This window comes from Bacillus sp. A1, from assembly GCF_042296235.1.
GTDB lineage: Bacteria > Bacillota > Bacilli > Bacillales > Bacillaceae > Bacillus > Bacillus velezensis.
In genome coordinates this window covers 3,010,001-3,932,746 of sequence record NZ_CP141181.1, presented here as the reverse complement: position 1 = coordinate 3,932,746, position 922,746 = coordinate 3,010,001, and the positions used below count along the sequence as shown (strand labels likewise).

Genomic DNA, 922,746 nt, shown 5'->3' with positions numbered 1-922,746 from the left:
CCGCTTCATGCCCCTGCAGCGCTTGCTGAATGGTATGAACGGCATGCTGTTCATGGTTAAGCATCTGCTGAAGCATTTGAATGTTTTGCTGTTCCTGCTGGAGCATTTGCTTGTACTGCTGACTGCTTTGCTGTGTCTGCTGAATAAGCTGCTGTGCTGTTTGGCGGCATTGCTGCAGCTGATTTCCGCTGTATTGGTTTTGATACATCATGAAGACCTCCTGGAGTGATTGATTTTACACATTTATCATGTGAAAGAATAGGAGAGGCATTCATGCAAGAAAAGGATTCAAATATTTACCTGTTATGTACAGAGCGGAATACAAGGCTCGGGATGGCCTGTCGAGCTTTGTATTCCGGCCCTTTTTCTCAGAAGCCGCCTTCTGTAGCGTGAAAAGGAATATTGAGTCTGTTTTCGACTGCGCGCAGGCGCTGATTCAAACGGTTTAAGCGGCGGGTATGGATTTCAATGGACTGGCTCAGCCGTCTGATCTGCTCATTCATACGCGTGATTTCCCGGTTTTGGCGCTGGTCTTCTTGTGAGAGGCGGGTGAGCTCTCTCGTTTGCTGGGCGTTTTGTCTTTCAAGCTGGGCGACTCTCCGTTCTAAAGCCGTCGGCTGCCGCTCTTCAGACTGAGGGGGCGCATAATAATAGCTTTCCTGCTGCTGATACGGCTCATACTCAACGCGGTTCACTTCGTATTCCTGCTGCTGAGGGAAATAGGCAGGCGGGGTGTAGTACTGATATGGGTTCATTCATCATTCTCCTTATCTAGTGAAGTCTTTATACACTATGTAGTCAATTGCACAGTGCCACGGCATCTGCCTAAGTTACAGGCGTAAAAAAGCTTCAAAGGAAGGTGATCATGTTGCGGAACATACGGATTTTCATCATGACGGTTCTTGTTTTCGGATGCGTCATGATAACAGGCTGCTCGCAAAAGAAAGCAGACGATACCCCTTTTTATTACGGGACATGGGATGCAGGGCTGAAACCGGGCCCGATGGACGGGGTCAGATCTGAAACCGTCACGTTTACGAAAGACAGCGTGCTGACAAAGCAGGTCATTCAAGGCCGCGGCGAGGTTGCCATGCCCTCAGATGTGTACAAGGTGATCTCACAAAACACGGACGGGACGATCGAGATTGAATACCTCGGACATCCGCACCCCGTCAAAAGCACGTTGAAAAGAGGAAAAAACGGTACGCTCATTTGGAAGATATACGGAGAAACAAAAACAATGACAAGAATAAAAACCGGCGGGGAGGATGCACATGAGAAATAAGGCTGCCGACAGACTCGTTTTGACGGGTGTCATCGTACATATCATTCAATGGTTTTCACTGTTATGGTTATTTTTTATGCTTTTTGATCAGTTCGGGCGTTTTACCATTTACAATCCCAATGTCGTCAACAGCAGCATGCAGTCTTTTTCATTCTTTGATATGATGCGCGCTCTTCTGTTTTCCGGCACGCTGCGGAATACGCTTCTGCTGTTTCTGTTTGCGGCAATGCTCATTTACTTGTGGGTGAACGCTCTGTTTATCCTGCTGGAAATCGTTTCTTATATCATGATCAGGCGGAACAGCCGTTCATTATGGGCATACTTTCCCGCAGCGATGGGAATAAAGCTTGCCCTTCTGGACATAGCGGCCGTCCCTTTCTTTGCGGCGGGGCTGATGCTCTTGAAGCAGAAAACAGACGACGGCGGCGAACAAGCTGACAAGGGGAAAAGACGGCCCCGTATCCGGAGGCAGGCCCGTTATACGAAGAGAAGGCGGAGAAACTCGTCCGTTTGATTTTTCATTGAAACGAAAAAACGATATGATGAAAGCATAAGAAGAAAAGGACACAAAGGAGATGCAGGATGTACAAGTTAATCGCAATAGATATGGACGGAACACTATTAAACGATCATCATGAAGTGACGGCTGAAGTCCGCGGGGCGCTTGATGCCGCCAAAGCGGAAGGGGTCAATATCGTCCTGTGCACGGGCCGGCCGATCGGCGGCGTGCGTCGGTATTTGGAAGAGCTGAACTTACAGGAAGAAGGCGACTTTGTGATTGCCTATAACGGCGCACTCGTCCAAAATACGTATACAAACGGTGTCGTGGCCGAGCAGTCATTAGGCTTTGAGGATTTGAAGTCGCTTTACGAGCTGAGCTTACAGCTGGATACTCCGATGCATTACTTTGACACAGCCAATCTGTACACGCCGAACCGGGATATCAGTGAATACACGGTATACGAATCATACATTACGAAAGTGCCGCTTCATTTCCGCACGATCGATGAAGTGCCGAAGGATATTCTGATTCCGAAAGTCATGTTCATTGACGATCCGGACAAGCTGGAGAAAGCGATCGCTTCCATTCCGGAATCATTCAAAGAAACATACACAATGGTCAAAAGTGCGCCATTCTTCCATGAGATTCTTCACCCGAAAGTCAGTAAAGGAAACGCGGTTAAGCTGCTGGCCGAAAAACTCGGCATTGAACAGAAAGACGTCATGGCAATCGGCGATAACGGCAACGACATGTCCATGATTCAGTGGGCCGGCTGCGGTGTGGCAATGGCCAATGCCATCCCGGAAGTAAGGGAGATTGCCGATTTTGAAACGAAATCAAATAACGAACACGGCGTGGCGCATGCGATTCAGGAGCTTGTGCTGAAAAAATAGGCACCCCATCAGAGGGTGCTTTTTTACCGCGTATTTTGGTGATATGATAAGCGGAGAGGGGAGGCGCGACATGGATCGTGAAAAACAGCAGCTCAGCATAGAAGCGGCAAAACTATATTATCAATCAGATTACAGCCAGCAGCAGATCGCCGAACGGCTTAATCTGTCACGCCCCACCGTTTCAAGGCTGCTTCAGTACGCAAAGGAAAAAGGGTATGTGCAAATTCGCGTCATGGACCCATTTGAGGATCTGGACGAACTAGGCGCGAAGCTGGAAGAAAAATACGGGCTGCTTGAGGCGCACGTCGTCTTTTCTCCAAGCGACGATTACCAGGCCATTACACATTACTTAAGCCGCTATGGCGCAGACTATATGCATAAAACCGTAAAGGACGGCGATATACTCGGCGTAAGCTGGGGGACGACGATGTACCAGATCGCAAGCCGCATGGAGCCGAAGCAGGTAAAGAGCGTTGAAGTTGTGCAGCTGAAAGGCGGCATCAGTCATTCCAATGTCAATACGTATTCGTCAGAAACGATTCAGCTGTTCGCCGAAGCATTTCAGACGATGCCGAGGTATTTGCCGCTGCCGGTTATATTTGACAGCGCCGATGTGAAACAGATGGTCGAGCGGGACAGACATATTAAGCGGATCATTGAAATGGGCAGACAAGCCAATATCGCCCTGTTTACGGTCGGAACCGTCCGGGATGAGGCGCTGCTTTTCAGACTCGGCTATTTCCGGGAAGAAGAGAAACAATTGCTGAAAGCGCACGGGGTCGGGGATATTTGTTCGCGCTTTTTTGACGCGGAAGGCAGGATTTGCAGCAGCAGCATTAACGGCCGGACGATCGGAGTCGAGCTCAGCGACTTGAAAATGAAAGAGCGTTCGATTCTGGTGGCGGGCGGCAGCAGAAAATGCAAGGCCATTCACGGTGCCCTCAAAGGAAAGTACGCCAACGTTTTGATTACCGATCAGCATACGGCCAAAAAACTCATTCAAGAATTGTGACAATTCATGAACATAATTTCAATTACCAATTTACATATGTTCAAAATTCGGTTATTCTAAACGTATCCTAGGAAAAAGGAAGTGCATACAATGTCAATTGCAAGTCAAATAGACCATACTGCTTTGAAACCGCATACACAAAAAGCAGATATTTTACAACTGATAAAAGAAGCAAAAGAATATAAATTCGCTTCCGTTTGTGTAAACCCGACTTGGGTCAAACTCGCAGCGGAGGAACTGAAGGGCACGGGAGTTGACGTTTGCACCGTTATCGGATTTCCTCTCGGCGCAACGACATCGGAAACAAAAGCATTTGAAACGAAGGATGCCATCTCAAAAGGAGCCACTGAGGTTGACATGGTCATCAATATCGGCGCATTAAAAGACGGCGATGATGAAGCGGTTGAAGCTGATATCCGCGCAGTAGTTGAAGCAGCTGATAAAAAAGCGCTCGTCAAAGTGATCATCGAAACATGCCTTTTGACAGATGAAGAAAAAGAGCGCGCGTGCCGCTTAGCGGTATCAGCAGGCGCCGATTTCGTCAAAACGTCTACCGGTTTTTCTACAGGCGGGGCAACGGCTGAAGATATCGCTCTTATGAGAAAAACAGTCGGACCGGACATCGGGGTCAAAGCATCAGGCGGCATCAGAACAAAAGCTGATGTTGACAGCATGATCGCTGCGGGCGCGAGCCGGATCGGCGCAAGTGCGGGCGTCTCTATTGTGAGCGGCGGAGACAGCGGCAGCAGCGACTATTAATCAGCAGTGCGGAAGCTGAAAGCTTCCGCCATCCTCTTTCTTTGTTGATGCATAAAAAATTGTAAGCGAATACAAATAAAAGGAGAACACATATGAAGTATCTCATCGGAATTATCGGAATCATTGTGTTTTTAGGTCTTGCCTGGCTTGCCAGCAACGGCAAAAAAAGAATCAGAATCCGGCCGATCGCCGTCATGCTCGTGCTGCAGCTGATTCTCGGTTATATTCTCCTCAACACCGGTATCGGGAATTTTCTTGTCGGCGGTTTTGCAAAAGGATTTAACTACTTGCTGGAATATGCATCAGAAGGGATTAACTTTGTATTCGGCGGGCTTGTGAATGCGAAACAGACGACGTTCTTCATGAGCGTGCTTCTGCCGATCGTCTTTATATCCGCTTTAATCGGAATTCTGCAGCATTGGAAGGTCCTTCCCTTCATCACGAAGTATATCGGTCTTGCGTTAAGCAAGGTGAACGGAATGGGGAAAATCGAATCTTACAACGCTGTTGCATCCGCGATTTTAGGGCAATCAGAAGTCTTTATCAGTTTGAAAAAACAGCTCGGTTATCTTACTGAACAGCGCTTATATACGCTTTGCGCGTCCGCAATGTCGACGGTCTCAATGTCGATCGTCGGTTCTTACATGATGATGCTGAAGCCTGAATACGTCGTGACGGCGCTTGTGCTGAACTTATTCGGCGGATTTATCATCGCTTCTATCATTAACCCGTACACCGTCAGCAAAGAAGAGGATTTGATCGTCGTTCCTGAAGAAGAAAAGCAATCCTTTTTTGAAGTGCTCGGTGAGTATATAATGGATGGATTCAGAGTCGCCGTCGTCGTAGCGGCGATGCTGATCGGATTTGTCGCACTCATTGCCCTGGTCAACGGCGTTTTTAACGCGGTCTTCGGCATTACATTCCAGGCGCTGCTCGGATATGTATTCGCGCCGTTTGCGTTTTTAACCGGTATTCCGTGGAATGAAGCGGTGAGCGCCGGAAGCATTATGGCGACGAAAATGGTATCGAATGAATTTGTGGCGATGCAGACACTCTCATCCGGCGATTTCCATTTCAGTGCGCATACACAGGCAGTGGTATCTGTATTCCTTGTCTCATTCGCGAATTTCTCCTCTATCGGAATCATTACCGGTGCGGTGAAAGGGCTGCATGAAAAACAAGGAAACGTCGTCGCGCGGTTCGGGCTGAAGCTGCTGTACGGCGCAACACTCGTCAGCTTCTTGACAGCGGCGATCGTCGGATTGATTCACTGAACATAAATGAAGGACAGGTGATAGATCATGAGAATGGTAGATCTTATTGTAAAAAAACAAAATGGAAAAGAACTGACAACAGAAGAAATTCAATTTTTCGTAAAAGGATACACGGACGGAAGCATCCCTGATTATCAGGCAAGCGCACTGGCTATGGCGATTTACTTTCAGGATATGACAGATCAGGAGCGCGCCGATCTGACAATGGCGATGGTGAATTCAGGGGAAACGATTGATCTCTCCGCCATTGAAGGCATTAAGGTCGACAAGCACTCTACGGGCGGGGTCGGCGACACGACAACTCTCGTACTCGCACCGCTCGTCGCGGCGCTCGGCGTTCCCGTCGCTAAAATGTCCGGCCGCGGTCTTGGCCATACGGGGGGTACCATTGATAAGCTGGAAGCGATCGAAGGCTTCCATGTGGAATTGTCAAAAGATGAATTCATCAAGCTTGTGAACCGCGACAAGGTAGCGGTCATCGGACAAAGCGGCAATTTGACGCCTGCCGATAAAAAGCTGTATGCGCTGCGTGATGTAACGGGTACGGTGAACTCCATCCCGCTGATCGCAAGCTCAATTATGAGTAAAAAAATCGCCGCCGGAGCAGATGCCATCGTGCTTGACGTCAAAACGGGAGCCGGCGCGTTTATGAAAACGGATGAAGACGCCGTGAACCTCGCCAAAGCAATGGTCCGCATCGGAAACAACGTCGGCCGCCAGACGATGGCCGTGATTTCTGACATGTCGCAGCCGCTCGGTTTTGCGATCGGGAATGCCCTGGAAGTACAAGAAGCCATTGATACGTTAAGAGGGGAAGGGCCTGAAGACTTAAACGAACTCGTCCTCACGCTCGGCAGCCAAATGGTCGTATTGGCGAAAAAAGCTGAGACATTGGAAGAAGCGAGAACGAAGCTTCAGGAAGTCATGAAAAACGGCAAAGCGCTTGAAAAGTTCAAAGAGTTCCTGAGCAATCAGGGAGGAGACGCTTCTGTTGTTGACGATCCGTCCAAACTTCCGCAGGCGGCGTACAAAATTGACGTTCCGGCGAAAGAAGCGGGTGTCGTTTCAGAAATCGTCGCTGACGAAATCGGCGTCGCAGCAATGCTGTTGGGCGCGGGACGTGCGACAAAAGAGGACGAAATCGATCTTGCCGTCGGCATTATGCTCCGCAAAAAAGTCGGTGACAACGTCGAAAAAGGCGAGCCGCTCGTCACCCTTTACGCCAACCGCGAAAACGTTGAAGACGTGACCGCCAAAGTCTATGACAACATCCGCATCTCAGAAAAAGCGGAAGCGCCGAAACTGATTCATACGCTGATTACGGAATAAGAGAAGAAAGGCACATACCTCATCAGTATGTGCCTTTTTTTATGGCATGGTTTTATCCAAATGAATGTCACGGACGGATTGTTTCGGCTGTTTCTTTCTCAAAAAACGAATGAGATAGCACAGGATCATACAAGGAATTCCGCAGAAGAGGGCGATTCTTTGATTGGGATCAAATGCAAGGCCTACGCATGAAGCGAAACATAAGATCATGGCGGCGATCGGAACGAGAGGGTATAACGGTGTGCGGAAGGTCAGATCCGAGACGCGTCCGCCGTTTTTCACATAATGTTTTCGAAATAACAGCTGAGACAGGGCGATGCTCATCCATACCACGACGCCGACAAATCCGGCTATTGCCACAAGCACCACGTAGACCGTGCCCGGGGCGGCGATGCTTGAGATCAAGGATATGCAGGAAACGGCCATGCTGGCGAGCAGGGCATTCAGCGGAATGCCTTTCGGCGTGACTTTTTTGAACCGGGCGCTGATCATGTTTTCATTCGCAAGAGACCACAGCATCCGGGTGGAAGCATACAGTCCGGAGTTGGCGACCGAAAGCAAAGCCGTTAAAATCACGAAGTTCATGATATCTGCGGCGTATGGGATACCGATCTGGGAAAAGACCGCGACAAACGGACTTTCAATCACACCGGCTTCCTTCCAGGAGATCAGTCCGGACAGCACAAAAATGGCGCCGATAAAAAAGATGACCGTTCTCCAGGCGACATTTCGGATCGAACGCGGAATATCTTTTGCCGGATTGGCGGTTTCACCCGCTGTAATTCCGATCAGCTCCGTCCCTGAAAAGGCGAAGCTTACGGAAATCATTGCGATGAAAACCGCAAGAAAGCCGTTCGGAAACAGTCCGCCGTGTGAGGTGAAATTCGACAGCATCGGAGCTTCACCCGAACCGTGCAATGAAATCAAACCGAACATCGCGGCGCCGCCTAAGATGATAAATAAAAGGATGGTGACGATTTTGACGCTGGAAAACCAAAACTCTGTTTCTGCAAACAATTTAACGGAGAATGCATTGGCGGCAAAAAGGAGAGCCGCGAAAATCGCGCTCCACATCCAGACGCTGCTGTGGGGAAACCAGCGCTGCATGAGGATACCGGAAGCTGTAAACTCCGATCCTACCGTCACCACCCAATTCACTCAATACATGATACCGACCATAAAACCCGTGGACGGCCCGATAAACGTTGTCGCATACGTTTGAAATGAACCGGTCACAGGCATGGCTACTGACAATTCTCCGAGACACTGCATGACAAGATACATCATCAAGCCGCCGATCAGGTAAGCGGCGATCGTCCCGCCCGGCCCGGCCTGGCTCAATGTATACCCTGTGCTCAAAAACAGCCCCGTGCCGATGACCCCTCCCAATGAAATCATAAATAAGTGCCTGCTTTTCATCGTGCGCTTTAGTTGATTGCCGCCTTGATCAACATCCATCGTGATCTCCCCCTTTTTGCGTGGCGTGAGAATCTTCCGGCAGCCGAGATCACGCGTGCCGGATTTGACTTTAACGTGACAATTTAAATCCCTTCAATGCATGTAAAATGACGTGTGCGGCTGCCCGGCTTGTCATATCGCGAAAATCAAGTGTCGGATCAACCTCAACGATCTCAATACCCGAGATGTCAGCCTCCTGGGCTAAAAACCGGACCGCCTGAAGCAGTTCCTCGGTATACAGGCCTCCGGGGCCGATCGCAGGACAGCCGGGCGCATGAGCTTGATCCAGCACATCCATATCAACCGAAATAAAAATGGCGTCGGCTCTTTTTTGAACGGCCGGCAAAGTGTCTTGTATCGTTCGGAGAAGCCCTTTCTCCCGGATCATCTCCATTGTATGCACGTCTGCCTGACGCTCTTTTACATATTGTTCATATGCCAAGCTGTTGCTGAACTCCCTGATTCCAAGCTGAATCAGGTTTTGTCCGCTTATGATATTTTCATCTAACAGACGGCGGAATGGCGTGCCGTTTGTCGGCCCTCCGTCTTCCGTGTTGCGGACGTCGTGGTGGGCGTCGAATTGAAAGACGGCCGTTGTTCCTTTCGTTTCCGCAATGGCTTTAATGGTGGAATAACTGATGGAGTTGTCGCCGCCGAGAATGACGGGCACCCAGTCAGGCTGGTCCGTCAGAATATCATAAAAGGTCCGATAAATGTGTTCGTGAGATTTGACGACATCCGTGACGTGAATCTGAATATCGCCGATATCGTACAGATGGTCAATGACATGCTTCCGCAGCTCCGCGGAATATGCGGAAATGCCGCCGAGCGCCCGGCGGATCGCACCGGGTGCAAAGCAGGCGCCGGAATGGCTGATTGACGACTTAGAAAGCGGAACGCCGATCAAAGCCGGCCCTTTGATCGTTTGTCCCGCCCACGCTTCCGTTACATCGCCGATCCTTGTCACATGGCGGTCGTTGAAGAGGGAGCCGGCTTTTTGCAGAAACGGATACTTATCCAAGAGCGGCTCCCTCCCTTGAAACGACCGTCTTTCCGTTCTTGATGACACGGCGGACATGATTGACGCCGTAATGATACGGGATATACATGTAATTCGGCGCTTCCCAAATGACAATGTCAGCCGCCCGTCCGGCTTTGATTTGTCCGGCCTCTTCGCCTTTTCCGATCGCATACGCTGCATTAACGGTGACAGCGTGCCAGATTTCTTCTGCGGTCATTTTTAAATGAAGCGCGGCAATCGACATAATGAGCTGGAGATTTTCCGTCGGTGAGCTGCCCGGATTGAAGTCAGTCGCCAAACTGACCCGTACGCCCGCATCAATCATCTCCCGGGCTCGCGCATAAGTGTGTTTTCCGAGATAGAAAGTCGTGCCCGGCAGCAGGACGGCGATCGTTCCGGATTCCGCTAGCTTTTCGATGCCTGTATCAGACGCCCCCACCAAATGATCGGCAGAAACAGCATGCAGCTCTGCCGCCAATTCCGCGCCGCCGAGCGGGTCAATCTCATCAGCATGGATTTTCAGGCCGAAACCAGCTTCAGCCGCCTTTTTCAGGTAGTCCCGCGACTGGCTGACGGTAAAGACGCCTGTTTCTGTGAAAATATCGGCAAATTGCGCAAGGCCTTTTTCTTTTATGTCAGGCAAAAGCTGCAGCATGCGATTCAGAAATTCGTCAGGGCTGTTCCGGTACTCAGGCGGAATGGCGTGTGCTCCCATAAAGGTCGTGACGAGGTCGACCGGCTGGCGCTCACCCAGTTTTTTCGCCGCGGTCAGCTGTTTCAGCTCCGTGTCTTTGTCGAGTCCGTACCCGCTTTTTACTTCCGCGGTTGTGATGCCGTATGACAGCATGCGTCCGAGGTGAAAAAGCCCTTTTTCAATCAGTTCTTCTTCGGAGGCGGCTTTCGTGTCTTTGACCGTTGACAAAATACCGCCGCCTTGCGCCAGAATATCCAAATAAGACATGCCCTGAATTTTTAAATTCAGTTCTTTTTCGCGGGACCCTCCGAATACAAGATGGGTATGGGGATCGACGAGGCCGGGGGTGACGAGCCGTCCCCCGCAGTCGATAATGTCTCTTGCCTCGTATCCTTTCTCCGCTCCTTGATGTCCGGCAAAAACAATGCGCCCGTCGTGAACGCCGATGACGGCATTTTCCGTGACATGAAGATCCTGCATGCTCCCGCCGGATCGGGGGCCGCCGGATTCCATCGTCAGCAGCTGGCCGATGTTGGTGAGTATGGTATCTATTTGTTTCGGCATGTTACCGCTCCTTTTTCATCGGTATCATAATGTCTTGTTCCTCGGCGACTTGAGCCGCTTTTTCATAACCTGCGTCCGCATGGCGGATGATGCCCATTCCCGGATCGCTTGTCAGAACGCGGGAAAGCCGCTGTTCCGCAAGGATGCTGCCGTCGGCGACCGCGACCATTCCCGCGTGAAGGGAATACCCCATGCCGACGCCCCCGCCGTGGTGAAAAGAAACCCAGCTTGCGCCTGAGGCCGTGTTGATCAGCGCGTTCAGCACCGCCCAATCGCCGACCGCGTCGCTTCCGTCTTTCATCGCTTCTGTTTCCCGATTCGGAGAGGCGACAGATCCGCAGTCTAAATGGTCTCTTCCGATGACGATCGGGGCTTTCAGCTCGCCGTTTCTGACCAATTCATTGATGGCGAGCCCCATCTTTTCCCGTTCACCGTAGCCGAGCCAGCAAATACGGGACGGCAGGCCTTGGAATGTGACTTTTTTCTGTGCCATGTCAATCCAGCGGTGAAGGGCTTGATTTTCTGGAAACAGCTCTTTTAATAAAGCGTCCGTGCGGTATATATCTTCAGGGTCGCCGGACAGCGCAGCCCAGCGGAACGGCCCTTTTCCTTCACAAAATAAAGGCCGGATGTAGGCGGGAACGAATCCCGGAAAATCAAAAGCATCGGCGAGACCCTCATCTTTGGCAACCTGGCGGATATTGTTACCGTAATCGAAGACGATAGCCCCTTTTTTCTTGAAGGCAAGCATGGCTTCCACATGCTTTTTCATACTTTGCTTGGATAGCCTTACGTATAAATCGGGCTGATCCCGGCGCAGACGCCCGGCCTCTTCAAGTGAGTATCCTGCCGGAATATAGCCGATCAGCGGGTCGTGAGCGGAAGTCTGATCGGTCACGATGTCAATATGGACGCCGCGGTTCAAAAGCTCATGATGCACCTCAGCCGCATTGCCGAGAAGGCCGATCGATAAAGGTTCTCCGGCTTGTCTGGCTGCTTCGGCCCAGCGCAGCGCTTCGTCAATTGATGCTGTTTTTCGATCGCAATAGTTTGTTTCCATCCGTTTATCAATCCGTGTTTCATCCGCTTCAACGGCGATGACGACGCCATCATTCATCGTGACGGACAGCGGCTGGGCGCCTCCCATTCCGCCAAGACCGGCCGTCAGCGTAAGGGTTCCTTTCAGACTGCCGCCGAAATGCTGTCTCGCAAGCTCCGCAAAGGTTTCATAGGTGCCTTGCAAAATGCCTTGTGAGCCGATATAAATCCAGCTGCCGGCCGTCATCTGCCCGTACATCATCAGCCCTTTTTTCTCAAGGTCATGGAAATGTTCCCAATCCGCCCATTTTGGCACGAGAACCGAATTAGCCAGCAGGACGCGGGGCGCGCGGCTGTGCGTGCGGAACAGTCCGACCGGTTTTCCGGATTGGATCAGCAGTGTTTCATCATCTTTTAACGTTTTGAGGGAACGCTCAATCGCGTGAAAAGCATCCCAGTTTCGTGCGGCCTTGCCTATGCCGCCGTATACGATCAGATCCTCCGGCTTTTCGGCAACCTCCGGGTCAAGGTTGTTTCGGAGCATGCGGAGCACGGCTTCCTGCTCCCATCCTAAGCATTCAAGTTCGGTGCCGCGGCCGGCGCGGATTGATTTCTTTACATCAGTCATCTTGTCAGTCCTCCTTCATTGGTCATCAGTTTTTGGTGATGTTCATTCGGCAGAAAAGACTCCTTCTTCAGCCAGTCACTCAGATGCTCGATGTCATAAGAAAACACGCGGTCTTCTTGTATGGACGGCACGATGTTTCTCATTTCAAGATAGAGCTGTTTTGTGTACGAGGCGCAATGTTCCGCACCCCGGTATTCCACGGCCTGCAGCGCGCAAATGGCTTCAACGGCAAGCACCCGTCTCGTATTCGCAATGATCTGGTAGGCGTGCCTTGAGGCGATGGTTCCCATGCTGACGTGATCCTCCTGGTTTGCCGATGAAGGAATGGAATCGACACTGGCGGGATGGGCCAGGGTTTTATTTTCTGACACGAGGGAGGCCGCCGCATATTGCATGATCATCGCTCCGGATTGTAAGCCGGGCTGAGGGCTCAGAAAGGGCGGCAGGTCATTCAGCTGCGGATTCACAAGCCGTTCGATACGGCGTTCAGAAATATTCGCAAGTTCGGCCGCCGCTACTTTGAGAAAATCCATGGCAAAGGCGATCGGCTGTCCGTGAAAGTTTCCGCCTGAGATGATTTTGGCGCCGTCTTCGAAAATGAGCGGGTTATCTGTCGCGGCATTCATCTCAATTTCTAATTTTTCTTTTACATACGCTAATGTCTGCCATGATGCGCCGTGGACTTGAGGAATACAGCGGATCGAATAGGCGTCCTGGACACGCAGCTCCCCTTGGACGGTCGTCAGTTTGCTGTCTGACAAGTAATAGCGGATTCGCTCTGCGACATCCATCTGTTCCTGATAACCGCGGGCGGCATGAATGTCCTCGTCGAACGCATCGATAATGCCCTGAAGGCCTTCGATCGTTAAGCTCGCGATCCGTTCCGATTGATAGGCCAGTTTTTCGGCTTCGAGGTAAGCGATCAGCCCCATCGCGGTCATAGCCTGCGTTCCGTTGATCAGCGCGAGCCCTTCCTTAGAGGTCAGGACGGCCGGCTGAAGGTTTGTCTTTTCTAAAGCATGAGCTGTCGGCATCCGGGCCCCTTCGTAAAAGACTTCGCCTTGCCCGATAAGCGCCAGTGCGAGATGAGAAAGCGGCGCCAAATCTCCGCTCGCCCCCAGTGACCCTTGCTGCGGGATGACCGGGTGAATGCGATGATTGAGATACGCGAGCAGTTGATCAATCAGCTCAGTCCGCACGCCGGAAAAGCCTTTCAGCAAGGCATTGGCTCGTAAAAGCAGCATGGCCCGCGATACAGATTCCGGAAACGGATCACCGACGCCGCACGCGTGAGAAAGAATCAGATTCAGCTGCAGATCCGCGGCGTCTTCTTTTTGAATCAGCACATCGCTGAACTTGCCGAACCCCGTTGTAATCCCGTAAATGGTCTTCTCCTCCTGAACGATCCGTTCAACCGCCGCCCTGCTTTTTTTCACACGTTCCATGCTTTCGGCAGATGCCTGAACCTCTTCAAAATCAAACAGCACACGCTGGGCATCTGCGGTTGTCAGTGAGGAACCGTCTAACGTCACCATCATTTCAACCCCTTTTCCTTTACTTTGGTAAAGCGCCCATACAAAAAGGAGCTATGCCATGAAAATGATGTTTCACGCATAGCCCCCTATCATCTGAAATCTATGGGCTGATTCATATGTGATTAATTCCGACTCCGAATGTTTCGTGCTCAAGCCCCTTAATCGGAGCTCCGATCGTGCCGTAAAGTGAAACGGCGATCCAATCGCCTTCCGCCTCGCTTTCATACGGATTTCCCCGCAAGACGGCAAACTTCAGGCCCACGGTACGAAGCAGCGAGCCAAGCAGCATTTCGCCCCGCGTCACTCCGTGCAAAGCTTCCATTGTGGCATGATACAGCGCATGTGATTCGCGATAACCCTCAGATTGAATGACGCCGCTCTTTTTGGAAGCGGTTTCAATTGCAGCTACCACCTTATGCGCATCCATTGAACCCACCCTGCCGAGACAGACTTTCCAGCCGTCCCGTTCCAGCCGGCTGATCTGCTGGTTTTCTTCAGTCTCATGAAGCAGAAGAAGGACGGACAGTCGCCCGATGCGGCGGTCTTTGTGTAAGGTCATATATGCTTCACTCAATTCTCAAATATTCTGATAACTAGTAACTGTTTTTTATATTAAGTGTTTGCGAATCAGAAGTCAAAACTTTTTTTCCAGTCTTTCACAAATCAGATTGCTATCGAAGTAAAGCGGTACATCGTGAAGCCGGCGCTGTTGATCACATATTTCCGCCATCCGCATCATAAAATGGAGCGTTGTCTTGAAAGCGTTTTAAGAAAAGAAGAGAGCGAGGAGATTTCAGAAAATGAAAACCAGTTTCTTTCGTGTGTGCCTGGTCTCAGCAGCGGTCATCGGGTTCACTCTGCCGCAGGCAAAAGCCCAGCATCCGGTTTTTTCAGAGGTCAGCGTGCATGATCCGTCCGTCATCAAAACAGGAGATACATATTATGTATTCGGCTCGCATTTGGCTTCCGCCAAGTCGAAAAACCTGATGCAGTGGCAGCAGATATCTTCAAGCGTCAATCCCAATAATCCCCTGATCCCGAACGTCTACACCGAATTAAAAGAGACATTCGACTGGGCCCAGTCTGATACGCTGTGGGCGCCGGATGTCGCCCAGCTGGCTGACGGGAAATATTACATGTACTATAACGCCTGTAAAGGAGACTCGCCGCGATCCGCTCTCGGTGTCGCCGTGAGTGACAAAATCGAAGGGCCCTACAAAAACAAAGGCATCTTTTTGAAATCGGGCATGGAAGGAAAAAGCGAAGACGGCACGACGTATCATGCAAACGTTCACCCGAACGTCGTAGATCCGCAAACGTTTTTTGACCATAAAGGCAAGCTCTGGATGGTGTACGGCTCTTACTCCGGCGGGATTTTTATACTGGAAATGAATCCGAAAACCGGTTTCCCGCTCCCGAACCAAGGATACGGAAAAAAACTGCTCGGCGGAAATCACAGCAGAATCGAAGGCCCGTACATCAGCTACAATCCGGAAACGAAATATTACTATCTGTATCTGTCATTCGGCGGACTTGACACAGCCGGCGGTTATCATATGCGTGTGGCGCGTTCCAAAAATCCGGACGGTCCGTACTTTGACGCCGCAGGCCATAACATGCTTGATGCCAAAGGAAAAGACGGCAGTTTCTTCGATGACAAAGCAATTGAACCGTACGGGGTCAAACTCATGGGCGGCTACAGCTTCGCCTCACAATCTGAAAAAGGCACGGGCTACGTCTCACCGGGCCATAACTCCGTGTTTTACGACGGGAAAACGAAACGATCATACCTCATTTTCCACACCCGTTTCCCGAACAGAGGAGAAGAGCATGAAGTCAGAGTGCATCGGCTGTACATGAACAAAGACGGATGGCCCGTTGCAGCGCCATACCGCTATGCGGGAGAACCGGATACACACATTCCGCCGGCCGCCGCATCCGGAACCTACAAACTCATCCAGCACGGAAAAGACATCACAGCTACGATCAAAACCCCAAAAAACATCCGGCTTAACAACGACGGCACCATTTCCGGGGAAATGACTGGAACCTGGACAATAACGGACAGCAGCAAAGCCCGAATCAACCTGAACGGCACAAATTATGACGGCGTCTTCCTGAAAGAATGGGATTCGGCGAGAGAGAAAGAAGTTGTGACGTTTAGTGTGCTGAGCGGTGATGGGGAGGCTGTTTGGGGAGTGAAGTGATAATCAGAAAAACGCCCCTTTCTTTTGTGAGAAGGGCGTTTTGTCTTTAATATGCTTGATCTTTAATCGGCACAAGAGGAAGTAATTTGTTCATTTCAATAGCTTGAATCATCTTTTGAGCAATTTGTTCAACAACTGGGACAGCTACACTGTTACCAAACTGCTTATAGGCAGCCGTATCCGAGACAACTATTTTAAAATGTTCAGGAAATCCTTGGAGACGAGCGCACTCTTTGGGGGTTAATCTCCTAGGGTTTTTATTTTCTTGCTCAATAAGGATCTCACTACCATCTTTATAGTATCTCGCAGATAGAGTTCTACTCGCAGAGTTCAGATCAGCTAAACTATAACCAAAACCATTTCCTTTTTTAGTATGTTTTTCTTTGTATGATTGTAGATAACCCCAAAGTTTATCACTTAGCGTATACTTTTCATGGACATCTTTCTCCAATATAGAAGAAAGAGTCGGCCCTTCTTTGGGCATATTAGGAAATTTAAATTCAATAGGCTTTTTAAAACCGACAATGTAAATGCGCTCTCTTTTCTGAGGTACTAATCCTTTTGCATTTATAACTTCATCATAGACTGTATATCCTAGCTCATTCTCTAAAACATTCTTTATTACTTTGTATGTTTGTCCTTTATTATGGCTTTTGAGGTTTTTAACGTTTTCTAACAAGAAAGCTTGCGGTCGTTTTTCCTTCAAAATTCTAGCTATATCAAAGAATAAAGTTCCCTGAGTTTCATCAAGAAATCCATGCTCTCTCCCAAGAGATTTCTTTTTAGATACTCCAGCAATACTGAACGGTTGGCAAGGAAATCCTGCTAGCAATATATCATGATCTGGTACGTCCTTTTCATCTACTAATCGAATATCTCCCAGCGGCTTGTCCCCAAAATTTGCTTTATAAGTCTCTTGTGCTTTTAAGTCCCACTCGCAACTGAAAACACAGGTACCATACGGTTCAAAGGCTAATCGAAGGCCTCCAATACCTGCAAATAGATCAATAAAACGGTACAACATATTAACACCTCCCGAACTTTTGTTCTTATTGGTATTATATCAAATATATTTGAAATATGGTTAATATTCATGTTAAGATATTTTGATACTTTATCATAATACTTCCTGCAAAGGAGAGTAATCAAGTGGAAATTGCAATATTATATTATAGACAAAATGAGAATGAAAGTGAAGATGAGGCTATAAATAATATTAATATTCTATTAAAAAAATATATTCAAAAAAATTATAACCTTAAGGCTGTCTTTTTTGATTATATAGATTCGCGTAATGAATTCTATAATCTTTTAAATATTTCATTAGATGATGTGGATGTAATAATTTTGCCCAATGAACTAAATGATGACTTTGACAATAAGTTACTTTCAGAGTTATCAAAATCTAGAGAAATTGAAATTAAAGTTTTATAACAACGGTAGAAAGTATAAAATATATAAGTCTACGAGTTTAGGGCTATTCTCCGAAAAATTCCTCACTACATATTCTACATTTTTATATTTTTGATTGTTTACCATATTTCAATGATTTGAAGGTGGAGATTTAATGAAAAGAGGTTATTTATCACAATACTTTGAAGGTGTAGCAATTAAAAAACTGCGCGCTGTAGAAGCGGACTTTTCCAGATCTAACCAGCATGAACTTAATGGAGTTAGCATGCTCCGTAATTTACTTGGGTCTTGTAGACTAAATGATTATCCTGTTCGACTTATTTGGTTGGGGGGAGAAAGTGATATAAAAACAGTACATAGTACTGTAACTTGGTATAATTCAAGAGAGAATCAAACTCACCGATCTGCGGAATACAGACTTTATTTTAAGAAAAATGATGTTATGGATTTAGCCCATGAAGGGGATTTATTAATTGCAGCTAAGAGGCCAAACGGCGATTTCTTTATGATTGTGGTTCCATCCGGCAGTACTTTTGAAAGTCAATTGCTTTGGTTATTTGGTTTTTCAGAGGATTACAATTTGAACACATTTAAATTCCGAAATATAGAAGAAAATAATCTTCAAATAAACTTTGCTGTTCGTTTTATTCTTGAAGAATTAGGTATAGAAATTGAAGAACCAGAACCGGATTATTTGGATTCTTTTTTAGAACCATATTATAATGTAGGTTTTCCAACAACAGCAGAATTTTCAGAACTCTCGCGTCAAATTTCGAAAAATGTTTCTCCTTTAGAAGAGCCCGATAATACATTGTTGCAATGGATAGAACAAGAAGAGCGACTGTTTAAACGGTTGGAAAAGCATATTGTTTCGAAACGGTTAGACCAAGGATTCTCAGGCGATGTAGATGGTTTTATAGCCTTTTCATTAAGTGTGCAAAATCGAAGAAAGGCGCGTGTAGGATATGCTCTTGAGAATCATCTTGAGGAAATTTTTAATAAGCACAATCTAACTCTATCTCGGGGAAAAGAAACTGAAAATAAAGCAAAACCCGATTTTATTTTTCCGGAAATTCACTCCTATAGAGATCCGGAGTTCCCCAGTTCTAAACTTACGATGTTAGGTGTTAAATCTACCTGTAAAGATCGCTGGAGACAAATATTAAGTGAGGCTCAACGTATTCAGACTAAACATCTTTTTACTTTGGAACCAAGTATTAGTATAAATCAAACAAATGAAATGCAAGCAAAAAAGGTGAATTTAGTCTTACCACAAACCTTACATAATACATATAAAGAACAACAAAAAAAATTTCTAATGAATTTAAAGGATTTTATTAAGCTAGTAAAGAATCGACAAGGATAGCTTGGATAGCCGAACCATCTTTATGCTTAAGTCGATAGGTAACTCAAGGGTCAAAAAGTCTATACTAAATTCCAATATTAAAAGATATGATGCAGAAAGCAATTGGTGTTTGTGATATAGGGATTTTGCCTTATTTAAGTACCTTATTCAAAGTGACTCCATTTTTTTAAAAGCCGAAGGTGCAAAGGTGTGAATTTAAACATACTTGAATTATAAGAATGTCTACTGTCAAACTACAGTATCAGAGCAAAAGCTTGTATGAAACAATTACGACATACAAAAAGCTTTGCTCTTCTATATATAGACAGTTTGTAGAAATAGATAACAAAAGAATGGCAGTTTGATGCCATTCTTTTGTTGTGTATATATTTAATTAACTTACATCTGGCTTTGTTGGTATCCCGCTTAGTGTAATATTCCTGATGTAAGCGTTGACACCCGATAAATCCAGTGCTAAAGTATACATATCAACCCAATATCATTCACCTAGGATTGTTACTGCAAACCGCAGGCAAAACCTAAATTGCGTCAGACAGGGGAAGACCCCCCGTGTGCTGTGCAGTTTAGGTTTTTTTTATACCCTTTTTTCGGAGGTGATGCTGATTTCATAACAAAAAAGCCGGAGAAAGGCGGGCACCTTTCGTCCGGCGGTTCCCCCATTTTTAAGGAGGCAGACTCATGGACTATCATAAAATATCAAAAGAGATTTTACAACTTGTCGGCGGGGAGGAGAATGTTCAGAGTGTCATCCATTGCATGACGCGGCTTCGTTTTAATCTGTATGACAATGCGAAAGCAGATCGGAGCGGGCTGGAGCAGACGGAAGGCGTGATGGGGACAAATATCAGCGGCGGGCAATTTCAGATCATTGTCGGCAATCATGTGCCGAAGGTGTATCAGGCTTTGATGGAGAGCAGCGGGCTCAGTGATGAAAGCGCAAACAAAACTTCGAAGCAGAAGAAAAATGTGCTGAGTGCTGTGTTTGATGTGATTTCCGGCGTGTTTACACCGATTCTGCCGGCCATTGCCGGAGCCGGCATGATAAAAGGGCTTGTCGCGCTAGCGGTGACATTCGGCTGGATGTCGGAGAAGAGCCAGACTCACAGCATTCTCACGGCTGTCGGTGACGGTGCGTTTTATTTTCTGCCGCTTTTGCTTGCGGTAAGCGCGGCGAGAAAATTCAGATGTAATCCGTACGTGGCGGCCGCTGTGGCGGGTGCGATTTTGCATCCGGATTTAACGGCCCTGCTTGGAGCAGGGAAAAGCATCTCCTTTATCGGTCTTCCTGTAACCGCTGCCACGTATTCATCGACAGTTATCCCGATTTTGCTGGCGATATGGCTGATGTCCTATGTAGAGAAAGGAATTGACCGAATCACACCTTCTTCTTTGAAATTGATTGCCGTTCCGATGCTTACGCTTGTGATCGTCGTACCTGTCACCCTGATCACAGTCGGCCCGCTCGGCGCGATTCTCGGGAATTACCTGTCTGTCGGCGTCAATGATTTGTTCAATCATGCGGGCATTGCCGCGATGATTCTGCTTGCCGGCACATTTTCGCTCATCATTATGACGGGTATGCATTATGCGCTTGTGCCGATCATGATCAATAACATCGCCCAAAACGGACATGATTACATTCTGCCTGCGATGTTTTTGGCAAATATGGGGCAGGCCGGCGCGTCATTTGCGGTTTTCTTAAAATCCAAAAACAAAACCTTCAAATCGCTGGCGTTTACGACGGGCATTACGGCATTGATGGGCATTACCGAACCCGCGATGTACGGCGTTAACATGAGATTGAAAAAACCGTTCGCGGCAGCATTAATCGGCGGCGCGGCAGGCGGAGCTTTTTACGGTATAACGGGTGTCGCTTCCTACATTGTCGGCGGAAACGCCGGTCTGCCGAGCATTCCGGTCTTTATCGGGCCGACATTTCTATACGCGCTGATCGGGCTTTTTATCTCGTTTGCGGCCGGTATTGCGGCGGCACTGCTGATCGGGTTCGAGGATGTGCAGTCCGAACGGGACAAAGCGTCTGAAGCGCCGGGGGTGACGGCAGGCGGAGAAATCATTCACAGCCCGATTAAAGGTGAAGTGAAAGCGTTAAGCGAAGTGAACGATAGCGTCTTTTCCGGTGGAATGATGGGAAAAGGTTTTGCGATTCTGCCTGAAGAGGGCGCGGCGGTTTCTCCTGTAGAAGGGAGGGTGACAGCCGTATTTAAAACAAAGCACGCCATCGGCATTACGAGCGCCCGGGGAGCCGAGGTTCTCATTCATATCGGGCTTGATACCGTCCGGCTGGATGGCAGGCATTTTGAGGTGCACGTCAAAGAAGGCGATGCCGTCGCACCGGGAGATCTGCTGATTACTTTTGAAATCGACGAGATAAAGGCTGCCGGTTTTGACGTGATCACGCCGGTCATCATTACGAATACGGATCAATATTCATTTACAGACGTGAAAAAAAGCGGAATGGTCAAACCGAACGAAGCGCTTCTGGCGTTATCCTGAAAAAGAGGTGGAGAAAAACATGAAGAGATTTCCGGAAGGTTTTTTATGGGGCGGCGCAACGGCTGCCAATCAGATTGAAGGAGCTTATAAAGAAGGAGGCAAAGGACTTTCTACGGCGGATGTCTCCCCGGACGGCATTATGTCTCCGTTTCATGAGACAGACGATGCGCTGAATCTGTATCACGACGCGATTGATTTTTATCACCGCTATCAAGAGGATATCGCCCTGTTTGCGGAGATGGGTTTTAAAGCGTTCCGCACCTCCATTGCGTGGACGAGAATCTTTCCGAACGGTGATGAAACAGAACCGAACGAAGAAGGGCTGCAATTTTACGATCGTTTGTTTGACGAATTGAGAAAACATCAGATCGAACCGGTCGTCACGATTTCTCACTATGAGATGCCGCTCGGTCTTGTGAAAAACTACGGCGGCTGGAGAAACCGCCGGACGGTCGATTTCTATGAGCGGTACGCCCGCACGGTTTTCACCCGTTATAAAGACAAGGTGAAATATTGGATGACCTTCAATGAAATCAACGTCGTTCTTCACGCTCCGTTTACAGGCGGCGGTCTTATATTCCGGGAAGGCGAAAATAAACAAAACACGATGTACCAAGCGGCTCACCATCAATTTGTGGCGAGCGCACTGGCGGTAAAAGCCGGCCATGAGATCATCCCGGATTCCCAGATCGGCTGCATGATCGCCGCGACGACGACGTATCCGATGACGCCGAAGCCGGAGGATGTATATGCGGCTTTGCAAAAAGAGCGGAGCACGCTGTTCTTTTCTGATGTACAGGCGAGGGGCAGCTATCCGGGCTACATGAAACGCTTCTTTAAAGAAAACGGAATTACGATCGAGATGAAGGAAGGAGACGAGGCGCTCCTGAAAGAACATACGGTGGATTACATCGGCTTCAGCTACTACATGTCGATGACGGCCAGCACGGCGCCTGAGGATCTGGCGCAATCTAAGGGAAATCTTCTCGGCGGCGTGAAAAACCCGTACCTGAAATCTTCCGAATGGGGCTGGCAGATTGATCCGAAGGGCTTGCGCATCACCTTAAACACGCTGTACGACCGTTATCAGAAACCGCTCTTTATCGTCGAAAACGGACTTGGCGCGGTTGATCAGCCGGAGGAGGACGGAACCATTCAGGATGATTATCGCATCAATTATCTGCGTGATCATTTAATAGAGGCAAGAGAGGCGATTGAAGACGGCGTCGACCTGATCGGCTACACGTCGTGGGGGCCGATTGACCTCGTCAGCGCCTCAACGGCAGAAATGAAAAAACGCTACGGCTATATCTATGTCGACCGCGGCAATGACGGAAAAGGCACGTTTGAAAGGAAGAAAAAGAAAAGTTTTTATTGGTATAAAGACGTCATCGCCACAAACGGAGAAAGTCTGTAAGCGCAATGTTCCGGAGCAAGCCGGCAAAATTGACATTCAGCAAAGAGAGGAGGACAATAAAAGCAGAAAGGCGGGATTCATATGTTTAAAAAAATTCTTGCAGCAGTAGACGGTTCAGACATGAGCAGCAAAGCTTTGGACGCAGCGATCCATCTGGCGAAAGAACAGCAGGCTGAACTCACCATTCTCTATGCGGGACGTGAAGCCGTTGTCTCCACATCAGCCTTAACAGGGATTGTCTATGTTCCGGAAAACTTCATTGAAGACATCAAACATGAAGTCGAGCAAAAAGGAGCGGCCATTCTGGAAGATGCCAAGCAGAAAGCGGCAGAAAGCGGAGTAAACGCGGAAAGCCTGTACGTCCAAGGCGAACCTGCGCATCAAATTTTAAACATAGCGAAAGAACAGCATTTCAATCTGATTGTCGTCGGAAGCCGCGGAATCAGCGGATTTAAAGAAATGATGCTCGGAAGCGTGAGCCATAAGGTCTCACAATTGTCTCCTTGTCCTGTACTGATCGTTCATTAAACGGAAGACCCTGCTGATGCGGGGTTTTTTTAATGAGAAGAGACCGCCGGCTTTCGAAAAATAGGATGAAATCTTCCTCTGAATCAAGTAAAATGGCTGTTAGTATTTGTCTGAATAAACAGTCAATGATATGGGGGAAGCAAAACAATGCAAGCTGAACAAACATCAAATGCCGTCATCAAAATGGTCATTTCCATGGTCATTTTCGGATCAATCGGCTTTTTCTCGGAACATACGAATGTTCCTTCAATTGAACTGGTCTTTGTGAGATGTCTGTGCGCCTCATTGTTTCTGGGCGTTTGCTGGTTTGGTTCCGGACGGTACCGCACCGAACAATGGAACCGGCGTGAGGTGCTGCAGACACTGGCCTGCGGATTTTTTCTCGTGCTGAACTGGGTGTTTTTATTTAAATCATTTGAGGAGACATCAGTGACGATAGCGATTTCCGTTTATCATCTGGCTCCGGTTCTCGTCCTTCTTCTAGGGAGCCTTATATACCGGGAGAAACTGCATATTGTGTCCGTCACTTCCATCGTGATTTGTTTTCTGGGCACCGCCCTGATTTCCGGCATCAACGGAAGTACATCATTTTCTCAGCTGATGGGATCGGGTATTATTTGGGCCGTGCTGGCCGCCCTTTTTTATGCTTTTACGACACTGGCCGGGAAAGGCATCAACAGCCTCAGCCCATATGCGGTCACCTGTTTGCAGACCGGATTGGGCGTTATCATTCTTCTTCCGTTCGTCCGTTTCGGCGCTTTTTCTGATTTGTCGCATGTGAACTGGATCATGATTGTGTCGACCGGTATCATTCATACGGGAATTGTGTATTTGCTCTTTTTTGACAGCTTGCGGTTTTTATCCACCCGGTTTATTTCAATCATCGTATTTCTTGATCCGGCGGTGGCGATTGTGCTTGACACCGTATTTACGGGATTTCGCCCCGACCTTTATCAATCTTTGGGGATTGTGTTGATTTTTGCGGGAATGGCGCTGTCCCTGATTCGAAAGCAAAAAGCCGTGCCGGCGGAAACTCAGGCAGACAGCACCCGTATATAGGCGGCCGTACCGGCTGCTTTTTTTATTTTGGGGCTATTCAGCCATAACGAAAAAGCAGACAAACAGATCATGGAAAAAGAGGATAGTAATTGTATAATACTTCTTGTGTTTGCAATTTAAGAGATTAAAGGAGTGAAGGGCATGATAAAGAAGACGTGTCATCTCGCTTTCTTGGCTGCACTCGGCTTTGCGCTTTGTCTGGTCATCGTATGTTCCGCATCAAAGCAGGCAGAAGCGGCAGCGGCTTATCCGGATGTGATGCAGGGACTTACCGGATTCGCGGGAAATGCGAAGGATCATAACGGAAAAGCAAAATCCGCCGTATCGGGAGGTCAGGGCGGCCCCGTCGTCTACGTCAGCAATCTCAATGATCTGAAAAACAATGCGGGCGGAACGGATCGCAAAACCATCGTCATCACAAGTGATATTTCTTCCCCGGGTAAAGCCGTTGTGACAGTCGGCGCCAATAAAACCATCGTCGGCTCTTATACCAGCCACAGGCTGACCAACATCTATCTGACCACCGGCTCCGGCTCAAACAATGTGATTTTCAAAAATCTCATTATCAGCCATAGTGCCGCCATTACAGGCAACAATGACATTCCGATTTACATAGCGAACGGACAGAATTACTGGATTGACCACGTGTGGTTTGAAGGACACAGCTACAATCCGAACAGCCGCAGCGATTTGGGAAAGCTTCTGTATGTCGGCGCCAAAGCGGATTTTGTGACGCTGTCTAACTCTAAATTCACAGACCATCTGTACGGCCTGATTCTCGGTTATCCGAATGATGATAACGAAGGACGCAATTATATCGGCTATCCGCATATGACGATCACCAACAACTATTTTAATAACGTCTATGTGCGTTCACCGGGCCTGATGAGATACGGCTATTTTCACGCGAAAAACAACTATGTAACCAATTTCAATTTAGGATTCACCATTCATACAAACGCGACTGTCTTCTCAGAAGCCAACTATTTCGGCAACGGAAATGAAAAAGGCGGAATGATAGACGACTACGGGACGGCCCAATTCACCGACACCGGTTCATTCCCGTCGCTCAAAGCCCCGAAATCACCGCGCACCGGCTGGAATCCGAGATCAAATTACAGCTACGGCACGCTTTCAGCCCAGGACGCCAAAAACTTCGCCCAATCCTACGCGGGAGCGCAAAATACAAATCTCCGCTATCCATAATACGAAAAACCGCCGGCAGCCGGCGGTTTTGTTATATGAATAAAAGGTTCAAAATTCCTATAATCCTTAAAATAACCTTAAATACCTAGGAAAATATTGATAAACAATTTCAATAATATTACTATTGTTAAGCCTATATTACAAAAGAAGGAGGAGAACCTATGAAAATAGGAAAAAAGAACAAGTGGAAAAAATGGCTGGCCGGCACTCTTGCGGCAACGCTTATGATTTCCATTGCGCCTGCCGATGTATTTGCGGCAGAAACGCGTGATAAACAAGATCAAGCGAAAACTGCCGACATTCCGGCAGCAGACCCGGAAAAAGATCTTCCGGCGGAAAAAGCATCTGAGCAGATGCCTTTTGATCAAAAAGATATCAATCAAGACGGTGAGATCACGTCTGAAAGAACTGAGAATTCAAAGCTTTACTATGAAGGCGAGGGTGTGTACAAACAGGAAATCTACACAGACCCCATTCATACGAAAGAAACCGCCAATGCGGACTGGGAAGACATTTCTCCTGAATTGAAAACCGGCTCAAAGGAAGTCGGAACGGAAAATACAGTGCTGAACTCCGATTTTCTGAAGCAAATGAAAAACGGATTATACGCTACATTTGAACACGATGATCATAAGCTCACATACTCATTAACCGGCGCAAAAGGCCCCGATCAGGCTGCAATTACTCCGACAGATGCCTCAGCAAAAGTAAGGGAAGACAGCAACGAGCTTACGTATCAGCAAGTGTTTCCTGCAATTGATTTACAAACCTACACATTTAACGAAAACATAAAAGAAGACCTTGTGCTTCACAAATATGAAGGCTACAATTCCTTCACCTTTCAAATCAAAACCGACCTGCAGGCTAAAGAACAGGAAGACGGCTCGATCGCGTTTTCTGATGATAAAGACAATGTCGTCTACACCGTGCCGAAGCCCTTTATGACCGACTCAGATCTCGACGAAAAGTCAGGTGAAGTCAACAGGTCAGAAGATGTCAGCTTCAAACTTGAAAAAAACAGCGAAGGCTACTTGCTCCATGTAACGGCCGATGAAAAATGGCTGAAAGATCCCAAGCGGGTTTATCCGGTATCTATTGACCCTTCAACATCAGTATCTGTGTCATCCGATACCTTTGTCATGAGCGCGTACCCGACGACAAACTACTCTGCCGCATCGCAGAAATGGGATGCCGGATTGAAAGCGTACGTGCTGAAAACTGGATATTATGACGGCACAACCGGAACGAACTACACTTTTATGAAGTTTGATAATCTAAAGCCGATCAAAAACATGACGGTGACGAAAGCGACGCTCAAAGCATACACAGCCCACTCCTATTACGGATCAAAGGCGACGGGGCTTTGGCTCGACACCGTTAACAGCAATTACGACAATGCCAAGATTACGTGGAAGAACAAGCCGGGCTCCAAAAACATCGGCAAAGCAGAGGTCTATAAAGGCCAATGGGCAAGCTTCGATGTCACCTCCGCAGTCAAGTCGTGGAACAGCGGCGGCGCCAATTACGGCTTTAAGCTTCACGCAAACGGCAACGGAAAAGAATATTGGAAGAAGCTGATGTCATCAGCAAACTCTGCTAAAAAACCATACATTGAAGTGACATACACGATTCCGAAGGCGGACACGCCGTCTGTCAAAGCGTATCATAACGGAGATTCGACAGGATTTTTCAATATCAGCTGGAAAAAAGCTGAAGGCGCCAAAAGCTATAAAGTGTGGCTTTATAACGGGAAAGAATATCAAGCCATTCCGGTCGGCAATGCAACCTCTTGGAGCACAAGAGGGAAAAAGATCTGGCCGACAAAAGCGGAAATCGACTCCGGCAAATATAAGCTGCATACAGACGGAAAAGGCGGAAGTGAATTAGCGCTTAATCCTTCGCCGGTCTATAAAAACTCCGGCGGCAGCTATCCGGCAAGTAAAAATTACTGGGTCGCGGTCAGCGCGGTGTTTGACCAGGGAGAAGGCGCCATGTCTGCGGCCGCCAAGCCCGTCATTCCGAATATTGGCAGAGTTCAGAAACCAAGTACGAAAGGCTTTAATAACAACAACGCCACAGGCTGGTTTGATCTTTCCTGGAAAGCCGTATCAGGCGCAGCCGGGTATAAAATGCAAGTCTTTAACGGCAAAAGCTTTGAAACGCTTGACCTCGGAAATAAAACATCCTGGTCCACAAAAGACCAAAATATCTGGCCGACAAAGGCGGAAATCAGCGCCGGAAAATATGCGCTTCACCTAAAAGACAAAAAAGGCGCGGAATTGCCAATCAACCCGGGCTCTGTTTATAAAAACGCCGGCGGAGATGCGAACCGGAAAACCTACGGATTTAAAGTCATTGCCTATAACAAAGACGGAGAAGCGATCGCCTCACCGGAAGCGAGTCCGACGCTGCCTGATATCGCAAAGCCGAAAAACCTGACAGGCTATGTCTATACGAACACGAAATCGAGCCAAACGGGTTATGTCAATCTCATATGGGATAAGGTCAAAAACGCGAAAGGCTACAAAATCAACATCTACAACGGAAAAGACTATCAATCATTCGATATCGGTGATACCGATCATTGGACGACCCAAAACAAACACATCTGGCCTTCAGCCGATGAAGTGAAAGCGGGAAGATTCCAGCTTCACACGGACGGAAAGGGCGGCGAACTGGCGCTTGACCCTTCACCTGTTTACGAAAACGCAAACGGCAATTACAAAGGGAAGAAGAACTATTCCTTTACGCTGACCGCCTATGACGCAAACGGTGACAGCATACCGACGGCACCTTTTAACCCTGTTTTCCATGAAGGGGCGGAATTCCTCGGAACGGAAGAATTCTGGTCTATTATCGACATTCCGGACGGACAGCTGAATGGCGCAACGGGAAATGTCATCGTCAATGAAGAAGATATGTCAATCGACGGACGCGGACCGGGGCTCGGACTCTCCCGGACCTTCAACAGCCTTGACAGCTCTGACCATATGTTCGGCCAAGGCTGGTATGCCGATGCGGAAACGTCGATTCTTTCTGAAGACGGCAGAGCCGTTTATATTGATGAGGACGCGACAACACATGTCTTCACGAAAAAATCTGACGGCACGTATCAGCCGCCGACGGGCGTTTATCTCGAACTGACGGAAACAAGCGATCAATTTGTATTAAAAACAAAAGATCAGACGAACGCTTATTTCAGCAAAAAAGGCGGAAAGCTCCAAAAAATCGTTGACGGACACAACAACACAACCGTATACGAGTATAACGACAGCAATCAGCTGACCGCCATAACAGACGCATCAGGGCGCAAGCTGACATTTACCTATGATGAAAACGGCCATGTCACATCTCTTACAGGGCCGAAAAACAAAAAGATTTCGTATTCATATGACAAAGACCTTCTCAAAAAGGTGACGGATACTGACGGCAGCGTCACAAGCTACGACTATGATGCCGAAGGGCGCCTCGTCAAGCAGTATTCCGCAAACAGCACGCCTGACAAACCGCTGTTCACTGAATACCAATATAGCGGCCACCGCCTGACCAAAGCCGTCAATGCGAAAAAAGAAACGTACGACTACAGCTATGACGCGGACAAAAAAACGCTGCTCATGACGCAGCCGAACGGCCGCAAAGTGCAGTACGGCTATAATGAGGCGGGCAACCCGATTCAGATGATCGATGATGCCGAAGGGCTGAAAATCACGACCAACACTGTATACGAAGGCAACAACGTCATTCAGGACACCGATCCGAACGACGCGGATGCGGGCAAAGCGACAGAAAGCTATCAATATGATAAAGACGGCAACGTCACAGCCGTAAAAGACAACTACGGCACCGAAACGTATCAGTACAACAAAAACAATGACGTAACGAAAATGAAGGACACCGAGGGGAACGTCACTGATATTGCGTACGACGGACTTGATGCCGTTTCTGAGACGGATCAAAGCGGAAAATCCTCATCCGCCGCCGTGTATGACAAGTATGGAAATCTCATTCAATCAAGCAAAGAGCTGGCAGCTTCGGCAAGCCTGCTGAAAGACGGCAGCTTTGAAGGAACAAAGCTGGGCTGGAATCTCACCGCTACGAGAGACAGCGGAAGTATTGCATCTGTAAAAGCAAGAAGCGGCGCGCTGTCCGGACAAAAAGCACTGGAGATCTCCTCACAATCCGCTTCAGCCGGAACAGAGCACGGCCATGCGTCCGCAACGCAGGAAGTGCAGCTTGAGCCGAATACGACGTATACACTCAGCGGCCAGATCAAAACGGATCTGACAAAGGCAAGAGCGTATTTCAACATTGATCTGCGTGACAAAGACCAAAAACGCATTCAATGGATTCACAATGAATCAGGCGCATTAGCCGGAAAGAATGACTGGACGAAACGGCAGATCACCTTTACAACACCGGCCAATGCAGGAAAAGCCATCGTCTATATGGAAGTGGACCATAACGACAAGGACGGCAAAGGAAAAGCGTGGTTTGATCAGGTTCAGCTGGAAAAAGGCGAAGTCTCTTCAAGCTATAACCCGGTGCAAAACAGCAGTTTCACGGCTAAAGCAGACGGCTGGAGCACAAGCGGAGCCGCCGCTGACCTTGATGAAGGCTTCGATGATGACAGCTCATTAAAAGCGTCCCGCACAAATGCATCACAAGCCAATGCGGCCGCAAAACAAACCGTCACATTAGGCCAAAGCGCGGACGATAAGCCGGTATATATCACGCTGACAGGAATGTCCAAGGCTGACGGTGTAAAATTAACGAACGACAATGATTACGCTTTTCAGGCCGGCGTCACTTATGCGGACGGAACGACGGGCGTCTACACCGCCAAATTCCCGCAGGGGACCCAAGAATGGAACCGGGCAGCGGCAGTCATTCCGAAAACAAAGCCGATCAATAAAATCGAAATCAGCATTCTGTTCCAAAAAAGCGCCACAGGAACGGCGTGGTTTGATGATATCCGTTTAATCGAAGGAAGCATCCTGACGAAAAACACCTATGACGAAAAAGGAAACTACGTCACAAAAGAAGAAGACGAACTAGGTTATGCAAGCACTGCTTCATATGACGAGACTGGCAAGAAAACATCTGAAACCGACGCGAAAGGCGAAACAACCGCCTACGAATACGATCAGGCCGACCAGCTGACAAAGCTGACCCTGTCAAACGGCACATCCATCCTTCACAGCTATGACAAGGAAGGAAATGAGCTGACAAAAACGATTCGGGCCGGCACGGACCAGACCTATCAATATGAATATGACGTCATGGGCAAGCTCGTCAAAACAACCGACCCGCTCGGCAATGTACTGAAGAGTGAATATGACGCCAACAGTAACTTGACGAAAACCGTTTCCGCCAACGGCAATGAAGTGTCGCTGACCTATGACGGCACCGATCGGGTTAAGTCAAAAGCGTATAACGGCACTGAAAAATATAACTTTACCTATGACAAAAACGGCAATGAAACGTCTGTCACAAACAAAGAACAAAATACAACGAAAAAACGCACCTTTGACAACAAAAACCGCCTGACCGAATTAACCGACCGCGGCGGCAGCCAAAGCTGGACGTATCCGGCTGATTCGGATAAGCTGAAAACTTTCTCATGGAGCCACGGCGGCCAAAAAGGAACAAACAGCTTTACGTACAACAAACTTGATCAAATGATTGAAATGAAAGACGGCACTTCAGCCTATACATTTGATTATGATGAAAACGGCAATGTCCAGACATTCATCAGCGGCAATGAAGTCGGCACGAGCTTCTCGTATGATGAGCGGAATCTCGTCAGTTCTCTTCATATCGGAGCCAAAAACGGCGGCAGCATCTTCCGGGAAAGCTATGAATACGACGCCAACGGCAACCGCACGGTCATCGACAGCTCAGCCGGCGGAAAGGTGCAGTACGAATACGGCAAGCTCAACCAGCTCGTCAAAGAAACTCATGAAGACGGCACCGTCATTCAATATACGTACGACGGCTTCGGCAACCGGACAAATGTTACCACCACAAAGGACGGCGCAAGCAAATCAGTCAACGCATCCTTCAACATCATGAACCAGCTGACGAAGGTGAATGACGAAGACCTGTCCTACGATAAAAACGGCAACCGCACATCCGACGGCAAATACACATATACGTGGGACGCGGAAGACAACCTGAACGCCGTCACGAAAAAAGGCGAAGACAAGCCGTTCGCAACATACAAATACGATGAAAAAGGAAACAGAATCCAAAAAACCGTCAACGGAAACGTCACGAACTACTTCTACGACGGAGACAGCTTGAATGTCCTGTATGAAACAGACGCAGACAACAACGTCACAAAATCATACACGTACGGTGACAGCGGCCAGCTGTTATCCTATACAGAGAACGGCAAGAAATATTTCTATCACTACAACGCACACGGTGACGTCACCGCCATCTCAGACAGCACCGGAAAAACCGTTGCCAAATATCAGTACGATGCGTGGGGAAATCCGACAAAAACCGAAGCAAGCGACGAAGTAAAAGACAACCGCTACCGCTACGCAGGCTACCAATACGACGAAGAAACCGGCCTGTACTATCTCATGGCCCGCTACTACGAGCCAAGAAACGGCGTATTCTTATCACTAGACCCAGACCCGGGAAGTGACGGCGATTCTTTAGATCAGAATGGATATGCATACGGAAACAACAACCCGGTCATGAATGTCGATCCGGACGGGCATTGGGTGTGGCTTGTGGTAAATGCCGGATTTGCAGCCTATGATGGATATAAGGCATATAAATCAGGTAAAGGATGGAGAGGTGCAGCCTGGGCAGCGGCTTCGAACTTTGGGCCCGGGAAAGTGTTTAAAGGTGCTAAGAAGGCTTTAGGATTTGCGAAGGCCGCCAAGAAGTATTTAAAACCTGGTAAATACGCTAGAAGGTCAATTCCTGCAAGAAGTACAAGTAGCAGGTTAAATAAAAAGGAAAGAAGAGTATTAAACAAAATTGGGAATAAATATGGCTGTCATACTTGTGGTAGAAGGCACCCTGGAACTAAAAGCAGAAATTGGATTGCAGATCACCAACCAGTATCAAAATTAAGGAAGAAAGGCCAGCGACAAAGGCTATATCCTCATTGTCAAACTTGTTCACGAAAACAAGGAGGATATACTAGTGCTATTCTAAGAAAAAGACATCAACGGAGGTGAGGCTGTTGGGTGGAAAAAAAGAAGCCATTCTCGCATTGCTTAACGATTCATTCAATAAGGAAGAGTTTCCGTTTCTTGATAATGAGAATTTTGACTTCGCAAAAGGGAAGCTTTCGATTTTTATTGAAAGAGATAACTGGCTTTTAACGTTTCAGCTGTTTGGATTGTCGAGATTGGGACCAGCTATTGATTTTTATGCGGTAGGTAATCAATTAACAAATAATGAAGTAAGTTTTTTAGATGATGAACCGTTTTTATTTGCAGATGAAAAAGGAAATTTTCTGGAATTGGAAGATGTAGAATCGGGTTTTACAAGTAAACAAATCAATGTGTCTCTTAGAGAGAAAACATTTCAATTTTTTATTGAGCAGGAAATAAAAGATAAGATTTCCCCAAAGAATGAATGGATTACATGTTTGAGGCATATGACCAAAAATAGATTATTTCTTGACACACTTTGGCTGACGAAACAAGAACAACTGGAAATAGCGGGTCTCTCTTCGGAGTATGAACAATTGTATTCAACAGAATTATGGATGCATCCAGAAGGAGAAAAAGATTTGCCTAGTTTGTCTCCTTTCTTTCAATCAATTGCCGAAGCAATTTCCCGTCAAGAGATAGCATATATTCAAAAACATGCTGATGGTAACACAGAGTGGCCAAAATGGGCACACACAGATTCTGTTCAATACTTTTGAAGATATTATAGACATGCAGTAATTGGAAATAATCCGTTATATATTAAATAAATTATTATGTGGAAGATAAAATATAAAAATAATTTAATAAGGAGAATGAATTTTGATTAAAAGTAAAGAAATTCTTAGCCTATTAGATGATGAATTTAGTGAATTAAACCGACCAATTTTTGAATGGCGTGAATCTAATTATGTTGGGAGTAAATGTACCTTATTAAGATTAAATGATGACAATTGGTTACTGGCAATTCATTGCTTCGAAGTAGATTCTAAAGGACCTTTTCTGGCTATTCATACCTATAGTAACTGTTTTTCAGACAACTACAAATCGATAATAATTGATGACTTCGCCTTAAAGACTGAAGCAGGTGAGAAAATAACATATCGTGAAAGTGATTTTCAACAATTAAGCGAAGTAGTGGAAATTGAAATTAAAGAGTCTCGTTATTGCGTAAATATTCACCAAAGAAATGAATTCCAAAAGAGTACAAAAGAAAGGGCTTGGAAAACTTATTTCAGGAATTTGTTTGAGGATGCTTCTTTTAGAGAGGCGCTTTGGATAAAGCCAAACAAACTATTAAATATACTGGATCTAAAAAGCGAAGCAGAAGGAGTGTTCGAAACAGAGGATTGGGAATATCCTGATTACCTAACAGATCCAAGCCAATTAATTTCTTTTCAATCATTTGCGCAATATCTTGAAAAAGGCGCAGGTTCAGTTGATCTAGGTGAAGTAAATAACAACTGGAGGGAGTGGGAGGATTACGATATAGAGTGAGTTGATGAAGGAACCCTTTTTTAACCTCTGCGCTTACAGAATTCAAACACGATATTATTCAGGATATGAGCGGTATGAAATAGAAAAGAAAGAAGGCCGTTCTATTGGGTTATTGGGAAGAAGAATATAAAAACAAGAAAGTGTTATTGAGTGATGAAGGCTTAGATATATGTTTTGATGCGGTAGAAAAATTTTGTGAACGATATAAGAGGGATCTGGATAGAGAACCGATATTAGAAGAATTCTTAGCAACTTTAGTTACCGTTATGAATACAAATGGAGATTCTTCTTTCACGGAGTTAGTTGATAAGCGAATAGTAGAAATAAAGGCAACGACCAGGAAAGCGAAATCAATAGCTAAAGTAGTACCGGGAGCTGTTATTAAATACCTTTGGATAAGATCGGGAAGTATACTTATGCTTGGGTTATTGAAGGTGATCTATCAAAAAATAAAGACGATGACATTCTTATTCAGTACTATAATATTTTTACTGAAAATACTCTGAGAAGAAGTTATTCGTCTAATGAAAGAAGAAAATAAGAAAATATTTGCGGCAAATACCGGGTATACAGGTTTTCTTCAAGGGGATTGGACAGTAATATCCAAGATGCCTCAAGAGATAATAGAGAAAAACAGTAATTCTCAACTAAAATTTGTTTTATATGAAGACGGTAAATATCTCATAAGTGAAGGCGATTCATTTGCATCAGAAGATGAATTAGCAGAGGCAGATGAGAAAACAGGCAAGAACATCACTAACCCATTGGGTATATTTGGACATTCATCTGTAGAATCTATTCTTTATAAATATTTTGAAGGGATGACAATGGAGGAAATCATAAAGTATGAATTGTAAAAGACAGATTTCTTACATTCGCTTGTACAGATACTGACAGTAGTAAATGTTCTGAGTTCTGAACGAGGTGTAATATGAAAAAAATCAACCTGAATTCTATTACACAGAAAGAGATCTTACAAATAGAAAAACAATTTGAACGAATAGCATTAAATAAAATAAGAAACAATCAAGAAAAGTTTAGAAAAATGGGTTTGAAAATTGAAGCTGCTTTTGGAAGAGTCGGACACGAAAAAGAAATAGGAAAAGAAGTACGGCCCTCAGATTGTTTTGAGAGTACCTATAATTCATTGATATTTTTTTCTGCAGCTTATTTGGACGGCACCGACTTTCACGATAATGAAGACGGCTATTGTGTAGACCACTTAGATATATGGGTTTGTGAAAAAAAGTTGTTTTCAGGTAAAGCTGGATATTTATCAGATCTAGAAAGTGATGAAGAAATCGCAAAAGAAATTCAAAACAAGATAAATGAATTGTACTTAGAAGCGGCAGAAATGATTGAAATGTTAAATGAATCCTAGTCTATTAATGTAAGAGAGGTTCTCAGCCTCTCTTTTCACCCAAAACGAGGAGGCAGCATGGCTAAAATTAGAGATGATTGTCTGGAACTTGACATAACACCGAGAAGGTATCAAGAGGCGGAGGATGATCCTTTTATCTCAACAATGTTTGAACTGTTAGAACATAATAAAGTAATCGCTCGCGATTACTCCGCCGCTTTATTAGAAAGTGAATATAAAATGCTGATATCAGGGATTGAAGCATTATTAGCAGGGAATCAAGATAGGATACGTTTAGAAACAATTGAACCATTTTTTATTTTGAGTATTGATAAAGAAAACGAATATTACAGATTTATAATTAGATTTGTGGAAAATCATTCAAATACAACTTTCTATAAATTGAACTGTAATGAAGAAAAGCTAGAATTTTTCCTGAAGACTTTAAAATCAGATCTCAAAGACACAAAAAATCCTCCAAAACGTCCTTAGGGAGATAAACAATGTACAAAACAATAATTGATTGGGTTGATTATATAGATGAGGGGTGCGCTGTCCTTCATTTTGATTTTAATGTGTTTAAAAAAGAACTTTCACTTGATATTAAGGTTTTTGAAAAAGAAAGTGAATATACACATAAAATATTATTTCAAAATGTAGCATCTGTTTATTTTAGCGCAGATATTGGCGATATGAGATTAGAAAAAATAGATCCCGAAGAATACAATTGGCAAGTATTTGAGATGAGTTATCATCCGGAAGGAATCGGAAATCTATCAAATTCTGTAATTCCGGAGTATCAATCAAATGCTAACTTTCTCATTGACATGAACAGAATGCTAATTGCTATAGAAGCTGAAACCGTTCGCTTTGACGACCAATCATTTTATACGTATCGTTCGAAGTCATAAATAAACAAATAAGAGAGGTTCTCAGCCTCTCTTTTCTTACATAACAAAAACCGTTCTCGGAGGTAATATGAGCAGTCCTTTACATTTACAAAAAGAATCATTGGGGGCTATAGGGAATCTGGATGTGATTAATCTACTGAAATACAACTCAATATATTCGTGTGATCTAGTGAGTAAAGATACTTTTTCTCAATTAATGAATGACTTACAATTCGAAACAGCTCTTATAGAAGTAATGGCATCCCCTTCTTTTACTGAAGAATGGAAGAAGAGGGTTGAAAAGAAAATAATAAATATGATTCTGTATCGAAAAAGCTAATTCATATTGAATGTGTCCTGACCAAAGAAGAATTGATGGCAGATCACTTATTGGATGAATTATATTTTTTAGCATCAATCAATGACTTTGTTGTTATAATAGCAAACCCTTCCAAAAATAAGTCCTACATGAACCTGAACACTCTAAAAGTTGATGTAAACACTGAGTATAATGAAAAAATCATTTGGTTTGAATACGATGCAGCAGATTTATATATCATTGATTAATTTGATATAAATTCCAAAGTCTTAATCAACGGAGTGTTGCTGATGTTAGAACTTACTGCGGAGCGGGTTGGTTCATATGAAAGGGAAAATATCATTTATTTCAATGTGGGCAGGGATGATCAGTTATTTATTGTGTCTGTGCATGATCACAAAATAATATTAGAGGTTATGAAAGGAAGCTCTCTTTTAATCAAAAAAGAGTTATGCGGCTTTTCTGAAGATGCCCATTTCTATCTGATTGATTCGTATAATGACACAATCGTGATCGTTTACCTGGAAAATCATACGTGTCAATTGGCCGCATACTGCGTAAACAGTAATAAAATCAATCCGATTTGTTCTTTTCTATTAAGCGCCAATGTATTTCATCTGGGTGAGGATGGATTATTATGGATCGGATTAACGGACGAGGGTATGTATGATGAGAGAAACCCTCAAGGGAAAGCGATATTTGCTTTTCATGCAGAAGACAGAACGTTTTATTTTGAGGATGATTTTAAAGAAATGATGCACGAATGCTATGCCGTACAATCGATCAAATCTGATTTGTATGTATGTTTCGAGGGAGAGGATTGCTGTGTCATCGGGCATTATCAGATTGGACGGGACAGAATTCGTACTGTTGCAGAATATGTGCTAAACGGAGATCAATACTCCTATTGTGACCAGCTGTCCGTTTCGAAAAATAGAGTGTTGCTGATACAGAATCATGAGGATAACGTATTTGCATTTCATGAAGAGAGCAAAGGGTTATCAGAGGCTGACGTCATGATACATGGTATTGATAGAAAAGAAGAAACAGCGTACAGAGCCGTTCAGAACCGCATTTTTATCTTTAATGGTAACGATTTATATTTGGTAAAGTTTTGATACTTCTGTGCAGCATGAAAATATCCTCTAAGGAAGTACCCAGCTATGAGAAAAAAGTTAATTGACAAGCTTGAAGAAAATAAGAGGAATCTTTTAATGAAACGTGTTTGTGCCGGGTTAACATCTTGTGAAGAATCAGGGTTTGTTTATCAATTTGCCGAGGCAGAACAAAGCAGGAAGATATTAGAGAATGTATTATCGAACTCTTTCCAAAGTGCAGTGCGTGAAGTTGATATAAGCGGCAGGGAAGCAGCTGTATCGCTTATTTTAGAGACCATTGCGGATGTGGGGATTGAACGGAAGAATGATTTCGTTTATCTGTTTCATCCGTATAGTGATGAAGTCGGCGCTATCAAATGTGCGCTGAAGGATTGTGCAAATCATCTGCACTGTCTCATGAATTTTATTGATTTTGAAGGCCGGCAGCTTTCTAACAGCTTTATTGTAGTTGAGCCGTCCTTCCTATTTGCTATCTGTTTATTTCACACAGAATACGGCTGTGAGCTTGCGTATAAACCGCCGAAGAGAGGTACAAGATGCACCCCTTTTTTATAAAGGACACAAAGGAATCGGCAGTCTTTCAATCCCAGATATATTCCTTATTTCATGAAGACAAAACGTTGCCCGAACAAGTATTTAAACAACAAAAACATTATTATCTATTCGAGGAATTCCACTGGGTCTTGTCTGAAGAAGGCTGGATGATGCTCAAAAGTTTGGCGCATCATCATCACGATGAATTTATCTTAATGGCTGTTCTGGAACAACCTGATGATATGAATCGGTTTCACGTGGAATTCGGCTATTTTGACTGGTTAAAGATTCCTTTAAATATAACCGAAGATGAATATCTTTCAATCTTAACTGATTATCCAAAGCACAGTAAAAATGACTGCATAATGAATATTGCATCCCGCGTCGTATGGGCTTCACCGACTTTCAAGTGGGCGATTTACGGAGAGAGAGAATTTGAAATTTGTATTTTAGGCATTGATCAGGAGATTGCGGGAAAAACGTTAGAATCATGGAGGCCGTTAGATGATCATGTTTTAGACTGGATATCAGTTGTATTCCCGGATCAGATCGTTCCGGATGAATTTCAAAAAAAGCTCGCCGCGCATTATAAATAGCAAGGGGCAATTACATGAAAATAAAAATGAACAAGATACACGATGAATCAGTAAAAGGATGTTTTTGTCACTTTGACAACTGCGGACGTCAGTATCTTGGACGGCATCAGAATGGCGGTCTCTCGTTTACAATCACGGATGAATCCGGCGATACCCGAGTGATTCATATTGATGAACAAATTCCGTGTGAGGATATTATGCTGTTTCAACAGAGTTCGGCTGACAGGTATGTGCTGATTTTCTTTGAATCGCATGAGCATAAAGTGAAGGTATTTTCAGCAGATGGAACAGAACAAAGTGCATTTTCTCTGCCTTCAGGGGTTTCATGCAGTCTTTTGGACGAAAAACAAAACCTTTGGATCGGTTTAAGTGATGAAGGCATTTATAGCGATGAAAATCCTGATGGTCAAAGTGTGCTGTGCTTCACTTTAGACGGACAATTAAAGGAAACTCACATTGATCAGCAGCTTTCAGAAATATATGCGCCCGTTGTAGATGACTGCTATGCACTTGCAGAAAAAGACGGACTGATCTACATGCTGTATTACGCTTATACAGTCATTGCTGCGTTTGATGAAACCGACGTGAAACGAGTTTGGATTATTTCTGATAAAACATATTCCGGGGTTTACGACCAGCTAGCGATTTCAGATGACGGGTTTTGGATATGCAAAGATGATCATTCACTGTCTCTCATTCCGGCTGATGTCAGTCTGCCGATGCAAGAGATAACGTGCTGTGATGCGGATGGCGATGAGCTTTCCGGGCATCAGCTGAAGCTGACTAGCAATGCCATTTACGCGGTCTCGAATTCAGGGATTTATAAGCGGGATATCAGTAATGGGAAAGCGGCTAAATGAGATGTTAAGATCCAACAGATATTCTTTAAATAATGACGTCATCAGAAGCTTGAAATTACACAAAAAAGAATTAGAGGGTCCGCTGCCTTCAGATGCAGGAAGATTTGAAGAAGACTTTGAGGGTACCGCCTGCGCTGGGGATTTTTATGAGTATTTTGCGCTTATCTGCGGCAGCTTAGATTTTGTTTTGGCGAATAAACAAATGCCTGCGCGGCAGCGTAAAGCGTTATATAAATTCTTTTTTGAGCTTTATCCGCAATATGTGCAGCTGAAAAACGCTTTAACAGATTATCCGGAGCTCAGCCGGGAAATCGGGCGGCACGAACGGGCCAGGAGGCTGTTAGTCAGCATTTTAAACAAGAAATGAAAGGCAGGCTTCTAACGTGAAAGAACCCACAAGAGCAGAATGTCTGAAGAAGGCTAATCTGATCCTGAACGGTCAAGCGGCGAGGGAAGAAGTGTCGGATTGGGCATGCGAGTACGTGGCTGCAGATGATCCGGAGGTTGAGGATGAAAACGTTTGGGAGATGCTCGTGTATTTGAGCGGGTTTGATCTGAAAGATTCGCCTGATTCGTATCTGCATACGATTGAAGAATTAAAAGATTGGGTGCAGACTTATAAAGAAATTCATAAGGGTTTGTAAGAAAAATTCATTTGAGTCAGACATGCCGATTCAGCTGAAAAAAAGGAGGCACAAAATGGAGTGGCACAAACATGAGAAAGCAGTTCTGCTGAGGCCGGATTCGCCGGGTTGTTTTGAATTGACGGAGTTTACGTTCTCTACCGGGTATAACGAGTATTATGATAAAATCCCGGTATTTGAGCTGAAGCTGACTGATGGACAGTATGATGCTGTGCTGCGGTTTGAAGGTGTGTGCTCTGCCCGTCTGGATGATCTTGAAAGCATCACCGACATCCGTCTGGATATCAGCCCGGTCGACGGCGGCTGGGAATCGATACGCTATTATGTCGATGACGTGGAAGGAAGCATGAGCTTTTATTGCGCCAAATGGGTCGTGCTTGACATGAAGAAAAAGCAGTCCTCCGAATGGCCCGGCAAAACGTCAGGGTAAAGCGGCGGCGTTTCGCGTATAATGAGGGGAGTTAGACAGAGAAGGAGTTTATTCATGAGCGAATTTAAAGATTTTTCTATCAGCCCCGACATCGCAAGAGCGTTGGAAGGACTTCAATATACCGAGCCGACTGAAGTGCAGCGGCGCGTCATCCCCGCCGCGCTGCAAAAAAAAGACCTCGTCGTCAAATCGCAGACGGGCAGCGGCAAAACCGCGGCTTTCGGCATTCCGATCTGTGAGCTTGCGGAATGGGAGGAAAACAAACCGCAGGCACTGATTTTAACGCCGACCCGCGAGCTTGCGGCGCAGATTAAAGAAGATATCACGAATATCGGCCGTTTCAAACGGATAAAAGCCACGGCGGTTTTCGGAAAAGCTTCTTTTGACAAACAGAAAACCGAACTGAAGCAAAAAAGCCACGTTGTTGCCGGAACGCCGGGGCGTGTGCTTGATCATATAGAGAAAGGGACGCTGCCGCTTGAACGGCTGGCGTATGTGGTGATTGACGAAGCGGATGAAATGCTGAATATGGGATTTATTGAACAGGTGGAAGCCATCATTCAGCATCTGCCGAAAAACAGAGTCACCATGCTGTTTTCAGCGACGCTGCCGGATGACGTCGAGAAGCTGAGACGCACATATATGAAAGACCCTGAATTGATTGAAGTAAAAGCGGAAGGCCTGACGACAAAAGACATTGAGCATTTTGTCACCAGAACAGAAGAAGAGGACAAAACATCTTTGCTGCGTGATGTCCTGATCACCGAAAACCCGGACAGCTGCATCATATTCTGCCGGACAAAAGAAAGAGTCATCCAGTTAACCGATGAGCTGGACAGGCTGGGCTACCCTTGCGATAAAATTCACGGCGGAATGGTGCAGGAAGACCGCTTTGACGTCATGAATGAATTCAAGCGCGGCGAGTTCCGCTATCTCATTGCGACCGACGTTGCCGCCAGAGGAATTGATATTGAAAACATCAGCCTCGTCATCAATTATGATATTCCGCTTGAAAAAGAAAGCTATGTGCACCGCACCGGCAGAACGGGCCGCGCCGGACACCGCGGACGGGCCGTCACGTTTGTGACACCGTCTGAATCGCGGTTTCTGAATGACATTGAGACATATATCGGTTTCCGCATCCAGAAGCGGGAGGCGCCGTCCGAGAAAGAAACAGCGGAACGGAAAGCGGCTTTTGCGGAAAAACTGAACGCCCGCCCCGATGTCAAAACAGACAAAAGCGAACAGTTAAACAAAGACATCATGAAGCTGTACTTTAACGGCGGGAAAAAGAAAAAACTCAGAGCGGTCGATTTTGTCGGAACAATTGCGAAAATCGACGGCGTTTCAGCTGATGATATCGGGATTATCACGATTCTGGACAACGCATCGTACGTCGAAATTCTGAACGGCAAAGGCCCGCACGTTCTTGACATCATGAAAAATACGACGGTCAAAGGCAAAAAACTGAAAGTCCATAAAGCCAAGAAATAAAAAAGAAAGCCTGCCGCGTGCAGGCTTTTTTTACGTCGTCTCCTCGGGGACGAACGCAAGGATGCCAATCCCGATTACAAACAAAATGATCAGGCTGAACACGGCGGCTGACGAATTTCCGGTCAGCTGGGCGGTGACGGCAATCAAAAGCGGGCCGATAATCGAAGCGAACTTGCCGAAAATATTATAAAAGCCGAAAAACTCATTGGCGTTCTGTTTGGGGAGAAGCTTGGCAAAGTAAGAGCGGCTCAGCGCCTGAATACCTCCTTGGGAAGTGGCGACAAGCATAGCCAAAACCCAGAAATCAAAAGCGGAATCCATAAAATAAGCATACGTGCAGACAATCATATACACGCCGATTCCGGCATAAAGCATCGTTTTTCCTTTAAACCGTTCGGCCAGCCGTCCGTACAAAATCGAAAAAGGCGCGGCGACGACCTGTGTGACAAATAAAACAATCAGCAGATTTGCCGCGCTGATGCCGAGGTCAGCCCCGTATGACGTGGACATCGTAATGATGGTGCCGACACCGTCGATGTAGAAGAAATAGGCGAGCAGAAACAAAAACAGCGCCCGGTGCTTCCTGATCTGCTTCAGCGTTCCGGCCAGCCGTATAAAACTGCTGAGTACAAGCCGCGGCTCTCTCTCGATATAATAGCGCTGGCGGACGCGGAGTAGGAGCGGGATCGAAAACAGCCCCCACCATGCCGCCGTAATCAAAAAGGCAATGCGGCCGGCAGCCTGGGCGGACAGCGGAATCACCTCCGCTTGTGCTGAAAGAATGACGGCAATGCTGAGGAGAAAAGGGATCGTGCTGCCGATATAGCCCAGTCCAAATCCCCTGGAGGACACCATATTCATCCGCTCCTTTGCGGCCACATCAACGAGAAACGCATCATAAAACACATTAGACCCGGCAAAGCCGATCGTGGAAATCGTATAACAAATTAATAACAGCATCCAAGATTCGCCGGGAATCAAAGCCAGCGCGGCGGTGCCCGCCACACCGATCAGAAGAAAGAAGGCAAAAAACCGTTTCTTGCATCCTTTGTAGTCGGCAATCGTACCTAAGACGGGGCCGAGCATCGCCAAAATAAAAGTCGCGGCGGCAATCGTATAGCCCAAATAAGCGGTAGAATCAGCCGCGCTGACACCGTTTTCCGCTGCCGCGGCTTTAAAAAACAAGGGGAACACCGCCGTCATAATAATGACCGAATAAGCTGAATTGGCCCAATCATACAGCATCCAGCTGCTTTCTTCTTTCGAAAACCGTTTCATCACACACGCTCCTTCCCAAAAACCGGTTCTCTGCATTATATGCGCCTCATCCGCATCGTTGGACAAAGACTTCTGAACGGCGTTTTCTGATTGACATGGAGATATTGACCTAGTTCAAAAAGGATGTACAATCAAGGTGTAGCAGGTAAATGGTCAGGCGGGAGGGAGACAGAATTGAAGATTGCGAAAGTCATTAATAATAATGTCGTCAGTGTGCTCAAAGAAGGCAACCAGGAATTGGTCATCATGGGCCGGGGCATTGCTTTTCAAAAGAAAACGGGAGACACGGTAGATGAAGCCCGCATTGAGAAAGTGTTCACGCTCGATAACAAAGATGTATCCGAAAAGTTCAAAACCCTTTTGTATGATATCCCGATCGAATGTATGGAAGTATCCGAAGAGATTATCAGCTATGCGAAATTACAGCTCGGCAAAAAGCTCAATGACAGCATCTATGTGTCGCTGACCGACCATATTAACTTTGCGATCCAGCGCAATAAGAAAGGGCTGGATATCAAAAATGCCTTACTGTGGGAAACGAAACGGCTGTACAAAGACGAATTTGCAATCGGCAAACAAGCGTTGGCCATGGTAAAAAACAAGACTGGCGTGTCTCTGCCGGAGGATGAAGCAGGCTTTATTGCGCTGCATATTGTCAATGCCGAGCTGAATGAAGAGATGCCCAATATCATCAACATTACAAAAGTCATGCAAGAGATTTTGAGAATCGTAAAATACCATTTTAAGATTGACTTCAACGAGGAATCACTTCACTATTATCGGTTTGTCACCCACTTAAAGTTTTTCGCGCAGCGTCTTTTTAACGGCACACATATGGAAAGCCAGGACGACTTTTTGCTGGAGACAGTGAAAGAAAAGTACCATCGGGCGTATGAATGCACGAAGAAAATCCAAACATGCATTGAGAGGACGTATGAACACAAGCTCACCAGTGACGAGCTGCTGTATTTAACGATTCACATAGAAAGGGTAGTCAAATAAGCATAATGAAAGCGTTGGCATTTTTTTCTTCATTCACATATGATCTTGTTAGGATTGTTACTAATAAGCAGGCAAAACCTAAATTACAATGAGCGCTGATCATTTCTGTTTGTGCTGATGGTAATTTAGGTTTTTTTAAGATTCATTATTATCATTATTCTGACCGATGTCCCCTTTTAACAGAATCATGTATGATCGATAAAGAAATCGTTTTCAAAGAAAGGGGAATGCCGACATGTTTTATTGTATGAAACGAGTGCTGCTGCTTCTTGTCACTGGATTGTTTTTGAGTTTGTGTGCGATCACTTCTACTGCATCAGCTCAAACAGGCGGATCGTTTTTTGAACCTTTTAACAGCTATAACTCCGGCTTATGGCAAAAAGCAAATGGTTATTCCAATGGAGATATGTTCAACTGCACGTGGCGTGCAAATAATGTATCAATGACGTCATCAGGTGAAATGCGTTTGGCGCTGACAAGCCCGTCTTATAACAAGTTTGACTGCGGGGAGAACCGCTCCGTTCAAACCTATGGCTATGGACTTTATGAAGTCAGAATGAAACCGGCTAAAAACACGGGGATCGTTTCATCGTTCTTCACTTATACAGGTCCAACGGATGGCACTCCTTGGGATGAGATTGATATCGAATTTTTAGGAAAAGACACGACAAAGGTTCAATTTAACTATTATACAAATGGCGCGGGAAACCATGAGAAGGTTGCGGATCTCGGATTTGACGCGACCAATGCCTATCATACGTATGCGTTCGATTGGCAGCCAAACTCTATTAAATGGTATGTCGATGGGCAATTAAAACATACTGCGACAAGCCAAATCCCGACAAACCCGGGAAAGATCATGATGAACTTGTGGAATGGGATAGGTGTCGATGACTGGCTCGGTTCCTACAATGGTGTAAATCCGCTATACGCTCATTATGACTGGGTGCGCTATACAAAAAAATAATGTACAGAAAAGGATTTCCGCTGGCGGAAATCCTTTTTTAATTAAAACGAAATAATCCCAATCAAAAGCGCCGCAATCGTCATCACAATCGTTGTCCCCACGGCCCATTTGATGGTGAATTTTTGATGATCGCCAAAGCTGACGCCCGCCATTCCGACCAATAGATAGGTGGATGGCACAAGCGGGCTGAGCAGATGCACCGGCTGGCCCAGCAAGGAGGCTCTTCCGATTTCAGCGGCGTCTATTCCGTAAGCGGAAGCGGCTTCGGCGATGATGGGAAGCACACCGAAGTAAAAGGCGTCATTTGACATGAAAAAGGTGAAAGGCATGCTGGCAATCGCAGTGATCAACGGCAGGTGCGGGCCCATGGCATCAGGGATGAGGGAAACGAGAGAATGCGCCATCGCATCCACCATTTTTGTGCCGGAGAGAATGCCTGTGAATATGCCTGCCGCAAACACCATTGAGACAACGTTTAACGCATTACCCGCATGCGCTGAAATCCGTTTCTGCTGCTCTTTGACATTTGGATAGTTGATCATCAAGGCGATGGCGAACGCGATCATAAAAAGAACAGGGATGGGAAGCAGGCTGGTGATCAGCGCGGCCATCAGAGCAACAGTCAGCAGCAGGTTGAACCACTGGAGAGCGGGACGCTTCAGCGGCGCCGCCCCCGGCTCAGAAGACGGCGCGTGTTCAATTGAAATGACACCGAGCCGCTTCCGTTCTTTTTTTCCGAGGAGATAAGCAACGGCGATCACCCAGAGAACGCCGGCAATCATAGCGGGAATCAGCGGCGTAAAGACTTCCGACGTGTCCAATTTCAAGGAAGCCAAAACCCTCGCCGTCGGCCCGCCCCACGGAATAATATTCATGACGCCCGAACCGAGCATCGCAATCCCCGCCAGCACCAAACGGTTCATGCCGAGCCGTTTGTAAAGGGGCAGCATTGCCGCAATCGTAATCATATACGTTGTTGTCCCATGTCCGTCCAGCGAAATGGTCATCGTCAGAACTGCTGTGCCGATGGCGATTTTTAACGGATCCCCTTTGACAAGCGATAGGATTTTGGCAATGAGGGGATCAAACAGACCTGAGTCAATCATAATGCCGAAATACAGGATGGCGAATAACAGCATAATCCCGGTAGGAGCGAGGTCTGTAACGCCTTGAATCATCATCTCGCCGAGATCTTTGCCAAATCCGCTGATCAGGGCAAACACAACAGGAACGACAATCAAAGCAATAAGAGCGGAAAGCCGATTAGACATAATAAGATACATAAAGACAATCATCATCACAAAACCGAGTATGGCAAGCACGATATGACCTCCCCTGTTCAACAGCTATTTTGGTAAGCGCTTTCACAATTTATTTCTGTGAAAATGGCTTATTTCAAAATGTGTATGACCGCATATGTAAATACAGACCTAAAATCCTAATGAGCGGATCAGCAGTTTATATGAAGAACGCCGCGGGTAAATGTGCTGTAGAATGTTTCGTTTTAAAAGGGGGAACTGACATGAGTGATGATCAAAACAAACGAGTAAATGAACACTCAAAGGACGAACAGCTGGAGCAGTACCGGTCTGATAACAGCGGCAAAAAAATGACGACCAATCAGGGGCTTCGCGTGTCTGAGGATGAACATTCTTTAAAAGCGGGCGTCCGCGGCCCCACGCTGATGGAGGATTTTCATTTTCGTGAAAAAATGACGCACTTTGACCACGAGCGGATTCCGGAACGGGTCGTTCATGCGCGCGGGTACGGCGTTCATGGGCATTTTCAGGTGTACGAACCGATGACGGAATATACACGGGCGAAATTTTTGCAGGACCCGTCTGTCAAAACACCTGTTTTCGTCCGTTTCTCAACAGTGGCGGGCTCCAAGGGGTCAGCCGACACCGTCCGTGACGCCAGGGGATTTGCGACGAAGTTTTATACTGAAGAAGGGAACTATGACCTCGTCGGAAACAATATTCCGGTGTTCTTCATTCAGGACGCGATTAAATTCCCGGATCTCGTTCACGCCATAAAACCGGAACCGCACAATGAAATGCCGCAGGCTGCGACGGCTCATGATACGTTCTGGGATTTTGTCGCAAACAATCCTGAATCCGCGCACATGGTCATGTGGACGATGTCTGACCGCGGCATCCCGCGAAGCTATCGGATGATGGAGGGCTTCGGTGTGCATACGTTCCGTTTCGTCAACGAGAAAGGAAAAGCGCGCTTTGTCAAATTCCACTGGAAACCCGTGCTCGGCGTTCATTCCCTCGTATGGGATGAAGCGCAGAAAATTGCCGGGAAAGATCCCGATTTCAACCGCCGCGATCTGTGGGAAACGATTGAAAACGGCGGCAAAGTCGAGTATGAGCTCGGTGTTCAGATGATTGACGAAGAAGATGAATTTAAATTTGATTTCGATATCCTTGATCCGACGAAGCTGTGGCCGGAGGAGTTGGTTCCCGTCAAGCTGATCGGAAAAATGACCCTCGACCGCAATCAGGACAATGTCTTTGCGGAAACGGAACAGGTCGCCTTTCATCCGGGAAATGTCGTGCCGGGCATTGATTTCACCAATGATCCGCTCCTGCAGGGACGGCTTTTCTCTTATACAGATACACAGCTCATCCGTCTTGGCGGGCCGAATTTTCACGAGATTCCGATCAACCGGCCGGTCTGCCCGTTCCATAACAACCAATACGACGGCTACCACCGGATGACGATTAATAAGGGCCCTGTCGCCTATCATAAAAATTCTCTGCAGAACAATGATCCGTCGCCGGCCTCAGAAGAAGAAGGCGGATACGTTCATTACCAGGAAAAAGTAGAAGGCAGAAAAATCCGCCAGCGCAGTGAGAGCTTCAATGACTATTTTTCTCAGGCCAAGATGTTCTGGAACAGCATGTCTCCCGCCGAAAAAGAACATATCATCTCCGCGTTCTGTTTTGAGGTCGGAAAAGTGAACAGCAAGGATGTGCAGCAGCAGGTGGTTGATGTCTTCAGTCATGTCGACGCCGGGCTTGCCGAGCGTGTTGCGAAAGGAATCGGCGTGAACCCGCCGCCGAAGGACCGTGAATCTGATGAAACGTTCACTTCCCCTGCCTTAAGCCAGGAAAACACGGTGAAGACGGCAGCGACAAGGCAGGTTGCGGTTTTAACCGACCACGGGTTTTCTGATGAGAAAGTCAAACAAGTGCTTGACGCATGCAAACAGGCGGGAGTCAGAGCCGATATCATCAGCCCCGCGCTGGGAACCGTCAAGGGAGAAAACGGTACGGAGCTCGAAGCGTCAGCCACTTTCCTGACAGTGGATTCCGTCCTGTACGACGCTGTTTTCATTCCGGGCGGAAAACAAAGCACAGACAGCCTCAAAGCCCAAAAATCGGCCAGAGACTTCGTCAACGAAGCTTTCAGCCATTACAAAGCGATCGGCGCCTCCGGTGAAGGAAAAGAACTTCTCGCCCTCGCCGCCGGAACCGAAAGCGGCCCCGGTCTTGTTCCGGACGGAAACCATGAACAATTTCTGAAAGCCGTGGCTGAGCATCGGCATTGGGACAGAAACGTATAAGAATGAAAAAGCGCCTTTGATGAGAGGGGCGCTTTTTTCTTGTGAAAGAATATTGGGAGAAAACGAAAATTGCTTCCGTACAAATCCGTATCTTCCGCTGTCCGGGACATTCAGACAACAGGTTTAGAGAGTCAGGGCATGCGCTATTTAAAGCAAGCGGGTTGATGAAATAATATGTTTCACCCTCTTTGGTTTACTTCCGCCCTGTGTTTGTGTATCTTAGGGGTAGATTTTCTGGAGGAGCGATTGATAGTGAAGCCGTTTACCGAAAAACAACTCGAAGAATATTACCGGCGTGACGAAAACATGATGATTTTGGTGTTTGCCCAATGGTGCGTCAATCATGACCTTGATCCGATGGCCATTTACAGCAAGGCTTACCCCGGACAGCCTTTAAACGAAGAGCTGCGAAAAACGGCTGAAGAACTTGTCGTGCCGAAGGAGGAATCAGAACCGATTCCTGATCAAACCGTTATCGGCGTTTTGGAGATGTTCGGCAACTCCGATTTGGCGGAAGCCGTTTATGAAGCCATTGCGCAAAGACCTTCACGGTAAAAGAGGCGTGGATTTTCCATGTCTCTTTTTTTCATGGAGAAAATGTGAAAGAAGGCCCAGAAACAATTTGCTGATCTGCGCTGTCTATAGAGTGTAATCCGTTTTCAAAAAGGGAACGGTAATGAAAAGGAGGAGTTGTGATGAAAAAGGCATTCAAAATGATGGCGGCTGTGCTCTTAACCGTGCTGACAGCCGCGCCGTTCGGAGGTTTCGCGCCTTCAGCCGAGGCCGCGCAAACCGCAAAGCCCGTTGTCAAAAGCCATACGTATAAGCATGTAAAACAGCTGACATACCCCGAGGTCACAAATACGGGAAACGCATCTTTTGAAAAGAAAATCAATCAGGACTTCAAACGTTATATTGAACAATCGTATCAAGAATATGTGAAAAACAAAAAAGACGGTGAAAAACAAGGCTACAAAGCGGAATACCAGGCAGATTTCAAGGTGAAGTATAATCAAGACGGCAAGCTCAGCATTCAGACGGAAGACTACAGTTACACAGGCGGCGCACACGGGCTGACATCCGTTCAGACCTTTAATTACGACTTGGCCGCAAAAAAACGGGTCACACTCGATAATGTGCTGAATACAAAAACGAAAGCTAACAAGACGAGAGACTATCTTTACGGCTACATCAAGAAACATGACGATCTGTTTGACCAGGACGTCAAAAAACAAGAGATCATCCTGAATAACGAAAGACCTTTCTTCTTTACGAAAAACGGCATTGCCATTGTGTTCGGACAATATGATCTCGGACCGTACGCGGCAGGAATCCGGGACGTTTTCGTACCTGCATCCGTCTATCAATAAAAAAAAGCGATATCACTCCAAAACGGAGCGGTATCGCTTTTTTTCTTTTACCAGACAAACAATCCGACAATCGCCGCGCTCAATAGGGAAACGGCAATTCCGCTGACAAGCAGCTTCCAGACGTTTTTTCCGATGATGGCTGATTTTTCACCATCAAGCAGAGATTGATAAGATCCGTAGATCATACCGATGGTGCTGAAGTTTGCGAATGATGTCAGGAATGTCGTAGCCACGGCAATCGTGTGCGGCGGAAGTGATTTCAGCTGCCCTTTCAGATCGGCCATTGCCACAAATTCATTCGTCGCGAGCTTGATGCCCATCAGCTGTGCGACATACATCGCGTCATGTCCGCCTAATCCGAGAAGGAAGGCAAACGGACTGAAGATGTATGAGAAAATCTTTTGAATGGTCAAACCGTGCACGAACAGTCCGAGTACGCCGTTTAACGCGGCCGTTAACGCCACATAGCCGATTACCATCGCTAAAATGACAATGACCATGTTCATGCCGACAAGCATACTGTTAGAAATCGTGGAGAAGAAGTCTTTTTTCTCCGCTTTTGAAGGAACGTAAATAATATCATCCTCTTTAGAAACGTCCACGGGATTCAGCATATTGGCGATTAAAAGCGCGTTTAAGCAATTCAGCGGGATGGCTGTAAACACATAAGTGGACGGAACCATCGTCAAGTACGATCCGATGATCGAGCCGCTGATGCTGCTCATGCTCATCAGCCCGAATGTCAAAAGCCGATTGTTGCTGACGGCGGCAAGCTGCTGGCGGATGACGGCTAAAGCTTCCGTATTTCCTAAAAACATCATCTGGATGGAGAAAAAGCTCTCCAGCTTCGGCAGACGGGATATTTTAGAAATCAGCCAGCCGATTTTATCAATGAGCCACGGCAGAATACCGAAATACGACAGCATATCAAAGAAGGTCACGACGAAGATAATCGGCAGCAATGCGCTGAAGAAAAAATCAACCGTCGGGTTCGCCATAACAGACGGAAAAGCGAACGCAATCCCTTGACTGGCGCAGGAAATCAGCCATGTAAAGAACGCGCCGATCTTCCCGATGACAAAGCCGCCGATTTTTGTCCCTAACATAAACCAAGTAATCAGAAACTCAAAGACGAGGAGCATGACAATCGGACGCCATTTAATCTTCTTCTTGTTGGGAGAGCATAAGAAAACAACAGCCATGACAACAATGAGACCGACAATGTTCAATAAAAAGTACATGTGAGCAACTCCTATAAGGGTATTATGGAAATAAAAAAAGCTCTTATTCGTCACAAATTCCTGAAAGCCAGAAAGTGTGATAAATAAGAGCCAAAAGAAAAGAATAGACAGCGTCATATGCTTTTCACTCGTTCAAATTTATGCAAACTTTCTTGTAGTCTAGTCTTTTACGGCACTAGGTAGAAACAATCAGACCATATTACTGATCATATACAAGAATAACGATATTACATGAGATAGCAGTATTTTATCGTTTCAATTTTTGAAAATCAACCTTTTTAGATATTTTCAAAATAATAAATTTATATTATAAATAAAGAAAATAAAGGATGTCTATAAGTAATTGGATAATAAAGGTTTAAAATACCCCCAAAACCGTTCCGGTTCATTGTAAAGACGGGATGCAGCTGATAAAATGGATCTGAGGGCACAGCCTTCAAAAGACGGCAGAAAAGGGGGCATTTTCGTGATCATCCAATTCATTCGTTACAGATAATGAGAGGTATAGATAAATAGGTTAAACCTTCCAATTTGGCGAGGTTTATTTGTCTATGCCTTTTTCATTTCATCGGAATAACGAATGAATGAGGTGTTTTTTTTGACGTCTATAAAAAGAAAACGCGCGGAATTACTGCAATCATGCCAGTCCGTGTTCAGGTGTCCGCTATGCCGGTCGGCCATGGCGGTCTCACAATACAAAAGCTTGATTTGCGGACAGGGGCATACATTTGATATATCAAAACAAGGATATGTGAATTTCCTCAATAAATCGGTCAAAACCCGCTATGACAGGCAGCTGTTCGAAGCGAGACGCGAGCTTTTTGACAGCCGGGAATTTTTTGGGCCGGTTCAAAAGGAGATCGCCGCCGTCATCAGCCGTAAGCAATCTCCGCATAAACCGGCGGCGATATTGGATGCGGGGTGCGGAGAAGGCTCTCATTTAGCCGCCGTATGCAAATTGCTTCAGCCCGCTTTTTCCGTGACGGGAATCGGCATTGATCTCTCGAAAGAAGGTGTGCTGCACGCCGCAAAGGCCTTCGGGAATCATATGGTGTTTGCCGTCGCTGATGTGGCGGATGCGCCGTTTGCCGACAGCTGTTTTGATGTCGTAATGTCCGTTTTATCACCTTGGAATTACAAGGAATGCAGCAGGCTTTTAAAAAAGGGCGGCACAGTCATTAAAGCGGTGCCGCGGCGTGATTATTTGAAGGAAGTAAGGGAATTCTTCTTCGGAGACAGTCCTCGGCGGAATGACACCGCCGATTCTGCGGCCGGACGATTCCAAGCGGGCTTTCAAACCTTTGAGCGCAAACCGCTGTGTTACACGAAGACCTTATCGCAGCCTGACCTCGAGCGGCTTGTGAAAATGACGCCCTTAACATGGAAATGTAATGATGACAGCATCCGGCGGTTTATCAGCCGGAAAGAGGCTGCTGTCACGATAGATATCGATATTTTAATCGGAACCGTTCCGCTGTAAAACGGAAAAGACACGCTAAACGCGTGTCTTTTTTTATTTCCAGACTTCACCGGCAATGTTGACGACATGGCGCAGTTTCGCCCATTGCTGTTCTTCTGTGATCAGGTTTCCTTCCTCAGTGGAGGCGAATCCGCATTGCGGGCTGAGGCAAAGCTGATTCAGGCTGACATATTGTGAAGCTTCTTCAATGCGGCGTTTAATCGCGTCCTTGTCTTCGAGCTCGCCATGTTTCGACGTAATCAATCCAAGCACAAGCTGAAGATCAGAGCGTTTGACATAGCGGAGCGGTTCAAAGCCGCCGGAGCGGGAATCATCATATTCCAGGAACAATCCGTCAAGATCAAGCCCGTCAAAAATCGTTTCAGCCGCTGCATCATAGCCGCCTTCAGCCGTCCATGTGGATTGGAAGTTGCCGCGGCAGATATGCATCGTAACCTTCAGATCGTCAGGGCGGTCCTCGATGGCGTCATTAATGGAAGCGGCAAACAGCTTGCGCAGCTCATCCGGCGTTGTTCCGAAAGCTTCAATCTGACGAAGCCCCGCTTCCGATAAGAAAACGGCCCATGCGGTGTCATCGAGCTGAAGGTAGCGGCACCCGGCGTCATAGAAAGCTTGAATCGCTTTTTTATACGCCTTTGACACATCGTGCTGAAATTGTTTGTAATCATTCTGGTAGGACGCTTTTTCCAATTTTCCGCGGAAAAACAGCATATTCGGACTTGGGATGGTCATTTTCGGAACAGCATCGCCGGCAATGCTGTGCAGGAATTTATAATCTTCGAGCATCGGATGCTGAGAAAAATCAATATCTCCCGTTACTTTAATGCCGCGCGCTTTCGTCTGTACGTTGTGAAACTGAATGCCGCTTTCAGGCGTAAATGCTTCGACGCCGTCTAAGTTTTCGAGAAAATCAAAATGCCACCAGGCACGGCGGAATTCGCCGTCAGTCACGACATTGAGGCCGGTTTCTTTCTGCTTTTCCACACTGCGGATGATTTCTCTGTTTTCGATTTCGCGCAGCTGTTCTGCCGAAATCTCACCCGCCGCTCTTTGCAGGCGGGCTTGCTTCACAGCCGCCGGCCGCAGCAGGCTTCCGACCTGATCCGCGCGAAACGGCGGGTTTTTTCTTAGAAGCGTATGCAATGGTTGTTCTGTGTTTTGCTGTGACATGAACGATTCCTTCTTTCCTGATGAAATATAAAAAGCTCTTCCCTCGGATAGGGAAGAGCTTGCGTCCGCAAATCTCAACCTTATCTTCAGGATTTAGCACCATTCTGCTGAACAGCGGTTGCCGGGTATCATAGGGCCAGTCCCTCCACCTCTCTTGATAAGGAAATATGCTATTTTTCAGAATAAACTGTAATACTCTTAATCTTAGTATATTATCTTATATTGTCAATATATTTCGATAAATATTTTTATTTGTCACCCTCAAATAGAATCATATCTATCACGATGGCGATCGCGAGACAAAGAACGATATCCTCTTCCTTTTCAATCTGCAAATGATAGGAATCGCCCCAGCTCATCCATGATTTGGTGACGGTCATCCGGTTTGATTTTCCGTCTGTCACTTGAAAATTCCGGCCCCACACATCGCCGGTAAGATCCCAGCCGAGTCCGGAAATTTCAAATTTCGGTTTGAATAACGTGACTTTCTTGATGACTTGGCAGACGGGTTTGCCGCTGACGGAAATCTCGTAACGGGGAACGAGCGACATCAGTTTCTGATTGACGCTGGCGAGCGTGCGGCCGTCCAAATCAGTCAGCTTCAGTTCATCACCGAATGAAAACAGCTTTCCTTCAACATTGTAGACTTCTTTCCCGCTTTCAAGAAACACTTGAAAACGATTCTTAAACGTAAACATCCGCTCTTTGATATAAAAATGGTACATAAAAAAACTCCTTTTTTATGTTGTACGAAAAAAGGAGGCGGATGGTTTCATATCGGCCGGGTGCATAAAAAAAAGGCTGCCGATTTTGCGGCAGCTGTCGTTTTTATGATAGCGGCATCCGGCGTTTTTGACGGATCGCATTTAAATCAATGATGTTATTCGTGTCGGCAGCTGTCACCAGCGGGCTTGTCTTTGGCGTTTTCCGGCGGTTGTCCTTACTGAAAGAGAAAACAAGATACCCTGTCAAAGCAGCAAAAATAAGTAGCATCATTTTACATACCTCCCAAAAAAAGTTTTGGTATTATTATTGTACGAAAAAACAAACGAAAAGTATTCAAACAATTGTCACTTTTTTAAAAAATAACGTCATTTTCCGTAAAAATGACTATGGGTTGAAGAAAATTTGCTCTTGTTGTGGTTCTATAGATTGTATCGGCTGATGAATGATGATCGTTTATATAACTTTTTCACTATTTTTTGTAAGAGTCTAATTAACCACTTCGTTGTTTTCGTTTGCCTTGTGTTATTCAGTACCCTAAAAAACCTTATAATATGCAAAATAACTGCTTCTAACAGATGACTGCGTAATGACAGCGCTTTCTTTATTTTTTTAAAGAAAACGAGATGTTATCTTAAAAAAATCGTTTGAACATTTTCCGCAGCTTTTTAAAAGGGTTTGATTTCGTCTCCAGAACACGCGGGTCTTTTAAGGTTTTTTTCAATTCTTTCGCTACAGTCCCTCTTGCCATAGTCTTCACTCCTTCTTTCCATTTCATACCTTATATACGGAAAGAAAGAAGGAAAGGTTTCATGTGAAAGAAAAAAACCAAAGCAGGGGGCTTTGGTTTTAAGCGCGCTCTTCAAAGAGCCTGGCGATTTCAACAATGACGTTTACCGCCTTTTCCATATGATCGACGGAAATGTATTCATATTTTCCGTGGAAGTTTTGGCCGCCCGTAAAAATGTTCGGTGTCGGCAGTCCCATGTAAGAGAGCTGTGATCCGTCGGTTCCGCCCCGGATCGGTTCGATAATCGGTTCGATGTCGAGGTTTTTCATGGCTTGATAGGCGACATCGACTATCTCTTTGACCGGTTCGATTTTTTCTCTCATGTTGTAATATTGATCACGCAGTTCAAGCTTGATGCTTTCCTTGCCGTATTTGGCCGCCAGCGCATCGGCGGTTTTCTGCATATATTCTTTTCGTTCTGCAAAGCGGTCTCTGTCAAAGTCTCTGATGATGTACGACAGGGCGGCTTCAGAAACGTCTCCGTTCATGGAAAGTAAATGATAGAAGCCTTCATACCCTTCCGTATATTCCGGCGCTTCTTCTTTCGGCAGCGCGTGATGAAATTCCATCGCGATTTTTGAAGCGTTGACCATTTTGTTTTTCGCCGTTCCCGGGTGGACGCTTTTTCCGTAACAAGTCAGCTTTGCGGCGGCTGCGTTAAAGCTTTCATATTGCAGTTCGCCGAGGGGGCCTCCGTCTATCGTGTAGGCGAATGCGGCGTTGAAGCGGCCGACATCGAATTTGTGAGGGCCTCTGCCGATTTCTTCATCAGGCGTGAACGCGACCCGGATCGTTCCGTGTTTGATGTCCGGGTGTTTGATCAAGTACGCCATTGCCGTCATGATTTCGGCAATGCCCGCTTTGTTGTCGGCTCCGAGCAGCGTCGTGCCGTCTGTTGTGATCAGCGTCTGGCCTTTATAGCGGGAGAGCTCCGGGAATTGCTCAGGCGACAGAACGACATTGAGTTTGTCATTCAAAACGATATCATGTCCGTCGTAGCTCTCAATAATCTGAGGATTCACATTTTTTCCGGTAAAATCGGTCGCGGTGTCCACGTGAGCCAGAAAACCGACAGTCGGCACGTCTTTATCCGTATTCGCCGGCAGAGTCGCCATGACGTACCCATTGTCATCGACTGTGATTTCTGTCATGCCGATCGACTTTAATTCATCTGCCAGCATGTTGGCCAATGTCAGCTGGCCGGGGGTTGAAGGGCAGTTTTCATTGTTTTCGTCAGACTGTGTATCGACTTTTACGTAAGAGGTAAAGCGTTCAATGATTTCATTTTTCATACCGTCATCTCCTTTGTCTTATCTTACCATGCGCGGGGGAGGGATTTCTATTTCACAACCGGTTTGATTCGAGGGCTCTGTGTTTTACGCGAATGAAAACAAATTATGAAGAAACGATGACTAAACGATTAAACTTTTTGGAAATGGATGTTTGAGAAAGAAAAAACCGATATAATATGGTCAATTCATTCAATAGAGGAGGCTTTCTTCATGGCGATTTTAGTGACAGGCGGAGCGGGTTATATCGGAAGCCACACATGTGTCGAGCTGTTAAACGGCGGCTATGACATCGTGGTTCTGGATAATCTGTCAAATAGTTCACCGGAAGCATTGGAGCGTGTGAAAGACATTACCGGAAAAGGGCTTGTGTTTTATGAAGCGGATCTCCTTGACCGTGATGCCGTTCACCGGGTGTTTGCTGAAAATGAGATTGAAGCCGTCATTCATTTTGCGGGATTAAAAGCGGTCGGTGAGTCTGTGGCTGTTCCGCTCCGTTATTATCATAATAATCTGACGGGGACGTTTATTTTATGTGAAGCCATGCAGGCACACGGTGTGAAAAAAATCGTCTTCAGTTCTTCAGCGACGGTTTACGGCGTTCCGGAAACAACGCCGATCACTGAGGATTTTCCATTAAGCGCGACCAATCCTTACGGGCAGACAAAGCTGATGCTGGAACAGATTTTACGCGATCTGCATAAAGCGGACTCTGAATGGAGCATTGCGCTGCTCCGCTACTTTAATCCGTTCGGCGCGCACCCGAGCGGCCGGATCGGAGAAGACCCGAACGGCATCCCGAATAATTTAATGCCGTACGTCGCCCAAGTCGCTGTCGGCAAGCTTGAGCAATTGCAGGTGTTCGGCAATGATTATCCGACAAAGGACGGCACCGGCGTGCGGGATTACATCCATGTCGTTGATCTTGCCGAGGGCCACGTCAGAGCGCTTGAGAAGGTGCTGAACACAACAGGCGCGGATGCCTATAATCTCGGCACGGGAAGAGGCTACAGCGTTCTTGAGATGGTCAAAGCGTTTGAAAAAGTATCAGGAAAAGAAGTGCCGTACCGTTTTGCCGCCCGGCGCCCGGGAGACATCGCCGCATGCTTCGCAGACCCGGCAAAAGCGAAGGCTGAATTAGGCTGGGAAGCAAAGCGCGGGCTTGAAGAAATGTGCGCCGACTCTTGGAAGTGGCAGTCCTCCAATGTGAACGGGTACCAAAAGGTGTAAAAGAAAGAGACCTTCAAATGGTGAAGGTCTCTTTTATTACGGTCATTATTTAATTTTCACTTCAACATCGTTGCTGAACTTTAATTTCCAAGTGCCTTTAGAGTATGCGTTTTTATCAACTTCAAAAGCTTTTACGTCAGTAACTTTAATGTTCGGGTTCAAGTCACTTAAAATTTTACTGTTGTCTACTTTTGTTTCTGTTGCATAGCTTGAAGAAGCATCAATATCTGAATCATAGGATGTTCCTTTAGAATCTACTAATTTCGCTCTTGGAATGGAGAAAGAGCTTAACGGCTTGTTTGAAACATTTTTAACTGTGTATTGAACAGCTACGATAACGCCGCCGTCAGACGCTTTTTTCTCGACAAATTGAGAGCCTACTGAATCTCTTTTTTCCACTTTGGTAACAGTAACTTCAGTTTTCTCAGTCTTAACAGTGTCACCGATGTTATACAGTTTTTCCTTGGATTCCGCAGCTTTTGAAGACGCGGTTTTAGATGATGAAGATCCGCCTCCGCCGCCGATGTTTACGAGAATGATAATAACCACTACCGCCAGAAGCAATGTGATAATTTTATGTCTCATAAAAAAGTTTCTCTGATCTTTACCGCAGTTTGGGCATTTTTTAACGCCTTTAGCGATTTCTTTGCCGCATGCCTTACAAGACACCAGGTTGCCTGCCATAATATTTCCTCCTATGTAAACTATTTCTTAAAAACTACATACTATAATGCCTGTAAAATAACCTATAGTCAATAATATTTTGAGAAAAAAAGTATTTTAATGGTTTTTTAGTCATGTATTTTAAAGGCCTTTTTTAGTATCGGCAGATCGTTCGAATTTTTTATAGGTTTATTGAAAAAAGAGTGGTTGAACATGTTCGTGATTTCCCGTATAATCTTGAAAGATATACAAAAACTGAACATAAAAAACAGTGGTTTTCTAGGGTTCCGCAATGCTGAATTGGTCTGGACCGAGAGAAAACACACAGCAGGTTCCTGCTGTGACACGTTGGGATAAAAGCCCGGGAGTTTCTGCTCTTTTGATGAAGAGTGCTCTCCCGGGCTTTTTTGATTTTATAAAAAAGGAGTGTCTGGGATGAAAAAGAGATTGCTGGATGTGCTGATGCTGATTATTGGAGCTTTTATCTTTGCTTTGGCTGTTAATTTATTCGCCATTCCGAATGATCTTGGAGAGGGCGGGGTAACGGGAATCACCCTGATCTTGTACTATGTGTTTGAATGGTCGCCCGGGGTGACGAATATCATTTTGAACGGGATCTTATTGATTATCGGATATAAATTTTTAGACGGAAAAACAACGCTTTATACGATCATTACCGTTGTCGCCAACTCACTGTTTCTGCATCTGACGCATGATTGGCACTCGCCTTCACATGAACTCATTATTAATACTATTTTTGCGGGTGTGTTTGCCGGTGTCGGAATCGGGATCATTATTCGAGTCGGAGGCACGACTGCGGGTTCTGCCATTTTGGCGAGGATTGCGAACAAATATCTCGATTGGAATATCAGTTATGCGCTTTTGTTCTTTGATCTGATTGTCGTCTTCAGTTCTTATTTCATCATCGGTGCGGAAAAAATGATGTTTACCATTGTTATGCTGTACATCGGAACGAAGGTGATGGACTTTATCATTGAAGGCCTGAATACGAAAAAAGCGGTGACGATTATATCTGAGCATAAGCACGAAATCGCTGAACAGGTCAACACGCTGATGGACAGAGGGGTTACGCTGCTGTCGGGTAAAGGAAATTACACGGGGCAGTCGAAGGAAATTTTATATATCGTCATCCAGAAACAAGAGCTTTCCATGCTCAAAAAAATTATTAAAAGCTGTGATACAAAAGCGTTTGTCATTGTTCATGATGTGCGTGATGTCTTTGGTGAAGGCTTCGTCGATATCTCTAAATAAAAAGGATCCCTCTGCCGGCGCGGAGGGTTTTTTTCTTATGCCGGCAGAAGCAGTTATATTCGTTTCCCGGGAAATAGCCTGAAAGCTGTTTCTTAAAACGAAGTGGATACAATCGGCCGGACGTTTTATACTGAAAATATGATAGAGCGATAGAAAGGAGCGCATATGAACCCGTTATTGGCAATTTACCCGAGGGCTGTGTTGTCTGATACGTGCTGTACGACGGAGGATGTCTTTTGCTTTTATGATGAGAAAAGGCGGGTCTATGTCGCCATTCCGAAGGAGGATATTGCCCCGAAGGAGAAACTGCTTCTGGAATCATTTTTGACGCCCGCTGAAGAAAAAGGCGTTTTTTTTCCGGAGACGGCGGCAGCAAAGAGGTGGCGGCGTTTTCTGCTGGAAGAAGGTCCGGTGCCTGATGTCAAGGAGCCGCGTGTCCGTTTTATTCATTATGACTTATTGGGAGAACGGGACTGGGGGGCATTTACGGAAGCGCTGCGCCATTTCTGGCCGGTTTCATATACAGTTGTCCCGACGGGGAGGGATCATGGCGTAATTGTGGAGGAAGAAAAGCTGGAAGCGCCAGATTCGGATGACATCGCATCTTTTGTGAAGATTCTCGAAGGCGATTTTTATTTCAGTGTCCGTTTTTTCGTTGGAAGGTATTACTGCAAGGGGGAACGTCTGCGCCTTCATTATCAGAGAGAACAGCAATATTGTCAGATCGGCCGGCGTCATCTCCCGCAGCTGAGCACGCTGACCGCGGAAACGGTATTTCCGGCCATGCTCACGGAAGAAAGCAGAGAAAAGCTCTCAGCCTTGCTTCACGAAGAAGCGGCGCTGCTGTTTCAGAAAGAACCGGAGCTGAAGCATACGATTCAGACTTTTATTGAACATAACTCGAACATGTCGCTCACATCGAAAAAACTGCATTTGCACCGCAACAGTCTTCAATATCGGATTGATAAATTTGCGGAACGCTCAGGTATTGATATTAAGACATATCGGGGCGCCCTGCTGGCTTATTTCATTTGTCTGCAGTATGAAAAATCACATTAAATGGGAAATGTGCACGAAGGCAGCGGACTTTTTTTATGAACATTGCCTATATCCGCCGCCGTCTGACGCTGTTACAATCCTATTTAAGAAAGCGTTTACAAAAAAGGAGGATATGACATGGCGGAACTTCGGCTGGAGCATATTTATAAGTATTACGATCAAAAAGAAGCGGCTGTCGATGATTTTAACCTTCATATTAAAGATAAAGAGTTTATCGTGTTTGTCGGTCCGTCGGGGTGCGGCAAGTCGACAACTTTGCGGATGGTAGCCGGGCTGGAAGACATTACGAAGGGCGATTTCTATATCGGTGACACGAGAGTGAATGACATCGCTCCTAAAGACAGGGATATCGCCATGGTGTTTCAAAACTATGCGTTATATCCGCACATGACGGTCTATGATAATATCGCATTCGGTCTGAAGCTGAGGAAGATGCCGAAACCGGAGATTAAAAAACGGGTCGAAGAAGCGGCGAAAATGCTGGGGCTCACAGAGTATCTGCACCGCAAACCGAAGGCGCTCTCCGGCGGGCAGCGGCAGCGGGTTGCATTAGGGCGGGCGATTGTCAGGGACGCCAAAGTGTTTTTAATGGATGAGCCGCTGTCAAATCTGGACGCAAAGCTTCGGGTGCAGATGCGGGCTGAAATTATTAAGCTCCATCAAAGGCTGCAAACAACCACAATCTATGTGACGCACGACCAAACAGAAGCACTGACGATGGCGACACGCATCGTAGTCATGAAGGACGGAAAAATTCAGCAGATCGGCACCCCGAAAGACGTGTATGAACATCCCGAAAACGTATTTGTCGGCGGGTTTATCGGCTCCCCAGCGATGAACTTTTTCAAAGGAAAGCTGACGGACGGCGCCATTCAGATCGGTTCGGCCGCTCTCGGCGTGCCGGAAGGGAAAATGAAAATGCTCCGGGAAAAAGGGTATGCCGGCAAAGATGTTATCTTCGGCATCCGCCCGGAAGACATACATGACGAGCTGATTGTGGTAGAATCCTATAAGAATTCATCCATCACAGCTAAAATCAATGTCGCGGAATTGCTCGGGTCGGAAATTATGGTTTATTCCCGGATCGGGGATCAGGATTTTATCGCCCGGATTGACGCCCGCCATGACATTCATGCCGGTGAGGAATTGACCGTCGCTTTCGACATGAATAAGGCTCACTTTTTTGACAGTGAAACAGAAATCAGAATCCGCTCATAACGCAAAGCCGGACAGCTGGATGTCCGGCTTTTTTGATGTAACAATTTATGACGCATAACCGATATAAAAAGTAAATAGAAGACAGAAAGCAGGAAAACGATGAAACGCATAATCATGTGCATGTGCCTTTTGGCTGCCGTGTTTACGCTTGCCGCCTGCTCGGGCCATGAGGCAAGCGCCGAACAAAGCATTCCGAAGGCAGAAGCGCACCACGATAAAAAATCTGTAAAGCGCCAAATCAAAAAGCAGCCGGATACGTCCGCCTGGGTTCAAACGAAAGGAACGGCAAGACTGCCGATTCTGATGTACCACAGCATTTCAGAGGGAAACAGCCTGCGTGTGCCGAAGGAAGAATTCCGGCAGCATATGAAGTGGCTTCATGATCACGGCTATTATACGATGACTCCTGAAGAGGCCTATCTGATGCTGACGGAGGATAAGGAGCCGCGTGAAAAATGTGTTCTGATCACATTTGATGACGGCTATACCGACAATGTGAAAGCGGCCTATCCCATTTTAAAGAAATACAAGATGAAAGCGACAATCTTTATGATCGGAAACTTTATCGGGCATAAGAATCATCTGACGGAGAAGCAGATGAAGGAGATGGCCGCCCACGGCATTTCCATTCAGAGCCATACGATGAACCATCTCGAATTGAACGGGCTCACACCGCAGCAGCAACGACGTGAAATGAAGGACTCTAAGCGTTTATTTGATCAAATGTTCGGACAGCGGACGTCTATGATCAGCTACCCTGTCGGACGATATAATAAGGAAACATTAAAAGCCGCCGCCGCGTCAGGCTACCGTATGGCGGTCACGACGGAGCCGGGAGCGGCGTCAAGAGATCAGGGGCTTTACGGGCTTCACCGCGTCCGTGTGTCGCCGGGCATGTCCGGCGCGGCATTCGGCTCTTATATTCAAAATGTGATGAAATAACAGAGCCTCCGCATCATGCGGAGGCTTTTTTCAGTTTAATAGAATTGATGAAGCAGCAGAAGGGTGACGCTCACGGTAATCGCTCCGCCGATTCTGGTCGACACTTGGGCGAACGGCATAAGCTCAAGCCGTTCAGCGGCGCTCAAGATCGCGACATCGCCGGTGCCGCCCTGGCCGGAATGGCAGGCATTAATAATCGCCGTCTCAATCGGGTACAGATTCAGCCATTTTCCGGTCAGAAAACCGACGGCCATCATCGTGACGACGATTGATAAAATGGTAATGATGTTGCTGATCGTAAACGCCGCAATCAGCTTGTCCCACGGTGTCATTGAAACGCCGATCGCAAATAAGAGCGGATAGGTCACGGCTGTCGAGAAAAAGCGCGAGACGCCGAAGGCTCCGTTTTCAATCGAAGCCGGCGCCAGCCTGAACAGCTTAATGAGAACGGCAAGGACGAGCATCACGACAGGAGCCGGAAGCTGAAAGAAATCATGCGCCAGCATGCCGACCAAATAGAGGGAAACCGCTAAAATACCGCCCGAAGCGAAAAAGGACAAATCAAATGTTTTATCATTGGCCGGCTGTTCCAATGCGGGAGCGGAATGATCAGACTTATCAACCTTCCCGTTGCCCGTCCATTCCGGTTTGCGTTTCCCGAGGACATTCAGCAAACCCGATAACATAATGGCGCATAGGCTGCCGAGCATGATGGACGGCAGCACAAGCGCAAAGGCGTCTCCCTGGGACATCGGCATAATATCGGAGTAGCCGATGGATAAAGGAATCGCGCCTTCACCGACACCCCCCGCCATAATCGGAACGACAATATAAAGCAGCGTGTGCTGAAAGCCGAGCCCGAGCAGCGTCCCGACGCATAAGCCGACGATTGCGGCCGCGATCGAGCCGGCGATCAGCGGAATAAAAATCTTGACGAAAGCTTTGACGAGCGTCTCTCTTTTCATCCCGAGAATACTGCCGACGACGATACCGGCAATAAATAGATAGAGAAAGTTGGAGCTTTCTGTGAATTCTGTTGTTGAAGTAATAATGTCTTTCGGAAGCAGGTGGTAGTAGACGACAGCGGATGGAATAAAGGTTGCGAGAATCGCAGGGCCGCCGATGGACCGCACGATCGGAATGGATTTTCCGATCTGGCCGAAGGTAAATCCGAAAAAACTCATGACGGCAATTGATGTCAGAATGTCGCTTTTTACATCACGGCTCATGACAAACACCGTAATAAGCAAGAAAAGCAGGATATAGATAGGAAGAGGAATAATGCCGATTCTTATATTCATTGCTCTGGCAAACCAGTTATCAGTCCGTTCCTGTTTTTGGATTGAATCCGTTTGCAATTTTGGTTGAAGTTCTCCCATGCTTGTTCCCCCAGTCGTTATGTAGTGAAAAAATATCCCCATTTAAAGTATACTAAAAAATTTAAATTGTTCATATATTATGAATTTACTAGAGGACATGCTTTCTTCACATTTTCTTTCTCAAAATGGCGATTTGGCGGGCTTTTTCGCCGAGAAAAGCATTTTGTTCGCCACACGAATAAAAAAGAGGTACGATATCAAAGGGACAAATATCCTAGGCGCTGACATAAAATCTCTACAAATCCGACAATAATCGGTCACAATTTCAGCCTTATTTTAGGTATATTGATCTTTTTTTTTAGGCTGAATCGTTGTAAAGTAATGATATTGAATCATTTCTATGACAGCCGCTGTCCCCCAGGGTGTACAGGCTGATATTTCAATAGTTTTGACGAATTTGTGAAACATTGAGCAAATATATCATTTTTTGTGAAATACCGAGCAATGATCTCGTTATGTTTGTGAAATGTTGAGCAATTTACCAGATTGGAGGAAAAACATCATGAGTGAGTTGGTATTAGCCCGCATTCAATTTGCATCTACAACATTGTTTCACTTCTTGTTTGTGCCTTTGTCTATCGGGCTTGTGTTTATGGTTGCTTTGATGGAGACGCTTTATGTTGTCAAAAAACAAGAGACCTATCTCAAAATGGCTAAATTTTGGGGGCATCTCTTTTTAATTAACTTTGCTGTCGGCGTCGTCACAGGGATTCTTCAGGAATTCCAGTTCGGTCTGAACTGGTCTGATTATTCCCGTTTTGTCGGAGACGTATTTGGAGCTCCGCTTGCGGTTGAAGCGCTTTTGGCGTTTTTTATGGAGTCTATTTTTATCGGATTATGGATTTTCGGCTGGGACCGTTTATCTAAAAAAGTGCATTTGCTTTGCATTTGGCTTGTGTCCTTCGGAACGATTATGTCATCTTTCTGGATTTTGACGGCGAACTCATTCATGCAGGAGCCGGTCGGCTTTGCGATTAAAAACGGCCGCGCGGAAATGAATGATTTCGGGGCGCTTTTGACAAACCCTCAGCTTTGGGTTGAATTCCCTCACGTCATTTTCGGGGCGCTTGCGACGGGTGCTTTCTTTATCGCCGGTGTCAGCGCATTTAAATTATTGAAGAAAAAAGAAGTGCCTTTCTTCCATAAATCTTTCAAGCTTTCGATGATTGTCGGTCTGATCGCCGGTATCGGCGTTGCGTTCAGCGGACACATGCAGGCGGAACATTTAATGGAATCGCAGCCGATGAAAATGGCCGCCAGTGAAGCGCTTTGGGATGACAGCGGTGATCCTGCCGCGTGGACGGCTTTTGCGAATATTGATACGAATAAAGAAAAAAACACATCAGAAATTTCAATTCCTTACGCACTGAGCTACTTGGCTTACCAGAAGTTCAGCGGCAGTGTGAAAGGGATGAAAACACTTCAAAAAGAATACGAAAAAACGTACGGAAAAGGCGACTATATCCCGCCTGTTAAAACGACGTTCTGGAGTTTCCGCATTATGGCGGGAGCGGGCGCGCTTATGATTTTTGCCGCGATTGCCGGCTTTATTCTGAACCGCCGCAAAAAGCTTCATACGAGCAAGTGGTATTTACGGGGCATGATCGCACTGATCGCATTCCCATTCATTGCGAACTCTGCCGGTTGGATTATGACTGAAATCGGCCGCCAGCCGTGGACGGTCATGGGACAATTGACGACCGCACAATCCGTTTCTCCTAACGTAACGACGGGATCTCTGCTGTTTTCAATTATCAGCTTCGGCGTCATGTACTTGATTTTAGGCGCTCTGCTTGTTTTCCTATTCGTTCGTGAAATTAAAAAAGGTGCGGACCATGATGATCATAAGGATGTTCCTGTATCAACGGATCCGTTCAGTCAGGAGGTCTACCATGGGGTCACTTCATGATCTTTGGTTTATACTCGTTTCAGTTTTGTTTGTCGGATTTTTCTTTTTAGAGGGTTTTGATTTCGGTGTCGGCATTTCGACCCGATTTCTTGGCCATAATGAATTAGAACGCAGAGTGCTGGTTAACACCATCGGCCCGTTCTGGGATGCGAATGAGGTGTGGCTTATCACAGGTACGGGAGCGATCTTCGCGGCATTCCCGAACTGGTATGCGACGATGCTGAGCGGATATTACATTCTGTTTATCATCATTCTTCTTGCCTTGATGGGGCGCGGCGTGGCATTTGAATTCCGCGGCCAAGTGAATAATCTGAAATGGGTCAAAACATGGGACTGGGTGATTTTCTTCGGCAGCCTTATCCCGCCATTTGTATTCGGACTTATTTTCACAAGCTTGTTCCGCGGTGTGCCGATTGACGGACATATGAACATTCACGCAGGTTTTTCAGATATTGTGAACGTGTATTCCGTTCTTGGCGGAGCAGCCGTCACCCTTCTTTCATTCCTGCACGGTTTAATGTTTATCACCCTGCGCACGATCGGTGATTTACAAGAGCGTGCGAGAAAAATGGCAAAACGCGTAATCGGTGTTATCTTTCTTGTTGTACTTGCTTTCTTTGCGATGTCTGCATACGATACGGATATGTTTACACGCCGGGCAAACATCACGATTCCGGTATTCGTGCTGATTGTCATCTGCAACGTTCTTGCCGTTGTGTTCATGAGCAAGAAAAAAGACGGCTGGGCATTCGGTATGACCGGCGCGGGTCTTGCTTTGACAGTTGCGATGATTTTTATCTCTCTGTTCCCGCGCGTCATGGTCAGCTCGCTGAAAAGCGCGTATGACTTAACAGTAGCTAACGCGTCTTCCGGTGATTATTCACTTAAGGTCATGACAATTGTCGCACTGACTCTGCTGCCGTTTGTTATCGGCAGTCAGATCTGGAGCTATTATGTCTTCCGGAAACGCGTCAGCCATAAGGAGCCTATGACTTATTAATGGGAAAAGACCTGTTTCTTTATAAAGGAATGAAGCGGATTCTTGCGATCATTACGGGATTAACGATTATACAAACGGCCGCCATCATCTTGCAGGCGGAATGGCTGAGCCAGGCGGTAACCGGATTATTTAACGGGAAGCGGATTGCTTCTCTTTATCCGGTTATCGGCTTTTTCCTGCTTGCGTTTTTGGTCCGGCATGCGGTGACAACGGTCCGGCAGAAAATCGTGTACCAATATGCCGCGCAAACCGGCGCAGACTTAAGAAAAAGATTTCTTGAGCAATTGTTCCGTCTCGGCCCCCGCTTTGCGAAAAAAGAGGGGACGGGCCGGATGGTGACGCTGGCGATGGAAGGCATCAGCCAGTTCCGCCGTTATTTAGAGCTGTTTCTGCCGAAAATGGTCAGCATGGCGATTGTACCGGCGGCCGTTGTTATTTACGTGTTTTTTCAGGATAAAACATCGGCATTGATTCTGATTCTTGCGCTTCCGGTTTTGATTGTATTTATGATTCTGCTCGGACTTGTCGCACAGAAAAAAGCCGATCGCCAATGGAAGTCCTATCAGACGCTTTCCAATCATTTCGTGGATTCGCTTCGCGGACTGGAGACATTGCGGTTTTTAGGATTAAGCAAATCACACAGTAAAAACATCTTTCATGTCAGTGAGAGATACCGTAAGGCGACGATGAGCACGCTCCGGGTCGCGTTTTTATCATCATTCGCCCTGGATTTCTTTACGATGCTGTCGGTGGCGACAGTGGCGGTGTTTCTCGGCTTGCGGCTGATAGACGGACAAATTCTGCTCGGGCCGGCACTGACCGCGCTCATTCTCGCGCCTGAATATTTTCTCCCGGTCCGCGAAGTGGGAAATGATTACCACGCGACGTTAAACGGGCAGGAGGCGGGGAAAACCATTCAAACGATTTTGGCGCAGCCCGGTTTTAAAGAAGAAAAGCCGCTCGAACTTGATACGTGGACTGACGGGGATGAATTACAGCTTACGCGTTTGTCCGTCCGAGAATCGATGTCTGAATTTCATCTGTCCTTTAAAGGGAAGAAGAAAATCGGAATTATCGGGGAAAGCGGTTCGGGAAAATCGACACTCATTGATGTGCTGGGCGGCTTTTTAGAGCCTGCGTCCGGTGAGATCAAGGTAAACGGTGAATCCCGCTCGCATCTGCAGTCGGACGGCTGGCAGAAGCAGCTGCTTTATATTCCGCAGCATCCGTACATTTTTGATGACACGCTTTTGAATAATATCCGGTTTTATCATCCTGATGCTTCCCGTGAGGAAACGGCGCGCGCCGCTGATTCAGCGGGTCTTTCCGGACTGATCCGTGATCTGCCCGGCGGCCTTGACGGCCGGATCGGCGAGGGCGGACGGGCGCTTAGCGGAGGGCAGGCTCAGCGTGTCGCGCTGGCCAGAGCCTTTTTAGGAAACCGGCCGATTCTCCTTTTGGATGAGCCGACCGCTCACCTTGATATTGAAACAGAATATGAAATAAAAGAAACGATGAAAGACCTGTTTGAAAACAAACTTGTTTTTCTGGCCACTCACCGTCTTCACTGGATGCTTGAGATGGACGAAATTATCGTGCTTGATGACGGCGCGGTGGCGGAAATCGGCACCCACGACGAATTGATGGCGAAACAAGGCGTATACGCCAAACTTGTAAAGGTGCAACTGGGGGAAAGAACATGAGAAAAGAAGAATGGATTCTGCCGTATATGAAGCAAAATGCCCGTTTGTTTGTTCTTGTGATTTTTTTAGGCGCGGTGACGATTTTTTCGGCGGCCTTTCTCATGTTCACTTCCGGTTTTTTGATCTCTAAGTCGGCGACAAGGCCTGAGAATATCCTGCTGGTGTACGTTCCGATTGTGGCCGTGCGCACCTTCGGGATTGCCCGTTCAGTCTCACGGTACGCCGAGCGTCTGACGGGGCACCATATCATTTTGAAAATCGTGTCCGACATGAGGGTGCGGCTTTACAATATGCTGGAGCCGGCCTCGCTCATGCTTTCATCCCGTTTTCGGACGGGCGACATGCTCGGCATTTTGGCTGAGGATATTGAGCATTTGCAGGATGCGTTTTTAAAAACGATTTTCCCGGCGGTTTCCGCTTTGCTGCTGTATGCGGCCTCCGTTATCGGACTCGGCTTTTTTTCCTGGCCGTTTGCCGCTTTTGCGGCGATTTACCTGTTTATATTGGTTGTATTGTTTCCGGTTGTGTCGCTTCTTGTGACGAGAGCGAAAAACATGAGGCTGAAAAGCGGCCGGAATATGCTCTACAGCCGGCTGACAGATGCCGTGCTCGGCGTGAGCGACTGGATGTTTTCGGGACGCCAGGCGGCCTTTATTTCCTCTTATGAAGAGAAAGAGAAGGCATGGTTTGACCTTGAAAGCAAACGTCAGCGGTTTACAAGATGGCGTGATCTCGCCGCGCAATGCCTTGTCGGCGGCTTCATATTGATCATGCTGTTCTGGACGGCGGGTCAGTATGCGGACGGCAGCATCGCCAACACGATGATCGCGGCCTTTGTGCTTGTCGTATTTCCATTGACGGAGGCGTTTATGCCCCTTTCGGATGCGCTGACGGAAGTGCCTTCTTATCAGGATTCCATCAAAAGAATGAGTAAGGCGGCTCCGGAGCTGCGAAGTCGTGAGGTGAAGCAGACAGATGAGAAACTGGATGTAACTGATGTGACACTTACATTTGATAACGTGACGTTTTCTTATGATCAGCACAGTCATGTGCTTGACCGTTTTTCCTTCACTCTCCGCCAAGGTGAAAAAATGGCGCTGCTCGGCAGGAGCGGCTCCGGTAAGTCGACCTCTCTCGCTTTAATTGAAGGCGCCTTAGTTCCCGATTCGGGCAAAGTGATGCTGAACGGGCTGGAAACTGCGGCCGTGCAGGAGCAGATTTCCTCAGCGGTGGCCGTTTTGAATCAGAAACCTCATCTCTTTAACACGAGCATTATGAACAATATCCGGCTCGGAAACGGCAAGGCGAGTGATGAAGATGTTAAGCGTGCGGCGCGGCAAGTGAAGCTGCATGATTATATTGAATCACTGCCTGACGGATATGAAACGTCCGTGCAGGAGACGGGGATTCGTTTCTCAGGCGGGGAACGGCAGCGGATCGCGCTTGCCCGTATTCTGCTCCAAGACACGCCGGTCATTATCCTTGATGAACCGACGGTCGGCCTTGATGCGGTCACTGAACGCGAATTGCTTGATACGATTTTTGATGTCTTTAAAGAGAAAACGATCCTCTGGATTACACACCATTTAGCGGGTGTGGAAACAGCTGATAAAATCGTCTTTTTAGAAAATGGAAAAGCAGAAATGGAAGGAACCCATCAAGAGCTGCTTGCAGAAAACGAACGGTACCGGAAGCTTTACCGTCTTGATGTTCCGATCAGAACATAAACAGCCGCAAACGAGCGGCTGTTTTTTTTGTGCGGTTTAAAATCTCTTCTTGTTTGGAATATAAATAGGAGACAGAAGAGGAGGTACAGAGATGAATATAATGGATTGGACGGAACAGGATGTGAAAGATACGCTGCCGCAACGGGAGGCAGACAGCCATAAAGGAACGTTCGGGACGGCGTTACTGCTGGCCGGGAGCGATGACATGCCGGGAGCCGCCCTTCTGGCCGGATTGGGCGCGATGAGAAGCGGTGTCGGCAAGCTTGTCATCGGTACATCGGCAGGCGTCATTCCGCTTATCGTCCCGGTGCTGCCGGAAGCGACGTACTGGCGGGACGGCTGGAAAAAAGCCGCGGCGGGCCAGCCCGGGGAAACCATCCGGGCCGCTGCCATCGGGCCGGGCCTTCCTCAAACAGACGAAGTGCAGCAGGCGGCTGATCAGCTGCTTTCTGCCGATTATCCCGTCATACTGGACGCGGGCGCCATTACGAAAAGAACCTATCCAAAGAGGAAAGCCCCCGTGATCTTGACGCCTCATCCCGGCGAATTTTCCAGAATGACAGGCCTTTCGATTCAAGAGATTCAGCAGAACAGAGCGGGATATGCCGCGGAATGGGCGGAGCGGCTTCATGCCACGATTGTCCTGAAAGGAAACGAAACCATTATCGCTTTTCCCGACGGGGAATGCCGCAGGAATACAACCGGAAACGGCGCGCTTGCAAAAGGCGGGACCGGCGACACGCTGACGGGAATGATTCTCGGCATGCTGTGCTGTCATCAAGACCCGAAACATGCCGTATTGAACGCCGTCCGCCTTCACGGCGAATGTGCGGAATTATGGACGAAAGAGCGCTCCGCCCATACCTTATTGGCGCACGAACTTTCTGAACTGCTGCCGCGTGTATGGAAGGAATATGAATAAAGAAAAGGCGTCTTCATAGGGAAGGCGCCTCTTTTTGTTTTACCCTTGATTTCATCAGGACATAATACAGCAGCGACGGAACGGCCAGGCCGATGACCCAGGCAATGTCGCCTCCGCCGAATATTTCAGCGAGCGGCCCGATGTAAAAGGATGTATTGATGAACGGGATTTCTAATATAATCGACAAAACGAAGGCGGCCGCTGTAATCCAATTGACCCTGCCGTATTGCCCGTTGACGTCAAACATCGATTTGACGTGGTATTTTCCGCGTCGGATAAAATAGTAATCCACGAGGTTGATCGCCGTCCATGGAATTAAGAAATAACTGATGAAAAAGATGAAATTTAAAAACAGTTCCATGAAATTGCTTTGGCCCAAGAGACTTAATACAGTACCCGCTGCCGTCACACAAAGGATCATTACCACTCGCGTTTTCGGCGTCACCTTCAGTTTTAAAAACGGCTCCAAAGTAGTCGTGGTTGACATAAAGGCTCCGTATAAATTAAAGACGTTGATCGCCATTTGTCCGAACAGGACGATGATCAGCATAATAAAGGAAAACGGACCGAACAATCGGACAATCTCATTTCCCGCATTAGCGGTAAATTCCGGGAGCGCCGTCGTCAAAATGGCGCCGAGAAGCATCATCCAGATGGAACTGACTGACGTACCTGCGTAGCTGTACCAAAAGGTATGCGATGCCGGTGTTTTGACCGGCAGATAACGGGAATAATCTGCGACATATGGCGCATATGCCAGCTGCCATGTGGCCACCGCGCTGACCGCCACTAGAAAAACAGGCAGATCTAATGAGCCGGGCACCCAGCTTCCTGAAGGAATCGGCAGTTGAAAAATAAGAATCGTTGCAGCAAAAAAAACGGCAAAGGAGGTCCAAGAGAGGATTTTCTGCATTTTGTGAATCAGATCATGACCGTAGATCGTGAGTAAAAAACAGATGGCGCTTAAGCCGATAATACACCATGAAGCCGGAATCGGTACAAAGCTGCTCAATGTACCGGCTGCGAGAATCGTACTGCTCGCAAAGAAGCCCAGGTAGATAAACATGACCAAAAAGAGGGGCAGAATCGCTCCGATCACGCCGAATTGCGCGCGGCTTTGAATCATTTGCGGAATTCCGAGCTGAGGTCCTTGTGCGGAATGAGACGCCATAAAGATTGCGCCGATAAAGGTCCCGATAATAATGGCGGCGATACTCCAAAAGAGATCGAGTCCCATTGTAACGGGCAGTGTGCCTGTGACTAACGTCGTAATATGCATATTAGCCCCGAACCAGACGGGGAATAAATCTTTAGCCTTTCCGTGTCTTTCGTCATGCGGAATATGTTCAATCGTTCGCCTTTCTACTTTCAATAGATAATCTCCTCCGTATGTTCTTCTTTAACATAAAAACATAGCTTAACAGATTGACCTGCCGTTTACAAATTCCAGCATGCAGGAAAAACATTGTAAAGCCTCGCTGACAGCCGTTCAAAAGTTTTTTTGGAAAACGGAACAAACACTGCCGCCAAAGCGATTTGCCAGGGTTTAAAAGGCATGGATATGCTTACGGACTAATATGTATTAAGGAGAAATGTGTCAATCTTTTGACGAATGGAGCCATTATTCGTTAAGCTGAAAGAATAGTTTACTTTGTGTAAATTTCATTAATGAAAAGGGGATGGATGATATGTGTACAAGTCTTACATTGAAAACGACAGACGGTAATCACCTATTGGCGCGAACGATGGATTTTGCATTTCAGCTCGGTACGGACGTCGTGCTTTACCCTCGTCAGTACAGCTGGAAAAGCGAAGCTGACGGCAGGATGCATAAGACGAAATACGCATTTATCGGCATGGGGAGAAATCTCGGCAATGTTCTGTTTGCCGACGGCGTAAATGAAAAAGGGCTGTCGTGTGCGACGCTGTATTTTCCGGGCTTTGCGGGATACGAGAAAGCGGAACGGGAGGGCACCTGTCACATCGCTCCTCATGAGTTTGTCACCTGGGCCTTATCAAACTGTGAATCTCTTGAAGACATAAAGGAAAAGCTCTCAATGCTGACGATTGTAGAGAAGAAGTTAATGTTATTGGATACGGTGCTGCCTCTTCATTGGATTTTATCAGACCGCACGGGCGGCTGCATTGTCATCGAGCCGACACCGGAGGGAATGAAAGTATATGACAACAAACCCGGAGTGATGACCAACAGTCCGGAATTTCCTTGGCATGTGACCAATCTGCGCCATTATATCGGAATCAGGCCGCAACAGTCAGAAAGCAAAACATTGGGCGGAATGACATTAACCGCTTTCGGCCAAGGATCTGGAACGATCGGGCTTCCCGGTGATTACACGCCGCCATCCCGGTTCATCAGAGCCGCTTATCTGAAAGAGCATTTAGAGCCTGTCGCCCATGAAACGGATGGCGTTACGGCCGCTTTTCACGTGCTGTCCAATGTGAATATTCCAAAAGGTGCGGTGATCACAGAGGAGAATGAAATTGATTATACGCAGTATACGTCGGTTATGTGCTGTGACACCGGGAACTACTACTTTCATCTGTACGACAACCGGCAGATTCACAAAGTAAGTTTATTCCATGAAGATCTTGACCGTCCGGAGCCGAAAGTATTTGCGGCCGCGGCGGAGCAGAATATACAGGAGCTGAATTAGCTCAAAAAAAACAGGACGCGATTGTCCTGTTTTTTTATTTAATACGGATCAGACGGATGGCTTTCCTGTTCAGCCTGTTTTGCGGCTTGTGCCGTATCAGTAGTGCCGATCGGCCCGCCGCTGCTGCTTTCGGAGGCTTTTTTCAGCCCTTCCGCAACACGTTTTCCGTAGTCCGGATCTGCTTTTGTGAAATTCTCAATCATTTGATCCTGAATGTCTTTCCGGCAGGAAGAAAGCGTATTGACCAGGTTTGTGATCAATTCGGTCCGTTCAAATTCCGAAAATCTGCGATATGTTTCTCCGGCCTGGCCGAAGTTATTCGGCCGGTCGATCGCTTCCCGCTTCACATCGCCTTCGACATGAGGTGTATGGTCTTTCCCATCCTGCTTTGCTTCGGTGAGTCCTCCCATAATGGACGGCTCATAGTTGACGTGCGGGTTTTGTCCTTCTGCCCGATCGACCCGATACTGCATTTGCCCGCCTTCCTGGTTGGTGGCGACATGCTTTTTCGGCGAGTTGATCGGAAGCTGCAGGTAATTTGCGCCGACGCGGTACCGCTGGGTATCTGAATAGGCGAATGTCCGCCCCTGAAGTAATTTGTCATCTGAAAAATCAAGGCCGTCCACAAGCACGCCCGTTCCGAATGATGCTTGTTCCACCTCGGCATGGTAGTTTTCCGGGTTTTTGTTCAGAACCAATTTACCGATCGGCTTCCAAGGGAAATCGTCTTTATACCACAGCTTGGTCGGATCAAGCGGATCAAAATCCAGCTCGGGGTGCTCGTCATCAGTCATGATTTGCGCATACACTTCCCATTCAGGGTAATCGCCTTTTTCAATCGCTTCATACAAATCCTGTGTCGCATGGTTAAAGTTTTTCCCCTGAATCTCTTCCGCTTCCTTCTGTGTCAGGTTGCGGATGCCCTGTTTCGGTTCAAAGTGATATTTGACGAGCACGGCTTTTCCTTCTTCATTGACCCATTTGTAGGCATGGACGCCTGAGCCCTGCATCTGCCGGTAGTTGGCCGGGATGCCCCACGGCGAAAACAAGAAAGTGATCATATGAGTCGCTTCCGGTGATTGGGAAATGAAGTCGAAAATACGCTCGCCGTCCTGAATGTTCGTAACGGGATCAGGCTGAAATGCGTGCACAAGATCCGGGAACTTCAGCGGATCACGGATAAAAAAGATTTTCAGGTTGTTGCCGACCAGATCCCAGTTGCCGTCTTCGGTATAAAGCTTAACGGCAAAACCCCGGGGATCACGCAATGTTTCCGGGGAATGCTTCCCGTGGTTGACGGTAGAAAACCGCACAAACGCCGGAGTTTTCGTTCCTTTCTTTTGAAACACTTTCGCTCTTGTATATTTAGAAATCTCCTCGTCTCCAAAACTTCCGTACGCCTCAAAGTATCCGTGTGCGCCGGCGCCGCGCGCGTGAACGACGCGCTCGGGAATCCGTTCGCGGTCAAAGTGGCTGATTTTCTCCAAAAAATCATAATTCTCCAATGTCGTCGGTCCTCTATTGCCGACTGTCCTGACATTCTGGTTGTCAGTGACCGGATGGCCCTGCCGGTTTGTCAGCGTGTCTTCTGACTCGCCTTTACCGGTCGTCTTACTGGAAAGCGTTTCTTCGCTGTTTTTGTTATTTTCCATTGTTGAACCCTCCTTTTTGAACGGTAACAATATGCCCAGCAGAGCCGTTTTTTAAAACCGATTTTCAAAAGAAGCGGTTATTCCGCGATCGGCGTCAAGGACCCGCCGTTCCATATTTCGCCCTTGTTCAGCGTCCAGCTGTTTTGATAAAGGCTTTGCGCGCCTTGATTGGCCGCCGGACTTAATTGTTCATCCCATGTCAAAAAGTACGTGGTCTGAGGGTATTTTTGCCTGATCGCATTAATAAAAGCAGCATAATCAAAGCTTCCGATATTGCCGGACGGACCGGTTTCGGCAAAGGCAAACGGTTTTTTCAGAGACAGCATTTCATCATAGCCTGATATCGCATACGGATCAGTGAAGTAAGCGTCCAGACCGGTAATATCCACATAAGATGAGCCTGGGTAGAAGTCTGTTTTAAAGTCTCTGTTGGCATCCGGCGAATACACCCACAAAAGGTTATCCAATCCTCTTGTCTCTGTCATATAGCGGTATATCTTCTTGTAAAGCTCTTTGTACAGCAAGATTCTCTCATTGTCTTTTTGGTTGTAGCCTGTCAGCCCCCACCAGAACCACTCGCCGTTCATTTCATGCAGCGGTCTGAACAGAACGGTGACGCCTTGATTTTTCAGCTGAGTAAGGCCGTCGGCAATTTTGCTGAGCAGCGCCTCAAGCCGTTTTCCTTCCACAGTTGAAGGGTCAAGGATGTTTTTGTACTGGCTGTTTGAGATGGCCGTTTTATAGTTTCCGGATGGAAAGGCCGGATTTGCGAGATGCAGGCTGACCTGAGGGAGGCCGCCGCTTTTCCAGTATGAGATTAAACTGCTGTTGCAGCTGTAATCGATAGTATCGGTGATATCCGCTGTTTCCAGCCACCCTCTCCCATAGTCACAGCCGTAGATGGCGGGAGACTGTCCCGTCGCGTTTTTCAAGCGGTTTTCCTCTGTCATTGAAAAAGTGACATCGCTGTAGCCGCCGAACGCTCCGGACATGACCCTGTTTTCTGAACGGTTGGGCAGGTGCGCCAGCCAGTTCATGATATCTTTTGTCGTCTGCTGGGCATTTGGGTTGACGGGATAAACGGTGTGAGCCGATATCGGACTGGCGGCTCCTAAGAGTAATAAAACGATAGACAGGCAGACTGCTAACTTTTTAAGCATATAAAAGACCTCCTGATTTTTAAGATGATGAAGGATGTGAAACGATAACCTCACAATCTCCTTCTATAACAAAATCTCCGGAATCCGCCGGCACGATAAAGTGATCGCCTTTGTGAACGGGGCATCCATCCAGTTCTCCGTGTCCTTTAATCACGCTTGCGAGTAAATACCGGCCGGGTGCGGGGAATGATGCTTTTCCGCTCACATCCCATTGATAAACTGAAAAGAAAGGTGTTTCGGCGAGTATCGTAATAAGAGCATCTCCGATCCGATGCTTTGTGCTTTTTACATTTTCATCGGTATGGGGAATGTCTGTTACGTCAATTGCTTTCTGAAGATGAAGCTCGCGTTTATTCCCGTTCCCATCCGTCCGGTCATAGTCGTAAAGCCGGTAGGTGGCATCAGAGCTTTGCTGGATTTCAAGGACGAGCGTACCTTCACATAAAGCGTGCAGTGTGCCGCTCGGGACATAGAAAAAGTCGCCGGGCTTAATGGGGATGCGGCGGAGCAGGTGATCCCACTCGTTTCGTTCAATGAGCCGAACGAAATCTTCTTTTGTTTGGGCGCGGTGCCCTAAAATGAGCTCCGCGTCTTTTTTGCAGTCCAACACATACCAGCATTCCGTTTTTCCGAGTTCTCCGTTTTCATGCCGATGTGCATATGCGTCATCCGGATGAACCTGCACGGATAAGTCCATATTTGCGTCAAGAATTTTTGTGAGCAGGGGAAAAGCGTCTTCTTTCGGATGTCCGAACAGGTCAGGGTGTTCATTCCAGAGACGGTGTAATGATGTTCCGGAAAAAGGCCCGTTCCGCACGATGGATGTACCGTGCGGATGAGCTGAAATCGCCCAGCACTCTCCCGTCCGCTCAGAAGGAATCTCATACCCGAATGTATCGCGCAGCTTCGTCCCGCCCCATAATCTTTCTTTAAAAACCGGTTCCAGAAATAAGAGTTTCGTCATTTTCCCGCCTCCCGGTTTGCCGTCTCTAATGCGCGCTCCGCCAATACGAGCGAACCGGCAGCGCCGGAGTGAATTCCTAATTGAGGGGGAACGATGAAGTGTTCAATGTCGGGCAGATCAATATATTGATTCAGCCGCTTTTTCACGTGCAGACGGATATAAGAGAACAGCTGATGCTGCTTCATGACGCCCCCGCCGAGAATGATCTTTTCCGGCGAAAGTATGAGAATATACTGCACAAGCGCTTCGGCAATATAAAAGCCCTCAAGCTCCCACACTTCCTGCTGATCCGCCAGCAGATATGCTTTTTTCCCCCAGCGTTTCTCAATGGCGGGACCTGCCGCGAGGCCTTCCAGGCAATCTGTATGGTAAGGGCAATTGCCTTTGTAGCCGTCGTCCGGGTGTCTTCTGACATAAATGTGGCCCATTTCAGGATGAGACAGCCCTTGAACAAATCTGCCGTTCATGATGGCGCCCGCTCCGATGCCAGTGCCGACCGTCAAATAGAGGCAGCTGTCCGCGTTTTTGGCCGCGCCGAAAGAAGCTTCTCCGAGCGCCGCCGCATTAACGTCGGTGGTGAAGCCTGCGGGAATATGCAGTGCGTTTTTGATCGTTTGAAGAATAGGGCAGTTCCGCCAGGCTGTCTTCGGCGTCGCGGTGATGCACCCGTATGTTTGACTGTCGGGACGGATGTCAATCGGTCCGAACGACCCGATGCCGATGGCTTCTATCGGGAAATCTTTAAAGTAACGGATGACTTGTCTGAGTGTGTCATCCGGTTCTCCCGTCGGAAACTCCGCCCTGTCCAGAATGGTGCCGTCTTTTTGTCCGGCGGCACAGACAAATTTCGTGCCGCCGGCTTCAATACCTCCAAGCATGGCTGTACCTCCTCATCTGTTAAAATCCGTTTTGATCGGAAACGGCTTTGAACCAGCGGCCGCTTTTTTTGACGGTCCGTTCGCCCCCGTTTTCCAGATTGACAGATACAAAGCCGTAGCGGTTTTTATAAGCATTTGTCCAAGACCAGTTGTCCATAAAAGTCCACAGATGATAGCCTTTTACATTTGAACCTTCTCCGATGGCCCGATGCACCCATTTGAGATGTTCCCGAATAAATTCAATCCTGTAATCATCCTGAATGATGCCGTTTTCATCGCGGAAGCGTTCCTCGCCTTCAACTCCCATGCCGTTCTCGGAAATAAAACATTCGATATTTCCGTAATGTTCTCTGAGATTGGTGAGAATGTCATAGATTCCTTTTTCGTATATTTCCCACCCGCGGTGAGGGTTCATTTTCCGTCCGGGCATAACATACGGATCGAAGAAACGCTCAGGCAGGAAAGGGGCGTGCGGATTCGGAACATGTTCTTTTGCCTTGACGCGTCTCGGCTGGTAGTAGTTCACGCCTAAGAGGTCAACCGTATGCTCCTGAATGAGGCGGAGATCTTCTTTCTCGTAACGCGGGAGAAAGCCTTCCGCCTTGAGAATCTCGACAAGCTCCTCAGGAAATTCGCCCTTTACGGCGGGATCTAAAAATGAGCGGTTGAAAAAGGCGTCGGCAATCCGGGATGCTTTCAGATCTTCAGGGTGTGAGCTTCTCGGATAAGAAGGCGTCAGATTCAGAATGATTCCGATTTGTCCGTCCTGTTTCAATTCTCTGTAGGCTTTGACAGCCCTTGCATTCGACAGCAGGGTATGGAAGCCGGCCTGCACCGCTTCTTGAAAATTAACGTGATTCGGATAGTGAAAGTCGTATAAGTAGCCGCCTTCAATCGGCACAATCGGCTCGTTGTGAGTGAACCATTTTTTCACTTTGTCACCGAATAGCGAAAAGCATGTTTTGGCGTAATGTTCAAACGCGTCAACGGTGTCCCGGCTGACCCAGCCCCCCTTACGCTGAAGGGCGAGAGGCATGTCAAAGTGAAACAAATTGACAAACGGCTCAATGCGATGGGCAAGCATTTCATCGATGACGTCCTGATAAAACGCGACCGCTTTCTGATTGACCTCTCCAGTTCCGTCCGGAATCAATCTTGACCAGGAAATAGACAGCCGGAAGGAGTTGTGGCCGATTTCTTTCATCAGCCGGATATCCTCCTTGTATTGATCATAAAAACGTGACGTGTCGCCGGGGCCGACGCCGTTAAAAAAACGGCTCGGCTCTTTTTCATACCAGTAATCCCATATGTTTTGGCTTTTTCCGTCTCTGTCGGCGGCGCCTTCTGTTTGGGTGGCGGAGGCGGAAGACCCCCACCAGAATCCTTCCGGAAAACGATATTGAATATTTGATTCAGTCAATTGATTTCTCTCCCTTACTGCGATTTTGATTACATACTCATGCTGTCATCCCGGGCATGCTGCTCGGTCTCGGCTTCTTTTTCCTTTGCCATATTTAATTTGTCCAGCGCTTTAAGAAACGGGAACCAGATGACAAACACAATACAGAGGTTGACCAGTTGCATAATGCCGCCCATGACGGAATTGGTCGCCATAATCCCGTTAATGAAAAGGGGGACGGTCCAGGGCACGGTCACGCCGGTAGGAGGGGGCACGATCCCCGCCGACATGGCCAGGTAGGTGACGAGCGTGACAACCATCGGTGCGATCACCCACGGAATGATAATGATCGGGTTCATCACGATCGGCAAACCGAAAATAACCGGCTCATTGACGTTGAAAATGCCCGGCGCGAGACCGAGTTTGGATATCTGTTTCATCTGTTTGCTTTTCATAAAAAGCAAGATGGTGATCACTATGGCCAATGTCATTCCGGTTCCGCCCATTCCGACGGTGTAAATCTCCATAAACGGCTTAGAAATAATATGGGGAATCTCTTTTCCCGCTGTATACGCAGCCAAATTTTCGACCTGTAATGTATTCCAGATCGGGTCCATCACGGAATTGATAATGATCTGTCCGTGAAGTCCGAAAAACCATAAAATCTGAATAAAGAAAACAGCGATTAATGTAGGAATGATGCCGCTTCCAAGTCCGACAAGCGGGGCTTGGACCGTATGATAAATGACATCATGCAGATTGGTGTGAAAGATCTGGGTGACAGCCGCATTGATCAAGAGGAAGACGGTAAGCGTGATAAAAGCCGGAATCAATGCGGCGAACGATTTAGCAACAGCCGGAGGAACACCGGCAGGCATCTTAATCGTTAAGTTTCTCTGGACGATTCTTCTGTAGATTTCACCTGACAAAAACGCGGTCATCATGCCGAGAAACATCCCTTTTGCTCCAAGCCGGTCAACCGGAATGACGCCTGCGACCGCTTTGCCCGTTTCCGGTTCTAAGACGAACGGGGTGAGCAGCAGAAAAGAAACCAATGCGATCGCTCCGCCGAATACGGCCTCCACTTCGTAGCTTTTGGAAAGGTAATAGCCGATCCCGAAGACGACAAAAATGGACATAATCCCCATCGTCGCCGTCGAAGCGCCGCCAAATCCGGATTGAAAGACAGACAGGGCGGAGCTGCTCATGATTTTGTTTAAAAACGGCAGGTTCGTCAGCACGACGAACACCGAACCGAAAATGGTCAGCGGAAACGCCAGCATAAAAGCATCCCGTAAAACTTGCAAATAGCGGTTATTGTTTAATTTGCCCGCGATCGGAACAAGGAATTGGCTGATTTTCTCAAACACGTCTTCACCCCCGGCTTTTTATAAATTTTTTGATTGAAATAAGTCGAGCATTTCTTTGACGAGCTCTTTCATTGAAAGCGCTGACATTAAGTGATCTTCAGCATGCATAAAAAGCAGAGAGACATCCGTTTTGGTGCCGCCGGCTTCTTTTTGAATCATCTGAAAATGGATGTCGTGCGCTTTTCCCAGTTCTTCTTCAGCCTTTGTCAGAAAGGTGTCTGACTCATCTGGCCGGCCGTCTTTATAAGCGCGTATCGATTGAATAATACAGCTGCGGGCATTGCCGCTGTGAAGAATCAGCTGAAAACTGATCTGTTCATCCGTGTACGTTTCCATGCTTATCGCCTCCTTTATTTGTTCTCTATCAAGGCAACGGCCTGTTCGTATGCTTTTTTGCCGTCTCCCATGCCGTATGCCATCATATCAATCACATCAACGGTGATGTGAAGCGGGTCCGCCTCTTTTTGAAGCTCGCCTTTTAAAAAACTCATCTGCGGGCCGATCAGTACGACGTCTGCGTCTTTCATCGCTTCTTTTGCTTTATCCTGTCCGACTGCCCAAATCTCGGCCTCCTCACCGATGGAGCTGGCGTAATTCTGCATTTTCGTGACAAGAAGGCTGGTGGACATGCCTGAGCTGCAGGCTAATAAAATTCTTTTCATGAGGAATCCCTTCTTTCATAAAGTTAAAACGTTTTCATGAATATTATAATCTTTTGAAGTTAAATGTCTATACTTTTAAAATATAAAAGTTTAACTTTTCGGATTTTTGACACAAAAAAACCTTTTAAGATTCAACTTAAAAGGTTTTTCATCTCAAGCGAGCCATAACAGCCATAAATAAAGTCCGATCAGGGTGATGAATAACGTCGGAATGGTTAATATCAGACCTGTTTTGAAATACATTCCCCAGGAAATTTTCACGTTTTTCCGGCTCAGCACGTGGAGCCATAACAATGTCGCCAGCGACCCGATCGGCGTGATTTTCGGCCCGAGGTCAGAACCGATAACATTCGCGTAAATCAATGCTTCTCTCATCAGCCCGTGAGTGTCCGTTCCGCTGATGGCTATGGCGTCAATCATCACCGTCGGCAGGTTATTCATAACGGAGGAGAGGATCGCAGCGATAAAACCCATTCCGAGTGTGCCCGCAAACAATCCGTGATCCGCCGCTTTCTGAATAAGCTGAGAAAGAAGATCCGTCAGTCCGGCATTCCGCAAGCCGTACACGACAACATACATGCCGACAGAAAAAAACACGATGGCCCACGGGGCGTCCTTGATGACTTGTTTCGCAGGGACGGCGGGGCTTCGCTGCGCCAGAATGAGAAAAATAACCGCGATGGAGCCGGCAACGAAGGAAACGGGTATCGACAGCAGTTCGCTGACGAAATATCCGATCAATAAAACGGCCAGCACAGCCCACGATAACCGGAAAAGGCGTTCATCCTTAATTGCGGATGCCGGATGTTTCACAAGACCGGTGTCATACCGTTTCGGAATGTTTTTTCTGAAATAGAGATACAGCACCAAAATGCTTGCCGCCAGAGAAAAAAGGTTGGGCACCAGCATGCGTGATGCATATTCAATGTACCCGATATGAAAGTAATCGGCGGATACAATATTGACCAAATTGCTTACAACGAGCGGAAGCGAGGTGGTGTCGGCGATGAATCCTCCGGCGATAATAAACGGAAAAACCAGCTTTTCAGGTAAATTCAAAGCCCGCACCATCGCCAGTACGATCGGCGTCAAAATGAGCGCCGCTCCGTCATTGGCAAACAGGGCGGAGACAACAGCCCCTAAGACCGACACATAGAGAAACATCCGCAGCCCGCTGCCTTTGGCCGCCATGGCCATATGCAGCGCGGCCCACTCAAAAAAACCGATGCTGTCAAGAATCAATGAAATGATAATAATGGCGATAAAGGCAAGTGTCGCATTCCAGACGATTCCCGTCACTTCCGCGATATCGTGCAGGCTGACTGCTCCGGCGATCAAAGCGAGAACCGCTCCGCCGCAGGCAGACCAGCCGATTGATACATGTTTCGGCTGCCATATGACAAACACAAGTGTCAGCACAAAAATCAGCGCTGATAAAACCGCAACTCCCAAGAATATATCCTCCTTACCGGCATGTAACAGTGACTTCTTTTTGCCGCAATGTCTGTAAAACTTCGTCCTTTTCATCTATCTGCTGCAAAATCGAGCAAACCAGCGCGTATTCCGGACCGGACGGATGAATGGCATAGTACCGCCACTGGCCCGCGCGTCTTTCCCGCACAAGGCCGGCGTTCTTTAATTTCCGCAAGTGCTGGCTGATGCCGGGCTGACTTATATCAAAAATAGCCGTCAGCTCGCAGACACAATATTCCTTATCCTCCAGAAGCTTCAGCATCAAAAGCCTCGTCGGGTCGCTTAGAAGCTTGAGGCACTGGCTGATCCCTCCGGAACTTAAAGCATGATGCCGCCGTTCCATGCGCTCACTCCTTTTTCACACTATTATATAAGCAGATGTTTATATAAGTAAACGATAATATAAAAAAGCCGGTCTTGCACTTTTCGCAAAACCGGCTCATGTTTATTTTTGGAACAGTTTTTTCGCTTCATCCATTGCTAATTTATTTCCCAGTGCCGAATAATCAAGCCAAGGCTGATCGGCAATTTTATAGACATGGTTTGCTTTCACGGCCTTAAGCCCTTTCCATACAGCGCTTTTTTGCAATTCTTTATAAGCTTGCTGTGACTTGTCGTCTCTGTTAACGACCACGAAAATCGCATCTGCGTTGTAATCAGGCAGCACTTCTTGAGAAATGACTTCATAAGGGCGGGAGGTGTTCATTTCTTTAATGCCGTCAGCCGGTTTCAGCTTCAGATCGTCAAACAGAATCGGTCCCATCGGGCGGCGTGTGCTGAAGACGCGAAGCTCTTTTGCGTTCACGCGGATCGCCATGACTTTGGCGTTTTTCCCTAATTCCTTATTCATCATGGATCTGACTTGTTTTGTTTCATCTTCGTAATCTTGAATAAATGTTTTCGCTTCTTTTTCACGGTTGACGATTTTTCCGATGTCTTTTAAATGATCGCGCCATGTGCCTTTATCAAGGTCGAAAACGTGTGTGTTTCCGATTTTCTTGTATTTTGACACATCTTTTCCCGCAAATTCTTTATCAAGATAAATGTTGTCTGGATTCAGCTCAAGTAAAGCTTCCATATCCGGGTCTGATGCAGGTCCGAGTTTTTTCGTGTCTTTCAGCTGATTTTTCACATGAGGGAGAAAATCTTTTAATTCTCCGCCCACGACGGAACCGGCAGGTGTAACGCCGAGAGCCAGCAGATCATTTGTCAGGTGAATGGACATCGAAGCGATTTTATGATCACCGGATTTCTTTTTTGACTCCGGCTGTGATGAATCGGATTGGCAGGCAGCCAGTAAGAAAATACACATGAAACTGATGAGCGCAATTGTTTTTTTCATGGGAATACTCCTTGTTTTATGATTTGATTTTCATGACGAGATAGAGAAAATACGGCGCGCCGATGGCTGCCGCAACCACGCCGGCCGGAATGGCATTCGGCTGAAACAAAGACCGGCCGATGGTGTCTGCCGCGACAAGAATGACAAGGCCGATTAATCCCGCAATCGGAATAATATGCTGATGCATGGTGCCGACGAGCCGTCTTGCCAAGTGAGGGGCGGCAAAGCCGATAAAGCCGATTCCGCCGGCCATCGCCACACTCGCGCAAGACAGGCCGACCGCTATGGCGATCAGCATGATCCTTTTTCTCTGCACGTGTGCGCCAAGCCCCACGGCGGCCTGGTCACCGAGCATTAAAATGTTCAAAGACCGGGCGTTAAGCCATGCAAGCGGTGCGAGAATGCCGATCCAGGGCAATAGCGACCATACATGAATCCAGTCCCTGCCCCAGACGTTTCCTACCAGCCAGCGGGAAGCGAATGTATAGGTTTCTTCATTCAGACGCAGCGACATAAACAATGTAACGGCGCTGAAGCCCGCGGAAACGGCGATCCCGACTAACAGCATGCGGATCGTTAAAAAACCGTTCAGCCTGTCGTACGTAAGCACTACGATCAGCAGGGCGGCGAGTGTTCCGCCCGCAAACGTAAACAGCGGGATGAACATCGACGCCTGCGCCTCCAGGGAATGAAAGAATGTGATATACATCATCAAACCGAAGGAAGCGCCGGCATGCAGTCCGAGAATGCCCGGATCGGCAAGCGGATTTCGGGATACACCCTGCAAAACAGCGCCCGACACGCCTAAGCCGATGCCGGCCAGCATCGTCACCAGTATCCGGGGGAGCCGGTAATCGAATAAAACGGTTGTGCTTTGAAACGTGCCGTATCCGAACAGCGTTTTTCCCACGGTGAGGGGAGAAAGCCGGAATGAGCCCGTGTGCAGCCCGATCAGAATCATGCAAACGGCGATGACCAGCAGAACGAGACCTGCCGCCGCCGCTTTTTTTGTTTCTTTCTGCACTTTCATTTATAAGTCTCTCCCTTCCTTGCGGGCAATATAAAGAAAGAAAGGGACACCGACAAGTGCCACCATGATGCCTATCGCCAATTCTCTCGGGGGACTGACCGTGCGTGAGGCCAAGTCGGCCAAAATCAAAAGAATCGCGCCAAGCAACGCGGACATCGGAATAATCAGCCTGTACGTAACGCCGACGATCTTTCGCGCGATATGGGGAATGACCAGCCCGACGAAGCCGATCGCGCCCGCAGCGGAAACAGACACACCGGCAAGAACGACGGCGATCATTAATCCGGCGGCACGCGTCAGAGCCGTGTTCACCCCTAAATTCGCCGCCACGTCATTTCCCATTGAGAGAAGGGTGACGGACCGGCCCATGAATGTCGCGAGAATGATGAAGACCGCAATCACGGGAACAAGGACTTGTAAATGAGCCCACTTGATCCCTGACACCCCGCCGGCGTACCAGAAGGCCAAATCCTGGCTTAAATCGTAATAAATCGCCACACCGGTACTGAGTGAATGTAAAAGAGCGGCCACGACCGCCCCGGCAAGCGTCACCTTTAAAGGTGTCATGCTGCCTTTTCCCGCCGCACTGATAAAGAAAATCAAGCCGGTGCTTGCCAGTGCTCCCAAAAATGACATCACCATCAGCAGGGCGTATGACAAATGAGGGAAAAAAGCAAAGCTGAGCGCAACAACAAACATGGCGCCCGCGTTTACGCCTAAGACACCCGAATCGGCAAGCGGGTTTCTCGTGACACCCTGCATGAGGGCGCCGGCTGCAGCAAAAGCGGCTCCTGTAACGGCCGCCCCGAGCACCCTCGGAAGACGCAATTCATGAATGATCTGCTGGCCCGTTATGTTCGGATTATAATCAGCAACAGCCGACCAAACCGTATGTAAAGTAATGTCTTTCGCGCCGAATGAGACAGCGAAAAAAATAGATACAAGCAGCCCGATCACCGCGATCAGGAAGAAAACCCCGTTTTTTAAGATGCTGATCAGACGGTTTGCGGACGTGACAGAATCGCTCAAAAATCAATTCACCTACTTTTATGATCATTGTCCGGTATTTATTGAATATGAGAATCATTTTCATTTGAACCATCATATTATACCGAGCTGATTTTCAAAACGCAATAGAGCGTTTAACAATGATGTCCTTTTTTTCTCTCATGTTTATATTGTAAAAAAGAAGTGAAAAACGTGAAAGAGGAAATCGCTATATTCAGAAAGGAGGGAGGCAAATGGCGGGAGAACGAAAGCCTTTGCCGATTGAATTTTACCAGAGACCGTCAGTGGAGCTTGCCCCTTTATTGCTCGGCTGTCTCTTGGTGAAGGAGACGGACGAGGGAACGGCTTCAGGTTTTATCGTGGAAACGGAAGCTTATATGGGAGCGGATGACCGGGCGGCGCACAGCTTCGGCAACCGGCGCACGAAACGGACGGAAATTATGTTCCATGAGGCGGGCCGCATTTATACATACGTCATGCACACTCATACATTAATGAACGTCGTCGCCGCGGACATCGGCATTCCGCAGGCCGTGTTAATCAGGGCGGCGGAGCCTCATGAAGGACAGTTCCTGATGGAGAGCAGGAGACCGGGCAGACCCCCGAGAGAGCGGACAAACGGCCCGGGAAAACTGACGAAGGCGATGGGCATTTCAATGAACGACTACGGCGGCATGATCACGGAACCGCCGCTGTATATTACGGAGGGCTTTACGCCTGAGCATATATCAACAGGCCCGAGAATCGGGATTGACAACAGCGGAGAAGCCCGGGATTATCCGTGGCGCTATTGGGTGACGGGGAACCGGTATGTCTCACGCTGACCATGTTTATAAACGCTGATAAGAGGGGAAAGACAAGGTAAAAGAAAGGGGATTCAGACATTGAAAAAATTTTTCAAAACGATTATCAAATGGGCGCCCGTCATCTATCCGATCATCAGAAAAATCATAAAAGAACGGAAGGCATCTAAGCGGAACCGCATGTCCGCATCCCGAACAGCCGGCTGATCCGGCTGTTTTTTTACGGGCCTGGCATCGGATTGCCGCATTGACTTGAAATCCTCCCCATTATAGAATTTACATACATTTACCCCTTCCTCATTCTATTTGCCCATTTTTCACGTCTGCATCTGATCTGATAGGAGGTTTTTCTCATGCTTCATGGGCGGCTTCGTGAACTTCTGCGCTTGCTTTTAGCTGCTGAAACACCGGTTACAAGCTCAGTCATCGCTGCAAATGTAAAGGTAACGACGCGGACGGTCCGCAATGACATAAAGGAACTGCAAACCATTGTAGAAAAACACGGCGCATCCATTCAATCTGTCAGAGGGAGCGGCTATAAGCTGATGATCCGGAATGAGCAGCCGTTTAAAAACTGGCTTCAGGACAATTTCCAGCAGAACAGCACCGTGCCGATTTTTCCCGGTGAACGGTTAGATTACCTTATGAAAAGAATGCTTCTGGCCGACGGCTACCTCAAGCTGGATGACTTGGCGGAAGAACTGTTCATCAGTAAATCCACACTTCAATCTGATTTAAAAGAAGTCAAAAAACGGCTCCGCCCCTATGACATCATTTTGGAAACAAGGCCGAACTACGGCTTTAAGCTGCGCGGCGAAGAGCTCCGCCTCCGTTATTGTATGGCGGAATACTTAGTGGACGACCGCGAGCCTGAGCCTGATCTCCTGAGTGAAAAGGCCGGTATTCTGCCGAAAGACGACATTCACGTGATCCGCACAGCCATTATGAAGCAGGTTCGAAACCATAAGATCCCGCTTTCTTTCTTCGGCCTGAACAATCTCATCATCCATATCGCCATTGCCTGCAAACGAATCCGGACAGAAAACTATGTATCTCTCATCCCGGAAGATCTTCATGATATTATTGAAACAGAATATCAGTCAGCGGAAGCCATCGTAAAAGAGCTTGAATCTGCGCTTTCGGTCACCTTTCCCGAACAGGAAACCGCCTATATTGCCATTCACCTGCTCGGGACAAAGCGCATGACCCAGTCACAACTGGAAGGAAAAGAGCTTACAAGGCTGATAGACGGGGAAACCAGCCGTTTGACGGAGGCCATGATTGAAGCCATTGAGCGGGAGCTGAAGCTCGGAATCACGGACGACAATGAGCTGAAAGCGGGTCTTGCGCTCCACATCAAGCCGGCGATTAACCGAAACCGGTACGGAATGAACCTGAGAAACCCGATGCTCTCCGCCATAAAGGAAAATTATCCGCTCGCATTTGAAGCGGGAGTGATTGCGGGAATCGTGATCAAGGAGCAAACCGGCATTGATATTCATGAAAATGAGATCGGATATTTGGCGCTTCATTTCGGAGCCGCCATTGAAAGGAGAAAGACGGAACGGCCGCCTAAACGCTGCTTGATTGTTTGTGCGTCCGGCGCCGGCAGCGCGCAGCTTTTAAGAGAAAAGCTCCGTTCCCGGTTCGCAAAGCGTCTTGAAATCGTCGGAACGGCTGATTACTGCAGCCTTGACCAGCTTTCCTTTGAGTCGATTGATTTTGTGGTCAGCACAGTGCCGATCAAAAAAGACCTGCCCGTTCCCGTATTGAAGGTTCATACGCTGTTGGGCGGCGGGGATTTTACAAAAATCGACGCCATGCTGGAAGAAAAGCGGGAACAATTGAACTTTCTGAAACCGGAGCTGGTATTTTTGCAGCAGGATCTGGAGACGAAGGAGGACGTCATCCGTTTTCTCGGACAGCAGGTTGCAGAAGCCGGCCTCGCTTCTGATTCTCTGACCGATTCTATTTTTGAAAGGGAAGCGATTTCTCCTACGAGTTTCGGCAATCTTACGGCGATTCCGCACCCGCTCGTTCCGCAGACAGACACGACGTTTTGGGCGGTATGCACGCTGAAGAAACCGATTGACTGGGCGGATAAGCGTGTCCAATTTGTCTGCCTGCTCTGCGTCGAGAAAGAAAGCAAAGCCGACCTCCAGCATATGTACAAATGGCTCGGCGGCATGTTAGATGATCCGGCCGCGGTAAGCCGTCTCTTAAAATGCACAACCTATCAGGAGGTTTTACGAGTATTCAGAGACAAACGATCAGAGAAAGACCGGGATATACCTTTTTTCCGTTAGCAGCGGAAAAAGCCTGAGTAGTTATGAAAGCGATTTCATAATATGATGGTACTAACATCGAGACATACAAAATATCAAACTTTCAGGAGGTCTTTTACATGAATATATTACTCGTTTGTGCAGCAGGGATGTCAACAAGCTTACTCGTCACCAAGATGGAAAAAAGCGCGCAGGAACAAGGAAAAGAATATAAAATCTGGGCGGTGTCAGGCGATTCAGTCAACCAGCATATTGATAAAGCGGACGTATTGCTGCTTGGGCCTCAAGTCCGTTATTTGCTTCCGCAGCTGAAAAAATTAGGTGAATCAAAAGGAGTGCCGGTTGAAGTTATCAATACCGTCCATTACGGCACTTGCAACGGAGCGGAGGTTCTGAAATCAGCAGAACAGCTCGGAAACGCATCGTAGAAAGGGGCGGGCCGTGTGAATAAGGTGAACCAGTTTTTAGAAGAGAAAGTCATGCCCATTGCCGGAAAAATTGCCTCCCAGCGGCATCTGCAAGCATTGCGTGACGGGATCATCCTCACCATGCCGCTTATCATCATCGGTTCGTTTTTTCTGATCATCGGCAACCTGCCGATTCCGGGATATGCGGATTTCATGGCAAAGACGTTCGGAAGCGCTTGGTCTCAAAAACTGCAATATCCGGTTGATGCGACCTTTGAAATCATGGGTCTTGTCGCCGCTTTCGGAATCGCCTACCGCCTGGCCGAAAAATACGGGGTGGACGCATTATCGGCCGGTGCGATATCTTTGGCGGCGTTTCTCTTGGCAACGCCGTACAAAGTTCCGTTTCTGCCTTCCGGCGCCAAAGAGGAAATCATGGTGGGCGGCGGCATCCCGCTGTCTCTCATGGGAAGCAAAGGGCTGTTTGTCGCGATGATCATCGCCATGCTGTCGACGGAAATTTACCGCTTGATCATCCAGCGGAATTTCGTCTTCAAAATGCCGGACGGCGTGCCTCCGGCGGTCAGCAAATCGTTTGTCGCCTTAATTCCCGGCTTTGCCGTCATCTTTCTGATCTGGGGTGCGCGTTTAATTGTCGAAGCGACGCCGTTTGAAAGCCTTCATAACATTGTAAGCGTTGTACTGGGGACGCCGCTCTCGATTCTTGGGGGAAGTCTCGGCGGAAGCCTGATAGCCGAAGCGGTTCAAATGCTCTTGTGGGCGTGCGGATTACACGGGGCGAACATAGTCGGCGGCGTCATGGCGCCGATCTGGTTCGGAGCGATGGATGCCAACCGGATTGCGTTTCAGGCGGGCGATGCGCTTCCGAATATTTTCACCCAGCAGTTCTTTGAAATCTGGATCAACATCGGCGGAAGCGGCGCGACACTGGCGCTCGTGGTCACCATGTTTCTCCGTTCGCGAAGCAAGCAGATGAAGCAGCTTGGGAAACTCGCCATCGGGCCGGCCGTCTTTAATATTAATGAGCCGATTATTTTCGGAATGCCGATCGTCATGAACCCGATGCTTCTCATTCCGTTCATTATCACACCGCTTGTCACACTGGTCCTTACCTATATCGGTATGAGCACCGGCCTCGTCGCCAAACCTGCCGGCATTGCCGTCCCATGGACGATGCCGCCGATTTTCTCCGGCTATCTTGCCACGGGCGGAAAAATATCAGGGGCTGTCATGCAGGCGATTAATATCATCACAGCCTTTATCGTGTACTATCCGTTCTTCAGAATGTGGGATTCGCAAAAGCTGAAAGAAGAAAACGAACTTGAACAATCGCAGGCGCCAGCCGTACAGGGAGACGAAAAAGCCGTGCTGTAGAGAAAGGGAGTGAAACACATGAATGAAAAAATGGAACAGACCATTTTTCAGATCATCCTGCATGGCGGCAACGGCAGAAGCGCATCAATGGAAGCCATTGCCGCCGCAAAGCGGGGGGACAGAGCCATGGCGGAGGAAAAGCTTCAGGAAGCCGCAAGGGAACTGACCGAAGCTCATCATTATCAGACAGAACTGATCCAAAATGAAGCCGGCGGAGAAAAAACAGACATGACGCTTTTGATGGTGCATGCGCAAGATCATTTAATGAATGCCATGACCGTGAAAGACTTGGCCGCAGAGTTAGTCGAGATTTATGAAAAAGTGAGTCTGCAAGGGGGAGCAAAAATATGACAAAAGGAATTAAAATTGTAACGATCGGCGGAGGTTCAAGCTATACACCGGAGCTTGTGGAAGGCATCATTAAGCGCTATGAGGAACTGCCTGTCAGAGAATTATGGCTCGTCGACATTCCTGAAGGCGAGAAAAAACTCAATATCGTCGGCACGCTTGCAAAACGCATGGTCGAAAAAGCGGGTGTTCCGATAGAGATTCACCTGACGCTTGACCGGAGAGAAGCCTTGAAGGATGCGGATTTCGTAACGACTCAATTCCGCGTCGGCCTTCTTGAGGCCCGCGCCAAAGATGAACGGATTCCGTTAAAATACGGCGTAATCGGCCAGGAGACAAACGGTCCGGGCGGTTTATTCAAAGGGCTGCGCACCATCCCGGTTATTCTGGAAATCGCGAAAGACATCGAAGAGCTTTGTCCGAATGCATGGCTCGTGAATTTCACAAACCCTGCCGGCATGGTTACCGAGGCCTTGCTCCGCTACTCGAATCTCACAAAAGTCGTCGGCCTCTGCAATGTGCCGATCGGCATTAAAATGGGCGTCGCAAAAGCATTGGATGTGGATGTCAGCCGGATCGAAGTGCAATTTGCCGGGCTGAATCACATGGTCTTCGGATTAGATGTTTTCTTAGACGGCGTCAGCGTGAAAGATCAAGTCATTGAAGCCATGGGAGACCCGAAAAACGCCATGACGATGAAAAATATTTCAGGAGCGGAATGGGAGCCTGAATTCCTGAAGGCGCTCGATCTGATTCCTTGCGGCTACCACCGCTATTATTTCAAAACGAAAGAAATGCTCGAGCATGAAATAGAAGCGTCACAGACGGAGGGCACACGCGCCGAGGTCGTGCAGAAGGTTGAGAAAGAACTGTTCGAACTGTACAAAGATCCGAATCTCGCCATCAAACCGCCGCAGCTTGAAAAACGGGGCGGAGCGTACTACAGTGACGCGGCCTGCAACCTGATCAGCTCCATCTATAATGACAAACATGATATCCAGCCCGTCAATACGATAAACAACGGCGCGATCGCCAGCATTCCGAATGACTCAGCGGTCGAAGTGAACTGTGTCATGACGAAAGACGGTCCGAAACCGATCGCCGTCGGTGATCTGCCGGTGTCTGTCCGCGGACTCGTCCAGCAAATCAAATCATTTGAGCGTGTCGCCGCTGAAGCAGCCGTCACGGGAGATTATCAAACGGCGCTACTTGCGATGACGATCAACCCTCTCGTCCCGTCAGACTCCGTGGCAAAGGCCATTCTGGATGAAATGCTTGAGGCCCACAAAGAACATCTGCCTCATTTCTTTAAGTCGATTGAAGCATAAGAGCAGTAAAAAAACCCGGATTCGCTTCCGGGTTTTTTGCTTATTTTGATTCGCTTAGTGAGGCGACTTCCGTCGTCCAGCCGAACACGTCGGCTTCCGCGCCTTTTTGAATGCCTGTAATGGTATCGTACAATTTCTTCGAGATCTCTCCGGTTTCACCGCTGCCGATGACAAGACTTTCATCATTCCAGATCAGTTCGCCGACCGGAGAAATGACCGCCGCCGTACCGGTTCCGAATGTTTCTTCCAATCGGCCGTCACGATGCGCCTGGATGATTTCATCGATCGAAATCTTCCGCTCAGACACAGTCAGTCCCCAATGTTTGAGAAGGGTGATGACAGAATTTCTCGTAATTCCTTCAAGAATGCTTCCGTTCAGCTCCGGTGTCACGATCTCGCCGCTGATTTTGAAGAAGATGTTCATGCTGCCGACTTCTTCGATGTATTTTTTCTCAATGCCGTCAAGCCATAAAACCTGGGAAAATCCCTTTTCTTCCGCAACCTGCTGCGCTTTCAGACTTGATGCGTAGTTGCCGGCGGTTTTCGCGTTTCCGGTGCCGCCTTTGACGGCGCGCACGAATTCGTTTTCCACGGCGATTTTCACCGGTTTAATGCCTTCTTTGTAATAAGAGCCGACCGGGGAAAGAATGATAAACAGCTTGTACGTATGGGATGCCGCTACACCGAGGAAAGGCTCAGTCGCAATAATAAACGGACGGATATAAAGGGAAGTGCCTTCCGCTTTCGGAATCCAGTCTTTGTCGATGGCTACGAGCTGTTTCAGACCTTCAAGAACAAGCTCTTCATCAATGAGCGGGATGCAAAGGCGGTCATTTGACTGGTTCAGGCGCTCCATATTTTTCTCCGGTCTGAACAGAAGCACTTCCTGATCCTTCGTTACATACGCTTTAAGCCCTTCAAAAACGGTTTGGCCGTAATGATAAACCATGGCCGCAGGATCCATTGAGATGGACTGATAAGGGATAATTCTCGGATCGTACCAGCCTTGATCGGCATCGTAATCCATAACAAACATATGGTCGGTGAAAATTCTGCCGAACGCAAGGTCATGGGGGTCCGGTTTCGGTTTTTTGGCTGAAGTCAATTCAACACGAATGTCTTGTTTCATAATGTTCTGTCTCCCTATTGGTGTTATTGTCAAACTTATTTGAAAATAATTTATATTCTATTGTATACCTTCAACAAATATTCGCAATAGTTTTCCTCAAATTTGTGAAAAAATCAAATCACATAAAAAGCAGGGGAGAGAATGCCCCCTGCGTGTTCGTTTTTACGTATTCTGTCATCACCGTGCTCAGTGAACCGTCACCTTGCCGGTTTTGTAAAACTGCTCCATTGCTTTATCGACGTACACCCAGCCCTTCCAGGCGATATGGATGGTGTCTTTCATAAAGTACGGATCATATTCGTGCCCGGATAAGTCGGCAACCTGAAAGCCCTTCGCTTTAATTTGCTTAGTGACTTTTTTGTAGTAATCAGTCCGGCCTTTTTTCGGGAAGCCGGTGTAGTCATACCATTTTCCGTTGACCGGAATAACCACGAACATCGGCTCAGCGCCGGCATCTTTCAGAATGTCCAGCATATCCTCAAAGTCGTGATATTCGACTGATTTGGCGTACGTTCTTCCTTTGTTGATCCCTTTCACTCTCTTTACTTTCTTCTTAATCTTTTTATAAGAGGCGTCATCGATATAGAAAGGATTGGACTTGGAGCTCCGTTCTCCTAATTGAGCGGCGGCTGTTTTTAACTCTGACCACGATTTCCCTTTCAGGTTTTCAGAGATCGTCCGTTCAGGGCCCTCGGTTTCCCCCATTGAATAATAAAGATCTTTTTTCTCAAGCAGAGAATAATAAGCTTTGGCAGCCGGCATGACCGCTTTCACTTTCCATGATTGTCCGTTGACCATTCCCTTGTACAATTCAGAAAGGACGGCATCATGCTGAACGACTTTAAAACGGAGCATGCGCTTCATCATGTTCTTTTTGACCGCGGGATCAATCTGGTTATTAAATGCTAAATCCAATGCCTGAAGTGATGAAAAATTCGGCGCAAAGTGCTGTTCATCAGAACCTTTTTTGATAAACCATTGCGGAGAAACAATGAATACCAGCTTTTTGCCTTTCAGCTGCTGATAATGCGCCGCAAAGTTCACGGCGTGTATCAAGGATTGGTCCCCGCCTTTTCCGACAAGATAAGGCGTAAAGCCTTGGTTGTTCACTTGGAAATAGTTGGACGGATGAAACTCATCCAGTCTTGAAAGCTCGGAAGAACCGAAAATCGGCAGATACTTCGAGTCTTCGAACATTTTATTTTGCAGATAGAGCCCCTGGAACATATTCGGATTTAAGGCTGCCGCCGACTCTTCGACACGTTTTTCAGGAATGAAGCGCGTAAGCCATGAAGCCGGAACTGCGATAGCTCCGACAAACAGGACGAACGCTAAAATAATTGGTCCAAAGAAACGCTTTTTCATTTACTTCAACTCAGTCAGTTTGTTTACAATGTTGTTTGGCGTATTCCACTCGTCACGGTCAAATTCAGTGATCGGCACTGTAATGCCGAAGCGGTTTTCGATGGCGACAAGCAGCTCTACAGTTCCGAAAGAATCAAGCAGTCCTTCTTCAAAGATTTCAATATCAGGATTTTCTTTCACAGCGTCCTCCTGACAAACTTCAGCTAATACGTCTAATACTTCCTGTTTAAATTCCATGTGTTTTCAATCTCCTTTAGTGATGAAATGGTTTTCCTGAGAAAATATAAAATCCGAAACATACGAAATGGAATGTGATGACGATGGCTAAAAAGGCCGTAAAACGATTGGCGGGCAGCCACTTGTATTTCTTATTCCATTTCTCAAAAAAGTTATACCCGGTCATTAATACGGCGTGGTACAGGCCGTATACAATATATTGCAGGGCGAGTCCGTGCCAGACGCCCATCAGCATGAACAGCAGGAAATACCCGATGTTCGAGACGGCCATCCGGTTCTTTATCCATTTTTTCTTTGTCATCCAGAAAACAAAGCGCATAAATACGTAGTCTCTGAACCAGAAGGATAAGGACATGTGCCAGCGGTTCCAGAAGTCTTTAATGTTTTTGCTGATAAACGGCTTATTAAAGTTTTCCGGAGATTTGATACCCATGATATAGCTTACACCGACGGCAAACATCGTGTAACCCGCAAAATCAAAAAACAGGTACAAGCTGTATCCGTACATGTACAGCACATTACCCCACAGTTTGCTGTGGGTGATATGGGACAGATTCATAATGAAATACGTGTTAATCGCATATCCGATAATGAATTTGTATAAGAAACCGATAAAAATTTTATGAATGCCGGTATACAGTAAATCAGCGTATTCTCCCTTTGTCCATACTTTCTGTTCGTCCTTGGCAAATCTGCGGTATCTGTCGATCGGACCGGAAGAAATGGTCGGGAAAAACATAATAAAGTACAAAAGGCGGTGAAGCGGCATTTTTTCTTTAATCAGCCCGTCTCTCGTTTCCATGATCAGCTGGACGCCTTTAAATGTCAAATAAGAAATTCCTAAGAAACTGATCAGGTTATGAACCGGGTGATGAGGCGCCGGCGGAAAGAAAAACGGCCATAATTTAGATAAAAACAGGGGTAAAATGGACGCGATCACGGCCATACTGAAGACAAAGCCGCTGTTGGCTTTCAGTCTGTAAGCGAGATAACCCCTGATTAAAAGCACCTGCCACAGCGTAAAGATACATAGTGCGATCACGCCGTGCAGATCATGCGCGAAAATCAAAGCCAATACGATGATGGATATAAACATGTTGTATCCTTGGAATCTCTTGCCGTTCAGCCCTAAAATAATCGTCGGCAAAAGAAGGATTCCAAGTAAGATAAAGAAGAAAAACGAGCTGTAAGGCGTCATACAAGAACCTCTTCGCCAATGCGTTTACGGTCGATTTTTCCGTTCGCAGTCATTTGGATGTGATCCTGATAAATGAATTTTCTCGGAATCATGTAGGCCGGAAGCGAAGCGGCCAGTTCTTTCTTAATGGCGCTTGTCAGCTGGAATTCTTTTTCAAAATCATGTTTTTCAGGCACGATGGCGGCAATTAAATATTCGACAGGTCCGTTAGGCTGATACGGGATGACAACCGCCGTGCGCACATATTGAGACTGCCTTACATGTACTTCGATTTCCTCCAGCTCCATGCGGTAGCCGTGAAGCTTAATCTGGAAATCAAGGCGTCCTTGGCAGAAAATCTGACCATCCTGAACATAACCGGCATCACCCGTGTGATATGCCCACTGGCCGTCGATCGGGAAAAACGCTTTTTCCGTCAGAGAAGGCTCTCCGAGATAGCCTTTGCTCACGCTCGGGCCCGCGATGATGATTTCCCCTTTTTCTCCGTCCGGAAGCTTATTCCCGTTTTCATCCATGATGAAGATATTCATATCGGGTTTTGCAAAACCGACGGGCAGAGATTCATGTTCATCGATGATCTGCTGCGTAATTTCAACGGAGGTGACGGCAACCGTTGTTTCGGTCGGGCCGTATGTATTGAATACGCGGGCCTTCGGAAAACGGTTTAACAGTTCCTGTGCCACGGCAGCCGGAAGCGCTTCTCCGCAAAACATAAATACTTCTGCCTCAGGCAGGAGCTCCTGCGTAAAGCCGGGGTCCATCAGACACATTTGGACGAAAGACGGCGTCGATGTCCAGACGTTCAGTTTGGATTTCTCCAGCTCTTCAAATAGTACTTTCGGTTTATTGATTTTGTCTTTCGTTACGCAGTGCAGCGTACCTCCCGTTTGAAGCGAAGGGAAAATGTCCATGACAGATAAATCAAAAGAAAACGGCGCTTGGTTTAAGAAAGTCTTACCCTCGCCCACAGGAAAATCCCTGCAGATCCAGTCAGTGAAGCTTTGCAGGTTATCAGCCGATATCTGCACGCCCTTCGGATTTCCCGTGCTGCCGGACGTGTAAATAATGTAAAATGTGTCCAGCTCTTTTACCCAGTTCTCACGGCTGAGGTCTGCATCTCCGTCAGCTGCAAGCTCTTCGGGCGTAACGGTTTTAATCAGATTGCTTCCCGTATCGACTGCATCGCCCGATACGGTGATAAGCAGCTCTGCGCCTGAGCTTTCAATGATTTTGACGATCCGCTCCGCCGGAATGGAAACATCGACAGGGATGTAAGGGCGGCCCGCTTTGACGCTTCCTAAGAAAGAAACGATCATATTCGGCTCCATATGTCCGTAAACCAGGACAGGCGCTTTCGAACCGTCAGCTGTATGTTTTTGAATGCCGGACGCAACCCGCTCCGACAAATCCCATAATTCCCCGTAAGTGAGGGAATGATCTAAGGAATGAAACGCTTCGGCCTGCGGCTTGGCGTCTGCGTATGTTTTTATAGCATCAAGTAGTTTCATAGTTATCCTCCCCGATTAGAAATCGTTGTAAATATAAGTGCCGGTATTCGCTGTATGAAATCCATACATCCAAAAGAGCAATACTAATATCAGAAAATAAAAGCCCGTATGAAACGTCCATTTGATCAATGTATTTTCATAAGCACGTTTTAATTTTTGCATCATATTCAAAATTCCTTCCCCGCGTATTCAATAATTACACCAGTATATGACGATTAGATTAACAAAAAGTTTCAAAATATGTCTAATATCCTAAGCTTAAAATTTCCTTAAAAATGAATGAGAAACAAAAGGATGGAAAACACGCATGTATAAATTGGCAAATGATCATACTAAAAAGGCGCTGTTCAGGCGGGATTTTTAACTTATCGTAAATATAAACGAGGTAAAAAAATTTTGGCGGCTTTTTCTTACGCAGGCTTGTGCCGAACCCCAATGGAGAAGGGCGAAAAGCCGTTTCCGGCAGGATAGCCGATAAAGCGCCGCATCTTGTGAAATGAGGAAGAAATTATTATGATAGATAAGGTAGCAGAAAACGTGAAAACCCCAATTCAACACTACTGTTATCGGCTGACTGTGAAAGCCTTTTAATAGAAAGGAAGAGGAAAATGAATCAAAACAATATGGGGGGCAGCCAAAAGACGCCCGAGAAAGAAAGCATGGGCCGCATTTTGTGGCAGCTAACCCGCCCTCATACATTGACGGCATCGTTTGTGCCCGTACTTCTCGGCACCGTATTGGCGATGTTTTACGTAAAGGTTGATTTCCTGCTGTTTTTGGCCATGCTGTTTTCCTGCCTTTGGATTCAGATCGCCACGAACTTATTCAATGAATATTACGATTTTAAACGCGGTTTAGATACGGAGGATTCCGTCGGTATCGGCGGAGCGATCGTCCGCCACGGCATGAAGCCGAAAACAATTCTGCAGCTGGCGCTCGGCTCTTATGCGATTGCCCTCGTGCTCGGTGTTTATATCTGCATAAGCAGCAGCTGGTGGCTTGCGGTTATCGGCCTTGCCGGCATGCTGATCGGCTATCTGTATACGGGCGGCCCGCTGCCGATTGCGTATACACCGTTCGGGGAACTGTTCTCCGGCATTTGCATGGGCTCTGTATTTGTCCTTATTTCTTTCTTCATTCAGACAGGCAGAATTAATGAACAGAGCATTTTGATTTCCATCCCGATTGCCATCTTGGTCGGAGCGATTAACCTGTCCAACAATATCCGTGATATTGAGGAAGATAAAAAGGGCGGACGTAAAACGCTGGCCATTTTGATGGGGCATAGAGGAGCCGTCATGATACTGGCCGCATCTTTTGCCATCGCTTACATCTGGATCGTCGGTCTTGTCATCATGGGTTACACAAGCCCATGGCTGTTCCTGGTCTTCCTGAGCGTGCCGAAGCCCGTTCAGGCTGTGAAAGGCTTTGTGAAAAACGAAATGCCGATGAACATGATTATTGCGATGAAATCAACGGCGCAAACCAATACATTTTTCGGATTCCTGCTTTCAATCGGACTCCTGATCAGTTATTTCCGCTGATCAAATGAAAAGGCAAATGCCATAACCGGCATTTGCTTTTTTTTATGAAATAATCTTCATGATTTTGTAAAGAACCTGACTGAGGACTGACCCGTCTTATATACGGACAGCAAAGCAAGGAGATGAAAAAAATGGACTTGTCAACAGCCCATATGGATGATTTGAAAACGGTCATGGAAGATTGGAAAAATGAATTATTAGTTTATAAATTCGCTTTAGATGAGCTGGATACGAAGTTTTCGATCATCAGCCAGGAATATAATTTGATTCACGGGCATAACCCGATCGAGCATACAAAATCACGCGTAAAAAGTTTCGAGAGTATCGTCAATAAACTGATGCGCAAAGGCTGCGATGTGACGACGCAGGAAATGAAAGAGCATATTCATGATATTGCGGGTGTCAGGATTATCTGTTCCTTTATTTCCGATATTTATAATGTCGCTGAGGTTTTGAAGCAGCATAAGGACCTGAAGATCGTAAAGGTGAAGGATTATATCAAACATCCGAAGCCGAACGGCTACCGCAGCCTGCATTTGATTATTGAAATTCCCGTTTATTTGACGAATCGTGTGGAATATGTGAAGGCGGAAATTCAAATCCGCACCATTGCCATGGATTTTTGGGCGAGTCTTGAACATAAAATTTATTACAAATTAAATAACGAAGTCCCAAAGCATCTGACCGACGAGCTGAAGGAAGCGGCGGACATCGCCCATTATTTAGACGAAAAGATGCTTGGGATTAAGAGAGAAGTCGATTAAACGATTGACGCATCACAAACAGCCGGACCGCTTTTATGTGCAGTCCGGCTGTTTATTTATCCGTTTACGCGCAGCAAACAAATTTTCGCTTGCCCACCTGAATCGTCATGCCGTCTTCTGCGGTAATGACGGTATGAAGGGCATCCGTTTTCTCCCCGTTCACTTTGACTCCGCCGTTTTGAATCATACGGCGTGCTTCGCTTTTTGAAGAAAAGAGTCCAATCGTGACGAGCAGCTCAATAAGGGGCACGGTCTTTTCTCCGTCCCATATGACGGTTTTCATATCTTCAGGCAGGCTGTTTTGCTGGAAGACACGTTTGAAATGCTGTTCTGCCGCATCCGCCGCTTTCCTGCCGTGGTACATTCTGACGATTGTACCCGCTAAGATCATTTTGGCATCTCTCGGATGAAGCTTTCCTGATTCCAAATCCTTCTCCATCTGTTTTTTCTCCGCAGGCTCTAAGTCTGTCGCTAAATGAATATATGTTTTCATCAGGCTGTCCGGCAATGACATCGTTTTGCCGTACATGTCGTTCGGATGCTCGTCAATACCGATGTAGTTGTTTTTTGATTTAGACATTTTTTCAACGCCGTCAAGACCCTCCAAAAGCGGCATGAGGATGACGACCTGCTTTTCTTTTTTGTAGCGTTCTTGGAAATGGCGGCCCATCAGCACGTTAAAATGCTGGTCCGTACCGCCGAGTTCGATATCGCTTTCGAGAACGACAGAATCGTAACCCTGCATCAGCGGGTAAAAGAATTCGTGAAGTGAGATCGGTTTTTGCATGGCGATGCGCTCCTCAAAGTCGTCGCGCTCCATCAGACGGGCGACAGTAATTTTCCCCGCTAATTCAATCACATCTTCCAGATTCAATGTCTTCAGCCATTTTGAGTTGCAGTGAAGTTCAACTTTGTCTTGATCCAGCACCTTGCCAAACTGTTCAAAGTAGGTTTTGGCATTGTGCTGGACTTCTTCATCAGTCAGCTGTTTTCTGGCTTGCGACTTCCCCGTCGGATCACCGATTTTTCCGGTAAAGTCCCCGATAACAAGCTGTATGATATGGCCGTTTTCTTGAAATTGGCGCAGTTTGTTTAACACGACGGTATGGCCCAAGTGGACGTCGGGTGCGGACGGATCAAGGCCGAGTTTAATGTTCAGCGGCTTGCCGGATGTCACTGATTTGGCGATTTTATTTCTCAATTCTTCAGGCGGTATGACGTCCGCGGCGCCGGTCATGTACAAATCCAGCTGCCTTTGTACTTCTTTTTCCTGATCATTCGTTAAAGTGATTGATTCCATCTTTTACATCCTCCTTTTTTTACCCAAACAAAAAAGCCGCATCCCAAAAGGGACGTGGCTGTATGCACGCGGTACCACCCTGATTGAAGACGACGTCTTCCGCTCATTCGAATAACGGTTTCCCGTTCTTTGCTACTGAAGTTCACAAAGAAAGCTCAGGGAGGTAATTCACGTTTGTCTTTGTGCCGGCTTGCACCATCCGCCGGCTCTCTGAAACAGGGAGACAATCCGTTACTGATTCCCGTCATAGCTGCTATGTTATGAAATTGTCAGCGATTTTTTGCAGCAGGGCGGACAGCGTTTTTTGTTCCTGTTTATCCAGACAGGCCGTCAGTTCAATTTCCCCCTGATGAAAGTCGGGGTAAAGGTCTTCAATAACCTTTCTGCCCTCATCGGTAATACTGACGAATACAAGCCTGCGGTCTCTTTTGTTCGTTTGTCTGCTGCATAAGCCCTTCTTCTCCAAAGTGTTCAGGACATTGCTCGCCGTCGCCGCGGTAATTCCGGATAGAGCGGCTATCCTTCTTGTATCAAGCGTTTCCCATTCACAAAGGTCATACAGAATGGAAAACGCCGTCCATGATAATTTGTGTGCCGACAGCACCTCTTTCTCCATTTTTACACGGAGCTGCTGGGCGGACCGATAGAGTGCAGCGGCAATATAGGCCGCCTCTTTGTTTCGGCCGGATAGATCGGAAAAAGGCCTGTTCGGCTTCTTATTGTCTGATCCGGCATCGTTGCGATTCGTCAATGGCGTCTTGCTCCTTATTATTGTCAGAATCATTAGCTATGAAATGAATTTTAACAGAGAATGCAAAAGATATCAAATCGCAAACAGCACATTCCCGCAGAAAAAATGTGTAAGATCGAGGTTTACTTTTTAAAAAAAGGGAAAGACATTTGTACAACAAAAAGGGAGATGAATATCAGTGGGAAAGAATGAAACAATGCATATCGTATCATGTGCCGATGATCATTATGCTCGTCATTTGGGTGGGATGTTCGCTTCTTTATTGATGAATATGGATAAAACAAGGGATGCGAAATTATATGTGATCGACGGCGGAATTACTTCCGAAAACAAGGACAAGCTTGAACAGACCGCGATGTCATTCGGGACACCGCTTGAATTTTTAGAAGTAGACGCTGATCAATACAAGCATGCAGTCGAAAGCAGCCACATTACAAAAGCGGCTTATTACCGCATTTCCATCCCTGATTTAATTAAGGATGAGTCCGTAAAGCGGATGATTTACATTGATTGCGATGCAATTGTGATGGAAGATATTTCGGTTTTATGGGACTTGGATATTTCCCCGGCAATAGTTGCGGCGGTAGAAGACGCCGGACAGCATGAAAGACTGAAAAAAATGAATATCAGCGACACTGCCAAGTATTTTAATTCCGGCATTATGATTATAGATTTCGAACCTTGGAGAAGACAGAATATTTCCGAAAAGGTGATTGATTTTATCAACGAAAACAGCTCGGAGGATTTTCTCGTGTTTCATGATCAGGACGCGCTTAACGCGATCTTATATGATCAATGGCATGAACTGCATCCGCGCTGGAACGCGCAGACGCATATTATCATGAATGAGAAAACGCCTCCTGAACTGATCGACCGTATCCGTTACAGAGAAACACGTGCCGAACCGGCCATCGTCCATTTCTGCGGCAGCGACAAGCCTTGGAATACAGGCACCTCGCACCCGTATCGTGATCATTATTTCCGATATATGTCCTTTACGAAATGGAACACGATTGACCGCCCGGCCATGAACCAATAGGCAGGTGTGATGAAAACGCTTGTGAAGCCGCTATCCGGCTCTCAAGCGTTTTTTTTATTATTTCACCCGAATCGCACGCACGCGTTTTTGCAGACTGGTCTTTTCGGCAGACGGCTTCAACCGGCTGACTGCCGTTTGCGCCGCTGATTTTGCTTTTTTCGTCTTGGTTTTTTCAGCCGCTTTTACTTTGTCTCTAGCCTGTTGCCGGTTGAGTTTATCTTTTATCCGGTCAAGCCGTTTTTCCAGAGCGGTTTTTTCTTTTCCCGGCTGGATTTCGCTGACTGCTTTTTGGGCTTTTGCGGTGCTGGCCTCAGAGGTCTTTTTTTCCGCCTGCTTGACGCTGGCCTCAGCTGTTTTCAAAAGGCTTGAGTTGACAGCGTTAAGCCGCTTTTGCAGCCCTTTTTTCTCTGAACCGGCCGGTAATTTGCGGATGGCGCTTTGTGCGGCATTGACGGCGGTTTTTTTCTTTTGTTTTTCGGCAGTCCGGACTTTGTCTCTTGCGTCCGTCACATTTCTTGCCGTCTGGACTTTATTGATCCGCGCCTCGAGAGCGGTTTTTCCCTTTGACTTGGACAGCTTGCTGACTGCCGTTTTTGCTTGATTGATATCTGCCTGTTTTTTCGTCTTTTCCGCTTTTATTACGGCCCGTTCGGCGAAACTCTTTTGCTTTACGTGATATTGCACCAGGCCGTACCCGAATCGGCTGTCACGTCCGGGAGCGCCCAGATCTTTGATGTTTTGCTGCATCTGCTGCCGGAGCTGTGTATTTGTTTCCTCGGGATATTTCTGCCTGAGCAGCGCGAACATGCCGGTGACGTGCGGCGCGGCTTGAGATGTGCCGTCAGCCGCGGCGTACATTTGATTCAGATACGTGCTCGTAATATTGGTGCCGGGTGCGGCAAATTCAATTTGTTTTCCGGTCGTGGAAAAAGCCGCGAGACCGTTTTTTTCAGTTGACGCTGAGACTGCCGTTACGCTGCTGTAGGCACCCGGATAATTGACGGGTTTTTTGTTGCCGTCGTTTCCTGCGGCGGCTACGATCACGATTCCTTTTTTGTATGCTTTGTCTACGGCGTCGTGAAGAATTTTGCTGTCTGCGTTAGTTCCGAGGCTCATATTGATGATGTCCATTTTGTTGGCGATCGACCAGTCGATCGCTTTAAGAAGGCTTTTAAGATCGCCTGCACCCTTTCTGTCTAATGCCTTAACCGCATATAACCGGACATCCGGCGCGATGCCGTCAATGCCGTATCCGTCATGTTTGGCCGCAATGATTCCGGCGACATGCGTCCCGTGTCCGTTGTCATCTTTGTATGAGGAAGTATAGCTGACTGCGGAATAGCCTCCGGCAATGGAAAGGTCATCATGAGGGTAAATGCCGCTGTCAATGACAGCCACTTTCACCTTTTTTCCCGTCAAGCCTTCTTTCCACGCCTGCTTGACCTGAGTCGGTTCTATATCCCATTGCGGCAGCGCGTAACTGCTGCTTTGGGCCGCTGATAACGGGCGGATATCAGAACCGCCTGCTGCCTGAAAGGATACATTGTCTTCTACATATAAGATGTCAGGGTCCTGTTTCAGGTCTTTCACCGTTTGTGAATCGGCTGACACGGCGACTGCCGGGAGATGCTGATAGGTCTGTTCCACATCCGCTCCGCTGTCTATGGCGGATTCCTTGCCGTTTTGATTTTTGTACACCACGATAACGTCCCGGTCGTGCGTCTCGGCGTGCGCGGGCGCCGCGGCGGAGAACAGGCTGACGCACAAGGCCGCGGCCATTATCGGTTTCAGGATGTGATACATTGTGATTCCCCCTTTTTCTTTATATATCGGCAGTGCGGAATTCTTTTTTTCCTGAGGGATAAGGAAAATTTCTGTATGCAAATGTAAGCGTTTCCAAAATATGATGGAGAAAATGCTTTAAGACATCTGCGCAATGAACTCAAAAAGGGGGTTTTTGATAAATGAGTACGTTCAATCGGGTCATGGAAGAAAAAATCATGCCTGTCGCCGGAAAAGTCGCCGGTCAAAGGCACTTAAGAGCTTTGCGGGACGGCATTATTTTGACTATGCCGCTTATCATCATCGGATCGGTTTTTCTGATTCTGACGAGTCTTCCGATTCCCGGTTATGCCGATTTTATGGCTGGTCTTTTCGGTGAAAATTGGGTTGAAAAGCTCGGGTATCCCGTGAATGCGTCCTTTGACATTATGGCGCTTGTCGCCGCCTTTGGGATTGCCTACCGGCTTGCGGAAAGCTATGAAGTGGATGCCCTGTCGTCGGGAGCCATTGCCCTTGCCGCCTTTTTATTGGCGACGCCGTATCAGATTCCGTTTATTCCTGACGGCTCGGCAACAGAGATTATGGTGGGAGGCGGCATTCCGATTTCGCTGCTCGGAAGCAAAGGTCTGTTTGTCGCGATGATCATTGCAATGCTGTCTACGGAAGTGTACCGGTTTATCATACAAAGAAATATCGTTATTAAGATGCCTGACGGAGTGCCGCCTGCGGTCAGCAAATCGTTCGTTGCGCTCATCCCCGGTTTCATTATTATTACGCTTGTATGGCTGGCCCGTCTGTTTATTGAAATAACTCCTTTTAAAAGCCTCCACAATGTCGTAGGCGATCTGCTGGGCACCCCGCTGTCTATTTTGGGCGGGAGTCTCGGCGGAAGTCTTATCGCCGAATTCGTGCAAATGCTGCTTTGGTCGTGCGGCATACACGGCGCGTCCATTATCGGCGGCGTCATGTCGCCGATCTGGTACGGGGCGATGGACGCCAACCGTTTGGCTTTTCAGGCGGGAGAAGCGCTGCCGAGCATTTTTACGACACAGTTCTTTCAAATATGGATTAATGTCGGCGGAAGCGGAGCGACGCTTGCCCTTGTGCTGACCATGCTTGTGCGCTCCAGAAGCAAACAGATGAAACAGCTCGGCCGTCTCGGCATCGGGCCCGCGATTTTTAACATTAACGAACCGATTATTTTCGGGATGCCGCTCGTCATGAATCCGCTGTTAATCGTGCCCTTTATCATTGCGCCGCTCTTGACCATTACGGCGACGTACATCGGGATGAGCACGGGGATGGTGGCAAAACCGGCGGGAATCGCCGTGCCGTGGACGATGCCGCCGCTGATATCCGGTTATTTGGCGACGGGCGGGAAAATCTCCGGTTCGGTCATGCAGCTGATCAATCTCCTGATTACATTTATCATCTATTATCCGTTTTTCCGAATTTGGGATCTTCAAAAATGGAGAGAGGAACGGGCGGCGGAACAAAACGTCACAGAAGAAACATAAAAAAAACGGGCGCTTTCGCCCGTTTTTTTTAACGCTGGAAAAATTCGATCCATTCGCCGTCAGGTCCTTCAATGTAAAAGTAGCGGTACCCGTTCGGAAGCGTCGTGATTTCTTCATCAATGAATACGGCGCCCTGACGCTTTGCATGTGTGAACTCCGCTGCGATATCTTCAGTCAATAAAGCAACATGGTGCACTTTTCCTTCTGCGGGAAGCTCGCTGCTGTAGCCCTGGATCAGCTCAATTTCTGTCTCCGGCCCTTCTTGAAAGCCGAGAAAGGCAAGTTCAATAATGCCGTTCGTATGAGTGATACGATCCTTTAACTGCATACCGAGAACGTCTTGGTAAAAGGCGATGGATGTTTCAATATCTTTGACCATAATGCCTGTATGGTCGATTCTTTTGGCTGTCATGGTTTTCCCCCTGTTTTGAATTTTTCGGGACAATGCGGTGTTGATCATGTTTTATGGTACGATAAGAGAAAGCAAAACGAAAGAGGAATGCACAATGAAGCTACTTACAGTGAAAGATACATTTGCCGGAAAGCTGAAAAAAGGATTCCCCCTGATTGAAAAAGACGCTCTGTCCGGAAGCTCGGCTCATTTAACAGAGGGCGATCTTTTTGATGTGACATCCGAGAAGGGTGAGTTTATCGGAAAAGGCTATTACGGTTTGCAGAATAAAGGAGTCGGCTGGGTGCTGTCCCGCGCGAGAGATGAACGGATCGACGGACGTTTCTTTCTGGACAAGCTGAAAAAAGCGGCTGAAGCAAGAGCCCATCTGTTTAAGGCGCCCGATACGACGGCGTTCCGGCTTTTCAACGGTGAGGGCGACGGCATCGGCGGCGTCACGATTGACTTTTATGACGGTTATCTGCTGATTCAATGGTACAGTAAAGGCATTTACGCTTATAAGGACAGCATGATTGAGGCGATTGACGGACTGGAGCTTTCTTATAAAGCGATCTATGAAAAGAAACGATTCGATACGGCTGGGCAATACGTGGAAGACGACGATTTTGTCAAAGGCGAAAGAGGAGATTTTCCGGTCATTGTTCAAGAAAACGGCATACGGTACGCGGTGGATTTAAACGATGGGGCGATGACGGGCATTTTCTTAGACCAGCGTCATGTGCGCAAAGCGATTCGGGATAAGTATGCAAACGGCAGACGGGTGCTGAATACGTTCTCTTATACGGGGGCATTTTCCGTTGCGGCGGCGCTTGGCAGAGCTGAGAAAACGACCAGCGTCGATGTCGCCAACCGCAGTCTCGCAAAAACGATTGAACAGTTCAGCGCCAACGGAATTGATTATGAGGCGCATGACATTAAAGTCATGGATGTTTTCAAATACTTCGGCTATGCGGAGAAAAAAGGGCTGGCGTTTGACCTCATCATCCTTGATCCGCCTTCTTTCGCCCGCACAAAAAAACGGACGTTCAGCGCGGCGAAAGATTATAAAAACCTGCTGAAGGAAACGATCGCCATCACTGCAAAAAACGGCATCATCATCGCTTCGACAAACAGCAGCGCCTTCAATATGAAGAAATTTAAAGGCTTTATAGAGACCGCCTTTAAAGAAACAAATGAGCGTTACGACATTTTGGAAGAATATACGCTTCCGGAAGATTTCAAAACGATTCCCGCGTTTAAAGAAGGGAATTATTTGAAGGTTGTTTTCTTGCGGAAAAAATAGGATGATCATTTATAGCGTGGAAAGAGGGGAAAAGAAAACCCTCTTCCATCGCTTTAATACGGGATAAAATAATCTTCATTCTTAAAGAAACAACCCGCTATTTCTTAGTATCTCATCTGTGCCAAGTAAAGTGGCCTCACTAATGCCCACATTGTTGGCTTTCATGAAGGATTGCACCGCTTGGTAGCCAACCGCATAACCGGCAAACGGTGATAAGCCGACAGGCTGATAACCTTGTTCGGCTGCAAAGGTGTCACCAAACATGTAACTGCTGACCTCAGCAAACCCTTTCACATTTAATGAGTCTTTGATGATTTCTTTTGAGTATTCTAAGTCTTCTTTTTCAAAAGAAGTAACCCAGGGACCTAACAGAGCTTCTCCGTAAAGTTCTTTGGCAAACGATTCTGCCAGCCCCTCTATAATTAAGTAATCCCCAACCGTTACGTTCCCATAATCCCAATTGAAATACGAAAAACGAATATTATGATGAAATTCATGTGCGATTACAGCAGGCAGTCTCGGTATGTTATATGAATTGGGGAATATTGAAACTTGAATAAATCCCGGAATTCCTCCGAATCCACAATACCCTCTATGTAACTCAAGCTTTTTTTGATTAGCCAGATACATCCCAAACCTTATTTCATCAGCATTTATTTTTAAGCGGTTTTGTTTGATAAATTCTACACAATGAGTTAAAGTGCCATATGCAATTTGAAGAGCTTGAATTTCTTTTAGATTCTCTAATGCTTTTCTTCCGGTTTCCGTATCAAATATGCTCAGATAGCCCAGCATATTTGCAGCCATGATTACATCATATCCGTTAGGTTCCTTTGCCTTTAAGGGAACATTCATCTTTTTCCACATATCTTCAAAAGGTTTCATCATTGAATACCGATAATAATCTTCTCTATTTTCAATCATTGAAAATAACGTTTCGTATTGCCCAATTGTATCCTCGATAATGATTTTAATGGGTACCACCCTTTTTTTGGTTATCTATATAAATTGTAATGGCATCACTCATGAGCTTCGCCAACCCTTCACCATACCGGTCGATGTTCTTAGTGAAGCGTTTATCTTCGATATAGAGTTGACCTAATCCGTAAAAGGCATCAAAAGAATATTCACCAAAATTTTCATTGAGAAAATCAAACCACTCTTTGATAGCTGTTTGTACGTCTGGGGACTTGGGAGATTGGTTAATAAGGAGTGCAAATTTATTGAACATTGCAGTCCACTTATCAGATAAATCTTTTTGCTCACCATCAGTCATGTTTTTCAATCTAATATTTACCTTATCGACAGGTTGATCACCCCACCGTTTGCGAGCTTCTTGTTCATAAAGATTACGATTGAAGTTCATTCCCTCAAACCGCTCTTTGTTCGTCATGCAAATCTCTCCCATCATATGTTTGATTGATTTATCGATGGTTGCAATCATCTTATCGACTCTATTCCGTTTCTCAATCAACATTTTCTTTTGTAAAATTAATGCCTCCCTTCGGTTAAATGAAGGACTATTAATGATTTCTTTAATCTCTTTTAAGGAGAAATCGAGCTCCTTGAAAAATAGTATCTGCTGCAGCTGTTCAAGATTCTCTTCAGAATAAAGCCGATAACCGGAATCGGTCGTTTCCTGAGGAGTCAATAATCCAATTTGATCGTAATGATGGAGAGTACGTATGCTTACTCCAATCAGTTCAGCTACCTCTTTTACTTTCATACCCATCACGTTTGCCGCCTCCTTAATGGCTACTCTAAAGTATTACGCAGCGTAAGAGTCAATAGTTGGATAAAGATTTTTTGTATATAAAGGGAGAACATATGAGGATTTCATTGCTGAAATTAAAGAAAAAAAGCCGGGCGTGAAGCTCCGGCTTTTTCTATTCAATAATGTGCTGGACCCGGCCGATTCGCCCGTCTTCAAGGCGGACCTTAATACCGCGCGGGTGGAAGCTTGAGTTCGTCAAAATATCCTTCACGATTCCTCTTGTCAGCTTTCCTGAACGCTGATCGGCTTTCAGGACGATATCGACTTCAAGTCCTTTTCTGATGCTGCTTCGCTGCTGGCCGTTCATATGACACATCCGTTCTTCAGTCTTTTCACTTCATATCTTATCATATCGTGTTTTCGTCTTTTTATGAAGGACAGACAAATCAATCCTTCATAGCAAATAAAAAAAGACCGCTCTGTAAGGAGCAGTCTTTTATGACATAAACGAAAGCAAAATCGGGGCCGCGCACAGTGTCATAATCGCGGCGAGAATCATGGACACGCTTGAGATCGTTCCTGATACGGAGCTGAGCTCAAATGCTTTAGATGTTCCCGCTCCGTGCGCGCTGGTTCCGAGCAGCACGCCCCGGGCAATTTCGTTATCAATGCGGAAATAGCGGATGACCATCGGCCCGATGATCGTTCCCAATAAAGCCGTTAAAATGACGAAAACCGCTGTAACGGCCGGCATCCCGCCGATCATTTCTGAAACGTTCATGGCAATCGGCGTCGTCACGGATCGCGGCACGAGACTGTCGACTAAGCTGCTGCCGAGATGGAACCATTTGGCGATAAAGGCCGTTGACAGAATGGCGATACATGAACCGACCGCTACGTTCAAAATAATTTCCACGGCGTATTTCTTTAAAATCGGGAAATATTTATAAAGCGGGATGGCGAACGCCACTGTTGCCGGCTGAAGCATATCGGTCAGCAGTCCGCCGCCGAGATTGTATGTCTGATACGGGACATTGACAAGAAGCAGCAGTACGACCAAAACAGCGGGCGTAATCAGAAGCGGCGACGTATACACCCGCGGAAAACGAGTGTAGAGTTTTTTCGCGCCCAAATATACTAAGACAGTTAAGAATAAACTTATGATTCCGATGAACACGTTTGTTTTTTCTCCTTTCTTTTTGCTATCAGCTGTGTAAGCGTACCTGTTGAAACCATCACGACAAATGTGCTGATGACGACGACAAGTAAAATGCTTACGCCGAATTTAGACATAATATCTCCGTATTCAATCACTCCGACGGCAGACGGGATGAAAAACAGCAGCAGCTCACCGAGGAGCCATGCTGCGCCAAGCTCAATCCATTCAAGTTTGATAATCTTGAAATGCAATAATGTGAAAAGAATCACAATCCCGATTATACTGCCGGGAATATTTATATGAAGAGCCGCCGTGACCCAATTGATCAGACGCGCAAATATAAACAGCAGAGCGATTTGAATAACGGTAAGCAGCAATTTTTTCATAATGATGCCTCCCTTATATTTATATTGTACAGAAGGTTTTGCTATAGGTAAAATACATATAAAGAATAATGTGTATTCCTTTTGTCTATAGAAAGGATGAAATGTAATGGATATCCGGCACTTAACGTATTTCTTGGAAGTGGCCCGTTTGAAAAGCTTTACGAAGGCTTCACAGTCGCTGTATGTTTCACAGCCGACAATCTCAAAAATGATTAAAAACCTGGAGACGGAGCTCGGCATTAAGCTGTTTTACCGCAATGGCCGGCAAGTTGAACTGACTGACGCCGGGCAGAGCATGTATGTGCAGGCGCAGGAAATCACAAAGTCATTCCAAAACCTGACGTCAGAGCTGAATGATATTATGGAAGTGAAGAAAGGGCACGTCCGCATCGGTCTTCCGCCGATGATCGGGTCCGGCTTTTTCCCGAGAGTGCTCGGTGACTTCCGCGTCACATATCCCGATGTGACGTTTCAGCTTGTTGAGGACGGCTCTATTAAAGTGCAGCAAGGGGTGGAGGACGGCTCGCTTGATATCGGGGTCGTCGTGCTTCCCGCGAATGAAGAAATTTTTCATACGTTCACAATCGTCAAGGAAACCCTTATGCTCGTCGTCCATCCGTCACATCGGCTCGCTGACGAGAAAGAATGCAGTCTTCACGAATTGAAAGAAGAGCCGTTCATATTTTTCAGGGAGGATTTTGTCCTTCATAATCGAATTATGACGGAATGCGTGAAAGCCGGATTCAGGCCGCACGTCATTTATGAAACGTCACAGTGGGACTTTATCAGCGAAATGGTATCGGCCAATCTCGGTATCGGCCTTTTGCCGGAAAGAATCTGCCGCGGTCTTGATCCTGACAAAGTCAGAACCATTCCGCTCGTTCATCCGGTCATTCCGTGGCATTTAGCCATCATTTGGCGGAAAGACCGCTATATGTCCTTTGCCGCCAGAGCCTGGCTGGAGCATACGAAATCGTATTTATGGAATCCGAAAAAGAGAAAAAAGGATGATTAAGCATGGACGCACAAACCGCAGCTCAACACTTGAGTAAAGTGCGGGATCAAAACCCGCTCGTTCACAGTATCACCAATAATGTCGTCACGAACTTCACCGCTAACGGACTGCTCGCGCTCGGCGCATCGCCCGTTATGGCTTATGCAATTGAGGAGGCCGCCGACATGGCGAAAATCGCAGGAGCGCTCGTCCTGAATATAGGCACCCTCAGTTCGGTGTCGGTTGAAGCTATGATCGCAGCCGGAAAATCGGCCAACGAAAACGGTGTTCCGGTCATTTTTGATCCGGTAGGCGCCGGCGCCACGCCGTTTCGGACGGCATCAGCCCGCAAGATCATACAGGAGGTCCGCTTGTCCGTCATTCGCGGAAATGCCGCGGAAATCGCCAATATTGCCGGCGCCCCTGATTGGAAGATAAAAGGCGTGGATGCGGGGGAAGCCGGAGGAGATGTGGTTCAGCTCGCTAAGACGGCTGCAAGCGGGATGAAGACGGTCATTGCGATTACCGGAAAAACCGACGTCATCTCCGACGGCACCGGCACATACGCCGTACATAACGGTGATAAACTGCTGACGAAGGTGACGGGGGCGGGATGCCTGATGACGTCTGTAATCGGAGCCTTCTGCGCAGCGGGGCAGGACGTTCTGCAAGCGGCCGTTTCAGCCGTTTCTGTATACGGAAGCGCCGCTCAGCTTGCCGCTCTGGACACCTCCCATAAGGGGCCGGGCAGCTTCCAGATTGAGCTTTTAAACAAGCTGGCAAGCATCTCCGAACAAGAAGCGGCCGAGCTTGCCGCAATTGAAAGGGTGACAGAAAAATGACGCGTATTTCTCGGGAAATGATGAAGGATATGTTATCGGTTTATTTTATTATGGGATCAAACAATACAAGCGCAGACCCCGTTTCCGTGGTGAAAAAAGCCATTGAGGGCGGCGCTACGCTTTTTCAATTTCGGGAAAAGGGGAGCGGTTCTTTAACAGGGGATGAACGTGTCCTGTTCGCGAAGCAGGTGCAGGATGTCTGCAGGCAGGCCGGGATTCCTTTCATCATTAATGATGATGTCGAATTGGCCTTGCGCCTTGAGGCGGACGGAGTGCATATCGGACAGGATGACGCAGACGCCGAAGAAACGAGAGCGGCAATCGGCGATATGATTCTCGGTGTGTCAGCACATAACGTCTCCGAGGTGAAGCGGGCGGAAGAAGCCGGAGCCGATTACGTCGGAATGGGCCCGGTCTATCCGACCGAAACAAAAAAAGATGCTGAAGCTGTGCAGGGCGTTACATTGATTGAAGAGGTGCGGCGTCAGGGCATCACCATTCCGATTGTAGGAATCGGCGGCATTACGGCTGACAACGCGGCGCCCGTCATTGAAGCGGGTGCAGACGGCGTCAGCATGATCAGCGCCATCAGCCAAGCCGAAGATCCAAAAGCGGCGGCGCGCAAGTTTTCAGAGGAAATTCAGCACTCCAAAGCAGGGCTGTCCCGATAGGGCGGCCCTTTTTCTGTGTGCGCAAAAAGGCAGTGACGGACTTGGAGAATATAAGCCGTATGTCAAGAACAGGGCAATCAGCTTGCAATATCGACCGAAGCGTTTGACGGCTCTATCGCTTCTCTTAAAGTGACGCCTGAACCAATCACCACCGGCGCCGAAGGCTCGAAAGCCCTCTATAAAACAGTGAAAAGCGCGCAGTGAGAGATCGTTTCGAGGTCACGGAAAAACTTAATGCGGAATTCAGCGAATTTGAAGTTTTGATGTCGAAATACAAAACGTGCGATCAATCGTATACGTCCTGTGATACATTAAGTACAGATCAAATCAGAGAGATAAGCACAAAGCTGACGGCCCTTTCTGAAACCATGTCGAAGATTGCCGATGTGCTTTAAAAGGAGTTAAGACACAGCATGAGCGATGAACATAACAAGGAAAAACAGATCCACAGACGGGATGTCCTGAAGTGGGGCGCCGTCGCGGGCGCCGCCGTTGCTGTCGGAGCGAGCGGCCTCGGAGGACTCGCGCCGCTCTTCAAACCGGCGGCCACCGCTTCAAAGAAGAATGATGAAAAAAGGGATCGTGATCAAATCGTTCCTTTTTACGGAAAGCACCAAGCAGGAATCACAACGGCGCATCAGACGTATGTGTATTTTGCGGCGCTTGATGTCATGTCAAGCGACAAAGCCGATGTCATCTCCCTTTTCAAACATTGGACAAGCCTGACGCAGCTGCTGACTTCAGGCGCCGTCCCGTCAGGCGAACAGAAAAATAAAGATATGCCTCCGCAGGATACCGGGGAGTCGCAGGATCTGGCACCGGCGAATTTGACCGTTACCTTCGGCTTCGGCCCCGGGTTTTTCGAGAAAGACGGGAAAGACCGCTTCGGACTGAAGGATAAAAAACCGAAGCACCTCGCCGATATTCCGCCGATGCCTAACGACAAGCTCGATAAGAAACAAGGCGGCGGTGATATCGTCATACAGGTCTGCGCGGATAATGAACAAACGGCGTTTCACGCGGTGCGAAACCTGATGAAACTGGCATCCGGCGTGTGCGAAGTCCGCTTCCTCAATAAAGGTTTCTTAAGCGGCGGGAAAAACGGAGAAACACCGCGCAACCTCTTCGGATTCAAAGACGGCACCGGCAACCAAAGCACGAAGGATGAAAACATGATGAATTCGATCGTTTGGGTTCAATCAGGGGAGCCGGACTGGATGACGGGCGGCACGTACATGGCGTTTAGGAAAATTAAGATGTTTTTAGATATATGGGACCGTTCATCCTTGAAGGAACAAGAGGACACGTTCGGGCGGGTGAAAAGCTCGGGCGCGCCTTTCGGACAAAAAAAGGAAACCGATCCCGTGAAGCTGAATCAAATTCCCGCCGACTCGCATGTCAGCGTGGCAAAATCAACCGGCAGACAGATTCTGCGCCGGGCATTTTCCTATACGGACGGAATTGATCCGAAGACGGGCTATGTTGACGCAGGCCTGCTGTTTATCTGCTTTCAAAAAGACCCGGACCGCCAATTTGTCCCGATGCTGAAGGCTTTGGCGGCAAAGGATGCGCTGAATGAATACACACAAACGATCGGCTCTTCCTTATTCGCCTGTCCCGGCGGCTGTAAAAAAGGAGAATATATCGCCCAAAGGCTGCTGGAATCGTGACACCTTCCATATGGAGGGTGTTTTTAAAAAAACACTTGTAACTATATATGTTACATCTTAAAATGAATAGGAAAGGAGACTTACAATGACACTGCAGATTAAAGTATATTCTGATTATGTATGTCCGTTTTGCTTTGTCGGCAAAGCGGCGTTTGAAGAAGCAATCAAGGACAAGGACGTACAGGTGGAATGGATGCCGTTTGAATTGCGTCCAAGCCCCTCGCCGAAACTTGATCCGGTGAATGATCCCGCCAAGCGGCAGATGTGGAAAAACTCCATTGAGCCGATGGCGCAGTCGTTAGGCGTTGACATCACGTTCCCCCGCGTGTCACCGCATCCTTACACGGATTTGGCATTTGAAGGCTTTCATTTCGCAAAGGAACATGGGAAAGGAAGCGAATACCATACACGCGTTTTTCAGGCGTTCTTTCAGGAAGAACAAAATATCGGTGACGTTGGCGTGCTGACAAAGCTTGCGGAAGAAGCGGGACTTGACGGTGCTGCCTTCAAAGAGGCGCTTGAGACAAGAGCGTACAGACACGTACAGCAGGAAGCGCTCCGCCATGCTTATGAGGAAGCCGGCATTACGGCAGTGCCGACGTTTACCATCGGCGATGAGAGAATCCCTGGCGCGGCGGGAAAGGAAACCTTTGAACAAATCATTGAGCGGGAACTGAATAAATGTTAACCCGTAAAAAGCCCTCTCGATCAGCGAGAGGGCTTTGCCATATAGTGTTTGACAAATGTTTGTCTGTCCGCTTCATATGCCGCGACGTCAAATGAGTCGCCGCAAAAATGAAGGCACCAAGGGTCTTTTTGGCAGGCGACGCCGACTTGATAGCCGTGTTTTTGAAATTCAAGCGACTGTGATGTGTCATAAAAATGAAAGCCGCGAAACAAATCCTCCCGCCACTCCACGTCATATTGAGCCGCCATTAACAAGCCGTCAATGGCGTCAGCGGGCGTAAACAGGCCGTCTTCATCACCGTGCTCAAAGTCCAGCGGATGATAAGCATTCCCCCGGTATTCAATCACTTTTCCCATCCGCTCTCCGCTTTCCCACCAAATGCCGTTCGGCGGCAGGGTTTTGCAGCCGGCGACACCGAGAAGGCCGAGCTCCTGATGAGATTGAAAGATATGAAGCATGTCATGAAGGAAATGCTGATGAATGATAAAGGTATCCTGATGCAGATAAATTTTATATTTGGAGGGGTGTTTCAGCGCTTTGTTGTAGGACGAGGCCATGCTTGCTGAATCGTATATCGGCATGATATCAACGGAGTATGAAGGGGGGACGGTAAGCTGCATGATATGGCTTTTGCACCGGGAGTACAGCGACTCGTCATTCACACAGACGACAAACAGAAATGAATGTGAATCCATTACATGCTCCTCTCGGCCTCAATCACATATTGATAGGCCGATGCTTCTGTCATAAAGTCATGCCTTATGCCAAGCTGTACGCATACTTCGTGCAATGATGCGATGGCTTTGTGATAAGTGGGGTGATCAACGCGGATCGCCTCAATGCGTTTCACCTCATAACCGGCGGCTTTAAATAATGAAAGCATCTCTTCCCGGGTAAAAAAACGCAGGTGGGTCTGATCCATTAATCCGGCGTCACTGTAAGTCCATTTGCCGGCTAAAAGCTCCAGCACCACTGAGATGTGGCCGACATTCGGTATGCATGCAAGCACCGTGCCGTCTTTTTTTACATAAGGACGAAGCTTTTTCAGCACTGACCAGGGGTCGACAAGATGCTCAAGAACGTCCCCGAACAGCATGCAGTCGAATTGCTCTGATTCGTACGGAAGAATGGCGGATTCAATGTCGCCGCAAAGCACGTGGCTCAATTTGCTTTCCGCCTTTTTTGCGGCTTCGGGATACGCTTCAATGCCGTAAACCGTTATTCCGCGGTCTTCGATCGCCGCTCCTAAATTGCCTGTGCCGCAGCCGACATCAAGCACTGTCCGCCAGTTTTCGTCTATTTTGTTCAATAAATAAGGATTCAGGCCTTCGTAGTAGTTCTGTTGTTTTTCATCATAATAGGGATTCGTATCCATCTGTGTATCACCTCATAAATGGGCATATACACAAGATATGCAGCGGGGGGATCTCATATCACCATGTTTGGCTGTTCAATTGCGGAATGCGGACGGGAATGGTTGTCCGGTATACGGTTTGTTCTCTGATTCCCCTCTTATTGCGGATGTTCCTTTGAAAACTCGGGTGCGGGCGGACTGTGGCAGGTCATATAGTAAAAGGATCCGCCTGTAAATCTTACCGCTGGCGGATGGTGTTTTTCATTGGTGTTTTTTTCTTCACCGCTTTTTCAGTATTTAAGAAGCGCCTCACATCGTCAATGTGCAAACCCATGATTCTAGCCTCTTGAATTAACAATTGCCAATCTTGATCTATATCTTTCATTACATGAGTTTTCATAAGAACCTCCAATTGAAAAATTGATTTGCCCAGCTACAGCAGCCAATGTATAACAAATATCACACATAGTTGGCCGGTAATCCCAAATTGAAGATGAATTCACCTACCTATTCCCTAAGAAAATGACTGAAATAACCAAAATCCTTCAAGAATTCTTACATATAATAATAAACAAATAAATACTGACTGGATAGTATGCAAATAAAAATAAATCATATGACCTATTAACATATACCCTCAAAGCGTCGACTAGCATATTCTTTTTGCATAAAAAATACCGCAAAAGAATGATTCGGTGTAAGATAAAGTGAATGATCAAACAGCTGGGGTAAAAAATGAAAAAAAACAAATTTCAAATTAAGAGAGAAGAAACATTTGAAAGTTTTATTGACGCAGGCCTTCATCTCCTGATTGAAAGAGCTTACGATTCAGTCTCAATCGATGACATCAGTAAAGCGGCGGGTTTCAGCAAAGGCGCGTTTTACGTTCATTTTGAAAGCAAGGAAGATTTTCTGAAGCATTTATTAGACAGGCGTCAGATTAAAAAAAGGATCATCACCGGCTATCTCGACGAATTAGAAAAGCAAACCGCGCGGCCGTTGACGCTTTGTGAAGCTGCGGCAAGCGCGGCCAGCCTGTTGATGCGGTTTGTAAACAGCAAGCCTGCCTGGAATGTTGTGTCTTTTGCCGTTCATATGCCTACTTACAAAGTCGTCAGTGAATATGAAGCTTATATCCGTCTTTATAAGTTATGGATAGAAGAAAGCACTATGTACATAAATTGGCTCAAATCGAGAAATTTAATAGAAGACCATATAGATACCGAGCATACCGCTAAAATGATGTGCGCGCTCATCGACGGGATGATTAAGCAATCCAATGTGCTGGGAAGGCCGGTTACTTTCCGCAGCATGTTTGACGCGCTTTATGTTTTTGTCAGCGGCAGAAAATCAGGGTAACGTTCTTCTTGATTTGACAAAAGGTTTAGAAAAGTCTTTCAGAAAGCGAGGAACTGCCATGCGTTACAGAGAAATTATGATGTATATCATTATGGGGATATTCACGACCATCGTGAATATCGTCAGTTTTTACATTCTGACGTCGGCATTTGAGATGGATTATAAGGCGGCGACTGTCGCTGCTTGGGTTCTGTCCGTTCTATTTGCATATGTCACGAATAAACTGTATGTATTTCAGCAAAAGACCGCGGGGATGCGGAGTCTGATGAAAGAATTGACGGCCTTTTTCAGCGTGCGGGTATTGTCTCTCGCCATCGATCTCGCCATGATGATTCTTCTGGTCAGTCAATTTCATATGAACGAAACGCTGGCGAAAATCGCCGATAACGTCATTATCGTAGTCGTCAACTATGCGGCCAGCAAGTGGATTGTCTTCAGAAAAGCGAAAGAAGAGGGCGTGTCATAACGGTTTCTTTCCGCGCCCCGGGGGAAAGTGTAATGGTGAAAGGGGATGCGTATGAAGCACAAAATAAAGAAAGCGTTTGCTGATGTATTCGGGGAATCGGAGGACCTGCGCATTTTCTTTGCGCCCGGCAGAGTGAATCTCATCGGAGAGCATACGGATTATAACGGGGGCCACGTCTTTCCGTGCGCGCTGACAATCGGTACATATGCAGCTGTCCGGGAGAGAGGGGACAGGCTCGTCAGAATGTACTCTCATAATTTTAAAGAAGCGGGCATAAAGGAATGCAGTCTCGATGATATCCGCTATCAAAAAGAGGACGGGTGGGCCAATTATCCGAAAGGGGTCATGGCGGAATGTCTGGGCAGCGGTTTTTCCCTTCCGCACGGCTTCGATATTGTGTTCTGGGGAAACATCCCGAACGGCGCGGGGCTGTCATCTTCGGCTTCGATTGAACTTGTCACGGCGGTCATTCTCAAGGAATGCCATGAGCTTGAGGCGGATATGCCCGACTTGGTGAAGCTCGCTCAGACGGCGGAAAATTCCTTTATCGGCGTCAGCTGCGGAATGATGGATCAATTCGCCATCGGAATGGGAAAGAAACATCATGCGATTCTGCTGAATTGCGGGACGCTCAGTTTTGAATATACAAAACTCGGGCTGTCGGGGCTGTCGATCGTTATTGCAAATACCAATAAAAAACGAACGCTTGCAGACTCAGGCTATAATACGAGGCTCAAGGAGTGCGGGGAAGCGCTTTGTGATCTTCAGAAGCATCTTTCCGTTCAATCACTGGGAGAACTGACCCCTTCCGCTTTTGACGCCCATGCGGAGCTGATTCAGAATGAAGTGAACAGACGCCGGGCAAAACACGCCGTCTATGAAAATCACCGCACAATAGAGGCCGCCGACATGTTCAGTAACAATCAGCTTCATCATATCGGTGAATTAATGAGGGATTCGCATCTCTCTTTACGCGATGACTGCGAGGTGACGAGTCATGAGCTGGATACACTGGCTGAAGCGGCCTGGCGCCACGGCGGGGTGATCGGATCAAGGATGACGGGAGCCGGTTTCGGCGGCTGTACAGTCAGTATCGTCAAGGACGATGCGGTTTCGGATTTTATTGAAACGGCAGGGGCCCGCTATGAGGAAAAGACAGGGAGAAAAGCTGACTTTTACACGGCGGATGTCGGAGCCGGAGCGAGAGAACTAAAGGGGGATGACGATGGCAATTGAGCGGCACGTGGAACGTTTAATCCAGTACGGATTGCAAAAAGAGCTGATTTCCTATCTTGATATTGAATATACAAGAAACCGTTTATATGAAGCTTTGCATATCACCCATCCGGAGGTTTCAGAACAGAAAGAAAATGAATCGGCGGCATCATTGCCGGACATATTGTCCCCGATTTATGAATGGGCGGCAGAAACGGGCCGGATTGCAGCCGATACAGACACCTATCGCGACCTGCTGAGCGCGAAGATCATGGGCTGCTTTGCCCCGCAGCCGTCCGAGATTGTCCGTCGTTTTGAAGAAACAAAGGCGGTGCACGGGCCGGAGCAGGCGACAAAGACGTTTTACCGATTTTCAGAGGATATGTATTATATCCGTTCGGACAGAATACAGCGGAATGTCGGGTGGACGGCTGAGACGGCTTACGGAAAGCTGGACATCACGATCAACCTTTCAAAACCGGAAAAAGATCCGAAAGCAATTGCCGCTGCCAAAGAGCAGCCTCAATCCGATTATCCGAGATGTGTTCTTTGTAAAGAAAATGTCGGGTACGAGGGGAGACCCGATCACCCGGCGCGTCAAAACCTTCGTGTCATTCCGGTAATTCTCGGCGATGAGCAGTGGTTTCTGCAATTTTCTCCGTATGTGTATTACCGGGAGCATTGCATCGTTTTGAAAGACCGGCACGAACCGATGAAGATCAGCAAAAAAACGTTTGACCGGCTGCTGTCATTCGTCAGCCAGTATCCTCATTATTTTCTCGGTTCCAATGCTGACCTGCCGATTGTCGGCGGCAGTATTTTAAGCCACGACCATTTTCAGGGGGGCAATTATGAATTCCCGATGGCGCGGGCGGAGACAGAAAGGCGGTACAGGCTGCCTGACTATCCGAAAACGATGTTGGGAATTGTGAAGTGGCCGATGTCGGTCATCCGCCTGCAAAGCGGGAGCGCGTCTGAGCTTTCCGGCGCGGCGGATGCCATCCTGCGGGCGTGGCGCGGTTATTCCGATGAGGCGGCTGATCTCCTCGCCTTTTCAGGAGAAACACCGCACAATACAATTACGCCGATTGCCCGGCGGAGAAACGGTTTATTCGAATTAGATCTCGTCCTCAGAAATAACCGCACCTCTGATGAGCATCCGCTGGGAATTTTTCATCCCCATCAGGAAGTTCATCACCTGAAAAAAGAAAATATCGGACTGATTGAGGTAATGGGGCTTGCGATTCTGCCGGGCCGCCTTGAACAAGAAATGAAATACACGGCTGAAGCGCTGTGCTCACCGGACCCGGAAGCGGTCTTAACGGCAGGCCCTTCTGCGGCAAAGCATAAAGATTGGGCGCTCAGTGTGCTGCATAAGCGGAAGATAACGAAAGAAAACGCGGAACAGATTCTGAAAGAGGAAATCGGCCATGCCTTTGCGCGGATACTGGAGCATGCCGGCGTCTTTAAACAGACAGAAGAAGGCAGAGCGGCTTTCCGGCGGTTTATCCGCCATTTGGGCGCTCTACCGGAAAAAAGCCTCATCCCATAAGGGACGAGGCTTTTTTTTATCCTCTGCTTCTGGCGATCAGGCTGAATAAGAATACCACGATCGCAGCTCCGATGATTGCCGGAATGATGGCAAAGCCGGCAAGGTGAGGACCCCATGTGCCGAGCAGTCCGTGCCCGATCCATGCGCCGATCAGACCGGCGATCATTGACCCGATGATTCCTCCGGGCATACTGCCTTTTACAAATAAACTTCCGATCCAGCCGATAATAATAGCGACAATCAGAGATACGATAAAACTCATAAATATCACTTCCTATTTTTTATTATTTATGCCTATATGTTTCCTTCGTTTTGTCCATATTAAACATATGAATGCGTTTTTTATAATGAACATACTCAAGGCGCGTTCCGGTCTTTTTTTTCACAATGCGTTGCGTTAAAATGGAAACCGTGTGAAAAGGTGTGAGCGAAGGAAAAAATATTTCTTTTGTAGAATGTTTAACAAAATGAAACTTTTTGTTGACCAGCGATTTTTATTATGGTAAACCTTTATTTGGTATTATTCGTTCTCACTATCTTTTTTCTCTATATATGCTAAATGATCTAAAACTTTTTATGTTTGATTTGCGCAAGTGGAAAAAGTTCATGCATTTTTTGACGATTTTGTGACATTAGGTCGAAAAAAAGATGAACTTTAGAAAAAAATAAAGCTAATAAGGGCAGATTTTGATAGCATAACAAGGTAGATAGAGAAAAGATTTTGAGAAAGTACATTTCAGATTCACTACATCAATAGGAAGGATGGTGATCTTCTTGTTCAGAGCATTTAAACCGTTACTTTTATTAGCGATGTTGGCTGTTGTTTTCGTACTGGGCGGATGCAGCGACATTTCCGTTTTAGATCCGAAAGGACCTGTAGCAGACCAGCAGAAAGATCTGATTCTCTTGTCAATCGGATTTATGCTGTTCATTGTCGGCGTCGTATTCGTACTATTTACAATCATTTTAGTGAAATACCGCGACCGCAAAGGCAAAGACAGCGGAAATTACAAGCCCGAGATGCACGGCAACACGTTCTTAGAAGTAGTCTGGACAGTGATCCCAATTTTAATTGTTATTGCACTTTCTGTGCCTACCGTACAGACGATATATTCGTTAGAAAAAGCGCCTGAAGCGACAAAGGATAAAGAGCCTCTTGTTGTTTATGCTACTTCGGTAGACTGGAAATGGGTATTCAGCTACCCAGAGCAGGATATTGAGACGGTTAACTACCTGAACATTCCTGTAGACCGTCCGGTTTTATTTAAAATTTCTTCAGCCGATTCAATGGCATCGCTATGGATTCCTCAGCTTGGGGGACAAAAATACGCGATGGCGGGAATGCTGATGGATCAATACTTACAGGCTGACAAAGTGGGAACATATGAAGGCCGCAACGCGAACTTCACCGGCGAACACTTTGCCGACCAGAAATTCAACGTAAAAGCTGTTACGCAAAAAGACTTTAACAGCTGGGTGAAAAAAGCCCAAAGCGATTCTCCAAAGCTGACGAAAGAGAAGTATGACGAACTGATGCTTCCGGAGAATGTCGGAAAATTAACGTTCTCTTCTACACACTTAAAATACGTTGACCACGGCCAAGATGCCGAATATGCGATGGAGGCGCGCAAACGCCTTGGCTACAAAGCCGTATCACCGCACTCTAAAACAGATCCGTGGGAAAATGTAAAGAAAAACGAATTTAAAGTATCCGACGATAAACAAGATTGAAATTGAACAAGAAAGGAGGAAGCCCGAATGAAATTGAGATGGGATGAATTTTTTGTAACAGGTGACCCATTAATTCTGGGCGCACAAGTTTCCATTGCGCTTTCCACTATTGCTATCATCGTTGTACTCACATACTTCAAAAAGTGGAAATGGCTCTGGTCTGAATGGCTTACGTCTGTAGACCATAAGAAACTTGGAATCATGTACATTATCTCTGCTGTTATCATGCTGTTCCGCGGCGGGGTCGACGGCTTGATGATGCGCGCCCAGTTAGCGCTTCCTAATAACAGTTTTTTAGACTCAAACCACTATAATGAGATCTTTACGACTCACGGTACGATCATGATTATCTTCATGGCGATGCCGTTTTTAATCGGTCTGATCAACGTTGTCGTACCTTTGCAGATCGGTGCGCGCGACGTAGCATTCCCTTACTTGAACAACCTGAGTTTCTGGACGTTCTTCGTAGGTGCGATGCTTTTCAATATTTCTTTCGTTATCGGAGGTTCTCCGAACGCAGGCTGGACGAGTTACATGCCGCTGGCAAGCAACGACATGAGTCCCGGGCCTGGTGAGAACTTCTACCTGCTCGGTCTTCAGATTGCCGGTATCGGTACGCTGATGACGGGTATCAACTTTATGGTGACGATCCTGAAAATGCGTACGAAAGGCATGACGCTGATGCGTATGCCGATGTTCACATGGACGACGCTGATTACAATGGTTATTATCGTATTCGCCTTCCCTGTTTTGACAGTGGCATTGGCGCTGTTATCATTTGACCGTTTGTTCGGCGCTCACTTTTTCACGCTGGAAGCCGGCGGTATGCCGATGCTTTGGGCTAACTTGTTCTGGATTTGGGGACACCCTGAAGTATATATCGTTATCTTACCGGCATTCGGTATTTTCTCTGAAATTATTTCAGCGTTTGCAAGAAAGCAGTTATTCGGTTACAAAGCGATGGTCGGCTCAATTATCGCCATTTCCGTCCTGAGTTTCCTTGTATGGACTCACCACTTCTTCACAATGGGGAACAGTGCGTCTGTTAACTCTTTCTTCTCGATTACAACGATGGCGATTTCGGTTCCGACCGGGGTTAAAATCTTTAACTGGCTCTTTACGATGTATAAAGGCCGAATCAGTTTTACAACACCGATGCTGTGGGCGCTTGCGTTCATCCCGAACTTCGTTATCGGCGGGGTAACAGGGGTTATGCTTGCGATGGCTGCAGCGGATTATCAATACCATAATACGTACTTCCTCGTATCTCACTTCCACTATGTGCTGATCGCGGGTACGGTATTTGCATGTTTCGCAGGTTTTATTTTCTGGTATCCGAAAATGTTCGGCCACAAGCTGAACGAAAGAATCGGAAAATGGTTCTTCTGGATCTTTATGATCGGATTTAATGTATGTTTCTTCCCTCAATACTTCTTGGGGCTGCAAGGTATGCCTCGCCGTATTTACACATACGGACCGAATGACGGATGGACTGCATTGAACTTTATTTCAACTGTCGGAGCCTTCATGATGGGTGTCGGATTCTTAATCCTTTGCTACAACATCTACTACAGCTTCCGCTACTCTACTCGCGAGATCAGCGGAGATTCATGGGGCGTGGGACGTACGCTTGAGTGGGCGACTTCATCTGCGATTCCGCCGCATTACAACTTTGCGGTGCTTCCTGAAGTGAAATCTCAAGATGCGTACCTGCAATTGAAAGAAGACAAAACGGATATTCATCCGGAAAGCAAGTTCAAGAAAATCCATATGCCGCACAACTCCGGAAGACCGCTTATTATGTCAGTGGCGTTCGGTATTGCAGGCTTCGGACTTGTATTTGAATGGTTCTGGATGGGCATTGTCGGCTTGATCGGCATTCTGCTTTGCATGGTGCTTCGTTCATTTGAATATGACAATGGCTACTATATACCTGTTGAAGAAATAAAAGAGACGGAAAGAAAGATTTCCGAATAAAGGAGGCGTGATTTATGGAACATGCAGAACACGGCAATTCTAACGCGCCTATGGAATATCAATCTGAAACCGGCAGACTCAATATTCTCGGGTTTTGGATCTTTTTAGGGGCAGAGATTGTGTTGTTCTCAACACTATTTGCAACCTTCTTCGTTCTTCAAAGAAGAACAGCAGGAGGAGTCTTACCGGCTGAATTATTTGAAGTGAAGCTTGTCATGATCATGACATTCCTGCTTCTGATCAGCAGTTTCACCTGCGGGATCGCTGTTCATGAAATGCGTCGCGGAAGTTTAAAAGGCGTCGTCATTTGGACGATCATTACGCTTCTTCTCGGCGCGGGCTTCGTCGGATGTGAGCTTAACGAGTTCATCCACTATGTACATGAAGGAGCATCTCTCGGTACAAGTGCTTTCTGGTCTGGATTCTTCGTCCTTCTGGGAACGCACGGAACGCACGTAACGATCGGTATCTTCTGGATTGCCGGCATCTTACTGCAATTGAAGAAACGCGGATTAACGCCGCAGACGTCTTCAAAAATCTTTATCTCAAGTTTATACTGGCACTTCTTAGACGTTGTTTGGATCTTCATCTTTACAGGCGTCTATCTCATCGGATTGGGGGGACTATAATATGGCAAACAAATCTGCTGAACACAGCCACTTTCCGTGGAAGCATATCGTAGGTTTTGCGTTGTCTATTATTCTGACCCTGCTGGCCCTTTGGGTTGCGGTATATACGGAATTAAGCCCATCAGCAAAACTCTGGATCATTTTCGGATTCGCATTTATCCAAGCCGGTCTTCAGCTTCTCATGTTCATGCACATGACAGAAAGCGAAAACGGCGGAATTCAAGTCGGAAACACGCTCTTCGGATTTTTCGGAGCGATTGTTATCATCCTTGGTTCCATCTGGATCTTTGCGGCGCACTACCATCACGGTGACCATATGGATGGAAACCCTCCTGGCGGTGCGAAGCAACATTCCGAACATCAGGAATAAAAAGAAACCCTCTTCGTTCAGGCGAAGAGGGTTTTTTGTGCCTCTTTTATTGGCTTCTTCTCCGGCGCAGGCGCGGAAGGCCGTAAATGATAAAGGCGGCGATATGGGCAACGATGACGTTGACGGCAAACAGGATGATCATGAGTGTGTGGCCGAGAGGGGACAGGCTGCTGGTTGCGTAAAAGTAGAAGAAAACCCACATGAGAATAATTGGCGGTATGGCCGAAAGAGCGACTTTTTTGTTATCCAGCCAGATAAAGAGGGGTGTTGCGCTTGCGACCAGTAAATAAGCAAAAAACATGTCCATCTTACATGTCTCCTTTCATTTTATGGGAGCGTTTCCAAAATGAAATACAGAGAATAAAATGTGTCTGTTTTGTGGTCGTTTTTTGAACATTTTGTTACAATTATTATACCATGTTTTCCAATTTTTGATACCGCTTTTTCGAGAAATGTATTGCAACTATTGCCTCATTTTTGGATAGGTACAAGAAACCGGAAAGATCAAATACCCTGTCACATTTCCGGACAAGGTAATGGCACAGGCTGTGAACCTTTGTTATGTTCAAAGAAAACATGCACAGCGAGGGTGGGTTTGAAGTGGACATAACAAAAGACGATGTCACAGCGCCGGACGTCATTGCGCTTTTGCAGGAGCATCTGAAGAGCATGACCATGCATTCTCCCCCGGAAAGTATACACGCGCTCAATGCGGACCGGCGCGGCGCCTTAAAGGAGCTAAACAGCCGGCACGGTGAGATCAAATCAATGAAAACGGCTCCGCATCATGTCAGAAAAGGCGCAGCCAACCGGATCCTCCGCCATATGCTTGAAGAAGCAAGGCGGCGGGGTTACCAGCGGATCAGCTTAGAAACCGGTTCTATGCAGGCTTTTCTCCCCGCCAGACGCCTGTATGAAAAAGCAGGGTTTCAATATTGTGATCCGTTTGCACATTATAAAGAGGACCCGAACAGCTTGTTTATGACGTTAAACATAGACTGAAACCCCTTTTCTGACGAGAAGGGGTTTTTTATCGGAAAAGTTTCATCATGACCGAAACATTTCCTTTTCTGACACGTCATATGTCGTGTAGTCCCCAAACCGTAAAAAATAAAAAGGAAGCAACCTCATCATGTTTTCTTGAACGGTGTTCATGTATAATAAACAATAGTGACTTCCGATGAAAATGTAAGGCGGGATAGAATGAGTCGATATAAGAAACAGCAAAGTCCCTATTATCAGGGGGATTTGATTTTTATATTTGGTGTGTTTTTAATAATTAGTGTCGTTGCCATTTATGCGGCCGGACAGTTCGGGCAGTACGGAAGTAATGCCTGGATGAGACAGATCGTCTTTTATGTCATCGGAGCCGGTCTCATGGTCAGTATCATGTATTTTGATTTAGAGCAGCTTGAGAAATTGAGTCTGTACGTATTGATTGCCGGCGTGCTGTCGCTGCTCCTTTTGCGTGTGGCGCCGGAATCCATCGCGCCGATTAAAAACGGAGCGAAAAGCTGGTTTAAAATCGGCAGCTTCACTCTCCAACCCTCTGAGTTTACGAAAATAGGAATTATGATGATGGTCGCGTCCATTATATCGAAGGCGGGCCCGAAAGATCAAAGATCACTTCGGGAAGATGTCAATCTGCTTTTGAAAATTGCGGCATGGACGTTTATTCCGATCGGGATGATCGTTTTGCAGGATGCCGGAACGGGTGCGATCTGTCTGTTTATCGTTATGGTGATGGTGTTTATGTCAGGTGTAAACTGGAAGCTGATCACCATTATCGGCGGTTCGGCCGCGCTTGTGCTTGGTCTTTTCTTAGTTCTCGTGATTGAATTTCCCCATGTGGCGAATTCAATCGGCATTGCGGATTATCAAATTAACCGGATTACATCGTGGATGTCTGACTCCAGTGCGGCAACGACTCAGGCAGAGAGCGATAAAAGCTGGCAGGTGGATCAGGCCGTTATGGCGATCGGATCGGGCGGCATTACCGGAAACGGCGTTCATAATCTGAAGGTGTACGTACCTGAGGGACAGACCGACTTTATCTTTGCGATTTTGGGTGAAAGTTTTGGATTTTTAGGCTGCGCCATTGCGGTTGTCATGTTTTTCTTTTTAATTTACAGGCTTGTGGTGCTGATTGACCGCTTGCATGCGTTTAACCGATTTGGCGCGTTTTTTTGCGTAGGATTTACTGCACTTATTGTTATCCATACATTTCAAAACATTGGGATGAACATCGGGATAATGCCGGTTACTGGGATTCCCCTGCTTTTTGTAAGTTATGGAGGTAGCTCTATCTTATCTACATTAATAGGGTTTGGAATTGTTTACAATGCCAAGGTTCATTTGACTAAGTACAAGAGATACTTGTTTTATAAATAGATATAAAGTTAAAAGTTGGCTCTTAAAATAAGCTTGTCACCAAATCTAACGATTTTGCTGACAAGCTTATTTACATTAAAATTAAGTCATGGTTTAATTTAATATTTCAGAAATGCACTAACATCATATTAACTTCAAATAGGGTTGAAGGATAAGAATACTATACTTAATATCTAAATAATTACTAAAGTGAATTTAAGAAAAAGATAGATCTGATGTTTACAAAAATATCCTTATGGTGTAGAATTTATAAAAAGGAGGTGGATTAATATGTCAAGAAAACTTAAGGGTTTCCTAACATCTATTGTTTTAATTCCTTGTCTATTATTCTTAATTCAGGATGCTAACGCAGCAAGTGCTAAGCACAAGGGATGGTCTGAAACTAAGGCTGGAAGTAATGTTTTATACAAAAGAGCAGTCGGAGAAACAACTTGGAAAGGGAAATATCATTATACAAGGGCGCAAATAGTATGGCCAATCACCGGAGCAGTACAAACCGATTCCGGTAGAAAGTGGGGTAAAGATCATACGAAAGCAACTAGTCCTTGGGCAACCGCAGATTTTGCTAAAGCGAAAACTTTTTACGGAAGTTAAATGAATATACCAAAACAGCCAATATACCTTTTATATTGGCTGTTAATTTAAATAGAAGGAGGGATGGGAAAACTTGTTGAGAAAAAAAATAACTATAACAGATATTTTTTTGTTTTTATTTCTAAGTTTAACTTTTCTGTTAATATTGTTCACTTTAAATTTTGTCATTGAGCAGAACAATATGAACAAAATAACTAACAATTACTATAGTAAAGAAAGTATACATTTCTTTATAAATGCTGAAAATTCACCGCCTGATCTGAAATTATCAAAGATTCTCAATAAAGCAAATACAAATGACTATGTTATCTACAAAGAGAACCTTGATGAAAACGATAAAGATATACGAGGGATGATAACTTTTGGAAATGTTGAAAGGCCTCCACTTATTAAAGGAAGGTTTTTTAGAGAGTCTGATTACTATAAAAATAAAAAAATATCTATTGTGGGTAGGAACGTGGATTATACAGTGAATAAAAACGGGGAAAAGTGCTACTTTTACAATGGCGATTGTTATAAAGTTGTGGGCATAATGGGCACTGAGTACAAAACTAGATTAGATAAAATGGTCTACCTAAACCTTGATGCTTTTGATCCTCAAGTAGGAGGAAGTTATGTCCTTGATGGGGAAAATGATAATATAAAAAAAGTATATAATGAATTTAAACATAAAAATAAGATTGAAGTTAATCAAATAGATGCAGAAGAAAGAGGTACGAGTCGTATTCTTGATCAAGATAGAAATTCACTTCGAGTTGCAATTGTACTAATCGGAATAGTTCTTATAAAAAATTTTTTGATAGCATTGTACTGGCTATATAAAAAGAGAATAAATATAGCTATTCAAGTACTTATTGGGATTCAGAAAAAAAGGATTATTATTTCGCTTTTGAAAAAATACATATTTATTATGTCACTTTCATTAGTATTTTGTAGTTCAGTGTTTATACTATTCGATTATAGAATATATATTAACAACTATCATATAATTCATACAATTTTATTTGAATTGTATATAACGTTATTTGCAATGTTTTCCATGGTATCTTCAATATATATATATTCATACAATAATAAAAAAACTTTAAAGGTGATGAAGTAGTAATTGAATCAACTTCTGATAGAATTAAAAGAAAGTCTAGCTAAGCAAAAAGTATTTTCTATATTGATATTAGTATTAGGTTGTTTATTTTTTTTGCTCATATCAGTTCTTTTTTTACAAGTGAGCAATATAGACACAAAAACAAAAAGTTTTTATGCTCAATTAAAAGGGAAAAATATTTATCAGTTATCAGATACTTTATTTGATGAAAAGGAAGAAAAATATTTCTCCAATCCAAAGGATCTTTTAAAGCTAAAGAGATTTTATGGGGAATTAATTAGAAATGATAATTTTAAGTATTTGAATACCACACTTCAACCCATTGGTGTCAAAAACTTTAAAGGTGATGCTACTTTTTTAGACGGTTATGAATATGGATCTACTGAGGAACCGTATTCAAAAGATAAAGAAATGGGAAAGTATCAACTAGTTAAATCAGTACAATTAAATGATAAGGTGTTTTCAGTTGCTAATCTTAAAATGAAAAAGGGCTCTTTTTTTTCGAAAAAAGACTACATATATACAAAAGAAAGAGTAATACCTGTGATATTAGGGTCTGCTTATCAAAATATATACAAAGTTGGTGATTCAATTCGCTTGGATTATATAGATAAGACTTTCAATGGAAAAGTAATCGGTATTCTAGATCGAAATTCAGTTATTCCAGTACGTGATGAAATGGAGTTCTATATTGATCGTTATATAGTGTTTCCTGATATGAACATAAGTGAAACGCCGGTTTCACAATCAGAGTTAACTTTTCAACAACGGCATTATCTGCAATTAATCAATGGACAAATCCTAACTACAAAAGATAATTTACAAATAAAAAAAATAATGAATAGTATTTCGAACAACTCTAACTTTTTTGAATACACTGTGATTGGTGCAAATGGTCTGGGGGTTGAAATGATCTCATCTATGGTTAATCAAAATAAAGAATTAATGATCACTGTTTGTGCTGTATCATTCTTTTTTTGCATCATGACTATCATACTTTCAATTAGTATCAAATGGAATCTTAATATAAGAAAATACTTATTACATTTAATTTCTGGTGCTTCAATTAATAGAATATTTTCATATATATTTGCTGAGGTATTTTTGATTTTATTTGTCTGTCTCACTATTGTTTTTGTATTTATGTTTTTAGTTGGAGTTATGCCTTTGTATTATTATTTAATGATGATTTGCTTATGTATAATTATTAGTGTATTTGGATTAACTCCTCTCTATGTGAAATTGAGAAAAATGAATTTTTCACAAGTTCTAAAAGGGAAGGTGTAAAATGATTGAGTTAATAAATATTAAGAAAAATTATAGGGATGGAAGTATAGAAAAAGAGGTATTAAAAAACATAAAATTGGAAATTGAGAATGGGGAGATGCTGGCTGTAATGGGTCGGAGCGGTACTGGGAAATCTACGATACTTCATATAATGGCAGGGCTTGAGAGAGCTGATAGCGGTCATTATATATTTAAAGATAGCGATATTACAAACTTGAATACTAGGCAGATTGGTGACTTTCGAAAAAATAATATAGGATTTATTCTGCAAAATTATGTGCTTATTGAAGAAAAGAACGTCTTTGAAAATGTTGCTTTACCATTAATTTATTCAAAAAAAACTAAAAAAGAGATAAAAGAGAAAGTTTTTGATTTACTGGGTAAAATGGAGATTTTAGATTGTTACTCGAAATTTCCAAAAGAATTATCAGGCGGACAAGTACAAAGAGTCGCAATAGCAAGAGCGTTAATCAACGAACCAGAACTTATTTTAGCTGATGAGCCTACAGGGTCATTAGATGAAAAAACAGAAGAAATTATTTTAGATTTATTTTTGAAAATCAAAGAAAAAGGCAAAACCTTAGTTATAGTAACCCATGATCAAACAGTTGCAGATAAATGTGATCGTATAGTTACTCTAAAAAACGGGGTGTTAGTGTAATCTTAAATATCAATTTTGGTTGTATTGAGTCGTGTTGCTTTTAACTTTACGCCCAATGGGATACTATAAACCGGAAGGAGGCTTTATATATGAACAATACCATCGAAACCATACTTAATCATCGGTCGATCCGATCATTTACTGACGAGCTTCTGACAGCAGAAGAGATAGATACATTAGTGAAAAGCGCCCAGGCGGCGTCAACGTCCAGTTACGTGCAGGCTTACTCCATCATCGGTGTAACCGATAAAGAGAAAAAGCGGAAGCTGGCGGCACTGGCCGGAAACCAGCCTTACGTCGAAAATAACGGGCACTTGTTTGTGTTTTGCGCTGATTTGTACCGTCATAAAAAACTTGCTGAGGAAAAAGGCGAAAACATTACCGAGCTTCTTGAGAATACGGAAATGTTTATGGTCAGCGTTATTGATGCCGCACTTGCCGCACAAAATGTAAGTGTTGCCGCGGAATCAATGGGACTCGGCATTTGTTATATCGGAGGCATTCGAAATGAACTTGATCAGGTGACGGAAGTGCTTGGAACACCTGACCATGTGCTGCCGCTGTTCGGCTTGGTAGTCGGTCATCCCGCTCATCCGTCCGGTCAAAAGCCGCGCCTGCCGAAACAAGCCGTATATCATGAAAACACGTACGATACGAATGAAGAAAACTTCCGCAGTTATATGAAGGAATATGATGAAACCATTTCCGATTATTATGATAAACGGACAAACGGCAAGCGGGTTGAAACGTGGTCTGATCAAATCCTGCAGTTCATGAAACAAAAACCGAGAACCTATTTAAATCAATATGTAAAAGATAAAGGTTTTCAAAAGAATTAAGAAAAAACCTCTCCTGACCGGGAGAGGTTTTTTTATGTTTCACGTGTAACATATTTCGACAAAATGGAACAAGGTATATAAATGTTTATCATCAGGGATGCTTATAAGCATACAGAAAGAAAAAACGGCTTAGCAGTGGTACGATGTTGATGAGGTGACAGTGATGATTTCATTAAGTATATTGGATCAATCTCCTGTATCAGAAGGGTGTTCTGCGGAAAGTGCACTGCGGAATACAGTAAGACTGGCGCAGGAGGCGGAAAAGCTCGGATATAAGAGGTTTTGGGTGTCAGAGCATCATTTTTCAGAGCGGTTGGCGGGTTCAAGCCCTGAAGTGCTGATCAGCCATATTGCGGCGAAAACGAATGAGATTCGTGTAGGCTCGGGCGGTGTCATGCTTCCGCATTACAGCGCATATAAGGTGGCGGAGAATTTCCGCGTGCTTGAAGGGTTGACGCCGGGCAGAATCGATCTCGGATTAGGGAGAGCGCCGGGCGGAATGCCGATCGCATCATGGGCGCTGAATGACGGCGGGAAGCGTAGTGCTGATCAATACCCGCAGCAGATTCGTGAGCTGGCGATGTATTTGCATGATGCAGCCGATGACAATCACCGTTTTCCGAATCTGACCGCATCACCCCTTATTAAGACGGCGCCGGAAGTCTGGCTTCTCGGTTCATCGGGGGAAAGCGCGCTTCTGAGTGCAGAAATGGGAGCAGGCTATATGTTTGCCCACTTTATTAATGGAGAAGGCGGAGAAAGCACGACAGCACAATATAAGCGCAGATTTAAACCTTCTCTATTAGGAAAAGAACCAAAAACAGCCGTGGCGGTGTTTGTGCTGTGCGCGGACACGGAGGAGAAAGCGGAGGAACTCGCGGCCGTCATGGATTATACGCTGCTTGCGGGTGAACAGGGGATTCCGCTTCACGGCGTACCGTCTTACGAAACCGTCCGCGGAAATACGTATACACCGTATGAACAAAGACGAATTGCCGATAATCGGAATCGAATGATCATCGGAACGAAGCAGCAAGTGAAAGAACAGATTCTGGCTCTCAGTAAAGCATACGGAACGGAAGAAGTGATGGCTGTAACCATTACTCATCATTTTGAAGATAAACTTCAATCATACCGCCTGCTTCGAGAAGCTTTTGCCGATTAATCAGAAAGAAACCCTGCTGATGCTCCAGCAGGGTTGTTCGGTTATTCAATGATAAAAGGTTTTTCAGTCAGCACCTGGCTTGATTTCCCTTTGTTTGCGGCATAGGCCAGCATATAATATTCTCCTGCCGGCAGTGCGGTGTCACCATTGACTTTGCCGTTCCAGTCGAAATATTGATAGCCTTTATCCTGCTTTTTGTAGATGCCGGCTTGGCCGACAAAGTCAAGATTACTGTCATATACAAGGAAGGCAAGCTCTTCGGCTCCCGCCGGAAGATAGGTTTCAATTTGGTAGGTTCCCTGCGTTGTGCCGTCCTGTACGTCGATTGACGTCACGCGCGGATAGTCCGGCTCTTTTACAATCAGCAGCGTCGGCACTTTTGCGACTGTTTTTCCGCCTTCACGCACTGTGACGGTTCCCTCATAGGTGCCCGCCTTTACTTTTTTGGCATTGACCTTTACTTTCGCATTGACCTTTCCGGTTTGATGAGCGGGGATCACGACCCGGTCTGTGCCCGAAACGGTAATGCCCGTGCCGTTGAAAGAATACTCGAGCTGATATGATTTTCTGATGGACGATTGGTTTTCAATCGTAAAGGTTTCTTTTTTCGTTTCATTGCCTTTGTCTTTCATAAACGTTCCGTAAGAATAACTTCCCGGGGCGACAAGGGAGTCTGCTTTGATCGCCTTCATGATTCTGATGCTTCCGGCGCCTTGCGCATTATGCGGGTATACGTCACCGTCCGCGTCCGTTAAGGTTTCCGCCGTGTTCATGAGAGCGGCTTTTATTTGTTCCGGGCTCCATTTCGGTTTGGCCTGCTTGATGACGGCAGCTGCGCCGGCTACATGCGGAGAAGCCATGCTCGTTCCCTGCTTCGATCCGTAGCCGTACGGGTCGGCCGGATCATGGGTCGGAATGGTGCTGACGATGTTTACGCCGGGAGCGGAGACGTCAGGTTTAATCATCCACGTGTCCATAACCGGGCCGCGTGACGAAAAGTCTGCCATTTGTTCAGTGAGCGATTTAGCGACGGATAAATGGAATGTCGCTTTTGTGCCGCCCGCTTTTAATTGGCTGACGAGTTTTTCGCCGTCTTCTGATGAAAGCTTAACCGTCGGCACGGACATGCCCGGTACATTGGCTTCAATTTCTCCCGGAGCATTGTTATACACAACCATACCGATCGCGCCCGCTTTTTTGGCGTTGTCTGCTTTATCCACAAAGGCGATGCTGCCCCGTTTGACGACCGCGACTTTTCCTTTCAGATCTTTGCCTTCAAAATCCTTTTGCTCGCCGATACCCGCCTCTATGAGCTCTGTTTCTTTTTTATTCAGTGCTTTTATGTCATCTTCTTTGTTGTAGCCCATTACTTTCGCTGAGGAATAGGAACCGAAGGAGACGGCGTACTCGTTCAGCGGCAGCTGTGTCGCTCCGACGGAGATAGCTTCTCTGGACGTTCCCGGAGAGCCGACGGTCCAATTGTTCGGCCCGCTGTTTCCGTTTGATGTAACGGCCGTGACGCCTTCTGCCATCGCCCAGTCAAGCGCCGTGCTTGTCGCCCAGTCCGGGTTATTCACAGAATTGCCGAGAGAAAGGTTCATGACATCCGCTCCGTCCTGTACGGCGCGTTCAATGCCGGCGATGACGTTCTCCGTTGTTCCGCTTCCGCCCGGACCGAGCACACGGTAGGCAAGGAGTGTAGCATCCGGTGCGACGCCTTTAATCGTTCCGTTTGCCGCTACCGTGCCCGCGACGTGAGTTCCGTGGTCAGTCGACGCGCCTCTCGGATCACCGGACGGCGTTTCTTCAGGATCGTAATCGTTATCCACAAAATCATATCCTTTATATTGTCCGAAATTTTTCTTTAAGTCAGGGTGTTTATATTCGACACCGGTGTCAATAATGGCCACCTTGACGCCTTTCCCCGTATAGCCGAGCTTCCACGCGTCACTTGCCCCTATATAAGGCGCGCTGTCATCCATCTGCGGAGACACGGCATCCTTAGATAGGGTCATGTCTTTATCTTTCAGCTGATCGGTATGATAGGTGACGTTCGGATAAACCGCTTTGACATCCTGATCACTCAGCAGTTTCGGAATTTCATTTGCCGGGAGTTTCATGGAGAAGCCGGAAAACACTTGCTCATATTCCCTGTTGATTTTTCCGTGTTTAATGGTTTTGAGCGCTTTCTTTTTCACTTTTGAGCGTTCGCTTTTCAGCTTGCTTTTTGTCTGTGCTTTGCCGAGTTCCTTTGCTTCCGCCAGTGACTTTTCCTTCAGCTCGACGATGACTGTCGTTTGTTTGCCGGTGGTCATATCAATGTCACCGAACACCTCAGCCTTCTCAAGATCAGGAGTTTGCGGTTTTGAAGCCGGCGCAGCCTGTGAACTTGTGGATAAGGTAAAGGATAAGACAAAAGCCGGAAGCAGATAACGGATGATTCCTTTTTTCAATCGTGTTTCCCCCTTTTTCTTTATCTGAATTAGAAATCTAGTATATATTTCTTGAAAATTCAAAATAATCCTTGTGACATATGACTCATTTATGGAAATTGGTCTGTGAATAAGGAGGGAGTTATACACAGAATCCTGTGTATAACTGAATAAAATTGTGTATATATATTGTTGGGAACGAGTGTTCCTATACAAAATATAGATCGAGTTTGTGGATATGTGGATATACCCTGTGTTTAAGCTGTGCTTAAACAAGGGATAAGGTGTGTATAACTTTTTTTATCGGCTTTTCCATTTTTCAGGTCATTTCCATCAGCTTTCAACAAAACTTCTGAAAACTAGTTTGTTTTTTCACTCATATTGTGACAAACAATTCGCCCGGCCGCGTCTATCATAGAGTCATAGGGTTGCTAGACCCGCTAGTTTTTAGCGGAGAAGGATCGGCCGCCTTTTCCGTTAAAGCGGAGAGAAAAACAGGCCTGCGAACAAGCTGTCTGTCAAAAAGAAGCGGAGGGATGATTTGCAATGAAACGTTTGCTAGTATCTTTACGGGTGTGGATGGTCTTTCTGATGAACTGGATGGCGCCGGGTAACGGAAGATATCCATTAGCCGCCGTGTACGGAAACCAAGCGGCTTATCATAAGAAAGCGAAGCGGACGGCTGGGGCTTTTTCGTTTGTGAGCCGTGTCCGATCGGCGGATTTGACCGATGAAACGAAATCGGCCCGCGGCAGGCTGGATAAAAACCGATGGATGCCTGTCCGCAAAGAATTGCCGAAACGGGAGCGCGCGGGTCCGGCACCTTTACATCATATGAAAAAGAGGGTACAATCCCACTAAACATATGAACGGGAGCGAACCTCTTGAGAATAGACAAAGTATTAAATAACAATGCGGCGTTAATAAAAGAAGACGGACGGGAAAAGATCGTAATGGGTCCCGGAATCGCTTTTCAAAAGAGAAAAAATGATGTGATTCAAAAACATAAAATTGAAAAAATATTTGTCGTGCACGACGAAAATGAAAAGTTCAAACAAGTGTTAGAAACGCTTCCCGAAGAGCATATAGAGGCGGCTGAAGATATCATCAGCCATGCGGAGGGAGAGCTTGCGGCACCTTTGAACGATCACATCCACATTGCGCTGGCGGACCATTTATCCTTTGCGATCGAAAGGATTCAAAACGGCCTTCAGGTGCATAACCGATTGCTTCATGAAATTAAGGCGCTTTATAAAAAAGAATATGAAATCGGCCGCTGGGCGGTTGAACACGTGAAACAAACCCTCGGTATATCATTGCCTGATGATGAGGCGGGGTATATCGCGCTTCATATCCACACTGCTAAGGCTGATGCCAAAAGCATGTATTCGGCGATGAAGCATACAACCATGATCAAAGAAATGATCGAAAAGATCGAATCCTTTTTCGAACAGAAGGTGGATGAAGACAGTATTTCCTATCAGCGCCTCGTCACGCACTTGCGGTATGCGGTCAGCCGGTTGGACTCAAATGAAGCACTCCATTCCATGGACGAGGAGATGCTTTATTTCATCCAAAAAAAGTATCCGTTTGCTTATCGGTGTGCGCTTGAACTGGCGGCGTTTTTAAAAAATGAATATGATTTGGAACTGCCGGAATCCGAGGCCGGCTATATTACGCTGCATGTCCAGCGTCTGCAAAAAAACCCGGAATAACGCGTCTGTTTCGAGAAACAGACTTTTTTTTTGAAAACATATTGACGAAAGCGCTATCATGAAATAAAATGAAAGCGCATTAAAAAACTGAATCGGCGGGATTGTGACTGGTAATGCAGGCAAGACCTAAAATTTGCGTACATGAAAAAGGGATCATGCTGACCTTTTTCGTTGGCGAATTTTAGGTCTTTTTTGATTTTAGAAAGGGGGATACATCATGAATTATCAAGAAACGGCAAAACAGCTTATCAAACATATCGGAGGGAAATCAAATATCATCAGCGCGACACATTGCGCCACACGGCTCAGACTCGTCATTCAAGATGAACAGAAGGTCAGCCAGGCCGATATTGAAGAGACAGAAGGAGTAAAAGGGGCTTTCAGCAGCTCGGGGCAATATCAGATTATATTCGGTACCGGCCTTGTGAATAAAGTGTATGACGCTTTTTCAAAAGAAGCCGATTTGGGGCGGGAGGATCGTGAGACACATCAGGACGCGGCGAAAAAAAAGCTGAATCCGGCCGCAAGATTTGCGAAAACACTGTCTAACATATTCGTTCCCATCATTCCGGCTATCGTGGCAAGCGGACTTTTAATGGGGCTGCTCGGCATGATGAAGGCTTTCCACTGGGTGTCTGAACAATCATCGCTGTTTAAGCTTTTAGACATGTTTTCAAGCGCGGCGTTTATCTTCCTGCCCGTATTCATCGGGTTCAGCGCGGCGAAGGAATTTGGCGGTAATGCCTATCTCGGTGCCGTGCTGGGGGGAATTATGATCCATCCGGCGCTTTTGAATCCGTGGGGGCTTGCGGATGCATCGCCTGATTTTATGCAGCTCTTCGGCTTCGACATTGCGCTGCTCGGCTACCAAGGGACGGTCATCCCCGTACTGTTAGCCGTTTACATTATGAGCAAAGTGGAAAAGGGCACGAGAAAAATGGTGCCTCACGCATTCGATTTATTGGTCACGCCGTTTGTCACGGTGATTGTCACAGGATTTATTACCTTTATCGCAATCGGTCCGCTTGGCAGGGCGATCGGATCAGGCATTACCGTCTCGCTGACATATGTGTATGATCACGCGGGCATTGTTGCCGGACTTCTTTTCGGCGGTCTTTATCCGCTTATTGTGCTCACAGGTGTGCATCACAGCTTTCATGCGATTGAGGCCGGCCTCATCGCTGATTTGGGCAGAAACTATATCCTTCCTATCTGGTCGATGGCGAATGTCGCTCAGGGCGCGGCGGGACTGGCTGTATTTTTCCTGACGAAAAAAGCGAAAATGAAAGAAATCGCTCTGCCTGCCGCATTTTCCGCTTTTCTCGGCGTAACCGAACCAGTTATTTTCGGTGTGAACCTAAGGTACCGGAAGCCGTTTATCGCGGGAATGATCGGCGGAGCGCTGGGGGGGGCCTATGTCGTGGTGACCGGTGTCGCAGCCAATGCTTACGGTCTGACCGGAATTCCGATGATTGCCATCACGGCTCCGCTCGGTTTAGGAAATCTTATAAACTATCTGATCGGAATGGGCATCGCCTCTGTTTCGGCGTTTATTGCCGCTTACATTATGGGAGCTAAAGAAAAGGAGGCCGTCAAATGAGGACACCGGATCAAGAGCTGCGCCTGCAGGCTGAGGAAGCGAAAAAGAAGCGGCAAGAAACAGTTGCGTCAGATCCATACCGCCAGAACTATCATGTTATGCCGCCGGTCGGGCTTTTAAATGATCCGAACGGCGTCATCCAATGGAACGGCGCATATCACTTGTTTTTTCAATGGCAGCCATTTCATACGGGGCACGGCGCGAAATTTTGGGCGCATGTGACGACGAAGGATTTCGTTGAGTGGAAAGAGGAAGAAATCGCGCTTGCGCCGGGTGAGTGGTATGACAAAAACGGCTGTTATTCCGGAAGCGCCATCGAAAAAGACGGGCGGCTCTGCCTGATGTACACAGGCAATGTCCGTGACGGAGAAGGAAATCGGGAAACGTATCAATGCCTCGCCGTATCCGAAGACGGGATCGTATTTGATAAAAAAGGAGTCGTCGCGCGTCTCCCGGAAGGCTATACCGCTCATTTCCGTGATCCGAAGGTGTGGGAGAGGGACGGGGCGTATTACATGGTGCTCGGCGCGCAGACAGAAAAGCTCACCGGAAGCGCTGTATTGTTCACATCAGAGAACCTGACGGATTGGACGTTTCTCGGTGCGATTGCGGGGGCGGACTCCGGCAGTCTCGGGTCATTCGGCTATATGTGGGAATGTCCCGACCTGTTTTCCCTTGACGGAACCGACGTGCTGCTCGTATGTCCGCAGGGGCTTGAAGCCGACGGGATAAAATATCATAACAGCCATCAGGCGGGCTATTTCCTCGGCAGGCTGCATACAGAGCCGCCAGAATTTAAGCATGGTGAATTTACGGAGCTTGACAGAGGATTTGATTTTTATGCGGCGCAGACGCTGGAAGATGATAAGGGACGGAGGATTCTGTTCGCGTGGATGGGCGTTCCGGATCAGCATGAGGACAAGCATCCGACACATGCGTATCACTGGATTCACTGCTTAACGATGCCGAGACAGCTGTCACTGTCCAACGGCAGAATCATACAGCGCCCGCTTCCGGAAATGAAATCGCGCCGCACGGATGAACAAAAGCGCCGTCTTCAATTGAATTGCTCGTCTGTAAGCCTCCCGGTGAAAGATGCGTCCCGGGCTGAAGTGCTGCTGGAAGACATCACTTGCGAATCCGGTTTTGAAATCTCAATTCGGGGCGCGGCCCGGTTTATATTTCATCAGGAAGAGGGGCTGGCTGTGCTGGAGCGCACCGCTTTCAGCGGAGAAGAAAAAGAAAAGAGATGCTGCGCCATCAGCGAGCTGCATTCCGTGCAGCTCTTTCTGGATGCATCCTCCATTGAATTGTTTTTGAATGATGGAGAAGAGGTATTCAGCGCCAGATATTTTCCTTTCCCGGGAAATGATGACGTAACCGTCACTTCGGTTGGAAAAACGGAAATAAATGCCTCAATTTGGACACTTTTGTAGAAAATCGTTCTTTTTTCTTATGTGAAACCTATGCCATCTGTGCTATTCTTCAAACGAAAGCCTATGATTCCAGGAATAAAAGGAGTTGTTTTCTCAGCTTTGAAAAATCAGAAGATGACGCCGAAATGTTTACTTGTCAAAGCCGCAGAGCAAGTGGAAGATAAACGGGAAGAATATAAAGAAGTATTGCTTCAGCTGAATCGCATGCTCAAGAGGGCTGAGCCGCACAATGAATGGAGTGATCGGCTGAGGCATACATATGAACAGATGAAGGAATATGCGCTGTTTGTGCAATCGATTGAGATGTTTTTGCGGTCATCCGCGAAAAAAATGAAATAATCCCCCTCGATCATGAGGGGGATATTTATTTTATTTTCCGCTAAGACGCATCGCCGAATGTTTAGTCGGTCCGATGTATTGGTTCAGCGGGAAAGATTCTTTGATTGCCGCAGTGATAAATTCTTTTGCCGCATAGATGGCTTCCTTCACTTCAGCGCCTTTGGCCAGTTCGGCCGTCACGGCGGCGGAGAATGTGCATCCGGCTCCGTGCGTGTAAGGCGTATCAATCATTTCGCTTTCTAATACTTCCGCGGTTTCTCCGTCATACAGCACGTCGATCGCTTTTTCATGTTTCAATTTGCCTCCGCCTGTAATCAATACATATTTCGCGCCGAGTTCGTGAATTTTCTTGGCCGCTTCTTTCATGTCTTCCACCGTTTTTAATTCATCCATACCGCTCAGCTGGCTTGCTTCAAACAGGTTTGGCGTGATGACGGTTGCCAGCGGCGCCAATTGGGTGCGAAGCGCTTCGGCATGCTCCGGATACAGCACTTCGTTCGCTCCTTTGCAGACCATGACAGGATCGATAACGACATTCTTCAGCTGTTTTTCTTTAATCGTTTTCGCCGCAAGCTCTATGATCTCCACGGTAGGGAGCATTCCCGTTTTCATGGCGTCTACGCCGATTCCGTCAACAATCGTCGCCAGCTGTGCGCGAATCGTATCGGCATCAATCGGAAATACTTGATGATCCCAGCTGTTCTCCGGGTCCATCGCTACGATCACGGTCAAAGCCGTCATTCCGTATACGTTTTTTTCTTGAAATGTTTTTAAATCGGCCTGAATTCCTGCGCCGCCGCTGGAATCAGAACCGGCAATAGTAAGTGCTTTGTGCATTGACATATCAATGGCCTCCATCAGTGTTTTATATCTCATTATAGTTAGATTTTCTCCCGATCACAATACGGAAGGCTTGGAGGAATGATTTGACAGCCCCGGGGGATGTGCGTACAATACCTACATAAGATTACTAGGTAAGGGTGAGAAAATAAATGCTCAACAGGGAGCTTGTAAAGGGAAGCACGGTCATTCTGGTGCTGACGCTGCTGAATGAACGGCCCATGTACGGGTATGAACTTGTGAAAGAAATGGAGAAAAGAAGCGGGAATGAACTGCAAATGAAGGAAGGCACGCTGTACCCATCGCTTCATAAGCTTGAACGCCAAAGCTATATTTCTTCTTACTGGGAAAAGCAGACCAAAGGGCCCGACCGAAAATATTACCGGATCACCGATGAAGGAAAAAACATTCTAGCCGAACGGACGAAGGAATGGAATCTGTTCTCCGCTCTGATGGACCGGATGCTGAAGCGGGGCGGGCAGAATGGATAAGGACCTTTATGTGCGGGAAATCAGAAAAGGGCTGGAAGGCAAGGCCGGAAGCCGTGAATTATTAAAGGAAATCGAAAGCCATATTCATCATGCCATTTGTGATCATCTGGAAAAAGGCAAAACCGAAAGCGAAGCGATGGCGCTTATTCTGCGGGAAGTGGGGACTCCGTCTGAGATTATCTCTGCTTTTCAAAAAGCTTCGGCGGTGCCCGCGCGGACTTTTATGCTCTTTTATCTGTTCTGCAACTGCGGTCTTTTTGTGATGGGGGCGATGATTACGATGATGCACGCGTGGGAGATTCATCCCGCTGTTGACGCGCTGTGGAAAGGGATTTCCGTGTCAGTATGGCTGATTATGATCGGTTATGTGCTGTATTGGTTCCAAATCGGCTATCAAGCTGGCAAGGAGTTCGGGGCTGGCGGCAAAAAGCTTGCTGAGCGGACGGTATGGGCTTCAATGGTGCCGAATCTATGTTTTATGTTTGTCTTTTTGTTCAATCTGGTTCCGGCTGGGCTGTTTCCTTCGGCGGTCACACCGAGTTTTGCGGCAGTATGCGCTGTTGTGACGGTATGTTTTCCGTTTTGCGGCAAAATAGGTTTTTATGCAGGCAGGCAGAGACTTGCCTGATCTTTTTCACTATATACATAGGGAATCTATATAGGGGTGTTAAAATGAGATTAGGTTCGTGGATGTACGGCGCGTGCGCCCAAATAGCCGTTACCGTATTTACCGTCTGCGGCTTGGTTCTTGCATTGCCCGTTGGGAGTCTTTTTATTATGGTTCTGAATGGGATGCAAGACGCTATTTTTGTTGTTTTCAGTATTTTGCTTCTTCTATTGTTTTATGCGCTGGGATGGATTTGGGCCGTTTCGTTTGCGCGTGAGTGGAAGGTGAAACTTTTCGAGCTGCAGATCAGTTCGCTCATTCCGCTGGCGGGTATATTATACTTGTACATTGACAGCGGAGTGAGTATACCGGAACTGATTCATGATTGGCATGAGGATGGATGTGCGCTTGTCCCGCCGGCTTTTGTCTGCTTGTGCACATGCTATGCGATGGTGTTGGTGCCTGTTTATCAATCAAAACTTTGGAACGCCATGGAGGCGGGCAGACTTAATGCCAAGGCGGTATGCACTGTTTGGGGAGACCTTCTGATCATTCTCGTTTTGCTGGCGGGCATGACCTGGATTTGTTTCTGAATGGGCCGAAATCAAAAATCCCCCCTGATCTCTCCGCCGCTTTATGTTTTAATAGAACATGAGAAAAAGCAGAAGGAGCGGGTCATGAATATATCAATTGTCATAGTCACGTATAACCGGATTCCGGCTTTGTGTGAGCTGCTGGAGTCGATTTCCATGCAGACCATAAAGCCTTATGAAGTCATCATCGTAAATGATGCCGGGGAATCGGTCGAACAAGCGAAGCAGCTGTACAGCGATCTGCCGATTCAGATTATTGATTTAGAACAGAATGCCGGACATGTGGAAGCGCGGAACGCAGGTGTGAAAAAAGCGTCGGGTGATTGTATCATGCTGTGCGATGATGATGATTTCATTACGCCGGGCCATTTGGAAAGAATGGCGACTGCACTTGCTGATGCGGATTTTGTCCATTCTGACGCGGAAATTGTGTCATTTGAAGAACGGGGCGGCACGAGATACCCGGTGTCACGAAAGCCGTTCGCCTATACGGCGGATTATGCGGATATGCGGGTGTTTTCCACGTACGTTCCGTCGGGCAGCATGTACAGGCGTTCTCTGCATGACACGTTAGGGTATTTTGATCCGGATGTCCATAATTATTGGGACTGGGACTTTTATTTGCGCGCCGCGAAACAGCACCGTGTGAAGCGTGTTCCTTGCGCGAGCGTCATATATGCGTTTTTTGAGGGAGGCGGCAATCAGTCCGCGGATCTCGGCGGCAAACGGAAGCGGTACTTAGACCGGTTAAGCGAAAAGCACGGGCTTGGGGAGCTCCCGACGAAAAACTTCGCGGTTCTTCTTGAAGAGCCGGACATGAAGAGGCGGGAGGCGCCGACTGACATTGTGTGGGACGGAAAGCCCGTCCATTCAAGACTGCACAGTTCATAAGGGGGACGGACAGTTTGAAACAGCTTTTAAAGGACAGCTGGTGGAATCAGCTGAAAGATGAATTTGACAAACCGTATTATCAAGAGCTGAGAGAGATGCTGAAACAAGAATACAGCAGCCAAACGATTTATCCTGACAGCCATGATATTTTTAACGCCTTGCATTATACGCCCTATGAGGATGTAAAAGCGGTCATTCTCGGACAGGACCCGTATCACGGGCCAGGACAGGCGCACGGGCTTAGTTTTTCCGTTCAGCCCGGGGTCAGACAGCCGCCGTCTTTGAAAAATATTTTCATAGAGCTTCAGGAAGATATCGGCTGCTCCGTACCGAACCACGGATCGCTCGTCAGCTGGGCGAAGCAGGGAGTGCTTTTGTTAAACACAGTGCTTACGGTTCGCCGCGGTCAGGCCAATTCCCACAAAGGCAAAGGATGGGAGCGGCTCACTGACCGCATCATTGATGTGGTGAATGAAAGAGAGAAGCCGATTGTCTTTATCCTGTGGGGGCGTCACGCGCAGATGAAAAAAGAGCGCATTGACACATCGAAACACATTATTATTGAATCGACTCATCCGAGCCCGTTTTCAGCAAGGAACGGTTTTTTCGGGAGCAGACCGTTTTCCCGTACAAACGCCGCCCTTGAAAAAATGGGGGAGCAGCCGATCGATTGGTGCATCCCCGACCTGCCGCAATAAACGGTTTTTTGAGGCGCTTCCGCCCGGCGGAAGCGTCTTTTTTGATGTTCCGGGCGGTATGCCGTCAGAAAAAATAACAAACTCCATTCTGCGATTCGCTCAGAAATTTGATAAAATGCAGGAAGAAGACAAATTACTGCTGGAGGATTTACTCATGAACATACATATCTCTGCTTTGATTCAGAAGATGGAAGAAGAACTGAGGCAGGCGAAAACGGCGATCCGCACCGAGGAGGTCAAAATGCACGCGGCCGCCATCCGCTCTCTGTGTGATGTCGTGCTCGGCACTCAGACGCACACCGCTCCGGCGCCTGTGCAGAATCCGATTCCGAAAGCGGCGCCGAAACCTTCCGCGTCTCCTTCGACAGACCCGCTGCTGCTTGAAAAAATGATGGGCAGCGCCGGGCTGAACCAATATCAGAAAAAAGCGAAAGACGAACGTGAGGAAGACGGAAACGGGGATTCCATTTTCGATTTTTAACAGGAGAGGTTGATTGACTTGAAACTGATACTCGGGGGTTTGCAATGGACGGCATTTATGATTGCGGCTGCGATTGTAGTTCCTGTCGCCATCGCACAATCATTTCACTTGAACCATGCCGATTCTGCCGCATTGATTCAGAGCACATTTTTTGTGCTTGGCGTCGCTGCGGTCATCCAATGTCTCCAGGGACATCGTCTGCCGATTAATGAAAGCCCGGCAGGCTTATGGTGGGGCGTATACACGATTTACGGCGGACTGACGGGCACGGTATTTGCGACATTCGGCGAGACGCTGCGGGCGCTGCAGGGGGCGCTGTTATTAAGCGCTGTCTTTTTCTTTTTGTTCAGCCTTTTTAAAGTGATTGAACGGCTGGCCGTGCTGTTTACGCCGGTTGTGACCGGTGTGTATCTGCTGCTGTTGGTCATGCAGCTGAGTCAGCCGATTGTGAAAGGCCTTTTGGGCATCGGCTATTTAAAAAACAGCGTCGACGGCCTTGTATTCGGGCTCGCCATGGTTGTGACGGCGGCGATGTTCATCATGTCCCGATCAAATGTTACGTTCTTAAGACAGTATGCGATTCTCCTTTCGCTTGCCGGCGGATGGATCTTATTCGCCGTCTTCGGCGCTGCCAAACCGATTCAGATACCGGATCGCGTGATTCAGCTGCCGGTTCTTTTTCCGTTTGGAAAACCCGTGTTTGACAGCGGCTTGATCATTACGTCACTCTTCATTACCGTGCTTTTGATTGTCAACATGCTCGCGAGCATCCGGGTTGTAGAAGCGGCGGTGAAAAAATTCGGCGGCACCGTTGGGAAACGGCGTGAGCGTCCGGCAGGGTTTGCGGCTTCGATCAGCCACCTTTTGAGCGGGCTGTCAGGGGGCATTGCGCCTGTGCCGATTTCAGGGGCGGCCGGTTTTATTGAGACGACGAAGCTTCCTTCGAAAAAGCCGTTTCTTTTGGGAAGTGTATTTGTCATGATCATCAGTATGATCCCGCTATTTATGAATGCGTTTGCGAGTCTGCCCTCACCGGTCGGCTTTGCGGTAAACTTCGTCGTTTTCTCCACGATGGCGGGTCTTGCCTTTACAGAGTTTGACTCTTATGAGAAAGCGGAGCAAAAACGAATCCGCTCCATTATCGGTCTGGCGCTCCTCACGGGGGTCGGCGTAATGTTTGTACCGGAGAGCGCGTTATCAGGGATGCATCCGATCCTGATTTCGCTCTTAAGCAACGGCCTTGTGCTCGGGACGCTGCTGGCGATAGCGATTGACCGAATCCAGCTTATCAAAAAGAAAAAATCCGACAATCTCGTGTCATCGGATGACGGACGTTGAATTTTGCCGATGTTGGGTTATGATTGAATTGGAAACTTTAACGAAAAGGCGGGAGAAAAATAGATGAAAGTGTTTATTATTCTTGGTGCGATTAACGCTTTATTGGCCGTGGCGCTGGGCGCTTTCGGCGCGCATGGGCTTGAAGGGAAAATCCCCGATAAATATTTGCAGGTGTGGCACACAGGCGTGCAATATCATATGTATCACGCGCTCGGTCTTCTGGCTGTCGCGTTTTTGGCCGAAAAGCTTTCTGGCGCAGGCAGTGTTTCTGTCGCGGGCTGGCTGATGTTTGCGGGCATCGTTCTGTTTTCAGGAAGCCTGTACGTATTGAGCGTGACGCAGATTTCCATTCTCGGCGCGATTACACCGCTCGGCGGCGTGGCGTTTATCATCTCTTGGATTATAATTATCGTCGCGGCCGTCAAATATTTATAAAGAAAAAAAGCCAATCCTCTGTCAAGTGAGCGATTGGCTTTTTGATTTATCTCGGAGAATAAGAAGACATGGAGTACGGATAAGTATAAGCGATTTCCTCATCAAATGTGATGTAATCAAGGTAAATGGTCAGAAGCAGATAGCGGGTGCCCGTTTTCGGATCGCTGATGATGATATGGTCACGTCCCGCCGCCTCAATCACACCGCGGAAAATCTTTGAATTCCATTCTTTGCTGTTTTCAAATGTCATATAAATCGTCGCCGTTTTGCCCCGGTTCAACCGCAGAATATTTTCAATGTATGACTCTTCAATCGGCAGCATGCCGGGAACGTTTTGTGACGATGATGGACCTGACGGGATTTGAAAGCTGCCGCCGCCCTGCTGCTGCGGCTGGCCGGGGAACCCCCCGCCGAAGCCCTGCTGGCCTTGCTGCATCGGCATTGTCATTTGCTGCTGCATCGGCATCATTTGTGATCCTTGGCCCTGAGGCTGCGGATAAGGATTAGGCCCGTGCTGCGGCTGGAATCCTTGCATATCCATTCCCATCCCCATCCCCTGCATTTGCTGATATTGATTCTTTTTCGGTTTCATATTGTTCCTCCTTTGATGAAAACCTCTTGATGCTGAAACCTCCTGACAAGTATCAGACAGCCGACAGAGCGGCTGCTGTTTTTATCTATTCCACCATATGAGCCCAAAGAAAGATTTATGCGAAAAAAGAAAATACGATCCAATGTTTCCGGACATCAGAGCCGGCTTTTTTTGTGCGCGCAATGCTGACTTTTCACATAATAGTCTGTATTCCTAGCGCATCTTCCGCATAAGGAACATATGATAGCGGTAGTTTCAGGTGCGAAAAGGGGGTGACGAGTTGCCTAAAGTGTCAGTGATCATGACGAGCTATAACAAAAGTGACTATGTGGCCCGCTCTATTAAAAGTATTCTGTCTCAGACGTTTACGGACTTTGAACTGTTCATTATGGATGACAACTCAAATGAAGAGACATTGGCGGAAATACGTCCTTTTCTCACGGATGACCGCGTCCGGTTTTATCAAAGCGATGTATCGGGCGTCAAAGAAAGAACGGAAAAAACACGCTACGCCGCTTTGATTAATCAGGCAATAGAAATGGCGGAGGGCGAGTACGTGACGTATGCGACCGACGACAACACGTATGTGCCGGAACGGCTTGAGAAAATGGTGAAAGAGCTTGATGAAGACCCGGAAAAAGCCGTCGTGTATTCAAGTTCCAAAACCTATCATCTGAATCAGCGGAAAGAGACGGTGAAGGAGACGGCCAGGCCCGCCGAACGGATCGTGTGGAACGCGCCGTGCGCCATTGACCATTGTTCGGTCATGCACCGGTTTTCCGTGCTGGAACAGGTCAAAGCGGCATTCGGTTCCTATTGGGATGAAAGCCCAACGTTTTACCGGATCGGTGACGCCCGTTTCTTCTGGAGAGTGAATCATTTTTATCCGTTTTACCCGATTTCTGAGGAGCTTGATATCAATTATATTACCGATCAATCCATCCATTATCAGCTTTTCGCGGCGGAGAAAAACGAGTTTGTGAACAGCCTTCCGCAGCAGACCACGTGCCGGGAGCTGAGGGAATCATTAAAAAAGCTTGGAAAGGGGTGAGGGCTTGTCGGCATACTTAGCGAACTATTGGGTGCTGTACCGGCAGTATATTGACCTTTTTCAGTCACTTCGCTACAAAGACATCCCGCTCGCATTGATCAGTAATTTTTATCAATATATCAGTCCGGCGCTTCGGGAGAGCATGGAGCAGAACCCAGAGCTTTTCGGTCCGGCGGATCAGCATATTCCTGAAGCCGGTATTCAGCCTTATTATGATCAAAAAAGGCAAAACATTAAGAAAACAGATGAGAAACCGGTAAACGGAAAAGTCATTCTGCATTTCGATCATCTTCGGTTCACCGAGGGAAATTACCGGCAGTTTGATCCGGCAAAAACAGCGGTACTGGCCAGGTGGAGTCTGCCTGACCATCATGGGCTGCCCGTTATCTGCAAATTGGAGCTGACGGAAATGGGACAAAAAGGGAACCCCGTCCCTTATATTGAAAAAGCCCATTCCATTTTGAAAGAGCTTCACAGCCATCCCGCTTTCGGAAACAGAGAATTTCAGGAACGTTTGTATAAAGACATCCCGTTATTTATTGAAGCGATTGACGCCGTTGATATTTTGTTTACGGCCGAGAAGATTTCCGCTGTTGTAGTCGGCACGACGGAGGATATTTACAGCCGTGTGCTGGCGCTGATGTCCGCGAAAAAAAACGCCGTCAGCATCTGTCTGCAGCACGGAGCGCTCATGGGAGATGAAGCGTTTCTGCCCGTATTTACGGACTATCAGGCTGTATTCGGGGCTTATGAAGCGGAGTGGTATAAAGCAAAAGGCTGCAGGGATGAACAAATCATCATCACGGGGCATCCCCGTTTCGACGAGATTTTCTCAAGAGAGCCGATAGATCGGGACACGTTTTACCGCAAACTTTCTTTTCTCCCGTCACAGCGGACGGTGCTGATCGCCACGCAGCCGTTTTCTGATGAATTTTATACGGGAGTGCTTGAAGAGCTTGCCGGCCAAAAGAACATGCAGCTCATTATTAAACCGCATCCGTGGGAAATCGGCAAAAACAAGCTGGATGCTTACAATCAGGTGCTGCGGAAATATAAAGCAGGCAAAATCATCAAAAAAGAGATGGAGCTGTATGATATTCTCCCGTATGTTGACGCTGCGGTGACACAGACATCAACGGTCGGTCTTGAAGCGATGCTGTTTCAAAAGCCCGTGCTGATCGGAAAATCAGCGGGAACCCGCCGATACCCTTATTATCATTCACTTGGAGAATTTGTCTTTGAGGACCCGCAGGCACTCGCTCAGGAATTAATCCGGATATGCGAAAGCCCCGCAGCATATCAAAAAGCGGAACAGGCGCGCCGTGCTTTTGTCGCCGCGAACTACCCGGTACAGGATTCGCTTGCCGCTTTATGCCAAGTGCTTCAGGAAAAAACCGGAGTCAGCTTCAGACGGGTTGACCCTTCATAAAAAAGATAGGAGCGCAAAAAAATGGTGCAAAAAAGATCAGCTTTTCTTCCCTATTCATTGCCCATGATCGGGAAGGACGAAATTCAGGAGGTTATTGATACGCTTGAATCGGGCTGGCTTTCAAAGGGACCGAAAGTAGAGGCGTTTGAAAAAGCCTTTGCCGCCTGGACGGGGGCAAAGCACGCGATCGCGCTGAACTCATGTACCGCCGCTTTGTTTTTGGCCCTGAAAGCGAAAGGGATCGGTCCCGGTGACGAGGTCATCACGTCTGCCGTGACGTTCAGTTCAACAGCCAATACAATCGTGCACACAGGCGCCGTTCCGGTGTTTGTTGACATCGATCCGCTTACGCTGAATGCAGACCCTGAAAAAATTGAGGCGGCCGTCACCCCGCGGACAAAAGCGATTGTACCCGTTCATTTCGCCGGCCAGTCATGTGATATGGATCAGATTCTGGCCATTGCCGAAAAGCATCAATTATTTGTCTTAGAGGATGCCGCCCATGCCGTGTATACCACTTATAAACAGAAAATGATCGGATCAATCGGTGATGCGACGGCATTCAGCTTCTACGCGACAAAAAACCTGGCAACCGGTGAAGGCGGCATGCTGACGACGGACGATGACGGGCTTGCCGATCAGATCAGGGTGCTCAGCCTTCACGGCATGAGCAAAGGCGCGTGGAACCGCTATTCTTCAAACGGAAGCTGGTACTACGAGGTCGAAACGCCCGGCTATAAAATGAATATGTTTGATCTTCAGGCAGCGCTTGGGCTTCATCAGCTGAAACGGATTGACAGCATGCAGCAAAGAAGGGCTGAAATTGCAAGCCGCTACCAGGACGCCTTCAGACACATGAAAGGGCTCACCGTCCCGTATGTCAGTGATGACGGGCGGCATGCATGGCATCTGTATGTTCTTCAAATAGAGGAGCAGGAGGCCGGGATCAGCCGGAACGATCTGATTTCCGCTTTGAAAGACCAATATAATATCGGCACAAGTGTTCATTTTATTCCGGTTCCGTTCCATCCGTATTATCAAAAAACGTACGGATATAAGGAAACTGATTTTCCGGCCGCGGCCGCGTATTATCACCGCACCGTATCACTCCCTCTTTATCCGTCAATGACAGATGATGACGTTGAATACGTCATTGCAGCCGTTACGGATATCGTCAAAGGGGCTGATTAGGTGTACAGACTGAGGGAAAATCTTGCGCAGGACATGATTCATGCCTTCCTGCATCAGAAGAGCATTCATCCGGAAGCCTATGAATCGTCGCTCTGTTTATTGGAAGAAAACAGCCTTCAAGGCGTGATTTTATATGAAAACTCTTCGTGGGAAAGTCAATTGTTCCGAAAAAATATCATCAATGTGAAGCTTGCAGCCGCAAACAGCACCGGACAGCTCAAAAGGCTGTTTCAGGAATTTTACGCGGCAAGGCGGGCGGACGGCACTGATTTTATATTTATTAAAATACCGGCTGAAGATATCGGCGCGATGCAGGTCGTGCAGCAGCTTCCGAACGCTTATTTTGTAGGGAGTCTTCTCAAGCTCGTCAGTCCGGTGCGTGTATATAACAGCACGCCGCCGTTTGAGATTACAGAAGCCGGACCCGGCGACACGGAAGCGATCAGCCGGCTGGCCCGCGACGCCTTTACAAAAAGCAGGTATTATCAGGACCCCCATCTCAGTTATAAAAGTGCAAACCGCCTGTTTGAAGAGTGGGCGCGGAATAACGCGGAAGGAAGAGCTTCGTTACAATTCCTCGCCAAATATAAGGGAGAGACCGCGGGCTTTGTTCAGGGGCTGTCTAAAGGCGATGAATTCGTCCTTGATCTGATGGCGGTAAAGCCGGGCTTTGAAGGAAAAGGAGCGGGATACCATTTAGCGGCGCACGTGATTGAACAATCATTGCGTTTTCAGCATAAGACTGTATCAGCGGGAACGCAGCTCCACAATGTAAGAGCCATCCGCCTGTATGAAAGAATGGGATTTAAAGCGGATGCGTCCTATTACTACTATCATGTGTGGCCCGGGAAGGAGGCGGACTGATGGCATCATGCAAAATCGGAACGAAGTCAATCGGCGAAGGTTCGCCCGTATTCATCATCGCCGAAGCCGGAATTAATCATGACGGAAAACTGAGCCAGGCGTTTGAATTGATAGATGCGGCCAGTGAGGCCGGCGCGGACGCGGTCAAGTTCCAAATGTTTCAGGCTGACAAAATGTATCAGAAAGACCCCGGCTTGTACAAAACTGCTGCGGGAAAAAACGTCTCTATTTTTTCTTTGGTGCAATCAATGGAAATGCCCGCTGAGTGGATCGAACCGCTGCTTGAATATTGTAAGAAAAAAGGCGTGCTGTTTTTAAGCACGGTATGTGACGAAGGCTCTGCCGACTTACTGTATGCGACTTCCCCTTCAGCTTTTAAAATCGCCTCCTACGAGCTGAACCATCTGCCGTTATTGAAATATGTCGCGGGGCTGAAGACACCGATTATCTTCTCCACCGCGGGCGCTGATATTTCAGATATTCAGGAGGCTTATCAAACCATTACCGGCGAGGGGAACAAAGAAATTGCGATCATGCATTGTGTGGCGAAATATCCCGCGCCGCCTGAATACAGCAATCTGAGCGTCATTCCCATGCTTGCCGCCGCATTCCCGGATGCAGTGATCGGTTTCTCCGATCACAGCGCCCATCCGTATGATGTGCCGTGCGCGGCTGTCAGGCTCGGAGCGAAACTGATTGAAAAGCATTTTACGATCGATAAAAACCTGCCCGGTGCTGATCACTCCTTCGCCCTCAATCCGAATGAATTAAAAGAAATGGTTGCGGCGATCCGCTCAGTTGAAGCGGAGCTGCGGCAGGGGTATCACGCTCCGGTGCCGGAAGTGCTGTCGGGAAGTTCCCATAAAACGACGACACCGATTGAAGGGGATATCAGAAGGTTTGCTTACAGAGGCATTTTTTCAACAGCGCCGATTCAAAAAGGCGAATGTTTTACGGCGGAAAACCTTGCCGTCCTTCGTCCCGGCCAAAAACCGCAGGGGCTTCACCCGAGATATTTTGAGCTTTTAACTGACGGCGCGCGTGCGGTCAGGGATATCCCCGCCGACACGGGCATCACTTGGGATGACCTTTTGACGAAAGGCAGCCCATATGATGACTGACATTTTGTTCATCATTCAGGCGCGGATGGGAAGCGGGCGTCTTCCCGGCAAAGTGCTGAAACCGATCGGCGGGTATACGATCCTCGATATGATTGTCAAAAGGGTTCGTCAAAGTGCGTTTCACGATCAATCACGGGATAATATGATCGTCGCCGCGTCTGACAGCAAGACCGACGACATTCTGTCTGCGCACTGCCTCAGCAACCGTTACCGTGTGCACCGCGGCAGCGAACAGCGTGTGCTTGACCGGTTTGCACAAGTCATCGAACAAGTAAAACCGGACATCGCAGTCAGGCTGACGGGGGATAACCCGTTTGTCGACCCTTCGCTGCTTGATTTTCTGATTCAATCGCATTTAGATCAGCACGCAGACTACACGTATATCTGCGGTACACCGCTCGGCATCGGCGGCGAGGCGGTAAACGCGCGCCTTTTAACAGAGATCAATGCCGACAAAACGCTGGCGGACAAATATCAGGAGCATGTCACGCTTTTAATAAGAGAATCCTCTGAGAAGTACCGGCTTCTCTTTCCTGAGCCCCCGCAGGAACTCCGGGCTCCTCACTTGCGGCTGACCGTCGATACAGAAGAGGACTACAGGCTGGCCCGCGAGCTGTACGTAAAAGCGGGCTCGCGTCCTGATATTCCGGCAAGAGAATTGATCCATCTGCTGAATAGTGATCCGGAGCTCAGGGCCATTAATCAAATGATCCGGCAAAAAGAGGCTGATTAGCATGCGGGTTTTGATTTTCGCGGACGGGGGCCGTGACATCGGCATGGGGCACGCGGTCCGGATGAAGCTGCTTGCCGGTGCCATTAAGAACAATTGCGCAATAACGTTCTACACAAATAAAGAGGCTTCTTCTTATCTGTCTTCTGATCAATGGGAAGTGATCATCAAGCCTGACAAGGGACAGAAGGAATTTATTGTCCGGGAAATAAACAGGCAGGCTCCTGACCTTCTCATATTCGATCTGCTCGATATGCCGTGTGACTGGTTAGCGGAAGTCAAAAAGCATTCATCGGCACGTATCGTCTTATTTGAAGAAAAACGGGAACATGTCATTCATTTATGCGATGCCGTTATAAACGGCATTTACGGAGGGCTGAAAAGCCGGACGGTTCAAATGGGCGGCGCCGTTGTATATGAAGGCCCGGAATATATCATTCTTCATCCGGGTTTTGAAAAAGCAAAGCAGCTCTATCAGCTGAGAAAAGAATGCCGGACCATATTGGTCTCATTAGGAGGAAGCGACCCGAAGAAGCTTGTCTTTAAAGTGATGGAAGCATGCCGCCGCATCCCCGATATTCAGCGAAAACGAGTGATCATCGTCATGGGCGGCGCCGCGCCTCATGCTGATGACGTGCGCGCGCATCTTACACAAATGCCTTATGCCGAGATGGTAAGGCAGACAAATGACATGGCCGCGCTTCTTTCGAGGGCTGATATGGCCGTCGTGTCCGGCGGGATCACTTTATATGAGACCATTTGTACGGGTGTGCCCTGCATCGTACTTTCTCAAGTGGAGCATCAAACTGAGACGGCGGATAAATTCGCCGCACGGGGGGCCGCCGTTCATCTCGGCCTTGGTGAATGCATATCAGCGGACGTTCTCGCACGGCATATGTCTGACATGGCCGCTGATTATCCGATGCGGTCCGGACTTCATCAAAACGGAAAGCCGCTGGTTGACGGCAGGGGCATCAAACGGGCGGCGGCGATTCTTTATGATTTGTGATAAAACCACACGTAAGGAAGTGTTCATGTGAAAGGTGTTATCTTAGCCGGAGGCACCGGCTCACGCCTTATGCCGCTGACAAAAGCGGTCAATAAGCATTTACTCCCTGTCGGTCCATATCCGATGATTTACTGGTCGATCATGAAGCTGGAAGAAGCGGGGATTACGGATATCTTGCTGATTACGCAAAAAGAATATATTCCGCAATTTCATAAACTTCTCGAAACCGGAGAAGAACTCGGCGTCTCAATCACATATCAGGTTCAGCCAGCCGCATCCGGCATTTCCGACGGTTTATCATACGCAAAGCGGTTTACCGGGCGCGACCCGTTTGTCCTGCTTTTGGGAGATAATATTTTTGAAGATTCATTAAAACCTTATACGGAGCGTTTCGCAAAGCAGGGAAAAGGAGCGAAAGTGCTGCTGAAAGAAGTGGACGATCCGGAGCGCTTCGGCATCGCCGAGATTGATGAGGAAAACAAACGGATCAAGTCGATCATTGAAAAGCCGGAGCAGCCGCCGACCAGACTATGCGTCACAGGGATCTACATGTACGACGCAGAAGTGTTTTCTTATATTGAACAAATTTCCCCTTCAAAACGCGGCGAACTGGAAATTACAGATGTCAATAATTTATACATTGAACACAGTGAGCTGACGTATGATGTGTTAACGGGCTGGTGGGTGGATGCGGGCACGCATGAATCGCTCTACCTCGCCGGAAGCCTGGCGCATCAGGCAATACAGAAAGGACAGGAGCATTAATCATGCCAAAATCATATTTAATTACAGGCGGCGCCGGATTTATCGGCCTTACCTTCACAAAGATGATGCTGAAAGAAACGGACGCGCAGATTACCGTCCTGGATAATCTCACGTATGCAAGCAGGCCGCTTGAAATAGAAGCCTTAAAAAAGAACGGCCGTTTCCGTTTTATCAAAGGTGACATTTCTAAAAAAGAGGACATTGACAAAGTCTTTTCCCACATGTATGACGCTGTCATTCATTTTGCGGCTGAATCCCATGTGGACAGAAGCATAAATCAGGCAGAGCCGTTCATCACAACAAATGTGATGGGCACATACCGACTGGCGGACGCGGTGTTGCAGGGAAAAGCCGGCAGACTGATTCACATTTCCACAGATGAGGTGTACGGAGATTTGGCGCCGGATGATCCCGCTTTTACAGAGACGACGCCGCTTTCTCCGAACAATCCGTATTCCGCCAGCAAGGCAAGCTCAGACCTGCTCGTCATGTCTTATGTGAAAACTCATAAGCTTCCAGCCATCATTACAAGATGCAGCAACAATTACGGGCCGTACCAGCATCACGAGAAAATGATTCCGACCATTATCAGGCATGCCGTAAACGGCACGCCGGTTCCGCTGTACGGCGACGGATTGCAGATCAGAGACTGGCTGTTTGCCGAAGACCATTGCCGCGCCATTAAGCTCGTCCTGGAAAAAGGAACACTCGGTGACATTTACAATATCGGCGGAGGAAATGAACGGACGAATAAAGAGCTTGCGTCATTTATCATGAAGGAGCTCGGTGTCGAGGAACGGTTTGCTCATGTCGAAGACAGAAAAGGGCATGACCGCCGCTACGCCATCAATGCTTCAAAGCTGAAAAATGAGCTGGGATGGCGGCAGGACGTCACATTTGAAGAAGGAATGAGAAGAACCATTCGCTGGTATACAGACAGCCAAGACTAATCGGAAAGAAGGGGATCCGATTGACGAAGGTATTAGTAACCGGAGCGGCCGGCCAGCTGGGGCGGGAGTTATGCCGCCAGCTGAAGCGGGAAGGGTATGAAGTGATCGCCTTGACAAAAGCGATGATGAACATATCCGACCAGCGTTCGGTGCGGCACTCGTTCAGCCATTACAAGCCGGATATCGTCGTCAATACGGCGGCATACACCTCCGTTGACAAATGTGAAACGGAGCTCGACAAAGCGTATTTAATAAACGGAATCGGCGCTTATTATGCCGCGCTTGAGGCTGAAAACACCGGCGCGAAATTCATTCACATCAGCACCGATTACGTCTTCAGCGGCAAAGGAACACGGCCATACCAGACCGACGATCCCGCAGATCCGGGCACGATTTACGGAAAAAGCAAAAAACTCGGCGAAGAACTGATCCGGTTAACGGGAAAAAACCACACCATTATCAGAACATCGTGGGTGTACGGCAGCGGCGGGCACAACTTTGTCAATACGATGCTGAAACTTGCGGATACACATGATCAGGTGCGTGTCGTTAACGATCAAGTCGGCGCACCGACGTACACAAAGGATTTAGCCGAAACGGTGATCGGTCTGTTTGACAGGCCGCCGGGCTTATATCACGCCGCAAACAGCGGAGTGTGCAGCTGGTATGAATTTGCCAAGGCTATTTTTGAAGAAAGCGGCAGAACCGCCGCCGTGCTGCCCGTCACGACGGAGGAATACGGAAATGAGACGCCGCGCCCCGCTTATTCGGTGTTGAGTCTTGAGTCGATTGAACGGCAGGGGCTCGGCATGAGGCATTGGCGGGAAGCGCTGCATGATTATTTACAAAGGGAGGGACAGTGCAAGTGATCGAAGGCGTAAAAATCAAAAAGCTGATCAAACACAGCGATGACCGGGGTTTTTTCTCAGAACTCGTCCGTGACGATGAACATCTCTTAGAGCGTTTCGGGCAGGCTTCCTGGTCCAAAAGCTATCCCGGCGTCATTAAAGCATTTCACTATCATGAGAAACAGGATGACCTGTGGTTTTTTCCGACGGGTTACGCCCAGGTCGTGCTCCATGACCTTCGCGAAGAGTCGGCAACCAAGGGAGAAACGGATGTCTACTACATGGGAGAAGACAATCCGATGCTCCTTCTCATTCCCAAAGGCGTCGCACACGGGTACAGAGTGCTGGGCGAAACCCCGCTGACCATTATTTATTTCACGACGATGTCCTACAATCCGGATCAGCCTGACGAAAAAAGAATTCCGTGGAATGATGACACCATCGGATTTGACTGGCAGACGGCTCACCGGTAGCGCACAAGACGAAGACAGCGGATGTCTTCGTTTTTTTGTGCTGATGTTAGCATTTGCTGTGAATGGAGCTAGTGAATAAGATACGACCGTCGACTATCATGATTGCTGGCCTGAAGGACAATTTCATCAAAAATGTCTTGGAAGATGTCGGTTAATCCTTAATGGAACCAAAAATTAAAAGATTCTTATTTTCTTCTCCTATGAAGAACATACATCCTAAAAAACAATAAATGATTTATAGAATGGGGATAGGATTAGGATTTAATTAGAAAAATCTTAAGAAAAAAGTAATATTTGCTTAAGGGAAAAGAGAACTTTCCTTTATATAGTAGGAGTATATATGGAAAGGGGAAAGCGAATGACATACATCTTAAAAACGAGTCAGCTTACAAAAACATTTAAAGGAAAAGAAGTTGTTTCCGGGGTTAATATGCACGTGAAAAAAGGGGAGATTTATGGATTCTTGGGTCCCAATGGTGCAGGTAAAACAACCATTATGAAAATGATTACCAATTTAATCAAGCCAACAAGTGGGGAAATAGAAATTTTCGGTGAGAAATTAACAGATACGTCATTTGAAGTTTTAAAACGAATGGGCACCATTATTGAATATCCCATTTTCTATGACAACCTCACTGCTAAAGAAAATTTAGATTTCCATTGTGAATATATGGGCTATTACGATAAAAAATCCATTGACCACGCTATCGAGCTTGTAAAGTTACATAATATTGATAATAAAAAAGTGAAAGAGTTTTCTTTAGGAATGAAACAAAGGTTAGGAATAGCCAGAGCTATTTCTACAAGACCAGAACTTCTCATTTTAGACGAGCCGATTAACTGTCTGGATCCAATAGGTATAAAAGAGTTGAGGGATCTCTTTAAGTTACTTTGCAGAGAATATGGAATTACATTATTAGTCTCCAGTCACATTTTAGCCGAAATGGAACAAATGTCAGATACTGTTGGTATCATACAGAATGGCAAGTTAATAAAAGAAGTTTCTATGAAGAGTATAAACGGAAAACAAACAGAGTATGTGGAGGTAAAAGTCCAAAATATAAAAAAAGCGTTATATATTTTAGAGCAAAATCTGGGGATAAGAAATTTTAAAATGATTGACCAGCAATTAATTCGTATCTATGAAACAGCAGTTACACAACAAGAAATCTCTAAAGCACTTATTCTGAATGACATTGGTATAGAAAGTATAAATAAAAAACACAGTTCTTTAGAAGAATACTTCTTAAATTCTATGAATGGGGAGGGAATACACACTAGATAGATTGCCTGTCTGTGTTATGCACCTATTTGCATTGTCTTAAATTCTTCTGCTGGAGGCTATTAGCATGTTAAAACTTATGAAATTAGAGTACAAAAAACATCACTTATCACAGTATTTTAAATGGGTGGCACTTTGGATATTCATCATCTTTGCCTTAGTGGCTCTTATGGGATGGGAATCTAAAAATGAAAATGAACTTATGTTTCGTGATTATGCAGATTTTATATCTCTAACTAATATTTTAATTAGAATTGTGTTTATTTGTTTTTCTGCTGTGATTTTATCCCGTTTAGTTATTGATGAATATAAAAATAAAACAATACAATTGCTGTTTACTTATCCTTTACAAAGAAAAAAATTAATGCAAGCTAAACTATCTATTGTCTTCCTATTCTGCTTTGTAAGTATTGTTATTGCTACGTTTGTTATTAACTTGTTAATTCTCTTCGTGAGTCCGCACTTATATTTATTCGAGAAGCCTGTTGAAATGAGTGAAGTTATTTCCGCTATGCCATCGTCTCTTCTCACCGCTTTTATGATGGGAGGAGTGAGTCTGATTCCTTTATTTTTCGGCATGAGAAAAAAATCAACTTCTGCTACAATCACTTGGGCTGTCATAATCGGGGTCTTTATCAATGCAACAGTTTCCGACGGAGAAGAAACAGTCAGTTTAAGTCAATTTATTATCATTCCAATTATACTTTGTTTATTTGGTTTTTTAGTCGGTTATCTTTCTTACCGTAAGGTGGATCAGAAAGATTTATTGTAGATAAAAGGAGAAATTATACAATGAAGAAGATTATAGCATCATGTGCAGTGTTAATCGTAATCGGCGGAATTGTTTTAATCCTTGATAAGACAGATACAAAAAACTTTAAAAAGAACGTGTCCTACAATGTTGAAAAAATTGATACTTTAAAAGTATATACTGACTCATGGGATGTGAAGTTTAAAAAGAGTAATTCAAATAAGGCAACAATATCTGCTGAGGGGAAACAGAAAGATAAGGCTCTAGTTACATTTCAAGAAAATGGGAGAGATTTGGTCGTTAGTCAAAAAGAACAAAAGAATGGCGGCTTTTTGGATGGATTTACTTTTGGGAAGCAGGGCGGCACAATCTATATTAATGTTCCCAATTCAGGTATGAACAATATTGAAATAACCAATAAAGATGGGAATATACAATTAAGTGAAATTTCAGCTGAACATATTGTCGTTGATAATCATTCCGGTGATGAAAAAATCAATAATGTTTCGGCTCATACTGGAAAGTTTTCATCCAGGGATGGGGCGTTAAGCGTTGAAAATAGTTCTTTTGAGAAATTAAATATAACATCTGCAAGCGGCGATAACGAGATGAAGGAAATACATAGTTCCAATGTAAAGGTTACTTCTAAAGATGGAGCGGTTTCAATCAAGGACATAACAGAAGGAACATCTTTATCAGTAAATACGAAATCAGGAGATATAGGTGTATCTTATAAAAAAGCGCCAACTTCACTTGCTGTTTTTGCTCAGAGTAATTCTGATGTAACGTTTGATCTAGATGGGCTTAATAAGAGCCATGATGGCGTAAAACTGAAAAAAGGTGAAATTGGCGCAGGAAGTAATAAAGTGAGTCTATCTAGTGAAGATGGTTCGATAAAGGTGAGATAAAAAGAGAAAAACACAAGACAACAATTCCCGCTATTGAAGAATGGTTGTCTTATTTGTTTGTATTTAAAATGTTTTGGAATATTTATCTCCTTTTGTATAAAAAATAATTATAATGAGATTAATTATCTGTATAATGATTGAAATAAACAGTGAATTAAGAATATCAGTTTTATATTTAAGGAGCGGAAAGCTTGGGTTACAAAATATTAATTGTAGAAGACGACCAATTCATAAGCGATATGGTAAGCGAAAGCTTAACGAAAGAAGGGTTTGAAGTAACAGCTGCTTTTGATGGTGAAGAAGCTTTAGACATATTGAACACCCAAAAGTTTGAGGTTATATTGTTGGATTTAATGCTTCCGAAGATAGATGGGATGGAATGTTTAAGAATGATTCGTTCCAAAAGTATGGTTCCCGTTCTTATCATGTCTGCAAAAGATGAAGATGTAGATAAGGCACTTGGTCTCGGCCTCGGGGCTGATGATTATATTTCTAAACCTTTTTCTATGCTGGAGGTAATAGCCAGAATTAAAGCAACCATTAGAAGAGAAAGACACTATAAGAGCTCCCTGTCTTCAAAGGAAGAAAAAATCATTAAAATAGGTGATTTAAGTGTTGACCTGCATGGCTTTTCTGTTAAAAAATTCAATGAAAAGATTAATCTCACGGCAAAAGAATTTAATATTTTAAAACTCTTTATTTCTAATCCTTCACAAGTATATACTAAGTCTCAACTTTATAAATCCGTATGGGAAGATGAGTATCATGGAGATGAGAATGTAATTAATGTTCATATTAGACGGCTCAGAGAGAAAATTGAGGACGATCCATCTCATCCAATGTACATAAAAACTTTGTGGGGAATCGGTTATAAGTTGGGAGATTTTTAAATTGTTTTATATGTTGGTTATTTTATTCATATGCTCTGCAGCAGTAAATATATTTCTTTTCCGAAGCCGATTAAATCTAAGAACTGAGATTAAATATATAAGAAATAAACTTCGAAAAGTTGTTAATGAAGAGACAGGCGAAAGATTATTGCTTAACACGGAAGATAAATATATAAAATCCTTGTTAATTCAAATAAACCGTCTTTTAGACCATAATCAAAAGATCAAAGGGAACTACAATAGTATTGAACTGTCCATGCGAAAAATGTTATCAAATATTTCACACGATTTAAAGACGCCTTTAACAGTTATACTAGGTTATATTGAAATGATAAATAACGATAAAAGTCTGACTTCGGAAAAGGTTATGAGTTTACTAAAAACAGTTAATTTAAAAACGGTCGAGGTATTAGCGTTAATAAACCGTTTTTTTGAACTTGTAAAATTAGAGTCAGGAGATAAAAAATTAAATTCTTCACGAATTGACATATGTGAAGTCAGCCGAAAAATAATTTTGGATTACTACGAAATTTTAATCAGCAAAGAATTTGAAGTAGTGATTGATATACCCGATGATTCTGTCTTTGTTAGCGGAGATGAAGATGCAATTGAGAGGGTTCTGAATAATTTAATTACGAATGCAATTCAATATGGTTCCGATGGTAAGATGGTGGGTTTAAAGATCAGAATAACTGATAATGATGTTTTTGTAGAAATATCAGATAAAGGAAAAGGAATAAATGAAATGCATAAAGACCGTGTCTTTGAACGAATGTACACATTGGAGGACTCGAGAAATACCAATTATCAGGGAAGCGGATTGGGGCTGACGATTACTAAGAGATTAGTAGAGCAAATGGAAGGAAGTATATCTCTAAATAGTGTCCCCTTCAAAGAAACAACGTTTTCTGTACGTTTAAGACGTATTAAATTTTAATAAATGCAGTAAGGTTTCTTCTGTATACGTCTTCAAATCCCCTTTCTCTTTAATCTGAGAGGCTGACAACAGCCTCTTTTTTTACACACAAAAACCTGGCATGAATCTTGCATATAAAAAGGGGCGTAACGACAATGTGAAAGGGATTGATGGGTTTTGGTGTAAAAGCGCTTACATTTCGTTCTGCCGGTAATTGAAGCTTACACGTAAAATACGATGAGGTGATAAAACATGTCAGCCAACCCGCTTTCTAAAAGCAATCAGAAAGATGAAGAAAAAGAAGTTCTTAATTTGTTCTTGTCCACACAATCGATCATAAAAGAAGCCCTGCGCAAACTGGGCTATCCTGACAATATGTATGAACTGATGAAAGAGCCGATGCGGCTTTTGACCGTACGCATCCCCGTCAAAATGGACAATGGCTCAGTACAGGTTTTCACGGGCTACCGCTCACAGCATAATGACGCAGTCGGCCCGACAAAAGGGGGCGTGCGGTTTCATCCGGAAGTCAGTGAAGAAGAGGTTAAGGCGCTTTCCATCTGGATGACTTTAAAATGCGGCATCACAAATCTTCCTTACGGGGGCGGAAAAGGCGGCATCATCTGTGATCCGCGGACGATGTCATTCGGAGAGCTGGAACGGCTGAGCCGCGGATATGTGCGCGCGATCAGCCAGATCGTCGGCCCGACAAAGGATATTCCGGCTCCCGACGTATATACCAACTCGCAGATTATGGCATGGATGATGGACGAATACAGCCGCCTGAGAGAATTTGATTCACCGGGATTCATTACGGGCAAACCGATTGTTCTCGGCGGTTCACAGGGGCGGGAGACGGCGACCGCGCAAGGTGTCACGATTTGTATTGAGGAAGCCGTTAAGAAAAAAGGGATTCCGTTGGAAAATGCGCGGATCATCATTCAGGGGTTCGGAAACGCGGGGAGCTTTCTCGCTAAATTTATGCATGACGCCGGCGCCAAGGTGATCGGCATCTCAGACGCCCACGGGGCTTTGTATGACCCTGACGGCCTTGACATTGATTACCTGCTGGATAAGCGGGACAGCTTCGGCACGGTGACGAATCTCTTCTCTGATGTCATAACGAACCGGGAGCTGCTGGAAAAGGACTGTGATATTCTCGTGCCTGCCGCAATCTCCAATCAGATAACGGCTGAAAACGCCCATCACATTAAAGCCTCAATCATTGTGGAGGCGGCGAACGGCCCGACAACGATAGACGCCACGAAAATCCTGAATGAAAGAGGCGTGCTTCTCGTGCCGGACATTTTGGCAAGCGCCGGCGGCGTGACGGTGTCTTATTTTGAATGGGTGCAAAATAATCAAGGCTTTTACTGGTCTGAGGAAGAAGTCGCCGGAAAACTGCGCAGCGTCATGGTGAATTCGTTTGAATCCATTTATCAGACAGCGCATACCCACAAAGTGGATATGCGTTTGGCCGCCTATATGACGGGCATCAGAAAGTCGGCTGAAGCGGCCCGGTTCCGCGGCTGGGTATAAGTGTTATCCGCAAAGAGATTTTGCATCAGTTATATAGCGGATCGCAAAATTTCTTTGCGTTTTCAGATTGCAGCTGACAGGTTCGGACAAGCTTCGTCCGCTTTCGGCAAAGATTTTCCTATTTTTATCACAAATTGCTATGCTGGTATGCTTCTTGCATCTTCATTAAGCGTGAGCACACATTACAAAATACGGGGAGGAATTCTAATGACAGTTTCATACGCACACGAACCATTTACAAATTTTCAGGAAGAGACAAATAAACAATCGTTTCAGGAAGCGCTGGCTTATGTGAATTCACAGCTCGGCAAGCATTATCCGCTTATCATCAACGGTGAAGCGATTGAAACGGATAAAAAGATCATTTCCGTCAATCCGGCAGATAAAAAAGAAGTGATCGGTTCTGTATCGGCCGCCGGAAAAGAACTTGCGGAAAAGGCCATGCAGGCTGCGCTGCAGGCATTTCAAACATGGAAAAAAGTACGGCCGGAACACCGCGCGAATGTGCTGTTTAAAGCGGCGGCGATCATCCGCAGAAGAAAGCACGAATTCTCCGCGTATCTAGTGAAAGAAGCGGGAAAACCGTGGAAGGAAGCGGATGCTGATACGGCGGAAGCGATCGACTTTTTAGAGTATTATGCCCGTCAGATGCTGAAACTGAAAGACGGTTCTCCTGTAAAGAGCCGTGACGGAGAATATAATCAGTATCACTATGAGCCGCTTGGGGTGGGAATCGTCATTTCTCCATTCAACTTCCCGCTTGCGATCATGGCGGGAACGGCGGCGGCAGCCATCGTAACAGGCAACACGATACTGCTGAAACCGGCGGATGCGGCGCCTGTCGTGGCGGCGAAATTTGTTGAAGTGATGAAAGAAGCGGGCCTGCCGGACGGCGTGCTCCAATTCATACCGGGCGACGGAGGAGAAATCGGCGACTATCTGGTTGAGCATCCGAAGACGAGATTTGTGTCGTTTACAGGCTCCCGCGCGGTCGGATGCCGCATCTATGAACGCGCCGCAAAAGTACAGCCGGGCCAAAAGTGGCTGAAACGGGTCATTGCCGAAATGGGAGGGAAAGATACGGTGCTTGTAGACAGAGATGCTGATCTTGATCTTGCCGCTTCCTCAATCGTGTATTCCGCCTTCGGATTCTCAGGCCAAAAATGTTCAGCCGGTTCGCGTGCGGTCATTCATCAGGACGTCTATGATGAAGTTGTTGAAAAAGCCGTCGCTTTAACAAAATCACTCACCGTCGGAAGTCCGGAAGATTTTGATACATACATGGGGCCAGTCATCCACGAAGCATCTTATAATAAAGTCATGAGGTATATCGAAATCGGCAAAACAGAAGGAAAACTCCTGACGGGAGGCGAAGGTGATGATTCAAAAGGATACTTTATTCAGCCGACCATTTTTGCGGATGTTGATGAAAACGCCCGCCTGATGCAGGAGGAAATTTTCGGGCCGGTCGTCGCGATCTCAAAAGCCCGTGATTTCGACCATATGCTTGAGATTGCCAATAATACCGATTACGGACTGACGGGCGCTCTGTTATCGAAAACCCGCGCGCACATTGAACGCGCCCGCGAAGATTTTCACGTCGGGAATCTATACTTCAACCGCGGATGTACGGGAGCGATTGTCGGATACCAGCCGTTCGGCGGCTTCAATATGTCAGGAACCGATTCAAAAGCCGGAGGACCTGACTATCTGATTCTTCATATGCAGGCAAAAACAACGTCTGAAGCCTATTAATCTTTCGGAAATAGCGCGATGAAAAAGAGAGTCGCGCTATTTTCTCTATATTAGGGTAAGGAGGATGGAACATGTATCAGCAGCTCAGCAAAATGCTTCCGGAGGAGAAAATAGAAGCCATTACAAAATCACTGGTAGCGTTAAACAGCATCAACGGCACATTGGGAGAAGGAAAAAAAGCCGACTATATCAAAGATATGATCAAGAGCTTTCCCTACTTTCAGGAGAACCCGTCACATGTGTGGGAGCAGGCGATTCCTGAGGACCCTTACGGCCGCAAAAATATTTTCGCATTTATTGAGGGAAACGGCGACAGCCTGAATACGGTCATTTATCACGCTCATCTTGATACGGTCGGCATCGAGGATTTCGGCCCTTTAAAAGATATCGCTTTTGATTCCGACCGTCTCGCGGAGTATTTCTCAAACTATGAATTTGATCGTGATGTGCAGCGGGACGCCCGCTCAGGCGAGTGGATGTTCGGAAGGGGTTCGGTTGATATGCAAAGCGGTATTGCCGTTCATCTCGCCAATCTGCTTCACTTTTCTGAGCGGCGCGATCAGCTGCCGGGCCATATTCTGTTCATGGCAAACCCGGATGAAGAAAGCCAGCATTCCGGCATTTTAACGAGCATTTCTGAATTAAAACGGCTGAAACAAGAAAAGCAGCTTCGTTATTTAGCAGCGATTAATAACGATTTTATCACCCCGCTGTATGAAGGTGACACGACAAGGTACATCTACACGGGCGCGGCAGGGAAGCTTTTGCCTTGCTTTGCGATTTACGGGCGGGAGGTGCATGTCGGAGATACGCTGTCCGGCATCGACCCGAATTTGATCGCGTCAGAAATCACCAGAAGAATTCACAACAATATTCATATGGCGGAAAACATTGAGGGAGAGCTTGTGCTTCCGCCGACCTGCCTCTACCTGCGTGACAACAAGGAAGCGTATAACGTGCAGACCGCCGTCAGCAGCTATGTCTATTTTAATTATTTTATTTACGAGAAAACCGCCAAAGAAGTCATGGATCAGCTGACTGCGGTGGCTGACGAAGCCTGCAAAGAGACAGAACGAAAATCATCTGATTATTACGACGAATACTGTGAGAGAACGAGCCTGCCGAAAAAAGAGATGTCATGGAACGTTCAAGTGTACAGTCTGGAAGATTATCTGAAAAGGCTGAGAAGCCGCGGGATAGACCCGGCGCAGTGTATCGAGCAGGCATTTAAAACATATGAACATCTTGAACTGCGGATGAGATGCTTTAAAGCCGTCGAGGAACTGCAAAAACTCGATCCTGAGCAGGGAGCCAAGGTCATTATTTTCTATGCGCCGCCTTACCTTCCGCACAATTATCTGAAGGAAGAGAGCACACGGGACCGGCTTTTGCAGCATGTCATTCAAGAAGCCGTCGATAAAACAGCGGCATCAACCGGAGAAACATTCGTCTTTAAAAAGTTTTTCCCTTATTTAGCGGACGGAAGCTTTTTATCGCTGCATGAAACAGACGAGGAGGTCTCCGCCTTTACCGATAATTTTCCGGGCTGGGATGTCATCGGGACGATTCCTTTTAAAGAAATCAGGGAATTGAATATTCCGTCGGTCAATATAGGGGTATACGGAAAGGACGGCCATAAATGGACGGAACGCGTGTACAAGCCGTACACATTCCATGTGCTGCCGGAGCTCATTCAGCAGACGACAATGCACCTTTTGCACAGCTACCGATTAGACATACGCACAAATGGCTGACATAACGGAATAAGGGGGATGTATATGCAGGGAGATACCAATCAAACTGAATTGCAGCGCACGATGAAGGGCCGGCATTTGTTTATGATCGCCCTCGGCGGCGTGATCGGGACGGGGCTTTTTCTGGGCTCCGGTTTTACGATCAGTGAAGCGGGACCGATCGGCGCGATATTGGCTTATGTGATCGGCGGATTTTTAATGTATCTGGTGATGCTTTGTTTGGGGGAGCTCGCGGTCGCCATGCCGGTCGCAGGATCATTTCAGGCGTATGCCGCAAAGTTTCTCGGGCCGTCGACGGGTTTTACGATCGGATGGATGTACGCATTCAGCTGGGCCAATACAGTGGGGCTTGAACTGACGTCGGCGGGGATTTTAATGCAGCGGTGGTTTCCGGCCGTTCCGATTTGGGTGTGGTGCCTTGTATTCGGCGTCGTCATTTTTTCCATTAACGCGCTGTCTGCGCGGAGTTTTGCGGAAATGGAATTTTGGTTTTCCAGCATTAAGGTCATGGCCATTGTATTGTTTATTATTCTCGGCTGCGCTGCGGTATTCGGCTTTGTCGGTTTTAACGGCGGGCAGACGGCTCCGTATCTGTCAAACTTTACGACGGACAAAGGGCTTTTCCCGAACGGCGCCCAAGCCGTGCTGTTTACCCTTGTCATGGTGAATTTTTCATTCCAGGGCACCGAACTGGTCGGAATCGCCTCGGGAGAAAGCGAAAATCCGGAAAAGACGCTTCCCCGCTCCATCCGAAACGTCATATGGCGGACGCTGTTTTTCTTCGTGCTGGCGATGTTTGTTCTCGTGTCCATTTTGCCGTACCAAACGGCAGGCGTCATCGAAAGTCCGTTTGTGGCTGTGCTGGATAAAATCGGCGTTCCCTATGCGGCTGATATCATGAACTTTGTCATTCTGACCGCCATGCTGTCGGTGGCGAATTCCGGGCTGTACGCTTCGTCCAGAATGATGTGGTCCCTGTCAAAAACTAAGATGGGCCCCGCTTCCTTAACGAAACTGACGAAAAAAGGCGTGCCTCTGAAAGCTCTTTCCATCACCATCGCTATCTCCGGTTTATCCCTGCTGACAAGTGTATTCGCGGCTGAAACGGTGTATGTGTGGCTCATTTCCATCTCCGGTATGATTACCGTCGTCGCGTGGATGTCAATCTGCGCTTCTCAATTCGTTTTCCGGAGACGCTTTCTCGCTGAAGGAGGAAATCTGAAAGACCTGGCATTTAAAACGCCTCTTTATCCGATCGTGCCGATTCTCGGATTTTCGGTTTACGGTCTTATCTTAATCAGTCTCATCTTTATTCCCGACCAGCGTATCGGTCTGTACTGCGGCGTCCCGCTGATGATCATCTGTTACGCGTATTATCACTTCGGTATCAAAAAACGCCTGAAGCGTGAGCCGGCTTCTTCGGAAAAAGGCGCTGCCGGATAAGAAAAAAAGCCCTTCGCTTAAAGCGGCGGGCTTTACTTTGTTTTCCGTTTGGCCGACAGCACATAGGATAGAACGGCACAGAACTCAAAACCGAAAATGCTGACGGCCATCGGCCAGGCATTTTCTTCTCCGGCAATACCGACAAGGGGAGCGGCAGCCGCACCCCCGATAAAGGGCAGGAGTCCGAGAAGAGCCGCAGCGCTTCCCGCGCCTTTCTCCTGTTTCTGCATAGCCAAAGAAAATCCCGTCGTCGTGACGATCCCGACAGAAGAAACAATGATGAATAAAGAAATGCAGACCGCCGTCAGGCCTAAACCAAACGCAAGTGATAAAAGCAAAGCGATGCTTCCGATGACGGCGATCAACAGCCCGGAGACAAACAGCTTCCGTTCATCATGTGTTTTAGCCATCCGTCCGGTGATTTGAGGTGGCGCATATGATTCCCGCACCGTTTACGGCGAACAGCAGGCTGAACATTTGCGCTGATACGCCGTAGATGTTTTGCAGTACAAACGGCGACCCGGCAATGTATGCGAACATGCCGGTCATCACAAATGCCTGGCTGAGCGCAAATCCCATAAACATCCGGTCGCCAAGCAGGCCGCGAAACGTCATCAGCGTCTCCCGGAGTCCGCCGCTTGTCCGCTTTTCCGGCGGGAGTGATTCAGGCAACGCCGTAAGCACGGCGGCAGAAATGATACAGCCGATCACCGCCAGCACGATAAATACGATTTTCCAGCCGGCGAACTGAAGGATAAATCCCCCTGTAATCGGCGCTAAAATCGGCGCCGCCCCATTGACGAGCATCAGTAATGAGAAAAAAGCTGTCAATTCTTTTCCGGAATACATATCGCGTGCGGAAGCCCGTGCGATGACGATTCCGGCCGCCCCGGTGAATCCTTGAATAAACCTCATGACAATTAAAAACGAAACAGAAGGGCTGAAGGCGCATAATAAAGAAGACAGCGTATAAAGCAGCAATGACAGAATCAGCGGCTTCCGGCGCCCGATCATATCACTGAGCGGCCCGACAACGATCTGCCCGACCGCCAGCCCCAAAAGACAGAACGTCAGGCTCAGCTGCTCAAGTGACGCTGTCGTATGAAGATCGGCCGCCACTTCAGGCAAAGCGGGCAGATACATATCGAGCGAAAGCGGCCCGAATGAAGCGAGCGTCCCGAGAATCAGTACCATGCCGAGGCCTGCGCGGGCGGCCTTTGAATCAGCGTTATTCATTCCATGACCCCCACCTTAACAAATGATTCTATCACTATAGCATAACCGGACGGCGTATTTTATATTATTTGTTGAATATAAACTAAATATTTTATTTAAAATCTGAATGTAAATAAAAAATCAGAATTAGTTTTCATATGAAATGTAAAATGAAACATAAGGATGCTAAACTATAAAACAACAAAAAGTAGAAAAGTTTTACGGAAGAGGTGTTCACAGAGCATGAACAGCAAACAAACCGATCACATCGAAACGAAACGCCGATTTCCGATCTGTCTCGCGCTTGCTTTGACATTAGGCGTATTTGCCGCCGGTTCTGAAGAGCTGGTGATTTCTCCGCTGCTTCCGGATTTGGCGCGGGCTTTCAGCTCGGATGTCAGTGTGCTGGCGCTTTCCATCAGTATTTACGGAGTGATGATTTTTATCGGCGCTCCGCTTCTCGTTCCGCTGGGAGATAAATATTCCCGGGAACTCAGCCTGCTGGCGGGGCTGCTTATATTTACGGCCGGCACGGTGATCTGCGCGCTGGCGCACAATCTCTTTTTCTTCTTTCTGGGCAGGGCGCTTTCCGGGCTTGCGGCGGGTGCGTTTGTGCCGACAGCATATGCGGTGGTCGGCGACCGTGTGCCTTATGCGTACCGCGGCAAGGTGATGGGTCTGATCGTGTCAAGCTGGTCGCTCGCTTTGATTTTCGGCGTTCCGATCGGCTCTTTTATCGGCGGTGTTTTGAATTGGCGGTGGACGTTTTGGATTTTCGCCCTGATGTCTGTCCTCGTTGCTTCGCTCATTTTCATTGAGGCGCGCCGCAGTACGGCGGATGGGGATAAAACAGAAGAGGAAAACGGACGGCAGGCAGGCACTTTCCGGGATGCGCTGAAGGTGCCCCGTGTCCCTGTATACCTCACGATCACTTTTTGCAACATGATCGGTTTTTACGGCATGTATTCCTTTCTCGGCACATATCTTCACCGCGTGCTGCCGGGGGGGAATACAGCTTCAGGGCTGCTGATCATGGTGTACGGAATCGGTTTTTCCATGAGCGTGTTCACCGGAAAAATCGCAGATAAGGCGGGGAAAATGCGCTCTTTGATCGCGGCATTGGCCGTGATCAGCATATGGCTTTCCTGTCTCGCCTATGCGCCGTCATCAATGCCGTTTTTGGTCATCGGGTTATTCGTCTGGGGATTGATGCAAAGCCTGACGGTGACCTTGCTCAGCACCATTTTAAGTGATTGCTCACAGAGCCGCCGGGGTAAAATCATGGCATTTTACAGTCTGGCGTCCAATTTGGCCGTGACCTTGGGTTCGGCTGTCATGGGTCCGGTCTACGTCGGATACGGATATGCAGCTGTCGGATTTATCTGTGCGGCCGTCACCCTCATCGGCTTTGTCCTCAGCGTTTTCGCATACAGAAGGTATGGAAAATATGAGCATCGGACCGACCAATCATTGTATCGGTAAAATAAAGTTTCTATAATTTTGTAAATGTTAATTTTTAGCACCCTATTTCATAGGGTGTTTTCTAATATATAGGAATAATTATCAATATTTTCAAATAATATTGACAGCTTGAACGTCTATGGATAATATTTACTTAAAATTTAACAGATTGGTTGGTGCTCATGATTATATTGGATAATAGCATTCAAACGAAAAGCAAGGCTTATTCAATATCTAAACTGATTACGATCAACACGCTCGGTCCTGAAGGGACAAGCAGTGAGTACGCAGCAAAAAACTTCATCACCAATTTTACCCTTCTCCAAGGGGTGAACAGTAAATTATCACTGCATGATACATTTGAATCGTGCATTGAAAAAACGCTTCAAAGTCCGCTGGAATACACAATTGTGCCTCACGCGTATGACGGCATTAAGCACTTCTACATGAGACCGGATCTGCAGCTTCTGCAAATTTTCAGGTGCGACACCCCGATGTACGGCCTGGCTGTCCGGCCCGGTTTTGAATATACGGATGACATGCTTGATAAGGCTGTCATCGTATCCCACCCGTCTCCTATCAATTTGATTAAGTATTTTACCCGTAAAGATGTCACGTTTGATCTGGTGAACTCAACGAGCGCAGCCGCGAAAAGAGTGAAGGACGGTTTGTCCGACATCGCGCTGACAAATGAGCTGGCCAGACAAAAGTACGGCCTTCACTTTGTCAAAACATTTAAAAGCATTCCCATGAGCTGGTCATTATTCGGAAAAGGAGAGATTCATGATGAAAACTGAACAAGATTTGCAGGAACTTTATTTCCCGACGCCTAAATTAATAGAATGGGATAACGGAGTAAGACAATATTCGTCCGTCAGAGGCGATACGGAAGTTCTGCTTTCTTACGTTCCGCCGCATACAAACGTGGAACCGCATCAGCATAAGGAAGTCCAAATCGGCCTTGTCGTTTCCGGCGAGCTGTCCATGACTGTCGGAGATGTCACAAGAAAGATGACCGCGCTGGAATCAGCCTATATCGCGCCTCCTAACGTGCCTCACGGCGCAAGAAATGAGACGGATCAAGAAGTGATCGCCATTGATATTAAACGCCTGAAAGCCGGTGAAACCTACACAAGCCCCGAGGACTATTTTTTGAATATTTTTAAAACGAGAGACTTATTGCCTGGGATGGAAGTCACGTTCTTCGTGGAAGACTGGGTGGAAATCATGCTTGCCAACATTCCGGGCAATGGAGGAGAAATGCCGTTTCATAAACACCGCAATGAACAGATCGGCATCTGCATCGGCGGCGGCTATGATATGACCATTGAAGGCTGCAAAGTGGATATGACATTCGGCACAGCTTATTTCTGCGATCCGAGAGAAGATCACGGCGCCATCAACAGATTTGAAAAAGATTCAAAATCAGTCAATATCTTTTTCCCTCCGCGCTATAACAGAGCAAAAGCGAAAAAATTAGAGGCGAAAGAGTCATGAACCTGACGGATAAAACCGTCCTCATCACAGGGGGCGCATCAGGCATCGGTTATGCCGCGGTTCAGGCGTTTCTGAATCAGCAGGCGAATGTGGTCGTCGCGGATATTGATGAGGCGCAGGGAGAAGCGATGATCAGGAAAGAAAACAATGACAGGCTGCATTTTGTGCAGACGGATATTACAGATGAACCGGCATGTCAAAACGCCATCCGGTCAGCGGTAGACAAGTTCGGCGGATTGGATGTGTTAATCAATAACGCCGGCATCGAAATTGTCGCGCCGATTCATGAGATGGAGCTGAGCGATTGGAACAAGGTGCTCAACGTCAATCTGACGGGCATGTTTCTTATGAGCAAGCACGCGCTCAAGTATATGCTCAAAAGCGGCAAGGGCAATATCATTAACACGTGCTCCGTCGGAGGAGTCGTTGCATGGCCCGACATTCCCGCATATAACGCCTCTAAAGGCGGCGTATTGCAGCTGACGCGTTCGATGGCCGTCGATTACGCCAAACACAACATCCGCGTCAATTGCGTGTGCCCGGGAATCATTGACACACCTTTGAATGAAAAGTCGTTCCTTGAAAACAACGAAGGCACGCTTGAAGAAATCAAAAAAGAAAAAGCGAAAGTCAATCCGCTGCTGAGACTCGGCAAGCCTGAAGAAATAGCGAACGTCATGCTGTTTCTCGCGTCGGATTTATCAAGCTATATGACCGGAAGCGCGATCACCGCAGACGGTGGATACACCGCACAATAGAGAAGGAGTGTTTACATATGGAGAGAAAAACAGTATTGGTCATTGCTGATCTTGGAGGCTGCCCGCCGCACATGTTTTATAAAAGCGCTGCTGAAAAATATAACCTGGTCAGCTTTATTCCAAGGCCTTTTGCAATTACAGCCTCTCATGCAGCTTTGATTGAAAAATACTCGGTCGCGGTCATTAAAGATAAAGACTATTTTAAGAGTCTGGCTGATTTTGAGCATCCCGATTCGATTTACTGGGCTCATGAAGATCATGACAAACCTGAGGAAGAAGTAGTCGAAGAAATCGTCAAGGTGGCCGGCATGTTCGCGGTTGACGCCATTACGACCAACAATGAACTGTTTATCGCTCCGATGGCAAAAGCGTGTGAACGTCTCGGCCTGCGGGGAGCGGGCGTACAGGCCGCTGAAAATGCCAGAGATAAAAACAAAATGAGAGCCGCCTTCAACCGGGCCGGCGTCAAATCCATCAAAAACAAACGGGTGACGACGCTGGAAGATTTCCGCGCCGCGCTTCAGGAAATCGGAACGCCGCTCATTCTGAAGCCTACATATCTGGCGAGCTCCATCGGCGTGACGCTTATCAAAGAGATGGAAACGGCCGAAGCCGAATTTAACAGAGTCAATGAATACCTGAAGTCGATCAACGTACCGAAAGCGGTCACGTTTGAAGCGCCGTTTATCGCGGAAGAATTTTTGCAGGGCGAGTATGACGACTGGTACGAAACAAGCGGTTATTCCGACTATATCAGCATAGAAGGCATCATGGCCGACGGGGAATACTTCCCTGTCGCGATTCATGATAAAACACCGCAAATCGGATTCACGGAGACATCGCATATTACGCCGTCCATCCTGGATGATGACGCGAAGCGAAAAATCGTCGAAGCAGCCAAAAAGGCGAATGAAGGACTAGGCCTCGAAAACTGCGCAACACATACAGAGATTAAATTAATGAAAAACCGGGAAGCCGGACTGATTGAATCAGCGGCACGATTTGCGGGCTGGAACATGATTCCGAATATTAAAAAGGTCTTCGGCGTCGATATGGCGCAGCTGTTATTGGATGTTCTCTGTTTCGGAAAAGAAGCCGATCTGCCGAAAGGATTATTGGAGCAGGAGCCATGCTATGTCGCCGACTGCCACTTGTATCCTCAGCATTTCAAAGAGAACGGCCAGCTGCCTGAGACGGCTGTCGATTTCGTCATTGAAAGCATTGACATTCCCGACGGCGTCTTAAAGGGAGACACCGAAATCGTTTCTTTCTCGGCGGCCGAGGCGGGTACGTCCGTGGATCTGCGGCTGTTCGAAGCGTTCAACAGCATTGCGGCGTTCGAGCTGAAAGGAAGCAATTCGGGTGACGTGGCCGAATCAATCAAACAAATTCAGCAGCAGGCGAAGCTGACTGCAAAGTATGCGTTACCGGTATGAAACAGCTGAAACCGAACTCTAAGTATTTGCTTTTCGGGCAGGCGCTTTCGTTTATGGGAGACTATTGCGTTCTCCCGGCCCTGCTCATTTTGTCTACATACTATCACGACTACTGGGTGACGTCCGGCGTCATCGCGGTCCGCAGCATTCCGATGGTGTTTCAGCCGTTTTTAGGCGTTCTCGTGGACAGGCTCGACAGGGTGAAAATCATGCTGTGGACGGATGTGATCAGAGGTGTCATCTTTTTGGGGCTGACATTTCTCCCGAAAGGCGAATATCCGCTGCTTTTTCTGGCGCTGCTGTTTGTCTCGTACGGAAGCGGCGTGTTTTTTAACCCGGCACGTCTCGCGGTCATGTCGTCTTTAGAAGCGGATATTAAAAATATCAACACTTTGTTTGCAAAAGCCACGACGATTTCGATTATTGTCGGCGCTGCAGCCGGCGGACTTTTTCTGTTAGGCGGTTCTGTGGAGCTTGCCGTCGCGTTTAACGGGGTGACCTATCTTGTCTCCGCGTTTTTCATCAGCCGCATTAAGCTTCAATACGTGCCGATTCAGTCAGAAAACGTAAGAGAAGCTTTTCAGTCGTTTAAAGAAGGCCTGAAGGAAATCAAAACAAATGCTTTTGTGTTAAACGCCATGTTCACGATGATTACGATGGCGCTTTTGTGGGGTGTCGTCTACAGCTATTTCCCGATTGTCAGCCGCTTTTTAGGCGACGGGGAAATCGGCAATTTCATCCTGACGTTCTGTATCGGCTTCGGCGGCTTTATCGGCGCCGCTCTTGTCAGCAAATGGGGCTTTAACAACAATAAAGGGCTGATGTATTTTACAGTGTTATCGATCGTCTCGCTTGCGCTGTTTTTGTTTACCCCGATTTTCGCCGTGTCAGTCATTGCCGCCATTCTTTTCTTTATCGCAATGGAATACGGTGAGGTGCTGGCGAAGGTCAAAGTTCAGGAGAACGCGGCGAACCAGATTCAGGGCCGGATCTTTTCGGTGGCGGAGGCGTCCATCGGATTGTGCATCGCCGCCGGTTCCATGCTGATCAACATTGTAGACGCGGCAGTCATCATGGCGTTTATCGTCCTTTTGGTCAGCGGGCTGTTTCTGCATACAAAACTGGTCAATAAATCCTTTTCAGAACGGAATAACGAATCAGAGCAAATTCATTTATAAGGAGCCTTTCAGATGGAAATCATACCGTCCGACGTCATCAAGACACTTCCGAAACAGGAATTTTCGCTCGTTTTTCAAAAGGTAAAAGAGATGGAGAAAACGGGAGCCCAGATCATTAATCTCGGGCAGGGGAATCCCGATCTCCCCACTCCGCCGCATATCGTTGAAACATTGCGGGAGGCTGCGCTGAATCCTTCGTATCACGGATACGGCCCGTTCAGAGGCTATCCGTTTCTGAAAGAAGCCATCGCGGAATTTTATGAGAGAGAGTACGGGGTATCGGTCAATCCGGAGACAGAAGTCGCGCTGTTCGGCGGAGGGAAAGCTGGTTTGTACGTTTTGACGCAATGCCTGCTGAACCCCGGCGATATCGCCTTAGTCCCGAATCCCGGCTACCCTGAGTATTTATCGGGAATCACAATGGCCAGAGCGGAGCTGCATGAGATGCCGCTTCATCCTGAAAACGGCTACCTGCCGGATTTTGAGCGGATTGATCCCGCCGTCCTGAAAAAAGCCAAGCTGATGTTTTTGAATTACCCGAATAACCCGACGGGCGCGACTGCGGATCAGGCGTTTTATGAAAAAGCGGCAGCGTTTGCAAAAAAACATGACATCCACCTTATTCACGATTTTGCATACGGCGCGTTCGAATTTGATCAGAACCCGGCCAGCTTTCTTCAGGCGAAAGAAGCGAAAACGGTCGGCGCGGAGCTTTATTCATTTTCGAAAACCTTCAATATGGCAGGCTGGAGAATGGCATTTGCCGTGGGGAATGAGAAAATCATTCAGGCGGTCAATGAGTTTCAGGATCACGTCTTCGTCGGCATGTTCGGCGGCCTTCAGCAGGCGGCAGCGGCGGCGCTGTCAGGAAATCCTGAGCATACGGAGCGTCTGAAGCGCACATATAAAGAACGGATTGATTTTTTCACGGCGTTATGTGAAAAGGAATTAGGCTGGAGCATTGAAAAACCGAAAGGGACTTTTTATGTCTGGGCTGAAATTCCGAATGAATTCGATTCTTCACACCAGTTTTCGGACTATCTGCTGGAGCATGCCCATGTTGTCGTGACGCCCGGCGAGATTTTCGGCAGCGGCGGAAAGCGTTATGTCAGAATATCAATGGTGGCAAAACAGGGCGATTTAAGGGAATTCGTGCTGCGGATTCAAAAGCTAGGTTTGTCCTTTCCTTCATTACAAGAAACATCCCGCTGAGAGCGGGATGTTTTTATTATATGCTTTTCATGCTGCCGCCGTCGGCTGACACTTGCTGCCCGGTAATATAAGAGGCTTCTTCAGAGGCAAGAAAGGCAGCCAGCGCCGCGGTTTCTTCCGCAGTTCCGACACGCTTCATCGGGACGCCTGAGGCAATCCGTTCCTCCGCTTCCGCTTTAGAAATGCCGTTTTGCTTCATGACATTCTTCACGAATTGGTGATAACGGTCTGTGGCGATAAATCCGGGATTCAGACAGTTGACAGTAATGTGAAAAGGCGCAAGCTGAATGGCGATGTTTTTGCTGGCATTAATTAAAGCGGCGTTCATCATGCTGTTGGTAAACATATTGGCGCCGGGTTCTTTCCATAGGTTTCCGACGATATTAATGATTCTGCCGAATTCGTGCTGTTTCATGATTGCTGCGGCCGTTTTCATAGAGTCGATATAGGCGATCGTTTTATTCGTAAAGGTATTTGTCATATCCTCTATATCGCAGTTTTCAAAGGTATCCGGCGAGCCGCCCGGAATGTTGTTGATCAATACATCAAGCCGTCCGCATTGTGATCTGATTTCTTCAAAAATGCCGGTTCTCGTCTTCTGGTCCGACATATCCCCGGCCAGAACGGTGACGCCCGCATCCGGATGTTTGGCGAGGATCTCTTCTTTTACCGATTCGATATTTTCGGGAACTCGTGAATTAATGACGGTATGAAAGCCATTGTCCGCCAGTTTCAGAGCGATCGCTTTGCCGATCCCCTGACTGGCTCCCATAATAAATGCGGTTCGTTTTGACAACTGTCTGCACCTCTTTACCAAAATGGAATCTCCTTTACATCGTAAAAAAAAATGATAAAAATAGCAAATTTTATTTAAATTCTGACAAAGGAAAAACCCGCCGGACAGGCGGGTGGGTGTTACACGTGCAAAAACTTCGGAAGCGTGTCGAGAGACAAGCGGTTTCCGACAAAAAATGAACCGAATTCGCCGTAGCGCGCGCTGACTTCATCAAAGCGCATTTCGTAAACAAGTTTTTTGAACTGAAGCACATCATCGCTGAAGAGCGTGACGCCCCATTCGTAATCGTCAAAACCGACAGATCCCGTGATAATCTGTTTGACTTTGCCGGCATAGCTCCGTCCGATCAAGCCGTGGCTTCTCATCAGATTTCTGCGTTCATCCATAGAAAGCATGTACCAGTTGTCATTGCCGCTTCTTCTTTTATCCATCGGATAGAAGCAGACGTATTTCGCTTCAGGCAGCTCAGGATACAGGCGGGCGCGGACATGCGGATTTTCATACGGATCGCCCTCTCCGCTTGCCAGGTAGTTGCTCAGCTCAACCACGGACACGTAAGAATAAGCCGGGATTGTAAATTCAGCAAGCTTTGATTTGTTAAATTCAAGCTCGATTTCGTTCAGCTCTTCCATTGTCGGGCGAAGAATCATCAGCATAAAATCAGCTTTCTGTCCGACGATGCTGTAGATGGTTTGCGAGCCTTTGCCTTCTTTTTGGGCGACGCCCCATTTTTCAAGCAGTCCCGTAAATTCGTGAATAATCGACAGGCGCTCATCGCTGGATAACATCTTCCATGACGTCCAGTCTATTGTGCGGAAATCGTGAAGCGCGTACCAACCGTCAAGCGTTTGGGCGGCTTCGTTCGTTTTTTGCTGCTCACTCATGTATCTTCACTCCTATATCTTTTCATTGATGCCTTCACTATATCACAGTTTAACCGTTTCGGCTGTGGAGAAACCTTGAATAATCCGAAGCCTTGTGTCAGAAACTATGCCGTGAACAAACGGTCAATTAAATTAGTTAGAAAAATAAGATTTCTTTTTGAAAGCGCTATAATGGAAGTTGGTTATTTGAATTTAGCTGGAAGAAGAGTATGCTGTAAAAGTAAGCGTTTTTTGTCAACATAGAGGAGGGTATATCGTGGCAGATTTATTTACAAAAGTACAAGAAAAAGTCGCAGGAAAAGATGTGAAAATCGTATTTCCTGAAGGGTTGGACGAACGTATCCTGGTTGCGGTCAACAACTTGGCGGGCAACAAGGTATTAAAGCCGATCGTAGTCGGCAATAAAGAAGACATTCAAGCAAAAGCGAAAGAATTAAACCTTACGCTTGACGGCGTGGACATTTTTGACCCGCATACATATGAAGGCATGGAAGAACTCGTTCAGGCTTTCGTAGAACGCCGCAAAGGCAAAGCGACGGAAGAACAGGCCCGCAAAGCTTTGCTGGACGAAAACTATTTCGGCACGATGCTTGTGTACAAAGGTCTCGCAGACGGACTTGTCAGCGGAGCTGCACATTCTACAGCCGATACGGTGCGCCCTGCACTTCAAATCATTAAAACAAAAGAAGGCGTGAAAAAAACATCAGGCGTCTTCATCATGGCCCGCGGTGACGAGCAATATGTATTCGCTGATTGCGCGATCAACATTGCCCCTGACAGCCAGGACCTTGCCGAAATTGCCATTGAAAGCGCCAATACGGCTCAAATGTTTGACATTGACCCGCGCGTTGCCATGCTCAGCTTCTCTACAAAAGGATCGGCGAAATCAGATGAGACGGACAAAGTGGCTGAAGCCGTGAAAATTGCGAAGGAAAAAGCGCCTGAGCTTACGCTGGACGGCGAATTCCAATTCGACGCTGCATTTGTGCCGTCTGTCGCGGAGAAAAAAGCGCCGGACTCCGACATTAAAGGAGACGCGAATGTATTTGTATTCCCAAGCCTTGAAGCAGGAAACATCGGCTACAAAATCGCTCAGCGCTTAGGCGGCTTTGAAGCGGTCGGACCGATTCTGCAAGGATTGAATATGCCTGTAAACGATCTTTCCAGAGGATGTAATGCGGAAGACGTCTACAATCTTGCGTTAATTACGGCTGCTCAAGCGCTGTAATCCGCAAAAGCCGGCCTTTACGAGGGCCGGCATTTTTTATAGAAAAAACGTCACTGCGGCCCAGCCGAACAGGGACAAACAGAGAGAGCCAATCAAGCCTGCTGCGAGCGCCCGCCAGCCGTTATGACGAAACGCCGATATATGGACTTTCAAACCGAGACCCGCCATCGCCATGCCAATTAAAACATAAGACACTTGAACAAGAAATTCGGAATGCGCGGCTGAAATGACGCCTGATGTATGGATGGCGCTCATTCCGAGAAATCCGAAGATAAACCAAGGGATGGGGAGTGAAGCGGCAGAAGCCGTCTTTGACTTTCCGCTGCGGCGCGCCCGCATTCCGAGCATGAATGCGGCCGGGACGAGCAGCGCGACCCGGGTCAGTTTGACGATCACCGCCATCTCGACGGCTGCTTTTCCTCCGGCGCTGCCGGCCGCCGCCGCATGCGCCACCTCGTGAAGCGTTGCCCCGCAAAAGGCTCCGTAAGCCGCAGGAGAAAAGCCCAATACATGATAAGAAAGAGAATATACAACAGTAAAAACGGTTCCTAATAACGAAACGGCGGCCGCGCTGATGGCGGCTGCATTTTCATTTGATCTGATCTGCGGCGCGATCGCGGCAATGGCAGCCGCTCCGCAGATCGCTGTGCCGCAGGCTGTCAGCGTGCTGAGTGTCTGATCTATACGGAACAGCCGGGACAGTCCGTATACAACGGCACCCGCAAACATCATACAGCAGACGGCAATTGCAAATACGTGCCAGCCCGCATGATAGATATCCGCCAGATTCAGTCTCATACCAAGCAGGATGATGCCTGCTTTCAGCAAGTATTTGCTTGAGAACGCGATCCCCGGCTCTAATGCCGCCCGCTGTCCGAATACGGCGCGCCAAAGCATGCCGATCAGCATTGCAAGGACAAGCATTCCGAACATATGCAAAAACGGCAGGCGGCTGACATAGAAAGCCGCAAACGCAATTCCTGCGGTAACTGAAACACCTTTTACCATCTTCATCTCAGTCACTTCCCATTATCTTGATAACTCCACTTTACTGCGGTCTTAATCATTAGTAAAATATATTTATATGATCTAAACGATTAGGAAAAATAATGATTAGGGGCGATGCTTTTTGTATTATGGGGAACTGAAAACATTCATTGCCGTCGTGGAAGAAAAAAACTTTACAAAGGCGGCGCAGAAGCTGATGATTTCTCAGCCAAGCGTCAGCCTTCACATTAAAAACCTGGAGAAAGAATTTCAAACCGCCTTGCTGAACCGCTCTCCGAAGCACTTTACGACTACGCCGACGGGGGACATACTCTATCAGCGAGCCAAGCAGATGGTCTTTTTGTACGAACAGGCCAAATCCGAAATTTACGCCCATCATCATTATGTCAAAGGGAAGCTCAAAATCGCCGCGAGCTTTACCATCGGCGAATATATTCTGCCGCCGCTTCTCGCAAAGCTTCATAACGAGTATCCCGAGCTGAACCTGGACGTCATGATCGGAAACACGGAGGAGGTCAGCGAAGCGGTTCGGATGCTTCAAGCCGATATCGGGTTAATTGAAGGGCATACGGGGAAAAATGAGCTCGACATTCAGCCGTTTATGGAGGATGAATTGTGTATTGCCGCACCGAACGGACACCCGCTCGCCGGCAGAAAAAACATCCCGGCTGCCGAATTGCAAAATCAAGCGTGGGTGACGAGGGAGAAGGGTTCGGGAACGAGGGAATATTTAGACCACGTCCTTCAATCAAACGGACTGCGGCCGAAATCCATGATGACGATCAGCAGCAACCAGGGCGTCAAAGAAGCCGTGATCAGCGGAATGGGTCTTTCCGTTCTGTCAAAAAGCGTGGTGCAAAAGGATCTGCTTCACGGCAGCATTTCCGTGCTTGAGATAAAAGGATTCTCCTTAAAACGGAAACTGTCTATCATCCAATCTTCCATTATGGAGAACACAAAAAACAAAGAAATCTTCATCGCACTTTTGAAAAGCCAATTTCAATCATCTCAAGCGGAGTGATATAATAAATGCATGGAAAGCCTATGACGAAAGGGATTTAATATAGATGGGAAAGCAACCGATTGATTTACTGATGCAGCCGAGCTGGAGAATCATTGACCAATCCAGCCTCGGCCCTTATTTTGATGCGAAGCAGTCATTCGCAATGGATGATACGCTGTGCGCCTCCGTAGGCAAAGGGGAATCGCCTGCGACGGCACGCTCCTGGGTGCACCACCGGACGATCGTGCTCGGCATTCAGGACACGCGCCTGCCGTTTTTAGAGGACGGCGTGAAATTGCTGGAGGACGAAGGCTACCGTGTCATTGTCCGCAATTCCGGAGGCCTCGCCGTCGTACTGGACGAAGGCGTATTGAATATCTCGCTTATTTTTGAAGATGAGAAAAAAGGCATCGACATCGACAGAGGCTACGAGGCGATGACAGAGCTGGTGCGGCGGATGCTGCGTCCGCATAATGCCGAACTTAAAGCATATGAAATTAAAGGATCGTACTGTCCGGGCAGCTACGATCTCAGCATCGGCGGCCGAAAATTCGCGGGAATCTCACAAAGGCGCCTGCGGGGCGGAACCGCGGTTCAGATTTATCTCTGCGCCGATAAAAGCGGAAGCGAACGCGCCGATCTGATCAGACGTTTCTATCAAGCCGCTTTAAAAGACAAAAGCAACGATACAAAAGGCGTATATCCCGATATCCGGCCCGAAACGATGGCTTCATTAAGCGAATTGCTGCAAACGGACATTACCGTGCAAGACTTAATGCTGACGCTTTTGACTGAACTGAAGGAACTCAGCGGCCGCCTGTATGCAGCCGGATTATCGCCGGAAGAAGAGAAGGTATTTGAAAAAAATCTGACCCGAATGCTGGAACGGAATGAGAAGGTGTTCGGCACGCAGGAAAGCTTGGACTAAGTCCGGGCTTTTTTTGTTTTTGGTAATTATATACTATTTAGTTATAGTGAAAAAGAAGTGTTATATGAAAACTAGTTTACATTATATACCTTATTTGATTAATATATTTATGTAGGTTCCAAATAATTCTATAAACTGAAGGAGATGGAGATATGAACTTTAAAAAAATAAAAGAAGAAAAAAGAATCACGATCCCGACGCATTTGTTAGCCGGAGATGCGGAACAATCAGGCAATTCTTTCGCTTGGAGCGGCTGGGTGCTTGTAGTGCCGAGCCAAGAAGACAATCAAAACCCGAATTTGAATTTCTCTGATTTAGCCGCTCAAAAGTAGGATAATCACTGTTTGGAGCCTACACATCTGAGACGAGGCGGTGAGAGTGTGACACAAGAGTATATAAGAGAAATTAAGCGGGGAGCACTGTCATGGATTGTTAAAAATATCCATTACTTTGATATGAATCATAAAGTAGCGAATGATTTCAGGTGGCGCCTTAAAACATTTATAGAACTCATTTTTCTTACCAATTACCTGATCAGAAATCAGGCAGATGATAAGGAAGTTGCTGTTTTAACGGAGTTTATTACAGAAAGGCTCCGTAATGATCAGCTTGAAGAATTTATTCATTTTGATCCGGACGGTCTCGCCGGATTGGCTATTGCGGGTGAATTTCTTACCTTGACTGATCATCCGTCACGGGCTTCGGTGATATGGGAGCTGGAAAAATTCACGGCAGCGCGTTTTGATCGCAGCCTTGCTAAAATTCCCTTTCGGAAAATGGATCTGAAGTACAGTCTGCAAAGAGCAGGCGTAACCTCGGAAATAACGGATTTTTCTGACTTATATCACTACACAGCAGCTGGTCAGGATATCCCAAATACATATATGACGGATCATGATGCGTACAGCATCACTCATACGATTTTTTATATAACAGACATGGGATGTTCTTCGCTTACGGATAAAGAGTATCATCTGCCGTCCTTAAAAGAAAAGGTCCTGAAATTTCTCGGGATCTATATCTGTCTTGAGAATTTAGATATTACCAGTGAATTATTGATGTGCAGCTCTTTTTTACATATCGACATGGATAAGGACAACCATAAACCGCTCTATGAAGCAGCCTGGAATAAAATCTATCAGGGCCGAATGAAAGAGGGGAATGTCCCGAGCATCACCTATCAACATAAACCCGGTTTGAAAGGTGAACAGCGAAGAGAAGATGTGTTCAAACATTGCTATCATACAACACTTGTCGCCGCGGGTGCCGCGCATGCCTGTCTTAGAGCAGAAAGGAACGATTAACTTGAACAGATTAGCTGAAGAGGCGGATCAATTTTTATTATCTTTTGCTGAACAATCGCTTCCGGATCAAAAGAGCATTGAGCTGTTTGCCGGCTTCTGCAAATACTGCAGGAAGACGAGCCATTCTTCCGCTGTAAAAGAACATACTGAAAGGATTGCCTCCGCTTTCGTTGATAAGTCATGCTGGGAAGATCTGTTTCACTGTAACACGGCCATTGTCAATGAGTTGATTCATATCTATTTAACGGCAAAAGCTTATAAAAAGAAGCAGGGAATGGATTCGGATGATCAAGTCATACGTCACGGATTGCAAAACGGCTATCTTATAAAAAAAGAATGGCCTTATTTTAAATACGCCGAATTCGCTGGTTTGCTGAGCGAGCTGGGAATGTCAACTGACCATGAAAAAGTGCGCTTTTACAAGAATTCGATGTTTCAGCCTTTGCTCCATGACGCATGGAAAAGAACAGCTGAAAACGAGCTGGAGTTTGTCGAGTACTGTCTTCTTCATTTGAATGAGGGAGAGCATCTGCTTCATCCCGGCTTGAAGGCGTCCATTCAAAAATGGCTTGTGTTTTGTCTCGGCAGCCGAAAAATGAAACAGCTGTGCAATATGTTATTTATCCAATCGTGTATCGATCCATTTTTTTATGGCTGTCAAGCGGCTCTTCATCATATAAATAACGAGAATCCATCCATTCATTGTGCTCCGGCTCTTCTGCCGGCGATTGAGATTCTGAATCTGGAGTGTGGAACATGCGGATAGTCAAGGAACATTTTAATATAAAAAAAACAGAAGAATGGCTGCTGGGTTTTTGGAAGAACATTCAGCTGCAGCCGGAAGAAATGGAAGCAGATGATCTCATGCACCTGTTTTGCGGTTTAGCGGCATGTCATCACTTTGAAAAAAGAAAGGATACAGAAGAAGCCATTCTATTCTTAGACCGTTATTTTGGAGAAAAAACGCACGAATGCCATCCGGTCCTGTTCGCGTATGCGTATCATATATACCGCAGGATGGATGCCGCAAAAAGCATCTTTTTTCATAACGGACTTGAACAAATGGTCCGCGGTTTACAAGAGGAACTGAAATCAGAGCCTTCCTCTATGATCCTCATGGTGTTAGGGGCTTATTTTGGGGCGATGACTCCGGAAGAACTGATCGTGTTCTTAGAAACCGTAATGAAACGTGAGGCCGATTTGCTCATGGCACCGGGCGGCATCCAGGAAGAACAGGCGGATGCCCTTTATGCCGTCACTTATTTGCAAATGAAAGAATTGCAGCCTTTTCTCACGGAATGGTACAAAACATCAGACTTTGCTTTTTCAGGTTTAATGTTAGCCGAGTGCAGAAAGTATCACATTGACGCCGTTGCAAAATACACAGCCATTATGAAATTTCTCAAATTCGATGAGGCGCTTTTTATACGGGAAGGGCGGGAATTTCTACGCTTTCAGCAGCGAAGCAGCGGGAGCTTCGGTTATTTGAATCCATTAGCGATGGACCAAGGGGCGGTCAGCGGCAAATTGCTGGACCGGCAGTATTTCCTGCCGTCCGCTCATTATGCCGCCGCCTCTCTGTCTATGCTGTAATGTCTCTCTTTTGAAAGACGGAAAAAGAAATCAATAAACAAATAAGAAAGTAGATCGCTATAACCGTCACGGAATAGGGGATGTTTAACGTTGAAATCGCATCACCCGCGCTTTTATTTACATAAGCAACGAGGTTTAAATGCGGAAAGAGCGTAAATTTATACCACGTATATTGGGCAAGCAAATCAGTTCCGCCCAATATACTGCCGGCAAACAGCAGTAAAATCGATAAGCAGAGGGAGAGCGCCTGGCTTTTGCACAATACTGACAAAGTGAACGCAATGGTGACAATGCTTATAATTGATATGAAACGCAAAAGCAGAATGATTCCGGATGCTTTGATTGAACTGATGGTATACAGACTGTCATTTAAATGAGTATAGACGAGCGGATATGAAGCATTGGAAAAACCGAATAACACGCCGCCGATCAGCAAACAGCTCACACAGTAAAATAAGTAAATCATACCGGTAAACAGAAGGGAGGCCAGAAATTTCGATGTTAAAATCCGCCATCTTCGGTTCGGGCTTGTAGCGATAAACTTAATCGTCCCAAGGGCAAACTCTTTAGAAACAACCCCGCTGACGGTTAAAATCGCGGTTAAGCTTACGAAAATCTCAAGCCCGTTTGAAGTAACCGTGCCGAAAAACCTCCAGCCGTTCCATTCATAAGGGTTGATGTTATGCTCCAAATAATAGTCTTTATTCTTAACATCAGCAGAATAATAAACGCCTGTCGTTTCAGCCGGTTTATCAATTTCTTCCTGTTTTTTTTCGGCGAGAAGCCGTTCTTTCCAATTGTTATCCGAGGAAGCATCTAACTCATGATTCATAATAAGGCCGGCCAGCAAAACGATGAGAAACAGGAAAAAAAGAGATAAAAGTGTGCCTTTTTTTCGGGTTATTTTTATGAATTCGTTCTGCGCCAGATGAAATATGCTCATACCGCGTCCTCCTGATCTGTAATCATCATGTATTTCTCTTCCAATGACAAAGTTCTTGCAGAAACGCGGGAAATCAGAATTTCTTTCTCTGCCAAAGATTTAATGACATACGGGATGGTATCTTCTTCCGCTTCCAATTCAATGACGCGGCTGTCTTTTTGCTGTACTTGAAGAATACCTTCCCGCTCTAATATTTCTTTCGCCCTTGCCGGATGATCGACCGTGACGGTAAACAGCTTTTTCTGACCAAGGTCATGTCTGTTCTTCATGTCTTCAATTCCTAAAATCCGTCCCTTTTTAATGTAGGCAACCCTATCGCAAATCTCCTCCATTTCCGACAATAAATGGCTTGATAATAAAATAGAAACCCCTTGCTTCGCTAAATCAGAAAGAATGGTGCGCAATTCTTTCATACCTTTAGGATCGAGGCCGTTCATCGGTTCATCCAGAATTAATAACCCGGGATTGTGAAGAAGAGAATAAGCGAGCCCCAAGCGCTGTTTCATACCTAATGAGAAATGTTTCACTTTTTTGCGGGCAGCCTGCTCCAATCCGACTTTTGCAAGGGTATTCATAAGGTCATCCGTTTTCAGCGAGGTGCTCCGCAGTCTGGTGAAATATTTCAGGTTTTGCAAAGCGGTCATATTCGGATACATATCCGGGCCTTCAATGATAACCCCGATATGTCTCATAAAATATTCAAAGTCGCTGTCCGGTCTGCCTCTGAATGAAATGGCTCCTTCTGTTTTTTTAATAAGCTGTACGATCATTCTGAAAATAGTGGTTTTTCCTGAGCCGTTCGGCCCTAAAAGGCCGAATATCTCGCCTTTTCTCACATCGAAAGAAATTGACTGTACAATAGGGGTATGATTGATTGTTTTAGAGACATCTTTTAATATCAGGGCTGGTTCAGTCATGATATTTGCACACCTTCCTTATGATTTAGGGTAAAAGCCGTCAAAACCGAAGAACATGCTTCCGATCAGGCCGGCAACGATTAAAATGAGAGCAATGCTATACCACATTTTTCGATTCAATGTTTTCCCTCCTTACAACGCTGACATTCCATTTGAAATAGCGCAAAAAGATGCGGAATATCAGTTTCGAAAGATCAAATCCGGCCATAAACACCGCCATACCTGCTCCAAGAACCATACATCCGTTAAAAATGGCTGTTACAATCGGCACTTTTACAAGGAGAAAGAATGATCCGGTCATCAGCATCAGGCCGATCGCCATCAAACTTAACACCGCAACAGAGGCAAAAAGAAACGGTGTCAGCATAAACATGAAGTTGAACATGCCCATCCCCAGCATCAGGCCGAATGCTTTGAAAAACGAGCGCCATGTTTTCTGCTCCTCGGCATCACTGATGAAAATATCCGCTTTTAAGGCGCGCGCAAGTGTTTTGGGGTTTCCTAAATTGCCCGCGATTTGTTCATCGCTTTTTCCTTCAGCGCCGCCCATTTGGAATATTTCGCCGATATCGGCGAGTATCTCTTTTTGCTCACGTTCCGGCAGATCTTTTATTTCCCGCCGGAGATGTTTTAAATATTGGTCTTTACACATTCATTTTCCCTCCTTAATGATGCTGTTCACTTTTTCGGACAGGTCAAGCCATTCCGATTTTAATGTTTGATGATAAAAGGCGCCTTCTTCTGTTACTTTGTAATATTTGCGTGATGGGCCTTGATCGGAAGCTGCTGTATACGTTTTTAGGTAGTTATTTTTTGTGAGTCTTCGTAATATGGGGTAGATGGTGCCCTCCGATACAGGGAACGTTTCACTTATGATCTTGATTAATTCATAACCATATAAATCTTCATAAAGAAGCAGGGATAACACACAAAGTTCTAACGCTCCTTTTCGTAATTGGCTACTCATTTACTATCATTCCCATCATATCTAATAATTGTATTCTCTATACAGTGTATTGCACAGTAGCTAATCGATCAATAATTCCCAAGAACCATTTCGGATGAGGAATTGAATCTTTATGCTTATGTGCGGGCGGGGACCGAGATGCGCAGCCCTTGCGGGAAGAAGGCCTCCTGAACAATGTTTACATTAATATAGATCAGGATGCGCGTCATTGACAAATGGCAAAAACCCCTTTTTCCATGACAAGGAAAGGGGTTTTTCCGTTATTCGGCCATTTTTTCTAAATTGCCGTTCCGGTCCATTTTAAAGGACGGAGAGGCATGTTCGTCGTCTTCAAATAAAACTAGTTTTCTGGCTCTGTTCATAATTTTCACCAAGGTTTCGTAGTCTTCCTGAATGGTTTTTTGATCTTTTTCAAGCTTTTCGACGGCCGCTTCCAGCTGCTCGGTTTTAGACTGAAGTTCTTGGTTTTCCCGTTTTAAACGGTCATTTTCCATTTGCAGGGCGGAAGTTTGCTTTCCGCTGCCTTCATAGCTCTGCAGAAATTGAATGACATCTGCCATTGTGAGCTCCGCCTTTTGGCTCGGCTGCTGAGGCGCCAGCAAATGTGATAAACTAGCTAACTCTTCCTTGAAGCTTTCATCGACATAAGGCATATGTTCGCCGGACATGACGGCTTGCCGATCTTCTTTTGGCGCTTCCGTTTGAACCGTCTCTTCGGCTGCGGTTTCCTGCATGATGTCCGCATCCGGTGCAGGCGGCTGGTATAATAGTTTCTTCTTGGCCGGCTGGCCGTTTCCGAGCGCGCGCATCCGCTGTTTCCGCTGTTTTTTGGCAAGCTGAAGCGCTTTTTCATATTGATGGCGGACGACAGCATTCCACCTGAATCCGCACGCTGCCGACGTTCTGTTTAATTTATCGCCTACCTCTTCAAAGGCATTCAGCTGCGTGCTTCCTTCCCGAACGTGACGGAGCACGGTTTCCGCAAGCAGCAGGTCATTTTCCTCCGACCAGGCGTCCTGTCTTTGTTTTGTCAATGTTCTCAACCCCCAATATCTTTGATGGTATTAGAATGTCCAGATTGGAAAATATTTATACAAATTGGCTGAAAGAATGAGAGATACGCAGAGCCTTGCAGGATAAGATGAATCCTTGTACAATGAGATGTGATGTGATTTTTTTCGTTTTTAAAATTAAGATTTAACATAGAGGAACATTGAATGAAGGGAAGCGTACATCATGGCTAATGAATTCCGAGTGTGTGATGATTGCCAGGCCACCAATATTAAGACTTTGCTGCCGCGTTTGAAAGAAGCTGACCCGGATGCAAAAGTGGAGGTCGGATGTCAGTCATATTGCGGGCCCGGACGCAAAAAATCGTTTGCTTTCGTAAACAACCGCCCGCTGTCGGCGCCGACTGAGGACGAGCTGATTGAGAAAGTGAAAAAGAAGATCAAAAAGTAAATGTGTATTTTACGACAGCCTCGCCCGATGGGTCAGGCTTTTTTGCTTCAAAAAATCAATGACGGAAAACTGGAACAAAACGCCGGACAAATTCAAGGATGTTTTCAAATTACAGAGCCGATATAATAGAATCACGGCTAAAAAAAGAGGGAATGACGATGGCGTATCCAAACGGAAAATTATCAGAAGAAAAAGTGTTTAAAGATCCCGTTCACCGCTATGTTCATGTGCGGGACAAGCTGATCTGGGATTTGATCGGCACCCGTGAATTTCAGCGGCTGCGCCGGATCAAACAGCTCGGTACGACGTATTTGACGTTTCACGGCGCGGAACACAGCCGTTTTAACCATTCTCTCGGCGTCTATGAGATTGTCAGACGAATGGTTGATGATGTTTTTAAAGGGCGTTCTGAATGGGATGACAATGAACGCGAACTCTGTCTCAGCGCCGCGCTTTTGCACGATTTGGGACATGGGCCGTTTTCGCATTCCTTTGAAAAGGTTTTTCATCTGGATCATGAAGACTATACGAGGGAAATCATTCTCGGCGACACCGAGGTGAATCAGGTTCTCAGAAAGGCGGGACCGGGATTTCCCCAGGATGTTGCCGAAGTCATTGCCAAAACATACAAAAACAAACAGGTGGTCAGCCTGATTTCGAGCCAGATTGACGCCGACAGGATGGATTACCTTCAGCGGGACGCATACTATACGGGCGTCAGCTACGGACATTTTGATATGGAACGGATTTTAAGGGTCATGCGTCCGCGAGAGGACCAGATCGTCATTAAGCAAAGCGGCATGCACGCCGTCGAAGACTATATTATGAGCCGCTATCAAATGTACTGGCAGGTGTATTTTCATCCCGTGACGAGAAGCGCAGAAGTCATTTTGACGAAAATTCTCCACCGTGCGAAGCAGCTCCATGAAGAAGGGTATATATTCACTCATGCTCCCGTTCATTTTTATTCCATTTTTGAAGGGAAGCTGACGCTTGCGGATTACCTGAAGCTTGATGAAGCCATCATTTTATATTATTTCCAGGCTTGGGAGGAAGAAGAGGACCCGATTCTGTCCGACTTGTGCCGCCGCTTCATTAACCGCCAGCTGTTTCAATATGCCGAATTTAATCCGAATGAGGAAATGTCGGCTTATTTTGAACTGACCGCTCTGTTTAAAGAGGCGGGAATTGATCCCAATTACTATTTAGTGGTCGATTCTTCATCGGATCTGCCGTATGATTTTTACCGGCCGGGTGAAGAGGAGGAGCGTCTGCCGATTCATCTGTTAACGCAGAACGGCCAGATCAAAGAGCTGTCCAGGCAGTCCGCCATTGTCGAATCCATTTCGGGCAAACGCCGGACGGACCATAAGCTCTACTATCCGATGGACCTCATTTGTGACGATTCAGAAAACCCTGAAGCAAAATTAAAAATCCGGCAGCTGCTGGGACTGACATAGAAGGATTTTGGTAAAGAAGGAAAAGGAGATGTCGGGAATTTGTTGAAAGAACATGCAAAACTGATGAAGGTGTTCTCGGATTCTGGAGAAATCATCGGGCGGAAAAAGCTGCAGAAAATCATTTATATCGCGAAGAAAATGCAGTATCCTTTCTACGAAAAATATGATTTTCATTTTTACGGCCCGTATTCCGAAGAACTGACGCTTCGAATTGAAGAGCTGTGCAATCTTGGGTTTCTGGATGAGGTGAAGGAAAAAAAGGGCGGCTACTTTCAATACCGGTACTCGCTGACGGAGACGGGAGCCGAGTTTTTACATCATGCGGAGCTTACGATGCCGGATATGAAGAAGTACATCGACAGCGTCAACAGCCGCTCATCCCGGTTTCTGGAGCTGGTGTCTACGATTTTGTATTTTGACGGCCTTGAAGCTGAGGAAAAGAAAGAGAAAGTGTTTACGATAAAAAGCAAACAGAAATATACAGATGAAGAATATGATGAGGCGCTTCACTACATAGAAGAGCTGAAACATATTTGTTAAAGGCGATGGCTTTCGTCTTTTTTGATGAAAAAACCAGGCCGCGATAAAGCGGGCCTGGTTTTGTTTATTGTCTCAATTTGCTGTGCTTGTACGAATATAAAAAGTAAACGATGACGCCGATGATCAGCCAGACGGCAAAATAAAGCCACGTTTTCAGCGGCAGATTGACCATTAAAAACAAACAGCAGATAATGGCCAAAATCGGCAGTACTGGTACAAAAGGCACTTTAAATCCCCGCGGCAGATCCTTATGGGTGCGGCGCAGAATCAGCACGGACAGACTGACCATGGCAAATGTCAATAGCGCGCCGATGTTTGAGAGATCTGACAGCTCTTTCAGATCAACAAAACCCGCGATGCAGGCGCTGATCAGTCCGATCAGCCATGTATTAAAGATCGGCGCTCCCGATTTCTTTCCGACAATGGTAAAGACTTTCGGCAGCATTCCGTCTCTTGCCATCGCAAAAGATATACGGGTCGCCGCATATGTATGGGCGAGAACGACGGCCATCAGTCCGATCACCGCACCGGCAGCGATAACGCCCGCCACCGCGTTTTGTCCGACAGTCTGTAACACATATGACATGGCTTCCGGCACATTAAGCTGTGAATACGGAACCATACCCGTCATGACGAGACAGACGATGACGTATACCAATGTACAGATCACCAGTGAACCGATAATACCGATCGGCAGGTTGCGCTGCGGTTTTTTGACTTCTTCAGCCGAAGCGGAAATCGCGTCAAACCCGAGAAACGCAAAAAAGACGGCAGAAGCCCCTGTAATGACGCCTTTGATTCCAAAAGGCATAAAAGGATGCCAATTGCCCGGCTTTACAAAAAAGCTTCCTGTGATGATAAACAGCAAAACAATTCCGATTTTTACGAGAACCATTACATTATTAAAGGTTTTGCTCTCCTTGGAGCCGCGTGACAGAACGACGGCAATTAATAGAGTAATGATGATGGCAGGAAGGTTGACGATGCCCCCCTGGCTCGGCACGTGCAGCAGACTGTCCGGCAAAGGCATGCCGATTTCGGCTAACAGATTATTAAAATAACTTGACCAGCCGCTTGCCACCGCCGACGCCGTCACCATATAAACGGATAAGAGCGTCCAGCCCATTAAATGGCCGACAATTTCTCCCATGGTGGTATAAGAGTAAATATAGGCGCTTCCGTAAACCGGGAGAACAGAAGCGATTTCGGCGTAACATAATGCTGCAAGGCTGCAGACAACGGCTGCAATGATAAAAGAAAAGATTACGGAAGGCCCGGCGTTTTTCGCGGCCGTAATGCCTGTAAGAACCATGACGCCCGTCCCGATGACGGCGCCGATGCCCAGTAATGTTAAATCAAATCCACCCATCGTTTTGGCAGTCTGCCTGTTTCTGCTTTGTTCAAGCAGCTGGGTGATGTCTTTTTTTTGTAGGATATTCCGCAACACGCATCCCTCCATCCAAAAGCAAAAGCCAAGAGGGACTCTTTGGCTTTTACCCGTGTCACATTCTGTGTAATCGACAATCCTGTGTTCTGTTTCCCCGTCTGTTCCGTTTCTTTTCCAGTCATATTGTCTGCCGCATCCGATCAGATTATCCTTTCTGTCAAACGCAGTCACCCTTAATGATTTTACCTGAATCATGTCTATAAAACCAGCATTGCATAAAAGGGATGGGTGAAAAAGTAGGAGATAATAGTCTGTATAGGGCAGGATAAAAGTTGCGGGCTTTCCGGCCGAAATTTTGACTTTCCCCGCGAGGTATCAGTAAAATGTAATAAAAAACAATCAAATGATGATGGATGCATCTTGAAATGGGGAGTTTCTGCATGGAGCACGATATATTGCAAGCAAATGTACTGGATTACGCGCTCACGAAATATTTAAAGAGCACGAAAAAGCTTGATGAGGCGACAATTCCGAAGAGTATAAACAATATCAGAGGATTTATTCTCAGGATTATTTACCGGCACGGCACGTGCACGATTAAAGATATATTGCAGGAAGTCACATTATCGCCTTCAGCCACGACAACCGCTCTGAATCATTTAGAAAAAGAAGGTTTCGTGGAAAGGTCGAGAAATAACGAAGACCGGCGCACGGTATGGATGACGCTTTCCGAATCGGGAAAAATGGCGGCCATGCAAATGATTGAAAACCGGCAGATGCTCATTGACGAGCTGTTCGAAGCATTGACAGAGGAAGAAAAGAACACCTTTTTCAGCCTCGTTGAAAAAGTAATGAAATAAGCCGGCCTGACATAGCAGCGCCGGCAGTTATCAAGGATTACTCCGTATCGCTGATCCGTTTGCCGGCGACGGCGTAATGATCCTTTCTCATTTCTTCAATCATGACAATGATCTTTTCTTCGGCTGCGCCTGTCGTTTCTTTTACGGCTTCTGTCACTTTTTCAACCAGATTCCGTTTTTGTTCATCTGTGCGGCCTTCAAGCATTTTAACGGTTACGAGCGGCATGGTGCTGATCCTCCTTTATCGTTTCCTCTCTTTGGAAGAGAGATCACTTATAGTATACTGAATGAAGGACAATCTTGCATTTTTAAAAAAAGGGGATTTTGACATTTGGACAGATTTTTATATTATCCGCTGGAGCTTATGCCCTATGTCGTGATTACGCTGATCGTGGCATTTACGATGCATGAACTGGCGCACGCGTATGTCGCGTATCGGTTCGGAGACGATACCGCGGCGAGACAGGGCAGATTAACGCTCAATCCGATTAAACATCTTGATGTTTTCGGAACGATTCTAATTTTGGTCGCGGGTTTCGGCTGGGCCCGTCCGGTGCCGGTGAACCGCCGCGCCTTTAAAAGACCGCGGCTGGCGGGAGTGCTGGTTTCCGTCGCCGGGCCTGTAAGCAACCTGCTTCTTGCCTTTATCGGTTTCTTTTTGCTAGTGTTGATGCATGCTTACGGAATGGAGCTGCTTTCAGCATTCAGCATGGGCCTTGACCGCTTTTTCTCTATTTGGATTCAGCTGAATCTCGCGCTGTGTTTATTCAACCTGCTGCCGCTTCCTCCGCTTGACGGCTACCGGATTATTGAGGATCTCGTGCCGCCGCGGGTGCGCGCCAAAATGACTCAGTTTGAGAGTTACGGGATTATCGTGTTTCTCGTGCTGTTTGTGACACCGGTCGGCTCCTATGTCGTGTGGCCGCTGTTAAGCGAGGGGAGAGACTGGATTCTCAAGGTATTTGCCATTATATTTCAACCGCTTTTGTAGGAGGGTATTTTCATGGAAGAAAAAAAGAAGAAAACAATCGGATTTAATATTATTAAAAGTGATCCGACCGACGGACATGGCGGTTTTGGCGCCGGGGCGCTGAGCCTTGACAATATTTCTCCGGTATTTGTCGATGTGGAAGAGAAGGAAGCCTTCGTTGACATCGGCGCAATGCATGCCCGCAGTGTCGTTGAAAAAGGCATCAAATTCCTGCCGAACAAAGATGAAGTGCCGAACGGAAAACCGTACTGGCTCGTGTGGGTCACCATCGACAGAAAAGAAGAAGGCCCTTATTACGCGGGTGTGACGGCTTGTGAAATGACCGTGGACAGAAGTATCCGCAGAGGCTATAAGTCATTGCCGGAGCATGTGAATTTAATGGATAAATCAATGAAGCGCTGCATTATCGTGGATAAAATGGACGCCAGCTCAAAGCAGGTGCTTGCTGAATTTCTGCAGAAGCATGACCAAGGGCTCTGGGAACGTTCATCCGATGAATTGAAAACAGGTCTGCTCCCGGAAGAAAAATAATTTATGAAATTTTTGTGAACTTTATAAATATTTGCACTATTTTGCAATTGTACTGAGTAAACTGTTGATACAGAATCAGGACATGGAAAGTCCCGAGCCGAACCAAGACTCGGGGTTTTTCATGTTTACGCGGAGGTTTCATCATGTTCACCGTCTTTGAAATCGGGCCTTGGGTCATTGAAGCAGATGCGGCGGCAACGAGAAAACAATACGAAAAATCATGGCCTGATCCTTGTGATTGCGGGCACTGCCGGAACTTTTCCGAGGCGGTGAATCTCCTTCCCGCCGAGAAAACAAGGCTGTTTACGCAGTTTGGGATTCGTCCGGCTGTCTGTCACGACTTGGGGGAGCATGGAAAGGAAAACGGCCTGCATCATTATGCGGGCAGCTATCCGATTGTCGGCATGCTTAGGGAAGGCTGGCCGAAGTTTCATATTGAGAGAGCGGGAGATACCCGCTTTTCGTTTTCTTTGCCTAGTACAACATTTTTTATACCGAAGGGTTTTCCTGACCCTATTATCCATCTCGACTTTTCACTCTTGCTCCCATGGGTGCTTGAGGAAGACGCGGAGTAAAGCCCGGCGCGCAATGCACCGGGCTCAGTCTTTTTTGCCGAGCCACTTATCCCACCACTTTTTGCGCGGAGCTTCTTTGCGGGCGGGAGCGTGTTCCTTTTCTTTTTTAGACGGTTCCGGCCCGTAGCACACATCGGCGGGCTCTGTGCCTGCGATAAAATACGTATAATGCTTTGCGGCGCATCCGGGTCCGGAAGTGTAGCCGGATGCGGGATCGATATAGACGCCCGTGACGCCCTTCGGCGGTTTAAGCGCTATTTCCGGTTCTCCTTCGAGCGCCTTCTCCATAAAGTCCGCCCAAATCGTCTTCGCATAGCTTTTTTCTTCTACTGAATCAATCGTGCTGCTTTTGTCATAGCCTGTCCACACACCGGCGGCAAGAGCCGGATTAAAGCCGATCATCCAGCTGTCTGCGCTGGTCGTGCCTGATTTCCCGCCGTACGTCCGGGTCAGCCTGTCAGAAATGGTGCGTCCCGTGACGGAAGTATAGCCGTTTAAATCCTGATCAAACATGCCCGTCATCATGCTCGCCGTCACAAAAGCGGCTTTTTTATCAAGCGTCTGCTGATGTCCGCGCGGCTGTTCATACAAGATGTTGCCGGCGGTATCCGTCACTTTTGTGATAAAGGAAGGGGTGATTTGTTTTCCCCCGTTTGCGAGCATCGCGTAGGCATTAACCATCTCAATCGGGCGCACGGGTTCAGTTCCGAGCGCCAGAGACGGAAGGGGCTTTAAATGTTCGCTGATGCCGAATTCCTTTGCCGCCGACACGAGCTTATTCATGCCGAGAAAGAGATGGGTCTTCACGGCATAGATGTTGTCTGATAACGCAAGCGCCTGAAGCAGCGTAATCGGTTTATTGGCGTAGTAGCCGTTGTAATTGCTTGGAGAATAGGTATCTCCGTTGTCGTCAATCTGGAACTCTGTGGCTTCGCTTTTCATCAGCGTGACCGGTGTAAAGCCGCTTTGAATCGCTTTGTAGTACAAAAGCGGCTTGATCGTGGAAGCCGGCTGCCGTTTCGCCTGTGTCGCCCGGTCAAACGGGCTTTTTTCGTAGTCACGTCCGCCGAGAAGCGCAAGCACGCGCCCTGTTGCCGGATCAATCGCGGAAAAGCCGACCTGAATGTCAGAGCCGGTACGGATCGTATGTGCCACAGTGTTTTCCGCAATCCGCTGCATGCGCTTATCAAGCGTTGTATAAACACGCAATCCGCTCGTTGCGAGCTGTTCGCGCGTCATGCCGAGCTTTTTCTCGAGTTCTTTCATCGCATCATCGTAAAAATAAGGCGCCGTTTTCGCTGCGGTTCTGTTTTTCAGCGGCTGATAGGCAAGCGGCATTTTCTTAAGCCTTTCTGCCTTCGTTTTTGAGATCATTTTTTGTCCGGCCATTAGTCGGAGAATGGTTTCCTGGCGCTGTTTGGCCTTCTTTTCGCTGACATATGGCGAATAGCCGGACGGGCCTTTCGGTATGCCCGCCAGAAGCACGGCTTCCGCATCGTTCAGATCTTTGGCGTGTTTGCCGAAATACAGGCGCGAGGCGGCTTCAATTCCATATGCGCCGTGGCCGTAATATATCGTATTTACATAACCTTCTAAAATCTCGTTTTTAGAATAGTTCTGTTCAAGGCGGATCGTGTAAAATGCTTCGTTCCATTTTCGTTTCCATGTCTTATCATGCTCAAGGTAGAGATTTCTCGCGTATTGCTGGGTGATGGTGCTTGCGCCCTGAACCTTGGCCATTGCCTTTATGTCAGCCAGCGCGGCGGCGGCCATCCGCCGGTAATCAAAACCGTGGTGATTGTAAAAGTTTTGATCCTCCACCGCAATCGCGGCCTGCACCGCTGTCGGATTGATATCTTTTAACCGGACCCAGTAGCGCTTTTCCCCGAAATCGGTCTCACCTAGCTTTGAGCCGTCATTTGCATAAAGAATCGTAGACTGAGGAACCCGGACGGAGGGGGCGCCCTGCCATTTCGCTGCAAGAAGAACGGATGTGAAGCAGACGCCGGCCAGCATTCCGCCGATCAGTGTCAGAAAGATGCAGGCGCGGATGATTTTGAACGTGATTCTGAGCTGTTTTCCAGATACTTTATCCACTTTTGGGAACCCCCTTTTTCATGATTCTATTATTATGTGAAAAAAGGGGGTTTTTTAAACATATCAAACCGGACACTTCTTTACTTTTTCCCCTCCATCCTCTATACTTTTTCCTTAGGTGAAAATGAGATTTTAACCGGAATAAAAGCGATACAGACGCTTACAATAAATGAAATAAGCCTTGAAAGGGAGATGACAATTGAGCGAGCTTTGGTATACGGAGAAGCAGACGAAGAATTTCGGCATTACATTAAAGGTGAAACAAACATTACATACGGAACAGACGGAATTCCAGCATCTGGAAATGGTGGAAACAGAAGAGTTCGGCAACATGCTGTTCTTAGACGGAATGGTCATGACTTCTGAAAAAGACGAATTCGTCTATCATGAAATGGTTGCGCACGTCCCGTTATTTACGCACCCGAATCCGGAAAACGTCCTCGTTGTCGGCGGCGGAGACGGCGGTGTCATCAGAGAGATTCTGAAGCACCCAAGCGTAAAAAAAGCGACGCTTGTCGACATTGACGGCAAGGTCATTGAATACTCTAAAAAATTCCTTCCGTCCATTGCGGGCAAGCTTGATGATCCGCGCGTCGACGTGAGAGTCGATGACGGTTTCATGCACATCGCGAAATCAGAGAATGAGTATGACGTCATCATGGTTGATTCAACAGAACCGGTCGGACCGGCCGTCAATCTGTTCTCAAAAGGCTTCTATGCCGGAATTTCCAAGGCATTAAAAGAAGACGGCATCTTCGTCGCGCAGACGGACAACCCGTGGTTTACACCGGAACTGATTACAAACGTACAGCGTGACGTGAAAGAAATCTTCCCGATCACCCGTCTGTATACGGCTAATATCCCGACGTACCCGAGCGGCCTGTGGACATTTACGATCGGTTCTAAAAAGTACGATCCGCTTGAAGTGGAGGACAGCCGTTTCTTTGACATCGACACGAAATATTACACGAAAGAGCTTCACAAAGCGGCATTTGTTCTTCCGAAATTTGTGAGCGACTTAATCAAATAAAAACGTACGGCGCAGGAGCGAATCTTGCGCTTTTTTACAGGAAAGCGAGGGTTTTATCATGAGGTTTGATGAAGCATATTCAGGAAAAGTATTTATCGCAAGCCGCCCCGACTGGAAAGAGGCGGACGCCATCCTTTACGGCATGCCGATGGATTGGACGGTCAGCTACCGTCCGGGTTCGCGTTTCGGCCCGGGGAGAATCCGCGAGGTGTCTATCGGTCTTGAAGAATACAGCCCGTATCTCGACCGTGACTTGGCTGATTTGAATTTCTTTGACGCCGGCGATATTCCGCTTCCGTTCGGCAATCCGCAAAGAAGCCTTGATATGATTGAAGAATACGTGGACAGCATTTTAGAAAAAGGAAAGTTCCCGCTCGGCATGGGAGGGGAGCACCTTGTATCATGGCCTGTCATAAAAGCCATGTATAAGAAATTTCCGGACCTTGCCATCATTCATTTTGACGCGCACACCGACCTGCGCACGGATTATGAAGGCGAACCGCTTTCCCACTCTACTCCGATCCGCAAAGCGGCCGAGCTCATCGGGCCGCAAAACGTATTTTCATTCGGCATCCGTTCCGGAATGAAGGAAGAATTTGAATGGGCGAAAGAAAACGGCATGCACATTTCTAAGTTTGAAGTGCTTGGGCCGCTGAAAAAAGTGCTGCCGCAGCTTGCGGGACGCCCTGTTTATGTCACGATCGATATCGACGTGCTTGACCCCGCTCATGCGCCGGGAACGGGCACGGTTGACGCAGGAGGCATCACGTCTAAAGAATTGCTCGCGTCCATCCATGAAATCGCACGCTCAGAAGTCAACGTAAAAGGCGCCGACCTCGTAGAAGTCGCGCCGGTCTATGACCACTCAGAACAAACCGCAAACACGGCAAGCAAGATGATTCGTGAAATGCTGCTTGGGTTTGTGAAATAAAAGAATTTCCCCCGCTTGAAACACGCGGGGGATTTTTATATTGTATATAAACTACTTAGAAGTTAGTTATTTTACCATTAATAATTGATGTTATTGATAAAAATTATATAATAGGGTATTATTTAGTAAATACATCTTTAGAAAGGAAGTTAGAATGAAAACAGCAGTAGAAAATGAATTGGAATTAAAAAAGATTGAAATTTCAGTAATTAAACTGATAATTGCTGAAAAACCTAATAAAGAGATCGCTAAGTCATTAAACTACTCGCAGCGTAATGTCGAATATATCATAGCCGGTCTCTGTAAAAAGTGGAATGTGAGTACTAGAGTCGGTATTGTTTCGGAAGCATATAAAAGGAATTGTATACAGTGAACGATATGAAAGAAAAACCCCTATTGAGGGGGTTTATTTATATATGCTAAAAAAACATTCTATACAGGAATGCCGTAAAAATAAAAACTGAGATTGTCAGGTAGTTCAAATTTGTTCTCCATTTCAGAAGAATAAACAAAAGAAATAAGTATGCAATATTGAACAAATCAAAGATAGAAAAAATCAAATGATTACTTGTGAAAAATAAACTAGTGTTTGGATGTGCTGCGAAAATATTTTTGAATGATATAAGTAAAAACTTAATTGCGACCGGGATGTTAGAAAACATAAATAGGGAATAAAAAGTTTTGATCTTAATTTGAGCGCCAAGAAAATTTATAATGAGAAATAATACAAATCCTTCAAAAATCACCCCGAACATTAAAAGAAACAGTGCGGCTATTGCAATGATATAATCTAAATGTTTTACTTGCTCAACAACTTGTATAGGGATGTTTTTGGGAATTAAACTTTTCATAAAAGGTAATAGGGAACTTAAATAAAAAGCTAGCCCGATAATATAAAACAAAAATGAGGACAAAAAATTAATGTTTCGGTCCTTAAATGAAGATAATTCAATTTGCATAATCCTAAGAGACTCCTTTTATAAAGATAGGTGTAATAAATGTTTCTAACATAGCTGCTATCATTAAACCGAGAAATATAATACCAATATATTTAAAAGTGAATTTTAAATTTATTTTGAGGAGTAATAAATCCAAAGTTAATTTCATTCCTACAGAAGCTGCAAGAAGCAATACCGGGACTTCAATTATTCCATGGGGTATAACAAGCAGTAAAAGGTTTAAATTGTCTTTGATGTTTCCTATGGCATTTCCTAAAATTAATCCATTAATAATTAAAACTGCAATCGTGCCAAGTGACAGCGTCAACGGGCCTAAAAAAACAAGCAGACTCGCTACTTTAATATTATTAAAGAAAATCTGAAAAAAATCCGGACGGATATTTCGATTTAGATTATTTACATTTGAAGCGGGATCTGTATAAAAATAAGCTGTAAATAAAGCAATTAAAAATAAGATCAGACAGAGTATGTACAATTTGACTAAAACGTTCTTTTTAAACAAAGTATTTTCATCCATTCGTTTAAGGGACTGCCAGGGATATTGAATTTAATGTTTTATGTTAAGCTGCTGCTGTACTTGCTGCAGCCAATTGTTCTAAAACGGCTAATGGCAAGCCTGCACCAAGAGATCCTAAAACAGTAATGATAGCCAGGACTGAACCCGTTGCGGTGATAGCACTGACAATCCAACTAGGAGCTATTATTCCAGCTCTGTTTAAAATATCGATGACATCCATGCTTAAATGATTATGTTTTATACTGAAAAGAGCGAGAACAATGATTCCTGATGCTACTAATGTAAAAATCGCTTTACTATTTTGTGTTTTTAAAAGTAGACTCATTTTTTCCTCCAATTTTTTCAATATCCCCAGCAAGTTAAATAATAAAATATATTGGAAGCTATTTGAATTGCGGATTTCCGAAAAAAATAGTTAAGAGGTGAAATCCGTTAAGGTATCTGCTGACTTATTTCAGTACAAAGAAAGCCGGACCATATGTATGATCCGGCTTTCTTTGTACTGAAACATTTATACTTTTTTTTTAAGAATAATATCAAAATAATCGGCTGCCCCATAACCTGAAATAGGAGGAGCAAATATTTGGACCAGCTTCCATCCTTGCTGCGAATACTTTTCAATAATTTCTTTATAGTCTTCTTTAGGCTTTCCTTTCCACCGGTTTACTTCTACTTTTATGAACTTATATTCGTACATTGCTGTATAATCCTCCGGAAGTGTATTGGAATTGTTACCTTGTTTTTCGATTATGATAAACTTGAATCCATAAATAGAGCGCGCAGCCTATTAAAAGTATTGGAAATTGCCATCCTGTATTTCCGTTTTTAAAATAATCTATTAATGACCATATCAGTAAAGCGACAGTATAAAAACTAAATGCTATTCTGGCGGCTATACCCGATTGGTGTTTTTGCATCTCATCCATTTTCTTCATAAGAACCGCTCCCTTAATTTTTTTTGGCGTTATAGTTGAATACTTTATCTATTCCCGTATTTAATGCGTGAGCTATCGAAAAAGCCAGACTTAAAGTCGGGTCATATTTATTATTTTCAATTGCATTGATGGTTTGTCTGGTCACATTGCAGAGCTTAGCCAGATCATTTTGTGAAATATCAGCTGCTGTTCTAAGTTTTTTTATATTGTTATCCACTAAAACCCTCCTTAAATATTTTTATCTTTATTTTAAATTTTCAAATTTATATATATTTATTTTAAATAATATATGTATATGTGTCAAATACTTTTTACATATTTGAATTTTAAGGTATACTTTTTGTTTTTGCAAATTAGTTGTTTATATAAAAAACGGCTTGCAGTTTAACCTGCAAGCCTAAAAGTAATCATTATTTAAATCATTCCGCGCTGAGCAACTTCAAATTGATGTTCCGGTGCACTTGCAATGTCGGCTGAAACAAAAATAGTGCCTATCGCTAAGCAAGTAAGTGCTAATTTATACTTCAATTTCATACAACTTCACACCTCCTTGAATCTGCTGTCTTGTTTCTTCCACCTTTAAAAAATATGCGGAAGCCTTCTCGAAATTTTCTCTTTCATGATAATATTTTGCCACATCTAAGGCAAAATCTTCAAGATCAGCATACATCAATTTATCTCTGAGAAAGTCAAAACATTCCATGATTGCTTCTTCATCAGGCTCACCGACATATAAAGATTCTAAAAATTCATACTCGGCTATATATAGGGAATCTTCTGCCTCCTCTGCATAAGATATCCCTTTGTCATGATATTGTCTGGCTATGGCCGTATTTCCGATTTTATAATGTATTTGTGTGATTAAGAAATAGGCTTGCGGGAGAGAAGTGATGATGTTCCCATCTTCAAAAACAGCTATTGCCCGTTTTATGTAGTCAATGGCTGGTTTGTAATTTTCTTGGCTGTTAAAACAAAGTCCGATATTATATAGAGTCCGGCCCATTAATTGAGGCTGCTGTTCTGCCTCTGCCATGGCATAAGCTTTTTTAAAATGCTGAATTGCTTCATCATATTGCTTTAAGTCAAGAAAGTTGGTAGCGAACAATGAATGGCACTGAAGCACCCTTATATTATATGCCTCCTGCTTATGATAAATTTTATAAGCCTGCCGGGCATAATCCATAGAAAAATAAGTCTGCTTCATATAATAGTAGGACTCTGACATCTTAAAATAAAATTCAGCTTTCTCGATACAATCTTTGACAAAATCAAGCTTATATTCAGCTTTCTTAAAAAACTGAATCGCTGAAAGATATTCACGGCATTCCAGCTCATACATCCCCCGGAAAAAATTAAAATAATAATCAAGCCGTCCGGTCAGCCGGGCCTGCTTTTTATCAATATCCGCGAGCAGATCCGATAGTCTCGGCTGTTCTTCTATCCGCTGCGATTCCAGCGGTTCGAGGTATTCGAGCATCAGATTGTGACGGAATTCCATGAGAGAATAGTATAGATGAAGATCCTGATCATCTTCCAGACCTGCAAGTTCTTCTTTGATTTCTCTCCGCAAGTACTCGGCGTCCGGGATGCTGAACCTTCGAATGTACATATACCATTCGTTGATTTTTTCTCCAACCGCTGAAGATGATAAAACACTCGCCACTATTCCGAATCCCTCCCTTCCACGTTATGTATATGACATATTTTATCATTTTCATTCGGAAGGATAGCGCAAAAATACCGCAAACTTTTCCCCGTTGACAAAGCCGTCCGCCGAAGGAACCGCATTTATCCCGCAGACCGGGATTTCCGGTTTTTTCATTTTCCTTAAAAATCATGTTTATCTTCAAAACCAATCAGCAAAGATGGTAAGATAGGAGGAAGCGGTTGAACTTTTTCCCTTGAAAACTTATACTATTCAGGTTAAGCGGGATGATGAAAAGGAAGTGTCAGCATGAGACAGGAGACACCAGTAGCCATTCATGTGCAATCATTCATACACAACGGCTCAGAAGAAGAGTCGGTTGAATTTACATCGAGTGGATTCTATTACGTGAGAAACGGCAAAACGTATCTTTCCTATCACGAAGAGCATGATTTGGGCAAGATTAAAACGGTCGTCAAGATCACAGAAAAAGAGATTCTCGTGATGAGATCGGGCGCCATCCAAATGAAACAGCGGTTCATTCCGGGGGCATCGACACTCACTCAATATAAACTGCCGTTCGGACAAATGGAGCTCCGTACGGAAACGAAAAACATACAAGCTGATGTCGGCGGTTCGGAAGGCTCCGTCAAAATGACATATAACATGACTGTAGGCGAAAACCAAGAACATGTACATAACATGACGATCCAATATAAGGAGGAAACAAAGGCATGAATATTGCGGAACAAATGAAGGACGTGCTGAAGGATGAGATCAAAGCGGCCGTTCTGAAAGCGGGCCTGGCGGACGAAAGCCAGATTCCAAGCGTACTGTTAGAAACGCCGAAAGAAAAAACACACGGTGATTATTCCACAAATATGGCGATGCAGCTGGCGAGAATCGCAAAAAAAGCGCCGCGCCAAATCGCTGAGGAGATCGTGGCGTCATTCGATAAAGGCAAAGCTTCCATTGAAAAGATGGATATTGCGGGACCCGGCTTTATCAACTTTTACATGAACAACAGCTACTTAACAAAACTGATTCCGTCCGTGCTTGAAGCGGGTGAACATTACGGAGAGACAAACATCGGACAAGGCGAAAAGATTCAGGTCGAATTCGTATCGGCCAACCCGACGGGAGATCTTCACTTAGGCCATGCGCGCGGTGCGGCGGTAGGTGACGCGCTGTGCAGCGTGCTTTCTAAAGCGGGCTATGATGTGAGCCGCGAATACTATATTAATGATGCGGGCAATCAGATTAACAACCTGGCGCTTTCCGTTGAAGTCCGTTATTTTGAAGCGCTCGGTCTCGAGAAACCGATGCCGGAAGACGGCTACCGTGGCGAGGATATTATCGCCATCGGGAAAAAGCTTGCCGAAGATTTCGGCGACCGTTTCGCACATGAAGAGGAGAGCGAACGTCAGGCGTTTTTCCGTGAATACGGCTTAAAGTACGAGCTTGATAAACTTCGCTCCGATCTGGAAAATTTCCGCGTGCCGTTTGACGTATGGTATTCTGAAACGTCACTGTACGAAAACGGAAAAATTGATCAGGCGCTCGAGGCGCTTCGCGAAAAGGGCCATGTATACGAAGAGGACGGCGCGACATGGTTCCGCTCCACAACGTTCGGCGACGATAAAGACCGTGTGCTGATCAAAAAAGACGGCTCATACACTTATTTGCTGCCGGATATCGCATACCATAAAGACAAACTTGACCGCGGATTCGACAAGCTCATCAATGTATGGGGCGCGGATCACCACGGGTATATTCCGCGTATGAAAGCGGCAATTGAAGCGCTCGGTTACAAGAAAGGCACATTGGAAGTTGAAATCATTCAGCTCGTTCATTTATACAAAAACGGCGAAAAAATGAAGATGAGCAAACGTACGGGGAAAGCCGTAACGATGCGCGACCTGATTGAAGAAGTCGGCTTGGATGCCGTGCGTTATTTCTTCGCGATGCGCAGTGCTGATACGCACATGGATTTTGACTTGGATCTTGCCGTATCCACATCTAACGAAAACCCTGTGTATTATGCGCAATACGCACATGCACGTATTTGCAGCATGCTTCGCCAAGGGGAGGAGCAGGGACTTAAACCGGCGGCAGATCTTGATTTCAGCCATATTCAATCAGAAAAAGAATATGACCTGCTGAAAACGATCGGCGGCTTCCCTGAGGCAGTGGCAGAAGCGGCGGAAAAACGCATTCCTCACCGTGTCACAAACTATATTTATGATCTGGCTTCCGCTCTGCACAGCTTCTACAATGCGGAGAAAGTCATCGATCCGGAAAATAAAGAGAAGAGCCGCGCGCGTCTCGCTTTAATGAAGGCGACGCAAATTACGCTGAACAATGCGCTTCAGCTGATCGGCGTATCGGCTCCGGAAAAAATGTAATGATGATCAAAGGACAAAGTCTTCGGGCTTTGTTCTTTTTTTGTATATAAAGCGTGTGATGTAATTCACAATCCCGCACACTGAGTTTTTGTATGATAAGACTGATATTGAATCAGTGAAAGGGGCAAGCCGAATGATCAATCGTCAACATATTCAATTATCGTTGCAGTCATTAAGCTTAGTGGCAGGGTTTATGGTGTGGGTGCTGATTTCATCGCTCATTTCTCAAATGACATCAGATATTCATTTAAGCAAAGGCGAGATTTCATTGGTGACGGCGATTCCCGTTATTCTCGGATCGCTTCTCCGTATTCCTTTAGGATATTTAACGAACAGGTATGGCGCGCGGCTGATGTTTATGATCAGCTTCATCCTGCTTTTGTTTCCTGTATTTTGGATCAGTATCGCGGATTCTTTATTTGATTTAATCGCGGGCGGCTTTTTCTTAGGGATCGGAGGAGCGGTATTCTCCATCGGAGTGACGTCCCTCCCGAAATATTATCCGAAAGAAAAGCACGGTGTCGTCAATGGGATTTACGGTGCCGGAAACATCGGGACCGCCGTTACTACCTTTGCGGCGCCGGTTATCGCTCAAGCCGCGGGATGGAAAGCAACCGTGCAGATGTATCTTGTTTTGCTGGCTGTTTTCGCATTACTGCACGTTTTGTTCGGCGACCGGCATGAGAAGAAAGTCAAAGTTTCCATAAAGACACAAATGAAAGCCGTTTACCGAAATCATGTGCTGTGGATGTTGAGCCTGTTTTATTTTATTACGTTCGGCGCCTTTGTCGCCTTTACCATCTATCTTCCGAATTTTTTGGTTGAGCATTTTGGGCTGAGCCCTGCGGACGCCGGTTTACGGACGGCCGGCTTTATTGCGGTCTCTACACTGCTCAGGCCTGTGGGAGGGTTTCTTGCAGATAAATTGAGTCCGCTCCGTATTCTGATGTTCGTTTTCGCAGGGCTTACGCTGTCAGGCGTCATGCTGTCATTCTCCCCGACGATCGGCCTTTATGCGTTTGGATCGCTGACAGTGGCAGTCTGCTCAGGGATTGGAAACGGGACGGTATTTAAACTGGTGCCTTTCTACTTTTCGAAGCAAGCGGGGATTGCCAACGGTATTGTGTCAGCTATGGGCGGACTGGGCGGTTTTTTCCCTCCGCTGATTCTGGCAAGTGTATTTCAGGCAACAGGCCAATACGCGATCGGGTTTATGGCGCTTTCAGAGGTCGCGTTAGCCAGCTTTGTTCTTGTGATCTGGATGTATTGGCAGGAAAAAATGAAAACACATACGGAGAGAAACAGTCAGAGTCTCAATTCATAATGATCCATTCACAAGATTGTTAGTTTTTTCTGGGTGAGTGCAAATCAAGTCACGTTACAATATACATACGCAACGTGACTTTCTTCGAGGTGAGCTCATGAATATTCTCTCTGTCCGAAAATCTGATAAAGAACTTCTTTCCCGCGAACTGCATGAATTGCTGGAATCGATCAGTACGAAAAGGAAAATGAAAAAACACACTTATTTGTTTCAAGAAGGAATGGATGCAAAAGAGCTTTATCTGATTCAATCAGGACTCATTGAAATCGGCAAGCTGACGTCTGACGGAAAAGACCTGACGCTTAGAATCTGCCAAAAACACGATATTGTCGGGGAATTGACGCTATTCACAGATGAGCCGAGATATATGCTCAGTGCGAAAGTGTTAGAGGATGGCGAGGTGCTCGTCATTAATAAAAACAAGCTGGAAAAGGAATTGATCCAAAACGGTGTTTTGACGTTTGAATTTATGAAATGGATGAGCACCCATCTTCGAAAAATCCAGTCCAAAATCAGGGACCTGCTTCTTCACGGTAAAAAGGGGGCGCTCTATTCCACCCTTATCCGCTTATCAAACAGCTACGGGGTGGAACGAAGCGACGGGATTCTGATTAACATTGTGCTGACAAATCAGGATTTGGCTAAGTTTTGCGCGGCGGCAAGGGAGAGCGTCAACCGCATGCTGGGAGACCTCCGCAAACAAGGGGTTATTTCGATAGACGAAACCGGAAAAATTATTTTGCACAAGCGGGACTATTTACGATGCGAGATCGAGTGTGAAAATTGTCCGCTTGAGATCTGCAATATTGACTGAAAAAACAAGGGCAGCCGGTGTCCTTGTTTTTCAGCTTGTGATACATACACACATGACGGCGAAAAAGAAGCCGGCATTTACGATTTCCAGAATGCCGATCGTTTTCACGGGCCAGTCTCTTCCGTGAAAAAACCAGGCCCGCAGACTGCTTGGGATAAAAGCGAGAAACGCCCAGCCTGCCCCGAGAAGAGCCGATAAAAAGGGGAGCAAGAGGTGATATCCCCATGACCAGTATGCAAAGGTTCTGTTTTTTCTCTCCCGTATGACCGACTTCACATAAAAAGAACTCCCGATAAAAAATAAAGTAGACTGCAAGAAAATAAACCAAGCCCAGCCGTCAAGGGTTCCCGTTCCCAGCCAGCAGCTCGCAAGCCCGCCTGAACAAAAGAACAGAACACCCGCAATATCATTCGTGAGCGCCCGCTCGTTTTTTCGGCGGGCATAATGCGTATGTATGAGAAACAGCGGCAATAAAAAAACGCCGATCCAGACGAGCTGCGGCTTATGAAAGACAGAAATGATCAAAAAGCAGCAGGCGGGAAAACCGTAATACCATATCCACTTTTGATAAGGCTGAAGCTGTTTCTTTTTCAAAGCGAGCGAAACGGGATAAACCGCTAAGTATAGGAAAAGCCAGCCCAGAAAGAGCGGAATATGCCAGAAAACCGGGCCTCCCTTGACCATGCCGAGTAAAAATGGAATCAGCAGCATCGCCCATGCGCCGTGCTGCTTCGGAATCATCGCCTTCATCGAAACCCTCCTTTTTATTTCATTATAAGTGCAGACACTCTCCTGATAAGTGACTTTTATCATACAAGCTGTGAAATACATCACTGCCGCGCGGGCTCAATCGGGCTACACTAAAGCTATCCTTAGCACAGGAGGCTTTCCTATGAATCAGTGTGACTATTTATTGTTTCTGAAACAACTTCCTATGTTTAATGAAGTGCCTCTGTCCATTGTCGAAACTTTGCTGAAAAACGGGACGTTTATCCGCGGCTCATCTGACCAATCTCCATCCTTTCTTCATTCACAATCCGTTTATATTGTATTAAAAGGCAATATCCGTTTTACGGACAGCAGGCTCCCTGAAGGGTCGCAAACCGTTGCGCTGTGGGAGAAAGGCGATGTGTTTCCGATTGATGAAAAAGGCGGGCTCTATTTATCGCCTTTTATCTCAGTCAATGCCTCACCGGATATTCTGGTACTCCATATTCCATATTCCATATTTAAGCAAATGATGTCTTACCATCCGCGGCTGCAAATGAACTTTTTGGCGATGCTTCAGCAAAATGTCTTCTGTTCCTATCAGTTGTTTTTGCGGTATCTGCATACATCACGGGATGAAAACGCTGAACCCGGTTCTTAAACAGAACCGGTTTTTTTGATGACGCGGGCGTCCCCATATCGTTTGAAAATCCTTCCTGCTGCTCTGTGTGAACGTTTTGTGAAAAAAGCAGAGTGTGTGACATAGTTCACAAGGTGATGCGCCGTCTCTGTTTATAGTGTACATAGCATCACCTGACTCGGAAGGAGTGAACGATCATGAAGAAAAAGAAAATGAGTCCGTTGCTCAGGAGATTAAACTATTTTTCTCCTATCGAACATCATTCAAATAACCATAGCCAAACGACAAGCGAAGATCGTGATTGGGAGAATGTATACAGAAACAGATGGCAGTACGACAAAGTCGTTCGCTCCACCCACGGCGTCAACTGCACGGGTTCTTGCAGCTGGAATATTTATGTGAAAAACGGAATTGTCACGTGGGAAGGACAAAACTTGAATTATCCATCAACAGGCCCTGATATGCCTGATTTCGAACCGAGAGGCTGTCCGCGGGGGGCCAGTTTTTCTTGGTACATCTACAGCCCGCTCCGTGTGAAATATCCATATGTGCGCGGTGTGCTGATCAATTTGTGGCGGGAAGCATTGCAGGCGCATCAAAATCCGCTGGATGCCTGGAAATCGATCGTTGAAAATCCTGAAAAAGCGAAGTCCTATAAACAGGCAAGAGGGAAAGGCGGCTTTGTCCGCGCGGAATGGCCGGAAGTGCTGAAGCTGATTTCAGCCTCTCTGCTGTATACGGTGATGAAATACGGGCCTGACCGGAATGTCGGTTTTTCCCCGATCCCGGCGATGTCCATGATCAGCCATGCGTCAGGCTCGCGATTCATGTCTTTAATCGGCGGCCCAATGCTCAGTTTTTATGACTGGTATGCGGATCTTCCGCCGGCGTCCCCGCAAATTTGGGGCGACCAGACGGACGTTCCGGAGAGCAGTGATTGGTACAATTCAGGCTATATCATCACATGGGGCTCCAACGTTCCGTTAACGAGAACGCCTGATGCGCATTTTCTGGCGGAAGCCCGCTATAAAGGCGCCAAGGTCATTTCAATCAGCCCGGATTTTGCGGAATCCTCAAAGTTCGCAGATGACTGGCTGAGTATCCGCCAAGGGACTGACGGGGCGCTTGCGATGGCGATGGGTCACGTCATTTTGCAGGAATTTTACGTGAACCAAGAAACTGAACGTTTTATTGAGTACGCGAAGCAATACACCGATTTTCCATTCTTCGTCACTCTGTCAAAAGAGAACGGCGTGTATACAGCCGGGCGGTTTCTGCATGCGAAAGACATCGGGCGGCAGACAAAAAATGATCAGTGGAAGCCGGCGGTCTGGAATGAACAGACAGGTGCGTTTGCCATACCGCAAGGCACAATGGGCTCCCGCTGGGACGGGCAGCAGAAATGGAATCTGCACATGATCGACGAAGACACCGGGGAACAGATTGAGCCGCGTCTCTCCGTGCTCGGAATAGAGGACGAAATCGGCTCAGTGCGCATTCCGTATTTTTCAAATGACGGAAACAAAGTGCTTGAGCGGAATCTTCCTATTAAAAAAATGAACCTGAACGGTGAAGAAACGTACATCACGACCGTGTTTGACTTGATACTGGCTAACTACGGCGTGAACCGGGGCATCGGCGAACGATCGGCTGTCTCCTATGATGATCCTGAGCCGTTTACGCCTGCCTGGCAGGAACAAATGACAGGAATCAAAAAAGAAGCTGTCGTTAAGATTGCCAGAGAGTTTGCCCAAAATGCGATCGATACAGACGGCCGGTCCATGATTATCGTAGGGGCCGGCATTAACCACTGGTTCAACTCCGACACGATTTACCGTGCGGTGTTAAATCTTGTTTTACTCGTAGGCGCCCAAGGCGTAAACGGCGGAGGCTGGGCCCATTACGTGGGGCAGGAAAAGCTCCGTCCGGCTGAAGGGTGGCAGACGATTGCAACCGCAAAGGACTGGGAAGGCGTGCCTAAACTGCAAAACGGCACCTCATTTTTCTACTTTGCGACAGATCAGTGGCGTTATGAGGACCAGCCGATCAGTGACTTGGCTTCACCGATCGCCGCGTCATCCCGCTACAAGCATCACGCCGATTACAATGTGCTGGCGGCGCGATTAGGGTGGCTTCCGTCTTACCCGACATTCAATCAAAACGGCATTGATCTGTACAAAGAAGCTGAGAAGGCGGGGGCGGCGACACCTGAAGACGTAGGTGCGTACGTGGCCTCACGGCTTCAAGAGAAAAAACTGAAATTCGCGATTGAAGATCCCGACAATGAAGTGAATTTCCCAAGAAATCTCTTCGTATGGCGGGCAAATCTGATCTCAAGCTCAGGAAAAGGGCATGAATATTTTCTCAAGCATTTGCTGGGGACGACAAACGGCTTGATGAATGACGACAGCGACAGCATCCGCCCTGAAGAAATCAAATGGCGGGAGCAGGCGCCGGAAGGCAAGCTCGACTTGTTAATCAATCTCGACTTTCGAATGGCGGGTACGGCGCTGTATTCCGATATCGTGCTGCCGGCGGCGACATGGTATGAAAAACACGATCTCAGCAGCACGGATATGCACCCGTTCATTCATCCTTTCGCTCCGGCCATCTCGGCGCCGTGGGAATCGAGATCAGACTGGGATATTTTTAAAGCACTGTCAAAAGCCGTTTCCGATCTGGCGGAAGAAGTCGAGATGGAGCCGGTGAAAGAAGTGGTTGCGACGCCGCTCCTCCATGACACGATGCAGGAATTGGCCCAGCCGTTCGGCAAAATCAATGACTGGAGCAAGGGCGAATGTGAAGCCATTCCGGGAAAAACGATGCCGAACATCCATGTCGTTGAACGGGATTACAAACACATTTTTCATAAAATGACCGCGCTCGGCCCTCATACGGCTTTAAAACCGAGCGGAACAAAAGGGATGAGCTGGTCGATTGCGGATGAATATGAATCACTCAAACAGAGACTGGGAGAAACCGATTCAAACAGCGTTGCCAAAGGATGCCCGAATATAAGTGAAGCGAAGCAGGCGGCGGAAGCGATTTTAACCCTGTCGTCCACCTCAAATGGAAAAGTCGCCGTGAAAGCATGGGAATCGCTTGAAAACATCACAAACCTGAAGCTGAAAGACCTGGCGGAAGAGCGCGAGGAAGAATGCTTTACGTTCGAGCAAATTACAGCCCAGCCGAAAACGGTCATCACCTCTCCGGCCTTTACCGGTTCAGAAAAAGGAGGGCGCAGGTATTCGCCGTTTACGACGAATGTGGAAAAATTAATTCCGTGGCGGACGCTGACCGGCAGACAATCCTATTATGTCGATCATGAACTGATGATGGAATTCGGTGAAACGATGGCGACATTTAAACCGATCCTTCAGCATCGTCCGTTCCTAAGCAAACGGCCTGATCAAGAGGGCAAAGAAATCGTCCTTAATTATTTGACGCCGCATAATAAATGGTCCGTCCACAGCATGTATTTTGATTCTCTGCCGATGCTGACGCTGTTCCGCGGCGGGCCGACCGTGTGGATGAATAAAGATGACGCAGAGGACACGGATATCAAAGACAACGATTGGATTGAATGCTTCAACCGAAACGGCGTTGTCGTCGCGAGAGCGGTTTTGTCTCATCGGATTCCTAAAGGAATGGCGTTTATGCACCATGCCCAGGACCGCCACATCAATGTGCCCGGCACAAAACTGACGAATAACCGCGGAGGCACCCATAACAGCCCGACAAGGATTCACGTCAAGCCGACACAGATGATCGGTGGCTACGCCCAGCTCAGCTACGGCTTTAACTATTACGGACCAACGGGGAATCAGCGCGACCTGAACGTCGTTATCCGTAAGCTGAAGGAGGTCGATTGGCTTGAAGATTAAAGCGCAAATCGGGATGGTCATGAACTTGGATAAATGCATCGGCTGCCACACGTGCAGCGTCACCTGCAAAAACACGTGGACAAACCGTTCCGGTGCGGAATATATGTACTTCAATAATGTAGAAACAAAGCCTGGCATCGGCTACCCGAAGCAATGGGAGGACCAGGACAAATATAAAGGCGGCTGGACGTTGAAAAAAGGAAAGCTCGAGCTGAAATCAGGCCCGAAAACAAACCGGCTTGCAGGCCTTTTCTATAACCCGAACCAGCCGACGATTGATGACTACTATGAACCTTGGAACTATGATTATGAAACATTAACAAACAGCCCGCAGAAAAAACACCAGCCGGTGGCGCGCCCGAAATCGTCCTTAACGGGGGATTTTATGAATATCGAATGGGGCCCGAACTGGGAGGATGATCTCGCGGGCGGGCATATTACGGGTCTTGAAGATCCAAACGTGCAAAAGATGGAGGAATCGATCAAAACAGAATTCGATGAGGTCTTTATGATGTATCTGCCGCGTATTTGCGAGCACTGCATCAATCCGGCGTGCGTGTCCTCCTGCCCGTCCGGCGCCATGTACAAACGCGAGGAGGACGGCATTGTGCTTGTGGATCAAAACGCATGCCGTTCATGGAGATATTGCGTCTCATCCTGTCCTTATAAAAAAGTCTATTTTAACTGGCAAACGAACAAAGCGGAAAAATGCACACTCTGCTTTCCGCGTTTGGAGGCGGGACTGCCGACTATTTGCTCTGAAACGTGTGTCGGCAGAATCCGCTATCTCGGCGTCATGCTGTATGACGCGGACAAAGTGGAGGAAGCGGCCTCTGTTGAAAATGAAAAGGATCTCTACCATTCCCAACTGGACGTTTTTCTTGATCCGAATGATCCTGAGATTGCCAAATTGGCAAAAGAACAAGGCATCCCGGCTGAATGGATAGAGGCCGCGCAGCAATCGCCGATCTATAAAATGATCATTGACTGGAAGATTGCGCTGCCGCTTCATCCTGAGTACCGCACACTGCCAATGGTGTGGTACATTCCGCCGCTCAGCCCGATTATGAATCTCTTTGAAGGAAAAGGCAGTCGGCAAACGGCGGAAGATATTTTTCCGGCTATCGACCAAATGAGAATTCCGATTGACTATTTGGCGCAGCTATTAACGGCGGGGGATACGGATCATATTCGGTCCACGTTAAAGAAAATGTCTGTCATGCGCCAGTATATGAGGGCGGTGCAGACGAATAAATCCATCGACCCGGCATTGGTCTCCAGTGTCGGTTTAACAGAACAGCAAATTGAAGACATGTATCGGCTGCTGGCGATCGCCAAATATGATGACCGCTTTGTGATCCCGAGCAGCCATCGAGAAGAAGTGTCAGATTTATATGCTGAACAAGGGAGCTGCGGCTTATCATTTTCAGGCGGCCCCGGGTCCTGTTTCTAATTTTTTATAAATGAGGTGTAATAACATGAACACCACAGACCGGCAAATGACGTTCTCCGCTCTTTCCTCTCTTCTCTCTTATCCGGATGAAGAGTGGAGAGCCGAGATTCCCGATTGGAAGGCTCTTATCCATGACATCACCAATCAGCAAATCCGGGAGAAATTGCTGCACTTTTTAGAGGCGGCAGCCGGCTTTTCTCCGGAAGCGCTGATTGAACACTATGTGTATACGTTCGATTTCGGGAAAAAAACGAATATGTACGTCACCTACTTTAACTCAGGCGAGCAGAGAGAGCGCGGCATCGAATTGCTGCATTTAAAAAACACCTACCAGCAATCCGGTTTCCTGCCGACAGAGAAAGAACTGCCTGATTACCTGCCGCTGATGCTGGAATTCGCCGCAGTTGCGGAGATTGAAGCGGTGAGAAGCGTGTTTGAAAAATACCTGTCCAATGTGAGAGAGCTGGCTTCCCGCCTCGAAAAAAATGACAGCATCTATGCTGAGCTGCTGCACGTGCTGCAGGCTGCGCTGGAAAACATCGGTGTGCGTGAAAGCATTGAAGAAGGGGCTGTTCAGAGATGAGCGGGCAGATCCTGTGGGGCGTTATGCCATACATTGTATTGACGATCTTTATCGGCGGGCATATTTACCGCTATCAGCATGACCAATTCGGCTGGACGGCGAAATCAAGCGAGCTGTTAGAAAAGAAAAAACTCGCCGCGGGCAGCACACTTTTTCACTGGGGAATGCTGTGCGTTGTCGGCGGGCATGTCATGGGGATTCTGATCCCGGAAGGCGTGTATGCTTCCCTTGGCATTTCCGAGCATATGTATCACAAAATGGCGATCGGCGCAGGCCTGCCGGCGGGGATTGCTGCATGTGCCGGACTTGTCATCCTGACGTACAGAAGGCTGTTTGACAAAAGAATCCGCAAAACCAGCTCGCCATCGGATATCCTGACGCTTATTCTGCTGCTGTTCATGATGCTGTCGGGCGTTGCGGCCACGTTCCTCAACATTGACTCGAAAGGATTTGATTACAGGGCAACAGTCGGGCCGTGGTTCAGGGAAATTGTTTTGTTCCGGCCTGACGCTTCTTTGATGGAGAGTGTCCCGCTATGGTTTAAGTGTCATATCATCATAGGGTACGTCGTTTTTATCCTCTGGCCGTTTACAAGATTGGTTCACGTGTTCAGCCTGCCCCTCAAGTATTTGACCCGCAGCTATGTTGTCTATCGGAAACGCACGTAAAAATCCCCCCTGCAAAAGGGGGATTTTTTATGGTGAAAAAATAAAAACATAAGATATTTTCTGCCAAGGTAATGGTTGGGCGGCGGGGATTCCTGTTATGTTTTATTTGGAAATAACATCAACAAAAGGAGAGTGAAGAATGAAGCGGATTTTCCTCATTTTAGCCGCCTGTCTGATGACAAGCGCCGGCGTCCTGACACTCAGACATTCTCATGTATTAACCGGCGGCACAGCGGGACTGTCACTAAGTCTGTCATACTTGTTTCATTCCTCGTTTGCGATGATCTTCTTTCTGATCAATATCCCGTTTTATATATTTTCTCTCATCAGAATGGGAATCAAATTCACTCTATCCACCGTTTTTGCAGTCACAGCGCTGGCTCTGTTTACCGGCGCGGATCACTGGCTGCCGCCGGTCTCTGTTTCACCGCTTGCCGGGGCGATTTGCGGCGGGGCGCTGATCGGGTTCGGCCTGTCGCTCATGTTTTATCATCAGGCATCGCTCGGCGGCGCCAATATCCTCGCTTTATTTCTGCAAAAGCGCTGCGGATGGAATCCGGGTGCCGTTAATTTCCTCTTCGATTTTGGCGTCGTGCTGGCCGGCATTTTTTCCGTCGGGTTGCTGAAAGGGCTCTTCTCCTTAGTGTCGATAGCGGTCACCGGTCTGATCATCGGCATCTTCAAAAATAAAATCAAAGGCAGCTGCTCGCTCAATCCGGCATTGCTTCAAAACATCACACCCGGCCAATCACAGGAAGCGTCATCATAAGCCTTTCCGCTCGTGCGGAGAGGCTTTTTCATATGTTTACAAGCCGGAAAACAGAGGGTATACAGAGATATCGGATCAGATGGGAGAGAGTCGGGATGCTGAAAAGGAGACTGGAATTTTGCTTTTTATATATGATGCTTATCGGAGCATATGTCATATGGTTTTTTCCGGTTTCCAGGCTTGAGTTTTACGGAGGAGTGCTTTGCTATGCAAGCATTATTTTGTTCAGCATCTATTCGTTAATTCTTGAAAACCGCACCTCGCAGCACACGCTGTTATGGATTCATATTCTTGTGTTTTTTCCGATCGCCGGGTACTTGTTTTACCTTTTTTCCGGCCAGCTTTATGAAAAAGGCAAGCTGTTCAGGTCGAAACGGACATACAACCGGGAAAAGCTGAGAACGATATTTGATATGGAACAAACTCCCGATCTGTCCGGGCTGAAAGGAAATCAGAAGCGTTTCTTTCAATATTCAATCAAGGCGTCCCATATGAATATCAATACAAAAAGCAGGCTGAAGGTGCTTAAAAACGGGGATGAAACATTTCCGGAGCTGTTTGAGGCGCTCCGGGAGGCCGCGTCATTTATACATATTGAGTATTACATGTTCAAATCAGACATGCTCGGGCACAAGATGATGGACATTATGATGGAAAAAGCGCGTCAAGGCGTGGAAGTGCGGTTTTTGTTCGACGCGGCCGGCAGCCTGAAGCTGGCCGGAAAAGATGTTAAAAAACTGAAACGCGCGGGCGTGAACATCGTCCCGTTTCTGCCGCTGAAATACGGTTTTTTTAACCAAAAATTCAATTTCAGAAATCACCGCAAGATCGTCATCGTTGACGGGAAAGTCGGTTTTGTCGGCGGGCTGAATGTCGGCAAGGAGTATATCGGCAAAGACCAAGATGTCGGCTTTTGGCGGGACACCCATATGAAAGTCGAAGGAGAAATCGTTCAGACGCTCCACAGCATTTTTATGCTTGATTGGGAATACGTTTCGGATGAGGTGCTGATTGATCAGAAAGCATATACCCGCCCGGTTGCGGCAGAAAGCGGCGGCGTCTATCAAGTCGTTCCGACAGGCCCCGATATGAAGGAGCGGATGAGCGATCTGTATTACGCCATGATAGCGGCGGCCGAATCGTCTGTATGGATCGCGACGCCTTATTTCGTGCCGAATGAGCCGATCCGCACAGCGCTAAAGGAGGCTGCTGCCAGAGGCGTCCGGGTGCGTGTCATGGTGCCGGAAACCAATGACGGATTTTTAACCCAGTACGCGACGAGATCGTATTTCCCCGAGCTTCTTCGCGAAGGAATCGAAGTCTATTCCTATCAAAAAGGCTTTATGCATCAAAAGGTGCTCATCACTGACGGAAACCTCGCCTCTGTCGGGACGGCGAACATGGACATGAGAAGCTTTCAGCTGAACTTTGAAGTCAATGTCTTTTTTACAGATCAAGAGGCGATCAAAGATCTTGAAGCGCATTATCTGGAGGATATGAAGGAGTCTGAAAAAATCAGCCCCGTCCGTTTCTATAAGCGCACATTATGGGAAAGAACGAAGGAATCCTTCGCACGGTTATTTTCCGGCGTTTTATAAAAAACGCTTTTAAAACTCCTTGTGTATAGTATAATTGAGAAATATTATCATTAAGAACGAGGCACAAGGAGGACGGAATCGTGCTGCGACAATTTTTTTCTTATTATAAACCGTACAAAAAGCTGTTTTTTCTCGACTTCTTTTCTGCCATCGCCGGCGGATTGATGGAGCTGAGTTTTCCTCTGATCGTCAATTACTTTATCGATACATTGCTCCCGGGGCGGGATTGGAGTCTGATTATTTTGACTTCCGCTGCTTTATTCGGGGTCTACGCCCTCAGCTCGGCGCTTCAGTATGTTGTGACGTATTGGGGCCATATGCTCGGCATTAATATTGAAACCGATATGCGGAAAAAGCTTTTTGACCATCTGCAAAAGCTTTCGTTCAAATTTTACGATAACAACAAAACGGGCAGTTTAATGTCCAAGCTCACCAATGATTTGATGTATATCGGAGAAACCGCCCACCACGGGCCTGAAGACCTGTTTATCGCGATCATGACGATTTTGGGCGCGTTCGGTGTGATGCTGTTCATTAACTGGCAGCTCGCGCTGTTGACCTTTATCATTATGCCGGTCGTCATATGGCTTGCTTTGTATTTCAATAAAAAAATGACTTCGGCGTTTACAAAACTGAACAAAGACGTCGGAGACTTCAGCGCGAGGGTTGAAAACAATATCGGCGGCATCCGTCTTGTTCAGGCTTTCAGCAATGAAGCGTTTGAAACGCAGCGGTTTGATGTGAACAATCAGCGTTTCCGCAAAACAAAGCTGACGTCATATAAAATCATGGCGAAAAACGGCTCGATCAGTTACATGCTGACAAGATTCGTCACGCTGTTCGTCCTGTTGTGCGGGACATGGTTCGTGATCCGCGGATCGTTATCTTACGGGGAATTCGTCGCTTTTGTGCTGCTGACGAACGTTCTGTTCCGTCCGATTGATAAAATCAACGCGATTATTGAGATGTATCCGAGAGGCATAGCCGGTTTTAAAAGCTTTATAGAAATACTGGAAACGGAGCCTGATATCAAGGACGCCCCGAACGCGAGACATGTGTCCGGTTTAAAAGGGAATATCCGTTATGATCGTGTGTCATTCGGCTACGAAGAAAACAGTCCGGTTCTGTCGGGAATCAATTTGTCCATTCATGCCGGGGAGACAGTCGCATTCGTCGGGCCTTCGGGAGCGGGAAAATCAACGCTGACAAGTCTGCTGCCGCGCTTTTATGAGCCGTCTGAAGGCGTGATTTCCATCGACGGCATCGATATTAAGGACATGACGCTGTCATCATTGCGCGGACAAATCGGCGTCGTCCAGCAGGATGTCTTTCTGTTTTCCGGCACATTGCGGGAAAACATTGCTTACGGGCGGCTCGATGCGTCTGAGGAAGAAATCTGGCAGGCCGTCCGCCAGGCGCATTTAGAGGACTTGGTAAACGGGTATCCCGACGGTTTAAACACGGTGATCGGCGAGCGCGGCGTGAAACTGTCAGGCGGGCAGAAGCAGCGGCTTTCCATCGCCAGAATGTTTTTGAAAAACCCGTCGATCTTAATTTTAGACGAGGCTACATCAGCCCTCGATACAGAAACGGAAGCCGCCATTCAAAAATCGCTGCAAGAGCTGTCTGAAGGACGCACAACGCTTGTGATCGCCCATCGGCTGGCTACGATTAAGGATGCGGACCGGATCGTCGTCGTCACGAAAGAAGGCATCGCTGAACAAGGTCATCATAAGGAACTGCTGGAATCCGGCGGCATGTACCAGAGACTTCATCAGGCGCAATTCGGCGAGCTGATACATCAATAAAAGAAAAAGGATAGACAAAAGGGGCCGAGCAGCCTCCTGTCTATCCTTTTTTTATGTAGTCCGTATTTAATGGGCTTCTTTTTGCGCAGGTTCGATGATATGTTTGAAACGGTCAACAAGCTGCACCGCTTTCTTTCCTTCCACTACAATTAAATATTCTTGTTCTTTATGGGCCATTCTGAACGTTTCCAGCTCAATGATATCTTTGATTTTGCACATCGTTTTTTTAGAGTAGATATACAGCTCGTGGCCTCCCGTGTGGCAAAGCTGATAAAGCTGAAGCATGTTTCGTAAAGTGAACTTCTTAGCGGCTATTTTCAAAGATGTAATGTTTTTCATATGTTTTCTCCTCCGTCTGATGGTCTGTTATTTCGGAAATTCCCCATATAAACGGGTGATAAACCTGGTTATGCCTTCCACTTCAGCACTCCGCCCGCCAGGCGTTTGACTCCGCGGATGGCGCTTAATTCTTCGACGAGCCGGAGCAGCGCCCGGTCTTTCTCTTTCGCCTCAATCATAAAATCGATGTCCGTATCCCATTGTCTGAACCGCTCCAGCACCGGCAGAATAAAATTCGCATCCACATAGTCCGCATGACTGCGTACGGCTGATTCCGATTTTGGCGAGGAGAGGTGGACCTTCGGCTTTAAGCCGATCCGCTGCCATGTTTTGATCATCCGCGGAAGAATGTCATCTAAATCAGCGTCATCGGTCGGATTGGCGTAAAAATGGTGATAATCAAACACAAACGGAATGCCTTCTTGCTCACAAACACTGAGTGTTTCCTCGGACGTATATGTTTTATCATCGTTTTCCAAAGTCATCCGCTGTTTGATGACATCGGGAAGTTCTTTCAGATTCACGCGGAAACGGCCAAGCGCGCTTTGTTTGTCACCGTAAGCGCCTCCGACATGGATGTTGATGACGGAACGGTCCGCGATGCCCATTGCGTCCAGCATGTCATAGTGATAGGCCATATCCTTGACCGCATTTGCGGTAATCTCCTGTTTCGGGCTTGTAAAAAGCGTGAATTGGTTCGGATGAAAGCTCGTTCTGAGGTCATATTTTCTGACCAGCCCGCCGATCTCACGGAACTCCTGACGAAACGGCGTGACAAAATCCCACAGCACATCCGGGTGCGTGGCGAGCGGCACAATCGAGCTTGAGAATCTGTACAGCGGGATGCCGTGTCCGATCACATAGTGGATGGTGCGCAGCGTATTGGTAAGATTTGCTTTCGTCACAGAAAGCAGGGCGTCTTTCCGCTCACTGCGGGAAAGCTTGGTATAGCGCGCATATGTTAAGGTTTTGGCGGGGGACGCGTCCCAAAGGCACATGGCGTTTGCGACGAATCCGAATCTGAACAGCATATGGTTTCTCCTTTATAAAAAGTAAGATATGGCCTTTCCCAGCCATTCTGCAGGAAGCTGTCTGACGGAGCGCTGTTTCACTTTTTCTAATGTGAGAAGCTCGGATTTTTCGATGTCCTGCTTTATGGTTGAAAGCACTTCCTTTGTAAAGGCTTCGTCATGAATGATGACATTCACCTCTTCATTCCAGAACAGGCTCCGTTTATCAAAATTCGGCGTGCCGATAATGCTGATGCGGTCATCTATAATGAAAGCTTTGACGTGATAAAAACCTTGATAATACCGATAGATGAGGCAGCCGGCCTTCAGAAGCTCGGGATAATAAGTAAAAGCTGTTTCCCGAACGAGCGGGTGGTCTGACTTCATCGGAACGATCAAGATGACTTTGACGCCTTTTCGGCAGGCTGAAATAAGCGCTTCCTGAAGCTTTTTGCTCGGTACATAATAAGGCGTGCCGATAATGATTTTTTTCTCCGCCTTACGGATGCAGATTTCATAATGCGATTCAAGCGAAAACCCGTCAGATGCATATGTCCTATGTGAGATATTCCCTTCGGATAATGCCGGATAAACCCCGGGTGATCCGGGTGTTTTTCCGGTGTTTCGTTTCAGATCGCTTACAAAAAGAGTCTGAAGATCCGCCGTGCCTTCGCCGGTCATCCGCAGGTGATAATCCTCCCAGTTTCCGAACTTCGCTTTTTTGCCGAGGTACTCTTCAGCGATATTAAAACCGCCGACATAGCCGATTTTGCCGTCAATGACGGTCACTTTCCGGTGATTCCGTTTTTGCAGCCTGAAAAATAGAAACGGAAATGCCGGTTTATTTAGAAAATGAACGTGAACGCCGGCTTTTTTCATCGTTTGAATAGAAGGCTTTTTCACTGGGCGGCTGCCCGCCCAATCCAGCAGCAGATATACGGAGACGCCGGCCTGGGCCTTTTCTTTCAATAAATGAAACATCTCATGGCTGACTTGGTCGTTCTTCATAATAAAAAACATCATATGAATAGAAGAGACGGCTTGGCGGATATCAGCCGTCATCTGCCGCACAAGCTCGCTGCCGCAGTGAATGAGTGTGATATCACTCTTTTTCGGGTCAAAAACGGGCTCATACGCCTGTTTTTTGTACGCCGCACGGCCAAGCAGCATATCAAGCAGCATAAGTGCGATCAATATGATAAAAATGACAAGCAACACAAAAATGACCTTCATACCGACGCTCCTTTCCGAAGTATCCGTAGTGTGCCCTGAGAATGTGAATTTAATTATTGACTGAACACTCATTCATTATTTATGATAAAGTAAAGATATGACAATGAAGAGGGGAATCAGAACAAAGGGGGAGACAAGATGAACGCATTTCTCATGGTAAACGCGCTGCTGTTTTCAGCTGTAACCGCTTACGCCGTTTATTTATTCGTTTACCTGATCAGAACGAGGATCGCTTATATTAAGCTCGGCCAAAGGGAAGAATTTGATAAACGCCTGAAAGAACGTCTTCAGAAGATATGGGTGAATGTGTTCGGACAGAAAAAATTGCTGAAAGATAAAAAGAGCGGAATCATCCACGTTCTGTTTTTTTACGGTTTTATACTCGTTCAGTTCGGCGCAATTGATTTTATTCTGAAAGGGCTGCTTCCTGACCGTCATCTGCCGCTCGGTCCGCTTTATCCGGCGTTTACCTTTTTTCAGGAAATCGTCACGTTTCTGATTTTAATCGCCGTAGTCTGGGCGTTTTACCGGCGCTACATTGAAAAACTCGTCAGACTGAAACGCGGGTTTAAAGCGGGGCTTGTCCTGCTGTTTATCGGCGGACTGATGGTGACGGTGCTTCTCGGGAACGCCATGAACCTTTTATGGCACGATCATTCTCTGTCTTGGACGGAACCGATCGCTTCCTCCATTGCGTTTGTGCTCGGCGGTCTTTCAGCGCCGGCGGCCGCCGCCGTGTTTTATGTTTCATGGTGGCTTCATCTGTTGTTTTTGCTCAGCTTTTTAGTGTACGTGCCGCAATCAAAGCATGCGCACTTAATTGCGGGTCCGGCGAATGTGTTCCTCAGCAGGCTGGATTCAAAAGGTAAGCTGGAAAAAATCGATTTTACCGATGAGACGAAAGAAAGCTACGGCGTCGGAAAGATTGAAGACTTCCGCCGCTCTCAGCTTGTCGACCTTTACGCCTGCGTCGAATGCGGCCGCTGTACAAATATGTGTCCGGCCTCCGGTACGGGCAAGATGCTCTCGCCGATGGACCTCATTTTAAAGCTCAGAGACCATTTGACGGAAAAAGGCGCTGCCGTGACGTCAAAATCTCCGTGGGTGCCCGCGCCCGTTTTTCAGCACACGAAAGCGAATCAGCTCGCCGCGGCTTCCTCAGGGGGAGGATCACGTGAAGCGGCGGCAGCCATTGATTACAACCCGAGCTTAATCGGCGAGGTCATCACGGAAGAGGAGATTTGGGCGTGCACCACTTGCCGCAACTGTGAAGATCAATGTCCGGTCATGAATGAACACGTTGATAAAATTATCGATCTGCGCCGCTATCTTGTGCTTACGGAAGGGAAGATGGACAGCGACGCGCAGCGGGCCATGACAAGCATTGAAAGACAGGGAAACCCGTGGGGCTTAAACCGGAAAGAGCGGGAGAACTGGCGGGAGCAGGCCGATACAGAGATTCCGACAGTGAAAGAAATGAAAAAACAAGACAAAGAGTTCGACTATTTGTTTTGGGTCGGCTCAATGGGTTCCTACGACAACAGGAGCCAAAAGATTGCCGTCTCATTTGCAAAGCTGCTTAATGAAGCGGGCGTATCCTTTGCGATTCTCGGCAATAAGGAAAAAAACTCAGGCGATACGCCGCGCCGTTTGGGCAACGAGTTTCTGTTCCAAGAGCTGGCGGAACACAACATCGGCGAATTTGAAAAACACGGAATCAAAAAAATCGTCACGATTGATCCGCACGCCTATAATATGTTCAAAAATGAATATCCTGATTTCGGATTCCGGGCCGAAGTCTATCATCATACTGAATTATTAGCCGAGCTTGTGTCACAGGGGAAACTAAAACCGCTTCACCCGGTGAATGAAACGATTACCTTCCATGACTCGTGCTACTTAGGAAGATACAATGAAGTGTATGAGCCGCCGAGAGCGATCTTAAAAGCCATTCCGGGCGTTCAATTGAAGGAAATGGAGCGCAGCCGCGAAAACGGGATGTGCTGCGGCGCCGGGGGAGGGCTCATGTGGATGGAAGAAGAAACGGGAGCGAGAATCAACACGGCCCGGACTGAGCAGGCGCTTTCTGTCAGTCCGACGGTCATCAGCTCCGGATGTCCTTACTGTCTGACCATGCTCGGTGACGGTACGAAAGCGAAAGAAGCCGAAGACGCGATCGGCACTTATGATGTCAGTGAATTGCTCGCCATGTCTGTATTCGGCGCCGAAAAACAAGAGTCTTTATAGAAAGAAGCGGGCCGCCGGCGCATATGCCGGCGGCTTTGTTTTCGCACATCAGCCGATTTATGAAGGGACGGCTCTAAAATTTCTTAAATTACGCTGTTAAGGGTAGCATATTCTGTTTTAATTTGTTTATAATGAGAGGTATGGTTTATGAACAAAACAATACAAATTCGTTCTTATTATAGGATAGAAACAGATACATATAAGTAATAGAAAGGGAGTGTCCGACCTTGAGTATCAAACAATATTCTCAGGAACAGCTGAAGCAGATGGCTTTAGTTGAAATCGCTCACGAAATTTTCTCAGAACATAAAAAACCGGTTCCGTTCCAGGAGCTGCTGAATGAAATGATCTCCTTGCTCGGTGTTACGAAAGAGGAACTGGGCGACCGTATCGCCCAATTTTATACAGACCTGAACATTGACGGCCGCTTTATTGCTCTGTCAGACCAGACGTGGGGGCTTCGCAGCTGGTATCCGTACGATCAGCTGGACGAAGAAACACAGCCGACTGTAAAAGCGAAAAAGAAAAAAGCGAAAAAAGTCGTTGAGGAAGATCTCGACCTTGATGAATTCGAGGAAGTTGATGAAGATGACATCGATCTCGATGAAATGGAAGAAGATATTGACCTTGACGCAGACAGCTTTGACGACGAAGATGTCGATGAAGAAGATGACGACGAGCTTGAGATCGAAGACGAGATGATTGAAGAAGATGAGGAAGATTATGATGATGAGGAAGAGGATCGCAAAGACTGATTTTATATCAGCAAAACGATCTTGACTTTCATTGTCGAACTATGTAGTATGTATTTTGGGCTCTTCAAAAAGAAGAGAATTCATAAGAGTGCTACGCTCCCTTTCAAGAAATTGAAAGGGAGCTTTCTTATTTTCATCTCCCAAATTCTTTTACACATCATTTGTTTTTAGTGAAATGATTTTCTATAAAACGGCACATTTTAAGGAATGTAGCGCAGACCGAAGAGAGGAGCAAACGAAATGACGAAATATATTTTTGTAACCGGGGGAGTTGTATCATCACTCGGAAAAGGAATTGTGGCTGCATCACTTGGCCGCCTTTTGAAAAACAGAGGCATGAGCGTCACTATCCAAAAATTTGACCCTTATATCAACGTTGACCCGGGAACGATGAGCCCGTACCAGCACGGTGAGGTATTCGTTACCGATGACGGCGCCGAGACTGACCTTGACTTAGGGCATTATGAGCGTTTCATTGACATTAATCTGAACAGATTCAGCAATGTGACGACCGGTAAAATCTATTCTGCCGTATTGAAAAAAGAGCGCCGCGGGGACTACCTCGGCGGAACGGTTCAGGTCATTCCGCACATCACAAATGAACTGAAAGACCGCGTGTACCGTGCAGGCAAAGAAACAAACGCAGATGTAGTCATTACTGAGATCGGCGGAACAGTGGGAGACATCGAATCCCTTCCGTTCCTTGAAGCCATCCGTCAAATGAAAAGCGACATCGGCCATGAAAACGTGATGTACATTCACTGTACGCTTGTTCCGTACATCAAAGCGGCGGGCGAGCTGAAAACAAAACCGACGCAGCACAGCGTAAAAGAGCTGAGAAGCCTCGGTATTCAGCCTAATATCATCGTCGTGCGCACGGAAATGCCGATTTCTCAAGATATGAAAGATAAAATCGCGCTCTTCTGCGATATTGACACGAAAGCGGTCATCGAGTGCGAAGATGCGGACAACCTTTACTCCATCCCGCTTAACCTTCAGGAGCAGGGACTCGATAAGCTTGTCTGCGATCATATGAAATTAGAATGCAAAGACCCGGATATGACGGAATGGAAAGACCTTGTCACGAAAGTGAAAAACTTGTCTAAAACCATTACAATCAGCCTCGTCGGTAAATACGTCGAGCTTCAGGACGCTTACATTTCAGTCGTTGAATCACTGCGCCACGCCGGCTATGCGTTTGACGCTGATGTGAAGATCAAATGGATTAACGCCGAACAAGTGACAGAAAGCAATATTCAAGAGCTGACTGGCGGCACAGACGGAATCATCGTGCCCGGCGGTTTCGGAGACCGCGGCGTAGAAGGGAAAATCATCGCCGCCAAGTATGCGCGTGAGAATAAAATTCCGTTCTTCGGCATCTGCCTCGGTATGCAGATTGCATCCATTGAATATGCGCGAAACGTATTAGGTCTGGAAGGGGCTCACTCTGCGGAGATCGATCCGTCCACTCCTTATCCGATCATCGACCTTCTGCCAGAACAAAAAGATGTCGAGGATCTTGGAGGAACGCTTCGTCTCGGACTGTACCCTTGTAAGCTTCAGGAAGACACGAAAGCCTTCGAAGCGTATGCGGATGAAGTGGTATACGAACGCCACCGCCACCGTTATGAATTCAACAACGAATACAGACAGCAAATGGAAGAGAACGGTTTTGTGTTCTCAGGCACAAGCCCTGACGGCCGTCTTGTGGAAATCATCGAGCTGAAAGACCATCCTTGGTATGTCGCTTGCCAGTTCCACCCTGAGTTCAAATCAAGACCGACAAGACCTCAGCCTTTATTCAAAGACTTTATCGGCGCTTCCGTACAAGCTGCAGAACAGAAGTAATAAAAAAAGACTTGCCTCCTTTAAAAGCGGCAAGTCTTTTTTCTGCATCAGGTATATTCCTGCATCATTTCCTTTAATGTAAAGGACAGTGCGTGATAGACATACAGGCCTGTCATTAATGAAGGAAAGCCGTATCTTGTCCCGTCTTCATCAGGCAGAAGCGGCATTTTTAATTTGCTGTCAATATGAACATCACAAAATTCCTCAATCCCGGTTTGATCTTTGATGACAGGAGATACGCCAACGAGGCCGATCCCTTTTTCATAAAGCTTTTGAGCCAGCGCCTGTTCTTCAGCCGTGCCCGGACCTGAACAAAACATCAGCACCCTGTCGCTTTCTGTAATCGAATCAGCTGTATCCGGAAACGCTTTGACGGAAGGCATCGGTTCTGAGCCGAGTTCCGCCTCGCACAAAATGCCCTGCATCTCATTTGCGCCGTATAAATAAATGGTATGACCGCTGACGGCTGCCTGCGCCAGCAGGCGCGCGCCGTCTTCTATTGCTTCGGATTCCTTATCCTGAATGCGGGAAAAAATGCCTGCAAGCTGTGTCGTAAATATCTTTAACATGAGTGAAACCTCCTTTACACATACAAGAACAGTATACAACAAAAGAGAAAATGCTCAGAAAATGTCGGAAAGTAGACTATTATAATTAAAGGAAATGTGAAAATCAAACAGAATACATAAACAACTGCTTCCTTTTGACGAAAATGATAATATTGGGGTGTAAAATGATGAATGAAAAGATTTTAATCGTAGATGACCAATACGGTATACGCATATTGCTCAATGAAGTGTTTCATAAAGAAGGGTACCAGACGTTTCAGGCCGCCAACGGCATACAGGCGCTGGACATCGTAACGAAAGAACGGCCCGATCTCGTGCTTTTAGATATGAAAATCCCCGGCATGGACGGAATCGAAATTCTCAAGCGCATGAAGATGATTGACGAATCCATCCGCGTCATTATCATGACCGCTTACGGAGAACTCGATATGATTAAGGAATCAAAAGAGCTCGGAGCGCTGACCCATTTTGCGAAACCTTTTGACATTGATGAGATCAGAGACGCGGTGAAAAAATATTTACCTCTAAAATCGAATTAATAAAATTAGAAACAATTATGTCATTGTGTTGCCGATTTGTCGAAAAGTTGGTATCCTAGAGATGGAGAAAAAGCGATCTGTTGTTTTACATATGACAGGTTTTTATGGTCATGCTATAGGTGGAAAGCTTTTTTCGAGAAGAAGCAAATCAGGCTACATAAGGAGGACTTTCGACATGCCTTTAGTTTCAATGACGGAAATGTTGAATACAGCTAAAGAAAAAGGATATGCTGTTGGACAATTTAACTTAAATAACCTTGAGTTCACTCAAGCTATTTTACAAGCAGCAGAAGAGGAAAAATCCCCGGTTATTCTTGGTGTTTCAGAAGGCGCGGGACGCTACATGGGCGGCTTCAAAACAGTGGTTGCCATGGTTAAAGCTCTTATGGAAGAATACAAAGTGACAGTTCCTGTCGCCATTCACTTAGACCACGGTTCAAGCTTTGAATCTTGTGCGAAAGCGATTCATGCAGGTTTCACTTCTGTAATGATCGACGCATCTCACCACCCGTTTGAGGAAAACGTAGCAACTACAGCTAAAGTGGTTGAGCTTGCTCATTTCCACGGCGTTTCAGTTGAAGCTGAGCTTGGAACTGTAGGCGGACAGGAAGATGACGTGATCGCTGAAGGCGTAATCTATGCTGACCCTAAAGAGTGTCAAGAACTTGTAGAGCGCACTGGCATCGACTGCCTTGCACCTGCACTGGGTTCTGTTCACGGCCCTTACAAAGGCGAGCCGAACCTCGGTTTCAAAGAAATGGAAGATATCGGCAAATCAACCGGCCTTCCGTTAGTACTTCACGGCGGTACAGGAATTCCGACTGCCGACATTAAAAAATCAATCTCACTTGGTACGGCTAAAATCAACGTAAACACTGAAAACCAAATTTCTTCTGCAAAAGCTGTCCGCGAAACATTGGCAGCTAAGCCGAACGAATACGATCCTCGTAAATATCTTGGACCTGCTCGTGAAGCGATCAAAGAAACGGTTATCGGCAAAATGCGTGAGTTCGGTTCTTCAAACCAAGCTTAATCCAATGTAACATCCATAAACCGCCTGACAGCATTGACAGGCGGTTTTATGTCTTACCTTTAGAAAGCGCAATCATGTTTTACAGTTCTGAAAATTTATTACTGGGGAGGCTTTCCTTATGTTATTTTTCATTGATACAGCAAACATTGACGAGATTAAAGAAGCTTATGAACTTGGCGTTCTTGCCGGAGTTACGACAAACCCTAGTTTAGTGGCGAAAGAAGCTGACGTGTCTTTCCATGACAGACTTCGTGAGATTACGGAAGTCGTGAGCGGATCAGTAAGCGCGGAAGTCATTTCCCTGAATGCTGAAGAAATGATTGAAGAAGGTAAAGAACTTGCGAAAATCGCACCGAATATCACGGTGAAAATCCCGATGACGTCTGAAGGGTTAAAAGCCGTAAAAGCGCTGAGCGACCTGAACATTAAAACAAACGTAACGCTCATTTTCAGCGCCAACCAAGCGCTTTTGGCGGCAAGAGCCGGGGCGACTTATGTATCTCCGTTCTTAGGCCGTCTGGATGACATCGGCCATAACGGTCTTGAACTGATTTCAGAAATCAGACAGATTTTTGACATTCATGACATTGATACACAAATCATCGCAGCTTCCATCCGTCATGCGCAGCACGTGACTGAAGCCGCTTTACGCGGTGCGCATATCGGTACGATGCCGCTGAAAGTCATTCACCAGCTGACGAAACATCCGTTAACGGATAAAGGCATCGAGCAATTCTTGGCAGACTGGAATAAATAAAGATAAATAGGGCGGCAAACCGGTTGCATCCGTTTGCCGCACCCTTATGTTTTCCTGTTTGGCAGCGGGCCTTCAGTATCAAAGTGAAGAGTGTGTTTCCCCGGAATGTGAACCCGGCGGGCCTCTGTGCATCCTGTGTTAAAAATGCCCCGCAAAGCTTCGCTATTTTCTTCCTGTTATTTTATAATGTCCTTGTATTCTTTCTCTTCGAATTGGCTACATTTTGGACAAGAGCTTTATTTGCAGAGACAGAATAAAATGCCATTTTATTTACGCTCCGCAGCTATCTTCTTATGGAAGGAGACTATCATGGAAAAGTTGAATATTGCCGGCGGCGATCCGTTAAACGGAACCGTACATATCAGCGGCGCGAAAAACAGCGCCGTCGCATTGATACCCGCAACCATTCTGGCAAATTCCGAAGTAACGATCGAAGGGCTTCCGGAGATCTCAGATATTGAAACGCTGCGTGACCTGCTGAAAGAAATCGGCGGAAACGTCCATTTTGAAAAAGGAGAAATGGTCGTCGACCCTTCCCCGATGATCAGCATGCCGCTTCCCAACGGCAAAGTGAAAAAACTCCGCGCTTCCTATTACTTAATGGGCGCGATGCTGGGCCGCTTCAAACAGGCGGTCATCGGACTGCCGGGCGGATGCCATCTCGGGCCGCGGCCGATTGACCAGCACATCAAAGGATTTGAAGCGCTTGGGGCGGAAGTCACCAATGAACAAGGCGCGATTTATCTGCGCGCCGAAAGGCTGAGAGGCGCACGGATTTATTTAGATGTCGTCAGCGTCGGAGCGACGATCAATATCATGCTTGCCGCTGTACTGGCTGAAGGTAAAACCGTGATAGAAAACGCCGCCAAGGAACCTGAGATTATTGATGTGGCCACATTGCTCACCAGCATGGGCGCAAAGATCAAAGGCGCGGGAACCAATGTAATCAGAATCGACGGCGTAAAAGAGCTGCACGGATGCAGGCATACGATCATTCCGGACAGAATTGAGGCGGGCACCTTTATGATCGCCGGCGCCGCGATGGGGAAAGAAGTCATTATTGATAATGTCATACCGACTCACCTGGAGTCTTTAACGGCGAAGCTCAGGGAAATGGGTTTTCACATTGAGACGAGTGACGATCAGCTTCTTATGCTCGGCGGGCAGAAGCAGATAAAACCGGTCGACGTAAAAACGCTTGTTTACCCGGGATTCCCGACTGATCTTCAGCAGCCGATGACATCTCTGTTAACGAGAGCCAGCGGCACGAGCGTCGTAACCGACACCATCTACTCGGCCCGATTTAAACATATAGATGAGCTGAGACGGATGGGGGCCAACATGAAAGTGGAAGGCAGGTCGGCCATTATCACCGGTCCGGCCGAGCTTCAGGGCGCAAAAGTAAAGGCGAGCGATCTGCGTGCAGGCGCTTGTCTGGTCGTCGCCGGGCTCATGGCTGACGGCGTAACCGAAATTACCGGTCTCGAGCATTTAGACCGCGGCTACAGCAATCTTGAGAAAAAACTCGAAGGTCTGGGCGCCACAATCTGGCGGCAAAGGCTGACGGACGAAGAGATAGAACAGCTCCAAAATTCATAGAAATGCGGACTTTTGAGAGGAGATCGTGTTGAAATGGAAAGAAGCTTATCGATGGAATTGGTTCGAGTCACTGAAGCGGCGGCTTTAGCATCTGCCAGATGGATGGGCCGCGGGAAAAAAGATGAAGCTGATGATGCGGCGACAAGCGCAATGCGTGACGTGTTTGACACGGTGCCGATGAAAGGCACGGTCGTGATCGGGGAAGGCGAGATGGATGAAGCGCCGATGCTTTACATCGGCGAAAAGCTCGGAAACGGATACGGCCCGCGCGTCGATGTCGCCGTCGATCCTCTTGAAGGCACAAACATCGTAGCGAGCGGCGGCTGGAATGCGCTGACGGTGATCGCGGTCGCCGACCATGGAACACTGCTGAACGCCCCGGATATGTATATGGAAAAAATCGCGGTCGGTCCCGAAGCGGTAGGCTGCATCGATATCGAAGCGCCTGTCATTGATAACTTAAAAGCCGTTGCGAAAGCGAAGAACAAAGACATTGAAGATGTCGTGGCAACCATTTTAAATCGTGACAGACATGAAAAAATCATCTCTGAATTGCGTGAGGCGGGCGCCAGAATCAAACTGATCAACGACGGTGATGTCGCGGGCGCCATCAATACGGCCTTTGACCATACGGGAGTAGACATTCTCTTCGGTTCAGGCGGGGCTCCTGAAGGCGTGCTGTCTGCCGTTGCGTTAAAAGCGCTCGGCGGCGAAATCATCGGCAGGCTTCTGCCGCAAAGTGCGGAAGAGCAGGCCCGCTGTGAGCGAATGGGCCTTGATGTATCCAAAGTGCTCCGGATGGAGGACCTTGTGAGAGGGGATGACGCCATTTTTGCGGCAACGGGCGTCACGGACGGAGAGCTGCTGAAAGGCGTTCAGTTCAAAGGCTCCGTCGGCACGACTGAAAGTCTGGTCATCCGGGCGAAATCAGGAACGGTCCGATTCGTTGACGGAAGACACAGCCTGAAGAAAAAACCAAATCTTGTGATCCGGCCATAAATAGAGAAAAGCGGGACGGAAAGTCCCGCTTTTCTTTTGCAATAAAGAGTCAACCCTATCATTTATATGTCAAAGCATTATTTAAGTTGAATAATTTTTTGAAATGAGGTAAAAATAAAGAGTGCTGCGATTTTTCTGTGTCATTCCTTCTTTTGAGTACTGGGAAATTTTCAAATTCTACCGCATACAGACGATATAAATATTGATCTTCTCAAGTTTTTGTCCTCGCTTCCTTCAAAACTCATTAAGACATTCCTTTTTTAAAAAAGCGCCGATCATGGGTGGAAGTGTTACCGATAGAAGTTCCTGAACGTTTTATAAAAGAATGTGCTTTGGCGGAATCATGCGAAGCAGCCGATTTGAATGAAAACAGCAATACATTGACTATGAAAAGCGTGGTGTTTTTATGAAAGACGTATCTATTTCCTCTTTGGAAAATATGAAATTAAAAGAACTATATGAACTGGCCAGACATTATAAAATCTCCTACTACAGCAAACTGACTAAAAAAGAATTAATCTTTGCCATTCTGAAAGCTAACGCCGAGCAGGAGGATCTTCTGTTTATGGAAGGCGTGCTCGAAATCATCCAATCGGAAGGATTCGGCTTCCTCAGACCGATTAATTACTCGCCAAGCTCAGAAGACATCTACATTTCTGCTTCCCAGATCCGCCGCTTTGATTTAAGAAACGGTGACAAAGTATCCGGCAAGGTGCGGCCGCCGAAAGAAAACGAACGCTATTACGGACTTTTGCACGTTGAAGCGGTAAATGGAGATGACCCGGAATCTGCGAAAGAGCGCGTCCATTTTCCCGCGCTGACTCCGCTTTATCCGGACCGCCAAATGGTGCTTGAGACGAAACCGAATTATCTCTCAACAAGAATTCTCGATATGATGGCTCCCGTCGGTTTCGGCCAGCGCGGTCTGATCGTGGCGCCGCCGAAAGCCGGTAAAACCATGCTGTTGAAAGAAATCGCTAACAGCATTACGACAAATCAGCCTGACGCTGAATTGATCGTTCTCTTAATTGATGAAAGACCGGAAGAAGTAACGGATATTGAACGTTCCGTAGCGGGCGATGTCGTCAGCTCGACGTTCGATGAAGTGCCGGAAAATCACATTAAGGTAGCGGAGCTTGTGCTTGAACGGGCGATGCGTCTCGTTGAACACAAAAAAGACGTTATCATTCTGATGGACAGCATTACCCGCCTGGCACGGGCCTACAACCTCGTTATCCCGCCAAGCGGACGTACGCTTTCCGGCGGGATTGACCCGGCTGCGTTCCATCGTCCGAAGCGCTTTTTCGGTGCCGCGCGAAACATTGAAGAGGGCGGCAGCCTGACCATTTTGGCGACGGCGCTCGTAGACACGGGCTCCCGGATGGATGACGTCATCTATGAAGAGTTTAAAGGAACGGGCAACATGGAGCTTCACCTTGACCGTTCTCTTGCGGAAAGACGGATTTTCCCGGCGATCGATATCCGCCGCTCCGGCACACGGAAGGAAGAGCTGCTCGTGCCGAAAGAGCATCTTGACCGTTTATGGGCGATCCGCAAATCGATGTCTGATTCTCCGGACTTCGCAGAGAAGTTTATGAGAAAAATGAAAAAAACAAAAACGAATCAAGAATTCTTCGATCTGATCAACCAAGAATGGAAGCAGGCGAACCTTTCATCATCAGCCCGCCGCTGATAAAAAATGTATTTGCAAATGCAGTAAATGACTGATATAATTCTCTCATATGCGTTCCGGATTACTCCGGAATAATAACTCTGTTTCCACACGGGATTCAGGGCGGAAGGAGATGGATACAATGAAAGCAGGAATTCATCCTAATTTCAAAAAAGCAACAGTTAAATGCGCTTGCGGAAATGAATTTGAAACAGGCTCAGTAAAAGAAGAGGTACGCGTTGAGATTTGCTCTGAATGCCACCCATTCTACACTGGACGTCAAAAATTCGCTTCTGCTGATGGTCGTGTTGATCGCTTTAACAAAAAATACGGTCTTAAGTAATAATAGATTTTACAGGCAGGCAAGAATTGCTTCTTGCCTGTTTTTTATGTCCATAAACAGGAAAAAAAGGGGAGCGGATAGCCTATGTACATAATGAAGCAAAGCGGATGGCTTGAGCTGATATGCGGCAGCATGTTCTCTGGGAAATCAGAAGAGCTGATCCGCAGAGTGAAAAGAGCGACATATGCGAAGCAGGAGGTCAAGGTGTTCAAACCTGCTATTGATAATCGCTACAGCGAGGAGGCCGTCGTTTCTCACAACGGCACATCCATGACAAGCCACGTCATCTCGTCTTCGGCTGAAATATGGGATCATATCAGTGAAAGCACGGACGTCATCGCGGTAGATGAAGTGCAGTTTTTCGGCGAATCTATCATCGGCGACTTATCCTCGCTTGCGGATAAAGGCTATCGTGTCATCGCGGCCGGACTTGATATGGATTTCCGGGGAGAGCCGTTCGGCGTGGTGCCGAATCTGATGGCGGTTGCCGAATCGGTGACGAAGCTGCAGGCGGTCTGCTCCGTTTGCGGGTCGCCGGCAAGCCGTACGCAGCGTTTGATTGACGGGAAGCCCGCTTCCTATGATGATCCGGTCATTTTAGTCGGCGCATCGGAGTCATACGAAGCGAGATGCAGACATCATCACGAAGTGCCGAAAAAACAGTCTGATAAATAACCCTTTTCATGAAAACATCGGTAAAAAATCCGGTGTTTTTTTGACGTTTTTTCAAAAATTGTAGTTAAATAACTTAAAAAAGAGTATGAAAAAATTAAGTAATTTTCATCTCTTGAATTTTCATTTTTACAGGCATAAAATGACTAAGTAATGTAAATAGTTATGAGACATTGTTCGAATAATTGTCAAAAAAAGATATAGCAGATCGCGATCACACTAGCCAAAACGGGTAATTACTTAACTTTGTTAACTATTTGAAGAAAGAAGGAGATTTTCTTGAATAATATTAAAGTAACGAAGGAAGGCAACTTAGAAACTACTTTAAGAGGAAAAGAAGTTCTATCTATCCCTACTTTAAATAAAGGTGTTGCGTTTTCAGCAGAAGAAAGAAAAAGCCTTGGATTAGACGGGCTGCTTCCTCCGACAATTCTGTCTCTTGATGAGCAGGCAAAACGCGCATACGAGCAGTTTCAAGCTCAGCCGGACCGCCTTCGCCAAAACGTGTATTTGAATGATTTGCAAAACCGTAACGAAGTTCTTTTCTTTAAATTGCTTCAAAACCATCTTCGTGAAATGCTGCCGGTTGTTTACACACCGACTGTCGGTGAAGCGATTCAAGAATACAGTCATGAGTACAGAAGACCTCAAGGAATTTACCTTTCTATCGACAACGTGGAAGGAATTGAAGAGGCATTTGAAAACCTTCATGCCACTGCCGGAGATATTGATCTGATCGTTGCGACAGACTCAGAAAGCATCCTCGGAATCGGTGACTGGGGTGTAGGCGGTATCAACATCGCCATCGGTAAATTAGCGGTATACACAGCTGCTGCCGGTATTGACCCAAGCCGCGTCATTCCTGTCGTTCTTGACGTCGGTACGAACAATGAAAAACTTCTGAACGATCCTTTATACATCGGTAACCGCCATGAACGTATCCAAGGCGAACGTTACGAAGCTTTCGTTGACGCTTATGTAAAAGCTGCGCTTAAATATTTCCCTAAAGCTCTTCTTCACTGGGAAGACCTTGGAAACAAAAACGCGCGCAATATCATGAAGAAATACAACCAAGAAATTCTTACATTCAACGATGACATTCAAGGAACAGGTGCGATTACGCTTGCAGGTGTGCTTGCGGCTATGAAGAAAACAGGCGCGTCTATTAAAGACCAGCGTGTGGTTGTCTTCGGTGCGGGATCTGCCGGAATCGGAATCGCTGACCAAATCCGCGACACTATGGTGCTTGCCGGTCTTTCTGAAGAAGAAGCCAACAAAGCGTTCTACACAATGGACTACAGAGGCTTGTTAATTGAAGGTATGGAAAACATCCTTGATTTCCAAGAGCCGTACCTGCGCACAGCTGAAGAAATTAAAGATTGGAAACGCGATGAAAATGGACAAATTCCTTTCATTGAAGTGATCCGTCAAGCGAAACCGACAATCTTAATCGGTACATCAGGCCAAAGCGGCGCGTTCAGTGAAGAAATCGTCAAAGAAATGGCAAAACACGTTGAGCGTCCGGTCATCATGCCGATGTCTAACCCGACACCGCTTGCTGAAGCCGTTCCTAGCGATCTTTTCAAATGGACTGACGGCAAAGTGCTTGTGGCGACAGGAAGCCCGTTTGACAATGTAGAGTACAATGGCGTTTCTCATGAAATCGGACAATCTAACAACGCATTCGCGTTCCCTGGACTTGGTCTCGGTTCAATCGTTGTAGAAGCGAAAGTGATTACTCCTGCAATGTTTGCGGCAACTGCTGACGCAATCGCAGAAAGCGTTGATTTTGAAACACCGGGTGCAGGCCTTCTGCCGAGCATGAGCGACTTACAAGAAGTTTCAATTAAAGTTGCGATCGCCGTAGCGGAAACTGCCATTAAAGAAGGCGTGGCAAACCGCATTCCTGAGAATGTAGAACAAGCCGTTCTTGATGCAATGTGGAAACCGCAATATAAGCAAGTTGTCGCTAAATAATTTTTACGATTAATTTTACAGTCCGAGGGAAAGCTTTTATGTAAAGGCTAAAGTATACGGACATTAAGGATTTGGAGGAGAACATTTTGAGCTTCTTAGATATTTTAATCCTCCTGGCGCCGATCTTTTTCGTGATCGTGCTGGGATGGTTCGCAGGTCGCTTCGGAAGTTATGACGCGAAGTCAGCAAAAGGGGTAAGCACCTTAGTTACGAAGTACGCGCTTCCGGCGCATTTTATCGCAAGTATTTTAACCACTTCAAGAAGTGCGTTTTTATCACAGGTTCCTTTGATGGTCGCTTTGATCATTGGGATTGTCGGATTCTTTATCGTCATTCTGTTGGTTTGCAAATTTATCTTCAAGTATGATTTAACGAATTCATCTGTATTTTCTTTAAACTCTGCACAGCCGACATTTGCTTTTATGGGTATTCCCGTACTAGGAAGCTTATTCGGAGCAAGCGAAGTAGCGATTCCTATCGCCGTTACGGGTATCGTGGTTAACGCCATCCTTGACCCGCTTGCGATCATTATCGCTACTGTCGGTGAGTCATCTAAGAAAAAAGACACTGAAAACGAGAACTTCTGGAAAATGACTGGTAAGTCTATTCTTCACGGTCTTTCCGAACCGCTTGCGGCTGCACCGCTTATCAGTATCATTCTGGTACTCTGCGGTGTAACACTCCCTGGCTTGGGAGAAAAAATGCTTGATCAGCTCGGAAGCACAACATCAGGTGTTGCGCTCTTCGCCGTCGGTGTAACTGTCGGTATCCGCAACATTAAGCTCAGTCTGCCGGCTTTCGGTATCGCTTTGTTAAAAGTTGCCGTTCAGCCTGCGCTGATGTACTTGATCGCTCTTGCAGTCGGACTTCCGGCTGACCAGATCACTAAAGCGGTATTGCTCGTTGCATTCCCTGGATCTGCGGTAGCGGCGATGATTGCCACACGTTTCGAAAAACAAGAGGAAGAAACTGCGTCCGCGTTTGTAATCAGTGCGATTTTATCTCTAATCTCACTGCCGATCATCATTGCGCTGACTGCATAATGAAAAGCTCCCTGTTTCAGGGAGCTTTTTTGATTAGAATTGAAATTTAAAAGGCGAAAATCTTGTTTTTTTTCTGGGTTTCTTATGTTCTGAAGAAGCGGCTGTTTCTGAGAGGGGAGCTGTCTGGGCAAGTTCCTGGATGCGGGAGGCCAATGTCTGCAATTCGGAATTGAGGTCGTCAATTTCCCGTCTGTGCTGAAGAAGCTGATAAGACACCCCTTCATCCGCCTTTTGTTTCAGCTGGCGTTCAAGCTCCTCTATCCTTGAAAGCAGATGGTTCTCACCTTGTTTCTCTTTCGTGAGAATGTCCAGTTTGCGCTCCAGCTCTGCCAATCTTTGTTCAGCGCCGCCATTGATTTTCGGACGCTGCAAAATGAAGCCCGTCCGTTTTTTCGGCTGCCGGGGCACTTGAACGTCCAGAAGGGCAGTGCCTTCAGAAATTTGCCGTTTGACCGATTTCAGCACATCAAGATCCTCAGGTGTAAAGGAATAATGTCCGAGCTCATTCCGTTCAGCCGGAAGATTCAGCTGCTTGACCCACCTTTGCACCGTTTTTGCGGAGACACCGAGCTCTTTCGCGGCCATGTTTGTATTCATGATCACATACCTCCTTTTTGCTAGGTATTCGACCATGAGGCGGCGTTCCCTTCATGTTAGACAAAACAAGAAGGAATTCGCCAAAGAAAGCGGCATTTCTTCAAAAAACGTTACGCTTCATACAATTCAAGCGGAAGCTTGTCGGGATCGAAGAAGAAGGTAAACCGTTTCCCCGTCAGCGGATCGGTTCTGATCGGTTCTGTGCCGACGCCCTTTTCCTTTAACTCCCTGACGGCTGCTTCAAGATCGTTTACGGTGAAAGCGAGATGCCGGAGACCCGCGGCTTCCGGTCTGGTCGGCCGTTCGGGCGGATCGGGAAAGGAAAACAATTCAATCGCGTACGCGCCGTCCAGCGCAAGATCAAGTTTATAAGATCCGCGATCCTTTCGGTATGTTTCTTTTATAATGCCGAAACCGAGTATCTCGGTGTAAAAAGCTTTCGACTTTTCATAATCAGAGCATATGATTGCTATATGGTGGATGGATTTCAGCATATCCGCCCCTCCTTTTTTGCTTCAGTATAACAGAGGCGAATTGCTTTTGACTGGCGATAAGCCCTATACTATAATGAGAATGTTACGCACAGGAAAACAGAGGTGAAGACCGTGTTAGACCGTTTACAGTCAATTGAACAACGATACGAAAAATTAAATGAGCTTTTAAGTGATCCGGAAGTGGTCAACGATCCGAAAAAGCTTAGAGAATATTCGAAAGAGCAATCTGATATACAAGAAACCGTTGAAGTCTATAGACAATACAGAGACGCATCAGAACAGCTTGCCGATGCGAAAGCGATGCTTGAGGAAAAGCTTGATGCCGATATGAGAGAAATGGTGAAGGAAGAAATCTCCGAACTGCAGGGAGAGACGGAAACCTTATCAGAGCGTTTGAAAGTGCTCCTCATCCCGAAAGACCCGAACGATGACAAAAACGTAATCATGGAGATCCGCGGAGCAGCGGGAGGAGAAGAAGCCGCGCTGTTTGCGGGAAATCTCTACAGAATGTACTCCCGTTATGCCGAAATCCAAGGCTGGAAGACTGAAGTCATGGAAGCAAACGTGACCGGAACGGGCGGTTACAAAGAAATCATCTTTATGATTACGGGAAAAGGCGCATACTCCAAGCTGAAGTATGAAAATGGCGCGCACCGCGTACAGCGTGTTCCGGAAACGGAATCAGGCGGCCGTATTCATACATCCACGGCGACGGTGGCGTGTCTTCCTGAAGCGGAAGAAGTAGAAGTGGACATCCACGAAAAAGACATCCGCGTCGATACATTTGCATCAAGCGGACCGGGCGGACAAAGCGTAAACACGACGATGTCGGCCGTACGCCTGACGCATTTACCGACCGGTGTCGTCGTATCCTGTCAGGATGAAAAATCTCAGATTAAAAACAAAGAAAAAGCGATGAAGGTGCTCCGCGCCAGAATCTATGACAAATTCCAGCAGGAAGCTCAGGCTGAATATGATCAGACCCGCAAATCAGCCGTCGGTTCAGGCGACCGTTCCGAGCGTATCCGCACATACAATTTCCCGCAAAACCGTGTGACGGATCACCGCATCGGCCTGACGATTCAAAAGCTGGATCAAATCCTGGAAGGCAAGCTTGATGAAGTGGTTGAAGCGTTAATCGTAGAAGACCAGTCAAGCAAGCTCCAGCAGGCGGAAAATTAAGATGAAGACCGTTTTTGAAGCCCTAAGCTGGGCTTCTTCTTATTTAACCGAAGCGGGAAGAGAAAAAAACGCGGCCGAGCTGCTGCTGTTAAATGATACCGGAATGGATCGGAGCAAACTTCTCGCAAGTCTGCAGGAGACCGTCGGCGAGGACGAGCTTTATCGATTCAGACGGCACGTGGAGATGCATAAAGAAGGTATTCCGATTCAATATATTATCGGGAAAGAACAGTTTTACGGCAGGGAATTTTTTGTGAATGACGATGTTCTCATTCCGCGTCCGGAGACGGAAGAAGTCGTCTTTCATTTGCTGGACAGACAGAAGCGGGCATTTTCCGAGGCAGAACGCCTGAACGTCATTGATATCGGTACGGGGAGCGGAGCCATTGCGGTGACGCTTGCGCTTGAATGCGGACATTTTTCAGTATCGGCTTCGGATATTTCAAAAGAAGCGCTGCAGGTGGCGGAAAGAAATGCGCAAAACCTTGGAGCGGACGTGTGCTTTTTGCAGGGAGATCTGTTAACTCCTTTTATTTCATCAGGAAAAAAAGCGGATATTATTGTTTCCAATCCGCCGTATATTTCTGAAGAAGAAATGGCGGATTTGTCGGATATCGTCCGTTTCCATGAGCCGCTTCATGCTCTTACGGACGGCGGTGACGGTTTGAAATTCTACAAGCGGTTTATGGAGGAGCTGCCTCTTGTCATGAAAGATAAAGCGCTTGTCGTCTTTGAAATCGGATATAATCAGGGAAAAGCCGTGAAAGACCTGTTCCGTCATTCCTTTCCGAATGCGGAAGTGGAAGTCGTACAGGACATCAACGGAAAAGACAGAACCGTATCCGCGGTCATCACATCATAACAAAAGCCCGCCGGTGACGCACACGGCGGGCTTTTGTTACAATGGAAAGAAAATGAAAGGGGCATCCGCCTTGAAAAAAGCGTTCGCCTTCGGATGTATACTCGCCGCCGCAGCTTATGCGGCGGGGGTTGTTCTGCCGTTTGGCGTTGACATCATTTTCGGCGCCGTTACGGCTGTTCTTATCGTCACAGCGATCATCGTTTCCGGGTTGGCCGTAAGCGGAGCGGAGCAGCGGGCCAATTATCATTCTGAAACAGAAGAAGGACGGCACGCCCGTTTAAAGATGGCCGCCGTTTTCTTTTGCGCCGCTCTCCCTTCAGCCGGCTGTCTGCTGATTACGCTTCTGTAGCCGGATTTTGTCTTTGCAGCAATACGGAATCCCATACCCAATAGACGACGGCTGTTAAAACCGCAAAGATATAAAAGGCTGAATTAGAAAACAGAGATTGGCCTGACGGCTGCAAAAGACCGAAGATGATCCCGTTTGCAATGAATGACACCCCTAAATAATAAAGAAAATACAGCGGATGAAATCTCTTCGGCTTTTTATTCAGAAAGTATTGAAGCGGCAGCGCAAAAATCAAATAAGGAAACAAAAAATAAAACGCCATCGAAATGAAAGCCGCGATAATGAATTGATGAACATACAAAATAGAATAAATGACAGACATACATGCCGCCGACAGCAGCACGGTGTAATTATATTTCATCTGAAAACCTCCTATCAAAATAATATCGTACCATATTTTGAATCTGTCAATGCAGATTATCAGCTTGCTAGATTTTTTTCTTCCCGCCGGTTTAAACCTTTTCCGTCATGTCCATAATGGGACTAGATAAAAAAAGCACGGAGAGGAACGGTGGGGACCGATGAAACAGACGATGATGATCTGCATATATATTTTTCTTTTATTATCAGGAGCGCTTGCGGGTTTGACAAAAGAAGAAACAGCGCGGGCATCAGCCGATGAGCCCGTCGTCATACCGGATGAAGCGATCCGGCTCAGGATTTTGGCCAACAGTGATAACGATGAGGATCAAAAGCTCAAGCGCCAGATCAGAGATGCTGTAAACAAGCAAATCACGGACTGGGTGAAAGATATCACTTCCATTGAAGAAGCGCGGCGGCTCATTCGTTCGAAGCTTCCTGAAATTAAAGAAATCGCCAAACAAACGATGAAAGAAAAGGGTGCGCATCAATCCGTTTCAGTTCAATTCAATAAAATCTCGTTTCCGACAAAGCTGTACGGCAATATGGTCTATCCGGCCGGAAAATATGAAGCGATTTTAATTACACTTGGCAATGGCGAGGGCGCCAACTGGTGGTGCGTCTTGTTTCCGCCGCTGTGCTTCCTTGATTTCTCAAACGGCGAAGCGGTGAAAGATCAGGAAGACGGCGGACAGAAGCAGGAAGAAACGCAGAAACAGACTAAAAAAGTGCTGGATGACGTAAAAGCAAAGGCCGATAAAGCGAAGAAAGAAAAGAAAGATGACGATGATACGGAAGTGAAGTTTTTCCTCGTCGATTGGATTTCAGATCTATTTTCCTGAAGCAAAAGGCATAAATCCGGATTCGATTCATAGATTGGAAGAAAGAGTTGATCGAAACGGAGGGAAATATATGTTTTATCAGCTGAGAGTGGCAAGAGATCAAGATACGGAGGCGCTGGAGGCCTTTTTGAAAAAGGCTGATACGGCACATGCGGAAATCGATCAGCAGATCAGCCGTTTTATCGTGCTGGAAGACAGTGAAAAAAAGATTGCCGCCTGTCTCGGGATCGAAAAATTCAGCGGCGGAAAAGGGCTTCTCCGTTCACTCGTCATGTCGGACAGGCTGAATCAAAGCCATATCGTTACACTGTTTCAAAGTATGGATGTGCTGTGCAAAAAACATGAGATTCAAGATGTCTACTTAGTCGCCAATCAGCCCTCATCTGCTGAGTTTCTGAATGTGATGGGATTTGAAGCGTGCGCCGATGCGCCTGATGAACTGTATACGTCCGAACATTTCCGCAATTCGTTATGCACAGAAGGTTCGTTTTTAATGGTGAAAACCTCTGCCTGATCTAACTTATACACAAGGTTATCCACTTATTAAAAAGTGTTGTCCACAGTTTGTGGATAACACTTGTTTTATTAAAGGACATCTTTTATACTTTCAAAAGGAATACACGAGAGAAAATAAAGTTTTACCGCTTTAAAATAAGGAGTTTGGTTATACATGAAAACAAGAAGATGGTTTGTGGATTGTTCCGCAGAATTATCCACAACCGATCCCCAGATTACACAAGCCGCGGAATTGCTCCGGCAGAATGAGGTTGTGGCTTTTCCGACAGAAACCGTTTACGGACTGGGCGCTAACGCTGAAAATACGGAAGCCGTAACGAAAATATATGAGGCGAAAGGAAGGCCGAGCGATAATCCGCTGATTGTGCATATATCCCACATCAGCCAGCTTGATCGTTTTATCAGCCATATTCCTGAGACGGCGAAAAAGCTTATGGAGCTATTCTGGCCGGGGGCGCTGACCCTTGTCTTGCCGTGTAAGCCCGGTGTGCTGTCACCCCGTGTCACCGCGGGACTTGAGACGGTAGCTGTCAGAATGCCTGATCATCCGGTAGCATTAGCCCTCATCAGCTCGGCCGGACTGCCGATCGCAGCGCCGAGCGCCAATTTATCAGGAAAACCGAGCCCGACGAAGGCCGAGCATGTAGCTCATGATTTAAACGGCCGCATTGCCGGTATTGTGGACGGCGGCGCGACGGGAATCGGAGTGGAATCAACCGTTCTGTCCTGTACGGGGAAACAGCCCGTGCTGCTTCGTCCGGGCGGCGTGACAAAAGAGCAGATTGAATCCGCCGCCGGTCCGGTTCTTGTGGATAAAGGGCTGACCGAAGAAGATGAGGTTCCTATTTCTCCGGGTATGAAATATACACATTACGCGCCTTCTGCGCCGATGGCTATTGCCGACGGCGGCGCCCGGAGAATTCAAGAACTGGCAGACACATATAAAAGCCGGGGGAAACGAATCGGCATTCTGACAACAGAAGAGAACGCCGATAGTTACCAGGCTGATTATATCAAGGTCTGCGGCAGACGCGCCGACCTTGAAACAGTGGCGTCCGCCTTATACGATGCGCTCCGCAGCTTTGATGAAGCGGAAGTGGACATGATTATTTCTGAGTCCTTTCCGGATACCGGAGTGGGACTCGCCATTATGAACAGGCTGATGAAAGCCGCAGGCGGCACCGTTATCCATTAACTTGTTCTACCCCTTATCGGACATGCATAAGCTAAACAAGCGGGCACGTCCAAGGGGGTTTTTATTTCATGTCGAATCTATTCATCGGGGAACTTGTCTCCTTAAGCATCATGGCATTTGCTTTGGGGACGGATGCCTTTTCCGTCGGGCTCGGGATGGGAATGATTCAGCTGAAGAAAAAACAGATATTTCATATAGGGGTTGTCATCGGGCTGTTTCATGTCATGATGCCGCTTGTGGGAATGGCGGCCGGGCATCTGCTGTCCGGTTTTCTGGGGATGCTCGCCGTTTACATCGGCGGATCTCTTCTTTTCATTTTAGGGGTGCAGATGATCATCGCCGCGTTTAAACAATCAAACGGGCCGCTCATATCTCCGGCAGGCTCGGGACTGTTGCTGTTTGCGGTCGGCGTCAGTCTGGACAGCTTTTCTGTCGGGCTCAGTCTCGGGATGAACGGCTCCAATCCGTTTCTGGCCGTTACGCTGTTCGGTGTCTTCAGCACCGTTTTAACATGGGCGGGCCTTTTGGCTGGAAGAAAGGTGCAGTCGTGGCTCGGCTCCTACAGCGAAGCGCTTGGCGGAGCCATTTTGATCGGATTCGGGCTGAAACTGCTTTTACCGATATAAGATACGTAAAAAAAGAAACGAAGATGCCGTTTCTTTTTTCTTCATTTATAATAGGCAGTAAGAGGTGACGGACATGAAAATAATCTTTGTATGTACAGGCAATACGTGCCGCAGTCCTATGGCTGAGGCTCTTTTTAAATCCATTGCAGAAACGAAAGGGCTGGACGTCAGCGTAAGCTCGGCCGGCGTATTCGCGTCTCCGCACGGAAAAGCGTCGGCCCATGCCGTAGAAGCGCTGTTTGAAAAACGGATCGCTCTCAATCACAGTTCATCTCCCTTATCGGAAGAACATATCGAGACGGCTGATCTGGTGCTGGCGATGACTGAACAGCACAAACAGCTGATTGAAGGCCGATATCAAAACAGTCAGGGCAAAGTCTTTACCATTAAAGAATACGTAACGGGGGAAAACGGCGATATCTCTGATCCGTTCGGCGGTCCGCTTGATGTTTATAAACAGACGCGGGACGAACTGGAGGAGCTGCTGACCCTTTTGGCTGATCAATTGCTTGACGGAAAAAGCAAGTAATCTGTCAGAAAATCTGCAAACAGGTCATTTGCAAAACGAATGTGAAAGAGTAGAATGAAATCAACGGATTTCGTAATAAAAAGGACAAGCACACTGGGCTGTCTTCGCCCAGCCACACCTAGGAGGTAAATGAATGAAAGTAGCTATTGCGTCAGATCACGGCGGCGTCCATATCCGCGAAGAAATAAAAAGTCTTTTGGATGAATTGCAGATTGAATACATTGATATGGGCTGTGAATGCGGCGCCGGCTCTGTCGATTATTCAGACTACGCTTTTCCGGTAGCGGAAAAAGTGGTGAACGGCGAAGCTGACAGGGGAATTTTAATTTGCGGCACAGGCATCGGCATGAGCATCTCCGCAAATAAGGTAAAGGGTATACGCTGTGCGCTTGCCCATGACACCTTCAGCGCAAAAGCGACGCGTGAACACAATGACACGAATGTTCTTGCGATGGGCGAACGCGTCATCGGCCCGGGGCTGGCGCGCGAAATCGCAAAAGTCTGGCTGACGACTGAATTTACGGGCGGCCGCCACGAACGGCGGATCGGCAAAATCGCAGATTACGAAGAAAAAAATCTGTAAGAGGTGCTGGACAATGGAAGAGATGAAGCAAAAATGGACGGACATGCTGACTGAGTTTCAAGAGCAGGCAGGACTGACGGACGGCAGTCTGCTGGTGATCGGGTGCAGTACAAGTGAAGCCGCCGGAAGCCGGATCGGCACCGCCGGAAGCGGGGATTGGGCTGAATTGATATACGGCGGACTTAACCGGTTTAAGGAAAAAACGGGTGTGCATCTTGCTTTTCAATGCTGCGAGCATTTAAACAGGGCGCTTGTCATTGAAGCGGAAGCGGCCGAGCGGTTCAGGCTCCCCATTGTTTCAGCCGTCCCCGTCCCGAAAGCGGGCGGAGCGATGGCCTCTTATGCATACCGGCAGATGCGTTCTCCCGTGCTCGCCGAATCGATTCAGGCTGACGCCGGGATTGACATCGGCGATACGTTCATCGGCATGCATCTGAAGCCCGTTGCCGTCCCTGTCCGGATATCAAGCCGTGAGCTTGGAGAAGCACATGTGACGATGGCCCGGACAAGGCCGAAGCTGATAGGCGGAATTCGCGCCGTTTATGAATGCGAATGATGAAAATGCTTTTCCTATATAATGTTCGTGTTTTCTAATTAAATTTTGTGATTTTTTTAAATAAGCTGTTACATTCACCTGAAAAACCATGTACAATAAGGGTGGTAAAAATAAAGAACAGGAAACGGATAGGAGAGGATCTCGCTGATGAAACATTTACCTGTACAAGACAAACAAGTGTTTAACGCCATCAAAGATGAGCGTAAGCGTCAACAGACTAAGATCGAATTAATTGCTTCTGAAAACTTCGTGACGGAAGCGGTAATGGAAGCACAAGGCTCTGTTTTAACAAACAAATATGCTGAAGGCTACCCCGGCAAACGCTACTACGGCGGCTGTGAGCATGTTGATGTCGTCGAGGACATCGCCCGCGACCGCGCGAAAGAGATTTTCGGAGCTGAGCATGTAAACGTTCAGCCGCACTCAGGCGCTCAGGCGAACATGGCTGTTTACTTCACGATTTTAGAGCACGGCGACACGGTGCTCGGGATGAACCTCTCCCACGGCGGCCACTTAACACACGGAAGCCCGGTTAATTTCAGCGGCGTTCAATACAACTTTGTAGAATACGGTGTCGATAAAGACACGCAATATATAGATTATGAAGATGTGCGTGAAAAAGCGCTGGCGCATAAGCCGAAACTCATCGTTGCCGGAGCGAGCGCGTACCCCCGCACGATCGACTTTAAAAAATTCCGTGAAATCGCTGATGAAGTCGGCGCTTACTTCATGGTCGACATGGCGCATATCGCGGGTCTTGTCGCAGCCGGTCTTCATCCGAATCCGGTTCCTTACGCTGACTTTGTAACGACAACGACTCACAAAACACTTCGCGGACCCCGCGGAGGAATGATCCTTTGCCGTGAAGAGTTCGGCAAAAAGATTGATAAATCCATTTTCCCGGGAATCCAAGGTGGACCGCTTATGCATGTCATCGCGGCCAAAGCCGTTTCTTTCGGAGAAGTGCTTGAAGATGAGTTCAAAACATATGCGCAAAACGTCATCTCGAACGCGAAGCGCCTGGCTGAGTCTCTGAACAAAGAGGGCATTCAGCTCGTATCAGGCGGAACGGATAACCACCTTGTGCTTGTTGACCTCCGTTCTCTCGGTCTGACCGGAAAAGTCGCTGAACACGTTCTTGATGAAATCGGCATTACATCTAATAAAAACGCGATCCCTTACGATCCGGAAAAACCGTTCGTCACAAGCGGAATCCGTCTCGGTACGGCAGCTGTGACAAGCCGCGGCTTTGACGGTGACGCGCTTGAAGAAGTCGGCGCCATCATCGGCCTCGCACTGAAAAATCATGAAGACGAAGCAAAACTTGAAGAAGCGAGACAGCGCGTATCTGCCTTGACTGAAAAGTTTCCTTTATATAAAGAACTGGACTATTAATAAGGAAGAAACCCACCGGAACCTTAATCCGGCGGGTTTTTTTATGATTTTCTTGAAACTGTTTGTCTTTTTCTGTAGAATCAATAGAAGTGTGAAAAAGTCACTCGGACAACAAAAAAGGAGCTGAACACAGTATGGGAAAGGTTTACGTATTTGATCATCCTTTAATCCAGCATAAGCTGACATATATTCGGAATGAAAATACAGGCACAAAGGATTTCAGAGACCTTGTGGACGAAGTCGCATCACTGATGGCGTTTGAAATTACACGTGATCTTCCTCTTAAAGAAGTGGAAGTGAAAACACCTGTTCAAACAGCGACATCCAAAGTGATTTCAGGGAAGAAACTCGGTATCGTGCCGATCCTGAGAGCGGGTCTCGGAATGGTTGACGGCATGCTGAAATTAATCCCGGCCGCTAAAGTGGGACATGTCGGATTATACCGTGATCCGGAAACCTTAAAACCGGTGGAATACTATGTCAAGCTTCCTTCTGATGTAGAAGAACGCGAATTTATTGTCGTGGATCCGATGCTTGCTACGGGAGGCTCTGCGGTGGAAGCGATAAACAGCCTGAAAAAGCGCGGCGCGAGAAACATTCGTTTTATGTGTCTTGTAGCGGCTCCGGAAGGCGTGGAAGAGCTGATGAAACATCATTCTGACGTTGATATTTATATCGCCGCCCTTGATGAAAAACTGAATGAAAAAGGCTATATCGTTCCGGGCCTCGGTGACGCGGGTGACAGACTGTACGGAACCAAATAAATCGGAAAACCTCATTCAGGGGTTTTCTTTTTTTTATCCAGATATTTGCTGAATGGGCAGAGTTCATACATTTATAGGTGAATTTGTGAACATTCTGTGTATGCTTCCGGTATAAAAAGTTTTTTAACTTTAAACAGATTGACACATGTTAGGGGCTATTGTATGCTAAACGAGGGTATTATGAGAAGGTTTTCATTCCTTTCATTTCTAGTATCCATCCTCATTTTAAATCCTCCAAAAAACCCGTTATATGAGGATTTATCTAAGCGAATGAAACAGCATCCCGTGGCATCAGGAGGATGAGTGGTTTTTTCGAACAGGCCGTTTTGCGGACAAAAAAGGCCTTCTGCAAAGGGTTAACCGCATGTTTTGCCGTATCCAGGAATTATATTACATTTTCATCAGGAGACAGATAGTTGATGGACGATCCCAATCTTACATTCAGCAGACAACGAAGATATGTATTTGTGATCTTAGCAATCTATTTGCTGGGATATGGTCTTACGGCGTATAAAACTGTTTTTTTAGGCCTCTTTTTGGGAACTGTTTTCAGTTTGTTTAATTTGTGGCTCTTGACCAGAAGAATGAATGCTTTTGACAAGGCCGTGGCGAAAGGAAAGTCCATACGATCACTCGGGAGCGCAGCGCGTTGGTGCAATGCGATACTTGCGATGGCTGTCGCCTTTAAATATCCCGATAAAGTCAGTGTGGCAAGTGTGATTATTGGATTAATGACAATTTATCCCGTCATTATGATAGATTCCATTATTCAGCTCAAACGTTCATCAATGGAAGAGAGGTGAAAACCCATTGAATCACGATTACAGAACTATTGATTTGTTTGGTCTTACTTTTAATCTGACAAACATTCTGATGATTACTGTGGCAAGTGTGATTGTGCTGCTGATTGCGATTCTTACTACGAGAACGCTGTCTATACGTCCAGGAAAAGCCCAGAACTTCATGGAATGGATTGTTGATTTTGTCCGCAATATTATAGGCAGTACAATGGATTTAAAAACAGGGGCTAACTTCTTGGCGCTTGGTGTAACCTTGCTGATGTACATATTTGTATCAAATATGCTGGGGCTGCCGTTTTCTGTAACGGTCGGACACGAGCTTTGGTGGAAATCACCGACGGCCGATCCGGCTATTACTCTGACTCTAGCCGTTATGGTTGTGTCGTTAACGCACTATTACGGCGTGAAGATGAAAGGTTTGAAGGAATACTCTAAGGATTACCTCAGACCGGTTCCGCTTATGTTCCCGATGAAGATCATTGAGGAGTTTGCGAATACGCTGACACTCGGACTTCGTCTTTACGGTAACATTTTCGCCGGGGAAATTCTTCTTGGCCTGCTTGCGAATCTGGCGACGAATTTCTACTCAAACAGCTTCTTTCTCGGTTTGGTCGGCACAGTCGGAGCCATTCTTCCGATGCTTGCATGGCAGGCGTTCAGCTTGTTCATCGGTACCATCCAGGCATTTATCTTTACGATGCTGACGATGGTGTACATGTCACACAAAATCAGTCATGATCATTAAAATCATATATCCATTCGGATAACATTTTAAAGGAGGAACTTTTTCATGAATTTAATAGCAGCTGCAATTGCAATCGGTTTAGGTGCACTTGGTGCAGGTATTGGTAACGGTCTGATCGTTTCACGTACGGTAGAGGGAATCGCCCGTCAGCCGGAAGCAGGAAAAGAACTTAGAACTCTTATGTTCATGGGTATCGCATTGGTTGAGGCCCTTCCGATTATCGCTGTCGTTATCGCGTTCTTAGCGTTCTTTGGCTAAGCAAAAAAGCCTTATATGAACTAAAAATGGCGAAGATCACTCTAAGAGAACCTTCGCCATTGCTTTATGTCTGATAAGCAGGCCGTCCCGAAACGGCTTTTTATCAGCAGAGAAAACCTGCAGAAGGGAGTTGCCGTAGTAGATGTCTCAATTACCTCTTGAATTAGGACTGTCGTTTAACGGCGGAGATATCCTATTCCAATTGTTAGCTATGTTAGTTTTATTAGCGCTTCTCAAGAAATTCGCTCTTGGACCGCTATTAAATATAATGAAACAGCGTGAAGATCATATCGCCGGCGAAATTACGTCCGCTGAAGAAAGAAATAAAGAAGCGCAGAAGCTGATTGAAGAGCAGCGCGTTCTTTTAAAAGAAGCGAAACAGGAATCACAATCACTCATTGAAAATGCGAAAAAACTGGGTGAAAAGCAGAAGGAAGACATTATCCAGGCTGCACGCGCCGAGTCTGAAAGATTGAAAGAAGCGGCGAGAACCGAAATTGTCAAAGAAAAAGAACAAGCGGTTTCCGCACTTCGCGAGCAAGTCGCATCACTTTCTGTCTTAATCGCATCGAAAGTGATTGAAAAAGAGCTTGATGAACAAGCCCAGGAACAACTGATTCAGGACTATCTTAAAGAGGTAGGAGAAAGCCGATGAGTGGATCTGCTGTCTCTAAACGATACGCGTCAGCGCTTTTCGACATTGCCGTTGAGACTTCTCAAATCAATGAAATCGAAGAAGAGCTTACCGTACTAAAAGAAGTGTTCCGGAACGAAGCCGGATTACAGGAAGTGTTAAGCCATCCGAAGGTATCGGCCGCTAAGAAAAAAGAGCTGATTCAGCAATCGTTCGGCGCACTGTCTGAGTCTGTGCTGCATACGATTTTTCTTCTGATTGACCGCCGCCGGTCTTCGATTGTGCCTGATCTCACAGACGAGTTTATCAAACTTGCCAATCAGGCCCGTCAGACAGAGGACGCGGTTGTTTATTCAGTAAAACCGCTGTCAGAAGCGGAAATGTTATCATTGTCTCAAGTGTTTGCAAAAAAAGCCGGAATCGCTTCGCTCAGAATCAGAAATGAAGTGCAGACGGATTTAATAGGCGGCATTAAAGTCCGCATTGGAAACCGGATTTATGACGGAAGCGTGAGCGGAAAGCTTGAGCGCATGGAACGTCAACTTGCCGGAGGAAATCGATAGAAGGGGTGAAACCTAAGTGAGCATCAAAGCTGAAGAGATTAGCACGCTGATAAAGCAGCAAATTCAAAATTACCAATCTGAAATTGAAGTTCATGACGTAGGTACAGTCATCCAAGTCGGAGACGGTATTGCGCGTGTGCACGGCCTTGACAATTGTATGGCCGGTGAACTTGTTGAGTTTTCAAACGGCGTTTTGGGTATGGCTCAAAACCTTGAAGAATCCAACGTAGGTATCGTTATCTTAGGACCTTACAGAGATATCCGTGAAGGTGATGAGGTCAAAAGAACGGGCCGCATCATGGAAGTTCCTGTAGGTGAAGAATTAATCGGACGTATCGTCAACCCGCTCGGACAGCCGGTAGACGGACTGGGTCCGATTCTGACAAGCAAAACACGTCCGATCGAAAGCCCGGCTCCAGGCGTAATGGACCGTAAATCAGTACATGAGCCGCTGCAAACGGGTATCAAAGCGATCGACGCGTTAATTCCGATCGGCCGCGGACAGCGTGAGCTGATTATCGGGGACCGTCAGACAGGTAAAACATCTGTTGCGATTGATACAATCTTGAACCAAAAAGATCAAGACATGATCTGTGTGTACGTAGCGATCGGCCAGAAAGAATCTACAGTGCGCGGCGTAGTGGAAACACTTCGTAAGCATGGCGCGCTTGATTACACGATTGTCGTGACGGCGTCCGCTTCACAGCCGGCTCCGCTTCTGTACCTTGCACCGTATGCAGGGGTGACAATGGGTGAAGAATTCATGTACAACGGCAAGCACGTTCTCGTCGTATATGATGATTTATCTAAACAAGCGGCCGCTTACCGTGAGCTGTCATTGCTTCTTCGCCGTCCGCCGGGCCGTGAAGCATTCCCTGGGGATGTATTCTATCTTCACTCCCGTCTGCTTGAGCGCGCAGCCAAGCTGAGTGACGCAAAAGGCGCAGGATCAATTACGGCGCTGCCGTTCGTCGAAACACAAGCAGGAGATATCTCCGCTTATATCCCGACAAACGTCATTTCCATTACTGACGGACAGATTTTCCTTCAATCCGACCTATTCTTCTCAGGCGTGCGTCCTGCGATCAATGCCGGATTATCCGTATCCCGTGTCGGCGGATCAGCCCAAATCAAAGCGATGAAAAAGGTAGCGGGAACATTGCGTCTTGACCTGGCTTCATACCGTGAACTTGAAGCGTTCGCCCAATTCGGATCTGATCTTGACCAGGCGACTCAGGCGAAACTGAACCGCGGTGCGCGTACAGTTGAAGTGCTGAAGCAAGACTTGAATAAACCGCTTCCGGTTGAAAAACAGGTAGCCATTCTTTATGCGCTGACAAAAGGATATCTTGATGATATTCCGGTTGCGGATATCAGACGTTTTGAAGAAGAGTACTACATGTACCTTGATCAAAACCATAAAGATTTGCTTGACGGCATTGCGAAAACAGGAAACCTTCCTGCTGATGAAGACTTCAAAGCTGCAATCGAAGGCTTCAAACGCACATTTGCACCAAGCAACTAACCCTTAGAAGATGAGAGAAAAAGGTTCTCTTTTTCTCTCTTTTTACGCAAATGAAGAATAAAGGTGGTGAAATCTTTGGCCTCATTACGCGATATTAAGTCAAGGATCACGTCAACGAAAAAAACAAGCCAGATTACAAAAGCCATGCAGATGGTATCCGCTGCGAAGCTGAACCGTGCGGAAACCAACGCGAAGTCATTTGCTCCGTATATGGATAAGATCCAGGAGGTTGTGTTTAACGTCGGAAAAGGCGCGAAAAACGCGAAACACCCGATGCTTGTCTCAAGAGAAGTGAAAAAGACGGCGTATCTCGTCATTACGTCTGACCGCGGGCTTGCGGGTGCGTTTAACAGTTCGGTTTTGCGAAACGCTTACCGCACCATTCAAGAACGCCATCAGTCTAAAGATGAATACACGGTGATTGCAATCGGCAGAGTCGGCCGCGATTTCTTCAAAAAACGAGAAATGCCGATTTTGTCTGAGTTAGTGGGGCTTGGCGACGAGGTCACTTTTGCTCAGATTAAAGATTTGACCCGTCAGACGGTTCAAATGTTTATCGACGGCGCTTTTGATGAACTGCATTTGGTGTATAACCATTTCGTCAGTGCGATTTCACAGGAAGTGACGGAGAAAAAAGTGCTGCCTTTAACGGATTTCGGAACGAGCGGCGGGAAGCGCACGGCTTCTTACGAGTTCGAACCGGATGAAGAAGAGGTGCTCGAAGTGCTGCTTCCTCAATATGCGGAAAGCTTAATTTACGGCGCGCTTCTTGACAGTAAAGCAAGTGAACACGCTGCGAGAATGACAGCAATGAAAAATGCGACTGATAATGCGAAAGAACTCATTGATTCACTTTCGCTTTCATATAACCGCGCGCGTCAAGCGGCGATTACACAAGAAATTACCGAAATTGTCGGCGGTGCAGCCGCTTTAGAATAGAAAGATTTTGTCAGGAGGGATAGCGATGAAGAAAGGACGCGTAAGTCAGGTGCTTGGACCGGTTGTCGACGTACGTTTCGAGGACGGCCACTTGCCTGCGATTTATAATGCGATTAAAGTTTCACAGCCAGCTACAGGCGAAAATGAAGTAGGCATCGACCTAACGCTAGAGGTTGCTCTTCATTTAGGCGATGATACAGTCCGTACAATTGCCATGGCATCTACGGACGGAATTCAGCGCGGAATGGAAGCTGTTGATACAGGTGCGCCGATTTCCGTTCCTGTCGGTGATGTGACTCTCGGACGCGTATTTAACGTACTGGGAGATAAAATTGATTTAAATGAACCGCTGCCTGCGGATGCTCAAAAGGACCCGATCCACAGATCAGCTCCTTCATTCGATGAGCTTTCAACTGAGGTTGAAATTCTTGAAACGGGAATTAAGGTTGTTGACCTGCTCGCTCCTTACATCAAGGGCGGTAAAATCGGATTGTTCGGCGGCGCCGGCGTAGGTAAAACCGTATTAATCCAGGAATTAATCAACAACATCGCGCAAGAGCACGGCGGTATTTCCGTATTCGCCGGTGTAGGAGAGCGTACTCGTGAAGGGAACGACCTTTTCTACGAAATGAGCGATTCAGGCGTTATCAAGAAAACAGCCATGGTCTTCGGACAAATGAACGAGCCGCCGGGCGCACGTATGCGTGTAGCACTGACGGGTCTTACAATGGCTGAGCATTTCCGTGATAAACAAGGACAGGACGTACTGTTCTTTATCGATAACATTTTCCGTTTCACACAAGCGGGTTCAGAGGTTTCCGCGCTTCTCGGCCGTATGCCTTCTGCGGTTGGTTATCAGCCGACGCTTGCGACAGAAATGGGTCAGCTTCAAGAGCGTATTACGTCTACAAACGTTGGTTCAGTTACATCTATCCAGGCGATCTACGTGCCTGCCGATGACTACACTGACCCGGCTCCGGCGACAACGTTCGCTCACTTGGATGCAACGACTAACCTTGAGCGTAAATTAACTGAAATGGGTATCTACCCTGCGGTTGATCCGCTGGCTTCCACTTCCCGCGCGCTTGCTCCGGAAATTGTCGGAGAAGAGCATTATGCGGTGGCGCGTGAAGTCCAGTCAACGCTTCAGCGTTACAAAGAACTTCAGGATATTATCGCGATTCTCGGTATGGACGAATTAGGTGAAGAAGACAAGCTTGTCGTTCACCGCGCCCGCCGTATCCAGTTCTTCCTTTCTCAAAACTTCCACGTAGCTGAGCAGTTTACGGGACAAAAGGGTTCTTACGTGCCTGTTAAAGAAACGGTACGAGGCTTTAAAGAAATCCTTTCCGGTAAATATGACCATCTTCCGGAAGATGCATTCCGTCTTGTGGGACGCATTGAAGAAGTCATTGAGAATGCGAAAGAGATGGGTGTAGAAGTTTAATCTGGTCCTAGGAGGGTAAAAGCATGAAGACCGTTAAAGTCAATATCGTTACTCCCGACGGCCCAGTATATGATGCTGATATTGAAATGGTAAGTGTAAGAGCCGAGAGCGGTGATCTCGGTATCTTGCCTGGCCATATTCCGACCGTGGCTCCGCTTAAAATCGGCGCTGTCCGCCTTAAAAAAGACGGGCAGACCGAATTGGCGGCTGTCAGCGGCGGATTTTTAGAAGTCCGTCCTGATCAGGTCACTATCCTTGCACAAGCCGCTGAAACAGCGGAAAGCATTGATAAAGAGCGCGCCCTTGCTGCGAAAAAGCGGGCGGAAGACCGTTTGAACAAACGATCAGATGATACTGACATTCGTCGGGCTGAGCTTGCGTTACAGCGGGCTGTAAACAGATTGGATGTTGCAGGAAACTAAAAAAGAATCCTTCTCGGCTGTCTGAGAAGGATTCTTTTTCTATATTAACGCATAAGAGATTCATAGACGCCGATAAGCGGATGATCCTCTTCTTTTTGCAGATATAAATGTTCGCAGCAGTTGTCGGTGTGCCACGTTTTGTTTCCTCTCCGCACACCCGTCGTATAAGCGCCGTCCGTATACGGATAAGGTTTGACGACCCATTCGGCATCGTCATGGTGTCTGATGGCGCAATCGATGACATACACGCTGAGCATTTTCTCAAATTCGTCAATCGGCAGGTTCCAATCCGCCAAAAGCAGCTCTTTTATGCTGCGGAAGTAAAGAGCTTCCACTTCCAGCAGGCTGCCGCGTGAATAATCAAGAGAAATGTTGAAAAACTGACATAATTCTTTCAGTTCCTCTGTTTGAGACTGTCTATAATCATAGTAGAATGCTATCGCTTCCCACTCGTGGTCAAATACGGGAAGTGTTTCTCCATACTGCTTTTCCGGATGAAAAAAGGAATGATTCATATTCCCATCACCTTTCCAAAAAAGTATATCATGCCGGAGAACGGACATTTAAGCGGGGATTGCCCCTAATTTTGGATAAAAATTCTGATGTAAAAATGATCATCTTTCTCTCTTCTTCTTATATAATAAGAGAGGATATGAGGGGCGGAAAAAATGAAAGGAGATGGGATTTGTGAATGTATTGGGGCAGCAGGCCGCAATCAGCATCCTGGTTCACCTGGTATGCATTGCGGTGACATGGTGGGCGCTTCAGGCCGTCAACTTTGATCCGCTGATCCGAAAAGGAAAAATAGTGCAGGCGAGGCTGCTGATCATTCTTCTTACCATTGCGATCGGTACGGCAGTCGCTGACTTCTTTTTAGATTATCTTACCTATTCGAAACAGCTTCCATACTTATTTTAAGATGTTTCGGCTGTTGAAATGAAGGGAATCGCTGGGTGAGCAACCAATTTTTCTTCACCCGCTTGGCGAGTTTTGACGAAGTTTTCCATGTATCGCTTTCCCCGGCTCCGGCAAAAATGGGAGTAAGGGGGAGAGATCGGTATGAAGAAAAAAAGAGCAGGCCGCATCATCTTATTTTTTGTTTTTTTAAGCGCCTTAATAGCGGTATTTCATTCCATTCATGCAAGTGAGCTGTCTCCGCTTGCCCAGATTGCCGAAGGAATGGAGCGGCAACATGTCACTGTAGATGAATGGACGCTTCATGCGAAAGAAAATCTGAACCTGTCACTGAGTGAATTTGATGACAAGGTAAAAGAACTGAAGACGCAGTATCCGCAATATCACTGGAAAACCGCGCGGGAAGATAAAATCGTAAAGGCCGTCGGCACGTATTCTGACAAAAAAAATCACACAACTTTTAAACTGCAGCTCGTCACTACCCTCAAAAACCAGAACCCAACTTCGTATTTATTATATGAGCAAATGAGCCCGGAGCAACCGGAAAACTGGAATGATACATATGAACAGTTTGAACGGCAGGCACATGACATATTTCAAAATAAAGTATTTATTTTTACTTGTCTAAAGGGTCATTTAAATGATAATATGAGTATTGTTTTGCAAAAAAAAGCAGAACAGCTCATGAAAGAATTTGAAGCAAGTCCAGTTGAACATGTAGTTGAGCCTCATTTCGTTTCTGTTTCTGCATTTACATATAAGTGGACAGATTACATCATGACATCGAAACATAAGATGAATGTGCAAGTTGCGCTTAGAAGTGCGGGAATGGGCGAAAAACATACCGTTACGGTTGGCACACCAATCGTGACGACTGAATATTAATATAGAGAATATAGGGACGCGGAGGGGAATACCTTGGAAAAAATCATCGTCCGCGGCGGTCAGAAGTTAAACGGCACAGTGAAAGTTGAAGGAGCAAAAAATGCCGTTTTACCAGTTATCGCTGCATCTTTATTAGCAAGTGAAGAAAAAAGCGTAATATGTGATGTACCTACGCTCTCCGATGTATATACAATCAACGAAGTGTTGCGTCATTTAGGAGCAGATGTGCATTTTGAGAATAATGAAGTTACCGTAAACGCTTCTTACGCTTTAGAAACAGAAGCACCTTTTGAATATGTGCGTAAAATGCGCGCGTCAGTGCTTGTTATGGGCCCTCTGTTAGCCCGTACGGGTCATTCAAGAGTAGCGCTTCCGGGCGGCTGCGCAATCGGCTCAAGACCGATTGATCAGCATTTAAAAGGCTTTGAAGCAATGGGTGCAAAAATCAAAGTAGGCAACGGCTTTATTGAAGCAGAAGTGGAAGGCCGTCTGCAGGGCGCAAAAATCTATTTAGATTTCCCAAGTGTGGGTGCGACAGAAAACTTGATTATGGCAGCTGCTTTAGCTGAAGGAACAACAACGCTTGAAAACGTGGCAAAAGAGCCTGAAATCGTTGACTTAGCGAACTATATCAATGCGATGGGCGGAAAAATCCGCGGAGCCGGCACAGGCACCATTAAAATTGAAGGTGTCGAGAAGCTTCACGGCGTAAGACACAACATCATTCCTGACCGTATTGAAGCGGGTACTTTCATGGTGGCTGCGGCTATCACGGAAGGAAATGTATTAGTCAAAGGTGCGGTTCCTGAGCATCTTACGTCTTTAATTGCGAAGATGGAAGAAATGGGAGTCAAAATTACGGATGAAGGAGAAGGCCTTCGTGTCATCGGTCCTGCCCAGCTGAAGCCGATCGACATTAAAACGATGCCTCACCCAGGATTCCCGACTGATATGCAGTCGCAAATGATGGCGCTGCTTCTCCGTGCGAGCGGAACAAGCATGATTACTGAAACTGTGTTTGAAAACCGTTTTATGCATGCTGAAGAATTCCGCCGGATGAATGGCGACATTAAAATTGAAGGACGTTCTGTGATCATTAACGGTCCTGTACAGCTGCAAGGCGCAGAAGTTGCCGCTACGGACCTGCGTGCGGGCGCGGCGCTGATTCTTGCGGGATTAGTGGCTGAAGGTCATACACGCGTCACGGAACTGAAGCACTTGGATCGCGGTTATGTGAATTTCCATCAAAAACTTGCGGCTCTCGGCGCTGACATCGAGCGTGTCGTTGATGAAACGGCCGCTGAACAAGAAAGCAAAGAAGTCGTAACTGACCTAAACGCATAATGGCTGTAAAAACAGTATGTCAATCTGGCATACTGTTTTTTTATGGTTTATCATCATTATTATGCTCTGATTTCCAAAAAAGAATACGTTTTTCGATTGAAAAATGGAATAAAGATTCTGTCCAAAAGGAAGTCATATTAGCTTGTCCCTGCCCATAAGATGAAGTAGAGTCGAATCCCAAGCAGGAGGCAGCTGATATATGAAACCGATTGTATTTCTACTATCCGGGCTGTGTATACTTATTCTTCTAGTCCCCACCATTCTCGTCCTTCCGTTTCAGGCAGAAAAAGGCGCAGCCGTAAACAGAGAGCCCGGACACAAAACAGCACACACCACACGAGAAACAAAAGGAGCAGAAACATTGAAAGAATCACCTGTATCCATTCCGGTTTATCGGACATCCAATCATTCTGTAGAAAACATTCCGCTTGAAGAGTACGTGGTCGGTGTCGTGGCTTCCGAAATGCCCGCAAACTTTAAACCGGAGGCCTTAAAAGCCCAGGCGCTCGCCGCCCGGACATTCATCGTCAGACTGATGGTCGCTGACTCAGCCGTTCAGGCGCCGAAAGGATCACTGGTGGATGATACGCAAATGTTCCAAGTCTATCAAAGCAAAAGCCAGCTGAAAAAAGAATGGGGTTCTAAGTACGCACACAACCTCAAGAAAATCACAAACGCGGTCGCCGGCACGCAAGGAAAGATTTTAACGTACGATAACAAGCCGATTGAGGCATCTTTCTTCTCTACGAGCAACGGGTATACGGAAAATGCGGAAGCCTATTGGACAAGCGCCATTCCTTATTTAAAGAGCGTGAAAAGTCCGTGGGATAAACAATCGCCGAAATATCTCGCCACCCAGACCTTCAGTGTGCCGGAGTTTCAGCAAAAGCTCGGCGTACAGCTCTCGGGACAAAACACCGTGGGACAGATTACAGCCAGAACGCCGGGCCATCAAGTGGCGACGGCCGTCATCAACGGTAAAAAGCTGAAGGGAAGAGACATCCGGGAAAAACTCGGACTCCGTTCTGCCGACTTTGAATGGAAACGAAACGGCGGCAGCATCACCATTACGACAAAAGGATTCGGCCACGGCGTCGGGATGAGTCAGTACGGGGCCAATTACATGGCGAAGCAGGGGAAATCCGTGGCGGACATCGTCAAGCATTATTATCAGGGAGTGGACATTTCCGAAGCAGATCCATTTTTAAACAAATATATGGCGAAAAAATAGACGCTTTCATGAGCGTCTGTTTTTTTTGAAAACTATTCCATAAACGGTAAAGCAACCAACAGACTCATATAACGAAAGCCTAAAGGCTGACAAATGCCGATTGAAGGCTGAGCGCCGGGTGTAAATCACTGATAAAAATGCCGCTTCTATGTGAATATACGCAAAAATAATGAGGAACGCCGTCCTATTTATTTCCCTTTTCATCTCATTTACGATAAATATTGTTCGGCGTTGAACGTAAATCTATTGAAAAGGGGAAAAAGCAATGAAAAAAACATTTTCACTCATACTCATGCTCGGATTGATGCTGACTGCTGCATCTCCTGCTTTTGCTGCCGAGAATGCAAACGAGAAGACTCTTTCATTTAAAAACAATACCGCCATTTTACTTGATGCGAGCGGCAGTATGGCAAAACGGATTGACGGTGTTTCTAAATACAACATGGCAAAAGAAGAAATTGTCCGTTTTGCGGATCAAATTAAATCTAAATCACAGGTCAGAATGACGGTTTTCGGTTCGGAAGGCAATAATAAAAACTCCGGAAAGGTTCAATCTTGTGAATCCATTCGCGGTGTGTACGGATTCCAAAGGTTTGACAGACAGAGCTTCCTTAACTCTCTTAACGGAATCGGGCCTACGGGCTGGACACCGATTGCAAAAGCATTAGAGGATGCGAAGGCTTCCTTTACCGGTTTGCACAAACTTGGCAGTAAATCCGTTTTCCTGTTGACGGACGGCGAGGAGACATGCGGAGGAGATCCTGTTAAGACAGCGAAAGAACTTCGCAAACAGCATATTAAAGTCAACGTGATCGGCTTTGATTTTAAGGAAGGCTTCAACGGCCAGCTTCACGAGATTGCCAAAGCGGGCGGAGGAAAATATTACGAAGCTCACAGCCAAAAGGATATGAACCGCATCTTTACAATGGCAGCGAGTTCATTAGCGGAATAAGAAAAGGTGCCGTTTATCGGCCCTTTTTTTTATTTTTATTTAACAAAAATTTCAAGAAAGGATGAAGAGAAAACTGTAAAAAGAATCAGATTCCGGACTTATATTACAAAAAGGGCGAAAAAGGCATTAAATCTGTCATCATTTATCCAATCTTTTTAGGATGATGCGCATAATTCTGCTCATTTTTAACGGCGTACCGCCGCTTATACAAAAGGAATCCCGCCCTATATCTTTTTGCATACTCGTCATCTAGCATAGAGAAGAGCCGGGGGCCCATCGGCCAAAAACAAACGGAGAGGAATGAAGGAAATGAAAAAAATGTTCACTGCGGGGATTGTCGGACTTTTGACGCTTTCACTCGGATCACCTGTTTTTGCAGCTGAGAAAAAGCACGAAGAAACAAACGTTGCCGTGCTGTTTGATGCAAGCGGAAGCATGATACAAAAAACAGGGGGAGAGCGTAAAATAGATGTTGCGAAAGAGTCTGTCACTTCTTTTGCGGAAGTTCTTCCTGAAGACACGAATCTGATGCTTCGGGTATTCGGGCATAAGGGCAATAATAAAAACTCAGGCAAAGCCGTATCATGTAATGCGACAGAAACGTTATACGGCCTTCAGCCGTACGCCGTGACTCCATTTGAGCAATCACTCAGCAAGATTAAACCGACCGGCTGGACACCGATTGCGAAAGCGCTTTCTGATACGCGTGAAGAATTTGAGCGGGCCGGCGCCACAGGGAAAAACGTCGTATATCTGATCACAGACGGTGAAGAAACATGCGGCGGGAATCCTCAGGCCGAAATTCAAAAGCTCCGTAAAGCGAATGTCAACACGATCGTCAATATCATCGGCTTCAACTTCGGCATGAAAGGAAGCGAAAGCCTTGAAAAAGCGGCGGAAGCGGGAGGCGGCACATATGTCTCAGCTGACAGCGCGGACGAGTTCAAACAGGCTTGGGAAGACGCTGCAAAGGATTTAGCAAAAGAATAGGTTAAAAAAGGACGCCCGCGCGGCGTCTTTTTTGTTTAGAAAACAAAAACCGCGGGAATGATACGGATAAAAGGAGATGAACGCTGTTGTTAAAAGGAGCAGGCATTATATTAGTGCTGGCGGCAGTCGTTTTTGTTCTGATGGGAATTTTTCTGAAGCTTGCCGCCTTCATATTCGTCAGTATATTGGCCATTATCGCCGCAGTTATTTTATTCACCATTCTGAGCAGACATCATCGCAATGAAACATAGAGTCCTAAAAGGGCTCTTTTTTTAAACCGCAAATTCGACAAAATACAGGGATTGTGGAAGAATAAAAGAGAAGGATACTGCGGAGGGGAAAACAGTGGATGAAAAAACAACAGCGGTAAGAGACATATACCGCTATGAAAAAGGGGTATTAACAAAGACGGCAGATCGGATGGTTTCAGAGTATCCGCTGACCGTCATGGTGAACGGGCAGGAATTTGTTACGCTCGTCTGCACGCCTGACCATTTAGAGGAACTCGTCATCGGATTTCTCGCATCAGAAGGCGTCATTCGTTTTGAAAAAGAAATCAAAAGCTTTACTATAGATGAAAGTCTCGGGTTTGCATATGTTGAACTGACGAATCCCGGAGTGCTTGAGCAAAAAGACTATACGAAGAGGGTCATCGGTTCATGCTGCGGGAAAGGCCGCCATTTTTACTTTCAGCAGGATGTGAAAACGGCCAAAACCGCCGTCAGCCGTATCACCATAACTCCTGAGACGTGCCTTCGCCTGATGAAGGAGATGCAAAGCGGGAGCGGCACCTTCCGGGAAACGGGCGGTGTCCATAATGCGGCGCTGTGCGATACGGATAAGCTGCTCTTCATGAGGACGGACATCGGGCGCCACAACGCGCTGGATAAGCTGTACGGCTGCTGTTTGAAAAAGGGAATGCCGGTCCGTGACAAGCTGATCGTCTTCAGCGGCCGGATTTCCTCAGAGGTTTTATTAAAAGCCGCAAAAATCGGCGTGTCGATTGTCATTTCAAAATCGGCCCCGACGGAGCTCGCGCTGCAAATGGCGGAAGAGCTGAACATAACCGCGATAGGTTTTGTCAGAAACGGATCATTTAACGTATACACACATCCAGAACGGGTTGAACAATAGAAAGGGGTCTTGGGCTTATGAATACAGAAACGCGCCGGGTGACAGACAAAAGGGAAAGGCCGCTCAGGGATCTTCGTATCTCTGTAACCGACCGCTGCAACTTCAGATGCACGTACTGTATGCCAGCCGAATTATTCGGACCGGATTATCCATTTTTACAAAAGACGGAATTGCTCTCCTTCGAGGAGCTTGAGCGGCTTGCGAAGCTGTTTGTCGGCCGCTTCGGCGTTGAAAAAATCAGGCTGACGGGCGGAGAGCCGCTCATGAGAAAAGATATGCCTGAATTGATCAAAAAACTTGCGCGCATCCCCGGACTTAAAGATATCGCGATGACGACAAACGGCTCTCTGCTTCCCGTGTATGCGGAAAAACTGAAGCAGGCGGGGCTGCATCGCGTGACAGTCAGCCTCGATTCTTTAGAGGATGAGCGGTTTAAGGCCATTAACGGCCGCGGGGTTTCGGTGAACAAGGTGCTTGAGGGCATTGAGGCGGCAAAATCGGCCGGACTCGGTGTGAAAATCAACATGGTTGTTCAAAAGGGCGTCAATGAAAAAGATATCCTGCCGATGGCCCGCTATTTTAAAGAAAAGGGTCATATTCTCCGGTTTATTGAATTTATGGATGTCGGCAATACGAATCAATGGAATAAAAAAGACGTGATCACGAAGGCCGAGATTATTGATCTGATCAACCAGCACATGCCGACGGAGCCGATAGAAGCGAATTATAAAGGAGAGGTCGCTTCCAGGTTCCGCTATCTTGACGGTTCCGGCGAAATCGGCGTAATTTCCTCCGTCTCGGATGCATTCTGCGCCTCCTGCAACAGAGCGCGCCTGTCGGCGAGAGGCGAGCTGTTTACGTGCCTGTTTGCGTCAAGCGGCTATGATGTTCGGAAGCTCGTGCGCGGCGGTCTGACCGATGACGAATTGACGGAATCCATCGCTTCTGTCTGGAGAAATCGCACGGATCAGTATTCAATTGACCGCGCGCTTTCTAAAACGGATGGGAAAAAGAAAGTGGAAATGTCTTATATAGGCGGATGAAGAAAAGCTTGCCCGGACAAGGGCAGGCTTTTTTATTCACAATATGAGAGCGGTCTGTTCAAAAAATACCGGTAACAGCCGAAATATATGATAGGAATTTTGATGCAGGACAATCAAGTTATGCAATTCCAAAGCCATACAATATGTTAAAATATAACCAATAGAAATTAGAAAAGGTTGTGAAAGGGGCATGACCGCATACGAGATTCCGTCATCTCAAGTTGGAGTTAAGATCAACAAATGGTACAAGCACATTTTAGCGTTTCAAGCGGCTGATGCCATAAAGCTGAAAGAGGAAATTGATGAGGATATACAACGTATGGAGGAAGACCAGCTGCTACTGTTATATTATCAGCTGATCAGCTACCGCCATCATATTATGCTTGATTACGTCAAGCCGGAATGCACCGAACAATCACAGATTCAGTACAGCGAGCTGCAAAAGACGATCGAAAGCACGGACAGCATATCGGGACTGTCTGAGTATTATTTCCATTTGTTCAGAGGGATGTATGAATTCGATCACAATAACTATGTTGCGGCTATTTCTTTTTACCGGAAAGCGGAAAAACTCATTTCATTTGTCGAGGATGATATAGAGAGGGCGGAATTCCATTTCAAGATGTCTGAAGTGTTTTATGTCATGAAGCAGACTCATTTTTCCATGAATCACGGGATTCAGGCGCTGGATACGTATATGAAACACGATTTCTACAGAGTGCGGAGAATTCAATGCCATTTCGTCATCTCAGGAAACTACATCGACTGCAAAAACTACGACAAAGCGCTTGAGCATTTAGACGAAGCCCTCCGCCTTTCTTTGCTTGAAGGACAGCCCCGCCTGATTGGGTCTTCGCTTTACAATCTGGGGAATTGTTATTCTGAAAAGCGCGATCTGGATGAAGCGGCCCGGTACTTTAGAAAAGCGGTTCCCGTTTTTGAAGAGCATCAGCTTGAACAGCTTCCGAAGGCGCTGTTCAGCTTAACGCACACCCTTTTCAGGCTGCATGATGACCAAGCGGCCCTTACCTATTATGAAAGAGGGGTCATGATCGCGAAAGAACGGGGCGACCGATTCAGTTTAGAGAAGTATAAGTTTTTACAAGCGCTTTATTTGGAGTCACTCAATATGGATTTAATCCATGAAGTGTTTGACTATATGAATGAAAAATCGCTGTATGTGTATATTGAAGATTTCGCCTTGGAGGCCGCCATTTACACAAGCGGACATGGGCAATATAAAGAAGCGGCGTATTTTTATGAAAAAGCGATTCGCATGAGAGAAAACATTCAAAAAGAACAGTGTTTATACGATATATAATTTTCTTAACCATCTGATCAGCAGATGGTTATTTTTTTATGCACATCATAACGTTTGACCATAGAAAAAAACGGAAAAATCGCAAAAGAGAGAAAAAAGTGCGAGGGGAAGGAGGGATTTGTTGTTCGGATTCAATGATATGATAAAGTTTTTCGTATCATTTCTCATCATTCTGCCGATGGTGTCTGTCATCCATGTGTCGGGACACAGCTTTATGGCCATGCTGTTCGGAGGCAAGGCATCATTGGATATCGGAATGGGGAAACGTCTTTTAAAAGTAGGGCCGATTCAGGTTCGGCGTATCTACTTCATAGATTCTTTCTGCAAGTTCGGCGAATTGCGGATAGATAACCGTCTGACGAGCGCGCTCGTCTATTCCGGAGGCTGTCTGTTTAATCTCGCTTCCATCTTTTTAATAAATCTGCTGATCATAAAAGATATTCTCGAGCCAAACTTATTTTTTTACCAATTTGTCTATTTTTCAACTTATTATGTTTTCTTTGCCCTTCTGCCGGTGCAATACGGGGATAATAAGCTGTCAGACGGATTGGCTGTTTACAAAGTGCTCCGCTACGGGGAACGCTGTGAAATCAATAATTGAGAGTTGAAATGTTTGTGTTCAGGCTGAAAGGGAAGAAAACAAGTACACAGAACAAAAAAGGAGCTGAAGAGATCATGAGTGAAGATAACGGTTTAAAAGACAAAGTAAAAGGCGGCATGAACAAAATGAAAGGGGAAGCAAAGGACAAAGCAGGAGACATGGCAGACAAGTCCGACTTAAAAGCGGAAGGTAAAAAAGACAAAGCGAAAGGCAGCCTGCAAAAGGGTGTCGGTAAAACGAAAGATAAACTCAGTGATGATTAATTTGATAGTGAAACACAGCAAAAGCCCAAAATATTTTGGGCTTTTTGTTATGAGAAATGACAAAAATTCCAGTTCATTTGGTTAATATTCACTAAATTTTTAAATATTCTATAAATTCACCGGTAATTTCTTTATAATATTCACATAGAATGTAACCTTTCTTCACATTTAATTAAACGTTTGTTGAAGAAAAAAATGAGAAATCGGTAATTTCTGCAAAAGGAATCGGGCCGTTCACCGTCGAATAACTTTTATCACTTAACATTTCATGAGGTGAAGGGGGTGACGGCCGCCTGCATCGTTTCGGTATGACCATGCGGATTGTGTTTGACTATCACTAAGGGGGAATACAGATGAAACTGACACCGGTTGAACAAGAAAAATTGCTTATTTTTACGGCGGGAGAGCTCGCTAAGCAGCGGAAGGCGCGCGGCGTTCTGCTGAATTATCCCGAAGCCGCCTCATATTTGACCTGTTATCTGATGGAAGGCGCGAGAGACGGAAAAAGCGTTGCTGAGCTGATGGAATCCGGCCGCAATGTATTGACGGAAAAAGACGTTATGGAAGGCGTTGCGGAAATGCTGGACAGCATTCAGGTGGAAGCGACGTTCCCGGACGGGGTTAAGCTTGTCACCGTTCATCAGCCGATCAAAGCGGGGGTGAAGTCATGAAGCCGGGAGCGATTCAAGTCGCAAAGGGGACCATCACCATTAACGAAGGCCGGAAGACGCTGGAGGTGTCAGTCACCAATAACGGAACGCGGTCAGTGCAGGTAGGATCGCATTTTCATTTTGCCGAAGCCAACGGCGCCCTTTCCTTCAATCGGGACAAAGCAATCGGCATGCGCCTTGATATCCCGTCAGGCACATCTGTCCGTTTTGAACCGGGAGAAAAGAAAACCGTCACGCTCGTGGAAATCGGAGGGCGAAAAACGGTCAGAGGTCTCAACGGCATGGCCGATACGTATATGGATGAGCGGGGAAAAGAGAAGACTCTGTCAAATCTTAAAAAAGCCGGATGGATGGAGGAGGCGATCCGATGAAAATGTCACGTGAGCAATACGCAGAACTGTTCGGACCGACAACGGGAGACAAAGTCAGACTCGGAGATACGGATTTATGGATTGAAGTCGAAAAAGATTTCACGAATTACGGTGAAGAAATGATTTTCGGCGGAGGGAAAACAATCCGGGACGGCATGGGGCAGAACGGGCGTATCACCGGGAAAGACGGAGCGCTTGATCTGGTTATTACAAACGCCGTCATCCTGGATTATACCGGGATCGTCAAGGCGGATATCGGGGTGAAGGACGGCCGGATTGTCGGCGTCGGGAAAAGCGGCAACCCGGATATTATGGATGGGGTGGACCCGCACATGATTATCGGTGCCGGAACAGAAGTCATTTCCGGCGAAGGGAAAATCGTAACGGCCGGCGGGGTGGATACGCATATCCACTTTATCTGCCCGCAGCAGATGGAAGTCGCGCTTTCTTCAGGCGTGACCACGCTTCTCGGCGGCGGAACGGGTCCTGCGACGGGAAGTAAAGCGACGACTTGTACATCCGGTGCATGGTACATGTCGAGAATGCTGGAAGCGGCCGAGGAGTTTCCGATCAACGTCGGTTTCTTAGGAAAAGGGAATGCATCCGATAAAGCGCCGCTGATCGAGCAGGTGGAAGCAGGCGCGATCGGACTGAAGCTGCATGAAGATTGGGGATCAACGCCAAGCGCAATTAAAGCTTGCATGGAAGCGGCGGATGAGGCGGACATTCAGGTGGCGATCCATACAGACACGATAAATGAAGCGGGCTTTTTAGAAAATACGCTTGATGCGATCGGCGACCGGGTTATCCATACATATCACATAGAGGGAGCCGGCGGAGGCCACGCACCGGATATTATGAAACTCGCATCTTACGCCAATATCCTGCCGTCCTCTACGACGCCGACGATTCCGTATACCGTCAACACGATGGACGAGCATCTTGATATGATGATGGTCTGCCATCATTTAGATTCAAAAGTGCCTGAAGACGTGGCGTTCAGTCATTCACGCATCAGAGCGGCCACCATTGCGGCGGAGGATATTCTGCACGATATCGGCGCGATCAGCATGACGTCATCTGACTCGCAGGCGATGGGCAGGGTGGGAGAAGTGATTATCCGGACATGGCAGGTGGCCGATAAAATGAAAAAGCAGCGCGGCGCTCTATCAGGAGAAAACGGCAATGACAATGTGCGCGCCAAACGCTATATCGCCAAATACACGATCAACCCGGCCGTCACTCACGGCCTGAGCCATGAAGTCGGTTCCGTTGAAAAAGGAAAGCTCGCCGACCTTGTACTATGGGACCCGGTTTTCTTCGGTGTCAAACCTGAACTTGTGCTCAAAGGCGGCATGATCGCCCGCGCTCAAATGGGAGATCCGAATGCTTCCATTCCGACGCCTGAGCCCGTGTTTATGCGGCAGATGTACGCATCATACGGTAAAGCAAACCGAAATACCTCTATTACATTTATGTCCCAGGCCAGTATCGCAAACGGTGTGCCGGAAAAGCTCGGCCTTGAAAAAATGATTTCTCCCGTACGGAATATCCGTAAGCTGAGTAAGCTCGACATGAAGCTGAATGACGCGATGCCGAATATACAAGTCGATCCAAAAACCTATCAGGTGTTCGCCGACGGAGAAGAGCTGGCATGCCAGCCTGTCAGCTATGTTCCGCTCGGACAGCGTTATTTCTTATTTTAATCCCTCTCCGGCCGGTTTCCCGCCGGCCTGTTTACACCTCTATTGCCAACTTGATTTCATCCTGCCGCCCGTTTTAGTGTATATTAGTAGTTGACAAACAAATGAAATGTAACTATTACGGTTACAACGGTGGTGAAAAACATGATTAACAGCCGTCTTGCTGTGGCCATTCACATTCTATCGCTGATCTCAACGGATGAACGGGCGTCATCGGACATGATTGCGGGCAGCGTAAACACCAATCCCGTCGTCGTGCGGAGAACGATCAGCCAGCTGAAAAAAGCGGGTATTCTGACATCCCGGGCGGGTGTTCCGGGAGCCAGCCTGAAAAAAGATCCGTCGGAGATCACCCTCTTAGAGGTTTACAGGGCTGTGCAGAATAAGGAAGAGCTTTTTGCGGTTCACGACAATCCGAACCCCGACTGTCCGGTCGGCAAAAATATGCAGCGCGCGCTCGATGAGACGTTCGGAAGCGTACAGCGGGCAATGGAGAATGAACTTGCGAGCAAGTCCCTTTATGATGTAATGAATCATCTCTTTTGTTAAAAAGAGATGGTTCATCCCGCTATCGGTGTAACAAAAATGGTTACAAGAGGTAATGAGGAAATCACGGTATTGGCTCCATATTCAGACAAGCCTGGATGCGGGATTGCGATCTGTTTAATGAAAAAATCCTCCGAAACTAAAGGAGGCGGTTACCGGGATATTTTTATTTTGCTTAAGGCTTATGTGAAGGTGTCAGCTGTGAGCAAGTTAAACAAAAAATGATATCCTGCCTCCAGCAATGCCAAAACCGTTCGCCTCTTAACAATCATTATAAAATGCCTCTAGGAACGATCAGCAGCCCGTTAGCTGCCCCTAATTAAAGATGAGCTGTTACCACACTGTTACATTAGAACTTCCGCTGCTTTTATATCCTTCTGTCGCTAAGACTTGATAAGCCCAATTACTGCCCAGATTCATTCCATGGCTCTTCCATGCGTTAACATGATTGCTGAAAGTGATTGCAGCGTTGCTTCCGGTTGGTCTCTTCGACTGGCGAACACTCCAGTACTGCGTAAAAGTAGTGTTATCGCCATCAATGGAAGGTGCGTTATAACGTGTCGTTGTATATATGTCATATGTACCTCCATCACTCTTTACAGTACCTTTATACGTTCCGGTAGGTCTGTAAGTACCCCATGAATCCACTACATAATATTCGATGAGAGGTGCTCTCGTCCAGCCATATAAAGTCAAATATCCATTGCCATTCGGCGCCCAGACTCCGGCATTATAGTTTATTGTTCTAAATGGCGAGCCTGTAGTCCAGCCTTTACCAACAACGAAATTTCCGGTATTAGACCAATTAACACTGTAATTCCCGCCAGATCCATTGACTGCGTTGACTGTTCCGCCCCCATCAGTCCAATTTTGCCAGTAATCTGTGCCGGCTGCAGAGGCGGTTGCCGAAAACATGCTGATACTCATGAAAGCTGCCGTTAATCCAACTAAGAATTTCTTTTTAAACTTAAACATATGTTACCTCCTATACTATTTTTTCTGACTTTGACATGAGGCAGCACTCGTAAATATTTAACGAACGCCAACGCTTTTGATCGTTCCTTTCAATATAATAGCATGAATACATGAGTGAATATTAAGAACAATTGTAATTTAATTACAAAGACCCAAAAAAATGTATTAAAAGTGGTCTTGTTCCGCCATGGCTTTTATCCTTATTTTGCAGAATCACAATTCTTGCTTCTAAACCTGATCAGGAACAGTCGAACAATTGAGTGATTTCAGTTGAAACTCTGAGGAAAAGTTTTATTTGAAAAAACTTTTTTGAGCTGAAGCCGGAATGTCCGAAAAAATATCTGCAGACAGCGTTATTGGAAAATCCAAAGCAGAAAAACTTTCCCGTTACCGAAGAAGCGGAATAAGAAAAAATCCCGGGCGGTTGCGCCGGGATTTTCTTTTTAATATGTATTGGCATCAATATTATTAAACGCGTCGTCCACGATGCCGAGCGTCATGAGGATAACGAAAAGAACGATGCCGAGAACGGACAAGCCGACCGTCACAATCAGGTAGATCCCCTGCATTTTCACGAACTTTGCATAATTCTCCAGCATATGTTCCTCTGTCAGTTCATTGAACTGCTCCGCCATCTGTCCCGCTTCATTTGCCGAGCGCATCAGAAAAATGCCGGCAATGATCTGCAAAACGCCGGGAATGGCTCCGATTAAAAAGAAAAACGCGCCTGACAGCGCCGCAAACGCACCCACGATAATAAATAAAATACCTGTCGCTTTTCCCCATTTCGAAATAGAAATAAGCGAACGATTCACTGATTCAGGTTTCAAACTATGGCACTCCTTTACAAAAAAATACTCACTTTTCATTTATACACTATTCGGTCATTCTTTTGAATATAAAATGTGTTTTTACGTGCCGTGTCCGTTTTTGTATCAGAAAATTCCCGAGAAACACCCCGGGAATTACAAAATCGGCGAAAGAAGTCTTGAAATCGATTCTTTAATGCGGATCCGCAGCGAACGCTCCTGATATTCTTCATACGTATATTTTCTGGAGACGAGCAGATCTTCTTTAAATGAGGAAATGAGTTTTTTCGCGATGGTGACGTCATAAATAAAGGCGTTGACTTCAAAATTAAGTCTGAAGCTTCTGACGTCGATATTCGCCGTACCGACGGAAGCCGTCTCATCATCGACGACAATCGTTTTTGCATGAATAAAGCCGTTATCGTAAATGTAGACTGAGGCTCCGGCTTTTAAAAGATCGCCGATGTAAGATAAAGTCGCCCAGTAAACGAAAGCGTGATCCGGCTTGTTCGGAATCATGATTTTGACGTCGATGCCTGACAGACAGGCGATCCTGAGGGCATCTAAAAGACTTGAGTCAGGAATAAAGTAAGGCGTCTGAATCAGGATCGACCGTTTGGCCGTTGAGATCATCTTGATATAGCCGTTTTTAATTTGTTCCCATTCTGAGTCCGGTCCGCTCGTGACAATCTGCATCCCGACATTGCCCTTCGGCTCGCATTCCGGAAAATGATTCGGAACGTATGTGAGCGTATGATGATGGGAGGCTTGGTTCCAATCGAGGATAAACCGTGTCTGAATGGCGTGTACCGCCGTGCCTTGAAGCCTGAGGTGCGTATCGCGCCAGTAGCCGAATTTCGGATTCAGGCCGAGATACTCATCTCCGACGTTAAAGCCGCCGACATAGCCGGTTTCGCCGTCAATGATGACGAGCTTGCGGTGATTCCGATAATTGAGCCGCAAATTAATCGGACGAAGCCTGGAAGGAAAAAAGACTTCCACATGGCCGCCGGCGTCCCGCAGCGGTTTGAAGAATTTTTTTCTGAGTGATCTTGAACCGAGTTCATCATATAACACTCTGACTTTTACGCCTTCGCGTGCTTTTTTCACTAAGGCATCGCGCAATTTTTTTCCCAGTTCATCACCTTTATAAATATAGTATTGAAGGTGAATGTGATCTTTTGCGTTGGAAATGTCCTTCATTAAGCGTTTGAACTTATCGCGCCCGTCCGTCAAAATCTCCACCGAATTATCCTCTGTAAAGACTGCGTGGTTGTTCATGACAAGCATATAGATGAGGTCTTTATTATCCACAGTCGCTCTGTTGTTAAATTGGAATTGCCTCGACTTCAGATCTTTCAGCTGAGACTTCAGCAGCTTTTCAATCCCGATTTTTTTACGGTCCTCCCATTGAAACAGATGCTTGCGTCTCAGGTTATGGCCGAATAACAGGTATAAAATAAACCCTAAAATGGGAATAAAAAAAAGAACCAAAAGCCAAGCCCATGAAGCGCTGGCATCGCGTCTTTCTTTGAAAATCATGATGACGGCCAAAAGTATATTTAAAACGAAAAAAAATCCGAATAAAATAAATGAAATGCTCACTTTGCAACCCCGCTATATCATATTTATCAAGACTGTGCCCATTAGTATTCCGACAAGTGCAGCAATCTGATTCCCATTTCAAATTATAACATTGACATTTTGAAAGAATAAAGAGCCGGAATCAAAGATGAATGCAGTTTTCTTTCAAAGAAAGTTCCGGGTGCGGTAAAATATGCATATATGAAAAAGAAGACAAAAATGACAGCAAAGGGGAGAGGGCATGAAGCTGGAGCATGCGGAACAATTGCCGGGATTCATAAAAAAAGAAATTCAGAAAATACAAATCGCCATTGCGCCGCTGATGAAAAAAAGCATCATTTACCGTTTTCTTGCTTTCCCGCTCGCCGCTTTTAGTCTGTTTCATCTGGCATCGCTTTTGATTCAGGCCCCTTCCGGGAGAGGAGCTCTCGTGTCGGCCGGCATTTTTGCCCTCCTTGCGGCCTTGGGTCTTGCGTTGTTTAAGGAAGCCGGCTATCAGCGGAAACAGGTGCAAAAAACGATCCGCCTTTATATGCTGAACAGAATCAGAAAAAGCGATATTCTGTCCGAGGAACGGAAAAACGCCTATACCCGGCTGATTGCCGAGGAGCCGTCTGCGATGAAGAGCTTTATTGAATTTTTAACGGAAGAAGACCGGAAAAAAGAAATGCTTTATTAAAAAAGAGCTGACGCGCGATCAGCTCTTTTTGTCATTCAAACACCGGGTCGTTCTCATAGTAATATGAATCAGGCGTGTCATACGTATCAGTGCTGTGATAAGCGATAATTCCGATGACAGCGAAGATGACGACTAAAATAAAAGCGAGAATGCCCAATACCACACTGGATGCCGCATAAAAAAACTGCATTTTGATAAATGACGCGTAATGTGCAAGCATACTTTCTTCCGCGTTTTCTTCTAGTCCTTCCTGAAGGGCGGCAGCCGCTTTTGCCGAGCGCATCAGCATGACGCCGGAAATGATGAGCAGAACCCCCGGAATGGCTCCGAGCAGCGTCACAATGGCTGACAGAGCGGAAAGAGAGCCCGTGATGATCAGAAACACGGCGGTGATCTTTCCCCATTTGGCGATGTCGGCAAGGGAACGGGCTTTTTTATTGAGCGGCTGGTTTTCGTCTTTGTCTTTATCGATGGTGATCATGACAGTTCTCTCCCTAAAATGTTCAAGTCATATCGTTTTCCGTCCATTTCGGCGATACCCGGGAATACGCCCCATTCGGTAAAACCGAATTTTTCAAACAGCTTAATGCTCGGCACATTATGTCCGAAGATAAAAGCCATCAGGCTGCGGATGCCGATTGCCGGAGCGAGTGCCAGGGCTTCTTTCAGCAGAAAGCTTCCTGCTCCTTTGCCGCGGCAATCCTGATGCAGATAGATGCTGATCTCCGCCGTTTTGTCATAGGCCGGACGGCCGTAAAACGTTTCAAAGCTGATCCAGGCCGCCACTTTGCCGGTCTCATCTTCCGCGACCATCAGCGGGCGCCGGTCCGTGTGCCGCAGAAACCAATCCATCCGGTCTTCGGGCGTCACTTCTTCCGTATCAGCCGTTACCATCCGTGAGGCAATCGTCGAGTTGTAAATGGCCACCACCGCATCTAAATCCTCCAATACGGCTTTGCGCAGGGTCAAATTCATATTCCGGGATCTCCCTTCACATTTCATTACATAAATAAGTGCAATCTGCACATACTATTTCCAAAAAAGTTTTTTATGGATGTGTATATATTTTCAGAAAAGTGTTCAGAATGTTGCTGAGGTGATGAACAAATGAGAGAGGAAGAAAAGAAAACTTCTCAAGTCAAAAAACTTCAGCGGTTTTTTCGCAAACGCTGGATATTCCCTGCAATCTACTTAGTCAGTGCGGCCGTCATTTTAACAGCTGTCCTTTGGTATCAATCCGTTTCGAATGATGTGAAGGACAATCTGACGAACAACGGCGGAAACTCCGCGTATGACAGCGGCAAAGACGATGCCGTCGAAGTAGGCAAGTCAATGGAAAACGTCGCAATGCCGGCTGCTCATTCTGAAAATGTTTCTGTTGTGAAAAAGTTTTATGAAACTGATGCCGCAAAAAAAGAGAAAGAAGCAGCACTTGTTAACTATAATAACACGTACAGCCTCAGTAAAGGAATTGACTTAGCTGAGAAAGACGGAAAATCATTTGATGTTTCTGCTTCTCTGAGCGGTACGGTTGTTAAAGCTGCTAAAGACCCGGTACTGGGGTATGTGGTTGAAATTGAACACTCAGACGGCCTGTCTACTGTCTATCAGTCTTTATCTGAAGTCAGCGTGGATCAGGGCGACAAAGTAAAGCAGAACCAGGTCATCGGTAAATCCGGAAAAAACCTTTACAGTGAAGAAAGCGGAAATCACGTGCACTTTGAAATCCGCAAGGACGGCGTAGCGATGAACCCGCTCAATTTTATGGACAAGCCGGTAACATCTATTGAAAAAGCGGCGGCTGAAGAGAAAAACGCTTTGACAGAAGAAACGGAAGGGTCAATTCAGCAGTCTTCCGAGAAAAAAGATGTGACGCCTAAAAAAGAAACCGAAGAAAAACCGGGTGACAAAGAGGACGGTACAAAAGACAAGACAGATGGTAAAGATGACGGCTCAATGAAAGATTCGGGCAAGTAATCTTGATCCCAAAGCGCCTATCAGCTCTGATAGGCGCTTTTCATATTGCCGCATGTGCCTTTATACTAGTAGAAAACGAAGGAGATGCTGAATGAATAAATGTCTGGCGGCCGGGTGGCTCGTCTTTGTTTTCGTTTCTGCTTTGACTGAAAGCTTTCACGATATGGTTGTGTCGCAGACGGTGTCCTTCCGTTTCACGCCCCATCCGGATGTGTCCGGTTTCTTTGTGTTCGATATGGCGGAGCTCGCAATACCGGAAGCGGCGATTCAAAAGCTCGGGCACGCGTTTTCATTTTTTGTGCTCGCCTATTTGTTTTTCAGAGAGAGCAGGCGCATGAAGAGGGCGGTGCTGTATGCATTGGCCGCCGCTTTCCTGACAGAAATCGTCCAGCTCTTTTTCGGCAGAAACGGATGCCTCTGCGATGTGCTGATTGACAGTCTCGGCATTGCCGCATTCTGTGCTTTACAAAGGAAAAAGCATACAGCCAAACATACAAAAACCGGCAGTCTGTGACAGACGCCGGCTTTTTTTTATATATTATGGTTTGTCGATTTGCTTTTATGAACGATACTTTCATAGATTCGCACGATCAGATCGACAATCGGACGAAGCACATTTGAAAATCTGAACAGCAGGAATCCGACAATGAGGGAAACGATAATGCTTCCGAGCACATCGATCGGATAATGGTGGCCGACCCAAATTCTTGAGAAGCCGGTCAAAAGGCCGAAAATCACAAGCGGCCAGCCGAGTTTTTTGTTGCGGAACAGAATCGCAATTGAAATCGCCAAAGCGCCTGTCGTATGGTCACTCGGAAATGAAGCATCCGCGGCATGAGGGATCAGCGTATGAACCGTATGCTCGACAAAGGGGCGCGGCTCGATATAGACCTTCGTGATGAGGTAGTTGACGATAAGCGCCGCAACACCCGTGAAGCCCGCGTACAGGGCGTTTTGTCTGCCTTTTGTGCTTCCAAACAGCCACATGGCAAGCAGGAAAAGGGCGTAGGCGTAAATGGCGTATTCCGTAATAAATACCATGATAGAGTCGAGAATGGCACTATGGTGCGACAAACCATTGATCGCTTTAAATAGTTCGTAATTCACAAATATCACCTTTTATCTTTATTTTATATGAACAGTGTAATGCTTTTTTCTATGAGACACAATTGGTATTAAAAATAATCATAAAAAAGTAAACAGAATGAAACGTGACTGTATTACTGTGCGTCAAGTATGCGGGAAAAGAATAGCCGAAGGAGTTTTGTCCGTTGCTGAAACGTTTGAAAAACGCCGATCTGCCGCTTGTGTTTGTCATTATGCTGCTTTGCGGATTCGGCTTGTTAATGGTGTACAGCGCCAGTGATGTGATGGGGTCTCAGCGGTACGGAGATCCATCCTATTTCTTCCATAAACAAAGTACCTCTTTACTGATCGGATTATGCTTATTTCTATTTGCCGCCTGTCTGCCGTATAAGCGGTATGCGCGGCTTGTACCGCTGTTTGTGGTCGGTTCGCTGGTATTGCTGCTGCTCGTATTGATACCGGGAATCGGGCTGGAGCGGAATTTTTCCCGCAGGTGGCTGGGAGCGGGCCCGCTTGTTGTACAGCCGTCTGAATTGGCGAAGATCGCCATGATTTTGTATTTCGCTTCGATTTATACGAAAAAGCAGCCGTACATTCATCAATTTGTGAAAGGGGTTCTGCCGCCTTTAGTGATTTTGGGGACCGCTTTTCTGCTGACATTGGCGGAGCCTGATTTAGGGACGGCTTCCTTAATCCTGGCGGCGTGCGGGTCGATTTTATTATGTGCCGGCTTGAAAAAGCGCCATCTGTTCGTGCTCGGCGCGACGGCGGTGTCCGGGGTTGTTTATCTCGCATTTTCCGCTTCCTATCGTGTGAAGCGCCTCGTTTCCTTTACCAATCCGTTTGGTGACACGAACGGGGACGGCTATCAGCTGATTCAATCCTATTTTGCTATTTCCGGAGGCGGGTTTTTCGGAAGAGGGCTTGGAAACAGTGTTGAAAAAATGAACTATCTGCCTGAGGCGCATACTGATTTCATTATGGCCGTGATCAGCGAAGAGCTGGGGATATTCGGTGTTCTGATCGTTTTGGGATTATATTTTGCGTTAATGCTTCTCGGCGTAAAAACGGCCGTGCGGGCTGATGACCCGTTCGGGAAGCTTCTTGCCATCGGAATTACGTTTCAATTAATGTTTCAGGTTGTATTGAATTTGGGAGCGATGAGCGGACTCCTCCCGGTTACCGGTGTGCCGCTTCCGTTTATCAGCTACGGCGGTTCTTCATTGATTATGACGCTGTTTTTGTGCGGCATACTGGTCAATATCAGTACTTATGCGAAAAAACAACCCGTACGGCATAAGCGGCCTGTCCCGCATGAAAAAAAGGTTTCTTCTTTTTAATGAAGCCAGAAAAAACGCCCGGGACATTTCTGTTTCCGGGCGTTCTATCTGTTTATAAAGCTTCTGGTCCTTCTTCTCCGGTGCGGATATTAATCGTGTTTCCGATTTCATAGACGAATATTTTGCCGTCGCCGGGCTCTCCCGTTTTCAGCACTTTTTTCGCCGTTTCCACCACTTGATCAACGGGAACCTTGCTGACAACGATTTCCACTTTCAGCCGTTCATACACATTGCTTTCAATTTTGACTCCGCGGTACAGTTCGGTGTGGGCTTTTTGAAGGCCGCAGCCGTGTACGTTGGAGAAGGTCAGCGATGTGACTCCGATTTTACCGAGTTCCTGTTTCAATGTTTCAAACTTAGCCGGACGCGTAACGATTTCTACCTTGAACATTTGACCGCTCATCTAAGCCACTCCTCACTTTATAAGTCCTGATATGCTTTTTCCCCGTGCATCGTTAAATCAAGCCCGAGTGACTCTTCTTCTTCACTGGCGCGCAGGGGAATGAACAGACCTACAATTTTAATGATAACGAAAGTGACAATAAATACAAATACATAGGTCGCCGCAATGGCCGCAATCTGCTTCCAGAGCAGTCCCGGATCGCCGTAAAACAGCCCGTTTGCCCCGCCGTCATTGACGGAAGTGGTGGCGAATAAACCGGTCGCGATGCCGCCCCATGTCCCGCCGATCCCATGCAGTCCGAAAGCGTCAAGCGCATCATCATAACCGAAAGTCTTTTTGAGCCAATAAACGCCCCAAAAGCAGACAAGCCCGCCGATGAAACCGATTACGATGGAAGAGAACGGCGTAACGAACCCGGCAGCCGGCGTAATGGCGACAAGCCCGGCAATAGCGCCTGATACAGCACCCAGCATGGTCGGTTTTTTGTTCAGCATCCATTCGATTAAAATCCAGCCGATAATTCCGGCTGCAGCCGCGGTGTTTGTGTTAATGAAAGCAAACATCGCGATACTGTCAAGCGTGAGGGCGCTGCCGACATTGAAGCCGAACCATCCGAACCAGATGAGCGCTCCGCCCAAGAACGTGTAAATTAAGTTGTGAGGGGAAGCCGCCGTGCCGTCTTTGCGTTTCCCGAGCACAATCGCCAGCACAAGCCCGGCGACTCCGGAAGAAATGTGGACGACGTTTCCGCCTGCGAAGTCAAGAGCGCCCATTTGGCCGATCCAGCCGCCGCCCCATACCCAGTGCGCAACGGGGGTATATACGAGGGAAGCCCACAAAAAGGAAAATACAAGAAAAGCACTGAATCTCATGCGTTCAGCAAATGCTCCGGAAATAATGGCCGTTGTCAGTACGGCAAACGTCATTTGGAACATCATGAACAAGGAATGCGGGATCGTATCACTGTAACTTCCGGGTTCAAAGCCGACCCCCTTCAGCCCCGCCCATTCAATCCCGCCAAGCCATGTATTGCCGGGGGCAAAAGCGAGTGAATATCCGTACAAAACCCAAACGACGGATACGATGGCGAGAGAAGAAAAACTATGCATCGCCGTGCTGAGCACGTTTTTGCTTTTTACCATTCCGCCGTAAAACAAAGCCAGCCCGGGGGTCATCAGCCACACGAGTAAAGCGCAAAAGAACATAAATACTGTATCGCCCATCTGCATGTTGTATTCCTCCGTCTCATTCAGAATGTAATTGTGATTAATTCATTATTATAGAGAAAAAAGAACGATAAAACATTTTCGTGTAAGGTTATCTAACATGGTTTTTTGCGTTCATAATGTTGCTTTTTCAAATGGGTGTCGTGCGACTTTATATCCATAAAAATAGCGCCGGAGCACGGCGGAAGAAATCCTGTCCGGGAAAGAGTAAAATAAACGGGGTGAGAAACACTAACTGCATCAGGAGGAATCATTATGACAACATCATTAAATCTGCAATTTGAAAAAACGGCTTTGGTTCTTATTGATTTACAAAAAGGCATTGTGCCGATTGATAAAAGCGGTACCGTTGTGCCGAACGCGAAAAAATTAATTGATGTGTTCCGGGAAAAAGGCGGATTTATCAGCTTTGTGAACGTGGATTTTCATGACGGAGCGGATGCGCTGAAGCCGCTGACGGATGAAGAGGCGGCGGGCCATTCGGCTCCGCCGGCGGATTGGGCTGAATTTGTGCCTGACATCGGAGTGAAAGAAAACGATTATACGGTAACAAAACGGCAGTGGGGCGCGTTTTTCGGCACGGACCTGGATCTTCAGTTCAGAAGACGGGGAATCGACACGATCGTGTTATGCGGGATTGCGACAAACATCGGTGTGGAAAGCACGGCGCGGGAAGCTTTTCAGCTCGGGTATCAGCAAGTTTTCGTAACTGACGCGATGGCGACATTCAGCGATGAACAGCACGAAGCGACACTCAAGTTTATCTTCCCGAAAATCGGCAGAAGCCGGACGACGGAAGAATTTATCGCACAGACAAAATGACAATCTCCAAAAAAAGCCGCGTCCTGTTCTTGACGGCCGTGGCTTCGGGGACGATGCTGAACCCATTGAACTCGTCGATGATTTCTCTTGCGCTTCACAGTATTCAGCATGAATTTCACCTGTCGTTTACAACGGTGTCCTGGCTGATATCGTCCTTTTATCTTGCCAGTGCGGTGGCGCAGCCTGTTACCGGGAAGCTCGGTGATATGCTCGGCAGGAAGAAGCTGTTTTTGATCGGGCTTCTGCTTGTTGCCGTCTCGGCGGTCGGCGCGCCGTTTGCGCCGACTTTCATGACTTTGCTGATCATGCGGCTTTTTCAATCGATCGGTAGCAGTGCGATATATCCGTCCGGCGTCGGATTGATCCGTTCAAATATACGGGAGAAGCAGGCTTCGGCGCTGGCCGTCCTGTCAATCTTTGCATCAGCCATGACGGCGCTCGGTCCGACTCTCGGCGGTTATCTGATCGTTTGGGGAGGGTGGCCGGCGATCTTTTTCGTCAATCTGCCGTTTATCATTCTCAGCTTTTTTCTCGGAATGTATATGTTTCCGAAAGATGAAAAACGCGAGATCGGCGGCTTGAAAGGCGTGCTCCGCCAGCTTGATACGATCGGGATACTCCTGTTTGCCGGGGCGATTATCCTTCTCCTGTCGTTTTTATTGTCCTTCAGTACGAAGCCTCACTATACAGAAGGCGTATTCGGGCTTTTGTTTGTCGGGCTGTTTATCTGGCGCGAGCTGAAAACAGAGAAGCCGTTTATTGATGTCAGGCTGTTTAAAACGCATCGGAAACTATCGTCGGTGTATATTCAATTTATTTTGCTGAATATATTCTTTTACTGCATCTTTTTCGGGCTTCCGAGCTATTTTCAGGATGAAATGCATTTGTCCGTTCAGACAAGCGGATTGATTATGCTGTTTATGTCGGGCATGAGTATTCTGGTGTCGCCTCTGACCGGAAAATGGATAGATAAGAAAGGGCTTCTTCAGCCGATTGTTGCCGGAACCTGCCTGACCGCGATCGGTGCGGTGCTGTTAACGTTTTTCTTTCTTCAGGCGCCTATGATAGTAAAAGGGCTGATCCTGTCCGTGCTGGGTGTCGGCTACGGCTTCGGAAATGTCACGTTTCAGGCGGCCATGCTGAAAACGAGCCCCGCCGACATGGTCGGAACAACGTCCGGCCTGTTTCAGACCTGCCGGTATCTCGGTTCGATTTTGTCTTCTGTCATTTTGGGCATTCTTTTCGGAAAAGAAATTACCGCCGGCCATTTTCATATGCTCGGCACGATTCTTATCGTTGTCGGCGCTGTAAGCCTTTTGATGGCATTCCGGTTTTCGGTTCTCCTCAAAAAAGCCTCTTAACAGGCGCAACAAAAAGAGACGGGCTCTCCCCGTCTCTTTTTTTGTGTAATGTGCTCAAAAATTAAAACGATTATTGTCGACAGCGACCAATGTTATTTACGGAATTTTCAGTTATATTTTTTCACATGTGATGTAAGGAAAACGTACATACGGGAGGGAGAAAATGACAAAAACAACGAGTGATCGGCTAAGCAACAAAGATTTACTGCCTTTAGAAGACGGCGAACGGACATGGAAAGCGGTGAATTTTGCATCCATCTGGATGGGCTGTATTCATAATATCCCGACCTATGCGACTGTGGGCGGGCTCATTGCGATCGGTCTTTCTCCGTGGCAGGTGCTCGCCATTATCGTGACGGCGTCACTCATTTTGTTCGCCGCTTTGGCCTTGAACGGCCATGCCGGAACGAAATACGGACTGCCTTTTCCGGTCATTATCAGGGCTTCTTACGGAATATACGGGGCTAACATTCCGGCGCTTCTCAGGGCGTTTACAGCCATCATGTGGCTCGGAATTCAAACATTTGCCGGAAGCACGGCTTTGCACATTCTGCTTTTGAATATATGGCCGGGCTGGGGGAGTCTCGGCGGAGATTGGAATATATTCGGGCTTCATCTGCCGGGTTTTCTGTCGTTCATTTTCTTTTGGGGCATTCATCTGCTTGTGCTGCGGCACGGCATGGAATCAATCAAAAAATTTGAAGTGTGGGCGGGTCCGCTTGTTTATCTCGTCTTCGGCGGCATGGTCTGGTGGGCGATAGATATTGCCGGCGGGCTCGGACCGATTTACTCACAGCCTGGAAAGTTCCATACATTTTCTGAAACGTTTTGGCCGTTTGCCGCCGGAGTGACGGGTATTATCGGAATATGGGCGACGCTGATTCTGAATATCCCTGACTTCACCCGGTTCGCCGCGTCGCAAAAAGAACAGATTCGCGGCCAGTTTTACGGCCTGCCGGGAACGTTTGCGCTGTTTGCGTTTGCGAGCATTACAGTGACATCCGGATCACAGGTAGCATTCGGAGAACCGATTTGGGATGTGGTGGAGATTTTGGCCCGGTTTGATAATCCTTTCGTTATCGCTCTTTCGGTCATCACACTTTGCATCGCCGCCGTCTCGGTTAATGTGGCGGCAAACATCGTGTCACCGGCCTATGACTTGGCGAATGTCCTGCCGAAGTATATTACATTCAGGAGGGGAGGGTATTTGACCGCCGTTTTGGCTCTGTTCACAATACCGTGGAAGCTGATGGAGAGCGCCACGAATGTTTATGCGTTTCTCGGACTCATCGGCGGGATGCTCGGACCGGTGGCCGGGGTGATGATGGCTGATTATTTTATCATCAGAAAAAGGCAGCTCTCAGTTGAAGACCTTTATTCGGAAACCGGACAATACACTTATTACAAAGGCTATAATTACCGGGCCTTTGCCGCGACTTTTCTCGGCGCGTTTATTTCTTTAATCGGGATGTACGTCCCGGCGTTCGCCGGCATCTATGATATTTCCTGGTTTGCGGGTGTCATTTTGTCGTGTCTCGGTTATACGGCGCTTATGTATATTCATCCTCCTTATGCAAAAGCGGAGGGACGAATCGTGCGGGAAAGAGCGGCCGAATAAAAAAAGCCGGGGGCTGCCCCCGGCTTTTTGTCATATCAGTCTGCGATTGAAACGTTTCCGTCCGCTTCAAGCGGCGTTCTTTTTTTCTGGCTCCAGCCATACAGGAGCAATGCAATCAGCACGAACAGCCCCGCTGCCAGATAAATCGAATGGAATCCGGCCGAAGCGACAAAGAGGCCGAATACATAGGACCCGCCGGCAATCCCGCTGTCAAAGAAAGTGAAGAAGGTAGCCGTCGCAAAGCCTGAACGGTGTCCGGGCGAGTTCTGAATCGCCAGCGTCTGCATACACGGTACGATAGAGCCGTATCCGAGACCGATTACGGCACCGGACAAGAGAAGCATGAGGGCGCTGTTTGTCATCGCCAGCATGCAAAGCCCCGCGGAGAACACGATAATCGACGGATAGATGACGATTCCCGGCCCCACTCTGTCAAACAGCTTTCCTGTGAAAGGACGGGCGGCCATCATCGTCACTGCGAAACAGACGAAGAAATAGCCGCTGACATCCAACAGGTGGATCGTCTTTGCATAAACGGATAAATATGAAGTCACACTTGAATAACAGAAAGAAATGGACAACCCGACAATCGCGATTTTAAGCGCGCCTTTTTCAAACATGTCGGAGAAAGAAAAACGGAAGACTGTCGTTCCGCTGTTGTTTTGATCCGGCACACGAATCATAAAAGCAATCAGCAAGCCTAAAGAAACAAATACGGCAAAAATCGTAAAGAAAACCGGGAACGAAATGACTTTCACAAGGCTCAGCCCGAGAAACGGACCGATCGCCATGGCAAGGTTCATAGACATCGCGAAATAACCGAGCCCCTCGCCGCGCCGCTTGGCGGGAATAATGTCAGCGGCAATTGCGCCCGTGACCGTCGTTAAAATGCTGAACCAGATGCCTTGGAAAAAACGCAGTCCGAGCAGCAGATAGAAATTGTGTATCGGCAAATACAGATAAGAAGACAGGGCGAACAGCGCCAGAGATACAATCGTCATTCTTTTCTTGCCGAACCGTTCAATAATCGCCCCTGAAAAAGGACGGGTGATAATAGCAGATAACAGGAACAGGCTGATCAAAAGCCCTCCTTGCGATTCACTGCCGCCAAGCTCCTGAATCATATAGATAGGCAGCACGGCCAAAAATGTATAAAAGAACACAAAGACAAATAAATTCACGAGTACGACCATAATAAAATCTTTGGTCCAGATCGAGTCAGATTTACTCAAAAGTACAGCACTTCCCTTTCTTTTCTATTTCGTTAAAAACACATTCAGAAACTCAGAAAAAGCTTCCTTATCTCCATCTTGGAAATCCGCAAGCATGTCTTCCTCGAACTTCAGCATCTCTTGATTGATGCTGTCGTATTTCAATTCAGCTTCCTTCGTCAGGACGACGAGCTTTTCCCGCTTGTCTTCTCCCTGTTCCCGCTGAATCCAGCCGTTTTCTTCAAGGCGTTTGATCGTTCTGGTAACGGTCGGCGCCTCTACGTTCAGATAGGACCAGATTTCTTTTTGGGTCATCGGTCCGATCGTTTTTAAGCAATATAGGATTGACCATTGAGAGGAGTACAGGCCGAATGGTTCCAGCCGTTCATTGGCTTTCTTCGTAATCAGGCGGGCGCATTGATTGATTTGATGAATGAGGCGTCTGTTGACGTGGATCATTTCCGTTCTCCTTTTCAAAAAACTTACCTAAGTAACTAATTGTGCTGTTTCATTCTACAGCAGGATCGCGCGGATGTAAACCCCCCGTTCAAAAAGCAGAAAATTATGACCCGCCCCTTGTCCTTATTGAGTTTTTAGCATATTCCCAATTCATTGCTAATACACTGTTACAAACCTATCAAAGAGAGTGTTTGAGGTGAGGGATCGTGGGCATATTTCTAAAACCTTCTTATATAATCGGACAACGAAGAAGCTGCATCATCAGTGAATTTGTTACAGAATACGGATCTCATTTCACACTTCTCACATCCAACTGGGGAGGTCGAGTGGTGTGCACGATTACATCAAAGAGCGAACAATCAAGATTGGTAAGTATATCGTGGAGACGAAAAAAACCGTTCGTGTCATTGCGAAAGAGTTTGGTGTTTCCAAAAGTACCGTACACAAAGATCTGACGGAGCGCCTGCCTGAAATTAATCCTGACTTGGCGAATGAAGTAAAAGAAATACTCGATTATCATAAATCCATCAGACATTTAAGAGGGGGAGAGGCGACGAAATTAAAGTACAAGAAGGATGAAATTCTTGAAGGGGAGCCCGTTCAGCAGCCGTAGCGCCTGACGTCTGCCGGGCCCTTTTTTCTCCTCCCGGGCGGTTTCGCGAATATCCGCAAAATTTTGTCAAGAACTTATATCGTTCAGCAGCTTTTTTTTGATAAATTATGATAATATATATAATTAGGGCACAATGTGGATATTTTACTGTGAAACAGATATCAAGGAGGATATAAATAGATGTTTGCAAGGGATATTGGAATTGACCTCGGTACTGCAAATGTACTGATCCATGTAAAAGGAAAAGGAATTGTTCTGAATGAGCCTTCCGTTGTGGCACTTGATAAAAACAGCGGCAAAGTGCTGGCTGTCGGTGAAGAAGCCAGACGAATGGTTGGACGTACACCTGGGAATATTGTTGCGATCCGTCCGCTGAAAGACGGCGTAATCGCAGACTTCGAAGTAACAGAAGCCATGCTGAAACATTTCATTAATAAGCTGAATGTAAAAGGACTTTTCTCAAAACCGCGCATGCTGATCTGCTGCCCGACGAATATTACATCCGTTGAGCAAAAAGCGATTAAAGAAGCAGCTGAAAAAAGCGGCGGAAAGCATGTGTACCTTGAAGAAGAACCGAAAGTTGCCGCTATCGGCGCGGGTATGGAAATCTTCCAGCCGAGCGGTAACATGGTTGTTGACATCGGAGGCGGTACGACAGATATCGCAGTTATTTCTATGGGCGATATTGTCACCTCCTCTTCTATTAAGATGGCTGGGGACAAGTTTGACATGGAAATCTTAAATTATATCAAACGCGAGTATAAGCTGCTGATCGGTGAACGTACCGCTGAAGATATTAAGGTGAAGGTCGCAACGGTTTTCCCAGACGCACGTCATGAAGAAATCACCATCCGCGGCCGTGACATGGTTTCCGGTCTGCCGAGAACGATTACAGTAAACAGCAAAGAAGTAGAAGAAGCCCTTCGTGAATCAGTTGCCGTCATTGTGCAGGCCGCCAAGCAGGTTCTTGAAAGAACACCGCCTGAATTGTCCGCTGACATCATCGACCGCGGCGTTATCATTACCGGCGGGGGAGCGCTGTTAAACGGGCTTGACCAGCTTCTTGCCGAAGAGCTGAGGGTGCCTGTTCTTGTCGCTGAGAACCCGATGGATTGTGTTGCGGTCGGAACCGGCGTCATGCTGGATAACATGGACAAGCTTCCAAAACGCAAACTGAGCTGATGATAAAACCTCATTCTGAAAAAGAATGGGGTTTTTTTCTGCCAAACCCTTCACGAACGGGAATGTAAATCCGATAATAAGAAAAAATGCTGATTTTCATTATAGAACAAATGTTCCGGTGGTGCAACTGGAAATAATGCTATTTCAGAGGTGGAAGACTTGTTAAAAGGATTATATACCGCAACGTCCGCAATGATTACACAGCAGAGAAGAACGGAAATGCTGTCAAATAACATCGCAAACGCGAATACATCAGGGTACAAAGAGGATCAAGGTTCAATCCGCGCCTTTCCCGAGATGCTTCTGAGCCGAATAGAAGGCGACAAAAAAACGAAAATCGGCTCCGTCAACACAGGCGTATACATGCAGGAGCTGAAACCGTTGTTTACGCAGGGAAGCCTGAAAACGACCGATCAGCCGACGGATATCGCGCTGATGGAGAATCAGGTTCCCAAGAATGCCGAAACGAATGAAAACGCCGAGCTGTTTTATCCCGTGCAGACCGCGGGCGGCGTCCGCTATTCAAAAAGCAGCACTTTCTCATTAAATGAAAACAATCAGCTTACGATAAACGGAAACCTTGTGTTATCAACAAACGGACAGCCGATTACAGTCGACAATGAAAAATTCACCGTATCAGAAAACGGAACGGTCACGACAAACGGCCGGCCGGCGGGGCAGATTGACATCAGAATGGAAGAAGACGTGCGCAATCTGAAACGGGACGGCAATGACCTATACAGCACGGCCGACGGCTCTGAACTGCCGAGCGCGGCGGCGAATCCCCAAGTCTCGTATTCATTAAAGCAAGGCGTCTCGGAGCTTTCGAACGTGGACGTGACGAGCACGTATACAGAAATGACGGAAGCATACAGATCATTTGAAGCCAATCAGAAAGTCATTCAGGCTTACGATAAAAGCATGGATAAAGCCGCAAATGAAATCGGCAAAGTGTAACAAAATGGGGGACGTTCAATTATGATGCTCAGATCAATGCTGACGGCTTCAACAGCCTTAAATCAGCTTCAGCAGCAGATGGATACAGTCAGCAGCAACCTTTCAAACAGTGATACGACAGGCTATAAAGCGAGGGACTCCCGCTTTTCCGAGCTGATCAGACAGCAGTATGACCATATAGATGACAAAAAGGAAAATTCGCCGGACATGCGGAAAACGCCGCCCGGCCTGCGTCTCGGCGCCGGAACGGTCATGACCCCGCAGCTGGACTCAGGGCAGGGAAGCATCAAAAAAACCGACCGTGACCTTGATATCGCGTTCACATCACCTTATCAATATCTTCAGGCAGAAGCGGACGGACGGCGGGTGTATACAAGGGACGGCTCACTTTCCCTCAAGCCGGCCGGCGGAAATGACCGGCTGCTTCAGCTGATGACAGCGGGAGGCAATCCCATTCTCGATGAGAACGGTCAGCCCATACAAATTGACAGTTCGCTGACTCAGCTGAAAATCAGCAAAACCGGAACGCTGACTGCTTCAGACCAGGCGGGAACCCGTTCGCAGACGTTTAATCTGGGCATCGTCAATGTCAATAATCCTCAGGCGCTTCATGCGGAAGGGGATAATCTGTTTTCCGTAAACGGCGCGGGGGCTTCAGCGATTGAAGAGCTTACCGGCGCAAACCGGCAGGCAATCGGCATGGAGCAGGGCGCGCTTGAAAGTTCAAATGTCGATATGTCAAAAGAAATGACCGACTTAATCGTGTCTCAGCGTTCCTATCAGCTGAACAGCCGCACGATTACATTGGGAGACCAAATGCTGGGCTTAATCAACTCAGTCAGATAAAAGAAGGGGCGTTTTGATCAGCCGCGCATGATAAAAAATGCGGCTTTCTCAAAATCGCCCTTTTTTTTGTAGTAATCAGTAATATCCTGAAGCAGCACTTCCAAATCCACCCACGCTTCAATTTTCTGCAGCTCCAGCACAAGCTTCTGCAATCGGTCGTACGGGTCCTCCTGAGCGGTGTACAGTATGTTGAGCGCGGTCAGCTTCAATTTCATAATCTTGTTCTGCACTTTTTCAGATATGTATAAACCTTTCTGCAGCACGGTTTGTCCTTCGGCGGCAGAACCGGTTTTAAAAAGTGCTCTGACCGCTTCGTATACACAATGAAGGTAGGAAACGGGAGACTCTTTCTCGAAACGCTGATTGCCCAATACCTTTTTGTAAAAAGGGAGGGCCTCTTTATCTTTTTTCTGGGCGGTCTTTAAAAAACCAAAATTATAATAGGCGTGGCACAGCAGGTTATTGTCATTGATCCGGTCCGTTATCTTTATGGATTCATTAAAGAGCTGTTCTGCGTCTTCATAGCGTGCCTCGTCTATATAATTCACGGCGAGAAGCAGCCGGCAGCTGAGCGTTTTTTTGATGTAGCCGGCTTCATCTTGATAGATTTCCAGCGCTTTATTGACATATTGAATGGAGAGCGCAGGCGACTTCATCATGTAATATGCACCCGCTGTTTTATAATAAAATTCAGCGGCTTCGAAACGGTCCTGTATGGCCGGCAGGTACTGTTCAGCTTCTTTAAAGCGGCAGACAGCACGGTTCGGAGCGCCATTCACCATATGGAATAACCCTTTGAAAAAATAGAAATAATAAGTTAATTCATGATCCATCTCATCTTTGCGCCGCTTCAGCTCGCAGAACAGTTTATTCAGACCGTCTTTTTTCTCAAACAGCAGCTGAAACCGTGCGAAAAACAGCTGATATCTGAGTTTGAGCTTTGCATTCTTTTGTAATTTGGGGAGATGCTGATTGATTTGTTCGTGAAGGGAACGGGCTAGATCGAATTGGCGTTTTCCCATGGCGTCATACCACTCATTCAGCATCACCCGCGTACGTTTTTCAGTAAACTTAGCAATCATCTTCCAACCTCTTTGCATAGGGTAAAAATCTTTATTTATCATAACACATTAATGGACGAGGCTCATTGCCAGCTGGTTACAGTTTACAGCGCGGTTGAAAAAGAAATTGATTCATAATATACTTCCAAATGTACAGATTGGTTGCCACATATACCTTCTATACATACTATTGTCGATGAAGGAGATGTCAAGAGAATGCTTGATACTCAGCAAATTAAAGAAATTATTCCCCATCGCTATCCGTTTCTTCTGGTAGACAGAATTACGGAAGTCGAAGAAGGAAAACGGGCGGCGGGATATAAAAATGTGACGGCGAATGAAGATTTTTTCAACGGCCATTTTCCTGAATACCCTGTTATGCCGGGCGTATTAATCGTAGAGGCTTTGGCGCAGGTCGGAGCGGTTGCGATGCTGATTAAAGAAGAAAACCGGGGCAGACTTGCATTTTTTGCGGGGATTGATAACTGCCGTTTCAAAAAGCAGGTAAAACCGGGTGACAAGCTGGAGCTTGAGGTTGATATTACCCGCGCGCGCGGTACGATCGGACGCGGCAAAGGCGTTGCCAAAGTTGACGGCGAGCTCGTGTGTGAAGCTGAATTAACTTTTGCGCTCGGAGAATAAAAACAAACAAATGGGCTTATAAAAAAGCCCATTTTGTATAGAAAGGGGTGAATCTAATGTGGTCAGAATTTAAAAGCTTTGCGATGCGGGGCAATATCATGGATCTGGCAATCGGTGTCGTCATCGGCGGCGCTTTCGGCAAAATCGTGACGTCGCTCGTTGAAGACATCATCATGCCGCTTGTCGGCCTGCTTCTTGGCGGTCTTGACTTTTCAGGGCTGGCCGTGACATTCGGCGAGGCTCATATCAAGTACGGAAGCTTCATTCAAACGATTGTGAACTTCTTCATTATTTCATTTTCTATTTTTATCGTGATCCGCACAATAGGCAAGCTGAGACGTAAAAAAGAAGCAGAAGAAGAGGCTGAAGAAGCCGAGGAAACAGATCAGCAGACAGAACTGCTGACTGAAATCAGAGATCTGCTGAAACAGCGGGCTCCTCACAATGACTAAGGCACAAAAAAAGGCTGGATGATTAACGTCCGGCCTTTTTCATGATTATAATTTTTGTTTAAACGCTTCAATCAGCCGGCTGCCCGAGTAGCCTTCTTTCACGAGCGACTCCAGAATGCTTTCTGATCCGGGGTGGTTTCTTGACACCATTTGACCGTAAATTAAAACTTGTATACTTCTTTCCAGCTCGACGATATTTTTGATGCTTCCCGTCAGCTGGGCGGGACGGTTGCTTTTTTTCGTAATCGTTACAAACACCTTCGCTTCTTTCTGGCTTTTCATCAGCATGTCAAAAAAAGAAAAGTGTTCGGCCGGGACCAGTGCTTCAATTAACCAGTGATTTTCTCCGTCCTCTTTGTTAATAATCAATCCGTCTAAAAGGGGAAACTGCTCAATCGGCTGATCGTCTTTATCTAAACGTTCCACATTCAGATCAACCAGTTTAAAGGTTTTCATCTCTTATTTTCACCCCTGTTGTCCATGTTTTTCGTTCATTTATTATAACACATATCATTTTTCCCGGGAAAATGCTGTAAGACATGCTTCATCATTTTTGTAGGCGGTCAACATTTAATCATTTCTATTTTTTCATTATAATGTAAAAGAATATGGTCATGGAGAGATGCTTATGAATCAATTGCGCCTGAAGGAAATCTATATAGAAGACGGTTCAAGGCGAAAAGACGATCATTCCTACTTGGTATGCAAAAAGGAAGATTGTGAGGTGCATCTTAACAGAAGGGGAAATGTCGTCTTTTTATATGAAACAAAAGACCGCATGGAACAGTATAAAATTCAGCTTTCACTGACTGATAAAAAGCTGAGTTTTTACTGGTTCGCATGGGACGGCGGAAAGTTTGTCCGCATGTTTGAGAAAGACTGGCTCAAAACGAAACTTTTCTCGCGGCTGCTCAAAAATACATATTACATAAGCGGTCAAAAACAAAAGTTTTTTTTATCAGAAAGAAAAACGAAAACATAAGAGCAGCCTGAACGGATAACGGCTTTTTCCGCTTTTTGCTTTCAAGAGCCCTTGTACTACAATGAAGCCAGCCTCGAAAAAGAGAGGAGGATACGGCTTGTTTAACCACGTTATGCTTGTCGGGCGGCTGACGAAAGACCCGGAGCTCCGTTTTACATCAGCGGGCATTCCCGTCGCGCATATTACGCTGGCGGTAAACCGCAATTTTAAAAGCGCGTCGGGTGAAACCGGAACCGACTTCGTCAACTGCACCATCTGGAGAAAAAACGCTGAAAACACGGCATTGTACTGCCAAAAAGGGTCAATGGTCGGTGTGAGCGGCAGAATCCAGACGAGAAGCTATGAAAAGACAGACGGCGTAAAAGTTTATGTGACCGAGGTCATGGCTGATACCGTTCGGTTTATGGATCAAAAACAGAAAGAGCCGCTGGCTGAATAGCATGCTTTTCTCCTCGATTTCCCGCCATTCAGCGGGCCCCGCAATACCTCCTTCCCACTCGCCAGTCGAAAGACTGGTTTTTTTGTGCGGGAGCTAAAAAATGGTTAAAAAGAAGTGATTTCGCTTATGAATACTTAAAAACATTGAATATATCGGGATAAAAACTTATAATTACTTACAGATAAGTGACGAAAAAGGGAATGAGGACGTGTATCAAGAAGAAAGACTGATTGCGATAATGGAATATTTGAAACAGCATCGGCGGATCACCGCTGAACAGATATGTTCGCTGCTTCATATTTCAAGAGATACCGCAAGAAGGGACCTTGTAAAGCTGAAAGAGCGCGGGGCCATTATCAGAACACGGGGCGGTGCGATTCTGCCGTCGGTGAATCAGGAAGTTCCTGGCTATTCGGGCCGGCTGAAAACTGTTTCTGAAGAGAAAAACAAAATCGGCAAGCTGGCCGCATCCCTGATCCATAAAGGAGACCGGATCATCCTGGACACCTCGACAACCGTGCAGGCCTGCGCGGAGCATTTAAATGTCACCGGCTGCACTGTTATTACAAATTCGATCAATCAGGCCGATATCCTTTCCGCAAAAGAGGGAATTGATATTCACCTGCTCGGCGGAAAGCTCCAGAAGGAACACCGGTTTTTATACGGGGCTTCCGTCGTAGAAAAACTGGGGGATTATCACGCCGATAAGGTGCTGATCGGCGTTGTCGGCATCTCGGAAAACGGCCTGACGATACCTCATGAAGAAGACGGCATGGTAAAGCGTAAAATGATCCGACAGGCGGAACAGGTGATTGCGCTGAGCGATCACTCCAAGCTTGGCCGTACGAGTTTTTATCAGTATGCAGACCTGCACGAGGTTGACCTGCTGATTACCGATCGGCTGCCTGATCAGGATTTTTGCGATCTGCTCGACCGGCACGGCGTAGAATTGCTTGTAACTGAATCTGAAGAAGAGGATGAGGACATGTGAAACTGATTGCCATAGATCTGGACGGCACACTGCTGAACAGCAGTCATCAAGTAAGCGATGAAAATGAGCGGGCTTTAAGGGAAGCCCGGCAAGCGGGAATTGAAATCGTGGTTTCCACGGGACGCGCGCATTTTGACGTGCATTCCATATTCGAACCGCTCGGCATAAAAACGTGGGTCATCAGCGCAAACGGAGCCGCCATTCATGCTCCTGACGGCAGCCTGTACCACTGTGATGCGATTGAAGAAACAAGAGCCCGCGGCATTTTGTCATGGCTTGAAGAGAATCAATATTACTATGAGGTGTTTACAAACAAAGCCATCTATACGCCTGAAACCGGCAGGCAGCTGCTCGATATCGAAATGGACCGGGTGAAAAGCGCCAATCCGGAAACCGATCTTTCCGTTTTGGAACAGGCGGCTTCAGTGCAATACAGCCAGTCCGGCTTTGCTTACATTCATTCATACCGTGAGCTCTTTGAGAAAGAAGAGCATCTGGATTTTTATAATATTCTCGGATTTTCGTTTGATGAGCGGAAGCTGAAAGCGGGCTGGGACCGATTCAGCGGTCAGAAAGATCTCACCCTTGTCAGCTCTGCCGACCACAACTTCGAACTGGCGTCTCGAAACGCCTCTAAAGGGCAGGCGCTCAAACGGCTGGCGCAAAAGCTCGGCATTCCGATGGCTGAAACCGCCGCGGTCGGTGACAGCTTAAATGACTATTCAATGCTTCAGGCGGCCGGAAAAGGCATAGCGATGGGGAATGCGAGAGAAGATATTAAGGAGATCGCTGATGCCGTTACATTGACAAATGATCAAAACGGCGTTGCGCATATGATCAGGAATTTACTGTGAAAGGTATGGCGATACTGTTCATGACTGGCGTGACGCATTCATGGCAAATGCGGCGTAACAGTAAGGACGACATAAAAGACCGGCTCTTCTGAGAGAGCCGGTCTTTTTGCGTTTAATGTGATTGCGCCGATGCGCTGAGGGTGAATAATTCTTCAAGCTCATCGGATGACAGCTCGGTAATCCAATTTTCACTTTGGATAATCTGATCGTTCAGCGTTTGTTTCGTTTCTAGCATGGCATCAATTTTTTCTTCAATCGTTCCCGTCGTAATGAGTTTGTGAACATGGACGAACCGTTCCTGGCCGATTCGGTAGGCGCGGTCGGTCGCCTGGTTTTCCACCGCCGGATTCCACCATCTGTCATAGTGAATGACATGGTTGGCAGCCGTCAGGTTCAGGCCGGTTCCGCCCGCTTTCAGTGACAAAATCAGCGTCGGGTATTCTTTCTTCTGGAACCGTTCGACGAGAGAATCGCGTTCCAGCTTGGACAGGCTTCCGTTTAAAAACTGAACCGGTTCTCCGAATGCTTTTTCCAGGAGGCGCTTCATCATGTTGCCCATCTGAATGTATTGGGTGAAAATGAGGCAGCTTTCCCCTTGTCCGCGGATCGCCGCCATTAAATCAAGCAGCTTTTCCAGTTTGACGGATCTCCCGTTTAACAGCTCTGTCTGTTCTTCCTTCAAATAGAGCGCAGGATGGTCGCATACTTGTTTCAAGCGGCCGAGCATGCTCAAAATCAGCGCTTTCCGCTGCATCCCGGTCAGAGAAGCCATATGTTCAAATGTATCTTTGACAAGCTGTTCATAAAGGGATGCCTGTTCGGCTGAGAGCGGGATAAACTCTTTTTGTTCCAGCTTGTCAGGAAGATTAAGCGCCACTTCTTCATCCCGTTTTGTCCGGCGCAGTAAAAACGGCCGGATTAACTGCTGAAGCTGGTTGATTCTTTTTTCGTCACGGTCTTTCTCAATCGGCAGCACATAGCGTTTATGAAAGCCGGTCAGACTGCCGAGATAGCCTTTGTTCATAAAATCAAAGATCGACCAAAGCTCTGTCAGGCGGTTTTCCATCGGTGTTCCGCTCAGCGCGATATGATGGACGCCTTTCAGCTTTCTGATCGCGCGGGACTGCTTCGTATGCGCGTTTTTAATATTTTGCGCTTCATCAAGGCAGATGGTGCTCCATGTCACGGAAGAAAGCTCTTCCTGATCGGCGTGCGACAGGCCGTAAGAAGTAAGAACGACGTCCGCGTCCTGATAGGCCGGGACAAATGCTTCCCCCTTCGGCCGGCGGGGGCCGTAATGAAGCACGGCCTTCAGCTGCGGCGCGAAGGTCTGGAGCTCACGCTGCCAGTTGCCGAGCACCGATGTCGGCGCAATGATTAAGGCAGGCGCTTTTTGCCGGCCGCTTTCCTTCACATGGAGAAAATAAGCGATCATCTGAATCGTCTTTCCAAGTCCCATGTCATCTGCGAGACAGGCGCCGAAGCCGTTTTCCCGTAAAAACAGAAGCCAGTTCATGCCGTACATCTGATAAGGGCGGAGCTGGCCCTGAAACGCGGCGCTGACTTCATGTTCCGGCAGATCCCGGGCTTCCGTCAGTTTGCGGATCAGGCTTCTGAGATGCTTTGATAATTCGATCTTGATCCCGGCAAATGCCGATGAGTCAATGATGTCCGTGTCCTCGGCTCCGTTTTCCCCGTGATCCATCAGTTCGCGCGCCAGCACGTCGGACATGTGGAGGCCCTCAGATTCCGCTTTTTCCATCAGTTTTTTCATCTGTTTAATAAATTGCGGATCAATTTTCACCCATTGGCCGCGGATGTTGACGAGACGTCTGTTGTTTGCGACAAGCTCATTGAATTCATCCTCTGTCAGCTCAATTCCGTTAGTGGCGAATCTCCAGTTGAAATCAAGCAGAGCGTTCATACCGACGAAGGACTCGCCCCGCGGGGAGGATGACACTTTCGCCTTAAGCATCATATTGCTGTCCCGGACAATCTGCCACCATGATGGGAGAAGAATCTCCACACCCATATTGACAAGCGTCTCACTCGCTTCCGATAAGAAGATCCAAGCCTCTTCTTCAGAAATCAGCGTCGTTCCTGAATCAAACGAAAGCCAGGGAACCGTTCTGCGGAAGCGGTCCTGTTCGCGCGCGATTTTTCCGCTGTATGCCTGCCACGCTTTTTTCAGTCCCTTCAGTCCGTCAAAAAAGGTGATGGAGCCGGTTTTTTTCTCACGTAAAAACATTTCGATTTTCCAGTCGTCACCGTCGAAATCAGGCTCGTTTAATCGAAGCCCGACGGTAAACGGCGTCACATCGTCATGCCAGCCGATTCCCTCGAGAAAATCATCTTCATCCAAAAAGGAGCCTTTAAACGTATGAACGGCCGGTGAGCGGGTTTCGATCCGCCGCCATTTTTCCAGCAGGTCATCATTGTACTGAATGTAGTCCTGGACCGCGGCTGAGAACCAGTCTGCCGTAAAGCCTTCCAGCAAAAGCTCGCGGTCTTTGAAACGCAGGACGCCATTTTGCCAAGCCTCATAGTCCGGAAGAAAATCGCCGTCGGCAATAAATTCGTATATCGTCGAAGCCGCTTCGATTAATGGTTCCGTTTCCTTTGTCAGCTGCACGGTGCTGAATGAATTGAACGAGTTTTTTCCGAGCAGCTCGACGGTCATCCACGGGCTGAGCAGAACGGCCGGAGTGCCTATGAAGCTGACGTCTTCAAGAAACGTTCCGTAAAAGGTGGACTCATGCCATTGGAACAAATGAGTCTTCATCTGACTGAGAGTAAGCGGCTGCTCCTTCTCATCATGGCTTGACAGCGTAAATGTCCAATCTTCCATTTGTTCTACATGAATGAAAATTTCCTTAAGACTCGCCATCAATCAACTTTCCTTTCTGCAATTCTTCTTGAAGGGCGCGCAGCCTCTTGTAACTTGCGCTCAGCCGGCTGATATACCGTTCCCATACCTGCTGTTTTTTTGCCTTTTTATAAAGCGTCCGCAGTTTTTTCAGATGGCGTGCAGCCTCTTTATAGGCGCTGCGGTTTTTTTGATCGATAAAAAAGGCCGCCGCCCGGTGATAGGAGGGGATGAGCGCTTCCGGATCACTGGCGGCAATTTCCTTCAGGATGTCCTTTTCGATTTCCCAGACGGAAAAACCGACGAGGCTGTGAATCTCCACCCACTCCGCGTACCGCCGTTTTTCGTACAGGTACTGGCTGTATTCGGTAAAGGTATAGGGAAGGCAGCCGGAAGCAAACCGTTCAAACAGCTGATCATCCCGTGAGTGCCGCGCGTAATCCGCCAATAGCGCGAACAGCTCTCCGATGATGTCGCGCATTTCTTTAAACGGCTTATCAAGCTTCGTATAGTTCACGGCAAGCGGTTCGATCCGGCCATACCATGTTTTCAGCCGTTTCCAGTCTTTTTTCGCGGTGAGTTCACCGAGCCATTGAAAAGTATACGGCAGCGCTTCAGGAGGGAAGCGGGACATATCTTGGAAGACCGCTTCATCATCTTTTTGCAAAAAGGCCAGATGAAGCCGTCCGAACCGCACTTCCGGCGAAAAACGGCGCCCGCTTTCCTGTGCGAGAATCTCCTGTTCACGCGCGACCCATTTCGGCCGGTTCAAAAGCGCGCTCCACATTTCACCGAATACCCGGAGGCGTTCGTATTGAAAAAGCTCTTCTTTCACAAGCAGTCTGCGCAGCACCGGGGGCGTCCGGTCTAAAAAAGGATCGAGTGAAAAAGACAAGGCGTACGTTTTCAGTCTGTCAATGGAGGAATAAATCGTATCCATCAGCTGTTCCACGTAGGGATTGATGCTGTAATAATCTTTTTCGGCATCCAATCTGCCTGACTCAATCAAAGTGAACATGTGAAGCCAGACGGCAAGCGCCGAATGAATCTGATATAAGCTTTTAAGCTCGGGTTTTTTCGGGGCGTGTTTTTTGAGCGCTGACAGATAGCCGTAATAAAGGCCCTGCATCGTCTGGCTTCCGGCCGGCGTCCGCGCCTCCCACAGCGAGAATTCCGAATCAAAAAAAGCGAGCCAGCTTGACAGCGACTCTTCATTCGGCAGCACTTTTTCCTGAAACTGCCGGCGGACAAGCTCCCTGCTTTCCTCAAGCTTTTCTCTTTCCAGCCAATGTTCGGTAAAGGTACCGACCCGCTCGAATTGGGCATATACGTAAAGAAAAACGGCCAGCACGTGGCGGCAGATCGCCTCAGACGGGCATGCGCAGCCGCTTTTCACCATGAAAAATAAGTTCAGCGTGACCCTTACAGGCACAACATCCTGCACATATGCGGAAATCTCTGTCGGGGTTTGAACCTGTATACGATAGACGGAATCCTGCCGATATAAAATGAGTGCTTTCTTCATCAGCTGAACATTGTCTTCATTGTAAGGAAGAAGTTCTTTAAGCTGTTCAGCCGCTGCGAGCACATCTTCTTTAGCAATCATATCCTGAAGCATGATTATCGCTCCTAACGAGTCACAAAATAAAAAGATTCCAATTCCTCTATTATATCGCAACACATGGCCCGGAAAAAGTTTTTCCTAAAAAAGGACATAAAAACCCGAATGTGTCGAATGATGTATTAGAGATTGCAAAACAGCACCCGACAGCATATAATAATCTTGTTTTCAATTTAATGGAAGCCGAAAGGAAACGAATGATGAAGAAAACGAAGTTAGATCAAGAGGAGTTTCTGAAGATTTTAATGCATGCGCACGACATCGGTGAGCAGTCCTCTGAGATGACCACAAAAGAAATGCTTGAGAATTTGATTTCTTATATTAAAAATGGATATGCAACATAAAATCCCGCAGGCTCTTGGCCGCGGGATTTTTTAATCTTCCTGTAACACCAGTATTTAAAGCGCTTACAAAAATAAAACAGATTGAAGTGATTGTCTATTTTTGTCGAATTTTGTCATTTGAAAAGGTTAGAAATGACAGTTTAAAGCTGTATAATCGTAATTGGAAAAGATCATTGGAGGGAATGGGAATACGCGGAAAGTGATATGGAGGTTATATGGGAGAATCTACAAGCATAAAGGAAATATTCGCAATACTGAGAAAGCGTCTGCTGTTTATACTTATTATTACCGCGGCGGCATCTGCCGCAGGCGGACTCATCAGTTTCTTCGCTCTTACGCCGGTCTATGAAAACTCAACTCAAATTTTGGTCAGCCAATCCAAAAACAATCAAAAAGAAGTCCAATTCAATGACGTTCAAACCAACCTCCAATTAATCAACACGTATAATGTCATCATCAAAAGCCCGGTCATCCTCGACGAAGTGATTAAACAGCTGCATCTGTCCATGACTTCGAAAGAGCTGGAATCGAAAATCACAGTGTCCAGCGAGCAGGATTCACAAGTCGTGACGATTGCCGTGAGGGATACGGATGCTAAGCGGGCGGCCGTTATGGCAAATGCGGTTGCAGCCGTTTTTCAGGACAAGATCACCGCCATCATGAACGTGGATAATGTCAGCATCCTTTCAAAGGCCGAAGCGGCGGACAGCCAGTCACCGGCAGAGCCTAACCGTAAGCTGAACATCGCGATTGCGTTTGCCGCCGGACTTTTGGGCGGAATCGGTCTCGCCTTTTTGCTGGAACATCTGGATAATACGATCAAATCGGAAGAACAGCTGGAATCGCTGCTCGGCATCCCGATCCTGGGAACGGTTACTTCAATCAGTACAAAAGACAGCGTTGCCAAAAACTTGAGGATGGCGGAAACCAAACAAGCGGGGGGCGGACATGTTGACGCGTAAAAAAGACAAACTCGGAAAACGAAGTGTGATTGCGATGTCTGAGCCGAAATCCATCAACTCAGAACAATATCGTACGATCCGCACAAACATTGAATTTTCTTCCGTTGATACGGAGGTGAAGTCCCTTTTGATTACATCCGCCGGCCCGGAAGAAGGAAAATCGACAACCGCGGCCAACCTTGCCGTCGTATTTGCACAGCAGGGGAAAAAAGTGCTTTTAATTGATGCGGATCTGCGCAAACCGACGGTTCATTTCACCTTCAAATTGGACAACGGAACCGGATTAACGTCACTGCTGTTAAAACAGATGCCGTTTCAGAAAGCCGTCCTGCCGGCTGATGAAGCAAACCTGGATATTTTAACGAGCGGGCCGATCCCGCCCAATCCGGCGGAGCTTTTATCGACGGGCGCCATGAAAGATCTTCTGTCAGAAGCCGGCGCAGTTTATGATAAGGTGATTTTGGATACGCCTCCCGTTTTGGCCGTAGCCGATACGAAAATATTAGGCAGCTACACTGACGGGGCCATTATGGTGATCTCAAGCGGGAAAACGGACAAGGAAAAAGCGGCCAAGGCGAAAGAAGCGCTCGATTACTGCCCGTGCAAGCTCCTTGGGGCCGTGATGAACGGGAAGAAACAAACGAAACACTCGGACTACGCCTATTACGGACAATAATGTCATAATGGGCGCGGTCCATTCTTTTTAAGGAGGGATTGAAATATGATAGATATCCATTGTCACATCCTTCCTTCCATAGACGACGGCGCGGCGGATGATACAGAAAGCCTGAAGATGGCGAGAGAAGCGGTCAGACAGGGGATTGATACGATCATCGCGACGCCGCATCATGTGAAATACCGCTATGACACGGACCGGCATACGGTCAGCGAAGCGGTCAGCATGTTAAACAAACGTTTGAATAAGGAAGGCATTCCGCTGACTGTTCTGCCCGGCCAGGAAATCAGAACAGACGGAGATCTGCTGACAGGTCTTCAAAGCGGCTCGCTTGTCCCGCTCCATGATACGAAGTATGTGCTGGCGGAATTTCCGGCGGATCATGTCCCGGCCTACGCTGAAAGGCTGTTTTATGAACTGCAGCTGAACGGATATGTCCCCGTCATCGCCCATCCGGAGCGGAACAGGGAAATTCGCGAAAACCCTTCCGTTCTATACAGTCTTGTGAAGAAAGGCGCGGCCGCCCAAGTGACGGCCGGCTGCATTGCCGGAGTATTCGGGCGGAAAGCGAAATCCTTTTCGCTGCAGCTGATGGAAGCGAATTTGATCCACTTTCTCGCATCTGACGCCCATAATCTCGGACCGAGAAATTTTTATTATCAGGAGGCGCTCGGCGTTCTGAAAAAAGAAGCAGGGGCTGAGCTGATTTACATGCTCACGGAAAATGCGGCGCTTCTCGCTGAAAACAAAGCCGTTTATAAGGAACCTCCGCTGCCTGTGGCCCGCCGTAAGCGCTGGGGTCTTTTTTAATCGTCGTCTCCATCCCGTTTAAATGAAGCGTAAGCGGCTGTTTTGCAAGATGATTCTTTTATGCTTATGCTATTATCAGCGGCCGGCGCCGTTTTTTCCTATCATGACCTCAGGCTTCCGGCATTCCGCCGGCGCCGGGATCATATGATAATAACGGTAAGCTGCCCAGCAGCAATTTCTAAACGGTTGGGGGAACACGATGAAAATAACAGTGATCGGAACAGGCTACGTCGGTCTTGTGACAGGAGTGTCTCTTTCAGAAATCGGCCATGACGTAACATGCATAGATATTGACGAACGTAAGGTTGAGCAGATGAGAAAGGGGTTGTCCCCTATCTTTGAACCGGGCCTTGAAGATATGATGAAACGAAATATCGGCCGGCATCGGCTGGCATTTGAAACGAGCTACGAAAAAGGGCTTGCGGAAGCGGACGTTATTTTTATAGCGGTCGGAACGCCGCAAAAAGAAGACGGGCACGCAAACCTTACTTATATTGAAAATGTCGCCGAACGGATTGCCGAACATATTTCTAAAGATGCGATCGTTGTGACAAAAAGCACGGTTCCCGTGGGAACGAATGACAGGATCAGCGAAGTTATTCATTCACGGCTGAAAGCGGACGTGAACATTTCAATCGCCTCGAATCCGGAATTTCTCCGTGAAGGTTCGGCGATTCACGATACCTTTCACGGCGACCGCATCGTGATCGGGGCTGAAGACCGGCAGACGCGGGAAACGCTTGACCGGGTTTTCGCGCCGCTTGCGATTCCGGTATATCATACGGACATCAGAAGCGCTGAGATGATCAAATATGCGTCAAACGCATTTTTAGCGGCAAAAATCAGTTTTATTAATGAAATTTCTCATATATGTGAAAAAGTCGGTGCGGATGTGGAATCAGTCGCACACGGAATGGGATTGGATAAACGGATAGGCAATCAATTCTTAAGAGCCGGCATCGGTTACGGCGGTTCCTGCTTTCCGAAGGATACAAACGCCCTCGTGCAGATCGCGGGACATGTGGAGCATGATTTTGAATTGCTGAAGTCCGTCATTAAAGTCAACAATAACCAGCAGTCCATGCTGGTTGATAAAGTGCTGAACAGGCTCGGCGGTGTGACGGGGAAAACCATCGCATTATTAGGGCTGTCTTTTAAGCCGAATACAGATGATATGCGGGACGCGCCGTCCATTGTCATTGCGGATCGTCTGGCGGCTCTTGACGCCCGGATGACAGCGTACGATCCGATCGCTTCATTCCGGGCTTCCGGACTGCTTCCGGCTGCGGTTTCCTATCGGGAGTCCATAGAAGAAGCCGTCAGGGGAGCGGATGCCGTCCTGATTCTGACAGATTGGGAACAAATTAAACACTTCCCGCTTGAAGCGTACAAAGAGCTGATGGAAACCCCGGTTATTTTCGACGGGAGAAACTGCCACTCGCTTGAGGAAGCGGAACAGGCGGGCGTGGAATATATCTCAATCGGAAGAAGAGCCGTCGTGCCTCAGACTGATTCTGTCACTTGAAAGGCCGGCGGACTGCGCCGGCCTTTTATCATACAATCATTAGAGACGAAGGGGATATTTATCGTGGAAAAAACATGGAAATTGCCGAAGCAAATGGAATCATCCCGCGGTCTGCTGGAAACGTCAGCACGGCCCTTTATCAAACTGCACGTCAAAAAAGCTGAAACGGGTCGGTATGACAGTAAAATGGCCGGAGACCCCTATTTTCCGAAACATGAACCATATCCTGAAGATGAAAGCGGCAGGCCGATGAAGCTTCTCGCTCAAATCAATTTTGCGGATATGCCCGGACTTCCTGATTTTCCGGACACCGGCATTCTTCAGTTTTACATATCGGTCAGTGATGACGTATACGGTTTGAATTTTGACGATGGGTGCTCGCAAACGGGTTTCTGCGTCAAATATTTTGAACATGTGACAGCAGAAGAAGCGGAGCTCATGGATGATTTTTCTTTCGTTCAGGTTGAAGAGGAGTACGATTTTCCGATTCAATCCGAAGCGCTGATCACCCCTGAGCTGTCTGCTGAATGGGTGCTCCCGTCTGATTTTCAATTCGGGCGGTATGCCGGGATGGATGCCTTTGACTATTTCGAGCAGTTTGACGATGAGGTGTATGACGAATATACGGCGAACGCATTCGGCCATAAAATCGGCGGCTATGCGTCCTTCACCCAGGAAGATCCGCGGTCTTACTCCCATCAAAACCATACGATTCTGCTTTTGCAAATTGATTCAGATGATGACATTGATTCGATGTGGGGAGATGTGGGAATCGCAAATTTCTTTATCAGACCGGAAGATTTGAAGAAAAAAGATTTCTCAAACGTTTTGTACAACTGGGACTGCAGTTAACGACAGTATGATAATCATGATACAAGGCAAAGGAGACGGTTCATCACTGTCTCCTTTTTTTTAGGGAATTTATCATGGATACATAGAGGAGATCAATGAATGGATATGCCGTTTATGTGAGTCTTTTGGCGTTAATGATGAGCATCTCGGCTGCTGAAAATAAGTCATTTAACCTATTTAAGCTGCTTTCTGTCTATTTTAAAATATAATATATGGAAATATAGTATGGAAAAGTCTGTGCTTTTTGTACGACTTTTTGCGTAAGACGAGGTGAAAACAGATGAGCCATTCAAGCACATTAAGCCATATTAACAGCACGATCAGCCATAAACTGGGCGAGGTTGAACACCAAATTGATAAATTAAAAGAAGCGAAAAGAGAGATAGAATCTCTGCAGGAAGAGGGCGTATCTGAAATCAGAGACATCCTCAAGCCGCACCTGGACCATCATTGGACCGGCACTTTTGCTGAAGAATTTGATGACCGGCGCGACCAGGCCCATACAGAAGCATACAGAATCGTCACAGACAAATACGACGGTTATATTTACCGAATCGGCTTAAAGATGACACAGCTTGAAATTGAAAAAGGAGGGCTCCTTGCCGCCAGAAGCATCGCGAGAGAGGCAGAGCACCTGCTGACGCTGGGAGAAGAAGCCCTTGACACGGTCGGAGAAAAAATACAATCAATCAAAAGAAGCTGGAGTTGGTTTTAATGGCAGAAATAAAACTCAAATACGGAGCCGTCATGAAGCAGCTTGAATCCGTCAGCAGCGCTTTGGAGGCCGTTTCGATCGGGAACGCCGGTTCAAACGGAAAAAACAAGCTCGACTATACCTCCAAGTACCAATCCCGCGAGGCAAAGCTTGTATCAATGATCAGCGAATACAAGCAGGCCGTTCATAAGAATATCGCGGACGTTAAAGACAACGTAGATTCTTTGAAAGAACAGGACGAGGCGATCGCCGTAAAATAACGAAAGAAAGGACTTGCCGATGAGCAAAGTGTTTGAATCACAATCGTTAACGGACGAAGCAGATAAGAGAAGGAAACAATACGAAGCCCTTGAAGAGCAGCTGCGTGCGCTCAAACAAGCCTTTCAAGGCGTGGCCGATCTGGGCGATGCTTTGAAAGGGAAAGGCGCAGACAATATAAAAGATTTTTTTCAGGGACAAGCGGAAATCGCCGACAGCTGGCTGACGCTTGTCTCTGCTCAAATTGCGTTTTTAAATGGCATTTCAGGTGACATTAAAGATCAAGAACTCAGCGATACATATGTGGAGACTTCATTTTTGGAGCATGAGCTGCCCAATGCGGATTTGAAAGCTTCAGAGATTGTCTCCGCTCATAAAGCAGAAATCGATTCAATTTTGTCAGGCATCAGCGATATTATTCATCTCGACACATATACGCTGGATGATTACGCTGATAAAATGGGCGATGCCCAGAAAACCAGACGCGACACGATCACGGCAGTCGATACGCTTGATGAATCCCTGACCGCTGAATATCAAAACTTAGAATCTCTGGACAACGCAGTGCTCAGCAAATATTCCGTTCTCATGCAGGCCACCAGCAACGGGAAAAGCGCATCCCCTATGTACTATGACAAAAAAGCTTTCCACAGCAATGAAATCTACAAAAGCGTCATGGCGACAGAAAAACAGGGAACGGGCTATATTGACGCAAAAGCCCAGCAGGCCGAAGCAAGACGGCTTCAGGAAAAGGCTGAAGAAGAAGCCAATAAACCATGGTACGAAAAAACATGGGACGGCATCTGCAACTTTACCGGCGAAGTCACCGGCTATTATGATTATAAAAGAGCAGCCGAAGGCGTTGATCCGGTGACCGGCGAAAAACTCTCCACCGCAGAACGCGTCACAGCAGGAGCGATGGCCGCCGCCGGATTCATACCGGTCGTCGGCTGGGCGGGCCGCGCTTTCAAAGGCGGAAAAGCCATTTACAAAACCGGAAAAACCGTCATTGCCGCAGAACATGCTTTAGATGCCTATAAAACCGGAAAATCCTTAGACATTCTCAAAATGACAGAAATGGGCGCATACGGCCTTGTTGCCTCAAACGGATTCACAGAAGCCGTCACAGGCAGAGATATGTTCGGAAACAAAGTGTCTGAGGAGAAGCGGAAGCAAGGGGCGCTGGAAGCTGCGCTGAGTATGGTTGGAGCGGGTGCATTGGCGAAGCATGTAAACAAAGGCATACCGCTTGCAAAATCGCCACAAGCATCAAAAGTTGAAAAAGGGAAAAAGATTCTAGACCAAGTAAAAGAATTCAAAGTCCCGACGAATGTAAAAATTCGTGTCCATAAGACTGTCACACCGGATGGCGCAACTTTCCCGATCATTCATGCTGATGTGAAAACGACGGCTGTGAAAGATCTTGGGATTGTGAAGATGGCTGGTAAATGGAATAATGACGGAAAATACGATCGAATTAGAGGATATAAAGGCAGAGAACTTTCAAACTACGATAATAAGTATTTAATTGATCCTAGGCTTGTAGTAGAGATGAATTTCAAGGGTAAGGGAAAATCTGGGACAAATGCTGCTGGCTGGGAGAGAAATGCGAAAAAGTTTTTTAATACGCTGCTAAAAAGTAATCCTGAGTTTTGGAGTGCTGAAAATACTGCTAAGATTAAAAGAGGAAGAGTCCCAGTTGTTGATGAACAATTTATAAAACATTTTCCACAGTATGCAGATTACTTAAAAGACCCAATGAGACATCATCATATTGGAGAAGGAGGCCAGGCCGCAGCTTTACCTAAAAGCCTTCATCCTGGATATGGTGGTATTCATAATGTTGAGAAAGAATGGGGAATTACTGGGGTAGACGATCAAATTGCGAATAGACTAGAAACATTCAGAAAAGAATCAGGAAGGTGACACGATGTTATTACCCGAAGAATTTAATCGAAGTTGGGATGTTAATAAAAATGGTCCGATATTAAAGTTTCCATATGATGACTTAGCAGAGACTCCTTTTTCGGAGGAATTTAAAAAATTTATTTCATTAGGAGGTTTACCTGAAACCCCTCCGCCATATTTGGATTTCACTTCTTTTCAAACATCATTTAAACCAGTTAGAAGTATCTTTGATGTGTCGGAAGCGTTTCGAAAATATTGGCTGTTAGGTTCTACTGGTTCCGGAGATCCAATTTGTATTATAGAAAATAACGAGAGAATTGTTTATTTAGATAATGGTAATGACTATAAAGAAGTATTTATTAACTCTTCAATAAATCAATTTGCAGAAAGTATACTGCTTTTCTCAGAAATGATTGACAAAGCTATTCAGATTAATGGAGAAGATGCTTTTATCGACAATGATATTCCTGAATATGTAATTGAATGGTTGAAAGAAGAACTGAAAAGAGTAGACTCAAATTGTATAAATGAAGGGAACTTCTGGGGTATTGAAATAGAAAGTTTATATGAATAATGAATTTTCATTTTGATGCATTGAGACCTGATCAGAGAAAGATGTCCTATTAAAGGATATTATTTCACCTAACAAGTCAAAGTAGATAATTGCTTTATTCTGGATCCGGCGTATGAGTTTACTGATAGTCCTTTAGCTTATGCAATTTATGTAATGGATAATAATTGGAACGTCATTTGAAATAAAAATTTCCTGAGCATAAATTTGTTGTAAAAAGTAGGTGTTATACTGTACCTGCTTTTTAATTTTTGCTTTTTATGAACACTGGAGAGAAGCCTTAATTAAATATATTACTTGGAGTTACTAATTGATTAAAAAACGATAGAAATCCTACCTGGATTGGTTTCTTTTACGCCTTTCAGGTTTTTTATCGGTATAAAATTAAAGAGGGGAGGATAAAAAACAAAAAGCCTTCTTTTTAGCAAAGGGCGGGGGCTACAAAGGAATTATGGGAAAGGTGGTTAAATAAATGAGTAGTTTCGGTGAATATAGCGATTTAGTGGAAGAGGTAATTGACTTTATTAAGCATGGAGAATTATTTAAAAATAATAATCGGAATTTGTCTGATATATTACACTTACAGAAGATTTTGAAATCGCTCAACAATTAGCATCGGTCTCAAGATACTGATGAAGTTGAAGTAATTTGGCAAGATGCAAAATCAAATGAAACCGGACAGTTACTGGGTATAATTTCAAATAATGATCACTTAAAAACAATAGATGAAGAATTATCGAATATTTTCAATTCTGATGATAACTATTCTGAAGATTTCATTCCTATGGATTTTTGAGATATTGCTGAAGAAGTAGAGTCAGATCTGTATAAATGTGCAATCAATCGTCTGGTAAACGGTAATAAAGACAATCTTTTTGAGAAAATGTTTCAAGTATATAAATCCGGCGGATGGCCTTGTGGATGGAAAGGTATATATCCTGAAGGTCAATTAGTCGCTTTTATACCCCCGAAAGCTATGAATGATTAGTATATTTATTTGGGTTGTACCCATAAGGAGATTGAACCTTATTAAAATTAAAGATTAGGAAATGAATAGTTACTAACAGAGATTCTCATGGTAAGAAAACATAATAAATTAGATGTTCCAAAAGCGAATATACATCCCAGAGATTAACATTAGGAGATGCCTTGTTTACTGATGTATTAGAATTGCTATAGTTAAGAGCTTGCCCTGTTGTCATCGGCAAGTTTTTTTATAGATAGTATAACAATGTGGAGTACAAGGAGAAACTGGATGGACAGAAATCAAATTTCTCAATTGCAGCCATTGAAAATCTGTAATGGCTGGTCTGTAGTACAGAACAATTTAAATTCAGAAAAAAGAATGGAAGAAAAATATGAACTGCTAAAACTACAAAATGAAAAACGTAATGCTGTTATTAAGGCAATATTTGAAAATGATCAATATCATGTCAAAGTAGCGGGCTTAAAAGCAGATAAGATTTATAAAGAAGACTCTTTTAATGAAATGGAACAATTATTGGAAGAGCTAGAATATCAAATCTGGACTGTGGGAAGCGGGGTTTTAGAGGGTTTGCAACAGCTAAGCCAACATGTTCCCAATTTCTTAAGGCTTAAGATACCGGCGGGCTGGACTGTTGATTATATTACATTAAAAGATACTGACCCTAAAACTCTAGAGGAAAATGATGATGCTTGGTTATTTGACTTTAATCAAGACCTCCTGCAGATTTCTCATAAAACTAAAAATTTGCTGCTTGATGCAGGGTGGTACCCAGAAGGCGATCCAACCGGCAGTTATGGCATTGAACTGATAAAAAACGAAGATTGGGAAAATCCTTTAGAAGATATTATGTGTACTGAACTTAAAGAATTACTTAAACAATTGGACCTTATTTTTATGAAAGAAAGAAAAATGAATTTTAATAAAAGATATAATTTGTTGAAGGAGTCTTCGTTAGATCGAAACGCAGGACGATTGAGCACGAAGACTATTTTTAGAGAGGAAAACAAGTGAAATGAAAATACATCAAATTCACGATTTTGATCTAAAAGATGAATCGGATTTTGTTCGAACACAACAATCCCTTAAACATAAAATTAACCTATCTCATTCCATCACCCCAGACTCCGTCAACACCTGCGCAGGCGTCGACCTCGCTTATTGGGAGCAGGACGGGGAACCGTACGGCGTATGCAGTATCATCGTGATTGAAGCTGATACAAAAGAAGTGATTGAAAAAGTGCACAGCATGGGGAAAATCGGCGTGCCGTATGTTTCCGGTTTTCTTGCGTTTCGCGAGCTGCCGCTGATCATTGAAGCGGCCGAAAAGCTGGAGGCGGAGCCGGATGTGTTTTTGTTTGATGGCAACGGATATCTGCATTACAATCATATGGGCGTTGCCACCCATGCGGCTTTTTTTCTGGGTAAGCCGACGATTGGGATTGCGAAAACCTATCTCAAAATTAAAGGCTGCGATTTCGTGATGCCCGAAAATGAAGTCGGCGCCTACACCGATATTCTCATTGACGGCGAGGTATATGGCCGGGCGCTGCGTACACGGCGGGACGTGAAGCCTATCTTCTTGTCTTGCGGACATAACATTGATTTAGAAAGCAGCTATCAGATCACAATGAAAATGATCAATCGAGAAAGCAGGCTGCCGATCCCTGTCCGTCTGGCTGACCTTGAAACGCATGTTTTGCGAACGTTTTATCGGAAAAATCACGTGTAACACTTGGGGCTCTAAGCCACCAAGTGTTTTTTTTGTATGCCTGGTGTCTGCTTTATTAAAAACTTTGTCGTCCTTGCAGATAGATTTTTATTTGAATGTTTTTCGCGTCAAATCGATAAAAGCCTTTAATGGCGCAGACATCCACTTGTCCTTATGCCATGCTAATTGAGTAAAAACAGGGCATTCATTCTGCCAGCTGAGTTCTTTCATCCGTCCTTCGGCAATATCGTCTTTTACTGTCATTTCAGGCAATAGTCCAATTCCAAGTCCGGCCATCACGCATTGTTTGATGGCTTCTATGCTGACGAATTCTAATTTGTTAGGGTAGACTCCGGCGTCATGTAAAGTGTTCTCAAAGAGCGTGCGGTATGAACAGCCGTCCTCTGTCAGCAGAAGGGTTTCGTTTTGAAGATCTTTCAATGTTGCTGGTGAGTCTGCTGGAAAAGGATGATCATTGGCGGCTACCATTTTGATTTCATCCTGAATCAAAGATTCAACGTGCAGTGCGTCTTCCGTTCGGTTCACATCCAAAATGAAAGTGATATCAAGCTGGCCCTGTAAGAGCTGTTCTTTCGCTTGTTCGTTGGACACATACGGTTTGAATATGAGCTTTACTTGAGGAAAAGCCTGTTTGAATTCTTTTATGATAGGCGGAAGGCGGTATGTGCACTGGCTTTCCGTCGCGCCGATTTTCAAGGTTCCGGTTGTTTCTCTTACTTGATTTGCGGCCATTTTTGCTTCTTCTGTTAACGCAATGATCTTCTCCGCATAGGATTTGAATGTTTTGCCGGCTTCTGTCAGGATGAGCCGCTTGCCGAGCCGTTCAAATAAAGGAGTCCCGATTTCTTCTTCAAGTGATTTGATCTGAGAGGTAACGCTTGATTGTGCATAGTTAAGCATCTTGGCGGTTAGGGTGAAGTTTACATGTTCTGCTGCGGTAATAAAGGTGATCAGCTGCTTCAATTCCATATGTTCTCGCCCTTTCTAAATCGGTTTTACCGATTGGAATAATCGAAATAATCATCTGTATTGATTGATGAATCCATTATATGATGAAGAAAATCATTCGTAAACAAAGGAGCAGATGCATCATGAAAATTGCGGTTATTCATGGCGGAACGAGGTCTGGCGGAAATACGGATATTCTTGCGGAGAAGGCTGTTCAAGGATTCGATGCGGAGCACATTCATTTGCGGAAATATCGGCTCCAGCCAATTGAAGATCTGCGTCACGCTCAAGGCGGCTTTCGTCCTGTTCAAGATGACTGCGATTCTATCATTGAGCGGATATTGCCGTGCGATATTCTTGTATTCGCCACCCCAATTTATTGGTTTGGCATGTCAGGGACATTAAAGCTGTTTATTGATCGCTGGTCACAGACGCTGAGAGATCCGAGATTTCCTGATTTTAAACAGCAAATGTCAGCGAAGCAGGCATATGTAACAGCAGTGGGAGGAGACAATCCTAAACTAAAAGGGCTGCCGCTGATTCAGCAATTTGAACATATTTTTCATTTTATGGGGATGTCCTTTAAAGGCTATGTGCTGGGAGAAGGCAATCGTCCCGGTGATATTCTTCATGATCATCAGGCGCTGAGCGCGGCGAGCAGCTTATTGAAAAGAAGTGATGCTCTATGAAACTGCTGCTGGTTATCTCTGGTATGTTGATTCTCGCACTCTTTTTAGCTTGGAAAGCGCCGACTTCTGTTTGGATACAGGCTGAAACCAATTCGCCTCAGGTTCAGCAATTTGTGAGAATGGCAGGCGCAACGCTGCAAGTCAAGCAAATCATCAAGAGTGATGCAGGCGAAGAAACAGTTGTCATATCAAATGGTATTTCTGGGCCAAAATAAAAAAGCACCTGTCCAGGTGCTTTTCTTTATAAATGAGGAACCACAAGACCTCCATACAAAAACGCCGCGATAATCAGGAAGGCCGGATGCATCTTGAATTTTGTCAAGGCAAGGAGGGAAATCCCCGCAATCACTATCGCTTGAACCCAGCCGATCGCTTTGATGCCGTCTGCGCCGATTTGCCAGGTAAGAATGAGCATCATGACGGCGATGACAGGCTGGACGGACAGCGTCATACCTTTGATGACGGGGGATTGGCGGAAGCGCTGAATGATGCGCAAGAGGACGATCAATGCGAGCGCCGACGGTACGACAGTGGCGATCAGCGCAATCAGGAACCCGGGCCACCCGCCTGCGCTGTAACCGACATACGCCGCGATTTTGGTTGCGATCGGGCCCGGCAATGCGTTCGCAAGTGCGAGCATATTTGAAAATTGATCGTTTGAGAGCCAGCTGTATCTGTTGACGACTTCTTCAAACATCAGCGGGATCGACGCCGGTCCGCCTCCATATCCGAGTACGTTTGCGACAAAAAACGCCATAAATATATAAATCATGATCATGAGGCCGACATTCCTTTATCTTTTGAACGTTTATTTGTGATTTTGTCCTTTAATTTAAAATGAAACGCGCCGTACGCCAAGAAAATGATAATGACAAAGCCGGGATTGATCTGTAACGTTTGCAGGCCGATAAAAGCGATGATAAAAAACAGGATGCCCGTGACCCAGCCGAATCCTTTAAGCGCTTTTTGGCCAAACTCGTACGCCATGATGCCGAGCATGACGGCGATCACCGGTGTTACGGCGCCAATCATGCCGGCAACAATTGCTGAGTGGCTTAAGACATTGACAGCCGCAAACAAGCCTGCCATCGCAAGACATGTAGGCAGAATATGTGCGAGGGTTGCCGCGATTGCGCCTAACGTGCCTTTCAGCTTAAAGCCCAGATACGCAGCCACTTTTGTGGCAATCGGTCCGGGAAGCGCATTAGCGATCGCTAATATTTCTCCGAATTCATCATCATCTATCCATTTGTATTTATTGACGGCTTCATGGCGGATGAGCGGGATCACCGACGGGCCGCCCCCGAATCCGAGAATGCCCGTTCGGACCATCGCCGCCGTAATGTCCCAATAGGGATGTTTCATGGCTATGTCCTCCTTACAGCTTCATGCCCGTTCTGCTTTTATACCGTTTAATTAGCATTTGGCAGTCGACGCTGACGACGCCTTTTTGCGTATAGAGCCGTTTTGTCAAAAACTCTTCCATCTCCTGATCATTTGCGAAAATGCCGTGCATATGCAGCTTGCTCGGTCCGGTCATGTGATAAAGGCTTGTCACGGCCGGCTCCTTTTCAAGCTTTAATGCGGTTTCCTCCAAATACTGCGGCTCCACCTCCACATTAAAAAACACGGACACGTGACGGCCGATTTTCGCCGGGTTGATGACAGCGGTGAATTTTTCAATCACACCGGCATCCAGTAAATGCTGAATGCGGTGCTGAACCGCCACTCGCGACAGGTTAACCCGCTTTCCTACGTCTGTATAGGAAATCCTCCCTTCCTCGTGCAAAATCGAAAGAATCTGTTTATCCGTTTCATCAAGGACAAGATTCGGAATGCTGTATTCATGTTCCAACCCGCTTCACCTTCCTTCATTTGGTAGACATTATTGTATCATGAAACATTACGGTATGAAGGGAGAATTTTTTTATTGTTTTCGATACGTAATAACTTAGAATTATTTCTTATCGAAAAGTAAATAGTGTGTAAGATTTTCTTTCAGGAATGTGGATGGCCCCGAAGCCGCTTTTTATACTTGAGAAAATTTGTAAAGGGGCTTGCCATGAATACTTCAACCATCGGAACGAAACAAATGGTCGTCAGTCCGCATTATCTCGCTTCTCAGGCGGGGGCCGGCATTCTGGAAAAGGGCGGAAACGCGTTTGACGCGGCAGTGGCGGTCAGCGCCTGTCTGGCAGTCGTGTATCCGCATATGACGGGTCTTGGAGGGGATTCATTTTGGCTCACTTACCATAAAGAAACGGGACGAATCAAAGCTTATAACGGGAGCGGCCGTTCAGGGAAGCATGTGACGAGAGACTTGTATCGGGGCAGAGAAGCGATCCCTCTGCGCGGGACAGAAAGCGCCATTACCGTTCCGGGAATGGCGGACAGCTGGGATGCCGTGCTTTCGGCGTACGGGCGTCTTTCGCTCGCTGAGGTGCTGAAGCCAGCTCTTGATTATGCGGCAAACGGATTTCCGGTGTCCGCCGACCAGTGCGCCCACACAGAACGCAATCTCGCTCTTTTAGCCTCGACGCCTTACACCTCGGCCATTTTTACGAGAAACAAAAAAGCGCCCATGCCCGGTGAACGGTTTGTCCAGAAGGATCTGGCGGCCAGCTTGGAGCAGCTTGCCGAGAAAGGCAGAAGCGCTTTTTATGAAGGAGACCTCGCTCAACGCATCACATCCTTTCTGCAAAACAACGGCGGCCGTCTGACACTTGATGACTTTAAAGCCCACCGCGGCGAGTGGACGAACCCGGTATCCTCCGATTACCGCGGGTGCAAAATCTATCAGGCTCCGCCGAATTCACAGGGCTTTACAGGCTTAATGACGCTCAATATATTGGAAAACTATGATTTTTCTCAGATCGAACACGGTTCCTTTGACTATTATCATCTGCTGATCGAGGCGCTGAAGAAGAGTTTTCAGCACCGGAATGAAGTGCTGACTGATCCGGCATTTTCTCATATTCCGCTGGATCGGCTGCTTGATAAACGGTATGCAAAGCAGCTTGCGGAAGAAATCGGTAACGTGGCTGCGCCGGCGGTAAGCCGGCCGGTCGGAAGCGACACTGCTTATGCCGCCGTTGCCGATGCGGAAGGAAATGCCGTTTCCTTTATTCAGAGCCTCTATTTCGAGTTCGGATCTGCCGTTACAGCGGGGGAGACGGGCATTCTGCTGCAAAACCGCGGGTCATTTTTTTCGCTGGACGAATCCCATGTCAATACACTTGAACCCGGCAAGCGGACGTTCCACACCCTCATGCCGGCGATGGCCTGTAAAGAAGGAAGACCGCACATCCTGTACGGAACCCAGGGAGGAGAAGGCCAGCCGCAAACTCAGACAGCGATGATTACGCGCATCATTGATTACAAAATGAACCCCCAGCAGGCGATCAATGAGCCGCGCTGGGTCTGGGGACGGACATGGGGAGAGGAGTATGAAGGGCTGAGGGTTGAAAGCAGAATCAGCCCTGAAACAAGAGAAGCCCTAAGGCAGAGCGGCCACCGCGTCGAGACCGTTGGTGATTTCAACGGGCTTATGGGCCATGCGGCAGCGATCGTCATTGATGAAGAAGGCTTTCTCCAAGGCGGGGCCGACCCGCGCGGCGACGGAGCGGCCGCAGGAGTATAGAGCTACGCTAACTGATGAAAAAAATAAGCACGCCAAGCGCGGCAGAAAGACCCGCGTAAAACGAATCGTACACATATTGCTTTTCCTCCCGCCGGTGCCGCCATTCCATTAAGCCGCTGCAGCAAAATAGCATGAAAACAACTCCCGCAAATACGTACATTTCATTGAAAAAATTCACCGCTGCGATGCCCGTAATAAGCAGTGTGATTTCGATTAATCGATGTGTGCCGTTTATCGGCTTCTGCTTTTTAACAGGCTTTGGCAAATTGAGAACTTTGACGGCAAATACTTGAAACATAAGGCTGAGCAAAATAAATACGGCTGAAAAAATCAGTAACTGAGTGAAATCCATCGTCTGCCTCCTAAAAATGTGCCACTCGTTTCATACGGGTGAGGACCTTGTAAGTTTCGGCATTCTACAAGACATTAGGCTGAGTTACATGGTAAAAGACTCAAAAAGACCCCTTTCGAAAGGGGTCTTTTTGACTAGTTTCTTCTATTATAATGGTTCCTGCTTCAGGTCGGGCGGACAAGCGTATATGTCTTCCCGAGTCTGGCGTATTCATTCCCCGCGAGCCTTGCCGCAGGCTTCAGCTCATCTGTCCGTATGTAGCCTTTATCGGCGTCATATACTTGGTCATTCAAATGAAAACAAACGACTCTGCCGATGATGAGGTCTGTCGTCGTTTCTCCGCTGTCATTTTGGAACGGAAGATGGCGTTCGAGTATACATTCAAACCTGACCTTTGCTTCTTTTATACCGGGAACGCTGATGCAAGCGCTGTCTGTCACAGAAAGGTCTGTCATGCCAAGCTCACTGACATCAGGATCAAGCCTTGCCGCCGTTTTGTTAATGTCTTCAATAATGGACTCATCACTGACGTGCACCACGAATTCCCGATGAGCGATTGCGTTTCTCGCGGTGTCTTTCTGCCGCCCGTCCGCGCGGCTGACTGAGATGGCCAGAAGCGGCGGTTCTGCGGAGACAACGTTATAGAAACTGAAGGGCGCCGCGTTTACGGCGCCGTTGATGGATGACCGCGTAGTGACAAATGCGATCGGCCGGGGAACGACTGTGCCCGAAAGCAATTTGTAAGTGTCTTTTGCGTTCAGTTCGTCTGCTCGTAAGATATGCATGATTTCGGCCGCCTTTCTTTATCGTATGACCTGATTATACAGAAAGAAAATTCGGAAACACAACAAAAGAAAACCGGCTGCATATCTTATCACGTGGCATATATCTGATTGAGGAAAAAGGCTTCCGTTTAGCCGGCAGCCTATTAACGAATGGTGTTACTTGTAGTTTTTCTTTACAACCCAGATGTTCCCGTCTTTCCAGTACTCTGTTTTGCTGCAGTAATCGTCTTTTTTGCAAGGGTCTTTTTTATGAGGACGATAAGGTTTTTTCTGCGTGCGTTTTTTCTTGCGGCGGCATGATTTTTTGTGGCTGCGAGATTTTTTGTGAGACCGGCAAGATTTTTTACGGCTGCGAGATTTTTTGTGAGAACGGGACTTTTTATGGCTGCGAGATTTTTTGTGAGAACGGGACTTTTTATGACTGCGAGATTTTTTGTGAGAACGAGATTTTTTATGGCTGCGAGATTTTCTCTTCTTACTGCTTTTTGGTTCTTGGTACAAATAATCTTCCAATCCCTCGGTGCTTGCGGATTTTACTGCTTCTTCGATATCAGAATGGGAATAGTGGCCCATTTTGAAACCTCCTCATGATATATGTTTTAAGGATGCGATCCTTACTACCACATAGTACGCATGAATGAAAAAAGTGTATGTGTGATTCGCTGAGTTTTATATAAAAAGCACAGCCTAAATTAATACAGGGAGGGTTACTGATGAAAGACCAATCAACATTGCCTCTATACCAGCTGTTTATTCACCCGAAAGACTTAATGGAGCTGAAAAAAGACATTTGGGATGATGATCCGGTGCCCGCGGTGCTGAGAGTGAAACAAAAAAGGCTTGACATTGATCTGGCGTACCGCGGCTCGCATATAAGAGATTTCAAGAAAAAATCGTATCACATCGCTTTTTATTCGCCGAAAACATTTCGCAGGGCGAAAGAGATACATTTAAACGCTGAATACAAAGATCCGTCGATGATGCGGAATAAGCTGTCTCTCGATTTCTTCGCGGAGCTTGGGACGCTGTCACCAAAGGCGAATTTCGTAACCCTGCAAATCAATGGCAGACATGAGGGGGTGTATCTTGAGCTGGAGTCAGTGGATGAATATTTTCTGGCGAAACGGAATTTGGCGGACGGCGCTGTTTTTTACGCGGTTGATGACGACGCCAATTTCTCCCTCGTCAGTGATCTGGAGCGGGATACGAAAACATCGCTCGAACTTGGTTATGAAAAGAAAACGGGAACGAAAGAAGACGATTTATACTTGCAGGATATGATCTATAAAATTAATACCGTTCCGAAGTCAGAGTTCAAGGGGGAGATCGTCAAACACTTGGACGCCGATAAGTATTTGCGGTGGCTTGCGGGCATCGTGTTTACCTCAAACTACGATGGATTTGTTCATAATTACGCTTTATACCGGAATCATGAAACGGGACTTTTTGAAGTCATTCCGTGGGATTACGATGCGACGTGGGGAAGAGACATTCATGGTGATCGGATGGAGGCCGATTATGTCAGAATACAAGGGTTTAATACCTTGACTGCAAGGCTTCTGGATGAACCGTATTTCCGCAAAGCGTACAAACGGCTTTTGGAAGAGACGCTTCAGACGCGGTTTACCATTGAACATATGAAGCCGAAGGTCATGTCACTGTATGAGCAGATCAGGCCGCATGTCGCGAAGGATCCATATAAGAAAGAAGAGATTGATTGCTTTGACCGGGAGCCTGAAGTGATTTGCGAATACATTAAGGAGCGGTCAGCCTTCATCAGCAGTGAGTTAGAGCGGTGGAATATCTGATTTGGAAATGAAGAAAGATTTTTTACAAATAGGCTGGTGAATCAGTTCCCGAAAATAATCGTGATACGTATATATGCATTATGCTTTTTACATTATGAGAAAAATGACTAGGAGGACAATAGATGAAACGCAATACGAAGCGGCAGCGGTCTGATGACAACTTTTTGCATGCGATGGAAGGAAAAGTAATTACTGTCTACCGGGGAGGCCCGGAGTCCAAGACAGGGAGATTAGCAGACATTCAATCGGATTATATCGCTCTTCAGGTTGATAATAAAATCGTTTATTATCAATGGAAACACGTGAAAAGTGTGACGGAAAATACGAGTGAAACCGTATCGCCGGCCGAAGCGGCAGAATGTGAAAAAGCTGATGATTTTCAAGATCTGATCAGCCGGATGACCAATCGCACGGTGCAATTGAATCAGGGAGGTCCGGAATCGAAAAGAGGAAAGCTTCACGAAACAGGGGATGATTTTCTCGTGCTGGAAACGGAAGATGACGGAATTGTATATTTTAACGCCGATCATGTCAAAAGCATCAGCGCGGAACAAGAAGAGGACGGCCAAGAGGAGGAGCGCCCGGAATTTGAAATGGCTGATGATTTTCACGGCATATTTAAACGCCTGATCCACAAATGGGTATCCATCAACCGCGGAGGTCCTGAAGCCGTTGAAGGTATACTTGTGGATAATTCCGACGGCCACTACACTCTTGTGAAAGATAAAGAAGTGCTGCGGATCTATCCTTTTCATATCAAGAGCATCAGCGAAGGGGCAAAAGGAGCAGCTAAAAAAGAGGAGAATAAAGACGACGAGAATAAAGGTGAGAAAGAGAGCGCCGAAGAAGAAAAGCCGCATGAGGAAGAATCACGCGAAGAGCAGCGTACTTCCTCTAAAAAGTCGAAAAGATCGTCAAGATCCGTTCGATCTTCAAAAAGGGAGGAAGAGAACTCTTATAGCTATGCCACTGTATTAAGGACAATAGATTATCGGTGGAAACACGGCCGTAAATGATTGGTCCGTAAACGCGGGAGAGGGGGGAATGAAATGGCTGGATTAAGCAGATTTCTGGATAAACAAGTCGATATTGAGATATCGGGGAATACGACATTTTCAGGAACTCTTTTGGATATCGGTCAGGATATCATTGTGATTCATGACGGCCGGACGTTTCTTTATATTCCGCTGCTGCACCTTCAGAGGATGACATTGACGCTCCCGGACGAAGAGAATAAAGAACCGTACGCAAGAAAAAAAAGTCCGCATCCCGAAAAACAGGAACATTCCTTTTCTTACCGGAATACCCTCCAGCATATAAAAGGCAGATTCACAGAAATATTTGTTACGGGAGACCGTTCCATTCATGGGTATGTGACAAGTGTTTTAAATGATTATTTTGTTTTCTTCTCTCCGGTTTATAAGACTCTTTTCATCTCGATGCATCATTTGAAATGGCTGACACCCTATTCCGATGAGCAGACGCCGTATACATTAAACAGTTCAGAGCTGCCGGTTGTTCCCGCTAATGTGCCCCTCGTCCGGAATTTTGAGGAGCAATTAAAAAGATATATCGGGAAGCTGATTATTCTGGATTTAGGAGATATACCGAATAAAGTCGGGCTGTTACAGGATGTCTCAGATAATATTCTTGAATTGACCAATGCAGACGGAGATACTGTTTTTTGGAAATTGAATCATTTAAAAACCATGCACCTGCCATAAATGATAAAACTGCCTCTCTTATACAGCAGGCAGTTTTTTTCATCAGGGCTAAAGGTAAATCCAACTGATCCAAACATATAAAACGGTAATGGTAAACACGACGGTGAGAGGGACAACGATAATGGTCGTTTTGATATATTCTGACCAAGAAACTTTTTCGCCGTGCTGTCTGATGATATGCATCCAGATCAGCGTGGCTAATGTCCCGATCGGCAGAAGCAATGATCCGATATCACTGCCGATAATATTAGCCAAATAAATGATCTTTACGGTTAATGGGTCGATGGACATTTCAGTTAAGGTCAAAGTGCTGATCATTAAGGCGGGATGGTTATTGAACAAATTAGAGAGGACGGATGTAGCGATGCCCATAATAGATGCGGCGTGGGCAATGCTTTGTGAGACATAAGGCTCAATAGACTGAACAAGCAGCGCCGTCAGTCCGATATTATGCAGTCCGTAGATGATAATGTACATCGTGAAGGCAAAAATAAAGATATGCCAAGGCGCTTTCCTTAATAAGTCTGCCGGTCCGATTTTTAAATAAATCCATCTCCAGCCAAGCAGGATGACTGAACTGATGACAGCCACGAGCGAAACGGATATGCCGTTGTAAGAAGCTGCAAACAGACTGATCCGGACGAACAATACAAATGCCAAAACACAAAACATGATGTTCGTACGGCTGTTTTGGGTCGGGTCCGGCGGAGGCTGAAGCGGATGATATCGTTTGTGTTCCAGCGAGTCAAAATGAACCGGAATATCGGGGAGCTGTTTCGGCAAACGGCGGTAAAAAACGGCAAACAGCAGAAAGGCCATAAACACCAGTCCCAGCGTGCCGGGGATAAACATCATATTGGTGTACAAATAAAGGTCCATGCCTATCATTTTGAGAGAAATTAAATTGACGATATTACTGACGCCGATCGGGGTGCTTGCCGCCGTCGCAATTAATACGCCGCTTATTAAATACGGTGTTTTCTGATGTCTTTTAAGTCCGAGATATTGTAAGACCAATAGTAAAATAGGAGTGGTGATTAAGACGCTGCCGTCATTATTCAGAAAGAGCGTCATTGAAAAACAGAGCAGGTTGGTCAGCCAAAAAAGCCGGATGCCCGATCCCTTGGCGCGGTGAAGCAGTTTGGCCGCCGCCCAGTTAAAAAAACCGAAGCTTTCCAGCGCGATCGCCATAATCATTGTGGAGATAATGGTGATTGATGCTCCGGTGACTTTTGACCCTATATCCCCCAAATCATGAAAGGAAACGGTTCCGCATAACAAAACGAGAATGGCACCCAGCGACGCCGGAACGGCTTCATTTAATCCCCCGGGTCTCCAAAATATAAAAATAATGGTCACAAAGAAAGAAATCAGGGTCAAAATGACGGTAATATGTGTAATGTGTTCTGCCTCCTTTTAGATGGGTCATTGCCGCCCCGTTATTTTTATCCCTCCTGATCAGTTGTACTGTATGTATACGGGTACAGGTCGTAAGGTGTACTGAGCGTTTCTACCAATTTAGTAAAATTCCATAAAAGCACAAAAAAAGAGGCTGCTTTCGGCGGCCCTCTTTTTTATGCATTTTCCTTATCCGCCTGCAATAAAGCCTGGCGCTTATTCATAATATCCAGAAAATGTTTCAGAATCGGGTTTTGATTATCCTTGCGGTAGGCAATGACCCATTCGGCAGTGAGCTGCACCTGATTAATGCCGCGGTAGGCGACTTCGAGATTAAACAGCTTTTTAGCAGAAGAAGGCACGAAGGTTACGCCGATACCGGCACTAACCAATCCGATTACCATTTGATACTCCGTCGCTTCCTGAACGATTTTCGGTTTGAAGCCCGCCTGCTCGCAGTAGTTTACAAACTCTAGGTATAAAGTCGGCCATGTTTCTTTCGACAGTGTGATAATCGGTTCATTTTTTAAATCCTGAATGTCGATTGTCTGTTTAGCGGTAAGCGGGTGCTGCTTCGGCAAAGCCAGAATGCACGGACTGCTCTGCACCTTTTCCATATGTAACGCGGAATGCTGTAAAGGCGGATGAAGGATGCCGATATCAATGTTCCCCTTCAGAAGTTCTTCCTGCTGTCTGAAAGAAGAAATTTCACGCAGATCAAGCTTGACGGAGGGGAATTTTTCGCGGAATTCCCGAATGATCGGCGGCAGAAATTCATATGTGGCCGAGCCGACAAAACCGACGACAAGGCGGCCGAGCTCTCCCCGCGCCGTTCTCTGCGCCATTTCAATCGCTTTGTCTATTTCTTCGATCGCGTTTCTGCTGTGTTTTAAAAAACTTTCTCCGGCAGCTGAAAGCTCTACAACCCGTTTCGTGCGCTTTAATAAGGTCACGCCGACTTCCTTCTCAAGCTGTTTGATCTGCTGGCTGAGAGGCGGCTGTGTCATATTTAACCGAAGCGCAGCTTTGCCGAAATGAAGTTCTTCGGCAACGGCAATAAAGTATTGAAGATGGCGAAGCTCCATCCTTATCCATTCCTTTCTCTTTGTTAATTATTCGTGAAACATATTAATCATACGGCGAATTGATATTGGAGGTCAATTTCCAAAGAGTGTATAGTGAATAATATCACAAATTACTTAAAATTTTATATTTAATATGCATAATAAGGAGTGAGGGTGTTGGCAAAAGCAACAAATGAACTAAAAACCTCTGAAAAAAATCGGGGGGCGGAGCTTGTTGTTGATTGCTTAGTGGAGCAAGGTGTCACACATGTTTTTGGCATTCCGGGTGCAAAAATTGATGCAGTATTTGATGCGTTAAAAGATAAAGGACCTGAACTGGTTTTATGCCGTCACGAACAGAACGCTGCATTTATGGCTGCGGCTGTCGGAAGACTGACTGGAAAACCAGGCGTTTGTCTCGTTACTTCAGGCCCGGGGGCATCCAACTTGGCGACCGGCTTGTTAACGGCTAATACAGAAGGTGATCCGGTAGTGGCGCTGGCGGGTAACGTAATTCGCGCAGACCGGTTAAAACGGACACACCAATCATTGGACAATGCGGCGCTATTTCAGCCGATTACAAAATACAGTGTAGAAGTACAGGAAACAGGGAATATACCAGAAGCGGTAACAAACGCCTTCAGGGCAGCGTCAGCAGGTCAGGCAGGCGCGGCTTTTGTGAGCTTTCCGCAGGATGTTGTGAATGAAATCACAAATGTGAAAAACGTACGCAGCGTGCCGGCGCCGAAACAAGGCCCTGCACCGGAAGAAGCGGTCAGCGCGGCTATTGCGAAAATCCAGACGGCGAAACTTCCCGTTCTGTTAGTCGGCATGAAAGGCGGAAGACCGGAAGCGGTAAAACAAATCCGCAAACTGCTTGCCAAAACAAAACTGCCTTTCGTAGAAACGTACCAAGGGGCCGGCACATTGTCCAGAGAGCTGGAAGACCAATATTTCGGCCGGATCGGACTGTTCCGCAACCAGCCGGGCGATCTTCTGCTTGAACAGGCGGATGTCGTATTAACGATCGGTTATGATCCGATTGAATACGATCCGAAGTTCTGGAACGTAAACGGCGACCGTGCTATTATCCATCTTGACGAAATCCATGCCGATATCGATCATGCCTATCAGCCGGAATTAGAATTATTAGGCGATATCGCCGCTACGGTTAAACAAATTGAACACGACGCTGTGACATTTGATATGGGCAGCCGTGAACAAGAAGTGCTGAGCGAATTAAAACAGATGCTCACAGACAGCGAGAAGGCGCCAAGCGACCATAAATCCGACAGAGTGCATCCTCTGCAAATCGTCCAAGAACTGCGCAATGCAATTGATGACGACGTAACCGTCACTTGCGATATCGGTTCTCACGCGATCTGGATGTCCCGCTACTTCCGCGCTTATGAGCCGCTGAAACTGTTGATCAGCAACGGCATGCAGACATTGGGCGTAGCGCTTCCTTGGGCGATTGCCGCCACACTGGTGAATCCGGGTGAAAAAGTCGTATCCGTTTCAGGAGACGGAGGATTCCTGTTCTCTGCAATGGAATTGGAAACGGCAGTCCGCTTAAAAGCGCCGATCGTTCACCTTGTATGGAATGACAGCACATATGATATGGTCGCATTCCAGCAAATGAAAAAATATAACCGTACATCATGCGTAGATTTCGGAAACATTGACATCGTAAAATATGCAGAAAGCTTCGGCGCCACCGGCTTGCGCGTTGAGTCACCGGAACAGCTGGCAGACGTGCTGCAAAAAGGCTTGAACACAGAAGGCCCTGTCATCATTGACATTCCTGTCGATTACAGTGACAATGTTCATTTATCAAGCGACATGCTTCCGAAGCAATTCAAAGAAAAAATGAAAGCAAAAGCTCTCTAGCACTCTGCGCACCATGACCTGTTTTCTAAAACAGCCCAATTTAAAAGGAGTGAAGGGAATATGAAAAACGCAAGCGACATCCATATGATGAGCCGCGGAGAAAAAGGCTCACCTGAGGATCAGATCTATCAAGTATCCACAATGACATCTCTGCTGGACGGAGTATATGACGGAGATTTTGATATGGCTGACATTCCGAAGTTCGGTGATTTCGGAATCGGGACGTTCAACAAATTGGACGGCGAATTAATCGGATTTGACGGAGAATTTTACCGTCTGCGTGGCGACGGAACGGCTACGCCTGTTAAAGGCGGAGACCTGTCACCATTCTGCTCATTCACATTTTTCACGCCGGATATGACGCATACGATCGACGGCGAAATGACCCGTGAAGAATTCGAGCAGGAAATCGCCAGCCTTCTGCCTAGTAAAAACTTATTTTATGCGATCCGTTTAGACGGCGTATTTAAAAAGGTGCAGACAAGAACGGTAGAACGCCAGGAGAAACCGTACGTTCCGATGATCGAAGCGGTAAAAACACAGCCTGTGTTCAACTTTGACGACATTCAGGGTACAATCGCCGGCTTCTGGACGCCGGGTTACGCAAACGGCATTGCTGTTTCCGGATATCACCTGCACTTCATTGATGAAGGACGCAATTCCGGCGGACACGTGTTTGACTATGTCATTAAAGATTGTAAAGTGACCATTTCTCAAAAAATGAATATGAACCTCAAGCTTCCGAATACGGCGGACTTTTTCAACGCAAATTTAGATAATCCGAATTTTGCGAAGGATATCGAAACAACCGAAGGAAGCCCGGAATAAAATAAAAAGAAAGCCCCATTTTTCTCGGGGGCTTTCTTTTTATTTGGCTGAACCGGCAAAGATTAGGTAAAATACAGTCAAAAGGGAAAGGTGTGGTAGCTGTGAAAGTATTGGTATTAGCGGTTCATCCTGACATGGACAACTCAGCGGTCAATAAGGCGTGGACAGAAGAATTAAAAAATCATGATGATATCACGGTACGTGAGCTTTATAAAGAATATCCGGACGGGAAAATAGATGCGGAAAAGGAACGGCAGCTGTGTGAACAGTATGACCGGATCGTATTTCAATTCCCGCTGTACTGGTACAGTGCGCCTCCGCTTTTAAAAACATGGATGGATCATGTGCTGGCGTATGGATGGGCTTACGGCTCCAAAGGAAAGGCGCTGCACGGCAAAGAATTGCTGCTGGCTGTTTCCGTAGGTGCCGGAGAGGATGCATATCAGGCAGGCGGGTCTAACCATTTTTCACTGAGCGAGCTCTTAAGGCCGTTTCAGGCAATGGCTAATTTTACGGGTATGACCTATTTGCCGGCTTTCGCGATGTACGGGGTAAGCAGCGCCGATGCTGCGGCTATCCGTGACAATGCCAAACGCCTGGCGGATTACATAAAGAAGCCATTTTAGAGTCGTATGCATTCATCTTCATCCGACAATATTTCCTGAGAAATATTTCGAACCTTAGACGTTTCTGACTGCTCAAGAAAGAAAAAACGGATTTCGCGCTGAATTTGCGAAATCCGTTTTGATATTATGTCAGTTTTTGCAGATCTTTTGTGCTGATATATCCCGTTGCGCCCCCGTAATCGACAAGCGCCCAGCCGAAATCAATGCCGCCGCCGGCTGTCTTTTTCCATCCGAGGAAAGAAACGCTCGTGTTTTTAGCAAGGGAAGCTTTGACCGCTTGTTTGTCTGTATATACTTTTGTTTTTGCCGTCGTTTTTACGGTTGTTGCTTCTTTAACAATATAATGAGTAGATACAAATCCTGTTTTTCCGTTTTTATAATGTACTTTTGCCCAGTCAGCGTTCTGGAATGAAACGATCTTTAAGCTGTCGCCTAAATGAAGGGTATCAGCTCTCGGACTGGCTGCTGATGCTTTTGTTCTGACGTTCAATGCTTCCGCGGAAACGAGATAAGAGTCAAGCGGGTAGCTGTACAGATCGTCAATTTTGACCGCTTCTTGCGCGTGTGTCTCCGGAAGAGGCGTTATTCCGGCAGCTGAAGCCGCTGTTATTCCCGCTGCAAGGGTCAGAATGGATGCCGCTTTGGCTGTTTTCTTCATCTGTATCTCTCCTTTTACTTCATCCTTTCACGTTTTACCGGAAGTCTAAACATCGGCCGGTTATTTTTGTGTTTGAAGTTTCAATGGAGCGGAAATGGTTTTTTTGACTTTTTCTCCTTTGAGCACCTGCTCCGCCGCTTCGGCCGCCAGTTTTCCGATCAGCTCCGGCTGCTGGGCGACCGTGGCTGTCAGCTTCCCGTTTTTAATGGAAGAAATCGCATCTTTATTTCCGTCGAAACCGACGACCAAAATGTGTTTGCCCGAGCTGTTAATCGCTTCGAGCGCCCCGAGTGCCATTTCATCATTATGGGCGAACACGGCTTTAATATCCGGATGACCCTGCAGCAGGTTTTCCATGACGGTCAATCCTTTTGTACGGTCAAAATCCGCCGCTTGCTTTGTCACGACATCCAGCTTTTTGTCGGCAATATGATGAAAGCCCGTTCCGCGTTCCCGTGTCGCGGATGCGCCCGGCACCCCTTGTAATTCAGCCACTTCGGCGCCTTTTCCGAGCTGATCGGCGAGGTAGTCAGCCGCCATTTCTCCTCCTTTGACATTGTCAGAGGCGACAAGCGTTTCGACTTTGCCGTGTTCGGCTGAACGATCAAGCGCAATGACGGGAATGCCGAGGGAATTTGCCGATTCGACGGCTGTTGAAATCGCTGATGAATCGGTCGGATTGACCAGCAGCGCATCGACTCCCTGCTGGATCAAATCTTCTACGTCATTTGACTGTTTAGATGAATCATTTTGGGCATCGACAATAATGACCTTCATGCCCCGTTTTTTGGCTTCCTTTACAACGCCTTCTTTTAATGAAACGAAGAACGGATTGTTCAATGTAGAGACGGAGAGCCCGATAGTGAATTCTTTTTTATGTTTTGTGTTTGACGGTTTTGCCCATTGTGGCGGTTCAAGTGAACAGGCGGACAGCAAAAACAGTGATAATGCCGCGATCGTGATGATGGCTTTCTTCATAATGGTCCTCCTACTATGCCGATTTTTTGCGGTCCAGCAGCACCGCGATTAAAATGACGATTCCTTTGACGACGAGCTGATAAAAAGATGATACGCCGAGAAGGTTCAAGCCGTTGTTCAGCGTTCCGATAATCAAAACCCCGATCAGCGTACCGATGATGCGCCCTCGACCGCCGGACAGGCTCGTTCCGCCGAGAACGACCGCTGCGATGGCGTCCAGCTCGTATGATTCCCCGGCCGTCGGCTGTGCGGAATTTAAGCGTGATGTCAGAATCGCTCCCGCCAGCGCCGATAATAAACCTGTCAGAGAATAGATCATGATCTTGATACGGGGCACTTTGATTCCCGATATCAGCGCCGCTTTCTCATTGCCGCCGATGGCGTATGTCCGGCGGCCGAACGGTGTTTTGTGCAGAAGAACCCACAGGGCCGCAAATGCAATCAGCATCGTAATGGCAGGTACGGGAATGCCGAGAAAATAACCGCGCCCGAATAATTGAAATGCGTAATTTGAACCGAGCCCCGTAATCGGATTTCCGTCCGTATAGACGAGGGTCAGTCCGCGAAAGACGGTCATTGTCGCCAAAGTGGCGATGAACGGCGCCATTTTTCCTTTTGTGATTAATAATCCGTTTATCATGCCGAGTACGGCGCCGATCACGCAGCCGATGATGACGGCTAAGATCGGATCGATGCCTGAGACCATCATACCTGCGACCAATGCGCTCGATAAGGCGAGGATGGCTCCGACAGAGAGATCAATGCCTCCCGTTAAAATGACAAACGTCATTCCGAATGCAATCAGAGCGTTAATCGCAACCTGCCGAAGAAGGTTGAGAATATTGAGGGGTTCAAGAAAACTCGGGTTTAAAACGGAAACGATCAGCACAAGAATCAGTAAGCCGAGAAACGGACCGAGTTTTTGCGTGAAGGTATGAATGGAAAATCGCTTTTGTTCAGTTGATGTCATTGGTTCAGTTTTCATTCTGCTGCCCTCCCGTGGCAAGTGTCATGATGCGTTCTTGTGTTGCGCCGGCCGCATTGATTTCTCCGCTGATGCGTCCTTCGTGGACGACGATGATTCTGTCACTCATGCCGAGAATTTCCGGCAGCTCGGAAGACACCATGATGATGGCGACTCCGCGATCGGTCAGTTCATTCATTAATGAATAGATTTCCCTTTTCGCGCCTACGTCGACGCCTCTTGTCGGTTCATCAAGGATGAGAACTTTCGGGCCGATTCCAATCCATTTGGCGATGACGACTTTTTGCTGATTTCCTCCTGATAAATGCCGGGCGGCGGTTTCCGGAGATGCGGTCTTAATGGTCAGACGCTTGATGAGCAGCTCAACGAACTCCGCCTCGCGTTTTCGGTCAATGATGCCTTTCGGAGAGAAGCTGGTCAGGTTCGGCAATGAAATATTTTCACGAATGGACGTATCCAGCAGCAGCCCTTCATCTTTGCGGTTCTCCGTAATCAGGCCGAGTCCCTTGCGAATGGCATCGTACGGACCCCGAATGCCGGTTTTTCGGCCGGAAATCCAGATCTCTCCGGAATCGAGCCTGTCAATTCCGAACAGCGCCCTCATGATTTCTGTCCGTCCGGCACCCATTAAGCCGGAAACGCCGAGGATTTCTCCGGCGCTCACATGGAAACTGATCTGTGAAAAGCTTCCTTTTTTTGAGGCGTTTTTCACTTCGAGCACCTTATCGCCGAGTGACGGCGTGCGAGTCGGATACCGATCGGTCAGCTCCCGCCCGACCATTTGTTTGACCACTTCATCAAAATTAGTATCTTTAATATGCGCCGTATCCACAGTGAGGCCGTCCCGCATAATGGTGATCCGGTCGCAAATCGAAAATATCTCTTCCATTCGGTGCGAAATATAGACGATGGATACGCCGTCCCGCTTTAACGCCGTCATCACGTCAAACAGTTTGCTGATTTCCCGTTCGGTCAGCGCCGCGGTCGGTTCGTCCATAATAATGACTTCGGCGTTTGTCATCAGCGCTTTGGCAATCTCAATCATCTGCTGCTGTCCGACGGAACATTGTCCGGCTTCCCGGTCAAGAGGAAGAGAGACTCCCAGTTTTTCAAGCTGTGATTTTGCTAGCGCTTTCATTTTCTTTGTTTCTAAAACGCCGAACGCCGTCGTCAGCTCTTTGCCGATAAAAAGGTTTTCAAGCACCGTCATGTCCGGCCATATATTCAGTTCCTGATGGATAAAGGCGATTCCGTGCTTTTCGGCTTCCTTTGGATTGGAGAAGCTCATATTTATTCCGTTTATCGTAATGTTTCCCTTGTCGAGCCGGTGGAGCCCGGTGAGCAGATTCATTAACGTCGATTTTCCCGCTCCGTTTTCTCCCATTAAAGCGTGGATTTCTCCCGGCAGAAGCTCAAATGAGACGCCGGAGAGCACTTGGTTTTTGCCGAATGCTTTATGAATGTCTGTCATGCCGATGTGCATGCTGGATCCCTTCTTTCTAGAAAATCACACCCGCCTGCAGGATGCAGTTGGCGTATGGTGTCATTTCACCCGTTCGGATGACGGCTTTTGCTTTCTGTGTGAGCCGTTTGAATTCCTCGTGGGAGATGTACTCGATCGTCTGCGCTGAGAAATGGCTTTCTATGAAACTTGCATTCTCAGGATTTGCGTCTTTGATCTCGGAAGCGGCTATCACCTTTTCGACTGCCATCTCCCCGGCTACCAGGCCGGTCACGTCCCGAAAGGCGGGAACGCCCGCCGTTAAGGACAAATCAATTTTAGGTACGCCGTCAGGGACGGGGAGACCTGCATCGGCGATCGCGATGAGGTCTGTATGCCCGAGATCGGCTAATACTTTGGCAATGTGGCTGTTTAACATTCCGTGTTTTTTCATGACAGCAGCTCCTCAACTTCTTTTCTGGCCGGCATCCCGCCTTGGGCGCCGAAGTGCTGCACGGACAGGGAGGCGGCGCGGTTGGCAAACAGGAGCGCTTGCTCGATGTCCCGTCCTTCCGCGAGTGCGACGGCAAGTGCCGCATTAAAGGTATCGCCGGCTCCCGTCGTGTCGACCGCTTCTGCAGGGAAGGCGGGAACAAGCCGTTCCGCGGTGCCGTCTGAGTAGCGCACGCCTTGTTTTCCTTCGGTAATGAACAATTTGCCGGGATAGCCGGCGAGCGCTTCTTCTTTCGTCCGGTCAGGAAATAAAATGGATGCTTCATGTTCGTTCGGCGTAAGATATGCGGCATCCTCAATCGTCGATTGTTTCAGCGGCCGGGCCGGCGCGGGATTCAGGATAACCGGAATTTGCTGCGCGCGGCAGTAGCTGCACACTTCTTCAACGGTTTCTTCAGGAATCTCCTGCTGGATCAGCACGATATCAATGCCGGGAAGTTTTGCCAGCGCACTTTTGGCATAATCGGGGGAGATGTCATCGTTTGCGCCTTTTACGACGACGATGCTGTTGTCTCCTTCTGCGAGCACAATATGAGCCGTTCCGCTTTTTTTATGTGTAACCGTTTCCATATAGTCCGTATTGACACCGTTTGCCTTCAGGTTTTCAATAATCGCTTTTCCGTAGCTGTCATTGCCTGCTTTTCCTACCATATATACGTTTGCGCCCAGGCGGGAAGCGGCTACGGCCTGATTTGCGCCTTTTCCTCCGGGCACAGTTTGAAAGTCTGTGCCCAGTACGGTTTCTCCGGCTTTCGGACGCCGATCGGATGTGACGACCAGATCCATAGAACAGCTTCCGATAACACAAATTTCACTCATGGTGATCATCCTTTCTCGTCGTTTGTCTTCTTATGTAAGTCACGGGCAGTTGAATGGCCGTCTCTTTCGGCGGCTCTTTCTTTATCAATTGCAGCAGCAGGTTTGCCGCTTTTTTTCCCATCTCATATGCAGGCTGGCGGATGGTTGAAAGAGGCGGAAACAAAAGCCTGCTCTGCGGAATATCGTCGTATCCGATGATCTGAATCTCCTCCGGAACTTTTTTGCCGAGCCGCAGCGCCTCATGGAGGACGGCAGCCGCCGCAATGTCGTTGCTGGCAATGACTCCGTCGGTTTCAGGGTATGCTGCAAACAATTCTTCTGCTAAAATGGCGGCATCCTTGATGGAAAATGAAGCGGCGGAGATGACATTGAACTGCGCGCCCGCTTTTTGCAGCACATCAAGTGCGCCGTTAAAACGTTCCTGAGCGGTCGGAAGGTGGGCTGGGCCTTTGACAAGCGTGATGCTTGTGCTTTTGCCGCGAAGCATTTCCTCAGCCGCCCGTTTTCCGCCTGCCCGCCCGTCACTGAATACGGATGGGGCGCCTTCTTTTGTCCGGTCCAGAAATACGACCGGGTAAAGGCTGCCGCTGTATTCGGGAAGATCGGGGTAATGGGTGGCCGCCAAAATACCTGCAACTTGATTTTGTTTAAATGTTTGCAGGTAGTCGAGTTCTTTTTCCAATTCTTCATCGCTGTTGCCGATGATCAGCCGGTATCCTTCCCGCTGCAACTCGTCTTCAGCCCCGCGGGCAAGCTGAGGGAAAAAGGGATTCGTAATATCCGGAAGCAATAGCCCGACCAGTCTGGATTCTCTTTTATAAAGAGAGCGGGCAACTTCATTCGGATAATAATTCAGCTTCTCCATGGCAAGCATGACCTTCGTTCGTGTATCTTCATGCACGTAGCCGTTGTCATTGAGGACACGCGAAACCGTGGCAACAGAGACGCCGGCAGCGCCTGCGACATCTTTAATCGTTGCCAACAAACACTCCTCCTTCATTTATGTAACCGTTTACATAAAAAGAGTAACACGAATAATTTCGGTTGGCAACAAAAAAAGAGACCGGGGTCTCTTTTAGTTCACGATGCCGATTTGCGAGATATTCACTTTGATATCAGGGACGATCTCGATGGAAGGATAGACTTCACGCCAATTGAGCCGCTTGCCCCGCTCATAATAATGGGTTTGATAGTTCCGGCCGATGCCGAGGATATCCGAGTTGTGCTCCTGAATATGGCTGATCACCGATCTGGCCTGCCCGTTCAGATTTGCTGAGGCTTGTTTGTTCATTTGGTCGATTGCCGTATAAGAATTCAGCTTGTCCTTTGGATATTCCAAGACGCGTGCATTCAGTTTTAAACGGATTTTCACTTTTATATGCTGCGGATCTGTATCTATAAATACAATCTTTCGCGTGGCATCCGTGATGCCGAGAGAAAGATAATTTTCAATATCCATTTTGTATTTGTCCCACAGCTTCAGATTAATATTAGCCGATTTATTAAATTGCCCGCTTAAAAGGGTCAGGAGGGTCGAATCCTGACCGAGCACCTCAGTCACTTTCCGCTGGCCGCTGAACAGGGCAGAACCCTCTACCTTTATCGTCTGTCCGTTAATCGATAAATAAGGAAGGGCGAAATCCTTATCAGCCGTCAGCATGCTTGAACGGATGGATTGCAAATTTTCCATGCTGATATTTGATTCCGCATTAGCGCTTGTTAATAAATTCGTTAAGTACTTGCTGACGATCAATTTCTGCCGGACGATCAGCTTCAGCACTTCAATCGCCTCGCCGTCTTTTACAACCGCCGGATGAGCGAGAAGCGGGCTTTTCGGATCTCTGTAAAAGACATCGAGATAAGGAAAAAGCGGTTTTTCCGCCATTTTCTCACCGATTAATAAGACTCTTTGCTTGGACGTGTCAATGCGCTGATCGACAAGCTTATCCAATTGAAACCGCGCTTCACGGATGGTGTGCCCGGAAGCGCTGAGCACCGTCGTAATGAATGAGCCGCCCGTTTCCTGTTCCGCCTGGGAGGACTGAACCTTCCGATAGGTGATGCCGATTTTATTTTCACCGTCATGATCAACATCAAGGCTTGCGGTCAGCACGAGAGAAATATCTTTCAGCAAATTTTGATCCCAGCAGCCCGCAAGTGTCAGGCTTGCGCACATGAGACTGATAAGAACCGCTTTTTTAATGCGCATGGCGGACACCCTTTTTGCGTACAAGGACAATCAATACCATAAACAACGGAAACAAATACACAAACACAATATCGGAAATGCGGAAAAACTGATCCAGCTGCTGTATCGTTTTATCCGTGCTTGTGGCCCAAATAGACAGAAGGAAGACGAGCAGGGCCAGCGGATAAACAAACCGGCTGTGATCTTTTTGATTGAACAGCTTGGCAATGCCGGTGCTTGCCAAGTAAAACACGTTGGCCAGCGTTGAAAAGACGGTCACGAACCAAAACGTCAAAAAGAGCAGATCCGTCCGTTCGATAATTCTGAATGAAACGGTTTTTAACAGGTACAGCACAGGCTCCGGGATCATTTTTATTTCTTCGGGGCTGATTGTGACAAAGCAAGTAAGGGTGATATACAGGTAATAAAGGATAATCAAGATGTTTGAAATCGTCAGTATTTTGTAGCGCTGGCTGACGGTGCAGTTGATTAGGGGCCCGATCACGAGCGCCGCCTGAAAGCCGGTAATGCTGACAAGTGTTTGCTGCACCCCGGTAAGCATGTCTTTTGCGGTTCCGTGAAAAATCGGCATAATGTATGTGATATCGGCTTTTCCCAGCGTGTATAAAAGCGGCAGAGAGATCAGCAGCAAAAACGGCGTTAAAATAAAGCTGAACCTGGCGATCGCATTCAGCGGAGCCTGGGCGATATAGACAGAACCGAGGATCAGCATTAAGCTGATCACCCAATTCGGAGTCTGAGGGAGCACCCAGATATCCAATATCCGTGTAAATACAGAAAGAATGAGCGTGCAGAGAAACGCGAAATATAAAATATACAGCACCTGCACCCCTTTGCCGGCAAGTGTTCCGAACACCTCCTCCAGCATTTCGTACAGGTTCAGCTTCGGAAACCGGTGAAATAATATCATATACAGGCTGAATGTAAGCTGGACGAGCAATCCGGTAAGCAGAATGGAAATCCATCCGCTGCTTCCCGATTTCATCATCAGTAAATGGGGCAGCGCCAAAATGCCGATGCTGATCTGCGTCTGATTAATGAAAAACACGCCTTGAAGCGGGCTTATTTTTTTAGGCTTCATCTTTTCTCCACCCCCGAACATGTTTCATCTGCTTTGAGTCTTGCGGTCTCAAATAAAAAGGCCTTCTTTTAATAAACCAAGCCGGCAGCCGGATAAATGCATCCTTCAAGTCACTGAAATGAAACGGCGTCAGAGATGATAAATAAGGAACGCCGAGTGATTCAAGCTTGCACAGGTTCATCAGAATAAGCCCGAAGCCGAGTGCGATGCCGATAAAACCGAACGAGGATGCCAGAAACATAAGCGGAAATCTGAGCGTTCGGATGGACGTGCTCATTTCATATGAAGGAAGCACAAAAGAAGAAACAGCCGTAACGGCTACGACGATAATCATCATATTAGAAATGAGTCCCGCCTGAACGACTGCGTCACCGATCACGAGACCGCCGACAATGCCGATCGTCTGACTGATCGGTCTCGGCAGCCTGATACCGGCTTCGCGGATCAGTTCAATCGTAATTTCCATAATCATGGCTTCTATCAGCGGGGGAAAGGGAATATCAACAATCGAATTTTTCATGGTGATAATCAGATCGTTGGGAATGACTTCAAAATGAAACGCAATCAGCGCGATATAAAAAGCGGGCAGCGTAATCGCGATCATAAAGGCGAAAAATCTCAGCACTCTTAAAAAACTGGCAGAAATCCACCTCGTGCTGTAGTCATCCGGAGATTGAAAAAAGGAAAAGAATGTGATCGGCGCAATCAAAGCCGACGGACTCCCATCCATCATGATCAGCACACAGCCTTCCATCACGCATGCTTTTGCTTTATCCGGCCGTTCCGTATGAATGATCTGCGGAAAAATGGAAAACGAATTATCTTCTATTGATTCCTCGATAATCCCGGGCGCAAGCACGCTGTCTATACGCAGGTATGACAGGCGCCGCTTCACTTCCTCCACAATCTCCGGATTGGCGATATTCTCAACAAAGATAACCGCAACCTTTGATTTGGCTCTTTCCCCGATATCCATATAATGAACGGAGAGATGGCGGTCCTGTATGTGAAACCGCAGCTGATGAATGTTCGTTTCCAAACTTTCCACAAACCCGTCATGGGCGCCGCGGACGATACTTTCAGATTCGGGTTCCATAATGGAACGCAGCGGATTCTGCCCGACGGAAAACAGCTTCGCTTTCCTCGATGCATCGCTGAGAAAAACAACCTGTCCGGCCAAAATCCCGTCAATGAGTTTTCTGATTTCATCCGTTTCCGCACTGCTGACGGCATTCATCGTTTCCTCAAGCGGGCCGTTCTGCAGGGTGTCGCTTAACAGAAACTCATTCAGCTTCTGTTCTTCTATCATTTGTTCAATATAAAAGAAAGCGGTATGACGGTCCTGCAGTTTGATCCTTCGTATTTTAAAATCACCGCAAACACACATCAGCTCCTGCATTTCCCGTACAGCCGATTCAAAATCGCCGGGAATCCGTTTGTTTTGTTTATCCGCAGACATCAGACCGCCTCCTTTCCTGGTTATCTGTAGTTTTCAGCGGGTATTCCTTTTTTATGCATTTTATAAAATAGAGGAGTTCCTCGATGGTTTTACCAAGAACTTCACAATTATGGATGAATATTTCTTGAACGAATATAAAGATTTATTAAAAATATTTCAAAAGAGTGATAAACGTCCTGTAAATGGTTTAAAAGGAGAAAGGCTTTCCGCATATAAAATGTGTATTTCTTGTAAACACTCCGGACCCGTCTTTTTCTGTCATGTACCAGTCATTCCGCTAGTTATTTTGGAATGGGACTGAAAGCAGGATACGGGGGAAAAATGAATGACTTTAAGACCTTATCCTTAACAAAACAGGCAGTCTGCACACAGCGGACAGAGAGTCCCGAAACGTATGCGCAGTGCGAAAAACGCTGATACAAACGGGCTGGAAAAGATGGATTATCATTACATCTTTTTCTTCCGGAACGCGAATAGTTCCATTGGTCCAAATGAATTTCTGTGCGGAAATGTAAACGCATTCATTTTTCTTTTGAAAAATTGAAGTAAGGTTGAAGTCCTGCCTATTCCCAAAAAAAGCAATTCGATAATAGGAAGAATAGCGTCACTAATAGAGAAGTTTGGCTCAGTGAAAGCGGGAAGATTATGTTACATAATGCCGATTGAGAATTCATAGTGAAGCTATATACTGATGAATGAATTTATCAATACAGAAGGAGATGTCAAAAATCAATGTGGTTACTCATTATAGCCTGTGCTGCCGTACTAATCATCGGAATCATTGAAAAAAGGCGGCATCAGAAGAATATCGATGCTCTGCCAGTACGCGTCAATATTAATGGTATCCGCGGAAAGTCAACCGTAACGAGGCTGACGACCGGAATACTGATGGAGGCGGGCTACAAAACAGTCGGAAAAACGACGGGAACAGATGCAAGGATGATCTATTGGGATACACCTGAGGAGAAACCGATCAAACGGAAACCGCAGGGCCCGAATATCGGCGAGCAAAAAGAAGTAATGAAGGAAACCGTAGAACGGGGCGCCAATGCCATTGTCAGTGAATGTATGGCGGTAAACCCGGATTATCAGATTATCTTTCAGGAAGAACTCCTTCAAGCCAACATCGGCGTCATCGTGAATGTGCTTGAAGACCATATGGACGTCATGGGGCCGACGCTTGATGAAATCGCTGAAGCTTTTACCGCGACGATACCGTATAACGGTCACCTTGTCATTACAGACAGTGAATACACAGACTTCTTTAAAGAAAAAGCCGCAGAGCGGAATACCGAGGTCATTATTGCGGATAACTCTAAAATTACAGATGAATACCTTCGTAAATTTGAATATATGGTCTTTCCTGATAACGCTTCCCTTGCGCTCGGCGTTGCCCAGGCTCTTGGGATAGATGAAGAAACGGCGTTTAAAGGAATGCTGAATGCGCCGCCTGATCCTGGCGCCATGAGAATCCTGCCGCTGCTCAGCACGAAGGAGCCCGGTCATTTCGTAAACGGCTTTGCCGCAAATGATGCATCTTCTACTTTAAATATATGGAAACGTGTAAAGGAAATCGGCTACCCGACAGATGAACCGATCGTTATCATGAACTGCCGCGCCGACCGTGTGGACAGAACGATTCAGTTCGCAAACGACGTGCTTCCGTACATTAAAACGAAGGAACTCATACTCATCGGCGAGACGACAGAACCGATCGTCAGAGCTTATGAAGAAGGCAAGATTCCTGCCGATACATTGCACGATCTGGAATATAAATCAACAGACGAAATCATGGACGTGCTGAAAACAAGAATGCAAAACCGTGTCATATATGGCGTGGGCAATATCCACGGTTCAGCGGAACCATTAATTGAAAAAATTCAAGAGTATAAGGTGAAACAGCTCGTTAGCTAGGAGGAAAAGGATAAATGTTCGGATCAGATTTATACATCTCACTTATTTTAGGCGTGTTAATCAGTTTAATTTTCGCGGAAAAAACAGGTATCGTACCTGCCGGTTTAGTCGTGCCGGGTTATTTAGGGCTCGTTTTTAACCAGCCGGTCTTTATTTTACTCGTATTGTTAGTGAGTCTTCTTACATACGTGATCGTCAAATACGGTTTATCCAGATTTATGATTTTGTACGGACGCAGAAAATTCGCAGCTATGCTGATAACGGGAATCTGCTTAAAAATCGCCCTTGATTTCCTTTACCCGATCGTACCGTTTGAGATATCAGAATTCCGCGGAATCGGTATCATCGTACCGGGTCTGATCGCCAATACCATTCAGAAACAGGGATTAACGATTACATTTGCCAGCACGCTGTTCTTAAGCGGCGCAACTTTTGCCATTATGTTTGCTTACTACTTAATCTAATGTAAGGTGTGTCAAACGATGAAAAAACAATTAAGCTTTCAAGAAAAACTGCTGAAGCTGACCAAACAGCAGAAAAAGAAGACCAATCTTCACGTTTTTATCGCGCTGCCGATCGTCTTTTGCCTGATGTTCGTCTGCATCCTGACAGGGAAGGCGGAAACGCCGAGTGTGAAAAGAAATGCCGATGACCTTGTATCAGCCTCATTCGTCGGAGATATTATGATGGGCCGGAATGTCGAGAAAGTGACAAAGCATAAAGGCACGGAGAGTGTCTTCCGTTACGCAAAGCCATTCTTCGAAGCATCCGACTATGTGTCGGGGAACTTTGAAAACCCGGTTACATATAAAAAGAACTACAAAGAAGCAGAAAAAAATATCCACCTTCAATCAAACAAAGATGCCGTAAAAGTATTGAAGGACATGAATTTCACCGTTCTCACGGCAGCCAACAACCATGCGATGGATTACGGCCCTCAAGGAATGCGGGATACGGTTGAAGAGTTTTCAAAGCAAAATCTTGAACTTGTCGGCGCGGGCCTCACGCTGAAGGAAGCCGAGCAGAACATTTCTTATCAAGATGTAAACGGAATCAAAATCGCAACACTGGGTTTCACTGATGTTTCCGGAAAAGGCTTTGCAGCTAAACGAAATGCGCCGGGTGTGCTTCCGGCCGATCCAGAGCTGTTTATTCCGATGATTTCTAAAGCCAAAAAGAAAGCCGATCTTGTCATTGTTCAAACACACTGGGGACAGGAATACGATAATGATCCGAATGACAGACAGCGCCAATTGGCAAGAGCAATGTCAGATGCCGGAGCGGATATTATCGTCGGACACCATCCGCACGTGCTGGAACCGATCGAAATGTACCACGGCACCGTTATTTTCTACAGCCTGGGCAACTTCGTATTCGACCAGGGGTGGACAAGAACGAGAGACACGGCGCTTGTTCAATATCATCTGCAGAAAAACGGCACAGGACGCTTTGAAGTCACGCCGATGAATATTCATGAAGCGACGCCTGCGCCGGTTAAAAAAGGCAGCATCAATCATAAAACGATCGTACGTGAACTGACGAAAGAATCGAATTTCGATTGGAGCGTCAAGGATGGAAAATTAACGTTTGATGTGGATCACAGCGATATCTTAAAAAAGAAAGCGGAGTGAAAAACAAATGAAAATCATTAAAGCGGGATGGCCGTTTGCCGCGATCATTATGGTATTTATGTTTATGTCTGCGTTTAAATACAATGATCAGCTCACAGATCAGGAAAAACAAAAAATTGACACGGAAATGCAAAAAATTCAGCAAGAGGATACAGCGGGCGCAAAATAAGCGCATGATTCCGCTTGCCGGCATATTGTTTGTTCCGAATCCAGTAAAGAATGCCCATAACGGGCATTCTTTTTTTGTGTGCTCTCCTAAACATTTGTTAAAAGTTACCGATGTAAAAACTACTAAAAATGAGGAGAGTGAATAGAAAACATGCTCACAAGCTGGAGGAAGTACATCCTTGCCGGCCTTATGATTTGTCTTGTGGCACCTGCAGTGACGAGAACGGAAATTGCTGAAGCGGATTCTCAAGTTTCTGTCCTGATCGTTTCAGACGCGCAAAAACTTGTCGGAAATAAATATGTTTACGGAGGCGAAGAGCCTGAGGACGGTTTTGATCCGTCCGGATTGATGCATTATCTTTTCAGCAGACAGAACATCCATCTGCCGAGAACGGTCAGTGATCAATGGAAAGTCGGAGCCGCCGTCAAAGAAAATGACCTTTCACCGGGAGATCTTGTGTTTTTCAAAAAGTCAGATTCAACACAAAACGCGCCCGTCCATGACGGTCTTTATATCGGAAACGGAGAGATGATACACAGTTCTCCGTCTGAAGGCGTAACCGTCACACGCTTTCAAAAAAGCAGTTATTGGATGAATTTATATCTTGGCGCCAAGCGGATTACAAAAGATCCGGAACTGGCTGATGATCCGATCGTTCAGGAGGCAGCCCGTTACCTCGACATTCCGTATGTATTCGGCGGAAGCACGCCCGAGGAGGGATTCGACTGTTCGGGGCTGGTCCAATATGTTTTTGAAAACATGCTTCACATTTACCTGCCGAGATCTGCGGAACAGCAGTGGCTGGTCGGTGAGAAAATCAAACTGAGCGATATAAAGCCCGGGGACGTGATTTATTTCAGCGACACGTATAAAAAAGGAATTTCCCATGCGGGCATTTATGCGGGAGAGGGAAGGTTCATCCAAGCAAGCCGCTCCGCAAAAGTCACCATTTCTTACTTGTCGGAAGATTACTGGAAAAAACATTTTACGGGGGTGCGCCGATTCAGCAATTTAGCCATTTCTAAAGAAAATCCCGTTGTGTCCACAGCGGCCGATCATATCGGAATTTCTTATCTGAAAGGCGGCGTTTCACCGGAAACCGGCTTTGATACGGCGGGATTTGTTCAATACATCTATCAAAAAGTGAAAGGAATCAGCCTGCCGCGTTATGCGGACAAGCAGATGCAGGCGGGCGTTCCGGTCGATAAACAAGATCTGAAGCCCGGCGATCTGGTCTTCTTTAAAGCGGAAAGCCTGAATCCGGCCATTTATATCGGGAACGGACAAGTGATTCATGTCACCGTGTCCGCAGGCGTTACCATAACAAATATGAACACAAGCGCTTATTGGAAGGACAAATATGCGGGCAGCATCCGGCTCCCGTAAAAAAAGACGTCAGAGAGTGTCTCTGACGTCTTTTTCTTTTACCGTTTCGGCGCTCTGTATCCGGCCGCTACCGCATCCTCTACGGAACAGAACATTTCCGCGGGATCTGTCGTCCGGTCGTAGTATGTACTTCCCGGCGTGTGATAAATGCCGTTCCGGCTGCCTTTAATGTCGCATCCCTGTGAGGTGCCGGCTGCTTTCGTCTCGGCATGTCCGCCGGAGGAAGGGGCGTTGTTTTGCGCCGTTTCCGCGTTTTCGGATGTTTTTGTTTCTGCTTTCTGCCGCTTTAAAGATTTATTTTCTGACTGAAGCGTTTCAGCGGTCTTTTCGAGCTTCTTTTGTGAATTTTTTAATTTCTCATTGTCTTGTTTGAGTGATTTGTTTGTTTTTTTCAGCTCGCTTATCTCTTGGCTGAGTTTGCTGAGTTTTTCTTCATTGCCGGCTTCGGCTTCGGATTTCTCCTTTTCGGCCGCGGCACTGATGTTTTCATATTTTTTCTCAAGCGCCTGGTGTTCCTTCGTCAATTTTTGATAAGCGGTATGAAGGGTGCTGTATTTCTCCTCTGCCTTCACGGCCGAGGCGTCCGGCTCTGCGAGGGAGGCGCCGGTCAGAAGCAGGATAAATCCGCCGATGAGAAGGGGCCAAAACAGCTTTTTTGAAAAATGTTTGTCTTTTTTTGCCGCTTTGCATATGAGATGGAATATTCCGTATCCGACTGCGCAGAGAAAAGCTAAACATCCTATAATAGCGATTGCATTCGACATCATGAAACTCCTTTTTTCTTTATCTTACAATTTATTTTCATTTTTGGGAATTCCTTTTTTGGGAAACATGAAAAACCAGGCCGTGAAAGACCTGGCTTTTGCCTTTTATTGCTCGTTGTCGAGAAGCCGGTTGATGAAATATGCGACGCCGTTTTCATCGTTGCTTTTTGTAATATACGTGCTTTTTTCCTTCAGTTCATCAATCGCATTGCCCATGGCGATGCGGTTTCCCGCCGCTTCAAACATGGAGAAATCATTCGGGCTGTCGCCGATGGCGTAAATATCCTGTTTTTCAATTCCGTACAGTGAGGCAAGCTCCGTCAGAGCACGTCCCTTTCCGGAACCGGCAGGGAGGATTTCGATAATGTGTTTCCCGGAAGATGTCTGGGATAATTTCGGATGATGTGTAATTTCTTCTTTGGCGTTTCTCAGTTTTTCCATATCAAAAGAGAAACAAAGAAGCTTGTAAACATGTTCGTCTCCGTTAAAAATCGCCTGTATATCCTGCACGGGTTTAATGCCGAATTGTTTGAACTGCGTCTTTGCGCCCTCCCATAATGTCCGAATATCTTCCTTGGGATTGGCGCTTTTCAGAATGTCCAGTTCTGCCTGCAGTTTGGACTCGCCGTCAAACGGGGACAGCAGATGATCATCTGTATAGACCTCAAAGTAAATGTCGTTGTCCGTTAAATAAGCGGCGATATCCTTCCCGGCCTGCTGATCCATTAAGAGCCGGCTGACGAGGCGGTATCCTTTGTCATGGACTGTCCCGCCGTTTGCCGCAATGATCGGAATATCCAAATCCTTTAAGAGCGCTTTTACATCAAATGTGGCTCTGCCCGTGCAGATGGCCACGAGAATGCCCGCTTCATCCGCTCTTTGTAAAGCCGCTCTGTTTTCCGGAGAAATCACACTGTCCGAGTTCAGTAATGTGCCGTCTAAGTCAATGGCTATCAATTTCATATGTATGGATGCCCTCCTTAAAAATAAAGCTGCTTCATGTAGTATGTTCAGCTTTGTGCGAAATCAGCAGAAAGCCGTCAGTTAAAAGGCTATACCTTCATGTCCTTTTTTTCAACAGAAAAACGGCGGGATTTGCTAACCCCGCCGTGACATCTTACGCGTTTAAATCATTTTTTAATTTCGTTTTCACTTCTTGAAGGTTTTCCTCATTCAGCTTGAAGTAATAAATATTTTTGCCGTACTGAGGAGTGTAAATATAGCTGTCTGAACCTGTCAGCTGCAAAGAATCCACCGATTTCAGCGATGTGATAAACGGGAACAGACCGATGGCGTCATTAAGAGATAAGTTCATTTTTAAGTTTTTCCCTAAGCTGTCGACGATATCGTCATAAGATGGGATCGAGCTTAACGATTTAGATTTTTTAATAATGGCGCTCAGCACTTCCATCTGTCTTTGTCCGCGCATCAGATCGGTGTCGGCTTTGCGTGTTCTTACATAAGCCAGTGCCTGCTCACCGTCAAGCGTCTGGACGCCCGGCTTCAGCACGACTTTTCCTTTTGTATCGACCTTAATACGATCGGCAATTTTCTGGCTTTTCACATTTACCGTAACGCCGTTCAACTCATTGACGACATCGCGGAACGCGTCGAAGTTGCTCTCAACCACATAATCTACCGGAATATCAAGCATGTTTTCTACTGTTTTATAAGTTAAATTATAACCGCCGTAAGCATGTGCGTGCGCGAATTTGTCATAGCCGTGTCCCGGGATGTTGACATAGGAATCCCGCGGAATGCTGAGCATCGTCGCTGTTTTCTTTTTCCGGTTGAAGGTGACGAGCACGTTGGCGTCACTTCTTGCGTCATCTACTGATTCACCCTTACTGTCACGGGCGTCTATTCCTAAAAGCAATACGGTGAAAGAATCCTTCTTCGGGTCAAATTCTTTGATCCGTTTTACGGACTGGTCGCCGCGGTCAAGGCTGACGTGCGCTTCTTTGGTCGCATTATTCAATTTCACAAATGCGTAGGTGCCGACGGAACCGGCGATCACCAATAAGAAAGCGGCGAATACCAGTACAAATTTCACCCATTTTCTGAGGCGTCTTTTCTTTTTTCTGCGTTGAGATCGTTCTTCCATATCATTACCTCTCGTTTCTATTCTTTGTGAAGCGTACCATAATTGTTGACTTGGAGCAACTCTGTAAATGAGAAAATTCCAAATCTTTCTCTCTATTTCGACAACATCTACTGTTATTTTTGCATCAGGTTCACATTATATTGGACGGCAGGAAGCGGGAAATGTTTCGTCGCTTTGTAAAAAATAATTAGTAAAATAATGGATATTAACGGTGCGGAAGGTTTGAAACGGACGGAAACAGGCAAAAGAAGCAGTAGAACAATTCCGCGCGTTACAGCGTTGGATGAAGGGAGTCTACATAACATGAAAAGCATACACTCGAATAAATGGCTCTATTTTTTCGGCGCACTCGGCGGCGCGTTATACGGATATGATACCGGAGTCATTTCCGGAGCTATTTTATTTATGAAAAAAGAACTGGGACTGAACGCCTTTACAGAAGGCCTCGTTGTCAGTTCGTTATTGGCGGGGGCGATTCTCGGGTCGGGATTCGCCGGCAAACTGACCGACCGGTTCGGCAGGCGGAAGGCCATCATGGGAGCGGCGCTGCTGTTTTGTATAGGCGGTTTAGGAGTCGCTTTTGCCCCGAATACAGAGGTGATGGTTCTTTTCCGGATCATTCTCGGACTGGCTGTCGGAACATCTACAACGATCGTTCCGCTCTATTTATCGGAGCTGGCTCCGAAGCATAAACGGGGGGCGCTTTCTTCGCTGAATCAGCTGATGATTACGGTCGGAATCCTCGTTTCTTATATCGTGAACTATATATTTGCCGATGCAGGCGCTTGGCGCTGGATGCTTGGACTTGCGGTTGTGCCGTCAGTCATTCTGCTGATCGGAATCTTATTTATGCCGGAAAGCCCGCGCTGGCTGTTTACGATCGGCAAAGAAGAGAAAGCAAGAGAAATCCTTTCATCATTGCGGGGAACGAAGAATATTGATGATGAGATTGATCAGATGAAAGAAGCGGAAAAGGAAAACGAAGGCGGCTTGAAAGAATTGTTTGAGCCGTGGGTGAGACCCGCGCTGATTGCCGGCCTCGGACTTGCCTTTTTGCAGCAATTCATCGGGACAAATACAATTATTTATTACGCCCCGAAAACATTTACCAGTGTCGGGTTCGGCAATTCCGCGTCTATATTGGGAACGGTCGGAATCGGCGCCGTCAATGTCATCATGACGCTTGCGGCTATTAAAGTCATTGATAAGATCGGCCGGAAGCCGCTGCTGCTGGCCGGAAATGCGGGCATGGTCATCAGCCTGCTCGTATTGGCCGCGGTCAATCTCTTCTTTGAACATTCAGCAGCCGCATCATGGACAACGGTGATTTGTTTAGGCCTGTTTATCATTGTGTTTGCGGTCAGCTGGGGGCCTGCCGTGTGGGTCATGCTTCCTGAATTATTCCCGCTGCATGTCCGGGGTATCGGGACGGGTGTCTCCACTTTGATGCTGCATGCCGGAACATTGATTGTCTCATTAACCTATCCGATGTTAATGGAAGCAGTCGGCATCAGCTATTTATTTCTCATTTATGCCGCGATCGGGATACTGGCATTCCTGTTCGTCTGGTTTAAAGTGACCGAGACGAAGGGAAAAAGCCTTGAAGAAATTGAGCAGGATCTGAAAAGCCGTAACGGTGGCTCGGGATCAGAATCAAATCGGCGGACAGTTCATCCGTAATATTCAGTTTTAGGGGGGCGGTTATTCACCGGCCCCTCAAAACGGATGCAGGCGGGCGCCCGGTCACATAAATGACGGGGATATGTCATACGTTGTATAAAGTCACGATAAAGGCGGGGATGCCGGTGAAAACGAGTATTATTATCCTTACATATAATGAACTTGAGCTGACGAAAAAATGTCTGGCCAGCATTGAACGATACACCGACAAAGATAAGATTGAACTGATTATAGTTGACAACGGTTCCTCAGACGGAACGAGAGAATACATATCAAATCTGCCTGACGTCAAAGTCATCCTAAATGAAAAAAACCTCGGGTTCGCCAAAGGGTGCAACCAGGGTATCGAAGCGGCAGGGGGAGAAAATCTGCTGTTTCTGAACAACGATACGATGGTCACGAAAAATTGGCTCACCTCCATGCTGCGGGTGCTGTATCATTCTGAAAAAGCCGGTATGGTCGGGCCCGTCAGCAACTATGTCAGCGGCGCGCAAATGATCCATGACGCATATCAATCGCTTGATGAGCTGGAGTCATTCGCGGAGGCGTATTGCGCACGGGAAAAGCATCATACAAAGCGGGTGCTGCGCCTTGTCGGCTTCTGTCTTCTGGTGAAAAGAAGCGTCATTGAAGACATCGGCCCGTTCGATGAGCAATTCGGATACGGTTCTTTTGAAGATGATGACCTATGTTTACGCGCCCTGCAAAAAGGCTACAGCCTGCACATCGCCCTCGATGCCTTTGTGCATCACCACGGACATGCGACGTTTACGGCTAATCAGGATATCAATATCAATCAGTTATATTCGGAGAACCGCCAGCGTTTTACGGAAAAATGGGGCACTGATTTTACGTACTTTACTCATCCGAGACCGGAAATTGCGGAGCTCGTTCCCCGGGAGGCGAAACGGATACTTGATGTCGGCTGCGGCGCGGGGGCTACGGGGCTGGAACTACAAAACAGACAGCCTTGCGAACTGTACGGAATAGAACTGCACCCGCTGGCGGCGCAAGCGGCAAAAGGACACTATGAAGCGGTGCTGCAGGAAGATGTCGAAGAAGTGAAGCTTCCTTATCCGGAAGGCTTTTTTGATTGCATCATTTTCGCCGACATCCTTGAGCACTTAAAAGACCCGTGGCGCGTCATTGAAACGTACTCATCCTATTTGTCGCCTGCCGGATCAATCGTTTGCAGCATTCCGAATATTTCCCACGCCGAAGCGCTGTTCCCGCTTCTGCTCGGTGACTGGACATACAGAGACGCCGGCATTCTCGACCGCACCCACTTGCGGTTTTTTACGCCGCAGTCGGTGCGCACGCTCTTTCCGGAAGAGACATTTGCTGTGAAAAAGCAGTCCTATACGTATGTTCACGTGGATGAGCGGGTGCAGCTGTTTTTACAGGAAATCACACGAATGGCGCAATCGATGCAATTTCCGGTGACACAGCTGCCCGAACAAAGCCGGATTTATCAAATTCTCCTCCGTGTCGAAAAAACAGGCTGAAGGCTACCGTCCCATCGTTCCGAAGTTGGTAATCTGAATGGAAACATCATAGTCAAAAGCCGCTTCGGAGAAGGTCTCATCCCAATGATGCTTTACTTTTTTCCAATAGTCGGGATATTGAATGCGGACTCTGTCAGAAAAGAAGACAGGGTCCGTTTCATATTGATTCTGCAGCTTATCGATGACTTCTTTCACATCGCTTTTCAGTTTTTTTTCGAAAATCTTTTCCAGCCCGTTTAAATAGTGCTGATCGAATGAATCTTCTCCGGCATATTGATCCTCTGACAAAAGTCCTTTTGTTTTTACCGCTACATGAAATGACAGCTTCCCGTTTTTCAGCCTGGGAGTGATGGCGGATGTTGATTTTTTGATCTCGAAGGTAATCGGGTGCCCCCCTTTATCCAAAGCGGGCAGCACGCCGCCCCGTATCGTCCCCATGAGCCAATTCAGGCTCTGTATTTCGTATGGTGACAGAAAGCCCGCCAATCTGTTTTGTTTTGCGTTTTTGATAATGGCCGCTCCGTCATACACCGTTTTTCCTTTTTGATTGCTGACGGCCTGAATGAGAAAACTGCGTTTATTATGGCAGTAAATTGAAGCCCTCCCGATTCGGAGCGGTTGTAAAATCTTCCCGTTGTAGTTTCCGTTGTTCGTAAGGTCGATCAGCTTTTCCGCGGGCATGGGCTGCTGCTGATTCGGCGTCGGCTCCGTCAGAATATCGGACGCTTTTCCTCTTACCGCGAAGAGATAGCTGCTCCGCCTTAATTCATCATCGCGGATAAAATGATTCATCATCTGCAGTATATTTTGGTCGGCCAGCAATTTGTCGCTGAATATCAGCACTTTTAAGTGATCGCTGTAAACAGGCGGATCTTTTAAAGCGACTTCACTGACGGCTTCAAGAATGGTATCCCCCCGCGTCGTCACATTGACAAACACGGGCCGGCCGGAAGCCTGGCTGTTTTCACTTTGGGGCAGCAGGTTTTGATAGGTTAATTTATATCGGCGGTCACTCGTCTCGTCTATCGCCAGTCCCCGGGCGAAAGATAGCTTTTCGACTTCCTTCGCGTCCCAGCATCCTGAAAGCGTCATCAGTATGAAAAGCGCCGCCGCCCATTTTATGAAAAGTGTCATGACGTCTGTTTCCTCCCGGCTATTTTTTTCATCCAGCTGACAAACCAGATGAGAAAAGGAATCATAATGACGGCAAAAAACGTATACCCGAGAATATTCGCGAATGCAAACACGCTGTTGATATCATCGGGGTACATCGAAAGGCCGAATGTCACTGCCAATAAGCTCCCCATCAGCCAGGCATTGTTTTTATTTTTCAGTCTGAAAATGGTGTTTAATCCGATATGCGCCCCTTTAAAAGAGCCGAGCATACAGGTAAACTGCTGGCATGTCCACGTGATTAAAAGAAAGATATCAAACCGCTCAATGAAAATACCCCGGATTTCTAAGGCGTGAATCAGGGAAATGGTCGGATACGTCACCGTTTTGGCTTCAGCGACCGACATACAGCCGATGACGACAAGCAGCGTAACGCTGTAAAATAAGCCTGCGCTGGCGATGCCGAAGACAGCAGCCTTTTTCGCCTGCTTCGGATTTTTCATAAACGGCACCAGATACAGAATCACCTCAAGCCCTGAAAAATACAAAAGGGTCCGCGGAAACATCTCAAAAAAGCTTTTGTAGCCTCCTTCCATGACCGGGCGGACGAAATCCAGCTTAAACAGTCTCAGGCTGAATATAAGCAGCATAATCAGAATGACGATCGTAACCGGGAACAGATAGGCATAAAGCTTTGAAATGGGATAGACCCCGCCGGTCACATGGTAGATGCCGACCGCCAGAAAGATGAATATGACGACACCCATCGGCGTATTTTTCAGTAAAAAGTAATTGATGACTTCACCTAGAAAACGGGCTTGAAAACAGACGGTGACGACAAAATAACAGCTGATGAATAAATTCAGAAGAGAACCGATGGCGCGTCCCATGATGCTTTGATTCAGCTCATATATGGTTTCCCCGCTGTTTTTCTGCAAAAACGGCATAAAGAGCAGGACGATGCCGATAAACACGACACCCTGCACAAGAATAATGATCCATCCGCTCGGACTGTCCGCTGTTGCGGCGGAGCGAGGCAGTGTTAACACGCCCGCTCCGATCATTGTTCCGCTTACCATGAGAAGTGTCTGCATAAACGACAGCTTGTCTTCCGGTTTTTTCATGGGGATCACCTTTGCTTGATTTTATCTTTCGTCTCTTTTCTGGTCGGCCGTTTTTTCAAAAGAGGCGTCGGCAGTCTGACGATCGTATCTTTTAAGTCTTGGCCAGGCTGCGCCATGATCGGAATAAGATAGTCCTGACCGAAGCTTTTCAGACGCATCAGATGGCCGACGACAAGCAGATAACACATGATCAGTCCGTATAAACCTAATATCGCCGACAAAATCATCGAAAAAATACGGATGAGCCTCAGCGGAAAATTGAACGCATAGGAGGGCGCCGTAAAAGAAGCCAATGCCGTAACGGATACGACAATGACCATCATCGCGCTGACAATATTCGCCTGAACAGCGGCCTGCCCGATCACCACGCCCCCGATCAGGCCGATCGTCTGTCCGATCGGCTTCGGCAGCCTGAGTCCGGCTTCTCTGATCATCTCAATCGTAAAAATCATGATGAACGCTTCAACAAAAGGAGGGAACGGGACATTCAATCTGCTCCCGGCAATCGTAACCGCCATTCTCGTCGGCAAAAGCCCCGTGTGAAACGTAACGAGCGATATGTAAAGGCCGGGTAAATAAATCGTGATTAAAATGCATGTATACCGAAGCAGCCTGAGAAAGGTAACCGGAACCCACCGCTGATTATAATCGTCAGGTGAGTGGATAAATTCATCAATGGTAGCCGGCACCAAAAGGGTAAAAGGCGTTCCGTCTACAAGAATGGAAACCCTTCCTTCCAAAAGAGCGCCCATAACCCGGTCTGGCCGTTCGGTCGTCAAGACGGTCGGGAAAATGGAATACGTGTTATCTTCAATAAGCTGTTCGATTGCTCCTGATTCCGGAATGTCATCAATGGTGATCGAATCCAGTCTTTTCATCACTTCTTTTACAACATCATCAGGCGCGATATCCCGAATGTAGGCAACGGCGATCCGCTTTTTTGTCCGTTCGCCGAGTGTGATCTCTTTGATCTGGAGGTTGGGATCACCGGACTGCTCGCGCAACAGCGCCGTGTTCGTTCGGAGCTTTTCGACAAAACCTATCCTCGGCCCCCGTTCAAGCACTTCTGAAGCCGGTTCTTCAATATCACGCATTTTAAATGTTTCCGTCTCAAACGAAAGGGCTTCCTCCCATCCCTCCGCCAACAAAACCGATTTGCCGGAGAAAATGTCTGCCTCCGCGTCCTTAAGTGAAGAAAGCCGGGTGTGACGATAGCCGAAAGAGATGGATGACGGCGTTGTTTCAGCCGGTTCCTCTTGATGCCGGGCGGCCGCCTGCACGGGCGAAATAATATATTCCGCAAGCAATTGATTGTCGGTCAGTCCGTCTATATATATAAGACAGGCGTCACATTTGCCGTTTCCGTACGTAAACGAATAAAACATCATGTCATCGCTTTGGCCGAACCGTTTTTTCAGCGCTTCAAGGTTTTTGCCGAGCTCCGCATGTATCGTCATAATGTTCCCCCCTTTCCATCAGTTATTTTAATTTGCGACAAACAAGGCATTTTATTCTGGAATAGGAAATGACTGAGCATTCCGCCCCATCCGAATGGTATAATGAGCAGGTCAGCCATTTTATACATATTGTTTTTAACCGCGGCTCCCTCCGTGTTTTAAAAAAGACACAGGGGGAATGGGATATGAGCCGCTTTTTAAGGGGAGGGGAACGAACATGACGCAAGAGCCGATTTTTTTACAGCCTGTATGTAAAGAAAAAATATGGGGCGGCACGTTATTACGCGAACGATTCGGATACGACATACCTTCAGAAACAACCGGCGAATGCTGGGCGATATCAGCCCATCCGCACGGAATGAGCACGGTCAAAAGCGGTCCGTATCAAGGGAAAACCTTGATGGAACTGTGGGATCAGCATAGAGAATTATTCGGCGGAACGGAAGGGGACCGGTTTCCGCTGCTGACGAAAATACTGGACGTCAAACACCATCAGTCTGTTAAAGTCCATCCTGACGATTATGACGCCGAGGAGCATGGACAGGGTGAAATGGGGAAGTCTGAGTGCTGGTACATTATTGACTGTAAAGAAAACGCGGAAATCATATACGGTCACACGGCCCGTTCGAAAGCGGAACTTGTCACCATGATTAACAGCGGTGACTGGGAAGGCCTGCTGCGCCGCGTGAAGATCAAACCCGGCGATTTTTATTATGTGCCGAGCGGAACCATCCATGCCATTTGCGCGGGGGCGCTCGTGCTTGAAACACAGCAGAATTCAGAGGCCGCCTACCGGATATATGATTACGGGCGTACAGATCAGAACGGCGGGACGCGTGATCTGCATATCCGCGATGCCGTCAACGCCGCGACCGTTCCTCATGTGGACGGATTTTTAGATGAATCAACTGAAACGAGAAAAGGCGTCACCATCAAAACCTTTGTGCAGGGAGAATATTTTTCTGTATACAAATGGGATATCAGCGGGACGGCGGAAATGACCCAGGATGCTCCGTTTATGCTGTGCAGCGTCACAGAAGGAAGCGGCTCCATCATCTGTGGAGGCAAGTCCGCCAAGCTTGAAAAAGGCGCGCATTTCATACTGCCGGATCAGATGCCTGACTTTACGATAAACGGAGATTGCACGCTCATCGTTTCTCATATATAAAACCAAACTTAATCCCAGCTCTGGGATTAAGTTTTTTTATATATATATTTCACTTTAAAAATTAAAGCACTTTCCGATAAAAATAATAGTGTGATAGATAAATATAGAGAAGGAGGAGAAGTAATGAAAAAAAGTTTGGCTGCCGCAATGTTATTGTCAGCGGTTACTCTTGAATTTTTCACGATAACAGACTCAGTAAAGGCAGCTTATATTGACAATTCCATTTATCAGTTAGAAACAACACAAAAGTTTGCTTCTGAAAGTGAGGCTTCTCAGGCAGTTACAAAATTGAAAAAAGATACCGGATGGAAAGCAGACTATCAAAAGAGCGGAACGTCTAAGAACTATCAAATATCTGCTTCAGGTCTGACAAGCGAAACGAATGCTAAAAGCGTACTAAGCGATTTTACGAAGCAGACAGGCATTAAAGGAACATCAAGTCCGACGGGCAGTAAGCAGCCCTATTATACTGCAGTTTCCGGAACTATTTCAGGTGAACAGCAGGCTAATAACTTGCTTGATAAAATGAAAAAGGAAACAGGATTAACCGGTACTGTTAAACCGAATGGTGTGAAGCAGCCTTATATAAGCATTGTTACATCTGAGCTGACAAGTGAGGCCGGTGCAAAGTCTGCTATTCAAGAGTTAAAGAAGCAGACTGGAGTCAATGCTAATTATCAAAAACTTGAACAGGAACCGGAGATCATTCAAATTCAATCCGGAAAAATTCAAGGAGAGAAAACAGCATCCCAAGTGAAAAGCAGTTTTCAAAAAGATTCTGGGCTGAATGCCACGTTAAACATGACTGATAAAGGCCAGTCTTACTACATTGTTACAACGAATTCTTTGATCAATAAAGCAGATGAGGCGAAAAGTCTTATCAAACAGCTTGAACAAAGCACAGGCGTCAAAAGCAGTTACAAAACCATCAATAATAAAAAAACTATCACATCGTATAATATAGAAACGGGTTATTTTAACGGGCTGAGCATGGTTAAAAATTCGATCAGCCAAATAATAAATAACACAGGAGTTAAAGGGTCCTACCAAAAAGTTGGTGCTACAAGTAATTATGTTGTGAAAATGAAGGATGTCAGCCCGGAAAAACTAAAAAGTCTTCAAGCTTTTTTTAAGAAGAAAAGATGGCATATGACTTATACAGCTGTAAAGAAAACTTCAACCCAAACAACTTATCAAGTGATAACAAATGCTGTAACAAACGCACAGGCGGATAAAGCAGTAAATTTTCTTAGCAGAAAAAAATTAAAATCATCAAAATCAAATTCAGGAAAAACAGCTGCTAATCAATATCAACTATTATCACAACAGACTGCTGACAAAACAAAAGTAACAAAAGGTTTAAACTCTTTAAAGAAAATCGGTATTAATGCAACTGCCAAATCTATAAAACAACCAAAAGGAATAACTTATAAAATTAAGACAGAAGCCTTGCTGGACACAGCTAAGATTAATCAAGTCAAATCTTTCTTCAAGACAAAAAAATTAACGGCAGTAAGTGAAAAAACCGGTAAATCCGCTTATACGCAATATCAAGTCACTGTTAGTGACTTATTAAATCAAAAAGATATAGATCGTGTGTTAACTTTTTTTAAAACAAATAATGCGAAAGGCAATGCCAAACAAAATGGCAAAAGCACATACACGCAATATAAATTAGTTACAGATCAAATCAGCACATCGTCGGCTTTAAACAAAGGACTGAGTTTCTTTAAGGCAAAGAACTTATCAGCAAGCTACACTACTAAAAACAATCCAATATACAGTATAGTGATTACTGAACAATTTACAGGAAAAAGCAATGCTGATAAGGCTGCAAGCAAAGTGAAGCAGCTTTATGGGTGGGCAGTTTCAAGTGTTGAGGTGAAAAGCGGTCCTCAAATAATGGAAACAAATTATAATATTACGATGAGTGAAATGGTCGCGAAGCAGTTAAAAGCGAACCCGCAGACGGATTCAAGTGCCTACGTATCTCTATCTTATATTAATAGTGCAAATTCTACCGTAACCGCAGATTTTCTTAATGTCAGGTCTACTCCAGAGGTAAAGAGCAATAATATTATAGGAACAGTGACAAAAGGTTATAAGGTTAATATCATTAGTGTAGAGAATAACTGGGCAAAAATTAAAATGGGTTGGCGGAAAGCAAGCGAGGAAGAAGTTTCCTACTATGTAAACCCCGCAAACTTTTCTGTGTCAGATAAAAGTTATTTTCAGTTTTTGAAGTTATCGAAATATGCAGGACTGACAGCATCAGAAGTCAATACAAAGATTTTAAAAGGGAAAGGAATTCTTGAAGGAAAAGGTGAAGCTTTTATTAAGGCAGCTGAATCTAACAGTATTAATGAGCTCTACCTGATTTCTCACGCTTTATTAGAGACCGGAAACGGTACCTCAGAGCTGGCAAACGGTGTGACCTATAATGGGAAAAAGGTATATAACATGTATGGCATAGGTGCATATGACGGAGACGCTGTGAACAAGGGTGCCCAATATGCATATAACCAAGGATGGTTCAGTCCTGAAGCAGCGATTACTGGAGGGGCCAAATTTATCGGACAGAGTTATATACACAATGCCGTATACAACCAAGATACCTTGTATAAAATGAGATGGGAGCCTTCTGTAAGCCACCAATATGCATCTGATATTGGTTGGGCGTATAAGCAGGTAAATAGAATGTACAGTCTCTATAGTCTGTTAGATAACTATCAGCTTTACTATGATATTCCTGTCTATAAATAAACGTGTTAAAGAGCTCGGAGTCATACTTCCGAGCTTTTTTCAATATTAAATTGGACAGATGTTTTTTTGTTTGTACGATTATTTTTAAGCACTATGGAGGCAATATAAATATATAAAACACCTGTTCAATTGTGTGAACAGGTGTTTTTGTATGTTATTTGTTCTTCTGCAAATTGGAGCAGTTTGCTGCTCGAATTCCCATCTGAATACATATTCCATTTGTCCGAGAACCGCTTCATTTCTTCTGCACGAAATGGCTTTTTCGTCATTTCCTCCAGAAGGGCTTCGCTGTCATGACAAGCCTTTCCGGGAATGACGGACGTATAATTGTCGATTAAACCGCGTTTTTGATCATATTCCTCCAGATCATACGTGAAAAAGAAAATCGGTTTATTTAAGAGCGCGAATTCAAAAGGCACGGAAGAGTAATCCGTAATTAAAATATCAGCCGCTTTCAAGAGATCATGAAGACGCATGTCAGACACGTTCTTGATCAATTCGCTTTCAAACGAAGCCGAAATATGATGCAAAACGGCAGGATGAAGCTTTACAAGCAGCATATACTCTCCGTTTAACGTGTTTGTGAGCTGTTCTTCGGTGAATGGCAGCCGAAAGGATTGCATATCATAATCCCTGAATGTCGGTGCGTACAAGATGATTTTTTTCGGCCATTTGTGCTTCAGTTCCGGCTTGTGTTCTTCATAATAGACGTCAGTCAGGGGGATACCCGTTTTTAACAGCTGGCCGTCCCGTATGCCGAACGACTTTTTAAAAACGTCAGCCATGGCGTCTGAACCGACGGTAACAAAGTCAAACGAGCGGTACACTTTTTTAAAACGGCTGATATCTGATGCCGGACGATTTTGATTCGTCACATCCTCAAGGCCGAACTTTTTCAAAGAGCCGTTCGCATGCCACACCTGAATGCATGTCGTTTGCGGCCGGCGGTTTAAGACGCTTGTCATGAGGAAATAGTTATCCGTTATCACCACTTTGCTTTTAAAAAGGACCAAAACAGCCTTCAAAAGATGCAGCGGATGTTTTTCGTTCAGATAAAAAGAGCCGACACCTTCCAGCTCTTTTTTCAGACTGACGGCGTGTCTCGTATACAAAACCGTCATTTCATAAGAAAGCGATTCAGCGTGCGCTTTGTAAGAACGGATGAGAGCCTGCGCATTCTCTTCAAAAGATACCAGCAGGGTCAGATGGTTCTTGGGCTTTACAGGCTTGAACAAAACGCCGAGAACAGACAGATATATAGAATAAAAAGCGGCGAATAAAGATCGCAAGTTCATAGATTACCAATCTCTTTTGCTGTTTTATTTGTTTAAAGCTGTTTCGTTTGATCTTCTGCCTGCTTGGAATACAGGCTTTTATTTGATTTATTATTTCTCAAAACGGTAAAAGCATACTTCGGAATGTTCAGCATCCTTTTCCATCTCCACGGATTCGTCACCAGTCTGTACAGCCATTCCAGATTCGTTTTGATCATCCATTCAGGGGCGCGTTTCACCGTTCCGCTGAACACATCAAAGCTTCCGCCCAAACCGATCGATACAGCCTGAGGGAAAAGATGTTTGTGTTCATAAATAAATTGTTCCTGATGGGGATATCCTAAGGCGACAAATACGAGATCGGGTTTCGCCCGGGAAATCTGTTTGGCGACGAAGCGTTTATCTGCTTCATAACCGTTGCTGGCTCCGACAACCTCAATATTCGGATACTCTTTGCTGATCCGGTTCAAAACGGCGTCAAGCACGTCTTGTTTAGCTCCGTATAAAAATATTTTTTTAGACTGCCGGTTTGCGAGGCCGAGCAGCGCAAGAAACACATCGAATCCCGCAATTCTTGATTTCAGCGGGTGCTGCATCAAACGTGACATTAACACGACGCCGATACCATCCGGCAGGACGAAATCCGCGGAAGAAATGACTTGATGATAACCTTTGTCTTTCGCCGCAGCGTATCCGATCTCAGGATTGACCGTCGCAATAACGGCTCCTTGCTTCTGTGCGATATAATAAGTGTCTAAATATGAAATAAACTCCTGTAAATTTCCATTAACATAAGAAAGGTTGTGCACCATTTCAGTCTGCATCTGCCGTCCTCCTTTTTGTACGGGATTTTCTTTCACTTTTTCGTGACTTAGGCTAAGCTTTATTTTAACATAATACCTTCAGTTAAACTTAACAATAGTTTTACAAAAATATAAATAAGATAACAATTTCTTTAATCATAGGCGCAAAAACCCTGCTAAACTCCTATTGTAATAACATTTGTTAATAAGTGGAACTTAACTTCGTTTTACATTGGCTTAACCTTTTCAGGGCTATGTGATATAATGAGGTTCCATGAGTACGAAATTGGCACTTTAGTGATTAAGGATACAGCTGCGCAGCATTTCAGAGCAGTTGCTTGTTATACGTATGATGATAGAAAGGAGCTTTTGTTTCATGAAGAAGGTCATTACTTACGGAACGTTTGATTTACTGCATTGGGGTCATATTAAACTGCTTGAGCGCGCAAAGCAGCTTGGAGATTACCTTGTTGTTGCCATCTCAACAGACGAGTTCAACCTGCAAAAACAAAAAAAGGCCTACCACAGCTATGAACACAGAAAGCTGATTCTGGAAACGATCCGTTATGTCGACGAAGTCATTCCGGAAAACAGCTGGGATCAAAAAGTACGTGACGTAGCGGATCATAACATCGACGTGTTCGTAATGGGAGACGATTGGGAAGGCAAATTCGATTTCCTTAAAGATCAATGCGAAGTCATCTACCTCCCTAGAACCGAAGGCATTTCCACCACACAGATTAAAAAAGAAATTGCCGGGGTGTAATACGGAATTATTGAATGCATGAACTGTTCAAAGTACTTCTTATTTGCTGATAAGGAGTACTTTTTGATGCTTAAATAGGTTTGTTATAATAATCTGAGGGAATAGTATTATTTTGCAGTGTTTTACTAAATTCCATATGGTGAAAGGGAGAAAAAATTTGTCCAATCAGCCTATTAACGATAATAATGAGCTTCCCGATATGATGTATTATTTTATCTCAGGAGGCCTCCCGGATGATTACGGAGGTCTGACCAAATCACTATTATTGCGTTCTAAACTATTCGGAGAAGAGAGTCAAAAGAATACCGCCTTTCTTACTTTTAAATTTGATTTGGAATTTCGGAGAAAAAAAAACGAACTCTTTGAAAGAAAGAAAACCGACCCTCAATATACACAAGTTATCAACATGTATGATGACTTTTTAAGTAAAAGAACAAAAGGCAAGCGGATTTATTCGGAGAAAATTGAGCTGAATCAAATAAAAAAACATGTCAGCAAGGGGAAAGTAAGCAAAACTATCTCAAAAATGTTCGGAAAATCATCAAACGATTATAATCTTTCCTATTATTCAGGCAGTGATGACGTGCGTTACGTAGATTACCTGAATGATGAAAAACAAGTAATCAAAAGGGAAGAATACAATAAAGAAGGAAAACCCGTCATTGTCTCTCATTTTGATACAAAGACGAATCAAATCTTCCTTCAGGAGTTTATCAACAGCGAAAATGTCGTTTATCTGGAAAAGCACTTCATGTGGGATGACCAAAATGAAGCAGTCAAATTCACACATTTTACTTGGTACTCAGAAGAAAACCCTTTAACATTTAAAGATGAATTTGAGTTGCGCAGGCATTGGATTGATATTCTCCAAAAAGAAAACGATCGGCCTAAACTATTTCTGGTCGACAGCAGACTACAGGATAAACATGTCTTCAGAGTGAAAAAAGCGCCGTCATCTTATTATGCTGCGATTATTCACAATAAACATTATGGTGATAATAAGTTCCAGATCAAAGGACGCTATAAAGAACTTTTCGGCCAAATAAATAACCTTGATGCCGTATTTTTTATCACTGAGGAGCAGATTGCAGATTTCAGTTTGATTTCAGGGGAAAAAGAGACATTCTTTTTTACACCGCATACGATTAATAAACCGCTCGATGAAGAGGTTTTGAAAGTTCCGAGCGAACGAAATAAAGCGGTTATTATCTCTCGGATTGTACCAATGAAAAACCTGACGCATGCCGTTAAAGCGTTCAAACTTGTTGTAAATGAAATCCCGGATGCGAAACTGGAAATATTCGGTTCTGGAGGAGAAAGAGAGAAAATCAAAAAGGAAATAAAAGCTCAAAACCTCAAGAATAATGTATTGCTGAAAGGCTACACGAACAACCCTGATTACGAGTTTCAAAAAGCGTGGCTGACAATTTCAACTTCTCACTTTGAAGGCTTCGGTCTGTCCAATATGGAAGCATTGAGCAATGGATGCCCGGTCGTAACTTACGATTACGATTACGGTGCCAGAAGCTTGGTAGAAGATGGAGTAAACGGCTATGTAATTGAACAATATAATATAGAAAAGCTGGCTGAGGCCATTATCTCTTTAATGAGAGATGACAGCACTCACAAACAATTTTCACGTCTAGCCTTTAAAATGGCGGAGAAATACTCTAAACCAAACTATATTAAAAATTGGTCATATGCTCTTTTCAAAATGGTTGAAGTGAGAAAAGAAAAGGAACGGCTTGCTGAAAAAGTCGGTTCTAAAGAACACCCGATCACATCTTTTGAAAAAAATGCCAACGGATTAGCGATCAGCGTTTCAGTGTCTGACCAGAATGATGCATTTGAAAAAGTCCGAATGGTTGGGATTGATCGGAAAAACAAATCTGAAATCATATCCGTATCCGCTGATCAACCGGCTCAGCCATTTTATATAGATCTTGAAAAGGACATCCAAAAAGAAAAAATTGACGCAAATCATACTTCGGTTCTTGACTTTTACATTCAATATATAACAGCTGACCATATCCGTATTCTAAGAAGGGTATCCAGCCGTGAAGTCAATTTCGGCGAAAAAGATCGGTTTATGAATAACGGATATACTTTCGAACCTTATACGACTGTGAAAGGGAATTTCTCTATTAAATTAAACAAAAAGGATCACATCGATTAAGTGAAATCGGTTAAGTGAAGAGCTTTAATTCAGAGGAGCAGAAAATAAGTATGGATGAAAATACCGTGAGCAAATGTATTTTGAAAAGCTTAAAAAATAATGTGGGAGACCTGGCACTCTCTATTTCACTTGAAAGCGAAGAACCGTTAGCTGAGGAAGTGAAATGTTATTTAAAATTAAAAGAACGGCGTTCCGGAGCCGAGGATGTTGTTATTTTAGAGAAAGAGAGCCCGGCTCAATACAGTGCATCAATTAATATTCACTCGTTTCCTGAACCTTTAGAAATGGGACAGACTTATGATTTTTATGTGGTACTGGGGGAACCGGCAGCGGAAGAAGAACAGCCGAAGCAGGTGCGTTTAACCGTGGAAGCTGAAGCGATTGAGCGTGCCTACCACCTTGATCATACGACTGAGCTGTTAATTTTACCTTATACAACCGATAAGGGCAATTTCTCTTTAAAGGTAAAAAGAGAAGCGAAAATTGTGAAGTTTGATGAGATTCAGCTGAAGGCAGAAGAGATTATGATTTCAGGGTATGCAGGATATCTAAGTTCGGAGAATCAGCTTTCAGTTAAAAACCTGCAATTTGTCATTAAAAAAGGGGGAGAAGATCCCGTAGAGAAACATTTCCCTATTAAAATGACGAAAAAAACGGAGAATATTGAACAGCTTCGGGAAGATGCATTCACCCCTGAAATTTTTGATTTCCAAATAAAAATTCCATTAAAAGATATTCCTTATTCTCTGGAAAAACGATTTGTCTACCGTATGTTTATGGAGTTTCATTGTGAAAACGACGAAGCTGAACCTATTGTTCTCAGCAGCACTCCGCTTGTGCTCGGAGACAGAAAAAATAAACTGAAAGGCCTCATAAGCGTTGTGAATAAAGACAGCGGACCGGTCAGGTATGAGGTATATAAAAAGAAGAAAAAGCAGACTGTCTGTATCCGTGTGAACGACTACAGCCTGAAAACAAGGATGAGATACTTCATAAAAGGGAAGAAAAAACGTTTCATTTCCAAAATGAAAAAACTGAAAAAACGCAGAAATTCCCTTATTACGAAAGGTTATAAAGTTGTTTTCAGAATGGCGAGCAAAATGCCTGTTAAAAGCAAGACCATTATTTTTGAAAGCTTTAACGGCAAACAATACAGCTGTAATCCGAGAGCCATTTATGAATACATGCAAATCAATCATCCGGAATATAAAATGTATTGGAGCGTAAATAAACAGTATGCAGCGCCTTTTAAAGAGAAGGGCATTCAATACATTAACAGGCTTTCTATCAAGTGGCTGTTTGCTATGGCGCGGGCAGAATATTGGGTCGTCAACAGCCGTCTGCCTTTATGGATTCCAAAGCCGGAACATACAACCTATCTTCAAACATGGCACGGCACGCCTTTAAAAAGACTTGCAATGGATATGGAAGAAGTTCATATGCCGGGTACTAATACGAAAAAATATAAAAAGAATTTTATTAAAGAGGCATCCAATTGGGATTATTTAATTTCTCCTAATGCCTACTCGTCTGAGATATTTGCGCGCGCCTTCCAATTCGATAAAACTATGATTGAATCAGGTTATCCGAGAAATGATTTTCTTCATAATGATAATAATAATGAGACAATCACAGCGATAAAAAGAAGGTTAAACCTGCCTGAGGATAAGAAAATCATTCTTTATGCGCCGACATGGAGAGATGACCAGTTTTATGCTAAAGGCCGTTATAAATTTGACCTTGATTTAGACCTGCATAAATTAAGGGAAGAGCTCGGAGATGAATATCTCGTTATTCTGAGAATGCATTATCTTGTGGCCGAAAATTTTGACCTCGGTCCGTTTGAAGGGTTTGCTTACGACTTTTCTGCACACGAAGATATTCGGGAATTGTATATGATTTCAGATCTGTTAATTACCGATTACTCTTCTGTATTTTTCGATTTTGCAAATCTGAAACGCCCGATGCTGTTTTTTGTTCCCGATATTGAAACATACCGGGATAAACTCAGAGGGTTTTATTTCGATTTTGAGAAAGATGCTCCTGGTCCGTTAGTGAAAACGACAGAGGAAACGATCGAGGCAATCAAACATATTTCATCACCGGATTATCGGCACCCGGTTTCATTCAAACCTTTTTATGACAAATTCTGTTATCTTGAGTCAGGACATTCTTCTGAGAAAGTCGTGAAAATTGTGTTTGAATCTGAATAATAGAAAAACCCCTTTGTATCAAGGGGTTTTTCTATTATGCTTTACAAACCTTTTAGCAGCATTTGCATGCGGCTTGAAAGTGAAAAAAAATTTGATTTCTGGTACAATTATCAGCGATGCTTTATAAAATCAAATCAACCTAAGGAAGATTAAAATGAATGCTGTAGTGAAAATACTAAAAGAGCAAGTAACATCATTTCCTTTAATCATGCGTTTAGCAGCCTACGAAACAAAGTCTAAATATCAAATGAATTATTTAGGCGTTTTATGGCAGTTTTTAAATCCTCTTATTCAAATGCTTGCTTATTGGTTTGTTTTTGGATTGGGGATCAGAAAAGGGGGGCCGATGGCTACAGGTGCCGGAGAAGTGCCTTTTATTTTGTGGATGCTTGCAGGTCTGATACCGTGGTTTTTTATAAGTCCGACAATATTAGACGGATCAAATAGTGTATTTAAAAGAATTAAAATGGTGGCTAAAATGAATTTTCCAATCAGTTCTTTGCCGTCTGTCGCCATCGCTTCTAATTTGTTCAGTTATGCAATTATGATGGTGATCTATATCATTGCATTGCTCGCCAGCGGAATCTATCCGAGCCTTCATTGGCTTCAATATATTTATTATTTTGTTTGTCTGATGGCTTTCTTATTTTCGTTCAGCTTGTTTAATTCGACAATCAGCGTGCTGATCCGAGACTATCAGTTTCTTCTGCAGGCAGTGACAAGACTTTTGTTTTTCCTCCTGCCGGTTTTTTGGGATATTAACTCAAAGCTGGGGGTAGCTCACCCGGAATTGGTTCCTGTCTTGAAGCTGAATCCGCTTTTTTATATAATTGACGGTTTCAGGAACAGCTTATTAGATGGTCAGTGGTTCTTTCAAGATGTGAAATATACACTGTATTTCTGGCTGTTCACCTTATTTTTGTTAACAGTCGGTTCTGTTTTACACATGAAATTCAGAGATAAGTTTATTGACTTTCTTTAATACGTAAGGAGATTGTACGATGAAACTAAAGGTTTCGTTTCGAAATGTTTCAAAGCAGTATCATCTTTATGAAAAACAGTCGGATAAAATAAAAGGTTTGTTTTTCCCTGCTAAAGATAACGGTTTTTTCGCTGTGCGAAATGTCTCCTTTGATGTATATGAAGGGGAGACAATCGGCTTTGTGGGAATTAACGGATCGGGTAAATCGACGATGTCCAATCTGCTTGCAAAAGTGATACCGCCGACAAGCGGTGAAATTGAAATGAACGGCCAGCCGTCGCTGATTGCGATTGCAGCCGGTTTAAATAATGCTTTGACGGGCCGGGATAACATAAGACTTAAATGTTTAATGATGGGGCTGACAAATAAAGAAATCGATGAGATGTATGAAAGCATAGTTGAGTTTGCTGAGATCGGTGATTTTATTAATCAGCCGGTGAAAAACTATTCAAGCGGTATGAAGTCCCGCCTTGGTTTTGCTATTTCCGTGCATATAGATCCGGATATTTTAATCATTGATGAAGCCCTCTCCGTAGGAGACCAGACATTTTATCAGAAGTGTGTTGACCGGATCCAGGAATTTAAAGAACAAGGAAAAACCATTTTCTTTGTGAGTCATTCCATTGGTCAGATTGAAAAAATGTGTGACCGTGTGGCTTGGATGCACTATGGTGAATTAAGAATGTTCGACGACACTGAAACCGTCGTCAAAGAGTACAAAGCATTTATCGATTGGTTTAATAAACTCTCCAAAAAAGACAAAGAGAAATATAAGAAAGATCAGGTTGCTGAACGTAAAAAAGAATCGCCTGAGCAGCAGGCAATTGTGAAGGAACAAAAGAAAAATAGTAAATCCGGATCAGCAGTCAATGCTATTCAAATTGCTATTTTATCAATACTGCTTGTGTTTATGGCAGGAACCATGTTTTTCAGCGCCCCGCTTCGTACTATCGCTTCCTTCGGTAAGATCGGATATCAAGATGATGTTAACAAGGGGAAAGACCAGATATTGGTGAACAAAAAAGGTTTCGTATTAAAAGACCAGACGCAGGCCTATAAAGATACAGAGCTGAAAAAAAAGGCGGAATTCCTTATTCCGTTCGGTGCTCAGGTGAAAGTGGTATCTGAAGACAGGCAATCAGCAAAGATTGAGGTCAATAATAAAACGTACTATATCCCGGAAAATGCAGCGGTCTATAACGAAAAAAGTTCAAATGTGAAAGCATCCGCTTTTTCTCCGTATGTAAAGCAGGGTGATACTGATCAACTTGTGTCACATCTCGGTGAGCGCGTTAATGATATTCAGCAAGAAATGAAAGAGCTGCAGAAAGAAGTAGTGAACGGCCGGGAGATGCTATATCTTAAAAATGGCGAGGTCAGTTATGTAGTGAATAATGGCAAGGCCGAGCAGCTTGTTTTCAGAGGAATATCAGCTATTACTCCGGCAGATCTATCCCTGAATAATAAAGATGTTATAAAGGGCAGCAGTGATCGGCAATTTATTGCGGCAAATGATAAATACGCTTTTATTATCAATAACGATAATCAAACTTTAACCTGCATTATAAAATAAAAAGCTGTTGGAATAAATCCAACAGCTTTTTTTCTTATAATTCATCTTTTCTTAACAGGTCTTCCATGAAAGGGATAAGGTGATCACGCAGTTCACGATCCTGCATCGCAAATTCTAATGTAGTGGTAATAAAACCCAGTTTTTCACCAACATCATACCTTTTGCCCTCAAAATCGTAAGCAAAAACCCGCTGGATTTCATTCAGCTTTTGAATAGCGTCTGTAAGCTGAATTTCTCCTCCGGCACCAATTTGCTGTTCTTCAAGGTACATGAAGATTTCAGGAGTGAAGACATAACGTCCCAGTATTGCCAGATTGGACGGAGCAGTCCCTTGAGCCGGCTTCTCAACAAAGTTCTTCACCTGATATCTGCGGCCTTCACTTGTCAGCGGATCAATAATTCCGTAACGATGGGTTTCTTCTTCAGGCACTTGCTGAACCCCTATAATAGAAGAAAGTGTTTTTTCATATTCATCCATCAGCTGGCGAAGCCCTGGTTTTTCAGCTTGAACGATATCATCTCCGAGAAGGACGGCAAATGGCTCGTCACCGATAAAATTACGTGCGCACCAAACGGCATGTCCAAGACCTTTTGGCTCCTTTTGCCGGATATAATGAATGTCAGCAAGATTAGAGGCTTTTCGGACTTTTTCTAAGAGTTCGACTTTCCCTTTTTCTTCTAGGTTTCTTTCCAGCTCTGGTGAGTAATCAAAATGGTCTTCAATGGCTCTCTTGCTTTTTCCCGTAACAATAATAATGTCTTCAATACCCGCTTCAACCGCTTCTTCAATTATGTATTGAATCGTTGGTTTGTCTACAATCGGAAGCATCTCTTTCGGCATGGCTTTTGTTGCCGGCAGAAAGCGTGTCCCTAAACCTGCAGCGGGAATTATGGCTTTGCGTACTTTTTTCACTTTAAAGCACCTTCCTTAGCGTCACTTAAATATAAGTTAAGATATCTATACAGACTCAGGCTTGCTGATATTTTCTGTATACCCGATATTTCATTTTTAACACTTTTAATGATATAAGATAAACCATTATTAAACAAGTTTTATCCGTAAAGCCTTAATGATATATCCTTTTTCATTTATGGGAAAAATAATACAAGATATTTAACTGGCGGATCATATCGTGTAAAATGGGTTGATAATGAAAAATGATCACAAACTTGATACAGGAGAAAGAGATATGAAAAAACTTAAAGTCATGACGGTATTCGGTACAAGGCCTGAAGCGATAAAAATGGCGCCCCTTGTGCTCGAATTAAAAAAACGCCCTGAAATAGAATCATATGTCACTGTGACTGCCCAGCATAGACAAATGCTGGATCAAGTTCTTCACGCATTTCAAATTAAGCCTGACTTTGATTTGAATATTATGAAAGAACGGCAGACGCTGGCTGAAATTACTTCAAACGCCCTGGTAAAACTGGACGGCCTGTTTAAGGAAATCAAACCTGATATTGTTCTTGTTCATGGTGACACGACAACAACCTTTGCCGGAAGCCTTGCAGCTTTCTATCACCAGATTGCAGTCGGACATGTGGAGGCCGGATTGCGCACGGGCAACAAATATTCACCTTTTCCGGAAGAATTGAATCGCCAAATGACTGGCTCGCTTGCTGATATCCACTTTGCTCCGACTCAGCAAGCGAAGCAAAATTTGTTGAATGAGAATAAAAAAGAAAGCTCCATTTTTGTTACCGGAAATACAGCGATTGATGCTTTGCATACAACGGTTCACTCTGAATACTCCCATAATATTATTGAAAAAATCGGCAATGACAGAATGATTTTACTGACGGCGCATCGCCGGGAAAATTTAGGTCAGCCGATGGAACTTATGTTTAAAGCCATCCGCCGGATCGCAGATGAATTCAGCGATGTGCAAGTCGTTTATCCGGTACACCTGAATCCCGCTGTACGTGAAGCTGCTGATAAGCACTTTGGTGATTCGGAGCGCGTCCATTTAATTGAACCTCTTGAAGTGATTGATTTCCACAATTTTGCGTCAAGGTCGTATTTTATTTTAACTGATTCAGGAGGCGTTCAGGAGGAAGCTCCTTCCTTAGGAAAGCCGGTTCTCGTATTGCGCGATACGACTGAACGGCCCGAAGGAGTGGAGGCGGGCACTCTGAAATTAGCCGGTACTGATGAAGAAACGATTTATCAGATGGCAAAACAGCTGCTGACAGACAAGCAGGAATATGAAAAAATGTCGCGGGCATCTAATCCCTATGGAGATGGCATGGCGTCAAGAAGGATTGCTGAGGGGCTGCTCTATCAATTCGGACTGCGTTCAGAGCGTCCTGATTCTTTCGAGGTGTAACAAAAAAGCAGCTCCGCATAATGTATGCGAAGCTGCTTTTTCTGCATTAGTTTAAAGGTTGAGGCTACTTCTCAATTCTTTAGTAATGGAAGCAAGACCGTTTTCATCTGCTTTATAATAGTAAATTCCGTTGATTTTAGTGCCGTCACCCTTCAGCTCATGCTGAATCACTTTCTTGCGGGCATCTTTATAGCCGGATTGAATATCCCACATATCATCAAAGGTTAAATTCGTTTTTACATTGTTCTCTACTACTTTAAACATATCTCCGAATTTCGTGACAGAAGAGATACTTGCCCCTTTATTGATAATACCCTCTATAATCTGCCGCTGTCTGTCTTGGCGCCCGAAATCCCCTTTAGGATCTTCTTTTCTCATTCGTGAGTAAGCGAGGGCTTCATCACCGTTTAATGAAATATTGCCTTTGCTGAAGTAATAACCGTCATAGTTGAAAGCGAATGTACTGTTGACAGTGATGCCTCCTAAAGTGTCAACGACATCTTTAAAGCTTTCCATATTTACTTTAATGAAATAATCTACAGGAAGGTTCAAGAAATTCTCCACAGTATCTACTGCCATTTGCGTACCGCCAAATGCATATGAATGATTGATTTTATCCATCGTGCCTTTGCCGATAATTTTTGTATAAGTGTCACGCGGAATACTGACCATTTCCGTTGTTTTTGTCTTTGGATTGACAGTAAGGTAAATGAGCGAGTCGGCTCTTCCTTTATCATTTTTACGTTCGTCCACTCCCATGATCAAGACAGAGAACGGTTCTTGTTTATTTATTTTCACCTCAGTGCTGCGTTTATTCGATTTGTTAATGTCTTCGTGAATACTGGCGACGGTTGATGCCGCTTTATGCCATAGATAGTATGTAAAGCCGCCGGAAACTAAAATAAAAATGCCGATGATTGTCAGAAAGACCAGTAACAAAGTCTTTTTCTTTTTTCTTCGTTTACTTCTCATCTCAATACACCCCATCTGTTTTAAATTGGAAATCGAACTCCTAGTAAATTCAATATTTTATAATAGAATACAATAAATCCTAATATAGTCGAATGTTATCGAAAAAAGTTTCAATGTTTCTTAATTTTTCTTTAAAATAGATAATATATTGTCGATAATCCATAATGAGGTGAAAAAAATGAAAAAAATTTTTGGATGTTTGTTCTTTATACTGCTTCTCGCCGGGTGCGGAGTTAATAATGAAAAATCTCAGGGCGAGGATGCGGGTGAAAAGCTGGTAACGAAAGAGGGCACTTATGTAGGACTGGCGGATACTCATACAATAGAAGTCACTGTGGATCATGAACCGGTAAGTTTTGATATCACTGAAGAATCAGCCGACGATGTTAAGAATTTGGATAATGGCGACAAAGTGACAGTAAAATATCAAAAAAATAGCAAGGGACAGCTTATGCTGAAGGATATCGAACCGGCAAATTAATGAATAGGGGGACGCTGTAATCTTGAAAACTTGCAAACATTTAATAGGACTGACTCTAGCTGTTGTTATATTGCTTATACCGGCGGTTTCCTTTGCGGCAGATTCAAATATATCTGTTAAGCTGACAAATTACATAGGAAATCAATCAAGCATTTCTTTATCTCCAACCGGTTTTTATCAGGTTACCGGTGATCATGTGTCTGTAACCAACCGCTTTTCGGGGGCATCCCGATATGAGACGGCGGCTCTTGCATCTGACTCCCAATGGACGAATCCTAAAACCGTTATTCTCGTCAATCGTGATGTTTTTATCGATGCATTACCAGTAATTCCTCTGGCAAAAAAATTGGATGCGCCGGTGTTATTTACACAGCCGGACACTTTAACAAAAACAACAGAAAAACAGATTGCTAAGTTCAATCCCGATAATATTCTGGTCATCGGCGGGGCTAAAAGTATTTCAAAGGACGTTGAAAATAAGCTTAAGTCTTATGGAGCTGTGAAAAGAATCAGCGGGAAAAACCGTTATGTTCTGTCTGAAAACATTGCAAAACAAATGGGAAATTACGATAAAGCAATTGTTGTAACAGGTAATGTTTTTCAAGACGCTTTAGCCATTGCTCCGTATGCCGCTGCAAACGGCTATCCCATTCTACTGACTGAAAAGGATAAATTGCCGGATTATGATCTTCCGAAGCAAGTCTTAATTATCGGGAGTTCGTTCAGCGTGAGTGATGCTGTAGAAAATCAAATTAAAAAAACTTCAACTGTGCAGCGAATACCCGGATCAACACGGTATGAATTGACTGCTAATATCATTAATCAGCTAAAGTTGAAGGCTGATAAAGTCGTCATGACTAATGGAACGAAATATGCTGATGTCCTGGTTGGCGCTTCTTTAGCCGCCAAAAAAAACAGCCAAATATTATATATCAAACAAGATGATGTTCCTTCAGCAGCTAAATCAGTGACAAAAGAGAAGGCGTCGTATGCATACGACTTTATCGGAAGTACAAGCTCCATTTCCGCCGGGGTTGAAAATGAGCTTTCAAACCATTTTTACTTAGCCGGCGGAAGCACATACAACTTACAAATCAATAATGGAAAGTTAAATCTTAATCATATTAAAACATATGGGAATTCATTGAGAATAAAACCGGAAACGTACAATGAATCCAACCGGATCAGTTTGAATGGAAAAGAATACTTGGGGACGGTTAATTTTTCAATAGAGTCAGGCAAATATATCAGACCTGTAAATGAAAACATTCCTTTTGAAGATTATTTAAAAGGTGTCGTACCGAATGAAATGCCTGCAAGCTGGTCTCTTGAAGCGCTGAAGGCGCAAACGGTTGCGGCAAGAACATACTCAATTACGAAGACCGGGAGCACTGTTGCTGATACTACTGCTTTTCAAGTATATGGCGGGTACAGCTGGAATGCCAATACAACGAAAGCGGTGCAGCAGACAAAAAATAAGGTGCTGACTTACAAAGGGAATTTAATTACGGCGGCTTATTCATCGAGTAATGGCGGTTATACAGAATCAAGCGACGAAGTATGGGGTTCAAGCGTTCCTTATTTAACTGCGAAAAAAGACACAAAAGATCCTCAAACTGCCTGGAGTCTGACGCTTTCTAAGCAGCAAATCAATCCGGATTCAATTGATGTAAATAAGCCGGCCTCTTGGTTTGCTTCAAAGAATGAGACAAATGCAGCTCAACTGAGCGGTATTAAAAATTGGATTCTGAAAAATAAGGAAACAGGCGCTTCCGCCATTAAAATTTTAAAAATAGAAGATCTTACATTCAGCGGAACAACTAAAGGACAGCGGGCTAAAACAGCAACTTTGAAAGTGAATTACGCTGTCAAACAAAACAATGGAAATTACGAGGCAAATAAAACATCTGCAATGACTGTGCCGGTGACTGAATTGAGAACGATGATCGGAGCCTCCGTGTTTAAAAGCACTTATGTGACCGTCAGTCAAAACAGTTCTGCTTTTACAATCAGCGGAAAGGGATATGGACACGGCATCGGCATGAGCCAGTACGGCGCTAAGGCAAGAGCGGATTCAGGAGATTCATATAGTTCAATTTTAAAATTTTATTATCCGGGCACTACATTGACTGACTATTAAATAAACAAGAGCAGGAGGAAGGCAATTGCGTTCTTATCTTAAAGTCCTGATCATTTCTATGCTGGGACTCATCTTATTTATCCCGTCAGCCTTAGCTGACAACGCGGTTAAAAGAGTAGGGGGAAGCAACAGGTACGGTACGGCTGCTGCGCTTTCCAAGCAGGTGTATTCAACAGCGAGTACAGCTGTTGTCGTCGGCGGAGGTTCGTATGCAGATGCTATATCCGCTGCCCCGATGGCATATCAGAAAAATGCGCCGCTGCTTTACACAAACAAAGATAATTTGTCATCAGAGACGAAAACCCGTCTGAAAGAATTAAAAACAAAAACGGTCATTATCGTCGGCGGAACGCCTGCTGTGTCAGCAAATACAGCAAATCAAATCAAAGCGCTCGGCATCAGTGTTAAGAGAATTTCAGGAAGCAACCGATATGATACGGCAGCTAAAGTAGCAAAGGAAATGCCTGCCGCCTCAAAAGCCGTTATTGCAAACGGATTTTTATATGCTGACGCAATAGCTGCAATTCCATATGCCGCAAAGAACGGATATCCAATTTTGTTTACGAATAAAACAGCTATCAACAGTGCCACAGCAGGAGCTATAAAAAGCAAGGGGATCAAAAGCTCTATTGTAGCAGGGGGAACCGGGAGCATAAATGCCTCTGTCTTTAAGAAACTCCCTTCTCCAAAAAGAATCAGCGGAAGCAATCGATACGAACTTGCGGCCAATCTAGTTCAGCAATTAAATCTTCCGACAGGCAATGTATTCGTCAGCAATGGTTTCGGGTATGCAGACTCCATAGCGGGTGCTGCTCTTGCTGCAAAGAAAAAACAATCTATCATTCTGACAAACGGCAGCAATCTTTCAAAAGAAACAAGAGTCTTTATCGGGAGAAAAAAATTAAGCAGCTTTACCATTATTGGGAATACCCCGGCTGTCAGCTCAAATGTTGCAAACCAGCTGAAAAATCCGGCAGCGGGAAAAACAATTTTAATTGATCCGGGTCATGGAGGGAAAGATTCCGGTTCTATAGGTAACGGCATTTTAGAAAAAGACGTCAATCTTGATATCGCTAAAAGGCTGAATACAAAATTAAATGCTTCAGGTGCTCTGCCGGTCATGACGAGGTCTAATGATACATTTTATTCCTTGCAGGAAAGGGTAAATAAAGGTGCAACCGCAGGAGCGGATTTATTCATCAGCGTTCACGGCAATGCAAATGATGCAACTTCTGCAAACGGAACTGAGACCTACTATGATGAGACATATCAAGCCGCTGCAAGCAAACGCCTGGCAGGACAAATTCAGCCTAAGGTTGTTAATGCATTAAAAACAAGAGACAGAGCGGTTAAAACAGCGCCATTCTATGTCATTAAGTATTCCAAAATGCCTAGTGTATTAGTAGAGACGGCTTTTATTACGAATCCGTCTGATGCAAGTAAATTAAAGCAAGCATCCTATAAGGAAAAGGCAGCTGCAGCCATCAATGATGGAATCGTGTCTTATTATAAGTAAAACTTTTATATATTTGTGTACGAGCCTGCTGGTCAAAATTGATCGGCAGGCTTTTTCGTTGTTTTCCGCTCATAATGATCCTTTTCAATTATAGTAGCGGCCGTTTATGGATATGAATAGATTTACAATAAAAAAACAATAATCAAAACATTCTAATAAACATTAACGCTTCCTTTACTTCCAATTAACATCCATCTGCTAAACTCACGGCATAGGTCATCAAACATCCCAACAAATCGTGAGGTGTGTGTCAGTGGGAGCAGAGAAAAGCATGAATGTAAATAATAACTATGCAGTGCGGCAGGGGACTTCCGCTGCCGTTACGGAAAGAACGGCCCGTTATTTGGCTTTTAAGCGATTCATGGACATTGTGTTTGCGCTTGCGGGGCTTTTGGCGGCGCTCCCGGTGATGGGCCTGTTCTCCATACTGATTCGTTTGGAGTCGCCCGGCCCGGCTTTTTATAAGCAGGAGCGGGTAGGCAAAGACGGGAAGCCGTTTTATTTGTATAAGCTCCGCTCTATGAAAATAGATGCTGAAAAATCGGGGGCGGTCTGGGCGCTGAAAAAGGATCCCCGCGTGACAAAGGTCGGCGCTTTTATCAGAAGGACCCGTATTGATGAGCTGCCGCAGCTGGTAAATGTGCTTCGGGGAGAAATGAGCCTGATCGGCCCGCGTCCCGAGCGGCCCGTGTTTACGGAACAGTTTCAGGCTGAGATTCCGGGGTTTACGGAGCGGCTGGCCGTTAAGCCGGGATTAAGCGGGTGGGCGCAGGTCAACGGGGGATATGACATGACACCGAGGGAAAAACTGATGTTTGACTTATACTATATCCGCAACCTGACCTTTTCATTGGAACTGAAGATTATGCTCAAAACGTGCAAAGTGATCTGGACCGGTGACGGGGCGCGATAAAAATTCTGGTCAGCAGACAAAAAAGTAGGGAAAACGATGCCTAGTATTACAAATCAAATCTTGAGCGGCGCCAAATGGACAAGTATTTCGACAGCGTGTATTACGGTCATTCAAATCATCCAATTCGCCCTGCTCGGGCGGGTCATGTCACTGGCTGAATTCGGTCTTGTCGGCATGATCACAACGGTAGTGGTGTTTGCCCAAATTGCGCTTGATATGGGTTTTGGCGCCGCGCTCATTCAAAAAGATCATGTGACTGATAAACAGATGTCTTCCTTGTACTGGCTGAATATCATAACGGGGCTTGCGCTGTTTGCGCTGCTGTTTTTCAGCAGTCCGCTCATCGCCGATTTTTATCGGCGGGAGGAGCTTGTCTATTTAATCCGCGTGCTGGCCGTCATGTTTTTAATCGCGCCGATCGGTCAGCAATACCAGTATATGCTGCAAAAAGCGCTGGCATTTAACACGTTAAGCAAGATTGAAATCTTTTCAAATGTGCTGTCCTTCGTGTATTTGGCGGCCGCGGTTTTTTATACGGACCCGATTCTCGCCTATGTGATTTCTCAGGTGCTGCTGCAATCGTCAAAAGGCATTCTGTACTGGATGTCCTGCAGAAAAACATGGAGACCGGCGTTGGTTTTTGATCTGAAAGGAATGAAAGGCTTCTTTTCTTTCGGGGCCTTTCAGCTGTCTTCCCGGCTTGTGAACCGGCTCGGAGCGAATATTGATATGATTCTGATCGGCAGTTTTATCGGCGCCGAGGCGCTCGGCATTTACAATCTGGCCTACCAGATTGTCACGCTTCCGGTATTAAAAATTAATCCGATCATTACGAGAGTTGCGTTTCCCGTCTTTGCGAAAAACAAGCATGAAAACAGCGTTATCAGAGAAGGATTTCTTAATATGACCAAAATACTGGCGCTGATATCCTTTCCGCTTTTGCTCGGTTTGGTTTCAGTGTCGGATGCATTCGTGGCTTCGGTATTCGGAGAAAAATGGCTGGCGGCTGTCCCGGTTTTAAACGTTCTCGCCATCGTCGGGATTTTAAGGGTTCTGATGAATCCGAACGGATCTGTGCTGCTCGCAAAAGGGCGGGCCGATCTGGCGTTTTATTGGGACGCCGGGGTGATGCTGCTGTATGGTGCATCTTTGTACGCCGCCGTGCTGTCCGGAAATCTCTTGACGGTAGCCTGGACGTACGCTTTCATCAGCATCCTGAATTTCCTGATCGGGCGCTGGCTGTTGGCATATGTCATTAAGCTGCGTCTGTCGGCTTACTTCAAAGCCGTGGCCAAACCGTTTCTCCTTACGGCGGCAATGGGTGTCATCGCCTTTACAGCCAGCTTCGGCACGGAGCGGATCAGCCTTGATGTCAAGCTGCGTCTGGCAATCTCCGTAGTCTGCGGCGCGTTGTGTTATTTATTCCTGTTAGGAAAAGCTTATCCGCATATGAAAAGTAAATTAAGAAAAGGACGTTTGCTATGAAGGTATTGTGGATGACAAGTGTATATCCGAGCAGTGAGAAGCCGGGAGAAGGGGTTTTTCATGAGACGCAGGCCCAAGAACTGAGAAAGCTTGGCGCGGAGATGACCGTCATTTGTCCGCGGCCGAAACTTGCCGCGCCATTCCGGGTGCTGAAAAAGACATATCGGAAAAAGGATATCAGGCCGGCACATGAATGGCGGAAAGGCGTGTCCGTCCACCGGCCTTTTTATCAGGCGGTTCCCGGGCAGCTGAAATGGGCGCAGCCGCATAAAAGAATGGCGTCATCGGTTCTTTCCGCGATTAAAAATCAAGGCCTGAAGCCCGATCTGATTCACGCGCATTTCGCCATGCCGTCAGGCGGAGCGGCCGCCATTGTGTCAAAGGCTTTAGGCATTCCGTATGTGCTGACCTTGCATGGCAGTGATGTCAATGTCTATCCGCATTACAGCAAAAGCGCTCATCGCGCATTTACATTTGCGGTGCGGGAAGCAGCCGATATTTACGCTGTGAGCGGCAGTCTGCGGGAACAAATGAAAAAGCTCATCGAAGCGGAGTGCAGCGTGCTTCCGATCGGCATCACGCTTGACGCCTTCCGAAAAAGGAACGAGACGAAAGAAGCCGTCAGAAAACGGCTCGGCCTTCCTCCGGATAAAAAACTGATCGTGTTCATCGGCAGGCTTGTCAAAGAGAAAGGTGTTTTCGACTTATCAAAAGCCGTTCAGTCATTGGATGAAAATTATGAAGCTGTCTTTGTCGGTGACGGTCCCGCCGCATCTTCATTGCGTGAAGCCGCTCATATCGTCACGGGGCAAGTGCCGAACGACAAGGTACAGGACTATCTGCTGGCCTCGGATGTAATGGCGCTGCCGTCCTACAGCGAAGGCATGCCGACTGTGGTCATTGAGGCGCTCGCTCTGAAGGTGCCGGTAATCTGCACCGATGTCGGAGGATTGGCTTCTTTATTCGGGAAACACCGGGGGTTGCTGATCAAGCCGGGTTCACCTGAGACGCTGGCAGAATCGATTCTGCGATATGACGGAGGAGAGGCTTGGACGCCGCAAACAGCCGAGGAACTTTATCAAACCGTCCGCACGTATTTTGACGCAAGCCAAAACGCGAAAGCGCTGAAAGAGAAATACCGATCCGTAATGAACCGGGCCGGGCAAGAGGAGAACCTTTCGAAAGAGGGATGAAGCTGTGAAAAAAATCGCTGTATTAGGAACAGGGTATGTAGGTCTTGTATCTGGAACTTGTTTTGCGGAAATCGGCCATCATGTGACTTGCTGTGACATCAATGAAGCGAAAATCAGAAGCTTGCAAAACGGAGTCATCCCGATATATGAACCGGGGCTTGAGGAATTAGCCGAAAAAAATGTCAGTGCCGGGCGCTTATCCTTTACGGCCGATATTGAGCCGGCTGTGAAAGCCGCTGATATCATCTATATCGCCGTCGGTACGCCGATGTCAAAGACGGGTGAAGCCGATCTGACCTACATTAAGGCAGCGGCGCAAACAATCGGAGAACAGCTGAACGGATACAAAATCATTGTCACCAAAAGCACTGTTCCGGTCGGGACGGGAAAGCTCGTTTACCAAATCGTCAGCGAAGCGTCAAAGGGAAAATATCCGTTTGATGTCGCGTCAAATCCTGAATTCCTCCGCGAAGGTTCTGCGGTCCGGGATACGATGCAGATGGAGCGGGCGGTTATCGGCGCCACAAGCGAACATGCCGCTTCGGTCATTGAAGAGCTTCATAAGCCGTTCCGTACGAAGATCGTAAAGACCAATCTTGAAAGCGCGGAAATGATTAAGTATGCCGCAAATGCTTTTTTAGCCGCCAAAATATCTTTTATTAATGATATCGCCAATATTTGCGAACGTGTCGGGGCGGACATTTCCCACGTGTCAGAAGGCGTCGGTCTTGACAGCCGGATCGGGAATAAATTTCTGCAGGCGGGCATCGGATTCGGCGGATCCTGCTTTCCGAAGGATACAACGGCTTTATTGCATATCGCAAACGCCGCCGGCTATCCGTTTCAAATGATGGAAGCCGTCATTGAAACCAATCAGAAGCAGCGGGTCCGTATTACGGAAAAATTGAACCGCGCCATCGGGCCCTTAAAAGGGAAAACCGTGGCCGTACTGGGGCTGGCCTTTAAACCGCACACAAATGACGTCCGCTCCGCCCCGGCTCTTGATATCATCACAAGTCTTAAAGAGCAGGGCGCTCACATGAAAGCGTATGATCCGATCGCGATTCCCGAAGCGTCAGCGATATTAGGAGACGGCGGCATTGAGTATCACACAGAGCTGTACAGTGCCATCAAAAACGCGGACGCATGCCTGATTACAACAGATTGGCCGGAAGTCAAGGAGATGGATCTTCAGAGAGTGAAGCAGCTGCTCAAACAGCCGGTCATCATTGACGGCAGAAATATGTTTCCGCTGGAGTATATGAGGGTTTCAGGATTCACTTATCATTCCGTCGGACGTCCGGCGGTTCATGCCGATCGGCAAATAAAAGAACTGGCAAGATAGAAAAAGATTTGTCTTCAGGCTCTCGGCAGCCCGGCTCGGCTGCCGGTTTTGGAAAGGGGTTTGCCATGTGAGTATCAAACGTTCAGCGGCACATGTTCTTGTGCTGCTTGCCGCTCTCATTACAGGAGGATTCATCATGCTGGAGGCGGTCAGGGCGGATGCCGGCTTCGGAAAAATCACCGTGCTGCTGCTTGCCGCCATGATCGGCATTGCCGGACTTGCTTTGCTATCCGCCTTTACAACAAACGGTCAGATGTTTATGGGGCTCATTTACATACTGATCGCGTGTACATTTTTAAACCAGGCCTTCTTTGCGGTTCATCTCGGATTTTTCAGCTTATTTATATACCGGCTGTTATTAATCGGAGCGGGCGCCCTTCACATCGCCGGCATCCTGACAAACCGTCATCATATTGACAGATGGAATCGGGTGAATGTAAAAGGGGTTCTGATGTTTTTCGCCTTATGGTTTACATACGGTCTCCTATCGTTATTGTGGGCAAAATCCGTGACGTACGGGATTAAATATTTAGCTTTAATGGGAATGGGCATGTTTTTGATTTATCTTATCGTCATGTTCATTCAGCGCTTTGATCAGCTGATGGTTTTTTACGGCATATGGCTTGTGATGACCATTTTTGTGATGGCGATCGGCTTTTACAACCATTTTACACACCACCATCTGCCGAGCTCCACGCTTTATAACGGCCCGCAGTACAAACAGCATTATCCGACGTCCGTTTTCTTTAATCAAAATGATTTCGCGACGTTTTTGTGCATCAGTTTCTTTCTGTATGCGGCGGCGGTGAAAAATATGAAAAACGGCTATGTGAAGGCCGTCAGCCTGCTCTTTGCGATCTGCGCTTTGTATTTAATCATTTTGACCGGTTCGCGCGCGAGTCTGCTGGGCATATGCGCGGGGGCGGCTGTATACGTCTTCATCCTGCTGCCTTCCCTGTTGAAAAAACTCGCGCTGTACGTTGCGGGAGCGGGCGCGGCGCTGTTTGCGGTTTTATTTGCGGGCCGTATCACCAATGCCGTCTTGAATCTGTTTTCAGCTCCGCAGGCGATGCCGGGACAGCAACCGCTTCCTTCCAACCTCGCGAGGGCGAATCTTTTAAAGAACGCCTTTCACTATGTGATTGATTCCTGGGGGTTCGGAGTGGGTGCCGGAAACGTCTCTTACTATTTAAAAGCGGAGCCCGTTTATGATACGGGCGGCGTAGTTGAGGTGCACAACTGGCTCGTCGAGATTATGGCGAACTTCGGCGTGCTTACGATGCTCGGTTACCTGACAGTCTATTTGTTCCTTTTTTGGACACTTTATAAATGTCATGAAAGAAAATCGGAAAATCAGTCAAGACTGATCACAGAAGGACTTATCACGGCGATGGCCGGTTTTTTGGTAAGCAGCATCAGCCCAAGCTCCGTATCAAATTTATTTTTCCACTGGGTATTTCTCTCGCTCGTGATCGCGGCGGTCAATATATTGAGGCGTTTACAAAAGGAGCCTGCCGTCACGGCGTACTATGAAAAACAGGGAGATGCGAGATGAAGGATATGTTGACAAGAATAACCCGGCGTATCAAAAAGAATATCATTTGGATCATTGCGCTGCCCGTTGTGTTAGGGGCGGCGGGATATGTATTGCCGTCAAAAATCAGCGGAAACAGCAGTTTTACATCAGAAGCCGCGATCGCCGCGGGAAATTATGATCATCCGCTTTATAACAATACAAAAGAAATCCCGCTCCTTTTGACGAGCGATGCCTTTTTAAAGCAGGCTTTGCCTGATCAAACAGACGAAGAAAGAGCGGCCGTGAAAAGTAAACTGACTGTCGAAACACAATCAGATTCATTGATCACGGTCAGCTACAGCGGCCAAAACAAACAGGAGACCGAATCGGTGTTTCAAGCCGTCATAAAAACTTTTCTGAAGAATGACCAGGACCTGTTTGAAAAACGGGCAAAAGTAGTGCGGCAGAGTATTGCTGCGCTTGAAGGAGAAACCGTCAGCGCGGACGCCAAAGTGGATAAGGAACGATTTTTATACGAATTGAAAAATACGCAGCTGAACCTGAAAGCGGCCGGCGTCATCAATTCAGAGCCGATGAATGAAACGGCGGGACAAGGCATGCCGCCGAAAAAGAAAGCGGTTCTGGGCGTTTTAATCGGCATTGCAGTTGCATTTATGTTCATTGTCATTCCTGAGTTTTTTAGAGAGTCCTTGTAAAAATCTGCGATGGAGATGTGACCATGACAAACTGGAAACCTTTCGTATCTGTCATTACACCGTCTTATAACGCAAGTGAATATATCGAAGACACGATTCAGTCTGTTTTACATCAAAGCCACCCGCATTGGGAAATGATTATTGCGGATGATTGTTCAACGGACGGAACGAGAGATATTTTACAGCACTATGAACAAAAGGATGAGCGGATCCGCGTCGTTTATTTAGAGAAAAACGGGGGAGCCGCGGCTGCCAGAAATACAGCCCTTAAACATGCCAAGGGCCGTTATGTCGCATTTCTGGACAGCGATGACAGATGGAAAAAGGAAAAGCTTCAAAAACAGCTTGCGTTTATGGCAGAGCGGTCCTGCGCTTTTTCATTTACGGGCTACAGCGTCATGGAGCAGGACGGAACGCCGACGGACAAAACGATTCAAGCCCCTGAAAGCCTGTCATATGATGAAGCTTTAAAAAACACGATTATCGGATGTTTAACGGTCATGATTGACAGAGAGCAGACGGGGCAGATTCAAATGCCTGATATCAGAACGCGGCAGGATTTAGCGACATGGCTTTCCTTGCTGAAAAGGGGATTTACGGCTTACGGCCTGAATGAGTGCCTTTCAGAATACAGGCTTGTGCAGAATTCGATTTCAAGCAACAAGTGGAAAGCCGCAAAAAAAACGTGGTTTGTTTATAGAGAAATTGAGCGCCTGCACTTTATCAAGGCTTCGTGGTGTTTTATGCAATATGCGAAAAACGCGGTCTTGAAAAGACTGTAGGCGTCAGAGGAGCTGGGTGATGAAGGTGGAACCGATTATTCACGTAATCGTCGGAGCGGCGGAATGGGGGCATGACCGGCTGAGATACAGACGGCACCGGCTGGCTGAATTTCTCGCCCGGCAAAAAGAAACGAAAAGCGTCATTTGGGTATGCCCGTCTCCGCGAGCCAATGATGGTCAGATGGCCGGGATCGCCGAGGGAATCCGGCAGTTCACTGTAAAGGATCTCATGCAGCAAAAAGCTTTCCGCTTCGGCAGGTATACAGACATGTGCTACAGGCATAAGCTTTCACCATTGTTGAACATGCTGAAGGAAGAAGGAGAAGGGGCCCGCTGCTGCTTATGGTACACCTTCCCCGGTTTTCCGCTGCTGGCAGATCTGTTTCCTTGGGATGAAGTGATTTACGATTGCAGTGATCTGTGGGCCGCTCCGATCAGCGGCCGGTCCGGAGTTCTGTCAAATGTTAGAAGAAACATCATTAAACAAGCGGAAATGAGAATCATACAGCGTGCCGATTCCATTACGTGTACATCTGACTGTCTGCACCAAGAGGTCGGAAAAAAGCTGGAGAATCCGCACCAGAAAGTGTTCACCATTGAAAACGGAGTGGAATATGACCTGTTTTCACGGGAAAATAAACAGCCGGATGAAGACATTTTACGGGGACGGAACGGAACGGTTCTCGGTTTTATCGGCGGAATCAAACCGAAGCTCGATTTTGCGCTTATGGCGGAAACGGCAGATGTGAGGCCTGACTGGACGATTTTATTGGTAGGCCCGAACACGGCTAAGGACGATCCGGATTTCAAGTCGCTTCTGGAGCGTCCGAATGTCATCTGGACGGGACCTGCCGCGCCGAATGAAGTGCCGTCCTATATGCAGCTTGTCGACATCGGTATCATGCCGTATAAAAATTCCCCTTATAATGATGCGGTATTTCCGCTTAAGCTTTTTGAATTTTTAGCCGCCGGGAAACCGGTTGTCGGCTGCAACCTTTCTTCAACGTCAAAAATCAAAAGGCCTTTCGTCTATGAATACGTTGAAGGCAGTGACCCCGCAGATTTCATCGTGGCCTGCGACGCGCTTCTGGCAGCGGACCGCAGCGGATCATATGAGGCTTTGCGCCGTGAATTGGCCCGGAGACGGGATTGGAATGTTTTATTCGGCCGAATGCTCGAATGCACGGGTATATTGAAAAATGCGCAATCCCATTAAAAGGGAAAGCGCATTTTTTGATTTGCGTGTTTCTTTTTGATGATGCTTGTTATAATAACTAGTAAGAATTATAATGGAAGGAACGGTTCAATATCAGAAAAGACTTCATATAATTCCAAAGGAGACTTCTTTATGCTTGACGAACGCATGTTTCGCATAGTTGTTGCGTTTTTTGTCTCTCTGCTAACGGTTTTAATCCTAACTCCTATCGTAAAAAAAATTGCGATCAAAATAGGTGCAGTTGACCAGCCCAGCAACCGAAAAGTACATGATAAAATAATGCCCCGTATGGGCGGCTTGGCCATCTTTATCGGCGTAGCGGCGGGTGTGCTCGCGGCCGGCATATATAATGAAACGAAAATGACCGCCATCACGGTGGGTGCGTTTATTATTGTTATTTTAGGAATCCTTGATGATAAATACCAATTAAGCGCAAAGGTAAAGTTTTTCGTCCAGCTGGCCGTGGCCATTATGATTGTGAGCACGGGACTGAAAATGGACTTTTTCTCCGTACCGTTTTTAACGGAACGTTTAGAATTGGGATGGGTCGCTTACCCGCTGACTGTGTTATGGATCGTCGGTATTACGAACGCGATGAACCTGATTGACGGTTTGGACGGACTCGCTGCCGGCCTGTCGGTCATCGGACTCTCCACTATCGCCGTTATGGCGTTGTCCGGAGGGAAAATCCTTATTCTGTCACTTTCACTTGTCGTGATAGGAAGCACACTCGGATTTTTATTTTATAATTTTCACCCGGCAAAGATATTTATGGGAGATACCGGATCGCTCTTTCTCGGATACGTCATCTCAGTACTCTCATTATTAGGTCTTTATAAAAGTGTTACTTTATTCAGTATCATCATTCCGATCATCATTTTGGGCGTGCCGATTTTTGATACGACATTCGCCGTCATCAGGCGGATTTTAAACAAACAGCCGATCTCAGCGCCTGATAAGTCACATATACACCACCGGCTGATGGCCTTCGGGCTGTCACACCGCACGGCTGTCATTATCATTTATTTAATCGGCTTTATTTTCAGCGTCAGTGCCATCCTGCTGAAAAGCGCGACCATATGGCTTTCGCTGTTTATTATTTTTGTATTGATTGTATTTATGCAAATCATAGCAGAGGTCACAGGGTTAGTAAATGAACAATTTAAACCATTTACCAAGTTTTACAAGAGATTGGTAAAGAAAAATTAAAAAGAGCAGATCATGCGAATGGTCTGCTTTTTTGTGGATTCTGCTATTCTCTTATTATATAAAAAAACCCGATCCTGCTCAAAGGATCGGGTTTACTCTTAATAGCCTGTTGTGCCGCCGGACTGTGTGCTGTCCGTACCGTTTGCACCAGCAGTACCGTTGGTTGAATCGGTTGTGCCGCTTGTTCCTGTGCCGCCGGAAGTTGAATCGGTTGTGCCGTCTGTTCCCGTGCTGTCGGAAGTCGAATCAGTCGTACTGTCCGTTCCGGTGCTGTCAGAAGCAGGATCGGACGCCGTGCTGCTTCCGGATGGGTAATCCAAATGTTTCTGCAATTCCTGCCGTATTTTTTCGAGATTGGTCGGATCCGGTTGGAAATAATATGTTCCGCGCGTAGTTGCAGTTCCGCCTAAATATAAATCTGATCCTGTTATGGTCAGTGTATCAATCTTCTTGCTGGTAAAGCCGCTGTAAATCTGCTGAAGAGCGAGTCCTTCAGTGATTCGGATATTCGTTTGGACGTTGTTGCTCGCTGTTTCAGCGATTTTATCGATTTTAGCAATATTTCCAGCTCTGGACATTTGGTCGATCAGTGCATTTAGGATTTGCTTTTGGCGGTCATTCCGGCCGAAGTCTCCGCGCTTATCCTGTTTTCTCATCCGCGCATAAGCCAAAGCCTGCTCACCGTTCAAATGCATGTTTCCTTTCTTGAAATAGATCCGTTTCTTTTTACTGACGTCACTCATCTCGTCGAAGTCAAAAGGCACTTTTACATCGACCCCGCCTACCTCATCAATAACATCCTTAAAGCCATTGAAGTCGACAGTGACATATTTATCAATCGGTATGTCTAATAAATCTTCTACGGTTGACACGGTTTCATCCGCTCCGCCCTTAGCAAAAGCCGCATTGATTTTTGATTTTTTACCGGTTGTGTCGCCGGCAAGCGTCACCCGCGTATCACGCGGAATACTCAGCATTTTCATTGTTTTATTTCTCGGATCAAGGGTAACGACAATAAGGGAATCTGATCGTCCGCCTTTTCCGCTGGTGGCATAATTTTCGATCCCCATAAACAAAATGGAGAACGGTTTTTTCTTCATATTGATGACTTTATCCCGCAATTTTGATTTGTCTCCGCGGGAAAGGGCATCATATGCATTATCTGCCGCATTGATCGTTTTGTATACTTTGTATCCGCCAAACCCGGCAGCGACTAACAAAACGAGGGTAAGCAGCAGCAAAATCCGTTTGAATATGATCTTTCGTTTGCTTTTCTTTTTCTTTCGAACACGCACTCTTACACGTTCAGCCATTACATTAGTCTCCTTTAGGGCTGACGTCTGTTTCTAAATACGTCAGTTCTCCCTCTGTATTCTTACTCTTGCCGTTCGTCAGTTCTGTCATCCATTTGATAAACTCGTCTTTGTCTTTTTCTTCAACGTACGTTTCAAATTCGACATGATCCGCATAATGGATATCTTTCAGTAAAAAAACTGATTCTCTCAGTTCGTTCTCTATCTTGCCGAGCCACGTATAATCCGCTGATGTATGCATAATCCGCATCAGCTTCCGCTCCGTAACTCCTATATGATTTAAGCCTTCAGACACTGACTTCCCATATGCACGAATCAATCCGCCTGCACCGAGCTTTATTCCGCCGAAATACCGGGTAACCACCGCGCAGGTATCTTTCAGACCGCGTTTTTTCAGCACTTCCAGCATGGGGACGCCGGCTGTGCCGCTTGGTTCTCCGTCATCATTCGCCTTTTGTATATGGTCGGTTTCGCCGATCAGATAAGCTGAGCAGTTATGAGTCGCATTCCAGTGCTGTTTTTTTATCTTTTGTATAAATTCCTGCGCTTCCTCTTCAGAAGCAGCACGGCTCAGGTGACAGATAAAACGCGATTTTTCAATCACAATCTCATGTTCACCCGTTTCTTTAACTGTTAAATAGCTGTGCAGCATGATTGCTGGACCCTCCTGACAAGCATTAAAAGACTTGTTTCTACAAATTCGAACAGACTTTAGAATTTTTGCGCATATTTTGGTATCATGAAAGAGTAAGATACTATATAAAAATGTTTTTTTCTAGAATATACGCATTCTTTCATTATAATTCGACATAAATTGCAGTTCAATTACATTTATAATAAAAATACATAACAACACCGTTACGGAGGGAGACAGATGAATAAATCGAAGATGGACTCCAAAGTTTTGGATTCTATACTTATGAAAATGCTGAAAACCGTGGACGGGAGTAAGGACGAGGTTTTTCAAATCGGAGAGCAGTCGCGCCAGCAATATGAGCAGCTGGTCGAAGAACTCAAACAGATCAAACAGCAGGTCTACGAAGTCATTGAGCTGGGCGACAAACTTGAAGTTCATACGCGGCACGCACGAAACCGCTTGTCTGAAGTAAGCAGAAATTTCCATAAGTTCAGCGAAGAAGAAATTCGCAACGCCTATGAAAAGGCGCACAAACTTCAAGTGGAACTGACGATGATCCAACAGCGTGAAAAGCAGCTGCGGGAGCGCAGAGATGATTTAGAACGCCGGCTTTTAGGGCTTCAGGAAATCATTGAACGGTCAGAATCGTTGGTCAGCCAAATAACCGTCGTTCTGAATTACCTGAATCAAGACCTTCGCCAAGTGGGGCTTCTTCTTGCCGATGCGCAGGCTAAACAAGATTTCGGTTTAAGAATCATTGAAGCCCAAGAGGAAGAAAGAAAAAGAGTTTCCAGAGAAATTCATGACGGTCCCGCGCAAATGCTGGCAAATGTCATGATGAGATCGGAATTAATTGAACGGATCTTCCGCGACCGCGGCACGGAGGACGGATTTCAGGAAATCAGAAATCTGCGGCAGAATGTGCGGAATGCCCTTTACGAAGTCAGAAGGATTATATATGATTTAAGACCGATGGCATTGGACGATCTCGGGCTGATTCCGACACTGAGAAAATATCTTTATACAACTGAAGAATACAACGGAAAGGTGAAAATACATTTTCAGTGCATCGGAGACACGGAGAACCAAAGGCTTGCCCCGCAATTTGAAGTGGCGCTTTTCCGTCTCGCTCAGGAAGCCGTCACAAATGCACTCAAGCATTCAGAATCAGAGGAAATTACAGTAAAAGTGGAAGTAACCGCTGATTTTGTCGTTCTTATCATTAAGGACAACGGAAAAGGTTTTGATATTAAGGATGCTAAACAAAAGAAAAACAAGTCATTCGGCTTGCTGGGAATGAAAGAAAGAGTAGATCTGCTTGAAGGAACGATAACGATAGACTCTAAAATAGGTCTTGGGACATTTATCATGATTAAGGTTCCGTTATCTCTCGGCCTATAATTTGTTAAATAGAGCCAAAAGACATATTGACCGAACAGCGGCGTATATAGAACAATAGGATAAGGAGGCGTAGCGTGTGACTAAAGTAAATATTGTTATTATCGACGACCATCAACTATTCCGTGAGGGTGTAAAAAGAATATTGGATTTTGAACCTACCTTTGAAGTGGTAGCAGAAGGTGACGATGGAGATGAGGCGGCTCGAATCGTCGAGCATTATCATCCCGATGTTGTCATAATGGACATCAATATGCCGAATGTAAATGGAGTAGAGGCTACTAAACAGCTTGTTGAGCTGTACCCTGAATCTAAGGTGATTATCCTCTCCATCCATGATGATGAAAACTATGTGACTCATGCTTTAAAAACAGGTGCAAGAGGCTATCTCCTGAAAGAGATGGACGCAGATACTTTAATCGAAGCAGTGAAAGTGGTAGCCGAGGGAGGTTCTTACCTTCACCCGAAAGTAACCCACAATCTTGTCAACGAATTCCGCCGTCTTGCGACAAGCGGAGTTTCTGCTCATCCTCAGCATGAGGTTTACCCGGAAATCCGGAGACCATTACATATATTAACGAGACGGGAATGTGAAGTGCTGCAAATGCTTGCAGACGGAAAAAGCAACCGCGGAATCGGTGAATCATTGTTTATCAGTGAGAAAACAGTGAAAAATCACGTGAGTAATATTTTGCAGAAAATGAACGTTAATGACCGGACACAAGCCGTTGTCGTAGCCATTAAAAACGGCTGGGTAGAGATGCGTTAGTCATGTGTGAGAAGACTTGCCTGTTAAGGCAAGTCTTTTTTTACAGCTGCATATCTATTAAAATACTTATTAAGTACTTAATAAGGCAGGTAAAGTGATGAAGATTGCAGTTGTAACAGACAGTACAGCATATATTCCGAAAGAGATGAGAGAAGAACATCATATTCATATGATCCCTCTCCAAGTGGTTTTCGGTGAAAAAACATTCCGCGAAGAAACAGAACTCGACTGGAGAAGTTTTTATAAAGAAGTAAAAAATCATGATGAGCTGCCGACTACGTCCCAGCCTTCTTTCGGTGAATTAATCGCATTGTACGAAGAACTGGGCAAAACATATGACGCAGTCATAAGCATACATTTGTCCAGCGGAATCAGCGGAACTTATAACAGCGCCGCCTCGGCAAACACTATGGTTGATCATATTAAAGTTTATCCCTTTGATTCAGAGATCAGCTGTTTGGCACAAGGTTTTTATGCATTAAAGGCAGCACAGCTCATTAAAGACGGTGTTGACTCACCGGAAGAGATTATAAAAGAGCTGGAAGAAATGAAAAAAACAGTCCGTGCGTATTTTATGGTGGACGATTTATCACACCTCCAGCGGGGCGGGCGTCTAAGCAGCGCTCAGGCTTTTATCGGCGGTCTGTTAAAGGTAAAGCCTATTCTTCATTTTGACAATAAGGTAATTGTTCCTTTTGAGAAGATTCGGACACGCAAAAAAGCGATTTCGAGAATTTTTGAGCTGTTTGGGGAGGATGCAAGTAAAGGAATCCCGATGCGGGCAGCTGTCATCCATGCAAACAGGGAAGAAGAAGCGGCGGATATTATACAGGAGTTAAGCGGTAAATATCCTCATGTCGAATTCTATAACAGCTATTTCGGTGCCGTGATCGGAACCCATTTGGGGGAAGGCGCCATCGGAATCGGCTGGTGCTTTAAAAACTAAGTGAAAATCTCCGTTTTCAAGGGCGGAGATTTTTTTATTATTAAGTTTTCGTGATTCGACAAAAAAATTCCCGGCAGGCATACTTTGAGCAGAAAGGAGGCAGGGAGATGTCCGAAGGTGATTCAGAATTTTCAGAGGTGCGGGATTTCTTTTACGGCCGGCGTTTATTGAGATCTGAGATACCGTTTTCAGACCAGCGCATCAAGCGTTTAACAGAAAAAGAATATATAACGGCCGAGCCGTCAATCATCCGCCGGAAAAACCGTTACGTCTGCCAACGATGCGGTCAGTCTGATCAAGCCAGCTTTGCGGCATTTTGGGCGCCCTCTGCCAAAAGGCAGATTACCTATTGCCGTGCCTGTGTCATGATGGGAAGGGCTGATGAACTGACATCATTATATTCTTGGAATCAAGCCCCTGAAAACAGCTGGGAGCCTGTAAAGCTTTCTTGGGAAGGAACACTGACAGACGGACAGAAGCGGGCGGCCGCCGCGCTTACAGATGCGATAAAAGAGAGACAAGAGCTTTTAGTATGGGCGGTTTGCGGATCGGGGAAAACAGAGATGCTGTTTCCGGGTATCGAGTTTGCGCTGAATCACGGTTTGCGCGTTTGTGTCGCAACTCCGCGTACAGATGTCGTACTTGAACTGCTGCCGAGACTGAATAAAGCATTTGAGAAAGTCGAAGTTTCTGCTTTGTACGGCGGCAGCGAGGACAAAGGCCGCTTGACTCCGCTGATGATTTCAACCGCTCACCAGCTGATGCGCTACCGAGACATTTTTGATGTCATGATAATAGATGAAGTAGATGCGTTTCCTTTTTCAGCCGATGAGACATTAAGATTCGCTGTTGATAAAGCGAGGAAGAAAAACAGCGCCCTTGTTTATGTAACGGCGACTCCTTCAGACACATTAAAAAAGAAGGCTGAAGCCGGTTTGCTGAAAAGCGTCCGCATACCGGCCAGATATCATCGGAAACCCCTCCCGGAGCCGCGTTTTTTGTGGTGCGGCAATTGGAAGAAGAAGCTTCAGAAAGGAAAACTGCCGCGCTCTGTAACGGATTGGGTCCGCCAAAAACTTCAATTACAGCTGCCGGTTTTCTTATTCGTCCCGTCTGTACACGTATTGAAAAAGACAACGGATTATTTTCGGAAATTAAACATACGGGCAGAAGGCGTACATGCGGAAGACACATTCAGAAAGGATAAAGTGAAACGATTCAGAGACGGCCGGCTTGACCTGCTGGTAACGACTACGATTTTAGAAAGAGGGGTTACCGTGCCCAAAGTTCAGACATGTGTCCTCGGCGCAGAAGCACCTATCTTTACTGAGAGCGCGCTCGTACAGATCGCGGGCAGAACGGGAAGGCATTATAAACATTTCAGCGGTGATGTCGTCATGTTTCATTTCGGAATTACAAACGGAATGAAAAAAGCAAAAAAACATATAGAACATATGAACAAATTGGCACAAAAAAGTAAATTGTTGGACTAGTTAATTTCAGAAAACGTGATACAGTATACTCATACTTTCCTATGAGGAGCTGTCAGCATGCTTGTCAATTCTAAAGAAATCATATTAAAGGAACTTCTCGACCGCCATATGCCTAAGCTTCATATGAAATGCACATGCCGGGTATGCAAAAATGATGTACTGGCACTTTCACTAAACCGGGCTGAACCGGCATATGTTACAGATAAAAAGAAAGTTGCTTATGCAAAAGCAGAGATAGTTGATAAACAGAAAAATACGGCGCTGCTTGTCATTCTGGCTGAATCAGCGGCGATTGTTTCGGTTAATCCAAGCGAGTTCTGTGAAACTCGGGAAGGAGCGTAATATCTCTGAATTGTTTATTGTGTGACTCACCAATTTCAAGTTCATTGACTTGGAGATCTCTGTTTTCTCTGGCGCCCGAGCAAGAGGTATGCAGCGCATGCAGCAGCCAATTCGAAAAAATTGAAGGCCCCGTATGCAGTATATGCGGGAGGCCTCGGGAGTCAAATGAAAAATGCGCTGATTGTGCGGCCCGGGAATCAAAAACGGAAAAGCGCTTTTTGCTGCGGCAAAACCGTTCGGTATATTTGTATAATGATGCGATGAAGGACTCATTGGCCCGGTTTAAATTCAGGGGTGATGCGAAAATCATTCAAGCATTTGAACGTGACTTTGCTGCCGGCTTTAAAGCGGCATATCCATCAAATACACATACTCTCATCCCTATTCCGCTGAGCGGCGAACGGCTGGCGGAACGCGGATTCAATCAATCCGAGCTGCTGGCCTCTCTGCTCGGAATGCCCGTCATTTTCCCCCTCATCCGACTGAACAATGAAAAACAATCCAAAAAGAGCAAAACAGAAAGGCTGTCCGCAGAAAAAAAGTTTTCAGCAGCCGAAAACTCCGCCGAAGGTATGAACGTCATCTTAATAGATGATATTTATACGACGGGCGCCACACTTCACCAAGCCGCCGAAGTCCTGCTGACAGCGGGTAAAGCGTCATCGGTCTCCTCTTTTACTTTAATCAGAAGCTAAATCATTCTTTTTTTCTGCCGATATAATTGATAGAAATATAAGGCAGATTAAAGAAGGAATAGGAGTTAATACGATGGGTGAATTGGCGAATTGTCCAAAATGCAATGCTTTATTTTTTAAAACGAACCTGCAGACCGTGTGCCAGGCATGTATTAAAGAAGAAGAAAAAGCATTTGAAACCGTCTATAAATTTTTGAGAAAGCAGATCAACAGACAGTCGACGATGCAGCAGATCACTGAGGAAACAGGTGTGGATGAAGAGCTGATCCTCAAGTTTATCAAACAAAAAAGGATTCAGATCAGCCAGCTTCCGAATTTGGCATATCCTTGCGAAAGGTGCGGAAATCCAATCAGGACGGGGAAATTTTGCAAGTCCTGTCAGACAGATATTGAGTCGCAATTAGACCATATGAACCAAAAAACAGCCGCTGAATTCGATGAAAAAAACAGTACAAAAGACACATACTATGCCTATAATACCAAAAACACCTGATTCCCTAAACTAACTGATAACGCAGTCGATAAAAGAATTAGACTGCGAACAGAAAGCGAGAGGAATCCTATGAAAATCAATCAGTACGGAACACAATCCGTTAATCCATACCAAAAAAATTACGAAAAGCAAGCCGTACAAAAAGAGGCTGCAAAGCCGAAGGACAAAGTGGAAATTTCTTCTCATGCAAAAGAGCTTCAAAATGCGTCAGATGCGGTCACTAAAACACGTCAGGAAAAAATCGCTCAGCTTAAAGCGGATATAGAGAGCGGAACATATAAAATAGATTCAAACAGCATCGCTGAAAACATAGTGAATTTCTATAAAAAGCAATAAAAAGGAGAAAGCCAATGTCAGCAAAGCCAATTATTGATCAACTGAAGCGACTTTGCGCACTGCATGAACATCTGCTCACGCTGTCTGAGGAGAAAACGGAAGCGCTGAAAGCAGGTAAAACAAAAGAGCTCTCCAACATATTGACCAAAGAGCAAAAGTATATTCAGGCAATCGGACAGACTGAGGAAGAACGAATCAGGTTAACTTCTCAGTTTCTCAGCCGCGGTGAGGACAATACAATTGCTGCATGCATCTCCAGAACTTCAGGCAGTGAAAAACAGGAGCTTGAAGGGTTATTTCACTCTTTGTCTGCGCTTCTTGACCGTCTGAAAGAAGTGAATGAGATGAACAAACAGCTCACGATTCAGGCTTTACAATTCATCTCCGGGGCATTCGATATGATCATGCCGGGTGAAAAAGAGAATATGAATTATAAAGAGCCGCAAGCGGCGCGCAAGCCTGTCAGCCGTTTGACATTATTCGATTCAAAAGCTTAGAACGGAGGATTTTCAATGCCATCGACTTTTATGGGGCTCGAAACAGCAAGGCGTGCATTGAGTGCGCAGCAGACTGCATTAAGCACAGTTTCAAATAACGTTGCAAATGCAAATACAGAAGGATATACGAGGCAGCGCGTCACATTACAATCGACGAGCCCTTATCCCGCAGTATCAAAAAACAGTGATCTGACGGCCGGCCAAATCGGAACAGGAGTAAAAGCCGGTTCAGTTGAGCGCGTCAGAGACAGTTTTTTAGACTATCAGTACAGAACTGAAAATACAAAATTAGGGTACTATACTGCCCGTTCCAATTCATTGTCGCAAATGGAAGGCGTCATGAAAGAGCTTGACGATAACGGATTAAACGGATCGCTCAGTTCGTTTTGGAATGCCCTTCAGGATCTGGCGACGAATCCGGAAAATACGGGAGCGCGCTCAGTTTTGCAGGAGCAGGGGAAATCTCTTGCCGAAAGTTTTAACTATATATCTACCTCTTTGACTAACATTCAGGGTGATATTAAAAAGAACCTGGATAACACAGCGGATCAGGTCAATTCCATTCTCAATCAGCTGAATGACCTTAACAATCAAATAGCGGCAGTTGAGCCGAGCGGTATGCTCCCTAATGATTTGTATGACCAAAGAGACAGATTAATTGATCAATTATCTTCTATGGCAAATATAAAAGTTTCATATAATAAGTCGGGCGGACATGCCTTGGCGACTGCTGAGGGCACGGTTAACGTCGAATTGCTGAACGGAAACAACAATTCTCTCGGTACGCTGCTCGACGGTAACACAAAAACAGTTTCAGAAATGAAAATCAACTACGACAAGGACAGCGGCCTCGTGTCGAGTGTGTCAGTCGGCAGCAGTACGGTCAATGCGGATGCATTTACCGGTAAAGGCTCACTTTTAGGTCTTATTGAATCATACGGCTATATGTCAAATGGAGAAGAAAAAGGTCTTTATCCTGAAATGCTGACGGCTCTTGACAATATGGCGCTATCCTTTGCTGACGCGTTTAATGCAGTTCATGAAAAAGGGAAGACCTATACAGGCGAACAGGGTGCAGCATTTTTTGATTTCAGCGGTGATGAAGCGGTGCCGGCAAAAGGTGCGGCAGCGAAAATAAAAGTCAGTGACAAAATTCTTGCGTCTACTGATAATATCGCAGCGTCGTTAAACGGAGAAAAAAGTGACGGCACCAACGCGACAAATCTTGCAGCCGTACAGAACAGCAAGCTGACTATTAACGGTGAAACCACTACAATTAATGACTTTTATGAATCCCTTATCGGAAAGCTGGGCGTTAATTCACAAAAAGCGGCCAATCTTATGAACAACTCTGAAAGCAACACCCTTTCAGCCGATGAACGGAGACAATCAGTCAGTGCAGTGTCTTTAGATGAAGAAATGACAAATATGATTCAGTTTCAGCACGCTTATAATGCGGCTGCGCGGATTATAACGATGCAAGATGAAATATTCGATAAAATTATTAACGGTATGGGCACCGGAGGAAGATAGGAGATAAGTAAATGAGAGTAACTCAAGGGATGATCGCAAAAAATTCTCTTCGATTTATCGGCTCAAGTTATGACAAGCTCGATCGGCTTCAGCAGCAAGTATCTACAGGGAAAAAAATCACGAAAGCTTCTGATGATCCGGTCGTTGCAATGAAGGGAATGCAGTACCGTACTCAGCTTGCGCAGGTAAACCAGTATCAGCGGAATGTTTCGCAAGGTTTTACATGGCTGGAAAACTCGGAATCAAGCGTAAACTCGGAAACGGATATTATGGGGAAAATCCGGGACTTGATGGTTCAGGCGAAAAGTGATTCGAACGGTGAAACAGAATTGAAAGCAATCGGTACAGAAATCGGCCAGCTGAAAAAGCAGCTCGTTTCTGTCGCGAATACTCAGGTAAACGGACGTTATCTGTTTAACGGAACAAATTCAGACGTCCCGCCGATCACTGAAAATGCCGACGGCACATATACGTACAACTATGAGAATTATACCGGTGCTTCGGATGTTAACATCAACATCTCAAACGGAGCAGTGCTTAAAGTGAATTCTGATCCAAACTCAGCTTTCGGAGGCGTCGCACAAAATGGAGATAATGTATTTGAATTTCTCAACTCCTTAGAAGCTTCTTTAAGCAAAGGCACGCTGTCCGAAGCAGATTCAGATCAAATTCTGTCAGATATTGACGGTTTTACCGATAAAATGAATGCTGAAAAATCCAATATCGGCGCACGCACAAACCGATTGGAACTCATTCAGACAAGATTGGAATCACAAGCGGCAACCGCTGAAAAAGTATTGTCCGATAATGAAGATGTAGAAATGGAAGATGTAATTGTTGATTATTTATCTCAACAGACGGTTCATAGAGCAGCGCTGTCAGTGAATGCGAATATCATTCAGCCGTCACTGATTGACTTTCTGAAATAATAGAACTGACCGTCTTCAATATATAAAAAAGCGACTCACACTAGGGAGATCGCTTTTTTTACTAAAATACTATAAACAGGAGGGGTCTCTGTGCAGATGCCGAGATTGATTATTGACAGTGTGCCTGCTAAAATCGGTATAACCTTTCAAAAGGAAGAAATCGAGATGGAACAGCCGCCCGCTGACCTGGAAATTGAGCAGCCGCCGGCAGAGCTGAACATTGAAAGCACGCCGGCCAAACTGACGATTGACCAGACGAGGGCGTGGGAGAACTTGAATCTCAAATCATTTGAAAAGCTGAACGCTGAAGCCGCCCAGAAAGGTGCGGAAGCCTGCAGCGAGTTTATTGCCAAAACAGTCAGGGAAGGGAAGGAAATGGCGGCTATCGAAAAGAAAACGGGCAATGTGATGGCCCGGCAGGCAGCAGATGTCAGTCCGCCCGATCCATTCGGCGAATTCAGCGACTTTCTGCCTGCGCAGTTTCTCGTCGACATTGACTGCATTCCTTCAAAGCTTACGATTGATATTGAAGCCCGCAAACCTTCAATTGAAGCAGCCGTCAATAAACCTGTATGGAATTATACGCCGGGGAAAGTTCAGATTGATATGATGCAAGACCCTAAGGTGACGATTTCGGTTGACGATGGCAACGCAGAATAAAAGATGAAAGTGGTAAAGGATTGTGAAGCATGATAATTAAAACAAAATATCACGGAGAAATCAGAATAGACGAAGGGCAGATTATCTCATTTGAAAACGGCCTGCCGGGATTTAATGACGAGACTCAATTTGTTGTTCTTCCTTTGTCGGAAGATTCACCGTTTTTGGCGCTGCAGTCTGTGAAACAGGATCATATCGCCTTTATAGTCGCCAGTCCGTTTATTTTCTTTAAAGGGTACGAATTTGACATTGACCAAGCGACGCTTGAGCTTTTGCATATTGAAGATATAGAGGACGTCGAAGTGATGGCGATTTTAACGTTGGAAGAGCCTTTTGAAAACACGACCGCCAATTTAAAAGCGCCGATTATCGTCAATAAAAAGGAAATGAAGGCGAAACAAATCATTTTACATGATGCTTCCTATGAAACAAAACATCTGATAGGAGGAGGATCATGCTAGTTCTCTCAAGAAAAGTGAATGAGTCCATTCAGATCGGGCCGGATATTGAAATAAAGGTGATCGCCATCGAAGGAGAACAAGTGAAGCTGGGAATTGAAGCGCCTCAGCACGTAGATATTCACCGGAAAGAAATCTACTTGTCGATCCTGGAAGAGAACAACAGAGCCGTATCTTTTAATACCGATTTATTACTTAACTTATCCTCACAAAAAAAGTGAGGATTTTTTTATTTTCAATATAAACAATAGAAGCGGCCATCCGATATATATAGTGTAGCCAATGAGAGGAAAAATTTTCTTCAGAATGACGCTGCGCAAATGCACAAGGACGTGCGAAAAACAATTCAGGGAGGAAATACAAAATGAGAATCAACCACAATATCGCGGCTCTTAACACAAGCCGTCAGCTGAATGCAGGTTCAAACTCTGCTGCAAAAAACATGGAAAAATTATCTTCAGGTCTTCGGATCAACCGCGCTGGTGATGACGCTGCGGGTCTTGCGATCTCTGAAAAAATGCGTTCTCAAATCCGCGGTTTAGACATGGCGTCTAAAAACGCTCAAGACGGAATCTCTCTTATCCAAACATCTGAGGGTGCATTGAACGAAACTCACAGCATTCTTCAGCGTATGAGCGAGCTTGCTACACAAGCGGCAAACGATACAAACACAGATTCTGACCGTTCTGAGCTTCAAAAAGAGATGGACCAATTATCATCTGAAGTAACAAGAATCTCTACTGACACTGAGTTCAACACGAAGAAACTTCTTGACGGAACTGCAAAAGATCTTACGTTCCAAATCGGAGCTAACGAAGGTCAAACCATGACTTTGTCTATCAATAAAATGGACTCTGAAAGCCTGAATGTTGGTACGACTTATACAGCTCAAGCTGATGGAACACTTAAATCAGGTGATACAACTATTGCTTGGGCAGACGCAGAAGAAACAGACGGTAAAGTTACAAAAGAAGCCGGTTATTATGATGATAAAGGTGCTCTAGTAGGAAGTGAAAAACTAGAAGAAGGCGAAAAGTTATCTAAAGGTATCGACATCTCTTCTTCAGCTAAAGCTGCGTCTTCAGCTCTTACAACAATCAAAACAGCTATCGACACAGTATCTAGCGAGCGCGCTAAACTTGGTGCGGTTCAAAACCGTTTAGAGCACACAATCAACAACCTTGGTACTTCTTCTGAGAACCTGACTTCTGCTGAATCACGTATCCGTGACGTAGACATGGCTTCTGAGATGATGGAGTACACGAAAAACAACATCCTTACTCAGGCTTCTCAAGCTATGCTTGCGCAAGCTAACCAACAGCCTCAGCAAGTTCTTCAATTGCTGAAAGGTTAATGACGGAAAGATCCTGGTTCTCCAGGGTCTTTTTTTTATTTCTTCAGCTATCTCCCCCTTCAGCAAGCCAAAGAACCCTATTGACAAAATGAAACATTATATTTTGCAGTTACATTATTGAAAACCTTTTAATATGACCGATATAAGAATAAGATCATACATTTATGGAGCTGTGATATGATAAACAGTCGGAAACTCACTGTTGTCATAGAGCCGTCTACGACTAAACGCCGAAAAGGAGAGGGTACATATGGTCACAAGAATCACAGGCCTTAATTCCGGTCTTGATGTAGATTCTCTGGTGAAAAAACTAATGGATGCCGAAAAGCAGCCGCTTAATAAATTAAATCAGCAAAAACAGACGCTTGAATGGAAGCGCGATGCTTATCGGGAAATGAATACCCAGATTGCCGACATGTATTCTACTACATTTAATAATATGCTGATGTCCACAAACTGGAATAAAAAAACAGTAACAAGTTCGGATTCCAGTGTCAGCGCGGCGGCCGTCAGTGCTGAGCAAAATATTTCAACGAGTATGTCTGTACAGCAGCTGGCCACGCCGACGACATATAAATCATCGGGCGCCATCAATTTCACTTCAGGTCAGAGCCAAACATTGAAATTCAATGTCACAAATCCGGGTGAAACGAAGCCGACTGAGGTAAACGTCACGATCGCCGCAACCGATACGATTGACGATGTCATTTCTAAACTGAACAGCTCAGGCCTCGGGGTGACGGCTTTAAAAGAGAAAATTTCCAACGGCACGGATTATGTGGACACGATTGCGTTCACTTCCAATAAAACGGGGGAAGGGTTTACACTTGCCGCAGGTGATGACGCGACCAAAAGCTTTCTGAAAGATCAGCTCGGTTTTGCCGTTGATGATGCGACAAATGAACTGACGGCCAATGCCGAAGGGAAAAATGCGAAGTTTACGTTCAACGGGCTTGAAATGACAAAAACGTCCAATAACTTTACGATCAACGGCATCAAATACACGCTGAACAGCGTGACGGACAGCAATAAAACGGTTACGATTAACAGCACGACTGATACGGACGGGATTTTTGACAACATTAAAGATTTCGTTGATAAATACAATACGTTAATTAAAAGCGCAAACGCGAAGGTGACAGAATCAAAATACCGCGATTATAAGCCGCTAACCGATGAACAAAGAGAAGCGATGACCGATAAGCAGATTGAGCAGTGGGAGGCAAAAGCCAAAAGCGGTTTATTACGGAGCGACAGCACGCTGCAGAACGGTTTGGCGGAGATGCGGCTTGATTTGTACTCAACGGTTACGATTGACGGGAAAAAATATCAGCTTGCCGATTTCGGAATTGAGACGTCTGATAGTTATACGGATCAAGGAAAACTTGTTATTAAAGACGAAGCGAAACTGAAACAGAAAATTACCGAGAATCCTGCTCTCGTGGCTAAACTGTTTAATGCAGACAGCCCTGATACAGCGAAAACCAAAAACCCGGAGGAACAGGGGATTGCCCGGAGATTAAAAGACACATTAAACAAAATGCAGACTCAAATTTCAAAACAGGCGGGTACGGAAAGCTCGGTATCAACCAGCTTTGCCATCGGAAAAAGCCTGAATGAAATAGAAACAAATATTTCCAATATGAAAACGAAGCTGGATGACATCGAAACGAGATATTATAAAAAGTTCAGCGCACTGGATACGGCATTGGAGAAATTGAACAGCCAATCTTCATATCTCACGTCAATGTTAGGATCTTCAACATCATAACCTTGGAGGTTTTATAAAAATGGCAATAAATAATCCTTTTGCTGCTTATCAGCAGACATCCGTCTTTACAGCCGCTCCGGAAGAGCTGACCCTTATGCTTTATAACGGCTGCCTGCGATTCATTAAGCTGGCAAGGCAGGCGATGAAGCAAAACAACCTTGAAGCCAAAAATGAAAATATCGTAAAGGCGCAAAACATCATTCAAGAGCTCAGCATCACGTTAAACCGGGAGATTGAGATTTCTGAACAGATGTCATCCATTTATGATTACATCCGCCGCCGGCTGATCGACGCGAACGTGCAGAATAACGGAGAATTTTTAGATGAAGCGGAAAAGCTCGTTACTGAATTTCGCGACACGTGGAAGCAGGCCATGCAGAGTGAACGGAAAAACAGCCATGGCGCGGGCGGCCTTGCCTGATGAACAGCAATGTCTTTTCTTTGTATAACGAAACGAAGAACATGTACGCCGCGCTGAAGGACGCCCCGGAAAGCGACGGTCTTATCAGCAGCGTTACGGCATTTACGGAGAAAAGGGAGGAGATGCTTGCGGGCATAAAGCCGCCTTTTTCCGAAGAAGAAAAAACGCTGCTTCAGCAGGTGGCCGCGATGGACCGTCTGATTACCGGCGAAGTGAAACGGATTCAGGATGGTATCCGAAATGAAATAAAAACGCTTAAGAAAAAACGAATCTACCATAATACGTATTTCAATCCGTATCATCAAACGACAAGTGACGGCCGTTATTACGACAAACGCAAATAGGTGAGTGTTTTGAGAAGTTTGAACGATTACCATTTGGTGTCAGCCTATTATCAGCTTCTTTTTACGATTGATGAGGGGCTTTGCTACCTGTTGGACACGCAGGCTGATTTTTTTAAGACGGAGGGCGAGCGGATTTACAACGATTTGATTCAGGCTTTTTTTCATCTCGATTCCTCTCATGCACTTCTGCTGTCTATCATTGAGTGCCGATGCGTGGAGACGGCGATCCGCTCATTTGACGAGATCTTTCAGGATTTCAGCATGTTAAATGATTATGATTTCCCGTCCGCCCCTTTTCAGGAGTTTTTAAAAACCATCTTTCTGCCGCATTATAAGCTGTGGATGGAGCAGACGCACGACTGCATCAAACCGTATGTTCTTCACTAGACCTGCTGCAAGCGGCAGGTCTTTTGCCTGCGTCTTCCGCATATACTTATAATCCTGCCGGAAGCTGCCGGATATAACCGACACCATTCGTCATCGTTCACCGAATTTACACATTATTTTAACGTTTCAGCAGGGATCAGAAGGGGTAAAAGAGAAATAGTTACATATCCTTAGATAAAGGGAGGCGTTCTTTGATGAACTACAATATCAGAGGAGAAAACATTGAGGTTACACCTGCGTTAAAGGATCATGTGGAGAGAAAAATCGGCAAGCTGGAACGATATTTCGAGCAGAGCGTCAATGCCGATGTGAACGTCAACTTAAAATTCTATAATGATAAGGAATCCAAAGTTGAAGTCACCATTCCGATGACTGATCTGGCGCTTCGTTCTGAAGTGCATAACGAGGATATGTACAATGCAATTGATCTCGCAACAAACAAGCTGGAACGTCAAATCCGAAAGCACAAAACAAAAGTCAACCGAAAATTCCGCGAGCAGGGTCTTCCGAAACATTATTTCGAGAACGGCAGCGCTGCTGATACGGGCGTAGCGGTTCAGGACGAAATTGAAGATGACAGCCCGGAAATTGTCCGTCAAAAGCGTTTTAATTTAAAACCGATGGATAATGAAGAAGCGATTCTCCAAATGAATATGCTCGGACATAATTTCTTCGTATTCACCAACGCGGAGACGAATCTCACAAATGTCGTTTACCGCAGAAATGACGGCAAATACGGATTAATTGAACCGACTGAATAAACCCACCCAGCCTTCCGTGAACGCGCGGAAGGTTTTTCTCTATCTTTGTCTGCAAATTCTTTGGAAATAGCAAAAGGTATGTTATGATAATGAGAGGTATACATGGACAGAAAATTATCATTTATTCCATGCAAAATCTGCATGTGAACATAGAGGAGCGTTATAGATGCTTGGGATTTTAAATAAAATGTTTGATCCGACCAAACGTGCGCTGAACAAATACGAAAAAATAGCAAATGACATTGATGCCGTAAGAGGAGATTATGAAAATCTCTCTGACGAGGCGCTTAAACATAAAACGGCAGAATTTAAAGAGCGGCTTGAAAAAGGAGAAACAACGGATGATCTTCTTGTCGAAGCGTTCGCCGTCGTTCGTGAAGCTTCCCGCCGCGTAACCGGCATGTTCCCGTTTAAAGTGCAGCTGATGGGGGGCATCGCCCTTCATGAGGGGAACATTTCCGAAATGAAAACAGGGGAAGGGAAAACGCTGACGTCTACGCTTCCCGTGTATTTAAATGCCTTGACGGGAAAAGGCGTTCACGTCGTAACGGTCAACGAATATCTGGCAAGCCGTGATGCCCAGCAAATGGGAGAAATCTTTGCGTTTCTCGGGCTTACAGTCGGCCTGAACCTGAATTCGATGTCAAAAGACGAAAAACGCGAAGCTTACGCAGCCGATATCACGTATTCAACGAACAATGAACTCGGCTTTGATTATTTGCGTGACAACATGGTGCTCTATAAAGAACAAATGGTGCAGCGTCCGCTTCATTTTGCCGTTATTGATGAAGTCGATTCAATTTTAGTCGATGAAGCGAGAACGCCATTGATTATTTCCGGACAAGCTCAGAAGTCCACAAAACTGTACGTGCAGGCAAATGCGTTTGTCCGCACACTCAAGAAAGATCAGGATTATACGTATGACGTCAAAACGAAAGGCGTTCAGCTGACGGAAGAAGGAATGACGAAGGCTGAAAAAACATTCGGCATCGACAACCTGTTTGATGTCAAAAACGTGGCCTTGAACCACCATATCAACCAGGCTTTAAAAGCCCATGCGGCGATGCAGAAAGACGTGGATTATGTTGTTGAGGACGGCCAGGTCGTCATCGTTGATTCCTTCACCGGCCGTCTGATGAAAGGACGCCGCTACAGCGAAGGTCTTCACCAGGCGATTGAGGCGAAAGAAGGCCTGGAGATTCAAAATGAAAGCATGACATTGGCGACGATTACGTTCCAAAACTATTTCCGTATGTACGAAAAGCTGGCCGGTATGACCGGTACCGCAAAAACGGAAGAGGAAGAATTCCGCAATATTTATAACATGCAGGTTGTATCCATCCCGACCAACCAGCCGGTCATCCGTGACGACCGTCCGGACTTGATCTACCGCTCAATGGAAGGGAAATTCAAGGCGGTGGCGGAGGATGTCGCCCAGCGCTACATGACCGGACAGCCGGTTCTTGTCGGTACGGTTGCCGTTGAAACGTCTGAATTGATTTCTAAACTTCTGAAAAACAAAGGGATTCCGCATCAGGTGCTGAATGCCAAAAACCATGAGCGTGAAGCTCAGATTATTGAAGAAGCGGGACAAAAAGGCGCTGTCACGATTGCGACCAACATGGCGGGACGCGGAACCGACATTAAACTCGGCGAAGGCGTAAAAGAGCTTGGCGGCCTTGCGGTCGTCGGTACGGAACGCCACGAATCCCGCCGGATTGATAATCAGCTCCGCGGACGTTCAGGACGTCAGGGAGACCCGGGCATCACACAATTTTATCTTTCAATGGAAGATGAATTGATGCGCCGTTTCGGAGCTGAACGGACGATGGCGATGCTTGACCGGTTCGGTATGGATGACTCCACGCCGATTCAGAGCAAAATGGTGTCACGCGCCGTGGAATCATCTCAAAAACGTGTCGAAGGAAACAACTTCGATTCACGTAAACAGCTTCTTCAATACGACGACGTGCTTCGTCAGCAGCGCGAAGTCATTTACAAGCAGCGTTTTGAAGTCATTGACTCTGAAAACCTGCGCGACATTGTGGAAGGCATGATCAAGTCTTCTCTGGAGCGTGCGATTGCCGCTTATACGCCGAAAGAGGAGCTTCCGGAAGAATGGAATCTTGACGGCCTCGTGGAGCTGGTGAATTCAACGTATCTTGATGAAGGCGCGCTTGAAAAGAGCGATATCTTCGGAAAAGAACCGGATGAAATGCATGAGATGATCATGGACCGCATCATGACAAAATATAATGAAAAAGAAGAGAATTTCGGTACAGAGCAGATGCGAGAATTTGAAAAAGTCATCGTATTGCGTGCCGTTGATTCAAAATGGATGGATCATATTGATGCGATGGATCAGCTGCGTCAAGGGATTCACCTTCGCGCTTATGCGCAGACAAATCCGCTGCGTGAATATCAAATGGAAGGCTTCGCAATGTTTGAGCACATGATTGAGTCCATTGAGGACGAAGTTGCGAAATTCGTCATGAAGGCCGAGATTGAAAGCAATCTGGAACGCGAAGAAGTTGTTCAGGGCCAAACGACGGCTCATCAGCCGCAGGACGGCGATGAGGCCAAACAAGCGAAAAAAGCGCCGGTCCGCAAAGTTGTGGATATCGGACGCAACGCGCCTTGCCATTGCGGAAGCGGAAAAAAATATAAAAATTGCTGCGGCCGGACAGAATAGTCTCGACTGTATGAAGCGAACATGACCGGGTCTGCGTCTTATGGCGCCCCGGATCTTTTAATGAGGTGAATGGAATGGAATTATCAGAAATCAGGGCAGAGCTCGAAAATATGGCTTCTCGTTTAGCGGACTTCAGGGGGTCTCTTTGACCTCGAATCAAAGGAAGCCCGCATTGCAGAATTAGATGAAAAGATGGCGGAACCGGAATTCTGGAATGACCAGCAGAAGGCCCAAACCGTCATCAACGAAGCGAACGGTCTGAAGGAATACGTGAACTCCTATCATCAGCTGAGCGAGTCTCACGAAGAGCTGCAAATGACACATGATCTTTTAAAAGAAGAACCTGACCAGGACCTTCAGCAAGAGCTTGAGAAAGAGCTGAAGTCATTAACGAAGGAATTGAATGAATTTGAGCTTCAGCTGCTGCTCAGTGAACCATATGACAAAAATAATGCGATTTTAGAACTTCACCCGGGCGCCGGCGGTACGGAATCTCAGGACTGGGGTTCCATGCTGCTCAGAATGTATACCCGCTGGGCGGAAAGACGCGGCTTCAAAGTTGAAACGCTTGATTATCTCCCGGGAGATGAAGCAGGAATTAAGTCTGTCACACTGCTTATTAAAGGTCACAATGCATACGGCTATTTAAAAGCGGAAAAAGGCGTACACCGTCTCGTGCGGATTTCTCCATTTGATTCATCAGGCCGCCGTCACACGTCATTCGTGTCATGTGAAGTCATGCCTGAATTCAATGAAGAAATCGACATTGATATTCGTACCGAAGATATTAAAGTTGATACGTACCGGGCGAGCGGTGCCGGCGGACAGCACGTCAATACGACTGATTCAGCCGTTCGGATCACCCACCTGCCGACAAATGTAGTCGTCACGTGCCAGACGGAACGCTCACAAATCAAAAACCGCGACCGGGCGATGAAAATGCTCAAAGCGAAGCTGTATCAGCGCAGAATTGAAGAACAGCAGGCGGAGCTTGACGAAATCCGCGGCGAACAGAAAGAAATCGGCTGGGGCAGCCAAATCCGCTCGTACGTCTTCCATCCGTACTCCATGGTGAAAGACCACCGCACCAATACGGAAATGGGGAACGTGCAGGCGGTTATGGACGGAGATATCGATATCTTCATTGACGCCTATTTACGTTCTAAACTGTCGTAATCCGGGAACACACCTGCCTTTGGCAAGGTGTGTTTTTTTATCCGTTCTCTTTTTCCATTTTTCACAACAGCGCTTTAGCAAATTAATACGGTATTTGGCTGTTATTTACTTCTAAGCCGGGAAGACTTAAAATGCTATCGAGAGAAAATCGGAGAACGGAGGATTTTGCATGGATGTGAATCACAATAAGCCGCTCCGTCTGATCAAAGATTACGTATATATCATGATCGGCGCGGCGATTACGGGGGTCGTGTTTAACGTATTTTTGCTGCCGAACCGTATAGCAGCGGGGGGAGTAAGCGGGATCAGCACCATTTTAGAAACGTTTGGTTTTGAACCGGCTTACGTGCAGTGGATTATTAACATCCCTTTGTTTATCGCCGGAGTGATCATTCTCGGCGGGAAGTTCGGAATGAAGACACTGGTCGGTTCCATCGTTCTGCCGCTCGCCGTCTTTTTAACAAGAGATCTGCCTGCCGCGACGACCCATGAACTGCTGGCGGCGATTTTCGGAGGCGTCGGGATCGGAACGGGAATCGGCATCGTGTATCTCGGCAAAGGCTCCACGGGGGGAACGGCTCTGGCGGCGCAGATCATTCACAAATACACGGGGCTGTCGCTGGGAACGTGCCTTGCCATCATGGACGGATTAATTGTGCTGAGCGCGATGCTCGTTTTCGGAGTGGAGCAGGGACTGTATGCGATGCTCGGGGTATTTATTTCAAGCAAAACGATTGATGTCGTGCAGGTCGGGTTCAACCGCTCCAAAATGGCTTTAATCATTACGCAGCATGAAGAAGCCGTCAGATCAGCTGTGTTTAAAGAAATCGACAGGGGTGTGACGAAGATTTCTGCAGTCGGCGGGTATACGGAACATGACCGGCCGATCTTAATGTGTGTCGTCGGTCAGACCGAATTCACAAAACTGAAACAAATCGTCAAACAAATTGATGAGTCAGCCTTTGTCATTGTCGCAGACGCAAGCGAGGTGCTCGGCGAGGGTTTCAAACGCGCGTAAACGAGGTTATAATAGCGAAGGGGTGCATCTTACATATGAAATCAAAATGGGCGCTGCTGGCGCTGGTTCTGACCATGTCCGTCCTGCTGGCGGCATGCGGCGGATCCAATGAATCGAAAAAAGAAAGCTCTGACAGCTCAGGCGGATCAAAGGCATCTGCGTCAGCGGGCGAAGAGCTTTATCAGCAAAGCTGTATCGGCTGTCACGGTAAAGACTTAGAAGGCGGCGGAGGTCCGAATTTACAGGAAGTCGGCGGGAAGTATGATGAAGCTAAAATTGAAAGCATCATTAAAAACGGACGCGGCAATATGCCGAGCCATCTTGTAAATGATGAGGAAGCCGCGAAGATCGCAAAATGGCTGTCACAGAAAAAATAACAGAAAAACCTTGCCTGTTATAGGGGCAAGGTTTTTTCTCGGTCTGGGAATGAAAAGAAACTGTAATAGTAATATGTCTAAATTTGACGTATAATGAAGTGTACTGAGGAAAAGGAACTTTCAGATTTTTCATCTGTTTCCTGACGAATCGGCCATAAACCGCTGTATGTTTGCGAACTCTATGGCTGCAAGACATAAATAAAAGATTAGGTGATTTCATGATAGAGATGAAAGAAGTATATAAATCCTATCCGAACGGTGTAAAAGCGATTAACGGGCTGTCAGTCATGATTCATCCCGGAGAATTTGTATATGTCGTAGGACCGAGCGGAGCCGGTAAATCTACTTTTATTAAAATGATTTACAGAGAAGAAAAACCGACAAAAGGGCAAATATTGATTAACCATAAAGATCTCGCGGCTGTGAAAGAAAAAGAGATTCCTTTCGTGCGGCGTAAAATAGGTGTTGTTTTCCAAGATTTCAAACTCCTTCCGAAATTGACGGTATTTGAAAACGTAGCGTTTGCGCTTGAGGTTATCGGAGAGCAGCAGTCAGTCATTAAAAAACGCGTGCTCGAAGTGCTCGATCTTGTGCAGCTGAAGCATAAAGCGCGGCAGTTTCCCGACCAGCTTTCCGGAGGAGAACAGCAGCGTGTTTCCATCGCAAGATCCATCGTCAACAATCCTGACGTCGTGATAGCTGACGAACCGACGGGCAACCTTGATCCGGTAACATCATGGGAAGTGATGAAGACACTGGAAGAGATTAATAACCGCGGAACGACCGTCGTGATGGCGACACACAATAAAGAAATAGTAAACACCATGAAGAAACGGGTCATCGCGATCGAAGACGGAATTATTGTGCGTGATGAGTCAAGAGGGGAGTATGGTTCTTATGATTAAAATTCTCGGGCGCCATTTGCGTGAGAGTTTTAAGTCTCTCGGAAGAAACACGTGGATGACATTTGCATCCATCAGTGCCGTTACCGTTACATTGATTTTGGTCGGCGTGTTTTTAGTCATTATGCTGAACTTAAACAACATGGCTAAAAATGCTGAAAAAGAAGTGGAAATTAAAGTATTAATCGATCTGACGTCAAATAAGAAAACGCAGGATACGCTGCAGAATGAGATTAAAGACATCTCGGGTATCCAAAGCGTAGAGTTTTCATCTAAAGATAAAGAGCTTGATCAATTGGTCAAAAGCTTCGGCGACAGCGGAAAGGCCATGAAAATGCAAGATCAGGAAAACCCGCTGAACAACGCGTTTATCGTCAAAACGACAGATCCGCATGATACGCCGAAAGTCGCGAAAAAAATTGAGAAGCTTGATCATGTGTATAAAGTGACATACGGGAAAGAAGAAGTCAGCCGTCTGTTTAAGATCGTCGGGGTGTCACGCAACATCGGGATTGCGTTAATCATCGGCCTTCTGTTCACGGCGATGTTCTTAATTTCGAATACGATTAAAATCACGATTTTCGCCAGAAGAAAAGAGATTGAAATCATGAAGCTTGTCGGCGCGACAAACTGGTTTATCCGCTGGCCGTTCTTCCTGGAAGGACTGCTGCTGGGGGTATTCGGTTCTGTCATACCGATCGCTCTCGTGCTGAGTACGTACCAGTCGATGGTCGCTTGGGTGGCCCCGAAAGTTCAGGGATCATTTGTTTCACTTCTGCCGTACAGTCCGTTTGTGTTCCAAGTATCACTTGTGCTCATTCTGATCGGCGCGGTAATCGGGGTATGGGGAAGTCTGACTTCCATCCGGAAATTCCTTCGTGTATAAATACAAAAGCCAGTCTGATATAGACTGGCTTTTTTTAATGGTTTCGTTACTGAATGACGGGCAGGGCCGGTGATCCGGGCTTTAATGTAAAGTCATAAGACGATTCGTCACGGTACATCGGGTCCGCATAAATGGAATCCGAATCGTTTGCCGTTCCTTTTCGGTACGCTGTGAATGAATCATATTCTCTGTTCTTCCAATTCCAGATACCGTCTTTTCCCTCTTCTTTGTGATAGACGTTATGATTAACGGTATTGTCTTCGTTTTTCGTAAAATCATTTGCGATAAAAATCCGTGAATCGCTTGCCGTCATGATGTTTTTTTCGATCGTGTTCCCTTTTGTGCCGTACTGCAGGAGCAGCTGGCCGCCGTCAAGGTCCTTCGTGTCATTTCGGTACATGATGTTGTGAGCGATCACCGAATTGATGGTGCCGCCGCGTTTCGTGTCATAGCCTCCGATTGAAATACCGGTGTAAGCATTGCCGTACACCTTGTTATCCGTAATCCGGATATCTCGTGCGTATTTCCCTTTATGCTCAGAGGTGGCTTCAATCCCAAGGTCATTGTTGTAAACGGTGTTTTTCTTAATGTCCACATGTTCTGCGCCGTCAACGTAAATACCGCCCGCTGAATATTCATCTCCGTAAGCGGGATTTCCGTAAGAAGAGTTATGGCTCACCGTATTGTTTTCAATGATGCCGTTTCGCGCATAGTCGTTTTGCTTGGATGTTCCTTCGTATCCGATCACGTCAATCCCGATATTGTTATTGTCCCGGATGGTATTGCCGGCAATCTTAAATCCGTCAACATTTCCGTTCAGCACGACCGCTTCGCTTGCGCCGAGCGTCAGTTTTTCAACCGTATTATTTGTGATGCTGACATCCTTCATGGCGCCTGTGCCGTAAAATGCGATGCCGTGTGCGTTTCCTTCATCAGCCGTAGTTTTAATGTTCCGGATATGGTTGCCGTCAATGTTGATATGACTGCTTGATCCGGTGACGCAGATCCCCATGGCCGTCGCATCTTCTGATGATACGGAGAGATTCTCAAGCGTAATGCCGTGAATGGTAATGTACTGTTTATTGCGGATTTGAATTAACGGAGTTTCAGAATCGCTTTTTTGCGCAGATTTGCCGCTGATGGCGACATGCTCATTCTGATAGTTCCGAAATGTAATCGGCTTTTCGGCCGTGCCGCTGTGCTTTACTTCAAACGTTTCATCATATGTCCCTTCCCGAATCAATACGGTTGTTCCGGCCTCTGCCTTTTCAGCCGCATGTTTTAATGTGCGGAACGGCTTTTCTTTCGTTCCTTCATTTTGGTCGCTGCCTGCGGGAGAAACATACAAGGCGTCCGTCTGCGCTTTCTCATTGGCCTCTGTTTTTGGCCAGACAAAGGCGGTAATGCCTGCGGCCAGAACCGCCGCGGATAAAATCGATAATTTTATTTTCATATCGCATTCTCCTGTATATATAATGAATTGCATACAAAATATTATACGTTACCCATATATATGAAACAATCTCGCATTTTCATTTTTTTGTTGCCGTTACATGAATTCTTTGCAATTTACACATACTATCTCCAGGTTTTCGTAAAAGGACTAAGAGGAGGTAAACGATGAAGCAGAAAATGATCGCAGTGATAGCTGCCGTCAGCATCATGTGCGGCGGAGCCCATATTGCCGGGGCGGCACAGCCGAATTCATCAGACGCAGAAAGAAGCCGGGCAATGGAAAAAATCGAAAAAGCATATGAGCTGATCTCGAACGAATACGTGGAAAATGTAGATAAAGAAAAGCTTCTTGAAGGAGCGATTCAGGGGATGCTGTCTACATTAAACGACCCTTATTCCGTTTATATGGACAAGCAGACCGCCAAGCAGTTTTCCGATTCTCTTGATTCTTCTTTCGAAGGGATCGGCGCTGAAGTCGGTATGAAAGACAATAAAATCATTATCGTATCACCGTTTAAGCAATCTCCGGCGGAAAAAGCGGGCCTCAAGCCGAATGATGAAATCATCAGCATAAACGGCGAGTCAATGAACGGGAAAGGTTTAAACGAAGCAGTGCTGAAAATCAGAGGAAAAAAAGGATCGAAGGTTTCTATTAAAATACAGCGTCCGGGTACTGATAAACAGCTGTCATTCCGGATTAAAAGAGCGGAAATTCCGCTTGAAACCGTATTTGCTTCCCGCAAAGAATCAGGCGGCCATCATGTCGGCTACATCGGAATATCGACATTTTCCGAGCATACCGCCCAGGACTTCGCCGCGGCGCTGAAAAAGCTTGAAAAACAAGGGATTGACGGTCTCGTCCTTGATGTAAGAGGGAATCCCGGCGGCTACCTTCAAAGCGTCGAACAAATTTTAAAGCATTTCATCACAAAAGACATGCCGTATATCCAAATTGCGGAGCGTAACGGCGATAAAAAACAATATTTCTCAACCTTAAAACATAAGAAGCCGTATCCCGTCAATGTCATTACAGATAAAGGAAGCGCCTCCGCTTCAGAAATTCTTGCAGGTGCGTTAAAAGAAGCGGGACATTATGACGTTGTCGGTGACACTTCTTTCGGTAAAGGAACGGTTCAGCAGGCCGTGCCTATGGGAGACGGGAGCAACATTAAATTGACGCTTTACAAATGGCTGACACCGAAAGGCAATTGGATTCACAAAAAAGGCATTGCTCCGACAATCGCTGTGAGCCAGCCGGATTATTTTGCGGCGGGACCGCTTCAGCTGAAACAGCCGCTTCAGCCTGATATGAACAGCGCGGATGTCAAGCACGCCCAAATCCTGCTGAAAGGCCTAGGCTTCGACCCGGGCAGAGCAGACGGCTATTTCAGCAAAACAATGAAAAAAGCCGTTCTGGCGTTTCAAGACCGGTACAAGCTTGATAAAACAGCGGTCATTGATAAAAAGACAGCGGAAAAAATGAATCAGCTGATGAATGAACAGAAATCTGACGAAAAAAATGATTTACAGCTGCAAATGGCGTTAAAATCATTATTTGTAAAATAAATGAAAAGGAGGCGTTTTTTTCGTCTCCTGTTTCTTTTGTCATACCCTAAAAATGAACGAAAAGACATATAATTATGTCGGTTTTGACAAGATATTAAAAAAATTTTCACATTTAAACATTTATAAAGGACAAACATTACCCGATATTTATAGAGAAGAGAGACTTTATGCCGAGTTAATATGTATTCAAAATGAAACTTTTGAAAGTTGCCTCAGTCAGTTTTAGTTCTTACAATAAAAGAAGGTTCTAATAGAGAACAGTTTTAGTTTGGCAGCTGCATTTCAGTATCGAAAGCAGAAGTGTTTGCGGCGCTTCAGCACGGCAGCTGTAATCACCCGTGCTTATCTGGATAAAAAAATGGGGGTTCACAATTGAAGAGGGCAAGTATTGTGCGTGAAAAAAAATATTATGAATTAGTGGAACAACTAAAAGACAGAACAAAAGACGTCACATTTTCATCAACAAAAGCACTAAGTCTTCTTATGCTGTTCAGCAGATACCTGGTCAATTACACAAATGTTGAATGCGTTCACGAAATCAATGAAGAGTGTGCGAAGCATTATTTCACTTACTTAATGAAAAACCATAAACGTTTAGGAATCAATCTGACGGATATTAAGCGGTCCATGCTTCTGATCAGCGGCGTGATCGAGGTGGAGGTTGACCACTATCTGAAAGATTTCTCTCTCTCAAATGTAACGCTGTGGATGACGGAAGAGAGATAGACGTTTGAGATATTCAAGCCAATGATTATTTGGTAGAATAGAATTAAAATGTTTGGCTTGAGGCGGTGAAAGCAGTGTCTGTTCAATGGGGAATTGAACTTCTGAAAAGTATCGGTCTGTTTTTTTTGCACCCGATGTTCTGGTTTTTTATCATCATAAGTCTCGCATGCGGATATTTGCGGATCAAACGTGAACGCCATACGTTTCATACAAAAATCGCGGATATGTATGACGAGCTTATCTTTACATACATAAAAGGACTTATACCGGGTATTCTTCTCTCCATATTATTTTTTGGACTGGGAATTTCGATTCCATTCGGTCTTCTCGGCATAATCGCGGCTGTGACTGCTTTGGCTTCGCTGACGTTCCGTATGAATTGGCTGTCCTCAGCTTATGTTGTCAGCGCCGGCATGTTCATTGCGTTTATCCTTCAGTATACCCACACAGTGCCGTTTGCGGATCGGTTTCCGCAGGCATTCAGCGTGAATTGGGCATCGGCGGCCGTGTTTATGGGCCTTTTGATTATCACGGAGGGAGCGGCTGCCTGCCGTTCAGCGCATCTGAAAACATCTCCGGCGCTTGTCGTCAGCAGCAGAGGCCTGCCCATCGGCCGTCAATTGGCGAATCGCGCATGGCTGCTTCCGCTTTTCTTATTGGTGCCGGGCAGCGGACTTGAGTCACACCTTTCTTGGTGGCCTGTCTTTACCGTGCCGGGCGGCTCTTTCCATTTGATCTGGATTCCTTATATCGCCGGCTTCGGACAGCGTGTGCAGGGGTCACTTCCGGAAGTCAGCATAAGGATAACGGCGAAACGTGTCATGATTCTCGGGATTATCGTGGCCGTATTCGGGGCAGCGGCCCTTTGGTGGACTCCGTTTGCCGGAGCTGCCGCTTGTATTGCGGTGCTCGGACGCCTGTTCTTATCATTGAGACAGCGGCTGAACGATAACGCGGCTCCGTTTTATTTCTCTAAGCGGGATCAGGGCTTAATGGTGCTCGGCATCATTCCGAATACGCCCGCGGAAGATCTTGAGCTGAAGATCGGTGAGATTATAACGAAAGTAAACGGCATTCCCGTAAAGCATGTATCGGATTTTTACGAAGCACTTCAAAAAAACCGCGCATTTGTAAAAATGGAGATCATCGGCCTGAACGGTGAGATCCGGTTTGATCAGCGCGCGTCCTATGAAGGCGAACATCATGAATTAGGTATTTTATTCGTGCAGGATGAACACGAGCACGAAGAAATGACAGCATTATAATGTGATTTTTCATAATTATTCGGAATAGTTTCAAGAACTCCTAAACTAGATTTCAAAATCAGCTAGAAAGTAAAACAGCTAAGAAAATTATATTTTCTTAGCTGTTTTATTTTGAAATAATAAAAAAATAAATGAAGGAGAGGTATGGCTTATTGGAAAGGTTATTGCTAACTCCAAAACCTTTAGAAGATGAATCTTTAGCAGGATATATATTAAGAATAACTGATTATAATGGTTATGAAAATTCTAGTTGGATATATACTATGGCAATATTTGAGGAATCCATGTTGCGAAAAATTCTAATGATTTAAAAAGCATTCTATGAGAAAAATTATACTGGAAAAATCCATTCTATTTCTGGTCCAAAGTTCAATGATGGAAATAAAATACTTTTTCCCATTAATGTATTAAAAGACATTCAAGTCCACAAATACCACTTTTAAAATTCAATTACAAACGTAAAACACCTACCTATTACATATTTACCAAAATACGTAACTGATAGGTTATAATATCACCTTTACATCTTCACTTTTATAAAGATATCCTTCGCTCCCATCAATCTCAATACCTGAAATCGGCTCAATTCCCATCCCACTTTAATATTTTCATCATATACACAGAGATGGTATTATGCTTTTCCGCAATTTCTTTTAGAGTAATATATTTTTTTTGAAACATCTGTATATCTTCTAATGCAAACCTTTTCCCTCCTGAATCAGCATTTCCTATTAAAAATCCTCTTTTTATCCAACTTGAAATTACTGATTGTCTTAACCCTATAATTTTGGCGTTAAGTTTGAGGTAGGAAAGATGTACTGTGAACAACAAGATTGGATATATTCAATTATGACTGAGGATGATATAAGAAAGGGATATAGCTTAAAAGGAGCGACTTTTTCAAATCCTCTTGAACGGGGACAATATGATTCAGAAGGAAAAGCGTGTATTACTATGCAAGGGTTTATATATATGCTACATATAGAACTTGTAGATTTAATTGCAAATTCTTACGATTCTAGAAGAGGGGCTACGCCTAGAGAATTATGGGAAAGAGGAATGAAAGAAAATCCACAATTAAAATTTGGAACTATACAGTTAATGTTATTTGTCCCATACATAATTTGTATTTGGTTAATGAATGCCCAAGATGTAACAGTAAGATATCTCCGATAAGAAAAACATTAAAAAAATGTAACTGTGGATTTGAACTGAAATTGTTAGATCATGTAAAGGTAGAAGAGGGTTGTATTAGTTTTGTTCATTTTTTTTATAATTTATATTATGAAATTAAAACCTTTGATACTCAAATAGATGCGATATGGAACCTTAAATTTGTAGAATTACTTAATTTAATGATTACAATTTGGTTAAGGATAGGAGGGTATAATAAAGAAGAGGCCAATTGTTGATTTTTCAATGCAAAATGAAGTAACTATTAAAAAAATCTGGGAGGATTATGGTGGATATATTAATTACTGGGGCAAATAGGGGCTTAGGGCTTGGATTTGTCGAAGTTGGATTAGAAAAAGGATACCGAGTTTTTGCTGGAGTCAGAGATGCGAATGAACAAAAAAGGACTCAATTAACCAAATTAAAAGAGAAAAATAGCAACCAGTTAGAAATTCTTCATTTAGATGTCACAGACGAGGAATCTGTTCGTGAAGCAGCTCGTAATGTAGGTGAAAGTCTTGATGTGATTATCAATAATGCTGCCATTCTTAATGGAAGGGGTACGTCTATTGAGGATCTTGATATAGAGGCTATCAAACTAGCATTTGATGTCAACACGTTAGGACCAGCCCGTGTGATTAAACATTTTCTACCTTTGCTGAAAAAGGGTGAGAATCAATCCATTATCAACATCTCGTCAGAAGGTGGTAGTCTAACAAATGCATATAGTGGTGATTATCCTTATGGATTGTCGAAAGCTGCCTTAAATATGTTGTCCGAGAAGCTCCATGTAGCATTAAAGAATGAAGGCATTCAAGTCCTTTCCGTCCATCCAGGGTGGGTAAGGACGGATATGGGAGGAATGATAGCCCCGACACATCCAAAAGAAACAGCAGAAGATATTTATAATCTCATTAATCGACAAGTTCGTATCGATAGTGAATTTGTTTTCGTTGACTATCAAGGGAAACCGATGAGCATTTGATGTAGCACCGTCTGGATGATCAAGAAAATGACTGCTGTATGATATAAGATATAAGTTGAAATTTAAGATTTATACACAAGCGTGCAGAGGCTGTTTGCCTTTCTGCACGCTATTAAATTGGAAAATGTAAAAAAATGATATATTGAGAACAGATCGCATCCTGAAATGCTACATGACATGATAAGAAGGACATAACTTTTTCCTCAAAAAATCGTGTCTTGACAACGGGGGCATTATTGAGTGTTTTTTTAAGTGATTCTGATTATTACTATCCAACCCGAAGGCTAAGGGCGGTGGGTTTAAACCACGACCTTTGAGCTGGAAAAATTTTAAGAATTTTGTTGATATAATCCTTAAATATAATATAATAGAATTATAGAAGCCAATATACATAAATAATTCTCAACATAAATTTTAATATTAAAGAGGCAAGATCAAGACGTTCATCAATTGTAACAAAGATAATATCGCAGCATAAAAACAATAACTTTTTAAGAGGTGCAATATGAAACCCTATACAAAATCAGTATTAGAGGATGGAGTTAATATAACACTTGATCAATTACTTGGAATTTATGCTAACGAGAAATCAAGGGGAGTTTACTTTACTCAATCCGATGGCTCTGAATTGTTTGAGTCTTATGAAAGTCTTTATTTTAATGCCAAATCCATCTTAGGGGCACTACAAAAGCAGGGATTTCAGAAGGGCTCTTATATTATCTTTCAGACAAACAATAATTTATTCTTTATAAGGTTGTTTTGGGGTTGTATTTTAGGAGGCATGATCCCCGTTCCTCTGTCTGTACCGCTAATTGCATCGCCTGACACTGAAGCTTTCAAGAAGTTAGTGAAAGTAAGTAAGCAGTTGCCGAATGCGTGGATAATTACTGATGAAAGAAATTTAAATACGTTTAGAGAAAGTTATGAAGCCAATAATTTGAAATACTTAGAGTATGAAACCTTAGCATGTAATATGGAAGAGGGGCAATGCGTTACAGTAGATTGTCAGGACTTAGCGTATATACAATATTCGTCTGGCAGCACAGGTAACCCTAAAGGAGTAAAATTAACACATGAAAATCTAGTTTATAATTTGGCACAGATAGTAGATCGTTTGAAACTAGACACAAATGATGTCATGGCTAGTTGGTTACCATTGACACATGATATGGGCTTGATCGGTTATCATTTAACTCCGATATTTGCGGGTATATCTCATTCCCTTCTAAATTCGGGTACATTTTTAAAGAAATCTTGGCTATATCTTCAAAAATGTGCGCAATTAAAAGCAACGGTGCTTGTAAGTCCGAATTTTGGATTAGACTGGATGATAAAGACTGTAAAGGATTCACATTTAGAAAATATTGATTTATCTAGTGTGCGAAACATAATGTGTGGTGCAGAACCAATATCAATGGATACCATTAGACGATTTTATGAAAAATTCTCGTCTTCTGGCTTGCGTGAAAATACGATCCATCAAGTCTATGGTATGGCAGAAGCTAGTCTGGCTGTTACTATTCCTGAAGAAGGACATAATAGAAGTGTATGTATTAACCGTCATAAAGCTCGTATTGGTCAAGAAGTGGAGTATATAGAAACGAAGGAGCCAAATGCAGCAGAGTTTGCCATAGTAGGAGAACCATTATATGAATTAGAAATATTGATTGTAGATGATGAAGACCACATCTTAGGGGAAAATTACATAGGCAATATAGTGATCAAGGGGAAAAATGTATTTGAGGGATATATGAATCATGATAGTTCCCCTTTTAATGAACAGGGCTTCTTCTGTACAGGAGATTTAGGACTTTTACGCAATGGAGAACTCATTGTAATGGGCAGAAAGAAGGATATTCTGTTTGTAAATGGTCAGAATTATTATGCTAGCGATATAGAAAATATGTTAACATTGGCGATCCCAGAGTTGTCTCAAGTCGTTGTGTGTGGTGTTCGCAATCCGTCATCGATCAGGGATGAAATTATAGTATTTGTACATAATCGAAAAGATGCCAAGGCATTTTTGCCACTTGCCCATCAAGTGCAGGATATGGTATTAGAACGGGTTGGAATAGCTGCAGATTATGTAATTCCAATAAAAACGATACCGAAAACAACAAGTGGAAAGGTGCAACGTTTTCTTTTAATAGAGCGATTTGAGAATCATGAGTTTGATGATGTTATCGCAATAGCTCCATATTATTATGAGAGTAGCAAGGAATCTGCAAAGAAGCCAGCATGGAACAAAGCGGAGATTGAAAATCAAATCGTTGAAATTGCAAAAGAAGTATTCTCTATCCCTTCTTTGAAAGTAGACGATACGATTTCTCGGATGGGAGTTAGTTCGTTAACGTTGATTCGTTTCCAGGATGAAATCAATCAACGATTTCAAGTTGAAATCCCCATTGTAAGCCTTTTCAAAATGTCTACTCTAGAACAAATAATTACGATTGTAGGGGAACAACTACAGGTAGAGGATGTCCAAACATCTGAATTAACAGGGAATAAAGACATGTGGTATGAGCCATTTCCGGTAACAGAAATACAAGGAGCCTATTTAGTTGGAAGACAAAATATTATGGAAATGGGCAACATCTCCACACATGCCTATTATGAGTTTGAAACAGAATTAGATATTAAACGCTTAAACGATGCATTGAATCGAGTTTTAGAGCGTCAGCTTATGCTGCGTACTATTTTTGATGATACAGGAATGCAAAAAGTTCGGCGTTCTAATTCTTCTTATGATATTTGTATTGAAGATTTACAAGACTTGTCTTTAGAGGATCAACAAAAACGTATATTGGAAAAAAGAAATCACAGGTCACATTTTGTTTTTCAACAAGATCATTGGCCATTATTTGAGTTGTCTGCATTTATTCTTGGCGAGAAGAAAAATTATCTCTTCCTGGATATTGACTTATTAATTGCTGATGGAGGCAGTTTATTAATTTTAATACAAGAGATAATGGATTATTATGAGAAACCGAATATGGAGATTGAACCTTTAACCTTTCAATTTTCAGATTATGTAAGGGCATTGGAGAGCTTTCGTGAATCTTCCGCCTATCAAAAAGCTCAAGACTATTGGCAAGCCAAAATAGAGGATTTTCCCTATGCACCTCAGCTACCATTAGTTTGTGAGCCAGAATTCATAGAGAGACCAATATTTCAGCGCATGGAGAAGAGTCTGACAACTCATGAATGGAATGTTGTGAAAGGCTTAGCAGCTCAGTATGGTGTAACACCATCTGTATTCTTATGTACAATTTATGCGGAAGTTTTGGGCAAATGGAGCAATCAATCCAGAATGGCACTTAATTTAACTTTATTTAATCGGCAGTCCTTTCATCCAGACGTAATGAAGTTAATTGGAGATTTCACATCAGTTTTACTGTTAGATATTGATTTGTCTGTTCATAGTGCTTTTTGGGAGAGAGCATCTATGGTTCAAGATATATTATTTGAAGCAGTAGACCATCGTTTTTATAGTGGTGTTGATGTTATACGAAATATTGCAAGTAAGAGAGAAATGACTAGTAAAGCGATTATGCCAATTGTATTTACTAGTATGTTATTCGATAAATCGGAATTTACAGATGTTCTGCCAAAATTAGGAAAAATAAAATACGGAATAAGCCAGACCCCTCAAGTATTTTTAGATTTCCAAGTCACGGAAAGAGACGGACAATTAATGATGACTTGGGATTATGCGAAGGATCTGTTTGATGAAGATATGATCAGTGCCATGTTTGAAACGTATCAACTTCGATTGCAGCAAGTTATAGACAATAATCTTTCATCTATGCCGCTGCCTGTAACACAGTCTGAACTACTGCTTGATTACAATGATACACAAGGAGATTATGAAGGGGATTTACTGCAAAGATTAATAGACCAGCAATGCCAGAAGACTCCAGATGCTATTGCAGTCAAATTAGGACAAGATACATTGACCTATGGCGAGTTGGCGAGAAAATCCAATCAGGTCGCTCGCTATTTAGCAGAACAAAACTATGCGCACAATTCTTATATTGGAGTTTGGGCAGAGAGACGAATCGAGACCATTGTAAATACGGTGGGTATTTTAAAAGCCGGCCATGCTTATATTCCTGTGAATCCGGAACATCCTGAGGAAAGAATAAAATATATCGTGGAACATAGTGATATCAAGCTGATGATTCATCCGGATTTATATGAAAAAGAGAACCTGTCCACCTATAACGATGGCGCCTTAGAACTGTTAGAAGGCTGCCAGCAGGATAAAGCCTATGCTATCTATACGTCAGGAAGTACTGGACATCCTAAGGGTGTTGTGATCACCCATGAGGCAGTAGTGAATACACTATTAGATATTAATGAGAGATTCAAAGTAGGCAGCGAAGATAAAATCATTGCCCTATCATCGATGAGCTTTGATTTATCTGTCTATGATATTTTTGGAGCACTCATTAGTGGAGCCCAGTTAGTATTAATTCCAGATCTTTTAGATATGAGTAGCATTCACCAGATCATGATCGAAGAAGAAATCACGATATGGAATTCGGTTCCGGCCATTATGGATATGTATCTGGAAAGCACAAAACAAGACACAGTGCGGAGATCTGCAGCAGAGCGCTTACGTATGGTGATGCTAAGTGGAGACTGGATTTCTCTTGGTTTGCCGGAGAAAATCAAAACAAGAATGCCAAAAGCACAAGTGATCGGGTTAGGTGGAGCAACGGAAGGCTCTATATGGTCCATCTATTTCCCAATCACAGAAGTGAAGCCAGAGTGGAAAAGTATCCCTTATGGATATCCGTTGAAAAATCAACAAATTTACGTACTGGATGATTGTGGAGAAGAATGCCCGGTAGGCGTTCCAGGAGAACTGCATATTGGTGGAAAAGGAGTCGCCGCAGGTTATCTCAATGAAGAAGAGAAGACGAAGGCCGCCTTTATCAACCATAGATTAGGGTATCTGTACAAAACAGGTGATTATGGTGTCATGCGTCAGGAAGGATATGTAGACTTCCTTGGAAGAAAAGATAGTCAAGTAAAGATACGTGGACATCGTGTCGAACTGGGAGAAATAGAACACTGTATCAATCATTTGCCAAATATTCACCAGTCCGTAGTCGCTGATTATAGTGATTCACATGGAGAGAAGCAGCTGTGTGGGTATATTGTTGCAGATGAGACAGTAGAATTGGCAGAAATAAAAAGAGAGTTAGCAAAATATCTGCCTGATTATATGATCCCGGCACAATTCATACAGGTAGATGAGATTCCACTATCTGCAAATGGTAAGGTAGATCGTAAATTATTGCCGAACCCGGAAAAATATATTGAAGAAAGTAAGATGATAAGGGGTTATGAGGCACCAAAGACCCAGACGGAAAAATTGGTAGTAGAGGCATTTGAACATGTACTTGGTATGGAAAGAGTAAGTGTAAATGACAATTTCTTTGATTTGGGTGGAGATTCGATTAAGGCTATCCATATTCTAAACAAGATAAGAGAAGCTGGATACGATAGCTCCATGCGAAATCTTTTGATGGAGAGAACACCGAAGCTAATAGCCATGAATTTATCCACGAAAAAAGAAATTATACCTGCGGAGCAAGGAGAAATAAGTGGTGAGATTTCACTGACACCAATTCAAAACTACTTCTTCGCACAAAATATGATGAATCCTGAACATTTTAATGTATGCCAAGTGTTTAAGGTTCGTGAAAAACTAAATGTCCTGGCACTACAAAAAGCTTTGTCTGCGTTAGTACAGCATCATGATATGTTGAGAGCTACGTACAAAGATAAGAAACAGGTTATAGGGAAAGTAGAAGATAAGAAATGGTACGGCTTTACAACAATAGCATGTGAATCTGAAGAGATTCAGGAAAAAATTAAGACAACGAAAGTAAAGATGGATTTGGCGGAAGGACCATTATTGCAGGCTGTTTTATTTAGTACGCCGGAGCAAGATTATATGATGTTGCTAGCTCATCATATGATAATGGATGTGATTTCCTGGCGAATTTTAAGTGAGGATTTGGAGAAGGGCTACTCTCAAGCTTTGAATCAGAAAGAGATAACATTACCAGCTAAAACCGTTTCCTTTAAAGTATGGAGCGAAGGATTAGCTCGTTACAGCCAGAGTGAAAAGTTAAAGAGAAGGATAGCTTACTGGTCAGAGTTAGAAAATAAATTGGTTGATGGCAAGTTAAAAGAAGATAGCACTGATGATAAATTCGAACCAAAGACAGCCGTGGTATGTCTTAATTCCACGATCACAGAAAAGTTATTAAAAGAAAGTGCACATGCTTATAATACAGAGATTAATGACTTACTTGTAACAGCACTGGGACGTGCGGTAAACAAAGTAACAGGTCAGAGAACGCTTGCTATACAGATGGAAGGACATGGTCGTGAAGAAACAGTAGGGTCTTTTGATTTAGGTAGGACAATAGGATGGTTCACTAGTATATATCCCGTAGTTTTAGAAGAGTTAGGCACTAATATTGCTCAGGATATTCGAAATACGAAAGAGAACCTACGACGTGTGCCAGCACATGGAATTGATTATGGCCTCATAAAGTATGCAGACATGGTTAATTCAGAAGAAATGGATGTGGAAGTGGCACCAGATATATCATTTAATTATCTTGGAGAACTAGGAACAAAGAAAGAATCTGGCGATCCATATTTTGAGTTTTCACAACTGGGTTATGGACAGGATACGGATCCTCGCAATCAATTTGGACCATCCATTAACGTCATAGGTCATGTGCAAAATGGTAGTTTATCTATGACAGTAACCTGCAACAGCAGTCGTTATTTAGCTGAGAGAATTGAGCAAATAGGAAAAGCATATGAAGAAGAACTGATAGCGGTCGCAGAACATTGCTCCCATGCACAGAAGAGTGAGTCAACGGCAAGTGATTTTGGTGAGAGGGTATGGAAAGATAGCGAATTTTGTTATGTACAGGAAGCTGCCAAAAACCGCGGCGAAGAAGTTCAACGTATCTATCCTTTGGCTCCTGTGCAAGAGGGAATGCTCTATGAGAAGCTTTTGGATGAATCCTCTACGAAGTATGTTGTTCAGCAGACGTTGCGATTGACGGAAGTAGATGTAGAGAAGATGCACAAAGCTTTTGAATCTCTAGCAACACAGCATGATATTTTACGTACAAAGATCTGTTATCGGGGAGTAAGTGTGCCAAGACAAGTTGTATTGAAAGAAAGAAATCTGGAATTTAATTATATGGAAGTAGATAATGAATCCGATTATCTTGATTTAAAGGAACAAGATGTAAAACGTGGATTTGATTTAGAAGAAGATACACTAGTTCGTATGAATCTGATAAAAATAAACAATAGTGGATATCGGTTGATCATGACGAACCATCATATTATTTTAGATGGTTGGTGTTTGCCAATTTTGCGTAGAGATTTGTTTAATGCGTATATGGCAACAGACGAAGAGTGTTTAAAAATACCTAATAAGACTGCTTCTAATAAAATGGGCAGCTATGAAAAATTTGTAGATTATATAAATGAAAAAGATAAAGAGCCGAGCCTTAAATATTGGGAAGACCTTCTTCAAGGATATGAGACAAGGGCTGATATTCTACCTATGGGTCGTCCAGAAGAAACAGAAGAAGAGAGTCAGAGTCAAGAGTTTAAGTTAAGCTTGGAGGTAACCGAACAAGCAGAAGCGGTATGTGCCAAGTACGATGTAACATTGAACACGCTAGTAGAAGCTTGTTGGGGCGTTTTATTGGAAAAATACAACTCAACCAATGATGTCGTTTTTGGAAAGGTTGTATCTGGTAGAAATGCAGAGATTGAAGGTATTGAAGAAATCGTTGGTTTATTTATCAATACAATACCTGTACGTATATCGACAACAAACGAAGACACATTTGCCGATTTGTTGAAATCATTACAGGACCAAGCAATTGCTGCAAATGATCACGATTTTCTTCCTTTAGCAGAAATACAGAATCGTACTTTATTAGGAAGGAATCTAATTGGAACCTTATTCTTCTTTGAAGGCTATCAAGGAACAAGTATCAATATTGATGGCAAATTAAATGTGGAATCTGAATATTACCGCGAACAAATCGGGTATGACTTGGGAATGACAGCATTTAAGAGTGATCGTCTTCATTTTAGAATTCTATTCAGTACAAAGCTATATAACAAGGAAGAAATAAACATTATCGGTTCCCATTTGCAAAGACTTATGGAACAAGCAATTGCAGCACCACACACGAAATTAACCGAATTAGGCATGACAAATGAAGCGGAAGAAATGAAAGAATTAGTACAGTTTAACGCAACTGATCGTGACTATCCAAGAGACAAGACCATTGTCCAATTATTTGAGGAACAAGTAGCAAGAACACCCCATAATACAGCAGTGGTATGCGGGAATGAGCAATTGAGTTACGCTGAATTAAATGCTCGTGCCAATAAACTTGCATTAAGGTTACGACGGGAATACCATGTCCAGCCTGATGATTTTGTTGCGATTATAGCAGAAAGAAGTATTGAGATGGTGGTCGGATTATATGCCATCCTGAAGTCGGGTGCAGCATATGTACCAATTGACCCGTTTTATCCAGAAGAACGCATCGAGTATATATTGGAAGATAGCCAGCCGAAAGCGGTTTTAATTGGTCATGGAAAGTATAATATTTCCCCTGAAAAGGTTGTCGACTTATATAGTGCAAGCAATTATGAAGAAGGTGCAGAGAATCCTGAACATGTAAATACTCCTCATGATCTTATTTATCTGGTTTATACATCGGGTACAACAGGAAAACCAAAAGGAGTTATGGTAGAGCATCGGAATATAGTCAATCAGCAGATGTGGACACAAAGAGAATATCCATTACACGAGGGAGAATCTCTTTTAATGAAGACCACTTGTGCCTTTGATGTTTTTGCCTGGGAAGTATTTTGGTGGATGTTAGCGGGTGGTAAACTTGTTATTTTGCAACAAGGAGAAGAAAGTCAAAGTGATAAGATCATCAAGGTAATTCAGGATTATAAAGTCAATGCAATCCAGTTCGTTCCTTCAATGTTCAATATGTTCTTAGAAGAATTAGATATGAGCAAAGAGAGAATAAATACGCTACGTTATATCATTAATATTGGTGAGAAACTGAATGCAGAAAGTGTGAGACATTATAATCAATTAAGGGAAAAAGGACAAGTAAGAGCAGAACTACTGAATCTCTATGGTCCAGCAGAAACTACAGTTAATTCCAGTGGATATCATTGTCCAACAGACTTAAATGTAGATAAAGTATGGATTGGTAAGCCTATTAGTAATACACAAATTTATATATTATCAAATGAAAAAATAGCCGGAATAGGTGTACCAGGGGAATTATGTATTGCAGGAGAAAGTGTGTCGCGTGGATACTTAAATCGTGAAGAATTGACAGCACAGAAATTTATTAAAAATCCTTTTGGTTCAGGAATGATGTATAAAACAGGTGATCTGGCACGGTGGATACCGGATGGAAATATTGAGTACCTTGGCCGTATAGATGATCAGGTTAAGATAAGAGGTTTCAGAATCGAACCAGGAGAAATTGAAAGTACTTTGATGGAACTCGAAGGAGTTAGTGGAGCAGCCGTTGTAGTACGACAAGACAAGCAAGGAGAAAAATATCTGTGTGCTTATGTAGTGGTTCATACAGAAGTAGAAAAATTAGACGAAGATACAATCAAGAGTGAATTACGCAAGAAGTTACCAGACTATATGGTTCCTTTATATATTATTCGAATTGACCAAATTCCATTAAGTCATAATGGAAAGCTGGACAAAGCGGCACTACCAGAACCAGAATACAAGTCTAAGGAATATGCAGCACCAACAAATAGAGAAGAGAAGTTAGTAGTTGAAGCATTTGAGAAAATCCTAGGAGTAACAGAAATTAGTGTCCATGATAGCTTTTTTGACTTGGGTGGTCATTCACTGAAAGTTACATTATTGTGTAATGAATTAGAAAAGACAATCGGTATAAAACTGAAGCTTAGTGAAATATTTGCTTTATCTACACCCAAACGTATTGCAGAAAGAATTGGAAGTTTACAATATGATAGTTTTTCGGAAATACCGAAAATAGCTAAAGCAGAGTTCTATCCTATGAGTTCTGTTCAAAAGCGACTTTATCTTCTCAATGAGATAGTAGGTCCTAGTATTTCCTATAACATTTCGAATGTCATAAAATATGAAAACACTCTGGATAAAGAGCAGCTACAGGGAGCGTTAGATAAACTCTTAGAGAGAGAAGAAGTATTGAGAACCAGCTTCCATCTTATTAATGGAGAGCCAGTTCAAGTGATTCAACCAGATGCGAGAGTAGTATTAGAATACAAAGAAGCAGATACACTAGATATTCAAGATGAATATGATCGTTTTGTTTGCCCATTTGATTTATCCAAAGCACCTTTGATGCGGGTTAAGTTACTACAGACGCCACAAGCTTCATACTTGATGCTGGATATTCATCATATTGTTTCTGATGGAGAAAGTCTGCCTATTATGATGAACTGGATAAGCGAGTTATATGAAGGAAATACTTTATCAATGCCAAGGGTTCATTATAAAGATTTCTCTGCTTGGCAAATGACTCAGGATATTACGAAGCAGGCGGCATATTGGAAGAACGAGTTCTCAGGCGAAATTCCAATACTAAATTTGAATACAGATTTCCAACGTCCTAAGAAAAAGAGCTTCAATGGAGCCGACGTAAAAACTAAGATTGAAGAACCAGTTTTTATGGAAATAAAAGAATTAGCGAAGAAGCATGGTGCTACGGAATTCATGATTATGTTATCAACCTTTATGCTTCTATTGAGCAAGTACAGTCAACAGGAAGAAATTATAGTCGGAACTCCTGTATCAGGTAGAACCCACGTTGATACACAAGACATGCTGGGGATGTTTGTAAACTCCTTGGCTATCAAAGGAAATGTGAAACAAGAGGAGAGTTTTGAACAAGTATTGCTAGGAGTAAAAGAAAAATGTCTTCTTGCGTACGATAATCAGGACTTTCAATATGAAGACTTGGTTGAGGCAGTAGATGTAAAGAGAGATTTATCAAGAAATCCATTATTTGATGTAATGTTTATGATGCCAGAGAGTGAAATTATGTCTGGTTCAAAGAGCATTATGAGTGGAACATGGGTACCAATGGAAGGAAAAGTAGCTAAGTTTGATCTGAATTTAATGGTAATACACACATCAGAGGGTTATGTGGTCAATTTAGAGTATTCTACAGATTTATTTAAACAGGAAACGATAAAGCAAATGTTGGATGATTATGTTTCATTGCTTTCAGAAGTTGTCAAGAATCCAGAAGATCGTTTGCAAAAGCTACTTAAGAAAGAGGATGTTAAGAAAGAGGAGAAAGATTCGACCCAAGCAGAGCTTGATAATCATGCCAATCTTTTGGCACGGCAAGTTTCAGATTTGATGAAAGCATTGCATCAAAGAGATCAAGCCTACTGGAAGAAGAAAGTAGGTGATTTCCCGGATGCACCACAGTTACCGCTTCTTTCTAATGGGAGTGCTGTAAACAACGCAACAGTAAAACGTTTAGAAACGAAAATTTCTGCAAAAGACTGGGCGATTGTGAGAAACAAAGCTTTGGATAACAGAATTGCACCATCTGCGTTATTGTGCACAATATATGCGGAAGTTCTATTTAAATGGAGCAATCAATCCAATATGGCACTTAGCTTAAATCTGTTTAGTAATCAGCCTTTTCATCAAGATGGAATGTCGCTGATGGGGGATTTTGTATCAAAATTGTTGTTGGATATCGATTTATCATCTCACAGACCATTTTGGGAAAGAACTACTGAGATTCAGAATCGGTTATTTGAAGCGTTAAACCACAGATTTTACAGTGGGGTTGATTTCCTGCGTGATCTGGCTGAACATCGTGGTCAAGAAGCTCAAGCTATAATGCCAATTATATTTACAAGCATGCTTCGTGGCGAAGTGGATTCTTTCAATGCCAATATAGGTAGTAGGGGAGAATTGAAATACGGAATAAATCAGGCCCCTGAAATATTTTTGGACTTCCAAGTCACGGAAAGAGACGGACAATTAATGATGACTTGGGATTATGCGAAGGATCTGTTTGATGAAGATATGATCAGTGCCATGTTTGAAACGTATCAACTTCGATTGCAGCAAGTTATAGACAATAATCTTTCATCTATGCCGCTGCCTGTAACACAGTCTGAACTACTGCTTGATTACAATGATACACAAGGAGATTATGAAGGGGATTTACTGCAAAGATTAATAGACCAGCAATGCCAGAAGACTCCAGATGCTATTGCAGTCAAATTAGGACAAGATACATTGACCTATGGCGAGTTGGCGAGAAAATCCAATCAGGTCGCTCGCTATTTAGCAGAACAAAACTATGCGCACAATTCTTATATTGGAGTTTGGGCAGAGAGACGAATCGAGACCATTGTAAATACGGTGGGTATTTTAAAAGCCGGCCATGCTTATATTCCTGTGAATCCGGAACATCCTGAGGAAAGAATAAAATATATCGTGGAACATAGTGATATCAAGCTGATGATTCATCCGGATTTATATGAAAAAGAGAACCTGTCCACCTATAACGATGGCGCCTTAGAACTGTTAGAAGGCTGCCAGCAGGATAAAGCCTATGCTATCTATACGTCAGGAAGTACTGGACATCCTAAGGGTGTTGTGATCACCCATGAAGCAGTAGTGAATACATTATTAGATATTAATAAGAAATTCAAAGTAGGTAGCGAAGATAAAATCATAGCCCTATCATCGATGAGCTTTGATTTATCCGTCTATGATATTTTTGGAGCACTCATTAGTGGAGCCCAGTTAGTATTAATTCCAGATCTTTTAGATATGAGTAGCATTCACCAGATCATGATCGAAGAAGAAATCACGATATGGAATTCGGTTCCGGCCATTATGGATATGTATCTGGAAAGCACAAAACAAGACACAGTGCGGAGATCTGCAGCAGAGCGCTTACGTATGGTGATGCTAAGTGGAGACTGGATTTCTCTTGGTTTGCCGGAGAAAATCAAAACAAGAATGCCAAAAGCACAAGTGATCGGGTTAGGTGGAGCAACAGAAGGCACTATATGGTCCATCTATTTCCCAATCACAGAAGTGAAGCCGGAGTGGAAAAGTATCCCTTATGGCTATCCGTTGAAAAATCAACAAATTTATGTACTGGATGAATGGGGAGAGGAATGCCCGATAGGCGTTCCAGGAGAACTGCATATTGGTGGAAAAGGAGTCGCCGTAGGTTACCTCAATGAAGAAGAGAAGACGAAGGCCGCCTTTATCAACCATAGATTAGGGTATCTGTACAAAACAGGTGATTATGGTGTGATGCGTCGGGAAGGATATGTAGACTTCCTTGGAAGAAAAGACAGTCAAGTAAAGATACGTGGACATCGTGTCGAATTAGGAGAAATAGAACACTGTATCAATCATTTGCCCAATATTCACCAGTCCGTCGTCGCTGATTATAGTGATTCCCATGGAGAGAAGCAGCTGTGTGGGTATATTGTTGCAGATGAGACAGTAGAATTGGCAGAAATAAAAAGAGAGTTAGCAAAATATCTGCCTGATTATATGATCCCGGCACAATTCATACAGGTAGATGAGATTCCACTATCTGCAAATGGTAAGGTAGATCGTAAATTATTGCCGGACCCGGAAAAGAATATTGAAGAAAGTCAGATGATCAGGGGTTATGAGGCACCAAGGACCCAGACGGAGAAATTGGTAGTAGAGGCATTTGAATATGTACTTGGTGTGGATAGAGTAAGTGTAAACGACAATTTCTTTGATTTGGGTGGATACTCGCTTAATGTAATCCGGCTGTGTAATGAATTAGAGAAGAGTGCAGGGGTAAGGTTACCACTTAGAGAAATTTTTGATTTAGTTACACCAAAAAATATTGCAGAACAAATTAAAAACTCAAAGGTTGTAAATATGTTTGAAGAAATACCAGAAATAGCAGAAGCAGAAAGCTATTCTATAAGTTCAGCTCAAAAGAGACTTTATCTTTTAGACCAACTAACAGGTCCTGGTACAACTTATAATATTCCTTTAGTAATCAAGCTTAAAGTTAAACCAGACAATGAGCGACTTCAGAGAGCATTGGATCAATTAGTAGAGCAAGAGGAAATTTTGAGGACAAGCTTCCATATAGTGAATGGTGAGCCAATTCAAAAAATTTCTTCAGATGCAAGAATTGTGCTGGAGCACAGTGAAGTTAATACAGCAGATTCACAGTATATCCAGGATGAATATAATACTTTCGTCCAGCCATTTGACCTGTCAAAATCACCACTAATGCGTGCAAAAATACTGGATACTCCAAATGATTCATACTTATTTTTGGATATTCACCATATTTTATGTGACGCAGAAAGCATGCCGATTATGCTCTACAAAATACAAGAGTTATATGAAGGAAGAGAATTGTTAACACCACGAGTACAGTATAAAGACTTTTGTGTTTGGCAAAATGCTAGAGATATAACAGAACAGGCAGCGTACTGGAAGAAAGAATTTTCTGGTGATATACCAGTCCTGGATTTAATCATGGATTATCCACGCCCTCATAAACAAAGTTTTAGAGGTGCTCATTTCCGAACACAGGTAGAAGAAAACACGAGTATTCAAGTAAAAGAGTTAGCGAAGAAGTATGGTGCAACTGAGTTTATGGTTTTGTTATCCATCTTTTTCTCCATGTTAGGAAAATACAGTCGACAGGAAGAAATTATAGTAGGAACTCCAATATCGGGACGAAACCATACGGATACCCGAAATATGTTGGGCATGTTTGTAAACACTCTGGCAATCAAAGGGAATGTCTGCTCCGATGATTCATTTGAGGATGTATTATTAGGTATAAAAGAGAAATGTTTACAGGCATACGATAACAAGGATTATCAGTTCGAGGATTTAGTTGAAGCAGTGGGAGTAAAGAGAGATTACTCAAGAAACCCAGTATTCGATGTGATGTTTGTATTGCAGGACGATGAGAGAGAGAGTTATTCGGATCGAATTCAATTTGGAACGAGGGAATCCGTTGAAGGAAGTATTTCTAAATTTGATCTTACCTTAACCATGATAAGTGATTCAGAAGGCTATAAGATTGATTTTGAATATTCTACAGACTTATTCAAACCAGAAACGATCGAGTACATGGCAAAACACTTCTTAACACTAATTGAAGGAGTTTTAATGTCTCCGGAAAAGAAGCTGCAGGATATTGCCATGGTAGATATGAACGAAGAAGCAAAAATATTGGATGAGTTCAATATGACGGATGCAGAATACCCTGATAATAAGACGATTGTGCAGTTACTTGAAGAGCAGGCTGCCAGAATACCTAATAGTATAGCAATTACATTTAATGGACAACAGCTGACCTATGCACAATTAAATGAACGGGCGAATGCTCTGGCAAGAAAGCTTCGTGAGGACTATAACATTCAACCCAATGACTTTGTGGTGATCTCAACAGAGAAGTGTTTGGAGATGGTGGTGGGTATATACGCTATTTTAAAGGCTGGAGCAGCTTACGTACCGGTTGATCCATCTTATCCAGAGGAAAGAATTAATTATATCATTAATGACTGTAAACCAAAGGTCGTATTATGCGGTACAAAAGAACCTGAAGCTGACATTCCTATCATGAATCTTCATGATGAGGCAAATTATAAAATGGAATGCAGTAACCTTGTCCATGTAAATCAATCAAGTGATTTGATGTATGTAATTTATACCTCTGGTACGACTGGCAGGCCTAAGGGTGTTATGGTTCAGCATGTAAATGTAGTGCGATTACTTAAGAATGACAAGTTTAAGCTTGATTTCTATGAAAATGATATTTGGGTTCAATTCCATTCTTATTGTTTTGATGTTTCGGTTTGGGAAATATTCGGATGCCTATTAAATGGAGCAAAGCTTGTAATTCCTTCTGAAGATACGGTAAAAGATGGATATGCTTTTGGAGAGCTTTTGCAAAAAGAAGCGGTAACAATCTTATGCCAGGTACCTTCGCCATTTTATGCGTTGATCGATGCAACGACAGGACAAACAATAAATAGTTTACGATATGTTATTTTTGCAGGAGAGGCACTTTATCCAACACATTTGAAGAAATGGCATGAGAACAATAGGCATTGTCGTCTGGTTAATATGTACGGGCCTACAGAGACCACGGTATACGCTACTTATCGCGATATTGATGCTGAAGCCATCGAGAAAGGAATTAGCGACATAGGAAAGCCACTTCCAACATTGAAGATTTATATGTTAAATGGAAATGAACTTTGTGGAATTGGAGTTCCAGGTGAGTTATGTATAACAGGTGAGGGTGTATCTCAAGGATATTTAAATCGACAAGACCTGACAGACGAGAAGTTTGTACACAACCCATTTGGATCCGGAAAGATGTATCGGACAGGTGATTTGGCACGTTGGTTACCTAACGGAAACATTGAATATATTGGACGGATGGATGACCAAGCAAAAATCAGAGGATATCGTATTGAACCACGAGAAGTAGAAAGCCGTTTATTGGAGCTTGAAGGCATAAATGAAGCTGTAGTCATAGTGCGAGAAGACAAAAGGAATGAGAAATTCCTGTGTGCCTATGTAATAACTGAGACAGAAATAGAAGAAAAGGACGTTAAGATCAAGTTAAGTAAAGTATTACCAGATTACATGGTGCCTGCACATATTATTTCGGTTGATGCGATTCCGCTGACAAGTAACGGGAAACTTGACAAAGCCTCTTTACCACAGCCGCAGTATAAGTCAAAGGAATATATTGCACCACGAAATGAATATGAAACTCTGATCGTGCAGGCATTTGAGAACATTCTAGATATTGAAAAAGTCAGTGTAACTGATAGCTTCTTTGATCTAGGGGGATCGTCACTGAAAGCAGTGCTCTTGTGCAATGAATTGGAGAAGGCCATAGGAGTAAGATTGTCAATTAGAGATGTTTTTACTTTTGGTACGCCCGAGCAGATAGCGGGAAATATCGAGTCGATTGAGAACGAGATGTTTGTGGCAATAGAACAAGCTTCAGCAGCTGAATACTACCCTACAAGTTCAGCTCAGAAACGACTCTATCTTCTAGACGAGATGACCGGACCTAACATTAACTACAACGTATCGGATGTCTATGCCTACGAAGAACCGCTGGATAAAGAAAGGCTACAGAAGGCTTTGGATAAGCTGTTACAGCAAGAAGAGATACTGCGAACTAGTTTCCATGTTGTGGACGGTGAACCCATTCAAACGATTTCTCCAGACGCAAGGGTTTTAATAGACTACAGCGAAGTGGACGAAATAGATGTACAAACAGAATACGATAAATTTATACAACCGTTTAATTTATCCGAAGCACCGTTGATGCGTGTGAAATTAATGAAGACAACAACGGCATCCTATCTATTTGTTGATATTCATCACATTATATGTGATGGAGAAAGCCTGCCAGTTATACTGCATCAGGTGAACGAATTTTATGAAAATGATGAAACTGATCATGAATAAGAGGAGAACTTATGAATAAAAATTCTAACCGAATCCAGTATAAAGATTTCAGCGTATGGCAGAATTTTTATGATATCTCAAAACAGGAAGAATATTGGAGGAGGGAATTCGCTGGTGAAATTGCCAGGGTGGATTTGAAGACGGATTTCCTCCGTCCTCAAATCCAGTCTTTCAGGGGAGCCAATGTTGTAGCAAAGGTAAAAGAGCCATTAAGCTCAGGGGTTAAAAATCTAGCCCTAAAGCATGGTGCTACTGAATTTATGGTTACCCTATCTGTGTTCATTTTATTATTAGCCAAATATAGTCGCCAAAAGGATATTATTGTAGGAACTACCGTGTCAGGCCGAGTTCATGCAGATACTAAGGGTATGTTGGGGATGTTTGTCAATACTCTGGTGATCAAGGGAGAAGTTAGTCCGGATGAGACCTTTGAGCATTTGATATTAGCTGTGAAGGAGAAGTGTCTGCAGGCTTATGATAACCAAGAATACCAATTTGAAGATTTAGTTGAAGCCGTAGAGAAGAAAAGAGATCTCTCAAGAAATCCGATATTTGATTTTATGTTCGGATTAAAAGAAAAGAAAAAACCGACGGAAATGCAAGGCCTATTGGGCGGAAAAAGTGCATTTATTAAAAGAAATGTTTCAAAGTTTGACTTATCCGTTCTGGTTGAATGTGTGTCAGAAGGGTATGAAATTGATTTTGAGTATTGCATAGATTTATTCAAACAAGAAACGATTGAATATATGGCAAGGCATTATGTAACGCTGCTTGAGGAAGCAGTAACACATCCAGAAAAAAAACTTAAAGATTTGCATATGCTTGATATCAGGGAACAAGAGAAGATATTGGTTGATTTCAATGCAACGAATGTAGAATACTCTCGAGAACAAACAGTTGTCAGCTTATTTGAGAATCAGGTAGAGAAAACAGCAGAACATATTGCACTTAAATTTGATGATAAACAGATGACATATGCCGAGCTGAATGAGAGAGCAAATCAGTTGGCGCGTACTCTTCGGGATTTAGGAGTAGTTCCAAACGATTTGGTGGCTCTAGTTACAGAGCGTAGCATGGAAATGATTGTAGGAATATTAGCAATCATCAAGGCAGGGGGAGCTTATGTACCCATCAATCCGGAATATCCAGATAATAGAATTCACTATATGCTGGAGGACAGTAGTCCAAAGATTGTATTGACGTATAAGAATAAGCTGCCAGGGAAGGTAGGGATTCCGGTATTAGATTTAGAAGATGAGAATAATTATGCTAATGAAACGGACAATCTTTTGCATGTTAACAGGTCTAATGATTTAGTGTATTGTATCTACACTTCTGGTACAACTGGAAACCCTAAAGGAGTTTTAATTGAACATCGAAATGTGGTCAATATGTGGGTCACATATAAGGAAACATTTGCACTGAACGACAAGGATACGGTGCTGCAATTTGCAAATGTATCTTTTGACCAAGCGGTGGGAGATATCTTCCCTGCACTATGCAATGGTGCGGCATTATGCATTGTACCAAAACATTTAACCTATGATATGGAGCAACTACAAAAATATATCGATCGAAATAATGTTACAACAGCTTCATTGACACCTAAGTTAATAGACGGGTTGTGTGTTGACGCATTACCGACGCTTCGTTTGCTGGAGTCAGGTGGAGAGGCAGGTCGTCTAGAAACTTTAAAAGAATGGGCGAAAAAGGTAGAAGTGCTAAACACATATGGTCCTACAGAATCTACTGTAAATGCAACTAGTTTTAGAGTGAATACAGACTCTACTTCCATTACCATTGGACGTCCGATTGCAAATACAAAGGTATATCTTCTAAATGAAATGGAGCTATGCGGTATTGGAATACCTGGCGAGTTGTGCATTGCAGGAGATGGTTTAGCAAGAGGTTATTTGAATCAGCCAGAATTGACAGATAAGAAGTTTATTCAAAATCCCTTCGGTGAGGGAAAACTGTACCGTACAGGAGATTTAGCACGTTGGCAGCCAGATGGAAATATAGAGTATTTAGGCCGTATAGATGAACAAGTGAAAGTCCGTGGTTACAGGATAGAGTTAGGTGAAATTGAAAGTGTATTAAGAAAACAGAGTAACATCACGGATGCTGTCGTTGTTGTAAAAGAAGTTGGAAACGATGAAATTCTCTGTGCATATCTCATTGGAGAGAAGGGTCAAGAATTAATTATACCCGAAATTAAGGAAGCGATAAGAGAAGAAGTAACAGAGTATATGATTCCTGCCTTTATGATACAGATCGATGAATTTCCACTAACCATAAATGGAAAGCTGGATAAAACTAGGTTGCCAGAGCCAGATATGTTAGAAAGCTCGAAATACGTACCACCAAGTAATAAGACGGAGCAAGCAATCGTAGATGTATTTGAGGAAATTCTAGGAATATCTCCAGTCGGCATAGAGGATAGTTTCTTTGAACTGGGAGGACATTCGTTAAAAGCGACGGCAGCCATTAATGCCATCGAGAAGAAGACAGGGATTCGTTTGCCAGTCAAAGATATATTTAGTTTACCAACTCCTGTCATGTTGTCGAGAAAGATTGAGGCCGCGGGAGAAGGCGAATATAGTCCAATACCACAAGCAGAACAGAGAGAAGCTTATCCAGCATCCTCTACACAGAAACGATTGTTTATTCTGGATCAGATGGAAGGCAACAGTACTGCATATAACATGGCGTCAGCGCTAGAAGTAACGGGTAACCTTGATTTAGAAAAAATACAACAAGCCATAGATCGTCTGATTAAGCGTCATGAGTCGCTGCGAACCAGTTTTGTCATGACAGAAGGAGAAACCTTTCAAGTCATTGCAGACGAGGTATTCTACCAAGTGGAATATGAAGAGACCGACAGCTACAGTGACGCTGACATGGAACAATTTGTACGCCCGTTTGACATCGGAACAGCACCGCTCATGCGTTTTAAAGTAGTCAAAGAAAGAAATCGGAACAACTATATTTTACTATTTGATATGCACCATATTATTTCCGATCATCAGACTCTAAATCTATTAATCGAAGATTTCTCACGATTGTATAACGGTGAAGAATTACAACCACTTGAACTACAATACAAAGATTATAGTGAATGGATGCGTGGCAGAAACCTGGAGAGTCAGAGAAACTATTGGAAAGAAGTATTCAAAGAAGAGGCACCGGTTTTGGATTTGGTGACGGACTATCCACGTCCCAAAATCCAAAGCTACAAAGGAGCCCAAGTGTCTGTTCAGCTTAGCCAAGAGCAGAAAGCTGGCATTCAAAATATAAATAAACAACATGGAACGACAGATTACATGACCTTACTGGCTGTATTTATGATAGAACTGCATAAATACAGCAGGCAACAAGATATCGTGGTAGGAACACCCATCTCAGGCAGGGTGCATCCGGATACCGAGACGATCGCAGGCATGTTTGTCAATACGCTGGCAATGAGAGGGTATCCAAGGGCTGAAAAAACATTCTTAGAATTTTTAAGCGAGATCAAAGAGCTGGCATTGAATGCGTATGAGAATCAAGAATACCCATTTGAAGAATTGGTAGAGGAAGTAGAAGTACGCCGTGATCTGTCACGCAATCCGCTGTTTGACGTGATGTTTACCATGCAGAATAACGAGGAAATCCATCTTGCGATGGGCGAAGCACAGGTAGAGATGCTGGGCATTCCTTTCATTGATGCCAAATTTGATTTGGATTTACAAGCTACAGCGTATGAAGAGGGGTACGCTTTAGATCTGGTATATTGCAGTGATTTATTTACCGAGACTTCGGCACAGGTCATACTGGAGCATTTTAAGGTGTTGCTGGACAGGGTGATTGCTAACCCTGAAATGAAATTGTCTGAACTCCACATGGTCAGTGAGGTAGAGCAACAAAGAATACTAACGGTTTTCAACGATACCCATATAGAGTATGCACAGCATCATACGGCAGTGGAACGATTCGAGAAACATGCGGAACAGACACCTGAGAAGACGGTAATTGAATACGAAACGGGCGTACTTCGTTATGGAGAAGTCAACCGAAAGGCCAATGCATTGGCATGGGAACTGATTTCGTTAGGTGTTAAGCCCAATGATCGAGTGGCCATCATGGCTTCCCTTGAAGCGGAAACGATCATTGGCATTTTAGGCGTGCTAAAGAGTGGAGCCGCCTATGTCCCGATTGATCCAGCAACACCGAAGGAACGAATAGAGCATATCTTAAACGATGCAGCACCCAAGGTCATCTTAACAAGAGAGAAGACTCTGGAAACGGAAGTCCCATTCATCTCGATGAATCTTGAAGATCTGGGTGAGAAGGAGACAAATCCAGCGTGTGCCGTTGAAAAAGACGACATCGCCTATGTGATTTACACATCAGGAACGACAGGAAAGCCCAAAGGCGTGGCGGTGACACGAGGCAATCTGGATCATTACTTGTCGTATGCAGATCAAGAATACCAGAAGGAAGCTTGTACGACGGTATTAATTACAAGCTTAAGTTTCGACCTTTCCGTAACGTCCTTGTTCTTACCGCTGATTAGTGGTGGATCTCTTCTATTAAAGGGAGGAGACGCGGAGGAAAGGCTGCGTGCAGCATTCAAAGATAACAGGGTAACCTTCCTTAAGCTTACTCCGTCACATTTAAAAATGCTGGAAACCTATGCAGACGGCGTAGATGTACCGAATTTAGAAACGCTGATTGTCGGTGGAGAAGAGTTCACCACAGATACGGCACGGAAAACGCAGAAGCTATTAGGAGACAGGGTCAAGATTCATAACGAATATGGCCCTACAGAGACTACCGTAGGATGCTGTGACTATGTCTATTCCAGCGAAAAAGATAAGGGTTTAAGTGTAGGAATCGGACATCCCATTGCCAATATGCAGCTCTATATACTGAATGAGATGGAGTTATGTAGTGTAGGCGTTCCTGGTGAGCTATGCATCGCAGGAGACGGAGTAGCCAAAGGCTATCTAAACCAGCCTGAATTAACAGCGCAGAAGTTTATCGACAATCCATATGGCGAAGGGAAGTTATACCGCTCTGGAGATTTGGCGAGATGGCTGCCTAACGGAGAGATGGAATACCTGGGAAGAATAGATGAACAGGTTAAAATCCGAGGATACCGGATCGAGTTGTCCGAGATCGAGAGCGTTCTAAGGAATCAGCCGGGTATATCTGATGTAGCCGTTGTTGCATTGGAAGTAGGCGGTGACAAGAGTATATGTGCCTACCTGATCCCGACAAATCAAGAGCAGCAACTGGATATGTCTGAAATCAAAAATGATTTGAGAGACAAATTGCCTGAGTATATGTTACCTGGCTTTATGATGCAGATTGATGCCTTGCCACTGACTCCAAATGGGAAGCTGGATGCAAAAGCACTGCCAGAACCAAATGCATTAGCAGGACAGGAATATATGCCACCAAGAACTAAAACAGAGAAAGTCATTACGGACATATTTGAAGAAATCTTAGGAATATCTCCAGTCGGCATAGAGGATAGTTTCTTTGAACTGGGAGGACATTCGTTAAAAGCGACGGCAGCCATTAATGCCATCGAGAAGAAGACAGGGATTCGTTTGCCAGTCAAAGATATATTTAGTTTACCAACTCCTGTCATGTTGTCGAGAAAGATTGAGGCCGCGGGAGAAGGCGAATATAGTCCAATACCAAAAGCAGAACAGAGAGAAGCTTATCCAGCATCCTCTACACAGAAACGATTGTTTATTCTGGATCAGATGGAAGGCAACAGTACAGCATATAACATGGCGTCAGCGCTAGAAGTAACAGGTAACCTTGATTTAGAAAAAATACAACAAGCCATAGATCGTCTGATTAAGCGTCATGAGTCGCTGCGAACAAGTTTTGTCATGACAGAAGGAGAAACCTTTCAAGTCATTGCAGACGAGGTATTCTGCCAAGTGGAATATGAAGAGACCGACAGCTACAGTGACGCTGACATGGAACAATTTGTACGCCCGTTTGACATCGGAACAGCACCGCTCATGCGTTTTAAAGTAGTCAAAGAAAGAAATCAGAACAACTATATTTTACTATTTGATATGCACCATATTATTTCCGATCATCAGACGCTAAATCTATTAATCGAAGATTTCTCACGATTGTATAACGGTGAAGAATTACAACCACTTGAAATCCAATACAAGGATTATAGTGAATGGATGCGTGGCAGAAACCTGGAGAGTCAGAGAAACTATTGGAAAGAAGTATTCAAAGAAGAGGCACCGGTTTTGGATTTGGTGACGGACTATCCACGTCCCAAAATCCAAAGCTACAAAGGAGCCCAAGTGTCTGTTCAGCTTAGCCAAGAGCAGAAAGCTGGCATTCAAAATATAAATAAACAACAGGGAACGACAGATTACATGACCTTACTGGCTGTATTTATGATAGAACTGCATAAATACAGCAGGCAACAAGATATCGTGGTAGGAACACCCATCTCAGGCCGAGTGCATCAGGACACCGAGACAATAGCCGGCATGTTTGTCAATACGCTGGCAATGAGAGGGTATCCAAGGGCTGAAAAAACGTTCTTAGAATTTTTAAGCGAGATCAAAGAGTTGGCATTGAATGCATATGAGAATCAAGAATACCCGTTTGAAGAATTGGTAGAGGAAGTAGAAGTACGCCGTGATCTGTCACGCAATCCGCTGTTTGACGTGATGTTTACCATGCAGAATAACGAGGAAATCCATCTGGCGATGGGCGAAGCACAGGTAGAGATGCTGGGCATTCCTTTCATTGATGCCAAATTTGATTTGGATTTACAAGCTACAGCGTATGAAGAGGGGTACGCTTTAGATCTGGTATATTGCAGTGATTTATTTACCGAGACTTCAGCACAGGTCATACTGGAGCATTTTAAGGTGTTGCTGGACAGGGTGATTGCTAACCCTGAAATGAAATTGTCTGAACTTTACATGGTCAGTGAGGTAGAGCAACAAAGAATACTAACGGTTTTCAATAATACCCATACGGAGTATGCACAGCATCATATGGCAGTGGAACGATTCGAGAAACATACGGAACAGACACCTGAGAAGACGGTAATCGAATACGAAACGGGCGTACTTCGTTATGGAGAAGTCAACCGCAAGGCCAATGCATTGGCATGGGAACTGATTTCGTTAGGTGTTCAGCCCAATGATCGAGTGGCCATCATGGCTTCCCTTGAAGCGGAAACGATCATTGGCATTTTGGGCGTGCTAAAGAGTGGAGCCGCCTATGTCCCGATTGATCCAGCAACACCGAAGGAACGAATAGAGCATATCCTGAACGATGCAGCCCCCAAGGTCATTTTAACAAGAGAGAAGACTATGGAAACGGAAGTCCCACTCATCTCGATGAATCTTGAAGATCTGGGCGAGAATGCGGAAAACCCAGCGTGTGCCGTTGAAAAAGACGACATCGCCTATGTGATTTACACATCAGGAACGACAGGAAAGCCCAAAGGTGTGGCGGTGACACGAGGCAATCTGGATCATTACTTGTCGTATGCAGATCAAGAATACCAGAAGGAAGCTTGTACGACGGTACTGATTACAAGCTTAAGTTTCGACCTCTCCGTAACGTCCTTGTTCTTACCGCTGATTAGTGGTGGATCTCTTCTATTAAAGGGAGGAGACGCGGAGGAAAGGCTGCGTGCAGCATTCAAAGATAACAGGGTAACCTTCCTTAAGCTTACTCCGTCACATTTAAAAATGCTGGAAACCTATGCAGACGGCGTAGATGTACCGAATTTAGAAACGCTGATTGTCGGTGGAGAAGAGTTCACCACAGATACGGCACGGAAAACGCAGAAGCTATTAGGAGACAGCGTCAAGATTCATAATGAATATGGCCCTACGGAGACTACCGTAGGATGCTGTGACTATATCTATTCCAGCGAAAAAGATAAGGGTTTAAGTGTAGGAATCGGGCGTCCCATTGCCAATATGCAGCTCTATATACTGAATGAGATGGAGTTATGTGGTATTGGCATTCCTGGTGAGCTATGCATCGCCGGAGACGGAGTAGCCAAGGGATATCTAAACCAGCCTGAATTAACAGCGCAGAAGTTTATCGACAATCCATATGGCGAAGGGAAGTTATACCGCTCTGGAGATTTGGCGAGATGGCTGCCTAACGGGGAGATCGAATACCTGGGAAGAATAGATGAACAGGTTAAAATCCGAGGATACCGGATCGAGTTGTCCGAGATCGAGAGCGTTCTAAGGAATCAGCCGGGTATATCTGATGTAGCCGTTGTTGCATTGGAAGTAGGCGGTGACAAGAGTATATGTGCCTACCTGATCCCGACAAATCAAGAGCAGCAACTGGATATGTCTGAAATCAAAAATGATTTGAGAGACAAACTGCCTGAGTATATGTTACCTGGCTTTATGATGCAGATTGATGCCTTGCCACTGACTCCAAATGGGAAGCTGGATGCAAAAGCACTGCCAGAACTAAATGCATTAGCAGGACAGGAATATATGCCACCAAGAACTAAAACAGAGAAAGTCATTACGGACATATTTGAAGAAATCTTAGGAATATCTCCAGTCGGAATAGAAGACAGTTTCTTTGAACTTGGCGGAGATTCTATTAAAGCGATTAAGGCCGTTTCGAAGTTACGGGAAAAAGGTTATAAGCTTTCTTTCGCCGCATTAATGTATCAGCAGACCCCAAGAAAGATTGGGGAAAATATTCAAATGGGAGAAGTAAATCAAGTATACGAACAGGGAGAAATCAATGGGGAAAGTCCATTAACCCCTATACAACTAGAATTTTTCAATAAGAATCACGTCGTACCTAATCATTATAATCAGGCCTTAATGTTAAGAAGTGATGAGCCATTTGACATACCTAGTTTAAAGACAGCAATTACTGAAATCATTAAACATCATGACGCTTTAAGAAATGTATATGACGGACAACGTCAAATCACGCTGTCTACAGAGGAAAGCAAGCTATATGATTGGTATGAAAAAGATTATACAAAAGTGCAAGATGTATCGAAAGAGATAGAGTATGCCAGCGATAAATTACAGGCAAGCATAGACCTAGCCACCGGGCCTTTAGTAAAAGTAGGGCTGTTCCATTCAGACAGTGGAGATCATTTACTAATTTGTGTACATCATCTGGTCATAGACGGTGTATCATGGAGAATTCTGCTGGAGGATTTATTTAGTGGATATCGACAAATACAAGAGACAGGTAAAATCACGCTGCCAATGAAAACGGCTTCGTACAAGGAATGGGCGAATGCTTTAACACAATATGCTAAGAATGAAGTGCTTTCAGATGAAATAGCATACTGGAAAAATATATCGGATAAATCAAATAGTACTGAGACATTCAAGAGTACACAAACAGCAAGTGGTCAATATAAAAATAAAGTAGTGAAAGTGGACTCTGAAACGACGAAAAAGCTGTTGCTCGAAGCTGGAAAGACATATAAAACAGAAATAAACGACTTGTTACTGGCATCGCTGACCATTGCAGTAAAAGAATGGAGAAACTCTAAGTACCTAACCATAGAAATGGAGGGTCACGGGAGAGAGACAATAGATAGAGAGATCGCCATCGATCGTACAGTTGGTTGGTTTACAAGTGTATATCCTATTATTTTGGAGACAAAAGATACTGTTGAAGAAAGCATTTTGGAGACAAAACAAACATTGAAACAGGTCCCTAATCATGGAATTGGATATGGAGTTTTGAGATATCTTGGTGAGCATAGCGGACTTGAGATGAGCGCAGCAATAACATTCAATTATCTTGGAGAATTGGATAACGAGATAGACAGAATTGAAGGAATATCCATGTCGGGAATGCCATTAGGAAGAAGTATGTCAGAAAAAAATTCATCAGGAATGGGATTGTCTCTAAATGGGGCTGTTTTAAATGGGCAACTTGAATTTGACATCATATATGATACTGGATTGTATACTGACGAGGATGCTCAAACATTGGTATTGGCATATGAAAGAGCAATTAAGGATGTTGTCAAAACGTGTTTAACCAGAAAAGGAACAGTAAAAATGCCATTAGATGAAACATTAATTGGTGATAACCGTGATGGCGATCTAAAGTGCATGATACAAAAACAGTTGAATTATTATGGAGATAACCATATTAAAACACGTTCTACTTTAGAATGTCCTGTATTGACAGGACATGAGGACTTCTTGCGACCGGATACAGAAATTATTACTGAAATCATAACAATAGAAGGAACGGCAGAGAACGCTTCTTTATCACTCAGAGGAATAATTTCCAGGCATGGGGCATTAAGAACGAAATTAAATCAAAAAATGACCTATTTAGAAGAATACGATTATTCAGATGAGTGGGAAATTCCAGTAGTGAAAGGAACCTTAGAATTATCTGCAGAACAATTTAAAGAAATTGTGAATGAAATGAGTTTTCTAACTGATGATAAGCTGTTATCTAGATTTTTAATCGTAGAAATAGATGCAGACCATTGCTTAGTACTTAGTGCAATTCATCATTTAATATGGGATGGAGTCTCACAAGATTTGTTTAAGGTTATGCTTCATGAAACTTTGAACAACAGACTTACCACTCCCTATAACTATTCTTTCATAGAATATTGCAAAATGATTAAAAAGAAAGTTGACGAACTGGAAATTCCTGATGCTCAAGAGTCTAACATGGAAGAGTATATTGAAGCTGCTAAACAATCAGCTGATTTGGTCTCTCGACGAGACACTAAGAGGTCTACAGAAATTCATGTAAAACTAAATGAGTTACAATATCAGAAATTTAGCGAACAACCCATTAATACAGCAGTAGAATTTATATCAAGGCTTATGTATAGTGACTTACCTGAAGAATTAAATAACATCCCTGTTTCTGTTTTGACACATAACAGAGATGAATTCAATAAGGAAATGTTGGGGCTAACTTTAAATTTAGAATATTCAATTTATGATAGGAAAAGTAAAACGCAAAAACAGCTTTTATCAACATCAGAAAAATCGAGTATTAATCAATCTGCAATTACAGAAAAGTTGTTTCTTATAGCACAAAAGTACGGTTTTAATGAAATGTCCCATCGCATTCCAATCATTAATTATCAGGGAGTCCTTGATAAGTTTGCAAGTAGAGATGACATATCACTTGAGAAGATGTTTTTACAAACACAGATTATAGAGTCTGAAGATTTTGGAGTTAGCATGCACTTTTACATTCAAAATAGTACTCTAATTGCTCGCATTACAGGCATTACAATTGAAGAAGAGCTCCTTAATGATGTCATGAAGAATATTTAATGTTGGATCTTACCCGTAAAACCACCCGCTATGCGGGTGGAGGGGTCATAAAAAGACATATGATGCCGGATCATGTGCATATGCTCGCGGTCCCACCCAACATATCTGAAATATGCACATGATCTAGCAATAAACAATTGGAGTGTAAATTAGACATGCTCTAAATGAAATTAGAAACAAGAAGGGGGGCTTATAGTATGAATGAAAAAATTTCAAAAAGCATATACAAAAAGAATATAGGCTTATTTATTTTGTCCTGCTTACTTGGTATCATGACATCTATTCTGTTTATTGCATTGGCAATTATACTACAAAAGTTTATTGATTATTCTATTAATAAAGATATTGACAATATCTTTAAGGTGACTACTGTTTCCGTTATTTTATTGCCTTTAGGTGCAGTGGGAATGTATGTGGGGTATGCTGTTAAAAATTTATATACAAAAAGGGCAACGTTAAACCTGAAAAATACCCTTGTTGAAAATATTTTGCGGTTAGATATGAGAAGTTTCAACAAGGAGAGTAATGGAACCTACATATCACGATTGTCAAATGATATAACGATAATTCAAAACGATTATATAAAAGGGACCGTGGAAATATTTGTTCAGCTAGCTATGCTTGTAGGCGGAGTGCTTGCGATGTTTATCATTAATTCATTCCTTGCATTGAGTATATTACTCACTTGTATCATTCCACTTGCAGTTTCGAGTATATTTAATAATCGTATGCAAAAAGCACAAGGTGAAGTGGCTGAGCAAAATAAAAATTATGTATCTTTCATTAAAGATATATTGTCTGGAAATCAGGTTGTTAAGAGCTTTAACATCGAAAAGGAGATTTTTGAAAGGGCAAAGGCAAAGGCGAACAAGCAGGAAAAAGCAAAAATGGTATACGAAAATCTGTTGTCACTCATTATGTCACTTACTGATATTTCAACTTTTCTTGTTGCTGTAGTCATATTTATTGTGGGTACTCAGCAGCTAATGAAAGGAGAAATTACAGTAGGAGAGATTATGGCTTTTATTCAATTGTTAAATTGCGTAACAGTTCCCATTAATAGACTCATAACCGGTTTTACCAAAAGGCAGGCCAGTCGGGCTTTATTAATGAATTTCAATAAAATTGGAGAGGCAAAAACGGATCAAACTCAAAGAATTGATATCCCTAAATTCAGTAATAAAATTTCTCTAAATGGGCTTTCGTTAAGCGTAGATGGGAAAAAAATTTTAGATGATATTAATTTTGAATTTGAATATGGAAAGTCTTATGCCATTGTAGGAACAAGTGGGAGTGGAAAGACAACCTTATTAAAGATGTTGACTGGGTTTTATGATGGGTATGAAGGAAATATCAGGTATGACGGGGTTGATCTTGAGAAAATAAGTGATCAGTCCATTTTCCAAAATGTTAGTTTTATTCATCAGGACTGTTTTATCTTTGATGATACGATTGAACAAAATATTAAATTGTTTCGTGAATGTGACACAGATGAGTTTGAGCAAGTCATAAAGAAGAGTATGTTACAGAAATTGATTCATGACAGAGGCGGCTTTGATGTATTATGTGGAGAAAATGGAATCCATTTTTCAGGTGGGGAAAAACAGAGAATTTCTATAGCAAGAGCACTCCTGAGAAAATCACCTATATTACTTATGGACGAGGCGACTTCAGCGTTGGACAATCAAACAGCTAGTGACCTTGAGTGTATGTTAAGTGAAATGCAGGGCATTACGAGAATTTCCATTACTCATAGGCTGGATGAATCAATTCTTAGTGAATATGATGAAATTGTCTTATTGAATAATGGGAAAATTGAAGAACACGGCACGTATCATAAATTAATGGAAGCCAAACAAAGATTTTATGCATTGAGTATGTTGAGTAGACATAATAATGATCTTTTAATAGAGAAAGGTATAACTAGTCTTGTATTTTAAATCTCAATGGTTGTATGAAATAAGTTTTTGGACAGTTTTGATGCTTGTATAAGATGAAAGGGGTGTCGTACGGATGGAGCAAATCGCAGTTGTTGGGTGTGGCGGAATGATCGGTGAAGTCATCTGTAAGAACTTATGTAAAGACTTTATTGTTAAGGGCGGACAGCGGCGTGAACCTACAGCATTAATGAACCTTAATAATTTTAACTACCAATTCCTGGATGTTACTGACTGGGAGAACTTGATTGCGTTCTGTACTGATTGTACGGTTGTCATTAATTGTGCAGGGCCTGAATTTGTAATTAAAGATAGAGTTGCTCAGGCAGCCATGAAAGTAGGAGCAAAATATGTTGATGCTTCCAATGCTTTATTATTGAATCAGGAGCAAAAGCTAGAGCTTAAAGCTAACGGTGTAAATTACATAGGAGCTGGTTTTTGTCCTGGAATTACAGGTCTGCTATTAAAACGAGTGATAAATCATTTATTAGACGAAACTAAGCATGTGAATTGTTATATTGGTGGTGCGGAACATTATACGAAAACTTCTATCTCAGATATATTAATGAGTGGCCATAGTGTAATTGGAAAAACAGACTCTTATTGGAGTGATCATTGTGTTAAAACGGAAAATATAAATATGATGCAGAAAGAATTTGTACCTGAAGTGGATGTTCCTGTCTATAAGAAACCGTATTTAAGTCAAGAGATCATTGATATTCTGGAAGTTAGTTCGGTACAAGAACTTCACTGGTACAATATAGCGGCAAATGATTATATTTTCCGTTTGGCAATGCAATTTTATCAAATGCAACTTGAGTCTTCGGTTGAAGAAGCAATGAAAAAACTAGACATTAGCTTAGAGGAGCAACCTAAAGAGGAATGGATAGCTTTAGTCATTGATGCTACAGGAGTGAAAGATGGAAAGAATGTTAGGTGCAGATTGAATTTACAAATGGAAACGAGTTCAGAGTTAACGGGTACAGTGGCTGCCGAAATCGCCCGACAAGCTGTTTCGAGTAATAGACCTAATGGTACCTACTGGGCTTATGAAGTGCTTCCTATAGATTTTATGAATCAATATGTTTTTTCTAATAAGCATGATTTTTATGAGGAAAAGTATGTTGAAATAAAGAAATGATATGACTAGGTTACATGGCGTACATCTGATATTTATTGGATAGGGGGGAGTACATTATAAAAAAGCTTTTACTTAAGAGATTACCGTTGATTTCACTTGGAGTTATAGCTTACATACTGACAAAATACGCGCAGAACCATCAGGATTGGGCGGAAAAATACAGTAGGTCTGTATATCCGTTATTGTCAAAAATAGTAGGATTTGTACCTTCTTGGGTCACATTTTCTGTTAGTGAATGGCTCGTCGTGTTGGTTGTGTTACTTTTTCTATTTTATATCGTTTATTATGTGCGCAAGGTTATCATGAGTAAAGGTGCACGTAGGATGGTAGTTTATCGTGGTGCTCTAGGAATCGTTACGATCTGTAGCGTGATATATTTTTGTTATACTATTTTGGGTGGAATAAACTATTACAGATATTCTTTTTTGTCTTATACCGAATATAAAGAAGAGAACTACAGCAAGGAGGAACTGGTCAAATTGAGTAAGTCGCTTGCCGTTGAAATGGAATTGGCAAGGGAAAAGTTAGCGGATACTGATCTTTTGGCTCATGTACCAGAGGTTTTTGATTATTATGCACAACACGCAGTGTTCTCGATGCAAATGTTATCAAAGAAATATCCTGTTTTGGAGCATTCATATTCAACACCAAAACCAGTGGTGATGTCAAAACTAATGTCGCATGCAGGGATACATGGTATTTTTGTCCCTTTTACTTATGAATCCAATATCAATGTTAATGTGCCAGTTTTTTTGGTGCCTGCTACTATGGCGCATGAATTGGCACATCAGAGTGGTTTCATGCATGAGGATGAGGCTAATTTTATAGCTTATCTGGCATGTAAGCAGCAGGATGATCCAATGATACTATACAGTGGTTTATTTCTGGCATTTGATTATTCTATATCTGAGCTAAAGAAAGTGGATCCAGATAAGGCGTCTGATATAATGTCCAGTCTGTCCAAAGCGGTGCGGCATGATATAGAACAAAATGAGCAGTACCGGGATAAGTATGAGGGTGTTATTTCAAGTATTTCAAGAAATGTAAATGACGTATATCTGAAGGCAAATAATCAGACAGACGGTTTGAATAGCTATAGTGATATGGTGAATTTATTGCTGGCAGAGCAGCGAGAGATAGAGAAGTACAATTAAATGTATCTTGAATACTTATAGGTTTATATAGTAATGATAGTGGGCTCAAGTTGAACATAGGAGTGAGTGAAATAAATAAAATAAAAGTATTTCCTATTCCATATGCTGGAGCGTCGGTAAATGCATATTATGAATGGAAAAAACTACTGCCGGATAGATATGAATTGTGTATATGTGAATTGGCTGGAAGAGGAACTCGATTCACAGAGCCTTGTTACCAGTCTGTTGGTGAAGCAAGTGAAGATATCGCCAAAAGAATAAGTGAACAATTAGAATATGACGATGAATATGTTATATTTGGACACAGCATGGGAGCCTTATTGACTTATGAGATATATTATAAACTTAAGCAAATGGGAACTAAGGAACCAAGGCATCTGTTTTTTTCTGGGCGAGATGCTCCACATATTTTTGAAAAGAGAGAAGACATTGAAAATATGACTAATGAAACTTTCTTGACAAAGGTGGAACAATATGGGGGAATACCAGAGGAGTTTTATACAAAAGAGATTATGGATATGTTTCTTCCGATTTTGCGAGCAGATTTTATAATTTTGGACAATTATAAGTTTCAGCCCAAAGCAGAAAAAATAAGTTGTGGAGTAAGCGTTTTTTATGCGGATAGCGATTTTTCGACTCATATCAATGAAATGCATAAATGGAGTGAAGTTGTTGAAGGGAATGTGAAATTTCATAAGTTTAAAGGAGAACATTTTTTTTTGAATCGGTATCCTAATGATATTGTAAATACTATTGTTAAAGATACAGAGACTTATTCTTGTTCATGAGAGATTCCTCGTTTCGTCAATGTTGGTGTGGTAACTTACATTGTACAAGAGGAATCTCTCTTTCGCATTCATTTTTTGGTAGAATTTAGATAATCGACAGACGTGTTATTATATAAATCTAAAAAGATTTTGGTTTAGACTTTCTTTTCTTTGTACAGTTTGAATGTGTTTTGAAATATTATATTTAAAATAAATTTTATCAGTCTGAGAATCCTTCAATGATTGTTACTTAATTTTGCTTAATTATAAAAGTAATATTCAATAATTGTTTTAGGTAGGTTTTAGTAAGGAGAATTATGAAAAAAATTAAGAAAAAACATTGGAAATAATAAGCTTTCAGTTTTAAGCCCGGTGCCGCTAACAACACGGCGGCCGGGCTTTTTTCACGGCCGGATTACGATGTCAGCGCCGAACTTGATCGGAACTCTCAGCCATTTACATTCCCCTTTTCTCTTGTAAATAAAAAGATTCTAAAACTAGAAAAGGTTCCGGAAAGCAGATGCTCACGGAACCTTTTTTTGTTTACGCCGAATGGCTTTTTTTCGTCTGAACGGTTTCCCCGGACTTGATACCAAGCGATACGAACAAGCCGATCACAGAAACTCCGATCAATATGATAAACAGAATATGAAACCCGGAGATTAAACCGATCAGTGCTGAAGAAATAATGCTTCCGAAATAACGGAAAGTGGAGAAAATCCCGGATGCGATGCCGGACATGCCCGGTTCTACCGTCGCAAGAGAAGATACCTGCATGCTCGTCAGCCCCGCACCTGACGCAATGCCTCCTACAATAAGCGATGCCATAAGAAACGGAACGGAATGGGAATAAACCAAAAGCAGAAATAAGAGATTGGCTACGGCCATCAGCCCGAAGGACAGAAAAATCATTCTTCGCGCGCCCCATTTCTGATGCAGCTGAGCTCCGCCCCAGTTGCTGGCGGACATGAAAACAGAAAAGACTGACAGCGCCATGCCGCTGTGCGACGTATTCATGCTGAAGTGGCCGGTCATAAAGAGCGGCATAATCAATAACACGGCGTACATCATTAAATTGCTTAACAGAACCGACAGATTGGCGCTCGTAAAGGTCGTGTTTTTAAACAGGTCAAAATCAATAATCGGATGTTTCGTGCGCAGCTCCCGCCTGAAAAATAGCGGAACAAATATGAGAATGAGCAGCGCGTACACCCAATAGCCCAAAGAGCTTTCATTTTTCGTCAGAAGAATTATAGATACAATGCTTCCGGCAAGCAAAACGGACCCGATGATATCAAGCGGAGCGTCAGACGTTTCTTCTTTATATTTAGGAAACATCACTAATGCCGTCACGAGTGCGATCGCAAGAAACGGAATGTTGACCCAAAAGATCGAATGCCAGCTGAAGCTCTCAATTAAAAGAGAGCCGATAAACGGACCGAGAGCCGCGCCCAGCCCGGCACCGAGGCCGAAAAAGCCGAATACTTTCGGAAGCCGTTTTTCAGACACGACATGGCGGATGATGGCGATGCTGTTTGGCGTAAGCAAAGCGCCGCCGGCAGCCTGAAGCGCCCGGAAGAAAATCAATAAGAAAAGACTTGGCGAGAGGGCGCACCCCAATGATGCGATGAGAAAAAGGCCGACACCCCATAAATACATTTTTTTGTTTCCGTACATATCACCGAGTTTGCCGGCAATGGGCTGTGTCACGGCCATCACGATTAAATACACGGTCACTACCCATGTGATGCTGGCAATTGATTCGCTGAATGAGCGGGAAATGGATGAAAGGGCGACTGCAATCATCGTAGAATTGATGGGAACGAGTATGGCTCCCAGCAAAAGCGAAACGATCAGCGCCCATTCTTTCTTTGAACCCATCCTTCATCCTCCTTGGGGCCGGAAAATGACCGGCCGGTAATGCCTTTCATGAAAATCTCAGTGCTGTGTTTCAGCATCGTTTCCTCAGAGAGTGTAATGACTCTTTTCCCCAGCTGCAGCCGGTGTATAAAATAACCGAAAATCATCGTCATAAAGACGTCTGCATTAGCTTCTTCGCTGCCGGGGCTTATCATATTTTTCTTTGTCAGCTCCTTAAAGTAAACGATTAAATGCTTTTTCACGGATTGCGGATATACGACAATATCCTGCAGGACGTCTTCGAACAGTTCCGGTTCGCGCAGGCAGATGCGGAACACTTCTTTTTTTTGTTCCAATTGCTGCAGAAGGGTCGCGGCGAAATGAAGAAGATCCTCATACAGATCGCCTTCCGCCTTGGTGATCATGCTTTCCGGAGCCGGCGTCTGCTGTTCAATCATGGCTTTCATTAATCCTTGTTTGTTTTTAAAATTACGGAAAATCGTTGCTTCGCTTACTTTTGCTTTTTCTGCGATTTCTTTTGTTGTCGCTGCGCGGTATCCTTTTTGGATGATCAGATTCATCGCGGCGTCAATAATTCTCTTGTTCGTCGTTCTCAACATGTTTCACCTCGCGTAAATACTGGCAGGACAAGTATACACCCGCCCTGCCCGTCAATAAAGAGGGAAACCTAGCATGAAGCGCGTTTGACAATCGTAATCTTGCCGTTTGTCCCGTCCACCGTGACGATATCTCCGTCGTTGAGCCTGTCAGTCGCGGCACGTGTGCCGAGAACGGCCGGGAGCCCGTATTCTCTCGCGATGATCGCCGCATGTGACAGGATGCCGCCCGTGTCCGTAATGACGGCCTTTGCATCCTGGAACAGACTGGTCCACAGCGGTGTCGTCATTTTGCAGACAAGCACGTCTCCTGTTGAAAAACGGGAAAATTCACTTGCGTCACGAATGACTTTCACCGGGCCGCTTGCGATTCCGCTTGACGCCGCAAGTCCGTAAATTTGATGTTCAGTGTTTTTTTCATCTTCTGTGATGGAGCCGGTAATCTGTTCAGCCGTTTTCAGCTGTTCCGAAGTCGGAGTCCCGAGATAAGCGGGGGCTTCAAGCAATTGATATTGCTGGAAGAGCTGTTTTCGTTCAGCGGCTTTTTCCTGCATCGGAACCGGCGACACGAGCGCTTTCTCGACTTCATCGCTGTATAAGTACCACATATCCTCCCGATCATCGATTACGCCTTGTTTTTGAAGCAGCTCGCCGATTTTCAGAAGGCAAAGGCGCGCTTTGGCGTCCAGCATCGCATCAATATAAAAATGGTGATCATCTTTGATGACGGATGAAGACAATGTCCACTGATAATAGCGGTCAAACGTCTCCCGAAAGCCGTCATCTTCAATTCTATCCATAAAGTCGGCGTAGAGCTGTTTTCGTTTTTCTATCGTTTTATGAAACTCACTGTCAAAATCGTATCCGTTCCGGACATAGTTCTGAATGTTGGCCAAAGCGAAATAAGGGTTTTCCGCCCAAGTTTCTTCAATCAGATCATGACTTTTCACGGATCTCCAGCCGTATTCCTGTAAAAATTCACTGACTTGTTCGAGAAAGCGTTTTCCCTCATTTGATTGCAGAAGCGTCTGATGCAGCTCATCGGCATGAGAAACCGTAAAGACGCGCCGCAGCTCAGGGCTGTCTTTTACTTGTCCGGAAAGCAGCCAGAGCTGTCTGTCGGTCTCCAATGACTTATTCATGACGCCAGCCAGCATTTCATACAGAAGGGAGGTGTTTTCTTTCTCAACCTGTCCGTACATGGATTCCAGTATCATGTTTAACGCAACCTGCGGAAAGACAATATTGAAATGTTCTGCGTATCCTTTTAAATAGAAGTCTTGCAGGTTTCGGAACGCATCAAGGGCAGTCTCCGGCGTATGGTCTGTATGCGCCAGTTCGTCCAGCTTTTGATAAAAAGGCAGAAAGGTTTCCTGAATAATATCGTACATGCGGTCAGCCAAGACGGGGAAAAGCGCTTCTAATTGTTCTGCGGGCAGCTTGTCGTCCGTCTTATGCTGTCTGGAAAAAACACGGCCCTGATGAAGTTTGACACGCTCGATTTCGATGCCCATTACTGGGAATGCCTTTGTGCTCTCTTTGAGGCCGTATTCCAAAGCCGGCACAATGAGTGAGGCGAATAACGGGCTGACGGGGCCTTCAATATTGGCCTCCATATTGAGCCAAAAATCTTTCTGATCCCGGGGCGTCATGATAAATTCCCGTTCTTCGTCTGCCGCTTTCTGATCCTGCGCGATTGTTGTAATCGGCCTGGCCTGAAGCAGATGCAGCTTATTTTCGGCAAATCCGAATTCGAGATCCACGGGATAACCGTACAGTTCTTCCGTCTTTATCGTCAGCATGGCAAGCTCTTTGACGCTCTCGTCATCAAGGCAGAAGCGGTTTCTCATGTCAGCGGTCGTCTCTTTTTCCGTCACGCCTTCGTCTTTAGAAACGATATACATTTCTTTTAAGCCGATTTCTTTTTCAATCTGAAATGTGTCTTTATTGACGATAAATGTGTCGGGCGTCACGCTGCCGGAGACGATTGCTTCTCCGAGACCGTAGCTCGCGCTGATCATCAGCTCTCCGTCATCATGTGTGACGGGGTTGCGGCTGAAAATGACTCCTGAAACCTCGGAATTGATGAGACCTTGCACGACAACACCCATTAACGGTTCTGCGGTGTCATTGTTCATTTTCTCTTTATAACCGCTGACCCGCGCCGAGAAGAAGGAAGCCCAGCATTCTTTCACTTTTCCGAGAAACTCTTCTTCTGTTTTGATATTTAAATAGGTTTCGTACTGACCAGCGAAAGAAGCGCCTTCAAGATCTTCGGACGCGGAGGAGGAACGTACGGCGACAGAGGCGTATGATTCTCTCAATTCATAAAACGACGCGGTCAGTTCCTCCCGAAGCTCTTTTGAAAACGTGCCGTTCATAATGGCGCGCTCCATCTGTTCCTGATCTGCTTGAAGCCCGTTGTCTTCCATAAAACGTGTCAGGGCATTCGTCTGAATGATAAAACCGCCGGGAACGGGCAGCCCGTTTTTCGTCAGTTTAATCAGGTTCATTCCTTTTGCTCCTGCAGAGCGGCTCGATTCTTCCGCTTTTTGAAATCGCACTGAATACATGCGGTATGACCCCCTTTTTTTTCCTCATCCAAGAAAATGATAGTAAACACTATCATTACATTGTAAAGAGGGAGGAAGAAACTGTCAAAGATACAAAGACCTAAACCTTCTCATCCTTTCGGCTGAAGAAAGGTAATTCGATTCATCTGGTTAATGGTTCAATGGATTTATATTCACAATTTTTTTGACAGATGATTGAAGACTGCTGAAAAAGGGTATTGTGATAGCAGGGGAACGATTGTCCGATTCTTCATTTTTTACTATAATCAGATGAGATGAAGAATTCCCGAGGAGGGTTTTTGTGATTACAAAAGCCGTTTTTGCATTATGTTTCCCTTTTATGCTGGTCGTCCTTTTTACGCGCGTCACGTTTAACCACTATGTGGCGATCGCTCTCACAGCCGCACTGCTTTTCGCATCCTATTTAAAGGGTTACACCGAAACGTATTTTATCGTTGGATTGGATGTCGTATCGCTGGTGGCCGGAGGGCTGTACATGGCCAAAAAAGAAGCAGACAAAAAGAAAGACAATGCCTGACATGGTGAATATGAAATAGAATGCCTGCTTTTACGCCATAAAAGCAGGTTTTTTATACAAAAATTGACTTGGTAAAAACAAACCATCGAACTTTAGTTCGTATTTTTAGTGATTTTGCCCGTCATTGTGTTACTATATCAATAGGAAGATTTCGTAAAGAAACGGAGGCTTTTTTGTGAAAGATCGTTTTGAGTTAGTCTCGAAATATCAGCCCCAGGGAGATCAGCCGCAAGCGATTGAGAAGCTTGTCAAAGGCATACAGGAAGGCAGAAAACACCAGACTCTCCTGGGTGCGACAGGGACGGGCAAAACCTTTACCGTGTCCAATCTGATTAAAGAAGTGAATAAACCGACACTGGTCATTGCCCATAACAAAACCCTTGCCGGACAGCTGTACAGCGAGTTTAAGGAGTTTTTCCCGAACAACGCTGTCGAATATTTTGTCAGCTATTACGATTACTATCAGCCGGAGGCGTACGTGCCTCAAACGGATACTTTTATAGAGAAAGACGCAAGCATTAATGATGAAATTGATAAACTGAGACACTCCGCGACATCCTCTCTGTTTGAACGGAGAGATGTCATTATTATCGCGAGTGTGTCATGCATATACGGTCTCGGTTCGCCTGAAGAATACCGGGAAATGGTTGTGTCGCTCAGACCGGAAATGGAGATTGAGCGGAACGAGCTGCTGAGAAAGCTTGTGGATATCCAGTATGCCCGCAATGATATCGACTTTCAGCGCGGGACGTTCCGCGTGCGCGGAGACGTTGTGGAAATCTTCCCGGCTTCCCGTGACGAACATTGTATCAGAGTGGAATTTTTCGGAGATGAAATTGAGCGGATCAGAGAGGTCGACGCTTTGACCGGAGAAATTCTCGGCGACCGTGACCATGTCGCGATTTTCCCGGCTTCCCACTTCGTCACCCGGGCGGAAAAGATGGAAAAAGCGATTCTGAATATTGAACAGGAGCTTGAGGAGCGCTTGAAAGTGATGCACGAAAACGGCAAGCTCCTTGAAGCGCAGCGGCTTGAGCAGCGGACGAGATATGATCTTGAAATGATGCGGGAAATGGGTTTTTGCTCAGGGATCGAGAACTATTCAAGACATTTGACGCTCCGACCGCCGGGCTCTACGCCGTATACGCTGCTTGATTATTTTCCGGATGATTTTATGATTGTCGTTGATGAATCACATGTGACGATTCCGCAGGTGCGCGGCATGTTCAACGGTGACCAGGCGAGAAAACAGGTGCTTGTCGATCACGGGTTCCGCCTGCCGTCAGCGCTTGACAACCGTCCGCTCCGATTCGAGGAATTTGAGAAACATATGCACAATATCGTGTACGTGTCGGCGACTCCGGGACCGTATGAAATTGAGCATACGCCGGAAATGATCGAGCAGATCATCAGACCGACGGGACTCCTCGATCCTCTCATTGACGTCCGGCCGATCGAAGGACAGATTGATGATCTGATCGGCGAGATACAGGCGAGGATTGAACGGAATGAACGCGTTCTCGTGACGACTTTAACGAAAAAAATGTCAGAGGATCTGACCGATTATCTCAAGGAAATCGGCATCAAGGTCAATTATCTGCATTCCGAGATTAAGACGCTTGAACGGATTGAAATCATCCGTGACCTCCGCCTCGGAAAACATGATGTGTTAATCGGTATCAACCTGCTGAGGGAAGGGCTTGATATTCCGGAAGTGTCACTTGTCGCCATCCTCGATGCGGATAAAGAAGGCTTCCTCCGTTCTGAGCGTTCGCTGATTCAGACGATCGGACGGGCGGCACGAAACGCGGAAGGCCGCGTCATCATGTATGCCGACAAAATCACGAATTCGATGGAAATCGCGATTAATGAAACGAAGCGCCGCCGGGAACAGCAGGAGCGCTTTAACGAAATTCACGGCATTACGCCGCAAACGATCAATAAGGAAATCCGCGATGTGATCCGCGCGACGCAGGCCGCTGAGGATAAAGAAGAATATAAAACAAAAGCCGCGCCTAAACTGGCGAAGATGACGAAGAAAGAACGCCAGAAAGTCGTTGAGCAAATGGAGCACGAAATGAAAGAAGCGGCCAGAGCGCTTGATTTCGAGCGGGCGGCAGAGCTTCGTGATTTACTGTTAGAGCTTAAAGCGGAAGGATGATGAACACATGGCAATTGACCGGATCGAGGTGAAAGGCGCAAGGGCGCACAATTTAAAAAACATTGATGTAACGATTCCGCGGGATCAGCTCGTCGTCGTGACGGGGCTGTCCGGATCAGGAAAATCATCCCTTGCCTTTGACACCATTTACGCGGAAGGACAGAGGCGGTATGTTGAATCGCTTTCTGCCTATGCGCGCCAATTTTTAGGGCAGATGGATAAGCCGGACGTTGATGCGATCGAAGGGCTTTCTCCGGCGATCAGCATTGACCAGAAAACGACGAGCCGCAATCCGCGGTCAACCGTCGGAACGGTAACGGAGATTTATGATTATCTCCGGCTGCTGTACGCGAGAGTCGGGAAGCCGCACTGCCCGGAGCACGGCATTGAAATTACGTCGCAAACGATTGAACAGATGGTTGACCGGATTCTTGAATATCCGGAGCGGACGAAGCTTCAAGTGCTTGCGCCGATCATCTCAGGCAGAAAAGGCGCCCATGTCAAAGCGCTTGACCAAATCAGAAAGCAAGGTTACGTAAGGGTGCGGATTGACGGAGAAATGGCCGAGCTTTCCGACGAGATTGAACTTGAAAAAAACAAAAAGCATTCCATTGAAGTAGTCATTGACCGGATTGTCGTCAAGGAAGGGGTTGCCGCCCGGCTTTCCGACTCACTGGAAACCGCGCTCCGCTTAGGGGAAGGCCGTGTCATGATAGATATCATCGGTCAGGAGGAGCTGATGTTCAGCGAGCATCACGCCTGTCCGCTGTGCGGTTTTTCTATCGGAGAGCTTGAACCCCGGCTGTTTTCGTTTAACAGCCCGTTCGGCGCCTGCCCGACTTGTGACGGTCTCGGCTTGAAGCTGGAAGTGGACCCTGAGCTCGTCATTCCCAATCCTGAGCTGTCATTAAAAGAACACGCCATCGCGCCGTGGACGCCGATCAGTTCACAATATTATCCGCAGCTGCTTCAGGCGGTCTGCCGCCATTACGGCATTGATATGGAGACTCCGGTCAAAGACCTGCCGAAGCATCAGCTTGATAAAGTGCTGTACGGCAGCGGCGATGAACGGATCTACTTTAAATACGAGAATGATTTCGGACAAGTGCGCGAAAATGAAATTGAATTTGAAGGCGTGCTGCGCAATATTGAGAGACGGTATAAAGAGACAAGCTCCGATTATATCCGTGAACAGATGGAGCAGTACATGTCACAGAAGCCGTGCCCGACGTGCAAAGGCTACCGGCTGAAGAAAGAAGCGCTTGCCGTTTTGGTCAACGGGCGCCATATCGGAACCATTACCGAGCTTTCCGTCGGCGATGCGCTGGAATTTTTCAAAAAACTGACGCTGTCTGAGAAAGATATGCAGATTGCCGATTTAATTTTAAGAGAGATTGTGGAGCGGCTCAGCTTCTTAGATAAAGTCGGTCTTGATTACCTGACGCTGAGCCGGGCGGCGGGAACGCTGTCAGGCGGAGAAGCCCAGCGTATCAGGCTTGCGACGCAGATCGGCTCCCGTTTGTCAGGCGTCCTGTACATTCTTGATGAGCCGTCCATCGGCCTTCACCAGCGTGACAATGACCGTCTGATCAGCGCGCTGAAAAACATGAGGGATCTCGGCAACACACTGATTGTCGTGGAGCATGATGAAGATACGATGATGGCTGCCGATTATTTGATAGATATCGGTCCGGGCGCCGGCATTCACGGCGGCCGCGTCATATCGGCGGGGACGCCTGAAGAAGTGATGAATGATGCGGACTCTCTGACCGGACGCTATTTGTCAGGGGCTCAATTCATCCCGATGCCTCCGGAGAGAAGAAAGCCTGACGGCCGGTTCATTGAAATCAAAGGCGCTTCAGAAAACAACCTGAAAAAAGCGAACGCCAAATTCCCGCTCGGCACTTTTACGGCGGTGACAGGTGTGTCCGGTTCCGGAAAAAGCACGCTTGTGAATGAAATTCTGCATAAGGCGCTTGCGCAAAAGCTTCATAAAGCCAAAGCGAAACCGGGAAGCCATAAAGAAATCAAAGGCCTTGACCACCTTGATAAGGTGATCGACATCGACCAGGCGCCGATCGGCCGGACACCGAGATCAAACCCGGCAACTTACACGGGCGTGTTTGATGATATCCGTGATGTCTTCGCGCAGACAAATGAAGCAAAGGTGCGCGGCTATAAAAAAGGCCGGTTCAGTTTTAATGTAAAAGGCGGGCGCTGTGAGGCCTGCCGCGGCGACGGCATCATCAAAATTGAGATGCACTTCCTTCCTGACGTGTACGTTCCGTGTGAAGTGTGCCACGGCAAACGTTACAACCGGGAGACGCTGGAGGTCACATACAAAGGAAAAAGCATTTCTGACGTTCTGGATATGACGGTGGAAGATGCTCTGTCTTTCTTTGAAAATATCCCGAAAATCAAACGCAAGCTTCAAACGCTTGCCGATGTCGGACTCGGGTATGTGACGCTCGGCCAGCCGGCGACGACGCTGTCAGGCGGAGAAGCGCAGCGCGTCAAGCTTGCTTCCGAACTGCATAAGCGTTCCACCGGCCGGACGCTGTATATTTTGGACGAACCGACGACAGGCCTCCACGTTGATGATATCGCAAGGCTTTTGGTTGTGCTTCAAAGACTCGTCGATAACGGAGATACCGTTTTGGTCATTGAACATAATCTCGATATCATTAAAACGGCGGACTACATCGTCGATCTGGGACCTGAAGGCGGAGCGGGCGGCGGCATGATCGTAGCCTCCGGGACGCCTGAAGAAGTTGTCGAAGTGAAAGAATCATATACGGGCCGCTATCTGAAACCGGTAATGGAACGTGATAGAAAACGAATGAAAACATTGCTGGCCGAAAAAGAAACGGCAGCCACGTAATAGATCAATAAAAACAGCCCAAAACTCATCGCGTTTTGGGCTGTTGTTGTTACAGGCTTTTTTTCTGTTGGGGAAGCTGTCTGCTTAAATGCATTAAGTCCTGCAGAATATGGGTGCTGCTGCTGTCCAGCAGCACTTTTATATATTGGATATCATGGGAAATGGGAAGAGGGGCTGCTTTGATCTGTTCCAATTCAGCCAGCATTTCGCTGTTCATTCTTTTCTGTTCGCGAATTAAATTTCGAAGACTCTCTTCCGTTACTTGGGCGTTTTCGGGATCTTTCTCCATTTGTATGTCCTCCTTGCATACGGTCAGGCTTTGTTACATATTGTAATCGGTTCGGGGAAAAGATTCTATAGTGAAATCTCTGAAATCAAAAATTACGTATAACGAAGCATGTCCTTAGCATGAAAATGAAACCCGCCCATTCGTCATACGTATGTATAAGGAAGGGTTTTTACATTACGGCACAGGGAGTGTTTTTATTGAACCGAAATCAAGCGATTATCGCATCAATCTGTTATTTCAGCGTGTTTCTCGCGCCGCTCATTCTTCCGATTGTGGCTTACTTTGTCGTCGATGAAAAAGAGACGAAGCGGCATGCCATGCGCGCTCTGATTTCCCATATCATTCCGTTTGCGGGATTGCTGATTGTGACCGCGGGTGTTGTCGGCGGATTGATTACGGCTCAAGGGGAGAGTATGGTGCCCGTTTTTGTTATGATAACAGGAGCAGCTGTTTATTTTCTGATCCTCATCGGAATGGTCATTTGGAATATCGTGCAGGGAATTAAGGTGTTACGCCAGGTGTAAGAAAAGTCGGGGGAGGAGTTTTGTATGAAACAGGAGAAAGAACGGATTTTAAAGCTTGTGGAAGACGGCATGCTGACGGCGCAGGAAGCACTGACGCTCATTGAAAAACTGGATCATGAATATAAAGAAAAAGAAGAGCAGATCACCGCATTATCTGCGGAGGTCCAGGAACCTGCGGAAGGTTTCGAAAGCGGGGCAAAAGGAAGCCAAAAGCCGTCGCTCGGGGCGAAGCTGTTCGACTGGATTGATTCTGCCGTCAAAAAAGTGAAGGAAGCGGATCTTGACCTGAATTTCGGCCACGCACACGAAGTGCAGCATATTTTTCAATTTAAAGACAGTGAATTCTCGGCCATTGATATGCAGATCGCAAACGGCAGCGTCAATATCGTGCCGTGGGCGGATGAAGATATCAGAGCGGAGTGCCAGGCGAAAGTGTACCGGGCGGACAGTCAGGAGGCGGCGCGCACCGCATTTCTTCAGCACATTGAGTGTGAAGTGAAGGGCAATAAGTTTTTTGTCCGCACGGAAAAGAAAACGATGAAAACGAATGTCACGCTTTATGTTCCCCAGAAAGAGTACGATAAGATAAGAGTGAAGCTGTTTAACGGACCGATCAGAGGGGAACATTTACATGTAAAAGAATTCTCGGCGAAAACGACAAACGGCGTACTGTCATTCTCTCATTTGACGGCTGATAAAGCGTCGGCGGAAACGGCTAACGGACAAATCAAGCTGGCCGGACATCAATGCGGCGCGATTGAAGCGGAAACGATCAACGGCTTGATTGATTTGCGCGGATCGAGTGAATCCATTGACGTTCAAAGCTTTAACGGCAATATCATGCTTACCGTGACAGCGCCGCACTGCCGCTCCATCTACACGAAAACGACGACCGGAAACGTGGAGATCGCTCTGCCTGATGATTCGGCGGTGAAAGCGGAGCTGAAAAGCAATCTCGGCTCTCTCAGCCATGAGCTGATTGATGCGGAAATTTTAAAGGAAAAGAATGATACCATTCAAAAAGAACTGATGCTGGCATCAAATCAAGGCCATGATCAGCATCTCTCGATTTTCTCAGAATCGTTAACAGGAGCCATTAAGCTCAAGCATACTCAGAGGTGATTGGATGAAAAGACTTTACCGTTCAGAAAAAAACCGTAAAATCGCCGGTGTCGTCGGCGGTTTGGCGGAGTACATCAATATGGATGCGTCGCTTTTGCGCATTATCACCGTTGTATTAGCGCTTGTCACGAGCGGAATCGTGCCGATTGTATATATTATCTGGTGTTTTGTCGTACCTTTAGAAGGAGATTTGAAATAAATGATCAAATGGGCAGTCAGCATTTTAGTAAATGCGTTATTATTAATCGTTATCGCGGGATATTTTGATTCCGTCCATATCAGCAGTATCGGAGCGGCCGTCATCGCCAGTGTGATTCTTTCTGTGTTAAATGTGCTGATCAAACCGATCATCGTCATATTGACATTGCCCGTCACGGTTGTGACCCTCGGCCTCTTTCTGTTTGTCATCAACGCCATTACGTTAATGATGACCGCAGCCTTGATGGGAGACAGCTTTCAGATTGACGGGTTCGGCACCGCCATTTGGGCATCCGTCGTGCTGTCCGTTTTCCACTTGCTGATTCAAAAAGGCATATTGGAGCCGCTTAGAAAAGGGTAAAAAACGAGCTGTCCCGAGAGGGCAGCTTTTTTATGTGCGGTTTACATAAGCGGCGGCCTCCTGACGCAACATAATGCATAGGGAGGTAATGAGATGAAACTTGTGATGACGCTCTTTTTTCTGATTGGTTTGCTTTGTGTAAGTCCTTCTGCGGATGCGGCGCGCAAAGAATCGGCAATCCCCGTGAATCAGCAGGAATTCGGACAGCCGCCTCATTACATACCGCTTCTGGAGAATCCTCCCCAAATCGAAGTAAAGGCGGAAATGAAAAGAAACCTGTTCATACAGGCTCATGTACGGAATGCTGACTATCAAGCGTTTTCGGCGTTTCTTTTTTATAAACAAAGCAATGAGCTGGGGTTTAAAATGGTGCCGATGGAGCCCGCGCCAGGCGCAATCCGGCTGTTTACGGCCCAGGTTTCAAAGCGGGATATCTGGAATGGAGAATTGGAATATTACCTCGTATTCACCAACGGCAGACAGCGGGCGGAATCGGAGAAAAAGCGGCTGAAGCTGGACGGCTATCAAGCCGATTTGAATCATATTCCCGAGCTGATGATTACGGAGCTTGCGGTTGATACGAAAAATGAAGACGGCGCTGATGCCTATGAATTTATCGAGGTGTATAACACGACGGACAGACCCATTCATTTTAAAGACTATCACATCCGCTACCGCTATCCGAAGGAAGGGCCGGAATCAGATATGATATGGAGGCCGAAAGAAGATACCGTCATTCCGTCAGGCGGGACTTACGTGTTTTGGCTGAGACGCGCCGCATCAGAACTGACGATAGATGATTTCAATCGCTATTACGGGACACGCCTGAAGGAGGGAGAACATCTCGCCGTCATCGAAGGGACGGACGGAATGTCCAACGGCCGCCCGCGTACGGTGGTGCTGTCGGCAAATACCGGAAAGGGTATCGCCTCAGCGCATTACCGGAAACACGCTTTCCGCCGGCTGACTTCTTTGCTGTACAAATATCCGCTGAACGGAACGGGAGAATTGCTGAGGATCTCCACGAGCGAGCATAAGCCGTCACCGGGCTCTGTTTTTCAGGCGCAGATCCCGCAGCAGAAAAGGGTGATAAAACCTGACAAGGAAAAACCGGTCATCGAAGACCTTACAGACAGAAAGCCCGTCCGGCCCGCTGAAAGCATTGAATTAAAGGCTGACATAAAAGACAAAAACCTTGTCAAAACAGCCGCGTTTTATTACCGGACCAATGAGAAAAAACCATTCAAACGAATTCTGGCCGAAAAAGACCGCAACGACAGCTTATACCATCACATTCTTTATTCCCCGGAACTGCTCGGCCAGGATCAGCTTGAGTATTATATCGCAGCCAGTGATGGAGAAAATGAAGCAAAAACGCCCGTCAAGATGATTGACATTGAACAGACGAGCAAATCACACGGACTCAGAATGAATGTTGAACCCGAAGATACGATATCCGGCACCTATCTGCTCAAAGCGACTTCCGACGTCAGCGCCGATAAGATCAAGCTGTGGATTGACGGCAAGCGGCAGGAGACCCGGCCGGCGCTGGAAAAAGAAGTCTATTTCGCCTTCGATGCCCGGAAAACGAATCTTTATTTTCAAAACACCGTCATGATGGAAAACGAGGTGCTGCACATTTTTGACGATCCGTCTCACCGCTACAGAACACACTCGGTTCTCCTTCCGGAACGTCTGCTGCAAAAAGGGGGCAAAACACAGAAAGTATCCATCCGTTCGGGCTCAAAGGTTTCTCCGTATGACACGGGAGAGAATCGGGATGATTTTGTCGTGAAACATGCCCGTCTGGTGCTTTCGGACGGAACGGTGATCAAAGACGGGAAGACGGATCCGGCTGAGCAGCTGTTTATCGGTGACGGCAGGTGGGCGAATCAGCAGAAGACCTTCTCATTCAGCCTGCCGGATCATTTGTTTACGTCACGGCTGCTGCCGTGGAACACGGCGAAGCTTTCGGAAGGCTATCACCATATTTTTGTTAGCGACGGTGAGGAGCAGCTGAGCCAGTCTGTGCGGGTGGACAATACGGGGCCGAAGATTGTCCCGAATATTAAAGAAGGCGCGGCGCTGAAAGGTAATGTTGAGCTGAATGCGGACATCCGTGACAAATGGAGCAAAGTGGAAGAGGTCAAAGCGTTTTTGGACGGAGAAAGCATTACGCTCCCGCATCACACGTCATCAGCCGATCTTAAGCCCGGAAAACATACCCTTACCATCATTGCGGCAGACCTTGCCGGAAATGAAACAACCTCCGTCCGCACCTTCCATATCAAACGGGAGGAGCCGAACCAGCCGGAGCTTGCCGATCAAAAAATCGGCGCCCACAAAGCAAAGCTGTCCGTCCGGGTAAAAGACCCGACGAAGGATGACATGAATGTATCATTTTACCGGGGCTTCCGTTATACCGCGCGGAATCCGGGCAGCGTGAAAGTGTATAAACACGCCTCATTAACGGAACCGCCGAGGGGCATAAAAGAAAATGAAATGCCGTTTACCCTGCCTGAAATGAACCGCATCTCGGCAAATGACGGAAAAACCGTTTCGACGGAAAGTATGGAGCGTTTTCCTTATCACCGATTCGAAGTCTCCGTTGACCCGTCTATCGACGAAACGGATCTGGCCGAGGCGGTCTGGAAAGGAAGCTCTCTGCCCGGCCGAAAGGTAACCATGTATATTTGGAATTACCGGACAAGCCGCTGGCAGGAGGCGGACAGCGTCCTTGCCAAAGATAAAAAGCCGTTTACATTAAAAGCCGCCGTTTCCGCAGCGGATGTGGTGAAGAACTCAAAAATGAATGTCATCGTGCAGGATCAAATACCGGCGAAAGGCAATTACACGTTTGTCTGGATGTCGGATACACAATATTACGCACAAGGGCACCCGCACATTTTTGACAAAATGACGGAGTGGATCAAAGAAAATAAGGAAAAGCACAATATTAAATATGTCTTTCATACCGGTGATATCGTCGATGATTCAATGGTGATGAAACAGTGGAAAAACGCCGATCACTCCATGCGGACGCTTGACAAGGCGGGGATTCCGTACGGAGTGCTTGCCGGCAATCACGACGTCGGCCATAAAGACGGCACATACCGAACCTTCGGGGATTTCTTCGGGAGCCGCCGGTTTGAACAGAACATGCATTACGGCGGATCATACAAAAATAACCGCGGGCATTATGACCTGCTGTCGGCAAGCGGGAACGATTTTATTATGATTTATATGGGCTGGGGCATTGGGGAACAAGAGATTGACTGGATCAATCAAGTGCTGAAGAGGTATCCGGACCGAACCGCCATCTTATGCTTTCATGAGTACTTGCTTGTGAGCGGAAATCGAAGTCCGATCGGGGAAACGATCTATCGAAAAGTCGTCAAGCCGAATCGCAATGTGGCGATGGTATTAAGCGGCCATTACCATAATGCCATGAAAAAAACCGATGCGCTTGACGATGACGGGGACGGAAAACCGGACCGCCTCGTCCACCAGATTCTGACCGACTACCAGGACGGTCCGGAAGGGGGGCAGGGCTTTATGCGCATGATGCAATTCGATCAGGCTGCCAATCAGGTTCACATGTTCTCCTACTCGCCGTACACGGATGACATCAATTACTATGACACCGATCTGTTCGCTGATAAAGACGAATTCTCAGCAGAAATGGATTTACAGCCGAAGAGGAAAAGGGTGGCGACCGATTATTTTGAATGCAACGTCTATACGAACGAACTGCTCGGTCATAAAAAACACGTAAAAAGCGGAAAAACCGCAAATTGGGTCTGGGACGGCCTGCAGCCTGATTCCGTTTATTACTGGTACACCGTCGTTAAGGACCCGTACAACGGCAAAACAATATCACCGCTGTGGATGTTCAAAACGGGAAATACGCCGTATCGCCCGGCTCCGGATCAGTTTGATTTCAGGCATGCCTCAAACCCATAACGAAAAAAATACAGCCTGCTGATCACTCAGAAGAAAATCTGACGGTCAGCAGGATTTTTTCTGTACGTAAATGGCGGCGCCCTGCTGTAATAAGTGCTTTTGACTTTTTTATGTCCCTTTTCTATACTAAAATCGATTGGTTTTCGTAATATGCAGGAGGAAACATAATGAACAGTAAAACCGGGACAAAAGAAAGAATTATTCAAACCTCTGCATATCTTTTTCAGATTCAGGGATACCATGCGACTGGTTTGAACCAAATTATAAAAGAGAGCGGAGCACCCAGAGGGTCTGTGTATCATCACTTTCCAAACGGAAAAGCAGAACTCGCCATTGCGGCGATCAAATATACGGGAAGATGCGTTGAAAAGCAAATACAGAATAGTATGTCTCAATTCGCGGACCCTATAGAAGCGATTCAGCACTTTATTCATGTAATGGCTGAACAATTTAATGATCCGCAGAATATTGAGGGCGTGCCGGTTGGATTGCTGGCGGGCGAGACCGCTCTGATCAATGAAACGTTAAGATGCACATGTGTTGAGGTGTTCAAGAAGTGGACGGATGTGTTTGCGGCAAAATTTCTTGAGCATGGGTTTGAACAAGAGGAAGCGGAGAAGCTCGGGGTGACAATCAACTCGATGATTGAAGGCGCAATCATGTTTTCACTGGCTCATAAAAACAAAGAACCGCTGCTGCTGATTTCAAAACAGGTTCCGTATATTGTCCAAAACAGAGGGTAGCATTTTATTACTCTTTTCTTTATAAAAATAGCTACCAGAACCCCAGCCTCTTTGTTTTGACAGAGTCATAGAGAACATTCACCGGCTTGATTTGAAAATGGCAGATCAAAAAAACATCTCCAACCCGTAACGGTTGGAGATGTTTCATTTCACCCTGTCCATATAATGCACGAATGTGTAGCGGTCGCCTCTGTAGGCGGATTTGACGTGCTCAAAGGCAGTGCCGTCCTGCAGATAAGTGGTCCGCTTGATATAGAGGACGGGGGCGCCGGGCTGGATACCGAGCAGCTCAGCTTCTTCCTCGGAAGCGGCTCCCGGTTCAAGCTCTTGTTTTGCCCGTGAGATCGGCATCTGATTGTACGCTTCAATATGCTCATACATGGATGATTGAAAATGGGAGGCGTCCAGTTTTCCCGCCTTGTCAAACGGGATGTACGAGGCTTCAATCGCCATCGGGATATCATTCGCCAGCCGGACGCGGATGATTTTATGAAGCGTTGCCGGATAGCCGCATCCCAGGATAGAAGATAATTCTTCCGTCGCCTGAATCAGCTGGTATTCGGCAAGTCTGCTCCCCGGCTTCATGCCCCGGCTTCTCATATCTTCCGTAAAGCTTGTCAGCCCTTGAAGCGGCTGTTCCATCTTCAGTTTGCTGACGAACGTTCCCCGGCCTTTCTGCCTGTATAAAAATCCTTCATTCACCAGATTGGAAAGCGCCTGGCGCACCGTCATTCGGCTGATGCCGAATTGTTCGGCGTATTCCCGCTCCGACGGAAGCAGCGCATCCGCTTTCAGCTCGCCGTTTTTGATTTGTGTTTTTAATTGTTCCATAATCTGAAAGTAAATCGGAATCGGAGATTGTTTATCAATCTGCATAGGTCAAATCCTTTCAATCGCCGCCCGCAGCCTGTTCATCAATCAAGACCGTCACATCCGGATGCGCGTGCAGGGCGGAGGCGGGGAATGCTTCGCTGATGCGCCCGTCCAGAAGCTGCTTCACCGCTTGGGCCTTGCTTTTTCCGGATGCCATGATCAAAATCCGTTTGCCGGACAAAATCGTCCCGATCCCCATTGTCAGGGCTTTTACAGGGACTTGATCAATTGACGGAAAGTACCGCGCATTCGCCTGTCTTGTCTCTTCATTCAGCTCAACAACATGGGTTCGGGATTCAAATGGCGTCCCGGGTTCATTAAAGCCGATATGGCCGTTGTGTCCGATGCCTAAAAGCTGTATATCCGCTCCGCCGAGTGTTTGAATCAATCGGTCATAGCGTCCGCATTCGGCATCAAGATCGTCTGCCCGTCCGTCAGGGAGAAAGTGGCGGTCCTTTCGGCTGTCGATATGTGCAAAAAAATGTGTATTCATATAATAATGATAGCTGTTTTTGTCCTCGGGAGAAAGCCCGGCGTATTCGTCAAGGTTGATCGTCGTGACATTTCGGAATGACAAGCCCTCTGAGCGGTGCATCCGCACAAGTTCTTTGTATACGCCTTCAGGAGTGCCCCCCGTCGCAAGGCCGAGAACGGCATCCGGCTTTTGTTTCACTGTTTCAGCGATAATCGATGCGGCTTTTTCACTTAATTCTTCATAATGTCTGCATGTGATAACGTTCATGTCCAATCAGCCTCCCTTGAGATATATGCGGTGTTTCCGCGGCAAATCGTGGCCAGCACGCCGCACTGTCCGTCCGTCAGAACAACGTCGGCGTCTTTTCCTTCGGCGATGCTTCCTTTACGGTCGAATATGCCGAGGCGGCGGGCCGCATTTGCCGATGTCATATTTGCTATATCCGGCCATGAGCAGTTTGTAAACCTGCGCATGAGCGCTGCGCCTTCATTCATTTTTAAAATGGAACCGGCCAGCGTCCCGTCAGAGAGAAGCGCCGTGTCCCCGCGAACGGTGACTTTTTGTCCGCCGAACTCGTATTCTCCGTCCTTAAGCCCTTTTGCCCGCATGGAGTCTGTAATCATGATCAGGTTTTGGCTTCCTTTCGCCAAATAGGCAAGCTTTACAGCCAGAGGATGGGAATGAATGCCGTCAGTGATCAGCTCCGCCGTGATGCGGCCGCAGGCGAGAGCCGTACCGATGCCCCCCGGCTCACGGTGATGAAAGGAGCTCATGGCGTTGAAGAGGTGCGTCATATGCACCGCCCCGGCATCCGCCGCTTTTTGTAAAAGCTCGGCTCCCGCGTCTGTGTGTCCCATTGACGGGATGATGTTTTGTTTTTTTAAATAACGGATCAGGCTGAAATCAGGATCTTCTTCCGGCGCAAGCGTCACAATTTTGATCAGCCCTCCCGAGAGCCGCTCCCATTTCTGAAAGAGCCCGGCATCAGCAGGAGTAATCCATTGTTTCGGCTGTGCTCCCGCCTTTTTCGGAGAGACAAACGGTCCTTCTAAATGAATGCCGATCAACTCAGCGCCTTTTTGGGCCTGCGGTGAGGAAGACGCCCATTTTCTGGCGTTGACGAGCGCTTTTTCAATGTTTTCGTGCTGCTGTGTGATCGTTGTCGCTAAAAAAGAGGTTGTTCCTTCTTCGGGCAGCCGGGCGGACATTGTATCAAGAGCTGCAACATCAGCATCCATCGTATCCGCGCCGTATCCGCCGTGAATATGGATATCAATCATTCCGGGAAGTGCATACGAACCCTCGGGCGCCTTCCATTCCTTCTCATACGTTTCTTGCGGTCTTGTTTTCCCCGCGTAAGAAATGATGCCGTTCTTTATACCGAGAAATCCGTTTCGGATGATTTCTTCTTCTGTTACGATGTCCGCACCGCTGATTAACAAGCTTTCAGCCACTTTAAAACACGCCTTTCTGGTTAGTTGTTAGTTTTATTTTACTCCTTTTCAGACTAGTTATCTAGACCAGTTATGCCGGAATTGTATAAATCTGTTTTGGTTCAGACGGTAAAGTGATAAAATATAACTGTTCAAAGCTCGGAACATCCCAGAACAGGAGGAACATATCTTGGCAAAGGTTCGGACCAAAGACGTAATGGAGCAGTTCCATTTAGAATTGATCAGCGGAGAAGAAGGGATTAACCGCCCGATTACGATGAGTGATTTATCACGGCCCGGTATTGAAATCGCCGGTTATTTTACATATTACCCGAGAGAACGGGTGCAGCTTTTAGGAAAAACGGAGCTGTCATTTTTTGATCAGCTTCCCGAGGAAGATAAGAAACAGCGGATGAAATCGCTGTGCACCGATGTGACGCCGGCTATCATACTTTCCAGAGATATGCCGATCCCGCCGGAGCTTGTAGAAGCTTCCGAGCAAAACGGTGTGCCTGTGCTCAGATCCCCTCTGAAAACAACCAGGCTGTCAAGCAGGCTGACGAATTTTCTTGAGAGCCGTCTCGCGCCGACAACGGCCATTCACGGCGTGCTTGTGGATATATACGGCGTCGGCGTGCTCATTACGGGAAAAAGCGGAGTCGGTAAAAGTGAAACGGCGCTGGAGCTTGTCAAACGAGGCCATCGTCTTGTCGCGGATGACTGCGTTGAAATCCGGCAGGAGGATCAGGATACCCTTGTCGGGAACGCGCCTGATCTGATTGAGCATCTGCTCGAAATCAGGGGGCTCGGCATTATAAATGTCATGACGCTGTTCGGAGCGGGCGCCGTCAGAAGCAATAAAAGAATTACAATCGTCATGGACCTTGAGCTTTGGGAGCAAGGGAAACAATACGACCGTCTCGGACTTGAAGAAGAAAAAATGAAAATCATTGATACGGAAATTACAAAACTGACCATTCCCGTTCGCCCGGGGCGGAATCTCGCCGTTATTATCGAAGTTGCGGCGATGAACTTCAGATTGAAGCGGATGGGCTTGAATGCTGCCGAGCAATTCACGAATAAGCTGGCGGATGTCATTGAGGACGGCGAACAAGACGAATAGGAGTTGGCAATGATATGAATGAAGCAGGAACACCAATCAATCCGATTGCCTTTCAGCTCGGGCCTTTATCCGTGCACTGGTACGGAATCATTATCGGCGCGGGCGCGTTATTAGGGCTTTGGATGGCCATGAGGGAGAGTGAAAAGCGGGGGCTGAATAAGGACATTTTTATTGATCTTGTTCTTTTCGCCATCCCGATCGCAATCATTTGCGCAAGGGCATATTATGTGCTTTTCGAGTGGAGCTATTACTCGGAACACCCCGGGGTAATCATTAAAACTTGGAAAGGCGGCATTGCGATTCACGGCGGATTAATCGGCGCGATCGCAACGGGAATTGTCTTTTCAAAAGTAAGAGGCATCTCATTCTGGAAGCTGGCGGATATTGCCGCGCCGAGTATTCTGCTCGGCCAGGCCATCGGGCGCTGGGGGAACTTTATCAACCAGGAGGCTCACGGTGAAGCGGTCAGCCGGTCATTTTTGGAAAGTCTGCATCTTCCGGATTTCATCATTAATCAGATGTACATAGACGGACAATATTACCACCCGACGTTTTTGTATGAATCGCTGTGGAGTTTTGCGGGCGTCGTGATTCTGCTTCTGCTCCGCCGCGTGAACCTGCGCAGGGGCGATCTGTTTTTGACGTATGTGATCTGGTATTCGATCGGCAGATACTTTATTGAGGGAATGCGGACGGACAGCCTGATGCTTACGAGCCAGCTTCGGATCGCGCAGGTCATTTCCATTGTGCTGATTGTACTTGCGATTATTTTAATGATTTTCAGACGCATGAAGGGGTATGCCGATAAGCGGTATGCCGACACGGACTGACGCCTGAAATCGGAAAGGACATAAGATGACTGATAAACGTGTAACCGCCATTTTATTCGATCTCGACGGCACGCTGATTGACACGAATGAACTGATTATCGCTTCTTACCTTCATACGCTTGATCATTATTGCCCGGGGCAGTTCAAAAGGGAAGATGTGCTTCCGTTTATCGGCCCGCCTCTGTATGAAACGTTTTCAGGCATTAATGCTGAAAAGTGCGATGAGATGATCAGCATGTACAGAGCATTCAACCATGAAAAGCACGATGAGCTCGTCACGGAGTACGAAACGGTTTATGAAACGCTTGATGAATTGAAAAAAGCGGGCTATCAGCTCGGGATTGTCACCACAAAGCTGAGGGATACAGTGAATATGGGATTGAAGCTGACAGGCATCGGGGCGTTTTTCGATACTGTCGTCACGCTTGATGATGTTAAGCATCCGAAGCCTGACCCCGAGCCTGTGCGGCTTGCTCTCAGCCGGCTGGGGTGCGATCCGTCGGAAGCCCTAATGGTCGGTGACAATTATCACGATGTCATGGCGGGAAAAAACGCCGGCACGAAAACAGCCGGCGTCGCGTGGACGATTAAAGGCGCACAGACGCTTTCCGCCTATGAACCCGATTATATGCTCGAGAAAATGAGTGATTTATTGCACATCACCGGAGTGAAGTAATCCGTGAGAAAAACAGACCGCCATCCGGTTGCAGGTGCAAATTCATTGTGGCATGTTTATCAGACGGTTCCCTTTCTGAAGGTGATGAAAAATTTCATCATCATTCAGATCGCAAGGTATACGCCGTTTTTAAGCGTGAAAAACTGGCTGTACCGAACCTTTTTGAAAATGAATGTCGGAAAACAGACGTCATTCGCGCTGATGGTGATGCCGGATATCATGTTTCCCGAAAAAATCACTGTCGGAAAAAACAGCATCATCGGCTACAATACGACGATTTTGGCTCATGAATATTTAATACATGAGTACCGGACCGGTTTTGTCACAATCGGTGACGAGGTGATGATCGGGGCAAACACAACCATTCTGCCCGGCGTCACCATCGGGAGCGGAGCCGTTGTATCAGCCGGCACGCTGGTGCACAAAGATGTCCCGGCCGGGGCGTTTGTCGGAGGAAATCCGATGCAGGTGATCTATACGGACGAAGAAATGAAAAAACGAATGGAAAACCCCGCTGATTAAGGTCAGCGGGGTTTTTTTATGACTTGATCACAATGGCCTGGCTGCCCATCTGCTTCCAGGCTTTTTCAAAGTCAGATCGGTCTGTTTTTCTGTTTTTATAGCCGTAAGGATCATTGACGTATACATAATCGTGATCATAACCGGTGACGGCCACGCTATGCATGCTGAACGTAATGTCGATCTTTCCGTTCGGCGTATTCCAAGTCTGCATATTATCAACCGGCTTAAAGGATGTGGTGGTAATCACCCAGACCGGCCGTCCCTTTTCAAGCTGGCGGTACACTGAAGAAATGTCTTTTCCCGTCAGGTCATATACTTTGTTTCCCGCATATTCTTTGGCAAGTTTATCAATCGGCTCATGATAAACGCCTAAACCCGGGCCGTTTTCCATATCTCCTGCAAATCCTTCACTCGGATCTCCCTTCAGCCCGCTGCTGTATGTGAGCGGAACTTTATTGATTTTATCCGCCAATGTATTTTTTGACACATGATATCCGGCATTGTTCAAAATCATGGCAAGGCTTGTCACCTCACAGCCATTGTACAGTCTGGGAGAATCCATCTGTCTGTACAGAACGACATTCAGCGGTGACGCGCTCCCTTTTAACGGTGTTTTCTCATCAGGCTCGTCGGACTGCTGATTAAAAAAATTCAAATGAATATCGTTTGTATAGATGTTATATCCCAGATAGACAAGGATGGCTGTCAGAATCAGCACACATAATGTTCCAAGCGTCTTCATTATTACTCTCCCTTGTTTCTGATGAAGCTATTCTATGTATTATAGCACTTCTGCTCAATATGATTCGATCGTTCCGGTATGTTTACAGGTTTGTTCATTCTTTAGCCATGTTTATGGAAAAGAATAGGCGGACATTGGGCGTTGCAATTCATTCTTTTATCTGCTAACATATTATCATATTAGCGAACTAAAGGATTCGGAATTTTCCTTCAGATAAAGCGGAGGTGTAAAAGGCAAATGTTTATGTTTGAGAAACCGCATGGCATGAGAGATACGCTGCCCGGTTTATACGAAGCCAAGAAAAAAGTCCGTTCCACACTGACGGATTTAATTGATAAATGGGGTTATCAGTTTATGGAGACGCCGACCCTTGAATTTTATGAAACAGTAGGCGTCCAGTCAGCTATTGAAGAACAGCAGCTATTTAAGCTTCTCGATCAGGACGGAAAAACGCTTGTGCTTCGGCCTGACATGACCGGACCGATTGCCAGGGTGGCGGCGTCTAAGCTGCACAAACACAATCATCCGCTCAGAGCGGGGTACGCGGCAAGCGTCTATCGCGCTCAGGAGCGGGAAGGCGGACGTCCGGCAGAATTTGAACAGGTCGGCGCGGAGCTGATCGGCGACGGATCAACAAGCGCGGACGCCGAGGTGATTGCGCTGGCGGCCGGCGCTTTGAAAAACGCGGGATTGCACCGGTTTAAAATCGCGATCGGCCATGCCGGACTCGCTGATGAGCTGTTTGTCGAGGTTTTGGGCAATGCCGAGCGGGCGGATGTTCTGCGGCGCTTTCTCTTTGAAAAGAATTACGTGGGATACAGGGAACATGTCAAATCGCTTCCGCTTTCTTCAATAGACAAAAGCCGGCTGCTCGCACTTCTGGAATTGCGAGGCGGGAAAGAAATCTGCGCCAAGGCGGAGGAGATCATCGGCATCTCCGGACAAAGCTTGATTCAGGAGCTGGAAGACCTGTGGGACATTCTTGAGGATTACGGGTGTGCCGAGCATATTCGCCTTGATCTGAATATGGTCAGCCATATGAGTTATTACACGGGAATTTTATTCGAAGTGTACGCGGCAAATGTTGGTTTCGTCATCGGAAGCGGCGGACGCTATAACAATCTTCTCGGCCATTTCGGCAGTCCCGCTCCCGCCACGGGTTTCGGGCTCCGTATCGACAGGCTGATTGAAGCGCTCGGCATCCAGGAAGAAACTAGTGAAGCGGACGCTGTGATTTTCAGCAAGGAGCAGCGGGCGCAGGCCATTTTATTCGCGGAGGAAGAAAGGGCGAGAGGCAGAAAAGTCGTCCTGCAGGATTTAGCGGGCATTGAAAATATCGATCATATGACAAAATCATTCGTAAACGTCACATACTTTATCGGTGCAAGAAAGGAAGAGCAGAATGGGTAAGGTACTCACAATGGCAATGCCAAAAGGACGGATATTCGAAGAAGCGGCCGGGTTGCTGCGGCAGGCCGGGTACAGGCTCCCCGAGGAGTTTGAAGAATCGAGAAAGCTGATCATTGACGTTCCTGAAGAAAATCTCCGCTTTATTCTGGCAAAGCCGATGGATGTGACGACTTATGTCGAGCATGGCGTCGCTGATGCCGGTATTGCCGGAAAGGATGTCATGCTTGAGGAAGAGCGTGACGTGTATGAGGTGCTCGATCTGAAAATCAGCAAATGCCATCTCGCCGTTGCGGGGCTTCCCGGAGCGGATTGGAACGGAGTCGCCCCGAGGATTGCGACGAAATATCCGAATGTTGCGTCAAGTTATTTCAGAGAGCAGGGCGAGCAGGTGGAAATCATTAAGCTGAACGGTTCGATTGAATTGGCGCCTTTAATCGGCCTTGCTGACAGAATCGTCGATATCGTATCAACCGGGCGGACATTAAAGGAAAACGGTCTCGTTGAATCAGAACATATTTGTGACATCACATCGCGTTTTATCGTCAATCCGGTCAGCTACCGCATGAAGGATGATGTAATCGACGAAATGGCGGCCAGGCTGGCCAGGGTTGTGGAAGGAGAAACGGCACAATGAAAATAACCGCAGTAAAAAGAAGCGAGCGGTTCTCACTGAAGCGTTCCATCGACAGCGGAACCGAAGAGCAGCGGAAAACCGTCAGGGGGATTATTGAAGACGTCAGACAAAACGGTGACAAAGCCGTTTTGGCCTATACAAAAACATTTGACGGCATCAGCCTGAATCAAATGGCCGTGAGCGCAGAGGAAGTCACCGAGGCGTACCGTCTGCTTGATGATCAGCTGCTGGAAGTGATCAGACAGGCGATTGCCAATATGAAAGAATATCACGAACGCCAGCTGCAATCTTCTTGGTTTTACCATCGCAAAGACGGCACGATGCTCGGGCAGAAAATAACGGCGCTCGATTCCGCGGGCGTATACGTGCCGGGCGGGACGGCCGCTTATCCGTCTTCCGTTTTAATGAATGTCATCCCCGCTCTCGCTGCGGGAGTGGAACGGATCGTTCTCGTCAGTCCTCCGGGGAAAGACGGCCGCCTTTCGCCGGGCGTTCTGGCGGCGGCCTCTGAGCTCGGCATAAAGGAAATTTACAAAGCGGGAGGATCGCAGGCGATTGCCGCGCTCGCTTACGGAACGGAAACGATACAGCCTGTAGATAAGATCACGGGCCCCGGAAATATATTTGTAGCACTCGCGAAGCGGGAAGTCTTCGGCGTTGTGGATATTGACATGATTGCCGGACCCAGTGAAATCGTGGTTCTGGCAGACGATACGGCGGTGCCCAAAGAAGTCGCTGCTGACCTGCTTTCACAGGCCGAACACGATACGCTCAGCTCAAGCGTGCTTGTCACCGACTCACGGAAGCTTGCCGAAGCAGTATCAGATGAGGTGGATAAACAGCTTCAGACCCTGCCGCGCAAAGAAATCGCCGAAGCATCGATCAGGGATCACGGCCGCATTTATATCGCGGAATCGATGGAAGATGCAGTGGACACGGTGAATGCGCTGGCGCCTGAGCATTTAGAAATCATGACGCATTCGCCGGAGGCTTTGCTTGGAAGCATCAGACACGCGGGGGCGATTTTCTTAGGACGATACAGCGCTGAACCGGTCGGCGATTATTTTGCCGGACCGAATCACGTTTTGCCGACAAACGGAACGGCGCGGTTTTCAAGCCCGTTGAATGTAACAGATTTTCAAAAGAAATCGAGCATCATCTCATACAGCCGGAAGGCATTTGAAACACACGCAGACAGCATTGCCGCATTTGCGAGACTGGAAGGGCTTGAAGCGCACGCAAGATCGATTGAAGCGAGAAACGGAGGAATGACCGATGAGAAAAGCGGAACGCGCCAGAACAACAAATGAGACCGATATTAAGCTGGCTTTCGAAATAGACGGAGAAGGAAAAGCCGACATCAGCACGGATGTGCCGTTTATGACTCATATGCTTGATTTGTTCACAAAGCACGGGCAATTCAATTTAACTGTTGACGCAAAAGGCGATACGGAGATAGATGATCACCATACGACTGAAGATATCGGCATCTGTTTAGGGCAGGCTTTTTTGGAGGCGCTCGGTGATAAAAAAGGGATCAAACGGTACGGATCAGCGCTTGTGCCGATGGACGAAGCGCTCGCCCAAGTCGCCGTAGACCTGAGCAACCGGCCGCACCTTGAGATGCGCGCTGCATTTCCGCAAGCGAAAGTCGGAACGTTTGATACCGAGCTGGTACATGAATTTCTATGGAAACTGGCGCTGGAAGCGAGAATGAATCTGCACGTCATCGTTCATTACGGCACGAATACCCATCATATGATAGAAGCCGTGTTTAAGGCGCTTGGCAGAGCGCTTGATGAAGCGTCATCCATTGATCCGCGCGTCAAGGGTGTGCCGTCTACGAAAGGAATGCTGTAAATGATCGGTGTAATTGATTACGGTATGGGCAATTTATTCAGCGTGTCGAAGGCGCTGGAACGCGTCGGCGTCCCGTATGTCGTATCAGACCGGCCGGAAGAGCTTGAAAAAGCGGATGCTTTTATTCTTCCCGGTGTCGGATCGTTCAGTGACGCCATGGACAATTTACGCAGCACGAAGCTTGATCAATTCATACACCGTATGGTTGAAGAGGGGAAGCTGCTCCTCGGCATCTGCCTCGGCATGCAGCTCATTTTCGAAGAAAGCACCGAAAACGGTTCTGCAAAAGGACTTGGTTTATTAGCCGGAAAAGCTGTGAGACTCAAAGACAGAGATGCCGAAGGAAAAAAGCTGAAGGTGCCGCATATGGGCTGGAACCGGCTGACGTTTCACCAAACGTCTCCTTTGCTTTCGGAAGCGGAAGAAGGCTTCGTTTACTTTGTCCATTCCTATTATATAGACGGGATGGAAGACGGCGATCTTCTGGCAAGCGCTGAGTACGGCGTTCGTGTTCCGGCCATCGTCGGGAAACGCAATGTCTTCGGTGCCCAGTTTCACCCGGAAAAAAGCGGTACGGCCGGAATGGCGATCTTAACGCAATTTACAAAAATGGCAGCGGAACAGAAGGTGAAGAAATGAACGCTTTTACATTATATCCGGCAATCGATATGAGAGACGGCAAATGCGTCCGCCTCATCCAAGGCGATTACGGCAAGGAAACGATATACGGTGACTCTCCTTTAGACATGGCGGCGCAATTTGCACAAGAAGGTGCCGAATGGATTCATCTCGTGGATCTTGACGGCGCGAAAGCAGGCAGGAAAGTAAACGACAGGCATGTTCTTGACATTGCGCGGCAGCTTGATGTCAAAGTCGAGATCGGCGGCGGGATCCGTTCTGAAGCGGATGTGTACGGTTATTTATCACAAGGCGTTGATCGCGTCATTCTCGGCAGCTCGGCCGTATCCGATCCGGCATTTGTGAAGAGCATGCTGAAACAATACGGCGGCAAAATCGCGATCGGCCTTGATGCAAGGAACGGATATGTCTCGACGGAAGGCTGGCTGGAAACATCCTCGGTAAGAGCGGCCGATCTGGGCCGTGAATTGGCGGCCGAAGGAGCGGAAACCTTCATTTTCACGGATATTGCAACTGACGGCATGCTGTCAGGACCGAACATCGAAAGCACCGTTCAGCTCGCAAAAGCAACGGGAAAAACCGTCATCGCTTCAGGCGGAGTCAGCTCAGTCGCCGATCTCAAAGCACTGGCCCGCTTCAAAGACGCGGGCGTATCGGGAGCGATTATCGGAAAAGCGCTGTATACAAAACAATTTACATTGGCTGAAGCGCTCAGCGGGGTGAAGGACGCATGATCACGAAACGAATCATTCCGTGTCTCGATGTGAAAGAAGGACGCGTCGTCAAAGGCATACAATTTCTCGGGCTGAAAGATGCGGGCGATCCTGTCGAGCTGGCCGAAGCTTACGACAGGGAGGGCGCTGACGAACTTGTTTTTCTCGACATTTCCGCCTCTCACGAAGGCCGCAAGACGATGACAGACGTTGTAGAACAGGTTGCGGCAAAACTGGCGATTCCGTTTACGGTCGGCGGCGGAATTAATCAATTAAGCGATATGAAACGAATGCTTCGCGCCGGCGCTGACAAGGTATCCGTTAATACAGCGGCCGTCCTCCGCCCCGAGCTGATTACGGAAGGAGCGGATTTTTTCGGCTCGCAATGCATCGTCGCGGCGATTGACGCAAAGTATGACGAAGATTCGGATTGCTATAAAGTGTACACACACGGCGGCAGACAGAAAACCGACTGGGAAGTCACGGCCTGGGCAAAAGAAGCCGTCAGCCGGGGAGCGGGCGAAATCCTGCTGACAAGCATGGACGCAGACGGTGAGAAAACAGGCTTTAATCATACGCTCACACAGCTTGTCACACGTGCCGTCCCGGTGCCCGTCATTGCGTCAGGGGGAGCCGGCAGCGCGCGCCATATGCTTGAAGCCTTCACGATCGGTGAAGCGGACGCCGCGCTTGCAGCTTCCATTTTCCATTACAAAGAGACATCTATAAAAGAAGTGAAAGATTATATGAAGAAACACGGGGTGAATGTGAGATGAAACGGGCAGATGAACTGCGGTTTGACGAGGCCGGACTGATTCCCGCCATCGTACAGGATGCGGCAAGCAAAGAAGTGCTGACACTGGCTTATATGAATCGTGAATCCTACGAAAAAACGATAGAAACGAAAGAAACCTGGTTTTACAGCCGTTCACGGCAGGAGCTGTGGCATAAAGGAGCGACATCAGGGAATACCCAAAAGGTGAAAGCCATCCGTTATGACTGCGATCAAGATGCCCTCGTCGTGCTTGCGGAGCCCTCAGGACCCGCCTGCCATAAAGGAAGTTACAGCTGCTTTTCTCCGGAAAAAGCGGACGCGCAGGATCGTTTCGGCATCTTAAACGAACTGGAAAGCGTAATCGCCAAACGGCAGGCGGAGATGCCTGACGGAGCCTACACAACGTACCTGTTTCGGGAAGGCGTCGATAAAATCCTCAAAAAAGTCGGCGAGGAAGCCGCAGAGGTTATTATCGCCGCAAAAAACCGCGACCATGAAGAATTAAAATGGGAAGCGGCAGATTTGCTGTATCATTTGCTCGTTCTTCTGCGTGAGCAGTCGCTTCCTTTGGACGACGTGCTTGACGTCCTTGCAAAACGCCATTCAGCATCTGAGTAAAACAAACCTCACGGAGAGATCCGTGAGGTTTTTAATCTGTCAAACTTAAACATTCAATTAAATATTCCTTATTTCCGCAACCGGAGGCAGATGAATTTGATAATATTGACTAATAGAGTTTATTTTGGTTTTTGTCAAAAATGTACGTTTTGTTCATATTCCGTTCATGCACATCCGTTATAGTATAAACAGTGATATAGGAGGAAAACATATGCCGAATAAACAACCAAAACCTAAAGGGAAATTCAGCTCATTCTTTTCATTAGTCAAAAAAACAAAACCATCATACGGTATGCTGGCCTTCGCGCTGTCTCTCAGTATTGTGACAACGCTCGTCAGCCTGCTGATTCCGCTATTGACAAAGCAGCTCGTTGACGGCTTTTCCATGTCGTCGCTGTCAGGCGTGCAAATCGGAATCATCGCAGCCGTGTTTATCGTACAGGCCGCATTAAGCGCCTACGCCACCTACGCTCTGAACTACAGCGGCCAGAAAATCATCTCGGGACTGCGTGATTTGTTGTGGCAGAAATTAATTAAACTGCCCGTCTCTTATTTTGACAAAAACGCCACGGGAGAAACGATCAGCCGTGTCACCAATGACACAATGGTGGTAAAAGAGCTGATCACAAACAATATCAGCGGATTTATTACCGGAATCATTTCCGTTATCGGATCACTGACGATCTTATTTTTCATGAACTGGAAGCTGACATTGCTCGTGCTGATCGTCGTGCCGCTGGCTGCGGTGATTTTAGTGCCGATCGGCCGGAAAATGTTTAAAATTTCTCGGGAAACACAGGATGAAACGGCGAGATTCACCGGATTATTAAACCACATCCTCCCGGAAATCAGGCTTGTAAAAGCGTCAAACGCTGAAGAAGCGGAATACGGACGCGGAAAAGCAGGCATCATGGCGCTCTTTAAACTCGGGCTGCGTGAAGCGAAGGTGCAGTCGCTCGTAGGCCCGCTTATTACACTTGTATTAATGGCGGCGCTGGTCGCTGTCATCGGATACGGCGGGATGCAGGTGTCATCCGGTGAATTGACAGCCGGCGCACTCGTTGCCTTTATCCTGTATTTGTTTCAGATCATTATGCCGATGGGCCAGATCACTTCATTTTTCACACAGCTTCAAAAATCCGTCGGCGCAACGGAACGGATGATTCATATTCTTGCAGAAAAAGAAGAAGATATCCAAACCGGAAAAGCCATTGAAAACGCAGATCAGCCGATTAAGCTTGAACAAGTCTCATTCGGCTACAAAACAGATCAAGCCATCTTAAAAGACATTACGGCTACGATTGAGGCCGGCAAAGTCACCGCGATCGTCGGACCGAGCGGCGGCGGAAAAACAACGTTATTTAAGCTGCTTGAACGATTCTACAATCCGACTGCGGGCAGCATCCTGCTCGGAAATGAACCGATTGATGCGTATTCCCTTGAGTCATGGCGGGAGCATATCGGCTACGTGTCGCAAGAAAGCCCGTTAATGTCAGGCACCATCCGCGACAATATCTGCTACGGATTAAAACGCGAGGTGACTGATGAGGAACTGAGGCAAGCGGCTGACATGGCCTACGCCCTGCAATTTATTGAAGACTTACCGAAGAAATTTGAAACCGAGGTCGGTGAGCGGGGAATTATGCTGTCAGGCGGACAGCGCCAGCGCATCGCTATTGCCAGAGCGCTCCTTCGCAACCCGAGCATTCTGATGCTTGATGAAGCGACATCAAGTCTGGACAGCCAATCTGAAAAATGGGTGCAGCAGGCGCTGGAAGTTCTAATGGAAGGCCGCACCACCATCGTGATCGCCCACCGTTTATCCACGGTTGTGGATGCAGATCAGCTTCTCTTTGTCGAACAGGGTGAAATCACCGGACGGGGCACACACCATGAATTAATGGCATCCCATTCGCTGTACCGCGATTTTGCGGAGCAGCAGCTGAAGCTGAATGCCGACTTAGAAAACAAAGCTGTGTAAAGCAAGACTTTATGAATAAAAAGCAGCTGAAAAAGCTGCTTTTTATTTTGTAGACGGAGTTCTGTTCATAGAAAGCGGAGGTTAAATCATGAAAAAACGCACAAAGATTTTTTATTGTCACGCGGCCGTACTGCTCGTATTCATGACTGCCGGGTGTACGGGCGGTAACGATGATGAGCCAGGCCATTCTTCAAGTCCGGCCGGGGGAAGCAGCATCAACAAGGCTGAAACAGCATCAGCGGCAGAAAAAAACGAACCCGTAAACAAAGATTCACATCACGTCTCTGCGGACAAAAGCGAACCGGATAACATGTCGACAGATTATTCTCCTCTGCAAATTGAATATGCCCGCATCTGGCTGCAGCTTGGGGAAAATCAGCAGATAGATGAATTGAACGTTCGCCGCATTCCGGCCGGAGCACTCGTCAACCCTGACGATCACACGAGCGCCCGCTATCCGGAAGATGTTACGCAGTTAGCAGGCTCCCGGTTAATCGATGGGTCAGTCACTTACAGCAGCAACGGCGACGGCACCATTCAGGTATACAATGTTCCTTTGCGCTGGGAGTCTCGTGAAGATACTGATCAAGGCGTAATGAAAGAAGTGACGGAAGAGATGATCCGCCATACAAAAAAAGTGTCTGTTGATACAGGAGACAATGAAAAAATAAGACGGTTAATAGACATCATGTCGATTCATTAAAAGAAGACAGGCAAAAAAGCAGAAGGAGGGATTTTCATGGCTGTCATATTAGTTGCGGATGACGACCGCCATATCCGTGAGCTTGTCCGCCTTATGATGGAGCAGAGCGGTTTTGACGTCGCAGAAGCGGAAGACGGGGAAGCGGCGGTGCGGCTGATCGAATCCGCACCTATAGATCTCATCATACTGGATGTGATGATGCCGAAAATGGACGGGTTTGAAGTCAGTGAAGCCGTCCGCAGCTTTACGGACATTCCGATTTTGATGCTGACGGCAAAAGGCGAAACGCTGGACAAAGTGCAAGGTTTTACTTCCGGAGCGGATGATTATCTCGTCAAACCGTTTGAGCCGCTTGAGCTGGAAGCAAGGGTCAAAGCATTGCTGAAACGGTACCGGATCACCGCTGAAAAACTGCTGACCATCGGAACGGTCACATTAGATAAGCAATCCCGCACCGTAACGCGCGGCGGCGGAGCGGGATTGACACTGCCCCGGCGTGAATTTGAGCTTTTATTTAAGCTCGCCGGTTATCCGAATAAGACGTTTTCAAGAGAACAATTAATAGAAGATATTTGGGGCTTTGATTATGAAGGTGACGAGCGGACCGTTGATGTGCATATTAAAAGGCTGAGAGAACGGTTTCCGGAAAAAGACTATCCGTTTGCCATCCATACGGTTCGGGGGCTCGGGTATCGGTTTGTGGTGACAGGATGAAACGGATCTTCAGAACGGCTGGGAAAATCATCATCCTTCTCACCGTCACCGCAATCTTATGGCTGGCGGCTCACCTGATCGTTCAGGGATTCGGTCTCATATGGCCGATTTTGCTTGTGCCGTACGCCGAGCAGATTCTGACGCTTTGGCTTGTTTTCGGCCTGCTGTTTGTAACGATGTTTATTTTTTCAAAGTCAGCACGTGAAAGACATCATGCGATCTGGGATTCGCTGACCGCCACGATCAAGCAAATGTCGAGCGGCAACTTCACAGCGGCCGCTTCCCGGAAAATGGAGAAGATTGAGCGGAACCACCCCGTGACGAAATTGGCTGATGAACTGTCGACACTCGCCGCGGAACTGAGTGAAATGGAAAAACTGAAACAAGAATTTATTTCGAACGTTTCCCATGAAATCCAAACCCCGCTCACTTCATTAAAGGGCTACGCGCATCTTCTGAAAAAACCGGATTTATCATATGAGGAGCGGGGGCGCTACTTACACATCATCGAAACAGAAACAGAACGATTATCAAAAATCAGTGAAAATCTGCTGAAGCTCACTGCGCTCGAACGCCAAACCGAACCGATACAAAAAAAACCGTTCCGCATTGACAAACAGCTGCGGCGCACCATATTGACCTGTGAGCCTGAATGGTCCGCCAAACAGATTGAGTTTCTCATTGATTTACAGGAGTCGTATGTGTACGGAGATGAAGCGCTGCTCAGCCAAGTATGGATGAATCTGATTCACAATGCCGTAAAATTTACCGGTGAAGGCGGCCGCATTTCCGTTAAAATTGCAGATCTGCCGGGAGCGGCGGCTGTCGAAATCGCCGACGACGGAATCGGAATGGAGCCTGAACAGGCGGAGCGTGTATTTGAACGGTTTTATAAAGCGGACAAGGCGAGAAACGCAGGGGGAAGCGGGCTCGGTCTGTCCATCGCCCAAAAAATCGCAGAGCTGCACGGCGGTTCGATAGAGGTTGAGAGCAAGCGCGGCGAAGGAACCCTTTTCCGCGTCATTCTTCCAGCCGAGCCTCGTGAAAAAAACAGCTAAAATCTGGTCGAACCAGCCAGTAAAAAACGAAGCCGATCCTGTCTTTTGAACTATTGAGGCGAAACCGTTTTATGGTATACTACTGACGGTAATACGTATAAAACGGAGGATATTTGTGGGAAAACACACTTCTGAACAGAAAAAGCACGCGCAAATTGTCCAGCTGCTTCAGGATGGACAATATTTTTTTCATAAAGGCTTAAAAGCATATAAAGAGCGGAATTTAAAACGGGCCAGCAAACTGATTCAGCGGGCCGTCCACCTCGAGCCGAATGATTCCGAAATGCTGTCCCGGCTGGCCGTCATTTATTCTGAAATGGGCCACTACCAGCAGTCAAATGAGCTGTTCGACTTTATTTTGGTGAACCTGAAAGAAGAAATGCCCGAGTGTCATTACTTTAAAGCGAATAATTTCGCGCATTTGGGGCTCTTTCAGGAAGCATACAAAGAAGCGGCGGCTTATTCAGATGCCGATCCGGACGGGGAATTCAGCGAAGAGATTGAAAATCTGATGGAGCTTTTGGATTTCGGCGAAGCGGGTGAAAACGAATCGCTCTATGACCAGGATGAGCTGCTGATCAGGCAGGACCGGGCAAAAACGCTTCTTGAGAGCGGCCAGCTTCATGAAGCGGTTGTCATGCTTGAAGAGATTACGGCCGATTACCCCGAGCTTTGGTCTGCATACAACAACCTGGCGCTCGCTTACTTTTACTCAGGCAATGTCACAAAAGCGAAACAAACGGTATTCGAAGTGCTTGAGAAAAATGAAGGCAATCTCCATGCCCTGTGCAACCTCCTTGTATTCTGCTATTACGAGAGGGAAGATGAAAAAGTCGGAGAATTGAGCGAAAGGCTCGCTAATGTGTATCCGATTTTATTCGAACAGCGCTATAAGCTGGGGGCGACGCTTGCGCTTGTCGGCAGACATGATCTCGGTTATAAATGGCTCCGTTCTCTTTACAAAAGCGGGTTCGAAGGCGACGACACGTTTTATTACTGGCTTGCCGCCTCAGCCTACGGGACAGGCCGCACAGAATTTGCGGAAACCATTTGGAAAAAGGCAGAAGCCGAATTTCCCGAATCAGACCGGCCCGCGCCTTGGGCGGAGCGGCAGGAACCGCTGCCTGCTTCACTTGAACAGCGGCTTGCCGCCTATTATATCAGCAGCGCTGAAGGAGAGCGGGACCAGCTTGAAAAAGTTCTGACGGCAAAACGCGCCGTTTCACCGTTTGAACAAGATTTCGTCAGACTGCTGCTTTCCGGTGAAAAAGGCGCTTCAGGCGTTTCCGGTGATGCGCTGTTCACATATCGGACGGTCAAGCTTCTGGAGAAAGCGGAAGCCGACAGTTTAAAAACTGACGTCATGAGCTGCTGGGTTTTTCACGTCATTCAGCACATCCGCGCCGCCGCTGCCGTACAGAATGAGCGGGCATGGGCCGCAGCCATCGCATATGTATGGAAAGAAGCAAACGGCGAAAAAACGACGAAAAAAGAAACGGCCGCCGTTTACGGTATAACGCCGGCAACACTTTCGAAATACATCAGACAAATAGATGATATTTTAGAATAAAACCGATTCTTTCTATATAAAGAGTCGGTTCTTTTTTTATCAGAAAGGGGCAAAACAGAACTTTACCGCCGAAAAAAGAGGTATTCATACGTATTTTTTTGCTTTTTGAATCGAAATCGGGCTGTAATCACCGTTTATTTTGCAAAATATGAGATTTGCAATCACATTGAAATATAACTGTAATAAAAATTGTCGAAACATGATGGTATAATGAGTCTCGTACATAAGAGATTAGTTTATTTTACATGTGCTGTATAATCTATACCAATTTAAAAGATTTAAAGATTCATACATAAAAATCATCAGCCTCACGGGTATGTGAGGGAGCGTAACTTTGATGTTCATAATAGAATTCCAAATGAGAACAGGTTTAAAGTAAAAGGGAGGAAAGAAAAAGTGAAAAAGAGTTTATTAACACTTGGTTTGGCTTCCGTCATCGGGACAAGCAGTTTTTTGATCCCGTTTACAAAAACTGCATCGGCGGAAACATTAGACAGCAAAAAAGCGAAAATTGAAAGCAAACAATCTGAGGTGGCTTCAAGCCTTGAAGCAAAAGAAAGAGAATTGTCTAAGCTTCAGGACAAGCAGGCTAAGATTGAAAAAGAACTGAAAGACATTAACGCTAAAGCGTTGGATACAAGCAATAAAATCGAAGATAAAAAAGCTGAAAACGAAAAAACGAAAAAGCAGATCGCTGATTTGAAAAAAGAAATCAAAGAAACAGAAGCGCGTATTGAAAAACGCAATGAAATCCTGAAAAAACGCGTTCGTTCTTTACAGGAAAACGGCGGTTCTCAAGGATACATAGATGTTCTTTTAGGGGCGACAAGCTTCGGAGACTTCATTTCCCGTGCGACTGCGGTATCTTCTATCGTTGATGCGGATAAAGAGCTGATCAAACAGCAGGAGCAGGATAAAGCGAAACTCGAAGACGCAGAAGCTGAACTTAACGTGAAGCTGAAAAAAGTTCAAGATGATCTTGCGAAACTCGAGTCTATGCAAAAAGACCTGAATAAACAGCTTGATCAGAAAGACAAGCTTTTTGACGAAGCGAAAAACGGACAGAAAAAAGCGGCTTCCGCTATCTCTGATCTGAAAAAAGAAGCATCAAAGCTTGCAAACGAAAAAGCTGACACTGAAAAAGAACAGAAGCGCATTAAAGCTGAGCAGGCTGCAGCGGCTGCCCTGATCAAAAAACAGGAAGAAGCGCAAAAAGCTTCTGAAGACCAAAACCAAAAAGATGACAGCCAGCCGGCACCGGCGGTTAAAACTGTGAAAAAAGCGGCTGTTTCAACATCATCTGATTCATCTGACAGCTCAAGCAAACCGAAGAGCACTTCAGGCGGATCATCTCATAACAGCGGCGGTTCAGATGATTCTGACGGCGGATCTGTTATTTCAAATTCAGGCGGTATTGAAGGCGCGATCAGCGTAGGTTCAAGCCTTGTGGGTCAATCCCCGTACAAATTCGGCGGCGGACGCACTCAATCTGATATTAACAACCGTATTTTTGACTGCTCTTCATTCGTACGCTGGGCTTATGCTAACGCAGGCGTTAACCTCGGACCTGCAAGCGGCACAAACACAGATACATTAATCGGAAGAGGTAAAGCAGTAAGCGCGTCTGACATGAAACGCGGAGACTTAGTATTCTTCAATACGTATAAAACAAACGGCCACGTCGGCATCTACTTAGGTAACGGAACGTTCCTGAACGATAATACATCACACGGTGTATCCATTGATTCTATGAGCAACCCTTACTGGAAGAAAGCATTCAACGGCAATGTAAGACGTGTCGTGCAATAATGAATAAGACAAGGGCCTTCTATCCCGGAAGGCTCTTTCTTTATTTGTATACCCGCTCAGGAGCCGACTAATCATGGTTTCTCAGAAAAATGAGCAAAAAAATAGCGAATTGCCCTCAGATTTAATAGGATATGGGTAAGGAATACGATTGATGGGGATTCTTAGTCATATAGGGTGCGCCCCATTTCGAAAAGGAGTGAATCATGGTGTCAGAAGAAAAAATTTATGATGTGATCATTATCGGCGCGGGTCCGGCGGGGATGACCGCTGCTGTTTACACATCACGAGCGAACTTATCCACATTAATGATTGAAAGAGGAATTCCGGGCGGCCAGATGGCCAACACGGAGGATGTTGAAAACTATCCGGGTTTTGAAAGCATTCTCGGCCCTGAACTTTCAAATAAAATGTTTGAACATGCGAAAAAATTCGGTGCGGAATATGCGTACGGCGATATTAAAGAAATTGTTGACGGTAAAGAATATAAAACGGTCAAAGCCGGTTCAAAAGAATATAAAGCGCGCGCCATCGTCATTTCTGCCGGAGCGGAATACAAAAAGATCGGCGTTCCCGGCGAAAAAGAACTGGGCGGCCGCGGCGTATCGTACTGCGCGGTTTGTGACGGCGCGTTCTTTAAAAATAAAGAGCTTGTCGTTGTCGGCGGCGGAGACTCCGCCGTTGAAGAAGGCGTCTATCTGACACGCTTCGCTTCAAAAGTCACCATCGTTCACAGACGTGACAAATTGCGTGCGCAAAGCATTCTTCAGGCGCGTGCCTTTGACAATGAGAAAATTGACTTCAAATGGAACAAAACCGTAAAAGAAATCCATGAGGAAAACGGAAAAGTCGGCAGACTTACTCTTGTGGATACCGTGACGGGAGAAGAGGAAGAATTCAAAGCTGACGGCGTCTTTATTTATATCGGTATGCTTCCGCTTTCTAAACCGTTCGAAAACTTGGGCATCACAAATGAAGAAGGCTACATTGAAACAAATGCCCAAATGGAGACAAAAGTCCCTGGGATTTTCGCTGCGGGAGACATCCGTGAAAAAACGCTCCGCCAGATCGTAACGGCGACAGGCGACGGAAGTATTGCGGCTCAAAGCGTTCAGCATTATGTGGAAGAGCTTGAGGAAACGCTCAAAACCGTTAAATAATCACTGTAATGTTCAGTTTTTGAATCGTTACTGTGTTTTAATTACGCTGTAACACGGGTGAAATACTGATGTTTTAAGATGAATGTAGTAATTGACCCCCTTTTTAATGAATACACTTTGGCACGGATTCCAGTATCCGTGCCCTTTTTTTGCGATTTTCTGTTTTCTGTCAAATAAAAGAAAAGGATGTCGGTGTCTCTGCATTGTGAGAGACATGCCGAAACGGTATAATGAAGAGACGATGATTTGTTGAGAAGGTTAGGTGACGTACTTGTGCAAAGAGTGACAAATTGTGTGCTGCAGACAGATGATCAGGTTCTCCTTCTCCAAAAGCCGAGACGGGGCTGGTGGGTCGCGCCCGGCGGGAAGATGGAAAGCGGCGAATCCGTCAGAGATTCCGTCATCAGAGAGTACAGAGAAGAGACGGGCATTTATATACTAAATCCGCAGTTAAAAGGCGTGTTTACCTTTATTATTAAGGAACAGGAACAAATCGTGTCAGAGTGGATGATGTTTACTTTCGTCGCCGACTCGTACACGGGGCGGAATGTCGCTGAATCAGAGGAAGGCGTTCTGAAGTGGCATGACGTAAAAGATATCCACAGCCTTCCGATGGCCCCCGGAGACGGGCATATCCTTGATTTTATGATCAAGGGCCAAGGGCTTTTGCACGGCACCTTTACGTATACGCCGGACTTCGAGCTGCTCAGTTATCGTTTAGATCCGCAGCTTATCAAATAAAAGAAAGACCGCAGGGGGGAGAAAGATGAGTATGAATGAAAACCATGATATTCAGCTCGTCATCATTACGGGAATGTCCGGAGCGGGGAAAACCGTCGCCATTCAAAGCTTTGAGGATCTCGGCTATTTTTGCGTCGACAATCTGCCGCCTTCCTTGCTGCCGAAATTTTTGGAGCTGATGAAAGAATCAAGTTCAAAAATGAGCAAGGTCGCGCTTGTCATGGATCTGCGGGGACGCGAATTTTTTGACAGGCTGATTGAGGCGCTGGATGAAATGGCGGAAAATCCGTGGATTACACCGCGCATTCTCTTTTTAGACGCTAAGGATTCCATTCTTGTGACGAGATACAAAGAAACGAGGCGTTCTCACCCGCTGGCCGCTACCGGGCTTCCTCTCGAAGGAATCGCGCTGGAACGCCAGCTGCTTGAAGAATTGAAAGGGCGCTCTCAGCTGATCTATGACACATCGGATATGAAACCGCGTGATCTGCGTGAAAAAATCGTGGCGCATTTCGCCACGAACCAAGGTGAAACATTTACAGTGAACGTAATGTCATTCGGGTTCAAATACGGGCTTCCGATAGATGCCGACCTCGTGTTTGATGTAAGGTTTCTGCCGAATCCGTTCTACATTGAAAGCATGAGGCCGCTTACGGGGAAAGATGAGGAAGTGTCATCCTATGTGATGAAGTGGAACGAAACACAAAAGTTTATTGAAAAGCTTGTTGATCTGCTCGGCTTTATGCTTCCGTCTTATAAGCGGGAAGGTAAAAGCCAGCTTGTCATCGCGATCGGCTGTACGGGCGGCCAGCACCGCTCCGTCACGCTCGCTGAGTATTTGGCTGACTATTTTAAAAAAGATTTCTATACTCATGTCACTCACCGGGACATTGAAAAGAGAAGCCGGAAATGAATAAGAAGCCGAAAATCGCAATCTTCGGCGGCGGAACGGGTCTGTCCGTGCTGCTTCGGGGGTTAAAGCATAAGCCCGTTGATATTACGGCGATTGTGACAGTTGCTGATGACGGCGGAAGTTCAGGCCGTCTGCGGGATGAACTTCAAATTCCGCCGCCGGGTGACATTCGTAACGTACTGGCCGCTTTGTCAGATGTTGAGCCGCTCGTTGAAAATCTGTTTCAGCACCGTTTCAACAAAGGAAGCGACTTAACCGGACATTCGCTCGGCAATTTGATTTTGGCAGCGATGACAAATATAACCGGTGATTTCTTTCACGCTGTCACCGAAATGAGCAAGGTGCTGAATGTCCGCGGCAGAGTGCTGCCGGCTGCCAACACCAGTGTCGTTCTTCACGCTGAAATGGAGGACGGGCAGGTCGTCTCCGGAGAATCGACAATCCCTTCTTACGGCCAGCGGATTAAACGGGTGTTTCTTACGCCTGAAAAAATTGATCCGCTCCCGGAAACGATTGACGTCATCCGTCAGGCCGATTTAATCATTATCGGTCCGGGAAGCCTGTACACAAGCATTCTTCCGAATCTGCTCGTGCCGAAAATCGGAGAAGAAGTCGTCAAGGCTGCGGCCAAAAAAGTATATATATGCAACGTCATGACACAGCCCGGCGAGACGCTGCAATACAGCGCGGCCGACCATGTCAAGGCGCTGAACGATCATATGGAGCAGCCGTTTATCGACACGATCTTAATCAACAATGAGGAGATCCCTGACGAAATCAAAAGCAAATATGCGAAAGAGCTGGCCCGGCCCGTCGACTTCAATATTGAAAAGCTGAAATCCATGGGGCTTGAGGTCATCAGGGATCAGATTATCACGTATAAAAATGGCGTAATCCGTCACGATACACATAAAGTGGCTTCTCTTCTTGTCGATTTATTAAGGGACTAGAGGCCTTTTGAAATGAGGTGGCTAATATGTCATTTGCATCGGAAACAAAAAAAGAACTGACGAATCTGGAAGTGAAGGACTGCTGCGCCAAGGCGGAGCTGTCCGCGCTGATTCGGATGAACGGTTCCCTGTCATTTTCAAACCGCCATCTCGTGCTTGACGTTCAAACCGAAAATGCGGCGATTGCCCGCCGCATTTATACATTGCTGAAGAAACAATATGATGTATCGGTCGAACTGTTAGTCAGAAAAAAAATGCGGCTGAAAAAAAATAATGTTTATATTGTGCGCTTTTCTGAAAATGCAAAGCTGATTTTAGAGGAATTGAAAATCCTCGGAGAGAACTTTGTATTTGAACGGAATATTTCTGAGGAACTGGTGGCGAAACGGTGCTGCAAACGTTCTTATATGAGAGGGGCGTTTTTGGCGGGGGGATCTGTGAATAACCCGGAAACCTCGTCGTACCACTTGGAAATCTTCTCGCTTTATAAGGAACATAACGATTCATTATGCGCGCTGCTGAATGAATTTCATCTGAACAGTAAGACGCTTGAACGGAAAAAAGGCTATATTACGTATTTAAAAGAGGCGGAAAAAATCACTGAATTTCTGAATGTCATCGGCGCTCACAATTCACTGTTGCGCTTTGAAGATGTGCGGATTGTCAGAGATATGAGAAACTCAGTGAACCGCCTCGTCAATTGTGAAACAGCAAACTTAAACAAAACCATTGGGGCTTCTCTCAGACAGGTGGAAAATATTAAATACATTGATGAACGGATCGGTCTTGAAGCGCTGCCGGAAAAGCTTCGCGAAATTGCGCAGCTGCGGATTGATTATCAGGAGGTCACGCTGAAAGAACTGGGGGAAATGGTTGCAAGCGGGAAAATCAGCAAATCCGGCATCAATCACAGGCTGAGAAAGCTCGATGAAATCGCAGAACAGCTGCGTACAGGACAAAGCATCACTTTGAAATAACCGTACAGAAAAGGGGAGATCTTATGGTTCAGGGGAAAGTGGAAGTGCGTTTAAAGACGGGTTTGCAGGCGCGTCCCGCTGCATTGTTTGTACAGGAGGCAAATCGCTTTGCATCAGATGTGTTTCTTGAGAAAAACGGCAAGAAAGTGAATGCCAAAAGCATTATGGGATTAATGAGCCTGGCGGTCAGCACGGGGACGGAAGTCACTCTGATCGCTGAAGGCGATGATGAAAAGGAAGCGCTGGAAAAGTTGTCCGCTTATGTGCAGGAAGAAGTGTAAACACTTTGTAAGGGGGACGGAAAGATGAATGAGTTTCTGAAAGATTGTTATCAAACGATAGGCTGGGAAAAGGATTCCCTCGATTTCAGCAACCTGCCGGAGTTTTTAAAGGCGCTCGCGTATCGGTTTCCGTTTGAAAATCGCGCGGTTTTGTCCAAAAAAGAATATGACGTCACGAAAGAAGGACTGTGGCGGCACATGGTGAAGGAACCTCATGGCGGCCTTTGTTATGACTTGAACGGACTGCTTTATTTCATCCTGAAAGATGCCGGATTTGATGTCAAATTGATCCGCGGAACGGTCTGGAAAAACGGCTGGGCGCTGCCCGGCACACATGCGGCCGTACTTCTTTCCGCCGGAGGGAATGAGTACATCGCTGATGCAGGCTTCGGCCTCAATCTCGCCATGCAGCCTGTGCCGATGTCGGGAGACGAGACGGTATCAGCGGCCGGAGCGTTCCGCGTGAGGATAGAAGAGACGGAATTCGGGACATACCTGCTTGAAATGAACAAAGGGGACGGCTGGCAGACAGGTTACGCATTTTCGCTTGAAGAAATCGATGAAAAGGACCTCAAGTCTATGAAACAAACAATCTTTGAACATGAACGCTCTCCTTTCAACAAACGCCTGCTTGCTTCAAAGCGGACACCGGAAGGGCACATGGTTCTGTCTGAACGCAATATAACAATAAAAAAACACGATGGCACGGCGGAAAACAGCAGAATAGACCGGTCAGAGTTTGAAGAAAAATTTACTGCTCATTTTATATGAAGCTCGCAGGTTCTCTGCAAAAAAAACGGCCTCCGCAGGGAAGCCGTTTTTTGTATGTGTTTATCTCATTTTTGTAAAGGTTTTATAATGATCTGTCGTCTTATAAATCAGCCAGTCGCTTGAGTAAAGAATCCGGTCTGAATTTCTGAAGCCTGATGTATAGTTAATATCCGCTTCACGCCACGTCCGTCCGCTTTTGGCAGGGAGTTTGCCTTCCCTGTTTGAGAAGATGTCTCCGCCGATGCTTTTCCCCGGAGCGACGTCTGCAAGATTCCCCTTTGATGCAACCCAGCCGAGGGCCTGTGCTTCTGACTTTGTAATGTAATTATCAGGAAGCTTATGATAGGTCTGAAGATAATCCGCAACCCCGTCAAACGTGTTGATAACCTGTGCTTCAGTGTGCGCCTTGTGAGAAGATGTATCCGTCTTGGCGGCCGTGGAAAACAGCATCCCCGCCGCGGAGAACAGCACCAGCAAACAAACGGAAATCCACGATAATCGTTTTTTCAAAGCAATACCTCCCATTTTTATCATGTGAAGCTGATTCCTTTTCATTGTATCAGCATCGAGAGAAAGGAATAGAAAGAATTTAAAAACAGTACTTTTGATCTAGCAAAAAAATAAACCCCGGCTGAAACGGCCGGGATTTTTCATCTCATTGAAATTCCTTCGTGAGGTTTTTCGGCGTTTTTCCGTATACGGCGTCAATCATGTTTTGTGCGGCTTGCTTGAACATATTCAAGCGGATTTTTGCCGTTGCTGACCCGATATGCGGAAGCAATGTGACGTTTTCCAGCTGCAGGAGCGGATTGTCTTCGGCGATCGGCTCTTTTTCAAACACATCTAAACCGGCGCCTTTTATCCAGCCCTCCTGCAATGCGCGGATGAGCGCTTTCTCATCAACCGTCTTTCCCCGGGAAATATTGACGAAACATGCCGTATCTTTCATCAATTTAAATTCCCGCTCTCCCATCATATGATACGTTTCGTCAGTAAGCGGCGTAATTAACAGCACAAAGTCTGATGTTTTCAGCAGTGTATCTAAGTCGGCATATGTAACCCCGAGTTCCTTCTCAGCGTCCGGTTTTCTGCTGCGGTTATAATACAGCACGTCCATGTCGAAGCCGAATTTTGCCCGTTTGGCAGCTTGTTCACCGATTCTGCCCATGCCGATAATTCCTAATGTCTGATGGTGGACATCCATACCGAAAAGAGATTCTTCCTCAACGGTTCCCCATTTGCCGGCGCGGACGAACCGATCCAATTCGGCAACCCGTCTGGCGGAAGACAGGATTAATGAAAAAGCCAGATCAGCGACAGTGTCATCTAAGGTGTACGGCGTATGCGTGCCGACAACCCCGCGTCTTTTCATTTCTTCAATGTTAAAATTATCATAGCCGACTGAATTATTGCTGACGACTTTCAGCTTCGGCGCGTGATCCAGTAAATCCCTGTCAATCGCCGTTCCGGATGTCAGCAGCCCTTCAGCATCTTTCATTTTTTCGTACAGTTCCTCTTTTGGAATGGTATCTTCTTTCCAGATGTCATATCGGCAATGCTCGCCTATCATTTGTTCGACTTCCGGCGGTATCGGTTTCGCGATGAATACATAGGGTTTCAACGGGCTTCTCCTCCTTTGTCTTTCTTCTCTATTTTATTATATAAGAGAAGCGGTAACGTGAGAAATATTCAAACGCATTACGATAAATTTCTGGTTCTTTTGAACTTAAAATGAAAGGAAAAGAAATGTACATGCTTGATTTCTCCAAACAATAACAGAATCCGCCTATATTTCTGAAGGCAAAATGAGCGGAACCGCTGTTTTCAAAAGCTTTATAGGTTGGTGTAAAGATAAATTTTATTATTTTTGAAAGATATAAATGAACATATTCTGAATTTACAGTCAAATTATCGTGTCTTTTGTTGAAAGCGCTTTTGAGGCCTTTTTCTGTGCTATAATTCCTTACTGTAAGCTGGGTAAGAAGGCTTGCAATACAATCGGATGGGAGATGAATAGAAAAATGGTTTCTTTATCAAGCATTTTGGAGCACAACCAGCAGTTTGTCCAAGAAAGGAAATATGAACCTTACCAAACGACAAAATTCCCGAAAAAAAAGCTTGTCATCGTATCCTGTATGGATACAAGGCTGACGGAGCTTCTGCCGCAGGCGATGGGACTCAGAAACGGCGATGCCAAAATCATAAAAAACGCGGGAGCCATTGTTTCTCACCCATTTGGAAGTGTCATGCGGAGCATTTTGGTTGCCGTTTATGAACTGCAGGCAGAGGAAGTCTGCATCATAGGTCACCGCGAGTGCGGAATGTCGGGATTAAATGCGGCTTCCATATTAAATAAAGCGAAAGAGCGCGGCGTGGAGGACAAATGTCTCAGCCTTCTGCAGCATGCGGGAGTCGATTTGGAAACATGGCTGACCGGTTTTCACAGCGTCGAAGAAAGCGTGGCCCACAGCGTGAATATGGTCAGGCATCATCCGCTCTTGCCTGAAGAGGTGCCGGTGCACGGGCTGGTGATCGATCCGGGGACGGGGACGCTGGATGTAGTCGTTGACGGTTATGAAACAGTCAAAGGAGGATGCAGTTGACGATGCAATTTACCGGCAGATATCAGGGATACAATTTGCAGAAATTTCAGAAAGACCTAATCGCGGGAATTGTGGTCGGAATTGTAGCGATTCCACTGGGAATGGCCTTTGCCATCGCCTCGGGGGTCGGCCCGGAATACGGGCTTTACACCGTTATTGTGGCCGGAATTCTGATTTCGCTGTTGGGCGGCTCTAAATATCAGATCGGCGGGCCTACGGGGGCGTTTGTTCCCATTTTATTTGCCATTGTGATGCAGTATGGTTTTGAGAATTTACTTGTAGCCGGTTTTATGGCAGGCGTCATGCTCGTCCTGTTTGGCGTATTTAAGCTCGGAAAGATTATGAAATTCGTGCCGAAGCCGGTGATCGTCGGATTTACGGCCGGGATCGCGGTGCTGATTTTCTCGGAGCAGATTGCCCATTTTCTCGGTCTGCGCGATATCCAAAAGCATGAAAGCTTTATCCTCAACATTGCGGAAATAGGCAAGAAGATCGGAACCTTTAATTTGTACAGCATCCTCATCGCGGGAATTGCTTTGGCCATTTTGCTGTTATCAACCAGGCTGATGCCGAAGATTCCGGGCGCGCTTGTGGCGCTGCTTGTCTCTACAGCCGCAGCGGTCATGTTTTTTCCTGACAAAATGGCGACAATCGGTTCTGCTTACGGGGAGATTCCGCGGCAGCTCCCGGCTTTTCAGCTTCCGGATTTCTCAATCGATAACATGGTGATGATGTTCCCGTCTGCTTTGATCATTGCGCTTCTCGGCGGTCTTGAATCCATATTATCGGCGATGGTCGCGGACAATATGAAAGGATCACGGCATGACAGCAATAGGGAGCTTGTCGGGCAGGGCATCGCCAATATGGCAGCGCCGCTTTTCGGCGGCATACCGGCAACGGGAGCGATTGCGCGGACCGCAACAAATATTAAAAACGGCGCAGTTTCTCCGATTTCCGGTGTTGTCCACGGAGTCACCGTCCTCCTCGTCCTGCTCGTCTTCGCCCCGCTTGCCGTTCATGTACCGCTGGCAAGCATGGCGCCGGTGTTGATGGTTGTGGCTTGGAACATGAGTGAGCGGAGGGAAGTCGCCAATATGATGCGGCTGAAAAACACTGATTCATTCGTACTGGCGGCAACCTTTTTACTGACGGTTCTGTTTGATTTAATCATCGGCGTTTCTGCCGGTCTCGTGCTCGCTTTTGTTTTCTTTATCAGAAAAATGAGCGAATCAACAAGCATCAAAACACCGCATGCCGCTGTCAAATCGGTTAAAAATGATTCGTCCGTCAGCACATATTCCATTGAGGGGCCGCTGTTTTTCGGTTCAATTGATTCACTGGAATCATCGCTGCTGGAGAGGCTTCAGGAAAAGCCGAAGACGCTTATTCTGCTGATGAATAATGTACATTACATGGACACCTCCGCAGAAGCGGTGCTGGGGAATGTGATGAACCGGATCAAACGGCATAACGGGAGATTGATGATCGTCGGATTGCAATCACAGCCGAGAGAGCTGATCCGGAAGACAGGGCTGTTTCATAAAATCGGGAAACAGCATTTCTTTGAGCATCAGGACGAGATAACGGGATAAATTCAGATACGGCCTGTCCATGAAAAAGCGGACAGGCCGTGTTTTTATTCGGTTTCAAAGCGCTTGATCAGTTTTTCCTGATGGGCTTTCATCGCATCTTCTAACGTGATTCCGTACTTATCGGCAAGGATGGCCAGATTTCCGAGGACGTCACCCATTTCTTCAATCAGCTCCTGCCTGCGTTCAGCCTGGGTCGCGTCCTTTTCATCCGGCCGGTCTCTGCCGATTTCATATGCTCTTACCGCCCGGGCGAGCTCACCCGCCTCTTCCATTAAAAAGCCGATTCTGATAAATGGCCCGTACGCCGTCCATCCTCGTTTTTCGTAAAAATCTTTCGTCCATCGTTCTGCTTCAGCCATCTGCATGTGAAACACTCCTTATGTCCTGTATGATTCTTATTGATATTATCATATAGAGATGGGACAATATATAGTGTATTTTGATTTATTGATGTACATATATAGATGTGGAGATGAAAAAATGAAAACCATTTGTGTATTTGCGGGGTCAAACCCGGGGGTAAATGAAGAGTACAAACGCAAAGCGGCCGAACTGGGTGAATATATGGCGGAGCAGGGAATCGGCCTTGTTTACGGCGGTTCACGGGTCGGTCTGATGGGAACCGTCGCCGATGCGTTAATGGCAGGCGGCGGAAAAGCTGTCGGCGTCATGCCGAGCGGGCTGTTCAGCGGAGAGGTTGTTCATCAGAATCTGACGGAGCTGATTGAAGTCAGCGGCATGCATGAGCGGAAAGCGAAAATGAGTGAACTTGCCGATGGGTACATTGCCATGCCCGGCGGTTTCGGAACATATGAAGAGTTATTTGAAGTGCTGTGCTGGGCGCAAATCGGCATTCATCAAAAACCGATCGGACTGTACAATGTGAACGGGTATTTTGAGCCGATGATGAAGATGGTCAAGTACAGCATTCAGGAAGGATTTTCGAATGAGTCTCATTTAAAACTGATACACAGTTCCTCCCGGCCGGATGAGCTGATTGAGCAGATGAACAATTACTCGTACCCGATCCTTCAGAAAAAATGGACGGAAATATAAAAAAAGAGCCATCTGACATGTGTGTGAGTGCCGGGCGGACTTCATGAAAATCGAGTGTATTTGACAATGTGAGATTTCCTTAGGGAAATCTTTTTTTATGTCCAGATTACCATCGTAGTATAATTTAACTAATTCGGATTGGCTATCTAAGCAAAAGCGGAAGGAGACGGAAAATGGCGACGTTGTCAGATGTGGCTAAGAGAGCGAATGTTTCGAAAATGACGGTATCACGTGTGATTAATCACCCTGATACGGTAACAGATGAACTGAAAAAGCTCGTTCATTCCGCAATGAAAGAGCTGAATTACATCCCTAATTATGCGGCAAGAGCGCTTGTGCAAAACAGAACACAGGTTGTCAAATTGCTGATTCTCGAGGAAATGGATACGACCGAACCCTATTACATGAACTTGCTGACCGGAATCAGCCGGGAGCTGGATCGCCATCATTATGCTTTGCAGCTTGTGACAAGAAATTCACTCAATATCGGGCAATGCGACGGCATTATTGCCACCGGCTTGAGAAAGGCCGATTTTGAATTTGTCATCAAAGCTTTTGAAAAGCCGTTAGTCGTATTTGGAGAAAATGAAATGGGCTATGATTTCGTCGATGTGAATAACGAAAAAGGGACTTTTATGGCAACCCGCCATGTCATGGGGCTGGGGGAGCGTGAGGTTGTCTTTTTCGGCATTGATTTGGATGAGCCATTCGAACGCTCAAGAGAACAGGGGTATATTCGGGCGATGAAAGAGAGCTGCAGAGAAACGAAGCTGTTTCGGATCGCTAACAGTTCAAAAAAAAGTGAAAGCCTGGCAAGAGAAGTTTTGAAAACGCTCGGCCGGCAAGCCGCGTTTGTCTGCGCCACCGACCGAATCGCGCTCGGGGTCATTCGTGCGGTGCAGTCACTCGGAAAACGAATTCCCGAAGATGTGGCCGTTACTGGAAATGACGGTGTTTTTCTTGACCGCATTTCCTCCCCGCGGCTGACTACGGTCAGACAGCCGGTTGTGGAAATGGGAGAGGCCTGTGCGAAAATGCTGCTGAAAAAAATGAATGAAGGCGGCGCAGCTCAAGGTCATTTGTTTTTTGAACCGGAGTTAATTGTGCGGGAATCAACTTTGTGAAAGCTTGATTCTGTTATCGGTAACAAGAGAAAAACGATTGCTTCTCCCGATTTCATCATGCTACCTTCAAAGCATAAGCCAGCCTATAAAAAAGGGGGAAACATGATGGAATATGCCGCAATACATCATCAGCCGTTCAGTGCTGATGCTTATTCATATGACGGGCGGACGGTGCATATCAAAATCCGGACGAAAAAAGGTGATGCTGATCAGATTCGATTGGTTTGGGGCGATCCTTATGAATACAGCGGCGGCAGGTGGTCGGCAGCCGAGCAGCCAATGAGAAAAACAGCCGCAACCCAAAACCATGATTATTGGTTTGCTGAAGTGTCACCGCCATTCAGGCGTTTGCAATATGCATTTATTGTCTCAGACCAGCATGAAAACATCTTTTTCGGAGCGTCAGGGGTCTGTCCTGTAAATAAAAAAACGCTGGAAACGATTCATTATTATTTTAAGCTTCCGTTTGTTCATGAGGCGGATACATTTCAAGCGCCTGAATGGGCGAAATCAACGGTTTGGTATCAAATTTTTCCGGAACGTTTTGCGAATGGAAGAGAAGACCTGTCACCGGAAGCTGCACTGCCTTGGGGGAGCAAGGACCCGGACGTTAATGATTTTTTTGGCGGAGATTTGCAGGGGATTATCGACAAGCTCGATTATTTAGAAGAATTAGGGGTGAACGGAATTTATTTAACTCCGATCTTCTCCTCTCCATCCAACCATAAATATGACACGCTGGATTACTATTCCATCGATCCGCATTTTGGGGATCGGGAGCTTTTCCGGACATTGGTCAGCCGGCTTCATGAGCGGGGAATGAAAATTATGCTTGATGCTGTTTTTAATCATATAGGCAGCGCTTCTCCGCAATGGCAGGATGTTGTAAAACACGGGGCCCGGTCCCGCTACAAAGACTGGTTCCATATTCACTCTTTTCCTGTGAAAGAAGACAATTATGACAGGTTTGCGTTTACGCCTGATATGCCGAAGCTGAATACGGCTAATCCGGAAGTACAGAGGTATTTGTTTGAGATTGCTTTGTACTGGATTCGTGAATTTGACATTGACGGCTGGCGTTTAGATGTGGCAAATGAAGTGGATCACGCTTTTTGGAAGGCATTCAGGCAGGCTGTAACGGCCGAGAAGCCCGATCTTTATATTTTGGGAGAGATATGGCATTCCTCCGAACCTTGGCTCAGAGGAGATGAGTTTCACGCTGTGATGAATTATCCTTTCACAGAGCCGATGATTGCTTATTTTGCTGACCGGGAGATTTCTGCTTCATCCATGGCCTATCGATTAAACGCGCACTTGATGAATGGGATGCGGCAGGCCAACGAGGTGATGTTTAATTTACTGGACAGCCATGATACAGAACGTCTTCTGACAAGGTGCGGAAATGATGAGAAAACAGCCCGCGCTCTGCTGGCCTTTATGTTTGCCCAGACAGGAGCGCCCTGCATCTACTACGGAACGGAAATCGGTCTGGACGGCGGGAGAGATCCATTATGCCGGAAGTGTATGGTTTGGGAAAAGGAAAAGCAAAACCGGGAAATGCTCAGCTTTATGAAACGCTTAATCACCTTACGCAAAAAAGAAAACGCTTTATTGACGTACGGAAGTCTTGAGTGGCATCTGCTTGATGATCAAAACGATTGTATCAGTTTTTCGAGGGTTTTCAATGGCAGGCAATTGATTTTCTATTTTAATCAGGGGAACCTGGCCTGGGATGTCCGTTTGCAAGATTTTAATATGGAGAGAAGCAGAAAAGTTTACGATGCGTGGACGGATCAGATCCTTCAACATGATGCCGCTATTGCTGTTCAGCCGGGAGAATTTTTGATTTTGAGCGCTGACGCCCCTGTCTGAATTCTGTTATCGGTAACAGGCTGAAAGGCTTTGAAACCGCTTTCTCTAACAGAGTAGAATTGTAATAGATTCATAATAAAAGGGGGAAAAGATATGGCGGGGTTCGTCAAAAAGGGATTGGCTTTATTGACGGCATCAGTTTTGGCATTCTGTCTCGGCGCCTGTTCAAATTCAAAGGAATCGGCCGGCGCTGACGGCAAAAAGGTACTGACCGTGTCCGTTGAAGAAACCTATAAAAAATATATTGAAAGCATTAAAGGAGAGTTTGAAAAAGAGAATAACGTCACAGTCAACATTGCAGAAAAGCAAATGTTCGATCAGCTGGAGGCGCTTCCTTTGGACGGCCCGGCCGGCAATGCGCCTGACGTTATGCTTGCCGCATATGACCGGATCGGCAGTTTGGCGCAGCAAGGCCATTTGCTTGATCTAAAACCTGCTGATACAAAAAGCTTTGGAGATAAAGAGATGCAGCAGGTAACGGTTAACGGAAAGGTGTATGGAATGCCGCTGGTGATTGAGACGCTTGTTCTGTATTACAACAAAGATCTTATAAAAAAAGCGCCGGCAACATTTAAAGACCTTGAAACATTAACAGAGGATCCCCGGTTTTCATTTGCTTCTGAAAAAGGAAAGTCAACGGGATTTTTGGCAAAGTGGACTGACTTTTATATGTCGTACGGTTTGCTGTCCGGTTACGGCGGATATGTATTCGGGAAAAACGGCACAGATCCCGGGGATATCGGCCTGAACAATAAAGGGGCTGCAGAAGCGGTGAAATATGCGGAGAAATGGTTTAAAACGTATTGGCCAAAAGGCATGCAGGATAACTCAAGCGCAGACGATTTTATTCAGCAAATGTTTTTGGATAAGAAAGCGGCTGCAATCATCGGCGGGCCTTGGTCGGCTGCCAATTTTCAAGAGGCCGGCCTGAACTATGGCGCCGCTCCTATTCCGACATTGCCAAACGGAAAAGAATATGCTCCGTTTGCGGGCGGCAAAGGCTGGGTTGCTTCAAAATATACAAAGGAACCCGAGCTGGCTGAAAAATGGCTTGAGTATGCAACAAATGATGCCAATGCTTACGCCTTTTATGAGGATACAAATGAAGTTCCGGCCAACACAGCCGCAAGGAAGAAAGCGGGGGAGCAAAAAAATGAGCTGGCGTCAGCTGTTATTAAACAATATGAGTCAGCGGCACCTGCGCCGAATATTCCTGAAATGGCCGAGGTATGGACTGGCGCTGAAAGTTTAATGTTTGATGCGGCTTCGGGGAAAAAAACAGCAAAAAAATCGGCGGATGATGCGGTAAACGTCATAAAAGAAAACATCAAAGAAAAGTATGTGAAATAAAATCGGAGGGGAAGTGTCCGTAAGAATAGAGGGCGAAAAATGAATAAAGATGATACACTTTTACACCAAAAACGGAAGGCGCCATGGTTTTTATCGATCATTCCGGGAATTGGACAGATCGCGAATCAGCAGATATCAAAGGGGATCTTATTTCTGGTCATTACGAGTTTGTTTGCTGTTGAATTATGCGTTTTCGGTATTGAGGCGCTGACCGGATTGGTTACCTTGGGAAGTGTTCCCGGTGAAGATCACTCATTATTTATGCTGATTGAAGGCACGCTGCAATTGATCTTAACGTTGATTTTTCTCATGTTCTATATCTTTTCAGTTTATGATTTCCGTCATACCGCCGCTATGAAAGCGGCGGGTTTGAAGGTGAATACAGCGGCCAAGGATATCATCCGCCATGCGGGAGATAAAGGGTTTCCTTATTTATTTACACTGCCGGCATATCTCATGATGGTGTTTGTGATTATTTTTCCTGTTCTGGTGACTCTGTTTGTTGCCTTAACAAACTATGATTTTTATCATATACCGCCTAACAGTCTGATTGACTGGGTCGGCTTTAAAAATTTCTTGAATATCTTTTTTGTCGGTTCCTACCGGGAAACATTTGTGAATGTACTGGGCTGGACCATGATATGGACAATCTGTGCAACAACGCTGCAAATCATTTTGGGGATCGTGACGGCACTTTTTGTGAATCAAGATTTTATTAAAGGCAGACGGATATTCCGAATGATTTTCTTATTTCCATGGGCTGTTCCGGCCTTTATCACAATTATGAGCTTTTCCAATATTTTTAATGACAGTATAGGGGCGATGAACACGCAGGTGATTCCATTAATTAACCACCTGCCGTTTGTGGAACTGCCGGCGATCGCGTGGAAGACTGATGCTTTCTGGACGAAGACCGCTCTGATTATGATTCAGACCTGGCTTGGCTTTCCTTATATTTATGTCATGGTAACGGGGGTCTTGCAGTCGATTCCGGGTGAATTGTATGAAGCCGCAAAGATTGACGGGGCTTCTTTTATGCAGCGTTTTCGCAATATTACATTACCGATGATTTTATTTGCGACGGCACCGGTGATGATTACACAGTACACATTTAACTTTAATAATTTTTCAATCATCTATTTGTTTAATGAAGGCGGTCCGGGAAGCGCGGGAGCCGGTGCCGGGTCGACCGATATTTTAATTTCCTGGATCTATAAACTGACAACCGGCACTTCTCCGCAATATGCTGTGGCAGCGGCCGTGACATTGTTAATTTCTTTCGTCGTCATTGGAATTTCACTGATTGCTTTTAAAAAGTCAAATGCTTTCGGCAATGAGGAGGTGATGTAGATGGGTTCCAGAACGGCCGGAATGCTTACGAAAATCTGCACCTATTTATTTTTGCTGGTTTTAAGCATTGTCATTTTATATCCGCTGCTGATTACGGCTTCCTCCGCTTTCCGTGCGGGAAATGTGACGGCTTTTCAGCTCGATTTCTCAGGTTCCTGGACTTTTGATCATTTTAAGCGGCTGTTTGAAGAGACGCTCTATCTTCATTGGTACAGCAATACGCTGGTTATCGCGCTGTCAGTCATGGTATTGCAGGTCACGATTGTAACGCTTGCCGGGTATACGTACAGCCGCTATCGGTTTGCGGGGCGAAAAAAGAGTCTTGTTTTCTTTTTAATCATTCAAATGGTGCCCACAATGGCAGCGCTGACTGCTTTTTATGTATTGGCCATGCTGATAGGCGCTCTTGATCAATACTGGTTTTTGACAGCGATCTATATCGGCGGCGGAATTCCGATGAACACGTGGCTGATGAAAGGTTATTTTGATACAGTTCCGAGAGAAATTGATGAGGCTGCGCGAATGGATGGAGCGGGGCATTTCAGGATATTTGCCTCCATTGTGCTGCCGCTTGTGAAGCCGATGCTTGCCGTTCAAGCGCTTTGGGCGTTTATGGCGCCGTTCGGGGACTATTTGCTGGCGAAGTTTTTGCTTCGCTCGCCGGAAAGGCTGACCATTGCAGTAGGGTTGCAGTCGTTCATTTCAAATCCGCAGCAGCAAAAAGTCGCCCTGTTTGCGGCGGGGGCTATACTTGCCGCACTGCCGATATGCATCTTGTTCTTTTTTCTCCAAAAGAACTTTGTATCCGGGCTGGCGGCGGGCGGAACAAAGGGGTAGTTCAATGAAGAATGTGCAAAATGAAAGCTTTATGATCCGCAGTCTTAAAGCGTCGGTGTCTCCGTCAGGTATTTGCCGTTACGGGAAAACATTCAGCTGGCTTCAGCTTTCCTTTCTCTTTATGTTTTTGACGTCCTGCCTTATGGCGCCGTTTACGATGTCGTTTTTGAAAATGGACCGCTTCAGCCTCAAATTGGTTATGCCTGCGGCGCTTTCTGCAGTGAATGATCGTTTTGCCGAACAATTAAACGGTATTCAAATCAGGAACGGAAAACTGACAGGCGGACAGCGTTTTGATCAAATTGAAGAGGGCAACCATCTGATGGCAGTCGATATGGAGCATGAATGGAAACCAAACGGTGAAAATGGGCGTTTGCGTGTAAAAGGATATGACAACGCGGTCATATTCCAGCCTGACCGGCTGATTATTACCGACCAAAACGGAATGGGGTTTTCAGTTCGCTATGGGAAAGCGGACGCCAGTCTTACGGACCCGGGCGTATATGAGACGGAGGCTCTTATCGGTCAATTGTGGCTGGCACAGTATAAGCCGATGATCATGATGCTGGGGTGCGCAGTGATTTTTTTGATCCAGCTATTTTTTACAGCTGTGCTTGCGGGAGGCATCTGGATGGCAAAATTATCAAAAATGATCGATATCGCGTCATGTAAGGAAGCAGCTTCTGCAGCGATATGCGCATCGGCTCTGCCTGCATTCGCGGCAGCTGCTATCGGGCTGATCCGCTTTGATTTGATTACTGTATTAATGGTTCATACATGCGGCGTCACGTTGATGATTGCTTTTTTATTCAGATATATGGCCAAAACCCGCCGTCATAATGAAAATGTTCATTCGGGAGGAAGACATGATAAATCAGCGGTTGTTTGAGATTGATGAATGGAAAATCAAAACCAATACATTTCAAAAAGAGTATATACGGCTGCAGGAAAGCCTGACTTCTCTTGCCAACGGCTATATGGGCATCAGGGGGAATTTCGAAGAGGGCTATTCAGGCGGCAGCCATCAAGGCACATATATTGCGGGCGTGTGGTTCCCTGACAAAACGCGGGTAGGCTGGTGGAAAAACGGGTATCCGGACTATTTCGGAAAAGTGATCAATGCGATGAATTTTATTGGTATAGATGTGTATGTTGACGGTGAAAAAGTCGATCTCTATCAAAACCGACTCGAATCATTTGAGTTAGAGCTTCATATGAAAGAAGGAATTCTGAGGAGGAGCGCTGTTGTCCGTATTCAGGATAAAACCGTGCGAATCAAATCAGAACGATTTCTCAGCCTGGCCGTAAAAGAGCTATGTGCGATTCATTATGAAGCGGAGTGTCTGACAGGGGACGCCGTTATTACGCTTGTCCCTTATCTTGATGGCAATGTTGTAAACGAAGATTCAAACTATCAAGAGCGGTTTTGGCAGGAAAAAGAGACAGGAGCGGATTACCGCCGCGGGCATATAACGGCAAAAACGCTCGACAATCCGTTCGGAACGCCGCGTTTCACTGTCTCAGCCTTAATGGAAAATTTGACAGAAGGCTATGTCAGTCAAAGCTTTCAAACTTCCGGCATGTATGCTGAAAATCGCTTCAGCTACCAAAACAAAGCTTCATTGAAGAAGTTTATTGTTGTCACGACTTCACGCGATGTTCAAGAAGCAGAGCTTACTTCGAAAGGGGAGGAGCTTTTGGCGGCTATTCTTAAGCAAGGTTATGAAGAAGCGAGACAGCAGCATATTGCCAAGTGGAAGGAAAGATGGGCAAAAGCGGATATAGAGATAAAGGGAGATGAGGAACTTCAGCAAGGCATCCGCTACAATATTTTTCAGTTATTCTCGACATACTACGGGGCAGATGCCCGTTTGAACATCGGACCGAAAGGATTTACAGGCGAAAAATACGGCGGTGCCGCCTATTGGGATACCGAGGCGTATGCCGTTCCGATGTATTTGGCGACAGCCGAGCCGGAAGTCACGAAAAACCTGCTTTTGTACCGCTATCATCATTTGGAGGCTGCCAAACGGAACGCCGCCAAGCTGGGGATGAAGGGGGCGCTTTATCCGATGGTGACGTTTACCGGAGATGAATGCCACAATGAGTGGGAGATTACGTTTGAAGAAATTCACCGCAACGGCGCGATTTGCTATGCGATCTGCAATTATGTCCAATATACAGGGGATCGCGCCTATATGGAGGAATATGGGATAGACGTTCTTGTGGCAGTCAGCAGATTCTGGGCCGGCCGCGTTCACTTTTCGAAACGAAAAAATAAGTATATGATCCACGGCGTCACAGGGCCGAATGAATATGAAAACAACGTTAACAACAATTGGTATACGAATGTCATTGCGGCTTGGACGTTGGATTATACTCTGCAAAGTCTCGAAAGGATCTCAGCGGAGAAACGCCGCCTTCTGGATGTGCAGGAAGAAGAATTGAAAGTCTGGAGAGAAATCATCCGGCACATGTACTATCCGTATAGTGAAGAACTGCAAATTTTCGTTCAGCATGACACATTTTTGGACAAAGACCTGCAATCAGTTGACGAATTAGATCCAGCTGAACGGCCTCTTTATCAAAATTGGTCATGGGACAAAATCCTCCGCTCCAGCTTTATTAAACAAGCCGATGTGCTGCAAGGCATTTATTTATTTCCTGACCGTTTCTCTATAGACGAAAAACGCCGCAACTATGAATTTTATGAACCGATGACGGTTCATGAATCAAGCTTATCGCCCTCCATTCACGCGGTGCTCGCTGCCGAATTGAGGATGGAAAAGAAGGCGCTTGAATTATATAAGCGTACAGCAAGGCTTGATCTCGACAATTACAATCGCGATACGGAGGAAGGTCTTCACATTACTTCAATGACGGGAAGCTGGCTGGCGATCGTCCAAGGGTTTGCCGGCATGCGTACTTTAAAAGGAACGCTCTCATTCACCCCATTTTTGCCGAATGAATGGGACGGTTACTCGTTCCATATCAATTATCGAAACCGCTTGATCAAGGTGACGGTCGAAGAAAGGCGCGCCATTTTTGAGCTTGTCAAAGGCGAACCGGTGTCCATCACAGTTTATGGAGAACCGATGGTGCTGAATGAACGATGTGAAAGGAGAATGCCTGATGAGTGAATGGTGGAAAGAAGCTGTCGTGTATCAAATTTACCCGCGCAGTTTTTATGATTCCAATGGAGATGGATTTGGGGATTTACAAGGCATTATCAAAAAGCTTGATTATATCAAAAGACTTGGCGCGGATGTGATCTGGCTGTCGCCCGTGTTTGATTCTCCGCAGGATGACAACGGTTATGACATCAGTGACTACAGAAACATGTACGAAAAATTCGGAACAAATGAAGATATGTTTCAGTTAATTGATGAAGTGCATCAGCGCGGAATGAAAATCATCATGGATCTGGTCGTGAACCACACGTCGGATGAACATGCCTGGTTTGCTGAAAGCCGCAAGTCGAAGGACAATCCTTACCGGGATTATTATTTTTGGAAAGACCCGAAATCGGACGGTTCTGAGCCGAATAATTGGGGATCGATTTTTTCAGGCTCGGCGTGGACGTTCGATGAAGGGACAGGACAGTATTATTTGCACTACTTTTCGAAAAAACAGCCTGATTTAAATTGGGAAAATGAAGCCGTTCGCCGGGAAGTGTATGATCTGATGAAGTTCTGGATGGATAAAGGCGTTGACGGCTGGCGGATGGATGTGATCGGCTCCATTTCCAAGCACACTGATTTTCCGGACTATGAAACAGATAACAGCCGCCCCCATATCGTCGGCCGTTATCACTCTAACGGCCCCCGCCTGCATGAATTTATTCAAGAGATGAACAGGGAAGTGCTTTCTCATTACGACTGCATGACAGTCGGAGAGGCAAACGGTTCTGATATTGAAGAGGCGAAAAAATATACGGATGCAGGCAGGCAAGAGCTGAATATGATCTTTACATTTGAACATATGGATATCGATACAGAACAAAACTCGCCAAATGAGAAATGGCAGATCAAGCCGTTTGATGTGATTGCTTTAAAACAAACGATGACAAGGTGGCAGACCGGGTTGATGAATAGCGGCTGGAATACCTTGTATTTTGAGAACCACGATCAGCCGCGGGTGATTTCCCGCTGGGGCAATGACGGTGAGCTGCGGAAACAGTGTGCGAAAGCATTCGCAACGGTTCTCCACGGGATGAAAGGCACACCGTTTATTTACCAGGGAGAAGAAATCGGCATGGTCAACAGTGATATGCCGCTGGAGATGTATGACGATCTTGAAATAAAAAATGCATACCGTGAACTAGTCATCGAAAACAAAACGATGTCAGAAAAAGAGTTTGTCAAAGCCGTGATGATAAAAGGAAGGGATCACGCGAGGACGCCGATGCAATGGGATGCAGGAAAACATGCCGGATTCACAGCCGGAGACCCTTGGTTAGCGGTCAATTCCCGCTATCAAGAAATCAATGTGAAAGAATCCTTGGAAGATCAAGATTCAATTTTCTATTACTATCAGAAGCTCATTCAATTACGAAAGCAATATAAGATCATGGTATACGGAGATTATCAGCTGCTGCTGGAAGATGATCCGCAAATCTATTGTTATATCCGTAAATATCAAGGGAAAAAGCTTCTCGTCGTTGTGAATTTGTCGGAAGACAAGGCCCGGTTCGAAGCGCCTCCGGAACTGATCCATGAGCGCTGGAAAATCCTGATTTCGAACTATCCGCAGGAGCGGGCTGACTTGAAGAGTATCAGCCTCAAACCTTATGAAGCTGTGATGGGCATCAGCATATGAAAGCGGTTATTTTTGATTTAGACGGAGTGATAACAGATACGGCTGAATATCATTTTCTCGCTTGGAAGCACATCGCAGAACAAATTGATATTCCCTTTGACAGGAATGTGAATGAAGGCCTGAAAGGAATCAGCCGGGAAGAGTCACTGGAAAGCATACTGATCTTTGGCGGAGCGGAAAAAAGGTTTACACATGCGGAGAAACAAGAACTGCTGCATCAAAAAAACCAATATTATCAAACGTTGATCAGCAGATTGACGCCGGAAGATCTCTTGCCGGGAATCGGCAGGCTTCTTTGTGAATTAAAAAATGAACATATAAAAATCGGGTTAGCATCTTCAAGCCGCAATGCCCGCGCGATCTTAAAACGTTTGGCGATTATCGATGATTTTCAAGCCATTGTTGACCCGGCGGCTCTTGCGAAGGGGAAGCCTGATCCCGAAATCTTTTTAACAGCTGCAGCGCTGCTCGGTGTTTCCACGGCTGAATGCGCGGCAATAGAAGATGCTGAAGCAGGAATATCTGCAATTAAATCTGCCGGGATGTTCGCGGTCGGTGTCGGGCGTGAACAGTCGATGCTTGGTGCTGATCTGGTTGTGAGGCAAACCGGTGAATTGTCGTTTGAGCTGTTGAAGGAAGAATGGAAGCAGTATAGGGGAAAGGTTTTAAAAAGCATCAGAGAGTGAAAAAAACCTGCAAGAGACATCATCTCTTGCAGGTTTCTGAGGCATTACTTCTGGTCTTCCGTATTGCGTGTCAGCACTTTATCGATTAAGCCGTATTCTAAGGCTTCATCAGCTGATTTGAAGTTGTCGCGGTCTGTATCGCGCTCAATGACTTCAAGCGGCTGGCCGGTACGTTCAGCAAGCACTTTGTTTAATTTGTCGCGAAGCAAGAGAATGCGTTTTGCGGCGATTTCAATTTCTGTCGCCTGTCCTTGCGCTCCGCCAAGCGGCTGGTGAATCATAACTTCACTGTTAGGAAGCGCGTAACGTTTGCCTTTTTCTCCGGCTGCAAGTAAAAATGCTCCCATAGAAGCGGCCATACCGATGCAGATCGTGGATACTTTCGGTTTAATGAACTGCATTGTATCATAGATTGCCATACCGGCAGTGATTGATCCGCCAGGGCTGTTAATGTAAATGGAAATATCTTTTTCAGGGTCTTCCGCTTCAAGGAATAAAAGCTGTGACACGATGGAGTTCGCAACGTTGTCATCAATCGCAGATCCAAGCATGATAATACGGTCCTTCAAAAGACGGGAGTAAATGTCATAAGCTCTTTCTCCGCGGTTCGTTTGTTCAATGACTGTAGGTATTAAATTCATAATGCTCCTCCTTCACCTTTTAGGTAAGTATGTATTTACATGATACATTTTTGGTCAATAAAGGTCAAACAAAACGCTGACCAAAATGCCAACCTTTTCTTCTAACACCATTTTTCCCATAAAACAAAAAGTTCAAACAGCAAAGTGAAAATGAGGATGATCAGCGCCGGAGCCTTGAGAAAATGATATGGCCGGAGCGCTCAAAATAGACCGCAGTCGCGTCGGTACATACGGCTGAACGGTCTGACTACGTTGTCCGTCCTTCCAAAAGCCGTATCGGCAAATACGTTTCCAGCGGCAAATCATCAAATTCGCCTTCAATTTCTTTTGCTAAAATCTCGATGGCTGTTTTGGAAATCAATTCGATCGGCTGCTGGATGGTTGTCAAGTCCGGCAGAACCGATTGAACGGTTTCAGTGCCGTCATAACCGATCACTTTTAATTGACTCGGGATGTCTTTCCCCCGTTTTTTAGCCTCGTTCATCACGGCAGCCGCCATGATATCATCGCTGGCAAAAATTCCGTCGGTGTCAGGCTGTTCATCGAATAATGTTGAAATAATATCATGGTAATGCTGATAAAAGGGTACTTCATATGTAATAGGCTTCCGTCCGTGTTCATGCATGACGTCTTCGTATGCTTTTCTTCTGAGGTTTGCCGGTGTTTCGAGTTCAATCGGGCCGTTGAGATGGACGATGTGCCGGCACCCTTTTTCAATCAGCAGTTCAGCCGCCTTTTTTCCGCCGTCATAGTTGTCTGAGCCGACGACTGGAATCGTGTCCGATAAGTAATGATCAATGGCGACAATCGGCAGATTTTGCTTGTGATCATTGAGAATTCCCCGGTTGTAAGTCACGGCGATCACGCCGTCCACTTGGTTTCTTATCAGCATCTCCAAATATTTTTCTTCCTTATCCTTTCGATGTAAACTGTTGCAAAGCAGCAGTTTGTAGCCCATGGACGTACAAATGCTTTCAATATGAAAGGCGAGTTCGCCGAAAAATGGGTTGCTGGAGTTTGGGATGATAAGCCCTATTAAATTGGTTCGTTTTCGGAATAAAGAGCGGGCCAGATCGTTTGGAAAGTAATTGATTTCTTCCATCGCCTTGTACACTTTTTCTTTTGTTTTTTCGCTGATATAGCCGCGGTTATTTAATACCCGCGAAACGGTTGTAGATGAAACTCCCGCTATTTTCGCAACATCATGAATGTTAGGCTTCATTCCCGTGCCCTCCTGCTTACTGAAATGGCTTACAATTTCCGTCACGCACTTATTTTAGAGAATCAGGCTGACATGTGCAAGGACATTCCATGTTTCTGTTTTCATATAAAGAGGGTGTGTTTGATTTGATTGAAATAATCAGAAAATTTTATGTCAACCGATTGACATATGAAACCGGTTGACATACAATTCTCTTTGAAAGCGCTTTATTTATGGAGTGAGGGGAAGTGACGGGTATGGAGAGATGGCTGGCGGCAATAAAGTGAAAGAATCAAGCAGCGATGTAAAGTAAGCGCTTACTCGGAGCACGCATGTATGTGATGAAAATGAAGAAGGAAGTATGCGGCTCTAAAACGGCTATTAAAAGGTCCTATTAAAGGAGCGGTGCAAATGAAAAGCTCAAAAAGTCTGTATTGGAAACTGAGTGCTTATTTCTTCTTTTTCTTTTTTACTTGGTCTTCCAGCTATTCTTTATTTGCGATTTGGTTAGGGCAGGAAATCAATTTAAACGGATCAGCGACAGGCATTATCTTTTCTGTAAACGCCGTATTTGCCCTGTGCATGCAGCCTCTTTACGGTTTTATCTCTGACAAATTGGGGCTGAAGAAAAAGATATTGTTTATGATCAGCTGTCTTCTCATATTCACGGGTCCGTTTTATATCTTCGTCTATGGGCCGCTTTTACAATACAACGTCTTTCTTGGCGCCGTTGTCGGAGGCTTATATTTGGGAGCCGCTTTTTTGGCGGGGATAGGCGCGATTGAAACGTACATTGAAAAGGTCAGCCGTAAATATGATTTCGAGTATGGAAAATCTAGAATGTGGGGCTCGCTGGGCTGGGCGGCGGCTGCATTTTTTGCAGGTCAGCTTTTCAATATTAATCCCAATATCAACTTCTGGATCGCGTCTGTTTCAGCCGTCATATTAACGGCCATCATCATGTCTGTAAAAATTGAAATGACCGATCATGAGAAAAACAGAGCGGATTCGGTCCGGTTAAAAGATGTGGGGCGGCTCTTTTTACTAAGAGATTTCTGGTTTTTTATGATGTACATTATCGGGGTGACTTGCATTTACGGCGTATATGATCAGCAGTTCCCGATCTACTATGCGTCTTTGTTTCCTTCAGTGTCGACGGGTAACCAAGTATTCGGCTATCTTAATTCATTCCAAGTGTTTTTGGAGGCCGGCATGATGTTTCTTGCGCCTTTTATCGTCAATAAGTTCGGGGCGAAAAACAGTTTGATTTTAGCGGGGTTTTTAATGGCTTTCCGCATCGTCGGGTCGGGAATTGCAGTTGAGCCTGTAGGCATTTCATCAATGAAACTCATCCACGCACTGGAATTGCCGATTATGCTGATCGCTGTTTTTAAATATTTGGCTGCCAATTTTGATACGCGTCTGTCGTCCGTCCTTTATCTCGTCGGTTTTCAATTCGCATCTCAGGCAGGCGCGTCGATTCTGTCGCCGCTTGCGGGAGGATTATATGACAGTGCGGGGTTCCGTCAAACCTATCTCATCATGGGAATCGTCGTCTTCGGTTTTACCGTCATCTCCATATTTACTTTATTGGGCCCGAAACAAAACAGCAGGCGTGTCCAGCGTCTGCAAAAAATCGGATAGAGAGGATGTTACAAATGGATAGAATTCAGCAGGCGGAAGAAGCTTTGAAGGAAGCCGAGGGTAAAGTGAAACAAAGATATCGATTGGGGTACCATATTATGCCCCGGGCGAATTGGATCAATGATCCGAACGGACTTATTCAGTTTAAAGGAGAATACCACGTCTTTTTTCAGCATCATCCGTATGATGAGCATTGGGGGCCGATGCATTGGGGACATGTAAAAAGTAAAGATCTCATTCATTGGGAGCACCTGCCGGTTGCCTTAGCTCCGGGGGATGAATTCGACCAAAGCGGCTGTTTTTCGGGAAGCGCGGTCGATGATCATGGAAGATTGGCCCTCATCTATACAGGACATAATATAATTGATCAAGAGAAAGACCTATTCTATCAAACTCAAAATATCGCTGTCAGCCAAGATGGAACCGTGTTTGAAAAGCTTCAGGAAAACCCCGTTATTGCGGAACCGCCGGAAGACAGCGCCCGTCATTTCCGCGATCCGAAAGTATGGAAGCATCGCGATGTTTGGTATATGGTCATCGGCAACTCCTCAAAAGAAAACGTCGGACGGGTCGTTTTATACCGTTCACCTGATTTGCGTGATTGGGAATACGCGGGGGTTCTCGCCCAAAGTGACGGTAATCTCGGCTATATGTGGGAATGTCCTGATTTCTTTGAATTAGGCGGCAAACATGTCCTGCTGATTTCGCCCCAGGGGATCGAGGCGGACGGTGATTCCTATCAAAATTTACATCAAACCGGTTATTTAATCGGTGACTATCATGATGAAACAAACAAATTTACACACGGCGCTTTTAAAGAACTGGATCACGGCCATGACTTTTACGCCGTGCAAACATTATTAGATGATAAAGGACGCAGAATTGCCATCGGCTGGATGGATATGTGGGAATCTGAGATGCCGACAAAAGCGGACGGATGGTGCGGTGCACTGACTTTGCCGCGAGAACTGACTTTGCGTGATGATCATAAACTTTTGATGAATCCCGTGGAAGAAACCAAGCAGCTGCGGAAAATGGAATATCGGGAATGTGCCGGACGATCGGTTTCAGGGAGTTACTTGGCAAAGACGTCCGAAGACCTGCTTGAAGTCCGAGTCGTGTTTGATATAAACGATTCTGATGCCGAAACGGCAGGTTTTAAGATTCGCGGCCTTGACGAAGAAGAACTTGTGCTGACATACAATCTGACGGATAAAAAGCTGACACTTGATTGCACCAAGATGGGGAAAGCGAAAGACGGTGTGAGAAGGGTGCAGACGGATACAAACGGCAAGCTGGCGCTGCGTATCTTTATTGACAGATCCTCGATTGAAGTATTCGCCAATCATGGAGAAACAACGATGACAAGCCGTATCTATCCGAATGAAGGCAGATTGGGGATTGAGCTGTTTTCTGAGAAAGGCGCCGTAAAGGTTGAGGAATTCACCTATTGGACGTTAAAGGACATTTGGAAAAAAAGCTGAAATGTGCTTTTTCTGAAGTGGCTGGAAATGTACCGATCCGGGGGCAGTCCGCCTGAAATGGTTTTTTTGTGAAAATCAATGCCGTTATACGATGCAGGATTATGCTGCATGAGGAAGCTGCATAATCCTGTTGTTGCATTATCAAAAAAGAGTTGCTTTCTGTGCGTTTCTTTATTATAATATAAAGGTATCTGATTGAAAAAACGTGCGCTCGTAGCTCAGTTGGATAGAGCGGTGGTTTCCGGTACCACGTCTGTCGGGGGTTCGAATCCCTCCGAGCGCGTCCAATACGTTATAACCCCGTCATATCAACGTTTTCCGACGGTCCGTTAAGCGTTAAGTGTACGAAAAGTGTCCGGAAGGGCGCGAACCGGTAAAGAACGGGCCCGGCTTTAATCGGTCGGCTCGCTTCTCCTAAAACGAAATAGTCCGATTCAGCAAACGTAACCTCGCGGATAAATAAATCCGGGAGGTTTTTTTGTTATGGCGGTTTTAAAACGGAGGCAAGGCGTCCGGAATCGGCGCGAGACTGACGGAATAATGAAGAGCTTCAAAGCGGTGAAGACCGTTCATGAAGCGTTGGAAATCGTTTGCGAATTATATGTAACGGAGAACTATCGCGATAGAACGATCAATGATTATCGGAAGTATTGGGCCGAATTCACGGAGGTAGTCGGAATCATGCCGTCTGATAACGTGACGGACATCACGGAAGATCATCTGCGTTCTTATATTACAACGATGCTAAACATACGAGCTCTTTCGCCTGTAACGATAAACATTCGTTTAGGCGGTATTAAATCGATCCTTAGCCGAATGACTAAGCGCGGCCTTCTAAACGAGAATCCAGCGAAAAGAGTAACAAAGCTTCGCGTCGATGAAAAGACGATAAAAATGCTCACGGATAGTCAAGTACGGCGTTTCTTTAAAATGATCGATAAAGATACATTTCCGGGCTTTCGCGATTATGTAGCGTTCCTTATTGCGCTGAAGTGCGGGCTTCGCTCGAATGAGCTTGAAGGACTCAAGCCGGAAGATATCGACTTTGACAACCTCGTTATTGTGCTTCCGGGCGCCGTCAACAAGAACCGTAAAAACAGAATGGTACCGATGACTGAACAAGTCGCGGAAGAGTTGCGGCAATTACTAACGGAAATGACGGATTATTTCGGTACTTTTACGCATGTTTTCGTTAATCAGTACGGAGATAAGATTGCGAAAGATCATTTGCGGAAGAGGGCTGCGAAGTACGGGGAAATGGCGGATTTAAAAAAAGAATGCCGACCGAGCCTTCACAGCTTACGACATTCCTTTGCGATTAACTATCTACGGAACGGCGGTGACATACGTTCCCTACAAAAAATAATGGGGCACGCTGACCTCGCTTCTACAGAAATATATCTCGATTATGTAGACGATATCGTAATCGAGCAATACAGAAAAGCAAGTCGAAACGACACGTTAAAGATATAAAAACAAAAAAAGAACGCCATCCAGCGGAAATAAATCCGATAGATAAGACGCCCTAACCTACGTCTATCTTATCGGAAAAAAGCGTACGTGTCAACGCTTATTTAAGTGCGCCCGTTTTTCCGACGGACCGGCGTCTCTTATCGAGGAGAGAGCCGAATGTATACGAAAGAAGCCTCTAAAATGGCGTCATTCCGTTCAGTGGATGAGCTTAACGGCGCCATCCGTACGCACATATACCGCAATAAATCCGATCTAACGCCTGCCGCAATCGAGGTTCTAAAGGTGTTGTCTCGTCATGCCGTCAAAACGCCGGGCGTGGCGTACCTGAAGCTCGCATCTATCGCGGAATTAATCGGCCGGCACCGCGTTACTGTGATTCGGGCCATTAAACGTTTAGTCGATCTCGGCATTATCCGCAAAGAAATTAAATACCGGCCAGTATCCGGCGGCAACGGCGCAAATATGTACGTTATCCTGCCGGCGGCCGATGTTACCCCGTCCGTGTTACCCCGCCAAGAAGCCGAAAAGCCAACGGAGACAAAGCCGGAAGCGCCGAAACGGGGGAACGAAGCTGTTATTTCTCAAAGCAAATTAAAGTTACTACGTAATACGTATGCTGCGTTTAAGTCTGCGGTCAATACGTTTATCAGCGATCGGAAATTAACGAGCAAGTTGTACGGCATATACCTTGCGCATACGTCGTATTTAAAAGGCGTGTATGCTGCCGGTGCGCTTCAAGAAATCGGACTGGAAGCCGTTCGTCAAACGTTTATAGCGACTAAACGGAAGCCTATCCGCAACTTGGCCGGCTATTATAACGGCGTACTAGACCGGATGCTTGACCGTTTGCTTTCAGATCGATTCGATGACTTGGAAGCATAAAAAAGACGCTGATTGTTCAGCGTCAGTAATTCATCGAGTGCGGACTGTTTCGCACTCCGGACACACAACCAATGTAACCGGAGTAAGTTTGAATGATGCTGAGTTTAATCCTTGGCTTTCCTTAAGGGAAACTGAAGAATTACCTATCTGAATGGGGGTAAATCTTTGCTCACCTTCTTCGAATCCACAAGCCGCACATTTTAAGTTTGCCATTAAAAACACCTCCCTACGTCAATTATATCAGCGTAGAAAGGCGTTGTGTGGAGGGCAGGTCAGTCTTGGCGTTCGAACTGGACGACCTCTTCAATAGGACAATCTAAGTATTCGCAAATATAAGCGATTGTAGTCAATGAAACAAATTCGCCGGCTGAGAACTTCGCCATGATTGTCGGCGAGATGCGTAGATCATCCTTTAGTTGTTTCTTTGTTATGTCTCTCTTTAATAAAGTCATCTCTAGCGGTTTATAGTTTGGTTTTAAGGTTAATGATTTCTTCGTCATTCTAATACCTCCGAAAATGCTTGCTATGTTTATGCACTTATTATAACATATATGCATAGGAATAATACAAAAAAGTGTAGGAAAAATACATAAATGTGTTGACTTAAACTACACAAAAGTGTATTATAGTATTAGAAGGACGGAACAACAGTCCTTCAAAAACAGAAAGGAGGACGGAAGATTGATTGAACTAATCACAAAGCTTTCCGTTATCGCCGCATCTTGGCTAACGATACTGAAACTCACGCTAGAGCTTCGCAAGATGCGGAAAGAGACGAAAAGCAAAAAGCGACGCTCTCCCTCCAAGAAGAAACGTCGCAAGTAACCAAGACGGGGCGAAAGCCCCGGCTGTTCAATCAATTATACCACATATGAAAAAGATTAATACAATCGAATTGTTTCTAATTGTTGCCCTTTGCTTCTGGATCGCAAGCATGAATTTTACAGCACTTTCTGTTTTAGACTTCATCGGAATTGGCACAGCGGTCGTATATTGCGGGTTGATCGTGTGGAAATTGCTGTCCCGATGAATAACAAAACGGCGTTCGGCGGCAGCGAAGTCGTCGGACGTCACTAAACGAAAGGATGATCCGTTATGACAAACGTTATCAATAAAAACAGCCTTATTCCGGCTGAGTACGTTATATATAATTTCGCAGGAGAAGGAAAAGACTTGCGGAAGGACAAACAGCTCGTTCACTTAGGCGGTAATTTAGCGATTGGCTACGAAGATGGTTGCGGTATCATGCTTTATGAAATGGCTGGCGATCCCGGTGCGTGGGAGATCGGAGACAATGACCACGTCTTACACGATATATACGATGATGGTTGGCTCTCCGATGTCCCGATCCAAAAGCTCGCGAGTATGTCGGTTCTTGAATTCATGCTCACGGTTGCCGAAAGGAAAGCGAAGAAAAAGGCAGTGGTTTCATGAATATCCGTAGTACACTTTACCTAATTGCGCGAATTCTCGGTGATGTCAACGCAGTCAAACGCGGGAAAATCGGTCAAAGAATTGTCCGGAGGGCGGCCGGAAAAGCCATCGGCAGGCTTTTCAAGTAGTTTAGACTCGTTTGTCAACAATTACCTCTAAAAACTTTGTGACTTTCGACATATTTCGACGGAAAAATTCTCAATAGTCAGGTAATATAGTGAACAACAAGAGAACACTTGTACGGGTGAAAATTCAGGTGGCTTACATAAGCCACTTCTCGGTTGACGGGTGATGCTTAATCCCGCCAGCGACTGTCTATTCTTGCGGAATCCATTCGTACAGATCATCTATGGTGCAGTTTAAGATCTGCGCAAACGTTCGAGCAGTTCCGAGAGTCATTTCTTGTTTACCCTGTACGTACTTAGAGATATGACTCTTATCGTAACCACTTTTGTCCGCAAGCATCGTTTGTGTAAAGCCACATTCGACTAACAAGTCGCGAAGTAGACACCGTCCCGGTCTGTACTTCACCGATTAAACACCTCCGCAAAGCTTTTATCGGGCTTTACGAAGGAAATTATAAACTATTGCCGTCTGTTTTTCTATTCGTTTCTGGATGCACAATAATTTGGAGGAAGAAGGGGAAGGGTTTGAAAAGTTTATCGGACGAAATTTTCAATTTGATTGAAGATAGCGATCTAAAACCGACAAAAGTAGCAGAAATGGTTGGGATATCAGGAACTACTCTGTCTGATTTGAAAGAGTCTGATACCATCGGATTCATTTCAATGCTTAAGATAGCGCAAGTTTGCAAAGGATCTGAGTATCACGATGTCATGAGGAAATGGTGTCAGGTGCTCTTCACGACCGAATCACTTAAACATGCTTTCGAGTATGCGGCGGTTAAGAGGGACGTGGATCTTCTCGGAGAGTTGTTGTGTAAAACGAAAAACGATGAATACCTAGATTTGTATCGCAGTGTGTATGGATTAATCTACAGTTTTATGAGGGGAAAGATTCCGTTTCTCGATCTATATAATGAGCTTAAAAGTGTCCGAACGTCGAAGGACAAAAGCTTGTCGATCATAGTGAATATCTATAACTGCTACATGCTTTACTACAAAAAGGACTTCCTTGGGATATTAACGAGAGCTAAGAAGATCGAGAAAGAAATTCAAAAACTAGGAAATGGCAGAAGATCTTTTTTTAAGCAATGCTATACTTACAGATTATCTGAGGTTATGATGCCGGTACATCTTCACTTCTCTAATTTTGAAGCAGCGCGACGTTACGCGGAAATTTTAATTCACTCCAATATAAGCTACAAAGCGCTATCGGATGGGTATTACGGGCTTGGGATGTCTTACTTACTGAGCAATAAATCTTTATGTTTGAGGTATCTTGAACGCAGTTATCAGGCGATGAGCAAAATCGAAAGAACTGATCTTATCGCTGAAACTAAAACAAACTTTGAACTAGCTAAATTGTATTTCGATGTTCGAGAAGGGATGTCTATTCCTGAGATGAAGCGCTTCTTAATGAATATGACATTACGAGATGAGGCTGATTTCATAAAATACTTTGGTTTTATATCAAAAAATAGTCTGTCATCGATCTATGAAGGTATAAGCTATTTCTTCAGTAAAAAGAATTTTTTATTTGCTTATTTAATTGCCGATGATCTTGCTCGATTTGGTGTCGACGGTGAGCAAGTTGAGGCTTTAAAGTCGATAAAATTAATTGATAAGGTGGAGATTAGTTTTGAAAAAGAAGTTATTAGCTGTTTTAATCACTGGGATCGTGTTGGTATCAGCCGGGTATCTTAGCCAAAAAGAACAACCTGTAACAAACAGTGCAAAAGACGAGTTTAAAGTAGCTGAGCTTAATCCCGGAGCCTAATGCTTTTGCCCGCTGGCGCTTGTCGGCGGGCTAATCCTAAAATTCAGGGAAATTTAAAAAATATGAAATGGCTTAAAATTCAAATTCTTTTGTGGAGTAGTGGTATATTTTTCTTAAAGGCAAACGCGTTTTGGCGAACGCATAACAAAAAGGCCGACCCGTTGGCGCGGGCGACCCGTAAATCTCAGTTAGAAGATACAACAAACACGACATTTACACTCTTGGCGGAGTAATCGTATTTGTCAATCGCTGTTACTTGCACATAACAGCTTTTTAAGCAACCAAAAGAACCCGAAGGTTTTGTTACTTATTTTGTATTTTATCCGTTGTCACCGGATTTTACAAGGCGAACAGTATGCGAACACCTTCGGGAAATTGAATGGAGGTCAATGATATGCCAGTCGATTTCACATGGATATTTCCAATATCCGCAGTAATCGTAGTGTTTATCTTAGGCTGCATGGTATGGGCGGTTTGGAAAACAGATTCCGACGCTCAAAACAACAACTTCGGAGGGTTCGATAATGAATAAATATAACGTTTCTCGATCAGCAGTAAAAAACGCGGTAGCTCGTCTCAGTCTTACAAATGCGCAGGCACCGAACGCCTTAATTAAATACGCACAAGGCGCCGCGTTCGTTTGGGCGCTCGACTCTACAAGCGGCAGCCAAGCCGTTTACGATAATTACAAAGAAAGAGTGCGCCTTGTTATCGCTGAGAATGGCACCATCTTGGACGTTTTCCCCCTTGATTACGCGCTACAGTCACCGCACAACTTATCGGAAGAGGTACGACAATCGCTTATGGAGTCGACTAAAGAGACTTTGATTGCGAGAAGAGACGAAACCCACCGTAAATGGTGCGAATCTGAACTCGCTTTCCATGAAAATAGTTACGAAATCGCTAAAGTGCGCTTCGAATTAATTGACGCAGGTACCGAAGAGGCTGCGGCGTTAAACAGCCGTTTAGCGGACCTTTGCGCAGATAATAAGCGACTGCACGAAGATAGATCAGCATTCAGAAAAGAACGGACTGATTTAGAGCGTGCTCTTGTACCTTATATCTAAGATTGCGGACGGAACTAAAATTCGAGGGGGAAACGAAATGGAGAAAGTAAAAGTAAATCATCTTTGGTTGGTCGAGGACGGAAAGCGTTTTGAAGAAGAGATTGACGCAGTTAATATCGGGAATGGTCACGTAATCACCATGACAAATGCTGAGGAAAACGAGCAACTAGTCTGCCTCTACTCACTGTATGAAGGCTTAAACGGACCGGAAATCGGGTGGTTCTCTGAAGTTCACGAAGACGTAGCGTATACGGTGCCGGAAAGCGGATCTGTTCCGAGCTTAGAGGAGATCGCAGCCATGTCCGCAGTCGAGCTTATGTTGTTCTTGGCCGGTAAGTACAGAAAGGAGGCGCAACCGGCATGAGCGAGTTCCAAGCGCAGAAGGTGCATTTGGTCCGACACGGATCGGCGGATTTTCCATATGAAGAAACCCACGACGCCTATTTAATCTCAGCGGATACGATAGCATTGTGCGACTTTGATGCGTGGGGCGGCGGCAGGTTTGCGTTTTACGACACGGGCGGCCTAACGCGTAAGAATGACGGATACCACTTATACGACGATGCTCACCCGGAATCGTTCTCATTTGAGTTCGCTAAGGCTACGGCGGCCCTAAAGAAGCTCGACGGCCGCGAAATAGCAGATATGAGTGTCGCGCAGTTCATGCGGATGTTTTTCACGGGAGGAGAAAGCCATGTATAGAGTAGGCGAAACTGTGCGTTATTGGGGCGTTAAGGTGGGCGGCCTGACGTGGTTCTCATCAGAAATAATGATGGGTACGATACTCGAACAGCATCCCGTAAAAAAGAGTTATAGGATCGAGGGACAGTCGGGAACCGTTCACGATGTTCCGGAAAAGTTGATTGACGAAGGCTCCGCAGTAAAAGCCGGTTAAACGCCGGTTTATTTTTTGTCCAATTTCCGAAGTGCTTTCGCAGTTATAAATGACGGAAGAAAATCCGATAAAAAGTTGTGCCAAGCTGAAAGTTGATACGCAGTTAATAGCGAGGGAACAAATTCACGTTGAATTGTGCAGTCTAAAAAAGAGTCACGGGTATTATCTCTTGAGGAGGCTGCCGGGTGCTCTAGTTGATCTGGAAAACATCTTTGGATTTTCGAAAATAAATGCGCGATTTTCAAAAATAGTGCATATTATCGGTTGGTTTTAAAAATTTTTTTGTCCCTAAACCTCAATCGTGGCAAGGCTCAGAAGAAAATTGTAAAAAATTAGGTTGTCGCACAAATGAAGGCCGCCTGCCCGTTATAAAGTAGAGGGGCCAATTTACACTGGATGTAGACTTTCGGCCAGAAACAGCTAATTAAGCGCAGAAGGGAGCCTGCTTATGGAAATCACTAGCGAATTATTTGAACTACTTCGACGACACAAGAACATGACACAAGAACAGTTTGCGGAGTTATTAGGGATTAGCAAAAAGACAGTCAGTGCAATTGAAAGGAAGGAACGCTCGGTATCAAGGCGTACGCAACACCGAATTATTGAACGGATAGAGATTACAGAGAGTCTTCTCGAATACAAAGAAAAATATGACAGTTTGCGAGAACTTGTAAATTAAACAGAGTTCTTCGTGGCTTTAAGGTGGTGATCATTATATCGAAATAAGATAAGAACGCAGAAATACCCAATTGAAAACTACCACAAAAATGGAGGGAACGCAATGGGATCAGCGACCAACAGGCCGGACTACCATCGCCGATATGAGGCGACATATCAATTAAATGATGCGGAAGGCGTACGCAATCTATTGCGTGACTATAACGCCATTGATTCTCGGCGATTTGTAGGCGATACAGCCGCGTCAGACATACTTCTGGATTTAAAGGATGCTATAGATGCGGCAGGCCTTACAGCGCTTCAGCGTAGGGCATTAGAGCTTATCTATTTCGACGATCTTACGCAACAGATGGCCGCTGAATATCTCGGCATTGACAGAAGTGTCGTTTCTAAGCACATAACGGCGGCCGTCGGAAAAATAGCGAGTGTATATGCATATTGGGCGGCTCGCGGCGAGGGATACTGCGCAAGTTAACATCCTACAAATCAGGATGATGTACAAAAGATTAACAATAAAAAATAAATGGGGGAATTTATAATGAAAAAATTTACGGAAATTGAGCGCAATCTTATTACAGTTATCTTGGACGGTCGTCGCAATGACTACAAAAAAGAGCATGATTTTGAAAAGGTGTTCGGACGTAACGCTACTATTGATCTTGCAGAAGGCCGCACATTTTTGTTGGACGATGCGCTGTTTGGAGCAGATGGAGCTCCCGAGATTATTTACGATCTTTTGTACGAAACAGAATGCGATAATGTTAGCTTCGAAGTTATGATTAACGCACTGGAAGCCGCAGTTAATGGCGATTGGGAAAACGTCCCGGACGTGGAAGAAGCGATCGAGCTGACCGACCGCGAGCAAAATAAAGTCAGCGAGAGGAAGTTGCTTTTACGCGAATTCTTTGAGTCTGTCCGTAAGCTGAACGCGAAGTCCGAAGAAAACTGCGTAAGCATAGCGGCAGAGTTAAGGGAAGTCGAGGGGGTTGTACTATCCGGACTTGTTGTGTGGCACGAGGGCATTGCGGCCGATATAGATGAGTTCTTATCCGGAGTCAAGACGTTAGAGGAAATTGTCGATATTGTATACGAATTGAGCGACTGGGATACTCCGGTTGATTTCGATAACTACCTAGTAGCGGTTCTTGAAGCAATTAAAAACCTGTTCGTCAAAAGTGAAGGGAGCCATATCGAGCTGCTGTTCGACGTTCAGGAGATCGAGGCACTGGCGTTATACCTCGCTGGTATAAGCGTAGCATCACACGATCGCTTGGATGGGAAGCTTGCTGATTATTACGAAAGAGACATGCCGTTAAATGAACTAATGAATGCAATTAAGGGGGAAGCGTAATATGAAAACTTACAAAATCGTCTATAAACCGATGATAAAGCCGTTATTTAAGCTTTCAGATCCTTATGATATCCACGCGTTTCCGATGCCCGAATTTACCGGATATGGGACGGTGTCGGGCGAACGAGAAGAAACGGTTACGGCACCCAATAAACAGCTTGCGAAATCTATGCTTGCCTGCGCTATCATGTCAGAGCACCTCGGCGCCGACTACGATGTAAAACCGATTATTATCCAATCTTTACAGAATATTGTTACAATTGAAGAGTTGAACGGCGGGTCCCTTGAATAAACGCGGGCCTGCCGGCTTGCTCGTCGCAATTTGCGACAACAAACTAAACTACAGGAGGAAATTACTTGACGAAACCGGAATTGAAGGACTGGCAGCGTAAATTCGCAGAGATTAAGACGGAAGCGCCTGACGCGGAGCTGCACCGTATCAACGGGCCATTCTACATGGATAAGCACGGAAGAACCGGCCGGTTTATAACAACCGAACAGATCGAAAGTCGCCGTCGGTATAGCTATATTAAACGCCAAAATGAGGACCGTTCTTCGAAGTATTATGTTAATTGTTACGATGAGCCTGTAAAGGCCCTCACCGCAGCGCTATCTCTTTCGGAGCTCGGTGCGCTTATAAAGTTGCTTCCGTACCTAAAGTTTCAGAAACGTGGCTTACTCTTCCATAAGGGTGAACCGATGAACCTCGATATGATTGCGGAGATAATCGGAAAGAAGAAGCGCCAAACAAGCCGCACGCTGGCCGCATTGACAAAAACGGGCGCGATTATCCGTAAAGGGCACGGCGCTGGGACGCAGTATTACGTTTCAGAGAGCTTTCACAGCATCGGGAAGACGATTGCCGGCGCAACCTATACGAAACTGTATCAGCAGGAGACAAAGCGTCGTATTCGTGATCTGACGCTTCCAGAATGCGGCCTCTTATACAAGATGCTGCCGTATTTTCACCAAACCGAATACTACTTATGCGAGAATCCAACGTCTAAAGGCGAAACGATTGAGCACATGACGCAGGAGAGACTATCGGAAGTGATTTGCGAAAGCTTACCGACCGTCAAACGGCATATGAGCGCGCTTATGCGGGCAAACCTCGTAATGAAGATGCGGGCGAGAAATTCAGCGATCGTTGTAAACCCTGACGTTATGTTTCGGGCGGAAAAAGAGACCGAATACACGAACACGGTCCGAGGCCATTTCCGTGAATTAGACCGTCCGGAGTGAGTTGCGTATCAAATATGGCGTGTAGTCGGCAAGTTGCGTATCAAATATGACGTGGTATGAAAGTGGGTTGAGGCGTTGATGCGTATGGGTTTGTCATGTTTTTAAGTGTAAATCTCCTCTTATCTATATTAAACCCTGTCTTAAAGGGAATAAACACCTCCCGCCTGCCGTTCGTTTCACTCTCTCCGGCGGGGATATTCATTTAATATTACTTCTATCGCGATTAAGGTACTAAATAATTAATATCCGCGTCCATGAAGGAGCGTAAGCGACGTAGTGGGCGCTATTCTTTTTATGCACATTCCAGTCCCTCAGTTATCTATGTTTTATGAGAATGATATGCACACAAAATCCCGATATGCTGTCTTACGTTATGAGAAGGAGCATGCACATTATATGGCTTTAGCTGTCTATACGTAATAGAAGGACGTAACATACCGTATAACCTAGCGATAGGCAGGCGGGAAATAGCCGGCACACATACGCTATATGTAACACCGTATAGGCATACGTATAGTTATATAGGAAGGAAGGCGGCGGAGAGGCGTCCGGTTGCGATGCGTGATGAGGCGGACAGCAACGAGCCACTGCCGGAGGATGAGCCCTTCCGAAACTCACGGGGTCAAACCGAATGACCAACGCAATATGCACGATCCTATACATAGCATACGGCACATGGCATACGGCAGGGTGCAGGCGTGGCGCGGGTTCTCGAATGCATAAAGAACATACGATTAATTGCGATGAGTAAACGATGACGAACGTTATCATATCAACGTTTGTCTATTGATTCGAATGTAACTCAATTTACTTCTGTTAAATTCGTTATTCATAAATATGTATTTAATATACGATGACCCAAACGAAGAATCGCGGAAACGCCGGGCCCCCAACCGCCCCCAAAAATACCGGCGCAACTGCTGTCCGGAACTTGCGCACAATTTTTCGAACTCGGGGCGTCAACTAAACGGAGGTGATCGCGTTGTTCATTCAGGTTCAACGGCTGACAGACGACCAGAAGGCGCTATTAACGGGAAGGTTTGCGGAGATGCTCGAAGGAGACGGCGCGATAAAGATCACTGTAAATTGCGGAAGACCCTCCATATACGACATGGTAAGTAGAACGACGAGCTTCGAAATCCTCGAATCGATTACGAAATGATAAACGAAGGGGTAGACGTTGCCCCATAAATGCGACGTTTGCGAAAAAGATGGCGAAGTAGACTACGATGATATTAACGATCGTCATATGTGCGAGCGGTGTTGGGACGAATATTACGAGGCTTGTTATTATGGCGTCTTAACATAACGATTCTACCACGAAATAAGTACGCCCCAGCCGTTTTAATCCAGACGGAGGGTATTCGGTAGGGTAAGCGTTAGATATGCTAATTTCGTGTGATTTCGAAGGGAGAGCTAAAGGGTGGCAAAATATCGTAAAAAGCCGATTGAAATAGAAGCGGTAAAATTCGAGGATACGGCGCATTCAATCACTGATATTTCGAACTTGGCCGGCGGAAGGACGATCGTATACAGTTACCAGAGTGAATATCCGACTTTAACGATTCAGACTTTAGAGGGAGATATGACCGCGCAAGTTGGCGATTACATTATTCGCGGCATTAAGGGCGAACTTTACCTGTGCAAGCCGGACATTTTCGAAAAGACTTACGAAGGGGTAGGCGTTGAATAAACGTAAAAAAGAGCTTACCAGTCGCAATCTGAATAAGCTCTTTTCGTAATGCCGTTATCTAAACTTGTTAAAATAATTATACTATTTGTATATATATTTGTCAAACGAAAAAGTGAATTTATTTCAGAAGACCTAAAACAAAAAATACACTGGCGGCGTCCTACTCTCACAGGGGGAAACCCCCGACTACCATCGGCGCTGAAGAGCTTAACTTCCGTGTTCGGCATGGGAACGGGTGTGACCTCTTCGCTATCGCCACCAGCATATGTCCTTATGCGTTCATATCTTGGCAGAATGAGCACGTATCAGGAGTAACGGGTTTTCCGTTCTTACTGTACGTTCCGCAATCCGGACATGTCGGAATCATAGTAACAAGTTTAGATGACGACACTACTTTCGAACCTCCTCCCCCGGCGTCTCTATCCGGATTGCGAGCCCGGTTAGAAGTCCGCCGGCTCAAAGAACGTATGTAACGAACTCTGAGCAAGCAGACCTCGCCCCCTCAGCAACGCTAGGTCGAAATGTGTGTCAACTTGTTATTTTCCTTACATAAACATAATACTACAAAATATTCTATTTTTCTAGTAAATTTTTCTTGTTTTGTACGCAATCAGAACGAGGCTTCCGCACCCTACGGCGGAGGTCTTTTTGTGCTTGCGTTTTACTGATCAGTCGGAATGTGCTTCCGAGCCTTCCGGTGACGCTAGCGCACCCACCGACACGCCTCTTAACAATGCGGACCCCGGTCGGTGTGGCAAATAGGGGCGCATGTTCCTCGGTGGCGATGCGGTCTCCAAAACCGCGTGGGCAGGTTCGATCCCTGCCGCCCCTGTAAAAGCGGGTTTCATGTTGGAGCGCGCTTTAAGAAACGAAAAGGAGACGATGTGAATGGCGGATAAACGCGAATCAACAGTAAATTCAGAAATGGCGAAGGTGGGTACTACAAAATTCAGCCTAGAATCTCAAACCGGAAATATTTACGCAACAGGCGACGTTAGCGTAAAAGTAGCCGTAGAGGTATCAGAAGCTATAACCGGCCTCAAAGCGCTTCAGCGCGAAGCAAAGGCGGCGACGCAGGCGCTGGCTGAATTGCGCGAGGAGCAGGCGAGACACGGTGGTGGACGAAGCTATGACGAATAAGCAAACGGAATCCCACTGCGCCCCATCCAATTGTTCGCGCCATTTCGAAGTATGCGATTGCAAGTCGATGTGTCTGCTGCGGTATGGAGCCGAAATACGGAAGCGGCAGGAAGAAGTCGGGGCTGCAGCCGGCGTATACGAAAAAAGACGAGCACACCTACGTTGGCTACGGCTCAAACGTTGGGGCGCCCGTCGTCTTATAGATTAACATTCGCGTATACTTCGTCGATCCGGTCCTGATTGATTCCGATATACCGCAACGTGACCGACTGCTTCGAATGATTGAAAATCGATTGAAGTAGCGTAAGATCTGTGCCGTTCTTGTACGCGTGGTAGCCGAAAGTCTTACGCAATGAGTGACAGCCGATTGTGCCGAGCTTCTCCGAGAGGCCGGCGCGTTCAACAGCTTCGTTAAGGATGCCGTAGGCACGAACACGGGTAATGGCTTTCGAACCTTTCCGAGAAGGGAAAAGCCAGTCGTCATCGTTTGCTTCGGTCGGAATCAGGTCGGCAACGGCTTTCTTGATTGCGGAATTGAAGAAGAAACGTTTTGACTTCTTCGTTTTCCCTTCCGTAATCGCAACGAAGTCCTTTCCGCGCACATCACCGACTTTAAGCGCAAGTATATCGGAAATGCGTAGGCCGGAATTAATGCCGATCGTAAATAAAAGCAGATCACGCCCGCGAAGGGCTTTTTTTATTGCGTTTATTTGGCGTTTTTCTCTAATCGGTTGGACTTCGTTCATTCGAATTTCACTCCGTTCTCAATATGTTAAATTCATATTAACGAAAATAATAACGAAAGTCAAGCGAAAGGGGGGCGGTAATTTGGCGTACATTAACGGAAAATGGTTGGATCGTGAAGAGCGGCAAGAACGTATCGACTTATTGATCGAGAGTGTGCGTCGATTAGCGGCCCTCATTAAAGCGAAAAAAGCCACCGATTACCATATCGATATGTTCCGGAAGAACAAGGCCGAATTAATTAAACTGAAGCGCGTTCATCGTGCCGAGGTGGATATCGCATATTTCACCTACGAGTATTTGAGCGACGGCCTAAATCCGGAAAACGAGGATAATGTCGTAAGGAACTCGGATGACGGGACGCCCCACGACGGCATTGAAGATATCGCGAAGATACACGAAGAGTTTTTTGAGCTTTGCGATTACGTCAACGAAGAAAAAAGGAATGCGCGTCTTGCAATCGCGGCAGCCCGGGGCCACTCAAAATCCGGAATGTTTTCGAACGCTTTGCCGTTACATCAGGCGGCTTATAGAAAGCGCAAATACATTCTCGTGATATCAGAGACGGATTCGCTATCGAAAAAGCTCATCGGATGGGTTAACAAGCAAATGAAATTTAATGCCAAGCTGCGGGAAGACTTCGGGCCTATGATGCACGAGTCGGCAAGCCGCAACGAAAAGGATAACGAAGAGGCGTTCATTACAACGACGAATATCCTTATCGAGTCGTCATCCTCCGGTAAGCAGCTTCGCGGTAAGCGTCACGGAGCTGTCCGGCCGGATCTCGTAATAATTGACGACCCGTCATCGACAAACAACGAAGGAACCAAGGAAGCGCGGGAAAAGCTCGTTCATTGGTTTAACTCGGTCGTTGTTCCGATCGGGTCCAAGGCGACTGCGATCGTGTTAGTCGGGACAATGGTTTCGGCGACCGGGCTTCTTAACCACGTTCTGAAGCGTAAGGATTTCAAGGCGAGCTTTCACGGAGCGATCATAAGCGAGCCAACACACCCGGAATTATGGGACAAATACTGCGAGGTCTATGCGAGAGCGGAAACGATCGAAGAGGCTGACGAATTCTACGAAGCGCATAAAGAGGCGTTGGAGGACGGCGTCGAACTGGCGTGGCCTTGGCGCTGGACCTATCGCGAGCTCATGCACGAGAAAGTAAACATGGGAACGCGCGCATACAATTCGGAATTCCGAAACTTGGCTTTCAGCGAAGACGAGCAGTTCTTCTTCCCGGATAACTACGCTTATTACCACTATTATCACGAGAACGGAACAGCATACGTCGTGTACAACGAATTGAAAATACCGGTCAGTGATCTTCTAATTGTTGGCGCGTGGGATATCGCGCAGGGTAAGAATGCGCGGTCTTGCTATAACTCGGTTATTACGCTCGGCAAACACGAGCCGACCGGATACATTTTCGTACTCGATGAATACGCGTCGAAGGAACCGGCGCACGTATACATTGACGTCATTATTCGGAAGATCAAACAATACCGACATCGTTCCTTCAACGTCGAAACAATAAACGCGCAACACGAATACTATCGTCAGCTTCAGGAGCGGGTCCGGCAGGAAGGTCTTTATACGTGCCGCGTGAACGATGTGAAATCGCATAAATCTTCGAAAGACGAGCGTATTCAGTCGATGGAGCCGATGCTGCATAACAAAACGTTGATTCTGAACGATAGGCACACGATGCTTCTCGATCAGATGGCGCAGTATCCTTTCGGCGATTACGTTGATTCACTCGACGCGCTTCAGCAGGCGCTCGAATCCGTATTCAGGCCGAAAACAAGGCTAGTGAAGAAGCCGGGATGGCTATAAGAAAGGAGGCGATAAAATGTCGCGGATGAAAGAGCTCGAAGCAAAACTAACGCTTCAGCAACGCAAGGCAGCGCAAGTCGTTGCGAGTAATGAAGTCACGCCCGAAGACGGGAACAAACGAAGTCAGGACGCGTTGGCCGAAGAAATCGGTGTAAGTCGTATGACGCTCTATCGATGGCGGTTTCAAAACCCGATATTCATCGAATACATGAACCTATTAGCGGACGACATGCTTTCCGGGCACCGGTCCGAAGTATACGGGCAGCTCCTAAAGCTGATAAAAGGACCGCAGCCTTCAGTTAAAGCTATCGACTTGTTCATGCGTCGCCACGGCTTGCTGACCGATCGTCAGATAACGACCGCTGAAGCAGACGGAGGCGCCCGAAGCAACGAAGATATCGAGAAGGAAATCGAAGAACTGCCTGACATTATCGGAGAGGAGGAATAGCGTAAATGGGTGTTTTAGGATGGTTTAAACATCGTGACCATGCCCCCGACGAAGGTCTCCATATCAAAACGTATGGAATTATCCGTGAAGGTGCGCAGTTTCCGCCTGCTGATTCAATTGAAAGGCTAGCGAAATACAAACGAGCAAAGAAGTTCTTTGAAGGGCGACAAAGGGATGTCTACGAAAGGGCAACACAAATTCTTAAAACATCTCCACAAGCAGACCAACTTGAGAAGCTCTATATTGCAATTAATTTAGCAGATATTCTCGTCACAAAACCTGCCGACTTGCTGGTAGGGGAACCTGTTCGTTTTGAGACGGGCAAACCGGATACAAGTAAAGAACAAAGAGCGCTCAACAAATACGTTGAAGAAAACGACATTAATCAATTAATTCATGAGAGTGCTATTTCTAGCGGATATAGAGGCGACGCTTGGTTCAAAGTTCGATATGGCTATAGGCAAGACTTTTCGGAAGTTAAGAAGCTTGGCTTAATCGATGGGGACGCGCCGGAAGGTGTAGAGATGGAACCAATCATTGAACACGTTAATGCTAGTTGTGTTTTCCCTGAAGTATCTGATAGCAACGTAAAATCATTAAAAGCACTAAATATAGCACAAGTCCAGTGGGTAGAAACCGAGACTACAGAGATCCCATACTTGCTTGTTGAAAGGCATATCCCGGGATATATTTTATACTCTAAATTCCGTCTCTACGAAAATGGGTATGACAATTCTACAGGTACGCCTATCCAAGTGTTCCGTATAGGTGAGCTGATTCCGAACGAGGGTGGAACAGTCTACGAAGAAACAGGCTTGACGCACATTCCTGTTTTTCACGCACCTTATAAAAGTGTCGATGATTCGCTTTTCGGTATCGGTGTTATAGAGAAGCTCGAAACTGTTCTCTCGGCAATTAATGACCGTCTGGTGCAGATCGATTACATCCTATGGAAACACAGCGACCCGACCGCGTACGGCCCGGATTTAGAAGGGCCCGGAGATTCGGTTCAGTTTGGCGGCAAGTACATTCCGGTAAATAAAGACGATCCGACTCCGGGCTATATGGTTTGGCAGGCGCAGCTTGACGCAGCGTTCAAAGAGCTTGACGTCCTCTTCAGTAACGTCTTTCAAATGGCCGAGACACCGCAGTGGTTATTCGGCACGACGATTTCCGGAGATAATTCAGGCGGCACAGGCACGTCTCACACAGACGGCGCGGCGATCAAAGCTCGCTTCATGCCGATTCTTTCGAAGGTAAAGCGTGTTCGGACGCACTATGATAAGGCAATAAGAGATGCATTGTGGACGTGTATGTTGTTGGATAAAAAAATAGGCGATTTAAACGTGGAAGAGGCAGTCTATCCAAAGGCTATTTGGAGCGACGGCCTTCCGAAGAATGAAAAAGAGCTCGCTGAAATTATGCAAATCCGTACAGGCGGCAAGCCTACGATTGACGTTCGCGGAGCCATTAAGCAGCAGGACGATGTGGACGACGAAAAAGCTGACGAAATTATTCGCCGCATTGAGGAAGACGAAAAAACGACGAGCGGCTTTGTTGACGGATCGATTTTCAACAAGGAAGAACCAGAAAAGACCCCTTCGGACGAGGATAAAGAGGAAATCGCAGAGGAGGACGATAGTTAATGCCTCGTTCTCCTGAGCCTCAATACGATTATCAGACGAATCGGCTTGCCGGATATTATCAGGAAGCAGTACGAGACATTTTGGCGGAGCTTGAACGAATTGACCTCGATAATTTTCGAAGGGCTAACGCGTTGGCGACCTTGAAATCTATTAGCGAGATCCTCAGCGATTTAGACGAAAAATCTTCCGCATGGATCAAAAAGAATGTTCCGAAGGCGGCCACCGATGGTATTGCGCGGGCACTGGTCGCTCTGGACGTAGCAAAGACGGTGGCGGACGCGGAAAAGGTCGTTGCTTTTAACGAGGTAAACGAGTACATGGTTGCGGCTGCTGTAGCGGATACGCAGTCGGATTTATTAGCAATTACGCAAAACGTCGATAGGAAGACGCGGGCCGCCGTGAGGAAAGCCGTTTCGGATTCGATGCGGCTTAATATGACCAAAGGGACGAACGGACGGCGGAGCATAACGGATCTGGTGCGCAAGTCTCTTCGGGCTTCGGTGAATACCGGCATTATCGACGCGAGGGGAAATCGATGGAAGCCGGAAGTGTATGCGGACATGGTCGTCCGTACAAAGATGATGGAAACCTACCGGGAAGCTCATACGAATGAGGCGGTAAGTCGTGGCGCATATTATGCGCAAATTTCGTCGCACGGAGCGAAGGATCTATGCCGTCTCCACGAGGGACAAATCATTAAGCTGACTGACGATGCTCCCGGCAATTATCCGACATATGACGAACTCAAAGCGACCGGGGAGATATTTCACCCGCGTTGTAAGCACGTAATTTCTACAATAAGAAACCCATCAAGCGCCGTGTAGCGCTTTTTTATTTTGTCCGAACGTTATGACGTTAAAAGAAACGGCTGCATCACTCAATAGCCGACGGGCTTTAAGCGGTGGAGGGACTGTATGAGCAAATTAGATTTTCTTCAAATGAAGAATCTTCAGTTTTTCTCGGATTCATCCGAAGAGGCGTCGAGCGATCTCGCTGAACCTAAAGCGGACACAAGCTCAGAGGAAGCACCACTGGTGGAAAAGACGTTCACTCAGGAAGAGCTTAACAGAATTGTAGCAGAACGAGTTGATCGGGAGAAGAAGAAGTATGCAGATTACGAGGATTTAAAAGCCCAAGTAACTGCGCTAGAAGACAAGACAAAGGCGGACAGCTCGACTTTAGAAAAATATGCCGAAGTCGAGGCGCGAAGGGACGTCCTGGAAGGAACACTTACCAAGATATTTGATTCCAAAATTACAGGCATCCCGGAAGAGTTTCGTGATCTTATCCCTAGCGACGGACCTATCGAGCAGCGGCTAGATTGGGTTGTAAAAGCTGAAGAAAAAGGGCTATTTGCCTCTAAAGCTAAGACGCCGCTAGGAAAACCAAGTAACCCGCAACCAGATACAAGTGAGCATCTATCAAACTTATCGCCGCGCGAGATGATCAGAAGAGGATACGCGAAAAACCAGTAACCTACATGAAAACCAAAGGAGTGTTTATTTAAATGGCAATCTCATTAGTGGAATCAGCAAAACTAACCCAAGACGCACTGAAGAAGGGTGTTATTACAGAGTACGCGCAGAACTCAGCAGCATTGGAGGTCTTACCGTTTATTGAAATGGAAGGTAATGCGTTCTCTTATAACCGTGAAGGTGCGCTGCCCGGTATCGATTTCCGTGGAGTAAATGAAGCTTACAAAGAAAGCTCAGGAACAGTGAACAACCAAGTCGCTCGTTTAGCGATTCTTGGTGGAGACGTAGATGTTGATAAATTTATTGCTCAAACAAGAAGCAATATCAATGACCAACGAATGGTACAAACATCTCTTAAAGTAAAAGCATTTGCGCGTTTTTTCGAAAAGAACTTCATTGACGGAGATGTAGGAGCTAACCCTAACGGATTTGACGGACTGAAAAAACTTACCACATCGGTTGTGGACGCCGGCGAGAACGGTAATACTTTAACGCTTTCAATGCTTGATGAGTTGCTAGACGCGGTCGATGGCGGCCCTAATGTTTTGTTGATGTCTAAGGAAATGCGAAGAAATTTAAAAGCACTTATCCAAGCCGAAAACGGATATTTTGAAACCGAAGGCTACGACGCGTTTGGTCGCCCTGTATTAATGTATGGCGGCGTTCCTATCCGTACTATCGGCAAAGATACAAACAACGCTGAAATTCTCGGTTTTAATGAAACGCAAGGAACTTCTACGGACACTGGTTCTATCTACGCGCTCCGTGTTGACGAAGCTGACGGCGTTGCGGGCATTACTAACGGTGGCGTTCAAGTATACGATCTAGGCGAGCTGCAACAAAAACCAGCTTACCGTACACGTATCGAGTTTTACGCCGGATTAGTTGTTCAGAACTCTTCATCTGCTGCTCGTCTTAAAGGTGTACAGCGTAAAATCTAATCGCAGTGACTAACGGGGCGGTATAGTCCGCCCTATTCTTTTAAGGAGGAAGATAATGAAATATAAAATCCAGGCCCCAAATGAGCATTATAACGGCGTTACTGCGGGTGTTTCTTTTTCTTCCGGCGTTGCTGAAATCGACTCGAAAGAAGTACGAGACGATCTCGTAAATAATTTCGGATATGCAGACATCACCCCGGAGGCTAAGGCGCCGAAAAAGCCTGCACGTAAGTCCTCCGGAAAATAAGGGGGCTGTGCGTATGGCTTTAAGCGTAGAAGCTGCAAACGAATATATCAACCGAATGACAATCGATAACGAGGATTGGAACGACTATGACTTCGCAAAGCAGCAGCGTGTACTAAACGTAGCCGAGGACGTCTTGGCTCGAAAGTTTCGTAAGTACGTCATTCCTGACGACGCAGTTTACGAGTTTACGAATGTGCTTGCGACTGCTTATAACGATACGAACCGTCTGAATAAGCACGGCATCGCGTCTTTCTCACTCACCGGCGTCGGGTCGTTTACGTATAAGGAAACGCTTCGAGCTGACGATGAGTCTCTCATACCCAAAAAGACAATCGACCTGATCGAAGAAGAGAACGACGTAAAACTTAGCGGCCGGACCGTAAAAGCGACGGTGATGTAGTTGGCGATCATACCAATGCGTCAGGTCGTGACCGTTACTCGTGCTTCAGACGAAATAGACGTATGGGGAAACCCTGTGAACGTCGAGCCGTTCGAAATTAAGTGCCGAATCGACGAAGGATCTACTATTGCGAATTCACGTTCTTCCGGCGTTGTGAAGAGCGAGGAAGTCGTAGCCACGGCGCGTATATTGGTCGATACATTAGCCGACATCAGGTATACGGATACACTCGCGTTCACGAACGAGCTGGGCGAAACTATTGAACGTAAACCGAAGGAAATAAATGTGAAACGGCATGTCAGCGGTAAGCCGATTCTGACCGAGGTAATCGTATGAGTTTTACGTTGGATGCTGGCGATTTTCTATCGTTGTTGGATAGCCGAGAGGCAGCCGTTGAGCAGGCAGCGAAGACAGCGATGCATGATAACACGGATGACCTCGCTAGACTTGCGCAAAATATCGCCCCGATCGATAAAGCTACGCTCCGTCGCGGCATGAAAAAGAAGGTTACGCTAAAACGCGATAGCCTGATCGGTGAGGTATCGTTCCGAGCCGTTGATAAAGGCTTTAACTATGCGCTATGGACTCACGAAGCGGATTACAACCTCGGACCAGTTTCGGCAAGTGCAGGCGGAATCAACGGTTATCCAGTCGGCAACAAATATCTGGAACGTCCGCTGAAAGGTGAATCGCAGAAATACATTAATCACGTAGCAGACGCGGTAAGAAGGGAGTTGTGATACTCGTTGAAGATAACCGAATTAATCTCGTTTATACAGTCGCGGGTTGACGGCGTTTATTACGCAAACGGATTCCCGCGGAATGCGGCAGATGAATGTACTTATGTGCGATTTACGGGCGGATTTCCTCCGTCTCAATGGACCGGAAAGAGTCAGCCTTCGTTTCAGATAATCGTACGAGGCAAGGCCCGCGGTGACGCTGACTGCGAAGAGAAAGCGTATCAGCTTCAGGAAGCGTTAACGAATCTCCGTGAAGTGTTTATCGGTAATAGCTCAATCGTTGTTATCCGCGCGGCCAATTCGGTGCCGTTATTTATCGGATACGACGACAATGATCGTCCCCAATACTCGTTAAATTTCGATTGTGTAGTGCGCCCTAACCGGGCGCTTTTTTAATGCAAAAATAAAGGAGGAAAACGGATGGCTGGAATTAAAACGATTCAAGTTCCTATCGGCCCCGCAATCGTCGAATACGGCGAGGGTAAGGATATGGTGACGTTTGACATCACGAAGGGCGGCATCGTTTTTAAGGCGCAGATGTCTAAGCAGGATACAACGGTCGACCAATACGGTGACTCGATCGTAGGTTCACGGACAAAGGGCGGAACCTGCGAATGTACCGTACCGTTTGCGATCTATGATTTAGAAAAGATTCATAAGGCGGTGCCGAACAGTAAGTACGTGTCTGACGGAGACAAAAAGAAGCTGGTGGTCAGCGGAAAAGCCGGATATGACTTACTGAAGGATGCGAAGCCTTTACGAATTAAGCCGACAGATCCGGAAGCGACGGCCAACGACTGGCTCACGATTCCGTTAGCTGGTGCGTCGACTGACATCGAATATACGTATGATTCCGATAATGAGAGGATCGCTAACCTAACGTTTACCGGTTATCCGGACACGATGGGAGACGGCGATCTTTTTATTATGGGCGACGAAACGGCCGGGACCTCTTCCGGAACCGGCAGCGAATAACAAACGAAAGGCATCGTCGAGAGGCGGTGTCTTTTTAATTAACGAAAGGAGAGTCGCATGAACATTTTCAAAAAGAAACAGGAGACTGATTCGGTCCAGCTCGGAAAGTATCCGGCCGAGGTTGCGAAACTTACTCCGGCCAAATGGAAACAGCTTTTCGCGGCACTCGATAAAATTCCGTTTCTCGTTCTGGAAGTCTTTAGCGCACCTAAAGTGGAGTTCTACTCGTACTTAGTGAACGCAATTGAGGTCGGCATGGATGAGATCGTCGAGATTACGGCATTATTGAGCGGCGTAGATGCTGAGTACATCCATGAAGAAGTTGGTACAGACGAAATTATCGAGTACATCAGGCTCACCGTTAAAAAGAACCGCCTTGATTCACAAGCAAAAAACGTGAAGAGCCTTCTTCCGAAACTCGAAAAGTAGACGAAGAGGGCGATCCGTATACGATTGACGACTATCTAATCGAAGCGGCTATCAGTTTAGGCGCCACTCAGTATCAGATAGAAAACGAGTTTTATATGGTAGATATCCCGAAATTTGTGCGCGCCAAGACGAAGCGAGGCGCGGTAAGGCGGATAGAAGACATTCGCGTACTTCTTGCAACGAATAGCCGGGCAAGTGAGGACGACGAGTATAAACAGCTCATGAATACGTTGATTCGGGCGGCAGGACTTCGCCCTGAAGTGAAATTCGACCGTGATAAATTCGAACAACTACGGGCTTTACAGGGGAATTTTCGGAAAGGAGGTAAATAGATGGCCGGAACAACAGTCGGAGAAATCCGGGCGCGTATTGAATTAGACATGTCAAACTGGACGCGTAGGCAGGCACAGATTAGAAATGATATGGCGCAAATGGGCCGTTCATCTGCGAATCTCTCGAAGCAAATGGCCCTCGTCCAAAAGGCTTCGCTTGCGGTCGGAGGCGCAGTCGTAGCCGGCATCGGTGTCTCCGTCAAGAAAGCGGCTGACTTCGAGGAGGCCATGTCGCGAGTTAAAGCGATCAGCGGCGCGACCGGTCAGGACTTCGAAGATCTGAAGAACATCGCGGCTAAGATGGGCGCCGAAACAAAATACACCGCAGTCGAGGCGGCCGAAGGTCTTCAATACCTCGCGATGGCGGGCTTCAGCGTAAAAGCGCAAGTCGGATCGTTGCCGGCCGTGCTTAACTTGGCTGCGGCTTCAGGCGAAGGACTCGGCCGTTCAGCGGATATCGTTTCGAATATCATGACCGGCTTCGGCATTAAAGCAGAAGACTCCGGACACGCCGTTGACGTACTCGTAAAAGCGATGACGACGGCCAATACGGATCTGCCGCAATTGGGTAAACAAAATTGCCCGGCCGCTTGGGAACAAGCAGCGTAACACCACGTGAATTCGGTGAACTCTAAGTCACTTTAAATAATAAGTAAACGCTCAGTCCTTTTCTTTAAAAAGTTTCGCAGTTAAAGAGGGGGATTTTTTTATGCCGAAAAAAAGAACACATGAAGAATTTTTGAAAATTGTTAATGACCGTACGGAAGGAAAATATAGAATTCTTGGAACTTACGTGAATAATGTAACGCGTGTTAAGACCTTGTGTACAGTTTGCGGCAATGAGTTTCTACTATGCCCTAAAGATTTCATCAGAAAGAACACAGGGTGTCCTGTATGCGCTAAAGCTCGTGTAGGACTGTCAAAAAGACTAAGTCCTGACGAATTTGAAAAGCGATTTCAGGAGATGTACGGTAATGACTATGCGTTGCTTACTCCGTACAAAACCAGTAGGGAAAAAGTACGAGTTAGGCACAACATTTGCAGCCACGTCTTTGAGCCCTCGGCTAATAATCTATTAACAAAAAGGAATGAATGCCCGAAGTGCTCCATTTCCCGGGGAGAAAATTTAATCGAGCGCTTGCTGGTTAAGCGGAAAATCTCTTTTAAAATCCAATATTCATTTTCTGATTGTAAATACAAAAAACCGTTACTTTTTGATTTCGCCATTACAGAGGGCGAGAGGGTTATAGGCTTAATCGAGTTCGACGGCAGACAACACTTTAAAGCAATTGATTTTTTCGGCGGGAAAGAAGGACTGAGATTAACTAAAATTCGAGATGGAATCAAAAACGACTACTGTGAACGGAAGCGCATTCCGTTACTAAGGATTCCCTATTGGGATCTAAATAGGGTTGAGGTTGTAGTCTCGGAGTTTTTAAGTGATATGAGAATACCGAGCGAAGCCGCATAGGAAACTTGCGGAACGTGTAACGACTAGGTGAAGTAGTCTACGGCGTATTAGCTATGATGAAACACCCACGAGCGCGTGGCACCCTAACGTCTTTGACGCGGGTGAAGATATAGTCTGAGCTTGCGGGAAACCGTAAGAACTACCGGATAAAGAGCCGGTAGGATAACAAACTGGATGCAATGAAATTCGTCGCCCCTGTTGCGCACTCTCTCGGATATTCAATCGAAGATACTGCGACAGCCGTTGCGAAAATGTCAGATGCCGGTATTCAGGGATCGATGGCGGGTACGGCGCTTCGTGCGTCACTCTTACACCTTACGAATCCGGTCGGTCAGTCGGCCAAGGCGATGAAAAAGTACGGAATCGAAGTAAAGGACGCACACGGAAATCTAAAGCCGATACCGGAGCTCGTCGGCCATATTTCGAAGAAGTTCGAAGGGATGACGTCGGCGCAGAAAACGGCAGCGGCGGCACAGCTCGTCGGAGTTGAAGCGGCTTCCGGATTCGTTACGCTCTTGGGCGTGGGGGAAAAGGGACTGCGCAACTACTCGAAGACGCTGAAGGAAGCCGGCGGGACAGCGGACAAAGTAGCGAAAACGCAGATGGATAACCTCAAAGGGTCATTCGAACAGTTTACGTCTGCGCTCGACGGCCTCGGCATCAAAATCGGAAACGAGTTTTTACCTACTTTCCGAAAAATTGTCGAAACCGGTACGAAGGTGGTCGAGTTCCTTAGCGAACTGAATCCGGGGATCATTACGACTGGCCTCGAAATGGCAGGCGCGGCGGCAGCGGTGGCGCTGGTAGCGTCGTCCATGATGAAACTCGGAATCGCAGTACGCGGTTTGTTCGTTGCGATGGGGCCGGCCGGATGGGTGATCACCGGGCTCTCGATTCTTGGCGGTTTATTAACCGGTGTTAAGTCCGGTTATGACGAAATGAATACCGTGAGCTTAGAATCGGCTGAAGCTAAGCAGAAGGAAGTTGAATCGCTTAACGATTTATCTGCGGAGTTTGAAAAACTTCAGACTAAGACAAAATTGACTGCGGATGAATTTTCGTATTACCTCGATTTGAACGACCGAATTAAAGCGGAAACGGATTCCGACGCAATTAAGCGTATGAAGGAAGAGCAGGAAGGACTGCGTAAGAAATCCGGACTGACAAACAGTGAATTTGATCGCTATCTGTCGCTTAACGACAAGGTTTTAGAGAAGGCACCGCAAACAAGCGCTGCGATCACCGATCAAGGTAATGCGTTCGCGAAAAATACTAAGGCGTTAAAGCGGCTGACTGAGGAAAAGGCGGAGGATCTGCGACTTGATCTGGAAAAGCAGAAAAACCTCGCAAATAAAAATTATGAAGACAATCTAAGTAAGCAGAAGCAGCTTACAGGAGAAATAAAAGACCTGACAAAAGAGAGGCACAAAAGCGAGAGTGAGGTAGCAGATCAGCTTGCTCTAATTGAAAAAACTGAAGGGAATATAAGAGACGCTAAACTCGAAGGAAACACGAAAGAAGTAGCTTCACAAGAGACTGTCCTTGAAGTTCAGAAAGGGACCTTAAAGACTCTAAGAAGCCAATTAGACACCAGCTTACAGAAAATTTCAGCTAAAAAGACCGAGCTTGGTAAGGTGAATGAAGAATTATCTAAGCTGGATACTATTCGTCAGAAAATGATCGACCTTGAGCTCCGGCAAGTTGGATTAACCGCGAAAAAGGGCGAAGGTGTTAAGGTACTCAACGAAGAAATCGGCCGTCTACAGGCTGCAAGAGCAAACCTTGTCAATAACACCAATGCGGCGGACAGAAAGAAGAAGAAATATAAGGATGCCGTAAAAGCGATCGACGACGAAATCGCTAACCTCCGGACAGCTAAGGGACGCGTTCAAGATATCACCGAAGAAGCTCAACGGATGAACAGCGAGCTCGGCAAAGATGTACACAAAAAAGTGCTAGTCACGTATAACTCGGCCGGCGAAGAGATTAAGATTTCGAAGAAAACGTTTAAGAAAACGCACGGCCACGGAGGGCAGGAAGTAGCCGGCGCCTACCACACTGGCGGCGTCATCGGCCTCGGGCAGATCAATAAACTTCACATCGGCGGCCTAGCGTCTCAATTCGCTAATCCGATGAGCCACGAAGTCGATATCCGGGCCCTGCGTAACGAAATGGTGCTTACTGAAGCGCAGCAGGCGAATCTTATGCGAATGATAGACGCAGGGCATACGTCAGGGCTCGGAGGAGAGTCTGGCTTATCCTCGGATATGTTGCGCGCGCTCAGTTCGATTGAGCAGGCGATTAAGACGAAGGGTGGCGCTTCCATAATCGTAGATGGATACGAACTAGGCCACGTCATTGAGCCGCATATAAGCGCGATCCAGCAAGATGGCCTCGATATAGAAAGTCTAAGGAGCGGGAGGTGATTATGAATGGGAAATACGGACTTCATAAAGAAAATCGCCCCGGATGCGCAGAAAATATACGTGAATTATAAAATTCTCGCCAGTCTTGTAATCGCGCAAGGGTGCTTAGAAAGCGCCTACGGTACCAGTGGTCTTGCCGTTAACGGAAAGAATCTTTTCGGAGTGAAGGGCGAATATAACGGAAAATACGTCATCATGAAAACGTGGGAAGTAATAAACGGAAGGAACGTTCAAGTGGACGCCAAGTTCCGGAAGTACCCGACGTGGTATGAGTCGATGCAAGACCTTGCGAAGCTTTACGTAAACGGCGTCAGTTGGGACCCGAATCACTATAAGGCGGTCGTAGGTGAGAAAAACTACAAGAAAGCGACTGCTGCGCTAGTAGATGCCGGTTATGCAACGGACCCATCTTACGCGTCAAAGCTTAACAGAATTATTGAAACGTACAACCTGACGAAGTATGACACCGCCCCATCACCGTCGAATCCATCTACTCCTTCTGCGCCGGAGACAAACAACCCGGCTCCGGTTGTCGTTGAGGAGCCTGAGGTATCTATCGATGTTTTTTCAAGCGTTTATACAACGCCTCCATCCGGTGTCCCTATTACGGATAGCAACTTCCGGATACTTTACAAGGATGGACGCATAATCGATATGGCTCGCGATTTATCGGTCCTTGTACGGAGTTTCAAGATTGCTTCGCCCACTCCCGATATCGATTACGAAACGATTCCGGGGAGAGACGGCTTAGTTCGAGTAGGAAAAAACTTCGGGGCCCGAACGTTGACTGCCGAATGTCTCTTGCTCGGAGCGGATGACGTTGATTTTCATTTATTACAAGCGGAACTCTTTCACGCGCTTCATCGCGAGGAGGAGTTCTTTTTAGTTTCGGAAGCGACGCCGAAAAAGCGATGGCGAGTCGAGCTGAGCGCATCATTCACGCCTGACAGAATCGGCAGCTTCGGAGACTTTACGCTGACTTTCCAAAGCGCCGCGACTTATTGCGAATCAGTCGGCACCACACTGGATGCGTTTACGTTTGATGTGAACAAATGGCAGATAGGCGAAGGGCTGACGGACGATATCCCTTCGTACAAACACAAGACGAAGACTTTTCGTATTTTCAACGCGGGAGCCGTCCGGCTAGATCCGAGATACATGCCTTTGAAAATTACGTATAAGGGCGCGTCTGATAAATTGTCGATCAAAAATAGAACGACGGGCGATCTATGGACGTTTTCGGGCAAATCTACCGCGAAGGAAGCGATTCAAATTTCCGGGGTTACTGCGAAAAAGGGGAACGTTAGCATCTTCGGTCAGACAAATTTCGGGCTTATCACGCTAGAGCCCGGATGGAATGAATTCGAATTAAGCGGGTCGAACGGGGATTTTGAGATTGCGTTTGATTTCAGATTCCACTATTACGCGTAGGGAGGTGTGCCATGTCGAGTCTGTTTGTGAAAAATCTCGCTAATCAAGTCGAAGCATTAACGGACTTCAGCGTGACAAAGAAAGATGAAATCGATAACGGTAGATCTTTAGATGTATCAGTTATACAGACGGAACGGAACGTGCACTCCTTTCCACTGATACAAAATGAGGGTTCTCTATTTTATGAAGATGAGGAATTTGTTATCAGAAAGACACGGTACGTACCGATCGGGAGCAAGAGACTAAAGGTCGACATTACGGCCCTGCACCGATCATTTTCAGATCTCGGAGAAAATTACGTGTACGAGACTTCGGGGAAAAAGAAAAAACTTTACCTCGAAGATATGCTGGATATCGCATTAAAAGGCTCCGGGTATTCTTACGAAGTTGTACCGGATGGTCTTGGTGATTCATTTGAAGTAGAGGATTTTGGGAATGGATACTCGCTCGGACTGTTAAACGATATAAAAGAAAAATACTCGGCGGAATATGAATGTATTGGAAAGAAAGTGTACTTCGCGAAGGAGATAGCGAGAGATACAGACTATGTTATTCGCGATCGAGTAAATGTAAAAGATCCGACACAGGAAATCGACACCTCTTCTATAAAAACGTTTATCAAGGGCTTCGGAAAGAAAGACGACAAGACAGGGAAATATGCGGTCGAAGCTGAATACAAAAGCCCTTTGGCTGCAATCTACGGAATTAAACACGCAAATCCAATATTCGACGACTCTTACACGGCAAAGGACGAGGGGAAACTTGAGCAGCGGCTAGAGAAAGAACTGACCGATAAGATTGAAATATCTATCAGTTTGACATATGTAGAAGTCGAAGCTTTGAAAATGCAGGACATCCGAAAAGGCGATTACGTGTGGTGCATATTAGAACCATTTGATCTTCGCACCAAGCTACGCGTTGTCAGTGTCGAATCTTATTCCAATCCGAATAAACCGTCTGTTTTTACTTTCGGAAAATTGCGGCCGAATATCAGTAAAACTGTCGCAAAACTAGGTCGTACACAGAGCACGCTCTCCAAGCTTATCGATACGTCAACTGGGAAAGTGAAAGGCAGCGCCATAAGCGGAAACATAACCATCGGAAAAGACGCGATTTACGAAGACGGATACGATCCGACAAAGCTGACGATTCCTACGTACGGCCGGGCAAACGCAACCACTGACGGTCTTATGAGTTCGTCGGACTACGTGAAGCTGGCGAGTATCGTATTAGGGCCCGACGGTCAAGTTTCTGTCTCGCTGGCTACCGAAACGACTGACGGCTTAATGAGCGCAGCCGACTTCGCAAAGCTGAAGCGCATCAAGGTCGGTACGGCTGCGGTGGATATATCGACACTTTCGCAACAGCTCGAATCTATAAACAAGCGCCTGACCGCGCTGGAGAATAAATAACGAGGAGGAATACAATGCCGAAATTTCCGTACAGAAAGGCCGGGGCAGCGTGGGACCGTGTTTTTCGTAACGACCACAACCAAAACCTCGATGATATTGCGGACGATATTAAAGGATCATATACGGAACTGGCCGCACATAAGAACGCGAAAACCGCCCACACGTCGGAGCAAATCGACCATGGCGGTTTTTCTTTGCGCACATATATCGACGGCCTGTATAACCGTATTAGGAATCTGATCCTTAACGCGGATGGTACAAACGTAAAAGAGGTCGTTGACGCTCGTGTAGACGCGGAAGGAAACATCGCGCCTTTATTGAAAGAGCGACTCGACAAAGAGTATAACAAGCTTTTACGCAAAATTGAGCGCGATGTAAACGTTGATGACTACGGAGCCGATCCGACTGGTGTTAACGATAGTACAGAAGCGTTTAAAAAGGCGATCGGGAACGGTAAGGTGCGGCTAAATCTATCGGCCGGGACGTATATCGTTAAAGGCGTCAAACTGCCGTCATGGACGTATTTGATCGGCCAAGGTATGGGCGTTACTACGCTGAAGCTGCACGAGGATACGCCGGCCAGTGAGTGGGTCATTATTAACGCGGACCCGGAGTCCGGAAACCGGAACATCGTAGTCCAAGGAATGTCCCTCGACTGGAATCCGGAGCGGCAAGGCGGGGTAGGCGCGACGGGAGGTATCCATTCGAGCTGCTTAACTTTTGCGCAAGTGAAATTCGGTATCGTCCGGGAAGTAGAGGGGATTAATCCGGGTCTTCATTGTTTTGACATAACGGCACCTACCTACAATATTTCAACGAATGATTACACCGCAAAAGGTAGTAAATACGTATGGGTTGATCGCTGCATCGGGTCTGGATATGGGGATGACGGAATCACCACGCATTATAGCGAATATATTTTCATTACTCACAACGTAATGACATATCCAAGCGGAAAAGCCCACGATAAAGGGGCCTCAAATTCAAACGGAATTGAAGTGGATGATGGCTCCAAGCATGTATGGGTTGTGGATAATTATACAGAAGGGAATGTTCGGGGCGTAGAAGTCAAAGCGCATGCTAAGTGGCCAGCTCCATGTAATGTCCATATCCGCGGTCACGAATCTTTTCGAGACGTTCGATCATTTGATTTGCGTCACATCGGGCACCACCTCGTATCAGATCCGTGGAGCGAGACGGCTCGTGATGTGACGCTGGTCGATTGTACAGCCAGAGAACCTGTATTTAATTCTCTATACGAAGGAATAGGCCCAAGGGCGCTAGTCGTATCGGCTTATCAACGCGTTAAGATAATCGGGTTTACGGCTATAGGCGACCCGACATACGACTACAGAGGCAACTCAGTAATCGCGTTTCAGTATAAAAGTCGGAAAATCAGCGTCACGAACCTCCAAGTGTCGGGCTTTAAAAATGCAGGGTGCGATGTTAAGGTGACTGGCGGCGATCAACGGACGGATGACGTCTTCATCTCGGACTTCGTTATTCACGATTCGGCTCATAATGGCATCGAGATCGGAGGCGGTGTGTACAACGTCAATCTGGATAACGGAATTCTGCACACGTCGGGAGGTACGGCTGGTGTTACGTCTCCGAATACACAAACAAATATTTCAATGGTCCGGTCGTATGGTTATAAGGATGCGGCAATTCTCGGAGGGCAAAAGTATTCATTCGTTCCCAATAACATTAAAGGCGGGTTTCGGGCAGCTTCGACATCAGGACATCCGGTAGACAAAACAAGCGCAGTCATTGCGACCACAGGCGGATGTACAACGAAAGGACCTAGAAACGTCGTTTTAGGCGCCAGCGGTGGCTCATCCACAACAGCTTCTCGTCAAGCGGTTATAGCGTCAAACAATTCACATACAAAAGGTGACGGGCCGTCGAGGGTCGTACTCGCTGCCAACGGGGTTATCAACGATAACGGATACAGCGTCAGAGGGGGCTACGGAAGCGGAAGCGCCTCGGTCGGAAATACGAGATGGGAACTCGATTCGACTGGCGGCCATATTCGCGGCACAGGGCGAGTGGAGAGCGTCTCAGATTTCAAAGACTTCGCGGAGTATTTCGAATCTGCTGACGGTAAGAAGATTGATTCAAGCTGTCTCGTCGCGCTAGAAGGCGAAAAGATACGAAAAGCAGGCGAGGGAGATAAGATTCTCGGAGTGGTTTCGGAAACTGCGGGCGTGGTGCTCGGCGGTGCTGCGTTCTATTGGAACGAGCAGTACGAGAGAAACGAATTCGGCGGCTTGGTTTACGAAACGGTTATCGATGGCGGCGAAGAGTTAAGCGTTCCAAAATTAAACCCCGACTATGATCCGACTCTTGAATATGTTCCGCGTGACTCTCGGGACGAATGGCATGTCATCGGTCTGATCGGTCAAGTCTTTGTCAGGATTGACGAAACAGTGGCTGTAGGGGATAGCGTTTCAGCAATCGAAGGCATCGCAACAAAGGCAGAAAACGGCGGCTATGGGACTGTTATGAGAATCAAATCCCCGTATGATGCGGAAAAAGGATACGGTGTAGCTCAAATGATCGTTACGCCGCAGCACTAAGGAGGTTTTGCAGTGATATACAATAACGCACCACTTGCGTTTGAGGTGACGAGCCGGACAAAAACGAATATTAAAACCGCCATACAGTTCAGCACGCAAGACATCGATACGGCGCGTTTAATCTTCTCGTTAACAAAGGATGGCGTCCCATTGCCGTTGTCTGCCGTTACCGGAAAGCTCGTCATGTTTATGGCGGACGGCAGCCGGTTCATAAGAAGTGTAGATATTACGGATAAAGTCGAAGGGGTTGCGCAGTACGTTCTGTCAGCCGAAGAGATCCGACACAGCGGCGATGTGCAGGCGGAACTTTATCTGTATTACGCTAATAAGCAGGCGCTTTCCATCCATAAGTTTTCGTTTGCCATCGACAAGGCGCTGATTGATACGGATATCGTACCGTTGGCGGAATACTACGTGGATGACTTTGAAGCGTTGCGCCAACAAATCAACGACTTATATGACGAAGTGGTCGAAACAGTCGAAGAGCTGCGCAAGAAATTCGAAGACCTCGAAAATATTGAAACGAAAGAAGGGGCGCAAGCAAAAGCGGATGCTGCGGAAAAGAATGCGAAATCGTATACGGACACTCATACGAAAAGGACGGACAATCCGCATGGCGTAACGAAATCACAAATCGGTTTGGGGAACGTTGAGAATGTGAAGCAGGAGACGCCAGACGGTGCTCAGGCAAAAGCCGACAAGGCCTTAACGGACAGCAAAGCGTACACGGACACACACGCAGGCCGGACTGATAATCCGCACTCAGTGACAAAGGATCAGATCGGACTTAGTAACGTCGAAAATGTTAGACAGGCCGACTACTATGCGTTTCGCCAACACGACAACAACGGAGAACGCCACACATCAAAAGTTGAGAAGGAAAAGTGGAATGGATCGCAGTTGTTTAAATTGACGCAGGATACTGGCGCGGCACAGTACATGACAGACATCGATTTTAATGCGGTTACAGATACCGGCTTCTATTATATGAGCGGCGCAACGACGGCATTAAACGCCCCGGTAAATAACAACGGCTATCTTATCGTTAATAACTACAGCACGTACGCGTATCAGGAATACACGTCCTATAGCAGCAACGATTCTACGTCTTCGGGCCGGCGGAAATTTATGCGTAATAAGGTCGCGAGTTCAGATTCATGGACGTCGTGGCGCGAACTCGAATCGGTAGAAGGGTCGCAATCAAAGGCAGATAAAGCACTGACAGACGCTAAAGCCTATGCAGACACAAAAGTGGGGCAACTCACGAGTGTGTGGACGGTCATTCCTTTAATAAACGGTGCAATCACTGACGCTGCATCCCCGTTGCGGTTCCGAACTAAAAATGGAGGAGATGAAATTCAGCTTAATGGAGGATTTAAGTCTACGTTTAATACGATCATCGCATCAGGATTGCCGAAGATAAAAAATCCGATCGAATTCCTTGTTGCAACTGTCGGAACATACGGATACTTGCGAATGGATTACCGAGTCAACGGCGACTTGTATCTGGCTGGCGGAACCGTAAATAGTGAGACAGGAATTAGTAAAATCTCTGTAAATATAACGATTCCATTAGCTTAAAGGAGGGCGACACGTGGAAGACACCACTATTTTTCTGGAAGATCTTCTGGTTCAGGATTCGGGGCTCGCTTACGAGTTATTGCTTATGCAGGCAAAATATGAAGAACTCAAAAAAGAGAACGCACAGTTAGCTTACGAAATGATGACTACAACAACGGGAGGTGCTTGAATGGATTGGTATAACAGTATCAAAGGTTGGTATGAGCGAGGGTTTTGGACGAAAGAAATGGTTGCAGATGCTGTTCGGTATGGAAAGATTACGTCGGAACAATACAAGGAAATTACCGGAGAGGTCTATCCGACTCCCGGGGATGAGCCTTCTGAGAAGACTGACGGTTCTATCGTAACTCAGTAAATAACGAAAAGGAGGCGTAGTTATTGAGCGGCGGCGAATTAGACGTACTCAAATATTTTTTAACGCAGGGGCCGTTCGCGGTCCTTTTTACGTGGCTGCTGATTTACGTAATGAAATCGAACCGTGAGCGTGAATCGCGGCTACAAGATCTACTCGATAAATTTAGCGATAAGTACGACGTCATCATCGATAAGATCGATAGACTCGAAGAGAAATTCCGCGGAAGAGAATAACCGAATAAACGCACCACGCCCGTCAGGTGAGAGTCCCGGCGGGCTTTTTTAATGCGAAAAATACGAAAAGGGGACGATTTAATGGCGATTTCAGTACGTAAGAACCTAGTGTCTGCGAGTAAGTATTCGATTAAGTGTCCGTATTCAATGGATGCGAAGTACATCACGTTCCACAATACGGCCAACGATGCTTCAGCAGACGCAGAGATCCGATATATGATCGGAAACAGCAACGAAGTGTCTTACCATTTCGCAGTAGACGATAAGGAAGTCGTTCAAGGTATTCCAACGGACCGTAACGCATTTCACTGCGGAGATGGTAGCAGCGTAAATTCCGGAAACCGGACGTCTATTGGCGTCGAGGTGTGCTACTCGAAATCCGGCGGTTCTAAGTATGAAGCGGCCGAAAAACTGGCGATCAAATTTATCGCGCAATTGCTGAAGGAACGCGGATGGGGCATCGATCGTCTGCGCAAACACCAAGATTGGTCCGGCAAATACTGCCCGCATCGCGTATTAGCGGAAGGCCGTTGGGAATCCGTAAAAGCGGCAATCGCTGCGGAACTCAAAGCACTCGGCGGCAAGTCCTCCGCAAGCAAGCCGGCCAAAACATCCGGATCGACATACACCGTTAAGAAAGGCGACACTTTGTCCGAAATTGCGGTGAAAACTGGCGTCAGTATGGCGAAGTTACAAGCATACAATGGCATTAAGAATGCGAATAAGATTTCGGTCGGCCAAGTATTAAAACTGACGGGGGCGGCCGGTTCTTCTAAACCGTCATCCAGCGGTAAAAAATACGTTTACCTTCCGGCGTCTGCCGACTCATGGCGCATCTATCCGACCAACAAAGCGCCGGTCAAAGGGAACGAATGCGGATTATTGCGTCCTAAGAAATTCGGCGGCCTGAAGTACGAGGTTCTTGGCAATCCACAGACCGACGTGTACACGATCAAGACGGACCAGTTCGGAAAGGTAAATATCTATGCCGCGAAGTCCACAGGCGCAACAGTAAAGTAAACGAAAAGGGAGACGATAATTATGGAAGAAGTATTAATTTTCGCGACTATCCTCGCGCCCATCTTAACGGCGCTCGTTCAGCTCGTTAAGAAAACGGTTAAGCTACCGACGAATATTGTGCCGGCTCTCAGTTTCGTCATCGGCATCGGATTGGGCGCGATTGCCTATCCGTTTACTGACCTCGACTTGGTGCTGCGTTTGTGGGCCGGCGGCTTTGCGGGTCTGGCCGCGACGGGTCTTTTTGAAATCGGAACAAAACGAGAGGGAACTACGAAATAAAATAACGGAACTTTTTGCGGGCGCTTGCGTATGAATACGTAGGTGTCCGTTTACATAACGAACAGGTATTGCGGAAAAAGATGGTCGGATAGTATAATTTAACTACGAATAGGGGAGGCGTGGAATTTGGTTAAATTTATTCAATACGTTGGATTTGCTATACTTGCAGTAGGTATTATCGCGTTTTTGTATCTTGGATTCGGCTTGAAAACATATACACCGGGCTTATCGGAAGGCTATACGTATGCCGAACCGCACCCGCTACGATGGATTTACGCTACGGCCTCCTTTTTAGGGGCGGCTTTCTTCGGCAGCGTGCTCATCGGGCTGGCTCGTATTTTACACCACAAGGAATCCGATTCTAGTTACATTCGAGAAATACAAAACGACCTCCGCCTGATGAAAGCGCGCGAGGGAATTTCGAAATAATAAACAGCCCTGTCCTTAATCGGATGGGGCGTTTTTTTTATTTATCAGCGTGTTGACGTGCGGAGAATACTCGGTATATAATACGGACAAGTACATGCGGTATCCGCGTCCTTAAATTCGGGACCGTTAATCGCATTAAGTGTCCGTAAAGGTTACGGATGCTCGAACGGATGAAATATCGTTATAGGTTTCCGGTACCACGTCTGTCGGGGGTTCGAATCCCTCCGAGCGCGTCTCAGTTAAGACGATAGGAAAAACCTCGCAGATGTTAAATCTGTGAGGTTTTTTTATTTTATCTTGTTTTGAAACTGTTAACGAATGTGTCTCTGTTATGTTCGGTGCCGGCAATCAGCCGCGCACTTTCACTGATCCGCTGCGCGAGAGCTTTTTGCGCCTTGCCTTCAAAGCTGTTCAATAGTGCTGAATACACTTCATATAATTCATCTTTCAACGTATCCATTTCGAATGTCGGTTTCAGCGTTCGGCGCACTGTCTCCAATTTTGTCCCCGCTGCCTGCGTCATCCCTGTTTTCAGCATCTGCCGCTGCAGCATTTTCTTCATTGGATCGTCCTTGTGTTCTAAAAGTTCGTCTAATGTCGGCATTATGTATCCACCTCTATCATCTTAACCAGTTTGCGAGCATCTGGTCTTTTTCCTGAAATTCGTCTGCTATTTTATGTAAGAATCCGCCGATCTCTTCAAGGTCTGTGATCGCTGCCTGCAAAGAATCAATAAACGCCTGCTCAGCCTGAGTGTCATAAAAAATCGGGCCTTTATCGTAAGATAGCGCAATATCTTCAATGGTATTGGTCACGTCCTGTGCTTGAAGCTGATCATACAAGCCGTGTCCGACTTGACCGTAGAATTCTGTTTTCAGTTCGGCAATTTTTTCATCGTGCTCCTGATAGGCGTTTTGCGCTTCTTTTTTCATCGTCCGCAAATCCTCAGTCATTGCCTGCACCTTTTCAGCCAGCTTCTTTGCGTTTGTCGGCGTTACTTTTATTGTATCTGCGCTTCCGATTGCACCGGCCGGCAGAAGAGCGCCGAGGTTTTTATCAAAGACTAATTCATCTCCGTTCGGATTTGCGATATTTCCGTTTCTGTCGAACACGAAATTTGCTTCGTTTAAGCCGTGTGTATCCGGATTTCTCAGAATGACGGTAGTGAAGAAATAAGCGAGATTTTTTCCGATCTGCTCGCTCAATTTCCCATCAAGCCGCTGCTTTCGGCTGAACTGTGAGAGAGAGGGGTTTTTCGTGTAAATCGTTGTCCCGTTGTGGCGGTCATATTCGTTCCAATAACCTGCCCCGACCATGTCGTCCGGATTGATAATTGACCGGATGTAAGGATCATATATGCCGCTGTTGATCTCTTTCTGTGTTTCTTCATCGTGCAGCTTCACGACGGAAGGACTGTTAAACGCGACGGCATACACATCATTATTCACCGCGCTGTATTCGGCCTCAGCGCCGCCGAGTGAATGGCCGGTTGTTGAAATAATCGTTGACGTTCCGGCATACTTTTTCTTTACGCTGCGTACCAGCTGATCGGCTTGATCAATTTGCGATGTTTTCGTCATCAGCTTATACTTTCCGGTTGTGAGCATGGCGTCTTGAGAAGGTGTGCCGTGATAGGTCCCGAGTGTTTTCGAGGTATCCTCCGCGTCTTTTTTCACAATATAATACACTTCTTTTTTCGGATTATTTCCGAAAACAATATTGCCGCCGTCCGCTTTTACGCCGTCATTGATCGGGTCTTTTGCGATATCGGTTCCCGCAAAGGCGACGACCACGTTTTCGGGGCTTTTTGATTTTATCCATTTTCTGTTATTCTTCACTGCTTGTACTAATACAACCGCATCAAGTCCTGTATTATCGTCTGATTTTATTTGATCGACGTACCAGTAAGTAGGTTTTGAAATGGAAGAATTAATACGTATATAATCGTTCTTCTCTAATTTCCGTTTAAGATAGTCATAGTTATAAGCACGTTGACTCATCCTGTAATATGTTTCATCTGTCAGGTTTGAAGTCCTGATTTTCTTGCTCAAGATATACAGCACCTTTCTTGTCATGTAAAATAGGGTAGGGAAAGGGATGATTTTTTTTGAAAAAATACCTTATTATTGTTCTAGTGTTAATTATAACCGTTGGAGGGTTGGTTATGAAGCATCAATATGATGTGAAAAAGGAAGAAAATGCTCTTTTCGAAAAAGCCAAAAGTAAAATGACCGAGTACTTGCGTAGTGAGTACAAGGGTATAGAGAAAATTTCTTATGATGATTATTTTATTGATCCAACCGGCGGAATTACAGTTGAAGGATATCTAAACGGCGATAAAACTAAAGAATTTGACGGCTTATATGATCCCGTAGGAGACAAAATAGGGAGCTCCTCTGTGGATGCGGAAGAAAAATCTTAACACGCCTAAATGCTCCGGATGTCACCGACCATTTGTTCCAGTCCGCGAGCTTCATCATAACTCATGAGACGGATGATTCTGTGAAAAAAAACATTATTATCTTCATGGTTATTTTTATAGCAGCCGGATGTTTTATAATGAAGAGTATGAATGATAAAAATGTTCAGGCTGAAGAGATAAAGATTGCTCAAGAACGAATGGATAAATTTACCAAATTGAATTATGAAGGAATACATAACGTTACATTTAAAGATAAATACGAAATAGATCCAATGGGCGGGATAGAGGTATTTGGCTATTACAACGGTGATACATCGAATAAATTCGATGGTACTTACGATAAGGCAAATGACAAGATCATGGGGCACTCAATAGACGCTGTAAGAAAGAAAGAATGCAGAGATAAAGATTGCGATTACTAAGAAGACGCTCGTCTGGCATTTTTTATATATGAGCATAATGAAAAAGACAAGGGTTTCGGCATGTGCCGCCCTTGTCTTTTTTATTGAACACTGTAAAACATAACCGGAAACAGCTCATTATTTGACAGTCCATTTTAACAGCGTTACAATTAAACGTGTAAATAGTTACATGTTCAAGTAAACATAATAACTCGGGAGGTGATACGTCTTGAAGGAACCTTCTTTAAAAAAAGTGATGTCTCTGCAGATTGAAGTGGATGAACCGATCGTTGCGGGGCAGACTGGATTAGGGAAAAGGCAGTTGATTCCGATACGGGGCGGAACGGTCAGCGGCGCCGTAAAGGGACGTGTTCTTCCGGGCGGGGCAGATGCCCAGATCATCCGTCCGAACGGCCGGGTTGATCTTTCTGCCAGATATGCGCTGGAGACGGAGGAGCATGAAGTCATCTATGTAGAGAACAACGGCATCCGCCAAGTCAGTGAACCGTTCCGCCAACAGGCTGCAGAGGGGCGCATCATTGATCCCGAGCACGTGTATTTCCGCACTGTGCCTGTGTTTGAAACAAGCAGTGAGGCATATCAGCATCTGCAGGACCGGCTGTTTATCGGGGCTGCGGTCAGATTGCCGGATGACATTCGGTTAGATATTTATGAAATTCACTAATAAGATGGAGAGTGAGTCAACATGGAAAACTTTATCGGAAGCCATATGATTTACACGTATGAAAACGGCTGGGAGTATGAAATCTATATTAAAAATGATCATACCATCGACTATCGGATTCATAGCGGAATGGTAGGCGGCCGCTGGGTGCGCGACCAGGAAGTGAATATCGTCAAGCTGACAGAAGGCGTATACAAAGTGTCATGGACTGAACCGACAGGCACAGACGTTTCCTTAAACTTTATGCCGAATGAAAAACGGATGCACGGAATTATTTTCTTCCCGAAATGGGTGCATGAGCATCCGGAAATCACGGTGTGCTACCAAAATGATTACATTGACGTGATGAAAGAGTCACGTGAGAAATATGAAACGTACCCGAAATATGTCGTTCCCGAGTTTGCGGACATTACGTATCTCAACAATGCGGGAATCAATAACGAAACATTGATTTCAGAAGCGCCGTACGAAGGAATGACCGATGATATCCGTGCGGGAAAATTAAAATAAGAGAAAAACCCGGCAGCTTGGCCGGGTTTTTTGTATCCTTTTACGACAGGGTTTTGGTCATGATAAAGTCGACTTGTTTATCATCCCCCATATAAAAAGAGTGTTCTCCGGTTTGGACAAACCCCATTTTTTGATAAAAGGCGATTGCATTTTCGTTTTTTTCCCATACGCCCAGCCAGATGTTCTTTTTGTTGTGTGCTGTTGCGATTTTCACAGCTTCATTCAGCAGATATTTGCCAAGCCCGTGTTTCTGATGGCTTTTTCTTATATAAATTCTCTCAATCTCAAGAGAATCTTCCCCCATTTTTTCTGACTGTGCTTCGTTCATGTTGACTTTTACATACCCCGCAAGGTCATCATGATAATAAACAAAATAGAATTGAGAAGACGGATTGGATAATTCCTTTTTCAGCTGTTCAGAGCGGAATGCATTTTCCAAATAAGCTTTCATATTTTCAGGTGAATTTTGATCCTTAAATGTATCATTGAATGTTTCAATGCTTATCTCCCGGAGCTCTGTAATATCGTTAAGGCTGCACTTTTTTAATTGAATACTCATGGTCATACAGCTCCTTTCTTCATTTATCATATCAGCTGATTTTTTGTTGTATTTGCAATGAAAATACCGTATAGTAAACATACCGTAATTTTGTTGTATTTGCAACATAAATTAAGAAAATGAGGACGATAAAGTGAAATATGTTTTTTATGTTTTAGGAATCATGATCTTGACCTTTGGTATTTCTGTCACGATTCAATCAGATCTTGGAACGTCGCCTTTTGATGCGCTTATTGTGGGATTGTCCGTCCATGCAGGGCTTACCGTGGGAAGCTGGGAAATCATCATCGCTTTCCTGTTAATTTGCTGTAATTCAATGTTAAAAAGGCAAAGACCGGAATTTTCAGGGATGATTACGGCGTTTATAACGGGAATCGGGATTGATATGTGGCTTTTTTTTCTGCATCGAGTCATAACGCCTGAACTATGGTACGGAAAAGCGGGCTGTTTTGCAATCGGTTTAGTTGTGATAGGGATAGGAACCGCAACCTATCTGCACACAAATTTCGCCCCGATCCCGGTTGATCGGTTAACGCTAATTGTCCGCGATTTAACCGGGAGAAGCATCTTTTTTTCAAGAACGGTCATTTACTTCATATTTTTCATACTGGCCGTGATGCTAAAAGGTCCGGTAGGCATCGGAACGTTATTAACCGTTTGTTTAGGCGGGATCATCCTTCATTTCTTTATGCCGATTACCGGAAGATGGATAGACGGCATATTAACAGCATCTCCAAAGCAGGAAGAAACGAAAACCCGGTAGCAGGGGTTTTTATCCGGTTCTATCATTTTTCATTTCATCCGCATGTTCAAGGTATAATAAAAAAGGGGGAGGGATTTTTATGAGCGGTCAAAGAAAGCTCGTTTTTTACGGAGCTGTCAGCGCAGATGGCTATCTTGCGCGGGAAAATCACTCTTTAGATTGGTTAATCGGAACTGAAGGTGAAGACGGCACCGATTATGAAGCTTTCTATGAATCTGTCGATACGATCATCATGGTCAGAAAAACATACGAAGAAATATTGGTTTTATTGCCTGAGGAATTTCCGTACAAAGGTAAAGAATGCTATGTGTTTTCGCGGACATTGACCGGGTGCACTGAACATGTGCGGTTTATTCATGAAGAGCCTGCCGATTTTATAAAAGCATTGAAACGCCAAGAAGGCAAGCGGATTTGGATTGTCGGCGGGAGTGATCTGCTGCACCCGGTTTTGGAGGAAAAACTTGTCGATGAGTTTATCATTCAGATCGCTCCCGTTCTGCTCGGCCGCGGAATTTCTTTGTTCAAACCCGGAGACCGGGAGACAGGGCTGAAGCTGACTGATGTCAGGCGCTATAAGCAATTTGCGGAGTTGCATTATGAAGTGAGATGAAATGAAGTGTATGAAAGAAACCCAGTAAAGGTTACCGGGTTTCTTTTTCATGTTTGTTTTTATGTTTTGAAATGGTGTGGGCCGGCCCGCATGAAAACCCTGCAACCATGATAACAACCCCTATCCACCTCACAGCATAGAAATCAGTGTCGCGCAGGAAGATAAATGAAACTAAGGTCATAAGCGCCCCAATTATAACGGCAGCTGTGCCGATAATACTTGATTTCTCCATATAAAAACTCCTTTATGAATGTTTGTTTAACTTATTGGGTTAGAATATAACATATCAGGGGTAATGTGGAAACGGATATTCTGCGATGTCTGAAGTAAGATGAAAACGAAACGCCAAGGGAGCCGGCTCCCTTGGCGTTTTTTATGCTTGAAACAGGATGCGGCGTTTTGCTGCATCGGGATCACTTTCGACAGCGGTATCCGTGTTGAAAAGCAAAGTTTCGCGTGAATCGGTTTCATATTCAGGCCAATTGAAGTGAGAGGTGTTCGGGTTTCCGGTTTTTGCAAAAGCGAGCCATGCGGATTGGATTTGTTTGGAAAGCTGTTCTGCGTCGTCACCGAGCGGTTCTTGCAGCGTCTTTCTCAAAGAATCAAAGTTTCCGAACACAAACGGCAATTCCAGAGCGTGAACGGCTTTATGAAACGGCGGTGTTTCGCCATGCCAATCAAAGCGGTACATCCAGACCGGTGCATGCTGGGACTGTCCTTGTGCGAAAGCGACAGCCGGCCGCCAGAAAATCAGATCCGTCATCATATCGATTTGTCCCTTTAATGAATGCGGATATAAATCTGCCGCTTGCTCGGTGCAGTTTTCTCCGAGGTGATAATGCAAATAATCTTGCTGCTTTTTCTCGGAATGAATATCTGTATCAGGGGTGAAAAACAAATATGCTTCATCACGATTGGTTCCGATGATCATAGGTATCCCTTCTGCGGCCCCGTCAGCTATGGCTTTCACCGGTTCCGCAGGCAATGTGGCCGGATCGATGGCGGGCTGAAACAAAAGCTGAAAAATGTTTTGATCCAGTGAGCGCCGCACTTTATCCGCAGTCTTAAGCAGGTCATTAACGGAAAGCTCCTGCAATTGATCAGTGCCGGCTTCATGAATAAATGCCGCCGCGATGTCTTTTGCCATATCCGCCGGGATCGTATGAGAGGCGCCGCTTTCTAAAATGGCTTTATGAAACAGGCCTTTTGCGTCAGGCATTGCCATAAGCGCAGCGATGCTCATGCCGCCTGCCGATTCACCAAATATCGTAACGTTATCCGGGTCTCCTCCGAATTCGGAGATATTGTCCCTCACCCAGCGCAGCGCGGCGATCTGATCGAGCAGCCCGATATTGGCGGAATACGCGTCATGAATAGAAGACAAATGTAAAAAGCCTAACGGTCCGAGCCTGTAATTGAGTGTCACGACAATGACATCTCCGTCAGCGGCAAGGGCAGATCCGTCGTAAAGCGGTTCGCTTCCGGCACCTAAATAAAATGCCCCGCCGTGTATCCATACCATGACAGGCTTTTTTTCGCCCTCTGAATCGGGGGCGAAAACGTTGAGGTAAAGGCAATCTTCAGATTGAGGCGGTATATCCCCGGAAAACGATATGGACAGCATATCATCCGGCTGCGGACAAACCGGTCCGAACGAATCGGCATGTTTTACGCCGTCCCAAGGTGCGGGCGGCTCCGGCGCTTTAAATCTCAGCTCTCCGACGGGCGGCTTCGCGTACGGTATGCCCTTCCATGTGCGGGCACCGCGGCCGGCAGTTCCTTTCAGTGCGCCGCAGCGGGTTTGAACGGTAAGTTTTGTCATGATTTCATCCCCTTTTTTCTTTTCATTATAAACAGAGATGAAGACATGAAGCGAATAAAAGCCCTTTCATCAGCATATCCTCAGTAACGCTTCCGTTCTAAAAATGATCTGACTTCCTGAACGGACAAGCCGAGTTCTTTTGCTTCCTGCATCAGCGCTTTCCATTCTTCAATGTTGGATTCAGTCAGTTTTCTGTTGCGGTAGGGTGCGGGCTCCGGCCGTTTTTCAGTCAGTTTGTTCGTAAAGGTGAACAGTTCTTCTTTCGGCATGCCCGACTGCACGGCCTGCACAAGGTGGATGCGCCACTCATCTTCTGTGTCTCCCATCTGATGCAGCATCGTTTCGGCATCAAAAAGCTCCGTCAGATCGACCTGAAGGGTGGCGGATACTTTTTTCAGAAATTGGATGGACGGATTTGAGTGAACCCCCCGTTCTATCTTGCTTAAATAAGATTTAGAGACACCTGCTTCAACTGCTAGCTGATTAATAGAGTAGCCTTTTCTTCTGCGGTATAAACGAATTATTCTTCCAATCATTGTGCTGAATTCTCCCCTGTATACTGGCATTTTTTTGTTCATTATAAGAAATTTTTCGTTCTTTATAAAATTTAAAATTATAAGGGAAGTGCAGTAAATAAGAGGAAAATCATGATAACGTTCTCTAAAAAGAACCAAATGGCTTAATTTGAAATTTTCAAATTTCGACCTTTTCTTTTATAATCCAATCATCAACAGAAGGGGGCGTTTAAGCCTGATGCAATAAGGATGAGGCTGTAATTACATGAATGAGAATATGAGTTTTAAAGAATTATTTGACATTATTAAACACAGACTTTTACTGATTTTTATCATGACAGCAGTTGTAACGCTGGTGACGGGATACATCCAATTCCGGGTGGTTTCGCCCGTTTATCAGGCATCGACCCAAGTGCTCATTCATGAAACAAGCGGTGAAAAAAATTCGAATCTCAGCGACGTTCAGCTGAATCTTCATTACAACAATACGTTTCAAACGATAATGAAAAGCCCGGTTGTGCTTGAGAAAGTGAAACAGAAGCTGCATCTTTCTGAGACGGCATCCGCTTTAAAAGCAAAGATCACGACAAGCAGCGAAACCGATTCAGAGATCATTACCGTAGCGGTGCAGGACGAGAACCCGAAACAGGCCGCCGCTATAGCGAACACGCTGATGAAGACATTTAAAAAAGAAGTCCGTGACAGGATGAATATAAAAGGCGTCATTGTTTTGTCCGAGGCAAAAGCATCGGAAAGTCCGATGGTCAAGCCTTCGCGCATCAGGAATATCATGATGGCGTTCGGTGCGGCTCTCATGGCGGGTGTGACGCTTGCGTTTTTTCTCCACTTTCTTGATGAAACCGTTAAAAGCGAGCGGCAGCTCAGCGAAAAAACAGACTTGCCTGTTTTAGGGGTTGTGTATGACATCAAAAATCAGCAGACACGGTCTGATGAAAAACATTTCGGGGAGTGAGGCGTTTGGGATTCAGAAAAAAGAAATCAAGAAGGGGACTGGCTCAAATATCCGTTTTACATCACAAATCATTGGTGGCTGAACAATACCGCACCATTCGGACAAATATTGAGTTCTCCTCTGTTCAGACCCATTTGCGCTCCATTCTCGTCACTTCCTCCGTTCCGGGAGAAGGAAAGTCATTCAGCGCCGCCAACCTTGCCGCGGTATTTGCGCAGCAGGAAAAAAAGGTGCTGCTCGTCGATGCGGATTTACGAAAACCGACGATACACGAGACCTATCAGCTTGAAAATGTACAAGGCCTTACGAATGTGTTAGTCGGAAACGCTTCCCTCGGCGAAACGGTGCAAAAAACGCTGATTGATAACCTTTACGTCTTAACGAGCGGGCCGACGCCGCCGAATCCGGCTGAGCTTTTATCTTCAAAGGCGATGGGAGAGCTGATTCAGGAGATGTACAGCCGGTACAGTCTGGTTATTTTCGATTCACCTCCGCTTTTGGCGGTGGCGGACGGACAGATTTTAGCGAACCAGACAGATGGAAGCGTTCTCGTCGTCTTGAGCGGAAAAACGAAAATGGATACCGTCCAAAAGGCGAAAGACGCGCTCCAGCAGTCAAAGGCAAAGCTTTTGGGGGCGCTGCTGAATAAAAAGAAAATCAAAAAAACAGAGCACTACTCGTATTGAGCGGTGCAGGTGATGTCTCCTTACCTTTATCAACGGAGGCACTCGGCTCTGCTGTGGGCGGCGTTTTCCGCTGCCTTAGATGCTGGTCGTCGGTGGCGGGGTGTGAGGACGGGTTAAATGCCCAATTTATCTTAAGATGATGCATTGTTATCGGCTTAGCTGTTATGTCTGTTTTTACGAAAACCGTATCAGCTAAACCGATAAATGAGGAGGGGAAAGATTGACTTACCGGAGAAGACTTTCAATGATTTTTGCATTGGATACGTATCTCGTTTTACTTTCCGTTGTTATAGGATATCAATTTTTTGAGGATTCTTATCACTTTTATGACTCCGGAGCGTTGCTGCTGACCGCCGTGAGCATGCTGATCAGCCATCATGTATGCGCTTTTATGTTTCACCAGTATAAGCAGGTATGGACGTATACGGGAATAGGCGAGCTGCTTGATCTGCTGAAGGGGATCACGCTGTCCGCAGCTGTGACAGCCGCCGTCCAATACGGGGTGTTCCACACGATTTTATTCCGGCTTTTAGCCGTCAGCTGGATGATTCAGCTATTGTTCATCGGAGGAAGCCGGATGATTTCGCGCGTGCTGAAAGAAACGATCGGCAGGAAGCAAAATGACTCTTCCCGGGCGCTGATTATCGGCGCGGGCGCAGGAGGAACGCTGCTCGTCCGTCAGCTTACCCAGAAAAACGATCTTGGAATCATGCCTGTGGCTTTTATTGATGATGATCAGACGAAGCATAAGCTCAAAATTATGGGCCTGCCCGTCATCGGCGGAAAAGAAAGCATTATGCCGGCGGTGCAGAGGCTGAGAATTCACCACATTATCATCGCCATTCCGTCTCTTTGCACCCATGAGCTCCAGACGCTGTACAAAGAATGTGTACAGACGGGCGCCCATATTAAAATCATGCCGCAATTTGATGAGATCCTGCTCGGAACGCAGGCTGCCGGACACATCAGGGATGTGAAAGCCGAAGATCTCCTCGGCAGAAAGCCGGTCACCCTTGATACGAGCAAAATTTCTGACAGCATCAAAGGGAAAACGATTCTGGTCACGGGCGCCGGCGGCTCTATCGGTTCTGAAATCTGCCGCCAGATCAGCTCGTTTCTTCCGCATGAAATCGTCCTTCTCGGCCACGGGGAGAACAGCATTTATTCGGTGCATAACGAACTGTCCGCACGCTTCGGCAAAGAGGTGCTTTTTCACGCGGAGATCGCCGATATTCAGGACAGAGATAAAATCTTTACCTTGATGAAAAAATACGAGCCGCACGTCGTCTATCATGCGGCCGCCCATAAACATGTGCCGTTAATGGAACATAATCCGGAAGAAGCCGTCAAAAACAATATTATCGGCACGAAAAATGTCGCCGAAGCCGCCGATATGTGCGGAACGGAAACATTCGTGCTGATTTCTTCTGACAAAGCGGTCAATCCGGCCAATGTCATGGGCGCGACGAAGCGGTTTGCGGAAATGGTCATCATGAACCTCGGAAAGGTCAGCAACACCAAATTCGCCGCCGTCCGTTTCGGGAATGTGCTCGGAAGCCGCGGCAGCGTCATTCCGATTTTCAAAAAGCAGATTGAAAAAGGCGGACCCGTCACCGTCACGCATCCGGCGATGACAAGATATTTTATGACGATCCCCGAAGCGTCAAGACTCGTCATTCAGGCGGGGGCGCTTGCAAAAGGGCGGCAGATTTTCGTTCTGGATATGGGAGAACCCGTCAAAATCGTCGACTTGGCAAAAAATCTGATTCATTTATCAGGCTATACGACAGAACAGATTCCCATTGAATTCTCCGGCATCCGCCCGGGTGAAAAGATGTATGAAGAACTGCTGAATCATAATGAAGTACATACGGAACAGATTTTTCCGAAAATCCATATCGGGAAAGCGATCGACGGGGATTGGGCCGTGCTCATCCGTTTTATGGAGGAATTCAGCCGTCTGCCTGAAGATGAGCTGAGAAAACGGCTGTTTGAGGCGATCGAATCAGTACATGAAGAAGCGGCCGCAGGTGTGTGATGGGAGGACAGAAAGATGACGAAAAAAGTATTATTCTGCGCCACTGTCGATTATCATTTTAAAGCCTTTCATCTTCCGTATTTTCAATGGTTTCAGGATATGGGGTGGGAAGTGCACGTCGCGGCAGGCGGCAATATGAATCTTCCGTTCGTTGATGAAAAGTTTTCCATTCCGATCCGGCGCTCGCCGTTTCATCCCGAAAATCTTTCTGTTTACAGGCGGCTGAAACGGCTCATTCAGGACAACGGCTACGACATGATTCACTGTCATACGCCGGTCGGCGGCGTGCTTGCACGCCTTGCGGCGAGACAAGCGCGCCAAAAAGGGACAAAGGTGCTGTACACCGCGCACGGCTTTCACTTCTGCGATGGAGCGCCCCTGAAAAACTGGCTTCTTTATTACCCGATCGAAAAATTTCTCTCTTCTTATACGGATTGTCTCATTACCATTAATGAAGAAGATTTCGAACGGGCCAAGCAAATGAAAAAAACGGATTGCGGCGCGAAGAAAATACACGGCATCGGCGTGAATACAGACAGGTTTCGCCCTGTGAGCCGGGCAGAGAGTGAACGGCTGAGAGAAAAACACGGCTTCGGCGCCGGGGAATTTATCCTCATATACCCTGCTGAATTAAACGGCAATAAAAACCAGGGACTTCTCATTGAGGCTGCGGCATTGCTGAAGAACCGCATTCCGGAGCTGAAACTCGTATTTGCCGGAGAAGGCGCGATGGAAGAACCGTACAGAAAAAAGGCTGAATCACTCGGGGTATCTGACATTGTGCGGTTTTACGGATTTTGCCGTGACATTCATGAACTGATTCAGCTTGCCGATCTGTCCGTCGCCTCAAGCATCCGCGAAGGGCTCGGCATGAATCTGCTTGAAGGAATGGCTGCCGAAAAGCCCGCCGTTGCCGCGGACAACAGGGGGCACCGCGAGATCATCGAAGACGGCGTGAACGGTTTTCTCGTGCCGGCCGGGGACAGCGCGGCGTTTGCCGATCGGATTGAAAAGCTGTACCGCTCCCCGGGGCTGCGAAAAGCAATGGGACAAGAAGGGCGCAGGACGGCGGAATGTTTTTCAGAAACACGTACGGTAAAGGAAATGGCGCACATTTACGCCGGTTATATGGATAAAAAGGAGAAAAGCGTATGAATGCAGGAGCACAACCGAAAATTTCCGTCATCATGGGAATTTATAATTGCGAAGAGACTTTAGCGGAGAGTATAGAATCCATCCTGAGCCAATCGTATAAGAATTGGGAACTGATCATGTGTGATGACGCGTCAACTGACGGAACGTATCAGATTGCGCGCCGTTACGCGGATCATTACGGCGACCGGATCACGCTGATTCAAAATAAGGCAAATCAACGGCTTGCCGCTTCGCTTAACCGCTGTCTGACATACGCAACGGGGGATTATATCGCCAGGCAGGACGGTGATGACATCTCCAACCCGAGGAGACTGGAAAAACAGGCCGCTTTCTTAAACAAGCACGCCCACTATCAAGTCGTAGGCACGGGCATGCTCGTATTTGACGAATTCGGTGTAAGGGGCGCCCGGCTTTTGCCGCCCGTGCCGAAACCGGGAATTATGGCGAAAGGCACACCGTTCTGCCACGGCACCATTATGATGCGGGCTGAAGCGTACAAAGCGCTTGGCGGCTACCGGTCAGTCAGGCGGACGCGGCGGATGGAGGATATCGATTTGTGGCTGCGCTTTTTTGAAGCGGGTTTCCGGGGGTACAATCTCCAAGAAACGCTGTATAAAGTAAGAGAAGACAGTGATGCGTTTAAAAGGAGATCGTTTACGTATTCCATTGATAATGCGGTGCTCGTTTTTCAGGCGTGCAGACGGCTGAAGCTGCCGCTTTCCCATTACGCGTATATCGCAAAACCGCTCATTCGCGCCATTACGCCGCCCGCGGTCATGAACCGTTATCATAAAAACAGGGACATCCGCCAAAAAGAAGGGCTTGCCGAACATGACTGACAAACCGATGCGGGTGCTGCACGTCTTCAGCGGGATGAACAGGGGCGGCGCAGAAACGATGATGATGAATTTGTACCGGAAGATGGACAGAACGAAGGTGCAGTTTGATTTTTTAACCCATAGGAACGATCCGTGCGCTTATGATGAGGAAATTCTCGCTCTCGGCGGACGGCTTTTTTATGTGCCGAGCATCGGCAGCACAAACCCGATTACATTTGTAAAACAGGTCAAGCGGGTGATTCAGGAAAAAGGCCCGTTTGCCGCCGTGCACGCCCATACCGATTTTCAGTCGGGGTTCATCGCGCTTGCCGCTCGTTTAGCCGGCGTCCCGGTGCGGATCTGCCATTCGCACAGTACGTCGTGGCGGGGGCGGGCGTCGCGGCTTGCCGGGATGCAGCTGTTTGTGTTCAGACGGCTGATTACGGCAAACGCCACGGCACTGTGCGCCTGCGGAAAAGACGCGGGCCGTTTCTTATTCGGGAAAGAAAAAGACGTGCATCTTTTGCCGAACGGCATTGATCTCGACTTATTTGCCGGCGGGTGCGCGGACACAGAAGCTGAAAAAAGGAAGCGGGGCATTGCAGACGGCCGTTTGGTGATCGGCCATATCGGCCGCTTTACAGAAGAAAAAAACCACGAATTTCTGCTCCGGCTGGCCGCTGATATGAAAGAGCGGGGCATCGGTTTACAGCTGGTTCTCGCCGGGGACGGTCCGCTTCGCACCGACATGGAAAATCTGGCGGCGAAGCTGGGGCTTGATGATGATGTGCGTTTTATCGGCATAGAAGAACGCGTTCATGCCCTGCTGAAAACGCTGGATGTATTTGTCATGCCGTCTCTTTATGAAGGGCTGCCCGTCACGCTCGTTGAAGCGCAGGCCTCCGGGGTGCCGTGCGTGATATCAGACGGCATAACGGAAGAAGCCGATGCCGGGCTCGGGCTGGTCAAAAGGCTCAGCCTTAAAGAACCGCCCCGACAATGGGCATCCGCGGTTTTACGGGCAGCAGAGGCGGCAAAGCCTGACGGGGAGCGCATTAAAGAAACCCTCAGACGGCAGGGATATGACGCGGGAGAAAATGCGGGGGCTGTTATGAAGCTTTACAATATGAATTGGAAAAAGGAACAGTAACGAATGATTGTATACGTAGTCAATATGGGAATTGTGTATATTTGGTCATGGTTCGCGAAAATGTGCGGCGGGCGTGATCAATCGCTTTCGACCGGATACCGGCCGAATCAGCTCGTCATGATCGTTCCGCTGCTATCGCTCGTATTGGTCTCCGGCTTGCGCTACAGAGTCGGGACGGATTTTCAGACGTACGCGCTGATGTACAAGCTGGCGGGAAATTACGGCAGCATTTGGGAGATCTTCGGGTTCGGAGCGAAAAAAGCAGCCGTTGATCCGGGGTTTACGGCTCTCATCTGGCTCATGAATTTTATCACGAAAGATCCGCAAATCATGTATTTCACCGTGGCGGTCGTGACGTGCAGCTTTATTTTAAAGGGGCTCGTTGAATTCGGCCGTCCGTTTGAGCTGAGTGTGTTTTTGTTTTTGGGCACGTATCACTATTACGCTTCCTTTAACGGGATCAGGCAGTATATGGTGGCGGCCGTTTTGTTTTGGGCCGTCCGCTACGTGATCAGCGGAAGCTGGAAGCGTTATATGTCAATCGTGCTGCTGTGTTCGCTTTTTCATTCTTCAGCGCTGATTATGATTCCGGTTTATTTTCTCGTCAGAAAAAGAGCCTGGTCGCCCGCGATTTTCGGACTGTCGGCATTGTTTCTTCTTATGACGTTTCTGTATCAGAAGTTCATTTCGCTGTTTGTCGTCGTGCTGGAAAACAGCTCGTACGGCCATTATGAGAAATGGCTGATGACCAATACGAACGGGATGAACGTCGTAAAAATCGCGGTGCTGCTTCTGCCGCTGTTTTTGGCTTTCTGCTATCGGGAGCGGCTGCGGAAGCTCTGGCCTGACATTGATGTCATCGTGAATTTCTGTCTGCTCGGCCTGCTCTTCGGTCTTTTGGCGACAAAGGATGTTATTTTTGCCCGGTTTAATATATATTTCGGCCTGTACCAAATGATCCTGATCCCTTATTTTGTGAGGATTTTTGATGAAAAATCAAATGCGCTGATTTATATCGCCATTATTGTCTGTTATTTTCTTTACAGTTACTTGCTTATGCCGGTCGATTCGTCTGTGCTTCCGTACAGAACGATTTTTTCCCGGTAATGGACACTGGAGGTTTATATGGAAACACCCGCGGTCAGTTTATTAATTGCTGTGTATAATACGGAAACTTATTTAGAAAGATGCTTAGATTCATTGCTCAATCAGTCGCTCGCCAATATCGAAATCGTGGCCGTTAATGACGGGTCAACGGATCAAAGCCCGGCGATTCTTGAAACCTATCAGAAGCGGGATGAGAGAATCAGGGTCATTCATCAGCAAAACCGGGGGCTCGGCGCGGTCCGCAACAGGGGAATCGAGGCGGCGCGCGGCGAATTTATCGCTTTTATTGATGCGGACGACTGGGTTGAACCTGATTATTGCCTCAGCATGTATGAAAAAGCGAAGGCTGATCAGGCGGATCTCGTGATTTGCGAATATGCGGCCGAATTTGCGGATACGGGGAAAACCGCCGTTTCAACGATCGCTTCAGCGTACGCGGGCCGCCCGAAACAACGGTACCTGAAAGATTTATTTGAAGGAAGAGTCAGCGGTTTTTCATGGAACAAGCTGTACAAGAGAACGATGATCGAGCATCATCAGCTGCGCTTTCCGCTTCGTGATGAGCTGGAGCATGTGGAGGATCAGTACTTCAGCCTCAGGGCGCATGTTTTCGCAGGTGCGGTCTCGTACGTGGATCAGCCGCTCTATCATTATTGGATTCACTTGACTTCCATTGTGCAAAGCTATCAGAAAAAGCTGTTTGACTCAGGTCTCGTTCTCTATCGGCTGAACGAGGCTTTTTTGCGTGAAAACGGCTGCTTACAGGAATACCGGCAGGAGCTGGATTTTTTCATCGTTCAGCACGGAACAGTCTGCCTGCTGAATGAATGGAAGCGGAATAACGGCGGCCGGTTTTCTGAGAAATGGAAGAATATCAGCCGGATATGCGCTGATCCCGTGTTTCGCCTGAGCCTTTCCAAAACCGGAACGGCGCCGTTTGACGCCAAACGTTCATGCCTTCTGCTTTTGGCGAAGCTGAAGCTGATTCCGTTTGTGTCGCTGGCATCAGCCGCATATCAGCGGGCAATCGAGTACAAAATGAAAATCAGAGGGTGAAGACATGTCGATACAATCTTTAAAAATCAATCTCGCGGAATGGCTGTTGCTTAAGGTCAAATACCCGTCCCAATTTCATTTCGGAACGGCAGCGGATGGGGCGGGGCTTTCAGCGGCAAGAAAAAAGATCATTCTGACGCTGCTCCCGTCCCACGATAATCTCGGTGATCACGCCATCGCCTACGCAAGCAAAACGTTTCTTGAACGGGAGTATCCCGACTTTGACATCATTGAAGTGGATATGAAGGATATATACAGATCGGCAAAGGCGCTGATCAAAAAGCGCCACCCCGATGATATGGTATTCATCATCGGCGGCGGGAACATGGGGGATTTGTACCGGTATGAGGAATGGACGCGCCGCTTTATTATCAAAACATTCCGGGAATATCGGATCGTTCAGCTTCCGGCGACGGCTCACTTTTCTGAATCAAAAAAGGGACGGAAGGAACTGAAGCGCGCCCGAAAAGTGTACAATGCGCATCCCGACCTTTTGTTAATGGCGAGAGATGAGACGACGTATCAATGGATGAAGCGTCATTTTCCCGGAAAAACAGTGCTCAAACAGCCTGACATGGTCTTATATTTGGATAAAAGCGAGCGGCGCACCCCGCGGGAAGGGATCTACCTCTGTTTACGGGAGGATAAGGAGAGTGCGCTGACGGCTGAGGACAGAACGATGGTAAAAGAAGCTTTGGCAAAAGAGTACGGAGAGCTGCATTCCTTTACCACGACGGTCGGCCGGAGGGTCAGCCGCCATACACGTGAAAAGGAGCTGGAAGCGCTTTGGAATACGCTGAAAGGCGCGGAAGCCGTCGTCACTGACAGGCTTCACGGGATGATTTTTTGTGCGCTGACGAAAACGCCTTGTGTCGTCATTCGTTCGTTTGATCATAAGGTGATGGAAGGCTATCAATGGCTGAAAAACATACCGAACATGATATTGCTTGAACGTCCAGACCCTGAAGCTGTAACGGCCGCCGTAAACCGGCTGCTCAGCGGCAAGCATGAGGAAGGCGGTTCATTGCGAAGTGTTTATTTTGCCGGGCTGCGCTCGAAAATCAGCGGTGATGCCCAATGACCGCGCCGCTTGTGAGCGTGATCGTGCCGATGTATAAGACAGAGCCTTTTATTAAAGAATGCGCGGTTTCTTTAACAAAACAGACGCTGAGAGACATCGAAATCATTTTCGTCAATGACGGTTCACCGGATCAGTCAGGCCGGATTGCTGAACAATTCGCCGCAGAAGATGCGAGAATCCGGGTGATTCATAAAGAAAACGGCGGCCTCAGCTCGGCCCGCAATGCCGGAATAAAAGCCGCCCGCGGCCGTTATATCGGTTTTGCGGACGGCGATGACTATGTGACGGAAACGATGTTCGAGCGGCTTTATGAAGAAGCAGAGAAGAACCGGCTGGATATCGCCGGATGCGGCTATTATAAGGAAACGCCGTCTAAGAAACGAACATATATGCCGCCGTCCATTCCGGCGGGCCGCGTCTTCACAGCGGATGAAATGACTGCATTGCTGACCCGCGCGCACGAACATCGGTTTATTTGGTATGTGTGGCGCTATATATACCGGCGAGAAGCATTGCAAGGACTGTTGTTCCATGAAGATATCCGTTTTGCCGAGGACTCTCCGTTTAACTTGGCAGCGTTCCGCCAAGCCGCGCGTGTCAAAGTGATAGACGAAGGGCTGTATATCTACCGGGAAAATCCGCAAAGTCTTACAGAAACACCGTTTAAGCCCCACTTAGATCAAGAACTGCAAAAGCAATATAAAGCGAAAATGGCTTTTTATGAGGAAAACGGGCTGACGGACGCCTGCCGGAGCGATATCGATACATATTTGTGCAAGCATCAGATTCCGATGCTGATCGCCAACGCATGCGCCGCGCCGCAGCCGTCACACCAGATTACGGCGCACATCGGCAGAATCTTAACGTATGACATGGTAAAAACGGCGGTGCGCAGGACGCCGTGCCGCCATAAACAGCTGCTGGCGGGGGAGCGCGTGGTGCTCGGCCTGTGCAAAATGCGCCTTCCTCTTCTTCTGCATGCGTTTTTCGAACGGAAATCGAAAGAGAAAGGCAGTGCGGAAGGAGCATGAAATTTGCCATTAATTTCGGCGCCAATGTGACGGCGTTTTTACTATCGGTGTTTTTATCAGTGTGGATGACTCCCTTTATTGTGAAAACATTAGGTGTGGAGGCTTTTGGGTTTGTCCATCTGACACAGAATATCATTAACTATTTCTCTATAATTACCGTTGCGCTGAGCTCTGTCGTTGTGAGGTTTTTCTCCGTCGCCGCCCACAGGGGGAACAAGGACGAGGCCAATGCGTATGTAAGCAATTATTTAGCCGCGTCTGTCGTGATATCTCTATTGCTCGCTGTGCCGCTCGCCGGGACGGCTTTTTTTATTGACAAGATTATGAATGTACCGGCCGGGCTCTTAACGGATGTGAGGCTCTCTATCGTGATCGGCAGCGTGCTGTTTATGCTGACGTTTTTTATGGCGGGGTTCGCGACGGGGCCGTTTTTCGCCAACAAGCTTTATATCACAAGCTCCATTCAGGCCGTGCAAATGCTGGTCAGGGTGCTGTGTGTGCTCGCTCTGTTTACGTGCCTGCCGCCGAAAATCTGGCAGATCCAGCTTTCGGCATTAGCGGGAGCTGTCTGTGCGGCCGTGCTGACTTTTTTCTTCTTTAAGAAATTGATTCCTTGGTTTTCTTTCAGCCGTAAAACCTTGTCATTACAGACGAGCAAAGTGCTGTTTTCGGCCGGTGCCTGGAGCTCTGTCAACCAGATCGGCGTGCTGCTGTTTCTGCAGATTGACCTCATGACGGCCAACCTCGTGCTGGGGCCGTCTGAAGCGGGTGTCTATGCGGCGATTATTCAATTCCCGCTCCTGCTCAGAAGTCTTGCCGGGACGCTTGCTTCACTGTTTGCGCCGGTTTTGACTTCCTACTATTCAAAAGGCGATATGGAAGGCCTCCTGTCTTACGCCAATAAGGCCGTGCGGCTGAACGGGCTTCTGCTCGCGCTTCCCGCCGCATTATTAGGAGGGCTCGCCGAACCGTTTCTGGCGATTTGGCTGGGCCCGTCGTTTGTGCAGACGGCGCCGCTTTTATACATTCACGCCGCGTATTTGGCGGTCAGTCTCTCTGTCATGCCGCTTTTTTACGTATGGACGGCTTTTAATAAACAAAAAACGCCCGCCGTCGTTACTTTATGTTTAGGCGGACTGAATGTCATATTGGCCGTGGTTCTCAGCGGACCGGCTCATCTCGGGCTGTACGGCATCACCATCGCCGGTGCAGTCTCGCTCATTTTGAAAAATGCCGTCTTCACGCCGCTGTATGTTTCGCATATTACCGGTTTTCAGAAAACCGCGTTTTACAAAGGAATGTTCGGCCCGTTGGCGGCGGCCGTATTTGCCTGGGCTGTCTGCCGGGGTATCCGGCTGTTTTCACCGCTTGACAGCTGGGCCGGCCTGATCGCTACGGGGCTTGCCGTATGCATAAGCTATGCCGCATTCGCTTTTTTCTTCATTTGTACGAAAGAAGAAAGGCGGCTTGCTTTACAGAAATGCCGAAAAGTGAAAGGAGCTGTTCAGATTTGAAGGCGAAACGTGTATTTGATATAGCGGCCGCGGTGTTGTTATTGTGCGGCGCAAGCGTCATCCTTCTCTTCGCCATGGCCGCCGTCAGATGCGCCATCGGGTCTCCGGTATTGTTCAAACAGACGAGACCGGGGCATAACGGGCGTCCGTTTACGTTGTATAAACTCAGGACGATGACGGATGCGCGTGATGAAAACGGTGTGCTGCTTCCGGATCATCTCCGCCTGACCAAAACGGGAAGGCTGATCAGAAAACTGAGCATCGATGAGCTTCCCCAGCTTTTTAATGTGCTCAAAGGAGATATCAGTCTGGTCGGCCCCCGCCCTTTGCTGATGGATTATCTGCCGCTTTACACGGCGGAGCAGGCGCGGCGCCACGAGGTGAAGCCGGGGATTACGGGCTGGGCGCAGATTAACGGGAGAAACGCGATTTCATGGGAGGAAAAATTCAAGCTCGACGTGTGGTACGTCGACAACCGCACATTTCTTCTCGACTTAAAGATTCTGCTTTTAACAGTGAAAAAAGTTCTCGTGTCAGAAGGCATACATCAAGCCGGCCATGTGACGGCAAAGCGCTTCACAGGCAGCGGAGATATGTCATCGTGAAAAAGGTCGTGCTGATCGGAAACGGCGGACACGGAAAAGTCGTGAAGGAAATCGTGCAGGCCCGTTCCGATATGGAGCTTGCGGGCATATTGGATGACGGATTCAGCGGTTTTGCCGTTCGGAACGGTTTATATACGGGCCGGACGAAAGACGTGCACATGCTTCGGAAACTCGTCCCCGAGGCCGTGTTCACGATATGCATCGGCCGCAACGGCGTCAGAAAGCAGTTCGCTGAAACGCTTGGGCTTGAAGATGACGATTATGCCGCACTCATTCACCCCGGGGCGATCGTCAGTGAAACGGCTTCCGTCGGACACGGAACGGTTGTGATGGCGGGCGCCGTCATTCAGGCGGGCGCTGACATCGGCGCCCATTGCATCATCAATACGGGCGCGGTTGCCGATCATGACAATGCAATCGGAGATTACGTCCATCTTTCACCGCGCGCGGCGCTTGCCGGCGGAGTGAAAGTCGGGGAAGGAACGCACATCGGAATCGGCGCGTCCGTCATACCGCAGATTGACATCGGCCCTTGGTCCGTTATCGGCGCGGGGGCTGCGGTCATCAGCCGAATTCCCGGCCATGTGACGGCGGTCGGCGTTCCGGCCCGCGTCATCTCCCCTATCCATAATGAAAAAGGATGATTTCATGCAAACAAACAAACGGATTTATTTGTCTCCGCCTCATATGAGCGGAAAAGAACAGGAATACATCGCAGAAGCCTTCCGATCCAATTGGATTGCCCCGCTCGGTCCGCTCGTCAATTCGTTTGAAGCGCGGCTCGCGGAATATGCGGGAGTGAAAAGCGCGGCGGCCGTAAGCTCGGGAACGGCGGCCATCCATCTTGCCCTGCGGCTTGCGGGTGTGAAAAAAGGAGACGCTGTATTTTGCCCCTCCTTTACATTTGTCGCCACGGCGAATCCGATTGTGTATGAGCAGGCTGAGCCCGTTTTTATTGATTCGGAATGGGAGACGTGGAATATGTCGCCTGATGCGCTTGAGCGGGCGCTGCGGGATGCAAAACGGCGCGGCAGACTCCCGAAAGCGGTGATCGCCGTCAATCTTTACGGCCAAAGCGCGAAAATGGATGAATTAATGAGCCTTTGTGACGCATACGGCGTCTGTCTGATTGAAGACGCTGCCGAGTCCTTAGGATCAACATATAAAGGCAGGCAGAGCGGCACGTTCGGCCGTTTCGGCATTTATTCCTTTAACGGCAACAAAATCATTACAACATCGGGAGGCGGCATGCTCGTATCTGACGATGAAGCCGCGATTGAAAAAGCGAGGTTTCTTGCGTCACAGGCGAGAGATGCCGCCGTTCATTACCAGCACAGCGAGCTCGGTTATAACTACAGGCTCAGCAACATTCTCGCGGGCGTGGGGATATCGCAGCTGGAAGTGCTTGAAGATCGCGTCCGGGCGAGGAGAGAAATCTTTCACAGGTATCGGGAAGCGCTGGAAACGTATCCGGGCATCCGCATGATGCCGGAGCTTGAAGGAACGGTTTCAAACCGCTGGCTGACGGCTCTGACGCTTGATAACGGTGTGACGCCGGAAGAAGCCGTCGCCTGTCTTGCGGAACAGAATATTGAGGCCCGGCCGCTGTGGAAACCGCTGCATACGCAGCCGCTTTTCTCATCTTCCGTCTTTTATCCTCACAGCGAACATGAGCGTGTCTCTGAGAACCTTTTCAGCCGGGGCATCTGTCTGCCGTCCGGGTCTGACTTGTGTTCTGAGGATCAGCAGCGTGTCATTGACGCACTTGCGCAACTGTTTGAAACGAAAGGGGAGAAAACATGGACAGCCGCCATGTTATGAGCCGATTAAAAGAAACGCTGACGGGTCTGCTCAGCGTTATACCGCCGCAATCTGACATCATATATGCCGACTATCCCCTCTATGGAAATGTTGGGGATTTATTGATAATGAAAGGGACGGAGGCGTTTTTTAAAGCACACGGCATCCGCGTGAAACAGCGCTGGAATCCCGACAATTTTCCATTCGGGCGCCGGGCGGACAAAAAGACGATCATCGTCTGTCAGGGTGGCGGAAATTTCGGGGATCTCTATCCGTACTATCAGACGTTCAGGGAAAAAATCGTCAAATCCTTTCCGGAAAACAGGATCGTCATCCTGCCGCAATCCATTTATTATCAGGATGAGACACGGCTTGGGAAGACATCGGCGCTTTTTGCGGGGCACAAGGATCTCCACCTGTTTACGAGAGATCGTGTGTCATACGAGACCGCGAAACGCTTTTTTTCGGCGAATCATATCGGGCTTATGCCTGATATGGCCCATCAGCTGTATCCGATCGCGGCGTCAGCGGCTCCGTCACGCGGCAGGCTTCATTTTAGCCGCACGGATGGGGAAATCAATCCGAAGCTGCAAAACAATCCTTCCGTTAAAAGCTGCGACTGGCAGGATGTGCTGTCAGCAAGCGACCGCAGGGGAATCGCTTTTTTCCAAACACTGAATGTTTTGAATAAAAAAGCGGGAAACCCGCTGCCGATTGCGCGGTTTTGGAAACGCTATTCCGATTTCTTGACGAAAAAAGCGGTTCTGTTTTTCAGCAGGTACGAATCGGTGGAAACGTCAAGGCTTCACGGCCACATTCTGTCCTCGCTTCTCGGGAAACCGAATACCGTCATTGATAATTCATACGGGAAAAACGCCAACTATTATCACACCTGGATGCACGAAGCGCCGGACGTCCGTCTGATCGGGGAAACCGCCGGCACGAAGGAAAACCTTCCGCTTTGAATAAGCGGAAGGTTTATTTTGTTTCTCCGCGTTTTACTTTGTTGTACGCCTCATCCAAATGCTGAATTCTTTTGAGCACAACCGAGTTTTTCGTCAGCTGATCCTGAACAAGGGTTGAGACGACGGAGCGGTAATAGCTGTTCATCGCATGAATTCGGTCTTCATTCGGATTCATTTCAATGTGCTGTGTAAAGTTTTCAATAAAATAAGGAACAGAAAAAAGTTCTGACATCTATAAAGCAACTCCTTTTAATAAGTATATACGGTATGAAACCAATCATGTACAATGAAAAAAGGGGAGTGAGCATGATGGATATCAAACTTCAGCAAACACAAATGTTAAAGCCTCAATTAACGCAAGAGCTTAAACAGGCTATCACATTACTCGGATACAATTCCGCGGAACTGGCCGGATATATTGATGAGCTCTCACTGGAAAACCCTCTGATTGAACGAAAGGAAACAGACACGCCGCCACTATCTTACCATAAAACAAATAAAAACAGGATGAAAGAACGGGACGGAAGCCAGCAGATCAGACATACCCGCAAAACGCTGCAGGATTCGCTCAAACAGCAAGCCTTAGACATGAAGCTGTCCGATGATGAGAAAAAGATTTTCAATTATCTGATACATTCATTGGACTCAAACGGATATTTAAAAGAGGACATACCAGCTGCCGCCGACCATGTATCCGCTTCACAAGAGGAGACGGAAGCGGTTCTGAAAAAGCTTCAATCCCTTGAGCCCGCGGGAATCGGCGCCCGGTCTTTGCAGGAATGCATCCTTCTTCAGCTCCGCCGTCTTCCTGAGCGGAACGAACAGGCGGAATGGATTGCCGAAGCCTATTTTGAGCTATTTGCAAGAAAGAACTGGAAAGCGCTTACAACAAAAACGGGCATTCCGCTTAAAGACATTCAGGACATCGCTGACATGATCAGCGCCCTTGATCCGAGGCCGGGGCTCCGTTATGCGCATGAGGAGCCGGGTTTTTACGTGGAACCGGATATTTTCATCACAGTGAAAAACGGCATCATTCAAGCGCGGCTCAACAGCCGTTCGTTTCCTGACATCCAGCTTCATACCCATTATCAGCCGCTCTTGTCAGCTGCCGGGTGCCGTGACACGAAAAATTATCTGTCGGCAAAATATCAGGAATGGCGCTGGCTGAACCGGGCTTTGTCGCAAAGAAAACAAACGATCACGAGAATTATCGGCGTCCTGACTGAACGGCAGGAATCCTTTTTTCTCACAGGAAAAAGCGGAATGCAGCCGCTGACCTTAAGAGAGGTGGCGGAAACGCTGGAGCTCCACGAATCAACGATCAGCCGGGCCATCAAAGGGAAGTACGTTCAGACGCCGTACGGACTGTATGAAATGAAAACATTTTTCTCGGCGAAAGCTGAATCATCGGGGGACGGCGGCGCCTCCAATTATGCCGTAAAAGCGCATCTGGAGGAATTGGTCCATAAAGAAGATAAAAAGAAACCTTTTTCAGACCAAAAGCTTGCCGATCTGCTGCATGAACAATATGACATCCGAATCTCAAGGCGCACCGTCGCCAAATACCGTGACCAATTAAATATTCCGCCGTCATCGGCGAGAAAACGGTACAGCTGAAACCTCCCCGAGCCAAACCCCGGGGAGGTTCTCCGTGTTACGGGATCATCCATGAAAACAGATGATGCTGTAAAAATGTAATGAGACAGACGAGCAGAAGCAAAAACAGACTGTGCTTAATCGTAAAGCGGAAAAGATCGGCTTCCTTGCCCGCCAGACCGACAGCGGCACAGGCAACCGCAATGGATTGCGGAGAAATCATTTTTCCGGTGACACCGCCCGATGAATTGGCGGCGACGGAGAGAACCGGGTCCATCCCAACAGAGAGCGCCGTTACCTTTTGCAATCCGCCGAACAATAGGTTGGCCGACGTATCAGAGCCGGTAATAAATACGCCGAGCCAGCCGAGCACCGGCGAAAAAAAGGTAAACATCGCGCCTGTCATGGCAAGCGCAAGACCGAGTGTCGTGCTCATGCCGGAAGCATTCGTCACATAAGCAAAGCCGACAACAGAAACAATGGTGACGACCGGAAGCGTTAACTCTTTCACCGTCTCTATAAACGCTTCGCCCCATGTCTTCCACGACATGCCGAGGGCGAACTTGGAGATGACGGCGGCAATCAGAATCGCCGTTCCCGCTGAACCGAAAAGCTCAAGTTTGTACACGGCTTCAATCGGCGTGCCGTCCGCCTGAAGAATCTGCTGATTTACAAATGGTACGGGAGGCGTGAAGGTCAATGCACGCCCGGCTGCATTCAGCCAGGAAAGCCACATTGACGTTCCTTCGTAATGACCGGTTAAGGCAGCCTTCACGCCGGGAATCCCCCAGACGGATATCATGGCCGTCAGAAGAAGGAAAGGAGACCACGCTTTAAACACCGCGGCGCCCCCGTACTTGATCGGCGCCCGGTCAGCGGCCGCTGCTGATTCCCGTTCTGCCGCGAAACGAAAGGCCGTTTTCGGTTTCCAAAATTTCAAAAACACAGCGAGCGCGGCCATGGAAACAAGCGCCGACAGCACATCCGGCAGCTCAGGCCCTAAAAAATTCGAGCTTGCGTACTGCACGGCCGCAAAGGAGACGCCGGAAACAAGAATGGCCGGCCATATCTCAAAAGCCTTTTTAAACCCGCTCATCAAAATGATTAAGTAAAGCGGAATAAAGACGGATAAAAACGGAAGCTGCCGGCCGACCATTTGAGAAATTTCCATTGCCGGTATCCCGGTCGGACCTTCGACAGCGGTAATCGGAATGCCGATCGCACCGAAGGCAACGGGCGCCGTATTGGCAATCAGGCAAATCCCCGCCGCATACAGCGGCTGAAAACCAAGTCCGACGAGCAAAGCGGCCGAGATCGCGACGGGAGCGCCGAAACCGGCGGCGCCTTCTAAAAACGCCCCGAATGAAAAGGCGATGAGCAGCGCCTGCAAACGCCGATCATCTGTAATTGAGAGCACCGAACTCCGGATAATCTCAAACTGTCCCGTTTTCACGGTGATTTTATACAGAAAGACCGATGTGACGATAATCCAGCCGATCGGAAGCAGCCCGTACACCGCTCCCTGAGAAGCGGACATCACCGCTTTTTCCGCCGGCATGCCGTAAACAAATACAGCGATTAAAAGTGAAACGGCTAACGTGAAAAGCCCCGCGATGTACCCCTTCATCCGTTTCACCGCAAGCGCCCAAAAAAAGAAGATAATCGGCACGAGCGCGCAAGCTGCCGATAAAAGCAAATTTCCCCCTAAAGGAGCGTACCCCTGTGTCCATTGCATCCCTAAAAAACCCCTCCTTATGTCATGTGAGCGATTACTTTTTATGATAAGGTCATCTGATGACCGGGTTAATTAGCATTATATTTTGAAAGTTTTGAAAGTACAATACTTTTCTTGAACAAATTGTCTGAACCTGTCGGCGGTGCGAAAAAAGAAGTATAATAGACGATAAACATCAAGATTCACAAGTGACGGGGTGATCGCGTTGAAATATAAACAAATTAAAACGAAAAAAATCTACGAAGAAGTCGCTGACGCATTGCTGGAGAAGATAAAAGCGGGCGAGCTTAAGCCGGGTGAAAAGCTTGATTCCGTTCAGGCGCTTTCTGAGAGTTTTCAGGTCAGCCGCTCGGCGGTCAGAGAAGCGCTGTCGGCTTTGAAAGCGATGGGGCTCGTCGACATGAAGCAGGGAGAAGGCACATACATAAGAGAATTTGAGCCGTCTCATGTTTCCCAGCCGCTTTCTTCCGCCCTCTTGATGAAAAAAGAGGACGTCAAACAGCTGCTCGAAGTCAGAAAGCTGCTTGAACTCGGCGTCGCCGCCATGGCCGCTGAAAAACGCACCGAAGACGATTTACAAAAAATCCGCCAAGCTCTCCTGGAGATGAAAGGCATTGACGGAGACGAAGAATTGGGCGAAAAAGCGGATTTCTCCTTTCACATGGCGCTGGCGGAAGCATCACAAAACGGGCTGCTCAAGCATCTCATGAATCATGTCTCCGCGCTCCTTTTGGAAACAATGAGAGAAACGAGAAAAATTTGGCTGTTTTCTAAACGAACGAGCGTGCAGCGATTGTATGAAGAGCATGAACGCATTTACAGCGCCGTCGCCGCCGGAGACGCGGATGAAGCGGAAGCGGCGATGACGGCGCATCTGACGAATGTGGAAGAAGTGCTGGGGGCTTATTTTGAAGAAAATGTATAGAAGCTGACTTGTGAAAGGGGATAACATCACATGCAGGCCGAATCTTTTTTTTCTGACCATGTAAAGAAAGCTCTGACAAACGATCCTCCCGGGGAATGGATGCCGGCAGTTCCGAAAGCGTGCATCCCCCTGCATTCCGGCTATCCCGATCCCGCACTCGTTCCTGATAAGGAGCTGAAAGAAGCCGCCGCCCACCTTCTGGATGAGGAGCGCGATCTGCCGCTGCATTATATGGGAAGCCCGAGGACGGCCGTTTTAAAAAAGCAGATTCAAGAACGGTTAGCCACCCGCGGCATTCACTGTCGGGACGATGAGCTGCTCGTGACGTCAGGCGCCTGTCAGGCGATAGATCTGGCAGCCCGGGTTTTCCTCGATGAACAAACCGCCGCTGCCGTTGAAGCTCCGGTCTATATGGAAGCGCTCGAGATTTTTAAAAATTACACACCGCATATCATGAGCATTCCGACAGATCAAGAGGGCCTGCAAACAGAAACATTAGCGTTCATGCTTGAGGAAAGAAAACGAAAAGGGCTTCTGATTCCCCGTCTTCTCTACACGATACCCGCTTTTCAGAATCCTGCGGGAACCGTAATGTCAGCGAAGCGGAGAACCCGCCTGCTTCAACTTGCCGAAGCGTATGATTTTCTCATCTTGGAGGATGATGCATACGGTGAGCTCGGATTCACTGATATTCCGCCGCCTTTGAAAGCTATGGATCAAAACGGCCGGGTGCTGTACGCCGGTTCATTATCAAAAGTCATCGCCCCGGGTATGAGGATCGGCTGGATTGCAGGGGACGCCGCATTCATCACGGCATTGTCATGGTTAAAAAAAGACTTAGGCCACCCGTTTTCCCAAGCGGTGACCGCCGTCTATCTGGAACAAACGAATGTGGAAGAACGGCTCGCCGCCTTGCGGGAAGCATATCGAAGCAAACGTGACGTTTTGCTCGCCGCATCAGCGCGATATCTTCCGGAATCCGCATCCTGGCACGTGCCTGAAGGCGGTTACTTTGTATGGGTGAAAGCGCCTGGGGCGGGTACATCCGCAATGCTGGCGAGGGCTCTTTCTCACGGCGTTTCCTATGTCCCCGGAAAATATTTTTTTCTGCATCAGGAAGACGGTGCGGAATATCTTCGCCTGTCGTTCAGTTATGCCGGTAAAGCCGCGATAAAAGAGGGTGTGCAAAAACTGGGACGCCTGCTGGAAAACGGGATGTAGAGCAGCATGAGGAGCTTTCGGGCTTCTCTTTTTTTGTCCCCTTCAGCACATCAGGCGAAAGGATTTTTCAGAAAAACCTTCCAATCCATATTCAGAATAGTGTAGGATATTCATAGAGCTTTCCCAAAAACAGGTCATCAGATGACCGGATCACATATTGAGGATGAAAGAGGGGTTCATCATGAAAGTCTCATTATTTGTCACGTGCCTTGTGGATATGTTCCAGACCAATGTCGGAAAGGCGACGGTTGAGGTGCTGGAACGGCTCGGGTGTGAGGTGGATTTTCCCGAGGGGCAGATTTGCTGCGGGCAGCCCGCATACAACAGCGGGTATGTGACGGATGCGAAAAAAGCGATGAAGCGGATGATTGCCGCGTTTGAAGAAGCGGAGTACGTCGTCAGTCCGTCAGGTTCCTGTACGACGATGTTCCGTGAATATCCGCATCTGTTTCAGGATGATCCGAAGTGGGCGGCAAAAGCGCAGCAGCTTGCGGACAAAACATATGAGTTAACAGATTTTATCGTCAACGTTCTCGGGGTGGAGGATGTCGGGGCGGTGCTGCAAAAAAAAGCGACAGTCCATACATCGTGCCACATGACGAGGCTGCTCGGCGTGTCGGAGGAGCCGATGAAGCTTTTGCGCCATGTCAAGGGGCTCGAGCTGACCGCGCTTCCCGGAAAGCACCAATGCTGCGGATTCGGAGGAACGTTTTCTGTGAAAATGGCGCAAATCTCTGAACAAATGGTGGATGAGAAGGTCGCCTGCGTGGAAGACACGGAGGCCGAGGTGCTGATCGGGGCGGATTGCGGATGTCTGATGAATATCGGAGGGCGTCTTGACCGTAAGGATAAAAACGTCAGAGTCATGCACATCGCCGAAGTGCTGAACAGCAGATAACACGAGAAACAACAAGGGGGGAAAATCATGGCGATGAAAATCGGTACCGCCGCTTTTAAAGAGCGGGTATCAGAAGGAATAGATAATGAGTTTATGAGAGGAGCCGTCTCCGGTGCGCAGGAACGGCTCAGGACAAGAAGGCTTCAGGCGGCCGAGGAATTGGGAAACTGGGAGGATTGGCGTTCCCATGCGGAAGAAATCAGACAGCATGTGCTGGACAATCTTGATTTCTATTTGGAACAGCTCGCCGAAAACGTCGCCAACAGAGGCGGACACGTCTTTTTCGCCGAAACGGCGGAAGAAGCGTCCTCCTATATCCGCGATGTCATCCGGCAGAAAAACGCCAAAAAAATCGTAAAATCCAAATCCATGGTAACAGAAGAAATCAATATGAACGAAGTGCTTGAGGAAGAGGGCTGTGAAGTCACAGAAACGGATCTCGGCGAATACATTCTCCAGATTGACGACCACGATCCGCCGTCACATATCGTTGCTCCCGCTCTTCACAAAAACAAAGAGCAGATCCGTGACGTGTTTAAAGAGAGACTCGAATACAAACAGACGGAAAAACCGGAAGAGCTCGTCATGCACGCGCGCAGCGTTCTCCGGAAAAAATTTCTCGAAGCGGATGTCGGCATTACAGGCTGCAACTTTGCAATCGCGGATACCGGATCGGTCAGTCTCGTGACGAACGAAGGAAACGGCCGCCTTGTGTCCGCGCTGCCGAAGACGCAGATCACCGTGATGGGAATGGAGCGGATCGTTCCGTCATTTTCTGAGTTTGAAGTGCTTGTCAGCATGCTGACGAGAAGCGCGGTCGGCCAGCGGCTTACAAGTTACATTACGGCGCTGACGGGACCTCGTCAGCAAGGAGAAGCTGACGGGCCTGAGGAATTCCACCTTGTGGTTGTGGACAACGGGCGTTCCCGCATACTCGGCACGGAATTCCAATCGGTGCTGCAATGTATCCGCTGCGCCGCCTGCATCAACGTCTGTCCCGTGTACCGGCATGTCGGCGGACACTCGTACGGGTCCATCTATTCGGGTCCGATCGGCGCCGTCTTATCGCCTCTTCTCGGCGGATATGACGAATACAAGGAGCTCCCGTACGCATCTTCCTTATGCGCGGCCTGTACGGAAGCATGTCCCGTTAAAATTCCGCTGCACGAGCTGCTGCTCAAGCATCGGCAGAACATCGTGGAAAAAGAGGGCAAAGCGCCGATCAGCGAAAAACTGGCGATGAAAGCCTTCGGGCTCGGCTCGTCATCCCCGTCCCTTTATAAAATGGGATCGAAATGGGCGCCTGCCGCCATGACGCCGTTTACGGAAGATGACAAAATATCAAAAGGGCCGGGGCCGTTAAAAGAATGGACGGCAATACGGGATTTCCCGGCGCCGCATAAATCGAGATTCAGAGATTGGTTTAAAGACCGGGAAAAACAAAAGGGGGAAGAATGATGATGAAAGGGACGGTTACACATCAGGAATCCTTTTTAAACCGGATCGCCGAAAGTCTGGGCAGAGAGCGCAGGAAATCAGGCGTGTCCCTGCCTGAATGGAAGTATCAGCCTCAATATCAAACGCATGCGGACTGTACGGAAGACGATCTTGTCACGATGCTGAAAGACCACTGCGTCAACATTCATACCGAACTGATCGAAACGGATGCAGCCGGGCTTTACGACGCTTTGCGCACGCAGGTGAACCGCTTTGAAGGAGGGCCTGTCATCATTCCGAAGGACAGCCGGTTTGAAACGTACGGCTTGCAGACCCTTATGACAGAAGAGTGGCCGGATGAAGGGATTCCAGTTTGGGAATGGGACGCGGAACAAGGAGCGAAAAATATTGAAAAAGCGGAACAAGCGAATGTGGGCATCACATTCAGCGAGATTACGCTTGCAGAATCAGCCACCGTCGTTTTGTATGCGTCAGAGCATGCCGGCCGTTCTGTCAGCCTGCTTCCGACCACCTATATCGCAATCATCCCGAAATCTTCCATTGTGCCGAGAATGACACAGGCCAGCGATATACTGAAACAGCAGATCAGAGACGGCGTCACCGTTCCTTCCTGCATCAACTATATTACTGGACCGAGCAACTCGGCCGATATCGAAATGGATTTGGTTGTCGGCGTCCACGGACCCGTTAAAGCCGCTTATATCCTTGTGAATGACCGATAAAAAAGGCAAACCCCGGTTTTCGGCCGGGGTTTGTTTTTATATAAACGCGTTAATAATCATGATAAAACAGATCGCACTGACAGAAATAATCGTTTCCATCGCCGTCCATGTCAGGAATGTTTCTTTTACTGTCATTCCGAAATACTCTTTAATGAGCCAGAAACCGGAGTCATTGACATGTGACAGAATCAAAGAGCCCGCTCCCGTTGCCAAAACGAGAAGCTCACTGCTGACGCCCGGCATGACAGATGCAATCGGTGCAACAATGCCGGCCGCCGTCATCATGGCGACAGTCGCTGAACCTGTGGCGACACGGATGACCGCTGCGATCGTCCAGCTTAAAAGAACGGGAGAGAAGCTTGAATGCTTCGCAATGTCAGCAATATACGTGCCGACGCCTGAATCAATCAGGACGTTGTTAAAAGCGCCGCCGGCTCCGATCACAAGCAGAATGGAAGCGATCGGTCCGAGACAGTCATTGCTGAATTTTAAAATGCTTTCTCTGTCAAAGCCCTGATAAAAACCAAGGCTGAAAAAGGAGTACACCGTGGCGATCAAAAGCGCCGTGACAGGGTCGCCGATAAATTTAAAAGTTTCATAGAGCGCGCTTTTTTCCGGAAGCGCAATTTCGGCAAGCGTTGCCATAAGCATCAGGATCACCGGTACCAATATCGTAAACAATGTATTTGCGAATCCCGGAAGCTTGCGTTTTTCATTCCGTTCAATAAATTGTTTTTTCAACAGTTCGGGAACGGGTTTATGAATGCGCTTACCAATCCATTTTCCGTAAAGCGGCCCCGCGATGATGGCAGTCGGAATGCCGACGATTAAAGAAAACAAAATCGTTTTTCCGACATTGGCGTGATAAATGCCGACAGCCGCCATCGCCGCCGGGTGGGGCGGAACCAATCCGTGCACGACGGAAAGTCCCGCAAGGAGCGGAATCCCGATCGTCACTAATGAAACGCCGGTTTCAATCGCAATCGTAAACAAAAGCGGCACGAGCAGGACGAAACCGACCTGGAAAAAGACCGGGATGCCGACGATAAAAGCGACGGCCATCATCGCCCAATGCACTTTCTTTTTGCCGAAGCGGCCGATCAGGGTGTGGGCGATACGCTCCGCACCGCCTGATTCAGCCATCATTTTTCCGAGCATCGTACCGAGGGCCAGCACGATCGCAAGCAGCGACAGCGTATTGCCGAGCCCGGTTTTCATCGAAGCGATAATGTCCGGCAGATTCATGCCCGTTGCGAAACCGACAAGGATGGATGTAATCAAAAGACTGATAAACGGATTTAATTTAGCGACCGTAATCAATAAGAGTAAAACGATAATAGCGGCAATGACAATAAACAGTAACATGACCTTTTCACCCTTTCAAAGAAGAATTAACGGCTTTGTTTGAGCTGAAATTCACTGATGACGTCAAATTCATCTTTGAGCTTGTCATACAGCCGCTCGTATAAGTAAAACAGCTCAATATATGTTTCGCTGTTTTTGACGTTCGGTTCATGACGGTGAGAAATTCTGATCCAGTCCTGAACATCCTCGATCCGTTCCATTTCGCCAAGGCTGTGCAAAGCGAGAACGGCCGCTCCGAGCGCCGAGGCTTCGTAACTTTCCGGAACGAGGACTTCCCGTCCCATCGTATCGGACAAAATCTGCCTCCAAAGCGGCGATCTCGCAAATCCTCCTGAAGCCCGCACGTCTTTTGCGGGGCCCGCCAAATCTCTCAGTGCGACACCGATTGAAAAGACGCTCATGATGACGCCTTCCAGCACCGCTCTGATAAAATGCTCCCGTTTATGGCGGAGGCTGATGCCGAAAAACGTTCCGCGGGCATTCGGATTCCAAAACGGCGCGCGCTCCCCTGATAAAAACGGCAGAAACAGCAATCCCTCAGAGCCTGCGGGCACTTTATCAGCGATATCAATCATTAAATCGTACGGATCAATGCCGAGCCGCTTCGCCGTTTCGACTTCCGGAGAAGCGAATTCGTCTCGAAGCCAGCGCAGCATAATGCCTCCGTTATTCGTCGGGCCTCCGATGACCCAATGCTTGTCAGTCAGCGCGTAACAGAATGTCCGCGCTTTTTCATCCGTAATCGGCGCATCCGTCACCGAACGCACGGCTCCGCTCGTTCCGATCGTAACGGCCACTTCGCCTTTGCCGATCGCGCCGACTCCAAGGTTGGCGAGCACGCCGTCATTTGCGCCGATAATAAACGGTGTATCCGCATGAATGCCCATCCGTGCAGCGATTTCCGGCGCAAGGCCGCGCAGCTGATGAGTGGTCGGCACGATGTCCGACAGCTGATCTTCCCGGATTCCGGCAATCCGGAGCGCTTCTTCATCCCAGGAAAGCGTATCTAAACGGAACAGCCCCGTTGCCGAAGCGATCGAATAATCGACGACATAAGTTCCGAAAAACTCGTGCAGAATATATTCTTTCATACTGATGAATTTGGCGGTTTTCGCGAATGTCTCCTTGTCCTGTTCTTTCATCCAGACAATTTTGGAAAGCGGAGACATCGGGTGAATCGGCGTACCCGTTCTTTTATAAATATCAAAACCGTTCATCTCTTTTAAAATCCGTTTTGATTGCTCGGCGCTGCGGTTGTCCGCCCAAATGATGCTTTTGGTCAGCAGGCCGCCGTTTTGATCGACAGCTATCAATGAGTGCATGGCGGTGCTGATGCCGATTGCAAGCAGATTGTCAGGACTCAGTCCGGCCTTTGTGACGGCTCCCCTGATGCTTCCGATAACCGCTTCCAAAATGTGCTCAGGATCCTGCTCGGCCCATGCCGGCTTTGGCTGTATTAAATCATAGTGAACCGAATGCTTGGCTAACACTTTGCCTCTTGGTCCGAACAGAACGGCTTTCGTACTGGTTGTGCCGATATCCAGACCGATAACAGCTTGGGTTTCCTTCATAATATATCCCGCCTAATCTGATTGAATAATAAGATAGATTGATAATGTATGCCCTTACAAAGTCAATTATAGGAATAATTTTTTTATAAATCAACGATGAAGAAGAAAATTTTTTTCATAAAATTGCCTCAATTCCCGCTGTATCGGCATTCTCTCTTTTGAAAAATAAATATTCAGAAAGCGATTACAAACGTTTGTGCGCGATCATTTTTCTGATTTGCTGCAAGTTGGCGAGCGTTTTCTCCTGCCGCAGCCGGGCCGTGGCGAAATACAGTGTATCAATGACCGACAGCTGGGCAAGCCTTGCGGACATTGCTTCCGTTCTGAAAGCCGTCTCCCTTGTTGACGTATACAGCACCACGTCGGAAATCTGGGTGAGCGGCGACTTTTGGTAGCTTGTAATGCCGATCGTGCCAGCGCCGAGCGATTTGGCCATTTTCACCGCGTCAAGCACGTCCTTATTGCTTCCCGAATGAGAAATGCCGATGACTGCGCTTTCGGGACCGAGAAGACCCGCTGACATCGCCTGAAAGTGAGAATCCGTGTGTGCGATGCAATTTATACCCGTACGCATAAATTTGTGATACGCGTCAGTGGCGATCAGCCCGGAACCGCCGTTTCCGTAAAATTCGATTCTGTCTGCGCGGTGGATCATTTCTACCGCTTTTTCAACGTCGGCCGGATCTAATAAATGAAAGGTATCGGTCAGACCGGAAATGTTTGTGCGGAAAACTTTCTGGATGATGACTTCGATATCGTCGTCGGGGCTCATTTCTTCATGAATGTGCTGCACCGGCTCCTGAACGATCTCCTGAGCAAGCGCGATTTTTAAATCCTGATAGCCGGAAAAACCGAGCCGTTTGCACAGCCTGAAAATCGTCGCTTCAGAGCTTTTCGTTTTTTCCGCCAGCTGAATGATGGAAAGGTGAACCACGTCTTTCGGTTCCTTCACGATATGGTCTGCAATCGCTCTCAATTTTGGCGACAAACCTTTGCTGGCCGCCTGAATCTTCCCGATGCTGCTTGAATTCACAGGGGTCATGCTATAACCTCCCTACTCGAATGTAAACGCATACTTTTATGATAAAGCAAGTTTCAATATAAGGAAAACAGAATTTTAAAATTGTTTTTTCAATTTTGTATATAAAAAAAGAGAAAAAGCCGCCGATGATAGAAAGTGAGGAGGCACCTGAATGAAAAAAGTATGGATTCTCGTCATATCATTCGGCATTGCGCTTGCGCTGTTTTTATACGCAAACACAAAGGTGAAAGCGGAAAGCGCGGCGCCCGGAAAGCAAAGCCTTGTGTCCGGATTTCAGCTGAAATTTCCGAATCACCGGGTAGGACAATAGGCGGCAAAAATTAGTATTGACTTTGAAAATAGAAGACTGTATATTATGATACTATATTCAGAAAATAAAAACTCAAGAGATTCATTTAACATAAAACACTGTGAACGGGAGCAGTAAAAGAATCCAGTCAAAAAAAGAGAGCCGCGGGTTGGTGCAACGCGGACTGATTGTTCTTTGAACTCGCCCGGAAGTGGCAGGGCGGAACGGAATTGTCGGAATATTCCCTATGTCCTAACGGCTGACCTTCGTTAAAAGGTTTTTAAGCTGGATTCCGGATATTCGGGATCAACAAGAGTGGTACCGCGGCTGCCTGAGGCACGCCGTCTCTTTTCCTAAAGAGGCGGCGTGCTTTTTTATGTGATGAACACTTTTTGCGAGAGGGCGTGTGATAGATGGAAAAGGACAAGCAAACGTTAAAACGGACGATGTCGTCCAGACACATTATGATGATGGCGCTTGGAGGCGCGATCGGGGCCGGGCTCTTTAAAGGCAGCAGCACGGCGATTGATGAGGCGGGGCCGTCCGTGCTGCTGGCCTACCTCCTCGGCGGAATCATTCTGCTATTTATTATGCAAGGGCTGGCCGAAATGGCAGTCAGAAACAAACATGCAAGGACGTTCCGTGATTTGGTTCAGCAGTCGCTCGGATCGTACGCTGCATACTTTTTAGATTGGATCTATTGGAAAATGTGGGTGCTCAATATTGCCGCGGAGGCGGTCGTAGCCGCCATTTTCATTCAATATTGGCTGCCGGAATGTCCGATATGGATACTGGCTCTGATCATTTCCATCGTGGTGACGGTCGTAAACATGCTTTCTGTGAAACTGTTTGCCGAGACGGAGTACTGGCTCGCGCTTATTAAAATTACAGTGATTGTCATCTTTATTTTATGCGGGATTCTGCTTTTATTTTTCTCATTCGGCAATCACACGGCGCCGGGGCTGTCTCATTTAACGGATCACGGAGGATTTTTCCCGCATGGAGCGGGGGGCGTCATTACGGCGATGCTCGTCGTGATCTACTCATACGGCGGAACGGAAATCATCGGCGTCACGCTGGCGGAGACAAAAAATCCCGAAAAGGTGATCCCGAAAGCTGTCCGAAGCACGTTAACGCGGATTGTCGCTTTTTACTTGCTGCCGTTCTTCATCATCGCCAGCCTGATTCCTTGGAATCAAGTCAACAGCGTTCCCGAAAGCCCGTTTGTCATAGTATTTAAGATGATCGGAATTCCGGGTGCCGACCATATTATGAATGCCGTCATTCTTCTTGCGATTATCTCGTCTATGAATTCGGGACTGTACGGATCATCCCGCGTCTTGTTTACGCAGGCTTCTGACGGCCGGGTGCCGAAAGTTTTTTCAAAACTATCGAAGAAAAAGGTTCCCGTCTATGCGATTCTGACTTGTACGTCATTTTTATATGTAGGCGTCCTGATTTCTTTATTCGCAGGAAGCCGGACGTTTAATTATTTGATGGGTTCACTCGGCTATACGGTGCTGTTCATCTGGCTGATTATCGGCTTCGCCCATTTGAAATCAAGAAAACATTCAACAGAACAGCCGGCTTATTACGTCAAATGGTTCCCATACACGACATGGTTCGCGGTGCTTGCGCTTTTGGCCATCCTGATCGGCGTAATTGCGACGACATCCATCGTCATCACATGCATCACTGCGGCCATCTATCTCCTCATTACGGCTGCGTATCTTGTGAAAGGGAGACGTCAATAAATAAAAAAACTCTTGCCCCGCGGCAAGAGTTTTTTTAATGAACGGCCTTTTTTTCTGCGGCCAGAGCAGGTGTTTTCAGTTTTTTCGGTGTTATATTCACAAAACAAATGCTTGTGACGATCAGAAGCAGTCCGGCTAAAAGGCTGACGGTAAGCGGCTCATGCAGGAATATCGAGCTGACGACAATGGATATGAGCGGGATCAGGAAGGTGTAAGAGGCAACCTTGCTTGCTTCCCCTGAACCGACAAGCGTAAAAAAGGCGAGCCAGCCGAGCGCGATAACAAAAACTGAAATGAACAGAAGGCTCAGAATGAACGGAGCTTTCCATTGAATCGCTGAAAAGCTTTCTGAAAAATGGCCGGAGCTGACAAGCAGCACGCCGCCGATCAGAAGCTGAAGAGCGACCATCCAGATAGAATCCGCGCGTCCGCCCGTTCTTTTCACATATACCGTGCCGAGCGCCCAGCTGACCGCAGAGCCTAAGGCCAAAAGAATGCCGGCGATGGAAATATGGCCTCCGAAACCGGCTGCGCTGATGACGGCGACACCGGCAAAGCCCAGAATAAGACCGGCTATTTTTAAAGGATACATCGATTCCCCGAGCCACAGCCAAGAAAAAACGCCCATTAACACCGGCTGGAAAAACACGATGGCTGAAAATAGGCCGGCAGGCAGGTAATTCAAGCCGACCGTTTGCAGGCCGTAAAATAAAGTAATATTTAAAATGGCAGAAATAAGATAGATCGGCCACGTTTCTTTAAAACGCAGCTTTTTAAAACGGGGCAGCGCCACCATTAATAATAGAAGTCCGCCGATCAGCGTGCGGATTCCGGCAAACAGAAGAGGCGGCGAATAGGCAAGCGCGGCCTTTGTCAGCGGCCAGTTAATTCCCCATACCGTGACTAGAAACGCCAGCATAAGAGCCGTCTGTATTTTCGAAAGCTGTTTCACGTCGTTCACTCCTTGTAGAACAATTCCATCATATGATACGGTAATCAGTAAGATAAATAAAATGAATCTTTTTTATAAGGAGCATAAGTAAAACGTTATGACGATTACACAACTGCGGGTTTTTGTTCAAATCGCTGAAACGGGAAGCTTTACAAAAGCGGGGCAGGCGCTGAATATGACGCAGCCCGCCGTCAGCCATGCCATCTCTGCGCTTGAGTCAGAGCTCGGCATCAAGCTGATCATCCGCGAGCGCCGCAACGGCGTAAGGCTCACGGACACGGGCGGAAAAATTCTCGTCCATATCAGAGAGGTGCTCAAAGGCATAGAAAAAGCCGAGCAGCTGGCGGCCGCGGAAAGAGGTCTTGAACAGGGAACGATTCACATCGGCACATTTCCGGCCGCTTCCGCTTATTTCATTCCAAAGCTGATCAGCGTGTTTAAAAAACGGTATCCGAAGCTTGAACTGGTGCTTCATGAAGGAACGGCGGACGAAGTAAAAGAATGGCTGCAATCCCGGATGATTGACGCGGGCATTCTGCTGTTCCCGACAGAGGATATGGATTACTTTCTGCTGAAAAAAGACAAAATGGCAGCGGTTATGCATAAAGATCATCCTCTCGCCGCACGCTCAACCGTAACGATAAAAGATCTGGACGGTGAACCGATGGTGGTTTGCGAAGGCGGTTACACGTCACCTTTTGCAGGCCTGTTTAAACAAGCCGGTGCCGAACTTTGCGCGGCCTTTACCGTGTTTAATGTCAGCACGTCCATCAATATGGTGCGGGAGGGGTTGGGCATGGCAATCTTATCCGATATGTCCATGGCCGGCAATCCCCTCCCGGAAGAAGTGGTGATTAAAGAGTTTGCGCCGGATGTATTCAGGGAGGTGCAGCTGGCGGTTCCTTCCATGAAAGACGCATCACTTGCCGCCAAGCTTTTTATTGATGTCGCCGAGGAGCTGTTCATCCGTAAGAAAACCGCCGCTGACTGATTGTTCGAAGATCATCGAATCAAATTGTTTAACTCACGGGAAAAGCTGTGGTAAGGTGTGTGGAGAGACCTTGTTTAAGATCTGCTTACACTAAACCGCAAAGGAGAAAACGATGGCTGAACATACATTGAAAGATACTGCGTTTTCCGTATTGAATTTATCGCCGGTCGTACAGGGAGGAACGGTTGCTGAATCGTTCCGCAACAGCATGGATTTAGCGCGCCGCGCCGAGGAGTGGGGCTATAACCGCTATTGGCTTGCGGAGCATCATAATATAGAAGGCGTTGCCAGCTCGGCAACAGCGGTGCTGATCGGCCACATCGCCGGCGGCACGAAAAAAATCCGCGTCGGTTCTGGGGGTATTATGCTGCCGAATCATTCGTCACTTATAATCGCGGAGCAATTCGGAACCCTTGAAACGTTATATCCAGGGCGGATTGACCTCGGACTCGGGCGTGCGCCGGGTACCGACCAATTAACGGCGAGGGCCTTAAGAAGAAACATAAACAGCGGGGAGGATTTCCCGGAGCAGCTTGAAGAATTGAGAAATTACTTCAAACCGTCAGGCAATGTGCGCAATCTAGTCCGCGCCATTCCGGGCGAAGGGCTGGACGTGCCGATCTGGCTTCTGGGCTCAAGCGGCTTCAGCGCGCGTCTTGCGGGAGAGCTCGGGCTTCCGTTCGCCTTTGCGGCTCACTTTTCACCGAAAAACACCGTGCCCGCCCTTGAGCTGTACCGCAGCTCCTTCCGTCCGTCAGATGTACTGGATAAACCGTACGCGATGGTCGGCGTCACCGTCATTGCCGCCGATACGGATGAAAAGGCGGAGCATCTGGCAACATCGCATTATCAAAGATTTTTAGACCTCGTCCGCGGCACGCCGAACCAGCTGAAGCCTCCTGTTGAAGACATGGATCAAATCTGGTCGCCGTATGAAAAAGCGATGGTCAATGAACAGCTCAGTTCAACGATCGTCGGCGGACCGGAGCGTGTGAAGGAGAAGCTGGAAAGCTTCATCCGGACAACACAGGCGGATGAAATCATGGTGAATTCAGAAAGCTTTGAGCATGCCGACAGAATGAGATCATTTGAAATCATCGCCGAATTAAAAAACAGCTGAGCAAAAAAAGCAATGTGCCGCGCACATTGCTTTTTTATTCGCCGATCCGCCTGACTGAATTCCGGATGATGAGTTCCGGTTCATACACGACGTCATCCTTCTTCGGTTTTTTATGTTCTAAGCAGTCGATGACGTATTTTGCCGCCGCTTTCCCCATAATGGATTTCGGATGCTTGACAGAGGTGAGCTTCACCTCGGAAATCTGGGCGAAATGTGAATCATCATAGCCCATGACCGATACGTCATCAGGCACCTTTAACCCGAATTCCCTGAGAAGATTAATCGTCTTCAGCGCAATTTCGTCATTGTAGCAAAGAATGGCCGTCGGATGTGACCCGCTGTTTTGCTCAAGGGTATGCTTAATTTTTTGGAGAAGCACGGTTTCTTTTTCCTCAGTCGTGTAAGTCACGATCATGTCCGGAGACGGAAAAATCCCGCGCTCCCGATGCGCCTGAAGATAGCCGTTCATCCGTTTGACGCCCTGCGTGTCATCCGCTTTAAAGATTCCCATAATGTGCGTGTGGCCGAGGGACATGACGTATTCGCAAGCCATCATGCCGCCTTTGACATCATTGACGGAAAAGCTTGGTGCGGCCAGCTCCGCATAAGAGGCGTTAATCATGGCAAACGGAATGCCGTTTTTCTCCAGATTGAGATAGTAGCCGATGTTGGGCGTCTGCAGCGCGCTTTTTGTAGGCTCGACAATCAGCCCGTCTATATTTTTGGACAGCAGGTTTTCAAGGCCGCGCCGTTCACTTTCTGTATTGTTGTTGGTGCTCGTCAGCAGCATGGAATAGCCCTGTTCGCTTAAATAAGATTCAATTCCCCTGATGATGCTCGGAAAAATATAGTCTGATATGTACGTTGTAATGACGCCGATCGTTTTGTTTGAATGCATGGCTGATTTCGCCGTGCGTGAAGCGACAAAGGTGCCTCCGCCCTGAACGCTGTACAGCAGCCCCTGCGAGACCAAATCTCCGATCGCCTTTCTGATGGTATGGCGGCTGACGCCGAACTGCTGCATCAGCTCATTTTCCGTAGGCAGCTTTTCGTCCGGCTGTATTTTTCCTTGATTCAGCCATGAACAAATTTCTTCTTTTACTTGAGCATATTTCGGTAGCATATCAATTCCTCCAAAATGTATACGGACAAATTCCAGTATAACATAGTAAGCCCTTTCATCAAGCTGTAAAAATAATTGACAGATTATGAAAAACTGCTTATTCTTTATTTGTACGTACTAATTTTCCTTATTTTTAGATAAAATTCTTTATAAGTACGTACAAATGTGGCGGTTCTGAAGAAAACAAAGCAACATCAAGCGCCGCACTCAGATTTGTAAGCGTTTTTATTCTATTATTCGCGGGAGGGTAAAATTCATGAAGAATCACCCGGCACCAATTGGCTCAAATGTACCTGTCACTCGGCAGCATTCCAAGTGGTTTGTCATTCTCATCTCATGCGCGGCCGGACTGGGAGGGCTTTTGTACGGTTATGACACGGCGGTGATTTCCGGCGCCATCGGTTTCCTGAAAGATTTGTACCGCTTAAGTCCTTTTATGGAAGGGCTCGTGATTTCAAGCATAATGATCGGCGGTGTTTTCGGCGTCGGGATTTCCGGATTTTTGAGCGACCGTTTCGGACGGAGAAAGATTTTGATGGCAGCGGCGCTGTTGTTTGCGGTGTCAGCGGTTGTCTCTGCGCTTTCGCAAAGTGTGTCTTCCTTAGTGATCGCCAGAGTCATCGGCGGTCTGGGAATCGGCATGGGCTCCTCGCTTTCTGTCACGTATATTACCGAAGCCGCTCCGCCGGCCATACGCGGCAGTCTGTCTTCACTGTATCAGCTGTTTACGATATTAGGGATCTCCGGCACTTATTTTATTAACCTCGCCGTTCAGCAGTCCGGCTCGTATGAATGGGGAGTGCACACCGGCTGGCGCTGGATGCTCGCTTACGGCATGATTCCGTCCGTCATCTTTTTTATCGTGCTGCTTATCGTGCCTGAAAGCCCGCGCTGGCTTGCGAAAGCGGGGCGCCGGAATGAAGCCCTCGCCGTGCTGACGCGCATTAACGGCGAGCAGACCGCGAAAGAAGAAATCAAACAAATCGAAACGTCTTTACAATTAGAAAAAATGGGGTCATTGTCTCAGCTGTTTAAACCGGGGCTGAGAAAAGCGCTTGTGATCGGGATTCTGCTGGCTTTATTCAATCAGGTCATCGGCATGAACGCAATTACGTATTACGGGCCGGAAATTTTCAAAATGATGGGCTTCGGACAGAATGCGGGGTTTATCACGACATGCATCGTCGGTGTCGTTGAAGTGATTTTCACCATTATCGCGGTTCTTTTAGTCGATAAGGTAGGCCGGAAAAAGCTGATGGGGGTCGGATCAGCCTTTATGGCGCTGTTCATGATCTTAATCGGGGCATCCTTTTATTTTCAGCTGGCGAGCGGTCCGGCTTTAGTCGTCATCATATTGGGATTCGTCGCCGCTTTCTGCGTATCAGTCGGGCCGATTACGTGGATCATGATTTCGGAAATCTTTCCGAACCACCTCCGCGCACGCGCCGCCGGTATTGCGACGATATTCTTATGGGGGGCCAACTGGGCGATCGGCCAGTTCGTGCCGATGATGATCAGCGGGTTGGGGCTCGCGTACACCTTCTGGATATTCGCCGTCATTAATATTCTCTGTTTCTTGTTTGTCGTGACGATCTGCCCTGAGACGAAAAATAAATCATTAGAAGAAATAGAAAAACTCTGGATAAAATGAAAGCGTTTTACGACAAAAGTCCGCTCCGGCGGGCTTTTGTCTGTCACCTTCATTCCGTTTCTGTATATAATGACTGTATCAAGGAGATACTGGGAAATCCTGCGAAGAATGTCGACGAATTGACCTTTAACAGTTGAATTAACAATGTCATCCTGTTAAAATAATTAAAGAAAGCAGACATAATTTTTTTTGGCTATGATGGGACGTTTTTTGTCATAGCGGGACATTTTCTGTCCAGTATGAATAGGAAGGAACGTTTGAGTCATGAACCAGTTAATACAAGCTCAAAAAAAATTATTGCCTGATCTTTTGCTTGTGATGCAGAAAAGATTTGAAATCTTGCAGTATATCAGGCTTACCGAACCGATCGGCCGCAGAAGTCTTGCAGCCAGTCTCGGATTGACCGAGCGCGTTCTCAGAAGCGAGGTTCAGTTTTTGAAAGAACAGAATCTCATCGATATTAAAACAAACGGCATGACAATGACGGAAGAGGGCTACTCACTGCTTTCGATTCTGGAAGATACGATGAAGGATGTTTTAGGATTGACGCTTTTGGAAAAGACATTAAAAGAGCGGCTTAATCTGAAAGACGCCATTATCGTTTCCGGAGACAGCGACCAATCTCCTTGGGTCAAAAAAGAATTAGGGAGAGCGGCCGTTGCATGTATGAAAAAGAGATTTTCAGGCAAAAATATCGTCGCTGTAACCGGCGGTACGACAATTGAAGCCGTCGCCGATATGATGACGCCGGATTCAAAAAACCGCGAGCTCCTGTTTGTGCCCGCAAGAGGCGGTTTAGGCGAAGATGTGAAAAACCAGGCGAACACCATATGCGCGCATATGGCGGAAAAGGCTTCAGGCACTTACCGGCTTTTGTTCGTTCCCGGGCAGCTGTCACAAGGCGCCTACTCATCTATTATTGAAGAGCCTTCCGTAAAAGAGGTGCTTCACACGATTAAATCAGCGAGTATGCTCGTTCACGGAATCGGCGAAGCTAGAACAATGGCGGAGCGAAGAAACACGCCTTTGGAAGATTTGAAGAAAATAGATGACAATCATGCGGTGACAGAGGCATTCGGCTACTACTTTAATGCGGACGGAGAAGTCGTTCACAAGGTGCATTCAGTCGGAATGCAGCTTGATGACCTCGATGCCATTCCCGACATTATCGCGGTAGCGGGCGGATCATCAAAAGCAGAAGCAATCGAAGCTTATTTTAAAAAGCAGCGAAACACGGTTCTCGTCACGGACGAAGGAGCCGCAAAGAAGTTATTAAGGGATAACAGTCCCTCAATATAAATATCTCTCACTTATTTAAAGGAGGAAATAATCATGGCAGTAAAAGTCGGTATTAACGGTTTTGGTCGTATTGGACGTAACGTATTCCGCGCAGCATTAAACAATCCTGAAGTTGAGGTAGTAGCGGTTAACGATTTAACAGACGCTAACATGCTTGCTCATCTTTTACAATATGATTCCGTACACGGAAAATTAGATGCAGAAGTTAAAGTTGACGGCAGCAACCTTGTTGTTAACGGCAAAACAATCGAAGTTTCTGCTGAGCGCGATCCTGCGAAACTCAGCTGGGGCAAACAAGGCGTTGAAATCGTAGTTGAATCTACTGGTTTCTTCACAAAACGCGCAGACGCTGCGAAACACTTAGAAGCAGGCGCGAAAAAAGTTATCATCTCTGCACCTGCTAACGAAGAAGATATCACAATCGTTATGGGTGTTAACGAAGACAAATACGATGCGGCTAACCACCATGTTATCTCTAACGCATCTTGCACAACAAACTGCCTTGCGCCGTTTGCAAAAGTACTTAACGACAAATTCGGCATCAAACGCGGTATGATGACAACTGTTCACTCTTACACAAACGATCAGCAAATTCTTGATCTTCCGCACAAAGACTACCGTCGTGCGCGTGCAGCAGCTGAAAACATCATTCCTACATCAACTGGTGCTGCTAAAGCAGTTTCCCTTGTTCTTCCTGAACTGAAAGGCAAACTGAACGGCGGAGCTATGCGTGTGCCGACTCCAAACGTTTCTCTTGTTGACCTAGTTGCTGAACTTAACAAAGACGTAACGGCTGAAGACGTAAACGCAGCTCTTAAAGAAGCGGCTGAAGGCGATCTTAAAGGAATTCTCGGCTACAGCGAAGAGCCATTAGTATCCGGAGATTACAACGGCAATGCTAACTCTTCTACAATCGATGCTCTTTCTACAATGGTTATGGAAGGCAGCATGGTAAAAGTAATCTCTTGGTACGATAACGAAAGCGGCTACTCTAACCGCGTTGTTGACCTTGCAGCTTACATCGCAAAACAAGGTCTTTAATTCATAGCTCCCGGAAAGGGCCGGACTTGGTTCTTTCGGACAGAAACGCTATAATGAAAGCGGACAAGGGAAGGGGACGGACTCCCTTTCCCTTTTTCCATGAGAACCGGCTTTCAGAAAGCGCCGGATTGCTGCAGAACGTCCGCGTTTTGAAGTTTCCGCGGCACTTTCGTTTTCTGAGCCGCCTGCCCTGGCTCAGAAGACGATCTGCCCCGTGCCCGGAAGCTGCAATCTGCCCCGCGGCGGAAGCATCATGAGGCGGTTTCACGTTTCACGTTTTTCGTGCTATGCAAACCATTTTGAAGGAGGATCTCCTAAGGCATGAATAAAAAAACAGTAAAAGACATCGACGTAAAAGGCAAAGTCGTATTCTGCCGCGTTGACTTTAACGTTCCAATGAAAGACGGGGAAGTAACAGACGATACTCGTATCCGAGCTGCGCTTCCAACAATCAAACACCTTGCAGACCAAGGCGCGAAAGTCCTTCTTGCGAGCCACTTAGGCCGCCCGAAAGGCGAAACGGTTGAGGAGCTTCGTTTAACTCCTGTCGCTGCACGCTTAGGCGAACTGCTCGGCAAAGAAGTGAAAAAAGCGGATGAAGCTTACGGCGATGCTGTAAAAGCACAAATTTCTGATATGAAGGACGGAGACGTTCTTGTATTGGAAAACGTACGTTTCTACCCTGGTGAAGAGAAAAACGATCCTGAGCTTGCTAAAGCATTTGCTGAGCTTGCGGATGTATATGTCAATGACGCATTCGGTGCTGCCCACCGTGCTCACGCATCTACAGCCGGAATTGCCGAGCATCTGCCGGCGGTTGCAGGATTCCTGATGGAAAAAGAGCTTGACGTTCTCGGCAAAGCCGTGACAAATCCTGAGCGCCCGTTTACGGCAATCATCGGCGGCGCGAAAGTAAAAGACAAAATCGGCGTAATCGAAAGTCTGCTTGATAAAGTGGACAACCTGATCATCGGCGGAGGTCTTGCTTACACATTCGTAAAAGCGCTTGGCTATGAAGTCGGTAAATCTTTGCTTGAAGAAGATAAAATCGAACTTGCAAAATCATTCATGGACCGCGCGAAAGAAAAAGGCGTTACATTCTATATGCCGGAAGACGTGCTCGTTGCTGATGATTTCTCTAACGATGCAAACGTTCAAATCGTGCCGATCTCTGAGATTCCAAGTGATTTAGAAGCGATCGACATCGGAACGAAAACCCGCGAAACGTATGCTGAAGTTATCAAAAACAGCAAACTTGTCGTATGGAACGGACCGATGGGCGTATTCGAAATCGACTTGTTCGCTCAAGGCACAAAAGCAGTGGCTGAAGCATTGGCAGAGGCAAACGATACATACTCTGTCATCGGCGGAGGAGACTCTGCGGCAGCCGTTGAAAAATTCGGCCTTGCTGACAAAATGAGCCATATCTCAACAGGCGGCGGCGCATCCCTTGAATTCATGGAAGGCAAAGAGCTTCCGGGTGTAGCTGCGCTGAACGATAAATAAAAACTGCTATAAGGAAGTGGAACAGATGAGAAAACCAATTATAGCCGGTAACTGGAAAATGAACAAAACACTCGGCGAAGCTGTCAGCTTCGTTGAAGAAGTGAAATCTTCCATTCCAGCAGCAGACAAAGCGGAAGCCGTTGTTTGCGCACCAGCTCTTTTCTTAGAAAAGCTGACTTCTGCTGTTAAAGGAACTGACCTGAAAGTCGGCGCCCAAAACATGCATTTTGAAGAAAACGGTGCGTTCACAGGTGAAATCAGCCCGGTCGCTCTGAAAGACCTTGGCGTGGATTACTGCGTCATCGGCCACTCTGAGCGCCGTGAAATGTTCGCTGAAACTGATGAAACAGTTAACAAAAAAGCGCATGCCGCTTTCAAACACGGCATTGTGCCGATCATTTGCGTAGGTGAAACGCTTGAAGAGCGCGAAGCCGGAAAAACAAATGATCTTGTTGCCGATCAAGTGAAAAAAGGTCTTGCGGGTCTTTCTGAAGAGCAAGTTGCCGCTTCCGTTATTGCGTATGAGCCAATCTGGGCAATCGGAACAGGCAAATCTTCTACAGCGAAAGATGCTAACGACGTCTGCGCGCATATCCGTAAAGTCGTTGCTGAAAGCTTCAGCCAGGAAACTGCTGACAAGCTCCGCATTCAATACGGCGGCAGCGTAAAACCTGCAAATATTAAAGAATATATGGCAGAGTCCGATATTGACGGTGCTTTGGTCGGCGGCGCAAGCCTTGAACCGCAGTCATTCGTTCAATTATTGGAGGAAGGTCAATATGAGTAAAAAACCAGCTGCACTCATCATTCTTGATGGGTTCGGATTACGCAATGAAACAGTCGGAAACGCAGTCGCACAAGCGAAAAAACCGAATTTCGACCGTTATTGGAACCAATACCCTCATCAGACGCTGACGGCATCAGGCGAAGCAGTCGGACTGCCTGAAGGACAGATGGGGAACTCTGAAGTCGGTCATTTGAATATCGGCGCAGGACGTATTGTGTACCAAAGCTTAACACGCGTGAACGTTGCCATCCGCGAAGGCGAATTCGAACGCAATCAAACGTTCCTTGACGCCATCAAAAACGCGAAAGACAACGACAAAGCGCTGCACCTGTTCGGCCTTCTTTCTGACGGAGGCGTACACAGTCATATCAATCATTTATTCGCGCTGCTGAAGCTTGCGAAAAGTGAAGGACTGACGAAGGTGTATATTCACGGTTTCCTCGACGGCCGCGATGTAGGTCCGCAAACAGCGAAAACTTACATTCAGCAGCTGAATGAGCAGATCGAAGAAATCGGTGTCGGCGAAATCGCCAGCATTTCCGGACGCTACTACTCCATGGACCGCGACAAACGCTGGGACCGTGTGGAAAAAGCGTACCGCGCAATGGCTTACGGCGAAGGCCCGTCTTACCGCAGCGCGATGGATGTAGTCGATGATTCTTATGCGAACGGCATTCATGATGAATTCGTCATTCCGTCCGTCATCACAAAAGAAAACGGTGAACCCGTTGCGAAAATTCATGACGGCGATTCTGTGATTTTCTATAATTTCAGACCGGACCGCGCTATCCAGATTTCAAACACGTTTACCAACAAAGATTTCCGCGATTTCGACCGCGGTGAAAATCATCCGAAAAACCTGTATTTCGTCTGCCTGACTCACTTCAGTGAATCTGTTGACGGATATGTGGCTTTTAAACCGGTAAACCTTGACAATACGGTGGGTGAAGTATTAGCACAGCACGGGTTAAAACAGCTTCGCATTGCAGAAACTGAAAAGTATCCGCACGTTACGTTCTTTATGAGCGGCGGCCGCGAAGAAGAATTCCCGGGCGAAGAGCGCATCCTCATTAACTCGCCGAAGGTCGCGACATATGACCTGAAGCCTGAAATGAGCGCGTATGAAGTGAAGGATGCTCTTGTAAAAGAAATCGCGGCTGACAAGCACGACGCGATCATCCTGAACTTTGCAAACCCTGACATGGTCGGCCACTCCGGAATGGTCGAACCGACGATTAAAGCAATTGAAGCAGTGGACGAATGCTTAGGCGAAGTGGTTGACGCCATCATCGCTAAAGGCGGACATGCCATCATTACCGCTGATCACGGTAATGCGGACATTCTGATTACAGAAACAGGCGAACCGCACACTGCCCATACGACAAACCCAGTCCCTGTCATTGTGACGAAAGAAGGCGTGACGCTGCGCGAAGGCGGAATCCTAGGCGACCTCGCACCAACGTTATTAGACCTTCTCGGTGTTGAAAAACCGAAAGAAATGACAGGAACATCTTTAATTCAAAAATAAGCGTAAATCAAAAGGAGAGACAAACTCATGCCATACATTGTTGATGTTTATGCACGCGAAGTCCTTGACTCCCGCGGCAACCCAACAGTTGAAGTTGAAGTATATACAGAAACAGGAGCTTTCGGCCGCGCATTAGTGCCAAGCGGAGCTTCTACAGGTGAATACGAAGCGGTTGAGCTTCGTGACGGCGACAAAGACCGTTACCTTGGAAAAGGCGTGTTAACTGCTGTTAACAACGTAAACGAAATCATTTCTCCAGAGCTTCTCGGCTTTGACGTAACTGAACAAAACGCAATCGATCAGCTTTTAATCGAGCTTGACGGAACTGAAAACAAAGGCAAACTCGGTGCGAACGCAATCCTTGGCGTATCTATGGCTTGTGCGCGCGCAGCTGCTGATTTCTTACAGATTCCTCTTTACCAATACCTTGGAGGATTCAACTCAAAAACGCTTCCTGTACCGATGATGAACATCGTAAACGGCGGAGAACATGCTGACAACAACGTAGACATTCAAGAATTCATGATTATGCCTGTAGGCGCGCCTAACTTCCGTGAAGCGCTTCGCATGGGCGCTCAAATCTTCCACAGCCTGAAATCCGTTCTTTCTGCTAAAGGAATGAACACAGCTGTAGGTGACGAAGGCGGATTCGCTCCGAACCTTGGTTCTAACGAAGAAGCGCTTCAAACAATCGTTGAAGCAATCGAAAAAGCCGGCTTCAAACCTGGCGAAGAAGTGAAACTTGCTATGGATGCTGCATCTTCTGAGTTCTACAACAAAGAAGACGGCAAATACCATCTGTCTGGCGAAGGCGTTGTGAAAACATCTGCTGAAATGGTTGACTGGTACGAAGAAATGGTTTCTAAATACCCAATCATCTCTATCGAAGACGGACTTGACGAGAACGACTGGGAAGGCCACAAACTTCTTACAGAGCGTCTTGGCAAAAAAGTTCAGCTTGTCGGTGACGACCTTTTCGTTACAAACACGAAAAAGCTTGCTGAAGGTATCAAAAACGGCGTAGGCAACTCTATCCTGATCAAAGTAAACCAAATCGGTACATTGACTGAAACATTCGATGCGATCGAAATGGCGAAACGCGCGGGCTACACTGCCGTTATCTCTCACCGTTCAGGTGAAACTGAAGACAGCACAATCGCTGACATCGCTGTGGCAACTAATGCAGGACAAATCAAAACAGGTGCTCCGTCCCGTACGGACCGTGTTGCGAAATACAACCAGCTTCTTCGCATCGAAGATCAGTTGGCTGAAACTGCTCAATACCACGGTATCAACTCTTTCTATAACTTGAATAAGTAATCGAAAAAACCTCCCCATGGGGAGGTTTTTTTATATATCTGCATAAAGCCTTACCATGTCGCGGCACTGTATCCCGTTTTCGAAAATCTCCTCTTCATAATGCCTGATGAAAAAATCATGGTCGATGGCTTGAAGTCTGAAGCCGCATTTTTGGTAAAGGGCAAGCTGGCCTATACTGGAGTTGCCCGTTCCAATTTCAATAGTCGCCGCTCCCATTTGTTTTGCCTTATTCACGGCCTCTTCTATGAGCTTTCTGCCGATGCCATTGTTGTGCATTGATGCTTTCACCGCAATATTGACGATTTCTACTGTTTTTGGTCTTGTTTTCAAAAGGACGAAGACCCCTGCAAGCTCGTCTGACGTCCAAGCCGTATAGCATTCTCCTCTTACAAGATAATCATCGACAATCTCTTTCGACGGATCGGCCAGCAGCAATAGTTCATACAGCGCTTCATCCGGCTCCGCGGCTTTTCGGATGCTCAGTTTTTGCATGTCCGTTTCTCCTCCTCCGTTATGATCGACAGCTATTTTTCAAAATAACTCCAAAATCATTCTACTTTATTATAAAATATGAAACATAGGAAAAGTTATACAAGTTTTGCAGATTGAATAGGAGGAAAGTCATGTTTTTTTGTAAGTATTGCGGCCAGCAGAACAACGAAGAGGCGCATTTCTGTAAAGAATGCGGAAAACCGATCGGGAAAGGAAGCCGGCTGGAGCGGCAGGCGGCTGAATCCGCATCACAGCCGAGAAAGCCGATCCCTAAAAAAACGCTCTTCCTATGGGGAGGCATTGCCGCAGCGCTGATCTTATTGATTGCCGCATATAAAACCGGAGCCTGGCTGACATCTGAAAAAAGGCTCACGGATCAATTCGAACAGGCGGTTCATGACGGGGACACGAAAAAGCTCGCAGCCCTGCTCACTCCTTCAGACAAAAAACTGAAGCTGAATGAGACCAATGTCAAACCGCTCCTTGCATACGCAAAGAAACACGATGAACTGCTGGCATCGCTTCGCGGCAATTCATCAGAAAAAGATGCGGTATACGTCAAAAAAGAGGGTAAAACCCTTCTTTTGTTTGACCATTACGAATTGAAAGTCGATCCGGTTTATTTCCGCGTCACCAGCAATTATAAAGGCGCCGATCTTTATATCAACAGCGAGAAAACAGGTACGGTCAAAAAAGCCGATGAAACCCAAATCTTCGGCCCGTATGCACCCGGTGTCTACACGGCGGAAGCCAAGCTTAAAAATGAGACGGTTGACGTTGTCAAAAAACAAGAGGCAGAGGCGGCCGGCAGCCGGAATGTTGAGTTTGACCTGCCGTTAGACGCCGAGGATGTGACATTCATTCCGGCAGACAGCTTCAAAAGCGCGAAAGGCGATCTGCTGATAAACGGCAAGTCCGTCCATAAAGATCCGTTTACATCCGTTACATACGGTCCGCTCTTAACTGACGGTTCCATGACAGCCGCCGTGGAGGCTGATTTTCCTTGGGGGAAAATGAAAACTGCCGATGTTCCGATCAACAGCACTGATATGGAATTAACGCTTATTCCGGATCAAGATACACAACAAACAATCATGGACACGATTGTCAAAACAACGAAACAGTATACAAAAGCGATGGCAGACGGAAATACCGATCAGATGACCGAGGCTGGTTCCGCCTGGAAAGAGCAGACGAAAGAAGCGGTATCCGGCATGAAGAGTTCCGGCACCTTTTTGAAGGATCAGTATAAAGAGACAAGCTTTGATCTGGATTCATTTGCGATTTCTCAAGAGAACGGCCGCTGGCAAGTAACTGTTACGGGTAAAGAGCTTCATGAGTCTGCTTATTTCGACGGGAATACGAAGCCTGATATGGAAGAGGCTGAGCCGAGTTTTCACTATGTACTCTCATATGATACAAAACATAAAAAATGGGTTTTCGAAAAAGCTGATCCTGCCTCAGATTCTTCCGGGACAAATGTAAAAAAAATAAAAAATGACCAGCCGAATACCTATACATCCGCATGGGCATCATCCAAAGGAAATACAGCTTCAGGCAGCGTGACAAACGAGCAAGTCACATCGTTTATGACTGATTACCTGACAAATCAATCAAGCGCCGTCAGCCTTAACAATTTTGCCATCATGGCGGGCAATTTAGAAGAGGGGAGCCCTTTGTATGCTGATCAGCAGAAACTGGTCAAAAAACTGCACAGCGAGGGGACGACCGAAGTATTTAATGAAGTGAATGTCAAAAGCTTTTCACAGAAAGGCTCTCATCTGACGATTCATACGTACGAGGAGTTTTATATTACGAAAGCCGGCGGCAGTCCGAAGCTCAGAACATACAATTGGACGTATGGCGGCGTTGTTAAAGACGGAAGAATTTATTTAACATCCATTCAATAAAAAACCCCCGCGCCAATCAGGCGGCGGGGGTTTCCGTTTTTAAAAGAAGAAATAATTCATGAGTTCTTTTATATAATGCTTGATCGTGAATTGAAACGTTACACAAATGATCAAATAGATGACGATAACAGAATAAATGATATCGGCCTTAGCCGTGAGCTGATGCTGATAGCTCGCCAGCATGAGCGGAGGCACGGCAAACGCCGCTCCTAAAAGACCGACAGCCAGAATGGTAAAGCAGACGGTTGTATGAAGCAGCATAAAAATGAGGGCAAGAAGCAAAATAGCTGTAAACGGAATCAAAAATGCTCCGAATCTGGACAGCGAATCTTTAAATGACACCTGCGCGCCGCCGGCCTTCAAAGCGATAAAAATCAAGAGATACAGGCAGAAAACGCATAATGCAAAGGTAAGCGCCGGTTTGATCACAACCGCGGTAAAACTGACGTCACGAAAGCCGTCTGATAGAAGAATATAAAACATAATCGGCGTCACCAGGCAGAAAAGCACCATGTTGATGATGCTGCTGACAAGCTGTTCGCCGCCTGTCGTTTTACATGTTTGGTACGGTCTCTTTAACACATCAAGCACGAATAAGGCAAATTGCTTTGAAGCCTGCTTAGCCGCGGCGCCAGCCTGAGCGGCCTGGCCTTGCGTTTGGCCTGCGCCTCCCTGCCCGGGCTGGGGCGCCCCGCACTTTTCACAAAACTTTCCGCCATCAGTATGATGGCCGCATTGAGAACAATACATTCTAAAACTCCTTTTACAAGTAATATAGGGATTTTGTTCAATATTTACATTATAAAAGAAAATAGGGCGGATGTAACGGAGTTTTCTAAAGATATACAAATCACTTTCTCTATGAATTGATAATAGAGAAAAAGTACCCATTATGGTAGAATTTTAATGGAGCTGATAGATATCATGTCTCTCGGCGCATTGATTCAGAGTGAAAAAGGAAATTAACGCATGCTAAAAAAATTGAAAATGCTTTATCGGCTGTTGAAATTCGGAAAAGGCTTATGGAGATAGCAAACAAAAAAAACCGTCCTTACAGGGACTGACCCCTGTTTTTGAGACAGGGATCAAAACACCTTCATACAGCCAATTGCCGATATTGTATCGGCGATTGGCTGTTTAGTTTCGTTTGAATACGAATATTGTTATAATAATGAATGTATTCTATGGCAGTGCGTTCTACGATGGTCGTCGTAGTTCGATCAATGCTGTTAAGATAGAACGTTTCAGACTTTAGTGAGGAATGAAACGATTCGATGGAGGCATTATCAGCGGGCGTCCCTTTGCGGGACATGCTCATGGTAATGCCTTTTGTTTTAACAGCTTTCTGATACTCATAAGATGTATAAACAGAACCTTGGTCACTATGTAACACGCAGTTCTCTGGCAGTGCGGGCAGCTGATCAAGTGTGTGTAAGACAAAGTCTGTGTCCTGTCTATCGCCAATTGTAAAAGCAATCACTTCTCCATTGTATAAATCCAATATACTGGAAAGATACAATTGTTTCTGCCCATAAGGCAAATATGTGATATCCGTTACTAGCTTTTCCAGAGGGCGTTCAGACTGAAAGTTTCGATCCAATATATTCTCGGCCACGGCATATGGCTGCCCATCTTTCTTGCGCTTTTTCACCTTAACCCGGCATTGCCACTGATTCTTCTGCATAATGCGCTGAACCGTTTTATGATTCACACGCATTCCCTTTTTTAATATGGCTGTGATTTTCCGATAGCCATATCGAAACTTGTGTTCTCGGCACAACGTGCCGATTTGTTTTTCTAAATGGTATTTAGGGTTATCTTTCATCAGATTCTTCTTCCAACGATAATAAGATGCTCGTGAGATACCTAAATGAATACAGATATCCTGTATGGTCATTGTGCCGCGCAATGCTTCTACAAGCTCGACTGGCGTTTCGCTATCAGCTTCCTTTCCAATTCGTTGCACTTTTTTAAAACTTCATTCTGTTGTCTCAGATAACGATTTTCTGCCTGCAGTTTCTCTAATTCGGAAGAATACTCCGGGCCTTTTCCGTAAGTGTATTGCTTTCCGACAGGCTGTTCGAATCGATGTGTATCCCCAGTCTTATGCCATCTAACCCATGTCTGAACCTGTGTCTTATTCTTAATATTCAATTCCTGCATGATCTCTTTCATAGGCACGCCTGCCAATCTCATTTCTACAGCCTTCTGTTTCACTTCAACCGGATAACTCACTCTTGTCCCCATAGAAAAAACACCTCCAAGTCTAATTTCGGCTAACAATCATCCGTTTTCAAACTTGAAGGTGTTTTTTGTTTGTCTCATCTTATGGGGTCAGTCCCTACAAGGACGGTTTTTTTCTGTTTCCGGATCGTCCGGCTGAGGTTAAAAAGCAGACCCCGGGGGTAAAAACCATGCATAAGAAACAGCGGAGAACAAAACATAACTCAATAATGGCAAGCCATAAGGAGGTACGCATGTTTTCATTCATCATTCATGTCTTCATTTCACTGTTTGCAGTCTCCAATCCCATCGGAAACGTGCCGATTTTTCTTTCACTGACGGAAGGGTACCCGGAGAAAGAACGGACAGCGATCGCACGCAAGGCTTCCGTGCTGTCGTTTATCATCTTGGCGGCTTTTTTAATCTTCGGCCATCTGATCTTTAAACTGTTCGACATTAACATTCATGCCTTGCGTATCGCGGGCGGCATTTTTATTTTCGGCATCGCTTATAATCTTCTGAACGCGAAGAAATCTCATGTACAGTCTCTCCATCATGAAGAGAAAGGGGAGAGCAAGGAGAAAGCCGATATATCCGTGACGCCTTTGTCGATTCCGATTATCGCCGGTCCCGGTACGATCGCGACGGTGATGAGTCTGTCGGCCGGCCATGGCGGCATCTTCCATTACATCAGCGTGCTTATCGGCATTGCAGCCGTCATCGCGATGACGTTCATCTTCTTTCACTATTCTTCTTTCATCAGCAATAAGCTCGGGAAAACCGAAATGAACGTCATTACCCGACTGATGGGGCTGATTTTGGCGGTGGTGGCGATCGGCATGATCGGCGCCGGTCTGAAAGGCATGTTCCCGATATTGGTTTCCTGACTTAAAAAGCAGCGCCCGGTTATCTTCGGGTGCTGCTTTTTTCTATTTTCGGCACATGCTGAAACACTTCTTCACTCTCAAAAAATTCTATCAAACGGCTCAGCCAGTCATAATAATGGAGCCAATCCGTCAGTTCATCCAAAAGCTGGCGGGCTTTTTCTTCAATATCGGGACTGAGATTTTCCGATTCCAGAAGCTCAGTCAGCTCGCGGTTCAGCTTTTTATAGAGCATTTTGTTTTTGCTGACCGCCTTTGTCCAATTTGCCGTAAACAGGGAGATAAACGTCTGGTAATAATCACGCTCGACGTCGTAAAGGTCTTTCCGAACGCCTTTTTCAAACACTTTTTCAGCCAGATTGGCATCGGTCATTTCGCGGACCACCTGGCTCATCCTCGTTTTGCTCATCCCGGTCGCCTCTGACAGCTCATTTAACGTCATCGGCTTGCGGTTCATATAAATAATACCGAGCACACGTCCAAGTGTGGCCGGCATTCCGAATGTATGCATATTCTCGGCGATTCTCTCAATGAGATGCTCTTCAGCATGCCCGATGATATCAAGAGCGTTTTTTTCCACGGCTGATCATCCCTTCACTGGCTTTTCATGCTGACAATATATCATATTTTTTACAGTTGATGAAAAAGATGATGCGGCAGGATATGCGAGCTATCGGGAGCGATTGTAAGAACATCCGCATTGTCAGCGGGATAACATGAAAAAATACGTATATTGTATATAATTTCAACACATTGTAAACTTTTTATTTTACAAATTTCATCTTATAATAAAGATTATACTTTTCAGAAAAATAACGGAACCCTTCGGAGGTGCGCGGATTGCTGAGATTAGAAAATGTATCGAAAGTCTATAAAGGCGGAAAAAAAGCTGTTAACAGCATTGATTTAAATATCGAAAAAGGCGAGTTTATTTGTTTTATCGGGCCGAGCGGCTGCGGAAAAACGACGACGATGAAAATGATTAACAGACTGATTGAGCCGTCATCCGGTAAGATTTTTATCGATGGCGAAAACATTATGGAGCAGGACCCGGTGGAGCTGAGACGGAAAATCGGCTACGTCATTCAGCAGATCGGACTTTTCCCTCATATGACCATTCAGCAGAACATTTCCCTCGTGCCGAAACTGCTGAAATGGCCGGAACAAAAGCGGAAGGAACGGGCGCGGGAGCTTTTGAAGCTCGTCGATATGGGCCCGGAATATTTAGACCGCTATCCTCACGAGCTGAGCGGCGGACAGCAGCAGAGAATCGGCGTGCTGCGCGCCCTTGCAGCGGAACCGCCTCTTATTCTTATGGATGAACCGTTCGGAGCGCTTGATCCGATTACGCGGGATTCCCTTCAAGAAGAATTCAAAAAACTGCAAAGAACATTGAATAAAACGATTGTGTTTGTAACACACGATATGGATGAAGCTATTAAGCTGGCTGACCGGATCGTCATTTTAAAAGCGGGAGAGATCGTTCAGGCCGGCACTCCTGATGACATTCTCCGGAATCCGGCTAATGAGTTTGTCGAAGAATTTATCGGCAAAGAACGGTTATTGCAATCAAGACCGGACATTGAACGCGTCGAGCAGATGATGAACAAAAAGCCTGTCACCGTTACGGCGGACAAAACGCTTTCGCAGGCGATACAGGTGATGCGGGAGCACCGTGTCGATTCCCTGCTTGTCGTTGATGACCTGAATGTGCTACAAGGGTATGTCGATGTCGAGATCATTGATCAGAACCGGAAAAAAGCGAGCCTCGTCGGCGACGTGCTCCGCTCTGATCTGTATATGGTCGAGCAGGGGACACTGCTGCGCGATACCGTACGCAAAATTTTAAAGCGCGGAATGAAATATGTACCCGTCGTTGATGAACAAAGGCATTTAGTCGGAATTGTCACGCGGGCGAGCCTTGTCGACATCGTTTACGATTCAATCTGGGGCGAGGAAGACCAGCTGGTGACAGGCTGACAAGGGGAGGAACGCTTACAATGAATGAAATGATCAAGTTTTTGCAGACGAACGGCGGAGAACTGTTATATAAAACGTGGGAGCATTTATACATTTCGATCATCGCCGTCATATTAGGCATTGTCGTCGCCGTTCCGCTCGGAGTGGCGCTGACGAGAATGAAAAAGGGCGCAGGCGCCGTCATCGGCGCCGTCAACATTGTGCAGACCTTGCCGAGTCTCGCGATACTGGCATTTTTTATCCCGCTGTTAGGCGTGGGAAAGGTGCCCGCGATCGTCGCGCTGTTTTTCTATTCGGTGCTGCCGATTCTCCGGAACACGTATACAGGCATTCAAGGCGTAAACAAAAATCTGCTGGAATCGGGAAAAGGCATCGGGATGACGGTCTGGGAGCAGATCAGGCTTGTGGAACTGCCGCTTGCGGTTCCGGTGATCATGGCAGGCATCCGCACATCCACCATTTATCTGATCGGCTGGGCGACGCTTGCTTCCTTTATCGGGGGCGGCGGGCTCGGAGACTATATTTTTATCGGCCTGAATCTCTATCAGCCTGAATATATTATCGGCGGCGCCGTGCCCGTCACCATTTTAGCCATTATCATTGATTATCTGCTGGCGGCGACGGAACGGAAGGTGACGCCGAAAGGGCTGAAAGGACTGAAGGAAGTATCATAAGGAGTTGGCTGTTTTGAAAAGAAATCAAAAGAGATGGATGTGCGCACTGGCGCTGTCGGCTGCTCTGCTTCTAGGCGGCTGTTCCCTTCCCGGCCTGAGCGGGGCTTCCGATGATACGATCAAAATCGGGGCGCAAAGCATGACGGAATCAGAAATTATCGCCAATATGATCGCACAGATGATTGAACACAATACAGACTTGAATACGGCATTAATTAAAAACCTCGGATCGAACTATGTCCAGCAGCAGGCGATGCTCGGCGGTGAAATCGATATCGCCGCGACGCGCTACTCGGGAACGGATTTAACGAGCACCCTCGGCATGGAAGCGGAAAAAGACCCGAAAAAAGCATTAGCCATCGTCCAGAAGGAATTTGAGAAACGCTTCCATTACAAATGGTTTGATTCTTACGGATTTGAGAACACATACGCTTTTACCGTCACGAAAGAGCTTGCGGAAAAAGATCATTTAGACAAAGTGTCCGATATTAAGAAGCATGCGGATCAATTTAAGCTCGGTGTAGACAATGCGTGGCTGAAAAGAAAAGGTGACGGCTATAAAGGCTTTATCGACACGTACGGCTTTGAATTCGGCACAACCTATCCGATGCAGATCGGACTTGTATACGATGCCGTGAAAAACGGGAAAATGGATGCCGTCCTCGCCTATTCAACGGACGGACGGATCAAAGCGTACGATCTGAAAATTTTAAAAGACGACAAGCAGTTTTTCCCGCCGTATGACTGTTCGCCGGTCATTCCCGACAGCGTGCTGAAGCAGCATCCTGAACTGAAGGGCATTGTGAATAAACTGATCGGCAAAATTGATACGGAAACGATGCAGGGATTGAATTACGAGGTGGACGGCAAGCTGAAAGAACCGTCCGTCGTCGCTAAAGAATTTTTGGAGAAACATCATTATTTTGAATAAGAAATGAGGTGGGGCAAATGGAAGTGCTGCAGCAGCTCGGCACTTATTATTCTCAAAACGGCGCCTATGTGCTTCAGGAGTTTTACCGCCATTTTCTCATGTCGGTATACGGCGTTTTATTTGCGGCGATCGTCGGGGTTCCGCTCGGCATCTTCATTGCCAGGTACAGAACATTAAGCGGCTGGGTATTCGCGGTGACAAACGTGATTCAGACCGTGCCGGCGCTTGCGATGCTTGCGGTGCTGATGCTCGTCATGGGGCTCGGCGCCAATACGGTGATATTGTCGCTGTTTTTATATTCGCTTCTTCCGATCATCCGGAATACGTACACGGGAATCGCCAGCATTGAACACGCTTATCTTGAATCGGGAAAAGCGATGGGCATGACCAAATTTCAGGTGCTCCGCATGGTGGAGCTGCCGCTTGCGCTTTCCGTCATCATGGCGGGGCTGCGGACGGCGCTCGTCATCGCGATCGGCATTACGGCAATCGGTACGTTTGTCGGCGCGGGCGGACTCGGTGACATCATTGTCAGGGGCTCAAACGCCACGAACGGAACCGCGATTATTTTGGCCGGCGCCATTCCGACAGCGCTGATGGCCGTTATCGCAGATCTTGTGATGGCATGGCTGGAGCGGGCGCTGAGTCCGGTGAGAAAGAAAAAACGAACCAAAGCGCCGAATGCGGCATGAAAAAAACGCCTTGCGGGTCAGGGCGTTTTTTTCTTATGGCTTCGGAACATGCTTGAAAATTTCTTCGCTTTCAAAAAACTCGATCAGGCGGCTGATCCAGTTGTAGTAATCAAGCCAATCCTTTAATTCTTTCAGCAGTTCGTTGATTTTTTCCTCAGCTTCTTCCGGCACGCCGTTTTCAAGGACGGCTGTCAGTTCGCGGTTCAGCTTTTTATGCATCATTTTATTTTTGCTGACGACCTTGCTCCATGTGGCCGTAAACAGCGTAATAAAGGTTTGGTAATAATCCTGCTCGACGTCGTATAAATCTTTGCGGACGCCTTTTTCAAACACTTTTTCCGCCAGATTGACGTCAAGCATTTCACGGACCGCCTGGCTCATTCTCGTCTTGCTCATGCCGGTCGCTTCTGATAATTCAGTTAAGGTCATCGGCTTGCGGTTCATATAAATAATGCCTAAAATGCGCCCCACCGTCGCGGGCATTCCGAATGTATGCATATTTTCAGCGATTCGTTCTATCAAATGATCTTCAGCTTGTTCGATTACGTGTAACGGATCTTTCTCCAACAGTTTCAATCCTTTCAGTCAGCAATTCCGATGTCAATATACCACATTTTTAAACCGGCGGAAATGCTCTTCCGAGAGAATTTGGCAGTAATCCGGAGCAATAAGAAGAACTTTGCCGGTCAATACGGGTTAATCAGTGCTTACACAACCTTTATATATAATATGGACAAATTGTAAACTTTTTAATTTACAAAGTTTAATTTATAATGGGAAACGTTCAATTGTCTGAAAAGTTAAATTTGAATTTAACGAATTGAATAAACTTAATCATGGAGGTGTGAGTGTTTGCTGACATTAGAAAATGTCTCGAAAATGTATAAAGGCGGGAAAAAAGCCGTCAACAGCATCAACCTGAATATCGCCAAAGGCGAATTTATTTGTTTTATCGGACCGAGCGGCTGCGGCAAAACGACGACGATGAAAATGATCAACCGCTTAATTGAACCGACAGAAGGCAGAATCCTGATAGAAGGCCGAAACATTATGGAACAAGACCCGGTGGAACTCAGAAGAAGCATCGGCTATGTCATCCAGCAGATCGGGCTGTTTCCGCATATGACCATTCAGCAGAACATTACGCTCGTTCCGAAGCTTTTAAAGCATCCTGCCGAAAAACGGAAGGAACGGGCGCGGGAGCTTTTAAAGCTCGTTGATATGGGGCCTGAATATTTAGACCGTTACCCTCATGAACTGAGCGGAGGACAGCAGCAGCGAATAGGTGTATTACGGGCACTTGCCGCAGAGCCGCCGCTCATCTTAATGGATGAACCGTTCGGGGCGCTTGACCCGATTACGAGAGATTCCCTTCAGGAAGAATTTAAAAAACTGCAAAAAACCTTACATAAAACCATCGTATTTGTTACCCATGATATGGATGAAGCCATCAAGCTTGCGGACAGAATCGTCATTCTGAAAGCGGGAGAAATCGTCCAGGCCGGAACGCCTGATGAGATTCTCAGATTTCCGGCGAATGAATTTGTTGAGGAGTTTATCGGCAAGGAACGGCTGATCCAATCATCCAGCCCTGATATTGAACGGGTGGAGCAGATCATGAATCCCGATCCCGTGACGGTAACACCTGAGAAAACACTGTCAGCCGCCATTCAGCTGATGCGTGCCGAGCGGGTGGATTCGCTGCTCGTCATTGATGAAAAGAACGTTCTCCAAGGTTATGTCGATGTGGAGATGATTGACCGCAATCGAAGACAGGCGGTAACCGTCGCGGAAGTGCTTGAACGGGATCTGTACACGGTCAGAAGCGGCACTCTGCTCCGCGACGCCGTCCATAAAATTTTAAAAAGAGGCATGAAATTTGTGCCGGTCCTTGATGAAGCCGGCCGATTAACGGGAATCGTGACAAGGGCAAGCCTCGTTGACATCGTCTATGACTCCATCTGGGGAGAAGAGAATCAGCTCGCGGTGATGTCATGAGGAGGCTTCAATTGATATGAATCAGACCGTGCAATTTTTACAGGCAAATGGAGGAGAGATGCTTTATAAAACATGGGAGCATCTGTACATCTCATTAATCGCCGTCATGGCGGGCATTCTCGCCGCCGTTCCGCTCGGCGTCCTGCTGACGAGGATGAAAAGAGGAGCCGGCGCCGTCATCGGCATCGTCAACATCATTCAAACCTTGCCGAGCCTTGCCATTCTTGCGTTTTTTATTCCGCTTTTAGGCGTAGGAAAGGTCCCGGCCGTTGCGGCGCTGTTTTTCTATTCCATGCTGCCGATTCTCAGAAACACGTATACGGGGATTCTCGGCGTCAATCGGCATCTTCTGGAATCGGGAAAAGGAATCGGCATGACGGCATGGGAGCAGATCAGGCTTGTAGAGCTCCCGCTTGCCGCTCCGGTCATCATGGCGGGCATCAGAACGTCTTCGATTTATTTAATCGGCTGGGCGACACTCGCCTCCTTTATCGGCGGAGGCGGGCTGGGAGATTACATTTTTATCGGCTTGAACCTTTATCAGCCGGAGTATATTATCGCAGGCGCCGTTCCGGTCACAGTGCTGGCGGCAGCCGTCGATTACATGCTGGGGATGACAGAACGGAAAGTCACGCCTGACGGGCTGAAGAGCATAAAGGATGCTACATAAGGAGGAGGTCTCTCATGGGGAATAGATGCAAAAAACGGCTGCTCGCAATCGCCTGTATCGGCATGCTGCTCCTTGGCGGATGCTCGCTCCCGGGATTGAGCGCCGCATCGGAGGATACCATTAAAATCGGCGCGCAAAGCATGACCGAATCAGAAATTATCGCGAGCATGCTCGGACAGATGATCGAACATCACAGCGGGTTGAAAACATCCGTTATTAAAAATCTCGGTTCCAACGCCGTACAGCAGCAATCCTTGATCAACGGTGATATTGATATCGCCGCTACGCGCTATACAGGTGACGCGCTGACCGGGACGCTTCGCATGGACCCGGAAAAAGACCCGGACAAAGCGCTGCGGCTCGTTCAGCGTGAATTTCAAAGCAGATATGACATGAAATGGTTTGATTCTTACGGCTTTGATAATACATACGTCTTTACCGTTTCCGGACAGCTTGCCCGCAAGTACCATTTAGAATCGGTATCCGATGTCAAAAAAGAAGCGTCTCATCTGAAATTCGGCGTAGATAACTACTGGATGAAGCTGAGAGGCAACGGATATCAGGATTTTATGAACACATACGGAATGTCATTTGAAGGCACGTATCCGATGCAGATCGGCCTCGTTTACGACGCGCTGAAAAGCAGAAAGATGGATATCGCGCTCGCTTATTCCACCGACGGAAGAATCATCGCTTACGGACTGAAAACGCTGAAGGATGATAAGCAGTTCTTTCCTCCGTATGACTGTTCACCCGTCGTTCCGGATCAAGTATTAAAAGAGCATCCCGAACTGGAGGGCGTGATCAATAAAATGATCGGCGCGATTGATACAAAGATGATGCAGAAAATGAATTACGAAGTTGACGGCCGATTAAAAGAGCCGTCCGTCGTGGCCAAGGAATATTTAGAAAAACATCATTACTTTGAATAACGGAAAGGAGATGTGCGGATGGACACGATGAAGGAGCTGTTTACGTATTACGCTCAAAACGGCAGCTATGTTCTGTATGAGTGCTGGCGGCACTTTCTCATGTCGGCGTACGGCGTCGTTTTCGCCGCCGTTTTCGCCATTCCGGCCGGAATTGTGACAGCAAGGCACGGGCGTCTCTCCGGCTGGGTGTTTGCTGTGGCGAATGTGATTCAAACCGTTCCGGCGCTGGCGATGCTCGCCGTCCTGATGCTTGTCATGGGACTCGGCGCCAATACGGTCATCACGGCTTTGTTTTTGTATTCCCTGCTGCCGATTCTCAGAAATACGCACACGGGCATTATCAATATCGAGCACGCTTATCTCGAGTCGGGAAAAGCGATGGGCATGACGAAATACCAAATCCTTCGTATGGTGGAGCTGCCGCTTGCGCTTTCCGTCATTATGGCGGGTCTCCGAACGGCGCTCGTCATTGCCATAGGCATCACGGCGATCGGCACCTTCGTCGGGGCTGGCGGCCTCGGCGATATGATCGTCAGAGGGTCGAACGCGACAAACGGAACCGCCATTATTCTGGCGGGCGCCATCCCGACCGCGCTGATGGCGGTAGCCGCAGACCTGCTGATGGCGTGGCTGGAACGAGCCCTCAGCCCGGTGAAAAAACAAAAAAGAAAGCTGATCGTACGCTCAGCCTCATGAAAAAAAGCATTCTTCCGCGAGAAGGATGCTTTTTTTGATTTCTTGATTAAATTTTGATAACTGCGCTGTAAAGTCTTACTTATCAAATAACAAAGCAGAGGGGTAATCAAATGAGCAACATCATAGAAACGAGACAGCTGCAAAAATCATTCGGCAGACAACAGGCAGTGGCTGATGTGTCTCTATCAGTAAAACGCAACAGTATATACGGCCTGCTCGGTCCGAACGGCGCGGGAAAATCAACAACACTTAAAATATTGACCGGCATGCTGCAGCAAACATCCGGCGAGGTCCTGTTCGACGGACATACATGGAAGCGCGAAGACTTGAAAAGCATCGGTTCCCTGATTGAAGCGCCGCCGCTTTACAGCAACCTGACAGCCGCTGAAAATCTGAAAGTCCGCTGCGTGATGCTCGGACTGCCTGATTCAAGAATTGCGGAAGTGCTGGAAATCACGGGATTAACGGGAACCGGAAAAAAGCGCGCCGGACAATTTTCCATGGGAATGAAACAGCGTCTCGGCATTGCGTTAGCATTATTAAGCCGTCCGTCGCTCTTAATTCTTGATGAGCCGACAAACGGATTGGACCCGATGGGAATTCAGGATTTGCGGGAATTTATCCGCTCCCTCCCCGGACAGGGCATGACGGTTATTTTATCAAGCCATCTGTTATCAGAAGTCGAGCAGATCGCAGACCATATCGGGATCATCAGTGACGGCGTTTTAGGATATCAGGGAGAAATCAGCCGGGAAGATGATCTGGAGCAGTTGTTTCTGGAGGTAGTCAAATCAACACGGGAGAAAGCGGGGACAGGAAAATGATTCAGTACATGCAGGCGGAACATCTTACATCTAAAAGAACATTTATCAGAAAGCTCATCATTCTGATTCCGCTTCTGAACACGGCTTTTTCTTTTCTGCTGAATACGGCTTATTTTATGACGGGCACGTTCAATTGGTGGGCGGTTATTTTCATGCCGCTCATGATTGCTCTAATGTGCGGTTTATCTGTTAAAAAAGAGAAAAAATCTGCGAATGACCGCGCGGTGTACTCATTGCCGGCAGATTTAAAAAGCATATGGCTCTCAAAAATAAGCTTGATCGCGCTGTATTCACTCCTGTCGCAAATCGTTTTTTTCATCATCATGTTTTTACTTGGCCTTGTATTTCCGGGAATTGCTGCGCTGCAGCTGAAAGGCGTTGAAGCAGGCTCCCTTTTATGGCTGACGACGCTTTGGGAAATTCCGTTCTGCTTATGGATTGCCAGACAGTTCGGATTTACGGCAGTCATTCTCGTGAATATGATCGCCGCTTTTGTTTTGGGTATTGTGCCGGCGTCCGGTTCATTGTGGTGGCTGAGCCCATGGAGCTGGTCAGTCCGGGTGATGTCACCGATTCTTGGGATCCATCCGAACGGAATTCCGCTTCCCGCAGACAGCGGCTTATTAAACGGAAACGTGATCATTCCGGCTATTATTCTTTCTATTCTTTCTTTTATCGCGATAAGTTTTGTTTCCGCAGTGTCTTTTTCAAAAGGGGGAAACCGGTCATGACCGTGCTTTTACGATATATGTGGGCCGATGTATTAAAAATGAAGCGCACGCCGCTCATATGGATGCATGTTGCGGCGCCGGCCGTATGCGCGGGATTTTTCCTGTTATATATGATGTATGGAAGGATTCAGGAGCCTTATGTGCTGTACAGCGTCTTCTTCAGCGCGATTGCCGTTTTATACCCTTTCATCATCAGTATTGTCTGCGGCATGTCTGCCTCCGTCGAGGAACAGGCGGGCCATTTTCAGATGATGCTGGCGGTTCCGTATTCGAAAATCGTCAGTTTTGCGGGCAAGCTGCTTCTATTGCTGCTGTTGAATGTGTTATCGATAGGTCTTGTCATCTGTCTTTATTTGGCGGGGATGAAATTTGTTCTTCACATCAATGATCTCCCCTATCTTACGTTTTTAAAAGGAGGGGCGTGGCTGATTGCCGGCAGTATTCCGCTTTATATGATGTCTTTTTTTGTCGGCGTAAAGTACGGCATGGGACCGTCCGGACTTTTAGGGGGTGCGGGATTATTAATGGCGGCGCTCATGAATACGGGACTTGGCGATATCATCTGGCGTTTTTTCCCGTGGGGATGGAGCGTGCGGCTTTCAGGCCTTGCAGGACTGCTGCATTTTGACAAAGTCAAAAAAGAGTTCCTCCCTTATGTAAGATACGATATGAGATTCGGAGAAATAATGTTATATTTTTCTATAGTGATATTATGTCTGGCCGGCCTCTTTTGGTGCAGAAGATGGGAAGGGCGGCGTTCATATGAATAAAGGCAAGGAGCGATTCAGCCGGTGGCATACATTTTAGCAATTGATGATGAAAAAGATATTCTCGTTCTGATCAGAAACATTTTACAGCGTGATCAGCATACAGTAACGATTCTGGAAAAAGCGGAGGATCAGTCATTGGATTTTTTTCAAGGCTATGATTTGATTCTTCTCGATGTCATGATGCCCGGAACGGACGGGATTGAACTCTGCCGGCGGATTCGGCCGCTGGTGGACAGCCCGATCCTGTTTTTAACGGCAAAGTCTGACGAAGAATCCATTGTGAAAGGCCTCATGACAGGCGCTGATGATTACATCACAAAGCCGTTCGGCGTACAGGAATTGATGGCAAGGGTAAACGCGCATGTCAGAAGGGAACGGCGTGAGAAGCATCAGACGAAACGGCTGATATCAGGCTTCATGTTTGATTTTGACAATAAAGAAGTGTGGATGGATGACCGGAAACTGCCTCTTACGAAAAACGAATATAAAATCGTTGAATTTCTGGCACAGCATAAAAACAGAACATTCTCACGGGAGCAGATTTACGAGGAAGTGTACGGCTTGGACGGCGATGCGCTCTATTCAACCATTACGGAGTTTATCAGAACCATCCGGAAAAAATGTAAAGAACACGGGGCTGATCCGATCAAAACGGTGTGGGGTGTCGGATACAAATGGGAATAGCAAAAGGAAAATCCAGCATCCGCAAAGAGCTTGTCAAATTTACCATCACGCTGTGTCTGAGCACGATGGGGGTGGCGGCATTATGTGTCGCCTTAAATGCCATTGCCATGAATGCCGGAGCGATCCTGCCCGCAAACTACAGCGAGCATGAGGCGGAACAGATCAAACCCCGCCTGAAATCAGCGGAAAAGATAACAGAAGATATGATCCCCGCAGGTATGACATACGCCGTTTTTGATAAAAAAACAAAGCGGATGACGAAAGGAACGATGACGGAACAAGATGCGGCCAACGCCAGAAAAAAGATTCAGCATCAGCCGTATTTTAATTATGCTCAAAAAGGATTCATGGTGATAAATCGGAAAGATGAATACGGCGTTCTCCAATATTCACTCAGGTCGGAATTTCAGTCGCCGCTGTTAAGGCGCTATCTGCCGAATTATGAATGGACGGGTCTTACGATTCTGATCACTTTGCTTCTTTTGACCGTTTTTATCGTGACGACGCGTTTCGCCAATCAGCTGAGACGGCATTTCAGCACACTCAGCTCCATTACGGCAAGCATTCAAAAACAGAATTTAAATATCAATCCAAAAAGGTCGCGTATAAAAGAATTTGACGATGTCATTGACTCTCTGCTGAAAATGAAAGACGCGCTTCAAGCATCTCTGGCGGCGCAGTGGGAGGCGGAGCGGATAAAGAAAGAACAGATCGGCGCGCTTGCGCATGATATTAAAATTCCGGCAACGATCATTAAAGGAAATGCCGAGCTGCTTCAGTTAACAGAGCCTGATGAGGAGCAGGCGGAATATGCGCAGTATATTCTGGATGCCGGAAACAAAATCGAGCATTATGTCGGACAGCTGATCCAGCTTTCCAAAGCGGAGGAGGCAGTTGCCGTTCATGTGGAATATACTGACCTCAAAGAGTGGATTCAAAACATATATCGTGACGCGGCGGCGCTTGCGGGGCCGAAGCAGATTGATCTCGTCCTCAGCGAACGGGGAAGTGACCGAAAAGAAGCGCCGATCGATCATGAGCTGCTCCACAGGGCGGTCATGAATATCGCGGCAAATGCCGTCGACTATACGCCGGAAGGAGGAGAAATCCGTGTGGACGTCCTGTGCACCGATTCCGCCCTCCATCTTGCCGTATCCGACAGCGGAAGCGGGTTCTCGCCGGAAGCGCTGAAAAGAGCGACACAGCTTTTTTACACGGAGGATAAAAGCAGACATTCGGCGGGGCATCACGGCATGGGGCTTACATTCGCCCATCATGTCGTACATCTTCACCACGGCGAATTAATACTTGAAAATCAGGAGTCTGGAGGAGCCCGGGCGGAGATTCGAATTCCGCTGGAAGGCGTCAGACAAAAACAAGCCCTGCACGTATGAGGGCTTGTTTTTTCTGTTTCCATGTTTCTTTGAGAAAGGCAAAAATAAAAACGGCTGCCCGTTTGAGAGATCAGCCGCTTATGCGGAAAAGAGTTTATCAGGAAGGATCAATCCATTGTGAAGACCACTTGGAAATTTCCTCTAAAATAGGGGCTAATGCGCAGCCTTTTTCCGTTAATGAATACTCAATGCGGACAGGCGTTTCGGGGATAACATCCCGTTTGATGACACCTTCTGTTTCAAGTTCTTTCAGACGTTCTGACAAGACTCTTCCGCTTAAATTCGGAAGCGCCGCTTCAATTTCGCTAAATCGCTGCTGTCCGTTCAATAACTGAAAGACGATTAGAGCCACCCAGCGTTTACTTAGGATGTCGACCGCTTTTTCGAATCTGGGGCACATTTCTGATTGGTTCATGCTTTTTCACCTCGTCTTCTGCTATTATACCGCAAAATCGGAGGGAACGTATGTCTGGCGCTCGTTAAGTTGGGAGGGAATCAAAAAGAGGATGAGGAATCCGGGGAGCGCTTTTTCGCTTCAGCCGCGATAAAATCAAAGTATTTGCTGACGCTTTCAATATCTTCTTTTGTGAAGTGCTGCCACTTTTTGCTGTCAAACAGCGGCAGATGCTCCGCGCCTCTGTCAACGGCGGTCTGATAGATGGCGCAGATGGATTGATAGCTTTCGGATGTTTCGCGGATTTCCTCCTGAAATGCCTTGATGTGTCCGGCCCGCGCCATTAACTCCTCGTACGGAATTTTTAATGTATCCGCCAATTTTCTGATGGTCGCCGGTTTAGGAATGCCGCGGTGCCCGTTTTCAATTCTGGAAATGGTCGCCGAGCTGACGCCGGAATAGACGGCAAGCTGATTGACGGTAAGCTTCCGGGCGCGGCGCAGCTCTCTTAATTGCTTTCCGAATGTGTTCAATAAGATCGCCTCACATGTGCAAAGTCATGAGTCTTCATTTGTTCTTTTTTTGGCTTCCGCCGCTAAGAACGCAAAGTATTTATCAAGCAGAACCAAGTCTTCTTTCGACAGGTGCCGCCAGTTCTCCCGCTCCAATAGGGATAAATCATGCAGCTCATACGTTTCGGCTTTTTCCAGCAAGGTGCAGCCCGTGTCGTACGGGGCTCTCGTTTCCTGGACGGTCTCTATGTATCCCGCCGTCTGCATCAGTTCCTCATACGGGATTTTTAACGCATCTGCGAGCTTTTTAATGGTTGCAGGTTTCGGCACCCCGCGTTTGCCGTTTTCAATCCGCGAGATTCCCGCGGCGCTGACGCCTGAATACGTTGCCAGCTGGTTCACTGTCAGATGCCTTTTTTCCCGCAATGTCCGCAATTGTTTCCCGAAGCTTTCCACAGTCTCTCCCCCTCCCGCGGTCTATTTATATTCTAGTATGTTTATTGACTAAAGGGAATAGCCAGGCTGGAAAAGTATTGACAAAAGTTAACAAAAGCCGTATCTTATGTATAAGAAAGAAAGTATTTGACAGAACGGAAGGTGAAGAAAGTGGTCGAAAAGATACAGATCAGAAGAGATTATGTGCTGCAGTATATGGTCAATAATGACTACTCGTTAAACCAGCTCGCCCTGGAGATCGGAATATCTCCCGCCACACTGAGCCGTGTACTGAATGGAGAGCGGAGGCCGGGACAGCTGGTCATCGGAAAAATGCTCTATTACTTTGACATGAAATTTGAAGATCTTTTTTACTACGACTTTGTTGACAAAAGTCAATGATGATGGAAGATTCAAACGCATTTCCGTTTTTCTGACATGATGTGCACCGATACGGCGTGACATGCCTTTGTTTTTCATGTAAAATAGAAGCAATGTAGGCCAGTCAGTCTGGAGGTGTATGGGATGCACACATTATTGATTACCTTATTGGTTATCGTCAGTATTGCACTTATTATTGTCGTATTGCTTCAAACCAGCAAAAGCGCCGGTTTATCGGGTGCAATTTCAGGCGGGGCGGAGCAGCTTTTCGGAAAACAGAAAGCAAGGGGCCTTGATCTGATTCTTCACCGCACAACCGTTGTGCTGGCAGTCTTGTTTTTCGTGTTGACGATTTCGCTGGCGTATATCGTATAAGGCAATGTTTGTATAAGGTCTGATTTAATATCAGGCCTTTTTCTTGTTGAGAGACGGCGTTTGTTTCTCGCAAAACTGTGGAAAACTAAATTGAATGTGCAAAAAAGGGGTTATGAGCATGAAAATTGTGACACCAAAACCATTTACATTTAAAGGCGGAGACAAAGCGGTGCTTCTGCTGCACGGATTTACGGGAAATACGGCAGACGTCAGAATGCTCGGCCGCTACTTGAATGAGCGCGGCTACACTTGTCACGCGCCTCAATATAAAGGGCACGGCGTTCCGCCGGAAGAGCTGGTACATACGGGGCCTGAAGATTGGTGGAAAGACGTCATGGACGGTTATGAATATTTACGGTCTGAAGGCTATGAAAACATTGCGGCCTGCGGACTGTCGCTTGGCGGGGTTTTTTCATTGAAATTGGGTTACACTGTACCCATAAAGGGAATTGTTCCTATGTGTGCGCCGATGCACATTAAAAGTGAAGAGGTTATGTACGAAGGAGTTCTTTCCTACGCGCGCAATTATAAAAAATTCGAAGGAAAACAGCCGGAGCAGATTGAAAAGGAAATGAAGGAGTTTGAAAAAACACCGATGAATACGCTCAAATCGCTTCAAGAGCTGATTGCCGATGTGCGCAAAAACGTCGACATGATCTATTCCCCGACATTTGTGGTTCAGGCACGGCATGACCATATGATCAATACAGAAAGTGCGAACATCATTTACAACGAGGTGGAAACGGACGACAAACAGCTGAAATGGTATGAAGAATCAGGCCATGTCATCACGCTCGATAAAGAACGGGACCTCGTTCATCAGGATGTGTACGAATTTTTAGAGAAACTCGATTGGTAACAAACAGGAGGTCGAATAATGGAAAAAGAAGCGTTTATGGACCGTCTTCTCGCGTTTATGAAGGAAGAGGCGTACAAGCCCCTTACCGTTCAGGAACTCGAGGAGATGCTGAACATCACGGAAGCAGATGAATTTAAAGAGCTGGTAAAAGCGCTGGTGGCGCTCGAGGAGACGGGACAGATCGTCCGCACCAGAAGCAACCGCTACGGGCTTCCGGAAAAAATGAATTTAGTAAAAGGAAAAATTTCCGCGCATGCAAAGGGATTCGCGTTTCTATTGCCGGAGGATACCTCTTTAAGCGATGTGTTTATTCCGCCGAATGAGCTGAATACGGCCATGAACGGCGATATCGTCATGGTGCGGCTCAATTCCCAGTCAAGCGGATCGAGACAGGAAGGCACGGTCATCCGCATCCTGGAAAGAAGCATCGACCGCGTCGTGGGCACATACACAGAAACGAAAAGCTTCGGCTTTGTCATCCCGGATGATAAGAAAATCACGAGTGATATTTTTATTCCGAAACATGCCAATAACGGCGCTGCGGAAGGCCATAAAGTCGTCGTCAAACTGACAAGCTACCCTGAAGGCAGAATGAACGCCGAAGGAGAAATCGTTGAAATACTCGGCCATAAAAATGATCCGGGCATCGATATTTTATCAATTATCCATAAGCACGGCCTGCCGGGGGACTTTCCGGCTGAAGCGATGGAGCAGGCAACAAGCACGCCGGATACCATCGATGAAAAAGACATCAAAAACCGCCGTGATCTCCGCGATCAGGTCATTGTCACCATTGACGGCGCGGATGCGAAGGATCTGGATGACGCCGTCACCGTGACAAAGCTTGATAACGGCAGCTACAAGCTCGGCGTTCATATTGCCGACGTCAGCCATTACGTCACGGAGAATTCCCCGATTGACAAAGAAGCGCTGGAAAGAGGGACAAGCGTGTACTTGGTTGACCGGGTCATTCCGATGATTCCGCACAGACTGTCTAACGGAATCTGTTCTTTAAATCCGAAGGTCGACCGGCTGACGCTTTCCTGCGAAATGACAATCAACCAGCAGGGACAGGTAACAGAGCACGAGATCTTCCAAAGCGTCATCAAAACGACGGAAAGAATGACCTATTCAGATGTCAACCGGATCCTCACAGAAGACGACGCCGAGCTGAAAGAAAGATATGAGCCGCTCGTCCCGATGTTTAAAGACATGGAACGTCTGGCGGAAATTCTCCGGGCGAAACGGATGGACCGCGGCGCCGTGGATTTTGATTTCAAAGAGGCGAAGGTGCTCGTCGATAAGGAAGGCGCCGTAAAAGACGTCGTCATCAGAGAGCGCTCAGTAGCGGAAAAGCTGATCGAAGAATTCATGCTTGTCGCAAACGAAACGGTGGCCGAGCACTTCCATTGGATGAACGTGCCGTTTATTTACCGGATCCACGAAGAGCCGAACGCCGAAAAACTGCAAAAGTTTCTGGAGTTCGTCACGACATTCGGTTATATCGTCAAAGGGAAAGCCGGAGACATTCACCCGCGCGCGCTGCAAAGCATTCTTGATGAAGTACGGGACCGTCCGGAAGAAACGGTGATTTCAACCGTCATGCTCCGTTCCATGAAGCAGGCGAAATACGACCCGCAAAGCCTGGGCCATTTCGGGCTGGCGACTGAATTTTATACGCACTTCACATCGCCGATCCGCCGTTATCCTGACTTAATCGTTCACAGGCTGATCAGAACGTATTTGATCAACGGACAATCGGACGAAGCGACTCAAGAAAAGTGGGCCGAACGCCTTCCGGAAATCGCTGATCATACGTCAACGATGGAACGTCGTGCCGTTGATGCAGAGCGGGAAACTGACGATCTGAAAAAAGCGGAATATATGCTTGATAAAATCGGCGAGGAATTTGACGGCATGATCAGTTCCGTCACGAATTTCGGAATGTTTGTCGAGCTGCCGAATACGATTGAAGGGCTTGTGCACGTCAGCTTTATGACGGATGATTATTACCGTTTTGACGAGCAGCATTTCGCCATGATCGGCGAACGCACGGGCAACGTTTACCGCATCGGAGACGAAATCACGGTCAAAGTCGTCGACGTCAATAAAGATGAGAGAAACATCGACTTTGAAATTGTCGGCATGAAAGGCACCCGCCGTCCGAGAGAAACGACAGGCGACCGCAGAAAACGCGGCAGACCGGCGCGGAAACGCGTGTTAAACAGCAATACCCCGGCTTCACCGCCGAAATCGGAGGAAAAAGGGGAATGGTTTACAAAACCGAAGAAGAAAAAGAAAAAACGCGGTTTCCAAAACGCGCCGAAACAAAAACGCAAAAAGAAGAAGTAAATGCGAAAAGCAAATGGGGCAAAATGCTCTGTTTGCTTTCTTTCGCAAGCCGCATTTTCATTGTCGCGGAACGCTCCATTTGCTAAAATAAAGCGTATCGCACACATGAACGGTTTTTGCGGAGAGAGGAGGATAAGGCATGCCAAAAGGATCAGGCAAAGTATTATCGCAAAACAAAAAAGCAAACCATGATTACTTTATAGAAGAAACCTATGAAACAGGCATCGTGCTGCAGGGAACGGAGATTAAGTCCATCCGCGCCGGCCGCGTAAACATGAAGGATTCCTTTGCGAAAATCGAGCGCGGCGAAGTGTTCCTCCACAACATGCACATCAGCCCGTACGAGCAGGGAAACCGCTATAACCACGACCCGCTCCGGACGAGAAAGCTTTTGATGCACCGGAAAGAAATCAATAAGCTGATCGGCCTGACGAAAGAGAAAGGCTATTCCCTCGTGCCGCTGAAGCTGTATTTGAAAAACGGCTTCGCCAAAGTGTTAATCGGCCTCGGAAAAGGGAAGAAAACATACGATAAACGCGAAGATTTAAAACGAAAAGACGCCAAAAGAGAAATCGAAAGAGCGTTCAGAGACAGACAAAAAGGCTTCTGATGCATGAGCCTTGATGTGATGATATGCCCTGTGCTATACTGTTCACACATCAGATTCACAGGCTGTTTATTGAAGACATTCCCAATTGAATTTGCCTGTGATCATGGTATAATAACAGTACAGCCAGTTGAGCAAGAGCTTGATAGATCTCCCGTATACCCTTAACAAGGGGACGTTACGGATTCGACAGGGATGGATCGAGCTTGAGCTGCGAGCCGAGAGGCGATCTCGTTAACACGCACCTAAATATAACTGGCAAAACTAAAAGTTTTAACCAAAACTTAGCACTAGCTGCCTAATAAACGCAGCGAGCTCTTCCTGACATTGCCTATGTGTCCGTGAAGAGCACATCCAAGTAGGCTACGCTTACGTTCCCGTCTGAGAACGTAAGAAGAGACTGACAGACTAGCTCTCGGAAGGCCCGCCCGCAGGCACGAAGACGAGTGAAACACGAAATATGCAGGCTACGCTCGTAGACGCTTAAGTAATCGATGTTTCTGGACGTGGGTTCGACTCCCACCGTCTCCATACATAACAGAGGAACCGCAGTGCCGTCACATGACGCACTGCGGTTTTTTCATGCCGAAATCAAGGAGTGAAAGTGAATGGAAATCGTCATCATAGACGAAAAAGATGTTACAAGCACAGAAGCATTACACCGAATCTTAAAAGATCAATTAGATTTCCCGGACTATTATGGTGAAAATCTGAATGCCTTATGGGATTGTCTGACAGGCTGGATAGAATATCCGCTGACTTTGGTGTGGAAGAATTTTGAGGCCAGTCAAAAGGCATTGGGTTCGGATGCTGATGATGTATTAAGGATATTAAAAAAGGCTCAGGCAGAATTAGATGGTGAATTTTTCATTCAAATCGATCAGCCGTCAGCCGGGACAACGGACAGGCACTAAAAAGTGCGTACTTCCTCTCATCTATTTTTCTATCCGATAATAGGGACGGACTTCTTTATTCTAATGATGGGTTAATCTATAAAACAACAGACCATTATAAAACATTTCATAAAATAAAATAGTGGAAGGTGTTATTGATGTTAAAAGTCATCATAGACGGAAAAGATGTTACAAGCACAGAAGCATTACACCGAATCTTAAAAGATCAATTAGATTTCCCGGACTATTATGGTGAAAATCTGAATGCCTTATGGGATTGTCTGACAGGCTGGATCGAACTTCCGCTGACTTTGGTGTGGAAGAACTTTGAGGCCAGTCAAAAGGCATTGGGTTCGGATGCGGACGATGTCTTGGAGCTGCTTCAAGAGGCTCAGGAAGAGTTAGGGAATCGATTTGTCATTCAAATCGATCAGCCGTCAGCCGGGACAACGGACAGGCACTAAAAAGTGCGTACTTCCCCTCATCTATTTTTCTATCCGATAATAGGGACGGAAGGTTTCAGGCTTTCGATTTCTGTCCATATATAAGAAGAGACTTGCGATAGGGAGGAATGGATGATGGATTTGCAGTTGAAAGGGAAGACGGCGCTTGTGACAGGATCTACGTCAGGCATCGGGAAGGCGATTGCGGCTTCGCTGATTGCAGAAGGTGCGGCCGTGATCATTAACGGCCGCCGTGAAGAAAAGGTGAACGAAACGATCCGGGAACTAGAGAAACAGACGCCGGATGCCCGTCTCTATCCGGCCGCATTTGATTTAGGCACGGCGGAAGGGTGCGGCGCGATTTTTCAGCAGTATCCGGATGTGGATATTCTCGTCAACAATTTAGGAATCTTTGAACCTGCGGAATACTTTGATATTCCTGACGAAGAGTGGCTCCGGTTTTTCGAGGTGAATATCATGAGCGGCGTGAGGCTGACACGCCGGTATGCAAAGCGGATGATTGAACGGAAGGAAGGGCGGGTGATTTTTATCGCGAGTGAAGCGGCCGTCATGCCTTCTCAGGAAATGGCCCATTACAGCGCTACGAAAACGACGCAGCTGTCGCTGTCACGCAGTCTGGCCGAGCTCACGGAAGGGACGAATGTGACGGTGAATACGGTCATGCCCGGCTCCACGAAAACAGAGGGCGTCGAAACAATGCTCGAGTCGCTTTATCCCGGTGAAAACCTGACCGCGGTGGAGGCGGAGAGACGATTTATGAAGGAAAATCGTCCGACGTCGATCATTCAGCGATTGATCCGTCCGGAAGAAATCGCCCACTTTGTCGCCTTTTTAAGCAGCCCGCTGTCGTCTGCCATTAACGGATCTGCATTGCGGATCGACGGCGGCTTGGTGCGGAGCATTATATAAGATGAACGTAAAAAAACCCCCGTAAAGCGGGGGTTTTTTTAATGCGGATCACGCTGAAACCGGCCGATGATCCTGCTGATTAAATCTTTTGTGGCGCAGTCAAAATGCTCTTCTTTTTGGTTTGTCAACAGCCCGACCGGTGGTGAAATTGTTAAGTTATTGATCGGAATGACCTTCGTGCCCTCGATCGGTTCTGAGTGCGCCGTCGCCGTAAAGATTGAGACGCCGATATTTTCCCTGACATAGTATTGATGAGCCATGCTGCTGGTCAGCTCCATTTTTCGATAGCGGCTCCCGATGGCACGCTGCAGGTGCTGTTCAATTTGAATCCGGATCGGGCAATTGGCGGGCGTGAAAATCAGGCATTCATTTTCTAAATCCTCGAGATTGACGCTTGCTTTGTCGGCAAGGGGATGTCTGTCTGACACGATGACATTGAGCGAGTCATGGAAAAACGGATCGAAATAATTTTCCAGAATCAGCTCCGGCTCGCCGCATACGGCAAAATCAATGGCGCCCTCCAGCAGTTTGCGGCTGCATGTATTGGCATCATCCACGCTGACATTGACCGACATGTCAGGATAATCATGTAAGAAACCCCGCAGTACGGCAGGGAAGATCAGGCTTGCCGTCGGTTCGGATATGCCGATCTGAATAAGGCCGGCCTGGCCCTGTCTGATGTCGGCCAAAGTATGGTCAAGCACCTCGTATTGCGCGAGAAGCTGCCCGGCCCGCTCATGAAACAGCCGCCCCGCCCTTGTCAGTTTCAGCTTCTTTCCCCGTTCAAACAGCTGCGCGCCTACATCCTGTTCCAGCTGTTTAATCCGCATTGAAATCGTCGGCTGTGAGTAGTTCAGAATTTCGGCGGCCTTATAAAAGCTGCCTGACTGTACGATGGTATGAAACGTTTTAATGGTGCGTAATTCCAACGAAATCCCCTCCCGGCTGTTCATTAATTTTCTTGAACCTTTCCTTTACTTTTTTTGATTAGTCAAATAAATCAGTTTGCTTTATAGTATAAACAATCAAAGCTTAGTAAACAAATTGGAATTATATATTTTTGCGGGGAGAGTGACTTGAATGAGTGAAGACATTTTTCGATTGGCTGAGAAAAAGGATGCGCCGGAGTTTTTAGAGCTGCTGTACAGCGCGTTTCAGCCGATCCGCAATTTGGAGATTGACTGGCCGTCGGCGCGGGCCGACATCGATATGGTAACAGAAAATATTGAAAATCATTCAGCCGTCGTGCTCGAACGGGACGGACGGCTTCTTTCAACAATTACGATCCGTTTTCCGTGGGAGAGTGACACGCCTCCGTCAAAATATCCGTTTGTCTGGTGGTTTGCGACGCTTCCTGAGCTGAAGGGGCAGGGCATCGGCAGCAAACTTTTGACTTATGTGGAAGAACACGTGCTGCGGGATACGCTGAAGGCCCCGGCCATCACGCTCGGCACTTCGGCGCGCAAGCATCCCTGGCTTGTAGATATGTACAGACGGAGGGGGTATGAAGTGTATTTTGAGCAGGAGAAAGACGGAGACATCGGAGTCATGATGAGAAAGGTGCTCATACCGGAGCGGTTTGACGCGTCGCTGTTAGGCACACCGAGCTGGGCGCAATGATAAAAAAACGGATCAGAGCCGGCTGTCTGCTTCTGCTGCTCGGCGTGCTGGCCGGGTGCGGGCAAGGAGAAAGCACAAAAGCGGGGAGCGGCGTGCAGACCGTCATTGTCGGCACGGGAACTGATTTTCCGAACATTGCTTTTATGGATGAAAAAGGCGAGCTGACCGGCTATGACATTGAAGTGATGAAAGCCATTGATAAACAGCTGCCGCAATACAAATTTGTCTTTAAGACGATGGATTTTTCGAATCTGCTCACAAGTCTCGGAAACAGGAAAATTGACGTGATCGCGCACAATATGGCGAAAAATAAGGAACGGGAGAAACGCTTTTTGTATCACAAGATCCCGTATAACTACTCGCCGATGTACATCACGGTGAAGGCGGATAATGACGCGATACACACGCTCCGGGATTTAAAAGGGAAAACCGTCATCGTCGGCGCGACGTCAAACGCGGCGGACTATATGACGGCATACAACAAAACCCACGGCAGCCCGATACATTTGAAATACGCCGGGCAGGGCAGCAATGATACAGCAAACCAAATTGAGACGGGACGCGCTGACGCCACCGTATCCACGCCGTTTGCCGTCGATTTTCAAAATAAGACGCACGCGTTCAAACAAAAAACGGTCGGTGATGTGCTGCTGGATACCGAGGTGTATTTTATGTTCAATAAAAACAGCCAAACCCTGGCGGACGATACGGATCGGGCGATTCAAAAGCTTGAGAAGGACGGCACATTGAAAAGGCTGAGTGAAAAATGGCTCGGCGCGGATTATTCAAAATCAAGTTTCACGAAATAACTGAAGCAGAAAACGGGGCGATCACATGAAAATAAGACTGGCGGTCATGTCATTAACAATTGCCGCAACGGCGGCGTTATCAGCCTGCGGCGCGGGCGGGGAGGCGGCATCAGGCAATCAGAAAAACGTGAAGAACATCACGGTCGGCACGGGAACTCAATTTCCGAATATTTGCTTTATTGATGATGAAGGCAAATTGACGGGCTACGACGTTGAGCTGGTGAAAGAGCTTGACAGGCGCCTGCCGGACTATCGTTTCACTTTTAAAACGATGGATTTCTCCAACCTGCTTGTCAGCCTCGGCCAGCATAAAGTCGATATCGTAGCCCATCAAATGGAGAAAAGCGCCGAACGGGAGAAAAAATTTCTGTTCAATCAAGTCGCGTATAACAACTTCCCGCTGAAAATCACGGTGCTTCAAGAAAACGGGAACATTCACGGCATTGATGACTTGAAAGGGAAGCGGGTCATTACGAGTCCGACGTCAAACGGCGCGCTTGTGCTGAAAAAATGGAATGAAAAACACGGCAGTCCGTTTGAAATCGCTTATGCCGGCCAAGGTTCAAACGATGCGGCCAATCAGCTGAAATCCGGCCGCGCCGATGCGACGATTTCTACGCCGTTTGCCGTCGATTTCCAAAACAAAACGAGCGCGATCAAAGAAAAAACAGTCGGCGGGGTGCTGTCAAATGCCAAAGTGTTCTTTATGTTTAACAAAAATGAACAAACGCTGAGCGATGACATTGATAAAGCCCTGCAGGAAATCATTGATGACGGCACGCTTAAAAAGCTGAGTGAAAAGTGGCTCGGCGCGGATTATTCAAAGGAGCAATATTAAGTGAAAAAGAGAGGGATCGGCAATGGAAAAAGCGTTTGATATCAGTATGATCGCGTCCTTTGTGCCGACATTGCTCGGGTATTTGCCCGTCACGCTGTATATATTGGCGGTGTCTTTGCTGTTCGGCTTTCTATTGGGGCTGCTTTTGGCGCTGCCCCGCATCTATCGCATTCCCGTTTTGAATCAGTTTGCGAAGCTGTATATCTCTTTTTTCAGAGGAACGCCTATCATGGTGCAGCTGTTCATTGTATTTTACGGCATTCCGGCGCTCACGGCGCTCGCCGGAATTGATACCTCCAAAATGGACTCTTTGTATGCGGCCATCGCCACGTATGCGCTGAGCAGCGCGGCAAGAGCGGCCGAAATCATCAGGGGAGGTGTGAACAGCGTCGACCGCGGGCAGGCGGAGGCGGCGTTCAGCATCGGGCTGAACGGGGGGCAGACATTCCGGCGCATCATTCTGCCGCAGGCGCTTGTGCAGGCCTTTCCCAACATCGGGAATATGGTGATCGGTTTCTTAAAAGATACATCACTCGCTTTTTCGATCGGGGTGATGGATATGTCGGGCAGAGGACAGACCTTGATTACATCGAGCAATCATTCTTTAGAAGTGTATATCTCGCTTTCTGTTCTGTATTATGCGGCCGCCCTTTTATTTGAATGTGTCTTCAGATGGGCCGAAAAACGAATCAAGAAAGATGAGACGCGCCTTGTGACGGTTTTTGACATGAGCGCGCACGGCTGAAAAGGAGGGAGAACAGTGGAGCTGGACATTCCGTTTATCGGCACTGCGATAAAACAAATGGTGAAAACCGTTCCGCTTACATTGGCGATGACGGTCATTCCGATTATCACCGGATTTTTCATAGCTCTCGGCAATATCACGGTGCGTATATTCCGCATCAAATGGCTGCTGGCCTGCTCATCGTTTTACGTGTCTTTTTTCCGCAGCACCCCGGCGATTCTCCATATTATGCTGATTTATTTAGGGATTCCGCTGATTGCCGATCAATTCAGCCGCGCGTTTCATCTCGGCTGGTCGGCCAATCAGATTCCGGTCGCCGTGTTTGTCATCATGGCACTGTCATTAACGGCAGGCGCTTATATGACGGAAATTCTCCGATCCGGGATCATGGCCGTCGATACAGGGCAGGCGGAGGCGGCATATTCAATCGGCCTGACGCGGGGACAGATGATTCGGCGCGTGGTTCTGCCGCAGGCGTTCATGATATCGCTGCCGAACTTCACCAATATAGGCATCGGCTTTTTGCATACCACTTCCATCGCGGCAATTGTTGCAGTGCCTGAAATTACAGGAACGGCGACGATTGCGGCATCCGATAACTATGCGTTTCTGGAAGCATTTATCGGGGCGGCCGTGATTTATTGGGGATTAACGCTGATTCTCGAAGCTGTAAACAGTCTGGCGGAAAAAAGAGCGGCCAGATATCAAGGAGGCGCATTATGATCGAAATCCGAAACATTCAGAAACATTTTGGCAGTCATCACGTGCTAAAGGGGATCAATTTAAGTGTCCGGAAAGGAGAAGTCGTGACCATCATCGGCCCGAGCGGTTCCGGGAAAACCACTTTTCTGCGCTGCCTTAATTTACTTGAGCGGCCGGATGAGGGCGCCATTTCGCTGCACGGTGAAGTCATTAACTGCAAAAAGCCTGCCAAAAAAGACATTCTCAGACTGAGGAAACAGACGGCGATGGTTTTTCAGCAATATCATTTGTTTTCGCATAAAACGGCGATTCAAAATGTCATGGAAGGCCTGACGGTCGCAAGGAAAATGAAAAAAACAGATGCGTACGCCATTGCCGAGCGGGAACTGGCCAAGGTGGGGCTTCAAGATAAATTGCACGCCTATCCGAATCAGCTATCGGGAGGACAGAAGCAGCGGGTCGGAATTGCCCGGGCGCTTGCCATTCATCCTGATGTGATGCTGTTTGACGAACCGACCGCAGCCCTTGATCCGGAGCTTGTCGGCGAGGTGCTCGATGTGATGCTTAACATTGTGCGGACCGGCGCCACCATGATCATTGTCACACATGAAATGGAATTCGCCAGAAGAGTGTCCGACCAAATTGTGTTTATGGATGAAGGAGCAATCGTGGAACAAGGAACGCCTGAGGAAGTCTTTTACAAGACGAAAAAAGAAAGAACGAAGAAGTTCCTCCGCCGCGTGCTGCCTGATTACGGTTATGACATAAAAGAGCGCATAAAGGAGCCTGTCGTATGATTCGTTTAAGCATTTTAGACCAAAGTGTCACCGCGGAAAACCAAACCGCAGAAGAAGCCTTGCGGCAAACGGTGAAATTGGCTCAGGAGGCCGAACAATACGGATATGACCGTTTCTGGGCGGCGGAGCATCATAACAATGAAGAGATAGCAGGATCAGCTCCGGAAATTGTTCTGGGGTATCTTGCCGCAAGCACGAAAAAAATCCGTCTCGCATCCGGCGGGGTGATGCTGCAGCATTACAGTCCTTATAAAGTGGCGGAGCAGTTCCGGGTTCTGTCCGCCCTTGCTCCCGGCCGTGTGGCGCTCGGTGTCGGCAAAGCGCCCGGCGGATTTCAGCTGTCAACCGATGCGCTGCAGCGGGAGCTTATTCAGCCCGCCCGTTTATTTGAAGAAAAGCTTGAGGAGCTGACTCATTTCATCCGAAATGATTTTCCGGACTCGCACCGCTACGCGTCATTGCGGCCGGCGCCGCATACTGAGTATGCGCCTGACCTCTTTTTGCTCGGCGGCAGCGCGGAAAGCGCGATATCCGCGGCCAAACTCGGCATTTCCTTCGTTTTCGCCTATTTCATAAACGGTGAAGAGGCTGCGTTAGAAAAAGCGCGCCACGCCTTTGACGAGCATCTGCCGAAAGGGTCGAAGGCGGAATTTCACCTTGCGCCGATGGTATTTACCGCGCATACAAAAGCAGAAGCGGAAAAACACGTGGTATCGCGTGAGTCGGTCAAAATCATTCTCGAAGACGGCAAAAAGGTGAATGTCGGTTCCCGGGAACAAGCGGCAGCGTTTCTTGAACAAGTCACGCAGCCATATAAGCTGATTACACAAAAGACGGGTGTGATTGCCGGGACAAAAGAAGAGGCCGCCGCCGAGCTGCGACGATTATCCGTTCAATACAGCATTACTGATTTTGTGATTTTGTCGCCTATCAAAAACGCTGAGGAAAAACGATTGTCTTACCGGCTGTTAAGCGAAGCGGTGCAGCCGGCCCCACAATTATAGGAGGGATGAACATGAGTCATGAAGTAAACGTAGTGGTCTGGAGCAAACAGGGCTGCTCCTATTGCGATGAAGTGAAAGGATATTTGCGGGAAAAAGCCGTTGCATACGAAACAATTGATGTGACAGAGCGGGATGAATTACGTGACGTGCTGCAGGCGAAGTACGGCATCCGTCATGTCCCCGTCGTTGAAATCGGCAGCGGTGACAGTCGTGTGTATCAGGCCGTTACTCAAGTCGGCATTGAACATGTAGAACGGGCGCTTGCCGATTACGAGGGGAAAAAGGGGGAGAGAAAATGAACCGGACGGATCTTATTCAATTCGGAGCCATGATTCACGGTGTCGGCGGCACAACGGACGGCTGGCGTCATCCCGACGCCGATCCGACAGCAAGCACGAATGCGGCGTTTTACAGGCAAAAAGCGCAGACTGCTGAAAGAGGGCTGTTCAGCTTTGCTTTTATTGCGGACGGCTTGTTCATTTCTGAAAAGTCCATCCCGCACTTCTTAAATCGGTTTGAGCCGATCACTATTTTATCGGCGCTTGCCGCATCTACAACCCATCTTGGTTTAATCGGCACATTTTCCACATCGTTCACTGAGCCGTTCACCATCGCAAGACAGCTGATGTCTCTTGACCATATCAGCGGCGGCCGGGCTGGCTGGAATCTCGTCACCTCTCCGCAGGCGGGAGCCGCGCGCAATCACAGCAAAGAAAGCCTTCCCGACCACAGCCGGCGCTATGCCATCGCCCAGGAACATGTGGACGTGGTGCGCGGTCTGTGGAATTCCTGGGAAGAAGATGCCTTCGTCCGCAACAAAGAAACCGGGCAGTTTTTTGACCCTGACAAACTGCATCGCCTGTATCACAAAGGCGAGTATTTTCAAGTGGAGGGCCCGCTGAATATCGGCCGGTCCAAACAGGGAGAGCCGGTCGTTTTCCAAGCGGGGTCTTCAGAAACCGGCCGGTCGTTTGCCGCGAGGAATGCAGATGCAGTCTTTACGCACTCCAATTCACTTGAGGAAACGAAAGCTTTTTATGATGATGTGAAGAAGCGGGCGGCGGATTACGGCCGGGACGCTTCCAAGCTGCGGATCTTTCCGGGAATCAGTCCGATTATAGCCGGTTCACAAGAAGAAGCGGAAGCGAAATACCAAGAATTTGCCGAGCTCATTCCGATAGAGAACGCTGTTAAATATGTGGCCAGATTCTTTGACGATTATGATCTGAGCCGTTTTCCGCTGGATGAGCCGTTTCCTGATTTGGGCGACGTCGGGAAAAACGCGTTTCAAAGCACGACAGACCGTATCAAAAGAGAGGCGAAAGCCCGGAATCTTACGCTGCGTCAAGTGGCGCGCGAAGCCGCGTTTCCGCGAACCCATTTTATCGGCACACCGGAACGTGTGGCATCATTAATTGCAACATGGTTTCAGCGGGAAGCGGCGGACGGATTTATTATTCATTCTGACATTCCGGGCATGCTTGAAGCCTTTGTGGATCAAGTCATACCGATCCTTCAGGAAAAGGGGCTGTACCGAAAAAGCTATCCGGCCGATACACTGCGGGGGAATCTCGGATTGGATATTCCGGCCTGCAGACCCAATCCGATTTTGAGCAGAAACTGAGGTTTCTGCTTTTTCTGCTGCTTGCCATTCCCGTCATTACAGCCTTTTCAAAAAAATATACTGATTTCGAGATATTATTGTTGCTAAATGATTTTTTTGTAACTATAATTATTACAGAACTGATCAGTATAAAAAAACATTCATATTTCATAATAAATGTGTGTGTAATCTGAAAACGAAAGGGCTGTTTATAATGGCAAAAGTACTTTATATCACTGCTCATCCTCATGATGAAAAGACATCTTACAGCATGGCGACAGGAAAAGCGTTTATCGATTCTTATAAAGAATCAAACCCGAATGATGAGGTTGTACATATCGACCTTTACAAAGAGAACATTCCTCATATCGACGCGGATGTATTCAGCGGCTGGGGAAAACTTCAATCCGGCACAGGTTTTGAAGAGCTTTCTGAAAACGAAAAGGCGAAAGTCGGCCGTCTGAACGAGCTGAGCGATCAATTCGCGGCAGCTGACAAATACGTATTCGTCACACCGCTTTGGAACTTCTCATTCCCGCCGGTTATGAAAGCGTACCTTGATTCCGTTGCTGTAGCCGGAAAATCATTCAAATATACAGAGCAAGGCCCGATCGGTCTGTTGACAGACAAAAAAGCGCTCCACATTCAGGCGCGCGGAGGCTATTACTCTGAAGGACCGGCGGCTGACATGGAAATGGGCCACCGTTACATCGGCATCATGATGAACTTCTTCGGCGTTCCTTCTTTCGACGGATTAATCGTTGAAGGCCATAATGCTGAACCGAATAAAGCACAGCAAATTAAAGAAGATGCGATTGCCCGCGCGAAAGAAGCCGGAAAATCATTCTGATCTTAAAAAAACCTCCCAGCTGACACGGCTGGGAGGTTTTTCATATTAAAGGGCAATCGTCCGTTTTTGTTCGCTGCTTTTCATCGCCGCTTCAATAACACGGATGACATCGATGCCTTCTTTTGCCGTAACGGGAAGCGGTTTTCCGTTTAAGATGCTGTCTGCCAGCAGTTTGTAGTACGTAAGGTAAGAGCCGTTCTCAGAGGGGATTGTTTCTGTATGCCGTTTTTCATCCGCTGCGGTTGTCAGCTCTCCGAAGTTGTCAGGATCATCGGCGCCCCAGCTCTCGTCAACCGGCTTTTTGCCCGCTGAAAGCGCATCTTCCTGTCCATCCATTCCGTATTTGATAAAGCTTGCATTCCGTCCGTGAATCTGATAGCGCGGGCCGCTTGCCGCATTCATGGAGCCGGATTGAAGGATGACCTGAAGCTTGCCGTAATGGAGCGCGGCCAGAAAATTATCAACGGTTTCGCTGTTGTCCCGCTGCTTCATCACATGTGCGGTGACGGATTCCGGCATTCCGAAAAGCAGAAGTGTCTGGTCAATAATATGTGAACCGAGATCATACAGCGTTCCCGTGGCGGGTCCGTTCTTTTCGCGCCATTTTTCCTGTACAACCGGGTTGTATAGATCGTAGCTGACTTGATATGTATGAATGTCTTGAAGCGCCCCGTCCCGAATCAGCTTTTGTATTGTTAAAAAGTCATTGTCCCACCGCCGGTTGTGATACACGCTCAGTAAGACGCCTTTATCTTCAGCCGTTCTTCTCAGTTCCTCCGCTTCTGCTGAAGTCGCCGTCATCGGTTTTTCCACGACGGTGTGTTTTCCCGCCAGGAGACATTTCATCGCTGATTCATAATGCATTCCGCTCGGTGTCGTGACGATGACGAGGTCAATGTCAGGATCACCGGTAATGTCTTCAATCGCGCGCACGGCTTCAGCCCCCGGCAGATCACGTTTGACCTCCTCCGTTCTGGACGTCATGACTTTTTTGATCTGATAATCATCAAGGACGTCCAAAAGCGGCGCATGAAAAACTTTACCCGACAAACCATATCCCAATATGCCAACCTGTATCGTTTTCAATGAATTTCCCCCTCTTGATATGTGATAACATTATATACCCCGCGGGAGTACTGGTAAAACTTGTTTGTTGAAAATTTTTTACACCGGATTTTCAAGTCTGTATAATGAAGATAACGAAGAAAAAAACCGAGGTGGAAAATGGACAAACATACCGAGCATCAATCGTTAAATCATAAAAGCGCCAAAGAAAAAGACCAGATCCTGAACCGGCTGAAACGGATTGAAGGCCAGGTCAGGGGCATTCAGAATATGGTGGATAACGAACGATACTGCGTGGATATTCTCGTGCAGATTTCAGCCGTACAGGCAGCCATGCAGAAAGTCGCGTTTCATCTGCTGGAAGATCACGCCCATCACTGCGTAGCCGGCGCCATTGAGAGCGGAAACGGGGAGCAGGCGATTGCCGAGCTGCTTGACGTTGTGAAAAAAATCGCAAAATCGTAAAATAAAATGTTTTGAAATACCCTACAGGGGTATGGTAACATGAAGAAGAAAAAACAAGACGTGGAGGGAATCATCATGGAACAAAAAACACTGCAAGTCGAAGGCATGTCCTGTCAGCACTGCGTCAAAGCTGTAGAGACCGGAGTAGGAGAACTGAACGGAGTGGCGGCGGTTCAGGTGAAATTGGAAGCCGGACAGGTGGATGTGACGTTTGATGAGAACAAAGTCTCCGTATCAGATATAAAAGACGCGATTGAAGATCAAGGTTATGACGTCGTATAGGATTTATCGCGCTGCGGAAACGGGCGCGGTTTTCTTTTATCATAATTATACCCCCCTGGGGTTTATGAAGAGAGATGAGGACATTGAGTGAACCGAAAGAAATGACCATTCAAGTGGGGGGCATGACATGCGCCGCCTGCGCTTCAAGAATTGAAAAAGGGCTGAAACGGATGGACGGCGTCAATGACGCTTCCGTCAATCTTGCGCTTGAGACTTCAAACATTTCCTATCACCCTGACAAAATCGAAGCAAGCGCCATAAAAGAAAAAATTGAAAAACTCGGCTATCACGTCGTGACGGAAAAAGCCGAGTTTCAGATTGAAGGCATGACGTGCGCCGCTTGCGCCAACCGGATTGAAAAGCGCCTGAACAAAATAGGGGGAGTTGACAGCGCACCGGTGAATTTCGCACTGGAAACAGTCACCGTTGAATACAATCCGAAAGAGGTGACACCGAAAGAGCTGAAAGAGACCGTGGCAAAACTCGGCTACAGATTAGACGAGAAGAAAGCGGTTGATGGAGACGGCGGATTATCCCAAAAGGAGAAAGAGCAGCGAAAACAGCTGATCAGGCTGATATTTTCTGCCGTTCTCTCCTTTCCGCTTCTATGGTCGATGGTCAGCCATTTTTCTTTTACTTCTTTTATCTGGATGCCGGATATCCTGATGAATCCGTGGCTGCAATTCGCGCTTGCCACCCCGGTGCAGCTCGTCATCGGTTGGCCTTTTTATATGGGGGCGTACAAGGCGCTGAGAAACAAAAGCGCCAATATGGATGTTCTCGTTGCGCTCGGAACGACGGCCGCTTACGCATACAGCCTGTACATGACGATTGCGTCTCTCGGACGAGACGGACATGTTGAGGGGCTTTATTATGAAACGAGCGCCATTTTGCTGACTTTGATTTTGCTTGGAAAGCTTTTAGAGATGAAAGCGAAAGGCCGCTCATCAGAAGCGATTAAAAAGTTAATGAAGCTTCAGGCGAAGACGGCGGCGGTTGAGCGGGACGGCAAAGTACAGGTGATTCCGATTGATGAGGTCCGGACGGGGGACATCGTATACGTGAAACCGGGAGAACGCGTCCCTGTCGATGGCGAAGTGATTGAAGGCCATTCCGCAATTGATGAATCGATGATTACGGGAGAGAGCATGCCTGTCGATAAGTCTCCCGAAAGCAGTGTCACCGGTGCGACGATCAATGCAAACGGCTTTCTCAAAATCAGAGCGGTGAATGTCGGGAAAGATACCGCGCTTGCACACATTATTAAAATCGTGGAAGAAGCCCAAGGATCAAAAGCCCCCATTCAGCGGCTCGCGGATCACATTTCAGGCATTTTCGTCCCGATTGTGCTGGGGCTGGCCGTGCTGACTTTTCTCATTTGGTATGTATGGGCCGCGCCGGGACAGTTTTCTGAAGCGATCGGCAAATTCATCGCCGTGCTTGTCATTGCCTGTCCGTGCGCACTCGGGCTCGCCACACCGACGAGCATTATGGCGGGCTCGGGCCGCGCAGCTGAATTCGGCATTCTTTTTAAAGGCGGAGAGCATTTAGAAAAAACACAGCGTCTGACGACAATCGTACTGGATAAAACAGGAACGGTGACAAACGGCAGACCTGTTCTGACAGACGCCGTGCCGGCAGCGGGAATGAACGAAGAGGAACTCCTGCGGCTGGCGGCGGCCGCCGAAACGGGATCAGAGCACCCGCTTGGAGAAGCCATCGTGTCAGGAGCCGAAAAACGGGGGATTGCCATCCCGAAAATCACCCGGTTCCAAGCCCGGATCGGTTCCGGAATCTATGCAGAGGCTGACGGCAGAACGATTCTAGCCGGATCAAGACGGCTTATGGAATCAGAACACATTGAACATGAGGCGCTGCTTCCGCAAATGGCCCGCTTGGAGGCGGAAGGAAAAACGGTGATGCTTATTGCGGCAGACGGCAAAGCGGCGGGGCTTATCGCAGTCGCCGATACAATCAAAGAAACATCTCCGGCCGCGGTGAAACGCCTGAATGATATGGGGCTTGACGTCATCATGATGACCGGTGACAACAAAAAGACCGCAGAAGCCATTGCAAAAGCCGCGGGCATCGGCAGCGTGATCGCCGAAGTGCTTCCCGAACAAAAGGCGGCGGAAATTTCCCGGCTGCAAAAAGAAGGCCGGCGCGTGGCGATGGTCGGTGACGGCATCAATGATGCTCCGGCGCTGGCTGTGGCCGATATCGGAATGGCCATCGGCACCGGCACAGATATCGCAATGGAAGCGGCGGATATTACGCTGATCCGCGGTGACCTGAACGGCATTGCCGACGCCATCGGCATGAGCAGGCTGACCATGAGAAACATCAAGCAGAATTTAGGCTGGGCATTGGGATACAACAGCATCGGCATTCCGATTGCGGCATCCGGCTTTCTGGCCCCGTGGGTGGCAGGCGCTGCCATGGCGTTCAGCTCAGTATCGGTCGTGCTTAATGCTTTGCGTTTACAGAAGGTGAAAAAAGACAAAATGGGCTGATGCCTGTTTTGTCTTTTTTATTGACACTTTATTCAAAGCCTGCATATAATAGAGAAAACACATATATGAGTATATGTTCATATATATAAATTCGTTTAGCTGTATTGATGTTATGGGAATCCTATTACGGAAAGTAGGGTGAGTCGAAAATGAAAGCAGCCAAAGGTGAATTTGTTTTAGACGGACTTGATTGCAGCAACTGTGCAAAAAAAATAGAAAACGGCGTAAAAGCCATTGATGGCATAGACGGCTGTGCTGTCAATTTTGCGGCAAGCACCATCACGGTCTCAGCCGGCGGCAAAAACGAGCAATGGATGAAAGACGAAGTCGCGAAAAAAGTAAAGTCCATTGATCCTCATGTGACCGTCCGTGCGAAACATGAAGATAAACCCGGCGAGGATGAATACCGCAAAAAGCTGCACCTGATGTTAGTGAGGCTGGCAGCGGGAGCCGTTTTGGCCGTCATCGCTTACTTCGCGCACACGGGCGCCGTCCTTGAGTTTCTGCTCTTTTTTGCTTCATATTTGATCATCGGCGGCGATATCGTAGCCAGAGCGGGAAAAAACATTGTCCGCGGCCAGGTATTTGATGAGCATTTTCTGATGGCGCTTGCCACGATCGGCGCATTTGTGATTCATCAGTATCCGGAAGGCGTCGCGGTCATGCTGTTTTACCAAATCGGTGAATTGTTTCAGGGAGCGGCCGTCAGCCGATCCAGAAAATCGATCAGCGCGTTATTGGACATCCGTCCTGAGTACGCCAATGTGAAAACGGAAAACGGCATGACTGCCGTTCCGCCGCAGGACGTCAAAGTCGGACAGGTCATCGTCGTGAATCCCGGAGAACGGATTCCGCTGGACGGAAAGGTGCTGAGCGGTTCTTCGATGGTTGATACATCCGCTTTAACGGGCGAATCCGTGCCGAGAAAAGCGGAGCCGGGGCAAGATGTGATGGCCGGATTTATGAATCAGAACGGCGTGCTTCATATTGAAACCTCTAAAGGATATGAAGACTCTGCCGTGTCAAAAATATTGGATCTGGTCGAAAATGCGGCCGGACGTAAAGCGAAAACGGAAAACTTTATTACGAAGTTTGCCAAGTATTATACACCGGCCGTTGTCATTGTTGCGGTGCTTCTCGCCTTTTTACCGCCGCTTCTCGTGCCTTCAGCCGCGCTATCCGACTGGGTGTACCGCGCGCTGATTTTCCTTGTGATTTCTTGTCCGTGCGCACTCGTCGTCTCCATTCCGCTCGGGTTTTTCGGCGGTATCGGGGCTGCGTCTAAAGCAGGGGTGCTCGTGAAAGGCAGCAACTATTTAGAAGCGCTCAATCAGGTGGCATACGCCGTGTTTGATAAAACGGGAACCTTAACGAAAGGCAATTTCGCCGTTACTGATATCAAGCCGGCGGCGGGATTTACGAAAGACAGCCTGCTTCATGCGGCCGCGCTCGCAGAAGTCCATTCCAATCATCCGATTGCTTCTTCCATCCGTGAAGCTTACAATCAACCGCTCGCGGCAGACGAGATTGAAGAATATGAAGAAATACCCGGACACGGCATTCGGGTGAAAACCGGCGGATCAACGATTTTGGCCGGAAATCAAAAACTGATGGCAAAAGAACAAATCGCTTCGGGCACAGCTGAAAACAACGGAACCGTCGTCTATGTCGCCGTTGATCAGCGGTATGCGGGGGCGATCGTGATCGCCGACGAAATCAAAGAGGACGCCAAACAGGCCATTGCCAATTTAAAAGCGCTCGGCGTGAAGCGGACAGTGATGCTGACGGGTGATTCAAAGCAGACCGGAGAAGCTGTCGGCCGAGAGCTCGGTATTGATGACGTGTACACAGAGCTTTTGCCGGGTGACAAGGTAGACCGCGTCGAAGAACTTGAAGCGGCGCTTGCACCGAATGAAAAACTGATGTTTGTCGGCGACGGGATTAATGATACGCCTGTGCTTGCCAGAGCTGACATCGGAGCTGCCATGGGGGCTCTCGGCTCTGATGCCGCCGTCGAAGCGGCCGATGTCGTCCTGATGACAGACCAGCCGTCAAAAGCAGCCGAAGCCATCCGGATTGCACGCCGCACACGCCGGATCGTCTGGCAGAACATCGGATTTGCTTTAGGCGTAAAAATCATTTTTCTCCTGCTTGGCGCATTCGGATTTGCCACCATGTGGGAAGCGGTCTTTTCAGATGTAGGCGTCACGCTGATCGCCGTTGCCAACGCGATGCGCGTCATGAGAGTGAAAGCGGAATAATTGTCAAAGATAATTCGTTTTTCAGGGTTTTCTTAAACAAGGTTGTCTTGGTAAAATAGAGAAGCGGGCCATCCGGCATCCGCTTCTTTTTTATTTTAAAAACAATGAGGTGTCTGAGTGAAAAAGAAACAATCGTCTGCGAAATTTGCGGTGATACTGACGTTAATCGTTGTCGTTTTATTTGCGGCCATCGTAATTATTAACAACCAAACGGAAAAAGCGGGCGAAACAGTCGCCGAACAGCCTTCCATTAAAGGACAGCCCGTGCTCGGCAAAGACAGCGCGCCAGTTACGGTAGTTGAATTCGGAGATTACAAATGTCCGTCATGCAAAGTATTTAACAGCGATATCTTTCCGAAAATCAAAAAAGATTTTATCGATAAAGGCGACGTGAAATTTTCATTTGTGAACGTCATGTACCACGGAAGCGGCTCGCGTCTGGCGGCTCTTGCTTCAGAAGAGGTGTGGAAAGAAGACCCGGCATCATTCTGGGCTTTCCATGAAAAGCTGTTTGAACAGCAGCCGTCAAGCGAACAGGAATGGGTCACGCCTGCATTGCTTGAAAAAACGGTCAAAAGCACCGCGAAAAAGGTTGATCCTGACAAGCTGAAGGAAAACCTTGATAAAGAAACCTTTGCAAAAGAGCTGAAAGCTGACACTGACCTGAATGATAAATTAAACATTACGGCGACACCGACGATTTATGTAAATGACAAGGTGATTAATGACTTCTCTAAATATGATGAGATTTCAAAAACGATTAAGAAAGAGCTGAAAAATGAAAAATAGAATCGTGTTTTTATATGCTTCTTGGGTGATAGCTCTTGCTGCCATGCTCGTCAGCCTTTATTTCAGCGAGATCAGAAAATTCATACCGTGCGAGCTGTGCTGGTATCAAAGAATTCTCATGTACCCGCTTGTCCTGATTTTAGGAATCGCCACCTTCCAGGGTGACACGCGCGTGAAAAAATATGTGCTGCCGATGGCCGTCATCGGCGCATTTATATCGACCATGCATTACCTTGAGCAGAAGGTGCCCGGTTTCAGCGGCATCAAGCCGTGTGTCTACGGCGTGCCTTGCTCATCTGAATATATTAACTGGTTCGGTTTCATTACCATTCCTTTCTTGGCATTGACGGCATTTATTCTCATTATTATCTGCATGTGTTTTGTCAAAACGGAACGCACGGCAAAATAAAGAGCCTGCTCCATGGGAGCGGCTCTTTTTCTATTATTTGTACCAAGCTTTATTTGTCGCAATCTGTCTGTTATGGGAGCTGTCCCAAATATCCACGGAATAGGCATAATCATAATTCATGACGCAGCGGATGCCGCTGCCTTGGGCGTCATGCTGAAGTCCGAAGTTATGGGAAAACTCGTGCTGTGCCGCTTTCGCCGTGTTGGCCGTTCCTTGATCAAGGTTCACGCTGAAAGCCGGGCCGCTCGGTTTGCCGTTATATACATACGCGATACCGCCGGCGTCAAAACTTGATTTTGCGGTAAAACCGACGACAAAATGATAATTTTGATTTCTGAAGCTGCCTTGGAGATTCGATAAAATCTGAGAACTGTTTGAGCCGGAGGAATTCCAAGCCTGCACGGCCTGTACGACGAAATCAATGTTGTGATCACGGTTAAAAGCGACATCCGCCTGCTCCACGATCTGGACGATTCGCGTTTGCCAGTCGCTGTATTTGGCGCGGTATTCAGCGTCCGCCACCGCCAGCACTCTGACCTTCTGGCTGCCCGTACCGGCTTTAGTTGAGGCTTTATCCTGACTGACATTGGCATTAAATCGTTTCGTGCCGACCTGCTTGCCGTTTTCATCCAGAATTTTTGTGTCAACCGTCTGTTCAACTTGGACCGGGCCCTTCAGATCTTTAAAATGATCGGCTTTCGGAAGCGGGTCCGTATACACCGTTTTTGCCGGCTCCGCATGAGTGTGCGAATGTGTATGGCTTTCGGCTGACGGCAGGCCGGGAATTAATCCGGCGGCCAATAAAACAGGAAAAACAAGTGAACTGATTTTCATCTCATAACCCCCTTTTTGTTAGAGAAAGTATTCAATGAAACTTCTAATAAACCTTCCATTAAAGTATAAAATAGGAAAATACTCTCGCTCTCAGCCGTTGCGGGTGAGGTTGTCCCGGATTAGGAATCAGAATCTTTCAAAAATAAGGTTGATTTTAAGAGAAAGCGATTATAAAATCTAATGGTCGTCAGAAAATTTAACAAATAAAAAGGAGCATATGGAATGGCCTGGGAGCTGCTTAGTGTAATCGGCATCATTGCGTTTGCGGTCAGCGGAGCGATTGTTGCGATGGAAGAGGAGTATGATATTTTAGGCGTGTATATTTTGGGGATTGTAACGGCGTTCGGCGGAGGAGCCATCCGAAATCTGCTGATCGGTGTTCCGGTCTCCGCCTTGTGGGAGCAAGGCGCGTTTTTTCAAATCGCTCTCGCATCAGTTACGATTGTCTTTTTGTTTCCGAAGCTGCTGTTAAGGCATTGGAGTAAATGGGGCAACCTATCCGATGCCATCGGGCTTTCGGCGTTTGCCATCCAAGGCGCTTTATATGCCGTGAAAATGGGCCATCCGCTCAGTGCGGTGATTGCGGCAGCGGTCCTGACCGGCAGCGGGGGCGGCATCATACGGGATCTGCTCGCGGGCAGGAAGCCGCTTGTGCTCAAGGCGGAAATTTATGCGGTCTGGGCCGCGCTCGGAGGGTTAATCGTGGGCCTCGGCTGGGCCGGGGATGCCGCCGGTTTGTATGTGCTGTTTCTTGTGCTTGTGGCATGCCGCATCTGCAGTTATGTGTTCAGGTGGCGCCTGCCGAATCGTTCCTATCATATAGATCAGTAAAAAACCGATTTCACAAACGAAATCGGTTTTTTTTCATAACGGCTTCTGATAAAAAAAGACGCCCGATATGATAAGAAAAAGGGTATTTGACCATAATGCTGAATAATATGTTGCATATATGTTTGTATGATGAAAGCCGGATTTGTCAGCTTGATGTCGGAGGTGCCGCTGATGGCAAAACGTGATAAAGAGTGGAAAGAAGAGCAGGAAAGAATCAATTTTGTCATGAAGGAACTGGAACAGAAACAAACTCATCTTGAAGCCTCATCGGGCGGATTGAAGCAGGATATTGTGGGCTTGAGAAAAACGTTTTGGGATGATGTCACCGTGAATATGGATGATGCCCACGAAGCGGCTGAGACATTTTCAAGCATTAAACAGCAGGCAGAAATGCTTTCTGAACGTGAACGGACTCATCGGCTTCAATATCGGCAGCTTCAAAAAATCCAAAAGCTGAAAACCTCTCCTTACTTCGGCCGTGTCGATTTTACGGAAAAAGGGGAGTCCTCTTCCGAGCGGATTTATATCGGGCTGACTTCTTTGATGGATGAAAACAACGAGCAATTTCTCATTTACGATTGGCGCGCGCCCATCTCATCTCTTTACTATCAATATTCCCCGGGAAAAGCCCGCTATGAAGTTCCGGAAGAAACAATAGAGGGAGACATCACACTGAAGCGGCAGTTTATCATTAAAAACGGGACGCTTAAAGCGATGTTTAACACGGATATGACGATTGGTGACGAAATGCTGCAAGAGGTGCTGAGCGGCCATTCCGGACAGCATATGAAAAACATCGTGTCAACCATCCAAAAAGAACAGAACGAAATCATCCGGGATGAAAAAAGCAAATATCTCATTGTTCAGGGAGCCGCCGGAAGCGGGAAAACATCCGCGGCGCTTCAGCGGGCCGCTTACTTGCTATACCGCGGGCGCGGGGTGCTTGATGCCCGTCAGATTGTATTGTTTTCCCCGAACATTTTGTTCAACAGTTATGTGTCCGCCGTATTGCCGGAATTAGGAGAAGAGAATATGGAGCAGGCCACCTTTCAGGAATATATCATCCGCCGGCTTGGACGAAAGTTTGATTGTGAAAGCCCGTACGAGCAGCTTGAATATTGCCTGACTGAACAAAACCAGGACGCACTTTCCGTAAGGCTCGCAGCCATTGCTTACAAAGCGTCATCAGCTTTCCAGGCCATGATTGACCGCTATGCCGGCTCGCTTTCCGGCTCGGGCCTGATGTGTAAACAGATCAGCTTCCGGGGAGACATCCTGATTTCAAAAGAGCGGATTGAAGACTATTTTTATTCACTTGATCAGCAGCTGCCGATTCCGAACAGAGCTGAACTGACGGCGGAATGGCTTCTCGCGGAAATCAGCGCTCTCGAAAAAAAGGAGCGTAAGAAGGAATGGGTCTTGCAGGAGAGCGAGCTGCTTGATAAGGAAGACTATGCTGAGGTTTATCAAACACTCAAGAAGCAGGCGGCAGATGATAAACCTGTATTTGACGACCATCAGCGCGAACAGCGGCTGCTTGGCGCCATTATTGTCGGCAAAGCCTTTAAACCGATTAAGCAGGCCGTCAGACGGCTCGGCTTTCTCGATATAAAACGGATGTATCTCCGGCTGTTTTCAGACTGGGGAGCTGATGAAAAGCCCGATCATTGGGAGAGCATCGGCGCTTTGACCAGAAACGCATTTGCAGAACGGTCACTTCCGTATGAAGATGCCGCTCCGTATCTGTATTTGCAGGATCTGTTAGAAGGAAAAAGAAAAAACACACAAATGAAGCACGTCTTCATTGATGAAGCGCAGGATTATTCCCCATTTCAGCTCACGTATATTCAAAGCATCTTCCCAGCGGCAAAGATGACGGTGCTCGGTGATGTCAGCCAGTCGATTTATGCCCACACCATTACGGGCCCTTCTTCCCTCGCCGGCTGCTTTCGCAATGGTGCAGAAAAGTATGTCAGCCTGAAGCGGACTTACAGATCGACGCGGCAGATTGTTGAATTTACGAAAGCGCTGCTGGCTGACGGCGATGATATTGAGCCTTTTAACCGGAACGGGGAAAAACCTCGTGTTTTGCGGACGGATACAGAAAATGCGCGGCGGGAACAATTGGCGGATACAATCCGGGAGCTCAGACAAAAAGGCTGGGAGACGGTCGCCGTCATCTGCAAAACGGCCGCGGAAGCCAAAAAAGTGTTTCAGGCGGTCAGCGACGGGAGCGGTGTCCGCTTGATCAATAAAGAAAACCAGCCTTTTCAAAAAGGGGTATGCGTCATTCCCGTGTATTTGGCAAAAGGCATTGAGTTTGACGCCGTCATTGCCGCTGACGCCTCTGCTGCCCAGTACAAAAGCGAACATGACCGTAAGTTGTTATATACGGCCTGTACGCGGGCGATGCATCATCTGACCGTATTGTCTCCGGGAGAACCCTCTCCTTTTATAAAAGAAGTGCCCGCCGGCTTATTCGTGTAAGCCCTTTGCCAAGTGCAAAGGGCTTTTTATCATTAGTAATCTTAATCATTGTCATCATGATTATATATTTTACTTACATACAAACTTTCGGTAAAGTTTCAATTAGAATATTATTTTGACAATTCCTATAGAAATAACGTACGTTACGTTTAATTCCTTGTGAGGTGGATATCGTTGCAACTTCAGGTCATGAACAGTCCGTTTAATCAGGAGCAGGCAGAGCTCCTTAACCGCCTTCTGCCGACCTTGACAGAATCACAGAAAATCTGGCTGAGCGGTTATTTGGCTGCGGCCCGGTCCGAATCCGGTGAAACAGCCGCACCCGCTGCTCAGGCTCCAGCAGAAAGCCCGGCAGTCTCAAGAGAAGTGACCGTATTATACGGATCGCAAACGGGAAATGCGGAAGGTCTTGCGAAACAGACGGTAAAGACGCTTGAGGAACGGGGATTCCAGGTCACCGTCGCGTCGATGAACGATTTTAAGCCGAATAATCTGAAAAAAGTAAACAATTTACTGATCGTGGTGAGCACGCACGGAGAAGGCGATCCGCCGGATAACGCGCTGGCCTTTCATGAATTTCTTCACGGCAGACGCGCGCCGAAGCTTGAAGCGCTCCGTTATTCCGTTTTGGCGCTCGGGGACAGCTCGTATGAATTTTTCTGCCAGACCGGGAAAGAGTTTGACGAGCGTCTTCAAGAGCTCGGCGGCACCCAGCTTGCGCCGCGGGTTGATTGCGATCTTGATTATGATGAGCCGTTTTCGGAATGGCTTGACGCGGTCATCGGCGGTTTGAATGAAGGAGCGGGAAATCAAACAGCCGAAGCGCCTGCCGAGACGCCGGCTCTCGGTGAATCCGTTTATTCCAGAACGAATCCGTTTCGGGCGGAGGTTCTTGAGAACATCAATCTGAACGGACGCGGTTCGAATAAAGAAACACGCCATCTCGAGCTTTCGCTTGAAGGATCGGGCCTCGCGTATCAGCCCGGAGACAGCCTCGGCATCTATCCGGAAAATGATCCGGCGCTCGTGGATGAGCTGATCAATGAGCTGAAATGGGACCCGAAACAGGAAGTGGCGGTGAATAAACAAGGAGAGCGCCTCCCGCTGAAAGATGCGCTTACTTCTCATTTTGAAATAACCGTCTTAACAAAACCGTTCCTGCAAAAGGCCGCACAGTTTACGGCTGACCAAAAGCTGAGTGAACTTCTGGCCGAAGGAAACGAAGAGCAGTTAAAAGCATACATCAACGGCCGTGATCTGCTTGATCTCGTCCGGGATTTCGGTCCGTGGGAAGCTTCCGCGGAAGACTTTCTTTCCATCCTGCGTAAAATGCCGGCCCGGCTCTATTCGATCGCAAGCAGTTTAGAAGCGAATCCGGAAGAGGTGCATCTGACAATCGGAGCGGTCAGATATGACGCGCACGGCAGAGAACGAAAAGGCGTCTGCAGCATTCTTTGTGCGGAAAGACTCCAGCCGGGAGATACGCTTCCGATTTACATTCAGCACAACCAAAACTTCAAGCTGCCGGAAAATCCGGATACACCGGTCATTATGGTCGGGCCGGGGACAGGCATCGCGCCGTTCCGTTCCTTTATGCAGGAGCGTGAAGAAACCGGAGCTGAAGGGAAAACATGGCTGTTCTTCGGGGATCAGCACTTTGTCACTGATTTTCTGTACCAGACGGAATGGCAAAAATGGCTGCAAAACGGTGTTCTCACAAAAATGGACGTCGCTTTTTCCCGGGATTCAGAAGAAAAGGTATATGTGCAGCACCGCATGAAAGAACAAAGCAAAGAGCTGTATGAATGGCTGCAGCAGGGAGCCGCCGTATACATCTGCGGTGATGAACAGCATATGGCGCATGACGTGCACCAGGCGCTTCTCGATATCATTCAGGAAGAAGGCGGCATGAGCCGTGAAAAAGCGGAAAGCTTCCTGGCAGACATGCAGCAGAAAAAACGCTATCAGCGTGACGTATATTGATTTTGGTTTGAAAGGAGCTTATTCAGCATGGTGAACAACATTTTAAAAGCGCCGGAAGGCCCTCCAAGTGATGTTGAGGAAATTAAAGAAAAAAGCGATTATTTGCGCGGCACATTGAAAGAAGTCATGCTCGACCGGATTTCAGCCGGCATCCCGGACGAAGACAACCGGCTGATGAAGCATCACGGAAGCTACTTGCAGGATGACCGCGATCTCCGTAATGAGCGTCAAAAACAAAAGCTTGAACCGGCTTATCAGTTCATGCTGCGCGTTCGGATGCCAGGCGGCGTTTCAACTCCGGAACAATGGCTTGTCATGGATGAACTGGCGCAAAAATACGGAAACAATACATTGAAGCTGACAACGCGTGAAACGTTCCAAATGCACGGAATTTTAAAATGGAACATGAAAAAAACGATTCAGAAAATCAATGCGGCGCTGCTTGATACCATTGCGGCCTGCGGAGATGTCAACCGAAACGTCATGTGCGCTTCAAATCCGTACCAGTCTGAAATTCATGCGGAAGTATACGAATGGTCGAAGAAATTGAGCGATGACCTTCTTCCGCGCACGAGAGCCTATCATGAAATCTGGCTTGATGAGGAACGTGTGGCGGGCACTCCTGACACGGAAACGGAACCGATGTACGGGCCGCTGTACCTGCCGCGGAAATTCAAAATCGGAATCGCCGTGCCTCCGTCCAATGATATCGATGTCTTTTCTCAAGATCTCGGCTTCATTGCCATCGTGGAGGAAGGCCGTCTTATCGGATTCAACGTGGCAATCGGCGGCGGTATGGGAATGACGCACGGCGATACGGCCACTTATCCGCAGCTTTCAAAAGTCATCGGCTTCTGCAAACCGGAGCAGCTGTATGATGTAGCGGAAAAAACCATTACGATTCAGCGCGATTACGGAAACCGTTCCGTCAGAAAGAATGCCAGATTCAAGTACACCGTTGACCGTCTCGGGCTGGAAAACGTAAAAGCCGAGCTGGAAAACCGCCTCGGCTGGCAGCTGGATGAAGCGAAACCTTATCATTTTGACCATAACGGCGACCGTTACGGATGGGTGAAGGGTGTAAAAGGGAAATGGCACTTTACAATGTTTATCGAAGGCGGCCGCGTCACGGACTATGAGAATTACAAGCTGATGACGGGATTGCGTGAAATCGCCAAAGTCCATACGGGAGATTTCCGTCTCACTTCTAATCAAAACCTGATTATCGGCAATGTCTCGAGCCAGAAAAAGAAACAAATCAGCGCATTAATCGAACAATACGGTCTGACAGACGGCCGGCAGCATTCCGCCCTCCGCCGCAGTTCAATGGCTTGCGTCGCGCTTCCGACATGCGGGCTCGCCATGGCCGAAGCCGAGCGGTATCTGCCGAAATTGATTGATAAGATTGAAGACATTGTTGACGAAAACGGGCTGCGGGATGAAGAAATCACCATCCGTATGACCGGGTGCCCGAATGGCTGCGCCCGCCATGCGCTCGGCGAAATCGGATTTATCGGAAAGGCGCCCGGAAAATATAATATGTATTTAGGAGCGGCGTTTGACGGCAGCCGTTTGAGCAAAATGTACCGGGAAAATATCGGTGAAGAGGAAATTCTGAGTGAGCTTCGCACCATTCTCCCGCGCTACGCGAAAGAGCGTGAGGAAGGCGAACACTTCGGCGATTTCGTCATCCGCGCCGGCATCATTAAAGCGACGACAGACGGCACAAATTTTCACGAATAAGATGAGCACTTAAAACCAAGGATAGAGACACACTGACGGTGCGTTCTCTATCCTTTACTAAGCAGCATAAGCGCTGCACCGCGTCATGAAACAGATGACGATGCTTGCGAAAAAGCCTGTTTTCAGAGAAAACAGGCTTTTTCTTTTTCCGGAAAAAATGTAGCTGAAGGCAAAAAAAGTTCGCCGTGAGCACGTTATGAGAAATTTTAAATAAAAACGGGTAAAATAAAAGAAGAATGGTTGCGTACGGAAAATATATTGAATCTGCCCGATCATCGGCTCCGGCCTTTGGCAAAGGCAGAGAACAGGCAATAATGATATGATGCAGCAGATGAAGGAGGTCATGCTTTGGACATATTTTTAGTCGTACTCGTACTTTTAACCATCATCGCGATCTCAAATATCGTAAATCGGTTTGTCCCCTTTATCCCGGTGCCTCTGATTCAGGTGGCGCTCGGTATCATTGCGGCGTCATTTCCGCAGGGGCTTCATTTTGAACTGAATACCGAATTGTTTTTTGTTTTGTTTATCGCTCCGCTGCTTTTTAACGATGGAAAACGGACGCCGCGTGCGGAACTTTGGAATTTAAGGGCGCCGATTCTGCTGCTTGCGCTCGGGCTTGTGTTTGCCACGGTGATTGTCGGCGGTTACACGATTCATTGGATGATTCCGAGCATTCCGCTGGCTGCCGCGTTCGGGCTGGCGGCGATACTGTCACCGACTGACGTTGTCGCGGTCAGCGCGCTGTCAGGGCGAGTGAAGATGCCAAAAGGCATTCTGCGTCTCCTTGAAGGAGAAGGACTGATGAATGACGCATCCGGCCTGGTCGCTTTTAAATTTGCGATTGCGGCTGCCGTGACGGGCGCATTTTCGCTGGCGCAGGCCGCCTTCAGTTTCGTTCTGATTTCAGCCGGAGGTTTACTCAGCGGTGTCGTCATTTCTTTTTTGATTATCCGTTTCCGGCTGTTTTTGCGCCGCCTCGGCATGCAGGATGTCACGATGCATATGCTGATTCAAATTCTGACGCCGTTCGTCATCTATCTCGCTGCTGAAGAAATCGGCGTTTCCGGCATTTTAGCGGTTGTGGCCGGCGGCATCACGCATGCGGTGGAGCAGGACCGTCTTGAATCAACGATGGTCAAACTGCAAATCGTCTCTTCAAGTACGTGGAATATTATTTTGTTCATTCTGAACGGTCTTGTTTTCGTTATTTTAGGTGCGCAAATACCGGATGTGGTTTCTGTCATCTTTAATGATACCGCGTTTAACAATATGATGGTCATCGGGTACATTATCGTCATTACGCTGACGTTAATGATTCTCAGGTTTTTGTGGGTGCTGTTTTTTTGGAACGGCAAGTGGTTTTTTAACAAGGATCAGAGCATTTATAAACCCGGCCTGCGCTCGACCCTGCTGATTTCGGTTTCAGGCGTCAGGGGAGCGGTTACGCTTGCGGGTTCCTTTTCCATTCCGTACGTGCTCTCTGACGGCTCGCCGTTTCCTGAACGGAATTTGATTCTCTTTTTAGCCGCGGGCGTTATTATGTGCACATTGGTGCTGGCGACAATCGTACTGCCGATTTTGACAGATAAGCCGGAAGACAATGTGAAAGAGAAGAAAGTCAAATTGCTGACAGCGAGACGGAAGCTGATAAAAGCTGCCTTAACCGCCATTAAAGAAAATATGAATGAGACAAACAAAACGGCTTCTTTTGCGGTCATTGCCGAATACAATGAGAAAATGAAAAATCTCAGGTTTCAGCAGTTCACCGTCAAAAACCGCACGAAAAAAGATGAGCGGAAAGTCCGCGCCCAAGGGATACAGGCTGAACAGGAAGAATTGCTGCGGCTGATTGAGCGGGGCGACATACCGGAAGAAACGGCTGACAGCCTTCAGGAACGGTTTGATGAACTGGAAGTGCTGTATACGAATCCGTTTAAAGTCGGCTTATCTAAGAAAAAGCTGAAACGCCTGATGTACTGGATCTTTTTCGGTGAACAAAAAAAGCCGGAAATGTCGATTTTAAATGAAGAAGGCCTCATCCGCACCACAAGGGTTAAAACGGCAAAAGCGGCCATTGAAAGCCTGAAAAAACACATGACTGAAGAAAATAAAGATGTGACGCTTGCCGTCATTTCCTTTTACAATCACTTGATTTTCAGGCTGGGGCACTCGTATCACGAACAGAATCCGAGCCGCCGTTTTGAAAATCAAAAACTCGAAATCAAACTGCGGGCCGTACAGGCCATCCGCAACGAAATCCAAACATTATTCGAAGAGCGGGAAATTTCCCGCGACATGTCGCATGAGCTTCGCCAATACATCAATGATGTGGAAGCGGCCATGCTTGACGGAGATGAATAAAAAAAGTCCGGCATCTGTTCGCCGGACTTTTTCAGATTACGGACGATGGAATTCGACGTGATCGCCGTCGCGGTCAAACCAGCCTCTGAAGGCCCAGTTGATCCAGCCGCCATCTCCTTTGTTGGTGAAGCTTCCGTCTTCAAACACCCAAATGCCGTACGTGATGCCGTCATAAACGGCGGAACCGTAAAACTGAACGCCGTTAAAATGATCTTCATATTCCTGGCTTAAATTAAACACCATGACATTATATTTTTGTCCGGAAGCGTAGAATGAAGATTCCATTAAGTTTTTGACGAAGCCGTCACGGTTTTGCGCCGACTTAATCGCGTCAGCAATCGAATTGCCGATGCCGAGCAGGTCAACATCAATGTTTAATCCGACATCTTTTGCTGAGACATCTGATGTTTGCTGAGCCAAGTTTTGAGGGGCCGGGTTTTCTTTTGCGGATACAAAGGACAGAGGAGTCAGAGACAAAGCGGCGCCAAGGGCAACGGACATCGGGATACGCATACGTTTCATATGATTTCCTCCTTCAATTGTGTGGTGGCTACAGTAGCGATTTACCCGGACAGTTACCCGATTAACCGGAATTTTTGAAAAATAGGAAAATAATAACGTTGGTGGTGCTTGGGCACTAAAGATGGTTTTTGTTATAACGATGAGCGTATAATTGGTTTCTTACGGCGGAAATGTGAGATAATAATAACCGTTTACATAATGACTAGAAAGGATGGTTCAACGTGGCAAAAAGCTTAAAAGATACTGTAAAGCTTCATAATGGCGTTGAAATGCCGTGGTTCGGCCTTGGCGTCTTCAAGGTGGAAAACGGAAGCGTAGCGGCGGACTCCGTCGAAGCGGCAATCAGAAACGGCTACCGCAGCATTGATACGGCGGCTATTTATAAAAATGAAGAGGGTGTCGGCGAAGGCATCAGAGCTGCGGGCGTTGCCAGAGAAGAGCTGTTCATTACGTCAAAAGTGTGGAATGAAGATCAGGGATACGAAACGACACTTGACGCGTTTGAGAAAAGCCTTGAGCGCCTCGGCCTCGATTACCTCGACCTTTACCTGATTCACTGGCCTGGCAAGGATAAATATAAAGACACATGGCGCGCTCTTGAAAAGCTGTACAAAGACGGCAAAATCCGCGCCATCGGCGTCAGCAACTTCCAAGTGCATCATTTAGAAGAGCTGCTGAAAGATGCTGAAATCAAGCCGATGGTCAACCAGATTGAATTCCACCCGCGCCTGACTCAAAAAGAAGTAAGAGATTTCTGCAAAGCGCAGGGCATTCAAGTGGAAGCTTGGTCTCCATTGATGCAGGGACAGCTCCTCGATAACGAAGTGCTGTCACAAATTGCGGAAAAACATAACAAATCAGTTGCTCAAGTGATTTTGCGCTGGGATCTTCAAAACGAAGTCGTTACCATTCCGAAATCCATTAAAGAGCACCGCATCATAGAAAATGCCGATATTTTTGATTTCGAACTGTCACAGGAAGAAATGGAAAAGATCAGCGCATTGAACAAAGACGAGCGTGTCGGCCCGAATCCGGACGAGCTTCTGTTCTAAGAAAAAACAGCCCTTTACGGGGCTGTTTTTCTTTACATGAATGTCTGTGTCTGACGTTTTACGCTGAACCTGTATGCGGCTATTAATAACAGGGCGGCGGCGAAGGCTCCCAAAATGATGATGTTCAGCACCAGGCTTTGGAGCGTGCGGCCGTGCTGCAATTGATCGACCGTATCGAGCACCCAGCGCTGAGGCAGAAATTCGGCGATTGTCTGCACCGTTTTCGGCATAATATTGCTCGGAAAGAAGCAGCCGGCGAGCAAGCATGTCGGCACGACGATCAAATTCAAAAGCGCCGATGTTGAAGCGCTGCTGTTGGAAAAACCGACGGCAATAAAGGCGATTCCGATCGCGCTTAATGCAAACAGCATCATCAGGACGAACAGCTGCCACAGCGGGAATGACGGATGAATATGAAAAGCGGCGCCCATAAAGAGAACGGCGAATAGAATTTGGACGGCCATGATAATGATATTCACCGCCGCGTTTGCCAGTACATACTGCTTTGATGTGATCGGCGTTGACAGAAGCCTGTAGTACGTCCTGTTTTCCCGCTCTTTAATCATCAGTTCCGTCAGGTTGCCGGCGGAATAGAGCATAATGATAATGAGATACCCGATGACTGAGTAAGTCATTTCTTTATGGTTCGATGTATCTTGTAAAACAGCGGACTCCGTTTGAATCGGAGAATGCTTGAAATCGGCGTACATCGCCTGAAAGGCCTTTGCGTCCCCGCCGGAAGATTTGCCGATTGAGGCGGCGCTGTTCATATAATTGTACAAATAAGAGCTGACATATCCGGTGACCTGGGCGCCTTTCAGCGAGGTCATGCCGATGTGAGCCGGTTTCCCGTCTTTTACGCTTTGGGAGAAGCCTTTTTCAAACGTAATGAGCGCCTCCATTTTTCCTGAAGCGATCTTGGATGTGGCGGACGCAGCCGTTTCCTCCGAAATCTTCACATGATCCAGTCCTTTTAAAAACGTGACCGTATCCTGTGCCACTTCTCCGCCGTCCTGATTGAGAATGCCGATATTGAGCGTTTCGGCTCCGCCGTTGGCATTGGTCATGAAAGAGAGGAAGACGCCGATCAGCGGAGCCCCGATATAAAGAATAAGCTGTTTTTTGCTTTTTGTAATCCCTTTGAGAGTGTGTGCAAACAGCCACCAGAAGTTTTTCATATTACAATCCCTCCCGTCTTTGAAACGTAAATGCGGCGATCAGCAAAAAGAGTGCCGCCAATGCTGTATTTAAACCGAGTGCAGGTCATGCCGCTGATACATCATTTGCGTAAATGATGTTGTTAATCGCCTTATTGATCCATGATAAGGGCGACAGGACGGAAATTCCTCCGCCTTCATATTTGTAATAGGCGCCGCCGATAATGGACATCACCTGAACGATGATGACGGTGATTAATCTGGCGCTTTCGGGTTTTCTGGTCAAATAGCTCAGGCTGAGCCCGAAGCTGACGGCCAAAAGAATTTCAGAAACGAGAATCAGAAGCACAAGGCCCATGTGGCTGCCCCAATTCGCTTTTAAGATAAATTTGCTGAAGGCGACAACGGCAAGAATCGTCAGAACATTCACAGCCAAAATGCCGAGCATCTTTCCGAGAAAGATATCGCTTTTCCGGAGCGGAGCGGCGATCAGGCGATCCGCGGTGTGCCGTATTCTTTCCCCGCGGAATAAGGTGCTTGCAAAAATCGAGGCGTACAGCCCGATCATCGTCGTCATGGATATCGCGTAAAAATCTTTCGCTTTCGGTTCTTTCGCTTTGTGTAAAGACGTCTGCTTCATATAATCGCTTTTGATTTGTCCGGCGGAAGGCGCCTTATGCGCCTTGTAAGCGGCGGCGCCTGCTTTGTATTGATTGGTAAAAGCGGTCAGCATGCCTTGGACGATCGTGCCGTTTATGCCGCTCCGGTCATTTGTATAGACTTGAAAACCGGTGTTTTTTACAGTGACGAAAGCATCCGCCTGATTTTCTCGAACCTCGTTTTTGCCTTTTGCCTCCGTGTCCGCTTTTTGAAAATAGACATGCTCTTTTTTGGCGGCTTTCATAAACTCAGTAAAATAATGAGAAAGAGGGCCGTTTGACTGGTCCGTATATACGACCTTGATGTTTCCGACCGTCACCTCTGAATCAAAGGCGTTTGATAATGCCGCAGTAAAAATCAGCATGAAGACGATCGGAAAAGCAAGCATGAAAATAAAAGTCCGTCTGTCGCGGAAACTGATTTTGATTTCTTTCACGGCGATGTGCAGAATATTCATTTGCAATCCTCCTTTCAATGGGGTCAGTCGCGCAGGCTTCTGCCTGTCAGCGTGAGAAATACCGTTTCTAAGTCAGGGGCCTGTTCCTGCAAGGAGCGGATTTCAATTCCTTTGTCCATGAAGTACCGGATCAGGCGGTTTAAATTGTTCACCCCTGTGTCAGAGCTGATTTTCACGCTGTTTTCTTCCAGTGCGGCGGCTCTGACGCCGGGCAGCTCCTGAATATCGCCGAGGCTGATGCCGTTTCCGGATGAAAGCTCAATCACGACGTCCTTCGTGTCGGTAATGATGGAGGTCAGCTGTTCTTTTGTGCCTTCTGCGATGACTTTCCCGTGGTCAATGATGGCGATGCGCGTGCATATTTCTTCCACTTCCTCCATGTAGTGGCTCGTGTAGATGATCGTGCAGCCCATTTCATTCAGCTTTTTCACTGACTGCAGAATATAATTTCTTGATTGCGGGTCAATACCGACCGTCGGTTCATCCATGATGATCAGTTTCGGCCGGTGGGCAAGGGCGCAGGCGATATTGAGCCTGCGCTTCATTCCGCCGGAAAAATGCTTCGGCAAATATTTGTGTTTATCGCTCAAGCCCACGAATGTCAGGGCTTCCTCGACCCGTTCTCTCAGAGCCGCCCCTCTCAGGCCGTACAGCCCGGCGAAGAACTTCACATTTTCATAGGCGTTTAATTCTTCGTAAATCGCGAGGTCCTGAGGGACGATGCCGATATTCATTTTCGTTGCTTTGCTATATTTGAAAATATCTTTTCCGAGAAACAGAATGTCTCCGCCTGAAGGTTTTAAAAGACCTGAGATCATATTGATCGTCGTGCTTTTTCCGGCTCCGTTTGCGCCGAGAAACCCGAAAATCTCACCTTCTTTTACGGCAAGCGACATCTGGTCAACGGCGGCATAATCACCGAATTTCTTACTCAGCTGTTTGAGCTCCAAAATGTTCATGTTTCCACCTCTATGTCTTATGATGCTCTTATTATAAAAAAAAGAATGAACGGCCGTTAGTGCAGCTGTTCATTCCTTTGACATGAGAATCTTCATATTTTTCACATGAAAATATTCACTTATTCAACCGGAAGCAATGTCGTGACGGAAAAACCGGCCGTGCCGTCAAAAATAACGGTTCCGTGCAGGACGGCCGCCCGTTCTTCCATACCGAGCATGCCGAGGCCTTTTTTAAAGCGGACGGCGCCGTTTCCGTTATCTTTCACTTCCGCTTTCACGGCTTTGTTCAGCACATGGATATCAATGAAAATCTGCGTGGCATCGGCGTATTTCATTGCATTGGTCAAGGCTTCGGTTACGTTTTCCTGAATGACTCTCCAATGCATTTGCGTCAGCCTGTCCAAATCGCCTTGATGCGTAAACGGAACCGGCATGCCGTTTTTGGCCGAAAATTCATCAATAAACGTTCTTAATCTGTGAATGCCCATTTGTTCAGCGGGCGGTTTCATATTTTTCAGCGTTATGCGGATATCCTCTATGCCTTCTTTGGAAATGGTAATGGCGTTTTGGAGCAGTTCAGCCGCTTTGTCCGGATGGGAGCCGAGCATCCGCTTCGCCGCTTCCATCTGAATGAGCGCGCCTGTCATGGAATGGCCGATTTTGTCATGGATGGCTTGGGACAATCTGTTTCTTTCTTCGAGTTTGCCGGTATACTCCGATTGTTTGATATATTCTGTGCTGCTGTGCAGCTGTTTCGTCAGTTTTTCAATGCTTGAGCGCATGCTGTCTGACTGCTCTTCATATTTTTTCAGCCGGTCGCTGGACCGGGCGGCCAAAACGAATATCGCCAAGCAGAACAAGGTCATGACGATATAAGTCGGAAGGTCGCCGTACGGGATAAATAAAAACGGCAAAAACACGAGCAGGCAGAACACATAGCGGTGAACCGGATATTCGGCAAGAACGGCAAAAATGGCGGGCGGCAAAAGAAACAGAAACGCCGGATGGCCTAAGGCGGAAAGCCAAGCAGTCAATGCAAGCGCCATGAGGGTGATCCCGCGCCTCCAAGCGGGCGGCCTGATCATGCAGACCGCAATGCCCAAAGACAGATAAAGCAGCAGAAACAAGACGGCGTACGGCGTGTAAGGGCGGTCTGCCGATACGAACAAAAAAGCCGTATAAAAAATGGCGATCAGTCTGCTCATCAGCATCCAAAAATCCATACCGTTCAACGCCCGTCATCCACCTTCCCGGTGATATAAAAAATGGCGATCTGCGTTCTGTGCTCAAGCCCTGTTTTCCCTAAAATAGATGAAATATAATTGGCCGTCGTCCCTTCAGAAATGAAAAGTTGTTTTGAAATTTCCCTGTTCGACAGTCCTTTCGCAATAAGCGACATGATGCTGAGCTCTCTTTCAGTAAACTGGCTTTCATCAATCTGATGCGCGGCTTCGGCCGGCCGGAAAAGGCTGTCTTTTATTTTATCCAGCACGGTGTCCTGAAGAATGCTGTGCCCGTTGAAAACGCTTTTGATCGCATCGCGTATCCGTTCCGGTTCGGTATTTTTTAATAAATATCCTTTCGCGCCGTTTTTAATCGCTTCTAAAATATACTCATCGTCGTCAAATGTCGTCAGGATCATCGGCTTCGTATCCGTTTCCTCCGCGATCCGTTTTGCGGCTTCGACGCCGTTCATCACCGGCATGCGGACGTCCAACAAGGCGATATCGACGGGATTGTGTTTACAATACTCTGCCGCCTCCAGGCCATTTTCCAACGTTGCCGATACAGTAAATTCCTCATATGTATGCAAAATGATTTTCATTCCTTCTCTGATGAAAGAATTATCATCCGCGATAATGACATTAATCTTCATGGCCGCACCCTTTGTGTGTTTTTTGTTTCATTATATACCATCCGATTTTAAATCAAAAAGCCTTCCGGCGAAAGGTGCGCGGAAGGCGGATCGGTCAAGCGGGTTTTTTCAATTGGATGAAAAACAGCATCAGAAAAGAAATGATCACAATACAGATCACCCACACCCAGGCGAGTGTTTCATTGCCGGAGTCCATCGCGACGTAAATCGCTGTCGGCAGTGTTTGGGTGACGCCGGGAATATTTCCCGCAAACATTAAAGTCGCCCCGAATTCACCTAGCGCCCTTGCAATACTGAGAATGCTTCCGGTCAAGAGGGAGGGAAAGGCAAGCGGGACGGAAATACGGGTGAACACCTGCCACCTGCCGGCTCCGTCTACTTTCGCCGCACCCTCGATGTCGGCATCAACCGCGGCGAAGCCCGTTTTAGCGGACTGATACATAAGCGGGAAGGCAACAATGGCCGAAGCGATCACCGCGGCCGACCACGTGAAAATGACGGGCTGGTGAAAAATCCGCTCAATCGCCCGGCCGAAAAAGCTGTGTTTTCCGAAAATGATAATGAGAATGAAGCCGACAACGGTAGGCGGAAGAACGAGCGGGAGCATAAACAGGGTCTCCACAGCCGTTTTTCCGGGAAATCGCGCTTTCGCCATCCAGGCGCCGGCAAGCGTCCCGAGAATGATGACGGCGATGCCCGATGCCAAAGCCACCTCAAACGACAGTACGACGGGAGTGAAAAATTCCGAAGCCGTAATGTTACTTGGCAGTAAATCCATATTTCTTAAACACTTTCATCGCTTCATCTGACTGCAGATACTGATAAAACGCTTCTGCTTCTTTACGGTGCTTTGTATCCTTGACGATGCCGAGCGGATAAACGATCGGATCGTGCGTTTTCGCCGGCGCTTCATCGGTGATTTTCACCTTTTTCGAAATCAGCGCGTCTGTTTTATAGACAAGCCCGGCATCGACATTTCCGGTTTCAACATAAGAAAGCACCTGGCGCACGTCTTTTGCATAGACGACTTTATCCTTTACCTTGTCCCACAGGGATAATGCCGTCAATGACTGTTTGGCGTATTGTCCGGCCGGAACGGATTCAGGCGTGCCGAGCGCGATTTTTTCCGCGCTGTCTTTTTTCAGGTCATTCAGATGTGTCAGGTGTGCGCTGTTTTTCTCAGGCACGATCATGACGAGATCATTTTTCAAAAGATCCGTGCTGTCCTTTTTATCGATATCTCCGTCATGAACGAGCTTTTCGAATTTATCTTCGGCTGCCGAGAAGAATAAATCAGCTCCCGCGCCTTGTGAAATTTGTTTTTGCAATGTGCCTGATGATCCGAAGTTGTCTTGAATGGTTACGTTTGAATGTGATTTTTCGTAGTTGGTCTGGATTTCTTCAAGTGCATCCTGAGCGCTGGCTGCCGCAGAAACGGTCAGCGTGACTTTTTCGTTTTGTCCGCCTTTGGAGGATTGTCCGGATGAGCAGCCCGCAGTTGCGAGGAAAACGGCCATAGCCGCAGTTGTGAGTAGTGTCGCTTTCTTTTTCAACATTGTGCACCCCTTATAGCTAAATATCATTAGATCAAACTAATTATAACGCAATTGTACGTAATGGTGCGGTTTTTTTTCAATATCTGAACAGTTATAATAAAAATGGAGCGTGATAATATGACAGAAGCCACTTCCTATACAATAGAAGAAGTTGCGGGCCTTTTGAAGGTCTCAAAACTGACAGTATATGATTTGATAAAAAAAGGACTCATTCCGGCGTACAGGGTCGGAAGACAGATGAGGGTCGATGAAGAGGACTTAAAACAATATAAAACAAACATGAGAATGTCAAAAAAGCCATCCGTATCAGAAGCTGCTGACCCGTCCCGCGGGCGGGAGCCGGAAAAAAGGCAGTCCGTTATCATCAGCGGGCAGGATGTGTCGATGGACCTCCTCAGCAAACAGCTGGAACAAACAATACAGGCGGCTCCGCTCCGCAAGTACAGCGGCAGTTTGAACAGCCTGATCGAGATGTACCGCGGGGCTTGTGACATCGTCAGTCTGCATTTATACGATGGGGAGACAGGGCAGTATAACATCCCGTACGTGAAGCGCATTCTTTCAGGGGAGCCGTTTGCGCTTTTTCATGTCGTGCTGCGGCAGGCCGGATTATATGTGAAAAAGGGCAATCCGCTGAACATTCAGGGCTTTCAGGACTTGAGCCGAAAGGATGTCCGTATCGTCAATCGCGAAAAAGGATCAGGCGCGAGGGTGCTGCTGGATGAACAGCTCAGATCTTTCGGTATTACGCCGTCTGATGTCGCCGGCTACCATGACATTGTCACGGATCATCTGTCAGCGGCTTCACAAGTGTCAAGCGGAAAGGCGGATATCGGAGTCGGGTCGCAGCATGCGGCGCATATGGCAGGCACGGACTTTATCCCGGTGATCAGTGAACAGTACGATGTGGTCGTCTTAAAACAAAACCGGGAGCTTGTTCAAAGCGTGCAGGACATCCTCAATTCTGAGGAATTCAAGTCTCAGCTTTCTCAATTATCCGGATATGATACGAAAATGACCGGACGGCTCATATATGAAACATGAAAAATCCCTCCATATAACGGAGGGATTTTTTTATTGCTTGTAAAACCGCAGCAGGTCGCCGTTTAATATTTTATCGGAAAGCATCAGCTCTTGTTCCGCTTTTTCTTTCTCATCGCTGCACGCGCTCATGTCAGAAAGCGATTCACCCGTTTTACGGCTGTAACACGTATTTTTCGTATAAATATGATCATCCGTGATAAAGCTGCCGTTTCTCAGCACCGCAAACGGAGTCCGCTCTCCGGAAAACAGATCATTGCCGAACTGAATGCTGCCTTTCGTTTCAATGCCGAGCAGGTGAAGCAGCGTCGGTCTTACATCAACCTGTCCCGCGGCGGAAGCAATCGTTTCCGGCGCACGGTCGGTCACCCCGGGAATATGAATGATAAACGGCACGCGCTGAAGCTGAACCGTATCAAACGGAGTGATTTCCTCTTTCCCTAAGAATTCGGCAAGTCCTTGATTATGGGCTTCGGATATACCGTAATGATCTCCCATCAGGACGATCATCGCGTTGTCATACAGTCCTTCTTTTTTCAGCTTCTTGAAAAAGTGTTTCAGGGCCTCATCTTCATAGCGGACCGTCGTCACATAGCGGTTTAATAAATCGCTGCTTGTGTCCGGTTCTTCAATGAGCTGATCCTGTTTATCAATTTCAAAAGGAAAATGGTTGGTCAAAGTCAGCAGGCTCGCGTAAAACGGCTGCGGAAGCTTCTTTAATTTTTCCGCTGACTGTTCGAGAAATTCCTTATCCTTCAGGCCCCAGCCTGTTGAATTTTCCTGTGTCACCTTAAATTCATCCGCGTCGAAAAAACGGTCGATTCCGAATGTCCCGTACATCTCATCCCGGTTCCAAAAGGCCTTATGATTGGCATGCAGAACGGCTGAATAGTATTGATGATCTTTTAACATATGGTACATCGTATTGAACCGGTGGCCGCTTTTTGTAAAAAAAACGGCGCCGCTTGAAGACGGATACAGCGAATTCGCAGTAATGAATTCTGAATCTGAGGTTTTTCCCTGTTCAGTCTGCTGATAAAAATGAGTGAAGTCATAACTTTTTTTCCGCAGTTTATTTAAAAACGGGGTAATCTCCCGCCCGTTGACCCGCTCATCCATTACAAAACGCTGTGTTGATTCGAGCGTAACAAAAATCACATTGCGCCCCTTTGCCAGCCCGAACTTTGATTCGGACGGCCTGCTGTAGTCGGCTTGAGTGTAATTTGCGACCGCCGCAAGGCTGTCTTCGTCGGCAAACGCTTTAGCCCCTGCATTCAGCGTCTGCGAAATGGTGTCATACAAATGAAAGTGGAACAGGCCGATTCCTTTTACGAGCGCTTCACGATCAAAAGGGTGCTTGAACAGCTTCGGCTGCTCGGCCTCAGACAGCGCAAGGTTGCACAGCATGAGGCCGGCTGATGCCCACGCATACGCTTTAACGGTACGGGTGCTGGCTTTTCCTTTACCGGCTTTATGCCTTTTACCAAGGTAAAACAAAACCGCAATATCCAAAAATAAAGCGATGTAAAGCGGGTGAAACAGCTCTTGGACGCTGCTTCCCATATCACCCATATTGCTCGTCTGAAACAAAACCGGTATGGTGATAAAATCAATATAAAAACCGTAAAACACCGTATTTGCGATTAAAATCCCCGTCAGCATCACATTTGCCGAAAGCAGAAAGATCCGCTGTTTTTTTTCCGTCAGCAGCAGGGCGATGCCGAACAGCGGCACAATGAAGCTCAGCGGATTAATGAGAAGCAGACATTCCTCAAGAACCGAATTGTTCTGCAGATCAAAACCGAGCTTATAAACGGCATAGGTTTTCATCCACATGAACAGGATGGACAGGCATAAAAACCGATGATTGCTGAAAAAGGTTTTCTTCATATGTATGACTCCTCACCCTAAAAGCGAAAGATGCTTTTTGTTTATGAGATGCGGCCGTGAACCAGTTCGTATAAATAATAGCAGGATACAATCGTTAAGCCGGCCAGCACAAGCTGCTCCGAAAAGCTCCCCGTTCTCATATAAAGGGGAAGACGGAAGCGGATGGCGGACGGAAACAGCAGTTTAATGCCGTTGACGGTCCATGCGTCAAGCACAAGATGGCTCGCCATTCCGATCATCAGTCCGGCGGAAATGCTCGGATTCGGAATATAGGTTGCCGTAATGAAAAACATAATAAGCATAAACAGCAGACTGTGTGTAAACGTTCTGTGGCCGAACACCGTGCTTACGATTTTGGACAGAACGGGCAGCGTTCTGCCGATTTTGCTTTTCGTATGGCATATGTCGGGAATCAGCGCTCCGAGGGCACCCGCTGAGGTCATAAGGACCGGATCATACCCGTAATAATACGCAATTGCGGAACAAGAAGCGATGCCTCCCATGATGTGTGTTTTTCCTGTCATTTTTCGCTTCTCCTTTTTATTTTTGCCAAAATCCCCTGAATTACAAATATATCAAGAGAATGCATGTTTGATCAACAAACTTTACCTGTTCCGCCAAAAGGAAGGAGACGCGGATTCCGCATATTCTGCCGCGGAAAAAGACACATTATAGGTGTACCTATATTTGATAAAGAGGTGATACAGATGGCTTTCTTTAACAAAGAAAAAGGAAAAAACAGCGATAAAAACAAAAATGTCATTCAAGGCGCGCTTGAAGACGCCGGTGCAGCTCTGAAAGACGATCCGCTTCAAGAAGCTGTTCAAAAGAAAAAAAACAACCGCTGACCATATAAGACGGGTAGGGCGAACGCTCTATCCGTTTTCCATCTAATTTTTCCCTTTGACAGATCTTTTTATCTCTGATAACCTCTGAGTAGAATTGAATGATAAAAATCCTCACTCTTTCTCGGTGAGGTAGAGGTTGCGCTTGATGATGAGTCGCACATGCCAGGCTGATAGGGGCCGCAAAACATGTGTTAAAGGCATCAGCGCCGAAGTGTAAAGAAAGCCGATCCTTCTTTATGCTGGGACTGTATCTGAATAAGTGCAGGACTGCCGCGTGCTTTTTCGCGGAGGGCTATCCGGAGATCAAGGGTGTGTGTGTTTCTTTAAGCATGGACTTTTGTTCAGGCTTTTTTTGCGTGTAAATATGGTCTCGGGGTCTGGTCCGTACGAATGAACAACCAGGAGGTACAGGAATGGAACAGACGAAAAAATGGGGTTTTTGGTTATTAACGGCGTTTGTCGTAGGAAATATGGTAGGCTCGGGCATCTTTTCGCTTCCGAGTACGCTCGCAAAAATCGCGAGCCCGTTCGGCGCTACATCGGCATGGCTTTTAACGGGAGCCGGTGTGTTAATGATCGCGCTGGTCTTCGGCCACTTATCCATCCGCAAGCCTGAGCTGACGGCGGGGCCGCAAAGCTATGCGCGTGCGCTGTTCAATGATCGGAAAAAAGGGAATGCAGCGGGCTTCACGATGGTGTGGGGCTACTGGGTGGCGAGCTGGATCAGCAACGTGGCGATTATCACGAGCCTTGCCGGATATTTAACATCATTTTTCCCGATTTTAACGGATAAGCGTGAAATGTTTTCGATCGGCGGTCAGGCGGTTACGCTCGGCCAGCTGCTGACGTTTGCCGTATGTACGGTTTTATTATGGGGCACTCACACGATTCTCGTCACCAGCATTAACGGTGCGAGTAAATTAAATTTCGTCACGACGTTTTCAAAAGTATTAGGATTTATCTTCTTTATCATTGCAGGTTTATTTGTGTTTCAAACGTCGTTTTTCGATCATTTTTATTTTCCGGTTCAAACAGGTCCTCACACAGTTGAGGGAATCGGCGGGCAGATCCACAATGCGGCGATTTCAACATTATGGGCGTTCGTCGGAATTGAATCTGCAGTCATCTTATCCGGACGCGCCCGTTCGCAGCGCGACGTGAAACGCGCCACCATTACCGGATTATTGATCGCGCTTGGCATCTATATCATCGTGACATTGATTACGATGGGCGTGCTTCCGCATGGTAAGCTTGTCGGCTCGGAAAAACCGTTTGTTGACGTATTGTACGCGATCGTCGGCAATGCGGGAAGCGTCATCATGGCGATTCTGGCGATTTTGTGTCTGTTCGGAACGATGCTCGGCTGGATTCTTCTCGGCTCTGAAGTTCCGTATCAAGCGGCGAAATCCGGAGACTTTCCGGCTGCTTTTGCAAAAACGAATAAACAGGGAAGCCCGGTTGTGTCGTTAATCGTAACGAACGTGATGTCACAGATCTTTATCTTTTCGGTTATTTCCCGGACGATCAGTGACGCGTTTACGTTTTTAACGACGGCGGCGACGCTCGCTTATCTGATTCCGTATCTCGTATCAGCGTTTTACAGCCTGAAGCTCATTTTTACGGGTGAAACGTATGACGAGATAAAGGGTTCAAGAGTAAGAGACGGTATCATCGCCATCCTTGCCTGCATTTATTCTTTTTACGTTATTATTACCGGAACGGCCGATTTAACGACCTTTATTCTCGGTATCGGGCTGTTTTTCGTCGGTTTGCTGTTATATCCTTTCGTCTCAAAGAAATTTGCAAACAACAGACAATCGGTATGACAAAAAGACATCTCACGTCTGTGAGATGTCTTTTTTATTTGCGGCAGCGGGTTACTTTTTGACGGCGTGTATATAATGAATGGTCTCGAATGCGGTTAAATGGTCAGTGCGTCCGCTGAAAAAACGGTCATTGACGTCCGCCGGAGATAAATGTTCATAAATAAGCAGACCTGATGATTCTAATATTTTTTCGATTTCTTTATAACTGAAACACGATAACATCGGTTCTCCGCTTGCTGCAGCCATTTTCACCATGTTTTCCACTCTGTTTGACAGTCCTCTTTCTTCAAAGAGCGACTCATCTGCATAATCAAACACGATAGAGCTTCCCGGCGGGACTTCGGCAAATAATTGTGTGAGCAGGCGGGCGAGATGCTTTTTCGTAAGATAGTATGACACACCGAGCAGGCTGAAAAAGGTTTTTTGGCGTGAAAAACCTTCCTGATACAGACGGCTGAAAGAAAGCGAAGCGGCGAAGTCCATCGGTACAAAATGAAGATGATGGGAAATGCCGAGGTTCAGATGTTTCAATCTGTTTATTTTGTCTTCCTGTGAAGCGGGATGATCGATTTCAAATATGTCTAAGGCGTTTGTCACCTCAGGATGCCTGAAACAAAAAGTATCCAGCCCCGCGCCAAGGATGACATACTGTTTGGCCCCGAGCTTCACTTCATTGAAAAGCACTTCTTCACAATATGCGGCACGGGCTAACGGTGTAGGAGACAGCTGGACTTGAGTCACCCATTTTAAGATGTCATCCGGTTGGCCTTGAAGCCTCTGGGCCATGTCTTTGCTGAAAAATGATATACCTTGAATCAGATGATCGCGGATGTCCGAATGCTCTTTTTCAGAAATCAGATCTTGTGCCAAAAAATCATCAAATATCACCGGGGTGTCGTATTTACTGTGGTACGCCCTTCCGAAAGCGGACAGCAGGGAAGTCATACTCGCCTTGTTTTCTTTCATATAAAGATCCTCCGTTATTTACATCAATCTCCGGCCGGGAGAATCTTATTATACATGTTAATCCAAAAATGTAAATTATAGCATAAATAAATTTTTTTGTCAAGTTTCAAGCGTAATAAAAAGCCGCTGTGACAGCGGCTTCGGGGTTACTTCGTTAAGCTTTTTGTGATGTAGTCGAGCTGGCCTTCAAGTGAGATCGGGTCTGAGAAATAGAAGCCGATCGGATCAATGCGGTAGACATGGTTTTGTTTGACGGCATCGAGGTTCTTCCAGATTGAGCTGTCAAGCACGCCTTTGTCGTCACCGCCGGCCTGCCATGGCCCCATAAAGATGTAGTCTCCCGCGAAGTCAGGCAGTTTCTCGAGTGAAATGCTGGCGTAGCCCGGCCCTTGATTAATGGCTTTTTCCTGCGTCAGTTTTGTGGCCTTCAGCCCGAGTTTGTCATAAATGATGCTTCCGCCGCGGCCGAAGTCTTTACCGAATACATAGATGTCTTTTCCGTTTGTCTGCATGATGGAGATGGTTTTTGAGCCGACCGCTTTTTGAACCTTTGTTTTAGCGGCAGCGGTTTTCTTATCCCATTCAGCCAGCCATTTGTCTGCTTTATCTTCAGTGCCTGTCATTTTCGCAAACTCTTTGAATTGATCAATGTTGCTGAGCTTGTCATATTTAATGGCGATTGTCGGCGCGATTTTTTCCAGTTTTTCAATGTCGGCGCCTTGTGTCGTCCAGACAACGATTAAATCCGGCTTTAAGTCAATGATTTTTTCAACGGACGTGCCGTCGCCGATGTTTGTCACACCCTTTGTTTTCCCTTTGTAATAAGGGTTTTTAAATACGTTTTGCGGCGCGCCGACAACATTGATGCCGAGCTGTTTAAAGCCGCCGTAGTAGCCGTCAGCCATGACGACGACCCGTTTCGGGTGCTTCGGAATTTTAATATTGCCGTTTTCGGCTTTATACGTGATGGTTTCTTCTTTTTCAGAAGAACCTTTCGTGTCTGAAGAATTGCCGCATGCGGCCAAAGCGGCGATGAGCAGCACGGCAATCAGCGCTGCGCCGATTTTCTTGTATGTATGGAACATCTGACATTCCTTCTTTCATAAAAATTAGTGATAAAGAGAATCATTATCAGTGTGATTATATCACTGCTTTCATAGAGAAGCACGCTCTTTTTTAAGAAAAACTTTCTTTTTTTATATGAAATTAGGTCTATTAAAAGAGAAGATAAAAGTGCTATACTGAAACAAGTCATTGATAATCATTATCATTACCATTCTTGTTTTGAGAAAGGAAGAACGAGTGTTGGGTCTATTGAAAAAGAAACAGACAATGACGGCTCAAGGGGCATCAGGGAGTGAAATCCAGTGGACGGCGCGTTCATTCCGGGCTGCTGTGCTGCTGTGTGCCGGTATTGCGGTTTTATTGATCGGCGCGGCTCTGTCTGTTTCCATCGGAGCTGCCGATATTCATCTGCGGACGGTGTGGGATGCTCTCTTTCACTTTCAGCCGCAAAATACATCTCATCAAATCATACGCGATCTGAGGCTGCCGAGAACTGCCGCCGCCGCGCTCGTCGGGGCTTTTTTAGCTGTGTCCGGGGCGATTATGCAGGGGCTGACGCGGAACCCGCTTGCTGAGCCTTCCATTATGGGCGTGACGTCGGGGTCAGGATTTGCGATCGCATTGGCATTTGCTTTTTTTCCGGGTCTGTCTGCGGCGGGACTTGTTTTGTGGTCCTTTGCGGGAGCGGGAATCGGAGCGCTTATTGTGTTTGGCATCGGCCTGTTTTCAAAAGGCGGTCTGACACCGGTGAAGCTCGCGCTGGCCGGTACGGCAGTCGGCTATTTCTTAACGGGGCTTTCAAGCGCGATTGCGATCCGTTTTGATGTCGCCCAGGATGTGAAGTTCTGGTATGCCGGAGGAGTTGCTTCCGTGAAATGGGAAGGCGTGCAGCTGCTTTTGGCGGTCGGGGTTATCGGGCTTTTGCTGGCATTTCTGATTGCGCGCTCAGTGACGGTGCTGAGCTTGGGTGAGGAACTGGCCAAAGGGCTCGGGCAGTACACATCGCTTGTGAAAGTAATCGGAATGTTTGTCGTTGTCCTCTTGACGGGGGCTTCAGTCTCAGTCGCCGGAGCCATTTCTTTTATCGGCTTGGTGATTCCGCATATCACCCGGTTTTTAGTCGGGGTAGATTACAGGTGGATCATTCCCTGTTCGGCGGTATTCGGCGCCGTTCTGTTAGTCTTCAGTGATATTGCCGCAAGACTCGTCAATGCGCCGTTTGAAACACCGGTCGGCGCTTTAACCGCCCTTATCGGCGTTCCCTTTTTCTTTTATTTGGCGCGCAGGGAAAGGAGAGGGCTGTAATGAATGTAAAATCGAAAAAACCGCTGGCGGTCATGGCCGTTACGTTTTTGCTCATATGCATCGTCTTTTTTATCAGTTTAAACATGGGGGTGATCCGGATTGCGCCTCTTGATACGCTGCGTGTCTTTTTCGGACAGGGGGATGCCCGGGATCAGCTCGTTTTATTTGAATTCAGACTGCCGCGCATGGTGCTGTCATTGCTGGTCGGCGCCGGAATCGCGGTTTCAGGCGCGATTTTTCAAAGCGTGTCTCAAAATGACTTGGCGGAGCCGGGCATTCTCGGTATTAACGCCGGAGCGTCTTTGGCGGTCGTTCTGTTTATCTTCTTTTTCCAAGGATCAGCTGTTGATTTAAGCATGGCCGGTACATGGCTGCTTCCGGTGAGCGCTTTGGCGGGGGCTTTTCTGGCTGCGCTGCTCATCTATGTTCTGGCTTGGAAAAAAGGCGTTTCACCTGTCCGGCTCGTTTTGGTCGGGATCGGCGTCAATGCGGGGTTTAATGCGCTTCTCTTGATTTTTCAGCTGAAAATGGACCCGCGGGATTTCATGCAGGCGCTTGTATGGATTTCCGGTTCGATTTGGAACGCCAATTGGAAAATGGTGCTGTCCATTTTGCCGTGGCTGCTGGTTCTTTTACCGTTCAGCCTCTATAAAGCCAGGTATTTAAATGTGCTTCAGCTCGGTGATCAGCTGGCGGCGGGGCTTGGCACCCGGGTTGAAAAGGAGCGGCGCGTTCTGCTGATGTCCGCCGTTGCCCTGACCGCGTCATGTGTTGCGGCAGCCGGCGGAATCGCTTTTCTCGGACTCATTGCACCGCATTTGGCCAGAAGGCTTACCGGGCCGCGCCACCAGACGCTTATCCCGGTTTCGGCTTTAATCGGAGCATTTTTATTTCTGCTTGCCGATACGCTGGCGAGAAATGTGCTTGCACCGTCCGAAATTCCCGTCGGCCTGGTGATTTCCGTGCTCGGAGCGCCGTATTTTGTATATTTACTGATGAAAACGAAATAGAGGAAGGAGGCTGCCGCGATGAACTCATTATCGGCGGAACAGCTTACTGTCGGTTATGGTGACCGTTTGATAGCGAAAGAATTGGATATCGCCATCCCGAAAGGAAAAATTACAACGCTGATCGGTCCGAACGGCTGCGGAAAATCGACGGTTCTCAAAACGATGTCAAGAATCATGAAACCGAAATCCGGCGCCGTCTATTTAAACGGACAGGCGATCATGCAAAAATCCACGAAGGACATCGCCAAGGAAATGGCAATTCTTCCGCAGACGCCTGAAGCGCCGAGCGGGCTGACGGTGTACGAACTTGTTTCTTACGGCAGGTTTCCGCATCAGTCCGGAATGGGCCGTTTGAGTGATAAAGACCGTGACATGATCAAATGGGCGCTTGAAGAGACGGGGATGGCCGAATTTTACGACCGGCCGATCGAAGCGCTTTCCGGGGGACAGCGGCAGCGTGTGTGGATCGCCATGGCGCTCGCTCAAGAAACGGAGCTGCTGCTTCTTGATGAACCGACCACTTATTTAGATCTCTCCCATCAGCTTGAAATTTTGCAGCTGCTGGACAAATTAAACAAGGAGCAGGGCCGCACCATTTTAATGGTCATTCATGATCTGAACCATGCCGCCCGTTTTTCCCATTACATGATCGCCCTGAAAAAAGGGCGCGTCATCAAGGAAGGAACGGCGGAGGAAGTCATGACTCCCGGCATATTGGAAGACGTTTTTCAGATTGACGCACAGATTGTAAAAGATCCGCGCACGAACAAACCGGTCTGCTTAACCTACGATTTAATCCGGCATGAAAACGCAACCGTATGATGAAAAAAAAAACGCAGAGCCATTCGGGACTGACCCCATAAGATGAGACAAACAAAAAACACCTTCAAGTTTGAAAACGGATGATTGTTAGCCGAAATTAGACTTGGAGGTGTTTTTTCTATGGGGACAAGAGTGAGTTATCCGGTTGAAGTGAAACAGAAGGCTGTAGAAATGAGATTGGCAGGCGTGCCTATGAAAGAGATCATGCAGGAATTGAATATTAAGAATAAGACACAGGTTCAGACATGGGTTAGATGGCATAAGACTGGGGATACACATCGATTCGAACAGCCTGTCGGAAAGCAATACACTTACGGAAAAGGCCCGGAGTATTCTTCCGAATTAGAGAAACTGCAGGCAGAAAATCGTTATCTGAGACAACAGAATGAAGTTTTAAAAAAGTGCAACGAATTGGAAAGGAAGCTGATAGCGAAACGCCAGTCGAGCTTGTAGAAGCATTGCGCGGCACAATGACCATACAGGATATCTGTATTCATTTAGGTATCTCACGAGCATCTTATTATCGTTGGAAGAAGAATCTGATGAAAGATAACCCTAAATACCATTTAGAAAAACAAATCGGCACGTTGTGCCGAGAACACAAGTTTCGATATGGCTATCGGAAAATCACAGCCATATTAAAAAAGGGAATGCGTGTGAATCATAAAACGGTTCAGCGCATTATGCAGAAGAATCAGTGGCAATGCCGGGTTAAGGTGAAAAAGCGCAAGAAAGATGGGCAGCCATATGCCGTGGCCGAGAATATATTGGATCGAAACTTTCAGTCTGAACGCCCTCTGGAAAAGCTAGTAACGGATATCACATATTTGCCTTATGGGCAGAAACAATTGTATCTTTCCAGTATATTGGATTTATACAATGGAGAAGTGATTGCTTTTACAATTGGCGATAGACAGGACACAGACTTTGTCTTACACACACTTGATCAGCTGCCCGCACTGCCAGAGAACTGCGTGTTACATAGTGACCAAGGTTCTGTTTATACATCTTATGAGTATCAGAAAGCTGTTAAAACAAAAGGCATTACCATGAGCATGTCCCGCAAAGGGACGCCCGCTGATAATGCCTCCATCGAATCGTTTCATTCCTCACTAAAGTCTGAAACGTTCTATCTTAACAGCATTGATCGAACTACGACGACCATCGTAGAACGCACTGCCATAGAATACATTCATTATTATAACAATATTCGTATTCAAACGAAACTAAACAGCCAATCGCCGATACAATATCGGCAATTGGCTGTATGAAGGTGTTTTGATCCCTGTCTCAAAAACAGGGGTCAGTCCCATTCCGGCCTGCGTTTTTTTATTGCGCCCGGGGCTGCTTTTGTCCGGAGACGCATTTATCCAAAACGAAAAAAACTCCCGCCACAATCAGCTCCTCCGTCGTTGACAGCCAAATCTTTTCAATCAGTTTGTCCGTCGTATACGCGGTCATCCAGAGGAACAGCAGCTGAACGGTGCTGGCTAAAAGGAGAAAAGGCAGCCTGCCCGTCCCAAAAAAGGTAAAGCTATGTATCATCAGCCGCTCAAGCGGTTCAAAACATAAACCGAGAAGAATAAAAAGCACGGAAAAAAGCAGGACGTACGCCATCGATCCGTAGCTCGTCCCGGCTAATGAAAATACAGCCATCATCACGATAAAATACCCGAATAATACGGCAGCGGCTGCCAGGGCATACCGGAGCACCTGAAGAAATAACATTTTCGTCCCGTTTTGATTGATCATCTGTTCAGCTCCTTTTCACACAGAGGAGACTTGCAGAGACGGAACTCTGCAAGTCGGTGTGTATCTTCTTCAGCATTTCTTTTTGACGACAGGGTGTTTCTCTTTCGAAAGAATATCCGTAAAGTCTTTGCCCAGATCCAGATGCTGCTGGACGAATTTCTCGGGAAGCATGGCAAGCCATTGGTTCAGGGACACATCGGCATAGTGGTCATCCTTGAAGATTTCCAGGAAGACGAGCGGCTCATCTCCCAAATTCTCCACATAGTGGCCCATTGCGAACGGAACGTAACCGACATCCCCGGCCTGATAGTTAAATGTTCTTGCATGGCCGTCCGATGCAAAAACCGTCATCCGCCCTTTACCGGAAATATAATACTGCCATTCATGCGTGTTCGGATGCCAGTGCAGCTCTCTCATTGCGCCCGGTTCGACCACGACAAGCGCTGAAGCGATCGTTTTGGACACTTTGAAGTTTGTGGAATCCGCGATATATACTTTGCCGCCATCCGTCTCAGCAGTCGGGCCTTCATCCAGCAGGCGGTAAGTGAACGGATATGGCACTTCACCGTTCGGGCCTTCCACAATGTCATCTTTCAGCTTCCCGGGAACCGGCTCTTCAAAGATATATTTTTCTTTCCCGGGCAGGCCGGCGAGGTCTTTTTCTGAAACCCCGAAGTTGTTGGCGATGACATCAAGCGGTGTGTGGGCAAGCCAGTCAGTCACTTGGAATGTGCTGTTTTCTGAGAAGGAACCGTCATCAAAAACCAAGAGGAATTCACAGCCTTCTTTCAGCGCCTGAATGGAGTGCGGCAGGCCTGACGGGAAGTACCACAGATCTCCTTCCTTCACGTCATCGATAAAACTGCGTCCCTGTTCATCAACAATCGTGACCCGCGCTTTGCCCGTCAGCATATATGCCCATTCCGCTTCTTTATGCCAGTGCAGCTCACGGATGGCGCCCGGTTTTAAACGCATGTTGACAGATGCCAGATTTTCAGAAATCGGCAGCTCGCGAACGGTCACCTCACGCGCGTATCCGCCCTTTTCCAGCCGATTGTGCACATCTGAGAAAGAGAATTTCATATTATCCACTGTGCCGTGATCCGTTTCCGGCGGCGTCAGCATATCCGGATTTTGGCGGTCTCTTTCAAGGTTGCGCGGAATCGTGACGGTCGCCCCTTTGTCTCCTCTGATCGGCTGCGGGATATTGCAGTTGTTTTCTTTTGACATGTAAATCGTCTCCTCTCAAGCTTTGTTTTTTCAGAAAGAGAATGTGAAAGGCCTTTCGTTTTCCCTTCTGCTTTGTTAAGTGATGCGTTCCGATGAAAAGTCAACTTCGAGTGAAAATTAATTTTTCATTTTCTGATCTTTCAGTTCCGTCATCAGTTCGATCAGGGCGTCAAACTTCTTCTCAAACCGTGTGAGAAGATACATGGCAATCAGAGCCGGAAAGCCGAGATTGCCGATCTGTCTGACCGTTTCTTCTATAAAAACCTGATCCATTATCAGCCACCTCCTGACTTGACCTGCAGTCATGTATATAAGTGAAAGAAAGAGCGGCTCCTGTAAACCTGATATCCCGGTTGAGGGTCTTTTTTTGTTCCGGCAAAACCGGGACATAAGGAATACGGAATCTTAGTCGGAAAGGAGTAGTTTACTTTTTTTTGCTTTCTTTCATTTAATTTAAATAGGGGGCGGTTTTATGGACTATCAAGTTCTTTTACGGTCAAAATGCAAGGAAATTATGAAACATCCGATCGTTAAACATTTTTTAAGTGACCCAAAGCATTACGAGAAATTTAAAAATGTGCTGGAACATTCAGACGAGAAGGATGCAAAATCACTGGACGACCATTTTAAGCAGTTTTATAAGGAAATCCGGATCATCAAATATATGAACTCTATGATCCGGATTTTCTCAATCGATTTTGACAAGCGCATCCGTAAAAATCAGAAGCGCTATCCGCTGACGGTGGATCAGCCGGAGGGAGGTGAAGCGCTTCCCTATGAAATGGGAAAAGACGCGTATGAAGAGTTTCTGCGGAAGCAGGGGGATTTGAGCCAGCATGTCCAAAACCGTGATTTATACGAAGCGCTTCAGACGTTAACCGATAAGCAAAAAAGCGTGCTGACGAATATTTATCTTCACGGAGCGACGATGAAGGAGATTGCCGAGTCGCTGGGTGAATCACGGCAGAACATTTCTAATATTCATAAAAAAGGGCTCGATAATCTCAGAAAGCATCTGGACAAGCAAAAAAAGGGGGAAAATAAGCAGTGAACGGGCCATTTGACTTCAGCAAAGAGAACACAGATACCGACGAAATGGAACTTTTGATTTCGCGTTTTTCGCCAATGATAAAAAAAAAACTGAGCAATACATCATACCAGGAAAGAGAAGATCTTGAACAAGAATTGAAGATTAAAATAGTTGAAAAAGCGGACATGCTGTTATGCCAGGACGTGCCGGGTTTTTGGGAATTTATTCTTCATCTTATAAATGAAAGCTCCTGACAAAAGCGGCGGAATGATGGATATTCCGCTCTGACAACGTGAGAAAAACGAGAAGAGATGTCCGGTCTCGTTTTTCTTTTCTGTTTCCCCGCAAGACCTCCGCACTAAAAAAGTACCAAATCTTATCCATATAATGATATGATGAAAAAAACAAAGAGAAAGGAACGTCCAAGTGGAAAATGCGTCAATTTTAATTGTAGACGATGAGAAGGCGATCGTTGATATGGTCAAACGCGTTCTCGTCAAAGAAGGCTATCACAACATTAAGACAGCCGGAAGCGCTGAGGAAGCGATCGAGTTTGTTAAACATGAAACCGCGGATCTGCTCGTGCTGGATGTGATGATGGAAGGCATGTCCGGTTTTGAAGCATGCACCGAAATCCGGAACTATACCGACGCTCCGATCTTTTTTCTGACTGCCCGTTCTTCTGATGCGGATAAGCTGTCAGGATTTGCATTGGGAGCTGACGATTATATAACAAAGCCGTTTAATCCGCTCGAATTGGCGGCGCGGATCAGGGCGACGTTAAAGAGAACCTATAAGCGCGAAGAGAAAACGGCGGTAAAGACGTATTCATACAGCCATTTTTCCTATTCACCGCAAAACGCCGAGCTGATCGTCGGGGGCGAGCCCGTCAGCTGCTCCGCACAGCTTCTGCAGCTGCTTCAATATTTCTGTGAACACCCTGATGTGGTGCTCTCAAAAGATCAGATCTATGAAAAAGTATGGGGATATCCGTCTTACGGCGACAACAACACCGTCATGGTGCATATCCGCAAGCTCAGAGAAAAGATTGAAAAAGACCCCAGCAATCCGTCCTATATTGTAACGGTGCGCGGCCTCGGTTATCGGTTTATTCCCGATCAAGGAGAAAAAGGAACCCGCTCATGAGAATGCGCGGAAAATTTCTGCTCCACTTTTTCGGACAGCTGCTGCTTGTCATCCTGCTGATGTCCGTTTTGGCCGTCGCTTCTTTCTTCTATTTGGATTGGCGTTTCAGCGAAGCGGAAGCCAATGCGGGACTGACCAAAGCGACGGCGGACTCGTTTGAAGCATGGCTTGATAAAAATGAAGACGGCACATGGGATGTCGATGAGTTTTTAAAGATGTCGGTCAGAAAGCAGAAGGGCTGGCTGCAGATCATTAATGACAATGAAAAAACGGACTATGCGTACAGAGTGCCGAAAGACGTCCCGAGCCATTACAGCAGAAAAGACCTCTTATCCATTTATCAGTACCGGAATTTTGACAACTACAAGCTGAATTACTGGACGGTCACGATAAATGATGAGACCTATTTGATTCTGTTCGGCTGGAAATCCGCCAGTGAGCAGCTTCTCACTTACATCGAATCACAGGAGCCATCCCTCGCTTCCCTTTCTCAATATAAAAAAAGCACGATTGATTATATTAAACGGGAAAAAGGGGCGGTCTACCTTCTCGAAGACAGCGGCAGACTGCTCGGGGATATCAACAGCACGAAAAAAGAACGGAACACCGTCAATGAGCTTGAATTGCTGAAATACAGTTCCAAGCCGTGGAATTACAAACGGGAAATTTCTTTTAAAAGACTCGATAAAACGAAATGGATGGTCGCGTCGGTGCCGAACCCCGTGTACATCCCCGATCACGAGTTTAACAAATCATTTTTGAGAAATGTGTTGAAAACCCTCTTCCTCTTGATCGGAATCCTGGTATTTATGATCTGCATCCTGACCATCTGGTACTCTTTCCGTTTCGGCTGGCCGCTGTTTCATACCATCAAATGGCTCGTCAATTTATCAAAGGGCCGGCTTGAAGAGCCAAAGAACCGCAAAGGACAGCCGGTCAGCAAAAACAAAAAAGGCAAAACAAAGCAGCCGTTCCGCTTTTTCGCCGAGATTTTCGAATCGATGGATCAGCTGACCGACACGCTGAAGCGGGATAAGAAAAACAGAGAAAAAATCCAGGCGACAAGGGAAGAATGGATCGCCGGGCTGAGCCATGACTTAAAAACCCCGCTGAGCACGATTTACGGCTACAGCATGATGCTTGAATCGAAGCAATACGACTGGACCCCGGAAGAAGTCAAAGAAATGGGGCAGATCGTCCGGGAAAAATCAGAATATATGTCCAAGCTGATTGAGGACTTAAACTTAACATACCGCCTCAAAAACGCGGCCCTCCCGATCGAACGGCGGCTGATCAACGTCGTGCCGTTTATCAGAAACGTCACGAACGATTTCACGAAAAATACGTTCTCGGAAGGCTATGACATCGCCTTTGAAACCAAAAAGGAAGACATTCTTTTCGCCATTGATGAAGCGTGGTTCCGCCGTGTTCTGGAGAATCTGCTGGCAAACGCGGTTAAGCATAATAAGAAAGGGACCGCCATTCGGGTCGTGCTTGAGGAATCAGCCGAACAGCTCATTCTGAAGGTGAAAGATAACGGAAGAGGAATGGACGACGAAACGATTCACCAGCTGTTTAACCGTTATTACCGGGGAACGAATACGAAAGGTCCGTCAGAAGGAACGGGACTCGGGCTCGCCATTGCCAAGGAGCTGGTACACCTTCATAACGGAACCATCCATGTCAACAGCAGAATCAGCGCCGGAACGGTGATTACGATTCTTTTTAAAAAAGATTGAGTTTGGACGCCGCTTTGTCGGGAATAACAATAGAAGACTGACAAGCAAAAGAGGTGTTCACACATGGAAGCAGCATTACGAGCAGATACGAGAGCAGTAATCGGAGAAGGCCCTTTATGGGACAAGGACAAGCAATGCCTGTACTGGGTGGATATACTGGGCAGCCAGCTCCATATCTTCACTCCGGCTGACGGAATCAACCGTTCCGTTAAATTCAAATCATTTGTCACGGCTCTGGCCTTGTATTCAAAGGAAGAGCTGGTGATGACGATGAAAGACGGTTTTTACCTGTACAATCTTCGGGAAGATACATTGACGAAGATGAAGCAGCCTAGAGACATGCGGGAAGATATCCGTTTCAATGACGCAAAATGCGACCCGTCCGGCAGATTATGGGCAGGAACGACGAGCATGGAAGGCAAAGAAGAGGAGGCTTCGCTGTACCGTCTGAATACGGACGGCAGCCTTGCCAAAATAAAAGACCAGGTCTCCACCTCGAACGGTTTGGATTGGGATCGGGACCGAAACCTGATGTACTATATCGATACTCCGACGCAGGAAATCGTCTGTTATTCATATGATCCTGAAACCGGAGCCGTATCAGATCCGAAAACGGTCTACCGCTTTCCGGAGTCGCAAGGATCTCCCGACGGAATGACCATTGACCGTGACGGAATGCTGTGGGTGGCTCTGTTCGGAGGCGGCCGTGCCGTCCGGATTGACCCGTTTTTGCATAAGGAAATTGCATCTATCGAAGTTCCGGCGAAATACGTCACCTGCTGCGCGTTCGGAGGCAGAGACTTGAACACGTTATACATTACGACCGCGACGGAAAAATTGACGGAAGCCGAAAGACTTGAGCAGCCGCATGCGGGCGGCCTGTTTTCAGCAGAGCTTGAGACGGGCGGCTGGGAGCCGGTTCCGTTTGCAGGCATGATGTAAAAAAAAGCCCTGGCATATGGGGAAGTTCCCATTGTGCCGGGCTTTTTTGTGTTAAATGGAGCGGATGATGCCGCCTTCAACCCGCTGTGCGGTGCCGTTAATGGCAGAAGCCGCTGATGAAGCGAGAAATACAATCGTATTGGCGACTTCTTCCGGGGTTGCATAGCGCTGAATCAATGATGTCGGTTCATTCACTTTAAAATAATTCCGGACGAAGCTGTCCGTGTCTTCTCCGGCAGCCTTTGCGGCTCCTTCCATGTAAGAAGCGACGCCTTCGGTCCATGTCGGTCCCGGCAGCACGGAGTTGACCGTGACATTTGTGCCTTTCGTCATTTCAGCCATTCCCCGGGACAAGCTGATTAACGCCGTTTTCGTCATTGAATACGGAATCATTTGCGCAAGCGGTTTGACTCCGGCTTCACTGGAGATGTTCAGAATCCGTCCGCTGTTTCTTTCGAGCATTTGCGGCAGAAAACGCCGGCACAGGCGCACGGCGCTCATAACATTCACTTCAAAATACCGAGTCCATTCGTCATCAGACACCTCAGCGAAGTCCTTTACTTCAAAAAAGCCGAGATTATTGACGAGAATATCGACTTCCCCGATTCCGCCGGCGCGCTTGATCAAGTCATCCGCCTCATCCTGACGCGATAAATCCGCAGCGATGCCGTGGACCGTTCCGTAAGCGGAAAGCTCCTCAACCGTCCGTTCCACAGTTTCTTTTTTTCTTCCGTTTATAATCACCTCGGTGCCTTCGGCTAAAAAGCTTTTTGCCGCGGCTTTTCCGATGCCTGAAGTTGATCCTGTAATCAACACGAGCTTTCGTTCAAGCTGTAATTCCATGATAATCCTCCTTTTTACACCATTGTGTAACAGTATACATGATGAATTTTAGTGTGTACGAACAATTTGCTTTCATGCAAAAAGGCCGGATATACAAGCCTTAAAGACTTATAGTATAATTACTGCGAAAAAAGGATACGAATGTCAAAGAGACAACCGTTTACCATAATCAGGGGGAGTTAAAAGAATGAAGAAGATCACTGCCGTCTGGGCGGCGCTCTTGGTCACCGCCTTTGTGATCGCCGGCTGTTCCGGCGCACAGGAAGAAGGAAGCGCGGCCAAACAAAAAGCCGTCTCAACCGAAGCATTCCCGGTAACCATTAAGGATGCCGCGAACGAAAAAGTAACCATAAAGCAGGCACCGGAAAAAATCGTTTCCCTCATGCCGAGCAATACGGAAATTACATACGCGCTCGGACTGGGAGATAAGGTCGCAGGCGTCACGACAAATGATACATATCCGAAAGAAGCGGTAAAAAAACCGAAAGTCGGAGATATGAATGTGAACGCTGAAAAAGTCATCGCGCTGAAGCCGGATCTCGTGCTTGCCCACGCGTCCTCTATGTCCGCTTCCGCCGATGCGATGAAGCAACTGAAAGATGCGGGCATCACCGTCTTAACGGTCAATGATGCGCAATCGTTCCAAGACGTGTACAAATCAATCAGCATGATCGGAAAAGCGGCCGGCAAAGAAAAGCAGGCGGATAAGCTGATCAAATCGATGAAATCCGACCTTTCCGGCATAGAAAAGAAAGCGGCGGCCATTTCTGAAAAAGACGAAAAGAAAGTATTCGTCGAAGTGTCTCCTGACGGCTACACGACGGGGAAAGGCACGTTTATGAACGAAATGCTTGAAGATATACACGCGAAAAACGCCGCCGGCAGCCAGACCGGCTGGGTGCAATTGACGGATGAAGCGATTGTCAAAATGAATCCGGACGTCATCATTACGACAGACGGCGTAAAGGCCGCTGAAGTGGAAAAACGCGCCGGCTGGGGTGCCGTCAATGCGGTCAAACACCACAATGTCTATTCTGTTGATCCCGACCTTGTCACACGCTCAGGCCCGCGCCTTGTCAAAGGGGTCGAGAAGCTTGCAGAAAGCGTTTATCCTGAAACGTTTAAAAAGTAACCGCCCGCTGGCCTACACGGTCAGCCTGCTGTTTTTAGCCGTTTGTACGGCACTCGGCATTTCAATCGGCAGTCTGCATATTCCTTTATCCGACGTTTTTTGGATCGGGATCGGCCGGACATCCTCGGCTGACCCTATGAATGTAAATATTATGATGAATATCCGCCTGCCGAGAGTCGTTCTGGCTGCCCTTGTCGGAGCCGCGTTATCCATTGCGGGAGCGGCGTTTCAGGGACTTCTGAAAAATCCGCTCGCCGATCCTTATACACTCGGGGTATCTTCGGGAGCCTCGGCGGGAGCCGTTATCACCTTGTTTTTCGGCATTCAGATACCCGTCATCGGCCGGTTCACACTACCGGTTGTCAGCATCGCCGCAGCCATTGCGGTCATGGCGGCGGTTCTGTTTTTCAGCCGCCTCGTTCATGCGTCGATGTCGGTTTCGACACTCATTTTGACAGGCATCATCATGAATTCTTTTCTCGGAGCTCTCATTTCGCTTGTGATCGCTTTAACGGGCAATGATCTGCTCCCGATTGTCCGCTGGCTGTTAGGAAGCGTGTCAATGAGGGGCTGGGGCTATGTCGCGCTGTTTCTGCCTTTTTTTCTGGCCGGGACGGCGCTTCTGCTTATCAATGGCAAAGAATTAAACATTATGACTTATGGAGAAGAAAAGGCAAGGCTGTTAGGCGTCAGTACGGGAAAAAGAAAACTGCTGATGATCGCCGCCGGATCTCTGCTGACGGGAGGAGCGGTTGCCGTCTCGGGGACGATCGGATTTGTCGGCCTTGTCATTCCCCACGTGACACGGCTCTTATGGGGAACGGATAATCGCCATTTACTGCCGCTGTCAGCATTGACGGGGGCCGGGTTTCTCATTTTGGCGGATTTGTTTTCCCGCACCGTCATTGAGCCTGTCGAATTGCCGATCGGCATTATGACGGCTTTGGCGGGAGCGCCTGTATTTGCCTTGATTCTGCTTCGCCAGCATCATGGAGGGAAACGCTTATGATCAGGGTGAGCAGCCTGTCCGGCGGGTACGGAGGCCGGATGATTGTGGAAGATGTCAGCTTTACCGCCGGAAAAGGTGAATTTGTCGGCATACTCGGTCCGAACGGCTCGGGAAAAACAACGCTGATGAAATTGCTGACGGGAATGCTCTCTCCGTCAAAAGGCGAGGCGCTCGTAGCAGGCAGGCCCGTCGGCGGATACAAGCCGCGGGAGCTTGCGAAAATCATGGCCGTTTTGCCGCAGCATACGGAGCAAGCTTTTACATTTACCGTTAAGGAAACAGTGTCCTTCGGCAGATACCCGTATCAAAAAGGACTCTTCAGACAGATGGATCAACATGATGAAGACATTGTCCGGGAAGCGATGGAAATGACGGGCATCGACCGATATGCGCAGCAATCCGTCCGCAATCTGAGCGGCGGGGAGCGGCAGCGCGTCTATCTGGCGCAGGCGCTGGCTCAGCAGCCGGAGGTACTGTGTCTGGATGAGCCGACGACCTTTCTTGATCTCAAATATCAGAAAGACCTGCTTGATACGGTGAAGCGGCTGACGAGAGAAAGAGGCCTGACGGTCATCAGTATTTTTCACGACCTAAACGCCGCAGGCCAATATTGTGATCAGCTCCTGATGATGAAAGACGGACGCGCTTTTCCGAAGCAGACGCCGGATCAGGCTTTGAAAAAAGAGACGATTGAAGACATTTACGGTATCACCGTCAGCGCTGTTGCCCAGCAATCATCGCCGAAACCGCTGATCGCTTTCATGCCGGAAGCGCGGGAGGAAGGAGAGCCTGTCAACGTTCCGTTCGCCTCTCTGATAAACAAAAGCGGAAATACCGTAACGCTTCATACAGAACGGCCGTTCAGAATGTTGACAACCGCATCTGACGGCCCGGGATTTTCGTGGAGCCGCCGGCTTTCCGGCTCAGCGGCCGCTGGTTTGATCTGCCGTACGTTTGATTCGGTCACAATTGCCGTGACTGCGCAGCATACCGTTTGGGTGCTGATCAGCGGACGTTTATCGGAACAGGGATTTGTACGGCTGTTAACGGCAGCGGCAGAAGCGAGAATGCAGGCTCTTTCCGGCAGACAGGCAAAAGGCGACATTGTCATTTGTGCCTTGCAGACAGGAGAGGCGATGGACGTCCCTCAAGCGGAAAGAGCCATCAGAAGAGGAACCGCGGCATGTGTAAAAGCGGCGGAAGAAGGAGGAATACAACGATGAAGCTGTATACGAAAACCGGCGATAAAGGACAGACAAGCCTGATCGGCGGCAGAACGGATAAAGACAATCTGCGGGTTGAAAGCTACGGGACGATCGATGAGCTGAACAGCTTTATCGGGCTTGCGATTGCGGAACTTGATGATTGTGAGAATTGCGGTGATGTGAAAGCCGAACTCCGAAACATTCAAAATGAGCTGTTTGACTGCGGCGGCGACTTGGCGACGGTCACTGAACATAGAAGCTATACATTAAGAGAGACATCTATTTCCGCATTGGAAGAGTGCATAGACCGTTACACGGCTGAAGCGCCCCCGCTTGAGAAATTTATTCTTCCGGGCGGGCATAAGGCGGCTGCTCAGCTTCACATCGCGCGGACCGTCACGAGACGGGCTGAGCGTCTCGTCGTGAAACTGGGCAAAACAGAAGAGATAAACGATACGGTGATGCGTTACTTGAACCGCCTGTCTGATTATTTTTTCGCGGCGGCAAGAGCAGTTAACGCAAGACAGGGCGTTCAGGATATAGAGTATGAAAGAAGCGCCGCGGTATTCCGTGATGATGAATAATGTTTTGTTCAGCCGGCAGCAGCAAGCCGGCTGTTTTTTTATAGAGATATCCATCAATTGAACCTTTATTGACAGGAGGAAAATGTATCTTATGCATTATTGACTGAAAAATTAAAAAATGAGATATTATAAGAAACATTGTAAAATAATGGGGGATTTGATAGATGGATACATATAATAAGAGCGAGAGCATCTGGAATAAAAATTTCACCCTTCTGTTTATCTCAAGGCTGGTTAAATTGTCAGGCGACGGTTTTGCCTTTAATTCCATTCTGTGGTTTTTGATTTTTGACGGGGAAGGCGCGATCGGCACGTCCCTGCTCATTGCGGTCACGTTCCTTCCGGAGGCGATGCTGGCGCCGATTACCGGGCCTTTTATGAAGCAGCATACGCTGAAATTCTGGATGTATTTCTCCGACCTCACGCGCGCGGCGGTTGTGCTGATTATTCCGATCTGTTATTTTAACGGTTTTTCTCCTTTATGGTTTGTCATGCTTCTCATGATTGTGCATTCAGCCACGGGAGCCGCTTATAATCCTGCATCCATCTCGTTAATCCCCAATATTGTCAGAGAAAACAGCCTGCAGAAAGCGAATGCGGTCATCCAGTCATCAGGCCAGATCGTCAGGCTTGCCGCCATTACGCTGAGCGGGGTGTTCTTAACATTTATCAGTCCCGCTTATTCTTTGTTTATCGCTCTTATATTCTATCTTCTATCAGGTTTTCTCGTACTCTTTATGTCATACCAAGTCCGGCATGCCAAACAGGATACCGTCGCCGTCAGACAGCGCGGGACGTATTTCGGAAGGCTCAAACGGGGTTTCGTTCTTGTCAGGAAACACCAGATTTTATACCCGCTCGCCATCTATTGTATCTTCATGAATTTTGCGGCCGCTCCGTGGGAGGCGCTCTCTGCCGTTTATGTCGCCGAAGATTTAAACATGCCGCCGATCATCTACTCGCTTTTGAAAGCGACAGGAACGGGCGGAGCCTTTTTAATGGGTTTTATTTTGGCTAAGGTGAAGGTGAACAAATACGGTCTCCTGTTTGTGTCAGCGGGAATCATAGAAGGAGCGGCATTTTTCATTACCGGCCTCAACACTTTTCTGCCGCTCGTCTTCCTCGCCGCGTTTGCGTTCGGATCTGCCGTCAGCGCGATTAATGTGCCGGAATATACGATTATTCAGACGTCTGTGGACCATGATGACCAGCCGCAAGTCTATGCTGTCATCCATATGATTTCAAACATATCCATTCCGCTCGGCGCGGTTCTTTGCGGATATGCGGCTAACGCCTTCGGTCCCGGAAAAGTCATTGCCGCCGGCGGTCTCGTTGAAGTCCTGTCCGGTCTCGGAATATTGTTCTTTACGAAGCTGGCCAAAGCCGAACGCTCAGATCTCATCAGGGAAAAAGAAGCGAGCATCAGAATATAGATTTTTCGTAAAACGCCCTGCGCCGTCCGGTGCAGCGGCGTTTTTTTATGCGAAGGTCCGGGGGCTTATACGACTCCGGTCTGATATGAAAATCAATCTCTGACTCGTTTTGCCGGCCGCGGGATTTGTTTATAGTAAAGACAAGGAAAACGAAAGGAGGATCTGCATGAATATAAATGGTAAAACGGCAGGCGGCTTTCTGCTGATTGTGTTCGGACTTTCTGTCTTTTTCGGAGGAGGCCATTTCGCATTTATCATCCCGCTGGCGATCGGAGGCCTGATGCTTTACTGGGGAATCAAACGTTTTTCAAAAGGCCGGGCGGTATCGGGTATCATCGCGGGCGTCATCGGAGCTATGATTCTCGTCGGTTCTCTTCCATTTATCGTTGCGATCGGACTGGCCGGCGCCATGGTGTATTTCGGGTGGAAGATGATGAAGCAGGGCGGCTCAGACACCGCTTCCCGCCAGTATGAACCGGAAGCGGCATCACCGGGCTATCAATCCGGATTTGACTCTGAGTGGGAAGAATTTCTGAAGAAAAAATAAGGAGGAAGACAAAATGGTCTTAAAAAGAATAAGAAATATGTTCGTCGCATCTGTTAACGAAGGGCTTGATAAATTAGAAAATCCGAAAGTCATGCTGAATCAATATGTGCGTGATATGGAAAGTGACATCGCCAAGGCGAAACAAACGATTGTCAAACAGCACACGATCGTTCATCAGTTTAAGAAAAAACAGGAAGACGCCTCCGAAACGGCGGCAAAACGGAAAAACCAGGCTCAGCTTGCTTTTGACGCCGGGGAAGAGGAGCTAGCGAAAAAGGCGCTGACTGAAATGAAATACCTTGAGGGAAAAGCGGCCGAACATGAAAAAGCGTATGAGCAGGCGAAAACACAGCTGGCAGAGCTGAAAGAGCAGCTGGAAACTTTAGAAACGCGCCTCCGCGACGTAAAGGATAAAAAACAGGCGCTCATCGCCCGCGCGAACGCGGCAAATGCGAAGGAACATATGAACGCTTCTTTCGACAAAATTGACAGCGAAAGCGCCTACAGAGAGTTCCTTCGAATGGAAAGCCGCATTGAAGAAATGGAAGTCCGCGTCAAATACGGCACTTCAGCTGAGGCGAACACAGAATACAGCCGCTCCCAATATTCAGATGAGGTGGAAGCTGAGATTGAAAAAATGCGCTCGCTTTCTCTGGAAAAAACAGAGCGTCAAAAAGCGGCTCATGAATAATGTGCACAAGGGAAGATCGGCGCGTTTACGCCTCTTCCCTATACGCACGTATCAATTCTCCGGCTTTTCCTTTATAATAAAATGAATGAAAAAGGATGGAACGTAATGAAGCGTAAGATTGCCAAAGGACTGATGGCGGCGTCCGTTCTGATCTGCTGTCTGTTTTTGGTGAAAGAAGTGTTTGCCGGGCGTTTTTTTCCGCTGTACGAAACAGAAGCGGAATCGGCAAGCATACCGCCGCGTGCCGTCAACAGCCTGTCGGTTTCATCGGAACAGACGGATGTGAAAATCATCGCGGAAGCGCGGAATGATATCGCGGCAAACATGACGGGACCGGCGGGGAAAATGTTTGTCCAAAACAGGGGAAAGACCCTCAATCTTAAAGCGAAGGAGAAAGGGTTCCAATTTCTGAATCTCTTTCAGCGCCCTCTGCTGATTGTCCGCATTCCGTATGATTATCATCGGGACATCACCGTCCATACATCAAACGGCAGCATTGCCATTGACGGAAACAAGGGGCTGTCTCTTGCGCACCTCGGCGTCCGTTCTGTAAACGGGAATATGTCGCTGAAGCACGTGAAGACGGATGTGTTTGAAGCGAAGGGGCTGTCGGGCAATCTCACAGCAGCAGGCCTTGCGGCAAAAACGGGGGATGTCCGCTTATCCTCGGGACATGTCGGGCTTCAACATGTGGCGGGGGCCCTTGACGTGCGGGTCGCTTCCGGCAGTGTCGACGCCTCGCTTGAGACGGCGGATGCTCCCGTATCCGTCAGGCTTGCGAGCGGCAGCGCAGCGATCAGCATGCCGAAAGACGGAAGTTTTACGGTGAACGCCGAGACGGCAAGCGGAAGGATTCAGCCGTCTTATTCCTTTGAGAAAACGAGGAAGGAAGGCGGGGCATTTACCGGCATGAAAGGCAGCGGCGCCAGGCCGATTGATATAAAGGTGACGAGCGGCAATATTGCACTGCAATAGTCAAGGAAAGGAGGGGCAAGCAGCTGATGGCAAAAAAACAGATTCTCGGACTTATCATCGCCTTATTAGGCGTCAGCATGTTTTTGCGTATTATCGGCATCGGCGACTTCTTGTTTTGGCCGCTCTTTTTTCTGATCACAGGTTATATTTTTAATAAATATTCCCGCGGCTGGCTCGGCTCCGTCCTGTATATCTTCGCCGCTTTTTTATTTTTTAGAAACCTGTTCAGCGCCACCTTTAACCTGTTCGGCTATGCCTTCGCCGCCTTTCTCATCTACGCGGGCTACAGGCTCCTGAAAGGAAAGCGCGTGTATGAACATAAAGAGAAGAAAATCAATCTTGAAAAAGAAGAGCAGCCAAAGCCTTCCGCCCAGACGGAAAGCAGACAGCCGGACCTCCGCAGCTTTTTTATCGGCGAGCTGCGGATGATGAAGGACCCGTTTGAGCTGAATGATTTAAATGTTTCCGGATTCATCGGCGATGTGAAAATTGATTTGTCAAAAGCGATGATTCCCGAAGGAGAAAGCACGATGACCATCAGCGGTGTCATCGGCAATGTCGATGTGTACGTCCCGCCGGATATCGAAGTGTCCGTCAGTTCATCGGCTTTTATCGGCGATATGAACCTGCTCGGCTCTAAGAAAAGCGGCATGAGCCCGAATCTGTATAAAGTATCGTCTGAGTACGGCGACTCGCCGCGGCGGATTAAAATTTCAATTTCGTTATTCATCGGCGATGTGGATGTGAAGTATTTATGAGGAAAAAATTACTCGCCAATATTCAGTGGCGCGCCATGCGGATGACCGCGGGACTCAGTCTGCTCCTTTGCACGGTGTTTATTACGCTGATGCTGCTGTATTACGGGCTTGACCCAATGCTGCTGTTATCTTCCGGCTGGTTCGGTATTCCGTTTGTGGTCATCCTGCTTTTGGCGTCTCTTTCGGCGGGATTGATTTCCGGTTATGTATACGGCGGCCGCCTGAAAACAAGAATGGATACACTGATTGAAGCGGTTTTGAAATTTGAAAACGGCAATTTTGCTTATCGGGTGCCGCCGCTCGGTGATGATGAAATCGGTCTGGCGGCAGACCAGCTCAACGAAATGGCCAAGCGGGTCGAGCTCCAGGTCACATCGCTGCAAAAGCTCTCCAACGAACGTGCGGAATGGCAGGATCAAATGAAAAAATCGGTCATCACTGAAGAACGCCAGCGGCTGGCGCGCGATCTGCACGATGCCGTCAGCCAGCAGCTCTTTGCCATTTCTATGATGACATCCGCCGTTTTAGAGCAGGTGAAAGATGCGGATGACAAAATCGTCAAACGGATTCGCATGGTTGAACATATGGCGGGGGAAGCGCAAAACGAGATGAGAGCGCTGCTATTGCATTTGCGGCCCGTCACTTTAGAAGGAAAAGGCTTAAAAGAAGGGCTGATTGAGCTGTTAAAAGAGTTCAAAGCGAAGCAGCCGCTGGATATTGAGTGGGACATCAGCGATACGGGTGTGTCAAAAGGCGTTGAAGACCATCTGTTCCGCATCGTGCAGGAGGCGCTTTCCAACGTTTTCAGACATTCAAAGGCGACCAAGGTCACCGTCAGGCTCGGCGCGAAACATCAAAAGCTGCAGCTTAAAGTCATTGATAATGGGGCGGGTTTTACGATGGATCAAGTGAAAGCATCCTCATACGGCCTGCATTCCATCAAGGAAAGAGCGAGTGAAATCGGCGGCATAGCGGAAATTATCTCCGTAAAGGGAAAAGGCACGCAGATCGACGTGAAAGTCCCGATTTATCAGAAAACAAAAGGAGAGAACGACAGTGATTCGAGTGTTACTGATTGATGATCATGAAATGGTCAGGATGGGTCTGGCCGCATTTTTAGAAGCACAGCCGGACATTGAAGTCGCCGGTGAAGCATCAGACGGGCAGCAGGGCGTCGATCTGGCCGCAGAGCTTTTGCCGGATGTGATTTTAATGGACCTTGTCATGGACGGCATGGACGGCATCGAAGCGACAAAACAGATCTGCGCGAAACTCAATGACCCGAAAATCATCGTGCTGACGAGCTTTATTGATGACGACAAAGTGTATCCGGTGATCGAAGCGGGAGCGCTCAGCTATTTGCTGAAAACGTCCAAGGCGGCAGAAATAGCCGAAGCCATCAGAGCGGCTGCCAAGGGCGAACCGAAGCTTGAATCGAAGGTGGCGGGAAAAGTGCTGTCAAGGCTGCGCCATTCAGAGAATCAGCTTCCGCATGAAACGCTGACAAAAAGAGAACTGGAAATCCTCTGTCTCGTCGCGGAAGGCAAGACGAATAAAGAGATTGGTGAAGAGCTGTTCATTACGATTAAAACGGTAAAAACCCACATTACGAATATATTGTCAAAGCTTGATGTCAGTGACCGCACGCAGGCAGCCGTATATGCCCACCGCAATCATCTCGTGACATAAGAAAAGGAGAGCGGCGCCAGCACACTCTCCCGAAGACAGGGTCATTGGGACATTCCCTTTGTTCCGAAATCCCTGATGGCGACTTTGACTTTGTATTCAATATCCGATTCACTGAAGTGATGGTCCCAGTCAGAGGATATCTTTTTCCATTTATCGGGATAATGAATCCGGACTTGATCGCCTAACCCGGTAATATCCACTTTCAACTCATGCTGCATGTAATCAATGAATGCCATGACATCTGAATGAATGCTGTGTTTTACCGCGTTTTTGATTTCATTTATATAGGACTCCTTGAAGGAATCTTCTTTCGGATTCCAATCCTCAGACAGACGGCCTTCAACAAACCGGGTGACGATAAACTTGAATTTTCCGTGTTTATATTGTGTTTTCACATTATATTTGCTGGAAAATACTTCGAAGGATAAATAATGATTGTCATGCTTTGCAAACGTGACGCCCCCCTTTACTGTGCCTGTGAACAGGTTCATATTCTGGACTTGTAAAGGCGTTAAATTCGCATACCAGAATTTATTTTTAATAATGGTAGCGCCCCAGATTTCCAGTCTGCTGCCCACTTGGCGCACTTGAGGAAGGGCAAAGGTCTCGCCTTTGGCGATTTTCTCGGATATTTCCCCCAATGTCACGGGCTCCATCATCCGGATGGTGACCGAATTATTCTCCGTTAAGTCATAGATCGTATTTGACGCAGGTTCTCCCTGGTCACTGATTTTGAAAATATCTTTCGTTTTATCCGGCACCGTCATCACATTGCAGCTTCTTCTCGTACCGTTGTCTCTGATAAATTGGTTCATCAATGCGTCAAGCGGAATGTTATCCTTTAACAGCACTTCGGAAAACAGCATGATACGCAAGTGCTGGGAGAATGCGGGGTGATTTTTTAACGATGCCGTTCTTAATGCTTGATGGACGGTTTCCCCGGGAGTGGACGTTACTTTTGTCGTATCGCCTGACGACGACTGCTGGGAACTTGCTTTTTGCGGGATCAGAATCTGCTGTGTCACTTCCACATTTTCTTCCTCGGGTTTATCGAGCCCGACCCCGATAACGAGGCTCAAGTCTTCTATATTGCGGCTGTCCCAGCACCCGGCCAAAAGCAATGTGCAAAGCATGATTACGATGTATTTCTTCATTGCGCTTTTTTCACCTTCCTTTTCACAGCGACGACTCCAAACATCAGTAAAGGCAGCAAAAAGAAAACCAAGAAGATATAGCCGAGAATATCACTGAACATCAACAGCTTGTTGCCGTCTTTTGGCATCAATGATCCGAAGAATGTCGCGATCCCTACGAAGATGATCCCTTTTTTCTGCTTCAGCCCGAAAATTTTATTAAGAGCTGATGTCGCGAAATACCCGTACGAGACATAGGTGGCGAAAAATTGGATGATCCAGACAACAAGCAAAAAGGACTCGAACCTTTCAATAAAAAGCCCTTTGATTTCAAATGATTGAAAGAGCGCGATCGTAGGCCAGATCATTGTTTTGACATCTTGGGTGGTTAAGGCGCCGACGACGAGTACGTAGGTAATGATGTATAAAATAATCGGGATGCCAAAGCCCATGGCCGATACGCGGAATGTGTGCTTTTTATTTTTGAGGTACTCGGGGAGAAACAGCATAATCTCAATTCCCAAGAAGGAAACAGAAACGACGGTCAAGGAAGCCATAACGGGAGAAAACCCCTGCCCGAGCACCGGCCGCAGGTTGTCCAGATCAAATATTTTAAAGCTGAAAGAAAACACCACCAGCAAAATAATGATCGTAATCGTTAAATAGAAAGGAAAGAGCCTGCCGATATCGCTCATGCCGCCGATAATTAAATAAACGGAACAGGCGATAAAGATAAACAGCGTGACCGGCACGGGCGTTCTTTCCAATAAAAAAAACTTGACCATTTCCGCCATCGCCCGGGCTTCGAAGCTGGCGACTCCTATAAAATAGAGACAGATCATAAGATTGACGATATTTCCCGCCCATTTGCCGAGTCCTTCATTCATATAATCAAATAATGATCCGTACTGATGCTTTTTCATAATGAGCGTATTGAGATAAATCAAAAAGATAAAGATGACGCCTTCCAGACATAACGCGATCCAGCCGTCCGGAGAATTTGCCCTTGATGACAGCGCCCGCGGCATGGTGAGGAGTCCCGCGCCGAGCATCGTGTTTGAAATCAACGCTGTCCCTTGATAGCTTGTAAGCTTATTGTGAGTTGTTTTCTGGCTCATTTACGTTTTTCGCCTCTTTTGGTTGATTTTTAATAGGGAGACGGAGAATAGAGTCGTTTGCGTTTTTTAAGCTGAAAAATCCATTCGGCGAGAAATACGGAGAACCGAAGCTTCGCTGTCTCGATAAATGAGTGTAGATCGCCAGCATAAATAAAATCATGCCGTACAGCCCGAAAGCTGCCGCGGTAAACATCGAAATGAAACGGAGCACACGGAACGACAGACCCATCCCGTACTGCGGCACCGTAAATGAAGCGAGCGCGACAATGCTGACCACGATGACCATGATGGAGCTGACAATATTCGCTTCAACGGCCGCTTGGCCGATGACAACTCCGCCCACCAATCCGATCGTCTGGCCGAGCGGGCTGGGAAGCCTCAAGCCCGCTTCTCTCAGCAGCTCTATCGTAATTTCCATTACCATCGCTTCAATGATAGGCGGGAAGGGAACGTTTTCTCTGTTCGCCGCGATGGTGACTGCAAGCGACGTCGGCAGCAGCCCTTGGTGAAACGAAACGAGGGCGATATAAATGGACGAAAAAAACAGCGTAATAAAAATAGACGTAAACCGCAGCGCCCGGATGAGCGAGGCGGAAATCCACCGTTCATAATAATCATCGGGAGACTGCATTAAAATTCCTAAAGAAGCCGGAACCACCAGCGCAAACGGCGAGTTGTCGACAAGGATGGCGACGCGGCCGTTGAACAAGGCGGAAGAGACTTTATCAGGCCGTTCCGTATTTTGTATTTGCGGAAAGGGCGAATACTTATTATCCTCAATAAGCTCCTCAAGCGTTCCGGAATCCTGGATGTCGTCCATCTTCACTTCGCTGAGGCGCTTTACAACATCGCTGACGACAGACGGGTCCGCCTCATCATCTATGTACATGACAGTAGCGTATTTTAACTTATTTTCTCCGATCGGAACCTTTTTCGTTTTCAGCTTCGGATGGTTCGTGCGCTGCCTGATCATGGCGACGTTTGTATCAGAATCTTCTATGAAGGCGACTTTCGGACCTCTTACGACCTTTTCGGATGTGGGTTCATTCACGCTTCTTTTTTCTCTTTTTCCCGTGGACAAAATGTATACGCTGTCAAGTCCGTTAATAAACACGGCGCATTTTCCCCGCAGAATGGAGATGACGGCTTCCTTCGACGTAAAGACGGGACGGGCGTCGATCTTATCAAGACGTTTCGCCACCGTATCCAGCGTCAGAGTGTCTTCCTCCCGAAGCAGTGTTTCCATCGCCTCTTTTATTTTGTCTTCGTCGTTCATTTCACTCAGATACATATAATAAAAAACAAGCCCGTTCGGAAGCATCTTTTTATTTTGAACCAGGTCATCATTCTGCTCTACGTGGGGAAGCACCAGTGCCAGATTAACGTGTATGTATTCCTTGAATTCCGATTGCGTCATCGACAGTCACCCGCCTTCCAATCCTTAATTGAGGTTATCTTTTCCTGTTAAAAAAATGATATACTATGATAAAGTATTTAATGGTACAAGTTTTTTTATGAAAGCGGAGGAGAGATGTGGCACAAGTCAGACTGGCAGGAAATGCCGAAGAAATTGAACAGCTCATCAAATCATTTGAAGCGCATTACGAAGTGGCTTACACGTCGAAAGAATACCGTAAAACAAATCCGAAGTATAAATACTCAAAGGATTCGCGCGTCTATCTTGAGCTGAAATTAAAAACGGCCAAGGCCGAAAAATAAAAAGGGTTTCATCTGTTACTGGCGAATAATACTCAGGGTGAAGCAACTGTTATGGAGGGATACATAAATGGACTACAGAATTGAAAAAGACACCATGGGAGAAGTTAAAGTTCCGGCAGATAAATTTTGGGGCGCTCAGACACAGCGCAGCAAAGAGAACTTCAAAATCGGTTCAGAGAAAATGCCTCAGCGTGTTGTGAAGGCGTTTGCAATATTGAAAAGAAGCACAGCGATCGCCAACGAACGCCTCGGCAACTTAGAGTCTGAAAAAGCACAGGCGATTGCCGCTGTATGTGACGATGTTTTAAACGGCAAATACGACGATAACTTTCCGCTCGTTGTCTGGCAGACGGGAAGCGGCACGCAAAGCAACATGAACATGAATGAAGTGGTGGCCAACCGCGCGACTGCTTTATTGAAAGAAAAAAATTCCGAGCTGAAGATTCATCCGAATGATGACGTTAACCGCAGCCAAAGCTCAAACGATACATTCCCGACGGCGATGCACGTTGCGGCGGTTCTTGCTGTATATGAGCAGCTCGTTCCGGCGCTTGATCAGCTGCGCGCGACGCTTGATGAAAAAGCGAAAGCTTATCAGGATATTGTGAAAATCGGACGCACGCATTTGCAGGACGCCACTCCGCTGACGCTCGGACAGGAAATCAGCGGCTGGGTATACATGCTTGACCGATCGAAAGAAATGATTCTTGAGTCAACGGAAAAAATCCGCGCGCTTGCCATCGGAGGCACGGCAGTCGGCACGGGAATCAACGCCCATCCGCAGTTCGGTGAATTCGTCGCGGAAGAAATCACAAAAGTAACGGGGCAGACATTCAAGAGTTCGCCTAACAAATTCCATGCGCTCACAAGCCATGATGAAATCACTTACGTTCACGGCGCGTTAAAAGCATTGGCTGCCGACCTGATGAAGATTGCCAACGATGTCAGATGGCTGGCCAGCGGCCCGCGCTGCGGAATCGGCGAAATCGTCATTCCTGAAAATGAGCCGGGAAGCTCTATCATGCCGGGCAAAGTCAACCCGACGCAAAGTGAGGCGCTGACAATGATCGCCGCGCAAGTGATGGGAAATGACGCGACAATCGGATTTGCGGCCAGCCAAGGAAACTTCGAGCTGAATGTCTTCAAACCGGTTATTATTTATAACTTCCTGCAGACCGTGCAGCTGCTCAGTGACGGAATGAATTCCTTCCATGACAAATGCGCTGTCGGTATTGAGCCGAACCAAGAGACGATTCAGGAAAATCTCTCTAACTCATTAATGCTTGTTACGGCGCTTAACCCGCACATCGGTTATGAAAACGCCGCGAAAATCGCCAAGCTTGCCCACAAAGAAGGCCTGACGCTGAAAGAAGCGGCATTACAGCTGAACCTTCTGACAGAAGAACAATTTAATGAAATGGTGCGTCCGGAAGATATGGTGCACCCGAAAGCATAAAAAGAAAGAACGGCTGCAGTCATTGCGGCCGTTCTTCTAAATAAACTGCTGTTTCAGTAAAAATCTGAGCTGTTCTGCATCTTCAGCCAGCAGGTCGGATTCCTTCAAATTCAAAATCATTCCTTTGATGATTGCCGGTTTCGGCGACTTTTTCTTCATTTCCGCTTCCAGAATATCCAAGCTCTCGGTGAATTCGGATGCTTGCGCCTTGTCCATCGTGCCGATGCGCGTGCGGAGGGTCTGCAAGATCGATTGGCTTAAAGGATCGGGCTGCCCGTTATGAAGGGGCCCAAACAGTGAGCTTGCCTCATCAAGAGAAATAAACGCTTCATCATGTCTGTCCGCCATTCCGTTTACGATGTCATCAATTCTGTGAATCACGGTATTTGCCAAAAGCGAAGGCTGTACGGACCGGCCGGTCAGAATGAGATATTCAAGATACATCTGACTGATTCCTTCTATTAAAAAACAAAGCTCGGCTGTGTATGGTTCAGCTTTTTCTCCGTAAATAGCAAGAAGACTGTCGATATGAAACTGCAGGATCGACCGGCGGATTCTCTTTCCGCACTGCGCCGCTTCTTCGGTATAAGGAAGTGAACCGTCTTTCATCTGCATGGTAATAAAATCCTGATGGGTGAGAATCGATTCGTAAAACACCGCAAGCTGTTTTTGATAAGCGGCTCTCGGACTGTCACCCTCCGTTTGGATCGTCGTGATTCGGGTAAACGTTTTATCATAGTAGTAATTCAGCATGGATAGAAGCAGTGCTTCTTTGGAAGGAAAGTATAGATAAAAAGCGCCTTTTGAGATTTTGCATTCATCGGCGATTTCCTGAACCGATGTAGATTTGTACCCTTTTCGGGCAAACAGTTTAATTGCTGCTTCAATGATCAGCTTTTCTTTTTCCTTCAATGGTTCCACCCTTTCGGAGCCAGGAGGCTGGCTTGTCCTTCTTATGTATGACTATATGGTCATATTGATATTCCGTAAATTTAACCTGATTGTAACTTGTTTTTTTGTTTTGTTTTATTTATATTATAAAGTGAGCTGACCGAATGGTCAAAGTTCTGGCGAAAGGGTGAATCTGAAAATGAAAGAATTAGATGAAATGATCAGCCGCTTGCGAAACAGAGGAATTAAAGTCGAAAAGGTGAAATATCCGAAAAAGACAATTTGTGAAAAGAAATGGGTTCATCAATGCCAAAAACCGCTGAAAACAAACTACAGAGATTTTAACGGCTATTCCTTCACATAAAAAAAGACTGCAATGAAACACTACAGTCTACTTTGGTACGATAATTCGGTAGATTACACCCGATTGGCCATTTTCAATTGAAATTGATGCTTTATGCAGGGTTAAAATCCGTTTTACGATGCTGAGTCCTATGCCGAACTCGCCTTTCTTCCCTTTATTAAAAGGCTCGTACAAGCTGGATAGCATCTCATCCTCAATCGGAGGCCCGTCATTTTTAACCGTCATGACAATCTGCTGCTGATTTTGGCTGATCCGAATGTGAATCGCCGTTTCTGCATAGCGGATTTGATTTTCGAGAATGTTTTCAAGAAGTTTGCTCCATTGTTCCGGATCACCGGGCATCATTAATGCATCTTCTGTTTCAACGGTCCACGATAATTCCTTCCGGGCCCATTTGAGCCGTTCAATGACTTCTTCCGTGACCTTCACAATGTCAAATGTCTCATGGTGCACCCGCTGCTTCATTAAATAATCAAGCTTCGTTAAATATAATAAATCCTTAATTTTCTTCTCAAGTTTTTCTGCTTCGCCTTCAATGACATCAATTGTGGTTTCCAGATCCCCCTTAGGAAAAATCCCGTCCTTTATTGATTGAGTATAGCCCCTTATCACCATGACAGGCGTTTTTAAATCATGAGAGATATTTTGCAGGAGCGTTCTTTCCGTTTCATCCTTTTGTACCAGCTTGCTCCGCATGTCTTCAATGGTATGGCCTAATTTTCCGATTTCGTCTTTCCTGTCGACGATGACCGGATCATCCCAATCCTGTTTTGAAATCCGTTTGACATGCTTCTCTAAGGAAACGAGCGGGCGCGAGAGATATTTGGCAAGCCAAATCGCCGGAATCCAGCTTAACAAAATCACGCCGGCAATGATAAAGAGCAGCTGCTTGAACAGGGTGAATGCCAGATCATCACGATAGGAATCAAGGGCGTAAGACAGCATCATCGCATCCTGGCCGTTAATGGTGAGGCCTTTTTTAATGACGAAAAATACTTTTTCACCGCTGATGTCCGCGCTGTATCGTTTCGTGACGCTGTGCTGGCGGCCCGCGAGCTTGTACACTTTATGGATAAAGGAAGAAGAAAAGTAGTTCAAGTCTTTGTCACTGGCCGATTCCTCCCGTTCCGGCAGAAGAACGTGCTGAACGGATCGGAAAGTCGTCGGAGCGGTCGCATCCTCGCTGTAATATCCCCGCTCGATCGATCCGGGCAGCCGGTACTCCGTCAGTACATGCTGTTCATTTTCAATGGTCGTATACGTTTCATCCGTGAAAAAATTACGCAGCGTATTTGAGAACAGCACGAGCAGCAGAATCGAAATGGCTAAGAGGATGCCTGAGATGACCACCCATATTTGAAAAGCAAGCGGCTTATTTTTCATGACGTCATCATCCTGTAGCCGAATCCGTAAATGGTTTCAACCTTTAACTCCGGCATTTTTTTCCGCAGCCTCCGCACAAGATCATCGACCACCCGGTCAGTGCCGAAATAATCATGGCCCCATATTTTCAGCAGAATATCTTCCCTGGAAAAGGGGTGTCCTTTATGGTGAAGAAATAAAAGCAGCAGATCAAATTCCTTAGACGTCAAATTGACCAGGCTGCCGGTTTCATCATAAACCTCTCGGGCATCTTCGATCACATTGTAGGAAGAAACGGTGATGCCGGTTTTCTTTGCGGCGGGCTGTTCTTTATACACGAGCTCCAGCAACTTCTGAACCCGTATAATGAGCTCTCTCGGCAAAAAAGGCTTGGCGATATAATCATTGCTTCCAAGCTCTAACCCGAGGACTCTGTCAATATCGGCATCCCGCGCGGAAATGAAAATGACGGGCACATCGGGATCTTTTTCTTTTATTTCTTTTATCAATGTATAGCCGTCCGTATCCGGAAGCATGATGTCGAGAATCCACAAGTGGGGAGACGGCTGTATCTGCTTTCTGGCATCTTCGCCTTTTGTGAAAGATGTAATGTTCCAGCCTTCATTCTCTAAATATTTTGTGAGCAGTTCATTCAGGTTATCCTCATCTTCAACTAGATAAATGGTGTATGACAAGGCATTTCACATCCTTTCAACGTCATTATACTAGTTTTAACACACTCAAGCCGCATTTTCATAATTTCACATATTCTTTTCATTTTTATCCCACAATGTTTGTTTATGATGTGTATAAGGGAAGAAAGGAAGAAAAAAAGCGGGGAAGATAACATGTTTAAACACATTTTGTTTTGGAGCTTTGCTTTTCTCCTTATTATTGGGACAATAGAACTTGTACATGCGATGAATATGTAATCGATAGAATGAAAACATGCTGAAGGAGTGTGCGTGAATATGAATGATCATCGAGATGACGGCAGAAGCCGCGATCAGTCAGATCTTTCACATACGGAACAAAACAGAAATGAACAGCAGCGGATCAGCCATCAGGAGCCGGAGCTGCTCGAAGGGCCCGTCTCGAAAGAAGCGGAAAACGAGACGGCCGCCGGCGCGGAATTTGAAAAAACGGCTGCCGTGAAAAAAGAAAAAAAACGGAGAGCCGCTTGGCTGAGCCCGATTTTAGGCGGTATTATCGGCGGAGGCCTCGTGCTTGGCATTGTGCCGAACCTGCCGAGTGAGCAGCATAAGACAGAAGCCGTTTCTGATACGAAACAAGTTCAGTCTTCGAATTTTACGTCAACGCCTTTGAAAAATACCTCAAGCGTAGCGGATATGGTAGAAGATTTGGAGCCTGCGATTGTGGGAGTGTCCAACTACCAAGCTTCGCAAAGCAGCCAGTTCGGACTTGACGGCGGTTCAAGCTCTGAAACGGAAAGCGGCACGGGGTCCGGCGTCATCTTCAAAAAAGACGGCGAAAAAGCGTACATCATTACAAACAATCATGTCGTAGAAGGTGCGAACAAACTGTCGGTCACTCTTTACAATGGGAAAACCGAAACGGCAAAGCTTGTCGGAAAGGATGCCATCAGTGACTTGGCTGTATTGGAAATCAGCTCGTCCAATGTCAAAAAAGCGGCCAGCTTCGGAGATTCCTCCAAGCTCCGCATTGCCGATAAAGTAATTGCCATCGGCAACCCGCTCGGCCAGCAGTTTTCCGGCACCGTCACACAAGGTGTCATCAGCGGGCTGAACAGAACGGTAGACGCCGATACATCCCAAGGCACGGTGGAAATGAACGTGATTCAGACGGATGCGGCGATTAACCCCGGAAACAGCGGCGGCCCGTTAATCAACTCAAGCGGCCAGGTTATCGGGATCAACAGCATGAAAGTCAGTGAAAGCGGCGTGGAGTCACTCGGCTTTGCCATTCCGAGCAATGATGTAGAACCGATAGTCGACCAGCTGCTTGCAAAAGGAAAAGTCGAGCGCCCGTTTTTAGGTGTGCAGATGATTGATATGTCGCAAGTGCCGGAAACCTATCAGGAAAACACGCTCGGACTGTTCGGCGACCAGCTGTCTAAGGGTGTTTACGTAAAAGAGGTGCAATCCGGCTCACCGGCTGCGAAAGCGGGCATCAAATCAAATGACGTCATTGTACAATTGAACGGCAAAGATGTCGGCAGCAGCGCCGATATCAGACAGATCTTATATAACCAGCTGAAAATCGGCGATAAGACGACTGTTCAAGTTCTCAGAAGCGGAAGCAAAAAGACGCTGAACGTCACATTAACGAAACAAACCGAAAGCGCAAGCTGAACGCATAAAAAAAGCTGAACCTTCAACTGAGGTTCAGCTTTTTTCGTCATTCTCCCAAGTAGGCTGACAGCATCCACACATGCTTGTCCGCTTCTTCAACTAATCCGACAAACAGGTCGGCAGTTGACGGGTCATTTTGTTCCTCGGCGATGCCGATGACAAATTTTGATTCGCGGCTGATTTGTTTATAGTCTTGAACCAGTGATTCCACCATTTCAGAAGCCGTTTTTTCCTGGCCTTCATCCGTAATGGAAGCTTGTTCAAGGTAAGTGTGTAAAGTCGCCGCAGGCTGTCCGCCGATGGCCAGAAGACGCTCTGCGATAGCATCCGCCGTTTCCGCCGCTTCGTTATACAGTTCTTCAAATTTTTCATGAAGCGTAAAGAAGTGAGGGCCTTTTACATACCAATGGAAGCGGTGCAGTTTAGAGTAAAGGATAAACCAGTTTGATAATTGTGTGTTCATTGATTTCTCAACAAGAGTTTCAGTTTTTTTCGCGTTTTGTGTATTCATATTCATCGTCCTCCCTGTGATCTGTTAATTTAATTATATCACGTATCAAATAAAAATCAATACTAAATTATAATAATTATAATTTAGGTTTAAGTGAACAGCTTTTTCTTCACAACAGATTCCCAGGCGGACCACGAGAAGAGTGAGCGGAAAGCCAATGCCAGCTTAACGCCCCTGCCGATCGGATACCGCAGTTTCTTCAGCCGTTTCCTTTGTGCCAATTGATAAATCAGCTCCGCTACGTCATCAGGATCGCCGCTTTTGGATGCGTTGGCTTTGAAGTAAGCTTCGATTTGCTGATAATAGCGGTAATAAGGCGAATCTTTGGCGGGTGCCGTAAGATGATTGGAGAGAGACGTTTCCCAAATAGACGTTTTATAGGAGCCCGGTTCTATTAAAGCGGCATCAATTCCTAAAGGCAGCAGTTCGAGGCGCAGACACTCTGTAAATCCTTCAACCGCGAATTTGGAAGAGACGTACGGAGATAGAGCCGGGAAACCGGTCAGTCCGCTGATACTGCTGATATTGAAGATTTTCGCCCCGCCATGTTTTCGCATATAAGGCAGCACGGTTTTTGTGACGTGAATCAGACCGAATACATTTGTTTCATACTGCTGTCTGTAATGTTCCATCAGCACATCGTCAATAAACCCCCCGTACGCAGAGCCGGCGTTATTGACGAGCAGGTCAATCGGTCCGAAACCGCTGATGGTGTTCCCGAAGTCAGACACCGACTGCTCATTTGTCACATCTAAAGAAACGACCGTAACATGATCGGATGCACCCGCTTGAGCGGCGGCCTCTTTCAGTATTTCAGCTTTCTCCGGCTGTCTGGCTGTTGCGATGACGTGATAGGACCGGGCGAGCTTCAGCGCTGTCAGCAGCCCGAATCCGCTCGTCGCGCCGGTTACAATGGCAATTTTTCTGTTCATCTTATAATCCTCCCCGTTTGTTCTTATCTCATAGTGTATAACATCTCGCGGAAAGAAGGAGAAATCGTTCGGAAATATGTCAGAATTGTTTTATAATGGAGTCAGCTTCGGATAGAAAGGGGTAAAGAAAAGATGGCATTAAAGGGATTGAAGGAAACATGGGATTTAAACTCCATTTTTGAGGGCGGGAGCCGGTCGGAAGAGTTTCAGCAATACATACAAGAGCTCAAAAAGCATCTAAGTGCTTTTCAACATGCGGTTGAAGCGTTTACAGTTCCGGCGCATGCGGATGAAAGCCGGGACCTGATCAATCTGATCGATAGGTTTGAACGGTCAGCGATCATGATCAGGCAGGCGGGAGCGTTCGTCGGCTGTCTTCAGGCTCAGAACACTCATGATCAGAAAGCGAATGAATGGAGGGCGCGGATTAATCAGCTGAGCAGTGATTTTAAATCCGCTCTGGTCACCCTTGACGATACACTTGCCCGGATTGACGAGCGGGTCTGGGAGGAGCTGCTGCAAAAACCGGAACTTCAGGATCTCACATATGTTTTAAATGAGAGAAGAGACCGTGTCAAAGAGAAGCTCAGCGCTTCGGAAGAAAGGCTGATTGAAGGCCTGGCCGTTGACGGCTATCACGCATGGGGCGACCTGTATAATGCGGCTGTCGGCAGAATGAAGATTCCGTTTGAGGATAAAGAGCTGTCGGTCGGCCAAGCGGAAAATATGATGGCGCACCCGGACCGCCGCATCAGACGCCAAGTGTTCAAAGAGCTTAATGAAGCCTGGAAAGGAGAAGAGGAGCTTTTCGGCAGCACGCTGAACCATCTGGCCGGCTTCCGCACGGAAATCTATAAAGCGCGGGGCTGGAAAAGCGCTTTGGAAGAGCCGCTTGCGATCAACCGGATGAAAAAAGAAACGCTGGATGTCATGTGGCAGGTCATTACCGATCATAAAAAACCTTTTGCCGAATACCTGAATCGAAAGGCATCTCTTTTAGGGCTTGAGCGGCTGAACTGGTATGATGTGGACGCGCCGATCGGCGAGGCTCCGAAAGAATACACATTTGATGAAGCGGCCAATCTGATCGTCAGCCAATTTTCGACGTTTGGCAAAAAGCTGTCCGCGTTTACGGAAAAAGCGTTCCGCGATCGGTGGATAGAAGCGGAAGACCGCAGCGGCAAACGGGTCGGCGGTTTCTGCACCAGCTTTCCCGACAGCGGGGAATCCCGGATTTTTATGACGTTTTCCGGAAGCGCTTCGAATGTATCGACGCTGGCGCATGAGCTCGGTCACGCGTTCCATCAGGAGGCCATGCTTCAAGTGCGGCAGCTGAACAGAGCCTACGCTATGAATGTCGCTGAAACAGCCTCGACCTTTGCGGAAATGATCGTCGCCGACGCCGCTTTGAAACAAGCGGAAACAAAGGATGAAAAGCTGTTCTTGCTTGAGGATAAAATTCAAAGAAGCGTAGCCATGTTTATGAATATTCATGCGAGATTTTTATTTGAAACGCGTTTTTATGAAGAGCGCAAGCAGGGCGTCGTTCCGGCTGAGAAACTGAATGAACTGATGGAAGCGGCGCAGAAAGAAGCGTTTTGCGATTCATTAGGGGAATACCACCCTCATTTCTGGGCGTCAAAACTGCATTTTCATATTACGGGAGTGCCGTTTTACAACTTTCCGTATACGTTCGGTTACTTATTTTCGCTTGGAATATATGCAAGAGCTCTTCGGAAAAAAGCGGATTTTGAAGAAAAATATATCGCGCTTTTGTGTGACACGGCTTCGATGACTGTTGAGGATTTGGCGATGAAGCACCTTGGAGCGGATCTGACGGAACGGTCGTTTTGGGAAGACGCAGTCCGCCTTGCTGTACAGGATGTGCAGGAATTTTTAGAGCTGACTGAATGATAATCTGGAGATGAACCGGCCGGAGTGTTACCGCTCCGGTTCTTTTTTGTTTAATGAATGACAGCCGCCTCCCTTGGAAATACCTAAAAACGATCGGAATGGAATGGGAGTGAATCGCATGAAATGGTTCAGGACGGCGGGCGTTTTATGTCTTACGCTGATGCTGATTGCCGGCTGCCGATTGAATGAAGAAAAACGGGAAGCGGAACAAGACAGCACACCCGTGTCATCCGCGAAGCCGGTTCCTTACAGCAGCTTTTCCCTTCGCGTCAGCTACGGAGCCGGAGAGCATAACCGCTATGAAGGTTTGTATGAAAGAAAAAGCGGTCATGAAAAGGCGGACATCCGGGACAAGCTCTCAGGGGTTCACAGAGAGGGCGAGGAAGCGCTTGATGAAATGAAGATGATCCTCGGAGAACTTGCCGTAAACAGCCGGATGCAGGAAAGCGAGGTCGTCCGGCAGGTGCTCTCGGCTTTTAATTTAGACAGCCGCTATGACCATTTTTATCTGAAACTGAAAAAGAACGACGGAGAAATGACAGAAATAAAAAAATAACCGCCGTCCGCTGCTTTTTTGCCCAAAACTAATTGATAATGATATTCAGAGTCATTAATTTCTGTTACAATATAATCATGATCTCACGTTGAATGTTTAGGCAATTTGTTTATATACATAGTGTTGGGAAACTCAAAAAAGGAGCGGTTAGCGGTATGAGTGCAATTTCTACAGAGACGCTGAGCTTAGGGTACGGAGAAACTGTTATCATTGACGAATTGGATGTCGCGATTCCAAAAGGCGAAATAACTGTATTGATCGGAAGCAACGGCTGCGGAAAATCGACGCTTTTACGTTCATTGGCCCGGCTGATGAAACCGAGGGGCGGTTCTGTGCTTTTAGAAGGAAAAGCCATCGCTAAGCTTCCGACGAAGGAAGTGGCAAGAGAGCTCGCTATTTTGCCGCAGAGTCCGTCAGCTCCCGAAGGCCTGACGGTGCATCAGCTTGTGAAGCAGGGAAGATACCCTTATCAAAGCTGGCTGAAGCAATGGTCCAAAGAGGACGAAGACGCAGTGGCAAACGCGCTTAAAGCGACGAAGCTTGAGGAAATGGCCGACCGTCCGGTGGATTCCTTGTCAGGCGGACAGCGCCAGCGCGCATGGATTGCGATGACACTCGCTCAGGATACGGATATCATTCTGCTTGACGAGCCGACAACCTATCTCGACATGACGCATCAAATTGAAATTCTTGATTTGCTGTTTGAATTAAATGAAAAAGAAAAACGCACAATCGTCATGGTGCTGCACGACCTCAATCTGGCATGCCGTTATGCCCATTATCTGGTCGCCATTAAGGATAAACAGATTTACGCAGAGGGCCGTCCCGAAGAAGTCATCACTTGCGAGCTTGTACAGCAGGTCTTTGCGATGAACTGCCAGGTAACGCAAGACCCGCTGTTCGGCACGCCGCTTTGCATTCCGCACGGACGCGGCAGATGTATCGTGCAGGAAGCGGCCCTCACCGCCCGATTGTCATAATCATGAAAAAGGGAAGGGAACGGTATGGAAGAGAAACTTCAGCAGCAGCTGGACGGCCTGCTTGAAAAATACACGGAACTATTGCTTGGTGAAACAAACCCGGATGTAAAGGAAGAAGTCAGGCAGTGGATTTTGTATACACATATCGCAAAAAGCATGCCTCCGCTCGTCAAACATTGGAATCAATCCTACCCGGACGCCAAAGAGGGCATCAAAGCTGCGATACAGCACATTAAACAGCTCAATGAAGCACACAGAAAAAAACAATAAAAAAGCTTTCGGCATCAAAGAGAGGTGCCGGAAGCTTTTTTTCTGAAAAGGAAAGGCGCCGTTCAATTCATAGCGAAGAACTTTAATGTAACTAACGCACCCGTTTGTTAACGTATATTTCTTCCGCTTGCTGAACCAAGAAAAAAGGACCGCCGCAGCAATCCCTTTCTCTCTTTCCTATATATCACATTTCCTTTCGGATACGTAATAACTCTTCAAATGCTTTTATATTTGTATCAAAATTGGGCACTGTTTGAGATTCCTCGGCACATTTGACTTGTGCTACAACCAAATCATGAAAAGGTGTTGAAATGCCAGTACCTTCTGCCATTTTGGGAATAACTCCATTAATATAATCAATTTCAGTTTTGCGTTTTTTCTCAAGATCCTGAAGCATACTTGCTCTTAGCAGCCTAGATGGTTCCATGGCTGACCTAAATGTTTGGATACGTTCAGGAATATCATTTTCGCTTCTTAATTCCAAAGATTCTAAATCAAGGCCGCCCATTTTCGCAAATTTGACACCATTGGCGTGTCCAACCTTAATCGTCTCATCTGCGATATGAACTGCACTAACAATGCCGATTTCATGGTCAAGAATGTCTCCGTATTCTCCGTTTAATGCTGCCGATAAACCACTGAATGCATTATTGATAAGTAATTTTGACCACTTCGTTCCAACTAAATTATCGGAAATATGTGTTCCGCCGATAAGGTCTAAAACCGATTTAATACGCTGGATTCTTTCTGTTGTTTCACCATGTAATTCTCCAATTTGAAAAGCGTACTCTTTAAATTGAGTATACTCAGTTGTAAGTCTGGATACGCCCGGTTCAATAAACGTAGCACCAAATTCAACAGAACCTGCAATAACACGTTCATCACCAACGATCGAAGCGACTTTCTGTTCAGGTATACCGTTTTGCAAGGAACATACTACACTGTCATCCTTTAAAAAAGGCAGTAACTCCTTAAGAATGGAGTCATTATATAATTGTTTCGTCAGAAGTAATATGAAATCATACTTGCCTGACTTGTTTTCAGGGGTAATGGCTTTCACCTTTGCTTGAAATTCCGTTGTACCAACTACTTTAGCACCTATTTGATTTAAAGTATCTACATGTTCTTTGTATGAATCAATCAATTCGACATCCATTCCGCCAGCAGACAGATATGCTCCAACAATGGTTCCTAAAGAACCTGCTCCTAAAACTGCAATTCTCATTGTAAACGTCTCCTTATTTTTCCTCTAAGTAGTTATAAACCGGCTGTGCTGCATTTAAGGTTAAATCCGTAATAATATGAGATGCTGAAACAACTTCTAGTACAGGCAAATCTGCAAGCGGTGCCAGAGCATGTTCAAATAATTGAAGCCGCGCCGGTCCAGTCCAGGCACCTTTAACTTCTATATTCGTTATTTGCGTTCTCACCAAATCACAAACCCTTAAATCACCATTGTAATCAGTAGCAATCTTCACCATAAAATTAGGTCGGCAAATTTCCCTTTTCGCTTTTTCATTGTCCATTTCGAAATGTTTATATCCCATAGTCGCAGCTGCCACACGAAGACTGCCATAATCTAATGTGCCAACAAGAGTATCAGAGTCTATATACAGCTTAGGGGCACCCAATTTCTTTGGATATGCAGTAAGTTCCCGTCCGCTTGCAATAGCCGGGAAATTGTCTACATACATAGAATGTACATAATCCCCTTCTTCACCATTAAAGCTGACAGGGATGACTTGTCCCGCCTCTGTATAGGCACCAAGTCCGGAAACATCGGGCATCCACATCACTTCGAATTTCACTAGAGGTTCAGTAATTTCAAGAGGTTCCGGCACTGCCGCACGTAAAGCTTTTTCATCCGTTCGGTAAATAATATTAAGATATTCCCGGTTAACAAATTTATAGGTTGGCACGGGGTAAGCAGGTGATGTTAAAGGTGTGTTTAAATTTTTCACAATGTTATTCACATCAATTTTCATAGTAGGAAACCCCTTTCCTTTTATTTAACTGCGTTATTATCTTACATCCGCATTTACATTTAATCCAATACATAATAAGGTATATATATATTTATTGAAATAAATGAGGGGGGTGCAGACAGATGGAATTGCTGCAGCTAAAATACTTTCAGACAGTTGCCTATACTGAACATATTTCTAAAGCAGCAGAACAATTAAAGATTGCCCAGCCTTCTTTAAGTCTCACTATAAAAAGACTTGAGAATGAACTGGGAACAACCTTGTTTGAGAGAAAAGGCAGAAATATTAAGCTGAGTTCAGCAGGGAAAATTCTTTTAAAACATGTAAACAGGATTTTTACTGAGATTGAAAATGCACAAACGGAAATTCAATTGGAGGAACATCAAATGTCTGACACCATCAGAATATCTATTTCCAATCCAAGATTCCTTGCAGGACTGATGAGTGAATATATCAACCGCTCCCCTCAATCAAAAATTCTCCAAGCAATCGGAGTTAAAAGCGAGATCATAACAAGTTTAAAAAAAGGGGACATTGATTTAGGAATAACAGGTCATCCGATTCAAGATGAAGAGATAGAGAGTTGTGTGCTGGTAAATGAAGATATTGTTCTGGCTTTGCCCTCAAACCACCGATTTACGGGTAAAACAGAAATTTCTTTACGTCTTGCCGCCGATGAACCATTTATTACCCTTGCTAATAATGAAGAGTACAGCGGTTTTACAGCCTCGCTTTGTGAGAAAGCCGGTTTCACCCCAAATATTGCATTTGAGGCAGATTCTCATTTACTGGTCGAGATTATAAAGCTGGATCAAGGTGTTGCGTTGCTTCCTATTTCAGTTTGCAGAACATTGGGGCTGAATTTTATAAAAGTGACTGATCACTCTGCTTCATATCCAGTCGGCTTATCTTGGTTAAGACATAAGCTGTTATCTTCTTCGATAAGAAATTTTCGTGACTTTATTATGTCGTACTATAAAGATAACTATGAAATGTTTAAGGTTTATTAAAGGGTTTCATCATTATTTTTTTGAATTTTTCCCCCAATTCCAATGAGGCGGAAGACTGGCCATTCCCAGATGATATAAAAAAATCCCGCGGCATCCGCGGGATTTTTCTTTGTTAAACGGCTTTCGCCTTTTCTTCTTGTTTGCCTGTCTTTTTGTTTGTCAGTTTAATTGATTTAACAAACAGCGTGAGGATCAATCCGGCAGCGATAAAGGCCAGGCCTGTGAAAAACACGCTGTGAAGCGAATCCATCAGTGACGTTTTCAAAACCGGCACGATATGGGAAGAAAATGCGGCCGGAATCTGCTTAATCGATTCCTGGCTGAACAGGGATTGAAGCAGCCCTTCAGGATTCTTGTCAATCATACCTTTAAACTGGGCGGCAAAGGCACTTGCCTGTTTCGGCAGTGAGTCTAAGTAAGGCACCAGTCTGTCGGTTAAAAGGCTTCCTGATCTGGCATTCATGACAGCGCCGAGCACCGTAATGCCGAACGTTCCCCCGATCATCCGGAAAAATTGGCTTGAAGAGGTCACAACACCCAGCTCTTCTTTTGAAAACGTTTCTTGCAGAGCGAGTGTGAGAAGCGGCATGACGAGCCCCATTCCCAGACCGATCACGGCCATATAGCACGTAGCCGCGAGCTTGCTTGTATCCAGCTGTAAGGTCGTTAATAAGAAGAAGCCGACGGCCATGATCAGCATGCCGATCATGATTTGCGGTTTAATACCGATCTTATAAACCAGCTGGCCTCCGATAATACTTGTGATAATCATAGATACCATCATCGGCGTCATAATCGTGCCGGACGCGGTGGCGCTGACTCCGATAATTCCCTGCATAAAGAAAGGAACGAACGTAACGGCGCCGAACATGCCGATACTCATGAAAAAGCCGATCAGATTCAGTACGGTAAACGTTCTGTTTTTAAACAGGTACATCGGCAGAATCGGCTCCTTTGCTTTGGTTTCAGCGAAAATGAATCCGACAATCCCGGCAAGCGCAAGCGCAAAGAGACCGAGAATCTGCCAAGAGCCCCATGCGTAATCCTTTCCTCCGAAGCTGAGCGCGAGGAGGAGGCTGACGATTCCGACGATCATTGTGAAAATGCCGGCGATGTCAAAGTTAATCGGCCCAGTCTGTTTTCTGCCTTGAAGTCCTCTTGCGATAAAGATCACGGCTAAAATTCCGACAGGCAGGTTGATATAGAAAACCCATTTCCAATTTAATGAGTCAACAATCCAGCCCCCGATTTGCGGGCCGATCACGGAAGCAAGCCCGTAAATCGCCCCGAAAAGCCCTTGGAACTTGGCACGCTGTTTTCCTGTGAACAAATCCCCGATGACGATCATAGCCATCGGCATCATGACACCGCCGCCGATTCCCTGAAGTCCGCGGAAAATAATCAGTTCCGTCATGTTGCTGGCCATTCCGCACAGTGCGGAAGCTCCCATAAAAATCAATAAACCTGACACATAGACGACGCGGCGTCCCAATAAATCTGCAAGTTTCCCCGCAATCGGAACGATCGTCGTCGAAGTTAAAAGATATGCCGTGGTCAGCCACGTCATCATGCTTAATCCCCCGAGGTCACCCACGATTTTAGGAATCGCCGTTCCTACGATGGTGCCGTCAAGGGCTGAGAAAAACATGGCGATGATTAAGCCGGTTATCAATAATGTGCGTTTTGGATCTTTCTTTTCAATGCTCATGTTTCGGCAGCTCCTCTATTCTATTCGTTTTCTTTTTGATCAGCCGCGTATTTCTCGGCGGCTTCCGCTACTTTGCGGATGATGTTCACGGACTGAATCAGTTCATCGTCAGTCAGAACGGACAGGTTTCGCGCCAGTATCGCTTTCCGTCCTTCCACAACATCTTCGAATTTTGTTTCGCCTTTTTTGGTGAGGCTGATGTCGATGACGCGTCTGTCCTGCTGGTTATGTTTGCGGACGATAAGTCCTTTTTGCTCGAGGCGGTCGGCCATCAGCGTCACTGCGCTCGGTTTTACCTCCATGCGTTCCGCAATTTCGGAAACTTTGCAGCTCCCGTGTTTTTTCAGGCTGGCTAAAACAAATAATTGGGCAGGCGTCACCTCGTGTTTTGCCATGCTTTCCACCATTTCAGGCTGTATGTTTTGCAGCAGCGTCTGAAGAGATTTCTGGATGTCAGACACATATTGATCCGCGTTTTTCATAACTCCTCCTCATCTTGTTCCTTGAGAAAATAATTAACATTAGTTAAATATAAATAAGGATTAATGATAAGTCAATCTTTTTGTGCAAAAATAAAAAAAGGATTGATGCTTGTCGAAAACATCAAATCCTTCTTCGTTTTACTGCTGATAGGGAGACTGCTGCTGAATGGTCTGCCGGAACTTCTCATACGATTGCTGAAGCTTTTGGGTATCGGCTGCTTCAATGGAATACCAGCCATTTTGAAACATCACATCGTATAATCTTCTTTGCGCTTTTTGTGACTCATCGAAAATCGCCTGAATATCTTGATAAAGAGACTCGTGGCTGAACTCGTGCAGGGCTGTGCAATATGAAGCCGTGATGTATTTTTCCGTCGTCAGCAGCTCATTCACCAAGTCTCTGTCATTCATTTGCGCCGTATTGGGCACGGGCGTTTGCGGATTCGTGATTTTTTGATTTTGCTGTTCCATGTATTGTCCTCCTATTGCATATAGCCTGTTGTTGTCTGTCCGCCTTGATCGGGGTTCAAGCGGTCCAATATGTGCTGATAATGCTTCTGATGCATCCGGCCGATCTGATCAAGCTCTTGTTTTAACGTCTGATTCTGACAGTGTTCCGCCATAAAATGCGCTTTTTTCATGGCAAGCAGATTCCAGTTCAGCATGTCCTCAAGATACAAATGGTCTTTCGTTGAGATGACGGCAGGCGGCAAGTTTCCGTGCTGCTCTTGATTGTTCATATAAACGCCTCCTTCAATTCTGTTCTTTTTAGCTTTCTCTGCGATCAGGATTTCATACACAAATAAAAGAAAAAGGAGGGAGTTCATCCTTGCTGCGGAGCATATGTTTATTTTTGTCGAAAAATAAAATGCTTACAAAATTCGCCCAGGCTTACGGAATCCGCTTCGGTGCGGGAAGGTTCGTTGCAGGGGAAACACTCACGGAAGCTGTGAAAACGGTAAAGCGGCTGAACCAAAAAGGGCTGTCGGCTTCGATTGATTATCTAGGTGAATATGCGGGTTCAGAGAAGGATGCGAAAAGGACGGCGGAAGAATGTAAAAAAGCAATCAGGGCGATTGCCGAGAATCAACTGGATTGTGAGCTGTCGCTGAAATTAACTTCCATCGGTCTGGATATTTCCGAGAAACTCGCGGAACAGCATGTCAGAGACATATTGACGGAGGCAAAAGAACGTGGCGTGCCTGTAACGATTGATATGGAGGACTATTCAAGATGCGGCCGTACACTCGAGCTGTATAAGCGGTGCAAGCCGGATTTTCCGATGCTCGGCACCGTCATTCAGGCTTATTTGTACCGCGCAGCTGAAGACATCAGCGGTCTGATGCCATACAAGCCGCGGCTCAGGCTTGTAAAAGGCGCTTATAAAGAATCGGCGGCCGTTGCATTCCCTGATAAAAAAGCAACCGACCTTCATTTTCAGCAGCTGATTAAGCTGCAGCTTTTGAGCGGCCATGAAACGGCGGTGGCGACTCATGATGATGACATCATTTCTTATACGAAAACACTCATCAGTGAACATCAAATTCCCCGGGAGCAGTTTGAATTCCAAATGCTGTACGGCATCAGAACGGAGCGCCAGAAGGAGCTTGCCGAAGAAGGATACAGGATGAGGGTGTATGTCCCGTACGGAACCGATTGGTACGGGTACCTGATGAGAAGAATCGCCGAGCGCCCGGCAAACGCGGCGTTTGTGCTGAAAGGGATCTTCAAAAAATAACGGCTGCTCCAAAAAGCAGCCGCAGCATGTTATTCCATGTTGTCTTTTTTATATTGCTGATTTTGGCTCGTCCGTTTGCCGCCGCCGTATTTTTGCTTCGGTCCCGCATTTCCTTTCATGCTGGCCGCGCTCACTGCGGCAGAAGACGGATCTTTTCTCCCTCGCACCATTCCCTTCACCTCCGGGTTTAAGTTTCCCGCCCGCGCCATGGAACATGCGGAAGCCGAAAAATTTAAAAAAATTCCATATTTGCTATTGAAGTCATCCTGAAAATCTTTTAAGATGAAAGAAGAAAAGGGTTTCATTTTTTTTGCCGAAAAAATGAATGACTATTCATTCAAAGTTCAAGGGGGATGACTCATGCACAAGTTTATAAAGAAAGCAGCCGTTCTCGGATCAGGCGTCATGGGGTCCGGAATTGCCGCGCACTTGGCTAACATCGGAATTCCCGTCCTGCTGCTTGATATTGTGCCAAACGAGCTGACAAAGGATGAGATGAAAAAAGGGCTGACATTAGAAAGCCCGGAGGTCCGCAGCAGGCTGAGCCGATCGGCCATGCAAAAGCTGCTGAAGCAAAAACCGGCGCCGCTGACTTCGGCTGCCAATCTCGACTATATAACTGCGGGGAATTTGGAAGATGACGCAGCTCAATTAAAGGATGCTGATTGGATTATTGAAGTCGTCGTCGAAAATCTTGACGTAAAAAAACAGATTTTCTCACTCGTTGATGAATACCGGAAACCGGGAAGCATCGTGTCGAGCAATACGTCCGGTATCTCCGTCACAAAAATGGCGGAAGGCCGATCTGCCGATTTTAAAGCCCATTTCTTAGGAACCCATTTCTTTAATCCGGCCCGCTACTTAAAGCTTCTGGAAATCATTCCGATTCAGGAAACAGATCCTGACGTGCTGGAGTTTATGACTTCATTTGCAGAAAACACGCTCGGGAAAGGTGTCGTCATCGCGAAAGACACGCCTAACTTTATCGCCAACCGCATCGGTACGTACGGCCTGCTGGTCACGGTAAGAGAAATGCTTTCTTCCGGCTGCCGCATCGGCGAGGTGGACACGGTGACCGGGCCTTTGATCGGCAGACCGAAAAGCGCGACCTTCAGAACCCTTGACGTTGTGGGGCTTGATACTTTCGCCCATGTGGCAAAAAATGTGTATGATAAAGCCGACGGCGCTGAAAAAGACATGTTTAAGCTGCCTGAATTTATGAATGACATGCTGAAAAACAATTGGCTGGGCAGCAAATCAGGCCAAGGTTTTTACAAAAAAGAAGGTAAAACAATATATGAACTCGATCCGCTGACCATGACATACGGTGAGCGCTCGAAAATGAAGACGCCCGCTTTAGAAGCCGCCAAACAGGCAAAGGGTGCCAAAGGCAAAATGAAAGCGCTTATATACTCCGATGACCGCGCCGGACGCCTGCTTTGGAATATTACATCGCAAACACTCTTATACTCAGCCCGGCTTTTAGGTGAGATCGCTGATGATATCAAAGCGATTGACGACGCCATGAAATGGGGCTTCGGATGGGAGCTCGGCCCGTTTGAGATGTGGGATGCCATCGGCGTCAGAAAATCAGCGGAGCGGCTCGAAGAAGAAGGCGCAGAAATCCCCGGCTGGGTGAAAGATATGCTTGATCAGGGCCATGAAACATTTTATATGAAGGAAAACGGAACACCATTTTACTATTCAGACGGCCAATACAGGGCTGTGAAAGAAAATCCGAAACGGATCAGCCTGCAAACGTTAAAAGAAACAAAAGGCGTTATCACTAAAAACAGCGGCGCAAGTCTGATTGATCTCGGCGATGATGTCGCGCTGCTGGAATTTCATACGAAAAGCAACGCGATCGGCTTAGACATTATTCAGATGATTGACAATGCGCTTGAGGAAACCGAGCGGAATTATAAAGGACTTGTCATCGGAAACCAAGGCAGACATTTCTGCGCGGGGGCAAACCTTGCGATGATTTTAATGGAAGCTCAGGATGATAACTTCATGGAAGTCGATTTTGTCATCCGCCGTTTTCAGCAGACGATGCTGAACATCAAATACAGCGCTAAACCCGTTGTCGCGGCGCCATTCGGGATGACACTCGGCGGCGGCACGGAAGTCTGTCTCCCGGCGGCACGCGTTCAGGCGGCGAGCGAATCGTATATGGGTCTTGTTGAAACCGGCGTCGGCCTTATTCCGGGCGGCGGAGGAAACAAAGAGCTGTACATGAATTATTTGAACGGCGGAAGTGAACTGATGGACGCGGCCATTAAAACCTTCGAAACAATCGCGCTTGCCAAAGTGTCCGGTTCGGCACACGAAGCCCGTGATATGCAGATTTTGTCCGCGGCAGACCGTGTCAGCATGAATCAGGATCACCTGCTGCACGATGCGAAACAGCTGGCTGCTTCCTTATATGACAGCGGATACCGCCCGCCTGCCCGCAAAAAAGTGAAAGTCACCGGAGAAACCGGCTGTGCGGCATTACTGCTCGGAGCAGACCAAATGAGACGGTCGGGTTATTTATCCGATCACGATATGAAGATTGCGAAGAAGCTGGCCCATGTCATTGCCGGCGGAAGAGTCCCGTTCGGCACGGAGGTTTCAGAAGAATATTTACTCGAGATTGAAAGAGAAGCCTTTTTAAGCCTCGCTGGCGAGGCGAAATCTCAAGCGAGAATGCAGCATATGCTCGTCAAAGGCAAACCTTTACGGAACTAGGAGGGTGTTTATGAGAGAAGCAGTCATTGTGGCCGGTGCGAGAACCCCGGTCGGTAAAGCGAAAAAAGGATCGCTTGCAGCCGTTCGTCCTGATGATTTAGGCGCGCTTTGTGTAAAAGAAACGCTGAAACGGGCAGGCGGCTATGAAGGAAACATCGATGACTTAATTATCGGTTGTGCAACACCTGAAGCCGAACAAGGATTAAATATGGCGCGGAATATCGGTGCGCTGGCGGGGCTTCCTCATACGGTGCCGGCCATTACGGTGAACCGCTACTGCTCTTCCGGGCTCCAATCCATCGCTTACGGTGCTGAAAAAATCATGATCGGCGCGGGTGACACCGTCATTGCGGGCGGTGCGGAATCCATGTCGCAAGTTCCGATGATGGGGCATGTGACACGGCCGAATATCGCTTTGGCGGAGCATGCGCCTGAGTATTACATGAGCATGGGGCACACAGCGGAGCAGGTCGCCGAAACGTACGGCGTATCCAGAGAAGACCAGGATGCATTTGCCGTCCGCAGCCATCAGAATGCCGCAAAAGCCCTTAAAGAAGGCAAATTCAATGACGAAATCGTGCCGGTTGAAGTATCGCTGACAGAAGTCGGTGATGACCATAAGCCGCGGAAAAAACAATTTACCTTTTCACAAGATGAAGGCGTTCGTCCCGGCACATCGGCTGACGTCTTGGCGAAGCTCCGTCCGGCTTTTTCTAAAACGGGAACCGTGACGGCCGGGAACTCTTCACAAACAAGTGACGGCGCGGCGGCTGTCATGCTGATGGATCGCGAAAAAGCATCGTCGCTCGGATTGGCGCCGCTTGTCAAATTCCGTTCCTTTGCCGTAGGGGGCGTTCCGCCTGAGGTAATGGGGATCGGTCCGATTGAAGCCATCCCGCGGGCGCTCAAGCTTGCCGGACTCGAATTGCAGGATATCGGGCTTTTTGAATTGAATGAGGCCTTTGCTTCACAGGCCATTCAAGTCATCAGATCGCTTGGGATAGATGAAGAAAAGGTGAACGTCAACGGAGGCGCCATCGCGCTCGGACATCCGCTCGGATGCACAGGAACGAAGCTGACCCTGTCACTCATTCATGAAATGAAACGGAGAAACGAGCAATTCGGCGTGGTGACGATGTGCATCGGAGGCGGCATGGGCGCTGCCGGCGTATTTGAGCTCATTTAAAACAAGGGGGAAACGAAGCATGAAACAGGAAACGGTCAACGTCAAAAAAGGCGGCAGCTTTCTGATTGAAGAGACGGGATATGATCAAATATTCACTCCGGAGGACTTTACAGACGAACATAAAATGATCGGCAAAACGACAGAAGACTACGTCGTAAACGATGTGCTTCCATATATCGATGAAATTGAAAACCATCAGTTCGAGCATTCGGTCAGACTGCTGAAAAAAGCCGGAGATCTCGGCCTCCTCGGAGCAGACGTACCTGAAGAGTACGGCGGCATCGGATTGGATAAAATCAGTTCAGCCTTCATTACGGAAAAGTTTTCACGTGCCGGCAGCTTTTCGCTGTCTTACGGCGCTCATGTCGGTATCGGCTCCTTGCCGATCGTGTTCTTCGGAACGGAAGAACAGAAAAAAACCTATTTGCCGGACTTGGCTTCAGGGCAAAGAATCGCGGCATACGCCTTAACTGAGCCCGGTTCAGGTTCAGATGCCCTCGGCGCGAAAACCACGGCTGTTTTGAATGAAGCGGGCACACACTATATTCTTAACGGAGAAAAGCAATGGATTACAAACTCCGCCTTTGCAGATGTCTTTGTCGTCTACGCTAAAGTGGACGGAGATAAGTTTTCCGCATTTATCGTAGAAAAGAACTATCCGGGCGTGTCAACGGGACCGGAAGAGAAAAAAATGGGGATTAAGGGTTCATCGACAAGAACACTGATTTTAGATCAGGCGGAAGTCCCGAAAGAAAACCTTCTCGGCGAAATCGGAAAAGGCCATGTCATCGCCTTTAATATTCTGAATATCGGGCGCTACAAGCTTGCCGTCGGCACAATCGGCGCTTCAAAACGGGTGATTGAGCTGTCCGCCGCTTATGCAAACCAGCGCCGGCAATTTAAAACGCCGATCTCAAGCTTCACGCTCACTCAGGAAAAGCTTGCGACGATGTCAGCGCGGCTTTACGCCATGGAGAGCTCTGTATACAGAACAGTGGGCTTATTCGAAGATAATATGAGCAGACTGACGGAAGAGGAGCAAAAAGACGGACGCGAAGTCGCGAAGTCAATCGCCGAGTACGCGATTGAATGCTCGCTCAACAAAATGTGCGGTTCTGAAACGCTTGATTACATTGCCGATGAAGGCGTTCAAATTCACGGCGGTTACGGATTTATGCAGGAATATGAAGTGGAGCGCGCTTATCGCGACTCAAGAATCAACAGAATTTTTGAAGGCACAAATGAAATCAACCGCCTGATCGTAACGAGCACGTTCCTGAAAAAAGCCGTAAAAGGTCAGCTGCCGCTCTTTGAAAAAGCAAAAGCGCTCCAAGAAGAACTCATGATGCTGATGCCTGAAGAGCCGGGCTCAGAACCTCTTGAACAGGAAAAATACATTGTCAGACAGGCGAAAAAGATCGCCCTCTTGACAGCGGGTCTCGCGGCGCAGAAATACGGCAAAGAGATCGAAGGCGAGCAGGAAATCATGGTGAACATTGCCGATATTGTCAGCGCACTTTACGCTTTGGAATCTGCCGTCCTCAGAACGGAAAAAGCAATTGCGGCGGACGGTGCCGAAAAAGCCGCGCAGAAGCTGTTATATACGGAAATCTTTGCTCAGGAAGCCCTTCAGAACATTGAAGCGCACGCCAAAGAATCACTGATCGCCATGGAGGAAGGAGATTCCCTCCGCATGATGCTTTCCGTGCTGCGCAAACTGACGCGCCTGACGCCGAAAAACCTCATTCAGAAAAAACGTGAAGCGGCAGCCGCCGTCTTCCGTGAAGAAAAATATACGGTCTGATCACATGCTGAAAGCGCTCCTTCATCAGGGGCGCTTTTTCATGAAGCAACGTTATAGGTTTTTACAAGTGATTGTGTTAAAATAACGACGATCATTTACAAGGGGTGAAGAAGATGTCGTTAAATTTTTACTGGTACCCTAAATGCGGAACGTGCCGTAATGCGAAAAAATGGCTGGAAGACCGCGGTAAGGAAATAAACGAAATACATATCGCGGAGGAAACTCCGTCGAAAGAAGAAATTAAAGACCTCTATGAGAAGAGCGGTCTTGAGCTCAAAAAGTTTTTCAACACGAGCGGAATGAAATACCGCGAGCTGAACTTAAAGGAAAAACTGTACCATATGTCAGAGGACGAACAGCTTGAACTCCTGGCATCAGACGGTATGCTCCTGAAACGCCCGATTACGACAGACGGCGAAAAAGTCACTGTCGGCTTTAAAGAAGACCAATTCGAAAAATATTGGATGTAATGCCAGGTTCAAAGAATTATGGTATCTTCTTATTATAAGAAAAAAATGGAGGGATTTAGATGAGCACACCGAAAGATATGCGTTATTCCAAAGAGCACGAATGGGTCAAAGTTGAGGACGGAAAAGCCCGCATCGGGATTACACATTTCGCGCAAGCCGAACTTGGCGACATCGTCTTTGTCGAGCTTCCGGAAGTCGGCGCCGAAATTAAAGCGGACGAGCCATTCGGCAGCGTGGAATCCGTCAAAACCGTTTCCGAACTGTACGCACCGATTAACGGAACGGTGACGGAAGTGAACGAAGACCTTGATGACAGTCCTGAATTCGTAAACGAGTCTCCGTATGAAAAAGCGTGGATGATCGTCGTGGAACCGGCTGATGCTGAAGAAATCGAAAACCTCATGACTTCCGAGCAATATGACGAAATGACACAGGAAGACTGATCGGATAGCAAAGGGGCCATTTGGACATTCTATCTGTAACGGGAGGTGTCTAAAATGGCTTTTGATAAACAAAAGGTCGATGTGACGGAGAACGTTACGGGCCGCTTTCAAAACGGCCGGTTTTCCTTGTTTCATGAAAATGAAGCCATCGGCGAGATGACAGGCATGGACCAGTACGAGCTCAAACAGGGCTTTTCATTTGAAAATCAAAAATTTTATAAAACAGCCGATGTCATAAACGGCAGCGATCCGAAATATGTCGATTGCGATTATGAGAATGGCTGGTGTTAACAGTTGGCGGTGAATTTCACTGCCTTCTTTTTCAATCTGACGCTAAAACAATCGGCAGGTGACGCGGTTATGTACAACGGAGATGAAAAGGTCATTATCGTAGAAGGAAAATCTGATAAAATCAAAGTCAGGGAAGTGCTCATCGAACCCGCGGAAATCGTCTGTACAAACGGAACAATCGGCCAAACCGAACTGGAAGATTTGGCGGACCGCCTGTTTGACAGAGACGTCTATATTTTAACGGACGCAGATGACTCCGGAGAAAAATTAAGAAAACAGCTGAAACGGGAGCTTCCCGAAGCGCGCCATATTTATATAGACAGAACATACAGGCAAGTCGAGTCGTGCCCGGGCCATCATCTCGCATCTGTGCTGATCAGAGCCGGCTTTGATGCTGACACTGTATTTTTGAAAAAGAACGACCTGAGGTGGTAATCATGAAAGAACTCCAAGAAAATGAACTCGAATCGATTCAGGATGACGTTTATCTCCTGTATTTGTACACCCCGTTTTGCGGCACATGCCAGCTGGCGTCCAAAATGCTTACTGTCGTTGAAGAAATGCTGCCCGGCGCCGCCTTCTATAAAAACAACGTGAATTATTCCCCCGCATTCGCCAAAGCCTATCAGATTGAAAGCGTTCCGTGCTTTTTGCTGTTTAAAGGCGGAGAGCTTGTTGAGAAAGGATACGCCTTCCGCTCCGTTTCCTATTTATATGAGCTGATTAAACAAAAAACATCGCAAACATTCCCGATGTGACAATATTTACAGGAAAATGTCGTGCGGTTTATAAAGGGTTCTGTCCGTTAAAAAGAGAAAGTGTATGTATGGCCATTAAAACGGGAGGTTATACGAGTGGAGAAAATAGAAGTTTCAGAGAATGACGGACAGCATCTGTTTTTGAAACCGCTATTAAACGCCTCAACGCTGCTGATTACATTCCAAGGAGAAACAGAAGCCTTAACGGTCTCAATTAACGGACAGGGAGAAATGAGAAAAACGTCGGTTTCAAAGGAAAAATCTAATTTGACCTTCTACGGAAACCAGACGGAAATCATCCATCTTCTGCATGGTGATGTCTCTTTGCAAAAGCTTATCCAAAGCGGAAAACTCAAAGTGAAAGGATCATTCAGAGCTCTGCTGAAGCTGGAGGCCATCCTCTGGCTGACAAACGGATTTTTTCAGGCGATCAGTAAACGGCCTTAAACTGCCAATCTACTATGTGACAATAGCTTCCAATATTTATTTTATTGACTTTTTATCATTCGCCGTGCTATTCTACAGTAAGAATTTCCGGACGAAAATACGATATGTTTTCTCTTATCAAGAGAGGTGGAGGGAAGTGCCCTATGAAGCCCGGCAACCATCAACGATGTTGAAATGGTGCCAATTCACTCGAAGCGGTCTGCTTTGAAAGATGAGAGAAAGGCCTTTTTCAATAAGCCTTTCTGCTCATTTTTGCAGAAAGGCTTTTCTTTTGCGGAGAAACCCGGAAGATTTCTTAGAATAGTGTAAGGCGGGTGATTGCTTTGATCCATCTTCAAAATGTTTCAAAAATTTACAAAGCGAAGCATGGGGATGTCAATGCTGTCCAAGATGTCACTCTTGATATCAAAAAGGGCGAAATATTTGGAATTATAGGATATAGCGGAGCTGGTAAAAGTTCCTTAATCCGTCTCCTGAACGGCCTTGAAAAGCCGACGTCGGGAACCGTGGAAGTCGCGGGGACGGAATTAAATAAAGTAAGCAGCCGCGGGCTGAGAAAAGCGCGCCAGGAAATCAGCATGATCTTCCAGCATTTTAACCTTCTGTGGTCACGCACCGTCCGGGAGAACATTATGTTCCCGCTGGAAATCGCCGGCGTGAAAAAAAGCGAACGGGTCCGCCGCGCTGATGAATTGATTAAACTGGTCGGATTAGAGGGGAAAGAAAAATCTTATCCGTCGCAGCTGAGCGGCGGTCAAAAGCAGCGTGTCGGCATCGCCCGGGCGCTCGCCAATAATCCGAAAGTCCTTCTGTGCGATGAAGCGACATCAGCGCTCGATCCGCAGACGACCGATTCAATTTTGGATCTTTTATCCGATATAAATGACAGACTCGGTCTGACGATCGTGCTCATTACCCATGAAATGCACGTCATCCGAAAAATCTGCAACAGAGTCGCCGTCATGGAAAACGGGAAAGTCGTTGAAGAAGGCGAAGTACTCCAAGTTTTCAGAAACCCGCGCGAACCGATGACTAAGCGTTTCGTTCAGCAGGTGACAGAACCGGAGGAGACGAAAGAAACCATCCAGCATTTTCTGCAGGAAACAGCGACAGGAAAAACGATTCAGCTTTCATTTGTCGGGCAGGCCGCCGAGCAGCCCCTCATTACGGAAATGATCCGAAACTTTGATGTGGACGTCAATATTCTGCAGGGGAAAATTTCACAGACGAAGGACGGAGCCTACGGTTCTTTATTCATTCATATTGACGGTCAGGAAAAAGAAGTAGAAAACGTGATCCGGTTCATCAAAGACAAACAGGTAGAAGCAGAGGTGATCACAAATGTTTGAAAAATGGTTCCCGAACGTTGATATAACCGAGCTGTGGACGGCCACATACGAGACCCTTTATATGACGGTCATCGCATTAGTTTTTTCATTTATCATCGGAGCGATTCTCGGTCTTCTGCTCTTTTTAACGGGCAAGGGAAGCTTATGGGAAAATAAAATCATTAACACCGTGATTGCGGCGGTCGTTAATATTTTCAGGTCTATTCCGTTTCTTATTTTAATTATTCTGCTTCTCGGCTTTACTAAGATTTTGGTCGGATCGATTTTAGGACCGAACGCCGCATTGCCGGCGCTGATTATCGGCTCCGCGCCGTTTTACGCCCGTCTTGCGGAAATTGCGCTGCGGGAAGTCGATAAAGGAGTTATTGAAGCTGCCAGATCAATGGGAGCAAAGACATCGACGATTATCTTCAAAGTGCTGATTCCTGAATCAATGCCTGCGTTAATTTCAGGCATCACCGTTACGGCCATCGCTCTGATCGGATCTACCGCCATTGCCGGCGCCATCGGTTCAGGCGGACTCGGAAACCTTGCATATGTAGAAGGCTACCAGTCCAATAATACGGATGTAACGTTTGTAGCGACAGTATTTATACTCATCATCGTCTTTATCATTCAGATTATCGGTGATGTAATTACAAATATAATAGACAAAAGATAAGGGAGGATTTACATTGAAAAAGATTGTATTAAGTGCGCTGCTGCTTGTGTTCGCGGGAGTTTTGGCCGCCTGCGGATCAAACGGCTCGAATAAAAAGGAAATCGTCGTCGCCGCGACAAAAACACCGCATGCTGAAATCTTAAAAGAAGCGGAACCGCTCTTGAAGGAAAAAGGCTACACATTAAAAGTAAAAGTGCTGAATGATTACAAAATGTACAACAAAGCGTTAGCTGATAATGAAGTGGATGCGAACTTCTTCCAGCACGTTCCTTACCTTGAACAGGAAATGAAAGAAAATAAAGATTACAAACTCGTGAATGCCGGAGCCGTTCACCTTGAGCCATTCGGAATTTACACGAAAAAATACAAATCACTGAAAGACCTGCCTAAAGGCGCGACCATCATCATGACGAACAATGTCGCTGAACAAGGCCGTATGCTGGCGATGCTTGAAAAAGCCGGGCTGATCACACTTGATCCGAAGGTAAAAACGATTGAAGCCACTACGAAAAACATTACGAAAAACCCGAAAAACCTGACTTTCAAAAAAATCGCCCCTGAATTAACGGCGAAAGCATATAATGAAGAAGAAGGCGATGCAGTCTTCATTAACGTCAACTATGCGATTCAAAACAAACTGAATCCGTTAAAAGATGCGATTGAAGTGGAATCAACGAAAAACAACCCGTACGTAAACATCATCGCCGTACGCAAAGGTGACGAAAAATCAGAGAAAATCAAAGCGCTTATGGAAGTGCTTCACTCTAAGAAAATCAAAGACTTTATTGAGAAAAAATACGACGGAGCCGTGCTTCCCGTATCTGAATAAAGCGAAAACCCCGGATGAATCATCCGGGGTTTTTTTCGGGTATTAATCGGAGAACTGTCCATAATAAAAAGGAAGGTTAACGATTGGAGGGAATGGCAGTGGCCCAATACCAGGATAACGGGAAAAGCGTGCATGACGCATTGAAACAATATAAAGAAGGTTTAGGCATATTCGAGAAAAAAATGCCGATGATGGGGCGGAAGTTTAATGAATTTACTGAACAGTGTTTCTCAGCGGATTCATTAACTGAAAAAGAGAAACAATTAATCGCTCTGGGCATCAGCATCAGCGCTCAAGATGAATTTTGCATGATTTATCATACGAAGGGCTGCCTTGACCAAGGGGCGACAGAAGAAAACATCCTTGAGGTCATCGGCGTCGCGGCGGCATTCGGGGGCGGCGCGGCTCTCAGTCAGGGAGTGACCCTCGTGCAGCAGTGCATTCAGGAATTCGGACATACGACGCATTAGAAAGAGCAATCGTGTGAATACCGTTTTTCAGATAAAGCGAGCGCCGGTTTTCGGCACATTCGAAAGGATTCAGGGGCACACTCTCTTTGGCCGGAGCAGGGGATCATTGTTACAATAGAAACAAATATATGAAGGGATTGATTCATTATCTGCACCAGCCACGAGAGACTGGACCTTGACTATACGCCTGAAATGGAAAAAGCGATGCAGAAGTCACACGGCATCGGCTACGAGGAATACGGACGGCGTCTTTCAAAAAGGATGGAAGTCGAACGGCAGAGGGAGCTTGAATATCAAAAAAGCAAGTTCCTCGCAGCGCAGCTTAATGAGAAAATCGGTCAGTAAAAAAGGGTGGATTTCCGCCCTTTTTCTGTTTCAAACAGCTTTAATTACGCCTTGATCTTTGATAAACTTTAGGAATGTTCCGGGTAATATAAAAAGTTGTATTTACTTTTCATTTGTTATAAAATTAGAATGAGAATAAATTGAGAATAATGATTATATATTTTGGAGGTATAGATATGGCTGCTTCAACATTAACGATCAAGGATCTTCACGTTGAAATCGAAGGAAAAGAGATCTTAAAAGGTGTAAACCTTGAAATAAAAGGCGGCGAATTCCACGCTGTCATGGGGCCGAACGGTACCGGTAAATCCACGCTCTCAGCAGCGATTATGGGACACCCGAAATACGAAGTTACAAAAGGCAGCATCACGCTTGACGGCAAGGATGTACTGGAAATGGAAGTGGACGAGCGCGCTCAGGCGGGTCTTTTCCTTGCGATGCAGTACCCAAGCGAAATCAGCGGTGTGACAAATGCTGATTTCCTTCGCTCTGCGATTAACGCCCGCCGTGAAGAAGGCGATGAAATTTCTCTTATGAAATTCATCCGCAAAATGGACGAAAACATGGAGTTCCTTGAAATGGACCCTGAAATGGCGCAGCGTTACCTGAACGAAGGTTTCTCAGGCGGGGAGAAAAAACGCAACGAAATCCTTCAGCTTATGATGATCGAGCCGAAAATCGCCATTCTTGACGAGATCGATTCAGGTCTTGATATCGATGCGCTTAAAGTCGTTTCTAAAGGAATTAACAGAATGCGCAGCGAAAACTTCGGCTGCTTAATGATCACTCACTACCAGCGCCTTCTGAACTACATCACGCCTGATGTCGTTCACGTTATGATGCAGGGACGCGTAGTGAAATCCGGCGGCGCGGAGCTTGCACAGCGCCTTGAAGCGGAAGGTTATGACTGGATTAAACAAGAACTAGGCATTGAAGACGAAACTGTAGGCCAAGAAGCGTAAGCGTTAGGGGGATAATCATGACATTGGAAACGAAACTATCCGTAGATCAGGAATATGTCAAAGGCTTTTCCGAAAAGCATCAAGAACCTGCCTGGCTGAAAAACCTGCGCTTACAGGCTCTTGAAAAAGCTGAAGATCTGCCGCTGCCTAAGCCTGATAAAACAAAAATCACAAATTGGAACTTTACAAAGTTCAACAAGCATACAGTAGAAAATGCGCCGCTTGCTTCTTTAGAAGACTTAGCTGATGAAGCAAAAGCGCTGATCGATATCGAAAACGAAGACAAAACGTTATATGTGCAGCGTGACCAAACGCCCGCTTTCCTTTCTCTTTCTAAAGAACTGAAAGACAAAGGCGTCATCTTTACGGACATCTTAACGGCTGCCCGTGAGCACAGCGACCTCGTTGAGAAGTATTTCATGAAAGACGGCGTTAAGGTCGACGAACATAAACTGACTGCGCTTCATGCAGCATTAATGAACGGCGGGGCATTCCTTTATGTTCCTAAAAACGTTCAGGTGGAGACGCCTGTTCAGGCCGTTTACGTTCATGAAAGCAATGACACGGCATTGTTCAACCACGTGCTGATCGTCGCTGAAGATCACAGCTCCGTCACTTACGTTGAGAACTACATCAGCACGGTGAATCCGAAAGAAGCTGTATTCAACATTATCAGTGAAGTGGTCACAGGCGATAATGCCAGCGTGACGTACGGCGCCGTTGACAACCTGTCAGCAGGCGTCACAACATACGTCAACCGCCGCGGAGCCGCGCGCGGACGCGACAGCAAAATCGAGTGGGCGCTCGGACTGATGAACGACGGCGACACGATTTCTGAAAACACGACAAACCTCTACGGAGACGGCACATACGGCGATACGAAAACCGTAGTTGTCGGAAGAGGAGAACAGACGGAAAACTTTACGACGCAGATCATCCACTTCGGTAAGGCTTCTGAAGGCTATATCCTGAAGCACGGAGTCATGAAAGATGCCGCATCTTCCATCTTTAACGGAATCGGCAAAATCGAGCACGGCGCGTCTAAAGCAAACGCTGAACAGGAATCCCGCGTTCTGATGCTGAGTGAAAAAGCACGCGGAGATGCAAACCCGATTCTTTTAATTGATGAAGACGATGTAACTGCAGGACATGCGGCATCTGTCGGCCGTGTGGACCCGATCCAGCTTTACTACTTAATGAGCCGCGGAATTCCGAAAGAAGAAGCGGAGCGCTTAGTCATTTACGGATTCCTTGCTCCGGTGGTAAAAGAGCTTCCGATTGAAGGAGTTAAGAAACAGCTCGTCTCCGTCATCGAAAGGAAAGTAAAATAATGAATATCACCGATATTCGTGAACAGTTCCCGATCCTTCATCAGCAAGTGAACGGACATGACCTCGTGTACCTTGACAGCGCGGCGACTTCCCAGAAGCCGCGTGCTGTCATTGAAGCAGTGGATCAGTATTACAACAAATACAACTCCAATGTACACAGAGGCGTTCATACTCTTGGCACGAGAGCGACAGACGGCTATGAAGGTGCGCGTGAAAAAGTCCGTAAGTTTATCAATGCGAAGTCAATGGCTGAGGTCATTTTCACAAAAGGCACGACAACTTCACTGAATATGGTGGCGCTGAGCTATGCCCGCGCCAGCTTAAAACCCGGTGATGAAGTGGTCATCACCCAAATGGAGCATCATGCGAATATCATTCCGTGGCAGCAGGCTGTCAAAGCAACCGGCGCGACTTTAAAATATATCCCGATGCAGGAAGACGGCACGCTTTCGTTGGACGACGTCCGGCAGACTGTCACAAGCCATACGAAGATCGTGGCAGTCGCTCATGTGTCAAACGTGCTCGGCACGATCAACCCGATTAAAGAGATCGCCAAAATCGCTCATGACAATGGCGCGGTCATCGTGGTGGACGGGGCGCAAAGCACACCGCACATGAAAATCGACGTTCAGGACTTGGATTGCGACTTCTTCGCGCTTTCTTCCCATAAAATGTGCGGCCCGACGGGAATCGGCGTGCTGTACGGTAAGAAAGAACTGCTTGAGAATATGGAGCCGGCCGAATTTGGCGGCGAGATGATCGACTTTGTAGGGCTTTATGAATCAACTTGGAAAGAGCTTCCGTGGAAATTTGAAGCAGGCACGCCGATTATCGCAGGCGCGATCGGATTGGGAGCCGCGATTGATTTTCTTGAAGAGATCGGACTCGACGAGATTTCCCGGCATGAGCATAAGCTTGCAGCCTATGCGCTTGACCGTTTCGAGCAGCTAGACGGCGTGACGGTATACGGTCCGAAAGAACGGGCGGGACTTGTGACATTTAATCTTGATGAGGTTCACCCTCATGATGTCGCGACTGTCCTCGATGCTGAGGGCATTGCGGTCAGAGCCGGCCATCATTGCGCCCAGCCGCTCATGAAATGGCTGGATGTATCTGCTACTGCGAGAGCGAGTTTTTATCTGTATAATACAGAGGAAGAGATCGATAAGCTCGCGGAAGCCCTCCAAAAGACAAAGGAGTACTTTACAAATGTCTTTTAATGCAAATTTAGATACATTATACAGACAAGTGATCATGGATCATTACAAAAATCCGCGCAACAAAGGGGTTTTGGATGACAGCATCGTCGTCGATATGAACAACCCGACTTGCGGCGACCGGATCAGACTGACAATGAAGCTTGACGGCGATACCGTTCAGGAAGCGAAGTTTGAAGGAGAAGGCTGCTCCATCTCCATGGCTTCAGCTTCCATGATGACGCAGGCGATTAAAGGAAAAGATATTGATACCGCCCTTTCCATGTCTAAGATTTTCTCAGACATGATGCAAGGGAAAGAGTATGACGACTCAATAGATCTCGGGGATATTGAAGCCCTTCAAGGCGTTTCGAAATTCCCGGCCCGGATTAAATGTGCCACCCTTTCATGGAAAGCACTTGAAAAAGGAGTCGCTGGCGAAAAAGGCGGCAATTAAAAGATTGGAGTGAAAATGGATGGCTAAAAAAATGCCTGAAATTGGTGAATACAAGTACGGTTTTCACGATAAGGACGTTTCCATTTTCCGTTCAGAGCGCGGATTGACAAAAGAAATCGTAGAAGAAATTTCACGCATGAAAGAAGAGCCTCAATGGATGCTTGATTTCCGCCTGAAATCTCTTGAGCATTTCTACAACATGCCGATGCCGCAGTGGGGCGGGGATTTAAACTCTTTAAACTTTGACGAAATTACGTATTACGTAAAGCCGTCTGAGCGTTCAGAGCGTTCTTGGGATGAAGTGCCTGAGGAAATTAAACAGACATTCGACAAACTCGGTATTCCTGAAGCTGAGCAAAAATACCTTGCCGGTGTTTCTGCACAGTACGAATCCGAAGTTGTTTACCACAATATGAAAGAAGATCTTGAAGAGCAAGGCATCGTCTTCAAAGACACAGACAGCGCGCTGAAAGAAAATGAAGACATTTTCCGCGAGCACTGGGCGAAAGTTATCCCGCCGACTGATAACAAGTTTGCGGCGCTTAACTCAGCTGTTTGGTCCGGCGGATCTTTCATCTACGTGCCTAAAGGCGTGAAGGTTGAAACACCGCTTCAAGCTTACTTCCGCATCAACTCTGAAAACATGGGTCAGTTCGAACGGACACTGATCATCGTTGACGAAGAAGCAAGCGTTCATTACGTAGAGGGCTGTACGGCTCCTGTGTACACAACAAACTCGCTTCACAGCGCGGTTGTTGAAATCATCGTCAAAAAAGGCGGCTACTGCCGTTATACAACAATTCAAAACTGGGCGAACAACGTTTACAACCTAGTAACGAAACGTACGGTTTGTGAAGAAAACGCGACGATGGAATGGGTTGACGGAAACATCGGTTCTAAATTGACGATGAAATATCCGGCTGTCATTCTGAAAGGTGAAGGCGCGCGCGGCATGACGCTTTCTATCGCTCTTGCGGGCAAAGGACAGCATCAGGACGCGGGTGCGAAAATGATTCACCTTGCACCGAATACGTCATCCACAATCGTATCAAAATCGATTTCCAAACAGGGCGGAAAAGTAACATACCGCGGTATCGTCCACTTCGGACGAAAAGCGGACGGCGCCCGTTCAAACATCGAGTGTGATACGCTCATTATGGATAACAAATCAACTTCTGATACAATCCCTTACAATGAAATCCTGAACGACAACATTTCATTGGAGCACGAAGCGAAAGTATCAAAAGTTTCTGAAGAACAGCTTTTCTACTTGATGAGCCGAGGTATTTCTGAAGAAGAAGCAACAGAAATGATCGTTATGGGCTTCATCGAGCCGTTCACAAAAGAACTTCCGATGGAATACGCAGTTGAAATGAACCGTTTGATTAAATTCGAAATGGAAGGTTCCATCGGTTAATAGTAAAACCCCGCCATATGGCGGGGTTTTTTTGTTTATTGAATAGTGAAATTACCGTATTCGCTTGACCGGACATGAATCGGCCCGTTTAAATTGTAGTTCTTCTCTTTGACAATATCTCGGAAAACGTCGACACGGGCAACCGATTCTCTCCATTCATCCTGAGTGTCCTCATCCGACGGATTCATCAGATCGTCATAGCGCACATCCAAGAATTTATTGAGCCATTTCTTTTCATCAGTTCCGTCTTTCGGTGACCCGCCCATTTTTTTGTTCGTGCGTTTAATCAGGGCATAAAAGGAGTCCGGATCATCGCCGTCGCCATGCTGAATCACCGTATCGTACATCACTGCTTTTGCCAAGGCCGTTTTCAGTCCGGCATTTTCTGAACGTTTCATCGCCGGCTGATAATACAAGCTGTCATTTACCTTATCTTGGGCAGCGCGGAAGGCTTTATCATTGCCAAGTGAGCGCCAGGCAGAAGCGAATCCTTTCAGATTGCTGATGTCATCGCTTTCGTCCTTCGCAAGACGACGCAATTCAGGCAAATACTTTTTCAATTTGTTATTCGGCACCGCTTTCGTGTAGACTTCGACTACTTCCAGCGCATCTCCGGTAGCCGTCGTAAAGCCGGCCCGCCCGCAAGTGTAACCTCTTCCGTCATCCAACGCTTCAACATATCCGTATTGGATTTCCGTCTTTCCGTTTTCAAAGATGCTGGTCAGCTGTTCCGCCCGGCGCTTCTGATCCTTATTCAGCCCGGCCGCAAAAACCGTACCGCTCATCATCAGGGTAAAAAATATGGTGAAAATAAGAGATGAAACCGCCGTCTTCTTCCAAAAACCTGCTTTTTTCTTCAAGCTGATTTTCATTGCCATACCCCTTTCATATGTAAGTTACGCACTCAGTATACATGAGGGGGTTGTTTTTTTGTTGAAAACACACGAATTTGTCAATATTTTGAATCCTAAGCCCTATCCGGCGCTTCATAAAAAGAACGCACCTTCATCAGACAGACAATCCCGTTCTCGCGTCATTCTCATCTGTAACATAGTCAACGCGGTGAAACCCGCATTGTACAGCCTGCTGATAAAGGGCTTCGAGCATAACCGGATCTTTGCAATATAACGTTACATACGAGCAATCTGCAATGAGAAGCACAAGCTCACAGGAACTCTCCAAATATTCCTCATACGTATTGATTTCCGTTACCATCCCGCCCGGGAAAGCTTTCAATTCAGCAAAAATCATATAATAAGGGTTTCCTTCCAGACGCTGACGGAGTTCTTGACCCTGAATGATGCGCTGATTTTGCGGAAACAGGTCTGTATCGGTGTCTTCTTTGAACTCAATATACGCCTCTCCATCACCGATAAACCACGTATAGGGAGAGATCGGGAACGGTTGTAATATATCTGCCGCAAACCGTCCGAATTGATTTGGGATGTTAAAAGTAATGCCGCGTTTCATAATAAAATGAGGAAATCGAATAACTAATGACTGACTATTTTGAAATTAAATCCATAGGAGCTTTATTTTATTACTGTAAAATTGCTATAATAATAGCTAATATGTTTCTAAATTGGAGGACTATTGTTATGAAGGGGAAAAAGATCATTATTTGTTTATTGGTCATCTGTATTATTTTCATAATCAGTTTGTTTTTTATTAAGAATAATGAAACTCCTGATTCAGCGAAAAAATTTAATACTGAACATGAAGCTTTACAGTATGCTAAACAAGAATCACCTTATATCACTGATTTTATATATGAAACAAAGGAAATTGACAATGAAAAAGTTGTGATATACAAATTTGAAGAAAATAAACAAATGGGTATAGGAACAGGAACATTGGCATGGAAAGATAAAAAAGTTATATGGGTAAAGAATGGAAATGGTGTAGCGCTTAAAAATCAGAATAATAAGACAGATATTTCATTTGATGTAAAGTCTTATTCAGGTAAAAAATATAAGTTATATGCTGGATTTAACAAAACGAAAAATCTGAAAATTGAAACTCAGACAGATAATAATGTAACCCCTCATGTGGATAAGAAATCTGGAATATATTATTTGTTAATTCCTAGTATAAATTAATCACACCTAGTTTACAAAAATATACTTCTATGGTAATATTTTAACGTGTCATAAAAATAAGGTGGGTGTATATGAAAAAGAAAGTTACGCTTTTGATTGCAGTTTTCGTGGTATTTTTGATGATTTTTGGAAATCCCTCGAAAGGATTCGCTGTCGAGCAATATACTATTAATCTATCTGATTCAAATGTAGAAAAATTTTATGATGAGGAACAAGGTGCAGTAATCGCACCATTCAAAGCGTCAGAACATGGGCTTGTACCTGTTTCAAAAGATGAATATGAAAAAACGACTGAAATAAAAGAAAACGAAGATTTAGAGAATGAGTTTGTTGTTTCTGAGGAAAGTAATGACGAATTAGAATTTAAGCCCTATGCTGACGTTGATCTTAGATATTGGAGATATAAAGAAAAATCAGCCACTAAATATTATGGTGACCCTATTAAAGTTTCAGCAACAATTAAGTGTACTACATCATCGTGCAGAGTAGATAAACAGACGCAAGCTACTGTATCTAAGTCTTACAGTGTTAATGCTTCATCAGAAATCCAAGCTATAAACTATGGAGCTAGTTTTAATTTTACGTCAGCAAAATCTTATTCTACTACATATTCCTTTACGCTCAAAAAAGGCCAATCTGGATATATAGCCTTTAAACCATACAAAAGAAAGTCTACAGGTACCCTAACGCAGTATTCTACAATGCATGGTAAAATCAGCAGTAAATCAGCCTATGGAAGATCAGCGATTAAGATGAAAACTGGAGAAGCTGATGGATACTATACTTTTGTTTTTACTAAAAAATAGTATGATAGATCAGTTTATATAGTGGAAGGATAATAGTGATAATGCCTTTATCCTCTCAATAAGGACGGGGCTTGATACTTAGCCGCGTTCTTTGATGTTCTCTTTTGTTCTTGATCTGTATATACGTTGATTATGACTTTTGAATTGATACTGGCTGCTGTTTGAAAGCTTGCGATTGTCGATTTAGGGTCTGTGTTTTCTTCACATCCATGATGATTTACGTTTAAGACATCACCTTTTCTCTATTGATAGATGGAATCTTTGATAGGAGAGCGAAGAGATTGGTCGACCTTCTGCTTTTTCATATGGGGGCAAAAGGTCGAAGCAAAGCGCTCCATTTGTTAAAATAAATAAGACAAAACAGATAGAAAAGGTGTTACACATGAAGTCTTATATGATTATCGGGGCCGGCATTCTCGGTGCGTCCGCGGCTTATCATCTCGCAAAGGCCGGGGCGGATGTAACGGTCATTGACCGGAAACACCCGGGGCAGGCGACTGACGCCGCGGCGGGGATCGTCTGCCCGTGGCTGTCACAGCGCCGCAATCAGGCATGGTATGCGATCGCAAAAGGCGGCGCCCGTTATTATGAACGATTGATACAGCAGCTTGAAGCTGACGGAGAAACAGAAACCGGTTATCAAAAGGTCGGAGCCGTCAGCCTCCATACGGATGAAAAAAAGCTCAGCCAAATGGAGGAAAGAGCTTATAAAAGAAGAGAGGACGCTCCTGAAATCGGTGACATTACAAGACTGGCTCCGGCAGAAACGAAGGCGCTGTTCCCCGCGCTGTCGGAGGAATACGGGGCGGTTCATGTCAGCGGCGCGGCCCGGGTGAACGGGAGGGCGCTTCGTAAGGCGCTGTTAAATGCGGCCGTTAAGCACGGAGCGGCTGTTTACAATGAAGAAGCGTCAATATTGACAGAGGACGGTGCCGTCATCGGTGTGAAAACCGCAGAACGCACGCTTACTGCCGACCAGGTTCTCGTAACGGCCGGCGCTTGGGCGAGAGAGCTGCTTGAGCCGCTCGGCATCCGTTTTTCAGTATCATACCAAAAGGCGCAGATCGTTCATTTAGAGCTTCAGGGAGAGGAGACGGGCAGCTGGCCCGTCGTCATGCCCCCAAACGATCAATACATTCTCGCCTTTGACAGCGGCAGAATCATAGCGGGTGCGACTCATGAAAACGATACCGGCATGGATTTGCGGGTGACGGCCGGCGGCCTCCGCGAGATTTTTGACAAAGCATTAACCGTGGCGCCGGGCCTTTCAGACAGTACTGTAATAGAGACAAGAGTCGGTTTCAGGCCGTTTACTCCCGGTTTTCTTCCCGTCATCGGCAAAGTGCCGAATATCAGCGGACTCCTCGTTGCCAACGGGCTGGGCGCCTCAGGACTGACGAGCGGGCCGTATCTGGGGGCTGAACTGGCGAAACTCGCGCTCGGTCAGCAGACGGAAATTGATTTAAGCCTTTATGATCCGGCCGGGGCGCTTGAATAAAAAATAGCTTTTGGCGCATTCTTATGATAGGATGGAGCTTTAATGAATAAGAGGACGTGACCCATTTTGATAAAAATAAACCTTCCTGCTCCTGATGTAACCATTACGGAACGGCAGCAGTCACCGTCGGAGAATGAACCGACGATTAAAGCGATTTACGGTTTCATTGATTTTCACCAAATTCCGAGAGACAAAGGCGGCATATTTATGTTTTATAACATTCATGATGAACTGCTGTTTGTCGGGAAAGCCCGTAAATTAAGACAAAGAATCAAAAAGCATTTTGAAGACAATGTGTCGCCTGTTAAACATCACAGGGACGAAGTGTATAAAATTGAAGTATGTGTCGTAAATGATCCGATGGAAAGGGAGATTTACGAAACGTACGCGATCAATACCCTTCAGTCGAAATACAACATTGAGAAAGTATTTTATAAATAAGAAAAACCGGAGCTTAAGGGCTCCGGTTTTCTTTATGTTTACAGTGCCAGCCACATCACGGCAATATGCACGATCAGCAGACAGTAAACGACGAGGAATAGCTGGACGACCTTTTTTCTGAATAACATGCAGATCATCATGAGCACAGGAAAAATCAGGACGCCGGCCGTTTTATTGATTGATGTATTCGGACGGTTTGACACGTCATAGTGAATGGCCATATCAGCAGGAAGAAACGGATAAAACACAATCGACAGAATAAAGGCGAGAACCACAGCTCCCCACAGCACTTTATCATTCATCAAAAACATATGAACACTCCTTTTTACATATAATATTATATTAGTTCGAAAAATCTAATTTATCAATATTTTACCTGTTGATTGGTGTATAATCATGTCAATGAAATTTCCATACGCTAGGAGGGTTTCAATTGACTGACAAGAAGCAAACCAGCATGTTTTCATTCTTTCTTTTTATCATGGCCGCCTGGATCATCGTTTTGTTTTTTACCGTCATCGCGGCACTGCCAAGCTCCGCCATCCAATTAACCAAGCATCAATCCAAAACCGTTTCCATGATTTATCCGCAAAGCTGGGGATTTTTCAGTAAAGATCCGAGAGAAGACAGCTTGAACATCTATCTTCTTGATGCCGATGAGGAGCTCAGATGGCCGAATAATTCTCTGAAAAATGTGATCGGTTTAAACCGCTACGGGCGGACGCAAGGGATAGAGCTCGGCCTTATGCTGGAAAAGCTGCCTTCCAAAGAGAAGTGGAATGACTTTTCGGCTGGTCAAGACTTTAAGGATACCACATTTCTGAAAATGAAAAATGAGTCCCCCTCCCCAAGGCTGAAAGGGAAAATGATCATTACATATGAACGCATTACCCCATGGGCATGGAGCCAGCATACCGAAACGAAAAGAACCATCAAAAAATACATCGGAGTGGATGTCAATTGATTCAGGATGCAAAAAAGCAGCTCACCTTATGGATGATGAAGAATCCGCCTTGGACAAATGTGTACGGGCTTGCCAGAAGCTTAATCGCCCTCGGCACGCTGCTGACATTGCTGTTCAATCCGGCATCTGTCTTCTTTAAAACGCAAAATCAAATGCTCAGTTTTTCCGACACGTTCAGCTTGTTTCTGCTGTTTCCCGATTTCCGTTACATTGAGATCGTCAAAGCCGTTTGTATCTGTATGTTAATCCTTGTCGTCATTGGCTGGCGGCCGCGAATCACCGGTTTTTTTCACTGGTGGATTTCGTACAGCTTCCAAAACTCCGCCGTTACCCTTGACGGAGGAGATCAGGTGGCTGCCGTTTTTACACTGCTGCTGCTCCCGCTGACGTTAACCGATCCGCGGAAATGGCACTGGTCTCCGTACGAGGCGTCTTTTGAGAAAAGGCCGCTTGAGCCTTATTACCGCTCCTTGTGCTGGGCGACGCTGACAATCATCAGAATACAGGTCGCAATGCTGTATTTTAACTCCGTCATTGCCAAACTGATGGAAGAAGAGTGGCAGAACGGAACCGCCGTTTATTACTATTTGAACGATCCGATGCTGGGTCTGCCGGATGCGCTTCACGGTCTGTTTGACTTTATCCTGCAGTCCAAGCTTGTCATCATCCCGACTTGGGGCACGCTTATTGTGCAAACCATTATGTTCTGCGCTTTGTTCGCTCCGAAAACATATTGGCGTCTGATATTGTTTATATCCATTTTTATGCACGAAATCTTTGCCGTTATGCTGGGGCTTACCTCGTTTTCCATTACGGTGGCTGGTATTTTGGTCCTGTTTTTGGTGCCGGCAGAGAAAACAGTAGCTTTGAACCATTACAATCCCCTTTTTATCAGATACAATTTTTTCAATAAAAGGAAAAGGAGGAAATTATATGGTTAAAAGCAAGAAGTCCGCAGCTGCCATGATGCTGGTGTTTGTTTTAATGGTTGCATTAGTCGGCCCGCATGCCGCGGCGAAAACTGAGCCATCCGTCTCTTATTCGGGTGAAGACATTTTTTCCGGCATCTTTTTCGGACAAGGTGAGGTCGCAAAGCTCCTTCCTGAAGTATGGGATACCAAGGCTGTCAAAAAGATTGATCAGGATGAATTAAAGCAAGTTTCCGATCAGGTGATCGCTGATATTAAAAAGTCATCGCCGGATTATTTTAAAGAGTTGAAAGCGGCGGTCTACAGCGGCGATTATGAGAAAGTGAACAGCGTCATTGATCAAGGTTCGCAGATTATGGCGAAAGTGCTGAAAGAAGAGTTTGACAAAAAGAGCATGGACAAAGGAAAATCAACGGCCATCGGCCAATGCGCAACGGCTGTATGGGTATTTTTAAACGCGGCGGCCGCCATTGAGACGATCGCTCTTGCGGTAGCGGCCATCATTTTGACAGTAGCAAGCGTTGACGAAGATTCCGACTTAGGAAAAGAGCAGCTCATCGCTAATGTCGTTGACCGCATTAACGCGCAGCACTGAGGCTGAAGAAAGAAAACGCTAAGGAAACGAACCTTAGCGTTTTTTTGATTGAAGCATCTGTTTTAAATATGCTTCTGAATCAAAGCCGAGTTCCTCGTCAGCTTCTTTTTTCAGTTCAAGCTGAAGTCGCACGTACGTGTCATATTTCGGGCTGAGCTTTTGAAGAAGATTGCTGAAAGGCGATCCCGCCTTCAGCGCGGGCAGATCAGAAGCGGATTCTCCGACCTTGATCAGGCTTTCTCTGTATTCTTCATCTGTCTGCACTCTTTTCACAAGCTGAATGATGATGTTTTTATGAGTGTCCCAAGTGGCAGGGTCTCTCTCCAAAATCCGCTCGATAAATTGGTCATGCTGGACTTTGTGCTCCTGGAGCTGAGCCGGATCCTCCTTGCCGACCAGCTGCATCATCGGGTGTTCAGCCGGAACTTCTTCCATATCATCCAATACTTTAATAAGCTCCGCCCATATCGCTTTTTTCTCATCTGTATCAATAGAAAAGTCGAGGAACGGTTCAAACAGCGCGGCGATAAATTCTCCGAAATCTCCCGGGAACAGTTTTTTCAGCTGAAGTCCCATATACTTCGGTTCATCTATTTTGACCTCGCCGATATCATGCAGAATGGAATCGACATTTTCCGCATCTTCCACGCGCTTGATCAGCATTTCAGTCAGTTTCCGTTCCTGCTCAAGCTCTTCAATCTGCCGGCTGAGCTTTTGATGCTGCTGGCGCAGTATATCATGCAGACTGCTGCCCTCTAAGAGGAACGCTTTAATATCGCTTACAGACAGTGCCAGCATTCGGAGGGCGGCAATCATTTTCAGCGTATTCACGTTCTGAGCGGAATACTCACGGTATCCGTTATCAGGGTTTTTGCTGACGGTGATTAAACCTTCCTGCTCATAATATTTGATGGCTTTTTTCGTGAGACCCGTCTGTCTGGCGGCTTCTTTTATATTCATTCTGAATCACTCCCTGCTTTTCATTCTAAACGTGTCTCTAAGGGTCAGGTCAAGAGAGGGCGGGAAATAAGACGGGTTTATTTTATATTTTAGAAATTTCAGAAAATATGATTGACAACGCACCTTTGTTGCGATTAATATAACGTTATATAATGTTATATAACGTTATATAATAAAACACTGAGGAGTGAAGGATTTGAGTCAAACTGCCGCACAAGTGAATCACAAGGTTCAGGCTTTCTTGGATGATCTGAAAGGAAAAACGATTGACCACGTCTTTTTCGTCGCTTGCGGGGGTTCTTCAGCCATTATGTATCCGAGCAAGTACGTGTTTGACAGAGAGGCGAAAGCCATCAGCTCTGATCTCTACAGTTCAAATGAATTTATTCAGCGCAATCCCGTTCAGCTCGGAGAGAACTCGCTCGTGATTTTATGTTCTCATTCAGGCAATACGCCGGAAACGGTGAAAGCCGCCGGTTTCGCCAGAAAAAAAGGTGCGCTTACGATTGCGATGACCTATGAGCCTGATTCGCCGTTAGCGAAAGAAGCCGAATATGTCGCGGTTTATGACTGGGGTGAGAACGCACAGGCGATAAATACGAATTACGGGGTTCTGTATCAAATCGTGTTCGGCGCTTTACACGTGCTGGAAAACCATCCCGCGTTTGAGCAGGCGATCGACGGACTCAATAAACTCCAGACCGTATATAACAAAGCGCTTAAACAAGAAGCGGATCACGCAAAGGCATTCGCGAAAGCCCACGAAAAAGAAGATATCATTTACACGATGGCAAGCGGTGCGAACTACGGCGTCGCTTACTCCTACAGCATCTGCATTCTCATGGAAATGCAATGGATTCATTCCCACGCCATTCATGCCGGAGAATATTTTCACGGACCGTTCGAAATCATTGATGAATCCGTTCCATTTATTATCCTGCTCGGCTTAGACGAAACAAGACCTCTTGAAGAACGGGCGCTTTCCTTCTCAAAAAGATACGGCAAAAAACTGACTGTGCTTGATGCGGCAGCATATGATTTTTCCGGAATTGACGATTCTGTAAAAGGCTATCTGGCTCCTCTCGTATTAAACCGGGTGCTCAGAAGCTATGCGGATGCGCTGGCGGAAGCAAGGAACCATCCGTTAAGCCAGCGGCGTTACATGTGGAAAGTCGAATATTAAGAACGCGCATTATATTTCACCGGACTATAATGATATATAACGTTATAGTCCGGTGACAAAGGAGGAAAAGCATCTGAAAAAGTTCATCTGCCTGTTCGTTCTGTTAGCCGTATGTCTGTCAGCCGCCGCCTGTTCAAGCCAAAGCAGTTCCTCTGACGGAAAAGTGACCCTGAAGTTTTTTCACAGGTGGCCGAAGGAGCCGGAAAAAAGCTATTTTGAAGAAGTGGTCAAAGAATTTGAAGCCGCTCATCCGGATATTCATATCCAAACGGAAGCGGTCTTAAACGATTCTTATAAAGACAAGGTGAAAGTCATGCTCGGAACAACGAGCCCCCCTGATATTTTCTTTTCATGGAGCGACCGGTTTGCTTATAAATTCATCAAAGGAGATAAAGCCCTCGATCTGTCGTCTTACTATCAGCAGGATAAAGATTGGTCCTCACAGCTTGTGCAGTCACAAATCAAACCCTTTACGCATGACGGAAAACAGTACGGTGTTCCGTGGCAAATGGACGCTAAATCATTCTTTTATAATAAGGACATTTTTCATACATTACATTTGAAGCCCCCGGCGACATGGGATGAACTGATCACAGTCTCTGAGAAATTGAAAGAGAACGGATATATTCCGATCAGTTTCGGCACAAAAGCGCCTTGGACGATTTCTCATTATATCGGGACGCTGAACCAGCGTATGGTGGATGAAAAAACGCGGGCGAAGGATTACAGCCCGGAAACCGGGGAGTTTACGGACGAAGGCTATGTCAAAGCGCTTGAAAAGCTTCAGGAACTGCTGCCGTACTTTACAAAGCACGTGAACTCCGTTGATCACGAATACGTGCGCCAGCAGTTTACAAGCGGAAAAGCGGCGATGATTTATGCGGAAACGGCAGAAATTAAGCTCGTCGAACCGGTCAATCTGGGCTTGTTTCCTTTCCCGAAAATCAGCGGCGAAAAGGGATCTCCCCGTGCACTGACCGGATCTCCGGAAGGATTTATGATTTCCTCAAAAACGAAGCACCCGAAAGAAGCCATGGAATTTCTTCAGTTTTTAACCTCGAAAAAAATGGGAGAGAAGCTGATAAAAGACGTCGGTAAATACAGCGCGGTTCAAGGAACGGCGACAGAAAACAATTCCGCCCCGATCCAGCGCGAAGCCGTGCAGGATATCGTCCGCGCCGAATCAATGGTGCCCTGGTTTGATATGGATGTTGACGTTGAAATCGCCGATGTGTATGCGGCAGGCGTTCAGCAGATGCTCGGCGGCACAATGACACCGCGCGAGGTGATGAATTCCGTGCAGAAAGCGGCGCGTCAGGTCAGAGCGTCATCTGAATAGAACAGATTTCTTTGGAGAAAGGAGATGAGGATTTCCTTGGTCAGCCGAAAACGTTTCATTCCGTATCTGTTTCTCGCGCCCGCGCTGATTTTTCTGCTGTTCGTTTACATTCCGATTATTGAGAATGTGTTTTTCAGTCTGTTTGAATGGAGCTCATTTCAACCCGAAAAGACGTTTATCGGTTTGAAAAATTATATTGACCTGTTTCACGATCCCGTGTTTTTTACAGCACTCCGCAACAATGTGCTGTATGCGGTCATATCGCTGATTTGCCAGGTTGGCGGCGGCTTAATTCTGGCGGCCGTGCTGGAAGACAGATTGGTAAGAAAATGGTCGCCGTTTTTCCGCACGGTCTTTTTTCTTCCGGTCGTTATTTCCATGACCGTCATTGCGCTGTTGTTTGATTTTATTTATAACCCGGAAATCGGTCTTTTGAATCAGCTGCTGGAAGCCGTCGGACTTGATGAACTGACCCGGGCGTGGCTGGGCGATGAAAACACCGCTATGCTGTCTGTCATTTTTGTGTCTCAATGGCAGTCTGTCGGTTACATCGCCATGCTGTACATTGTCTCGATTCAGAGCATTCCCGCTGAATTATATGAATCGGCGCAGCTGGACGGAGCCGGAAAAATCCAGCAGTTTTTTCACATTACGGTGCCGCAGACGAAAGAAATGTCGTTTGTTGCCGTGGTGATGACGCTGACCGGCGCATTTACCGTATTTAATGAACCGTATATTCTGACCGGCGGAGGGCCGGGCAATGCTTCAGAAGTGCTGAGCACATTTTTGTATAAGAGCGCTTTTACAAAGGATATGATGGGCTACGCTTCTGCGATCGCGACGGTGGTGCTTTTGATGACGCTTGCTCTGTCGCTTATTCAGATGAAATTCTTTAAGACCGGAAAGGAGGGGTAGCCGATGCTTCCTGAAAAGACGGACTTGCGTCATGCCCGTCAGGCCGTCAGAACAGGCGGAAAACCGAGAAAATGGTATGTCGGGGAAACGTCTGTGTGGCTGTTTCTCTTTATCTACCTCATTGCCGTTGCTTATCCGCTGTTATGGATGGCGGTCAGCGCCTTTAAAAGCTCGGATGAGATTTTTGAGCACAGCTGGTCGCTGCCCTCTGTCTGGCATCCCGAAAACTTCGTATCCGCATGGAACCAAGGGATTTCCGCTTATTTTATGAACAGCGTCATTGTGACCGTGCTGACTTGTCTCATCACCGTATTTGTGAGCGCCTGGGCGGCATACGGGCTGGCCCGTTTTCAATTTAAAGGAAAAGGGTTTGTGCTGATCATTTGTCTTGGCGGCTTGATGCTGACGCCGCAGGTCAGTCTTGTGCCGCTGTACTCCATTATCCAGTCATTGGGACTGTACAATACGTATTGGGCATTGATTCTTCCGTACGCCGCCTACCGTATTCCGTTTACCGTGATTCTGATCCGTTCCTATTTTTTGTCGATTTCCAAAGAGCTTGAGGAAGCTGCCTATCTGGATGGATGTACAAGTTTCGGAATATTTTTCAGAATATTCTTACCTATGGGCGTGCCGATTCTGGTGACATCAGGCATTTTGACGGCTTACCATACATGGAATGAGTTTATGTTTGCAATTATTTTTATCGATGATGAAAATTTACGGACGATTCCGGCCGGGCTGATGCAGTTCAGAGATGCGCTGCAGACGGATTGGGGCGTGCTGCTGGCCGGGCTGACGATTTCTGCTGCTCCGATCATCGCGTTGTTTTTATTGATGCAGAGATATTTTATCCGCGGCATTGCAGCGGGAAGCGTGAAAGGATAAGGAGGATGAAAAGATGAAACTGATAGCGGCCGGAGATAATGTAGTAGATTATTATCAGGATCAGGAGACGTTTTACCCAGGCGGAAATGCGTTAAACGTAGCCGTGCTTGCCCGGCGCTTAGGCCACGAAACTTCTTATATCGGGATTCTCGGCAGTGATGAAGCGGCGGATCACGTATTGAATGTGCTGAAATTGGAAAAGGTGAATGCCGATCTGATCCGCCGGGCATACGGAGAAAACGGGATGGCGGTCGTCACGCTTGATGAAAGAGGGGACAGGATATTTGCCGGATCAAATAAAGGCGGCGTGCAATCGCGTCTGACGCTCGCTTTTCAGGAGAATGACATCTCATTTATCGCCGGACATGATTTGCTGCATACGAGCGTATACAGCAGGATAGAACGTGACCTTCCGATGCTGAGCGGCCATGTGCCGATTTCCTTTGACTTCTCTGTAAAACGTGACGAAGCCTATTTAGAAGCGGTCTGTCCGTACGTGACGTATGCGTTTTTTTCCGGGAGTGATTTGAGTGAAAGTGAATGTGTGCGGCTTGCCGAAAAAGCCCGCGGTTTCGGAGCGAAAATCGTCTGTCTGACAAGGGGGGAATATGGCGCGGTGTTATCGGATGGTGAACGCGTCTATCATCAGCCGGTGGTAAGAGCTGATATAATAGATACATTGGGCGCGGGTGATTCTTTTATCGCCGGGTTTCTTACCGATTTCTTCGAGCATCAGGATATTCGGCGAGCGCTTACTGCGGCCGCCGGGACGGCTGCCAAAACATGCGGAGGGTTCGGAGCGTTCGGTTACGGGCATCCCTACAGGCCGGGCGGCGGGAAAAGCAGTGAAAAAACGAGAATACGATAAGCATTGTCTCGTTTTTTATACTTGTTACGCATAGGGACTGTTAATGGTAAACGTGACGCGGTCGGTATGCATTACAAACAGCGAGCTGTATATCGGCTGGTCTTTTGACATAAAAGCGGTTTTGTCAATTTCAAAAAGCGCATCCCCGATATCACAAGCCAGATAGCGGCTTTCTTCCTGCTTGGCGTATACGACATTTAACAGCTTCGTATTATGGGTGGGCACCACCTGATAGTGCTGTTTCAAAATGTCATGCATCGACACGCCGCCTTTAATATGCTTGCCGATGTCGGGAAATAAACTGAGCGGATAGTGGGCGATTTCGAATGAGAGCGGCTGGTCGTCGTGAAATAAAATGCGTTTTAATTCAAGAACGGGACTTTCGGAATCGACGCGAAGTTTTTGGGCGATGGATTTAGGCGCTTCAATGATTTCATGAGAAAGGATCTGGTGTTTCGGTTTTTTCCCCGTTGATTCCATAAATTCAGAGTAGCCGTTGACCGCGATGAGCTCCCGCTTCAGTTTAGGGCTTTTAACGAACGTTCCCTTTCCCTGCTGCCGGACGAGCCAGCCTTCTTCCACAAGATCAAGGATGGCCTTCCTGACCGTTATGCGGCTCACGTTGTACGTTTCGCACAGCTCATTTTCAGTCGGCAGTTTTACGGACGGCGAATAAACGCCCTTCTTGATATCGTCCGCGATAATTTGTTTCAGCTGAATATATAAAGGTTTCGAGCTCCCGTTATTTAACAATGGGACGGACCTCCTTTGTCAAGTAGTAGTACTATTATATGTATTATGACGTTATAATACAAATTTGCTTTTCATTTATGAATCTGTCAGAAACCCCGAACATTTTTAACATAACAGAAAGATGTGGCGGTTTCCAGTATTGGAGGAGGTTTCGAATGGCATCATTAACATTTGACCATATCAAAAAAACATACGGCGCCCAATCGGCGGCAGTGAAGGATTTTCACTTAGATGTAAAAGATGAGGAGCTGCTGGTGCTTGTCGGTCCCTCCGGCTGCGGCAAATCTACGACACTCAGAATGATTGCCGGACTGGAGAGCATTTCTGAGGGGAAGCTTTATATCGACGGAGACGCGGTAAACGATCTGCCCCCGAAGGATCGTGATATCGCGATGGTTTTTCAGAATTACGCGCTGTATCCCCACATGACGGTGTTTGACAATATGGCGTTCGGTTTGAAGCTCAGAAAGCTGCCGAAAAAAGAAATCGCAGAGCGAGTCCGGACGGCCGCTGATATTTTGGAAATCGGGCATCTGCTCAAGCGGAAACCGAAGGCTCTCTCAGGCGGGCAGCGGCAGCGGGTTGCGCTCGGCCGGTCGATCGTGCGGGAGCCGAAAGTGTTTCTGATGGACGAGCCGCTTTCCAACTTAGATGCGAAATTGCGAGTGACGATGCGCGCCGAAATCAGCAAGCTCCATCAGCGTTTGAAAGCGACCATCGTTTATGTGACGCATGATCAGACGGAAGCGATGACAATGGGCGACCGGATTGTCGTGATGAATGAAGGAGATATTCAGCAGGCCGCAAGCCCCCATGAGATTTATCATTATCCGGCGAATATGTTTGTGGCGGGTTTTATCGGTTCTCCGAGTATGAATTTTATAAAAGGCCTCATTGAAGAAAGTCACGGGCAATGGTATTTTGCCGGTTCGTCCGTTCGTCTGCCCATTCCGAAAGAAAAAGCGGCCGTTCTTGTGCAGAAAGGATACAGCGGTAAGGAGATGATTGCGGGGCTGCGTCCGGAGCATTTGACGCTTGCCGGACAATCAGAGCACCCGCCTGAAGCGGTGTGCCGCGCTGTGGCGGAAGTATGTGAAAACTTAGGCGCGGAGATGTACGTTCATGCGGTGAGCGGAGGTGACCGCATGACGATCCGTCTTGACGGCGCTTCACAGGTGAAACCCGGCGATGCCATTCTGCTTGCGGTCAATATGAACCGGGCCGTCTTTTTTGATGCCGACACTAAAAACGCCGTATATTGAAAAAGGGAGCCTGATGATCGGGGCTCCCTTATCACTTCTTATGATACGATTACCAGATTTCGTCCGCCCATTCCGGATGGTCGATAAACGGATTGCGGTTATGCTGATAGTCTTCGTAAATGATTTCGTTCCGCCGTTTTTCCTTACTGTCGACGGGGTCTTGTTGATTCCATTTGAGCAAAACGGACAGTTTTCCCATGTAAGGAGCTGAGCCGTTTCCGGTTTTATCATTCAGCTCAAGGTCGGGATACCCGTCTTCTCCTTCATAACGCACCGCCATGTAAAACAGCATGCGGGCGACATCTCCTTTGACCTCATCGTGCGGCTCCCAGGAATCACCGTCGTAATAATTGCCCGGCGCTTTCGGGTATTCTGAGCCGCCGTTATCAAAATCCATGTTTCCTCTGGCACTGTTCACCTGGACGTCTGCAGGGCGCAGATGATGAATGTCCGTCCCGGGGCCGGCAGCTGTTCCGAAGTTTCCGTGTGACTTTGCCCACACGTGTTCGCGGTTCCAGTCCCCGACGCTGCCGCCGTTTTTACTTTTGGCCCGTGATTCCTGGGTGTAGAGCAAGATGACATTGTTCGGATTTGCCGGATCTTCGTCAGTTTCCTTCAATGCATTCCAGACTTGGCTGTAAGACAGCTTTGTATGTCCGCTGATGATGCGGTGCAGGGCGCTCTTTAAGGCCGTTCCGCTTTTTCCGGAAGCTTCTTTGTAATATGTGTCCGTATCCGCAGACGGAGTGATGACAGCTGAGGCAGTTTGCGGAAAAAGAGTTGTGCCGCCGGCAGTTGAAACCGCCATCCGGCTGTACAGATTCGTGTCAGCCGGCGCGCCTGCAGAGGCTGACGGCGCGGCCCATCCAAAAATGAAAAACAGGCAGACAATCGGCAGAAACCAAAGTTTTTTTGTCATGACTTGCCCTCCTTTACCTCTATTATCCAAAAAATAAATCCAATATTCTATCTTTTTTGAAAAATGGTTCCTTCGGCTTATTGGCCAAAGTATCCGGAAAATCATTGATTTTTTGGAAGATATGATAATGAACTCGTTATGCGCTCCTTCTATAATGAAGATCATCTTGTCAGTTTTTCAGTTTAAAAGGAGGGCGTGTATGGAACATCAGCAGCTTTCGGCGGCGAATATCGGGATTTCCGATGACATACAATGGCTGTCTCAATTCGGCGCTTCCGCTTCCGGCGGAGTGACGAGGCTTTTATATACGAAAGAATGGATGGACGCCCAGCTTGCCGTCAAAAAGAAAATGGAGGCGTTCGGGCTGGAAACGGCATTTGACGATGTCGGTAACGTGTTCGGCCGTCTGAGCGGCACAGAATCGCCTGATGAGGTGATTCTGACCGGGTCGCATATTGACACCGTTATTGACGGCGGCAAATATGACGGAGCGTTCGGCGTGCTGGCGGGCATGCTGGCGATCCGGCATTTGCATGAGACGTGCGGGCGTCCGAAAAAAACGCTGGAAGCTGTGTCGCTCTGTGAAGAGGAAGGGAGCCGTTTTCCCATCACCTATTGGGGCTCAGGCAATATCACCGGTGCTTTCTCACTTTCAGATGCGGAAACGCCGAAAGACGCGTCCGGCATTTCTCTGAAAGAAGCCATGCGGCATAACGGCTTCGGTGCAGGCCGTTATCCGGCGCCGCTGCGCACTGATATTAGTGCCTTTCTGGAAATTCATATAGAACAGGGGCAAACGCTTGAACGATCGGGAAAGGATATCGGGATTGTCACCGGGATTGCCGGACAGAGACGCTATACCGTTACGCTTGACGGTGAATGCAACCATGCGGGGACCACTTCAATGAAATGGCGGAAAGATCCGCTCGCGGCGGGAAGCAGCATCATCCATGAACTGATGCTTTCAGCGGAAAGACAGCCGGAAGAGCTCCGCCTGACGTGCGGGAAAATGACGGTTGAGCCGAATATGGCGAATGTCATTCCGGGCCGTATCCAGTTTTCCGTTGATATTCGCCACCGGCAGGAAGACGTGCTGGCAGCCTTCCATCAGAAACTGGTATCGATTGTTGAAAACATCAGCCGCAGCAAAGGAGTCAGACCCTTTATTGATGAATATATGAGGATAGAGCCGGTTCAAATGGATCAGAAACTGACGCGAACCGCAGCAGAGGCTGCAAAAGAGCAGGGGGCGGACCCGGAGAAGATCGTAAGCGGAGCGGGACATGACGCCCAGATGCTCGGCAAAACCTTTCCGGCCTGCATGCTGTTTGTGCCGAGCCGTGGCGGGATCAGCCACTCGCCGCTTGAATTCACACCCGCACATCAGCTTGAAACCGGCGTCCTTACGCTGGCGAATGTATTACATAAACTTGCCTATTAACGTAAAGGGGGAATCGGCGTGCCGACCAGAAAAGAATTGTGCATTCCGCAAAGAACGATTATGACACCGGGACCGACAGAAGCTGAACCGAGAGTGCTGAGGGCGATGGGCGCTCCGATCATCGGCCAGTTTGATCCGGCATTTACCGGCATCATGAACGAAACGATGCAAATGCTCCGTGAATTGTTTCAAACGGAAAACCGCTGGGCCTATCCGATTGACGGTACATCAAGAGCGGGGATTGAGGCTGTTCTCGCAAGTGTGATAGAACCGGGCGACAGCGTGCTCGTTCCGATATACGGACGCTTCGGATACCTGCTGACTGAAATCGCCGAGCGATACGGAGCGGACGTTCATATGATCGAGTGTGAATGGGGAACGGTCTTCCGGCCTGACGAGATTATCAGCGAGATGAAAAAGATTTCCCCGAAAATCGTCGCTATGGTGCACGGAGAAACATCAACGGGGCGGATTCACCCGCTGAAAGAAATCGGGGAAGCGTGCCGCGCCCAAGACGCACTCTTTATCGTGGATGCCGTGGCCACGATCGGAGGTTGCGCCGTAAAAACGGATGAATGGAAGATTGACGCAGTCATCGGGGGAACGCAAAAATGCCTATCGGTCCCTTCCGGAATGGCGCCGATTACTTATAATGACCGGACGGCAGCTGTCATTGCCGCGCGTAAAAAGGTAGAACGGGGCATTGCGACGGCGGCTGACGGTAACATGCTGTCCGGTCATCGGCCGATTACGAGCAACTATTTTGATCTGAGCCAGCTCGAAGATTATTGGAGTGAAAGAAGGCTGAATCACCATACAGAAGCGACAGCAATGCTTTATGCGCTGCGGGAGGGTGTGCGTCTTGTCCTGGAAGAAGGACTTGAAGAACGGTTCCGCAGACATCGGCGTCACGAAAAAGCGCTTACGGCGGGACTTGCAGCGATGGGCCTTGATTTATTCGGCGATCCGGAGGCGAAGCTGCCTGTCGTCACATGTGTGCAGATTCCGCCGGAAGCAGACGGCGAATCGATCAGAAGTATGCTTTTGTCTCAATTCGGAATTGAAATCGCCAGCTCATTCGGTCCGCTGCAGGGGAAAATTTGGCGAATCGGAACGATGGGCTACAGCTGCAGAAAGGAAAATGTGCTGTTTGTGCTAGCCGGACTTGAAGCGGTTCTGATCAGACACGGAGTTGCCGTTAAAGCTGGGGAAGCGCTGCAGGCGGCCCTTAACATATATGATCTGCCGGCTGAAACCGGTGTGCTGTCATGAGACTTGAAAACGAGATTGAAATCATCTGGACTTTTTTCCCTTTTGCCCGTTATACTGAATGGTATAAAAAATGACAAATATGGAATGATCATCTGTTTGTCTGGGGAGAAGGTAAGAAATCATGGCGTACATAGGCCGATTGTCAATTTTAATGCTGAATATGTTTATTGCGATGCTTGGAATCGGATTGATTATTCCGATTATGCCCACCTATATTACCGAATTCGGAGCGACGGGCAGCACGATGGGTCTGCTTGTTGCGGCGGCGGGGCTTACACAGCTTTTATTTGCGCCTATTGCCGGGGAAATAACCGACAAATACGGACGGCGGAAACTGATTATTTTCGGCATCGCCGCCTTTGCCGTGTCACAATTGATCTTCGCTTTTGCCGGAAGCCTGTGGCAACTGTTCGCATCCCGGCTTTTGGGCGGAATGGGCGCGGCGTTTTTAATGCCGTCAATGTTCGCTTACATAGCGGATATTACGACCGAAGAAGAACGCGGGAAAGGAATGGGGCTGTTCAGCGCGGCGATGACGCTCGGTGTCGTCATCGGGCCCGGTGTCGGAGGCTATTTGGTTCATTACGGCATGTCTGTGCCGTTCATCGTGTCCGCAAGTCTCGCCTGCTTTTCAACGGTGCTTTCATTTTTCTTTCTGCCCGAAACGCTGGGGCGTGAAAAGCAGCTGGAAGCCCGGGCTAAAACGGAAAAACGTGAGCATCTGTTTAAGCAAATGTCACGCGCGCTCAAATCGCCGTTCGCGTTTATGCTGATTCTGGTTTTTGTGCTGAACTTCGGAATTATGAACTTTGAATCGGTTTTCGGCCTTTACGTTGACCATAAACACGGATTTAAAGCCTCTGATATTGCCTTTATTATTACGGCTGCGGGTCTCATCGGCGTGTTTGTGCAGGCGGTCGGCGTCAGTTATCTCGTCCGCAGGTTCGGGGAAAAACGCGTCATTAACGTGACGTTGATCGGGGCGGCTGCAGGACTTGTGTGGTGCCGGTTTGCTGGTTCATATTGGACTGTTTTTGCCGCGGCAATCTTTTTTCTGACGCTGACATCGCTGCTCCGGCCGGCGGTTAATACGATGCTGTCGAAGCTTGCCGGTGACCAGCAGGGGTTTGCCGGAGGGATGAATACCTCATTCATCAGCTTAGCGAATATCGCCGGACCGTCTGCTGCCGGTTTTCTCTTTGATGTAAATATGGAATTTCCGTATATGCTGGGAGCGGCCATTCTCGCCATCAGTTTTCTGGCCGCGCTTGGCTGGGGCAAAAAGACACAGACCCGGCCGTTCACGCAGCAAGGATAAGAATCAAAAGCCTCCGGGTATCCGGAGGCTTTTTGCTATCTCATAGGGAGGAAAAAAATGAATAGACTTAAAACCCTGTTTATTTTCATTTGCATACTGATCGTCACAACCTCTTGCGGTCTCATCCCAACTGGGAATGAAAAAGAGGAAAGAAGCAGCAATCAAAAGACTGTATTAAAGGATATTGACAATGCAAAATTTATTGTTGGTTTTTCTAACACTTTAGATAGGGGAAGTGAGATTGGGGTTTACAGTGAAGATGGTACTAAAATGGATAGCTTGGAATTGAAAGATGGTATAAATTTTACGATGTCTTCACATAACAAAAACGATACGTACTTCTCATCAAATAGAAGCAATAATCACTTGATGATAGACAATAAAACCGGAACAATAAACACAATAAATGAAAAGAGTTTGTCAAAAACAACTGAGGATGAAGGTGCTTTCTTTATAAATAGTTCTGACGGTTATATCATCCATGACATTAACGTTGGATATACAGACAAAGGGCTGGAGAGTGAATTGGTATATTGGAAGGAAAACAGCCGAAAAAACAAGAAACAAATAAAGCTTGACGGAGAACTTGGATCAGCAATCGTCGCTAAAAATAAAATTTATGTCATTTCAAGTGATGAAGAAAGTATGTCCATCCTTTCAATTAACCCAGAGACAAATAAGCAAGAGAACAAGGCATCCATACCGAATAAAGGGATATACTTCATGGATGAAAAGGATGCGTTCCAAGCTCTAGATGAAAATACATTTGTACTGGCAGTTAATGATAACGTGAATGAGAAAGAGAATTCTAAGCTCATATTAATAGACAAAGAGACGCTAAAGGTAAAAAAAGAAGTCGAGATGGAGAAAGGGTTTCATCCTGCAAAATTGAAAATAGTAAAAGATAAAGTCTTAGCCGTTTCTTTTGATGGGAAGCTGCAGATATTTGATAAAAAAATGGTTAAGAAAAACTCTTTCAATTTTTATGCGGGGGATGATAACAAATTAATGAATGATGTTCAATTCACTGATAGAGAGATGTATGTTTTAATCAAAAACTTTGATATCCAGCGCGATAACAAGCTTGGAGACATCACGTCTTATGATTTGAAATCAGGCAAAAAGGTAAAAACAATCCCGCTAAAAGCAAACAAAGAGTGGGAAATTGCACGTTTTGAAATTTTAAAATAAGTTTAGGTGATTAGATCAGCTCCAGTTCATTCTGCATATATTTACTCATCATTACCGGGAGATTCCAGCATGGTTCAGTGTACGCTGTATAGGACAATAAGGATCATTGAAGGGATGGATTGACATGAATAGTATTAGGTACATATTGTATTTTGTGATTTCTTTCGTTTTACAGCTTCTCTGGTTCTTCTTAGTAAAAGAAAATTCTAATGCAACTATACTGGACATGTTGATGATGTCTCTATTATTCACATTATTTATGTTCATCTTAGATAAATTTCTCAAAAAAAAGCAGGCTGCATAAGGCCTGCTTTTTTTGTTGTAGACTTAAAACTCAAACTAAGATTTATGATCAAGACGAATGAAATTTTGCGGTTTTATTGCGGACATACATAATTTTGGAAATGTTAGAATATGATATAAAAGGAGGAGTGGCCTTGTGAGTTCTGTTTTACCATCATCGGAGGTTGGCGTTAAGATTAATGAATGGTACAAAATGATACGTCAGTTCAGTGTTCCGGATGCGGAGATTTTGAAAGCGGAAGTGGAACAAGAAATCAATGAGATGGAAGAAGACGAGTATCTACTGATTTACTACACCCTCATGAAATTCCGCCATCAGCTTATGCTGGATTATTTAGAACCGGTGACTACCCGCGTGAGACCGACAATTGACGAGCTGCTGGAAAAAATCGAAGCATCAAATAAAGGAATTTCCGGCCTGCTGTTCTATTATTCTTTATTTTTCCGCGGCATGTATGAATTTGATCAAAAGCAGTATGTAAAGGCGATCGGCTTTTATAAAGAGGCTGAAAAACAACTCGTTCATGTGCATGATGAAATTGAGAGAGCGGAGTTTCATTTTAAACTGGCTGAAGCATATTACGGTATGAAACAAAGCCACGTCTCCATGCATCACGTAAAGCAAGCGCTCGATATTTACGATCAGTATGAGTTGTATAAGGTCAGGAAAATTCAATGTCTATTTGTCATATCAGGGAACTATGTAGACTTTAAACGTTATGAAAAAAGCTTGCCGCATTTAGAAAAAGCTTTAGAGTTGTCGAAACAAGTAAACAATAATGAAAGGCTGCTCAGTTCTGCTTATTACAACATAGGAAAGAATTACGGAGACTTAGAAGAATACAATAAAGCTGAAATCTACTTAAAAAAAGCAGCGGAGATATCTGAGAAGTATAAATTGGGTAACCTTCCGCATTCCTTGTTTACATACGCAAAGCTTCTATTTAAACAAGGGAAAACAAGCGAGGCGATTCAAATCAGCAAAAAGGGACTTTCATCAGCGATATTTCAAGGAGATAAGCTGTTTGAATCTCTGCAAAAATATTTGGAGGCTTTATATATTAATGCAATAGACCAAATGGGAATCAAAAAAACAATTGATTACCTTGAGAAAAATAAAAACTATTCGTATGTAGAAGATATTGCTCTTGATACGGCTGCTGTTTATGCAGAGTCAAAGCAATATGACAAATCTTATTTTTATCATCAAAAAATGATTCAAACGCAAAAACAAATTCAGAGGGGAGAATGCCTGTATGAATTTTAGAAAAGGCGTATTTATCATTGTGTCGGCTGTCGTTTTAATGTCAGGGGTCGGTCTAGCAACATCGGCTGTTTCACTTGATGGATCATATCAAGTTTCGTCTGATCGTAATCAAACCTAAGAAGGAGAGTGCCTGTATGAATTTTAAAAAGAGCATTTTCATTATTTTGGGTCTGTCGTTATCTTTAGTATGCGGATTGGGTGTGAACACAGTGGAAAAAACACATGATACCTTTCAAACTGCTTCGGATCGTTTTCAGACTTGAACAGCAAAAGCCTTTTCTTCGGGAAAGGCTTTTTTAGTTTAGATTAGAGTCTGCTGAAAATCATAACTAACGGCTGATGATGTCAATGGAAGCAGATTTTGACGGCAGCATTTTGAGAATGTAGCTGAATGAATCCCCCTTAAATAGGATGCGGGAGAACACCCGCATCCGTGTCTCTAACTATTTCTTAACCGATCAGCCGCTGCATTCTCAGCGCGAGCCGCAGGCGCATCGTCGTCTCCGGATCTTTTAAGCTTTTGCCGAGCAGTTCCTCGCATTTTTCTAAACGATAGATCACCGTATTTCGATGGACGTACAGGCGCTTAGCCGTTTCTGAAATCTGGCAGTGGGTCTCCAGATAAACAGACAGCGTATGAAGCAGGCTCTGGTCCTCCTTTTGCCGGTCGGCCAGGCTTTGGAGGGTGGCTTCGTAAAACTTTTTCACATCTTCCGCGGGAAGCAGGCGGAGCAGCTCCGGCACGTCTTTGGCATGATAGATTTGAATAAACTCCGCGCTTCTGGACAAATGCCCGGATGAAATGGCGTCTGAAGCTTCGGTAAAAGCGTCAGGGACGTCGATCAGCTTTTGGCATATGTTTGAGATGCCGAAGGAGACAGTCCGTTTAAACTGCGTCCGGACCTGCTTTTGAAACTGCTCCAAAAAGCTGATGACAGACGCGTGCATTTCATTCCAGCTGTCTGTCGCTTCAATTAAAAGAATACCGACATTTCCTTTAATAAAGAGATGAGGGGGAAACGGAAAGGATGACAGCTCCCCTTCAAGCAGTTCAAATACATGATCGGAAACGAGCTGATTTTCGGTAAAGCTGATCGTTTTCTCATTTCGGTCGAGTTTTCCGCAAATGCACATGTATTTCTGATCCCAGCGGAGCCGGAATTCTTTGGCGCGGCTTTTGATTTCTTCATGGCCGGTAAACGAGCGGTCGATGAAATTGCTGAAAAATTCATTGCGCGCCCGTCTGCCGAATTGTTTGATGGCATTTTCTTTCAGCAGTTCAAAGGAAATGACGTTGGCCGCCTGTTCAATTGTCAAAATCATGCCTTTATCAGCGGTCTGCACCAGCTCCGGAATCACCAGATAACCGCAGTTTTTTTCAACGTTCAGAATCGGAAGGACAGAATACGCCTTTCTGTCAGACAGCATGGAAAAGCAGGTGAAATAAGGCCCGGAAAGGGAATAACAGATGTTTTTCAATACAGACGTGTCAATGGGTATGCGGTGGGACGATGATAAGAGTTTTGTATGCTGATCCAAAAGCAGCACGGGAAGCCTGAGAATGTCTGAGAGCTTCTTAAGCAGGGATTGAAGCCCCTTGCCGCTCATGATGTGGTTTGTGAATTTTTTATGGGCGTAAATGGCCTGCTGCAGCTCATTTGAACGCATATTAAGAATATGGCTCAGTGTGGCGTTGACGATATCTCCGAGCCTGATGTCTTCCGGCAGCTCAATAATCGGAAATTCATACCGGTCGGCAAGCTCCGCAACATCTTTCGGAATGACATTAAGATAACGTTTCGTTTTGATCCCCAGTCCCGCGCAGCCCCGTTTTGCCATGAGGCGGATCAAATCTTTCAACAGCTGCGGGCGGTCCTTCAAGTGGTAAGCCGTGGTGACGAGCAATTCGTTTTTATGTAAAAAATCAGCGATGTCCGGCGCATCCATCATGTTGACGTGCTGCACCTCCCTCCAGCCGCCGGACTTGCCTGCGATTAATGCGGCCCGCTCATAAGCGGGAATCTTCATCACATCATAAATATTCATCAGTCAATCTCCTTTCAGGTTCTAAAGACAACCATTGGTTAATATGAATAAAAATCATCAAAAATTATAGCGGTTTTGCTGATGTATTACGATCATAGTAGCAGTAAACTGGCAATCATAGACGCATGTTGTGATAAAAACTGACAGAAAATCGTCATCCTTACAGGGAGGAAGATAAAATGGCCTATGACGTAATTGTAAAGGGTGCGAAAGCTGTGCGAAAAGGCGGAACAGAGCGGGTTGATATCGCCGTCAAGGACGGGAAAATTGCCTTAATCGGGCCCGGCATTGACGAAAAGGCGGAACAAGTGGTGCAGGCGGACGGCATGTATGTGTTTCCGGGAGCGGTCGATTGTCACGTGCATTTCAATGAACCCGGCCGCGAAGAATGGGAAGGCATTGAAACCGGCTCAAACATGCTGGCTGCCGGCGGCTGTACGTCTTATTTTGATATGCCGCTTAACTGCATCCCTTCGACGGTAACTGCTGAAAACCTGCTGGCAAAGGCGGAAATCGCCGAACGAAAGTCAGCGGTTGATTTTGCGCTTTGGGGCGGTTTGATGCCCGGATATACCGAACATATCCGGCCGATGGCAGAAGCGGGGGCAATCGGGTTTAAAGCGTTTCTGTCTAAATCGGGAACGGATGAATTTCAATCAGCCGATGAACGGACTCTTTTAAAGGGAATGAAGGAAATCGCGGCGTGCGGCAAGGTTTTGGCTCTGCACGCAGAAAGCGACGCCCTCACTCGATTCCTTGAAGCCGAGTACGCGCTCCAAGGGAAAATTGATGCCCGCGCTTACGCTTCCTCACGTCCGGAAGAGGCCGAATGCGAGGCTGTGCAGCGGGCGATTGAGTATGCAAGAGCGACGGGATGCGCGCTTCATTTTGTACATATCAGCACGAAACGGGCCGTGCTCTCCATTCAGCAGGCGAAAAAAGACGGATTGGATGTCACCGTTGAAACGTGTCCGCACTACTTATTATTCAGCTTTGAAGACTTCCTCAAAAAAGGGGCGGCTGCCAAATGCGCTCCGCCGCTCCGCTCAGAGGCTGATAAAGAGGAATTGATCGGGGTTTTGGCTGAGGGCCTGATTGATATGGTGTCTTCGGATCATTCTCCCTGTCATCCGTCTTTGAAACGCGAGGATAATATGTTTCTGTCGTGGGGCGGGATCAGCGGAGGCCAATTTACGCTTCTCGGCATGATTCAATTAGCGATCGATCATGGGATTCCGTTTGAACATGTGGCCCGATGGACGGCCGAAGCACCGGCCGAGCGCTTCGGTTTAACGAATAAAGGACGGCTTGAAGAAGGATTTGACGCTGATTTTGCCATTGTTCGGCCGGAACCTTTTACCGTCACAAAAGAAACGATGTTTTCCAAACATAAGCAAAGCCTGTATGAAGGCCGCACCTTTCCATACCGAATTGCTGCGACCTACAGCAAGGGGCGCTGTGTGTACCAGGATGGCGGTCGTAAGCAGAGCGGGGCTTTCGGAACATTCCTGAAGCCTTCTGAAATAAAAGAGCCGATTCTCTGATGAGAATCGGCTTTTTTTGTCGTTTGGAAAGCGGGTCTCGTGGTATCTTTTTATAAAAAGGAGTAAAACACATTGTATGATCAAATCTTGAACATATTAACGGCATCGTGGTCGCGCAAGACTAGTACAAAATGGACGGAAGATTGCCCGGCCAAAGGCCAGTGCGGCGTGACGGCTTTAGTCATCCAAGATGTTTACGGCGGTGACATTCTCAAAACAAAAACCGGCACAAGCTGGCATTTTTATAACCGAATAGACGGGGAGATATATGATTTCACGAGCGGTCAGTTTTCAGAGCCGATCGTCTATCAGCACATTCTTTCTTCCAGAGATGAGGCATTTTCGGACACCAATGAACATCAATACCGGTTCCTGAAAAGTGCATTCAGAAAAAACATGGAAACGGAAAGAGAAAAACACCTGTGATAAACTAGAGTGAGAGGTGAAGGATTGTGATTTATATCGGACTGACGGGGTGGGGGGATCATGACAGCATCTATCCGCCTAAAACGGCGGGCCCGCAAAAACTGCAGGCGTATTCCTCCCATTTTCCCATCGTTGAGCTGGACGCGAGCTTTTACGCGATACAGCCCGCCCGCAATAACGAAAGATGGGTCAAAGAGACGCCGGAATCTTTTCAATTTGTCATTAAGGCATATCAAGGAATGACGGGCCATCAGCGCGGCGATATTCCCTTTGAATCGAAGGAAGAAATGTTTGAGGCGTTTAAGCTGTCATTATCGCCGTATATAGAGCATGGAAAGCTTGCCATGGTGCTGTTCCAATTCCCGCCGTGGTTTGACTGCAAGAAAGAAAACGTCGCATATTTAAGATGGTGCAGGCAGCAGATGGGCGATATTCCGTGCGCGCTTGAATTCCGCAACCGGTCTTGGTTTTCCCCGCCATTTTACGAACAGACGCTTTCTTTTATGAAGGAGGAAGGCTGGATTCACAGCATATGTGACGAGCCGCAAATCGGCGAGGGCAGCATTCCGACCGTCCTGAAAGCAACGGATGAAGAAAAAACGCTTGTCCGTTTTCACGGACGGAACAAGCAGGGCTGGATCAAACCAGACGGCGGACAAAACTGGCGTGAGGTCAGATATTTATACCGCTATAACAAACAGGAGCTCAAAGATTGGAAAAACAATCTTCAGGAGCTGAAAAAACAGTCGCGCAATCTGTATGTGCTATTCAACAATAACTCAGGCGGAGACGCCGCCGATAACGGACTTGAGATGCTTGAAATGTTAGATATCTCATATACCGGGCTTGCTCCGAAGCAGCTCGACCTATTCAGCTAGAAAAGAGGTTTCAAGACACATGTCTTATCTTATATTGATCATATTAGGATTTATCGCGGGAACGGTCGGCAGCCTGATCGGGCTTGGGGGAGGAATTATCATCGTGCCGGCAATGCTCTATTTAAGCACGATGACTCCGTTTTTCCATGACGTAACACCGCAGACTGCCATCGGCACGTCCCTTTTGGTGATTATTTTTACGGGCCTGTCATCAACTCTGGCCTATATGAAATATAAAACCGTTGACTACAAAAGCGGACTGATCTTTTTTATCGGCTCCGGCCCGGGAAGCATCATCGGCGCGTATTTGTCTAAACTTTTTAATGCGCATACGTTTTCCGTCTGGTTCGGACTTTTTATGATTTTGATTTCCATTACATTAATGCTGAAGGCGAAAGCAAAACCGGTCAATAAAGCGCATAAAGGCATGATCCGGACATATGAGGATGAATCGGGTGAGCTTTATACATATTCGTACCGTATTTTCACCGGTATCGTGATTGCCTTTTTCGTCGGTTTATTGGGCGGTCTTTTCGGCATTGGCGGCGGCTCTCTTATGGTTCCGGCCATGATGCTGTTATTTTTGTTCCCGCCGAAAGTGGCTGTGGCGACGTCAATGCTCATTATTTTCTTATCCTCCGTGACGGGTTCCGTGTCACATATCGCAGAGGGCCATGTCAATTGGCTGTATGCGCTGTGCCTCGTTCCGGGCGCGTGGTTCGGCGGCAAAATGGGCGCGTGGGTCAATAAGCGGGTGCAGACGAAAACGATCGTGCTTTTCATGCGGGTCGTCTTGATTTTGATCGGCTGTGAATTGATTTATCAAGGGATATTCAGCTAAAAGGTAGGAGAGATGGTATGTTAGAGAAGCTCCGTTTATATCATACGAATGATTTGCACAGCCATTTCGAAAATTGGCCGAAAATCGTACATTATATTGAGCAGAAGAGAAGTGAGCATGAAAAAGACGGGGAGGAAACACTCGTATTCGACATCGGCGATCATATGGACCGATTCCAAATGATAACGGAAGCGACCTTCGGCAAAGCGAATGTCGACTTGTTAAATCGGCTTGAGATCGATGCGGCTGCCGTCGGGAATAATGAAGGAATTACGCTGCCTCACGATGAGCTGGCGGATTTATATACCCATGCCGCGTTTCCCGTCATTGTGTCCAACCTGTTTGACGCGGACGGACAGCGGCCGGAATGGGCCGAGCCCTACGTGATCAAAACGCTGAAAAACGGGATGACCGCCGGCATACTGGGCGTCACGGTGCCGTATTATCCCGTCTATCAAAAACTAGGCTGGACGGTGACGGATGCGGAAAAAAGCATTCAAGAATCACTTGACGATATCAAGGGCAAAGCGGATATCATCATTCTGCTTTCTCATTTAGGCTTGATCGATGACCGGGCCGCAGCGGAAAAATTTCCCGACATCGATGTCATTCTTGAATCACATACGCACCACCTTCTTGAGGACGGACAGGACATAAACGGTGTATTGCTTGCATGTGCGGAGAAATACGGGAACTATGTCGGCTGTGTCGAGCTGACGATAGAAAGTGAATCACGAACCATTGTCAGCAAACAGGCATCTGTACAGAAAATGGCTGATTGGCACGGGGAATCTGAAGATACGGCGGCTTTTCTGAAAGAGAAAGAACGGGAAGCGGAAAACCTGCTCTCCGAACAAGTCGCCAACCTGAATGAAGAAGCCGGCGTGAAGTGGTTTGAGGAATCGCCGCTCCCGCTTCTATTAGCCGAAGCGCTGAAAAGCTGGTGCGGCTGTGAAGTCAGCATGGTGAATTCAGGCGTCATTTTGGGGCCTTTACAGAAGGGGCCTGTCACAAAGCTTGACCTGCACCGCATCTGCCCTCATCCGATCAATCCGGTGGCCGTTCGTCTTTCAGGCAGGGAACTCCAGGAAACAATCAGCCAGGCCGCCTCGGAACAAATGGAGCAGTTGCGGATAAAAGGTCTCGGCTTCCGCGGGGAAGTGATGGGCAGGATGGTATATGCCGGAGCGGAGGCAGAGGCCGGCATTCTTGAAGACGGTGTGACGCATCTCCTCAATGTGAAAGTGAACGGAGAAGAGATTGATCCGGAGCGGATATACTCGGTTGCCGTTCTCGACATGTTTACACTCGGAAAGCTGTTCCCTTACATCCGCGATTCAAAAGAAAAACAATACTTTATGCCGGAGTTTTTAAGGGATCTGCTCGCCTGGAAGCTCGCGCGGCAAGCGTAATGTCAGATATCCGCCCGCCGTTCCATTTCACCCGAATGAAGGTAAGCGGGACTTTTTAAGAGTAAAAATAAAATACTATGTCCCCTCTTACAAGCATACATTGTGATATGTAAGGGGGGATTTTTCTTGCCTAGATACCGGAGCGCTCTTCGCAAGAGAGGGCCTTTGCCTTTTCGATATGTGCTTCTTCTGTCGTTTGCTTTTTTTATCATATCGACGGTCATCAGCCTTTGGATGATCAACTCCTCAATCAAACCGGTGCTGATGAACATAGGAGAAATGGAAACCAAACGGGTGGCGACAGAGGTCATTACGGAATCCATTGAAGAATACATGTCTCACAGCGACAATGTGAAAGATATGGTCGATATGAAAACGGATGAAAACGGAAAAGTCACAACGATGGATTTTAATACACAAATGGTCAACAGCATGAAGGCGAAAGTGACAAAGCAGCTTCAGGCTCATCTGAAGGAAGCGGAGTCGAACAATAAGCAGCATGAAACGGAAAAAGACGCGAAAACGGCCGATGAAATTATGATTAGCATCCCTTTAGGGCAGGTCACGGGAAACAGCATTCTCGGAAATCTCGGACCGAAAATCCCCGTGCGTTTTAACCTGATCGGCGATGCGTTAACTGATGTGAAAACAAAAATAAAGCCGTACGGCATTAACAATGCCCTGATCGATATCAGCATCTTTGTGGAAATAAAAGTGAAGGTCATTATTCCGTTTGCCAGTAAGACATCAGTCGTCACAAATAATATTCCGGTCTCCATTAAAGCGATTCAAGGAGAGGTGCCGCAGTTTTATAACGGAAGCGGCGGGTCAGGTGTGACGCCTTCCATCCAGCTGCCGAATGAAAAACAGAAGAAAGATAAATAAAAACACACAGCCGCAATCTTTCCTGGCGGCTGTGTGTTTACTTTTTCCTGCGGATTTCTTTTCGTTCCCATGCCCTTAAATGAGGATACGGGTCAAAAGACCATTCCGATCTGCCGTTATCTTTATACATCCCGTAGTGAAGATGCGGCGGAAATTTTCCCGCGGTGCCCGGCGGTCCGTATCCGGAACTGCCGACAGAGCCGATCACCTCTCCGGGTTTGACGATCTGGCCTTTATGCACACCTTTTGCAAAGCCGTTCAGGTGAGCGAAGTAGTGATACGTGTTATTGATATCCCTGATGCCGATTCTCCAGCCGCCGAAACGGTTCCAGCCCTTCATTTCAACAATACCGTAGCAGGTCGATCTGACGGGGAGCCCGTAATGAGCGAACAGATCCGTTCCTTCGTGAATCCGGCGCCCGCCGAAACCCCGTGCGGCGCCCCATGTGCTGCGGTAGCTGTAATCCGTCTTCACGGGAAGCGGAAAAGCGTGCTCTCCGAGATCAAGGCGGCCGAACGTTTTAAACAGTGTTATGAATTCGGTGATAATGCCGACCGTCTGATCGCGGCGGTAATAATTCCAGAGGCCGATGCGGATATGGTCAAGATCCGTTCCGAATCCCGCTAAATACTGAGCAAATGTATAAAGGATATCCTCATCATTGCTTACCTCGGCTTTTCCGTCGCCGTCGCCGTCCAGGCCGATCCCGTCAAATACTTTAATGCTGAGAGGCGCATCGTCCTTAGGATTTGGATTTTCAGGGCCGCTCCACAAATGATCCGGAATATAAATGCTGATGATTCCCGCTTTTTCCGGCAGATCCTTTCGATTCGAGCGGACATTTTCTTCATATTGGTCAACCGCCGCAAGCACATACCAAGGAATCTGCGTGACTGCTTCGGCTTTGCGGTACAACTGCATCCGTTCGCCGTAAACAGGAGCCGATTGTTCTTTCCCGCTTGCAGCCGGACAGAAAACTGATAAAAGGAGAAGAGCAGATAACAGAACTTTCACAACATGATCTCCTTTCAGGATTGAATACAAATAGTTTGCGGCAACAATCCGAGAAAATGTAAGTAATTCTCTTCCCTTGTCGAGAAATTTTTCCTATGTTAAAGTGACTATTGAATAGAAATCCGCAAGTTTTATATCCATCGTGAAATAGAAATTTTTCGCACACGAACATGAATAAAGGGATAATGGAGATGATGGGGAAATGGCAAAGAAAGACGAGCATCTGAGAAAGCCGGAATGGCTCAAAATAAAGCTGAACACGAATGAAAACTATACGGGTCTGAAAAAATTAATGCGTGAAAATAATCTGCATACCGTATGTGAAGAAGCAAAATGCCCGAACATCCATGAATGCTGGGCTGTCAGACGTACGGCGACGTTCATGATTCTCGGTTCCGTCTGTACGAGAGCATGCCGCTTCTGCGCTGTAAAAACGGGTCTGCCGACTGAGCTGGATCTGCAGGAACCGGAACGCGTAGCTGATTCCGTCGCGCTGATGAATTTAAAACACGCCGTCATCACGGCCGTAGCGCGTGATGATCAGAAAGACGGCGGAGCAGGCGTCTTTGCGGAAACGGTCCGGGCGATCCGCAGAAAAAGCCCGTTCACGACAATTGAAGTGCTGCCATCCGATATGGGCGGAAATTACGACAACCTGAAAACATTAATGGATACCCGTCCTGATATTCTGAACCACAACATTGAAACCGTCCGCCGCCTGACACCGAGAGTCCGGGCCCGCGCAACATATGACCGTTCTTTGGAATTCTTGCGCCGTGCGAAAGAAATGCAGCCTGACATCCCGACGAAATCAAGCATTATGATCGGTCTCGGCGAAACGAAGGAAGAAATTATTGAAGTGATGGACGACCTGCTTGCGAACAATGTCGACATCATGGCGATCGGCCAATACCTGCAGCCGTCGAAAAAACATTTAAAAGTTCAAAAATATTATCATCCGGACGAATTTGCCGAACTGAAAGAAATCGCGATGCAAAAAGGCTTCAGCCACTGTGAAGCAGGCCCGCTTGTCCGTTCTTCCTACCATGCGGATGAACAAGTGAACGAAGCGTCTAAAAAACGCCAGGCCCAAGCATAAGATAAGCCGAAAAAACCCAAAACGCCGCAGGTTTTGGGTTTTTTGTGATGGAGCCGTTTTTGCAGGGAAAAAGTCATTCTTGAATAAGGATCGTCTGAACCGCTACACTGGATATAAAGAGGAAAAATTCTCCGTCCGTCCGAACCGTCTCATTTTGCAATTGATGGACAGAAGTCAATGAATTATGATAGTAAAGAGTGATAAAAGAGGTGAAGACATGATTCTTATTCAAAATGCCGAGTTTGAACTCGTACACGATTTTAAAAACGGCTTTAATGAAGAAGCGTTCAAAGCCCGCTATTCGGACATATTAAATAAATATGATTACATTGTGGGAGACTGGGGATACAGTCAGCTGCGGCTCAAAGGCTTCTTTGATGACCAGAATCAAAAAGCAACCTTTGAAACGAAAATCAGCACATTGGACGAATACATTTACGAATACTGCAATTTCGGCTGCGCGTATTTTGTTTTAAAACGAATCAGAAAATAATTGATGCAGAAGGGGATGCTGTCACGTGTATTTTGTTGACAGAAATAATATCGAACAAACACTCCGTTTTTTTGAGACCCAGCTGGCGCTGTTTGACAGCACGCCTGCATGGCAGAGCGAAATCGAAAAAAGGGCGCTTGAGCGGATCAGCCATCTTATGATCGAATGCATTCTCGATGTCGGAAATGATATGATTGACGGCTTTATCATGCGCGATCCGGGGAGTTATGACGACATCATGGATATTCTGACGGATGAAAAGGTGGTAGCTGAGGATGAAGGAAATAAGCTGAAGCAACTGATCTCTTCCAGAAAGCAGCTTGTCCAGGAATATCAGCACGCCGACCATCAGGAGCTGTTAACGCTGATCACGTCAAACAGGGACGTGCTGAAAGCCTTTCCGGCCCGTGTAAGAACCTATCTGGAAACAGAATTAGGGCCTGTTTCCGCATTTAAATAACAACGAGTGAGAAAATCCACAGGAGTGTTGAGTATGAAGGATTATAAAGGGTATTTGATAGATTTGGACGGCACAATGTACAACGGGACGGAAAAAATCGAAGAAGCGTGTGAATTCGTGAGAACGCTTAAAGCGCGCGGCATTCCGTATTTATTCGTGACGAACAATTCTTCCCGGACGCCGAAGCAGGTGGCGGACAAGCTGATGAGCTTTGACATTCCGGCATCTGAAGAGCAGGTCTTCACGACGAGCATGGCGACTGCGCAGCATATCGCCCAGCAGAAAAAAGACGCGTCGGTATATGTGATCGGCGAAGAAGGCATCCGTCAGGCCATTGAAGAAAACGGGCTGAGCTTCGGAGAAGAAAACGCGGACTTTGTCGTTGTGGGAATCGACCGCGGCATTACATATGAAAAGTTGGCAACGGGATGCCTTGCGATCAGAAACGGCGCCCGGTTCATTTCAACAAACGGCGACGTCGCCATTCCGACTGAAAGAGGGCTTTTACCAGGGAACGGTTCGCTCACATCCGTTTTGACGGTGTCAACGGGTGTTGAGCCTGTCTTTATCGGCAAGCCTGAATCCATTATTATGGAACAGGCGATGCGTGTGCTCGGAACGGATATTTCCGAAACACTCATGGTCGGCGATAACTATGCCACGGATATTATAGCCGGCATCAATGCGGGCATGGATACGCTGCTGGTTCATACCGGAGTGACAAAGCGTGAGCATATGGCAGATTACGACCAGAAGCCGACATATGCGATTGACTCTTTAACCGAATGGATTGAACATCTATAAAAAAGGGACGGCCATGACGGCCGTCCTTATTCTGTATTTCTGGCGCTGTGAGCAAGCCGGCTTGAAGCCGCTGCTGCGATTGCGCCGACGATATCATCAAGAAACGTATGGCATTCGCCCGTAGATTTATCATTTAACCGCCCGAGAATGCCGGGTTTTTCTTTGTCAATGTAGCCGTAATTCGTAAAGCCGATTGAGCCGTATATATTCACGATAGAGAAGGCGAGCACCTCGTCAACCCCATACAGGCTTTCATCAATCGCCAGAATAGTCTGAAGCGGTTCAGACAGCTTTTTTTGTTCGGCGAGCACATCTAATTCTATTCCCGTTAAAATGGCGTTTTGCACCTCGCGTTTTGCGATGACACGGTCCACATTGAGCCTGCATACCTCCATCGTCAAATCAGGATGATATTTTTTTTGAAGGAAATACACCAGCTCGGCAATATCGTCCGTCTCAACCCCCCGTTCTTTTAAACGCGCCCTGGCGACAGCTTCCACCTGATTCAGTTGTTCCTTTTCTGACATTTGCTTCACCCAATCTTTTTTTACTAGTTTATACAACACTCTTCCGATGTGTACGATGTTTCTCCACTTATTCAAAGGATTACAATATGTATTCATAATTCCGCCGGCGTATGACTACGATGTGAATAGCTCTAATTTTTCAGGCAGGTGATTATGATGAAAAGCATCATTAAAGAAAAATACGGCATCCACGTCAGACAGCTCTCCGTTTATCAGAAATACCAATGCTTCCAGACGCCAAATTCCTTCTTTCTTATTATTCCCGTCTCCGGGTTTTCGCAATCAGAGCTGACGGAGCTTTACTACATGAGTCAGTATTTACAAGAACAAAGTGACCCATACGTTTCAGTGTTTATCTTTACGAAGGAAGGAGAACTGACCTTTGAGGACGAAGGCAAAACGTATGCGCTCTTAAAAGCGCCGATTCCCGTCTCAAACCGGTCGTTTTCTGTCGGAGGGGAGCTTGCCGAATTTCACAGAAAAGGGCGGGGTTTTCCGTACGAAGTGAAAGAAGCGGGCAGGATCGGCCAATGGAAGGACTTATGGGGAAAACGGGTGGATCAGCTGGAATCATTCTGGATGCAGAAAATTCATATGTCTCCGCTTGAACCGTTCGAAAAGAAAATGATCGAAGCATTTCCTTATTATTCAGGTTTAGCGGAAAACGCCATTCAATATTTAGTGGATACGGAGTTGGATGACAATCCCGGCGCAGAAGACTCGGGGACAATCTGCCATCAGCGGATGGAACGGGATACCTGGTCGGAGGAATCATTGATCCGCATTCCGGGCGATTGGGTATTCGACCATGCCGCCCGTGATATTGCGGAATATATGCGCAGCACATATTTGTATCATCGTGACGACCTGCTCAAAGATGGGTTTTTGTTTCTGCAGGAATATGAGCAAGTTACGCCGTTATCCTCCTTTTCCAAGCGCCTGTTTTACAGCCGCCTGCTGTTTCCGCTCCATTTCTTCGAGACGGTGGAGAGCTATTACATTTCTCATGATTCTGAAAAACAGTTTTACGAAGAGCAGCTTGACTACATTCTTGCCGACTGCACCCGCTATGAACAGTTTTTACAGACATGTCACGACATGATGAATGTCAGGTCGGCGCAGGTTTTTGTCCCGCCTGTGGCGTGGCTCGGAAAAGGAATCAGTTCGTAAGAAAATATGACGTAAAAATATTTAGAAAATAGGGAATCTTGTCATATCAGTGTGTTAAGCGTTTTCATAGCTGTAGAAACAATATTCAGCCGCTTGTCAAAACAAATGCGGGCTTATATAATATTTGTAACTTAAATGTCTGTGAAGGGTTAACAATTGTCCTTTTCTAGTGGACAAAAGGAAGAAAGGTGGAGTTTCTCTTTGGAAGCGATTCGTATTGGACTGTTAGGACTGGGAACCGTGGGAAGCGGTGTCGTCAAAATTATACAAGATCATCAGGATAAGCTTATGCACCAGGTCGGCTGTCCGGTGACGATCAAAAAAGTGCTAGTTAAAGATATTGATAAAAAACGAGACGCAGACCTGCCGAAAGAAGTGCTGACGACAGAAGTCTATGATGTAATCGATGACCCTGAGGTCGACGTGATTATTGAAGTCATCGGCGGTGTCGAACAGACGAAGCAATATCTTCTTGACGCCTTGAAAGCGAAAAAACATGTTGTGACCGCAAATAAAGATCTGATCGCCGTATATGGCTCAGAGCTTTTAGCCGCCGCAAAGGAAAATGGCTGTGACTTGTATTATGAAGCGAGTGTCGCCGGCGGAATCCCGATTTTACGCACGCTCGAAGAAGGCCTTTCCTCTGACCGGATCACAAAAATGATGGGAATCGTCAACGGAACGACGAACTTCATCTTAACGAAAATGATTAAAGAAAAAAGCCCGTATGAGGAAGTGCTGAAAGAAGCGCAGGATCTCGGATTCGCGGAAGCGGACCCGACCGCCGATGTAGAAGGGCTCGATGCCGCGCGCAAGATGGCGATTTTAGCCCGTCTCGGCTTCTCTATGAACGTCGATCTGGACGATGTCAAAGTAAAAGGAATTTCCCGGATTACGGATGAAGACATCAGCTTCAGCAAACGGCTCGGCTATACGATGAAGCTGATCGGCATCGCCCAGCGTGATGACAATAAAATCGAAGTCAGCGTTCAGCCGACACTGCTTCCGGATCATCATCCGCTCTCTGCGGTGCATAACGAGTTCAATGCCGTTTACGTGTACGGAGAAGCCGTCGGCGAAACGATGTTTTACGGCCCCGGAGCCGGAAGCATGCCGACTGCGACATCGGTCGTTTCCGATCTGGTCGCGGTCATGAAAAACATGCGTCTCGGCGTAAACGGAAACAGCTTTGTCGCTCCGCAGTATGAAAGAAATCTGAAGCAGCCGTCTGATATCTATGCCCAGCAGTTTTTAAGAATTCACGTCAAAGACCAGGTCGGCTCTTTTTCAAAAATCACATCGGCCTTCTCAGAGCGCGGCGTCAGCTTTGAAAAAATTCTGCAGCTGCCGATCAAAGGCCATGACGACCTCGCGGAAATCGTCATCGTCACGCATCATACATCGGAAGAAGATTTCAGTGACATTCTGCAAAACTTAAATGACCTCGAAGTCGTACAAGAAGTAAAAAGCACATATCGCGTAGAAGGGAACGGTTGGAGCTAATGTGGAAAGGACTCATCCATCAATATAAAGAATTTCTGCCGGTGACGGATCGGACGCCGGCCCTGACACTGCATGAAGGCAACACGCCGCTGATTCACCTGCCGAAGCTTTCTGAAAAGCTCGGAATTGAACTGCATGTGAAAACAGAGGGCGTTAATCCGACGGGGTCCTTTAAAGACCGCGGCATGGTCATGGCGGTCGCCAAAGCGAAAGAAGAAGGCAATGATACCATCATGTGCGCCTCTACAGGCAACACATCCGCGGCGGCTGCGGCATACGCGGCGAGAGCAGGCATGAAATGCATCGTCATCATCCCGGACGGAAAAATCGCCTTCGGAAAACTTGCGCAGGCCGTCATGTACGGTGCGGAAATCATTGCGATTGACGGAAACTTTGACGACGCGCTGGCCATCGTCCGGTCAATTTGCGAAAAATCACCGATTGCATTAGTGAATTCAGTAAACCCTTACCGGATTGAAGGGCAAAAAACAGCGGCCTTTGAAGTATGCGAACAGCTCGGCGGAGCGCCGGACATTCTGGCGATCCCGGTAGGAAACGCCGGGAATATCACGGCCTACTGGAAAGGGTTCAAAGAATACCATGAGAAAAACGGCACCGGACTTCCGAAGATGCGCGGTTTTGAGGCGGAAGGTTCTGCGGCTATCGTCCGCGGCGAAGTCATTAAAAATCCAGAGACCGTTGCGACGGCAATCCGAATCGGGAATCCTGCCAGCTGGGACAAAGCGGTGCTCGCTGCGGAAGAATCAGCCGGAAAAATTGATGAAGTCACAGATGAAGAAATTCTTCACGCTTATCAGCTGATTGCCCGTGAAGAAGGCGTGTTTGCCGAACCGGGCTCCTGTGCATCCATCGCCGGCGTTCTGAAACAGGTGAAATCCGGTGAAATTCCAAAAGGCAGCAAGGTTGTCGCAGTTTTGACCGGAAACGGCCTGAAAGATCCGAACACGGCTGTGGACGTTTCTGACATAAAACCGATTACGCTGCCGACAGATGAGGACAGTATTCTGGAATACTTAAATGGAGCGGCGCGTGTATGAATGAGGCGGAGATGCTGTTTTCCATTACGGTTCCGGGAAGCACCGCCAACTTAGGGCCTGGGTTTGATTCCGTCGGGATGGCGCTCAGCAGATATTTGAAGCTTTCGGTTTTCCGAAACGATGAATGGCAGTTCTCGGCGGAAACCGAAACTGTCGCGGGCATCCCTCAAGGAACGGACAACCTCATCTACCAAGTCGCCAAACGGACGGCTGACCGCTATCAGAAAGAGCTGCCGCCCGCCCATGTCAAAGTGTGGAGTGACATCCCCCTTGCGCGGGGTCTCGGAAGCAGCGCGGCCGCTATCGTCGCCGCCATTGAGCTTGCGGATGAGTTATGCGGCCTGCAGCTGTCGGAAAGTGACAAGCTGCACTTAGCCAGTCTTGAAGAGGGGCACCCTGATAATGCCGCTGCTTCCCTTGCAGGAGGGCTTGTGATCGGCCTTCACGAAGAAGATGAAACACATATCGTGCGTGTTGCCGAAGCGGATATCGACGTTGTGGCAGTGATTCCGTTTTACGAAGTTCTGACCAGGGACGCAAGAGACGTGCTCCCGAAAGAGCTGCCGTACCGGCACGCCGTTAAAGCAAGCGCCGTCAGCAACCTTCTCGTTGCTGCGATCATGTCAAATGACTGGGCGCTCGCCGGGAAAATGATGAGAAAAGACATGCTCCATCAGCCGTACCGCGCCATGCTTGTTCCTGAGCTTTCAAAGGTGGAACATGCGGCCGAAATGAAAGGCGCTTACGGAACGGCGCTGAGCGGAGCGGGACCGACGATTCTTGTTCTGATTGAAAAAGGAAAGGGAGAAGAGCTGAGAAAACAGCTTTCTGAGCATTTCCCTCACTGTGAGATTGCGGCGCTTACCGTCCCGTCAGAAGGAAGCGTAATTGAACGGAATCCTTTAGAGCAGGTGAAAAGTGTATAATGATAAAAAAGCGTTCTTCCCATCAGAGAAGGACGCTTTCTTTTTCTGGAGAAGGATTTTTATTTAGGGAAGCGAAATAAAAAAGAAAAGGAGGAGATACGATTGAAAAAACTCATAACCGAGGAGGACATTGCGTCACTCGTATCCGTGACAGACCCGCAATATGCCCCTGACGGCAGAAGAGCCGCTTACGTCCGGACAACAGTCAATCATAAGCGTGATTCCTATTCCTCAGCCATTATGGTATATGACACAGAATCCGGCATCTCAAACCCGTGGACTTTCGGGGACAATAGAAATACAAGTCCGCGGTGGTCGCCTGATGGACGGCGCCTCGCCTTTGTTTCTGACAGGGAGAACGGCGTCCCTCAGCTGTACATCATCGACGCTGCCGGCGGAGAGGCGGAACAGGCGGCCGATATTCCTTGGGGCGTATCAGATCCGATATGGGCGCCCGACGGCAGATCCGTGCTTGTGTCCGTCAGTCTGACATCAGCGGAGCGCGCCGATGAGAAAGAAAAAAAGAAGCATGACGAGTATGAGCCGGTTGACATTCAGTCATTAACATATAAACGTGACGGGAAAGGCCTGCTGAACGGAAGCTGGGCCCAGCTTGTGCTGATTCATCTTGAAACGGGGGAGATTCAGCAGCTGACGGATCATGAAGCGGATCATTATGACGCGGCCTTTTCACCGGATGGCAGGCAGCTTGCGTTTACCGCCAATTTATGCGAGCCGGGTGACGCCGGAAAGCCAAGCGATGTCTATCTGATGAATCTGGCGGACGGAAGCCTGAAGCAGATTACGCCGCACCGCGGTTCTTTCGGTTCCTGCGTGTTTTCATCGGACGGTTCTTATATCGCGATGCTGGGCCATGAAAATGAATTTCGCAATGCGACTTTAGAAAAAGCGTGGCTGTACGACGTGAAAACTGAGCGGCTCACCTGCCTGACCGACATGCTGGATGTTCATTTGAGCGATGCGCTGATTGCGGATTCAATCATAGGGGGAGTGACGCCCCGGCCGGTATGGACAAACGACGGGCAGGGATTTTACGTTCTCGGGAGCGAGCAGGGAAGCACCGGTATTTATTATATCTCGATTTGACGGTCTCGTATATCCGATCCGATTAGAAGAAGAGTATGTGAACGGTTTTGCTTTTCATCCTGATCAGAAAAGCTGTATCGCTGTCATTGCCAAACCCGCACAGCCTTCCGAGCTTTACAGCATTTCGCTCGAAGATGGGGAAGAGAAGCAATTGACATCCGACAATGATCGGTTTATTGAGGAGCGCATCATATCCGTGCCGGAAAAGCTGCAATATGAAACAAAGGACGGGCTGACGGTAAACGGCTGGTTTTTAAAGCCCGCCGTTTTTGAAGAGGATCAAACTTATCCCCTCATTCTATACATACACGGCGGGCCTCACATGATGTACGGCCATACGTATTTTCACGAATTCCAAGTGCTGGCCGCACAAGGATATGCTGTCGTGTATGTCAACCCGAGAGGAAGCCACGGCTACGGGCAGGATTTTGTCAATCGTGTCAGGGGTGATTACGGAGGCGGAGATTACCGTGATGTCATGCAGGCGGTGGATGAAGCCGTTCAGGCGTATCCGTTTATTGACAGCGGCCGTCTCGGTGTGACGGGCGGAAGCTACGGAGGGTTTATGACGAATTGGATTGTCGGGCAGACAGGCCGTTTTAAAGCAGCCGTCACGCAGCGCTCCATTTCAAATTGGTTCAGCTTCCACGGTGTCAGCGATATCGGTTTCTTTTTTACCGACTGGCAGCTCGGACATGATTTGTTTGAGGAAGCGGATAAGCTTTGGGATCGTTCTCCTGTAAAATATGCGTCCCGCGTTTCGACGCCGCTTTTGATTCTGCACGGTGAGCGCGATGACCGCTGTCCGATAGAGCAGGCTGAGCAGCTCTTTACCGCGTTGAAGAAACTGAACAAAACGACGTCGTTCATCCGATTTCCGAAAGCCACGCATGAGCTGTCGAGAAGCGGGCATCCGGAACAGCGGATGAAACGGATCCGTTATATTTGTTCATGGTTTGATGACTATTTGTAAAAAATAAAAAACCAGGCTGTCATACAGCCTGGTTTTATGATTAAAATACTTGTTCTACTTCAACGACACCCGGTACTTCTTCAAGAAGGGCGCGTTCGATTCCGGCTTTCAGCGTAATCGTTGAACTTGGGCAGCTGCCGCATGCGCCAAGGAGGCGAAGCTTTACAATGCCTTCGTCTACATCAACAAGCTCACAGTCACCGCCGTCACGAAGCAGAAACGGACGTAATTTATCCAATACTTCCTGTACTTGCTCTTTCATTTCAACCTCAGTCATGAGATTCGCTCCTTTCATATACATAAAACCATTATATTCACAGTAACGGTAAAAATCTAATGTTTGGTTTGCAAAGCTGCTTTCTCCATTATAGCATATTTAAACTTGAACATAAAAACCGTTTTTTATACAAAAGCTGCCCCGTCCTTTGTATACTGGTGTAAAGGGGATGATATACATGACAAAGCCGGTTACGCTCAGTGTTTACGGCGCTGAAACGCTTTGCGCAAGCTGCGTGAATATGCCGAGCGCCAAAGATACGTTTGAGTGGCTGGAGGCGGCGCTGAAACGGAAATACCCGGAGCAGCCTTTTAACATGCGGTATATTGATATTGACGCACCGCCTCAGCAAAAGGAGACAGAAGAGCTTGCGGAGCGCATCAGAAACGATGAATTTTTCTATCCGCTCGTGCTGGTGGAGGATGTCATTGTGGGGGAAGGGAATCCGCATTTAAAAGATATATATGAAGAGATGGAAAAGCGCGGCTATGTGGCGGGCTCTTAAAAATGGCCGCTGATCGCAATCAGCGGCTTTTTTCTTATCAGCCGTTATGATGCTTGTACATCCATAAAAGGCCTGATTTTAATAAACGGGGCACACGCCCAATGAGCGGACGGTCGTTGACAAGACCGAAGCCCGCTTTTTTTCCGAGTGAACCGAGAACGCCTTTCAGCTTAAATTGCGGCATTGTTTCCGGCAGCTCTTCATTGTTCCAGCGTTTCAGGAGGATCTGCACAATTTGTTCCGCTTGTGCTTCAGCCAGCTGGGCGCTCGGCGCATGCGGCAGGCTCGCGCAATCACCGACGACGTAAACATGCTCATCGCCCGGAAGATTGTGGTGCGGTGTTAAAACGATGCGGCCCTGCGGATCTTTTTCAGCGTCCATTTCTCTGACGGCTTTATTCGGCTGAATTCCCGCCGTCCACACGATGGCATCGGCCGGTATTCCTTCATCATGATTATAAACGATCCCGTCTTCCACTTTTGTAATATTCGCATTATTGATAATGGTGACGCCGTGTTCTTCAAACCATTTCTGAACATACTTGCTGAGTCTTTTCGGAAAGCTTGATAAAATCAGGTCGCCCCGGTCAAATAACATAATCTTCAGATCGTCACGGCTCTCTCTTAATTCACTGGCAAGCTCCACGCCGCTTAATCCCGCTCCGACGATAGCGACAGATGCATTGGCGCCGAGGTTGTTCAGCTTTTGATAGGCTTCGCGTGACTGATCAATGGTCTGAATGCTGTAAGTATGTTCCGGCGCGCCGGGCACGTTATGATACTTATCCTCGCAGCCCAGTCCGATCACCGCGTCATCGTAAGAAATCGGTTCGCGGTCATGAAACAGAACCTGTTTGTTTTTCGTGTCGACGGAAGCCACCTCACCGTATTGAACATCCAGATTCGGATGCTCAGGAAAAGACACCCTGATATGATGATCAGAAATCGTGCCGGCAGCGAGCGCATAATATTCTGTTTTTAAGCAGTGATACGGGTTTCTGTCAATCAGCGTGATGGATATATCTGACGGAAGCTGGTTCGGCAGTAAGCGGTGCAGCACCCGCATGTTTCCGTAACCCCCGCCGATCAAGACCAATTTTTTCATAATGATTCCCCTTTTGCCCGAAAAATATGGTAGTCAATGTTGTTACAAAATAACGAACTATGTAAAATAACATCTAGAATTATATCGAATTTGATCTAAAACCACAATAATAGTTTTAAAATAACCTACAAATTGACCAGAAAACACGTAATAGTAAAACCTTAACTTGAATTAATATGTTACGATAACATTGAGCGTGAAAGCGGATCTTTGACGAATAGAGGAAATTCCGTTAGGATAAGGTACATATGTGAGGTGAAACCGCATGAATCCGATGATTGAATTCTGTGTCAGCAATTTAGCGCGCGGTTCCCAGGAAGCACTTGAGATCTTAGAGAAGGATCCGAACTTGGACGTGCTTGAATACGGCTGTTTAAGCTATTGCGGAAAATGCATGGAGTCCCTGTTCGCCCTGGTTAACGGCGAAGTGGTCACGGGAGGCACACCTGCTGAACTGGTTGACAACATATATACATTCATAGAAGAAAATCCGATGTTTTAATCAGAGGCTCCGAACGGGGTCTCTTTTTTATTGCGCCCCGGGTTTTGGCAAAATAAAAAATTTGTAGACAGCAAAAATAAATATTGTTATCTTAATAAAGACTTTTTTTAAATAAAATTTTAGAGGTGGATTCATTGAATATCGTTTGGGGGCTGCTCGGGGCAGTTGCTATATTAGCCATTGCTTTTTTGTTATCAGAGAAGAAAAGCAAAATTAACCTGCGAACCGTTATTGTCGGTTTATGTTTACAAATGGCCTTCGGATTCATCGTATTAAAGTGGGACGCCGGCCGGGCCGTATTTTTATGGTTCTCAAGCCGTGTGCAGCTTCTCATTGATTATGCGAACGAAGGCATCAGCTTTATTTTTGGCCCGCTGTTAAAAGTGGGCAGCAGCCCAGCTTTTGCGCTGAGCGTTCTGCCGGTCATTATCTTTTTCTCAGCGCTGATTGCCGTTTTGTATCACTTGAAAATCATGCAGCTCATCTTTCGCGTCATCGGAGGCGGACTGTCAAAACTTCTTGGGACAAGCAGAACGGAATCGCTTGCGGCGGCTGCGAATATTTTTGTCGGACAGTCTGAATCACCGCTTGCCATTAAACCGCTGATTGCGGGATTGACCCGTTCCGAGCTGTTTACGATTATGACGAGCGGCCTTTCGGCTGTAGCGGGTTCGACGCTTTTCGGTTACGCCCTGTTAGGCATTCCGATCGAATACCTGCTGGCGGCCAGCTTTATGGCGGCTCCCGCCGGTCTCGTGTTCGGAAAAATGTTAATACCTGAAACGGAAAAAACGCAGACGATAAAAGGCGATTTTAATATGGACGAAGAAGGCGAGGGCGCCGCTAATGTGATTGATGCAGCGGCAAAAGGCGCGTCAACGGGTCTGCAGATTGCTCTAAATGTCGGCGCCATGCTGCTTGCGTTTGTCGCGCTCATCGCCGTAGTGAACGGAATTCTCGGCGGAATCGGCGGCTGGTTCGGTTTCAAACATATTACATTGGAATCCATTCTCGGTTACGTGTTTTCACCGATCGCATTTGTAATCGGCGTTCCTTGGCATGAAGCGCTCGGAGCGGGAAGCTATATCGGACAGAAACTTGTTCTGAATGAGTTTGTCGCTTATTCAAACTTCGGTCCGCATATTGCGGACTTTTCTAAAAAAACGTCTACGATTATCAGCTTTGCGCTGTGCGGATTTGCCAACTTCTCTTCGATTGCGATTATGCTCGGCACACTGGGCGGATTGGCCCCAAGCCGCCGTTCGGACATTGCGCGCCTCGGATTAAGAGCGGTTATTGCGGGAACACTCGCAAACCTTCTCAGCGCGGCGATTGCCGGCATGTTTATTTAGTAAACGATAAAAGCTCCCTGCATATGCAGGGAGCTTTTATGTATGAAAAACGGGGGATATTTGTATTGTGTCCGAGCAGAAGAGCTTTTATACTAAGTAAAAGAAAAAAAGTTGGAGGCCGATATGAATTCATTCCGTTTTACCAAGATGCACGGTCTTGGAAACAGTTATATATATGTAAATCAATTTGAAGAACAGCTGCCGGAAGAACGGCTGGCTGAGATTGCCGTTAAAGTGTCCAGCATTCACACGGGCATCGGCTCTGACGGAATGATCCTCATCTGTCCGTCAGAAAAAGCGCCCGTCAAAATGCGGATTTTTAATAATGACGGCTCAGAAGGGAAAAATTGCGGCAACGGCCTTCGCTGTGTGGCAAAGTACGCATACGAACATAAGCTGACAGAAGAAACGTCCTTTTTCATTGAGACGCTTTCAGGTCTTGTGAAAGCAGACATTACAGAGGACAACGGGATTGTGCGTGAAGTCGCCGTCGATATGGGCGAACCGCGCCTCACCAAAAAAGAGCTGCCGATGCTCGGCAATGAAGATGAACGGACGATCGATGAAACCTTTGTTTTTGGAGAAACGGAGCTTTCCGGAACAGCCGTATCAATGGGAAACCCCCATATTGTTTTTCCGGTTGCGGATATCAATCAAGCGCCTCTTACAACGCTCGGTCCCGTCATTGAAAAAGACCCGAGATTTCCGGAAGGCGTCAATGTCGAATTTGTGGAAACCGTCAGCGCCGATGAACTTCATTTCCGCGTATGGGAACGCGGCTCCGGCATTACACAGGCTTGCGGAACAGGCGCCTGTGCGGCGGCTGTCGCATCCGTATTGAACGGTGTTTCCGAACGAAACCGGGATATCACCGTTCATTTAGCGGGAGGCGACCTTGTGATTAATTGGCAGGACAACGGGCACGTGCTGATGACGGGACCCGCCGAAACCGTATGCAGCGGCGTCTTTTATTTGTAAACAGCTCGTTTGAGAAATACTCTCCTCAAGGTTTATAATAGATATCAGCATTGTTTTTAAAAAAGGAGGTCTACCTATGAGTGTTCCAGTAACCATCACTGAAGCAGCGGCTTTGCATATAAAAGATATGATGAAAGAGCATGAAGAAGAAAACGCGTTCCTTCGTGTGGGCGTAAAAGGCGGCGGCTGCAGCGGCCTGTCTTACGGGATGGGATTTGAGCATGAAAAAGGCGAAAAAGACAGCATGTTTGAACAGCACGGAATCACCGTCTTGGTCGACAGCGAAAGCCTCGATATCATGACCGGCACGATCATTGACTTCAAACAGTCCATGATGGGCGGCGGTTTCACCATTGACAACCCGAACGCCATCGCTTCCTGCGGCTGCGGTTCATCTTTCCGCACGGCCAAAAACGCCGGTACGCCGGAAGAGTGCTAAGGGTCAACCCGCCATTCTTAGGATGAAAAAATAAGACGTCTTTCTTTTCGATGGCGCTTGCACCATTGTTAAGAAAGGCGTTTATCTGTTTAATAAAAATAAAACCCGCTCAACAGAAGCGGGTTTTGCTTTTTTAAAGATGTTATTCAATTGTATGTTTCATTGCATTGTACATATTTGCCGTATGTTCATCGGCTTTATCCCGTGACATGCGCAGCCGTTCCGCTGAAGAACCATATCCGATTTCTTGTTTGCCCTCTTTCAGTCCTTTAAAAATCCCATCAGCGAATTCATCCAGCGGTTCTCCTTGAGTATGCAGCCCTGCTCCGCCTAAATCTGTATTCACCGCCGGAGGCGCAACTTCAATCACTTCTACAGATGAATCAGAAAGCTGATGTCTCAGACTCATTGTAAATGAATGAAGCGCCGCTTTCGTTGCTGAATAGATCGGTGCAATAGCAAGCGGTGTAAAAGCCAATCCCGAAGAGACGTTAATGACAGCCGCATCTTTTTTTCCGGCAAAAAACGGAGCGAACAGCATAGACAGGTGGAAGGGAGCTTCAATGTTCGTTGTGATTTCTTTATTGAAATAGTCCCAATTGTCCTTCGCATCCGCTTTCAGCACGTGAAAACGTTGTTGAATCCCCGCGTTGTTTACTAACACATTCACTTCCGGATAATTTTCTTTCACCCAATCAAACAGTGATATACGTTCAGATGGAATGCTCAAATCACTGACATATGTAATAAGATCCGGGAATGTTTCCTTTGCTTTTTGAAGAGCGTGCTCACGCCGTCCGGTCACAATGACTTTATTTCCCGCTTTTAAAAATTTGTTCTGCGAAAGCCAATCCTATTCCGGCATTTCCGCCTGTAATCAGTATTGTATTTCCCGTCAGTTTCATATTAACTCCTCTTTTCCGATTGTTTCATACTTCTTAGATAACATTTCAGCTTTGATCCAATCAATATATTCATCCCGCAAATAGGCATGAAATAAGACAGCAGTGATTCTGTAAAATTGATTTTTAGATCATCGGGAAACCCGCCAAAACTATTCTTTCCTCGTCACAATATGATGATACGGCTTAAAGCACGGTTTAAGTCAACAAAAGAACCTTGTGATTCCGTTTCGGTTACTCACATCAGACATAGGTCACGAAAGGAAAGGTGAATGTAAAGTCTTGGAATTTTATTGATGCAATAAAGCGTACCGTATCACATGGGTGAGAGGCAATTAAAAAACCAAAACAAAAGGACGGCGATACATGTGCAGGAAGGAAACAGCGTTGATATCAGGCCGCTCAGCCTGAATGATGCAGAGCAGGAACTGGTTTTGCAGACGGAAAACCGCATGTTTTTTGAACGGTTTGCCATGTCGAGACAAGAGGATTTTTATACGCTGGAAGGCCGGAAAAAACGAATTGAACAATCACTGAAGAATGCGGAAAATGACACAGAATACAGCTTCGGCATTTTTCTTCAGGATCAGACCCTGATTGGCACGATCAGCCTTTTTCAGGTGGTTCGGGGTTCCCTCCAAAGCGCTTTTATCGGTTATTTTTTAGATGGCAAACATAACGGGAAAGGCTATGCGACGAAGGCTGTCAAGCTGGCAGTCGATTATGCATTCAATGAGCTGAAACTGCATCGGATAGAAGCCGGAGTCATGCCGCACAATAAGGCGTCAATCCGGGTGCTCGAAAAAGCTGGCTTTCATAAAGAAGGCATTGCGAGAAAAAATGTAAAAATAAATGGAAAATGGGAAGATCATCAGGTGCTGGCGATCATACATCCGGAGGATACATGACGATATCCTCCTTTTTTATATCCTTCGTCTCTTTCGACAGGTTCTTCCTAAAACTTCAAATCAATTGTTTGAATCATACTATTTGCAAATTCAAAAAAAAATAAAGGGTATATAGAACTGAAAACTCTGAAAGATGTGCTCATTGTCAACACGTTCTAAAGTCATATTTTTCGAAAGGATATTGATTTTTTGATAGGATTAAACTAAATTGTAAAAGTATAGAATAGTTAATTTATTTTGTAAGAAAAGGATGATAATATGATAGGTCAATTGAGCAATAAAAAAATATTTTTAAGTTCTTTTTTCATCATTTTGATCTGTTCATTACTCTTCCAATTCAGTATTTCAGATAAAGTTCTGCAGTCGTATTATTCTTCCGTCGGAGAAAGTACCTACGATATCGGGGAGAAAAGTGTTCGTACGATTGTCATGTTTCTGCAAGGATTTATGATCTTCACAACTTTTGTGGAAATTCTGATAGGCGGATTTCTGTTATTCGTTGCCGCTTTTATTCTCGGCACAAAGAAACCGAAAAAAAATTATTTGCTTCTATATACGCTGACTTCTTTAATCTCGGCATTTAAAATGTTGATTCTTTCAGTTGTTAACTACTTAACGGCTGATTCCTCGCTTATATATTCTGCCGGCGGCACCAGCTTGAGTCTGCAGCTGCTGGACCCATTTCTGCTCATATCAATCGCGGCTCTTTATGCTGCCGCAGGAAAACTGACCGATCTCAGTAAAGGCAAGAGAATCATTTTGACTGGATGTTTTGTTTTACTAAAACTCTTTACTATTTTTTTAAACTATTTTATGGCGGATAAAATTTAGCTCGGGAGAGAGTCAATTAAGCTGAATTTTATTATAAATTAAAAAAACAGAGTAGGGAGATGTTATGATGAACTTAGTAAAATCTAATAAAAAGTCTTTCATTTTGTTTGGCGCGGCTCTTGCTGCAGCAACATTGGTTTATGCACTATTATTAACGGGAACTGAATTAAACGTGGCGGCGGCTCATGCATTCTCAGCCAATGCTGAATTAGCTTCTACTCTCGGCATCTCTACAGCAGCAGCTAAAAAAGCAATTGATATTATTGATGCGGCATCAACAATTGCTTCTATCATTTCTCTTATCGGTATCGTTACAGGCGCAGGCGCGATTTCTTATGCAATCGTTGCAACAGCAAAAACAATGATTAAGAAATACGGCAAAAAATACGCAGCTGCTTGGTAAAATCGATCAATAAATAATTGCTCTTTTTGTACAAGCTGCAAAAAGAGCCTCTCTCCCAAATACATATGTAAGGATTGAAAGTATGATAGTCAAACAAATTGCGGCTCTTATCAAATATAATACCCTGTCATCGTTTCGAAAAAGAAAGGAAGATTGGGGCATTCCTCAACTCAACAGCAAACTGCTGTCTGCCATTATTATTTCTCTGTTATGTTTATATCTCGTTTTCCTTGGATGCGGTGTTGTATTCGGGACAAAACTGATTCAGCTGCCCCTCAGCGCATGGGGGCAATTTGTTTTAATCGCCGTTTCACTTGAGCAGCTTTTTTGGGCTGCCGGCTTCTTTAAAGAACATCACAATGCCTTTCTGCTGGATACGCGTAAGGTCATTCATCAATTAAAAAAGGTGCGTTTTTTACAGCTGTTTTCTGTTTTTGCCGGCCAGGCGATCAAAAAAACCATTTTCGTATGGTATCTTTTTGTTTTTCCGGTCTTTTTGTTTTTATCAAGCGCAGGCATGACCGGGTCTGCGGCGATCATCGTATTTTTCTTGGGCTTCGTTTATTTTCTTCTCAATTTATTTTTATCTATGCTGTTTTCTTATGTTGTTTATCTCCTTACAAATATGTGGAGCAAATTGTTTTACTTGAAAATCCTGAAAGGCATTTTATTCAGCGTCAGCCTGCTGGTTCCGCTTGCAGTCGGGTATGCCGTTTATCTTCTCGTGTTTGGGGAGTATACCGCAAAGGATATTTCTAGCTTTACGGAGTCACCGGCTTTCCGGAACATCCTCATGAATACGCCGTATGTATGGTTAGCATTCCGCTCACATTCCGTGCTCGTTTTCGCTGCGGTGTTTGCGGCCGCCGTCCTTTTAACGGCGGGAATGTTTAAACTGTGGTCGGCCACCCTGAAGAAAATGGACCTTATTCCTTATATGTTTTTGACAAACGCAGATTTTGCGCCAAAGCTGAAATTATATAGAAATAACAAAATATTTCATGCCGTTTTTCAAAAGGACCTCCTGTTCTTATCGAGAATTGACGGGTTTTTTATCAGGAACTTCGGCAGTATGCTGTATTTGTTCATGCTGTTTTTAGGTTTTTGTATTCCGCTTTTATCGCATCACTTTATCGGGTATTCGGCAGCCGCCATCGTGTCTGCGGCGGTTATCATTGCGAACTTTTCGTATCAGCTCGTCGGAGATGCGCTCAAAACAGTATTATCAGTGGACGGGGAAATAAAAAATCAGCATTTGTTTCACCGGAATATCAAACATGCGTGGCAGCTGGTGTTTCCGAAAGTATGTATTTATAATCTCGCCGCTCTTATCTATTCGTTCATCATCACCATTTTGATTACGGTGTTTTTTCCGTCTTCTGCGGCGCTGACGATTTACTTGTTTATTGTGTTTTTATGTTCGGGTTTTTTATACAGTCTTGTCCAGATTTCAAGCACCGCCCTGTATCCTAAGAAAAACTGGGAGCATCTGTACGAAATTGGAGAAGCGGGGAAAGCAAAGACGTATAACAACTTATACAGTTCTTTCATTTTCATTGTGTCGCTTCAAATCGCTGCGATCACATCGTATTTTATCTATAAAAAGCCGGAACTTGAAACGATGCTTATTCATTCTGCATCAGGTATTTTTGTCCTGTTCACACTATTAAACTATGGAGTCATGTTTCTGTTTCTTCGCAGAATCAATATGGCGGAAAGGTTTGCGAACAATGATTAAATTAGTGAATATACAAAAAAACTATAGTGAAAAACAGGTGTTGAAAGATATTTCGTTTGAGGTGAAAAAAGGCTCAATTTATGCTTTGCTGGGGACTAATGGAGTCGGGAAAACAACGACTTTGAAAATCATTTCGGGCCTGCTTAAACCGACTTCAGGCCGCGTCATGATTGACGGCAAGGAACTGGATTCAGAAGAGGGGGGGCAACTATCGGCTGATATCGGTTTTGTGCCCGACCATGCTTTTTTATATGATTACTTAACGGGAGTCGAATACTTGCGTTTTACAGCGGAGATGTTTCAAGTGCCGTCTCAGCGGACAAATGATTATATAAAGAATATGTTAGAGACGCTGAAGCTTGCTCAAGACGGAAATCAGCTGATTAAAACATATTCACACGGAATGAAACAAAAATTATCAATTGCGGCCGCGCTCATTCATCAGCCAAAGATATTAATTCTTGACGAGCCGCTGACGGGCATTGATTTAATCAGCGGTAAAACGATACGGACGTTATTAAAGGAGTACGTCAAGCAGGGAAATACGGTCCTGTTATCGACTCACCTGCTGGAGCTGGCACATTCGCTGTGCGATACGATCGGTATTATACATGAGGGCGTTTTTGCGGCGGAGTATCAGTCATCCGAGCATTCATTAGAAGAGATTGAAGAATTGGCTGAGAGTATCTATACATGATGAACCGCATGTTGCCGGCAATCAGGACGTCTGTCATTCCGTTAACCGCGTCATTGCTGTTTTTTTCAGGCGGTGTGATCGCTGCGTTTTTTTCCGATCACTTTGTTTCATCAGCGTCTTACAACGGCTCGTCAGGCGCGGTTGAACTGCTGAAAAACAATGCAATCGCTTGTCTGTTTTTAGCCGCGGGTTTTTTTACCTTTGGATTGACCTCAATCTTTTATTTATTCACCAACGGGTTTATTTTAAGCGGCTCTATTATAGAAAATGTGCATAGCGGGGTTCCTTTTTATCAGATTTTTTTACTGCTAATTCCTCATGGTATATTTGAAGTTCCCGCGTTATTATTAAGTGGCGCCATTGGTTTTAAGGGCGTTGAATTGGTCATCAGGCTGTGTTTTTCTAAGGAAAAAAAGATAATGGCTTCAATGTTCAGGCATATTGGAATATTGGTGCTCATAATTATTTGTCTGCTGATCGCCGCTGCCATTATTGAAGCTTACATCACACCAATTTTTAAGTAAAAGGGGCAGAAATCATATGAGAAGTAAATTATCATTAATCGGTGTGCCGATTGTTATGATTATCGGTTATATCATTTCTTTATCCTTTGAGTGGCTGTTTCCTGTTCTTACTTTTGGGGTGGCAGGACTATATCTCTTTATATTTGCTCCGGTGCAAAATAAATTCATTCGTTACATCTTTTTGTTTATTTTTGTGATTAATCTGTTAGCCAGTGCGGCTCTTTATTTCGGTATTTAATAAAAAAATGACATTCATATTGAATGTCATTTTTTTATCTTTTTTGCGGCTCTGCTGCGTGTTAAAATCTGTCGCCGTTGAAAATAGAGTTTTTTACGATCACGTAGTCGACATTGCGGATGGCTTCGAGTGTATTGCCGCCGGCGTAAGAGATGGAAGATTGCAGATCCTGCTCCATTTCAACCAGCGTGTCCTGTAAAGACCCTTTATGTTCGACATGCATTTTTTTGCCTTCGACGTTTTTCTTTTCGCCTTTTTGAAATTCAGAAGCGGAGCCGAAATATTCTTTGTAAAGCTTTCCATCGATTTCGATCGTTTGTCCCGGTGATTCTTCGTGGCCGGCGAATAATGATCCGATCATGACCATAGATGCGCCGAAACGGATGGATTTCGCGATATCGCCGTGCGTGCGGATACCGCCGTCAGCAATGATCGGTTTGCTCGCCGCTTTTGCGCACCAGCGAAGCGCGGCTAATTGCCACCCGCCGGTTCCGAAGCCGGTTTTAATTTTGGTGATGCAGACTTTCCCGGGGCCGATTCCCACTTTTGTCGCGTCAGCGCCCGCGCGTTCCAGCTCCCTTACAGCTTCAGGCGTCCCGACATTCCCTGCGATGACAAAGCTTTCCGGGACATGTTCTTTAATAAATTGAATCATGCTGATCACGGCATTGGAATGGCCGTGTGCGATATCAATGGTAATATAATCCGGCACAAGCTCCTGTGCTTTCAGCTCCCGGATGAATTCATAATCATTTTCCTTCACGCCGACACTGATGGAAGAAATCAGTCCGCGCGCTTTCATATCCCGGACAAAAGTCAGGCGTTTTTCCGGCTCGAAGCGGTGCATGATATAAAAATACCCGTTTTCCGCGAGCCAGGCCGCGATGTTTTCATCTATAATCGTCTGCATGTTGGCCGGTACGACCGGAAGTTTAAACGTGTGTCCGCCCAACGTAACTGATGTATCACATTCAGATCGGCTTTCAACAATGCATTTTGCAGGAATCAGCTGAATATCTTCGTAATCAAATACATTTTCCATATATAACACCCCTAAAAGCGAATAATAGAATTAAATAAAATTAAAATGTTCGTCTTTTTATAATGTACTTTGTTTTGTCAGGAATGTCAAATGATTTCATGCCGCCTCATAAACGGTCAGCTTGTCATCCATTTGCAGTTTGGTTATCATAGTAGTATTGGGTGTTGTAAGACATTTGTTACGATAGATAGATTTGCAGAAGAAGGGAGGGGCCGGTGTGGAACAAAAACAGCCCGGGCACAGCCCGAAAGCCCAGAAAATTCAGGACCGGATTATTTTAGGCACGATTTGGGTCGTGTCGGCGCTTGTCATTGCGCTTGTTGTCGGAACCGTCATGAATTATATTTGGATGTTTAAATAAAAAAGAGTCTGTGCCGGTATGACACAGACTCTTTTTTATATTATTTTTCAAACATGCTTGTAGAATGCAGAGGCTGGACGCGCGCTTTCGGGTCCATGTAAGCCTTCGCGTTGTTCACGGCTGTCGGAGCTTCGCCGAAACCGCTGGCGATCAGCTTGACCTTGCCTTCATATGTGCAGATATCTCCGGCGGCAAAGAAGCCTTCGATATTCGTTTCCATTGTGCTTTTGACGACGATGGAATTTTTCTCGATTTCAAGGCCCCAGTTTTTAATCGGGCCGAGAGAAGAAACAAAGCCGTAGTTTACGATCAGGTCATCAATTTCAATGATTTCTTTACGGTCGCCTTTCACTTCTTCGAGAACGAGCTGTTCGATCCGGTCTTCACCGACAAGTTCAGCGGGAACAAACGGTGTCAGCACGTTGACTTTAGAATTATGCAGGTTTTCGACACTGTGCTCATGCGCGCGGAATTTATCACGGCGGTGGATGATGCTGACTTCTTTCGCGATCGGCTCAAGCATGAGCGCCCAGTCCACCGCGGAATCGCCGCCGCCCAGAACGGCAACGCGTCTGCCTGCGAATTGATTGAGGTCGTCAATGAAGTAATGCAGGTTTTTGCCCTCATATTGTTCCGCTGATTCCAGCTCAAGCTTTCTCGGCTTAAATGCGCCGTTTCCCGCGGTGATAATAACCGTTTTTGAATAATGCGTTTCTGAATTCGTGACAAGCTTAAACACACCGTCCGCCTGTTTTTCAACAGATTCAACGGCCTGCTCTAAGCAGATGGTCTGATCGAACTTTGCCATTTGCTCTTTTAAGTTGTTCACAAGTTCTTGGGCGCGGATTTTCGGGAATCCGGCTACATCATAAATATATTTTTCAGGGTACAGCGCGCTGAGCTGGCCGCCAAGCTGAGGCAGGCTCTCGATGATTTTGACGCTCGCCTGTCTCATTCCCCCGTAAAAAGCGGTAAACAGGCCGACCGGGCCGCCGCCGATGACCGTAATATCATAAACCTTTGAATCCTCTTGCATACCAAATTGCCTCCTAATTGAAAATTGTTATTAATTATAACATACAATTTAAAAGGATGACGAGTGCCGAAAACCGCCCGGCCGCTTCATTCTTGAAAAAAATTGCGGCCGCCGCTAATATGGGGAAAAATTCCAATCTGTTTTTTCCTGAATGTTTTCTGATTCTTCCGGATAGTATGGTGATATGCAGACATGTGCGGTTTTCTAAAAAATTTTATATTTCATTTCATAAAATCCCGCCAATAAGCTGAAGCTAATACAAATGTTGATTTGATTATGCGTCTAACAGCAAAAAAAAGAAGGTGGATGTGATGGCATTGAATAAACCCAAAATCGTGGTTTTAGGTGCAGGTTATGGTGGATTAATGACAGTAACAAGGCTTCCGAAGCATATCGGGGCAAATGACGCTGACATTACTTTGGTCAATAAACACAATTATCATTATGAAACGACATGGATGCATGAAGCGAGCGCAGGAACGCTGCATCATGACCGCTGCAGATATCAAATAAAAGATGTAATCAATGAATCACGGGTCAAATTTGTGCAGGATACCGTAAAAGCGATAGATGTGCAAAATAAAAAGGTGACGCTTTCACAAGGGGACATCCCTTATGATTATCTTGTCATCGGGCTTGGCGCCGTCCCTGAAACATTCGGGATTAAAGGCTTAAAAGAATTCGCTTTTCCGATCGCGAATATTAATACGTCGCGCCAGCTGAAAGACCATATTGAGCTCCAATTTGCGACATACAATACGGAGGCCGAAAAACGCCCTGACCGCTTAACCATCGTTGTCGGCGGAGCGGGCTTTACGGGAATTGAATTTCTCGGTGAACTTGCGAACCGCAAGCCGGAGTTATGCAGATATTATGATATAGATGAAAGTCTCGTCCGGATCGTCTGTGTCGAGGCCGCCCCGACGGTTTTGCCGGGATTTGATCCGGAGCTTGTCGATTACGCCGTTCAATACCTTGAGAGCAAAGGCGTTGAATTTAAAATCGGCACCGCGGTTCAAGAATGCCGCGCAGACGGTGTCACAGTCGGCAAGAAAGATGAAGAGCCGGAAGAAATCAAATCGCAGACCGTTGTCTGGGCCGCGGGCGTGCGCGGGCATCCGATCGTGGAGGAAGCGGGTTTTGAAAATATGCGCGGCCGTGTCAAGGTCAACCCTGATCTTCGGGCGCCGGGACATGATGACGTTTTTATTCTCGGCGACAGCTCGCTCTTTATCAATGAAGAGACGGAACGGCCGTACCCGCCGACTGCTCAGATCGCGATGCAGCAAGGAGAAACGGTCGCCAAAAATCTGGGCGGTTTGATTAAAGGAGGCCAGCTTGAAGAGTTCAAGCCTGACATTAAAGGAACCGTCGCCTCCCTCGGTGAGCATAACGCTGTCGGAGTCGTATACGGCAGGAAGCTCAAAGGCATGCCGGCGTCCTTTATGAAAAAGGTCATTGACAACCGCTCGCTCTTTATGATCGGCGGACTGGGCCTGACGCTGAAAAAAGGGAAGTTTAAATTCTTCTGAAAACCCGCGGCCGCGGGTTTTCTCTTTTTTTAGAAAAGAGCGCTATAAAAAGCATGTAAGAGAAAAAAATGAATGTTTCCGCTTACATGAGTTGATTTGTCACATATTCTGACTTGGTGCTTGACAAGTAAATATGGTATATTATCAGAAAATTAAGAAAAAGGGTGATCCGCATGAAAACGACAGCAAAAAGCACGGCGGCGTGTCCGTTCTGCTCAGGTAAAGGGTATTTTCAATTGCTTCTTGGCGGCTCCGAAACATGTCCCTCCTGCCAGGGAAGCGGCAAAGAGAGACGCTGATTTTTCCAGACGTTGACTTTTTTACCGCCCCCGAGGTACACTGAAAGTGCTGTAGGGGGTGGATGTTTGTGATTAGTTTGCCGGTTGTCCTGATCTCAATCGTACTATTTTTTGTACTGTTTTTCGGCATAGGCTTTCTGTTGAACATGCTGCTTAGAATGTCGTGGATTATGGCTGTTGTCTATCCGATTGTATGCCTTTTCATTATCAGCAATAAAAAGATGATCAGTTACGTGCAGGCGCCGGGGGAATCCTTTCAAAGCCTGTTTCAGCGCATCATGTCATTAGCGGTTGCGGATGTTGTGATTTTGGCGGGCGGACTGGCGGGAGCCATCATGTCAGGCATTGCCATAAAGGCGCTCAGAAAAAGAGGATATCAAATGTTTTAAGCCGCTTTCTTATTCGAGAAAGCTTTTTTTGTGTCGCGGCGCTTTTTGTATAGCACCTCACCGAGTTGGGAACAATGACTCGGAGGAGAGTGATTTCAGATTGACGATAATCAGACGCGTATTCATGATCGTGCTCTTTTTGGGCGCATGCCATGCGACATACTTTTCCATAACCGGTGTTGAAGCAAAGGATCTGACAAATTGGATGACGGAACATCGCGGCGCCGTTTTGAAAAACATCGGCACTCCGTTTCAATCCTTACAGAATCAGCCGGAAAAGAAGGCATCAGACAGGGTAAAACCGCTGGAAGAAGCTTTTGACTGGGAACGCTATCCGTCACAAAAGGTGACGGCCACCGGTTATACCGCCGGAGCGGAATCTACCGGAAAATCTCCCGGGCATCCGCAGTACGGAATTACATATTCAGGCGTGAAGGTCAAACGAGATTTATATTCAACTGTTGCGGCCGATCCGTCTGTTTTCCCGATCGGGACGATTCTGTTTATACCGAATTACGGTTACGGGGTTGTCGCCGATACCGGCTCAAAAATTAAAGGCAGCCGCCTTGACCTCTACTTTGACACCGTCAAGGACGTCTATAACAATTGGGGCAAAAAAACACTTGAGGTCTACATGATTAAAAAAGGGAACGGCACAGTGACCGAGGACGAACTTGTAAAGCTGAACGAAACCAAGTCGCTGCAAGTGTTCAGAAATCAATACAAAACGGTAAAAGAATAAAAACGCTTCAGCGTCCGCTGAAGCGTTTTTTACATAAAGAAATAATCTAAAATCAATGTCAGCACAATACCGGTGACGCCGCCGAAGAATACTTCAATCGGCTGATGGCCGAGCAGTTCTTTCAGTTTCTTCTGTTTTTCTTTCTCTTCCGCTTTCTGAAAGTCCTTCGCTTCGCTGACAAACCGATTAAAGTCGATGACCAGTTTATTAATGACCGTCGCCTGTTCACCCGCATGCCGCCTGACACCTGTAGCGTCGAACATCGTAATGACGGCGAAAATCGCGGCGACTGCAAACAGGGGCGAGTCCAGCCCCTGTTCCAAAGCGACTCCGGTTGACAGCGCGGTGACGGCGGCGGAATGGGAGCTCGGCATGCCGCCTGTGCTCGTCACAAGAGACCAGTCAAGTTTTTTGGATACGATAAATTGAATAGGCACTTTTACAACTTGGGCAAAAATAATGGCGGCAAAACTCGCCAGTAAAGGAAAATTCATAAGTACATCCATATGCGACATCCTTTCTGTATCTGCTGATTCCGATCGCATCGAAAAACTGCAGAAAACGCCCTTAGTTTGGTAAAATAAAATCAATGAAAAATGTTTTTTCATTATACCACTTTACATAACAAATACCCACATAAGGAGTGTGTACTCATGTTTTATGCATCTGATCAACTGCGGCATCCCGAAACACTGGTCATCGGTCTTTTTCAAAAAAGCACGCTGAACGGATTTACGAAGGAATTGGATGATAAATTGGACGGTCATCTGACCCAGCTGTTAAAGGATGGTGATGTGTCCGCCAAACGCAATCGTGTATCAAAAGTATACCCTCCGGCTGCGACCGGTATGAAACGTATTTATTTTATCGGCCTGGGAAGAGAAGCGGATTATTCGTTTGAAGATACGAAAGAATGCTTTGCACGAGTATTTCAGCAGATTCATCAAGATAAAAAACAGGAAGTATCCGTGTTGCTCGATACATTCGTCTCCGGTGAAGTGCCTGCCGCCGATGCCGCTCATGCGCTTTCAGAAAGCTGTCTGCTTGCGGTTTACGAAGTGCAGGATTATAAACATAAATCGAATGAGCCGGATCAGGAACTGAAATCAGTCTGCGCCGTGACCGAAGAAGACCTGAGGGAAGTGCAGGCCGGCCTGAACGTCGGAGCGGCATACGGCCAAGGGACGAATTCAGCCCGCACGCTTGTGAATATGCCGGGTAATATGCTGACGGCCACTGATTTGGCGTCATATGCCGCTGAGCTTGCGGCAAAATACGATTTCGAGTGTGAAATTTTAGAAAAAGATGAAATGGAAGAGCTCGGCATGGGAGGGCTGCTTGCTGTTAACAAGGGCTCATCCGAACCGCCGAAAATGATCGTTCTGAAGTACCAGGGCAAAGATCAGTGGGAAGACGTCATCGGCCTGGTCGGTAAAGGAATTACCTTTGATACGGGCGGATATTCAATTAAGCCGAAAACCGGCATTGTCGGCATGAAAAGCGATATGGGAGGGGCCGCCTCGGTATTAGGGGCAATGGAGATTATTGGCGAACTGCGGCCTGAACAAAACGTGCTCGCTGTCATACCGTCTACGGACAACATGATTTCGTCCGATGCGATGAAGCCGGATGATGTCATCGTTTCGCTCAGCGGAAAAACCATTGAGATCCTGAACACCGATGCGGAAGGGCGTCTCGTGCTTGCCGACGGCATCACATACGCCAAGCAGCACGGAGCCTCTGTCCTCGTAGACGTCGCAACGTTAACGGGCGGTGTCATTGTCGCCTTAGGGAACGAAATGACAGGCGCTATGACCAATCACGCCGCGTTTTATGAACAGGTGGCGGAATCGGCGAAAGAATCCGGCGAGCCGATCTGGCAGCTTCCGATTACAGAAAAGGATAAAAAACGGGTGAGAAACAGTCAGATGGCTGATTTGAACAATTCTCCGGGAAGAGAAGGCCACGCGATTATGGCGGGGGCATTCATTGGTGAATTCGCGGAAAACACGCCGTGGGTTCATCTCGATATTGCGGGAACCGCAACGGCGAATAAAGCGACATGCTTCGGCCCTGCCGGCGCAACAGGCGTCATGGCAAGGACGTTGGCTGTTTTGACTGAGCGGTTTACGCCCGAAAGATAACAGCAGCCCGCTGCCTTGATGCAGCGGGTTTTTTGATTTCCAAAATCTTTAGTTGACTAAAGCGCAGAATATATGGTAACTTTAATTATCTACTACATTAGCAAACTAAAGGATTTTTGGAGGGACTCATCAATGAATGCTGTTGTTGTCGCAGTATTGCTCATGCTCGTCTTAAGCCTGCTGCGTGTCAATATTATTATAGCTTTAATGATCGGCGCGCTTGCCGGCGGGCTGACCGGCGGCTTAGGCCTCGGAGAGACGGTGAAGGCTTTTACGGACGGTCTCGGCGGAAATGCCACCGTCGCGGTCAGCTACGCGCTGCTCGGAGCATTTGCCGCGGCGCTGACAAAGACGGGGCTTCCCGATGCAATGGTGGAAGCGTCTGTCAAACTAATCGGAAAAAAGGAAGATTCGCGGAAAAAAGCACTGTCAAAAGTGTTAATCGTACTGATTATTTTAATCATATCCTGTTTCTCGCAAAACGTGGTGCCCGTTCACATTGCGTTTATTCCTGTATTGATTCCGCCGCTTTTAAAAATATTTAACGAACTTGAAATAGACCGCAGGCTGATCGCGTGTGTGATGACATTCGGACTGACTGCGCCGTATATCGTTCTGCCTGTCGGATTCGGACAGATTTTCCAGGGGATGCTGAGAGATAATATGGCGTCAGCCGGTTTAAAGGTGCCGCTCAGTGATATCCCGTATGCTTTAATCATCCCGACGGCCGGGATGGCGGTCGGTTTAATTTTAGCCGTCATCGTCTTCCGGAAACCGAAGAAATATGAGACGAAGGAGATTGCCGGACTATCGTCTTCTCCTTATACGAAAAAAAGCATTGCCATCGCCCTGATCTCCATTGCCGTGTCGCTTGCCGTTCAGCTCTATCTGTCACAGGTGCTCGGAGTGGAAGGTATGATCATGGGCGCGCTTGCCGGCTTGTTTACGCTGTTTATCAGCGGAGTCATGAAGCGCAATGAAGCGGATAAGCTGATCACGGACGGCATGATTCTGATGGCTTTTATCGGGTTTGTCATGCTTGTTGCAGCCGGTTTTTCAAATGTATTGAATAAAACGGGCGATGTGGCTTCCTTGGTCAAAGCATCAACAGGCTTTATCGGCCACAGCCAATCATTAGGCGCGCTCCTGATGCTGGTGGTCGGTTTATTAATCACGATGGGAATCGGATCATCATTTGCAACCGTACCCGTCATTACGACCATATTTGTCCCGCTGTGCGCTCAGCTCGGATTCAGCCCGATGGCGACGATCGCCGTAATCGGAGCGGCCGCCGCGGTCGGTGATGCGGGTTCTCCTGCAAGTGACAGTACGCTCGGGCCGACGTCAGGCCTCAGCGCCGACGGACAGCACCACCACATTTGGGATACGTGCGTACCGACATTTATTTTCTATAACATTCCGCTTGTGATATTCGGCTGGATTGCCGCGCTTGTCCTGTAAAAAAAAGGCTCCCGGAAAGGGGAGCCTTTTTGTATGCTGAGAACATCTTACGCCGGATTTCTGCTGAACCCCGTCGCTTTATGAATAGACCTGTATACGGCAGGCGCGATTGATGCCAATAACAGTGCTAAAACGATATCTTTTATGAAAAACCATATCATGTAAAACCAGGCCATTCCGTAGCTGATCGGAGCATGAAGCCATAATTTCAGCGCAATATACGTATAGGTCGTGCCAATGATATAAATGACGGCGGTACCGATCAAAGAGGCCCATGCATAATGCAGGCGGCCGGGTTTTTTTGTTTTTTCCAGCAGCCATCCGGCTGCAAATGCCGCCGGGATGTAAGCGAGAATAAATCCGCCGCTCTTTCCGATAAACGGCGCAAAGCCTGCTGAGAATTGGGCGAAAACAGGCGCCCCCGCGAGTCCGGCCAATGCGTATACCGTCATTGCAATGGCTGCCCGTCTGGCGCCGAGAAGCATCGCGGCTAACAGACAAAAGAAAGGCTGCAGCGATAACGGAATTCCCGCAACTTGCAAAAAAGGAGCCATTGATGTAATGTTGGCGCCGACGGCCATCAGTGCGGCAAACATGCCGATAAGCGCCATATCGCCCGCACGAAGGTTGCGTTGTTTCATTTGTTTTTCCCCCTTACACTTGTACCAGATTAGCGTAATCGAAGGGTGATTGATTGTCAACAAAGATTTAATGCAGGTTTACTAAATGGAGGGAGCCATATGTTTTTCGGGAAAACGAAACAAACAAAACAGTCGGAACGGATTCCGCCAAACCAAAATGTCACAACGAAGTTTCCCGTGCTTCACGCCGGAAATGTTCCTTATTATGAAGATATGTCAAAATGGAATCTGCAAGTGTACGGACTTGTTGACCGTCCTATGCTGTTAAGCTTTGAAGATATCAAAGCCTTTCCGGAAGCCGAAGTGAAAAATGATATTCATTGCGTCACGGGCTGGTCCCGTCTTGATAATATCTGGCAGGGAATACGCGCCAAAGACATCGCTGAGAAAGCGGGCGTGCACAAAGAAGCGGGATTCGTCATTCTGCACGCTGAAGAGGGCTGGACGGCCAACCTGCCGCTTTCTGATTTTACGCGGGAAACATCCCTGCTGGCATATGCGCATAACGGCGAGCCGTTAACGCCAGAGCACGGCTATCCGCTCAGAGGCGTTTTCCCCCATCTTTATTTTTGGAAAAGCGCCAAATGGCTGCGCGGCATTCAGTTCACAAAGGAAAACCACCCCGGCTTTTGGGAGAAAAACGGCTACCATATGAGGGGAGATCCATGGAAGAATGAGCGCTTTACATGGGATTAAGCCTCCTATCACTATATAGTTCTTAGGTACCTTATTGAAATAAGGTGCTTTTTTTATATCAAAAATCCATTGACTTTGTTTGGCAAAAAACCTATTATTTGAGGTGTCTTTTGATATTGAAAATCATTATCAATAAGCATAGATAAAGCAATTGCCGCAAAGGGGATGAACACATAATGGACGGAAAACAAATAAAGCGGGGTTTCGCGCCGGCCGGCCGATACGCGGTTCCGGGCACAGAAGTAAGAGAAATGCGCTCAAAAGGAGGCCGTACGTATCGTATCTTTGTCTCTTTTCCTCAAGAAGAACCGCCTGCATCCGGCTTCCCCGTCATATACCTGCTCGATGCGAATTCCGTATTCGGCACAATGGCCGAAGCTTTGCGGGTGCAAAGCCGACGGCCTGAAAAAACAGGCGTTGTTCCGGCGGTGATTGTCGGAATCGGCTACCCGACAGATCAGCCGTTTTCCGCCGAACGTCACAGTGATTTTACGATGCCGCTTTCTGAATCAGAACTGCCGGTGCATCCGCGCGGCGCGGCATGGCCCGAACAGGGAGGGGCGGAAGCATTTCTGGAGTTTATAGAAGAAGAAGTAAAGCCCGCGATGGAGCGGGATTATCCGATCGACAGAGGCAGGCAGACGATTTTCGGCCATTCGCTGGGCGGTCTTTTTGTGCTGCAAGTGCTTTTGACGAGGCCGGACATGTTTCAGACCTATGTTGCCGGGAGTCCGTCAATTCACTGGAACAAGCGTTTTATTCAGGAAAAAGCGGAACGTTTGTCAGACCGGCTCTCTGCGGAAAATCTTCAAGTCAGCGTATTGCTGGCTGCGGGAGAAATTGAAAAAACACATAAAAGCAGAATCCCGCAGCACGCAGAGGCGCTGTACTCTTTATTATCCGGGTTTGAAGATGATGGAGTCCGTGCTGAATACAGCGAGTTTGAAGGAGAAGGCCATATTTCTGTCCTGCCCGTTTTAATCAGCAGAGCCCTGCGTTTCTGCCTGAATCCGGGAGGGCCGCATACCCCGTATTCTCCCGTATGAGAAAAAACAGGCCCTTCGAACTAAATGCGGCTGATTCTAATTTTCTAATTGACTGCGTGTTTTGATTTGGATATGATTGTCTTGAATCATAATTGATAATGATAATCATTATCAATATAGAAAGGGAATGATAATATGGACGCATTGGGAATGAAAGGGAAAACGGCCGTTGTCACCGGCGCCGCTCAAGGCATCGGAGAAGCAACAGCGCTTGCCCTTGCTGAACAAGGCGTAAATGTGGCAGCTATAGATACAAATGAAGACCTGCTTCTCGGGCTTACTGACAGACTTCGGAAAAAAGGCGTGCAGGCGCAGGGGTTTGCCGCAGATGTATCTGACAGTGCGGCTGTCAATGATATCATCGCCGCCGTTGAACGCGACATGGGGCCTATTGAAATATTGGCGAACGTTGCGGGCGTGCTGCGGCCGGGTCCGGTGCAATCCCTCAGTGATGAAGATTGGGATCAAACATTTTCTGTTAATACGACCGGCGTTTTTCATGTATCGCGGGCTGTAAGCCGGTACATGATTGAGCGTCAAAAAGGCGCCATCGTTACGGTCGGTTCGAATGCAGCCGGCGTTCCGCGTGCTTCCATGGCGGCTTATGCGGCGTCAAAAGCGGCTGCCGTCATGTTTACGAAATGCCTCGGACTGGAGCTTGCGGCCCATCATATCCGCTGCAACATCGTATCTCCGGGTTCAACGGAAACCGACATGCAGCGGGCGCTGTGGCAGGACGAGAACGGAGCCCGGGACGTCATCAGAGGTTCGCTTGATACATATAAAACGGGAATTCCGCTTCAAAAGCTGGCGAAGCCTTCTGATATTGCAAATGCCGTTTTGTTTCTGGCTTCTGAACAGGCAAACCATATTACGATGCATGATTTATGCGTTGATGGCGGCGCTACTTTAGGCGTTTGATTTAACGAGAAGGAGGGACAAACATGACAAATCAACATTTATTGGCGGAAGTGTCAGCAAAAGAGGTGCTGGACGCTTACAAGCCCGGGGCGTTCTTTTTAGCTTCCCCGAAAAGTACGATGCTTGCGGAAGGAATGTTTGCGGAAGTGCCTGATACAGACGCGGAAAATCAGCTGGATTCACTGCCTGAACGCGTGAGACAGACGCTTCTTGAGGCAAAGCAAGCCGGCATCAAACATCCGATTGCGGCCGGCGCCATTCCTTTTGACAGCAGAAAAGCTTCCCGGCTTTTTGTACCGAAGAATGTCCATACGGCAGGCCCGCTTTCGTTTGCGGAATCTTCCGCAGAAAAGCCGCAATCCAATACATATGACATCTGTCCCGTTCCGGAGCCTGAGGGCTTTATGAGCGGTGTGGAACAAGGCGTATTCAACATTACGGACGGTCCGCTCAGCAAAATCGTGCTGTCAAGGACGCTTCATCTGACCGCTGAAAAGGATATCGACATTCCTCAGGCCGTCAAGCATTTGGCGCAGCACAACCCGCGCGGCTATACATTCGCTGCGGATGTGACGGGAACGTCAGAAACAAGAAAAACGCTTTTCGGCGCAAGTCCTGAACTGCTGCTGTCCAAAAACGGAACATCGATTCTGTCCAATCCGCTGGCAGGTTCCAGACCTCGCAGCACAGATCCCGCCGAGGATCAGAGAAGAGCGGAAGAACTGCTGCAATCAGCAAAAGATCTGCATGAACATGCCGTAGTCGTGGCCGCCGTGGCCGCCGCCCTTAAACCGTTCTGCCGTGTGCTTGATGTGCCGGAAAAACCGTCACTCATTAAAACTGAGGCGATGTGGCACCTGTCCACCGAGGTAAAGGGAGAGCTGCGTGATCCGTCAACGACATCACTTGAGCTGGCCATCGCCCTGCATCCGACACCCGCGGTATGCGGAACGCCGACGGATGCGGCGAGAGAAGCAATTCAGGATATTGAGCCGTTTGACCGCAATTTCTACACGGGAATGGCGGGCTGGTGTGATGCTGAGGGTGACGGAGAATGGATTATCGCACTCCGCTGCGCCGAAGCGGAAACAAGGTCTCTCCGGCTCTTTGCGGGTGCCGGGATTGTCGCCGGATCAAAGCCGCAGGATGAACTGGACGAGACCTCGGCCAAATTCCGCACCATGCTCCGGGCGATGGGGCTTTACCAAGATGAGTTGTAAAAAAGGAGGGAACGGATCGTGCTGACTGGATTTACGCCATGGCCGGAAGAATGGGCTGACAAATACCGAAAAGACGGCTGCTGGAAGGGTGAGACGTTCGGAGGAATGCTGAAAGAGCGCGCGGCTTTATACGGAAATCAAACTGCCGTGACGTGTAAAGATGTACATTGGAGCTACAAAGAATTAGATGAAAGGGCCGATCGTTTAGCGGCGGGACTGCATAAGCTCGGAATTCAAAAGGAAGACCGCGTTGTCGTTCAGCTGCCGAATATCGCTGAGTTTTTTGAAGTGATTTTCGCGCTGTTCCGGCTCGGAGCACTGCCCGTTTTCGCACTGCCTTCTCATAGAAGCAGTGAGATTACGTATTTCTGCGAGTTTGCAGAGGCGAAAGCATACATCATTCCTGATATGCATTCAGGTTTTGATTACAGAGCGCTTGCCAGACAGGTGAAAGACAAACTTCCGGATTTGGCGCATGTCATTGTGGCCGGCGCAGCTGAAGAGTTTCAAGAACTGAGCAGCCTGCATAGAGAGCCTGTTCAGCTGGAAGATATAAGCCCGGCGGAAGTCGCCTTTTTACAGCTTTCAGGAGGCAGTACGGGGCTGTCCAAGCTGATTCCGCGAACACACGACGATTACATATACAGTTTGCGCATCAGCGCGGAAATATGCGGCTTGGATCATCACAGCGTTTATTTGGCCGCTCTGCCGACAGCGCATAATTATCCGCTCAGCTCGCCGGGTGTGCTGGGAACTTTATATGCCGGAGGCCGGGTTGTTCTGTCACCGACGCCGAGTCCGGATGACTGCTTCCCGTTAATTGAAAAAGAACGTGTCACAATTACAGCGCTCGTCCCGCCGCTTGCGATGGTGTGGATGGACGCATCCGGTTCGCGAAGTGATGATTTATCAAGCCTTCAAGTGCTGCAGGTGGGAGGCGCCAAATTCAGCGCTGAGGCGGCCCGCCGCGTGAAGAGCGCTTTCGGATGCACCCTTCAGCAGGTTTTCGGAATGGCGGAAGGATTGGTGAATTATACGAGACTGGATGATCCTGAAGAGATCATTGTCAATACGCAAGGCAGACCGATGTCACCTTTTGATGAGGTCAGGGTTTTAGACGATAACGGGCGGGATGTCGCCCCCGGTGAAGCGGGACATTTGTTTACACGCGGCCCTTACACGATTCGCGGATATTATAAAGCGCCTGAACATAATGAAAGATCATTCACAGCCGACGGATTTTATCAGACCGGCGATATCGTCAAACTGACGGCGGACGGCTATATCATCGTCGAAGGACGTGCGAAAGATCAAATCAATCGGGGCGGTGAAAAAATAGCCGCTGAGGAGGTGGAAAATCACCTTCTTGCGCATCCTGCCGTTCATGATGCGGCCATGGTTTCAATGCCGGATGATTTTCTCGGGGAGAGATCCTGTGTGTTCGTCATCCCGAAAGGAGAAGCGCCGAAACCGGGAGAGCTGAAAGCATTTTTACGTGAGCGCGGATTGGCGGCATATAAAATCCCCGACCGGATTGAATTTATCGCTTCTTTCCCGAAAACCGGCGTCGGCAAGGTCAGTAAAAAGGATCTTCGCGAAACGATCGCCCAAAAAGTAAAGCCGGCTGAAATCAAACAATCTTAAAAAAAGGAAGTGTTTACATTGGCTATACCGTCTATTCCCGCATATGCGCTGCCGACAGCGTCAGATATGCCTGAAAATAAAGTATCGTGGACGCTGAATCCGAAACGCGCGGTGCTTCTGATCCATGACATGCAGAATTATTTCGTCGATGCTTTTGCGAAAGGTGAGGCTCCGATCACGGAGGCGGCTCAGAATATCAAAAAAATAAAAGAGCAATGCAAAGCACTCGGCATTCCGGTGGTGTATACCGCGCAGCCGGGCAGCCAAGACCCGGCGGACCGCGCGCTGCTGACGGATTTTTGGGGGCCGGGGCTAAAAAGCGGGCCTTATGAAGAAAAGGTCATTCCGGAGCTTGCCCCGGATGATCAGGACATTGTCCTCACAAAGTGGAGATACAGCGCGTTTAAACGGACGAATCTCCTTGACATCATGCGTGAAAGCGGCAGAGACCAGCTCATGATTACGGGAATTTATGCACACATCGGCTGTCTCGTCACAGCCTGTGAAGCATTTATGGATGATATCCAAAGCTTCTTTATCGGAGACGCCGTGGCTGATTTTTCTTCGGAAAAACATAAGATGGCCATCGAATATGCGTCTCAGCGCTGCGCTTACACGGCTTTGACAAACGAAGTACTGGAGCTGCTGGGCGGCGCGCCGGTTTCTGAAGGAGAAGAGAAGGCTTCCGCCGTATTGACAAAAGACCGGGTGCGGGAACAAATTGCGGCGATTCTTCAAGAATCACCGTCTGATATTCCGGATCATGAAGACCTGCTGGATAGAGGTCTTGACTCCGTCAGAATCATGAGCCTTGTCGAACAATGGCGCCGTGACGGAGCTGAAGTGACGTTTGTGGAACTGGCGGAGAACCCGACGCTGGAAGAGTGGTGGAGACTTCTTTCTTCCCGATCTCAAAAAGTCTTGCCGAACGCAGATTATTTATAAAGGGAGAGAATAGAATGCATGATACACAACAGCTGCCTCTGACAGGCGCACAGGCCGGTATCTGGTTTGCGCAGCAGCTTGATCCTGATAATCCGATTTACAATACAGGCGAGTACGTTGAGATAAACGGCGCGATCGATGTGAACATATTTAAAACCGCTCTCGAACGCGTGCTGACAGAAGCCGCGTCATTACACGCCCGCTTCGAGGAGGGGGCAGACGGGCCGAAGCAGATCATCAATCCTCCATTTGAGGCTGCGATCGATGTCATAGATGTGAGTTCAGAAGCTGATCCGAAGCAGGCCGCACTCAGACTCATGCAGACAGATTTGGATGAGCCCGTCGATATGGCGGCCGGGCCTTTGTTCCGCGACATTTTATTTCAGGCGGGACCGGAACGCTTTTTCTGGTATCAGCGCATTCACCACATTGCGATAGACGGCTACGGTTTTTCACTGCTGGCACGGCGTACGGCGCAAGTGTACACCGCAATACGGGAGGGACGTCCGGATAACGGGCGCTCCTTCGGTTCTTTGGAGGGTCTGGTAAAAGAAGATCAAGAGTACCGCGCGTCTGATCAATTCCTGAAAGATCGGGAATTTTGGATGGAGAAATTTGCGGATGAACCTGATGTCGTCAGTTTGGCGGAAAGAGCGCCGAGAACGTCAACAAGCTTTCACAGGAGCACGGCTTATCTTTCTGAAACGTCTTTACAGCATGTAAAAGCGATTCCGAACTGGCATGAAGCCGTCACGGCCGCAGCGGCGGTATATGTCCATCGGATGACAAACGCGGGGGATATCGTGCTCGGCTTACCGATGATGGGGCGGATCGGCTCGATTTCACTGAATATTCCGAGTATGGTCATGAATCTTCTGCCTTTACGGCTTTCTCTTCGCCCGGATATGAATTTTCATGAGGCCGTCAGCCAAGTGGCAAAAGAAATCCGAAACATCCGGCGCCATCAGAAATACCGCCATGAAGATATGCGCCGCGACCTTAAATTGCTCGGAGAAAATCGCAGGCTGTTCGGCCCGCAAGTCAATGTGATGCCGTTTGACTACGCGCTTGATTTCGCCGGAGCGCCGGGCGCCGTTCATAACTTATCAGCCGGGCCCGTTGATGATTTGTCAATTAACGTTTACGACAGAGCGGACGGAAGCGGAATGCGTGTGGACTTTGATGCGAATCCGGAAGTGTACAGCGCCGAAGATATTGAAAACCATCAAAAACGATTCCTGCTTCTGTTGGAATCCGCTGTGAAAGACCAGACACAAAAAATCGGCACACTCAACCTTCTGCTTGAAAGTGAACGTCTCCGCGTACTGGAAAGCTGGAATGACACGCGCAAGGCCGAGAAGCAGAAAAGTCTGCCGGAGCTGTTTTACGAACAGGCCGTAAAAACACCGGACCGGCCGGCAATCATCACCGAAAACGAAGAGCTCAGCTATGCCGAATTGAACAAGCGCGCGAACCAGCTTGCCGGCATGCTAAAGGAAAAGGGGCTGGGACCGGAACAATTTGCCGCTTTGCTGCTTCCGCGGTCACAGGAGTTGGCCGTGAGCATGCTGGCCGTTTTGAAAACGGGAGCCGCATACCTGCCGCTTGATCCTGATTTTCCTTCTGAGCGGATCACATACATGCTCAAAGATGCACAGCCTGCATGCCTGATTACAACGATGGAATTATCCGGCCGCATGCCGGAAGACAGTGATGCAAAAAGGATCATTCTCGATGACCCGGATACGGTAAAAACCGTTGCCGCTCAAAATGCTGACTGTCCCGCTCAGGCGGAATGTTCGCCTTTGCACCCCGCTTATATCATTTATACATCGGGCTCAACGGGCAAACCGAAAGGCGTAGTCGTCACATTAAAAAGCGTAAGCAATTTCCTCTTATCCATGCGGGAAATGTTCCCGCTCGGCGCACAAGACCGCCTGCTTGCCGTTACGACTGCGGCGTTTGATATTTCCGGACTTGAGCTCTTCCTTCCGCTCATCAGCGGGGCGGGGTGCGTCATCGCACGTAAAGAGACGATTCAGGAACCGCGGGCGCTTGCGCACATGATTCACTCATACGGTATTTCAATCATGCAGGCAACGCCGACATTGTGGCATTCATTAGTCACCAATGAACCGGATTCTCTCCGGGCGCTGCAGGTGCTTGTCGGAGGTGAGGCGCTTCCGAACGCGCTTATGCATGCTCTGCTTGAATCAGGCTGTACGGTGACGAATCTGTACGGGCCGACTGAAACAACAATCTGGTCGGCCGCACAGCCGCTTGCAAAAGACCATACGGGGGCGCCTCCGATCGGAACGCCGATTTGGAACACGCGGGTATATGTGCTGGACGCCGCATTGCAGCCCGTCCCGCCGGGAATCGCGGGCGAGCTTTATATCGCGGGTGAGGGGCTTGCCAGAGGTTATTATAACCGTCCTGATTTAACAGCTGAAAGATTCATTGCCGATCCGTACGGCCCCGAGGGCGCGAGGATGTACCGGACGGGAGATCTCGTGCGCTGGCGTGAGGACGGCTCGCTTGATTATATCAGCAGAGCCGATCACCAAATTAAAATCCGCGGGTTCCGGATAGAATTAGGAGAAATTGAGTCAGTGCTGTCGAAATATCCGGGTATTTCGCAGGCCGCCGTCATTGTCCGTGAAGACCAGCCGGGAGATAAGCGGCTGGCGGCTTACGCTGTCGCGGATCAGCCCCTTGATGTCGGCGGACTTCGTGCATATATGGGCGAAAGCCTGCCGGATTATATGGTGCCGGGCGCGTTTGTACAGCTGAAAGAATTGCCGCTGACACCGAATAAGAAGCTCGATCGCAGCGCTCTGCCTGCCCCTGATTTTTCCGCTGTCCTGTCTGACAGAGGGCCGCGGACGCCGCAGGAGGAAATATTATGCGATCTGTTTGCCGAGGTTCTCGGTCTCGCGCGGGTCGGAATTGATGACGGGTTCTTTGAATTGGGCGGACATTCGCTCTTAGCCGGACGCCTGATGAGCCGGGTTCGGGAGACGATGGGCGCAGAGCTTGGCATCGGCCGTCTGTTTGATACGCCGACCGTTGCCGGGCTCGCCGCACAGCTTGACACCGCAAAGAGTGCGCGGCCTAAGCTCAAGCCGTTTGACCGGCCGGAGCACATCCCGCTGTCATTTGCGCAGCTGCGTCTTTGGTTTCTCTACTGTCTTGAAGGGCCAAGCCCGACTTACAACATTCCGGTAATAGTCCGCATGTCAGGTAAGCTTGACCAATCAGCGCTGAAACACGCCTTTTACGATGTTGTCAGCCGTCATGAAAGCCTGCGCACCGTTTTTCCGGAAAATAAGGGATCATCTCATCAGCTCATTTTATCTGCTGAAGAAGCCCGCCCTGTGTTTACCGTGACACGTGCGGACAAAAACGAGCTCCAAGACATGCTTGCCGCTGCGGCACGATATCGGTTTGATCTCGCTAAAGAGCCGGCCGTCCGGGCTGAGCTGTTTGATCTTGGTGACGGCGAGTATACGCTGATGATTCTCCTGCATCACATCGCAGGTGACGGCTGGTCCTTGAATCCGCTCATGCGTGACTTATCCATAGCCTATATCGCCCGGCAAACAGGTGAAAAAGCAGAATGGGCGCCGCTGGCAGTTCAATATGCGGATTATGCGCTTTGGCAGCAGCAGCTTTTAGGCAGCGCGTCTGATTCTGAGAGCTTAATTGCGCGCCAGCTGGATTTCTGGAAGAAAACGCTTGAAAATGTACCGGATCAGCTGGAGCTGCCGTCTGATTTTCCGCGTCCTGCTGAATCAAGCTACAGGGGCGGCGTCATTCCGGTCAACATTGGCCAAGAGCTTCATGCCAGTCTTCTCTCACTTGCCAGAAATCAGCGCGTAAGCCTGTTTATGGTGCTTCAATCAGGGCTTTCCGCGTTACTGACCCGGCTCGGTGCAGGGACCGATATTCCGATCGGCAGTCCGATAGCCGGCCGCAGTGATGACGCATTGGGAGACCTTGTGGGTATGTTCATTAATACACTCGTACTGAGAACCGATACCTCTGGCGATCCGAGCTTTTGTGAGCTCCTTGAAAGGGTCAGGGAAATGAATCTCGCAGCATATGAACATCAGGACGTGCCGTTTGAACGTCTCGTGGAAGAATTGAATCCGGTTCGTTCCCGGTCAAGACATCCGCTGTTCCAAGTGATGCTCGCATTCCAAAATACGCCTGATCCTGTACTCAGTCTTCCTGATATGGAAACAAGTCTGCAAATCAGCAGTGTCGGATCGTCCAAATTTGATTTGACGCTGGAATTGGCTGAACAGCGCCATGACGACGGTACGCCTGCCGGTATTGAAGGCCTGCTGGAGTTCAGTACGGACTTATTCAGAAAAGAAACGGCTGAAGCACTTGCCGGACGCCTGCTTCTTCTGCTCGAAGATGCCGTATCACATCCGGATAAATCAATCGGAAGCTTAACCATTCTTTCTGATGAAGAGCGCCGGAAGCTTTTGCCGGTTAAACGGGCAAAACAGCATATTCAGCCTCGGCAGACACTGCCTGAATTGTTTGAAATACAGGCCGCCGCAAAATCGGATGAAACGGCGGCAGTATGTGAAGAGAGCGGACTCACTTATAAAGAGCTGAATGAAAGAGCCAATCAGCTCGCGCACATGATGATTGCCCGCGGCGTCGGCCCGGAGCAGTTTGTCGCACTGGCGCTGCCGCGTTCTTTAGATATGATTGTCGGGCTGTTAGCCGTCCTGAAGACGGGGGCAGCGTATCTGCCGCTTGATCCTGATTATCCCGCGGACCGCATCGCTTTTATGTTACATGATGCCAAGCCTGTATTTATGCTCACCAATCGTGAAGGCGCAAGTAAGCTCTCTATCGAAAGCGGCATGCCGGCCTTCATCTTGGATGATCCGCAGAACAAGGAAACACTTCGGCAATATGCCGTCACGAACCCTGAGAATGCCGACCGTATTCGTCCGCTGTCACCGCTTCACCCGGCCTATGTCATTTACACGTCGGGATCAACAGGTGTGCCGAAAGGTGTCATCATTCCGCACAGCAATGTTATCAGGCTGTTTGAGTCGACGCGGCATTGGTATTACTTTCATTCTGATGATGTATGGACGATGTTTCACTCCTACGCTTTCGATTTCTCTGTCTGGGAAATGTGGGGGCCGTTGCTTCACGGCGGACGTCTCGTCGTCGTGAAGCATGACATCAGCAGATCGCCGGAAGCGTTTTTACATCTCCTCGTGAAAGAGCGGGTGACCGTACTTAACCAAACGCCGTCAGCGTTTTACCAGCTGATGCATGCGGAAAAAGAACACAAAGAGCTGGGGCGTCAGCTCGCACTCAGATATATCATCTTCGGCGGCGAGGCGCTTGAGCTGAGCCGGCTTGAGGATTGGTACAGCCGCCACGCGGACAATCAGCCGGTGCTCGTGAATATGTACGGCATTACGGAAACGACGGTGCACGTCAGTTACCTTGAATTAGACAAAAACATTGCCGAACTGAAGGCAAACAGCCTCATCGGCTGCGGCATTCCTGATCTGAACGTATATGTGCTTGATGACCGGCTGGAGCCTGTGCCTCCGGGCATCACGGGCGAAATGTATGTGGCCGGAGGAGGCGTGGCACGCGGTTACTTAGGGCGGCAAAGCCTGACCGCCGAACGCTTTGTAGCTGATCCGTACGGCCCGCCGGGAACGAGAATGTACCGGACAGGGGATTTAGCCCGCCTGCGGAAGGACGGTTCTCTTGATTATATGGGCAGAGCGGACCACCAGATTAAAATCCGCGGCTTCCGGATTGAATTGGGAGAAATCGAAGCGGTTCTCGTCAAACATCCGGATGTCGAGGATGCTGCCGTAGTCGTCCGTGAAGACCGGCCGGGAGATAAACGGCTGGCCGCCTACCTTGTCCGATCTGCCGGCAGCACCTTGGACACGGGGGACATGCGCCGGTTTGCCGAAGAAAGCCTGCCGGATTACATGGTTCCGTCAGCTTTTGTCAAAATGAATGAACTGCCGCTGACACCGAATGGAAAGCTTGACCGAAAAGCGCTCCCTGCGCCTGACTTCCAAACGGAGGTCACCGGCCGGGGACCGAGAACGCCGCAGGAAGAAATGCTGTGTGAGCTGTTCGCAGAGGTGCTTCACCTGCCGCGTGTCGGTATTGATGACAGATTCTTTGATTTAGGCGGCCATTCTTTGCTTGCGGTTCATTTAATGAGCCGTATTCGGGAAGCGATGGGAGCCGAGCTGAGTATCGGAACATTATTTGAAGCTCCTACGGTGGCAAGCCTTGCTGAAAGACTTGAGTCAGGAACGGGCACAAGCGCGCTTGATGTTCTTCTTCCGCTCAGAACGGCAGGAGAAGAAACACCGTTGTTCTGTGTCCATCCGGCCGGCGGTCTCAGCTGGTGTTATGCCGGGCTGATGTCTTCTTTAGAGGCTGATTATCCGATATACGGCTTACAGGCGAGAGGCATCGGAAAAAAAGAACCGCTTCCGCAAAGCTTAGATGACATGGCGGCGGATTATATTGAAAAAATCCGCACCGTGCAGCCGAAAGGGCCGTACCGTCTGCTCGGCTGGTCTCTCGGAGGGAATGTCATTCAGGCCATGGCGACACAATTACAGAGCCGGGGTGAAGAGGTTTCGCTTTTGGTGATGCTTGACGCGTATCCGAATCATTTTCTGCCGATAAAAAATGCGCCTGATGACGAGGAAGCCGTTATTGCGCTGCTTGCCCTGGGAGGATACGACCCGGACAGCCTCGGGGATCAGCCGCTTGATTTTGACACCGCGCTGACCATTCTCCGCCGTGAGGGAAGCGCATTAGCCAGCCTGGACGAGTCAGTGATGATGAATCTGAAAGACACGTACGTTAATTCTGTCGGGCTGTTAGGAACATACAAGCCGAAGCCGTTCCACGGAGATGTGCTGTTCTTCAGATCCACGATTATTCCGGAGTGGTTTGACCCGATTGAGCCGGATACTTGGAAACCGTATATTACGGGGAAAATCGAGCGGTATGACTTAGACTGCCGCCATAAAGATATGTGCCAGCCGGGCCCGCTTGCCGACATCGGCGCGATTCTGGCAGAGAAATTAAACGGACGGCGTACAGTCCGGTAAAGAAAGGAAAGAGATGATATGACAAATCCATTTGAACGGGAAGACGGCTCATACCACGTGCTCGTCAATGCTGAAGGCCAGTACTCACTGTGGCCGGCCTATCTGGATGTGCCGGACGGCTGGGAAACCCGCCTCACGAATGAAACCCGCCCCGTTTGTCTCGAATATATTGAAACAAACTGGCGTGATATGAGGCCGGAAAGCCTGAAACAGGCCGAAGCCGCTAAAATGTAATAAGAAAAGCCTGCCGTTATTTCGGCAGGCTTTTTATGCGGACATCAGCCGTTAAGCTGTGTATGATCACAGAATGTATAAGGGTGGCCTTCTTCATTCGTGCACCATGACTGAGACAGAAAAGCCAAAAAGACCGCGGCCCACTGGTCTGCAAACTGGATTAAAATACCGCCGTCGTGCCACGTTCCGTTATCCTTCTTCCAGCGTGTATCAATTGGGTTTCCCTGATTCATATGAATATTATGCATGCCGTTTGTCGGCTTGAACCCGAAAATCTTATCAGCGCCCGGCTCCGGCCCGAATTTAGAGCCGTAAATATAGACGGTGGCTTTTTCTGATTTGGCTTTTTGCATGTACGTCTCAATAAAGTCATTTAAGTCATTATCCGGACCGGTGACTTCATGCGGGAGGGGCACCATGTTCCGGGGATCAAACAATCCGCCGCGGACATAATCCAGCGCCAGCTCACGGCTGGTTTCATCAATTGGGGTATATCCATACGGAATGTTGGGCAGCAGGGTGATCGCGCTTGCGTCAAAATGATCGCGTGCCGCATACAGAACCTCTGATTCTTTTGAACTTGACATGACATTGATCGCACAGCGATAGCGCGTATCAGGCTCGCCTAGCACCTCGACTTGAAAATGCGGAGAATCATCATCTGTTTCCCTTTTCATATCTGACACAGTGCCTTTTAATACACCATAGTGCTGAACAGCCATATGAATCCTCCTTTTTCTTCCGGGATATGAATTGATATTCGAGACAGGGGGCCGTTTTTCCTTTTATGAGAAAGAAAAAAGGACAGCCCGCTGATCAGGCTGTCCTCTTCAATATCTATTAAGCTTTTGCAGCCGAACCTTGCATTGCTTTTTCAGCAGGCACGTAGTCATAGCCTAAGTCTTTGGCTACGGCTTCATACGTGACATGTCCGTTAGCCGTATTTAAGCCCGCTTTAAGCGCAGGGCTGTCTGCAATGGCTTGTGCCGCGCCTTTATTGGCGATTTGAAGCGCGTAAGGAACGGTTACATTCGTTAATGCGAGCGTAGACGTACGCGGTACGGCGCCCGGCATATTGGCGACAGCGTAGTGAACGACGCCGTGTTTTTCGTAAGTCGGATTATCGTGGGTTGTAATATGATCAACGGTTTCCACAATGCCGCCCTGATCGATGGCAACATCAACAATGACGGAACCCGGTTTCATTTGTTTAACCATTTCTTCCGTAACGAGAGTCGGCGCTTTGGCTCCCGGGATGAGCACGGCGCAGATCAGAAGATCCGCTTCCGCGACGGAATCTGCAATATTTACAGGGTTTGACATCAATGTTTTAATCTGATGCCCGAAAATATCATCAAGCTGACGCAGGCGGTCTGCGTTCAAATCGATCATTGTCACATCGGCACCGAGTCCGACAGCCATTTTCGCGGCATTTGTTCCGACGCCGCCCCCTCCGATGATCGTGACTTTTCCGCGGGATACACCCGGTACGCCGGCTAATAAAATTCCTTTTCCGCCCTTTGGTTTTTCAAGAAACTGAGCTCCGATTTGAGCGGCCATTCTGCCGGCCACTTCGGACATCGGCGTAAGCAGCGGAAGGGAACGTCCGTCCGTTACCGTTTCGTACGCGATAGCTGTCACGCCTTTTTCTGTAAGCGCTTTAGCTAATTCCGGCTCTGCAGCTAAATGAAGGTAAGTGAATAAGACCAGACCTTGACGGAAATACGCATACTCTTCAGCCAGCGGTTCTTTTACCTTCATGACCATTTCCGCATCCCATACTTGCTTTCTGTCCTCCAGAATTTCCGCCCCTGCTGATACGTAATCTTCATTTGTAAAGCCGCTTCCGAGTCCCGCTCCGGATTCCACAAGAACCCGATGGCCGTTTCCGATAAGCTGTGAAACGCCTCCAGGTGTTAATGCCACTCGATTTTCATTGTTTTTGATTTCCTTTGGAACCCCGATAATCATGTCTGTTTCCCCCAATGTTTGTGTGATGCTTCAAGTGTAGCGCGATTTTTGCGAAAATTCTTTGTTTGAAACAGAAAATAAAAAAACACGGATTTGTGAAATTTCACGAACCCATGCTGCGAAGTTTGATATCAAGGTAAATCGTAAACTTTTCATTTGCATTTTTTAAGTCGATTTCTGCGATCTGGCTGATTCTTTTCAGCCTGTAATTCAATGTATTGACATGGATGTTAAGCGCTTTAGCGGCGGTGTTGACGTTGCTGTCGGCATCAATAAAATGTTCGAGCGTTTTTACCATATCGGCTTGGTGCTCCCTGTCATACTGCTCAAGCTTTGAGAGGGAATAGTTCATATAGCCGCTGTGCTTGCGTTTTTCATCCAACACATCCAGGTACTGATAAATGCCGAGTTCCGAAAAGCTGAAAAGGTGTTTGGTTTCTCTCACAAACCGCTCTTTCGCTTTTAATACGGAAAGCGCTTCCTGATAGGAGCGGTAAACATAAGAAATCGATTCGTAAATACCGCCGACCGCAATCGACGCATCCTCAATTTTATATCGTTCCTTCAGCTGTTTTTGAATATGAAGGGCGAAGTGCTTTAAATCTTTAAAAGGCTGATCGGTTTTCGGCGCGGCTAATAAGATTAATTCATTTGAATCAACAGTCGCCAGCATGACATGAATCTGCTGTGTCGTTTCCTGCAAATATTGCAGCTGCTGTTCCGTCTTTTCAGTCAGCTCATCATGTAAACGGATGATCATGACGCTGAACACGGACGGCAGCGCCATTCCGAGCTTATGAAACCCTTCGGCCATCTCGGCTTCCTGATAAATATGGCCGGTCAGCATTTTCCAAAAAAACTCCTGGCCCCGCTCTTCGATTTTCGTTTTGCGGATCTGCAGGTGCAAAAGTTTGTTCCGCACCGCTTTGGCTGCCAGCTGAAGTGTCTTCAGATCCTCGTCATTGAGCTTTTTTTTGATCTCAAGCGCCCAAATAAATCCGAGAACCTGACTGTTTTTCCAGATGGAAATCGCCACGCGGTTGCTCAGGCCCACCTCGTCAATTTCTTTCACTTTGATCGGCTGGTCCGTTTTTAAAAGGGCCGGAATGGTTCCGTCTTTCCACAGTTTGTTGATGACTTTTTCCGGCACCCTCCGCCCGATAATCGTCGACGTCCGGGCCGGATCTGTACAATCGCTGTGCGTGCTGTATGCAAGCAGTTTATGATTAACGTCTTCTATTGTAATGGGGCATTGAAGAACTTCACTGATATGGTCGGCAACATCTTCAAGCCTGTCGAAACTGTACTTAAATGGATCCTTTGGATTGGTCATCTGTATCCCTACTTTTTCATAGCTTCATATCTTGATCTTACCATCTTGCTTTTCAGACTGAAAGGCATCTTTGCAGGGAAATGGACTAGGACAATAAGATCATTCGATGAAATCGAAAACAATAAGAAAATCATACTATTATATTTACAAAATGTGTAAATGTGCCGAAAAATCGAATATATCATAAGACTCATTTTGTAAAATTAAAACAGATTTGTTTGACTGTGCCGAATGGTTGTTTTTATAATAATGACGTTCAAAAAATAAGTGAATTAGCCCATATTTAGGCTGATGACACAGGAGGGTATAAGGAATATGTCTGGATTAATTCGTGTCACACCCGAAGAGCTAAGAGCGATGGCTAAGCAATATGGCGTTGAAAGTCAGGAAGTCATGAATCAGGTTGACCGCCTGAACCGCATGATTTCTGATTTGAAAGGCATGTGGGAAGGTGCTTCAAGTGAAGCATTTGCGGATCAATATGAGCAGCTGAAACCTTCATTTATTAAAATGTCTGAATTGCTGCAAGATGTGAATCATCAGCTCGATCAAACGGCAAATACGCTTGAGTCTACTGACCAAGATATCGCTAACCAAATTCGCGGATAATAAGATGAATGAAGAAACGGAGCGCCTGATTCAATCAAGAAGACGGCGCTCTTTCTATGTAAGGGTGATATGAATATGTATATCGATATTACAATAGATTTAACACATTATAACGGCAGCGTCTTCGATCTCAGATTGTCAGATTACCATTCTGTGAAAAAAGTCATTGATATTGCCCGGCAGGCTCAGCATGTATCCGTTCCGCCGCGTGAAGGCTATTGGATCAGAGTGGTCAATAAAGAAACGGTTTTTTCCGGAGAACAAAAACTATCTGACTGCGGCATTACGAACGGAGACCGCCTTGAAATTTTATGAAAGGACATGGTGGAATGACAGGTCATAACAGATCTTATTTAGAAACAGAATTAGACGCCGTCCGGGAAGAAACCGAATCAGGCTTCACGTTCACCTTCCAGCGGGAAAAAATCAAGCTTCTTGACGGGCTGGAAGCAAACGTGATTAAAGATGCTGATCCTTTTTTTCAAAAAGAGGTCTCAGTTTCAGAAGACGAAGTAACCATCACAATCAAACCTCCTTCTTCTTATCAGGCTTTCCGCTATATAAAAGGAAAAGATAAAAAAAGCAGGTGGCAATTTGCCTACCGTCTCGTCCAAGCCGTGAAACAGCATAAGCTGAAACGTCTCAATCTGATTGCCGCCCCTGAAAATATCGTGTTTGATAAAGCGCTGACGCCTTACTTTCTTCATTACGGCGTAAAGGAGAGCCTTCCGCCTTATGAGGAAGATAGAGAAAGGGTGTTAAAAGAGCTCAAAGCCTGTGCGGCGCTTGCAGCTGACGGGGCGTACACCTTCGATGAATATTTGAAGTACAAGGAGACGCTTCACTTCTCTCCTGAGGTGAAAAGCGTGCTAGAGGCGGAGACGATTGAAGAACTGGAAGAAACCATTCAAACCGCAATTGATTCCCTCGAAGAAAGGGACAAGACATACATAAAACTGCCGAAAAAGAAATGGAAAATCCAAAGATACGCCGGTCTGGCGCTTGCCGTCCTCCTTGTGCCGACACTTCTTTACTCCTTATACGTTCTGTTTTTCGCCCAGCCGAAGCAAGAGGCAATTACAGAAAGCAACCGCTATTTTTTAAATCAGCAGTACAGTAAAGTCATTGACACACTCGCTAAATACGATGCGGAAAGCCTCCCGGAATCTGTGCAGTATGAGCTTGCTTCCTCTTATGTGGCAGTTGAAAATCTGAGGGAAGAGCAGAGGAAAAACATCGGGAATCTGGTCACGCTGCAATCAGACCCGAAGCATTTCCTTTATTGGATTGATATCGGCAGAGGGGAAAATGAAGAAGCCATCAAAATCGGCCGCAATCTTGAGTACAACCCGTACATCTGGCTCGGACTTACAAAATATAAACAGCAATTATTAGCGGATGACAGTATGAAAGACGACGAAAAGCAGAAAGAACTGGACGCCGTGGAAAGCGAGCTTGCGAAGGCGAAAAAAGAGGCGGAGGAACAGCATAAAGAAGCGAAGGAAAACGGTGACACCGCCGAAGCTTCCGCCGGACAGGATGAAAGCAAACAAGACAAAGCGAAAGATAACAAAGAGAACGACAAGAAAGATGAGAAAAAAGATGAAAAAAAATAACAGCACACATCAAATGGCCGCAGGTAACGATCAGGCTGTCAGGAGGTTCGCCATATGAGTCTGTTATGGGTCTTTTACCGAGAGCACGTACAAAAGATTCAGCTGTCTGAACTCCCGCCGTCTCAGCCGATTACGATCGGTCCGGATATGAAAGATACAATCACGTTCGGCACACTTCCGTTACGGCAAAACGCCGCAACCCTTTATCGAAAAGAAACAGATCGTTATGATGTTTTCCTGGGAAATAACTGTGCCGGCGAATTGACAATAGGAAATGAAATGCCCTGCCGGATTGAAGAAGAGACGATGCGGCTTCTGCTCACCCCTGACCGGGAAGAATCCTCCGTCTATTTTATCGGCGGGAAGGATGAGATCGTTTTCTCATCAGAAACAGAGGAAGCGGATATATACAAAGAGCCGTCCTCCGCTCAAACAGGGGCTTTTTATCTGCGAAAGTCGGCAGGATGCTGGTCTGTCGTCCCTGATGGCCAGGACGTTTATGTGAACGGAAAGCTTGCAGAAGCTCCCGAAAGGCTCCGCACGGGAGATGAGCTGCTGTGGAATTTTCTGCGTGTGAGGCTGACGGAGGACGACCTTTTAGAAGTCGTTCATCACGAAAAGCTTCAAACCGGTTTAACCAAAACGGTAAAACCAAGCACCGAAATGAAAAAGAAATACCCGCAATATCGAAGAACGCCGCGCATGGTCTACGATCTTCCAGAAGACCGCGTTTCATTCAGCTTTCCCTCGCAGGAAAGCGAACAGAATAACCGGGGGCTGTGGCTCGTCATTCTGCCTCCTTTGGTCATGCTGATTGTAATGGGGGTTGTCGCCATTATACAGCCGAGGGGCATATTCATCCTTGTCTCTTTGGCGATGTTTATGATGACTCTCATTACGTCCACCGTGCAGTATTTCCGTGAAAAAAACCAGCGGAAAAAACGGGAGGAAAAACGGGAGCGTGTGTACAAGCAGTATTTGGAAAGCAAACGGGAAGAGCTTCAGACGCTGTCGGAAAAACAGCTGCAAGTGCTGACGCATCATTTTCCCCCGTTTGAAAAAATGAAATATTTAACTTCTGAAATCAGCGGCCGCATTTGGGAGAAATCGCTGGAAAGCAGGGATTTTCTGATGCTTCGGCTTGGAACGGGCACGGTCCCGGCAAGCTACGAGATTTCAATGAGCGGCGGAGACCTGGCGAACCGTGATGTGGATGACTTGATGGAGCAGTCGCAGCACATGCAGCGTGTGTATAAAGATATCCGCCATGCGCCCGTGACCGTTGATTTACAAGAAGGGCCGATGGGGCTTGTCGGGAAACCCCAGATCGTCAAAAATGAAATTCACCAGCTGATCGGCCAGCTCGCGTTCTTCAACAGCTACCATGACCTGCGATTTGTCTTTATCTTTCATGAGGACGAATATAAGGAATGGGAATGGATGAAGTGGCTGCCGCAATTTCAGCTGCCTCATATGTATGCGAAAGGATTTATTTACAATGAACAGACCCGCGATCAATTGTTATCGTCCATTTACGAGCTGCTGCGGGAGCGGGATTTGGAAGAAGATAAAGAAAAGAAGATCTTCCAGCCGCATTTTGTCTTTGTCATCACAAATCAGCAGCTGATCGCAGAGCACGTCATTTTAGAATATATCGAAGGCCGGCATGAGCATCTCGGCATCTCGGCAATCATCGCTGCGGAAACGAAGGAAAGCCTGGCGGAAAACATTCACACCCTCGTCCGCTACATTAATGAAGATGAGGGAGACATTCTCATTCAGCAGAAAAAAGCGGTACAGATCCCGTTTAAGCTGGACAGGCACGAACGGACAAACAACGAGCGGTTTTCCCGGACGCTTCGGACATTGCACCATCAGGTCGGAATGACGAATTCCATTCCTGAAACGGTCTCATTTCTGGAGCTGTTTCATGCGAAGGAAGTAAAAGAAATCGGCATCAGGCAGAAGTGGGAGACAAGTGAGTCTGCAAAATCGCTGGCTGTTCCGATCGGCTATAAAGGAAAAGACGACATCGTCTATTTAAACCTGCATGAAAAAGCGCACGGGCCGCACGGATTGCTGGCGGGAACGACCGGCTCCGGGAAAAGTGAATTTCTGCAAACGTACATCCTGTCATTGGCCGTTCACTTCCACCCGCATGAAGCGGCGTTTTTGCTGATTGACTATAAGGGCGGAGGAATGGCCCAGCCGTTTCGCAAGATGCCGCACCTTCTCGGGACCATCACGAATATTGAAGGAAGCAGAAACTTCAGTATCAGGGCGCTTGCATCCATTAAGAGCGAGCTGAAAAAACGGCAGCGGCTGTTTGATCAATATCGCGTCAATCACATCAATGACTATACAAAGCTGTATAAACAGGGAGAAACGGATATTCCGATGCCGCACCTGTTTTTGATTTCAGATGAATTCGCCGAGCTGAAAAGCGAAGAGCCTGACTTTATCAGGGAGCTTGTCAGCGCGGCCCGCATCGGACGGAGCCTTGGTGTGCATTTAATTCTCGCCACGCAAAAGCCGGGCGGCATCATTGACGACCAAATATGGAGCAACTCACGCTTTAAGGTCGCGCTGAAAGTGCAGGATGCAAGTGACAGTAAAGAAATCCTGAAAAACAGTGATGCGGCAAATATTACGGTCACCGGACGCGGCTACTTGCAAGTCGGAAATAACGAAGTGTATGAGCAGTTCCAGTCTGCCTGGAGCGGCGCCCCTTACATGGAAGATGTATACGGCACCGAGGATGACATTGCCATCGTTACCGATACCGGCTTAATTCCGCTGTCTGAGGTGGATGCGGATGATGCGGCGAAAAAAGACGCCCCGGCAGAAATAGAAGCCGTAGTCGAAGAAATCGAGCGGATTCAAAATGAAATGGGCATTGAAAAGCTGCCGAGCCCGTGGCTTCCGCCGCTTGCCGAACGTATCCCGCGCACGCTTTACCCTGCGCAGGAAAAAGACCGCTTCTTCATCGCCTGCGTGGATGAGCCTGATCAGCAAAGACAGGCGCCTCTCGCTTATACGATGATGGATGACGGCAATATCGGCATTTTCGGCTCATCCGGCTACGGCAAGTCAGTGGCTGCCATCACCTTCCTGATGAACTTCGCGGAAGGATACACGCCAGAAGAGCTTCATATGTACATCTTTGATTTCGGAAACGGCACGCTTCTGCCATTGGCAAAGCTTCCGCACACCGCAGACTATTTCTTAATGGATCAAATGAGAAAGATCGAAAAATTCATGATCCGCATCAAGGAAGAAATCGAGCGGCGGAAACGGCTGTTCAGAGAAAAAGAAGTCAGCCATATCAAAATGTACAATTCGCTCAGTGAAGAAGAGCTGCCATTTATATTTATCACAATTGACAATTTCGACATCGTAAAAGATGAAATGCATGAATTAGAAACAGAATTTATCCAGATTTCACGCGACGGGCAAAGCTTAGGCATTTACTTCCTGCTGACCGCAACGAGGGTAAACGCCGTCCGCCAGTCGCTGTTAAACAACATAAAAACGAAAGTCGTCCATTATTTAATGGATCAGTCAGAAGGATACTCCATTTACGGGCGTCCGCCGTTCAGTCTCGAACCGATCCCGGGCCGCGTCATGATCCAAAAAGAAGAACTGTATTTCGCGCAAATGTTTCTTCCGGCTGAAGCGGAAAATGACCTTGAGATGTTCCAGGCGCTGAAAGATGATGTCAAAGCTTTAGCTGAGCGCCACGCCGGAACAGCCGGCCCAGACCCGATTCCGATGCTTCCGGATAGGCTGACGGCCGGCGAATTTTCACTCCGTCTCGGCCCGCATCAAGAACCGTTCCGCATTCCTGTCGGGCTTCATGAGGAAAAGGTCAGCCCTGTGTACTTTGATCTGGGCAAAAATAAACATTGTCTTATTTTGGGCCAGACACAGCGTGGAAAAACAAACATCCTGAAAGTGATGCTGAATCACCTGCTGCGTGAAGGTACGGAACGGGTCGGGCTGTTTGACTCGATTGACCGCGGACTGTCGCAGTATGCGCAGGAAACAAAGGTCAGCTATCTGGACACAAAAGAAGACGTCCGGCAGTGGATCGAAACGGCAGAAGCCATTTTCACGGAGCGCGAAGCTCAGTATGCGCAGGCCGTCAAAAATGGCGATGTGCACAAACTCAGTTTCTCTCCGGTCGTGTTAATGGCCGACGGCATTACAAGATTCCAGCAGACGATCGACACCGCCATTCAGGACAAACTGGCGATGTTTATGAAATCTTACGCGCATGTGGGCTTCAGTTTTATTCCGGCGGGCAATCACAGCGAATTCTCAAAAGGCTATGATTCCTTAACGACGGAAATGAAACAGATCCGCCACGCGATGCTGCTTGTGAAAAAATCCGAACAAAATGTCATTCCGCTGCCTTACCAAAGGCAGGAACCGGACATTCAGCCGGGCTTCGGCTATTTGGTTGAAAACGGGAAGGAGCAAAAAATCCAAATACCTTTATGTTCAGCGGAAAGGGAGGCCGTCAGATGACTGAACAACGAAAAAGCCTGATCAAATTAATAGCCGCGGTCGTCATCATTCTGCTGCTGCCGGTGCTGTTTTTCCGGTTTATCGGCGATGACCCGGGAAAACAAAAAATCAACGCCACCCGCCAAATCGCAGTCGTGAATGAAGACATGGGCTTACAAACAGATGAAAATGAGGAAGAGGAATCCGTCCATTTCGGCAAAGAAGTAGCGGCCGCTCTCGGCGGCCGTCCGGATTATTCATGGACGGTTGTCAACAGGAGCGCGGCTGAAAACGGCCTGGCGGCTAAGAAGTATGACGCCGTCGTTTATATTCCATCCGATTTTTCAAAAGATATCTTAAGCTATGACAAGGAGCGTCCGCAAAAAGCCACGCTGACATTCAATATTCAAAGCAACCTGAACGCCGTCAACAAAGAAAAAGTGCAGCGTGAGCTAGAAGACGCCCAAAAATCAATGAATAAAAAAATGTCGGCATTATATTGGAATTTCGTCTCACAAAAAGTGAACAATGTCCGAGGCGATTTTGACAAGATCGTCAATAAAGAATCAGAATTTCAAAACGTTATGTACAACTTTTACAAGCCGAGCTCCAATGACTTGGCAGGTGAAATCAAACGGCAAAAAGATCTGATTGACGAACTGAAAAAATCAATGAATGAAGCGCAGGGCGCGGCAAAAGAAAAATTGACCTCGGCAGATGAAGCCAAAACCACGCTCAAAGACTTTGCCGATACGGTCGAGCGCTATAAACAATATCAAGAAAATCAGAAAAAACTGCTGATGGCCGCGCAGGAACAAAATCAAAAGCAAATCACAACCGGACTGAATGCCATTAAAGCACAGCAGGCCGCCAACCAGTTCAGCACGATGATGAGCGGGCTGTCTTCAGGCATAAACCAGGCGCAGACACAGCTTGACCAGACGGGATCGGCTCTTCTTGCCGCCCAACAGGTGAGAGAAGCGCAGGTTCCTGAGCAGGAACACGGGATGGCAGATATTCAATCCAATTTACTGAACAATTATTTGACTCAATATAAAGCTCAAGCAAGATTTGAAACACTGAACAGCATCCAAACCCTTATGAAAAGGGATCGGCAGGCATTAACCGTTCCGGAAAAGGACCCGGGTGATGACGGCTCGGATGAACCGAAAGAAGAAGAAAAACCGGAAGAAGAAAAACCCGGCGATTTGAAAATTGACCTTGACGATCAGCGTGACGAATTAAAGCGCATCTCCGCTGAAATTAATCACATTTCTGACGGATTAAAAGAACCGGAAAAAGAAAATCCGGCCCCTGAAAAACCGGGCCAAGGCGATGACGGTGAAAACTCCGGCGATACCGATCCGAATAACGGAACGAATCCCGGAGAAGACGGAAAAACGGAAGACGGTACAAAAGAAGAGCAGCCTGCTTCCGATAACACAAGCGATCAGGAGCCAAAAACCGTCCAAACCGCCACTGCCGCTAAAAACGTCATTCCGCCTGCTGATGAGCCGGCAGACGATCCGAACGATTCTGAAGGGGACGGCGGCACAGACATATCTGAGGCGAAAGAAAGGCTGAACCAAGCCGCAGAGCGGATTCAGCAAATTGAAAAAGAGCTGGAAGAGAAACAGCAGACTCATAATGAAGAACTGAAAAAACGTCTCGATGCTCTTGATGAAGAAATCCAAGGCCTTAAAAAGCAGATTGCCAAAGTTGAAAAACGGGCGGAGAAATTACAGGAAGATCTTGAAAAAACAGTAGAAAAGAGAAAACAAGACTTCAATACCATTTACAGAATGATTGTAAGAACAGAACAGAACATTTTGAACTACCCGTCATTGGATGGCGGCCGCAAATCTGCTCTTGAACAGATATTTACCGCTGTCATCAATACAAAAGAAATATCCGATTTAATGAGTTACTATAATGATTTATCCCTGTATGAGGCGACACTTTATCACTCTCTTGACGCGGGTTCGCTGCCTGATGTGAAAAACAGGGTGCTGAAAGCCCAGCAAGGCGAAGTTCAAACCGTTCTCGCCATCAAACCGGTGGAAACGGCAAGCTGGGAAAACCTGAAAAACAACAAGATGCAGACAGATGAAGACATCAGCAATTTCATTAAAGGCATGACCGAATTCTCGGATAACTACAGCTCGTATATCAGAGATGAACAAGCCGGAGTGCTCGATGAGCTCGCCAGCATTTCAGACAGCGCGGCGAAAGCATCCGATCAGCTGGCTGAAGGCGCTGTGCAGGAAGCGGCCGCGTTCAGCGGAGACGGATTAACCGGAACGATGGCGCTCGGCGCTCAGGATACCGTTGGCCGCGAAGTCCTGCAAATGTCTGACACGATGGGCCATCTGTCAGAACGCCAGTCCGGCATCATCAGCTATACCGACAATATGCAGCAAAGCGTAAATGACGTCCAGCAAAAAGCGGACACCCTGAACAGCAACTGGGGCAAAAACGTCGATTCCACGAAATTGATCAGAAATGACGTGTACGGCATTTTAGGGAACGCGCTCGTTGACGGACAGGAAAACGGCTACGTTTATGATTATCTCGCCAACCCGCTTAAAATCAGCGGAGAGGTGCCGGAAGACCGGGTTCAGAATGTTCCGCCGGTCGTCATTTTGGTGATCGTCCTGATCAGCAGTCTTCTGATCGGCTATTTCAGCTCGTATTATCAGCAGGCGCCGCTTCTTGTCAAAGGCGCGCTCTTTGGGATTTTAAACATTATGGTCGGATTGATGATCAGTCTGTTCGGTCTGAATATCTACTCGCTTCCGGACGATCAGACGATTAAATGGTCAGTCTTTACGATTCTCTTGCTTGCGGCGAGTTCAGCTTTTATCCGGGCAGCCTTTGTCTTCAGCTCGATTACCGGATGGATCGCATCATCAGCGCTCATTCTCTTTTATGTGGCGCCTTTGATCGACCTGATTATGCCGAACTTCACCTTTGACAGTCCGGTTTCGAAAGTCTATATCGATATTCAATACGGAACGGGCCATCTGTTTGCGATGGGGGTAACGGTTCTTGCGATCATTGCGCTGATTGCGGCGGCGCTTCCGCTCGTCATTCGGCTGTTTGCGGAAAAAACGGAGGAAAGTGATCAGTCTTATGAGGCGTAACACGTTCATGGAAAAAGGATTGCTGCTGTTTGCTCTCTCCTTTTTCCTTTTCCTTCCCCAAGCCGCAGCCGCGAATGAGGAAAATACTGATGTCAAGCCGAATGAATATGAAAAGAAAGACATTGAAATTCGTACGGATTACCTGCACGACGATGCCTACTCCGAGGAAAAAACGGCGCTTCCGAAAGAACAGAAGGATATCACGTTTGATCAGCCGGCCGAAAACCCGGATGACAAACTGATATCAAATTTGTTTACATCGTCAGACACGGAGCCGAATACGATCAAAGCGCAATCGAAAAAACTGGGTATCACATTTGCCGAGCCGGCGGTGAGGCGTACCTCGGCAGATATGGAAACGGAAGAGAAAAAGACTTCTTATCTGCTGCCTGTCATTTATGCCGTCTTGATCCTCCTCGGGATTGCGGCGATGATCTATCTGATCCCGAAAGTCACGGCGCAGGAAAAGGCAAAGCGGTAAACGGATCGCTTGTGTTTGCGGGAAGACAGCCCGTAAAATAAGAAAAAAAGGAGGAGTTTCATGCAGTTTTTTCTTATAACAGGCGCGTCAAAAGGCTTGGGCCGGGCGCTTACGGAACAGGCGCTTCAAGAAGGAGCCGAAGTCGCCGCGCTTTCAAGAACGATAAGCGGGGAAAAGCGCGAGGGACTGACAGAATACAGTGTTGATTTAACCGATCTGGCAGATACCGGGCGGCAGATGAAGGCGATTCTTGATCAAGCAGAGGAGAAGGGATACTCCGCCGTCACACTGATCAACAATGCCGGAATGGTGGAACCGATCAAGCGGGCGAAAGAGGCTTCCGCCGAAGAATTGAACCGCCATTACACCCTTAATCTGACGGCGCCCGTTTTGCTCAGCCAAATGTTCACAAAGCGTTTCGAAGCGTTCAGCGGCAGCAAAACAATTGTCAACATCACATCGGGCGCGGCGAAAAATCCTTATAAAGGCTGGAGCGCGTATTGCAGCTCAAAAGCGGGGCTTGATATGTTTACGAGAACATTCGGGTTTGAACAGGAGGATGAAGAGCTGCCGGTCCGCATGATCTCATTCTCGCCGGGAGTGATGGATACAGACATGCAGGCTGTCATCCGTTCTTCGTCAAAAGAAGATTTTCATGACATCGAACGGTTCCGCAATCTGAAAGAAACGAAAAACCTCAGAAGTCCTGAATACATCGCCGGCGTCATTCACTCACTGATCGCGGGCGAGCCGGAAAACGGACGGATATACGATATCAAAGAATTTTTGTAGAGCAGCGTTCACGCTGCTCTTTTTTGTTTGTACAATCACTTCGGAGTCCGGCGGCATATGATGAATGAAACAACGTATAAGGGGTATAAGAAATGTATCAGATGAATTGAGTTTCTTCTCGATTTATGTTAGGATTCTAAAAATATAAATAAGGAGGGGTTTCCATGAGAAATGTAACGTTAATGGATGTCTTCACCCATCCAATCGCACAAAAGTATTTACAGCGTTCCGGTGTCGCCCATGCGATCGCCTGCGCGTTTCATGCATACCGTCTTGCCGTAAAAGCAGGTGTCAGCCCGGATCTGGCGGCGAAAGCGGCTTTACTGCATGACGTCGGCCATTATGAATGGTACACAGACGGCAAATGGGATTATGAAAAGTACAGAAGAAACGATATCCATGCCATTAAAGGCGCGGAACGGGCGCATAAGCTGCTCATCCGGCTCGGTGAAGAACCGAAAGCGGCGAAGGACATTGCGCTGGCGATTCTGCTTCACACCGATTCCTATCTGCCTGAAGGCGAACTGGACAAGAATACGCTCCAGCAAATCGTGAAACAAGCGGATGAACTCGATGAAGAACCCGGCGGACATCACCATTACCGCCAAATGGATCACACGGCCGCGCTCAAACAAATCCAAAAGCTTGATCAGTTAATTGACCAAGCCCAATATCCCATAAGAAGCTCAGTCTAGGCCACTCATGCGGCCTTTTCCGCTTACATAACTCCGCATGCTCACTAACACCTTTTCCGCTCCGATAGACGTACTGTGTCAAAGCCTTTGTCCGCTGCATATGCTGAAGGAAAACATAGTAAAGGGGATCAGCGAAAATGGCCCATCAAGGAAGCCCGAAAATCGTCTCGTTAGTGGACCCTTACGTTTATCAGACCATCCATAAGCTTATCGGCTCAAGGTTTATTATTCAAACCGTCAGACGCATTATCAGAGGACGGCTGATTGATGCCACTCCGGATCACATCGCCATTGAAGAAACGCATGACCGTATATTTTATATCAGAAACCGCCATGTGGTTTCCGTCATGCCTGATTATACCGAACGCGTGTAACAGCCCGAATAAGGCGCAAACCGGAGGCGGCTCTATAGAACCCCGGTGCGTCTTCTTTTTGAGATACATAGATGCACGGCGGCTTTTTTTGGTACAATCACAGTACAAGTTCACATGACAATAGGAGGAAACCGCTTGTTGAAATCAAAGGTCCATTTTTGGACGCTGCAAATTTTGCTCGTTTTGCTCATTATTTACGTATCAACGAAAGTCTCGTTTATTTTTCAGCCGTTTTTCGGTTTTATCACCACTCTGTTTTTTCCGATTTTGATCTCGGGCATTTTGTTTTTCATTTTTAATCCGATCGTGCGCCTGCTTGAGAAAAAATTCCCCGGACATTGGCGATCCTGCTCATTTATCTCGTTTTCATCGGCCTGATTGCCTTTATGTTCACCGCCATCGGACCGATTGTGGCTTCCCAGGTCACGGGGCTGATTAACAATTTCCCTGATTACATTCATCAGATTCAAGTCTTGACGGCGCAATTATCCCATTCCAAATGGTTTACGTGGATGATGACGCAGGATTATGTGTCGATAGAAAAAATCCAGCAGTCTCTGACGGGATTTTTACAAAGCCTTCCGCAAAATATTACGGCAAGCCTGTCGGCCGTGTTCGGCGTCGTTACGAATATCACGCTTGTCGTGATCACCGTTCCGTTCATTTTGTTTTATATGCTGAAGGACGGCCGGCGGTTTCCGCTCTTGGCAGTCAAAATCCTGCCTTCTTCCTACCGGGCGGAAGGCAGGAAAATATTTAACGACTTATATGTCACATTGGCCGCCTATTTCCAAGGCCAGCTGCTGATTTGTCTCTTTGTCGGAACGGCATGCTTTATCGGATATTGGATCATCGGCCTGCAGTATGCGTTAATTCTCGGGATGGTGATCGCCGTCACCAATATCATTCCGTACCTGGGGCCGTTTCTCGGGGCGGCGCCCGCGGTGATTATCGCGTTTATGGATTCGCCGGCTAAGGCGCTGTTTGCCGTTATTGTTGTCGTTGTCGTCCAGCAGCTTGACGGGAACCTGCTTTCTCCGCTTGTCATCGGGAAACGGCTGAATACCCACCCGCTCACCATTATTCTTCTGCTTATCGGAGCGGGCAGTTTCGGCGGCATTCTCGCAATGATTCTGGCCGTGCCGGTTTACGCGGTTTTAAAAGCTTTTGTCTTAAATATCGTCCGGCTTATCAAACTTCGTCAGCGGTCAAAGCTCGAAGACAGCCGCAAGCCGAAATAAAAACGGGCACAACTCCCGATGCAGCGCATAAAATGCTGTAAAGAAAAGCGGAGGTGTGGGTATGCCTGCAATTGTGGGACCGATTTATATTATGAGTTTAGCCGGAGACGCTGCGGCGAGCTTCGGTGACGTGTTTGCCATTTCTCCCAAAGCCGTTGACCACTCAGGCGCGGGGGCAGGGGCGTTTCATTCCGGAGATTTTATCAAAGTTACTAATAAATTCAGCAAAACGCGCTTTGAAGACATCGATGTGTTTGACGAACCTGATTGGTTTAACGCGTGACAGCCTCCTTTTAGGAGGCTGTCGCTTTTTTGTAGTATAATAGAATCAGTCTTTATAAAAGGGGAATTTTTATGAAAATCAGAAAAGCGAATATTACCGTGCAGTCCGGAATGATCGGTGATGTATATCTGCATGAAAATAAAAAAGAACAGCATACCCTTGTAGCCGTTCCGGAACTTGAGTGGAGCACGATCATTTCCTATGAGGAAGAGAAAAAGGCGCTGGCGCAGCGGCTTTTACAATCATTCAGCAAGCTGATTGAAGAAGAGCCCGCCGGAGAGCTCGCCGGAAAGATCTCCCATTGGGTGGCTGAAATGTAACGAAGCGGTTTACCGCGTCCCGTCCGGGGCGATAATTGTAAAACAAGCTGAGGAGGGACAGGCCGATGAGCGACAAAACGGTTGACCTTTATTTACAGCAGGGGATGTACGGCCCTCTGCAGACGAAACCGGATGAACGCCATTTATTTTTAGGCTCGCTCCGTGAAAGAGTCATCATTGCCCTGACGAAGGGACAGGTGCTGCAAAAGCAGCCGTATGAAGAAGTGAAACAGGCGCTGAAAAGCCGAAAAGACGCGGTGCTCTATATAAACGGAAGGCTCCCGTATCATGCTTATTCACCATATATGAAGCTTGCCGCACTTGCCGGTGTCCGAAGCTCCGTCATATCGGACCTTCAATTCGAAACGCCGCTCGGCCTGGTTTTTGCCGCCGATTATGCCGTGAACCTTGACGGCATTTACGTACAGGATGACATTTTTCAGCGCTCACTCCTGAAATCTTAAAAGGGCAAAACACCGTTTGTCATTTTACAATGCCAATTCACTTACAAGTGGAGATAGGATATAATGGTTTTCATATGAATGGCGGGGAGGCCGGCTATGAAAAAAGCATTTATATGCATTGATTATACGAATGATTTTGCAGCAGAGAACGGGGCATTAACCTGCGGAGAACCCGCGAGACAGATTGAAGATACGATTGTCAGTTTGACGCAAGCATTTATAGAAAACGGTGATTACGTTGTCTTTGCGGTAGATTCGCATGATGCAGACGATGACTTTCATCCCGAGACACGCCTGTTTCCTCCGCATAATATCAACGGCACGGAGGGCAAAGAGCTGTACGGAAGGCTATCGCCTCTTTATGAGAAACATAAACACGCAAAAAACGTAAATTATATGGAAAAAACGAGATATTCTGCTTTTGCGGGAACGGATTTAGAGCTGAAACTGCGGGAACGGCAGATCACTGAGCTGCATCTTGCGGGCCTGTGCACGGACATCTGCGTTCTTCACACGGCGGTTGACGCCTACAACAAGGGCTTTCAGATCGTCATTCATCAAAACGCTGTGGCCAGCTTTAATCCGGAAGGGCATGAATGGGCCCTGTCCCATTTTAAGAACAGCATCGGAGCGCAAGTGGCAGAGTAAGGAAGGGGAAAATAATTTTGGTGGAGCATGGTTTTAAAGACGACAGTTTGTCTTTACATACAGATCTTTATCAAATTAATATGGCCGAAACGTACTGGAGAGACGGCATTCATGAGAAAAAAGCGATTTTTGAGCTTTTTTTCAGAAAGCTTCCCTTTGAAAACGGCTATGCGGTATTTGCGGGCTTAGAAAAAGCAATCGAATACTTGGAGAACTTCAAATTTACCGACAGCGATCTGAATTATTTAAAAACGGAATTGCACTATGCTGATGATTTCATTGATTATTTACGGGATCTTTCTTTTACCGGATCTCTTTACAGCATGAAAGAAGGCGAGCTCGTTTTTAACAACGAACCGATTATGCGGGTCGAAGCGCCCCTGATCGAAGCCCAGCTGATTGAGACGGCTCTGCTTAACATTGTGAATTACCAAACATTAATCGCCACGAAAGCGGCCCGCATTAAAGGCGTTGTCGGTGACGAAGACGCCCTCGAATTCGGAACGCGGCGCGCCCATGAAATGGATGCGGCTATGTGGGGAGCGAGAGCGGCTCTGATCGGCGGCTTCAGCGCAACGAGTAATGTAAGAGCCGGAAAGCGTTTTAATATACCGGTATCCGGCACGCACGCTCATGCGCTCGTACAAGCGTACCGCGATGAATATACGGCATTTAAGAAATATGCGGAGACCCACAAAGACTGCGTATTTCTCGTAGATACGTACGATACGATCCGTTCGGGCATGCCGAATGCGATTAAAGTCGCAAAGGAATTCGGCGACCGGATCAACTTCATCGGCATCCGCTTGGACAGCGGGGACTTGGCGTACCTGTCAAAAAAAGCGCGTGAAATGCTTGATGAAGCGGGTTTCACAGACGCAAAGGTCATTGCTTCAAGCGATCTTGACGAGCACACGATATTAAATCTGAAATCCCAAGGAGCGAAAATCGATACGTGGGGCATCGGCACGAAGCTGATTACCGCATACGATCAGCCGGCCCTCGGCGCGGTTTACAAGCTTGTCGCCATTGAAGAGGACGGCAAGCTGACTGACACCATTAAAATTTCGTCAAACCCTGAAAAAGTGACAACGCCGGGAAGAAAGAGAGTATACCGGATTATCAACAAGCTGAATCACCACTCGGAAGGTGATTATATCGCGCTTTATGACGAGCGGGTAAATGATCAGAAACGCTTAAAAATGTTCCATCCCGTCCACACGTTCGTCAGCAAATTCGTCACTGACTTCTATGCGAAAGACTTGCATGAGCCGATCTTTGAAAACGGCGTTTTATGCTATGATAATCCCGAAATTACCGACATCCAGCAATACGTGCAGGATAACCTCAAACTTCTGTGGGAGGAATACAAACGGATCAGCAAGCCGGAAGAATATCCGGTCGATTTAAGCGAAGACTGCTGGAGCAACAAGATGCAGCGGATTCATGAAATCAAAAGCGAGCTGAAACGGGAACTTGAATAGAAGACAAAGCGGCCTTTCCTTTCTCTGGAAAGGCCTTTTTGTTGTGATAATATTTTTCACATTTAGACAAATTTCGTCAAGTTATTTGATATACTTATGTTCGAAGGCCGCATCTAAGGGGGTAAATGAATGAAGGTGTTTGTTGCGAGACAGCCTATCTTCAACAGAAACGAACAGGTTGTTGCTTATGAACTTCTTTACCGGGAGAGCGAAGAGAACCGTTATTCGGCCGCTGACGGAGATAAAGCTACGACGGATCTCATTATTAACAGCTTTATCAACATCGGAATCGAAAAGCTGACTGAGGGGAAACGCTGCTTTGTGAATTTTACAGAAAGCCTGATGTTTTCAGATCTCCCTACCTCCTTTGATCCTGACCAGCTTATTATCGAAATTCTTGAGGACATACCGATCACTCCGGCACTCATCTCAAGATGCAGACAGCTGAAGAAATTAGGATATACATTAGCACTTGATGATTTTTACGCCATCAATCCGGAAAATGAAGAATTAGTGGAACAGCTGATGAAATATATTGATATTTTAAAAATCGACTTTTTGCAATCCTCGCGTCTGGAGCGCAAAAAAATCATTCAGACGTACAGCTGTAAAAGTCTGATTTATTTAGCGGAGAAAGTGGAGACGAGAAAAGATTATAAACAGGCGGCCATAGACGGCTTTCACCTGTTTCAAGGATATTTTTTCAGTGAACCGCGTGTCATCAGCGGAAATGATCTGACGTTTCATTTTCATTCTTACTACCAGCTTTTAAGCGAATTAAACAATGACCAGCCCAATATACAGCGCGTGACGGAATACATAGAGCGGGACGTCAGCTTATCGTATCAGATTCTGCGTTTTTTAAACGGATCGCAAACAAGGCTGAAAAAAAAGATAGACAGCATCCAGCAGGCCATCATGATGCTCGGGCTGAATGAGATTAAGCGCTTGATTTACATTCTTTCATTCAGAGATTTAACGGCGAAAAGCCACTCAAGCCAAAAAGAAATCATTAAGATTTCCTTAATCAGGGCCAAACTGTGCGAACTGCTGGCGAAAAGAACCGGAAGACCCCAGCCCTCTTCTTACATGCTGATCGGCATGTTTTCGCTCATCGATACGCTTCTCCACAGGGAGCTGGAGGATATCATCAAAGAACTGCCTTTAATCGATGAAGTCGGACAGGCGCTGCTCGGTTATGAAAACGATTATTATAAGATGCTCGCGCTCGTCAAAGCCATTGAATGCAACAACTGGGACTGTGACGAGTGGGGAAAAGAACTGAACAAAGAAGAAGCGTATGAATGTTACCTACAGGCGATCGAATGGTGCCGGCAGCTGATCGTGGATTGAGCCGCTTTAAGCCGACCACCTGAGGGCGATGATAAACCGGCTTTGCTCTCTGACCAGACTGACACGGATGCCGTCGGGATTATACGTCACGTCAAAGTCATTTTTGATGCCGGTCTGCTTAATGAGCCGCTTGACCGCTGCGGTGTCAGATGATTGCGCTGCGGTGAGGATGCGGCGCGCAAGCTCTTTTGACGCCGACAGCCGCGCAAGGAGCAGGCGCGCATCCTCCAGCATGCCCGCAGCTTCTTTTGCGGACGCTGTCAAAATATCTGCGTGAACCGGGGCACTGGGCGCTGGATGCCGGTATGGCGCGGCGAAAACAGGACAGCATGGATACACATAATGCATACGGCGGCCTCCTTCCTGAGAAAACATTCGTTATACATGAGTATAGGCTGCGTGATAACGAGTTATGACATGCAAAAAGACCACAATGCGGGGGTTGCGGTCTTTTCGGTGTTTGTCGGTGGTTATGCGACGCTGTTCGCCCATTCTGTTTTGAAATTGCGACGGCAGGGACTATAGTCCTTGCCGGTTTGTCGGAAAACCGTTAAAAAAACAGCAGAACCGCCAGATTGGTCTGCTTCATCCTAAACGTCTGCCTTTCTGGTAGTTATATAGTCCTGTTCGCTAAATGCTCTGTTCGGGACTATGGGATTACCCTGGTTTGCGGTGTCACGCAGATACTTTTACACATACTTTTCGGTGAAAAATCCCGCAAAAACGTTTACACTATTAGTAACAGATCAAATACCTAGGACTCGTTCACCATACACAATTCATTGATCTTTCAAAAAAAGGAGTGTGGAAACGGTGGAAAACAAATTAGAAGAAGTAAAGCAATTATTATTCCGACTTGAAAATGATATCAGAGAAACAACCGACTCATTACGAAACATTAACAAAAGCATTGATCAGCTCGATAAATTCTCATATGCAATGAAAATTTCTTAAAAAGACTTGGAAACAAGTCTTTTTTTTGTGCATTTTTTATCCATTTCATGGATAAAGTATTATACGATTGTTAAAAAACGAAAAACCTGCTGTCTTTCATCACCTGCATTTAGTAAAATAGAATGGGAGGGTGAAGACAATTATTGAGCAAATGTGTTTAGATGCTGACCAAATCAAGAATAAAATGAAGAGTATAATAGAGCGGAACATATTTAATGAACATCTAATGCAGCTCCTTCTCAGTTTTATTGAACCAAAAAAAAATTTTTCTCTAGCTGAATCAGCTGTTTTGCATTATGTGATCTTTGACGGCGAAAATCAAGAAACCGCAGTGAACTTAGGTGCCGCTATTGAAATTCTTACACTTACTTCCGATATAATTGATGATCTGGAAGATGAGGATAATCGAGATGCTCCTTGGATGAAGATAGATCGTTCACTAGCATTAAGTGCAGCATTTTCATTATACACAGCAGGATTGCAAAGCATTAATTCGATTAGTACGAATCCTTTAGTGATTAAGTATGTATTAAAATATATTCAAGATGCAATGCAGGGTCAACATGATGATTTGATCAATAAACCAAAGACAGAAGATGAATGTTTAGAGGTAATCAAGTTAAAATGCGGAAGTTTATTTGCGTTAGCAAATGTTACTGGTACGCTTTTAGCAACTGGAGAATTCAATAAGTCTGTTGAAAGTTATTCCTATTATAAAGGGATATTTGAACAAATTTCCGGCGATTATCATGCTATTTTTAAGGATAATACTAGTGATATTCTGAAAGATAAACATACATTGATTAATTTATATCTTAAGCGCTTGTTTAATAAGTCTTCTCAAGAATTGCTTTGTATATTCTCAGATCAAAAATTATATTCGCAACTGCGGCTTAATAAAAAAGAGTTTATTCAAAAGCTGTATGATTCTGGAGCATCTCAATATGTTTCGGTTTTATACCAACTATACATGTATAAGTGTGAAACTGAAGTTGAAAATTTAAATTTAGATATAAAGAAGATAAAAATAATAAAAAAACACTTGTTGAATAATAAGAATAATAAGAAGGATGATGAAGATGCAGAATTTAATAAATTATTTTTTGAATTATCCGGATGTATTAAAGAAACTGAAAAGCAATGAAGCTAGCCTTATCGGTTATGACTCTATACAAACTCAAATTATCATTAAAGGGTTTGAGAATTATTTAATGATGGGTGCGGACAATAAAAAATGGGATAATGAATAATAAGCGAAGGGTGTAAATCTTGAAGAAGCTTATAAAGCCATTTACAATATCCATTATTATTTTAAGTGTTATCTATGTTTGTTATGTCGCTTTTATTAACATAAATGGAATTATTGTAGGCACGAAAATTGTAGAAAATAAGCATAAAGTACTCGAAGTTGCTGAAATGTCAAAAACCTCGTATGGAAAATTTGTAGGTTTAAAACAAGGTGATATGATTGTCAAAATTAATAATAAAAAACCATCTTTAAAATATCTAAAAGGGGATACTCTCTATCACGTTAAAAGCTTAGATATAAAAAGAAATGGACAGCAAATTCATTTAGATGATTTTGATATTGTTAATTTAAATGGATACTACAGTTACTTTTTATTTGTCCTGCCCCTTGTATTTTATTTTTTGAGTTTAATATGTATATTTTATATTGTAAAGGTGAGTCAAACCAGAAAATCGATAGCTGGGTATGTCCTAATTCTCTTCCTGTTAGATATCTCAATAGCTTATATGAGTGCTGGTGGTCCCTCAAGAGGTCATGAATTTAACAGATATATAAATTTGTTTACCTTCATTGCCTCACCTATATTTTATCTCCAGTTTATTCAAGAGTATTTCAAGGAATTAGGTAAAAAATTTGCCAATCGTTTGATTTCTTTTCTATATATCATACCGATAATTAATCTCTTAAACGAACCGTTTCGACATATTTATTCATATGACTTCACAACAAATTTAAATTTAGTATCGTTTTTCTTCGTGACTCTCTATGCATTTATATCTGTTTTCTATCATCTGTATAAATTCAAGTATTCAGAACATGCTTATATTCTTAAGATTTTAATTTTAACAAACACGCTCTCTTTTTTGCCCTTTTTGCTTTTTTATGTAATCCCAATTATTTTGACAGGAAGTTATATATTAGATGCGTTGGCAGCGGCATCCCTGCTCGTGCTTATCCCATTGGGGTTGGTATACCAGTTCGTAGCTAACAAAATTTTTGATATTGAATTCATTTTAGGCAGGATGAGGTACTATGGCTTGCTTGCCTTAGTTCCAGCCCTTTTTATTGTTGGGATTTCAGCTTGGTTCGAGTCAATAGATATACAAATGAATCCTGCTCAGCAAACTGTATTTTTCTTTATTATGATATTTGTCATTTTTTATTTTAAAGAAGTAATGGATTATAAATTTCGGTTAAAACGTTTTTCTGAAAAATTTAATTATCAAGATAGTATATTCAAATATACTCAGCTTATCAGAAGCATAACATCTTTAAAACAAATGTTTAAAGAACTAAAAAAGACGATTCTGGATGTTCTGCTTGTCAGTAAAGCTTATGTCTTTGAAGTTACCTCTGAGGGTGACATTTTATATCATGATAAAAAGGACAATGAGCCTGACTGGGAAATGTATTCAAAAGAATTTAAGAAAGTTACTTCAGAGATTGGAAAAATCATTGAGCTAAACCGCGGTTTTTTAATCAAGATAGGAGAACGCGGGGGAAGTTCTTATGTTTTGCTTTGTTTGTCCACTATTAATACACCGAGACTGACACGAGATGAGATTTCATGGCTGAAGACATTGTCTTTCTATACGAGTGTCTCTATGGAAAATGTGATACAGATCGAAGAACTCATGAACCATTTACAAGATCTAAAGCAACAAGGCTCAAACCCGGTCTGGCTCAAAAAGCTGATGTTTACGATCGAGGAAAAGCAGCGTTCGGATTTGGCCCGTGATCTGCATGATTCAGTGCTGCAGGACTTGATTTCTTTGAAGCGCCAGTGTGAGCTGTTTCTGGCCGATTTTAAGAAAGAGGAGCCTTGCCAGTTAGAGGTGCAGGACAAGCTTCATCAGATGAATGAGCAGATGTCGGATGTCATTTTGATGACCCGGGAGACGTGCCATGAGCTTCGTCCTCAGCTGCTGTATGATTTGGGTCTGGTCAAGGCGGTATCCAAGCTTGCCGCGCAGCAGCAGGAGCGTGCGCCATTTCATATCCGTCTGAATACGGGCCGGTTTACGGCGGCGCTGGATTTGGATACACAGCTGAATTTGTACCGCATCATTCAGGAATTTCTTTCGAACGCCATGAAGCATTCACAGGCGAATGAGGTGCTGATTATGCTGATCAGCATTCAAAATAAAGTGATTCTGCATTATGAAGACGACGGTGTCGGCTGCAATCAGGAAGAAGGCGGCGGGCAGTCGATGAGCATGGGTCTTTCGGGTATTAAGGAGCGTGTCCGGGCGCTTGACGGACGGATGAAAATCGACACAAGTGAAGGAAACGGTTTTAAAGCGGATATTGAAATGGAATTGTAACCAATTTATCACCAAATCGACTTGGCAGAAGCCAAGTCTTTTTAATAAAATGGAAATGAGTGAGTAAAAGGGAGGAAACCATGAAAAAGATACTAGTGATTGATGATCATCCGGCTGTCATGGAGGGCACCAAGACGATTCTGGAAACGGACACGAATCTTTCTGTCGATTGCCTCAGTCCTGATGCCAGTGAACAATTCGTTCTTCGGCATGATTTTTCAGCTTACGATCTCATATTAATGGATTTAAATCTGGGTGATGACATCAGCGGCATAGAGCTTTCCAAGAAAATCTTAAAAGAGAATCCTCTCTGTAAAATCATTGTCTACACAGGCTATGAGGTTGAAGATTATTTTGAAGAATCCATCCGCGCGGGCCTGCATGGCGCCATCAGCAAAACCGAATCTAAAGAGAAAATCATGCAATACATATATCACGTGCTCAACGGACAGATTTTAGTTGATTTCTCCTATTTCAAACAGCTGATGACCCAGCAAAAAACAAAAACGTCTTCTTCCCCTCAAAGTGAGCAGGATCGGTTAACACAGAGAGAGCGCCATATTCTCCAAGAGGTCGAAAAAGGTTTGACCAATCAGGAAATCGCAGATGCGCTTCACTTAAGCAAGCGGTCGATTGAATACAGCCTGACATCCATTTTTAACAAGCTGAATGTCGGCTCCCGCACTGAAGCGGTGCTGATCGCCAAGTCAGATAACGTACTATAAATCTTGAAGGGAGAATGACCTATGAATCTGAACAATACATTGCTCGGCGCACTCGGTATTGAAATCACTGAAAACACGCCGGAGAGATGCGTGGCGGTGATGCCGGTGGATAAGAGAACGGTGCAGCCTTTCGGATATCTGCATGGGGGCGCGTCAGCAGCGCTGGCGGAGACTGTTGCAAGTGTCGGGGCCCAGCATTTTATCGACCGATCGAAACAGGCGTGTGTCGGGCTTGAGATTAATGCCAATCATTTAAAATCCGTGAAAGAGGGCGGGACGGTCACGGCGATTGCGAAACCCGTTCACACAGGCAGGGCAACCATTGTGTACGAGATTAACATTTTCGATGAACGGGAAAGGCTGATCTGTGTTTCCCGCTGCACGCTGGCTGTTATAACAAAATAAACAAACAGCCGGAACCCTGAATCGTCCGGCTGTTTGTTTTTACAAATATGAATCTTCTTTTCGTTTGATCACAAAGTTTCTGATCCCTTTGTAATCATCCTGAACGCTTCTTTTATCAAGCGCCGCTCCCGAATTGTACGCGGCCCTGCATATGAGGTGCGCTCCGACCGGCGCCGTCAGCAGGATAAAAATGATGCCGAGCAGTATTTTTACAGAAATTTCTCCGGTCAGCATCCACAAGTAGCCTAACACCCCGAGCAATACCAAATTAACGCCGAGTGTCGAGCCTTTTGAAGAGGCGTGGGCGCGCGTATACACATCAGGAAGCCTGAGTGTGCCGAAAGACGCGACCAGGCAGATCAGCGATCCCATCAGAATACAAACGGCGACGGCCCATTTAACGATTTCGATCATTTTCGATAATCTCTCCTTTCTCCAAAAACTTAGCAAAGGCAATCGTGCCGATAAACGATAAAATGCCGAGCAGCAGAATGATGTCCAAAAAGGCCGATGTGTTTAAGAGAATGGATACAAGCGCGGTCATGGCAATCAGATTAATGCCGATCCCATCAAGCGCGACGACCCGGTCCGGTATCGTAGGCCCTTTTATGACGCGAATGACGTACAGAAGAGTCGAAACCGCCATAATGCCGAGTGATAATTGCAGAATAAACGTAAACATCAGCGGCTCACCTCCTGAATGGCTTTCTCAAAAGAGACGCGGATGTCATGGATCGCTTTCTCCGCATCTTCAATGTCCATGGCGTGTATATAGAGAATCGACCGGTCATCGGAGATATCCATCACGAGCGTACCCGGTGTTAAAGTGATTAACAGCGAGAGCAGCGTGATCTCCCAATCCTCCGTCAATTCCGTCTTAAACGCGAAAATGCCCGGGCGGATGTTCAGTTTCGGCGATATAACGGTTTTCAGCACGCTGACATTGGCCAAATATAATTCTTTTATAAAGATCAGCATCAGTTTGATGACCGACCATATTTTCCAAATGTAAAACGGCCGCGAGAAGAAGCGCCGGAAAAAAAACAGCGCCGCCAAGCCCGCGATAAATCCGGTCAAAAAACCCGCCGCGCTGAGGCTGTTTGTGAGTAACATCCAGCAAACAGCGAGAAGAACATTTAATAATAGTTGAAAAGCCATGCCATCTACTCCTTCAAAACAGCTTCAATGTATTTTTCCGGATTCAGCAGATTCTCAGCCGTCTGATTAACATACGGTGAAACCCATTCGGTTCCGAGCCCGAACAGAAGCGACAAAAGGAGAAAAGCGGCTGCCGGATAAAGAAGTCCTTTTGCGGACCGTCCGCCTGCGCCGGGGATTTCTTTTTCTTCCCCCCAAAAAGCCGTCGTAAAAACCTTCAGCACGGAATAGAGCACAAGCAGGCTTGATAAGAGAATCAATACGGAAAACAATGTTTCCCCCTTATCGAACCCGCCTTCCGCGATCTTCAGCTTGCCCACAAATCCGCTGAACGGCGGGATGCCGGCCAAAGATATGGCTGAAATAAAGAACATCCATCCTAAAACGGGATAACGGGTGATCAGTCCGCCCATTTTATGCAGGCTGGCAGTGCCTGTCAATGCGATAAGCGTGCCGGCAAGCATAAACAGCGCTCCTTTAATCAGCATATCGTGAATCAAGTAATAAACCGCTCCTTGAATGGAGGCCGGCGTGTTCATGGCAATGCCGAACAAAATCACGCCGACGGCTGTAATAATATTGTAGATGACGATTTTCATGACATCCGAAAAGGCGATAGATCCGATTACGCCGAATAACACCGTCAGCATCGCAAGCCACATCATCAATTGGTGGGTAAAGCCCGTATCGTGAATAAAGATCAGGGTGAATACTCTTAAAATGGCATACAGACCGACTTTCGTCAAAAGAGACCCGAATAAAGCCGAAATTGCAGCCGGCGGGGCGTAATAAGAGCCCGGCATCCAGAAATACAGCGGGAATATCCCGCCCTTTAAACCGAAAACGACGAGAAGAAGGACGCCGATGACGGTGATCAGCCCGGTCTGGCCCGATTCGCTTATTTTTACGCTTAGATCAGCCATATTCAGCGTGCCCGTCACCGCGTATAAGTAACCGACGCCGATGACAAAAAACGCGGATGACACAATGTTAAACACGATATACTTCAATGATTCTCTTAATTGAATTTTCGTTCCGCCAAGCACGATCAGCATATAGGACGCGATAAGCAGAAGCTCAAAAAAGACGTACATGTTGAACAGGTCACCCGTCAAAAACGCTCCGCTTACGCCGGCCAGAAGAAACTGCACCCCTGAATAATAGAAAGCGCGCTCCCTTTTTTCTCCGATGGAGCGGAAGGAGTACAGGGTGACGAGCAGCCCGATTATGGCGGTTGTCAAAACAAGCAGTGCGGCAAGCTGATCCGCGGCGAGCACAATGCCGTACGGCGCTTTCCATCCGCCGAGTGTCAGCGTCTGAATCCCGTGTGTGAAAACCGTCTGAACGAGAGCGGCGCTGATGGCGATGGAGACACAGGAAGCGGCAGTGCTGAATATCCGCATCAGCATCACGCGCCTGTTCATAAAAATCAGCAGCACTGCGGCAAGCAGCGGCACCAGAATAGGCAATATCACAAAGTTATTCATGTTGATCATTTCCCCTCATTCGATCCATATCGTCCGTTTTCAGTTCCTGATAGGCGCGAAACGCCATCACAAGCAAAAAGGACGTGACGCCGAACGAAATAACGATCGCCGTCAGTATGAGTGCCTGCGGCAGCGGATCGACAAACGACGTGCTTTTTCCGCCCAGTATGGGAGGAGCGCCTTTTTTCAGTCCGCCCATGGTCAGGAGCAGCAAATGGACGCCGTGGCTTAAAAGCGCGGTGCCGATAATCACGCGCAGCAGACTTTTAGAAAGCAGCAGGTAGGTTGCCGCCATAAACAAAATACCGGCAATGACAGACATTAAGATTTCCACTATTCTTCCTCTCCAATCGTTTGAATAATGGTCATCGTCACGCCGACAACAACGAGATACACACCTAAATCAAACAAAGTGGCCGTTGCAAGCTCCGTATTCCCAAGCACCGGGAGATGAAAATGGCCGAATGTATGGGTGAGAAAGGGTGCTCCGAATAAGAACGAACCTGCACCCGTTGCAATCGCGATAAGCAGACCCGCGCCCGCCACATAAATAAAATTGACGGGCAAAATCGATTTGACGGTTTTTAAATCAAAGGCCAAAAGCAACAGCACGATGGCCGAAGACGTAATCAGTCCGCCGACAAATCCTCCGCCGGGAGCGTTATGCCCCGATAAAAATAAATAGAAAGAGAAAAGCAGAATGATAAAAGATACAAGCTTCGTTGCCGTCTGAAGGATGATGTCGTTTGTTTTTTGCTGTCTCAACGCTCTTCTCCCTCCTCTTTTACTTTCGTTCTGATCATGCCGTAAATCCCGAGTGCGGCAATCGACAGCACCGTGATTTCAAACATCGTATCAAATCCCCTGAAATCAACGAGGATGACGTTGACGATATTGTTTCCTCCCCCGAGCTTATGGCTGTAAGCGGTGAAAAAGGAGGAGATGCTGTCTTTTGTTTTTTCGCTGGAAGACGCGATTCCGAGCATTGTCACGATGACGCCGACACCGAGAGAAATGATAAAATTCGTCATCCGGAATGTTCTTGTCTTCTTTTTCCGCCGCATTTTCGGCAGATGGTAAAAACAAAGAAGAAACAAGGCGACGGATATCGTCTCAATGACGAGCTGCGTGAGCGCCAGATCGGGCGCTCTGAAAATCACGAAAAACAGCGCGAGTGTGTACCCGACAACACCGAGTGAGATAATGGCCGTCAGCCGCGATTTGGCGAACACAGTCGCAATCGTTGCGCTCACCATAACGAGGGACAGCACGATTTCATACAGGCCGATTTCAGCCATGCCTTTCGTTGTCATGGAAAAGCCGCCTTTCATGACGAACGCCGCTCCGATGAGAATGATAAACGCCGCAAAAATATACAGCAGATAATCCCGCAAAAATCCGGTCATATACGATGACGTCAGCTGGTAAGATCTTTTTTCCATACTGCCCGTCACCGTATCGTAAAGCTTGTTCAGCGTCAGTTTTTTCGGAAACAGACCGTACAAACGCTCCCATTTAGACAGCGTTACGTAACCGATCGTGCCGACAATGATGATGCCGATGGTCATCATTACCTCAGCCGTCACCCCGTGCCACTGGGAAATATGGACATGGAATGTATCTCCGCCGGTTAACAGAGCCGGATAAATGGAGTTCATCGCCGGTTCAATCAGGCTGTAAGACAAAACGTTCGGTGCAAAAAACAGACTGACGGCGCAAGCGGCAAGAATGACCGGCGAAATCAGCATGCCGAGCGGAGCCTCATGCGGCGTCTTTTCAAGCTGATCAGGTTTGCGCGCGCCGCTGAACGTTCTGAAAAACAGCTTCATGCTGTAGATGAAAGTGAAGACGCTCCCGATCCATGCGAGAACGGGGAACAGCACGCCCCACGTATCCAGGCTGAAAATATCTGCATGAGCAATCCGCAGCATACTTGTAAAGAACATTTCTTTACTTAAAAAGCCGTTAAACGGAGGGAGGCCCGCCATGGAAAACGTTCCGATCAGTGAAACGGTGAACGTTACCGGCATAAGCGCCATCAGGCCGCCGAGCCTGCGGATGTCCCGTGTTCCCGTTTCATGGTCGATAATGCCGACCGCCATAAATAAACTTCCTTTAAAAGTAGCATGGTTAATTAAGTGAAACACAGCCGCGGTGACAGCCGCCGTAAAATACTCTGAATGCTGGTAATGAAGCGCGGCGGCTCCTGCGCCGAGCATCGATACAATCATACCGAGCTGACTGACTGTGGAAAATGCCAGAATCGCTTTTAAATCGGTTTGTTTAATCGCATTGAAGGAAGCCCATACCATCGTGATCAGGCCGACTGAGGCAACCGTCCAAAACCAGACGGGTGAAAATGCAAAAACCGGACTGAATCTGGCAATCACATAAATGCCCGCTTTCACCATTGTAGCCGAGTGCAGATAGGCGCTGACAGGAGTCGGCGCCTCCATGGCATCAGGCAGCCAGATATAAAACGGAAACTGCGCTGATTTCGTAAAGGCTCCCAATAACAGGAGAACCATCGCCGGAATAAAGAACGGATGGCCTGCGATAATATGCACCTGGTTGACCATTTCCCTGATACTGAAAGAATCCGTCATCAGATACAGCAGGATAAAGCCGCCGAGCATGCACAGCCCGCCGCCGACGGTAATCAGCAGTGACTTTTCCGCACCGTAGCGTGATTTCTTCCGCTTATGCCAATACCCGATTAATAAGAAGGATGACAGGCTTGTCAGCTCCCAGAACATATAAAGAACGATAACGTTATCGACGAGCACAACGCCGAGCATCGCGCCCATAAACATCAGCAGGTACACATAAAAGGGGCCGAGCTTTTCTTTGTCCTTCGATAAGTAAAAAATACTGTAAAGCGTCACCAAAGAGCCGATGCCCGTAATCAATAAAGCGAATAACAGCCCGAGTCCGTCAATATAAACGGTATAGTTAATACCGAGGGACGGAATCCATTCGGCCGCATACCGGACGGTTTCCCCAGCCATTGTGACAGGGAGCTTGCTGATAAAGTAAACAAACAGCACAACGGGCACTATCAGCACAAACCAGCCTGTATGGACTTGTTTTACCCGTTTATAAAGAAAGGGAACGATAAATGCAAATAAAAAAGGCGCCAAAATCGCGAAATGTAACAGCTGCAACAGAAGACCTCCTTTGCTTGTTTTTTCATCAAGCAACTGCTTTATGTAAGAATGAATCAATCAATTCACGGTCATAGGACCCAGTACAAATTATATCGCACTTTTTTTTACCCTGCTACGGCATAATGTATTCCTCTTTGTGTTTTTGTGGTCTTTTGAACCCAAAATAAATTTATCAAATATCCGGATCTTTGTATATACATTTCTTTTTCAGATCAAGCTTTACAAAAGGAGCTGGTCAGATGAAGAGAAAGGCGGCGGCCTGTATTGGAATATTTTGTTCTATTATTGCAGGAACATTCATAGCGGATGATTTCTGCAAAACGTTGCAGCAGACGGAGGCAGATGATTGGGAGCGTTTTTTTCTCGGTGCGGAATACGCAGAAGACAAGCTGAGTGCGGCTGAATCAATGCAAACGCCGTTTCAGCCGCGTGAGTATATCAGAATCGTATATAGATGAAAAGAGTTCCGGCACCAGGGTGCGGAACTCTTTTTGTGTCACAATCAGCGTTTTCCTTTAATATAAGGGATGCCGTTGGCTTTAGGCGCATCCGCGCGGCCGATGAAGCCGGCAAGCGCGAGAATGGTCAGAATGTAAGGAGCCATCAGCATGTATACATTCGGAATGTCTTTGAACAGGGGCAAAAGCGAGCCGATAATGCTCAAACTCTGTGCAAACCCGAAGAACAGTGCAGCCCCGAGCGCGCCGATCGGATGCCATTTGCCGAAAACCAGCGCGGCAAGAGCGATAAAGCCTTGCCCGGAAATGGTGGAGTGGGTGAAATCAAGCGCGATCGTGGAAGCATATACACCGCCGCCGAGCCCGCCGAACAGCCCGCTGATCATGACGCCGATATAGCGCATGCCGAACACGTTGATTCCCATCGTATCGGCCGCCATCGGATGTTCCCCGACAGAACGGATGCGGAGGCCGAACGGCGTTTTGAATAAAATAAACCAGGAAACAAAGGCCAGTACGATGGCTAAAATCGACGTATAATAGACGTCGGAAAAGAAAATCTTTCCTAAAACCGGAATATCGCTTAACCCGGGAATGTTCGTTTTGTAAAAGGGCTCCGGGATTTTATCAGTCTGCGCCTTTCCGTAAATCAGCTTGACGATAAACAGTGTCGCTCCTAACGCGAGCATATTGATCGCCACACCGGTTACCGTCTGATCGGCGCGGAAAGAAACTGCGGCCGCCGCGTGGATCAGTGAGAACAGTCCGCCGGCAATCATAGCCGCAGCCAGAGCGAGCCACGGAGCGGCGGCGCCAAGCTCGCGTCCGAAAAATAAGTTGAACATGACGCTTGTAAAGGCGCCGATAATCATCAGTCCTTCAAGACCGATGTTGACAACTCCCGATCTTTCAGAAAACACGCCGCCGAGAGCGGTTAAAATAAGCGGAGCCGCATATACGAGTGTTGCCGGGACAATAATGGATAAAATCTGCAGGAAGTCCACTTACTTCGCCCCCTTTTTCTTCAATTTATCAAGGATGAGACGGATGGCGTAGCTTGATGCCACAAACAAAATAATAATGGCGATGACGATGTCAACGACTTCAGAAGGCACCCCGGATTCAATCGGCATATTTAATGCCCCGACTTTAAGGCCGCCGAGAAGACATGCCGCCAGAACAACGCCGATTGCCGTGCTGCCGCCGAGAAGCGCAACCGCAATGCCGTCGAAGCCGACGCCGGTAAAGGCGCCCTTAACCGCCGCGTATTGAAAGGTTCCGAGTCCTTCCATCGCGCCGGCAAGCCCCGCGAAGGCGCCGGAAATCATCAGGGCGTACATCATATTTTTTCTGACGCTCATTCCGGCGTATTGTGCGGCGTGCTGGTTAAAGCCGACAGCCCGGAATTCAAATCCGCTTTTTGTTTTATGAATGATAAACCACATGAGAACTGCCGCAAACAGAGCGATCAGAATGCCCCAGTGAAGGCGGGAGTAATCTGTCAGCTGCTCTAAAAACGGCGAGCGGAGCGACGCGCTTTCATGAATTTTGTCTGTTTTGTCCCGGTGGTCCGTCATGACATCGGAAATGAGATAATTGGTTAAATGAAGAGCGATATAATTCATCATGATCGTGACAATCACTTCGTGGACAAAAAAACGGGCTTTTAAAAATCCGGGAATCAGGCCCCAAATGCCGCCCGCAGCCGCGGCCGCCAATAACGAAAGCGGAAGGTGGATGTAAGCGGGGGCGTCAAAGGAAGCGCCGACCCACACCGCGGCGGTCCAGCCGACAAGGAGCTGTCCTTCAACCCCGATATTAAACAGGCCGGTCCGAAATGCGAATGCCACGGCCAATCCGGACAAAATATATGGCGTAATCTGCCGGATCGATTCCCCGATGTAATACACTTCACCGAAAATGCCGCTCCAAAGAGCCGAATACCCGCTTACGACATTGTAGCCGCTGGCGAGCATGATGACCGCACCCGCAGCTAACCCAAGGATGATCGCAATCAGCGGCACAGCCAGATGAGAAAGTCGATTAATCATGTGTTTTCCCCGCCTCCATTTGCTTACTTCCCGCCATTAAAAGTCCGAGCTCCTGCTCGTTTGTTTCAAGCGGATTGACGTTTGCGATGATGCTGCCTTCAAAGATGACGGCGATGCGATCGCTGAGATTCATTATTTCATCAAGTTCAAAAGATAACAGAAGCACCGCTTTACCGGCATCACGCTGCTCAATGAGCTTTTTATGGACGAATTCAATCGCGCCGACATCGAGTCCCCGCGTCGGCTGGGCCGCAATTAAAAGATCCGGATTTCTGTCCACTTCCCGGCCGATAATGGCCTTTTGCTGATTCCCCCCGGAGAGAGCGCGCGCAGGCGTATATTCATCAGGTGTTCTGACATCGTATTCTTCAATCAGGCTTCGCGCTTTGTCATAAATCGTGTGTTTATTTAGTATGCCGAAAGAAGAGTAGGGCTTTTGGTAATAACTTTGCAGCACGATATTTTCTCCGATCGGAAAATCAAGGACGAGCCCGTGTTTATGCCTGTCCTGCGGAATATGCCCGATGCCGGCTTCAGTGACTTTCCTGGGCGGTATGTTTTGCAGCTGTTTGCCGTTTAACGTGATCGTGCCGGCATTTGTTTTTCTGAGACCTGTAATGGCTTCAATTAATTCAGACTGGCCGTTTCCGTCAACGCCCGCAATGCCGACGATTTCACCGGCTCTGACTGAGAGGGAGAGCTGCTTGACCGCCTCAACGCCGCGCGCGTCTTCAACCGTTACATCAGAAAGTGAAAGCACTTCTTGTTTCGGATCGGCCGCTTGTTTATCCGTCTTGAATGACACTTCGCGTCCGACCATCAGGCTTGCCAGTTCATCTTGATCCGTATGTGCGACATCGAGAGTTGTAATGCCTTTTCCTTTCCGGATGATGGTGACACGATCGCAGACTTCCATAATCTCTTTTAATTTGTGGGTGATGAGGATAATTGATTTTCCTTCATTGACAAGATTTTTCATAATCTGAATCAGTTCTTGAATTTCGTGCGGAGTCAGCACCGCGGTCGGCTCGTCAAAAATGAGAATGTCGGCGCCCCGGTAGAGGGTCTTTAATATTTCCGCCCGCTGCTGCATACCGACGGAAATATCGGCAACTTTGGCTTCAGGATCAATGTGCAGGCCGTAACGGTCGGAAATATCGCGCACGTCCCGGTCGGCGCGCTGTCTGTCAATCCGGCCGAAAGTTTTCGGCTCTTTTCCGAGAATGATATTTTCTGAGACGGTAAAGGTATCCACAAGCATAAAATGCTGGTGCACCATCCCGATGCCAAGATCGTTGGCTTTGTTCGGGCTGTTGATGTGAACGCGTTCGCCCCGCACCCGGATCTCGCCTTTTTCCGGCTGATACAGGCCGAATAAAACGTTCATGAGTGTCGATTTTCCGGCGCCGTTTTCACCGAGAAGGGCGTGTATTTCGCCTTTTTTCACTTGAAGCGTGACGTCATCATTGGCGACGATTCCGGGAAACTCCTTGCGTATATTAAGCATTTCAATGATATAATCCACCGATTTGACGCTCCTTTTCAGAGATACTTTGATGAGAAAGAGCTTGGCAAAAGAAAAGCTGCAAGAGATGCAGCTTTTCCTTCCCCGCTCTTTTCATAAAAGAGAGGGGATAAGCATGGAAGTCTCCTTATCCCCTGGTTCTTACTCAGCCTTGAAGGATTTCAATTCTTTTTCAGTTGAAGGGATCTCGAGCCCGTCCGCGATTTTCTTCTTCCAATCGTCTGTTGCTTTGATGACATCGTCAGAAAGGTTCTCCTTGTGATCCGAGATGCCGACTGCATCTTGCGCCAAACCGTATGTTAATGTTTTGCCGCCCGGGAATTTCCCGTCACTCGCTTTTTTCGTTAAGTCCTCTACGGCTGTATCCACTTTTTTGACCATTGATGTGAGAGTGACATTGTCTTTTGTGCCTTTGACTTGACCTTCCGCGTACTGGTCTTTATCAACACCGATAACCCATACGTTCCGCTTCGGATCTTCTTTTTTCAGATTTTTCGCTTCTGTGAAGACGCCCGTTCCCGTTGCGCCGGCCGCGTGATAAATGACGTCAACGCCTGATTTGTACATGCTTTCAGCCGTCGCCTTACCGACATCGGCTTTGTCAAATCCGCCCGCATATTTCACTTCGACGGTCGCTTTCGGATTTGCGGCTTGTACACCCGCGCGGAAGCCGATTTCGAATTTTTTGATCAATTCAGACTCCATTCCGCCCACGAATCCGACTTTTCCCGTTTTGCTCGATAGCGCAGCGGCCGCTCCCATGAGGAATGAACCTTCCTGCTCTTTAAATGTAAGGCTCGCCACGTTGTCTTTTTTGACAACGGCGTCAATGATCGCAAAATTTGTGTCTTTGCGCTGATCGGCGATTTCGCTGATGGAATCCTGCATCAGATACCCGACGCCGTAAATCAGGTCAAAGTGTTCCCGCGCTAATTTATTTAAGTTCGTTGTATAATCCGCATCTGATTTTGATTGAAGATAGTCAAAACCGCTTTTGCCTTTTGTAAGCCCGTTGTCTTTTCCGAATGCCTGAATACCTTCCCAGGCGGACTGGTTAAATGATTTGTCATCGACACCGCCGATATCCGTTACCATGCCGACGGTAAAGTTTTTGCTGCCGGAGCCGTTTGCTTTGTCACTTGAACCGCATGCGCTTAATATGGTTCCGGCCGCCGCGATGAGCGCCATCGCCATTCCGATTTTGCGTTTTTTCAAAGATATAACCCCCCTGTAAAATATGGCTGTGCCGTTCAATTCAGACTTGAGTCCCCGTACCGGATGCAGAATCGAAAAAACTTTCTGATAATAATGATGAGACGTCTCTCTTTTTCCCGCCTTGAGCGGTTGTCTCTTCCGGGTTCGGGACTTATGACTTATCTGAAAAGATCTGCTAACCAATCATAATTTATCATTTTACCCGCCATAAATAAATAGAAATTTGCTTATTTTTTAAAAAATATCAATTTTATGAATCGGCTTCCTCATCTGGATAAAACAGAGGAGGATCAGCCGGGTCATTATCCTTATATAGCATATCAAAAAGGAATCTCAAGCCTTTTGTCACGGGATATGACAGTAAAAAAGCACCGTTCACAGCGGAACGGCGCTTTTTGACATTATAAATATTGTTTGATGCTGCTGACATTGCCGGTGTTGATATGATATTGAAAGACGGGTCTGCCGATCGTGCCGTACGCCATCTCTACATTCAGCACTTGTATGTCTTCCAGAAATTTAAGGTATTTCCGGATGGAGACTTGCGAGATTTCAGTATGCTTGGCGAGATCTTCCGTGGTAAAAGAGCCGTCACCGAAAGACTCAATGCTCGCCCAGATGAGTTTAAGCGTGCTCTTTGTCAATCCCTTCGGAAGGTGAACCTTTTCCGCCGCTTCTTTCTTTTGAAAAAGCTCGGCATCCAATTCTTTCTGTGTCATGCTTCTGTGTGATTGATAAACTTTCTGCTTGCGTCTGTAGTCGGAAAGAGCGGTTTGAAAGCGGTCAAATTCAAATGGTTTGATTAAATAATCGACGGCGCCGTACCGAAGCGTTTTTTTGATGACGTCCAGCTCGCTTGCGGCCGAAATGACGATGACATCAACCGATTCATTTTGCTTGCGGATTTCCGTTAAAAGCTCAAGCCCGTTTTTTCCCGGCATGTAAATGTCAAGAAGGATGAGATCGATATGATGCTCGCTCAGCACGTGCAGCGCGCTTTGAAAGGATGATGCGATCCCTTTCAGCTGAAATCCTTCAATCTGGCTGAGATAGCGTTTATTTAATTCACCCACCATGGGGTCGTCTTCAACTATGAGTACATTAATCATCATTTTCCTCCTTCGGTTCATACGGAATGCGAAGACTGAAAGTCGTTCCTTCATTCTTTTCACTTGTCACAATCATATGGCCTTTTAAATTTTCTGTTGCCTGCTGGGTGAAATAGAGGCCGAACCCCCGGTTTGTCCCTTTCGTGGAATAACCTTGTTCAAAAATACGGGCTTGGTCTGCCGCAGACATTCCGGCTCCCGTGTCCGTAATCTCTATATCAAGCTGGCGATCCTGAAACCGCATTGAGCACGTAATGTTTTTTTTCGGCATCTGCGCCACCGCGTCGAGCGCGTTGTTTAACAGGTTTCCGATAATCGTAATGAGCTCATGGATGACGGCCGGATCTGCCGCATTCGGGATCAGGCTGCCGAGCTGAATGTCCAGATCAGCACCCTGTTCGCGTATGTAGCTTTGTTTTCCTAGAAGAAACCCTGCGAGAACCGGACTTTTGACATCACTTATAATCTCGCTTGTTTCCGTCTTCTGCTGAATGGCAATGTCTTTAATGTAAGTGCCGAGATCATCGTATTCTTTTAACTGGACAAGCCCTAAAATGACATGAAGCTTATTCATGAATTCATGAGACTGGGCTCTTAATGCGTTTGCATACATTTTAACACCGGACAGCTGTTCTGCTAAATGTTTGACCTCCGTTTTGTCCCTGAACGTGGCGATCGCTCCGACGGTTTGTCCCTTCAGATGAATCGGAACCTCATTAAAGACCAGCTCAAGCCCGTTAATGCGGATATCCCTGTCCTGAAGCGGTTTTTTCGTTTCAATCACCTGTTTCAGCCGGCTTTTCGGGAGAATATCGTTCACATCTTGATCGACCGGATTAGTCGGAATACCCATTTTAATAAAAAGCCGTTTCGCTTCCGCATTGGCAAGCTTAATTTTTCCCCGCGCGTCAACCGCCAGGATGCCTTCCTTCGTTGATTCGAGCATGGCGCTCCGCTCTTCCAGCAGGGTGGCGATTTCATAAGGCTCAAGACCGTACATAATGTTTTTGACGGTGCGGGCGACAATGACGGCTCCGATGACGCCGACAAAAATACTTACGCAGATGATGAAATAAAGCGGTCTCAAACTGTGGCTGACGACATCCTGTATTTTGTTAAGCGAAATTCCGACCGAAACGACGCCCACTTGTTTTTTATCTTTTCCATAGATCGGTACGAAGGCTCTCATGGATTTTCCGAGAGTTCCCGCTGATGTGCTCGTTTTGATATGGCCGTGCATCGCCGGCTGTTCGTCTCCGCCGGTGAATTTCTTCCCGATTTTATTTGCGTCGGGGTGGGTGAGGCGGATGCTGTTCATATCCATCACCACAACAAATTCGGTTCCTGTCGTATGCTGGACGTCTAATGTATAATCCCGGAGCTCTTTCAGCCCTTTTCTTGTTTGCAATGCCTGCGTGACACTCGGTGTTTCCGCGACCAGCTTTGCGGTGCGCAGCGCGGTTGTCCGTTCTTCTTCTTTCACGCGGTCTGCTGTTTGGACGCTGATCGTGAAAAAGGTGATACAAAGTGCGATAAGGACGACAATACAGACGAATATCGTTAATCGGGTTTGCAATTTTAATGTTTTTTTCATAACAGCCTTCCTTACGTTTATCATTCCCGCGTTCTACTTTACTCCGAAAAAGCCGGTTTGTGAAGATCAGGCCCTTATTTCGTAAAAGTGAGGAAAAATGGAATTTTTTATCTTGTCAATGTGTTTTAAGTCCTCCATAATAAGTGAAGTAGATTACAGAAAGGGACTTTTTATATGAAAAATACTTATTGGACGGGTTATTTTCCGCTCGTTGCGATTCTGCTTTTTAGTTCGTCATTATCCATTTCTACCTCGCTTTATGTCATGAAGATACTTCAGACGCTCGGCATGTATCAGGGGATGCTGGATTATTTCTCTGAGAAAGGGATCAGACTGGCGCTTTTTGCAGCGTTCGCCCTTGTGTATTTTATGCTCTTTTCGGCTTTGAAGCTGATTGCAAACACAGTGACAGAGCTGTCTCTTTTGTTTTTCACAAATGACCCTGAAGGGGACAATCTGAAAAAAATCAGATTAGGCTCTTTAATTTATGTAGGCGGAGGAATTCTTTCCTTTGCGCTCGTGCAGAATGGTTTTTGGATTGCGGCGTTATTTGCCGTTGTTACGCTCGTTTATTTGATTTTCATGGTGTACAGAATCTATTCGACACTCTCTATCGTTTCGCTGATCGGTTTTATATTGCTTGAGATTCTGTTTTGGTTTACTTTTGTTATCGGTATTTTGTACATCTTTATCAAGCTTTATAATAGCATAATGGCTAGCTTACCTGTGTAAGCTAGCCATTTTTGTTAAGACAGAAATCTGTTTTTGATCTCAGGGGAGGGGAGCATGCATGCTTCCCTTTTTCCGAACCATTTGTAACGGCGCCGGGCGATGAAAGAATAGGCTCTGTCCCTGAGGGGGCGGGGCACTGCGAAAAAAACCGCTGACAGCCGCCAGGCTCCGCGGAGATGACGTGAAACCTTTAACACGGCTGCGGATTTTTTGTATATCCGCCCGTTTTCGATAAAAATCATGCTGTCAAATTGTTCTGTCGGAAGTCCTTCTGATGCCAAAAGCTCCCGGGCGGTATCTGATTGCAATGAAGCAAATGAGATTTTGCCGGCCGGATCGCGTTTAATGATGAATTGAACGGCGCCGCTGCATAAGTTGCAGACGCCGTCAAACAAAAGCACGCGGTCCGGAAGCTGAGCTGGTTTCAAAGCGGATCCCCTCCGTTATCTTTAGTAAGCTGCCTGCAGCGTGTTTTTCCAGATCGAAAGCTGAGGGCTTGCGTCATGAAGGTATTCGACGCTTGACGGTGTATCCTTGCCGACCCATACCCCCATCGTATAAGCGTCCGTCAGGCCGACAAACCACATATCGTGATAGTCATTTGACGTTCCTGATTTTCCGCCGACGTACGGAGCTTTAAAGTTCGCTTTCTTTCCTGTACCGCTTTTGACGACGGCTTTCATCATTTCTTTGATCTGCATGTTGGTCCGCACGCTGAATACCTGCGTCGGCTCATCTTTCCATTTTAATATCGTTTTTCCTTTTAAATCAGTCACTTTTGTAATCGCGTGACTCGGCGTATAAACGCCGTTGTTGCCGAACGTGGTATACGCATTGGTCATTTCAAGCGGCGTCATGCCGTTTGTAAAACCGCCCAGCGCCGCAGGCAGACGGTAATCCGCGCTGACCAGCTTCGCGAAATGAAACGGTTCAAGGTAGCTGAACGCCTTATTGACGCCGACGCGGTCCATGATTCTGATGGCCGGTGTGTTGTACGAGTATTTAAACGCCGTTTCCAGCGTGACCGTGCCGTACGTGCGGTTATTATAGTTCTGCGGGCAGTAATCCGCGCTGCAGAATTTGCTTGCGTCAATCTTGCTGTGTGGCGTTGCGCCGGTCTTTTCAATGTAAGGTCCGTAATCAAGCAGCGGCTTAATGGATGAACCGGGCTGTCTGTATGCTTGATAGGCGCGGTTGAAATCATATTTATGATAATCTTTCCCGCCTGAAAGCGCGATAATCTGATGTGTCTGATGATTAATCACGGCCGCTCCGCCTTGGACGCCTGCATACGGCAGATTTTGATTCACTTGGGCGACGACCTGGTTTTGCATATACGGATTCAGCGCCGTATAAATCTTCACGCCGTCTTTTAACAATGTGCTGACTCTGTCGGAAAGCTCACTCTGTATTTTTTGTTTCGCCTTTCCGGAAGCTTTTTCAAGACGTTTGTCATAGCCTTCGGATGATGAAACAAGCTGTGTGAATTCATCATTTACATAGGAAACATAGTCAGGATATTTATTTGTTTTTTCGTTTATATCAAGCTTGATCTTTTCCTTTTCGGCTTTTTTTAGCTGTTTCCCGGATATAACGCCTGCTTTTTTCAATCCGTTAAGCAATCTGACTTGTCGTTTTTTCGTATAATCAAAATGCTTGAGAGGATCATATAATGTAGGGTTATTAGGGATAGCGCAGATAAAGGCCATCTCTCCCAAAGTGAGAGATTTCAGCGGCTTGCTGAAATAAAATTGCGCCGCCGAACCGACGCCGTATACGCCGTTATTAAAATAAATCGTATTTAAGTAGCCTTCTAAAATCTCATCTTTGCTGTATTTTTTCTCAAGCTGATAGGAATAGGCCAGCTCCGTCAGTTTTCGGCTGAAGGTGCGTTCATGGCTTAAATACACATTCCTTGCCAGCTGCTGGGTGATGGTGCTGGCGCCCTGATCAATTTTATGATCTTTGAAATTGGAGGCGGCCGCCCTGACCATCCCCATAAAGTCAAACCCTTTATGCTCATAAAAATGACGGTCTTCAGAGGTTAAAAACAGCTGTTTTACCTCATTCGGTATTTTATTAAAGGGCACGATCACGCGGTTCTCATGATCGCTGACAATCTCAGAAACAAGGCTTCCGTCCCTGTCATACATGTAACTGTTTTGAACCAGGTTGATCGCTTTTAAATCAATATGTTTATCGAGCACCTGATCAAAAGGCTTGATTTGTTTTACCTCTTTGCCGGAAGCAATAACTGTAAATGCAAACAACGGGATAATGCCGAGCAGCAAAATCCATCCGATTATTTTACGTACCATGGTCACTCTCTTTTCTCCTGATTTCTAGCCATATCGTATCATTCTTTTAAGAATACGAGAAGGTTAAATTTAGAAGAAATCGTGATCGCTGCCGGTCAGCCCGCATTTGACGCTGTATCCTTTTGCAAATGTCCCGCCATCCATAAAAGCCCCGCGCCTATTAAAAAGAGAAAGGCGGTGACGTAGAAAGCAGCCGAAATGGAAAAACCGCTCGAGACCGCACCTCCGAGCAGAGGGCCGAGCACATTTCCGAGAAAACGAAAGCTGACGTTATAGCCGAGCACCTCTCCCTGGATGCTGCCCGGCGCCCTGACGCGGATTGCGGCCGTAATGCAGGGGAGCGTGCCGCCCATGACCATGCCGAACAGAAATCTGAAGACTAACAGAATGGAGAGGGAGGAGGCGAGCGCCTGCGGAATGAAAAACACCGCTGAGGCAATCAAAAGCACGATTAAGATCCGGCTGTGGCCGAAGCGGTCGCCGAAGTCCCCCCATTTCCGGGCAAGCAATAAGCTTCCGAGTCCGGTCGCTGAAAACGCCATTCCGGAGAAAAAAGCTAAATTAACAGGTCCGTGCAGCTCATTGACATATAAAGCGAGCAGCGGCTGAATGCTGAAATTGCCGGTCTGCACGATCATAGTAAGCACCATCATCGCCCAAAGCGCGGGCTGGTGAAAAATATAGGAGAGCACCTGTTTTCTGGAATAGGTTTTCCGCTTGTTTTGTTTCTCGCCGAGCGGCTGCTCATTCACCTGAAATAAAACGAGAAGCACAGATGCGAAAATGACAAAGGACGTAATAAAAAATGTGTACGTAAACCCGAAGCTGTCAGCGAGCAGCCCGCCCAGCATCGGTCCGAATAAAGTGCCTGACACCTGACCCATCTGCAGCGTGCCGAGCGTCTTCCCGGCAGTCTCTTTCGGCGTCTGCGCCGAAATCATGGCAAGCGATGTCGGAACAAAGCCTGTTACTAGACCCATAAGCAGCCGCAGGACAAACAGCTGATAAACGGATGTCACAAACCCCATCAATAAAATGCTGATGGCAATGCCGGTTCCTGTAATCAAGAGAATTTTTTTGTAGCCGCGCTTATCGCCGAATCTTCCCCAAAACGGGGAAATCACAAATGCCATTAAAAACGTGACGCCGAACACATACCCGCTCCATCTCTGCACATACCCGCCCGAATGGGGGCTGATCGTTTCGATATATAACGAAAGAAACGGAACAATCATGGTCATGCTGGCGGAAATAAAGAAATTTGTAATCCAAATGACGACGAAGTTCTTCTTACGGACAGAAATAACATCACCTTCTTTACTTTTCGTGTATCTAATCATTAGTATATAGGAATGAATCCGGTATTTGTATTTTCGATGCGGATATAGGAAAATTCATTATTTTTAGAAAATGAAGAAAGTTTCAGAGGGGAAACTGATATACTATCATAAAATATCATTTTTGATCGGAGGAAAGGCAGGTGTAAAAAAGTGGATCAGCGCAGTCTGCTCATTATTGATTTTGAATTTACGATGCCTGACGGAAAATACAGCCCGCAAAATTTCTTTCCCGAGATTATTGAAGCGGGGATTGTCAAGACGGTGAATGATGAAGTGACTGAAACGTTTTCGAGTTATATCAAACCGAAAAAATTTCCGAAGCTGACGAAACGATGCAAAACCTTTCTGAACATCACCCAAAAAGACGTGGACGGCGGAATCACGTTTAATGAATTCATCCGCAAATTAAATGAGCTTGATCCTGATAAAAACTGCACGATCGTCACCTGGGGCAATATGGATATGAAAGTGTTAAAGCAAAATTGCATGTTTAACCACATCCCTTTTCCGTTCAAAGGAGAACTTCGGGATCTGTCCCTTGAATACAAAAACTTCTTCGGCGACAGAACATTGACCGGCCTTTGGAAAGCGGCAGAAGAGTATGGCGATAAAGGGACGGGCACGCATCATAAAGCGCTGGATGATGCGCGGACGACATACAAATTATTCAAGCTTGTCGAGCGGGATAAACAATATCTTGAAAAACCGAAACCTCCGACGATCGGTGATCGCGTCGATCTGACTGAACTGTTTCGCCGGGCCACATAAAAAAACCCAATCATGCCGACTGGGTCAAGTTCTTTTAAAATAGTCACGCTCTAACGCGGCCAAGTTGGCGAGCGAACGTTCCGCCCATTCTGAGCCGTCCGCTGTAAGCTGATCTTTCAGCCGGGCAGACGCCGCTTGTAAGGAAGCCGTATAATCAGGCACCTCGCCATCAAACGGTTTGACCATCTGATGCTGTATGTTTGTCTGTTCCCCGAATGCAAGCGCTCTTCTTTCATGAAAAAACGGAACATCCGCCTGCTTCGGATGATGAAGATCTCCTTGAGCGGGATGCGTCAGAACGGCTTTAATTTTCACTAAATAGTGATTGGGCCTGACGTCTGTCACTTCCCCTATGTATGCTCCTGTTTTATAAAACCCTTTTACGATTGTGCCGATTTCAAACGTATTCATAGCGTTCACCTCTCTCTAGTTATTCTATAAAAGATCAACGCGGTTGGCTAGTGAACAGCTGCCGGAAGCCTGACTGAGGCCGTTGTGCCCGAGTGCTCGCCGCTGGTGAAACAGACGGAGCCTTCATGATGCTGAATAATCGAGAATGTCACGGTAAGCCCGAGCCCGGTGCCGTTCGTTTTCAGCGTATAATACGGCTTGCCGAGTTTCTGCAGTTCTTCATCGGACATGCCGATTCCGTTATCCGTAATCTGAATGAGAATCATCTCTTCCTGTTTTTGGACGGAGACCTCGATTCGGCCGTTTTCAGAGGGCACGGCTTCAATACTGTTTTTAATCAGATTAATGAAGGCCTGTTTCAGTTTTTTTACATCGCCGAACACATATAAATCAGGCTCGCTTCGAACCGTAACGGTCACCGATTTAAAATGGGCATAAGACTCCATTAAGGAACCTGTTTCCTTTACGAGCAGAGAAATATCAAACTTTTCTTTTTCATAGTCATCCTGCTTCGCCATATCGAGATAATTCGTAATGATCGTCTGAGCCCGGTCGAGTTCGGACAGCACAAGTTTCTGATATCCGGAGTGGGATTTGTCCTGAAGCTGCTCGCCGCTGAACAGCAGCTGCACAAAACCTCTGACGACCGTAAGCGGATTGCGGACTTCATGGGCGACGCTTGCCGCAAGCTCGCTGACGACGGCCATTTTTTCTGAGTGAATCAGCCTTGCCCGCATGGACGCATTCTCATCAATGATCTCAATCAAATAAATGCACAGCAAAAGGGCGCTGACTTGAAAAAAAACAGATACTGCCGCCTCATAATAAACGGAAGGTAGATTTTGAAAATTGAAAATATTGGTCGCGGAATAGATGAAGACAGATGCGGTTAATAAGGCGGTTTCAGTGCAGCCGATGAGAAGAGCGAAAAGCAGTTTCTTCCGCTTTGAAAAAAAAGGCCATTTCGTTTGGAGCTGGATAGGGATGATGATTAAAAAAGGAATTAAGGATAAGAAAAAAAGAGCGGAAGGTTCAAACCATATGAGCTGAAAAAAAACGGATGCCGCCCCTGCGGCAAGTCCTGCGCCGGTACCGGAATAAAGCAGGCAGACGATAATGGGAATCAGCTGCAAACCGTAACGGACGGAATGAAGCTCCTGGATGGGAAAAGCCGTACATAATAAGGAAGATGACGCTGCAAATACGGCGACCAGCAGGCGGTTCGCTCTCGGCACAAGCAAATCGGGCTTGCTGAGCCAGAAGACTTGATAAAGAAAAATAGGGAATAAAATAAAAGAGAAGTGAAGCAGGTAATCCTTTACAATCTCCATTTATGCGAAATCCTTTCCTATGTAAATATGAATCTATTATAACATCTTTACCGGAAAAAAAAGTATATATTTCTCTAAAGCGAACGCCCTTATCTCATCTGATAAAGGCGTTCTTTCCGCTGCTAAGCGAGCGCTGCTTTCATTCTCTCAAGCCCTTCTTTTACGGCAGCGGCTGAACAGCCGACATTAAGTCTCATAAATCCTTCGCCGCCCGGTCCGTATTTTGTTCCCGGCTCTAATATGATTTTCCCTTTTTTGAGCATTCTTTCTTTGAGCTCGGCATCCGAAAATCCGTACTCGCTGAAATCCATCCAGATCAAATAGGAAGCGTCAGGCTTCATCATGCGGACTTTCGGCAATTCTTGTCTTAAAAAGTCCTCAGCCAATTTCATATTCCCTTCAATGTAAGGAATCAGCGCGTCAAGCCAAGGGCCTCCCTTTGTATAAGCCGCTTCAATTGCTGCAACCGCAAATGTGTTGAGGCTGGAAATCCCGTTCTGATGCAATGCGGCGGAGAATTTCGCCCGCTTATAACGATCGGGAATGATAATGGCGGATGCCTGAATGCCGGCAATATTAAACGTCTTGCTCGGCGCGACACAAGTAACGGAAATCCGCGCAAACTCCTCAGACAGAGAAGCGAAAGGCGTATGCGGCTTTCCGTACAGCATCAAGTCGGAATGTATCTCGTCAGAAACGACGGTGACGTTATGGGCGGCGCACAGCGATCCGAGCTTCATAAGCTCATCCCGGCTCCACGCTCTGCCGGACGGATTGTGGGGGTTACAAAGAATCATCAGCTTGACCTCAGAATCGTTCAGCTTTTTCTCAAGATCCTCAAAATCCATACAGTAGACGCCGTTTTCTTCCCGTAATGGGTTATGTAAAACCTGCCGTTTGTTTTCCTTGATCATCTGATAAAAAGGCGTATACACCGGTGATTGAATCAACACCGGATCGCCCGGTTCGGTAAAGGCTTGTACGGCCATGCTGATTGCCGTGACAACACCGGGACTGAACGCGATGCTTGCGGGATCGGGCCGGTAGCCGTGCCGCGTCTCAAGCCATGAAGCGACGGCTTCTCTTGTGTTTTCGTCAGGAGACGTATAACCGAATATGCCGTGGTCAAGGCGGGCTTTTAAGGCGTCAGTGACCGCTTCGGGAGCGCGGAAATCCATATCGGCAACCCACATCGGAAGCGCATTCGATACGCCGAATAACGCTTCCGCCTTGTCCCATTTCACCGATTGTGTGCCAAGACGGTTTTCTCGAAGATCAAAGTTCATGTATGTCACTCCTGTAGTATCATTATTTTGCACAGCGTATCTATGATAAAATAGAATTGCAAACTTTATTATAAGCGGTGATGAAAATGGAAGAAAGCCAAGCGGTCATGGAAATGATGAAAATCATTGCCAAGTGGGACCCGTTTAAATATGGAGAAGATTTTTATGAGACAGAAGCCGTCGACATCGTTCAGGCCGTCTACAGTGAAGACCGTGCCGACAAGCTGGCAGCAGCCATTCAGGATATCTTTGAAGCTTCATTTGAGCAAAAGCTTCCGATCGAAGGCTGCCAAAAGGCCGCCGAGCAGCTTCTGTCCATAAAAGAAAGCAGCTCCTGCACCCCTTAAAAACCGGCGGTTCCGCCGGTTTTTTTATTGAATAAATTCAAAAATCCGCTCCGAAACAAACTCCGGGCGCTCTTCGGGTACGAGGTGCCCCGTATCCTTGAGTGAATACAGAATGGAATCCGGCAGGTCGTCATGAAGCCGTTTTCCGATTGAGACCGGAACGACCCGGTCTTCTTCTCCCCAGATTAAAAGAGCGGGGTTTTGCACTTTCTTCAAATCCTCGGGCTCTAAATCGCCCTCCCTGTGTCTGATAAACCTTGTCATCGCTTTGAAAATCTGGCGGTCTGTAAATGGTTTTTCGTAACCGTCAATCATTTCCTGATCGATAAGCGTCCGGTCGTGAACGACATTTAACAGGTTGTTCAGCACGCCGTCTTTTGAAAGCCAATACTTAAGATACAGGTCAAAACAAGGGAGATGCGTCCCGAATATAATCGACGGGTGCGAGCGCTTTAAATACCCCGAGCTGCACAGCAGGACGATTTTAGAAAAAAGCTCGGGTCTGAGAAGAGACGCGGATAAGGAAATCTGGCCGCCCATTGAATGGCCGATGAGTGCGGCCCGGCTGATACCGAGCTTTTCCAGAAGTCCGATCAGAAGCTTGGCGAGGTTTGCGTAAGTATATACGAAAGTCCGTGACTTTTCCGATTGCCCGAAAGGAGGCAGGTCAACGGCGATAATATCATAATGGTTTCTGAGCAGCGGGATCAGTTTTCTGAAGCTGAATGCCGAAGATAAAAAACCGTGTACGCAGACGAGTGTCTGTCTGCCGGGATTTTCATAATGCTCGTAATACAGCTCAACTCCGTCTATCGCGGCCCGTTTAATCGGTGAAACAGCTTCCATGAGAGCCTTCGCCGTCCTTTCTTTGTTGTAATGTAAAGTCTTTTTTGATTGTCAGATTTTAGCTCTGGTTTCTTTCGGGTTTTTCTTAGCATTTGTCGAAAATCGTGATATAATGTCATGAAGATTTTTGATAATGCAAAGGTGTGAAACGTATGAAGCTGACCGAAAAAGAAACAGAAATATTAGAAATTTTAGACGAAAACAGCCGCGTTGATGCGGAAACGATTGCGAAAATGGCAAACATTCCCGCTGAAGAAGTCAAAAGCATCATTGAAAAGCTTGAAAAGGAAAAAGTCATCATTGATTATGCGGCGATGATCGACTGGCGCAAAGTCGACGGTTTGGAAGGCGTCACGGCGATGATTGACGTAAAAGTCACTCCGAAACGAAATGTCGGCTTTGATGAAGTCGCTGAGCGGATATACAGATTCCAGGAAGTTGAATCAGTGTACCTGATGTCAGGGGTGTATGACTTATCTGTCGTTATTCGCGGCAACACGATGTCAGACGTGGCAAGCTTCGTGTCTGAAAAATTGTCCACCCTTGAGTCCGTCGTTTCCACGACGACGCACTTTATCCTGAAAAAATATAAGCATGACGGCAAAGTCTTTGAAAGCGGAGACGATGACAAAAGAATCGTGGTGTCTCCGTAAATGGAAACGAAGACTTCTTATTTATCTGACTACGTGCAGCAGATTAAACCGTCAGGCATCCGCAAATTCTTTGATCTGGCTGCTACGATGGAAGGCGTCATTTCATTGGGAGTGGGAGAGCCTGACTTTGTGACGGCCTGGAACGTGAGGGAAGCGAGTATTCTTTCTTTAGAACAGGGTTATACGGCTTATACGGCAAATGCGGGTCTTTATGAACTGAGAGAAGAAATCAGCCGCTACTTAGATCAGCGGTTCGGCCTGAGTTATTCGCCTGACAGTGAACTGATCGTTACGGTAGGGGCAAGCCAGGCGCTTGATCTCGCTGTCCGCGCCATTATGAATCCCGGGGAGGAAATGTTAATTCCCGAACCGTGTTTTGTCGCATATGAATCACTCGTGACCCTGACGGGGGCGAAGCCGGTGCCGATTCAGACTGTCGCTGCAAAAGGTTTTAAAGCATCAGCAGCCGATTTTGAAGCAGCCCTGACGGACAAAACAAAAGCGCTGCTTCTATGTTCGCCGTCAAATCCGACAGGTTCTGTCTATTCGAAAGAAGAGCTTGAATCCATCGCTGCTTTCGCTGAAAAACACGACTTGATTGTGCTTGCCGATGAAATTTATGCCGAGCTGACGTATGATGAGCCATTCACGAGCATGGGGGCCATCCGCGGCATGAAGGAACGCACGGTTCTTATTTCCGGCTTCTCCAAAGCATTTGCCATGACGGGGTGGAGACTCGGATTTACGGCGGCGCCTCCCGTGATCAGGGATGCCATGCTCAAAATTCATCAGCACGCGATGATGTGCGCGCCTTCCATGGCTCAGTACGCGGCGCTTGAAGGGCTGAAAAACGGCCAGGAAGACGTCGAAAGAATGAAGAAAAGCTATCGGAGACGCCGAAACCTGATTGTGGAGACATTGAACGAAATCGGACTCGGCTGCCACCACCCCGGCGGAGCATTTTACGCCTTTCCTTCCATTCAGTCGACCGGCATGAGTTCAGAAGAATTCGCGGAACAGCTGCTCATTGAGGAAAAAGTAGCCGTCGTTCCGGGGGATGTATTCGGCCCGAGCGGCGAAGGCTACATCAGATGTTCCTATGCGACATCCATTGAGCAGATTCAGGAAGCGCTCGTCAGAATCAAACGGTTTGTTGAAAAAAGGGCATAAAAAAAGATACGAACCCGGTTCGCATCCAAATAAAAGGGGGGAATACTAGAAAGCCTTCGTAATCATAGTATACCCCCATTTTTCTGTGCTTAAACATGATCATGTGAAAAAGTTCTCTTTGCGAAAAACAAACTTGTATGATATAATTTTAAATTGCGTATAATCTGTATTTAATTTAACTTAGGAGTTGTTATGAATGGCAGCAAAATTTGAAGTGGGCAGTGTTTACACTGGTAAAGTAACAGGATTACAAGCGTATGGTGCGTTTGTTGCATTAGATGAAGAAACTCAAGGACTTGTTCACATTTCTGAAGTCACTCACGGTTTCGTAAAAGACATTAACGAACACCTTTCTATCGGTGACGAAGTACAAGTAAAAGTACTTGCGGTTGACGAAGAAAAAGGCAAAATCAGCCTTTCTATCCGTGCGACTCAAGCGGCGCCTGAAAGAAAAGAAAGCAAACCAAGAAAACCGAAAGCGGCTCAAGCTTCTGAAGAAACATCTGCTCCGCAAGGTTTCAACACATTGAAAGATAAGCTTGAAGAGTGGATTGAACAGTCCAACCGCAAAGACCTTATCAAAAAATAATCATCAAAAAAAGCACCGGATATGTATGTTCGGTGCTTTTTTTATGTTTATCTGACTTCCGGATTTGCCGCTTCCTCGCGGGATGTTTCTTCGTTCGGCTTAAACAGCAGGCCGAGATTGATCAGACCGGCGATGCCGACAAGACCGTAAATAATCCGCGACAGAGCTGATCCTTGGCCGCCGAAGATGGCTGCTACTAAATCAAATTGGAAAAATCCGATCAGTCCCCAGTTAATAGCGCCGATAATCGTTAATACGAGACAGATACGCTGAATAACACTCATGTAAACAACCTCCTCTATGAATTCGTGAAACAGTTATAGATTGTGACAAAGCAAAGAATCTATGCATACTACATTCTCCGCCGTGTAAATCACACACTGTCTCAAGCTGTACAAGTGCCTTTCCCGGGAAGCCGCTGTCTGTAAACCGTGTGATGTGCCGTCAAAAAAGCGGATTGCTTTACATTGAATGTCATCTTTCTGCATAATATAAATCCAAAGGAGGAGATGTCATGCAAAACTTTACATATTGGAATCCGACCAAATTGATTTTCGGAAAGGGAGAGGTCGAAAAACTTCCTGAAGAAATCAAGCCGTACGGAAAGAACGTACTGCTCGTATACGGGGGCGGCAGCATTAAGCGCAGCGGTCTTTATGATCAAGTAACCGAACTGCTGAAAAAAGCAGGAGTTACCGTACATGAATTGGCAGGCGTAGAGCCGAATCCGCGTGTCTCAACGGTGAACAAAGGTGTTGCGCTCTGTAAAGAAAACAGCATCGATTTCTTATTGGCCGTCGGCGGCGGAAGTGTCATTGACTGCACGAAAGCCATCGCGGCTGGCGCTAAATATGACGGCGACGCGTGGGATATCGTCACGAAAAAACACCAGCCGAAAGAAGCGCTGCCGTTCGGAACAGTGCTGACACTTGCGGCAACCGGTTCAGAGATGAACTCCGGATCAGTCATCACAAACTGGGAGACACAAGAGAAATACGGATGGGGGAGCCCGCTCGTTTACCCTAAATTCTCTATTCTCGATCCGGTAAACACATTTACCGTTCCGAAAGACCACACCATTTACGGCATGGTCGATATGATGAGCCATGTGTTTGAACAATATTTCCACCACACGTCAAACACGCCGTATCAGGACCGGATGTGTGAATCGCTTCTGCGCACGGTGATTGAAACAGCGCCGAAGCTGATCAATGATCTGGAGAACTACGAGCTTCGTGAGACGATTTTATATACAGGCACGATCGCATTAAACGGAATGCTGTCAATGGGCGCAAGAGGGGATTGGGCCACACACAACATCGAGCATGCGGTATCAGCGGTTTATGATATACCGCACGCCGGAGGTTTAGCGATTCTGTTCCCGAACTGGATGAGACATGTGCTCAAAGAAAATCCGGCCCGCTTTAAACAGCTTGCCGTCCGTGTCTTCGATATTGACGAGACAGGCAGATCAGATGAAGAGATCGCACTTGAAGGAATCAGCAAGCTGTCTGATTTCTGGACGAGCCTCGGCGCTCCGAACAGACTCGCTGATTATGATATTTCTGATGAGAAGCTGGATACGATTGCAGATAAAGCGATGGCAAACGGAGCATTCGGACAGTTCAAGTCACTGCAGAAAGAAGACGTGCTTGCGATACTGAAAGCATCATTGTAATAACATAAAGGGGGCGGCCGGATTGGCAGCTCCTTTTTTTCTGTGTTATAGTAATTCCCTTACGATTTTTTTGGAGGTCATGATAAATGGAGAACTTTACGTACTACAATCCGACGAAACTGATTTTCGGAAAAGGTCAAATCGACCAATTGAAAAAAGAGCTGAAGCAATACGGGAAAAACGTGCTGCTTGTTTACGGAGGCGGCAGCATTAAGCGAAACGGCCTGTATGACCAAGTAACAGGCATCTTAAAAGAAGAAGGCGCAACCGTTCATGAGCTTGCGGGCGTTGAACCGAACCCGCGTCTGGAAACGGTAAATAAAGGAATTGAGCTGTGCAGACAGCATGAGATTGATTTCCTTCTCGCAGTCGGCGGCGGAAGTGTCATCGACTGTACAAAAGCGATTGCGGCCGGTGCGAAATATGACGGCGACGCATGGGACATTTACAGCAAAAAAGTAACGGCGCAGGACGCACTCCCGTTCGGCACGGTGCTGACGCTTGCGGCGACAGGCTCTGAAATGAACCCTGATTCCGTTATCACAAATTGGGAAACAAACGAAAAATTCGTATGGGGCAGCAATGTCACTCATCCGCGTTTCTCCATTTTAGATCCTGAGAATACTTTCAGCGTTCCGGAAAACCAAACCGTATACGGCATGGTGGATATGATGAGCCACGTATTTGAACAATACTTCCACAATGTTGAAAACACGCCGCTTCAGGACAGAATGTGTTTTGCGGTCCTTCAGACGGTAATTGAAACAGCGCCGAAACTTTTGGAAGACCTTGAGAACTATAAGCACCGTGAAACGATTTTATACGCGGGTACGATCGCATTAAACGGCACGCTGCAAATGGGCTATTTCGGCGATTGGGCTTCCCATACGATGGAGCACGCCGTATCAGCGGTGTATGACATCCCTCACGCGGGAGGACTTGCGATTCTGTTCCCGAACTGGATGAGATACACGCTGGATACAAATGTAGACCGTTTTAAAAACCTCATGCTCAACATGTTTGACATTGATACTGAAGGCAAAACGGATAAAGAAATTGCGCTTGAAGGGATCGATAAATTGTCCGCGTTCTGGACAAGCCTCGGTGCACCGTCCCGCCTTGCGGATTATGACATCGGTGAAGACAAGCTTGAGCTGATCGCAGACATCGCCGCAAAAGAAATGGAATACGGCGGATTCGGCAATTTCCAAAAACTGAACAAAGATGACGTACTTGCCATCTTAAAGGCGTCACTGTAAGATACATTCCCGGCCGGGGTGAAGATGAAATAGATTTTCAAGCTGCAGATGCAATCACATGCTGCGGATTTGACTCCCTGTTTCTGTACATTTAGCAGAAAAGGATCAATTAACTTTGCGATTGCCGATCATCTATTTACACAAAATCTAAATCATGAAGAGCCGCGAATTTAAAAAAGGGGCGCTGATTCAATCAGCGCTCCTTTTATGCATTTTGTGTACTAAGGTCCCGCTGAGCCCCCATATAGCTTCCCATTAAGTTTTGATAACCGGGAAGATGACTGGAGATTAATGCGCCAAAACCTTCAACATCGTTGCGCCAATCACGCTGAAGCTCGCATGCTACGCTGAACCAGTTCATAAGCTGCGCGCCGCCATGAGCCATACGGGTTAGTGATGCATCTGCTACTTGCTTATTAAACGTCCCCGAAGCATCTGTCACAACAAACACTTCGTAGCCTGCTTTAATGGCAGAAAGCGCAGGAAAAGCAACGCAGACGTCTGTTACCACCCCCGCGATAATCAGCTGTTTTTTGCCAGTCGCTTCAATGGCTTTAACAAAGTCTTCATTGTCCCATGCATTAATTTGTCCGGGACGGGCTATTTTTGGCGCATCAGGAAAGAGATCAACGAGTTCTTGCATGAGCGGTCCGTTGGGTCCGTTTTCAAAGCTGGTTGTTAAAATAACCGGTAAATCAAAGAATTTAGCCGTATCACCGAGAGCCAATACATTGTTTTTAAATTCATCAACGCCATAGTCACGCACGAGACCGGAAATAAGGCCGGTTTGATGGTCAACTAAAAGCACGGCAGCATCATCTTTTGAAAGACGGGAATAAAGATCAGACATTTTATAATCCTCCTTGAATTAAGGCAAGTAAGTTTGTGAATTGAAAACGGTAAATCTATTCATATGCTGTATAGATAGAAAGTTATTTCTGAGGTGACTTTTCGTGAGGGTGATGATCCTTCAATTAATCTGGAACGGGAACCGGAGCATGATCAATCCAATGGATGAACTGTTGTAAATAGCGTTGAAGATAACGTTTTGTTTGTTCATCCGTAAGTATGTTTTGAGCGGAATCAATTTTCTCATGGACTTGCGAAATCAGCATTTTTTGAAATGGCAAAACATTGACTTGCATAGCTTCGAGTACTTCTCTCATTTGCGTTTGACCAAAGGCAGTACCGAACCCTCCGGGGGTTGCGCCGATTAAGCCAACCGGTTTTCTGTTTAAAACAGAAGAGGTCCGCGGTCTCGATGCCCAGTCCAATGCGTTTTTTAATACCCCCGGAATTCCGGAATTGTACTCTGGACTTACAATGATGACGCCGTCAACGTCTTGTATATCAGCTCTAAAGGATGTTACGGAGTCTGGTGCTCCGGCAATTTCTAAATCTTCGTTAAAAAAAGGAAGATTGTCTATTTCAACCCAACGAAATTGAGCCGCATTATCGAAGTCAAACAATGATTGAGCAATTGCTCGATTATACGAGTTTTTTCGTAAACTTCCGCAAATAAGACCAATGGTTTTAGTCATAAAATCACCTCCCGGTTTAAAATCACTTTCATCTTAACACGATACCCCAAATATAGACACTATTTTTAAAAATGGACATTTATGCCTTAATATGACTGCGCGGCAGCCTCTCAAGAGGAGTACTATATAAAAAGAACCGGCCCATCGGGATTGGCGATGGATGTCATCCTGCTCCAAAGTAAAGGTGATACGTTCCTGGATCATCAACATTCGATTCGTTACCCCTCTCACGATTATTACAAATATAACCATATCGAATCCGGGATATTGTATAAAAAATGAACGCATCTTTAGCGCAAATCCCGTATTCATCCGGCCTTCTTCATGACTTGATTTAGCGGGTGAGTTCATATAAAGTGAAAGAGAAAACAATTCACCGTGATGGAGGGACAAGCAAATGACGCATGTACGCTTTGATTACTCAAGAGCGTTACCTTTTTTCAATGAACATGAACTTACATACGCACGTGATTTCGTAAAAACGGCACACCATAATATCCATGAAAAAACAGGCGCCGGAAGCGACTTTTTAGGATGGGTGGACCTCCCTGAAAACTACGATAAAGAAGAATTCGCGCGCATTAAAAAAAGCGCTGAAAAAATCAAATCAGATTCAGACGTGCTTCTCGTCGTGGGTATCGGCGGTTCATACTTAGGCGCCCGCGCGGCGATTGAAGCGCTCAATCATTCTTTCTATAATGTTCTGCCGAAAGACAAGCGCAAAAACCCTCAAGTTATCTTTATCGGCAACAATATCAGCTCAACTTATATGAAAGATGTTATGGATCTTTTAGAAGACGCTGATTTCTCTATCAATGTCATTTCTAAATCAGGCACGACGACGGAACCTGCAATCGCTTTCCGGATTTTCCGCAAACTTCTTGAAGAAAAATACGGAAAAGAAGAAGCGAAAGCGCGGATTTACGCGACGACAGATAAAGAGCGCGGCGCTTTAAAAACGCTTTCTAATGAAGAAGGCTTCGAATCATTCGTTATTCCTGATGATGTCGGCGGACGTTTCTCCGTTCTGACTGCGGTAGGCCTTCTGCCGATTGCGGTAAGCGGGGCTGATATCGATGAAATGATGAAAGGCGCTCTTGATGCAAGCAAAGACTTTTCCAGCTCGGAATTAGAAGAGAACGCGGCTTACCAATACGCCGTCGTCCGCAACGTTCTGTATAATAAAGGAAGAACCATTGAAATGCTTATCAACTATGAGCCTGCGCTGCAATACTTTGCGGAATGGTGGAAGCAGCTCTTCGGCGAAAGTGAAGGAAAAGATGAAAAAGGCATCTATCCTTCTTCCGCTAACTTCTCAACAGACCTTCACTCTCTCGGTCAATACGTGCAGGAAGGCAGACGCGATCTGTTTGAAACTGTATTAAACGTTGAAAAACCGAAGCATGAGCTGACAATTGAAGAAGCGGAAAATGATCTCGACGGCTTAAATTACTTAGCCGGAAAAACGGTCGATTTCGTCAACAAAAAAGCGTTCGAAGGCACGATGCTTGCCCATACAGACGGAAAAGTGCCGAACTTAATTGTCAACATTCCGGAGCTTAATGCATATACATTTGGATATCTCGTCTATTTCTTTGAAAAAGCGGTGGCGATGAGCGGTTATCTGCTCGGAGTCAACCCGTTTGATCAGCCGGGTGTTGAAGCCTATAAGGTGAATATGTTCGCGCTTCTCGGCAAACCGGGCTTTGAAGAGAAAAAAGCAGAGCTTGAAAAACGCCTTGAAAAATAAAAAGAAGGGCTGGCCCTCAGCATGACGGGTCAGCCTTTTTTAAACCGTGAAAGGTGTGTTGATGAATGATACGACTCTTATGTAAGCATGCCGTCATTTCCGTCTGTTCCGCCGTTATTGTCTATTCGGCACTAAAACTGTCTCCTGAATCCCTCTTACAAACCATCCTGTTTTTCGCTTTCCCTCTCGGCTTGTTTACGGACATGGTCCGGCTGAAACTGAAGATTGGCCGGATGCATACGCTGATCACGAAGTGCTGTCTCTATGCCGCCGTTTTCTATATTTCAACGGAAGCCGTTCTCTCCGCAATTGTGACGTATGTTCTGATTGAATGCGCCGTTATCTCTTTCCGGCGTCTGTCTGCCGCTCCCGATTCTTCCCGGGCGCCGTATGAAGATGCCGCAGAGCGGGGACGCTAAAGACAAAAAGGAGCATATGCACATGATCAGCATTCCATCTTCACTTGAAGGGCAATCGTTTTTACTCCGCGAATTGGAACAGGTGCTGAAACCGATCGGTTATACCATCGGAGGCGGCTGGGAGTATGACCGCGGGTTCTTTGATTACAAAATTTCCGATCAGGACGGCTATTTATTTCTCCGCATCCCTGTTGAAGCAAATAAGGGACACCTGGATGAACGGGGGGCCGCCGTTACAATCGGCACACCCTTTTTGCTGAGGCACGTCTATCAGCAGGAAACGGATGATCACGCAGGCGGCGGTGTTTTTGAGTCATTATTCAACCAATTCTCCGAGCCGAAACGGCGGGATGCGGCAATTGACCGCTCATATACAGATATCGGCATCTCGCTTGTGAAAGAGCTGGAAGACGTCCTGCTGCATTAAAGAGCCAAAAACAGATCAGTATCGAGCACCTTGTATGTCAGGGGAGGGGTCAGCATCGGCCCCTCTTCTTTTTGTATGCCGATGATCGTGGTATTCCGTTTGAGATAATAGAGCGCACAGTCATGATAAGATGAGCCCTTTAATTCCCCGGGAACGGGAATGATGCGAACCTTTTTCTCCAGCGTCAGATCTGACAGCGTTTGCGGTTTGGCAAGCTGCAGCTTGACCCGGTAATGCTCAAACATCACCCGGCTCGACAGCCGTGATGTGCACAGAATCTTATTGGCTCCTGCGCGCTCGGCGTTTTTGACATACCGTTCCGTTAAAATTTCTACGATACAATAAACGGACGGATGCAGCCCTTTGATGGCGAGAAGCGTTAATACCGACAGCATATCAGCTTCGGATTCATTTTTCTGCTGATCCGCTGTCAGAATGACGGTATCGGCTTCCGTAACATTCGCCTTATTGAGCGTACTGTCATCAGCGGCATGTCCGCGGATGAAATGGACGTTTTCAATAAGCGGCCCTTCCCTTAATGAATCATCAATCAGGACGACAGTTTTTGACGGCGCGATGTGCTGCAGTTCTTTCAGCAGCATATGCGATTTCTCATTCCATCCGATAAGAATGACGTGCCCCTTGCCTTTAAAAGCGACCTTCCCTTCGACATAGCGGTGCTGTTTGCTGAATACGGCTGAAGAAAGCGTGGCGAAATAGGCGGTCACAAAACTCGCTCCGCTTAATACAAGCACCATGCCGGCAATCTGCCCGAGCGGCGTCTGCGGAACGTAATCGCCGTAGCCGACTGTGGCCACCGTAATAACCGCCCACCAAACCCCTTCAAACACAGACGTGAATTGCTTCGGTTCGAGCATGTAAATGAGTTGGCCGAACAATAAGATCAAGGCGATAATGATCAGTCCGATCCGAACATATAACGGCCATCTCAGCCAGGAAATAAATATACGGTTTGATTTCATTCGTCCGGCTCTTCTTTCGACAGAGAGATGGATAAAATCTGCTTAATAATGGTATTTAGTTTTTCGTCCAGCTGTTCCTGGCCGTATGAGTCACGCGCATGTCTGATTAAATCGGCCGTCTCATCTTCAAACTGAATGAGAGGTTCGTCGTTTTCCGATTCATTATAGAGCTGGATGAAGGCGTCAAGCCCTTCGTTCATTCTGTCTATCGCATTGCTCAGCTGTTCTTTCTCGCCATTTGTCACTTTCATGTCGATCACACCTGTATCTTTTTTTATACAGTATGTCCCAGTTCGTTTGATGTCTTTCAAAATTCGCCGAAAACATATTCACCCTTATTTTTTCATATGATAAAGAAAGCGGACCGAAAAAGGGTGAGTCAAATGACGGTCATTCAAAAACTGCTGGCGGCGCTGGCCGGAGCGCAGCTGCTCGCTTCGGCGGCCGTATTGCTTATTTTCGATTTGAATGGATACAATCACATGTCCGGCGGATTTTCATGGCTTGTTTTTGCAAAAGAGACCGCAGGCACGTTTCCGTTTTACATCGGAATGGCCGGGTGTATCCTCATCATGCTCGGAGGATTGATTCCTGTCAGAAAAAAGAAGCGGATTTCTGTACAGGAAAGCGGGCAATCATTAAAATAATATATAAGCAGATCGTACGATATAAGAGAAAAAGGAAGAGGATAATATGCTGTTTATCTTTTTAACAATTGCTGCATTGGGATTGTCGTTTTGGGCACAATTTAAAGTGAAAAGCAATTTTCAGAAATACTCAGACGTGGAAGCTTCCAGTCAGCGGACGGGGGCGGAAACGGCAAGACGGATTCTTGATATTAACGGTTTATATGATGTGCCGGTAGAACCGGTAAGAGGCACTTTAACAGACCATTACGACCCGACGGAGCGGGTGGTGCGTTTATCTGAGCCGGTATATTACGGCCGCTCCATTTCCGCCATTTCCGTCGCTTCCCATGAAGTCGGACATGCTTTGCAGCATCAGGAATCATACGGCGCGCTTGTGCTGAGGCACAAAATTTTTCCGGTCGTCAATTTTGCCTCCGGGGTTGCCCCTCTGCTTTTCTTGGGCGGGATGCTCCTGGGCAGCTTGAACTTAATCGGACTCGGCATTATTTTGTTTTCGGCCGCTGTTTTTTTCCAGCTTGTCACACTGCCTGTCGAGTTTAATGCCAGCGCGAGGGCGAAGCGGATTATCGTGTCGGAAGGATTCATTCGCAACAGTGAAGAACACGGCGTGAATAAAGTGCTGAACGCCGCCGCGCTGACGTATGTGGCTGCGGCGCTCGTTTCATTATTCGAGCTGCTTCGTTTTGTGATGATTTTCTTAAATGGTCGTGATGAGAATTAACACGAAGGAGGTGGCCCCTTACCGTTTGCGGTAGGGGTTTTTTTGCTTATATTAAAACTGATTCTCATTATGCTGTTAATCGGATTAACGGCCATCTTTGTCGCTGCGGAATTTGCGATTGTCAAAATCCGCGGTTCAAAAATCGCGGAGCTGGTTGAAACCGGAGACAGCCGGGCACTCGCGGCGCACAGGGTGATTTCAAATCTCGATGAATATTTATCAGCGTGCCAGCTCGGCATTACGATTACGGCGCTCGGACTCGGCTGGCTCGGTGAACCGACGATTCAGCGGCTTCTTCATCCTGTTTTCAGCCTGATCGGAATGCCGTCATCTATTACGCACGTCGTCACGTTTATTGCGGCGTTTATCGCCGTCACGTATCTGCACGTCGTCATCGGAGAGCTTGCGCCGAAAACGATATCCATTCAAAAAGCCGAAGCCGTCAGTCTGTGGACGGCGAAACCGCTCATTCTGTTTTATAAAGTGATGTACCCGTTTATTAAGCTGTTAAACGGCTCAGCCGGATTTTTGGTCAAGCTGTTCGGTTTTCATTCGGTGAAAGAACATGAGGTCGTGGTCAGTGAAGAAGAATTGCGGCTGATTTTGTCCGAAAGCTATAAAAAAGGTCAAATCAATCAATCTGAATTCCGTTACGTCAATAAAATATTTGAATTCGATAACCGGGTCGCCAGAGAAATCATGGTGCCGCGCACCGAAATCGCCGCCATCTCGCTTGAACAGTCAGTTGATGAAGCCATACATTTGATCATCAACGAACGGTATACGCGATATCCGGTTATTAAGGAAGACAAAGATCACATTCTCGGCATTATTAACAATAAGGATTTATTTAAAGCGTATTTTCTCGGCCGCTCCATTGAATTAAAAGAAATGATGCGCCCGGTCATCAGAGTCATTGAAAGCATCCCTGTTCAGGAGCTTTTGCTCCGCATGCAGAAGGAGCGGATTCATATGGCGATTCTCGTTGACGAATACGGCGGCACGGCGGGACTTGTGACCGTCGAAGACATATTGGAGGAAATCGTCGGGGAAATCCGTGATGAATATGACCAGGATGAAATGCCCCACATCGTCAAAAAAGGCGAACACCATTATGTGATGGACGGCAAGGCGCTCATAGAAGAGGTGAATGATCTCCTTGATATCGCCATCGAAAATGAAGACATTGACACGATTGCCGGCTGGCTCTTAACACAAAAAATGGAGCTGAAAAATGGTGATGTGTTTCATGCCGAAGGGTGTGAATTTAAGGTGCTGGAAGCGGAAGACCATCATATCCGCTTCGTTGAAATTAAAAAAACTGATTTCTGAGCCTCCTGCTTTTGCAATGAGGCTTTTTTTATGGAAAAAATGCTTCTTCGTCCCGCTCCTTCATATGCTGTAAAGAAAGGAGTGTCGATATGAAAACGGATTGGTGGAAAACGGCGGCCGTCTATCAAATTTATCCCCGAAGCTTTATGGATTCGAACGGGGACGGAATCGGCGACATGAACGGCATCAGAGCAAAGCTTCATTACATAAAAGAGTTGGGGGCGGATGTGATCTGGCTTTGTCCCGTTTTTGACTCGCCGGGCGCGGACAACGGCTACGATATTCGGAATTATAAACAAATTGCCGGCGAATTCGGGACGATGGAGGATTTTGACAGGCTCCTTGCGGATGTCCATGCGCTCGGCATGAAGCTGATTATAGACCTTGTCATCAACCATACAAGCGATGAGCACCCTTGGTTTATCGAATCACGCTCAGCGAAAGATTCCGAAAAACGGGACTGGTACATCTGGAGAGACGGAAAAAACGGCAAAGAGCCGAATAATTGGGAAAGCATTTTCGGCGGATCAGCGTGGGAATATGATCAAGAGACCGGCCAGTATTACCTGCACCTGTTTGACAAAAAACAGCCTGATTTAAATTGGGAAAACGAAGCGATGAGGCAGTCCGTTTATGAGATGGTCCGCTGGTGGCTTGATAAAGGCATAGACGGCTTCCGGGTGGATGCCATTTCTCACATTAAGAAAAAAGAAGGGCTCCCTGATATGCCGAACCCGGACGGTCTCCCGTACGTCCCGTCTTTCCCGTATCATATGAATGGGGAAGGCATAATGGATCTCTTGAAAGAGCTGAAGCGGGAAACATTTTCGCGCTATCCGATCATGACGGTCGGCGAGGCGAACGGAGTGGCGGCTTGGGAGGCGGCTGATTGGGCCGGTGAAGAAAACGGCGTCTTTCAAATGATTTTTCAATTTGAACATCTCGGCCTCTGGGATACGGAAGATAATCAAAGCATCTCCATTCCGGCGCTTAAGCGCGTCTTGTCCGATTGGCAGAACAGCCTTGAAGGAAAGGGCTGGAATGCGTTATTTATGGAAAATCACGACCAGCCCCGTTCCGTCTCGGTATGGGGTGACGAACGGTTTTTGACAGAAAGCGCCAAGGCACTCGCCGCGATGTATATGCTGATGAAAGGCACGCCGTTTATTTACCAGGGGCAGGAGCTCGGAATGACCAATGTTTCGTTTCCATCCATTGAAGATTATGATGACGCCGCAATGAAATATTTGTATGAAAAAGAGACGTCCCGCGGCGTTCCGCATGAACAAGTGATGAAGATCATTTGGAAGAAGGGCCGGGATAATTCACGGACACCGATGCAATGGAGCGATGAGGCGAACGGCGGGTTTTCTGATGCTTCTCCGTGGCTCGGAGTGAATCCGAATCACACATGGCTGAACGCTGCATCACAATTGCAGGATGAAACATCCGTATACCATTTCTACAGACGGCTGCTCGCCCTCAGAAAAGAACACGGCGTATTGATCAGCGGCACATATGAATTGCTGCTTCCGAATGACCGGCAGATTTATGCCTATCTAAGAAAAAACGGAACAAAAACCGCCCTGATCATCACAAATCTGTCCCGAACCCCCGCTTTATACAGGCATCCCGGTTATCCGCTTGACTCCGATTCTCTCGTGCTTGCAAACGCGGAAACAGAAGCACACCGCCATGTGACATCCTTCCTCTTAAAGCCTTATGAGGTTCGCGTATATATATGGTGAAAAACTTCAGTCCCGAGGCTGAAGTTTTTTGTGATCTGCGTTTATCATCGCGATCCGACAGGAAAAGACAAATACAGAAACGAATATGGGAAAGGAAGAGAAAAAGAAAGGAGGCATTCATATGCTGAAAAAATTGCAGATTCAAACAAACAAAAGGGATGAAATGATCGACATCACACATGAAGCCGAATCTTTTCTCCGCGAAACAGGCGTAAAAAACGGTTTGGCGCTCATATACTGTCCCCATACCACCGCCGGCATTACCATCAATGAAAATGCCGACCCGGAGGTGAAAAGGGATATGCTCCGCAGGTTTGACGAAGTGTATCCGTGGGAGCACGAACTGGACCGGCATATGGAGGGAAATACGGCGGCACATATGAAAGCGAGTACAACCGGCGCCTCCCAGCATGTCATCATAGAAGACGGGCGCCTGATACTCGGAACATGGCAGGGCGTTTATTTTTGCGAATTTGACGGTCCGCGAAACAGAACATGTTATATCAAAATACAGGCTGAAACGGAGGAAAACAAATGAGTGAGTGGATGGGTCCATTATCATTAACAAAGCCCGTCATTCAGGCCCCGATGGCCGGCGGGCTGGTCACGCCGCGTCTGGCTTCGGCGGTATCAAATGAAGGGGCGCTCGGAAGCCTCGCTTCAGGATACGTCAGCCCGCAAGCGCTTGAAAAACAGCTTATCGAGATGAAAGAGCTGACGGACCGCTCCTTTCAAGTAAATCTTTTCGTCCCGGAAGAAAGACAGATGCCTGAGGCGGAACTGGTTGAAAAATGGAAAGCCCGCATTCCGAGGGCAAAAGACGCCAAGCCGTTCTCTGATCTGAAAGAAGAATGGAATGATTTCGAGGAAAAAGCGGAGCTTCTGATCCGTTACGGAGTCAAAGCGTGTTCATTCACCTTCGGCCTGCCGCCGGAAGAAACGGCGGAAAAGCTGAAGAAAAGCGGTTGTTTCCTTTTCGGCACGGCGACAACGCCGGAGGAAGCGAAGGCTTTTGAAGAACGGGGAATGGACGCCGTTATCCTTCAGGGAATAGAAGCCGGCGGGCATCGCGGGTCGTTTCTGCCGGTTAAAGGAGAACCGGCTCTCGGCCTTATGGCGCTGATTCCGCAGGCTAAAGACGCGCTGGATATCCCGGTGATTGCGGCAGGCGGCATTTTTGACCGCCGCGGGGTGCAGGCGGCCCGATGTTTGGGTGCGGACGGCGTTCAAGTAGGAACACCGTTTCTCCTTTGTGAAGAAAGCAGCGCCTCACCGGCATACCAAAAAGCCATTGCCGAATCAAAAGGAGCCGATACGCGGCTGACCACCCTGTTTTCGGGAAAACAGGCGCGGGGAATCGTAAATCAGTTCATGAAAACATATGAAGCTGACGAGGGAAAAACGCTGCCTTATCCGCTGCATAATACGCTGACAAAGCCGATGCGCGGGCACGCGGCTCAATCAGGAGACGCGGAGTATATGTCTTTATGGGCCGGCCAGTCCGCCGCGAAACTTGAAGGGCCGACAGACGTGAAAACCGTTTTGGACGGATTGTGCGAATCATAATCCAGAAATCGTGAGGTGATGGATGATGAAGATTCTTCAAATGTCCTATAAAAAAAGAGGAACTATTGAGTTTGTCTTTGAAGATTTTCCGCATTCCAAAGTCACCATGGCGCCGATTAAAGGGTATTACTTTGTCCGCGCCATTAAATGGAGCAGACGGGACAGAGCCGTCACCCGCCATGATTTAGAGAAGTTTGAATGGGCTGCAAACCAAGCGCTCGGCACGACGGCTTTTTACCGGAAAAGAAAAGCATTTCACATCCCATCGTCACAATGACAGACGATGGGATTGTTTTAATGCATGATCTGATAAAGCGCGGGTGCATCAAGCCTTGTTGCCTGGTTAAGCAGATAAGCCGGCTGCACGGCATTTTTTTTTCTTAAAGAATTCAATCTCTGGATGATTTGTTCAGCGGTCAGGATCCCGAGACCGTGGGCGAAATATTGATCATTCCCCATCACAATGACATTTTCTCCCCGCCACTGGGCCTTTGCAGGGTTAAAATCAGGATTTTTAAAATATAAACAATCTCCCCGTAAAAAGTGGCTGCCGGTTTCCGTGTAGATCGGCAGATGCTCATAGTGCCAGTCATACAAAGTGATATCCCGGAAACGCCGGTTAAACCGTTCTTCACCGATTGTCTTTAAGACGGCCAGATAATAAATCACAACAATGGCGGTAGCGCATTCAAATGCGTAAAACGCCCCGTTTTCAATAATGTCCCGAATCGCTTTTGAAGCGGGAATCCTGTACTTCAGCTCCAGGGCTCCTTCCGGCGTCAGTCTCCAATAAGCCGTATTTCCGTATGTTTTGGCGAAAGTTGCAAATTTCACACCTGATCCGTGCAATTCTCTTGCGGCTTCCACAATATGGCGGCGCAGCCGCACCTCGAACATCAGTTCAGCAATCGACCCGTAATCGAATTGTACGGGAGAATTGAGCAGGTCATTTATATACGGAACAAGGCTTTCTTCCGTCTGCCAGTTCGCGATGTCCTGAGGCCGAAGCACTTGGCCGGATATGATAATCATCTGCGCGCCCCCTATCTTTTTTTATAAGATATGCAGGAAGCTTGGGCAATGAAAATCAAGTCATAAAAAAGGAGGAAATGTTAACAAAATGTGAAGACTGAGCCGATATATAAGGTATCACACTTGAGGGAGCAGCTTAATATGAAAAAATTCATTAATTGGTGCACAAAGGCATCGATTTCACGTAAATTAATCATTTCATTTATCGTGATCTTAATCATACCGATTCTCGTGTTAGAATTCAGTTCATACCATACGGCGAGCAATTCGCTGGATGATCAGATTTCAGGCAACGCGAAAAATAACATCGAATCTTTTAACACAACCATTACAAATGATATCGGCGCAAAAGCAAAGGCGATTGAATTTTTCAGTGAAACGTTAAAAGGGTCATCCTTCTCAAAGAAAAACATGTCTGCTCTTGAAGAAAAGTTCGGGCAATACACGTCTATTCATAAGGACGTAGCCCGCATTTACGGAGGTACGGAAGACGGCAGCTACGCACAGGCGCCGAAGGAGAATACTCCGGCCGATTACGATCCGAGAACACGCACTTGGTATAAAGACGCTGTGAAGGCCGGCGGCACGCTCGTTGTCACCGACCCTTACACCGCGGCAAGCGACGGCAGCATGGTCATTACCGTGGCAAAGCAGATGCAGGACGGAACAGGCGTAGTGGCCATGGATATTACGATTGACCAGCTGCTGAAGCAGATGCAGGGAATCAAAATCGGGCAAAAAGGATTCGTGTTTATCACGTCCAAAAATAAAACCTATGTCGCGCATAAAGACCACAAACCGGGCGATAAAGTTTCAACCCCGTGGCTGAATGAGGTATACAGCAAAGACAGCGGCATTATTTCATACAAGCTCGATGATCAAAATAAAAAAATGGCGTTTACGACAAATAAACTGACCGGGTGGAAAATAGAGGGGAGCATGGAGCTCAACGAAATTAAAGACGCCTCACAACCGGTGCTGACGATGGGGATGATTGTCCTTGCAGCATCCATTATCATCGGGGGAATTTTAATTCTGTTGATTGTCAGATCCATTACGTCACCGCTGAAACGGCTTGTCCGCTCTTCTAAACAAATCAGCGGCGGAGACTTGACTGAAACCATTGATATCCGCTCGAAAGATGAATTGGGCGAACTCGGCGCGAGCTTTAATGAAATGGGAGAATCTCTGCGCGAGCTTTAATGAAATGGGAGAATCTCTGCGCGGACTGATCAGCGCGATCCAAAACTCTGTCGACAACGTGGCCGCGTCATCGGAAGAGCTGACCGCTTCAGCTTCGCAGACAAGCAAAGCGACGGAACATATTACAATGGCCATTGAGCAGTTCTCAAATGGAAACGAAGAGCAAAGCGAAAAAGTCGATTCAAGCTCAGCCAAGCTGAATCATATAAATGACGGACTCGCCGCCGTTTCCCGCACATCATCATCCATTACGGAAGCATCTAAACAATCGAAGGAAGCTGCCGGCACCGGGGAAGAATATGTGCAGCAAACCGTCGGGCAGATGAATCTCATCAATCAATCGGTCCAGCAGGCGGAAGCGGTTGTAAAAGGTCTTGAGGCCAAATCAAAAGACATCACTCATATTTTAAGAGTCATCAACGGTATTGCCGATCAGACAAACCTGCTTGCTTTAAATGCAGCCATTGAAGCGGCAAGAGCGGGTGAATACGGGCGGGGCTTTTCAGTGGTTGCGGAAGAAGTGAGAAAGCTTGCCGTCCAATCCGCCGGTTCTGCCAAAGAGATTGAAAAACTCATTCAGGAAATCACGGCTGAGATTAATACATCGCTTCACATGTTCACATCCGTTAATGAAGAAGTTCAATCCGGACTTGCCGTAACGGACCGCACGAAAGAAAGCTTCCAGAATATCTTCGGCATGACGAACGACATCGCCGAGAAGCTTCAATCGATGAACGGCACGGTTGAACAGCTGTCAGACAGCTCTCAGCACGTTTCAGCTGCAGTGACGGATATTGCGGACGTATCACGGGAAAGCGCAGCAAGCATTCAGGATATTGCCGCATCCGCAGAAGAACAGCTTGCATCAATGGAAGAAATCAGCACATCCGCCGATACGTTGGCGCAAATGGCCGAAGAACTGCGGGAATTAACGAAACAATTTAAAATCAACTAGTAAAAAAGGACGCTTTCCAGGTGGAAGGCGTCCTTTTTTATAGTGACAGCCGGATAATTGAATAAAAAGTCTTGCATACAAAGGGAGCACATAGAACTATTTTTCATTTATGACTTCATTTTCAATGTAATAAAAAGGGAGTCGTCCGATATAAACAGTAAATAATTGAAAGAGGTTTACAAAATTGAAAAAAACAGCAAAAAAAATCGCCAGAAAATCAATAGCCAAAAAACTTATTATTTCATTTTTACTGATCTTAATTATTCCGGTAGCAGTATTGGCTGCCGGCGCCTACCGTTCGGCGGCTTCATCCGTTGAAAAGCAAATGATGGAAAGCGCCGAAGGAAATGTGCAAATCTTAAACAATATGATTGATGACCGGATCGGAATGTTTACAAAAAGCTCAGCATATTTCAGCGAATGGGCGACAAGCGCTAAATTTAAAGAAAAAAACCAAACGGAAATGCAAGAAAGGTTCAAACAGTTTATTGAAAGCAATGATAAAGCGTCCGCCATATTTTCAAGCAGCAAGGAAGGAACGTTTACCCGTTATCCGCATGCCGATATGCCGTCCGATTTCAATCCGCTTGAAAGAAGCTGGTATCAGGAAGCCATGGAGAATAAAGGCCAAACCATCATCACGGACCCTTATGAGTCCATCTCAAACAAAAAGATGGTCGTCACCATGGCCCGCGCGGCGCAAGACGGATCAGGCGTCGTCGCCATTGATATAAAAATCGACGATCTCATCACGATGACAAAAGAAGTGAACATCGGAAAAGAAGGATACGCCTTTATCCTCAGTAAAAATAAAAAAGCCGTTGCTTACAGTGATGAAAAAGCCGGCGCGGCGGTATCGGGAAAATGGGTTGATACATTATACAGCGGGCAAAAAGGCGACTATGAATATACGCTGAACGGGAAAGCGAAAAAAATGGCGTACGTGACCAATGAAGCGACGGGCTGGAAGATCAGCGGAACCATGTCTGTGGATGAAATCAAAGATGCGGCAAGACCGGTTCTGACTCTGGCCGTTATCATATTGGCGATAGCCGTTGCCGCAGGGATGATTTTCATTTATTTTGTCATCCGCTCAATTACCAAACCGTTAAAACGTCTCGTAGCTTCAGCGGAAAAAATCAGCAGCGGGGATCTGACGGAAACCATTGATGTCGGCTCTCAAGATGAGCTCGGCGTGCTCGGTAAAAGTTTTAATCATATGACAGATTCACTCCGTTCGCTTATTCAGGGAATTCAGGACTCTGTTGAACATGTCGCTTCTTCCTCAGAGGAGCTGACGGCTTCGGCTGAGCAGACGAGCAAAGCAACGGAACATATCACCCTTGCGATTGAACAGTTTTCTAATGGAACGGAAGACCAAAGTGAGAGTATTGATAAAGCGACAGCACAAGTGAATGAGATGAAAGACGGGCTCAGCGATCTGGCGGAAGCGGCAGCCGTGGTGACGGAAACGTCAATTGAATCGGCGGAGATATCCGGCGCCGGTGAGCGGCTTGTCAAGAAAACAGCCGGCCAGATGGGCGCCATTGACCAATCCGTAAGTAAAGCGGAGCAAGTCGTACAAGGGCTTGAACTCAAATCGCAGGACATCACCAGCATTTTGCGCGTCATTAACGGCATTGCGGATCAAACGAATCTCCTTGCTTTAAATGCAGCCATTGAAGCGGCAAGAGCGGGAGAATACGGACGCGGTTTTTCAGTTGTTGCCGAAGAAGTGAGAAAGCTTGCCGTCCAATCCGCCGATTCAGCGAAAGAAATCGAATCCTTAATTCATGAAATCGTCAAAGAAATTCATACTTCGCTCGGAATGCTGGAATCCGTCAATCACGAGGTGAAAAGCGGACTTCAGTTAACGGACGAAACGGAAAAAAGCTTCCGGGACATTTCCGCCAAAACAAATCAGATTGCCGGTGAACTGCAAAATATGAATGCAACCGTGGAACAGCTTTCTGCCGGATCTCAGGAAGTATCAAACGCTTCAGAGGATATCGCGGCAGTCTCCAGACAAAGCGCGGCCGGCATTCAGGACATCGCGGCTTCAGCTGAAGAGCAGCTTGCGTCCATGGAGGAGATCAGTTCCTCAGCCGTCACGCTGGAAAAAATGGCGGAAGAATTACGCGAACTGACAAGGCGTTTTAAGATAAACTCTTAATTAAGTCTAAAAGACTAATTTTTCAATAGGTAAAAAGTATGTTTCGTTATATTTCTTCTTTTTGGATGTGTATATTTACCCATAATTGCCGATATGAAGGGTAAACACGCAAGAGGAGATATAGCAGATGAAAAAAATTGTGCAAATCATCAAGCAGAGATCGCTTACAAGAAAACTGCTCATTTCTTTTTTGGCCATTCTCATTCTTCCTATTTCAACGCTGGCTTTTATCGCCTATCAATCGGCGGTAAGCACGCTTGACAGGCAGATGATGGGAAGCGCACTAGATAATGTGCAGCAGATTAACGATATGATCAACACAAGCATCAGCCAAAAGGAAGACGGAACGGCATATTTCAGCGACTGGCTCACAAAGGATCGGTACAAGCCGAAAAACCAATCGCAAATTACCGATAAATTCACAGAGTACATGAAGATCAATAAAGACGTGGAATCCATCTATACGAGTGACACGGAAGGACATTTCACACGGTATCCGGATCTGCAGATGCCTAAAGGATATAATCCGCTTGAAAGAGACTGGTATAAAAAGGCCGTGGAAAATAAGGGGAAAGTTGTTGTAACAGATCCTTACCGCACGGCTTCCACCAATACGATGGTCGTGACGGTCGTTCAGCAGACGAAAGACGGCTCAGGGGTCGTCGCCATCAATATGAAAATCGATGAGCTTCTGAAAACGACAAAGAAAGTGAACATCGGAAAATCAGGCTACGCTTTTATCCTGACGAAAGACAAAAAAGTGGTCGCCCACCCGAACCGTGCGTCAGGCACAGTATTAAACGGGGAGTGGGCTGAACAGCTGTTCACCAGCAAAAAAGGTGATTTTCAATACAAATACGACGGCCAGGAAAAGAAAATGGTTTATGATACGAACGGGCTGACAGGCTGGAAGATTACCGGAACGATGTATCTGGACGAAATTCATGAAGCGGCCCTGCCGATCCTTCATCTGTCCCTGCTCGTTCTCGTATTAGCGATTGTGATCGGAACCATCGTCATGGTGCTGATTATCCGTTCAATCACAAAACCGCTCAAGCAGCTTGTGACATCATCGAAACAGATCAGTGAAGGCGATTTAACAGAAACGATCGAGATCCAGTCAAAAGATGAATTAGGCGAGCTTGGCAAAAGCTTTAACAATATGGCCGCTTCGCTCAGGTCTCTCATCCATGCCATCCAGGATTCCGTGAATAACGTCGCATCTTCCTCAGAGGAGCTGACGGCTTCAGCGGAGCAGACAAGCAAGGCAACCGAACATATCACATTGGCGATCGAACAATTTTCTAACGGAAATGAAAGCCAAAGTGAAAATATTGAAAGCGCGGCGGAACATATTTACCAAATGAACAGCGGGCTTGAAGATATGGCGAAAGCATCTGCCGTCATTACCGAATCCTCTGCCACATCAGCGGAAGTCGCCAATTCAGGCGGAAAGCTCGTCCACCAGACGGTCGGCCAAATGAACGTCATTGACCGGTCAGTGAAAGAAGCTGAACAAGTGGTGCGCGGACTTGAAACAAAATCAAAAGACATTACAAACATTCTCCGTGTCATTAACGGAATCGCTGATCAGACAAACCTTCTTGCGCTGAACGCGGCAATTGAAGCCGCGCGTGCGGGTGAATACGGCCGGGGCTTCTCAGTCGTCGCCGAAGAGGTCAGAAAACTTGCGGTCCAGTCTGCCGATTCAGCGAAAGAAATCGAAAGCTTAATTATAGAAATCGTCAACGAAATCAATACATCTCTCGGCATGTTCCAATCCGTCAACAAAGAGGTGGAGAGCGGACTGGATATTACGAATCAGACCGAAACGAGCTTCAAACGGATTTCTGAAATGACGAACCAGATCGCCGGAGAAATTCAAAATATGAATGCGACGGTAGAACAGCTGACAGCAGGATCTCAGCAGATTTCAGGAGCTTCTGAGCAAATCGCGTCCATCGCAAAAGAAAGCTCCGCCAGCATTCAGGATATTGCGGCCTCCGCCGAAGAACAGCTGGCTTCAATGGAAGAAATCAGTTCGTCTTCGGAAACGTTATCCCAAATGGCGGAAGAATTACGTGATATGACGAAACGATTTAAAATAGATTAATAGGTCATAGAACACCCAAATGTGCTGTTTGGGTGTTTTTTTTAGTTTTTTTAATAAATCTTTTGTCCTATCTGACGATATTAGATTTAGCTTTTCAAAGAAGGAGACTGAAAAAATGAAACAACTGATACATTGGATCAAACAGCCATCCATCAGCAAGCCGCTGATCGCGGCATTTTTAGCCGTATTGGTGCTCCCGGTCGGCATACTCGCCTACTTCAGCTACCAAACGGCGGGGAATTCACTAGAAAGCGAACTGACCCACAGCGCCCAGGGAAATGTCAGCGAACTGAACAGCGTGCTGGAAAACATGCTCGAAGGCAAGCTCAAAGCGATTGACTACTACAGCGAATCAATCACTAAGGAAAAACTGAACACAAAAAATAAATCGGTACTGCTCGACAATATGAAGCAGTATGTCACCGTAAATGACGATGTCGCGTCAATTTACGCCGCGTCTCGCGACAAAGCGTTCGTGAAATATCCGTCCGCTGATATGCCGTCCGATTATAATCCGCTCACGCGCGAGTGGTATACAAAAGCGGTTGAAAAAAGCGGACAGCCGGTGTTTACCGAGCCTTATAAAGACGCTGCAACCGGACAGACGGTCGTTACGATTGCCCAGCAGACAAAAGACGGATCAGGCGTTGTGGCGCTTGATATTAATCTGGGCGACCTGCTGAACGCTTCCGAACGCGTCCAGATCGGTCATAAAGGATTTGCCTTCATTACAACGGGAGATAAAAAATACATCGCCCATCCGACTATAAAAGCGGGAACGGAAGGCTCCGGAGAGTGGACGAAAGAAGTGTTTTCCAAATCAAGCGGATCGTTTGAATACATGTTTGAAGGACAGCAGAAGAAAATGGCCTTCACGACAAACAAACTGACGGGCTGGAAAATCGCCGGCACATTTTTTGTCAGTGAGATCCATGACGCAGCCTCGCCTGTCATGAAAATGGCGCTGATCATCCTGGCGGTTTCTCTTATCGTCGGCGGGGTTTTAATCTTTTTTATCATTCGCTCGATTGCAAAACCGCTCAAAAAACTTGTTTCGACATCAGCTAAAATCAGTGACGGCGATTTAACGGAAGTCATTGACATCAAGTCAAAAAATGAATTCGGGCAGCTCAGCCAAAGCTTCAATGAGATGTCGGCATCACTCCGGTCTGTCATCGGCGTCATTCAATCATCCGTCGAACATGTCGCTTCTTCATCCGAAGAGCTGACGGCATCTGCCGGACAGACAAGCAAGGCGACAGAGCATATTACACTGGCGATTGAACAATTCTCAAACGGAAACGAATCACAAAGCGAGAAATTGGAAGAAAGTGCTGATCACCTTTCCCAAATGAATGCGGGCATTGCCGAGACGGCGAATGTATCGGCGGAAATCACTGAATCCGCCATCCAAACCTCTGAAACGGCCGGAAGCGGAGAAGAATTAGTGGCGAAAACGGTCGGCCAGATGAAAACAATTGATCGTTCCGTACAGCAGGCGGAAGCGGTCGTAAAAGGGCTGGAAACGAAGTCGCACGACATTAAGAGCATTCTGAACGTCATTAACGGCATTGCCGATCAAACAAATCTGCTTGCCTTAAACGCTGCCATTGAAGCCGCCAGAGCAGGCGAATACGGGCGGGGCTTCTCCGTCGTTGCGGAAGAAGTGAGAAAGCTTGCCGTACAATCAGCCGGCTCCGCGAAGGAAATCGAAACGCTGATTCAGGAAATCGTCAAAGAAATCGCCACATCGCTTTCCGTATTCCAAGCGGTGAATCAAGATGTGAAGGAAGGCCTCGATATTACGGATCAAACGGCCGAAAGCTTCAAAAAAATCTCAGAAATGACGACTCAGATTTCAGGCGCCTTACAGCATATGAACGGAACGCTTGAGAAGCTTGCAGCCGGGTCGCAAAATGTGACAAACGCGGTGGAGGACATTACCTCAGTCGCCAAAGAAGGGTCCGCCGGCATTCAAGACATCGCCGCCTCAGCTGAAGAGCAGCTGGCCTCCATGGAAGAAATCAGTTCATCCGCCGAAACGCTTGCGCATATGGCTGAAGAACTGCAGCAGGTCACACGGAAATTTACGATTCAGTCTGAAGACGAAGAACAGCTGTAGCGAGCTGTTTCTTTTCCTCATCTGAAAAAAGCGATACACTAATATAAAAGAAGGGAGTGGCAGTGATGAGATTAGAAGGCAAAAAAGTCATAGCGCTTGTCAGTGACGATTTTGAAGACCTAGAGCTTTGGTATCCCGTCTACCGGCTGAGAGAGGAAGGCGCGATCGTTCATTTAATAGGAGAAGAAGCGGGCCGTTCATACAAAGGAAAATACGGCGTGCCCGCGACGGCGGATTACGATTTTAAGAGCCTGATTATTCAGGAGTATGATGCCGTGCTCGTGCCTGGCGGCTGGGCTCCTGACAAACTGCGAAGATATCCTGAAGTTTTGGAGATCATCCGTACGATGAACGAGCAGAAAAAGCCGATCGGCCAGATCTGCCATGCGGGCTGGGTGCTCATATCTGCCGGAATTCTCGCAGGAAAAAAAGTAACGAGCACGCCCGGCATCAAAGACGACATGACAAATGCAGGGGCACAGTGGCTGGATGAAGCTGTCGTAACTGACGGCCACATTGTATCAAGCCGCCGCCCGCCCGACCTTCCGCAGTATGCAAAAGCGTTTGCTGATCTGTTAGCGTCCAAATAAAAAACATCCGCCCGAATCTGGGCGGATGTTTTTAGTTTTGATCGGCGGGAAAGACAATTCCGATTTGTTTTCTCGCTTCTTCCATAATGCTTGCCGTAATGAAAGAACGTTCAAACGTATTTTCGGAAGACTCCCGCTGTCCGTTTCGAAGGAGATTGATGAATTCAGCCGTTTCGTAGTACATCGACGGTTTCAGATCAGGGACTGAAATGTCTTCCGTCCGGCCGTCACGATAGCGGATTTCCGCCCGTTCCGGTCCGTGAATGCTGTCCAGAACGATCGTGCCGTCTTCACCCTGAATTTCCGCCGGGGCAAACGAATTTGAGATTTTCGAATGCATCAGCACCGCTTCAAATCCGTCGTATGACAGAATGACCGTGCCTTCGCCGTCAACGCCGGATGAGAGTTTATGACCGGTCGCAATGACGTTTTTCGGTTTACCGAACAGGACGACGGCCGGATAAATGCAGTACACGCCGATGTCCATTAACGAACCGTTCGATAATTCAGGCTTAAACGCGTTAAGCACCGTACCGTTTTTATATGCATCATATCGTGATGAATATTGGCAGTAGCTTGCCGTGAATCTCCTGACGGGTCCGATTTTATGTAAGTGGTGTTGAAGCATGCTGAAGTTCGGCAGGAACGTCGTTTTCATGGCTTCCATCAAGAGAACGCCGTTCGTTTTGGCTGCGTGAATCATTTCATCCGTTTCCCTCGCGTTAGACGCAAACGGTTTTTCGCACAGTACATGCTTGCCGTGTTCCATAAAAAGGACCGCCTGCTCTTTGTGAAATGCATTCGGGCTGGCGAGATACACCGCGTCATAGGCTTCGCTTTCCGCCATTTCTTTCAGGCTGGTGAAATAATGAGCAGCGCCGTGTTTGCCGGCGAATTCCGCCGCACGTTCCTCAGTTCTGGAATAAACCGCCGTTAACTGAAAATCATCAATAGCAGAAGCCGCCTCCAGAAATCGTTCTGTAATCCAATTCGTTCCGACTGTTGCAAATCGAATCATTGCTATCGCTCCTTCTATGTATTGGCTTACATTATAGCTTTTTTTCTGAGAAACATAAATGGAAAAAAGGCTGGCAGCTAAAGAGATAGGAAAAATTCCCATAGAGACCGGTTATTATTTTTCATTACAGGAACGATAGTGTACAATTTAAGTAAAATACATATGATGGAGGAACAATAGTGGAAACATTGCAAACATGGGGCGGCAGATTTAAACAGTTTTTCTTAGACAATAAATTTGTCTTGTTTTTGCTTGTATTGCTGCTCATCGGTCTCAATATCCTTGTCTTTATGAAGACATCATTTATTTTCACACCTATTATCGTCCTGCTCAAAACGATTGCGCTCCCCGTCATTTTGACAGGAATTGTTTATTATCTGCTTAATCCGATCGTAGATATATTGGAAAAAATAAGAGTGAAAAGAGTCTATTCCATCCTGCTCCTTTACCTCATTATTATAGGGCTGATTTCGATTACGGTCGTTTCAATTATCCCGTTTTTAAAGGAACAGATCATGAGCCTGATCGACAATCTGCCGAAATATGTGGATATCGTTGAAGATCAGACGAAAAGCCTGATCGGAAGCGATTTTGTAAATCAGGCGCAAAAGACGATGAATATCAACATTTCCGATCTCGCTAATAAAGTATCGGCGCAGGCGGCGACAATTGCAAACAGCACATTTACCGGAGTCGGGAATTTTATCGGCGCGCTGACTGAAGTGATTATTTCGATTGTGACCGTGCCGTTTATTCTGTTCTATTTGCTGAAAGACGGCAAAAAACTGCCGATTTATATCTTAAAGTTTGTGCCCACCCGTCTGAAAGAACAAACGTATACGATGCTTAGTGAAATGAACCACAGATTAAGCTCCTATATCAGAGGACAGGTCATCGTCAGCTTCTGTATCGGGTTTTTATTATTTATCGGCTATCTGATTATCGGACTTGATTATGCGTCACTGCTTGCGGTCATTGCCGCTTGTACGAGCGTTGTTCCGTATTTAGGGCCGACCATTGCCATCACGCCGGCGATTATTATCGCGTTGGTCACTTCGCCACTTATGCTGCTGAAGCTTGCGATTGTCTGGACCGTTGTCCAGCTCGTGGAAGGAAAATTAATTTCTCCGCAGATCATGGGGAAAAATCTTCACATTCACCCGATTACCATCATCTTTGTTCTTTTAACCGCCGGAAAGCTGTTCGGGGTTGTCGGCATTATTTTAGCCATCCCGGGGTATGCGGTCATCAAAGTGGTGACGACCCATCTGTTTGATTGGTTCAAAATGCGCTCGCATTTATATGAAGAAGAAAAAAATGATGCTGTATCGAAGTCATAAAATCGGAACGGACATGATATTTATTATAAGACAGGCTTTCCTTCAAAGGAGAGCTTCTCTTTTGTAAATGATGAATGAAGGGAAGAATGGGATGACACTATGGGAGATGTTCACAGCAGCCGTTTTGGGAATCGTCGAAGGGCTGACGGAGTACGCGCCGGTTTCTTCCACGGGACATATGATCATAGCGGATGACATTTGGCTGAAATCCGGAAGCCTGATGAATCCGGAAGCCGCCAATTCCTTCAAAGTGGTAATTCAGCTCGGTTCGATTCTGGCGGTGGCCATTGTGTTTAAGGATCGGATATTACATTTACTCGGCTTCAAAAAAAACGTCACGCGCGATCAGCAGAAGGGATACAGGCTGACCATCGCGCAAATCGCCGTCGGTCTTGTTCCGGCAGCGGTGCTCGGCTTTTTATTTGAGGATTTCATTGACCGCTATTTATTCTCCGTCAGAACGGTCGCTTACGGATTAATTGCCGGAGCCGTGCTTATGCTTATAGCGGACTGGATCAATAAAAGGAAAGAAACGATCGATACGGTGGACAGAATCACCTACAAACAGGCTTTCTGTGTCGGATTATTCCAGTGTCTTGCCTTATGGCCCGGGTTTTCCCGCTCAGGCTCAACGATTGCCGGAGGTGTCATTGTCGGCTTGAATCACCGGGCAGCCGCAGACTTCACATTTATTATGGCGATTCCGATTATGGCGGGCGCAAGCCTTCTGAAGCTGGTGAAATACTGGAGCAGTCTTTCTTATGACATGATTCCGTTTTTTCTTGTCGGCTTTATCTGCGCCTTTGTCGTCGCCCTCTTAGTCGTCAAGTTTTTTCTTCGGCTCATTAACCGGATTAAGCTTGTCCCGTTCGCCATTTACCGTGTCATCCTCGGCATCATTTTAATCATGCTCGTGCGATAAACGAAGAGGCCCCCCGGAGGGTCTTCTTTTTATGTTCGAAAAACGTCTCAGGAAAATATGAGCAAACTGAATTTTCTGCTTGAAATTCATAGAAGAGTCGTCTATAATAAAACATGACGTTACAGCACGGGGCCATAGCTCAGCTGGGAGAGCGCTACGCTGGCAGCGTAGAGGTCAGGGGTTCGAGCCCCCTTGGCTCCATACTAATGAAGCTTGATCTAAAGCCATTCTTGAGACTTTCAAGAGTGGTTTTTTATTTGCTCTAATCTCTAATTGGCAATAAAACGGCAACATTTGTGTCTGAGTTTTTAAAGTGGCAACACTGTATCTTATTTTAAGAAAAGAAACAAAAAAATGACCCTCATCATAGGTGGACAATTTTATTGATCGCTGCAGGTTATCTATAAGTTTCTTCTTGGCTTTAGACATGATGTGCACATACGTGTCATAGGAAAAGCTTGATTTTGCATGTCCAAGTCTTTCGGATATCTCTTTAATGTCTAAAATAAAGCATTAGGGAGGCGTGTACGTTTCTTGGAGGCTCAAAAGAAAGCTGCAAAAGGTTTCCCTGAAATTCAGAAGCAAATTACAGATGAGATCGAGAATTGGAAAGATAAACAGAAAGGTTTTAATCTTGAGCTTTATAACACCAAGAAGGCGATCAAATCTATAAATCATTAGCTGAGGAAGTAGTATCCATCTACAAAGAGATATACGAAAAAATGCGTGATATTGAGTTAGAAGCGCATCAGAAAGCGACACAAGATAAGATTGATGAGATCGACAATGAAGACGAAGAAGCTAAGTATCAGAAGGAATCAAGGGAGAAAAACCAAGCAATACAGGAAACAAAGGATAAGATCAATAACTTTCAATGGACGACTCCATTACAGTTAATGAATCAGGAAATCCACAAAAAGCAGTTGATTTGATGTATAAACAATCTGTTAATGGACTAAAACAAAGTGGTATTAATCTAAATTTCAATATGAGATAAATAAATTTATAAGCGTATTACGTAGCGGAAATACGCTTTTTTGTTTATTTTTGGATTTGGATATAGGATAATGGTATTAATAATAAACAACGGTAAGTTGATCTAATTTCAATGGGGGGAATTATATTGAAAGTAAGGAAAAGAGGAAGGCTTGAAACTTTTGAAACGATGGGAAAATGGTGGACAAAGGATAATCCAGATAAAATGGTAACCGGGACATTAAAGTATACTCCTGAAGAAATCACGCTTGATTTAATTGGGGTTCTTGGTGAAGATTACTTTCTAAACTTTGAAAATGAAACACCTGAAGAAATTTACGGAATATCTGTAGGTGGAGAAAGCTTTAAACTTGATGTCTTAAATAGAAGTGGGTCTAGATCTTCTTCGCCAGGCATACCTATTGAAACCTATAACGTGAGAAGTTTTTTAGCAGGTAATTATACAGAAGAATTTCCTGAAACTTTTGATAATGTATTGTTTAGCGCAGATTACTTAACCCCCTGGATTGATCCAGCGGTATTTAAAGAAGAACGATCAACTAAAGATAACTATTATAAAATAGAATATTTTCCTCCAGAAACAAAAGAATACAAGATAAAGAGCATTAACACCACAATTGAAGAATATTTTATTGGGAATACAAAAAGAGATTTTATTTCAAAGGTAGAGATCAATGCTAGTCATACTTCCTGGTTTAAAATAAGTCCAGACGAAAACAAGAATCTGACTTGGTTTTTGGATATAGTTCGTTCTTTTAAAGGCTTTTTAAATCTTTTATTAGATTATACTACATCAGATGAGCATATTTTATTTAGGGTGTTTAAAAAGGAAGAAAAAAGATATTTAGAATACAAATATTTTGAGAGTATTAAAGAAGTTAAAAAGAAAAAAAGAAATATTCAGTTCCTTTTTAAGTATAATGATGTAAAAGAAAACCTTGAGTCAATACTAAATAATTGGTTTGAGAAAGAAGAGAAGCTAAAAACGATAATAAGTTTTCACTTAGTTAATTTTGAAAAATTATATCTTGATACTAAATTTATTAATTCTGTTCAAACATTAGAAATCTTTCATAGAAGATTCTATGAAGGAGCTAAAATAGACCAAGAATTATATAGTGATAATACAGAAAAAATAAAGCAATTTATTACTGAAAATATTAAGGATGAAGAAGTAAAATCCTTCTTTTTAAATAAATTCAATCATGGCAATGAATATAACTTAGGGAGAAGATTAAAAGAATTAATAAATGGGTTGTCACAGGATGTTAAAATCTTTTTAATAGGGAATAGCGAGAATAGAGATCGTTTTATTCAAAAAGTAGTTGAAACAAGAAATTATTTAACTCATTTTGATTATACGAATAAAAAAATGATTCTTGAAGAACCTATTGGAAAATTTTATGCTTCATATAGAATGAAGGTAATTCTTATTTTTATAGTCTTGAAAGAATTAGGATTAGAAGAGGAATTAATATTTAAGAAGGTTAAAGAGCATAGAACAATGAGAGGATTCTTAGATCAAAGTAATGAGGTTTTAAATAAGAAGAAGTAAAAATGAATTTAACCCTATCCAGTTTAAAGGATAGGGTGTTTTATTACTCATAATTATTGATGCACTCGACAGCCACACTCGCAAATAAAGTGTACATGCTTGTTCCCATTCCAGTTTACAAACATAATTAGTTGATTGATTTTTTTAGACATGAAGGGCAATTTACACCAGCTTAATATCTGGTTCGCCGTCATGTTGTTCATAAATCTCTAATACATCATCAAACATTTTAAGAACTCTTTTTAGTTCCTCATCAAGTTCTTTTGTATTTATTTCTTTGCTCATCTTTTTTCACCTTGCACTTAATAGCCTAAGTTCTTATCTAATACAAAAAAGCCCATTATAGGGCTGCACTTTAATGATAGATTCTTTACATTGATGGAGTCTGATAATATGATACAACTCCTATTATTGCTAACAAGATCAATACGGCTAGGATGCTCCATAACGTTATTTTAACGCCTTTTGTCATCTTATACCCCTCACTCTAAGTTCCAACTGGTCTCTCTGCAATTTGGATACCAGTTCCGACTGGTTTTTCACTAAATTGAATGTCTGACTGAGTAAACAAACTAACGCCAGCAGCTAACCCACTTAAGACAATAGCTGTAACCGACACACGAAGTATTAATCTTTTCATCCTATTCCCTCCAACTGCCTCATTTTCTTTTCGCCTAAGATAGCTCGCTTAGAAAATTCAAGAGCATCCTAATAACATTTTTTCTCCTCGCAGTACTGAGAGATAATCAAGGAAAGTCAAGAACACTGTCTAAGTCATTCTTTTCTTGAAGGAAATGAATGTAACTCCAACATTGCTCAATGGTCTCGTTTTGATTATCTTGAAGAAGTGCATAAATGATGTTTATTTTAGCCTCATACACTTTATTCTCTTTATGGATTAAATCTCCTTGTTCTTTTTTGTAATAATATACAGATTCTTTTTGATCCATGAGGAATAACTCTTTGGTAGCCATGTAAAGAGAGTTAATGTAATAAACCGATTGTCTCCACTCTTTATTTCTTATGGATTTTATCAGTGCGTTGAGACAGTCTTGGGGTCTGTTTGCCGCTGAGTATGTACTACTTAAATTATAATGGACTTGTGCTTCGGAAAATTTATCATCAAGCACTTTTGAAATTCTAACTGCTTGGAAATAAGCTTCTTCAGCTTTATCAAAATGGCCAAGATCTGTATAGTTAGTTCCTACAACCATAAGTGCAGTTGTATACTTCTTTTTGTAATTTTCATTCTCTTTATAAATATTGAGTGCGTTGTTTATATAATTTGTGAAACAATACTCTGACGGAGCATCATGTACATTGATGCAACTTTAGAATAAAATTCAGCAGCTTCAATTTCATCAGGAATAATGGATAACTTTTTCTCAGCAATTTTAAATAGGTTTATGGCATTTTGAAAGTTTTGATTGTAGGATTCTTACAATGCCTCAAATAAAAAGAAGTAGTACTCTATCCTTACTTCAACAAAAGACATACGAGAGGTCCAGTGCTAAATGGACGGCAAAGTAAAGGTTAAAGGTGAAGTTAGAGATGTAAGCCGGAAAGTCTATACCTTAAAGGATATTAATTGCTTCTTTAATGTACTCAATAGCTATAGCTTTGAAATCATTACCGTTAACGATACTAATTAAAATTTTTCGTATTAAATCCATATCCCTTTCCATTTTTCACCTCTCCGTACAGTATAACAGCTATTGCAATACTTATTGTCACAATAGCAAGAAAGAAAACCGACGCCAGAAAAAGCAATCATTTATAAGGTTATAATTTCCTCTTTTGGAAAATTGGGAAAGAAACTACACGGTAACATATTATTCTAAATAAGGGTACATTTATCTGGTTTTAATCTGTTTAGACAGGATAAGTCGAATATTGACAAAAAGGATTATGACCATAAACTCAAAGCAAGAGTCGAAACCCCCCAAGCTAATATACCGAACATCACAGAGAACCTAAGACAAGCTTCAAATTTTGTAAGCCCTCGCTCTCTTTTTGTTTTACCTAACTTCCAGTAAACAGCATATCTGGAGAACACCAAAATGATTACTCCGAGTCGTGTCATATCTTCTAAAAATTTTATACCATCCATTGATTTTCACCTCGTTTATTTATGAGAAAAAAATAAAGTAGACTTGTAGAGAGTCTACTTATAAACCAATTCCAAAGTACACATTTTCATGAGCTTAAAACATTTGAGTGATAAAGTAAGGCGCATTTTAAAATGACACATCCATAATCCTCCCAATTATATTCCCCATACATTAGTTTTATTATCGCAAATGGAATGGCCGTTTCCAACAGTTATGTGAAAATAAGTAATCTGGCAGACCGCAAACAAATTGCGGTTTTTTTCATACAAACATAATTTGGAAATATTAGAATATTATATAAAAGGAGGAGTGGCCTTGTGAGTTCTGTTTTACCATCATCAGAGGTAGGCGTTAAAATTAATGAATGGTACAAAATGATACGTCAGTTCAGTGTTCCGGATGCGGAAATTTTGAAAGCGGAAGTCGAGCAAGAAATAAATGAGATGGAAGAAGACGAGTATTTGTTGATTTACTATACCCTCATGAAATTCCGTCATCAGCTCATGCTGGATTATTTAGAACCGGTGACTACCCGTGTGAGACCGACAATTGACGAGCTGCTGGAAAAAATCGAAGCATCAAATAAAGGAATTTCCGGCCTGCTGTGCTATTACTCTTTATTTTTCCGCGGCATGTATGAATTTGATCAAAAGCAGTATGTAAAGGCGATCGGCTTTTATAGAGAGGCTGAAAAACAACTCGTTCATGTGCATGATGAAATTGAGAGAGCGGAGTTTCATTTTAAACTGGCTGAAGCATATTACGGTATGAAACAAAGCCACGTCTCTATGCATCACGTAAAGCAAGCACTCGATATTTACGATCAGTATGAGTTGTATAAGGTCCGGAAAATTCAATGTCTATTTGTCATATCAGGGAATTATGTTGACTTTAAACGCTTTGAAAAAAGTTTGCCTCATTTAGAAAAAGCTTTAGAGTTGTCGAAACAAGTAAACAATAATGAAAGGCTGCTCAGTTCTGCTTATTACAACATAGGAAAGAATTACGGAGACCTAGAAGAATACAGTAAAGCTGAAATCTACTTAAAAAAAGCAGCGGAGATATCTGAAAAGTATAAATTGGGTAACCTTCCGCATTCCTTGTTTACATACGCAAAGCTTCTATTTAAACAAGGGAAAACAAGCGAGGCGATTCAAATCAGTAAAAAGGGACTTTCATCAGCGATATATCAAGGGGATAAGCTGTTTGAATCTCTGCAAAAATATTTGGAGGCTTTATATATTAATGCAATAGACCAATTGGGAATCAAAAAAACAATTGATTACCTTGAGAAAAATAAAAACTATTCGTATGTAGAAGATATTGCTCTTGATACGGCTGCTGTTTATGCAGAATCAAAGCAATATGACAAATCTTATTTTTATCATCAAAAAATGATTCAAACGCAAAAACAAATTCAGAGGGGAGAATGCCTGTATGAATTTTAGAAAAGGCGTATTTATCATTGTATCGGCTGTCGTTTTAATGTCAGGGGCCGGTCTAACGGCATCGTCTGTTTCATTTGATGGATCTTATCAAGTTTCATCTGATCGTAATCAAACCTAAGAAGGAGAGTGCCAGTATGAAAAAAAGCATCTTCATTATTTTGGGTCTGTCGTTATCTTTTATATGCGAAGTGGGTGTGAACTCAGTAGAAAAACAAGCACAAGATACAATCAAAGTAGCTTCAGATCGCCTTCAAACTTGAACAGCTTAAGCCTTTTCTTCGGAAAAGGCTTTTTTCCTTTCTTCATTATATTGTTTCAAAACATCCACTTGTTTTTATGCTTATCCCACTTCAGCACACACTGCCTCATGAGGTTCTTCACTGCTTCCCGGATAGCGCGTTCATCCTTACCGGTTTTTCTCTTCAATTCGTCCAAGGAGGGGTTTTTCCTGAATTGGATCTAAAGAAATCCGGTACACTTTTCGTTCAAAATCAGTCATTTGATCATCTCTTAACTTCATAAGTCTCAACGGATAAAAGAGAATCAAATACAATAATGTATCCCCCTTTAAGTTCTTCACACGAAATTCCTTCCGTAGGTGGTCCCGTAATGAACTGCGCAGATAACCTCGCGTATGTATCCGCCGTCATAAAGCTCGAACGATAATTCTATGCTAATATTTAAAAAATATGGCACTCAATATTTATAAGTTCAATTTTCTTTTCAATTTAATGGAGGGAAAATAGAAAGGAGAGAAATGAGAAAGTATTTTGGGATCGTGTCGCTTATCATTCTTTTATTCGTATTGTGCTTTCTGCCTCATATTCATTGGGCGCTTGGAATGCTAGGAATTGTCGTGGGGAGTATTCTAGCAATCAAATCGCCTAAAGGAATTGCAAAGAATATTTCTTTTGTTATCCTAGCACTTTGTTTACTTTTACTATTATTATTGATTGGATGGGCGTTTTGATGGCAGATCTAGTGGAAAATTAACCTTTAATTTATTATCCTATTTGGGGACCAGCTTATTCATTTTTAGCCAAATAAAAGATTAGGGTTTGAAACAAAACGTCTGTTCCTATCAGAAAAGCATCTCCACACCGGCAGCGAGAGGTCAGGGGTTCGAGCCCCCTTGGCTCCATACCTTTAAACCCTTATTCTATAAATAAGGGTTTTTTTGTTTTTTCATCCTCTGCAGCAGCCTCTGTGTTCCGCTTCATTTCTAACAACTCAAAATAAAGGAAAGAGAGAAAATGAAAAAGAAAATCTATCTTATATTATCTCTGTCAGCTGCACTGGCACTTCTTTTAACGGCGCTCCCGGCTCTTTCTCCTGTCATCTTCACGTCTGCTTCAGAAAAAGGAGCCATCAGGCATGACATTTATAAAAAAGGATATCCGTATCAAAGCTACTTTGCGATTCTTCAAAAAGAAGAAGGAGGCGGAGAGGCCGGGAACCTTTATTATGTAAATTGGTTCAATTGGAAAGATGAAACCGGACAGACGCCGCACGTATGTTATTCAAAAAAATCGTCCGAAGGCGAGTACAAAGTAAGCTGCGGAACCGGACCGTAATGATCAAGAGCCCCTCTGCAATGAGGGGCTCTTTCTGTCGATGCGGATCCGCTTAATACCCCCTATAGAACTGCTGAACATAATGCCGATACGGATCATTCGGATAATGCGTATTTGGCTGATAAGGCTTATTCATATCATGAATACCCGTGTTTTCAGACTGTCCGCAGTATTTATCGGGACCTATCACAGTTGATTGCCGGATCGGTGAAACGGCTTTTTCCCACTCGTGCTCATTCAGACAGTACGTATGCGCCATGATCTCAGGCGGCGTCAGACGGAGAATATCCGAGCCGTATATCACTTCAGGCGAAGGGGCGTCAAATATGGCCAAAAGGTGGGTTTTGTCTGAAGTGGCGACTTCATAATGCCACCACCCCTGCGGAACATTCGCCACTTGTCCTGGAGAGATCGGATAATTCCGTATTTTCTGGGTGAACGGATTCAGCATCGACACCACCGCGGAACCCGAAATACAGTACACCAATTCAGCGGCGTTTTGATGGGTATGCGGTTCAATCACATTTGTTTTACTCAGAAAGATATCTAATAATGAAATATTTTCAAGCGTGTTTAACTGTTTAATCCCCAATACATTGATAAAGTTCCGAGCATCTTTCGTAAAAAAACGGCTCTCATTCACATCATAAGTGAACTGTGTATTCGGAGACGTGTAATCGATATCGGAAACCATGCAATCCCCCGCTTTCATCTTGAAACGTATATTCCCAAATATATGTGTCCCTGTTTCACCGGGTGATAAAAAAGGAGGTGAAATCCATAAATTCCAAAACCAACACAATATTGTGACGGCTTTTTTAAAGATTCATTTTAGATATATCTTTTATTCGAAATATCTCTTACTATAAAGATATATTGAAAATACATCTTTAGAAGGGTTGAGGATGAACATGCTGGACGAGAGAACAATAGACATCATCAAAAGCACAGTACCTGTATTGAAAACACATGGAGAAAACATCACCGGACGCTTTTATAACCTGATGTTTCAAGATCATCCCGAACTGTTAAATATGTTTAACCAAACGAACCAAAAGAAACAGACTCAGCGCGCAGCATTGGCAAATACAGTCATTGCGGCTGCGGCGAATATTGATCAATTAGAACAAATCATTCCGGCGGTCAGACAGATCGGCCATAAACACACAAGCATCGGTGTAAAACCGGAACATTATCCGATTGTCGGAAAGTATCTGCTTCTGGCGATTAAGGATGTGCTGCAGGATGCCGCAACTCCTGAAATTATGCAGGCATGGGAAAAAGCTTACGGTGTTATTGCGGAGGCTTTTATCGGCATTGAAAAAGACATGTACAATGAAGCCGGATGGCAGGGGTATAAAGAATTTACGGTTATACAGAAAACAAAAGAAAGCAAAGATATCACATCATTTTATATCAAACCGAGTGACGGCTCTTCGCTTCCTGGATTTGAAGCGGGACAATATATCAGCATTAAAGTGAGGATTGCGGATTCTCCTTATACGCACATTCGCCAGTACAGCCTGTCTGATGCTTCTCGAAAAGGCGCATATCGGATATCTGTGAAAAAGGACGGAGCGGTTTCTTCTCATCTCCACAATGAAGTTCAAGAGGGAGATAAACTTGAAGTCAGCGCACCCGCCGGGGATTTCAAGCTGTCTTCTTCCGAAAAACCGGTTGTTCTTATCAGTGCCGGCTCCGGAATTACGCCGATGATGTGCATGCTGAAAACAGCCGCCGAAAAACAGCCGGAGCGTTCCGTTACTTTTATTCATGCCGCGAAAAACGGAGAGTACGCCGCGTTCCGCAAAGAGGCTGAACAAGCTGCGGAGAATCATCCGAATATTAACGTCATTTATGTATACAGTGAACCGGCAGAACAAGACCGCTCAGGAGACAAGCCTTTTTACAGCGGCCGGATTGATCAAACCTTCTTGGAGCAGCTTCATCTGAATCAAGATGCTGAATGTTACTTGTGCGGATCAGCACAGTTTATGACGCAAATGAAAGATATGATTCTCGCACTCGGGTTTGACTCTGATTCTGTTCAATATGAATTGTTCGGCCCTCAGCTGAGCATGGCATAACAAAAAAAGACTCCTCAAAGAGGAGTCTTTTTTATTTGCACGATGTGTTCTTTCTCCGTCTTTTTCCCTATTTTATTGAAATTTTCATCAATGACCAGTAAAATTATAAATCTAGTGATTCCGGAATTAAAGGAAGGTTGATATGAAAAAGAAAGCAAAGACCAAAAGGGTGCTTGGGTGCCTTTTTGCTGTATCTCTTATATTCGGATTATTTCTGGTATCAATGGTATTTTCGAAATTCATAGTGACGGAAGAAAAACCGCCTGAAGAGGTGGACGAGCAGCAGGTCTTTATTGACAGCCTTTCCGGGCATGCTCAGATTTTATATGAGAAATATCATGTCCTTCCGAGCATCACCCTCGCACAGGCCATTCTCGAATCGGACTGGGGGAACAGTGAGCTTGCGGGGAAAGCGCGCAACCTGTTCGGTGTAAAAGGTGATTATAAAGGAAAACACGTCACGATGAAAACGGATGAATTTGAAAAAGGAAAACGAAAAACGATTCGGGCAAAATTCCGTAAATACAGCACGTTTTTTGAATCAATGGATGACCATGCAAAATTATTTGTCAACGGAACGTCTTGGAATAAAAAGAAGTACAAGCCCGTCATTGAAGCGGACAATTATAAAACAGCGGCGGCTGCCCTTCAAAAATCCGGCTACGCCACAGACCCCGGCTATGCTGAAAAAATTAAAGATGTCATAGAAACCTATAACCTGAATGAATATGACAAAATCAATGCCTCTCTTAAAGCAGTTGATATGAAAGGCGCCATCAAAGACCACGCCATTGAAGACGTGTGGTCGAAGCCGTCAAAAGAGCGGCATTCTATAAAACTGGCATCGGCGCAAAAGTTTACCGGCCAGCATATTAAAGTCGTATCTGAAAAACAAAACGGAGAATCCGTCTGGTACCAAATTCAAGTGAAAGATGAGCTGATCGGCTGGGTTGACCAAACCGCCGTCCAGTTAAGTGAAGAAACATAAGCATCAAAAAAAGCCGGCAGCCCGCCGGCTTTTTTTACATCCCTTCAGTTTCAAACCTTTTAATATCACGTTTATGCCCCATCAGCACAAGGCAGTCACATTCATGAATGACAGTCTCCGGAGAAGGGGACAGCTGAATGTCTCCGTTATGTTTCACGGCAAGAATGGTACAGCCGAATCTGGCCCGGACGCCGAGATCAAGAATGGATTTTAAATGCAGCTTTTTCGTGGCTGAAAGCTCCACGATGCTGTATTCATCTGACAAATCAATATAATTTAAGACGTTTTCATCCGAAAGGCTTTGCGCAATCCGCACGCCCATATCCTTTTCGGGATGGATAATACGATCAGCACCGATCTTTTCAAGCACTTTGTGATGATAATAGTTTTGCGCTTTCACCCAAATATTAGGGATGTTCAGCTCCTTCAATAACAGCGTCGTCAGCGTGCTTGCCTGAATGTTGGCGCCGATTGCTACGATGACATATTCAAAATTTCTGATGCCGAGCGACTGAAGCTCGCTTTCTTCCGTTGAATTTGCCCGCACAGCATGCGTGGCATAAGAGGAGTATGCGTTGACCCGCTCTTCGCTGATATCGACCGCAAGCACCTCATGCCCCATTTTAAAAAGCTCTTTACAGATGCTTCCGCCGAAACGGCCGAGTCCGATGACGGCAAATTGTTTATTTTTGATTTTTCCCAATCCTCATAACTCCTTAAGAAACTGTTTTCGTCACTCCAAATACAACAAACAAGAATGTACTCCTGTTTCAAGGGTTTGTCAATGCGAGGGCCGGAGAAAGAAAACAGCACAAAAAAAAGACCGGATGACAAGCGAGGGGCTTGTGCCGGTCTTTTTTCGCAATTATTAGCAGTCGCAAGGCTGTGTCGGCGGTGTGCTGCGTTTTTGAACAACAATTGTGTCCTCAGCATAGAATTTAGAGCCGATGCTTAATGATTTATTTTCTGCACGGAACTTATATGTACCTGCAGCAGGCAATGTTTTATTATTAAGAGAAAGCTTAAATTCCGCTGCGCCGAGCAAATCAATGTTTAACGGAAGTCTGACTGTTTTGCCGTTATTCAGAATTTGTCTTTCACGCAAAGCGTGTCCGTTGACTGTATCTTTTGTTGTAGCCGCAAATCCGCTAGGAAGGGTAAATTCCATAACGCCTAAGCTCAGGATCGTGTTCGGACGGTACGTCAATTCGATATCAGAAAATGACCATTCCTGCTGGCTGGCACCTGTATATTTTGCAAATAAGGTAGCAGTCGCTTTCGTGGACATTTCCGGCTCGTGAACGGTTGAGCCTGACTCAGCGGCGAATGACGCTGTCGGCAGAGAAAGAAGCAAAACCAGGCCGAATAAACTTGCCATGACAGTTGAGAAAAACTTGTGTTTCATTTTCATAAATCCCCCTAAAAAAAATTTGCTGATTGTTCTTAAAAAAGAACGACCATACCTATAAAAATTTACCATCAATTTTAATGGAAGTAAATGGGGTTATATTCCTATATTTTCTCAAAAATAATCAAATCACGACAAAAAAACGTCTGATTTTGATTCAGGCGTTTTTTTCGTCCGTTTCTATCGGAATAAATTTAAAAATCTCCCCGCTCTGAACCGAGTCGGCGAGCCGCTTCAGCCAATCATAATAAGCTTTCGAACTTTCAAGCTGATCATATAACTGCCGCGCTTCTTCCTGTAATTCCGCGTTGCCTTCCTCGGCCAGCAAAACGGACTGCAAATCCGCCTGGGCCTGTACGATGGCGGACAAATTCACCTGAACTTCACGATCCCATTTCGGCGGGAAGAAATTCGTGAAAAACGTAAAGAAATCTTTTTCCGCTACAAACGTATGCTTCCGTGTGCCGCGGTGAAAGGTTTTTTTGACCACATTTAAATCCTGCAGCTTTTTGACGCCTGTGCTCATACTCGGTTTGCTCATCTGCAGTTCCTCACGCATTTCGTCAAGCGTCATTTCATCCCTCATATACATTGTTCCGTATAAAATCCCGACACTCCGTGTGATTCCGTAAAGATCCATCGTCTCTGCAATGGAATCAATGACAAGATCCCTGGCTTGTTCTATAGCTGCGAATTCTGGATTCTCATCCATATTGTCCCTCTTTTCCTCTTGAAGTTTAAATTTGTTAAGTCATTTCTTTATGTTCTTAATCTTAACGAATCATGACAAAATGTCAAAATCTAAACGGACTGATCGGGTTTTGACAGGCAAAAAAACATGTGTTAAATTAATATTGTTAAAAACATTAAATTTTTATTTAACAAACTTACTTTTCGGTAAGGAGGACTCTTATGAGCAAAACGCTTTATATCGGCGGCGAATGGATCAGTGCAGAAAAAAAACAGACCCGCCGTATCATTAATCCATTTAATCAAGAAGAAATTGCAACGGTATGCGAAGGAGACCGGGACGATGCGGTGAAAGCCATCGCCGCAGCCAGAAAAGCATTTGATGAAGGGGAGTGGCCGGTGCTTTCCGGGCTCGAGCGCGGACAATTTGTTCTGAAAATTGCGGAATTAATCAGACGCGATCTGAACGAATTAGCTGAGCTGGAATCGCTCGATACAGGAAAAACGATTGAAGAAAGTAAAGCCGATATGGATGATATCGCAAATGTATTTCAATATTATGCCGGTTTGGCGGATAAAGACGGAGGCGAGGTCATTTCATCTCCGATTCCAGATTCCGTAAGTAAAATCGTCAGAGAGCCCATTGGCGTATGCGGACAAATTACGCCGTGGAACTATCCGCTCCTTCAGGCGAGCTGGAAAATCGCTCCCGCTCTTGCGGCCGGAAACACGATCGTTTTAAAGCCGAGCGAGATTACTCCGCTGACAACCATTAAAGTCTTTCAATTAATAGAAGAAGCCGGTATTCCGAAAGGGGTCGCCAATCTCGTGCTGGGGCCGGGCGCTTCTGTCGGCGATGAGCTGGCGAGAAACCTCGACGTCGATTTGGTCTCTTTTACGGGCGGAATTGAAACAGGCAAAAAAATCATGCAGGCGGCAAGCGGCAACGTGAAAAAGATTGCCCTGGAGCTTGGCGGCAAAAATCCGAATATCGTATTTCAAGATGCAGATCTCGAAACAGCTGCAGATCAAGCGCTGAACGCCGTGTTTTTCCATGCCGGCCAAGTTTGTTCGGCAGGGTCACGTCTTTTGGTGGACGAAGCCATTCATGATGAATTTTTAGCCGAGCTGATCAAGCGTACGAAACGCATCAAATTAGGAAACGGTTTTCATGAAGATACGGAAAGCGGTCCGCTGATTTCCGCCGAGCATCGGGCTAAAGTCGAAAAATACGTAGAAATCGGCATCGAAGAAGGGGCAAAACTGGAAACAGGCGGCAAACGTCCTGATGATCCCGCCCTTCAAAACGGTTTCTTCTATGAACCTACTATTTTCTCAAACTGCAAGTCTGATATGCGGATAGTCCAAGAGGAGATCTTCGGCCCCGTTTTAACAGTTGAGTCATTTTCTTCTGAAGAAGAAGTGATCAGACTTGCCAACGATACCATTTACGGGCTGGCCGGAGCGGTATGGTCAAAGGATATTGAAAAATGCGAACGCGTAGCCGACAAACTGCGGATGGGAACGGTATGGATCAATGATTTCCACCCGTATTTCGCGCAAGCGCCATGGGGCGGGTACAAACAATCGGGCTTCGGCCGCGAACTCGGCAAAATCGGCCTGGAAGAATACACGGAAATCAAACATATTTACCGCAACACGAAACCTGCGGCTGTGAACTGGTTTCAAGCATAACGAGGAGGAGATACAATATGACATTAAATATGAAAGTAGAAAGCATGCATAAATTCCATACATTCGAAATCCCGACAGTCATTAAACACGGAATCGGTGCGATTCAGCACGCGGGGAGTGAAGTCAGAGCGCTTGGCGTCACAAAAGCGCTGCTCGTAACAGACCCGGGAATTTATAACGCGGGAGTGGCAAACCCGGTCATTGAATCTTTGCAGGAAGCGGGCATCGAAGTCGTCCTGTTTAACAAAGTGGAGCCGAACCCGCCTGTACGTCTTGTAAACGAAGGATCAGAACTGTATAAAAAAGAAAACTGCAACGGCCTTGTGGCTGTCGGCGGCGGAAGCTCCATGGATACAGCGAAAGCGATCGGGGTAGAAGCGACACACGAAGGAAGCGTGCTTGATTATGAAGCCGCGGAAGGCAAAAAGCCGCTGGAAAACCGTATTCCTCCGCTGACAACGATCCCGACGACTGCGGGAACAGGTTCAGAGGTCACACAATGGGCGGTCATTACAGATGAGGAAAGAGAATTTAAATTCAATACGGGCGGACCGCTTATCGCCGCGCATTTAACGGTCATTGACCCTGAGCTGCACACGTCCATGCCTCCGCATGTGACGGCCATGACAGGTATTGACGCACTTGCGCACGCCATCGAGTGCTATACGATGAAATTCGCGCAGCCGATCACTGATGCCGTCGCTTTAATGGCCATTGAATATGCGGCGCATTATATTAAGCGCGCGTTTGCGGACGGAGAGGATTTGGAAGCAAGATACGGCATGGCGCAGGCGGCGATGCTTGCCGGCCTTTCATACGGCAGTGAATCAGCAGGCGCGGCGCATGCAATGAGCCAGACGCTCGGCGGCATCATCCCTGTCGCTCACGGACAATGCGTCGCAGCTATGATGGGGCCGGTAATGGAATACAACTGGAAAGGCTATCCGGAAAAATTCGCCCGCATCGCCAAAGCATTCGGAATCGATACAAGCAACATGACAACCGATGAAGCGGCAAAAGCGTCCGTCAACTGGATGTATGATCTTGTAAAAGATTTAGAGGTGCCGAGTTTAGAAGAACAAGGTGTGTCTCCGGACATGATTGAACGTTTATCAAAAGAAGCCATGAAAGATCCGCAAACATTCGGAAATCCAAGAGATTTGAATGAGAAAGCATACAACTGGATTTACAAACGCTGCTTTGACTTAACACCGAAAACGGTATAATAAATGAACCCCGCTCCTTTACAGAGCGGGGTTTTTTAAGGATAATGTCAAGAAAAAGGCGGTGGTGGCTGATGTGGAAACGCATAACAGCAAAGACGGAAGGCGTATATATAGCGGATACCGAACAATTTGTTACCAAAAAGATGGACAAGCTTCGTGCGGAATACGGCGGGTTTCCCGGTGACCTGCATTTCGGACTGACAAAAAAGGCCGGCGCGCGTGAGCCGATGTATGAAAGAGGAACAGAAATTTTTAACCGGAGACAAATTTCAATCGTGTCCATGGAGGAATGTGATGACATTGCGGAGAAGATGGGGATTTCTCATATCTTTCCCGAATGGCTCGGCGCTAACATCGCAATCAGCGGTTTTTCTGCACTGACGCCGCTTAAAGAAGGAAGCAGAATAATATTTCCAAGCGGTGCGTCTCTGTTGTGCGAGGGAGAAAATGATCCGTGCATTCAGCCGGGAGAAGTCATTCAATCCTTTTATCCGGATCAGTCAAAACTCGCCGCGGCGTTTGTGAGGCACGCGATGGGCAGAAGAGGAATTGTCTGTATTGTTGAACGCCCGGGTGATATATGCACGGGCGATGCGGTCACCATCCATTCTTATGAACCGAAACGCGCCAAGAAAAAAATCGAGAAGGTCTGACTCAGACCTTTTCGATTTTTTGTTTGATTTCTTCTATTTGATTGATGTGACGCTTTTCATGATGGCCGATAAAATCAATCCACTGGCGGATCGTCAGTTCTTGAAAAACAGGATGGGGAAGCACACGTTCTAAGTCTTCCTCGTTTAATGATGAAATAACTGCGGTCAGCTGCTGTCTTGCCGTATCTAATTCTTGTTTTGCTTCAATGACTGATATTCGGTTTTGCTCAGGTTCGAGGTGTGACGGCGCCGGCCGTTTATTTGTTCTGTCCTCTATAAACTCCATCGGTTTTTCTTCGATTTTTTTAAACGGTGCGTCTTTTGCCTGCTTTGATAAAAGGGTCTGCGCTGTTTCGTCAATTTTCTTTAAATGGTCAAGGACTTCCCGCACGCTCCACTCATCAGCCGCGGGCTTTCGGTTGAATTCCTCATCAGAGAGTCCTTTCAGTTCTTCCCAGGTCTGCTGTCTGGCTTCATTAAAAATGCTCATCCTATCTCCTCCTTTAGAGTAAACATATCATATCCGGATTGGATAATCATGTAATCAGCCTTCCTTATCAGAAAATTGAAACCATTTACCTTTACATCCGTATATAAAGTAACACTCCGACACCTCGGCCGAAAGGAGGATAGAAGATGGACATATTTCATCTGCCGCTTGAAACGGTCTATCTTTACACATTGATTATTTCGGGAAGTCTCACGCTTTTGATTCTGTTTTTTCAAGATGTGTTTCACGGCCTATCGGAAGCCATTCCTGTTTCATTTTTAAACCCTGCATTGATTCTGTCTTTTTTAACAATCTTTTCAGCCTCAGGTTATATCGGCGAAATCGCCTCTCCGCTATCAAGTCCTGTCATTGCGTTGCTTTCATTTGTTCTTTCGGTTCTTTTGGTCAGCCTGCTTCACTTCTTCGTCCTTGTCCCGCTTTCATCAGCGGAAGAATCGCTCGCATATCGGGAGACGGATTTAAAGGGCAGAGTCGGCAGGGTCATTACTTCCGTCCCGAAAGACGGCTATGGAGAAGTGATCATAGAGGGAATAGGGGGCGCCATTTCTAAATCAGCCGTCAGCTTTGATCAAGAACAGATCAAGTACGGAACGGCCGTATTAGTGATTGACGTGAAAGACGGAGTGCTTTTTGTGACGCCGCATGAACCAATCTGATATCTAAGGGGGAACTGTTATGACTATGCCGATTATCATCGTTATCGGAATCGTATTCTTTTTACTCATCGCACTTATTGCTGTATTTATTACGAAGTACCGGACGGCGGGGCCGGACGAAGCCCTTATCGTGACCGGAAGTTATTTGGGAAATAAGAACGTCCACATTGATGAAGGCGGAAATCGTCTGAAAATCGTCCGGGGCGGGGGAACTTTTGTGCTCCCGGTATTCCAGCAGGCAGAACCTCTCAGTTTACTGTCAAGCAAACTTGATGTCTCTACACCTGAAGTCTATACAGAACAAGGCGTGCCGGTAATGGCCGACGGAACCGCCATTATTAAAATCGGAGGCTCCATCGGTGAAATCGCAACAGCAGCTGAACAATTTTTGGGGAAATCTAAGGAAGACCGTGAGCAGGAGGCGCGGGAGGTGCTGGAGGGCCATCTGCGCTCCATCCTCGGCTCCATGACCGTTGAAGAGATTTATAAAAACAGGGAAAAGTTTTCTCAGGAAGTCCAGCGGGTCGCGTCTCAGGATCTTGCTAAAATGGGGCTGATGATCGTTTCTTTTACGATTAAAGACGTCCGCGATAAAAACGGCTATCTTGAATCATTAGGTAAGCCGAGAATCGCCCAAGTCAAGCGGGATGCGGACATTGCCACGGCAGAAGCGGATAAAGAGACGAGGATTAAACGCGCGGCCGCTGATAAAGACGCAAAAAAATCAGAGCTGGAGCGGGCGACGGAAATAGCTGAAGCGGAAAAAATCAATCAGCTGAAAATGGCGGAATACAGAAGAGAGCAGGATACAGCAAAAGCCAATGCCGATCAGGCATATGATCTTGAAACAGCAAAAGCCCGCCAGCAGGTGACAGAGCAGGAAATGCAAATTAAAATTATTGAGCGGCAAAAGCAGATTGAATTGGAAGAAAAAGAAATCCTGCGCCGTGAGCGCCAATATGACTCTGAAGTGAAGAAAAAAGCCGATGCTGACCGTTACTCGGTGGAACAAGCGGCCGAAGCCGCAAAAGCGAAGCAGCTCGCCGAAGCGGATGCCGAGCAGTACAGCATCGAAGCGATGGCCAAGGCGGAAGCGGAACGCGTGAGAATTGACGGTCTTGCTAAAGCGGAGGCTGAAAAGGCGAGAGGAGAAACCGAAGCGGAAGTCATCCGCCTGAAAGGTCTCGCAGAAGCGGAAGCTAAAGAAAAAATCGCCGAAGCATTCGAAAAATACGGGCAGGCTGCAATCCTTGATATGATTGTGAAAATGCTGCCTGAATATGCGAAGCAAGTCTCAGCGCCTCTTTCCAACATTGATAAAATAACCGTCGTTGATACGGGAGGAAGCGGTGAAAACGGCGGGGCCAATAAAGTCACAGGCTACGCAACCAATTTAATGGCCGGTCTTCAGGAAAGCTTAAAAGCATCTTCCGGAATCAATGTAAAAGAGCTTATTGAGAATTTTTCAGGCAAAGGAAACATAAAACAAAGTATAAATGAACTTACAAAAGAACTGAGTGATTCAAACGAACGGCACAGCCCGGAATAAAAAAACAGCAGGCGTAAACCGCCTGCTGTTTCAGTTCGTCCGCTTAGCTTCAAGAAGCCGCGGCGCAGTCATGAATAATAAGATAAGGACAATGGCCGAAAGGATAAAAGAAGGAATCATATAAGTCGCGTTATAGACGGACGAATAAATCCATACCGGCGTGCCTTTCGGAGCATAGCTTCCGAAAAAGACAGCTCCGGAGACCACATGTGCCGCATAGCGCAGCACACTGCCGATGAAAACACCGCCTATAATATACATCGTTAAAGCGCCTCTTTTTTTATTCAATGCCGATTCTCGTACACCGGAAGCAAACAAGCCGCTGAAACCGAGGACTGCAAATGCCGCGATGTAATCAAGAAATAGCTGCACCGGGTGCTGCAAAAACAAATTGCCGATGGCGATCTGGACAATCCCTGTTAAAAAGCCTGTCGTAAGCCCGGCCTTCACTCCCCAGCGGAATGAAATCAAAAAAATCGGAATCATCATAATAGAGACCGAACCGCCTTGGGGCATCCGGAGAAACATACCTGAGACAATGTCAAGAATGACAGCCGACCCGGTCATAATCGCTATTTCAATTAAGCGCACAAGCTGTGTTGAATGATTCATAGTTTTCCCCCTGGTCAGACAACCGTATCAAGGATAAACAAAAAAGCAGCGCGGGGAAGGATGGGAAAAGGTCCGCGCGCTGCTTACATAAACTGCAAATCATTTGGCTTTGCCACATCCCTACGCCAGCGTTAACTAACAGGTTCAAAGGGTCAGAACAAAACGTTCACTCTCAGCTTTAATGCTCCCCTTGTGGTCATCAAGTATTTAGTTCAATCTTACTATACAAGAAAATATGCCAAACCACAAGACAGCTTATCTTTCTATAGAAGAGAAACTGAAATAAGTATGAAAGAAAATAATTAATGATTTTTTTAAAAAAACTATTGTCATATTTTCAAAAGGGTGTTATATTATTAAACGTCGCTGATGAACAGCAGACAACAACGAAAAGCTTCGGAAACAACTTAAAAAAAGTTGTTGACATAAAAGGAGCTGAGTGGTAAGATAATAAAGCTGCTTCAACAAGCGGTAATGATCTTTGAAAACTAAACAAGACAAAACGTACCTGTTAATTCAAAGTTTTAAATAAATCGCACAGCGATGTGCGTAGTCAGTCAAACACTTTATCGGAGAGTTTGATCCTGGCTCAGGACGAACGCTGGCGGCGTGCCTAATACATGCAAGTCGAGCGGACAGATGGGAGCTTGCTCCCTGATGTTAGCGGCGGACGGGTGAGTAACACGTGGGTAACCTGCCTGTAAGACTGGGATAACTCCGGGAAACCGGGGCTAATACCGGATGGTTGTCTGAACCGCATGGTTCAGACATAAAAGGTGGCTTCGGCTACCACTTACAGATGGACCCGCGGCGCATTAGCTAGTTGGTGAGGTAACGGCTCACCAAGGCGACGATGCGTAGCCGACCTGAGAGGGTGATCGGCCACACTGGGACTGAGACACGGCCCAGACTCCTACGGGAGGCAGCAGTAGGGAATCTTCCGCAATGGACGAAAGTCTGACGGAGCAACGCCGCGTGAGTGATGAAGGTTTTCGGATCGTAAAGCTCTGTTGTTAGGGAAGAACAAGTGCCGTTCAAATAGGGCGGCACCTTGACGGTACCTAACCAGAAAGCCACGGCTAACTACGTGCCAGCAGCCGCGGTAATACGTAGGTGGCAAGCGTTGTCCGGAATTATTGGGCGTAAAGGGCTCGCAGGCGGTTTCTTAAGTCTGATGTGAAAGCCCCCGGCTCAACCGGGGAGGGTCATTGGAAACTGGGGAACTTGAGTGCAGAAGAGGAGAGTGGAATTCCACGTGTAGCGGTGAAATGCGTAGAGATGTGGAGGAACACCAGTGGCGAAGGCGACTCTCTGGTCTGTAACTGACGCTGAGGAGCGAAAGCGTGGGGAGCGAACAGGATTAGATACCCTGGTAGTCCACGCCGTAAACGATGAGTGCTAAGTGTTAGGGGGTTTCCGCCCCTTAGTGCTGCAGCTAACGCATTAAGCACTCCGCCTGGGGAGTACGGTCGCAAGACTGAAACTCAAAGGAATTGACGGGGGCCCGCACAAGCGGTGGAGCATGTGGTTTAATTCGAAGCAACGCGAAGAACCTTACCAGGTCTTGACATCCTCTGACAATCCTAGAGATAGGACGTCCCCTTCGGGGGCAGAGTGACAGGTGGTGCATGGTTGTCGTCAGCTCGTGTCGTGAGATGTTGGGTTAAGTCCCGCAACGAGCGCAACCCTTGATCTTAGTTGCCAGCATTCAGTTGGGCACTCTAAGGTGACTGCCGGTGACAAACCGGAGGAAGGTGGGGATGACGTCAAATCATCATGCCCCTTATGACCTGGGCTACACACGTGCTACAATGGACAGAACAAAGGGCAGCGAAACCGCGAGGTTAAGCCAATCCCACAAATCTGTTCTCAGTTCGGATCGCAGTCTGCAACTCGACTGCGTGAAGCTGGAATCGCTAGTAATCGCGGATCAGCATGCCGCGGTGAATACGTTCCCGGGCCTTGTACACACCGCCCGTCACACCACGAGAGTTTGTAACACCCGAAGTCGGTGAGGTAACCTTTTAGGAGCCAGCCGCCGAAGGTGGGACAGATGATTGGGGTGAAGTCGTAACAAGGTAGCCGTATCGGAAGGTGCGGCTGGATCACCTCCTTTCTAAGGATTTTAACGGAATATAAGACCTTGGGTCTTATAAACAGAACGTTCCCTGTCTTGTTTAGTTTTGAAGGATCATTCCTTCAAAACATAGGAACACCTGCTAAATGCGCCACTTCCTGTGGCAACGCATGTGTTAGCATGTCCTATGCGTTGTTCTTTGAAAACTAGATAACAGAAGTAATTCACATTCAATTAGTAATGCAAGATATCACGTAGTGATTCTTTTTAACGGTTAAGTTAGAAAGGGCGCACGGTGGATGCCTTGGCACTAGGAGCCGATGAAGGACGGGACGAACACCGATATGCTTCGGGGAGCTGTAAGCAAGCTTTGATCCGGAGATTTCCGAATGGGGAAACCCACCACTCGTAATGGAGTGGTATCCATATCTGAATACATAGGATATGAGAAGGCAGACCCGGGGAACTGAAACATCTAAGTACCCGGAGGAAGAGAAAGCAAATGCGATTCCCTGAGTAGCGGCGAGCGAAACGGGACCAGCCCAAACCAAGAGGCTTGCCTCTTGGGGTTGTAGGACACTCTGTACGGAGTTACAAAGGAACGAGGTAGATGAAGAGGCCTGGAAAGGCCCGCCATAGGAGGTAACA

At 46.5% G+C, this 922,746-nt stretch carries 894 protein-coding genes, 3 tRNA genes, 3 rRNA genes, 1 other RNA gene, 14 pseudogenes, 6 riboswitches and 2 other annotated features (2 of these 923 only partly in view); of the genes and pseudogenes, 657 read left to right on the top strand and 258 right to left on the bottom strand.

The genetic code is table 11. From position 1 onward, the window contains the following. Together U2H13_RS19380 and U2H13_RS19375 are read right to left on the bottom strand one after the other, a co-directional pair. On the bottom strand, nucleotides 1–208 hold the 5' portion of the coding sequence (locus U2H13_RS19380; RefSeq protein WP_007407823.1) for a hypothetical protein. Its footprint begins 155 nt before the window's first position; only the first 208 of its 363 coding nucleotides appear in the window; the start codon lies at nucleotides 206–208; the stop codon falls past the left edge of the window. A gap of 160 nt (nucleotides 209–368) precedes the next feature. Further along, nucleotides 369–755: a hypothetical protein gene (locus tag U2H13_RS19375; RefSeq protein ID WP_014419276.1), complete on the bottom strand. Its 387-nt coding sequence runs from the start codon at nucleotides 753–755 to the stop codon at nucleotides 369–371. Between the two features lie 110 nt (nucleotides 756–865). Between U2H13_RS19375 and U2H13_RS19370 the strand changes: the two genes are divergently transcribed. From U2H13_RS19370 to U2H13_RS19340, 7 genes are all read left to right on the top strand, one after another. After that, the gene (locus U2H13_RS19370) at nucleotides 866–1,285 is read left to right on the top strand and encodes a DUF3255 family protein (RefSeq protein WP_007407821.1); all 420 of its coding nucleotides are present in this window, start codon (nucleotides 866–868) and stop codon (nucleotides 1,283–1,285) included. Next, nucleotides 1,275–1,799: a hypothetical protein gene (locus U2H13_RS19365; protein WP_061861022.1), complete on the top strand. Its 525-nt coding sequence runs from the start codon at nucleotides 1,275–1,277 to the stop codon at nucleotides 1,797–1,799. The genes U2H13_RS19370 and U2H13_RS19365 overlap by 11 nt, the downstream gene beginning before the upstream one ends. 68 nt (nucleotides 1,800–1,867) lie before the next feature. After that, the gene (gene yidA / locus U2H13_RS19360; protein ID WP_014419274.1) at nucleotides 1,868–2,680 is read left to right on the top strand and encodes a sugar-phosphatase; all 813 of its coding nucleotides are present in this window, start codon (nucleotides 1,868–1,870) and stop codon (nucleotides 2,678–2,680) included. Nucleotides 2,681–2,750: 70 nt separating this feature from the next. After that, entirely contained in the window at nucleotides 2,751–3,692 is a 942-nt protein-coding gene (locus U2H13_RS19355) for a sugar-binding transcriptional regulator (RefSeq protein ID WP_014419273.1), read from the top strand. A 90-nt stretch (nucleotides 3,693–3,782) separates the two neighbouring features. Then, nucleotides 3,783–4,451, top strand: coding sequence for a deoxyribose-phosphate aldolase (deoC, locus tag U2H13_RS19350; protein ID WP_004393277.1), 669 nt, complete (start codon nucleotides 3,783–3,785; stop codon nucleotides 4,449–4,451). 92 nt (nucleotides 4,452–4,543) lie between these two features. After that, on the top strand, nucleotides 4,544–5,725 hold the full coding sequence (locus U2H13_RS19345) for a NupC/NupG family nucleoside CNT transporter (RefSeq protein ID WP_004393280.1): 1,182 nt from the start codon (nucleotides 4,544–4,546) through the stop codon (nucleotides 5,723–5,725). A gap of 27 nt (nucleotides 5,726–5,752) precedes the next feature. Further along, nucleotides 5,753–7,054 (top strand): pyrimidine-nucleoside phosphorylase, encoded by a 1,302-nt coding sequence (locus U2H13_RS19340; RefSeq protein ID WP_007407816.1) that lies wholly within the window; start codon nucleotides 5,753–5,755, stop codon nucleotides 7,052–7,054. Between the two features lie 39 nt (nucleotides 7,055–7,093). Here U2H13_RS19340 and U2H13_RS19335 read toward each other — a convergent pair. The 6 genes and pseudogenes from U2H13_RS19335 to hutP form a co-directional block, all read right to left on the bottom strand. Beyond that, nucleotides 7,094–8,512 (bottom strand): annotated as a pseudogene (locus U2H13_RS19335) (amino acid permease). Nucleotides 8,513–8,582: 70 nt separating this feature from the next. Continuing rightward, entirely contained in the window at nucleotides 8,583–9,533 is a 951-nt protein-coding gene (gene hutG, locus U2H13_RS19330; protein ID WP_376700597.1) for a formimidoylglutamase, read from the bottom strand. After that, complete coding sequence (gene hutI / locus U2H13_RS19325) at nucleotides 9,526–10,791, bottom strand: imidazolonepropionase (RefSeq protein WP_070082601.1); 1,266 nt, start codon at nucleotides 10,789–10,791, stop codon at nucleotides 9,526–9,528. The genes hutG and hutI overlap by 8 nt, the downstream gene beginning before the upstream one ends. A 1-nt stretch (nucleotide 10,792) precedes the next feature. Further along, entirely contained in the window at nucleotides 10,793–12,457 is a 1,665-nt protein-coding gene (gene hutU, locus U2H13_RS19320; protein ID WP_014419268.1) for a urocanate hydratase, read from the bottom strand. Next, on the bottom strand, nucleotides 12,454–13,992 hold the full coding sequence (gene hutH, locus U2H13_RS19315) for a histidine ammonia-lyase (RefSeq protein ID WP_014722041.1): 1,539 nt from the start codon (nucleotides 13,990–13,992) through the stop codon (nucleotides 12,454–12,456). Before hutH ends, hutU begins: the two co-directional genes overlap by 4 nt. A 112-nt stretch (nucleotides 13,993–14,104) precedes the next feature. Continuing rightward, a complete protein-coding gene (gene hutP, locus U2H13_RS19310) occupies nucleotides 14,105–14,551 on the bottom strand; it encodes a hut operon transcriptional regulator HutP (protein WP_004393292.1) in 447 nt (148 codons plus the stop codon). A 241-nt stretch (nucleotides 14,552–14,792) separates the two neighbouring features. Between hutP and U2H13_RS19305 the strand changes: the two genes are divergently transcribed. Continuing rightward, nucleotides 14,793–16,199, top strand: coding sequence for a glycoside hydrolase family 43 protein (locus tag U2H13_RS19305; protein ID WP_222885046.1), 1,407 nt, complete (start codon nucleotides 14,793–14,795; stop codon nucleotides 16,197–16,199). A 46-nt stretch (nucleotides 16,200–16,245) separates the two neighbouring features. On the opposite strand, the gene dcm is transcribed toward U2H13_RS19305, so the two are convergent. Beyond that, entirely contained in the window at nucleotides 16,246–17,223 is a 978-nt protein-coding gene (dcm, locus tag U2H13_RS19300; RefSeq protein ID WP_172587005.1) for a DNA (cytosine-5-)-methyltransferase, read from the bottom strand. Nucleotides 17,224–17,348: 125 nt separating this feature from the next. Between dcm and U2H13_RS19295 the strand changes: the two genes are divergently transcribed. The 24 genes from U2H13_RS19295 to U2H13_RS19180 all read left to right on the top strand — a co-directional run bounded on the left by U2H13_RS19295 (nucleotide 17,349) and on the right by U2H13_RS19180 (nucleotide 42,622). Then, nucleotides 17,349–17,633 carry a hypothetical protein gene (locus U2H13_RS19295; protein WP_060562337.1) on the top strand — a complete coding sequence of 95 codons (285 nt, stop codon included), beginning with the start codon at nucleotides 17,349–17,351 and terminating at the stop codon, nucleotides 17,631–17,633. A 133-nt stretch (nucleotides 17,634–17,766) separates the two neighbouring features. Beyond that, nucleotides 17,767–18,978: a type II restriction endonuclease gene (locus U2H13_RS19290; RefSeq protein WP_061861016.1), complete on the top strand. Its 1,212-nt coding sequence runs from the start codon at nucleotides 17,767–17,769 to the stop codon at nucleotides 18,976–18,978. Nucleotides 18,979–19,656: 678 nt separating this feature from the next. Then, entirely contained in the window at nucleotides 19,657–21,492 is a 1,836-nt protein-coding gene (locus U2H13_RS19285; RefSeq protein ID WP_095060391.1) for a beta-glucoside-specific PTS transporter subunit IIABC, read from the top strand. Nucleotides 21,493–21,499: 7 nt separating this feature from the next. Further along, entirely contained in the window at nucleotides 21,500–22,909 is a 1,410-nt protein-coding gene (locus U2H13_RS19280; RefSeq protein WP_121984282.1) for a glycoside hydrolase family 1 protein, read from the top strand. A gap of 81 nt (nucleotides 22,910–22,990) precedes the next feature. Continuing rightward, nucleotides 22,991–23,437: a universal stress protein gene (locus U2H13_RS19275; RefSeq protein ID WP_017418568.1), complete on the top strand. Its 447-nt coding sequence runs from the start codon at nucleotides 22,991–22,993 to the stop codon at nucleotides 23,435–23,437. A 147-nt stretch (nucleotides 23,438–23,584) separates the two neighbouring features. After that, nucleotides 23,585–24,496: a DMT family transporter gene (locus tag U2H13_RS19270; protein ID WP_021494691.1), complete on the top strand. Its 912-nt coding sequence runs from the start codon at nucleotides 23,585–23,587 to the stop codon at nucleotides 24,494–24,496. Nucleotides 24,497–24,637: 141 nt separating this feature from the next. After that, entirely contained in the window at nucleotides 24,638–25,702 is a 1,065-nt protein-coding gene (locus tag U2H13_RS19265) for a polysaccharide lyase family 1 protein (protein ID WP_021494692.1), read from the top strand. Nucleotides 25,703–25,863: 161 nt separating this feature from the next. Further along, nucleotides 25,864–32,901, top strand: a complete 7,038-nt coding sequence (locus U2H13_RS19260) for a DNRLRE domain-containing protein (RefSeq protein WP_376700596.1) — start codon at nucleotides 25,864–25,866, stop codon at nucleotides 32,899–32,901. A gap of 5 nt (nucleotides 32,902–32,906) precedes the next feature. Beyond that, nucleotides 32,907–33,599 carry a DUF7003 family protein gene (locus tag U2H13_RS19255; RefSeq protein WP_021494694.1) on the top strand — a complete coding sequence of 231 codons (693 nt, stop codon included), beginning with the start codon at nucleotides 32,907–32,909 and terminating at the stop codon, nucleotides 33,597–33,599. A 103-nt stretch (nucleotides 33,600–33,702) separates the two neighbouring features. Next, nucleotides 33,703–34,377: a DUF7003 family protein gene (locus tag U2H13_RS19250; RefSeq protein ID WP_017418572.1), complete on the top strand. Its 675-nt coding sequence runs from the start codon at nucleotides 33,703–33,705 to the stop codon at nucleotides 34,375–34,377. 104 nt (nucleotides 34,378–34,481) lie between these two features. Beyond that, nucleotides 34,482–34,883 (top strand): hypothetical protein, encoded by a 402-nt coding sequence (locus tag U2H13_RS19245; protein ID WP_017418573.1) that lies wholly within the window; start codon nucleotides 34,482–34,484, stop codon nucleotides 34,881–34,883. A gap of 18 nt (nucleotides 34,884–34,901) precedes the next feature. After that, nucleotides 34,902–35,234: a hypothetical protein gene (locus tag U2H13_RS19240; RefSeq protein ID WP_017418574.1), complete on the top strand. Its 333-nt coding sequence runs from the start codon at nucleotides 34,902–34,904 to the stop codon at nucleotides 35,232–35,234. A gap of 74 nt (nucleotides 35,235–35,308) precedes the next feature. Continuing rightward, complete coding sequence (locus U2H13_RS19235) at nucleotides 35,309–35,758, top strand: hypothetical protein (RefSeq protein WP_017418575.1); 450 nt, start codon at nucleotides 35,309–35,311, stop codon at nucleotides 35,756–35,758. A 57-nt stretch (nucleotides 35,759–35,815) separates the two neighbouring features. Beyond that, nucleotides 35,816–36,229 (top strand): hypothetical protein, encoded by a 414-nt coding sequence (locus U2H13_RS19230; protein ID WP_376700595.1) that lies wholly within the window; start codon nucleotides 35,816–35,818, stop codon nucleotides 36,227–36,229. An 11-nt stretch (nucleotides 36,230–36,240) separates the two neighbouring features. Beyond that, nucleotides 36,241–36,648 (top strand): hypothetical protein, encoded by a 408-nt coding sequence (locus tag U2H13_RS19225; protein WP_021494695.1) that lies wholly within the window; start codon nucleotides 36,241–36,243, stop codon nucleotides 36,646–36,648. Nucleotides 36,649–36,715: 67 nt separating this feature from the next. Beyond that, nucleotides 36,716–36,967 carry a hypothetical protein gene (locus U2H13_RS19220; RefSeq protein ID WP_223204390.1) on the top strand — a complete coding sequence of 84 codons (252 nt, stop codon included), beginning with the start codon at nucleotides 36,716–36,718 and terminating at the stop codon, nucleotides 36,965–36,967. A gap of 269 nt (nucleotides 36,968–37,236) precedes the next feature. Continuing rightward, nucleotides 37,237–38,064, top strand: a complete 828-nt coding sequence (locus U2H13_RS19215) for a hypothetical protein (protein WP_021494696.1) — start codon at nucleotides 37,237–37,239, stop codon at nucleotides 38,062–38,064. Nucleotides 38,065–38,109: 45 nt separating this feature from the next. Next, nucleotides 38,110–38,619 carry a hypothetical protein gene (locus U2H13_RS19210; RefSeq protein WP_021494697.1) on the top strand — a complete coding sequence of 170 codons (510 nt, stop codon included), beginning with the start codon at nucleotides 38,110–38,112 and terminating at the stop codon, nucleotides 38,617–38,619. Next, complete coding sequence (locus tag U2H13_RS19205) at nucleotides 38,601–39,194, top strand: hypothetical protein (RefSeq protein WP_021494698.1); 594 nt, start codon at nucleotides 38,601–38,603, stop codon at nucleotides 39,192–39,194. Before U2H13_RS19210 ends, U2H13_RS19205 begins: the two co-directional genes overlap by 19 nt. A 14-nt stretch (nucleotides 39,195–39,208) precedes the next feature. Further along, the gene (locus U2H13_RS19200; RefSeq protein WP_021494699.1) at nucleotides 39,209–40,054 is read left to right on the top strand and encodes a DNA-binding protein; all 846 of its coding nucleotides are present in this window, start codon (nucleotides 39,209–39,211) and stop codon (nucleotides 40,052–40,054) included. A 1-nt stretch (nucleotide 40,055) separates the two neighbouring features. Beyond that, nucleotides 40,056–40,421, top strand: a complete 366-nt coding sequence (locus tag U2H13_RS19195) for a YxiJ family protein (protein WP_376700594.1) — start codon at nucleotides 40,056–40,058, stop codon at nucleotides 40,419–40,421. Between the two features lie 16 nt (nucleotides 40,422–40,437). Then, a complete protein-coding gene (locus U2H13_RS19190; protein WP_021494701.1) occupies nucleotides 40,438–40,698 on the top strand; it encodes a hypothetical protein in 261 nt (86 codons plus the stop codon). 55 nt (nucleotides 40,699–40,753) lie between these two features. Beyond that, nucleotides 40,754–41,128: a hypothetical protein gene (locus U2H13_RS19185; RefSeq protein WP_128497011.1), complete on the top strand. Its 375-nt coding sequence runs from the start codon at nucleotides 40,754–40,756 to the stop codon at nucleotides 41,126–41,128. 54 nt (nucleotides 41,129–41,182) lie between these two features. Beyond that, nucleotides 41,183–42,622: a DEAD/DEAH box helicase gene (locus U2H13_RS19180; RefSeq protein WP_376700593.1), complete on the top strand. Its 1,440-nt coding sequence runs from the start codon at nucleotides 41,183–41,185 to the stop codon at nucleotides 42,620–42,622. Between the two features lie 30 nt (nucleotides 42,623–42,652). Here the strand turns inward: U2H13_RS19180 and U2H13_RS19175 are convergent, their stop codons facing one another. Further along, nucleotides 42,653–43,903 carry an MFS transporter gene (locus U2H13_RS19175; protein ID WP_376700816.1) on the bottom strand — a complete coding sequence of 417 codons (1,251 nt, stop codon included), beginning with the start codon at nucleotides 43,901–43,903 and terminating at the stop codon, nucleotides 42,653–42,655. Nucleotides 43,904–44,074: 171 nt separating this feature from the next. On the opposite strand from U2H13_RS19175, the gene licT reads away from it, so the two are divergent. Further along, complete coding sequence (gene licT, locus U2H13_RS19170) at nucleotides 44,075–44,902, top strand: BglG family transcription antiterminator LicT (protein WP_376700592.1); 828 nt, start codon at nucleotides 44,075–44,077, stop codon at nucleotides 44,900–44,902. 235 nt (nucleotides 44,903–45,137) lie between these two features. Next, on the top strand, nucleotides 45,138–45,869 hold the full coding sequence (locus U2H13_RS19165) for a glycoside hydrolase family 16 protein (protein ID WP_021494705.1): 732 nt from the start codon (nucleotides 45,138–45,140) through the stop codon (nucleotides 45,867–45,869). A gap of 41 nt (nucleotides 45,870–45,910) precedes the next feature. On the opposite strand, the gene citH is transcribed toward U2H13_RS19165, so the two are convergent. Then, nucleotides 45,911–47,191 (bottom strand): citrate transporter CitH, encoded by a 1,281-nt coding sequence (gene citH, locus U2H13_RS19160; protein ID WP_376700591.1) that lies wholly within the window; start codon nucleotides 47,189–47,191, stop codon nucleotides 45,911–45,913. A gap of 200 nt (nucleotides 47,192–47,391) precedes the next feature. On the opposite strand from citH, the gene U2H13_RS19155 reads away from it, so the two are divergent. The 3 genes from U2H13_RS19155 to U2H13_RS19145 all read left to right on the top strand — a co-directional run bounded on the left by U2H13_RS19155 (nucleotide 47,392) and on the right by U2H13_RS19145 (nucleotide 50,813). Next, entirely contained in the window at nucleotides 47,392–49,443 is a 2,052-nt protein-coding gene (locus U2H13_RS19155) for a catalase (protein WP_103526494.1), read from the top strand. 306 nt (nucleotides 49,444–49,749) lie between these two features. Beyond that, the gene (locus U2H13_RS19150) at nucleotides 49,750–49,998 is read left to right on the top strand and encodes a hypothetical protein (protein WP_046341506.1); all 249 of its coding nucleotides are present in this window, start codon (nucleotides 49,750–49,752) and stop codon (nucleotides 49,996–49,998) included. Between the two features lie 140 nt (nucleotides 49,999–50,138). Beyond that, nucleotides 50,139–50,813: a DUF3298 and DUF4163 domain-containing protein gene (locus tag U2H13_RS19145; protein WP_121984278.1), complete on the top strand. Its 675-nt coding sequence runs from the start codon at nucleotides 50,139–50,141 to the stop codon at nucleotides 50,811–50,813. 47 nt (nucleotides 50,814–50,860) lie between these two features. On the opposite strand, the gene U2H13_RS19140 is transcribed toward U2H13_RS19145, so the two are convergent. Then, nucleotides 50,861–52,054: a NupC/NupG family nucleoside CNT transporter gene (locus tag U2H13_RS19140; protein ID WP_167408881.1), complete on the bottom strand. Its 1,194-nt coding sequence runs from the start codon at nucleotides 52,052–52,054 to the stop codon at nucleotides 50,861–50,863. A gap of 135 nt (nucleotides 52,055–52,189) precedes the next feature. Continuing rightward, nucleotides 52,190–52,290: riboswitch (purine riboswitch) on the bottom strand. Nucleotides 52,291–52,652: 362 nt separating this feature from the next. On the opposite strand from U2H13_RS19140, the gene U2H13_RS19135 reads away from it, so the two are divergent. Further along, nucleotides 52,653–53,534 (top strand): methyltransferase domain-containing protein, encoded by an 882-nt coding sequence (locus U2H13_RS19135; protein WP_202735179.1) that lies wholly within the window; start codon nucleotides 52,653–52,655, stop codon nucleotides 53,532–53,534. A 33-nt stretch (nucleotides 53,535–53,567) separates the two neighbouring features. Here the strand turns inward: U2H13_RS19135 and U2H13_RS19130 are convergent, their stop codons facing one another. From U2H13_RS19130 to pepT, 4 genes are all read right to left on the bottom strand, one after another. Next, nucleotides 53,568–54,704 carry a 5-methyltetrahydropteroyltriglutamate--homocysteine S-methyltransferase gene (locus tag U2H13_RS19130; protein ID WP_103527220.1) on the bottom strand — a complete coding sequence of 379 codons (1,137 nt, stop codon included), beginning with the start codon at nucleotides 54,702–54,704 and terminating at the stop codon, nucleotides 53,568–53,570. Nucleotides 54,705–54,781: 77 nt separating this feature from the next. Beyond that, a riboswitch (SAM riboswitch) is annotated at nucleotides 54,782–54,868 on the bottom strand. 84 nt (nucleotides 54,869–54,952) lie between these two features. Continuing rightward, nucleotides 54,953–55,429: an LURP-one-related/scramblase family protein gene (locus U2H13_RS19125; protein WP_022553977.1), complete on the bottom strand. Its 477-nt coding sequence runs from the start codon at nucleotides 55,427–55,429 to the stop codon at nucleotides 54,953–54,955. A gap of 103 nt (nucleotides 55,430–55,532) precedes the next feature. Beyond that, nucleotides 55,533–55,700: a hypothetical protein gene (locus U2H13_RS19120; protein ID WP_003150808.1), complete on the bottom strand. Its 168-nt coding sequence runs from the start codon at nucleotides 55,698–55,700 to the stop codon at nucleotides 55,533–55,535. A gap of 576 nt (nucleotides 55,701–56,276) precedes the next feature. Then, complete coding sequence (gene pepT / locus U2H13_RS19115) at nucleotides 56,277–57,509, bottom strand: peptidase T (RefSeq protein ID WP_014419238.1); 1,233 nt, start codon at nucleotides 57,507–57,509, stop codon at nucleotides 56,277–56,279. A gap of 210 nt (nucleotides 57,510–57,719) precedes the next feature. Here pepT and galE point away from each other — a divergent pair, with 210 nt between their 5' ends. Continuing rightward, nucleotides 57,720–58,736, top strand: coding sequence for a UDP-glucose 4-epimerase GalE (gene galE / locus U2H13_RS19110; protein ID WP_014419237.1), 1,017 nt, complete (start codon nucleotides 57,720–57,722; stop codon nucleotides 58,734–58,736). 45 nt (nucleotides 58,737–58,781) lie between these two features. Here the strand turns inward: galE and U2H13_RS19105 are convergent, their stop codons facing one another. Next, nucleotides 58,782–59,321, bottom strand: coding sequence for a DUF4352 domain-containing protein (locus U2H13_RS19105; RefSeq protein ID WP_119834765.1), 540 nt, complete (start codon nucleotides 59,319–59,321; stop codon nucleotides 58,782–58,784). 346 nt (nucleotides 59,322–59,667) lie between these two features. Next, nucleotides 59,668–59,769: riboswitch (guanidine-I (ykkC/yxkD leader) on the top strand. A 65-nt stretch (nucleotides 59,770–59,834) separates the two neighbouring features. Between U2H13_RS19105 and U2H13_RS19100 the strand changes: the two genes are divergently transcribed. The 4 genes from U2H13_RS19100 to U2H13_RS19085 all read left to right on the top strand — a co-directional run bounded on the left by U2H13_RS19100 (nucleotide 59,835) and on the right by U2H13_RS19085 (nucleotide 63,890). Continuing rightward, on the top strand, nucleotides 59,835–60,671 hold the full coding sequence (locus U2H13_RS19100; protein ID WP_003150818.1) for a YitT family protein: 837 nt from the start codon (nucleotides 59,835–59,837) through the stop codon (nucleotides 60,669–60,671). Nucleotides 60,672–60,836: 165 nt separating this feature from the next. Further along, entirely contained in the window at nucleotides 60,837–61,730 is an 894-nt protein-coding gene (locus tag U2H13_RS19095; RefSeq protein ID WP_376700590.1) for a PucR family transcriptional regulator, read from the top strand. Between the two features lie 117 nt (nucleotides 61,731–61,847). Continuing rightward, nucleotides 61,848–62,948, top strand: a complete 1,101-nt coding sequence (locus tag U2H13_RS19090) for an ABC transporter ATP-binding protein (protein WP_014419235.1) — start codon at nucleotides 61,848–61,850, stop codon at nucleotides 62,946–62,948. Nucleotides 62,949–63,047: 99 nt separating this feature from the next. Continuing rightward, complete coding sequence (locus tag U2H13_RS19085) at nucleotides 63,048–63,890, top strand: polysaccharide deacetylase family protein (protein WP_014419234.1); 843 nt, start codon at nucleotides 63,048–63,050, stop codon at nucleotides 63,888–63,890. Nucleotides 63,891–63,925: 35 nt separating this feature from the next. On the opposite strand, the gene U2H13_RS19080 is transcribed toward U2H13_RS19085, so the two are convergent. After that, nucleotides 63,926–65,269: a 2-hydroxycarboxylate transporter family protein gene (locus U2H13_RS19080; RefSeq protein ID WP_104842960.1), complete on the bottom strand. Its 1,344-nt coding sequence runs from the start codon at nucleotides 65,267–65,269 to the stop codon at nucleotides 63,926–63,928. A gap of 502 nt (nucleotides 65,270–65,771) precedes the next feature. On the opposite strand from U2H13_RS19080, the gene U2H13_RS19075 reads away from it, so the two are divergent. From U2H13_RS19075 to U2H13_RS19055, 5 genes are all read left to right on the top strand, one after another. Then, complete coding sequence (locus U2H13_RS19075) at nucleotides 65,772–67,178, top strand: cytochrome ubiquinol oxidase subunit I (protein ID WP_007614697.1); 1,407 nt, start codon at nucleotides 65,772–65,774, stop codon at nucleotides 67,176–67,178. Further along, complete coding sequence (gene cydB, locus U2H13_RS19070; protein ID WP_376700589.1) at nucleotides 67,162–68,178, top strand: cytochrome d ubiquinol oxidase subunit II; 1,017 nt, start codon at nucleotides 67,162–67,164, stop codon at nucleotides 68,176–68,178. The genes U2H13_RS19075 and cydB overlap by 17 nt, the downstream gene beginning before the upstream one ends. Then, on the top strand, nucleotides 68,178–69,881 hold the full coding sequence (cydD, locus tag U2H13_RS19065; protein WP_128497001.1) for a thiol reductant ABC exporter subunit CydD: 1,704 nt from the start codon (nucleotides 68,178–68,180) through the stop codon (nucleotides 69,879–69,881). The genes cydB and cydD overlap by 1 nt, the downstream gene beginning before the upstream one ends. After that, entirely contained in the window at nucleotides 69,878–71,608 is a 1,731-nt protein-coding gene (gene cydC, locus U2H13_RS19060; protein WP_376700588.1) for a thiol reductant ABC exporter subunit CydC, read from the top strand. Before cydD ends, cydC begins: the two co-directional genes overlap by 4 nt. Before the next feature lie 91 nt (nucleotides 71,609–71,699). After that, nucleotides 71,700–72,530: an NAD(P)H-hydrate dehydratase gene (locus U2H13_RS19055; RefSeq protein ID WP_053285313.1), complete on the top strand. Its 831-nt coding sequence runs from the start codon at nucleotides 71,700–71,702 to the stop codon at nucleotides 72,528–72,530. A 13-nt stretch (nucleotides 72,531–72,543) separates the two neighbouring features. Here U2H13_RS19055 and U2H13_RS19050 read toward each other — a convergent pair whose 3' ends face one another. Continuing rightward, a complete protein-coding gene (locus U2H13_RS19050; RefSeq protein WP_014419229.1) occupies nucleotides 72,544–73,902 on the bottom strand; it encodes a cytosine permease in 1,359 nt (452 codons plus the stop codon). 316 nt (nucleotides 73,903–74,218) lie between these two features. On the opposite strand from U2H13_RS19050, the gene U2H13_RS19045 reads away from it, so the two are divergent. Then, complete coding sequence (locus tag U2H13_RS19045; RefSeq protein ID WP_376700587.1) at nucleotides 74,219–75,205, top strand: choloylglycine hydrolase family protein; 987 nt, start codon at nucleotides 74,219–74,221, stop codon at nucleotides 75,203–75,205. 38 nt (nucleotides 75,206–75,243) lie between these two features. On the opposite strand, the gene katX is transcribed toward U2H13_RS19045, so the two are convergent. From katX to U2H13_RS18980, 13 genes are all read right to left on the bottom strand, one after another. Beyond that, nucleotides 75,244–76,857 (bottom strand): catalase KatX, encoded by a 1,614-nt coding sequence (gene katX, locus U2H13_RS19040; protein WP_003150841.1) that lies wholly within the window; start codon nucleotides 76,855–76,857, stop codon nucleotides 75,244–75,246. 77 nt (nucleotides 76,858–76,934) lie between these two features. Beyond that, the gene (locus U2H13_RS19035) at nucleotides 76,935–78,017 is read right to left on the bottom strand and encodes a glycosyl hydrolase (protein ID WP_376700586.1); all 1,083 of its coding nucleotides are present in this window, start codon (nucleotides 78,015–78,017) and stop codon (nucleotides 76,935–76,937) included. A gap of 19 nt (nucleotides 78,018–78,036) precedes the next feature. Continuing rightward, the gene (manA, locus tag U2H13_RS19030) at nucleotides 78,037–78,981 is read right to left on the bottom strand and encodes a mannose-6-phosphate isomerase, class I (protein WP_376700585.1); all 945 of its coding nucleotides are present in this window, start codon (nucleotides 78,979–78,981) and stop codon (nucleotides 78,037–78,039) included. After that, nucleotides 78,978–79,859 carry an ROK family protein gene (locus U2H13_RS19025; RefSeq protein WP_376700584.1) on the bottom strand — a complete coding sequence of 294 codons (882 nt, stop codon included), beginning with the start codon at nucleotides 79,857–79,859 and terminating at the stop codon, nucleotides 78,978–78,980. The genes manA (U2H13_RS19030) and U2H13_RS19025 overlap by 4 nt, the downstream gene beginning before the upstream one ends. A 19-nt stretch (nucleotides 79,860–79,878) precedes the next feature. Beyond that, nucleotides 79,879–81,279: a glycoside hydrolase family 1 protein gene (locus tag U2H13_RS19020; protein WP_107994179.1), complete on the bottom strand. Its 1,401-nt coding sequence runs from the start codon at nucleotides 81,277–81,279 to the stop codon at nucleotides 79,879–79,881. A 29-nt stretch (nucleotides 81,280–81,308) separates the two neighbouring features. After that, nucleotides 81,309–82,628: a PTS cellobiose transporter subunit IIC gene (celB, locus tag U2H13_RS19015; RefSeq protein WP_029972940.1), complete on the bottom strand. Its 1,320-nt coding sequence runs from the start codon at nucleotides 82,626–82,628 to the stop codon at nucleotides 81,309–81,311. Nucleotides 82,629–82,646: 18 nt separating this feature from the next. Then, nucleotides 82,647–82,964: a PTS lactose/cellobiose transporter subunit IIA gene (locus tag U2H13_RS19010; RefSeq protein ID WP_156735390.1), complete on the bottom strand. Its 318-nt coding sequence runs from the start codon at nucleotides 82,962–82,964 to the stop codon at nucleotides 82,647–82,649. Nucleotides 82,965–82,978: 14 nt separating this feature from the next. Then, nucleotides 82,979–83,290: a PTS sugar transporter subunit IIB gene (locus tag U2H13_RS19005; protein ID WP_003150851.1), complete on the bottom strand. Its 312-nt coding sequence runs from the start codon at nucleotides 83,288–83,290 to the stop codon at nucleotides 82,979–82,981. Between the two features lie 153 nt (nucleotides 83,291–83,443). Continuing rightward, on the bottom strand, nucleotides 83,444–84,742 hold the full coding sequence (locus U2H13_RS19000) for an arsenical efflux pump membrane protein ArsB (RefSeq protein WP_007407748.1): 1,299 nt from the start codon (nucleotides 84,740–84,742) through the stop codon (nucleotides 83,444–83,446). A gap of 13 nt (nucleotides 84,743–84,755) precedes the next feature. After that, a complete protein-coding gene (locus U2H13_RS18995) occupies nucleotides 84,756–85,106 on the bottom strand; it encodes a metalloregulator ArsR/SmtB family transcription factor (protein ID WP_137987919.1) in 351 nt (116 codons plus the stop codon). Between the two features lie 102 nt (nucleotides 85,107–85,208). After that, nucleotides 85,209–86,105, bottom strand: coding sequence for an ABC transporter substrate-binding protein (locus U2H13_RS18990; RefSeq protein WP_032868637.1), 897 nt, complete (start codon nucleotides 86,103–86,105; stop codon nucleotides 85,209–85,211). 16 nt (nucleotides 86,106–86,121) lie between these two features. Then, the gene (locus tag U2H13_RS18985; protein WP_103526528.1) at nucleotides 86,122–87,135 is read right to left on the bottom strand and encodes an iron ABC transporter permease; all 1,014 of its coding nucleotides are present in this window, start codon (nucleotides 87,133–87,135) and stop codon (nucleotides 86,122–86,124) included. Then, on the bottom strand, nucleotides 87,136–88,134 hold the full coding sequence (locus U2H13_RS18980; RefSeq protein ID WP_042635747.1) for an iron ABC transporter permease: 999 nt from the start codon (nucleotides 88,132–88,134) through the stop codon (nucleotides 87,136–87,138). It abuts the gene before it with no gap. A gap of 242 nt (nucleotides 88,135–88,376) precedes the next feature. Here U2H13_RS18980 and U2H13_RS18975 point away from each other — a divergent pair, with 242 nt between their 5' ends. From U2H13_RS18975 to licH, 7 genes are all read left to right on the top strand, one after another. Further along, on the top strand, nucleotides 88,377–88,967 hold the full coding sequence (locus tag U2H13_RS18975; protein WP_014419216.1) for a DNA-3-methyladenine glycosylase: 591 nt from the start codon (nucleotides 88,377–88,379) through the stop codon (nucleotides 88,965–88,967). A gap of 51 nt (nucleotides 88,968–89,018) precedes the next feature. Further along, on the top strand, nucleotides 89,019–89,153 hold the full coding sequence (locus tag U2H13_RS18970; protein ID WP_369719122.1) for a hypothetical protein: 135 nt from the start codon (nucleotides 89,019–89,021) through the stop codon (nucleotides 89,151–89,153). A gap of 146 nt (nucleotides 89,154–89,299) precedes the next feature. Then, nucleotides 89,300–91,252, top strand: coding sequence for a transcriptional regulator LicR (gene licR, locus U2H13_RS18965; RefSeq protein WP_376700583.1), 1,953 nt, complete (start codon nucleotides 89,300–89,302; stop codon nucleotides 91,250–91,252). A gap of 98 nt (nucleotides 91,253–91,350) precedes the next feature. Beyond that, the gene (licB, locus tag U2H13_RS18960) at nucleotides 91,351–91,659 is read left to right on the top strand and encodes a PTS lichenan transporter subunit IIB (protein WP_003150863.1); all 309 of its coding nucleotides are present in this window, start codon (nucleotides 91,351–91,353) and stop codon (nucleotides 91,657–91,659) included. A 15-nt stretch (nucleotides 91,660–91,674) separates the two neighbouring features. Further along, the gene (celB, locus tag U2H13_RS18955) at nucleotides 91,675–93,033 is read left to right on the top strand and encodes a PTS cellobiose transporter subunit IIC (protein WP_007407740.1); all 1,359 of its coding nucleotides are present in this window, start codon (nucleotides 91,675–91,677) and stop codon (nucleotides 93,031–93,033) included. Between the two features lie 18 nt (nucleotides 93,034–93,051). Further along, the gene (gene licA, locus U2H13_RS18950; protein ID WP_003150867.1) at nucleotides 93,052–93,384 is read left to right on the top strand and encodes a PTS lichenan transporter subunit IIA; all 333 of its coding nucleotides are present in this window, start codon (nucleotides 93,052–93,054) and stop codon (nucleotides 93,382–93,384) included. Next, the gene (gene licH, locus U2H13_RS18945) at nucleotides 93,381–94,709 is read left to right on the top strand and encodes a 6-phospho-beta-glucosidase LicH (protein WP_014419213.1); all 1,329 of its coding nucleotides are present in this window, start codon (nucleotides 93,381–93,383) and stop codon (nucleotides 94,707–94,709) included. The genes licA and licH overlap by 4 nt, the downstream gene beginning before the upstream one ends. Nucleotides 94,710–94,749: 40 nt before the next feature. Here the strand turns inward: licH and U2H13_RS18940 are convergent, their stop codons facing one another. From U2H13_RS18940 to U2H13_RS18915, 6 genes are all read right to left on the bottom strand, one after another. Further along, nucleotides 94,750–95,841 (bottom strand): branched-chain amino acid aminotransferase, encoded by a 1,092-nt coding sequence (locus U2H13_RS18940; RefSeq protein WP_025650062.1) that lies wholly within the window; start codon nucleotides 95,839–95,841, stop codon nucleotides 94,750–94,752. A 183-nt stretch (nucleotides 95,842–96,024) separates the two neighbouring features. Then, a complete protein-coding gene (gene dltD / locus U2H13_RS18935) occupies nucleotides 96,025–97,203 on the bottom strand; it encodes a D-alanyl-lipoteichoic acid biosynthesis protein DltD (RefSeq protein ID WP_014419211.1) in 1,179 nt (392 codons plus the stop codon). Beyond that, nucleotides 97,204–97,440: a D-alanine--poly(phosphoribitol) ligase subunit 2 gene (gene dltC, locus U2H13_RS18930; protein WP_003150875.1), complete on the bottom strand. Its 237-nt coding sequence runs from the start codon at nucleotides 97,438–97,440 to the stop codon at nucleotides 97,204–97,206. Nucleotides 97,441–97,456: 16 nt separating this feature from the next. Next, nucleotides 97,457–98,638, bottom strand: coding sequence for a D-alanyl-lipoteichoic acid biosynthesis protein DltB (gene dltB / locus U2H13_RS18925; RefSeq protein WP_012118762.1), 1,182 nt, complete (start codon nucleotides 98,636–98,638; stop codon nucleotides 97,457–97,459). Further along, a complete protein-coding gene (dltA, locus tag U2H13_RS18920) occupies nucleotides 98,635–100,146 on the bottom strand; it encodes a D-alanine--poly(phosphoribitol) ligase subunit DltA (RefSeq protein WP_103526529.1) in 1,512 nt (503 codons plus the stop codon). The genes dltB and dltA overlap by 4 nt, the downstream gene beginning before the upstream one ends. Before the next feature lie 15 nt (nucleotides 100,147–100,161). Continuing rightward, nucleotides 100,162–100,311, bottom strand: coding sequence for a teichoic acid D-Ala incorporation-associated protein DltX (locus U2H13_RS18915; RefSeq protein WP_003150882.1), 150 nt, complete (start codon nucleotides 100,309–100,311; stop codon nucleotides 100,162–100,164). Between the two features lie 443 nt (nucleotides 100,312–100,754). Here U2H13_RS18915 and U2H13_RS18910 point away from each other — a divergent pair, with 443 nt between their 5' ends. Beyond that, nucleotides 100,755–101,690, top strand: a complete 936-nt coding sequence (locus U2H13_RS18910) for a 1,4-dihydroxy-2-naphthoate polyprenyltransferase (protein WP_014419209.1) — start codon at nucleotides 100,755–100,757, stop codon at nucleotides 101,688–101,690. 131 nt (nucleotides 101,691–101,821) lie between these two features. Continuing rightward, nucleotides 101,822–102,454 (top strand): GTP pyrophosphokinase family protein, encoded by a 633-nt coding sequence (locus tag U2H13_RS18905; RefSeq protein WP_103526530.1) that lies wholly within the window; start codon nucleotides 101,822–101,824, stop codon nucleotides 102,452–102,454. A gap of 64 nt (nucleotides 102,455–102,518) precedes the next feature. Here the strand turns inward: U2H13_RS18905 and tyrS are convergent, their stop codons facing one another. Both tyrS and U2H13_RS18895 read right to left on the bottom strand, forming a co-directional pair. Next, nucleotides 102,519–103,754, bottom strand: a complete 1,236-nt coding sequence (gene tyrS, locus U2H13_RS18900; RefSeq protein WP_103526531.1) for a tyrosine--tRNA ligase — start codon at nucleotides 103,752–103,754, stop codon at nucleotides 102,519–102,521. A 45-nt stretch (nucleotides 103,755–103,799) separates the two neighbouring features. Then, nucleotides 103,800–104,011, bottom strand: a binding site (T-box leader). Then, nucleotides 104,008–104,505, bottom strand: coding sequence for a MarR family winged helix-turn-helix transcriptional regulator (locus U2H13_RS18895; protein ID WP_014419207.1), 498 nt, complete (start codon nucleotides 104,503–104,505; stop codon nucleotides 104,008–104,010). (Overlaps the previous feature by 4 nt.) A gap of 178 nt (nucleotides 104,506–104,683) precedes the next feature. Here U2H13_RS18895 and U2H13_RS18890 point away from each other — a divergent pair, with 178 nt between their 5' ends. After that, nucleotides 104,684–105,544, top strand: a complete 861-nt coding sequence (locus U2H13_RS18890) for a glycosyltransferase family 8 protein (RefSeq protein ID WP_038461681.1) — start codon at nucleotides 104,684–104,686, stop codon at nucleotides 105,542–105,544. 57 nt (nucleotides 105,545–105,601) lie between these two features. Here the strand turns inward: U2H13_RS18890 and U2H13_RS18885 are convergent, their stop codons facing one another. Further along, on the bottom strand, nucleotides 105,602–107,347 hold the full coding sequence (locus U2H13_RS18885) for a S8 family peptidase (RefSeq protein WP_103527221.1): 1,746 nt from the start codon (nucleotides 107,345–107,347) through the stop codon (nucleotides 105,602–105,604). A gap of 161 nt (nucleotides 107,348–107,508) precedes the next feature. Between U2H13_RS18885 and celB (U2H13_RS18880) the strand changes: the two genes are divergently transcribed. Beyond that, nucleotides 107,509–108,843 carry a PTS cellobiose transporter subunit IIC gene (celB, locus tag U2H13_RS18880; protein WP_007407728.1) on the top strand — a complete coding sequence of 445 codons (1,335 nt, stop codon included), beginning with the start codon at nucleotides 107,509–107,511 and terminating at the stop codon, nucleotides 108,841–108,843. A 28-nt stretch (nucleotides 108,844–108,871) separates the two neighbouring features. Here the strand turns inward: celB (U2H13_RS18880) and U2H13_RS18875 are convergent, their stop codons facing one another. Continuing rightward, nucleotides 108,872–109,255, bottom strand: coding sequence for a VOC family protein (locus U2H13_RS18875; RefSeq protein ID WP_003150894.1), 384 nt, complete (start codon nucleotides 109,253–109,255; stop codon nucleotides 108,872–108,874). 94 nt (nucleotides 109,256–109,349) lie between these two features. Here U2H13_RS18875 and U2H13_RS18870 point away from each other — a divergent pair, with 94 nt between their 5' ends. Beyond that, nucleotides 109,350–110,537 (top strand): class I SAM-dependent rRNA methyltransferase, encoded by a 1,188-nt coding sequence (locus tag U2H13_RS18870; protein ID WP_103526532.1) that lies wholly within the window; start codon nucleotides 109,350–109,352, stop codon nucleotides 110,535–110,537. 81 nt (nucleotides 110,538–110,618) lie between these two features. Here U2H13_RS18870 and U2H13_RS18865 read toward each other — a convergent pair whose 3' ends face one another. The 5 genes from U2H13_RS18865 to U2H13_RS18845 form a co-directional block, all read right to left on the bottom strand. Beyond that, nucleotides 110,619–111,521 carry a DUF2268 domain-containing protein gene (locus U2H13_RS18865; RefSeq protein ID WP_095271085.1) on the bottom strand — a complete coding sequence of 301 codons (903 nt, stop codon included), beginning with the start codon at nucleotides 111,519–111,521 and terminating at the stop codon, nucleotides 110,619–110,621. Next, a complete protein-coding gene (locus tag U2H13_RS18860; protein WP_095271326.1) occupies nucleotides 111,508–112,269 on the bottom strand; it encodes a MerR family transcriptional regulator in 762 nt (253 codons plus the stop codon). The genes U2H13_RS18865 and U2H13_RS18860 overlap by 14 nt, the downstream gene beginning before the upstream one ends. 154 nt (nucleotides 112,270–112,423) lie before the next feature. Next, the gene (locus tag U2H13_RS18855) at nucleotides 112,424–112,618 is read right to left on the bottom strand and encodes a YwbE family protein (protein ID WP_003150901.1); all 195 of its coding nucleotides are present in this window, start codon (nucleotides 112,616–112,618) and stop codon (nucleotides 112,424–112,426) included. Nucleotides 112,619–112,747: 129 nt separating this feature from the next. Continuing rightward, a complete protein-coding gene (locus tag U2H13_RS18850) occupies nucleotides 112,748–113,428 on the bottom strand; it encodes a CidB/LrgB family autolysis modulator (protein ID WP_007407726.1) in 681 nt (226 codons plus the stop codon). Then, entirely contained in the window at nucleotides 113,410–113,796 is a 387-nt protein-coding gene (locus U2H13_RS18845) for a CidA/LrgA family holin-like protein (RefSeq protein WP_007407725.1), read from the bottom strand. The genes U2H13_RS18850 and U2H13_RS18845 overlap by 19 nt, the downstream gene beginning before the upstream one ends. A 106-nt stretch (nucleotides 113,797–113,902) precedes the next feature. On the opposite strand from U2H13_RS18845, the gene cidR reads away from it, so the two are divergent. The 6 genes and pseudogenes from cidR (at nucleotide 113,903) to U2H13_RS18815 (ending at nucleotide 118,661) form a co-directional block, all read left to right on the top strand. Beyond that, nucleotides 113,903–114,811, top strand: coding sequence for a cidABC operon transcriptional activator CidR (cidR, locus tag U2H13_RS18840; RefSeq protein WP_003150908.1), 909 nt, complete (start codon nucleotides 113,903–113,905; stop codon nucleotides 114,809–114,811). A gap of 2 nt (nucleotides 114,812–114,813) precedes the next feature. After that, nucleotides 114,814–115,632: a hydroxyethylthiazole kinase gene (gene thiM / locus U2H13_RS18835; RefSeq protein WP_376700582.1), complete on the top strand. Its 819-nt coding sequence runs from the start codon at nucleotides 114,814–114,816 to the stop codon at nucleotides 115,630–115,632. Beyond that, nucleotides 115,629–116,303 carry a thiamine phosphate synthase gene (thiE, locus tag U2H13_RS18830; RefSeq protein ID WP_021494737.1) on the top strand — a complete coding sequence of 225 codons (675 nt, stop codon included), beginning with the start codon at nucleotides 115,629–115,631 and terminating at the stop codon, nucleotides 116,301–116,303. Before thiM ends, thiE begins: the two co-directional genes overlap by 4 nt. Nucleotides 116,304–116,378: 75 nt before the next feature. Continuing rightward, nucleotides 116,379–116,698 (top strand): annotated as a pseudogene (locus U2H13_RS18825) (Efem/EfeO family lipoprotein); the annotation flags it as partial. Between the two features lie 18 nt (nucleotides 116,699–116,716). Beyond that, nucleotides 116,717–117,973 carry an iron uptake transporter deferrochelatase/peroxidase subunit gene (efeB, locus tag U2H13_RS18820; protein ID WP_163094093.1) on the top strand — a complete coding sequence of 419 codons (1,257 nt, stop codon included), beginning with the start codon at nucleotides 116,717–116,719 and terminating at the stop codon, nucleotides 117,971–117,973. An 85-nt stretch (nucleotides 117,974–118,058) separates the two neighbouring features. Beyond that, nucleotides 118,059–118,661: a DsbA family protein gene (locus tag U2H13_RS18815; RefSeq protein WP_376700581.1), complete on the top strand. Its 603-nt coding sequence runs from the start codon at nucleotides 118,059–118,061 to the stop codon at nucleotides 118,659–118,661. 20 nt (nucleotides 118,662–118,681) lie between these two features. On the opposite strand, the gene U2H13_RS18810 is transcribed toward U2H13_RS18815, so the two are convergent. The 3 genes from U2H13_RS18810 to U2H13_RS18800 all read right to left on the bottom strand — a co-directional run bounded on the left by U2H13_RS18810 (nucleotide 118,682) and on the right by U2H13_RS18800 (nucleotide 120,415). Continuing rightward, entirely contained in the window at nucleotides 118,682–119,356 is a 675-nt protein-coding gene (locus tag U2H13_RS18810; protein ID WP_014419193.1) for a glycosyltransferase family protein, read from the bottom strand. Further along, nucleotides 119,356–120,036 carry a bifunctional 2-polyprenyl-6-hydroxyphenol methylase/3-demethylubiquinol 3-O-methyltransferase UbiG gene (locus U2H13_RS18805; RefSeq protein WP_014419192.1) on the bottom strand — a complete coding sequence of 227 codons (681 nt, stop codon included), beginning with the start codon at nucleotides 120,034–120,036 and terminating at the stop codon, nucleotides 119,356–119,358. The genes U2H13_RS18810 and U2H13_RS18805 overlap by 1 nt, the downstream gene beginning before the upstream one ends. 217 nt (nucleotides 120,037–120,253) lie before the next feature. Then, entirely contained in the window at nucleotides 120,254–120,415 is a 162-nt protein-coding gene (locus U2H13_RS18800) for an anti-repressor SinI family protein (RefSeq protein WP_003150917.1), read from the bottom strand. 335 nt (nucleotides 120,416–120,750) lie between these two features. On the opposite strand from U2H13_RS18800, the gene U2H13_RS18795 reads away from it, so the two are divergent. The 4 genes from U2H13_RS18795 (at nucleotide 120,751) to galT (ending at nucleotide 124,607) form a co-directional block, all read left to right on the top strand. Continuing rightward, nucleotides 120,751–121,374 carry a TetR/AcrR family transcriptional regulator gene (locus tag U2H13_RS18795; protein WP_014419191.1) on the top strand — a complete coding sequence of 208 codons (624 nt, stop codon included), beginning with the start codon at nucleotides 120,751–120,753 and terminating at the stop codon, nucleotides 121,372–121,374. A gap of 79 nt (nucleotides 121,375–121,453) precedes the next feature. Beyond that, the gene (locus U2H13_RS18790) at nucleotides 121,454–121,840 is read left to right on the top strand and encodes a GtrA family protein (protein ID WP_025649414.1); all 387 of its coding nucleotides are present in this window, start codon (nucleotides 121,454–121,456) and stop codon (nucleotides 121,838–121,840) included. Nucleotides 121,841–121,891: 51 nt separating this feature from the next. Beyond that, nucleotides 121,892–123,076 carry a galactokinase gene (locus U2H13_RS18785; RefSeq protein ID WP_072176916.1) on the top strand — a complete coding sequence of 395 codons (1,185 nt, stop codon included), beginning with the start codon at nucleotides 121,892–121,894 and terminating at the stop codon, nucleotides 123,074–123,076. Then, a complete protein-coding gene (gene galT / locus U2H13_RS18780) occupies nucleotides 123,066–124,607 on the top strand; it encodes a UDP-glucose--hexose-1-phosphate uridylyltransferase (RefSeq protein ID WP_100262084.1) in 1,542 nt (513 codons plus the stop codon). The genes U2H13_RS18785 and galT overlap by 11 nt, the downstream gene beginning before the upstream one ends. 16 nt (nucleotides 124,608–124,623) lie before the next feature. Here the strand turns inward: galT and U2H13_RS18775 are convergent, their stop codons facing one another. Next, nucleotides 124,624–124,869, bottom strand: a complete 246-nt coding sequence (locus U2H13_RS18775; protein ID WP_014419187.1) for a GlsB/YeaQ/YmgE family stress response membrane protein — start codon at nucleotides 124,867–124,869, stop codon at nucleotides 124,624–124,626. Between the two features lie 503 nt (nucleotides 124,870–125,372). On the opposite strand from U2H13_RS18775, the gene qoxA reads away from it, so the two are divergent. From qoxA to qoxD, 4 genes are read left to right on the top strand one after another with little or no spacing between them, the layout of a single operon-like run. Then, a complete protein-coding gene (qoxA, locus tag U2H13_RS18770; protein ID WP_012118744.1) occupies nucleotides 125,373–126,338 on the top strand; it encodes a cytochrome aa3 quinol oxidase subunit II in 966 nt (321 codons plus the stop codon). Between the two features lie 27 nt (nucleotides 126,339–126,365). After that, complete coding sequence (gene qoxB / locus U2H13_RS18765) at nucleotides 126,366–128,315, top strand: cytochrome aa3 quinol oxidase subunit I (protein WP_014419186.1); 1,950 nt, start codon at nucleotides 126,366–126,368, stop codon at nucleotides 128,313–128,315. A 14-nt stretch (nucleotides 128,316–128,329) separates the two neighbouring features. Further along, on the top strand, nucleotides 128,330–128,944 hold the full coding sequence (gene qoxC / locus U2H13_RS18760) for a cytochrome aa3 quinol oxidase subunit III (protein WP_003150930.1): 615 nt from the start codon (nucleotides 128,330–128,332) through the stop codon (nucleotides 128,942–128,944). Between the two features lies 1 nt (nucleotide 128,945). Further along, nucleotides 128,946–129,314 carry a cytochrome aa3 quinol oxidase subunit IV gene (qoxD, locus tag U2H13_RS18755; protein WP_014419185.1) on the top strand — a complete coding sequence of 123 codons (369 nt, stop codon included), beginning with the start codon at nucleotides 128,946–128,948 and terminating at the stop codon, nucleotides 129,312–129,314. Nucleotides 129,315–129,360: 46 nt separating this feature from the next. On the opposite strand, the gene ywcE is transcribed toward qoxD, so the two are convergent. Further along, nucleotides 129,361–129,621 (bottom strand): spore morphogenesis/germination protein YwcE, encoded by a 261-nt coding sequence (ywcE, locus tag U2H13_RS18750; RefSeq protein ID WP_003150937.1) that lies wholly within the window; start codon nucleotides 129,619–129,621, stop codon nucleotides 129,361–129,363. A 293-nt stretch (nucleotides 129,622–129,914) separates the two neighbouring features. On the opposite strand from ywcE, the gene U2H13_RS18745 reads away from it, so the two are divergent. The 8 genes from U2H13_RS18745 (at nucleotide 129,915) to U2H13_RS18710 (ending at nucleotide 137,353) form a co-directional block, all read left to right on the top strand. Continuing rightward, on the top strand, nucleotides 129,915–130,316 hold the full coding sequence (locus U2H13_RS18745) for a GNAT family N-acetyltransferase (protein ID WP_376700580.1): 402 nt from the start codon (nucleotides 129,915–129,917) through the stop codon (nucleotides 130,314–130,316). Between the two features lie 201 nt (nucleotides 130,317–130,517). Next, entirely contained in the window at nucleotides 130,518–131,705 is a 1,188-nt protein-coding gene (locus U2H13_RS18740; RefSeq protein ID WP_021494743.1) for an FtsW/RodA/SpoVE family cell cycle protein, read from the top strand. 270 nt (nucleotides 131,706–131,975) lie between these two features. Next, nucleotides 131,976–132,299 (top strand): hypothetical protein, encoded by a 324-nt coding sequence (locus U2H13_RS18735; RefSeq protein ID WP_021494744.1) that lies wholly within the window; start codon nucleotides 131,976–131,978, stop codon nucleotides 132,297–132,299. Between the two features lie 73 nt (nucleotides 132,300–132,372). After that, entirely contained in the window at nucleotides 132,373–133,401 is a 1,029-nt protein-coding gene (locus U2H13_RS18730; RefSeq protein WP_021494745.1) for a hypothetical protein, read from the top strand. Between the two features lie 3 nt (nucleotides 133,402–133,404). Beyond that, the gene (locus tag U2H13_RS18725; RefSeq protein ID WP_021494746.1) at nucleotides 133,405–134,688 is read left to right on the top strand and encodes a hypothetical protein; all 1,284 of its coding nucleotides are present in this window, start codon (nucleotides 133,405–133,407) and stop codon (nucleotides 134,686–134,688) included. Nucleotide 134,689: 1 nt separating this feature from the next. After that, nucleotides 134,690–135,349, top strand: coding sequence for an ABC transporter ATP-binding protein (locus tag U2H13_RS18720; RefSeq protein ID WP_021494747.1), 660 nt, complete (start codon nucleotides 134,690–134,692; stop codon nucleotides 135,347–135,349). An 89-nt stretch (nucleotides 135,350–135,438) separates the two neighbouring features. After that, entirely contained in the window at nucleotides 135,439–136,188 is a 750-nt protein-coding gene (gene nfsA / locus U2H13_RS18715) for an oxygen-insensitive NADPH nitroreductase (protein WP_021494748.1), read from the top strand. 163 nt (nucleotides 136,189–136,351) lie between these two features. After that, entirely contained in the window at nucleotides 136,352–137,353 is a 1,002-nt protein-coding gene (locus tag U2H13_RS18710; RefSeq protein WP_021494749.1) for an LLM class flavin-dependent oxidoreductase, read from the top strand. A 41-nt stretch (nucleotides 137,354–137,394) separates the two neighbouring features. Here U2H13_RS18710 and U2H13_RS18705 read toward each other — a convergent pair whose 3' ends face one another. Continuing rightward, nucleotides 137,395–139,806: a S8 family serine peptidase gene (locus U2H13_RS18705; protein ID WP_021494750.1), complete on the bottom strand. Its 2,412-nt coding sequence runs from the start codon at nucleotides 139,804–139,806 to the stop codon at nucleotides 137,395–137,397. A gap of 525 nt (nucleotides 139,807–140,331) precedes the next feature. Between U2H13_RS18705 and U2H13_RS18700 the strand changes: the two genes are divergently transcribed. The 5 genes from U2H13_RS18700 to U2H13_RS18680 all read left to right on the top strand — a co-directional run bounded on the left by U2H13_RS18700 (nucleotide 140,332) and on the right by U2H13_RS18680 (nucleotide 144,875). After that, nucleotides 140,332–140,646, top strand: coding sequence for a hypothetical protein (locus tag U2H13_RS18700; RefSeq protein WP_003150952.1), 315 nt, complete (start codon nucleotides 140,332–140,334; stop codon nucleotides 140,644–140,646). Between the two features lie 23 nt (nucleotides 140,647–140,669). Further along, the gene (locus U2H13_RS18695; protein WP_003150954.1) at nucleotides 140,670–141,500 is read left to right on the top strand and encodes a PRD domain-containing protein; all 831 of its coding nucleotides are present in this window, start codon (nucleotides 140,670–140,672) and stop codon (nucleotides 141,498–141,500) included. A gap of 217 nt (nucleotides 141,501–141,717) precedes the next feature. Further along, nucleotides 141,718–143,100: a sucrose-specific PTS transporter subunit IIBC gene (locus U2H13_RS18690; RefSeq protein ID WP_154817768.1), complete on the top strand. Its 1,383-nt coding sequence runs from the start codon at nucleotides 141,718–141,720 to the stop codon at nucleotides 143,098–143,100. Further along, on the top strand, nucleotides 143,097–144,536 hold the full coding sequence (locus tag U2H13_RS18685) for a sucrose-6-phosphate hydrolase (protein WP_154817767.1): 1,440 nt from the start codon (nucleotides 143,097–143,099) through the stop codon (nucleotides 144,534–144,536). Before U2H13_RS18690 ends, U2H13_RS18685 begins: the two co-directional genes overlap by 4 nt. Before the next feature lie 63 nt (nucleotides 144,537–144,599). Further along, nucleotides 144,600–144,875: a DUF1273 domain-containing protein gene (locus U2H13_RS18680; protein ID WP_229154584.1), complete on the top strand. Its 276-nt coding sequence runs from the start codon at nucleotides 144,600–144,602 to the stop codon at nucleotides 144,873–144,875. Nucleotides 144,876–144,905: 30 nt separating this feature from the next. On the opposite strand, the gene U2H13_RS18675 is transcribed toward U2H13_RS18680, so the two are convergent. Continuing rightward, nucleotides 144,906–145,718, bottom strand: a complete 813-nt coding sequence (locus U2H13_RS18675; protein WP_003150959.1) for a bifunctional hydroxymethylpyrimidine kinase/phosphomethylpyrimidine kinase — start codon at nucleotides 145,716–145,718, stop codon at nucleotides 144,906–144,908. 149 nt (nucleotides 145,719–145,867) lie between these two features. Between U2H13_RS18675 and U2H13_RS18670 the strand changes: the two genes are divergently transcribed. The 8 genes from U2H13_RS18670 to U2H13_RS18635 all read left to right on the top strand — a co-directional run bounded on the left by U2H13_RS18670 (nucleotide 145,868) and on the right by U2H13_RS18635 (nucleotide 151,249). Further along, the gene (locus U2H13_RS18670; protein ID WP_003150960.1) at nucleotides 145,868–146,206 is read left to right on the top strand and encodes a PadR family transcriptional regulator; all 339 of its coding nucleotides are present in this window, start codon (nucleotides 145,868–145,870) and stop codon (nucleotides 146,204–146,206) included. Continuing rightward, a complete protein-coding gene (locus tag U2H13_RS18665; protein ID WP_376700579.1) occupies nucleotides 146,199–146,834 on the top strand; it encodes a permease prefix domain 1-containing protein in 636 nt (211 codons plus the stop codon). Before U2H13_RS18670 ends, U2H13_RS18665 begins: the two co-directional genes overlap by 8 nt. A 44-nt stretch (nucleotides 146,835–146,878) precedes the next feature. Beyond that, entirely contained in the window at nucleotides 146,879–147,406 is a 528-nt protein-coding gene (locus U2H13_RS18660) for a hypothetical protein (RefSeq protein WP_046560132.1), read from the top strand. Between the two features lie 84 nt (nucleotides 147,407–147,490). Then, entirely contained in the window at nucleotides 147,491–148,297 is an 807-nt protein-coding gene (locus U2H13_RS18655; RefSeq protein ID WP_232489345.1) for a glycosyltransferase family 2 protein, read from the top strand. Between the two features lie 14 nt (nucleotides 148,298–148,311). Then, nucleotides 148,312–148,995 (top strand): uracil-DNA glycosylase, encoded by a 684-nt coding sequence (locus U2H13_RS18650; protein ID WP_021494756.1) that lies wholly within the window; start codon nucleotides 148,312–148,314, stop codon nucleotides 148,993–148,995. A gap of 58 nt (nucleotides 148,996–149,053) precedes the next feature. Beyond that, the gene (locus U2H13_RS18645) at nucleotides 149,054–149,476 is read left to right on the top strand and encodes a YwdI family protein (RefSeq protein ID WP_376700578.1); all 423 of its coding nucleotides are present in this window, start codon (nucleotides 149,054–149,056) and stop codon (nucleotides 149,474–149,476) included. Nucleotides 149,477–149,494: 18 nt separating this feature from the next. Further along, entirely contained in the window at nucleotides 149,495–150,814 is a 1,320-nt protein-coding gene (locus U2H13_RS18640; RefSeq protein ID WP_003150968.1) for a purine/pyrimidine permease, read from the top strand. Between the two features lie 63 nt (nucleotides 150,815–150,877). After that, on the top strand, nucleotides 150,878–151,249 hold the full coding sequence (locus U2H13_RS18635; protein WP_376700577.1) for a DUF423 domain-containing protein: 372 nt from the start codon (nucleotides 150,878–150,880) through the stop codon (nucleotides 151,247–151,249). Nucleotides 151,250–151,295: 46 nt separating this feature from the next. On the opposite strand, the gene gerQ is transcribed toward U2H13_RS18635, so the two are convergent. Continuing rightward, nucleotides 151,296–151,841: a spore coat protein GerQ gene (gerQ, locus tag U2H13_RS18630; RefSeq protein ID WP_146283958.1), complete on the bottom strand. Its 546-nt coding sequence runs from the start codon at nucleotides 151,839–151,841 to the stop codon at nucleotides 151,296–151,298. Between the two features lie 280 nt (nucleotides 151,842–152,121). Between gerQ and U2H13_RS18625 the strand changes: the two genes are divergently transcribed. The 20 genes from U2H13_RS18625 to U2H13_RS18530 all read left to right on the top strand — a co-directional run bounded on the left by U2H13_RS18625 (nucleotide 152,122) and on the right by U2H13_RS18530 (nucleotide 173,510). Beyond that, a complete protein-coding gene (locus U2H13_RS18625) occupies nucleotides 152,122–152,892 on the top strand; it encodes a glycosyltransferase family 2 protein (protein ID WP_146283959.1) in 771 nt (256 codons plus the stop codon). Between the two features lie 4 nt (nucleotides 152,893–152,896). Further along, complete coding sequence (locus tag U2H13_RS18620; RefSeq protein ID WP_077723011.1) at nucleotides 152,897–154,321, top strand: CDP-glycerol glycerophosphotransferase family protein; 1,425 nt, start codon at nucleotides 152,897–152,899, stop codon at nucleotides 154,319–154,321. Between the two features lie 21 nt (nucleotides 154,322–154,342). Then, nucleotides 154,343–155,512 (top strand): DegT/DnrJ/EryC1/StrS aminotransferase family protein, encoded by a 1,170-nt coding sequence (locus U2H13_RS18615; RefSeq protein ID WP_250193161.1) that lies wholly within the window; start codon nucleotides 154,343–154,345, stop codon nucleotides 155,510–155,512. Further along, nucleotides 155,513–156,376, top strand: coding sequence for a GNAT family N-acetyltransferase (locus tag U2H13_RS18610; protein WP_376700576.1), 864 nt, complete (start codon nucleotides 155,513–155,515; stop codon nucleotides 156,374–156,376). Further along, nucleotides 156,376–157,497, top strand: coding sequence for an N-acetylneuraminate synthase family protein (locus U2H13_RS18605; protein ID WP_156735416.1), 1,122 nt, complete (start codon nucleotides 156,376–156,378; stop codon nucleotides 157,495–157,497). The genes U2H13_RS18610 and U2H13_RS18605 overlap by 1 nt, the downstream gene beginning before the upstream one ends. Then, complete coding sequence (locus U2H13_RS18600) at nucleotides 157,490–158,230, top strand: cytidylyltransferase domain-containing protein (protein ID WP_376700815.1); 741 nt, start codon at nucleotides 157,490–157,492, stop codon at nucleotides 158,228–158,230. The genes U2H13_RS18605 and U2H13_RS18600 overlap by 8 nt, the downstream gene beginning before the upstream one ends. A 1-nt stretch (nucleotide 158,231) precedes the next feature. Then, a complete protein-coding gene (locus tag U2H13_RS18595) occupies nucleotides 158,232–159,236 on the top strand; it encodes a PseG/SpsG family protein (protein WP_376700575.1) in 1,005 nt (334 codons plus the stop codon). Between the two features lie 27 nt (nucleotides 159,237–159,263). Then, on the top strand, nucleotides 159,264–160,001 hold the full coding sequence (locus tag U2H13_RS18590; RefSeq protein ID WP_029972897.1) for a sugar phosphate nucleotidyltransferase: 738 nt from the start codon (nucleotides 159,264–159,266) through the stop codon (nucleotides 159,999–160,001). Nucleotides 160,002–160,003: 2 nt separating this feature from the next. Then, the gene (gene rfbB, locus U2H13_RS18585) at nucleotides 160,004–160,951 is read left to right on the top strand and encodes a dTDP-glucose 4,6-dehydratase (RefSeq protein WP_021494763.1); all 948 of its coding nucleotides are present in this window, start codon (nucleotides 160,004–160,006) and stop codon (nucleotides 160,949–160,951) included. A 20-nt stretch (nucleotides 160,952–160,971) separates the two neighbouring features. Continuing rightward, nucleotides 160,972–161,820: a dTDP-4-dehydrorhamnose reductase gene (gene rfbD / locus U2H13_RS18580; RefSeq protein WP_015418465.1), complete on the top strand. Its 849-nt coding sequence runs from the start codon at nucleotides 160,972–160,974 to the stop codon at nucleotides 161,818–161,820. Beyond that, nucleotides 161,817–162,272: a dTDP-4-dehydrorhamnose 3,5-epimerase family protein gene (locus U2H13_RS18575; protein WP_154817809.1), complete on the top strand. Its 456-nt coding sequence runs from the start codon at nucleotides 161,817–161,819 to the stop codon at nucleotides 162,270–162,272. Before rfbD ends, U2H13_RS18575 begins: the two co-directional genes overlap by 4 nt. 358 nt (nucleotides 162,273–162,630) lie before the next feature. Further along, the gene (locus tag U2H13_RS18570; protein ID WP_121984322.1) at nucleotides 162,631–163,557 is read left to right on the top strand and encodes an ABC transporter ATP-binding protein; all 927 of its coding nucleotides are present in this window, start codon (nucleotides 162,631–162,633) and stop codon (nucleotides 163,555–163,557) included. A gap of 64 nt (nucleotides 163,558–163,621) precedes the next feature. After that, entirely contained in the window at nucleotides 163,622–164,326 is a 705-nt protein-coding gene (locus tag U2H13_RS18565) for an ABC transporter permease (protein WP_014419160.1), read from the top strand. Nucleotides 164,327–164,346: 20 nt separating this feature from the next. After that, nucleotides 164,347–165,213, top strand: coding sequence for a DUF4097 family beta strand repeat-containing protein (locus tag U2H13_RS18560; protein WP_376700574.1), 867 nt, complete (start codon nucleotides 164,347–164,349; stop codon nucleotides 165,211–165,213). A 191-nt stretch (nucleotides 165,214–165,404) separates the two neighbouring features. Next, nucleotides 165,405–166,103, top strand: coding sequence for a response regulator transcription factor (locus tag U2H13_RS18555; protein WP_014419158.1), 699 nt, complete (start codon nucleotides 165,405–165,407; stop codon nucleotides 166,101–166,103). 1 nt (nucleotide 166,104) lies between these two features. Continuing rightward, entirely contained in the window at nucleotides 166,105–167,040 is a 936-nt protein-coding gene (locus tag U2H13_RS18550; protein ID WP_014419157.1) for a sensor histidine kinase KdpD, read from the top strand. A gap of 231 nt (nucleotides 167,041–167,271) precedes the next feature. Continuing rightward, on the top strand, nucleotides 167,272–168,558 hold the full coding sequence (locus U2H13_RS18545) for a Glu/Leu/Phe/Val dehydrogenase (RefSeq protein ID WP_003150991.1): 1,287 nt from the start codon (nucleotides 167,272–167,274) through the stop codon (nucleotides 168,556–168,558). A gap of 207 nt (nucleotides 168,559–168,765) precedes the next feature. Further along, on the top strand, nucleotides 168,766–170,313 hold the full coding sequence (gene pruA / locus U2H13_RS18540) for an L-glutamate gamma-semialdehyde dehydrogenase (protein WP_071182133.1): 1,548 nt from the start codon (nucleotides 168,766–168,768) through the stop codon (nucleotides 170,311–170,313). 71 nt (nucleotides 170,314–170,384) lie between these two features. After that, entirely contained in the window at nucleotides 170,385–172,067 is a 1,683-nt protein-coding gene (locus U2H13_RS18535; protein ID WP_376700573.1) for a M20 family metallopeptidase, read from the top strand. Nucleotides 172,068–172,091: 24 nt separating this feature from the next. Then, a complete protein-coding gene (locus U2H13_RS18530; RefSeq protein WP_012118711.1) occupies nucleotides 172,092–173,510 on the top strand; it encodes an amino acid permease in 1,419 nt (472 codons plus the stop codon). 32 nt (nucleotides 173,511–173,542) lie between these two features. On the opposite strand, the pseudogene U2H13_RS18525 reads toward U2H13_RS18530, so the two are convergent. Next, nucleotides 173,543–174,746, bottom strand: a pseudogene (locus tag U2H13_RS18525) (multidrug effflux MFS transporter). Nucleotides 174,747–174,968: 222 nt separating this feature from the next. On the opposite strand from U2H13_RS18525, the gene U2H13_RS18520 reads away from it, so the two are divergent. The 7 genes from U2H13_RS18520 (at nucleotide 174,969) to U2H13_RS18490 (ending at nucleotide 182,267) form a co-directional block, all read left to right on the top strand. After that, complete coding sequence (locus tag U2H13_RS18520) at nucleotides 174,969–176,207, top strand: MFS transporter (protein ID WP_021494769.1); 1,239 nt, start codon at nucleotides 174,969–174,971, stop codon at nucleotides 176,205–176,207. A 161-nt stretch (nucleotides 176,208–176,368) separates the two neighbouring features. Next, on the top strand, nucleotides 176,369–176,983 hold the full coding sequence (locus U2H13_RS18515; protein ID WP_017418682.1) for a bacilysin biosynthesis protein BacA: 615 nt from the start codon (nucleotides 176,369–176,371) through the stop codon (nucleotides 176,981–176,983). Then, nucleotides 176,973–177,683: a cupin domain-containing protein gene (locus U2H13_RS18510; protein WP_003151000.1), complete on the top strand. Its 711-nt coding sequence runs from the start codon at nucleotides 176,973–176,975 to the stop codon at nucleotides 177,681–177,683. Before U2H13_RS18515 ends, U2H13_RS18510 begins: the two co-directional genes overlap by 11 nt. Then, nucleotides 177,680–178,441, top strand: a complete 762-nt coding sequence (bacC, locus tag U2H13_RS18505; protein WP_014419150.1) for a dihydroanticapsin 7-dehydrogenase — start codon at nucleotides 177,680–177,682, stop codon at nucleotides 178,439–178,441. The genes U2H13_RS18510 and bacC overlap by 4 nt, the downstream gene beginning before the upstream one ends. Before the next feature lie 17 nt (nucleotides 178,442–178,458). Then, nucleotides 178,459–179,877: an acetyl-CoA carboxylase biotin carboxylase subunit family protein gene (locus U2H13_RS18500; RefSeq protein ID WP_014419149.1), complete on the top strand. Its 1,419-nt coding sequence runs from the start codon at nucleotides 178,459–178,461 to the stop codon at nucleotides 179,875–179,877. Beyond that, the gene (locus U2H13_RS18495) at nucleotides 179,874–181,055 is read left to right on the top strand and encodes an MFS transporter (protein ID WP_003151007.1); all 1,182 of its coding nucleotides are present in this window, start codon (nucleotides 179,874–179,876) and stop codon (nucleotides 181,053–181,055) included. Before U2H13_RS18500 ends, U2H13_RS18495 begins: the two co-directional genes overlap by 4 nt. A gap of 12 nt (nucleotides 181,056–181,067) precedes the next feature. Continuing rightward, nucleotides 181,068–182,267, top strand: coding sequence for a pyridoxal phosphate-dependent aminotransferase (locus tag U2H13_RS18490; RefSeq protein WP_376700572.1), 1,200 nt, complete (start codon nucleotides 181,068–181,070; stop codon nucleotides 182,265–182,267). 16 nt (nucleotides 182,268–182,283) lie between these two features. On the opposite strand, the gene U2H13_RS18485 is transcribed toward U2H13_RS18490, so the two are convergent. Continuing rightward, the gene (locus U2H13_RS18485) at nucleotides 182,284–183,063 is read right to left on the bottom strand and encodes an SDR family oxidoreductase (RefSeq protein ID WP_376700571.1); all 780 of its coding nucleotides are present in this window, start codon (nucleotides 183,061–183,063) and stop codon (nucleotides 182,284–182,286) included. A 119-nt stretch (nucleotides 183,064–183,182) separates the two neighbouring features. Continuing rightward, nucleotides 183,183–183,947, bottom strand: coding sequence for a hydrogen peroxide-dependent heme synthase (hemQ, locus tag U2H13_RS18480; protein ID WP_014419145.1), 765 nt, complete (start codon nucleotides 183,945–183,947; stop codon nucleotides 183,183–183,185). 256 nt (nucleotides 183,948–184,203) lie between these two features. Here hemQ and pta point away from each other — a divergent pair, with 256 nt between their 5' ends. After that, the gene (pta, locus tag U2H13_RS18475) at nucleotides 184,204–185,175 is read left to right on the top strand and encodes a phosphate acetyltransferase (RefSeq protein WP_003151012.1); all 972 of its coding nucleotides are present in this window, start codon (nucleotides 184,204–184,206) and stop codon (nucleotides 185,173–185,175) included. Between the two features lie 36 nt (nucleotides 185,176–185,211). On the opposite strand, the gene U2H13_RS18470 is transcribed toward pta, so the two are convergent. Continuing rightward, nucleotides 185,212–186,189, bottom strand: coding sequence for a YeiH family protein (locus U2H13_RS18470; RefSeq protein WP_014419144.1), 978 nt, complete (start codon nucleotides 186,187–186,189; stop codon nucleotides 185,212–185,214). A gap of 115 nt (nucleotides 186,190–186,304) precedes the next feature. On the opposite strand from U2H13_RS18470, the gene U2H13_RS18465 reads away from it, so the two are divergent. From U2H13_RS18465 to U2H13_RS18440, 6 genes are all read left to right on the top strand, one after another. Next, nucleotides 186,305–187,204, top strand: coding sequence for a LysR family transcriptional regulator (locus tag U2H13_RS18465; RefSeq protein ID WP_007614474.1), 900 nt, complete (start codon nucleotides 186,305–186,307; stop codon nucleotides 187,202–187,204). Between the two features lie 46 nt (nucleotides 187,205–187,250). Beyond that, nucleotides 187,251–188,114: a biotin/lipoate A/B protein ligase family protein gene (locus U2H13_RS18460; RefSeq protein ID WP_232489339.1), complete on the top strand. Its 864-nt coding sequence runs from the start codon at nucleotides 187,251–187,253 to the stop codon at nucleotides 188,112–188,114. 152 nt (nucleotides 188,115–188,266) lie between these two features. Beyond that, the gene (locus U2H13_RS18455; protein ID WP_003151018.1) at nucleotides 188,267–188,446 is read left to right on the top strand and encodes a hypothetical protein; all 180 of its coding nucleotides are present in this window, start codon (nucleotides 188,267–188,269) and stop codon (nucleotides 188,444–188,446) included. Nucleotides 188,447–188,494: 48 nt separating this feature from the next. Next, entirely contained in the window at nucleotides 188,495–189,418 is a 924-nt protein-coding gene (locus U2H13_RS18450) for a DUF6895 family protein (RefSeq protein WP_014721963.1), read from the top strand. Next, on the top strand, nucleotides 189,387–190,184 hold the full coding sequence (locus U2H13_RS18445; RefSeq protein WP_014419140.1) for a hypothetical protein: 798 nt from the start codon (nucleotides 189,387–189,389) through the stop codon (nucleotides 190,182–190,184). Before U2H13_RS18450 ends, U2H13_RS18445 begins: the two co-directional genes overlap by 32 nt. Further along, nucleotides 190,175–191,011 carry a hypothetical protein gene (locus tag U2H13_RS18440; protein WP_029972883.1) on the top strand — a complete coding sequence of 279 codons (837 nt, stop codon included), beginning with the start codon at nucleotides 190,175–190,177 and terminating at the stop codon, nucleotides 191,009–191,011. Before U2H13_RS18445 ends, U2H13_RS18440 begins: the two co-directional genes overlap by 10 nt. Here the strand turns inward: U2H13_RS18440 and U2H13_RS18435 are convergent. The 5 genes from U2H13_RS18435 to U2H13_RS18415 all read right to left on the bottom strand — a co-directional run bounded on the left by U2H13_RS18435 (nucleotide 191,001) and on the right by U2H13_RS18415 (nucleotide 194,872). Then, the gene (locus tag U2H13_RS18435) at nucleotides 191,001–191,954 is read right to left on the bottom strand and encodes an ABC transporter permease (RefSeq protein ID WP_025649389.1); all 954 of its coding nucleotides are present in this window, start codon (nucleotides 191,952–191,954) and stop codon (nucleotides 191,001–191,003) included. The two genes, U2H13_RS18440 and U2H13_RS18435, sit on opposite strands and share 11 nt — an antisense overlap. Beyond that, entirely contained in the window at nucleotides 191,951–192,871 is a 921-nt protein-coding gene (locus U2H13_RS18430) for an ATP-binding cassette domain-containing protein (RefSeq protein ID WP_163094076.1), read from the bottom strand. The genes U2H13_RS18435 and U2H13_RS18430 overlap by 4 nt, the downstream gene beginning before the upstream one ends. Nucleotides 192,872–192,968: 97 nt before the next feature. Continuing rightward, entirely contained in the window at nucleotides 192,969–193,523 is a 555-nt protein-coding gene (locus U2H13_RS18425) for an HAAS domain-containing protein (protein ID WP_088461817.1), read from the bottom strand. Next, on the bottom strand, nucleotides 193,524–193,838 hold the full coding sequence (locus U2H13_RS18420; protein WP_007614461.1) for a PadR family transcriptional regulator: 315 nt from the start codon (nucleotides 193,836–193,838) through the stop codon (nucleotides 193,524–193,526). It abuts the gene before it with no gap. A gap of 260 nt (nucleotides 193,839–194,098) precedes the next feature. Then, nucleotides 194,099–194,872 (bottom strand): RsfA family transcriptional regulator, encoded by a 774-nt coding sequence (locus U2H13_RS18415; RefSeq protein WP_012118695.1) that lies wholly within the window; start codon nucleotides 194,870–194,872, stop codon nucleotides 194,099–194,101. 202 nt (nucleotides 194,873–195,074) lie between these two features. Here U2H13_RS18415 and U2H13_RS18410 point away from each other — a divergent pair, with 202 nt between their 5' ends. The 3 genes from U2H13_RS18410 (at nucleotide 195,075) to U2H13_RS18400 (ending at nucleotide 197,299) form a co-directional block, all read left to right on the top strand. Then, nucleotides 195,075–195,299 carry a DUF1450 domain-containing protein gene (locus U2H13_RS18410; RefSeq protein WP_003151034.1) on the top strand — a complete coding sequence of 75 codons (225 nt, stop codon included), beginning with the start codon at nucleotides 195,075–195,077 and terminating at the stop codon, nucleotides 195,297–195,299. Between the two features lie 158 nt (nucleotides 195,300–195,457). Beyond that, nucleotides 195,458–196,759, top strand: a complete 1,302-nt coding sequence (locus U2H13_RS18405) for an HD domain-containing protein (protein ID WP_109567282.1) — start codon at nucleotides 195,458–195,460, stop codon at nucleotides 196,757–196,759. 39 nt (nucleotides 196,760–196,798) lie between these two features. Beyond that, nucleotides 196,799–197,299 (top strand): YwgA family protein, encoded by a 501-nt coding sequence (locus U2H13_RS18400; protein WP_007407653.1) that lies wholly within the window; start codon nucleotides 196,799–196,801, stop codon nucleotides 197,297–197,299. 64 nt (nucleotides 197,300–197,363) lie between these two features. On the opposite strand, the gene U2H13_RS18395 is transcribed toward U2H13_RS18400, so the two are convergent. Further along, nucleotides 197,364–198,758 carry an amino acid permease gene (locus tag U2H13_RS18395; RefSeq protein WP_050496158.1) on the bottom strand — a complete coding sequence of 465 codons (1,395 nt, stop codon included), beginning with the start codon at nucleotides 198,756–198,758 and terminating at the stop codon, nucleotides 197,364–197,366. Between the two features lie 368 nt (nucleotides 198,759–199,126). Between U2H13_RS18395 and U2H13_RS18390 the strand changes: the two genes are divergently transcribed. After that, entirely contained in the window at nucleotides 199,127–199,546 is a 420-nt protein-coding gene (locus U2H13_RS18390; RefSeq protein ID WP_007407650.1) for a MarR family winged helix-turn-helix transcriptional regulator, read from the top strand. A gap of 37 nt (nucleotides 199,547–199,583) precedes the next feature. Here U2H13_RS18390 and U2H13_RS18385 read toward each other — a convergent pair whose 3' ends face one another. Further along, the gene (locus U2H13_RS18385) at nucleotides 199,584–199,772 is read right to left on the bottom strand and encodes a 2-hydroxymuconate tautomerase (protein ID WP_003151042.1); all 189 of its coding nucleotides are present in this window, start codon (nucleotides 199,770–199,772) and stop codon (nucleotides 199,584–199,586) included. Between the two features lie 105 nt (nucleotides 199,773–199,877). Between U2H13_RS18385 and U2H13_RS18380 the strand changes: the two genes are divergently transcribed. The 3 genes from U2H13_RS18380 to U2H13_RS18370 all read left to right on the top strand — a co-directional run bounded on the left by U2H13_RS18380 (nucleotide 199,878) and on the right by U2H13_RS18370 (nucleotide 201,643). After that, entirely contained in the window at nucleotides 199,878–200,537 is a 660-nt protein-coding gene (locus U2H13_RS18380; protein ID WP_003151043.1) for a site-2 protease family protein, read from the top strand. A 12-nt stretch (nucleotides 200,538–200,549) separates the two neighbouring features. Next, complete coding sequence (locus U2H13_RS18375; RefSeq protein WP_007407649.1) at nucleotides 200,550–201,068, top strand: YwhD family protein; 519 nt, start codon at nucleotides 200,550–200,552, stop codon at nucleotides 201,066–201,068. Nucleotides 201,069–201,211: 143 nt separating this feature from the next. Beyond that, nucleotides 201,212–201,643 carry a hypothetical protein gene (locus U2H13_RS18370; protein ID WP_376700570.1) on the top strand — a complete coding sequence of 144 codons (432 nt, stop codon included), beginning with the start codon at nucleotides 201,212–201,214 and terminating at the stop codon, nucleotides 201,641–201,643. A gap of 24 nt (nucleotides 201,644–201,667) precedes the next feature. Here the strand turns inward: U2H13_RS18370 and U2H13_RS18365 are convergent, their stop codons facing one another. After that, nucleotides 201,668–203,740: a transglycosylase domain-containing protein gene (locus U2H13_RS18365; protein WP_376700569.1), complete on the bottom strand. Its 2,073-nt coding sequence runs from the start codon at nucleotides 203,738–203,740 to the stop codon at nucleotides 201,668–201,670. Between the two features lie 199 nt (nucleotides 203,741–203,939). On the opposite strand from U2H13_RS18365, the gene speE reads away from it, so the two are divergent. The 3 genes from speE (at nucleotide 203,940) to U2H13_RS18350 (ending at nucleotide 206,074) form a co-directional block, all read left to right on the top strand. Continuing rightward, a complete protein-coding gene (speE, locus tag U2H13_RS18360) occupies nucleotides 203,940–204,770 on the top strand; it encodes a spermidine synthase (protein ID WP_003151052.1) in 831 nt (276 codons plus the stop codon). Between the two features lie 58 nt (nucleotides 204,771–204,828). After that, entirely contained in the window at nucleotides 204,829–205,701 is an 873-nt protein-coding gene (speB, locus tag U2H13_RS18355; RefSeq protein ID WP_053285340.1) for an agmatinase, read from the top strand. 154 nt (nucleotides 205,702–205,855) lie between these two features. After that, nucleotides 205,856–206,074: a LuxR C-terminal-related transcriptional regulator gene (locus U2H13_RS18350; protein ID WP_003151056.1), complete on the top strand. Its 219-nt coding sequence runs from the start codon at nucleotides 205,856–205,858 to the stop codon at nucleotides 206,072–206,074. Between the two features lie 590 nt (nucleotides 206,075–206,664). Here U2H13_RS18350 and U2H13_RS18345 read toward each other — a convergent pair. From U2H13_RS18345 to U2H13_RS18315, 7 genes are all read right to left on the bottom strand, one after another. Then, nucleotides 206,665–207,177 (bottom strand): stage II sporulation protein M, encoded by a 513-nt coding sequence (locus tag U2H13_RS18345; RefSeq protein ID WP_031304384.1) that lies wholly within the window; start codon nucleotides 207,175–207,177, stop codon nucleotides 206,665–206,667. Nucleotides 207,178–207,220: 43 nt separating this feature from the next. After that, a complete protein-coding gene (locus tag U2H13_RS18340) occupies nucleotides 207,221–207,502 on the bottom strand; it encodes a hypothetical protein (protein ID WP_007407643.1) in 282 nt (93 codons plus the stop codon). Between the two features lie 186 nt (nucleotides 207,503–207,688). Then, nucleotides 207,689–207,874 (bottom strand): DUF4177 domain-containing protein, encoded by a 186-nt coding sequence (locus tag U2H13_RS18335; RefSeq protein ID WP_376700568.1) that lies wholly within the window; start codon nucleotides 207,872–207,874, stop codon nucleotides 207,689–207,691. A 34-nt stretch (nucleotides 207,875–207,908) separates the two neighbouring features. Further along, the gene (locus U2H13_RS18330) at nucleotides 207,909–208,112 is read right to left on the bottom strand and encodes a hypothetical protein (protein WP_007407641.1); all 204 of its coding nucleotides are present in this window, start codon (nucleotides 208,110–208,112) and stop codon (nucleotides 207,909–207,911) included. A 13-nt stretch (nucleotides 208,113–208,125) separates the two neighbouring features. Further along, entirely contained in the window at nucleotides 208,126–208,329 is a 204-nt protein-coding gene (locus U2H13_RS18325; protein ID WP_003151064.1) for a helix-turn-helix transcriptional regulator, read from the bottom strand. Nucleotides 208,330–208,526: 197 nt separating this feature from the next. Further along, nucleotides 208,527–208,646, bottom strand: coding sequence for a PhrC/PhrF family phosphatase-inhibitory pheromone (locus tag U2H13_RS18320; protein ID WP_021494790.1), 120 nt, complete (start codon nucleotides 208,644–208,646; stop codon nucleotides 208,527–208,529). Further along, a complete protein-coding gene (locus U2H13_RS18315) occupies nucleotides 208,630–209,775 on the bottom strand; it encodes a tetratricopeptide repeat protein (protein WP_376700566.1) in 1,146 nt (381 codons plus the stop codon). Before U2H13_RS18315 ends, U2H13_RS18320 begins: the two co-directional genes overlap by 17 nt. A 291-nt stretch (nucleotides 209,776–210,066) precedes the next feature. Between U2H13_RS18315 and U2H13_RS18310 the strand changes: the two genes are divergently transcribed. From U2H13_RS18310 to U2H13_RS18295, 4 genes are all read left to right on the top strand, one after another. Beyond that, nucleotides 210,067–210,495: a DUF1934 domain-containing protein gene (locus U2H13_RS18310; RefSeq protein ID WP_014419128.1), complete on the top strand. Its 429-nt coding sequence runs from the start codon at nucleotides 210,067–210,069 to the stop codon at nucleotides 210,493–210,495. After that, nucleotides 210,492–212,162, top strand: a complete 1,671-nt coding sequence (argS, locus tag U2H13_RS18305; protein ID WP_160216625.1) for an arginine--tRNA ligase — start codon at nucleotides 210,492–210,494, stop codon at nucleotides 212,160–212,162. The genes U2H13_RS18310 and argS overlap by 4 nt, the downstream gene beginning before the upstream one ends. Before the next feature lie 133 nt (nucleotides 212,163–212,295). Further along, nucleotides 212,296–213,486 (top strand): nitrate transporter NarK, encoded by a 1,191-nt coding sequence (gene narK / locus U2H13_RS18300; protein ID WP_032875893.1) that lies wholly within the window; start codon nucleotides 212,296–212,298, stop codon nucleotides 213,484–213,486. Nucleotides 213,487–213,583: 97 nt separating this feature from the next. Further along, nucleotides 213,584–214,300: a Crp/Fnr family transcriptional regulator gene (locus tag U2H13_RS18295; RefSeq protein ID WP_014419126.1), complete on the top strand. Its 717-nt coding sequence runs from the start codon at nucleotides 213,584–213,586 to the stop codon at nucleotides 214,298–214,300. Between the two features lie 30 nt (nucleotides 214,301–214,330). Here U2H13_RS18295 and U2H13_RS18290 read toward each other — a convergent pair whose 3' ends face one another. After that, a complete protein-coding gene (locus U2H13_RS18290; RefSeq protein WP_115941143.1) occupies nucleotides 214,331–215,050 on the bottom strand; it encodes a YwiC-like family protein in 720 nt (239 codons plus the stop codon). Nucleotides 215,051–215,192: 142 nt separating this feature from the next. Between U2H13_RS18290 and U2H13_RS18285 the strand changes: the two genes are divergently transcribed. The 8 genes from U2H13_RS18285 to U2H13_RS18250 all read left to right on the top strand — a co-directional run bounded on the left by U2H13_RS18285 (nucleotide 215,193) and on the right by U2H13_RS18250 (nucleotide 226,411). Continuing rightward, nucleotides 215,193–215,669: a Crp/Fnr family transcriptional regulator gene (locus U2H13_RS18285; RefSeq protein ID WP_021494793.1), complete on the top strand. Its 477-nt coding sequence runs from the start codon at nucleotides 215,193–215,195 to the stop codon at nucleotides 215,667–215,669. A gap of 176 nt (nucleotides 215,670–215,845) precedes the next feature. Next, nucleotides 215,846–219,532, top strand: coding sequence for a nitrate reductase subunit alpha (locus U2H13_RS18280; RefSeq protein ID WP_376700565.1), 3,687 nt, complete (start codon nucleotides 215,846–215,848; stop codon nucleotides 219,530–219,532). Continuing rightward, nucleotides 219,522–220,985, top strand: coding sequence for a nitrate reductase subunit beta (gene narH / locus U2H13_RS18275; protein ID WP_129093796.1), 1,464 nt, complete (start codon nucleotides 219,522–219,524; stop codon nucleotides 220,983–220,985). Before U2H13_RS18280 ends, narH begins: the two co-directional genes overlap by 11 nt. 25 nt (nucleotides 220,986–221,010) lie before the next feature. Next, the gene (gene narJ / locus U2H13_RS18270) at nucleotides 221,011–221,568 is read left to right on the top strand and encodes a nitrate reductase molybdenum cofactor assembly chaperone (RefSeq protein ID WP_021494796.1); all 558 of its coding nucleotides are present in this window, start codon (nucleotides 221,011–221,013) and stop codon (nucleotides 221,566–221,568) included. Further along, nucleotides 221,565–222,236 (top strand): respiratory nitrate reductase subunit gamma, encoded by a 672-nt coding sequence (narI, locus tag U2H13_RS18265; protein ID WP_376700564.1) that lies wholly within the window; start codon nucleotides 221,565–221,567, stop codon nucleotides 222,234–222,236. Before narJ ends, narI begins: the two co-directional genes overlap by 4 nt. Before the next feature lie 139 nt (nucleotides 222,237–222,375). Next, on the top strand, nucleotides 222,376–223,005 hold the full coding sequence (locus U2H13_RS18260; RefSeq protein WP_376700563.1) for a YitT family protein: 630 nt from the start codon (nucleotides 222,376–222,378) through the stop codon (nucleotides 223,003–223,005). 95 nt (nucleotides 223,006–223,100) lie between these two features. Then, on the top strand, nucleotides 223,101–224,603 hold the full coding sequence (gene cls, locus U2H13_RS18255) for a cardiolipin synthase (protein WP_267543494.1): 1,503 nt from the start codon (nucleotides 223,101–223,103) through the stop codon (nucleotides 224,601–224,603). 80 nt (nucleotides 224,604–224,683) lie between these two features. Then, nucleotides 224,684–226,411 (top strand): ABC transporter ATP-binding protein, encoded by a 1,728-nt coding sequence (locus U2H13_RS18250; RefSeq protein ID WP_121984253.1) that lies wholly within the window; start codon nucleotides 224,684–224,686, stop codon nucleotides 226,409–226,411. Between the two features lie 66 nt (nucleotides 226,412–226,477). Here U2H13_RS18250 and U2H13_RS18245 read toward each other — a convergent pair whose 3' ends face one another. From U2H13_RS18245 to cls (U2H13_RS18235), 3 genes are all read right to left on the bottom strand, one after another. After that, nucleotides 226,478–226,750, bottom strand: coding sequence for a hypothetical protein (locus U2H13_RS18245; protein WP_003151087.1), 273 nt, complete (start codon nucleotides 226,748–226,750; stop codon nucleotides 226,478–226,480). A gap of 68 nt (nucleotides 226,751–226,818) precedes the next feature. Then, nucleotides 226,819–227,781 (bottom strand): UV DNA damage repair endonuclease UvsE, encoded by a 963-nt coding sequence (uvsE, locus tag U2H13_RS18240; RefSeq protein WP_029972871.1) that lies wholly within the window; start codon nucleotides 227,779–227,781, stop codon nucleotides 226,819–226,821. 12 nt (nucleotides 227,782–227,793) lie between these two features. After that, nucleotides 227,794–228,993, bottom strand: coding sequence for a cardiolipin synthase (cls, locus tag U2H13_RS18235; RefSeq protein WP_095270981.1), 1,200 nt, complete (start codon nucleotides 228,991–228,993; stop codon nucleotides 227,794–227,796). 138 nt (nucleotides 228,994–229,131) lie between these two features. Between cls (U2H13_RS18235) and U2H13_RS18230 the strand changes: the two genes are divergently transcribed. The 3 genes from U2H13_RS18230 to pyrG all read left to right on the top strand — a co-directional run bounded on the left by U2H13_RS18230 (nucleotide 229,132) and on the right by pyrG (nucleotide 233,843). After that, nucleotides 229,132–231,240: a (Fe-S)-binding protein gene (locus tag U2H13_RS18230; RefSeq protein WP_017418725.1), complete on the top strand. Its 2,109-nt coding sequence runs from the start codon at nucleotides 229,132–229,134 to the stop codon at nucleotides 231,238–231,240. Nucleotides 231,241–231,467: 227 nt separating this feature from the next. Then, nucleotides 231,468–231,995, top strand: a complete 528-nt coding sequence (gene rpoE / locus U2H13_RS18225) for a DNA-directed RNA polymerase subunit delta (RefSeq protein ID WP_014419114.1) — start codon at nucleotides 231,468–231,470, stop codon at nucleotides 231,993–231,995. Nucleotides 231,996–232,235: 240 nt separating this feature from the next. Beyond that, nucleotides 232,236–233,843, top strand: a complete 1,608-nt coding sequence (gene pyrG / locus U2H13_RS18220; RefSeq protein ID WP_014419113.1) for a glutamine hydrolyzing CTP synthase — start codon at nucleotides 232,236–232,238, stop codon at nucleotides 233,841–233,843. A gap of 47 nt (nucleotides 233,844–233,890) precedes the next feature. Here the strand turns inward: pyrG and U2H13_RS18215 are convergent, their stop codons facing one another. Further along, entirely contained in the window at nucleotides 233,891–234,412 is a 522-nt protein-coding gene (locus tag U2H13_RS18215) for a DUF2529 domain-containing protein (RefSeq protein ID WP_014419112.1), read from the bottom strand. Nucleotides 234,413–234,576: 164 nt separating this feature from the next. Here U2H13_RS18215 and spo0F point away from each other — a divergent pair, with 164 nt between their 5' ends. The 11 genes and pseudogenes from spo0F (at nucleotide 234,577) to U2H13_RS18160 (ending at nucleotide 245,046) form a co-directional block, all read left to right on the top strand. Beyond that, complete coding sequence (gene spo0F, locus U2H13_RS18210) at nucleotides 234,577–234,951, top strand: sporulation initiation phosphotransferase Spo0F (protein ID WP_012118670.1); 375 nt, start codon at nucleotides 234,577–234,579, stop codon at nucleotides 234,949–234,951. A gap of 175 nt (nucleotides 234,952–235,126) precedes the next feature. After that, nucleotides 235,127–235,984, top strand: coding sequence for a class II fructose-bisphosphate aldolase (locus tag U2H13_RS18205; protein ID WP_003151102.1), 858 nt, complete (start codon nucleotides 235,127–235,129; stop codon nucleotides 235,982–235,984). A 118-nt stretch (nucleotides 235,985–236,102) separates the two neighbouring features. Further along, nucleotides 236,103–236,741: a fructose-6-phosphate aldolase gene (fsa, locus tag U2H13_RS18200; RefSeq protein ID WP_003151103.1), complete on the top strand. Its 639-nt coding sequence runs from the start codon at nucleotides 236,103–236,105 to the stop codon at nucleotides 236,739–236,741. A 309-nt stretch (nucleotides 236,742–237,050) separates the two neighbouring features. Further along, nucleotides 237,051–238,340 carry a UDP-N-acetylglucosamine 1-carboxyvinyltransferase gene (locus U2H13_RS18195; protein WP_007407612.1) on the top strand — a complete coding sequence of 430 codons (1,290 nt, stop codon included), beginning with the start codon at nucleotides 237,051–237,053 and terminating at the stop codon, nucleotides 238,338–238,340. Nucleotides 238,341–238,373: 33 nt separating this feature from the next. Further along, on the top strand, nucleotides 238,374–239,339 hold the full coding sequence (gene glpX, locus U2H13_RS18190) for a class II fructose-bisphosphatase (RefSeq protein WP_003151105.1): 966 nt from the start codon (nucleotides 238,374–238,376) through the stop codon (nucleotides 239,337–239,339). Nucleotides 239,340–239,540: 201 nt separating this feature from the next. Beyond that, nucleotides 239,541–239,749, top strand: a pseudogene (locus U2H13_RS18185) (hypothetical protein). After that, a complete protein-coding gene (rho, locus tag U2H13_RS18180; protein WP_003151107.1) occupies nucleotides 239,746–241,032 on the top strand; it encodes a transcription termination factor Rho in 1,287 nt (428 codons plus the stop codon). Before U2H13_RS18185 ends, rho begins: the two are co-directional and overlap by 4 nt. A 121-nt stretch (nucleotides 241,033–241,153) precedes the next feature. Continuing rightward, nucleotides 241,154–241,354: a 50S ribosomal protein L31 gene (gene rpmE, locus U2H13_RS18175; RefSeq protein ID WP_003151132.1), complete on the top strand. Its 201-nt coding sequence runs from the start codon at nucleotides 241,154–241,156 to the stop codon at nucleotides 241,352–241,354. Nucleotides 241,355–241,438: 84 nt separating this feature from the next. Next, nucleotides 241,439–242,029: a thymidine kinase gene (locus U2H13_RS18170; protein WP_014419111.1), complete on the top strand. Its 591-nt coding sequence runs from the start codon at nucleotides 241,439–241,441 to the stop codon at nucleotides 242,027–242,029. A 276-nt stretch (nucleotides 242,030–242,305) separates the two neighbouring features. Then, the gene (gene malS / locus U2H13_RS18165) at nucleotides 242,306–244,003 is read left to right on the top strand and encodes an oxaloacetate-decarboxylating malate dehydrogenase (protein ID WP_376700562.1); all 1,698 of its coding nucleotides are present in this window, start codon (nucleotides 242,306–242,308) and stop codon (nucleotides 244,001–244,003) included. An 86-nt stretch (nucleotides 244,004–244,089) separates the two neighbouring features. After that, nucleotides 244,090–245,046, top strand: coding sequence for an AEC family transporter (locus U2H13_RS18160; protein WP_007407608.1), 957 nt, complete (start codon nucleotides 244,090–244,092; stop codon nucleotides 245,044–245,046). Nucleotides 245,047–245,079: 33 nt separating this feature from the next. On the opposite strand, the gene racA is transcribed toward U2H13_RS18160, so the two are convergent. Continuing rightward, entirely contained in the window at nucleotides 245,080–245,643 is a 564-nt protein-coding gene (racA, locus tag U2H13_RS18155) for a chromosome-anchoring protein RacA (RefSeq protein WP_021494805.1), read from the bottom strand. A 110-nt stretch (nucleotides 245,644–245,753) separates the two neighbouring features. After that, nucleotides 245,754–246,137, bottom strand: a complete 384-nt coding sequence (locus tag U2H13_RS18150) for a VOC family protein (RefSeq protein ID WP_007614387.1) — start codon at nucleotides 246,135–246,137, stop codon at nucleotides 245,754–245,756. A 111-nt stretch (nucleotides 246,138–246,248) separates the two neighbouring features. On the opposite strand from U2H13_RS18150, the gene prfA reads away from it, so the two are divergent. The 3 genes from prfA to U2H13_RS18135 all read left to right on the top strand — a co-directional run bounded on the left by prfA (nucleotide 246,249) and on the right by U2H13_RS18135 (nucleotide 248,530). Continuing rightward, nucleotides 246,249–247,319: a peptide chain release factor 1 gene (gene prfA, locus U2H13_RS18145; protein ID WP_003151139.1), complete on the top strand. Its 1,071-nt coding sequence runs from the start codon at nucleotides 246,249–246,251 to the stop codon at nucleotides 247,317–247,319. Nucleotide 247,320: 1 nt separating this feature from the next. Continuing rightward, on the top strand, nucleotides 247,321–248,181 hold the full coding sequence (prmC, locus tag U2H13_RS18140) for a peptide chain release factor N(5)-glutamine methyltransferase (RefSeq protein WP_021494807.1): 861 nt from the start codon (nucleotides 247,321–247,323) through the stop codon (nucleotides 248,179–248,181). A 70-nt stretch (nucleotides 248,182–248,251) separates the two neighbouring features. Then, nucleotides 248,252–248,530: a DUF5316 family protein gene (locus U2H13_RS18135; RefSeq protein ID WP_007407605.1), complete on the top strand. Its 279-nt coding sequence runs from the start codon at nucleotides 248,252–248,254 to the stop codon at nucleotides 248,528–248,530. Here the strand turns inward: U2H13_RS18135 and U2H13_RS18130 are convergent. Next, complete coding sequence (locus U2H13_RS18130; RefSeq protein WP_003151143.1) at nucleotides 248,517–248,891, bottom strand: UPF0715 family protein; 375 nt, start codon at nucleotides 248,889–248,891, stop codon at nucleotides 248,517–248,519. The two genes, U2H13_RS18135 and U2H13_RS18130, sit on opposite strands and share 14 nt — an antisense overlap. 160 nt (nucleotides 248,892–249,051) lie before the next feature. Here U2H13_RS18130 and spoIIR point away from each other — a divergent pair, with 160 nt between their 5' ends. The 18 genes from spoIIR to U2H13_RS18040 all read left to right on the top strand — a co-directional run bounded on the left by spoIIR (nucleotide 249,052) and on the right by U2H13_RS18040 (nucleotide 263,229). Next, a complete protein-coding gene (gene spoIIR, locus U2H13_RS18125) occupies nucleotides 249,052–249,732 on the top strand; it encodes a stage II sporulation protein R (RefSeq protein WP_014419106.1) in 681 nt (226 codons plus the stop codon). 70 nt (nucleotides 249,733–249,802) lie between these two features. Beyond that, complete coding sequence (locus U2H13_RS18120) at nucleotides 249,803–250,246, top strand: hypothetical protein (protein ID WP_007614382.1); 444 nt, start codon at nucleotides 249,803–249,805, stop codon at nucleotides 250,244–250,246. A 156-nt stretch (nucleotides 250,247–250,402) separates the two neighbouring features. Further along, nucleotides 250,403–251,443 carry an L-threonylcarbamoyladenylate synthase gene (locus U2H13_RS18115; RefSeq protein ID WP_022553920.1) on the top strand — a complete coding sequence of 347 codons (1,041 nt, stop codon included), beginning with the start codon at nucleotides 250,403–250,405 and terminating at the stop codon, nucleotides 251,441–251,443. A 68-nt stretch (nucleotides 251,444–251,511) separates the two neighbouring features. Continuing rightward, nucleotides 251,512–252,069 carry a manganese efflux pump MntP family protein gene (locus U2H13_RS18110; protein ID WP_103526568.1) on the top strand — a complete coding sequence of 186 codons (558 nt, stop codon included), beginning with the start codon at nucleotides 251,512–251,514 and terminating at the stop codon, nucleotides 252,067–252,069. A gap of 73 nt (nucleotides 252,070–252,142) precedes the next feature. Next, nucleotides 252,143–252,598 (top strand): low molecular weight protein arginine phosphatase, encoded by a 456-nt coding sequence (locus U2H13_RS18105; RefSeq protein WP_003151148.1) that lies wholly within the window; start codon nucleotides 252,143–252,145, stop codon nucleotides 252,596–252,598. Between the two features lie 133 nt (nucleotides 252,599–252,731). After that, a complete protein-coding gene (gene rpiB, locus U2H13_RS18100; RefSeq protein ID WP_003151149.1) occupies nucleotides 252,732–253,181 on the top strand; it encodes a ribose 5-phosphate isomerase B in 450 nt (149 codons plus the stop codon). 13 nt (nucleotides 253,182–253,194) lie between these two features. Beyond that, nucleotides 253,195–253,737, top strand: coding sequence for a TIGR01440 family protein (locus U2H13_RS18095; RefSeq protein WP_103526569.1), 543 nt, complete (start codon nucleotides 253,195–253,197; stop codon nucleotides 253,735–253,737). Between the two features lie 147 nt (nucleotides 253,738–253,884). Continuing rightward, nucleotides 253,885–255,132, top strand: coding sequence for a serine hydroxymethyltransferase (glyA, locus tag U2H13_RS18090; RefSeq protein WP_014419101.1), 1,248 nt, complete (start codon nucleotides 253,885–253,887; stop codon nucleotides 255,130–255,132). Nucleotides 255,133–255,266: 134 nt separating this feature from the next. Continuing rightward, nucleotides 255,267–255,896 carry a uracil phosphoribosyltransferase gene (gene upp, locus U2H13_RS18085; protein ID WP_014419100.1) on the top strand — a complete coding sequence of 210 codons (630 nt, stop codon included), beginning with the start codon at nucleotides 255,267–255,269 and terminating at the stop codon, nucleotides 255,894–255,896. 419 nt (nucleotides 255,897–256,315) lie between these two features. Beyond that, complete coding sequence (gene atpI, locus U2H13_RS18080) at nucleotides 256,316–256,699, top strand: ATP synthase subunit I (RefSeq protein ID WP_003151155.1); 384 nt, start codon at nucleotides 256,316–256,318, stop codon at nucleotides 256,697–256,699. Nucleotides 256,700–256,706: 7 nt separating this feature from the next. Next, nucleotides 256,707–257,441, top strand: coding sequence for a F0F1 ATP synthase subunit A (gene atpB / locus U2H13_RS18075; RefSeq protein WP_014419099.1), 735 nt, complete (start codon nucleotides 256,707–256,709; stop codon nucleotides 257,439–257,441). A 45-nt stretch (nucleotides 257,442–257,486) separates the two neighbouring features. Next, nucleotides 257,487–257,699 carry a F0F1 ATP synthase subunit C gene (gene atpE, locus U2H13_RS18070; RefSeq protein WP_003151167.1) on the top strand — a complete coding sequence of 71 codons (213 nt, stop codon included), beginning with the start codon at nucleotides 257,487–257,489 and terminating at the stop codon, nucleotides 257,697–257,699. 142 nt (nucleotides 257,700–257,841) lie between these two features. After that, nucleotides 257,842–258,354, top strand: coding sequence for a F0F1 ATP synthase subunit B (atpF, locus tag U2H13_RS18065; protein ID WP_003151168.1), 513 nt, complete (start codon nucleotides 257,842–257,844; stop codon nucleotides 258,352–258,354). Then, the gene (locus U2H13_RS18060) at nucleotides 258,351–258,896 is read left to right on the top strand and encodes a F0F1 ATP synthase subunit delta (protein ID WP_003151169.1); all 546 of its coding nucleotides are present in this window, start codon (nucleotides 258,351–258,353) and stop codon (nucleotides 258,894–258,896) included. Before atpF ends, U2H13_RS18060 begins: the two co-directional genes overlap by 4 nt. A gap of 16 nt (nucleotides 258,897–258,912) precedes the next feature. Then, the gene (gene atpA / locus U2H13_RS18055; protein WP_017418736.1) at nucleotides 258,913–260,421 is read left to right on the top strand and encodes a F0F1 ATP synthase subunit alpha; all 1,509 of its coding nucleotides are present in this window, start codon (nucleotides 258,913–258,915) and stop codon (nucleotides 260,419–260,421) included. Between the two features lie 75 nt (nucleotides 260,422–260,496). Then, a complete protein-coding gene (atpG, locus tag U2H13_RS18050) occupies nucleotides 260,497–261,360 on the top strand; it encodes an ATP synthase F1 subunit gamma (RefSeq protein WP_003151172.1) in 864 nt (287 codons plus the stop codon). Between the two features lie 25 nt (nucleotides 261,361–261,385). Further along, nucleotides 261,386–262,807: a F0F1 ATP synthase subunit beta gene (gene atpD / locus U2H13_RS18045; protein WP_003151173.1), complete on the top strand. Its 1,422-nt coding sequence runs from the start codon at nucleotides 261,386–261,388 to the stop codon at nucleotides 262,805–262,807. Between the two features lie 23 nt (nucleotides 262,808–262,830). Then, the gene (locus U2H13_RS18040) at nucleotides 262,831–263,229 is read left to right on the top strand and encodes a F0F1 ATP synthase subunit epsilon (RefSeq protein ID WP_003151176.1); all 399 of its coding nucleotides are present in this window, start codon (nucleotides 262,831–262,833) and stop codon (nucleotides 263,227–263,229) included. 44 nt (nucleotides 263,230–263,273) lie between these two features. Here the strand turns inward: U2H13_RS18040 and U2H13_RS18035 are convergent, their stop codons facing one another. After that, complete coding sequence (locus U2H13_RS18035; protein WP_014419098.1) at nucleotides 263,274–263,744, bottom strand: hypothetical protein; 471 nt, start codon at nucleotides 263,742–263,744, stop codon at nucleotides 263,274–263,276. Nucleotides 263,745–263,916: 172 nt separating this feature from the next. Here U2H13_RS18035 and U2H13_RS18030 point away from each other — a divergent pair, with 172 nt between their 5' ends. The 16 genes from U2H13_RS18030 to U2H13_RS17955 all read left to right on the top strand — a co-directional run bounded on the left by U2H13_RS18030 (nucleotide 263,917) and on the right by U2H13_RS17955 (nucleotide 277,202). Beyond that, a complete protein-coding gene (locus tag U2H13_RS18030) occupies nucleotides 263,917–264,147 on the top strand; it encodes a DUF1146 family protein (protein WP_007614366.1) in 231 nt (76 codons plus the stop codon). A 141-nt stretch (nucleotides 264,148–264,288) separates the two neighbouring features. Then, nucleotides 264,289–265,029, top strand: coding sequence for a YwmB family TATA-box binding protein (locus tag U2H13_RS18025; protein WP_029972867.1), 741 nt, complete (start codon nucleotides 264,289–264,291; stop codon nucleotides 265,027–265,029). Between the two features lie 33 nt (nucleotides 265,030–265,062). Then, entirely contained in the window at nucleotides 265,063–266,373 is a 1,311-nt protein-coding gene (murA, locus tag U2H13_RS18020) for a UDP-N-acetylglucosamine 1-carboxyvinyltransferase (protein ID WP_007614362.1), read from the top strand. A 199-nt stretch (nucleotides 266,374–266,572) separates the two neighbouring features. Continuing rightward, nucleotides 266,573–267,604 (top strand): stage II sporulation protein D, encoded by a 1,032-nt coding sequence (spoIID, locus tag U2H13_RS18015; protein WP_021494814.1) that lies wholly within the window; start codon nucleotides 266,573–266,575, stop codon nucleotides 267,602–267,604. A gap of 265 nt (nucleotides 267,605–267,869) precedes the next feature. Further along, a complete protein-coding gene (locus tag U2H13_RS18010) occupies nucleotides 267,870–268,556 on the top strand; it encodes a VWA domain-containing protein (RefSeq protein ID WP_007407590.1) in 687 nt (228 codons plus the stop codon). 309 nt (nucleotides 268,557–268,865) lie between these two features. Then, on the top strand, nucleotides 268,866–269,546 hold the full coding sequence (locus tag U2H13_RS18005; RefSeq protein WP_012118657.1) for a VWA domain-containing protein: 681 nt from the start codon (nucleotides 268,866–268,868) through the stop codon (nucleotides 269,544–269,546). Between the two features lie 86 nt (nucleotides 269,547–269,632). Next, on the top strand, nucleotides 269,633–269,797 hold the full coding sequence (locus tag U2H13_RS18000; protein ID WP_007407587.1) for a hypothetical protein: 165 nt from the start codon (nucleotides 269,633–269,635) through the stop codon (nucleotides 269,795–269,797). A gap of 94 nt (nucleotides 269,798–269,891) precedes the next feature. Continuing rightward, nucleotides 269,892–270,680, top strand: coding sequence for a formate dehydrogenase accessory sulfurtransferase FdhD (gene fdhD, locus U2H13_RS17995; protein ID WP_121984250.1), 789 nt, complete (start codon nucleotides 269,892–269,894; stop codon nucleotides 270,678–270,680). A gap of 17 nt (nucleotides 270,681–270,697) precedes the next feature. Continuing rightward, nucleotides 270,698–271,723 (top strand): GTP 3',8-cyclase MoaA, encoded by a 1,026-nt coding sequence (gene moaA, locus U2H13_RS17990; protein WP_014419094.1) that lies wholly within the window; start codon nucleotides 270,698–270,700, stop codon nucleotides 271,721–271,723. 190 nt (nucleotides 271,724–271,913) lie between these two features. Continuing rightward, nucleotides 271,914–273,044 (top strand): tetratricopeptide repeat protein, encoded by a 1,131-nt coding sequence (locus U2H13_RS17985; RefSeq protein ID WP_121984249.1) that lies wholly within the window; start codon nucleotides 271,914–271,916, stop codon nucleotides 273,042–273,044. A 121-nt stretch (nucleotides 273,045–273,165) separates the two neighbouring features. Beyond that, nucleotides 273,166–273,645, top strand: a complete 480-nt coding sequence (locus tag U2H13_RS17980) for a hypothetical protein (protein ID WP_060562441.1) — start codon at nucleotides 273,166–273,168, stop codon at nucleotides 273,643–273,645. A 74-nt stretch (nucleotides 273,646–273,719) separates the two neighbouring features. Then, complete coding sequence (locus U2H13_RS17975) at nucleotides 273,720–273,908, top strand: CsbD family protein (protein ID WP_026092293.1); 189 nt, start codon at nucleotides 273,720–273,722, stop codon at nucleotides 273,906–273,908. A 353-nt stretch (nucleotides 273,909–274,261) separates the two neighbouring features. Beyond that, a complete protein-coding gene (ureA, locus tag U2H13_RS17970) occupies nucleotides 274,262–274,579 on the top strand; it encodes an urease subunit gamma (protein WP_121984248.1) in 318 nt (105 codons plus the stop codon). Beyond that, nucleotides 274,576–274,950 carry an urease subunit beta gene (gene ureB, locus U2H13_RS17965; RefSeq protein WP_061861619.1) on the top strand — a complete coding sequence of 125 codons (375 nt, stop codon included), beginning with the start codon at nucleotides 274,576–274,578 and terminating at the stop codon, nucleotides 274,948–274,950. Before ureA ends, ureB begins: the two co-directional genes overlap by 4 nt. Further along, nucleotides 274,947–276,656 carry an urease subunit alpha gene (gene ureC, locus U2H13_RS17960; RefSeq protein ID WP_121984247.1) on the top strand — a complete coding sequence of 570 codons (1,710 nt, stop codon included), beginning with the start codon at nucleotides 274,947–274,949 and terminating at the stop codon, nucleotides 276,654–276,656. The genes ureB and ureC overlap by 4 nt, the downstream gene beginning before the upstream one ends. Before the next feature lie 141 nt (nucleotides 276,657–276,797). Continuing rightward, nucleotides 276,798–277,202 carry an Rrf2 family transcriptional regulator gene (locus tag U2H13_RS17955; RefSeq protein WP_014419089.1) on the top strand — a complete coding sequence of 135 codons (405 nt, stop codon included), beginning with the start codon at nucleotides 276,798–276,800 and terminating at the stop codon, nucleotides 277,200–277,202. Between the two features lie 330 nt (nucleotides 277,203–277,532). Here U2H13_RS17955 and xynA read toward each other — a convergent pair whose 3' ends face one another. From xynA to cls (U2H13_RS17940), 3 genes are all read right to left on the bottom strand, one after another. After that, on the bottom strand, nucleotides 277,533–278,174 hold the full coding sequence (gene xynA / locus U2H13_RS17950; protein ID WP_007407578.1) for an endo-1,4-beta-xylanase XynA: 642 nt from the start codon (nucleotides 278,172–278,174) through the stop codon (nucleotides 277,533–277,535). A 443-nt stretch (nucleotides 278,175–278,617) separates the two neighbouring features. Next, nucleotides 278,618–279,004, bottom strand: coding sequence for a DUF5362 family protein (locus U2H13_RS17945; RefSeq protein ID WP_021494822.1), 387 nt, complete (start codon nucleotides 279,002–279,004; stop codon nucleotides 278,618–278,620). A 135-nt stretch (nucleotides 279,005–279,139) separates the two neighbouring features. Further along, nucleotides 279,140–280,588, bottom strand: coding sequence for a cardiolipin synthase (gene cls / locus U2H13_RS17940; protein WP_007407575.1), 1,449 nt, complete (start codon nucleotides 280,586–280,588; stop codon nucleotides 279,140–279,142). 220 nt (nucleotides 280,589–280,808) lie between these two features. On the opposite strand from cls (U2H13_RS17940), the gene U2H13_RS17935 reads away from it, so the two are divergent. Next, the gene (locus U2H13_RS17935) at nucleotides 280,809–281,246 is read left to right on the top strand and encodes a DUF5392 family protein (RefSeq protein WP_061861616.1); all 438 of its coding nucleotides are present in this window, start codon (nucleotides 280,809–280,811) and stop codon (nucleotides 281,244–281,246) included. Between the two features lie 31 nt (nucleotides 281,247–281,277). Here U2H13_RS17935 and U2H13_RS17930 read toward each other — a convergent pair whose 3' ends face one another. Together U2H13_RS17930 and U2H13_RS17925 are read right to left on the bottom strand one after the other, a co-directional pair. Further along, complete coding sequence (locus tag U2H13_RS17930; protein WP_072176879.1) at nucleotides 281,278–281,727, bottom strand: DUF5362 family protein; 450 nt, start codon at nucleotides 281,725–281,727, stop codon at nucleotides 281,278–281,280. Beyond that, nucleotides 281,724–282,215, bottom strand: a complete 492-nt coding sequence (locus tag U2H13_RS17925; RefSeq protein WP_089072492.1) for a GNAT family N-acetyltransferase — start codon at nucleotides 282,213–282,215, stop codon at nucleotides 281,724–281,726. Before U2H13_RS17925 ends, U2H13_RS17930 begins: the two co-directional genes overlap by 4 nt. Nucleotides 282,216–282,353: 138 nt before the next feature. On the opposite strand from U2H13_RS17925, the gene U2H13_RS17920 reads away from it, so the two are divergent. After that, on the top strand, nucleotides 282,354–283,223 hold the full coding sequence (locus tag U2H13_RS17920) for a M23 family metallopeptidase (protein WP_014419084.1): 870 nt from the start codon (nucleotides 282,354–282,356) through the stop codon (nucleotides 283,221–283,223). Between the two features lie 91 nt (nucleotides 283,224–283,314). Next, complete coding sequence (locus U2H13_RS17915) at nucleotides 283,315–283,737, top strand: VanZ family protein (protein ID WP_121984246.1); 423 nt, start codon at nucleotides 283,315–283,317, stop codon at nucleotides 283,735–283,737. A gap of 17 nt (nucleotides 283,738–283,754) precedes the next feature. Here the strand turns inward: U2H13_RS17915 and U2H13_RS17910 are convergent, their stop codons facing one another. Continuing rightward, nucleotides 283,755–284,330 (bottom strand): undecaprenyl-diphosphatase, encoded by a 576-nt coding sequence (locus U2H13_RS17910; protein WP_012118646.1) that lies wholly within the window; start codon nucleotides 284,328–284,330, stop codon nucleotides 283,755–283,757. Between the two features lie 164 nt (nucleotides 284,331–284,494). On the opposite strand from U2H13_RS17910, the gene ftsW reads away from it, so the two are divergent. After that, nucleotides 284,495–285,649 carry a putative lipid II flippase FtsW gene (gene ftsW, locus U2H13_RS17905; protein ID WP_022553910.1) on the top strand — a complete coding sequence of 385 codons (1,155 nt, stop codon included), beginning with the start codon at nucleotides 284,495–284,497 and terminating at the stop codon, nucleotides 285,647–285,649. 52 nt (nucleotides 285,650–285,701) lie between these two features. Here the strand turns inward: ftsW and U2H13_RS17900 are convergent, their stop codons facing one another. Together U2H13_RS17900 and U2H13_RS17895 are read right to left on the bottom strand one after the other, a co-directional pair. Next, entirely contained in the window at nucleotides 285,702–286,052 is a 351-nt protein-coding gene (locus U2H13_RS17900; RefSeq protein ID WP_014419080.1) for a P-II family nitrogen regulator, read from the bottom strand. 17 nt (nucleotides 286,053–286,069) lie between these two features. Further along, nucleotides 286,070–287,281: an ammonium transporter gene (locus U2H13_RS17895; protein WP_003151223.1), complete on the bottom strand. Its 1,212-nt coding sequence runs from the start codon at nucleotides 287,279–287,281 to the stop codon at nucleotides 286,070–286,072. A 252-nt stretch (nucleotides 287,282–287,533) separates the two neighbouring features. Between U2H13_RS17895 and U2H13_RS17890 the strand changes: the two genes are divergently transcribed. The 3 genes from U2H13_RS17890 (at nucleotide 287,534) to U2H13_RS17880 (ending at nucleotide 291,079) form a co-directional block, all read left to right on the top strand. Continuing rightward, a complete protein-coding gene (locus U2H13_RS17890; protein WP_376700560.1) occupies nucleotides 287,534–288,100 on the top strand; it encodes an isochorismatase family protein in 567 nt (188 codons plus the stop codon). Further along, the gene (locus U2H13_RS17885) at nucleotides 288,097–289,461 is read left to right on the top strand and encodes an MFS transporter (protein WP_376700559.1); all 1,365 of its coding nucleotides are present in this window, start codon (nucleotides 288,097–288,099) and stop codon (nucleotides 289,459–289,461) included. Before U2H13_RS17890 ends, U2H13_RS17885 begins: the two co-directional genes overlap by 4 nt. A 163-nt stretch (nucleotides 289,462–289,624) precedes the next feature. Further along, nucleotides 289,625–291,079, top strand: a complete 1,455-nt coding sequence (locus tag U2H13_RS17880; protein WP_021494824.1) for an NCS1 family nucleobase:cation symporter-1 — start codon at nucleotides 289,625–289,627, stop codon at nucleotides 291,077–291,079. Between the two features lie 35 nt (nucleotides 291,080–291,114). Here the strand turns inward: U2H13_RS17880 and U2H13_RS17875 are convergent, their stop codons facing one another. Both U2H13_RS17875 and U2H13_RS17870 read right to left on the bottom strand, forming a co-directional pair. Continuing rightward, entirely contained in the window at nucleotides 291,115–292,311 is a 1,197-nt protein-coding gene (locus U2H13_RS17875; RefSeq protein ID WP_014419077.1) for an MFS transporter, read from the bottom strand. Between the two features lie 24 nt (nucleotides 292,312–292,335). Beyond that, nucleotides 292,336–292,749: a MarR family winged helix-turn-helix transcriptional regulator gene (locus U2H13_RS17870; RefSeq protein WP_007407562.1), complete on the bottom strand. Its 414-nt coding sequence runs from the start codon at nucleotides 292,747–292,749 to the stop codon at nucleotides 292,336–292,338. Nucleotides 292,750–293,080: 331 nt separating this feature from the next. On the opposite strand from U2H13_RS17870, the gene spoIIID reads away from it, so the two are divergent. From spoIIID to U2H13_RS17850, 4 genes are all read left to right on the top strand, one after another. Beyond that, a complete protein-coding gene (spoIIID, locus tag U2H13_RS17865; RefSeq protein WP_003151236.1) occupies nucleotides 293,081–293,362 on the top strand; it encodes a sporulation transcriptional regulator SpoIIID in 282 nt (93 codons plus the stop codon). A gap of 180 nt (nucleotides 293,363–293,542) precedes the next feature. Next, nucleotides 293,543–294,544 carry a cell shape-determining protein Mbl gene (gene mbl, locus U2H13_RS17860; RefSeq protein WP_003151237.1) on the top strand — a complete coding sequence of 334 codons (1,002 nt, stop codon included), beginning with the start codon at nucleotides 293,543–293,545 and terminating at the stop codon, nucleotides 294,542–294,544. A 159-nt stretch (nucleotides 294,545–294,703) separates the two neighbouring features. Beyond that, on the top strand, nucleotides 294,704–295,501 hold the full coding sequence (locus tag U2H13_RS17855) for a flagellar hook-basal body protein (RefSeq protein ID WP_007614310.1): 798 nt from the start codon (nucleotides 294,704–294,706) through the stop codon (nucleotides 295,499–295,501). 24 nt (nucleotides 295,502–295,525) lie between these two features. Beyond that, entirely contained in the window at nucleotides 295,526–296,347 is an 822-nt protein-coding gene (locus tag U2H13_RS17850) for a flagellar hook-basal body protein (RefSeq protein WP_014419076.1), read from the top strand. Nucleotides 296,348–296,364: 17 nt separating this feature from the next. On the opposite strand, the gene U2H13_RS17845 is transcribed toward U2H13_RS17850, so the two are convergent. Continuing rightward, on the bottom strand, nucleotides 296,365–297,429 hold the full coding sequence (locus tag U2H13_RS17845; protein ID WP_017418759.1) for a tetratricopeptide repeat protein: 1,065 nt from the start codon (nucleotides 297,427–297,429) through the stop codon (nucleotides 296,365–296,367). 195 nt (nucleotides 297,430–297,624) lie between these two features. On the opposite strand from U2H13_RS17845, the gene fabZ reads away from it, so the two are divergent. Beyond that, entirely contained in the window at nucleotides 297,625–298,050 is a 426-nt protein-coding gene (fabZ, locus tag U2H13_RS17840; RefSeq protein WP_003151242.1) for a 3-hydroxyacyl-ACP dehydratase FabZ, read from the top strand. A gap of 56 nt (nucleotides 298,051–298,106) precedes the next feature. Continuing rightward, entirely contained in the window at nucleotides 298,107–298,502 is a 396-nt protein-coding gene (gene mscL, locus U2H13_RS17835; protein ID WP_014419073.1) for a large conductance mechanosensitive channel protein MscL, read from the top strand. 45 nt (nucleotides 298,503–298,547) lie between these two features. Here the strand turns inward: mscL and U2H13_RS17830 are convergent, their stop codons facing one another. After that, on the bottom strand, nucleotides 298,548–298,958 hold the full coding sequence (locus U2H13_RS17830; RefSeq protein ID WP_007407558.1) for a YwpF-like family protein: 411 nt from the start codon (nucleotides 298,956–298,958) through the stop codon (nucleotides 298,548–298,550). A 172-nt stretch (nucleotides 298,959–299,130) separates the two neighbouring features. Here U2H13_RS17830 and U2H13_RS17825 point away from each other — a divergent pair, with 172 nt between their 5' ends. The 4 genes from U2H13_RS17825 (at nucleotide 299,131) to U2H13_RS17810 (ending at nucleotide 301,768) form a co-directional block, all read left to right on the top strand. Then, nucleotides 299,131–299,484, top strand: coding sequence for a hypothetical protein (locus U2H13_RS17825; protein WP_003151247.1), 354 nt, complete (start codon nucleotides 299,131–299,133; stop codon nucleotides 299,482–299,484). A gap of 97 nt (nucleotides 299,485–299,581) precedes the next feature. After that, a complete protein-coding gene (locus U2H13_RS17820) occupies nucleotides 299,582–299,923 on the top strand; it encodes a single-stranded DNA-binding protein (protein ID WP_007614303.1) in 342 nt (113 codons plus the stop codon). Between the two features lie 208 nt (nucleotides 299,924–300,131). Then, nucleotides 300,132–300,914, top strand: a complete 783-nt coding sequence (locus tag U2H13_RS17815; RefSeq protein ID WP_003151250.1) for a DeoR/GlpR family DNA-binding transcription regulator — start codon at nucleotides 300,132–300,134, stop codon at nucleotides 300,912–300,914. After that, on the top strand, nucleotides 300,911–301,768 hold the full coding sequence (locus tag U2H13_RS17810; RefSeq protein ID WP_014419072.1) for a Cof-type HAD-IIB family hydrolase: 858 nt from the start codon (nucleotides 300,911–300,913) through the stop codon (nucleotides 301,766–301,768). Before U2H13_RS17815 ends, U2H13_RS17810 begins: the two co-directional genes overlap by 4 nt. 112 nt (nucleotides 301,769–301,880) lie before the next feature. Here U2H13_RS17810 and U2H13_RS17805 read toward each other — a convergent pair whose 3' ends face one another. Next, nucleotides 301,881–304,655, bottom strand: coding sequence for a DEAD/DEAH box helicase (locus U2H13_RS17805; protein ID WP_103526574.1), 2,775 nt, complete (start codon nucleotides 304,653–304,655; stop codon nucleotides 301,881–301,883). After that, nucleotides 304,642–306,252, bottom strand: a complete 1,611-nt coding sequence (locus U2H13_RS17800) for an SWIM zinc finger family protein (protein WP_014419070.1) — start codon at nucleotides 306,250–306,252, stop codon at nucleotides 304,642–304,644. Before U2H13_RS17800 ends, U2H13_RS17805 begins: the two co-directional genes overlap by 14 nt. Nucleotides 306,253–306,455: 203 nt before the next feature. On the opposite strand from U2H13_RS17800, the gene U2H13_RS17795 reads away from it, so the two are divergent. The 12 genes from U2H13_RS17795 (at nucleotide 306,456) to U2H13_RS17740 (ending at nucleotide 317,593) form a co-directional block, all read left to right on the top strand. Then, the gene (locus U2H13_RS17795) at nucleotides 306,456–306,599 is read left to right on the top strand and encodes a hypothetical protein (RefSeq protein ID WP_003151259.1); all 144 of its coding nucleotides are present in this window, start codon (nucleotides 306,456–306,458) and stop codon (nucleotides 306,597–306,599) included. 215 nt (nucleotides 306,600–306,814) lie between these two features. Continuing rightward, on the top strand, nucleotides 306,815–307,561 hold the full coding sequence (locus tag U2H13_RS17790) for a YveK family protein (RefSeq protein WP_007407552.1): 747 nt from the start codon (nucleotides 306,815–306,817) through the stop codon (nucleotides 307,559–307,561). Next, complete coding sequence (locus U2H13_RS17785) at nucleotides 307,548–308,237, top strand: CpsD/CapB family tyrosine-protein kinase (RefSeq protein ID WP_021494829.1); 690 nt, start codon at nucleotides 307,548–307,550, stop codon at nucleotides 308,235–308,237. The genes U2H13_RS17790 and U2H13_RS17785 overlap by 14 nt, the downstream gene beginning before the upstream one ends. Nucleotides 308,238–308,282: 45 nt before the next feature. After that, on the top strand, nucleotides 308,283–309,047 hold the full coding sequence (locus U2H13_RS17780) for a tyrosine-protein phosphatase (protein ID WP_103526575.1): 765 nt from the start codon (nucleotides 308,283–308,285) through the stop codon (nucleotides 309,045–309,047). A gap of 199 nt (nucleotides 309,048–309,246) precedes the next feature. Continuing rightward, the gene (locus U2H13_RS17775; RefSeq protein ID WP_061860939.1) at nucleotides 309,247–310,572 is read left to right on the top strand and encodes a UDP-glucose/GDP-mannose dehydrogenase family protein; all 1,326 of its coding nucleotides are present in this window, start codon (nucleotides 309,247–309,249) and stop codon (nucleotides 310,570–310,572) included. Nucleotides 310,573–310,635: 63 nt separating this feature from the next. Next, nucleotides 310,636–311,424 (top strand): YwqG family protein, encoded by a 789-nt coding sequence (locus U2H13_RS17770; RefSeq protein WP_021494832.1) that lies wholly within the window; start codon nucleotides 310,636–310,638, stop codon nucleotides 311,422–311,424. Between the two features lie 280 nt (nucleotides 311,425–311,704). Beyond that, nucleotides 311,705–312,139 carry a DUF5082 family protein gene (locus U2H13_RS17765; protein ID WP_014419065.1) on the top strand — a complete coding sequence of 145 codons (435 nt, stop codon included), beginning with the start codon at nucleotides 311,705–311,707 and terminating at the stop codon, nucleotides 312,137–312,139. Beyond that, nucleotides 312,139–312,399, top strand: a complete 261-nt coding sequence (locus U2H13_RS17760; protein WP_007614257.1) for a YwqI/YxiC family protein — start codon at nucleotides 312,139–312,141, stop codon at nucleotides 312,397–312,399. The genes U2H13_RS17765 and U2H13_RS17760 overlap by 1 nt, the downstream gene beginning before the upstream one ends. 19 nt (nucleotides 312,400–312,418) lie before the next feature. Next, complete coding sequence (locus tag U2H13_RS17755; protein WP_376700558.1) at nucleotides 312,419–314,323, top strand: T7SS effector LXG polymorphic toxin; 1,905 nt, start codon at nucleotides 312,419–312,421, stop codon at nucleotides 314,321–314,323. Nucleotides 314,324–314,327: 4 nt separating this feature from the next. Further along, nucleotides 314,328–314,879: an SUKH-4 family immunity protein gene (locus U2H13_RS17750; protein WP_021494834.1), complete on the top strand. Its 552-nt coding sequence runs from the start codon at nucleotides 314,328–314,330 to the stop codon at nucleotides 314,877–314,879. Between the two features lie 1,252 nt (nucleotides 314,880–316,131). Then, nucleotides 316,132–316,875 carry a hypothetical protein gene (locus tag U2H13_RS17745; protein ID WP_238703830.1) on the top strand — a complete coding sequence of 248 codons (744 nt, stop codon included), beginning with the start codon at nucleotides 316,132–316,134 and terminating at the stop codon, nucleotides 316,873–316,875. Between the two features lies 1 nt (nucleotide 316,876). Then, nucleotides 316,877–317,593, top strand: coding sequence for an endonuclease V (locus U2H13_RS17740; protein ID WP_121984243.1), 717 nt, complete (start codon nucleotides 316,877–316,879; stop codon nucleotides 317,591–317,593). Nucleotides 317,594–317,680: 87 nt separating this feature from the next. Here the strand turns inward: U2H13_RS17740 and U2H13_RS17735 are convergent, their stop codons facing one another. Then, complete coding sequence (locus tag U2H13_RS17735; protein WP_017418769.1) at nucleotides 317,681–318,562, bottom strand: LysR family transcriptional regulator; 882 nt, start codon at nucleotides 318,560–318,562, stop codon at nucleotides 317,681–317,683. 122 nt (nucleotides 318,563–318,684) lie between these two features. Between U2H13_RS17735 and U2H13_RS17730 the strand changes: the two genes are divergently transcribed. Both U2H13_RS17730 and U2H13_RS17725 read left to right on the top strand, forming a co-directional pair. Continuing rightward, nucleotides 318,685–319,230 carry a flavodoxin family protein gene (locus tag U2H13_RS17730; RefSeq protein WP_007614245.1) on the top strand — a complete coding sequence of 182 codons (546 nt, stop codon included), beginning with the start codon at nucleotides 318,685–318,687 and terminating at the stop codon, nucleotides 319,228–319,230. Continuing rightward, a complete protein-coding gene (locus U2H13_RS17725; RefSeq protein WP_017418770.1) occupies nucleotides 319,227–319,445 on the top strand; it encodes a hypothetical protein in 219 nt (72 codons plus the stop codon). Before U2H13_RS17730 ends, U2H13_RS17725 begins: the two co-directional genes overlap by 4 nt. A 26-nt stretch (nucleotides 319,446–319,471) precedes the next feature. Here U2H13_RS17725 and chrA read toward each other — a convergent pair whose 3' ends face one another. From chrA to U2H13_RS17710, 3 genes are read right to left on the bottom strand one after another with little or no spacing between them, the layout of a single operon-like run. After that, nucleotides 319,472–320,008, bottom strand: coding sequence for a chromate resistance efflux protein ChrA (gene chrA, locus U2H13_RS17720; protein WP_021494837.1), 537 nt, complete (start codon nucleotides 320,006–320,008; stop codon nucleotides 319,472–319,474). Next, nucleotides 320,005–320,595, bottom strand: a complete 591-nt coding sequence (chrB, locus tag U2H13_RS17715) for a chromate efflux transporter subunit ChrB (RefSeq protein ID WP_014419054.1) — start codon at nucleotides 320,593–320,595, stop codon at nucleotides 320,005–320,007. The genes chrA and chrB overlap by 4 nt, the downstream gene beginning before the upstream one ends. Nucleotides 320,596–320,608: 13 nt before the next feature. Further along, entirely contained in the window at nucleotides 320,609–321,085 is a 477-nt protein-coding gene (locus tag U2H13_RS17710) for an Lrp/AsnC family transcriptional regulator (RefSeq protein ID WP_007407537.1), read from the bottom strand. Nucleotides 321,086–321,292: 207 nt separating this feature from the next. Here U2H13_RS17710 and ggt point away from each other — a divergent pair, with 207 nt between their 5' ends. Next, complete coding sequence (ggt, locus tag U2H13_RS17705; protein WP_088056395.1) at nucleotides 321,293–322,870, top strand: gamma-glutamyltransferase; 1,578 nt, start codon at nucleotides 321,293–321,295, stop codon at nucleotides 322,868–322,870. A 7-nt stretch (nucleotides 322,871–322,877) separates the two neighbouring features. On the opposite strand, the gene U2H13_RS17700 is transcribed toward ggt, so the two are convergent. The 3 genes from U2H13_RS17700 to cotG all read right to left on the bottom strand — a co-directional run bounded on the left by U2H13_RS17700 (nucleotide 322,878) and on the right by cotG (nucleotide 324,580). Continuing rightward, nucleotides 322,878–323,222, bottom strand: a complete 345-nt coding sequence (locus tag U2H13_RS17700) for a DUF4181 domain-containing protein (protein WP_014419052.1) — start codon at nucleotides 323,220–323,222, stop codon at nucleotides 322,878–322,880. A gap of 164 nt (nucleotides 323,223–323,386) precedes the next feature. Continuing rightward, complete coding sequence (locus U2H13_RS17695) at nucleotides 323,387–324,007, bottom strand: flavin reductase family protein (protein WP_014419051.1); 621 nt, start codon at nucleotides 324,005–324,007, stop codon at nucleotides 323,387–323,389. Nucleotides 324,008–324,163: 156 nt separating this feature from the next. Beyond that, on the bottom strand, nucleotides 324,164–324,580 hold the full coding sequence (gene cotG / locus U2H13_RS17690) for a spore coat protein CotG (protein ID WP_376700557.1): 417 nt from the start codon (nucleotides 324,578–324,580) through the stop codon (nucleotides 324,164–324,166). Between the two features lie 140 nt (nucleotides 324,581–324,720). Between cotG and U2H13_RS17685 the strand changes: the two genes are divergently transcribed. The 3 genes from U2H13_RS17685 (at nucleotide 324,721) to U2H13_RS17675 (ending at nucleotide 327,539) form a co-directional block, all read left to right on the top strand. Continuing rightward, the gene (locus U2H13_RS17685; protein WP_064115309.1) at nucleotides 324,721–325,815 is read left to right on the top strand and encodes a CotH kinase family protein; all 1,095 of its coding nucleotides are present in this window, start codon (nucleotides 324,721–324,723) and stop codon (nucleotides 325,813–325,815) included. 122 nt (nucleotides 325,816–325,937) lie between these two features. After that, nucleotides 325,938–326,831: a hypothetical protein gene (locus U2H13_RS17680; protein WP_007614229.1), complete on the top strand. Its 894-nt coding sequence runs from the start codon at nucleotides 325,938–325,940 to the stop codon at nucleotides 326,829–326,831. Between the two features lie 33 nt (nucleotides 326,832–326,864). Then, nucleotides 326,865–327,539 (top strand): hypothetical protein, encoded by a 675-nt coding sequence (locus U2H13_RS17675; RefSeq protein ID WP_007407530.1) that lies wholly within the window; start codon nucleotides 326,865–326,867, stop codon nucleotides 327,537–327,539. Between the two features lie 48 nt (nucleotides 327,540–327,587). Here the strand turns inward: U2H13_RS17675 and U2H13_RS17670 are convergent, their stop codons facing one another. Continuing rightward, nucleotides 327,588–328,919, bottom strand: coding sequence for an arsenic transporter (locus U2H13_RS17670; RefSeq protein ID WP_015418370.1), 1,332 nt, complete (start codon nucleotides 328,917–328,919; stop codon nucleotides 327,588–327,590). Between the two features lie 194 nt (nucleotides 328,920–329,113). Then, a complete protein-coding gene (gene alsR, locus U2H13_RS17665) occupies nucleotides 329,114–330,022 on the bottom strand; it encodes an acetoin biosynthesis transcriptional regulator AlsR (RefSeq protein WP_007407528.1) in 909 nt (302 codons plus the stop codon). 156 nt (nucleotides 330,023–330,178) lie between these two features. On the opposite strand from alsR, the gene alsS reads away from it, so the two are divergent. From alsS to U2H13_RS17650, 3 genes are all read left to right on the top strand, one after another. Then, on the top strand, nucleotides 330,179–331,891 hold the full coding sequence (gene alsS, locus U2H13_RS17660) for an acetolactate synthase AlsS (RefSeq protein ID WP_061861604.1): 1,713 nt from the start codon (nucleotides 330,179–330,181) through the stop codon (nucleotides 331,889–331,891). A gap of 60 nt (nucleotides 331,892–331,951) precedes the next feature. After that, the gene (gene budA, locus U2H13_RS17655) at nucleotides 331,952–332,719 is read left to right on the top strand and encodes an acetolactate decarboxylase (RefSeq protein WP_003151318.1); all 768 of its coding nucleotides are present in this window, start codon (nucleotides 331,952–331,954) and stop codon (nucleotides 332,717–332,719) included. A gap of 101 nt (nucleotides 332,720–332,820) precedes the next feature. Then, entirely contained in the window at nucleotides 332,821–333,345 is a 525-nt protein-coding gene (locus U2H13_RS17650; protein ID WP_014721897.1) for an NAD(P)H-dependent oxidoreductase, read from the top strand. Between the two features lie 124 nt (nucleotides 333,346–333,469). On the opposite strand, the gene U2H13_RS17645 is transcribed toward U2H13_RS17650, so the two are convergent. From U2H13_RS17645 to U2H13_RS17600, 10 genes are all read right to left on the bottom strand, one after another. Beyond that, nucleotides 333,470–334,003 carry an SH3 domain-containing protein gene (locus U2H13_RS17645; RefSeq protein WP_007407525.1) on the bottom strand — a complete coding sequence of 178 codons (534 nt, stop codon included), beginning with the start codon at nucleotides 334,001–334,003 and terminating at the stop codon, nucleotides 333,470–333,472. Between the two features lie 60 nt (nucleotides 334,004–334,063). After that, nucleotides 334,064–334,981 carry a ribose ABC transporter substrate-binding protein RbsB gene (rbsB, locus tag U2H13_RS17640; protein WP_121984240.1) on the bottom strand — a complete coding sequence of 306 codons (918 nt, stop codon included), beginning with the start codon at nucleotides 334,979–334,981 and terminating at the stop codon, nucleotides 334,064–334,066. Nucleotides 334,982–334,994: 13 nt separating this feature from the next. Further along, nucleotides 334,995–335,966 carry a ribose ABC transporter permease RbsC gene (gene rbsC, locus U2H13_RS17635; protein WP_012118605.1) on the bottom strand — a complete coding sequence of 324 codons (972 nt, stop codon included), beginning with the start codon at nucleotides 335,964–335,966 and terminating at the stop codon, nucleotides 334,995–334,997. Then, nucleotides 335,956–337,449: a sugar ABC transporter ATP-binding protein gene (locus U2H13_RS17630; protein WP_121984238.1), complete on the bottom strand. Its 1,494-nt coding sequence runs from the start codon at nucleotides 337,447–337,449 to the stop codon at nucleotides 335,956–335,958. The genes rbsC and U2H13_RS17630 overlap by 11 nt, the downstream gene beginning before the upstream one ends. Before the next feature lie 16 nt (nucleotides 337,450–337,465). Next, the gene (gene rbsD, locus U2H13_RS17625) at nucleotides 337,466–337,861 is read right to left on the bottom strand and encodes a D-ribose pyranase (RefSeq protein ID WP_053285357.1); all 396 of its coding nucleotides are present in this window, start codon (nucleotides 337,859–337,861) and stop codon (nucleotides 337,466–337,468) included. Then, complete coding sequence (gene rbsK, locus U2H13_RS17620) at nucleotides 337,858–338,739, bottom strand: ribokinase (protein ID WP_021494850.1); 882 nt, start codon at nucleotides 338,737–338,739, stop codon at nucleotides 337,858–337,860. The genes rbsD and rbsK overlap by 4 nt, the downstream gene beginning before the upstream one ends. Further along, complete coding sequence (locus tag U2H13_RS17615) at nucleotides 338,732–339,721, bottom strand: LacI family DNA-binding transcriptional regulator (protein ID WP_029972843.1); 990 nt, start codon at nucleotides 339,719–339,721, stop codon at nucleotides 338,732–338,734. Before U2H13_RS17615 ends, rbsK begins: the two co-directional genes overlap by 8 nt. 93 nt (nucleotides 339,722–339,814) lie before the next feature. After that, a complete protein-coding gene (locus tag U2H13_RS17610) occupies nucleotides 339,815–340,948 on the bottom strand; it encodes a Ger(x)C family spore germination protein (protein WP_280156865.1) in 1,134 nt (377 codons plus the stop codon). Beyond that, a complete protein-coding gene (locus U2H13_RS17605) occupies nucleotides 340,938–342,029 on the bottom strand; it encodes an endospore germination permease (protein ID WP_032867468.1) in 1,092 nt (363 codons plus the stop codon). The genes U2H13_RS17610 and U2H13_RS17605 overlap by 11 nt, the downstream gene beginning before the upstream one ends. Beyond that, complete coding sequence (locus tag U2H13_RS17600; RefSeq protein WP_015240716.1) at nucleotides 342,019–343,488, bottom strand: spore germination protein; 1,470 nt, start codon at nucleotides 343,486–343,488, stop codon at nucleotides 342,019–342,021. Before U2H13_RS17600 ends, U2H13_RS17605 begins: the two co-directional genes overlap by 11 nt. Before the next feature lie 732 nt (nucleotides 343,489–344,220). Between U2H13_RS17600 and pgsB the strand changes: the two genes are divergently transcribed. The 5 genes from pgsB to U2H13_RS17575 all read left to right on the top strand — a co-directional run bounded on the left by pgsB (nucleotide 344,221) and on the right by U2H13_RS17575 (nucleotide 348,588). Next, nucleotides 344,221–345,402, top strand: a complete 1,182-nt coding sequence (gene pgsB / locus U2H13_RS17595; protein WP_003151337.1) for a poly-gamma-glutamate synthase PgsB — start codon at nucleotides 344,221–344,223, stop codon at nucleotides 345,400–345,402. A 14-nt stretch (nucleotides 345,403–345,416) separates the two neighbouring features. Beyond that, the gene (pgsC, locus tag U2H13_RS17590) at nucleotides 345,417–345,866 is read left to right on the top strand and encodes a poly-gamma-glutamate biosynthesis protein PgsC (RefSeq protein WP_003151340.1); all 450 of its coding nucleotides are present in this window, start codon (nucleotides 345,417–345,419) and stop codon (nucleotides 345,864–345,866) included. Between the two features lie 18 nt (nucleotides 345,867–345,884). Beyond that, nucleotides 345,885–347,033 carry a CapA family protein gene (locus U2H13_RS17585; RefSeq protein ID WP_007614174.1) on the top strand — a complete coding sequence of 383 codons (1,149 nt, stop codon included), beginning with the start codon at nucleotides 345,885–345,887 and terminating at the stop codon, nucleotides 347,031–347,033. Nucleotides 347,034–347,040: 7 nt separating this feature from the next. Beyond that, complete coding sequence (locus U2H13_RS17580; protein WP_003151344.1) at nucleotides 347,041–347,202, top strand: hypothetical protein; 162 nt, start codon at nucleotides 347,041–347,043, stop codon at nucleotides 347,200–347,202. 150 nt (nucleotides 347,203–347,352) lie between these two features. Continuing rightward, a complete protein-coding gene (locus U2H13_RS17575; RefSeq protein WP_103526581.1) occupies nucleotides 347,353–348,588 on the top strand; it encodes a C40 family peptidase in 1,236 nt (411 codons plus the stop codon). Between the two features lie 38 nt (nucleotides 348,589–348,626). Here the strand turns inward: U2H13_RS17575 and U2H13_RS17570 are convergent, their stop codons facing one another. The 3 genes from U2H13_RS17570 to U2H13_RS17560 form a co-directional block, all read right to left on the bottom strand. Next, nucleotides 348,627–349,352 carry a hypothetical protein gene (locus U2H13_RS17570; protein ID WP_103526582.1) on the bottom strand — a complete coding sequence of 242 codons (726 nt, stop codon included), beginning with the start codon at nucleotides 349,350–349,352 and terminating at the stop codon, nucleotides 348,627–348,629. A 105-nt stretch (nucleotides 349,353–349,457) separates the two neighbouring features. Further along, nucleotides 349,458–350,315 (bottom strand): Cof-type HAD-IIB family hydrolase, encoded by an 858-nt coding sequence (locus U2H13_RS17565; RefSeq protein WP_021494856.1) that lies wholly within the window; start codon nucleotides 350,313–350,315, stop codon nucleotides 349,458–349,460. A gap of 154 nt (nucleotides 350,316–350,469) precedes the next feature. Then, nucleotides 350,470–351,456 carry an LCP family protein gene (locus U2H13_RS17560; RefSeq protein WP_014419036.1) on the bottom strand — a complete coding sequence of 329 codons (987 nt, stop codon included), beginning with the start codon at nucleotides 351,454–351,456 and terminating at the stop codon, nucleotides 350,470–350,472. Nucleotides 351,457–351,759: 303 nt separating this feature from the next. On the opposite strand from U2H13_RS17560, the gene U2H13_RS17555 reads away from it, so the two are divergent. Continuing rightward, nucleotides 351,760–353,136 carry a sugar porter family MFS transporter gene (locus U2H13_RS17555; RefSeq protein WP_038460090.1) on the top strand — a complete coding sequence of 459 codons (1,377 nt, stop codon included), beginning with the start codon at nucleotides 351,760–351,762 and terminating at the stop codon, nucleotides 353,134–353,136. A 92-nt stretch (nucleotides 353,137–353,228) separates the two neighbouring features. Then, entirely contained in the window at nucleotides 353,229–354,641 is a 1,413-nt protein-coding gene (locus tag U2H13_RS17550) for a bifunctional glycosyltransferase family 2 protein/class I SAM-dependent methyltransferase (RefSeq protein WP_103526583.1), read from the top strand. Nucleotides 354,642–354,644: 3 nt separating this feature from the next. On the opposite strand, the gene U2H13_RS17545 is transcribed toward U2H13_RS17550, so the two are convergent. From U2H13_RS17545 to U2H13_RS17535, 3 genes are read right to left on the bottom strand one after another with little or no spacing between them, the layout of a single operon-like run. Further along, nucleotides 354,645–355,775, bottom strand: a complete 1,131-nt coding sequence (locus U2H13_RS17545; RefSeq protein ID WP_014419034.1) for a Ger(x)C family spore germination protein — start codon at nucleotides 355,773–355,775, stop codon at nucleotides 354,645–354,647. Beyond that, nucleotides 355,772–356,878, bottom strand: coding sequence for a GerAB/ArcD/ProY family transporter (locus U2H13_RS17540; RefSeq protein WP_014419033.1), 1,107 nt, complete (start codon nucleotides 356,876–356,878; stop codon nucleotides 355,772–355,774). Before U2H13_RS17540 ends, U2H13_RS17545 begins: the two co-directional genes overlap by 4 nt. 5 nt (nucleotides 356,879–356,883) lie before the next feature. Continuing rightward, nucleotides 356,884–358,335 (bottom strand): spore germination protein, encoded by a 1,452-nt coding sequence (locus tag U2H13_RS17535; RefSeq protein ID WP_014419032.1) that lies wholly within the window; start codon nucleotides 358,333–358,335, stop codon nucleotides 356,884–356,886. Nucleotides 358,336–358,552: 217 nt separating this feature from the next. Here U2H13_RS17535 and manA (U2H13_RS17530) point away from each other — a divergent pair, with 217 nt between their 5' ends. After that, complete coding sequence (gene manA / locus U2H13_RS17530) at nucleotides 358,553–359,503, top strand: mannose-6-phosphate isomerase, class I (protein ID WP_103527223.1); 951 nt, start codon at nucleotides 358,553–358,555, stop codon at nucleotides 359,501–359,503. A gap of 123 nt (nucleotides 359,504–359,626) precedes the next feature. After that, nucleotides 359,627–362,266: an N-acetylglucosaminidase gene (locus U2H13_RS17525; protein WP_017418794.1), complete on the top strand. Its 2,640-nt coding sequence runs from the start codon at nucleotides 359,627–359,629 to the stop codon at nucleotides 362,264–362,266. A 125-nt stretch (nucleotides 362,267–362,391) separates the two neighbouring features. On the opposite strand, the gene U2H13_RS17520 is transcribed toward U2H13_RS17525, so the two are convergent. Continuing rightward, nucleotides 362,392–363,561, bottom strand: a complete 1,170-nt coding sequence (locus tag U2H13_RS17520) for a CDP-glycerol--glycerophosphate glycerophosphotransferase (RefSeq protein ID WP_021494862.1) — start codon at nucleotides 363,559–363,561, stop codon at nucleotides 362,392–362,394. A gap of 32 nt (nucleotides 363,562–363,593) precedes the next feature. Beyond that, complete coding sequence (locus tag U2H13_RS17515; RefSeq protein ID WP_014419028.1) at nucleotides 363,594–364,364, bottom strand: WecB/TagA/CpsF family glycosyltransferase; 771 nt, start codon at nucleotides 364,362–364,364, stop codon at nucleotides 363,594–363,596. Nucleotides 364,365–364,719: 355 nt separating this feature from the next. Between U2H13_RS17515 and tagD the strand changes: the two genes are divergently transcribed. The 5 genes from tagD (at nucleotide 364,720) to tagH (ending at nucleotide 372,053) form a co-directional block, all read left to right on the top strand. Continuing rightward, nucleotides 364,720–365,109: a glycerol-3-phosphate cytidylyltransferase gene (gene tagD, locus U2H13_RS17510; RefSeq protein WP_003151361.1), complete on the top strand. Its 390-nt coding sequence runs from the start codon at nucleotides 364,720–364,722 to the stop codon at nucleotides 365,107–365,109. Nucleotides 365,110–365,266: 157 nt separating this feature from the next. After that, a complete protein-coding gene (locus U2H13_RS17505) occupies nucleotides 365,267–367,285 on the top strand; it encodes an alpha-glucosyltransferase N-terminal domain-containing protein (protein WP_021494863.1) in 2,019 nt (672 codons plus the stop codon). Between the two features lie 50 nt (nucleotides 367,286–367,335). Continuing rightward, a complete protein-coding gene (locus tag U2H13_RS17500) occupies nucleotides 367,336–369,498 on the top strand; it encodes a CDP-glycerol glycerophosphotransferase family protein (protein ID WP_017418798.1) in 2,163 nt (720 codons plus the stop codon). A 154-nt stretch (nucleotides 369,499–369,652) separates the two neighbouring features. Beyond that, nucleotides 369,653–370,480: a teichoic acids export ABC transporter permease subunit TagG gene (gene tagG, locus U2H13_RS17495; RefSeq protein ID WP_103526586.1), complete on the top strand. Its 828-nt coding sequence runs from the start codon at nucleotides 369,653–369,655 to the stop codon at nucleotides 370,478–370,480. 19 nt (nucleotides 370,481–370,499) lie between these two features. Further along, nucleotides 370,500–372,053 carry a teichoic acids export ABC transporter ATP-binding subunit TagH gene (tagH, locus tag U2H13_RS17490; RefSeq protein ID WP_025649352.1) on the top strand — a complete coding sequence of 518 codons (1,554 nt, stop codon included), beginning with the start codon at nucleotides 370,500–370,502 and terminating at the stop codon, nucleotides 372,051–372,053. Between the two features lie 34 nt (nucleotides 372,054–372,087). Here the strand turns inward: tagH and galU are convergent, their stop codons facing one another. Continuing rightward, nucleotides 372,088–372,966 carry a UTP--glucose-1-phosphate uridylyltransferase GalU gene (galU, locus tag U2H13_RS17485; RefSeq protein ID WP_015240700.1) on the bottom strand — a complete coding sequence of 293 codons (879 nt, stop codon included), beginning with the start codon at nucleotides 372,964–372,966 and terminating at the stop codon, nucleotides 372,088–372,090. Nucleotides 372,967–373,243: 277 nt separating this feature from the next. Between galU and wecB the strand changes: the two genes are divergently transcribed. Further along, on the top strand, nucleotides 373,244–374,383 hold the full coding sequence (gene wecB, locus U2H13_RS17480; RefSeq protein WP_021494107.1) for a non-hydrolyzing UDP-N-acetylglucosamine 2-epimerase: 1,140 nt from the start codon (nucleotides 373,244–373,246) through the stop codon (nucleotides 374,381–374,383). Between the two features lie 51 nt (nucleotides 374,384–374,434). Here the strand turns inward: wecB and U2H13_RS17475 are convergent, their stop codons facing one another. Then, nucleotides 374,435–375,355, bottom strand: a complete 921-nt coding sequence (locus U2H13_RS17475) for a LytR family transcriptional regulator (protein WP_021494106.1) — start codon at nucleotides 375,353–375,355, stop codon at nucleotides 374,435–374,437. A gap of 178 nt (nucleotides 375,356–375,533) precedes the next feature. On the opposite strand from U2H13_RS17475, the gene U2H13_RS17470 reads away from it, so the two are divergent. From U2H13_RS17470 to U2H13_RS17415, 12 genes are all read left to right on the top strand, one after another. After that, complete coding sequence (locus U2H13_RS17470) at nucleotides 375,534–375,836, top strand: membrane protein (protein ID WP_017418804.1); 303 nt, start codon at nucleotides 375,534–375,536, stop codon at nucleotides 375,834–375,836. A 22-nt stretch (nucleotides 375,837–375,858) separates the two neighbouring features. After that, nucleotides 375,859–377,976, top strand: a complete 2,118-nt coding sequence (locus U2H13_RS17465; RefSeq protein ID WP_029972831.1) for a SpoIID/LytB domain-containing protein — start codon at nucleotides 375,859–375,861, stop codon at nucleotides 377,974–377,976. A 25-nt stretch (nucleotides 377,977–378,001) separates the two neighbouring features. Continuing rightward, nucleotides 378,002–379,492, top strand: a complete 1,491-nt coding sequence (locus tag U2H13_RS17460) for an N-acetylmuramoyl-L-alanine amidase (RefSeq protein ID WP_021494104.1) — start codon at nucleotides 378,002–378,004, stop codon at nucleotides 379,490–379,492. A gap of 253 nt (nucleotides 379,493–379,745) precedes the next feature. Continuing rightward, nucleotides 379,746–380,405 carry an exopolysaccharide biosynthesis polyprenyl glycosylphosphotransferase gene (locus tag U2H13_RS17455; RefSeq protein ID WP_003151373.1) on the top strand — a complete coding sequence of 220 codons (660 nt, stop codon included), beginning with the start codon at nucleotides 379,746–379,748 and terminating at the stop codon, nucleotides 380,403–380,405. Nucleotides 380,406–380,441: 36 nt separating this feature from the next. Continuing rightward, nucleotides 380,442–381,890, top strand: a complete 1,449-nt coding sequence (locus U2H13_RS17450) for an MOP flippase family protein (RefSeq protein ID WP_029972830.1) — start codon at nucleotides 380,442–380,444, stop codon at nucleotides 381,888–381,890. Next, complete coding sequence (locus U2H13_RS17445; protein ID WP_103526588.1) at nucleotides 381,887–383,083, top strand: glycosyltransferase family 4 protein; 1,197 nt, start codon at nucleotides 381,887–381,889, stop codon at nucleotides 383,081–383,083. The genes U2H13_RS17450 and U2H13_RS17445 overlap by 4 nt, the downstream gene beginning before the upstream one ends. 4 nt (nucleotides 383,084–383,087) lie before the next feature. Beyond that, nucleotides 383,088–384,428 carry a UDP-glucose/GDP-mannose dehydrogenase family protein gene (locus tag U2H13_RS17440; RefSeq protein ID WP_103526589.1) on the top strand — a complete coding sequence of 447 codons (1,341 nt, stop codon included), beginning with the start codon at nucleotides 383,088–383,090 and terminating at the stop codon, nucleotides 384,426–384,428. A 67-nt stretch (nucleotides 384,429–384,495) separates the two neighbouring features. Beyond that, the gene (locus tag U2H13_RS17435) at nucleotides 384,496–385,983 is read left to right on the top strand and encodes an O-antigen ligase (protein WP_103526590.1); all 1,488 of its coding nucleotides are present in this window, start codon (nucleotides 384,496–384,498) and stop codon (nucleotides 385,981–385,983) included. Next, nucleotides 385,980–386,660, top strand: a complete 681-nt coding sequence (locus U2H13_RS17430) for a sulfur relay protein TusF (RefSeq protein ID WP_060673976.1) — start codon at nucleotides 385,980–385,982, stop codon at nucleotides 386,658–386,660. Before U2H13_RS17435 ends, U2H13_RS17430 begins: the two co-directional genes overlap by 4 nt. 23 nt (nucleotides 386,661–386,683) lie before the next feature. Continuing rightward, nucleotides 386,684–387,442 (top strand): glycosyltransferase family 2 protein, encoded by a 759-nt coding sequence (locus U2H13_RS17425; protein ID WP_060673978.1) that lies wholly within the window; start codon nucleotides 386,684–386,686, stop codon nucleotides 387,440–387,442. A 19-nt stretch (nucleotides 387,443–387,461) separates the two neighbouring features. Further along, nucleotides 387,462–388,658 (top strand): glycosyltransferase, encoded by a 1,197-nt coding sequence (locus tag U2H13_RS17420; protein WP_060673980.1) that lies wholly within the window; start codon nucleotides 387,462–387,464, stop codon nucleotides 388,656–388,658. Nucleotides 388,659–388,790: 132 nt separating this feature from the next. Next, entirely contained in the window at nucleotides 388,791–389,867 is a 1,077-nt protein-coding gene (locus tag U2H13_RS17415; protein WP_003151382.1) for a glycosyltransferase family 4 protein, read from the top strand. Nucleotides 389,868–389,965: 98 nt separating this feature from the next. Here the strand turns inward: U2H13_RS17415 and U2H13_RS17410 are convergent, their stop codons facing one another. Further along, complete coding sequence (locus U2H13_RS17410) at nucleotides 389,966–391,180, bottom strand: LCP family protein (RefSeq protein ID WP_103526592.1); 1,215 nt, start codon at nucleotides 391,178–391,180, stop codon at nucleotides 389,966–389,968. Between the two features lie 4 nt (nucleotides 391,181–391,184). Then, nucleotides 391,185–391,832: a YigZ family protein gene (locus U2H13_RS17405; RefSeq protein ID WP_007614107.1), complete on the bottom strand. Its 648-nt coding sequence runs from the start codon at nucleotides 391,830–391,832 to the stop codon at nucleotides 391,185–391,187. A 222-nt stretch (nucleotides 391,833–392,054) separates the two neighbouring features. On the opposite strand from U2H13_RS17405, the gene degS reads away from it, so the two are divergent. From degS to ftsX, 26 genes are all read left to right on the top strand, one after another. Beyond that, on the top strand, nucleotides 392,055–393,218 hold the full coding sequence (degS, locus tag U2H13_RS17400; protein ID WP_007407484.1) for a two-component sensor histidine kinase DegS: 1,164 nt from the start codon (nucleotides 392,055–392,057) through the stop codon (nucleotides 393,216–393,218). Between the two features lie 76 nt (nucleotides 393,219–393,294). After that, on the top strand, nucleotides 393,295–393,984 hold the full coding sequence (gene degU, locus U2H13_RS17395; protein ID WP_003219701.1) for a two-component system response regulator DegU: 690 nt from the start codon (nucleotides 393,295–393,297) through the stop codon (nucleotides 393,982–393,984). 97 nt (nucleotides 393,985–394,081) lie between these two features. Further along, complete coding sequence (locus tag U2H13_RS17390) at nucleotides 394,082–394,930, top strand: DegV family protein (protein ID WP_003151387.1); 849 nt, start codon at nucleotides 394,082–394,084, stop codon at nucleotides 394,928–394,930. A 107-nt stretch (nucleotides 394,931–395,037) separates the two neighbouring features. Continuing rightward, entirely contained in the window at nucleotides 395,038–396,423 is a 1,386-nt protein-coding gene (locus tag U2H13_RS17385) for a DEAD/DEAH box helicase (protein WP_029972824.1), read from the top strand. A gap of 57 nt (nucleotides 396,424–396,480) precedes the next feature. After that, on the top strand, nucleotides 396,481–396,765 hold the full coding sequence (locus U2H13_RS17380) for a late competence development ComFB family protein (protein ID WP_003151389.1): 285 nt from the start codon (nucleotides 396,481–396,483) through the stop codon (nucleotides 396,763–396,765). A 5-nt stretch (nucleotides 396,766–396,770) separates the two neighbouring features. Further along, complete coding sequence (locus tag U2H13_RS17375; protein WP_199449054.1) at nucleotides 396,771–397,460, top strand: ComF family protein; 690 nt, start codon at nucleotides 396,771–396,773, stop codon at nucleotides 397,458–397,460. Between the two features lie 73 nt (nucleotides 397,461–397,533). After that, on the top strand, nucleotides 397,534–397,953 hold the full coding sequence (locus U2H13_RS17370) for a TIGR03826 family flagellar region protein (RefSeq protein WP_014419009.1): 420 nt from the start codon (nucleotides 397,534–397,536) through the stop codon (nucleotides 397,951–397,953). Nucleotides 397,954–398,022: 69 nt separating this feature from the next. Further along, the gene (gene flgM, locus U2H13_RS17365) at nucleotides 398,023–398,289 is read left to right on the top strand and encodes a flagellar biosynthesis anti-sigma factor FlgM (RefSeq protein WP_003151393.1); all 267 of its coding nucleotides are present in this window, start codon (nucleotides 398,023–398,025) and stop codon (nucleotides 398,287–398,289) included. A gap of 14 nt (nucleotides 398,290–398,303) precedes the next feature. Then, nucleotides 398,304–398,786, top strand: a complete 483-nt coding sequence (locus tag U2H13_RS17360) for a flagellar protein FlgN (protein ID WP_003151394.1) — start codon at nucleotides 398,304–398,306, stop codon at nucleotides 398,784–398,786. A 15-nt stretch (nucleotides 398,787–398,801) separates the two neighbouring features. Next, entirely contained in the window at nucleotides 398,802–400,319 is a 1,518-nt protein-coding gene (gene flgK / locus U2H13_RS17355) for a flagellar hook-associated protein FlgK (RefSeq protein WP_014419008.1), read from the top strand. Nucleotides 400,320–400,330: 11 nt separating this feature from the next. Then, entirely contained in the window at nucleotides 400,331–401,248 is a 918-nt protein-coding gene (flgL, locus tag U2H13_RS17350; RefSeq protein WP_007407477.1) for a flagellar hook-associated protein FlgL, read from the top strand. Between the two features lie 90 nt (nucleotides 401,249–401,338). Then, nucleotides 401,339–401,908 (top strand): DUF6470 family protein, encoded by a 570-nt coding sequence (locus U2H13_RS17345; RefSeq protein ID WP_003151397.1) that lies wholly within the window; start codon nucleotides 401,339–401,341, stop codon nucleotides 401,906–401,908. Between the two features lie 29 nt (nucleotides 401,909–401,937). Next, on the top strand, nucleotides 401,938–402,369 hold the full coding sequence (gene fliW, locus U2H13_RS17340) for a flagellar assembly protein FliW (RefSeq protein ID WP_021494095.1): 432 nt from the start codon (nucleotides 401,938–401,940) through the stop codon (nucleotides 402,367–402,369). After that, nucleotides 402,363–402,587 carry a carbon storage regulator CsrA gene (gene csrA / locus U2H13_RS17335; protein ID WP_003151402.1) on the top strand — a complete coding sequence of 75 codons (225 nt, stop codon included), beginning with the start codon at nucleotides 402,363–402,365 and terminating at the stop codon, nucleotides 402,585–402,587. The genes fliW and csrA overlap by 7 nt, the downstream gene beginning before the upstream one ends. Before the next feature lie 143 nt (nucleotides 402,588–402,730). Continuing rightward, nucleotides 402,731–403,720: a flagellin gene (locus U2H13_RS17330; RefSeq protein ID WP_021494094.1), complete on the top strand. Its 990-nt coding sequence runs from the start codon at nucleotides 402,731–402,733 to the stop codon at nucleotides 403,718–403,720. Nucleotides 403,721–403,970: 250 nt separating this feature from the next. Then, entirely contained in the window at nucleotides 403,971–405,491 is a 1,521-nt protein-coding gene (locus U2H13_RS17325; RefSeq protein WP_021494093.1) for a flagellar hook-associated protein 2, read from the top strand. A gap of 19 nt (nucleotides 405,492–405,510) precedes the next feature. After that, nucleotides 405,511–405,912, top strand: a complete 402-nt coding sequence (fliS, locus tag U2H13_RS17320) for a flagellar export chaperone FliS (RefSeq protein ID WP_003151407.1) — start codon at nucleotides 405,511–405,513, stop codon at nucleotides 405,910–405,912. After that, nucleotides 405,912–406,256, top strand: a complete 345-nt coding sequence (gene fliT / locus U2H13_RS17315; RefSeq protein ID WP_007407472.1) for a flagella biosynthesis regulatory protein FliT — start codon at nucleotides 405,912–405,914, stop codon at nucleotides 406,254–406,256. Before fliS ends, fliT begins: the two co-directional genes overlap by 1 nt. Nucleotides 406,257–406,265: 9 nt before the next feature. Continuing rightward, complete coding sequence (locus tag U2H13_RS17310) at nucleotides 406,266–406,643, top strand: hypothetical protein (RefSeq protein ID WP_021494092.1); 378 nt, start codon at nucleotides 406,266–406,268, stop codon at nucleotides 406,641–406,643. Nucleotides 406,644–406,837: 194 nt separating this feature from the next. Further along, nucleotides 406,838–407,404, top strand: a complete 567-nt coding sequence (gene hpf / locus U2H13_RS17305; protein WP_003151413.1) for a ribosome hibernation-promoting factor, HPF/YfiA family — start codon at nucleotides 406,838–406,840, stop codon at nucleotides 407,402–407,404. A gap of 166 nt (nucleotides 407,405–407,570) precedes the next feature. Beyond that, complete coding sequence (gene secA, locus U2H13_RS17300; protein ID WP_007407469.1) at nucleotides 407,571–410,096, top strand: preprotein translocase subunit SecA; 2,526 nt, start codon at nucleotides 407,571–407,573, stop codon at nucleotides 410,094–410,096. Between the two features lie 74 nt (nucleotides 410,097–410,170). Continuing rightward, nucleotides 410,171–411,272, top strand: a protein-coding gene (prfB, locus tag U2H13_RS17295; RefSeq protein ID WP_096034905.1) for a peptide chain release factor 2 whose coding sequence is annotated in 2 segments (ribosomal slippage) — nucleotides 410,171–410,242 and nucleotides 410,244–411,272 — 1,101 coding nt in all. Because the reading frame shifts where the segments join, the coding sequence is not laid out codon by codon here. A 169-nt stretch (nucleotides 411,273–411,441) separates the two neighbouring features. Then, nucleotides 411,442–412,290 (top strand): YitT family protein, encoded by an 849-nt coding sequence (locus U2H13_RS17290; protein WP_109567246.1) that lies wholly within the window; start codon nucleotides 411,442–411,444, stop codon nucleotides 412,288–412,290. 35 nt (nucleotides 412,291–412,325) lie between these two features. Beyond that, entirely contained in the window at nucleotides 412,326–412,667 is a 342-nt protein-coding gene (gene cccB, locus U2H13_RS17285) for a cytochrome c551 (protein WP_003151417.1), read from the top strand. Nucleotides 412,668–412,885: 218 nt separating this feature from the next. Further along, nucleotides 412,886–413,572: a cell division ATP-binding protein FtsE gene (gene ftsE / locus U2H13_RS17280; RefSeq protein ID WP_003151418.1), complete on the top strand. Its 687-nt coding sequence runs from the start codon at nucleotides 412,886–412,888 to the stop codon at nucleotides 413,570–413,572. Continuing rightward, nucleotides 413,565–414,455 carry a permease-like cell division protein FtsX gene (gene ftsX / locus U2H13_RS17275; protein ID WP_013353766.1) on the top strand — a complete coding sequence of 297 codons (891 nt, stop codon included), beginning with the start codon at nucleotides 413,565–413,567 and terminating at the stop codon, nucleotides 414,453–414,455. Before ftsE ends, ftsX begins: the two co-directional genes overlap by 8 nt. 46 nt (nucleotides 414,456–414,501) lie before the next feature. Here ftsX and U2H13_RS17270 read toward each other — a convergent pair whose 3' ends face one another. After that, complete coding sequence (locus tag U2H13_RS17270; RefSeq protein ID WP_376700555.1) at nucleotides 414,502–415,908, bottom strand: nitrous oxide reductase family maturation protein NosD; 1,407 nt, start codon at nucleotides 415,906–415,908, stop codon at nucleotides 414,502–414,504. A 209-nt stretch (nucleotides 415,909–416,117) separates the two neighbouring features. Here U2H13_RS17270 and U2H13_RS17265 point away from each other — a divergent pair, with 209 nt between their 5' ends. The 11 genes from U2H13_RS17265 (at nucleotide 416,118) to U2H13_RS17215 (ending at nucleotide 455,571) form a co-directional block, all read left to right on the top strand. Beyond that, the gene (locus tag U2H13_RS17265; protein ID WP_376700814.1) at nucleotides 416,118–417,476 is read left to right on the top strand and encodes a S41 family peptidase; all 1,359 of its coding nucleotides are present in this window, start codon (nucleotides 416,118–416,120) and stop codon (nucleotides 417,474–417,476) included. Nucleotides 417,477–417,848: 372 nt separating this feature from the next. Then, nucleotides 417,849–418,202: a swarming motility protein SwrAA gene (gene swrA, locus U2H13_RS17260; RefSeq protein ID WP_014305920.1), complete on the top strand. Its 354-nt coding sequence runs from the start codon at nucleotides 417,849–417,851 to the stop codon at nucleotides 418,200–418,202. Nucleotides 418,203–418,276: 74 nt separating this feature from the next. Continuing rightward, complete coding sequence (locus tag U2H13_RS17255) at nucleotides 418,277–419,467, top strand: S1C family serine protease (protein ID WP_137987892.1); 1,191 nt, start codon at nucleotides 418,277–418,279, stop codon at nucleotides 419,465–419,467. A gap of 813 nt (nucleotides 419,468–420,280) precedes the next feature. Further along, nucleotides 420,281–420,643, top strand: a complete 363-nt coding sequence (locus U2H13_RS17250) for a hypothetical protein (RefSeq protein WP_128496910.1) — start codon at nucleotides 420,281–420,283, stop codon at nucleotides 420,641–420,643. Nucleotides 420,644–420,929: 286 nt separating this feature from the next. Next, complete coding sequence (locus U2H13_RS17245; RefSeq protein WP_029972812.1) at nucleotides 420,930–421,625, top strand: SDR family oxidoreductase; 696 nt, start codon at nucleotides 420,930–420,932, stop codon at nucleotides 421,623–421,625. A gap of 505 nt (nucleotides 421,626–422,130) precedes the next feature. After that, complete coding sequence (locus U2H13_RS17240; protein WP_376700554.1) at nucleotides 422,131–439,233, top strand: amino acid adenylation domain-containing protein; 17,103 nt, start codon at nucleotides 422,131–422,133, stop codon at nucleotides 439,231–439,233. A gap of 11 nt (nucleotides 439,234–439,244) precedes the next feature. After that, nucleotides 439,245–450,551 carry an amino acid adenylation domain-containing protein gene (locus tag U2H13_RS17235; protein WP_376700553.1) on the top strand — a complete coding sequence of 3,769 codons (11,307 nt, stop codon included), beginning with the start codon at nucleotides 439,245–439,247 and terminating at the stop codon, nucleotides 450,549–450,551. Between the two features lie 197 nt (nucleotides 450,552–450,748). After that, a complete protein-coding gene (locus U2H13_RS17230) occupies nucleotides 450,749–452,491 on the top strand; it encodes an ABC transporter ATP-binding protein (protein ID WP_021495273.1) in 1,743 nt (580 codons plus the stop codon). Nucleotides 452,492–452,564: 73 nt separating this feature from the next. Continuing rightward, nucleotides 452,565–453,629, top strand: a complete 1,065-nt coding sequence (locus tag U2H13_RS17225; protein WP_021495272.1) for a saccharopine dehydrogenase NADP-binding domain-containing protein — start codon at nucleotides 452,565–452,567, stop codon at nucleotides 453,627–453,629. 86 nt (nucleotides 453,630–453,715) lie between these two features. Further along, on the top strand, nucleotides 453,716–454,783 hold the full coding sequence (locus U2H13_RS17220; protein ID WP_021495271.1) for a DUF3810 domain-containing protein: 1,068 nt from the start codon (nucleotides 453,716–453,718) through the stop codon (nucleotides 454,781–454,783). Between the two features lie 50 nt (nucleotides 454,784–454,833). Further along, nucleotides 454,834–455,571 (top strand): thioesterase II family protein, encoded by a 738-nt coding sequence (locus U2H13_RS17215; RefSeq protein ID WP_014418991.1) that lies wholly within the window; start codon nucleotides 454,834–454,836, stop codon nucleotides 455,569–455,571. Nucleotides 455,572–456,093: 522 nt separating this feature from the next. On the opposite strand, the gene U2H13_RS17210 is transcribed toward U2H13_RS17215, so the two are convergent. From U2H13_RS17210 to U2H13_RS17200, 3 genes are all read right to left on the bottom strand, one after another. Then, on the bottom strand, nucleotides 456,094–457,431 hold the full coding sequence (locus U2H13_RS17210; protein ID WP_022553858.1) for an MFS transporter: 1,338 nt from the start codon (nucleotides 457,429–457,431) through the stop codon (nucleotides 456,094–456,096). After that, nucleotides 457,404–458,027: a TetR/AcrR family transcriptional regulator gene (locus U2H13_RS17205; protein WP_017418829.1), complete on the bottom strand. Its 624-nt coding sequence runs from the start codon at nucleotides 458,025–458,027 to the stop codon at nucleotides 457,404–457,406. Before U2H13_RS17205 ends, U2H13_RS17210 begins: the two co-directional genes overlap by 28 nt. Before the next feature lie 71 nt (nucleotides 458,028–458,098). Continuing rightward, a complete protein-coding gene (locus tag U2H13_RS17200; protein WP_376700552.1) occupies nucleotides 458,099–460,600 on the bottom strand; it encodes a PEP/pyruvate-binding domain-containing protein in 2,502 nt (833 codons plus the stop codon). Between the two features lie 301 nt (nucleotides 460,601–460,901). Here U2H13_RS17200 and U2H13_RS17195 point away from each other — a divergent pair, with 301 nt between their 5' ends. The 3 genes from U2H13_RS17195 (at nucleotide 460,902) to uvrA (ending at nucleotide 466,180) form a co-directional block, all read left to right on the top strand. After that, nucleotides 460,902–461,138, top strand: a complete 237-nt coding sequence (locus U2H13_RS17195; protein ID WP_003151438.1) for a CsbA family protein — start codon at nucleotides 460,902–460,904, stop codon at nucleotides 461,136–461,138. Between the two features lie 175 nt (nucleotides 461,139–461,313). After that, nucleotides 461,314–463,299: an excinuclease ABC subunit UvrB gene (gene uvrB, locus U2H13_RS17190; protein ID WP_003151439.1), complete on the top strand. Its 1,986-nt coding sequence runs from the start codon at nucleotides 461,314–461,316 to the stop codon at nucleotides 463,297–463,299. Between the two features lie 7 nt (nucleotides 463,300–463,306). Continuing rightward, nucleotides 463,307–466,180: an excinuclease ABC subunit UvrA gene (uvrA, locus tag U2H13_RS17185; RefSeq protein ID WP_202729307.1), complete on the top strand. Its 2,874-nt coding sequence runs from the start codon at nucleotides 463,307–463,309 to the stop codon at nucleotides 466,178–466,180. 49 nt (nucleotides 466,181–466,229) lie between these two features. Here uvrA and U2H13_RS17180 read toward each other — a convergent pair whose 3' ends face one another. Beyond that, complete coding sequence (locus tag U2H13_RS17180; protein ID WP_003151443.1) at nucleotides 466,230–466,469, bottom strand: hypothetical protein; 240 nt, start codon at nucleotides 466,467–466,469, stop codon at nucleotides 466,230–466,232. Nucleotides 466,470–466,666: 197 nt separating this feature from the next. Between U2H13_RS17180 and U2H13_RS17175 the strand changes: the two genes are divergently transcribed. From U2H13_RS17175 to U2H13_RS17150, 6 genes are all read left to right on the top strand, one after another. After that, nucleotides 466,667–466,993: a hypothetical protein gene (locus U2H13_RS17175; RefSeq protein ID WP_003151444.1), complete on the top strand. Its 327-nt coding sequence runs from the start codon at nucleotides 466,667–466,669 to the stop codon at nucleotides 466,991–466,993. A gap of 24 nt (nucleotides 466,994–467,017) precedes the next feature. Continuing rightward, nucleotides 467,018–468,115 (top strand): DUF4097 domain-containing protein, encoded by a 1,098-nt coding sequence (locus U2H13_RS17170; RefSeq protein ID WP_029973515.1) that lies wholly within the window; start codon nucleotides 467,018–467,020, stop codon nucleotides 468,113–468,115. 4 nt (nucleotides 468,116–468,119) lie between these two features. Then, nucleotides 468,120–468,314 (top strand): PspC domain-containing protein, encoded by a 195-nt coding sequence (locus tag U2H13_RS17165; protein ID WP_003151448.1) that lies wholly within the window; start codon nucleotides 468,120–468,122, stop codon nucleotides 468,312–468,314. After that, nucleotides 468,315–468,674, top strand: coding sequence for a phage holin family protein (locus U2H13_RS17160; RefSeq protein WP_014418984.1), 360 nt, complete (start codon nucleotides 468,315–468,317; stop codon nucleotides 468,672–468,674). Between the two features lie 93 nt (nucleotides 468,675–468,767). After that, nucleotides 468,768–472,637: a metallophosphoesterase gene (locus U2H13_RS17155; RefSeq protein WP_376700551.1), complete on the top strand. Its 3,870-nt coding sequence runs from the start codon at nucleotides 468,768–468,770 to the stop codon at nucleotides 472,635–472,637. A 167-nt stretch (nucleotides 472,638–472,804) separates the two neighbouring features. Continuing rightward, on the top strand, nucleotides 472,805–473,380 hold the full coding sequence (locus tag U2H13_RS17150) for a TetR/AcrR family transcriptional regulator (protein ID WP_182072034.1): 576 nt from the start codon (nucleotides 472,805–472,807) through the stop codon (nucleotides 473,378–473,380). Between the two features lie 144 nt (nucleotides 473,381–473,524). Here the strand turns inward: U2H13_RS17150 and U2H13_RS17145 are convergent, their stop codons facing one another. Genes U2H13_RS17145 through nagA form a run of 3 tightly spaced genes read right to left on the bottom strand, consistent with a single transcriptional unit; the run spans nucleotide 473,525 to nucleotide 476,182 of the window. Further along, the gene (locus U2H13_RS17145) at nucleotides 473,525–474,256 is read right to left on the bottom strand and encodes a GntR family transcriptional regulator (protein WP_012118554.1); all 732 of its coding nucleotides are present in this window, start codon (nucleotides 474,254–474,256) and stop codon (nucleotides 473,525–473,527) included. A 13-nt stretch (nucleotides 474,257–474,269) separates the two neighbouring features. Further along, nucleotides 474,270–474,995 (bottom strand): glucosamine-6-phosphate deaminase, encoded by a 726-nt coding sequence (gene nagB / locus U2H13_RS17140; protein WP_017418833.1) that lies wholly within the window; start codon nucleotides 474,993–474,995, stop codon nucleotides 474,270–474,272. Continuing rightward, complete coding sequence (gene nagA / locus U2H13_RS17135) at nucleotides 474,992–476,182, bottom strand: N-acetylglucosamine-6-phosphate deacetylase (RefSeq protein ID WP_094296328.1); 1,191 nt, start codon at nucleotides 476,180–476,182, stop codon at nucleotides 474,992–474,994. Before nagA ends, nagB begins: the two co-directional genes overlap by 4 nt. 169 nt (nucleotides 476,183–476,351) lie before the next feature. Between nagA and hprK the strand changes: the two genes are divergently transcribed. Genes hprK through U2H13_RS17115 form a run of 4 tightly spaced genes read left to right on the top strand, consistent with a single transcriptional unit; the run spans nucleotide 476,352 to nucleotide 479,312 of the window. Then, complete coding sequence (gene hprK, locus U2H13_RS17130; RefSeq protein ID WP_003151456.1) at nucleotides 476,352–477,284, top strand: HPr(Ser) kinase/phosphatase; 933 nt, start codon at nucleotides 476,352–476,354, stop codon at nucleotides 477,282–477,284. 14 nt (nucleotides 477,285–477,298) lie between these two features. Further along, on the top strand, nucleotides 477,299–478,114 hold the full coding sequence (gene lgt, locus U2H13_RS17125; RefSeq protein ID WP_014418979.1) for a prolipoprotein diacylglyceryl transferase: 816 nt from the start codon (nucleotides 477,299–477,301) through the stop codon (nucleotides 478,112–478,114). 25 nt (nucleotides 478,115–478,139) lie between these two features. Continuing rightward, nucleotides 478,140–478,790: a pyrophosphatase PpaX gene (ppaX, locus tag U2H13_RS17120; RefSeq protein ID WP_014418978.1), complete on the top strand. Its 651-nt coding sequence runs from the start codon at nucleotides 478,140–478,142 to the stop codon at nucleotides 478,788–478,790. A gap of 3 nt (nucleotides 478,791–478,793) precedes the next feature. After that, entirely contained in the window at nucleotides 478,794–479,312 is a 519-nt protein-coding gene (locus U2H13_RS17115; RefSeq protein WP_072177048.1) for a DapH/DapD/GlmU-related protein, read from the top strand. A gap of 16 nt (nucleotides 479,313–479,328) precedes the next feature. Here the strand turns inward: U2H13_RS17115 and U2H13_RS17110 are convergent, their stop codons facing one another. After that, nucleotides 479,329–480,054, bottom strand: a complete 726-nt coding sequence (locus U2H13_RS17110) for a C39 family peptidase (protein WP_021495261.1) — start codon at nucleotides 480,052–480,054, stop codon at nucleotides 479,329–479,331. Nucleotides 480,055–480,291: 237 nt separating this feature from the next. Here U2H13_RS17110 and U2H13_RS17105 point away from each other — a divergent pair, with 237 nt between their 5' ends. The 21 genes from U2H13_RS17105 (at nucleotide 480,292) to U2H13_RS17005 (ending at nucleotide 500,328) form a co-directional block, all read left to right on the top strand. Beyond that, nucleotides 480,292–481,464, top strand: coding sequence for an ATP phosphoribosyltransferase regulatory subunit (locus U2H13_RS17105; protein ID WP_022553850.1), 1,173 nt, complete (start codon nucleotides 480,292–480,294; stop codon nucleotides 481,462–481,464). Further along, a complete protein-coding gene (gene hisG, locus U2H13_RS17100) occupies nucleotides 481,457–482,098 on the top strand; it encodes an ATP phosphoribosyltransferase (protein WP_012118547.1) in 642 nt (213 codons plus the stop codon). The genes U2H13_RS17105 and hisG overlap by 8 nt, the downstream gene beginning before the upstream one ends. Then, nucleotides 482,095–483,408, top strand: a complete 1,314-nt coding sequence (gene hisD / locus U2H13_RS17095; RefSeq protein ID WP_094296326.1) for a histidinol dehydrogenase — start codon at nucleotides 482,095–482,097, stop codon at nucleotides 483,406–483,408. The genes hisG and hisD overlap by 4 nt, the downstream gene beginning before the upstream one ends. Next, entirely contained in the window at nucleotides 483,374–483,958 is a 585-nt protein-coding gene (hisB, locus tag U2H13_RS17090; protein ID WP_007614023.1) for an imidazoleglycerol-phosphate dehydratase HisB, read from the top strand. The genes hisD and hisB overlap by 35 nt, the downstream gene beginning before the upstream one ends. After that, nucleotides 483,959–484,597: an imidazole glycerol phosphate synthase subunit HisH gene (hisH, locus tag U2H13_RS17085; protein ID WP_094296325.1), complete on the top strand. Its 639-nt coding sequence runs from the start codon at nucleotides 483,959–483,961 to the stop codon at nucleotides 484,595–484,597. Next, on the top strand, nucleotides 484,594–485,331 hold the full coding sequence (gene hisA, locus U2H13_RS17080; RefSeq protein WP_021495257.1) for a 1-(5-phosphoribosyl)-5-[(5-phosphoribosylamino)methylideneamino]imidazole-4-carboxamide isomerase: 738 nt from the start codon (nucleotides 484,594–484,596) through the stop codon (nucleotides 485,329–485,331). The genes hisH and hisA overlap by 4 nt, the downstream gene beginning before the upstream one ends. Beyond that, entirely contained in the window at nucleotides 485,328–486,086 is a 759-nt protein-coding gene (gene hisF / locus U2H13_RS17075) for an imidazole glycerol phosphate synthase subunit HisF (RefSeq protein ID WP_014418971.1), read from the top strand. The genes hisA and hisF overlap by 4 nt, the downstream gene beginning before the upstream one ends. Beyond that, entirely contained in the window at nucleotides 486,083–486,703 is a 621-nt protein-coding gene (gene hisIE, locus U2H13_RS17070) for a bifunctional phosphoribosyl-AMP cyclohydrolase/phosphoribosyl-ATP diphosphatase HisIE (protein WP_021495256.1), read from the top strand. Before hisF ends, hisIE begins: the two co-directional genes overlap by 4 nt. 211 nt (nucleotides 486,704–486,914) lie before the next feature. Further along, a complete protein-coding gene (locus U2H13_RS17065; RefSeq protein WP_094296324.1) occupies nucleotides 486,915–488,684 on the top strand; it encodes an ABC transporter ATP-binding protein in 1,770 nt (589 codons plus the stop codon). 88 nt (nucleotides 488,685–488,772) lie between these two features. Continuing rightward, nucleotides 488,773–489,387 (top strand): hypothetical protein, encoded by a 615-nt coding sequence (locus U2H13_RS17060; RefSeq protein WP_103526603.1) that lies wholly within the window; start codon nucleotides 488,773–488,775, stop codon nucleotides 489,385–489,387. Nucleotides 489,388–489,423: 36 nt separating this feature from the next. After that, nucleotides 489,424–490,101 carry a response regulator transcription factor gene (locus tag U2H13_RS17055; RefSeq protein ID WP_012118540.1) on the top strand — a complete coding sequence of 226 codons (678 nt, stop codon included), beginning with the start codon at nucleotides 489,424–489,426 and terminating at the stop codon, nucleotides 490,099–490,101. Further along, nucleotides 490,098–491,159 (top strand): cell wall metabolism sensor histidine kinase WalK, encoded by a 1,062-nt coding sequence (locus tag U2H13_RS17050; protein ID WP_021495254.1) that lies wholly within the window; start codon nucleotides 490,098–490,100, stop codon nucleotides 491,157–491,159. The genes U2H13_RS17055 and U2H13_RS17050 overlap by 4 nt, the downstream gene beginning before the upstream one ends. Before the next feature lie 115 nt (nucleotides 491,160–491,274). After that, nucleotides 491,275–492,729 (top strand): lipopolysaccharide assembly protein LapB, encoded by a 1,455-nt coding sequence (locus tag U2H13_RS17045; protein WP_103526604.1) that lies wholly within the window; start codon nucleotides 491,275–491,277, stop codon nucleotides 492,727–492,729. Nucleotides 492,730–493,125: 396 nt separating this feature from the next. Then, the gene (locus U2H13_RS17040; RefSeq protein ID WP_007407424.1) at nucleotides 493,126–494,538 is read left to right on the top strand and encodes an NlpC/P60 family protein; all 1,413 of its coding nucleotides are present in this window, start codon (nucleotides 493,126–493,128) and stop codon (nucleotides 494,536–494,538) included. Nucleotides 494,539–494,744: 206 nt separating this feature from the next. Further along, a complete protein-coding gene (gene trxB / locus U2H13_RS17035; RefSeq protein ID WP_007407423.1) occupies nucleotides 494,745–495,695 on the top strand; it encodes a thioredoxin-disulfide reductase in 951 nt (316 codons plus the stop codon). A 273-nt stretch (nucleotides 495,696–495,968) separates the two neighbouring features. Beyond that, nucleotides 495,969–496,436: an 8-oxo-dGTP diphosphatase gene (locus U2H13_RS17030; protein WP_003151491.1), complete on the top strand. Its 468-nt coding sequence runs from the start codon at nucleotides 495,969–495,971 to the stop codon at nucleotides 496,434–496,436. Nucleotides 496,437–496,461: 25 nt separating this feature from the next. Then, nucleotides 496,462–497,349: an RNase adapter RapZ gene (gene rapZ / locus U2H13_RS17025; protein WP_012118535.1), complete on the top strand. Its 888-nt coding sequence runs from the start codon at nucleotides 496,462–496,464 to the stop codon at nucleotides 497,347–497,349. Next, complete coding sequence (yvcK, locus tag U2H13_RS17020) at nucleotides 497,346–498,299, top strand: YvcK family protein (RefSeq protein ID WP_014418964.1); 954 nt, start codon at nucleotides 497,346–497,348, stop codon at nucleotides 498,297–498,299. Before rapZ ends, yvcK begins: the two co-directional genes overlap by 4 nt. 26 nt (nucleotides 498,300–498,325) lie before the next feature. Beyond that, a complete protein-coding gene (gene whiA, locus U2H13_RS17015; protein ID WP_007407421.1) occupies nucleotides 498,326–499,276 on the top strand; it encodes a DNA-binding protein WhiA in 951 nt (316 codons plus the stop codon). Nucleotides 499,277–499,299: 23 nt separating this feature from the next. Continuing rightward, complete coding sequence (locus U2H13_RS17010) at nucleotides 499,300–499,557, top strand: HPr family phosphocarrier protein (RefSeq protein WP_003151495.1); 258 nt, start codon at nucleotides 499,300–499,302, stop codon at nucleotides 499,555–499,557. 24 nt (nucleotides 499,558–499,581) lie between these two features. Next, nucleotides 499,582–500,328, top strand: a complete 747-nt coding sequence (locus tag U2H13_RS17005) for an arylamine N-acetyltransferase (protein WP_007407420.1) — start codon at nucleotides 499,582–499,584, stop codon at nucleotides 500,326–500,328. A gap of 60 nt (nucleotides 500,329–500,388) precedes the next feature. Here U2H13_RS17005 and U2H13_RS17000 read toward each other — a convergent pair whose 3' ends face one another. Both U2H13_RS17000 and U2H13_RS16995 read right to left on the bottom strand, forming a co-directional pair. Next, complete coding sequence (locus U2H13_RS17000; RefSeq protein WP_223204413.1) at nucleotides 500,389–500,778, bottom strand: ribonuclease; 390 nt, start codon at nucleotides 500,776–500,778, stop codon at nucleotides 500,389–500,391. Nucleotides 500,779–500,983: 205 nt separating this feature from the next. Continuing rightward, the gene (locus tag U2H13_RS16995) at nucleotides 500,984–501,949 is read right to left on the bottom strand and encodes a D-glycerate dehydrogenase (RefSeq protein WP_072177056.1); all 966 of its coding nucleotides are present in this window, start codon (nucleotides 501,947–501,949) and stop codon (nucleotides 500,984–500,986) included. A gap of 400 nt (nucleotides 501,950–502,349) precedes the next feature. Between U2H13_RS16995 and U2H13_RS16990 the strand changes: the two genes are divergently transcribed. Both U2H13_RS16990 and U2H13_RS16985 read left to right on the top strand, forming a co-directional pair. Then, complete coding sequence (locus tag U2H13_RS16990) at nucleotides 502,350–502,931, top strand: carbonic anhydrase (protein ID WP_003151503.1); 582 nt, start codon at nucleotides 502,350–502,352, stop codon at nucleotides 502,929–502,931. Between the two features lie 2 nt (nucleotides 502,932–502,933). Beyond that, complete coding sequence (locus U2H13_RS16985) at nucleotides 502,934–504,523, top strand: SulP family inorganic anion transporter (RefSeq protein WP_031304545.1); 1,590 nt, start codon at nucleotides 502,934–502,936, stop codon at nucleotides 504,521–504,523. A gap of 44 nt (nucleotides 504,524–504,567) precedes the next feature. On the opposite strand, the gene U2H13_RS16980 is transcribed toward U2H13_RS16985, so the two are convergent. Then, nucleotides 504,568–504,888, bottom strand: coding sequence for a MazG nucleotide pyrophosphohydrolase domain-containing protein (locus U2H13_RS16980; protein WP_014418960.1), 321 nt, complete (start codon nucleotides 504,886–504,888; stop codon nucleotides 504,568–504,570). Nucleotides 504,889–505,003: 115 nt separating this feature from the next. On the opposite strand from U2H13_RS16980, the gene U2H13_RS16975 reads away from it, so the two are divergent. From U2H13_RS16975 to pgmB, 10 genes are all read left to right on the top strand, one after another. Next, the gene (locus tag U2H13_RS16975) at nucleotides 505,004–505,579 is read left to right on the top strand and encodes a TIGR00730 family Rossman fold protein (RefSeq protein WP_014418959.1); all 576 of its coding nucleotides are present in this window, start codon (nucleotides 505,004–505,006) and stop codon (nucleotides 505,577–505,579) included. Nucleotides 505,580–505,752: 173 nt separating this feature from the next. After that, the gene (locus U2H13_RS16970; protein WP_014418958.1) at nucleotides 505,753–506,703 is read left to right on the top strand and encodes a LacI family DNA-binding transcriptional regulator; all 951 of its coding nucleotides are present in this window, start codon (nucleotides 505,753–505,755) and stop codon (nucleotides 506,701–506,703) included. Nucleotides 506,704–506,805: 102 nt separating this feature from the next. Beyond that, a complete protein-coding gene (locus U2H13_RS16965) occupies nucleotides 506,806–508,575 on the top strand; it encodes a glycoside hydrolase family 13 protein (protein WP_032865383.1) in 1,770 nt (589 codons plus the stop codon). 93 nt (nucleotides 508,576–508,668) lie between these two features. Then, nucleotides 508,669–509,925, top strand: a complete 1,257-nt coding sequence (locus U2H13_RS16960; RefSeq protein WP_021495248.1) for an extracellular solute-binding protein — start codon at nucleotides 508,669–508,671, stop codon at nucleotides 509,923–509,925. A gap of 39 nt (nucleotides 509,926–509,964) precedes the next feature. Then, the gene (locus U2H13_RS16955) at nucleotides 509,965–511,275 is read left to right on the top strand and encodes a carbohydrate ABC transporter permease (RefSeq protein ID WP_021495247.1); all 1,311 of its coding nucleotides are present in this window, start codon (nucleotides 509,965–509,967) and stop codon (nucleotides 511,273–511,275) included. Beyond that, nucleotides 511,276–512,112, top strand: coding sequence for a sugar ABC transporter permease (locus U2H13_RS16950; protein WP_025649322.1), 837 nt, complete (start codon nucleotides 511,276–511,278; stop codon nucleotides 512,110–512,112). It begins immediately after the preceding gene. A gap of 4 nt (nucleotides 512,113–512,116) precedes the next feature. After that, nucleotides 512,117–513,001 carry a DUF1189 family protein gene (locus tag U2H13_RS16945; RefSeq protein ID WP_053285125.1) on the top strand — a complete coding sequence of 295 codons (885 nt, stop codon included), beginning with the start codon at nucleotides 512,117–512,119 and terminating at the stop codon, nucleotides 512,999–513,001. After that, nucleotides 512,979–515,252: a glycoside hydrolase family 65 protein gene (locus U2H13_RS16940; protein WP_021495245.1), complete on the top strand. Its 2,274-nt coding sequence runs from the start codon at nucleotides 512,979–512,981 to the stop codon at nucleotides 515,250–515,252. The genes U2H13_RS16945 and U2H13_RS16940 overlap by 23 nt, the downstream gene beginning before the upstream one ends. Continuing rightward, nucleotides 515,245–516,930: an alpha-glucosidase gene (locus U2H13_RS16935; protein ID WP_324659315.1), complete on the top strand. Its 1,686-nt coding sequence runs from the start codon at nucleotides 515,245–515,247 to the stop codon at nucleotides 516,928–516,930. The genes U2H13_RS16940 and U2H13_RS16935 overlap by 8 nt, the downstream gene beginning before the upstream one ends. Continuing rightward, on the top strand, nucleotides 516,927–517,616 hold the full coding sequence (pgmB, locus tag U2H13_RS16930) for a beta-phosphoglucomutase (RefSeq protein WP_021495243.1): 690 nt from the start codon (nucleotides 516,927–516,929) through the stop codon (nucleotides 517,614–517,616). The genes U2H13_RS16935 and pgmB overlap by 4 nt, the downstream gene beginning before the upstream one ends. Before the next feature lie 44 nt (nucleotides 517,617–517,660). Here pgmB and clpP read toward each other — a convergent pair whose 3' ends face one another. Together clpP and U2H13_RS16920 are read right to left on the bottom strand one after the other, a co-directional pair. Beyond that, on the bottom strand, nucleotides 517,661–518,257 hold the full coding sequence (gene clpP, locus U2H13_RS16925) for an ATP-dependent Clp endopeptidase proteolytic subunit ClpP (protein WP_003151513.1): 597 nt from the start codon (nucleotides 518,255–518,257) through the stop codon (nucleotides 517,661–517,663). A 247-nt stretch (nucleotides 518,258–518,504) separates the two neighbouring features. After that, complete coding sequence (locus tag U2H13_RS16920; RefSeq protein WP_376700550.1) at nucleotides 518,505–519,479, bottom strand: LacI family DNA-binding transcriptional regulator; 975 nt, start codon at nucleotides 519,477–519,479, stop codon at nucleotides 518,505–518,507. A gap of 390 nt (nucleotides 519,480–519,869) precedes the next feature. Between U2H13_RS16920 and U2H13_RS16915 the strand changes: the two genes are divergently transcribed. The 5 genes from U2H13_RS16915 (at nucleotide 519,870) to U2H13_RS16895 (ending at nucleotide 524,941) form a co-directional block, all read left to right on the top strand. Continuing rightward, entirely contained in the window at nucleotides 519,870–521,102 is a 1,233-nt protein-coding gene (locus U2H13_RS16915; protein ID WP_007613980.1) for an MFS transporter, read from the top strand. Nucleotides 521,103–521,116: 14 nt separating this feature from the next. Then, the gene (locus U2H13_RS16910) at nucleotides 521,117–522,586 is read left to right on the top strand and encodes a glycoside hydrolase family 32 protein (RefSeq protein WP_014418948.1); all 1,470 of its coding nucleotides are present in this window, start codon (nucleotides 521,117–521,119) and stop codon (nucleotides 522,584–522,586) included. Between the two features lie 207 nt (nucleotides 522,587–522,793). After that, nucleotides 522,794–522,869: transfer RNA gene (locus U2H13_RS16905), tRNA-Arg, on the top strand. Between the two features lie 200 nt (nucleotides 522,870–523,069). Next, nucleotides 523,070–524,059, top strand: a complete 990-nt coding sequence (locus U2H13_RS16900; RefSeq protein ID WP_069449029.1) for a tyrosine-type recombinase/integrase — start codon at nucleotides 523,070–523,072, stop codon at nucleotides 524,057–524,059. A gap of 156 nt (nucleotides 524,060–524,215) precedes the next feature. After that, the gene (locus U2H13_RS16895) at nucleotides 524,216–524,941 is read left to right on the top strand and encodes a helix-turn-helix domain-containing protein (RefSeq protein WP_069449028.1); all 726 of its coding nucleotides are present in this window, start codon (nucleotides 524,216–524,218) and stop codon (nucleotides 524,939–524,941) included. A gap of 272 nt (nucleotides 524,942–525,213) precedes the next feature. Here U2H13_RS16895 and U2H13_RS16890 read toward each other — a convergent pair whose 3' ends face one another. Beyond that, nucleotides 525,214–525,441: a helix-turn-helix transcriptional regulator gene (locus U2H13_RS16890; protein WP_069449027.1), complete on the bottom strand. Its 228-nt coding sequence runs from the start codon at nucleotides 525,439–525,441 to the stop codon at nucleotides 525,214–525,216. A 595-nt stretch (nucleotides 525,442–526,036) separates the two neighbouring features. Between U2H13_RS16890 and U2H13_RS16885 the strand changes: the two genes are divergently transcribed. Further along, nucleotides 526,037–526,375, top strand: a complete 339-nt coding sequence (locus U2H13_RS16885) for a hypothetical protein (RefSeq protein WP_069449026.1) — start codon at nucleotides 526,037–526,039, stop codon at nucleotides 526,373–526,375. A 315-nt stretch (nucleotides 526,376–526,690) separates the two neighbouring features. On the opposite strand, the gene U2H13_RS16880 is transcribed toward U2H13_RS16885, so the two are convergent. Further along, nucleotides 526,691–526,906, bottom strand: a complete 216-nt coding sequence (locus tag U2H13_RS16880) for a helix-turn-helix transcriptional regulator (protein WP_014470968.1) — start codon at nucleotides 526,904–526,906, stop codon at nucleotides 526,691–526,693. Between the two features lie 119 nt (nucleotides 526,907–527,025). Between U2H13_RS16880 and U2H13_RS16875 the strand changes: the two genes are divergently transcribed. The 11 genes from U2H13_RS16875 (at nucleotide 527,026) to U2H13_RS16825 (ending at nucleotide 535,200) form a co-directional block, all read left to right on the top strand. Next, nucleotides 527,026–528,201, top strand: a complete 1,176-nt coding sequence (locus U2H13_RS16875) for an AimR family lysis-lysogeny pheromone receptor (protein ID WP_014470967.1) — start codon at nucleotides 527,026–527,028, stop codon at nucleotides 528,199–528,201. Nucleotides 528,202–528,798: 597 nt separating this feature from the next. Continuing rightward, on the top strand, nucleotides 528,799–529,341 hold the full coding sequence (locus U2H13_RS16870) for a hypothetical protein (RefSeq protein ID WP_069449024.1): 543 nt from the start codon (nucleotides 528,799–528,801) through the stop codon (nucleotides 529,339–529,341). Between the two features lie 37 nt (nucleotides 529,342–529,378). After that, complete coding sequence (locus tag U2H13_RS16865; RefSeq protein ID WP_069449023.1) at nucleotides 529,379–529,705, top strand: hypothetical protein; 327 nt, start codon at nucleotides 529,379–529,381, stop codon at nucleotides 529,703–529,705. Further along, complete coding sequence (locus U2H13_RS16860; protein ID WP_069449022.1) at nucleotides 529,702–530,043, top strand: hypothetical protein; 342 nt, start codon at nucleotides 529,702–529,704, stop codon at nucleotides 530,041–530,043. Before U2H13_RS16865 ends, U2H13_RS16860 begins: the two co-directional genes overlap by 4 nt. After that, nucleotides 530,036–530,236: a hypothetical protein gene (locus U2H13_RS16855; protein WP_069449021.1), complete on the top strand. Its 201-nt coding sequence runs from the start codon at nucleotides 530,036–530,038 to the stop codon at nucleotides 530,234–530,236. The genes U2H13_RS16860 and U2H13_RS16855 overlap by 8 nt, the downstream gene beginning before the upstream one ends. 448 nt (nucleotides 530,237–530,684) lie before the next feature. Then, nucleotides 530,685–530,915, top strand: coding sequence for a helix-turn-helix transcriptional regulator (locus U2H13_RS16850; RefSeq protein ID WP_076984065.1), 231 nt, complete (start codon nucleotides 530,685–530,687; stop codon nucleotides 530,913–530,915). A gap of 102 nt (nucleotides 530,916–531,017) precedes the next feature. Then, nucleotides 531,018–531,389: a sigma factor-like helix-turn-helix DNA-binding protein gene (locus U2H13_RS16845; protein ID WP_069449020.1), complete on the top strand. Its 372-nt coding sequence runs from the start codon at nucleotides 531,018–531,020 to the stop codon at nucleotides 531,387–531,389. 63 nt (nucleotides 531,390–531,452) lie between these two features. After that, entirely contained in the window at nucleotides 531,453–532,265 is an 813-nt protein-coding gene (locus U2H13_RS16840) for a hypothetical protein (RefSeq protein WP_069449019.1), read from the top strand. A 1-nt stretch (nucleotide 532,266) separates the two neighbouring features. Next, complete coding sequence (locus tag U2H13_RS16835; protein WP_069449018.1) at nucleotides 532,267–532,557, top strand: hypothetical protein; 291 nt, start codon at nucleotides 532,267–532,269, stop codon at nucleotides 532,555–532,557. A 65-nt stretch (nucleotides 532,558–532,622) separates the two neighbouring features. Beyond that, nucleotides 532,623–533,507, top strand: a complete 885-nt coding sequence (locus tag U2H13_RS16830) for a replication/maintenance protein RepL (protein ID WP_069449017.1) — start codon at nucleotides 532,623–532,625, stop codon at nucleotides 533,505–533,507. Nucleotides 533,508–534,930: 1,423 nt separating this feature from the next. Continuing rightward, entirely contained in the window at nucleotides 534,931–535,200 is a 270-nt protein-coding gene (locus tag U2H13_RS16825) for a hypothetical protein (protein ID WP_257262491.1), read from the top strand. A 147-nt stretch (nucleotides 535,201–535,347) separates the two neighbouring features. On the opposite strand, the gene rrf is transcribed toward U2H13_RS16825, so the two are convergent. Further along, nucleotides 535,348–535,463 (bottom strand): 5S ribosomal RNA (rrf, locus tag U2H13_RS16820). Between the two features lie 497 nt (nucleotides 535,464–535,960). On the opposite strand from rrf, the gene U2H13_RS16815 reads away from it, so the two are divergent. Together U2H13_RS16815 and U2H13_RS16810 are read left to right on the top strand one after the other, a co-directional pair. Continuing rightward, nucleotides 535,961–536,032: transfer RNA gene (locus U2H13_RS16815), tRNA-Trp, on the top strand. Nucleotides 536,033–536,088: 56 nt separating this feature from the next. Then, nucleotides 536,089–536,340, top strand: a complete 252-nt coding sequence (locus U2H13_RS16810) for a hypothetical protein (protein WP_232673924.1) — start codon at nucleotides 536,089–536,091, stop codon at nucleotides 536,338–536,340. A gap of 197 nt (nucleotides 536,341–536,537) precedes the next feature. On the opposite strand, the gene U2H13_RS16805 is transcribed toward U2H13_RS16810, so the two are convergent. Next, a complete protein-coding gene (locus tag U2H13_RS16805) occupies nucleotides 536,538–537,086 on the bottom strand; it encodes a site-specific integrase (protein ID WP_232673925.1) in 549 nt (182 codons plus the stop codon). Between the two features lie 82 nt (nucleotides 537,087–537,168). On the opposite strand from U2H13_RS16805, the gene terL reads away from it, so the two are divergent. The 26 genes from terL (at nucleotide 537,169) to U2H13_RS16675 (ending at nucleotide 559,772) form a co-directional block, all read left to right on the top strand. Continuing rightward, complete coding sequence (gene terL, locus U2H13_RS16800) at nucleotides 537,169–538,923, top strand: phage terminase large subunit (protein ID WP_033575279.1); 1,755 nt, start codon at nucleotides 537,169–537,171, stop codon at nucleotides 538,921–538,923. Nucleotides 538,924–538,939: 16 nt separating this feature from the next. After that, on the top strand, nucleotides 538,940–539,371 hold the full coding sequence (locus U2H13_RS16795; RefSeq protein WP_069449012.1) for a phBC6A51 family helix-turn-helix protein: 432 nt from the start codon (nucleotides 538,940–538,942) through the stop codon (nucleotides 539,369–539,371). A gap of 5 nt (nucleotides 539,372–539,376) precedes the next feature. Beyond that, on the top strand, nucleotides 539,377–541,017 hold the full coding sequence (locus tag U2H13_RS16790) for a phage portal protein (RefSeq protein ID WP_069449011.1): 1,641 nt from the start codon (nucleotides 539,377–539,379) through the stop codon (nucleotides 541,015–541,017). Continuing rightward, the gene (locus tag U2H13_RS16785; RefSeq protein ID WP_069449010.1) at nucleotides 541,017–541,841 is read left to right on the top strand and encodes a phage minor capsid protein; all 825 of its coding nucleotides are present in this window, start codon (nucleotides 541,017–541,019) and stop codon (nucleotides 541,839–541,841) included. Before U2H13_RS16790 ends, U2H13_RS16785 begins: the two co-directional genes overlap by 1 nt. A gap of 90 nt (nucleotides 541,842–541,931) precedes the next feature. After that, nucleotides 541,932–542,492 (top strand): ribonucleoside-triphosphate reductase, encoded by a 561-nt coding sequence (locus tag U2H13_RS16780; RefSeq protein ID WP_069449009.1) that lies wholly within the window; start codon nucleotides 541,932–541,934, stop codon nucleotides 542,490–542,492. Nucleotides 542,493–542,524: 32 nt separating this feature from the next. After that, complete coding sequence (locus tag U2H13_RS16775; protein ID WP_069449008.1) at nucleotides 542,525–543,433, top strand: major capsid protein; 909 nt, start codon at nucleotides 542,525–542,527, stop codon at nucleotides 543,431–543,433. 55 nt (nucleotides 543,434–543,488) lie between these two features. Beyond that, nucleotides 543,489–543,680 (top strand): hypothetical protein, encoded by a 192-nt coding sequence (locus U2H13_RS16770; protein ID WP_069449007.1) that lies wholly within the window; start codon nucleotides 543,489–543,491, stop codon nucleotides 543,678–543,680. A 13-nt stretch (nucleotides 543,681–543,693) separates the two neighbouring features. Beyond that, entirely contained in the window at nucleotides 543,694–544,080 is a 387-nt protein-coding gene (locus U2H13_RS16765; protein WP_029973265.1) for a hypothetical protein, read from the top strand. A 15-nt stretch (nucleotides 544,081–544,095) separates the two neighbouring features. After that, the gene (locus U2H13_RS16760; RefSeq protein ID WP_079890925.1) at nucleotides 544,096–544,416 is read left to right on the top strand and encodes a hypothetical protein; all 321 of its coding nucleotides are present in this window, start codon (nucleotides 544,096–544,098) and stop codon (nucleotides 544,414–544,416) included. Then, entirely contained in the window at nucleotides 544,413–544,820 is a 408-nt protein-coding gene (locus U2H13_RS16755; protein WP_029973262.1) for a hypothetical protein, read from the top strand. The genes U2H13_RS16760 and U2H13_RS16755 overlap by 4 nt, the downstream gene beginning before the upstream one ends. Nucleotides 544,821–544,826: 6 nt before the next feature. Next, nucleotides 544,827–545,216: a minor capsid protein gene (locus tag U2H13_RS16750; RefSeq protein ID WP_104678878.1), complete on the top strand. Its 390-nt coding sequence runs from the start codon at nucleotides 544,827–544,829 to the stop codon at nucleotides 545,214–545,216. A 24-nt stretch (nucleotides 545,217–545,240) separates the two neighbouring features. Further along, the gene (locus U2H13_RS16745) at nucleotides 545,241–545,795 is read left to right on the top strand and encodes a hypothetical protein (RefSeq protein ID WP_029973260.1); all 555 of its coding nucleotides are present in this window, start codon (nucleotides 545,241–545,243) and stop codon (nucleotides 545,793–545,795) included. A 57-nt stretch (nucleotides 545,796–545,852) separates the two neighbouring features. Next, complete coding sequence (locus U2H13_RS16740; protein ID WP_029973258.1) at nucleotides 545,853–546,224, top strand: hypothetical protein; 372 nt, start codon at nucleotides 545,853–545,855, stop codon at nucleotides 546,222–546,224. Between the two features lie 332 nt (nucleotides 546,225–546,556). After that, complete coding sequence (locus tag U2H13_RS16735; protein WP_069449006.1) at nucleotides 546,557–547,165, top strand: phage tail tape measure protein; 609 nt, start codon at nucleotides 546,557–546,559, stop codon at nucleotides 547,163–547,165. 100 nt (nucleotides 547,166–547,265) lie between these two features. Then, entirely contained in the window at nucleotides 547,266–548,027 is a 762-nt protein-coding gene (locus tag U2H13_RS16730; protein WP_069449005.1) for a hypothetical protein, read from the top strand. A gap of 179 nt (nucleotides 548,028–548,206) precedes the next feature. Next, a complete protein-coding gene (locus U2H13_RS16725) occupies nucleotides 548,207–550,453 on the top strand; it encodes a phage tail tape measure protein (protein ID WP_069449004.1) in 2,247 nt (748 codons plus the stop codon). A gap of 6 nt (nucleotides 550,454–550,459) precedes the next feature. After that, entirely contained in the window at nucleotides 550,460–551,884 is a 1,425-nt protein-coding gene (locus tag U2H13_RS16720) for a glucosaminidase domain-containing protein (RefSeq protein WP_029973255.1), read from the top strand. Nucleotides 551,885–551,895: 11 nt separating this feature from the next. Continuing rightward, the gene (locus U2H13_RS16715; protein WP_376700549.1) at nucleotides 551,896–553,296 is read left to right on the top strand and encodes a phage tail protein; all 1,401 of its coding nucleotides are present in this window, start codon (nucleotides 551,896–551,898) and stop codon (nucleotides 553,294–553,296) included. Between the two features lie 14 nt (nucleotides 553,297–553,310). Next, nucleotides 553,311–555,875 carry a peptidase G2 autoproteolytic cleavage domain-containing protein gene (locus tag U2H13_RS16710; RefSeq protein WP_376700548.1) on the top strand — a complete coding sequence of 855 codons (2,565 nt, stop codon included), beginning with the start codon at nucleotides 553,311–553,313 and terminating at the stop codon, nucleotides 555,873–555,875. A gap of 12 nt (nucleotides 555,876–555,887) precedes the next feature. Beyond that, nucleotides 555,888–557,456: a BppU family phage baseplate upper protein gene (locus tag U2H13_RS16705; RefSeq protein WP_376700547.1), complete on the top strand. Its 1,569-nt coding sequence runs from the start codon at nucleotides 555,888–555,890 to the stop codon at nucleotides 557,454–557,456. A gap of 13 nt (nucleotides 557,457–557,469) precedes the next feature. Beyond that, entirely contained in the window at nucleotides 557,470–557,625 is a 156-nt protein-coding gene (locus tag U2H13_RS16700) for a hypothetical protein (RefSeq protein ID WP_158649805.1), read from the top strand. Beyond that, nucleotides 557,626–557,811 carry an XkdX family protein gene (locus tag U2H13_RS16695; RefSeq protein WP_029973250.1) on the top strand — a complete coding sequence of 62 codons (186 nt, stop codon included), beginning with the start codon at nucleotides 557,626–557,628 and terminating at the stop codon, nucleotides 557,809–557,811. It begins immediately after the preceding gene. A 23-nt stretch (nucleotides 557,812–557,834) separates the two neighbouring features. Continuing rightward, nucleotides 557,835–558,044, top strand: a complete 210-nt coding sequence (locus U2H13_RS16690; RefSeq protein WP_045509347.1) for a BhlA/UviB family holin-like peptide — start codon at nucleotides 557,835–557,837, stop codon at nucleotides 558,042–558,044. 81 nt (nucleotides 558,045–558,125) lie between these two features. Then, entirely contained in the window at nucleotides 558,126–559,064 is a 939-nt protein-coding gene (locus tag U2H13_RS16685; protein WP_376700813.1) for an N-acetylmuramoyl-L-alanine amidase, read from the top strand. Nucleotides 559,065–559,085: 21 nt separating this feature from the next. After that, nucleotides 559,086–559,343, top strand: coding sequence for a holin (locus U2H13_RS16680; RefSeq protein ID WP_013351583.1), 258 nt, complete (start codon nucleotides 559,086–559,088; stop codon nucleotides 559,341–559,343). A gap of 126 nt (nucleotides 559,344–559,469) precedes the next feature. Further along, a complete protein-coding gene (locus tag U2H13_RS16675) occupies nucleotides 559,470–559,772 on the top strand; it encodes a hypothetical protein (protein ID WP_039063545.1) in 303 nt (100 codons plus the stop codon). Between the two features lie 292 nt (nucleotides 559,773–560,064). On the opposite strand, the gene U2H13_RS16670 is transcribed toward U2H13_RS16675, so the two are convergent. Together U2H13_RS16670 and U2H13_RS16665 are read right to left on the bottom strand one after the other, a co-directional pair. After that, nucleotides 560,065–560,376 carry a hypothetical protein gene (locus U2H13_RS16670; protein WP_007407407.1) on the bottom strand — a complete coding sequence of 104 codons (312 nt, stop codon included), beginning with the start codon at nucleotides 560,374–560,376 and terminating at the stop codon, nucleotides 560,065–560,067. Nucleotides 560,377–560,392: 16 nt separating this feature from the next. Then, nucleotides 560,393–561,823, bottom strand: coding sequence for a lipase (locus U2H13_RS16665; RefSeq protein ID WP_376700546.1), 1,431 nt, complete (start codon nucleotides 561,821–561,823; stop codon nucleotides 560,393–560,395). Between the two features lie 56 nt (nucleotides 561,824–561,879). On the opposite strand from U2H13_RS16665, the gene U2H13_RS16660 reads away from it, so the two are divergent. The 4 genes from U2H13_RS16660 to U2H13_RS16645 all read left to right on the top strand — a co-directional run bounded on the left by U2H13_RS16660 (nucleotide 561,880) and on the right by U2H13_RS16645 (nucleotide 563,790). After that, complete coding sequence (locus U2H13_RS16660) at nucleotides 561,880–562,194, top strand: DUF1433 domain-containing protein (protein WP_021495239.1); 315 nt, start codon at nucleotides 561,880–561,882, stop codon at nucleotides 562,192–562,194. Nucleotides 562,195–562,331: 137 nt separating this feature from the next. After that, complete coding sequence (locus tag U2H13_RS16655) at nucleotides 562,332–562,616, top strand: DUF1433 domain-containing protein (protein WP_160183218.1); 285 nt, start codon at nucleotides 562,332–562,334, stop codon at nucleotides 562,614–562,616. Between the two features lie 208 nt (nucleotides 562,617–562,824). Beyond that, nucleotides 562,825–563,280, top strand: a complete 456-nt coding sequence (locus tag U2H13_RS16650; RefSeq protein WP_121984570.1) for a DUF3237 domain-containing protein — start codon at nucleotides 562,825–562,827, stop codon at nucleotides 563,278–563,280. Nucleotides 563,281–563,301: 21 nt separating this feature from the next. Then, nucleotides 563,302–563,790 (top strand): phenolic acid decarboxylase, encoded by a 489-nt coding sequence (locus U2H13_RS16645; RefSeq protein ID WP_014305882.1) that lies wholly within the window; start codon nucleotides 563,302–563,304, stop codon nucleotides 563,788–563,790. A gap of 40 nt (nucleotides 563,791–563,830) precedes the next feature. On the opposite strand, the gene U2H13_RS16640 is transcribed toward U2H13_RS16645, so the two are convergent. Further along, nucleotides 563,831–564,349 carry a GNAT family N-acetyltransferase gene (locus tag U2H13_RS16640; RefSeq protein WP_003151536.1) on the bottom strand — a complete coding sequence of 173 codons (519 nt, stop codon included), beginning with the start codon at nucleotides 564,347–564,349 and terminating at the stop codon, nucleotides 563,831–563,833. Nucleotides 564,350–564,482: 133 nt separating this feature from the next. Between U2H13_RS16640 and U2H13_RS16635 the strand changes: the two genes are divergently transcribed. Then, a complete protein-coding gene (locus U2H13_RS16635; RefSeq protein ID WP_014305880.1) occupies nucleotides 564,483–565,112 on the top strand; it encodes a YitT family protein in 630 nt (209 codons plus the stop codon). A gap of 79 nt (nucleotides 565,113–565,191) precedes the next feature. Further along, complete coding sequence (locus U2H13_RS16630) at nucleotides 565,192–565,722, top strand: dihydrofolate reductase family protein (RefSeq protein WP_121984571.1); 531 nt, start codon at nucleotides 565,192–565,194, stop codon at nucleotides 565,720–565,722. Between the two features lie 31 nt (nucleotides 565,723–565,753). Here the strand turns inward: U2H13_RS16630 and U2H13_RS16625 are convergent, their stop codons facing one another. The 3 genes from U2H13_RS16625 to slrR form a co-directional block, all read right to left on the bottom strand. Beyond that, complete coding sequence (locus tag U2H13_RS16625) at nucleotides 565,754–565,954, bottom strand: hypothetical protein (protein WP_014418938.1); 201 nt, start codon at nucleotides 565,952–565,954, stop codon at nucleotides 565,754–565,756. 141 nt (nucleotides 565,955–566,095) lie between these two features. Beyond that, nucleotides 566,096–567,544 (bottom strand): carboxylesterase/lipase family protein, encoded by a 1,449-nt coding sequence (locus U2H13_RS16620; RefSeq protein ID WP_376700545.1) that lies wholly within the window; start codon nucleotides 567,542–567,544, stop codon nucleotides 566,096–566,098. Between the two features lie 80 nt (nucleotides 567,545–567,624). After that, a complete protein-coding gene (gene slrR / locus U2H13_RS16615; RefSeq protein ID WP_017418863.1) occupies nucleotides 567,625–568,080 on the bottom strand; it encodes an HTH-type transcriptional regulator SlrR in 456 nt (151 codons plus the stop codon). Nucleotides 568,081–568,324: 244 nt separating this feature from the next. On the opposite strand from slrR, the gene U2H13_RS16610 reads away from it, so the two are divergent. From U2H13_RS16610 to U2H13_RS16540, 15 genes are all read left to right on the top strand, one after another. Further along, the gene (locus tag U2H13_RS16610) at nucleotides 568,325–569,032 is read left to right on the top strand and encodes a YveK family protein (protein WP_017418864.1); all 708 of its coding nucleotides are present in this window, start codon (nucleotides 568,325–568,327) and stop codon (nucleotides 569,030–569,032) included. A gap of 5 nt (nucleotides 569,033–569,037) precedes the next feature. Then, a complete protein-coding gene (locus tag U2H13_RS16605) occupies nucleotides 569,038–569,718 on the top strand; it encodes a CpsD/CapB family tyrosine-protein kinase (RefSeq protein WP_003151543.1) in 681 nt (226 codons plus the stop codon). A 220-nt stretch (nucleotides 569,719–569,938) separates the two neighbouring features. After that, entirely contained in the window at nucleotides 569,939–571,756 is a 1,818-nt protein-coding gene (locus U2H13_RS16600; RefSeq protein WP_172614994.1) for a nucleoside-diphosphate sugar epimerase/dehydratase, read from the top strand. 15 nt (nucleotides 571,757–571,771) lie between these two features. Beyond that, nucleotides 571,772–572,911 carry a glycosyltransferase family 4 protein gene (locus tag U2H13_RS16595; RefSeq protein ID WP_376700544.1) on the top strand — a complete coding sequence of 380 codons (1,140 nt, stop codon included), beginning with the start codon at nucleotides 571,772–571,774 and terminating at the stop codon, nucleotides 572,909–572,911. Beyond that, complete coding sequence (locus tag U2H13_RS16590; protein WP_022553824.1) at nucleotides 572,908–573,750, top strand: glycosyltransferase family 2 protein; 843 nt, start codon at nucleotides 572,908–572,910, stop codon at nucleotides 573,748–573,750. The genes U2H13_RS16595 and U2H13_RS16590 overlap by 4 nt, the downstream gene beginning before the upstream one ends. Continuing rightward, nucleotides 573,743–574,879 carry a glycosyltransferase family 1 protein gene (locus tag U2H13_RS16585; RefSeq protein WP_376700543.1) on the top strand — a complete coding sequence of 379 codons (1,137 nt, stop codon included), beginning with the start codon at nucleotides 573,743–573,745 and terminating at the stop codon, nucleotides 574,877–574,879. Before U2H13_RS16590 ends, U2H13_RS16585 begins: the two co-directional genes overlap by 8 nt. 3 nt (nucleotides 574,880–574,882) lie before the next feature. Further along, nucleotides 574,883–575,986, top strand: a complete 1,104-nt coding sequence (locus tag U2H13_RS16580; protein ID WP_007613926.1) for an EpsG family protein — start codon at nucleotides 574,883–574,885, stop codon at nucleotides 575,984–575,986. Nucleotides 575,987–576,004: 18 nt separating this feature from the next. Next, on the top strand, nucleotides 576,005–577,042 hold the full coding sequence (locus tag U2H13_RS16575) for a glycosyltransferase family 2 protein (RefSeq protein ID WP_376700542.1): 1,038 nt from the start codon (nucleotides 576,005–576,007) through the stop codon (nucleotides 577,040–577,042). Nucleotides 577,043–577,046: 4 nt separating this feature from the next. After that, the gene (locus tag U2H13_RS16570) at nucleotides 577,047–578,123 is read left to right on the top strand and encodes a polysaccharide pyruvyl transferase family protein (RefSeq protein WP_179156144.1); all 1,077 of its coding nucleotides are present in this window, start codon (nucleotides 577,047–577,049) and stop codon (nucleotides 578,121–578,123) included. Then, entirely contained in the window at nucleotides 578,120–579,154 is a 1,035-nt protein-coding gene (locus U2H13_RS16565) for a glycosyltransferase (RefSeq protein WP_160216593.1), read from the top strand. Before U2H13_RS16570 ends, U2H13_RS16565 begins: the two co-directional genes overlap by 4 nt. Then, nucleotides 579,151–580,668: an MATE family efflux transporter gene (locus U2H13_RS16560; RefSeq protein WP_167409126.1), complete on the top strand. Its 1,518-nt coding sequence runs from the start codon at nucleotides 579,151–579,153 to the stop codon at nucleotides 580,666–580,668. Before U2H13_RS16565 ends, U2H13_RS16560 begins: the two co-directional genes overlap by 4 nt. Then, nucleotides 580,665–581,273: a sugar transferase gene (locus tag U2H13_RS16555; RefSeq protein ID WP_007407383.1), complete on the top strand. Its 609-nt coding sequence runs from the start codon at nucleotides 580,665–580,667 to the stop codon at nucleotides 581,271–581,273. The genes U2H13_RS16560 and U2H13_RS16555 overlap by 4 nt, the downstream gene beginning before the upstream one ends. Further along, nucleotides 581,270–581,917, top strand: coding sequence for an acetyltransferase (locus U2H13_RS16550; protein WP_233662446.1), 648 nt, complete (start codon nucleotides 581,270–581,272; stop codon nucleotides 581,915–581,917). Before U2H13_RS16555 ends, U2H13_RS16550 begins: the two co-directional genes overlap by 4 nt. A 4-nt stretch (nucleotides 581,918–581,921) precedes the next feature. Further along, on the top strand, nucleotides 581,922–583,094 hold the full coding sequence (locus U2H13_RS16545) for an aminotransferase class I/II-fold pyridoxal phosphate-dependent enzyme (RefSeq protein WP_014418926.1): 1,173 nt from the start codon (nucleotides 581,922–581,924) through the stop codon (nucleotides 583,092–583,094). Further along, complete coding sequence (locus U2H13_RS16540; protein WP_021495228.1) at nucleotides 583,073–584,038, top strand: polysaccharide pyruvyl transferase family protein; 966 nt, start codon at nucleotides 583,073–583,075, stop codon at nucleotides 584,036–584,038. The genes U2H13_RS16545 and U2H13_RS16540 overlap by 22 nt, the downstream gene beginning before the upstream one ends. Nucleotides 584,039–584,051: 13 nt before the next feature. Here U2H13_RS16540 and yvfG read toward each other — a convergent pair whose 3' ends face one another. Next, entirely contained in the window at nucleotides 584,052–584,270 is a 219-nt protein-coding gene (gene yvfG, locus U2H13_RS16535; RefSeq protein ID WP_003151570.1) for a protein YvfG, read from the bottom strand. Between the two features lie 77 nt (nucleotides 584,271–584,347). On the opposite strand from yvfG, the gene rpoN reads away from it, so the two are divergent. After that, nucleotides 584,348–585,658, top strand: a complete 1,311-nt coding sequence (gene rpoN, locus U2H13_RS16530; protein ID WP_031304540.1) for an RNA polymerase factor sigma-54 — start codon at nucleotides 584,348–584,350, stop codon at nucleotides 585,656–585,658. A 37-nt stretch (nucleotides 585,659–585,695) separates the two neighbouring features. Here rpoN and lutP read toward each other — a convergent pair whose 3' ends face one another. Next, on the bottom strand, nucleotides 585,696–587,372 hold the full coding sequence (gene lutP / locus U2H13_RS16525; protein ID WP_021495226.1) for an L-lactate permease LutP: 1,677 nt from the start codon (nucleotides 587,370–587,372) through the stop codon (nucleotides 585,696–585,698). A gap of 205 nt (nucleotides 587,373–587,577) precedes the next feature. Here lutP and U2H13_RS16520 point away from each other — a divergent pair, with 205 nt between their 5' ends. The 5 genes from U2H13_RS16520 (at nucleotide 587,578) to U2H13_RS16500 (ending at nucleotide 592,596) form a co-directional block, all read left to right on the top strand. Further along, nucleotides 587,578–588,297, top strand: coding sequence for a FadR/GntR family transcriptional regulator (locus U2H13_RS16520; RefSeq protein ID WP_021495225.1), 720 nt, complete (start codon nucleotides 587,578–587,580; stop codon nucleotides 588,295–588,297). Nucleotides 588,298–588,327: 30 nt separating this feature from the next. After that, nucleotides 588,328–589,518, top strand: a complete 1,191-nt coding sequence (locus U2H13_RS16515; protein WP_103526610.1) for a PLP-dependent aminotransferase family protein — start codon at nucleotides 588,328–588,330, stop codon at nucleotides 589,516–589,518. 181 nt (nucleotides 589,519–589,699) lie between these two features. Continuing rightward, the gene (locus U2H13_RS16510; RefSeq protein ID WP_014418920.1) at nucleotides 589,700–590,416 is read left to right on the top strand and encodes a (Fe-S)-binding protein; all 717 of its coding nucleotides are present in this window, start codon (nucleotides 589,700–589,702) and stop codon (nucleotides 590,414–590,416) included. Between the two features lie 27 nt (nucleotides 590,417–590,443). Beyond that, on the top strand, nucleotides 590,444–591,874 hold the full coding sequence (locus tag U2H13_RS16505) for a LutB/LldF family L-lactate oxidation iron-sulfur protein (protein ID WP_007407375.1): 1,431 nt from the start codon (nucleotides 590,444–590,446) through the stop codon (nucleotides 591,872–591,874). Continuing rightward, nucleotides 591,874–592,596: a lactate utilization protein C gene (locus tag U2H13_RS16500; RefSeq protein ID WP_025649302.1), complete on the top strand. Its 723-nt coding sequence runs from the start codon at nucleotides 591,874–591,876 to the stop codon at nucleotides 592,594–592,596. The genes U2H13_RS16505 and U2H13_RS16500 overlap by 1 nt, the downstream gene beginning before the upstream one ends. Before the next feature lie 36 nt (nucleotides 592,597–592,632). Here the strand turns inward: U2H13_RS16500 and U2H13_RS16495 are convergent, their stop codons facing one another. The 3 genes from U2H13_RS16495 to U2H13_RS16485 form a co-directional block, all read right to left on the bottom strand. Further along, nucleotides 592,633–593,961, bottom strand: a complete 1,329-nt coding sequence (locus tag U2H13_RS16495) for a GntP family permease (protein WP_014418918.1) — start codon at nucleotides 593,959–593,961, stop codon at nucleotides 592,633–592,635. Between the two features lie 26 nt (nucleotides 593,962–593,987). After that, complete coding sequence (gene gntK / locus U2H13_RS16490) at nucleotides 593,988–595,532, bottom strand: gluconokinase (RefSeq protein ID WP_017418880.1); 1,545 nt, start codon at nucleotides 595,530–595,532, stop codon at nucleotides 593,988–593,990. Between the two features lie 184 nt (nucleotides 595,533–595,716). Next, entirely contained in the window at nucleotides 595,717–596,574 is an 858-nt protein-coding gene (locus U2H13_RS16485; protein WP_017418881.1) for a MurR/RpiR family transcriptional regulator, read from the bottom strand. Nucleotides 596,575–596,725: 151 nt separating this feature from the next. Between U2H13_RS16485 and U2H13_RS16480 the strand changes: the two genes are divergently transcribed. Further along, nucleotides 596,726–596,884 carry a hypothetical protein gene (locus U2H13_RS16480; RefSeq protein WP_014418916.1) on the top strand — a complete coding sequence of 53 codons (159 nt, stop codon included), beginning with the start codon at nucleotides 596,726–596,728 and terminating at the stop codon, nucleotides 596,882–596,884. A gap of 91 nt (nucleotides 596,885–596,975) precedes the next feature. Then, nucleotides 596,976–597,215 (top strand) — a binding site (T-box leader). A 61-nt stretch (nucleotides 597,216–597,276) separates the two neighbouring features. Continuing rightward, nucleotides 597,277–598,617 (top strand): amino acid permease, encoded by a 1,341-nt coding sequence (locus tag U2H13_RS16475; RefSeq protein ID WP_376700540.1) that lies wholly within the window; start codon nucleotides 597,277–597,279, stop codon nucleotides 598,615–598,617. Nucleotides 598,618–598,651: 34 nt separating this feature from the next. Here U2H13_RS16475 and U2H13_RS16470 read toward each other — a convergent pair whose 3' ends face one another. Then, nucleotides 598,652–599,569: a DMT family transporter gene (locus U2H13_RS16470; protein ID WP_003151595.1), complete on the bottom strand. Its 918-nt coding sequence runs from the start codon at nucleotides 599,567–599,569 to the stop codon at nucleotides 598,652–598,654. A 97-nt stretch (nucleotides 599,570–599,666) separates the two neighbouring features. Here U2H13_RS16470 and U2H13_RS16465 point away from each other — a divergent pair, with 97 nt between their 5' ends. Beyond that, the gene (locus U2H13_RS16465) at nucleotides 599,667–600,560 is read left to right on the top strand and encodes a LysR family transcriptional regulator (RefSeq protein WP_053285139.1); all 894 of its coding nucleotides are present in this window, start codon (nucleotides 599,667–599,669) and stop codon (nucleotides 600,558–600,560) included. Between the two features lie 112 nt (nucleotides 600,561–600,672). Beyond that, nucleotides 600,673–601,680, top strand: coding sequence for an LLM class flavin-dependent oxidoreductase (locus U2H13_RS16460; RefSeq protein WP_014418913.1), 1,008 nt, complete (start codon nucleotides 600,673–600,675; stop codon nucleotides 601,678–601,680). A 34-nt stretch (nucleotides 601,681–601,714) separates the two neighbouring features. Here U2H13_RS16460 and U2H13_RS16455 read toward each other — a convergent pair whose 3' ends face one another. Next, nucleotides 601,715–602,803, bottom strand: coding sequence for a GntR family transcriptional regulator (locus U2H13_RS16455; protein WP_022553808.1), 1,089 nt, complete (start codon nucleotides 602,801–602,803; stop codon nucleotides 601,715–601,717). Nucleotides 602,804–603,059: 256 nt separating this feature from the next. On the opposite strand from U2H13_RS16455, the gene U2H13_RS16450 reads away from it, so the two are divergent. The 7 genes from U2H13_RS16450 (at nucleotide 603,060) to eno (ending at nucleotide 611,935) form a co-directional block, all read left to right on the top strand. Continuing rightward, on the top strand, nucleotides 603,060–604,454 hold the full coding sequence (locus tag U2H13_RS16450; RefSeq protein WP_003151605.1) for a sugar porter family MFS transporter: 1,395 nt from the start codon (nucleotides 603,060–603,062) through the stop codon (nucleotides 604,452–604,454). Between the two features lie 264 nt (nucleotides 604,455–604,718). Beyond that, nucleotides 604,719–605,753 (top strand): gapA transcriptional regulator CggR, encoded by a 1,035-nt coding sequence (gene cggR, locus U2H13_RS16445; protein WP_003151607.1) that lies wholly within the window; start codon nucleotides 604,719–604,721, stop codon nucleotides 605,751–605,753. Nucleotides 605,754–605,786: 33 nt separating this feature from the next. After that, nucleotides 605,787–606,794 (top strand): type I glyceraldehyde-3-phosphate dehydrogenase, encoded by a 1,008-nt coding sequence (gene gap, locus U2H13_RS16440; RefSeq protein WP_003151611.1) that lies wholly within the window; start codon nucleotides 605,787–605,789, stop codon nucleotides 606,792–606,794. A gap of 321 nt (nucleotides 606,795–607,115) precedes the next feature. After that, a complete protein-coding gene (locus U2H13_RS16435; RefSeq protein WP_025649298.1) occupies nucleotides 607,116–608,300 on the top strand; it encodes a phosphoglycerate kinase in 1,185 nt (394 codons plus the stop codon). Between the two features lie 25 nt (nucleotides 608,301–608,325). Next, nucleotides 608,326–609,087: a triose-phosphate isomerase gene (gene tpiA / locus U2H13_RS16430; protein WP_003151618.1), complete on the top strand. Its 762-nt coding sequence runs from the start codon at nucleotides 608,326–608,328 to the stop codon at nucleotides 609,085–609,087. Then, nucleotides 609,080–610,615, top strand: a complete 1,536-nt coding sequence (gpmI, locus tag U2H13_RS16425) for a 2,3-bisphosphoglycerate-independent phosphoglycerate mutase (RefSeq protein ID WP_003151620.1) — start codon at nucleotides 609,080–609,082, stop codon at nucleotides 610,613–610,615. Before tpiA ends, gpmI begins: the two co-directional genes overlap by 8 nt. A 27-nt stretch (nucleotides 610,616–610,642) precedes the next feature. Then, nucleotides 610,643–611,935 (top strand): phosphopyruvate hydratase, encoded by a 1,293-nt coding sequence (gene eno, locus U2H13_RS16420; protein ID WP_007409956.1) that lies wholly within the window; start codon nucleotides 610,643–610,645, stop codon nucleotides 611,933–611,935. 30 nt (nucleotides 611,936–611,965) lie between these two features. Here eno and U2H13_RS16415 read toward each other — a convergent pair whose 3' ends face one another. Beyond that, nucleotides 611,966–612,427: a GNAT family N-acetyltransferase gene (locus U2H13_RS16415; protein WP_376700539.1), complete on the bottom strand. Its 462-nt coding sequence runs from the start codon at nucleotides 612,425–612,427 to the stop codon at nucleotides 611,966–611,968. 131 nt (nucleotides 612,428–612,558) lie between these two features. On the opposite strand from U2H13_RS16415, the gene U2H13_RS16410 reads away from it, so the two are divergent. Further along, complete coding sequence (locus U2H13_RS16410) at nucleotides 612,559–614,337, top strand: zinc ribbon domain-containing protein (protein WP_376700538.1); 1,779 nt, start codon at nucleotides 612,559–612,561, stop codon at nucleotides 614,335–614,337. 39 nt (nucleotides 614,338–614,376) lie between these two features. On the opposite strand, the gene U2H13_RS16405 is transcribed toward U2H13_RS16410, so the two are convergent. Then, nucleotides 614,377–615,087 carry a hypothetical protein gene (locus U2H13_RS16405; RefSeq protein WP_022553805.1) on the bottom strand — a complete coding sequence of 237 codons (711 nt, stop codon included), beginning with the start codon at nucleotides 615,085–615,087 and terminating at the stop codon, nucleotides 614,377–614,379. Nucleotides 615,088–615,433: 346 nt separating this feature from the next. Next, nucleotides 615,434–616,584 (bottom strand): IS3 family transposase gene (locus U2H13_RS16400; RefSeq protein ID WP_099721935.1). Its coding sequence is split into 2 segments (ribosomal slippage): nucleotides 615,434–616,311 and nucleotides 616,311–616,584, totalling 1,152 coding nucleotides; the frame shifts between segments, so codons are not numbered across the junction. A gap of 230 nt (nucleotides 616,585–616,814) precedes the next feature. On the opposite strand from U2H13_RS16400, the gene U2H13_RS16395 reads away from it, so the two are divergent. Next, the gene (locus U2H13_RS16395; RefSeq protein ID WP_015418237.1) at nucleotides 616,815–617,447 is read left to right on the top strand and encodes an NAAT family transporter; all 633 of its coding nucleotides are present in this window, start codon (nucleotides 616,815–616,817) and stop codon (nucleotides 617,445–617,447) included. Nucleotides 617,448–617,466: 19 nt separating this feature from the next. Here U2H13_RS16395 and U2H13_RS16390 read toward each other — a convergent pair whose 3' ends face one another. Next, entirely contained in the window at nucleotides 617,467–618,024 is a 558-nt protein-coding gene (locus U2H13_RS16390) for a GbsR/MarR family transcriptional regulator (protein ID WP_014418904.1), read from the bottom strand. Nucleotides 618,025–618,284: 260 nt separating this feature from the next. Between U2H13_RS16390 and opuCA the strand changes: the two genes are divergently transcribed. From opuCA to opuCD, 4 genes are read left to right on the top strand one after another with little or no spacing between them, the layout of a single operon-like run. After that, the gene (gene opuCA / locus U2H13_RS16385) at nucleotides 618,285–619,424 is read left to right on the top strand and encodes an osmoprotectant ABC transporter ATP-binding protein OpuCA (RefSeq protein ID WP_053285144.1); all 1,140 of its coding nucleotides are present in this window, start codon (nucleotides 618,285–618,287) and stop codon (nucleotides 619,422–619,424) included. Between the two features lie 20 nt (nucleotides 619,425–619,444). Continuing rightward, a complete protein-coding gene (locus U2H13_RS16380) occupies nucleotides 619,445–620,098 on the top strand; it encodes an ABC transporter permease (protein WP_003151654.1) in 654 nt (217 codons plus the stop codon). A gap of 37 nt (nucleotides 620,099–620,135) precedes the next feature. After that, a complete protein-coding gene (gene opuCC / locus U2H13_RS16375; protein WP_094296336.1) occupies nucleotides 620,136–621,029 on the top strand; it encodes an osmoprotectant ABC transporter substrate-binding lipoprotein OpuCC in 894 nt (297 codons plus the stop codon). Nucleotides 621,030–621,046: 17 nt separating this feature from the next. Further along, nucleotides 621,047–621,721, top strand: a complete 675-nt coding sequence (gene opuCD, locus U2H13_RS16370; protein ID WP_003151658.1) for a glycine betaine/carnitine/choline/choline sulfate ABC transporter permease OpuCD — start codon at nucleotides 621,047–621,049, stop codon at nucleotides 621,719–621,721. A gap of 33 nt (nucleotides 621,722–621,754) precedes the next feature. On the opposite strand, the gene U2H13_RS16365 is transcribed toward opuCD, so the two are convergent. Beyond that, on the bottom strand, nucleotides 621,755–622,288 hold the full coding sequence (locus U2H13_RS16365; RefSeq protein WP_003151660.1) for a GbsR/MarR family transcriptional regulator: 534 nt from the start codon (nucleotides 622,286–622,288) through the stop codon (nucleotides 621,755–621,757). 285 nt (nucleotides 622,289–622,573) lie between these two features. Between U2H13_RS16365 and U2H13_RS16360 the strand changes: the two genes are divergently transcribed. The 9 genes from U2H13_RS16360 to U2H13_RS16320 all read left to right on the top strand — a co-directional run bounded on the left by U2H13_RS16360 (nucleotide 622,574) and on the right by U2H13_RS16320 (nucleotide 630,420). After that, complete coding sequence (locus U2H13_RS16360; RefSeq protein WP_029973568.1) at nucleotides 622,574–623,719, top strand: betaine/proline/choline family ABC transporter ATP-binding protein; 1,146 nt, start codon at nucleotides 622,574–622,576, stop codon at nucleotides 623,717–623,719. 16 nt (nucleotides 623,720–623,735) lie between these two features. After that, nucleotides 623,736–624,389 carry an ABC transporter permease gene (locus U2H13_RS16355; RefSeq protein ID WP_053285146.1) on the top strand — a complete coding sequence of 218 codons (654 nt, stop codon included), beginning with the start codon at nucleotides 623,736–623,738 and terminating at the stop codon, nucleotides 624,387–624,389. 14 nt (nucleotides 624,390–624,403) lie between these two features. After that, the gene (locus U2H13_RS16350; protein ID WP_088056413.1) at nucleotides 624,404–625,321 is read left to right on the top strand and encodes an osmoprotectant ABC transporter substrate-binding protein; all 918 of its coding nucleotides are present in this window, start codon (nucleotides 624,404–624,406) and stop codon (nucleotides 625,319–625,321) included. Nucleotides 625,322–625,339: 18 nt separating this feature from the next. Continuing rightward, the gene (locus U2H13_RS16345; RefSeq protein ID WP_021494139.1) at nucleotides 625,340–626,017 is read left to right on the top strand and encodes an ABC transporter permease; all 678 of its coding nucleotides are present in this window, start codon (nucleotides 625,340–625,342) and stop codon (nucleotides 626,015–626,017) included. A 110-nt stretch (nucleotides 626,018–626,127) separates the two neighbouring features. Beyond that, complete coding sequence (locus U2H13_RS16340) at nucleotides 626,128–626,841, top strand: lantibiotic protection ABC transporter ATP-binding protein (protein ID WP_022553802.1); 714 nt, start codon at nucleotides 626,128–626,130, stop codon at nucleotides 626,839–626,841. Then, a complete protein-coding gene (locus tag U2H13_RS16335) occupies nucleotides 626,838–627,572 on the top strand; it encodes a lantibiotic immunity ABC transporter MutE/EpiE family permease subunit (protein ID WP_022553801.1) in 735 nt (244 codons plus the stop codon). Before U2H13_RS16340 ends, U2H13_RS16335 begins: the two co-directional genes overlap by 4 nt. Continuing rightward, nucleotides 627,569–628,342, top strand: a complete 774-nt coding sequence (locus U2H13_RS16330; RefSeq protein ID WP_022553800.1) for a lantibiotic immunity ABC transporter MutG family permease subunit — start codon at nucleotides 627,569–627,571, stop codon at nucleotides 628,340–628,342. The genes U2H13_RS16335 and U2H13_RS16330 overlap by 4 nt, the downstream gene beginning before the upstream one ends. A gap of 21 nt (nucleotides 628,343–628,363) precedes the next feature. Then, on the top strand, nucleotides 628,364–629,026 hold the full coding sequence (locus U2H13_RS16325) for a response regulator transcription factor (protein WP_280144632.1): 663 nt from the start codon (nucleotides 628,364–628,366) through the stop codon (nucleotides 629,024–629,026). Continuing rightward, a complete protein-coding gene (locus U2H13_RS16320; RefSeq protein WP_014418896.1) occupies nucleotides 629,017–630,420 on the top strand; it encodes a HAMP domain-containing sensor histidine kinase in 1,404 nt (467 codons plus the stop codon). Before U2H13_RS16325 ends, U2H13_RS16320 begins: the two co-directional genes overlap by 10 nt. Nucleotides 630,421–630,517: 97 nt before the next feature. Here the strand turns inward: U2H13_RS16320 and U2H13_RS16315 are convergent, their stop codons facing one another. The 3 genes from U2H13_RS16315 to U2H13_RS16305 form a co-directional block, all read right to left on the bottom strand. Next, the gene (locus U2H13_RS16315) at nucleotides 630,518–630,835 is read right to left on the bottom strand and encodes a winged helix-turn-helix transcriptional regulator (protein ID WP_007613812.1); all 318 of its coding nucleotides are present in this window, start codon (nucleotides 630,833–630,835) and stop codon (nucleotides 630,518–630,520) included. A gap of 80 nt (nucleotides 630,836–630,915) precedes the next feature. After that, nucleotides 630,916–631,347, bottom strand: coding sequence for a helix-turn-helix domain-containing protein (locus tag U2H13_RS16310; RefSeq protein WP_003151674.1), 432 nt, complete (start codon nucleotides 631,345–631,347; stop codon nucleotides 630,916–630,918). 24 nt (nucleotides 631,348–631,371) lie between these two features. Then, complete coding sequence (locus tag U2H13_RS16305; RefSeq protein WP_014418895.1) at nucleotides 631,372–631,782, bottom strand: helix-turn-helix domain-containing protein; 411 nt, start codon at nucleotides 631,780–631,782, stop codon at nucleotides 631,372–631,374. Between the two features lie 195 nt (nucleotides 631,783–631,977). On the opposite strand from U2H13_RS16305, the gene U2H13_RS16300 reads away from it, so the two are divergent. The 9 genes from U2H13_RS16300 (at nucleotide 631,978) to U2H13_RS16260 (ending at nucleotide 638,601) form a co-directional block, all read left to right on the top strand. Continuing rightward, nucleotides 631,978–632,163, top strand: coding sequence for a helix-turn-helix transcriptional regulator (locus U2H13_RS16300; protein WP_087920807.1), 186 nt, complete (start codon nucleotides 631,978–631,980; stop codon nucleotides 632,161–632,163). A 123-nt stretch (nucleotides 632,164–632,286) separates the two neighbouring features. Next, the gene (secG, locus tag U2H13_RS16295) at nucleotides 632,287–632,517 is read left to right on the top strand and encodes a preprotein translocase subunit SecG (RefSeq protein WP_003151681.1); all 231 of its coding nucleotides are present in this window, start codon (nucleotides 632,287–632,289) and stop codon (nucleotides 632,515–632,517) included. 118 nt (nucleotides 632,518–632,635) lie between these two features. Continuing rightward, nucleotides 632,636–633,376: a carboxylesterase gene (locus U2H13_RS16290; protein WP_007409986.1), complete on the top strand. Its 741-nt coding sequence runs from the start codon at nucleotides 632,636–632,638 to the stop codon at nucleotides 633,374–633,376. A gap of 18 nt (nucleotides 633,377–633,394) precedes the next feature. Continuing rightward, nucleotides 633,395–635,728, top strand: coding sequence for a ribonuclease R (gene rnr, locus U2H13_RS16285; RefSeq protein WP_095270623.1), 2,334 nt, complete (start codon nucleotides 633,395–633,397; stop codon nucleotides 635,726–635,728). A gap of 139 nt (nucleotides 635,729–635,867) precedes the next feature. Further along, the gene (smpB, locus tag U2H13_RS16280; protein ID WP_003151688.1) at nucleotides 635,868–636,338 is read left to right on the top strand and encodes an SsrA-binding protein; all 471 of its coding nucleotides are present in this window, start codon (nucleotides 635,868–635,870) and stop codon (nucleotides 636,336–636,338) included. Between the two features lie 168 nt (nucleotides 636,339–636,506). Next, nucleotides 636,507–636,869, top strand: a transfer-messenger RNA (tmRNA) gene (gene ssrA, locus U2H13_RS16275). Between the two features lie 74 nt (nucleotides 636,870–636,943). Then, complete coding sequence (locus U2H13_RS16270; RefSeq protein WP_014418893.1) at nucleotides 636,944–637,249, top strand: barstar family protein; 306 nt, start codon at nucleotides 636,944–636,946, stop codon at nucleotides 637,247–637,249. A 137-nt stretch (nucleotides 637,250–637,386) separates the two neighbouring features. Then, nucleotides 637,387–637,692, top strand: coding sequence for a barstar family protein (locus U2H13_RS16265; protein WP_014418892.1), 306 nt, complete (start codon nucleotides 637,387–637,389; stop codon nucleotides 637,690–637,692). A 114-nt stretch (nucleotides 637,693–637,806) separates the two neighbouring features. Then, complete coding sequence (locus tag U2H13_RS16260; protein ID WP_014721805.1) at nucleotides 637,807–638,601, top strand: SDR family NAD(P)-dependent oxidoreductase; 795 nt, start codon at nucleotides 637,807–637,809, stop codon at nucleotides 638,599–638,601. 38 nt (nucleotides 638,602–638,639) lie between these two features. Here U2H13_RS16260 and U2H13_RS16255 read toward each other — a convergent pair whose 3' ends face one another. Next, nucleotides 638,640–639,530 carry a LysR family transcriptional regulator gene (locus U2H13_RS16255; RefSeq protein WP_017418907.1) on the bottom strand — a complete coding sequence of 297 codons (891 nt, stop codon included), beginning with the start codon at nucleotides 639,528–639,530 and terminating at the stop codon, nucleotides 638,640–638,642. 151 nt (nucleotides 639,531–639,681) lie between these two features. On the opposite strand from U2H13_RS16255, the gene U2H13_RS16250 reads away from it, so the two are divergent. The 10 genes from U2H13_RS16250 (at nucleotide 639,682) to U2H13_RS16205 (ending at nucleotide 647,569) form a co-directional block, all read left to right on the top strand. Next, nucleotides 639,682–640,221 (top strand): GNAT family N-acetyltransferase, encoded by a 540-nt coding sequence (locus U2H13_RS16250; protein WP_003151702.1) that lies wholly within the window; start codon nucleotides 639,682–639,684, stop codon nucleotides 640,219–640,221. Further along, nucleotides 640,218–641,030 (top strand): amino acid ABC transporter substrate-binding protein, encoded by an 813-nt coding sequence (locus U2H13_RS16245; protein WP_014418889.1) that lies wholly within the window; start codon nucleotides 640,218–640,220, stop codon nucleotides 641,028–641,030. Before U2H13_RS16250 ends, U2H13_RS16245 begins: the two co-directional genes overlap by 4 nt. 25 nt (nucleotides 641,031–641,055) lie before the next feature. Next, entirely contained in the window at nucleotides 641,056–641,868 is an 813-nt protein-coding gene (locus U2H13_RS16240) for an amino acid ABC transporter substrate-binding protein (protein ID WP_014418888.1), read from the top strand. 22 nt (nucleotides 641,869–641,890) lie between these two features. Further along, nucleotides 641,891–642,613 (top strand): amino acid ABC transporter permease, encoded by a 723-nt coding sequence (locus U2H13_RS16235; protein ID WP_376700537.1) that lies wholly within the window; start codon nucleotides 641,891–641,893, stop codon nucleotides 642,611–642,613. A 15-nt stretch (nucleotides 642,614–642,628) separates the two neighbouring features. Next, nucleotides 642,629–643,336, top strand: a complete 708-nt coding sequence (locus U2H13_RS16230; protein ID WP_014418887.1) for an amino acid ABC transporter permease — start codon at nucleotides 642,629–642,631, stop codon at nucleotides 643,334–643,336. Beyond that, nucleotides 643,333–644,112 (top strand): amino acid ABC transporter ATP-binding protein, encoded by a 780-nt coding sequence (locus U2H13_RS16225; RefSeq protein WP_014418886.1) that lies wholly within the window; start codon nucleotides 643,333–643,335, stop codon nucleotides 644,110–644,112. Before U2H13_RS16230 ends, U2H13_RS16225 begins: the two co-directional genes overlap by 4 nt. Further along, nucleotides 644,109–645,116 (top strand): LLM class flavin-dependent oxidoreductase, encoded by a 1,008-nt coding sequence (locus U2H13_RS16220; RefSeq protein ID WP_014418885.1) that lies wholly within the window; start codon nucleotides 644,109–644,111, stop codon nucleotides 645,114–645,116. Before U2H13_RS16225 ends, U2H13_RS16220 begins: the two co-directional genes overlap by 4 nt. Nucleotides 645,117–645,127: 11 nt before the next feature. Then, nucleotides 645,128–645,415 carry a glutaredoxin family protein gene (locus U2H13_RS16215; protein ID WP_017418913.1) on the top strand — a complete coding sequence of 96 codons (288 nt, stop codon included), beginning with the start codon at nucleotides 645,128–645,130 and terminating at the stop codon, nucleotides 645,413–645,415. Next, nucleotides 645,412–646,740, top strand: coding sequence for an LLM class flavin-dependent oxidoreductase (locus tag U2H13_RS16210; protein WP_022553793.1), 1,329 nt, complete (start codon nucleotides 645,412–645,414; stop codon nucleotides 646,738–646,740). Before U2H13_RS16215 ends, U2H13_RS16210 begins: the two co-directional genes overlap by 4 nt. Before the next feature lie 193 nt (nucleotides 646,741–646,933). Continuing rightward, nucleotides 646,934–647,569: an FMN-dependent NADH-azoreductase gene (locus U2H13_RS16205; protein ID WP_012118449.1), complete on the top strand. Its 636-nt coding sequence runs from the start codon at nucleotides 646,934–646,936 to the stop codon at nucleotides 647,567–647,569. Between the two features lie 45 nt (nucleotides 647,570–647,614). Here the strand turns inward: U2H13_RS16205 and U2H13_RS16200 are convergent, their stop codons facing one another. After that, the gene (locus tag U2H13_RS16200) at nucleotides 647,615–648,655 is read right to left on the bottom strand and encodes an oxidoreductase (RefSeq protein ID WP_017418915.1); all 1,041 of its coding nucleotides are present in this window, start codon (nucleotides 648,653–648,655) and stop codon (nucleotides 647,615–647,617) included. Between the two features lie 138 nt (nucleotides 648,656–648,793). Between U2H13_RS16200 and csoR the strand changes: the two genes are divergently transcribed. The 6 genes from csoR (at nucleotide 648,794) to U2H13_RS16170 (ending at nucleotide 655,353) form a co-directional block, all read left to right on the top strand. Beyond that, nucleotides 648,794–649,099, top strand: a complete 306-nt coding sequence (csoR, locus tag U2H13_RS16195; RefSeq protein WP_003151723.1) for a copper-sensing transcriptional repressor CsoR — start codon at nucleotides 648,794–648,796, stop codon at nucleotides 649,097–649,099. Between the two features lie 75 nt (nucleotides 649,100–649,174). Beyond that, nucleotides 649,175–649,381: a copper chaperone CopZ gene (gene copZ / locus U2H13_RS16190; RefSeq protein WP_029325836.1), complete on the top strand. Its 207-nt coding sequence runs from the start codon at nucleotides 649,175–649,177 to the stop codon at nucleotides 649,379–649,381. Nucleotides 649,382–649,464: 83 nt separating this feature from the next. Next, on the top strand, nucleotides 649,465–651,894 hold the full coding sequence (locus U2H13_RS16185; RefSeq protein ID WP_017418917.1) for a heavy metal translocating P-type ATPase: 2,430 nt from the start codon (nucleotides 649,465–649,467) through the stop codon (nucleotides 651,892–651,894). A gap of 149 nt (nucleotides 651,895–652,043) precedes the next feature. Continuing rightward, nucleotides 652,044–654,155, top strand: coding sequence for a heavy metal translocating P-type ATPase (locus U2H13_RS16180; protein WP_160216588.1), 2,112 nt, complete (start codon nucleotides 652,044–652,046; stop codon nucleotides 654,153–654,155). Nucleotides 654,156–654,272: 117 nt separating this feature from the next. Next, nucleotides 654,273–654,944, top strand: a complete 672-nt coding sequence (locus U2H13_RS16175; RefSeq protein WP_012118444.1) for a DsbA family protein — start codon at nucleotides 654,273–654,275, stop codon at nucleotides 654,942–654,944. Next, nucleotides 654,934–655,353 (top strand): disulfide oxidoreductase, encoded by a 420-nt coding sequence (locus tag U2H13_RS16170; RefSeq protein WP_014418879.1) that lies wholly within the window; start codon nucleotides 654,934–654,936, stop codon nucleotides 655,351–655,353. The genes U2H13_RS16175 and U2H13_RS16170 overlap by 11 nt, the downstream gene beginning before the upstream one ends. A 33-nt stretch (nucleotides 655,354–655,386) precedes the next feature. Here the strand turns inward: U2H13_RS16170 and U2H13_RS16165 are convergent, their stop codons facing one another. Further along, on the bottom strand, nucleotides 655,387–656,187 hold the full coding sequence (locus U2H13_RS16165) for a zinc-dependent metalloprotease (RefSeq protein WP_007613764.1): 801 nt from the start codon (nucleotides 656,185–656,187) through the stop codon (nucleotides 655,387–655,389). Nucleotides 656,188–656,409: 222 nt separating this feature from the next. Here U2H13_RS16165 and U2H13_RS16160 point away from each other — a divergent pair, with 222 nt between their 5' ends. The 5 genes from U2H13_RS16160 to U2H13_RS16140 all read left to right on the top strand — a co-directional run bounded on the left by U2H13_RS16160 (nucleotide 656,410) and on the right by U2H13_RS16140 (nucleotide 665,595). Continuing rightward, entirely contained in the window at nucleotides 656,410–657,018 is a 609-nt protein-coding gene (locus U2H13_RS16160; protein ID WP_007410017.1) for a trimeric intracellular cation channel family protein, read from the top strand. A gap of 171 nt (nucleotides 657,019–657,189) precedes the next feature. After that, complete coding sequence (gene helD / locus U2H13_RS16155; RefSeq protein WP_280156896.1) at nucleotides 657,190–659,505, top strand: RNA polymerase recycling motor HelD; 2,316 nt, start codon at nucleotides 657,190–657,192, stop codon at nucleotides 659,503–659,505. A 174-nt stretch (nucleotides 659,506–659,679) separates the two neighbouring features. After that, nucleotides 659,680–661,488 (top strand): assimilatory sulfite reductase (NADPH) flavoprotein subunit, encoded by a 1,809-nt coding sequence (locus U2H13_RS16150; protein ID WP_022553786.1) that lies wholly within the window; start codon nucleotides 659,680–659,682, stop codon nucleotides 661,486–661,488. Between the two features lie 27 nt (nucleotides 661,489–661,515). Continuing rightward, entirely contained in the window at nucleotides 661,516–663,231 is a 1,716-nt protein-coding gene (gene cysI, locus U2H13_RS16145) for an assimilatory sulfite reductase (NADPH) hemoprotein subunit (protein WP_025649282.1), read from the top strand. 348 nt (nucleotides 663,232–663,579) lie between these two features. After that, nucleotides 663,580–665,595 (top strand): Na+/H+ antiporter, encoded by a 2,016-nt coding sequence (locus tag U2H13_RS16140; protein WP_160216585.1) that lies wholly within the window; start codon nucleotides 663,580–663,582, stop codon nucleotides 665,593–665,595. A gap of 36 nt (nucleotides 665,596–665,631) precedes the next feature. Here U2H13_RS16140 and U2H13_RS16135 read toward each other — a convergent pair whose 3' ends face one another. After that, a complete protein-coding gene (locus U2H13_RS16135; protein WP_025853859.1) occupies nucleotides 665,632–666,117 on the bottom strand; it encodes a hypothetical protein in 486 nt (161 codons plus the stop codon). Between the two features lie 221 nt (nucleotides 666,118–666,338). Here U2H13_RS16135 and U2H13_RS16130 point away from each other — a divergent pair, with 221 nt between their 5' ends. After that, nucleotides 666,339–667,169, top strand: coding sequence for an aldo/keto reductase (locus tag U2H13_RS16130; RefSeq protein WP_007410023.1), 831 nt, complete (start codon nucleotides 666,339–666,341; stop codon nucleotides 667,167–667,169). A 32-nt stretch (nucleotides 667,170–667,201) separates the two neighbouring features. Here U2H13_RS16130 and U2H13_RS16125 read toward each other — a convergent pair whose 3' ends face one another. The 7 genes and pseudogenes from U2H13_RS16125 to modA all read right to left on the bottom strand — a co-directional run bounded on the left by U2H13_RS16125 (nucleotide 667,202) and on the right by modA (nucleotide 673,834). Continuing rightward, nucleotides 667,202–668,347, bottom strand: coding sequence for an ABC transporter permease (locus U2H13_RS16125; protein ID WP_014418874.1), 1,146 nt, complete (start codon nucleotides 668,345–668,347; stop codon nucleotides 667,202–667,204). Between the two features lies 1 nt (nucleotide 668,348). Beyond that, nucleotides 668,349–669,443, bottom strand: a pseudogene (locus U2H13_RS16120) (ABC transporter permease). A 23-nt stretch (nucleotides 669,444–669,466) separates the two neighbouring features. Then, entirely contained in the window at nucleotides 669,467–670,402 is a 936-nt protein-coding gene (locus U2H13_RS16115) for an ABC transporter ATP-binding protein (protein WP_014418872.1), read from the bottom strand. Between the two features lie 119 nt (nucleotides 670,403–670,521). Then, the gene (locus tag U2H13_RS16110; protein ID WP_181445816.1) at nucleotides 670,522–671,625 is read right to left on the bottom strand and encodes a sensor histidine kinase; all 1,104 of its coding nucleotides are present in this window, start codon (nucleotides 671,623–671,625) and stop codon (nucleotides 670,522–670,524) included. A 5-nt stretch (nucleotides 671,626–671,630) separates the two neighbouring features. Beyond that, a complete protein-coding gene (locus U2H13_RS16105) occupies nucleotides 671,631–672,278 on the bottom strand; it encodes a response regulator transcription factor (RefSeq protein ID WP_115941043.1) in 648 nt (215 codons plus the stop codon). Between the two features lie 94 nt (nucleotides 672,279–672,372). Further along, the gene (modB, locus tag U2H13_RS16100; RefSeq protein ID WP_121984701.1) at nucleotides 672,373–673,056 is read right to left on the bottom strand and encodes a molybdate ABC transporter permease subunit; all 684 of its coding nucleotides are present in this window, start codon (nucleotides 673,054–673,056) and stop codon (nucleotides 672,373–672,375) included. Continuing rightward, nucleotides 673,037–673,834, bottom strand: a complete 798-nt coding sequence (gene modA / locus U2H13_RS16095; protein ID WP_040238895.1) for a molybdate ABC transporter substrate-binding protein — start codon at nucleotides 673,832–673,834, stop codon at nucleotides 673,037–673,039. Before modA ends, modB begins: the two co-directional genes overlap by 20 nt. A 117-nt stretch (nucleotides 673,835–673,951) precedes the next feature. Between modA and U2H13_RS16090 the strand changes: the two genes are divergently transcribed. Then, nucleotides 673,952–674,878, top strand: a complete 927-nt coding sequence (locus U2H13_RS16090) for a substrate-binding domain-containing protein (RefSeq protein ID WP_014418869.1) — start codon at nucleotides 673,952–673,954, stop codon at nucleotides 674,876–674,878. 30 nt (nucleotides 674,879–674,908) lie between these two features. Here the strand turns inward: U2H13_RS16090 and U2H13_RS16085 are convergent, their stop codons facing one another. Together U2H13_RS16085 and U2H13_RS16080 are read right to left on the bottom strand one after the other, a co-directional pair. Then, entirely contained in the window at nucleotides 674,909–676,765 is a 1,857-nt protein-coding gene (locus tag U2H13_RS16085) for an LTA synthase family protein (protein ID WP_121984700.1), read from the bottom strand. A gap of 41 nt (nucleotides 676,766–676,806) precedes the next feature. Further along, nucleotides 676,807–677,289 (bottom strand): metal-dependent hydrolase, encoded by a 483-nt coding sequence (locus tag U2H13_RS16080; RefSeq protein ID WP_003151759.1) that lies wholly within the window; start codon nucleotides 677,287–677,289, stop codon nucleotides 676,807–676,809. 183 nt (nucleotides 677,290–677,472) lie between these two features. Between U2H13_RS16080 and sspJ the strand changes: the two genes are divergently transcribed. Continuing rightward, entirely contained in the window at nucleotides 677,473–677,613 is a 141-nt protein-coding gene (gene sspJ / locus U2H13_RS16075; protein ID WP_007410034.1) for a small acid-soluble spore protein SspJ, read from the top strand. A 122-nt stretch (nucleotides 677,614–677,735) separates the two neighbouring features. Beyond that, nucleotides 677,736–677,916: riboswitch (Lysine riboswitch) on the top strand. A gap of 110 nt (nucleotides 677,917–678,026) precedes the next feature. Further along, nucleotides 678,027–679,439, top strand: a complete 1,413-nt coding sequence (locus tag U2H13_RS16070; RefSeq protein WP_029973585.1) for an amino acid permease — start codon at nucleotides 678,027–678,029, stop codon at nucleotides 679,437–679,439. Between the two features lie 51 nt (nucleotides 679,440–679,490). Here the strand turns inward: U2H13_RS16070 and U2H13_RS16065 are convergent, their stop codons facing one another. Together U2H13_RS16065 and U2H13_RS16060 are read right to left on the bottom strand one after the other, a co-directional pair. Beyond that, on the bottom strand, nucleotides 679,491–680,405 hold the full coding sequence (locus U2H13_RS16065) for a class I SAM-dependent methyltransferase (RefSeq protein ID WP_021494113.1): 915 nt from the start codon (nucleotides 680,403–680,405) through the stop codon (nucleotides 679,491–679,493). A 146-nt stretch (nucleotides 680,406–680,551) separates the two neighbouring features. After that, entirely contained in the window at nucleotides 680,552–681,490 is a 939-nt protein-coding gene (locus tag U2H13_RS16060) for an iron-hydroxamate ABC transporter substrate-binding protein (protein WP_376700536.1), read from the bottom strand. A gap of 247 nt (nucleotides 681,491–681,737) precedes the next feature. Between U2H13_RS16060 and U2H13_RS16055 the strand changes: the two genes are divergently transcribed. From U2H13_RS16055 to U2H13_RS16040, 4 genes are all read left to right on the top strand, one after another. Continuing rightward, entirely contained in the window at nucleotides 681,738–682,775 is a 1,038-nt protein-coding gene (locus U2H13_RS16055; RefSeq protein ID WP_029973587.1) for an iron ABC transporter permease, read from the top strand. Then, a complete protein-coding gene (locus U2H13_RS16050) occupies nucleotides 682,775–683,785 on the top strand; it encodes an iron ABC transporter permease (RefSeq protein WP_014418863.1) in 1,011 nt (336 codons plus the stop codon). Before U2H13_RS16055 ends, U2H13_RS16050 begins: the two co-directional genes overlap by 1 nt. Nucleotides 683,786–683,803: 18 nt before the next feature. Beyond that, nucleotides 683,804–684,607: an ABC transporter ATP-binding protein gene (locus U2H13_RS16045; protein ID WP_014418862.1), complete on the top strand. Its 804-nt coding sequence runs from the start codon at nucleotides 683,804–683,806 to the stop codon at nucleotides 684,605–684,607. A 120-nt stretch (nucleotides 684,608–684,727) separates the two neighbouring features. Further along, nucleotides 684,728–685,878 (top strand): IS3 family transposase gene (locus U2H13_RS16040; RefSeq protein ID WP_099721935.1). Its coding sequence is split into 2 segments (ribosomal slippage): nucleotides 684,728–685,001 and nucleotides 685,001–685,878, totalling 1,152 coding nucleotides; the frame shifts between segments, so codons are not numbered across the junction. Nucleotides 685,879–685,936: 58 nt separating this feature from the next. On the opposite strand, the gene U2H13_RS16035 is transcribed toward U2H13_RS16040, so the two are convergent. The 3 genes from U2H13_RS16035 to U2H13_RS16025 all read right to left on the bottom strand — a co-directional run bounded on the left by U2H13_RS16035 (nucleotide 685,937) and on the right by U2H13_RS16025 (nucleotide 687,862). Further along, nucleotides 685,937–686,359 (bottom strand): regulatory YrvL family protein, encoded by a 423-nt coding sequence (locus U2H13_RS16035; protein ID WP_014418861.1) that lies wholly within the window; start codon nucleotides 686,357–686,359, stop codon nucleotides 685,937–685,939. A 69-nt stretch (nucleotides 686,360–686,428) separates the two neighbouring features. Further along, the gene (locus U2H13_RS16030) at nucleotides 686,429–687,589 is read right to left on the bottom strand and encodes an oxalate decarboxylase family bicupin (protein WP_007410043.1); all 1,161 of its coding nucleotides are present in this window, start codon (nucleotides 687,587–687,589) and stop codon (nucleotides 686,429–686,431) included. A 117-nt stretch (nucleotides 687,590–687,706) separates the two neighbouring features. Next, on the bottom strand, nucleotides 687,707–687,862 hold the full coding sequence (locus tag U2H13_RS16025) for a YvrJ family protein (protein WP_014418860.1): 156 nt from the start codon (nucleotides 687,860–687,862) through the stop codon (nucleotides 687,707–687,709). Nucleotides 687,863–688,103: 241 nt separating this feature from the next. Between U2H13_RS16025 and U2H13_RS16020 the strand changes: the two genes are divergently transcribed. The 5 genes from U2H13_RS16020 (at nucleotide 688,104) to U2H13_RS16000 (ending at nucleotide 692,446) form a co-directional block, all read left to right on the top strand. Beyond that, entirely contained in the window at nucleotides 688,104–688,640 is a 537-nt protein-coding gene (locus U2H13_RS16020; protein ID WP_088056565.1) for a sigma-70 family RNA polymerase sigma factor, read from the top strand. Continuing rightward, a complete protein-coding gene (gene rsoA, locus U2H13_RS16015) occupies nucleotides 688,637–688,873 on the top strand; it encodes a sigma-O factor regulator RsoA (RefSeq protein ID WP_014418858.1) in 237 nt (78 codons plus the stop codon). The genes U2H13_RS16020 and rsoA overlap by 4 nt, the downstream gene beginning before the upstream one ends. A gap of 172 nt (nucleotides 688,874–689,045) precedes the next feature. Further along, a complete protein-coding gene (locus tag U2H13_RS16010) occupies nucleotides 689,046–689,765 on the top strand; it encodes a response regulator transcription factor (protein WP_003151779.1) in 720 nt (239 codons plus the stop codon). After that, nucleotides 689,762–691,504: a HAMP domain-containing sensor histidine kinase gene (locus U2H13_RS16005; protein ID WP_021494020.1), complete on the top strand. Its 1,743-nt coding sequence runs from the start codon at nucleotides 689,762–689,764 to the stop codon at nucleotides 691,502–691,504. The genes U2H13_RS16010 and U2H13_RS16005 overlap by 4 nt, the downstream gene beginning before the upstream one ends. Nucleotides 691,505–691,567: 63 nt before the next feature. Continuing rightward, on the top strand, nucleotides 691,568–692,446 hold the full coding sequence (locus tag U2H13_RS16000; RefSeq protein ID WP_063637066.1) for an SMP-30/gluconolactonase/LRE family protein: 879 nt from the start codon (nucleotides 691,568–691,570) through the stop codon (nucleotides 692,444–692,446). A 51-nt stretch (nucleotides 692,447–692,497) separates the two neighbouring features. On the opposite strand, the gene U2H13_RS15995 is transcribed toward U2H13_RS16000, so the two are convergent. Beyond that, a complete protein-coding gene (locus U2H13_RS15995) occupies nucleotides 692,498–693,289 on the bottom strand; it encodes an SDR family NAD(P)-dependent oxidoreductase (RefSeq protein WP_022553756.1) in 792 nt (263 codons plus the stop codon). 187 nt (nucleotides 693,290–693,476) lie between these two features. On the opposite strand from U2H13_RS15995, the gene U2H13_RS15990 reads away from it, so the two are divergent. The 11 genes from U2H13_RS15990 (at nucleotide 693,477) to U2H13_RS15940 (ending at nucleotide 703,312) form a co-directional block, all read left to right on the top strand. Next, a complete protein-coding gene (locus U2H13_RS15990; RefSeq protein ID WP_012118415.1) occupies nucleotides 693,477–694,421 on the top strand; it encodes an ABC transporter substrate-binding protein in 945 nt (314 codons plus the stop codon). Then, nucleotides 694,384–695,430 carry a FecCD family ABC transporter permease gene (locus U2H13_RS15985; protein ID WP_376700535.1) on the top strand — a complete coding sequence of 349 codons (1,047 nt, stop codon included), beginning with the start codon at nucleotides 694,384–694,386 and terminating at the stop codon, nucleotides 695,428–695,430. The genes U2H13_RS15990 and U2H13_RS15985 overlap by 38 nt, the downstream gene beginning before the upstream one ends. Further along, nucleotides 695,427–696,653 carry an ATP-binding cassette domain-containing protein gene (locus U2H13_RS15980; protein ID WP_160216580.1) on the top strand — a complete coding sequence of 409 codons (1,227 nt, stop codon included), beginning with the start codon at nucleotides 695,427–695,429 and terminating at the stop codon, nucleotides 696,651–696,653. Before U2H13_RS15985 ends, U2H13_RS15980 begins: the two co-directional genes overlap by 4 nt. Beyond that, entirely contained in the window at nucleotides 696,650–697,219 is a 570-nt protein-coding gene (locus U2H13_RS15975) for a cob(I)yrinic acid a,c-diamide adenosyltransferase (protein ID WP_100262002.1), read from the top strand. The genes U2H13_RS15980 and U2H13_RS15975 overlap by 4 nt, the downstream gene beginning before the upstream one ends. A gap of 164 nt (nucleotides 697,220–697,383) precedes the next feature. Further along, on the top strand, nucleotides 697,384–698,652 hold the full coding sequence (locus U2H13_RS15970) for an MFS transporter (RefSeq protein WP_014418851.1): 1,269 nt from the start codon (nucleotides 697,384–697,386) through the stop codon (nucleotides 698,650–698,652). A 166-nt stretch (nucleotides 698,653–698,818) separates the two neighbouring features. Further along, nucleotides 698,819–699,199 carry a protein liaI gene (locus tag U2H13_RS15965; protein WP_007410056.1) on the top strand — a complete coding sequence of 127 codons (381 nt, stop codon included), beginning with the start codon at nucleotides 698,819–698,821 and terminating at the stop codon, nucleotides 699,197–699,199. Nucleotides 699,200–699,212: 13 nt separating this feature from the next. Next, nucleotides 699,213–699,890, top strand: a complete 678-nt coding sequence (liaH, locus tag U2H13_RS15960; protein WP_007410057.1) for a stress responsive protein LiaH — start codon at nucleotides 699,213–699,215, stop codon at nucleotides 699,888–699,890. A gap of 105 nt (nucleotides 699,891–699,995) precedes the next feature. After that, the gene (locus U2H13_RS15955; RefSeq protein ID WP_376700534.1) at nucleotides 699,996–700,865 is read left to right on the top strand and encodes a DUF4097 domain-containing protein; all 870 of its coding nucleotides are present in this window, start codon (nucleotides 699,996–699,998) and stop codon (nucleotides 700,863–700,865) included. 26 nt (nucleotides 700,866–700,891) lie between these two features. Beyond that, entirely contained in the window at nucleotides 700,892–701,623 is a 732-nt protein-coding gene (gene liaF, locus U2H13_RS15950; RefSeq protein ID WP_029973590.1) for a cell wall-active antibiotics response protein LiaF, read from the top strand. Beyond that, nucleotides 701,620–702,702: a two-component system sensor histidine kinase LiaS gene (gene liaS / locus U2H13_RS15945; protein WP_022553751.1), complete on the top strand. Its 1,083-nt coding sequence runs from the start codon at nucleotides 701,620–701,622 to the stop codon at nucleotides 702,700–702,702. Before liaF ends, liaS begins: the two co-directional genes overlap by 4 nt. Continuing rightward, the gene (locus U2H13_RS15940) at nucleotides 702,680–703,312 is read left to right on the top strand and encodes a response regulator transcription factor (protein WP_003151798.1); all 633 of its coding nucleotides are present in this window, start codon (nucleotides 702,680–702,682) and stop codon (nucleotides 703,310–703,312) included. Before liaS ends, U2H13_RS15940 begins: the two co-directional genes overlap by 23 nt. A 41-nt stretch (nucleotides 703,313–703,353) precedes the next feature. On the opposite strand, the gene U2H13_RS15935 is transcribed toward U2H13_RS15940, so the two are convergent. From U2H13_RS15935 to U2H13_RS15925, 3 genes are read right to left on the bottom strand one after another with little or no spacing between them, the layout of a single operon-like run. Beyond that, nucleotides 703,354–704,466 (bottom strand): Ger(x)C family spore germination protein, encoded by a 1,113-nt coding sequence (locus U2H13_RS15935; protein ID WP_021494015.1) that lies wholly within the window; start codon nucleotides 704,464–704,466, stop codon nucleotides 703,354–703,356. Beyond that, a complete protein-coding gene (locus U2H13_RS15930; protein ID WP_014418846.1) occupies nucleotides 704,463–705,563 on the bottom strand; it encodes a spore germination protein in 1,101 nt (366 codons plus the stop codon). The genes U2H13_RS15935 and U2H13_RS15930 overlap by 4 nt, the downstream gene beginning before the upstream one ends. Then, a complete protein-coding gene (locus U2H13_RS15925) occupies nucleotides 705,538–706,980 on the bottom strand; it encodes a spore germination protein (RefSeq protein WP_021494014.1) in 1,443 nt (480 codons plus the stop codon). The genes U2H13_RS15930 and U2H13_RS15925 overlap by 26 nt, the downstream gene beginning before the upstream one ends. 116 nt (nucleotides 706,981–707,096) lie before the next feature. Between U2H13_RS15925 and U2H13_RS15920 the strand changes: the two genes are divergently transcribed. Both U2H13_RS15920 and fumC read left to right on the top strand, forming a co-directional pair. Continuing rightward, entirely contained in the window at nucleotides 707,097–707,282 is a 186-nt protein-coding gene (locus U2H13_RS15920) for a YvzF family protein (RefSeq protein ID WP_003151806.1), read from the top strand. A gap of 67 nt (nucleotides 707,283–707,349) precedes the next feature. Further along, nucleotides 707,350–708,738 carry a class II fumarate hydratase gene (gene fumC, locus U2H13_RS15915; RefSeq protein ID WP_014418844.1) on the top strand — a complete coding sequence of 463 codons (1,389 nt, stop codon included), beginning with the start codon at nucleotides 707,350–707,352 and terminating at the stop codon, nucleotides 708,736–708,738. A 36-nt stretch (nucleotides 708,739–708,774) separates the two neighbouring features. Here the strand turns inward: fumC and U2H13_RS15910 are convergent, their stop codons facing one another. Next, nucleotides 708,775–709,650: a TetR/AcrR family transcriptional regulator gene (locus U2H13_RS15910; protein ID WP_065180472.1), complete on the bottom strand. Its 876-nt coding sequence runs from the start codon at nucleotides 709,648–709,650 to the stop codon at nucleotides 708,775–708,777. Nucleotides 709,651–709,828: 178 nt separating this feature from the next. Here U2H13_RS15910 and spxO point away from each other — a divergent pair, with 178 nt between their 5' ends. Continuing rightward, nucleotides 709,829–709,993: an anti-adapter protein SpxO gene (spxO, locus tag U2H13_RS15905; RefSeq protein ID WP_007410067.1), complete on the top strand. Its 165-nt coding sequence runs from the start codon at nucleotides 709,829–709,831 to the stop codon at nucleotides 709,991–709,993. A gap of 27 nt (nucleotides 709,994–710,020) precedes the next feature. On the opposite strand, the gene U2H13_RS15900 is transcribed toward spxO, so the two are convergent. Continuing rightward, complete coding sequence (locus U2H13_RS15900; protein ID WP_014418842.1) at nucleotides 710,021–711,376, bottom strand: cell wall metabolism sensor histidine kinase WalK; 1,356 nt, start codon at nucleotides 711,374–711,376, stop codon at nucleotides 710,021–710,023. After that, the gene (locus U2H13_RS15895) at nucleotides 711,373–712,050 is read right to left on the bottom strand and encodes a response regulator transcription factor (protein WP_167409138.1); all 678 of its coding nucleotides are present in this window, start codon (nucleotides 712,048–712,050) and stop codon (nucleotides 711,373–711,375) included. The genes U2H13_RS15900 and U2H13_RS15895 overlap by 4 nt, the downstream gene beginning before the upstream one ends. A 276-nt stretch (nucleotides 712,051–712,326) precedes the next feature. Here U2H13_RS15895 and U2H13_RS15890 point away from each other — a divergent pair, with 276 nt between their 5' ends. Then, nucleotides 712,327–713,688, top strand: a complete 1,362-nt coding sequence (locus U2H13_RS15890) for a S1C family serine protease (protein WP_032863908.1) — start codon at nucleotides 712,327–712,329, stop codon at nucleotides 713,686–713,688. A gap of 46 nt (nucleotides 713,689–713,734) precedes the next feature. On the opposite strand, the gene U2H13_RS15885 is transcribed toward U2H13_RS15890, so the two are convergent. Next, nucleotides 713,735–714,199: a Dps family protein gene (locus U2H13_RS15885; protein ID WP_007410071.1), complete on the bottom strand. Its 465-nt coding sequence runs from the start codon at nucleotides 714,197–714,199 to the stop codon at nucleotides 713,735–713,737. 89 nt (nucleotides 714,200–714,288) lie between these two features. After that, nucleotides 714,289–715,131 (bottom strand): oxidoreductase, encoded by an 843-nt coding sequence (locus U2H13_RS15880; RefSeq protein ID WP_017418950.1) that lies wholly within the window; start codon nucleotides 715,129–715,131, stop codon nucleotides 714,289–714,291. 132 nt (nucleotides 715,132–715,263) lie between these two features. On the opposite strand from U2H13_RS15880, the gene U2H13_RS15875 reads away from it, so the two are divergent. From U2H13_RS15875 to U2H13_RS15860, 4 genes and pseudogenes are all read left to right on the top strand, one after another. Continuing rightward, entirely contained in the window at nucleotides 715,264–717,045 is a 1,782-nt protein-coding gene (locus tag U2H13_RS15875) for a M3 family oligoendopeptidase (RefSeq protein WP_376700533.1), read from the top strand. 118 nt (nucleotides 717,046–717,163) lie between these two features. Further along, nucleotides 717,164–717,601 carry a YusW family protein gene (locus U2H13_RS15870; protein ID WP_017418952.1) on the top strand — a complete coding sequence of 146 codons (438 nt, stop codon included), beginning with the start codon at nucleotides 717,164–717,166 and terminating at the stop codon, nucleotides 717,599–717,601. A gap of 155 nt (nucleotides 717,602–717,756) precedes the next feature. Beyond that, complete coding sequence (locus U2H13_RS15865) at nucleotides 717,757–718,581, top strand: ABC transporter ATP-binding protein (protein WP_014418835.1); 825 nt, start codon at nucleotides 717,757–717,759, stop codon at nucleotides 718,579–718,581. Between the two features lie 2 nt (nucleotides 718,582–718,583). Then, nucleotides 718,584–718,851, top strand: a pseudogene (locus U2H13_RS15860) (YusU family protein). Between the two features lie 184 nt (nucleotides 718,852–719,035). Here U2H13_RS15860 and U2H13_RS15855 read toward each other — a convergent pair. Then, nucleotides 719,036–720,076, bottom strand: coding sequence for a ketopantoate reductase family protein (locus U2H13_RS15855; RefSeq protein ID WP_014418834.1), 1,041 nt, complete (start codon nucleotides 720,074–720,076; stop codon nucleotides 719,036–719,038). Nucleotides 720,077–720,089: 13 nt separating this feature from the next. Then, nucleotides 720,090–720,836: an acetoacetate decarboxylase gene (locus tag U2H13_RS15850; RefSeq protein WP_022553746.1), complete on the bottom strand. Its 747-nt coding sequence runs from the start codon at nucleotides 720,834–720,836 to the stop codon at nucleotides 720,090–720,092. A 122-nt stretch (nucleotides 720,837–720,958) separates the two neighbouring features. Between U2H13_RS15850 and U2H13_RS15845 the strand changes: the two genes are divergently transcribed. After that, nucleotides 720,959–721,846, top strand: coding sequence for a LysR family transcriptional regulator (locus tag U2H13_RS15845; RefSeq protein WP_014418832.1), 888 nt, complete (start codon nucleotides 720,959–720,961; stop codon nucleotides 721,844–721,846). A gap of 112 nt (nucleotides 721,847–721,958) precedes the next feature. Here the strand turns inward: U2H13_RS15845 and U2H13_RS15840 are convergent, their stop codons facing one another. From U2H13_RS15840 to U2H13_RS15825, 4 genes are all read right to left on the bottom strand, one after another. Continuing rightward, nucleotides 721,959–723,554 carry an MDR family MFS transporter gene (locus tag U2H13_RS15840; RefSeq protein ID WP_376700532.1) on the bottom strand — a complete coding sequence of 532 codons (1,596 nt, stop codon included), beginning with the start codon at nucleotides 723,552–723,554 and terminating at the stop codon, nucleotides 721,959–721,961. A gap of 20 nt (nucleotides 723,555–723,574) precedes the next feature. After that, nucleotides 723,575–724,036, bottom strand: coding sequence for a MarR family winged helix-turn-helix transcriptional regulator (locus tag U2H13_RS15835; protein ID WP_003151828.1), 462 nt, complete (start codon nucleotides 724,034–724,036; stop codon nucleotides 723,575–723,577). 138 nt (nucleotides 724,037–724,174) lie between these two features. Beyond that, entirely contained in the window at nucleotides 724,175–724,507 is a 333-nt protein-coding gene (locus U2H13_RS15830) for a spore coat protein (RefSeq protein WP_017418957.1), read from the bottom strand. Between the two features lie 11 nt (nucleotides 724,508–724,518). Further along, nucleotides 724,519–724,776 carry a hypothetical protein gene (locus U2H13_RS15825; RefSeq protein WP_061862549.1) on the bottom strand — a complete coding sequence of 86 codons (258 nt, stop codon included), beginning with the start codon at nucleotides 724,774–724,776 and terminating at the stop codon, nucleotides 724,519–724,521. Nucleotides 724,777–724,865: 89 nt separating this feature from the next. On the opposite strand from U2H13_RS15825, the gene U2H13_RS15820 reads away from it, so the two are divergent. Further along, the gene (locus tag U2H13_RS15820) at nucleotides 724,866–725,774 is read left to right on the top strand and encodes a proline dehydrogenase family protein (RefSeq protein WP_144664277.1); all 909 of its coding nucleotides are present in this window, start codon (nucleotides 724,866–724,868) and stop codon (nucleotides 725,772–725,774) included. 29 nt (nucleotides 725,775–725,803) lie between these two features. Here U2H13_RS15820 and U2H13_RS15815 read toward each other — a convergent pair whose 3' ends face one another. Then, nucleotides 725,804–725,944, bottom strand: coding sequence for a YuzL family protein (locus U2H13_RS15815; RefSeq protein WP_003151836.1), 141 nt, complete (start codon nucleotides 725,942–725,944; stop codon nucleotides 725,804–725,806). A 190-nt stretch (nucleotides 725,945–726,134) separates the two neighbouring features. Here U2H13_RS15815 and U2H13_RS15810 point away from each other — a divergent pair, with 190 nt between their 5' ends. The 19 genes from U2H13_RS15810 to sufB all read left to right on the top strand — a co-directional run bounded on the left by U2H13_RS15810 (nucleotide 726,135) and on the right by sufB (nucleotide 742,920). Beyond that, nucleotides 726,135–728,504 (top strand): 3-hydroxyacyl-CoA dehydrogenase/enoyl-CoA hydratase family protein, encoded by a 2,370-nt coding sequence (locus U2H13_RS15810; protein ID WP_014418828.1) that lies wholly within the window; start codon nucleotides 726,135–726,137, stop codon nucleotides 728,502–728,504. Between the two features lie 10 nt (nucleotides 728,505–728,514). Next, nucleotides 728,515–729,690 carry an acetyl-CoA C-acetyltransferase gene (locus U2H13_RS15805; protein WP_003151841.1) on the top strand — a complete coding sequence of 392 codons (1,176 nt, stop codon included), beginning with the start codon at nucleotides 728,515–728,517 and terminating at the stop codon, nucleotides 729,688–729,690. A 19-nt stretch (nucleotides 729,691–729,709) separates the two neighbouring features. Continuing rightward, nucleotides 729,710–731,494, top strand: a complete 1,785-nt coding sequence (locus tag U2H13_RS15800) for an acyl-CoA dehydrogenase family protein (protein WP_007613612.1) — start codon at nucleotides 729,710–729,712, stop codon at nucleotides 731,492–731,494. 113 nt (nucleotides 731,495–731,607) lie between these two features. After that, nucleotides 731,608–731,964, top strand: a complete 357-nt coding sequence (locus U2H13_RS15795; protein ID WP_003151843.1) for an arsenate reductase family protein — start codon at nucleotides 731,608–731,610, stop codon at nucleotides 731,962–731,964. A gap of 59 nt (nucleotides 731,965–732,023) precedes the next feature. Then, nucleotides 732,024–732,407, top strand: coding sequence for a glycine cleavage system protein GcvH (gene gcvH / locus U2H13_RS15790; protein WP_003151844.1), 384 nt, complete (start codon nucleotides 732,024–732,026; stop codon nucleotides 732,405–732,407). Between the two features lie 54 nt (nucleotides 732,408–732,461). Continuing rightward, nucleotides 732,462–732,698 (top strand): YusG family protein, encoded by a 237-nt coding sequence (locus U2H13_RS15785; protein ID WP_003151845.1) that lies wholly within the window; start codon nucleotides 732,462–732,464, stop codon nucleotides 732,696–732,698. A gap of 69 nt (nucleotides 732,699–732,767) precedes the next feature. Beyond that, nucleotides 732,768–733,133, top strand: a complete 366-nt coding sequence (locus U2H13_RS15780; RefSeq protein ID WP_007410083.1) for a toprim domain-containing protein — start codon at nucleotides 732,768–732,770, stop codon at nucleotides 733,131–733,133. A gap of 2 nt (nucleotides 733,134–733,135) precedes the next feature. Continuing rightward, entirely contained in the window at nucleotides 733,136–733,456 is a 321-nt protein-coding gene (locus tag U2H13_RS15775; protein WP_003151847.1) for a thioredoxin family protein, read from the top strand. A 96-nt stretch (nucleotides 733,457–733,552) separates the two neighbouring features. After that, complete coding sequence (locus U2H13_RS15770) at nucleotides 733,553–733,903, top strand: SCP2 sterol-binding domain-containing protein (protein ID WP_007410085.1); 351 nt, start codon at nucleotides 733,553–733,555, stop codon at nucleotides 733,901–733,903. Between the two features lie 111 nt (nucleotides 733,904–734,014). Further along, nucleotides 734,015–734,121, top strand: a riboswitch (SAM riboswitch). A gap of 105 nt (nucleotides 734,122–734,226) precedes the next feature. Further along, nucleotides 734,227–735,252 (top strand): methionine ABC transporter ATP-binding protein MetN, encoded by a 1,026-nt coding sequence (gene metN, locus U2H13_RS15765; RefSeq protein ID WP_003151850.1) that lies wholly within the window; start codon nucleotides 734,227–734,229, stop codon nucleotides 735,250–735,252. After that, complete coding sequence (locus U2H13_RS15760) at nucleotides 735,245–735,913, top strand: methionine ABC transporter permease (protein WP_003151851.1); 669 nt, start codon at nucleotides 735,245–735,247, stop codon at nucleotides 735,911–735,913. Before metN ends, U2H13_RS15760 begins: the two co-directional genes overlap by 8 nt. Nucleotides 735,914–735,926: 13 nt before the next feature. Then, a complete protein-coding gene (gene metQ / locus U2H13_RS15755) occupies nucleotides 735,927–736,742 on the top strand; it encodes a methionine ABC transporter substrate-binding lipoprotein MetQ (RefSeq protein ID WP_160216577.1) in 816 nt (271 codons plus the stop codon). A gap of 92 nt (nucleotides 736,743–736,834) precedes the next feature. Continuing rightward, on the top strand, nucleotides 736,835–737,212 hold the full coding sequence (locus U2H13_RS15750; protein WP_032864325.1) for a carboxymuconolactone decarboxylase family protein: 378 nt from the start codon (nucleotides 736,835–736,837) through the stop codon (nucleotides 737,210–737,212). Nucleotides 737,213–737,404: 192 nt separating this feature from the next. Further along, the gene (locus U2H13_RS15745; protein WP_003151857.1) at nucleotides 737,405–737,557 is read left to right on the top strand and encodes a hypothetical protein; all 153 of its coding nucleotides are present in this window, start codon (nucleotides 737,405–737,407) and stop codon (nucleotides 737,555–737,557) included. A gap of 176 nt (nucleotides 737,558–737,733) precedes the next feature. Then, nucleotides 737,734–738,519: a Fe-S cluster assembly ATPase SufC gene (gene sufC, locus U2H13_RS15740; RefSeq protein ID WP_003327022.1), complete on the top strand. Its 786-nt coding sequence runs from the start codon at nucleotides 737,734–737,736 to the stop codon at nucleotides 738,517–738,519. Between the two features lie 17 nt (nucleotides 738,520–738,536). Then, entirely contained in the window at nucleotides 738,537–739,850 is a 1,314-nt protein-coding gene (sufD, locus tag U2H13_RS15735; protein WP_003151874.1) for a Fe-S cluster assembly protein SufD, read from the top strand. Further along, nucleotides 739,850–741,070: a cysteine desulfurase SufS gene (gene sufS / locus U2H13_RS15730; RefSeq protein ID WP_014418823.1), complete on the top strand. Its 1,221-nt coding sequence runs from the start codon at nucleotides 739,850–739,852 to the stop codon at nucleotides 741,068–741,070. Before sufD ends, sufS begins: the two co-directional genes overlap by 1 nt. Next, nucleotides 741,060–741,503, top strand: a complete 444-nt coding sequence (gene sufU / locus U2H13_RS15725) for a Fe-S cluster assembly sulfur transfer protein SufU (RefSeq protein ID WP_003151877.1) — start codon at nucleotides 741,060–741,062, stop codon at nucleotides 741,501–741,503. Before sufS ends, sufU begins: the two co-directional genes overlap by 11 nt. Before the next feature lie 19 nt (nucleotides 741,504–741,522). Further along, nucleotides 741,523–742,920, top strand: coding sequence for a Fe-S cluster assembly protein SufB (gene sufB, locus U2H13_RS15720; RefSeq protein WP_007410090.1), 1,398 nt, complete (start codon nucleotides 741,523–741,525; stop codon nucleotides 742,918–742,920). A gap of 35 nt (nucleotides 742,921–742,955) precedes the next feature. Here the strand turns inward: sufB and csn are convergent, their stop codons facing one another. Together csn and U2H13_RS15710 are read right to left on the bottom strand one after the other, a co-directional pair. Next, nucleotides 742,956–743,792: a chitosanase gene (gene csn, locus U2H13_RS15715; protein ID WP_094296274.1), complete on the bottom strand. Its 837-nt coding sequence runs from the start codon at nucleotides 743,790–743,792 to the stop codon at nucleotides 742,956–742,958. A 136-nt stretch (nucleotides 743,793–743,928) separates the two neighbouring features. Then, nucleotides 743,929–744,390 (bottom strand): DUF2691 family protein, encoded by a 462-nt coding sequence (locus tag U2H13_RS15710; protein ID WP_071181967.1) that lies wholly within the window; start codon nucleotides 744,388–744,390, stop codon nucleotides 743,929–743,931. Between the two features lie 128 nt (nucleotides 744,391–744,518). Here U2H13_RS15710 and U2H13_RS15705 point away from each other — a divergent pair, with 128 nt between their 5' ends. The 4 genes from U2H13_RS15705 (at nucleotide 744,519) to U2H13_RS15690 (ending at nucleotide 747,764) form a co-directional block, all read left to right on the top strand. After that, a complete protein-coding gene (locus U2H13_RS15705; protein ID WP_014418821.1) occupies nucleotides 744,519–745,019 on the top strand; it encodes a hypothetical protein in 501 nt (166 codons plus the stop codon). A gap of 71 nt (nucleotides 745,020–745,090) precedes the next feature. Continuing rightward, nucleotides 745,091–745,825, top strand: a complete 735-nt coding sequence (locus tag U2H13_RS15700; RefSeq protein ID WP_021493999.1) for a hypothetical protein — start codon at nucleotides 745,091–745,093, stop codon at nucleotides 745,823–745,825. A 382-nt stretch (nucleotides 745,826–746,207) separates the two neighbouring features. Then, entirely contained in the window at nucleotides 746,208–747,323 is a 1,116-nt protein-coding gene (locus tag U2H13_RS15695) for an NAD(P)/FAD-dependent oxidoreductase (RefSeq protein WP_376700531.1), read from the top strand. 66 nt (nucleotides 747,324–747,389) lie between these two features. After that, nucleotides 747,390–747,764, top strand: coding sequence for a nucleotide excision repair endonuclease (locus U2H13_RS15690; protein ID WP_110124339.1), 375 nt, complete (start codon nucleotides 747,390–747,392; stop codon nucleotides 747,762–747,764). Nucleotides 747,765–747,802: 38 nt separating this feature from the next. On the opposite strand, the gene U2H13_RS15685 is transcribed toward U2H13_RS15690, so the two are convergent. After that, nucleotides 747,803–748,075, bottom strand: a complete 273-nt coding sequence (locus U2H13_RS15685; protein ID WP_007410095.1) for a DUF1648 domain-containing protein — start codon at nucleotides 748,073–748,075, stop codon at nucleotides 747,803–747,805. A 122-nt stretch (nucleotides 748,076–748,197) separates the two neighbouring features. Here U2H13_RS15685 and U2H13_RS15680 point away from each other — a divergent pair, with 122 nt between their 5' ends. From U2H13_RS15680 to U2H13_RS15670, 3 genes and pseudogenes are all read left to right on the top strand, one after another. Further along, the gene (locus tag U2H13_RS15680; protein ID WP_017418969.1) at nucleotides 748,198–748,728 is read left to right on the top strand and encodes an SdpA family antimicrobial peptide system protein; all 531 of its coding nucleotides are present in this window, start codon (nucleotides 748,198–748,200) and stop codon (nucleotides 748,726–748,728) included. A gap of 32 nt (nucleotides 748,729–748,760) precedes the next feature. Next, nucleotides 748,761–749,577 (top strand): annotated as a pseudogene (locus U2H13_RS15675) (sporulation-delaying protein SdpB family protein); the annotation flags it as partial. Between the two features lie 84 nt (nucleotides 749,578–749,661). Further along, nucleotides 749,662–750,252, top strand: a complete 591-nt coding sequence (locus tag U2H13_RS15670; protein ID WP_007410098.1) for a sporulation delaying protein family toxin — start codon at nucleotides 749,662–749,664, stop codon at nucleotides 750,250–750,252. Between the two features lie 33 nt (nucleotides 750,253–750,285). Here U2H13_RS15670 and U2H13_RS15665 read toward each other — a convergent pair whose 3' ends face one another. After that, a complete protein-coding gene (locus tag U2H13_RS15665; RefSeq protein ID WP_094296270.1) occupies nucleotides 750,286–751,212 on the bottom strand; it encodes a MerR family transcriptional regulator in 927 nt (308 codons plus the stop codon). Nucleotides 751,213–751,408: 196 nt separating this feature from the next. Between U2H13_RS15665 and U2H13_RS15660 the strand changes: the two genes are divergently transcribed. The 5 genes from U2H13_RS15660 to U2H13_RS15640 all read left to right on the top strand — a co-directional run bounded on the left by U2H13_RS15660 (nucleotide 751,409) and on the right by U2H13_RS15640 (nucleotide 756,405). After that, nucleotides 751,409–752,395 carry an SIS domain-containing protein gene (locus U2H13_RS15660; protein ID WP_021493996.1) on the top strand — a complete coding sequence of 329 codons (987 nt, stop codon included), beginning with the start codon at nucleotides 751,409–751,411 and terminating at the stop codon, nucleotides 752,393–752,395. A 73-nt stretch (nucleotides 752,396–752,468) separates the two neighbouring features. Continuing rightward, nucleotides 752,469–753,734, top strand: coding sequence for an ABC transporter substrate-binding protein (locus U2H13_RS15655; protein WP_376700812.1), 1,266 nt, complete (start codon nucleotides 752,469–752,471; stop codon nucleotides 753,732–753,734). A gap of 24 nt (nucleotides 753,735–753,758) precedes the next feature. Beyond that, the gene (locus U2H13_RS15650) at nucleotides 753,759–754,649 is read left to right on the top strand and encodes a carbohydrate ABC transporter permease (protein WP_376700530.1); all 891 of its coding nucleotides are present in this window, start codon (nucleotides 753,759–753,761) and stop codon (nucleotides 754,647–754,649) included. 3 nt (nucleotides 754,650–754,652) lie between these two features. Next, nucleotides 754,653–755,537 (top strand): carbohydrate ABC transporter permease, encoded by an 885-nt coding sequence (locus U2H13_RS15645; protein WP_376700529.1) that lies wholly within the window; start codon nucleotides 754,653–754,655, stop codon nucleotides 755,535–755,537. Nucleotides 755,538–755,550: 13 nt separating this feature from the next. Continuing rightward, entirely contained in the window at nucleotides 755,551–756,405 is an 855-nt protein-coding gene (locus U2H13_RS15640; RefSeq protein WP_007613586.1) for a PfkB family carbohydrate kinase, read from the top strand. Nucleotides 756,406–756,429: 24 nt separating this feature from the next. Here U2H13_RS15640 and U2H13_RS15635 read toward each other — a convergent pair whose 3' ends face one another. Next, nucleotides 756,430–757,158 (bottom strand): GntR family transcriptional regulator, encoded by a 729-nt coding sequence (locus U2H13_RS15635; protein ID WP_014418812.1) that lies wholly within the window; start codon nucleotides 757,156–757,158, stop codon nucleotides 756,430–756,432. A gap of 155 nt (nucleotides 757,159–757,313) precedes the next feature. On the opposite strand from U2H13_RS15635, the gene U2H13_RS15630 reads away from it, so the two are divergent. Next, on the top strand, nucleotides 757,314–758,420 hold the full coding sequence (locus tag U2H13_RS15630; protein WP_094296269.1) for an ABC transporter ATP-binding protein: 1,107 nt from the start codon (nucleotides 757,314–757,316) through the stop codon (nucleotides 758,418–758,420). 49 nt (nucleotides 758,421–758,469) lie between these two features. Here the strand turns inward: U2H13_RS15630 and U2H13_RS15625 are convergent, their stop codons facing one another. Next, nucleotides 758,470–759,339, bottom strand: coding sequence for an endonuclease I family protein (locus U2H13_RS15625; protein WP_015240523.1), 870 nt, complete (start codon nucleotides 759,337–759,339; stop codon nucleotides 758,470–758,472). A 199-nt stretch (nucleotides 759,340–759,538) separates the two neighbouring features. Here U2H13_RS15625 and allC point away from each other — a divergent pair, with 199 nt between their 5' ends. From allC to U2H13_RS15590, 7 genes are all read left to right on the top strand, one after another. After that, nucleotides 759,539–760,780 carry an allantoate deiminase gene (allC, locus tag U2H13_RS15620; RefSeq protein ID WP_094296268.1) on the top strand — a complete coding sequence of 414 codons (1,242 nt, stop codon included), beginning with the start codon at nucleotides 759,539–759,541 and terminating at the stop codon, nucleotides 760,778–760,780. A gap of 60 nt (nucleotides 760,781–760,840) precedes the next feature. Further along, nucleotides 760,841–762,052, top strand: coding sequence for an alanine--glyoxylate aminotransferase family protein (locus U2H13_RS15615; RefSeq protein ID WP_206695517.1), 1,212 nt, complete (start codon nucleotides 760,841–760,843; stop codon nucleotides 762,050–762,052). Between the two features lie 121 nt (nucleotides 762,053–762,173). Next, nucleotides 762,174–763,370 (top strand): tetracycline resistance MFS efflux pump, encoded by a 1,197-nt coding sequence (locus tag U2H13_RS15610; protein WP_017418981.1) that lies wholly within the window; start codon nucleotides 762,174–762,176, stop codon nucleotides 763,368–763,370. 57 nt (nucleotides 763,371–763,427) lie between these two features. Beyond that, entirely contained in the window at nucleotides 763,428–764,561 is a 1,134-nt protein-coding gene (locus tag U2H13_RS15605; protein WP_376700528.1) for a hypothetical protein, read from the top strand. Between the two features lie 124 nt (nucleotides 764,562–764,685). Next, nucleotides 764,686–764,865: a hypothetical protein gene (locus tag U2H13_RS15600; protein WP_021493988.1), complete on the top strand. Its 180-nt coding sequence runs from the start codon at nucleotides 764,686–764,688 to the stop codon at nucleotides 764,863–764,865. Between the two features lie 135 nt (nucleotides 764,866–765,000). After that, entirely contained in the window at nucleotides 765,001–766,131 is a 1,131-nt protein-coding gene (locus tag U2H13_RS15595) for a tetratricopeptide repeat protein (RefSeq protein WP_110124335.1), read from the top strand. Nucleotides 766,132–766,265: 134 nt separating this feature from the next. Beyond that, the gene (locus U2H13_RS15590; RefSeq protein WP_014721768.1) at nucleotides 766,266–766,394 is read left to right on the top strand and encodes a hypothetical protein; all 129 of its coding nucleotides are present in this window, start codon (nucleotides 766,266–766,268) and stop codon (nucleotides 766,392–766,394) included. 187 nt (nucleotides 766,395–766,581) lie between these two features. Here U2H13_RS15590 and U2H13_RS15585 read toward each other — a convergent pair whose 3' ends face one another. Then, nucleotides 766,582–768,177: a PucR family transcriptional regulator gene (locus tag U2H13_RS15585; RefSeq protein WP_376700527.1), complete on the bottom strand. Its 1,596-nt coding sequence runs from the start codon at nucleotides 768,175–768,177 to the stop codon at nucleotides 766,582–766,584. A 179-nt stretch (nucleotides 768,178–768,356) separates the two neighbouring features. Here U2H13_RS15585 and U2H13_RS15580 point away from each other — a divergent pair, with 179 nt between their 5' ends. The 6 genes from U2H13_RS15580 (at nucleotide 768,357) to yunB (ending at nucleotide 774,163) form a co-directional block, all read left to right on the top strand. Next, complete coding sequence (locus U2H13_RS15580) at nucleotides 768,357–769,721, top strand: allantoinase (RefSeq protein WP_014418803.1); 1,365 nt, start codon at nucleotides 768,357–768,359, stop codon at nucleotides 769,719–769,721. Nucleotides 769,722–769,793: 72 nt separating this feature from the next. Next, on the top strand, nucleotides 769,794–770,147 hold the full coding sequence (locus U2H13_RS15575) for a hypothetical protein (protein WP_007408736.1): 354 nt from the start codon (nucleotides 769,794–769,796) through the stop codon (nucleotides 770,145–770,147). A 26-nt stretch (nucleotides 770,148–770,173) separates the two neighbouring features. After that, nucleotides 770,174–771,025 (top strand): DUF72 domain-containing protein, encoded by an 852-nt coding sequence (locus tag U2H13_RS15570; RefSeq protein WP_014418802.1) that lies wholly within the window; start codon nucleotides 770,174–770,176, stop codon nucleotides 771,023–771,025. 19 nt (nucleotides 771,026–771,044) lie between these two features. Continuing rightward, complete coding sequence (locus U2H13_RS15565) at nucleotides 771,045–771,866, top strand: sulfite exporter TauE/SafE family protein (RefSeq protein ID WP_007613562.1); 822 nt, start codon at nucleotides 771,045–771,047, stop codon at nucleotides 771,864–771,866. A 17-nt stretch (nucleotides 771,867–771,883) separates the two neighbouring features. After that, nucleotides 771,884–773,278 (top strand): bifunctional metallophosphatase/5'-nucleotidase, encoded by a 1,395-nt coding sequence (locus U2H13_RS15560; RefSeq protein WP_376700526.1) that lies wholly within the window; start codon nucleotides 771,884–771,886, stop codon nucleotides 773,276–773,278. 126 nt (nucleotides 773,279–773,404) lie between these two features. Then, nucleotides 773,405–774,163 (top strand): sporulation protein YunB, encoded by a 759-nt coding sequence (yunB, locus tag U2H13_RS15555; protein ID WP_022553730.1) that lies wholly within the window; start codon nucleotides 773,405–773,407, stop codon nucleotides 774,161–774,163. Nucleotides 774,164–774,200: 37 nt separating this feature from the next. Here yunB and lytH read toward each other — a convergent pair whose 3' ends face one another. After that, the gene (gene lytH, locus U2H13_RS15550; RefSeq protein WP_022553729.1) at nucleotides 774,201–775,178 is read right to left on the bottom strand and encodes an L-Ala--D-Glu endopeptidase; all 978 of its coding nucleotides are present in this window, start codon (nucleotides 775,176–775,178) and stop codon (nucleotides 774,201–774,203) included. Nucleotides 775,179–775,380: 202 nt separating this feature from the next. On the opposite strand from lytH, the gene lipA reads away from it, so the two are divergent. The 4 genes from lipA (at nucleotide 775,381) to U2H13_RS15530 (ending at nucleotide 778,034) form a co-directional block, all read left to right on the top strand. Continuing rightward, nucleotides 775,381–776,277 carry a lipoyl synthase gene (gene lipA / locus U2H13_RS15545; RefSeq protein WP_003151923.1) on the top strand — a complete coding sequence of 299 codons (897 nt, stop codon included), beginning with the start codon at nucleotides 775,381–775,383 and terminating at the stop codon, nucleotides 776,275–776,277. Nucleotides 776,278–776,494: 217 nt separating this feature from the next. After that, nucleotides 776,495–776,770 carry a YutD family protein gene (locus U2H13_RS15540; RefSeq protein ID WP_003151928.1) on the top strand — a complete coding sequence of 92 codons (276 nt, stop codon included), beginning with the start codon at nucleotides 776,495–776,497 and terminating at the stop codon, nucleotides 776,768–776,770. Nucleotides 776,771–776,795: 25 nt separating this feature from the next. Then, the gene (locus U2H13_RS15535; protein ID WP_017419457.1) at nucleotides 776,796–777,230 is read left to right on the top strand and encodes a DUF86 domain-containing protein; all 435 of its coding nucleotides are present in this window, start codon (nucleotides 776,796–776,798) and stop codon (nucleotides 777,228–777,230) included. A 33-nt stretch (nucleotides 777,231–777,263) separates the two neighbouring features. After that, nucleotides 777,264–778,034, top strand: a complete 771-nt coding sequence (locus U2H13_RS15530; RefSeq protein WP_022553728.1) for a TIGR01457 family HAD-type hydrolase — start codon at nucleotides 777,264–777,266, stop codon at nucleotides 778,032–778,034. 26 nt (nucleotides 778,035–778,060) lie between these two features. Here the strand turns inward: U2H13_RS15530 and U2H13_RS15525 are convergent, their stop codons facing one another. Further along, nucleotides 778,061–778,561, bottom strand: coding sequence for a phosphatidylglycerophosphatase A (locus U2H13_RS15525; RefSeq protein ID WP_003151934.1), 501 nt, complete (start codon nucleotides 778,559–778,561; stop codon nucleotides 778,061–778,063). A 153-nt stretch (nucleotides 778,562–778,714) separates the two neighbouring features. Between U2H13_RS15525 and yutH the strand changes: the two genes are divergently transcribed. The 5 genes and pseudogenes from yutH (at nucleotide 778,715) to U2H13_RS15500 (ending at nucleotide 785,298) form a co-directional block, all read left to right on the top strand. Then, nucleotides 778,715–779,731 (top strand): spore coat putative kinase YutH, encoded by a 1,017-nt coding sequence (yutH, locus tag U2H13_RS15520; protein ID WP_029973819.1) that lies wholly within the window; start codon nucleotides 778,715–778,717, stop codon nucleotides 779,729–779,731. Between the two features lie 201 nt (nucleotides 779,732–779,932). Beyond that, nucleotides 779,933–781,234 (top strand): homoserine dehydrogenase, encoded by a 1,302-nt coding sequence (locus U2H13_RS15515; protein WP_376700525.1) that lies wholly within the window; start codon nucleotides 779,933–779,935, stop codon nucleotides 781,232–781,234. Continuing rightward, nucleotides 781,234–782,292, top strand: coding sequence for a threonine synthase (gene thrC / locus U2H13_RS15510; RefSeq protein WP_014721762.1), 1,059 nt, complete (start codon nucleotides 781,234–781,236; stop codon nucleotides 782,290–782,292). Before U2H13_RS15515 ends, thrC begins: the two co-directional genes overlap by 1 nt. Beyond that, nucleotides 782,289–783,218: a homoserine kinase gene (thrB, locus tag U2H13_RS15505; protein WP_014418794.1), complete on the top strand. Its 930-nt coding sequence runs from the start codon at nucleotides 782,289–782,291 to the stop codon at nucleotides 783,216–783,218. The genes thrC and thrB overlap by 4 nt, the downstream gene beginning before the upstream one ends. Nucleotides 783,219–783,320: 102 nt before the next feature. Further along, a pseudogene (locus U2H13_RS15500) lies at nucleotides 783,321–785,298 on the top strand (S9 family peptidase). Nucleotides 785,299–785,338: 40 nt separating this feature from the next. Here U2H13_RS15500 and U2H13_RS15495 read toward each other — a convergent pair. Then, nucleotides 785,339–785,674 carry a NifU family protein gene (locus U2H13_RS15495; RefSeq protein WP_169510385.1) on the bottom strand — a complete coding sequence of 112 codons (336 nt, stop codon included), beginning with the start codon at nucleotides 785,672–785,674 and terminating at the stop codon, nucleotides 785,339–785,341. A 79-nt stretch (nucleotides 785,675–785,753) separates the two neighbouring features. Here U2H13_RS15495 and U2H13_RS15490 point away from each other — a divergent pair, with 79 nt between their 5' ends. Further along, nucleotides 785,754–786,080, top strand: a complete 327-nt coding sequence (locus U2H13_RS15490) for a YuzD family protein (protein WP_017419453.1) — start codon at nucleotides 785,754–785,756, stop codon at nucleotides 786,078–786,080. Between the two features lie 37 nt (nucleotides 786,081–786,117). Here the strand turns inward: U2H13_RS15490 and U2H13_RS15485 are convergent, their stop codons facing one another. After that, nucleotides 786,118–787,185: an NAD(P)/FAD-dependent oxidoreductase gene (locus U2H13_RS15485; protein ID WP_014418791.1), complete on the bottom strand. Its 1,068-nt coding sequence runs from the start codon at nucleotides 787,183–787,185 to the stop codon at nucleotides 786,118–786,120. Nucleotides 787,186–787,450: 265 nt separating this feature from the next. Between U2H13_RS15485 and U2H13_RS15480 the strand changes: the two genes are divergently transcribed. The 4 genes from U2H13_RS15480 to U2H13_RS15465 all read left to right on the top strand — a co-directional run bounded on the left by U2H13_RS15480 (nucleotide 787,451) and on the right by U2H13_RS15465 (nucleotide 790,456). Continuing rightward, on the top strand, nucleotides 787,451–787,687 hold the full coding sequence (locus U2H13_RS15480) for a YuzB family protein (RefSeq protein WP_007408721.1): 237 nt from the start codon (nucleotides 787,451–787,453) through the stop codon (nucleotides 787,685–787,687). A 134-nt stretch (nucleotides 787,688–787,821) separates the two neighbouring features. Then, nucleotides 787,822–789,039 (top strand): NupC/NupG family nucleoside CNT transporter, encoded by a 1,218-nt coding sequence (locus tag U2H13_RS15475; protein WP_024085753.1) that lies wholly within the window; start codon nucleotides 787,822–787,824, stop codon nucleotides 789,037–789,039. 123 nt (nucleotides 789,040–789,162) lie between these two features. Further along, the gene (gene dapF, locus U2H13_RS15470; protein ID WP_014418790.1) at nucleotides 789,163–790,017 is read left to right on the top strand and encodes a diaminopimelate epimerase; all 855 of its coding nucleotides are present in this window, start codon (nucleotides 789,163–789,165) and stop codon (nucleotides 790,015–790,017) included. 76 nt (nucleotides 790,018–790,093) lie between these two features. Then, nucleotides 790,094–790,456 (top strand): iron-sulfur cluster assembly accessory protein, encoded by a 363-nt coding sequence (locus U2H13_RS15465; RefSeq protein WP_003151967.1) that lies wholly within the window; start codon nucleotides 790,094–790,096, stop codon nucleotides 790,454–790,456. A gap of 142 nt (nucleotides 790,457–790,598) precedes the next feature. On the opposite strand, the pseudogene U2H13_RS15460 reads toward U2H13_RS15465, so the two are convergent. Continuing rightward, a pseudogene (locus U2H13_RS15460) lies at nucleotides 790,599–791,361 on the bottom strand (SDR family oxidoreductase). Between the two features lie 317 nt (nucleotides 791,362–791,678). Here U2H13_RS15460 and U2H13_RS15455 point away from each other — a divergent pair. From U2H13_RS15455 to U2H13_RS15425, 7 genes are all read left to right on the top strand, one after another. Then, a complete protein-coding gene (locus U2H13_RS15455) occupies nucleotides 791,679–792,266 on the top strand; it encodes a GNAT family N-acetyltransferase (protein WP_052018772.1) in 588 nt (195 codons plus the stop codon). Between the two features lie 258 nt (nucleotides 792,267–792,524). Further along, nucleotides 792,525–793,097 carry a hypothetical protein gene (locus tag U2H13_RS15450; protein ID WP_021495383.1) on the top strand — a complete coding sequence of 191 codons (573 nt, stop codon included), beginning with the start codon at nucleotides 792,525–792,527 and terminating at the stop codon, nucleotides 793,095–793,097. Nucleotides 793,098–793,164: 67 nt separating this feature from the next. Continuing rightward, nucleotides 793,165–793,500: an uberolysin/carnocyclin family circular bacteriocin gene (locus U2H13_RS15445; RefSeq protein WP_003151973.1), complete on the top strand. Its 336-nt coding sequence runs from the start codon at nucleotides 793,165–793,167 to the stop codon at nucleotides 793,498–793,500. An 82-nt stretch (nucleotides 793,501–793,582) separates the two neighbouring features. Next, nucleotides 793,583–795,238: a hypothetical protein gene (locus tag U2H13_RS15440; protein WP_276351346.1), complete on the top strand. Its 1,656-nt coding sequence runs from the start codon at nucleotides 793,583–793,585 to the stop codon at nucleotides 795,236–795,238. Beyond that, on the top strand, nucleotides 795,231–795,935 hold the full coding sequence (locus U2H13_RS15435) for an ABC transporter ATP-binding protein (protein WP_017419446.1): 705 nt from the start codon (nucleotides 795,231–795,233) through the stop codon (nucleotides 795,933–795,935). The genes U2H13_RS15440 and U2H13_RS15435 overlap by 8 nt, the downstream gene beginning before the upstream one ends. After that, on the top strand, nucleotides 795,932–796,459 hold the full coding sequence (locus U2H13_RS15430; RefSeq protein ID WP_072176766.1) for a stage II sporulation protein M: 528 nt from the start codon (nucleotides 795,932–795,934) through the stop codon (nucleotides 796,457–796,459). The genes U2H13_RS15435 and U2H13_RS15430 overlap by 4 nt, the downstream gene beginning before the upstream one ends. 16 nt (nucleotides 796,460–796,475) lie before the next feature. Further along, a complete protein-coding gene (locus U2H13_RS15425; RefSeq protein ID WP_003151978.1) occupies nucleotides 796,476–796,697 on the top strand; it encodes a DUF5970 family protein in 222 nt (73 codons plus the stop codon). A gap of 61 nt (nucleotides 796,698–796,758) precedes the next feature. Here U2H13_RS15425 and guaC read toward each other — a convergent pair whose 3' ends face one another. Continuing rightward, entirely contained in the window at nucleotides 796,759–797,739 is a 981-nt protein-coding gene (gene guaC, locus U2H13_RS15420) for a GMP reductase (protein WP_103526649.1), read from the bottom strand. Nucleotides 797,740–797,956: 217 nt separating this feature from the next. Here guaC and U2H13_RS15415 point away from each other — a divergent pair, with 217 nt between their 5' ends. Continuing rightward, the gene (locus U2H13_RS15415; RefSeq protein ID WP_003151982.1) at nucleotides 797,957–798,100 is read left to right on the top strand and encodes a hypothetical protein; all 144 of its coding nucleotides are present in this window, start codon (nucleotides 797,957–797,959) and stop codon (nucleotides 798,098–798,100) included. A 40-nt stretch (nucleotides 798,101–798,140) separates the two neighbouring features. Here the strand turns inward: U2H13_RS15415 and yumC are convergent, their stop codons facing one another. Continuing rightward, nucleotides 798,141–799,136, bottom strand: a complete 996-nt coding sequence (gene yumC / locus U2H13_RS15410) for a ferredoxin--NADP reductase 2 (protein WP_007613496.1) — start codon at nucleotides 799,134–799,136, stop codon at nucleotides 798,141–798,143. Nucleotides 799,137–799,447: 311 nt separating this feature from the next. On the opposite strand from yumC, the gene U2H13_RS15405 reads away from it, so the two are divergent. From U2H13_RS15405 to U2H13_RS15390, 4 genes are all read left to right on the top strand, one after another. After that, entirely contained in the window at nucleotides 799,448–800,668 is a 1,221-nt protein-coding gene (locus U2H13_RS15405) for an NAD(P)/FAD-dependent oxidoreductase (RefSeq protein WP_007408709.1), read from the top strand. 173 nt (nucleotides 800,669–800,841) lie between these two features. Further along, nucleotides 800,842–800,967, top strand: coding sequence for a YuiA family protein (locus U2H13_RS15400; protein ID WP_007408708.1), 126 nt, complete (start codon nucleotides 800,842–800,844; stop codon nucleotides 800,965–800,967). Between the two features lie 68 nt (nucleotides 800,968–801,035). Beyond that, nucleotides 801,036–801,356 carry a YuiB family protein gene (locus U2H13_RS15395; protein WP_003151989.1) on the top strand — a complete coding sequence of 107 codons (321 nt, stop codon included), beginning with the start codon at nucleotides 801,036–801,038 and terminating at the stop codon, nucleotides 801,354–801,356. A gap of 100 nt (nucleotides 801,357–801,456) precedes the next feature. After that, nucleotides 801,457–802,098 carry a 3D domain-containing protein gene (locus U2H13_RS15390; protein ID WP_094296260.1) on the top strand — a complete coding sequence of 214 codons (642 nt, stop codon included), beginning with the start codon at nucleotides 801,457–801,459 and terminating at the stop codon, nucleotides 802,096–802,098. A gap of 29 nt (nucleotides 802,099–802,127) precedes the next feature. Here U2H13_RS15390 and U2H13_RS15385 read toward each other — a convergent pair whose 3' ends face one another. Then, the gene (locus tag U2H13_RS15385; RefSeq protein WP_021495380.1) at nucleotides 802,128–802,604 is read right to left on the bottom strand and encodes a divergent PAP2 family protein; all 477 of its coding nucleotides are present in this window, start codon (nucleotides 802,602–802,604) and stop codon (nucleotides 802,128–802,130) included. Between the two features lie 147 nt (nucleotides 802,605–802,751). On the opposite strand from U2H13_RS15385, the gene U2H13_RS15380 reads away from it, so the two are divergent. Continuing rightward, a complete protein-coding gene (locus tag U2H13_RS15380; RefSeq protein WP_007613484.1) occupies nucleotides 802,752–804,242 on the top strand; it encodes a leucyl aminopeptidase in 1,491 nt (496 codons plus the stop codon). A gap of 132 nt (nucleotides 804,243–804,374) precedes the next feature. Further along, nucleotides 804,375–805,703: a Na+/H+ antiporter NhaC family protein gene (locus U2H13_RS15375; protein ID WP_007613482.1), complete on the top strand. Its 1,329-nt coding sequence runs from the start codon at nucleotides 804,375–804,377 to the stop codon at nucleotides 805,701–805,703. A 47-nt stretch (nucleotides 805,704–805,750) separates the two neighbouring features. On the opposite strand, the gene U2H13_RS15370 is transcribed toward U2H13_RS15375, so the two are convergent. Next, complete coding sequence (locus U2H13_RS15370; RefSeq protein ID WP_007408702.1) at nucleotides 805,751–806,344, bottom strand: biotin transporter BioY; 594 nt, start codon at nucleotides 806,342–806,344, stop codon at nucleotides 805,751–805,753. 99 nt (nucleotides 806,345–806,443) lie between these two features. On the opposite strand from U2H13_RS15370, the gene U2H13_RS15365 reads away from it, so the two are divergent. The 8 genes from U2H13_RS15365 (at nucleotide 806,444) to U2H13_RS15330 (ending at nucleotide 820,192) form a co-directional block, all read left to right on the top strand. Then, on the top strand, nucleotides 806,444–807,040 hold the full coding sequence (locus tag U2H13_RS15365) for a sulfite oxidase-like oxidoreductase (RefSeq protein WP_012118333.1): 597 nt from the start codon (nucleotides 806,444–806,446) through the stop codon (nucleotides 807,038–807,040). Between the two features lie 176 nt (nucleotides 807,041–807,216). Then, the gene (locus U2H13_RS15360) at nucleotides 807,217–808,086 is read left to right on the top strand and encodes an alpha/beta hydrolase (RefSeq protein ID WP_021495378.1); all 870 of its coding nucleotides are present in this window, start codon (nucleotides 807,217–807,219) and stop codon (nucleotides 808,084–808,086) included. Nucleotides 808,087–808,221: 135 nt separating this feature from the next. Continuing rightward, on the top strand, nucleotides 808,222–809,007 hold the full coding sequence (locus U2H13_RS15355; protein WP_014418780.1) for a 2,3-dihydro-2,3-dihydroxybenzoate dehydrogenase: 786 nt from the start codon (nucleotides 808,222–808,224) through the stop codon (nucleotides 809,005–809,007). 23 nt (nucleotides 809,008–809,030) lie between these two features. Further along, nucleotides 809,031–810,227 carry an isochorismate synthase DhbC gene (gene dhbC, locus U2H13_RS15350; protein ID WP_121984656.1) on the top strand — a complete coding sequence of 399 codons (1,197 nt, stop codon included), beginning with the start codon at nucleotides 809,031–809,033 and terminating at the stop codon, nucleotides 810,225–810,227. A gap of 18 nt (nucleotides 810,228–810,245) precedes the next feature. After that, nucleotides 810,246–811,871: a (2,3-dihydroxybenzoyl)adenylate synthase gene (locus tag U2H13_RS15345; RefSeq protein ID WP_053285184.1), complete on the top strand. Its 1,626-nt coding sequence runs from the start codon at nucleotides 810,246–810,248 to the stop codon at nucleotides 811,869–811,871. Nucleotides 811,872–811,889: 18 nt separating this feature from the next. Then, nucleotides 811,890–812,816, top strand: coding sequence for an isochorismatase (locus U2H13_RS15340; protein ID WP_021495375.1), 927 nt, complete (start codon nucleotides 811,890–811,892; stop codon nucleotides 812,814–812,816). 14 nt (nucleotides 812,817–812,830) lie between these two features. Next, nucleotides 812,831–819,958 carry an amino acid adenylation domain-containing protein gene (locus U2H13_RS15335; RefSeq protein ID WP_376700524.1) on the top strand — a complete coding sequence of 2,376 codons (7,128 nt, stop codon included), beginning with the start codon at nucleotides 812,831–812,833 and terminating at the stop codon, nucleotides 819,956–819,958. Nucleotides 819,959–819,976: 18 nt separating this feature from the next. Further along, on the top strand, nucleotides 819,977–820,192 hold the full coding sequence (locus tag U2H13_RS15330; protein WP_007408694.1) for an MbtH family protein: 216 nt from the start codon (nucleotides 819,977–819,979) through the stop codon (nucleotides 820,190–820,192). A gap of 44 nt (nucleotides 820,193–820,236) precedes the next feature. Here the strand turns inward: U2H13_RS15330 and U2H13_RS15325 are convergent, their stop codons facing one another. The 3 genes from U2H13_RS15325 to U2H13_RS15315 form a co-directional block, all read right to left on the bottom strand. After that, nucleotides 820,237–820,914: a YukJ family protein gene (locus U2H13_RS15325; RefSeq protein ID WP_007613467.1), complete on the bottom strand. Its 678-nt coding sequence runs from the start codon at nucleotides 820,912–820,914 to the stop codon at nucleotides 820,237–820,239. A 118-nt stretch (nucleotides 820,915–821,032) separates the two neighbouring features. After that, nucleotides 821,033–822,163, bottom strand: coding sequence for an alanine dehydrogenase (ald, locus tag U2H13_RS15320; protein WP_003152011.1), 1,131 nt, complete (start codon nucleotides 822,161–822,163; stop codon nucleotides 821,033–821,035). 103 nt (nucleotides 822,164–822,266) lie between these two features. Continuing rightward, on the bottom strand, nucleotides 822,267–823,496 hold the full coding sequence (locus U2H13_RS15315) for a CdaR family transcriptional regulator (protein ID WP_167409225.1): 1,230 nt from the start codon (nucleotides 823,494–823,496) through the stop codon (nucleotides 822,267–822,269). 315 nt (nucleotides 823,497–823,811) lie between these two features. On the opposite strand from U2H13_RS15315, the gene U2H13_RS15310 reads away from it, so the two are divergent. The 16 genes and pseudogenes from U2H13_RS15310 (at nucleotide 823,812) to U2H13_RS15235 (ending at nucleotide 841,508) form a co-directional block, all read left to right on the top strand. After that, nucleotides 823,812–824,105, top strand: a complete 294-nt coding sequence (locus U2H13_RS15310; protein ID WP_003152013.1) for a WXG100 family type VII secretion target — start codon at nucleotides 823,812–823,814, stop codon at nucleotides 824,103–824,105. A gap of 75 nt (nucleotides 824,106–824,180) precedes the next feature. Next, the gene (locus tag U2H13_RS15305) at nucleotides 824,181–824,420 is read left to right on the top strand and encodes an EsaB/YukD family protein (RefSeq protein ID WP_003152015.1); all 240 of its coding nucleotides are present in this window, start codon (nucleotides 824,181–824,183) and stop codon (nucleotides 824,418–824,420) included. Nucleotides 824,421–824,434: 14 nt separating this feature from the next. Further along, a complete protein-coding gene (gene essB, locus U2H13_RS15300; protein ID WP_014418774.1) occupies nucleotides 824,435–825,721 on the top strand; it encodes a type VII secretion protein EssB in 1,287 nt (428 codons plus the stop codon). Between the two features lie 54 nt (nucleotides 825,722–825,775). Further along, a complete protein-coding gene (gene essC, locus U2H13_RS15295; RefSeq protein WP_014418773.1) occupies nucleotides 825,776–830,251 on the top strand; it encodes a type VII secretion protein EssC in 4,476 nt (1,491 codons plus the stop codon). Further along, nucleotides 830,248–833,373 carry a type VII secretion protein EsaA gene (esaA, locus tag U2H13_RS15290; RefSeq protein ID WP_179156119.1) on the top strand — a complete coding sequence of 1,042 codons (3,126 nt, stop codon included), beginning with the start codon at nucleotides 830,248–830,250 and terminating at the stop codon, nucleotides 833,371–833,373. Before essC ends, esaA begins: the two co-directional genes overlap by 4 nt. Before the next feature lie 7 nt (nucleotides 833,374–833,380). Continuing rightward, nucleotides 833,381–833,854: a type VII secretion protein EssA gene (gene essA / locus U2H13_RS15285; RefSeq protein WP_014418771.1), complete on the top strand. Its 474-nt coding sequence runs from the start codon at nucleotides 833,381–833,383 to the stop codon at nucleotides 833,852–833,854. Nucleotides 833,855–833,914: 60 nt separating this feature from the next. Further along, entirely contained in the window at nucleotides 833,915–834,646 is a 732-nt protein-coding gene (locus U2H13_RS15280) for a (S)-benzoin forming benzil reductase (protein WP_007408685.1), read from the top strand. 164 nt (nucleotides 834,647–834,810) lie between these two features. Then, the gene (locus U2H13_RS15275; protein WP_007613450.1) at nucleotides 834,811–835,341 is read left to right on the top strand and encodes an HD domain-containing protein; all 531 of its coding nucleotides are present in this window, start codon (nucleotides 834,811–834,813) and stop codon (nucleotides 835,339–835,341) included. A gap of 137 nt (nucleotides 835,342–835,478) precedes the next feature. Beyond that, nucleotides 835,479–835,715: a DUF2642 domain-containing protein gene (locus U2H13_RS15270; RefSeq protein WP_376700523.1), complete on the top strand. Its 237-nt coding sequence runs from the start codon at nucleotides 835,479–835,481 to the stop codon at nucleotides 835,713–835,715. 135 nt (nucleotides 835,716–835,850) lie between these two features. Continuing rightward, nucleotides 835,851–836,956 (top strand): annotated as a pseudogene (locus U2H13_RS15265) (AI-2E family transporter). 61 nt (nucleotides 836,957–837,017) lie between these two features. After that, complete coding sequence (locus U2H13_RS15260) at nucleotides 837,018–837,239, top strand: spore germination protein (protein ID WP_014418768.1); 222 nt, start codon at nucleotides 837,018–837,020, stop codon at nucleotides 837,237–837,239. A 71-nt stretch (nucleotides 837,240–837,310) separates the two neighbouring features. Next, complete coding sequence (locus tag U2H13_RS15255) at nucleotides 837,311–837,559, top strand: YueH family protein (RefSeq protein WP_003152028.1); 249 nt, start codon at nucleotides 837,311–837,313, stop codon at nucleotides 837,557–837,559. A gap of 65 nt (nucleotides 837,560–837,624) precedes the next feature. After that, nucleotides 837,625–838,023 carry a YueI family protein gene (locus U2H13_RS15250; RefSeq protein WP_003152031.1) on the top strand — a complete coding sequence of 133 codons (399 nt, stop codon included), beginning with the start codon at nucleotides 837,625–837,627 and terminating at the stop codon, nucleotides 838,021–838,023. 96 nt (nucleotides 838,024–838,119) lie between these two features. Further along, entirely contained in the window at nucleotides 838,120–838,671 is a 552-nt protein-coding gene (locus tag U2H13_RS15245) for a cysteine hydrolase family protein (RefSeq protein ID WP_003152033.1), read from the top strand. A 17-nt stretch (nucleotides 838,672–838,688) separates the two neighbouring features. Then, complete coding sequence (locus U2H13_RS15240; RefSeq protein ID WP_014418767.1) at nucleotides 838,689–840,155, top strand: nicotinate phosphoribosyltransferase; 1,467 nt, start codon at nucleotides 838,689–838,691, stop codon at nucleotides 840,153–840,155. 129 nt (nucleotides 840,156–840,284) lie between these two features. Next, complete coding sequence (locus U2H13_RS15235) at nucleotides 840,285–841,508, top strand: EAL and HDOD domain-containing protein (RefSeq protein WP_007613436.1); 1,224 nt, start codon at nucleotides 840,285–840,287, stop codon at nucleotides 841,506–841,508. 6 nt (nucleotides 841,509–841,514) lie between these two features. Here U2H13_RS15235 and U2H13_RS15230 read toward each other — a convergent pair whose 3' ends face one another. Beyond that, nucleotides 841,515–841,856 (bottom strand): hypothetical protein, encoded by a 342-nt coding sequence (locus U2H13_RS15230; protein WP_007613435.1) that lies wholly within the window; start codon nucleotides 841,854–841,856, stop codon nucleotides 841,515–841,517. 465 nt (nucleotides 841,857–842,321) lie between these two features. Between U2H13_RS15230 and degQ the strand changes: the two genes are divergently transcribed. From degQ to U2H13_RS15205, 5 genes are all read left to right on the top strand, one after another. Next, nucleotides 842,322–842,462 (top strand): degradation enzyme regulation protein DegQ, encoded by a 141-nt coding sequence (degQ, locus tag U2H13_RS15225; protein ID WP_003152043.1) that lies wholly within the window; start codon nucleotides 842,322–842,324, stop codon nucleotides 842,460–842,462. A gap of 184 nt (nucleotides 842,463–842,646) precedes the next feature. Further along, complete coding sequence (locus U2H13_RS15220; protein ID WP_233662477.1) at nucleotides 842,647–843,606, top strand: class 1 isoprenoid biosynthesis enzyme; 960 nt, start codon at nucleotides 842,647–842,649, stop codon at nucleotides 843,604–843,606. Nucleotides 843,607–843,731: 125 nt separating this feature from the next. Next, complete coding sequence (locus tag U2H13_RS15215; protein ID WP_021495364.1) at nucleotides 843,732–846,035, top strand: histidine kinase; 2,304 nt, start codon at nucleotides 843,732–843,734, stop codon at nucleotides 846,033–846,035. 80 nt (nucleotides 846,036–846,115) lie between these two features. After that, on the top strand, nucleotides 846,116–846,760 hold the full coding sequence (locus U2H13_RS15210; protein ID WP_014418762.1) for a response regulator transcription factor: 645 nt from the start codon (nucleotides 846,116–846,118) through the stop codon (nucleotides 846,758–846,760). Between the two features lie 21 nt (nucleotides 846,761–846,781). Continuing rightward, nucleotides 846,782–847,165 (top strand): hotdog fold thioesterase, encoded by a 384-nt coding sequence (locus U2H13_RS15205; protein WP_014418761.1) that lies wholly within the window; start codon nucleotides 846,782–846,784, stop codon nucleotides 847,163–847,165. Nucleotides 847,166–847,204: 39 nt separating this feature from the next. Here U2H13_RS15205 and mnhG read toward each other — a convergent pair whose 3' ends face one another. The 7 genes from mnhG to U2H13_RS15170 are packed head-to-tail and all read right to left on the bottom strand — an operon-like array spanning nucleotide 847,205 to nucleotide 852,974. Further along, entirely contained in the window at nucleotides 847,205–847,579 is a 375-nt protein-coding gene (mnhG, locus tag U2H13_RS15200; RefSeq protein ID WP_003152056.1) for a monovalent cation/H(+) antiporter subunit G, read from the bottom strand. Beyond that, nucleotides 847,563–847,847: a Na(+)/H(+) antiporter subunit F1 gene (locus tag U2H13_RS15195; RefSeq protein ID WP_012118311.1), complete on the bottom strand. Its 285-nt coding sequence runs from the start codon at nucleotides 847,845–847,847 to the stop codon at nucleotides 847,563–847,565. The genes mnhG and U2H13_RS15195 overlap by 17 nt, the downstream gene beginning before the upstream one ends. Beyond that, complete coding sequence (locus U2H13_RS15190; RefSeq protein WP_154817911.1) at nucleotides 847,847–848,323, bottom strand: Na+/H+ antiporter subunit E; 477 nt, start codon at nucleotides 848,321–848,323, stop codon at nucleotides 847,847–847,849. Before U2H13_RS15190 ends, U2H13_RS15195 begins: the two co-directional genes overlap by 1 nt. A gap of 5 nt (nucleotides 848,324–848,328) precedes the next feature. Continuing rightward, nucleotides 848,329–849,810, bottom strand: a complete 1,482-nt coding sequence (locus U2H13_RS15185; protein ID WP_021495363.1) for a Na+/H+ antiporter subunit D — start codon at nucleotides 849,808–849,810, stop codon at nucleotides 848,329–848,331. Beyond that, entirely contained in the window at nucleotides 849,803–850,144 is a 342-nt protein-coding gene (locus U2H13_RS15180) for a Na(+)/H(+) antiporter subunit C (protein ID WP_003152063.1), read from the bottom strand. Before U2H13_RS15180 ends, U2H13_RS15185 begins: the two co-directional genes overlap by 8 nt. Next, entirely contained in the window at nucleotides 850,144–850,575 is a 432-nt protein-coding gene (locus U2H13_RS15175; protein WP_007613424.1) for a Na(+)/H(+) antiporter subunit B, read from the bottom strand. Before U2H13_RS15175 ends, U2H13_RS15180 begins: the two co-directional genes overlap by 1 nt. Further along, entirely contained in the window at nucleotides 850,572–852,974 is a 2,403-nt protein-coding gene (locus tag U2H13_RS15170; RefSeq protein WP_021495362.1) for a Na+/H+ antiporter subunit A, read from the bottom strand. Before U2H13_RS15170 ends, U2H13_RS15175 begins: the two co-directional genes overlap by 4 nt. A gap of 242 nt (nucleotides 852,975–853,216) precedes the next feature. Between U2H13_RS15170 and U2H13_RS15165 the strand changes: the two genes are divergently transcribed. Then, nucleotides 853,217–853,435 (top strand): hypothetical protein, encoded by a 219-nt coding sequence (locus U2H13_RS15165; protein ID WP_146275399.1) that lies wholly within the window; start codon nucleotides 853,217–853,219, stop codon nucleotides 853,433–853,435. A 44-nt stretch (nucleotides 853,436–853,479) separates the two neighbouring features. Here U2H13_RS15165 and nupQ read toward each other — a convergent pair whose 3' ends face one another. The 6 genes from nupQ to malK all read right to left on the bottom strand — a co-directional run bounded on the left by nupQ (nucleotide 853,480) and on the right by malK (nucleotide 860,929). Continuing rightward, nucleotides 853,480–854,439: a guanosine ABC transporter permease NupQ gene (nupQ, locus tag U2H13_RS15160; protein WP_003152071.1), complete on the bottom strand. Its 960-nt coding sequence runs from the start codon at nucleotides 854,437–854,439 to the stop codon at nucleotides 853,480–853,482. After that, nucleotides 854,440–855,486 carry an ABC transporter permease gene (locus U2H13_RS15155; protein WP_128496838.1) on the bottom strand — a complete coding sequence of 349 codons (1,047 nt, stop codon included), beginning with the start codon at nucleotides 855,484–855,486 and terminating at the stop codon, nucleotides 854,440–854,442. Then, nucleotides 855,479–857,011 carry an ABC transporter ATP-binding protein gene (locus U2H13_RS15150; RefSeq protein WP_128496836.1) on the bottom strand — a complete coding sequence of 511 codons (1,533 nt, stop codon included), beginning with the start codon at nucleotides 857,009–857,011 and terminating at the stop codon, nucleotides 855,479–855,481. The genes U2H13_RS15155 and U2H13_RS15150 overlap by 8 nt, the downstream gene beginning before the upstream one ends. A 141-nt stretch (nucleotides 857,012–857,152) precedes the next feature. After that, a complete protein-coding gene (locus tag U2H13_RS15145) occupies nucleotides 857,153–858,226 on the bottom strand; it encodes a BMP family protein (protein ID WP_128496834.1) in 1,074 nt (357 codons plus the stop codon). A 401-nt stretch (nucleotides 858,227–858,627) separates the two neighbouring features. Continuing rightward, nucleotides 858,628–859,335, bottom strand: a complete 708-nt coding sequence (locus tag U2H13_RS15140) for a response regulator (RefSeq protein WP_003152077.1) — start codon at nucleotides 859,333–859,335, stop codon at nucleotides 858,628–858,630. Continuing rightward, complete coding sequence (malK, locus tag U2H13_RS15135; RefSeq protein ID WP_014418754.1) at nucleotides 859,328–860,929, bottom strand: malate sensor histidine kinase MalK; 1,602 nt, start codon at nucleotides 860,927–860,929, stop codon at nucleotides 859,328–859,330. The genes U2H13_RS15140 and malK overlap by 8 nt, the downstream gene beginning before the upstream one ends. A gap of 174 nt (nucleotides 860,930–861,103) precedes the next feature. Here malK and U2H13_RS15130 point away from each other — a divergent pair, with 174 nt between their 5' ends. Then, nucleotides 861,104–861,661: a YufK family protein gene (locus U2H13_RS15130; protein ID WP_007408662.1), complete on the top strand. Its 558-nt coding sequence runs from the start codon at nucleotides 861,104–861,106 to the stop codon at nucleotides 861,659–861,661. A 14-nt stretch (nucleotides 861,662–861,675) separates the two neighbouring features. On the opposite strand, the gene U2H13_RS15125 is transcribed toward U2H13_RS15130, so the two are convergent. From U2H13_RS15125 to U2H13_RS15115, 3 genes are all read right to left on the bottom strand, one after another. Beyond that, complete coding sequence (locus U2H13_RS15125; RefSeq protein ID WP_014305710.1) at nucleotides 861,676–862,089, bottom strand: thiol-disulfide oxidoreductase DCC family protein; 414 nt, start codon at nucleotides 862,087–862,089, stop codon at nucleotides 861,676–861,678. 21 nt (nucleotides 862,090–862,110) lie between these two features. Beyond that, the gene (locus U2H13_RS15120) at nucleotides 862,111–863,985 is read right to left on the bottom strand and encodes a transglycosylase domain-containing protein (protein ID WP_014418753.1); all 1,875 of its coding nucleotides are present in this window, start codon (nucleotides 863,983–863,985) and stop codon (nucleotides 862,111–862,113) included. An 89-nt stretch (nucleotides 863,986–864,074) separates the two neighbouring features. Next, nucleotides 864,075–865,319 carry a multidrug efflux MFS transporter gene (locus U2H13_RS15115; protein WP_014418752.1) on the bottom strand — a complete coding sequence of 415 codons (1,245 nt, stop codon included), beginning with the start codon at nucleotides 865,317–865,319 and terminating at the stop codon, nucleotides 864,075–864,077. 150 nt (nucleotides 865,320–865,469) lie between these two features. On the opposite strand from U2H13_RS15115, the gene kapD reads away from it, so the two are divergent. Beyond that, nucleotides 865,470–866,087 (top strand): 3'-5' exonuclease KapD, encoded by a 618-nt coding sequence (gene kapD, locus U2H13_RS15110; protein ID WP_003152084.1) that lies wholly within the window; start codon nucleotides 865,470–865,472, stop codon nucleotides 866,085–866,087. 24 nt (nucleotides 866,088–866,111) lie between these two features. Here kapD and U2H13_RS15105 read toward each other — a convergent pair whose 3' ends face one another. The 3 genes from U2H13_RS15105 to U2H13_RS15095 all read right to left on the bottom strand — a co-directional run bounded on the left by U2H13_RS15105 (nucleotide 866,112) and on the right by U2H13_RS15095 (nucleotide 869,115). Then, nucleotides 866,112–866,498 (bottom strand): kinase-associated lipoprotein B, encoded by a 387-nt coding sequence (locus U2H13_RS15105; protein WP_376700522.1) that lies wholly within the window; start codon nucleotides 866,496–866,498, stop codon nucleotides 866,112–866,114. A 47-nt stretch (nucleotides 866,499–866,545) separates the two neighbouring features. Further along, on the bottom strand, nucleotides 866,546–867,829 hold the full coding sequence (locus U2H13_RS15100; protein ID WP_022553702.1) for a HAMP domain-containing sensor histidine kinase: 1,284 nt from the start codon (nucleotides 867,827–867,829) through the stop codon (nucleotides 866,546–866,548). Nucleotides 867,830–867,951: 122 nt separating this feature from the next. After that, nucleotides 867,952–869,115 (bottom strand): MalY/PatB family protein, encoded by a 1,164-nt coding sequence (locus U2H13_RS15095; protein WP_121984665.1) that lies wholly within the window; start codon nucleotides 869,113–869,115, stop codon nucleotides 867,952–867,954. 86 nt (nucleotides 869,116–869,201) lie between these two features. Between U2H13_RS15095 and U2H13_RS15090 the strand changes: the two genes are divergently transcribed. After that, complete coding sequence (locus U2H13_RS15090; protein ID WP_014418748.1) at nucleotides 869,202–869,462, top strand: DUF1871 family protein; 261 nt, start codon at nucleotides 869,202–869,204, stop codon at nucleotides 869,460–869,462. 24 nt (nucleotides 869,463–869,486) lie between these two features. Here U2H13_RS15090 and U2H13_RS15085 read toward each other — a convergent pair whose 3' ends face one another. After that, nucleotides 869,487–870,308 carry an alpha/beta fold hydrolase gene (locus U2H13_RS15085; protein ID WP_021495356.1) on the bottom strand — a complete coding sequence of 274 codons (822 nt, stop codon included), beginning with the start codon at nucleotides 870,306–870,308 and terminating at the stop codon, nucleotides 869,487–869,489. 152 nt (nucleotides 870,309–870,460) lie between these two features. Between U2H13_RS15085 and U2H13_RS15080 the strand changes: the two genes are divergently transcribed. From U2H13_RS15080 to yugI, 3 genes are all read left to right on the top strand, one after another. Continuing rightward, nucleotides 870,461–870,961: an Lrp/AsnC family transcriptional regulator gene (locus U2H13_RS15080; RefSeq protein WP_003152098.1), complete on the top strand. Its 501-nt coding sequence runs from the start codon at nucleotides 870,461–870,463 to the stop codon at nucleotides 870,959–870,961. Beyond that, a complete protein-coding gene (locus tag U2H13_RS15075; protein ID WP_061862525.1) occupies nucleotides 870,962–872,131 on the top strand; it encodes an aminotransferase in 1,170 nt (389 codons plus the stop codon). A gap of 196 nt (nucleotides 872,132–872,327) precedes the next feature. Next, nucleotides 872,328–872,720 (top strand): S1 domain-containing post-transcriptional regulator GSP13, encoded by a 393-nt coding sequence (gene yugI / locus U2H13_RS15070; RefSeq protein ID WP_007408653.1) that lies wholly within the window; start codon nucleotides 872,328–872,330, stop codon nucleotides 872,718–872,720. Between the two features lie 47 nt (nucleotides 872,721–872,767). Here yugI and U2H13_RS15065 read toward each other — a convergent pair whose 3' ends face one another. Further along, nucleotides 872,768–873,004, bottom strand: a complete 237-nt coding sequence (locus tag U2H13_RS15065; RefSeq protein WP_003152104.1) for a DUF378 domain-containing protein — start codon at nucleotides 873,002–873,004, stop codon at nucleotides 872,768–872,770. Nucleotides 873,005–873,234: 230 nt separating this feature from the next. Here U2H13_RS15065 and U2H13_RS15060 point away from each other — a divergent pair, with 230 nt between their 5' ends. Both U2H13_RS15060 and U2H13_RS15055 read left to right on the top strand, forming a co-directional pair. Continuing rightward, nucleotides 873,235–874,398, top strand: coding sequence for an iron-containing alcohol dehydrogenase (locus U2H13_RS15060; RefSeq protein WP_014418746.1), 1,164 nt, complete (start codon nucleotides 873,235–873,237; stop codon nucleotides 874,396–874,398). Nucleotides 874,399–874,484: 86 nt separating this feature from the next. After that, nucleotides 874,485–875,657 (top strand): iron-containing alcohol dehydrogenase, encoded by a 1,173-nt coding sequence (locus U2H13_RS15055; RefSeq protein ID WP_003152109.1) that lies wholly within the window; start codon nucleotides 874,485–874,487, stop codon nucleotides 875,655–875,657. Between the two features lie 205 nt (nucleotides 875,658–875,862). Here U2H13_RS15055 and ycaC read toward each other — a convergent pair whose 3' ends face one another. Further along, nucleotides 875,863–876,507, bottom strand: coding sequence for an isochorismate family cysteine hydrolase YcaC (gene ycaC / locus U2H13_RS15050; protein ID WP_014418745.1), 645 nt, complete (start codon nucleotides 876,505–876,507; stop codon nucleotides 875,863–875,865). A gap of 124 nt (nucleotides 876,508–876,631) precedes the next feature. Then, a complete protein-coding gene (locus tag U2H13_RS15045; protein ID WP_017419407.1) occupies nucleotides 876,632–877,198 on the bottom strand; it encodes an NADPH-dependent FMN reductase in 567 nt (188 codons plus the stop codon). A 397-nt stretch (nucleotides 877,199–877,595) separates the two neighbouring features. Between U2H13_RS15045 and U2H13_RS15040 the strand changes: the two genes are divergently transcribed. From U2H13_RS15040 to U2H13_RS15030, 3 genes are all read left to right on the top strand, one after another. Further along, a complete protein-coding gene (locus tag U2H13_RS15040) occupies nucleotides 877,596–878,948 on the top strand; it encodes a glucose-6-phosphate isomerase (protein ID WP_007408647.1) in 1,353 nt (450 codons plus the stop codon). Between the two features lie 65 nt (nucleotides 878,949–879,013). Further along, nucleotides 879,014–879,367, top strand: coding sequence for a transporter (locus U2H13_RS15035; protein WP_233662470.1), 354 nt, complete (start codon nucleotides 879,014–879,016; stop codon nucleotides 879,365–879,367). A gap of 22 nt (nucleotides 879,368–879,389) precedes the next feature. After that, a complete protein-coding gene (locus tag U2H13_RS15030) occupies nucleotides 879,390–879,794 on the top strand; it encodes a YugN-like family protein (protein ID WP_015418088.1) in 405 nt (134 codons plus the stop codon). On the opposite strand, the gene U2H13_RS15025 is transcribed toward U2H13_RS15030, so the two are convergent. Beyond that, on the bottom strand, nucleotides 879,791–880,777 hold the full coding sequence (locus tag U2H13_RS15025) for a TrkA family potassium uptake protein (RefSeq protein ID WP_121984666.1): 987 nt from the start codon (nucleotides 880,775–880,777) through the stop codon (nucleotides 879,791–879,793). The two genes, U2H13_RS15030 and U2H13_RS15025, sit on opposite strands and share 4 nt — an antisense overlap. Next, on the bottom strand, nucleotides 880,774–881,028 hold the full coding sequence (locus U2H13_RS15020) for a protein mistic (RefSeq protein ID WP_003152123.1): 255 nt from the start codon (nucleotides 881,026–881,028) through the stop codon (nucleotides 880,774–880,776). The genes U2H13_RS15025 and U2H13_RS15020 overlap by 4 nt, the downstream gene beginning before the upstream one ends. Before the next feature lie 132 nt (nucleotides 881,029–881,160). On the opposite strand from U2H13_RS15020, the gene U2H13_RS15015 reads away from it, so the two are divergent. The 7 genes from U2H13_RS15015 to U2H13_RS14985 all read left to right on the top strand — a co-directional run bounded on the left by U2H13_RS15015 (nucleotide 881,161) and on the right by U2H13_RS14985 (nucleotide 887,071). Next, complete coding sequence (locus U2H13_RS15015) at nucleotides 881,161–881,424, top strand: hypothetical protein (protein ID WP_014305698.1); 264 nt, start codon at nucleotides 881,161–881,163, stop codon at nucleotides 881,422–881,424. 46 nt (nucleotides 881,425–881,470) lie between these two features. Next, complete coding sequence (locus U2H13_RS15010; RefSeq protein ID WP_003152125.1) at nucleotides 881,471–882,148, top strand: zinc metallopeptidase; 678 nt, start codon at nucleotides 881,471–881,473, stop codon at nucleotides 882,146–882,148. A 42-nt stretch (nucleotides 882,149–882,190) separates the two neighbouring features. Then, the gene (locus U2H13_RS15005) at nucleotides 882,191–883,480 is read left to right on the top strand and encodes a hemolysin family protein (protein WP_103526669.1); all 1,290 of its coding nucleotides are present in this window, start codon (nucleotides 882,191–882,193) and stop codon (nucleotides 883,478–883,480) included. A gap of 89 nt (nucleotides 883,481–883,569) precedes the next feature. Then, nucleotides 883,570–885,228, top strand: a complete 1,659-nt coding sequence (locus U2H13_RS15000) for an alpha-glucosidase (RefSeq protein ID WP_103526670.1) — start codon at nucleotides 883,570–883,572, stop codon at nucleotides 885,226–885,228. A gap of 121 nt (nucleotides 885,229–885,349) precedes the next feature. After that, nucleotides 885,350–885,766 carry a secondary thiamine-phosphate synthase enzyme YjbQ gene (locus tag U2H13_RS14995; RefSeq protein WP_103526671.1) on the top strand — a complete coding sequence of 139 codons (417 nt, stop codon included), beginning with the start codon at nucleotides 885,350–885,352 and terminating at the stop codon, nucleotides 885,764–885,766. Next, entirely contained in the window at nucleotides 885,763–886,794 is a 1,032-nt protein-coding gene (locus U2H13_RS14990; RefSeq protein WP_103526672.1) for a nitronate monooxygenase family protein, read from the top strand. Before U2H13_RS14995 ends, U2H13_RS14990 begins: the two co-directional genes overlap by 4 nt. A 25-nt stretch (nucleotides 886,795–886,819) precedes the next feature. Then, the gene (locus tag U2H13_RS14985) at nucleotides 886,820–887,071 is read left to right on the top strand and encodes a hypothetical protein (RefSeq protein WP_014305693.1); all 252 of its coding nucleotides are present in this window, start codon (nucleotides 886,820–886,822) and stop codon (nucleotides 887,069–887,071) included. 17 nt (nucleotides 887,072–887,088) lie between these two features. On the opposite strand, the gene U2H13_RS14980 is transcribed toward U2H13_RS14985, so the two are convergent. Further along, nucleotides 887,089–887,826, bottom strand: a complete 738-nt coding sequence (locus U2H13_RS14980; RefSeq protein ID WP_043867366.1) for a protein-glutamine gamma-glutamyltransferase — start codon at nucleotides 887,824–887,826, stop codon at nucleotides 887,089–887,091. Between the two features lie 141 nt (nucleotides 887,827–887,967). On the opposite strand from U2H13_RS14980, the pseudogene U2H13_RS14975 reads away from it, so the two are divergent. The 6 genes and pseudogenes from U2H13_RS14975 (at nucleotide 887,968) to U2H13_RS14950 (ending at nucleotide 896,982) form a co-directional block, all read left to right on the top strand. Further along, nucleotides 887,968–889,984, top strand: a pseudogene (locus tag U2H13_RS14975) (methyl-accepting chemotaxis protein). Between the two features lie 184 nt (nucleotides 889,985–890,168). Beyond that, nucleotides 890,169–891,209 (top strand): annotated as a pseudogene (locus U2H13_RS14970) (cache domain-containing protein); the annotation flags it as partial. Continuing rightward, nucleotides 891,204–892,157: a methyl-accepting chemotaxis protein gene (locus U2H13_RS14965; protein WP_371861498.1), complete on the top strand. Its 954-nt coding sequence runs from the start codon at nucleotides 891,204–891,206 to the stop codon at nucleotides 892,155–892,157. The pseudogene U2H13_RS14970 and the gene U2H13_RS14965, both read left to right, overlap by 6 nt. A 127-nt stretch (nucleotides 892,158–892,284) precedes the next feature. Beyond that, nucleotides 892,285–894,270, top strand: coding sequence for a methyl-accepting chemotaxis protein (locus tag U2H13_RS14960; protein WP_376700521.1), 1,986 nt, complete (start codon nucleotides 892,285–892,287; stop codon nucleotides 894,268–894,270). Nucleotides 894,271–894,385: 115 nt separating this feature from the next. Next, on the top strand, nucleotides 894,386–896,392 hold the full coding sequence (locus tag U2H13_RS14955; protein ID WP_014418731.1) for a methyl-accepting chemotaxis protein: 2,007 nt from the start codon (nucleotides 894,386–894,388) through the stop codon (nucleotides 896,390–896,392). Nucleotides 896,393–896,457: 65 nt separating this feature from the next. Further along, nucleotides 896,458–896,982, top strand: a complete 525-nt coding sequence (locus U2H13_RS14950) for a type 1 glutamine amidotransferase domain-containing protein (RefSeq protein WP_014418730.1) — start codon at nucleotides 896,458–896,460, stop codon at nucleotides 896,980–896,982. 31 nt (nucleotides 896,983–897,013) lie between these two features. On the opposite strand, the gene U2H13_RS14945 is transcribed toward U2H13_RS14950, so the two are convergent. Further along, the gene (locus tag U2H13_RS14945) at nucleotides 897,014–898,000 is read right to left on the bottom strand and encodes a Gfo/Idh/MocA family protein (protein WP_165409417.1); all 987 of its coding nucleotides are present in this window, start codon (nucleotides 897,998–898,000) and stop codon (nucleotides 897,014–897,016) included. Nucleotides 898,001–898,179: 179 nt separating this feature from the next. Here U2H13_RS14945 and U2H13_RS14940 point away from each other — a divergent pair, with 179 nt between their 5' ends. The 5 genes and pseudogenes from U2H13_RS14940 to U2H13_RS14920 all read left to right on the top strand — a co-directional run bounded on the left by U2H13_RS14940 (nucleotide 898,180) and on the right by U2H13_RS14920 (nucleotide 902,813). Then, nucleotides 898,180–899,340, top strand: coding sequence for an AI-2E family transporter (locus U2H13_RS14940; RefSeq protein ID WP_014305691.1), 1,161 nt, complete (start codon nucleotides 898,180–898,182; stop codon nucleotides 899,338–899,340). Between the two features lie 91 nt (nucleotides 899,341–899,431). Next, nucleotides 899,432–900,262: an undecaprenyl-diphosphate phosphatase gene (locus U2H13_RS14935; protein WP_165409418.1), complete on the top strand. Its 831-nt coding sequence runs from the start codon at nucleotides 899,432–899,434 to the stop codon at nucleotides 900,260–900,262. 128 nt (nucleotides 900,263–900,390) lie between these two features. After that, a tRNA-Ala gene (locus U2H13_RS14930) sits at nucleotides 900,391–900,463 on the top strand. A gap of 333 nt (nucleotides 900,464–900,796) precedes the next feature. Next, nucleotides 900,797–901,129: pseudogene (locus U2H13_RS14925) on the top strand (hypothetical protein); the annotation flags it as partial. Nucleotides 901,130–901,385: 256 nt separating this feature from the next. Further along, nucleotides 901,386–902,813, top strand: a complete 1,428-nt coding sequence (locus U2H13_RS14920) for a HEPN domain-containing protein (protein WP_376700520.1) — start codon at nucleotides 901,386–901,388, stop codon at nucleotides 902,811–902,813. A gap of 162 nt (nucleotides 902,814–902,975) precedes the next feature. On the opposite strand, the gene U2H13_RS14915 is transcribed toward U2H13_RS14920, so the two are convergent. The 3 genes from U2H13_RS14915 to U2H13_RS14905 form a co-directional block, all read right to left on the bottom strand. After that, nucleotides 902,976–903,098, bottom strand: a complete 123-nt coding sequence (locus tag U2H13_RS14915; RefSeq protein WP_269430477.1) for a hypothetical protein — start codon at nucleotides 903,096–903,098, stop codon at nucleotides 902,976–902,978. Between the two features lie 202 nt (nucleotides 903,099–903,300). Next, the gene (locus tag U2H13_RS14910; protein WP_197083927.1) at nucleotides 903,301–903,453 is read right to left on the bottom strand and encodes a PhrK family phosphatase-inhibitory pheromone; all 153 of its coding nucleotides are present in this window, start codon (nucleotides 903,451–903,453) and stop codon (nucleotides 903,301–903,303) included. A 106-nt stretch (nucleotides 903,454–903,559) separates the two neighbouring features. After that, nucleotides 903,560–904,027 (bottom strand): hypothetical protein, encoded by a 468-nt coding sequence (locus tag U2H13_RS14905; protein ID WP_376700519.1) that lies wholly within the window; start codon nucleotides 904,025–904,027, stop codon nucleotides 903,560–903,562. A gap of 1,214 nt (nucleotides 904,028–905,241) precedes the next feature. Between U2H13_RS14905 and U2H13_RS14900 the strand changes: the two genes are divergently transcribed. Both U2H13_RS14900 and U2H13_RS14895 read left to right on the top strand, forming a co-directional pair. Further along, nucleotides 905,242–906,372, top strand: coding sequence for a tetratricopeptide repeat protein (locus U2H13_RS14900; RefSeq protein WP_376700518.1), 1,131 nt, complete (start codon nucleotides 905,242–905,244; stop codon nucleotides 906,370–906,372). A gap of 134 nt (nucleotides 906,373–906,506) precedes the next feature. Next, entirely contained in the window at nucleotides 906,507–906,632 is a 126-nt protein-coding gene (locus U2H13_RS14895; protein WP_015387808.1) for a hypothetical protein, read from the top strand. A 55-nt stretch (nucleotides 906,633–906,687) separates the two neighbouring features. Here the strand turns inward: U2H13_RS14895 and U2H13_RS14890 are convergent. Then, nucleotides 906,688–906,871, bottom strand: a pseudogene (locus U2H13_RS14890) (hypothetical protein). A gap of 754 nt (nucleotides 906,872–907,625) precedes the next feature. Between U2H13_RS14890 and U2H13_RS14885 the strand changes: the two are divergent. Continuing rightward, entirely contained in the window at nucleotides 907,626–907,946 is a 321-nt protein-coding gene (locus tag U2H13_RS14885; RefSeq protein ID WP_014305649.1) for a hypothetical protein, read from the top strand. Between the two features lie 52 nt (nucleotides 907,947–907,998). Here the strand turns inward: U2H13_RS14885 and U2H13_RS14880 are convergent, their stop codons facing one another. After that, nucleotides 907,999–908,640 carry a cupin domain-containing protein gene (locus U2H13_RS14880; protein WP_376700517.1) on the bottom strand — a complete coding sequence of 214 codons (642 nt, stop codon included), beginning with the start codon at nucleotides 908,638–908,640 and terminating at the stop codon, nucleotides 907,999–908,001. Nucleotides 908,641–908,857: 217 nt separating this feature from the next. On the opposite strand from U2H13_RS14880, the gene hmpA reads away from it, so the two are divergent. Then, nucleotides 908,858–910,033: an NO-inducible flavohemoprotein gene (gene hmpA / locus U2H13_RS14875; protein WP_376700811.1), complete on the top strand. Its 1,176-nt coding sequence runs from the start codon at nucleotides 908,858–908,860 to the stop codon at nucleotides 910,031–910,033. 142 nt (nucleotides 910,034–910,175) lie between these two features. Beyond that, nucleotides 910,176–911,021: a glucosaminidase domain-containing protein gene (locus U2H13_RS14870; protein ID WP_014418724.1), complete on the top strand. Its 846-nt coding sequence runs from the start codon at nucleotides 910,176–910,178 to the stop codon at nucleotides 911,019–911,021. Nucleotides 911,022–911,055: 34 nt separating this feature from the next. On the opposite strand, the gene U2H13_RS14865 is transcribed toward U2H13_RS14870, so the two are convergent. From U2H13_RS14865 to cudC, 3 genes are all read right to left on the bottom strand, one after another. Further along, the gene (locus U2H13_RS14865; RefSeq protein ID WP_014418723.1) at nucleotides 911,056–911,724 is read right to left on the bottom strand and encodes a TrkA family potassium uptake protein; all 669 of its coding nucleotides are present in this window, start codon (nucleotides 911,722–911,724) and stop codon (nucleotides 911,056–911,058) included. Between the two features lie 165 nt (nucleotides 911,725–911,889). After that, the gene (bslA, locus tag U2H13_RS14860; protein ID WP_025650408.1) at nucleotides 911,890–912,426 is read right to left on the bottom strand and encodes a biofilm surface layer hydrophobin BslA; all 537 of its coding nucleotides are present in this window, start codon (nucleotides 912,424–912,426) and stop codon (nucleotides 911,890–911,892) included. Nucleotides 912,427–912,586: 160 nt separating this feature from the next. Continuing rightward, nucleotides 912,587–913,141: a choline uptake/conversion transcriptional regulator CudC gene (cudC, locus tag U2H13_RS14855; RefSeq protein WP_014418721.1), complete on the bottom strand. Its 555-nt coding sequence runs from the start codon at nucleotides 913,139–913,141 to the stop codon at nucleotides 912,587–912,589. 200 nt (nucleotides 913,142–913,341) lie between these two features. On the opposite strand from cudC, the gene betB reads away from it, so the two are divergent. The 3 genes from betB (at nucleotide 913,342) to U2H13_RS14840 (ending at nucleotide 916,693) form a co-directional block, all read left to right on the top strand. Then, complete coding sequence (gene betB, locus U2H13_RS14850) at nucleotides 913,342–914,814, top strand: betaine-aldehyde dehydrogenase (protein WP_376700516.1); 1,473 nt, start codon at nucleotides 913,342–913,344, stop codon at nucleotides 914,812–914,814. 17 nt (nucleotides 914,815–914,831) lie between these two features. After that, the gene (gene gbsB / locus U2H13_RS14845; RefSeq protein ID WP_014418719.1) at nucleotides 914,832–916,040 is read left to right on the top strand and encodes a choline dehydrogenase; all 1,209 of its coding nucleotides are present in this window, start codon (nucleotides 914,832–914,834) and stop codon (nucleotides 916,038–916,040) included. 71 nt (nucleotides 916,041–916,111) lie between these two features. Next, on the top strand, nucleotides 916,112–916,693 hold the full coding sequence (locus U2H13_RS14840; RefSeq protein ID WP_014721712.1) for an MOSC domain-containing protein: 582 nt from the start codon (nucleotides 916,112–916,114) through the stop codon (nucleotides 916,691–916,693). A 1-nt stretch (nucleotide 916,694) separates the two neighbouring features. Here U2H13_RS14840 and U2H13_RS14835 read toward each other — a convergent pair whose 3' ends face one another. Further along, a complete protein-coding gene (locus U2H13_RS14835; RefSeq protein ID WP_017419515.1) occupies nucleotides 916,695–917,183 on the bottom strand; it encodes a DinB family protein in 489 nt (162 codons plus the stop codon). 146 nt (nucleotides 917,184–917,329) lie between these two features. On the opposite strand from U2H13_RS14835, the gene U2H13_RS14830 reads away from it, so the two are divergent. Further along, entirely contained in the window at nucleotides 917,330–917,860 is a 531-nt protein-coding gene (locus tag U2H13_RS14830) for an NfeD family protein (protein WP_014418716.1), read from the top strand. Nucleotides 917,861–917,879: 19 nt separating this feature from the next. Further along, a complete protein-coding gene (locus tag U2H13_RS14825) occupies nucleotides 917,880–919,409 on the top strand; it encodes a flotillin family protein (RefSeq protein ID WP_014418715.1) in 1,530 nt (509 codons plus the stop codon). 30 nt (nucleotides 919,410–919,439) lie between these two features. On the opposite strand, the gene thiT is transcribed toward U2H13_RS14825, so the two are convergent. Continuing rightward, on the bottom strand, nucleotides 919,440–920,021 hold the full coding sequence (gene thiT / locus U2H13_RS14820; RefSeq protein WP_121984825.1) for an energy-coupled thiamine transporter ThiT: 582 nt from the start codon (nucleotides 920,019–920,021) through the stop codon (nucleotides 919,440–919,442). A gap of 100 nt (nucleotides 920,022–920,121) precedes the next feature. Then, nucleotides 920,122–920,222, bottom strand: a riboswitch (TPP riboswitch). A 365-nt stretch (nucleotides 920,223–920,587) separates the two neighbouring features. Between thiT and U2H13_RS14815 the strand changes: the two genes are divergently transcribed. Together U2H13_RS14815 and U2H13_RS14810 are read left to right on the top strand one after the other, a co-directional pair. Beyond that, a 16S ribosomal RNA gene (locus U2H13_RS14815) occupies nucleotides 920,588–922,137 on the top strand. A 233-nt stretch (nucleotides 922,138–922,370) separates the two neighbouring features. Next, nucleotides 922,371–922,746, top strand: a 23S ribosomal RNA gene (locus tag U2H13_RS14810) (it continues 2,554 nt past the right edge of the window).

What these genes read in the sequence shown, in the direction of transcription:
- U2H13_RS19375 (WP_014419276.1), bottom strand. Translation starts at nt 755, where the DNA reads ATGAACCCATATCAGTACTACACCCCGCCTGCCTATTTCCCTCAGCAG.
- U2H13_RS19370 (WP_007407821.1), top strand. Translation starts at nt 866, where the DNA reads ATGTTGCGGAACATACGGATTTTCATCATGACGGTTCTTGTTTTCGGA.
- U2H13_RS19365 (WP_061861022.1), top strand. Translation starts at nt 1,275, where the DNA reads ATGAGAAATAAGGCTGCCGACAGACTCGTTTTGACGGGTGTCATCGTA.
- yidA (WP_014419274.1), top strand. Translation starts at nt 1,868, where the DNA reads ATGTACAAGTTAATCGCAATAGATATGGACGGAACACTATTAAACGAT.
- U2H13_RS19355 (WP_014419273.1), top strand. Translation starts at nt 2,751, where the DNA reads ATGGATCGTGAAAAACAGCAGCTCAGCATAGAAGCGGCAAAACTATAT.
- deoC (WP_004393277.1), top strand. Translation starts at nt 3,783, where the DNA reads ATGTCAATTGCAAGTCAAATAGACCATACTGCTTTGAAACCGCATACA.
- U2H13_RS19345 (WP_004393280.1), top strand. Translation starts at nt 4,544, where the DNA reads ATGAAGTATCTCATCGGAATTATCGGAATCATTGTGTTTTTAGGTCTT.
- U2H13_RS19340 (WP_007407816.1), top strand. Translation starts at nt 5,753, where the DNA reads ATGAGAATGGTAGATCTTATTGTAAAAAAACAAAATGGAAAAGAACTG.
- hutI (WP_070082601.1), bottom strand. Translation starts at nt 10,791, where the DNA reads ATGCCGAAACAAATAGATACCATACTCACCAACATCGGCCAGCTGCTG.
- hutU (WP_014419268.1), bottom strand. Translation starts at nt 12,457, where the DNA reads ATGACTGATGTAAAGAAATCAATCCGCGCCGGCCGCGGCACCGAACTT.
- hutH (WP_014722041.1), bottom strand. Translation starts at nt 13,992, where the DNA reads ATGGTGACGTTAGACGGTTCCTCACTGACAACCGCAGATGCCCAGCGT.
- hutP (WP_004393292.1), bottom strand. Translation starts at nt 14,551, where the DNA reads ATGACCTTACACAAAGACCGCCGCATCGGGCGACTGTCCGTCCTTCTT.
- U2H13_RS19305 (WP_222885046.1), top strand. Translation starts at nt 14,793, where the DNA reads ATGAAAACCAGTTTCTTTCGTGTGTGCCTGGTCTCAGCAGCGGTCATC.
- dcm (WP_172587005.1), bottom strand. Translation starts at nt 17,223, where the DNA reads ATGTTGTACCGTTTTATTGATCTATTTGCAGGTATTGGAGGCCTTCGA.
- U2H13_RS19290 (WP_061861016.1), top strand. Translation starts at nt 17,767, where the DNA reads ATGAAAAGAGGTTATTTATCACAATACTTTGAAGGTGTAGCAATTAAA.
- U2H13_RS19285 (WP_095060391.1), top strand. Translation starts at nt 19,657, where the DNA reads ATGGACTATCATAAAATATCAAAAGAGATTTTACAACTTGTCGGCGGG.
- U2H13_RS19275 (WP_017418568.1), top strand. Translation starts at nt 22,991, where the DNA reads ATGTTTAAAAAAATTCTTGCAGCAGTAGACGGTTCAGACATGAGCAGC.
- U2H13_RS19270 (WP_021494691.1), top strand. Translation starts at nt 23,585, where the DNA reads ATGCAAGCTGAACAAACATCAAATGCCGTCATCAAAATGGTCATTTCC.
- U2H13_RS19265 (WP_021494692.1), top strand. Translation starts at nt 24,638, where the DNA reads ATGATAAAGAAGACGTGTCATCTCGCTTTCTTGGCTGCACTCGGCTTT.
- U2H13_RS19260 (WP_376700596.1), top strand. Translation starts at nt 25,864, where the DNA reads ATGAAAATAGGAAAAAAGAACAAGTGGAAAAAATGGCTGGCCGGCACT.
- U2H13_RS19240 (WP_017418574.1), top strand. Translation starts at nt 34,902, where the DNA reads ATGAAAGAAGAAAATAAGAAAATATTTGCGGCAAATACCGGGTATACA.
- U2H13_RS19235 (WP_017418575.1), top strand. Translation starts at nt 35,309, where the DNA reads ATGAAAAAAATCAACCTGAATTCTATTACACAGAAAGAGATCTTACAA.
- U2H13_RS19230 (WP_376700595.1), top strand. Translation starts at nt 35,816, where the DNA reads ATGGCTAAAATTAGAGATGATTGTCTGGAACTTGACATAACACCGAGA.
- U2H13_RS19225 (WP_021494695.1), top strand. Translation starts at nt 36,241, where the DNA reads ATGTACAAAACAATAATTGATTGGGTTGATTATATAGATGAGGGGTGC.
- U2H13_RS19220 (WP_223204390.1), top strand. Translation starts at nt 36,716, where the DNA reads ATGAGCAGTCCTTTACATTTACAAAAAGAATCATTGGGGGCTATAGGG.
- U2H13_RS19215 (WP_021494696.1), top strand. Translation starts at nt 37,237, where the DNA reads ATGTTAGAACTTACTGCGGAGCGGGTTGGTTCATATGAAAGGGAAAAT.
- U2H13_RS19210 (WP_021494697.1), top strand. Translation starts at nt 38,110, where the DNA reads ATGAGAAAAAAGTTAATTGACAAGCTTGAAGAAAATAAGAGGAATCTT.
- U2H13_RS19205 (WP_021494698.1), top strand. Translation starts at nt 38,601, where the DNA reads ATGCACCCCTTTTTTATAAAGGACACAAAGGAATCGGCAGTCTTTCAA.
- U2H13_RS19200 (WP_021494699.1), top strand. Translation starts at nt 39,209, where the DNA reads ATGAAAATAAAAATGAACAAGATACACGATGAATCAGTAAAAGGATGT.
- U2H13_RS19195 (WP_376700594.1), top strand. Translation starts at nt 40,056, where the DNA reads ATGTTAAGATCCAACAGATATTCTTTAAATAATGACGTCATCAGAAGC.
- U2H13_RS19185 (WP_128497011.1), top strand. Translation starts at nt 40,754, where the DNA reads ATGGAGTGGCACAAACATGAGAAAGCAGTTCTGCTGAGGCCGGATTCG.
- U2H13_RS19180 (WP_376700593.1), top strand. Translation starts at nt 41,183, where the DNA reads ATGAGCGAATTTAAAGATTTTTCTATCAGCCCCGACATCGCAAGAGCG.
- U2H13_RS19165 (WP_021494705.1), top strand. Translation starts at nt 45,138, where the DNA reads ATGTTTTATTGTATGAAACGAGTGCTGCTGCTTCTTGTCACTGGATTG.
- U2H13_RS19155 (WP_103526494.1), top strand. Translation starts at nt 47,392, where the DNA reads ATGAGTGATGATCAAAACAAACGAGTAAATGAACACTCAAAGGACGAA.
- U2H13_RS19150 (WP_046341506.1), top strand. Translation starts at nt 49,750, where the DNA reads ATGATGATTTTGGTGTTTGCCCAATGGTGCGTCAATCATGACCTTGAT.
- U2H13_RS19145 (WP_121984278.1), top strand. Translation starts at nt 50,139, where the DNA reads ATGAAAAAGGCATTCAAAATGATGGCGGCTGTGCTCTTAACCGTGCTG.
- U2H13_RS19140 (WP_167408881.1), bottom strand. Translation starts at nt 52,054, where the DNA reads ATGTACTTTTTATTGAACATTGTCGGTCTCATTGTTGTCATGGCTGTT.
- U2H13_RS19130 (WP_103527220.1), bottom strand. Translation starts at nt 54,704, where the DNA reads ATGTCACAGCAAAACACAGAACAACCATTGCATACGCTTCTAAGAAAA.
- U2H13_RS19125 (WP_022553977.1), bottom strand. Translation starts at nt 55,429, where the DNA reads ATGTACCATTTTTATATCAAAGAGCGGATGTTTACGTTTAAGAATCGT.
- U2H13_RS19120 (WP_003150808.1), bottom strand. Translation starts at nt 55,700, where the DNA reads ATGATGCTACTTATTTTTGCTGCTTTGACAGGGTATCTTGTTTTCTCT.
- pepT (WP_014419238.1), bottom strand. Translation starts at nt 57,509, where the DNA reads ATGAAAAATGAAATCATTGAACGCTTTACCTCTTACGTAAAAGTCGAT.
- galE (WP_014419237.1), top strand. Translation starts at nt 57,720, where the DNA reads ATGGCGATTTTAGTGACAGGCGGAGCGGGTTATATCGGAAGCCACACA.
- U2H13_RS19105 (WP_119834765.1), bottom strand. Translation starts at nt 59,321, where the DNA reads ATGAGACATAAAATTATCACATTGCTTCTGGCGGTAGTGGTTATTATC.
- U2H13_RS19100 (WP_003150818.1), top strand. Translation starts at nt 59,835, where the DNA reads ATGAAAAAGAGATTGCTGGATGTGCTGATGCTGATTATTGGAGCTTTT.
- U2H13_RS19095 (WP_376700590.1), top strand. Translation starts at nt 60,837, where the DNA reads ATGAACCCGTTATTGGCAATTTACCCGAGGGCTGTGTTGTCTGATACG.
- U2H13_RS19090 (WP_014419235.1), top strand. Translation starts at nt 61,848, where the DNA reads ATGGCGGAACTTCGGCTGGAGCATATTTATAAGTATTACGATCAAAAA.
- U2H13_RS19085 (WP_014419234.1), top strand. Translation starts at nt 63,048, where the DNA reads ATGAAACGCATAATCATGTGCATGTGCCTTTTGGCTGCCGTGTTTACG.
- U2H13_RS19080 (WP_104842960.1), bottom strand. Translation starts at nt 65,269, where the DNA reads ATGGGAGAACTTCAACCAAAATTGCAAACGGATTCAATCCAAAAACAG.
- U2H13_RS19075 (WP_007614697.1), top strand. Translation starts at nt 65,772, where the DNA reads ATGAGTGAGTTGGTATTAGCCCGCATTCAATTTGCATCTACAACATTG.
- cydB (WP_376700589.1), top strand. Translation starts at nt 67,162, where the DNA reads ATGGGGTCACTTCATGATCTTTGGTTTATACTCGTTTCAGTTTTGTTT.
- cydD (WP_128497001.1), top strand. Translation starts at nt 68,178, where the DNA reads ATGGGAAAAGACCTGTTTCTTTATAAAGGAATGAAGCGGATTCTTGCG.
- cydC (WP_376700588.1), top strand. Translation starts at nt 69,878, where the DNA reads ATGAGAAAAGAAGAATGGATTCTGCCGTATATGAAGCAAAATGCCCGT.
- U2H13_RS19055 (WP_053285313.1), top strand. Translation starts at nt 71,700, where the DNA reads ATGAATATAATGGATTGGACGGAACAGGATGTGAAAGATACGCTGCCG.
- U2H13_RS19045 (WP_376700587.1), top strand. Translation starts at nt 74,219, where the DNA reads ATGTGTACAAGTCTTACATTGAAAACGACAGACGGTAATCACCTATTG.
- katX (WP_003150841.1), bottom strand. Translation starts at nt 76,857, where the DNA reads ATGGAAAATAACAAAAACAGCGAAGAAACGCTTTCCAGTAAGACGACC.
- U2H13_RS19035 (WP_376700586.1), bottom strand. Translation starts at nt 78,017, where the DNA reads ATGCTTAAAAAGTTAGCAGTCTGCCTGTCTATCGTTTTATTACTCTTA.
- manA (WP_376700585.1), bottom strand. Translation starts at nt 78,981, where the DNA reads ATGACGAAACTCTTATTTCTGGAACCGGTTTTTAAAGAAAGATTATGG.
- U2H13_RS19025 (WP_376700584.1), bottom strand. Translation starts at nt 79,859, where the DNA reads ATGCTTGGAGGTATTGAAGCCGGCGGCACGAAATTTGTCTGTGCCGCC.
- U2H13_RS19010 (WP_156735390.1), bottom strand. Translation starts at nt 82,964, where the DNA reads ATGGAAACGTACACGGATGAACAGATCAGTTTTCAGCTGATTCTTCAC.
- U2H13_RS19005 (WP_003150851.1), bottom strand. Translation starts at nt 83,290, where the DNA reads ATGAAAAGAATTTTATTAGCCTGCAGCTCAGGCATGTCCACCAGCCTT.
- U2H13_RS18995 (WP_137987919.1), bottom strand. Translation starts at nt 85,106, where the DNA reads ATGGAACGGCGGCATCATGCTTTAAGTTCCGGAGGGATCAGCCAGTGC.
- U2H13_RS18990 (WP_032868637.1), bottom strand. Translation starts at nt 86,105, where the DNA reads ATGAAAAAAACAATTGCGCTCATCAGTTTCATGTGTATTTTCTTACTG.
- U2H13_RS18985 (WP_103526528.1), bottom strand. Translation starts at nt 87,135, where the DNA reads ATGAAAGTGCAGAAAGAAACAAAAAAAGCGGCGGCGGCAGGTCTCGTT.
- U2H13_RS18975 (WP_014419216.1), top strand. Translation starts at nt 88,377, where the DNA reads ATGGCGGGAGAACGAAAGCCTTTGCCGATTGAATTTTACCAGAGACCG.
- licR (WP_376700583.1), top strand. Translation starts at nt 89,300, where the DNA reads ATGCTTCATGGGCGGCTTCGTGAACTTCTGCGCTTGCTTTTAGCTGCT.
- licB (WP_003150863.1), top strand. Translation starts at nt 91,351, where the DNA reads ATGAATATATTACTCGTTTGTGCAGCAGGGATGTCAACAAGCTTACTC.
- licA (WP_003150867.1), top strand. Translation starts at nt 93,052, where the DNA reads ATGAATGAAAAAATGGAACAGACCATTTTTCAGATCATCCTGCATGGC.
- licH (WP_014419213.1), top strand. Translation starts at nt 93,381, where the DNA reads ATGACAAAAGGAATTAAAATTGTAACGATCGGCGGAGGTTCAAGCTAT.
- dltD (WP_014419211.1), bottom strand. Translation starts at nt 97,203, where the DNA reads ATGAAAAAGCGTTTCTTTGGACCAATTATTTTAGCGTTCGTCCTGTTT.
- dltC (WP_003150875.1), bottom strand. Translation starts at nt 97,440, where the DNA reads ATGGAATTTAAACAGGAAGTATTAGACGTATTAGCTGAAGTTTGTCAG.
- dltB (WP_012118762.1), bottom strand. Translation starts at nt 98,638, where the DNA reads ATGACGCCTTACAGCTCGTTTTTCTTCTTTATCTTACTTGGAATCCTT.
- dltA (WP_103526529.1), bottom strand. Translation starts at nt 100,146, where the DNA reads ATGAAACTACTTGATGCTATAAAAACATACGCAGACGCCAAGCCGCAG.
- U2H13_RS18915 (WP_003150882.1), bottom strand. Translation starts at nt 100,311, where the DNA reads ATGATGCAAAAATTAAAACGTGCTTATGAAAATACATTGATCAAATGG.
- U2H13_RS18910 (WP_014419209.1), top strand. Translation starts at nt 100,755, where the DNA reads ATGAATCAAAACAATATGGGGGGCAGCCAAAAGACGCCCGAGAAAGAA.
- U2H13_RS18905 (WP_103526530.1), top strand. Translation starts at nt 101,822, where the DNA reads ATGGACTTGTCAACAGCCCATATGGATGATTTGAAAACGGTCATGGAA.
- tyrS (WP_103526531.1), bottom strand. Translation starts at nt 103,754, where the DNA reads ATGGAATCAATCACTTTAACGAATGATCAGGAAAAAGAAGTACAAAGG.
- U2H13_RS18885 (WP_103527221.1), bottom strand. Translation starts at nt 107,347, where the DNA reads ATGTATCACATCCTGAAACCGATAATGGCCGCGGCCTTGTGCGTCAGC.
- celB (WP_007407728.1), top strand. Translation starts at nt 107,509, where the DNA reads ATGAGTACGTTCAATCGGGTCATGGAAGAAAAAATCATGCCTGTCGCC.
- U2H13_RS18875 (WP_003150894.1), bottom strand. Translation starts at nt 109,255, where the DNA reads ATGACAGCCAAAAGAATCGACCATACAGGCATTATGGTCAAAGATATT.
- U2H13_RS18870 (WP_103526532.1), top strand. Translation starts at nt 109,350, where the DNA reads ATGAAGCTACTTACAGTGAAAGATACATTTGCCGGAAAGCTGAAAAAA.
- U2H13_RS18860 (WP_095271326.1), bottom strand. Translation starts at nt 112,269, where the DNA reads ATGGGTATGAAAGTAAAAGAGGTAGCTGAACTGATTGGAGTAAGCATA.
- U2H13_RS18855 (WP_003150901.1), bottom strand. Translation starts at nt 112,618, where the DNA reads ATGAACGGCCAGCAGCGAAGCAGCATCAGAAAAGGACTTGAAGTCGAT.
- U2H13_RS18845 (WP_007407725.1), bottom strand. Translation starts at nt 113,796, where the DNA reads ATGAAAAAATTGCTGCTTACCGTTATTCAAATCGCTCTGCTGTTTATA.
- cidR (WP_003150908.1), top strand. Translation starts at nt 113,903, where the DNA reads ATGGATATCCGGCACTTAACGTATTTCTTGGAAGTGGCCCGTTTGAAA.
- thiM (WP_376700582.1), top strand. Translation starts at nt 114,814, where the DNA reads ATGGACGCACAAACCGCAGCTCAACACTTGAGTAAAGTGCGGGATCAA.
- thiE (WP_021494737.1), top strand. Translation starts at nt 115,629, where the DNA reads ATGACGCGTATTTCTCGGGAAATGATGAAGGATATGTTATCGGTTTAT.
- efeB (WP_163094093.1), top strand. Translation starts at nt 116,717, where the DNA reads ATGAGCGATGAACATAACAAGGAAAAACAGATCCACAGACGGGATGTC.
- U2H13_RS18815 (WP_376700581.1), top strand. Translation starts at nt 118,059, where the DNA reads ATGACACTGCAGATTAAAGTATATTCTGATTATGTATGTCCGTTTTGC.
- U2H13_RS18810 (WP_014419193.1), bottom strand. Translation starts at nt 119,356, where the DNA reads ATGGATTCACATTCATTTCTGTTTGTCGTCTGTGTGAATGACGAGTCG.
- U2H13_RS18805 (WP_014419192.1), bottom strand. Translation starts at nt 120,036, where the DNA reads ATGGATACGAATCCCTATTATGATGAAAAACAACAGAACTACTACGAA.
- U2H13_RS18800 (WP_003150917.1), bottom strand. Translation starts at nt 120,415, where the DNA reads ATGAAAACTCATGTAATGAAAGATATAGATCAAGATTGGCAATTGTTA.
- U2H13_RS18795 (WP_014419191.1), top strand. Translation starts at nt 120,751, where the DNA reads ATGAAAAAAAACAAATTTCAAATTAAGAGAGAAGAAACATTTGAAAGT.
- U2H13_RS18790 (WP_025649414.1), top strand. Translation starts at nt 121,454, where the DNA reads ATGTATATCATTATGGGGATATTCACGACCATCGTGAATATCGTCAGT.
- U2H13_RS18785 (WP_072176916.1), top strand. Translation starts at nt 121,892, where the DNA reads ATGAAGCACAAAATAAAGAAAGCGTTTGCTGATGTATTCGGGGAATCG.
- galT (WP_100262084.1), top strand. Translation starts at nt 123,066, where the DNA reads ATGGCAATTGAGCGGCACGTGGAACGTTTAATCCAGTACGGATTGCAA.
- U2H13_RS18775 (WP_014419187.1), bottom strand. Translation starts at nt 124,869, where the DNA reads ATGAGTTTTATCGTATCTCTGATTGTCGCTATTATTATCGGCTGGATC.
- qoxB (WP_014419186.1), top strand. Translation starts at nt 126,366, where the DNA reads ATGAAATTGAGATGGGATGAATTTTTTGTAACAGGTGACCCATTAATT.
- qoxC (WP_003150930.1), top strand. Translation starts at nt 128,330, where the DNA reads ATGGAACATGCAGAACACGGCAATTCTAACGCGCCTATGGAATATCAA.
- qoxD (WP_014419185.1), top strand. Translation starts at nt 128,946, where the DNA reads ATGGCAAACAAATCTGCTGAACACAGCCACTTTCCGTGGAAGCATATC.
- ywcE (WP_003150937.1), bottom strand. Translation starts at nt 129,621, where the DNA reads ATGGACATGTTTTTTGCTTATTTACTGGTCGCAAGCGCAACACCCCTC.
- U2H13_RS18740 (WP_021494743.1), top strand. Translation starts at nt 130,518, where the DNA reads ATGAGTCGATATAAGAAACAGCAAAGTCCCTATTATCAGGGGGATTTG.
- U2H13_RS18735 (WP_021494744.1), top strand. Translation starts at nt 131,976, where the DNA reads ATGTCAAGAAAACTTAAGGGTTTCCTAACATCTATTGTTTTAATTCCT.
- U2H13_RS18720 (WP_021494747.1), top strand. Translation starts at nt 134,690, where the DNA reads ATGATTGAGTTAATAAATATTAAGAAAAATTATAGGGATGGAAGTATA.
- nfsA (WP_021494748.1), top strand. Translation starts at nt 135,439, where the DNA reads ATGAACAATACCATCGAAACCATACTTAATCATCGGTCGATCCGATCA.
- U2H13_RS18710 (WP_021494749.1), top strand. Translation starts at nt 136,352, where the DNA reads ATGATTTCATTAAGTATATTGGATCAATCTCCTGTATCAGAAGGGTGT.
- U2H13_RS18700 (WP_003150952.1), top strand. Translation starts at nt 140,332, where the DNA reads ATGAAACGTTTGCTAGTATCTTTACGGGTGTGGATGGTCTTTCTGATG.
- U2H13_RS18690 (WP_154817768.1), top strand. Translation starts at nt 141,718, where the DNA reads ATGAATTATCAAGAAACGGCAAAACAGCTTATCAAACATATCGGAGGG.
- U2H13_RS18685 (WP_154817767.1), top strand. Translation starts at nt 143,097, where the DNA reads ATGAGGACACCGGATCAAGAGCTGCGCCTGCAGGCTGAGGAAGCGAAA.
- U2H13_RS18680 (WP_229154584.1), top strand. Translation starts at nt 144,600, where the DNA reads ATGATTCCAGGAATAAAAGGAGTTGTTTTCTCAGCTTTGAAAAATCAG.
- U2H13_RS18675 (WP_003150959.1), bottom strand. Translation starts at nt 145,718, where the DNA reads ATGTCAATGCACAAAGCACTTACTATTGCCGGTTCTGATTCCAGCGGC.
- U2H13_RS18670 (WP_003150960.1), top strand. Translation starts at nt 145,868, where the DNA reads ATGCTCAACAGGGAGCTTGTAAAGGGAAGCACGGTCATTCTGGTGCTG.
- U2H13_RS18665 (WP_376700579.1), top strand. Translation starts at nt 146,199, where the DNA reads ATGGATAAGGACCTTTATGTGCGGGAAATCAGAAAAGGGCTGGAAGGC.
- U2H13_RS18660 (WP_046560132.1), top strand. Translation starts at nt 146,879, where the DNA reads ATGAGATTAGGTTCGTGGATGTACGGCGCGTGCGCCCAAATAGCCGTT.
- U2H13_RS18655 (WP_232489345.1), top strand. Translation starts at nt 147,491, where the DNA reads ATGAATATATCAATTGTCATAGTCACGTATAACCGGATTCCGGCTTTG.
- U2H13_RS18645 (WP_376700578.1), top strand. Translation starts at nt 149,054, where the DNA reads ATGCCGTCAGAAAAAATAACAAACTCCATTCTGCGATTCGCTCAGAAA.
- U2H13_RS18635 (WP_376700577.1), top strand. Translation starts at nt 150,878, where the DNA reads ATGAAAGTGTTTATTATTCTTGGTGCGATTAACGCTTTATTGGCCGTG.
- gerQ (WP_146283958.1), bottom strand. Translation starts at nt 151,841, where the DNA reads ATGAAACCGAAAAAGAATCAATATCAGCAAATGCAGGGGATGGGGATG.
- U2H13_RS18615 (WP_250193161.1), top strand. Translation starts at nt 154,343, where the DNA reads ATGGTGCAAAAAAGATCAGCTTTTCTTCCCTATTCATTGCCCATGATC.
- U2H13_RS18605 (WP_156735416.1), top strand. Translation starts at nt 156,376, where the DNA reads ATGGCATCATGCAAAATCGGAACGAAGTCAATCGGCGAAGGTTCGCCC.
- U2H13_RS18600 (WP_376700815.1), top strand. Translation starts at nt 157,490, where the DNA reads ATGACTGACATTTTGTTCATCATTCAGGCGCGGATGGGAAGCGGGCGT.
- U2H13_RS18595 (WP_376700575.1), top strand. Translation starts at nt 158,232, where the DNA reads ATGCGGGTTTTGATTTTCGCGGACGGGGGCCGTGACATCGGCATGGGG.
- rfbB (WP_021494763.1), top strand. Translation starts at nt 160,004, where the DNA reads ATGCCAAAATCATATTTAATTACAGGCGGCGCCGGATTTATCGGCCTT.
- U2H13_RS18570 (WP_121984322.1), top strand. Translation starts at nt 162,631, where the DNA reads ATGACATACATCTTAAAAACGAGTCAGCTTACAAAAACATTTAAAGGA.
- U2H13_RS18565 (WP_014419160.1), top strand. Translation starts at nt 163,622, where the DNA reads ATGTTAAAACTTATGAAATTAGAGTACAAAAAACATCACTTATCACAG.
- U2H13_RS18560 (WP_376700574.1), top strand. Translation starts at nt 164,347, where the DNA reads ATGAAGAAGATTATAGCATCATGTGCAGTGTTAATCGTAATCGGCGGA.
- U2H13_RS18545 (WP_003150991.1), top strand. Translation starts at nt 167,272, where the DNA reads ATGTCAGCCAACCCGCTTTCTAAAAGCAATCAGAAAGATGAAGAAAAA.
- pruA (WP_071182133.1), top strand. Translation starts at nt 168,766, where the DNA reads ATGACAGTTTCATACGCACACGAACCATTTACAAATTTTCAGGAAGAG.
- U2H13_RS18535 (WP_376700573.1), top strand. Translation starts at nt 170,385, where the DNA reads ATGTATCAGCAGCTCAGCAAAATGCTTCCGGAGGAGAAAATAGAAGCC.
- U2H13_RS18530 (WP_012118711.1), top strand. Translation starts at nt 172,092, where the DNA reads ATGCAGGGAGATACCAATCAAACTGAATTGCAGCGCACGATGAAGGGC.
- U2H13_RS18520 (WP_021494769.1), top strand. Translation starts at nt 174,969, where the DNA reads ATGAACAGCAAACAAACCGATCACATCGAAACGAAACGCCGATTTCCG.
- U2H13_RS18515 (WP_017418682.1), top strand. Translation starts at nt 176,369, where the DNA reads ATGATTATATTGGATAATAGCATTCAAACGAAAAGCAAGGCTTATTCA.
- U2H13_RS18510 (WP_003151000.1), top strand. Translation starts at nt 176,973, where the DNA reads ATGAAAACTGAACAAGATTTGCAGGAACTTTATTTCCCGACGCCTAAA.
- bacC (WP_014419150.1), top strand. Translation starts at nt 177,680, where the DNA reads ATGAACCTGACGGATAAAACCGTCCTCATCACAGGGGGCGCATCAGGC.
- U2H13_RS18500 (WP_014419149.1), top strand. Translation starts at nt 178,459, where the DNA reads ATGGAGAGAAAAACAGTATTGGTCATTGCTGATCTTGGAGGCTGCCCG.
- U2H13_RS18495 (WP_003151007.1), top strand. Translation starts at nt 179,874, where the DNA reads ATGAAACAGCTGAAACCGAACTCTAAGTATTTGCTTTTCGGGCAGGCG.
- U2H13_RS18490 (WP_376700572.1), top strand. Translation starts at nt 181,068, where the DNA reads ATGGAAATCATACCGTCCGACGTCATCAAGACACTTCCGAAACAGGAA.
- hemQ (WP_014419145.1), bottom strand. Translation starts at nt 183,947, where the DNA reads ATGAGTGAGCAGCAAAAAACGAACGAAGCCGCCCAAACGCTTGACGGT.
- U2H13_RS18470 (WP_014419144.1), bottom strand. Translation starts at nt 186,189, where the DNA reads ATGAAGATGGTAAAAGGTGTTTCAGTTACCGCAGGAATTGCGTTTGCG.
- U2H13_RS18460 (WP_232489339.1), top strand. Translation starts at nt 187,251, where the DNA reads ATGGGAAAGCAACCGATTGATTTACTGATGCAGCCGAGCTGGAGAATC.
- U2H13_RS18455 (WP_003151018.1), top strand. Translation starts at nt 188,267, where the DNA reads ATGAACTTTAAAAAAATAAAAGAAGAAAAAAGAATCACGATCCCGACG.
- U2H13_RS18445 (WP_014419140.1), top strand. Translation starts at nt 189,387, where the DNA reads ATGCCTGTCTTAGAGCAGAAAGGAACGATTAACTTGAACAGATTAGCT.
- U2H13_RS18440 (WP_029972883.1), top strand. Translation starts at nt 190,175, where the DNA reads ATGCGGATAGTCAAGGAACATTTTAATATAAAAAAAACAGAAGAATGG.
- U2H13_RS18435 (WP_025649389.1), bottom strand. Translation starts at nt 191,954, where the DNA reads ATGAGCATATTTCATCTGGCGCAGAACGAATTCATAAAAATAACCCGA.
- U2H13_RS18430 (WP_163094076.1), bottom strand. Translation starts at nt 192,871, where the DNA reads ATGACTGAACCAGCCCTGATATTAAAAGATGTCTCTAAAACAATCAAT.
- U2H13_RS18425 (WP_088461817.1), bottom strand. Translation starts at nt 193,523, where the DNA reads ATGTGTAAAGACCAATATTTAAAACATCTCCGGCGGGAAATAAAAGAT.
- U2H13_RS18420 (WP_007614461.1), bottom strand. Translation starts at nt 193,838, where the DNA reads ATGAGTAGCCAATTACGAAAAGGAGCGTTAGAACTTTGTGTGTTATCC.
- U2H13_RS18410 (WP_003151034.1), top strand. Translation starts at nt 195,075, where the DNA reads ATGGCTAATGAATTCCGAGTGTGTGATGATTGCCAGGCCACCAATATT.
- U2H13_RS18405 (WP_109567282.1), top strand. Translation starts at nt 195,458, where the DNA reads ATGGCGTATCCAAACGGAAAATTATCAGAAGAAAAAGTGTTTAAAGAT.
- U2H13_RS18395 (WP_050496158.1), bottom strand. Translation starts at nt 198,758, where the DNA reads ATGGAGGGATGCGTGTTGCGGAATATCCTACAAAAAAAAGACATCACC.
- U2H13_RS18390 (WP_007407650.1), top strand. Translation starts at nt 199,127, where the DNA reads ATGGAGCACGATATATTGCAAGCAAATGTACTGGATTACGCGCTCACG.
- U2H13_RS18385 (WP_003151042.1), bottom strand. Translation starts at nt 199,772, where the DNA reads ATGCCGCTCGTAACCGTTAAAATGCTTGAAGGCCGCACAGATGAACAA.
- U2H13_RS18375 (WP_007407649.1), top strand. Translation starts at nt 200,550, where the DNA reads ATGGAAGAAAAAAAGAAGAAAACAATCGGATTTAATATTATTAAAAGT.
- U2H13_RS18370 (WP_376700570.1), top strand. Translation starts at nt 201,212, where the DNA reads ATGTTCACCGTCTTTGAAATCGGGCCTTGGGTCATTGAAGCAGATGCG.
- speB (WP_053285340.1), top strand. Translation starts at nt 204,829, where the DNA reads ATGAGGTTTGATGAAGCATATTCAGGAAAAGTATTTATCGCAAGCCGC.
- U2H13_RS18350 (WP_003151056.1), top strand. Translation starts at nt 205,856, where the DNA reads ATGAAAACAGCAGTAGAAAATGAATTGGAATTAAAAAAGATTGAAATT.
- U2H13_RS18345 (WP_031304384.1), bottom strand. Translation starts at nt 207,177, where the DNA reads ATGGATGAAAATACTTTGTTTAAAAAGAACGTTTTAGTCAAATTGTAC.
- U2H13_RS18340 (WP_007407643.1), bottom strand. Translation starts at nt 207,502, where the DNA reads ATGAGTCTACTTTTAAAAACACAAAATAGTAAAGCGATTTTTACATTA.
- U2H13_RS18335 (WP_376700568.1), bottom strand. Translation starts at nt 207,874, where the DNA reads ATGTACGAATATAAGTTCATAAAAGTAGAAGTAAACCGGTGGAAAGGA.
- U2H13_RS18330 (WP_007407641.1), bottom strand. Translation starts at nt 208,112, where the DNA reads ATGAAGAAAATGGATGAGATGCAAAAACACCAATCGGGTATAGCCGCC.
- U2H13_RS18320 (WP_021494790.1), bottom strand. Translation starts at nt 208,646, where the DNA reads ATGAAATTGAAGTATAAATTAGCACTTACTTGCTTAGCGATAGGCACT.
- U2H13_RS18310 (WP_014419128.1), top strand. Translation starts at nt 210,067, where the DNA reads ATGAGACAGGAGACACCAGTAGCCATTCATGTGCAATCATTCATACAC.
- argS (WP_160216625.1), top strand. Translation starts at nt 210,492, where the DNA reads ATGAATATTGCGGAACAAATGAAGGACGTGCTGAAGGATGAGATCAAA.
- narK (WP_032875893.1), top strand. Translation starts at nt 212,296, where the DNA reads ATGATCAATCGTCAACATATTCAATTATCGTTGCAGTCATTAAGCTTA.
- U2H13_RS18295 (WP_014419126.1), top strand. Translation starts at nt 213,584, where the DNA reads ATGAATATTCTCTCTGTCCGAAAATCTGATAAAGAACTTCTTTCCCGC.
- U2H13_RS18290 (WP_115941143.1), bottom strand. Translation starts at nt 215,050, where the DNA reads ATGAAGGCGATGATTCCGAAGCAGCACGGCGCATGGGCGATGCTGCTG.
- U2H13_RS18285 (WP_021494793.1), top strand. Translation starts at nt 215,193, where the DNA reads ATGAATCAGTGTGACTATTTATTGTTTCTGAAACAACTTCCTATGTTT.
- U2H13_RS18280 (WP_376700565.1), top strand. Translation starts at nt 215,846, where the DNA reads ATGAAGAAAAAGAAAATGAGTCCGTTGCTCAGGAGATTAAACTATTTT.
- narJ (WP_021494796.1), top strand. Translation starts at nt 221,011, where the DNA reads ATGAACACCACAGACCGGCAAATGACGTTCTCCGCTCTTTCCTCTCTT.
- narI (WP_376700564.1), top strand. Translation starts at nt 221,565, where the DNA reads ATGAGCGGGCAGATCCTGTGGGGCGTTATGCCATACATTGTATTGACG.
- U2H13_RS18260 (WP_376700563.1), top strand. Translation starts at nt 222,376, where the DNA reads ATGAAGCGGATTTTCCTCATTTTAGCCGCCTGTCTGATGACAAGCGCC.
- cls (WP_267543494.1), top strand. Translation starts at nt 223,101, where the DNA reads ATGCTGAAAAGGAGACTGGAATTTTGCTTTTTATATATGATGCTTATC.
- U2H13_RS18245 (WP_003151087.1), bottom strand. Translation starts at nt 226,750, where the DNA reads ATGAAAAACATTACATCTTTGAAAATAGCCGCTAAGAAGTTCACTTTA.
- uvsE (WP_029972871.1), bottom strand. Translation starts at nt 227,781, where the DNA reads ATGCTGTTCAGATTCGGATTCGTCGCAAACGCCATGTGCCTTTGGGAC.
- cls (WP_095270981.1), bottom strand. Translation starts at nt 228,993, where the DNA reads ATGAAGGTCATTTTTGTGTTGCTTGTCATTTTTATCATATTGATCGCA.
- U2H13_RS18230 (WP_017418725.1), top strand. Translation starts at nt 229,132, where the DNA reads ATGAACGCATTTCTCATGGTAAACGCGCTGCTGTTTTCAGCTGTAACC.
- pyrG (WP_014419113.1), top strand. Translation starts at nt 232,236, where the DNA reads ATGACGAAATATATTTTTGTAACCGGGGGAGTTGTATCATCACTCGGA.
- U2H13_RS18215 (WP_014419112.1), bottom strand. Translation starts at nt 234,412, where the DNA reads ATGTTAAAGATATTTACGACACAGCTTGCAGGCATTTTTTCCCGCATT.
- spo0F (WP_012118670.1), top strand. Translation starts at nt 234,577, where the DNA reads ATGATGAATGAAAAGATTTTAATCGTAGATGACCAATACGGTATACGC.
- U2H13_RS18205 (WP_003151102.1), top strand. Translation starts at nt 235,127, where the DNA reads ATGCCTTTAGTTTCAATGACGGAAATGTTGAATACAGCTAAAGAAAAA.
- fsa (WP_003151103.1), top strand. Translation starts at nt 236,103, where the DNA reads ATGTTATTTTTCATTGATACAGCAAACATTGACGAGATTAAAGAAGCT.
- U2H13_RS18195 (WP_007407612.1), top strand. Translation starts at nt 237,051, where the DNA reads ATGGAAAAGTTGAATATTGCCGGCGGCGATCCGTTAAACGGAACCGTA.
- glpX (WP_003151105.1), top strand. Translation starts at nt 238,374, where the DNA reads ATGGAAAGAAGCTTATCGATGGAATTGGTTCGAGTCACTGAAGCGGCG.
- rho (WP_003151107.1), top strand. Translation starts at nt 239,746, where the DNA reads ATGAAAGACGTATCTATTTCCTCTTTGGAAAATATGAAATTAAAAGAA.
- rpmE (WP_003151132.1), top strand. Translation starts at nt 241,154, where the DNA reads ATGAAAGCAGGAATTCATCCTAATTTCAAAAAAGCAACAGTTAAATGC.
- U2H13_RS18170 (WP_014419111.1), top strand. Translation starts at nt 241,439, where the DNA reads ATGTACATAATGAAGCAAAGCGGATGGCTTGAGCTGATATGCGGCAGC.
- racA (WP_021494805.1), bottom strand. Translation starts at nt 245,643, where the DNA reads ATGAATACAAACATGGCCGCGAAAGAGCTCGGTGTCTCCGCAAAAACG.
- U2H13_RS18150 (WP_007614387.1), bottom strand. Translation starts at nt 246,137, where the DNA reads ATGCTGAAATCCATCCACCATATAGCAATCATATGCTCTGATTATGAA.
- prmC (WP_021494807.1), top strand. Translation starts at nt 247,321, where the DNA reads ATGAAGACCGTTTTTGAAGCCCTAAGCTGGGCTTCTTCTTATTTAACC.
- U2H13_RS18130 (WP_003151143.1), bottom strand. Translation starts at nt 248,891, where the DNA reads ATGAAATATAATTACACCGTGCTGCTGTCGGCGGCATGTATGTCTGTC.
- spoIIR (WP_014419106.1), top strand. Translation starts at nt 249,052, where the DNA reads ATGAAACAGACGATGATGATCTGCATATATATTTTTCTTTTATTATCA.
- U2H13_RS18120 (WP_007614382.1), top strand. Translation starts at nt 249,803, where the DNA reads ATGTTTTATCAGCTGAGAGTGGCAAGAGATCAAGATACGGAGGCGCTG.
- U2H13_RS18115 (WP_022553920.1), top strand. Translation starts at nt 250,403, where the DNA reads ATGAAAACAAGAAGATGGTTTGTGGATTGTTCCGCAGAATTATCCACA.
- U2H13_RS18110 (WP_103526568.1), top strand. Translation starts at nt 251,512, where the DNA reads ATGTCGAATCTATTCATCGGGGAACTTGTCTCCTTAAGCATCATGGCA.
- U2H13_RS18105 (WP_003151148.1), top strand. Translation starts at nt 252,143, where the DNA reads ATGAAAATAATCTTTGTATGTACAGGCAATACGTGCCGCAGTCCTATG.
- rpiB (WP_003151149.1), top strand. Translation starts at nt 252,732, where the DNA reads ATGAAAGTAGCTATTGCGTCAGATCACGGCGGCGTCCATATCCGCGAA.
- U2H13_RS18095 (WP_103526569.1), top strand. Translation starts at nt 253,195, where the DNA reads ATGGAAGAGATGAAGCAAAAATGGACGGACATGCTGACTGAGTTTCAA.
- glyA (WP_014419101.1), top strand. Translation starts at nt 253,885, where the DNA reads ATGAAACATTTACCTGTACAAGACAAACAAGTGTTTAACGCCATCAAA.
- upp (WP_014419100.1), top strand. Translation starts at nt 255,267, where the DNA reads ATGGGAAAGGTTTACGTATTTGATCATCCTTTAATCCAGCATAAGCTG.
- atpI (WP_003151155.1), top strand. Translation starts at nt 256,316, where the DNA reads ATGGACGATCCCAATCTTACATTCAGCAGACAACGAAGATATGTATTT.
- atpE (WP_003151167.1), top strand. Translation starts at nt 257,487, where the DNA reads ATGAATTTAATAGCAGCTGCAATTGCAATCGGTTTAGGTGCACTTGGT.
- atpF (WP_003151168.1), top strand. Translation starts at nt 257,842, where the DNA reads ATGTCTCAATTACCTCTTGAATTAGGACTGTCGTTTAACGGCGGAGAT.
- U2H13_RS18060 (WP_003151169.1), top strand. Translation starts at nt 258,351, where the DNA reads ATGAGTGGATCTGCTGTCTCTAAACGATACGCGTCAGCGCTTTTCGAC.
- atpD (WP_003151173.1), top strand. Translation starts at nt 261,386, where the DNA reads ATGAAGAAAGGACGCGTAAGTCAGGTGCTTGGACCGGTTGTCGACGTA.
- U2H13_RS18040 (WP_003151176.1), top strand. Translation starts at nt 262,831, where the DNA reads ATGAAGACCGTTAAAGTCAATATCGTTACTCCCGACGGCCCAGTATAT.
- U2H13_RS18035 (WP_014419098.1), bottom strand. Translation starts at nt 263,744, where the DNA reads ATGAATCATTCCTTTTTTCATCCGGAAAAGCAGTATGGAGAAACACTT.
- U2H13_RS18025 (WP_029972867.1), top strand. Translation starts at nt 264,289, where the DNA reads ATGAAGAAAAAAAGAGCAGGCCGCATCATCTTATTTTTTGTTTTTTTA.
- spoIID (WP_021494814.1), top strand. Translation starts at nt 266,573, where the DNA reads ATGAAACCGATTGTATTTCTACTATCCGGGCTGTGTATACTTATTCTT.
- U2H13_RS18010 (WP_007407590.1), top strand. Translation starts at nt 267,870, where the DNA reads ATGAAAAAAACATTTTCACTCATACTCATGCTCGGATTGATGCTGACT.
- U2H13_RS18005 (WP_012118657.1), top strand. Translation starts at nt 268,866, where the DNA reads ATGAAAAAAATGTTCACTGCGGGGATTGTCGGACTTTTGACGCTTTCA.
- moaA (WP_014419094.1), top strand. Translation starts at nt 270,698, where the DNA reads ATGAATACAGAAACGCGCCGGGTGACAGACAAAAGGGAAAGGCCGCTC.
- U2H13_RS17985 (WP_121984249.1), top strand. Translation starts at nt 271,914, where the DNA reads ATGACCGCATACGAGATTCCGTCATCTCAAGTTGGAGTTAAGATCAAC.
- U2H13_RS17975 (WP_026092293.1), top strand. Translation starts at nt 273,720, where the DNA reads ATGAGTGAAGATAACGGTTTAAAAGACAAAGTAAAAGGCGGCATGAAC.
- ureA (WP_121984248.1), top strand. Translation starts at nt 274,262, where the DNA reads ATGAAACTGACACCGGTTGAACAAGAAAAATTGCTTATTTTTACGGCG.
- ureB (WP_061861619.1), top strand. Translation starts at nt 274,576, where the DNA reads ATGAAGCCGGGAGCGATTCAAGTCGCAAAGGGGACCATCACCATTAAC.
- ureC (WP_121984247.1), top strand. Translation starts at nt 274,947, where the DNA reads ATGAAAATGTCACGTGAGCAATACGCAGAACTGTTCGGACCGACAACG.
- U2H13_RS17955 (WP_014419089.1), top strand. Translation starts at nt 276,798, where the DNA reads ATGATTAACAGCCGTCTTGCTGTGGCCATTCACATTCTATCGCTGATC.
- xynA (WP_007407578.1), bottom strand. Translation starts at nt 278,174, where the DNA reads ATGTTTAAGTTTAAAAAGAAATTCTTAGTTGGATTAACGGCAGCTTTC.
- U2H13_RS17935 (WP_061861616.1), top strand. Translation starts at nt 280,809, where the DNA reads ATGAAGCTGGAGCATGCGGAACAATTGCCGGGATTCATAAAAAAAGAA.
- U2H13_RS17930 (WP_072176879.1), bottom strand. Translation starts at nt 281,727, where the DNA reads ATGATCACCATCGATAAAGACAAAGACGAAAACCAGCCGCTCAATAAA.
- U2H13_RS17920 (WP_014419084.1), top strand. Translation starts at nt 282,354, where the DNA reads ATGAGAGAGGAAGAAAAGAAAACTTCTCAAGTCAAAAAACTTCAGCGG.
- U2H13_RS17915 (WP_121984246.1), top strand. Translation starts at nt 283,315, where the DNA reads ATGAATAAATGTCTGGCGGCCGGGTGGCTCGTCTTTGTTTTCGTTTCT.
- U2H13_RS17900 (WP_014419080.1), bottom strand. Translation starts at nt 286,052, where the DNA reads ATGAGCGGTCAAATGTTCAAGGTAGAAATCGTTACGCGTCCGGCTAAG.
- U2H13_RS17895 (WP_003151223.1), bottom strand. Translation starts at nt 287,281, where the DNA reads ATGCAGATGGGCGATACAGTATTTATGTTCTTTTGCGCTTTACTCGTG.
- U2H13_RS17890 (WP_376700560.1), top strand. Translation starts at nt 287,534, where the DNA reads ATGACAACATCATTAAATCTGCAATTTGAAAAAACGGCTTTGGTTCTT.
- U2H13_RS17885 (WP_376700559.1), top strand. Translation starts at nt 288,097, where the DNA reads ATGACAATCTCCAAAAAAAGCCGCGTCCTGTTCTTGACGGCCGTGGCT.
- U2H13_RS17880 (WP_021494824.1), top strand. Translation starts at nt 289,625, where the DNA reads ATGACAAAAACAACGAGTGATCGGCTAAGCAACAAAGATTTACTGCCT.
- U2H13_RS17870 (WP_007407562.1), bottom strand. Translation starts at nt 292,749, where the DNA reads ATGATCCACGTCAACAGACGCCTCATTCATCAAATCAATCAATGCGCC.
- mbl (WP_003151237.1), top strand. Translation starts at nt 293,543, where the DNA reads ATGTTTGCAAGGGATATTGGAATTGACCTCGGTACTGCAAATGTACTG.
- U2H13_RS17850 (WP_014419076.1), top strand. Translation starts at nt 295,526, where the DNA reads ATGCTCAGATCAATGCTGACGGCTTCAACAGCCTTAAATCAGCTTCAG.
- U2H13_RS17845 (WP_017418759.1), bottom strand. Translation starts at nt 297,429, where the DNA reads ATGATTGCTAAGTTTACTGAAAAACGTACGCGGGTGATGCTGAATGAG.
- fabZ (WP_003151242.1), top strand. Translation starts at nt 297,625, where the DNA reads ATGCTTGATACTCAGCAAATTAAAGAAATTATTCCCCATCGCTATCCG.
- mscL (WP_014419073.1), top strand. Translation starts at nt 298,107, where the DNA reads ATGTGGTCAGAATTTAAAAGCTTTGCGATGCGGGGCAATATCATGGAT.
- U2H13_RS17830 (WP_007407558.1), bottom strand. Translation starts at nt 298,958, where the DNA reads ATGAAAACCTTTAAACTGGTTGATCTGAATGTGGAACGTTTAGATAAA.
- U2H13_RS17825 (WP_003151247.1), top strand. Translation starts at nt 299,131, where the DNA reads ATGAATCAATTGCGCCTGAAGGAAATCTATATAGAAGACGGTTCAAGG.
- U2H13_RS17805 (WP_103526574.1), bottom strand. Translation starts at nt 304,655, where the DNA reads ATGGCGAGTCTTAAGGAAATTTTCATTCATGTAGAACAAATGGAAGAT.
- U2H13_RS17800 (WP_014419070.1), bottom strand. Translation starts at nt 306,252, where the DNA reads ATGCTTCAGGATATGATTGCTAAAGAAGATGTGCTCGCAGCGGCTGAA.
- U2H13_RS17795 (WP_003151259.1), top strand. Translation starts at nt 306,456, where the DNA reads ATGAAGAAAACGAAGTTAGATCAAGAGGAGTTTCTGAAGATTTTAATG.
- U2H13_RS17790 (WP_007407552.1), top strand. Translation starts at nt 306,815, where the DNA reads ATGGGAGAATCTACAAGCATAAAGGAAATATTCGCAATACTGAGAAAG.
- U2H13_RS17785 (WP_021494829.1), top strand. Translation starts at nt 307,548, where the DNA reads ATGTTGACGCGTAAAAAAGACAAACTCGGAAAACGAAGTGTGATTGCG.
- U2H13_RS17780 (WP_103526575.1), top strand. Translation starts at nt 308,283, where the DNA reads ATGATAGATATCCATTGTCACATCCTTCCTTCCATAGACGACGGCGCG.
- U2H13_RS17775 (WP_061860939.1), top strand. Translation starts at nt 309,247, where the DNA reads ATGAAAATAACAGTGATCGGAACAGGCTACGTCGGTCTTGTGACAGGA.
- U2H13_RS17765 (WP_014419065.1), top strand. Translation starts at nt 311,705, where the DNA reads ATGAGCCATTCAAGCACATTAAGCCATATTAACAGCACGATCAGCCAT.
- U2H13_RS17760 (WP_007614257.1), top strand. Translation starts at nt 312,139, where the DNA reads ATGGCAGAAATAAAACTCAAATACGGAGCCGTCATGAAGCAGCTTGAA.
- U2H13_RS17755 (WP_376700558.1), top strand. Translation starts at nt 312,419, where the DNA reads ATGAGCAAAGTGTTTGAATCACAATCGTTAACGGACGAAGCAGATAAG.
- U2H13_RS17750 (WP_021494834.1), top strand. Translation starts at nt 314,328, where the DNA reads ATGTTATTACCCGAAGAATTTAATCGAAGTTGGGATGTTAATAAAAAT.
- U2H13_RS17745 (WP_238703830.1), top strand. Translation starts at nt 316,132, where the DNA reads ATGGACAGAAATCAAATTTCTCAATTGCAGCCATTGAAAATCTGTAAT.
- U2H13_RS17740 (WP_121984243.1), top strand. Translation starts at nt 316,877, where the DNA reads ATGAAAATACATCAAATTCACGATTTTGATCTAAAAGATGAATCGGAT.
- U2H13_RS17735 (WP_017418769.1), bottom strand. Translation starts at nt 318,562, where the DNA reads ATGGAATTGAAGCAGCTGATCACCTTTATTACCGCAGCAGAACATGTA.
- U2H13_RS17730 (WP_007614245.1), top strand. Translation starts at nt 318,685, where the DNA reads ATGAAAATTGCGGTTATTCATGGCGGAACGAGGTCTGGCGGAAATACG.
- U2H13_RS17725 (WP_017418770.1), top strand. Translation starts at nt 319,227, where the DNA reads ATGAAACTGCTGCTGGTTATCTCTGGTATGTTGATTCTCGCACTCTTT.
- chrA (WP_021494837.1), bottom strand. Translation starts at nt 320,008, where the DNA reads ATGATCATGATTTATATATTTATGGCGTTTTTTGTCGCAAACGTACTC.
- chrB (WP_014419054.1), bottom strand. Translation starts at nt 320,595, where the DNA reads ATGAAACATCCCTATTGGGACATTACGGCGGCGATGGTCCGAACGGGC.
- ggt (WP_088056395.1), top strand. Translation starts at nt 321,293, where the DNA reads ATGAATACTTCAACCATCGGAACGAAACAAATGGTCGTCAGTCCGCAT.
- U2H13_RS17700 (WP_014419052.1), bottom strand. Translation starts at nt 323,222, where the DNA reads ATGGATTTCACTCAGTTACTGATTTTTTCAGCCGTATTTATTTTGCTC.
- U2H13_RS17695 (WP_014419051.1), bottom strand. Translation starts at nt 324,007, where the DNA reads ATGCATATCTTACGAGCAGACGAACTGAACGCAAAAGACACTTACAAA.
- cotG (WP_376700557.1), bottom strand. Translation starts at nt 324,580, where the DNA reads ATGGGCCACTATTCCCATTCTGATATCGAAGAAGCAGTAAAATCCGCA.
- U2H13_RS17685 (WP_064115309.1), top strand. Translation starts at nt 324,721, where the DNA reads ATGAAAGACCAATCAACATTGCCTCTATACCAGCTGTTTATTCACCCG.
- U2H13_RS17680 (WP_007614229.1), top strand. Translation starts at nt 325,938, where the DNA reads ATGAAACGCAATACGAAGCGGCAGCGGTCTGATGACAACTTTTTGCAT.
- U2H13_RS17675 (WP_007407530.1), top strand. Translation starts at nt 326,865, where the DNA reads ATGGCTGGATTAAGCAGATTTCTGGATAAACAAGTCGATATTGAGATA.
- alsR (WP_007407528.1), bottom strand. Translation starts at nt 330,022, where the DNA reads ATGGAGCTTCGCCATCTTCAATACTTTATTGCCGTTGCCGAAGAACTT.
- budA (WP_003151318.1), top strand. Translation starts at nt 331,952, where the DNA reads ATGAAAAACGCAAGCGACATCCATATGATGAGCCGCGGAGAAAAAGGC.
- U2H13_RS17645 (WP_007407525.1), bottom strand. Translation starts at nt 334,003, where the DNA reads ATGAAGAAAACAGCCAAAGCGGCATCCATTCTGACCCTTGCAGCGGGA.
- rbsB (WP_121984240.1), bottom strand. Translation starts at nt 334,981, where the DNA reads ATGAAGAAAGCCATCATCACGATCGCGGCATTATCACTGTTTTTGCTG.
- rbsC (WP_012118605.1), bottom strand. Translation starts at nt 335,966, where the DNA reads ATGAAAACTGAACCAATGACATCAACTGAACAAAAGCGATTTTCCATT.
- U2H13_RS17630 (WP_121984238.1), bottom strand. Translation starts at nt 337,449, where the DNA reads ATGCACATCGGCATGACAGACATTCATAAAGCATTCGGCAAAAACCAA.
- rbsD (WP_053285357.1), bottom strand. Translation starts at nt 337,861, where the DNA reads ATGAAAAAACACGGAATGTTAAACAGCCACATTGCCAAAGTATTAGCC.
- rbsK (WP_021494850.1), bottom strand. Translation starts at nt 338,739, where the DNA reads ATGAGTGAAATTTGTGTTATCGGAAGCTGTTCTATGGATCTGGTCGTC.
- U2H13_RS17610 (WP_280156865.1), bottom strand. Translation starts at nt 340,948, where the DNA reads ATGCGCATTAAAAAAGCGGTTCTTATCAGTCTCATGTGCGCAAGCCTG.
- U2H13_RS17605 (WP_032867468.1), bottom strand. Translation starts at nt 342,029, where the DNA reads ATGAAGCCTAAAAAAATAAGCCCGCTTCAAGGCGTGTTTTTCATTAAT.
- U2H13_RS17600 (WP_015240716.1), bottom strand. Translation starts at nt 343,488, where the DNA reads ATGTCTGCGGATAAACAAAACAAACGGATTCCCGGCGATTTTGAATCG.
- pgsB (WP_003151337.1), top strand. Translation starts at nt 344,221, where the DNA reads ATGTGGTTACTCATTATAGCCTGTGCTGCCGTACTAATCATCGGAATC.
- pgsC (WP_003151340.1), top strand. Translation starts at nt 345,417, where the DNA reads ATGTTCGGATCAGATTTATACATCTCACTTATTTTAGGCGTGTTAATC.
- U2H13_RS17585 (WP_007614174.1), top strand. Translation starts at nt 345,885, where the DNA reads ATGAAAAAACAATTAAGCTTTCAAGAAAAACTGCTGAAGCTGACCAAA.
- U2H13_RS17580 (WP_003151344.1), top strand. Translation starts at nt 347,041, where the DNA reads ATGAAAATCATTAAAGCGGGATGGCCGTTTGCCGCGATCATTATGGTA.
- U2H13_RS17575 (WP_103526581.1), top strand. Translation starts at nt 347,353, where the DNA reads ATGCTCACAAGCTGGAGGAAGTACATCCTTGCCGGCCTTATGATTTGT.
- U2H13_RS17570 (WP_103526582.1), bottom strand. Translation starts at nt 349,352, where the DNA reads ATGTCGAATGCAATCGCTATTATAGGATGTTTAGCTTTTCTCTGCGCA.
- U2H13_RS17565 (WP_021494856.1), bottom strand. Translation starts at nt 350,315, where the DNA reads ATGAAATTGATAGCCATTGACTTAGACGGCACATTACTGAACTCGGAC.
- U2H13_RS17560 (WP_014419036.1), bottom strand. Translation starts at nt 351,456, where the DNA reads ATGGAAGAACGATCTCAACGCAGAAAAAAGAAAAGACGCCTCAGAAAA.
- U2H13_RS17555 (WP_038460090.1), top strand. Translation starts at nt 351,760, where the DNA reads ATGAAAAGCATACACTCGAATAAATGGCTCTATTTTTTCGGCGCACTC.
- U2H13_RS17545 (WP_014419034.1), bottom strand. Translation starts at nt 355,775, where the DNA reads ATGACACTTTTCATAAAATGGGCGGCGGCGCTTTTCATACTGATGACG.
- U2H13_RS17540 (WP_014419033.1), bottom strand. Translation starts at nt 356,878, where the DNA reads ATGAAAAAACCGGAAGACAAGCTGTCGTTTATGCAGACACTTCTCATG.
- U2H13_RS17535 (WP_014419032.1), bottom strand. Translation starts at nt 358,335, where the DNA reads ATGACGATACATGCGGAGCTCGGCAAAAACCTTGAAGCGCTGAAAAAA.
- manA (WP_103527223.1), top strand. Translation starts at nt 358,553, where the DNA reads ATGACGCAAGAGCCGATTTTTTTACAGCCTGTATGTAAAGAAAAAATA.
- U2H13_RS17525 (WP_017418794.1), top strand. Translation starts at nt 359,627, where the DNA reads ATGAAAAAAAGTTTGGCTGCCGCAATGTTATTGTCAGCGGTTACTCTT.
- U2H13_RS17520 (WP_021494862.1), bottom strand. Translation starts at nt 363,561, where the DNA reads ATGAACTTGCGATCTTTATTCGCCGCTTTTTATTCTATATATCTGTCT.
- U2H13_RS17515 (WP_014419028.1), bottom strand. Translation starts at nt 364,364, where the DNA reads ATGCAGACTGAAATGGTGCACAACCTTTCTTATGTTAATGGAAATTTA.
- tagD (WP_003151361.1), top strand. Translation starts at nt 364,720, where the DNA reads ATGAAGAAGGTCATTACTTACGGAACGTTTGATTTACTGCATTGGGGT.
- U2H13_RS17500 (WP_017418798.1), top strand. Translation starts at nt 367,336, where the DNA reads ATGGATGAAAATACCGTGAGCAAATGTATTTTGAAAAGCTTAAAAAAT.
- tagG (WP_103526586.1), top strand. Translation starts at nt 369,653, where the DNA reads ATGAATGCTGTAGTGAAAATACTAAAAGAGCAAGTAACATCATTTCCT.
- tagH (WP_025649352.1), top strand. Translation starts at nt 370,500, where the DNA reads ATGAAACTAAAGGTTTCGTTTCGAAATGTTTCAAAGCAGTATCATCTT.
- wecB (WP_021494107.1), top strand. Translation starts at nt 373,244, where the DNA reads ATGAAAAAACTTAAAGTCATGACGGTATTCGGTACAAGGCCTGAAGCG.
- U2H13_RS17475 (WP_021494106.1), bottom strand. Translation starts at nt 375,355, where the DNA reads ATGAGAAGTAAACGAAGAAAAAAGAAAAAGACTTTGTTACTGGTCTTT.
- U2H13_RS17470 (WP_017418804.1), top strand. Translation starts at nt 375,534, where the DNA reads ATGAAAAAAATTTTTGGATGTTTGTTCTTTATACTGCTTCTCGCCGGG.
- U2H13_RS17450 (WP_029972830.1), top strand. Translation starts at nt 380,442, where the DNA reads ATGCCTAGTATTACAAATCAAATCTTGAGCGGCGCCAAATGGACAAGT.
- U2H13_RS17445 (WP_103526588.1), top strand. Translation starts at nt 381,887, where the DNA reads ATGAAGGTATTGTGGATGACAAGTGTATATCCGAGCAGTGAGAAGCCG.
- U2H13_RS17430 (WP_060673976.1), top strand. Translation starts at nt 385,980, where the DNA reads ATGAAGGATATGTTGACAAGAATAACCCGGCGTATCAAAAAGAATATC.
- U2H13_RS17425 (WP_060673978.1), top strand. Translation starts at nt 386,684, where the DNA reads ATGACAAACTGGAAACCTTTCGTATCTGTCATTACACCGTCTTATAAC.
- U2H13_RS17420 (WP_060673980.1), top strand. Translation starts at nt 387,462, where the DNA reads ATGAAGGTGGAACCGATTATTCACGTAATCGTCGGAGCGGCGGAATGG.
- U2H13_RS17415 (WP_003151382.1), top strand. Translation starts at nt 388,791, where the DNA reads ATGCTTGACGAACGCATGTTTCGCATAGTTGTTGCGTTTTTTGTCTCT.
- U2H13_RS17410 (WP_103526592.1), bottom strand. Translation starts at nt 391,180, where the DNA reads ATGGCTGAACGTGTAAGAGTGCGTGTTCGAAAGAAAAAGAAAAGCAAA.
- U2H13_RS17405 (WP_007614107.1), bottom strand. Translation starts at nt 391,832, where the DNA reads ATGCTGCACAGCTATTTAACAGTTAAAGAAACGGGTGAACATGAGATT.
- degS (WP_007407484.1), top strand. Translation starts at nt 392,055, where the DNA reads ATGAATAAATCGAAGATGGACTCCAAAGTTTTGGATTCTATACTTATG.
- U2H13_RS17390 (WP_003151387.1), top strand. Translation starts at nt 394,082, where the DNA reads ATGAAGATTGCAGTTGTAACAGACAGTACAGCATATATTCCGAAAGAG.
- U2H13_RS17385 (WP_029972824.1), top strand. Translation starts at nt 395,038, where the DNA reads ATGTCCGAAGGTGATTCAGAATTTTCAGAGGTGCGGGATTTCTTTTAC.
- U2H13_RS17380 (WP_003151389.1), top strand. Translation starts at nt 396,481, where the DNA reads ATGCTTGTCAATTCTAAAGAAATCATATTAAAGGAACTTCTCGACCGC.
- U2H13_RS17370 (WP_014419009.1), top strand. Translation starts at nt 397,534, where the DNA reads ATGGGTGAATTGGCGAATTGTCCAAAATGCAATGCTTTATTTTTTAAA.
- flgM (WP_003151393.1), top strand. Translation starts at nt 398,023, where the DNA reads ATGAAAATCAATCAGTACGGAACACAATCCGTTAATCCATACCAAAAA.
- U2H13_RS17360 (WP_003151394.1), top strand. Translation starts at nt 398,304, where the DNA reads ATGTCAGCAAAGCCAATTATTGATCAACTGAAGCGACTTTGCGCACTG.
- flgK (WP_014419008.1), top strand. Translation starts at nt 398,802, where the DNA reads ATGCCATCGACTTTTATGGGGCTCGAAACAGCAAGGCGTGCATTGAGT.
- flgL (WP_007407477.1), top strand. Translation starts at nt 400,331, where the DNA reads ATGAGAGTAACTCAAGGGATGATCGCAAAAAATTCTCTTCGATTTATC.
- fliW (WP_021494095.1), top strand. Translation starts at nt 401,938, where the DNA reads ATGATAATTAAAACAAAATATCACGGAGAAATCAGAATAGACGAAGGG.
- csrA (WP_003151402.1), top strand. Translation starts at nt 402,363, where the DNA reads ATGCTAGTTCTCTCAAGAAAAGTGAATGAGTCCATTCAGATCGGGCCG.
- U2H13_RS17330 (WP_021494094.1), top strand. Translation starts at nt 402,731, where the DNA reads ATGAGAATCAACCACAATATCGCGGCTCTTAACACAAGCCGTCAGCTG.
- U2H13_RS17325 (WP_021494093.1), top strand. Translation starts at nt 403,971, where the DNA reads ATGGTCACAAGAATCACAGGCCTTAATTCCGGTCTTGATGTAGATTCT.
- fliS (WP_003151407.1), top strand. Translation starts at nt 405,511, where the DNA reads ATGGCAATAAATAATCCTTTTGCTGCTTATCAGCAGACATCCGTCTTT.
- fliT (WP_007407472.1), top strand. Translation starts at nt 405,912, where the DNA reads ATGAACAGCAATGTCTTTTCTTTGTATAACGAAACGAAGAACATGTAC.
- hpf (WP_003151413.1), top strand. Translation starts at nt 406,838, where the DNA reads ATGAACTACAATATCAGAGGAGAAAACATTGAGGTTACACCTGCGTTA.
- secA (WP_007407469.1), top strand. Translation starts at nt 407,571, where the DNA reads ATGCTTGGGATTTTAAATAAAATGTTTGATCCGACCAAACGTGCGCTG.
- U2H13_RS17290 (WP_109567246.1), top strand. Translation starts at nt 411,442, where the DNA reads ATGGATGTGAATCACAATAAGCCGCTCCGTCTGATCAAAGATTACGTA.
- cccB (WP_003151417.1), top strand. Translation starts at nt 412,326, where the DNA reads ATGAAATCAAAATGGGCGCTGCTGGCGCTGGTTCTGACCATGTCCGTC.
- ftsE (WP_003151418.1), top strand. Translation starts at nt 412,886, where the DNA reads ATGATAGAGATGAAAGAAGTATATAAATCCTATCCGAACGGTGTAAAA.
- ftsX (WP_013353766.1), top strand. Translation starts at nt 413,565, where the DNA reads ATGATTAAAATTCTCGGGCGCCATTTGCGTGAGAGTTTTAAGTCTCTC.
- U2H13_RS17270 (WP_376700555.1), bottom strand. Translation starts at nt 415,908, where the DNA reads ATGAAAATAAAATTATCGATTTTATCCGCGGCGGTTCTGGCCGCAGGC.
- U2H13_RS17265 (WP_376700814.1), top strand. Translation starts at nt 416,118, where the DNA reads ATGTGCGGCGGAGCCCATATTGCCGGGGCGGCACAGCCGAATTCATCA.
- U2H13_RS17250 (WP_128496910.1), top strand. Translation starts at nt 420,281, where the DNA reads ATGTACTGTGAACAACAAGATTGGATATATTCAATTATGACTGAGGAT.
- U2H13_RS17240 (WP_376700554.1), top strand. Translation starts at nt 422,131, where the DNA reads ATGAAACCCTATACAAAATCAGTATTAGAGGATGGAGTTAATATAACA.
- U2H13_RS17235 (WP_376700553.1), top strand. Translation starts at nt 439,245, where the DNA reads ATGAATAAAAATTCTAACCGAATCCAGTATAAAGATTTCAGCGTATGG.
- U2H13_RS17230 (WP_021495273.1), top strand. Translation starts at nt 450,749, where the DNA reads ATGAATGAAAAAATTTCAAAAAGCATATACAAAAAGAATATAGGCTTA.
- U2H13_RS17225 (WP_021495272.1), top strand. Translation starts at nt 452,565, where the DNA reads ATGGAGCAAATCGCAGTTGTTGGGTGTGGCGGAATGATCGGTGAAGTC.
- U2H13_RS17210 (WP_022553858.1), bottom strand. Translation starts at nt 457,431, where the DNA reads ATGGGTTCAAAGAAAGAATGGGCGCTGATCGTTTCGCTTTTGCTGGGA.
- U2H13_RS17200 (WP_376700552.1), bottom strand. Translation starts at nt 460,600, where the DNA reads ATGTATTCAGTGCGATTTCAAAAAGCGGAAGAATCGAGCCGCTCTGCA.
- uvrA (WP_202729307.1), top strand. Translation starts at nt 463,307, where the DNA reads ATGGCAATTGACCGGATCGAGGTGAAAGGCGCAAGGGCGCACAATTTA.
- U2H13_RS17180 (WP_003151443.1), bottom strand. Translation starts at nt 466,469, where the DNA reads ATGGAGAAAGATCCCGAAAACGCCCAAGTAACGGAAGAGAGTCTTCGA.
- U2H13_RS17170 (WP_029973515.1), top strand. Translation starts at nt 467,018, where the DNA reads ATGAAACAGGAGAAAGAACGGATTTTAAAGCTTGTGGAAGACGGCATG.
- U2H13_RS17165 (WP_003151448.1), top strand. Translation starts at nt 468,120, where the DNA reads ATGAAAAGACTTTACCGTTCAGAAAAAAACCGTAAAATCGCCGGTGTC.
- U2H13_RS17160 (WP_014418984.1), top strand. Translation starts at nt 468,315, where the DNA reads ATGATCAAATGGGCAGTCAGCATTTTAGTAAATGCGTTATTATTAATC.
- U2H13_RS17155 (WP_376700551.1), top strand. Translation starts at nt 468,768, where the DNA reads ATGAAACTTGTGATGACGCTCTTTTTTCTGATTGGTTTGCTTTGTGTA.
- U2H13_RS17150 (WP_182072034.1), top strand. Translation starts at nt 472,805, where the DNA reads ATGAACAGTAAAACCGGGACAAAAGAAAGAATTATTCAAACCTCTGCA.
- U2H13_RS17145 (WP_012118554.1), bottom strand. Translation starts at nt 474,256, where the DNA reads ATGCAGATTGATAAACAATCTCCGATTCCGATTTACTTTCAGATTATG.
- nagB (WP_017418833.1), bottom strand. Translation starts at nt 474,995, where the DNA reads ATGAACGTTATCACATGCAGACATTATGAAGAATTAAGTGAAAAAGCC.
- lgt (WP_014418979.1), top strand. Translation starts at nt 477,299, where the DNA reads ATGAATGAAGCAGGAACACCAATCAATCCGATTGCCTTTCAGCTCGGG.
- ppaX (WP_014418978.1), top strand. Translation starts at nt 478,140, where the DNA reads ATGACTGATAAACGTGTAACCGCCATTTTATTCGATCTCGACGGCACG.
- U2H13_RS17110 (WP_021495261.1), bottom strand. Translation starts at nt 480,054, where the DNA reads ATGAAGACGCTTGGAACATTATGTGTGCTGATTCTGACAGCCATCCTT.
- U2H13_RS17105 (WP_022553850.1), top strand. Translation starts at nt 480,292, where the DNA reads ATGTTTATGTTTGAGAAACCGCATGGCATGAGAGATACGCTGCCCGGT.
- hisG (WP_012118547.1), top strand. Translation starts at nt 481,457, where the DNA reads ATGGGTAAGGTACTCACAATGGCAATGCCAAAAGGACGGATATTCGAA.
- hisD (WP_094296326.1), top strand. Translation starts at nt 482,095, where the DNA reads ATGAAAATAACCGCAGTAAAAAGAAGCGAGCGGTTCTCACTGAAGCGT.
- hisB (WP_007614023.1), top strand. Translation starts at nt 483,374, where the DNA reads ATGAGAAAAGCGGAACGCGCCAGAACAACAAATGAGACCGATATTAAG.
- hisH (WP_094296325.1), top strand. Translation starts at nt 483,959, where the DNA reads ATGATCGGTGTAATTGATTACGGTATGGGCAATTTATTCAGCGTGTCG.
- hisA (WP_021495257.1), top strand. Translation starts at nt 484,594, where the DNA reads ATGAACGCTTTTACATTATATCCGGCAATCGATATGAGAGACGGCAAA.
- hisF (WP_014418971.1), top strand. Translation starts at nt 485,328, where the DNA reads ATGATCACGAAACGAATCATTCCGTGTCTCGATGTGAAAGAAGGACGC.
- hisIE (WP_021495256.1), top strand. Translation starts at nt 486,083, where the DNA reads ATGAAACGGGCAGATGAACTGCGGTTTGACGAGGCCGGACTGATTCCC.
- U2H13_RS17065 (WP_094296324.1), top strand. Translation starts at nt 486,915, where the DNA reads ATGCCGAATAAACAACCAAAACCTAAAGGGAAATTCAGCTCATTCTTT.
- U2H13_RS17060 (WP_103526603.1), top strand. Translation starts at nt 488,773, where the DNA reads ATGAAAAAACGCACAAAGATTTTTTATTGTCACGCGGCCGTACTGCTC.
- U2H13_RS17055 (WP_012118540.1), top strand. Translation starts at nt 489,424, where the DNA reads ATGGCTGTCATATTAGTTGCGGATGACGACCGCCATATCCGTGAGCTT.
- U2H13_RS17050 (WP_021495254.1), top strand. Translation starts at nt 490,098, where the DNA reads ATGAAACGGATCTTCAGAACGGCTGGGAAAATCATCATCCTTCTCACC.
- rapZ (WP_012118535.1), top strand. Translation starts at nt 496,462, where the DNA reads ATGAGTATGAATGAAAACCATGATATTCAGCTCGTCATCATTACGGGA.
- yvcK (WP_014418964.1), top strand. Translation starts at nt 497,346, where the DNA reads ATGAATAAGAAGCCGAAAATCGCAATCTTCGGCGGCGGAACGGGTCTG.
- whiA (WP_007407421.1), top strand. Translation starts at nt 498,326, where the DNA reads ATGTCATTTGCATCGGAAACAAAAAAAGAACTGACGAATCTGGAAGTG.
- U2H13_RS17010 (WP_003151495.1), top strand. Translation starts at nt 499,300, where the DNA reads ATGGTTCAGGGGAAAGTGGAAGTGCGTTTAAAGACGGGTTTGCAGGCG.
- U2H13_RS17005 (WP_007407420.1), top strand. Translation starts at nt 499,582, where the DNA reads ATGAATGAGTTTCTGAAAGATTGTTATCAAACGATAGGCTGGGAAAAG.
- U2H13_RS17000 (WP_223204413.1), bottom strand. Translation starts at nt 500,778, where the DNA reads ATGCTGTTTTCCACGGCCGCCAAGACGGATACATCTTCTCACAAGGCG.
- U2H13_RS16990 (WP_003151503.1), top strand. Translation starts at nt 502,350, where the DNA reads ATGGTTTCTTTATCAAGCATTTTGGAGCACAACCAGCAGTTTGTCCAA.
- U2H13_RS16985 (WP_031304545.1), top strand. Translation starts at nt 502,934, where the DNA reads ATGCAATTTACCGGCAGATATCAGGGATACAATTTGCAGAAATTTCAG.
- U2H13_RS16980 (WP_014418960.1), bottom strand. Translation starts at nt 504,888, where the DNA reads ATGCAGATGGCTGAAGCAGAACGATGGACGAAAGATTTTTACGAAAAA.
- U2H13_RS16975 (WP_014418959.1), top strand. Translation starts at nt 505,004, where the DNA reads ATGAAAACCATTTGTGTATTTGCGGGGTCAAACCCGGGGGTAAATGAA.
- U2H13_RS16970 (WP_014418958.1), top strand. Translation starts at nt 505,753, where the DNA reads ATGGCGACGTTGTCAGATGTGGCTAAGAGAGCGAATGTTTCGAAAATG.
- U2H13_RS16965 (WP_032865383.1), top strand. Translation starts at nt 506,806, where the DNA reads ATGATGGAATATGCCGCAATACATCATCAGCCGTTCAGTGCTGATGCT.
- U2H13_RS16960 (WP_021495248.1), top strand. Translation starts at nt 508,669, where the DNA reads ATGGCGGGGTTCGTCAAAAAGGGATTGGCTTTATTGACGGCATCAGTT.
- U2H13_RS16955 (WP_021495247.1), top strand. Translation starts at nt 509,965, where the DNA reads ATGAATAAAGATGATACACTTTTACACCAAAAACGGAAGGCGCCATGG.
- U2H13_RS16950 (WP_025649322.1), top strand. Translation starts at nt 511,276, where the DNA reads ATGGGTTCCAGAACGGCCGGAATGCTTACGAAAATCTGCACCTATTTA.
- U2H13_RS16945 (WP_053285125.1), top strand. Translation starts at nt 512,117, where the DNA reads ATGAAGAATGTGCAAAATGAAAGCTTTATGATCCGCAGTCTTAAAGCG.
- U2H13_RS16940 (WP_021495245.1), top strand. Translation starts at nt 512,979, where the DNA reads ATGATAAATCAGCGGTTGTTTGAGATTGATGAATGGAAAATCAAAACC.
- U2H13_RS16935 (WP_324659315.1), top strand. Translation starts at nt 515,245, where the DNA reads ATGAGTGAATGGTGGAAAGAAGCTGTCGTGTATCAAATTTACCCGCGC.
- pgmB (WP_021495243.1), top strand. Translation starts at nt 516,927, where the DNA reads ATGAAAGCGGTTATTTTTGATTTAGACGGAGTGATAACAGATACGGCT.
- clpP (WP_003151513.1), bottom strand. Translation starts at nt 518,257, where the DNA reads ATGAATTTAATACCTACAGTCATTGAACAAACGAACCGCGGAGAAAGA.
- U2H13_RS16920 (WP_376700550.1), bottom strand. Translation starts at nt 519,479, where the DNA reads ATGAAGCCTAACATTCATGATGTTGCGAAAATAGCGGGAGTTTCATCT.
- U2H13_RS16915 (WP_007613980.1), top strand. Translation starts at nt 519,870, where the DNA reads ATGAAAAGCTCAAAAAGTCTGTATTGGAAACTGAGTGCTTATTTCTTC.
- U2H13_RS16910 (WP_014418948.1), top strand. Translation starts at nt 521,117, where the DNA reads ATGGATAGAATTCAGCAGGCGGAAGAAGCTTTGAAGGAAGCCGAGGGT.
- U2H13_RS16900 (WP_069449029.1), top strand. Translation starts at nt 523,070, where the DNA reads ATGGCGGTTTTAAAACGGAGGCAAGGCGTCCGGAATCGGCGCGAGACT.
- U2H13_RS16895 (WP_069449028.1), top strand. Translation starts at nt 524,216, where the DNA reads ATGTATACGAAAGAAGCCTCTAAAATGGCGTCATTCCGTTCAGTGGAT.
- U2H13_RS16890 (WP_069449027.1), bottom strand. Translation starts at nt 525,441, where the DNA reads ATGACGAAGAAATCATTAACCTTAAAACCAAACTATAAACCGCTAGAG.
- U2H13_RS16885 (WP_069449026.1), top strand. Translation starts at nt 526,037, where the DNA reads ATGACAAACGTTATCAATAAAAACAGCCTTATTCCGGCTGAGTACGTT.
- U2H13_RS16870 (WP_069449024.1), top strand. Translation starts at nt 528,799, where the DNA reads ATGAATAAATATAACGTTTCTCGATCAGCAGTAAAAAACGCGGTAGCT.
- U2H13_RS16865 (WP_069449023.1), top strand. Translation starts at nt 529,379, where the DNA reads ATGGAGAAAGTAAAAGTAAATCATCTTTGGTTGGTCGAGGACGGAAAG.
- U2H13_RS16860 (WP_069449022.1), top strand. Translation starts at nt 529,702, where the DNA reads ATGAGCGAGTTCCAAGCGCAGAAGGTGCATTTGGTCCGACACGGATCG.
- U2H13_RS16855 (WP_069449021.1), top strand. Translation starts at nt 530,036, where the DNA reads ATGTATAGAGTAGGCGAAACTGTGCGTTATTGGGGCGTTAAGGTGGGC.
- U2H13_RS16850 (WP_076984065.1), top strand. Translation starts at nt 530,685, where the DNA reads ATGGAAATCACTAGCGAATTATTTGAACTACTTCGACGACACAAGAAC.
- U2H13_RS16845 (WP_069449020.1), top strand. Translation starts at nt 531,018, where the DNA reads ATGGGATCAGCGACCAACAGGCCGGACTACCATCGCCGATATGAGGCG.
- U2H13_RS16840 (WP_069449019.1), top strand. Translation starts at nt 531,453, where the DNA reads ATGAAAAAATTTACGGAAATTGAGCGCAATCTTATTACAGTTATCTTG.
- U2H13_RS16835 (WP_069449018.1), top strand. Translation starts at nt 532,267, where the DNA reads ATGAAAACTTACAAAATCGTCTATAAACCGATGATAAAGCCGTTATTT.
- U2H13_RS16810 (WP_232673924.1), top strand. Translation starts at nt 536,089, where the DNA reads ATGGCGGATAAACGCGAATCAACAGTAAATTCAGAAATGGCGAAGGTG.
- U2H13_RS16805 (WP_232673925.1), bottom strand. Translation starts at nt 537,086, where the DNA reads ATGAACGAAGTCCAACCGATTAGAGAAAAACGCCAAATAAACGCAATA.
- U2H13_RS16795 (WP_069449012.1), top strand. Translation starts at nt 538,940, where the DNA reads ATGTCGCGGATGAAAGAGCTCGAAGCAAAACTAACGCTTCAGCAACGC.
- U2H13_RS16790 (WP_069449011.1), top strand. Translation starts at nt 539,377, where the DNA reads ATGGGTGTTTTAGGATGGTTTAAACATCGTGACCATGCCCCCGACGAA.
- U2H13_RS16785 (WP_069449010.1), top strand. Translation starts at nt 541,017, where the DNA reads ATGCCTCGTTCTCCTGAGCCTCAATACGATTATCAGACGAATCGGCTT.
- U2H13_RS16780 (WP_069449009.1), top strand. Translation starts at nt 541,932, where the DNA reads ATGAGCAAATTAGATTTTCTTCAAATGAAGAATCTTCAGTTTTTCTCG.
- U2H13_RS16775 (WP_069449008.1), top strand. Translation starts at nt 542,525, where the DNA reads ATGGCAATCTCATTAGTGGAATCAGCAAAACTAACCCAAGACGCACTG.
- U2H13_RS16770 (WP_069449007.1), top strand. Translation starts at nt 543,489, where the DNA reads ATGAAATATAAAATCCAGGCCCCAAATGAGCATTATAACGGCGTTACT.
- U2H13_RS16765 (WP_029973265.1), top strand. Translation starts at nt 543,694, where the DNA reads ATGGCTTTAAGCGTAGAAGCTGCAAACGAATATATCAACCGAATGACA.
- U2H13_RS16760 (WP_079890925.1), top strand. Translation starts at nt 544,096, where the DNA reads ATGCGTCAGGTCGTGACCGTTACTCGTGCTTCAGACGAAATAGACGTA.
- U2H13_RS16755 (WP_029973262.1), top strand. Translation starts at nt 544,413, where the DNA reads ATGAGTTTTACGTTGGATGCTGGCGATTTTCTATCGTTGTTGGATAGC.
- U2H13_RS16745 (WP_029973260.1), top strand. Translation starts at nt 545,241, where the DNA reads ATGGCTGGAATTAAAACGATTCAAGTTCCTATCGGCCCCGCAATCGTC.
- U2H13_RS16740 (WP_029973258.1), top strand. Translation starts at nt 545,853, where the DNA reads ATGAACATTTTCAAAAAGAAACAGGAGACTGATTCGGTCCAGCTCGGA.
- U2H13_RS16735 (WP_069449006.1), top strand. Translation starts at nt 546,557, where the DNA reads ATGGCCGGAACAACAGTCGGAGAAATCCGGGCGCGTATTGAATTAGAC.
- U2H13_RS16730 (WP_069449005.1), top strand. Translation starts at nt 547,266, where the DNA reads ATGCCGAAAAAAAGAACACATGAAGAATTTTTGAAAATTGTTAATGAC.
- U2H13_RS16725 (WP_069449004.1), top strand. Translation starts at nt 548,207, where the DNA reads ATGAAATTCGTCGCCCCTGTTGCGCACTCTCTCGGATATTCAATCGAA.
- U2H13_RS16720 (WP_029973255.1), top strand. Translation starts at nt 550,460, where the DNA reads ATGGGAAATACGGACTTCATAAAGAAAATCGCCCCGGATGCGCAGAAA.
- U2H13_RS16715 (WP_376700549.1), top strand. Translation starts at nt 551,896, where the DNA reads ATGTCGAGTCTGTTTGTGAAAAATCTCGCTAATCAAGTCGAAGCATTA.
- U2H13_RS16710 (WP_376700548.1), top strand. Translation starts at nt 553,311, where the DNA reads ATGCCGAAATTTCCGTACAGAAAGGCCGGGGCAGCGTGGGACCGTGTT.
- U2H13_RS16695 (WP_029973250.1), top strand. Translation starts at nt 557,626, where the DNA reads ATGGATTGGTATAACAGTATCAAAGGTTGGTATGAGCGAGGGTTTTGG.
- U2H13_RS16685 (WP_376700813.1), top strand. Translation starts at nt 558,126, where the DNA reads ATGGCGATTTCAGTACGTAAGAACCTAGTGTCTGCGAGTAAGTATTCG.
- U2H13_RS16680 (WP_013351583.1), top strand. Translation starts at nt 559,086, where the DNA reads ATGGAAGAAGTATTAATTTTCGCGACTATCCTCGCGCCCATCTTAACG.
- U2H13_RS16670 (WP_007407407.1), bottom strand. Translation starts at nt 560,376, where the DNA reads ATGCCGACATTAGACGAACTTTTAGAACACAAGGACGATCCAATGAAG.
- U2H13_RS16655 (WP_160183218.1), top strand. Translation starts at nt 562,332, where the DNA reads ATGAAGAGTATGAATGATAAAAATGTTCAGGCTGAAGAGATAAAGATT.
- U2H13_RS16645 (WP_014305882.1), top strand. Translation starts at nt 563,302, where the DNA reads ATGGAAAACTTTATCGGAAGCCATATGATTTACACGTATGAAAACGGC.
- U2H13_RS16640 (WP_003151536.1), bottom strand. Translation starts at nt 564,349, where the DNA reads ATGAGTATTCAATTAAAAAAGTGCAGCCTTAACGATATTACAGAGCTC.
- U2H13_RS16630 (WP_121984571.1), top strand. Translation starts at nt 565,192, where the DNA reads ATGAGCGGTCAAAGAAAGCTCGTTTTTTACGGAGCTGTCAGCGCAGAT.
- U2H13_RS16625 (WP_014418938.1), bottom strand. Translation starts at nt 565,954, where the DNA reads ATGGAGAAATCAAGTATTATCGGCACAGCTGCCGTTATAATTGGGGCG.
- U2H13_RS16620 (WP_376700545.1), bottom strand. Translation starts at nt 567,544, where the DNA reads ATGACAAAACTTACCGTTCAAACCCGCTGCGGCGCACTGAAAGGAACT.
- slrR (WP_017418863.1), bottom strand. Translation starts at nt 568,080, where the DNA reads ATGATTGGAAGAATAATTCGTTTATACCGCAGAAGAAAAGGCTACTCT.
- U2H13_RS16610 (WP_017418864.1), top strand. Translation starts at nt 568,325, where the DNA reads ATGAATGAGAATATGAGTTTTAAAGAATTATTTGACATTATTAAACAC.
- U2H13_RS16595 (WP_376700544.1), top strand. Translation starts at nt 571,772, where the DNA reads ATGACGAAAAAAGTATTATTCTGCGCCACTGTCGATTATCATTTTAAA.
- U2H13_RS16590 (WP_022553824.1), top strand. Translation starts at nt 572,908, where the DNA reads ATGAATGCAGGAGCACAACCGAAAATTTCCGTCATCATGGGAATTTAT.
- U2H13_RS16585 (WP_376700543.1), top strand. Translation starts at nt 573,743, where the DNA reads ATGACTGACAAACCGATGCGGGTGCTGCACGTCTTCAGCGGGATGAAC.
- U2H13_RS16580 (WP_007613926.1), top strand. Translation starts at nt 574,883, where the DNA reads ATGATTGTATACGTAGTCAATATGGGAATTGTGTATATTTGGTCATGG.
- U2H13_RS16575 (WP_376700542.1), top strand. Translation starts at nt 576,005, where the DNA reads ATGGAAACACCCGCGGTCAGTTTATTAATTGCTGTGTATAATACGGAA.
- U2H13_RS16570 (WP_179156144.1), top strand. Translation starts at nt 577,047, where the DNA reads ATGTCGATACAATCTTTAAAAATCAATCTCGCGGAATGGCTGTTGCTT.
- U2H13_RS16565 (WP_160216593.1), top strand. Translation starts at nt 578,120, where the DNA reads ATGACCGCGCCGCTTGTGAGCGTGATCGTGCCGATGTATAAGACAGAG.
- U2H13_RS16560 (WP_167409126.1), top strand. Translation starts at nt 579,151, where the DNA reads ATGAAATTTGCCATTAATTTCGGCGCCAATGTGACGGCGTTTTTACTA.
- U2H13_RS16545 (WP_014418926.1), top strand. Translation starts at nt 581,922, where the DNA reads ATGCAAACAAACAAACGGATTTATTTGTCTCCGCCTCATATGAGCGGA.
- U2H13_RS16540 (WP_021495228.1), top strand. Translation starts at nt 583,073, where the DNA reads ATGGACAGCCGCCATGTTATGAGCCGATTAAAAGAAACGCTGACGGGT.
- yvfG (WP_003151570.1), bottom strand. Translation starts at nt 584,270, where the DNA reads ATGTCAGAACTTTTTTCTGTTCCTTATTTTATTGAAAACTTTACACAG.
- rpoN (WP_031304540.1), top strand. Translation starts at nt 584,348, where the DNA reads ATGGATATCAAACTTCAGCAAACACAAATGTTAAAGCCTCAATTAACG.
- lutP (WP_021495226.1), bottom strand. Translation starts at nt 587,372, where the DNA reads ATGCAATGGACACAGGGGTACGCTCCTTTAGGGGGAAATTTGCTTTTA.
- U2H13_RS16515 (WP_103526610.1), top strand. Translation starts at nt 588,328, where the DNA reads ATGCAGGCCGAATCTTTTTTTTCTGACCATGTAAAGAAAGCTCTGACA.
- U2H13_RS16510 (WP_014418920.1), top strand. Translation starts at nt 589,700, where the DNA reads ATGAAAGTCTCATTATTTGTCACGTGCCTTGTGGATATGTTCCAGACC.
- U2H13_RS16505 (WP_007407375.1), top strand. Translation starts at nt 590,444, where the DNA reads ATGGCGATGAAAATCGGTACCGCCGCTTTTAAAGAGCGGGTATCAGAA.
- U2H13_RS16500 (WP_025649302.1), top strand. Translation starts at nt 591,874, where the DNA reads ATGATGAAAGGGACGGTTACACATCAGGAATCCTTTTTAAACCGGATC.
- U2H13_RS16495 (WP_014418918.1), bottom strand. Translation starts at nt 593,961, where the DNA reads ATGTTACTGTTTATTGTCATTGCCGCTATTATCGTTTTACTCTTATTG.
- gntK (WP_017418880.1), bottom strand. Translation starts at nt 595,532, where the DNA reads ATGAAGGAAACCCAAGCTGTTATCGGTCTGGATATCGGCACAACCAGT.
- U2H13_RS16485 (WP_017418881.1), bottom strand. Translation starts at nt 596,574, where the DNA reads ATGACCCCTGTGAATTCAAGCAGCATCGGGAAGATTCAGGCGGCCAGC.
- U2H13_RS16480 (WP_014418916.1), top strand. Translation starts at nt 596,726, where the DNA reads ATGAAAAAAGTATGGATTCTCGTCATATCATTCGGCATTGCGCTTGCG.
- U2H13_RS16475 (WP_376700540.1), top strand. Translation starts at nt 597,277, where the DNA reads ATGGAAAAGGACAAGCAAACGTTAAAACGGACGATGTCGTCCAGACAC.
- U2H13_RS16465 (WP_053285139.1), top strand. Translation starts at nt 599,667, where the DNA reads ATGACGATTACACAACTGCGGGTTTTTGTTCAAATCGCTGAAACGGGA.
- U2H13_RS16460 (WP_014418913.1), top strand. Translation starts at nt 600,673, where the DNA reads ATGGCTGAACATACATTGAAAGATACTGCGTTTTCCGTATTGAATTTA.
- U2H13_RS16455 (WP_022553808.1), bottom strand. Translation starts at nt 602,803, where the DNA reads ATGCTACCGAAATATGCTCAAGTAAAAGAAGAAATTTGTTCATGGCTG.
- U2H13_RS16450 (WP_003151605.1), top strand. Translation starts at nt 603,060, where the DNA reads ATGAAGAATCACCCGGCACCAATTGGCTCAAATGTACCTGTCACTCGG.
- cggR (WP_003151607.1), top strand. Translation starts at nt 604,719, where the DNA reads ATGAACCAGTTAATACAAGCTCAAAAAAAATTATTGCCTGATCTTTTG.
- gap (WP_003151611.1), top strand. Translation starts at nt 605,787, where the DNA reads ATGGCAGTAAAAGTCGGTATTAACGGTTTTGGTCGTATTGGACGTAAC.
- U2H13_RS16435 (WP_025649298.1), top strand. Translation starts at nt 607,116, where the DNA reads ATGAATAAAAAAACAGTAAAAGACATCGACGTAAAAGGCAAAGTCGTA.
- tpiA (WP_003151618.1), top strand. Translation starts at nt 608,326, where the DNA reads ATGAGAAAACCAATTATAGCCGGTAACTGGAAAATGAACAAAACACTC.
- gpmI (WP_003151620.1), top strand. Translation starts at nt 609,080, where the DNA reads ATGAGTAAAAAACCAGCTGCACTCATCATTCTTGATGGGTTCGGATTA.
- eno (WP_007409956.1), top strand. Translation starts at nt 610,643, where the DNA reads ATGCCATACATTGTTGATGTTTATGCACGCGAAGTCCTTGACTCCCGC.
- U2H13_RS16415 (WP_376700539.1), bottom strand. Translation starts at nt 612,427, where the DNA reads ATGCAAAAACTGAGCATCCGAAAAGCCGCGGAGCCGGATGAAGCGCTG.
- U2H13_RS16410 (WP_376700538.1), top strand. Translation starts at nt 612,559, where the DNA reads ATGTTTTTTTGTAAGTATTGCGGCCAGCAGAACAACGAAGAGGCGCAT.
- U2H13_RS16405 (WP_022553805.1), bottom strand. Translation starts at nt 615,087, where the DNA reads ATGTATTGTTCTCAATGCGGCCATCATACTGATGGCGGAAAGTTTTGT.
- U2H13_RS16395 (WP_015418237.1), top strand. Translation starts at nt 616,815, where the DNA reads ATGTTTTCATTCATCATTCATGTCTTCATTTCACTGTTTGCAGTCTCC.
- U2H13_RS16380 (WP_003151654.1), top strand. Translation starts at nt 619,445, where the DNA reads ATGAATGAAATGATCAAGTTTTTGCAGACGAACGGCGGAGAACTGTTA.
- opuCC (WP_094296336.1), top strand. Translation starts at nt 620,136, where the DNA reads ATGTGCGCACTGGCGCTGTCGGCTGCTCTGCTTCTAGGCGGCTGTTCC.
- opuCD (WP_003151658.1), top strand. Translation starts at nt 621,047, where the DNA reads ATGGAAGTGCTGCAGCAGCTCGGCACTTATTATTCTCAAAACGGCGCC.
- U2H13_RS16355 (WP_053285146.1), top strand. Translation starts at nt 623,736, where the DNA reads ATGAATCAGACCGTGCAATTTTTACAGGCAAATGGAGGAGAGATGCTT.
- U2H13_RS16350 (WP_088056413.1), top strand. Translation starts at nt 624,404, where the DNA reads ATGGGGAATAGATGCAAAAAACGGCTGCTCGCAATCGCCTGTATCGGC.
- U2H13_RS16345 (WP_021494139.1), top strand. Translation starts at nt 625,340, where the DNA reads ATGGACACGATGAAGGAGCTGTTTACGTATTACGCTCAAAACGGCAGC.
- U2H13_RS16340 (WP_022553802.1), top strand. Translation starts at nt 626,128, where the DNA reads ATGAGCAACATCATAGAAACGAGACAGCTGCAAAAATCATTCGGCAGA.
- U2H13_RS16335 (WP_022553801.1), top strand. Translation starts at nt 626,838, where the DNA reads ATGATTCAGTACATGCAGGCGGAACATCTTACATCTAAAAGAACATTT.
- U2H13_RS16330 (WP_022553800.1), top strand. Translation starts at nt 627,569, where the DNA reads ATGACCGTGCTTTTACGATATATGTGGGCCGATGTATTAAAAATGAAG.
- U2H13_RS16320 (WP_014418896.1), top strand. Translation starts at nt 629,017, where the DNA reads ATGGGAATAGCAAAAGGAAAATCCAGCATCCGCAAAGAGCTTGTCAAA.
- U2H13_RS16315 (WP_007613812.1), bottom strand. Translation starts at nt 630,835, where the DNA reads ATGAACCAATCAGAAATGTGCCCCAGATTCGAAAAAGCGGTCGACATC.
- U2H13_RS16300 (WP_087920807.1), top strand. Translation starts at nt 631,978, where the DNA reads ATGGTCAATAATGACTACTCGTTAAACCAGCTCGCCCTGGAGATCGGA.
- secG (WP_003151681.1), top strand. Translation starts at nt 632,287, where the DNA reads ATGCACACATTATTGATTACCTTATTGGTTATCGTCAGTATTGCACTT.
- U2H13_RS16290 (WP_007409986.1), top strand. Translation starts at nt 632,636, where the DNA reads ATGAAAATTGTGACACCAAAACCATTTACATTTAAAGGCGGAGACAAA.
- rnr (WP_095270623.1), top strand. Translation starts at nt 633,395, where the DNA reads ATGGAAAAAGAAGCGTTTATGGACCGTCTTCTCGCGTTTATGAAGGAA.
- smpB (WP_003151688.1), top strand. Translation starts at nt 635,868, where the DNA reads ATGCCAAAAGGATCAGGCAAAGTATTATCGCAAAACAAAAAAGCAAAC.
- U2H13_RS16270 (WP_014418893.1), top strand. Translation starts at nt 636,944, where the DNA reads ATGGAAATCGTCATCATAGACGAAAAAGATGTTACAAGCACAGAAGCA.
- U2H13_RS16265 (WP_014418892.1), top strand. Translation starts at nt 637,387, where the DNA reads ATGTTAAAAGTCATCATAGACGGAAAAGATGTTACAAGCACAGAAGCA.
- U2H13_RS16260 (WP_014721805.1), top strand. Translation starts at nt 637,807, where the DNA reads ATGGATTTGCAGTTGAAAGGGAAGACGGCGCTTGTGACAGGATCTACG.
- U2H13_RS16250 (WP_003151702.1), top strand. Translation starts at nt 639,682, where the DNA reads ATGAGTGAAGACATTTTTCGATTGGCTGAGAAAAAGGATGCGCCGGAG.
- U2H13_RS16245 (WP_014418889.1), top strand. Translation starts at nt 640,218, where the DNA reads ATGATAAAAAAACGGATCAGAGCCGGCTGTCTGCTTCTGCTGCTCGGC.
- U2H13_RS16240 (WP_014418888.1), top strand. Translation starts at nt 641,056, where the DNA reads ATGAAAATAAGACTGGCGGTCATGTCATTAACAATTGCCGCAACGGCG.
- U2H13_RS16235 (WP_376700537.1), top strand. Translation starts at nt 641,891, where the DNA reads ATGGAAAAAGCGTTTGATATCAGTATGATCGCGTCCTTTGTGCCGACA.
- U2H13_RS16225 (WP_014418886.1), top strand. Translation starts at nt 643,333, where the DNA reads ATGATCGAAATCCGAAACATTCAGAAACATTTTGGCAGTCATCACGTG.
- U2H13_RS16220 (WP_014418885.1), top strand. Translation starts at nt 644,109, where the DNA reads ATGATTCGTTTAAGCATTTTAGACCAAAGTGTCACCGCGGAAAACCAA.
- U2H13_RS16215 (WP_017418913.1), top strand. Translation starts at nt 645,128, where the DNA reads ATGAGTCATGAAGTAAACGTAGTGGTCTGGAGCAAACAGGGCTGCTCC.
- U2H13_RS16210 (WP_022553793.1), top strand. Translation starts at nt 645,412, where the DNA reads ATGAACCGGACGGATCTTATTCAATTCGGAGCCATGATTCACGGTGTC.
- U2H13_RS16205 (WP_012118449.1), top strand. Translation starts at nt 646,934, where the DNA reads ATGGCAAAAGTACTTTATATCACTGCTCATCCTCATGATGAAAAGACA.
- csoR (WP_003151723.1), top strand. Translation starts at nt 648,794, where the DNA reads ATGGACAAACATACCGAGCATCAATCGTTAAATCATAAAAGCGCCAAA.
- copZ (WP_029325836.1), top strand. Translation starts at nt 649,175, where the DNA reads ATGGAACAAAAAACACTGCAAGTCGAAGGCATGTCCTGTCAGCACTGC.
- U2H13_RS16180 (WP_160216588.1), top strand. Translation starts at nt 652,044, where the DNA reads ATGAAAGCAGCCAAAGGTGAATTTGTTTTAGACGGACTTGATTGCAGC.
- U2H13_RS16170 (WP_014418879.1), top strand. Translation starts at nt 654,934, where the DNA reads ATGAAAAATAGAATCGTGTTTTTATATGCTTCTTGGGTGATAGCTCTT.
- U2H13_RS16165 (WP_007613764.1), bottom strand. Translation starts at nt 656,187, where the DNA reads ATGAAAATCAGTTCACTTGTTTTTCCTGTTTTATTGGCCGCCGGATTA.
- U2H13_RS16160 (WP_007410017.1), top strand. Translation starts at nt 656,410, where the DNA reads ATGGCCTGGGAGCTGCTTAGTGTAATCGGCATCATTGCGTTTGCGGTC.
- helD (WP_280156896.1), top strand. Translation starts at nt 657,190, where the DNA reads ATGGCAAAACGTGATAAAGAGTGGAAAGAAGAGCAGGAAAGAATCAAT.
- cysI (WP_025649282.1), top strand. Translation starts at nt 661,516, where the DNA reads ATGGTGAACAACATTTTAAAAGCGCCGGAAGGCCCTCCAAGTGATGTT.
- U2H13_RS16135 (WP_025853859.1), bottom strand. Translation starts at nt 666,117, where the DNA reads ATGAAACGTATGCGTATCCCGATGTCCGTTGCCCTTGGCGCCGCTTTG.
- U2H13_RS16125 (WP_014418874.1), bottom strand. Translation starts at nt 668,347, where the DNA reads ATGAAAAACTTCTGGTGGCTGTTTGCACACACTCTCAAAGGGATTACA.
- U2H13_RS16115 (WP_014418872.1), bottom strand. Translation starts at nt 670,402, where the DNA reads ATGAACATTTTGGAGCTCAAACAGCTGAGTAAGAAATTCGGTGATTAT.
- U2H13_RS16110 (WP_181445816.1), bottom strand. Translation starts at nt 671,625, where the DNA reads ATGGATTTTTGGATGCTGATGAGCAGACTGATCGCCATTTTTTATACG.
- U2H13_RS16105 (WP_115941043.1), bottom strand. Translation starts at nt 672,278, where the DNA reads ATGAAGATTAATGTCATTATCGCGGATGATAATTCTTTCATCAGAGAA.
- modB (WP_121984701.1), bottom strand. Translation starts at nt 673,056, where the DNA reads ATGGATTTACTGCCAAGTAACATTACGGCTTCGGAATTTTTCACTCCC.
- modA (WP_040238895.1), bottom strand. Translation starts at nt 673,834, where the DNA reads ATGTTGAAAAAGAAAGCGACACTACTCACAACTGCGGCTATGGCCGTT.
- U2H13_RS16090 (WP_014418869.1), top strand. Translation starts at nt 673,952, where the DNA reads ATGACAGAAGCCACTTCCTATACAATAGAAGAAGTTGCGGGCCTTTTG.
- U2H13_RS16085 (WP_121984700.1), bottom strand. Translation starts at nt 676,765, where the DNA reads ATGAAGAAAACCTTTTTCAGCAATCATCGGTTTTTATGCCTGTCCATC.
- U2H13_RS16080 (WP_003151759.1), bottom strand. Translation starts at nt 677,289, where the DNA reads ATGACAGGAAAAACACACATCATGGGAGGCATCGCTTCTTGTTCCGCA.
- sspJ (WP_007410034.1), top strand. Translation starts at nt 677,473, where the DNA reads ATGGCTTTCTTTAACAAAGAAAAAGGAAAAAACAGCGATAAAAACAAA.
- U2H13_RS16070 (WP_029973585.1), top strand. Translation starts at nt 678,027, where the DNA reads ATGGAACAGACGAAAAAATGGGGTTTTTGGTTATTAACGGCGTTTGTC.
- U2H13_RS16065 (WP_021494113.1), bottom strand. Translation starts at nt 680,405, where the DNA reads ATGAAAGAAAACAAGGCGAGTATGACTTCCCTGCTGTCCGCTTTCGGA.
- U2H13_RS16060 (WP_376700536.1), bottom strand. Translation starts at nt 681,490, where the DNA reads ATGTTCCATACATACAAGAAAATCGGCGCAGCGCTGATTGCCGTGCTG.
- U2H13_RS16055 (WP_029973587.1), top strand. Translation starts at nt 681,738, where the DNA reads ATGACGGCTCAAGGGGCATCAGGGAGTGAAATCCAGTGGACGGCGCGT.
- U2H13_RS16050 (WP_014418863.1), top strand. Translation starts at nt 682,775, where the DNA reads ATGAATGTAAAATCGAAAAAACCGCTGGCGGTCATGGCCGTTACGTTT.
- U2H13_RS16045 (WP_014418862.1), top strand. Translation starts at nt 683,804, where the DNA reads ATGAACTCATTATCGGCGGAACAGCTTACTGTCGGTTATGGTGACCGT.
- U2H13_RS16035 (WP_014418861.1), bottom strand. Translation starts at nt 686,359, where the DNA reads ATGATCAATCAAAACGGGACGAAAATGTTATTTCTTCAGGTGCTCCGG.
- U2H13_RS16030 (WP_007410043.1), bottom strand. Translation starts at nt 687,589, where the DNA reads ATGTCAAAAGAAAACAACTGCAATATCCCGCAGCCGATCAGAGGAGAC.
- U2H13_RS16025 (WP_014418860.1), bottom strand. Translation starts at nt 687,862, where the DNA reads ATGGATCAGGTTTTTATAGAAGAAACGGTCAGACAGATCGGCAATCTC.
- U2H13_RS16020 (WP_088056565.1), top strand. Translation starts at nt 688,104, where the DNA reads ATGAAACATCCGATCGTTAAACATTTTTTAAGTGACCCAAAGCATTAC.
- U2H13_RS16005 (WP_021494020.1), top strand. Translation starts at nt 689,762, where the DNA reads ATGAGAATGCGCGGAAAATTTCTGCTCCACTTTTTCGGACAGCTGCTG.
- U2H13_RS16000 (WP_063637066.1), top strand. Translation starts at nt 691,568, where the DNA reads ATGGAAGCAGCATTACGAGCAGATACGAGAGCAGTAATCGGAGAAGGC.
- U2H13_RS15995 (WP_022553756.1), bottom strand. Translation starts at nt 693,289, where the DNA reads ATGGAATTACAGCTTGAACGAAAGCTCGTGTTGATTACAGGATCAACT.
- U2H13_RS15990 (WP_012118415.1), top strand. Translation starts at nt 693,477, where the DNA reads ATGAAGAAGATCACTGCCGTCTGGGCGGCGCTCTTGGTCACCGCCTTT.
- U2H13_RS15980 (WP_160216580.1), top strand. Translation starts at nt 695,427, where the DNA reads ATGATCAGGGTGAGCAGCCTGTCCGGCGGGTACGGAGGCCGGATGATT.
- U2H13_RS15975 (WP_100262002.1), top strand. Translation starts at nt 696,650, where the DNA reads ATGAAGCTGTATACGAAAACCGGCGATAAAGGACAGACAAGCCTGATC.
- U2H13_RS15970 (WP_014418851.1), top strand. Translation starts at nt 697,384, where the DNA reads ATGGATACATATAATAAGAGCGAGAGCATCTGGAATAAAAATTTCACC.
- U2H13_RS15965 (WP_007410056.1), top strand. Translation starts at nt 698,819, where the DNA reads ATGAATATAAATGGTAAAACGGCAGGCGGCTTTCTGCTGATTGTGTTC.
- liaH (WP_007410057.1), top strand. Translation starts at nt 699,213, where the DNA reads ATGGTCTTAAAAAGAATAAGAAATATGTTCGTCGCATCTGTTAACGAA.
- U2H13_RS15955 (WP_376700534.1), top strand. Translation starts at nt 699,996, where the DNA reads ATGAAGCGTAAGATTGCCAAAGGACTGATGGCGGCGTCCGTTCTGATC.
- liaF (WP_029973590.1), top strand. Translation starts at nt 700,892, where the DNA reads ATGGCAAAAAAACAGATTCTCGGACTTATCATCGCCTTATTAGGCGTC.
- liaS (WP_022553751.1), top strand. Translation starts at nt 701,620, where the DNA reads ATGAGGAAAAAATTACTCGCCAATATTCAGTGGCGCGCCATGCGGATG.
- U2H13_RS15935 (WP_021494015.1), bottom strand. Translation starts at nt 704,466, where the DNA reads ATGAAGAAATACATCGTAATCATGCTTTGCACATTGCTTTTGGCCGGG.
- U2H13_RS15930 (WP_014418846.1), bottom strand. Translation starts at nt 705,563, where the DNA reads ATGAGCCAGAAAACAACTCACAATAAGCTTACAAGCTATCAAGGGACA.
- U2H13_RS15925 (WP_021494014.1), bottom strand. Translation starts at nt 706,980, where the DNA reads ATGACGCAATCGGAATTCAAGGAATACATACACGTTAATCTGGCACTG.
- fumC (WP_014418844.1), top strand. Translation starts at nt 707,350, where the DNA reads ATGGACTACAGAATTGAAAAAGACACCATGGGAGAAGTTAAAGTTCCG.
- spxO (WP_007410067.1), top strand. Translation starts at nt 709,829, where the DNA reads ATGAAAGAATTAGATGAAATGATCAGCCGCTTGCGAAACAGAGGAATT.
- U2H13_RS15900 (WP_014418842.1), bottom strand. Translation starts at nt 711,376, where the DNA reads ATGAAAAATAAGCCGCTTGCTTTTCAAATATGGGTGGTCATCTCAGGC.
- U2H13_RS15890 (WP_032863908.1), top strand. Translation starts at nt 712,327, where the DNA reads ATGAATGATCATCGAGATGACGGCAGAAGCCGCGATCAGTCAGATCTT.
- U2H13_RS15885 (WP_007410071.1), bottom strand. Translation starts at nt 714,199, where the DNA reads ATGAATACACAAAACGCGAAAAAAACTGAAACTCTTGTTGAGAAATCA.
- U2H13_RS15880 (WP_017418950.1), bottom strand. Translation starts at nt 715,131, where the DNA reads ATGAACAGAAAAATTGCCATTGTAACCGGCGCGACGAGCGGATTCGGG.
- U2H13_RS15875 (WP_376700533.1), top strand. Translation starts at nt 715,264, where the DNA reads ATGGCATTAAAGGGATTGAAGGAAACATGGGATTTAAACTCCATTTTT.
- U2H13_RS15870 (WP_017418952.1), top strand. Translation starts at nt 717,164, where the DNA reads ATGAAATGGTTCAGGACGGCGGGCGTTTTATGTCTTACGCTGATGCTG.
- U2H13_RS15865 (WP_014418835.1), top strand. Translation starts at nt 717,757, where the DNA reads ATGAGTGCAATTTCTACAGAGACGCTGAGCTTAGGGTACGGAGAAACT.
- U2H13_RS15855 (WP_014418834.1), bottom strand. Translation starts at nt 720,076, where the DNA reads ATGAGAATTGCAGTTTTAGGAGCAGGTTCTTTAGGAACCATTGTTGGA.
- U2H13_RS15850 (WP_022553746.1), bottom strand. Translation starts at nt 720,836, where the DNA reads ATGAAAATTGATGTGAATAACATTGTGAAAAATTTAAACACACCTTTA.
- U2H13_RS15845 (WP_014418832.1), top strand. Translation starts at nt 720,959, where the DNA reads ATGGAATTGCTGCAGCTAAAATACTTTCAGACAGTTGCCTATACTGAA.
- U2H13_RS15840 (WP_376700532.1), bottom strand. Translation starts at nt 723,554, where the DNA reads ATGAGCATTGAAAAGAAAGATCCAAAACGCACATTATTGATAACCGGC.
- U2H13_RS15835 (WP_003151828.1), bottom strand. Translation starts at nt 724,036, where the DNA reads ATGAAAAACGCGGATCAATATGTGTCTGACATCCAGAAATCTCTTCAG.
- U2H13_RS15830 (WP_017418957.1), bottom strand. Translation starts at nt 724,507, where the DNA reads ATGGAACAGCAAAATCAAAAAATCACGAATCCGCAAACGCCCGTGCCC.
- U2H13_RS15825 (WP_061862549.1), bottom strand. Translation starts at nt 724,776, where the DNA reads ATGAACAATCAAGAGCAGCACGGAAACTTGCCGCCTGCCGTCATCTCA.
- U2H13_RS15815 (WP_003151836.1), bottom strand. Translation starts at nt 725,944, where the DNA reads ATGGTGCGAGGGAGAAAAGATCCGTCTTCTGCCGCAGTGAGCGCGGCC.
- U2H13_RS15810 (WP_014418828.1), top strand. Translation starts at nt 726,135, where the DNA reads ATGCACAAGTTTATAAAGAAAGCAGCCGTTCTCGGATCAGGCGTCATG.
- U2H13_RS15805 (WP_003151841.1), top strand. Translation starts at nt 728,515, where the DNA reads ATGAGAGAAGCAGTCATTGTGGCCGGTGCGAGAACCCCGGTCGGTAAA.
- U2H13_RS15800 (WP_007613612.1), top strand. Translation starts at nt 729,710, where the DNA reads ATGAAACAGGAAACGGTCAACGTCAAAAAAGGCGGCAGCTTTCTGATT.
- U2H13_RS15795 (WP_003151843.1), top strand. Translation starts at nt 731,608, where the DNA reads ATGTCGTTAAATTTTTACTGGTACCCTAAATGCGGAACGTGCCGTAAT.
- gcvH (WP_003151844.1), top strand. Translation starts at nt 732,024, where the DNA reads ATGAGCACACCGAAAGATATGCGTTATTCCAAAGAGCACGAATGGGTC.
- U2H13_RS15785 (WP_003151845.1), top strand. Translation starts at nt 732,462, where the DNA reads ATGGCTTTTGATAAACAAAAGGTCGATGTGACGGAGAACGTTACGGGC.
- U2H13_RS15780 (WP_007410083.1), top strand. Translation starts at nt 732,768, where the DNA reads ATGTACAACGGAGATGAAAAGGTCATTATCGTAGAAGGAAAATCTGAT.
- U2H13_RS15775 (WP_003151847.1), top strand. Translation starts at nt 733,136, where the DNA reads ATGAAAGAACTCCAAGAAAATGAACTCGAATCGATTCAGGATGACGTT.
- U2H13_RS15760 (WP_003151851.1), top strand. Translation starts at nt 735,245, where the DNA reads ATGTTTGAAAAATGGTTCCCGAACGTTGATATAACCGAGCTGTGGACG.
- U2H13_RS15750 (WP_032864325.1), top strand. Translation starts at nt 736,835, where the DNA reads ATGGCAGTGGCCCAATACCAGGATAACGGGAAAAGCGTGCATGACGCA.
- U2H13_RS15745 (WP_003151857.1), top strand. Translation starts at nt 737,405, where the DNA reads ATGGAAAAAGCGATGCAGAAGTCACACGGCATCGGCTACGAGGAATAC.
- sufC (WP_003327022.1), top strand. Translation starts at nt 737,734, where the DNA reads ATGGCTGCTTCAACATTAACGATCAAGGATCTTCACGTTGAAATCGAA.
- sufD (WP_003151874.1), top strand. Translation starts at nt 738,537, where the DNA reads ATGACATTGGAAACGAAACTATCCGTAGATCAGGAATATGTCAAAGGC.
- sufS (WP_014418823.1), top strand. Translation starts at nt 739,850, where the DNA reads ATGAATATCACCGATATTCGTGAACAGTTCCCGATCCTTCATCAGCAA.
- sufU (WP_003151877.1), top strand. Translation starts at nt 741,060, where the DNA reads ATGTCTTTTAATGCAAATTTAGATACATTATACAGACAAGTGATCATG.
- sufB (WP_007410090.1), top strand. Translation starts at nt 741,523, where the DNA reads ATGGCTAAAAAAATGCCTGAAATTGGTGAATACAAGTACGGTTTTCAC.
- csn (WP_094296274.1), bottom strand. Translation starts at nt 743,792, where the DNA reads ATGAAAATCAGCTTGAAGAAAAAAGCAGGTTTTTGGAAGAAGACGGCG.
- U2H13_RS15710 (WP_071181967.1), bottom strand. Translation starts at nt 744,390, where the DNA reads ATGAAACGCGGCATTACTTTTAACATCCCAAATCAATTCGGACGGTTT.
- U2H13_RS15705 (WP_014418821.1), top strand. Translation starts at nt 744,519, where the DNA reads ATGAAGGGGAAAAAGATCATTATTTGTTTATTGGTCATCTGTATTATT.
- U2H13_RS15700 (WP_021493999.1), top strand. Translation starts at nt 745,091, where the DNA reads ATGAAAAAGAAAGTTACGCTTTTGATTGCAGTTTTCGTGGTATTTTTG.
- U2H13_RS15695 (WP_376700531.1), top strand. Translation starts at nt 746,208, where the DNA reads ATGAAGTCTTATATGATTATCGGGGCCGGCATTCTCGGTGCGTCCGCG.
- U2H13_RS15685 (WP_007410095.1), bottom strand. Translation starts at nt 748,075, where the DNA reads ATGTTTTTGATGAATGATAAAGTGCTGTGGGGAGCTGTGGTTCTCGCC.
- U2H13_RS15670 (WP_007410098.1), top strand. Translation starts at nt 749,662, where the DNA reads ATGGTTAAAAGCAAGAAGTCCGCAGCTGCCATGATGCTGGTGTTTGTT.
- U2H13_RS15665 (WP_094296270.1), bottom strand. Translation starts at nt 751,212, where the DNA reads ATGAATATAAAAGAAGCCGCCAGACAGACGGGTCTCACGAAAAAAGCC.
- U2H13_RS15650 (WP_376700530.1), top strand. Translation starts at nt 753,759, where the DNA reads ATGAGGATTTCCTTGGTCAGCCGAAAACGTTTCATTCCGTATCTGTTT.
- U2H13_RS15645 (WP_376700529.1), top strand. Translation starts at nt 754,653, where the DNA reads ATGCTTCCTGAAAAGACGGACTTGCGTCATGCCCGTCAGGCCGTCAGA.
- U2H13_RS15640 (WP_007613586.1), top strand. Translation starts at nt 755,551, where the DNA reads ATGAAACTGATAGCGGCCGGAGATAATGTAGTAGATTATTATCAGGAT.
- U2H13_RS15630 (WP_094296269.1), top strand. Translation starts at nt 757,314, where the DNA reads ATGGCATCATTAACATTTGACCATATCAAAAAAACATACGGCGCCCAA.
- U2H13_RS15625 (WP_015240523.1), bottom strand. Translation starts at nt 759,339, where the DNA reads ATGACAAAAAAACTTTGGTTTCTGCCGATTGTCTGCCTGTTTTTCATT.
- allC (WP_094296268.1), top strand. Translation starts at nt 759,539, where the DNA reads ATGGAACATCAGCAGCTTTCGGCGGCGAATATCGGGATTTCCGATGAC.
- U2H13_RS15615 (WP_206695517.1), top strand. Translation starts at nt 760,841, where the DNA reads ATGACACCGGGACCGACAGAAGCTGAACCGAGAGTGCTGAGGGCGATG.
- U2H13_RS15610 (WP_017418981.1), top strand. Translation starts at nt 762,174, where the DNA reads ATGGCGTACATAGGCCGATTGTCAATTTTAATGCTGAATATGTTTATT.
- U2H13_RS15605 (WP_376700528.1), top strand. Translation starts at nt 763,428, where the DNA reads ATGAATAGACTTAAAACCCTGTTTATTTTCATTTGCATACTGATCGTC.
- U2H13_RS15600 (WP_021493988.1), top strand. Translation starts at nt 764,686, where the DNA reads ATGAATAGTATTAGGTACATATTGTATTTTGTGATTTCTTTCGTTTTA.
- U2H13_RS15590 (WP_014721768.1), top strand. Translation starts at nt 766,266, where the DNA reads ATGAATTTTAAAAAGAGCATTTTCATTATTTTGGGTCTGTCGTTATCT.
- U2H13_RS15585 (WP_376700527.1), bottom strand. Translation starts at nt 768,177, where the DNA reads ATGAATATTTATGATGTGATGAAGATTCCCGCTTATGAGCGGGCCGCA.
- U2H13_RS15580 (WP_014418803.1), top strand. Translation starts at nt 768,357, where the DNA reads ATGGCCTATGACGTAATTGTAAAGGGTGCGAAAGCTGTGCGAAAAGGC.
- U2H13_RS15565 (WP_007613562.1), top strand. Translation starts at nt 771,045, where the DNA reads ATGTCTTATCTTATATTGATCATATTAGGATTTATCGCGGGAACGGTC.
- U2H13_RS15560 (WP_376700526.1), top strand. Translation starts at nt 771,884, where the DNA reads ATGTTAGAGAAGCTCCGTTTATATCATACGAATGATTTGCACAGCCAT.
- lipA (WP_003151923.1), top strand. Translation starts at nt 775,381, where the DNA reads ATGGCAAAGAAAGACGAGCATCTGAGAAAGCCGGAATGGCTCAAAATA.
- U2H13_RS15540 (WP_003151928.1), top strand. Translation starts at nt 776,495, where the DNA reads ATGATTCTTATTCAAAATGCCGAGTTTGAACTCGTACACGATTTTAAA.
- U2H13_RS15530 (WP_022553728.1), top strand. Translation starts at nt 777,264, where the DNA reads ATGAAGGATTATAAAGGGTATTTGATAGATTTGGACGGCACAATGTAC.
- U2H13_RS15525 (WP_003151934.1), bottom strand. Translation starts at nt 778,561, where the DNA reads ATGTCAGAAAAGGAACAACTGAATCAGGTGGAAGCTGTCGCCAGGGCG.
- yutH (WP_029973819.1), top strand. Translation starts at nt 778,715, where the DNA reads ATGATGAAAAGCATCATTAAAGAAAAATACGGCATCCACGTCAGACAG.
- thrC (WP_014721762.1), top strand. Translation starts at nt 781,234, where the DNA reads ATGTGGAAAGGACTCATCCATCAATATAAAGAATTTCTGCCGGTGACG.
- thrB (WP_014418794.1), top strand. Translation starts at nt 782,289, where the DNA reads ATGAATGAGGCGGAGATGCTGTTTTCCATTACGGTTCCGGGAAGCACC.
- U2H13_RS15490 (WP_017419453.1), top strand. Translation starts at nt 785,754, where the DNA reads ATGACAAAGCCGGTTACGCTCAGTGTTTACGGCGCTGAAACGCTTTGC.
- U2H13_RS15485 (WP_014418791.1), bottom strand. Translation starts at nt 787,185, where the DNA reads ATGAAAAAATTGGTCTTGATCGGCGGGGGTTACGGAAACATGCGGGTG.
- U2H13_RS15480 (WP_007408721.1), top strand. Translation starts at nt 787,451, where the DNA reads ATGAATCCGATGATTGAATTCTGTGTCAGCAATTTAGCGCGCGGTTCC.
- dapF (WP_014418790.1), top strand. Translation starts at nt 789,163, where the DNA reads ATGAATTCATTCCGTTTTACCAAGATGCACGGTCTTGGAAACAGTTAT.
- U2H13_RS15465 (WP_003151967.1), top strand. Translation starts at nt 790,094, where the DNA reads ATGAGTGTTCCAGTAACCATCACTGAAGCAGCGGCTTTGCATATAAAA.
- U2H13_RS15455 (WP_052018772.1), top strand. Translation starts at nt 791,679, where the DNA reads ATGGGTGAGAGGCAATTAAAAAACCAAAACAAAAGGACGGCGATACAT.
- U2H13_RS15450 (WP_021495383.1), top strand. Translation starts at nt 792,525, where the DNA reads ATGATAGGTCAATTGAGCAATAAAAAAATATTTTTAAGTTCTTTTTTC.
- U2H13_RS15445 (WP_003151973.1), top strand. Translation starts at nt 793,165, where the DNA reads ATGAACTTAGTAAAATCTAATAAAAAGTCTTTCATTTTGTTTGGCGCG.
- U2H13_RS15440 (WP_276351346.1), top strand. Translation starts at nt 793,583, where the DNA reads ATGATAGTCAAACAAATTGCGGCTCTTATCAAATATAATACCCTGTCA.
- U2H13_RS15435 (WP_017419446.1), top strand. Translation starts at nt 795,231, where the DNA reads ATGATTAAATTAGTGAATATACAAAAAAACTATAGTGAAAAACAGGTG.
- U2H13_RS15430 (WP_072176766.1), top strand. Translation starts at nt 795,932, where the DNA reads ATGATGAACCGCATGTTGCCGGCAATCAGGACGTCTGTCATTCCGTTA.
- U2H13_RS15425 (WP_003151978.1), top strand. Translation starts at nt 796,476, where the DNA reads ATGAGAAGTAAATTATCATTAATCGGTGTGCCGATTGTTATGATTATC.
- guaC (WP_103526649.1), bottom strand. Translation starts at nt 797,739, where the DNA reads ATGGAAAATGTATTTGATTACGAAGATATTCAGCTGATTCCTGCAAAA.
- yumC (WP_007613496.1), bottom strand. Translation starts at nt 799,136, where the DNA reads ATGCAAGAGGATTCAAAGGTTTATGATATTACGGTCATCGGCGGCGGC.
- U2H13_RS15405 (WP_007408709.1), top strand. Translation starts at nt 799,448, where the DNA reads ATGGCATTGAATAAACCCAAAATCGTGGTTTTAGGTGCAGGTTATGGT.
- U2H13_RS15400 (WP_007408708.1), top strand. Translation starts at nt 800,842, where the DNA reads ATGAAAACGACAGCAAAAAGCACGGCGGCGTGTCCGTTCTGCTCAGGT.
- U2H13_RS15385 (WP_021495380.1), bottom strand. Translation starts at nt 802,604, where the DNA reads ATGGATGTACTTATGAATTTTCCTTTACTGGCGAGTTTTGCCGCCATT.
- U2H13_RS15380 (WP_007613484.1), top strand. Translation starts at nt 802,752, where the DNA reads ATGTTTTATGCATCTGATCAACTGCGGCATCCCGAAACACTGGTCATC.
- U2H13_RS15375 (WP_007613482.1), top strand. Translation starts at nt 804,375, where the DNA reads ATGAATGCTGTTGTTGTCGCAGTATTGCTCATGCTCGTCTTAAGCCTG.
- U2H13_RS15370 (WP_007408702.1), bottom strand. Translation starts at nt 806,344, where the DNA reads ATGAAACAACGCAACCTTCGTGCGGGCGATATGGCGCTTATCGGCATG.
- U2H13_RS15365 (WP_012118333.1), top strand. Translation starts at nt 806,444, where the DNA reads ATGTTTTTCGGGAAAACGAAACAAACAAAACAGTCGGAACGGATTCCG.
- U2H13_RS15360 (WP_021495378.1), top strand. Translation starts at nt 807,217, where the DNA reads ATGGACGGAAAACAAATAAAGCGGGGTTTCGCGCCGGCCGGCCGATAC.
- U2H13_RS15355 (WP_014418780.1), top strand. Translation starts at nt 808,222, where the DNA reads ATGGACGCATTGGGAATGAAAGGGAAAACGGCCGTTGTCACCGGCGCC.
- dhbC (WP_121984656.1), top strand. Translation starts at nt 809,031, where the DNA reads ATGACAAATCAACATTTATTGGCGGAAGTGTCAGCAAAAGAGGTGCTG.
- U2H13_RS15335 (WP_376700524.1), top strand. Translation starts at nt 812,831, where the DNA reads ATGCATGATACACAACAGCTGCCTCTGACAGGCGCACAGGCCGGTATC.
- U2H13_RS15330 (WP_007408694.1), top strand. Translation starts at nt 819,977, where the DNA reads ATGACAAATCCATTTGAACGGGAAGACGGCTCATACCACGTGCTCGTC.
- U2H13_RS15325 (WP_007613467.1), bottom strand. Translation starts at nt 820,914, where the DNA reads ATGGCTGTTCAGCACTATGGTGTATTAAAAGGCACTGTGTCAGATATG.
- ald (WP_003152011.1), bottom strand. Translation starts at nt 822,163, where the DNA reads ATGATTATCGGGGTTCCAAAGGAAATCAAAAACAATGAAAATCGAGTG.
- U2H13_RS15315 (WP_167409225.1), bottom strand. Translation starts at nt 823,496, where the DNA reads ATGACCAATCCAAAGGATCCATTTAAGTACAGTTTCGACAGGCTTGAA.
- U2H13_RS15310 (WP_003152013.1), top strand. Translation starts at nt 823,812, where the DNA reads ATGTCTGGATTAATTCGTGTCACACCCGAAGAGCTAAGAGCGATGGCT.
- U2H13_RS15305 (WP_003152015.1), top strand. Translation starts at nt 824,181, where the DNA reads ATGTATATCGATATTACAATAGATTTAACACATTATAACGGCAGCGTC.
- essB (WP_014418774.1), top strand. Translation starts at nt 824,435, where the DNA reads ATGACAGGTCATAACAGATCTTATTTAGAAACAGAATTAGACGCCGTC.
- essC (WP_014418773.1), top strand. Translation starts at nt 825,776, where the DNA reads ATGAGTCTGTTATGGGTCTTTTACCGAGAGCACGTACAAAAGATTCAG.
- esaA (WP_179156119.1), top strand. Translation starts at nt 830,248, where the DNA reads ATGACTGAACAACGAAAAAGCCTGATCAAATTAATAGCCGCGGTCGTC.
- essA (WP_014418771.1), top strand. Translation starts at nt 833,381, where the DNA reads ATGGAAAAAGGATTGCTGCTGTTTGCTCTCTCCTTTTTCCTTTTCCTT.
- U2H13_RS15280 (WP_007408685.1), top strand. Translation starts at nt 833,915, where the DNA reads ATGCAGTTTTTTCTTATAACAGGCGCGTCAAAAGGCTTGGGCCGGGCG.
- U2H13_RS15275 (WP_007613450.1), top strand. Translation starts at nt 834,811, where the DNA reads ATGAGAAATGTAACGTTAATGGATGTCTTCACCCATCCAATCGCACAA.
- U2H13_RS15270 (WP_376700523.1), top strand. Translation starts at nt 835,479, where the DNA reads ATGGCCCATCAAGGAAGCCCGAAAATCGTCTCGTTAGTGGACCCTTAC.
- U2H13_RS15260 (WP_014418768.1), top strand. Translation starts at nt 837,018, where the DNA reads ATGCCTGCAATTGTGGGACCGATTTATATTATGAGTTTAGCCGGAGAC.
- U2H13_RS15255 (WP_003152028.1), top strand. Translation starts at nt 837,311, where the DNA reads ATGAAAATCAGAAAAGCGAATATTACCGTGCAGTCCGGAATGATCGGT.
- U2H13_RS15250 (WP_003152031.1), top strand. Translation starts at nt 837,625, where the DNA reads ATGAGCGACAAAACGGTTGACCTTTATTTACAGCAGGGGATGTACGGC.
- U2H13_RS15245 (WP_003152033.1), top strand. Translation starts at nt 838,120, where the DNA reads ATGAAAAAAGCATTTATATGCATTGATTATACGAATGATTTTGCAGCA.
- U2H13_RS15235 (WP_007613436.1), top strand. Translation starts at nt 840,285, where the DNA reads ATGAAGGTGTTTGTTGCGAGACAGCCTATCTTCAACAGAAACGAACAG.
- U2H13_RS15230 (WP_007613435.1), bottom strand. Translation starts at nt 841,856, where the DNA reads ATGCATTATGTGTATCCATGCTGTCCTGTTTTCGCCGCGCCATACCGG.
- U2H13_RS15220 (WP_233662477.1), top strand. Translation starts at nt 842,647, where the DNA reads ATGAAGAGTATAATAGAGCGGAACATATTTAATGAACATCTAATGCAG.
- U2H13_RS15210 (WP_014418762.1), top strand. Translation starts at nt 846,116, where the DNA reads ATGAAAAAGATACTAGTGATTGATGATCATCCGGCTGTCATGGAGGGC.
- U2H13_RS15205 (WP_014418761.1), top strand. Translation starts at nt 846,782, where the DNA reads ATGAATCTGAACAATACATTGCTCGGCGCACTCGGTATTGAAATCACT.
- mnhG (WP_003152056.1), bottom strand. Translation starts at nt 847,579, where the DNA reads ATGATCGAAATCGTTAAATGGGCCGTCGCCGTTTGTATTCTGATGGGA.
- U2H13_RS15195 (WP_012118311.1), bottom strand. Translation starts at nt 847,847, where the DNA reads ATGTTTACGTTTATTCTGCAATTATCACTCGGCATTATGGCGGTTTCG.
- U2H13_RS15190 (WP_154817911.1), bottom strand. Translation starts at nt 848,323, where the DNA reads ATGGCTTTTCAACTATTATTAAATGTTCTTCTCGCTGTTTGCTGGATG.
- U2H13_RS15185 (WP_021495363.1), bottom strand. Translation starts at nt 849,810, where the DNA reads ATGAATAACTTTGTGATATTGCCTATTCTGGTGCCGCTGCTTGCCGCA.
- U2H13_RS15165 (WP_146275399.1), top strand. Translation starts at nt 853,217, where the DNA reads ATGAAGAGAAAGGCGGCGGCCTGTATTGGAATATTTTGTTCTATTATT.
- U2H13_RS15155 (WP_128496838.1), bottom strand. Translation starts at nt 855,486, where the DNA reads ATGATTAATCGACTTTCTCATCTGGCTGTGCCGCTGATTGCGATCATC.
- U2H13_RS15140 (WP_003152077.1), bottom strand. Translation starts at nt 859,335, where the DNA reads ATGATTAATGTACTCATAGTTGAAGACGACCCCATGGTGGGTGAATTA.
- malK (WP_014418754.1), bottom strand. Translation starts at nt 860,929, where the DNA reads ATGAAAAAAACATTAAAATTGCAAACCCGATTAACGATATTCGTCTGT.
- U2H13_RS15130 (WP_007408662.1), top strand. Translation starts at nt 861,104, where the DNA reads ATGAAAAATACTTATTGGACGGGTTATTTTCCGCTCGTTGCGATTCTG.
- U2H13_RS15115 (WP_014418752.1), bottom strand. Translation starts at nt 865,319, where the DNA reads ATGATTAGATACACGAAAAGTAAAGAAGGTGATGTTATTTCTGTCCGT.
- U2H13_RS15105 (WP_376700522.1), bottom strand. Translation starts at nt 866,498, where the DNA reads ATGAATACGTTTGAAATCGGCACAATCGTAAAAGGGTTTTATAAAACA.
- U2H13_RS15100 (WP_022553702.1), bottom strand. Translation starts at nt 867,829, where the DNA reads ATGGAGATTGTAAAGGATTACCTGCTTCACTTCTCTTTTATTTTATTC.
- U2H13_RS15095 (WP_121984665.1), bottom strand. Translation starts at nt 869,115, where the DNA reads ATGAACTTTGATCTTCGAGAAAACCGTCTTGGCACACAATCGGTGAAA.
- U2H13_RS15090 (WP_014418748.1), top strand. Translation starts at nt 869,202, where the DNA reads ATGGAAGAAAGCCAAGCGGTCATGGAAATGATGAAAATCATTGCCAAG.
- U2H13_RS15085 (WP_021495356.1), bottom strand. Translation starts at nt 870,308, where the DNA reads ATGGAAGCTGTTTCACCGATTAAACGGGCCGCGATAGACGGAGTTGAG.
- U2H13_RS15080 (WP_003152098.1), top strand. Translation starts at nt 870,461, where the DNA reads ATGAAGCTGACCGAAAAAGAAACAGAAATATTAGAAATTTTAGACGAA.
- U2H13_RS15075 (WP_061862525.1), top strand. Translation starts at nt 870,962, where the DNA reads ATGGAAACGAAGACTTCTTATTTATCTGACTACGTGCAGCAGATTAAA.
- yugI (WP_007408653.1), top strand. Translation starts at nt 872,328, where the DNA reads ATGGCAGCAAAATTTGAAGTGGGCAGTGTTTACACTGGTAAAGTAACA.
- U2H13_RS15065 (WP_003152104.1), bottom strand. Translation starts at nt 873,004, where the DNA reads ATGAGTGTTATTCAGCGTATCTGTCTCGTATTAACGATTATCGGCGCT.
- U2H13_RS15060 (WP_014418746.1), top strand. Translation starts at nt 873,235, where the DNA reads ATGCAAAACTTTACATATTGGAATCCGACCAAATTGATTTTCGGAAAG.
- U2H13_RS15055 (WP_003152109.1), top strand. Translation starts at nt 874,485, where the DNA reads ATGGAGAACTTTACGTACTACAATCCGACGAAACTGATTTTCGGAAAA.
- ycaC (WP_014418745.1), bottom strand. Translation starts at nt 876,507, where the DNA reads ATGTCTGATCTTTATTCCCGTCTTTCAAAAGATGATGCTGCCGTGCTT.
- U2H13_RS15045 (WP_017419407.1), bottom strand. Translation starts at nt 877,198, where the DNA reads ATGACTAAAACCATTGGTCTTATTTGCGGAAGTTTACGAAAAAACTCG.
- U2H13_RS15040 (WP_007408647.1), top strand. Translation starts at nt 877,596, where the DNA reads ATGACGCATGTACGCTTTGATTACTCAAGAGCGTTACCTTTTTTCAAT.
- U2H13_RS15035 (WP_233662470.1), top strand. Translation starts at nt 879,014, where the DNA reads ATGATACGACTCTTATGTAAGCATGCCGTCATTTCCGTCTGTTCCGCC.
- U2H13_RS15030 (WP_015418088.1), top strand. Translation starts at nt 879,390, where the DNA reads ATGATCAGCATTCCATCTTCACTTGAAGGGCAATCGTTTTTACTCCGC.
- U2H13_RS15025 (WP_121984666.1), bottom strand. Translation starts at nt 880,777, where the DNA reads ATGAAATCAAACCGTATATTTATTTCCTGGCTGAGATGGCCGTTATAT.
- U2H13_RS15020 (WP_003152123.1), bottom strand. Translation starts at nt 881,028, where the DNA reads ATGAAAGTGACAAATGGCGAGAAAGAACAGCTGAGCAATGCGATAGAC.
- U2H13_RS15015 (WP_014305698.1), top strand. Translation starts at nt 881,161, where the DNA reads ATGACGGTCATTCAAAAACTGCTGGCGGCGCTGGCCGGAGCGCAGCTG.
- U2H13_RS15010 (WP_003152125.1), top strand. Translation starts at nt 881,471, where the DNA reads ATGCTGTTTATCTTTTTAACAATTGCTGCATTGGGATTGTCGTTTTGG.
- U2H13_RS15000 (WP_103526670.1), top strand. Translation starts at nt 883,570, where the DNA reads ATGAAAACGGATTGGTGGAAAACGGCGGCCGTCTATCAAATTTATCCC.
- U2H13_RS14995 (WP_103526671.1), top strand. Translation starts at nt 885,350, where the DNA reads ATGCTGAAAAAATTGCAGATTCAAACAAACAAAAGGGATGAAATGATC.
- U2H13_RS14990 (WP_103526672.1), top strand. Translation starts at nt 885,763, where the DNA reads ATGAGTGAGTGGATGGGTCCATTATCATTAACAAAGCCCGTCATTCAG.
- U2H13_RS14985 (WP_014305693.1), top strand. Translation starts at nt 886,820, where the DNA reads ATGAAGATTCTTCAAATGTCCTATAAAAAAAGAGGAACTATTGAGTTT.
- U2H13_RS14980 (WP_043867366.1), bottom strand. Translation starts at nt 887,826, where the DNA reads ATGATTATCATATCCGGCCAAGTGCTTCGGCCTCAGGACATCGCGAAC.
- U2H13_RS14965 (WP_371861498.1), top strand. Translation starts at nt 891,204, where the DNA reads ATGACAGATTCACTCCGTTCGCTTATTCAGGGAATTCAGGACTCTGTT.
- U2H13_RS14960 (WP_376700521.1), top strand. Translation starts at nt 892,285, where the DNA reads ATGAAAAAAATTGTGCAAATCATCAAGCAGAGATCGCTTACAAGAAAA.
- U2H13_RS14955 (WP_014418731.1), top strand. Translation starts at nt 894,386, where the DNA reads ATGAAACAACTGATACATTGGATCAAACAGCCATCCATCAGCAAGCCG.
- U2H13_RS14950 (WP_014418730.1), top strand. Translation starts at nt 896,458, where the DNA reads ATGAGATTAGAAGGCAAAAAAGTCATAGCGCTTGTCAGTGACGATTTT.
- U2H13_RS14945 (WP_165409417.1), bottom strand. Translation starts at nt 898,000, where the DNA reads ATGATTCGATTTGCAACAGTCGGAACGAATTGGATTACAGAACGATTT.
- U2H13_RS14935 (WP_165409418.1), top strand. Translation starts at nt 899,432, where the DNA reads ATGACACTATGGGAGATGTTCACAGCAGCCGTTTTGGGAATCGTCGAA.
- U2H13_RS14915 (WP_269430477.1), bottom strand. Translation starts at nt 903,098, where the DNA reads ATGAGCAAAGAAATAAATACAAAAGAACTTGATGAGGAACTAAAAAGA.
- U2H13_RS14910 (WP_197083927.1), bottom strand. Translation starts at nt 903,453, where the DNA reads ATGAAAAGATTAATACTTCGTGTGTCGGTTACAGCTATTGTCTTAAGT.
- U2H13_RS14905 (WP_376700519.1), bottom strand. Translation starts at nt 904,027, where the DNA reads ATGGTTGTAGGAACTAACTATACAGATCTTGGCCATTTTGATAAAGCT.
- U2H13_RS14895 (WP_015387808.1), top strand. Translation starts at nt 906,507, where the DNA reads ATGAAAAAAAGCATCTTCATTATTTTGGGTCTGTCGTTATCTTTTATA.
- U2H13_RS14885 (WP_014305649.1), top strand. Translation starts at nt 907,626, where the DNA reads ATGAAAAAGAAAATCTATCTTATATTATCTCTGTCAGCTGCACTGGCA.
- U2H13_RS14880 (WP_376700517.1), bottom strand. Translation starts at nt 908,640, where the DNA reads ATGGTTTCCGATATCGATTACACGTCTCCGAATACACAGTTCACTTAT.
- hmpA (WP_376700811.1), top strand. Translation starts at nt 908,858, where the DNA reads ATGCTGGACGAGAGAACAATAGACATCATCAAAAGCACAGTACCTGTA.
- U2H13_RS14870 (WP_014418724.1), top strand. Translation starts at nt 910,176, where the DNA reads ATGAAAAAGAAAGCAAAGACCAAAAGGGTGCTTGGGTGCCTTTTTGCT.
- bslA (WP_025650408.1), bottom strand. Translation starts at nt 912,426, where the DNA reads ATGAAACACAAGTTTTTCTCAACTGTCATGGCAAGTTTATTCGGCCTG.
- cudC (WP_014418721.1), bottom strand. Translation starts at nt 913,141, where the DNA reads ATGGATGAGAATCCAGAATTCGCAGCTATAGAACAAGCCAGGGATCTT.
- betB (WP_376700516.1), top strand. Translation starts at nt 913,342, where the DNA reads ATGAGCAAAACGCTTTATATCGGCGGCGAATGGATCAGTGCAGAAAAA.
- gbsB (WP_014418719.1), top strand. Translation starts at nt 914,832, where the DNA reads ATGACATTAAATATGAAAGTAGAAAGCATGCATAAATTCCATACATTC.
- U2H13_RS14840 (WP_014721712.1), top strand. Translation starts at nt 916,112, where the DNA reads ATGTGGAAACGCATAACAGCAAAGACGGAAGGCGTATATATAGCGGAT.
- U2H13_RS14835 (WP_017419515.1), bottom strand. Translation starts at nt 917,183, where the DNA reads ATGAGCATTTTTAATGAAGCCAGACAGCAGACCTGGGAAGAACTGAAA.
- U2H13_RS14830 (WP_014418716.1), top strand. Translation starts at nt 917,330, where the DNA reads ATGGACATATTTCATCTGCCGCTTGAAACGGTCTATCTTTACACATTG.
- U2H13_RS14825 (WP_014418715.1), top strand. Translation starts at nt 917,880, where the DNA reads ATGACTATGCCGATTATCATCGTTATCGGAATCGTATTCTTTTTACTC.
- thiT (WP_121984825.1), bottom strand. Translation starts at nt 920,021, where the DNA reads ATGAATCATTCAACACAGCTTGTGCGCTTAATTGAAATAGCGATTATG.